This is a genomic window from Pseudomonas sp. VD-NE ins, assembly GCF_031882575.1.
GTDB classification, from domain to species: Bacteria; Pseudomonadota; Gammaproteobacteria; order Pseudomonadales; family Pseudomonadaceae; genus Aquipseudomonas; species Aquipseudomonas fluorescens_BZ.
The window spans coordinates 998,015-1,916,318 of sequence record NZ_CP134772.1; the positions used below are offsets into that span (position 1 = coordinate 998,015).

Below are 918,304 nucleotides of genomic sequence, written 5' to 3' on the forward strand. Positions count from 1 at the left end.
GGAAATATCCCACGTGGTTGCCAGACCCGGAACGACATTGGTCTCGCCTTTTTCGAACTCGACCAGTCGGTTGTAGATCGGTTCGGCGGCGTCGTTATCGGTCGCTGTCGTGTACTGCGCGGTATCAAACCCTGCCGGGCTGCCTTCAGAACAGAACACCAGACTTTTGCTGGCGGCGAACGTCGCGGACGAGGCGGCCAACAGGCCGGCGCTCAGCAATGCGGAAAAAATCAAGGTATGGCGCATGACGCTCCCTCTTTTTTAGTGTTGTTCAATGCGCCATCGTCTCATCCGGAGACGTTTGGGCAGCATCGAGCTCAATCCAGTACGTACGGCAAACGGGTGGCCCACGCAGACACTGGTCAGTACCCGACGGTAGGGGCCGCGGTCCTGGCAGTAAATGCGTAAATGCCTTAAAGCTCGTAGGAAAAGGCGACGCGTCCTATACCACCGCGGTCATCCGCAGTGGAATTGGCTGTAGGCAATTTCCTAACTTCCCGGCAGGTAAAACAACGGCGACGTCAAAAACGTCGCCGCTGCAGTGCCTTATTTGCTGACGCTGACGCCGTAGAAGGAGTTCAAGCCGAATGGGCTGATCTTGAAATCCTGCACGTTGGCGCGCATGGGTTGGTACACCGTCGAGTGAGCGATAGGTGTCATCGGGACTGCATCTTTGAGGACGTGTTGCGCCTGTTTGTACAGTTCGGTGCGCTTGCCCTGATCGGTCGTGCGCTTGGCTTCTTTGACGAGGCCGTCGAACTTCTTGTCGCACCACTTGGAGAAGTTGTTGCCGCTGAGCGAGTCGCAGCCGAACAGCACGTTCAGCCAGTTGTCCGGATCACCATTGTCACCGCTCCAGCCAATGATCATGGCCTGGTTCTCGCCACCTTTGGAGCGTTTGATGTACTCGCCCCACTCGTAGCTGGTGATCTTCACTTTCAAGCCGATCTTGGCCCAGTCGGACTGGAGCATTTCAGCCATCAGTTTGGCGTTCGGGTTGTACGGACGCTGCACCGGCATCGCCCACAGCACGATCTCGGTACCTTCCTTGACGCCTGCTTCCTTGAGCAGCTGTTTGGCTTTCTCAGGATCGTACTTGGCATCTTTGATGGTGGTGTCGTAAGACCATTGGGTCGGCGGCATGGCGTTGACCGCCAGTTGGCCTGCGCCCTGGTAAACCGAGTCGATGATCTGCGGCTTGTTCACGGCCATGTCCAGCGCCTGGCGTACGCGCAGGTCAGCCAGCGGGTTGGCCTCGTTGCTGCCTTTGACCTTGTCCATCACGTTGTAGGCGATGTAGCCGAGGTTGAAGCCAGCCTGGTCAGGCATCTTCAGGGTCTTGTCTTCTTTCAGCGCTTTCAGGTCGGCCGGACGCGGGAACAAGGTGACCTGGCACTCGTTCTTTTTCAGCTTCTGAATACGTACCGACGGGTCGGTGGTGATGGCGAAGATCAGGTTGTCGATCTTCACGTCATCCGGCTTCCAGTAGTCCTTGTTCCCGGTGTAGCGGATGTTGGAGTCTTTCTGGTAGCTCTTGAACACGAACGGACCAGTGCCGATCGGCTTCTGGTTGATGTCGGCAGCCTTTCCTTCTTTCAGCAGCTGCGCTGCGTACTCGGCGGACTGCACCGAGGCGAAGCTCATGGCCATGTTCTGGATGAACGCGGCATCTACTTCTTTCAACGTGAACTTGACGGTGTGGTCGTCGACTTTATCGATCTTGGTGATGTTGGTGTCCATCCCCATGTCGGTGAAGTACGGGAATTCGGTCGGGTACGCCTTACGGAACGGGTCATCCTTGTTAATCATGCGATTGAAGGTGAACAGCACGTCGTCGGCGTTGAACTCACGAGTCGGCTTGAAATACGGGGTGGTGTGGAACTTGACGCCTTCACGCAGGTGGAAGGTGTACGTCAGGCCGTCATCGGAAATGTCCCACTTGGTCGCCAGACCAGGAATCACGGCGGTGCCGCCGCGCTCGAACTGGGTCAGGCGGTTGAACATGGTTTCGGCTGAGGCGTCGAAGTCGGTTCCGGTGGTGTACTGGCCTGGGTCGAAACCGGCCGGGCTGCCTTCGGAGCAGAACACCAGGTTAGTCGCAGCGGATGCGAAAGGTGCGGAGGCTAACAAGCCTGCGCCGACTAAAAACGGAATGACCGCGTGTTTAAGCATGTTGGCCTCATGATTTGTTGTCATTTTTTAGTTGTGAGGTACGACCTCGTGAGTCGTGCCTGCGGATACTTATGCAGGGGCCATACCCATTGCAAGATCCAGAGTGACTGCCGGCCTCAAAGCGTGGCACGAACGTACCTTAATGTCGCATCTGTATAACTTCTGACGCATTTGACCGTTTGCGGGTGGTTTTTACGGTGCAAATGAAGCCCCAAAACGGTGCGCTGGTCACGTTGTGCGCGCCGCCTTGGGGCTCGGTGTTACTTATTTATACCCACGCCATAGAAGGGGGTCAGACCGAACGGGCTGATCCTGAAGTCAGTGACTTCCTTGCGCAGCGGCTGGAACACCGTGGAGTTGGCAATTGGTGTGATCGGCACCTGCTGTTTAAGGATCAGTTGCGCCTGCTGATACAGTTTTACCCGTTGTTCCTTGTCGGTGGATAACTTGGCCTGCTGGACCAGTTTGTCGTAGGCCGGATCGCACCATTTGGCGTAGTTGCTGCCTTTTACCGCCACGCAGCTGTAGAGCACGCCAAGCCAGTTGTCGGGGTCACCGTTGTCACCTGTCCAACCATAGATCATCGCGTCGTGCTCGCCATTTTTCGCGCGTTTGATGTACTCGCCCCATTCATAGCTGACGATGTTGGCCTTGATGCCGATCTTCTCCCAATCCTGCTGGATCATCTGCGCCGACATCCGCGCATTCGGGTTCGACGCACGTTGCACTGTCATCGCCCAAAGGTTGATGGTTGTACCCGGCGCAACCCCTGCTTCTTTCAGTAGCACCCGCGCTTTGACCGGGTCGTAGGGAGCGTCCTTGATATTCGGGTCATACGACCATTGCGCTGGCGGCAAGGCGTTTTGCGCCAACTGGCCGGCGCTTTGGTAAACGGCTTTGATGATCGCCGGTTTATCGATGGCCATGTCCAGCGCCTGCCGAACCTTGAGCTGGTCGAGTGGTGCGTGGGTGGTGTTGTAGGCGAGGAAGCCGAGGTTGAAGCCGGCCTGCTTGAGCACGCGCAGGTTCGGGTCTTTTTCCATCACATCGATGTCGGCCGGGCGCGGGTAGCCGCTGACCTGGCATTCGCCGGCCTTGAGTTTTTGCAGGCGTACGGCGGCGTCGGGGGTGATCGAGAAGATCAGGTTGTCGATCTTCACGTCTTCGGGTTTCCAATAGGCCGTGTTGGCGGCGTAGCGGATTTGCGAATCCTTTTGGTAGCGCTTGAACACGAATGGGCCGGTGCCGATCGGCTTCTGGTTGAGGTCGGCGGCTTTGCCTTCTTTCAACAGTTGGGCGGCGTATTCGGCTGATTGCACCGAGGCGAAGCTCATGGCGAGGTTTTGCACGAACGCGGCGTCGACGTTGTTGAGGTTGAAGCGCACGGTTTGCTCGTCGAGTTTTTCTACCGATTTGATTGTGGTGTTGAGGCCCATGTCAGTGAAGTACGGGGATTCGGCGGGGTAGGCCTTGCGGAAGGCGTTGTCCGGGTCGAGGAGGCGCTGGAAGGTGAAGAGCACGTCGTCGGCGTTGAAGTCGCGGGTGGGTTTGAAGTAGTCGGTGGTGTGGAATTTTACGTTTTGGCGCAGGTGGAAGGTGTATTGCAGGCCATCCGGGGAAATGTCCCATTTGGTTGCCAGGCCGGGTTCGATGTCGGTGCCGCCGCGCTGGAATTGGGTGAGGCGGTTGAAGACGGTTTCGGCGGAGGCGTCGAAGTCGGTGCCGCTGGTGTATTGGCTGGGGTCGAAGCCTGCGGGGCTGGCTTCGGAGCAGTAGACCAGGGTTGTGGCGGCGTTGGCGATTGGGGCTATGGTTGTTAGTGCGAGGGAGATCAAGAGCGGTTTTAGGGTGGATCTTGGCATGGGGTCCCCGGGGAATCGGCGGTGGTAATCGTGGAAGAGTAGCTGGGGCGGGGGTGTTGGCGGAAATATCGTTTTTCCTGTTGAAGTGTCTGTCTCGGTATATCTAGCACTTGTGTGTATATCCGTTGCTGCGGTGATGGCGGCTTAGGGTTCCGCCCTTACGGCGGGTCACTTTTTACAAACGCCTAAAAAGTAACCAAAAACGCTTGCTCCTACGTACGGCCCGCTCGCTGGGGCTCGGGGTTCCTTCGCTCCGGGATCGATCCGGGCGCAGCGTCTCCGGTTTGCTTCGCTGCACCTACTCCCGCTGTGTTTGGCTTCGCCAAACGGTCGCTGCGCTCCCACGCCCGGATCAATCCCTCCACTCAGCCTTCCGACGTCGCTCGTGGATCAAGATCAAAAGCTGCAGCCGAGCTAACGCTCATCCTGTTGAGTGGTGAAGAGCGCGGGTGTTCGGCTTTTGTTTTGTGGTGGATTTGCCCCTCACCCCAGCCCTCTCCCGAGGGAGAGGGAGCCGATTTTTGGGCATTTCAAAATCTGAGTTCGACTCGGTATTTCACGTCGGCGTAGCTCGCCCAAACACCTCGGTCAGTCCCCTCTCCCTCCGGGAGAGGGTTAGGGTGAGGGGCTTTTGATCTACTTCAGAATCTGAGTTCGACTCGGTATTTCACGTCGGCGTAGCTCGCCCAAACACCTCGGTCAGTCCCCTCTCCCTCCGGGAGAGGGTTAGGGTGAGGGGCTTTTGATCTGTTTCAGAATCTGAGTTCGACTCGGTATTTCACGTCGGCGTATCTCTCGCAATCACCTCGGTCAGTCCCCTCTCCCTTTGGGAGAGGGCTAGGGTGAGGGTTTGCTTTTGACTGTTTAAATCTGTGTCAGATAACCAGAACCTTCCCACAATGTTTTCAGGTTGTCCGTCGGACGTCGGCTCTCTAGGCTCTGGTTGTCGCTGAATGTTCAGTGATCGGGTGTGAGAACCCGCCGAGCTTGAAACTAGCACCAGTAAGACCATAATTGCGGCCGGTTTATTAGCCGTCGCAATGCCTTATGGCGGCTGTGTGCGGGCAGACTTCGGTCTGGCCGGTTTTCTGCTCACCGGTTTCTCACTCCGCACATAGCTGCCACCCTTTGCCACGTGAGAAATGGCCAAGGGCGGCTCGAATGACGAGCAGATTTTCATGAAAGATAAAATTGTCCCCGATCCACCTATCGATCCCACATCCCCACTCGAAGACGCCATCCGCGCCGACGACCAGATCAAAACCCGCGAAGCCATCAAGCGCGCCCTGGATTTCTACCTCAGCCCTGACCCGGTCAAGCCCCGGCAGCCCAGCACGATGTTCCTGATCCAGCCGAATATCGACACCGAAAGCCTGCTGGCCCATGCCTGTGAGTCACTGGCGTCGGCGAACACGTTAACCGGTAACTTTGCCGATCAGTTGGGCCGGCCTGAGCGCAATACGGCGTTGGCGATTCAGCAGATCATCATGCTGGCCGAGTTGGCGGTGAACCGGGCGCTGGATCGGGTTGATCCGCAGAGCTGAGACCGCGTTATCGTTCATCGCGAGCGGGCTCGCTCCCACATTGGAATGCGTCCAACCTGTGGGAGCGAGCCTGCTCGCGAAGGCGGCGGATCGTTCGCTACAAATCCCGGGCACAAAAAAACCGCCGACCCTTCACCGATCGGCGGCTTTTTATTCAGCCCAGATCAAATCACTGCATCAACACTTCAATCGAGCCATCCGCCGTCATGCTGACCTGGCTGGTGCCGGCTTCAACTTCCGGGGTCACCGGCGCTGAATCCATTGCCGCCGCTTTCATCATCATCGGTGCGCGCAGGTACGGTTGTGGATAACCGTTGCTGTTGAGGTTCAGGTTGACGATTTTGTAGCCCTTGCCGCCCAGTGCATCGGTGGCCAGTTGGGCGCGGGCCTTGAAGGCGGTCACGGCTTCTTTGAGCAACTGGTCTTCACTGGATTTGCGGGTCGGGTCGGCGATGGCGAAGTCCATGCCGCCCATTTTCAGATCGCCCAGCAGTTCGCCGGTGAGTTTGGACAGGGCGGCGAAGTCGGAGCTTTCCAGGCGCAATTCGGCGCGTTCACGCCAGCCGGTGATCTTCTGGCCTTTGGTGTCGTAGATCGGGTAGCTGTTGCGGCTACCCTGGCGCAGGGTGATGTCTTTGACTTGCTTGGCCTGGGCCAGGGCCTTGTTCATGGTGGTGCTGATGTCGGCGGCCAGTTTGGCCGGGTCGGTGTTTTGTTCTTCGGTGTAGAGGGTGACGATCATCAGGTCGCGGGCGACTTCCGTGCTGACTTCGGCGCGCAGGGAAATCTGGTTGTAGTGCAGCTCATCGGCGGCCAGGGCCGGAAGGCTGGCGATGCTGCCGACGGTCAGGGCGAGAAGGGCGGCGCTGCGGCGAAATGTGTGCATGAAAGCTCCTTGATGAGGGCGCAGGTGATGGTTCGGGGGCCTGCGTGAAACCATCAGACTCTATAAAGCAGCTTCAAGTTGCAAGCGTCGAGCTGCAAGCTAAAAGCTTTTACTTATAGCTTGCAGCTCGAAACTTGCAGCTTTGTGCAGTGTGGTCGTTTGCCGCACTTTCGCCTCTCAAGCCCGCGGCTTGGTTATACTCCGTGCGATCCGCCTGGAGCGCTCATCAGGAGAGCTCATGCTCGCCCCCGTACAACTGACATCCGCCACTCGCCAGAACCTCTGGCGGCTGACTTTCATCCGCACCTTGGTGCTTGGCGCGCAGGCCGGTTCCGTGGGCCTGGCCTACTGGCTGCAACTGCTGCCGTTGCCGTGGGTGCAACTGGCGATGACCCTCGGCTGCTCGACGCTGCTCTGCGTGTTCACCGCCGTGCGTTTGCGCACTTCGTGGCCGGTGACCGAACTCGAGTATGCGTTGCAACTGGCCTGTGATCTGGTGATTCACAGTGCGCTGCTGTACTTCTCCGGTGGTTCGACCAACCCGTTTGTTTCCTATTATCTGGTGCCGCTGACCATCGCCGCTGTGACGCTGCCGTGGCGCTATTCGGTGATCCTGTCCGGCATCGCGCTGGCGCTGTACACGGTGATGCTGACGCGTTTCTATCCGCTGGAAACCCTGCCGGTCGCTCGCGAGAACCTGCAGATCTACGGCATGTGGCTGAGCTTCGCCCTGGCCGCTGCGGTGATCACCTTCTTTGCGGCACGCATGGCCGAAGAGTTGCGCCGTCAGGAAGAATTGCGCGCGATCCGCCGCGAAGAAGGCCTGCGCGATCAGCAATTGCTGGCCGTCGCCACCCAGGCCGCTGGCGCTGCCCATGAACTGGGTACGCCGCTGGCAACCATGAGCGTATTGCTCAAGGAAATGCAGCAAGATCATCCCGATCCGATGCTGCAGGACGATCTGAAAGTGCTGCAGGATCAAGTCAAACTCTGCAAAGAGACCTTGCAGCAACTGGTCCGTGCCGCCGAGGCCAATCGTCGTCTGGCCGTGGAGATGCAGGACGTCACCGACTGGCTCGACGAAGCGTTGAACCGCTGGCACCTGATGCGTCCGGAGGCCAGTTATCGCTTCCACCGTCTCGGCCAAGGCACGGTGCCGCGAATGGCGCCGCCGCCGGACCTGACTCAGGCGCTGTTGAATCTGCTCAACAATGCCGCCGACGCCTGCCCGGAAAATCTCAAAGTGACCCTGGACTGGGACGTCGAGAACCTGACCATCAGTATTCGTGACCACGGCGCCGGTGTGCCGCTGGCCATCGCCGAGCAGATCGGCAAACCGTTTTTTACCACCAAGGGCAAAGGTTTCGGCCTGGGCCTGTTTTTGAGCAAGGCCAGCGTGACACGCGCCGGCGGTTCAGTGAAACTCTATAGTCATGAGGAAGGCGGCACGCTCACCGAGCTGCGCCTGCCCCACGGCGCCCGAGGAGACCAACATGAGTGACGAAATCCAAGTCGAAGGCGAAGAACTGCCGCATTTGCTGCTGGTCGACGACGACGCGACCTTCACCCGAGTCATGGCCCGTGCCATGGCTCGCCGTGGCTTTCGCGTCAGCACCGCCGGTTCCGCCGAAGAAGGCCTGACCATCGCCCAGGCCGATCTGCCTGATTACGCCGCGCTCGACCTGAAAATGGACGGCGACTCCGGTCTGGTGCTGCTGCCCAAACTGCTGGAGCTGGACCCGGAAATGCGCGTGGTGATCCTCACCGGTTATTCGAGCATTGCCACTGCGGTCGAAGCGATCAAGCGCGGCGCCTGCAACTACCTGTGCAAACCCGCCGACGCTGACGACGTACTGGCTGCGTTGCTGTCCGAACACGCCGACCTCGACAGTCTGGTGCCGGAAAACCCGATGTCGGTTGACCGCCTGCAATGGGAGCACATCCAGCGTGTGCTCACCGAGCACGAAGGCAACATCTCCGCCACTGCCCGCGCCTTGGGCATGCACCGCCGCACCCTGCAGCGCAAACTGCAGAAGCGCCCGGTTCGTCGCTGAACCTGCGCTGAACGACTATCGCCAGCCCTCGCGATAAAACGCACCGATCATCTATGATCGGTGCGTGTCTGTTCTTTTCTATATCGAGCCTTTTCCATGAATCAGAACGCTGAATACTCCGCGGTCAACGATGCCGTGCGCGGGCAATTTTTTCGCAAAGTGTGGGCGATGATCACGCCTTATTGGCGCAGTGAGGAGAAGGTCAAGGCCTGGACGCTGCTGATTGCAGTGATCGCACTCTCGCTGGTCAGCGTGGGCATCTCGGTGTGGTTCAACACTTGGTACAAGGATTTTTACAACGCGCTGCAAAAGAAGGATGAAGCGGCGTTCTGGAATCTGATTCTGTACTTTTGTGTAATCGCGGCCGTGGCGATTGTCGGTGCCGTGTACAGACAATATCTGACGCAGATGCTGACGATTCGCTGGCGGGCCTGGCTCACCGAAAAGCATTTCTCGCGTTGGCTTGCCGACAAGAATTACTACCAGCTGGAGCAGGGCGGTTACACCGATAACCCGGACCAGCGGATTTCCGAAGACCTCAACAACTTCACCTCCAACACCCTCGAACTGGGTATCGGGCTGCTGCGCAATATCGTCAGTCTGGTGTCATTCTCGATCATTCTCTGGGGCGTGTCGGGCAGCATCGAACTTTATGGCATCACCATTCCCGGCTACATGTTCTGGTGTGTGCTGGTGTATGCGGTGGTTGGCAGTTGGCTGACGCATTTGATTGGTCGTCGCTTGATCGGTCTGAACAACCAACAACAACGTTTCGAAGCCGACCTGCGTTTTTCCATGGTGCGGATTCGCGAGAATGCCGAAAGCATTGCGTTGTACAACGGAGAGCCGAACGAAAATCGTCGTCTGAGCGCCCGCTTCGGCAATGTCTGGCACAACTTCTGGGACATCATGAAAGTGTCCAAGCGCCTGACATTCTTCACCGCCGGTTACAGCCAGGCAGCGATCATTTTCCCGTTCATCGTGGCTTCGCCGCGTTACCTTGCCGGCAAGATCGAGCTGGGTGAGCTGATGCAGATCAGCTCGGCATTCGGCAACGTCCAGGAAAGTTTTAGCTGGTTCATCAGTGCGTACCAGAGCCTCGCTTCCTGGCGCGCCACCTGTGATCGTCTGCTGAGTTTCCGTCAGGCCATGACCGACAACGAAGAGCGCATCCCGGCGATCGATGTGCAGAATCAGGGCAGCGAATTGAAGGTGCACAACCTCGGTCTGGATCTGGCCGACGGTCGTCATCTGCTGACCAATGCCGACATGACTGTGGAACCGGGTGAGCGGGTGATGATCAGCGGCCGCTCCGGCAGCGGCAAGTCGACGCTGCTGCGGGCGATGGGACATTTGTGGCCGGCAGGGCACGGCAACATCCGATTGCCGGCGGCGCGTTATCTGTTCCTGCCGCAAAAGCCGTATCTGCCGATCGGCACTCTGCGCGAGGCATTGAGTTATCCACAACCGGCTGACACCTACGCGTCGGAGCGTTATGCACAAGTGCTGGAAATCTGCCGCTTGCCGCATCTGGTCGCGCGGCTGGACGAGGCCAATCACTGGCAACGCATGCTCTCGCCGGGCGAGCAGCAACGTTTGGCCTTCGCTCGCGCAATGCTTTACGCGCCGCAATGGCTGTACATGGACGAAGCGACTTCAGCGATGGACGAGGAAGACGAAGCGACGCTGTATCAGGCACTGATCGATCAGTTGCCGGGGTTGAGCATTGTCAGCGTCGGCCATCGCAGCAGTCTGAAACGCTTCCATCCACGGCACGTGCGGATCGACAGCGGCCATTTGGTTGAACAAACCGTGACTGCCTGATCAATACACATCTCATGTGGGAGCTGGCAAGCCAGCTCCCACAGGTTTTGTATGGAAATGGAAAGTGATCGTACAACCCGCTTGAGCTATGATGCCCACAAGCCGAATTTTCGAGACTAGATGCACACCATGGAAAACCTGATTGACACCCCGCGCCTCCCACGTAAGCGCCGCAGCCTGGCCCAGGAACTGGTGACGGTGCTGAGCGAGCAGATCCGCGATGGCCTGCTCAAGCGCGGTGACAAACTGCCTACCGAGTCGGCAATCATGGAAGCCCATGGCGTCAGCCGCACCGTGGTGCGCGAGGCGATTTCCCGTTTGCAGGCTGCCGGCCAGGTGGAAACACGCCATGGCATCGGCACTTTCGTACTCGACACGCCAAGCCCGAGCGGTTTCCGTATCGACCCGGCCACCGTCGTCACCCTGCGTGACGTACTGGCCATCCTTGAATTGCGCATCAGCCTCGAAGTCGAGTCTGCCGGCCTTGCTGCACAACGCCGCAGCGCCGAGCAACTGGCAACCATGCGCGCCGCCCTCGATGCGCTCAACGAAAGCGCCGCCCACGCCAGCGATGCTGTGGCTTCGGACTTCGCCTTCCACCTGGAAATCGCGCTGTCCACTGGCAACCGCTACTTCACCGACATCATGACCCACTTGGGCACCAGCATCATTCCGCGTACGCGGCTGAACTCGGCGCGACTGGCCCATGATGATCAGCAGCACTACATGAGCCGCCTGAGCCGTGAGCACGAAGAAATCTACGACGCGATTGCCCGTCAGGATTCCGATGCAGCGCGTGCCGCGATGCGGCTGCACCTGACCAACAGTCGTGAAAGACTGCGCCAGGCCCATGAAGAGGCGCAGGCGCAGCGGGGTTAAGTCATCAAGCCTCGATCCGCAACGTCAACGCGAGCGAAGACGGCTCCATGCTCGACTCATCGCAAAACTTGTAGCGCAGTTCAACGTCCGTATTCAGATACGGACGCAGCACCTCTTTAGGCAACTGCAATTCGATCCCCGTCAGTTTCTCCATCTCGTCTTCAGCGTCGTCCCAAGTACCCGTGTCGACTTCTTCGCCCGCCCAATCGGGTTGCTCAGGGTCGTTGCCGAGAATGGCGTAGACGCTCCAGTTCGCCGCAAAATCGCTGGAGTCCGGGACTTGTACGATCAATATATCGGGCAGCTGCGATAGCTGAAGAGTGAGGGTGTCGGAGGACGAAGCGGCAATGTGTGAAAGGGTCGGGGCAGTGTAACAGGTGGACATTTCGGTTTCCTTCGAGTGGTCCGCCACGATCCTTCGTGGCAGTCGTCGCACCTTACCCGGCGTTTGTCCAACGCTCAGTAAACGAATCTTGACCAGACATTTCCGCGCTAAAACCCTTTAAACACGGGCTTTTGCGACGCGTCCTGGCAAGCCTTAAACAGTTTTGTCCGACAAAAAAACACCCACAACGATGAAATGCAGTTGACGGTTATTATTTAAGTTGTACGATGACCTACAACTTCAGCGAAGGCTGAACGGACCAATCACAAAAACGTTGCTACCAGGGTGTTCGAATAATGAATCCACAAGAACTGAAGTCCATCCTCTCTGCCGGCCTGCTGTCTTTCCCGGTGACCGATTTCAACGCGCAGGGCGATTTCAACCGCGCGGGCTACATCAAACGCCTGGAATGGCTGGCTCCGTATGGCGCTTCAGCCTTGTTCGCCGCCGGCGGCACCGGTGAGTTCTTCTCCCTGGCCGCCAGCGAATACTCGGAAATCATCAAGACTGCCGTCGACACCTGCGAAACCAGCGTGCCGATTCTGGCCGGCGTCGGCGGTTCGACCCGTCAGGCCATCGAATACGCTCAGGAAGCCGAGCGTCTGGGCGCCAAAGGTCTGTTGCTGCTGCCGCACTACCTGACCGAAGCGAGCCAGGACGGTGTTGCCGCTCACGTTGAAGCCGTGTGTAAATCGGTCAACATTGGCGTGGTCGTTTACAACCGCAACGTTTGCCGCTTGACCGCGCCGCTGCTGGAACGTCTGGCCGAGCGCTGCCCGAACCTGATCGGTTACAAGGATGGTCTGGGCGATATCGAGTTGATGGTGTCGATCCGTCGCCGCCTCGGTGATCGCTTCAGCTACCTGGGTGGTCTGCCGACCGCCGAAGTCTATGCCGCTGCCTACAAGGCGCTGGGCGTGCCGGTCTACTCTTCGGCGGTGTTCAACTTCATCCCGAAAACCGCGATGGACTTCTACCACGCGATCGCCCGTGAAGATCACACCACCGTCGGCAAGATCATCGACGACTTCTTCCTGCCGTACCTCGACATCCGCAACCGCAAGGCCGGTTACGCCGTGAGCATCGTCAAGGCAGGCGCGAAAATCGCTGGCTATGACGCAGGCCCGGTGCGGGCGCCGCTGACCGACCTGACCGGTGAAGAGTACGAAATGCTCGCCGCGCTGATCGACAAGCAAGGTGCGCAGTAACACCCGACAAAAACGCGGCCGCTGAGTAATCAGCGGCTTTTTGCGTAAAGGCTTTTAGTTTTGAGGGCTGCCCCTGTGACAAATGCAAAACGCTACGACAACTACATCAACGGCGAATGGGTTGCCGGTGCCGACTATTCGGCCAACATCAACCCATCCGAACTGAGCGACACCATCGGTGACTACGCCAAGGCTGATCTGACCCAGGTTCACGCCGCCATCGACGCCGCCCGCGCAGCATTCCCGGCGTATTCGACTTCGGGTATTCAGGCCCGTCACGATTCGCTGGATAAAGTCGGTACGGAAATTCTCGCTCGTCGCGAAGAGCTCGGCACCCTGCTGGCCCGGGAAGAGGGCAAGACCCTGCCCGAAGCCATCGGCGAAGTGACCCGCGCCGGTAACATTTTCAAGTTCTTCGCCGGCGAATGCCTGCGCTTGTCCGGCGACTACGTGCCGTCGGTGCGCCCGGGCGTCAACGTTGAAGTGACTCGCGAAGCACTGGGTGTGGTCGGTCTGATCACCCCGTGGAACTTCCCGATCGCCATTCCTGCATGGAAAATCGCCCCGGCGCTGGCCTACGGCAACTGCGTGGTGTTGAAGCCGGCCGATCTGGTGCCGGGCTGCGCGTGGGCACTGGCGGAAATCATCTCCCGCGCAGGCTTCCCGGCCGGCGTGTTCAACCTGGTGATGGGCAGCGGTCGCGTGGTTGGCGATGCGCTGGTGCAGAGCCCGAAAGTCGACGGCATCAGCTTCACCGGTTCGGTCGGTGTGGGTCGGCAGATCGCGGTCAACTGCGTGTCGCGCCAGGCCAAGGTTCAGCTGGAAATGGGCGGCAAGAACCCGCAGATCATTCTCGACGACGCCGACCTCAAGCAAGCGGTCGAGCTGTCGGTGCAGAGCGCGTTCTACTCCACCGGTCAGCGTTGCACCGCGTCGAGCCGTTTGATCGTCACCGCCGGGATTCATGACAAGTTCGTTGAAGCCATGGCCGAGCGCATGAAGTCGATCAAGGTCGGCCACGCACTGAAATCCGGCACCGACATCGGTCCAGTGGTTTCCCAGGCGCAGCTTGAACAGGACATGAAGTACATCGATATCGGCCAGTCCGAAGGTGCGCGTCTGGTCAGCGGCGGAGGCTTGGTGACCTGCGACACCGAGGGTTACTTCCTCGCGCCAACCCTGTTTGCCGACAGTGAAGCGTCGATGCGCATCAGCCGCGAAGAGATCTTCGGCCCGGTGGCCAACATCGTTCGCGTGGCTGACTACGACGCAGCGCTGGCGATGGCCAACGACACCGAGTTCGGGCTGTCGGCGGGTATTGCAACCACCTCGTTGAAGTACGCCAACCACTTCAAGCGTCACTCGCAGGCCGGGATGGTGATGGTCAACCTGCCGACCGCTGGCGTGGATTACCACGTTCCGTTCGGTGGCCGTAAGGGTTCATCCTATGGATCACGTGAGCAAGGCCGCTATGCGCAAGAGTTTTACACGGTCGTGAAGACCAGCTACATCGGTTCCTGATAAGGCAATACCCCTGTAGGAGCAGCCTGCGGCAGCTCCTACAGGGAATACATGCAAGACCAAAGAAGATTCACCCGCGCATAAAAATAATCAGTGGGAGTACATCTACATGCAATCGTCCAAGCCGACTCACGTCCGCTATTTGATCCTGCTCATGCTGTTTCTGGTGACCACGATCAACTACGCCGACCGCGCCACGATCGCCATCGCCGGCTCCAGCCTGCAAAAAGATCTGGGCATCGACGCAGTCACCCTCGGCTACATCTTCTCCGCATTCGGTTGGGCCTACGTGGCCGGGCAAATTCCCGGTGGCTGGCTGCTCGATCGCTTCGGCTCGAAAAAAGTCTATGCGCTGAGCATTTTCACCTGGTCGCTGTTCACCGTGCTGCAAGGCTTTGTCGGTGAATTCGGTATGTCCACGGCGATCGTCGCGCTGTTCATGCTGCGCTTCCTGGTCGGTCTGGCTGAAGCGCCTTCCTTCCCCGGCAACGCGCGCATCGTCGCCGCTTGGTTCCCGACCGCTGAACGCGGCACCGCTTCGGCGATCTTCAACTCGGCGCAATACTTTGCCACCGTGTTGTTCGCACCGCTGATGGGCTGGATCGTGTACTCCTTCGGTTGGGAACACGTGTTCATTGTCATGGGCGTGTTCGGCATCGTCTTCTCGGGCATCTGGCTGAAGGTTATCCACAGCCCGCGCCAACACCCGCTGGCCAACGAAGCCGAAGTGCAGTTCATTGCCGACAACGGCGGCATGGTCGACATGGACGTCAAGCAAGGCAAAAAGGCTGATGGCCCGAAATGGGATTACATCCGCCAGTTGCTGACCAACCGCATGATGCTTGGCGTGTATCTGGGTCAATACTGCATCAACGGCATCACCTATTTCTTTCTGACCTGGTTCCCGGTGTACCTGGTGCAAGAGCGTGGCATGACCATTCTCAAGGCCGGTTTCATCGCCTCGTTGCCGGCAATCTGCGGCTTCATCGGCGGCGTGCTCGGCGGGGTGATTTCCGATTACCTGCTGCGCAAGGGCCACTCGCTGACCTTCGCTCGTAAAGCACCGATCATCGCTGGCCTGCTGGTTTCCAGCAGTATCGTGGCCTGCAACTATGTCGATGTGGAGTGGATGGTGGTTGGCTTCATGGCTCTGGCCTTCTTCGGCAAAGGCGTTGGCGCACTGGGCTGGGCGGTGGTTTCCGACACCTCGCCAAAACAGATCGCCGGTCTGAGCGGTGGCCTGTTCAACACCTTCGGCAACATCGCTTCGATTACCACGCCGATCGTGATTGGCTACATCATCAGCTCCACCGGTTCGTTCAAGTGGGCGCTGGTGTTTGTCGGTGCCAACGCACTGGTGGCGGTGTTCAGCTACCTGGTCATCGTCGGCCCGATCAAACGTGTGGTACTCAAAGAACCGCCAACCAACGGCGGTACTGAAGCCACCGGTAAATTGTCTCAAGCGCATTCCTGAGGAGCGGCGTCATGCAGTTGATTGAACATTCCGACTCGCCGCGCCACATCCGCCTGCACGAGCGGGACAATGTGGTGGTAGTGGTCAACGACCAGGGCGCACCGGCCGGCACTGAATTTGCCGATGGCCTGGTGACGCTGGAATTTGTGCCGCAGAGCCACAAGGTCACCCTTGAAGACATTCCCGAGGGCGGCCGGGTGATTCGCTACGGTCAGGTGATTGGCTACGCGTTGCAGCCGATTCGCCGTGGCAGTTGGGTCAAGGAAGATCAACTGCGCATGCCGACCGCGCCGCCGCTGGACAGCCTCCCGCTGTCCACCGAGGTGCCGGACGCACAGGCACCGCTGGAAGGTTTCACCTTCGAGGGTTATCGCAACGCCGACGGCACCGTCGGCACGCGCAATATTCTTGGCATCACCACCACGGTGCAGTGCGTCACCGGCGTGCTTGATCACGCGGTGAAACGCATCAAGGAAGAACTGCTGCCGAAGTACCCGCATGTCGATGACGTGGTGGCGCTGACTCACAGTTACGGCTGCGGCGTGGCGATTACCGCCACCGACGCCTACATCCCGATTCGCACCGTGCGCAATCTGGCGCGTAACCCGAACCTCGGTGGTGAAGCGTTGGTGATCAGTCTGGGCTGCGAGAAATTGCAGGCCGGGCAGGTGATGCATGAGGACGATGCGTCGGTGGATCTCAGCGATCCGTGGCTGTATCGCTTGCAGGATTCCAGTCACGGTTTTACCGAGATGATCGAGCAGATCATGGCGCTGGCCGAAGTCCGACTGAAGAAGCTCGACCAGCGCCGTCGCGAAACCGTGCCGGCATCCGAGCTGATCCTGGGTATGCAGTGCGGCGGCAGCGATGCGTTTTCCGGGATCACCGCCAACCCGGCGCTGGGCTACGCCTCGGACTTGCTGCTGCGCGCTGGGGCGACGGTGATGTTTTCCGAAGTCACCGAAGTGCGTGATGCGATTTATTTGCTGACTTCACGGGCCGAAAGCAAAACCGTTGCCGAGGAATTGGTGCGTGAGATGGACTGGTACGACCGTTACCTGGCCAAGGGTGAAGCGGATCGTAGCGCCAATACCACGCCGGGCAACAAGAAGGGCGGGTTGTCGAACATTGTCGAGAAGTCGCTGGGCTCTATCGTCAAATCGGGCAGCAGCGCGATCAATGGCGTGCTTGGCCCGGGTGAGCGTTTCAAGCAGAAGGGTTTGATTTTCTGTGCGACGCCGGCGAGTGACTTTGTCTGCGGGACATTGCAGTTGGCGGCGGGGATGAACCTGCATGTGTTCACTACCGGGCGTGGCACGCCATACGGTTTGGCGATGGCGCCGGTGGTGAAGGTTTCGACGCGTACGGAGCTGGCGCAGCGTTGGCCGGATCTGATCGACATCGACGCCGGGCGGATTGCTACCGGGCGCGCGACCATCGAGGAATTGGGTTGGGAGTTGTTTCACTACTATCTGGATGTTGCCAGCGGCAAACAGCAGACGTGGGCGGAGAAGCACAAGTTGCATAACGACATTACGTTGTTTAACCCGGCGCCGATTACCTGATGGTTTTGGGGGTAGGTCAAAAGCTACCCTCACCCCAGCCCTCTCCCGGAGGGAGAGGGGGCCGACCGAGGTGTCTGGCGCTGTACATCGACCTGAAATACCGAGTTGATTATGGATTCAACGAGGTCATTTCAGGTCGATGGATTTCTGCAATATTCCCCGGTCAGTCCCCTCTCCCTCGGGGAGAGGGCTAGGGTGAGGGGCCGACCGGGTTGTCTTACGCTGGACATCGACCTGACAAATCGGGTCGATTATGGATTCAGCGAGGTCATTTCAGGTCGATGGATTTCTGCAATATTCCCCGGTCAGTCCCCTCTCCCTCCGGGAGAGGGCTAGGGTGAGGGGCTTTTGCTTTATCATTGCCCCCTAACGACGCTCACCCAAGGCTCCCCGGCATGCTGGCAATTTTCCTCGAAACCCTGAACATCACTGCGCCGGTGTTTGCCATGCTGTTTCTCGGTGTGCTGCTCAAGCGCATCGACTGGATCAACGACAATTTCATCCACACCGCCTCCTCGCTGGTGTTCAACGTGACCATGCCGGCGCTGCTGTTCCTCGGCATTCTGCATGCCGACCTGCACGCCGCGTTGCAACCGTCCCTGCTGATCTACTTTTCCCTCGCCACGCTGGTGAGCTTTGCCCTGGCCTGGGGCTGGGCGATTTTCAAATGCCCGCGTGAAGATCGCGGCATCTACACCCAAGGCGCGTTTCGCGGCAATAACGGCGTGATCGGTCTGGCACTGGCGGCGAGCATGTACGGCGATTACGGGATTTCCCTCGGGGCGATTCTCGCGGCGCTGGTGATCCTGTTTTACAACACCCTGTCGACCATCGTGCTGGCGGTGTACAGCCCGGTGATCAAGTCCGATCCATGGAGCATCTGTAAAAGCGTGTTCAGCAATCCGTTGATCATCAGCGTGATTGCGGCGGCGCCGTTTGCCTATTTCAAAATCGGTTTGCCGGGATGGCTGGAGACCTCCGGGCAGTATCTGGCACAGACCACGTTGCCACTGGCGCTGATCTGCATCGGCGGCACGTTGTCGCTGGCGGCGCTGCGCAAGAGCGGTAGCATGGCGCTCAGTTCGAGTCTGGTGAAAATGATCGGTTTGCCGGTGCTGGCAACATTGGGCGCGTGGTTGTGGGGTTTTCGCGGGGCGGAACTGGGGATTCTGTTTTTGTACTTTGGCAGCCCGACGGCGGCGGCAAGTTTTGTCATGGCCCGGGCGGCGCAGGGTAATCATGAACTGGCGGCGGCGATTATCGTGATGACCACATTGATGGCGGCGATTACCACCAATATCGGAATTTTCATTTTGCAGTGGGGTGGGTGGATCTGATTTTGATGTTGTGCTGTTGCTCAGGGCCTCTTCGTCGGAACGCCGCCCGGAGCAGGCTCGCTCCCACATGTGAAATGCAATCCAATGTGGGAGCGAGCCTGCTCGCGAAGGCGTCAGTTCAATCACTCAGGTTTCTGGTAGGTATCGATCACTTCCTGCGCTGCCCGAAACGCATCAATCGCCGCCGGCACGCCGGCATACACCGCACAATGCAGCAGCGCCTCACGAATCTCGTCCACCGTGCAGCCATTGTTCAGCGCACCGCGCACATGGCCTTTCAACTCTTGCGGGCACTTCAACGCGGTCAGCGCGGCAAGGGTGATCAGGCTGCGGGTTTTCAGCGGCAGACCTTCGCGATTCCACACGCCGCCCCAGGCATGTTCATTGACGAAATCCTGCAGCGGCTGGGTGAACTCGGTGGCGTTGCCCAAGGCGCGATCAACAAATGCATCGCCCATTACCTGGCGGCGGACTTCAACCCCGGACTTCTTCGATTCGGTCATGGCACATCCCTCTTGTGGTGTTGGCGGCGCCAGGCGCGGATCGACGTGAACAGCAAAAACGTCAACAGCGTCGGCAAGACATAAAACAGCATCAGCCGCTCCAGCCTGCCGGCCAGCGGCATGCCGGTGGTGAACGACACCACGTGCAGTCCGTAGACCAGATACAAACCGAGCAACAGCAAACCTTCGGCGCGCGTCACGCGGTAGCCGGAATAGAACACCGGCAGGCACAGTGCGGCGACGCCGAGCATCACCGGCAGGTCGAAATCCAGTGCGTTCGGCGATACCGACAGCGGCGTCGGCGCGATCAATGCGGTCAGGCCGAGCACCCCGAGCAGATTGAACAGGTTGGCGCCGATCACGTTGCCGACGGCGATATCGCGTTGCCCGCGCAATGCGGCGATCAACGACGTCGCCAGTTCCGGCAGAGAGGTCCCGACAGCGACAACGGTCAGGCCGATGACCCGCTCGGAAAAGCCTAGATCGGTCGCCACTACAACGGCAGCGTTCAGCAGCAGATGGCCGGCGAACACCAGCATGGTCAGGCCGACCACGATCATCAGCGCACTGCCGAACCAAGAGGTTTGCGCGGTTTCGGCGTGTTCCGTGTGCGGTCGTGCCGAGTGCTGCGACTGGCGAAACAGCAAGCCGAGATACAAGGCCAGTGCAGCTAACAGCAGGATGCCGTCGAAGCGACCAAGCTCTTCGTTCCATGCCAATACGAACACCAGCAGACTGGCGCCGATCATCAGCGGAATATCGAGGCGCACCAATTGCCGCGAAACGCGCAGAGGAATGATCAGCGCCGACAGGCCAAGGGTGACGAGGATGTTGAAGATGCTGCTGCCGACCACGCTGCCAACCGCGATGTCGGGGTTGTGCGCCAATGCGGCCTGCAGGCTGACGGCCATTTGTGGCGCACTGCTGCCGAGGGCGACGATGGTCAAGCCGATGATCAGCGGTCGCACATGCAGGCGTGCTGCCAGGCGCACCGCTGCGCGCACCATCAGTTCGGCGCCGAAGATCAGCAGGCACAGGCCGGCGAGCAGTTCGATCACGCTGATCAGGGGTAAGTCGGCTAATCCGAAAATGGTCCGCGCTCCATCAGTCGTCGAGGGCCTGCACGCGAACCCGCGCGGTGCCGCTGCGCAGCATGCCGAGTTGTTCGGCGGCCTCGCGGGACACGTCGATCAGGCGCCCACGGGTGTGCGGGCCGCGGTCGTTGATGCGAACCACGACAGATTCGTCGTTTTTCAGGTTGGTGACCTTCACCCGCGTGCCGAAGGGGAGCTGGCGGTGGGCGGCGGTCAGGGAATTCTGGTTGAACGCTTCGCCACTGGCGGTGCGTTTACCGTGGTGTTTGGCACCGTAATAAGAGGCGACGCCGGTCTGGTCGTAACCGTGCGGGTCGATGATATCGGTGCTGGCGCAGCCGGCCAGCAAAGAGAGCAGGGCGCAGGCGCCGAGCAGACGTTTCATTCAGATACTCCAAAGTGATCGTTCCCACGCAGAGCGTGGGAACGATCCCCGAGCGCGGGGCCAGAATCAGCCTTCGAGCTTGCTTTTCAGCAGTTCGTTCACTTGCTGCGGGTTGGCTTTGCCTTTCGACGCTTTCATCGCCTGACCCACAAAGAAGCCGAACATCTTGCCGCGTTTGGCTTCATCCGCCGCACGATACTGTTCAACCTGCTCGGCGTTGGCCGCGAGCATTTCGTCCAGCACCGCCGAGATCGCGCCGCTGTCGGTCACTTGCTTCAGGCCGCGTTTTTCGATGATCTCGTCTGCGCTGCCTTCGCCGTTGGCCATCGCTTCGAACACCACTTTGGCAATCTTGCCGGAGATGGTGTTGTCCTTGATGCGCTGCAGCATACCGCCCAACAGCTCAGCGGAAACCGGCGACTCGTCGATGTCCAGGCCTTGCTTGTTGAGCAGGCTGCCCAACTCGACCATCACCCAGTTCGCCGCCAGTTTGGCGTCGCCGCCGATGGCTGCGACTTTCTCGAAGTAGTCGGCTTGCTCACGGCTGGTGGCCAGCACGTTGGCGTCGTACGCCGACAGACCGAACTGGCTCTGGAAGCGCTCGCGTTTTTGCGGTGGCAGTTCCGGCAGGGTGGCGCGCACCTCGCCGAGGAACGACTCTTCGATGACCACCGGCAGCAGGTCCGGATCGGGGAAGTAACGGTAGTCGTTGGCTTCCTCTTTCGAACGCATCGGACGGGTCTCGTCCTTGTTCGGATCGTACAGACGGGTCTGCTGGATGACTTTGCCGCCGTCTTCGATCAGCTCGATCTGACGCTGGATCTCGGAGTTGATCGCCTTCTCGATGAAACGGAACGAGTTGACGTTCTTGATCTCGCAGCGCGTGCCGAACTCAACCTGGCCTTTCGGACGGATCGACACGTTGCAGTCGCAACGCAGCGAGCCTTCGGCCATGTTGCCGTCGCAGATGCCCAGATAACGTACCAACGCGTGGATCGCCTTGACGTAAGCCACGGCTTCCTTGGCGCTGCGCATGTCCGGCTCGGAAACGATTTCCAGCAGCGGCGTGCCGGCACGGTTCAGATCGATGCCGGTGGCACCGTTGAATTCTTCGTGCAGGCTCTTGCCGGCGTCTTCTTCCAGATGCGCGCGGGTAATGCCGACACGTTTGACGGTGCCGTCTTCCAGCGCGATGTCCAGGTGGCCCTTGCCGACGATCGGCAATTCCATCTGGCTGATCTGGTAGCCCTTCGGCAGGTCCGGGTAGAAGTAGTTTTTACGGGCGAACACGTTGTGCTGACCGATCTCGGCGTCAATCGCCAGACCGAACATCACCGCCATACGCACGGCTTCCTGGTTCAGCACCGGCAATACGCCCGGCATGCCCAGGTCAATCAGGCTGGCCTGGGTGTTCGGCTCGGAACCGAATGTGGTGGAACTACCGGAAAAGATTTTCGACCGGGTAGTGAGCTGAGTGTGAATCTCCAGCCCGATCACGACTTCCCATTGCATGTGTGTCTCCTCAGAAGCCGGTTGGGGTGCGGGTGTGCCAGTCAGTGTTCAACTGATACTGGTGCGCAACGTTGAGCAAACGGCCTTCCTGGAAATATGGCGCGAGCAACTGCACGCCCACCGGCAAGCCGTCGACAAAACCGGCCGGCATCGACAGGCCCGGCAGGCCCGCGAGGTTGGCGGTAATGGTGTAGACGTCTTCCAGATAGGCAGCAACCGGGTCGCTGTTCTTGGCGCCGAGTTTCCAGGCCGGGTTCGGCGTGGTTGGGCCGAGGATGATGTCGACTTCATTAAAGGCCGCCATGAAATCGTTCTTCACCAGACGACGGATCTTCTGCGCTTTCAGGTAGTAGGCATCGTAGTAACCGGCGGACAGCGCGTAGGCACCGACCATGATCCGGCGCTGCACTTCCGGGCCGAAGCCTTCGCCACGGGAGCGCTTGTACAGGTCGATCAGGTCTTTCGGTTGCTCGCAGCGATGACCGAAACGCACACCGTCGAAACGCGACAGGTTCGACGAGGCCTCTGCCGGCGCGATCACGTAGTACGCAGGAATCGCGTGCTGCATGTTCGGCAGGCTGATTTCCTTGATCACGGCACCGAGCTTCTGCAGCTCTTTGATGCTGTTCTGGATCAGCTCGGCGATGCGCGGGTCGAGACCGGCGCTGAAGTATTCCTTCGGCACGCCGATGCGCAGGCCTTGCAGCGAGTCGCCGAGGCTGGCGGAGTAATCCGGAACCGGCTCATCGATGCTGGTGGAATCGTTCTGATCGAAGCCAGCCATACCTTGCAACAAAATTGCGCAGTCTTCGGCAGTGCGCGCCAACGGGCCGCCCTGATCAAGGCTGGAGGCGTAAGCGATCATGCCCCAGCGCGAAACGCGACCGTAGGTCGGTTTCAGGCCGGTGAGGTTGGTGAACGCTGCCGGCTGACGGATCGAACCACCGGTGTCGGTGGCGGTTGCCGCTGGCAACAGACGCGCGGCAACTGCCGCCGCCGAACCACCGGAGGAACCGCCAGGCACGTGTTCCAGGTTCCACGGGTTTTTCACCGCGCCGTACCAGCTCGACTCGTTGGCCGAACCCATGGCGAATTCGTCCATGTTGGTTTTGCCCAGAGTCACGGCGCCGGCAGCGGCCAGTTTCGCGACCACGGTAGCGTCGTACGGCGCTTTGAAGTTGTCGAGCATCTTCGAGCCGCAGCTGGTGCGAATGCCCTGGGTGCAGAACAGGTCTTTGTGAGCGATCGGCGCACCGAGCAGGGCGCCGCTCTCACCGTTGGCGCGGCGTGCATCGGCGGCTTTCGCCTGCTCGATGGCCAGCTCTTCGGTGAGGCTGATGAAACTGTTGAGCTGCGGATCGAGCTGGGTGATGCGCGCCAGCAGGACTTTGGTCAGCTCTTCGGAGGAAAACTTTTTATCGGCGAGACCGCGGGCGATCTCGGCCAGAGTCATTTGATGCATTGCAGGCTCTTTCCCTTTAGTCGATGACTTTCGGAACCAGATACAGGCCGTTTTCGACCGCTGGTGCGATGGACTGGTAGGCCTCGCGGTGATTGGTCTCGGTCACAACGTCGGCGCGCAGGCGCTGACTGGCTTCCAGCGGGTGGGCCAGAGGCTCGATTCCGTCGGTATTAACAGCCTGCATTTCGTCGACCAGACCGAGAATGCTGTTGAGGGCGGAAGTAATGTGTGGAAGATCGGCATCATTGAGGCCAAGGCAGGCCAGATGAGCGATTTTTTCCACGTCGGAGCGTTCTAGCGCCATCGGGATTCTCCTGTGGAAAACAGAACGGACGGCGTCCGTGTGTTAGATTGTCGGAACACTACCGCACTTCTACGGTCATAAGGCCGCGATTGTGGGGCTTGGTGCACAGAAAAGCGGCCAATTTAACATATTGGCGCCTTGCCCAAAATCCCTGTCGTTGTTAGAGTTTGCCGCACTTTTTTACCCACGCGTTGCCTAGGGTCCCTTTCCCATGTTCAAGAAACTGCGTGGCATGTTTTCCAGCGATCTTTCCATTGACCTGGGCACTGCCAACACCCTTATTTACGTGCGCGAGCGCGGTATCGTCCTGAATGAGCCATCGGTTGTGGCCATTCGGACACACGGTAACCAGAAAAGTGTCGTTGCTGTCGGCACCGAGGCCAAGCGCATGCTCGGCCGTACGCCTGGCAACATTGCTGCCATTCGTCCGATGAAGGACGGCGTAATCGCCGACTTCAGCGTCTGCGAAAAGATGCTGCAATACTTTATTAACAAGGTTCACGAAAACAGCTTTCTGCAGCCTAGCCCTCGTGTGCTGATCTGCGTTCCATGCAAATCCACCCAGGTTGAGCGTCGCGCCATCCGTGAATCGGCCCTCGGTGCCGGTGCCCGTGAAGTGTTCCTGATCGAAGAGCCAATGGCTGCTGCGATCGGTGCCGGCCTGCCGGTAGAAGAAGCTCGCGGCTCGATGGTCGTGGATATCGGTGGTGGTACCACTGAAATCGCGCTGATCTCCCTTAACGGTGTGGTCTACGCCGAATCCGTCCGCGTGGGCGGCGATCGCTTCGACGAAGCGATCATCACCTACGTGCGTCGTAACTACGGCAGCCTGATCGGTGAATCCACCGCTGAGCGCATCAAGCAGGAAATCGGTACGGCCTACCCGGGCGGCGAAGTTCGCGAAGTCGACGTTCGCGGTCGCAACCTGGCCGAAGGCGTTCCACGCGCATTCACCCTGAACTCCAACGAAGTACTGGAAGCTCTGCAAGAGTCTCTGGCTACTATCGTTCAGGCTGTGAAAAGCGCCCTGGAGCAATCGCCGCCGGAACTGGCTTCCGATATCGCCGAGCGTGGCCTGGTGCTGACCGGTGGTGGCGCGCTGCTGCGTGACCTCGACAAGTTGCTGGCCCAGGAAACCGGTCTGCCAGTGATCGTTGCCGAAGATCCGCTGACCTGTGTTGCTCGCGGCGGTGGCCGTGCATTGGAAATGATGGATAAGCACACCATGGATCTGCTTTCGAGCGAGTAAGTCGCCGATTGCAATACGTGGGTGAGCGCGCAGGCAGCACTTTGCAGTGCTGCCTGTTGGCGTTTATCTTCTGTCAGTCTTCATCCAGGCCGGTTTGATGCCGTATGAATAAACAGAACATTTGCCTGGGAGGAGCGGCTTATTAAACCGCTTTTCGCCAAGGGCCCTTCGTTGGGCGTGCGCCTGTTGGTGCTGGCCGTGCTGTCGGTCGCGCTGATGGTGGTCGATGCCCGCTTCGACCTGCTCAAGCCTGCGCGCAAACAAGCGTCGCTGGTGCTGATGGATGCCTATTGGATCACTGACCTGCCCGGACGGCTGTGGGAAGGGATTTCCAGTCAGTTCGGCAGTCGCACCGAGCTTGTCGCCGAAAACGAAAAACTCAAGACCGAAAACCTGCTGCTGCAGGGCCGCATGCAAAAGCTTGCCGCCCTCACCGAGCAGAACGTTCGGCTGCGCGAGTTGCTCAACTCCTCTGCACTGGTCAACGAAAAGGTCGAAGTGGCCGAGTTGATCGGCATGGACCCCAATCCGTTCACCCATCGCATCATCATCAATAAAGGTGAGCGTGACGGCGTGGTGCTCGGTCAACCGGTGCTCGATGCACGGGGCCTGATGGGGCAGGTGGTCGAATTGATGCCATACACCTCGCGCGTGTTGCTGCTCACTGACAGCACCCACAGCATTCCCGTGCAGGTCAATCGCAACGGGCTGCGGGCCATTGCCAGCGGCACCGGCAACCCTGAGCGCCTGGAGTTGCGCCACGTCGCCGACACGGCCGATATCAAGGAAGGCGATCTGCTGGTCAGCTCCGGCCTTGGTCAGCGTTTCCCGGCAGGCTATCCGGTCGCGACGGTGAAGGAAGTGATCCACGATTCCGGTCAGCCGTTCGCCATCGTTCGCGCCGTACCGACCGCCGCGCTGAACCGCAGCCGCTACATGTTGCTGGTGTTCAGCGACAACCGCACCGCCGAAGAGCGTGCCAACGATGCGGCGCAAGCGCAGGAAAATCTTGATGCTTTTGGCGGCGGCCCGATTATTCCGGCCACTGTGCCGAAAACCGTGACCCCGCCTGCCGCAGCCACTGCGACGCCCGCAACGCCTGCCGCACCGACCGCTGCCGCTAGCGCCACACCGGCCAAACCCGCTGCTGGCAAACCGCCCGCAGCTGCCAAGCCACCGGCAGCGACGCCGGCGGCGGCCAAACCTCCAGCTGCCCAGCCTGCTGCGCGACCTGCGGCCAAACCGCCAGTCAACGCACCAGCGACAACCGGGAGACAAGAATAATGGTCGGGGCTACCGCATCGCGTAACGGCTGGATTGTCTGGCTGACGTTTGTTGTCGGCATACTCCTGAGCGTGTCGCCATTACCGATTTTCATGGAAATCCTGCGCCCGCTATGGCTGGCCTTGCTCCTGACATTCTGGGCCCTGTATATGCCGCACACGGTGGGCATGGTCACGGCGTTTTGCCTGGGCCTGGCCGAAGACGTGCTGCAGGGCGATCTGCTCGGTCAGAACGCGCTGATCCTGACCCTGATCACCTTCCTCGTGCTGTCATTGCAACAACGCTTGCGAATGTTCCCGATGTGGCAGCAGTGCCTGGTGATTCTGGTGATTTTCGGTCTGGCGCAACTGGTGCAATTGTGGCTCAGTGCCTTGACCGGTAACCGTCAGCCTACCCTGGCGCTGGTACTGCCGGCACTGGTCAGCGCCTTGCTCTGGCCTTGGGTCAGCTTTGCCCTACGCGGATTGCGCCGACGCTACAAAATCAATTGAGCCGGTGAAGCAGGGCACTGAACAGGGAGATGTTTTGATGAAGCCGCTTTACCTCGCCTCCGGATCGCCGCGTCGACGTGAATTGCTCACGCAGATCGGCGTTCCGTTCTCCGCCATCAGTGCGGATATCGACGAAACCCCATTCCCCGAAGAATCGCCGTCGACCTATGTCGAGCGTCTGGCGCGCGGCAAGGCCGAAGCCGGGCGCCGCACCGTCGTGTCCGCTCAGCCATTCTGCGTGCTGGGTGCCGACACTGCCGTGGTGCTGGACGGCAAAATTCTTGGCAAACCGGTGGACGAAGCCGATGCATGCGCCATGCTGATGATGTTGTCCGGCAAGGAGCATGAAGTGCTCACCGCCATCGCCGTGCTCGAAAACGAGCGCTGCGAGTCGCGGGTGGTGCGCAGTCTGGTGCGGTTCCGCTTGATCAGCGGTGAAGAAGCTGCCGCTTATTGGGCCAGTGGCGAGCCACGTGATAAGGCTGGTGGTTACGGCATTCAGGGGCTCGGCGCAGTGTTTGTCTCGGGGCTCAACGGCAGTTACTCGGCAGTGGTCGGGTTGCCGGTTTGCGAAACCGCAGAACTGTTAGGCCATTTCGGCATACCCTGTTGGCAAAACCTGAACGCGCAATAAGCGTCGTACGAATCCAGATGCGGCCATTATCGTGAACACGCCTGAACGAGATCCTGCCATGAGTGAAGAGATTCTGATCAACATCACGCCGATGGAGTCGCGCGTGGCGGTGGTCGAAAACGGTGTGCTGCAAGAAGTCCACGTTGAGCGCACGCAAAAACGCGGAATTGTCGGCAACATCTATAAAGGCAAGATCGTGCGGGTGCTGCCGGGTATGCAGGCTGCGTTTGTCGACATCGGTCTGGACCGTGCGGCATTCATTCATGCCGCAGAAATCTCCCTGCGCGAAGGCCCTGCGGTGGAAAGCATCAGTGCGCTGGTGCACGAAGGCCAAAGCCTGGTGGTGCAAGTCACCAAGGATCCGATTGGCTCCAAAGGTGCGCGGTTGACCACGCAACTGTCGATCCCGTCGCGCTATCTGGTGTACATGCCGCGTACTGCCCACGTCGGCATTTCCCTGAAAATCGAAGACGAAGCCGAGCGCGAACGACTCAAGCAAGTGGTCAGCGATTGCGTGGCCAAAGAGGGGATCAAAGAGGCGGGTGGTTTCATTCTGCGCACTGCCGCCGAAGGCGCTGGCGCTGATGAAATTCTCATGGACATCCGTTATCTGCGTCGCCTGTGGGACCAGATCAACGAACAGATCAAAACCATTTCCGCGCCGAGCGTGATCTACGAAGACCTTGGTCTGGCGCTGCGTACCTTGCGTGATCTGGTCAACCCGAAGATCGAGAAGATCCGCATCGATTCCCGGGAAACCTTTCAGAAAACCACGCAGTTCGTCGCTGAACTGATGCCGGAAATCGCCGATCGTCTGGAACATTACCCGGGTGAGCGGCCAATTTTCGACCTCTATGGCGTCGAAGACGAAATCCAGAAAGCCCTCGAACGCAAGGTGCCGCTGAAATCCGGTGGCTATCTGGTGGTGGATCCGGCGGAAGCCATGACCACCATCGATGTGAACACCGGGGCTTTCGTCGGCCATCGCAACCTCGAAGAAACCATCTTCAAGACCAATCTCGAAGCGGCCACTGCGATTGCCCGGCAAATGCGCCTGCGCAACCTGGGCGGGATCATCATCATCGACTTCATCGACATGGAAGATGAAGAGCACCAACGCCAGGTTTTGCGCACCCTGGAAAAACAGCTGGAACGTGATCACGCCAAGACCAACATCATCGGCATCACCGAGTTGGGCCTGGTGCAGATGACGCGCAAGCGTACCCGGGAAAGCCTGGAGCAGGTGCTGTGCGAGCCGTGCAGCAGCTGTCAGGGGCGCGGCAAACTCAAGACTGCAGAAACCATCTGTTACGAGATTTTCCGCGAGATTCTCCGCGAGGCCCGGGCCTATCAGGCTGAGGGTTATCGTGTGCTGGCGAACCAGAAAGTGGTCGACCGCCTGCTCGACGAAGAATCCGGTAACGTTGCCGAGCTTGAAGGGTTTATCGGTCGCACCATACGCTTCCAGGTGGAAACCATGTATTCCCAGGAACAATACGACGTGGTGCTGCTCTGATCACCTGCTTCACATTTATTCCACCGCGGCTGGCCTCAGCTTTTCGCAGTATTTTTGCCATGGGAGCCAACTGACATGGAGCGTCTGACACGCATTCTGGCCATACTCACCCGCTGGGGGCTGGGCCTGTGCGCGTTGGTTCTGGTGTTGATGGCGTTGTACGTCAGTCTTGGCCGAGAGCTGACCCCGCTGGTGGCCGAATATCGCGCCGACATCGAAGACAAGGCCAGTGCCGCCCTCGGCATGCCGTTGCAGATCGGCGAGCTGGAAGGCAACTGGAGCGGTTTTGCGCCGATCCTGCTGGCTCACGATGTGATGGTCGGTTCAGGCGCCAATGCGCTGCGTCTGGATCGGGTGCGGGCGGTGCCGGATCTGTGGGCCAGCCTGTTGGCGCGCGAAGTGCGCATTGCCCACCTTGAACTCAATGGCCTGAAAATCAGCCTCAAGGAAGCCGAGGACGGCAGTTGGGCGCTGGAAGGTCTGCCGGTACAGAACGATCAGCCGCTCGATCCGCAACAGTTGTTCAATCGCTCGCAAATGATTCAGCAACTGTCGGTGCTCGACAGTCAGGTGACCTTGCAACCGCTGGATCACGCGCCGCTGACCCTCACCTATGTCGGCCTCAATCTGAAAACCGGTGCCAGCCGTCAACGGCTCGATGCGCGTTTGACCTTGCCGGATGGCCAGCCCGTTGCACTGAGCCTGCGCACGCGGATTCGCCCCGAGCAATGGCAGGACAGTGTGGTGGACGGTTACGCCAGCCTGCCGCAAAGCGACTGGTCGAAGTGGCTGCCGGAGCGTCTGACCCAACAATGGAATTTTTCCGAGATCAAGGCCGGCGGCGAACTCTGGGTCAATTGGGCCAAGGGCACGCTGCAGAGTGCCGCGTTACGCTTGAATGCTCCGCAACTGACCGGCGCCTATGCCGATCGCAAGCCGATCCAGATCAATAATCTGGCGCTTAACGCCTACTACGAGAACAGTGATGAGGGCGCGACCGTTACCCTCGATTCACTGGCGATGAATTTCGGCGAAAACCGTTGGGAGTCTCATGTACAGCTGAAGCAGACGCGCGCGACCGACAAGGTGGACGAGCTCTGGCACTTGCAGGCGGATCGTCTCGATCTGACTCCGATCACCCCGTTGCTCAATGCGTTGGGGCCGTTGCCGCAAGGATTCGCTACGGCCGTCGATCATCTGAAGGTCACCGGCGGTCTGCGCAACGTGCTGCTGGATTTTCGCCCCAACGCCACCGATGGCAACAAATTCAGTTTCGCGACCAACCTGGAAAACGTCGGTTTCGACGCCTATCACGGCGCTCCGGCAGCACGAAACGTCAGCGGCAGCCTCAGTGGCAACCTCGATGGTGGCGAGTTGCGCATGGACAGCAAGGATTTTGTCCTCCACCTCGACCCGATTTTTGCCAAGCCATGGCAGTACCTTCAGGCCAACGCACGCCTGACCTGGAAGCTCGATAAAGACGGTTTCACCCTGATCGCTCCGTACCTGAAGGTGCTGGGCGAGGAGGGCAAGATTGCCGGCGACTTCCTGATTCGCCTGCATTTCGACCATAGCCAGGAAGACTACATGGACCTGCGGGTCGGTCTGGTCGATGGCGACGGTCGCTACACGGCCAAGTATTTGCCCGAAGTCCTCAGCCCGGCGCTCGACGAGTGGCTGCGCACGGCAATCCTCAAAGGTGCGGTCGACCAAGGCTTCTTCCAGTATCAGGGCTCGCTGAGCAAAAATGCCGGTGAGGCCGATCGCAGCATCAGTCTGTTTTTCAAAGTGCACGACGCTGAGCTGGCCTTCCAGCCGGGCTGGCCGCACGTGAGCAAGGTCAGTGGCGATGTGTTCATCGAAGACAGTGGCGTGCGGATCTGGGCTGACAAGGGCCAGTTGCTCGACACTCAGGTCAGCGATGTCTTCGTCAATATTCCCCACGTACCGGCCGGGCAACACACGCACATGTATCTCGATGGCGGCTTTGCCGGCGGCCTCGGTGATGGCCTGAAAATTCTTCAGGACGCACCGATCGGCACGGGTGAAACCTTTGCCGGTTGGGAAGGCGCGGGAGATCTGCAAGGCAAGCTCAAGCTCGATATCCCGTTGGACAAGGGCGGCGACCAGCCGAAAATCCTCGTCGATTTCAAAACCGCCAATGCCCGGTTGAAACTGGCGGAGCCGAAGCTGGAGCTGACTCAGCTCAAAGGCGATTTCCGCTTTGATAGCGCCAAGGGGCTTAGCGGGCAGAATATTACGGCACGGGCGTTCGATAAACCGGTGACTGCGCAGATCTTCGCCGATGGCAGCCCCGGCAAGCTCAAGACCCGGGTCGCCGCATCCGGTCAGGTCGAAGTGAAGAAACTCACCGACTGGCTGGGCGTGACGCAACCATTGCCGGTTTCCGGAACCATTCCTTATCAATTGCAATTGAATCTGGACGGTGCCGACAGCCAGTTGATGGTCAGCTCCAGCATGAAAGGTGTGGCGGTAGATTTGCCGGCACCGTTCGGCATGGCGGCTGATGCAGGGCGCGATACCGTGTTCCGCATGACCTTGCAGGGGCAGGAGCGGCGGTATTGGGTCAATTACGACCAGTTGGCCAATTTCACCTTCGCGGCACCGGCGAGCAATTTTGCCGAGGGTCGCGGCGAATTGTTCCTCGGTGCCGGTGAAGCGGTGCTGCCGGGCGCCAAAGGCTTGCGGGTTCGCGGGGTTCTTTCGGAGCTGGACGTCGCGCCGTGGCAGGACCTGGTCAACAAATACGCCGGGCAGGATCCGGGCGGCAGCGCCAAGCAATTGCTCAACAGCGCTGATTTCAAGGTCGGCAAGCTCACCGCATTCGGAACTACGCTGGATCAGGCGTCGGTTCAGGTCGACCGCAAGCCGGGCGCATGGAATCTGGCCCTCGACAGCCAGCAGGCCAAAGGCTCGGCAAGTCTGCCAGACGCCAAGGGCGTGCCGATTGCGGTCAATCTGCAATACGTGAAACTGCCGGCGCCGGACCCGACGGTTCAGGCTGACGAGAATTCGCCAGACCCGTTGGTGTCGGTTGATCCGACGAAGATTCCGGCGCTGGATATCACGATCAATCAATTGTTTCTGGGGCCGGATCTGGTCGGTGGCTGGTCTTTGAAAGTGCGACCAACCGCCAAGGGCATCGCTCTGAACAATCTCGACATGGGCCTCAAAGGCATTCTGTTGCAGGGCAATGGCGGCTGGGAAGGTGCGCCGGGAGCGACCAACAGCTGGTTCAAAGGCCGGATTGGCGGCAAGAATCTCGCCGATGTCCTCAAGGGCTGGGGCTTTGCCCCGAGCGTGACCAGCGAAGAGTTCCACATGGACGTCGATGGCCGTTGGCCGGGTTCGCCGGCCTGGCTGGCAACCAAGCGTTTCTCCGGCACGCTCGATGCGTCGCTGAACAAAGGCCAGTTCGTTGAAGTGGAGGGCGGCGCGCAGGCGTTGCGGGTGTTTGGTCTGCTCAACTTCAACTCCATCGGCCGGCGTTTGCGTCTGGACTTCTCCGATCTGTTCGGCAAAGGCTTGAGCTACGATCGGGTCAAAGGCCTGCTGGTGGCAAATAACGGTGTGTACGTCACCCGTGAGCCGATTCGCCTGACCGGTCCTTCGAGCAACCTTGAGCTGGACGGTACGCTGGATCTGGTCGGTGATCAGGTGGACGCCAAGTTGCTGGTGACCTTGCCGGTGACCAACAACCTGCCGATTGCGGCGCTGATCGTCGGCGCACCGGCGGTCGGCGGCGCGTTGTTCCTGATCGACAAGTTGATCGGTGACCGTGTGGCGCGCTTTGCCAGTGTGAAATACACCGTCAAAGGCCCATGGAAAGAGCCGAAAATCACCTTCGACAAGCCTTTTTAACTAGCAGACACTACCCCTGGTAGGAGCTGCCGAAGGCTGCGATCTTTTGATTTTGTTTTTAAGCGCCAGATCAAAAGATCGCAGCCTGCGGCAGCTCCTACACAGTTATGCGCAGATTCCGAGGAGTAGCCATGTCTTTAGCGGTGATTCAAATGGTCAGCCAGAGCGACGTGCTGGCCAATCTGGCTCAGGCCCGGCGTCTGCTCGAACAGGCTGCAGCCGGCGGTGCGAAGCTCGCGGTGCTGCCGGAAAACTTCGCCGCCATGGGCCGTCGCGACGTCGCTGACATCGGCCGTGCCGAAGCATTGGGCGAAGGACCGATCCTGCCATGGTTGAAACAGACAGCCCGCGACCTCAAGTTATGGATAGTGGCTGGCACCTTGCCGTTGCCGCCGGTTGATCAACCGACGGCCAAGGCCAATGCCTGCTCGCTGTTGGTCGATGAACACGGCGAAACTGTTGCCCGCTATGACAAGTTGCATCTGTTCGATGTCGATGTCGCGGACAATCGCGGCCGTTATCGCGAATCCGATGACTATGCTTATGGCAGTGGCGTGGTGGTTGCCGACACGCCGGTGGGCAAGCTCGGTCTGACTGTGTGTTATGACCTGCGCTTTCCCGAGCTGTACAGCGAATTGCGTGCCGCCGGTGCCGAGTTGATTACCGCACCGTCGGCCTTTACTGCGGTGACAGGCGCAGCGCATTGGGATGTCCTGATCCGTGCGCGGGCCATCGAGACACAGTGTTATGTACTGGCCGCAGCGCAAGGCGGAACCCATCCGGGACCGCGGGAAACCTTCGGCCATGCGGCGATTATCGACCCGTGGGGCCGTGTGCTGGCGAGCCAGGATCAAGGCGAAGCGGTGTTGTTGGCCGAACGCGACAGTATTGAACAAGCGTCCATCAGGGCGCGAATGCCGGTGGTGAGCCATCGGCGGTTTTTCTCGCAGGGCGCACAGCGGCCTGCTTCAGAACACGAATTTAAGGCGTAAACCTATGAGCGAGTTGTTGTCCTCAGTCAGTGACCACCTGTTGGCGCCTGGCGGCGTGACGATCGAGAGTCTGCAAGGCGTGCTCGGCGATCTGGCCGGCCCCGGCATCGACGCCGCCGATCTGTATTTCCAGGGCCAGATTTCCGAGTCCTGGGCGCTGGAAGACGGCATCGTCAAGGAAGGCAGCTTCAACCTCGACCAAGGTGTCGGCGTACGCGCGCAGTCCGGTGAGAAAACCGGTTTTGCCTACAGCAACGCCATCACCCTCGAAGCCCTTGGCGCGGCGGCCCGTGCGGCGCGTTCGATCTCCCGCGCCGGGCAGAACGGCACTGTGCAGGCGTTCACCACCCAGGATGTCGCGCAATTGTATGCGCCGGACAACCCACTGGAAGTCTTGAGTCGGGCCGAGAAAGTCGAACTGCTCAAGCGCATCGACGTCGCCACCCGCGCACTCGACCCGCGTATCCAGCAGGTCAGCGTCAGCATGGCGGGTGTGTGGGAGCGCATTCTGGTGGCGTCGACCGACGGCGGCCTGGCGGCGGATGTGCGGCCACTGGTGCGCTTCAACGTCAGTGTGATCGTTGAGCAGAATGGTCGTCGCGAGCGTGGCGGGCATGGCGGCGGCGGGCGTACTGACTACCGTTATTTCCTCGCCGAAGACCGCGCCATGGGCTATGCCCGTGAAGCGCTGCGTCAGGCGCTGGTGAATCTGGAAGCGATTCCGGCGCCGGCCGGTACGTTGCCGGTGGTACTGGGCTCGGGCTGGTCTGGCGTGCTGCTGCACGAAGCCGTCGGTCACGGTCTGGAAGGCGATTTCAACCGCAAGGGTAGTTCGGCCTATAGCGGACGCATGGGCGAAATGGTTGCCTCCAAGCTGTGCACCATCGTCGATGACGGCACTTTGAGCGGCCGTCGCGGTTCGCTGAGCGTCGACGACGAAGGCACACCGACCGAGTGCACCACGCTGATCGAAAACGGCGTACTCAAGGGCTACATGCAGGACAAGCTCAACGCGCGTCTGATGGGCGTCGCCCGCACCGGTAACGGTCGTCGTGAGTCCTACGCACACCTGCCGATGCCACGCATGACCAACACCTACATGCTTGGCGGCGAAAGCGATCCGGCGGAAATCATTGCTTCGGTGAAGAAGGGCATCTACTGCGCCAACCTCGGCGGCGGTCAGGTCGACATCACCAGCGGCAAGTTCGTGTTCTCAACCAGCGAGGCGTACCTGATCGAAGACGGCAAGATCACTGCGCCGGTCAAAGGCGCGACGTTGATCGGCAACGGCCCCGAGGCGATGAGCCGGGTGTCGATGGTCGGTAACGATCTGGCGCTGGACAGCGGTGTGGGTACGTGCGGCAAGGATGGGCAGTCGGTGCCGGTAGGTGTCGGTCAGCCGACGCTGAAAATCGATGCGATCACCGTGGGTGGTACGGGCGCATAAGGAGAGGTGGAGCTTCGGGTGGCGCGCAGTGCGGCCACCCGGTGGCGAATATCAACGCAGACCGCGTTGAGTCTCGTCCAGCTCACGGATGTACTTGAAGATCTTGCGGCTGGAAGCAGGAGGTTTGTTTTGCGCAACCTCATGCTGAGCCTGACGGATCAGGGAACGCAGTTGCTGGCGATCGGCGTCCGGGTACTCGACGACGAATTTCTCCAGCACGGCATCGTCGCCTGCGATCAGGCGATCACGCCAGCGTTCCAGATTATGGAAACGCTCGTTGTACTGACGAGTCGAGGCATCGAGTTGATCGAGCAGCGTGAGAATCGCGTCAGTGTCCTGATCGCGCATCAGTTTGCCGATGAACTGCAGGTGCCGTTTACGCGCGATGTTCGCGGTGTGCTTGGGCGCATCGGCCAAAGCCCGGCGCATAGCGTCGGTCAGCGGCAGTTTTGCGATCAAGTCAGGCTTGAGTGTTGTCAGGCGCTCGCCGAGGTCAACCAGAGCATGCAGCTCGCGTTTGACCTGAGATTTGCTTTTTTCTCCCGTATCGAGGGAGTCGTCGTAAGAATCAACCATGGTGGCAGTCCGCAAAGAAACGCCGCCATGATAACCAGTCGGGGGCCGCTTGTCCGGCCCGGTCGCTCGATGACCCCAGCCGAAAGCAGAATTTGAGTGGAGATGAGCATGAGTGCAGTTCAAAGCGTCGGCCCGCAGGCATTGCCGGCACTGCAGGAACAAGTCGAGCAGATCATCGCCGAAGCCAAGCGTCAGGGCGCCAGCGCCTGCGAAGTAGCCGTGTCACTGGAGCAGGGTCTGTCGACCTCGGTGCGCCAGCGCGAAGTCGAAACGGTCGAATTCAACCGCGATCAGGGTTTTGGTATCACGCTTTACGTTGGCCAGCGCAAAGGCTCGGCCAGCACGTCTGCAACTGGTCCCGATGCGATTCGTGAGACCGTTGCTGCGGCCCTGGCCATCGCTAAACACACTTCCGAAGACGAAGCCTCGGGTTTGGCCGATGCGGCGTTGATGGCCAAGGAACAGCATGATTTCGACCTGTTCCACGAATGGGACATCACGCCGGAGCAGGCCATCGAGAAGGCCTTGCTTTGTGAAGCCGCAGCATTCGACGCCGATGCGCGGATCAAGAACGCCGATGGCACGACGCTGAGCACTCATCAGGGCTGCCGTGTGTACGGCAACAGCCACGGTTTCATCGGTGGCTATGCCTCGACACGGCACAGCCTGAGTTGCGTGATGATCGCTGAGGCTGATGGCCAGATGCAGCGTGATTACTGGTATGACGTGAGCCGACAGGGCGAATTGCTGGCCGATCCGGTGAGTATCGGTCAGCGTGCTGCGCAGCGGGCGGCGAGTCGTCTGGGCGCGCGCCCGGTGCCGACCTGCGAGGTGCCGGTGCTGTTCTCCGCAGAGCTGGCGGGCGGTCTGTTTGGCAGTTTCCTTTCGGCGGTGTCCGGCGGCAGTCTGTATCGCAAGTCATCCTTCCTTGAAGGCACTCTGGGGCAGAAGCTGTTCCCGGAATGGCTGACCATCGATGAGCGTCCGCACCTGATGCGCGCAATGGGCAGTGCTTCGTACGACGGTGATGGTCTGGCGACGTATGCCAAACCGTTCGTCGAAAAGGGCGAATTGGTCTCGTACATTCTCGGCACGTACTCCGGACGCAAACTGGGCATGCCGAGCACTGCCAACGCTGGCGGCGTACACAACCTGTTCGTCACCCACGGCGACGAAGACCAGGCAGCGCTGTTGAAGCGCATGGGTCGTGGCTTGTTGGTCACCGAATTGATGGGCCATGGCTTGAACATGGTCACCGGCGACTATTCGCGCGGGGCGGCGGGTTTCTGGGTCGAGAATGGAGAAATCCAGTTCGCGGTGCAGGAAGTCACCATCGCCGGCAACATGCGTGACATGTTCAAGCAGATCGTTGCGGTGGGTAATGATCTGGAACTGCGCAGCAACATTCGCACCGGCTCGGTGTTGATCGAACGGATGACCGTCGCAGGCAGCTAAGCTCACCCGCCACACAAAAAAGGCGCGCCACCCCATCGGGTGGCGCGCTTTTTTAATTGGCTCCATACAAAACCCTGTGGGAGCGAGCCTGCTCGCGAAAGCGATTTAACAGCCGACCGCAGTGGTGACTGATACGACGCCTTCGCGAGCAGGCTCGCTCCCACCCTGAAATCTGCATAGTTCGGCGCTCTTGTTTTGGTTCTCATTATCATCTAATAATAAATCTCATTATCGGATGAGCCCCGGACCATGAGTTCTGCCTTGCACGAGCAGCCGTATCTCGAAAGCTGGCGCTGGATGAGTCGCCAGATCCGTTGCGCGATGGATCCCGACGAACCGCGCCTGATCGAACACTATCTGGCCGAAGGCCGGTATCTGGCTTGTTGTACGGCAACTTCTCCCTGGACCATCGCTGAAACCTCCTTCCGTTTGCTGCTCGACACCGCCACCGACATCGCGCTGCCGTGGCATTGGCGCAGCGTCTGTCTCGATCAAGCCTGGCGCCCGCTGCGTGAAATGGAGCGCCTGTCCCTGTGCAAATGCCGGCTCAACCGCTGGCAACGCTACACCTGGCAGCTCGCCACTTGCGAACTGCTTCCCTCGATTCCTCTTATTGAACTGGTGCAAGGATTTTCAGATGACCAAGACACGTATTGAGCGCGACAGCATGGGCGAACTGCAGGTGCCGGTGGACGCTCTCTACGGCGCGCAGACCCAGCGCGCAGTGGACAACTTCCCGATCAGCGGCAAACCGATGCCGACGCAATTCATTCGCGCATTGATCCTCGCCAAAGCCGCCGCAGCCCGCGCCAACGTCGAACTCAACCAAATCACTGCCGCTCAGGGCAAAGCCATCAACGACGCCGCGCAAGGTTTGCTCGAAGGCGATTTCATGCAGCATTTCCCGGTGGATATCTTCCAGACCGGTTCCGGCACCAGTTCCAACATGAACGCCAACGAAGTGATTGCCACCCTCGCCAGCCGTTTGCTCGGCGAGCCGGTCAACGCCAACGATCACGTCAACTGCGGCCAGAGCAGCAACGACATCATCCCGACCACCATCCACGTCAGCGCTGCGCTGGCCCTGCACGAACAACTGCTGCCGGCGCTGCTGCACCTGGTGCAAGTCATCGAGCAAAAAGCCGGGCAGGTGCATCACCACGTCAAAACCGGCCGCACGCATTTGATGGATGCGATGCCGGTGCGCATGAGCCAGGTACTCAATGGCTGGGCGCAGCAGCTCAAAGCCAACATCGCGCATTTGCAGGATTTGCTGCCGAGCCTGCAATCGCTGGCGCAGGGCGGCACGGCGGTCGGCACCGGGATCAACGCGCATCCTGAGTTCGCCGCACGTTTCAGTCGTCAGTTGAGCCAGTTGAGCGACGTGCAATTCACCCCGGGCAAGGATCTGTTTGCGCTGATCGGCTCGCAAGACACCGCCGTCGCCGTCTCCGGCCAGCTCAAGGCCACCGCTGTGTCGCTGATGAAAATCGCCAACGACCTGCGCTGGATGAACTCCGGCCCGCTCGCCGGTCTCGGTGAAATCGAACTGGAGGCGCTGCAACCAGGCTCGTCGATCATGCCGGGCAAGGTCAATCCAGTGATTCCGGAAGCCACCGCCATGGTCGCTGCGCAAGTGATCGGCAACGATTCGGTGATCACAATCGCTGGCCAGTCGGGCAATTTCGAACTCAATGTGATGCTGCCGATCATCGCCCAGAACCTGCTGAGCAGCATCGAGCTGCTGGCCAATTCCAGTCGGCTGCTCGGCGACAAAGCCATCGCCAGTTTCAAGGTCAACGAATCGCGCTTGAAAGAAGCGTTGTCGCGCAACCCGATTCTGGTCACCGCGCTCAACCCGATCATCGGATACCAGAAAGCCGCCGAAATCGCCAAGCAGGCCTACAAGGAAGGGCGTGCGGTGATCGACGTTGCCCTGGAACACACCGACCTGTCACGCAGCCAACTGGAAGAGTTGCTCAATCCCGAGAAGCTCACCGCCGGCGGCGTGTAAATCCCGCAACCGCTTTGGAGGCTCACCATGGAGCACTGGAAACGCACGATCGAACGGGCCAATCGCTGCTTCATGCTCGGCGAATTGATCGACGCCCGTGAGGCTTACCTGCAAGCCCTGGCCCTGGCGCAAGTGTTATTCGAACGCTGGGCGGATGCCGACGAAGCGGTGGCGGCCTGCGTCATTTCTCACCACAACCTGGCGGATCTGCACTTGCGCCTGAACCAGCCGGAGGAGAGCGCCGAATACCTCTGCGCGATCCATCAACGACTGTTGCAGACCATGCAGGACGAACGTCAGCGCCTGGCATTGCGTGAAGCGGCGCTGCGCCAGAGCAGCAAGACCTACGTTGAATTGCTGAATTTCATCAGTGAACACGGCGAATACCCGCGCACCCAGCGCCTGCTGCACCCGGATACCGGCAATGCGCGCCGCGCGCCTGCCCCTCATCACCATGGAGTCCATTGAAATGGCTTTTACCTTGCCTGCCTTGCCTTACGCCTACGACGCCCTCGAGCCGCATATCGATGCGCAGACCATGGAAATTCACTACACCAAGCATCACCAGACGTACATCAACAACCTCAACGCGGCGGTAGAAGGCACTGAATACGCCGAATGGCCGGTGGAAAAACTCGTCGCCAGCGTTAAGGACCTGCCGGAAAAACTCCGTGCGGCAGTGATCAATCAGGGCGGCGGTCATGCCAACCACTCGCTGTTCTGGGAAGTGATGGTACCGAGCGGCGGCGGCAAACCGGACGGCGCGTTGGCCAAGGCCATCGATGAGCAACTGGGCGGCCTCGACAGCTTCAAGGAAGCCTTCACCAAAGCCGCGCTTACCCGCTTCGGCAGCGGATGGGCCTGGCTCAGCGTGACCCCGGAAAAGAAACTGGTGGTGGAAAGCAGCGGCAACCAGGACAGCCCGTTGATGAACGGCAATACGCCGATTCTCGGTCTCGACGTCTGGGAGCATGCCTACTACTTGCGTTATCAGAACCGTCGCCCGGAATACATCAACGCGTTTTACAACGTAATCAATTGGCCTGAAGTGGCTGCGCGCTATCAGGCCGCACTGGTTTAAGTCTTCTATAAAAACAATCCAAGGCTGACTATGGGCACTGAGACACTGGCGATCGGAAGTGGGCGTATGTTTCGTTACGCAGTGGGATCGCTATTGCTGTTGGCGGGCATGACCTTGCTGGTCGCCCACGGACTGGAATGGCTGAATCTGGAACCGAGGCTGTTGCGGGCGTTGCAGGGTGGCGCGATCTGCGCGCTTGGCACTGCGCTTGGCGCTGTGCCGGTGCTGGTGATTCGACGCATGCCGCAGGCGCTCAGCGATACCTTGCTGGGTTTTGGCGCCGGGGTGATGCTGGCAGCGACGGCGTTTTCGCTGATCGTGCCGGGCATTGCCGCCGCGCAAGGCCTCGGTCTGACTGCGTGGGGCTCCAGTGGCCTGATCTGCTTCGGCATCATGCTCGGCGCTTTCGGGCTGTATCTGGTCGATCGCAAAGTTTCCGGCGCGTCCCCGGAAATGCTCGTCGGCACAGTCGAGCATCCGGTGATTCCGCCACGGATCTGGCTGTTCGTGTTCGCCATCATTGCCCATAACATCCCGGAAGGCATGGCCGTCGGCGTTTCCGCCGGTGGCGGCATGCCGGATGCGGACAGTCTGGCCATGGGCATCGCTTTGCAGGATGTACCGGAAGGTCTGGTGATTGCGCTGGTATTGGCCGGGGCAGGGATGTCACGGGTCAAGGCATTCCTGATCGGTGCGGTGTCAGGCCTGGTCGAGCCGGTGTTTGCGTTGCTGTGTGCGTGGCTGGTCGGTCTGGCGCAGGTATTGTTGCCATTAGGTCTGGCACTGGCGGCGGGGGCGATGTTGCTGGTGGTGACTCACGAGGTCATCCCGGAATCACGGCGCCATGGTCATGACAAACTGGCCAGTCTTGGCCTGTTGATCGGGTTTTGTCTGATGATGGTGATGGATACCGCATTAGGTTGAAGATCAAAAGATCGCAGCCTTCGGCAGCTCCTACATTGGAATGCGTTCACTGTAGGAGCTGCCGCAGGCTGCGATCTTTTGATGTTGGCTGTCAGCCACCTTCGTCGAAATAGTTGTTGATCAACGCCACCAGCGCATCCAGCGCTTCCTGTTCCTGATGCCCTTCAGTACTCAGATAGATTTTGGTGCCCTTGCCAGCCGCCAGCATCATCATTGCCATGATGCTTTTGCCATCAACCGTGGTCTCCGGTGTGCGGCCCACTCTGATCGAGCAATCCGGATACTGCCCGGCCACCCCGACAAACTTGGCCGATGCGCGGGCATGCAGGCCCAGCTTGTTGATGATTTCGATTTCCAGAGCAGGCATCGCGGTGTGAATCCTTTAAGTGAGGTCGCGGTGGCGAACCTGGACGTTCTTCAGGGTTTTCTGCAGGGCCTGACCCAGACGTTCGGTCAGGTAGACGGAGCGGTGATGCCCGCCGGTGCAGCCAATGGCAATGGTGACGTAGGCGCGGTTGCTCGCAGCGAAGCGCGGCAGCCACTTGTGCAGGTAGGCGAAAATGTCCTGGAACATTTCTTCGACCTCCGGCTGCGCCGCCAGGTATTCAGCCACCGGCGCATCGAGACCCGATTGCGCGCGCAGTTCCGGCTTCCAGTACGGATTGGGCAGGCAGCGCACATCGAACACCAGATCCGCATCCACCGGCATCCCGCGCTTGAAGCCGAAGGACTCGACCAGAAATGCGGTCCCCGGCTCCGGCTGGTTCAGCAGGCGCAGCTTGATCGAGTCGCGCAGCTGATACAGGTTCAGATTGGTGGTGTTGATCTTCAGGTCCGCGAGATCGGCAATCGGGCCGAGCAGGGCGGTTTCATCCTGGATCGCCTCGGCCAGCGAGCGGTTGGCATTGCTCAGCGGATGGCGACGGCGGGTTTCGGAAAAACGCTTGAGCAGGGTTTCTTCGTCGGCATCCAGATACAGTACGTCGCACTGGATGTGCTTGCTGCGGACATCTTCAAGCAGTTCGGGAAAGCGCGTCAGGTGGCTCGGCAGGTTGCGCGCATCGATCGATACGGCCACCAGCGGCTGCGCCAGTTCAGTGTGAATCAGCGCACGTTCGGCCAGTTCCGGCAGCAAGCCTGCCGGCAGGTTGTCGATGCAGTAGTAACCGTTGTCCTCAAGGACATCCAGTGCGGTACTTTTACCCGAGCCGGAACGGCCACTGACAATGATCAAGCGCATGATTAGTGCCCGTTCTGCTCGTCCAGGACAACCTGATACAAGGCTTCGTTGCTCGCAGCGCTGCGCAGTTTATCGCGCACGTCCTTGCGATCGAGCATGCTGGCGATCTGACGCAGCAACTCCAGGTGCGCATCGGTGGCGGCTTCCGGGACCAGCAAAACGAACAGCAGGTCAACCGGAGCGCCATCAATGGCGTCGAAATCGATTGGCGTATCAAGGTGCATCAAGGCACTGATAGGCGACTGGCACCCCTTGAGACGGCAGTGAGGAATGGCGATGCCGTTGCCAAAACCGGTGGAACCGAGTTTTTCACGGGCAATCAACGCCTCGAAGACATCTTGCATCTCCAGAGCCGGCACTTCGCGGGCGATCAGGTTGGCAATTTGTTCGAGGGCTTTCTTTTTACTGCCGCCCGGCACGTTCACGAGGGAACGGCCGGGGGTCAGGATACTTTCAAGTCGGATCATGGGGTGGGGGGTTATCGACCGGTAGCGCCCTGGAGCAGGCTCTGGGTCTTTTCCTTATGCTTTTTGAGTTGTTTATCCAGCTTGTCGGTCAAGGCGTCGATCGCCGCGTACATATCGGTATGTTCCGCGTTGGCGACCACTTCGCTGCCGGGTATATGCAAGGTGGCTTCGATTTTCTGCTTCAGCTTTTCGACGCACATCGTGACTTGCACGTTGGTGATCTTGTCGAAATGGCGCTCTAATCGTTGAAGTTTCTCATTGATGTAGTCGCGCAGAGGTTCGGTCACTTCCAGTTGGTGTCCACTGATGTTGACTTGCATACAGCTTCTCCTTCGTTGCCAGTGCATAAAGCGGCAGGCTGGATAGCCTGCCACTGGAACGCTGTAACGTGGCTTACATCAACCGCTTGCGTTCGCTCGAAGGCGCGATCCCTAAGGATTCGCGGTACTTGGCGACGGTGCGGCGAGCCACCTGAATGCCTTGTGCCTCCAGTAAACCAGCGATCTTGCTGTCACTCAACGGCTTTTTCTGATTTTCCGCGGCAACCAGTTTTTTGATGATCGCGCGGATCGCCGTAGACGAGCATTCGCCGCCTTCGGAGGTGCTGACGTGGCTGGAGAAAAAGTATTTCAGTTCATAAATACCGCGTGGGGTATGCATGAACTTTTGCGTGGTCACCCGGGAAATTGTTGATTCGTGCATGCCGACCGCCTCAGCGATGTCGTGCAGGACCAACGGCTTCATGGCTTCGTCGCCGTACTCCAGAAAACCGCGCTGATGCTCGACGATCTGGGTGGCTACTTTCATCAATGTTTCGTTGCGGCTCTGCAGGCTCTTGATGAACCAGCGGGCTTCCTGCAACTGATTGCGCATGAAGGTGTTGTCGGCGCTGGTGTCGGCGCGACGGACGAAACCGGCGTACTGCGCGTTGACCCGTAGGCGTGGCACCGACTCCTGATTGAGTTCGACCAGCCAGCGCTCGTTGTCCTTGCGCACGATAACGTCGGGGACAACGTACTCGGCTTCGGTGGATTCGATTTGCGAACCCGGACGTGGATTAAGGCTCTGCACCAACTCGATGACCTGGCGCAACTCGTCTTCCTTGAGCTTCATGCGTCGCATCAGCTGGCTGTAGTCGCGGCCGCCCAGCAGGTCGATGTAATCGCTGACCAGACGCTTGGCTTCAGCCAGCCAAGGCGTCTTGGCTGGTAGCTGGCGTAATTGCAGCAGCAGGCATTCGCCGAGATTGCGCGCGCCGATGCCGGCCGGTTCGAACTGCTGAATGCGGTGCAGGACGGCTTCGATTTCGTCCAGCTCAATGTCCAGCTCAGGATCGAACGCCTCGAGGATCTCTTCGAGGGTTTCGTCCAGGTAGCCCTGATTGTTGATGCAGTCGATCAGGGTCACGGCGATCAGGCGATCGGTGTCGGACATCGGTGCGAGGTTCAATTGCCACAGCAGATGGCTTTGCAGGCTTTCGCCAGCGGAGGTGCGGGTGGTGAAGTCCCACTCATCGTCATCGCTGCTCGGCAGGCTGCTGGCGCTGGTCTGGTAGACGTCTTCCCAGGCCGTGTCGACCGGAAGCTCATTGGGGATGCGCTCGTTCCATTCGCCGTCCTCGAGGTTGTCCACCGTCGGGGCGGTCTCCTGGTAGGAAGGTTCCTGGATCTCGGTGTTGGGCTTCTGTTCGGCGTTGTCGGCCAGGGGATCGGAATTGTCGAAGTCGTCGCCTTCTTCCTGGCGTTCGAGCATCGGATTGGATTCCAGAGCCTCCTGGATTTCCTGTTGCAGATCCAGGGTCGACAATTGGAGCAGGCGGATGGCCTGTTGCAGCTGCGGTGTCATCGTCAGCTGCTGGCCCATTCTCAAGACTAGCGATGGTTTCATGGCAGGGGCTTAACACCTTATTCGCCGGCGCTATGCGCCATCCACTACAGGGCGCCGAAGCGCCAAACTTAAGCAAATTATATGCCTGAAACTGAAGTGTTTGCCTAGAGCGCTGTAACAATTAAAGCGTATTAAATCCTGCTTGAATCGATACAGCGCCCCGGCGGCGCACCGGGTACTGTTGCGCTTACAGGCGGAACTCGTGGCCCAGATACACTTCCTTGACCAGATCGTTGGCCAGGATGGTTTCTGCATCGCCTTCGGCAATCAACTGACCGTCGTTGACGATGTAAGCGGTTTCGCAGATATCCAGCGTCTCACGGACGTTGTGGTCGGTGATCAATACACCGATGCCCTTGGCCTTGAGGTGGTGGATGATCTGCTTGATGTCGCCAACCGAAATCGGGTCGACACCGGCGAACGGTTCGTCGAGCAGGATGAATTTCGGTGCAGTCGCCAGAGCGCGGGCGATTTCCACCCGGCGGCGTTCGCCACCGGACAGGCTCATGCCGAGGTTGTCGCGAATGTGGCTGATGTGGAATTCCTGCAGCAGGCTTTCCAGCTCCTTGCGACGGCCGGCCTTGTCGAGCTCCTGGCGGGTCTCGAGGATGGCCATGATGTTATCGGCCACCGACAGTTTGCGGAAGATCGACGCTTCTTGCGGCAGATAGCCGATACCGGCCTTGGCGCGACCGTGCATCGGCTGGTGGCTGACGTCCAGATCGTCGATCAGCACACGGCCCTGATCGGCCTGTACCAGGCCGACGATCATGTAGAAGCACGTGGTCTTGCCGGCGCCGTTTGGCCCGAGCAGGCCGACGATCTGGCCGCTGTCGATCGATAGGCTGACGTCACGCACGACCTGGCGGCTTTTATAGGCCTTGGCCAGGTGCTGAGCTTTCAGAGTTGCCATTACTGGGTTTTCTCGTCGGTTTTCTTCTTCGGCTGGATCACCATATCGATGCGCGGACGCGCTTCGGTGACCTTGCTGCCGGTAGCGCGACCGGCGCTGGCCAGTTTCTTCACGGTGTCATAGACGATTTTCTCGCCTTGAGTCGTGTTGTTGTCCTTGTCGACAACCTTGGCCTTGTCGATCAGCACAACGCGGTTCTGCGCGGCGTGGTACTGGATCGTCACGCCCCAGCCCTGTACAGGCTTGGTGTCGCCAGCGGTCTGCAGTTGTTCGAAGTAGGCAAGGTTGCCCACCGAAGTCACCACGTCAATATCGCCGGCCGGGGTGCGGGTGATGGTCACGGTATTGCCGGTCACCTTCATCGAGCCCTGAGTGATGATCACGTCACCCTTATAGGTGGCGATGCCGTTCTTGTCATCCAGCTGGGCGTCGTCGGCCTGAATGCGGATAGGTTGCTGCTGATCGTTCGGCAGAGCCCAGGCGCTCACGCTTCCCAGTGCTGCGCCCAGACTGAGCAAAATAGGGAGGGTTTTAACGAGCCTCATACTGTCCTCTTACGTTCGATAGCAGGTGTATCCTGCTTTCCTTCAGGTACGCTTTCATTCCAACGCCAGTCGATACACCGCCAGCGCCGTCGATTCTAACGGGTTGCTCGGTCTGCGCATATTGCTCCTGCGGGAACACGGTCATGCGCGTGGAGGTCACCAACAGATCGCGGTTCTGCTCATCGGTGCGCTTGATGCGTACCGAATCGATCAATTCGACTTGTGTGCCACCCGAATTCACTTCGCCACGCTCACTGGTCACGTGCCATGGAAACTCCGTTCCGCGGTACATGTTCAGGTCGGGCTTGGTGACCAGAGTGATATCGGTTGCCTTGACGTGCTCGGCCTTGTCGGAAGTCATTTCGTACTGCACTTTGCCGTCCGGCAAATATTGCAGGGTATGCGTGTTGGTTGCATACCAGTCGATAGGCGTTTCGACCGAGCTCACCGGTGGCTTGTCGAGGAAGCGTTCCGGGCTGATGTTCCAGTAGCCCACCGCGGCGAATATCGCCGCGATGCAGCCGAACAGCAGGAAGTTGCGAAATTTTTTGCTGAACATGGTTTGGCTCACAGGTACGCGGCGTTGGCCGCATCGAGGCGGCCCTGGGCGCGCAGGATCAATTCGCAGAATTCGCGGGCGGCACCTTCGCCACCACGGGCTCGGGTTACACCATGGGCGTGTTCGCGGACGAAATCGGCTGCGTTGGCAACCGCCATTCCCAGGCCTACACGGCGGATCACCGGCAGGTCGGGCAGGTCGTCACCGAGATAGGCGACCTCTTCGTAGCTTAGGCCCAGTTGCTCAAGAAGACCGTCGAGAACAACCAATTTGTCTTCACGACCCTGAAACAGGTGGGGAATCCCCAGGTTTTTCGCTCGGCGCTCGACCACTGGGGTCTTGCGGCCGCTGATGATAGCGGTCTGCACGCCGGCGTTCATCAGCATTTTGATGCCTTGGCCGTCGAGGGTATTGAAAGTCTTGAATTCGCTGCCGTCTTCAAGGAAATACAGGCGCCCGTCGGTGAGGACGCCATCGACGTCGAAAACCGCCAGTTTGATCGCTTTGCCGCGTTGCAGCAGATCGTTACTCATTACATGACTCCTGCGCGCAGCAGATCGGAGAGGTTGAAGGCGCCGACCGGGCGATCTTCTTCGTCCACAACAACCAGTGCGTTGATTCGGTGATCTTCCATGATTTTCAGGGCTTCGGCGGCCAGCATCTCTGGCCGTGCAGTCTTGCCGTGGGCCGTCATTACCTGGTCGATGGTGGCGCTGCGAATGTCAATGCTGCGATCCAGCGTGCGGCGCAAGTCGCCGTCAGTGAAGATCCCGGCCAGTTTACCGTCAGTTTCAAGAATGACGGTCATGCCCAGACCTTTGCGGGTCATTTCCATCAGTGCGTCCTTGAGCAGCGTGCCGCGTTGTACTTGCGGCAATTCCTGCCCGGCGTGCATGACGTTTTCCACTTTCAGCAACAGGCGACGACCGAGCGCGCCGCCCGGGTGGGAGAAGGCGAAGTCTTCGGCGGTGAAACCGCGTGCTTCCAGCAGCGCGACGGCCAACGCATCGCCCATGACCAATGCCGCTGTCGTCGACGAGGTCGGCGCCAGATTCAGCGGACAGGCTTCATGCTCGACGTGAACGTTGAGATTGACCTCGGCGGCCTTGGCCAGCGGCGATTGCGGGTTGCCGGTGACGCTGATCAGCTGGATGCCCAGACGTTTGATCAGCGGCAGCAGGGTGACGATTTCGTTGGTCGAGCCGGAGTTCGACAGGGCCAGGATCACGTCATCGCGGGTGATCATGCCCATGTCGCCATGGCTGGCCTCGGCCGGGTGCACGAAAAATGCCGGGGTGCCGGTGCTGGCCAGGGTCGCGGCAATCTTGTTGCCGATGTGCCCGGATTTTCCCATGCCGACCACGACTACACGTCCTTTACTGGCCAGAATCATCTCGCAAGCGCGTACGAAATCGGCGTCGATATGGGGCAACAAGCCTTGTACGGCCTCCACTTCGAGTTGGATGGTGCGTTGTGCCGATTGAATCAGGTCGCTGGATTGGCTCATGTCAGAAATCGTATAGCCCGATGAAAAGGCGGCGATTATAGCGGTTATGTTGCAAAGCCTCACGCAAGTTCGTCGTGCTTTGTCATTACTCGTTACCAAAACCCGGTAAAAGAGCCCGCGCACCTGTCATATCGCCGAACTCAGGCTGGTACAAGCCTTGGGCGCGTAGCCTTTGCAGTGATATAGTTCGCCGCCAGTTCGGCCTGCCCGGGATGTACGTACTTTTTAAGTAAAGACAGGCGTCCGAGTGAGAGGCTGCATCGCAAGGAGTTTAGATGAGTGCCGATAACGCCTACGCGGTCGAGCTGAAGGGAGTCTCCTTCAAGCGCGGTGCGCGCAGCATTTTCAATAACGTCGATATTCGCATCCCGCGCGGCAAGGTCACCGGCATCATGGGGCCTTCCGGGTGTGGCAAGACCACGCTGCTGCGATTGATGGGCGCACAATTGCGTCCTGCCAGCGGCGAAGTCTGGGTCAACGGCCAGAACCTGCCTGCGCTTTCGCGCAGCGATCTGTTCGATGCGCGAAAGCACATGGGTGTGCTGTTTCAAAGCGGCGCGCTGTTCACCGATCTCGATGTGTTCGAGAACGTGGCTTTCCCCCTGCGTGTTCATACCGATTTGCCGGAAGAAATGATCCGCGACATCGTCCTGCTCAAATTGCAGGCGGTCGGTCTGCGCGGTGCCATCGAGTTGATGCCGGATGAGCTGTCCGGTGGCATGAAGCGCCGCGTCGCACTGGCGCGGGCGATTGCGCTCGATCCGCAGATTCTCATGTACGACGAACCGTTCGTCGGCCAGGACCCGATCGCCATGGGCGTGCTGGTGCGACTGATCCGCCTGCTCAACGATGCGCTGGGGATCACCAGTATCGTGGTGTCCCACGATCTGGCCGAAACCGCGAGCATCGCCGACTACATCTATGTCGTCGGTGATGGTCAGGTGCTGGGGCAGGGTACGCCGGACGAGTTGATGAACTCGGACGAGCCGCGTATCCGTCAGTTCATGACCGGCGATCCCGATGGCCCGGTGCCGTACCATTTTCCAGCGACGGATTACCGCGCAGATCTTCTGGGGAAGCGCTGATGCGCAGAATTTCATTAATAGAACGCGTGCGCCGGTTCGGCGAAGCGGCGATCGATGCCGTTGCGGTGTTCGGTCGTGCGACGCTGTTCCTGTTTCATGCGCTGCTGGGGCGTGGCGGGATCAGCGGTGGCTTCAGCCTGCTGGTCAAGCAACTGCATTCGGTCGGCGTGATGTCGCTGGTGATCATCGTCGTCTCCGGGATCTTCATCGGCATGGTGCTGGCGCTGCAGGGCTTCAGCATTCTATCGAGCTACGGTTCGGAACAGGCGGTGGGGCAGATGGTTGCGTTGACCCTGTTGCGTGAGCTCGGCCCGGTAGTGACGGCGCTGTTGTTCGCCGGTCGGGCCGGTTCGGCACTGACCGCAGAGATCGGCAACATGAAGTCCACCGAACAGCTTTCCAGTCTGGAAATGATCGGTGTCGATCCGCTCAAGTACATCATTGCCCCGCGCCTCTGGGCCGGCTTCATTTCCCTGCCGGTGCTGGCGATGATTTTCAGCGTGGTGGGCATCTGGGGCGGTTCGTGGGTGGCTGTCGACTGGCTGGGTGTGTATGAAGGCTCTTATTGGGCGAACATGCAGAACAGCGTTAATTTCACCAGTGATGTGCTCAATGGCGTGATCAAAAGTATTGTTTTCGCCTTTGTAGTGACCTGGATTGCCGTATTCCAAGGCTATGACTGTGAGCCCACTTCCGAGGGCATCAGTCGCGCCACCACCAAGACCGTGGTGTTTGCCTCGCTGGCAGTGCTCGGCCTGGACTTTATTCTGACCGCTTTGATGTTTGGAGATTTCTGATGCAAAACCGCACCCTGGAAATCGGTGTCGGCCTGTTCCTGCTGGCAGGGATCCTGGCTTTGTTGCTGCTTGCTTTGCGGGTCAGTGGTCTGTCTCCGACGTCGACCACCGACACCTATAAACTGTATGCCTACTTTGACAATATCGCCGGTTTGACGGTCAGAGCCAAAGTGACCATGGCCGGTGTGACCATCGGCAAGGTCACGGCGATCGATCTGGATCGCGACAGCTTCACCGGTCGGGTCACCCTGCAAGTGGATAAAAAGGTCGACAACCTGCCGACCGACTCCACAGCGTCTATCCTGACCGCTGGTCTGCTGGGCGAGAAGTACATCGGTATCAGCGTAGGCGGGGAAGACAAACCGCTGAAGGATGGTGGAACCATTCACGACACCCAGTCGTCACTGGTACTGGAAGACCTTATCGGTAAATTCCTGCTCAATACCGTTAGCAAAGACGCCAAATGAGGAGCTTTTGAATGATCTCTATCTTGCGACGTAGCCTGTTGGTGTTACTGGCGGCCCTGCCGTTGATGGGTAACGCCGTGGCTGCTGCGACTTCGGCACATGATCTGGTGCAGGACACAACCACCCGGTTGCTGGCCGATCTGGCTGCCAACAAAGAGAAATACAAGCAGGATCCGACGGATTTCTACGCGGCGCTCAACAGCATCGTCGGGCCAGTGGTAGACGCCGAAGGCATTTCCAAGAGCATCATGACGGTCAAGTACTCGCGCAAGGCCACGCCAGCGCAGATGCAGACCTTCCAGGAAAACTTCAAGAAAGGCCTGTTCCAGTTCTACGGCAACGCCTTGCTCGAGTACAACAACCAGGGCATTACCGTTGATCCTGCGAAGGATGAGTCGGGCGATCGCACCAGCGTCAACATGACCGTCAAGGGCAGCAGCGGCGCGATCTATCCTGTGCAGTACACGCTCGAGAAGATCAACGGCGAGTGGAAACTGCGCAACGTGATCATCAACGGTATCAACATCGGCAAGCTGTTCCGTGATCAGTTCGCCGACGCGATGCAGCGCAATGGCAACGATCTGGACAAGACCATCAATGGTTGGGCCGGTGAAGTGGCCAAGGCCAAGGAAGCCACCGAAAAGAACCCCGCGCAATGAATGAGGCCGCAGTTCGTATGAGTGATGTCGACGAGCTTCTGCTCAGCGGAGTGCTGGACTATCGCACCGGCGCTGACCTGCGCAAGCAAGGCCAGACGCTGATCAAGTCCAGCAAGGCTGCTTCGCTGGTGATCGACTGCTCGGCGGTGAAGAAGTCCAGCAGCGTCGGTTTGTCGTTGCTGCTGTGTTTCATGCGCGATGCGAATGCGGCCGGCAAGGCTGTCAGCATCCGCGCGATGCCCGAAGACATGCGCGAAATCGCTCAGGTCAGTGAACTGACCGAACTGTTGGCGCACCCCTGAACCCACATCTATAAAGAAGCCCCCCGTCAGAGTCCTGCCATGCGGGGTTCGCAGGCGCGGGGCTTTTTTGTATGATGTCCGACCCGTGCGCACAGGGCGCCGATTGAGGTTGAGCATGCAGGCCGTAGAAGTGAAGAGCTTCCTTGAAGGAAAGCTGCCCGGAACGTTGGTAGAAGTTGAGGGCGAAGGCTGCAATTTCCAGCTGAACGTGATTAGCGATGAACTGGCGGCGTTGAGCCCGGTGAAGCGTCAGCAGCAGATCTATGCCCATTTGAACCCATGGATCACCGATGGCAGCATCCATGCGGTCACTATGAAATTTTTCAGCAGCGCGGCCTGGGCCGAGCGCACCTGAGCCTAAGGGCGTCGAGATTCTTATGGATAAATTGATTATTACCGGTGGCGCTCGTCTTGATGGCGAGATCCGCATTTCCGGCGCAAAAAACTCCGCCCTGCCGATCCTGGCTGCCACCCTGCTGTGCGATGGCCCGGTGACCGTTGGCAACCTGCCGCACCTGCACGACATCACCACCATGATCGAGCTGTTCGGTCGCATGGGCATCGAGCCGGTGATCGACGAGAAACTCAGCGTCGAAATCGACCCGCGCACCATCAAGACCCTGATCGCGCCGTACGAACTGGTGAAAACCATGCGTGCGTCGATCCTGGTACTGGGCCCGATGGTTGCCCGTTTCGGTGAAGCCGAAGTGGCACTGCCTGGCGGTTGCGCCATCGGTTCGCGTCCGGTTGACCTGCACATCCGTGGCCTCGAAGCCATGGGCGCAGTGATCGACGTCGAAGGCGGCTACATCAAGGCCAAGGCGCCTGAAGGTGGCCTGCGCGGTGCACACTTCTTCTTCGATACCGTCAGCGTGACCGGTACCGAGAACATCATGATGGCCGCTGCTCTGGCCAAGGGCCGCAGCGTGTTGCAGAACGCCGCTCGCGAACCTGAAGTGGTTGACCTGGCGAACTTCCTCAATGCGATGGGCGCCAAGGTTTCCGGCGCTGGTACCGACACCATCACCATCGATGGCGTCGAGCGTCTGGGTTCGGCTTTCTATAAGGTCATGCCTGACCGTATCGAAACCGGCACCTACCTGGTTGCCGCTGCCGTGACCGGTGGTCGCGTCAAGGTCAAGGACACCGATCCGACCATCCTCGAAGCCGTTCTGGAAAAACTCCGTGAAGCCGGCGCAGAAATCACCTGCGGTGAAGACTGGATCGAGCTGAACATGCACGGCAAGCGTCCGAAAGCAGTCAACGTGCGCACCGCGCCGTACCCGGCGTTCCCGACTGACATGCAAGCGCAGTTCATCTCGCTCAACGCCATTGCCGAAGGCACCGGTGCCGTGATCGAGACGATCTTCGAGAACCGTTTCATGCACGTTTACGAGTTGCACCGCATGGGCGCCAAGATCCAGGTCGAAGGCAACACCGCCATCGTCACCGGTACTGAAGTCCTCAAGGGCGCGCCAGTCATGGCCACCGACCTGCGTGCTTCGGCCAGCCTGGTGATCTCGGCACTGGTTGCCGAAGGCGATACTTTGATCGACCGCATCTACCACATAGACCGTGGTTACGAGTGCATCGAAGAAAAACTGCAGATGCTGGGCGCCAAGATCCGTCGCGTTCCGGGCTGATAGCTGTATTGGGACACAGGGACGTGTCCAACGAATTTGTTTCGAATCGAGGGTGGTCTTTTCATCAGAAAAGACGCCTCGATGTGTGTCCGGCGCCGATTGCGACCGGACATGAGTACCTTGATAAGGACTGACGTTTCCCATGTTGACCATCGCACTGTCCAAGGGCCGCATCCTTGACGACACCCTGCCGCTTCTCGCCGAAGCGGGCATTGTGCCGACCGAGAATCCGGACAAGAGCCGCAAGCTGATCATCCCCACGACCCAGGACGACGTTCGTCTGCTGATCGTGCGCGCCACCGATGTGCCGACCTATGTCGAGCATGGCGCGGCCGACCTTGGCGTTGCCGGTAAAGACGTGTTGATGGAATACACCGGCCAGGGTCTGTACGAGCCACTGGATCTGCAGATCGCCCAGTGCAAGCTGATGACCGCCGGCAAGATCGGCGCGCCTGAGCCCAAGGGCCGTCTGCGCGTGGCGACCAAATTCGTCAACGTTGCCAAGCGTTATTACGCCGAGCAGGGCCGTCAGGTTGACATCATCAAGCTGTACGGCTCGATGGAGCTGGCACCGCTGATTGGTCTGGCCGACAAGATCATCGACGTGGTCGACACCGGTAACACTCTGCGCGCCAATGGCCTGGAACCTCAGGAACTGATCGCCACGATCAGCTCGCGCCTGGTGGTCAACAAGGCTTCGATGAAAATGCAGCACGCCCGAATCCAGGCGTTGATCGATACCCTGCGCAACGCAGTGGAATCGCGACACCGCGGCTGATTTACCTGCGCGACCCCAGGTCGCGCCGTCTATCCGCCTCATAGCCAGAATTCTCAGGTGCCTAAGCGGATCGAATGATAGTTTCGGGCGCCTGAGTTTTTTGCCATTCCTATGAGGCTCTCGCTATGACCGCACCGACTGCAATTCGCCGACTCAACGCTGCTGACCCGGATTTCGCGCATCATCTGGATCATCTGCTGAGCTGGGAAAGTGTGTCTGACGACTCGGTCAATCAGCGAGTGCTGGACATCATCAAGGCTGTGCGCGAGCGCGGCGACGCGGCGCTGGTCGAGTTCACCCAGAAGTTCGACGGCCTCGAAGTCGCTTCGATGGCCGACCTGATTCTGCCGCGCGAACGCCTGGAACTGGCCCTGACCCGCATCACGGTGCCACAGCGCGAAGCACTGGAAAAAGCCGCCGCCCGCGTGCGCAGCTACCACGAAAAACAGAAGCAGGATTCCTGGAGCTACACCGAGGCTGACGGCACGGTGCTCGGCCAGAAGGTCACGCCGCTGGATCGCGCCGGTCTGTACGTGCCGGGTGGCAAGGCGTCTTACCCATCCTCTGTATTGATGAACGCGATTCCGGCCAAGGTCGCCGGCGTGACCGAAGTGGTCATGGTCGTGCCAACGCCGCGCGGTGAAATCAACGAATTGGTGCTGGCGGCCGCGTGCATCGCTGGCGTTGACCGCGTGTTCACCATCGGCGGCGCGCAAGCCGTTGCGGCACTGGCCTATGGCACCGAAAGCGTTCCGCAAGTCGACAAAGTCGTTGGCCCGGGCAACATCTATGTCGCCACCGCCAAGCGCCACGTGTTCGGTCAGGTCGGCATCGACATGATCGCCGGCCCTTCGGAAATCCTTGTGGTGTGCGACGGCCAGACCGATCCGGACTGGATCGCCATGGACCTGTTCTCGCAAGCCGAGCACGACGAAGACGCGCAGGCGATTCTGGTCAGCCCGGACGCCGAGTTCCTCGACAAGGTCGCCGCGAGCATCGACAAACTGCTGCCGACCATGGATCGCGCGACCATCATCGAAACTTCGATCAATGGTCGCGGTGCGCTGATTCACGTGAAGGACATGGCCCAGGCCATCGAAGTCGCTAACCGCATCGCGCCGGAACACTTGGAACTGTCGGTCGCTGACCCACAGGCCTGGCTGCCGCAGATCCGCCACGCCGGTGCGATCTTCATGGGCCGTCACACTTCCGAAGCGCTGGGCGATTACTGCGCAGGTCCGAACCACGTGCTGCCGACCTCCGGCACCGCGCGCTTCTCCTCGCCGCTGGGCGTGTACGACTTCCAGAAACGTTCGTCGATCATCTTCTGCTCCGAGGCTGGTGCTTCCGAGCTGGGCAAAACGGCATCGGTGCTGGCCCGTGGCGAATCGCTGAGCGCCCACGCCCGCAGCGCCGAATACCGCATCAAAGACGAAGACTTTCTACAAGGGCAGGGGAACTGAGCGATGAGTAAATTCTGGAGCCCGTTCGTCAAGGATCTGGTGCCGTATGTACCGGGTGAACAGCCGAAGCTGACCAGACTGGTCAAGCTCAACACCAACGAAAACCCGTACGGCCCATCGCCGAAAGCCTTGGCGGCGATGCAGGTCGAGCTCAATGACAACCTGCGTCTGTACCCGGACCCGAACAGTGACCTGCTGAAAACTGCAGTCGCCGAGTATTACGGCGTGCAGGGCAATCAGGTGTTCCTCGGCAATGGTTCGGACGAAGTGCTCGCGCATATCTTCCACGGTCTGCTGCAACACGATCAGCCGCTGCTGTTCCCGGACATCAGCTACAGCTTCTATCCGGTTTATTGCGGTCTGTATGGCATCGAGTTCGATGCAGTACCGCTGGATGCGCAGTTCCAGATCGATCCGGCCGACTACGCCAAGCCGAACGGCGGGATCATTTTCCCGAATCCGAACGCGCCAACCGGTTGCCTGCTGGCACTGGATGCAGTCGAGCAAATCCTCAAGGCCAGCCCGGATTCGGTGGTGGTTGTAGACGAGGCGTACATCGACTTCGGCGGCGAGACGGCGATCGGTCTGGTGGACCGTTATCCGAACCTGCTGGTGACGCAGACGCTGTCCAAGTCGCGTTCGCTGGCGGGCCTGCGTGTGGGCTTTGCGGTGGGGCATCCGGACCTGATCGAGGCGCTGGAGCGGATCAAGAACAGCTTCAACTCTTATCCGCTCGATCGCCTGGCGATTGTCGGTGCAGCGGCGGCGTTCGGGGATCGCGAGTATTTCGACAAGACTTGCCGCTTGGTGATCGAAAGCCGTGAGTGGGTGATCGCGCAGTTGCAGGCCAAGGGTTTTGAAGTATTGCCGTCGGCGGCGAACTTCATCTTCGCCCGGCATCCGCAGCATGATGCGGCGGGGCTGGCGGCCAAGCTGCGTGAGCAGGGCGTGATTGTCAGGCACTTCAAGCAGGAGCGGATTGCGCAGTTCCTGCGGATTTCGATTGGCACGCCGGAGCAGAATCAGGCACTGATCGATGGGCTTGGCGACCTCTAAAAGCAAAAGCCCCTCACCCTAACCCTCTCCCAGAGGGAGAGGGGACTGATTGGGGGATATTGCAGAGCTTCGTCGACGTGAAAGTGTTGTACCGAATCCATAATCGACTCGGTCTTTCAAGTCGACGTACTTCGCAAGACAACTCGGTCGGCCCCCTCTCCCTCCGGGAGAGGGCTGGGGTGAGGGTCTGCTTTTATTCGTGATGTGGCTCGCCAAGGAACGTCAGCGAACTGAACAACCCACGACTATCCACATCCGCACTGTCCTTCACCGGCACCTCAACCTGCGCCGCAATCACATTCAACCCTTCATTCCTCACCAACACCTGCGCCCGACCATCCTTGTCAGTCTCGGTGCTCAACGTGTTCGGCGCACTGCGATAGTCGCCAATCAACTTCACGCCCGCCACCGGTTTGCCATCGAGCAACACCCGCACCGGCAATGACTTGCCCGGCCCTACGGTCAGCGGATCAACCTCCGGCAGAATCAACAATTTGATTTGATCGAGCTTCGGCAACTTCGCCCCCGGCTGATAAATCGCCAGACTGTATTTGAACGTCTCCGTCGCCTCGACAGCGCCAGGCACTTTGCTGCGACCTTCGTTGATCCACTTCTTGTCGGCCGTTTGCGACCACATGCCATTGTTCAACGCCACCGCCATCACCGCAGGCGTCTTCAGCGGCTTCAAACGTGCATGATCCGCCAGGCGTTCGACGCTCACCGGAATCATCTTGCCGCCCGCGTCATAGGCCCAGGCGCCACTGATCTTCTGCGCCTTGAACGCGTTGTCTTCTGCGCCGTGGCCGTAGATCACTTCGATGTTGCCGCGACGTTGTTCGGTCCACAGGCCATGGGCCGAGACTTGGCCTGCGAACAGCGCGGCGATCAGCGCGAGGGTTTTACCGTATTGCATGGGGGACTTCCTTTTACAGGTTGAGAGTCAGGCTGACAGTGAAATTGCGCGGCTCGCCGGGGTTGACCCAGTAGTTGCTGTAGGAGCGCTCGTAATACTTTTCGTCGAAGAGGTTGTTCAGGTTCAGGCCGACGGTGACGTTGTCGCTGGCCTTGTAATGGGCGAGCAGGTCGACGGTCTGGTAGGCCGGCAATTCGAAGTCGCTGCCGGATTCACCTGAGCGGTCACCGACATAGGTGAACGCCGCGCCGACGTCCGAGCCGCGCAAATGGCCATCCTGAAACTCATAAACCCCAAGCAGACTGCCGCTGCGTTTGGCCACGCCGAGGATGCGACTGCCGGTGGGAATCACCGCATCGCCCTGGGTTACTTCGGCGTCGATGTAAGCGAAGGCGCCGATGACACGTACAGCGTCGGTGACCTGTCCGGTGACTTGCAGATCGAAACCACGACTGCGTGCCTTGCCCATCGCGCGACTGGTGTCGGTGGCCGGGTCGAGGGCGAGGACGTTTTCCTTGTCGATGTGGAAGAAGGCGAGGGTGCTGCTCAGGCGTTCGTCGAACAGTTCGTTCTTGATCCCGACTTCGTAGCCGACGCCTTCTTCCGGGTCGAAGGATTTGCTGGACGCGTCGAGTCCATTGTTCGGTTTGAACGAGGTCGATGCGTTGGCGAATAACCCGGTTTCCGGCGTCAGTTGATAGAGCAGGCCGACGCGTTGGGTCAGGGCATCGTGACGTTGGTTGCTGGTGGCATTGCGACTGTGGTCGTCGATGTGCTGGTCGAAATGCTCGAAACGCGCACCGATCATCCCCCGCAGTTTGTCGGTGAAGACGATTTGATCCTGCAGGTTCAACGCGTGGCTTTCGACGTGTTCGAAGAAGTCAGTACCCGAGCGCGTGCCGTTGGGTTTCGGCTGGCCGTAAACCGGGTTGTAGATGTCTATGGCGTAGGGGCCGCCGGCAAACGTGGTGACGCGCTCGTTCTTGCGGAAGTTTTCGTACTCGGTGCCGATCAGCAGTTCGTGCTGCCATGGGCCGAGATCGAACAGACCACGCAGTTCCAGTTGGGTAATGCTGTCGTGCCAGTTTGTGTCACGTTCGCGATAGCGGCGGTTGACGGTGTGGCCATCGGCGTTCAACGGGCGGGATTCGGAGGCGTCGCCCCAGAGTTTGCCTTCCTTGTAGTGGCTGGCCAGACGCAGTTTCCAGCTGTCGTTGAGGTGATGTTCCAGCGTGGCCTGGAGCAGATTGTTGTGGTTATCGATGTTGCCGTCGTTGGGCTCGCCGAGGAACGTTGAGCGGGAAACGCCGCTCCATCTATTGTTCGGTGCGACGATGCCGCGATCGAAAGTCGAGCTGTGACGGACGATTTCGCTTTCCACCAGCAGCGACGTGTCCGGGTTCAGTTGCCAACTGATCGAGGGCGCGACGAATACGCGATTGCTGTCGACGTGATCGCGAAAGCTGTTGTTGTCTTCGACCGCGAGGTTGATCCGCGAAAGCACATCACCTTGTTCATCAAGTGGCGTGTTGACGTCCAGCGCGGTGCGATAACGATCCCAGCTACCGGCGCTGGTTTGCAGAGTGCTGAAGGCTTCGGGCTGCGGTTTCTTGGTGACGATATTTACCGTGCCACCGGGATCGCCTCGGCCATAGAGGCTGGCGGCCGGGCCTTTGAGCACTTCGATGCGCTCGATATTCGCGGCGTCGGGTGTACTTGGATAACCCCGGTTGGCGCTGAAGCCGTCCTTGTAGAACTCCGAAGTGGTGAAGCCGCGCACGCTGTATTCGTAGAGGGTCAGGCCGCCGAAGTTGTTCTGCTTCGACACGCCACCGGCAAAATCCAGCGCGCGCTCGACACTGGTGCTGCCCAGGTCCTTGAGCACGCTGGCGGGCACGACGCTGATCGCTTGCGGGATATCGCGGATCGCGGTGTCGGTCTTGGTTGCGCTGGATGAACGCGTAGCGCGGTAACCCTTGACCGGTCCGGTCGGCGATTCGTAGTCGGAGATGACGCTGATGGCGTCCAGTTCAAGCGGTTTGAGTTCTTCAGCGAAGGCTGGATCGACCAGCAATCCAAGGCTCAGGCCGAGCAGGGAGGCCTTTGTTCGAGACGACATGTTATGTTGTTCCAATTCTTAAAATTGAAACAATATAACATGCCTGTTGAGAATGTATTTTATTCGCGCAGTTGGCGCGAAAAAAGTTTTATTCTTCTTTTTCTTTCACCGGCGCTGGTGGCGGACGCAGGCCGATTTCAGCAGTGAGCTTTATCTCTTTGCCGTTGCGCATCACCTGAATCGTCACTTTGTCGGTCGGCTTGATCCGTGCGACCTGGTTCATCGAGCGACGACCATCACCCGCCGGCTCGCCATCGATGCTCAGAATCACGTCACCCAGTTGCAGTCCGGCCTTCTGCGCCGGGCCATCGCGGAAGATCCCCGCGACGACAATCCCCGGGCGTCCGGACAAACCGAACGACTCGGCCAGTTCCTGGGTCAGCGGTTGCACTTCAATGCCCAGCCAGCCGCGAATCACCTGACCGTGCTCGATGATCGATTTCATCACCTCCATCGCCAGTTTCACCGGAATGGCAAAACCGATGCCCTGCGAGCCGCCGGACTTGGAGAAGATCGCCGTGTTGATGCCGGTGAGGTTGCCGTTGGCATCGACCAGCGCGCCGCCGGAGTTGCCCGGGTTGATCGCTGCGTCGGTCTGGATGAAATCTTCGTAATTGTTCAGGCCCAACTGGTTACGCCCGGTGGCGCTGATAATGCCCATGGTCACGGTCTGGCCGACGCCGAACGGGTTGCCGATGGCCAGCGCGACGTCGCCGATACGAATGTTGTCCGAGCGGCCGACGGTGATGGCCGGCAGGGTTTTCAGATCGATCTTCAATACCGCGAGGTCGGTTTCCGGATCGCTGCCGATCACCCGGGCGAGGGTTTCGCGGCCATCCTTCAGGGCGACCACAATCTGATCCGCGCCGCTGGTTACGTGGTTGTTGGTCAGGATGTAGCCTTCCGGGCTCATGATCACGCCGGAACCGAGGCTCGATTCCATGCGTTTCTGCTTCGGCGAATTATCACCGAAGAAACGCCGGAACTGCGGATCTTCAAACAGCGGATGCGCCGGCTTGTTGATGACTTTGGTGGTGTACAGATTGACCACCGACGGTGCGGCAATGGTCACCGCATCCGCATAGGACACCGGCCCCTGCTGCACGCTGGTGGTCTGCGGCGCCTGTTGCAGGTTGACGTCGAGGCTCGGCAGCCCGACCCACTGCGGGTAACGCTGAATAATCAACAGAGCGATAAGCACGCCGGCCAACAGCGGCCAGCCCATAAAACGCAGCGCCTTGAGCATTAAGCACGTCCTGGAAAAGTTGCAGGCGGGGTCAGACCGCCCATAATGTCGCGCATTATACGAGGCCGCGCGTGCCTCTGAACGGGATATTTAGGAGTCTTTCATGGCCGTTGCCCTCAGCACCCTCGTCGAAGAAGCCGACCGTTACCTTGGCAGTGCGAAAATTGCCGATTATTGCCCGAATGGATTGCAGGTCGAGGGCCGCCCGCAGGTGATGCGTATTGTCAGCGGCGTCACTGCCAGTCAGGCCTTGCTGGATGCCGCCGTCGAGGCTGAGGCCGATCTGGTGCTGGTGCATCACGGTTACTTCTGGAAGGGCGAGAATCCGTGCGTCACCGGAATGAAGCAGCGTCGACTGAAGACCTTGCTCAAGCACGATATCAGTCTGCTCGCTTACCACTTGCCGCTGGATTTGCACCCGGACGTGGGCAATAACGTGCAGCTTGCCCGCCAACTCGACATCACTGTCGAAGGCCCGCTGGATCCGGACAATCTGAAAATCGTCGGCTTGGTCGGTTCATTGAACGAGCCTATGACCGCGCGCGATTTCGCCCGCAAGGTAAAAGATGTCATGGGCCGCGAACCGTTGCTGATTGAAGGTAATCCGATGATTCGTCGGGTTGGCTGGTGCACCGGCGGCGGTCAGGGCTATATCGATCAGGCCGTCGCTGCGGGCGTCGATCTGTATCTGAGCGGTGAAGCCTCCGAGCAGACCTTCCACAGCGCCCGCGAAAACGACATCAGCTTCATCGCGGCCGGTCATCACGCCACCGAGCGCTACGGCGTGCAGGCGCTGGGCGACTACCTGGCGAAACGTTTCGCCCTCGAACACATTTTCATCGACTGCCCGAACCCGATCTGACCATCACCACTCCCCTGTGTAGGAGCTGCCGAAGGCTGCGATCTTTTGATCTTGTTTTTTAAAAGACCAGATCAAAAGATCGCAGCCTTCGGCAGCTCCTACAGGGGCATCGCCCAAACGAGTGGGCATATTCATATGCCCTTTCGTTCTAGCTCGCGTCCTGATTAGAAGAAGGTCGCTGTGCTAGGATTCCCCGCTCGAACACGGCCCGCTGGCCGTTCATAAGAAAGTTTTCGTGAGTAGCCATGGTCGACAAACTGACGCATCTGAAACAGCTGGAGGCGGAAAGCATCCACATCATCCGCGAGGTGGCCGCCGAGTTCGATAACCCGGTGATGCTGTACTCCATCGGTAAAGACTCCGCCGTGATGCTGCACCTGGCACGCAAGGCGTTCTTCCCGGGCAAACTGCCGTTTCCGGTGATGCACGTCGACACCCGCTGGAAATTCCAGGAGATGTACAAGTTCCGCGACAAGATGGTCGAAGAACTGGGCCTGGACCTGATCACCCACATCAACCCCGATGGCGTGGCGCAGAACATCAACCCGTTCACCCACGGCAGCGCCAAGCACACCGACATCATGAAAACCGAGGGCCTGAAGCAGGCACTCGACAAGCATGGTTTCGACGCAGCGTTCGGCGGCGCCCGTCGCGATGAAGAGAAATCCCGTGCCAAAGAGCGCGTGTACTCGTTCCGCGACAGCAAGCACCGCTGGGACCCGAAAAACCAGCGTCCAGAGCTGTGGAACGTCTACAACGGCAAGGTCAACAAGGGCGAATCCATTCGTGTATTCCCTCTGTCGAACTGGACCGAGCTGGACATCTGGCAATACATCTATCTCGAAGGCATCCCGATTGTGCCGCTGTACTTCGCCGCTGAGCGCGAAGTAATCGAGAAGAACGGCACGCTGATCATGATCGACGACGAGCGCATCCTCGAGCACCTGTCTGACGAAGACAAAGCGCGCATCGTCAAAAAGAAAGTGCGTTTCCGTACCCTTGGCTGCTACCCGTTGACGGGCGCCGTGGAGTCCGAGGCCGAAAGCCTCACGGACATCATTCAAGAAATGCTCCTGACGCGAACTTCCGAGCGCCAGGGCCGTGTCATCGACCACGATGGCGCCGGCTCGATGGAAGACAAAAAACGTCAGGGTTATTTCTAAGGGGTTGTCATGTCGCACGTATCTGATTTGATCAGCGAGGACATCCTCGCCTACCTGGGCCAGCACGAACGTAAAGAACTGCTGCGCTTTTTGACCTGCGGTAACGTCGATGACGGCAAGAGCACCCTGATCGGGCGCCTGCTGCACGACTCGAAAATGATCTACGAAGATCACCTCGAAGCGATCACCCGCGATTCGAAGAAAGTCGGCACCACCGGTGACGACATCGACCTGGCGTTGCTGGTCGATGGCCTGCAGGCCGAGCGTGAGCAGGGCATCACCATCGATGTTGCTTACCGCTATTTCTCCACCGCCAAACGCAAATTCATCATCGCCGACACTCCCGGCCATGAGCAGTACACCCGCAACATGGCCACTGGTGCGTCCACCTGTGATCTGGCGATCATTCTGGTCGACGCCCGTTACGGCGTGCAGACCCAGACCCGTCGCCACAGCTTCATCGCCTCCCTGCTGGGCATCAAGCACATCGTCGTCGCCATCAACAAGATGGATTTGAAGGACTTCGATGAAGGCGTGTTCGAGTCGATCAAGGCCGACTACCTGAAGTTCGCCGAAGGCTTGAAGATGAAGCCGACCAGCATGCACTTCGTGCCGATGTCTGCCCTCAAGGGCGACAACGTGGTGAACAAGTCCGAGCGCTCGCCTTGGTACAAAGGCCAGTCGCTGATGGAAATCCTCGAGACCGTGGAAGTGGCGGGCGACCGCAACTTCACCGATCTGCGTTTCCCGGTGCAGTACGTCAACCGTCCGAACCTGAACTTCCGTGGTTTCGCCGGCACGCTGGCCAGCGGCATCGTGCACAAAGGCGACGAAGTGGTTGTGCTGCCGTCGGGCAAAAGCAGCCGAGTGAAATCCATCGTCACTTTCGAAGGTGAGCTGGAACATGCAGGTCCAGGTCAAGCGGTGACGCTGACCATGGAAGATGAAATCGACATCTCTCGTGGCGACCTGTTGGTGCATGCCGACAACGTGCCGCCGGTCACCGACAGCTTCGAAGCGATGCTGGTGTGGATGGCTGAAGAGCCGATGCTGCCGGGCAAGAAATACGACATCAAACGCGCCACCAGTTACGTGCCGGGTTCAATTGCCAGCATCGTTAACAAGGTCGACGTGAACACGTTGGAAGAAGGCTCGGCGAGCGCGTTGCAGCTCAACGAAATCGGCAAGGTAAAGATCGCGCTCGACGCGCCGATCGCCCTCGACGGTTACGAGAGCAACCGCACCACCGGCGCGTTCATCATCATCGACCGTTTGACCAACGGCACTGTTGGCGCCGGCATGATCGTCGCCCAGCCAGTGACCCACGGTACCGCCACCCATCACGGCAAACTGGCACATGTTGCCACTGAAGAACGCGCTCAGCGCTTCGGTCAGCAACCGGCCACTGTGCTGTTCAGCGGCCTGTCGGGCGCGGGCAAGAGCACGCTGGCTTACGCGGTCGAGCGCAAGCTGTTCGATATGGGCCGTGCGGTGTTTGTGCTGGATGGGCAGAACCTGCGTCAGGACCTGAACAAAGGCCTGCCACAGGATCGCGCCGGTCGCACCGAGAATTGGCGTCGTGCCGCGCACGTCGCGCGCCAGTTCAACGAAGCAGGTCTGCTGACCTTGGCTTCGTTCGTCGCGCCAAGCGCTGAAGGGCGTGAGCAGGCCAAGGACCTGATCGGCAAGGATCGTCTGCTGACGGTTTACGTGCAGGCCTCGCCGGCCGTGTGCGCCGAGCGTGATCCGCAAGGTCTGTATGCCGCCGCTGGCGACAACATCCCGGGCGAATCCTTCCCGTACGACGTGCCGCTGAATGCCGATCTGGTGATCGACACGCAGACACTGAGTGTGGAAGAAAGCGTCAAGCAAGTGCTGGATCTGCTACGTCAGCGTGGCGCGATCTAAGCACTGAAGCAGCGACAAGCTTCGAGTTTCAAGCTGCAAGATTAAAGCCCGCCGATGAGCAATCATCGGCGGGCTTTTTTGTGACCTGTAAAAGTCAAAAGATCGCAGCCTTCGGCAGCTCCTACAGGATGTACGCCGATCCAATGTAGGAGCTGCCGAAGGCTGCGATCTTTTCGTGATCGTTCCCACGCTCTGCGTGGGAATGCAGCCCGGGACGCTCCGCGTCCCATCTAAAGCGGACACAGAGCGTCCAGTGAGGCATTCCCACGCGGAGCATGGGCACGATCATACGGAAGGATATTCGCGGTGCATCTGTTCGAGCAACGCATCCTTGTCCAGCCACAGCTGATTGATCCAGCCCTGAAACTGCAGGCGATACTCGCCGTCCTGATCGTAGTTCTTGCCAATGAATTGCTGAGGAATCTTCAGCTCTTCAAAGTGCACCACCACATCGCGCACATTGCCGCAGAGCAAATCCCAGAACCCCGGACGCCCGGCCGGGTAGTGAATCGTCACGTTGACGATCGACTCCAGTTGCTCGCCCATAGCATCCAGCACAAACGCAATCCCGCCCGCCTTCGGCTTGAGCAGATATTTGAACGGTGATTGCTGCTGCGCATGCTTGCCTTCAGTAAAGCGCGTGCCCTCGACGAAGTTGAAAATCCCCACCGGATTATTGCGAAACTTCGCGCAGGTCTTGCGCGTGGTTTCGAGGTCTTTGCCTTTCTTCTCCGGATGCTTGGCCAGGTAGGCCTTGGAGTAGCGCTTCATGAACGGAAAGCCCAACGCCCACCAGGCCAGACCGATCACCGGCACCCAGATCAGCTCCTGCTTGAGGAAGAACTTCAGCGGTTGAATGCGGCGGTTGAGCACGTATTGCAGGACCAGAATATCGACCCAGCTCTGATGGTTACTGGTGATCAGGTACGAGTGCTGATAGTCGAGGCCTTGCAGGCCGCTGATGTGCCAGCGGGTGCGGCGCACCAGGTTCATCCAGCCCTTGTTATTGCTGATCCACGCTTCATGCGTGTGGCTCATCAGCCACAGCGAGGCGCGTCGGGCGAGGTCGAACGGCAGCACTTTGATCAGGGCCACGCAGAACAGAAACGAGCACAGCAGAATCGTGTTGAGTGCCAACAGCAGCGAGGCAATCACGCCGCGCAACGGTGCAGGTAGAAAATCCAGCATTTACACATCCATAGGTCGGTTGGCGGCTTGAATCGCGGTAAGGGCGATGGTGTAGACGATGTCATCGACTTGCGCGCCGCGCGGCAAATCATTCACCGGTTTGCGCAGGCCTTGCAGCATCGGCCCGAGGCTGACGCAGTCGGCGCTGCGTTGCACCGCTTTGTGCGTGGTGTTGCCGGTGTTCAGATCGGGGAACACAAACACCGTGGCGCGACCGGCCACCTGGCTGTTCGGCGCCAGTTGCCGGGCGACTTCGGCGTTGGCAGCGGCGTCGTATTGCAGCGGGCCGTCGATCAGCAGCGAGTGCTGTTGTTCGTGAGCGAGGAGGGTGGCCTCGCGGACTTTCTCGACTTCTTCGCCAGTGGCCGATTCGCCGCTGGAGTAACTGATCATCGCCACGCGCGGAGTGATGCCGAATGCAGCTGCCGAGTCGGCGCTTTGCAGGGCGATTTCGGCCAGTTCTGTGGCGCTCGGGTGTGGGTTCATCACGCAGTCGCCGTAGATCAGCACTTCTTCCGGGAAGAGCATGAAGAACACCGACGACACCAGCGTGCAGCCCGGTGCGGTTTTGATCAACTGAAGGGCCGGGCGGATGGTGTTGGCGGTGGTGTTGATCACACCCGAGACCAGGCCGTCGACTTCATCCAGCGCCAGCATCATGGTGCCGATCACCACGGTGTCTTCCAGTTGCTGCTCGGCCATCGGCGCATTCAGGCTTTTGGTTTTGCGCAGGGCGACCATCGGCTCGACGTAACGCTCGCGAATCAGGTCCGGATCGAGAATCTCCAGCCCCGGCGGCAGCACGATGCCTTGGGCGCGAGCGACGGCTTCGACGTCTTCCGGTTTGGCCAGCAACACGCAACGGGCGATCCCGCGTTCCTGGCAGATCGCCGCCGCTTGCACAGTGAACGGCTCGCTGCCTTCGGGCAGGACGATGCGCTTGTTCGCCGCTTGCGCACGCTGGATCAACTGATAGCGGAACACCGCCGGCGACAGGCGCATTTCCCGAGGCGTGCCGCAGCGCTGGTGCAGCCATTTGGCGTCGAGGTGGCTGGCGACGAAGTCAGTGATGATCTCCGCACGTTCGCGGTCGTCGATCGGGATTTCCTTGTTCAGACCGTTGAGCAGGTTGGCGGTGTCGTAGGAGCCAGTGCTCACGGACAACACTGGCAAACCGGCCTGCAACGCGCCTCGGCAAAGATCCATGATGCGCGGATCGGGCAGGGTGTCGCTGGTCAGCAGCAGGCCGGCCAGCGGCACGCCGTTGATCGCCGCCAGGCTGACGGCGAGGATGATGTCGTCGCGATCCCCCGGCGTCACCACCAACACCCCGGGCTTGAGCAGCTCCACGGTGTTGCGCATGGTCCGTGCGCAAATGATGATTTTGGTCATCCGTCGGGTTTCGTAATCACCGGCGTTGAGCACTTGTGCGCCCATCAGGTCGGCGACGTCGCGGGTGCGTGGCGCGTTGAGTTCCGGCTGATAGGGAATGCAACCGAGCAGGCGGAAATCACCGCTGCGCAGCAACGGCGAATGCTCCTTCAGACGCGCTGCGAAGGCGTCCATGCTTTCTTCGGTCTTGACCTTGTTGAGAATCACCCCGAGGACTTTCGGGTCTTTCGGCCCGCCAAACAATTGCGCCTGCAATTCGACGCGGCCGGAGAGCTCGGCGAGCACTTCGTTTTCCGGCGCCGAGACCAGAATCACCTCGGCATCGAGGCTCTTGGCCAAGTGCAGATTGACCCGCGCGGCGTAACTGGCGCTGCGGGTCGGCACCATGCCTTCGACGACCAGCACGTCTTTGCCGATGGCCGCTTGCTGGTACAGGGTGATGATTTCTTCGAGCAACTCATCGAGCTGACCGTCGCCGAGCATCCGCTCAACGTGAGCAAGGCCCAATGGCTGCGGCGGTTTCAGGCCGTGGGTGCGCGCCATCAGTTCGGTCGAACGCTCAGGGCCGGTGTCGCCCGGATGCGGCTGGGCGATCGGTTTGAAGAAGCCGACTTTCAGGCCCGCTCGCTCAAGCGTGCGCACCAGCCCGAGGCTGATGGAGGTCAGACCCACGCCAAAATCGGTGGGGGCGATAAAAAAAGTTTGCATGCGAATTCTCTAAAGTTGCATGGCAATGGCGGTCGTTTATAGCTGACGACCTACCGAAATTCAGTCGCCAAGGTTATCGCTAACCGAGCCTTGTGCGCACCAACCGCAGGCAAAGGGTTGGCCTATTTTTTCAATACGTTGCGCCGGGTCGAGCACCCAGGCACGTGATTGCCACGGCGGCTGATGGCGCAGGTGTTGGGTATGGCCACAGGAAAGCTCGACCACCCAATGACCGTCCTCATCCTGATGGAAGCCTGCGATCGTCGAAACCCGTTTGTCCGGGTTGTGTTCGCTTTCGCGCGATTGCTTCGCTAAACTTGGCCTTTCTATATTCTTATGCAAAAGGTCTCGCCCCATGCTGATCGCCGCCAATAAGGCTGTCTCCATCGACTATACCCTGACCAACGACGCTGGTGAGGTCATCGACAGCTCCGCCGGCGGCGCTCCGCTGGTCTACCTGCAAGGCGCAGGCAACATCATCCCGGGCCTGGAAAAAGCTCTGGAAGGCAAAGCTGTTGGTGACGAGCTGGAAGTTTCCGTTGAGCCGGAAGACGCTTACGGCGAATACGCCGCTGAGCTGGTCAGCACCCTGAGCCGCAGCATGTTCGAAGGCGTTGACGAGCTGGAAGTCGGCATGCAGTTCCACGCTTCGGCGCCGGACGGCCAGATGCAAATCGTCACCATCCGTGACCTCGACGGCGACGACGTGACTGTTGACGGCAACCACCCACTGGCCGGCCAGCGCCTGAACTTCAAAGTGAAGATCGTTGACATCCGTGATGCCAGCCAGGAAGAAATCGCTCATGGCCACGTCCATGGCGAAGGTGGCCATCACCACTGATTTTCTGCGCTAAGCTTCGAGTACTGGAGAGGCGCCTGTGGGCGCCTTTTTAGTCCGCGGCTGTCCTTGGTGGTCTCGCCAAGTGGCTGTTTCGAGTGGAACATCGGAATCCTGGAGTTCGTCATGAGTGCTTTTCACGACCTTAAGTTGACAGCCCTGGATGGTCAGGAGCTACCGCTGGCGCCTTTCAAGGGCCAAGTCGTGCTGGTGGTCAACGTCGCCTCCAAGTGCGGCTTGACGCCTCAGTACGCGGCGCTGGAAAACCTCTATCAGCAATTCAAAGGCAAAGGGTTCAGCGTGCTGGGTCTGCCGTGCAACCAGTTTGCCGGCCAGGAACCCGGTACTGAAAAGGAAATTCAGAACTTCTGCAGTCTCAACTATGGCGTGACGTTTCCGTTGTCGAGCAAGCTCGAAGTCAACGGTCACGAACGGCATCAGTTATACCGTTTGCTGGCGGGCGAGGGTGCGGAATTTCCCGGTGACATCACCTGGAATTTCGAGAAGTTCCTGCTCGGCAAGGACGGCCGTGTGCTGGCGCGGTTTTCGCCGAGAACGGCGCCGGACGATCCGACCATTGTTCATGCAATTGAAAAAGCGCTGAGCTGAAACAGCAAGATCAAAAGATCGCAGCCTTCGGCAGCTCCTACACGGGATTGTCGGGGCTGCGATTTTTTTTGTTCCAATCGCATCCGATCATGTAGGAGCTGCCGAAGGCTGCGATCTTTTGCTTTGCGTCTTTTAATCCTTAATCACCGAAATCAATAATGCTGTTCAACGTCTTCGGCTCTCCATATTATCGCCGTCATAAAGTCATTCCCTGCGGAGCCTTCCAATGCCGGTTCAAGCCTTGTTCAAACCGTTCCACCTCGGTGCCCTCGAACTGCCGACCCGCGTGGTCATGGCGCCGATGACCCGCTCTTTCTCCCCGGGCGGTGTGCCTAATTCGAAAGTCATCGAGTACTACCGCCGTCGCGCAGCCGCCGGTGTCGGCCTGATCATTACCGAAGGCACCACCGTCGGCCACGTGGCCTCCAACGGTTACCCTAACGTGCCGCAATTCTATGGTGACGCGCCATTGGCCGGCTGGAAAAAAGTCGTCGATGCGGTACATGCCGAGGGCGGCAAGATCGTCCCTCAACTGTGGCATGTGGGTAGCGTGCGCCGTATCGGCACCGAGCCGGACGCCAGCGTGCCGGGTTACGGTCCGTCGGAGAAACTCAAGGACGGTCAGGTCGTGGTACACGGCATGACTAAACAAGACATTCAGGAGGTGATCGCAGCCTTCGCTCAAGCGGCCAAGGATGCGCAAAGCATCGGCATGGACGGCGTGGAAATCCACGGCGCCCACGGTTACCTGATCGATCAGTTCTTCTGGGAAGGCAGCAACCAGCGCACCGACGAATACGGCGGCAGCCTGGCCAACCGTTCGCGCTTTGCCATCGAACTGATTCAAGCCATACGTGCAGCGGTCGGTGAAGGCTTCCCGATCATCTTCCGTTTCTCGCAGTGGAAACAGCAGGATTACACCGCACGTCTGGTGCAAACGCCGGAGGCCTTGGGTGAGTTCCTCAAGCCGCTGTCCGACGCTGGCGTAGACATTTTCCACTGCTCGACACGGCGTTTCTGGGAGCCGGAGTTCGACGATTCCGAACTGAACCTGGCGGGCTGGACCCGCAAACTCACGGGTAAACCGACCATCACCGTCGGCAGTGTCGGCCTCGATGGCGAGTTCCTGCAGTTCATGGTGAATACCGACAAGGTCGCGCAACCGGCCAGTCTGGAGAACCTGCTGGAGCGTTTGAACAAAGAGGAATTTGATCTGGTGGCAGTGGGGCGTGCGCTGCTGGTCGATCCGGATTGGGCGCAGAAAGTTCGCGAAGGGCGTGAGCAGGATATTCTGCCGTTCAGCCGTGAGGCGTTGATGACGCTGGTTTAAGCGGCGCCCTTACTGACGCTATCGCCGGCAAGCCAGCTCCCACAGGTTTCACGGGTGTTCACACGAACTGTGATCACTGGAAATCCCTGTGGGAGCTGGCTTGCCAGCGATGGCGGCTTCAAACGCAACAATAATTCAGGGAAGTGTCTGCGCATTCGGGACAACCAACTCCCCCAAACAAGCCCCACGCAAATGGCCCTCAAACTGCTCGATAACCGCCGCCCATCCCTGGCGACTCGCATGCTGCCGCGCATTCAGGCGCACACAGCGCAGCCGCTCATCCTCTTCCAGTAACCAAGCAGCAGCATCGCAAAAAGCCTGCTCATCTCCGGGCATCGCCAGCACGCCGTTGTAGCCATGGCGAATGTGCTGCGCTGCCGCCGCCTGATCGTAAGCCACCACGCCCAACCCTGAAGCCAACGCCTCCAACACCACGTTGCCGAAGGTTTCGGTCAGGCTCGGAAACAGAAATACATCGCCGGACGCGTAGTGCGCTGCCAAAGCCTCACCGCGCTGTGCACCGCAGAAGATCGCCTCTGGCAAATCCTTTTCCAGCGCCAGCCGTTGCGGGCCGTCACCGACGACGATCAGTTTCAGATTGCGCTGTGGATAAGTGTCGCGCAGCTTTTCGAAGCAGCGTTTGAGCAGGCCAAGGTTCTTCTCCGGCGCGAGCCGCCCTACGTGAATCACCGCAATGTCCTGCTCGGACAGACCCCATTGCTCACGCAACGCATTCAGACGTTTGCTCGGATGAAACAACTGGCTGTCCACGCCTCGAGACAACAGCGCCAACCGCTCGAAATGCCGCCGCTCCAGTTCCAGGCGCTGGCTGACGCTCGGCACCAAGGTCATCGCCGAACGATTGTGAAACCAGCGCAGATAATGCGTGAGCATCCGCGTCAGCAGACCGAGTCCGTATTGGCTGGTGTACTGCTGAAAGTTGGTGTGAAACCCGCTGACCACCGAAATCCCCAGACGCCGCGCCGCCCGCAGCGCCGATAACCCGAGCGGGCCTTCCGTGGCGATGTACAGCACATCGGGACGCTGACGCTTCCAGCGCCGCAGCAGTTTGTGCATCGACGACTGACCCCATTGCAGCCCCGGGTACCCCGGCAGCGGCCAGCCCCGACACAACAGCAACGCGTCATCTTCACTGCGCTGCGGATCGCCGGCCTGACGCGGGCGCACCAGTTCAACCTGATGGCCACGCGCGCGCAATCCATCACACAAGCGGCCAAGGGTATTGGCCACGCCGTTGATTTCCGGTGGGAAGGTTTCGCTGATCAGAGTGATATGTAGAGCTGTCGTCATGACCTCAGTGTCGGCTGAGGCCATGTCGACGTTGTGACGTTTGGATGATGGATTTGTGACGCGCTGTTGGTCAGCGGCTCAGCGCTGAGTCACGAGGTTTTCGGCACCGCGTTCCCTTACCCAGAACAACGTTGCCCCGGCCACGGCCGCCGGCATCATCAGGATATTGACCACCGGAATCAGCAGCACCAGATAAACAATCCCGCCAAAGCTCATGCTCTGCCAGCGTTTCTGCCGCAGCCAGGCGAGCATCTCGTTCCAGCCCAGTTTGTGGTTGTCCGCCGGGTAGTCGATGTACTGGATCGCCATCATCCATACGCCGAACAGCAACCACAGCGGCGCGGCGATGATGTTTACCACCGGAATGAACGAGAGGATGAACAGACCGATCGCGCGGGGCAGGAAGTAACCGAGCTTGCGCATTTCCCGGGCGAGGGTGCGCGGGACCATGGCGATCAGTTCGCCCCAGCTGAACGCCGGGAAATCATCAGTGCCGCGCACCACCACTTCGACTTTCTCCGCGAGAAAACCGTTGAACGGTGCGGCGATCACGTTGGCCAGCATGGTGAAGGTGAAAAACACCATCAACGCCACCAGCACCACAAACAGTGGCCAGAGGATGTAGCTGAGGAAACTCAGCCATTCGGGCAGCGACGGCATCAACGTGTCGACCCACAGGCTGAACTGGTGGCCGGCCAGATAGATCAATCCGACGAACAGCACCAGGTTGATTGCCAACGGCAACAACACGAACAGGCGCAGGCCGGGGCTGAGGACCAGTTTCAGGCCTTCGCGCAAGTATTGCGGGCCGGACAGAACGGGGGCGGGCATAAGGTGCTCCGAGCAAGGGAAAACGCGCCGACCTTACCGACTTTGCAACGGCGGCGAAAGCGCGGCAGAGCGATCGACATTCACTGTAACAAAGACGTCCATCTCGTCAGTGTGACGGCATAGAGACCACCTATGAGCTGGATTGTTAAACCGTATTTCCTTAATCTTGCCCCCCTCGATACGCTGCACCCAACTTTTTACAGGACTGTCGAGCTCAAGCCTTCCCCAAGGTTTTCCACAGTCCTTTTTTATTCCCGCCGGCAGTCCGGCGATCCGGGCCTGTTTTTCGGCCCGGTCAACAGGAGCAGGTCATGTCTGAAGTCCGTCATTCGCGAGTGATTATTCTCGGTTCCGGCCCTGCCGGTTACAGCGCTGCGGTATACGCGGCCCGTGCCAACCTCAAGCCACTGCTGATCACCGGCATGCAGGCCGGCGGTCAACTGACCACCACTACCGAAGTCGACAACTGGCCGGGCGACGTCCACGGTCTGACTGGCCCTGTGCTGATGGAGCGCATGCGCGAGCACGCCGAGCGCTTTGAAACCGAGATCGTGTTCGATCACATCAACGCCGTCGACTTCGCCGCCAAGCCTTACACCCTGACCGGCGACAGCGCGACTTACACCTGCGACGCCCTGATCATCGCCACCGGTGCCAGCGCGCGTTACCTGGGCTTGCCGTCGGAAGAAGCGTTTATGGGCAAAGGCGTTTCGGCCTGCGCGACCTGCGACGGTTTCTTCTATCGCAACAAGCCAGTCGCTGTGGTTGGTGGCGGCAACACTGCTGTTGAAGAGGCGCTGTACCTGGCCAACATCGCCAGCACCGTGACCCTGATCCATCGTCGCGAAACCTTCCGCGCCGAGAAGATCCTGATCGACAAGCTCAACGCTCGCGTCGCTGAAGGCAAGATCATCCTCAAGTTGAACGCCACTCTCGATGAAGTGCTGGGTGACAACATGGGCGTGACCGGTGCGCGTCTGAAGAACAACGACGGCAGCTTCGACGAAATCACCGTCGACGGCGTGTTCATCGCCATCGGCCACACCCCGAACACGTCGCTGTTCGAAGGCCAGTTGACCCTGAAAGACGGTTATCTGGTGGTGCACGGCGGCCGTGAAGGCAATGCGACTGCGACCAGCGTCGAAGGGATCTTCGCTGCCGGTGACGTGGCTGACCACGTTTACCGTCAGGCGATCACTTCGGCCGGCGCCGGCTGCATGGCGGCACTGGACACCGAGCGTTACCTGGACGGTCTGCAGAACGCTTCGTTCTAAGATTGCAGGCATAAAAAAACCGGCCAGAGATTGGCCGGTTTTTTTGTGCCCGTTATTCACAGCCACCACAGATCAATGTGGGAGCGAGCCTGCTCGCGAAAGCGGTGTTTCAGTCGACATCAATGTTGAATGTCACTCCGTATTCGCGAGCAGGCTCGCTCCCACAGGGATTTTGTGTGGATAGAGGAATCAGCGGCGAGTCAGGGGCTGGGCGGTGAACTTCACGCCGGCCATGCCGTGCTTGATCAACGCACGGATATTGCCGTGATCGCTACCTTCAGGCGTCGCTACCACCGAACGGTAATGCTCGCCGAACGCGAGCAGCGCTTCTTCATCGCTCAGGCCTTCCAGCAGCGCCAGACCCAAGGTCTTGCACGAGCCTTCGTTCTGCCCGGCGGCGTTTTCCACGCCACCGTTGTTGAAGGCTTGCGGCTGGTAGTCATAACCGGCGGCAATGAACGCCAGGGTGTCGGCGAAAGCGTGTTCGCCGCTCTTCAGGCTGCTGCGCAGGCTGTTCAGATCACTCATGGGTTTTTCCTTTGGCGAACGCTGCTTGCTGTTCAGCGTTGGCTTCTTGCTGAAATTGGGCTTTCCACTCGGCGTACGGCATGCCGTAAACCACTTCGCGGGCGTCATCGAGGCTGACCTCGATCTGGCGCTCATCGGCTTCGGCCTTGTACCATTTCGACAGGCAGTTGCGGCAGAAGCCAGCGAGGTTCATCAGGTCGATGTTCTGCACGTCCTTGCGGCTGTCCAGGTGGGCGACCAGCCGGCGGAAGGCGGCGGCTTCGAGTTCGAGGCGTTGTTGCTCGTTCATGGAGGTCTCTTCGAGACAGCTTCAAGCGGCGAGCTTCAAGCTGCAAGTTTGGATTGTGGGTGGCTGTAGCTTAACGCTTGCAGCTCGCCGCTTGAAGCTCAGCGGCTAGCCGCGAGCGTGATCGATACCGACTCGGCAAACCGCAGCGCATGCGGCTTGTCGACTTCGACCTCGGCATACAGCACTGAACCGTTGCTCATCACCAGATCGAGCAGTTCCTGCGTCAGGCGTTCAAGCAGCGCGAAGCGGTTGCCCTCGACGTGGGCGATGATCGCTTTAGTGATCGTGCGGTAGTTCAGCGCGTGGTCGATGTCGTTGTCACGCACTGCTTCCTGTGCGGCATACAGAATGGTCAGGTTGATCAGCACATCCTGCTTGTTGAGGATTTCGTCCTCGTTGATCCCGATAAAGGTGCGCAAGCGCAGATCCTTGACCCGGATGCGCGCCATTCCCGGTTGAAGTTGTGACATTTATTTGCTCCGTCCAATCAATTGCAGGAACTCCTGACGGGTGTTGCTCGACTCGCGGAACGCGCCGAGCATGACCGAGGTGTTCATGGTCGAATTCTGTTTCTCGACACCGCGCATCATCATGCACATGTGCCTGGCCTCGATAACTACGGCGACGCCGGCGGCTTCGGTGACCTGTTGCACCGCATCGGCGATTTGCCGGGTGAGGTTTTCCTGAATCTGCAGGCGCCGGGCGAACATGTCCACCAAACGCGCGATTTTCGACAGGCCCAGCACCTTGCCTGTCGGAATATAAGCCACATGGGCCTTGCCGATGAAGGGCAGCAGGTGATGTTCGCACAACGAGTACAACTCGATGTCGGCGACGATGATCATCTCGTCGCTGTCCGAGGCAAACAGTGCGCCGTTAACAATGTCATCGACGCTCTGCTCGTAACCGTGACACAGGTATTGCATGGCCTTGGCCGCGCGCACCGGGGTGTCGAGCAGCCCTTCGCGGTCGGGATCTTCACCGAGACCAATGAGGATTTCGCGGTAATTCTCGGGCAGTGAGCGGGTCATGGAAATCCTCGCGAGTCGGCTTATATGACGTGCCGTCCGCCGTTGACGGTCAGGGTCGTACCGGTGACATAAGGGTTGTCGAGCAGATAGCGCAGGCTCTGGTAGATCACTTCGCTGCCGGGTTCGATGCCCAGCGCGGATTTGGCCAGGGCCTTGGCGCGGTACGCCGCGTCGTCGTCGGGATTGAACAATAGCAGGGCCGGGGCGATGCCGTTGACCTTGATGGCCGGCGCATAGCGGGCGGCGAAGGACAGCGTCAGGTTGTCGAGCCCGGCCTTGCTGGCGCAATAACCGATGTGCTTGCTGCTGCCTTTGCGGGTGACATCGTCGCTGATGTGGACGATGTCCGCAGGTGTCGAGCGTTGCAGCAATTCACCGCAATGCAGGTTGATCAGGTACGGCGCTAGCATGTGCAGATTGAACATGCGTGTGAAGGCTTCGGCTTCGTTGTCCGGGGTTTCGGCCAGCCATTCCGAGGCGTTGTGCACGATGGCGCGCAGGCGGTCGGTGTGGGTTTTCAGTTCGTTGATGAAGGAGAGAATTCCGGCTTCGCTGGAAAAGTCGGCGAAAAGGCCGATGGCGCCCAGATCTCGTAGCGTCTGTACGCCGGGGCGTTCGCTGCGGTAAGTGAAGATGACGCGATAGCCTTCTTCGAGTAACCGCTGCGCGCAATGCAGACCGACGCGCTGGCCGGCACCGGTGATGAGGATCGGGGCTGAGGAATCAGGCATGAACGGCTCGCATCGCGGTGGGAGCAAAAACTATAACAGCGACGAGCCTGAAAAGATCGCAGCCTGCGGCAGCTCCTACCCTGGTCTGTGTTCAGTCCTGTAGGAGCTGTCGAGTGCAACGAGGCTGCGATCTTTAATGTTTCTGAGGTGTCGCCGAAACAGGCATGCGTACCGGCGTGCTGTTCAGCCAGTTCGCCAGCAAGCGCGTCGACAGCGGAATAAAGAAGTAAACCATCAGCGGTGTAAGGCATGCCGTGCTGATCAACACGCGCGGCAACAGGCTCATGTCAGCGAGCAATGGGCCTAGAACGAAGTTGAACAGCAGTGACACCGGAAAGAACGCCAGCCAGATCGCGACAGCCTGCTTCCAGCGCGGTGGACGCTGACCGGCCGCGCCGAACCAGCCTTCGATTCCACTGACCCGATGCTCTTTCGGGTGGGCAAACAGGTCGCTGCCACGATCCAGCCACGCCGTGCGCGAAGCCGAATGCTCCCACGCATGCAGCGTCTGTTCATCGACGAAACGGAAAATGATTTGGAACTCGTTATCACCGGGCGGCGGAGCGAGCACGCCAGAGCCGAGGTAACCGGGGAAGTCAGTGGCCAGTTGTTCGCCTTCGCGCAGCCAGGCGATCAAATCCTGATAACGGCCGTCGGCGACGCGACGGGCAACCATCAGCGTAACGGGGGAAGTAGACATTTTGTATCTCCGTATTTCGAGTGCGTCACTCCGGGTAGGAATTTCGCCTGACGCATAGCCGGGGTAGAGGCCTGCGTTTTTCAACAAGCAAGGATTATTCCGGTTTTTCATGATTAAACCAGCGACTTTCGTCGCATTTCATCACTTGAAACCGATCGGGGCATAAGCGTTAGAATGGGATCCAATTGAACCGACATGGAAGTTGAACGCCATATGCCTGTCATCACGGACGCCAACCCTGTTTCGCAGGCATCTGTTGCGCTCGATCGCGCCGATTTGTTTCCGATCCGTGAGGTCGCACGCCTGACAGGCGTCAACCCGGTCACTTTGCGCGCTTGGGAGCGGCGCTATGGTTTGATCCAGCCGACACGCACCGAAAGTGGGCATCGGCTCTATTCGATGACCGATATCGAGCGCGTGCGCAGCATCGTCGACTGGATTGATCGCGGTGTCGCCGTGAGCAAGGTCGGCAAGATCCTGGCCAAGACCGAACCGATGAAAGTGCTCGCGCACATCATCCCGGATGATCTGGTGCAGGCTGATTACCGGCAATGGCAGGAGCAGATTCAACAGGCGGTCAGTGCATTTGACGACCAGCAACTCGATCGCGTCTATGGGCAGATTTTCTCTTCCTATGCACTGCCCGTGGTGTTTCAGGACATCCTCATGCCGTTGTGGCTGCAATTGTTGCAGCGTCAGGAGGCTTTCGGGCAAACCAGCGAGTGGCTGTTCTTCGATGGATTCCTGCGGGCGCGGGTGTTGCAACGGATCGTCATGTTGCGCGGTACGCAACCGCGCCGGGTGATCGTCAGCGCGCTGGCCGGGCAATGTCGAGAGCTGGAATTGTTGGTGGCGGCGCTGTTTCTCAGCGACAGCAACTCTGGTGTTCGGGTGCTGACGACAGGTCAGCCATTCGATGAGCTGACGTTGGTGTGCGAAAAGATCAAACCTGATGCACTCGTCCTGTTTTCCAATCACGCGCCCAGTGCCGAATTGCCTCGGCGTCTGAACCGGTTGGCGTTGAGTCTCGATTGTCAGTTGATGCTGGCGGGCGACGCTTCAGATCTGGCGCAGGACAGCCTGGCCGGATCTTCTGTTGCGTGTCTGGGCAATGAAGGGGCGAACATGCGTCAGCGCATGCTGCAATTTCTGGCCGGGAAGCTGGATACCTGAAACTCAGGTATGAAGGGCAGGATGGGTGAGGCGATGTTGCTGCAGGATGAACTGGCGCAGGCGTTCGGTTTCGTCGGTGTCGGTCTGGCTCAGTTCGTAGGCGTAGAAACCACTTTCGGTTTCCCGTTCGAAATTGCCCCGCAATGAAATCCGCTCGTAACCCGAAGGGCTGAACCACAACGCGAAATGCTTGGGCGGTTTGGTCTTGTTGCGCACTTCCAGCAGCACACCTTTGTGTGAAACCTCGTGGACCCACAACGTACCCGGCTGACCTTTAGCGTTCTCCAGCGCTACTGGCTCTTCGAGAGTCAATCGCCATGGCCGCACCATCGGGCCGTCCTCATAAATGCTCGGCACGCCGAGGCGCAGATGCAACGCGTGAAACTCGTCTTCCACCAGATGCAGCGGGAAGGTCATCTGTTGATTTTCGAAGTTGGCCTGAATGGTCACTTGCTCGTGAGCGGCCAGGCGCGTGAGCAAATCTCGGATCTGCGAACCGCCGTTAACCAGCAGACTCGACGTCGCATCCCGCACGTTCAATTGCGGGTTGTGCTGCATGGTCTGGATGAAATCCAGCTCATCCTGAGTGAGTAGGGCGTCGCGCTGCATGGCTAACTCGAAAGATATAGTTACAAAGTCATTGGTGATTGTAGTTAATGACACTTAGTTCGCGATTTTGTTTTGACCGTTTGTCGCTTTCAGTGCAGCCAGTTCTGCTTCAAGGGCTGCAACTTGGGCTTCAAGCTGCGCCACGCGCTGCTGAGCCTTGACCTGAACGGTGACGTCTTTTTGTACGCCAACGAAATAAGTCTGCCCGTCATCGGCGTTTTTCACCGTTGAAAGCGACAGTTCATTCCAGAATGGTGTGCCGTCCTTGCGATAGTTGCGCAGGATTTCCCGGCACGATCCACCGTTATCCAGCGTTTCGCGAATCAGCTTCAGGCTTTCCTGATCGCGGTCTCCGGACTGCAAAAAGCGGCAGTCCTGATAGAGGATCTCTTCGCTGGTGTAGCCGGTCAGTCGTTCAAAAGCCGGGTTCACATAGATCAGGATATCGTTCTGTTCACCTTCCTTTTCGGCGACCACAATCCCGTCGTTCGACGCGTTGATTACCATTTGCAGCAGGCTGGCGTTGATCATCTTTGAATCCTTTCAGAGTTGTCAGTGGCTCGCATTCTAGAAGAACCGTAGGCGCTGTCTACTGGCCATTACCGCCAATTGAGATCCAGTCGCAGCTTTGCGCTGGAGGCTGTTACTATCGCGGCTCTTTTTTTCCAGTTTCAGGATCAGATTGATGAAAGTCGCCATCCTCTCCGGTTCGGTCTACGGCACCGCCGAAGAAGTCGCCCGTCACGCCCAGAACCTGTTGAAAGCCGCTGGCTTTGAAACCTTCTACAACGCGCGCGCCAGCCTCGCCGACATCCAGGCGTTTGGCCCCGAAGCATTGCTCGCGGTGACCTCGACCACCGGCATGGGCGAATTGCCCGACAACCTGCAGCCGCTGTATTCGGCGATTCGCGACCAGTTGCCAGCCGCATTGCTCGGTTTGCCGGGCGCGGTGATTGCCTTGGGCGACGCCAGTTACGGCGACACCTTCTGTGGCGGTGGCGAGCAAATGCGTGAACTGTTCGGCGAGCTGGGCGTGCGTGAAGTGCAAAAGATGCTGCGTATCGACGCCAGCGAAAGCGTCACCCCGGAAACCGACGCCGAGCCTTGGCTGGCGCAGTTGATCGACGCGCTCAAGGGCTGACCGCGCGCTCGCGCAACAAGCTCAGCCACGCCTGTGCAGCCTTCGACAGATACGCGCCCCGGCGCCAGATGAAGGCGATATCCCAGCGCAGATAATCCGGCGCACGCAAAGTCAGGCGTATCACGCCTGGCCGCACCAGCCCGCGTGCGACCACGCTGGGCAACAGCACCACGCCTTGCCCGGCGGCCACCAGCGCCGCAAGAAAATCTGCCTGACCGCTGCGTCCGCCTTCCTTCGGCGTGAAGCCCAATTGCTGGCACGCTTGCAGCAAACGGTCATTGAGCACGAAGCTGCGCTGATATAGAAGGAATGGCGTCTCGGCCAATTCTTCCAGACCGATCTCACCCCGATCGGCCAGCGGATGATCCACCGGCAGCAGGGCGTCGAGTGGCTCATCGCAAAACGGCTGACAGTCGAATTGCGGATCTTTGGGCAACAGACTGCCGCCCAACTCCAGTTCACCGCTCAGCACCGCTTGCTCGACATTGCGGCTGCCGCCCTCGAGCAATTGAATGCTGATATTCGGGTAGCGTCGCCGGTATTCGGCAAACAATCCGGCGAACAGCGCGTCACTGCCCAGCAGCGGCAAACCGAGGCGTAGCTCTCCACGTGCCAACTGAGTGAGGTCGTCGAGTTCCGCGAGCAATTCGTTGCGCAAGCGCAGCATGCCCTCGGCCCGTTGCAGCACCACACTGCCAGCGGCGGTCAGGCGCAAATGCGAACCGAGACGTTCGAGCAGAGGTGTACCAAGGCTCTGCTCCAGTTGCGCGATTTGTTTACTCACCGCTGACTGGCTTATGTGCAGGGTTTTGGCGGCCTGGGTGAAACCGCCCTGATGCATGACTTCGACAAAACTGCGCAGCTGTTTGAATTCCATCGCCTGATTCCATTTTGGAATGATGTTGAGTCTAACAATTCGCTTCGGGGATGGCAGGCCGCTTCGTAAAATAGACCCCTGTCAGGAGCACAATCATGAACGCCGCCCGTCTCAAACACTTTTTCCGTCTCTTCGTCGAACTCGCCGTGTTACTCGGTCTCTACCTGCTTGGCTGCCAACTCGCCGCATGGCTAGCCTGGCCGATTCCCGGCGGCGTGATCGGCATGGCGCTGTTACTGTTGGCCTTCGCTTTCGGATGGGTCAAACCGGCGGCGCTGCAATTGGGCGCGGGTTTGCTGATGGCCGAGATGCTGCTGTTTTTCATTCCGGCACTGATGAGCTTGCTCGACTACGGCGCGTTGCTGCGCAATGACGGTTGGCGCATCCTGCTGGTCATCGCTGCCAGCACCCTGATGGTGATGCTGGTGACGGCTTTCACCGTAGAACTGGCCGTGCGCATGAGGCGTTCCCATGAAGCTTGAATGGATGCCGATGTTCTGGCTCGCCTCCACCTTGTTGGCGTATTTGTTCAGTCGCTGGATTTATCGGCGCACCGGACGCTATGTCTTGTCACCGTTGATTCTGGTGCCGGCGTTGCTGCTGGCGCTCGCCGTGCCCCTGCACACCGCGTATGCCGAATATTCCAGCAACACCCATTGGCTGATGCTGGTACTCGGCCCGGTCACCGTGGCTTTCGCTGTGCCGATCTGGCAGCAGCGCCGTTTATTGATGCGGCACTGGTCGGCGCTGCTGTTGGGCATGATTGCCGGCAGTGCGGCATCGATTGGCACTTCATTCGGATTGGCCAGGGCGCTTGCGCTCGACAGTTCGGTGACGATGTCACTGGTGCCGCGCTCGATCACCACACCGTTCGCCATGCCGCTGGCGCAGAACCTCGGCGGCGTGCCGGAGTTGACTGCCGTTTTTGTGATGTTCACCGGAGTGTTCGGCGCAATGCTCGGCGGCGTGCTGTTGAAGTGGTTGCCGTTGCGCAGTGCCTTGGCGCGCGGTGCGCTGTTCGGGGTGGGCGCGCACGGTGCCGGTGTCAGCCGGGCTCATGAAGTGGGCGGCGAAGAAGGTTCTGTCGCCGGGCTGGTGATGGTACTGACCGGATTGCTCAATCTGTTTGCCGCGCCTTTGTTGGCGTCGTGGCTTTGACATGGATCCAAGGTGTTTGCATTGCTGACTCGGTCAGTCATCAAGCTGGCTGCCAATGCAACTACGCGATCCTCTGCGCCTGACTAGACTGCTCACACGTGCAGAACAATAAGAACGCAGAGGTGCATACAGTGAGCGTAGCCCCCGTCCAATCGTCCCTTAATGTCAAAGACCAGGTCAGCGCCGCAGAGTGGCAGACCCGAGTCGATCTCGCCGCTTGTTATCGTCTGGTCGCGCTGCATGGCTGGGACGATCTGATCTTCACCCACATTTCCGCCAAGGTGCCGGGCACCGAAGACTTCCTGATCAACCCGTTCGGTCTGATGTTTCACGAGATCACCGCGTCGAGCCTGGTGAAAGTCGATCAGGCCGGCAACAAACTCATGGACAGTCCTTACGAGATCAACCCCGCCGGCTACACCATCCACAGCGCCGTGCACGAAGTGCGGCACGATGTGGTTTGCGTGCTGCATACGCACACCGCCTCAGGTGTCGCGGTGTCGGCGCAAAAGCAGGGCGTGTTGCCGATCAGTCAGCAGTCGCTGTTCGTTCTCTCGAGTCTGGCTTATCACGCCTATGAAGGCGTGGCGCTGAATCACGAAGAGAAGGCGCGGTTGCAGGCCGACCTCGGCGAAAACAATTTCCTGATGCTGCACAACCACGGTCTGCTGACCTGTGGCGGCACCATCGCCGACACTTTCCTGATGATGTTCACCTTCCAGCGCGCCTGCGACATTCAGGTCATGGCGCAAACCGGCGGGGCTGAACTCATCGCCATCGAACCGCAAATTCTGGCAGGCGCCAAAGCGATGATCGCCGGCGTCACCAAAAGTGCTCAAGGCATGGGTGGTGCGCTGGCCTGGCCGGCGTTGCTGCGCAAACTCGATAAACAAGACCCCGGATATAAACTCTAATGCCTCTTGCCGAGATTCCTCTGTGTGTCTGGCGCAAACGCAGCCAGACGTTTGTCTTTCGTGGCCAGCCGATCCGTTACTGGACGGCGGGGCAGGGTGAGCCGCTGTTGCTGATCCACGGTTTCCCGACCGCCAGTTGGGATTGGCATTATCTGTGGCAGCCGCTGGCCCAGCGATATCGGGTGATTGCCTGCGACATGCTCGGGTTTGGCGATTCGGCCAAACCGATCAATCACACCTACAGTTTGCTGGAACAGGCTGACCTGCAACAGGCATTGCTCGCGCACTTGCAGGTTGAACAACCGGTGCATGTGCTGGCGCATGATTACGGTGACAGCGTTGCCCAGGAACTGCTCGCCCGACACTACGAAGACAAGATCGAAGTGGCCAGTTGTGTGTTTCTCAATGGCGGATTGTTTCCGGAAACCCATCGTCCGGTGCTAATGCAAAAACTGCTGCTTAGCCCGTTGGGCTGGATGATTGGTCGGGCGTTTACTCGTGATGCTCTGGTGAAAAGCTTCCGGCAGATCTTCGGTCCGCAGACGCGGCCGAGCGAAAGCGAACTGGACGACTTCTGGAGCCTGGTCGACAGCAATCGCGGGCCTCGGATCATGCACAAGTTGATCAGCTACATTCCCGAACGCCGGGTGCAGCGGGATCGCTGGGTGAAGGCGATGCAGCGCGGCGAGATTCCGTTGCGAGTGATCGATGGTGAAGTCGATCCGATTTCCGGGGCGCACATGGTCGAGCGCTATCGCGAGTTGATCCCCGACGCGGACACGGTGCTGTTGCCGGGCATCGGTCACTATCCACAGAGCGAGGCGCCGGTGCAGGTGCTCAAGCACTATCTGGAGTTTCGTGAGCGTTTTGTGCTGCCGCCGCGCAAAGTCGCCTGCTCCTGACAGATCAAAAGATCGTCCGAACGCGGCCCGAGCCTGCGGCAGCTCCTACATTGGATTTGTGTAGGAGCTGCCGGAGGCTCGGGCCGCGTTCGGACGATCTTTTGCTCTTTTGTTTCTTTGACGCCCTCATCATCCCGCAACCTTATTGCACACCATTCAGCCTCAGCCGTGTTCGTTGTGACCCAAAGCCCAGTGCCTGACACTCAGGGTCAATACTGGCCTGCTGGAGTTGCTGCGATGAATGAGTCTGTGCGTTTCGAAGAAAAAGTCGTCATCGTCACCGGAGCCGGTGGTGGCCTCGGACGCGCCCACGCATTGCTGTTTGCCAGACAGGGCGCCAAAGTGCTGGTCAACGACCTCGGCGGCTCGACCCAGGGCGAAGGCGCCAATGCCTCTGCCGCCGATCGCGTGGTGGCGGAAATCCGCGAAGCTGGCGGCATTGCCGAAGCCAACCACGACTCGGTCACCGACGGCGACAAACTGGTGCAGAACGCCCTTGATGCCTTTGGCCGCGTCGACGTCGTCGTCAACAACGCCGGCATCTTGCGCGACAAGACCTTCCACAAAATGGACGACGCCGATTGGGACCTGGTCTACCGCGTCCACGTCGAAGGCGCCTACAAAGTTACCCGCGCCGCGTGGCCACATATGCGCGAGCAAAACTATGGCCGGGTAATCTTTACTGCCTCGACCTCGGGCATCTACGGCAACTTCGGCCAGTCCAACTACGGCATGGCCAAACTGGGCCTTTACGGTTTAACCCGCACACTGGCCATCGAGGGCCGCAAGAACAACATTCTCGTCAATGCCATCGCGCCAACCGGCGGCACGCGCATGACCGAAGGCCTGATCCCGCCGCAAGTGTTCGAGCAATTGAAGCCGGAGCTGGTCAGCCCGTTGGTGGTGTATCTGGCCAGTGAGCAATGCCAGGAGACTTCCGGGCTGTTCGAAGTCGGTGGCGGCTGGATGGGCAAGGTGCGTTGGGAACGCAGCCTCGGTGCTGGCTTCGACCCTCGCGTAGGCTTCTCGCCGGAAGATGTCGCGGCGCACTGGCAGCAGATTTGTGATTTCGAAGGGGCGGCGCATCCGAAGGACAACATTGAGGCGCTGAAGGAGATGATGGCGAATTTGCAGAAGTATTCGCTTTAAAAGACGTTTGAGCCTCGCTGCGTTCTCGATGCGGCGAGGCTCGTTCCATTATTCCTTGTACCGTTTATCAATCATGAACTCCGGGATTCTCCAGTTTGGACCCGGAATGGCGACAGCCGCATTGCCCTCAGCCAATACACCCTCATGAAATAATTCCTCATACGTTCTCCACAATTCACCGCGCGCGATGACTTCAAATCGATAACGCCCGAACAGTGTGTCGATGGAGGGAAATGCCAAACCGAGAGCCAAAACTGATAACAAGTCTCTGAGACTTTCTTGCCTGACAGCTTGTTCGAGTTTTGCAATCGAACTCTTGGATCCACTGACGCATTCAAATGCTTCCAGCTCCTGTTTTTTCGCCGCGTCGATGGCCTCGTCGGTATAGCGTAATGACTCATCGTCGCTCAGTTTGAAGTCTTCAAGTGTGGCCGTATGGAGATTATTCCAGAGGGACGGATTACTTTTGGGAATGTAGTCGTCAGCGAGTCCCATCGCTCTGAATCTCTCCATCATTCGAAGTGAATAGGCATAGAACCGCCGATCGGTATCGGTCATCTCGAGCTTGCGCTCCAGTATGGCGTCAAGACGCTTGATCATGATGAGGTTGGCTGCAGACCCTTTTCCTTCAATTTTTGTCTCGGCGGCCTCAACAAAACTTTGCTCCAACATTCGTTTTACTCACTGCGAATTTTCGGTTTTGCGGAGCAATAAACCTACATCAGCTTTCGAACGGAAAAATCTGCATCGATCGTCAGTAATGACCTGCTTGGTTGTATGAATAATGTGGAAGGCGGTTTGAGAGCTTGTTATTAAAAGATCAGCAGGAGATTTCCTACGGCAATGGGGGATCTTCCCGCTGATGCAGGTGAAGTGGTTAAAGCGGCGCCCATAAAAAAGGCCGCTGCAAACGCAGCGGCCAAGGTAAGACGTTGGATCAAGGAGCTACAAATCAACGTCAGTGAACACCGGGGCGATAAACCGAACCTTCGATTTATCTGAAATCTGTTGCCAATCGCTTCAGTCACTCAGCGTAGCTGGCTTCGTGCTTGACGGCGTGTCCCGTGAAAGCGCGTTCAGAATAAGGTCTTGAGTGCGTAGGAAAAATACCGATTCCGGACATGCACTGTTGCGGAGCATGCAACAGTCCGATGATCCGATATGCACCATGCGCGGCACTGATGATCCTCCATCCAGCCAATCCATGAGCGGCGCAAAGTCCCGCCGCGCAAGGCCATTCATCCTTTCGAGCGACAACGCGAATACCTCCTTGGTGCGCTTATCGACGCGGTTGCCCGGCAGTAGGGTGGGGCCTTCTGTCACTCACCGGGGAAGACGCATGACAACAAAAACAATGCGCGCCATCTTCACACCGCAGGCGCTGGCAGCCGCGGTGGCTCTGGGTTGCTGCGCTCAGGCGCAAGCGGTTGCGTTCAACATTGGCGAAATCGAGGGCACGTTCGATTCGTCGCTGTCGATTGGTGCGAGTTGGGGTATGCGCGATGCCGACAAGTCGCTGGTCGGCACGGTCAATGGTGGTACCGGGCAATCCTCGACCGGTGATGACGGGCGTTTGAATTTCAAGAAGGGCGAGACCTTCTCGAAGATCTTCAAAGGCATTCACGACCTCGAGCTCAAGTACGGCGACACCGGTGTGTTCGTGCGCGGCAAGTACTGGTATGACTTCGAGCTGAAGGACGAAGACCGCGAGTTCAAGCAAATCAGCGACAGTGGTCGCAAGGAAGGCGCGAAGTCTTCCGGCGCACAAATTCTCGATGCGTTCGTCTACCACAACTATTCCATCGCCGACCTGCCAGGTACCGTGCGCGCCGGCAAACAAGTGGTGAGCTGGGGCGAAAGTACCTTCATCGGCAACTCGATCAACAGCATCAACCCGATCGACGTGTCGGCGTTTCGCCGCCCCGGTGCGGAGATCAAGGAAGGCCTGATTCCGGTCAACATGCTGTTCGGCTCGCAAGGCCTGACCGATCAACTGACCGTTGAAGGTTTCTATCAACTGGAATGGGACCAGACCGTTCTCGACAACTGCGGCACCTTCTTCGGGGTCGATGTGGCGGCGGACGGCTGCAACAACGGCTACACCGTTGGCAACCCGGCGATCGCGCCGCTGGTGCCGTTGACCACCGCGTTCGGGCAAGGCATTCAGGTGACTCGCGAAGGTGTGGTGATCCCCCGTGGCGGCGACCGTGACGCGCGGGATTCCGGGCAGTGGGGTACGGCGTTGCGCTGGCTCGGTGACGACACCGAATACGGTCTCTACTTCATGAATTACCACAGTCGTACGCCGGCGGTTGGCACTACCACGGCCGGTCTTTCGACATTGGCGGCGTTACCGGGCATGGTCGGCATCGCCAATGGCCTGGCCCCCGGTAGCGGCTCCGGTCTGGCGCAGAGCGTCATGCTCGGACGTGGTGGGTATTACCTTGAATACCCGGAAGACATTCGTCTCTACGGCGCAAGTTTTTCCACCACGTTGCCCACCGGTACGGCGTGGACCGGTGAGATCAGCTACCGGCCAAATGCTCCGGTGCAGGTCAACACCAACGACCTGACTCTGGCGTTGCTCAACCCGATTGCCGGTGGCACTGCGTCGCCACTTTCGACCTCACCGGGAGCCGACAACAAAGGCTATCGGCGCAAAGAAGTCACGCAGATCCAGAGCACGCTCACGCACTTCTTCGATCAGGTCTGGGGCGCTCAACGTTTGACCCTGGTCGGTGAAGCGGCGGTGGTTCGGGTCGGCGGCCTGGAGTCGCGCAACAAGCTGCGTTATGGCCGCGATTCGGTTTATGGGCAGTACGGTTTCGGCGGCGATACCGACGGCTTCGTCACCTCGACCTCGTGGGGCTACCGCGCCCGGGCGATTCTCGATTACGCCAACGTGATCGGCGGAATCAACCTCAAACCCAACCTGTCGTGGTCGCATGACGTCGCCGGTTACGGGCCCAACGGCCTGTTCAACGAAGGCGCGAAAGCGATAAGCGTCGGCGTCGATGCCGACTACCGCAACACCTACACCGCGAGCCTCAGTTACACCGACTTTTTCGGTGGCGACTACAACGTCCTCGAAGACCGTGACTTCGTCGCACTGAGCTTCGGCGTGAACTTCTGATCTGCCCGAGAAGGATGACTGCAATGCGCAATATGATTCTGCAATGTGGGGTGCTGGCCCTGAGTCTGCTGGCGGCCAATGTGATGGCGGCGGTGTCGCCGGAAGAGGCGAACAAACTCGGCACCAGCCTGACGCCGCTGGGTGCCGAGAAGGCTGGCAACGCTGACGGTTCGATTCCGGCATGGAGCGGCGGCATCCCGAAAAACGCCGGGGCAGTGGATAGCAAGGGTTTCCTCGCTGACCCGTTCGCCAATGAAAAACCACTGTTCACCATCACCGCAGCCAACGTCGACAAGTACAAAGACAAACTCTCAGACGGCCAGGTGGCGATGTTCAAACGCTATCCGGAAACCTACAAGATCCCGGTCTACCCGACTCACCGCACCGTCGCCGCACCGACGGAAATCTACGAGTCGGCCAAACGCAGTGCGCTCAACGTTACCACCATCAACGACGGTAACGGCCTGGCCAATTTCACCGGCAATCGTTACTACGCGTTCCCGATTCCGAAGAACGGCGTCGAGGTGTTGTGGAACCACATCACCCGTTATCACGGCGGCAACGTCAAACGCATCATTACCCAAGTGACCCCGCAGACCAACGGCAGCTACACGCCGATCCGCTTCGAAGAAGAGATCGCCGTGCCGCAACTGATCAAGGATCTCGACCCGGAAAAAGCCGCCAACGTGCTGACCTTCTTCAAGCAGTCGGTGACCGCGCCGGCGCGGCTGGCCGGTAACGTGCTGCTGGTGCACGAAACCCTCGATCAGGTGAAGGAGCCGCGTCTGGCGTGGATCTATAACGCCGGTCAGCGCCGCGTACGGCGGGCGCCGCAAGTAGCCTATGACGGCCCGGGCACTGCCGCCGATGGTTTGCGCACCTCGGACAACTTCGACATGTTCTCCGGCGCACCGGATCGCTACGACTGGAAACTGGTCGGCAAGAAGGAAATGTACATCCCATACAACAGCTACAAACTCGATTCGCCGAAGCTCAAGTACGATGACATCGTCAAGGCCGGGCACATCAATCAGGACCTGACCCGCTATGAATTGCACCGCGTCTGGGAAGTGATCGGCACGGTCAAACCGAGCGAGCGGCACATCTATGCCAAGCGTCACATGTACATCGACGAGGACAGCTGGCAGGTGGCGCTGGCGGACCATTACGACGGTCGCGGGCAACTGTGGCGTGTCGCCGAAGGCCACGCTCAGTATTACTACGATCATCAGGCGCAGGCCTACACCCTCGAAGCGCTCTACGACATCATTGCCGGTCGCTACATTGCCCTGGGAATGAAGAACGAAGAGAAGCACAGTTTCGAATTCGGCTTTGAAGCCAAGGCTGCCGACTACACGCCAGCGGCCTTGCGTGCCGAGGGTGTGCGGTAACGGTTTTGATACAAGGGCAAGGCAAAAGGCGACCGCTCGGTCGCCTTTTTTATGGGCGCCAATCAGCGCGCTGAATACTCGTCAACAAGCGCGCGGGAGAGGGCTAGGGTGAGGGCACAACGATAAGAAGGCTCACTCGATGACCGCCATGACCCCGTGCCTGGATCGACCCGGATTTTTGCCCAGACTTTCTTCACATCATCAGCCTCGCAGTCGCTTGAGTGCGCCTCTTCTGGCTTCGAACGCGCGGGTCAGGCTGTTGTGCGCACCCGCTGGCAGTGGCAAAACCGCACTGCTCAGCGAATGTTTTCTGCAGGTGCGTGCAGACTGCGAGACGATTTGGCTGCCGCTGGCGGGAGCAGCGCTCAATCGCGAGGAATTTTGCCTGCGTCTGACCCGAGCGCTCGGGCTGGTCGAAGACCTTGACGTTACGCAACTGATGGCGGAGCTGGCACGTTGGTCCAGGACGACTTCGCTGTTTATCGACGATTACAGTCGTCTGCCGGATCCGGCTCTGGATGCTTTACTGGATCGTTTGTTGGCGGTCAGCAGCCCGGCGCTCACCTGGTGGATCAGCACTCGCCGCCGGCCGCAGTGCAACTGGCCGCGCCTGTTGCTCGATGACGAACTCTACGAATCCGAGCGCGCCAGCCTGGCACTGACCCACGATGAGGTTGTACCGGTATTGCGCCATTTACCGCCAGACCAGGCGGACCGTGTCGCCGCCCGTATCATCCAGCGTACCGGCGGCTGGTGCGCGGGTGCGCGCATGGCGCTCCTGCAAAAATGCGACTGGTCGCAAAACCTGCAGCCACAACAGCGTGTCGACACCCTGCTCGATTATCTGCAGCACGAACTCTTCAGCAACCTGACGCCAGAGCAGGATGAGGCATGGCGTGTTCTGGCTCACCTGCCACGGTTCAACGCGCCATTATGCGAGCATTTGTTCGGCCCCGGCGAAGGCGCACAGCTGTTGCATGATCTGCAAGTGCTGGGCTGCTTTATCGAGCCTTGGCAGGAGTCCGCCGATTGGCTGCAGGTCTTTCGCCCGCTGTCGCGAATCATGCAGGAGTCGCATTGGCCGTGTGCGCGCTCGTGGCACCGGCGCGCCTGTCAGTGGTTCACTGCGGTGCAGGATTGGCGAGCAGCGTTCGAGCAAGCGTTGTTGGCCGAAGAGTACGAAACGGCCGTAAGCCTGTTGCAGCATTTAAGCTTCGAGGATTTGCTGGAAGACCAGACGGTCGTCCTGCTGTTGCGCTTGCATGAGCAGCAAAGTCGCGAGCTGACCTTGATGACACCGCAATTGATCGGGCTGGTCACGGGGGCATTACTGTTCGCCGGCCGATTCGAACAGGCCGCGCAATGCATGGCCCATCTCGTCCGCTTCATGCCGCAGCCGACGAGGCATCTGGAGCAGCAACTGCTGGCACGTTGGCAGGCGCAACAAGGTTGGCTCTGCCACTTGCAGGGGCAAATGGAGCCGGCGCGCGCCTGTTTTCAGGAGGCATTGTCAGCCCTGACCGACGATGCCTGGCAGGCCCGTCTGATGTGTCTGTCGGGACTGACGCAGCAGGCGTTACTGTGCGGTGAACTCGATCAGGCCCATGCCCTCAACCGCGAGGCGCTATGCCTGGCGCGTGCGCATGGCTCCCTGTTGTTCGAAGGGTTGCTCGAGCTTGACCATGCGCAATGGCTCGAGCAGCGAGGAGCGCCCGTGCGTGCCGAAAGTCTGCTGGTGGACATTGAGCATTTGCTGCGCCAGCGCACCCTGGTGCCCACGCCGCTGCTGGGCCGAATTGCCCTGCGACGAGGACGGCTGGCGCTGTGCATGGGTCTTGAAGAGCAGGCTGCAGATCTGTTCAGCCGAGGCCTTGAAGATTGCTTGCGCAGTGCAGACAAGCGGGTCTTGTATGGCTACCTCGGGCAGGCTCAACTGGCCGGCAATCGAGGCGATTATGCCTGCGCTTTCGAGCGCCTGCGCGAGGCCGAAAGGGTCATGCAGCAGCGGCAGATTCCCGATACGGTCTATCGCGGTGTGGTGCTTCAGGTCAGCAGCCAGTTCTGGTTGCAGCAGGGGCGACCGCAATTGGTGCAAGAGGCGTTGGGCCGGCTGTTACGGCATTACCGTGGACCCTCTGCACTCCAGGCGCCGCCCGCGACATTTGAGCTGATTATCCGCATTGAATACCTGCTGGCCTGCGCGCATACGCAGTTGAATCCGGATGAAAACTGTCTGCCAACCATTGAACGATTGCTGAATCAGGCCCAGGCCAGAGGCATGTTGACGGCGGAAACGGAGTTGTTGCTGGCCTTCGCCCAGTTGGCCGAATCGAACGGTGACACGGAAGCGGCGCAGCAAGCTTTCCAGCGTGCCGGAATGCTGGTGGAACGCTGCCAATTGCAGCACGCCATGCGGGAGTGGGAATTACGCCGAGGCAGTCTCGCAACAGTGTCTGCCAAGCAGTTTCCTGCCAGGCAATGCGATAACCCTGATCTGGCGTCGGGCCTCAGTCGGCGTGAGCGCGAAGTGCTGATGTTGATTGCTCAGGGTGCTTCGAATCAGCAAGTTGCAGAACAACTTTTTATTTCGTTGCATACAGTAAAAACACATGCGAGACGGATTAACGGAAAGTTGGGTGTGGAGCGCAGAACGCAGGCTGTGGCGAAAGCAAAGTTGATGGGGATATTGGCTTAGTATTGTGATTTTCTGCGGGTGCAAATGGTTCTGGTTATTTGTTGGCATGTTTTGTAAATTGTTCGGACTTCATGTTGATTGAAAAAGAAACTACCTTGCGATCCTCGGCATGGCTGCACTCGCAGCCCTGGATAGTCAAGTAAGGAAGTGTTGTGGCCAAGTTATTTAAAAGTTTGATGCGTGGTTCGTTGAGTGAACAAGTTACATGGGCTGAAGAGTGGGAAAAGGCAAGCCGGGCAAAAGCAGGTCTATTCAAGATCATCGATGCCATGCCAAGCGTGCTGGATATTCTTCGCAACATGCTTGAAAGTGAATTAAAGCGTTTGGGCAAAACGGTCGATATCGACAAAGTCTATGTCAATACGGATCCTGCGTTCCCCGCCAATGAAAATCGGCCTTCGGGCACTCTTTGGGATGTCACTGTTCATTGTCTTAATAATAATGTCAGTCCCGCTTACATAGTGGGCGGCGATGGTGTATTTTTTCTGCCGGACACGTTTAGTGAGCAATTCAAAGTCAATGTTCTGAATACGCTTATTGTCGAAGATCTGATTGCTGCTGTAGCTGCCGGACTGGAAAAAATATTGCGAACCGAGATCGCAAAGTTCTGGGCGGCGCCAGCGAAAACCATTCGCCCGGACACTGCATCGCTGTCGAACAAGCAGGCTTTCATCGAAGCGTACGCCGTGGTCACGAGTGCAGAGTTGTCCCTGTCGATCATGGCCAACAATTTCGATGCCCCTTTGGGTGAGCGATTCGCCCAACTGCTCGACGCAGACGCCGGTCGCGCAGTGTTCGAAGTGAAGTTGCAACCGGCGCAGGATTACCTTCTGTCGCTCCAGCCCTGTTTCGTTCTGGACAACGCCGAGCGTCCGGACGCAGAAATGCGGCTAGTCAACGAGTCGACCTCTTTCCTCATGCACACGCCGGAAAACGGCTTCGAGTTCTTTGAAAAAAATACCGAGCTGCACAGCAAACTACAACAGCGGCTGTCTTTGGGTAGCGACCAGATCCGATACCTGAAAGCCACACAAAGTCCTCACGCCTTCTGCGTAGAGACGCACCTCAAGGGCCAGCTGGAAAGCGTGTCATCCTTGCTCGGTGGCCGGGAACAACTGGAAAGTCCGCTCACCTCCGTGCTGCAGGAGAATCAAGGCTTGCACGTGCTGCGCTACGGTATCAACACTCGCTTCTATCTGCTTTGGGCTGCGTTAAAACGCACCGACTGGCCGTTTTGGCTCCATGGTGCTGGCAGCGATATTCAACAGCGATATAACGAGCTTGAAGAGTCCAAGGATCAATACCAGACTGCGTATTCAACTGTCTTCGATGCGTACTTTTCGTTTAAGGATTATGTGGTGCGTACGTTCTCCGAATGGGCGGACAGGACGCTCGGGGAACACCTTGATCCAGAAACAATAAGTGTCCATAGCTCGTACACCCTGCAAATTGCCGGACGTACTGTCGAACAGGAAGACGCCCGGACACTGACGGAATTTATCGTTTTCGGTCTGCATGACAATGGTTATAAAGCCGCGCTGACTATCATCGGCGTTCCCGACGGAAGTCGGCTGACGACGGTGGCGCTCGAGCAGTGGCTGGAGAATCGCAACCTGCGACTGGAATTTACCGGCAGCCTTGCCTCCTCGCCCTCGGTTGATTACCAGGAGGCCTACCGCAATTACCTCTTCAGCCAGATGGAGTTTGCAGTTTTTGTTGCTCGCCACTCCGGAAAACTGAACTCCACCGATGCGAATATCATTGCGCGAGCCATGGCCAATGACCCAGCGGTGACTATTCAGGGATTGAGAATCAGATTACAAGTACCCGCGTTGAAAGATGTCCTGATCATTTCGGCCAGAGAATATGCACCGTCGCTGATGTTGGTCAAAACGCCTGGCGGTGAATTTGAACTGCAAAAATTTTCCGATGTTTATGCGGCGAACCGCTGGCTGGAGTCGGCATTGTCCGCAGATCGTGAATACGCTGCATTGCTGATCCATCCAGACTACCTGCACGAAGCAGGCACGTTGCTCGGCAGCGATTCCAAGCAGATAAACTACCGCTACACGCTCGATGGCCGGTCTGTCGATCTTGGCCTGAATCTCAAGGCACCGTTGGCAGACTATGTAAATATCGCTTACCGAGCCGAAGTTGCCCTGCACAAGGCCATTGCTCCGGTAAGTTATCGGGCGCTGGGCATCGAAGGCCGCAAGCGCTATTCGCGTCTGACAACCGAGCTAAAGGCGCTGTCTACGGTTGATGCACGAGATAATGGTTTTCCGACATTCGAGCAGTTCACTTATGACTCGGTGAAAGCTCAGATAGAAGACATTTTGCGCACTCGCGGGAGCAACATTTCGGTCAATCCCGACCAGATCATTGTTCAAACCGAAGAGTTTCGTAAGAGCGTTACCGACGTTTTGCTCGAGGGACTCGCCTTTGAAGCGGTGCATCCGGCTTACGAAACTAAATTCAGCCCAAAATACTATTTGGTGAATGGCCATCCCAGCGTTGAAAAACTGGATATCCGAGACCTGTCCTCGCTGTCGAAGACTTTCCGTCCCGGCGACAGATATACCGCGATGTTGAAAGCGCAATATCAGAACAAGGCTCATCCTGATTACGCATTCAAGCGCGCAGTACACGCGCGAAGAATCCGCTGTGAAATGTACCGCAATGCCTTTGCCGACTTTACCAATGGCAGATTATCAAATGAGTCTTTCTCTGCTATCCAACGGATTATCGATAATCTTAAAGAAAGCGGTGGCTATCAGCGAATTGTGGATAGCGTCGCCGAAGGTGACATCGGGCTGTATAAATTCAATATCGGCGCGCTGGGTTTGACGGCTGCCGGGGACCGCACGGTTGGCGGCGTTTATATTTTCCGGCTGAAGTTGTCTTCAGGGTTCCTTAATTTGCTCTATACGCCTGACGCGCCGGATCTGGTCAGCTTCCGGCCGATCGCTGAGTTCATTCCTTCGATTCGTTTTCGATACGGCCCGTTCCGGGATTACTACAGCCAGCGGTTACTGCTGGTCGACCAAAAGGTTATCAATGACTATTTCGACAGTCTGGTCGCAACCGTCGATAGCAAACCGGTCATTCGCACGCAGCAGCGTTCGTTACTGCCTGATCTGTTCACCTTCCATGACGAGCGAGTGCGCCGTGTACTGAGTGATATCGACGAACGCACCACCAGTCTCAATGAAATAATCGCCGGTCTTGTTTACGACAACCTGTTGAAGGTCGCGAACATCGTGAGCCTTCTGGTGCCTCCCGTGGGCACTGTCGTGGTGGCTGTACAGATGATGAAAAGCATCTACGACGCTTCGCAGTCGCACCGACGGGGTGATTATTCCGCCGCGCTGGGGCATGTAAAGGACGCATTGTTCGGACTGCTGACATTGGGCAAGGCTGCGGCCGCGGGCGCACCTGCTAAAGAAGTTACCCGTGCGCAACGCTCGTTTCTCGGTTTGTTTGGAGACGCCCGAACGGTCGCGGAACTCGTTACGTATTACACCGGCCACCAGGACCCTCAGGATGAGCTGCTCGGTTTCTTCAAGTCACTGATGGAAGATGCTGGTTCCGCATTGAGCAAGACCACGGTTCGTTGAGCCGTTTCGAGCGCTCATAGTCAGGACTTATCGTTCATAACCCATCCGCCAACTCACGGCCCGCGTCGCCGCCAGCAACCGCTGCGCCGCCGGGCCATTTTCGTCGGCGTGGAACAGCGAGGTCGGGCCGACAATGGTCAGCACGGCGGCGACCTGGCCAACGGCGTTGAACACCGGGGCGGACAACGCATCCACACCCGGCATCAGCAAACCATGCACATGATGCAGACCGCGTTCGCGGATCTGTTCGCACAGCGCTGCGTAAGTTTTTTCATCCGCCAACGGATGATCGACGACTGCGATTTCCTGTTCGCGCAATTCATCGGTTTCCCGATGCGGCAGGTAGGCGCTGAACACCAGGCCGGTCGAGGAACTGAGCAGTGGCAGCACTGACCCCAGTTGCGTCACCACCGTCACCGCGCGCACCGCCGGTTCGATATGCACCACGGTCGCGCCCTGATTGCCCCACACCGCCAAAAAGCAGGTTTCGTTGAGTTCGTCGCGCAGTTCGGCCAACGGCAGGGCGGCAACTTTCAGCACGTCCATACTGTTGAGTGCGGCCAGGCCCACGCGTAGCGCTTCACGGCCGAGACCGTAATGGTTGGTCGCGGCATTCTGTTCGGCAAATCCCGAGGCGATCAACGCCTGCAAATAGCGATGGACCTTGCTCGCCGGCATCTGCACATGTTCGGCCAGTCGCGACAGCGAAGTGGACGGCGACAACTCAGCCAGAGCCTTGAGGATGTCGGTGCCGACTTCGGCGGAGCGGACTTTCTGTTTGCCGTTGCTGTCGCTGGTTTTTTCCATGGTGCGGCCGGGTTCCGAAAACGAATGGGCGTCTTTATAGCTTGACGCTGGATAGCGAGCAAATTACGTTATGCGTAATCGAATTACGATAATAACAACCCCGGCGTGCCGAAACCTCTGAGCCAGAGCGATGGGCCACTGCCGACTCCCTGTTCAGGAGGCTCCATGAACCTCGATTCAACCGCTCAGGCGCTGGCGTATCAGTCCGGTTTCGGCAACGAATTCAGCTCTGAAGCGCTGCCCGGCGCACTGCCCGTCGGCCAGAACTCCCCGCAAAAAGCCCCGTACGGTCTCTACACCGAATTGTTTTCCGGTACCGCGTTCACCATGACCCGCAGTGAAGCGCGGCGCACCTGGATGTACCGGATTCAGCCGTCGGCCAATCACCCGGCCTTCGTCAAACTGGAACGGCAACTGGCCGGTGGCCCGTTGGGTGAAGTGACCCCCAATCGCCTGCGCTGGAACCCGCTGGAGATTCCGGCCGAAGCGACCGATTTCATCGACGGTCTGGTGAGCATGGCCGCTAACGCTGGTGCAGAGAAACCGGCCGGCATCAGCATCTACAACTACGTCGCCAACCGTTCGATGGAACGCGTGTTCTTCAACGCCGACGGCGAACTGCTGTTGGTGCCGCAACTCGGCCGTCTGCGCATCGCCACTGAACTGGGTGTGCTGGACGTGGCGCCGCTGGAAATCGCCGTGCTGCCGCGAGGTCTGAAATTCCGCGTTGAGTTGCTTGACCCGCGAGCACGCGGCTACGTCGCCGAGAACCATGGCGCGCCGTTGCGCCTGCCGGATCTGGGGCCGATCGGCAGCAACGGTCTGGCCAATCCGCGCGATTTCCTGAGCCCGGTCGCCGCTTACGAAAACCTGCAACAACCGACCACGCTGGTGCAAAAATTCCTTGGTCAGTTGTGGGCCACCGAACTCAATCACTCGCCGCTCAACGTGGTCGCCTGGCACGGCAATAACGTGCCGTACAAATACGATCTGCGCCGTTTCAACACCATCGGCACCGTCAGCTTCGATCATCCGGATCCGTCGATCTTCACCGTGCTGACTTCGCCGACCAGCGTGCACGGTCTGGCCAACCTCGATTTCGTGATCTTCCCGCCGCGCTGGATGGTCGCCGAGAACACCTTCCGTCCACCGTGGTTCCACCGCAATCTGATGAACGAATTCATGGGCCTGATCCAGGGCGAATACGACGCCAAGGCTGAAGGTTTTGTGCCCGGCGGTGCGTCGCTGCACAGTTGCATGAGCGCCCACGGTCCGGATGGCGAGACCTGCACCAAAGCGATCAATGCCGAGCTCAAGCCGGCCAAGATCGACAACACCATGGCCTTCATGTTCGAGACCAGCCAGGTGCTGCGCCCAAGCCGCTTCGCCCTCGACTGCCCGCAATTGCAATCCACTTACGACGCTTGCTGGGCCACGCTGCCCGCCACGTTCGACCCGACCCGGAGATAACCCATGACGCAGAATTCCATCACCCGCAGTTGGGTCGCCTCGGCCAACGGCCACGCTGATTTCCCGCTGCAGAACCTGCCGCTCGGCGTATTCAGCATCGCCGATTCGGCACCGCGCGCTGGCGTGGCCATTGGCGAACACATCTTCGATCTGCAAGTTGCTCTGGAAGCAGGGCTGTTCGACGGTGCTGCACGTAGTGCCGTCGAGGCCATGCACGGCGGCCAGTTGAACGCATTCTTCGAACTCGGTCGCGACGCTCGTGTGGCCTTGCGAGAGCGTCTGCTGGAACTGTTCAGCGAAGGCAGCACCTTGCGCGGCAACATTGAAGCCCAAGGCGCGAAACTGTTGCCACTGGCCGCCGATTGCCAGCTGCATCTGCCGGCACGCATCAGCGACTACACCGACTTCTACGTCGGCATCGAGCACGCGCAGAACGTCGGCAAACTGTTCCGTCCGGATAACCCGCTGCTGCCGAACTACAAGCATGTGCCGATCGGTTATCACGGTCGCGCCTCCACCGTGCGTGCATCCGGCACTGACGTGCGTCGTCCGAAAGGCCAGACCTTGCCGACCGGTCAGACCGAGCCGACGTTCGGCCCGTGCGCACGTCTGGACTATGAACTGGAACTGGGCATCTGGATCGGTCAGGGCAACGAGATGGGCGATTCGATCGCCATCGGTGATGCGGCCGAACACATCGCTGGTTTCTGCCTGCTCAACGACTGGTCGGCGCGCGATATTCAGGCTTGGGAATACCAGCCGCTAGGGCCGTTCCTGTCGAAGAGCTTCATCACCAGCGTCTCGCCTTGGGTGGTCACGGCGGAAGCACTGGAGCCATTCCGGACCGCGCAACCGAAGCGTCCTGAAGGTGATCCGCAGCCGCTGCCTTACCTGTTCGACAAGCGCGATCAGGACGGCGGCGCCTTCGACATTGAACTGGAAGTGCTGCTGCTGACTGAAGCCATGCGCGAGCAGAACCTGCCGGCCCATCGCCTGACTCTGAGCAACACCCGCTACATGTACTGGACCGTCGCGCAAATGGTCGCGCACCACAGCGTCAACGGTTGCCAGTTGCAGGCCGGTGACCTGTTCGGTTCAGGCACCTTGTCCGGCCCGGAAAACGGTCAGTTCGGCAGCCTGCTGGAAATCACCGAGGGCGGTAAAAAGCCAATCGAGCTGGCCTCTGGCGAGGTGCGTAAATTCCTCGAGGACGGTGATGAAATCATCCTGCGTGCGCGTTGTGCCCGTGATGGTTTTGCTTCGATCGGCTTCGGCGAGTGCCGCGGAAAAGTGCTGGCGGCGCGCTGACAGGAGCGGGTTATGGATCTTTATACCTACTACCGTTCGACCTCGTCGTACCGGGTGCGAATCGCGCTGGCGCTGAAGGGGCTCGACTATCAGGCGTTGCCGGTCAATCTGATTGCGCCGTCGGGTGGCGAGCATCGGCAAGCGGCGTATCTGGCGATCAATCCACAGGGGCGGGTGCCGGCCTTGCGCACTGACGAAGGCGGTTTACTGATTCAGTCGCCGGCAATCATCGAGTACCTGGAAGAGCGTTATCCACAGGTGCCGTTGCTGCCTGAAGATCTGCTCGCCCGTGCACAAGTGCGCGGCGTGGCGGCGGTGATCGGTTGCGATGTGCATCCGCTGCACAACGTCAGTGTGCTTAATCGCCTGCGCCAATTGGGGCAGGACGAGCCGCAGGTGGTCGAGTGGATCAGTCACTGGATCAGCCAAGGGCTGGCGACAGTGGAGCAGTTGATTGGCGACGAGGGTTTCTGTTTTGGTGAGTGGCCGTGCGTGGCGGATGTGTATCTGATACCGCAGTTGTATGCGGCAGAGCGGTTCAATGTCTCGTTGGATGCCTACCCGAAAGTCCGTCGCGTTGCCGCGCTGGCAACTGAGCATCCGGCGTTCATCAAGGCGCATCCAGCCAATCAATCAGATACACCGTAACTGATCGTTCCCACGCTCTGCGTGGGAACGCATCCCGTGACGCTCTGCGTCACAGTGGACGCAGAGCGTCCCCGGCGGCATTCCCACGCGGAGCGTAGGAACAATCCGGTTGCCACACCAAAAATCATAAAAACAAAACAGGTACCTTGCGATGCACAACCAGATTGCCAGCTTCCGGGCGGCACTCGACGCCCGTCCTGTGTCCCGATATCAGTGGTTGCTCTTGATCCTGCTCGCCTTGCTGCTCGTTACCGATGGCTATGACGCTCAGGTTCTCGGTTATGTGGTGCCCGCGCTGGCGCAGGACTGGGGTCTGGAAAAGTCTGCATTCGGACCTGTTTTCAGCGCCAATCTGCTCGGTCTTACCCTCGGTTCCCTGGCCGTCACGCCGCTGGCCGACCGCTTTGGCGTGCGGCGCATTCTGCTCGCCTGCGTATTGATCTACGCCACGCTGACGGTGCTGATGGTCTTCGCCGATTCGCTGAACACGCTGATGATCGCGCGTTTCATCTGCGGCATCGGCATGGGCGGGGCGATGCCCAGTGCCATGGCATTGATGTCGGAATACTCGCCACCGCGTTTACGCACGTTGATGGTGACGCTGGCGGCCTGTGGCTTTTCGTTCGGTGGTGCAGCGGGTGGTTTTGTCGCCGCCGGGTTTATCGACCAGTTCGGCTGGCAGGCGGTGTTTCTCGCCGGTGGTGTCACGCCGTTGCTGCTGTTTCCGTTTCTCTGGTGGATGCTGCCCGAATCCCTGCCACGTCTGCTGCGTGATGCACCGCCGTATGCGCGGCTGCGCAAAGTCACCGCGCGCATGCTGCCGGACTGGCAACCGCCGGTGGCGAGTGTCGAGCAGAACGAGCGCGAGCAGGGCAGCAAACTGACCGTGCTCGAGTTGTTCCGCAACGGCTACGCGCAGCCGACTTTGCTGATCTGGGCGACGTTTTTCGTCAGCCTGATTCTGTTGTATTTCATGATCAGTTGGCTGCCGACGCTGTTGCTGGAAAGCGGCCTGAAACTCAACGAAGCCAATCTGGTGACGTCGATGTTTCTGTTCGCCGGCACCTTGGGCGCGATCTGTATGGCCTGGTTTGCTGACCGCTTGAAGCGCAAGGTTCGTTTGTTGTCAGCGGTGTTGGCCGGTGCGGCGCTGTGCACGATCCTGCTTGGGCTCAACCACGACAATCCGCGTTATCTGGTGGCCTGCGTCTTCGCTGCAGGTTTCTGCATCATCGGCGGGCAACTGACGCTGAATGCATTTGCCAGTAATTTCTACCCGGCGCATGTGCGTGCGACCGGCACCGGTTGGGCGTTGGGCGTGGGACGCTTCGGTTCGATTCTCGGGCCGCTGTTCGGCAGCCTGTTGCTGGCGATGCACATTCCGGTGACGCAGATTTTTTTCTTCTGCGCGATCCCGGCGGTCATCGCCGCGTTGCTGATCATCCAGGTGCGTTCACCCAATGACACACGCCTATCCAATGTGGGAGCGAGCCTGCTCGCGAAGAACGATAACGCGGTTTAACTGAAAGATCGCGCCGTCCGCTTCGCGAGCAAGCTCGCTCCCACAGTGATGTGTGCCGAGCCGATAATTCAGGTCCACACCAAACCTGTGGGAGCGAGCTTGCTCGCGAAGGCGGTGTTTCTGTCAGTACATTCGTTGCCTGACACACCGCTATCGCGAGCGTTTTCAGTGGACGACGGAATTGGGCGGCAGATGGCTGAGGCGTTCAGTCAGGCGCAGACGCTGAATGGGGTCGTCACTCAGCAGCAACGCGCGCTCCAGATCGAAGCGTTCAGCGTTCGGGCAGTCGAGCCGTTGGTACAGGCTGGCGCGGGCCAGGTAATCGGCGGCAGCGGCGTCGCCCAATTCGAGCACGCGTTCGGCGTCGATCAGCGCGGCAATGAAATCATCATGCGTCAGGTGCAACTGCCGCAGGTTGCGCGACAGGCGCTGAAGCATTTGCACCGGCGAGGCGGTCAACAGATGCTCGGCGTTGAGCTTCATGTTCGGCCCGTACTGACGCTGCAATAACTCGCGACAATCATTGGGGTACAAACGCCGTCCGCCGCATGGATCAAGCAAGTGATCGGCGCCGGGCACCCGCAACAGGAAGTGTCCGGGGAAGTTGACCCCGACCAGAGGAATCTCCAGGCCCCGCGCCAGCTCCAGGGCAATCAGCGCCAATGCCAGCGGCTGGCCGCGACGGGTCTGCAACACTTTGTGCAACAGCGCAGCCTGCGGGCGCAGTGGCAAAAAGTCGTCCTGGGCAAAGCCCAGATCAGTCATGCGGCGTAACAGAGGCTGCGCCAGCTCACTGACTGGCAGCATCGGCAAGCCGTAACTGATGCGTTGTTGCAGGTCTTTGAATTCTTGCAACAGAGCTTCGGGGTCGACCGTTTTTTCGTGCTCAGCCGCCATCCACAGCGCGGCTTCGAACAGCGCGGGCGGTGAACGGTGCAGACATTCGAAAAAACGTTGACGCGCACTCATTGAAATCTCCGGCGAATGCCTCGTTTTAGCCCCGTCCGCGAGATTCGTCCAGTGTCCCGCTGCACCGGTGTCGGGTTATGCCGCAAAGCGGTTGTCGGCGCAGACGCTTATTCCGGTGCGCTCCAGCAATTTTCAGGCGCAGGCCTATACTGGCGTTCTACAAGAAGTGATTCGGGAGCCCAACGATGTTTGCGCTCATGCAAAGCACTCGCCTGGAATCGCTGCACCTTAGCGTTGACCCGGTCTCCGGGTTGAAGGCGGTCATTGCCATCCATAACAGTCGCCTCGGGCCAGCCTTGGGTGGATGTCGTTATCTTGCCTATCCCAATGACGAATCGGCCGTCGAGGATGCCATTCGCCTCGCTCAGGGCATGAGCTACAAGGCCGCGCTGGCGGGGCTGCCGCAGGGCGGTGGCGTGGCGGTGATCGTGCGCCCGGCTCATGTGGAAAACCGTGGCTCGTTGTTCGAAGCCTTTGGCCGTTGCATCGAACAACTCGACGGCCGCTACATCACCGCCATCGACAGTGGCACCTCGGTCGCGGACATGGACTGCATCGCCCAGCAGACCCAGCATGTCACCAGCACCACCTCGGCCGGCGACCCGGCACCGCATGCGGCGATGGGCGTATTTGCCGGCATTCGGGCAACCGCCATGGCACGGCTGGGCAGCGACAACCTCGAAGGTTTGCGCATCGCGATTCAGGGTTTGGGCAATGTCGGTTACGCATTGGCCGAGCAACTGCACGCCGCCGGGGCAGAACTGCTGGTCAGCGATATCGATCACGGCAAGGTGCAACTGGCGATGGAACAGCTCAACGCGCATCCGATTGCCAACGATGCATTGCTCAGCACGCCATGTGACATCCTCGCGCCGTGCGGTCTGGGCGGGGTTTTGAACAGCCATACCGTCACACAATTACGCTGTTCGGCAGTGGCAGGCTCTGCCAACAACCAGCTGACACATCTGGATGTGGCCGATCAACTGGAGCGGCGCGGGATTCTGTATGCGCCAGACTACGTGATCAATGCCGGTGGTTTGATCTACGTCTCGCTGAAACACCGTGGCGAGGAATTGCCGACGATTACCGCGCATCTGTCGAAGATCAGTTCACGGCTGACCGAAGTTTTCGCCCATGCTCAAGCGGAAAAACGTTCACCGGCGCGGGTGGCGGATGAGTTGGCGGAAAGGGTTTTGTATCGTTGAAACGCAAAAGATCGTCCGATCGCGGCCCGAGCCTTCGGCAGCTCCTACAGGGAATACACATTCCAAATGTAGGAGCTGCCGAAGGCTCGGGCCGCGATCGGACGATCTTTCAAGGGGCGCAGATTACTTCGCGGCTTTTGTCGCTTTTGCTGGCTTGGCCGGTGCTTCAGCAGGTTCCGCCACTTCAGCATTTTCGACTGACTCGGCCGGTGCGTTGATCAGCTCAGACAATGCATCCGGCTGGCTCTTGAACGCCCGGGCGAACACATCGCGATTCTTCGCCATGTAGATCCCGGCTTCTTCCACTTGCTGTTCAGTCAGGGACGGAACGGCTTTTTGCAGCACATCGGCCAGATATTCGGCCAGTTCGAGCATTTTGTCATGACGGTCAGCTTCGGCTTTATCCATGAACAAGCGCTCCAGATCTCGGCTGCTGCGGTATACCACTTCGACGGCCATTCACCACCTCACATGCCTTCACATTAAGTTGTCTTGACGACTACTGTATCCATATACAGCGAAAAGGATAAGCGAATCCCTGCGCCATGGGTAGTGGCTTTTCAATGTAGACCGGATTTCGGGTTTGTCAGGGAGACCGTGTCGCTGCATTCGCGAGCAGGCTCGCTCCCACAAAAGCACAGCGGTGCGACCAAACGCCACGGCGCGGGTTTGGCGGCGGCTCGCCATGATGGCGTGGCCTCTGTTCTGCATGAAAACCCGTTACGTGCAGAAAACCGTCACGTCCAACACGCATCATCCGCTCGCATTCGAGCTAAGGAACATCATCGTGAAAATAAACTGGGCCGAGAAACTGCGGCAAAACGTGCATCAACTGGCCGAGTCCCTGGGCAACCTGTTCGTCGAGACCTTCCACTATCTGGCGCTGTTCGCCATCGGTGCGGTGACGGCGTGGGCGGCGGTGATGGAGTTTCTCGGGATGCTCGAGGAAGGCCACATCAAGATCGATGACATTCTGCTGCTGTTCATCTATCTCGAATTGGGGGCGATGGTCGGGATCTACTTCAAGACCAACCACATGCCGGTGCGCTTCCTGATCTACGTGGCGATCACCGCGCTGACCCGTCTGCTGATCTCCAACGTCTCGCACCACAACCCGCCGGACATGGGCATCATTTACCTGTGCGGCGGGATTCTGCTGCTGGCGTTCTCGATTCTGGTGGTGCGTTACGCCTCGTCACAATTTCCTTCGGTTAAGATCGAGAAACCGCAGCGCAAACTCGGCGCCGGTTCCAGCGAGCATCCGGAAGTCGAGAAGGGCGAGCTTTAAAGCCCGGCCACTTGTCCGGGCTGGCCGTTGACGCGTGGCGGTGGCGGGGTCAGCCCGGCGCCGCTGGTCATGGCTTCGAGGATTGCCATGGCGCTGTGGCCTTGCTCGATGGCTATGCCGAATTGAATGCTTTGCACCAGCCGTTTGAGCCGCGCGGGATCGTTGCGCTGCTCGGCGCTGATCATGCGTTTGGCGACGATTCGGCCGCTGTTGGACAGGGTCAGCATGATGCTGCCGTCCAGACCCTGAATGCTCAAGTTGATCTGATAGTCCGGCGCGAAGGCATCGGTAATGATCTGAAAAGGATTGTCCATGATGCGTCACCGCCTGATTGAACGTGCAGTTGTTGACCGGCCGTGATCGGGTTGGTTCGCCAAACCGGATCACCGGCCATTCCGTGGTCTGTATTTGTTGCTTCATGTAGGAGCTGTCGAGTGAAACGAGGCTGCGATCTTTTGCTCTTCAGTGTTTTGATTTCGGTCATGAAGAGCAAAAGATCGCAGCCTGCGGCAGCTCCTACAGGGGCTTAGCAAGGGCTGTGCCGGGAAAATTGTCGAACAATGAACACGGGCATAAAAAAGGCGAGCCGCTTGGCTCGCCTTTTTTAACAGCCCGTTTTCAGGGCAGAACCGAGTAGATGATCGCTGACAGTGCAATCAGGCCGATCAGCACCACAAACACGTTGGACACCTGCCCTGAATACTGGCGCAAGGCCGGCACGCGGCGGATGGCGTACATCGGCATCAGGAACAACAGGCAGGCAATCACCGGCCCGCCGAGGGTTTCGATCATGCCGAGGATGCTCGGGTTGAAGGTCGCCACGGCCCAGCAGCTGAGGATCATGAACATGGCGGTCGCGCGGTTCAGCCAGCTCGCTGACATGACCCGGCCACGGCTGCGCAGGCTTTTCACGATCATGCCCTGGAAGCCTTCGCTGGCACCGATGTAATGGCCGAGGAAGGATTTGGTGATCGCCACCAGCGCAATCAACGGCGCGGCGTAAGCGATGACCGGGGTCTGGAAGTGGTTGGCCAGGTACGACAGGATCGAAATGTTCTGCGCCTTGGCCGCTGCCAGATCCGCCGGCGACAACGCCAGCACGCAACTGAAGCAGAAGAACATTACCGTCACCACCATCATGCCGTGGGCCATGGCGAGGATGCCGCTGCTCTTGCGTTCGGCCTGCTCGCCGTAGCGTTGTTTCTGCTCAACCGCGAACGCGGAAATGATCGGCGAATGGTTGAACGAAAACACCATCACCGGAATCGCCAGCCACATTGTCTTGAAGAAAGCGGACATTGGCATGGCTTCTTGGGCGCTGGCGAAAAACGCACCATTCCAGTTTGGAATCAGGCTGAGTGCAAGCAACAGCAACGCGGCAACAAACGGATAAACAAGCACGCTCATGGCTTTGACGATGACGCTTTGGCCGCAGCGCACAATCGCCATCAAACCGAGGATCAGCGCCAGCGAAAGGATCGCCCGAGGCGGCGGGGCGATGTGCAATTGGTGTTCGAGAAAGCTGCTCAGGGTGTTGGTCAGCGCCACGCTGTAGACCAGCAGGATCGGGAAGATCGCGAAAAAATACAGCAGCGTGATCAGTTTGCCGGCGCCGATGCCGAAGTGTTCTTCGACCACTTCGGTGATGTCCCCGGAGCGCCCGGACAACACAAAACGGGTCAGGCCCCGGTGGGCAAAAAACGTCATCGGGAAGGCAAGTACAGCCAGAATCAGCAACGGCCAAAAACCGCCGACACCGGCGTTGATTGGCAGAAACAATGTACCGGCACCGATCGCGGTGCCATACAGGCCAAGCATCCAGGTAGTGTCGAATTTGCTCCAGCCCTTGTGGGCCGTTTCTGTGTTGAGTGTGCGGTCCACCGCGGGATTTTCGGCAGCAGGTGTACGTACATCGGTCATCGGTATCGCCTCGTTATTATTTTTGCTCGGGCTCACGGTTGGCAGACCGTGGGGTGCGGTCTGCCGGGGCGGTCAGGGAATGCGCCTCAGCATTCCACCCAGCTCACGGCCAGGCCACCCCGTGAAGTCTCTTTGTATTTGTCGTGCATATCGGCGCCGGTATCGCGCATGGTGCGGATTACCCGGTCGAGGGAAATGAAGTGTTTGCCGTCGCCGCGCAGGGCCATTTGCGTGGCGTTGATCGCTTTCACGGCGGCGATGGCGTTGCGCTCGATGCACGGCACTTGCACGAGGCCACCGACCGGGTCGCAGGTCAGGCCAAGGTTGTGTTCCAGGCCGATTTCGGCGGCGTTTTCCAGTTGTTCCGGAGTGGCGCCGAGCACATCAGCGAGGCCGGCAGCGGCCATCGCGCAGGCCGAACCGACTTCACCCTGACAGCCGACTTCGGCGCCGGAGATCGAGGCATTCTTCTTACAGAGAATGCCGACGGCGGCCGCGCCGAGGAAGAAAGCGACGACATCATCGTCAGACGCGTCCGGATTGAATTTCATGTAGTAGTGCAGAACGGCCGGGATGATCCCGGCTGCACCGTTGGTCGGCGCGGTGACCATGCGCCCGCCGGCCGCGTTTTCTTCGTTGACGGCGAGGGCGAACAGGTTGACCCATTCCATTGCCGACAGCGTCGAACTGATCACGTTCGGCTTGCCGATCTCCAACAGGCTGCGATGCAATTTCGCGGCGCGGCGCGGCACGTTCAGACCACCGGGCAGAATCCCCTCGTGGCGCAGGCCTTGTTCGACGCATTCGCGCATCACCGACCAGATGTGCAGCAGACCCTGACGGATCTCCGCGTCGGTACGCCACGCGCGCTCGTTGGCCATCATCAGTTCGGACACGCGCAGGTTGTGCTGTTTACACAGCGACAGCAGTTCGGCGGCGCTGGAGAAATCGTACGGCAACACCACATCGCCGGCCGGTGCGACACCGGACTCCGCTTCTGCCGCTTCGATGATGAAACCGCCGCCAATCGAGTAGTACGTCTGCTCGAACAACTCGGTGGTTTCGCCAAGGGCTGTCAGGGACATGGCGTTGGGGTGGTAGGGCAGGCTCTCGTCCAGCAGCAGGAGATCACGTTGCCAGTCGAAGGCAATTTCTCTCTGACCGGCGAGGGACAGTTGGCCTGACTCGCGTAGTTGCTGGATACGTGGATCGATGGTCGCCGGATCGATGCTGTCCGGCCATTCGCCCATCAGGCCCATGACCGTGGCTCGGTCGGTGGCGTGCCCGACGCCGGTGGCCGACAGTGAGCCGTATAAACGGATTTCCACACGGCGCACATCGTTCAATAAACGTTGATCAATCAGCGCCTGAGCGAAGGTCGCTGCCGCGCGCATCGGACCGACGGTGTGGGAACTGGACGGACCGATACCGACTTTGAATAGATCGAAAACACTGATAGCCATGCTAAACCCTTACAAGCAATGGAGTACGAATCGCTGCCATTTTTTGTAGGACAAGCGCAATGTCGGCGATACTGCCTACCTCGGTCCTACGTGACTAACGAAACTTCCTAAGTAAGCCTTTAGCAGGACTAAACGATGAGTCGTCAATTGCATGCCCAGACCTATGTCTGGCTGCAGGTGTTTTCCTGTGCCGCACGGCACCTGTCGTTCACCCGTTGTGCCGAAGAACTGCACATCACCCCGGGGGCGGTCAGCCAGCAGATTCGCCAACTGGAAGAACGCCTCGGCTTTCGCCTATTTCATCGGCGCGCGCGCGGTGTCGAGCTAAGCGCGGAGGGGCAGCGGCTGGCCATTACCGTCAACGAGGCGTACGGCAGCATCGATGCCGAATTGCGTCGACTTGATGCCGGAATGATCAGCGGGATTTTGCGCGTGCGCTCGATTCCGTCGTTCCTCAGCAAGTGGCTGACGCCGCGTTTGCCACGCTTGCAACAACGCTATCCGGATATTCAGCTACGGCTGGTCGCCGAGGACAGCAGCGTGCCATTGCACGAGGGTGACTTTGATTTGGCGATCGATTTGAACGACGGCAGTTATCCGGGATTGTTATCCACAGCCTTGCTCGACGAGCAGATTTTCCCGGTGTGTGCGCCGAGTTTGCTGCGCGGGCGACCGCCACTGCATGGGCCGGCGGATCTGGTGCATTTTCCGCTGTTGCACGACATCACCGCCTGGCGTGGCAGTTATGAATACGCAGAGTGGGAATTCTACTTAAACGCGATCGGCTTCGAGGGTGCCGACGTACGGCGCGGACACACGTTCAATCGCAATCACCTGACCATCGAAGCGGCGATCGCCGGCATGGGCGTGGCGATTGCCCGCCGCACGTTGCTTAACGATGAGCTGGAGCGGGGGACGTTGATTGTGCCGTTCGGCCTGTCGGTGCCCAATCACAAACGCTATGTGTTGCTGTATGCGCCGGGGGCGTTGAGCCATCCGGGCGTGCGGGCTGTGCATGATTGGCTGGTCGAGGAGGCGGGGATATTTCGTAGCTTGCACCCGTTGAATGACGGGCAATTGTGAGCAAATTTTGCCGGGTTGCGGGGCGACCCAACTCCCGACCTTACCAGTGCTTTGCTCGGATGTCCGGCTTTTTTTGCGAATGAATATTTATCTTTTTTCAGGGGTTGAAATGTTCGCCGGTCGGGCCGATTGTTGTAACCAGGAGGTCAGGAAATTCAACTCAAGGCCTCTCACGAGCTAGCTGAAATAAGGGATGAACTATGCAAATCCAAGTCAACAGCGATAACCATATTCAAAGTAGTCAACGACTGGAGGAGTGGGTACGTACAACCATTGAGAGCACGCTCGAACGTTATGAAGAAGACCTGACCCGTGTCGAAGTCCACCTGAGCGACGAGAACGGTGACAAACCAGGTCCCCATGACTTGCGCTGCCAACTGGAAGCGCGGCCAAAAGGCCATCAACCGATTTCCGTGACCCACAAGGCCGATTCGCTGGAACTGGCGATCGACGGCGCTGCCGAAAAACTCGAGCACGCACTGGAGCACCTGTTTGGCAAACTGCGAGGTAAACCACGCGCCGCTGTGGTGCCATTTAGCAAGGCGAATGATGCTCTGCTGGAGGAAGAATTCCTTGAGAATGAACAGGCAGCGATCAACAGTTGATGCGCTGATTTTATAAGCCACTCAATGAGAACGGGCCTGCGGAAGCAGGCCCGTTTTTGTTTGTGGCGGTTTTTGCACAGGGCACAAGAGCGCGGCCCCTCACCCCAGCCCTCTCCCTCCGGGAGAGGGGGCCGACCGAGGTGTCTTATGAGTTACATCGACCTGAAAGACGGCGTCGATTATGGATTCAACAAAGCAATTTCAGGTCTACGGAAATCGTGAGCATCTCCCGGTCAGCCCCCTCTTCCTCTGGAAGAGGGGGCCGACCGAGGTGTCTGGCGGGCTACATTGACCTGGAAAACCGAGTCGATTATGGATTCGGCAAAGCAGAATCAGGTCGGCGTAGCTCGCAAGCATCTCCCAATCAGTCCCCCTCCCTCCGGGATAGGGGCCGACCGAGTCGTATTGCGGGATACATCGACCCGGAAGACTAGGTCGATTATGGATTCGGCAAAGCAGAATCAGGTCGGCGTAGCTCGCAAGCATCCCCCAATCAGTCCCCTCTCCCAGAGGGAGAGGGTTAGGGTGAGGGCATTTTTCGATTCGCCGCAATTCTTATGATCTGCTCCAGTACGTCATCCATCTGCTGAGCCACCTCAAGATTACTGAAACGCACGACTTCAATTCCCTTTTGATTCAGATAGTGCGTCCGTCGCTGATCATGAATCACTTTCCGCGTTTCATAGTGCTGACCGCCGTCCAACTCTATCGCCAACTTCAGCTCGGCGCAGTAAAAATCCAGCACGTAAGGCGGACAGGGAAACTGTCGACGAAATTTCAGATTGGCGATTTGGCGGGAGCGGAGCTTTTGCCAGAGCAGGTGTTCGCAGTCGGTTTGATTAACACGTAGATGGCGGGCGAACTGAGCGAGGGTGGGGCGAGTTTGCATGCTTCACGATCCTTGTGAAGTTGGTTTGAAGTTTTACTGTAGACCATGACTTGCTGACTTGCTGACTTGCTGACTTGCTGACTTGCTGACCCGCTGACCCTCACCCCAGCCCTCTCCCGGAGGGAGAGGGGGCCGACCGAGGTGTCTTGCGGGGTACATCGACCTGTAAGACCGAGTCGATTATGGATTCGGCAAAGCGGTTTCAGGTCGAGTCGATTATGGATTCGGCAAAGCGGTTTCAGGTCGAGTCGATTATGGATTCGGCAAAGCGGTTTCAGGTCGAGTCGATTATGGATTCGGCACAGCACGTTCAGGTCGGCGTACCTCGCAAGCATCCCACGATCAGTCCCCTCTCCCTCTGGGAGAGGGCTAGGCGGGCGGCGTTCCGATGAGGGGCTTTTCAATCCTCAGAACGCCACAGAAGTCTGCACATAAACCGTCCGCGGCTCACCCACATACTTACCCTTGTTGTTGTCATCAAACGAACGCGTGAAGTACTGCGTATTGAAGATGTTCTTCACCCCCACCGCCACGTTCAGATCCGACAACTGCGGGCCGAAGTCATACCCCGCACGGCTGCTGAACAGCATGTAGCCCGGGATCTTGCCGGTGCTGCCATCGGCACTTTCTTTCGAGGTGTTGGCGTTGTCGGCGAACTGGTCGCTCTGGAAGCTGCTATCCAGATTCAACTTCCACGGACCTTCGGTGTAACCGACGCCAATCGTGCCTTTGTGTTTCGACGAGAACGGTACGCGGTTGCCCTTGTTTGGCCCGTCTTCGCGGATGGTTGCGTCGACATAAGCGTAAGTGGCGTAGACATCGAAACCGGCGAGCGCCGGGCTCAAGTCATCCAGCGCGTAATTGACGCTGGTCTCGATCCCTTGATGGCGGGTTTCGCCACGGGCGATCACCGAATCGTTGGTCTGGTTGCTTTCGTACTGGTTATCGAAGTTGATCAGGAACGCGCCGATTTCCGCACGCAACGCACCGTTGTCATAGCGCGTGCCGAGTTCCCAGGTGCGCGCCTTTTCCGGTTTCACTTCGCCGCTGGTTACGCGGTTGGGCATCTGGCTGTATTGCACGCTGCCGAACGAGCCTTCGGTGTTGGCGTACAGGTTCCAGCTGTCGGTCAGGTGATAAAGCACGTTCAACGCCGGCAGCGCGGTGTTGTAGTCGCCCTTGTATTTGACGTTGGTCAGATTGTTGGTTTGCTGCGACTCGATCATCTCGTAGCGCACGCCCGGGGTGATCGTCCATTTGCCGATGTCGATGCGATCGTCGACGAAGAACGCATTGGCCTCGGTGCCGCCACGGGTGTCGCGGTCGTTGCGGCTGGCGGTGGTCGGGTATTCGTTGCTGCTGATCGGCGTGCGATAGCGCAGTTCGTGGCCAGCCTCGTTGATATAGCGGTAGCCAACGCCGACTTCGTGGCTGGTCGGGCCGAGGTCGAAGCCTTGGGCGAAACGGGTTTCCAGGCCGCGCACCCAATACTCGCGCGGCGACAACGAAAGGAACGTGCCCTGATCCAGATAACCACTGCGCAGGGTCTTGGTGAAGAATGTATTGGCGGTGAATTCGCGGCGATCTTCCTGATAGCGATAGCCGAAATTGAACATCGTGCGGCGGCCCCAGAACTGGTCTTTCGGCCGTGTCGACTGGTACGGATCAGCGTCGTAATCGGCCACGTTCAGACCGCCTGGCATGTCCGCCTTGCCTTCGTAATACTGGGCCATGGCGTTGAAGCTATTGGCTTCGTCGAGCTGGTATTTGCCCTTGAGGATCAGGTCGTCGATTTCAGTGTCGCTGTGTTCGCGCCAGTCGCCGCCACGGGTTCCGGAATACAGCAATGCGCCGCCGAGGCCATTGGCGTTAGTGCCGCCGGCCAGTAGATTGGCGCTGGTCTTGAAGCCGTCGTGGCTCGACGATGGGCTGGTTTCCGTCTGGAAGCCACCCTTGACCGTTGGCTCGTCAGGAATCGCCCGGGTCACGAAGTTGACCACGCCGCCGACGTTCTGCGGACCATAACGCACGGCGCCACCGCCGCGCACCACGTCCACGGCATCCATGTTGCCCATGCTGATCGGCGCGAACGACAGTTGTGGCTGGCCGTAAGGCGCGAACGGCACCGGAATGCCGTCCATCAACACTGTCGAGCGCGCGGCCAGGCGCGGATTCAACCCACGAATGCCGAAGTTCAGCGCCATGTCATGGCTGCCGGTGCCGTTGTTTTCCGGGGCGTTGACGCCAGGGATACGGTTGAGCACATCACGGGCCTGCGTTGCGCCCTGACGTTCGAACTCTTCGCGACGGATCACATCACGGGCACCGGGATGTTCGAAGACGTTGATTTGCGCAGCATCGCCGAGCCAGTCGCCGACGACTTTCGACGTGTCCAGTTGCAGCGCGGCATCCGCCACCGGTTGCAGGCTGAACGCATTGTTGCCCTCGGCGCGCGCTTGCAGACCGGTGCCTTCGAGCAGCGCATTCAAACCTTGTTCGGGCGTGTAGCTGCCCTCCAGACCTCGACTTTGCACACCGCTGGTGACTTGCGAACCGAATGAAATCAACACGCCTGCTTCACGACCAAACTGGTTGAGAGCGTTCTCCAGCGACGATGGCGCGATGTGATAAGCCTTGGCATCAGCGGCCAGCGCGGCGGGCAGGGCGGCGAAGCTCAGACTGGCGCCGAGGACGAGATTGCGCAGGCTACGGGCCAGTGGCGTGAGGCGAGTGGGGTGCATGTGGATGATCCTGAGAAGGTTGAATCAAGGGGGCTTTCCTTCTCTGTCACGCCAGATCTGAAAAACGGCTCATTTATTTTTCAAAATCAAAAGATCGTCCGATCGCGGCCCGAGCCTTCGGACGATCTTTTGATTCTGCTGCTTTAAACCCGTGCTTCGACGCTCACCCAGTAACGGGTAAAGCGCTTCACCTTCACCGGCAAACTGATTTCCAGCAGATCGAGAATCCGCTCGCTGTCGTCCAGCGGATAAGTCCCTGAGATCAGCAGATCGGCAACGTCTCTGTCGCAATTGAGCTGGCCGCGACGGTAGCGAGCCAGTTCATCGAGGAAGTCGCCCAGACGCATATGCGCCGCCACCAGCATGCCGTCGGCCCAGGCGCCGCTGTTGGCGTCCAAAGGCTTGGCTTCGGTGACTGAAGCAGAGGTAAAACTCAACTGACGCGCGAGCGGCAGCAACATCGGCGCGCGTCCGTTGCTGCTCAGCTCGACCCGGCCTTCAAACAGCGCTACCTGCGTGTGATCGGCAAATTGACGCACATTGAGGCGTGCGCCGTGAGTTTTCAGAGTGCCTTGAGCCGTGCGCACTTCGAACGATTGCGCGGCAGTCAGGAGGATTTCGCCTTCGAGCAAGCGGATCAGTCGCGCCGAGGTATCCACATCGGCGGCACTGGCGGTGTTGAGTTGCAACTGATCGCCGGCGCCGAGCGCCACTTTGCGCCGTTGCCCGATCGGGCTGCGGTAATCGGCGAACAGCGACGGCAGTGGGGTGTGTTCGCGCATGCCCCAGGTCACCGCCGAACCGGCACCGAGAATCAGCAGCAGTTTCAGCGCCTGACGACGGCTGCCGGACTTCGGCCCGTTCAACGCCGCGTGTGCCAGCGGCGAAGACACACCGCGCAGACGCTGATTGACTCGTTGAATATGCTCCCACGCTCGCCGATGTTCACTGTGCGCCTCCAGCCATTGTTGCCAGGCCTGTTGCTGGCGCGGGGAGAGCGTGCCTTGCTGCATTTCCATCAACCAATACACGGCCTGTTCAGCCACTTGGGAGGAGAAATCCGGCGCGCGGTTCATAGGGCGAAGTAGCAGCGCATCGCCGCTTTGTTCAAATGACGTTTGACCGTGGCCACAGAGATGTCGAGTTCAGCGGCGATCTGTGGATACGTCAGGCCATCGACCTGCGCCAGCAAAAAGGCGCGTTTGACCTGACGCGGCAAACCGTCGAGCAATTCATCCAGCTCCATCAGGGTTTGCAGGATGATCGCCTTGTCTTCTTCCGACGGCGCGACCATGTCCGGCATCTGCGCCAAGGTGTCGAGGTAAGCGCGTTCGACATCCTGACGGCGGTAATGATTGAACAGAACGCGCTTGGCCAACGTCGTCAGAAAGGCCCGCGGCTCTATGATCACCGGTGGTTCGCGGGCGGTCAGCACCTTGATAAACGTGTCCTGTGCCAGGTCCGCCGCGCTGTCCGGGCAGCCGAGTTTGCGCCGCAGCCAGCCAGTCAGCCAACTGTGATGAGCCTGATAGAGCGATTCGACGGGATGGGCGGACGACAACGGTATTACTCCGGGCGCTTGCTGGCGCGGTAGAGAGTATGCGTTAGAGAACAAGAACTGTTCGCATTGTAAGGGGCGAAACGCTTAACCGGCAATCAGATGCTTTTGCGTATGAGAATATTTATCATTAATATTGCTCGCCTGTAGGTTCGGCTGATCGGCCGGACGTTTTTCGTTTCAGGGTCGAAACATGAAAGGCAAACTCGCCACACTTCCCATGTCCTATCGTCTGGCCGTCACCTCACGGGTGTTGGCGGCGGTGTTTGGCGGCTATCTCGTTGCGGCGCTGGCCAGTGTCACCCTGACGCTGTGGCTGCCGTTGAGCCGCGCCGAAGCGGTGGTGACCGGCATGACCATTTCCTTTCTGGTCTATCTGGTGGCGGTGCTCTGGTGTTTTGCCTGCCGCACTGCGTGGTCGGCTTGGGTCGGCTTGCTGGTGCCGAGCGTGATTCTGGCGACCATCTCCGGCGCGGCGCGTGGATTGGGGCTGGCATGAAAGAGGGCTTCCGTCAGGCGATGGCCTGGCTGCACACCTGGACCGGACTGCTGTTCGGCTGGTTGCTGTTCGCGATTTTTCTGACCGGGACGCTGGCCTATTTCAAAGATGAAATCAGCCACTGGATGCAGCCGGAAATCCCCGCGCGATCGGTGAGTGTCGAGACGAGCCTGACGCTGGCCCAGGATTATCTGCTGCAACACGCGGCGGGCGCGTCACGCTGGCTGATCGATTTGCCTGATGCGCGAGATCCCGGCCTGACCGTGCGCTGGCAACAAGCGCCGGCCAATCCCGGCGAGCGCGGGCGCTTTGAATCGAAAACCCTCGACGCGCAAACCGGCGCCGAAGTACAAGGCCGCGCAAGCATGGGCGGCGAATTCTTCTACCGTTTCCATTTCCAGTTGCAAATGCCTTATCCGTGGGGCCGTTGGCTATCGACCATCGCGGCCATGGTGATGTTTGTCGCGCTGATCACCGGGATCATCACCCACAAGAAAATCTTCAAAGACTTTTTCACCTTCCGCCCGCGCAAGGGCCAGCGTTCCTGGCTCGACGGGCATAACGCGGTGGGTGTGCTGGTGCTGCCGTTTCACTTGATGATCACCTACAGCAGCCTGGTGATTTTCATGTCGATGGTCATGCCGGCGAGCATCGTCGCGTCTTACGGCAGTGACGTGCGCACGTTTTATGACGAAGTTTTCCCCGCTTCGAAGACCCCGGAGCGCGCCGATATCGCTGCGCCGTTGACGTCCATGGCGCCGCTGTTGAGCAAAGCCAGCGAGCAATGGTCGGGCGGCCACACGGCGCGCCTGTCGGTGAGCAATCCGGGGGACGCCAATGCCACCGTGGTGCTGTCCCGTGCCGGCGATCGCGTGGTACATGATTTTGGCCGCGCCGTGACCTTCAACGGTGTGACCGGGCAGATGCTCGGCAGCACTCCGGAACAACCGATGGCGATGGCGGTGGGTGGTGCGTTCTATGGTTTGCACATGGGCCACTTTGCCGGGCCGCTCTTGCGTTGGCTGTATTTCATTTGTGGTCTGGCCGGCACGGCGATGATCGGCACCGGGCTGGTGATCTGGCTCGGCAAACGTCAACTCAAACACGCCAAGAGCGGTGTGATGCCATTTGAATTGCGCTTGGTTGAAGTGCTGAACATCGCCAGCATGGCCGGGCTGGTGTCGGCGGTGGCGGTGTTCTTTCTGGCTAATCGTCTATTGCCGGTGAGCCTCGCCGGGCGCGCGGATTGGGAAGTGAACGCGTTCTTCATGGCCTGGGGCCTGAGCGTGCTGCACGCGCTGTTACGGCCGGGGCGCAAGGCCTGGATTGAACAGCTTGTGCTCGGTGCCGCGCTGTTTGTCGCGGTGCCGCTGATCAATGCGCTGACCACCCCTTGGAATCTCGGCGTCACCTTGATGCAGAGGGATTGGGCATTGGCCGGTTTTGATCTGACCTGCCTCGCAAGCGGTTTCTTCCTGGCTTGGGCCGCGTGGAAAATGCAGCGCGCCGGCAACACCGTCAGCGTTAAAAAGCCCCGCCGCGAACAGGCTCGGCCGATCACCCTTGAGCAAGGGGCGAACTGATGCTGTTGCCGTTGTTGCTCAGCTACGCCGGATTCACCGCGTTGTGCCTGGCGATGCCGCGTCACCATGATGAATTGCTCGGCCACAAACCGACCAGGCGTCGGCGGCAGGGCCTGACGTTGGCCGGATGGTTGATGCTGAGTCTGTCGCTGTGGGCCGCCGTTTCTGCCAACGGCTGGAGCTTTGGCCTGGTCGACTGGTTCGCCGTGCTGATGCTCAGCGCCTTGGCGTTGGTGTTGTTGCTGCCATATCGCCCGCGTTTCGCATTGGCGCTGGCCGGGGTCGGTTTGCTCGCCAGCCCGGTTGCTGCATGGGCGCAGTGCTGAAGTGCTGATCGGTCTGCCGCCGGAATCCCGCGACGACGAGCCGCGCGGGGCGCGTGCGCATTTTCTTCAGGTGTTTTTGTCCCAGCGTTCGCAAATGGAAGCGCTGGTGAACCGGCGCGTCGGTTGTCGGGCGACGGCAGCGGACCTGGTGCAGGATCTGTTTCTGCGTTTCTGGCGGCGCCCGCTGGTGCAGGTCGAAGAACTCAGCACTTATCTTTTGCGCTGCGCCGGCAACATCGCGATCGATCATCTGCGCAGCGAAGGCACGCGCACGCGGGTCAACGAAGGCTGGCAACCGGACGCGCCGCACAGCCACGGCAGCGAACCACAAGCAGCGCTGGAAGCGGGCAATGATCTGAAGCATGTCGAAGCGGCGTTGCGCGCCTTGCCCGAGCGCACCCGACAGATCTTTTTGCTCAATCGCATCCACGGCCGCAAATACGCGGACATCGCCAAAGCCATGGGCTTGTCCCAAAGTGCCGTGGAAAAACATATGATGCGCGCCCTCGAGGCCTGCAAGGCCAGCCTGCGCGAACCCGCGCCATGCCTGCCAGGGAAAGCACCGTGAAGCCATCTGACTCCATTGTTCCGACGCCCGCGCAAGAGCAGGCCGCGTTTGCCTGGCTGAGCTTGCTGCATGACCGGCCGAGCGCGGGCGATCAACTGACCTTCAGCCAATGGCTGCGTGCCGACCCGGCGCATGCAGAGGCTTACGCGCAGGCGCAGGTGCTCTGGGAACTGAGCGAAAGTCCGGCGCGCACATTGGCCGATGAAGAGGCCTTGGCATTGCAGGGCTATCTCGATGCGATGGATCGCCCGCGCCGTCCGCAGCTTTTGCGTTGGTCGGGCGCACTGGCGATGGCGGCGTGTCTGTTGCTGATGGTCAGCCTCGGCACGGGTTGGCAACCGCAGCGCTGGATCGATGAGCTGGGCGCCGATTATGTCTCGGCGCCCGGTGCAATCCGCACGGTGACGCTTGCCGATCACTCGCAAGTGACGCTGGATGGCGACAGTGCGATTGCCGTGGATTTCAGTCGTGGCGAGCGGCATGTGCAGTTGCGCCGCGGTGCCGGTTTCTTCAGCGTTACGCATACGGGGGATCCGTTTGTGGTCGCGGCGGAGAAGGGCGAGGCACGGGTGCTTGGCACACAGTTCGAAGTGCGACTGCAACCGCATGGTGCGCAGGTCACGGTGTTGTCGGGGCGCGTTGGCGTGACGGCGGATCGTGGTGGTGAACAACAGATTCTCACTGCCGGCCAGCAGGTCGCTTACGGCGAAGGTTCGGCGCAAAAGCTTCACGCGGTGGACAGCGAAGCGCAACTGGCCTGGCGTCAGGGCTGGCTGACTTACTACAAGTCGACGCTGGCCGATGTGGTCGAGGATCTGCGCCGTTATTACCCCGGGCGGATTGTGCTGCTCAACGATGAGCTGGCGGCGCGCAAGGTCAGTGGCAGTTTTCCGAGCAAGGATCCGCAGGCGGTGCTCAGTTCCCTGCAAGGGGTGATGGGGTTCGAGCAGCATCAGGTGTTGGGGCATCTGATTATTTTGCGTTGAGGCCAAGTCAAAAGATCGCAGCCTTCGGCAGCTCCTACATTGGAATGCGATCCCTGTAGGAGCTGCCGAAGGCTGCGATCTTTTGATCTAAAAAAATATTTTCAGATTTGTGGTGAGGTAAACCCGAGCCCCATCCGTGTAGTGACTGAAACTGCGAGTCATTCGCATCCGTTGCGGTTCTACACAGGTCATTGAGCAATGAAGTCCAGGGCAAAATCGGGTTCGGTCAAACAATGGTTAGGCGTTTCGGCATTGAGCTTTTCGGCATTGGCGCTGTTGCCGATGAACGTCGCGCTCGCCGCTGAAACCGCCAGCAGTCAGGCGCAAAAGCAGTTCAACTTTTCCCTGGCCGCCAAACCGCTGCCGCAAGCCTTGAGCGACTTCAGCCGCGTCACCGGGCAGAGCGTGGTCTACACCGACGAAGCGCCGTACGGCCTCACCGCTCCGGCCGTCAATGGCCAGATGAGTGCCGAACAGGCACTGCAACGCTTGCTCAGCGGCTCCGGCCTCAACCTCCGCCGCACCGACAGCCACACGTTGGCGCTGGAGCCCAAGCCTACCGAAGGCGCGTTGAATCTCGGTGCCACGACCATCACCTCGACCCGCGACGAATCGATGAGTTATCAGCCGCCGGAAACCAGTTCGGTGATGCGCTCCTCGGCCTCGCTGCAGGAAATCCCGCAGACCGTCAACGTCATCCCGGGCCAGGTCATCCGCGATCAGGCGCCGCGCAATCTTGATGATGCCCTGGCCAATGTCAGTGGCATCACCCAAGGCAACACCTTGGGCAGCACGCAGGATTCGGTGATGACCCGCGGTTTCGGTGACAACCGTAATGGCTCGATCATGCGCGACGGCATGCCGATCGTGCAGGGTCGTGGCATGAACGCCACCGTCGATCGTGTTGAAGTACTCAAAGGCCCGGCCTCGTTGCTGTACGGCATTCAAGACCCGGGTGGCGTGGTCAACCTGGTCAGCAAGAAGCCGGAATTGACGCAGTACAACGCGCTGACCTTGCGCGGCTCGACCTACGGCGACAGCAAGAACGGCAGCGGCGGCACCCTCGACAGCACCGGTCCATTGGGCGATTCCGGGCTGGCCTATCGCATGGTGCTCGACCACGAAGACGAAGACTACTGGCGCAACTTCGGCACCCACCGCGAAACCCTGATCGCCCCATCGCTGGCCTGGTTTGGCGAGAGCACCAAGCTGTTGTTCGCCTACGAGCACCGTGAATTTCTCACGCCGTTCGACCGTGGCACGCTGATCGATCCGCGCACCAATCACCCGCTGGACATCTCGCGCAAAGAACGTCTGGACGAGCCGTTCAACAACATGGAAGGCCGTTCGGATCTGTATCACTTTGAAGCCGATCACGAGCTCAACGACGACTGGAAAGCGCACTTCGGTTACAGCTGGAACCGCGAAACCTACGACGCCAGCCAGGTCCGCGTGACCGCCATCGACACCAAAAAAGGCACGTTGACCCGCAGCATGGACGGCACCCAGAACGCGATCAGCACCGACCGCTTCACCACCGCCAGCCTCGAAGGTAAGGTCAACGTGCTGGGCATGCAGCATGATCTGGTGTTCGGCGTCGATGACGAGTACCGCAAGATCTACCGCGCCGACCTGATTCGGCAGAAAAGCCTGACCACCTTCAGCTACCTCAATCCGGTGTATGGCCGTGAAGTTGCCGGCACGACCGTCAGCGCCCCCGACAGCGCGCAGACCGATGAACTGCGCAGCGATTCGGTGTTTATGCAGGACTCCATTCACCTCAACGACCAGTGGATTCTGGTTGCTGGCGGGCGTTTCCAGGAATACGACCAGTACGCCGGCAAAGGTGTGCCGTTCAAGGCCAACACCGACAGCAACGGCCAGAAGTTCGTCCCGCGCGCTGGTCTGGTGTATCGCTACACCGACGCCTTGTCGTTCTACGGCAGCTACACCGAATCGTTCAAACCCAACTCGACCATCGCCCCACTGAGCGGCAGCAGCACCGTGCTCGACGGCAGCATCGCGCCGGAAGAAGCCAAGTCGTGGGAGCTCGGCGCGCGGCTGGACATGCCGGGGCGTGTCACCGGCAACATCGCGTTGTTCGACATCAAGAAGCGCAACGTGCTGGTGGCCAACTCCGAAGGCCCGACGACGATCTACAGCGCGGCCGGTGAGGTGCGTTCGCGCGGTCTGGAAATGGACCTGACCGGTCAGTTGAGCGACCACTGGAGCATGATCGGCAGCTACGCCTACACCGATGCCGAAGTCACCGAAGACCCGGACTACAAAGGCAAGCGCCTGCAAAACGTGGCGAAGAATTCCGGCTCGTTGTCGGCGGTGTATGACTTCGGCAGCGTGATCGGTGGTGACCAGTTGCGAGTGGGGGCTGGAGCGCGTTATGTCGGTGAACGTGCAGGTAATGCGGTGAATGATTTTGATCTGCCGAGCTATACCGTCGCCGATGCGTTTGCTACTTACGACACCAAAGTCGAGGGGCAGAAGGTCAAGTTTCAGCTCAATGTGAAGAACCTTTTTGATCGCACTTACTACACTTCGGCGGCGAGCCGGTTCTTTGTGTCGATGGGGGACTCGCGGCAGGTGTCGCTGTCCAGCACTTTGGAGTTTTAGGGCAAGATCAAAAGCCCCTCACCCTAACCCTCTCCCCGAGGGAGAGGGGACTGATAGGGGGATATTGGAGAACTGCGCCGACGTGATCGATCTTTACCGAATCCATAATCGACTCGGTCATTCAGGTCGATGTACAACGCCAGACACCTCGGTCGGACCCCTCTCCCTCCGGGAGAGGGCTGGGGTGAGGGGAGAAGGGCTCAACGCAAAAACGCCTGCCGATACTCCCCCGGCGTCCCCCCCAAAACCTGCTTGAACCGATTGGTGAAATGACTCGCGCTGGCAAACCCGCACGCCAGCGCAATCTCACCCAATGGCAGCGCCGTCCCGCGTAACAATTCCCGTGCCCGACTCAAGCGCCGCGCCAATACATATTGATGCGGCGGCAGGCCGAAACTTGTGCGGAACATCCGCGCAAAGTGGTATTCCGACAGCGCACACAACCCGGCCAGTTGCCCCAGGCTGATCGGCTCGCCCAACTGACTGTCGATGAACTCCACCAATTGCCGACGCTGGTGTGGCGCCAATCCGCCCTTCAAACGCAAACCCTGACGCGCGCCGACCTGGCTGAGCAAGGTGTGGCTGATCAGTTCATGGGCGAGGCTACTGGTCAGCAAGCGTTCAGCAGGCTCGTCCCAATTCAGCGTCAGCAACTGCCGGAAGCGTTGCGCCTGTTGCGGGTCTTCGAGAAAGGTCTGCTCGCGCAACTGCATCTCGCGGGGTTCGCGATCAAGCAGCGTGACGCAACCGAGGGCGAATTGTTCGGCGCTGAAGTACAGGTGCGCGAGGCGGATATCGCCGTTGATTACCCAGCCTGATTCATGATCGGCCGGCAGAATGCAGAGCTTGTCCGGCCCACCTTTCTGGCCGGGTTGATCACGACGAAACGTGCCGGTGCCGCCGGCGATGTAGCAGGACAACGTGTGGTGGGTGGGCGCTTCATAATCCTGCGCATCGTGGTGGTTGGTCCACAAAGCGGCAGACAAGCCGTCACCAAGCTCGGCACTGTGCACAAGGCGTGCATTGGGCGAGCTGTTCAACGCTTGAAAGACTTGCAGGGTATCGATGGCGGCCATGGTCGGTTCTCTTCAACGCCTTGCATCCTACTCCGTAGACACCGCGCTGCCAGCCTGCCGCCAGACAAATGCGCAAGATTATGCAAGCGCGCAAGCCTGGCCCGGGCAGACACTCAAGGCCTATCGAGGAGTGTATGCCATGAACCTGTCGTTGTATTTGTTGACCGTGCTGATCTGGGGCACCACCTGGATTGCGCTGAAATGGCAACTCGGCGTGGTAGCGATTCCGGTGTCGATCGTCTATCGCTTCGGCCTCGCCGCGCTGGTGCTGTTTGTGTTGTTGCTGCTCAGCCGCCGGCTGCAACCGATGAACCGCCGTGGACATCTGATCTGCGTGGCGCAGGGGTTATGTCTGTTTTGCGTCAACTTCATGTGTTTCCTCACCGCCAGTCAGTGGATTCCCAGTGGTCTGGTCGCGGTGGTGTTTTCCACCGCGACGCTGTGGAACGCGCTGAATGCGCGGGTGTTCTTTGGCCAGCGCATCGCGCGCAATGTGCTGATGGGCGGTGCGCTGGGGCTGTTCGGCCTGGGCATGTTGTTCTGGCCGGAACTGGCCGGGCATCACGCCAGCCCGCAAACCTTGCTGGGGCTTGGTCTGGCGCTGTGCGGCACGTTGTGTTTCTCGGCGGGCAACATGCTGTCGAGCCTGCAACAGAAGGCCGGACTCAGACCACTGACCACCAACGCCTGGGGCATGGCCTATGGGGCGGCGATATTGTCGGTGTGGTGCCTGGTCAAAGGCATTCCATTCGACATGGATTGGTCGCCGCGTTATGTCGGTGCGCTGCTGTATCTGGTGATCCCGGGTTCGGTCATTGGCTTTACCGCGTATCTGACGCTGGTCGGGCGCATGGGGCCGGAGCGCGCGGCGTATTGCACGGTGCTGTTTCCGGTGGTGGCGCTGAACGTTTCGGCGTTCGCGGAAGGTTACCAATGGACAGCGCCGGCGCTGGTCGGGCTGGTATTGGTGATGCTGGGCAATGTGCTGGTGTTTCGTAAACAGAAAGCAGTGGTGGCCCCAGTACAGGGAAAGTTGGCTTGAAATAAACGAGCGCTGAACTTCAGCGCTCGACTTTCAATGTGATGTAAATCATCACCGGGAAGATGAAGTCAACAATGTGCCGTGCCCAGTCCTTCGCATTCCATGATTGCGAAGTGTCCATGTCAAACCATTCCACACCCACAGTTTGCAGGCATACGTAATAAATGAAGATGGCCGCGAGTATACCCATGATCGAAAACTTTTTCGCCTCATGGAATACTTCTGCGGAGGCGTTGATGTTGCGATACAGCTGATAGGTGCCGATCAGGCACAACACGGTATACGTGACTTCCAGTGTGATGACGAACCAGTAGATCCGGTGATGAATCATCGGTGATTCAATGGCTCGGTACTTGATGGTTTCACTGGCGGTGGTGGTGTCCATACTCAGGATATGAGCCACGTAGGTGTAGTTTGAATTGTAGTCGGTGAAGTTGTGGAACATCACCAGCACGCCAAAGAAGCTGATGTAAGCCATCAATATGACTTTGCTGTAACGAATAAGTTTGTCGGTTGTCAGGGTGTTCAAGATATTGGCTCTCCATAGCGTTTGTCGATTATTCGACAGGCAGGCAGAGCTTATAATGCTGTTGTTTAATTGGCTTTGTTGTTCAATTTCAAGTTGTGTAAGGCATAACTAACGGGCAAGTGCAGTGTTGCACTTGCCCGTGGCTTTTTATCCGCGCCAGACTTGCGGGTTGACCAAGTCCTGCGGGCGCTCGCCGAGCAGGGCGCTGCGCAGATTGGCCAGCGCACGATTGGCCATGGCTTCGCGGGTTTCATTTGTCGCCGAGCCGATGTGCGGCAGGGTCACGGCATTGCTGAGGTGGAACAGCGGCGACTCGGCCAGCGGTTCTTTTTCGTACACATCAAGGCCGGCGCCACGAATGCGCTTGTTTTGCAGTGCTTCGATCAGGGCCGGTTCATCGACGACCGGGCCGCGAGAGATGTTGACGAGGATGGCGCTCGGTTTCATCAGCGCCAGTTCGCGATGGCTGATGTGGTGGCGGGTCTTGTCGCTGAGCGGCACTACCAGGCAGACGAAGTCGGCTTCGGCGAGCAGTTGGTCGAGGCTGCGAAAGTGTGCGCCGAGTTCCTGTTCCAGTTCGGTCTTGCGGCTGTTGCCGCTGTAGATGATCGGCATGTTGAAACCGAAGCGGCCACGGCGGGCGACGGCGGCGCCGATGTTACCCATGCCGACAATGCCGAGGGTTTTGCCGTGGACGTCACAACCGAACAGCGGGGCGCCGACGCTGGCTTGCCATTGGCCGGCCTTGGTCCAGGCGTCGAGTTCGGCGACGCGGCGGGCGCTGCTCATGATCAGGGCAAAGGCGAGGTCGGCGGTGCTTTCGGTGAGCACGTCGGGGGTGTTGGTGAGCATGATCCCGCGTTGGTTGAAGTAGTCGAGGTCGTAGTTGTCGTAGCCGACGGAGACGCTTGAGACGACTTCGAGTTTTGTTGCGGTTTCGAGTTGGGCCTGGCCGAGTTTGCGGCCGACGCCGATGAGGCCGTGGGCGTGGGGCAGGGCTTCGTTGAACTGGGCGTTGATGTCGCCGGCTTTTGGATTGGGGACGATGACGTCGAATTCTTGTTGCAGGCGTTCGATCATGGGCGGGGTGATGCGGCTGAAGGCCAGGACAGTTTTTTTCATCGTTTTTGGCTCTTGTTCGGGCTTGATACCAAGCACGCTAACATTTCTGGCTTGGGGTTGTCTTGGCGGCCTCTGGGCCGACCATGTTGTGGTTGTTCGGTGTGTATATCCGTTTCTTCGGTAACGGCGGCTTAGGGTTTCGCCCTGACGGCGACTCACTTTTTTACAAGCGCCTAAAAAAGTAAGCAAAAAACGCTTGCTCCTGCGTGCGGCCCGCTCGCTGGGGCTCGGGGTTCCTTCGCTGCGGGATCGATCCGGGCGCAGCGTCTCCGGTTTGCTTCGCTGCACCTCCTCTTGCTGTGTTTGGCTGCGCCAAACGGTCGCTGCGCTCCCACGCCCGGATCAATCCCTCCACTCAGCCTTCCGACGTCGCTCGTGGATCAAGATCAAGAGCAGGCGAGCTGACACTCGGCCTATTGAGTGGTGAAGAGCGGGTGTTCGGCTTTGGATTTGTGGTGGATTTGCCCCTCACCCCAGTCCTCTCCCGAGGGAGAGGGAGCCGATTTTTGAGCTTTTCGAAGTGTGTATGTTCGACTCGGTATTTCACGTCGGCGTAGCTCTCCCAACCAACTCGGTCAGTCCCCTCTCCCTACGGGCGGTCCGACGTTTCGGGAGGGTTAGGGTGAGGGGCTTTTGATCTGATTCAGAATCTGAGTTCGACTCGGTATTTCACGTCGGTGTAACTCTCACAAACGCCACCGTCAGTCCCCTCTCCCTACGGGCGGTCCGACGTTTCGGGAGGGTTAGGGTGAGGGGCTTTTGATCTGATTCAGAATCTGAGTTCAACTCGGTATTTCACGTCGGCGTAACTCTCCCAAACACCGCGATCAGTCCCCTCTCCCTCTGGGAGAGGGCTAGGGTGAGGGCTTTTAGCTGTTTGCCGGAGATTGGGAGATTTCGTGGTTATCCAGCACCCGATTCACCGCCAGTTCAGCGAGCATGATGATCTGCTGAATCGCCAGAATCGTGCGCCGTTGCGGCAAGTCGATGTAGGCGGCGATGTCGCTGGTCATACGGCTGCCTGCGCGAGTAATTCGCAGGCGTGGACCAGCAGGCTTTTGTGGCCCTTTTCGGGGGAGATCTGGAACACGGTGGCTTTGGGGAAGCGGTATCAACATTGGCTGATACCTGCTTGTGCCTGCACTTGGGTCAGACTTTGCGACCTACCTTTACCCCTCGATAGTTTCAAGGCCTTTGACATCAATCTGACCATCATGAACTTGATGCAGCTCATTTGTGTCGAAATCTACAAAACTGAAGTTGAAGGCTGCCTTGAAAATTCCTTTGGCGATGTTGAACTCTTCTACAACTATAAACCCTGCATTTTTAGCGCTTGTATAGCCTTTTGTATGTGAGCCTGATGTATATGAAAATCTGAATGGAGAGGGAAAGTGCTTTGTGCTGAATTCATGCCTTCCAGGCTTAATGTTTGCGTCAAAAGTGAGGTTGATAGTGAATGAGTCGGTAGAGGATTTCTGATAAGTGGCTTTTAGCGCGACTACATTATTATCGGTAACAAAATGGTCAGGTTTTCCTTCGAACTTGTCGGTGATGTAGTCTTTGTTTAGTTTGGCAATTACAGTGCCTTCACCTGATTTCTTAAGTTTGTCGAGTTTCAGATCTTTAATGGACATGTCTTGCTCCTTCAAGGTTAGGTCGGTGTGACGACATCCATTGTTCGGCTGAAGCGATAAAAGCGCTACTGTCAGATCTGACAGGTTTCCTATATCGATTGGCTATTAAATTTAATCGGAAAATGATTTTTGGAACTTGATTGCCCACTCCAGGTTTGCGTCCATTGGACGATGCTTAAATTGTGTCAGGCCGTCATCCGGCATCATTCAAGGGAGAGGGAGCCGATTTCTGAGCCTTTCAAAACCTGAGTTCGACTCGATATCGCACGTCGGCGTAACTCGTCCAAACACCTCGATCAGTCCCCTCTCCCTTTGGGCGGTCCGACGTTTCGGGAGGGTTAGGGTGAGGGGCTTTTAGCTGTGTGAAGGGGATTGCGGTATTTCGTGGTTATCCAGCACCCGATTCACCGCCAGTTCGGCGAGCATGATGATCTGCTGAATCGCCAGAATCGTGCGCCGTTGCGGCAGGTCGATGTAGGCGGCGATGTCGCTGGTCATGAGGCTGGCCTGTGCCAGTGATTCGCAGGCGTGAACCAGCAGGCTTTCGCTGTCCTGTTCCGGTGCGACCTGGAACATGGTGCTGGGTTTGTGGAAGCGCAGGGTGAGGGCGTTGGGTTTGAGGTAGTGGTCGAGGGCGCGTTCGGCGGCTTCGTGGAATTTCTTTGAGCCGGGGAATTCGTAGGGGGTGGTGTCGTCGATTTCAGGTGGATTTTGAGGGGGATTGAGCACGGTGGAACTCCTTGAAGTGCTCCATTCATAAGCCGAGCGACCAAGCCCGGTTGCTGATTCGTCAGCGACACCCAAATCCTAGCCACCGCACTTCCGACGGACAACCGTCAAACCTGTCGGAAACATCCGCAAATTCCTGGTTTTCGTAGGAGTTGTCGTCAGTGTGGATTGCTTGATTTTTAAACGGGAAGTCCGGCGACCGCAGGCTGTGGCTGATCTGCGAGAAGATGATTTTCTGTTTAAGGTTTGCCCATGGCAACAGCCGAAGTGGAGGGGAAGACACGCGCTTGGCTTTTGTTTCGCGGTGAATTTTCCCCTCACCCCAGCCCTCTCCCGAGGGAGAGGGAGCCGACTTGTGAGCCTTTCAAAATCTGAGTTCGACTCGGTATCGCCCGTCGGTGTACTTCTACCAAACAACTCGGTCAGTCCCCCCTCCCTTTGGGCGGTCCGACGTTTCGGGAGGGTTAGGGTGAGGGGCTTTTAGCTGTGTGAAGGGGATTGCGGTATTTCGTGGTTATCCAGCACCCGATTCACCGCCAGTTCGGCAAGCATGATGATCTGCTGAATCGCCAGAATCGTCCGTCGTTGCGGCAGGTCGATGTAGGCGGCGATGTCGCTGGTCATGAGGCTGGCCTGTGCCAGTGATTCGCAGGCGTGAACCAGCAGGCTTTCGCTGTCCTGTTCCGGTGCGACCTGGAACATGGTGCTGGGTTTGTGGAAGCGCAGGGTGAGTGCGTTGGGTTTGAGGTAGTGATCGAGGGCGCGTTCGGCGGCTTCGTGGAATTTCTTTGAGCCGGGGAATTCGTAGGGGGTGGTGTCGTCGGTTTCGGGTGGATTAGGCGTTGGTTTGAACATAGGAAACATACTCGTGGCAAGTTGAGTTGAAGCTGCCACTTTTCGTTTTCCAGGCGAAAGGGTGGCAGCTGTGCGCGGACTGGAAAAACCGGTCAACCTCACCAAAAACCGGCAGGCCCTAGGGCCTCCCGCGCACAGCCGCCATAACATTGCGAGCTAAAAAGCGCCGCAGTATGCCATGAGCTTTGGTAGTTGAAATCGGGTTTTCCAGACCCGGTCGCTGATGCGTCAGCGACACCCAAATCCTAGCCACCGCACTTCCGACGGACAACCGTCAAAACCTGTCGGAAACATCCGTGAAATACCCGTTTCTGTAGGCTCCGCCGTAGGCTGCGATTAAACATCAAGATCAAAAGATCGCAGCCTGCGGCAGCTCCTACACGTTTCGTGGTGTGTTGAAAATCAGTTGGCGACGCGCGCGCCGGCGAGGCTTCCACTTAACTCGTAGGCGGCCAATTCGGCTTGATGCGCCGCAAGAATCTCCGGCAACGACCCACGCAAATACTCAACCCACGTCTTGATCTTCGCATCCAGATATTGCCGCGACGGGTAGATCGCATAGAGGTTCAGCTCTTGCGAGCGGTAGTTCGGCATCACTCGCACCAGCGTGCCGTTACGCAAACCTTCGATCGCCGCATACACCGGCAACACGCCCACGCCCATGCCGCTGGTGATCGCGGTTTTCATCGCGTCGGCGGAGTTCACCAGAAACGGCGAGCTGTTGATGGTGACCATTTCCTGGCCTTCCGGGCCGTCGAAGGCCCATTTTTCCAGGGGGATTACCGGGCTGACCAGGCGCAGGCAGGCGTGGTTGAGCAGGTCGCTGGGCTTTTGCGCGGCGCCGTTGGCTTTCACGTAGGCCGGCGAGGCGCAGACGATGCTGTAGGTGATGCCAAGGCGTTGCGAGACGAAGCCGGAATCCGGCAGTTCGCTGGCGAGCACGATGGACACGTCGTAGCCCTCGTCGAGCAGGTCCGGTACGCGGTTGGCCAGGGTCAGGTCGAAGGTGACGTCGGGGTGAGTCTTGCGGTAGCGGGCGATGGCGTCGATGACGAAGTGCTGGCCGATGCCGGTCATGGTGTGCACTTTCAATTGTCCGGCCGGGCGCGCGTGGGCGTCGCTGGCTTCGGCTTCGGCCTCTTCGACGTAGGCGAGGATCTGTTCGCAGCGCAGCAGGTAGCGTTTGCCCGCTTCGGTGAGGGCAATGCGCCGCGTGGTGCGGTTGAGCAAGCGGGTTTGCAGGTGGGCTTCCAGGTTGGAGACCGCGCGCGAAACGTTGGCGGTGGTGGTGTCGAGTTGCACGGCGGCGGCGGTGAAGCTGCCGGCTTCGGCGACACAACTGAAGGCGCGCATGTTTTGCAAAGTGTCCATGGGGTGCTCTCAAGGGAGATGGCAAATTGTGACACGAAGTGTCAGGGGCGAGACCCCCGACTTAGGGATTATCTCGTTAACCGTAACAAAGATTCACAGAAATCCCAGCTTATCGCCGTACAGGGCGTTCCCTAGAATTGCGCCGATCCCTGTAGGCGCTGCCGCAGGCTGCGATTTTTTGATTTTGGTTTAAGGGAATCAAGGTCAACAGATCGCAGCCTGCGGCAGCATCTACCGAGAACAAGCCCCGCCTTATCCTCTTCTCAGGAATTCGCAGCTGTGCCGCGTCGCATCAACAGAGCGCTTTTGCCGCTCAGTGTTCTGGCTTTTACTCTGGGTCTCAGCGGCTGCATCTCAACCGAAGGAATTGCCCCGCAAGGCAAGGCGTTGGAGGCCAATTCACTGGCCACCGACGACGCCATCGCCCACGCCGCCCGTGACGCCAACTGGCCCACCGCGCAATGGTGGCAAGCCTACGGCGACCCGCAACTCAATCGCTGGATCGACCTCGCTGTGCACGGCAGCCCGACTATGGCCATGGCCGCTGCGCGGGTGCGTCAGGCCAAAGCCATGGCCGGTGTCGCCGAGTCCGCCGAGTCGTTGCAGATCAATGGCGAGTCGACCCTCAAACGCCACAACTGGCCGACCGATCAGTTCTACGGCCCGGGCGATCTGGCCAACACCACCACTTGGGACAACAACGCCGCGTTGGGTTTCAGCTACGCCCTCGACCTCTGGGGTCGCGAAAGCAATAGCAGCGAGCGAGCGGTGGATCTGGCGCACATGAGCGCCGCCGAGGCGCGATTGGCGCAGCTGGAATTGCAGAACAACATCGTCCGCGCCTACATCGAACTGTCGCTGCATTACGCCCAGCGCGACATCGTTGCCGCAACGCTCAAACAGCAACAGCAGATTCTCGATCTGGCGCAGAAGCGTCTGAACGGCGGGATCGGCACGCATTTCGAAGTCAGTCAGGCCGAAACACCGCTGCCGGAAACCCATCGACAAATCGATGCACTGGACGAAGAAATTGCCCTGAGCCGCAATCAACTTGCAGCGCTGGCGGGTAAAGGGCCGGGGGAGGGGGCGCAGTTGCAGCGTCCGACCCTGTCGCTCGGTGCTGCGCTGAAACTGCCGTCTGCCTTGCCCGCCGAGTTGCTCGGTCAGCGGCCGGACGTGGTCGCCAGTCGCTGGCAAGTCGCCGCACAGGCGCGCGGCATCGATGTCGCGCACGCCGGGTTTTACCCCAACGTCGATCTGGTCGGCAGCCTCGGCTACATGGCGACCGGTGGTGGCGCGCTGGAGTTTTTGACCGGCAAGAAACTCAACTACAACGTCGGCCCGGCGATCTCTTTGCCGATCTTCGACGGTGGCCGACTGCGTGCCGAACTCGGTGAAGCCTCCGCCGGTTACGACATCGCCGTCGCGCATTACAACCAGACGCTGGTCAATGCGCTGAAGAATATTTCCGACCAGTTGATCCGCCGTGAGTCGATGGACAAGCAGCAAGGTTTTGCCGCCGAGTCGGTGGCCACGGCGCAGAAGACCTACGACATCGCGATGATCGCTTATCAACGCGGCCTCACCGATTACCTCAACGTGCTCAATGCGCAGACGTTGCTGTTCAAGCAGCAGCAGGTGCAGCAGCAGGTGCAGGCGGCGCGGTTGAGTGCGCATGCCGAGTTGGTGACTGCGCTGGGTGGTGGCCTCGGCGCCGGCAATGACGTACCGACGGCCGAGAAAACCCAAGCGCCGAAAATCCCGACGCTCCTGCATTGAACACACGATCCAATGTGGGAGCGAGCCTGCTCGCGAAAGCGGTTTATCAGTCGACATCAACGTTGAATATGAAAACGCATTCGCGAGCAGGCTCGCTCCCACAGGTTCTGCGACCAGACCGAATCTCATTGAGCACATTTGAATGACTCCCTTGCCCGCACCCCTGCGCTGGCTCTACTCCCTGGAATGGCGCCGTGGTTTCTTTGACTGGGCGCGCAGCGATGGCGTGACTTGGGTCTATATCTTCAAGGTGTTGATCGCCGCATTCCTCACGCTGTGGCTGGCCATGCGCCTGGAATTACCGCAACCGCGCACGGCGATGATCACCGTGTTCATCGTCATGCAGCCGCAGAGCGGCCAGGTGTTCGCCAAGAGTTTCTATCGCTTCCTCGGCACGCTGGCCGGGTCGGCGATGATGGTCACGCTGATTGCGTTATTCGCGCAGAACACCGAACTCTTTCTCGGCTCGCTGGCGATCTGGGTCGGCATCTGCTCGGCCGGTGCCGCACGTTGTCGCAACTTCCGCGCCTACGGTTTTGTCCTCGCCGGCTACACCGCGGCGATGGTCGGCTTGCCCGCGCTGGCGCATCCGGACGGCGCGTTCATGGCGGCAGTGTGGCGAGTACTGGAGATCTCGCTGGGGATTCTTTGCTCGACCCTGATCAGCGCCGCGATCCTGCCGCAAACTGCCAGCGCGGCCATGCGCAACGCCTTGTATCAGCGCTTCGGTGTGTTCGCATTGTTCGTGACCGATGGTCTGCGCGGGCGCAGCAAAGCCGAGTCTTTCGAGGCGAGCAACGTGCGTTTCATTGCCGAAGCGGTGGGCCTTGAAGGCTTGCGCAGCGTGACCGTGTTTGAAGACCCGCACATGCGTCGGCGCAACGGTCGCTTGAGCCGCTTGAACAGCGAGTTCATGGGCATCACTACGCGGTTCAACGCTTTGCATCAGTTGCTTGAACGCTTGCGCGGCAACGGCGAAGAACACGTTGTCGCAGCGATCAGGCCGGGCCTGCAGGATCTCGCCGAAGTGCTCGACGGCTTCAGTGGTCGCGCCCTGACCAGCCCCGATGCCGGCCGTTTGGCGACTGCGCTGGCGAGCTACAAGGAAGGCCTGCCGGCACGCGTGCGCAGCCTGCGCGCTATCTTCCAGGAGAGCGAGCCGAGCGACGCTGAGCAACTGGATTTCCACACCGCCTACGAATTGCTCTATCGCTTTGTGGATGATCTGCACAGTTATGCACAGACCCACGCATCCTTGGCTGATCACCGCCACGAACGCGAGCGCTGGGACGAGCCGTTCACCCCGCAAACCAACTGGTGGGCAGCGGCTGCGTCGGGCATTCGCGCCTCGTTCATTCTGGTTGTGCTGGGCAGTTACTGGGTCGCGACAGCGTGGCCAAGCGGCGCGACGATGACGCTGATTGCCGCCGCTACCGTGGGCCTCTCCGCCGCCACGCCAAACCCGAAACGCATGGCATTCCAGATGGCCTGCGGCACTTTTCTCGGGGCTCTGATCGGCTTCGTCGAAATGTTTTTCATATTCCCGTGGATCGATGGTTTTCCGTTGCTGTGCGTGATGCTCGCACCAGTGATCGTGTTTGGTTCGTTTCTCACTTCGCGGCCGCAATACGCCGGTGTCGGCCTCGGGTTGCTGATCTTCTTCAGCACCGGTTCGGTGCCGGACAACCTGACCATCTACAACCCTTACACCTTTATCAACGACTACATCGCCATGGTCATGGGCATGCTGGTCTGCGCTGCTGCGGGGGCAATTATTCTGCCGCCGAACAGCCGCTGGTTGTGGAAACGTCTGGAGCAGGACCTGCGCGGCCAGGTGGTCTACGCGATCAGCGGCAAACTGAAAGGCTTGGCGTCGAGTTTCGAGAGCCGTACCCGCGATCTGCTGCATCAGGCCTACGGGCTCGCGGCCGGGCAGCCGAAGGTGCAGAAGAACCTGCTGCGCTGGATGTTCGTGGTCCTCGAAGTCGGCCACGCGATCATCGAGTTGCGCAAGGAACAGGCGATCTTGCCGGTGCACCCGGCCTATGCCGAATCGCAGCCGTGGCGTCAGGCAATTCGCGTGATGGGCCGTGCACTGGTGCGCCTGTTTTTGCAGCCGAACTCCAGCAATCTCGAACGCGCATTGGTCGCCGTCGACCACGCAATCAGCCGTGTCGCGGCGACCGATGAGCCATTCGCGCCGCACTTCGATACCTCGGCGTTGCGTCGGGTGAAGAGCTATCTGCACTTCATCCGCACCTCGCTGCTCGACCCGCAATCACCGCTTGCTGCCTACGCCATCGCCAAGCCCGAAGGACTTGCCCATGCCTCGTGAAATCGCCTTCCACGGCGTGTACATGCCGACCATGACCCTGATGTTTTTCATCGCTGCGGCACTGGCCTGGGCGGTGGACCGGTTCTTGTCCGGGTTCGATCTGTACCGCTTTTTCTGGCACCCGGCGCTGCTGCGTCTGAGTCTGTTTACCTGTCTGTTCGGCGCCATGGCGCTGACTGTCTACCGTTGAGAACGTCACGATGAAAAAGTTTTTCAGCCTGCTCGCGACCCTGCTGGTGCTGGCCCTGGCGCTGTGGATCGGCCGCACGTTGTGGGAGCATTACATGAACACACCATGGACCCGCGACGGCCGCGTTCGCGCCGACATCATCAACGTCGCCGCCGACGTCACCGGCGAAGTGATCGACGTGCCGGTGCGCGACAACCAATTGGTGAAGAAGGGCGATTTGCTCATGCAGATCGACCCCGAGCACTACCGCATCGCGGTCAAGCAGGCGCAGTCGCTGGTCGCCTCGCGCAAGTCGACGTGGGAGATGCGCAAGGTCAACGCCCATCGCCGCGCGGACCTCGACAACCTGGTGATCTCCAAGGAGAACCGCGACGACGCCAGCAACATCGCCGACGCCGCGCTGGCCGATTACCAACACGCCCAAGCGCAACTGGAAGCGGCCGAACTCAACCTCAAACGCACCGAAGTGCGCGCGGCGGTCGACGGTTATGTGACCAACCTCAATGTGCATCGCGGTGACTACGCGCGCATCGGCGAGGCGAAAATGGCCGTGGTCGACATGAACTCGTTCTGGGTTTACGGCTTCTTCGAAGAGACCAAACTGCCCCACGTGAAAGTCGGCGACAAGGCCGACATGCAGTTGATGAGCGGCGAAGTGCTCAAGGGGCATGTGGAAAGCATTTCTCGCGGCATCTACGACCGCGACAACCCAGAGAGTCGCGAGTTGATCGCCGATGTGAACCCGACGTTCAACTGGGTGCGGTTGGCGCAGCGAGTGCCGGTGCGGATTCACATTGATGAAGTGCCGGAGGGTGTTTTGTTGGCGGCGGGGATTACTTGTACGGTCGTCGTAAAGCAGGACGACATCGAATAACGAGTATCAATAAGGCTATTGTGGCGAGGGCGCTTGCTCCCGCTTGAGTGCGCAGCGCTCACTTTTTGCGGGCCGCCACGCCGCCCGGCGGGAACAAGCTCCCTCGCCACAGCAGGGTATGTATCAGTAGAACTTGCTGACCACCCGTAATCCGGACTCGATGGTTTCGTCGACCGACAGCTCTTGATCTTCCATTAGCGAGACGATTCGCTTGTCATTCGCGATGTTCGCGTCAGGTAATTTCAGTTGAGCGGCGCGATTGATCACGATGTAGCTCATTACGTCGCCACGGCTTTTGGTGAACGGCTGTTTGATAGCCGTCAACATGGTTTGCTTCACATAGTCGTAACGCTCGACTGACGACATTCCTTTGAAGGTATCCGGATAGTTCTGATAGATATCGGCGGAGTATCGGCCGACGTCTTCTTCGCGCGCTTCTTCGGTCAATGCTTTCTTGCTGGTGACCTGGGTGAGGAGCTTGCTGTAGAGCTTGTCGCCTTCTGCGATCTGAGCGGCGTTCATCTTGGCCTTCAGGTCATCGCCGGCCGTGGTGTCTTCGGCATTGGCCATGATTCTGGTCCAAGCGTAGGCGGCGCTCAGATTACCCTGCTCCTCATATTGCTCGATCAATATCTGCTGGGATTCGGCATAGCCGTGCAGCGAGGAGCGCTCGAGCCAACGAGTGGCGAGCGCAACATCTTTCTTGGCCCCGACTTTGCCGAATTTGTAGCTCTCGTACATACCGTACTCAGCACACCAGTCGTTCTGCATCGCCGCATAAGCCATGTAGTTGAAGGCTTCAGTGTTACGTTGTTCGGCGCTCAGGGTGCTGTCGTAACGGGTAGTCATCGACAGGTAGCAGAACGCGCGAGTGTGCTTTGGGGCGGCCATGACCATGCAGGTTTTGGCATCCTTGTACTCGCCGTTTTCGTATAACTGGTAGCCCACGCCATACAGAATATCGCTGTCCATCTGCGCATTGCAGTGCTCGTTGGCGGTAACGACCGGTAGCACGTTTTGCAGGGTCAGTTTGGGCAGTGTGTCATTGAGGGACGGTTCTTTGGTTGCGCAGCCAGCCAGCAAGGTGAGCAGTGCCAGTGGCAATACGTGGAGGAGTTTCAAAAGCTGTTTCCTGATCTGAGTTGAAGCGTGTATGCAGGGCTCGCGTCAGGCAGGTCAACAAAGCAGCGACTGTTCCGGGCGGGAACAGTCGCGAGAGGAGAGATAAAGGATCAGCAATTCCCTTGCTTCGATGCTTGCCCGAGCGACTCCTTGCGCTATCGGGGTTACTTCAAGCATTGGAGGCTTCAAGTGACGCGCATTCTACGTGTAATGAACCGCTTGGCAATTTGATCGGTTGTAATCAAAGATTTCTACGCAAACCGAAGCGCTTCATCAACGTCGACTCCAGCAAACCCTTGGGCAGTAACGCCGCCAACAACGGCAACGCGCGGCTGCCATTGCCGATTCGGATCAAGCGTGGCGGTTTGCTCTGCTGCACAGCCTTGAGTAACTCAGCGGCAAACTCCCTGGCCGGCGTCGGCTTGTCCTGCGACGCCTTGGCCCGCGCGCGAATGCCCTCACGCAGCGCAAACCACGGCGATTGTTCATTGATCAGTTGCTCGGCTTCATGCCCGGCGTTTTTGGCAAAACTCGATTGAATCGCCCCCGGCTGCACTTCCATCACACGTATGCCGAACGGCGCCAGTTCCATGCGCAGTGCATCGCTCAAGGCATGCACCGCTGCTTTCGAGGCGCAGTAAGCTCCGGCAAACGGTGTGACCAATACCCCGGAAACACTGCCGATATTCACCACCAATCCTTTGGCCCGGCGCAGGACCGGAAACAGTGCGCGCGTAACGCCGACGATCGAAAACACATTGGTTTCGAACTGGCGCTGCATGGCCGCCACACCGCCGTCGAGCAGCGGCCCCATGGCGCCGTAACCCGCATTGTTGATCAGCACATCGAGGCCGCCGTGTTGCTGGTTGATCCGCTCGCCAAGTTGCTCCAGCGCCGCGTTGTCGTTGACGTCGAGTTGCACGGCGATGAACCCGGCTGATGCCAGCAACGCCACATCTTCAGCCTTGCGCGCACTGGCCCAGACTTCGAAACCGGCGGCTTTGAACGCGTCGGCGAGGGCGCGGCCGATGCCGCTGGAACAACCGGTAATCAACGCAACGGGCATGGCGCTTTCCTTGTGCAAAAAATCGGGGGAGGGGATCAGTCGGAAAAACTACCTTGCAATCGCTCGGCGCGAAACTCCAGGGTTTGCGGGCGATAAGCGGGGCGTAGCGGCGGCATCGGCAGGCAGTCTTCCCAGTCGCCGCCGGCCTGCAGTTCGCCGGGACCGCGATAGCGCGGGGCGGTGTATTGGTTGTCGGCCAGATTGACCGTGTCACCCGGCGCATAGGCTGCGATGCGCCAGCGCAGTTCGGTCAGGGGCACGTCATTGCCGTTTTTCATTTTCAATTGCAGCGGACGATCGGCCGGGCATTGCTGCGGGGCATAGCTGATACGCATCTCAAGGCGCGCCAGTTGCTTGATCTCGCGGTTGTCCAGCCATACCACCCACATGGCCACGAAGCCCAGGCCAATCGCCGCCGCCACCGAAACCGGCAAGGCTTTGGCCGGGTAGCGCAACAGCAGGATCAACCAGGTGATGACCAGCAGAATGCCGATGAACATGTTGGAACGCTCCGTGAGTTCGTGGCCATCATCCTACCGAAGGGCGGCGGGAATGGACATTCGCTGAGCTAACCTTCATACCGTTGGTCGGTACTGTAATTTCTGTCAGTAGGCGTTGACTCGCGTACCTGTTTAGCTGTCCTGAAGACAGCCCTTAGGTGGGGAGGCCACTCATGGGAATGCATAGCAAAACACCAACGCTTGCGGTGTTCGATCCTCGAGGGTTGTCGGCGCGAACCGTCGACTATTGGCGTAACGATGAACTTTGCCCTGTTCAACCCCGCAACCAACGGACTGCGTATGACGCCGCGGGGCGTGCGGTTGAGCAGTGGGACCCGCGTTTGTGGGCGCTGCAAATGACGGATCCACTCTCTTGCGCCAATGTGCTGTCTGTCTATTCACTGAGCGGACAGGAGTTGCGCTCGGACAGCGTCGATTCCGGGTGGCGTGTCAGTTTGTTGGGCGCAGGCGAACAGAGGCTGGAACAGTGGGATGGGCGAGGCAACCGGCGGCAGATTCGGTACGACGATCAGTTGCGGCCAGTGGAGATCATCGAGAACGGGGCGTCTATCGAGCAGCTTGCCTATGGCGACGAGACAACCCGCGACTGCAATCAACACGGGCGACTGGTTCGTCATGATGATGCGGCGGGCGTACTGCTGTTCAATGACTATGGATTGACCGGCGCAGTGCTGGTGCATGAACGATGTATCAGCGGTGAGTCGGTTCCGGGTTACATCACCCGAACACAAGTGACGCCGCTTGGTGACATGCAATCGCGGACGGACGCTTTGGCGAATGTGCAGCGCTGCAGTCAAACCCTCGATGGACGTTTGCGCGCCGTGGATCTCTGTCTGAGTGGTACTGCACAATGGCTGCCGATGGTCAGCGCCATTACCTACAACGCGGCAGGGCAGGTCGAAGAAGAGGTGGCGGGTAATGGCGTAGTGACTTCGCTGAAGCACGATGCTGAAGACGGACTTCTCAGACGTTTATGTTCTCGAGTCGGGCAACAGACGCCGTTGCAGGACCTGCGATACGCCTACGACCCGCTCGGCAATGTGCTGAGCATCGAAGATGCGGCGCTGCCGATTCGCTATTTCGCCAACCAGCGTATCGAGCCGATCTGCCGCTTTGCCTATGACAGTCTGTCGCAACTCATCGAAGCGACGGGATGGGAAGCGGGCCCTGTCAGACATGGCCCACTGTCTGAATCAGACGGCTTGACCAATTACTGCCAGGCCTACCGATATGATGAAGGCAACAACCTTCTTGAGTTGACCCATGTCGGTTCGCAACACCCCGGTCATCGGCTGGTGGCTGAAGCCCATAGCAATCGCTGTCTGCCCGTGCGCGATGGCGTGGAACCGGGCAAAGAAGCATTTCGCAACGGCTTCGATGCCAACGGCAATTTATTGATGCGGCAACCGGGCCAGTCCTTCTCTTGGAATCGGCAAAATCAATTATGCGAAGTTCGCCCCGTCGAACGCGACGCAGAGCCCGACGATACCGAGCGTTACTTCTACGGCGCCGACGGCATGCGTGTGCGCAAAATTCGCTCATTGCAAACCAATGCCAAAACCAATGTCATCGAAACCCTTTACTTGCCGGGCCTGGAAATCCGCACACACAGTGGTACCGGGGAAGAACTGCACGTTATCGATGTAGAGGACGGACGAGGCAGTGTGCGGTTGTTGCATTGGGCTACGCGAAAACCACGAGAGATCGCGAACAATCAACGGCGCCACGGCCTGACCGACCATCTGGGCTCAAGTACGCTGGAGCTGGATCAGGATGCCAACATTATTTCCCAGGAAAGCTATTACCCGTTCGGCGGTACAGCGTGGTCGAACGGCGAAGCCTTACAGCTCAGTTACAAAACGGTCAGGTATTCCGGCAAGGAACGGGACGCGAGTGGGCTCTATTACTACGGATTACGTTATTACCTGCCCGAATGGCAACGTTGGTTGAATCCGGATCCGGCAGGTGACGCTGACGGTTTGAATGTCTATCGGATGGTAAGAAACCAGCCGATGCGATTTCGCGATCAACAAGGACTGGCGCCGGTTCCGGTTGAAGCTATTGAGTCAGGCAAGGCCAAAGCTACCGAGGACGAAGTCCCTGCGGTGAAGGTCCCTATTATGTACAAGGTCGATTATCTGCAAGAGCGATTGTCTTTGGCGGATGCCGCATCGAATGGGGCAGCCAAGCGGGTTGAGGAGAGCTTTACGCACAAGGTGAATCCCTATATCAGGTCCGTTTACACCACACCAAAAGCGTCGCAGCTTGAAAGACCCAGCAAGTTCTTCAATATCTATTCAAGGTCGGAGTGGGAGTTCAAGGACAACTATAAATACTCCGATTCTGGAAAAGTATTCTTGAATGATATCAGTCGGCATCAAATTCGCCTGGCTGCTGATCTGAGTGTTCTTCCCGCTACAATCAGAAGATCAAAAGTCAGGAACGAAGTAACGCTTAATATGACCGAGGGGCTGGAAAGTGGCAGCGCCGAACTGCTTGAGGTTTTTTCGCGGACACCGAATGGCAAGCCTACTCAGCGACTCGCGGAAGAAGTGGGTTTGAAAATGACCTCGGTTACCAAAGAGGTGACAGGTAGCAACGTAGATTTCGTTGTGACCGTCGTACCTACCGGGTCGTACGAAGCTGTTTTTTCTGAGGAGGTAGCTACGCCTGTACGCAGGTTTTCCAGGATGCGTCCCACAAAAGTCATGGAAAAAACGACGTAGTGCCTGGACGACGATAAAGAAGCCCCCGCCCAACCCACTGCGGATAGGGGACGCAGCGGGCTGGACGGGGGCTTCTTGTTTTATCGATCAGTTATTGCGCGATGGTCTTCACCGACACGCCGCGTTCGATCGGGGTGGAGCGACCGTAGATATCTTCGAAACGTTCGATATCGTCTTCACCCAGGTACGAACCCGATTGCACTTCGATGATTTCCAGCGGGATCTTGCCAGGGTTGCGCAAGCGGTGCACCGAGGCGATCGGGATGTAGGTCGACTGGTTCTCGCAGAGCAGGAACACGTTTTCATCGCAGGTCACTTCGGCAGTGCCGCTGACCACGATCCAGTGTTCGGCGCGGTGGTGGTGCATCTGCAGCGACAGGCACGCGCCCGGTTTTACCGAGATGTGCTTGACCTGGAAACGCCCGCCCATGTCCACCGAGTCGTAGGAACCCCACGGACGATAAACCTCGCAGTGGTTCTGGGTTTCGCTGCGGCCCTGCTCGTTGAGCGTGTTGACCATCTGCTTGACGCCCTGAACCTTGTCTTTGTGGGCGATCATCATGGCGTCTTTGGTTTCGACCACAACGATGTTTTCCAGACCGATCACCGACACCAGTTTGCCGTTGCCGTGGATCATGCAGTTCTTGCTGTCCTGAATCACTACATCGCCTTTGGTGACGTTGCCGTTGGCGTCTTTCTCGTTGACTTCCCACAGCGACGACCAGCAACCGACATCGCTCCAGCCAGCGGTCAACGGCACGACGCAGGCACGCTGGGTTTTTTCCATGACGGAGTAGTCGATGGAATTGTCCGGGCAGCAGGCGAAGGTGGCTTCGTCGAAGGTGATGGTGTCGGCGTCCTGCTGGCTGCGTTCGAGGGTCAGCAGGCAGGTGTCGTAGATGTCCGGATCGTGCTTTTTCAGTTCTTCGAGGAAGCGGCTGGCACGGAACAGGAACATGCCGCTGTTCCAGTAGTAACCGCCGGACTCAACGTACTCGGTGGCACGTTTGACGTCAGGTTTTTCGACGAAGTGCGAAACGCGGCTGACGCCTTCGGGCAGCAGCGAATCGCCAGTGGATTTGATGTAGCCGTAACCGGTTTCCGGTTTGGTCGCCGGCACGCCGAACAGGACCATTTCGCCGTTTTCGGCGGCAACGGTGGCCAGGGCCAGGGCACGTTGCAGGGCTTTCTGGTCTTCCAGTACGTGGTCGGCCGGCAGTACCAGCATCAGTTCGTCACGGCCTTCATTGACCAGCATCATCGCGGTCAGCGCTACGGCTGGCGCAGTGTTGCGGCCGAACGGCTCCATGAGAATGCGTTGGCATTCCAGTTTGCGATTGGCCAACTGCTCGTTGACGATGAAGCGGTGATCCTTGTTGCAGACCACGATCGGGGTGTCCATGCCTTCGAACACCAGGCGCTCGAGGGTCTGCTGGAACAGGGTGTGTTCGCCGGTCAGGGCGAGGAATTGCTTAGGGAACTGCTTGCGCGAAAGCGGCCAGAGACGCGAACCGCTACCACCTGACAAGATCACCGGAATCATATTGTTTACTCCATAAAATGCAGTTGAGAGCTGCAAGCTGCAAGTGGCGAGTTAGAAGCACTTCACTTGCAGCTTGAGGCTTGTAGCTGATAGTTCGAGCGATTAGCGAGTCGATACCGGGCGTTTTACCCAGACTGGCGACAGGCTGCTGCCGCTGCCGGTGACGTACAGCACTGCGGCTTCACCACGTTCCAGGGCGACCGGTTTCACGTCGCCGACTTTCTTGTCACCTTCGTACAGCGCCAGGCTGACTTTCACCGGGTTGATTTCACGTTCGCCACGGCCCTTGGCGGCGACGTTCGGCACCACGTCGGTTTTGCCGTCAGCAGTTTTCAGGGTCAGCGGCTTGTCACTGAGGTTCTGCACGCGCACGAGGGATTTCTGCTTGTTCTTGAACGGCGGCTCTTCGATCAGTTGCGGCGCGCCGGAAGCGTTGTTGACCAGGGTGTAGTAGTGGTCACCGGCGAGTTTCACCGGCAGGGTCTGGCTGCCGACCTTGGCGCTGTAATCGCCGCCCGGCATGAAGCTGAAATCGCTGCTGGCCAGTGGCGCAACGTCACTCAGGTTGGTGCTGCCGACGGTGGCGCTGACTTCAGCGTTGCTGGCGTTGTAGACACGCACAAAGGTCGAGCCTTTCGGTGCGGTCGGGCCGTAGAGCGCAGCGTCGCCACCGGCGAAAGCTTGGACTGACAGCACGCTCAGACCAGCAACCAGTGCAATGCGTTTTGCGAGACGACGAGGAGTAGTAGTGAAAGTCATGGTGTACCTCTCTTTCAGTTTTGCGCCCGATCGGGCGTCTCGGATTTAGTGTTGATTGCTACGTTTTGTTGGCGCGCGCCGGCTTGTTTAAGCTCTGCGACCCACTGCGGGTCGGCGTCGCCGATTTCGTTGTTCACAGGCAGATAACGTTCAGGAAACTCCCAGATCAGCACCTGTGGCGGGCTGTTCTTGAAGTCATCGCTTTTCAGGTAGCTGAGCATCGGCAGAATCGGGCCGTGGCCGTCTTCGGCGTAGCTCACCACGTCGCTGTGCAGCGCTTGTTTCAGTGCACCGACGAAGTTCCAGTTAGGGTTAGCGCTGTAGCTGGTGCCGACCAGTGCCACCGGCACTTCATTGCTGGCGAACAGCGCGTCGTCACCGGCAGGCTGATCGCCGGCCGCGACGGTGTTGCGCTTTTGCAGCGGCTCTTGCGCCGGCATCAGGTTTTCGAACAGCGGATCGAGCGGGAGGAACAAGCGCAGGTCGCCCTTGTGCGTGACCTTCTCCGCCGGGGTGGTGACGAAACGCTGCGGCTCGCCGCTGAGCGGGAACTTGTCGGCGATGGTTTTTGCCAGGGTGTTCGCGGCGATTTCGGCGCCTTCCGGCGTCCAGTGCGTGTCGGTGCGCAGGAACACTTGCTGACCGTTCTGCTTGGCCTGTTGGAAAGGCTTGAGCAGGTCCGGGGCGAGGATCTTGTCGGCGGCTACACGAGCATGGAAATCCTGATAGAGATTTTCGTGGATGCTCGCCGGTTTCACTTCACCCAGATGCTCCGGGTACAGACGAACCTTGGCCGGCACGATCGCCATCACCAGTTTCACGCCTTTCGCTTTCAGGGTCTGGCGTACGCCTTCGACCAGCGCGTAGTTGCCTTGCAGGTTCAGCTCTTCGTTGACGATCGGGTTGAATTCCTCATCGCTGTACAACCACTGATCGCGGCCGAGCACTACGCCCGGACGACCTTCGTTGAACAGTTTGAAATCCAGCGCGGCCCAGAGGTTGGTGCCCAGACGCTTGATCGGGAATTCATCGTCGTAGTGAGTTTCCACCGCCTTGGTCCAGCGGCCATTGAGCACCGTGGCATCGGCATTGGTGCTGAAGCCGAAGAAGCTGCGAACCGACCACAAACCAAGGACCAACAGGGTCACCAGGAACAGGGCGATGTAGAAGATGCGTAATGAGCGGGTCATGTCAGATCCCTCAGAACTGGAAGTAAAGGAACGGCGAGAAGCTTTGCGCCGAAAGTTTGAGAATCGAGGCGATGAACAGCAGCAGGATCAAGCCGCGCATCACATAGCGCGACCAGTCCGCGCTCCAGTAGGCCGGTTGCACCTGGGCTTCGACGCCGACGGTGTAGCCAGGCTCGTGGATGCTCGCCGGGTTTTCGCCGGGTGCTGCCTTGATCATCCCCGGAGTCGCGGTGGCAGGGCCGTTGGCCTCGACGTTGACTTCAGGTTTGGTTTTGGCCGGCGGCTGGTTGGTGTACAGATCACGCAAACCGAAGAACGCCAATGTCACGTATGCCACCACGAGAGTCGCCACTTGCAGACCGGTGAGACTGGCCTGATTGAGTTCCGACAGCGACCAGTCGCCGAAGCTGAACATTGCGCCGTACATGCGCCCGGCAACGTGCAGGTTCTCGGCACGGAAGATCACCCAGCCCATGACCACGAGCAGGAAGGTCAGCGCCCAGCGGATCGGATTGAGGCTGCGTGGCGAGGTGTTTAGGCCCAGCGCTTTTTCAATCGCCAGCCACATGCCGTGCCAGGCGCCCCAGACGATGTAGGTGATGTTCGCGCCGTGCCACAGACCACCCAAAAGCATGGTCAGGAACAGGTTGCGATAGGTCATCAGCGTGCCTTTACGGTTACCGCCGAGGGTGATGTACAGATAGTCACGCAACCAGGTCGACAGGCTGATGTGCCAGCGACGCCAGAACTCGGTGATCGACTGGCTGATGTACGGCTGTTTGAAGTTTTCCATGAAACGGAAACCCATCATCAGGCCCAGACCAATCGCCATGTCGCTGTAGCCGGAGAAGTCGAAATACAGCTGCGCGGTGTAGGCCAGCGCGCCAAGCCAGGCATCGCCGGTGGTCGGGTTTTGCAGGGCGAAGCAATGGTCAGCGACCACCGCGAGGGTGTCGGCGATAAAGACCTTTTTGATGAAACCCTGCATGAACCGGGTGCAGCCCTCGGAGAACTTGTCGAGGGTGTGCGTGCGGTTGTTGAACTGGTCGGCGAGGTCGCGGAAACGCAGAACCGGGCCGGCAATCAGGTGCGGGAAGATCGCCACGAATGCCGCAAAGTCGATCAGGTTGCGGGTGGCCGGGGTGTCGCCGCGATATACGTCGATGATGTAGCTGATCGACTCGAAGATGTAGAACGAGATACCGATCGGCAGCAGCACGTGGGTGAGGATGAACGGCGACAGACCGACCGACGTCATCATCGCGTTGATGCTGTCGACGCCGAAGTTGGCGTACTTGAAGTAGCCGAGAATGCACAGGTCCACCGCGACGCCGAGCAATAGCCAGCGCTGCGCCGGTTTGGTCCGCACACCGGCGGCACCGACTTTGAGGCCGATCCAGTAGTTCCACAGCGTGACGGCGGCGAACAGCGCGAGGAAGTCCACACGCCACCAGGCATAGAACACGTAGCTGGCGATCAGCAGCAGCAGGTTGCGATAGCGTTGCCCGCTCAAGTAGTACAAGCCGAGAAAGATCGGCAAGAACAGAAACAGGAACACGTTGGATGAAAATACCATCCCGATCTCTCCATGTTTGAACCAACAGTCAAGGGCAAAGCCCCCCCAAACCCCCCGTGGTAGTGGAGGGGTGAAACGGTGTTTCTGTCAGGGTTGTGCCGGGCCTTGAAATCTTGCCCTCACCCCCCGCCCTCTCCCGGAGGGAGAGGGAGCCTGATCTCCATGGTTTTCAAAAATGGAGATCAACTCGGTATTTCTGTGCCGCCTGATCTCGGTTGTTTTTCAACGCCTGAGATCAACTCGGTATTTCATTTCGGCGTAACTCGTACAACCACCTCGGTCAGTCCCCTCTCCCTTTGGGAGAGGGTTAGGGTGAGGGGCTTTTGCTTTATGAGCCTTTGTTGCCCTTCTCATGCGACGGGTCGTAGACCTTGGTCAGGTCGCCGCCGAGGCGGAAGGTCTTGAACGGCTGCATGCCGTGCTTCTTCTCGATCACATCAGGCGCACAGGTGTAGAGCGTGCAGAACGGTTCGAGCCAGGCGAATTTCATGTCCTCTTTCAAGTCGGTCATGTCCTGCTCTTTGCCGTTCTTCTTCTCGAATTCATCCGGGTCTTTCACCCCGGACAACACCCGATCACCGAGACGCTTCAGCGCACCGTTGTTCTCCTGGCGCAAATCAACCCCGTTGACCTGGGCGAAACTGGCGATCATCGCCAGCGGCGGCAGGGCGTAGTTGTGATAGGCGAGGGCGCGTTGCTGGCGCTTGAGTTCGTTCGGCAAGAAGCCGTCGGCATCGACTTGATTGACGCCAACCTTGTATTCCTTCACCGCCCAGTCAAACAAGTCGCGGCGGTTGGTCGCGACCGAGGTCGCCATCACCGACCACGCTGCCCAGTACGAGTGGTTGTTGGTTTTTTCCAGCGGCAGGTTGTCCCAGTCGCTGACCACCTGATCGGCCATTTTGCTGAACCACGCCTCGATCAACTGCGCTTCCTGCTGGTGCTGCGCCAGCGGATGCGAGTCGGAGAATTTCAGACGAATGTACGAAGATGCCATGCTGCCCAACGCCCATTTGCGCATCGACTTGCCGGTGTGGTTGAAGTCTTTCGACATCAACGCGTCGGCCTTGGCCCACGCGGTCAGCCAGTTCAGCGTGCAATCGAGCTGTTCCGGACGACCGTCGCGCATGAACTGCATCACCCGTTTGGCGGTGCCGCGTTCCAGCGTGGTGATGTCTTTGGTGGTGTCGCGGAAGGCCTTTTCCGACTGCACGTTCAGCGTCGCGCGGGCCTTGTCCGAACCTTCGTATTTGCTGCGAAATTGCAGCGGCCCGGTGTACGGCGTCGGCATTGCATCGCAGCCTTCGCTTTTGTCACCGGTCTTGAATTTATCCACAGGCGCGAAATAGCCCTGAGGTGGACGCAGTGGTGCGGCGGCCTGCGCGGTGCCGGCGAAGATCGCCAGCCCGAGCAGCGTCGGCGCTAAAAGAGTTTTCAGTTTCGAGTTTCGCATAGCAGACCTCATTGCCCGACCTGAGCGGTTTGTTGCCCAGCGCCCGGGAATACGTTGCGTTTGCAGATTTTCGCTTCGACTTTCTGCGGCGCGGTGCCCGCTTCCGGGCCCTGGACTTCGACTGCCAGCAGGTTTTGCGAGGCCCAGTCTTCGTCCGTGCGCAACTCAAAGGCGAAACGACCGTCGGTGTCGGAGGTTTCCGGTTTCTCGATCTTGATGTCCTCGTGGCGACCGTTCATGTACCAGAGGGTGGCTTGCAGGGTTTTCACCGAAGGGTCGGCGAAGCGGATGTCGACCTGATGGCTGCTGTTCTGCAGGTTCAGGTTCTTGCTGTTGACCAGCAGTTCTTGTTTGCCGCCCGGCTTGAGCGTGGTGCTCGCGGACATTTGCGCGTCTTTGCCTTCGCAGCCGTTGTCGAGAAGAGACATCATCTGGCGATAGATGGTTTCCTGGTCGAGGCGGTACAGCGGCGAGAATTCCCAGATGAGAATTTTCGGCGGAGTCTTCTGGAATTCGTCGCTGCCGAGGTACTGCAGCATCGAGCCTTCCAGACCACCGCCAGGGAAGGCGACGTTGAGAATGTCGGCGCCGATGGCTTCTTCGAGGAAGCCGGCGAAGTTGTAGTTCTTGCCGCTGTGCGAAGTACCGACCAGAGTGATTTGCGGATTGCCGGAATCGCCGAACAGGTCGCCGTCACCGGCCTCGCCTTTTGGCTCGGTGGTGAACTGGTCCATGTACTGGATCGCGTAACTGGTGCCGCACAGTTGCCCGGCCATGTTGTGCAGGGTGCCGGTCTTGCCCATGCGCCCGGAGCGCTTGGTCTCGAATTCACGCTTGGGCACGTCGGCGAAGGCCGGGATCTGCTTGACCTTCTCGGCGACGATTTTCGCTGTGCGCTGCGCGCCGTATGGCGTCCAGTGCTGGTCGCCGCGGAAGTAGAAATCGTGGGCGGGCAGGGTGTCCGGCAGCGACTCGTTGGTCAGCGGCGACAGGTCCGGCACCACGTAACCCATCTTGGCGAAGCGGCCGAGCATGGTCTTGTAGTTGCCCAGCGCTTTCTCGTAATCGAACGCGGCTTTTTCCTGCGGGTTGAGCTTGTTGCGGTTCACCAGACCACGGGTCGGCTGATAAACGATCACCAGCTCGACACCTTTGGCCTTGAACGCATCGTGCAACTGTTGCAGGCGCTTGTAGCCGGCCGGAGTGGTGTTGAATTCGGTGCGCAGATCTTCCTGAGTCCGGAACAGCCAGTCGCCTTGCGCTTGCACCAGGGTGGTGAAGTTCTGTTGATAACGCGTGGTGTAGTTCTTCGCGTCATGGGCCGCCGGGCACAGGTTGCAGCACGGTTCGGCGCTGAACTTCGGCGGTGTGGCAGCGGCGCCTTCATCGGCACGGGCGCCGTTGCTGGCCGCGAGAATGCCCACGGTCAGGGCCGACAGGCTGAGTAATCTGATCAAGTGTGGGTGCATAAAATTATCCTCAGTCCCGCATTTCGGTCTGGCGTTCGACAGGGTCGATCAGCACGGCTTTCTGCTGGCGCACCAGCAGGTCGAGAATTTCATCCTGGCGCTCGCCGAGGATGCCGTTGAAGCTGATGCCGCTGGATTTGGTCGGCGCCAGCATCGACACGCGATACAGCTCGACACTCAATGGCGAATCGATCGACAGCGGGCCGCTGCCATTGGCCGCCAGTTCACCGCCAACGACGATCAGCGACACCTGCGCATCGAACGGGTCGAGCTTGATGTCACGGTCGGTGTCGGTGAGGTCTTTGATGTGGCCGTAGACGCCGGTCAAACCGTTGGCCATGGCGACGTTTTCGTAGAGGCGGATATTCACGCTGTTACGAATGCGGATGCCGTGGCGCTTGTTGCTGATGACCTTGTTGCCCCACAGCAGGTTGTCGGCGGACTCGTAGAGGGTGATGCCGTCGGTGTGGTTCTTGTAGATCTCGTTGTAGGCAATGATGTTGTTGACGCTGTTCCGGTCGATCACCAGGCCCGAGAGGTGGTTGTCGAAGCTCTTGTTGTTGAAGATGAAGCTGTCGTTGACCTCACGGGAAATAATGATCCCGTGCTTCTTCTTCGTGCCGTGCACGGTGTTCTCGGCAATGATCAGGCCGTGGGAACGGTCGTGCGGGTCGATGCCGTAGACGATGTTGTCTTTGTAGGTGTTGCCCTTGACCACGAAGTCGCGCGTCTCGTAGCAGTAGAAGCCGTACCACATGTCGGAGAACTCGGAGCCGACGATCCAGCCAGTCGGTTCTGGCCGCTTGAGGACCTTGGCCATGTTTGGCGTGTACTGGGAAATACTCACCCCGTACGACTTACTGTTGGCGTAGCCGAAGCTGGCCATTTTGCTATTGACGATGTAAGTCTCGGTGCCACCCCAGGCGAGCAGGAACGGACGGAATTCCTTCGGCGAACGGAAGGTCGCCGGGCCGTTGTCCTTCTCGCGCCAGCCAGTGATTTTGGTGTCACGCACGAACAACTGGCCGTCGTTGACCAGGAACGCACCGGCCTCTTGCGACAGGCGCAGTTCCTGGGTCTGGCCGTCGATTTCGAGGATGCCTTTACGGCCCACCACGATCGGCAGCTTCGACAGGTACACGCCCGGCGAGGTCTCGCTGAAGTACTGCTTGGGCAGTTTCTGCGCCAGATCCTTGAGGTTCATGTAACCGTCGTCGACGAAGATCGCCTGCGGGATGCCGTGCTGACGCACCACCCATTCGGCCATCTTGTTGTCGCCGCCGATGAAGTCCTTCAGCGCGTCTTCCTGCATCATCCGGCGCACGCTGATCTTGCCCGCTTTGCTGCGGTTGATCTTCGCCGCAGCGGCTTCGGCGGTGTAGCCGGACAGGTCAGGCAGTTTCGGCGCGGCCAGGTTCAGCGCCTCTGTCGGCGCGCTGCTGACGGTGTAGGTTTTTGCTTGCTGCAATTCCTTGGCAGTCGTCACCGGCTTGGCCGGTTCGACAGTGGCGAAGGCGCCAGCCGAGGCCAGCAACATCGCGCCGGCCAACAGGCTGAGCGAGCCTTTCCTTGCATGGTGCATGTCGGGCACTCCCTTGGCGGTTTGCATCAGAAGCGCCAGATCACGTCGATGAACGCGCGGTGCATGTACGAATCAACCTGCTTGCCGTAGGCATCGCCCGGTTTGAACACACCGCCACGGAAGCGCACGAGGGCCGAAGGCTCGTCGATCGACTGGCTCAGCGCCGCCGGCAACAGGCCTTGCTTGAAGTACTTGGTGACGACCAGGTCCATCTCCTGACCGAGGTCCTTGTTGCCGTCTTCAAGCGGCAGCGAAGTGCTGGAGAGGATCGCGCCGGTGGCGTCGTCGGTATTGTTTTCCACGGCGTTGATGCCGTTGCTGCCCACCGGTTTGTTGCCGTCGACACGCCAGAACTTGTGATAGATCAGGCTGGCGTCGTACTCGTCGTTGACCATCCACGAACCGAACAACGTCGCGGTCTGCATGTTGTTCATTTCGCCACGGAACGCTTCGCCGAAACGGTGAACCCGCGAGCGCGTACCGGTGTAGTTGGAGCGGTTGCTTTCAAGACCGGTCTGCTCGTAATCGGCGCTGGCGCGGGCATAGGCACCGCCGACTTGCCATTGCGGATCGAGGCGCAGACGCACACCGATGTCGGTGGCCCAGCCGTTGACGTCATCGCTGCGCTTGGCTTGCGCCGGACGCGAACCATCGGCATTCAGCGCGTTGACCGTGTCGCGGTCGCCGCTCATGCCGGTGATGCTGCCCCAGTAGTTGACGGTGTTGGTGTTGCGCCAGTTGTAGGCGTCGCTGTCAGCGGTCAGGCCGAGCCAGCTGATGTCACCGTTCTCGGTTTTATCCAGCGAATCACGCGGGACGCCCGGTTCGGCGTAATCGAGTTTGCCGTCATCATGGGTGTGGTGACCGCGAATGCCGACCCAGTTGCCCGGCGTCCACTGGTAAGCGGCATCTGCGTAGGCGTGCAGGCGATCCTTGTCTTTCGGCGCCAGCTCTTTGAGGTCGGTGCGGTATTCGCTGAAGCGTTCGGCGACACCGGCGTTGGCGCGCAACAGGGTGGTGTCGAAGGTCCAGTTCAGCGCTTCGATGTTGGTGTCGCGCCACTGGCCATCGTCATTGCGCAGACGCTGACGACCGAACTTGAGCATCTCGCCCGGGTACGGGGTGAGGCCGCTGTAGCCGACCCAGAACTCGCGCATCGCCAAGTAGTTTTTCTTGGTTTTGCGATCACCGTTGTCGGTGGCTTGTTCACCGTCGGATTGTTGCAGAGTGTCGGTTTCGATGATGTCGGTCGAGGTCACCGCCTGGCCCATGGCGTAGGCGCTCCACGCGCCGCTTTCGCCATAGATCCACGGACGCAGGTCGAGGCCGACACCGTTGACGTCGCCGCCCTTGGCGGTGCCGAGGTCACGGTCGTCTTCGGACTGGCCGGTGACTTTCACTTCGAGGCCGAAGTTCTTGGTTTCAGTCATCGCGGCCAGTGTCGGGCAAGACCAGATCAGCGCGAACGAGAGGCCAATGCCGGCCTTCACGAATGGATTCAACTTCATAATTTTTCCTCGCCGTCTTCTTCTTCTTGCAGGGCGTGCAGTTGCAGCGTGTTCGGGTTCAGAGCGCCACGGCTGGCTTGCTCTTGTTGCAGCAGACGTTGCGCTTCGGCGAGACGCTCGGGTGGCAGTTGCGCGGCGAGGGTGGTCGCCAGCTCATCGGCTTGCGGGGTGTTTTGCGCCTTGGCCAATTGGCTGAACACGTAGGCGTTGAGCGGGTCGGGCTTGGTACCCTTGCCTTGGGAGAACAGTTGGGCGATGGCGAAGTCGGCGCTGTTCTGGCCGTTGCGCGCGGCGGTCAGCAGGTGGTCGAGAGCCTTCTGCGGATAGACCTTGCCCAGGTAGCCACGGCGATAGATCTGGCCGAGGTAGTAATCGGCGGCGACTTCACGGCCGACGGCTTTCTGGAAATGTTCTTCGGCGACTTTCGCGTCAGCCGGAACCATTTTCCCTTCGTAGTAGAGCTTGCCCAGCAACAGCTCGGCGCGTGGCTGGTCGGCGGCGCGGCCGTTGTCGAGGTACTTCATCATCTGATCGACGTCGCCCAGTTCGGGATAGTCGTAAAGCAATTGCGCGAGGGTGACCCACGACGCCGGGTAACCCGGAGCGATCGGCTCAAGCAGCGACTGCGCGGTTTTTTCGTCGGTCTTGCCGAGGGTCGAATCGGCCAGCACACGGGCCACGGAGTCGACGCGTTGTGCGGTGACGGTGCCACGGCTGTAACCGGCCTGCAGCTGCTTGATCAACTCGGCCTGTTGCTCAGGCTGGGCACGTTTCTGATAGACCGTGGCCAGTTCGACGTAGCAGATATCGGTGGTGTTGAGCGCGGCTTTGCAGATCTTTTCCACGTCATCCAGGTGCTGGTCGTAGGTGCCTTGAGTGCGATACAGCAGCACCTGCGCCAGACCCGCTTCCGGGTAGCCGGATTTGCGCCATTGATCGATCTGCTGCTGCGCGTTGATGTTCGGGAAGCTGTGCGGGTATTGCAGGTACAGCATCGCCAGCGGGATCAACGTATTGCCTTCGCCATTGGCGGCAGCTTTTTTCAGCAGGCTTTCGGCTTCGTGGTGCTCGGCTTCGGTGGAACCCGGTTTGGCCACCAGCAAACGACCGAGACGCGCCTGTGCACGCGGCGAAACACTGGCGGCGGCGCGGTAAGTCGCCTCGGCCTGTTTCATTTGTGCAGGGTCGCGGCTGTCGACCTGGATATCGGCGAGGCCGACTTGCGCTTCGCTGTAGCCCAGATCGGCCAATTGCTGATAGTTCTGCGCAGCGGTGGCGGTGTCGCCACGCTTGAGCGCTTCGTTGGCCAGACGCTGATCGGGCAGACCGGCGCAACCGGCGAGACTGACCGCCAATGCCAAGGCACACACCGATCCCATGTGGGAGCTGGCTTGCCAGCGATTCAGGCGACTCGGTATTTCAGCAAGACCGCATTGATCCGATCGCTGGCAAGCCAGCTCCCACAGGGATCGTGGCGTTCTGAAAAGACTGGTGATAGTCACAGGCATGTCCTCGACTTAAAGACCGGCAGCCATGGCTTTGTCGATCAGCCAGTTCAGGTTCGGGCCACGGTCGCTGTTCACTTCCACCGGGCGGCCGGCGAGGCTGCTGTCGAGCGGCTCGTCAGGCTGGATCTGTACGCGGATGTCGGAGGACAGGTCGGCGCTTTTCAGGCTGGTGCTGCTGACGATCTTGCCGGTGCGGGTCTTGTCTTCGCCGGCGATCTGGAAGCTCACCGGGGTGCCCGGACGCACGTCGCCGAACTGGCGATAGGAGAAGCGCGCATCGACGCTGGCCTGGGTGTTGCGCGGCACCAACTGGAAGATCACATCGCCCTTGCTCGCGTATTGACCATCAGCCACCAGTTGCTGAGCCACGGTGCAATCGCACGGCGAAGTCAGGGTGCCGGTCATTTGCTTGCCGAACAGTTCTTCAACCTTGGCCGGCGACAGTTGATCTTCTTCCAGATGACCCTTGAGCACGTCGAGCATGCTGGTGCTGAAGGTCGCCAGTGGCGCGCCTTTGGCGGCAACGCCGTCGGACTTGACCAGACTCTGCACGGTGCCGTCACGCGGCATGGTGATGTTCATCCCCGGCACGCTGACCAGACCGGCCTGTGCATGGCTGACGAAGTACATGCCGTAAACCGATTTGAAAATGAAACCCGCCGCGACCAGGCCAACGGCGAAGATGCCGGCGCTGAACGTCACTGCTTTCAGGCGCCCGAACGGGGTCATGCCGGAGCCGCCGTCCTTGACCTTGCGTGCTTTGGTGAAGTTATCGCGCTGCAGGGTCGCCAGCACTTCGCCGATGCTGACGATGTCGCCAGCAAGGTGCGAAGTGATCAGGTGGCGCAGGGTGGAAATGTCCTGCGGCTCAAGGTTCTGGAACTGGCAGCCGGCACGGCCGGTCTGGCGGTCGAAGGAACGCACCTGCAGTTCAACGTCCATGGCGATGCCGAGGTTGTCGATGACGAACTGCAGACGCGCCTTGTACACCTGGCCAATGGTCAGTGGCATTTGCCCGGCGTTGAACGCCAGACCACCGGCCGACAGGTCCAGGACCCGCGCTTCGACCGGCGTCCGGTCAGGACCGAAGAAGCGCAGTTTGGCCGGGATTTTCACGCGGGCGTGTTGGCGCTGGGCTTCGGATTCATGCACTACGTTGGCGTTGACGGCGGTATTCATAGGGGCGATTTCCTTGTTAATTCAATAGGGGCGGGTCAGACCATCATCAGCAGCACGGCGACAAAAATGCTGCCGGCGGAGAAGGTCATGGTCCGAGACGACCAGGTGTTGAACCAACGTTGAAAGCTGGCGAGATCACGGGTCAGGGATGTGGGTTGGCGCGTCCAGGATTGTTGGTCGAGGCGGAAGAACACGTAGATCTTCACCAGCGCACCGACGATCTGGTTGTAATAAAGAATCGCTGGGTAAGCCGGGCCGATGCGGTGACCGGAGCACGACAGCAGCAACGTCAGGATCAGGCGGGTGATGCCGATCCACAGCAGGTAAACGAGGATGAACGCGGTGCCGTATTTGAAGCTGGCGATCATCGCCACGGTCAGGCCGAGCAGCGAGGTCCACATCGATACGCGCTGGTCAAACAGCACCACCGAAGTGAACGCACCGAGGCGTTTCACACCCAGGCCCAGTGCTCGCGAATTCTGGCGCAGGTTGTTGCCGTACCAGCGGAACATCAGTTTGCGGCTAGCCTTGATGAAGCTCTTTTCCGGCGGGTGTTCAACGGTGTTGATCGCTGCGTCAGGCACGTAGAAGGTGTCGTAGCCAAGGCGCATCAGGCTGAACCAGCTCGACTTGTCGTCGCCGGTCAAAAACTTGAAGCGGCCCAGACGCCAGTGTTGCAGCGAGTCGCTTTCCACATCGGCGATGAATTCCGGGTTGGTTACCACGGTGGCGCGGAACACCGACATACGACCGGTCATGGTCAGCACGCGTTTGGACAGGGCCATCGAGCACATGTTGATGTGGCGCTGGGCGAAACGCAGCTTGTGCCATTCGCTCATGATGTAGCCGCCGCGCACTTCGCAGAACTCGTTGGTGGTCAGGCCGCCGACATTGCCGAACAGCTGGAACCACGGCACGGTCTTGCGCACGGTGCCTTCGCCGAGCACGGTGTCGCCATCGATCACGGCAACCACGGCGCGGTCGTCCGGCAGGTGACGGGAGATCGCGCGGAAACCGTAGGCCAGGCCATCACGTTTGCCGGTGCCGGGAATGCGCACGAAGTCGAGCTTCACGCGGTCGGGCGGATTCATCCGCGCCCACAGCGCCTTGACCAGCAGCTCATCGGACATTTCGACGATCGAGCAGACCACGGTGGTCGGCAGTTCGCAGTCGATGGCTTCGCGGATCACCGAGCTGTAGACCTGCGCGGTGGTGAGCGCGTCGATACGGAAACTGGTGACCATCAGGAACACATGCGACGGGTCCGCCGCTTTACCCAGCTTGCGCACTTTGCGGCGCAGGTGCGGGTAAACGATGTAGAGGAAAATCATGCCGCGCACAAAGTGCGTTGCACCCATCGAGTAGCGCCAGATACCCACGGCGCCAATCAGGAAAATGAAGTCCTTCGACTCGGAGTCGAATGTGGACGTGGGCAGCATCAAGGCCAGGCCCATCAGCAGACTGAGATAAAAAAGCCAGCCGGCTGATTGCAGAAAAAAATGTTTGAGCTTGGTCATCAACGTCATCCGAAGGTGAGAAGGCTTCAAGCCGCAAGCTTCGAGCTGCCAGCGGAACGCTTTGGCTTGCAGCTCGAGGCTTGTCGCTTAGGGCTGCTTTACCAGCAGATACCTTCGGTACGAGTACCGGCGTCGGTGGCTTTGGCCATGAAGCCGACCAGGTCGATGACCTGTTTGCCGTGCGGCGCTTGTTGGGCCAGCGCGCGGAATTTCTCGTCGCGGTTGCCGAGGATGATTACGTCGGAGTTGTCGATCACCGAATCGAAGTCCGCGTTGAGCAGGGACGACACGTGGGGGATCTTCGACTCGATGTAGTCTTTGTTCGCGCCGTGAACACGGGCGTACTCGACGTTGCTGTCGTAGATGCTCAGGTCGTAACCCTTGCCGATCAGCATCTCGGCCAGCTCTACCAGCGGGCTTTCGCGCAGGTCGTCGGTACCGGCCTTGAAGCTCAGGCCGAGCAGGGCGACTTTGCGTTTGTCGTGGCTTTCAACGATGTCGAAGGCGTTCTGCACTTGCGATTCGTTGCTGCGCATCAGCGAGTTGAGCAGCGGTGCTTCGACGTCCAGCGAACCGGCGCGGTAGGTCAGGGCGCGCACGTCTTTCGGCAGGCACGAACCACCGAAGGCGAAGCCTGGGCGCATGTAGTACTGGGACAGGTTGAGAGTCTTGTCCTGGCAAACCACTTCCATCACTTCACGGCCATCGACGCCGACCGCTTTGGCGATGTTGCCGATCTCGTTGGCGAAGGTCACTTTGGTCGCGTGCCAGACGTTGCAGGTGTACTTGATCATCTCGGCGACGGCGATGTCCTTGCGGATGATCGGTGCGTCGAGTTCTTCGTACAGCGATTGCAGAACGTCGCCCGAGGCCTTGTCGAACTCGCCGATGACGGTCATCGGTGGCAGGTCGTAGTCAGCAATGGCGGTGGATTCACGCAGGAACTCAGGGTTGACCGCAACGCCGAAGTCGACGCCGGCCTTCTTGCCCGAGCAGTCTTCGAGAATCGGGATCACCACGTTGGCAACAGTGCCCGGCAGTACGGTGCTGCGTACGACGATGGTATGGCGGGTAGTCTTTTCACGCAGAACAAAACCGATCTCGCGGCATACCGCTTCGATGTAGTTCAGTTCGAGGTCGCCGTTCTTCTTGCTCGGCGTGCCAACGCAGATCATCGACAGGTCAGTGTCACGAATCGCCTCGGCGAAGTTGGTCGTGCCACGCAGACGACCGGTCTGGATACCTTGTTGCAGAAGTTCGCCCAGGCCCGGTTCAACAATCGGCGACTTGCCGGCGTTGATCATGTCGATCTTGTCTTTGGCAACATCGACGCCAACCACGTCATGGCCCCGTGCAGACAGGCAACCGGCACATACTGCGCCAACGTAACCCAAACCAAATATGCTGATGCGCATCGCAATTACCTCTGTATATATCAGGCCTTAGAGGGCCGGAGTTAATGGTGTTCAGCGTTCATTAGTGCACTCGAAAGTGCGGCATACAGGCGCCACAATGCCGTGTGCAGGCATACTAAGTTTCGAGTGTCTAAATAAGTGCACTCAAGATGTGCGCAACCAGGCCTTGTTGTTATGACTTGCCCTGTTATGCAGCCGATCTTCTTTGGAGAAGACTCTTGTGCAATCGTCTTGCGCGCTCGATGTCAGGATGAAAGTCCCGTAAATCAAGCGGTTGGGTGCTCAGGCGAGCACGTTTATAAGGGCGCGGCCATGGCCTTTGTAGGGGATATAAATGCTGCGTATCTCCTGTCCATCGTCTGTTTTGAGACTGGTTAGTCATCTAGGCAAGTTGCTGTGACAACTTGGTTACATGGCCATCTGCTCTGCGTAAGTTATCTCGTACAAACTCGGCGAGAATCGTTACCGGTGGTATGAGCTATGCATTCGGACGAAGTTCCTGTCCGCTCATCGCGAAATCTGAAATTTCTTGAAATATTGTCGGAGATGGCACTAATCTCAATTTGATAGCACTTTCGTTTTCGACCTTTAATAACAGGCGAATAATCACGTTAGATAGTTTTGTGCCACTACCGTGAAAAAAATCAGGTGCCACTACTGAAAAAAATGATCAGTGTCGAGTGAAACTAATCTTAGAAAAGACAGGGGAGTTTTTTTGGCGCCAGTAAAATGGCGAAATGGGGCGGGGGATTTTTGACAGCGTGCAGGCTGCACGACTCTTTATAGAAAGAGTCGTGCAATAGGCATGCTTTATTCGGGGGCGTGGTCGCGCAGAAATACCAGATTGTCGGGTTTCGATTGCTCGGCGCTGTAGTGATAACCCTGTACATCGAATTGTTTGAGCTGGGCCGGATCGTTGATTTTTTCCTGAATCACGAAACGGCTCATCAGGCCACGAGCCTTCTTCGCGTAGAAACTGATGATCTTGTACTGACCGTTCTTCTGATCCTTGAACTCGGTGTTGATGATCCGTGCGTTCAATGCCGTGCGTTTGACCGCCGAGAAGTACTCGTTGGACGCCAGGTTGAGCAGAACGTCGTCGCCTTGATCGGCCAGTGCTTCGTTGAGCCATTCGCTGATGCGCGTGCCCCAGAAAGCGTACAAGTCCTTGCCCCGGGCGTTGGCCAGTTTGGTGCCCATTTCCAGGCGATACGGTTGCATCAGGTCGAGCGGGCGCAGCAAGCCATACAGGCCGGAGAGCATGCGCAGGTGTTTTTGCGCGTAATCGAAATCGGCTTCGCTGAAGGACTGCGCGTCGAGACCGGTATAAACGTCACCCTTGAACGCGAGCAGCGCTTGCTTGGCGTTTTCCGGGGTGAATGCGGGTGTCCAGCTGCCGAAGCGCGCGGCGTTGAGCCCGCCGATCTTGTCGGACACGTGCATCAGCTCGCTGATCTGCGCCGGCGTCAGGTCGCGCAATTGCTGGATCAGTTCCTGAGAGTGGTCGAGATATTGCGGCTGGGTGAAGCGCTGGGTCGCCGGCGGTGTTTCGTAATCGAGGGTCTTGGCGGGGGAAATCACCATCAGCATGAAGTCGTCTCCTTTAATCGTGGGGGCGATTCTAGGGGGTTGGGGCGGTTGACTCCAGCTATGGGGGTTATAGGTCGGGGTTAGCAGGGGCATTTGCGACGGTTGGTGGATTTTTCCCTCACCCTAACCCTCTCCCAGAGGAAGAGGGGACCGACCGTGTTGTTCTCGAGTAATACATCGACCTGAGATATCCAGTCGAACTCAGGTTTGAAAACATGAAGAGCGGCTCCCTCTCCCTCCGGGAGAGGGCTGGGGTGAGGGCAGCGTCCGTGAATCTTGCACATCAGCTATAGTGCCGCGCGGGTTTTGTTATGGAGACATCCCTTTTGCGCATTGTTCTTTTATTCACCGCGTGGCTGTTGAGCGTCGGTGCCGTGGCGGCGCCGGGCGATGTGGCGACGCTGGATCGTGGCACCTGGCCAGAGCAGCTCAGCAATCCGACGCTGTTTGATGTGGCTTCACGGGCGGAAATCCTGATGTTCGCCCGTGGCCTGCTCGGCACTGAATCGATGGACGAGGCCGCGTTGGCTCAGCGCCTGGGCCTGCGCACAGTCAATATCGATGCGGTCAACAGCCTGCGCCAGCGCCTCTGGCAGCGCTTGTTGGCCAACTACAACTATGCCCAGCAAAGCTGCGATCAGGACGCTTCGTTCTGCTTCCTTGTAGAAGACTTGCCGACGTTGCGCGAGCAGGCGGCCAAGTTTGTGGTCAGCGACGACAGTTATTACACCAAGTGGGCCGAGCCGAGCCGGATCTTCCATTTGCAGTATCTCGACGAACTGATGCGCAAGGCTGCCTTATCGCCGCAGACCAGCAACGAATTCGATCGTTTCGGCGACTACGAGCGTAATGGCGACGAGATGCACGACCGTTTGTTTCTGCTGACCTTCGACAGCGCCGCCAACGTGCAACCGGACAACACCGGTTGGCTCACCGAATACCTGCGCAAGGCAAACCTGAGCGGCACATTCTTTGTGTTGGGCAAGGATATTCAGGCGCGACTGGCTGATCGTTCCGTGAGCAGCCTGCAAGCCGCGTTCTCGAAACAGTGCGTCGGCGTGCAGGGCTGGGAGTTCCGCTCCCACAGCCACTGGCAGGACTGGCAGGATTCGGTGCGGCACAGTGCTGATCTGGTGAAGAACAAATTGCCGGAAAACTATGTGCCGCTGTTCCGTCCGCCAGAAGGGCAACGCCGCAGTGATGCACAAGGTTTCTTCAACACTCAGGGCCTGCAAGTGGCGCTGTGGGACATCGATGCCCAGGACGGCGCCGGCAAACTCAAGGGCGCAGCGAGTGCGCAGCGCGTGCTGACCCTGATGCTGCTGTGGCGACACGGGGTGATCAATTTCAACATGAAACAGGACGCGGTGAAGACCTCGTTACCGTGGCTGATCACGCAAACCGCGCAGAGTGGTATCGGTTGGGAGGACTGTCAGGACGCTTTTCGCTGAGAAACGAAAAAAGCCCGGAAACATTGGGCTTGGGGCGATTTTTTTGCAGGATTCGATGCAGGCGGACTTCCGACTTTAGCGGGGTCTGGGCAGTCCGCCAAGGGCTTTTCGTCACTCTGCAAAATAAACTTAAAAAAACCGTCAAAGTACTTTTTTATGTCATCGGTTTTGGAGTATTACGAAGACAGACCGCCGAAACCTGCAACACAGGTGGCGTCTTCCAAGACCCGTTTGTTTGCAGTCACTTGAATCTCCGCAGGTGAGATTTCGGCAGTCACTTCGAGGCGCAGCACCGCTCAGGTATTGCGTCTACTGGCTCTGACAAAGGTGACCGAGTATGGATGATCACGGACGTAGCCCTTCCTCCAACCAGCCAATCCTTTATGTACTCGATACCAACGTATTGATTCACGATCCAAACGCCCTGCTGAATTTCGAAGAACACCACGTCGCGATCCCGATGACCGTGCTTGAAGAGCTGGACAAGCTCAAGAGCGGGCATCACAGCGTGGCCGCTGAATGCCGTCAGGCCATCCGGCTGATCGACAAGACCCTGGGCGATGCGTCCCCGGAAGATGTCGAGCTGGGTGTGCCGATCCAGCGCGGCAAAGGCGGGCCGAAGGGCTTGCTGTCAATTCTGATGAGCAAGCAGGCGGAATCGAACCTGATTCTGCCCGAGCATCTGAACGACAACAAAATCATCAACCAACTGATCGACCTGCACACCCGCGATCCGAAGAAACCGGTGGTGCTGGTCACCAAAGACATCAACATGCGCCTCAAGGCGCGCGCCTGCGGCATCGATGCCGAGGATTACAGCACCGACCAACTGGTCGATGACGTGTCCCTGTTGCCCAACGGCTACCACAACATGACCGGCTCTTTCTGGGACCGCGTGAGCAAGGTCGACACCCGTCAGGATCACGGCCGCACCTGGCACCAAGTGCAACTGATCGACAATCTGCCGGCAGTGCACATCAACGAGTTCATCATTGATGAACAGGGCTTTGTCGGCTGGATCAAGGAGATCGACGAAGACAAGCTGCTGATCCTCGACCTGCATCAGGAACCGCTGCTGCATCAAGAGGCCTGGGGGCTCAAGCCACGCGACATCTATCAGAGTCTGGCGCTGTACGCGCTACTCGATCCGGACATTCATCTGGTCAATCTGTCGGGTGCCGCCGGTTCCGGTAAAACCATTCTGGCACTGGCTGCGGCGATCGAGCAGACCATGGTCAGCAAGCGTTATCGCCGCATCATCGCGACCCGCAGCGTGCAGGGCCTGGATCAGGAAATCGGCTTCCTGCCCGGCACCGAAGCGGAAAAGATGGAGCCTTGGCTGGGCGCCATCACCGACAACCTCGAAGCCTTGCACATGGATGACGAAAACACCCATGGCAGCGTCGATTACATCCTCAGCAAAGTGCCGTTGCAGTTCAAATCGCTCAACTACATTCGCGGGCGCAGCTTCCAGCAGAGCCTGATCCTGATCGACGAATGCCAGAACCTCACGCCGCACCAGATGAAAACCATCATCACCCGGGCCGGTGCGGGTTCGAAAGTGGTGTGCCTGGGCAACCTCGCACAGATCGACACCCCTTACCTGTCCGCGACCAGCTCCGGGCTGACCTACCTGACCGAACGCTTCAAGGATTTCCCCAACGGTGTGCACATCACCCTGCAAGGGGTGCCTCGCTCGATTCTGGCTGAATACGCAGAAACCCACCTGTAAAACAGCTGCAAGATTCAAGCTGCAAGCGGCAAGATACAAGCGTAGAGAGTGTTTCTCTCATGCCCTTGTAGCTTGCCGCTTAATGCTTGCAACTGCTTAAATGCTGCCATTCCATACCTGCAGACTACTGCGCTTTTCACTTGCCGCTTGTAGCTTGCCGCTCGCAGCTGCCTCAAGGAGGCCCCCGTGCTGACTCATCTCGATTCCCAAGGTCGCGCCAACATGGTCGACGTCACCGAAAAAGCCGTGACGTTCCGTGAAGCGACGGCCCAAGCGCTGGTGCGCATGCTCCCCGAAACGCTGCAGATGATCGTCAGCGGCGGCCATCCCAAGGGTGACGTGTTCGCCGTGGCGCGCATTGCCGGCATTCAAGCGGCGAAGAAAACCAGTGATCTGATTCCCCTGTGCCATCCGCTGATGCTTACCGGCGTCAAAGTCGAACTCAGTGCTGATGGCGAAGACACCGTGCGCATCGTCGCTCGCTGCAAACTCTCCGGGCAGACCGGTGTGGAAATGGAAGCACTGACCGCTGCCAGCGTCGCCGCCCTGACAATCTACGATATGTGCAAAGCCGTCGATCGCGGCATGACCATCGAAAGCGTGCGCCTGCTGGAGAAAGTCGGCGGCAAGAGCGGGCACTTTCAAGCGGAGCAGCCATGAACCTGACCGTGAAGTTTTTTGCCCGTTACCGTGAAGCGCTGGGCGTGGGTTCGGTAAAGGTTGAGGGCGATTTCGCCACCGTCGACGACGTGCGGGCATTGTTGGCACAACGCGATGGCGCTGAGGTGCTGAGCGAGCAGAACCTGATGTGTGCACGCAACGAAGACCTCTGCCAGCTCGACGAGCCAGTGGTTGATGGCGACGAAGTGGCGTTTTTCCCCACCGTGACCGGGGGCTGAGCCATGGCGATTCGCGTGCAGGTCACGCCGTTTGATCCGGGTGCGGAAGTCAACGCGATGCACGCGGCCAATGTCGGCGTCGGCGCGGTGGTGAGTTTTGTCGGCTATGTGCGCGACTTTAACGACGGCCTCGATGTGGCGGGGATGTTCCTCGAACACTATCCGGGCATGACCGAAAAAGCCCTCGGCAAGATCGCCATCGAAGCCGAACAGCGCTGGCCGCTGTTGAAACTGGAAGTGCTGCATCGCATCGGTGCACTGGAACCGGGCCAACCGATCGTCTTCGTCGGCGCCGCCAGCGCCCATCGCCAGGCCGCATTCGATGCCTGTGCCTTCGTCATGGACTACCTGAAAACCCGCGCGCCGTTCTGGAAGAAAGAAAACACCAGCGATGGCCCGCGTTGGGTTGAAGGGCGGGACAGTGATCATGCAGCTGCGGATCGCTGGAAGAAATAAGTTCTCTAGCGCCTTCCCATCCGCCATCGCTGGCAAGCCAGCTCCCACAGGGTTTTGCGTCGTGCACATATTTTTGTGCACCACTGAAACTGTGGGAGCTGGCTTGCCAGCGATGAGGCCATCTGCAACACCCAAAACCTCGCAGACACTCTCTTCTCCCTGATTGACGACTTGTACCTATAAGTCCAATATGGATTTACAAGTACAAAAAAAGCTTCAGTCTTGCCGCTCGTAGCTCCCCGCTCGTAGCTGCTCTTCTTCATCTTGCCAAACCAACAACAACCCGCGAGAGAACGAACATGAAGAAACTCCCCCTCATCACCGGTCTTGCCCTCAGCCTGTTGGCCTCCGCCAGCGTGTTCGCCGCTGAGCAAACCCTGCGCATCGGTATCGAAGCCGCTTACCCGCCATTCGCCTCGAAAACCGACAAAGGCGAAATCGTCGGTTTCGACTACGACATCGGCAATGCCCTGTGTGCGCAGATGAAGGTCAAGTGCGTGTGGGTCGAAGGTGAGTTCGATGGCCTGATTCCTTCGCTGAAAGTGAAGAAGATCGACATGGCCCTGTCGTCGATGACCATCAACGAAGACCGCAAGAAGTCGGTGGATTTCAGCCACAAGTACTACTTCACCTCATCGCGGCTGGTGATGAAAGAAGGCGCCAGCGTTGACGATCAATACGCCAGCCTGAAGGGCAAGAACGTCGGCGTGCAGCGCGCAACGACTACTGATCGTTACGCCACTGAGGTGTTCGAGCCGAAGGGCATCAACGTCAAGCGCTACAGCAACAACGAAGAGATCTACATGGATTTGGCGGCGGGGCGGCTTGATGCGATTTTTGCCGACACCATTCCGCTGAATGACTTTCTGTCGATGCCGCGGGGCAAGGGTTATGCGCTTGTCGGGCCTGAGTTGAAGGATCCGAAGTACGTGGGCGAGGGCGCGGGGATTGCAGTGCGCAAAGGCAATGCCGAATTGGTCAGCCAGTTGAATGGCGCCATCGATGGCATTCGCGCGAGTGGCGAGTACCAGAAGATTTCCGAGAAGTATTTCAAGTCCGACATCTACGGTGACTGATAGTCCGTCATCGCTGGCTTGCCAGCGATTGGGCTGGATCAATCATCGCAAATCTCTAGCCCTTCAATTCCTTCAAATGCTTGTACACCGTCGCCCGCCCCATGTTCAGCACATTGGCCACGTAGTTCGAGGCGCTCTTGCCCTTGAAAGCGCCTTCGGCGTGCAGCGCCAGCACCAGTTCACGTTTGTGATCGCGGGTCAGCACATTCAGGCTCAGTTGCCGCTCGCGCAGCCAGGCGTGGAGGAAGGTGTTGATGCGCTCCTGCCAGTCATCGCGAAACAGTGAGTCCGGCTGCGGGATCAATTTGCTCGGCGACAGGAACAGGTCCAGCGCCGCTTTGGCATTCTCGAACAGCGAAATATTCAGATTGATGCACAGCACCGCCAGCGGCAGGCCTTCGCTGTCGCGCAGGACGCTGCTCAGGCTGCGAATTTTCTGGCCGTCCCAATTGAGCTTTTCGTACGGACCGATATTCCTGTCGCTGACATCCTCGCTGAGCATGTCTTCCAGCGACGAGTCATCGCCGATCTCACGCTTGGACAGGTTGTTGGCGATGTAATCGACCTTCTGTGTGCGCAGGTCGTGTAGCACCACTTCGGCGTGCGGAAAGAACAGTGTGGCGATGGCATCGGCGATGGCGCGGAAGTTATCCAGCGCCGGGTCGAACTCAGGGGCGGTCATGACAGTGGAGCTCCAGGCAGCGTCAGCGCCCCCGTGATCAGGAGGCGCTGCGAGTGTGCCGCAATCGGTTGGGCGCGTCATCCGGATGGACGATCAAGCGAGGCGGGCAGGGGAGAGCATGGCGCTGCTCAGGCCGAAGTTGCGCAAGTGCTCGGGCAGTGGCTCGCCGCGCACCAATGCCGCACTGGCCTGGCCCATCGCTGGCGAAGTCTGGATGCCGTAACCACCCTGCGCCGCGACCCAGAACAGTCCCGGCACCTGCGGATCGAAACCACTGAGCAGATCACCGTCGGCAACGAAACTGCGCAGGCCGGCCCAGGTACGGGTCGGGCGGCGGATGGTCAGCGTGGTCGCTTCTTCGATCTGGTAAATGCCCATGGCGATGTCCAGTTCTTCCGGCTGCACGTCGTGGGGTTCGACCGGGTCGGCGTTGGCCGGCGAGCCGAGAAACATGCCAGCGTCAGGCTTCATATAGAAGGATTCGTCGAGGCTGACCAGCATCGGCCAGTGATGAATATCGACGCCTTCGGGGCCGGCGAAGATGAACGCGGCGCGGCGTTTCGGTTGCAGGCCCAGCGGCCTGGCGCCCGCCAGTGCGCCGATCTTGTCGGCCCAGGCGCCTGCAGCGTTGATTACCACCGGGGCGCTGAAGGTCTGGCCATTGGTTTGTACGTGCCAGAGGCCGTCGGCGTCGCGGTTCAGGCCGAGTACTTCGCAGTCGGTGTGCACTTCGCCGTGGTTGCGACGGATGCCGCGCAGGTAGCCCTGATGCAAGGCGTCGGTGTCGATGTCGCTGGCGCTCGGGTCGTAGATCGCGCCGTGGACCTTTTCCCGACGCAGGATCGGCAGGCGTGCGCAGGCTTCGTCGGCGCTGAGCAATTGCATCTGCGGCACGGTGGCTTTGGCGCTGAGGTATTGGTTGTTCAGTTCGGCGGCGTCACCGGTGAAATCGACGGTCATTTCGCCGCGCGGGGTCAGCAGCGGGTGTTCGCAGAAACCGGCCGGCGGATGATCGAAAAACTCGCGGCTGGCCTGGGTCAGTGCACGTACCTGCGGTGTGCCATAGGCTGCGGTGAATAGCGCGGCGGAGCGCCCGGTGGAGTGATAGGCCGGATGGGATTCACGTTCGAGCACGACCACTTTGCCGTGCGGCGACAGCCAGAACCCGGTGGAAGCGCCGGCAATCCCGCCGCCGATGATGATGAAATCTGCCTGGCTCATGAAAAACTCCAAAGCTGTCGAGGTTCTCTGGGGATCTGCCATTGGCAACTCCCCAATCGGAATGCGATCCCTGTAGGAGCTGCCGAAGGCTGCGATCTTTTGATCTGGTTTTTTAAGATCAAGATCAAAAGATCGCAGCCTTCGGCAGCTCCTACAGTGGTCAGGTGTTCAGGTGGTAGAGGGCATTGGCGAGGGCGATGTCTTCCAGCCCCAAGCCAATCGAGCGGAAAAACACGTGACGATCGCAATCCGGGCGCTGCACTTTCTCGCTGAGCAGATCCGCCAGATCGCCAACAATCGAATCCTTGCTCCAGCCATGCTGTTCACTGGCAATCAACATCTCACCCGCCGACCCCGGCGTGGTCAGACGATAGTCGCAGAACACCTGCATGTCGTTGAGGCTCTGCGGCGGCACTTCGTGGGCGCGCGGGGCGTTGGTGCTGATCGAGGTGATCAGCGCCGGCTTGCTCAGCGCGGCGGGATCGATGACCGGCCCGGCGGACGAGGTACACAGCATGATCACGTCGGCCTCGGCGATGGCCGCATCACGGCTGTCAGCGATCTTCAGATTGGGCGTGATGGCTTTCACCAGAGCCTGGGTTTGCGCGTCGGCGGACAGACTTGGCGAATACAGGCTGATGCTCTGCCAGTCACGCAGCGATCTCACGTAGTGCAAATGCGCCTGGGCAACCTTGCCGCTGCCGATGATCGCCAGTCGCGTAGCATTCAACGGCGCGAGGGCGTCGACTGCCACGGCGGTGGTCGCGGCGGTGCGTGCGGTGGTCAGTTCACCGGCATCACAGAGCAGCAGCGGCTGACCGGTTTTCATCGACATCAACAAGGTCCATGCCGTGACCAGCGCGCCCTGTTCGCGAACGATGTACGGCGAAGTCTTCACGCCGTACACACCGTCTTCAGCCAGTACGCCCAGATAATTGATGAAGTCGCCGGCGCCCTGCGGGAACTCCACCAGTTGCTGCGCTGGTTGCACGGCGTGTCCGGCAGCGAGATCGCGGAACAGCTTGCGCAGGATCTGCGGCACATCGATGCGCGCCAACAACTCGCGGGCCTGATGCTGGTTGATCACGTAGGGCGTACTGGACATGTCAGGCTCCGGATACTTGGTCTAAACTAATTTGTCCATTATGGACTTTTAGTATTCTCTCGCAAGCACCTGATGAAACGCCGGACGAAAAAAAGCGCAGTCCGTTGCCGGCTGCGCTTTTCTTTTAAACGTCGCTTACTGCGGACGCTTGCGCTCAACCGCACGCAACAGATGCGTCGGCGGCGTTTCGCAGCTGATCTTGCGACCGAGCTTCTCTTCGATGGACGGCAACTGATAGGAGTCGTCCTCACCGGCGAAGCTGATCGACACGCCATCGGCGCCAGCACGACCGGTACGGCCGATGCGGTGCACGTAGTCGTCCGGGACTTCCGGCAGGGTGAAGTTGATCACGTGGCTGATGCCGTCGATGTGGATGCCGCGACCGGCCACATCAGTGGCGACCAGCACGCGAATCTTGCCTTCGCGGAAACCTTCCAGCGTCTTGATGCGTTTGTGCTGCGGCACATCGCCGGACAACTGCGCAGCATTCACACCGTCGCGCACCAGGCGCTCTTCGATACGGCGGACTTCGTCCTTGCGGTTGGCGAAGACCATCACCCGCTCCCAGCCATTATCGTTGACCAGGTTGTAGAGCAATTTGTACTTGTCGGCACCGGCCACGGCGTAGATGTGTTGCTCAACGTTTTCGCTGGCGACGTTGGTGACTTCGATTTCGACGATGGACGGATCGGTGGTCCATTGCTTGGCGAGGTTCATCACGTCTTCGGTGAAGGTCGCGGAGAACAGCAAGGTCTGGCGCTCGGACTTCGGCGGAGTCTGGCGAATGATCTGGCGTACTTGCGGGATGAAACCCATGTCGAGCATGCGGTCGGCTTCGTCCAGCACCATCACTTCGACCATGTCCAGGTGCACGTCGCCGCGCTGGTTGAAGTCGAGCAGTCGGCCCGGGGTTGCCACAAGAATGTCGCAATGACGCGCTTCGAGGTGCTTGAGCTGCTTGTCGAAGTCCATGCCGCCAACAAACGTCATGACGTTGAGGCCGGTGTACTTGGTCAGGTCGGCAGCGTCTTTGGCGATCTGCACCACCAGCTCACGGGTCGGCGCGATGATCAGCGCACGGGGTTCGCCCATGTAGCGTTCTTTCGGCGGCGGCGTTTGCAACAGCTGGGTGATGATCGAGATCAGGAACGCGGCGGTTTTGCCTGTGCCGGTCTGCGCGCGGCCAATGGCGTCTTTGCCGGCGAGGGTGAAGCCCAGCACCTGCGCCTGGATCGGCGTGCAATACGGGAAACCCAGATCCTGGATGGCGTGCATCAGTTCTGGAGACAGCTTGAAATCGTGGAAGCGGGTTTTGCCTTCCTGTGGCTCGACGACGAAATCTTCGAGTTTCCACGGAATCACCGGTGCCTTGGGCTTCGGTTCGCGGCGCGGTCTGGCCGGTTTCGGCGCTTCGCTGCGGGCAGTTTCGGCGGCGATGGGCACGGCCGGTGCAGGTTGCGGTTCTGCCTTCGGTGCCGCTACGTGAGCGGGGCGGTCGGCCTGTGGGGCATCGGTGCGATGACCGGGGGCGTGCGACGGCGCACTGGGAACTGGCGCGAGCTGCTCAGCCTCGCTTTTACCGAACATCTTCTTGAGTGCTTTGAGCACGGTCATCTCATCAATTGGTTAAGGAATGTACGCCGGCCAGTGTAATGCAAGAAACGGGCGCGGCGTAGTGGGAGGGATCAAAGGGTGGTTTTAATCTCGACGCTTAGCGCAAACGTTCGCCCAACCAGACACCGATGTCGCGAATTTCCTCGGGTAACACTTCGTGCTCCATTGGGTATTCCTGCCATGTCACGGTGACACCATGCTTCACCAAATGCTCATAAGCACTGCGCCCCATCGAGTTCTGCACCACGCCATCGAACTGGCCGTGCAGGCATATCGCGGGAATCCGCTGCTGACTGGCTGAAAGCTGCATCTCATCATTGAAGGTCGGTGCATACGTCGACAACGCCAGCACACCGCCCAACGGCCCCTGCCATTTCACAAAAGCGGTGTGCAATACCACGGCGCCCCCCTGGGAAAAACCAGCGAGGAAAATCCGCGAGGCGTCTATTCCGCTGGCGCGCTCGTTTTCGATCAATTGAATGATGCGATCCGCTGACGCTTCCAACTGCTCACGGTCAATCGCCCGCGCCGGGCTCATGGCTTTGATGTCGTACCAGCTGGGCATGGCATAACCGCCATTTATCGTCACTGGAAGAGTCGGCGCCTGCGGCAGGACGAAGCGCGTGCTCAGCAGGCTTTCCTGCAGCGCCTCGGCGACTGGCAGGAAATCGTAGCGATCGGCGCCGAGGCCGTGCAGCCAGATCACGCAAGCGTCTGCGGGCTTAACAGGCTGAAGAATCAAGGGCTCGGTCATGTCTGCTCCAAATATGTGCGGGCGCTCTCATTAAGTGCGTGATTCGAGTGCGCGTCCGGTTGATCCGTTAAGAAGATGTCGCAAGGTTACAAGTTTTGCTATTGACCTGTCGTTGAATCGATTCCGCGACAGGTGTGGTACGGGCTTTGCTATGGAAGGTTCTGTACGAATAATCCTACGTGTGGCGGTAACACTATCAGTGTACGACCCGCGACGGGATTGCAAAGAATCCGGTGATGGATGTTCGCCAATGGCCGCTACGGGCTTAGCGAACGTGAAAGGGCTACAGCCCGTTCGGCCGATTGGTGAGAAGTGAGTTGTCCATGATGTGGATTTTCTCCTACTAGACTCATAGCGAAGGTCTTACGTCGGTTGACCCCAAAAAAAGCCAACACGGGTCAACAACGCCTCAAAAGGGTGCGACTGGACTCAAGCTCCGACACAACAAGAGCAAAACTGGAGGTTTGAATGAAGATGTTGAAATCCACCCTGGCCATCGTGACTGCAGCAACAGTACTCGGTGTCAGCGGGTTCGCTCAGGCGGGTGCAACCCTGGATGCAGTGCAGAAGAAAGGTTTTGTGCAGTGTGGCGTGAGCGACGGTCTGCCGGGCTTCTCGGTACCAGACGCAACCGGCAAGATCCTCGGGATCGATGCTGACGTCTGCCGCGCTGTGGCCGCTGCCGTATTCGGCGACGCGACCAAGGTCAAGTTCAGTCAGTTGAACGCCAAGGAGCGCTTCACCGCGCTGCAATCGGGCGAGATCGACATCCTGTCGCGCAACACCACCATGACCAGTTCGCGTGACGCGGGCATGGGCCTGAAATTCCCGGGCTTCATTACCTACTACGACGGCATCGGCTTCCTGGTGAACAACAAGCTGGGCGTGAAAAGTGCCAAAGAGCTGGACGGTGCAACCATCTGCATCCAGGCCGGTACCACCACCGAGCTGAACGTTTCCGACTACTTCCGTGGCAACGGTCTGAAATACACCCCGATCACTTTCGACACCTCCGATGAAAGCGCCAAGTCGCTGGAGTCCGGTCGTTGCGACGTGCTGACCTCCGACAAGTCCCAACTGTTCGCCCAGCGTTCCAAGCTGGCCTCGCCGAAGGACTACGTGGTTCTGCCGGAAACCATTTCCAAAGAACCTCTGGGCCCGGTCGTACGTAACGGCGACGACGAGTGGCTGGCCATCGTCCGTTGGGTTGGCTACGCGCTGCTCAACACCGAAGAAGCCGGCATCACTTCGAAGAACGTCGAAGCTGAAGCCAAGTCGACCAAGAACCCGGACGTCGCCCGTATGCTCGGCGCTGACGGCGAGTACGGTAAAGACCTGAAACTGCCGAAAGACTGGGTTGTGCAGATCGTCAAACAAGTCGGCAACTACGGCGAAATCTTCGAGAAAAACCTCGGCAAGAGCACTCCGCTGGAAATCGACCGCGGCTTGAACGCCCTGTGGAACAACGGCGGCATTCAGTACGCACCACCAGTGCGCTAATGGTTCTATCGCCCGGCGGGCCAACCGCCGGGTGATGTTCTTGTTCCATTTCTTCCGGGGCACTTCATGCAAAATTCAATCGGCGCACCAAAGCAGAGGTTCAGCCTCAGCGATCCACGAGTGCGTGCGTGGCTATTCCAGATCATCACCGTTGTGGCGGTGGTCTCGCTGGGCTGGTACTTGTTCGACAACACGCAAACCAACCTTCAGCACCGGGGTATTACCTCGGGTTTCGGTTTTCTGGAGCGCAGTGCCGGATTCGGCATCGCTCAACACCTGATCGACTATACGGAAGCGGACAGCTATGCCCGCGTCTTCGTCATCGGACTTCTCAACACCCTGTTGGTGACTGTGATCGGCGTGGTTCTGGCGACGATCCTCGGTTTCATCATCGGTGTAGCACGGCTGTCGCAGAACTGGATCATCAGCAAACTGGCGACGGTGTATGTGGAAGTGTTCCGCAACATTCCGCCGCTGCTGCAGATTCTGTTCTGGTACTTCGCGGTGTTCCTGACCATGCCGGGGCCGCGCAACAGCCATAACTTCGGCGACACCTTCTTCGTCAGCAGCCGTGGCCTGAACATGCCGGCCGCACTGGCTGCCGACGGTTTCTGGGCGTTCGTGATCAGCATCGTGGTGGCCATTGTCGGCATCGTGCTGATGTGCCGTTGGGCGAACAAGCGCTTCGAAGCAACCGGCGTGCCGTTCCACAAGTTCTGGGTGGGGCTGGCGATTCTGCTGGTGATCCCGACGTTGTGCGCACTTGTCTTCGGCGCTCCGCTGCATTGGGAAATGCCGAAGCTTTCAGGCTTCAACTTTGTCGGCGGCTGGGTGCTGATCCCGGAACTGCTCGCCTTGACCCTGGCCCTGACCGTGTACACCGCGGCGTTCATCGCCGAGATCGTGCGTTCCGGGATCAAGTCGGTCAGCCATGGTCAGACTGAGGCGGCACGTTCCCTCGGCCTGCGCAACGGTCCGACCCTGCGCAAGGTGATCATTCCGCAAGCCCTGCGCGTGATCATTCCGCCGCTGACCAGCCAATACCTCAACCTGGCGAAAAACTCTTCGCTGGCCGCCGGTATCGGTTACCCGGAAATGGTTTCTTTGTTCGCCGGCACCGTGCTCAACCAGACCGGTCAGGCAATCGAAGTGATTGCCATCACCATGAGCGTGTACCTGGCGATCAGTATCAGCATTTCCCTGCTGATGAACTGGTACAACAAGCGCATTGCGCTGATCGAGCGGTAAGGAAAAGCGCATGAGTACTCATACTTTCAAACCCGACATGCCCCCACCGAACAGCAGCATCGGCGTGGTGGCGTGGATGCGCGCGAACATGTTCTCCAGCTGGCTCAACACCCTGCTGACGCTGTTTGCGTTCTACCTGATCTACCTGGTGGTGCCACCGATTCTCAGTTGGGCAATCATTGATGCCAACTGGGTCGGCACCACCCGCGCCGACTGCACCAAGGACGGCGCCTGCTGGGTGTTCATTCAGCAGCGTTTCGGCCAGTTCATGTACGGCTACTACCCGACGGAACTGCGCTGGCGTGTGGACCTGACCGTGTGGCTGGCGGTGATCGGCGTGGCGCCCCTGTTCATCTCGCGCTTTCCGCGTAAAGCGGTGTACGGACTGAGCTTCCTGGTGCTGTACCCGATCATTGCCTACATCCTGTTGCACGGCGGTTTCGGTCTGAGCAATGTGGCGACCAGCCAGTGGGGCGGCTTGATGCTGACCTTGGTGATCGCCACTGTCGGTATCGCCGGTGCCTTGCCGCTGGGGATTGTGCTGGCGCTGGGCCGTCGTTCGAACATGCCGGCGATTCGTGTGGTCTGCGTGACCTTTATCGAATTCTGGCGCGGCGTGCCGTTGATCACCGTGCTGTTCATGTCTTCGGTGATGCTGCCGCTGTTCCTGCCTGAAGGCATGAACTTCGACAAGCTGCTGCGGGCACTGATCGGCGTGATCCTGTTCCAGTCGGCCTATGTGGCCGAGGTGGTGCGCGGCGGTCTGCAAGCAATTCCCAAAGGTCAGTACGAAGCGGCCGCGGCGATGGGCCTCGGTTACTGGCGTTCGATGGGCCTGGTGATTCTGCCGCAAGCCCTGAAGCTGGTGATCCCCGGCATCGTCAACACCTTCATTGCGCTGTTCAAGGACACCAGTCTGGTGATCATCATCGGCCTGTTTGACCTGCTCAACAGCGTCAAACAAGCCGCTGCCGATCCGAAATGGCTGGGCATGGCCACCGAAGGCTACGTGTTCGCCGCCCTGGTGTTCTGGATTTTCTGTTTTGGTATGTCGCGCTATTCCATGCATCTGGAACGCAAGCTCGACACTGGCCACAAGCGTTAGGAGTTGTGTAAATGAGTGAAGCAATCAAAAAGCCTGTAGGTCCTGAAGGCATTATTCAGATGCAGGGCGTCAACAAGTGGTACGGCCAGTTCCACGTGCTCAAAGACATCAACCTCAACGTCAAACAGGGCGAGCGTATTGTTCTGTGCGGGCCGTCGGGTTCCGGCAAGTCGACGACGATTCGTTGCCTCAATCGTCTGGAAGAACATCAGCAGGGCCGCATCGTCGTCGACGGCGTGGAACTGACCAACGACCTCAAGCAGATCGAAGCGATCCGCCGCGAAGTCGGCATGGTGTTCCAGCACTTCAACCTGTTCCCGCACCTGACCATTTTGCAGAACTGCACCCTGGCACCGATGTGGGTACGCAAGATGCCCAAGCGCAAGGCCGAGGAAATCGCCATGCATTACCTGGAGCGCGTACGCATTCCGGAGCAGGCGCACAAATTCCCGGGGCAACTGTCCGGTGGTCAGCAGCAGCGTGTGGCGATTGCTCGCGCCCTGTGCATGAAACCGAAAATCATGCTGTTCGATGAACCGACTTCAGCGCTCGATCCGGAGATGGTGAAGGAAGTACTCGACACCATGATCGGTCTGGCTGAAGACGGCATGACCATGCTCTGCGTGACCCACGAAATGGGCTTTGCCCGCACCGTGGCCAACCGCGTGATCTTCATGGACAAGGGTGAAATCGTTGAGCAGGCTGCGCCGAATGACTTCTTCGATAATCCGCAGAATGAGCGGACGAAGTTGTTCTTGAGTCAGATTTTGCATTGATGGTTTGTGTGTAAATCAAACCCGGCCTTGTGCCGGGTTTGTTTTTTGTGGTTCAGGAAACGGTGAGGGTTTCGTGTTCCTTGTGTACGGTGTGCGTGAAACCTCGCAGGTCTGCGCCTTCAGCCAAGGTCCGGATATCGACGAGCATGTAGGGATGACGATCCAATAGACGCATCAGCAGCACCAATGCCTTGGGTGGAAGTAACTCGCCGCGTTCGTAGCGAGAGAATGCGTTATGCCCGCCACCAGAGAGCAGTTGCACCGTCTCTTTCTGCGTCAGGTGCAATTTGCGTCGAATACGTTTCATCTCGGCGCCGATCATTTGTCTGCCAGCGAGAACCAGCTCGTCACCGGCATCACAATAACGCTCAGCACTATCGGTGTCGAAATCCCATTCCACTTCACCGCACTTCTGGCACTCCCAACCAGACAGATCGTCTACACGGCGCTCCATGCCTTTGACACTAAGGGTTTCTCCGCGACCCTGGAAATGCCTCATTCCCTCACGTGCACCGCAGCTGACACATTGCTGGGTTTTCATGGGTTTTTCTCCTTGAAGGAGATTACCGGTGGGCTGCCGCCGGGGCGGTAGGTCACCTTGATGCAAATCTCCTGATCTCGTGAAGTGATGTGATTCAAGTCTTGCCAGATTCGATGATCGTCATAAGTAGTCATCGATTTGTACAACATCCTGGTTTGTAGCTCGAAAACGATCTCTAGCATTTCGCTGAGGTTGAAACCGAGCTTCTCCGCTGATTTGACCGAAGCTTTGGTGAAAGCTTTTTGACCTAACCGCCGCACCTCAGCCTTGATCACCGCCAGCTCATAATGGGGTGTGTTCTTTTCCATAAGAAACCAAAACCCTGTCCCTGAAATTACCCTTAAAGGGTAATTTTCACCAATCGAAAATACCGCTTCATGTGTCTCCGATTGACCCTAGGTGGTTGCCGTCCTACACGGGTCTGACTAACATGTCAGAAAATTCATCCTATGATTGGATGAAAGGGCGAATCCTATGTCAGACATTTCTCCACTCATTAAGCGATCTTTGGTCGATCAGGCCTTGGATCAGCTGCGTCAGCGCATCAACAGCGGTGCCTGGCAGGTTGGCGAGCGTTTGCCGACCGAACCCGAGCTGTGCGCCGAGCTGGGCATCAGCCGCAACACCGTGCGTGAAGCCATGCGCGTGCTGGCTTTTTCCGGGCTGATTGAGATTCGTCAGGGCGACGGCAGTTACCTGCGCGCAGTGGTCGATCCGATGGATACCCTGAAAGCGCTGTCGCAATGCTCGCTGGATCAGGCGCGGGAAACCCGCCACATCCTCGAAGTCGAGGCCATCGGCCTGGCGGCGTTACGTCGTACCGAAGAAGACCTCGTCGCATTGCGTGAAGCGCTCGGCACCAGCGGCAGCCACTACCACGGCGATCTCGACACCTACATCGCCTGCGATCTGGTGTTCCACCGTCGTCTGGTCGACGCCGCGCACAACCCGACCCTCAGCGAGCTTTATCGCTATTTCTCCAGCATCGTCGGCGCGCAATTGCGCCAGACCCTGAATATCGTCCCGCGCCGTCAGGAAGTCTTCGACTTGCATATCGAGTTACTCGATGCGGTCGAACAACGCGACCCGGAACGGGCCAAAGCCTTGTCGAGGCAGTTGATCAATGAACCTTGAAACCGAGAAAACCATGTCCCGCAGTGAGATATCCACAACCCCCAAACGCACGGCGGAGCTTGAAGAGCTGCTGATTGACGCCGAGGCCGATGACGAGCAGGTGCAACAAAGCCATCCGCTGGTGAAGCGCCCGTGGCTGTTGTTGCTGGGGCTGATTCTGGTGGCGCTGAATTTGCGTCCAGCGCTGTCGAGCATGGCGCCGCTGCTCAGCGACGTGTCGAAAAGTCTCGGTTTGTCGGCGGCTCAGGCCGGTCTGCTGACCACACTGCCAGTGCTGTGCCTGGGATTGTTCGCCCCACTGGCGCCGATTCTGGCGCGGCGCTTTGGCGCTGAACGGGTGGTGCTGGGGATTCTGTTGGCGTTGGCCGGCGGTATCATTTTGCGCAGCAACTTCGGTGAGATCGGCCTGTTCGCTGGCAGCGTTTTGGGCGGCGCGAGTATCGGCATCATCGGTGTTTTGCTGCCGGGTATCGTCAAGCGCGACTTTGCCAAACACGCCGGCACCATGACCGGCGTCTACACCATGGCGTTGTGTCTGGGCGCAGCGATGGCCGCCGGTTCAAGCGTGCCGTTGAGTGAACACTTCGGTCACAGTTGGACGATGGGCCTGGGTTTCTGGGTCATTCCAGCGCTGGTTGCGGCGGTGTTCTGGTTGCCGCAAGTCGGGCAGAAACATGGCGCGCACAACGTCGCCTATCGCGTGCGCGGTCTGCTGCGTGATCCGCTGGCCTGGCAGGTGACCTTGTACATGGGCCTGCAATCGTCGCTGGCCTACATCGTTTTCGGCTGGTTGCCGTCGATCCTGATTGGTCGCGGCCTGACGCCGACCCAGGCCGGTCTGGTGTTGTCCGGTTCGGTAATCATCCAGCTCGCCAGCTCGTTGGCTGCGCCGTGGCTGGCCACTCGTGGCAAGGATCAGCGCCTGGCAATCGTCGTGGTCATGGCGCTGACCCTTGGCGGTCTGTTCGGTTGCCTGTATGCGCCGATCGAAGGCCTTTGGGGCTGGGCGATTCTGCTGGGGCTGGGGCAGGGCGGTACGTTCAGTCTGGCGTTGACGCTGATCGTGCTGCGCTCGCGTGATTCGCATGTTGCGGCGAACCTGTCGAGCATGTCTCAGGGTTTCGGTTATACGTTGGCGTCGATGGGGCCGTTCGCGGTCGGCGTGGTGCATGACTGGACCGGCGGCTGGAATGCCGTGGGCTGGATCTTTGGCATCATCGGTACTGGTGCGATCATCGCCGGGCTTGGCGCCGGGCGTGCGCTGTACGTGCAAGTGCAAAGCGAAAAAATCTGAATGCACTGATTTTAAATGTGGGAGCGAGCCTGCTCGCGAAGGCGATTTTACATTCAATATCTTTGTCGACTGACACGGCGCTTTCGCGAGCAGGCTCGCTCCCACATGGGTTTTGCGTGCTGCAGGTATTCGGTTTACGAATGCCGATAGTGTTTCTGCGCATTGCAGATTATCGTGCTGGCAATCTGTACCTATTTTGGAGATTGCCCATGAGCGAAGCCCACGCCGCGTTGATCACCCGTTTCTACCAGGCCTTCCAGCGCCTGGACGCCGAAGCCATGGCCGCCTGCTACACCGACGACGTGGTGTTCAGCGATCCGGCCTTCGGTGAACTGCGCGGGCGCGATGCCGGCGACATGTGGCGCATGCTCACCACCCGCGCCAAAGACTTTTCGCTGACCTTCGACAACGTCCGCGCCGATGAGCGCAGCGGCGGCGCGCATTGGGTCGCGACCTACCTGTTCAGCCAGACCGGCAACATCGTCATCAACGATATCCAGGCCCGTTTCGTCTTTCGTGACGGCAAGATCTGCGAGCACCACGACCACTTCGATCTGTGGCGCTGGTCGCGTCAGGCCCTCGGTTTCAAAGGCCTGCTACTGGGCTGGACGCCGCTGGTGCGCAACGCCGTACGCGCTCAGGCATTGAAGGGACTGAAGGCATTTCAGGCCGGTCGCTGATAAGATCGCCGCCTGTTTTCCTACACGTTCAGATCCCGAAGTGACCAGCCTTAGCGAAAAATCTGTCGATGTCGCCGAACCGGTGAGCAAATCCTGGTTCGTCTACCTCGTTCGCGCGGCCAATGGCTCGTTGTACTGCGGAATCAGCGACGACCCCGTGCGTCGCTTCGCCAAGCATCAAAGCGGCAAAGGCGCGCGGTTCTTCCTCTCCAGCCCGGCCATGGCGCTGGTCTATACCGAGTTGTGTCGCGATAAAAGCGATGCGCTGCGCCAGGAACGCTTGATCAAAAAACTCAGGAAGAGCGCGAAGGAGTGTCTGGTCGCGTCTTATCAATCTGACTGATTGGTTCCCATCAGGCAGATCTGTAGGCTGCTAAGCAAATGCACGCTAAGCTGCCAGCTCACTATCTGAGCGGCGGAGCCGAGCATGTCCGAGTTGATTCTGCATCATTACCCGACCTCTCCATTTGCCGAGAAGGCCCGCCTGCTGCTGGGCTTCAAAGGCTTGTCGTGGCGCTCGGTGCATATTTCGCCAGTGATGCCGAAACCGGATCTGACCGCCATGACCGGTGGCTATCGCAAGACCCCGGTGTTGCAGATTGGCGCTGATATCTACTGCGACACTTCGCTGATCGCCCGTCGTCTGGAGCAGGAAAAAGCCTTGCCGGCGTTCTTCCCCGAGGGTCAGGAATTCACCGCCGCCAGTTTTGCCACATGGGCTGACTCGGTGGTGTTTCAACATGCGGTGAGCCTGGTGTTTCAGCCGGAATCGGTGGCAGTGCGCTTCGCCAAGCTGCCGCCGGAAGCGATCAAAGCTTTTATCGCTGACCGCGCCGGTCTGTTCAGTGGAGGCAGCGCCACGCGTTTGTCTGCCGAACAAGCCAAGCATCAGTGGCCGACGATCATGGCTCGCCTAGAGCAGCAGTTACAGCGCGAGCAGGGCGACTTCCTGTTCGGCGAACCGTCGATTGCCGACTTCGCATTGGCGCATCCCATGTGGTTCCTCAAGGCTACGCATGTCACGGCTCCATTGGTTGATGAGTATCCGGCTGTTGCGGCCTGGTTGGGCCGAGTGCTGGGCTTTGGCCATGGCGCAGCCAGTGCGATGACGTCGGAAGAGGCGCTGGAGGTTGCACGCAATGCGACACCAGCGGCGTTGCCGGATGAGCAGTTCGTTGATCCGAACGGTTTCAAGGCTGGTCAGCAGGTGGCGATTGCCGCGACGGATTACGGGGTTGATCCGGTGGTGGGCGAGTTGCTGTTTGCCGGTAGCGAACAGCTGATCATTCGTCGCGAAGACGAGCGTGGCGGCGTGGTGCATGTGCACTTCCCGCGTTTCGGTTTCCGCATCGAAGCCAGATAAAAGCAAAAGATCGCAGCCTGCGGCAGCTCCTACACAAATCTCATGTAGGAGCTGCCGCAGGCTGCGATCTTTTGATCTTGCTGTTACTTCAGCGCGGCGAGGATTTCGTCCGGGTCAAACCCGCGAATCAACGTGCCGTTCACATCAATCAACGGAATCCCGCGCCCACCCAATGCCTCGTACGCCTTGCGCGCCTCGGCATCCTTCTCGATATCGAACTCCTTGAACGCAATCCCCTTACTATCGAGAAAGCGCTTGGTTTGTTTGCAGTAGCCGCACCAGTCGGTGGCGTAGAGCACGACGCTGGCCTGCGCGCGCGTCTGCTCTGCAACCATTTGCGACGGATTGAACACCCGCTCGATCTTGCCCCAGTTTTGATAGACCACGACCACCAGCAGAACCAGCGCGACCTTCTTCAGCACATTGCCAAGCATCAGTTGCGCCGCTTCAGCTGATCGGTGAGCGACGTCGGCAGGCCTTTGATCACCAGGGTGCCAGCCTCTTCGTCGTACTCGATCTTCGAGCCCAGCAAGTGCGCTTCAAAGCTGATCGACAGGCCTTCGGCGCGGCCGGTGAAGCGGCGGAACTGGTTCAAGGTGCGTTTGTCTGCCGGAATCTCCGGCGACAGGCCGTAGTCCTTGTTGCGGATGTGATCGTAGAAGGCTTTCGGGCGTTCTTCGTCGATCAGCTCGGAGAGTTCTTCCAGGCCCATCGGTTCGCCGAGTTTGGCCTGGCTGCTGGCGTAGTCCACCAACGTCTTGGTCTTCTCGCGGGCGGATTCTTCCGGCAGGTCTTCGCTCTCGACGAAGTCACTGAACGCCTTGAGCAACGTACGGGTCTCGCCCGGGCCGTCAACGCCTTCCTGGCAGCCGATGAAGTCGCGGAAGTATTCCGAAACCTTCTTGCCGTTCTTGCCCTTGATGAACGAGATGTACTGCTTGGACTGCTTGTTGTTCTGCCACTCGGAGACGTTGATCCGCGCTGCGAGGTGCAGTTGGCCGAGGTCGAGGTGGCGCGACGGGGTCACGTCCAGCTCGTCGGTCACTGCCACGCCTTCGCTGTGGTGCAGCAGGGCGATGGCCAGGTAGTCGGTCATGCCTTGCTGATAGTGAGCGAACAGCACGTGGCCACCGACGGACAGGTTCGACTCTTCCATCAGTTTTTGCAGATGTTCGACTGCGACTTTGCTGAGCGCGGTGAAGTCCTTGCCGCCTTCCATGTATTCCTTCAGCCAGCCGCTGAACGGGAACGCACCGGATTCCGGGTGGAACAGGCCCCAGGCTTTGCCCTGTTTGGCGTTATAGCTCTCGTTGAGGTCGGCGAGCATGTTCTCGATGGCTGCGGACTCGGCGAGTTCCGTGTCACGGGCGTGCAGAACTGCGGGTGTGCCGTCGGGTTTTTTGTCGATCAGGTGGACGATGCAATGACGGATCGGCATGGGCTTCTCGGCTGTTGGAAGGGAGGAGGGCAGGCTCCCCCGAAAAAGCGCCCAGTGTACCGCAACCACTGGTTTTGGCGCGGGTTGTAGGGCAAAACCGGGGCGCACACTGACGCATATGCAGTTTTTTACCGATTTAGCGCAATAAAGCTGACCAAATGGGTAGCTAGAGGCGGATATTTCCCCGTCTCTGTGCTAGTTTTGCCCGGTCTTACGCGAAGTCACTGCGTTAAGCGTGCAATCAGCATTTGTCAGGTCGAACCAAACCCTGATTTCGGTATCTATAACCCGACTCGTCGTGGTTATCGCCGAGGGTGCCAGATCCAGAAGATCGGGCTCGATGGCTGACACTGCACTCTGCAATCCATATGAATTTGATAGGGAAGGAACACTACATGGCTCTTACTAAAGACCAACTGATCGCCGACATCGCTGAAGCTATCGACGCGCCGAAAACCACCGCGCGTAACGCTCTGGACCAACTGGGCCAAATCGTTGCCGATCAGCTGGAAAACGGCGGCGAAATCACCTTGCCAGGTATCGGCAAGCTGAAAGTGACCGAGCGTCCTGCCCGCACTGGCCGTAACCCTTCGACTGGCGCTGCCATCGAAATCCCTGCTAAGAAAGTGATCAAGCTGGTTGTGGCCAAAGGCCTGACCGACGCTGTGAACAAGTAAGACGCAGTAATAAAAAACCGTGCACCGGAGTGATCCGGGCACGGTTTTTTTGTGTCTGCGATTTGATGGCTGAATCGCAGGGCCAGTGTGGGAGCGAGCCTGCTCCGGGCGGCGTTCCGACGAATGCGGTGGATCAGTCGATATTGAAGCTAACTGACACGCCGCCTTCGTCGGAACGCCGCCCGGAGCAGGCTCGCTCCCACAGGGGATCTTCGGTTTCTTAGCGAACCCAGCGCTCGCGGCGCCAGATCTGCTGCTCGGACTTGGTCTGGAAAGTCCAGGCCACAAAGCGGCTCTGCTTCTGGCCCTGAGACATCTCGACGACCTGGCTTTCCAGCACGCCGGCCTTTTTCAGTGCGGTTTCGATGGCTGGCAGGTTCGACGCTTTCGACACCAGGGTGCTGAACCACAGCACCTTGTGCTGGAAGTTCGCGCTCTCGGCGATCAGTTGCGTCACGAAACGTGCTTCGCCACCTTCACACCACAGTTCCGCCGACTGACCGCCGAAGTTCAGCACCGGCAGTTTGCGTTTCGGGTCGGCCTTGCCCAGCGCACGCCATTTGCGCTCGCTGCCCTTGGTCGCTTCGTCCATCGAAGCGTGGAACGGCGGGTTGCACATGGTCAGGTCAAAGCGTTCACCCGGCTCCAGCAAGCCAATCAGGATGTGCTTGCGGTTTTCCTGCTGGCGCAGCTGGATGACCTTGCTCAGATCGTTGGACTGGACGATGGCTTTGGCAGCGGCCACGGCGGTCGGATCGATCTCCGAGCCGAGGAAGTGCCAGCGGTATTCGCTGTTACCGATCAGCGGATACACGCAGTTGGCGCCCATGCCGATGTCCAGCACGTTGACGATCGCGCCGCGCGGGACCTTGCCGTCGTTCATGCTGGCCAGCAGGTCAGCGAGGAAGTGCACATAATCGGCACGGCCCGGAACCGGTGGGCAGAGATAATCCGCCGGGATGTCCCAATGCTGGATCCCATAAAACGATTTGAGCAGCGCCCGGTTGAACACGCGCACCGCATCGGGGCTGGCGAAGTCGATGCTTTCCTTGCCGTACGGGTTGGTGATCACAAACTTCGCCAGTTCCGGCGTGGTCTTGATCAGCGCCGGGAAGTCGTAACGACCCTGATGGCGATTGCGCGGGTGCAGGCTGGCCTTTTCACGCGGCTCGACAGTCTTGGCCGGGGTCGCGGAGTCAGGCTTCTTGCGCGCAGGTTTGGGTGTGCGGGGGGCGTTCATGGGCGTGGTCGATTCGGGTATGGCTGAAAGTGGCGGGTATTGTCCCACATCTAAAGGCAACACCGTTCAAACTGTGGGAGCGAGCCTGCTCGCGAAGACGGTTTCACACCCAACAGATTTGTCGACTGACACACTGCTTTCGCGAGCAGGCTCGCTCCCACAGGGGATTTGTGGTGTTCTGGAATGAAAAAGGGAGGCCCACCAGGGCCTCCCTTTTTCAACGCGATTTACCGTTACAGGCTGGCAATCCGCGCGTGTTGCTCGGCCAGTTTGGCCAGGGCTTGTTCAGCCTCGGCCAGTTTGGCGCGTTCCTTCTCGATGACTTCGGCCGGGGCCTTGTCAACGAATCCGGCGTTGGACAATTTGCCGCCAACACGCTGGACTTCACCCTGCAAACGCAAGATTTCCTTGTCCAGACGCGCCAGCTCGGCGCCCTTGTCGATCAGGCCAGCCATCGGCACCAGCACTTCCATCTCGCCAACCAGCGCGGTGGCAGACAGCGGTGCTTCTTCGCCAGCCGCCAGAACGGTGATCGATTCCAGACGCGCCAGTTTCTTCAGCAGCGCTTCGTTCTCGGTCAGACGGCGCTGGTCTTCGGCGCTGACGTTCTTCAGGTAGATCGGCAGTGGCTTGCCCGGGCCGATGTTCATTTCGCCACGGATGTTGCGCGTGCCGAGCATCAGTTCCTTGAGCCATTCGATATCGTCTTCGGCGGCCGGATCAATGCGCTCTTCGTTGGCCACTGGCCACGCTTGCAGCATGATCGTCTTGCCCTGAATGCCGGCCAGCGGCGCAATGCGCTGCCAGATTTCTTCAGTGATGAACGGCATGAACGGATGCGCCAGACGCAACGCCACTTCCAGTACGCGAACCAGCGTACGGCGAGTGCCGCGCTGACGTTCAACCGGCGCGTTCTCGTCCCACAGCACAGGCTTGGACAGTTCCAGGTACCAGTCGCAGTACTGGTTCCAGATGAACTCGTACAGCGCTTGTGCGGCGAGGTCGAAACGGAACTGATCGAGTTGACGGGTCACTTCGGCTTCAGTGCGTTGCAACTGCGAGATGATCCAGCGATCCGCCAGCGACAGCTCGTAGGCTTCGCTGTTCTGGCCGCAGTCTTCGCCCTTGTCCAGAACGTAACGCGCGGCGTTCCAGATCTTGTTGCAGAAGTTGCGATAGCCTTCAACGCGGCCCATGTCGAACTTGATGTCGCGACCGGTGGAGGCCAGCGAGCAGAAGGTGAAGCGCAGGGCGTCAGTGCCATAGCTGGCGATGCCGTCGGCGAACTCGTCGCGGGTCTGCTTCTCGATCTTCTTCGCCAGTTTCGGCTGCATCATGCCGGAGGTGCGCTTCTGCACCAGGTCTTCCAGCTCGATACCGTCGATGATGTCCAGCGGGTCCAGGACGTTGCCCTTGGACTTGGACATCTTCTGGCCCTGGCCATCACGCACCAGACCGTGCACATACACGGTCTTGAACGGAACTTGCGGCGTGCCGTCTTCGTTCTTGATCAGGTGCATGGTCAGCATGATCATCCGGGCAACCCAGAAGAAAATGATGTCGAAGCCCGTCACCAGCACGTCGGTGGAGTGGAATTTCTTCAGGAATTCGGTCTGCTCAGGCCAGCCCAGGGTGGAGAAGGTCCACAGGCCGGAACTGAACCAGGTGTCGAGTACGTCGTTGTCCTGTTGCAGCGCCACGTCCGGGCCGAGGTTGTGCTTGGCGCGCACTTCGGCTTCGTCGCGACCGACGTAGACCTTGCCCGACTCGTCGTACCAGGCCGGAATCCGGTGGCCCCACCACAACTGACGGCTGATGCACCAGTCCTGGATGTCGCGCATCCACGAGAAGTACATGTTTTCGTATTGCTTCGGCACGAACTGGATGCGGCCGTCTTCAACGGCGGCAATCGCAGGCTCGGCCAAAGGTTTGGTCGACACGTACCACTGGTCGGTCAGCCACGGCTCGATGATGGTGCCGGAGCGATCGCCTTTCGGCACTTTCAAGCCGTGGTCGTTGACGCTGACCAGCAGGCCGGCGGCGTCGAAGGCGGCAACGATCTGCTTGCGCGCTTCAAAACGCTCGAGACCGGCGTATTCAGCTGGAATCGCGCCGTCGATGCTGTCGTTCAGCGTGCCGTCGAGGTTGAACACCTGGGCTGCAGGCAGCACGTTGGCGTTCTTGTCGAAGATGTTCAGCAGCGGCAGGTTGTGGCGCTTGCCGACTTCGTAGTCGTTGAAGTCGTGGGCCGGGGTGATTTTCACGCAGCCGGTGCCGAATTCAGGGTCGCAGTAATCGTCGGCGATGATCGGGATGCGGCGGCCAACCAGTGGCAGCTCGACAAACTTGCCGATCAGGGCTTGGTAGCGCTCGTCGTTCGGGTTCACCGCAACGGCGGAGTCGCCGAGCATGGTTTCCGGACGGGTGGTCGCGACGATCAGGAAATCGTTGCCATCAGCGGTTTTCGCGCCGTCGGCCAGCGGGTACTTCAGGTTCCACAGGAAGCCTTTCTCGTCGTGGTTTTCCACTTCGAGGTCGGAAATCGCCGTGTGCAGTTTGGTGTCCCAGTTGACCAGGCGCTTGCCGCGATAGATCAGGCCGTCTTCGTGCAGGCGTACGAAGGCTTCTTTAACCGCTTCCGAGAGGCCGTCGTCCATTGTGAAGCGCTCACGGCTCCAGTCGACGGACGAACCGAGGCGACGGATCTGACGGCTGATGTTGCCGCCGGACTGATCCTTCCATTCCCAGACTTTCTCGAGGAATTTTTCGCGGCCCAGATCGTGGCGATTCTGGCCCTGGGCTTCCAGTTGACGCTCCACCAGCATCTGCGTGGCGATACCGGCGTGGTCGGTGCCCGGTTGCCACAGGGTGTTGCGACCCTGCATGCGGCGGAAACGGATCAGGGCGTCCATGATCGCGTTGTTGAAACCGTGACCCATGTGCAAGCTGCCGGTGACGTTCGGCGGCGGGATCATGATGGTGTAGGAGTCGCCCGCGCCTTGCGGGGCGAAGTAGTTCTCGGACTCCCAGGTGTTGTACCAGGAAGTTTCAATGGCGTGCGGCTGGTAGGTCTTATCCATGCGCGGCGGGACCCTATTGGCATTAATTCAGGAAAAGCCGACGAGTATAGCGGGGCATGGGGCCGAGGGCGAGCGGGGCAGGCCGGATGGAGAGCTAAATGTAGGAGCTGCCGAAGGCTGCGATCTTTTGATCTTGTCTTTAAAAAACAAAGGTCAAAAGATCGCAGCCTTCGGCAGCTCCTACAGGAGCGTTTACTCGTATTGGCTTAGGAGGCGTTCCATGCGTGCATCGAGGCGGCGTTTGATTTCGGTTTCGATGTGCGGTGCGAAGTCATCGATCACGTCCTGCATGATCAGTTGCGCGGCGGCGCGCAGTTCGCTGTCGAGGTGGAGCAGGGCGTCCGGGCCTTTATTCGCAGGGGGCGCAGGTTGCGCGGCCGGCGCCGGAGTTGGAGCGGGTTGCGGTTCGACTGCGATTGCGGCCGGCTCGGCGCCGACAGAGTCAAACAGCATCGGAATCTGTTCCTGTTCGCCATCATCGACCGTATCGGTCAACAGCGGCGGTTGCAGGTTGTCGTCGCCGAGCAACTGGCGGATCGATTCGAGATCGTCCAACAGGTGTGCGGACTTTTGCTGCGGTTTCGGAGTGTCCATTGGAATGCTCAGAGTCGCTGTAAACGGTGATCTTGCAGAGGATAGCCCTGTTCGCGGTAGAAACGGAAACTCTCCCGCGCAGCCGCTCGAATCGTCGGATCTTCCACCACCACTTCCGCCACGCGGGCGAATTTGCTGGCAAAGGCCGGGACTTTCAGGTCGAGATTGACCAGTAAATCCTGATGTTGACCGCAGTCATCGCCCAATCCCAACACAATCAAACCGTCCGGCTCACTGTCGGCAGGGCCATGCGGCACGAACGTTTCGCCCTTGAACGCCCACAGGCGCGCATCGAGATCGTCACGCTGGGCGGCATCGCTGCAATGCAGGTAGATGCGGTGGCCCATGCGCCAGGCTTTCTCGGTGAGCTTGCAGGCGAAGTCCAGGCGAGCCGAAGGGTCGGCGCTGGGCAGAATATAAAAGTCGACTTTGGTCATTGCGGTTCCAGAGCAGCAAGCGGCGCCACTCGAAAGTGACGCCGCCCATCAGCGGGTTCAGGCTTTGGCGCGATCCAGCAGGTACTGGGTCAGCAGAGGCACTGGACGGCCAGTGGCGCCTTTGTCCTTGCCGCCGCTGGTCCACGCGGTGCCCGCGATGTCCAGGTGCGCCCAATTGAGGTTCTTGGTGAAGCGTGAGAGGAAGCACGCGGCGGTGATGGTGCCGGCTTTCGGCCCGCCAATGTTGGCAATGTCGGCGAACGGGCTGTCCAGTTGCTCTTGGTACTCGTCAAACAGCGGCAGTTGCCAGGCACGGTCGTCTGCAGCTTTGCCGGCGCTGAGCAGTTGATCGATCAGCTCGTCGTTGTTGCCCAGCAGGCCCGAAGTGTGGGCGCCCAAGGCAACGACGCAAGCGCCGGTCAGGGTGGCGATGTCGATCACCGCTTGCGGCTTGAAGCGCTCGGAGTAGGTCAGCGCGTCGCACAGCACCAGACGGCCTTCGGCGTCGGTGTTGAGGATTTCCACGGTCTGGCCGCTCATGGTGGTGACGATATCGCCCGGACGAGTCGCGTTGCCGCTCGGCATGTTTTCCGCGCAAGCGAGGATGCACACCAGGTTGATTGGCAGTTTCAGCTCAAGCACGGCGCGCAGGGTACCGAACACGGAGGCAGCGCCGCCCATGTCGTATTTCATTTCGTCCATGCCGGCGCCCGGTTTCAGGCTGATGCCGCCGGTGTCGAAGGTGATGCCTTTACCGACCAGTGCATACGGCTTCTCGGATTTCTTGCCGCCGTTGTATTGCATGACGATCAGGCGCGGCGGTTGCTCGCTGCCTTGGCCGACGGCGTAGAACGAGCCCATGCCCAGGGCTTTGATCTTCTTCTCGTCGAGGACTTCGACTTTCAGATCCTTGAACTCTTTGCCCAGATTCTTGGCTTGTTCGCCGAGGAAGGTCGGGTGGCAGATGTTCGGCGGCAGGTTGCCCAGATCGCGGGTGAAGGCCATGCCGTTGGCGATCGCAGTAGCGTGGTTCACGGCGCGCTGCACTTCAGCTTGGGCAGCCTTGATGGTCAGCAGGGTGATTTTTTTCAGGGCGCGCGGTTCGGCTTTCTGGCTCTTGAACTGGTCGAAGGTGTATTCGCCATCCACCAGGGTTTCCGCCAACAGACGGGTTTTGCCGTAGCTGTCGCGGTTTTTAACAATAACTTCATCCAGCGCCAGCACGGCGTCGCTGCCGCCCAGACCCTTCAGGGTGTTAAGGATGCCGGCAATGATTTTACGGAACGGACGGTCGCCCAGTTCTTCATCCTTGCCCACGCCGACCAGCAGCACGCGCTCGGCTTTCAGGTTCGGCAGGCTGTGCAGCAGCAGGCTTTGACCGACTTTACCAGCCAGATCACCACGCTTGAGTACGGCGCTGATCGCGCCACCGCTCAGTTCGTCGACCTGTTTGGCGGCGACACCGAGTTTGCGGCCTTCGCCGACAGCAACCACCAGGGTGGCGGTTTTCAACGTTTCTGGGCTAACGCTTTTTACAACCAGTTCCATGTCCGGATCCCTGAATGAATGGTCAACACGCAGGCGTTCGACGGAGGCCGCAGTCGCCTGCTTATAGAGAGAAGAGGCACAGGCCAAAGCCTGCGACAAGGGCCGCAGTTTGAACCTCGCTCCCCGCGCCTGACAACCCTAGGGGGCGTTCTCAATTAGTTTTCACACCGCGTTGTCGCCTTAAAGCCAGCCAGGCAAGGCGCAGGCCGCTGGGAATGGTTGTTCCCTTTCCAAGGCCTGCAACGCAGACTGGCCGGCTTTAAGGCACAACCCGAAGGGCCGGGCCTGCTGTTGTGCAGGGCTGCGTTGCTCGAAGCTTATTTGGAATGACCAAACCACGCTTCTCGCGCCTTGCCCTGCACAACAGCAGACCCGGCGCGGTGTGAAAACTAATTGAGAACGCCCCCTAGGTTGTACGATCTGCAAAGGATTACAGACATGGATGAGTGTGCGCAGTGACAGGCGCCCTCAATCACAGGATAATGCCGCATCTTTTTTCGACGGCTCTGCGTTGCGGGCCGGTCGATGTGTTTGCTTGTTTGGCCGCCTTAGCCTGACAACCCTGGAGTGTCTGGTTTGATCGTCTTCCGTTATCTGTCCCGCGAAGTCCTGTTGACCCTCAGTGCCGTGAGTGCCGTGCTGCTGGTCATCATCATGAGCGGTCGCTTCATCAAATATCTGGCTCAGGCCGCTGCCGGCCAGCTCGATCCGGGCTCGCTGTTCCTGATCATGGGGTATCGTCTGCCGGGTTTCCTGCAACTGATTCTGCCGCTGGGCTTGTTCCTCGGGATCCTGCTGGCGTACGGTCGCCTGTACCTGGAAAGCGAGATGACTGTGCTGTCGGCCACCGGCATGAGCCAGCAGAAGCTGTTTCGCATGACCTTGTTTCCGGCGACCCTGGTTGCGCTGGTCGTAGCGTGGCTGAGCCTGGGTCTGGCCCCGCAAGGCGCCAACCAGTTCCAGTTGCTGCTGAACAAGCAGGACGCGCTGACCGAGTTCGATACCCTCGAACCAGGGCGCTTCCAGGCTCTGCGTGACGGTACTCGGGTGACCTACACCGAAACCCTGAGCGACGATCGCGTCAATCTGGGCAGCGTATTCATTTCGCAGAAAAACCTCGGTGCCGATCAAAAGGATCGCGGGATTTCCGTGCTGGTGGCCGAAAGCGGGCGCCAGGAAGTGCGCCCCGATGGTAACCGCTACCTGATCCTCGACAACGGCTATCGCTACGACGGCAGTCCGGGGCAGGCCGATTACCGCGCCATTCATTACGACACTTATGGCGTGTTGCTGCCCAAGCCGGACGTCAGCGAAGAAGTCACCGACCGTGACGCCATGCCGACTTCATCTCTTGTGGGCAGCGATGACATCCGCTCCAAAACCGAGCTGCAATGGCGTTTGTCCCTGCCGCTGCTGGTGTTTATCGTGACCCTGATGGCGGTGCCGCTGTCGCGAGTCAATCCGCGCCAAGGGCGTTTCCTCAAGCTGCTGCCGGCGATTCTTCTATATATGGCTTACCTGACGATCCTGATTGCCGCCCGCGGCGCCCTTGAAAAAGGCAAGATCCCGCCGGCCCTCGGCCTGTGGTGGGTGCATGCGATCTTCCTGTTCATCGGTCTCGGCCTGCTGTATTGGGAGCCGCTGCGTCTGAAGATGGCCAGCCGTCGCGCTGCAGCGCTGGAGGTGGCCCGTGGTTAAACTCGACCGCTACATCGGCAGCAGCGTGTTCATGGCGATCATCGCCGTGCTGGCAATCATTCTCGGCCTGGCAACGCTGTTCGCGTTCATCGATGAGATGGGTGACGTTAGCGACACCTACACCCTCGTTGATGTGCTGAGCTTCGTGTTGCTGACCGCGCCACGCCGTCTCTACGAAATGTTGCCGATGGCCGCATTGATCGGCTGCCTGATCGGTCTCGGCAGTCTGGCCAGCAGCAGTGAGCTAACCGTCATGCGCGCCGCTGGTGTATCCATCGGCCGTATCGTCTGGGCGGTCATGAAGCCAATGCTGGTGCTGATGCTGGCGGGCGTGCTGATCGGCGAATACGTCGCTCCGGCAACCGAAAGCATGGCGCAGGCCAATCGCTCGCTGGCGCAAGGCAGCGGCGACGCGCAAAGCGCCAAGCACGGTATGTGGCACCGTCAGGGTGAAGAATTCATCCACATCAACGCCGTGCAACCCAACGGCCTGCTGTATGGCGTGACCCGCTATCACTTCGACAAGGAGCGCCATCTGCTGAGTTCGAGCTTCGCCAAGAAGGCCGAGTTCGACGGCAATAAGTGGCAACTCACCGACGTTGCCACCACGCTGTTCCATGAACGCAGCACGGAAGTCGTCAATACCCCGAGCGAGCAATGGGACGTGGCGTTGAGCCCGCAATTGCTCAGCACCGTGGTCATGGCGCCGGAATCGCTGTCGATCAGTGGTCTGTGGGGTTACATCCACTACCTGTCCGAGCAAGGCCTGAGCAACGGCCGTTACTGGCTGGCATTTTGGGTCAAGGTGTTGCAGCCGCTGGTCACTGCCGCTCTGGTGTTGATGGCGATCTCCTTTATCTTCGGTCCGTTGCGTTCGGTGACTCTCGGTCAGCGCGTGTTCACCGGTGTGCTGGTGGGTTTCACTTTCCGTATCGTCCAGGATTTGCTCGGCCCCTCCAGCCTGGTGTTCGGTTTCTCGCCGCTGTTCGCGGTGCTGGTACCGGCCGGCGTCTGTGCACTGGCGGGTGTCTGGCTGCTGCGAAGAGCCGGTTGATGACAGGCGATTGACCTGTGCTTTAAACCTCGAAAACGCCTCGGTCGACAGATCGGGGCGTTTTTGCATGCAATCCGGGTGACAGGCGAACGTGACGCTTGCGCCGTGTATCAGGTACAATTCCCGGCTATTTTTCGGCGGGCTATGCCTGCAGCCTTTTTGAGTGTTGATCCGTGAGTGATTTGAGTCATATCCGCAATTTCTCCATCATCGCCCACATTGACCATGGCAAGTCGACGCTGGCCGATCGCTTCATCCAGATGTGCGGCGGCCTGGCCGAGCGTGAAATGGAAGCCCAGGTACTGGATTCCATGGACCTGGAGCGTGAACGCGGGATCACCATCAAGGCCCACAGCGTCACCCTTTATTACACGGCCAAAGATGGCATCAAGTACCAACTGAACTTCATTGACACCCCGGGACACGTCGACTTCACCTATGAAGTCAGCCGTTCCCTGGCTGCCTGTGAAGGCGCTTTGCTGGTGGTCGACGCCGGTCAAGGCGTAGAAGCCCAGTCCGTGGCCAACTGCTACACCGCCATCGAGCAGGGCCTTGAGGTCATGCCGGTGCTGAACAAGATCGACCTGCCACAGGCCGATCCTGATCGCGTCAAAGACGAAATCGAGAAGATCATTGGCATCGACGCCACCGACGCCGTCACTTGCAGCGCCAAGACCGGCCTGGGTGTCGACGAAGTGCTCGAACGTCTGGTGCACACCATTCCTGCGCCGACCGGCAACATCGAAGATCCGCTGCAAGCGCTGATCATCGACTCCTGGTTCGACAACTACCTGGGCGTTGTCTCCCTGGTGCGCGTGCGTCATGGCCGCGTGAAGAAGGGCGACAAGATCCTCGTCAAGTCCACCGGCAAGATCCATCTGGTCGACAGCGTGGGTGTGTTCAACCCGAAACACACCGCCACCACCGATCTGAAAGCCGGCGAAGTGGGCTTCATCATTGCCAGCATCAAGGACATTCACGGTGCACCGGTCGGTGACACCCTGACCCTGAGCTCGACCCCGGACGTTGAAGTGCTGCCAGGCTTCAAACGCATCCAGCCGCAGGTTTACGCCGGTCTGTTCCCGGTCAGCTCCGACGACTTCGAGGATTTCCGCGAAGCGCTGCAGAAGCTGACCCTCAACGACTCGTCGCTGCAGTACACCCCGGAAAGCTCCGACGCATTGGGCTTCGGCTTCCGTTGCGGTTTCCTCGGCATGCTGCACATGGAGATCATCCAGGAGCGCCTCGAGCGCGAGTACGACCTGGACCTGATCACCACCGCGCCAACGGTAATTTTCGAGCTGGTGCTGAAAACCGGTGAAACGATTTACGTCGACAACCCATCCAAGCTGCCGGATGTGTCGTCGATCGAAGACATGCGCGAGCCGATCGTGCGGGCCAATATTCTGGTGCCGCAGGAACACTTGGGCAACGTCATCACCCTGTGCATCGAGAAGCGCGGCGTTCAAGTCGACATGCTGTTCCTCGGCAATCAGGTGCAGGTCACTTACGACCTGCCGATGAACGAAGTGGTCCTGGACTTCTTCGACCGTCTCAAATCCACCAGCCGCGGCTATGCTTCGCTGGATTACCATTTCGATCGTTACCAATCGGCTAATCTGGTGAAACTGGACGTGCTGATCAACGGCGACAAGGTCGATGCCCTGGCATTGATCGTGCACCGTGACAACTCGCACTACAAAGGTCGCCAGTTGACCGAGAAGATGAAAGAACTGATTCCTCGTCAGATGTTCGACGTAGCGATTCAGGCCGCCATCGGTGGTCAGATCGTTGCCCGGACAACCGTCAAGGCGCTCAGAAAGAACGTATTGGCCAAATGCTACGGCGGTGACGTCAGCCGTAAGAAGAAACTGCTCGAGAAGCAAAAGGCCGGTAAGAAACGCATGAAGCAGGTCGGCAACGTGGAAATTCCACAAGAAGCCTTCCTTGCAGTGCTCAGGTTGGATAGTTAGGTCCTATGTCACTAAATTTCCCGCTGTTGCTGGTCATCGCCGTGTTCGTCTGCGGCCTGTTGGCGTTGCTTGATCTGTTGATCCTGGCGCCGCGTCGCCGGGCGGCCATTGCCTCTTATCAAGGCAGTGTCAGCCAGCCCGACGTCGTGGTGGTCGAAAAACTGAACAAGGAACCGCTGCTGGTTGAATACGGCAAGTCGTTCTTCCCGGTGTTGTTCATTGTGCTGGTGCTGCGTTCGTTCCTCGTGGAACCGTTCCAGATCCCGTCGGGCTCGATGAAGCCAACCCTGGATGTTGGCGACTTCATTCTGGTGAGCAAGTTTTCTTACGGGATCCGCCTGCCGGTGATCGACAAGAAAATCATCGAAGTCGGTGACCCGCAGCGTGGCGATGTGATGGTGTTCCGCTATCCGAGCGATCCGAACGTCAACTACATCAAGCGTGTAGTCGGTCTGCCAGGCGACACGGTGCGTTACACCGCCGACAAACGTCTGTTTGTGAATGGCGAGTCGGTTGCCGAGCAGATGATCGGTGCCGAGCCGGGCACTCTGGGCAGCGCCGAGCTGTACAAAGAGAAACTGGGCGCCGCCGAGCATCTGATCCGCAAGGAAATGAGCCGCTACCGCGCCACGCCGGACCGCTCGTGGACAGTACCCGCCGGGCACTACTTCATGATGGGCGACAACCGCGACAACTCGAACGACAGTCGCTACTGGGATGATCCGAACATTCCCAAGGATCTGCTGGGCATGGTTCCCGACCAGAATATCGTCGGCAAGGCCTTCGCGGTCTGGATGAGCTGGCCGGAGCCGAAACTCAGTCACCTGCCGAATTTTTCGCGGGTTGGCCTGATCAAGTAATCACACACGGCGCTGTTGACCACAGCGCCGAATGCATTTCTGGAGCCGGCACAATCGGCTTCGCAATCGCCAGGATTTAATTTTTGAACACAGCGTTAATTGTCCCAGGCCTGCGCCGCATCCCGGCGATGGCAGTGGAATCCAGCCACGAACTCAGCGTGGGTAAACCGTGAGCGTTTCTCTAAGCCGTCTCGAGCGCCAGCTCGGTTACACCTTCAAGGATCAGGAGCTGATGCTGCTGGCCCTGACACACCGCAGTTTTGCCGGGCGCAACAACGAACGCCTGGAATTCCTCGGTGATGCCATCCTCAACTTCGTCGCTGGCGAGGCGCTGTTCGATCGCTTCCCGCTGGCCCGCGAAGGCCAGTTGTCGCGTTTGCGCGCACGCCTGGTAAAAGGTGAGACGCTGGCCGTACTGGCCCGCGGTTTCGACCTTGGCGATTACCTGCGACTGGGCTCCGGTGAGTTGAAAAGCGGCGGTTTTCGTCGCGAATCGATTCTGGCCGATGCCCTCGAAGCCTTGATCGGTGCGATCTATCTTGATGCCGGCATGGACATGGCGCGTGAGCGCGTGCTGGCCTGGCTGGCTGGCGAGTTCGAAGGCCTGACACTGGTCGACACCAACAAGGATCCGAAAACCCGCTTGCAGGAACACCTGCAATCGCGCGGTTGCGATCTGCCACGCTATGAAGTGGTGGATATCCAGGGCGAGCCGCACTGCCGAACCTTCTTCGTCGAGTGCGAAGTTGTCTTACTGAATGAAAAAAGCCGAGGTCAGGGTGTGAGCCGTCGTATTGCCGAACAGGTAGCGGCCGCCGCAGCACTGATTGCCCTGGGCGTGGAGAATGGCAATGACTGATACAAACGCAACTCGCTGTGGCTATGTTGCCATCGTCGGCCGTCCCAATGTCGGTAAGTCGACGTTGCTGAACCACATCCTTGGCCAGAAGCTCGCGATCACCTCGCGCAAGCCGCAGACCACTCGCCACAACATGCTCGGGATCAAGACCGAGGGTGACGTGCAAGCGATCTACGTCGACACCCCCGGCATGCACAAGGGTGGCGAAAAGGCCCTGAACCGCTACATGAACAAAACCGCTTCGGCGGCGTTGAAAGACGTCGACGTGGTGATTTTCGTCGTTGACCGCACCAAGTGGACCGACGAAGACCAGATGGTTCTGGAGCGCGTGCAGTACGTGACCGGCCCGCTGATCGTCGCGCTGAACAAGACCGACCGCATCGAAGACAAAGCCGAGCTGATGCCGCACCTGAGCTGGTTGCAGGAACAGCTGCCGAACGCGCAGATCATTCCGATTTCCGCGCAGCACGGGCACAACCTCGAAGCACTGGAAAAAGTGATTGCCGATCATCTGCCGGAGAACGATCACTTCTTCCCGGAAGACCAGATCACCGACCGCAGCAGCCGTTTCCTCGCTGCCGAACTGGTGCGCGAGAAGATCATGCGCCAGATGGGCGCCGAGCTGCCGTACCAGATCACCGTCGAAATCGAAGAGTTCAAGCAGCAGGGCAAGACCCTGCACATCCATGCGTTGATCCTCGTTGAACGCGACGGCCAGAAGAAGATCATCATTGGCGACAAGGGCGAGCGCATCAAACGCATCGGCACCGAAGCGCGCAAGGACATGGAGTTGCTGTTCGACTCCAAGATCATGCTCAACCTGTGGGTCAAGGTGAAGGGCGGCTGGTCCGACGACGAGCGCGCGCTGCGTTCGCTGGGTTACGGCGACCTGTAATCACCGGTCCAGAGAACACCGATACCCACTGTGGGAGCGAGCCTGCTCGCGAAGGGATGTAACATTCAGCATTGATGTTGACTGTCACTCCGCTTTCGCGAGCAGGCTCGCTCCCACAGTGGTTTTGGGTTGTGTGTAAAACTGCGTTTCTTCATCGAGAACTCAATGTCGCAAAACCCGCCTCCCGCCCAACCCGCCTACGTCCTGCACAGTCGCGCCTACCGCGAAACCAGTGCGTTGGTGGATTTCCTCACGCCGCAAGGTCGGCTGCGGGCGGTGTTGCGCAGTGCGCGGGGCAAGGCTGGGACATTGGCGCGGCCGTTCGTGTCGCTGGAAGTCGAATTCCGTGGCAAGGGGGAGTTGAAGAATGTCGGGCGCATGGAAAGCTCTGGCACCTCGGCGTGGCTCAATGGTGAAGCGCTGTTCAGCGGTCTCTATCTCAATGAGTTGCTGATCCGTTTACTGCCTGCCGAAGACCCGCATCCAGGTGTATTCGATCATTACGCCGCAACCTTGTTGGCATTAGCTGAAGGTAGACCGCTGGAGCCATTGCTGCGCTCTTTCGAATGGCGACTGCTGGACGACCTCGGCTACGGTTTTTCGTTGAACATGGATGTCCACGGCGAACCCGTCGCGCCGGACGGTCTCTATCGTTTGCAGGTGGATGCCGGGCTCGAACGAGTTTTCCTGCTGCAGCCCGGCCTATTCAACGGCGTTGAACTACTGGCCATGGCCGAGGCCGACTGGACCGCCCCCGGCGCTCTCTCTGCCGCCAAGCGCCTGATGCGGCAGGCACTGGCCGTTCACCTGGGCGGTCGTCCCCTCGTCAGTCGCGAACTGTTTCGCAAGCCCTAGCCCCGTGTATGCTGTGCGCCGAATCTTTCCCTTCAGGAGCGCATCCGTGACCACCAGCAATCGCATTCTTCTTGGCGTGAACATCGACCACGTCGCCACCCTGCGTCAGGCCCGTGGCACGCGCTATCCGGATCCGGTCAAGGCTGCACTGGACGCGGAAGAGGCGGGTGCCGATGGCATCACCGTGCATCTGCGTGAAGACCGCCGACACATTCAGGAGCGCGATGTCCTGTTGCTCAAGGATGTGCTGCAAACCCGCATGAACTTCGAAATGGGCGTCACCGAAGAAATGATGGCGTTCGCCGAACGCATCCGTCCTGCGCACATCTGTCTGGTCCCGGAAACCCGTCAGGAGCTGACCACTGAAGGCGGTCTGGATGTAGCGGGGCAGGAGGAGCGCATCAAGGCAGCGGTCGAGCGTCTGTCGAAGATCGGCAGCGAAGTGTCGCTGTTCATTGATGCCGACGAGCGTCAGATTGCTGCGTCGAAGCGTGTTGGCGCCCCAGCCATCGAGCTGCACACCGGTCGTTACGCCGATGCCGAAACCCCGACTGAAGTGGCTGAAGAATTGAAGCGTGTGGCGGACGGTGTGGCGTTTGGTCTGGCCCAAGGCCTGATCGTCAACGCGGGGCACGGCTTGCATTACCACAACGTTGAAGCCGTCGCGGCGATCAAAGGTATCAACGAACTGAACATCGGCCACGCGCTGGTGGCGCATGCGTTGTTCGTCGGCTTCAAGTCTGCCGTATCGGAAATGAAGGCGCTGATCCTGGCTGCCGCGTTGAAAGGCTGAAGATCAACGCATAACAACGGTGGGAGCGAGCCTGCTCGCGAAAGCGTTGTATCAGTCAAAGATGATGTCGACTGACACGACGCCTTCGCGAGCAGGCTCGCTCCCACATTTGTTTTTGGGGTGTTGGTTAGAGCGGGGCAGGTTCTTGAGTGGGCTTTGACTTGTCGATGCCGGGCACATGCAGATTGCCCTCAGCGACCTGATCGCCTTCAAGCTGCGGCTGCGTCACCCAGGTAAGAATGTCGTAGTAACGACGAATGTTCGCCACAAAATGCACCGGTTCGCCGCCTCGGGCGTAGCCATAGCGAGTTTTGCTGTACCACTGCTTCTGCGACAGGCGCGGCAGGATCTTCTTCACATCCAGCCATTTATCCGGGTTCAAGCCTTCCTTGGCCGTCAGTTTGCGCGCGTCATCCAGATGACCGCTGCCGACGTTGTACGCCGCCAGGGCAAACCAGGTGCGATCCGGCTCCTTGATCGAGTCGTCGAGCTGATCCTTCATGTAAGCCAGGTACTTGGCACCGCCCATGATGCTCTGCTTCGGATCGAGGCGATTGGATACGCCCATCGCCTGCGCGGTGTTCTGGGTCAACATCATCAGGCCGCGCACGCCGGTTTTCGAGGTGACAGTCGGTTGCCACAGCGATTCCTGATAACCGATCGCGGCCAGCAGGCGCCAGTCGACTTTCTCTTTCTTCGCGTAATTCTTGAAGTGCTGTTCGTACTTCGGCAGGCGTTGCTGCAAGTGCTGGGCGAAGGTGGTGGCGCCCATGTAGCCGAGGACATCGACGTGGCCGTAATAGCGATCTTTCAAGCGCTGCAGCGTGCCGTTCTTCTGCACCTTGTCCAGATACGCGTTGATCTCGTTGAGCAGACTGTTGTCTTCGCCCGGGCCAACCGCCCAGCTCTGGCTGCGCGCATCGCCGAGGTCGAAGGCCACACGAATATTGGTGAAGTACACCTGATTCATCGCCACTTCGTTGGAGTCGACCAGGGTCAGGTCAATCTGGCCTTCATCGACCATGCGCAACAGGTCGACCACTTCAACCGCGTCGGACTCTTCGTATTCGATGCCGGGAAATTTCTTTTTCAGTTCCGCCAGTTGTTCGGCGTGGGTGCTGCCTTTGAGCACCATGATTTTCTTGCCGACCAGATCGCCCGGGTCGGTCGGCCGTGACTGGCCGTTGCGGTAAATGATCTGCGGGGTGACTTCGAGATAAGAGTGCGAGAACCGCACCTGCTGCTTGCGCTGTTCGCTGCTGACCAGACCGGCGGCGGCCAGCACCGGGCCGTTCGGTTTACCGATCTGATCGAACAGGTCATCGAGGTTGTCGGCGGTCTCGATCTTCAGTTCTACGCCCAAATCGTCGGCGAAACGCTTCACCAGCTCGTATTCGAAGCCGGTTTCACCGCTGCGATCCTGAAAGTAGGTGGCGGGGCTGTTACGGGTAATCACCCGCAGCACACCATCCTCCTTTACGCGCTCGAGTGTGTTGGGTTTATCAACACAGCCACCGAGCATCAGGAAGAGTCCGGTTGCGATCAGCCATTTGGCGTACCGCGGACGCAAAGCCGTTGGAAAAAACATCTGCGCAGTATACGCAAACGGCCACGAGCGCCATATCTCGACAGTGCAGGGCGAGTCTGCTAGCGATCACAAAACCGCACGAAACCCAGCAGAAACGGGCCTTTACGGCTTTTTGTTACAGTAAAAATAAGCGGCCTCTGAATAACTGATTTACCTGACTCTGAAGTCGGAAACACAGATTGATATCCGAGTGCAACCGTGCGTAGCGTTTCGGGTGATGTTGAGGGCGGTTTAGGCTAGAATGCACGGCCTCAAAGCACACCCCTTCCCGAGGCTGTCCCGAAGATGTTGATCCTGCGCGGCGCTCCTGCCCTTTCTGCCTTTCGCCACAGCAAACTCCTTGAGCAACTGAGCCAGAAGGTTTCAGCTGTCAGTGGCCTGTATGCTGAATTCGCTCACTTCGCCGAAGTCACCGGCGTCCTGACCGGCGACGAACAGCAGGTGCTAGCGCGCCTTCTGAAGTACGGCCCAAGCGTTCCGGTACAAGAGCCGACCGGTCGTCTGTTTCTGGTGTTGCCGCGTTTCGGCACCATCTCGCCATGGTCGAGCAAGGCCAGCGACATCGCCCGCAACTGCGGCCTGAGCAAGATCCAGCGTCTGGAGCGCGGTATCGCCTTCTACGTGGCCGGTCAGTTCAGCGAAGCCGAAGCCCAGCAGATTGCCGACGTGCTGCATGACCGCATGACCCAGATCGTCCTGAGCAATCTGGAACAGGCTGCCGGTCTGTTCAGCCACGCCGAGCCGAAGCCGCTGACTGCGATCGACATCCTCGGTGGCGGTCGCGCCGCGCTGGAAAAAGCCAACACCGAACTGGGTCTGGCCCTCGCCGAAGACGAAATCGACTATCTGGTCGACGCCTTCAACGGCTTGAAGCGCAACCCGCACGACATCGAACTGATGATGTTCGCCCAGGCCAACTCCGAGCACTGCCGTCACAAGATCTTCAACGCCAGTTGGGATATTGATGGCGAGAACCAGGAAAAAAGCCTGTTCGGCATGATCAAGAACACCTACGTGATGCACAGCGAAGGCGTTCTGTCGGCTTATAAGGACAACGCCTCGGTGATCGTCGGCAACGTTGCCGGCCGTTTCTTCCCGAACCCTGAAACCCGCCAGTACGGCGCGGTGCAGGAGCCGGTGCACATCCTGATGAAGGTTGAAACCCACAACCACCCGACCGCGATCGCTCCTTTCCCGGGCGCGTCGACCGGTTCCGGTGGCGAGATCCGTGACGAAGGTGCAACCGGCCGTGGCGCCAAGCCAAAGGCTGGCCTGACCGGTTTCACCGTGTCCAACCTGCAGATCCCCGGCTTCGAACAGCCGTGGGAAGTGCCGTACGGCAAGCCTGAGCGCATCGTTACCGCGCTGGATATCATGATCGAAGGCCCGCTCGGCGGCGCCGCGTTCAACAACGAATTCGGCCGTCCGGCCCTGACCGGCTACTTCCGTACCTTCGAACAATCGATCAGCACCCCGCACGGTGACGAAGTTCGCGGTTACCACAAGCCGATCATGCTCGCTGGCGGCATGGGCAACATCCGCGAAGAACACGTCAAGAAAGGCGAGATCGTCGTTGGCTCCAAGCTGATCGTCCTCGGCGGCCCGGCGATGTTGATCGGTCTGGGTGGCGGCGCCGCTTCCTCGATGGCGACCGGCACCAGCTCGGCGGATCTCGACTTCGCTTCCGTGCAGCGTGAAAACCCTGAAATGGAGCGTCGCTGCCAGGAAGTCATCGACCGTTGCTGGCAACTGGGTGACAAAAACCCGATCAGCTTCATCCACGACGTCGGCGCGGGCGGTCTGTCCAACGCCTTCCCGGAACTGGTCAACGACGGCGACCGCGGTGGCCGTTTCGAACTGCGCAACATTCCCAACGACGAGCCGGGCATGGCCCCGCACGAAATCTGGTCCAACGAATCCCAGGAACGTTATGTTCTGGCCGTCGGCCCGGAAGACTTCGAGCGCTTCCAGGCGATCTGCGAACGCGAGCGCTGCCCGTTTGCCGTTGTTGGTGAAGCCACTGCCGAGCCACAACTGACCGTGACCGACAGCCACTTCGGCAACAACCCGGTGGACATGCCGCTGGAAGTGTTGCTGGGCAAAGCCCCGCGCATGCACCGTTCGGTGGTACGCGAAGCCGAGCTGGGCGATGACTTCGATCCGTCGAACCTCGACATCAGCGAATCCATCGAACGCGTTCTGCATCACCCGGCCGTGGCGAGCAAAAGCTTCCTGATCACCATCGGCGACCGCACCATCACCGGCCTCGTGGCCCGTGATCAGATGGTTGGCCCATGGCAGGTTCCAGTAGCTGACGTTGCCGTTACCGCGACCAGTTTCGACGTCTACACCGGTGAAGCGATGGCGATGGGCGAGCGTACTCCGCTGGCTCTGCTGGACGCTCCGGCGTCGGGCCGCATGGCTATCGGCGAAACCCTGACCAACATCGCCGCTTCGCGCATCAACAAGCTCTCCGACATCAAATTGTCGGCGAACTGGATGTCGGCTGCCGGCCACCCGGGCGAAGACGCGCGTCTGTACGACACCGTGAAAGCGGTCGGTATGGAATTGTGCCCTGAGCTGGGCATCACCATTCCGGTGGGCAAGGACTCGATGTCCATGGCTACTCGCTGGAACGACAACGGCGAAGAAAAAACCGTAACTTCGCCGATGTCACTGATCGTGACCGGTTTCGCGCCAGTGGCTGACATCCGTCAGACCCTGACCCCGGAACTGCGCATGGACAAGGGTACCACCGACCTGATCCTGATCGACCTCGGTCGTGGTCAGAACCGTATGGGTGCTTCGATCCTTGCTCAGACACACGGCAAACTCGGCAAACACGCGCCGGACGTCGATGACGCCGAAGACCTGAAAGCCTTCTTCGCAGTGATCCAGGGCTTGAACGCCGACGGTCACTTGCTGGCTTACCACGACCGTTCCGACGGTGGTCTGCTGACCTCCGTGGTGGAAATGGCCTTCGCCGGCCACTGCGGTCTGAGCCTGAACCTCGATAGCGTTGCCGAGTCCTCGGCGGAAATCGCTGCGATCCTGTTCAACGAAGAACTGGGTGCAGTGATCCAGGTTCGTCAGGACGCCACGCCGGACATCCTCGCGCAATTCAGCGCGGCCGGTCTGGGCGACTGCGTGTCGGTGATCGGTCAGCCGATCAACAATGGCCAGATCAACATCACCTTCAACGGTGACACCGTGTTCGAAGGCCAGCGTCGTCTGCTGCAACGTCAGTGGGCCGAGACCAGCTACCAGATCCAGCGTCTGCGTGACAACGCCGACTGCGCCGAGCAAGAGTTCGACGTGCTGCTGGAAGAAGACAATCCGGGCCTGAGCGTCAAGCTGAGCTATGACGTCAACCAGGACATCGCCGCGCCTTACATCAAGAAAGGCATCCGCCCACAGGTTGCCGTGCTGCGTGAGCAGGGCGTCAACGGTCAGGTGGAAATGGCCGCTGCGTTCGACCGCGCCGGTTTCAACGCAATCGACGTGCACATGAGCGACATTCTCGCTGGCCGTGTCGACCTGAACGAGTTCAAAGGTCTGGTGGCCTGCGGTGGTTTCTCCTACGGCGACGTCCTCGGCGCCGGTGAAGGCTGGGCCAAGTCGGCGCTGTTCAACAGCCGCGCCCGCGACGCGTTCCAGGGTTTCTTCGAGCGTAACGACAGCTTCACCCTCGGCGTGTGCAACGGTTGCCAGATGATGTCCAACCTGCACGAGCTGATTCCGGGCAGCGAGTTCTGGCCGCACTTCGTGCGCAACCGCTCCGAGCAGTTCGAAGCGCGCGTGGCGATGGTGCAGATCCAGGAATCGAACTCGATCTTCCTGCAAGGCATGGCCGGTTCGCGTATGCCGATCGCCATTGCTCACGGTGAAGGTCACGCCGAGTTCTCCAGCGAAGAAGCACTGCTGGAAGCCGATCTGTCGGGTTGCGTGGCGATGCGTTTCGTCGACAACCACGGCAAGGTCACCGAGCGTTACCCGGCCAACCCGAACGGTTCGCCGCGCGGGATTACCGGACTCACCAGCCGTGATGGCCGTGTGACGATCATGATGCCGCACCCGGAGCGTGTGTTCCGTGCCGTGCAGAACTCGTGGCGTTCGGAAGACTGGAACGAAGATGCACCGTGGATGCGCATGTTCCGTAATGCGCGCGTCTGGGTGAACTAAGGCCTGTGTACAAGCTCGCCTTTTTTGTTCCCGACAGTCATGTCGAGGTGGTCAAAGGCGCTGTGTTCGCTGCCGGTGGTGGGCGGATCGGTGACTATGACCACTGTGCCTGGCAGGTGCTCGGTCTGGGCCAGTTTCGTCCGTTGGACGGCAGTCAGCCGTTTCTGGGTGAGACGGGGCAGGTTGAGCGGGTCGAGGAATGGAAGGTTGAGCTTGTGGTGGCGGATGAGCTGATCGTTGCTGTTGTGGCGGCGTTGAAGCTTGGTCATCCCTATGAGACGCCCGCTTATGAAGTGTGGCGACTGGAAGATTTCTGATCTTCTGTGCTGTTGAAACAGGAAACCCGCTGAAAGTGATTTCAGCGGGTTTTTTGTTGCCGATGACTTTTACAAGACGGGCCTCATCTTCTTGTCGTCAATGAGCATTTCAATCAGCTTGTGCAGATAGTTGAAACGCTGGTTTTGTTTCCCCCATCGATCAACGTAAAGCAAGCCTTTGTCATCCACCTGGATCGGTGTGGTGACGATGTCGCCGGTGCCTGATTTGTGCACCAGAATGGCTTCGGTCGAACTGGGGCGTTCGATCAGGAAGTCTCCGGCTTTGATCAGCTTGCTGCGGTCGACAGAGACAACCGCTGCCGGCTTGTTCTTCCCGGCAACGGCGACGTCCATTGTGAAGTCGGCGCGTAACGCCCGGTTAGCACCGCTGGTGCCAGAATCAGTAACTTCCCACACTCCGCGATGGATACCTCTGGCCAGTTCAGGGGCCGCATCGCGTATGTGAAGGCCGACGGCGCCGAGTGTATCGGCCAAGCCTGGTACGCCAAGGTTGTAATTGGTGTGCTTGCTGCTGACAAAGGCGACCCATGGGTGCGGGCCGTTTGCCAGTTGGTCGGCTTCGATCACCTGGGTCGCGAAATAGCTGAACATCTGCTTTCGTGACAGGTCCGGGTCAGAAAAATCGCTGACATGGTAGCTGGAGGTGCAGTCAAGCGCCCTGATACGCAGATTGTTTTTGGCAGCGGCCTGAACCACCTCTGTATACGTATGGTTACCGGGGTCGAACGGTAGTAGGTCGTTGTCCAGATCTTTCAGAAAGGTTTTGAGTCGCTCGGGCATGTGTTGGGTGCGATAAAACTGATCCAGATCGGCCTGGTGCAGATCGGTCATCAGATGCTCCATATACAGGGTGTCGTACCCGGCGTCCTTGAGCGCCTTCAAGTGCGCATTGAGCTGAGCCTTGCCCGATTGCTGAGCAGGCACCTCACCGACCACCAGATTCAGGCGACTGTCGGCCAATGGTCGGAGAAGTCCGTTGAAATCGGTGTTATCGACAATTTTTGGCAGCGTGACGGCCGGGGGCGGCGTGAAGTCCGTGAAGGCGTCACTCGCTGCCTTCTTCAGGCGTTTGCGGCTGACGACGAAGGCATCGAATGCTTCCTTCTGCGTTTTTATTTGCGGAGGGAAGCTGGTGTGCAATGCCATGGGCCTCACGCGCTGTCGAGCTATTTCGTCACGCATCGACAACGGGATATCGAACTCGCTGAAATGCTGAGCGCCGGGATCAGCCGCCTCTGCGGGCTGCAGGCGTGGAAGACGGGTCTTGTAAGCCGTGGGTAATCTCACCTGATAATCGCCTTTGGCCGTGACATTGTCGACGACGGCATCGGGTGAATCCACACTGATGCGTGCCGGCTGGCCCAATGGAATATCCTCGATGCGCACCGCGACGGCGTCGTGTAGATCGGCCAGGCCGGGCGTGTTGCCAAACGTGGTCATGCGCGATTGGTCGGTCAGGACTATCCAGCGTTCTCCAGGTGCATCGGCCATATCGTCGGCAATGGTTTTGTACGAGTAGAAATTCCTGACACTGTTGCTCCGCGGGGTGAATGGCGGAAACTCGACCATCAGCAAGGCACCGTCCAGGTTATAACCGGTCGAGGCGTCCAGTGCTTTGACCTTCAAACCCTTTTCCCGGGCCGTGCGCACCAGCGACAGGTAGGAGAAGGGGGAGTCGGGTGCATGCTCCAGTTTTTTATCGACTGCCTTCAGATGCCTTTTGATGTGCTTCCAGGATTTGCCTTTATTGAACTTATCCAGTTTGACGTTGAAGACGTCGCCCGGAAGATATTCCACATAGATGCGTTTGAACCCGCTGTCGATCAGCGCGTCCATACCGTTGATTATCGCCTGCTTGCTGGCGATAGAGCCAGGTTCGGCGCCGATGACCAGATTTTTGCCGGTGAACGCGTCGCTGGCGATCAATTGAGCAAATGACGTGTCGGCCGCGACTGCGGGGGCTTCGGCCCGAGCAGGCAGAGGCGTGAGGTCTTCAAAGTGACGCGCGGCGTCGTTGGTCAGCTTCTCGACTTGTTTCCGGTAGGCCAAGCGCGTTTTGTCGAGATTCTGGGCTGCGCCGAAGAGTGAGAGTTCGGGAGAGGAACCCAGGTAGTACTCGCTCGCTTTGATGATGTCTTCGCGGGATTGCGGGTTCATCACCATTTCAATGTGTTCCCGGTATTTGGGCGGTATGCCATAGTCTAACTGCGGGCTAGAGGTCTGCGGCACAGGTTCGTACTTCGGCGCACCGCCGGGCACGCGACTGCGCACCATCACGCCGTTGGAGTCGGTCATGGCCAGGATCGTGGTGGACAAGAATCTGCCGGTGTCAGGGTCGAGGCTATGCAACAAGTAACGACCGGCGATATCGGTCGTATTCGATGCCCACAGGACCCGGCCTTCGTAAACCACCGGTCGCATGTCCGAGGACGGCACAGTTGGCTCAACCTGGTCGACCAGCGCCGATACACGTGCCTGTTCAGTGGCGGCGCTGCCCGCAGTCAGGCGCAGCGGGCGGTTGAGAGGTTTGAGTGAGCGCAGGGCTGGACGCAGGTCGGTCAACACCGCGCCTGCACTGTTGAACAGATAACCGAGAAAGTGCTGAAACGCTTCGCTGTTTTTGCCCTGACGATAGGCGTGCAGGGCGAGCATGGCGTCCTTGAATGCCAGTAGCAGGCCGGTGCTCAGACTCAGTAGCGGAAAGGGCGCAGTGGCAATCGCGGTGGCCCATTCGACACATGTCCAGACCAGGCCGGCAATCATTTCGGCGCGACTGGTAGTGGTCGCGTGAATGTCGTCGATCTTGCGCTGCAGTTTCATGTCGTACAAACCTTGACGCAGGTCGCTGACGGGGACCAGCGCGCGGGTCGAGTCGTAACGTGCAGGGCTCGGCGTGGTCTTGTCGAGGTCCTTGGGCAGGCTTTTTCTGACGGCTTCGAGGAAGGTACGAAACCTGGTCTGGGACTCAACGCTCACCCGCCGGGTGAAATACTCGATCATGCCGTCCTGCTGTTTGAGCAGGTAATTGAACAGTCTGGCTTCGCGGAAGCTGACGCCATCGGGGGCGCCGGGGGTGTAGAGCAGGACCGGATTTTTGTCATGGCTGAACAGCCAGTTGTCGAGCACCCATTCCCCGTCGATCATCAGTCGGTGGATCGGATAGTTTTTCTGCCTCTGCTTCGATGTGTCACCCATGCTGTCGATGCTCTGCTCGAGCCATACCAGGTCGCTGCTGACGATATGGCCCTGCAGACGGCATTCCAGTGCCGCGTATTTCATCTGGCGCTGGGTGATGGCCAGCGTCGTGTTGCGCCTGAGATGGTAAGCCTCGCTTGCAGGGTTTTGCAGGTCCTTTTTGACCTTGGCGGTGTACCGTTCACCGATCCAGACACCGGTGACCGAGCGTGCAACATTCTGCGGCGTCAGGTTGCTGATATCGATCCCGGGCGGCCCTTTGAAGCGCGCCGAGCGGGAAAACTTTTCATTGAGAAAACCTAAGCCGTCTTCGTAGCCATCGCGGTACAAACGGGTGTAGTTCACCGGCTCAGGTGTCGACGAACGCACGATAGAGAGAGGTGAGTAGGCCCACACAGTATCCGGGTCAACATCGTTGGCCGGGCGCTTGAGCAATTGGTTCAGGCTTTTTTTCGCTTGTTCATGCACGAACGCCTCAAACGTCGGGAAGCGGCTATCCGATGACTTGTGTTTGTCGTATGCCTGCGACGCGCCCTCGGCCTCTTCAGACAGTGTCGCCAGCTTTCTGCGATTGGCCGGTGTGGTCGTGCGATACCAGGCTGGAGTGCTGAAGTCATAGTCGTCGGTTCGAGTGGCCAACACGTGGTCGGCCATCGCCCGCAGGCAGACGAGATGATTGCCGGTGTTTTCGAAGGTGATCTTTTTGTGCTCCAGATCCCCAGGCTTGAGATTCAGACCGGAGAGCACTTTGTAAACGCTTTGGCGAAAACGCATCGGTGCGCGGCTGATCAGGTAGCTGGCCATGCTGTTGGTGTCATGGCTGTGTCCGGCCCAACGGAGGATGTGAGTCTTGCATTCGAGTTCGCTGGCGAACGCCTGGAAATGCCGGTCTCGCGGTGCTTCCGGGGTGCAGAGCAATACACGTGTGGTGGCTCCGGCACTGTCGCTTTGTCGAAGTATCCAAAGATCCTGTAATTGGGCGCCATGCAGGGACAGCGTTGAAGCACGCAGGTGTGGGGCGCTGCCACTGCGCAGATCGCGGATCAGTTGCAGATCGCTGTCGAGCAGATGGCCCTTCAGCACCGCCGCGCAGGCCAGCGCGAGGATCCGTTGATCAAGCATGTGTTCAAGCGCTGGCTTGATGGTGGATCGCGCCTGCATCTCTTTTTGCAAGTGATTGAAGTCGACGCGCGGCTGCAACTTCAAGGCTTGCTCGACAAGCCATGCCGGCGTCACGTCCGAGTACGATTCCGGCAACGGCGCATCGTTGTAGGTGAGGGTGGTATAGGTGAGAAACTCCGAGCCCGCCAACTCATCGCCGGTATGCGGCCCGCGCAAGGACAGCTCGAGCAGATTGCGCCGATGCTCAAAGAAACTGTAGCTCACAACCCGACGATAGGTGCAGATCTGCAGGTTTTCGGGTTCCAGATCATCAATTTCCAGGTCATCGCTCAGGCACTCAAGCCATTGATGGCGAGCCAGAGCCATCAGGTTGGCCGCCGGCCCCATCAGGTCGAGCAGTGTCTGCCGTGCCTTATGGTAATTGCCTGCCTGCTGCGCCAGCTCGGTCTGCTTCGTCGCGCTGGCGCTGCGATACCAATCCGGAGCGCTGTTGCGCAGGTGGCGCTCGAACAGGATTTGCGCTCGCAATTCCAGGCGCTGCGTGGGGTCCGGCAGTGCGCTGATGATGGCCCGGTCGAGGGCCGCGACCAGTTGCGCAGCGTCTTTTTGCGGATTGTCGTCAAGGCTCAGTGCGCGCTCGATGTCCTGCGTGCGTTTTTCGATCAACGCATCGTAGGTATGTTCAAACACTGGTTTGCTGTCGATCGGCGCCAGTTGCAGCGGCCAGATCCCTGCTGCGCCGATGTGGTGATATCGCGTCGGCAACAACTGCATGAAACCTTCGGATCCGGTGGCTTTCTTGAAGCCATCAAGCAGATGGGCATCGAGGTCGGCCAGAGCGTCGAAATACTCAAGGCCTCTTGCCGGTGTAAACAGCACGACATAGCCGACGCGCTGATCGGTCAGCAGGTCGCTGACCCGGTGGCTGTCCTTTTCAGTGATGACAAAGGCACCGGCCAGCTCGACGGTGACGCCTTGGTAACTGAACTGTAGCGCGTAAGTGGCTGGACGCAGCATCGGCCCCAGATCCGTTTTTTCCACAAGCAAACCGGCTTCCGGCGCTAGCAGGCGATCCTTGACGGCCTGGCGCGCCTCGTGACCGAGGGCGGTGAAGCCGGCGTCGTATTTCAAGAAGGTTTTAGCCGGTTTGCCATCGATCAGATCGCGAAGATCCATGTTGAGCAACTGCGAGTCGAGTTTGATCTTGAGCGCTGCGATCAGCTTCTTGCCCGCGTCGCTGTGCAGGTCGCTGGTTTGCAGTGCCTGATAAAGCGCGCGGCTACGCTGCAGGAAGTGTTCGCGGTATTTTTTCAGCTGCTCGACCAGGCGTTTGAGGTACAGCTGCTCGGTCGTCGAGGCTTGTTCGGCAACCAGAGGGGTTTCGAACTTGAAGAGGTGATGGCCGATCTGATTGAGATCGTTCCTGATCTCTTCGGACGTGGGTGCGGCGGAAGTGCTCATCGGCACAGCCTCCATGCTGGTGGGAAGAGTCTTCAGCATGGCGAGGGTGGCAGTGGTGATGGTGGTACATATGTATTGAAGAACGCCTGCGCACCTGGTGTTGTGTGTCGCTCAGGATTCATGGGTACATATCCGTTGCTGTGGTAACGGCTGCTTAGGGTTCCGCCCTTACGGCGGGTCACCTTTTCCAAACGCCGAAAAGGTAACCCAAAAGGCTTGCCCCAACGTTCGGCCCTCTCGCTAAAGCTCGGGGTTCCTTCGCTCCGGAATTCATCCGGGCGCATCGCCTACGGTTTGCTTCGCTGCACCTCCTCTCGATGCATTTGGCTGCGCCAAACGGTCGCTGCGCTCCCACCCCCGGATAAATCCCTCCACTCAGCCTGCCGACGGGGCCTGTGGATCAAGATCAAAAGCCGCAGCCGAGCTAACGCTCATCCTGTTGAGTGGTGAAGAGCACGGGTGTTCGGCGTTGATTTTTTGGTGGATTCGCCCCTCATCGGAACGCCGCCCGCCCAGCCCTCTCCCGAGGGAGAGGAAGCCGATTTGTGGGCTTTTCGAGATCTGAGTTCGACTCGGTATTTCACTTAGGCGTACATCCACCAAACACCTCGGTCAGTCCCCTCTCCCTCTGGGAGAGGGCTAGGGTGAGGGTTTGCTTTTGGCTGTTTAATGATGTGTCGAATAGCCAGAACCTTCCCACAAGGTTTTCAGGTTGTCCGTCGGACGTCGGGTCTCTAGTCTTTGGCTGTCACCGCAAATCGGTGATCGGGTGTGAGAACCCGGTAAGAGGTTTTAATCAAACGTCAGTAGCACCATAATCGCCGCCAGCTCATTTGCTGCCGGTGATGTTCTATGGCGGCTGTGTGCGGGCGGACTTCGGTTCGGCCGGGTTGATCTCTTACCGGTTTCTCACTCCGCACATAGCTGCCACCTCTTCGTCGCGTGAGAAACGACCAGTGATGGCTCAATCATTGATTAGAGATCATTGCAATGACTAAGCCCGTACCCGATCCACCCGAAACCAAAACCCCACTCGAAGAAACCCTCCGCGCCGAAGACCAGGCCCGAAACCGCGAAGCCATCAAACGCGCCCTCGACTTCTACCTGTGCCCCGAACCCGCAAAGCCCCGCCGACCGAGCACCATGTTCATGGTCTGCCCAGAGGTCGACACCGAAAGTCTGCTCGCTCATGCCTGCGAATCGTTAGCCTCGGCAAGCGCTGCTACCAGCAACTTTGCCAATGAGCTAACCGGCCTGCAGCGCAGCACCGCGCTAGGTATCCAGCAAATCATCATGCTCGCCGAACTCGCGGTAAACCGGGCGCTGGATCGAGTCGATCCACAAACCTGACGATCGCGTCATCGTTCATCGCCAGCAGGCTGGTTCCCGCAAGGTTGTGCACAGTTTTGAGAACAGTGAAGAACCTGTGGGAGCCTGGCTTGCCAGCGATGACGGCCTGAAAGCCGACCTGATTCTTCGGATAGATAGCTTCCCTGTAGGAGCTGTCGAGTGAAACGAGGCTGCGATCTTTTGCTCTTGCTTATGATTGTAAAAAAGCAAAATCAAAAGATCGCAGCCTGCGGCAGCTCCTACAGGGGTGATGTGTGGGGTCAGACTTTGGCGCTGACCTCGCTGCGGTTGACCAGCGCTTCCAACGCCCCACTCAAACTCGCCGCCTTGTCGCCTATCAGCAAATGCCAGACCCCGCCATCCAACTGGCTGACGCCCTGACACCCGAGCTCTTTCAACTGCGCCTCGGACAACGCCTTGCCATCCGCCAATTGCAGACGAATCCGCGTCATCGCGATGCAATCCAGTTGCAGCACATTGTCGCCACCGCCCAACGCGTTCAGCCATTGCTGCGCCTCGGAACCGGCAACGGCCATAACTTTCGGCTCATCAACAACAGTGGTTTCAACCAAAACAGCACGCCCCAATGCAGGCATCGCCAGACGAATCTCATCGGCAATGCTGTCTGCCATCGGCCCGACCACAACCTGCAAACTCCCACCTTTACCCGGTCGCACAACCGCCATCGCACCCAACGCTTTCAGATCCGCATCCGAAGCCTTGTTGCGATCAACCATCTCCAGTCGCAACCGCGTGGTGCAGGCACCGACGGTGAGCAAGTTCTCTGCTCCGCCCAACGCCTTGATGTAGGCACTGGCGCGCTCGTTCTCAGTCAACACGGCTTTTTCACTGACAGCGACGTCCTCACGCCCCGGCGTCTTCAAATTGAAACGACGAATACAGAAATCAAACACCGCGTAATAAACCACGGCGTAAGCCAGCCCGACCGGAATCACCAGCCAGCCATTGGTCGAGCGCCCCCAACCCAGCACCATGTCGATGAAGCCGCCGGAGAAGGTGAAACCGAGGTGAATGTTCAGCGCATTGGTAATCGCCATCGACAATCCAGTCAGTAGCGCATGCAGCAGATACAACAACGGTGCCAAAAACATGAAGGCGAATTCAATCGGCTCGGTCACCCCGGTCAGAAACGAAGTCAGCGCCATCGACAGAAAGATCCCGCCCATCACCTTGCGGCGTTCCGGCAGGGCATTGCGATACATCGCCAGACACGCCGCCGGCAGGCCGAAGATCATCATCGGGAACATGCCGGTCATGAACTGGCCACCCTTCGGATCGCCAGCGAAGTAGCGCGACAGATCGCCGGTCACCAGTGCGCCCGTGGTTGGGTCGGTGAAGTTGCCGAAGACGAACCACGCCATGTTGTTGAGGATGTGGTGCAGGCCGGTGACGATCAGCAGTCGGTTGAACACGCCGAACACGAACGCACCGAGGCTGCCGCTCTCCATCATCAGCGCACCGAACGCGTTGATGCCGTGCTGGATCGGCGGCCAGATGTAGCCGAACACCACGCCCAGACCGACTGCCGCAAACCCGGTGACAATCGGCACAAAGCGTCGCCCACCAAAGAACGCCAGATACTCCGGCAGCTTGATGTCCTTGAAGCGGTTGTACAGCGCGCCGGCCATCAGGCCGCTGACGATCCCGGCGAGCATGCCCATGTTGATGCTCGCATCGAGCACCTTCAGCGTGGAGATCATTACCAGATAACCGATCACCCCGGCGAGGCCGGCGGTGCCGTTGTTGTCCTTGGCGAAACCGACGGCGATGCCGATGGCGAAGATCATTGCCAGGTTGGCGAAGATAACCTGGCCGGCGTCGTGAATGATCGCGATGTTCAGCAGGTCGGTGTCGCCCAGGCGCAGCAGCAGGCCGGCAATCGGCAGGATCGCGATCGGCAGCATCAGCGCGCGGCCGAGGCGTTGCAGGCCTTCGATGAAGAGTTGGTACATGGCGTTTGTCCTTGTTGTTTTTGTTAGCGCAGAGGCCAATGTTGATGACAGGCGTGGCGCACGGCGGCGGCGCTGCTTAGCTTGAGCAGGTCGCGGCTGAGGCGCTGGCATTCGGCTTCGTGCACCTGGCGCACGCGATCCTTGATTTCACCGATCTGCACCGGGCTGACCGACAGTTCGGTAACGCCCAGGCCAATCAACACTGGCGTCGCCAGCGGATCGGAGGCGAGGGCACCGCAGACGCCGACCCAGCGCTTGTGCACCGCCGCGCCTTCGCAGGTCATGGCGATCAGGCGCAGCAGCGCCGGGTGCAAGGCGTCGACGCGGGCGGCCAGACCGGCGTGGTCGCGGTCCATGGCCAAGGTGTATTGCGACAGATCGTTGGTGCCGATCGAAAGGAAGTCGGCGTGTTCAGCGAGTTGTTCGGCTTGCAGCGCTGCGGCAGGGACTTCGATCATCACACCAATTTCCGGGCGTTGGCTGATACCGAGTTCCAGACACAGCGCATCGACGCGTTGGCGGATGTGCAGCAGCTCATCCACTTCGGTGACCATCGGCAACAGGATCCGGCAACGACGCAACGGGCTGACTTGCAGCAGCGCGCGCAATTGTTGATCGAGAATTTCCGGGCGGGCCTGAGCCAGACGAATGCCGCGCAGACCGAGCACCGGATTGGCTTCGACCGGCAGGGGCAGGTAATCGAGTTGCTTGTCGCCGCCGACATCGATGGTGCGGATGATTACCGACTTGTCACCCATCGCATCGATCACTGCCTGGTAAGCGCTGCGCTGTTCTTCGACGTCCGGAGCGGTCTGGCGATCGACGAACAAAAACTCGGTTCGCAGCAGGCCGACGCCATCGGCACCATTGGCAAAGGCATCTGCCGCTTCACCGCTGGAGGCGACATTGGCGACCACGTCGATGTGCACGCCATTTCGCGTCTCGGCCGGCAAGTGAGCGTTGGCCTGCTGCGCGTCGCGACGTTGCTGGCGCTCGATTTGCGCTTGTTGCACTTCGGCCATACGTTCAGCGTTGGGCGCTAGTTCGAGACGGCCGCCATCGGCGTCGAGTACCACCGATTGCCCTTGCGGTTGATCAAGCAGCGCCGAGCCCAGCGCCACCATGCACGGCAGACCTTTACCGCGAGCGAGGATCGCCACGTGCGACGTCGCGCCACCCTCGGCCATGCACAACCCGGCGACACCTTGGGCGCTGAGTTGCAGCAAATCCGAAGGCGTCAGTTCATGCGCCGCGACGATGGCGCCAGCGGGCACATCGTAATGCCAGGCCTCGCCGAGCAATGCGCGCAGCACCCGTTGCTTGAGGTCGCGCAGATCATTGGCGCGTTCGGCCAAGAGTGCGCTGCCGGTGTGTTGCAGCACTTCACACTGCACATCGATCGATTGGCTCCAGGCGTGAGTCGCCGCAGTGCCTTGTTCGATGGATTGCTGTGCCGCGTCGAGCAGCGCCGGGTCTTCAAGCAACGCCAGATGCGCGGCGAAGATTGCTTCTTCATCGGCATTTTTGTGCTTTTTCGCTTGGGCGAGGGTGCCGTCGATTTCACTACGCACCTGAATCAGCGCAGCTTCAAGCACCTGCTGTTGTTGCAGCGGATCGTGATTGCCCGTATCCACCGGCAAATTGATCGCGTTCAAGCGGAACAGCGGACCACCGACGAATCCTGGCGCGGCACACACCCCGTGCAGCACACCCGCTTCGGCCGGGCGTTTGAGAGGCGCAACACTTGCCGGTGCCGCCGCGTGATGATCTTCCGGCAACGCCGTAGCCAGCGCCGTGAGCAACGCTTGCAGCGCCGCCTCGGCATCCGGCCCCTGACAGCTGACCTGCACTTCATCCTGCTCGCCAACCGCCAGGCCCATCAAACCGATCAGGCTGTTGCACGGCGCCGATTTACCGGCGAAGTGCAGTTGCGACTGGCTCTTGAAACCTTGCGCGGTCTGCCGAATCAGTGCCGCCGGGCGCGCATGCAAACCACCGCGATGAGCCACCAACACCTGACCATGAACCTCTGGCCCGCCGACCTGCGCAACATTCGCCGCCACGCTGTTGCGCGCAACAATGTGCAACAACGGCTCGCCAACCTTCACCGCTTTCAGCGTGATCGGGCGTACCTGAAAATCCTGGCTATTGGTCAGGATCAACAGGCTGACGAGGCTCTTGCACTGTTGGCCGACCTTGTCCAGGTCGTAGCGCAACAACGGCTGACCCTTGGTCACGCGGCCACCTTCCTTGACCAGCATCGAGAAGCCTTCGCCGTTCAACTCAACGGTGTCGAGCCCAAGGTGCAGGAGGATTTCCGCGCCATTATCTGCGCGCACGGTCAGTGCGTGGGCGGTGCGCGCGACGTGAATGATCACCCCGGCGCACGGCGAGTACAGGGTGTCGTTGATCGGGTCGATGGCAATGCCGTCACCCATGGCGCCGCTGGCGAACACCGCGTCCGGGACTTTGGCGAGCGTGAGCACCGGGCCGCTGAGCGGGGCGCTGAGGGTCAGCTCTTTATTGTTGTTGTGCATGGCTCGGTCTCATCGGTTAAATCTCGGTTCGATGTCCCCTGTAGGAGCTGCCGAAGGCTGCGATCTTTTGATCTTGTTTTTTTGGATCAAAATCAAAAGATCGCAGCCTTCGGCAGCTCCTACAGGTTTGCTTCAATTAGTGCGTTCGGGTCACTTTGCTCAGGTGGCGCGGCTGATCCGGGTCCATGCCACGGGCCACGGCCAAACCGGCGGACATCACGTAGAAACTCTGGATCGCCAGAATCGGATCGAGCGCCGGATGTTCGGCGCGGGTCAGGGTCAGGTCGCGTTCGGCAATGTCATCCGGCGCGGCCAGCAAGACGCGGGCGCCGCGTTGACGCATTTCCGCCGCCAGGCTCAACAAACCTGCCTGCTCGGCACCGCGCGGGGCGAAGACCAGCAACGGATAGTGTTCGTCGATCAGCGCCATCGGGCCGTGACGGACTTCGGCGCTGCTGAATGCTTCGGCCTGAATGGCCGAGGTTTCCTTGAATTTCAGCGCCGCTTCTTGAGCGATGGCGAAACCGGCACCGCGACCGATGACCATCAAACGCTCGCAATCGCGCAGGGCTTCGATGGCCACGCTCCAGTCCTGTTTGGCTGCTTCGCGCAGGCCTTCAGGCAGCGCGTTGCCGGCTTCGAGCAATTCGCTGTCTTCTTTCCAGTGCGCGATCAAACGGGCGCTGGCGCTGAGGGTGGCGATAAAACTTTTGGTCGCGGCGACGCTGCTTTCCGTTCCGGCGAGTAGCGGCAGGCTGAATTCACACGCGGCTTCCAATGGCGAGTCGGCAGCGTTGACCATCGATACGCTCAACGCGCCACGCTTGCGCAACAGACGCAGGCTGTTCACTAGATCCGGACTCTGCCCCGACTGGGAAAAGGCGAAAGCGACCTGACCGCTGACCTTCAACGGCGCCTGCTGCATGGTCACCACCGACATCGGCAACGACGCCACGGGCACACCGAGTTGCTGCATGGTCAGGTAGGCGAAATAGCTCGCCGCGTGGTCGGAGCTGCCGCGCGCGACGGTCATCGCCACTTGCGGTGGCTGCCGGCGCAGGCGCCCGGCGATCTCGATCATTTGCGGGTCGAGCTGTTGCAGTTGGGCTTGCACGGCCTCGAACGAGGACAGCGCCTCTTCAAGCATTTTTGAAGTCAATGTCTTCTCCTTCGACCATGACGGCGGTCAGTGTGAGTGAGCGATCCAGCCGCACGCAGTCGGCCCAGGCACCTGGTTGCAGGCGCCCGCGTTCGGTGATGCCGAGGTAATCGGCGGGAAATTGCGACAGCCGCTGCGAGGCCTCGGCGATCGGCAAACCGATCTTCACCAGATTGCGCAGGGCCTGATCCATGGTCAGCGTGCTGCCGGCCAACGTGCCGTCAGGCAGGCGCACGCCGCCCAGGCACTTGGTCACGGTGTGGCTGCCAAGCTTGTATTCACCGTCGGGCATGCCGGCGGCAGCGGTCGAATCGGTCACGCAATACAGGCACGGGATCGAGCGCAGGGCCACGCGAATGGCGCCGGGATGCACATGCAGCAAGTCGGGAATCAGCTCGGCGAATTTGGCGTGGGCCAATGCGGCGCCAACGATGCCCGGCTCGCGGTGATGCAGCGGGCTCATGGCGTTGTAAAGGTGGGTGAAACTGGTCGCGCCGGCCTCCATTGCAGCAACGCCTTCCTCGTAGCTGCCGAGGGTGTGGCCGATCTGCATGCGGATGCCACGGCTGCTCAGCTCACGAATCAAACCGTCATGACCGGCGATTTCCGGGGCGATGGTGATCACCCGAATCGGTGCCAGTGCCAGATATTCTTCGACCTCGGCCATCAGCGCGGTGTGGGCGAAGTTCGGTTGCGCGCCGAGTTTTCCCGGGTTGATGTACGGACCTTCGAGGTGTACGCCGAGGACTCGCGCGGCACCTCTCGGACGCTGTTCGCAGAATTCTCCGACCTCTTTCAGGACGCTGGAAATCTCGGCGCTCGGCGCGGTCATGGTGGTGGCTAGCAGCGAGGTGGTGCCGAAACGCACGTGGGTTCTGGTGATGGTTTCGAAGGCGCTGGCGCCTTCCATGATGTCTTTGCCACCGCCGCCGTGAACGTGCAGATCGATGAAGCCCGGCAGCAGGTACGGCAGGTCATTGTCTGCCGGATCGCAAGGCACGCCTTCGATCGACACGACTTTGCCGTGTTCGTGGACCAGCCGGCCGCGAATCCAGCCGCTGGCGGTGAGGATGTTGTCTTTGGACATTTTGGTTCTCGCTTTGGGCCGTTTTAGCGGCGCAGCTCTGCAACAAAGTCGTAGTAGTCGTTGCGGCAATAGGTGTCGGTGACTTCGATTGGCGTGTTGTCTTCCAGATAGCCGACCCGGGTCATCAGCAGCATGGCGGTGCCGGGGGCGATGCCGACCAGTGCGGCAAACTCGTCCGAGGCGTTGATCGCCTGGATGTGCTGCAAGGCGCGGACGATCGGTTTGCCGATGCCGTCGAGGTATTCGTAGAGCGAATCGCCGACCAATTGCGGTTTGGGCATGATCGAGGCGGGCAAAGTGCTCATCTCGATGGCCATCACCGTGTCATCGGCTTTGCGCAGACGCTTCATGCGCGCGACCTTGTCGTTCGGCGACAGGCTCAGACGGATCAGTTCTTCATGAGTCGGCAAGGTGATTTCGCGTTCCAGCCATTGCGAGCTGGGTACAAAACCCTTGAGGCGGAGCATTTCGCTGAAGCCCGAGAGGCGCGACAGCGGCTGTTCAAGGCGTGGGGTGATGAAGGTGCCGGAGCCTTGCAGGCGGCGGATCAAGCCTTGGTCGAGGAGGACTTCCAGCGCCTTGCGCGCAGTCACCCGGGAAATGCCCAGTTGCTCGCAGAGGTTGCGTTCCGAGGGCATCGCCTGCTCGGACTTCCACTGCCCGGCATGAATCGCTGCTTCCAGATTGCGCGCCAGTTGCAGGTACAGCGGCGTCGGCTGGGAGTCGTCTGGGCGTAGGGCCTGAAAGTCGTTCATGTAGGTCATTTCCGACGCGAGTATAGGATTGTTGTGGCTCGCTTGTGGGGCGGAAATTAATACCACTTGAATACCATGTCAACGCAGGCAATGGGCGGTTAATCCAATGAAATGGCGGGTTTTAGAGGGGTTGGTTTGAAGTGGTATTAAAGGTGGGCTGTAAAAAGCAAAAGATCGCAGCCTGCGGCAGCTCCTACAGTTGAGAGTGGTATCACCCTTGTAGGCGCTGCCGCAGGCTGCGATCTTTTGATTTATTTTTTTGCGGGTGACCAGCGGTCGCTGGTTAAGGGCGGATTTCGACCATCGTGCCGTCCGGCACCAGGCTCCATACTTCGCGCATATCGACGTTGCGCATGGCGACGCAGCCGTCAGTCCAGTCGAGGGTGTGGAACAGGTCTTCCGGGGTTTCTTCCGAATCCGGCGTGCCGTGGATCATGATCATCCCGCCGGGTTCGACGCCTTCACGCCGGGCGCGGGCCGAATCGCTGATGTTCGGGTAGGAAATGTGCATCGACAGGTTGAATTTGTCGCTGGTCTTGCGCCAGTCGATCCAATAGAAACCTTCCGGCGTACGTTTGTCGCCTTCAATCAGTTTCGGACCTTTCTTCGCACCTTTGCCCAAGGAAATGCGATAGGTCTTCAGCGGCTTGCCGTCGGCGATCAACTGCAGTTGATGAGCCGATTTGAGTACCAGGACTTTCTCGATAAGCGGGGTATTCGCAGGCGTCACGGTGGTCACGAATGACGCTTGGGAGACGGTAACGAACGACAGGCAGAACAGGGCAAGCAACCAGCGCATTGAAACGATTCCCCAAGGAGTGAAGCAAACAGGTTTTGTGTAGGAGCTGCCGCAGGCTGCGATCTTTTGATCTTCTAACCGACAATCACCGGCTGCATCAACGGCGGAATCGATTCCGAACGAACCGGATACACCTCAACACGCCGATCAGCGAAGAAGCATTCTAAGGTACGCCCCACTGTGCGGAAAGCCAGCTCGTCCCAGGGAATGTCGGCTTCGTCGAATAGTTGCACTTCGAGGCTCTCGGGGCCGGCGGAAAAGTCCAGATCAACCAGTTCGGCGCGAAAGAACACATGCACCTGACTGATGTGCGGCACGTCGATCAATGTGTAGATGCTCAGGTTGCGCACCCGGGCGCAGGCTTCCTCGGCGGTTTCGCGCACGGCGGCCTGTTCGATGGTCTCGCCGTTCTCCATGAAGCCCGCAGGCAACGTCCAGTAACCGAGGCGCGGCTCGATGGCGCGACGGCAGAGCAACACTTTGGTGCCCCAGGTCGGCACGCAGCCGGCGACAATATTGGGGTTCTGATAGTGAATGGTCTGACAGCTGTCACAGACAAATCGCAGCCGCGAATCGCCTTCGGGAATGCGCTGGGTGACCGGGTTACCGCAGTGGCTGCAAAATTTCATGCTGGGCTTCCTGAATGCTGCGCCTATCTTGGCGTGCAGCGGTGCCGGTCGGCAAGTTGTCGTTTCGCGACACGACGGGTTTCGGGGGCTTGGGCGCTCGCAATGATTGGTGCATGATGCAGGGTAAGGCACTGATCGAGAACACTCATGCTGGATGAGCTACTGCATAGGGTTAGCAACCACACACCGCGCACGCTGGAGACCGACACACGTTTCCCCGAGGCCGCCGTTCTGGTGCCGATCACTCGCAGTGACGAGCCGGAACTGGTGCTGACCTTGCGCGCCAGCGGGCTCTCGACCCACGGCGGCGAAGTCGCCTTCCCCGGTGGTCGCCGCGATCCGGAAGACCCGGATCTGATCTTTACCGCGCTGCGAGAGGCCGAGGAAGAAATCGGTCTGCCGCCCGGACTGGTCGAAGTCATCGGCCCGCTCAGCCCGCTGATTTCCCTGCACGGCATCAAGGTCACGCCTTATGTCGGCGTCATCCCCGATTTTGTCGAATACCGCGCCAACGATGCCGAGATTGCGGCAGTCTTCAGCGTACCCCTGGAATTCTTCCGCAAAGACCCCCGCGAACACACCCATCGTATCGACTATCAAGGCCGCAGCTGGTATGTGCCGAGTTATCGATTTGGTGAATACAAGATCTGGGGACTGACGGCGATCATGATCGTAGAGTTGATCAACCTGCTCTATGACGCGAAAATCAGCCTGCATGAACCACCGAAAAGCTTTATTAACACCTGAGCCATCGTTCGAATGGCCATCACACCGTTAGCCCTGAGGAAAACAAGATGAAATACCGCTTGGGCGACGCCCGTGTCGAGACCCATCCACAGAGCTGGGTGGCCCCCAATGCCGTGCTGGTGGGCAAGGTCAAACTGGAAGAGGGCGCCAACGTCTGGTTCAACGCCGTGCTGCGCGGCGACAACGAACTGATCCTGATCGGCAAAAACAGCAACGTCCAGGATGGCACGGTGATGCACACCGACATGGGCTTTCCGCTGACCATCGGTACCGGCGTGACCATCGGCCATAACGCCATGCTGCATGGTTGCACCGTTGGCGATTACAGCCTGATCGGTATCAACGCGGTGATTCTCAACGGCGCAAAGATTGGCAAGAACTGCATCATCGGCGCCAACTCGCTGATCGGCGAAGGCAAGGAAATTCCCGATGGTTCACTGGTGATGGGCTCTCCGGGCAAGGTCGTGCGTGAGCTGACCGAGCCGCAGAAGAAGATGCTTGAGGCCAGCGCCGCCCACTATGTGCATAACTCGCAGCGTTATGCGCGCGATCTGGTTGAGCAAGAAGAATGACGACCGTCGAAAGACCTGTCGCCTCGCCGTGCGTGAATATTTGTGCACTGGATGAGGAGGATATTTGTACTGGCTGCCAGCGTACGGTCGAGGAGATTACCCGCTGGGGCCGCATGACCAATGACGAGCGGCGGGTGGTGCTGGGGTTGTGTCATGAGCGGGCGAAGGCGAGTGGGTTGGTGTGGATGATCCCTTCGAAATCGTGAGCGGCTTGGGATAGCCCTCACCCTAACCCTCCCGAAACGTCGGACCGCCCAGAGGGAGAGGGGACTGACCGAGGTGTCTTACGCTATACGCCGACCTGACATACCGAGTCGAACTCAGGTTTCGAAAAGCCCCCCGATCTGCTCCCTTTCCCCTCGCCTGAAGGACAGGGATTGTTCGAGCTTCACCTATCTGCGTTATCGAGTCGAGCTCGGATTGGAATCCAGCGAAGATGGGCTCCCTTTCCCCCTCGCCCCTCGGGGAGAGGGCTGGGGTGAGGGGGTGGCTCTTGATCTGCGGGTCCAGTAATCTGTGCGCCAATCTGCCAGGTCGCCTCCATGATTTTCCTCATCGCCTACATCAGCAGCGTCGTGCTGATCAACTTCGCCTTTTCCACCGCGCCACACCTGGACATCATCTGGTCGGCCTGGGGCGGCCTGGTTTTCGTGTTGCGCGATATGGTGCAAACCCGCTTCGGCCACGGTGCGATCGTCGCGATGCTGGCGGCGCTGGTGCTGTCTTACGTCACGTCCGATCCGTCTATCGCACTGGCCAGCGCCACGGCGTTCGCGGTCTCCGAGTGCATCGACTGGCTGGTGTTCAGCATCACCAAACGGCCATTGCGCGACCGCTTGTGGATCAGTTCGGCGCTGAGCATTCCCCTCGATACGTTCATCTTCTTCGGCATGATCGACCTGCTGACGCCGCCCGTGCTCATCACCGCCCTGGCCTCGAAGTTTGCCGGTGTCACCGCCGTCTGGCTGATCATGGCTTGGCGCGAGCGCAAACAGGCCGTCGCCGGCTGAAGCCAAAACCTCAGGTTCATGTAAAATGCCGCGCTTTCTCCCCATGGAAAGCGCGTCTGGCGTTGCTTTCCTCGATGATCCGCTTCTTTGAGGACCTGAGATGACCCGTATCGGAACTCCATCGTCGCCAACCGCGACCCGCGTATTACTGTGTGGCTGTGGTGAGTTGGGCAAGGAAGTGGTGATCGAGCTGCAACGCCTGGGCGTTGAAGTGATTGCCGTCGATCGCTACGCCAATGCGCCAGCCATGCAGGTTGCCCATCGCAGTCACGTGATCAATATGCTCGACGGCGCCGCCCTGCGTGCCGTGATCGAAGCCGAGAAGCCGCATTTCATCGTGCCGGAAATCGAAGCCATCGCCACCGCTACCCTGGTCGAACTGGAAGCCGAAGGCTTCACCGTGATCCCTACAGCGCGCGCGGCGCAACTGACCATGAACCGCGAAGGCATCCGTCGTCTGGCCGCTGAAGAGCTGGACCTGCCGACCTCGCCGTACCACTTTGCCGACACCTTCGAGGACTACAGCAAAGCCGTTGAAGACCTGGGTTTCCCATGCGTGGTCAAACCGGTGATGAGTTCCTCGGGCAAAGGCCAGAGCCTGCTGCGCAGCGTCGATGACGTGCAGAAAGCCTGGGACTACGCGCAAGAGGGCGGTCGTGCCGGCAAGGGTCGGGTGATCATCGAAGGCTTCATCGATTTCGATTACGAAATCACCTTGCTGACTGTGCGCCACATTGGCGGCACCACGTTCTGCGCGCCGGTCGGTCACCGTCAGGAGAAGGGCGACTATCAGGAATCCTGGCAGCCTCAGGCCATGAGCCCGATTGCCCTGGCTGAATCCGAGCGCGTTGCCAAAGCGGTGACTGAAGCGTTGGGTGGCCGTGGTCTGTTCGGCGTTGAGCTGTTCATCAAAGGTGATCAGGTGTGGTTCAGCGAAGTCTCGCCACGTCCGCATGACACCGGTCTGGTGACCTTGATTTCACAGGATCTGTCGCAGTTCGCCCTGCACGCTCGCGCGATTCTGGGCCTGCCGGTGCCGCTAATTCGTCAGTTCGGGCCTTCGGCTTCGGCGGTGATTCTGGTGGAAGGGCAGTCGACTCAGACCGCGTTCGCCAATCTGGGGGCTGCGTTGAGCGAGCCGGACACGGCGTTGCGTCTGTTTGGTAAGCCAGAGGTAAATGGTCAGCGCCGCATGGGTGTGGCGCTGGCGCGGGATGAGTCGATCGAGGCCGCTCGTGCCAAGGCGACCCGTGCTGCTCAGGCTGTTGTCGTAGAGCTGTAAACCGAGTCGCGGCTTTCGCGAGCAGGCTCGCTCCCACATGGGATTGGGTGAACACAGAATCTGTGACCAACCCCAAAACCCTGTGGGAGCGAGCTTGCTCGCGAAGCTTTTGATTTTCTGTCAGGCAACCTGATTCAGATCGTTTCCACGCGTTTCCTTCAGACACAGCACCGCAATCAAACTCAGCACCGCCGCCGCCGACACATACCCGCCGACATAACTCAAACCACCCATCGCTACCAGTTTTTGCGCAAAGAACGGCGCCGCCGAGGCTCCGACAATGCCGCCCAGGTTATACGCCGCCGAAGCGCCGGTATAACGCACATGGGTCGGAAACAGCTCAGGCAACAGCGCGCCCATCGGCGCAAACGTCACGCCCATCAAGAACAATTCGATGCACAAGAACAGCGCCACGCCCCAGGTCGAACCTTGAGTCAGCAGCGGTTCCATCAGAAAACCCGACAGAATCGCCAACACACCGCCGATGATCAGCACCGGTTTGCGCCCGTAACGGTCGCTGGCCCAAGCGGACAACGGTGTAGCGGCCGCCATGAACAGCACTGCAAAACACAGCAGCCCGAGGAACGTCTCACGGCTATAGCCGAGTGTGGAAACCCCGTAACTCAGGGAGAACACCGTCGAGATATAGAACAGCGCATAGCACACCACCATCGCCGCCGCGCCCAGCAACGTCGGTGCCCAATACTGGCTGAACAGCTCGACCAGCGGCACTTTTACTCGCTCCTGACGAGCGATGGCGTTGGCGAACACCGGGGTTTCATGCAGTTTCAGGCGCACATACAGGCCAACCATCACCAGCGCCGCGCTGAGCAGAAACGGAATGCGCCAGCCCCAGCTGCGGAACTGCTCGTCATCGAGGGTCATGGCCAGCGTCAGGAACAAACCGTTGGCCGCGAGAAAACCAATCGAAGGCCCGAGCTGCGGGAACATGCCAAACCACGCACGTTTGCCTTTCGGCGCATTTTCCGTGGCCAGCAGGGCGGCACCGCCCCATTCGCCACCCAATCCCAAGCCCTGACCGAAGCGCAGCACACATAACAGAATCGGCGCCCAGGCCCCGATGGTGGCGTAACCCGGCAGCACGCCAATCAGCGTCGTACACACGCCCATCAACAGCAGCGAGGCCACCAGCGTCGATTTGCGCCCGATGCGGTCACCGAAGTGGCCGAACAGCGCCGAGCCCAAGGGTCGTGCGAGGAAGGCAATGCCGAAGGTAAGAAACGCCGACAACATTTGCGCGGTGCCGGAGGTTTGCGGAAAGAACACCGGCCCGATCACCAGAGCGGCAGCGGTGGCGTAAACGTAGAAATCGTAGAACTCGATCGCGGTGCCGATAAAACTCGCCGTGGCCACGCGCGTGGCGGAGTTGGTCGGTTGGGCAGGCGCGGTTTCGCTGTAAGCGGTACTGGTCGTCATGCGGTGATCCCTGACAGTCATGAGCTCCGTTGGAGCGAATTATTATGGTCGAACACCCAGGGATGTGGGATGAGGCGCGGTCGCTGTTTCAGGTAGGAACAGTCGCCGGATTGCAGATGAAATGGCCGAAACCTGTCGGGTGCGGGGTAAGCACGAGGTTCGGCGGCGCTTGGGTAAGCGGATTCGATTATAGGAAGGGGGCTAACGATTGAACAAGAGCAAAAAGATCGCAGCCTGCGGCAGCTCCTACATGGGAACGCATTTCAAATGTAGGAGCTGCCGCAGGCTGCGATCTTTTGATCTTTCTATCGGGCAGGCACCAAAGCAGGCACAGAAGAGGTATGCCAAATCAGCACTTTGCTAACCCGGTTCTCTTCAGTTTCAAGAATCTCCAGGCGATAACGCCCGATCTTCAAGCAAACCGCGCTCTCGGGAATCGTCTCCAGCGCCTCAGTCACCAGACCATTCAGCGTTTTCGGACCATCGCTCGGCAAGTGCCAGCCCAAACACTTGTTCAGTTCACGGATCGACGCTGCTCCATCGATCACCATTCGCCCATCCGCCTGCGGATGAATATGCGGATTATCCAGGCTGTGCTCGCTCTCGAACTCGCCGACGATTTCTTCGAGAATGTCTTCCAGCGTCACGATGCCGAGCACTTCGCCGTACTCATCCACGACCATGCCCAAGCGCCGTTGCTGCTTGTGGAAGTTCAGCAACTGCAGTTGCAGTGGCGTGCTTTCCGGCACGAAGTACGGTTCGTAACTGGCGGCCAGCAGCGCTTCGCGAGTCAGATCACCGTTGTTCAGCAGATGCCGGATCTGCCGGGTGTTGAGCACCGCTTCAACCTGATTGATGTCGCTATGGAACACCGGCAGGCGTGTGCGCTTGTTATGCCGCAGTTGTTCGATGATTTCTTCGATCGAGTCGTCGAGGTTGATGCCATCGACGTCACTGCGCGGCACCAGAATGTCGTTGACCGTGATGTTGTCCAGCGCATGAATGCCTGAGACCGGGTGCGCGCGCACTGGATGCTCTGGATCGTCGTAGCGATCGGCGGGCGAGTCATCTTCGCTTTGCTGCACGACCTGAACTTTGCGAGCAAACGGGCTCATCAGCAAACCGCTGATACGGCTGAACAGCCAGGCAAACGGATAAACAATCTTCAGCGGCGCGGCCAGCAAGGTATTGCCGAACGCCAGCACCGCATCGGGGTAACGCTGGGCGACGGTACGCGGGAAGTAATCGGCAAACACCAGCAGGATCGCACCCGCACCGAGGCATGCCGCCCACGGGCCGTTTTCTTCGCAGAGAAAAATCGCCAGCAGCGTCGCAATCACCACGGCGAGCGCACGGCACAAGGTGTTGCAGAGGATCAGACTGTCGAGCGGGAAGCTCAGCTTCGCCAGCGGCTTATCGCTGGCGCGCGAGGCGGTGCGTTGCGCGAGCAGGTGCTGTTGCGCGATTTCGACGGCGGTAAACAGCCCTGACCATAAAATCAGCAGGACAAATACCGCGAGCATCGGCCCTAAGGGCAAACCGTCCATTTATGCCGCCCGTCAGATGTGCAGGATGTATTCACGAACCAGTTTGCTGCCGAAATACGCCAACATCAGCAGACAGAAACCGGCGAGGGTCCAGCGAATCGCCTTGTGACCGCGCCAGCCGAGACGGTTGCGGCCCCACAGCAATACGCTGAAGACGATCCAGGCCAGGCACGCCAGCAAGGTCTTGTGCACCAGATGCTGGGCGAACAGGTTCTCGACGAACAGCCAGCCGGAAATCAGCGACAGCGACAGCAGCGTCCAGCCGGCCCAGAGAAAACCGAACAGCAGGCTTTCCATGGTTTGCAGCGGCGGGAAATTCTTGATCAGCCCGGACGGGTGCTTGTGTTTGAGTTGGTGGTCTTGCACCAGCAGCAACAAGGCCTGGAACACCGCGATGGTGAACATGCCGTAGGCGAGGATCGACAATAGAATGTGGGCGAGGATGCCCGGCTCTTCATCGATGATCTGCACGGTGCCGGTCGGCGCGAACTGCGCCAGCAGCACGGTGATCGCGCCCAGCGGGAACAGCAGCACCAGCAGGTTTTCCACCGGAATGCGCGAGCAGGCGATCAAGGTCAGGGCGATCACCGCCGCCGCGATCAGGCTCGAGGCGCTGAAGAAGTCCAGGCCCAGACCGATCGGGGTCAGTAGATGCGTGAGCAGGCTGGCGGCGTGGGCCACCACCGCGAGCGCGCCGAGGCTGACCAGCAGGCGCTTGTTCGCCTTGGCGCCGGTGGCCAGGCGGGTGCTCTGATAAAGGGTCGCAGCGGCATACAGAAGGGCGGCGGCGAGGGTGGTCAATAAACTGGGTGACAAGGGGAGCATAAATCCTGTTAGGCAGGCCCGAAAGGGGCTGAGTTTGGCATAGAACCGCCATGGCACGAAAGACTCAGGAAGCTTACAGCGAGGTGTCCGCCAGCCGCAGTCTTCGCTATAATCCGCGACCTGCCCACGCCGCAGGCTCGCCGAGCACATGTTGATTCCGGTCTGGGCCGCCATTATCCCGGTCTACACAGGGCCTGAAAGGATCGCGCAATGTTTGAAAACTTAACCGACCGTCTCTCGCAGACGCTGCGCCATGTCACTGGCAAGGCGAAGCTGACCGAGGACAACATCAAAGACACCCTGCGTGAAGTGCGCATGGCGTTGCTCGAAGCCGACGTCGCCCTGCCGGTGGTCAAGGACTTCGTCAATTCGGTCAAGGAGCGCGCTGTCGGCACCGAGGTGTCGCGCAGTCTGACGCCGGGCCAGGCGTTCGTGAAGATCGTCCAGGCCGAACTCGAAAGCCTGATGGGCGCGGCCAACGAAGATTTGAACCTGAGCGCTGTGCCGCCCGCCGTGATTCTGATGGCCGGTCTGCAGGGCGCCGGTAAAACCACCACCGCTGGCAAACTGGCGCGCTTCCTTAAAGAGCGCAAGAAGAAGTCGGTCATGGTCGTGTCGGCGGACGTTTACCGCCCGGCCGCTATTAAACAGCTGGAAACCCTGGCCAACGACATCGGCGTGACGTTCTTCCCGTCCGACCTGAGCCAGAAGCCGGTCGACATCGCCACCGCAGCTATTAAAGAAGCCAAGCTGAAATTCATCGACGTGGTCATCGTCGATACCGCCGGTCGTCTGCACATCGACGAAGAGATGATGGGCGAGATCAAGGCGCTGCACGCCGCGATCAACCCGGTCGAAACCCTGTTCGTGGTCGACGCCATGACCGGTCAGGACGCGGCCAACACAGCCAAGGCCTTCGGTGATGCGCTGCCGCTGACCGGTGTGATCCTGACCAAGGTCGACGGCGACGCCCGTGGCGGTGCCGCCCTGTCGGTACGCGCCATCACCGGCAAGCCGATCAAGTTCATCGGTATGGGCGAGAAGAGCGAAGCGCTCGATCCGTTCCACCCTGAGCGTATCGCTTCGCGGATTCTCGGCATGGGCGACGTGCTCAGCCTGATCGAACAGGCTGAAGCGACCCTCGACAAGGACAAGGCCGACAAACTGGCCAAGAAGCTGAAGAAGGGCAAGGGCTTCGACCTCGAAGACTTCCGCGATCAGCTGCAACAAATGAAGAACATGGGCGGTCTCGGCGGCCTCATGGACAAACTGCCGAGCATCGGCGGCGTCAACCTGTCGCAAATGGGCAATGCCCAGAATGCCGCAGAGAAACAATTCAAACAGATGGAAGCCATCATCAATTCCATGACCCCGGCCGAGCGTCGCGACCCTGAGCTGATCAGCGGTTCGCGCAAACGTCGGATCGCCATGGGTTCCGGCACTCAGGTGCAGGACATCGGTCGCTTGATCAAGCAGCACAAGCAGATGCAGAAGATGATGAAGAAATTCACCGCCAAAGGCGGAATGGCGAAAATGATGCGCGGCATGGGCGGTATGTTGCCCGGCGGCGGCATGCCGAAAATGTAAGGTGTCCCGTCTCACCCATTCTGCTCACTTATGGCGGCGTCTGATGCCCTCATGCTGCGTTGCCGCTCCTCGCCATAGCGGGCTATGACTCGTCGCGGCGCCTTGCTTGAGGGCATCAGTCACTCGCCAAAAGTGAGCGAAATGGGTGAGACGGGACACTAGAATCTCGCCGGTCGTCGCACCGGCGCAGACCCTGCAAGGACGCAGGATCAACAGCAAACCCGCACTCGGCGGGAGCTGACTGGCCGTTTTCATCGACGGCTCTATATGCAAATCTGCACGGCATGCCATAGGCGCCGGAAAAAGTCATTTGCAAAAGTCCGGATATTCCTTAGAATATGCGGCCTTTCGGGCACCCATGCCCGCTGTGCATTTAGATTTGCAGCACCGACTACAGGAACGATGTTCACATGCTAACAATCCGTCTTGCCCTTGGCGGCTCCAAAAAGCGCCCGTTTTACCACCTGACCGTAACCGACTCGCGTAACCCGCGTGACGGCTCCCACAAAGAACAGGTTGGTTTCTTCAACCCTGTTGCCCGTGGTCAGGAAACCCGTCTGTCCGTGAACCAAGAGCGCGTAGCCTACTGGCTGAGCGTTGGTGCACAACCTTCTGAGCGCGTTGCTCAGTTGTTGAAGGAATCTGCCAAGGCTGCGGCCTGAGCAATATGAACGCGACGCCTGCTGTTGCCGATGATTTGATCGTTATTGGCAAAATTTATTCTGTTCATGGCGTTCGCGGCGAAGTGAAGGTTTATTCCTTTACGGATCCGACTGAAAACCTGTTGCAGTACAAAACCTGGACGCTCAAGCGCGAAGGCAATGTGAAACAGGTCGAGCTGGTCAGTGGACGCGGGAGCGACAAGTTCCTGGTCGCGAAGCTCAAGGGTCTTGATGATCGTGAAGAAGCTCGTCTTCTGGCCGGTTATGAGATCTGCGTGCCGCGCAATCTGTTCGCTGAATTGACCGACGGTGAGTACTACTGGTACCAGCTGGAAGGTCTGAAGGTCATCGACACACTCGGGCAACTGCTCGGGAAAATCGATCATCTTCTGGAAACCGGCGCGAATGATGTAATGGTCGTCAAGCCTTGCGCTGGCAGCCTGGATGATCGCGAACGCCTGTTGCCCTATACGGAGCAATGCGTGTTGGCCGTCGACCTGGCCGCGGGCGAGATGAAGGTGGATTGGGACGCGGACTTCTAAACGTGGCTAACTTGCGCGTAGAAGTGATCAGTTTGTTTCCCGAGATGTTTTCCGCCATCGGCGACTACGGCATCACCAGTCGTGCGGTCAAACAGGGGCTCTTGCAGCTGACCTGTTGGAATCCGCGAGATTACACGACGGATCGGCATCACACTGTGGACGATCGCCCGTTTGGCGGTGGTCCGGGCATGGTGATGAAGATCAAGCCCCTGGAAGATGCTCTGGTTCAGGCCAAGGCAGCAGCCGGGGAGGCGGCGAAGGTGATTTACCTGTCCCCCCAAGGCCGTCAACTGACTCAGTCGGCGGTACGCGAGCTGGCACAATCGGATGCATTGATCCTGATTGCCGGCCGCTATGAAGGCATTGACGAGCGCTTTATTGAGGCTCATGTCGATGAAGAGTGGTCGATTGGCGACTATGTACTGTCTGGCGGTGAGCTGCCGGCCATGGTCCTGATCGATGCGGTTACACGACTGCTGCCTGGAGCTTTAGGGCATGCGGATTCCGCTGAGGAAGATTCCTTTACGGATGGTCTGCTGGATTGCCCGCACTACACCCGACCTGAGGTGTATGCGGATCAGCGTGTTCCCGACGTGTTGCTGAGTGGCAATCACGCGCATATCCGGCGTTGGCGTTTACAGCAGTCCCTTGGTAGGACCTTTGAACGACGCGCCGATCTTCTGGAAAGCCGCTCGCTTTCTGGAGAAGAGAAGAAGCTGCTCGAGGAATACATCCGCGAGCGGGACGATAGTTAACAACGTATCGATGGTAGATCGAACGATTTACCTTAGGAGCACAGCATGACCAACAAAATCATCCTTGCACTCGAAGCAGAGCAGATGACCAAAGAAATCCCTACCTTCGCCCCAGGCGACACTATTGTCGTTCAGGTGAAAGTGAAGGAAGGCGATCGTTCCCGTCTGCAAGCGTTCGAAGGCGTTGTAATCGCCAAGCGTAACCGCGGCGTGAACAGTGCGTTCACCGTTCGTAAAATCTCCAACGGTGTTGGCGTAGAGCGTACTTTCCAGACCTACTCCCCGCAGATCGACAGCATGGCTGTTAAACGTCGCGGTGACGTACGTAAAGCCAAGCTGTACTACCTGCGCGACCTGTCGGGTAAAGCAGCTCGCATCAAGGAAAAACTGGCTTAAGTCCAGCTTCCGATGCAGAAAAAAGCAGCCTACGGGCTGCTTTTTTGTTGCCTGCAATTTATTCACCGTACTTTCGTTTCAGGCCAGAACCATGACCACCCGCGACCAGGAAATCGAACGCCGCACCGAACTCTCGGTGACCCGCGTAACCAAAGCCGTCTTTCCGCCGACCACCAACCACCACAACACCCTGTTCGGCGGCACCGCGCTGGCGTGGATGGACGAAGTGTCCTTCATCACCGCCACGCGTTTCTGCCGCCTGCCGCTGGTAACCGTGTCCACCGACCGCATCGACTTCAATCATGCGATCCCGGCCGGTTCCATCGTCGAGTTGGTCGGGAAGGTGATCAAGGTCGGCAACACCAGCCTCAAGGTCGAGGTGGAAGTGTTTGTTGAAAGCATGAGCTGTGATAACCGCGAGAAGGCGATTCACGGGCAGTTCAGCTTTGTCGCCATTGATGATGACAAGCGACCGGTGCCGGTGCTGCCAGGGTTTGCGGCCTGATCTGATATCGAGTTGCGCCATTCGCGAGCAGGCTCGCTCCCACAGTGATCGGGGTGAACACAATATTTGTGTCCGGCACAGAACCTGTGGGAGCGAGCCTGCTCGCGAAGGCGTCAGCTCAGGCGCCGCTGGCCTCAGGCTGAACCAGCGCCAACAACGTCCACCCGGATCCCGGTTTCAACGCAGTCTCCGGCGTCACCACATGCACCCAGCCACTGTCATCGCGCATAAACAACAACGTAGCGCGATTACCATGCAGCGCGCGGTAATCCTCCCAGCCAAAACCATCCGTCAGCGTCGTACTGTACAACTCGGCACCCTGGCCCATCTGGCTGGCCAGTTTCGCGTAGGTGAACGCCTCGCTACCGAGTTGATTGCCACGATGCTCAAGGCTGGCGCGGTGCTTGTCGCTACGACGGCTTTCATGGCCGCTGGCCAAACCGAACAAACGCTGATGCCCAAAGTCATGCCGAAAGCGCATCGCCGCCAAGGTATTGAGTTCACCCGACGGCGACAGCGCCAGCAAATGCCCCAGCCCGACCAGATCCAGATGCGCATCCGCATGCTGCGAGGCCGGATTGCCGAAGTACGTCGGCAAACCTTCCATCCGCGCCGCACGAATATTCTCCCAGCTCGAATCGGTCAGCAGCACACGGCTGCCCAGTTGCTGTAGCGACTTGCCCAACTCCCGCGCGGGGCCGTTGGCGCCGACAATCAGGAAACCGCTCGGCGCAGGCTCCGCGACCTTCAGCAATCGCGCTAACGGTCGCGCCGTCGCGCTTTGCAAGACAACGGTGCCGATAATCACCGCAAACGTCAGCGGCACCAGCAACAGCGCCCCCTCATGTCCGGCTTCATGCAGGCGAATCGCGAAAATCGCCGACACCGCCGCTGCAACGATCCCGCGTGGCGCGATCCAGCACAGCAACGCGCGCTCACGCCAGCTCAGGCTGGAGCCGGCCGTGCTGAGCAATACATTCAGCGGACGGGCAATCAACTGAATCACCAACAGCAGAATCAACACCAGCGGCCCCAGCCCGATCAGTGCATACAAATCCAGCCGCGCCGCCAACAAAATGAACAACCCGGAAATCAGCAGCACGCTGAGGTTTTCCTTGAAATGCAGGATGTGCCGCACATCCACGCCTTTCATGTTCGCCAGCCACATGCCCATCAGCGTCACCGCCAGCAGGCCGGACTCATGCATCACTTCGTTGGAGGCAATGAAAATCCCCAGCACCGCCGCCAGCGAAGCGAGGTTATGCAGATACTCCGGCAGCCATTGCCGACGGATCACCGTGCCGAGCAGCCAGCCACCGACAATGCCGAACACCGCGCCGCAGAGAATCACGCCACCAAAGGTGAACAGACTCTGCTTGAGGCCATGACCTTCAGCGCTGGCAATGATGAAGCTGTAGACCACCACGGCGAGGAGGGCGCCGATCGGATCGATGACGATGCCTTCCCAGCGCAGAATGTTGGCGATCGAGGCTTTCGGTCGTACCACGCGCAGCATCGGCACGATCACTGTCGGGCCGGTGACCAGCGTCAGGCTGCCGAACAGGATGGCCAGCATCCAGTCGAAACCGAGCAGGAAATGCGTGGCGACGGCGATGACGATCCAGGTCGAGATCGCACCAATGGTCACCAGGCGATGGACGACGCTGCCGATCTCCTTCCACTCCGACAGGTGCAGGGTCAGGCTGCCCTCGAACAGAATCAGCGCGACGGCCAGCGACACCAGCGGCATCAACAGCGGCCCGAACATTTCCTGCGGATCGAGCCAGCCCAGCACCGGACCTACAAGAATACCGGTCAACAACAGGAACAGAATCGCCGGCAGCTTCAGGCGCCAGGCCAGCCATTGGCACCCCAGCGCCGCCGCGCCAATCCCGCCAAATGCCAAGAGAATTTGCTGCTCGTTCATTGATGCTCCCTGTTCCTTGAAATAGCGGGCTATGAAAGACTAGCGCCCATTCCTACAGTTCACTCTACATTTGCGCACAGTCCTTGAGGCTGTGTGACTTGAGCGCCCATGCCTGCCATCGACCATCCATTGATTGACCAATTCCTCGACGCTTTATGGTTGGAGAAAGGCCTGTCCGACAACACGCGCGGCGCCTATCGCAGCGATCTGGCGCTGTTCAACGGCTGGCTGCAGGAAAAAAACCTGGAGCTGATCAACGCCGGTCGCGAGCTGATCCTTGATCATCTGGCCTGGCGTCTGGAGCAGAACTACAAACCGCGTTCCACAGCGAGATTTCTCTCCGGTGTGCGTGGGTTTTATCGCTATTTGCTGCGGGAAAAGATGATCAGCGTCGACCCGACATTGCGCGTCGACATGCCGCAACTCGGTAGGCCACTGCCCAAATCGCTCTCAGAAGCCGATGTGGAAGCATTGTTGAAGGCCCCGGATTTGAGTGAAGCGATCGGCCAGCGTGACCGCGCCATGCTGGAAGTGTTGTACGCCTGTGGGCTGCGTGTGACCGAACTGGTCAGTCTGACGCTGGAGCAAGTCAATTTGCGTCAGGGCGTGCTGCGGGTGATGGGCAAGGGCAGCAAGGAACGGCTGGTGCCGATGGGCGAGGAGGCGATTGTCTGGATCGAGCGCTACATGCGCGATGGCCGTGGCGAACTGCTCGGCGGTCGGCCCAGCGATGTGCTCTTCCCCAGTCAGCGCGGCGAGCAGATGACCCGCCAGACGTTCTGGCACCGGATCAAGCATCAGGCCAAGGTCGCGGGGATCGGCAAGTCGCTGTCACCGCACACCTTGCGTCATGCGTTTGCCACACACTTGCTCAACCACGGCGCGGACTTGCGCGTGGTGCAGATGTTGCTCGGCCACAGCGACCTCTCCACCACGCAAATCTACACCCACGTCGCCCGCGCCCGATTGCAGGATCTGCACGCCAAACACCACCCGCGCGGCTGACTCCATACCTCCCCCTGTAGGAGCTGCCGAAGGCTGCGATCTTTTGATCTTAAAAACAGAATCAAAAGATCGCAGCCTTCGGCAGCTCCTACATAAGGCGGGGGTGATGAGTGGCGACAGGCGCATTCGGCCACCGTGACCTTATGTGTTAGGCTTTGCCGGTTTGCACGATGGACGGTTATGACCCGGTGTTCCGGCACGGGCGTTCTGATCGTTCCATTTGTCCGCCTTCAGGAGTTCTCATGCGTCTGACCCAGATTTTCGCCGCCGCAGCCATTGCGTTGGTCAGCACCTTTGCCGTCGCCGATGACGCGGCCGACAAAGCCATTCGTCAAAGCCTGGAAAAACTCGAACTCGAGGTTCCGGTCGAAAGCATCAGCGCCAGCCCGTTGCCGGGCATGTACGAAGTCAAACTCAAAGGCAGCCGCGTGCTCTACGCCAGCGCCGATGGCCAGTACATCGTTCAGGGTTACCTGTTCCAGCTCAAGGACGGCAAACCGGTCAACCTGACCGAGAAGACCGAACGCCTGGGCATCTCCAAACTGATCAATGCCATTCCGGTGGCCGAAACCGTTGTCTACCCGGCCGTGGGCGAAACCAAATCGCACATCACCGTGTTCACCGACACCACCTGCCCTTACTGCCACAAGCTGCATGCCGAAGTGCCTGAGCTGAACAAGCGCGGCATCGAAGTGCGCTACGTCGCGTTCCCGCGCCAGGGTCTGAACTCGCCGGGTGACGAGCAGTTGCAAGCCGTGTGGTGCTCGAAAGACAAGAAAGCCGCCATGGACAAAATGGTCGATGGCAAGGAAATCAAGGCCGCCAAGTGCGATAACCCGGTTTCCAAGCAGTTCGCCCTAGGTCAGTCGATCGGCGTGAACGGTACACCGGCCATCGTTTTGGCTGACGGACAAGTGATTCCGGGCTACCAGCCTGCGCCACAAGTCGCCAAACTGGCACTGGGCGCGAAGTAAATTCGCATCGTCACGGTCAGCCGCTGACGATCATGGCCTGGCGGCCACATCGCCGGGCCATCAATAGAGAGCCGCGAGCACGCGGTTGTTTTCCGGCCGACCCCGCGTCGGCCGTTTTATGGGGAGTTCACAGTGAATCCGGTCAAAGTAGGCATCTGTGGGTTAGGGACCGTCGGTGGCGGTACCTTCAACGTACTTCAGCGCAACGCCGAGGAAATTGCTCGTCGTGCCGGGCGTGGAATCGAAGTGGCACAAATTGCCATGCGCACGCCAAAGCCTCAGTTCCAGACGACCGGTATTGCGATTACCAGCGATGTCTTCGAAGTGGCCACGAACCCTGAGATCGACATCGTCATAGAGCTGATGGGCGGCTACACCGTTGCCCGCGAGCTGGTACTCAAGGCCATCGAGAATGGCAAGCATGTGGTCACCGCGAACAAGGCACTGATTGCCGTTCACGGTAATGAAATTTTCGCCAAGGCTCGCGAGAAGGGCGTGATCGTGGCGTTCGAAGCGGCCGTGGCCGGTGGCATTCCGGTGATCAAGGCGATCCGTGAAGGCCTGTCCGCCAACCGCATCAACTGGGTCGCCGGCATCATCAACGGCACCGGCAACTTCATCCTCACCGAAATGCGCGAGAAGGGCCGTACCTTCGAAGACGTGCTGGCCGAAGCCCAGGCTCTGGGCTACGCCGAAACCGATCCGACCTTCGACGTCGAAGGCATCGACGCCGCGCACAAGCTGACGATTCTGGCCTCCATCGCGTTCGGCATTCCGCTGCAATTCGACAAGGCTTACACCGAAGGCATCACCAAGCTGACCACCGCTGACGTCAACTACGCCGAAGCGCTGGGCTACCGCATCAAGCACCTCGGTGTGGCGCGCAGCACCGCCGCCGGTATCGAGTTGCGCGTGCACCCGACGCTGATCCCGGCCGATCGCCTGATCGCCAACGTCAACGGCGTGATGAACGCGGTGATGGTCAACGGTGACGCCGCTGGTTCGACGCTGTTCTACGGCGCCGGCGCCGGCATGGAGCCAACCGCTTCGTCGGTGATCGCCGACCTGGTCGACGTGGTTCGCGCCATGACTTCCGATCCGGAAAACCGCGTACCGCACCTGGCTTTCCAGCCGGACTCGCTGTCGGCCCATCCGATCCTGCCGATCGAAGCCTGCGAAAGCGCTTACTACCTGCGCATTCAGGCCAAGGACCATCCGGGCGTTCTCGCTCAGGTGGCGAGCATCCTCTCGGAGCGCGGCATCAACATCGAGTCGATCATGCAGAAGGAAGTCGAGGAACACGACGGTCTGGTGCCGATGATCCTGCTGACCCACCGCGTGGTCGAGCAGCGCATCAACGATGCCATCGCCGCCCTCGAAGCGCTGGCCGGCGTCAACGGTCCGGTTGTACGGATCCGCGTCGAGCACCTGAACTAAACAGAAGCAGCTGCAAGCTTCGAGTTGCAAGCGGCAAGAGAAAAGCGGTCTGGCTTTTACTTGCGGCTTGTAGCTCGTAACTTGAAGCTCAAACCGAAGGTTTGAAATCATGCGTTATATCAGTACCCGCGGCCAGGCACCGGCCCTGAATTTCGAAGACGTCCTGCTGGCCGGTCTCGCGACCGACGGCGGTCTGTACGTTCCGGAAAACCTGCCACGTTTCACCCAGGAAGAAATCGCTTCCTGGGCCGGCCTGCCGTATCACGAGCTGGCCTTCCGGGTGATGCGTCCGTTCGTTACCGGCAGCATTCCGGACGCCGATTTCAAAAAGATTCTCGAAGAAACCTACGGCGTGTTCTCGCACAGCGCCGTTGCGCCGCTGCGTCAGCTGAACGGCAACGAATGGGTGCTGGAGCTGTTCCACGGCCCGACCCTGGCGTTCAAGGACTTCGCCCTGCAATTGCTCGGTCGTCTGCTCGATTACGTGCTGGAAAAGCGCGGCGAGCGCGTAGTGATCGTCGGTGCCACCTCCGGTGATACCGGTTCGGCCGCCATCGAAGGCTGCAAGCACTGCGAAAACGTCGACATCTTCATCCTGCACCCGCACAACCGTGTGTCCGAAGTGCAGCGTCGCCAGATGACCACGATTTTCGGTGAGAACATCCACAACATCGCCATTGAAGGCAACTTCGATGACTGCCAGGAAATGGTCAAGGCGAGCTTCGCCGATCAGAGCTTCCTCAAAGGCACGCGTCTGGTGGCGGTGAACTCGATCAACTGGGCGCGGATCATGGCCCAGATCGTCTACTACTTCCACGCAGCCCTGCAGTTGGGCGGCCCGGCGCGTTCGGTATCGTTCTCGGTGCCAACCGGCAACTTCGGCGACATCTTCGCTGGTTACCTGGCGCGCAACATGGGCCTGCCGATCAACCAGTTGATCGTCGCCACCAACCGCAACGACATCCTGCACCGCTTCATGAGCGGCAATCAGTACGTCAAGGACACCCTGCACGCCACGCTGTCGCCGTCGATGGACATCATGGTGTCGTCGAACTTCGAACGCCTGCTGTTCGACCTGCACGGTCGCAACGGTGCAGCGATCGCCGGTTTGATGGATTCGTTCAAGCAGGGCGGTGGTTTCAGCGTCGAACAAGAGCGCTGGACCGAAGCCCGCAAGCTGTTCGACTCGCTGGCCGTGGATGATGCGCAGACTTGTGAAACCATCGCCGAAGTCTACGAGCAGACCGGTGAAGTGCTGGACCCGCACACCGCCATCGGCGTCAAGGCTGCGCGCGAGTGCCGCCGCAGTCTGGATATCCCGATGGTGATCCTTGGCACTGCACATCCGGTTAAATTCCCCGATGCGGTGGAGAAAGCCGGTGTAGGAAAAGCGCTCGAGCTACCTACACATCTTTCTGATTTGTTTGAGCGAAACGAGCGTTGCACCGTTCTGCCAAACGAACTGAACGCCGTGCAGGCCTTTGTCAGCCAGCATGGCAATCGCGGCAAGCCGCTTTAAGCCTGTAAAAGCTGTCACATTTTGAAGCCCGTCTCCTGACGGGCTTTTTTGTTTCTGCTGCCACACTGCTCGGGTTTTCACCCACGAAGGACGGGTGAGTCGATCACGAAGGAAGTGGCAATGCTGTTTTATAGAGGTTTGAAACCGGCACTGGGTGTGTTGTTTTTGTTCGGATTATTGGGGTTGATGCGCTGCAGCGTGGCGGCGCAATTGGCGCTGAATGACGATGCCGTGGCGTCCAGAGTTCAGCCTATCGAACTGGCTGCACACGAGCTCCAATGGATTCGTGACAACCCGAAAGTGACGGTGGCGTCGGTGCAGTACCCGTTGTATCTGTTTCAGGATGAGCATGGGCAGTGGAGCGGCCTGAATAACGATGTGCTCAAGCGAGTGGCGGCGATGACCGGGCTGCAATTCGTGCATCAGGAGTCGTTTTCCACCGATCACATACTCGAGCGCCTCGAAAGCGGAGCGGCAGATATCAGCACGACTCTGGCCATGAGCGAGGAGCGCAAGTCGTTTCTGGATTACAGCCACGCATTCGGTGGTGCTGGTTGGGTGTTCGTCGGGCGTGCTGATGCGCCCCGGCTGGAGTCTTTCGAACAGTTGGGCAAACGGGTGCTGGTGCTGCCGGCCCGGCATGCGCTGGAGGACATGATCAGACGTGACTTTCCCTTGATCGAGATTCGCTCGGTCAAGACCTACGCCGAGGCGCGTGCGCTGGTCGAAAGCGGTGAAGCCTACGCCACCATTGAAAACGAAATCGGCGCGCAGCTTTACCCCTTGGGTTTGCTCAAGGTCGGCGGTCTGGTCGAAGGCAAATGGGAAGCCGATAATCTGGCCGTGCGCAAAGGTATGCCGGTGCTTCTGAGTATTCTCAACAAGGCCCTTGAGGCCTTTCCTGCGGCGGAATTGCGGGCGATCCGGCTGAAGTGGCTGGAAGGTATTGCACCGGCGTCCGTGCCGTCTGTCTGGCAACAGATGCTCGAATGGGCTTGTTGGGGCATGGGCGGGCTTGGCATGTTCGGCCTGCTGTCGCTGGTATGGAATCGGCGACTGACGGCAGTTATCAAACTGCGGCGCGCGGCAGAAAAGGATCTGGGCGATCAACTGGCGTTTCAGCATGCGCTGATCGACTCCATGCCGGATCCGGTGTTCGTCCGTGACTTGCAAGGGCGCCTGATCATGTGCAATCGCAGTTATGAGGAGGCCCTGTCGATTCGACTGGATCAGGTGCAGGGGCGATTGCTGATCGAGGTCGATGCATTGCCCGAAGCCACGGCGCTGATGCTGCATGATGAGTTCATGGTGCAGTTGCACACGCGCAAGTCGCGTTTTTGCTATCGACGATTGCAGTTCAAGAGCGGCCCGCGTGAGGTTTATCAGTGGACAGTGCCGTTCTACGGTGCCGACGGCAAACTGCGTGGACTTTTGGGCGGGTGGACAGACATCACCCAACGTCGGGCAGCGAGTGGGTGCCGATGTCCGCACTGAAGATGGGAAATGTCCTATACGACGCGGCTACTTTTCTGATGGGAGGCTTAGGACGGCTGCCCTAGAGTGACAACAACTGCGGTGAGAGTCCGCGATTGTCGCTTCAGAGGTCGCTTATGCGCTCGCTTAAAGTCCTGATACTTGAACCCAACCCGTTCCAGCTGATGGCATTGCATCAAATGCTCAATGCCATTGGTATCTATGACGTACTGACGGCGCCGTCGCTGGCATCAGCCTTGTCGTCATTGAGCCATCGCGGCGTGGTCGACATCGCCATTTGCGATCCGCAACTCAAGGGCGGCGATGGTCTGGCGCTGATCCATCATCTGGCGATTCAACATGAGGCGCGTGCGCTGATCCTGCTGGGTGCGGTCGCACCGAGTCTGCTGCACGATATCGAGCCTTTGCTGTGCGAACACCAACTGCGGCTGCTGGGGCGTCTGCAGACCCCGGTGTCGGCGGTGTTGATGCGCGGCTTGCTCGACAGCTATCTGATGGCCGCTTCGCCACCGGTCCAGGTCTGACGGGGCTGGTTGTTTTTCTGTCATCTTCGCCGTGCATGCTCTGACAGACCGGTGACACTCCAGAATCGGGGCGATCGGTATGCAGAACTTTCTTCTCGGGCCGGTGGTCATTTATTGTGAACACGCCCCAGGCACACAGTTTTCGGACTAATGAGTGGAGATCGAGATGGAAAGTATCAGTCTATTGCTCGGTGAGGCTCTGAGCCCGTATCAGGTTTCGTTGTCTCCAAGCGGTTCCCATGGCGAATGCCTGGTGACCTTGAAGAACAGTCTCGGCGCCATTGTGGTGGAGCGCGAATTCAATCAGGCGCAATTGACCGACAAACGCCAGTTGACCGATGTCGTTGACGGTTTGCACCGCGATGTTCTGATTGCTGAAGGAAGGCTCGAACCTTGTGTGATCGCGGCATTGCGCAACGCAGCACTGGACAAACGTGCAGTGCTGTAAAGATGAAATATTTTTTGTGGGAACCTTCCTGCATCCCTGTCAGTCAGACCCCATAACAGCAGGATCAAGCATTGTGCTCCGGTGCTTGTCGCTTGCTGCTACGGGTCCTTTGTAGACCACGTTTAACCCCGAGTCGTCTCCCCACTTCTCGGGGTTTCTTTTGTCCGGCGTTTGCCTATTGCGCGGCCTGGTGCTCGAAAAACGTGCGGGCCTCTTCGAGATAATCCGCACGTCGGTCGGGGTCCAGCCATGCGGCGTAGAGCTGATTCAGGTGTTCATGGGGCAGGGTGCGCAGCAGATGGTTGATCTCGGTGATCGCCTGACGTCCCTGCGTGGTGTCGGAACATGCCACATAGCCTGACAGATATTTCCCGTTGCCCTGAATCGGATAGAACTCCAATTCATCTTCATTGATCTGCGCCTGTTTCGCCTGATAGCGAATCTCCGGCCAATAGCCCAGCACCACCTGCAACCGACCGAGGCGCTGCATCGACAGCAGGTTGGTCAGCGCGTCGTTGCCGTAGTGCGGTGTCAGCGCTCCGCTGGGCGCCTGATGCAGAATAGTGTCGATAAACTCGCCATAACTGCGCTCGGCAACCACGCCGACTTTCCTCTCGGCTGCGGCCAGCAGCGCCGACAGATCGATTTCACCGTCGACCAGATACGGTTCGAGCACCGAGCGATCTTGCTGGCGCACCACCAGGCCATTGCTCACGGCGCGAATCGCCGGGATCGAATACTCCACCCACTGCGCGCGCTCCTTGTTCCACAAAAGGGCGGGGTCACAGGCAAAAGGGTTTTCATGGAGCATCTGCAAGCCACGGGCGCGATTGACCCGCATCAGCGTATGTTCGTATTGCGGCATGCCGGCGATCAGCAACGGCATCAGTTGGTCGATCACGCCCTGGCCCTTTTTCGGGCCTTCGAAAATAGTCAGTGGCGGCAGGTCGCGCAGTAACCAGATCAGCGTCGGTTTCGCCTGCGCGCCGGTCGACAGGATGAGCAAAAACAATAAGCCGAACAGCCGCCACGTCCACCAGTGGTGAGCGCGGTTGGCGTGCGATGTCTGCCGGCGTTTCAGCTCAAATGGCTCCGTCTTCGCGCAACTTGGCGATCTGTCTCTCGTCGTAGCCAAGGTCGTGAAGTACCTGCGCATTGTGTTCACCCAGTTGCGGTCCGACCCATTCTGAACTGCCCGGTGTATCAGAGAGTTTCGGCACAATGCCTGGCATCTTGAAGTCTTTGCCATCGGGCAGCTTGGCATGCAGGAACATTTCTCGCGCCAGGTACTGCGGATCGTTGAACATGTCTTCGGCGCTGAAGATCCGGCTGGCCGGGACATCGGCCTGATTGAGCAGGTCGAGCACCGTTTGCAGCGGCAACGAATTGACCCAGCGATCGATCACCCCGTACAACTCGTCGCGACGATTGTCGCGCCCGTCGTTGCTGGCCAGCGTAGGGTCATTGGCCAGGTCTTCACGGCCGATGATCAGCATGAAGCGTTTGAAGATCGCGTCACCGTTGGCGCCGATCTGCACATGTTTGCCGTCAGCGCTGGTATGAATCGAAGAGGGTGTAATGCCCGGCATGATGTTGCCGGTGCGCTCACGAATAAAACCGAACACGTCGAACTCCGGCACCATGCTTTCCATCATCGCGAAAATCGCTTCGTACAACGCCACATCGACAACTTGGCCGGAACCGCCGTTGACTTCGCGATGACGCAGCGCCATCAGCGCGCCGATCACGCCCCACAGCGCGGCAATCGAATCGCCGATGGAAATCCCGGTGCGTACCGGTGGCCGGTCTTCGAAACCGGTGATGTAACGCAAACCACCCATGGACTCGCCAACTGCGCCGAAGCCCGGTTGATCTTTCATCGGCCCGGTCTGACCGAAACCGGACAGGCGCACCATCACCAGTTTCGGGTTCAAGGCATGCAGGGTTTCCCAGCTCAGGCCAAGCTTTTCCAGTACACCGGGGCGGAAATTCTCGATGAGGATGTCCGCTTCACTGAGGAGTTTTTTCAGGATCGCCAAGCCGTCAGGATGCTTGAGATTCAGCGTCAGTGATTTTTTGTTGCGCGCCTGGACGAACCACCACAGCGACGTGCCTTCGTACAGTTTTCGCCATTTGCGCAAAGGATCACCGCCGTCCGGCGATTCGATCTTGATTACTTCGGCGCCGAACTCGCCGCAAATGCGCGAGGCAAACGGCCCGGCAATCAATGTACCCAATTCAATGACTTTCAGACCCGAGAGCGGTTTGCTGGTGAACGGCATGCGAAATCCTGTAGGACAAGGCTGAGCGGATACAGCGTTTTAACATAGCCGGCTGTCAGACGCCGCAGCTTGATCGCCATCAATTCGATGATTGCCTACCGCATCGGTTAGACTTGCCGACTTTCCTCGTATCAAGAAGCCCGTTCATGGCCCAGCCGTCCACTACCTACAAATTTGAACTGAACCTCACCGACCTCGACCGCAGTGTCTATGAGAGCGTCAAGCAGACCATCGCCCGTCACCCTTCGGAAACCGAAGAGCGCATGACCGTGCGGCTGCTGGCCTACGCGCTCTGGTACAACGAGCAGTTGTCGTTTGGTCGTGGTCTGTCAGACGTGGATGAACCTGCGCTGTGGGAAAAAAGCCTGGATGACCGTGTTCTGCACTGGATTGAAGTCGGCCAGCCTGACGCTGATCGCCTGACCTGGTGCTCGCGTCGCACCGAGCGCACCAGCCTGCTGGCCTACGGCAGCCTGCGCGTCTGGGAAACCAAAGTGATCCCGGCGATCAAGAACCTGAAGAACGTCAACATCGCAGCGGTCCCGCAAGAAGTCCTGGAAACCCTGGCCAAGGACATGCCCCGCGTTATCAAGTGGGACGTGATGATCAGCGAAGGCACGATCTTCGTCACCGACGACCGTGGTCAGCACGAAGTCCAGTTGCAATGGCTGCAAGGTGAGCGCGGTTGATCCCGCGCCTTCAACTGATTAATCCCACGTATTAAAGAGAAGTCTCCGTCAACCCATGCGTATCGAACCTCGTCAACTGCCTGCCACTCTGCCCTTTCTGGGTGATATCCCGCCGCTGCTGACCCGCCTGTACGCGGCGCGGGGCGTGCAGTCCGAGGCGGAACTGGACAAGAGCCTGGCGCGGTTGATCCCGTTCCAGCAACTCAAGGGCATCGACGCAGCGGTGGACTTGCTGGTGACGGCGCTGGAGCAACGCCAGCGCATCCTCATCGTTGGTGACTTCGATGCGGACGGCGCCACGGCCAGTACCGTCGGCATGCTTGGCTTGCGCTTGCTGGGCGCGGCGCACGTCGACTATCTGGTGCCGAACCGTTTCGAATATGGCTATGGCCTGACCCCGGAAATCGTCGAGGTCGCACTGACCCGCGAGCCGCAATTGCTGATCACCGTCGACAACGGCATCTCCAGCGTCGAAGGCGTGGCCGCGGCCAAAAAGGCGGGCCTCAAAGTACTGATCACTGACCACCACTTGCCGGGCGATGAACTGCCATTGGCCGACGCGCTGGTCAATCCGAACCAGCCGGGTTGCGAATTCCCGAGCAAGGCACTGGCCGGCGTCGGGGTGATTTTCTATGTGTTGATGGCGTTGCGCGCGCGCTTGCGCAGCCTCGGCTGGTATGAAAACAAGCCGCAGCCGAACATCGGCGAACTGCTTGATCTGGTGGCGCTGGGCAGCGTTGCCGACGTGGTGCCGCTGGACGCCAATAACCGGATTCTTGTGCATCAGGGCCTGGAACGAATTCGCGCCGGTCGCGCACGGCCGGGGATCAGAGCGATCCTTGAAGTGGCCAAGCGTGACGCTGCACGCATTACCTCCACGGATCTCGGTTTCATCGTCGGCCCGCGCCTCAACGCCGCCGGGCGTCTGGATGACATGAGCCTGGGCATCGAATGCCTGCTGACCGCCGATGCCAATCTGGCCCGGGAAATGGCCGCGCAACTGGACGGCATGAACCAGGATCGTAAATCCATCGAGCAGGGCATGCAGCGTGAAGCGCTGGCGCAGCTCAAGGACTTGCCGGTCGAGTCGATGCCATTTGGTCTGTGCTTGTTCGATCCGGAGTGGCACCAGGGCGTGATCGGTATTCTCGCGTCGCGGATGAAAGAGCGTTATTTCCGCCCGACCATTGCTTTTGCTGATGCGGGCGATGGTTTGCTCAAAGGCTCGGGCCGTTCGGTGCAGGGCTTCCACATTCGTGACGCGTTGAGCGTGGTGGCGGCGCAGCATCCGAACCTGATCGCCAAGTACGGCGGCCACGCAATGGCCGCTGGTCTGACCTTGCCGCAGGAGAATTTTCCGCTTTTCGCCGAGGCCTTTGACGCTGAAGTGCGTAGGCAACTTCGTGAAGACGACCTCACCGGACGCATGCTGACCGATGGCACGCTGGCGGTTGAAGAGTTCCACCTCGAACTGGCCCGCGCCCTGCGCCACGCCGGGCCTTGGGGGCAGCACTTCCCGGAGCCGCTGTTCCACGGTGTGTTTCAGTTGGTTGAGCAGCGTGTGGTTGGCGAGCGGCATCTGAAAGTGGTGCTGAAGAGTGAATGCGGCTCGGTGAAGCTGGATGGCATTGCGTTTGGTATTGACCGGGATATCTGGCCGAACCCGACGATTCAGTGGGTTGAGCTGGCTTACAAGCTCGACGTTAACGAGTTTCGGGGTAACGAGACCGTTCAGTTGATGATTGCCCACATCGAACCGCGCTGAAGATCAAAAGATCGCAGCCTGCGGCAGCTCCTACATGGGAATGCGTTCCAAATGTGGGAGCGACGGTGCGACGATTCGACCTGCTCGCGAAAGCGTCCTTTCACACACTGAATCACTCTGAACCCTCCCTCATCCCCGGTTGTCGACTAGGCTCTAAGCACTGCTTGATTGGCCTTGTGACGTCTTGTCGAATTTTTTGCCCGCGGGGGCGGGTGTTGCGCCTTTTTCCTGTCACTCGTCGACTATTCAAACAGAACCCTGGAGCCTGCCCACTGATTTGAGAGGTGCCCCATGAGTCTGCTGCTTGAACCCTTCACTCTTCGCCAACTGACCCTGCCCAACCGCATCGCCGTCTCGCCGATGTGCCAATACTCAAGCGTCGACGGCCTTGCCAACGACTGGCACTTGGTGCACCTCGGCAGCCGCGCGGTGGGCGGCGCCGGACTGGTATTTACCGAAGCCACCGCGGTCACCGCCGACGGGCGGATCACCGCCGAAGACCTCGGCCTGTGGAACGACGAACAGATCGAACCGCTGCAGCGCATCACCCGCTTCATTACGTCTCAAGGCGCGGTTGCCGGCATTCAATTGGCCCACGCCGGGCGCAAGGCCAGCACCCATCGGCCGTGGATCGGCAAGCATGGTAGCGTCAAACCCGATGATGGCGGCTGGACCCCGGTCGGGCCCTCGCCGATTGCTTTCGACCCTCAGCACACCCAACCGAAACAGCTGGATGAAGGGCAAATCGCTGACGTCATTCAGGCCTTTGTCGACGCCGCTAAACGCGCGCTGAAGGCGGGTTTCAGTGTGGTTGAGGTGCATGCGGCGCATGGTTATCTGCTGCATCAGTTTCTTTCACCGTTGAGTAATCAGCGTCGCGATCAGTACGGGGGATCGTTCGAGAACCGTATTCGTTTGGTACTGCAAGTCACCGAAGCGGTGAGGGCGGTCTGGCCAGAGGAGTTGCCGGTGTTTGTTCGCGTGTCGGCCACAGACTGGGTAGAGGATGGCTGGAACCCGGATGAAACCGTGGAGCTGGCGCGACGCCTGCACACCCTTGGCGCGGATCTTATCGATGTGTCGTCGGGCGGGACGGCGGCCAACGCGGAAATTCCGGTTGGGCCGGGTTATCAGACGCGTTTCGCCGAGCGTGTGCGCAAGGAGTCAGGCATCGCCACCGGCACCGTGGGAATGATTACCGAGCCGGCGCAAGCCGAGCATATTCTGCGCACCTGTCAGGCCGACATCATCTTCCTCGCCCGCGAGTTGCTGCGTGATCCGTACTGGCCGCTGCATGCCGACGATGATCTGGGCGGGCGCAAAGCGGTGTGGCCGGCGCAGTATCAGCGTGCAACCCATCGGGATCAGCCGATTCACGAGTCTGATTTGCGCGATTGAGTCAGTCGCAACAAAGCAAAAAGCCCCGGTCAGTGATGGCCGGGGCTTTGTTTTGTCTGATGGTCTTTTGTTGAAATACTGCCGTCATCGCTGGCAAGCCAGCTCCCACAGGTTTGGCGTCGTACACAAAAATTGTGATCAACACCAAACGCTGTGGGAGCTGGCTTGCCAGCGATGAGGCCCGAACAGGTACCTCAAATCATCAAGGGTATTTGCGCTTGTCCGGCGCCGGCGGGAAGTACTGGTACAACCAGGTCTCGCTCAACGTGCGGTCATTGGTGCGGATAAACAAGCGCAGCTCCACCGGCTCAACACTGTCATTGGTCGGGTACCAGTCAAACAGGATCCGGTAACCCTTGATGTCATCCAGCACCAGCACGCTGAAATCCTGTACCTTGCCATTCGAGCAGGTCACCACCGGCTCGATCCCGGTGCCCTGCGGCAGTCGATCCAGACCGCCACCAGTGAAGTCAACAGCGAAACGACGCGCCCACACTGGCGGGTAATGCTCGCCCGGTGCCCAACCTTCAACGAAACCGCCCATGCCGGAACGGGTCGCGTGCACCCGTGCCAACGGCGTACCCACTGGCGGCAATGCGCTCCAGTAAAGCTTGTAGCCGTAGTTCAGCGAATCCCCGGCGGCGACCGGTTTTTTCGGGGTCCAGAATGCCACGATGTTGTCGAGAGTCTCGCCGGTGGTAGGGATTTCCAACAGATCGATAGAGCCTTCGCCCCACGCGGTGGTCGGTTCTACCCACAGGCTCGGGCGTTTGCTGTACCAGTCGACGGTGTCCTGGTAGTTGGCGAATTCATGGTCGGTCTGCACCAGACCGAATCCTTTCGGATCGGTGTCGGCAAAGGCGTTGAACTGCAGGGTCGCCGGGTTGTTCAGCGGACGGCAGATCCACTCGCCGTTGCCGCGCCACATCGCCAGACGATCCGAGTCGTGGATTTGCGGGTGAATGGTGTCGCACATACGGCGTTCGTGAGTGCCGCAACTGAACATGCTGGTCATCGGCGAGATGCCCAATTGCTCGATCGCCGTGCGCGCATTGATGTGCGCATCGACTTCCATCACCACGCGCTCGGCCTGGCAATCGATGTCGAAGCGATAGGCGCCAGTGGCACTCGGCGAGTCGAGCAGGGCATACACCACAAATCGGGTGGCGTTCTTGTCCGGTGTCTCGAACCAGAACTTGGTGAAGTCGGGGAATTCTTCGCGTTTTTTCGCGTAAGTGTCGATCGCCAGACCGCGCGCCGAGAGGCCATATTGGCCAGTGGCGTCTACCGCACGGAAATAGCTGGCACCGAGGAACGACAACACATCGTGACGATCCAGTTCCGGCGCTTTGAACAGCTTGAAGCCGGCAAAACCGAGGTCACCCTTGAGCTGCTGGGTGTCGACTGAAGTGTTTTCATAGTTGAACAGTGCCGGGCGGAAATGCACTTCGCGGGCAGTGCGGGTCTTGGCGTCGACGCTGTACATGCGCACCGGCTGACGGAACCCCATGCCGACGTGGAAGAACTGCACGTCCAGTTGGCCCTTGTTTTCCTTCCACAGCGAATGCTCGCCGTCGTAGCGGATCGCGTTGAAGTTCTGCGGGGTCATGGTCGCCAGGGTTGGCGGCAGCACCTGTTTGGTGTCCTGATAGGCGCTGCCAGCCAGTTGCTTGGCCTGGCGCTTCAGTGCTTCGAAGTCAAAGGCCTGAGCCTCGCCATCGGCGGCGCCGCCATTGGCCGCCCACGCACGGCTGGCCAGCAGGCCAGTGGCCGAAAGACCGGTGTAAGCCGCAATGGCCATGGACGCTTTGAGCAAATTCCTGCGGTGCATAAATACAACCTGTCGTGTGCAATCCCGCGCCGTTCCTGGCACGTGCTGGATCAGAAATAACGGTTCGGACAAGCCTTCGGCCAAACGCAACGGACTATTAACAGATGCCGGCTAGCTTAAACGGTTCGCTCGCAATGCAAAATTTGTTGATTCACCGCGCCAGTGTGTCAATGAAACAAGACATGTCGGTTAAAAATCTGACAGGGCGTTCTGATTTACACGGCATATCTGCTTTTTTCGACTAATTACTCTAAAAACCGCTTTTCAGCGCCGATTTAATTTCTATTCTATGGGCATGACCGGTGCGACCCATCTGACCGGTAGGGCACACGGCGCTGCTGTAAGGGGCAGGGCGATGTGGTGTTTTAGCAATTCTTTGAAGTATTGAAGGACATCGTCCATGGCAAAAATACAAGGGATCACCGACATGTTGGGCATCTTTCCCTGCCTCGGCAGCGCCCGCAAAAGGCGTCGGCTCAGCTCTGACGAAGTGAAGCTGGTGGAGCGTTATCGGGAGCTTTCGGAGAATGACCGGATTGCGATGCGGTATCTGGTGGATGCGATGCGGAGTGTTTCGCGGTTTTGAGTGGAAATAAAAGGGGCGGACTGAAAGGTCCGCCCCTTTTTTATTTGGATCAGCTACACGTTCCCAGGACTGGATACGGCCGCTGGCCGTGCATCAACTCCGGCACATCCCGCCATTTGACCCACGCCTGCTGTTGCCAGTGCAGCAGCGGCACGGTAACGCCTGCCCAATGCATTGAGCTCAGACTTGGGTGGTTTTCCACTGGATTTGAATGGGGGGCGCGCAGCATCGGGATGACTTCATGGCTCAGCCATTGGCGAAGGTGTCGGTTTTCCGGGACGAAGTGATGGACGAGCAGGGCGAACAGGCCGGACTCGCTGACCATCGCGCAATCGATGATTTCGCCGTCCCGACGCAGAAGGACATGGCGACGCTGGTCGGGATCGAGTTTCAGGGTGAGGCGTTCGTTTAGCGGATAGCCCATCAAGCGACCGAGATCCTGAACACGGAACCAGGCTTCGTGATCTTGCATGAAGGCGTGGAGGAAACGGTTGTGGCGGGTGAAGACGATGGGGGTGAAGAACGCGGAGCTTTCAGAAGGAATTTGTACATGGTTAGGCATTTGTCGACTCCAATATCGAGAATAGAGCCGCCACTCAAATGAGTGCGGTTGCGCCATGTTGATTTTGTTCCGGCTTCGACACCGGGCTGCTGTTGTCACAGCCGGAAAGAAGACTATCTGCCGTGTGCTCCACGCACCAAGTCTGTTCTATCGACAATAACTGTAGGAAATGGGGCTTTTTCAGGAAGGCTGCATCTGTAGGAAATGCCTGTTTTTGCACTCACTGCAGTCCGTCTGCATCTGAAGCCTGTTTTTTCGTTTATTCATGAAAACCCAAGCAATGAACTGCAGGTTTTCTCCATGTTGATCGAATTCTCGGTATCCAATTACCGCTCATTTCGGGACAGGCAAACCCTGTCCATGGCGGCGAGCCCTCGTTTGAGCAAAACACGCAATACGTTCAAAGCCTCCACGAGCGCAGAAAAGCTTCCGGAGCTGTTGAAGGTTGCAGCTATTTACGGTCCGAACGCCTCCGGAAAGTCTTCACTAATCCGCGCAATGGGTATCGTCGGGCGCTTGCTAGCGACACCACATGGTTCAAATGACGAAGCGCTACCCGTTTCACCCTTCCGATTTGATTGCACTCTGAGCGATGCGCCCAGTGTCTTTGAGTACGACTTTATTCAGGGCGGACTGCGCTATCGGTTTGTCCTCGGGCTGACCGCGCAGAGGATTGTTCAGGAACAACTGACTGCTTACCCGAAAGGTAAGGAAACACTGCTTTATGACCGCCGGTTTGATGCAGAAGGTGAGCATTACCTGTTTGGTAAAACCCTTGAGGGCGGCAAGGAAGTGCATTGCGCCTGGCGCCGATTGACCAGTCCGACGATGCTGTTTATTGCACAAGCCGTCACTCATAGCAGCGAAGAGTTGAGTCAACTGCGCACTCCATTCAGTTGGTTTCAAACCGGTCTGCTAGTCATTGAACAAAACAACATGCTTGGCTTATCCACAGCCTCGATTCGCTTTCTGCAAATGGTCAAAAATCATACGAGCAACCTGCGCGATTTTCTCAGTGCGCTGGATATTCCTGTGTCTGCGATACAGCTCGACCCGGATGACGCCTCTGCAGACTTGAGCAACAGAAAACTGACCTTGAAGGAGTTCTTCGCGGCGGCTCAAAGGGACAAACTGACCCTCACGCATTCCAGCATTTCAGGCGATGCGCAGTTCGACTTCTCGGAGGAGTCTTGCGGAACCAAAAACCTGATTGGCTTCTGGTTGCCCTGGTTCATGATGAATCAGGCCGGTGGCAGTGGGATCCTCTGCGTCGACGAACTGAATAGCAGTCTTCATCCCGAAATCGTCGCTGACTTGATCGCAAAGCATCTGGACAGTGGGTTGGATACCCAACTGATTTTCACGACACACGATACCCATCTGATGAATGAAAAGATTCTGCGGCGTGACCAGTTCTGGATTACAGAACGTGATGCTCATGGCGCCACGAGCTTGTTTTCCGTACACGATTTTGAAGGCCGGGAAAGCGAGGATGTCGAGAAGCGTTACTTCGAAGGGCGTTATCGCGGGCTGCCGCTGATAAGGCAGGGGTGAGGGTAGTGAGTTCGTTCAAATCGTTTGATCGCAAGGCTTCCCGCTTCAAACCGCAGCCTAAGGTGCTGGTGTTGTGTGAAGACAGTAAGTCAGGGAAACGTTATCTGGAGGAAGCCGCGTTTTATTTTCGGGCCAGGGCCCAGGTTGAGATCGTCCACTGCGGTGTTACACATCCAAGCGGCATTGTTGAGCGAGCAGTCGTAAGGCAAAAAAGCTTCGATAAGGTGTTCTGTGTTTTGGATCGAGACACCCACATGTGCTTCGAGCGAGCGTTGAATGTGGCGAAGTCTTATCCAAAAATCCAAGTCATCGCATCTTATCCGTGCTTCGAGTTTTGGCTACTACTGCACTTTGGCTACAGTCGAAAACCGTTCAGCACAGCCGGGAAGAACTCTCCGGCTGATTTGGTGACCAAGAGCCTCAGAGCAAAACCCAGCATGGCTGACTATCAGAAAGGCAAAGACGTCAGCTACTTCGCTCAGCTACTCGGAAAGCCATTTCAGCAGGCAAGAGCGCTGGCCCCCAAAGTTCTTGAGGATGTCGCCCTCAGTGGCGAACACAACCCAAGCACTGAAATTCACCTATTGATGGATGAGTTCGAAGCCCTCTCAAAGCTCCAGCCGATTGACACATAAGCCCTCTCCGAGCCTCCCCCCATTGGCCTGGCTCAGTAGCTGAGAGGAGACGTTGCTGGCAGGCGCTGGCTGAACCAAGGCCATTCAGTCGCCATCGACTGTAGGAAACAAGATTTTTCCTTGAAGGTCACGCCTGTAGGAAATGCCTGTTTTTGCACTGGCATCAGTGAAACCACCTCTAACCAGTATTTTTTCCGTTATTTGTTTGAATCTCGCGCATCGCTACAAATGCTCGGCCCTTGGTTTCCGGGCTCAAAGGATTGTTACGAATAACGGAGAAATCACCACCGATGGATGCTGGAATGTTTTGGTTGTAGATGATTTGTTTGATCGATGGACGCGGCCTGCGCTGTTCTGCGTAAATACCCGAAGGTAGGGAAAATTTACGTCGCAGCGCTAACTTGGAAGTGAACTCAATGACGACTGTATTTATTGCCGGCTCTATCAACATCAAGAACCTTGATCCGAAGGTTAAAGAGCGCATCAATAATATCGTGGCATCTGAGTTTGAGGTGGTGGTTGGGGATGCAGGTGGCGCCGATACCTCCATTCAGGAGTACCTGCTGAGTCTTGAACGATCCAGAACCACGGTGTTCTGCAGCGGTTCGGCACCGAGGAACAACCTCGGGCATTGGCCCGCGAGGACAGTCTATTCCAAACATTCGAAAGGGTCGAGAGCTTTCTTCACCGAAAAAGACGTCGTTATGGCCGAAGCAGCTGACTACGGTTTGATGATCTGGGACGCAAAGAGTACCGGTACGCTCAGTAACGTCATTGAACTGTTGTCGAGAAAGAAGAAGTCGCTTGTTTTCGTCAACAAGGAAAAGGAATTCAAGGTGGTCGGAGACGTCAGTCAGCTCGAAGAATTGATTGCATTCATGTCCGATCACGCCAAGCAAAAAGCCAATGAAAAAATCAAACTGTTCGACCGTATTTCCCTGTTGAAGCACGATCAGGCGGAGCTTTCTTTTTGATGAGGTTTCACGGCTTACCTGAACTCCGGCACCTTGTCGGTGCCGGGATCAAACGCTCTTAGCGACTCACCTTCCACGCATCCCCAGCCGGCGCCTTGCCATGGTCATACGGCTTGCCAATCCACATATAAACCAGGCCCAAGCCAATAACGATCGCCGTGCTCAACACCATCGCATAGTTCACATACCACGCCGCGTCCGGTGTGCGTGGCCAGGCCATGTTGATGATTGCGCCGACGCCGTACACCAGCGCGCCGATGTTCACCGGCCAGCCCCATGCGCCGAGGGTGAATTTGCCGCTCGGTTTCCAGCCTTTGCTGCGGGCGTACAGCGCGGCCAGCACGATCATCTGGAATGCGAGGTAGATGCCGATGGCGGCGAAGCTGACGATGGTGGCGACGGCGTCTTGCAGGAAGAAGCCGAGGGCGATGATCAGCGCGGGCAGGACGCCGGACACGAACAGTGCGGCAACCGGTACTTGGGTGGTAGGAGAAATCTTTTTCAGCAGTCGGCTGCCGATGACCATTTCATCGCGAGCGTAGGAGTACAGCAGACGGCTCGCCGCGGCTTGTAGGCTGATGACGCAGGAGATGAAGGAAATCATTACTACGCCCATCACCACTTTCGAACCGACCGGGCCGAAGGCGTTGTTGAGGATGGTGGTGACCGGGTCTTTGTCGGTGCCGTTGATCACCGCTTGCATGTCTGGCACAGCGAGGATCAGCGCGAGGCAGGCGAACATCGCCGCGATGCCGCCGATGTAGATGGTCATGCGCATGGCCACCGGGATTTTCGCGCTCGGGTTCGGGGTTTCTTCGGCGACGTCGCCGCAGGCCTCGAAGCCGTAGTAGAGGAACATCCCCGCCAAAGACGCCGTCAGGAATGCCGGCAGGTACGAGCCGTCGACGCTGATGTCGAAGGTGTTGAACAGCACGCTGAGCGGTTGATGGCGTTCGAATACCAGCAGGTACACGCCGACGATCACCGCGCCGACCAGTTCGCAGAGAAAACCGAACATGGCGATGCGCGCCAGCACTTTGGTGCCGCTGAGGTTGACCAGTGTGGCGAACAGGGTCAGCACCAGGGCGATGACGATGTTGGTGTTGTTGCTCGGCTCAAAACCGAGCATCGCGGCCAGGTACGGGCCAGCGCCGACGGCAACTGCAGCAATGGTGACGCAGAGGGCGATGGAGTAGATCCAGCCGACCATCCATGCCCATTTTTTACCGACCAATCGGCGTGCCCAAGGGTAAACACCGCCGGAAATCGGGAACTGCGAGACCACTTCGCCGAAGATCAGGCACACCAGCAACTGGCCGCAACCGACCAGTAAGTAGGCCCAGAACATCGGTGGGCCGCCGGCGGCGAGGCACAGGCCGAAGAGGGTATAAACCCCTACGACCGGTGACAGATAAGTGAAGCCCAAGGCGAAGTTTTCCCACAGGCTCATGCTGCGGTTGAAGTTCGAGGTGTAGCCCAGTTTGCGCAGTTGTTCGGCATCGCTGTCGGCAACGGCTGCGGCGAGATCGGGTGAGGAACTCATGTGTGTTTGCTCCGTGAAGTCGGCAGATTTCGGATGGCCGAGGCCGTGGCGGGGCCATGCAGGCGCCGCCCGGTTCGGTGGTTATTGTTTTGGGATCCTGGTGGTGCGTAATGCCGGTTTCCTTCCTGAAACCGGGATGACGCCTTCGCGAGCAGGCTCGCGAAGCTTGTAAAGGCTTAGTGCTTGAACATCACATGCCGAACCGTGGTGTAGTCCTCCAGCCCATACATGGACATGTCCTTGCCGTAACCGGACAATTTCTGACCGCCATGGGGCATTTCGCTGACAAGCATGAAGTGCGTATTCACCCATGTGCAGCCGTACTGCAAACGCGCCGACATGCGATGCGCGCGTCCTACATCCGCTGTCCACACGGAGGACGCCAGGCCGTAGTCCGAATCGTTGGCCCATTCCAGTGCCTGTGCTTCATCAGTGAACTTTGTCACTGAAACCACCGGCCCAAACACTTCGCGACGCACGATCTCGTCGTCCTGCTGGGCATCGGCCAGTACGGTCGGTTCAAAGAAGAAGCCGTTACCGTCAACAGCCTTGCCACCAGTGATCAAACGAATGTGCGACTGCGCCACGGCGCGCTCGACAAACCCGGCAACACGGTCGCGATGTTGCGCAGTAATCAGCGGTCCCAGTTCAGTCGACGGATCATCCTGCAAACCGTATTTGATGCTGCTGACCGCCGCGCCGAGCTTCTCGACGAACTTGTCGTAGATGCCCTGCTGCGCGTAGATCCGGCACGCGGCGGTACAGTCCTGCCCGGCGTTGTAAAAACCAAAGGTACGAATGCCTTCCACCGCCGCATCGATATCGGCGTCATCGAAGATGATTACCGGCGCTTTACCGCCCAGCTCCATGTGCATGCGTTTAACGCTGTCGGCGGTGCTGGAAATGATGTTGGCACCCGTGGCGATGGAGCCGGTCAGCGAAACCATGCGCACTTTCGGGTGAGTAACCAATGGGCTGCCAACGGTAGGACCGCGGCCAAACACCAGATTGAGTACACCGGCCGGGAAGATTTCCGACGCCAGTTCGGCCAGACGCAACGCGGTCAGCGGAGTTTGCTCCGACGGCTTGAGTACCACGGTATTACCGGCGGCCAGCGCCGGGGCGATTTTCCAGGCGACCATCATCAGCGGGTAGTTCCACGGCGCGATGGAGGCGATCACGCCGACCGGGTCGCGGCGGATCATCGAGGTGTGGCCGGGCAGGTATTCGCCAGCGGCCGAACCGCTCATGCAACGGCTGGCGCCGGCGAAGAAACGGAACACGTCGGCAATCGCCGGAATCTCGTCGTTGAGCGCGGCGCTGTAGGGTTTGCCGCAGTTGTCGGATTCGAGCTTGGCCAGTTCTTCGCCGTGGGCTTCGATGGCGTCGGCGAGCTTGAGCAGCAGCAGCGAACGGTCTTTCGGCGCGGTTTGCGACCAGTCGGCGAAAGCGTTATCGGCAGCGCGCACGGCGGCATCGACCTGGGCCTCAGTGGCTTCGTTGATTTCTACCAGGACTTCGCCAAGCGAGGGATTGAGCACTGGTTGCGCCGGGCCTTCGCCGTTGACCAGTTGGCCGTTGATCAGGAGTTTGGTTTGCATGTCTGTTGTCCTCACTAACGCTTTTATTGTTCTGCCGAAACCGAACCCATGTAGGAGCTGCCGAAGGCTGCGATCTTTTGATGTTGCTTTGAAGATCAAGATCAAAAGATCGCAGCCTTCGGCAGCTCCTACACGGGATTCGGTTTCTTCAGTTATTCGGTTATTTGCCGCCGCTGCCGGCAACGCTTTCGCCACCGCGCGTCAGGTAATACGCGCCGAGAATCGGCAGCATGGTCACCATCATCACCAGCATCGCGACGACGTTGGTCACCGGTACATCCCGTGGCCGGCTCAGTTGATTGAGCAGCCACAACGGCAACGTGCGTTCATGCCCGGCGGTAAACGTGGTGACGATGATCTCGTCGAACGAAAGCGCAAACGCCAACATGCCCCCGGCCAGCAACGCCGAACCAAGGTTCGGCAGGATGATGTAGCGAAAGGTCTGCCAGCCATCGGCGCCGAGGTCCATCGAGGCCTCGATCAAACTGTGCGAAGTCCGGCGCAGGCGGGCGATGACATTGTTGTAAACGATCACCACACAGAAGGTCGCGTGGCCGACGATGATGGTGAACATCCCCGGCTCGATGCCCAGCGTCTTGAACGTCGCCAGCAAGGCGATCCCGGTGATGATCCCCGGCAGCGCAATCGGCAAAATCAGCATCAGCGAAATGCCTTGTTTGCCGAAGAAATCCCGGCGGTACAAAGCGGCCGATGCGAGTGTGCCAAGCACCATCGCAATCAACGTGGCGATAGCTGCGATCTGCAATGAAAGCTTGATTGACTCCAGTACATCCGGCCGCGAAAACGCCACGCTGAACCAGTGCAATGTGAAGCCCTTCGGCGGAAAGCTGAACGCGGCTTCTTCAGTGTTGAAGGCGTAAAGGAAGATGATCAGGATCGGGAAGTGCAGAAACACCAACCCGCCCCAGGCTGCGATTTTCAGGCCCAGTGAGGCTTTCTCCCCCTGCTTTTCTGAATTAGAGCGCATCGAAAGCCCCCAGTCGTTTGACGATGGACAGGTAAACCGCGATCAACACAATCGGCACCAGCGTGAATGCCGCCGCCATCGGCATGTTGCCGATCGCACCTTGCTGCGCATACACCATGCTGCCGACGAAGTAGCCCGGCGGCCCGACCAGTTGCGGCACGATGAAGTCGCCCAGGGTCAGCGAAAACGTGAAGATCGAACCGGCGGCGATGCCCGGAATCGACAGCGGCAAAATCACCTGCATAAAGGTCTGACGCGGCTTCGCACCAAGGTCAGCGGAGGCCTGCAGCAGCGACGGCGGCAGACGTTCCAGCGACGCCTGAATCGGCAGGATCATGAACGGCAGCCAGATATAGACAAACACCATGAACCGCCCCAGATGCGAGGTCGACAAGGTGCTGCCGCCGACGCCGGGAATCCCCAGAATGAACTGCAACACTGGCTCCAGCCCCAAGTGCTGCACGAACCATTGCGCCACGCCGCCCTTGGCCAACAGCAACGTCCACGCGTAAGCCTTGACGATGTAACTGGCCCACATTGGCATCATCACCGCGATGTAGAAAAACGCCTTGGTCTTGCCCGTGGTGTAGCGCGCCATGTAGTAGGCGATCGGGAACGCGACGATGGCGCTGGCAATCGACACAACGATGGCCATGCTCAGCGTGCGCAGGATGATGTCGAAGTTCGACGGCTGAAACAGCGCAGCAAAATTCGCCAGGGTCAGGTCAGGCGTGACCGCCATGGTGAAGTCGTCGAAGGTGTAGAAACCTTGCCACAACAGCACCAGCAGCGAGCCGAGATAAATCGCGCCGAACCACAGCAACGGCGGCACCAGCAGCATCGACAGATACAGGTTAGGCTTGCGGTAGAGCAGGTTGGAAAACCTGCGCAACGGCGGCGATGCAGTCATCGCGAGCGTGCTCATGTCACACCCCGCTCGCCACGGTGTCGTGCAACGCAATCATCGCTTCCCGCGCCCAACGTGCGCTCAGGCGCTGGCCGGTCTGATGCTGCGCGCTGCTGTCGATCCACTGATTGTTGGCGTGGCTGATGCTCAGGGTCTGGCCGTTTTCCAGCTTCAGTTCATAACGCGTGGCGCTGCCCTGATACTGGATGTCGTGGAGCAGACCGCTGACTTCGATTTCGTGACTGGCCAGCGGGCCTTCGGCAAACCGCACGTGTTCCGGGCGGATTGAAAACGGCTGCGGATGGCCGCTTATTTCCCGGGCCAGATCGCCGCGAATGACGTTCGAGGTGCCGACGAATTCAGCGACAAATGTGGTGGTCGGTTTCATGTACAGATTGCGCGGCGTGTCGACCTGTTCGATGCGGCCCTTGTTGAACACGGCGACGCGATCGGACATCGACAGCGCTTCGGTTTGATCGTGAGTGACGAAGATGAAGGTGATGCCGAGTTGGCGTTGCAGCTTCTTCAGTTCGCTTTGCATTTGCTCGCGAAGTTTCAGATCGAGCGCACCCAAAGGCTCATCGAGCAACAGCACGCGCGGACGATTGACCAAGGCGCGGGCGAGGGCGACACGCTGGCGCTGACCGCCGGACAACTGCACCGGTTTGCGCGCGCCGTAACCGCCGAGGGCGACCATGTCCAAGGCTTCTTCGGCGCGCTTGTGTCGTTCGGTTTTGCCGACGCCTTTGACCTTTAAACCGTAGGCGACGTTGTCGAGGACGTTCATGTGCGGGAACAGCGCGTAATCCTGAAACACCGTGTTGACGTCACGCTGATACGGCGGCAACCCGGCCGCTTCGACGCCGTGGATGCGGATCGAGCCGGCGCTCGGTTGTTCGAACCCGGCGATCAGGCGCAGGCAGGTGGTTTTGCCCGAGCCGGATGGGCCGAGCATGGAAAAGAACTCGCCGTCCTCGATATCGATGGAGACCCGGTCAACGGCTTTGACGTCGCCGAACTGCCGGGAAACGTTGGTGAACTGGACTGCAAGCGTCATGGTGCGGTGCTCCGGTAAAGCGGGCTTCAAAAAAGTCGTGTGTGCGTCGAAAAGATCGCAGCCTGCGGCAGCTCCTACAGTAGGTGTGCAGGGCGCTGAGATTGCTTTTAGCTCCCTCTCCCTCCGGGAGAGGGCGGGGGGTGAGGGTGGCGGTTTCGGACTTTGCTCTGAGATCAAGAGTAAAGGCAAAAGCTACCCCCTCACCCCAGCCCTCTCCCCCAGGGGGGCGAGGGGGAAAGGGAGCTCGACCGAGTCGCTCCCGGGCTTAGCGGCCGCCCATGATCGCGATGTAGTCCTGGGTCCAGCGGCTATACGGCACAAATTTGCCACCCTCAGCCTGCGGGGTTTTCCAGAAGGCGATCTTGTCGAACTGGTCGAAGCCGTTGGTCTTGCAACCTTCCGCGCCAAGCAACTCACTCTCCTTGCACGCCGCTGGCACCGCCGGCAACGAACCAAACCACGCCGCCACATCACCCTGGACTTTCGGTTTCAGCGACCAGTCCATCCACTTGTAAGCGCAATTCGGATGCTTGGCCTCGGCGTGCAACATCGTGGTATCAGCCCAACCCGTGGCGCCTTCTTTCGGAATGGTCGAAGCGATCGGCTGCTTCTCGTTCATCAAACCGTTGACCTGATACGGCCAGGCACTCGACGCCACCACGCCTTCGTTTTTGAAGTCGCTCATCTGTACCGTGGTGTCATGCCAGTAGCGGTGGATCAGCGGCTGCTGCGCGCGCAACAGATCGAGCACGGCTTTATATTGATCTTCGGTGAGCTGGTACGGATCCTTGATGCCCAATTCAGGCTTGGTCGATTTCAGATACAACGCCGCATCGGCGATGTAGATCGGCCCGTCATAGGCCTGCACGCGGCCTTTGTTCGACTTGCCATCGGGCAGATCCTGCGCGGAAAACACCACGTTCCAACTGGTCGGTGCGGTCTTGAATACGTTGGTGTTGTACATCAGCACGTTCGGACCCCACTGGTACGGGGTGCCGTAAGTCTGCTGGTTCACCACGTACCACGGCGCGTCTTTGAGGCGTGGGTCGAGGGTGTTCCAGTTCGGGATCAACGCGGTGTTGATCGGTTGCACACGCTTGCCGACGATCAACCGCAACGAGGCATCGCCCGACGCAGTGACCAGGTCATAACCGCCCTTGGCCATCAGGCTGACCATTTCGTCTGAGGTCGCCGCCGTCTTCACATTGACCTTGCAGCCGGTTTCTTTTTCGAAACCGGTCACCCAGTCGTAGGCCTTGTCGCTCTCGCCACGTTCGATGTAACCCGGCCACGCAACGATATCCAGCTGACCTTCGCCAGCACCGACAGCCTTCAACGGCTCGGCCGCTTGCAGGCTGGCACTGGCCAGCAGGGCCGTGGTGATTGCACTGAGCAGTGCGGTCTTGTGCACGAACATGAGACACACCTCTTCGTTTTTTAGATTTCTGTTAAGAGTAGTCGCAAGCTGCAAGCCCCAAGCTGCAAGACACAGCGGATTTGCTTTTAACTTGCGGCTTGTAGCTCGCCGCTTAAAGCTCCCGGCTATGCCGGGCCATGATGTGCCGCACCACGCTGTAGTCCTGCAGCGAATCACTGGATAAGTCTTTGCCGTAACCGGAGCGTTTCAGCCCGCCGTGGGGCATTTCGCTGACCAGCATGAAATGGCTGTTGATCCACGTGCAGCCGTACTGCAGGCGCGCGGCGACCTGCATCGCCTTGTCCAGATTCTGCGTCCATACCGACGAGGCGAGGCCGTATTCGGAGTCATTGGCCCAATCGACCGCTTGTGCGAGTTCGTCGAAACGGGTCACGGTGACCACCGGGCCGAACACTTCGCGCTGGACGATTTCGTCGCTCTGTTTGCAACCGGCGAGCAACGTCGGTTGATAGTAGAAACCGGCGCCGGAGTGCACCGCCGCGCCGGTCACGCGTTCGATGTGTGGCTGACCGAGGGCGCGCTCGACGAAACTGGCGACGCGGTCACGCTGACGGGTGCTGATCAGCGGGCCGATCTCGTTGTCGGCATCACGTTTGCCGGCGAAGCGCAGGCTGCCGACTGCGGCGCCGAGTTCAGCGACCAATTTGTCGTGAATCCCGGCCTGCGCGTAGATCCGGCAGGCAGCGGTGCAGTCCTGCCCGGCATTGTAATAACCGTAGGTGCGCACGCCTTCGACCACGGCCTGGATGTCGGCGTCGTTGCAGACGATCACCGGGGCTTTGCCGCCGAGTTCGAGGTGCGTGCGTTTCAGGGTTTTCGCGGCGGCCTGGAGGATTTTCTGTCCGGTGACGATATCGCCGGTCAACGAGACCATGCGCACTTTCGCATGGCCGACCAAATGGCTGCCAACGCCTTCGCCGCCACCGCAGATGATGTTGATCACCCCGCGCGGCAGGATCTCAGCGAGCGCTGGCGCCAGTGCGAGGATCGACAGCGGCGTGTGTTCGGACGGTTTGAACACCAGCGTGTTGCCGGCGGCGAGGGCCGGAGCGATTTTCCACGCGGCCATCATGATCGGGTAATTCCACGGCGCAATCGAGGCGACCACGCCAATCGGATCGCGCCGGACCATGCTGGTGTAGCCCGGCAGGTATTCGCCGCTGAGTTGACCGGTCTGGCAGCGTACGGCGCCGGCGAAGAAACGGAATACGTCGACGGTCGCGGTCAGATCGTCCTGACGCGCCAGGTGCAAAGGCTTGCCGCAGTTCAGCGATTCGAGGCGGGCGAGGTGGTCGGCGTGTTTTTCGACGGCGTTGGCAATGTCCAGCAGCAGGCTGGAACGTTGTTGCGGCGTAGTACGCGACCATTCGGCGAAGGCGCGGTGGGCGGCGAGGATCGCGGCTTCGACCTGCTCGGTGCTGGCCTCGGCAATGTGCGTGAGGATTTCACCGGTGGCGGGGTTGAGAATCGGCTCGACAAAACCTTCCCCGGCGACCAGTTCGCCATCGATCAACAACGCGGTACACATCGGGGTCTGCACGCCAGCCATTTTCCGCGATCTCTTTTCTTGTGTGGCCATTGTTGCTCCCTGATATCGGGAGCCGACCGTCTTATAGATGCAGCAAGACTAGTGCGCGGCTCCGAGGTCGACAAATTCTAAATACTGAAAGCAGCGTTCGATTAAATAGATGGCTTGCGTCCGCCGTGGGGTTGCTCGCGAGCCACGGTGAGAAATGGATCGACCAGCGCCGGGCGTGCAGTACCACGGCGCCAGGCCAGGCCGACGTCGAGGGTCTGGTTAAGGTCGGCGATTGGCCGCGCTTCGATGATGTCGCCTTCCAGTGACCACGGGCGATAAGTCATGTCCGGCTGGATCGACACGCCCAAACCGGCGGCGACCAGACTTCGAACGGCCTCAGTCGACGCGGTTCTCAACGTGATTTTTGGTTGCAGACCGGCGCCGCGCCACAGACGCTGGGCGTTGCGATCCATTTCATCGACGTTGAGTTGAATCAGTGGTTCGCGGGCGACGTCGGCGAGATTGATGCTGTCGTGCTCCAGCAGTGGATGCTGGGCCGGGAGCCACAAACGGTGCGGTGAATGGGTCAGTACTTCAGTTTGCAACGCGTGGCGGTCTTCGAGGTTGGAGAGGATCAATACGCCGACATCGATCTCGCCACTGACCAGCAAATGCTCGATGTAGGGCCGTTCGTCTTCCATCACTCTGATTTCGACATTGGGATACGCGCGCTGAAAACGGGTGAGCAGATCCGCCAGGTAATAACCGGCGACGAGGCTGGTCACGCCGACGATCAACTGCCCGGCGACCTGATCGGTGCTCTGTTGCAGGCTGCGCTTGGCGTTGTCCACGGTCGCCAGAATCAGGTGCGCCTGGCGTAGGAATTGATGACCTTGGTGTGTCAGCGTCATGCCCTTGGCGTGGCGGCTGAACAGGCTGACGCCGATTTCCTCTTCCAGTTGCTGGATCGCCAGCGTCAGGGTCGATTGGGAAATGAATGCAGTTTGCGCGGCGGCGGAGATCGAGCCGGTTTCGGCCACGGCGATGAAATGACGGATCTGACGCAGGGTCATCATGAGAAGGGCTACCCAGTGGGCGGTTTTTATAGATTGGCCTGAGTGTATATCTATTTTCGCGAACGGCTTGGGTGTACTGAGCAACATCTGGAAGCACACTCGCAAGCAGGGCTGGGGCACTTTCGAACTAGGCTGGAGGCCTTATAGATCCGGATAAACCCTGTTTTGGAGGCGGAACATGAACACCCGTGGATTGCTCGATCAACTGCTCAAATCCGGCCAGGATCTGTTGCAGAACAAGGCTGGTGGAACGCAGAACAAACCGGCTGCCGGTGGCTTGGGCGGTTTGCTCGGCGGCGCTTCAGGCTCCGGTGGCCTCGGCAGTCTGCTGTCCGGGGCCGGCGGGGGGGCGTTAGCGGCTGGCGCGATGGGCTTGCTGCTTGGCAATAAGAAAGTGCGCAAGGTTGGCGGCAAAGTCGCGATCTACGGCGGCCTCGCGGCGCTGGGTGTGCTGGCTTACAAGGCTTATGGCAACTACAACGCCCAGAAAGGCACCGCCCCACAACGCGAACCGCAAACCCTCGACCGCTTGCCACCTGCGCAAGCCGAGCAACACAGTCAGGCCATTCTCAAAGCACTGGTCGCTGCCGCCAAAGCCGACGGTCATATCGATGATCGCGAGCGCCAACTGATCGAAGGTGAATTCACCAAACTCGACAACGATCAGGAGCTACAGAACTGGCTCCACGCCGAACTCAACAAACCCCTCGACCCCACCGACGTCGCCCGCGCCGCGAGTACGCCGGAGATGGCCGCGGAGATGTACATCGCCAGCGTGATGTTGGTGGATGAGGAGAACTTCATGGAGAAGAGCTATCTGGATGAACTGGCGCGACAGTTGAAGCTCGAGCCGGGGTTGAAGTCGGAACTGGAGAAGCAGGTGCGCCAGACGGTGCAATAAGTGTTGGACCGGCAGGAGAAGAGGCCCGGGAAGGGCCTCTGCTTCTGTCATCAATTTATTCTTTGGTCAGTAGTTCTACCAGAGTCGTGAAGTTTGTCTCGGCGAGCTCTTGCTCTTCAGGTGATGTGAGCGAATTCAGAATTTGCTCTTCGATGGCACAGTCGTAAACATCGATGCCGATCCAGCCTTGCGACCAAAAGTCGATCGTTGCCACCTTATCCCGTCCCTCAAGTTCCACTCGTTCAAGGTCGCCAAAATCTCCTTTGGTAAACGCTGAATACTCAAACGAGTACGCAGTCAGCTTCGGTTTTATCACTTCGTTAAAAATCGTTATGTTCATGAGGCTCACTTTTTATCAACGGTGATAATGTTGTCTGCGCTGGGGAGGTGTTCGCCTCCTTGCTTCTTGAGCATGTATTGTTGTGATTTACCGGCGTCCGGGCCTATCAGTTTGAACCAGCCAGTCTTGCCGCCTTGCAATAGACTTGAAGTAGGCACATCAAACTCAGCATAAACCGAGTTGTTAAGCGCTGCGCCTTTGAAATCGGCGGGGCCGTTAGTGGAAATGAACGTTTGCCCGCCAGCGCCTTGCACAACTTTGTTACTACTACGCATTTGAGCGAGTTCGTCAGGCGACATCCAGCGGCCAACTCGCGTCTTGCTGACTCCATCGACAACACGGGTTTCGCCAAGCTTTAACGGAGAACCAGGGATTGGAGGCGTGTTTTCGTCGACTTTGGCTGTAGCAGCAGGATCTTCTGTTCCAGGCTTGCAATCGGGTCCGCCCGGACAGTTACCATTCAACCCCAGTGGATCCACCCATCCTGTGGGGTTGGGTACGTACTGGTAGTTGTTCAACCCCCCAGCAAGCTTGATCGGATCCGGCGTCAAAAACCGTCCAGCCCCCGGATTGTAGTAGCGGTGGCGGTTGTAATGTAACCCTGTCTCCGCATCGAAATACTGACCCTGGAAGCGCAATGGGTTATCGATCTCGCTGACGTCCAGCGCGGCGAGATTACCGTAGGCTCGGTACTTCGCCGACCACATGATTTCACCGCTGTAGTCGGTGAGCTCCTGCGGTGTGCCGAGGTGGTCGAGTTGGTAATAGAACGGTGTTGCTTTTCGTGGGCCTTCGCCATCGAGCATCGCCAATGGGCGGAAGCTGCCCGGTTCGTAGATGTAGCTGCGGTAACGGTTTTCGGCGCTTTCGGCAATCAGGCGTTCGCCTTGCCACAGGAATTCGGTGATGTGGCCGTCAACGGTTTTTTCTATACGTCGACCGAAGGCATCGTACTTGTAGGTTGCTGTACTGCCACCCGGCAGGCTTACGCCGATCAAGCGGTGCTGGCAGTCGTAACGATACTCGGTGACGAGTTTCTGTCCTGTGCCACGGCGTTCGCGACTCAGGTTGCCGTACGCGTCGTACTCGTAGTGACGATCACCCTGCATCAGCAGGCGGTTGCCTTTGACGTTGGCGAGGTTTGCTGTGCCTTCATTGCTTTGGCCTAGCAGGTTGCCCGCCGGGTCATGGGCGAAGCTTTCCGGAGTAGCACCGCGCACGCTGATCAGTCGGTCGAGCGGGTCGTAGTGATAGCTGCGGTTGCCTTTACGGCTGTCATCGATACCCGCGAGATTGCCATTGGCGTCGTAGTTATAACGACGCTGGAACAGGCTCTTGTCTCGCTGGCCAACAGTGTGGGCTTGCAGACGGCCTTGTTCGTCGTACTGGTATTGGCTGAGCAGCAAACCTTGCTGACGTTTTTGTTCGCGCCCAGCACTGAACTGGTGAGAGGTCAGGCGTGAGCCGTTGAGGTCGATGCTGCTGAGTTGCCCGCCGGGTTGGTGACGGTAATCGAGTTTGCTGCCGTCGGGGAGGCGGCAGTGTTTGAGCTGACCAACGCTATCGTACTCGTAGCGCAGGGTGCCCCAACCTTGGTGTTCTTCGATGAGGCGGTCTTGCAGGTCGTATTTATAGGCGAGCGGCCAATGACCGTCGTCGACGTTTACGAGGCGACCGAGGGCGTCGTAGCTGTAGTGGATTTCTTCGCCATCGGCCAGGGTTTTCACCAGCAGCCGGCCAGCCGCATCGCGCTGGTACTCGGTGACCAGTTCGCTGCCATCGTCGCCGAACTCGGTTTTCTTCAGCAGTTGGCCGTTGAGGTCATACTCGTAAGCCGTACGACGACCGTCGAAACCGGTTTCCTGCTGGATCAGGCCGTTGGTGTAGTAATCGAGGTGGTATTGCTCGCCGCGCTCGTTTTCGATTTCAGTCAGCAGCAGACGTGAGTTGTCATAGCGATAGCGAAGTTGGCTGCCGTCGGGGTTGATGCGGCGACTGACCAGATGCAGATTTTCGGCATATTCGTACCGGGTGATGCGGCCGAGTTCATCGCGTTCAGCGGTGACATTACCGTAGGCGTTATAGGTAAACGCACGGGTTGCGCCGCCCGGCAGCGTGACCTGAGCGAGGCGATTAGCTGCGTCCCACTGGTATTGGGTAATGGCGCCGGACTCTTCTTGGCGGGTGATCTGCCGACCCAGCGCGTCGTAGCGATACTTGCGCTGGCCGCCATCGGGCAGGCGTTCTTCCAGCAACTGGCCGAGGTTGTTCCAGCCGAGTTGATGGCGACTGCCGTCCGGGTGGCGAATCTCCAGCAGGCGCCCCTGAGGATCGTAGCTGTAGAGCGTGGCATTGCCGTCCGGGTCGATTTGCTGGGTGATATCGCCCTGACGGTTGCGTTGGTACTTCCAACTGGCTTTTCCGCGATGGACATCACTGACGAAACCGTTGATGTATTCGTAGGTGGTGGCTTCGTCTTCCGGCGGGATGACGGCAGTCATCAAGCCGTTGTCGTTGTAGCGGTACTCGGTGACGGCGCCCAACGGATCCTTTTCCGCGATCAATTGGCCTTTGTCGTTGTAGGCCTTGAGATGCTCGGCACCGTCCGGGTCGATCTTGCTGATCAGTCGCGCCTGATCATCGTGGGTGTACACCTCTTCGCTGCCGTCGGCGTTGGTGACAGTCACGCTGCCTTTGTCATCCCAGGCGTAGTGCGCTTCCATCTGCGAGAAGTTGGCCCAGTGATGTGTGCAACGAGACAGTTTGCCTTCGTTCTCCCACTCCCAGTAGAACGCAGCGCCGCCCGCCAGTTGCCGCTCGAGAATGACGTGCTGTTCGTTGTAGCGATAATGTTCGGCTTCACCGGCCGCGTTCTTCGCCTCGATCAAACGATGCTGGGTGTCATAGCTGTAGGTGACCAGCGTCTGCACCGTATTCCAGGCGTCTTCCAGATTGTCAGCAGGCAGAAACTGCTGATAGTCGACCGCGACGATGTGTTTTCGGTCGTAGCGCAGAAGCAAGGCGCGACCGGCGCCATTGTCGAGGCGTTTGATACGACCATGGATATCGCGTGTGACGTGCAGTCGATTGCCATAGCTGTCGCTGATGGCGATCAGGGTGGCGCCTTTGCTGTTAAAGCGGAAGTGGTAGAACGATGGACGCTTGCCGGCCTGGGCCAGAATCAGTTCCGATGGATCGTCACCGAGGAAAATTGCCGCGCGCGAGAGGCTGTTGGTGATGGCCGGGCGTTGTTCGGTTGGACGCGGGAAGGGTGTTGAGCGGTTTTCGTGGTCGGTCCAGATGACTTCATCGCCATTGATGTCAATGCGATGAGCCAGTGCATGGCTCCAGCCATAGCCCAGGCCACAATCGATTTCTGCGGCACTTGTCCGATAGAGGCGCGTCCACTCAAACGGCAGCAGTCCGTCGAGTTGGCCATCGGTCAACGTCAACAGTTCCTCACCGGTAACCATGGAAACTGGGCATTTGTCGGTGTGGGTGCGGCTGGCAGGTTCTGCACTTTTTCCAGCGGGCGTCACGGCTTGTCTGGAGGCATCATCGGCAACTTCGTCACTCACCAGTCTTGCATTCGAACGCCCATCGAAGCGAATCTCGGTGGTTCCATTTCTTACCTTCTTTGCTACCCCTCTAAGCCCAACGCGGACGTATTTGGCAACATACGTCATGAATCCTTTTATGACGTCGAAGATTGATTCGATAAAACCCACCAAAAGGTTGTAAAGCACTTTTCCGTACTTTCCCAACTTGCCGGCCAGATATAGCAGGCCTGTTCCCTCTGCGGCGAGGGTCAGGACGATCGACACAACAATATCGATAGCGACACTCAACAAGAAGCTGGTGGTCATTTTCGCTTGCTCACCCGCGGTACTCATCGGTGGCAAACTGGCGAGCCAGATAAACGCGCAATTCATCATCAAAAACAACGCTGCCTCATCGCTGGCCAGCACCATCGCTTGCTTCATGATGTGGGGCGTCTGCTTGGCTACGGCTTCGAGGCGGGCATAGCCTTCGCCAAGCTCCCTGCGAAACTTTCCCGGGTCTTGCAGCATGTCCAGCACCGCTTTGATACCATCCCACACGCCCTTGATGGCATCCCAACCACCTGCGAACATGCCTTTGCCCACCGCGATGACTGTGCCGGACAGTGAAAGGCTCGCCCATTGCTGACGATAACCCGTCGGGCCTTCCCATTTCTGACGAAGCTTTTCTTTCAGATCCGCCGCCAGTGATGCGTAGGCGTCGAACAATTCATTGATTTGCTCTGGGGACACTTGGTGATGCACTCGAACCCAGTATTCCTTGCCAGGAACTCCGCCCGACCAACTGGCTTTTCCTTCTGAGTCGAGTCTGATCTTCGTGATAGCGCCGCCTTCCTGGGCCACTATCTCAACGTCAAAATCGCCAATTGGAATATCGAAAACCGATTCGAATTTACTTTGTATAACCAGTGGACCCTGTAAAGGGCATTTGGCGACACTTGAAGCGAAATGCCCGTCCTCCATGCTCACGGAAGTGGAAGTATTTCCCACCCGTATGACGCGCTCCATGCCAAGCAGCGAAGGTAAATCGGCTATTTTGCTGCCGAATTCGAAAGGCTGATTCCAGGAGTTCTTCAAGAACTCTCTGTACTCGTTCAAGCTGAGCGTGAAGGCAGTCAGTTGGCTGTCTATGAATTCGATGCGTTCCTTGGCTATCGTGATCATCCTTGCTCCGAAAATATCTGTTCGGCAACGTCTCTTGATGACGGACTCGCGAACTCCCTGCGCTGCCGTTGTTGAAGATGGATCCAAAAAAATAGACCAGTTTCCCGATTATTGCGATACGGGGGGCTGAGCTGAGCCATGGGACAGGCCCGAGGGTTACAAAGCGTCTTATAAATGAAACACCGCCCTCGGCTATACTCCCCGCATTTCGATCAGGCACGAGGAATCACTGTGAAGAACTGGACGTTGCGCCAACGCATTTTGGCGAGCTTTGCGGTGATTATCGCCATCATGTTGTTGATGGTCGTCGTTTCGTACTCACGCCTGTTGAAGATCGAGGCCAGTGAAAACAGCGTGCGTGATGACGCGATTCCCGGCGTCTATTACAGCTCGATGATCCGTGGCGCCTGGGTCGACAGTTATCTGCAGACTCAAGAACTGCTCGGGCTCAAGGAAGGTCAGGGGATTTCCAGCGAGGACGCGGCCGACTACAAGGCTTTCGAGGCGCGTTTGCAGGAGCAGATGGAAAACTATCGCAAGACGATGGCGACCGACGAGGATCGTCTCGAGTTTGCCGCGTTCGAGAAGTACCACGACACCTACCTCCAGATTCAGGATGCCGTGCTGGACCTGCACAAGCGCAACCTGGAAGCGGACGCGGTCAGGATGTTCCACGAAAAGCTGACGCCAGCCTGGTACTCCGGGCGCATGAAGCTCAACGACATCATCGGCGAAAACAAGAGAGTCGCCGATCAGGCCATGAACAATATCGACGATGCCGTGGCGGCTGCCAAAGTCAGCATGTTCATTTCCCTGCTGGTCGCCGTGTTCGCCGCTGGCCTGTGCGGTCTGTTGTTGATGCGCGCGATCATGGCGCCGATGAACCGCATTGTGCAGATTCTCGAAACCATGCGTACCGGCGACCTCAGTTCGCGTCTCAACCTCGACCGCAAAGACGAATTCGGCGCCGTCGAAACCGGCTTCAACGACATGATGACCGAGCTGACCGCACTGGTGTCGCAAGCCCAGCGCTCCTCGGTGCAGGTGACCACCTCGGTGACTGAGATTGCTGCGACCTCCAAGCAACAGCAAGCCACCGCCACCGAAACCGCAGCGACCACCACCGAAATCGGAGCGACGTCCCGCGAGATTGCGGCAACTTCGCGCGATCTGGTGCGCACCATGACCGAAGTGTCCACCGCCGCCGATCAGGCTTCGGTGCTCGCCGGCTCCGGCCAGCAAGGCTTGGCGCGCATGGAAGACACCATGCATTCGGTGATGGGCGCGGCCGATCTGGTCAACGCCAAACTGGCGATCCTCAATGAGAAGGCCGGCAACATCAACCAGGTGGTGGTGACCATCGTCAAGGTCGCCGACCAGACCAACCTGTTGTCGCTCAACGCCGCCATTGAAGCTGAAAAGGCTGGTGAATACGGTCGCGGTTTTGCCGTGGTCGCCACCGAAGTGCGGCGTTTGGCGGATCAGACCGCTGTTGCCACTTACGACATCGAACAAATGGTTCGCGAGATCCAGTCGGCGGTGTCTGCCGGGGTTATGGGCATGGACAAGTTCTCCGAAGAAGTACGCCGTGGCATGTCCGAAGTGCAGCAGGTCGGCGAGCAGTTGTCGCAGATCATCCATCAGGTGCAGGCACTGGCGCCGCGGGTGTTGATGGTCAATGAAGGCATGCAGGCCCAGGCCACCGGCGCCGAGCAGATCAACCACGCGCTGGTGCAGTTGGGCGATGCCAGCAGCCAGACCGTCGAGTCGCTGCGTCAGGCCAGTTTCGCCATCGACGAACTGAGCCAGGTGGCCGTCGGGCTGCGCAGCGGCGTTTCGCGATTCAAAGTCTGATGAGCGAAATCATCGCTAAACGCAGCGCCGCGCAGGTGGCGAAGCCGGCGTTGTTCCTGCTGTTTCGCATCGGCAGCGCGCGTTACGCCTTGCGCGCCACCGAAGTGGCGGAGGTGCTGCCGCGTCTGCCGTTGAAGCCGATCGCGAGGGCGCCGCAGTGGGTTGCAGGCGTATTCGCCTATCGCGGTGCGGTGGTGCCGGTGATCGACCTCAGCGCATTGACCTTCGGCCATCCCGCCGAGGCGCGCACCAGCACCCGTCTGGTGCTGGTCAATTATCAGCCGGATGAAGCGCAGCCCGCGCAATGGCTCGGGCTGATTCTCGAACAGGCCACCGACACCCTGCGTTGCCATCCGCACGAGTTTCAGCCATATGGCCTCGACAATCGCGAGGCGCCTTACCTCGGCCCGGTGCGCGAAGATGCCCAGGGGTTGGTGCAATGGGTGCGGGTCAATGACTTGCTTGATGACGCCGTGCGCCATTTGCTGTTCCCCGATCCGCCGTTGAATCCGGCGCAGCTTGAGGCGCAGGCATGAGCAGCGATCAGCGTTTTTTCGACTTCCTCAAGGAACGCATCGGCCTCGATGTCACCTCGGTCGGCCCGGCGATCATCGAGCGTGCCGTGCGCCAGCGGACAACGCTGTCGCAAGCCGCGCATGCCGATGAATATTGGCACCTGCTGCAAGGCTCGCGAGACGAACAACAGGCGCTGATCGAAGCAGTGATCGTCCCGGAAACGTGGTTTTTCCGTTACCCGGAATCTTTCGCCACGCTGGGCAAACTGGCACGCAATCGCCTCGCCGAGCTGAACAACATGCGTGCGCTGCGCATTCTCAGCCTGCCGTGTTCCACCGGCGAAGAACCTTATTCGATCGCCATGGCCCTGCTTGATGCCGGGCTCAAGCCGCATCAGTTCAAAGTCGATGGCATGGACGTCAGCCCGCTCTCGGTGGACAAGGCGCGACGCGCGTTGTACGGCAAGAATTCGTTTCGCGGCCAGGATCTGGACTTTCGCGACCGGCATTTCACGGCTGAGCAGGACGGCCATCGAGTCAATGACGATGTGCGTGAGCAGGTGCGTTTGCAGGTCGGCAATGTGCTCGATCCGACGCTGCTGGCCAGCGAGCCGGCGTTCGATTTCGTGTTCTGCCGCAATCTGTTGATCTATTTTGATCAGCCGACGCAAAAACTGGTGTTCGAGGTGCTCAAGCGCCTGACGCATTTCGATGGCGTGCTGTTTATCGGCCCGGCCGAGGGCAGTCTGCTCGGACGTTTGGGCATGCGTTCGATCGGTATCCCGCAGTCCTTTGCGTTCAGCCGCCACAGCGATCCGCACCCCGAGCCGTTGCCAACGCCCAAGCCCATCGTGTTGCCGATCAGCCAACCGCTTCGCAGCACGCCGCCAGCACCGGTGCGCACTCGACCGTTTGCCGCAGTGACGCCGCTGCCGATTGCCAGCAAAAGCGCGAATCCCGACGCCGCGACCCTGCTGGCCAACATCGCCGCGCTTGCCAATGAAGGCAAAAGTGCCGAAGCCCGCGCCGCCTGCGAACAGTATTTGCGCAGCCACGAACCGGTGGCTCAGGTGTTTTACTGGCTCGGTCTGCTCAGCGACGTCGCTGGCCTGACCCTCGAAGCGCAGGGCTTCTACCGCAAAGCGTTGTACCTCGAACCGCAACACCCCGAAGCGTTGATGCACCTGGCCGCGCTGCTGCAGGCCCAGGGCGACACGGCGGGTGCCAGACGATTGCAGGAGCGCGCCGCCCGCAGCGGGCGCACCGCTGACAGTGAGCGTAAACGATGATCCCGTCCGACACCTTGAACGTCACCCACGAAGACGCCCGGGCCATCGATGATTGCTGGAACCGCATCGGCATTCATGGCGACAAGTCCTGCCCGCTGCTGGAAGACCATATTCATTGCCGTAATTGCTCGGTGTATTCCGCCGCCGCCACCCGCCTGCTTGATCGTTATGCGTTGCAGCAGGACGAACGCGACCCGGTGGCCACGGCCGTTGAAACGGACGTGAAAACCCGTTCGCTGTTGATGTTCCGTCTTGGTGAAGAATGGCTGGGGCTGGCGACACGCAGCCTCGTTGAGGTCGCACCGCTGCAGGCGATTCACTCGTTGCCGCATCAGCGTTCGCGGGCCTTGCTCGGCGTGGCCAATGTGCGTGGCGCGCTGGTGGCGTGTCTGTCGCTGGTCGAACTGCTGGATCTGGATGGCAACGCTGCGCCAGCCAATGGCGCGCGAATCATGCCGCGCATGCTGATCATCGCCGCCCATGGCGGGCCGGTGGTGGTGCCGGTGGATGAAGTTGACGGGATTCATGCCATCGACGAGCGCATTCTCGACGCCGCATCGCAGTCCGGCGCGCAGGCCAGCGCCAAATACACCCGTGGCGTTCTGCAATATCGGGGGCGCAGCCTGCGTTGGCTGGATGAAGAACAGCTGCTGTCCGCCGTGACCCGGAGCCTCGCATGACCCCCGAGCAAATGCGCGACGCCTCCTTGCTGGAGCTGTTCAGCCTCGAAGCCGAAGCGCAGACCCAAGTGCTCAGCGCCGGGCTGCTGGCGCTGGAGCGTAATCCGACCCAGGCCGATCAACTGGAATCGTGCATGCGCGCGGCGCACTCGCTCAAAGGCGCAGCGCGGATTGTCGGTATCGACAGCGGCGTCAGCGTTGCGCATGTCATGGAGGATTGCCTGGTCAGCGCGCAGGAAGGGCGGTTGTTGCTGCGGCCCGAGCACATTGATGCGTTGTTGCAGGGCACCGATTTACTGATGCGCATCGCCACCCCGGCCAATGCCCCACAGCCGAGTGATATCGACGCTTATGTGGCGTTGATGGCGGGTTTGCTCGATCCGTCGACGCCGCCGGCAACGCTGATTGCACCGCTGATGGCCGAGTTGCAACTTGAAGCGCCGCCGGTCTTTGAACCCGCGCCAGCTCCTATCATGGACGCGCCGGTCGAATCCTCCGAATCGGCGCCACGCAAAAACAAACGCACCACCGAAGGTGGCGAGCGGGTGCTGCGGGTCACCGCCGAACGCCTGAACAGTCTGCTCGATCTGTCGAGTAAATCGCTGGTGGAAACCCAGCGCCTCAAGCCGCACCTGGCGACCATGCAGCGTCTCAAACGCATGCAGAACAACGGCCTGCGTGCGCTGGAGAACCTCAACGTCCACCTCAAGGAACACGCGCTTAGTCTGGAAGCGCTGGAAGCCTTGGAGGACGCGCGCCGTTTGCTCGCCGAATCCCAGCAACTGCTGAGCGAGAAAAACGCCGAGCTGGACGAATTCGCCTGGCAGGCCAGCCAGCGCGCGCAAGTGCTCTACGACACCGCGCTGGCCTGCCGCATGCGGCCCTTCGCCGATGTGCTCACCGGTCAGGTGCGCATGGTCCGGGATCTGGGCCGCAGCCTCGGCAAACAGGTACGCCTGGAGATCGAAGGCGAGAAAACCCAGGTCGACCGCGACGTGCTGGAGAAGCTCGAAGCACCGCTGACGCATTTGCTGCGCAACGCTGTCGATCACGGCATCGAAACCCCGGAGCAACGCCTGCTCAAGGGCAAACCGGAAGAAGGCCTGATCCGCCTGCGCGCCTCGCATCAGGCCGGTCTGCTGGTGCTGGAATTGAGCGATGACGGCAATGGCGTCGACCTGGAAAAGGTCCGTCGCAGCATCGTCGAACGGCAGTTATCCCCAGCCGAAACCGCCGCGCAACTGAGTGAAGAAGAACTGTTGACCTTCCTCTTCCTGCCCGGTTTCAGCTTGCGCGACACGGTCACCGAAGTATCCGGGCGCGGCGTCGGCCTTGATGCCGTTCAACACATGGTTCGCCAGTTGCGCGGTGCGGTGGTGCTGGAGCAGACAGCGGGCGAGGGCAGTCGCTTTCATCTGGAGGTGCCGCTGACCTTGTCGGTGGTGCGCAGTCTGGTGGTGGAGGTCGGCGAAGAAGCCTACGCCTTCCCGTTGGCGCACATCGAGCGCATGTGCGATCTGGCCCCCGAAGACATCGTGCAGGTCGAGGGCCGTCAGCATTTCTGGCACGAAGGCCAGCACGTCGGGCTGGTTGCGGCCAGCCAGTTGCTCAACCGCCCGGCCAGCCAGAGCAGTGGCGAAACTCTGAAAGTCGTGGTGATCCGCGAGCGCGATGCGATTTATGGCGTAGCTGTGGAGCGCTTCATTGGCGAGCGCACCCTGGTGGTCTTGCCACTGGACGAGCGGCTGGGCAAAGTGCAGGACATCTCCGCCGGAGCTTTGCTCGACGACGGTTCGGTGGTGCTGATCGTCGACGTTGAAGACATGCTGCGTTCGGTGGACAAACTGCTCAATACCGGACGCTTGGAACGTATCGCCCGCCACGGCAATCAGGCCGCCGAGGCGGTGCGCAAGCGGGTGCTGGTGGTCGACGACTCGCTGACCGTGCGCGAGTTGCAACGCAAGCTGTTGCTCAATCGTGGCTACGACGTTGCGGTGGCGGTGGACGGTATGGACGGTTGGAACGCGCTGCGTTCGGAGGACTTCGATTTGCTGATCACCGACATCGACATGCCGCGCATGGACGGCATCGAGCTGGTCACGCTGTTGCGCCGCGACAACCGTCTGCAATCGCTGCCGGTGATGGTCGTGTCGTACAAGGATCGGGAAGAGGATCGCCGCCGTGGCCTCGACGCCGGTGCCGACTATTATTTAGCCAAAGCCAGTTTTCATGACGACGCCCTGCTCGACGCAGTGGTCGAGCTGATCGGAGGAGCGCGGGCATGAAGATCGCAATCGTCAACGACATGCCCATGGCGGTCGAGGCGCTACGCCGGGCGCTGGCCTTCGAGCCGGCGCATCAGGTGGTCTGGGTCGCCCGCAACGGCGCCGAAGCGGTGCAACTGTGCGCCCAAAACACCCCGGACCTGATCCTGATGGACCTGATCATGCCGGTGATGGACGGCGTCGAAGCCACGCGGCGGATCATGGCCGAAACCCCGTGTGCCATCGTCATTGTGACGGTAGATCGCCAGCAGAATGTGCACCGGGTCTTCGAAGCCATGGGCCACGGTGCATTGGACGTGGTCGATACCCCGGCCCTCGGTGCCGGCGACGCTCGGGAAGCCGCAGCGCCGTTGCTGCGCAAGATCCTCAATATTGGCTGGCTGATCGGCGACAAAGCGCCGCGCTCACGTCCCGCGCCGACGCCTCCGCGCAGTTCGGGTTCGCGCCAGCGGCTGGTAGCGATCGGATCGTCGGCGGGCGGCCCGGCAGCGCTGGAAGTCTTGCTCAAAGGCTTGCCCAAGGATTTCTCGGCAGCCATTGTGCTGGTGCAGCATGTCGATCAGGTTTTTGCTGCCGGCATGGCCGAATGGCTGGCCAGCGCCAGCGGCCTCGATGTGCGTCTGGCCCGCGAAGGCGAGCCGCCGCAAGCCGGCGCCGTGCTGCTGGCCGGCACCAACCACCATATTCGCTTGTTGAAAAACGGTACGCTGGCCTACACCGCCGAGCCGGTCAACGAGATCTACCGTCCTTCGATCGACGTGTTTTTCGAAAGTGTCGCCAGTTATTGGAATGGCGACGCCGTCGGGGTTTTATTGACCGGGATGGGACGCGACGGCGCGCAAGGGCTTAAGCTCATGCGACAGCAGGGTTACCTGACCATCGCGCAGGATCAGCAAAGCAGTGCGGTGTACGGCATGCCCAAGGCCGCTGCGGCCATTGATGCCGCCGTAGAAATACGTCCACTGGAAAGAATAGCGCCACGATTGCAGGAGATTTTCCCCAAATGATCAGGTCAATCCGCAATCCTGGCCCCCGCAGTACTCAGGTGACCGCCCATGAATGACTTACAGATCGACGACATTAAAACCGACGAAAACGCCGCCATGGTGTTGTTGGTGGATGATCAGGCGATGATCGGCGAAGCGGTGCGCCGTGGGCTGTCGAATCAAGAAAACATCGACTTCCACTTCTGCTCCGATCCGCAGCAGGCCATCGCGCAGGCGGTGCGGATCAAGCCGACGGTGATTCTGCAGGACTTGGTGATGCCCGGCCTCGATGGCCTGAGCCTGGTGCGCGAATACCGCAATCACCCGGCGACCAAGGACATCCCGATCATCGTCCTGTCGACCAAGGAGGACCCGCTGATCAAGAGCGCAGCGTTCTCCGCTGGGGCCAACGACTATCTGGTGAAACTGCCGGACACCATCGAACTGGTGGCGCGCATCCGCTATCACTCGCGCTCTTACATGACGTTGTTGCAACGCGATGCCGCGTACCGCGCGCTGCGGGTCAGCCAGCAGCAACTGCTCGACACCAATCTGGTGTTGCAACGCTTGATGAACTCCGATGGTCTGACCGGGCTGTCCAACCGCCGCCACTTCGACGAGTACCTGGAACTGGAGTGGCGCCGCTCGCTGCGTGACCAGAGCCAGTTGTCGCTGCTGATGATCGATGTCGATTACTTCAAGTCCTACAACGACAGCTTTGGCCACGTTGAAGGCGATGAAGCGTTACGCAAGGTCGCCACGGCGATTCGTGATGCCAGCGCGCGACCGTCGGATCTGCCGGCGCGTTATGGCGGTGAGGAGTTTGTGCTGGTGCTGCCGAACACCTCGCCGGGCGGCGCGCGGCTGGTGGCAGAGAAACTGCGTCAGACCGTAGCTTCGCTGAAGATTCCGCACAACACTCCGGCGGAAGGGGCGAGCCTGACTATTAGTATTGGTCTGGCGACAATGGTGCCGCAGTCGGGCAGTGATTGCCGGTTGCTGATTTCGGCGGCGGATCGTGGGTTGTATCTGGCCAAGAACAATGGCCGGAATCAGGTCGGGATCGAGTAAACGCTTACCCTCACCCCAGCCCTCTCCCGGAGGGAGAGGGGGCCGACCGAGGTGTCTTTGGTCCTACATCGACCTGAAAGACCTCGGCGATTATGGATCTGTAAGCGTGGCAATTATGGATTCAGCTAAGCCCTTTCACGTCGGCGTACCTCCCGAACATCCCCCGATCGGTCCCCTCTCCCTCCGGGAGAGGGCTAGGGTGAGGGCCGGCCCGTACGCCAATTTCCGCCTGAAAGCCTTGGCGATCATGGATTCGGCAAAGCCAATTCAAGTCGGCGTACCTCCCGAATATCCCCCAATCGGTCCCCTCTACCTCTGGGAGAGGGTTAGGGTGAGGGCAAAGGCTTTAATGATCCCCACACCCGCCAGACGGGCTGCCGTCACAGCCTGATTACGTTATACTCGCCGGCTTTCAAAAGTTCGCCAACGAGTGCTGCCCGTCATGGAAATCAACCCGATCCTGAACACCATCAAGGACCTGTCCGAGCGCTCCGAAACTATTCGGGGGTATCTTTGACTACGATCAAAAGCATGAGCGTCTGACTGAAGTCAATCGCGAGCTTGAAGATCCGAGCGTCTGGAACAAACCTGAATACGCCCAGGAACTGGGCCGCGAGCGCGCCGCGCTGGCACAGATCGTCGATACCCTCGACGAACTGAACGGCGGTCTGGCCGATTGCCGCGACCTGCTGGACATGGCCGTCGAAGAAAACGACGAAGGCGCAGTGGGCGATGTCGTCGCCGAGCTGGCCCGTCTCGAGGAAAATCTGGCCAAGCTGGAATTCCGTCGCATGTTCAGCCATGAAATGGACCCGAACAACGCCTACCTGGACATCCAGGCCGGTTCCGGCGGCACCGAAGCACAGGACTGGGCCAACATCCTGCTGCGCATGTACCTGCGCTGGGCGGATAAACGCGGTTTCGACGCGACCATCATGGAATTGTCGGCCGGTGAAGTCGCCGGTATCAAAGGCGCGACCGTGCACATCAAGGGCGAATACGCCTTTGGCTGGCTGCGTACCGAGATTGGCGTGCACCGTCTGGTGCGCAAGAGCCCGTTCGACTCCGGCAACCGTCGCCACACTTCGTTCTCCGCGGTTTTCGTCTCGCCAGAGATCGACGACAAGGTCGAAATCGAAATCAACCCGGCAGACCTGCGGATCGACACCTATCGTTCCTCCGGTGCCGGTGGTCAGCACGTAAACACCACCGACTCGGCCGTACGTATCACTCACGTACCGACCAACACCGTGGTCAGCTGCCAGAACGAACGTTCCCAGCACGCCAACAAGGACACCGCCATGAAAATGCTGCGGGCCAAGTTGTACGAGCAGGAAATGCAGAAGCGCAACGCCGCGTCGCAAGCGCTGGAAGACACCAAGTCCGATATCGGCTGGGGTCACCAGATCCGCTCGTACGTGCTCGATGCGTCGCGGATCAAGGATCTGCGCACCAACATCGAGCGCAGCGACTGCGACAAGGTACTCGACGGTGATATCGACGAATACCTGTATGCCAGCCTGAAATCGGGCCTGTAAAAGACGCAATACAGCATCGGCTGATTCAACCCGATCCCTGTAGGAGCCAGCCCTGCTGGCGATCCCCGGGCCGCAAGGTCCGGGGGCAACGAACCTGATGGAATATCTAAAGACATGAGCGACCAACAACTCGACCCGCAAGCCCTGCAACAGGAAGAAAACTCCCTGATCGCCCTGCGCAAGGAAAAGCTGGCTGCCGAGCGCGCCAAGGGCAACGCCTTCCCGAACGACTTCCGCCGCGAAAACTACTGCGATGCACTGCAGAAACAATACGCGGACAAGACCAAGGAAGAGCTGGCAGAGGCTGCAATCCCGGTCAAGGTTGCCGGTCGCATCATGCTCAACCGTGGCTCGTTCATGGTGATTCAGGACATGACCGGTCGCATCCAGGTCTACGTCAACCGCAAGACCCTGCCGGAAGAAACCCTGGCCTCTGTGAAAACCTGGGACATGGGCGACATCATTGCCGCCGAGGGCACCCTGGCGCGTTCCGGCAAAGGCGACCTGTACGTTGAAATGACCAGCGTGCGTCTGCTGACCAAATCGCTGCGTCCGCTGCCGGACAAGCACCACGGCCTGACCGACACCGAACAGCGCTACCGTCAGCGTTACGTTGACCTGATCGTCAACGAAGAAGTGCGTCAGACCTTCCGCGTACGTTCGCAAGTGATCGCGCACATCCGTAGCTTCCTGATGAAGCGCGACTTCCTCGAAGTCGAAACGCCGATGCTGCAGACCATTCCGGGTGGCGCTGCAGCCAAGCCGTTCGAAACCCACCACAACGCGCTGGACATGGAAATGTTCCTGCGTATCGCGCCTGAGCTGTACCTCAAGCGTCTGGTGGTCGGTGGCTTTGAAAAGGTTTTCGAGATCAACCGCAACTTCCGTAACGAAGGCGTTTCGACTCGTCACAACCCGGAATTCACCATGTTGGAGTTCTACCAGGCTTACGCCGACTACGAAGACAACATGGACCTGACCGAAGAACTGTTCCGTGAGCTGGCGCAGCTGGTACTGGGCAGCACCGACGTGCCGTACGGCGACAAGGTGTTCCACTTCGGCGAGCCGTTCGTGCGCCTGTCGGTGTTCGACTCGATCCTCAAGTACAACCCTGAGCTGACCGCCGATGATCTGAACGACATCGACAAGGCCCGCGCCATCGCCAAGAAGGCCGGCGCCAAGGTGCTGGGCTTCGAAGGTCTGGGCAAGCTGCAGGTGATGATTTTCGAAGAGCTGGTCGAGCACAAGCTGGAACAGCCGCACTTCATCACTCAGTACCCGTTCGAAGTGTCGCCGCTGGCACGTCGCAACGACGACAACCCGAACGTCACCGACCGCTTCGAGCTGTTCATCGGTGGCCGTGAAATCGCCAACGCCTACTCCGAGTTGAACGACGCGGAAGACCAGGCCGAACGCTTCATGGCGCAGGTGGCCGACAAGGACGCTGGCGACGATGAAGCCATGCACTACGACGCCGACTTCGTTCGCGCACTGGAGTACGGCATGCCGCCAACGGCCGGTGAAGGCATCGGCATCGATCGTCTGGTGATGTTGCTGACCAACTCGCCGTCGATCCGCGATGTGATCCTGTTCCCGCACATGCGACCGCAAGCGTAAACGTTTCAGTTGAAAAGCCGCCTAAAACAGGCGGCTTTTTATTGCCTGTCTGGTACAAATGTATCAATTGGTTAATTTTGCAATAGCAGAGGAAGTTCTGTCGTGATGGGTGCAATAGCTCAAGAGGGTGCAGCGGGTATCGCCACTGCGGTCGCTGAAAGTGTTCAGTACCAGGGCCGCAAGGCCAGCCGACAGGGCAGTGAGCAGCGTCGACAGGACATTCTCGACGCGGCGATGCGCATTGTCGTGCGCGACGGCGTACGTGCCGTGCGCCACCGCGCGGTGGCCGCCGAGGCCGGTGTGCCGCTGTCGGCGACCACGTATTACTTCAAGGACATCGATGACCTGCTCACCGATACCTTCGCTCAATACGTTGAACGCAGCGCGGCGTACATGGCCAAATTGTGGGTCAACAATGAAGGTTTGCTGCGCGAGATGGTCGTCAGTGGCGACGGCAGCCCGGAGTCGCGCTCGCAACTGGCTGATGACATCGCGCGGTTGATGGCTGACTACGTGCATCGGCAATTGGTTAACCGTCGCGAGCATTTGATGGCCGAGCAGGCGTTTCGTCAGGAAGCGTTGCTCAATCCGCGTCTGGCGATTCTGGTGCGCTCGCACCAGCAGATTCTGTTGCAGGGCACCTGCCAGTTGTTCCAGGTATTGGGCTCGCGCGAACCGCAACAGGATGCCAAGGTGTTGACGGCGATTATCGGACGGATGGAATATCAGGGCCTGCTCAACGACGCCGAGCCTTTGGCCGAAGAGGACATGCTCGGCATTCTGACGCGCTACATGCATCTGGTGCTCGCGTCGGTGTAATCGGTTGTTGCTTCACCCTGTGGGAGCGAGCCTGCTCGCGAATGCGGTCTGACATTCAACATCTCTGTTGCCTGACACACCGCTTTCGCGAGCAGGCTCGCTCCCACAGGGTAATGTGGCGATGTTCAGGGCCGTGTGTTCATAGGGAGTATTGAATGAAAGCCTGGCGTGGCGCGTTGATCGCCTTGTCGTTCCTGCTGCTCAGTGGCTGTCTGGTGACCTTCAAGGAGCCGCTGACCGCCAGTGACCCGGCGCCCAAGGGCTTGCTCGGCAAATGGTCGAGCACCAACGCCTGGGGCGAGCCGATGAACCTTGAGCTGACGCGCCTGGGCAACGACCGCTATCAGGCGGTCACGTACTTCAAGGCCAAACCCCACGAACGCGAAGCCTATCCGTTCACCGTGTCGCGCCACGGCAGCCGCTGGTATTTGTCGGCAAAAGTGCCGGCGCGCTTCGGCGGCCACTTCACCATCGCCGGATTCGAACTCACCGATAAACGCGAACTGGTGGTCTACAACCTCGATCTCGAGCAGATCAATCAAGCGATCAAACAGAAAGCCCTCGACGGTCAGGCCTTCCAGACCGACGATGGTGACGGTGTGCAGGTCGACAGCAACCTCGACAAGGTCTTTGCTTATCTCGACGATCCGGCCAATTCCGATGTCTTCGTTGAAGCCGTGCGCTACCAGCGCCAGGCCCGCGCCAAATAATTCATTACGTCAGGTTTTCTACAGGAGTTTCGGGTGGACGATTACCAGCAGACGATACGCATGTTGTCCGATCGCATTGTGCTGGCGCAGACGCCGATCCGTGTGCTCGACGCGGTCAAGTGGGACGAGAGCATCCGCAAGGGCTTTCTCAAGGCCAAAGGCAAGGAAATGCCGGCGGTGGATCGCGACTATTACCTCAATCGGCCGCTGAGTTTCGATTCGAGCAAGGTCAAACTGGAATTCCAGAACATTGAGCGCGACATCACCCGCCAGCTCGGCCAGTTCAACCCGGTAGGGCAGATCATGCGGCGCATGTGCAAGGAATATCGCATGGTGGTGCGCATGCTCGAGGCGCGCGGCACCGAGGATTTCGGCCTGATCTCGCAAGAACTGTATGGTGCTGCGTCCGATGCGTTCCACGCCGGTGACCCGACCCTGGCCGACCTCGGCCTGATGATGTCCGACTACCTGAACAACATCGATGGCCGTGGCGATTTGAAGGATGAGCCGAAAATCCTCACTGCCAAAGATGCGGTGCACTTGCTGCAGACCCGTTTGAACAAGGTGTTCGGCGAGGCCGAGGAAACCATCCGCGTGTTCGAGTCCGACGGCATCGTTGCCGACGCGGCGGCGGGCGCTGACTACATCAAGATCCGCACCGACGCGATGTTCAACGATCGCGACGTGCGTGCGCTGGAAGTCCACGAAGGCCTGGTACACGTCGGCACCACGCTGAACGGGCTGAACCAGCCGATCTGCACCTTCCTGTCCAAAGGTCCACCGTCGTCGACGGTGACTCAGGAAGGCCTGGCGATTCTGATGGAAATCATCACCTTCGCCTCCTACCCGAGTCGCCTGCGCAAACTGACCAACCGCACCCGCGCCATTCACATGGTCGAGGAGGGCGCGGACTTCCTGCATATCTTCGAATTCTTCCGCGAGCAGGGCTTTGAAATGGCGGAAAGTTACGGCAACGCCAGTCGCGTTTTCCGTGGATCGACGCCGACCGGTTTGCCATTCACCAAAGACTTGTCCTACCTCAAGGGCTTTATCATGGTTTACAACTACATTCAGTTGGCCGTGCGTAAAGGCAAGCTTGAGCAGATTCCGCTGTTGTTTTGCGGCAAGACCACGCTGGAAGACATGCGTACCTTGCGCCAGTTGGTGGATGAAGGATTGGTGGTGCCGCCGAAGTACCTGCCGGACCAGTTCCGCGATTTGAACGCATTGTCGGCGTGGATGTGCTTCTCCAACTTCTTGAATCACTTGAGCCTGGACCGGATCGAAGCGGATTACTCCAATATCCTTTAACCCAGACCGATCGTTCCCACGCTCTGCGTGGGAATGCCGCCATGGACGCTCCGCGTCCACTGTGACGCAGAGCGTCACGGGATGCATTTCCACGCGGAGCGTGGGAACGATCTCAACCCGAATCTTTTGCGAGGTTTCACCGGATGAGAATCCTCGGCATCTTCTGCCTGCTCCTGACCCTCGGCGGTTGCAGTTCGTTGTTGTTCTACCCCGAGCCGGGCCAGATCTTCACTCCAGAGAAAGCCAAACTCGAATACCACACCGTCACGCTGGTCACCGCCGATGGCTTGAAGCTCAATGCCTGGTGGCTACCGGCTAAACCCGGCGTTGAGGTCAAAGGCACGGTCCTGCACTTGCACGGCAATGGCGGCAATCTGCCGATGCATCTCGGTGGCAGTTGGTGGTTGCCGAAAAACGGCTATCAAGTGCTGCTGGTCGACTATCGCGGTTATGGCTTGTCCGAGGGCAAACCGAGTCTGCCGGCGATCTATCAGGACATCGACGCGGCGTTTGCGTGGCTCGACAAGGCACCCGAGGTCAAAGGCAAGCCGCTGATCCTGCTCGGTCAAAGCCTTGGCGGTTCGATGGCCGTGCATTGGTTGGTACAGCATCCCGAGCGGCAGAAGCAGCTCAAGGCCTTGGTGCTCGACGGCGTGCCCGCCAGTTACCGCAGCGTCGGCCAGTATGCGTTGAGCACCTCGTGGCTGACCTGGCCGTTCCAGGTGCCACTGTCGTGGCTGGTGCCGGACAGCGACAGCGCAATCAACTCGATGCCGCAGCTCAACGGCGTGCCGAAACTGATTTTCCACAGCATCGACGATCCGCTGGTCCCGCTGTCCAACGGCATCCGTCTGTATCAAGCCGCGCCGCCACCGCGCGTGCTGCAACTGACCCGAGGCGGCCATGTGCAGACGTTCGGCGATCCGGTCTGGCGCCAGGTCATGCTGCGCTACCTCGACGATCCCGAGCACTTCAACGGCCTGCGCCGCCTCGGTGAAATCCCCAATTACCCGCAACCCCCGAATTCTGAAGACGAGAGTCCGCAATGACTGAAGAACGTAACGCCATCCCGCTGATCATCACCGGTATCTGCAGCATCCTCGGCACCGTCGGGGCGCTGTGGTACTACGGTTACCTGCACTTTGCCAAACCCGAGGATGCGTTGTTGCTCAACGAATTCACCATGCTCAAGACGGTGCCGGGTGAGGACTACAAGGTCTCGCTGGACCCGGCCCCGCAAGTGGCGCAGTGCATCGATGGCGTGCTGGTGTTGTTTGATACCGAGCAGAAAGGCTTGACCGGTGTGCTGATCAACGCGCAGAAAAAAGCGGTGCGTTGCATGGGTGAAGAGACCCCGCAGAAGCTGCAAGAGTGATTCTGCAGGTTCAGCCCTCACCCTAACCCTCCCGAAACGTCGGACCGCCCAGTGGGAGAGGGGACTGACCGAGGTGTTCTTTCGCTATACGCCGACCTGATCCATCGTGTCGAACACAAGTTCTGAAAGCACCACAAATCGGCTCCCTCTCCCTCGGGAGAGGGCTGGGGTGAGGGGCTGCGGTTTCAGCCCGCACGAAAAAGCCCCGCCTGATCCATCGTGTCGAACACAAATTCTGAAAGCACCCCGAATCGGCTCCCTCTCCCTCGGGAGAGGGCTGGGGTGAGGGGCCGCGATGTCAGCCCGCACAAAAAAAACCCAGCCTGATCCATCGTGTCGAACACAAATTCTGAAAGCACCATAAATCGGCTCCCTCTCCCTCGGGAGAGGGCTGGGGTGAGGGGCCACCATTTCAGCCCGCACAAAAAAGCCCCGCCTGATCACTCAGGCGGGGCTTTTGCGTTACTGCGTGCTGCTTAGTTCGAGCTGACCGCCGAACGTGGCATCACTGGCTGGTTGTCGTTGGAAATGGTCACTTCCACACGACGGTTCATCGCACGACCCGAGACGCTACCGTTCTCGGCAACCGGGTATTCCTTGCCGTAGCCTTGGGTGACGATACGCGCTGGATCAACGCCCATTTTCACCAGTGCGGTGCGCACGGAGTTGGCGCGACGCTCGGACAGCGACTGGTTGTGGCTGGCAGTACCGGTGCTGTCGGTGTAGCCCTCGACGATCACTTTGCGATCCGGGTTTTCCTGGAGGAATTGCGCCAGTTTGTTGATGTTCACCAGACCGCTGGATTTCAGGTCGGCACGGTCAGTGGCGAACAGCACGTCACCGAAGGTCACCAGCGTACCGCGATCGGTTTGCTTGGCGTTCAGGCTGTCCTGCAACTGCTTGATTTGCTGATCACGCGCATCCAGACGTGCCTGGGCACGTTGGGCAGCAGCGTTCTTGAGATTGTTTTCAGCGGTGCGAAGGGCGATGGTTTGCTTGGCCACTTCCACGCGCTGGTTGGTCAGGTAGGCCAGTTGGTCAACCTTGGCGGCGTCTTGTTTGTCCAGATAAGCCTTGTCGGCCTTGTCCAGGTAATCGCTGGCGTCTTTGGTTTCCAGCGCCGCGACTTTGCTCGCCTGCGGGTTGGCTTGCAGGCCGGCGTAGTTGGTGCGCGCGTTTTCCAGATTCGGATTAGGTGGAGTGGAGCAGGCAGCCAGAGCAACGCTTGCGGCGAGGAGAGCGGGGATCATCAGTTGCTTACGCATAATTTTCGTCCTTTCTATCGATAAGAGATTCAGCTTTGCCGTCGGGATGCGCGCTTACTGCACGGTGCGCTGACTTTCCTGACGCAGTTCCTGAACACCTTTCTGGGAATCCTTCACAGCCTGTTCGGCTTTTGCGGCCTGAGCCTTGCGTTCGGCGACGCGAGCGTCCCACTCGGCTTGCTCAGACAGGGTGCGAGCTTCGTCATACTTCTTGTCGTGCATGGCGATTTCGGCTTGTTTCAGTTTGTCCTGCGCTTGCTTCATCTCAACGGCAGCGAACTCGGTACCGCCAGCGCTGACGGCGCTGTTCACCGCCGATTGGGTCACCGCGTATTGCTCGGTCGGTGGATTACCAGCGCAACCGGCCAGCACGAAACTGGTACCGATCGCCAGAGCAGCCAGTTTCAGACCGCGCAGGTGGGTAAACGAGGTTTGGTTTTTCATGGTCTTCAACTCCATTAGGCATCTCCTGAATACATCTGAATCCATCCTGGTCGAGGAGCCGCAAGCGACGTGTGAAAGCGCGTTTTTGAAACGCTCGTTCCAGGCGTGGTTACAGGTTCCGACCGGAGGCGTTTTTCAAAAGTTCAGAAAAGATGGCCTATCGCCAAAAAAAACTTTGACCGAATGGACAAGGCTCTAAAGCGGGAACTTTGGCGGGATGAAGCGGTACGCGCGGGGAACAAACGACGTAGTTCTGGAGGAAAAATACATTCCCTGTGGGAGCTGGCTTGCCAGCGATGGGGCCGTCAGATTCAACACATCGGTGACTGAACTGACGCCATCGCTGGCAAGCCAGCTCCCACAGGTTTAACGCAATGTCGGATCAGTGTTTTTGCTTGCCGGCAGCCGCCGAGAGGTCCTGCAAATGCCTCCGCGACAGCGCCAGAAACCGCGGCGTAGGCCCGACATCCTCATACAACGGATCACCTTCCTCATCCGTCGCCACTACCGTCGAACCTTTCACATACGGCAGGCTCGCTTCAAACTCTTCAAGCGCTGCGCCAATCAGTTCTCCGAGCAGTTCTTCGGCATGCCGTTTGGGGTACATCTCGGTAATCGCCGCCAACCGTGCAGCGGCTTCAACGTCCAGATGAATCGTGTAGCCGGTGTCGGTCAGGCGACCCTTGGCGTTTTCTTCCCAATGCTGGGCGAGTTCACGAATTTTCATGATGACCTCATTTCGCGCCTGCTCATGGCAGGCCTGGGTGAGTGTCCGGCAGCGCCGGCGGCAAGCCTTTGTGCGGCTTACTGTTGAGACTAGCTTTCGCCCGCAAGGTTTAACGTCCCTTCGTCGGCTGCTTGTAAGAAGCGTCGTAGAGCGGCACTCTCTAGGTCATGCACTCGTTTCTAAGCCGTCCGGATTACTGCTGGGGAATTGCTGATGACCGATATTGATGCACGCTTGCGCGAAGACGTTCACCTGCTCGGAGAGCTGCTGGGCAACACCATTCGAGACCAGTACGGCGAGGCCTTCCTCGACAAGATCGAGCAGATTCGCAAAGGCGCCAAGGCTGACCGGCGAGGCTCGATGGACGCCGAACTGAGCGCCAGCCTCAATCAATTGAGCGAAGACGAATTGCTCCCGGTGGCGCGGGCGTTCAACCAGTTTCTCAACCTGGCGAACATCGCCGAGCAGTATCAGTTGATCCATCGCCGCGAAGAATCGCAGCCGGCGCCGTTCGAATCCCGTGTGCTGCCGGAATTGCTCGCGCGTTTGCGCAATGAAGGCCACAGCGCCGAGTCGCTGGCCCGGCAATTGGCGAGGCTGGAAATCGAACTGGTGTTGACTGCGCACCCGACCGAAGTGGCGCGGCGCACGCTGATCCAGAAGTACGACGCGATCGCCGGGCAACTCGCGGCGCAAGATCATCGCGACCTGACCAGCGCCGAACGCGAACAGATTCAAAACACCCTGCAACGGTTGATCGCCGAAGCCTGGCACACCGAAGAAATCCGCCGCACGCGACCGACGCCGGTCGACGAAGCCAAATGGGGTTTCGCGGTGATCGAGCATTCGCTGTGGCAAGCGATCCCCAACCATATGCGCAAGGCCGACAAGGCCTTGCATGAAGCGACGGGCCTGCGTCTGCCCTTGGAAGCGGCGCCGATTCGCTTCGCTTCGTGGATGGGCGGCGACCGTGACGGCAACCCCAACGTCACTGCTGCCGTGACCCGCGAAGTATTGTTGCTGGCGCGCTGGATGGCGGCCGATTTGTACCTGCGCGATGTCGATCACCTCGCCGCAGAACTGTCGATGCAACAGGCCAGCGAGGCCCTCAAAGCCAAGGCTGGCGACAGTGCCGAACCGTACCGTGCGGTGCTCAAACAATTGCGCGAACGCCTGCGTGCCACTCGTAACTGGGCACACGCGGCGCTGACTGCACCAACGCCTGCGCCTGCCGATGTGTTGCACAACAACCGTGATCTGCTCGATCCGCTGGAGCTGTGTTTCAACTCGCTGCATGAATGCGGTATGGGCGTGATCGCCGATGGCCCACTGCTCGATTGCTTGCGTCGTGCGGTGACGTTCGGCCTGTTCCTCGTGCGTCTGGATGTGCGTCAGGACTCGTCGCGCCACAGCTCGGCGATGACTGAAATCACCGATTACCTTGGCCTCGGCCGCTATGAGGATTGGGACGAAGAGCAGCGCATCGCCTTCCTGACCCGCGAATTGAGCAACCGTCGGCCACTGCTGCCGGCGCATTTCAAGCCTTCGGCCGACACCGCCGAAGTGCTCAACACCTGCAAGGAAATCGCCGCCGCACCGGGCGCTTCGCTCGGCTCCTACGTGATCTCCATGGCTGGCGCCGCTTCCGATGTGCTCGCCGTGCAACTGCTGCTCAAAGAGTCCGGCGTGCTGCGGCCGATGCGCGTGGTGCCGCTGTTCGAAACCCTCGCCGACCTCGACAACGCCGGGCCGGTGATGGAGCGGCTGTTACTGTTGCCGGGCTACCGCGCACGGCTGCAAGGCCCGCAGGAAGTGATGATCGGCTACTCCGACTCGGCCAAGGACGCTGGCACAACGGCGGCGGCCTGGGCGCAATATCGCGCGCAGGAGCGCCTGGTGGAAATCTGCCGCGAGCAGCAAGTTGAATTGCTGTTGTTCCATGGCCGCGGCGGCACCGTGGGCCGTGGCGGTGGCCCGGCGCACGCGGCGATTCTGTCGCAGCCACCGGGTTCGGTGGCCGGGCGTTTCCGCACCACCGAGCAGGGCGAAATGATTCGATTCAAATTCGGCCTGCCAGACATTGCCGAGCAAAACCTCAATCTGTATCTGGCGGCGGTGCTTGAAGCAACGCTGTTGCCACCGCCGCCACCGACACCGGAATGGCGTCATCTGATGGACGAATTGGCGGCTGACGGTGTCAGTGCTTATCGCCAGGTCGTGCGGGAAAATCCGCAATTCGTCGAGTACTTCCGCCAGTCCACGCCGGAGCAGGAGTTGGGGCGTTTGCCACTGGGCAGTCGCCCGGCCAAACGTCGCGCCGGCGGTATCGAAAGTCTGCGGGCGATTCCGTGGATCTTTGGCTGGACGCAAACGCGGCTGATGCTGCCGGCATGGCTCGGCTGGGAATCGGCGCTGAGCAAAGCGCTGGAGCGTGGCGAAGGCGAGTTGCTCGGGCAGATGCGCGAACAGTGGCCGTTCTTCCGCACCCGTATCGACATGCTGGAAATGGTCCTGGCCAAGGCTGACGCGGATATCGCGCTGTCCTACGATCAGCGTCTGGTCGAGCCGGACTTGCTGCCGTTGGGCGCGCAGTTACGCGACCTATTGTCGCAGGCGTGCGCAGTGGTGCTCGGCCTGACTGGCCAGTCGCAGCTGCTGGCACATAGCCCGGACACCCTTGAATTCATCCGTCTGCGCAACACCTACCTCGACCCGCTACATCTATTGCAGGCCGAGTTGCTGGCCCGCTCGCGACAGCAGGATGTCGAGCAGGGCAGCCCGGTGGAACAGGCGTTGCTGGTGTCTGTGGCGGGGATTGCCGCCGGTTTGCGAAATACCGGCTAATGTTTTTGTCTGGGCACGCGGCCCCCGGAACACGCACCGGATGCCGCTTTGCCTGACGGCGGAAAGTGCCGTCAGGCGACAGTTAAGGATGGGGTTGCGACTTGGGTTACCGCGTCGCAAGGTCGCGGGGGGCGTCGGTTTCTCCGACTTTTGGCGTCTTGTGTGGGCGCAGCCTGCTGTGTATCTTGATCAGCCTTTGGCCGTTTGTGCGGCCACGACCCGTATTTTCAGGATTCGTCCCAAGCGGCGAATCCTTTGTTTTGTAAAAGCTTTTTATAAAAAAATTGAGGAGCACATCTAATGCGCGTCATTCTGCTGGGAGCTCCCGGGGCCGGTAAAGGTACTCAGGCTAAGTTCATCACCGAAAAATTCGGCATTCCACAAATTTCCACCGGCGACATGCTGCGCGCAGCGGTCAAGGCCGGTACTCCACTGGGCGTTCAAGCCAAGAGCATCATGGATGCCGGCGGCCTGGTGTCGGATGACCTGATCATCGCACTGGTTCAGGACCGTATCGCTCAGCCAGACTGCGCCAACGGTTTCCTGTTCGACGGCTTCCCGCGCACCATTCCACAGGCTGAAGCCCTGGTCACTGCCGGCGTTGAGCTGGACGCAGTGGTTGAAATCGCTGTTGAAGACGAAGAAATCGTTCAACGCATCGCCGGCCGTCGTGTTCACGAAGCCAGCGGCCGCGTTTACCACATCGTCTACAACCCGCCGAAAATCGCGGGCAAAGACGACATCACCGGCGAAGAGCTGGTACAGCGCAAGGACGACACCGAAGAAACCGTGCGTCATCGCCTGTCGGTCTACCACTCGCAGACCAAGCCTTTGGTGGAGTTCTATCAGAACCTGTCCGCGAAAAACGCTGGCAAGCCGAAGTACAGCCACATCCCGGGCGTTGGTTCGGTCGATGCGATCACCGCCAAGGTGCTGGCCGCGCTGAGCTGAAAAGTCTGAACCGCAGCATCATCCACGGCCCGCTTGCGGGCCGTAGTTGTTTATACTGACGCACTTTTTCCCACCCTTGTTTTGGAAACATCGATGAGCACCTTGCTGGCCCTGGACACCGCGACTGAAGCTTGCTCCGTTGCCTTGCTGCATGACGGCAAGGTCACGAGCCATTACGAGGTGATCCCGCGTCTGCACGCGCAGAAGCTGCTGCCGATGATCCAGCAACTGCTGGCCGACGCCGGCACCACGTTGCAGGCGGTCGATGCGATTGCTTTCGGTCGCGGGCCTGGCGCGTTCACTGGCGTGCGGATCGCCATTGGTGTGGTGCAAGGTTTGGCGTTTGCGCTGGATCGTCCGGTATTGCCAGTGTCCAACCTGGCCGTGCTGGCGCAACGTGCGCTGCGCGAACATGGCGTGAGCCAGGTCGCGGCGGCCATCGATGCGCGGATGGATGAAGTGTATTGGGGCTGCTACCGCGAGACGGCGGGGGAGATGCGTCTGGTCGGTGCCGAAGCGGTGTTGCCGCCGGAAGTCGCGGCGCTGCCGGCCGATGCCAGTGGCGAGTGGTTCGGTGCTGGCACCGGTTGGGGTTATGCCGAGCGGATCGCGGTCGAACTGACCGGCTCCGACGCTGGCATGCTGCCTCACGCCGAAGACCTGCTGACGCTGGCGCGTTTTGCCTGGGAGCGCGGCGAATCGATCCCGGCGGATGACGCGCAACCGGTATACCTGCGCGATAAAGTCGCCACCCCCAAGGCTCGTTGAGCCTTTAAAAAAGATCGCAGCCTGCGGCAGCTCCTACAAGGATCGCATTCCAAATGCAGGAGCTGCCGAAGGCTGCGATCTTTTGATCTTCTGAAGCCAATCGTCAGTTTCTAACCCCTCGCTTTAAACCTTTTGCGCTTTATGTGTTCTAGTTATCACTCGGCGGTTTGCTAAGTCGGTCAAGTGCCGCTAAATTGCCATCATCGATACCGAGCATGAAATTATGCGTATAGACGGCCTTTCCTCTCAGTCCTACCCCATCAAGCGCAAGCCTCGCAATGGCAATGTGGCGCTGGATGAATCCGTCGACGATATCGACGGCGAGCTGGAATTCCCGACTGAAGAGCAACTGGCCGCCCGCGCTGCCAAAGCCTCGGCCCAACGCCTGAGCAATCTGCCTGCCCGTCAGCAAGACATGATCTACCACCGTGCGATGAAAAAGAGCGTAGCCATGGCCTTGGCCAGCTACCTGAGCACCGCCGGTTTTGTCGATTGGGATGCGGACGTGCTGGGCCTCGATCTGTACATCTGATGGATCTGCCTTACTACCTCGGTTGCCCGTCCTGGAGCGAAAACGCCTGGCGCGAGTATCTATACCCGGTAGACGCCAAAACTTCCGATTTCCTCGGTCTCTATTCCCAGGTGTTCAACGCCGTCGAGGGCAATACCACCTTCTACGCAAGTCCATCGCCTGCCACGGTGCAGCGATGGGCTGAGGTGATGCCCGCACACTTTCGCTTCACCGCCAAATTCCCCGGCGACATCAGCCACAGCGGTGACCTGCGCGAGCAACTGACCGCCGCCGAAACCTTCCTGCAATTACTCAAACCTCTCGGTGAGCGCGTCTCGCCGATGTGGCTGCAACTGTCGAAAAGCTTCACACCGCATCGGCTGCCGGAACTGGCTGCGTTCATTGATGCGCTGGATTGCCCGTTGGCGGTCGAAGTACGACACGAACAGTTCTTCGCCAAGGGCGAGAGCGAACGCTTGCTCAATCGATTGCTGCTCGACCGGGGCGTCGAGCGCATTTGCCTTGATCCGCGCGCGCTGTTCAGTTGCCTGTCGACCGAATCCTCGGTGATCCACGCACAATCGAAAAAGCCACGAGTGCCGACGCGCCCGGCGGCGTTCACGCAATTCCCGCAGGTGCGTTTCATCGGCCACCCGGAGCTGGAAGCCAACGACCCGTTCCTGCTGCCGTGGGTGGCGAAAATCGCCGAGTGGATCGAAGAAGGCCGCACGCCGTACATCTTCCTGCACACCGCCGACAATCTCCTTGCGGCGAAACTGGCGCAACGTTTTCACGCACAACTGATGCAACGTTTGCCTGGCCTGCCAGCGCTGCCTGAGCTATACAGAGAACCCGCCGCGGAGCAACTTGGCCTGCTCTGAGGCGGATTTTCTTCCTGCCCTGGAGCCTGCCGATGGATGCCCAAGCCCTTAAAGCACACGCCTTCAAAGCCCTGCATGAACGTCCGGGGATTTTTGTCATTCCCAATCCGTGGGATGCTGGGTCGGCAAAAATGCTCGCCAGTCTCGGCTATCAGGCCTTGGCGACCACCAGTGCCGGTTATGCGTTTTCCCAGGGCAAGGCCGATGGTGCGTTAAGTCTCGACGAGACCCTGGCCAATGTCCGCGCGATTGTCGCCGCCACCGATTTGCCGGTAGCGGTGGATCTGGAAAACGGTTTTTCCGATGACCCGGTCGAGGCTGCGAAAAGCCTGCTTCGCGCAGCCGAGGCGGGCGCGGTGGGTGGCTCGATTGAAGACGCCACAGGCCGCGCGGATGCGCCGATCTATTGCTTTGAACACGCCGTGGCGCGTATCGAAGCAGCGGTCGCCGCGGTGCGCACGCTGCCATTCCCCTTCATCCTCACCGCGCGGGCGGAAAACTACTTGCACGGCAATCCCGATATCAACGACACCATCCGCCGCCTGCAGGCCTTCGCCGAAGCGGGCGCCGACGTGCTGTACGCACCGGGTTTGCGCAGTGCCGAAGAAGTGCTGGCGGTGGTGCGCGCGGTGGCACCGAAACCGGTCAATGTGTTGATGTCCGGCGGTTTGAAACTGACCGTGCAGGAACTGCAGGAAATGGGCGTGCGCCGCATCAGCACTGGTTCGGCATTGGCGTTGGCAGCGTTCGGCGAGTTCTTCCGCGCCGCTGAAGAGATCCAGCAATCGGGCACATTCGGCTTTACCTCGCAGTCGATGCCGTACGCCAAGGCCAATCAGTTTTTCAAAGGCTGAGCATGGGGCGATGGATTTTCTGGCTGGTGCTGCTGATGATTGGCGGCGCTGCGGTCAGTGTCTGGCGCGGTTGGCTTGAGGTCCCGTCGCAATGGAATCCTTGGGCGCCACTGGACGTCAAAGCCGCGCCCAACTGGCTGACCGGCTACAAGCTGATGCGTTTGCGCAGTGATCCTGAGCTCTGTGCCCAGGCGTTAAGCCGCTCCGATCTGCGCGTCACACGTCAATCCGACAGTCCTGACGCCAAGTGTCCGCTGATCGGCGCCCTGCGCGTACAGGGCGGCGAGGTGGCGCTGAGCAGCAGCTTCCTCGCCAGTTGTCCGCTGGCGGTGGCCTACGCGATGTTCGAGCACCATTCGCTGCAACCCGCCGCACAGTCGGTTTACGGTCAGAAAGTCGCGCGAGTCGATCACCTCGGCAGCTTCGCCTGCCGCAATGTCTACAACCGCGAAAGCGGCGCGCTCAGTCGCCACGCCAGTGCCGATGCGTTGGACATTGCCGGGTTTCGTCTGACTGATGGCCGCAACATCAGCGTACTCAAGGACTGGCCGAAGCAAAATCAGGACGCACAATTTCTGCGTCAGCTGCGCGATGGCGCCTGCGAGGCGTTCAGTGTGGTGTTGAGTCCGGATTACAACGCCGCCCACCGCAATCATTTTCATGTCGATGTCGGGCGCTGGAGCGTGTGTCGCTGAGGGTCAGGCGGCGAGGCGCAGGTTCTGCAGAACGATCGGGCGCGCCCAGCCGTTATCGAAGTCCAGCGCCTTCTGTTGCTCGACGATTTCTTCCGGCGGGAACGGCGGGTAAGGCTTTTGCAGCAGATCCAGATCGAATTCGGCAATCGGCAGGTACAGCGGCTTCTTCTGCGGTGCCGGGCCTGGCTCTGGTGTCGGCTGACCATTGTTGATCACCACCGGACGCACCCAACTGCTGTCGAAATCCTGTTGCTCTTGCTGAGCTTTGAGCTCTTCTGGCGGGAACGGTGGGAATGGCTTGTCCAGCAAGTCCATTTCGAACTCGGCGATCGGCAGGAACAGCGGCTCTGGCGGACGCACTTCGGTGTCCACCACATCGCACTCGCGCTGGCTGACGATGTGCGCGTGCAGCTCGCTGCCGACGGTCGGCTCTTCAGGGCTGCTCAGGTCAACCGGCGGAAATGTGCCACAGGCAGGCACCACTTCACTCGTCTGTTCGGCCATCGCTTGGGCAAAGAAATCCTGCCACAGGTGACTGACGCCGCTCAGTGCTTGAGTGTTGTGACGGCTAAAGTCGCCATGGGGCGAGATGTAGCCAATCGATGTGGGAAGAATGCCTGACATTTTTTTCGGTTGACGCTCAGCTCTGGCAAAATGCGCGTTGAATGAATTATCGGCGGTTTTTGCCGATCCTTGAATTTTTGAGCGTGTTTTCCATGATCGAGCAACCCGCGGCCTGCCGCATCCATGTCGAAGCCCTCGGGCCGACGTTTGAAGCGCAAGCCGAGCAGTGGGCTGAACGTCTCGGTTTGCCGCGTGAAGTGGCGGACGGCGAGTTTGCCTTGCAGGTCGGCGAGCAGGGTTTGCAGTTGCAACAGCTCGGCCCGGACGCACCGGGGCCGGTACGCGTTGACTTCGTTGAGGGTGGCGCGGCGCATCGGCGTTTATACGGTGGCGGCAGCGGGCAGATGATCGCCAAGGCGGTTGGCATCGCTCAGGGCGTGCGTCCACGGGTGCTGGATGCCACGGCGGGGCTGGGCAAGGATGCGTTCGTGCTGGCCAGTCTCGGTTGCGAAATGAGCCTGATCGAGCGCCAGCCGCTGATTGGCGCGTTGCTGGAAGATGGCCTGGCGCGGGCGGCGGAGGATTTCGACGTGGCGCCGATTGTGGCGCGGATGACCTTGCTCAAGGGCAATTCCATCGAGGTCATGCAGAACTGGGAAGGTGAGCCGCCGCAGGTGATTTATCTCGACCCGATGTTTCCGCATCGCGAGAAGACTGCGTTGGTGAAGAAGGAAATGCGCCTGTTCCGGCCGCTGGTGGGCGATGATCCGGATGCGCCGGCGCTGTTGCAGGCCGCTTTGGCCCTGGCCACGCACCGGGTGGTGGTCAAGCGACCGCGCAAGGCGCCGTGCATTGAGGGGCCGAAGCCGAGTCATGCGCTGGATGGAAAATCCAGCCGCTATGACATCTACCCGAAGAAAGCGCTCAAGGCTTAATACCGAGTCGCGCTCATCGCTGGCAAGCCAGCTCCCACAGGGTTTGGTGGTGTGTACACGATTTGTGATCACACTCAAATCCTGTGGGAGCTGGCTTGCCAGCGATGGCGTCAGTGCCGACACCGCAGAGATCAGGGTCGATAGGCGCGCATAAACAACCCCACCACTTCTTGCACATGGCTCTCTGAAGCCTCTTCGCTCAACGGCTCCCCACAGCCATACAACAGCCGAAAATTCCCCGCACCCTTGATCAGGCAAAAGAAATGCTCAGCGGCATTGCGCGGCAGATCGATGCTCAGCGCACCCGTCTCGTGAATGCGCGTCAACAGCCGCTCCATGCCCTGCACCATGCGCTGCGGGCCGGCCTCGAAGAAGATCAGCGACAGCTTCGGGTCCTGACTGCCCAGCGCCATGATCAATCGGTGCAAGTTCACCGACTCATCACTGTTGATCAGGTGATGAAAGCCTCGCGCAATGTTCAGCAACACATTTTCCACCGCGATGCCTTCGGGCAATTCGAAGAACAGTGGCGGCAATTGCTCCTCGCATTTGGCCACCACGGCGGCGGAGAACAGCGTCTCCTTGTCGTTGAAGTGGCTGTAGACCGTCAGCTTCGACACGCCCGCCTCGCTGGCGACCGCGTCCATGCTGGTGTTGGCGTAGCCATGACTCAGAAACAGAATTTTCGCCGCGTCGAGGATCGCTTGGCGCTTGGCCAGATCCTTGGGGCGGCCCGGGCCGTTTGGAGCTGAAAGATTGTTCGACATTCTTCGCTTTTAATACTGGACTGGTGAGTTTGCTATTAATAACATACCCGCCAGTATAATTATTCCAAGCACCATTAGCGAAAGGTCCGTCACCATGTTCCGCCATGCGTTGTCCCTCGCGTTGCCAGTGAGTCTGGCGTTCCTTTTGTCAGCATGCGGTCAGGAAGAGGCGACGCAAGTCACCGTGCGACCAGCCATGGTGGTGCAGCCAGAGCCTTCGGCACAGGCGATGGAAAGTTATCCGGGTGAGGTGCGCGCTCGTTACGAACCCGATCTGGCGTTCCGTATTGGCGGCAAAGTCAGCCGACGACTGGTCGATGAAGGTCAGCGCGTGAAGGCGGATCAACCACTCGCTGAACTCGATCCACAGGACGTTCGCCTGCAACTGGAAGCCACCCGCGCTCAGGTTGCCGCCGCCGAAGCCAATCTCAGTCTGGTCCGTGCCGAACGTGATCGCTACAAGACCCTGATGGATCGGCAGATGGTCAGCCGCTCGGCCTACGACAACGCCGAAAACGTTTACCGTTCCGGTGAAGCCCGCCTTAAACAAATCAAAGCTGAATTCAACGTTTCGACCAATCAGGCCAGTTACGCGGTGCTGCGTGCGCCGCAGGATGGCGTGGTGGCCAAACGTTCGGTCGAGGTGGGGCAGGTAGTCGCCGCCGGGCAAACCGTGTTTACCCTCGCCACCGATGGCGAGCGCGAAGTGCTGATCAGCCTGCCGGAGCAGAGCTTCGGCCGCTTCAAGGTCGGTCAGCCGGTGACTGTTGAATTGTGGACGCAGCAGAACCAGCGCTTCGCCGGGCAGATCCGCGAACTGTCGCCCGCCGCCGATCCACGCTCACGCACCTTTGCTGCGCGTATTTCCTTCACCGGCGGCAAAGTCCCGGCCGAACTGGGTCAGAGCGCCCGTGTGTTCGTACAGTCGGCCGACAGCGTTTCCCTGTCGGTGCCGCTCTCGGCACTCACCGCCGAAAACGGTGCGACCTACGTCTGGGTCGTCAACGGCAACAACACTTTGAAGAAAACCCCGGTGCGCATCGGCCCGTTCGGCGAGAAAAGCGTACCGGTGCTTGAGGGCTTGAACGCCAGCGACTGGGTGGTGGCTGCCGGTGTGCATGTGTTGCTTGAAGGGCAGCAGGTGCGTCCGGTGGATCGCTCCAACCGTGTGGTCAATCTGGCGGACAAGGAGTAAGTCCCGATGCGCTTCAACCTTTCCGAATGGGCGCTGCGTAATCGCCAGATCGTACTGTTCCTGATGCTTTTGCTGGCCATCGTCGGTGCGCTGTCCTACACCAAACTGGGCCAGAGTGAAGACCCGCCGTTCACTTTCAAAGCCATGGTGATTCAAACCCGTTGGCCGGGGGCGACCGCGCAGGAAGTCTCGCGCCAGGTCACCGAACGCATTGAAAAGAAACTCATGGAAACCGGCGAGTACGAACGCATCGTGTCGTTCTCGCGCCCCGGTGAATCGCAAGTGACGTTCATTGCCCGCGACTCGATGCACTCCAAGGAAATCCCCGACCTCTGGTATCAGGTGCGCAAGAAGGTCAGTGATATTCGCCAGACCTTGCCGCCGGATATTCAGGGGCCGTTTTTCAACGATGAGTTCGGCACCACGTTCGGCAATATTTATGCGCTGACCGGCGACGGTTTCGATTACGCAGTGCTCAAGGATTACGCCGACCGCATCCAGATTCAGCTGCAACGGGTCAAGGATGTCGGCAAGGTCGACTTGCTCGGTTTGCAGGACGAGAAGATCTGGGTCGAACTATCCAACGTCAAACTGGCGACCCTCGGCCTGCCGCTGTCGGCGGTACAACAAGCGCTGCAAGAACAGAACGCGGTGTCGACCGCCGGGTTCTTTGAAACCGGTAGCGAGCGTTTGCAGCTACGGGTATCGGGGAATTTTCAGACAGTCGATGAGATAAAGAACTTTCCGATCCGCGTCGGCGATCGTACGTTCCGAATCTCCGATGTCGCCGATGTGCGTCGCGGTTTCAACGATCCACCGGCGCCGCGCATGCGTTTCATGGGCGAAGATGCGATTGGTCTCGCGGTGGCGATGAAGGATGGCGGCGACATTCTGGTGCTCGGTAAAGCGCTGGAAGGCGAGTTCTCGCGCATCCAGAAAAACCTCCCGGCCGGCATGCAATTGCGCAAGGTTTCCGACCAGCCGGCGGCGGTGAAAACCGGAGTCGGCGAGTTCGTCCAGGTGTTGGTCGAAGCGTTGGCGATTGTCTTGCTGGTGAGTTTTTTCTCCCTCGGCGTGCGCACCGGCATGGTGGTGGCGCTGACCATTCCATTGGTGTTGGCGATGACTTTCGCCTGCATGTATTACCTGGGCATCGGCCTGCACAAGATCTCCCTTGGTGCATTGGTGTTGGCGCTGGGCTTGCTGGTGGACGACGCGATCATTGCCGTGGAAATGATGGCGATCAAAATGGAGCAGGGCTTCGACCGCATCCGCGCGGCGAGTTACGCCTGGACCAGCACCGCGTTCCCGATGCTCACCGGCACATTGATCACTGCTGCCGGGTTTCTGCCGATTGCCACCGCGCAGTCCGGCACCGGCGAATACACCCGCTCGATCTTCCAGGTGGTGACCATCGCGTTGCTTGCTTCGTGGGTGGCGGCGGTGATGTTCGTGCCGTATCTGGGGGAAAAACTCCTGCCGGATCTGGCGAAAATTCATGCGGCCAAACATGGCATTAGCGATGGTCAACCGGATCCGTATGGCACGCCGTTTTATCAGCGCGTTCGGCGCTTGGTGGAGTGGTGCGTGGCGCACCGCAAGACCGTGATCGTGCTGACGGTGGGGCTGTTTATCGCCTCGGTGATGTTGTTCCGCTTCGTCCCGCAGCAGTTTTTCCCGGCCTCCAATCGGCTCGAGTTGATGGTTGATCTGAAACTGGCTGAAGGCGCGTCGCTGGCTAACACCACCGGTGAGGTGAAACGCTTGGAGGCGATGCTCAAGGATCACGCCGGCATTGATAACTATGTGGCGTATGTCGGCACCGGATCACCGCGTTTCTATTTACCGCTGGATCAGCAATTGCCGGCGGCGAGCTTCGCCCAGTTTGTGGTGTTGGCGAAAACCATCGAAGAGCGTGAAGCACTGCGCAGTTGGTTGATCGAGACGCTTAACGAGCAGTTTCCGGCCATGCGTTCGCGGGTTACGCGGCTGGAGAACGGTCCGCCGGTTGGCTATCCGGTGCAGTTCCGCGTCACCGGTGAGCACATCGAAGAAGTCCGTGCGTTGGCGCGCAAAGTGGCGGCCAAGGTTCGCGAGAACCCGCATGTGGTCAATGTGCATCTGGATTGGGAAGAGCCGAGCAAGGTTGTTTACCTGAATATCGATCAGGATCGTGCCCGGGCGTTGGGTGTAAGCACGGCGAATCTGGCGAAATTCCTGCAGAGTTCGTTGACCGGGTCGAGTGTCAGTCAGTATCGCGAAGACAATGAGTTGATCGAGATTCTGCTGCGCGGCACTGTGCATGAGCGCACCGAGTTGTCGTTGCTGCCGAGTCTGGCAGTGCCGACGGATAACGGCCGCAGTGTGGCGTTGTCGCAGATTGCCACGCTGGAATATGGATTTGAGGAGGGGATTATCTGGCACCGCAATCGCCTGCCGAACGTGACCGTGCGTGCCGATATTTATGGCAAGGAGCAGCCGGCGACGCTGGTGAAGCAGATCATGCCGACGCTGGATTCGATTCGTGCCGAGTTGCCGGATGGCTATTTGCTGGATGTCGGCGGCACGGTGGAGGATTCCGAGCGTGGGCAGAAGTCGGTGAATGCCGGGGTGCCGATGTTCATTGTGGTGGTGCTGACGCTGTTGATGGTGCAGTTGCGCAGTTTTTCGCGCACGGCGATGGTGTTTCTGACGGCGCCACTGGGGTTGATCGGGGTGACGTTGTTCTTGATGGTGTTCCGCCAGCCGTTCGGGTTTGTGGCGATGTTGGGGACCATCGCGTTGTCCGGGATGATCATGCGTAATTCGGTGATTCTGGTGGATCAGATTGAGCAGGATATTGCTTCGGGGCTTAAGCCTTGGCAGGCGATTATCGAGGCTACGGTTCGACGCTTCAGGCCGATTGTGTTGACGGCTTTGGCGGCGGTGCTGGCGATGATTCCGTTGTCGCGGAGTGTGTTTTTTGGGCCGATGGCGGTGGCGATCATGGGGGGGTTGATTGTTGCGACCGCGTTGACGCTGTTGTTTTTGCCGGCGTTGTATGCGGCTTGGTTCCGGGTTCGTCGGGAGGGTTGATTCTTTTGTGACGTGGCGGCCTTCGGGCCGACCATGTTCTTGGGGTTTTGGGTGTATATCCGTTTCTGGGGGCGCTGCTGCTGGCGGTTTCGCTCTTACAGCGAGTCCCTTTGGCAAACGCCCCAAAGGAACCAAAGGTCTGTGCCCTGACGTTCGGCCCGCTCGCTGGGGCTCGGGGTTCCTTCGCTCCGGGATCGATACGGGGGCATCGCTTCCGGTTTGCTTCGCTGCACCTCCTTTCGATGTGTTCGACTTCGTCGAACGGCGCTGCGCGCCTACCCCCGGATCAATCCCTCCACTCAGCCTGCCGACGGGCCTTAAGATCAAAATCAAAAGCTGCAGCCGAGCTAACGCTCATCCTGTTGAGTGGTGAGGAGCGGGTGGTAGGCAGGGCTTTGCTTTGCTCTTGTGTGGGAGCGAGCTTGCTCGCGAAGGCGGCCTGACAGCCGACCTGTTTTCTGCAGGTGTACTCAGTTCAACTGTAGGAGTGAGCCTGCTCGCGATAGCGGCCTGATAGCCGACCAGTCTCTAGCTGACGACACATAGCCAGCTCTACCTGCGGCACTTCCTACATCTTTTTCAGAAGCCTCTGATCTTGAGCCATATTGCCTCGGATGTTGTACTCCAGCCTCTGCTTTTCAGCTTTCCTGAGTTTGTCTTGATGAAAAATCCGCCAGCATTGAAAGGCAGAACCGACCCGGTGTTCGACTTGTTGGTGCGCCCGCCTCACCGGCAACGTCTGGCTGATTACCTTGCGCTGCTCAAGCCTCTCGATGATCAAGGTCGTTATCTGCCATTTGAAGCGTTGCGTTATCGCTGGGCGTCGGGTCTGGATGCCAGGCTGTGCTGGGCGTTGGTCAAGAAGGCACGGGCTGCCCAGCACATTAACCTTCTGCCACTGGGCGAGCCTGTGCAGTGGGGCAAGTTTCTGCTGACGCCGCTGGCACAGAAAACCATTTCCATCGTCGATCGGCAGGCCAGTACCGCGGCGCTGGAATACATGACCAGCCAGATCGGCGAGCGGGCGCATTTCAGTTATCTGCTCAATGACTTGATCGAAGACGAGGCCATCGCCAGTAGCCAGTTGGAGGGCGCGGCGACTACCACGCGCGTGGCCAAGGACATGCTCAAGCAGCAGCGTTTGCCCCGTACTCCGGATGAACGCATGGTGTTGGGTAATTACCGGATGATGAATTTTGCCTGGGAGATGCGTTACCAACCCATGAGCGTGGATTTGATCGCAGCGATTCATCGGGTGGGGGTCGAGGGCATCGATGACGAGCAGTATTCCCCCGGGGTGTTCAGGATCAATGACGAAGTGGTCGTTCAGGACGGGGCGGGCAACACCGTGCACCGGCCACCACCTGCTGCAGGGTTGGTGTCGCGGCTGGAGCGACTGTCGCACTGGATCAACCTGCCCGAAGGCTCACCGCAAGAGACGAGCTATCTGCATCCGCTGATCAAGGCCATCACTCTGCACTTTGCCCTGGGGTACGAACACCCCTTTCGCGACGGCAATGGGCGAGTCGCCAGGGCGTTGTTTTACTGGTTCATGTTCAAGAACGAGTTTGCGGCGTTTCGCTACATAGCGATCAGTTTGTTACTGCGTAATGCGCCGGTGAAATACGGACGTTCATACCTGCATACCGAGGCGGATGAGCTGGATCTGACGTACTTCATCGAGTTCCAGTGCTCGGTGATCCAGCGAGCGGTGCTCGGGTTTACCGATGTTTACCGCAAGAGCGTGGGGTGCACCGAAGAGTTCGAGCGCAGGCTGAAGAATTGCGGCTTCTTTGATCAACTCACGGAAAAACAACGCGCGTTGTACGAGGTGGCCAAAAACGGAGTGGCGAAGGAGTTCACCGCGAGCAATGTGGCTGAGAATTTTGCTTGCTCGTATAGCGAGGCGGCGTCGGCACTGGATGGATTAGACGAGTTGCGGGTTTTTGAACGAAGGAAGATGGGGCGGGAGTGGGTGTTCTTTTTACGTAATCCTGTAGGTGGATGGAAGCACGGGAGCGAATTCCTTCGCCCCCATGTTGTGACATCTTAAAGCGTGCCGAACACCTTCTTCGCCAGACTGGTCGCCGCAGCGGCCGGGTTCTGGCGGATGGTTTCTTCCTGTTTGCCGATCATCTCGAACAAGCCATTCAGCGCTTGCTCGGTGACGTAGTTTTCAACGTTGGCGCTCTTCGCATCGACAACGCCAAACGCAGCAGCTTGGCCCGCGAACGAGTTGTACTTCTGCGCCACGCCAACCTTGTCAGTCGCCTGTTTGACGATCGGCAGGAACTTGGCGCGGATCTGTTCGCGGCTGGATTTGTCGAGGTATTGCGTGGCCGAATCCTTGCCGCCGCTGAGGATGCCTTTGGCGTCTGCCACGCTCATTTTCTTCACGGCGTCGACGAGGATTGGCTGGGCCTGGGTCACTGCGGATTCGGCAGCCTTGTTCATCGCGGTTTCCAGTTCTTCAACCTGAGCGCCCATGCCGAAGGCTTTCATCTTGCTTGCGGCTTTGCCGAGTTTGCCCGGGAGTTCGATCTTCACGTCGGGGTTGTTGCTGAAACCGCCGGGTGTGCCCAGTTGCTTGACGGCGATTTGTGCGCCCTGGGTCAGGGCATCCTTGAGGCCGCCGGTGGCGTCTTTTTGTGACAGGTCACTGAGCGACAGGGCCAGCGCGCTGGCGGAGATCATCAGGCCTGCACACAGGCCGGCGAAGCGAAGGGTAGGGCGGAGCATGGCGGCTTCCTTGTTGCGGAAAAGGGCTGCGGAAAATGAATTAACGAACGGCGTCGACGCGGATTTTCAGCGGCTGCGGGTCGTTGCCGTCGAGTTGCACTGCGTGGTTTTCGGTGGTGATGAACATCAACTCACCGTTGACTTCAATGCGCGCGCTGACCGAGTAACGGTGGCCCGGTTTGACTTGCGCCGGATCGTAGCTCAAGTGGAAGGGCAGTGGCACCTGGCCTTTGATCGGACCTTTTTGCTCGTCCAATACGACGGCTGGCGCGTCGGCCAGGGAAACGTCTTGCAGGCTGACGCTGAGGGTCGCGCTCGGTGGCAGGGCGATGCGCTGCAGGTAGAACACTTCACCGTCGAGGCCGACCTTGCCGGCGGGTGTGGTCGATTGGCAGGCACTGAGCAGTGTGGCGGCGGCGAGCAGGGTGAGTTTTTTCATCGGAAGTTCTCCTTTCAATGTGGGAGCGAGCCCGCTCGCTCCCACCAGGTTTGCATCAGGTCTCGGGTTGGGCGACGACCTGATCGGCAGCATCCTCACTGCGATGCAGCGCAACCTGACGGATCGACAGGCGAATCTCCGCCGGCAACACGCGCTTGGCCGCACCTTCGGCCAGTTCGCCGAGCAGTTCGTGATAACTCAGTTTGCCGGCTTCGTCGCGGCGCAGCACGTCGAGGTCGAGCATCGTCTGGATGAAGTGGCGGAACAGGCTCTTGTCGAAGAACTCCGGGGCGTTGAGGCCGTGGAGGATCGACAGGCGCTGGGCCATGACCGTGCACAGGTCTTCCAGTTCTTCGGCGCTGACGGTGTTTTGGCCGCTGTTGAGCAGTAACGATACGGTCATGTAGAAGCGCTGCAGGGTCTGGGCGATGCTCTTCGACAGCAGCGTCAGCAGCACAAAATGCCGCGAACTTGGCGCCGGACGCAGATAGACGTCCTTCTCGAAACGCAGCAAGCCTTGCTCGACGAACGCCTCCAGCCATTGATCAACCACACCGTCGAGTTCGTCCAGCGTCCAGCGAATGAACAGCTCCGACTGCAAGTACGGATACAGCGCGCGGGTGTAGCGCAGGATCTGTTCGCGGCTCATACGCGAGGCGCTTTGGAAGAAGCTCGCCAGCAACGCCGGCAGGGCGAAGATATGCAGCACGTTGTTGCGGTAGTAGGTCATCAGGACGGCATTTTGCTCATCCAGATAGAGAATCTTGCCCAGTGCATCGTTCTGCTCGGCGAGCAGGTCCATGTCCTTCACATGCTCGATCAGCGCACGGCCATCGCCTTCGGGCAATGTGGTGTGCGGCGAGTACGGAACTTTGCGCAGCAGCGCCAGATATAGATCCAGCACGCGAGCCATGGCGCGATCGTCCAGCGCCAGACGTGTGGTCGACAGCAGCGCCAGCGCCACCAGATTGACCGGGTTGATCGCTGCGGCTTCGTTCAGATGCTGCGCGACTTTTTCGCCGAGACGGTTGGTGGTTTCGTTGAGCCACGCCGGTTTGTACTGCGGGCCGAGTTCCTGCTGGCGCCAGTCCGGTTGCTCGGCGTCGAGGAATTCTGCGAGCTTGATTGGCTCACCGAAGTTCACCGCAACCTGACCGAAGCGCTGCTTGAGCGCGCCGATGACTTTGAAAATGTCGAAGATCGATTCTTTCTTCTTGCTCGCACCGCGCAGCTCCCCAAGGTAGGTACGACCCTCCAGCACGCGCTCGTAGCCGATGTACACCGGCACAAACACGATCGGCATGCGCGACGAACGCAGGAAACTGCGCAGGGTGATCGCGAGCATCCCGGTTTTCGGTTGCAGCATGCGTCCGGTGCGCGAGCGCCCTCCCTCGACGAAGTACTCGACCGGGAAGCCTTTGGTAAACAGGGTGTGCAGGTATTCGTTGAACACCGAGGTGTACAGCGGATTGCCCTTGAACGTGCGACGCATGAAGAACGCACCGCCGCGACGCAGCAGGCTGCCGATCACCGGCATGTTCAGGTTGATCCCGGCGGCAATGTGCGGCGGGGTCAGGCCGTTGCGGAACAGCAGATACGAGAGCAGCAGGTAGTCGATGTGGCTGCGGTGGCAAGGCACGTAGATCACTTCGTGGCCTTGCGCGACTTTCTGCACGCCTTCGATGTGGTTGACCTTGATGCCGTCGTAAATCTTGTTCCAGAACCAGCTCAGCACCACTTCGAGGAAGCGAATGGCGGTGTAGGTGTAGTCCGAGGCGATCTCGTTGCCGTAGCGCAGGGCCTGAGCCTTGGCTTTTTCCACGGAGATGTTTTCGCGCTCGGCTTCGTCGAGGATCGCTTGCTTGACCAGCGGCTGATTGAGCAGACCTTTGACCAGGTTGCGACGGTGGGAAATGTCCGGGCCGATCACCGCGGCTTTGAGGTTGCGGAAGTGTACGCGCAGGATGCGCTGGGCCATGCGCACGGTGCGTTCGTGGCCCTTGTTGTGCTCGATCAGCTCGCGCAGATGGATCGGCGCCGAGAACTGCACGCGGGTCTTGCGACCGAGAACAATGATGCTCAGAAGGCGACGCAGACGCCCGGTGACGGCCCAGCTGTCGGCGAACAACAGCTTCCACGGACTGTTTTCGCTGTCCGGCGACTGGCCCCAGAACACGCTGACCGGAATGATCTGCGCGTCTTCGGCAGCATTTTGCGTGAGCGCACTGACCAGGCGGGTCAGGGTCGGCGGTGCGCCGCGTTTGTCCTGACGACCGAGCCAGTCTGGATCCGGTGTCAGGTAGAAAAACGCCGCCGGTTCGATCAGCGAACCCACCGATACCGGCAGCACCGGACGCGGCAGGCCGGCCTTGGTGCACTCGGTGTCGAGCACGGCCAGATCGGTCAGCGAAGGGTTTTGCAGGACGTAGAACACCGGACGACTGCGGTCGAGGTTGAGGGTGAACGACGACTGGTTGATCGTCTCCGAGCGAACCCAGAGGTACAACAGTCGGCGCAGGGTGCCAAACACAAGACGGCGGAACGGGGAACGGGTCATACGGCTTCTGCGTGAGTGAATAAAACCGAGCGTTTGCTCGGGAGGGCGACAGTTTGCCGTATTCACCGAAAATCGGCAAAAAAGCGGCGAAGTAATCTCCAGTTGAGACTTTCCGCGCCTGTCATATACTCGGCGGTCTGTCGCCGGGGCCCTTTATGGACGTCGGACACAGGCTGACGTTCCTCTAAGGCTTTCCTGCGAAAAGCCTGTTCAATAATAAAAAAGGAGTATGAACAGATGGCAACACGTGAAACCGGCAACGTGAAGTGGTTCAACGACGCCAAGGGTTACGGCTTTATCCAGCGCGAAGACGGGGTGGACGTGTTCGTGCACTACCGCGCGATTCGCGGCGAAGGGCATCGGTCGCTGACTGAAGGCCAGCAGGTTGAATACGCGGTGATTACTGGCGAGAAGGGTTTGCAGGCTGAGGATGTTGTAGGCTTGTAAAAGCAGCTTCGAGCTGCAAGTCACAAGCTGCAAGCTACAAGCAGTTCAACTTGAGACTTGCAGCTTGCAGCTTGCAGCTGCTTTTATGCCGTTTTCCAGGTGATTTCTTCTTCACCGTCTTCGCTGATGCGCATCCAGCGATCTGCCGTCTCCTCACCTTCTTCTTCAACCCACGTCCCCGGCGCGCAACGCACTTCCACGTTCAGCGCAGCAAATGCGGCACGCGCGCAGGCGATGTCGTCGTCCCATGGGGTCTGGTCGCTTTCCAGGTACAGGCTGTTCCATTTGCCCACGGCTTTCGGCAGCCAGGTCACCGGCACGTTGCCGGCTTTGCATTTGTAAGTCTGGCCTTTCTGTACCCAGTCGCTGCACGGGCCCAGCGCGGCGCCCAGCCAGGCCGAAATGGCCTTGTGGTCGACGTCGGCGTCTTTCAGGTAAATCTCGATGTCCGGTTGGCGCATGGATGTCCTCACTGCGGGTCTGAAAAATCCATTCGCGGATTTAGCCGGCCCCGGGCCTGTGCCCGAGACCAAAAGTTATTGAAGAACGAAATAATCGTAGCGCATCGACACGGTGGTCTCGAACGGCTCGGCCTGTTCGATGACTGCCGCACGACGCTCGGCACTGGCGCGCCAGCCGTGGGGTGTCATCGCCAACAGGTTGGCGCGATCCTCGGGCTTGTCCAGCGTCAGCTTGAATTCCAGGGTTTCGCTGTGCGCCAGCGCCATGCCTTCCGGCACCAGGGCCAGATGCTTGTCGTCGGTGTACTCGCGCACTTCGTCGTACAGGCGCTCGCGCAGTTCCATCAGGTGGCCGCTGGTCGGGCCGACTTTCATCAGACCACCGCCGACACTGAGCAGGCGCTTGGCTTCTTCCCAATCCAGCGGACTGAAAACACTGGCGAGAAACTGGCAACTGCCCGACGCCAACGGCACGCGGGCCATGCTGGCGATCAACCAAGTGATCGCCGGATTACGCTTGCAGGCACGTTTGACCGCTTCGCGGGAAATGTCCAGTGCGTAGCCGTCAGCGTTCGGCAAGGCCTCGGCGATCTGCGCGGTGTAGTAACCCTCGCCACAACCGATATCGACCCAGCGATCCGGCGCATAACTCGCCGCCAGCTCGGCCAGACGCTTGGCCACCGGCGCGTAATGCCCGGTGTTCAAGAAGTCCCGGCGCGCTTCGACCATGGCCTGGTTGTCGCCAGGGTCGCGGCTGTTCTTGTGCTGCACCGGCAGCAGGTTCAGGTAACCCTGACGCGCGCGGTCGAAGCGGTGGCCGGCGGGGCAGACCACGCCGTTATCCACCGCATTCAGCGGTTCACTGCAGATGGGGCAAGCGAGCATCAGGCGAGCAACTTGATGAGGGTCTGGTAGTAGATCTCGGTCAGTACGTCGAGATCCGCCGCCAGCACGCGTTCGTTGACCTGGTGAATGGTCGCGTTGACCGGGCCCAGTTCAACCACTTGCGTGCCCATGGTCGCGATAAAGCGGCCATCGGAGGTGCCGCCGCTGGTCGACGCCTTGGTCTCGCGACCGGTGATGTCCTTGATGCTCGCCGACACCGCGTCGAGCAGTGCGCCTGGTTCGGTGAGGAACGGTAGGCCGGACAGCGCCCAGTCGATGTGCCAATCCAGATCGTGCTTGTCGAGGATATCAGCCACGCGTTTCTGCAGGCCTTCGACGGTCGATTCGGTGGAGAAACGGAAATTGAACACCGCCACCAGATCACCCGGAATCACGTTGGTCGCGCCGGTGCCGGAATTGACGTTGGAAATCTGGAAACTGGTCGGCGGGAAGAAATCGTTGCCGTGATCCCAATGCTCGGCGGCCAGTTCGGCCAGTGCCGGCGCGGCGAGGTGGATCGGGTTCTTCGCCAGATGCGGGTAGGCGACATGACCCTGAATGCCTTTTACGGTGAGCTTGGCGCCCAGCGAGCCGCGACGGCCGTTTTTCACAACGTCGCCAACCAGCGTGGTGCTCGACGGTTCGCCGACGATGCACCAGTCCAGACGCTCGTTGCGCGCCGCCAGACGCTCGACCACAGCCTTGGTGCCGTGGTGTGCCGGGCCTTCTTCGTCGCTGGTGATCAGGAACGCGACCTTGCCCTTGTGGTTCGGGTAATCGGCGACGAAACGCTCAGCGGCGACGGTCATCGACGCCAGGCTGCCTTTCATGTCCGCCGCGCCACGGCCGCAGAGCATGCCGTGTTCATCGATCAGCGCGTTGAACGGGTCGATCTGCCACGCGGTGACCGGACCGGTTGGCACCACGTCGGTGTGACCGGCGAAGCACAGCACCGGGCCGTCGTTGTTGCCGTGGGTCGCCCAGAAGTTATCCACATCTTCGATGCGCATCGGCTCGAGGTTGAAACCGGCATCGCCCAGGCGCTGCATCATCTGCTTCTGGCAATCGGCGTCGACCGGCGTCACGGACGGACGGCGGATCAGGTCGATGGCGAGTTGGAGGGTCGGCGAAAGGTCGGCGTGGGCCGTCATGTAATAACTCCGGGTGCGCACGGTAAACCTGTAGGAGCTGCCGGAGGCTGCGATCTTTTGATTTTGTTTCTTGAAATCAACAGCAAGATCAAAAGATCGCAGCCTTCGGCAGCTCCTACCGAGTTTGTTGGCATTGAAAAAGGCGGTCATTCTAAAGCAAAACGGCGGCCCGAAGGCCGCCGTTTGACGTTATCCGTTACCGATTATGCTGCTGCCGGCTCAGGCGCAGCCGCCGGTTTCGGCAGCGACGACAGGAACGCCATGATCAGCGCCGCCAGATACGGCAGCGACTGCACCAGCAACATCACCACCCAGAAACGCATGTCGTTGCTCGGGATGCCGTTGACCAGGTAGATCCCCAGCGCCGCGCCCCACAACAGCAGCATGATGAACAGCTCTTCCCGTGCTTCGGAAATCGCCACCCAGAAGCCATGGTTGTCGGCGTTTTTCGGCGTGCGGAAGAACGGGATGCTGGTGGTGAAGAAGCCGTACAGCACCGCTTTGGCGATGGTGTGCGACAACGCCAGCCCGGCCAGTGCCGCGCAGAAGGCATCTTTGAGGTTCACGCCAACTGCTCGGCGATACAGGAAGATGATCTTGCCGACTTTGAACACAAACAGCGCCAGTGGCGGGATTGCGAAGATCAGCAGCGGCGGATCGACCCGTTGCGGCACGATGATCATCGCCGCCGACCACAACAGTGCGCCGACGGTGAAGAAGATGTTCATGCCGTCCGCCACCCACGGCAACCAGCCCGCGAGGAAGTGATAACGCTGGCCACGGGTCAGCTCGGTGTCCTTGCCGCGCAACAGGCTGCCGGTGTGGCGTTTGATGATCTGAATCGCACCGTAGGCCCAGCGGAAACGCTGCTTCTTGAAGTCGATAAACGTATCCGGCATCAGGCCCTTGCCGTAGCTGTCGTGGTAATACGCCGCCGACAGGCCTTTCTCGAACACGCGCAGACCGAGTTCGGCGTCTTCACAGATGCACCAGTCGGCCCAACCCAACTCTTCCAGCACCGAACGACGGGTCATGGTCATGGTGCCGTGCTGGATGATCGCGTCACGGTCGTTACGGGTGACCATGCCGATGTGGAAGAAGCCTTTGTATTCGGCGTAGCAGAGCTTCTTGAAGGTGCTTTCGTTCTGGTCGCGATAATCCTGCGGCGATTGCACCACAGCGATTTTCGGGTCGGCGAAGTGCGGCACCATGTGCTTGAGCCAGTTCGGGTGCACACAGTAATCGGAGTCGATCACGGCGATCACCTCAGCGTCCTTGGCGGTGTGCGGAATCAGGTAGTTCAGCGCGCCGCCCTTGAAACCGGCCAGCGGCGAGACGTGGAAGAACTTGAAGCGCGGGCCGAGGGTTGCGCAGTAGTCACGCACCGGTTCCCACACCGCCGGATCCTTGGTGTTGTTGTCGATGATCAGGACTTCGTAGTCCGGGTAATCGAGCGCGGCGAGGGCGTCGAGGGTCTGTTTGACCATCTCCGGCGGCTCGTTGTAGCACGGCACGTGGATCGAGACTTTCGGGCGATAGCTGGAGTCGCCCTCGACCGGCAGGAATTCGCGCCGACGCTTGTGAATCCACACCGCTTCGGCCAGTTCATGCGCCTCGGTCAGCAACACGATAAACACCCCGAGCGCACCCAGCGCCAAGAGGAAGCCCACCGTCAAACTGAACCACGTGCTGTATTGCAGGCTGTAGTCGTAACCGATCCACACCAGCACCGAACCGCAAAGGAAGGCGATGAAGGTCAGGAAGATCCGTCCGCGTTGACGCAGGGCCGAGCCGTCGATCATCAGCAAGGTCAGCGACAACAGCGCCAGCACAACCGAACCGATCGCCAGCACGCGCCATTGCGGGATCGCCACGACCGGGCCTTCGAAGTTGAATTTCTGCTGACGCGCAGCGTTGAACACGCCCCAGTACGCGCCCACAGAACCTTCGTCGCTGGCTTTCCACGGCTGGTCAAACGCTTCGATCACGAAGTAGTTGAAGCCTTGGCGGTTGAGCTTGTTGACCAGGTTACGCAGATAAATCGCCTGATCTGCTGGCGACGCATCGGCACCGCCACGCATGCGACCGTTGCTCGGCCAGCCGACCTCGGAGAGCAGCAGCGGCTTTTTCGGGAACATTTTTTTCAGATCGCGAGCGCGGTCGAAAACGAACTGGCCAGCCTTGTCGACCGGAATGAACTCCCAGTACGGCAGAACGTGCGCGGCGATCAGGTCAACGTGCTTGGCCAGCTCCGGGTGTTCTTCCCAGACGTGCCATTGCTCGGAGGTGGTCACCGGTACTTTCACCGCTGCGCGCACGCGATCGAGCAGCACGCTCAGCTCTTGCGCGGTGATTTCCTTGCGGAAGATCGCTTCGTTACCGACCACCACGCGAACCACGCTGCGCGAGGTGTTGGCCAGTTCGATGGCACGGGTGATTTCCCGTTCGTTGCGCTCCTGATCGGGGCTGATCCAGATCCCCAGCGTCACGCGCAGGCCGAATTCTTCAGCCAGTTTCGGGATGTCTTGCAGCGAGCCGTCGACCGAGTAGATGCGGATGTTGTCCGTCAGCTTGCTCATGATCTCCAGGTCGCGGCGCATCTCGTCGTCAGTCGGGTACTGATCCTTTTGCGGATATTGTCCCTGCTGGAACGGCGAATAGGAGAAACCGGAGATCTGCTCCGGCCAGTTCGGCGCGGAAACCGGGCGATTGATCAGCGCCCAGAAACCGGTGAACAGGGCGGCGATTGCCAGAACCACCACCAGGTTGAGTCCAAATTTACGCGATGACATAGCTATTTCGGGTTCCAAAGGCTGTGGAACGAAGGATCGGTCGGCTAGACGCCCGAGGGGCGCGCATCCTACACCGGCAGTTCGCAAGTCGTACATCAGACAGGGAAATGCCCGACATTGGGCAGCCGACTTTGACTTAAGTTCTTACACTTGTAGCTGATGTTTAGAACTTGTCGCCGCGTAGCCCTATAATGCGCGCCGGTTTTTGGGGTAATGGTCATGAGTACAGAAGATCCGCGGTTTGCAGGCATCGCCCGTTTGTATGGCATTGAAGGCCTGGAACGCCTGCGCGCGGCCCATGTGGCGATTGTCGGCGTCGGTGGTGTCGGTTCCTGGGCGGCGGAAGCCATGGCCCGTTGTGGCGTCGGCGAGATTTCGCTGTTCGACCTCGATGATGTCTGCGTCAGCAACGCCAACCGCCAGTTGCACGCGCTGGACAGCACCGTCGGCAAACCCAAGGTCGAGGTGATGGCCGAGCGTCTGCGCGGGATCAACCCGGATTGCACGGTGCACGCGGTGGCGGATTTCGTCACCCGCGAGACCATGGCCGAATACATCACGCCGAACATCGACTGCGTGATCGACTGCATCGACGCGGTCAACGCCAAGGCTGCGCTGATCGCCTGGTGCAAGCGCCGCAAGATCCAGATCATTACCACTGGCGGTGCGGGCGGACAGATTGATCCGACGCTGATTCAGGTGTGCGATCTCAACCGTACGTTCAATGACCCGTTGGCCTCGAAAGTGCGTTCGACGTTGCGTCGTGATTATGGTTTTTCGCGCACCGTAACCCGCCATTACAGCGTGCCGTGTGTGTTTTCCACGGAGCAACTGCGTTATCCGAAACCGGATGGCAGCATTTGTTTGCAGAAGAGTTTTGTCGGCGATGGCGTGAAGCTGGACTGCGCTGGCGGGTTTGGCGCGGTGATGATGGTCACGGCGACGTTTGGGATGGTCGCGGCGACCAAGGCTGTGGACAAGATTGTCGCGGGTGTTCGGCGCCCTTCAGATCGGGTCAAACCTCAGATTTGATGCTGAGGCTTATGGCCTCATCGCTGGCAAGCCAGCTCCCACAGGTATTGGGTAAGTTCACTGCATCCATGAACACCATAGAACCTTGTGGGAGTTGGCTTGCCAGCGATGGCGATTAACCCGCCAACTCATTCATCCGCTGGAGCACGGCATTGAGGCCATTACTGCGCGATGGCGATAGCTGCCGCGAAAGGCCTAGCTGATTAAACCAGTCCGGCAAATCAACTTGCTGCAGTTCGGCCGCCGACAACCCGTTGACCCGCAACAGCAACAACGTCACCAACCCGCGGATCATCCGCGCATCGCTGCTCGCGCTGAATTGCCAGTGACCGTCGTGCAGTTCGCCAACCAGCCAGACCTGACTCTCACAGCCATGTACCCGGTTAGCGTCGCACTTGTCCGTGTCATCCAACGGCGGCAGACGATCACCAAACTGCATCAGTAACCGCGCTCGCTGCTCCCAGCCAGGCGCGTTCTGAAATGTCTGCAACGCCTCGGCTGCTTCGACCGGCAAGCTCATCGCAACAACTCCAACGCCTGATCCAATGCTTCAAAGAAGCGCTCCAGATCTTCCGAATCGTTGTACAGCGCCAGCGAAACCCGAATCGCTCCGGCCAGTTCAAAGCTTTTCAGCAATGGCATGGCGCAGTGGTGCCCGGCGCGCACGGCAATACCTTGCTCAGTCAGCAAGTGCGCCAAATCAGCATTATGCACACCTTCAACGACAAAACTCGCCAGCGCCAATTGCGGCTTGCCGAGCAAACGAATGCCATTGCGCGCCGCGAGGCCACGCAGCAGATATTCATGCAGCGCGGCTTCGTGGGCGGACACCGCTTCCTGATCCAGATCCGCCAGATAATCGAGCGTCGCGCCCAAGCCGATCACACTGGCAATCGGCGGCGTACCCGCCTCGAAACCCAACGGAGCAGGGCGGAAGCGCGCGTCATGATAGTTGGCTTCCAGGACCATTTCGCCGCCGAATTGCCATGGCTTCAATTGCTCAAGCGCAGCGTTGCGGCCGAACAGCACGCCGAGGCCGTCGGGGCCATACAGTTTGTGGCTGGAAAACACATAGAAGTCGCAACCCAGCGCTTGCACGTCATGCCGACCGTGCACCACGCCTTGCGCGCCATCGACCACGGTCAGTGCGTTTTGCGCCTTGGCCATGGCCAACAACGCCGGCAATGGCTGCCACGCACCGAGCACGTTGGACAGCTGACTGACCGCCAGCAAGCGCGTTCGCGGGCCGATCAGGTGCACAGCGGCAGCAAGGTCGATCAGACCGTCGGCATCCAGCGGCAGGATCACCAGCTTCAGATTGCGTCGTTGTGCCAGTTGCTGCCACGGCAGCAGGTTGGCGTGATGCTCCAGGGCGCTGATGACAATTTCGTCGCCCGGGTGGAAAAGATGTTCCAGGCCATAGGCCAGGAGATTCAGCGCACTGGTGGCGCCGTGGGTGAAGATGATCTGTCCGCTGTCACCGGCATTCAGCCATTGCGCAGCCTTGAGCCGACTGTCTTCGAACGCCTGCGTCGCGTGAGCGCCTGGCAGGTGTTGCGCACGGTGCACATTGGCCGCGCCATTGGCGTAGTAATGCGTCAGTGCGTCGAGCAGGGCTTGGGGTTTTTGCGTGGTGGCGGCGTTGTCCAGATAGGTCTGGTCTTGCCGTTGCAGCGCGGCGATGGCCGGGAAATCGGCGCGCCACGGGGAGGGAATCATCATGTGGTATACGCCTGACCCTGTGGGAGCGAGCCTGCTCGCGAAGGCGTCCTTGAGGACGCCAAGAGCTTCGCGAGCAGGCTCGCTCCCACAGGTGCTTAAAGCACTTAGTTGTGAGCGTGCAGCGCTTCGTTCAGTTCGATCGCCGATTTGTGGGTTTTGCATTCCACCGCACCGGTTTCCGAATTGCGACGGAACAGCAGGTCAGTCTGACCGGCCAGCTCGCGCGCCTTCACAACCTTGACCAGGTTGTTGTTTTCGTCGAGCAGCGCCACTTTGGTGCCGGCGGTCACGTACAGGCCCGACTCAACGGTGTTGCGGTCGCCCAACGGGAAACCGATACCGGCGTTGGCGCCGATCAGGCAGCCTTCGCCGACCTTGATCACGATGTTGCCGCCGCCCGACAGGGTGCCCATGGTCGAGCAACCGCCGCCCAGGTCCGAACCCTTGCCGACGAATACGCCAGCGGAAACGCGGCCCTCGATCATGCCCGGGCCTTCGGTGCCGGCGTTGAAGTTGATGAAGCCTTCGTGCATCACGGTGGTGCCTTCACCGACGTAAGCGCCCAGACGCAGACGCGCGGCGTCAGCAATACGCACGCCAGCCGGAACCACGTAGTCGGTCATTTTCGGGAACTTGTCCACCGAGAACACTTCCAGCAGCTCGCCGCGCAGACGGGCCTCCAGTTGCATTTCCGCCAGTTCGCTCAGATCCACAGCACCTTGGCTGGTCCAGGCAACGTTCGGCAGCAGCGGGAAGATCCCGGCCAGGCTCACGCCGTGCGGCTTGACCAGACGGTGCGACAGCAGGTGCAGCTTCAGATATGCCTCAGGTGTCGAAGTCAGCTGTGCGTCTTCAGCCAGCAGGGTGGCGACCAGCGGCTTGTGGCTCTCGGCCAGACGGGTCAGCAGCTTGCCTTGCACGGCATCGATGCCTTTCACGGCTTCAGCCAGTTGTGCGGCCTGTGCGGTGGTGAAAGTGATGGCCTGGTTGCCTTCGGTGTAACCGAGGATCGGCGCAACCGCCGCGACCAGTTCGGCCGACGGGTTGAGCAGTGGCTGTGCGTAGAACACTTCCAGCCACGCGCCTTGACGGTTCTGAGTGCCGACACCAAAAGCGATGCTGAACAGAGAATTGGACATGTAAATACACCTCTACAAAGAGTGACGGGCTGCTTACTTCAGAGCGGCCGCGTAGATGTCTGGCTTGAAGCCAATCAGGGTTCGGTCACCGAGATCGAGCACCGGGCGCTTGATCATCGAGGGTTGAGCGAGCATCAGTTCGATGGCTTTCGACTGGTCGAGATCGGCTTTGCGTTCGTCGTCGAGTTTGCGAAAGGTCGTGCCTGCGCGGTTCAACACCGTTTGCCAGCCATGTTCGTCACACCATTGGGTCAGGTGCTCACGGTCGATGCCGGCGGTTTTGTAATCGTGAAAATCGTAGCTGACAGCGTGTTCATCGAGCCAGGTGCGCGCCTTCTTCATGGTGTCGCAGGCTTTGATGCCGAAAAGGTGCAACGTTTTACTTGAAACGGTCAAGGAATCGCCCCCTTTACAGGTGCTGGAGAAAAATGGTGTCGGATTATGCCATGACCAAAGCGTTTCGTCGGCCACGGTTGTCGTAACGCTGCAAAACCTGTGGGAGCGAGCCTGCTCGCGAAAGGGCCATTTCAGTCAATATCGGTGTTGAATGATCCACCGCATTCGCGAGCAGGCTCGCTCCCACAAGGGACTGCAATCCGGCAGCTGCGACATAGGTGCAACGGTCAGACGCATCCTAAGCGGCTAATATGGCAGTTCAACGCTGTCGATTGTCTGAGATTTCCGCTTTATGCAAACCGCTTACACCGTCCTCATCCTGCTGATGCTGGTCAGCGTCTCGCGTCTGGTCGGACGGGTCATCCCGCTGCCGCTGCCTCTGGTGCAAATCGGCGCCGGTGCCTTGCTCGCCTGGCCGACCCTCGGTCTGCATGTGGCCCTTGATCCCGAACTGTTCCTGTTTCTGTTCCTGCCACCCTTGCTGTTCTCCGATGGCTGGCGCATGCCCAAGCGCGAGTTCTGGCATCTGCGCGGGCCGATCCTGACGCTGGCGGTGGGCCTCGTGCTGTTTACCGTGGTCGGCGCCGGGTACTTCATCCATTGGTTGTTGCCGTCAATTCCGCTGCCGGTGGCCTTCGCTCTGGCGGCGGTGTTATCGCCGACTGACGCCGTGGCCGTCTCGGCGATTTCGCAAAACCGCTTGCCGACCCCGCTGATGCATATATTGCAGGGCGAGGCGCTGATGAACGACGCCTCTGGCCTGGTGACTTTCAAGTTCGCCTTGGTCGCAGCCATCACCGGCGTGTTTTCGCTGACCAACGCCAGTCTGACCTTTGTCGTGGTGGCGCTCGGCGGTTTGGCAGTCGGCGTGGCCTTGAGCTGGCTCGTAGGGCGCCTGCGTTCGTGGATGATCGCTCGCGGTTGGGACGATCCGGCGACGCACGTGGTGTTCATGTTACTGCTGCCGTTCGCTGCTTATGTACTGGCCGAGCGTCTCGGCGTCTCGGGCATTCTCTCGGCCGTGGCGGCGGGGATGATGCAGAGCTGGCTCGATCTGTTGCCCCGGCAGACCAGCACCCGTTTGCTCAATCGCAGCGTCTGGTCGCTGTTGGAATTCGCTTTCAACGGCTTGATCTTCCTCCTGCTCGGCCTGCAATTGCCGGACATCATCAAAGCCGTGGTCAGCCACGAGCCGACGTTGTGGCCAACACTGTTTTATCGCTGCCTGGATGTCGTGGCGATTTTCCTCGCGTTGGTGTTGCTGCGGTTTATCTGGGTGCAAAGCATCTGGCGCTTGTCGGTGTTGCTGCGCCGTTTGCGCGGCAAGGGTGAGTTGACGCAAGTACCGACCGCGCGCTCCTGCTGGCTGCTGACCGTTGGCGGCGTGCGTGGTGCAGTGACGCTGGCGGGTGTGATGTCGGTGCCGATGTTGATGGGCGCGGAGGCGTTTCCCGAGCGTGATCTGCTGATTTTTATCGCCGCCGGGGTAATTCTGCTCTCCCTGATATCGGCGTGCATCGCGCTGCCACTGTTACTGCGCGGCATCGAGAAAAGCCCGGACGACAAGCGCCGCCAGGAAGTGCGCGATGCCTGGCGCAAAACCGCGCAAGCAGCGATTCATGCGCTGGAGGCCGAGGAAACCGCCCCGCAGGACGCTGCTCAGGCCGCTCTGTCGGCTGAGCTTAAGGCGCGGATCATGTCCGAGTATCGCCATCAGCTCGATGTCTTCAACGATTCCGCCGAAGCCCAGGCTTTGGCGTTCCAGATGGATCTGCTGGAGCGTCGCCTGCGCTTGAAGGCGCTCAGGGCGCAGCGTCTGGAGCTTTATAGCCTCAGTCGTCAACACCAGATAGGTGACGACGTCCTTAGAGAAGTGTTGGCCGATCTGGACTTGAGTGAAGCCAATCTGGGGCAGGTCAAGTCGTAGTGAAAGACTGTCCCTGATGGCGCTTCATGGTCGCTCGCAGGAGCCGTCGTCAGGGATTTCTATCGGGTAGAAATGCGCGGCTATGCGTTTGTCTTCCCAACTGATCTCGGTGTTCATCGGTACTTCGAATTTTCCATCGGTCAGTTCCTTTTCGACAGGGTAATGCATGATGGATGTTGGATCGTACCCGGTGACGGTGGTCTGCTCGGTTATCGGTGTGAAGATGTTCAGGTCCACTTTCTCCTTATCCATTCCCCATTTTTCTGCGTATTCCTTATAGACCTTTGGTTTGTTCCAGGGGATGTTTGCATCCGGGTGCAAGTGCTCGTGATGTAATCCGAGAACATGACCAAATTCGTGCAATACCACTGTACGGAAATCGGAATCTGCCGGTCGCGCGGATATGAACATGGTTGGCTCTCCCGCAGCGACTGTTAGTGCATCAGTTCCAATTTGAGATGCATTTTCAGTGGTGTTGGTTTTTATTCGGATTATGCCGTCTTTGCGGTCAATGAAACTAAAGGTCAGGCTGACATAATCAGCCCATTCCCATATATGTTTTTTTATCGCGTCTTTCAGCGCGGCGGGGGGGTTGTCCAGGAACGAAATGGTCAGGTGACGGTTCGGTTGCCAGCACTTTGCGTTGATTGACATTGTTCGTGATGACAGGCCTGAGCCGGAGGTATACGAAATATTTTTAGGATTTTCATTGATGGCTGCTCGAAAGCTGGCGATGGGGTCATCTATTTCAAGTTTCAGGCACGGCTTGGTTTTATACATAATCAATTCCTTTTGAGATTTAATGAGTTTTTATAGGGTGTTTATTTTTCTCGAGGTGTCTACAAGTTCAATAGCTCGTGAACTTGTCTTGTTTGATACGTTGTCGTTGTTGCGGAGGGTAAGTTATTTGTTTGCGTGTAGATGAGTAAAGCAATGCGTTGTAAGTTGGGGTTTCTGTAACATGGAAGTCCGCACCAGATTGCCTGGTGCGGATATTTGAAAGTTACTCTTGGCGAGTAATGAAGGCGCGAATCCGTTCGGCGGCTTCGACACATTCGGCCAGCGGTGCGACCAGCGCCATGCGCACACGGCCAGCGCCCGGATTGACGCCGTCGACGTCACGGGACAGGTAAGAACCCGGCACCACGGTCACGTGCTCTTGCTCAAACAGATCGCGGCAGAACGCTGCGTCATCGCCTTGCACGTTCGGCCACAGATAAAAGCTGCCATCCGGACGTTGTACGTCCATCACCGGGCTGAGAATCGCCAGCACCGCATCGAATTTCTCCCGATACAGCGCACGGTTGGCGCGCACATGCACTTCGTCATTCCACGCCGCCACGCTGGCCAGTTGCGTTTGTACCGGCATCGCGCAGCCGTGGTAGGTGCGATACAGCAGGAAGCCTTTGAGGATGTCGGCATCGCCGGCGACGAAACCGGAGCGCAGGCCTGGCAGGTTGGAGCGCTTGGACAGGCTATGGAACACCACGCAACGCTTGAAATCCTTGCGGCCCAGTTCGACACAAGCCGTCAGCAGGCCCGGTGGCGGGGTTTGCTCGTTGAAGTACAGTTCGCTGTAGCACTCGTCGGCGGCGATTACGAAATCGTATTCGTCGGCCAGGGCGATCAGCTTTTTCAGGGTGTCGACCGGGATCAGCGCGCCAGTCGGATTGCCCGGCGAGCAGAGGAACAGAATCTGGCAGCGTTTCCAGATATCTGGCGAAACCGCATCGAAATCCGGGTTGAAGCCGTTTTCGTCGAGGCACGGCAGGTAATGCGGCTTGGCCCCGGCGAGGAACGCAGCGCCTTCGTAGATCTGATAGAACGGGTTCGGGCTGACCACCAGGGCGTCGTCGCCACGGTTGACCACGGTCTGAGTGAACGCGAACAGCGCTTCACGGGTGCCATTGACCGGCAGCACGTTGCACGCCGGATCGATCCAGCCGCTCGGCACGCCGAAACGCCGCTCGCACCAGCCGGCAATGGCCTCACGCAGCGCCGGGATGCCCAGCGTTGTAGGGTACACCGCCATCTGATCCAGACTGTTGGCCAGTGCCTCGGCGACAAAGCTTGGCGAACGGTGTTTCGGCTCGCCGATCGACAGGGCGATCGGGCGTTTGTCCGGGTTCGGGGTCACGGTGCCGAGCAGGGCGCGGAGCTTTTCGAACGGGTACGGCTGGAGCTGGTTAAGAGCGTTGTTCATTGGGGCTGGGTCTCTCGCAAAGCCATTTGAATCCGGGGCGCCATCAAATACTGATGCGCGACAGTTTGATATCGGGTTCCTGATTGACGCTCAGTTGCTCAACGATCGCATCCTGCAAACGGCTGCACAGCAACGGGTCGGACAGCGGTTGGTTGTGCGCGTCGGTGATGAAGAACACGTCTTCCACCCGCTCGCCGAGTGTCGCGATCTTGGCGTTCTGCAGCGACAGGTCGAACTCGAGGAAAATCCCGCCGATCCGCGCCAGCAGTCCCGGGCGATCAGGAGCGGTCAATTCCAGCACCGTTACCGGACGCTGCGCGTCGTTGTGAATCGTCACCTGCGGCGCAAAGGCGAAATGCTTGAGCTGGCGCGGCACGCGGCGCTGGATGATCGTCGGGTAGTCGTCCGGGTTGCGCAGGGCTTCGGTCAGGCCTTCGCGGATCTGCTTGACCCGCGCCGGGTTGTCGCCGATGGACTCGCCTTCGTTGTCGAGCACGATGTAGGTGTCGAGGGTGAACTGGCTGCTTGAGGTGATAACCCGGGCGTCATGAATGTTCAGGTTGAGCTGGTCCATCGCCGCCACGGTCACCGCGAAGAAATCATGCTGGTCCGGTGCATAAATGAAGATCTGCGTGCCACCCTCGAACTCGCGCTGGGTGGTTTCCTTGATCAGCACCAACGGCCCGCCATCGACCGGTTGCTGCAGGATCGCATCGCTGTGCCAGGCCACGTCGCCGGCGGTGTGGCGCAGGAAATAGTCATCGCCCAATTGCGCCCATAGCTGCTCGACATCGTCCGGGTCGGTGCCACCGCGCACCAGAATATCCAGCGCGGCGCTTTGGGTCTGGCGGATCTGCTCTTCGCGATCCACGGGGTTTTCCAAGCCCCGGCGCAAGGCGCGTTTGGTCTCGGTGTAGAGCTGGCGCAACAGGCTGGCGCGCCATGAATTCCACAGCGTCGGGTTGGTCGCGTTGATATCGGCCACGGTCAGTACATAGAGGTAGTCGAGACGGGTTTCATCGCCGACAGCCAGGGCGAAATCGTGAATCACTTGCGGGTCGGACAAGTCCTTGCGCTGCGCGGTGGTCGACATCACCAGATGGTTCTGCACCAGCCAGACGATCAGGCGACTGTCCCACACCGGCAACTGATGGCGCTGGCAGAACGCCTCGGCATCGACCGCGCCGATCTCCGAGTGATCGCCATGCCGGCCTTTGCCGATGTCGTGGTACAGGCCGGCCATGTAGATCAGTTCAGGTTTGGGCAGCTTGGCCATGAGCTTGGCGGCCAGCGGGAATTTCTCCGAGACCTGGGTGTACTGCAATTTGCGCAGGTGCTTGATCAGGTTCAGCGTGTGCGCATCGACCGTATAAATGTGGAACAGGTCGTGCTGCATCTGTCCGACGATAAAACCGAACTCCGGCAAATAGCGCCCGAGAATGCCGTAACGGTTCATCCGGCGCAGGTTGCGGTGGATGCCGATCTTGCACTTGAACAGCTCGATGAACAGGCTGGTGTTACGAATATCGTTGCGGAAGTTGTCGTCGATCAGGTGACGGTGCTCGCGCAGCAGACGAATGGTGTCAGCGCGCACGCCTTTGATTTCCGGCTGCTGAGCCATCAGCACGAAGATTTCGAGCATGGCGAATGGCGTGCGGCGGAACACATTGTCGTTGCGTGCTTCGATATAGCCGTCGTGAAGCTGGAAGCGCGAGTTGATCGGCTGCGGCGGCGCTTCGTCTTCCGGCGCGAGGATGACTTCCTCGAAGTGCTGGATGATCAAGTCGCTGAGTTGGGCAATGCTCATCACCACGCGGAAATACTGCTGCATGAAGTTTTCGACGGCCTGTTTGGCGTCGTCACCTTCAAATCCGAGCAGCCCGGCGATTGTGCGCTGATGATCGAACAGCAAGCGGTCTTCGGAGCGACCGGCGAGCATGTGCAGGGCGTAGCGCACTTTCCAGAGGAATTCCTGGGATGAGGCGAGCAACGCGTTTTCACTCTCGACCAGGAAACCCTCGCCAGCGAGGGCGCGCAGGTTAAGAGTGCCGTACTGACGTCGGGCCACCCACAGAATTGTCTGGATATCGCGCAGGCCGCCGGGCGAGCCTTTGACGTTGGGTTCCAGGTTGTATTCGGTGTCGTTGTATTTGTGGTGGCGTGCCTTTTGTTCGGCGCGCTTGGCCAGGAAGAACTCCTTGGCCGGCCACATGTGTGCGGTGCTGGTCACGTCGAGCATGCGCTGGCGCAGGCGCTCGGGACCGCAAATGGTGCGGCTTTCCATCAGATTGGTGACGACCGTCAGGTCGGCGCGGGCTTCTTCGGCACATTCATCGACCGAGCGTACACTCTGACCGACTTCCAGGCCGATGTCCCACAGCAGCGTCAGAAAACGCTCGATGGAATCGCGGAAAACTTCGTGGTCGGCGCTGTCCAGCAGGATCAGCAAATCAATGTCGGAATACGGATGCAGCTCACCGCGACCGTAGCCGCCGACGGCGACCAGCGCGATGTCGGCGTCTTCGCTCCAGTTGAACTGCTCCCAGGCCTTTTGCAGGATGTTGTCGACGAACCAGGCACGGTCTTCGATCAGGCGGCGAATGTCGCGACCCTGGCGAAAACGCGTGTCGAGCACCTCGCGAGCCTGGCGGATCGCCTTCTTGAACGCCGCGATAGGACTCGCTTTCAGGGCCAGTTCAGCCTGGAACTGGCCGCGGTCGAAGAGTTCGGGATCCACCTGCGGCATCGTTTGGCTTTCCTTCTATAAGGCTGGGAGCGTTGTCTGGATCAGGCCGAGATGCGCGGGATGGTGTCGTCAGCGCGCAGGGTGAAGATCTCGTAGCCGGTGTCGGTCACCAGCAGGGTGTGTTCCCACTGCGCCGACAGCTTGCGGTCCTTGGTGATCGCGGTCCAGCCGTCACCCAGTACTTTGGTGTCGGCCTTGCCCTGGTTGATCATCGGTTCGATGGTGAAGGTCATGCCGGCCTTCAGTTCCATGCCGGTACCGGCGCGGCCGTAGTGGAGGATCTGCGGCTCTTCGTGGAAGACCTTGCCGATGCCGTGACCGCAGAACTCGCGAACCACCGAGAAACCGTTCTTTTCCGCGTGCTTCTGGATCACTTCGCCGATGTCGCCGAGGCGGCAGCCGGGTTTGACGATCTCGATCGCCTTGTACATGCATTCCTGGGTGATCTGCGACAGGCGCTCGGCCCAGACCGGCACTTCGCCGACATGGAACATGCGGCTGGTGTCGCCGTGGTAGCCGTCTTTGATCACGGTGACGTCGATGTTCAGGGTGTCGCCGTTTTTCAGCGGCTTGTCATTCGGAATGCCATGGCACACCACGTGGTTGATCGAGGTGCAGATCGACTTCGGGTAGCCCTTGTAGTTGAGCGGGGCAGGGATGGCTTGCTGCACATTGACGATGTAGTCGTGGCAGATCTGGTTCAGCTCATCGGTGGTGACGCCCGGTTTGACATGTTCGGCAATCATTTCCAGCACATCGGCGGCCAGTTTGCCGGCGACACGCATGCCAGCGATGTCCTCGGGAGTTTTGAGGTTGACGGTCATACAGGCTCTCTCTGCGCTCGGCGGCGCTTGCTGATACGAATAGGGTGGCGAGTGTCGATTGGCGACCCTGAAAAACGCGATTCTAACAGACGCACGGCGCAATTCAGCGCCCGCGTGCAACGCTTCTCTCTATACAATGGTGCGTTCGGGGCCGATTCCAAGGGGGCTGCGCCCATGTCCTTGGTGCGAATACAGATTCCGGGTTCCGTTTCTGCGCACCCTGTGGTATAAAATGCGCCGCTTTCCGGGGATACCCCGAAAAGCTCAAATCCACACACGTGTCGACACGATGACCTGGGTGCTTTTGGCTTTATGCCACTGGTTGGTCATTGGGATACGTGGAGGCCAAACCCGACTTATTAAGGAACTATCATGTCCCAAGTCAATATGCGCGATATGCTGAAGGCCGGTGTGCACTTCGGTCACCAAACCCGTTACTGGAATCCGAAAATGGGTAAGTACATTTTCGGCGCGCGTAACAAGATTCACATCATCAACCTTGAAAAAACCCTGCCAATGTTCAACGAAGCTCTGACTTTCGTAGAGCGTCTGGCCCAGGGCAAAAACAAGATTCTGTTCGTCGGCACCAAGCGTTCCGCTGGCAAGATCGTTGCTGAAGAAGCAGCACGTTGCGGTTCGCCGTACGTCGATCACCGCTGGTTGGGCGGCATGCTGACCAACTTCAAAACCATTCGTGCTTCCATCAAGCGTCTGCGTGACCTTGAAGTTCAAGCCGAAGACGGTACTTTCGCCAAGCTGACCAAGAAAGAAGCGCTGATGCGCTCCCGTGATCTTGAGAAGCTGGATCGTTCGCTGGGCGGCATCAAGGACATGGGCGGTCTGCCAGACGCACTGTTCGTGATCGACGTTGACCACGAGCGCATCGCGATCACCGAAGCCAACAAGCTGGGCATCCCGGTAATCGGCGTTGTCGACACAACAGCAGCCCGGAAGGCGTTGACTACATCATCCCAGGCAACGATGACGCAATCCGCGCTATCCAGCTGTACATGGGTTCGATGGCTGACGCAGTGATCCGTGGTCGCAACAATGTTGCTGGCGGCACTGTAGAATTCGCAGCTGAAGAAACTCAGGCTGCAGCTGAGTAATTAACGCCCTGGCGTTGACTCAGTAAGCAAAAAGGGGGCTTGGCCCCCTTTTTGCCACCTCGAAAACCATTTGTCGGCGCCCACGGCACTGTTTGTAATGTGCGGCAGCTAACAAGGGTGGTTCGGGAAGAATTGAACGCCCGTTCGATCGGGTGGAATGGTTGAAAACCTATCCAAGAGGAATTTGAAAATGGCAGCAATTACTGCAGCGTTGGTTAAAGAACTGCGCGAGCGTACCGGCGAAGGCATGATGGACTGCAAGAAAGCCCTGGAAAAGGCTGACGGCGACATCGAAAAAGCCATTGATGACATGCGTGCTTCGGGCGCGATCAAGGCTGCGAAGAAGGCTGGCAACGTTGCCGCTGAAGGCGCAATCGCAATCAAGGACGACGGTAAGGCTGCCGTTATCCTGGAAGTGAACTCGCAGACCGACTTCCTGGCTCTGCAAGACGACTTCAAAAACTTCGTTGCTGCCAGCGTTGAAAAAGCTTTCGCTGACAAGCTGACCGACGCTGCTCCACTGATCGCTTCGCAAGAAGCCGCTCGTGAAGCACTGGTTGCCAAAGTAGGCGAGAACGTCAACATCCGTCGTCTGACCCGTATCGAAGGTGACGTTGTAGGTTCGTACCTGCACGGCAACAAGATCGGTGTGGTTGTGGCTCTGAAAGGCGGTGACGTCGAGCTGGCCAAAGACATCGCAATGCACGTAGCGGCAAGCAATCCTGAATTCCTGCTGCCATCGGAAGTTTCGGCTGAAGCTATCGAGCGCGAAAAAGCTGTGTTCCTGCAGCTGAACGAAGAAAAAATCAAAGGCAAGCCAGAAAACATTGTTGAAAATATGGTCAAAGGCCGTATCAGCAAGTTCCTGGCTGAAGCGAGCCTGGTTGAGCAGGCGTTCGTCAAGAACCCTGAAATCAAGGTTGGCGAACTGGCCAAGAAAGCCGGTGCTGAAATCGTTTCCTTCACTTACTACAAAGTAGGCGAAGGCATCGAGAAGCCGGTCGACAACTTCGCTGAAGAAGTTGCTGCCCAGCTGGCTGCCGCCAAGCAATAAGACGGTTTTTTAACTGTCGCCGAAAGAGGCTGCCCGCTAACGCGCGCAGCCTCTTTTCAGATGGGGTTGCCAATTTTTAATTGGTTTCCACTTGGAACTGACTTACAAAGCCATGTTCCGATGGCGCTGAAGCAGCGCCAAGCTAGAGTGAACGCCAGCTGTAAACAGCTCGCAAAGAATTTTTAAATACGCCGCAGGAGAGATTCGCAATGGCTCAGCAGGGCAGTGGTTATCAGGCTCGCTATAAACGCATTCTACTCAAGCTTAGCGGCGAGGCCCTGATGGGCTCGGAAGAGTTCGGGATCGATCCAAAAGTGCTGGATCGGATGGCGCTGGAAGTCGGCCAACTGGTTGGCATCGGCGTACAGGTCGGTCTGGTGATCGGCGGTGGCAACCTGTTCCGTGGCGAAGCCCTGAGCAAAGCCGGTATGGATCGGGTCACAGGCGACCACATGGGCATGCTGGCCACTGTGATGAACGCCCTGGCCATGCGCGATGCGCTGGAACGTGCCAATATCTCGGCCATCGTGATGTCGGCCATTTCCATGGTTGGCGTGACCGATCACTATGATCGCCGCAAAGCCATGCGTCACCTGAACTCCAAAGACGTCGTGATCTTCGCAGCCGGTACCGGTAATCCGTTCTTCACCACGGATTCCGCCGCCTGCCTGCGCGCAATCGAAATCGATGCCGACGTCGTACTGAAAGCGACCAAGGTTGATGGCGTCTATACCGCAGACCCGTTCAAAGACCCGCATGCCGAGAAGTTCGATCATCTGACTTATGATGAAGTGCTGGATCGCAAGCTGGGCGTGATGGATCTGACCGCTATTTGCCTGTGCCGCGACCACAAGATGCCGCTGCGCGTATTCAACATGAACAAGCCCGGTGCCCTGCTGAACATCGTCCATGGCGGCGCTGAAGGCACCCTGATCGAGGAAGGTCAACAATGATCAACGAAATCAAAAAAGACGCTCAAGAGCGCATGCAGAAATCCCTGGACTCTCTGACCCATGCTTTCGGTCAGATTCGTACCGGCAAGGCTCACCCAAGCATTCTGGGTAGCGTGATGGTGCCGTACTACGGCGCAGACACCTCCATCACTCAGGTAGCCAACATCACCGTAAAGGACTCGCGCACCCTGCAAGTCGTTGCGTTCGAGCGCAACATGCTCGCCGCAGTCGACAAGGCAATCCAGAGCGCTGGCCTGAACCTCAATCCGACCAACCTGGGCGAATTGCTGTTGATCTCCATGCCTGCCCTGACTGAAGAAACCCGCAAGGGCTTCACCAAGCAGGCGCGCAGTGCCGCCGAAGACGCTCGTGTTGCCGTGCGCAACATTCGCCGTGACGCCTTGGGCGAGCTGAAGAAGCTGGTCAAGGACAAAGAAATCAGCGAAGACGAAGAGCGTCGCGCTGCTGCCGATATTCAAAAGATCACCGACAAGGCTGAAGCTGATATCGACGCGGCTACCAAGCAAAAAGAAGCGGATCTGATGGCCGTATAAGGGTCGAGTTTTTAATGGACAAGACCAAGCAGACTGCGCCGTCCGCGGTGCCGCGCCATGTCGCGATCATCATGGATGGTAACAATCGCTGGGCGAAAAAACGCTTTATGCCGGGTGTCGCCGGGCATAAAGCGGGCGTGGATGCTGTGCGGGCCGTGATCGAGGTGTGTGCTGAGGCGAAGGTTGAAGTACTGACCCTGTTCGCCTTTTCCAGTGAAAACTGGCAGCGCCCGGCCGATGAAGTCAGTGCCTTGATGGATCTGTTTTTCAAGGCGTTGCGTCGTGAGGCCAAGCGCCTCAACGACAACAACATCAGCCTGCGCATCATTGGCGATCGTTCGCGCTTTCATCCGGAGCTTCAGGCAGCAATGCGTGAAGCCGAAGCGATGACGGCGGGCTCCAACCGCTTCATTCTGCAGATCGCCGCCAATTACGGCGGTCAGTGGGATATTGCACAGGCTGCGCAGCGTCTGGCGCGTGAAGTCCAGGCCGGGCATCTGCGTCCGGAAGACATCACCCCGGATCTGCTGCAAACCTGTCTGGCGACCGGCGATCTGCCATTGCCCGACCTGTGCATCCGTACCGGTGGCGAGCACCGCATCAGCAACTTCCTGCTGTGGCAACTGGCTTACGCCGAGTTGTACTTCTCCGACCTGTTCTGGCCGGACTTCAAACACGATGCCATGCGCAATGCGCTGGCCGATTTCGCTTCGCGCCAGCGTCGCTTCGGTAAAACGAGCGAACAGGTCGAAGCTGGAGCCCGGGTTTAATGCTTAAACAACGAATCATCACTGCACTGATCCTGCTGCCGATTGCCTTGTGCGGGTTTTTCCTGCTGGAAGGCTCCGGTTTCGCCTTGTTTATCGGTCTGGTCGTGACTTTGGGGGCCTGGGAATGGGCGCGTCTGGCAGGCTTCACCGGGCAAGCGTTCCGCGTGGGTTTTGCCGCGGTGGTCGCGTTCATGCTGTTTATCATGTACATCCTGCCCGGGCTTGCCCCATGGGTGCTGGGTGCTTCGGTGTTGTGGTGGGCAGTGGCAACCTGGCTGGTGCTGACCTATCCGCACTCCAGCATGCATTGGTCCAGCGCCGCGACCAAACTGGTCATCGGCCTGTTGATTCTGCTGCCTGCCTGGCAAGGTCTGGTGCAGATCAAGCAGTATCCGTTGGGAAACTGGCTGATCATGGCCGTGATGGTGCTGGTCTGGGGTGCCGATATCGGCGCTTACTTTTCCGGTCGCAAGTTCGGCAAGCGCAAACTGGCCCCGCAAGTCAGCCCGGGTAAAAGCTGGGAAGGCGTGTACGGTGGTCTGGCGCTGAGTCTGCTGATCACCGCGATTGTCGGTCTGGTGCGTGACTGGACTGTCGCCGAGCTGCTTAAAGGTCTGATTGGCGCTGCGCTGATCGTGTTCATTTCCGTTGTTGGTGACCTGACCGAAAGCATGTTCAAGCGTCAGTCCGGTATCAAGGACAGCAGTAATCTGCTGCCTGGGCATGGTGGTGTACTCGATCGAATCGACAGTCTGACAGCGGCAATTCCGGTGTTCGCCGTGCTGCTGTGGATGGCAGCACCGTGAGTTGCCCACAACAGATTACCGTTCTGGGTGCGACGGGTTCGATCGGTCTGAGCACGCTGGATGTCATTGCTCGTCATCCTGAGCGTTATCAGGTTTATGCGCTGAGCGGTTTCACGCGTTTGGCTGAGCTTTTCGCCTTGTGCGTGCGCCACGTGCCGAAATTTGCGGTGGTGCCAGAAGCCGCCGCTGCGCGCGGCTTGCAGGACGACTTGCGTGCCGCCGGTTTGCCGACCCGCGTACTGGTGGGGGAGGAGGGGCTGTGTCAGGTCGCTGCTGCTCCGGAAGTCGATGCGGTGATGGCGGCGATCGTCGGTGCGGCAGGTCTGCGCCCGACCCTGGCGGCCGTCGAGGCCGGCAAGAAGATTCTCCTGGCCAATAAAGAAGCGCTGGTGATGTCCGGCGCCTTGTTCATGCAGGCCGTGCGCAAGAGCGGTTCGGTGTTACTGCCGATCGACAGCGAACACAACGCCATTTTCCAGTGCATGCCACAGGATTTCGCTCGTGGATTGAGCGCGGTGGGTGTCCGTCGGATTTTACTCACAGCCTCTGGCGGCCCGTTCCGACAGACGCCGATGAGTGAGTTGGTGCATGTTTCACCTGATCAGGCGTGTGCGCACCCGAACTGGTCCATGGGGCGCAAGATTTCCGTCGATTCGGCCAGCATGATGAACAAGGGTCTTGAGTTGATCGAGGCCTGTTGGTTGTTTGATGCAAAGCCGTCGCAAGTCGAGGTAGTGATTCACCCACAGAGCGTGATTCACTCGCTGGTCGATTATGTCGACGGCTCGGTACTGGCGCAGTTGGGCAATCCCGACATGCGTACGCCGATCGCCAATGCCCTGGCCTGGCCGGAACGCATTGATTCAGGTGTGGCACCGCTGGATCTGTTCGCCATCGCGCGTCTGGACTTCGAGGCGCCGGATGAACAACGCTTCCCTTGCCTGCGTCTGGCGCGGCAAGCGGCCGAGGCGGGCGACAGTGCTCCGGCGATGCTTAATGCGGCCAACGAAGTGGCGGTGGCAGCGTTTCTCGACGGACGGGTTCGTTACCTGGAAATCGCGAGTATCATCGAGGAGGTCTTGAGCCTCGAACCGGTCGTTGCGCTGGGAGATCTCGAAGCCGTGTTTACGGCAGACGCCAAGGCGCGAGTTCTGGCCGAACAGTGGTTGAAGCGTCACGATCGTTAGAATTTGCAACACAATGGCTACACGCGGCACTGAACAGGTTTGCGGAGAAAGTAGATGAGCGCGCTCTATATGATTGCCGGCACCCTGATCGCCTTGGGTGTGCTGGTCACCTTTCACGAATTCGGCCATTTCTGGGTCGCGCGTCGTTGTGGCGTCAAGGTCCTGCGTTTCTCCGTAGGCTTTGGCATGCCGCTGCTGCGTTGGCATGACAAGCAGGGCACCGAGTTTGTCGTCGCGGCGATACCGTTGGGCGGTTACGTCAAGATGCTCGACGAGCGCGAAGGCGAAGTGCCGGTCGATCAGCTTGATCAGTCGTTCAATCGCAAATCCGTGCGTCAGCGTATCGCCATTGTTGCCGCCGGCCCCATTGCCAACTTCCTGTTGGCGTTGGTGTTCTTCTGGGTGTTGGCCATGCTCGGCAGCGAGCAGATTCGCCCGGTCATCGGTGCGGTTGAATCCGGCAGCATCGCCGCCAGTGCTGGTTTGAGCGCTGGCCAGGAAATTGTTGCTGTCGATGGGGAGCCGACTACCGGTTGGGCTGCCGTCAATCTGCAATTGGTCCGGCGCCTTGGTGAAAGCGGTTCTCTGCAGTTGCAAGTGCGCGAACAGGGCACGACTGTCGATTCGCCGCGTGAGTTGAAGCTGGACAACTGGCTCAAAGGCGCTGATGAGCCGGATCCGATTCGCTCTCTGGGTATCCGTCCTTGGCGCCCGGCTCTGCCGCCGGTGCTGGCCGAACTTGATCCAAAAGGCCCGGCCCAGGCAGCCGGCCTGAAAACCGGTGATCGCCTGTTGGCACTCGACGGTCAGGCGCTGAATGACTGGCAGCAGGTGGTCGACACCGTTCGTACGCGTCCTGATACCAAAATCATGCTGCGCATCGAGCGCGACAGTGCTCAAATCGACGTCCCTGTGACTCTGGCAGCGCGCGGTGAGAGCAAATCGCCAAGCGGATATCTGGGGGCAGGAGTGAAAGCTGTCGACTGGCCGCCGGAGATGATTCGCGAGGTCAGTTACGGGCCGTTGGCTGCAATTGGCGAGGGTGCCCGTCGCACTTGGACCATGAGCATTCTGACGCTCGATTCACTGAAGAAAATGCTGTTCGGCGAGCTCTCGGTAAAAAACTTGAGTGGACCGATAACCATTGCTAAAGTGGCGGGCGCTTCTGCCCAGTCGGGCGTCGCTGATTTCCTGAATTTCCTTGCTTATCTGAGTATTAGCCTGGGGGTTCTGAATTTGCTGCCCATTCCTGTACTGGATGGGGGGCATTTGTTGTTTTATCTGATCGAGTGGGCGCGTGGTCGTCCCTTGTCGGATCGGGTGCAAGGTTGGGGGATACAGATCGGTATCAGTTTGGTGGTCGGGGTGATGTTGCTTGCTCTGGTCAACGATCTGGGTCGACTGTAACGCTTCGCTGAATTGCGAATCTGCCGCATTTTGCGGCAGTTTGTTTATTGCCAGTTGGAATAAGAAAGGACTTCATGAAACGTCTGCTGCTAACTGCGGTTCTCACCGTATTGATGATCGCCGAAGTTCACGCCGAGTCCTTCACTATCTCTGATATTCGCGTCAATGGCCTCCAGCGGGTCTCCGCGGGTAGCGTCTTTGGTGCCTTGCCGTTGAACGTCGGTGAGCAGGCGGATGATCGTCGCCTGGTGGAATCCACTCGTGCGTTGTTCAAAACCGGTTTCTTTCAAGATATCCAGCTGGGCCGCGAAGGCAACGTTCTGGTCATCACGGTCGTTGAACGCCCGTCGGTCGCCAGTATCGAGATCGAAGGCAACAAGGCGATCTCCACTGAAGACTTGATGAAAGGTCTCAAACAATCCGGTCTGGCCGAAGGCGAGATCTTCCAGCGCGCCACCCTTGAGGGTGTGCGTAACGAACTGCAACGCCAGTACGTCGCGCAAGGTCGCTACTCGGCTACGGTCGATACCGAAGTGGTCTCGCAACCGCGTAACCGCGTTGGTCTGAAAGTGAAGATCAACGAAGGCACCGTTGCCGCCATTCAGCACATCAACGTGGTGGGCAACACGGTTTTCCCTGAGGAAGACCTGACCGACCTGTTCGAACTGAAAACCACCAACTGGCTGTCGTTCTTCAAGAACGATGACAAGTACGCCCGTGAAAAGCTTTCCGGTGACCTCGAGCGCCTGCGTTCCTATTACCTGGACCGTGGCTATATCAACATGGATATCGCTTCGACCCAGGTGTCCATCACCCCGGACAAGAAGCACGTCTACATCACTGTCAACGTCACCGAAGGCGAGAAGTACACCGTTCGTGACGTCAAACTCAGCGGTGACCTGAAAGTCCCTGAAGATCAGGTCAAGTCCTTGCTGCTGGTGCAGAAAGGTCAGGTGTTCTCGCGCAAGCTGATGACCACTACGTCCGAGCTGATCACCCGTCGTCTGGGTAACGAGGGTTACACCTTCGCCAACGTCAACGGCGTACCGCAGCCGCACGATGATGACCACACCGTGGACATCCTGTTCGCTGTTGATCCGGGCAAGCGTGCCTACGTCAATCGCATCAACTTCCGTGGCAACACCAAGTCCGAAGACGAAGTGCTGCGTCGTGAAATGCGTCAGATGGAAGGCGGCTGGGCTTCGACCTACCTGATCGACCAATCGAAAACCCGTCTCGAGCGTCTCGGCTTCTTCAAGGAAGTCAACGTTGAAACCCCGGCTGTGCCAGGTGTCGACGACCAGGTGGACGTGAACTACAGCGTTGAAGAACAGGCTTCCGGTTCGATTACCGCCAGTGTCGGTTTCGCCCAGAGCGCCGGTCTGATTCTCGGTGGTTCGATCACCCAGAACAACTTCCTCGGTACCGGTAACCGCGTCAGCATCGGCCTGACTCGCAGCGAATACCAGAGCCGCTACAACTTCGGCTACGTTGACCCGTACTGGACCGCAGATGGCGTGAGCCTGGGTTACAACGCGTTCTATCGCACCACTGACTACAAAGACCTCGACGTCGACGTAGCGAGCTATGCGGTAGACAGCCTGGGTGCCGGCGTAAACGTTGGCTACCCGATCAGCGAAACTTCGCGTCTGACCTTTGGCCTGTCGGTTCAGCAGGACGAGATCAAGACCGGTACCTACACTGTTGACGAGATTTTCGACTTCGTAAACAAAGAAGGCGACAAATACCTGAACTTCAAGGCGTCGGCCGGCTGGTCCGAATCGACCCTGAACAAAGGCGTGCTGCCGACCCGTGGCCGTTCCCAGAGCCTGACCCTGGAAACCACCGTGCCGGGCAGCGATCTGTCGTTCTATAAACTTGATTACCGTGGTCAGCTGTTCCAGCCGATCAGCGAGAACTACACCCTGCGTCTGCACACCGAATTGGGTTATGGCGACGGTTACGGTTCTACAGACGGCTTGCCGTTCTATGAAAACTACTATGCTGGTGGTTTCAACTCGGTTCGTGGCTTCAAGGACAGCACCCTCGGCCCGCGCAGTACGCCGAGCCGTGGTACCAACCCGGGCACGCTGGCTGACCCGGACCAGGACCCACTGCCGTTCGGTGGTAACGTCCTGATCCAGGGTGGTGTCGAGGTTCTGTTCCCGCTGCCATTCGTGAAAGACCAGCGCTCCCTGCGTACTTCGGTATTCTGGGATGTGGGTAACGTATTTGACTCGCAGTGCAAGGACACTACCAATGCGAACGGCTCGTCGTCGAACACCAAGTGCAACGACATCAGCCTGAGCAACATGGCCAGTTCCGTGGGTGTCGGCGTGACCTGGGTCACCGCACTGGGTCCTCTGAGCTTCGCGTTGGCCATGCCGGTCAAGAAGCCGGATGACGCTGATACTCAAGTGTTCCAATTCTCCCTCGGCCAGACGTTCTAAGCGTCTGACCCAAGATAACGACAATGGATTTTGTAGGAGTGCATCGTGCGTAAGTTGACTCAATTGGTTCTCCTGGCCTCCTTGATGGTGGCAGGCCCGGCATTTGCCGACATGAAAATTGCCGTTCTGAACTATCAGATGGCCTTGCTGGAATCCGACGCTGCGAAGAAGTACGCCGTGGATGCCGAGAAGAAGTTCGGTCCACAACTGACCAAGCTGAAAACGCTGGAAAGCAGCGCCAAGGGCATTCAGGACCGTCTGATGGCCGGTGGCGACAAAATGCAGCAAGGTGAACGTGAGCGTCTGGAGCTGGAATTCAAGCAAAAGGCCCGTGACTTCCAGTTCCAGTCCAAGGAGCTGAACGAAGCCAAAGCTGTTGCCGACCGCGAAATGCTCAAGCAACTGAAGCCGAAACTGGATAGCGCAGTGGAAGAAGTCATCAAGAAAGGTGGTTTTGACCTGGTGTTCGAGCGTGGCGCAGTGATCGATGTCAAACCGCAGTACGACATCACGCGCCAGGTAATCGAGCGCATGAATCAGCTGAAGTAACCCATGACCGTGACTATCAAGCTCGGCCAGTTGGCCGAGTTCCTCGGCGCCACCCTGCGTGGCGACCCTGAGAAGCAAATTACTGGGCTAGCCACTTTGCAAGAGGCTGGCCCAGCTCAGTTGAGCTTTCTGGCAAACCCACAATATCGCAAATTCCTGGCGGGCTCGCAGGCAGCAGCACTGTTGCTCAAAGAAGCCGATGCCGAAGGTTTTGCCGGTAATTCATTGGTGGTGCCTGATCCTTACCTGGCTTATGCGCGTATTTCCCACCTGTTCGATCCCAAGCCAAAAGCCTCTGCGGGTATCCATCCGTCAGCGGTGATTGCGCCTGACGCCGTGGTTGATTCAAGCGCCAGCATCGGCCCTTTTGTGGTGATCGAAGCCGGTGCGCGAATTGGTGCGCAGGTGACACTGGGTGCACATTGCGTTGTTGGTGCCCGCAGCGAAATCGGTGAAGGCGGCTGGCTCGCTCCGCGCGTGACGCTGTATCACGACGTGCGCATCGGCAAGCGAGTGGTGATTCAGTCCGGTGCCGTGCTCGGTGGTGAAGGCTTTGGCTTTGCCAACGAAAAAGGCATCTGGCAGAAGATCGCCCAGATCGGTGGCGTGACCATCGGCGACGATGTCGAGATTGGCGTGAATACCGCCATCGACCGCGGCGCTCTGGCCGATACCGTAATCGGTAATGGCGTGAAACTCGACAACCAGATCCAGATCGCCCACAACGTTCAGGTCGGTGATCACACCGCCATGGCGGCGTGCGTCGGGATCTCCGGAAGCACCAAAATCGGCAAGCACTGCATGCTCGCCGGCGGTGTCGGGCTGGTCGGCCACATTGATATTTGCGACAACGTTTTCCTGACCGGGATGACTATGGTGACTCACTCGATTACCGAGCCGGGTGCCTATTCTTCCGGCACAGCCATGCAACCAGCGGCCGAATGGCGCAAAAGCGCGGCCCGCATCCGTCAGCTCGATGACATCGCGCGACGTTTGAAACAGCTGGAAAAGCGCGTAGGGGAAGTGACCCCTGACGGCAATGCTTCATCAGATGGCTGATACCATTTCCATATCAAGTGTGCACAGCCGCTAGACTGCCTCCTTGATTTGCTAGAGGAGTGCGCGTCAGTCGCGCTCCCAATCTTTACATAGGCTTCCCCCCGAAATGATGGACATCAACGAGATTCGCGAATACCTGCCTCACCGTTACCCGTTCCTGCTGGTGGACCGGGTGGTGGAACTGGACACTGAAGGCAAGCGCATTCGCGCCTACAAGAATGTCAGCATCAATGAACCGTTCTTCAATGGTCACTTCCCGGCGCATCCAATCATGCCGGGCGTGCTGATCATCGAGGCGATGGCTCAGGCTGCCGGGATCCTCGGTTTTAAAATGCTTGATGTGAAGCCAGCCGACGGCACGCTTTACTACTTCGTCGGTTCCGACAAGCTGCGCTTCCGCCAGCCAGTCAAGCCGGGCGACCAGCTGATCCTCGAAGCGACCTTCATCAGCTGCAAGCGCAAGATCTGGAAATTCGAATGCCAGGCTTCGGTGGATGGCAAACCGGTCTGCTCGGCAGAGATCATCTGTGCGGAACAAAAAGTATGAGTTTGATTGACCCTCGCGCAATCATCGATCCGTCGGCCGTTCTGGCTGATGGCGTCGAGGTCGGCCCGTGGTCGATCATCGGCGCAGGTGTGGAAATCGGCGAGGGTACCGTGATCGGGCCGCATGTAATCCTCAAAGGCCCGACCCGCATCGGCAAGCACAATCGCATCTACCAGTTTTCCTCGGTAGGCGAAGACACGCCCGATCTGAAATACAAAGGCGAAGAAACCCGTCTGGTGATCGGTGACCACAACGTCATTCGTGAAGGCGTGACTATTCACCGTGGCACTGTGCAGGACCGTTCGGAAACCACGCTGGGGGATCACAACCTGATCATGGCCTACGCGCACATTGGTCACGACAGTGTCATCGGCAACAACTGCATCCTGGTCAACAACACTGCGTTGGCTGGCCATGTGCATGTAGATGACTGGGCGATCCTCTCCGGCTTCACCCTTGTTCACCAGTATTGCCACATTGGCGCCCACAGCTTTTCCGGCATGGGCACCGCTATCGGCAAGGACGTTCCGGCGTTCGTCACCGTATTCGGCAACCCTGCCGAAGCGCGCAGCATGAACTTCGAAGGCATGCGCCGTCGTGGTTTCAGCGAAGACGCCATTCACACCCTGCGTCGCGCCTATAAAACCGTATATCGCCAAGGCCTGACGGTTGAGCAGGCACTGGCTGAGCTGGCCGAACCCGCTGCGCAGTTCCCGGAAGTCGCGATATTCCGTGACTCCATTCAATCGTCGACTCGCGGCATCACTCGCTGATCATGGCCAATCTGCGTATTGCGCTGGTGGCAGGTGAAGCTTCCGGTGACATTCTCGGCGCCGGTCTCATGCGCGCCCTCAAGGCACAGCATCCGGCGGTCGAATTCATCGGCGTCGGCGGCCCGTTGATGCAGGCCGAAGGCCTGACCTCCTACTTTCCGATGGAGCGTTTGTCGGTCATGGGCCTGGTGGAAGTGCTCGGGCGCCTGCGCGAGTTGCTCAAGCGCCGCAAGGACCTGATCGCCACGCTGATCGCCGAGAAACCGGACGTGTTCATCGGTATCGACGCCCCGGACTTCAACCTCAATATTGAACTCAAGTTGCGTCAGGCCGGGATCAAGACCGTGCATTACGTCAGCCCGTCGGTGTGGGCGTGGCGGCAGAAGCGTGTGCTGAAGATCCGCGAAGGCTGCGACCTGATGTTGACGCTGCTGCCGTTCGAAGCAAAGTTCTACGAAGAAAAAGGCGTACCGGTACGGTTCGTCGGTCACACGCTGGCCGATACCATTCCGCTGGAAGCTGATCGCGCTGCGGCGCGTGCCGAACTGGGCCTGCCCGACGGTCCGCTGGTGGCGTTGATGCCCGGCAGCCGTGGTGGCGAAGTGTCCCGCCTCGGCGCGCTGTTCCTCGATACTGCCGAACGTCTGCGTGCGATGCGCCCGGGTTTGCGCTTTGTCATCCCGTGCGCCAATGCCGAACGCCGCGCGCAGCTTGAAGAGCTGCTCGCTGGCCGCGATCTGCCGGTGACCTTGCTCGACGGCAAATCCCATCTGGCGCTGGCGGCGTGCAATGCGGTGTTGATCGCCTCCGGCACGGCCACATTGGAAGCGCTGCTGTACAAGCGGCCGATGGTGGTGGCGTACCGTTTGGCACCGCTGACGTTCTGGATTCTGAAACGCATGGTCAAGAGCCCGTACGTGTCCTTGCCGAACCTGCTGGCCCAGCGTCTGCTGGTCCCGGAATTGTTGCAGGATGATGCAACAGTCGAGGCGCTGGCACAGACCCTGTCGCCGTTGATCGAAGGCGGCGAAGAACAGACCCGCGGCTTCGACGAGATCCATCGCACATTGCGCCTGGATGCCTCCAATCAGGCGGCGGACGCCGTCCTCAACCTGATCGGTCAAACACGATGAGCAAGACAAGCATGCAGATGGGCCTGGATTTCACCCTGGTCGCCGAAGTCGAAGAATTGGTGGCCGGCGTCGATGAAGTCGGTCGAGGCCCGTTGTGTGGGGCGGTGGTGACGGCAGCGGTAATCCTCGATCCGAACCGACCGATTCTCGGCCTCAACGACTCGAAGAAGCTCACCGAAGCCAAGCGCGAAAAGCTCTACGACGAAATCATCGAGAAGTCCCTGAGCTGGTGCATCGCCCGCGCTGAAGTGGAAGAAATCGACGAGCTGAACATCCTCCACGCGACCATGTTGGCCATGCAGCGCGCGGTCGCCGGCCTGCACATTCAGCCGAAACTGGCGATGATCGACGGCAACCGCTGCCCGCAACTGCCGATGCGTGCCGAAGCCGTAGTGCAGGGCGACGGCAAGGTCCCAGCCATCGCTGCCGCATCGATTCTGGCCAAGGTCAGCCGCGACCGCGAAATGGCCGCCTTCGAATTGATCTACCCGGGTTATGGCATTGGTGGCCATAAAGGCTACCCGACGCCCGTTCATCTGGAAGCGTTGGTGCGTCTTGGCCCGACGCCGATTCACCGGCGCTCGTTTGCCCCGGTGCGTCAGGCTTATGAAGCGCTCGAAGGCCTGACACAGGTTTAGTCGCAAGGCTGATGTTTTGTTCGAGGCCCGGTACAATCCGGGCCTTGTTGTCTCTATGTAACTGGACAGGATCACTATGCCGGCTTCATTCGTTCATCTACGCCTGCACACTGAATACTCCCTGGTCGACGGGCTGGTGCGGATCAAGCCGCTGGTCAAGGCGCTGACGGCCATGAACATGCCGGCGGTCGCGGTCACCGACCAGAACAACATGTGTTCTCTGGTCAAATTCTATAAAAACACCATGGGCGCCGGCATCAAGCCGATTTGCGGCGCCGACCTGTGGCTGTCGAACAAAGACCCGGACGCTCCGCTGAGCCGGCTCAGCCTGTTGGTGATGAACGCCAAGGGCTATCGCAACCTCACCGAGCTGATCTCGCGCGGCTTCATCGAAGGCCAGCGCAACGGCATGATCATTGTCGAGCGCGAGTGGGTGGCGGAAGCCAACGAAGGCCTGATCATGCTGTCCGCCGCCAAAGAAGGCGAGATCGGCATGACCATGATCGGCGGCAACCCGGCCGAAGCCGAAGTGCTGGCGCGTGAATGGATGGCGGTGTTTCCGGATCGCTTCTATCTGGAAATCCAGCGCACCAACCGTCCCAACGATGAAGAGCAATTGCACGGTGCCGTCGCACTTGCCGACAAACTTGGCGCGCCGTTGGTGGCGACCAACGATGTGCGCTTCATCAAGCAGGAAGACTTCGCCGCCCACGAAACCCGCGTGTGCATCGGTGAGGGCCGTGCCCTCGACGATCCACGGCGCTCGAAGAATTACAGCGATCAGCAATACCTGAAAAGCGCCGAGGAAATGATCGAGCTGTTCAGCGATATTCCCGATGCGATTGAAAACACCGTCGAGATTGCCAAGCGCTGCAACATCGAAGTGAAGCTGGGCACGCACTTTTTGCCCAACTTCCCGATCCCCGATGGCATGACCATCGACGAGTATTTCCGCAAAGTCTCCTTCGACGGTCTCGAAGAGCGCCTGTCGGTGCTGCTGCCCAAGGACACCACCGAAGACTACGAAGCCAAGCGTCAGGTCTACGTCGACCGCTTGAATTTCGAGCTGGATATCATCATCCAGATGGGCTTCCCCGGTTACTTCCTGATCGTTATGGACTTTATCCAGTGGGCCAAGAACAACGGCGTACCGGTAGGTCCCGGCCGTGGGTCGGGTGCCGGTTCGTTGGTGGCCTACGTGCAGAAGATCACCGACCTCGACCCGCTGGAATACGACCTGCTGTTCGAACGTTTCCTTAACCCGGAACGGGTCTCGATGCCCGACTTCGACGTCGACTTCTGCATGGACGGTCGCGACCGGGTGATCGACTACGTGGCCGAGAAATACGGCCGCAACGCGGTAAGCCAGATCATCACGTTCGGTTCCATGGCCGCCAAGGCTGTGGTGCGCGACGTGGCGCGGGTACAGGGCAAGTCCTATGGCCTGGCGGATCGTCTGTCGAAGATGATTCCGTTCGAAGTCGGCATGACCCTGGAAAAAGCCTACGAGCAGGAAGAAATCCTCCGTGACTTTATCAAGGTCGATGAAGAGGCTGCGGAAATCTGGGAGATGGCGCGCAAGCTTGAAGGCGTCGTGCGTAACGTCGGTAAACACGCCGGTGGTGTGGTCATCGCGCCGACCAAGCTGACCGACTTCTCGCCGATCTATTGCGACGAGGCCGGCGACGGTCTGGTAACCCAGTTCGACAAGGACGACGTTGAAGCGGCTGGTCTGGTGAAGTTCGACTTCCTCGGTCTGCGGACCCTGACGATCATCGACTGGGCGCTGAAAACCATCAACCGTGATCGCGCCAAGGTCAACGAGCCGCCGCTGGATATCGCGTTTATCCCGCTGGACGACAAACCGACGTACTCGTTGTTGCAGAAAGCTGAAACCACAGCAGTGTTCCAGCTTGAATCCCGCGGTATGAAAGAGCTGATCAAAAAGCTCAAGCCCGACTGCCTGGAAGACTTGATCGCACTGGTGGCCCTGTTCCGTCCGGGCCCGCTGCAGTCCGGCATGGTGGACGACTTCATCAACCGTAAGCACGGTCGCGCCGAACTGGCGTACCCGCACTCGGATTACCAATACGAAGGCCTCAAGCCAGTATTGGCACCGACTTACGGCATCATCCTGTATCAGGAACAGGTGATGCAGATTGCTCAGGTCATGGCCGGTTACACCCTCGGCGGTGCGGACATGCTCCGTCGGGCGATGGGTAAGAAAAAACCCGAGGAAATGGCCAAGCAGCGCGGCGGTTTCATTGAAGGTTGCGCGACCAACAATATCGACGCCGACCTTGCCGGTAACATTTTCGACCTGGTAGAAAAGTTCGCCGGTTACGGCTTCAACAAATCTCACTCCGCCGCCTACGGCCTGGTGTCGTATCAGACGGCCTGGCTGAAAGCTCACTACCCGGCGCCATTCATGGCTGCGGTACTGTCGGCGGATATGCACAACACCGACAAGGTCGTGACCTTGATCGAGGAAGTGCGCACGATGAAGCTGCGCCTCGACGCGCCGGACGTGAACACTTCGGAGTTCAAGTTTACGGTGAACGACGACGGCCGCATCGTCTACGGCCTCGGCGCGATCAAAGGCGTTGGTGAGGGTCCGGTCGAGGCGATTACCGAAGCGCGTCAGGAAGGTCCGTTCAAGGATCTGTTCGACTTCTGCGCGCGGGTCGACCTCAAGCGCATCAACAAACGTACCCTCGACGGTTTGATCCGCAGCGGTGCACTGGATCGTCTGGGGCCGTACTTCCACGACGAACAAAAAGCCTATCAGGCCAACATCGACCGTAACCGTGCTGTGCTGTTGGCGGCGATGGAAGAGGCGATCAAAGCGGCCGAACAAACCGCGCGGACCCACGACAGCGGCCACGCCGACCTGTTTGGCGGGCTGTTTGTCGAGGAAGACGCCGACGTTTATGCGTCCCATCGCAAGGCCAAGGAGCTGACCCTCAAGGAACGCCTCAAGGGTGAAAAAGACACCCTGGGCCTGTACCTGACGGGTCACCCGATCGACGAGTACGAAGGCGAGATCCGCCGTTTCGCCCGTCAGCGCATCATTGATCTGAAACCGGCCCGGGATACGCAAACCGTGGCGGGGATGATCATTGCCCTGCGCGTGATGAAGAACAAAAAGGGCGACAAGATGGGTTTCATCACCCTCGACGACCGCTCCGGGCGGATCGAGGCGTCGCTGTTTGCCGACGCGTTTCACTCTGCGCAGTCGCTGCTGCAGACCGATGCGATGGTGGTGGTTGAAGGCGAAGTCAGCAACGACGACTTCTCCGGCGGCCTGCGCCTGCGCGTCAAACGGGTGATGAGCATGGAAGATGCGCGCACCAACCTCGCCGAGAGCCTGCGCCTGAAGCTGCAAACCCAGGACCTGAAAGGTGATCAGCTACGCTGGTTGGGTGATTTGCTCAAGCGGCATCGCGGCGCGTGCCCGATCACCATGGAGTACACCAGCCCGGATGCGAAGACCTTGCTGCAGTTTGGCGAGACATGGCGGATCGACCCGGCGGATGCCTTGATTCAGGCTCTGCGTGACCAGTTCGGGCGAGACAACGTCTTCCTCCAATACCGTTGACCGGCAAGTGCCATCATGGCGCTTGCCCGCAACCTGAATTTTTAATCTCGACCTCAGCGCGCCTCTCCCTTAAGGTAGGGCGCGAATAGACAACCGGCCGGCCCAAGCTCATTTGGGACACGACCCAAGACGGACGCCTATGAACCCGAATTTTCTAGATTTCGAACAGCCGATCGCCGACCTGCAAGCCAAGATCGAAGAGTTGCGCTTGGTCGGTAATGACAATTCGCTGAATATCGGCGATGAGATCTCCCGCCTGCAGGACAAGAGCAAAACGCTGACCGAAGACATCTTCGGCAAGCTGACCAGCTGGCAGATCGCACGCCTGGCGCGTCACCCGAAACGCCCGTACACCCTCGACTACATCGAGCACATCTTCACCGAGTTCGACGAACTGCACGGCGACCGTCACTTCTCTGACGACGCGGCGATCGTTGGCGGTATCGCCCGTCTGGAAGATCAGCCGGTGATGATCATCGGTCACCAGAAAGGCCGTGAAGTCCGCGAGAAGGTACGCCGCAACTTCGGCATGCCGCGTCCGGAAGGCTACCGCAAGGCTTGCCGTCTGATGGAAATGGCCGAGCGTTTCAAAATGCCGATCCTGACCTTCATCGACACCCCGGGTGCCTATCCTGGTATCGACGCTGAAGAGCGTAACCAGAGTGAAGCGATTGCCTGGAACCTGCGTGTGATGTCGCGTCTGAAGACCCCGATCATCGCCACCGTTATCGGTGAGGGTGGTTCCGGCGGTGCACTGGCCATCGGTGTCTGCGATCAGCTGAACATGCTGCAATACTCGACCTACGCGGTGATCTCGCCGGAAGGTTGCGCTTCGATTCTGTGGAAAACCGCGGAAAAAGCGCCGGATGCTGCTGAGGCGATGGGCATTACCGCCGAGCGTCTGAAAGGTCTGGGCATCGTCGACAAGGTGATTGGCGAGCCTCTGGGCGGCGCACACCGTGATCCGGCTGCCGCAGCGGCGTCGATCCGTGCCGAGCTGAGCTCGCAACTGGCGATGCTGAAGAAGTTCGATAACGAAGCGCTGTTGAAGCGCCGCTATGATCGACTGATGAGCTACGGTCTCTAAGTCGAGCGCAATACCCATGTGGGAGCGAGCCTGCTCGCGAAAGCGGTATAACAGTCGACAAACGTGTTGAATGTTAAACCGCTTTCGCGAGCAGGCTCGCTCCCACATTTGTTTGGGGCAGAGAGAAACATATGGGCCAGTCCATGATTGATTTGCCTTCCCGGTTATTACTGAGCCTTGAGCCTTGGCGCAACGCCACTCATTGGCGTATTGCATTCTCCGGTGGTCTCGACTCCACTGTTCTGCTGCATCTGCTCGCCTATCTCGCAAAATCCGAATCCCTCCCTCCACTCAGCGCTATTCATGTTCACCACGGCCTCCAGGTTGCGGCTGATGCGTGGCCACAACACTGCCAGTCTGTCTGTGATGCGCTGGGGGTGCCGTTGCTGATTGAGCGGGTGAAGGTGCAACCGGGTGCCAGTCTGGAGCGGGCGGCCCGGGATGCGCGGTACGCCGTGTTCAGTTCGCTGACGCAAGCCAATGATGTGTTGCTGACCGGTCAACATCGCGATGATCAAGCGGAAACGCTGTTGTTCCGGCTGCTGCGCGGTGCGGGTGTGCGCGGATTATCCGCGATGCCGGGACAGCGTCCGGTGGGGCAGGGGATGCTGATTCGTCCATTGCTCGATGTTTCCCGGGCCGAACTCGAAGCGTATGCGCAAGCTCATCAATTGAGCTGGATTGAAGATCCGTCGAATCAGGATCGGCAGTTCTCGCGCAATTACTTGCGGCATCAGGTCATGCCGTCGCTGAGTGAGCGCTGGCCGCAAGCGCAGGCAAGCATGGCTCGCAGTGCCGCGCATCTGCGTGAAGCCCAAGGGTTGCTGGATGAGCTGGCGCAGATCGATCTGACGCAAGCTGCTACCGCTCATGATTTCGAATGGCTGGGATTACCCTCTCTGGAGTTGGCGCCGCTGGCGGCGTTGTCTGCCGCCCGCCAGCGAAACGCCCTCAGCCACTGGCTGGAACCACTGACCCGACTACCCGACACCGACCATTGGTCGGGTTGGTCGGATCTGTGCGATGCCGCTCCTGATGCGTCACCGATCTGGCGTCTGGCCGATGGCGAGTTGCACCGCAGTGCCGGTCGTCTGTGGTGGCTCAGTGGTCACTGGCTACGCACGCCGATGATCGACGTCGAGTGGCAGACCCCGGCGGCAGCGCTACGCTTGGCCGATAACGGATGTGTCATGTTCAGCGGGAAGACTCCCGCCGGGCCTTTGCAGATTCGCTATCGGCAGGGCGGGGAAGTCATGCATCTGGCGGATCGCGGTCACCGTGATCTCAAGCGCCTGCTCAATGAGCGCGCAGTGCCGGGGTTCGTGCGTGGCAGATTGCCGCTGCTGTTTCGCGGCGATGAATTGCTCGCGGTGGCGAACCTGCCGGGACTTGATGGCTCTGTGCAGGACGGCTGGAAATTGCATTGGCTGCCAACAGACGAAGATCAAGGTTTGAGCTGAAAGGAGCATTCCGGTAGACTACGCTCCCTTCTTGATACAACTTCTGTGGATTCGCCTGAATTGCAGGAGTTGCCGATTACCAAGCAGTCTTTGCTGGGCGATTCCAAAAAATGTGTAGCGAGCAACGTACCGGTGTTTCACCTTCCGGTCTGTCCCAACGCGGCGGTTTTTTTGAAAGGTGCACTGTGATTAATGCAGGTGATCGGGGGCTTCGGCCTTCCTTCGCTTTCCCCGGCGGCTCGTACCGCTTTAACGCAGACTTCTAGGGTTTTTCATGACGCGCTACATATTCGTCACGGGCGGTGTTGTTTCTTCATTGGGGAAAGGCATTGCATCGGCTTCATTGGCGGCCATCCTGGAGGCGCGGGGACTTAAGGTCACCATGCTGAAGCTGGACCCGTACATCAACGTCGACCCGGGCACCATGAGCCCGTTCCAGCACGGTGAAGTGTTCGTCACCCACGACGGCGCCGAGACCGACCTGGACCTGGGCCACTACGAGCGGTTCATCCGCACGACGATGACCCAGAACAACAACTTCACCACTGGCCGTGTCTACGAGCACGTGCTGCGCAAAGAGCGCCGTGGTGACTACCTGGGTGCAACCATCCAGGTGATCCCGCACATCACCGACGAAATCAAGCGCCGCATCATCAAGGGTGCCGGTGACGCTGACGTGGCGATGGTTGAAATCGGTGGCACCGTCGGTGACATCGAGTCGCAACCGTTCCTCGAGGCCATCCGCCAACTGCGTTTCGAAATCGGCGCCAAGCGCGCGATGCTGATGCACTTGACACTGGTGCCGTACATCGCCACCGCTGGCGAGACCAAAACCAAGCCAACTCAGCATTCGGTAAAAGAGTTGCGTTCGATCGGCCTGCAGCCAGACGTACTGGTGTGCCGTTCCGATCACCCGATCGACATTTCGTCGCGTCGCAAGATCGCCCAGTTCACCAACGTTGAAGAGCGCGCGGTGATCGGTCTGGAAGACGCCGACACCATCTACAAGATCCCGGGCATCCTGCACTCGCAGGGTCTGGACGATTTTGTTGTCGAGCGTTTCGGCCTGCAATGCGGCAGCGCTGATCTGTCCGAGTGGGAAGCAGTGGTTGACGCCAAGCTGAACCCGGAACACGAAGTGACCATCGCCATGGTCGGCAAATACATGGAACTGCTGGACGCCTACAAGTCGCTGATCGAAGCGATGAGTCATGCCGGCATCAGCAACCGTACCAAGGTCAACCTGCGTTACATCGATTCCGAAGACATCGAGAACCAGGGCACTGCACTGCTCGAAGGTGTCGACGCGATCCTCGTGCCGGGCGGCTTCGGTCTGCGCGGCGTGGAAGGCAAGATCACTGCCGTTCAGTACGCTCGCGAAAACAAGGTTCCGTATCTGGGTATCTGCCTCGGTATGCAAGTGGCGGTCATCGAGTTCGCTCGTAACGTCATGGGCTGGAAAGACGCCAACTCCACCGAGTTCGACCGCGCCAGCGGCCATCCGGTTGTCGGTCTGATCACCGAGTGGGAAGACGCGACCGGCGCTGTTGAAGTGCGTACCGAGTCGTCCGACCTGGGCGGCACCATGCGTCTTGGTGCTCAGGAATGCCTGCTTGAAGCCGGCTCCAAGGTGCACGACTGCTACGGCAAGGACGTGATCGTTGAGCGTCACCGTCACCGTTACGAAGTGAACAACAACCTGCTGCCACAAATCATCGAAGCCGGCCTGAAGATTTCCGGTCGCTCCGCTGACGCGGCATTGGTTGAAGTGGTTGAAGCTCCGGATCATCCATGGTTCGTCGCTTGCCAGTTCCACCCTGAGTTCACCTCGACACCACGTGATGGCCATCCGCTGTTCAGCGGTTTTGTCAAAGCAGCGTTGGCTCAACACCAGAAGAAGGCGTAACCCCGATGGCACAGAAGATCATCCGCGTCGGCGACATCGAGATTGCCAACGACAAGCCCATGGTGCTGTTCGGCGGCATGAACGTGCTGGAAAGCCGTGACATGGCCATGCAGGTTTGCGAAGAGTACGTGAAGGTCACCGAGAAACTCGGTATCCCTTACGTATTCAAGGCCAGTTTCGACAAGGCCAACCGTTCTTCTGTGACCTCCTATCGTGGTCCTGGCCTGGAAGAGGGCATGCGCATCTTCCAGGACATCAAACAAGCCTTCGGCGTGCCGATCATCACCGATGTCCACGAGCCTGATCAGGCCGCGGTCGTCGCTGAGGTCTGCGACATCATTCAACTGCCGGCCTTCCTGTCGCGCCAGACCGATCTGGTCGTCGCGATGGCCAAGACCAATGCAGTGATCAACATCAAGAAAGCCCAGTTCCTCGCACCTCAGGAAATGAAACACATCCTGAACAAGTGCGTCGAAGCGGGTAACGATCAGCTGATCCTCTGCGAACGTGGTTCGAGCTTCGGCTACAACAACCTCGTGGTCGACATGCTCGGCTTCGGCATCATGAAGCAGTTCGAATATCCGGTATTCTTCGACGTGACCCACGCGCTGCAAATGCCGGGTGGTCGTGCCGACTCCGCCGGCGGTCGCCGCGCACAGGTTCTGGATCTGGCCAAGGCCGGCATGAGCCAGTCGCTGGCGGGTCTGTTCCTCGAAGCGCACCCGGATCCGGACAACGCCAAATGCGACGGCCCTTGCGCCTTGCGTCTGGACAAACTGGAGCCATTCCTGGCCCAGCTCAAAGCTTTGGACGAACTGGTGAAGAGTTTTCCGACGGTAGAAACCGCGTAACACTCAATTCTCCGGTAAAGTACCGCACGATTTGTCGCTCATGCCCTCGGGCATGAGCGTTATCGTCTGCAAGTCTGCCCGCTGCACATCCCTTGCCGACGGTTAAAAGATTTCCTCTAGCTGCGTCGTTTTCGTCAACTTTGGAGTGTTTACAACAATGGCAAAAATCGTCGACATCAAAGGTCGTGAAGTTCTCGACTCCCGTGGCAATCCCACCGTGGAAGCGGACGTGCTTCTCGACAACGGCATCATCGGCAGCGCTTGCGCGCCGTCCGGTGCATCCACTGGCTCGCGTGAAGCGCTCGAGCTGCGTGATGGCGACAAGAGCCGTTACCTGGGCAAGGGCGTGCTCAAAGCGGTAGCCAACATCAACGGTCCGATCCGCGATCTGCTGCTGGGCACCGACCCAAGCGACCAGAAAGCCCTGGATCACGCGATGATCAAGCTCGACGGTACCGAAAACAAGGCAACCCTGGGCGCCAACGCCATCCTCGCCGTGTCCCTGGCTGCGGCCAAGGCTGCTGCACAGGACCAGGACCTGCCGCTGTACGCACACATCGCCAACCTCAACGGCACGCCGGGTGTCTACTCGATGCCGGTACCGATGATGAACATCATCAACGGTGGCGAGCACGCCGATAACAACGTCGACATCCAGGAATTCATGGTGCAGCCGGTTGGCGCCAAGTCTTTCTCGGAAGGTCTGCGCATGGGCACCGAGATTTTCCATCACTTGAAAGCTGTGCTGAAGGCCCGTGGCCTGAGCACTGCCGTTGGCGACGAAGGCGGTTTCGCACCGAACCTGGCGTCCAACGAAGACGCGCTGAAAGTGATCTCCGAAGCTGTCGCCAACGCCGGTTACAAGCTGGGCACCGACGTGACCCTGGCTCTGGACTGCGCGGCCAGCGAATTCTACGAAGACGGCAAGTACAACCTGTCCGGCGAAGGCCAGGTGTTCACCGCTGAAGGTTTCGCTGACTACCTCAAAGGCCTGACTGAACGTTATCCGATCATCTCGATCGAAGACGGTCTGGACGAGTCTGACTGGGCTGGCTGGAAGATCCTCACCGACAAGATCGGCGAGAAGGTTCAATTGGTAGGCGACGACCTGTTCGTGACCAACACCAAGATCCTGAAAGAGGGCATCGATAAAAACATCGCCAACTCGATCCTGATCAAGTTCAACCAGATCGGCACCCTGACCGAAACCCTCGAAGCCATCCAGATGGCCAAGGCTGCCGGTTACACCGCAGTGATCTCGCACCGCTCGGGCGAAACCGAAGATTCGACCATTGCCGACCTGGCTGTGGGCACCTCGGCTGGCCAGATCAAGACCGGTTCGCTGTGCCGTTCCGACCGCGTTTCCAAGTACAACCAACTGCTGCGTATCGAAGAGCAGTTGAATGGCAAGGCCAAGTACAACGGTCGCAGCGAGTTCCGCGGCTAAGTACAAATCGATGGAAGGACACCGGATTGTGTCGAAAAAGTCGTGACAGCGATGGATTTGCCACTAATCTGATGCCTTAACAGCACAAGCCTGGGTCTTCCAGGCTTCGTGCTATCAGATGCTTCAAAGTTTTGGCGTGGCTGTCTTTTTTCACTGGATACCTGATATTCGATGCGCAGTCCTTACTGGTTGTTTCTCGTTTTGCTCTTGCTACTGGGCGGTCTGCAGTACCGCCTGTGGGTGGGCAATGGCAGTCTGGCGCAGGTCGCCGAGCTGAATCAGCAGATTGCTGATCAACACGCCGAGAACGAAGGTTTGCTGGAGCGCAACCGAGTGATGGACGCTGAAGTCAGCGAGTTGAAAAAGGGCATGGAGACCGTTGAAGAGCGAGCTCGTCACGAACTGGGGATGGTCAAGGACGGCGAAACCCTTTACCAGTTGGCCCAATGATCAATTCCCTGCCGGCCTTCTGGGCCGTGATTCCTGCCGCGGGCGTCGGTGCCCGAATGGCCGCGGATCGTCCCAAGCAATACTTGCAACTGGGCGGGCGCACAATTCTCGAACACAGCCTTGGCTGTTTCCTTGATCACCCAAGCCTGCAAGGTCTGGTGGTCAGTCTTGCTGTTGATGATCCTTATTGGCCAAACCTGGCGTGCGCCAGCGACTCGCGTATTCAGCGGGTTGACGGCGGGGCTGAGCGATCAGCGTCGGTGCTCAATGCCTTGCTGCATCTACATGCGCAGGGTGCCGATGATGAGGATTGGGTGCTGGTGCACGATGCGGCACGGCCTAATCTGAGTCGCGATGATCTCGACAGGTTACTCGATGAACTGGCGGATGATCCGGTCGGCGGTTTGCTCGCGGTGCCGGCGCGCGACACGTTGAAGCGGGTCGATAAACACGGTCGTGTGGTTGAAACCGTTGATCGCAGCGTGATCTGGCAGGCCTACACGCCGCAGATGTTCCGCCTCGGTGCGTTGCATCGGGCGTTGGCGGACAGTCTGGTCGCTGATGCTGTGATTACTGACGAAGCTTCGGCGATGGAGTGGGCGGGGCTTAAGCCTCGTCTGATTGAAGGGCGGGCGGATAACCTTAAGGTGACCCGGCCGGAAGATCTGGAGTGGTTGCGTCAGCGTTGGGCGAATCGCCGCTGAGTGATGCGGTGCATTTCAGATTGCCTTCGCGAGCAGGCTCGCTCCCACCTTTGATCTGCAGTGAACTCGGATCGGATGTCCACTGAAAATCCCCTGTGGGAGCGAGCCTGCTCGCGAAAGCGATAGTTCAGGCAACCCATCACTCAGCTTCGATACTCCGGCCGCTCAGCCAATCCTTCCTTGAGAAAGTCCACCAACTTGCGCACCTTCGGCGACAAGTGCCGCTGCTGCGGATACAGCGCCCACACCGCCGTATTCGGTGGCTGATGCGCCTCCAGCAACGAAATCAACGCACCGCTGTGCAGATGCTCCAGCACGTAATAATCCGGCAATTGACACAACCCCACTCCCTGTAACGCCGCATCCAGCACTGCTTGCCCACTGTTGCAACGCCAGTTGCCCTGCACCCGCTGGGAAAATTCCCGTCCGTTTTGCTCAAGCTGCCAGATGTCCGAGCTGCCGATCAGGCAATTGTGCCGACTCAATTCCGACAAGCTATGTGGGCGACCGTAGCGCTCGACGTAGGACGGTGAAGCGCAGAGAAACATTCGCCGTGGCGCCAGTCGTGTCGCGACCAACCGCGAGTCCTGCAAACGCCCCAGACGAATTGCCAGATCCAGCCCTTCATGCACCAGATCGAGCTGACGATTGCTCAGTTCGATATCGATGCGCAATTGCGGGTACAGCCCCATGAACCGCGTGACCAGCGGCACGATAAAGCGCTCGCCGTACGCGACGGCACAGGTCATGCGCAACATGCCTTTCGGTTCGCTGGTCAGGTCGCCGACCGCACGCAAGGCCTCTTCGCGTCCGTCCTGCAAGCGTTGGCAATGTTGCAGAAAGGTCTGCCCGGCTTCAGTCAGCGTCACCCGACGGGTGCTGCGATAAAGCAGGCGCGTCTGAAGTCTTTCTTCCAGCCGTACGATTTGTCGACTGATGTGCGAGGACGAAACCCCGAGACGTTCGGCGGCGGCAGTGAACTGGCTGCATTCAGCGACGGCGACGAACTCGTCGATGCCTTCCCAGCGGTTTTCGGACATGGGGATTATCCCTGTGTGGCAATAATGTTTTGCTTTTGTCCAGATTATTCATCGTAAAGCCATGTATTACACTCCTTGTCTGGTTTTTTTATTCAATGGATTTACTGGAGAGTCAGCATGATCAAGTCGCGCGCCGCCGTAGCCTTCGAGGCCAAGAAGCCGCTGGAAATCGTAGAAGTCGATGTCGCCATGCCCAAGGCCGGTGAAGTGTTGCTGCGCGTGGTGGCTTCCGGGGTTTGCCACACTGACGCCTACACCCTGTCCGGCGCTGATCCGGAAGGTATTTTCCCGTCGATCCTCGGCCACGAAGGCGGCGCCATCGTTGAAGCGATCGGCGAAGGCGTGACCTCGGTTGCCGTTGGCGATCACGTGATTCCGCTGTACACCCCGGAATGCGGCCAGTGCAAATTCTGCAAGTCGGGCAAGACCAACCTGTGTCAGGCGATTCGCGCCACTCAGGGTAAAGGTTTGATGCCGGACGGCACTTCGCGCTTTTCCTACAAGGGCGAAACGATTTTCCACTACATGGGTACTTCGACATTCTCGGAATACACCGTGTTGCCGGAAATCTCCGTGGCCAAGATCTCCAAGGATGCGCCACTCGAGAAGGTCTGCCTGCTGGGCTGCGGCGTCACCACCGGTATCGGTGCCGTGCTCAACACCGCCAAGGTCAAGCCGGGTGACACCGTGGCCATCTTCGGTCTGGGCGGCATCGGTCTGTCCGCGGTGATCGGCGCGGTAAAAGCCAAGGCTGCGCGCATCATCGCCATCGACATCAATCCGGCCAAGTTCGAGATCGCCAAACAACTCGGCGCCACCGACTGCGTGAACCCGAAGGACTTCGATCGTCCGATCCAGGAAGTGATCGTCGACATGACCGATGGCGGCGTCGACTTCTCTTTTGAATGCATCGGCAACGTGCAATTGATGCGCGCGGCGCTTGAGTGCTGCCACAAAGGTTGGGGCGAGTCGGTGATCATCGGTGTGGCCGGTGCCGGCCAGGAAATCGCTACCCGTCCGTTCCAGTTGGTCACCGGTCGCGTCTGGCGCGGTTCGGCATTCGGCGGCGTGCGCGGTCGTACCGAGTTGCCAAGCTACGTCGACATGGCTCAGAGCGGCGAGATTCCGCTGGATACTTTCATCACCCACACCATGGGCCTGGAAGACATCAACAAAGCGTTCGACCTGATGCACGAAGGCAAGAGCATCCGTACCGTCATTCATTTCTAAAAGCAGCCCCAAGTTACAAGCTTCAAGCTGCAAGCAAAGGCGCTTTTGCCTGTTCTTGAAGCTCGAAGCTTGCCACTTGCAGCTGGGAGAATCCCCATGAGTCTGGAAAACATCTCCTGTCAGAAGAGTTTCGGCGGTTGGCACAAGCGCTATCGCCATCGCTCCGACGTGCTCGGCTGCGACATGGTGTTTGCCGTGTACCTGCCGCCGCAGGCGGAGCAGGGCGGGAAGCTGCCGGTTTTGTATTGGTTGTCCGGCCTGACCTGCACCGACGAGAACTTCATGCAGAAGGCCGGCGCGATGCGCATGGCTGCCGAACTGGGTTTGATCATCGTTGCGCCGGACACCAGTCCGCGCGGTCCTGATGTGCCGGGCGATCCGGATGGTGCGTGGGATTTCGGCCTCGGCGCCGGGTTCTATCTGAATGCCACGCAAGAACCTTGGTCGCGGCACTATCGGATGCATGACTATGTCGTGCAGGAATTGCCTTCATTGGTTGAAGCGCATTTCCCCGCTTCGGATAAACGCAGCGTCAGCGGCCACTCCATGGGCGGTCACGGTGCGTTGGTTTGCGCGTTACGCAATCCGGGGCGTTACCAATCGGTGTCGGCGTTCTCGCCGATCAATAACCCGATGGATTGCCCGTGGGGGCAAAAGGCGTTTTCCCGTTTCCTGGGCGAAGACCGCTCGAAATGGAAAGAGTGGGATGCCTGCGCATTGATTGCCGAGGCAGATGAAAAACTGCCATTGCTGGTCGATCAGGGGGATCGCGATGATTTCCTCGCTACCCAGCTCAAACCCGAAGCCTTGCAACAAGCGGCAAAACAAGCGGGCCATCCGCTGACGTTGCGCCTGCAACCGGGCTACGACCACAGCTATTTCTTCATCTCAAGCTTTATAGACGACCACTTGCAGCATCACGCACGCGCCCTGCGCGGTTAATGCAGGTAGAATCACGCCCTGACAAAAATCGGGGCGTTTTTTTTATGCGTATTGGCCACGGCTATGATGTGCACCGTTTCGCTGAAGGCGATTTCATTACTCTTGGCGGCGTGCGCATTGCACACAGCTTCGGGCTGCTCGCTCATTCCGACGGTGACGTCCTGCTGCACGCCTTGAGCGATGCCTTGCTCGGCGCTGCGGCGCTGGGTGATATCGGCAAACACTTCCCGGATACCGACCCGCAATTCAAGGGCGCCGACAGCCGTGCGCTGCTGCGTCATGTGGTCGCGCTGATCCATGCCAAAGGCTGGAAAGTCGGCAACGTCGACAACACCATCGTTGCCCAGGCGCCGAAAATGGCCCCGCATATCGAATCGATGCGCGCGCTGATCGCGGCGGATCTTCAAGTTGAGTTGGATCAAGTGAACGTGAAAGCTACCACCACCGAAAAGCTCGGCTTTGTCGGTCGCGAAGAAGGCATCGCCGTGCACTCCGTTGCCTTGTTGCTGCGCGCATGAACGAACTGCAATTGCTCGGCCCGCGCGCCTATGGCGAACCCCTCGGCACCGCGGTATTGAAAGCCATCGCTGAAGATTTTCAGGTCGATGAAGTCCTCGATATCCCGTTCAGCGGCGATGGCGAACACCTGTGGATCTGGGTTGAAAAACGTGGCCTGAATACTGAAGAAGCCGCGCGCCGTATCGCCAAGGCTGCCGGCGTACCATTGCGTACCGTCAGCTATGCCGGTCTCAAGGATCGTCAGGCGCTGACCCGCCAGTGGTTCAGCGTGCAACTGCCGGGCAAGGCTGACCCTGATCTATCGGCGGCGGAAAACGATACGCTGAAGATCCTCAAGACCACCCGCCACAAGCGCAAGCTGCAGCGCGGTGCGCATTCGGCCAACGGTTTCACCCTGCGCCTGACTCAGTTCGCTGGCGACACAGCGGCGATTGAACAGCGCCTGCAACTGATCGCCCAACAAGGCATCCCCAATTATTTCGGCGCCCAGCGTTTCGGCCATGACGGTGGCAACGTCGTTGATGCGCGTGCGTGGGCGGCACGCAAGGCTTTGCCGGAGCAGCGCAACGTGCGTTCGCGCCTGCTCTCGACCGCGCGCAGTTTTCTGTTCAACAAGGTGCTTGCCGCACGGGTTGCCGATGGCACCTGGCAAAAAGCCCAGGTCGGTGATCTGCTGGCCTTTACCGACAGCCGCAGTTTTTTCCCGGCCGGTGAAGCCGAGTGCAGCGACCCGCGTCTGGCGATTCTTGACCTGCATCCGACCGGCCCGCAGTGGGGCGAAGGTGACTCGCCGACCGCAGGCGCTGTCCATGATCTGGAGCAGGGGATTGCCGCTGGTGAAGCGCAGTTGCGCGATTGGTTGATTCACGCCGGCATGAGCCACGAACGTCGCATCCTGCGACTGCCCATTGGCGGGTTGACGTGGCATTATCCCCAGCCTGACATTCTGCAACTGGAATTCGTCCTCCCGGCCGGATGCTTCGCCACCGTATTGGTGCGCGAACTCGTTGATCTGGTGCCGGTGGGGCAGACGGACAGCCCATGCGTATTCTGATTTCTAACGACGATGGGGTAACCGCACCCGGTCTCGCCGCGCTTTATGCTGCGCTGGCGGATTACACCGAATGCGTGGTTATCGCCCCGGAGCAGGACAAAAGCGGCGCCAGCAGTTCGCTGACGCTCGACCGTCCGCTGCACCCGCAATACCTGGCCAACGGCTTTATCAGCCTCAATGGCACACCGACCGACTGCGTGCATCTGGGCCTTAATGGCTTGCTGGAGCGCGAGGCGGACATGGTGGTTTCCGGTATCAACCTTGGCGCCAACCTTGGCGATGACGTGCTGTATTCCGGAACCGTGGCGGCCGCTCTTGAGGGGCGTTTTCTCGAGCGTCCTTCGTTCGCTTTTTCGCTGGTCTCGCGGCAGGTGGATAATCTGCCGACAGCGGCGTACTTTGCGCGCAAACTGGTTGAAGCCCATGCCGGGCTCGATCTGCCGCCGCGCACGGTGCTCAACGTGAACATTCCCAACCTGCCTATCGACCACATTCGTGGCATCCAGTTGACCCGACTCGGCCACCGTGCCCGGGCAGCTGCGCCGATGAAAGTGGTCGACCCACGGGGCAAGGCCGGTTACTGGATTGCCGCCGCCGGCGATGCCGAAGATGGCGGCCCGGGCACGGACTTTCATGCGGTGATGCAGGGTTATGTATCCATCACACCGTTGCAGCTCGATCGCACCTTCAACGATGCGTTCAGAAGTCTCGACGGCTGGCTGGAGGGACTGCGCTGATGGCCCGTGAACACGAAGACCGCCTGCGCAGCGGTATCGGCATGACTTCCCAGCGTACCCGCGAGCGGCTGATTCAGCGGTTGTATGAAGAGGGCGTGTCCAACGCCAAGGTGCTGGAAGTCATCCGCCGTACGCCGCGCCACCTGTTCGTCGACGAAGCGCTGGCCCATCGCGCCTACGAAGACACGGCGCTGCCGATCGGCAATAACCAGACGATTTCCCAGCCTTATATGGTGGCGCGCATGAGCGAGCTGCTGCTGGAGGCGGGGCCGCTGGATAAAGTGCTGGAGATCGGCACCGGTTCCGGTTACCAGACCGCCGTGTTATCGCAACTGGTCGAGCGGGTGTTCTCGGTCGAGCGCATCAAGGTGCTGCAGGATCGTGCCAAGGAACGTTTGGTTGAACTGAACCTGCGCAACGTGGTGTTCCGTTGGGGCGATGGCTGGGAAGGCTGGCCGGCGCTGGCGCCTTATAACGGCATTATCGTCACCGCTGTGGCCACGGACGTACCGCAAGCCTTGCTCGATCAATTGGCTCCGGGCGGGCGCATGGTGATTCCGGTGGGCTCCGGAGAAGTGCAGCAACTGTTGCTGATCGTGCGTGAGGAAAACGGTTTTTCCCGGCATGTTCTCGGGGCTGTTCGTTTCGTGCCGTTGCTCAATGGGCCGCTGGCCTGAGCATTTGTTTACGCGCGCTGAATTCCTTTCGTTCGCCTGTGTCTTACTCCGGCAGCGATGGTTTAAACGCAGCAGACTGTCCACTTGCAAACGTGTGCGCGACGCGATTTCGCTTCATTAAAGGTAAAGCCGATTCGGCCCGTTATACTTGCGACATCTCATGCCGACATCCGGCATTTCACATTTTTCAGCCACCACAAAGGGAGCGGCGGGTGAGTCTCACAGTCATTGCGCAGCGTATGGGTAACACGAGCTTTCAGCGCCTGGTGACTGGCCTTGTCTTGAGCACCTTGCTGGTCGGTTGCTCCAGCACCAAATCGAGCAATGTCCGGGTGGTCGATCGCAACAGCGCGGTGGCCCAGCGTCCTACCGTGACGACCGGGCAGTATGTAGTCCGTCCGGGCGATACGATGTTTTCGATCGCGTTTCGCTACGGCTGGGACTACAAAGCCCTCGCTGCCCGGAACAATATTCCTACGCCGTATACGATCCATCCGGGTCAGACAATTCGCTTCGATGGCCGTACCGGTTCAACGCCGACGGCGGTGGTGAGCAACAGCAGTTCTTCGCCTTCTTCGTCGAGCAAAACCACGGTAATCCGGCGCCAGGCAAATGGCACGACGACCACGACAACCACCGGTTCTACTGGCGTTGCACCGTCCGTCGCCAACAAGCCTGCACCCGCGCCGCTGCCTCCGGCAGGCCCGGCCCCGACCGGCTGGGGATGGCCATCTAATGGCATTCTGATTGGAAAATTCTCTTCAAACGGTAGTTTGAATAAAGGAATTGATATCGCCGGGGATTTGGGACAGCCTGTTTTAGCTGCGTCTGATGGGACGGTGGTATACGCCGGGAGTGGCTTAAGGGGCTACGGCGAATTAGTCATCATCAAACACAGCGAAACCTACGTCAGTGCCTACGGACATAACCGCAGGCTGTTGGTTCGGGAGGGACAGCAGGTCAAGGTCGGACAGACAATTGCCGAAATGGGGTCAACGGGTACAGACCGGGTGAAACTGCATTTTGAGATTCGCCGCCAAGGTAAACCTGTAGATCCGCTGCAGTTCCTGCCAAGACGTTGATTTGTAAGCCAGCCTGTTCCGTCACGTAGAGGGGACAGGCTCCAGCGCTGCCAAGGATAAAGGCGTCGCTTGAGCTTGGGGTCGAACTCACCAAAGGACTATAACAATGGCTCTCAGTAAAGAAGTGCCGGAGTTTGACATCGACGATGAGGTTCTCCTTATGGAGACCGGCATCGATTCGGATTCGATGTCGAATGATGAAGGGGCTGCTCCACCTTCCGTTCGTTCCAAATCCAAACACTCCGCTTCACTTAAACAACATAAGTACATCGATTACACGCGGGCACTTGATGCCACGCAGTTGTATCTCAACGAAATCGGCTTTTCCCCACTGCTCTCCCCGGAGGAAGAAGTTCATTTTGCGCGCTTGTCGCAAAGTGGCGATCCGGCCGGGCGCAAGCGCATGATTGAAAGTAACCTGCGGCTGGTGGTCAAAATCGCCCGGCGTTACGTCAATCGGGGGCTGTCGCTGCTGGATCTGATCGAAGAGGGCAACCTCGGACTGATCCGGGCGGTGGAAAAGTTCGATCCCGAGCGCGGCTTCCGCTTCTCGACCTACGCGACCTGGTGGATTCGTCAGACCATCGAGCGCGCGATCATGAACCAGACCCGGACCATCCGGTTGCCGATTCATGTGGTCAAGGAGCTCAACGTGTACCTGCGGGCTGCACGGGAGCTGACGCAAAAACTCGACCACGAACCTTCACCCGAAGAGATCGCCAACCTGCTGGAAAAACCGGTGGGCGAGGTCAAGCGCATGCTTGGTCTGAACGAGCGGGTTTCTTCGGTCGACGTCTCGCTGGGTCCGGATTCGGATAAAACCCTGCTGGACACCCTCACCGATGATCGTCCGACCGATCCTTGTGAACTGCTGCAGGATGACGACCTGTCGCAGAGCATCGATCAATGGCTGTCGGAGTTGACCGACAAGCAGCGCGAAGTGGTTGTACGCCGCTTCGGCCTGCGCGGTCACGAGAGCAGTACGCTGGAAGATGTAGGCCTGGAGATCGGCCTGACCCGGGAACGGGTGCGGCAGATCCAGGTGGAAGGCCTCAAGCGCCTTCGTGAGATCCTCGAGAAGAATGGCCTGTCGAGCGAGTCGCTGTTCCAGTAAGCGCCTCACACGTCCGCCCGTAAAAAGCCCCGACTGGTTCGGGGCTTTTTGTTGACCTGGATTTGTAGGCAATCCATCACCACCCTGCTCATTGCCGGACGTACGGTTGGCAATTCCATCGTTTGTAGTCTCGCGGTGTAAGCCTTGGCTTACTCTTTCGTAAGTGTTCACTATCTTTACACGGCAGCAGACGTCGATTGCTCTAAATGACTTGGTTTAAATTATTGATTTTTATATATATTTTTTAATGTGAAGTGCTTATTACAGCGCTCTTCCGCTCCGAGGGGCGATTGCTCTCGGCAGGGAACTCTTTAGTATCTGGGGTGTGTCGACGGACAGACACGCCCTTCAAGGAAGAGGGGAACGGACATCGCAGGACGCGATTCATCAGGACGATGAAAAGGAATACAGGGAATAGGGAAAAAATGTGGGCGGGTCATACCGCCCCTTTTTTTTGCCCGTAGAAAAGTACAAGACAGAAAAGCAAAAAGGCCCGCAAGGGGCCTTTTCATTCGAGCACGCGACAGATCAGCGTTCGAGATCTTTGATCTTGCCTTTGACGCCATCCCACTCTTCGGCATCCGGCAGCGATTCTTTCTTCTCGGTGATATTCGGCCAGATTTCCGCCAGCTCAACGTTCAGCTGGATGAACTCCTGCATCTCTTCCGGAACTTCGTCCTCGGAGAAGATGGCTACGGCCGGGCATTCCGGTTCGCACAGGGCGCAGTCGATGCACTCATCCGGGTGAATCACCAGGAAGTTCGGGCCTTCGTAAAAGCAGTCCACCGGACAGACTTCTACGCAGTCGGTGTACTTGCACTTGATGCAGTTGTCGGTGACGACGAAGGTCATTTCTAATTTTCTCCTCAGGCGGCGGCAGCGTAGCCCCTTCACGGTTGGGGTCGCCAGGTTCGGGAGCGATACCTGCTGGCCAGGCTATTAGCCAGCAGCATCCCAAACCGCGCGAGATTCTAACAGCTTGAAGCCGTTTGCGTTATATCCGCTTCTTCAGTGCTTATATCCGGTTCTTCAGTGCATAGAGCATTTCGAGAGCTCGGCGCGGGGTCAGGTCATCCAGATCCAGTTTAGCCAGCTCATCGAGAACCGGGTGCGGCAAGCTGGCGAACATGTCGCTTTGCTGCGGCGTTACCGGTTTGCCTTTGGAGGCAGGTTTCGGCGCTTCATGCGGCAAAGCGGTTTCTTCCAGTCGGCTCAAATGCTCGCGGGCACGCACGATGACTTCGCTTGGCACGCCGGCCAGTTGCGCCACCGCCAGGCCGTAGCTCTGGCTGGCAGGGCCGGGCAGCACGTGGTGCAGGAAAACGATGCGTTCGTTGTGCTCGGTCGCATTGAGGTGGACGTTGGCCACCAATGGCTCGGCTTCCGGCAACACGGTCAGTTCGAAGTAATGGGTGGCAAACAGCGTATACGCGCGCAGATGCGCCAGACGCTCGGCCGCCGCCCACGCCAACGAAAGACCGTCGAACGTGCTGGTGCCGCGACCGACTTCGTCCATCAACACCAGGCTGCGCTCGGTGGCGTTGTGCAAGATGTTGGCGGTTTCGCTCATTTCGACCATGAAGGTCGAACGACCACCGGCCAAGTCATCACTGGAGCCGATGCGGGTGAAGATCCGGTCAACCAGCGACAATTCGCAACTCGCCGCCGGCACGAAGCTGCCGATATGCGCCAGCAGCACGATCAATGCGGTTTGGCGCATGTAGGTGGATTTACCGCCCATGTTCGGGCCGGTGATCACCAGCATGCGCGTGTTGTCATCGAGGCTCAGGTCGTTGGCCACGAACGGCGTGGTCAGCACTTGCTCGACCACCGGGTGACGACCCTGGGAGATGCGCATGCACGGCTCGCTGACGAAGCGCGGGCAGTTCAGGTCGAGATTCAGCGCACGCTCGGCGAGGTTGCTCAAAACGTCCAGTTCGGCCAGCGCGCCGGCGGTGTCCTGCAGCGGTGGCAACTGGCTGATCAGATCTTCCAGCAGGGCTTCGTAAAGCATCTTCTCGCGCGCCAGGGCACGGCTCTTGGCAGAGAGGGCTTTGTCTTCGAACTCTTTCAGTTCCGGCGTGATGAAGCGCTCGGCGCCTTTCAGGGTTTGCCGACGGATATAGTCCGCCGGTGCCGACTCGGCCTGCTTGCTCGGCAGTTCGATGAAGTAGCCATGAATGCGGTTATAGCCGACTTTCAGATGGCTCAGGCCGGTTCGGGCCTTCTCGCGCGCCTCCAGGTCGATGAGGAACTGGCCGGCGTTTTCGCTCAGCGATTGCAGCTCGTCGAGTTCACTGTCGTAACCGGTTTTCAGCACGCCGCCGTCACGGATCACCGCCGGCGGGTTGTCGATAATGGCTTTTTCCAGCAACGCCGCCAGCTCCGGGTAGGTGCTGGTGATGGTCGCGAGGTTTTGCAGGTGCGGCGCTTCCAGATCGGTCATTGCCACTTGCAGTTCAGGCAGGGCACCGAGGGCGTCGCGCAAGCGCGCAAGGTCACGAGGACGCGCGTTGCGCAGGCCGATCCGCGCGAGAATTCGCTCGATGTCGCCGATTTCCTTGAGCTGTGGTTGCAGCTTTTCGAAACGATAGCGATCGAGCAGACACGTGATCGAGCTCTGGCGCGCCAGCAATACGGTCAAGTCGCGTAACGGACGGTTCAGCCAACGGGTCAGCAGACGGCTGCCCATGGCGGTCTGGCAGCGATCGACCACCGATTGCAGGGTGTTGTCGCGACCACCGGCCAGGTTGGTGTCGAGTTCGAGGTTGCGACGGCTTGCACCGTCCAGCACCACGGTGTCATCCAGGCGTTCGTGGCGCAGGCTGCGCAGGTGGGGCAGGGCGGTGCGCTGGGTTTCCTTGGCATAGGCCAACAGACAACCGGCGGCGCCGATGGCCAGGGTCAGGTTCTCGCAGCCAAAACCCTTCAGGTCTTGGGTGGAGAACTGCTGGCAAAGGCTTTTCAGCGCCGAATCACGCTCGAAATCCCACGGTGCACGACGACTGACGCCACGGCGTTTTTCCGCCGGCAGGTCTCTTGGCCAGTCATCCGGGATCAGCAGTTCCACCGGGTTGATCCGCTCCAGTTCCGCCAGCAGGTTTTCCCAACCTTTGATTTCCGAGACGCTGAAGTTGCCGCTGGTGATGTCCAGCACGGCAAGGCCGAACAGACGTTCGTCACCCAGCAGGGCTGCAATCAGGTTGTCGCGGCGCTCATCGAGCAGCGCCTCATCACTGACCGTACCCGGCGTGAGGATCCGTACGACCTGACGCTCGACCGGGCCTTTGCTGGTCGCTGGATCGCCGACCTGCTCGCAAATCACCACCGATTCGCCGAGCTTGACCAGTTTCGCCAGATAGCCTTCCGCCGCGTGGTAAGGAATCCCGCACATCGGAATCGCCTGTCCCGCCGACTGCCCGCGCGCGGTCAGGGTGATGTCCAGCAACTTGGCTGCCTTCTTCGCGTCTTCGTAGAAGATCTCGTAGAAGTCGCCCATGCGGTAGAACATCAGCTGATCCGGGTGCTGATTCTTCAGGCGCCAGTACTGCTGCATCATCGGAGTGTGGGAGGACAGGTCGGAGACGGCTTTATTCATCGGATTGTCAGGCAACTCGTTAAAAGATGTAGGGCAAAAGCGGGGGCATCAGCCGGGCTTTTCCGCGATGGGCGCAAGGTTACCATGTGCAGTCTGTCGGACGCAGGCATCGCAGCCGGGTGACGGCTTTCTTCATCGAAAAGTGTATTTATGCACGTTTTATGCAAATCAGCATTTGTCTTCGCGAATAACTTCAAGCACTATGCGCGTTATGCAAAAACGCAACGTAGCCTCCGTCTTAAGAGCACTGCTCGACCAGCACGGGATCTCCCCCACGGAGCTCCACCGTCGCACCGGCGTGCCCCAATCCACTCTCTCGCGGATTCTCAGCGGGAAGATCGTCGATCCCTCGGATAAACATATCTCGAAGATCGCCGAGTACTTCGCCGTGAGCACCGATCAATTGCGCGGGCGCGCGGATGTCGCGTCGTCGGCCGGTGCCGTGCGTGATGACGTGCACGCGGAACTCAAGGACATAATGCTGTGGGACGACGATACGCCTGTCGATGATGACGAAGTATCGGTGCCGTTCCTTCGCGAGGTTGAATTGGCTGCTGGATCAGGAAGATTCGTCATCGAAGAGAGCGAGCGCTCTAGCCTGCGCTTCGGCAAGCGCAGCCTGCGTCATAACGGTGTGCAGTTCGACCAGGCCAAATGCGTGACTGTGCGCGGCAACAGCATGTTGCCGGTGTTGCGTGATGGCGCAACTGTTGGTGTGAATGCGGGCAAGTGCGGCATTGGCGACATCATCGATGGCGACCTGTATGCGATCAATCACAACGGCCAGTTACGCGTAAAGCAGCTTTACCGCTTGCCTACCGGCATTCGTCTGCGCAGCTTCAATCGCGATGAACATCCGGACGAGGACTACAGCTTCCAGGAAATCCAGGAAGAGCAGATCGTCATCCTCGGTCACGTCTTCTGGTGGGGCATGTACGCCCGCTAACCTGACCCTCTTCAGACAAACCCGCCCATTGGCGGGTTTTTTTTCGCCTTGATTAAACCGTCAAACCCTTGAGCTGCGGGGCTTCCATGCATCTGCGCATTTCTCATGCACAAATAAATGCATTTACGCATTGACTGGATATGCATACATGCATATCCTTGTCACCAAGCCGCTCGACAAAGCGGCTGGCAAGAAAGCTCTTTAGTTCCACAAGAACAGGCAGCGATGAACCGGCCTCAACGGTTCAGAGGGTTGGCAACTGACCCGGGTGTGCAGCGTAAAGCACCAGAAGCAGTTATCCGGCGGGCAGGGACCGCGGTCGGAAAAACAATTTGAATGGACTCGTACCGCGCCAGTAGCGCCGAACAGTCAGCTTCCTTCTTGAACACAGGATTTGAAGGAAGGCGAAGGAGCGCATTACTGAAAAGCCCGGTGTGCGAATGCCGGGCTTTTTGGAATGCCTGCCGAATGTTTTCACGACACGCATCTGAAATGACCACCCATGGAGGAATATCCAATGAATCTCTACGCACTGGTTGAATACAACAAAGTTGTCCAATTGAAGGAAAGCGAAGTCCTTCCTGATGCACCTGCTTCGCCAACGTCCGTATGGGTCGATGTAACCGGTAGTACAGACATGCGCGTGGGTTGGGGGGCGACGTTCAATGGCATCTGGTTATTCACACCGCCAACAGATGAAGACTTGCGTAACGAAGCCGAGCAACAGAAATGGCAACTGCTGAATTTCGCCGCTAACTGGCTTCTGCTCAACTCGCTTCAGTTCAAAGTCGACGTCGGCATCGCCACGGCGCAAGACCAGGCTCGCCTGCTAGCCCACAAACAGTACTCCATTGCTGTCAGCGACATCGATAAGCAGCCGGGTTATCCGGCCAATATCGTCTGGCCGGTAGCGCCTTACTGACATGCATAAGCCCGGCAAGTTGCCTGGCTTTACGCACTGACTGGTGGACGTTCAACAAGCGTGCAGAACGACCGCTTCGAGCACTCGAAACAATCGGAGGCAAGGACAATGAATCGTTACGTGTTGGTCGGGACTGTTTACAAAACCGGTTATCAAGTAGCCCTGCAAATTCTGGAAACGGAAGACGCCATGCCCACCACACTCCCGGACGGAGTGTCGGATGCGTGGTGGTATGACATCACCGGGTATACAACTGCTCATGTCGGGTGGAAGGTTTTCGACCTGGATGCGGAAGGATTGCTTTTTGTCGAACCGACTGAGCAAGAGCATCGCAAAATGACCACCGCGCGCATGCAGGAACGGTTCGATACCGCCGCGCAATGGATAGTGTTCAACCCTTTGCAATTCAAGGTTGATCTGGGTGTTGCGACGCCAGCAGAAGTAATGACGTTAGCGCTTTACAAGCAGTACTGGATTGACGTCAGCGAAGTCCGTAATCAGTCAGGGTATCCATCCACGATCAACTGGCCAGTCGCTCCCTTCTAATTGAAGGCATGAGAGTGCATTACTGAAAAGCCCGGCCTGCGCGCCGAGCTTTTTGGAATGCCTACCTCAAGAGAAAACGATTGAATCCAACACACATCACTCATCCATCATCTACGGAGGCATGACATGACAAACGAGCAACAAGCATTGGCCGACATGCCGATCTGGCTGGTCATCCTCCTTGCCGTCGTCGGCGGAGTGTCCGGCGAAATGTGGCGCGCCGACAAGGAGGGCGCACGCGGCTGGCCGCTGCTGCGCCGTCTGGCCCTGCGCTCCGGCGCCTGCATGATCTGCGGCGTGTCGGCGATCATGCTGCTGTATGCCGCTGGCATGTCGATCTGGGCCGCTGGCGCCTTCGGCTGCCTCACCGCCATGGCCGGTGCCGACGTGGCGATCGGTCTGTACGAACGCTGGGCCGCCAAGCGCATCGGCGTCTGCGAACTTCCACCCCGCGACCAGCCTTAACCTTGAATGTTATTCGTGCCGCCCTTTGGGCGGCAGGGCTGCGCGTGGACGATTGAAAAGGAGGTCATGTATGCCCACACCGATCCAGCTGCCGTCGCAACTGTTCACCGCCATCGCGACGACGCTGCGCAACACTGCCGGGCTCAATATCAGCGTCGGCATGCACGACGATTTCACGGCACCAGGCGATCAGGCCTGGGTGTTGATCGACTTCGACCGAAATGCATCGGGAGTGCGCGCCGCTGATGGGCGCATAGCTCATGTCATGACGCTGTCGCTGCAAGTCATCCCGGCGCTTTCAGCGACCGCGTTTGCCGCGTGCGATCTGATCGCCGTACTGAAAAACCTGATCACCGACAACCGTTGGAGCCTGCCCGGCGACCAATGCGATCTGCCGATCAACATTGATGGCTTGCCGTCGCTGCTGGTTCGTGCCGACCAGGCATACAAGACCTGGACACTGACGTTCGACCAGACCCTTTACCTCGGCCCGACCTTGCTCGACGATCCGTTGGGCATCCCGAAATTCGCCCGCACCTGGGAAGTCAGCAACATCGACGACCCCGACCAATACACCGCGCTGGAGGCCTGACCGATGTTCGACGCATTACTGCGTATGCAACTGGGGCCGATCATCGAACGCCTGGCCGAAATGGAAGCGGAAATCGACGACCTGCACCGCCGCGCCGAAAGCTTCTGCCGCATTGGCATTTGCCAGACAGTCGACGCCGCGAGCAACACCTGTCAGGTCAGTCACGGTGGTTTGCTGACGCCGGCCATCAAGTTTTTCAACCCCAGCGCCGGTGCACAAAGCGAGTCGCGGATTCCAACGGTGGGTGAGCAATGTCTGCTGTTCAACTACGGCAGCGGCGAAAGCGGCGCGCAATCCGTGGCGCTGTTCGGTCTGAACAGTGATCGTTTTCCACCAGCCTCTACGATCCCGACGCTGACCCGTCGCGTGTATCAGGACGGCAGCGAAAGCGGTTACGACGATGCCAGCCACACCCTGCACTGGCAAAACGGCCCGGCAGCCTTCAGTGGTTCTCGCGAATCGCTGGAGCTGAACATCGGCCCGGCCCGATTAGCGATGACACCACAAATCATCACCCTGCAACTCGGTGCCGTCGGCCTGACTATCGACGCCTCGGGCGTGCACTTCAGCGGCCCGTTGGTCGATCACCAGGGCCGCGTCATCAGCCCCTGATTCAAGAGCCTCCCATGATCGGAATCGATAGAGACAGCGGGGCCACGGTCGACGACTGGCTGCAGTTTGTGCAGCGCGCGACCCGGGCCCTGACCACGCCGCTGGGCACCCGGCAAAAACGGCCTTTGTACGGATCGCTGATCCCCACGCTGCTGGGGCAGAACCTCGGTGACGACGTTCTGCTTCTCGCCCAGAGCCACGCCGCGCAGGCGTTCTACAACAAGCAAAACGGCATTGACGATTTTCAGCCGCAAGTGATCGTCGCCAGCCGTCAGGGCGCCGGTCTGCTGCTGCGCTTCGCCGGCACCTGGAAAAACCGTCAACAAACCTTCGAGGTCGTGACATGAGCATGTTGATCCCCGGCCAGAACCAATTGGCCGAACCCGCGCTGATCACCGTTGAAGCCTTCGAAGAGCTGCTCGCCGAATTCAAGACCTTTGTCATCGAATACGTCGGCGCGCGCTCGCCGGACAGTGCCGCAAAACTCAAGATCAGCCTGGACAACGAAAGCGAGCTGCTGACGCTGGCGCTTGAGGCTTTCTGCGTGCGGTTGCAAACCCACGAGCGCAAATACAACGCTCGCATCAAACAGATGCTGGCGTGGTGGGCGACGGGCAGCAACCTCGATGCGCGGCTGGCTGACATGGGCCTGGAGCGGCAGTTGCTCGATCCCGGCGATCCGGCGGCATTCCCGCCGGTTCCGGCGATTTATGAAAGCGACGACGACGCTCGCTTGCGTTATTACCTGGCGCCACACGCCCCGGCAGCGGGCTCGCGGATGCAGTATCGCCGCGAAGTTTTCACCCTCGGCGAGCGTCCCACGGTGCAAGTCGAATCCACCGAGGCAGGTGTGGTGAATGTCACCTACACCTTCAACCCGGACGGTCTCGCCGCGCAGGTCAAGGATGGCAATGCTCGGCGTACCGCGCCGGGCGAAGTGCAGGTCACTGTGCTGTCCCGCGACGGCGATGGCACGCCTTCCCAGGCATTGCTTGAAGGCGTTCGTCAGCACTTCGCACGGCCTGATGTACGACCGGAAACCGACCTGGTTACCGTCAAGGCTGCCGACATTCAGCGCTACAAGATTCGCGTTGTCGCGAAGATCAATTCCGGCCCCGATTCGGGCCTGACCAAAGTCGCCGCGCAACAACAATTGCAGGCCTACGCCGACAGTTGCCATCGCCTCGAAGGCCGGGTCGATCCGAGCTGGATCGACTACACGCTGCACAGCGCCGGTGCCGTGCAACTGCAGATTCTTGAACCGCTGGCGCCGATCGTGACCACGGCGTTTCAAGCGCCGTACTGCACGGCAGTCGAAGTCGAGGTGCTGACGCTATGAGTGAACCAACTCAGCGCCGAACGCTGCTGCCGGCCAACAGTTCGGCACTGGAACGAGGTCTGGATCTGGGCTTTGGCACCTTGCTTGATCGCATCGCACCGCCGTTTCCGGAACTGATGAACCCCGCAGAAACCCCGGTCGCCTTTCTGCCTTATCTGGCAGCGGATCGTGGTGTCGCCGAATGGAGCACCACCGCACCGGAGGCGGAAAAACGCCTGACCGTCGAATTGGCCTGGCCCACCGCGCGCCAGGCCGGCACTCGCAAGGCGTTGGAAAACGCCGCCAAGGGTTTGCAGTTAAGACCCGAGGTCCGCGCCTGGTACGAGCAGACGCCGCCCGGTGCGCCTTACAGCTTTTCCGTACGAGCCTTCAGCGACCAACCCTACAGCGAAGAAATCGACGCCCGTCTCGACCGACGTCTGGCTGATGCCAAGAGCGAGCGCGATGTGCTGACGGTCTCGGTCGGCTTGAGCGCTTTCGGCAATCACGTCATCGGCGCCGCGACGTTCTGCGGCGAACTGACCACGATTTATCCAGTGTTCATCGAAGGGCTCGAAACCTCGGGAGAGGCATTCATGGCTGCCGGCATGTACACCGTCGAAACATCCACTATTTATCCTCAGGGGGCCTGAATGGCTGACTATTACACCCTGCTCACCAACGCAGGGATTGCCTACGAAACGGCGTGCAAGGCCGCGGGCACACCGATCAAGTTGACGCAGATTTCTGTCGGTGATGGCGGCGGCTCGGTCTACAACCCGGCCGCGACCGCCACCGCGCTGAAACGCGAAGTCTGGCGCGGGCCGCTCAATGCGCTATTCCAGGACGAGAAGAATCCGAGCTGGCTGCTCGCCGAAGTGACCATTCCGCCTGATGTTGGCGGTTGGTATGTGCGTGAAGCCGGGCTGTGGACTGATACCGGGATTCTTTACGCCATCGTCAAATATCCGGAGTCGTTCAAACCGGTGCTGGCGACGTCGGGCTCGGGTAAAGAGTTCTACATTCGCTCGATTTTCGAGACGAGTAATGCGTCGCTGGTGACGTTGTTGATTGATGACACGGTGGTTAAAGCTACGCGTGCCTGGGTCATGAGTTACCTCGCCGAAGAACTCGGCAAACTGGATGGCAAGCAGTCGGTGCGTGTCGCGGCATCCGCCAACATCGTGCTGAACGGTGCGCAGCAAATTGACGGTGTTGCAGTGATTGCTGGCGACCGCGTGCTTGTTGCGAATCAGGCGCTGGCCAAGGACAACGGTTTGTGGATCGTCGCCAATGGCGATTGGGTGCGGGCGACCGATGCCAACAGCAGCGCCAAGGTCACGCCGGGCCTGACGGTCATGGTGGAGGAGGGCACGGCGAACGGTGATTCGCTGTGGCACCTGACCACCAATGCGCCGATCACTCTCGGCACGACCGCGCTGACGTTCAAGATGCTCGCCGGTCGCACCGGGATTGCGGCTGGGACTTACAAGAGTCTGACGGTGGATGAATATGGCCGCGCGACTGCCGGTGCGAACCCTGAAACGTTGGCTGGGTTTGGTATCAAGGATTCGTACACCAAGGCTGAAGTTGAAGCGTTGATTGCCAAGGCGTCGGCGCTGCCGGTGGGATCGATCGTCGCGTTTCCGGTTGATGCACCACCGCCGGGGTTTCTGGAGCTGGATAACAGCGTCAAGAGCAGCGCGACTTACCCGGACCTGAGCGCTTATCTGGGCGGCAAGTTCAACAAGGGTGATGAAGGTACCGGGAATTTCCGTTTGCCTGAAACGCGTGGGGAGTTTTTGCGCGGTTGGGATCATGGACGAGGGGTGGATGCTGGCCGTGGTCTCGGTAGCTGGCAGGCCGACGACAACAAGTCGCATGCTCATACCGTCACCCGCATGCAGGCGTTCGCCAATGCGACTGGCAGTAATCCGAGTGCCGTAGTGGTAGACAACGGCAATACGGCCGTAATAACCAATTTCGCGGCTGGCTTCAACAGTTCTGGTGGAGCGGAGGCACGTCCCCGCAACATCGCCGTCATGTGGTGCATCAAAGCCTGGAACGCCCCGGTCAATCAGGGAACCATCGATGTCGCCGCGCTGGCCAAGGAAGTCGAACGGCTCAAATCCGCCGTTCCGATTGGCGCTGTTCTGGCATTCCCGACGGGTATTGTCGCACCCGGTTATCTGGAGCTGGACGGCAGTGTGCAGAGCATTGCGACTTATCCGGATCTGGCCGCCTATCTCGGTACCACGTACAACAAAGGCAATGAGGGCGCAGGTAACTTCCGATTGCCGGACTCCCGTGGCGAGTTTCTTCGTGGCTGGGATCATGGGCGAGGCGTGGATGCTGGAAGGGGAGTTGGTACAACTCAAGCCGAAGCATTTGCTGCACACAACCATCGTTATTTTGATGGCACTGCTGCGACCTTCGATCCTGCAGGTAATTGGCAGGACGGGAAGATCAATGGTGCGGCAGCGAGTATCTCAACGGGTGCATTTCTTTCCCCGATAGAAAACGGTAGCACCATGCAGATGGTGAATGCCGCGAACACCGTCAACGCTGGTGGTGCTGAAACCCGCCCTCGTAACCTCGCTGTCATGTGGTGCATCAAAGCCTGGAACGCACCGGTCAATCAGGGGGGCATCGACATCGCTGTGCTCTCTGAACAACTGCAACAGCTTTCGTTGAATGGGCCCATTGCTGGGGACATTCGAAACGCTCGGGTCTCGATTCCGGTCGCTGCTTCGACCGCGACGTTTACAGCTTCCGAGATGGTGCTGGGAGATGTGAACGGGAAAAGGGTCGTAATCTCCAACTTCAACCAGAGCATCAACCTGTCGGCTTCGGTCAAGGGCCTGGGGACGATGGATGTGGGCGCGGCACCGGTCAATGGGTTTGTCGCGATGTACGCGCTTTACAATCCTGCCTCCAGATCCACCGGCATTATCGCCGTCAACACCACTGCAGCAATCGCTCCGAAGCTGTTGGCGGGCGTCGCTCCTGATGGATATACGTTTTCCGCGCTCCTCAGCATTTTGCCGACGAATGCCAGTGCTCAATTTGCTGTCGCTGAACAAGTTGAACGTCAGGTGTTCTATGGCACGCAAGTGTTGTCGACAACTGTCCCGGTTCTGACGCTTACAGGGTTATCGATCTCTGCAGCTGTGCCATTGAATGCCAAGTCGGTTTCCGGAAACTTTCAAGGCACGGTGTCGGCCAATGGATACAGCATGGCGCTTGCCGGGTCAGCTGCCGCCATAGGTCTTCAGACCTTTATCGTGAATTTTTCAGGGGCAGGCGGTGGTTCGTTTCTGGATGTTCCCTTGTTGTCGCCGCAAACGCTGTTTTATCGCCTGAGCAGCGCTGGAACCTTTAGTGCTTTTTCGATCACGACTAATAGTTACAGATTTTGAAGGGTGAACCGAGTGGAAGATAAATCACGCATAAACGTCATGTTCTCGGATGAGGCGCAAACGAAGATCGTTGCGGTGTTCTCCTGCCCTCAAGAGGAAGGAAATTACGCCAATCTGGGTGTGGTCGAACCGCAGGATCAACGCTATCTGACTTACACGTCGGAGTCTTCGGCTGATCCGCAACTGAGTCCTTCGCAGATCATTGCAGCCGAGAGATATCGTCGAGAAGGTATCGGTATCGTTGTGGGATCAATGGCTATCGAAACATCTCGCGACAGCCAGGCGCTGATCGCCAGCACAGGTCTGTCTGCCATTCTCGACCCCGAGTATCGCTGCAACTTCAAAACCCTCAATGGTTTTGTCGAGATCGGCGCCGAGCAGATTCTCGCCATTGCCAAGGCTGTGCGCAGCCATGTCCAGGCCTGCTTTGATCGCGAACTGGATTTGCTCCGGGCCCTCGAGGCGCGAACTTATAAAGATGAAATGCTCGCTGAAGGTTGGCCGCTCTCGCCACCGATCACAGCGCATCAGTAAACGCCCCATTCTCTGGGGCGTTTTCATATCTGGCCACTCACGAGGGTGGTTTTAAAGTCGTCGTTAATCAAACAAGGAAGAACCTATGTTTTACGCACCCTCCACGGGCGGTTTTTACGATCCCGCCTTTCATACCGAAATTCCAAGCGATGCAGTTGAAATTTCTCAGGAGTACTGGCTCGAGTTATTGAACGGGCTGTCTACCGGCAAGATGATTGTCATGAATGAAAATAACTATCCGGTGCTCGTTGATCGGCCGGGGCCAACGCCTGCGGAACTTGAGAGCATTGAACGCTACTGGCGCAAACAGCAGATCGCGCTCACTGATCCCGTGGTCAACCGTCACCGTGACGAGGTGGACCGTTGGCCAACCCAGCTGACCCCGGCGCAATACATCGAGTTGCAAACGTACCGCCATGTGCTTCGTCTGTGGCCGGAGGGCGGTGAGTTGCCCTTGAGCGAACACCGCCCGGCAGCGCCGGAATGGCTCGCTAGCCTGCCTGAATAAAAACGCCCCGCACTGACGGGGCGTTTTCTTATCCGCTGATCAGCAACTGATAGCCCCTTGTTGAAACCAAGGGGCTTTTTCGTCTTTGGAGAAACCCGAATGGCAACCCGCCAAACCTACACCGTACTCGTTCCATTCCCCACCGGCGGTGGGCACTGGTCGAGCATCGGTCAAGACCTTGATCTGCTCGACGTCGAGGCCAGTGCCTTGCACTTCGCCGGTCGACTGGAACTGAAAACCCCCTCCACCCAGGCCAAAAAGGCCGCTGCCAAGAAGGCTGACTGAATATGGCTGAGGTTCTGAACTTCGAGCACAACGGCATTACCGTCAATGCCACCGAATCCCCCGAGGCCATGGGTGGCCTGGGTGACAACGTCATCGGTCTGGTCGGCACTGCGCCGAAAGCCGATCCGCTGATTCCGCGAAACGCGCCGTTCCGCATCAACAGCTTCACCACCCACGCGCTGCTCGATCCGACCGGTTCGGAAGAGGGCACCCTGTATCACGCGGTTTACCAGATCCTCAAAGTGGTCAAGGTGCCGGTCTACGTGGTCATCGTCGAAGCGGGCGCGACCCCGGCCGACACCGTCAACAACGTGATCGGCGGTGTTGATCCGCTGACCGGCCGCAAGCTCGGTCTGGCTGCACTGGGCAGTGTCCCGGAAGACCTGACCATCATCGGTGCGCCGGGCTTCACCGGCACCAAAGCGGTGGCCAGCGAGTTCGCTTCGTTCGGCAAGCGCATCAAGGCCCGTGTGGTGCTGGACGGCAAGGACGCCTCGGTCGCCGATCAAGTGCTGTACAGCCAGGAATTGGGCGGCGCCGACCTCGGTTTCGACCGTTGCCTGGTGGTGCACAACATGCCGGCCGTGTACTCGAAAGCGGCGAAGAAAAATGTGTTCCTGTCGCCTTCCAGCCTGGCGATTGCCGCACTGGCCAAGGTCAAGCAGTGGGAGAGCCCGGGCAACCAGGTGACCTACGCCGAAGACGTTTCGCGAGTGGTCGAATACAACATCCTCGACACCTCCACCGAAGGCGATCTGCTCAACCGCTACGGCGTCAGCTACTACGCCCGCACCGTACTCGGCGGTTTCTCGCTGCTGGGTAACCGCTCGATCACTGGCAAGTTCATCAGCTACGTCGGCCTCGAAGATGCGATCAGCCGCAAGCTGGTCAAGGCCGGCCAGAAAGCCATGGCCAAGAACCTCACCAAATCCTTCATGGACCAAGAGGTCAAGCGCATCAACGATTGGCTGCAAACCCTGGTCGCTGACGAAACCATTCCTGGCGGCAGCGTGTATCTGCACCCAGAACTGAACAGCGTCGAGAAGTACAAGAACGGCACCTGGTACGTGGTTATCGACTACGGCCGCTACGCGCCGAACGAACACATGGTTTATCAACTCAACGCCCGCGATGAAATCATCGAGCAGTTCCTGGAGGACGTTCTCTAATGTTTACCAACCGCGTAAGACAGGCCATCGCGGCCACCCTGCAAGGCCTGCCGCTGTCGGCGACCGTTGAAGAATTCACCCCGCCGAAGATCGAATTCGACGTGGAAGAAATGCGTGGCGGGCGCTTCATCGTCGAGGAAATGGCCAAGGGCGGCAAAGCGCTCAACGCCAAGCTGACCCTGCAAGGCCTCGGCGCCGAAGTCATGCTGGCACTGGGTGTGAAGCTGGGCGACGACATCCTGCTGAACGTGCGTGAAGCCGGTCAGGACCAGGACGGCAACACCTGGTTCACCTATCACACCGTCGGCGGCAAGCTGAAGTCCCTCGAAGAAACCGCCGTGAAAATGGGTGAAAAACCCAAGACCAATCTGGAGCTGTCCTGCCGCACCTACAACCGCCTGGAAAACGGCGTACCGGTGATCGACATCGACGTGCGCACCCAGAAATTCGTGCTCAACGGCGTCGACATCCTCGGTGATGCCCGGCGTGCAGTGCTGATGCCGTAACTCACGGCTTACAGGCAAGCACAAAACCCTGTGGGAGCGAGCTTGCTCGCGAAAGCGGTCTGATGTTCAACATCGATGTTGACTGACCCGACGCCTTCGCGAGCAAGCTCGCTCCCACATTGGATCTAAACGAATCACCAAGGAATTCATACATGTCGTGGATGCCACCCCAGCATGACCTGCTGTCGCCAATTACCGGCGATGACGGTTCGCAGATCGAAACGATCCAGCTCAAACCGCTGTTCTACGCCGCGCAAAAAGACGCGCTGGAACGCGCTGGCGATGACGAAGACGATCAGTTCTTCGAACTGGCGCTGCTCGCCACTGGCCTCTCGGTCAAGGAACTCGACCAGCTCAAGCGTCCGGACTACGTGAGCATCGCCCAGTATGTGCACGAGATGTCGACACGCCCGGCTTCGTACTTTCTCGACCAGGTCGAGGACGCGCAAAAGTCCGACGATCCCGATCAGGTGCAACTGCTGCAACCGCTCGCCGTAACCGGCCGCACCGTGACCTCGCTGTCGCTGGAAATGCCTGTGCTGCGCGCCACCAAAGTGATGAAGAAACTGAAAACGGCCAAGGAACGCGCCGAGTTCATCACCGCCCATTGCACCGGCCTGATGATCCCCGATCTGGCCCTGATGACCGTCCCGGACTGGACGCAATTGCAGGTGCGCATCGACGATTTTTTAAACCAGCCGGCGGCCTACTTTCGGAACGCGACATCGAAGTAATCCTCGATATCGTCCCGCTCATTTACCCGGTAAGTGAGGCGGAAATTCTGGAATGGGACGCCGAAAAGGCGTTGCGCCGCTACGACATAGCGATCACTCGCCTTGGCGTGAAACAGGAGTAGAGCGGCAATGGCAGAAACAAGGTATTCGCCAATGCTGGCCAGCGCGAACAGCAGCGTCGGGTTCAGCAACACTGGCTTGGCAGGTGAGAAGTTCGCATTCGACGTTATCGCCAATCCACTGGCGGAGTTGAAGCTTGCGGTCTTGACCGCCAGTCAGGACATCCGGTTATTGATCAAGGAGCAGATCAAGCTTCGGGAAGTCATGGTCGCGTTGCAGTCGCTGTCGAAGGCCGGTTCGCCAACGTCGGCGCCAGTAAGTGCGCCGAAGTCAAAACTCACGGCCGAGATCGAACAGCGTCAGCCTCCCGCGTTTCTGCAGTCGACCATGGCGCTTCAAACGGCCATGGCCACGCTAAAACAAGTGCCGGGCATGGACGGCGATCTCAAGAGCATGGAGATCGCCAACCTGGCAATGGCCGGTGAAAAAGCGGTGGCGGGCAGTGGTGCGACTGCGGTTAGCCTGGCCGAGGTCGAATATGCAGCGGGCAAATCCGGGGTAGGTGCCAATCTCACTGGCGACGCCAAGGAACAGGAACTGCTGGATTTCGGCCGTGATGCCGCCACGAACGCGACAGCGTTTGGCATTGAGCTGAAAGCCGCTGGAGAAATGCTGACGGTCTGGAGAACCTCGCTCAAGCTCGATCGCGCGCAGGCTCAAAGCTTGGCCGACGCCAGTATTCATCTCGGGAAGAATTCGCTGAAAGCGACCGCAGCCGACATTGGCTCGGTGGTACAGAGTTCTGGCGAAACAGGAGTCGCGGCGGGTATTGCACCTGAGCAACTGGCTGCTCTTGCGGCCGCTTTGCTCAACGCAGATGTGGACACGTCTGGCGCCGCTGCATCGGTGAAAAGCATCAGCGCTGCGCTGGCCAAAGGTGCCAAAGGCTCGGTCGCCGAGCGTGCCGCCTGGGCAACACTTGGACTCCAGCCGGACAAGCTCACCGAGGATGTACCGCAAACCGTTTTCAAAGCGCTCGAGGCTCTCAAACAAAAGCCGGTGAGCCAACAATCGGCACTGATCAAGACATTGTTCAACGGTGACGAAGGCGTCAGCAAACTGCTGGAGAAACCGCAGGATGTCGACAAGACATTTGCGTTGCTGACCGCGAGAAAACCGCTAGATCCACAGACCGAGTTGCTGAAGACGCTGTCGACCGGCAACGACGGTTTGCATCAGTTGATGGCCAAACCTGCTGAAACGACGTTCTCGCCGGTTCCCCTTCAAGGACCGACCCACAGCACCGAGCCGCAATACAAAGGTGCGGTGCAGAGGTCAGCCGATCCGGCTGGCGGCAGTCCTCAGCAAAGCTGGAACGCTTACGACGCCAGTAGAAACCGTTTGGCGACAGCGGTCGCTCCGGATGCGCAAACGCTGGACTCGCTCACCAATACATTGAACTGGGCGGCGGAAAAAGCCGAGGCGAACCCGAAAGTCGCCACGTCTCTGACTATTGCGGCGGCGGGGCTTACGGCGTTCGTGGGGGCGTTGCTGGCAAAGGCCGCTGATAATTTCGTTGGCAAGCTTGTGAAGGGCATCGCAACGAAACTGCCGAAGGGACTTGGCAAATGGATTGCGGATATCGATGTTGCCGGCGATAGCGGTAAACCCGTTGAAAACTCGACTTTTGATGAACCCGATCCGAAAAAGCCCACCCAGAGAAAGGGTGGAGGCCTGAAACCACGCAGGGTGAGCCTCGGTTCTTTGACCCAGCGAAAGAGCCATCAACCACTGATTGGTTCCGGCAGCTCTGCAGCTCGCAATCCTCTCATTCGCCAGACCTCAGCGTGGCCCGCAAGCATGACGGCATTCGCCGGCTCATCGGGCGCCAGCCCAATGCCCGCTGCGCGGCTGTCCGGCTCCTACGCCAAGGCCGGCGCGCTGCTGGCCAAAAAAGCGCCGCCGCTGCGCCTGCTCAGCGCAGGTTATGAACTGGTCAATGGTGTGATGCACGGGGACACGCGTTCAGTGGTGTCATCCGGTGCTTCGTTGGCCGGGTCTTCAGCGGGCGCCGCTGTCGGTGCCGCGCTTGGCACGCTGATTCTGCCTGGTGTGGGTACTGCAATTGGCGGGTGGCTCGGAAGCATGGCGGGGGGAGCCATCGGTGAGTCGCTGGGCGACAAACTGGGGACCCAAGTCGATCGTCTCGGTGCGCCTGCTCAGGTCAGCAAGGACCTGATCGCGACCTCGGCGACCTCCGCGATCCCTGCCACCACAGCCGCCAGCCAGCCTGTCACGTTCAACTCAACGATTCAGATCAATGGCCAGGATCTGGCCAGCGCCCAGGCGCTCGCCAATCTGGTGGTACAAACAACCATGGGGCAGTTGGGTCAGATCATGCCAACCAATCCCCTCGCCACCCGCCGTGACGCAGCCCTTACCGATGGAGTCGCCTGATGAAACAACAAATGGCATTGGGCAGTTTCATCTTCGGCCTCTCGCGCCAATTTGCGTACCACTCGTTGTTGCGCAAGTCCGATGGCGGCTGGAGCGAAATACAGATCCTCACCAGCAAACCCAAATCCAGTCAGACCGGCCAGAAGCCGGAAACCCTGACCATCACCGGCAAGTCGATGTACGCCGTGGCCATGGATCGGCTCGATGAATTGCGCGCCTTGCAGGCACTGCGTATCCCACTGCCGCTGATTGATGGCATCGGTCGCAACTGGGGGCTGTGGCGGATCAACAACGTTCAGGAAACCCAGACCCAGATCATCGATGACGGCACGGCGATGGTCGTCGATTGGGTCATCGAATTGGCGGAGTTCAACAATGCGTAAGGTTCGAAGCGTGGCCGGTGATTCGGTGAATCTGCTGCTCTACCGCGAAACCGGGCGCAGCGACGATGCCGCCGAAGAAGCCCTGTGGAAACTCAACCCGACTCTGGCCGAACACGGCCCGGTTCTGCCCGCTGGCATCTGGATCGTGCTGCCTGAACTCGACAGCAAACCCGCCGCGATCAAAGCGCTCACGGCCTGGGATTAAGGAGGTTGTATGGCATTGGGTTTTACCCCGGTCGTGCAGATTTATGGCGCAAACGCGGATCTGCTCAACCAGCGGCTGATCAGTTGGGAACACATTGATGCCGCCGGTATCGAGTCGGATCAACTGACCCTGACCATTGATCTGGAAGGCCTCGAAGGGCTGCCAAATCTGGGCGGGAAAATCGGCCTGCTGGTGGGTTACCTGGAAATGGAAGAGATGGTCGACAAGGGCCAGTTCAAAGTCACTCGCCTGACGCCGACGCTGTTTCCGTTTCGCCTGACCCTGGTGGCCACTGCAGCGCCTTTCAGCAAGGATGACGAGACCGGCTTCAAGCAGCGGCGCACCGCCAGTCATGGACCGACGACGCTCGGTCAACTGTTTAGCAAACTGGTGTCGCAGCACGGCTTTTCATCGCGTGTCGCTGCGGACGTGTCGATGATCAAAATCGCCCACGTCGACCAGTCCAATGAAACTGACATGGGTTTTCTGACGCGGCTGGCAAAGAAGTACAACCTGGTCGCCAAACCTTATGGCGATGCGTATGTGCTGGCGCGGCCCGGGCAGATCAAATCAATCTCGGGGCAGAAACTGCAGGATGTGACGTTGTCGGTCACCCACAACAATCGTCCCGGCGATCACGCCTTCATCAGTGCCACGCTGGAAGAGGCCGCCCGCGAACAGGCCAAGGGCTGCAAGACCTGTTTTGTCGATGCTGTTACAGGCGTTTTGCACTGGGTCGAAACGGGACTTGCGCCGTTCAAGACCATCCGCCAGAAGCAACCCAATGAAGCGGATGCCATCGCCGTCGGCGAGGGCGAAGTGCGCAAAATGCTCCGGCAAAAGTACAAGGTGAAGATCACCTGCCCCGGCGATCCGCGACTGGCCGCTGAAGGCCTGGTACTGCTCGATGACACCTGGCCGGACTTCATGCGCGGGCGCTGGTCGATCGACAAGGTCACGGCCAGCGGCAATCGCGAGAACAGCTATCGCTGCCTGATCGATGCCAGCGGCCTCGATCCAAAGGCTGAATCCAAGGACTGACGACACATCTCCCTGTGGGAGCGAGCCTGCTCGCGAAGAGGCCGGAACATCGAGCATTGAAGGCGACTGAGACACCGCTTTCGCGAGCAGGCTCGCTCCCACATTGGGTCCTGCGCAACTCTCATCATTCTGGAACACCCCCATGAAGATCACCCCGATCCTCACGCAATTGCGTGCGCAATGCCCAGGCCTGGCCAATCAAATTTCGGTGGGTGTCGATCTGTTGTTGCTACAAGGCAATGCCAATCTGCCGACACCCTCGGCCCATGTGCTGCCACTCGCCGACTTGGCGAGTGAAAGCACCACCCAAAACCTCACCACCCAACCGATCCGCGACCGCTTCGAAATCGTCCTGGTGCTTGACGCCAGCGACGCTACAAAAGCGCTGGATCTGTTGCACGACCTGCGCGCCGAACTGTGGCGTGCGCTGGTGGGATTCAAGCCCGATTCCGACTACAGCGCCATCGTTTACGACGGCGGCGAAATGGTTTCGATCAACAGCAGCCGCGCCTTCTACCGGCTGCGCTTTTTTGCCGAGTTCCAGCTCGGCCGCAATCTGCCAAGTCAGCCTGCGGAGAGTTGGCACGAACGCGAACTGGACGGTTTGTCGTCCTTTACCGGGGCCACCGTACGGGTCGATGCAATCGACCCCGCCGACCCCAACCTGAAACGCCCGGGCCCCGATGGGCGCGTGGAAATGACTTTCTCTGGAGACGTAACCCCATGAGCAATCGCATCACCGTACTGCCGGCCGAAGGCCGCGTCGTACCTGACCCGGAAGCCGGCGATCTGCTGCCGCTGGAAGGCCGTGAAGTGCTGGACAGCGCCTGGTGGCGCCGACGTCTGGCCGACGGCGATATCACCCTCAAAACCGCACCAGCCAAACAAAAGGGAGCCAAATAATGGCGATCGGATTCAGCAACATCCCCGCGGACATTCGTGTACCGCTGTTCTATGCCGAAATGGACAACTCGGCTGCCAATAGCGCGAGTTCGACCCTGCGTCGTTTGATCGTCGCTCAGGTCAACGACAACATCGCGCCGACCGAAGTCGGCAAACTGGTTTTGGTCTCCAGCGTTGCGCTGGCCAAGAGCATCGGCGGCCAAGGCTCGATGCTCGCCTCGATGTACGAGACCTTCCGCAAGGCCGACCCGATCGGTGAGATCTGGTGCCTGCCGCTGCACAACGCCGAAGGCGCGATCGCCAAAGGCGTGCTGACCCTGACCGGCACCGCCACTCAGGCGGGCGTGTTGAATCTGTATGTCGGCGGCGTGCGTGTGCAAGCCACCGTGGTCAACGGTGCCACCGCTACGCAAGCGGCCACCGCACTGGCGCAGAAAATCAACGCCACTGCCGATCTGCCGGTGAGCGCTGCGGCTGCCGAAGGTGTGGTTACCCTGAACGCCAAATGGACCGGCGACAGCGGCAACGACATCAGCCTGCAATTCAATCGCCTGGGCAAGAGCAATGGCGAAGACACCCCGGCCGGCCTGACCACTGCGATCACCGCCATGACCGGCGGCGCCGGCGTGCCGGATCAAGTGGCGGCGATTGCCGCACTGGGCGACGAGCCGTTCGAGTTCATCGCACTGCCATGGTCCGATCTGTCGACGCTCAACACCTGGCAAGCAGTGATGGATGACAGCACCGGTCGCTGGTCGTGGGCCAAGCAACTGTTCGGTCACGTCTACAGCGCCAAACGCGGCACTGTCGGCACTCTGGTGGCTGCCGGCCAGGCACGCAACGATCAGCACATGACCATTCAGGCGCTGGAGCCGGGCGTTCCGCAACCGTTCTGGGTACAAGCCGCTGCACTGGCTGCACGCACCGCGGTGTTCATCTCTGCCGACGCCAGCCGTCCGACCCAGAGCGGCAGCCTGCCGGGTGTTGATCCGGCACCTGCCAGCGAACGCTTCACGCTGACCGAGCGTCAGTCGCTGCTCAACTACGGCATCGCCACCGCGTACTACGAAGGCGGCTACGTGCGCATCCAGCGTTCGATCACCACCTACCAGAAGAACGCTTACGGTCAGGCCGACAACTCCTACCTGGACAGCGAAACCATGCACCAGTCGGCGTTCATCGTGCGCCGTCTGCAAAGCGTGATCACCAGTAAGTACGGTCGCCACAAACTGGCTTCCGACGGCACCCGTTTCGGCGCCGGCCAACCAATCGTCACCCCGGCGACCATTCGCGGTGAGCTGATCGCGCAGTACGCCAAGCTCGAACTGGAAGGCCACGTCGAGAACGCCGAGCTGTTCGCCGAGCACCTGATCGTCGAGCGCGACGTGCAGGACCCGAGCCGCGTGAACGTGCTGTTCCCGCCGGATTACATCAACGGTCTGCGCGTGTTCGCACTGCTCAACCAATTCCGTCTGCAGTACGACGACGCGGCTTGATCCGCGCGTTTGACGGCAAGTTATCAGCCCACCGCGCGTGGGCTTTTTTATTCAAGGGAGTAACACCATGGGTCAACTGATTGCAGGCACCTGCTACGTCAAAGTCGACGGCGCACAACTGACCATCAATGGCGGCTGCGAAGCCCCGCTGATGGCGGTCAAACGCGAAACCGTCGTACCCGGCTTCTACAAGGAAACCGACATCGCGCCGTCGTTCAAAGTGACTGCGCTGCACACCGCCGACTTCCCGCTGAAGAAGCTGATCGAAGGCACTGACATCACCGTCACCTGCGAATTCAGCAACGGCAAAGTCTACGTACTGGCCGGCGCCTATCTGGTCGAAGAACCAGTCTCCAAAGGCGATGACGCCACCATCGAACTGAAATTCGAAGGCATCAAGGGGACCTGGCAATGAGCGGCGCCGTGAAGCTTCAGGTTGCGATCGAAGCTCACGGCGAGCCCCTGACCGAACTCGTCCTGCGCCGTCCGACGGTGCAGGAGGTGCGAGCGATCAAGGCGCTGCCGTACAAGATCGACAAGAGCGAAGAAGTCAGCCTCGACATGGACGTGGCGGCCAAATACATCGCCGTGTGCGCCGGCATTCCGCCGTCGTCGGTCAACCAGCTGGATCTGGCTGACCTCAATGCGCTGAGCTGGGCCGTTGCGAGTTTTTTCATGAGTGCGGCGTCGGCGCCATCACCGACCTGATCGCCGTCGCCTATGACCTGGCCTGGTTCTGGAAGGTTGACCCCGAACAGATGATGGCCAGGCCACTGGATGTGCTCCGCGAATCGCTGGAGCACGCGCAACGGATCAATGCGATGCAGCAGGTGCAGTGATGGCAGACGAAGAAACGAAAGTAAAAACTCCGGTGCTGATCACGGGCATCGATGAGCTATCGCCCAAGCTCGGCGCCCTTCAGGCCAAGGTCGGGAGTTTCAAGAAAAATCTCGAGCAGGTCGGCCTCGACAAACTGGACATCAGCGGACTGTTCAAGGGCGGCAGCGTGATCACGCCGTTCGTGGACGGGATCAAATCGGCGGCAGCATTTCAGGGCAAATTGACCGACGTCAGCGACACGGCAAAAACCGTCGACCTGCCCGCCACACCGAAAGTCGCTGCGCAAAACATGAATGTGTTCAGTGCGTCGATGGAAAAGGTTTCCGCAGCCGTGGACGCCGCACTGGTGCCGGCGGTGGGGGCGTTGGTGGTCGGGCTGGAACCGATGCTGACTCAGGTCGGCAGCCTGCTCGCCGACAACCCGAAACTGGTCGAAGGCCTGGCGGCGGGGGCGATTGCCTTCTCCGCCATGCAAACCGCTGTCACCGGTATGACCCAGGTGATGGACGTGATGAGCATGGTGCTCAAGACCAATCCGATCATGTTGATCGCAATGGGCATCGCGGTGGCGGCCGGTTTGATTTATGCCAACTGGGCGCCGATCAGCGCTTTCTTCAAGGACATGTGGGAGGGCGTGAAAAACATCGGTGTGAGTGCGATGGCGACGTTGCGCTCGATCCTCGGTTGGCGACCGCTGGATGCACTGGCGGCGTTGTGGTTACCGATCGCGGGATTTTTCTCCGGGATCTGGGACAAGGTCAAAGCGGTCACCGCGCCAGTAATCGACTTTTTCAAGTCGGTGTTCTCGTGGACGCCCGCCGGCATGATCCTGGAAAACTGGGCGCCGCTGACCGGTCTGTTTTCGGCAATCTGGGACTTGCTCAAGGCCTTGAGTGTGCCGGTGATGGCGTTCCTCAAAGGTCTGTTCGACTGGACGCCGTTGGGGATGATCATCAACAACTGGGGCGCGATCACCGGGTTCTTTGCCTCGATCTGGGCGGCATTGCAACCGGCGGCACAAGCCATCAAGGACTTCTTCGGCACGTTGTTCGACTATTCCCCACTGGGCATGATCGTCAACAACTGGGGCAGTATCGTGGCCTTCTTCGAACCGATCTGGGCCGCATTGCAAACCTCGGCGCAGCAGATCAAAAGCTTCTTCCAGAGCTTGTTCGAATGGTCGCCGCTGGAACAGATCGCCATGTACTGGCAACCGGTCAGCGAAGTGTTTTCGGCGTTGTGGGGCGTGGTGCAGGCGTTGGCCGCACCGGTACTCGAGTTTTTGCACAACATGTTCGAATGGACGCCGTTGGGGCAGATCATCAAGAACTGGGGGCCGATCACCGAGTGGTTTGGCGAGTTGTGGCAAAAGCTGCAAACCGTGATTGCACCGATCAAAGAGCTGTTCGACGGTGGCTTTGCCGGACTGATCGCCAAGGTCACCGGCAAGGTTGAAACGTTCACCGAAGCGCAACGCCAGACCAATGCCGAAGGCAAAGGGGAGTTGGCGCCGGCGTTCTTCGGAGCAACGCCGCAAGCAGCGGGTAACGGCGCACTGCAAAGTGGTTCGTTGCCACAGAGTTCCGGCGCACTGATTCAACAAAGCGCAATCAACAACCGCACACAACTCGAAGGCGGCCTGACCGTGCGCTTCGAAAATGCGCCGGCCGGATTGCGCACCGATCAACCGCAAAGCAATCAACCGGGCCTGGCGCTGTCTTCGCGCATTGGCTATCGCTCGCTGTCGGCAGGAGGTTCCAATGAACTGGCGTGACCGTTTGTTGCCGGCATCCTTTCGTGGTGTCGGGTTCTGGATCGATCAGGCGAAAACCCCGGTCGGCCGCAAAGGTCAGTTGCACGAATATCCGCAGCGCGACCTGCCGTATTTCGAGGATCTCGGCCAACAGGCCAGGATCCACGATGTTACGGCCTTCATCATCGGCGCCGATTGCCTGGAGCAGCGCGACAAGCTGCTCAAGGCGTTGGAGGCGGGCAGTGGTGAACTGGTGCATCCGTGGCTCGGGCGCCTGCAAGTCAAGGTCGGTGAATGCGACATGACCCACACCCGCCAGGACGGCGGGTTGGTGACCTTTACCCTGAAGTTTTATCCCGATCAGCCGTTGCCGTTTCCGACTGCCAGCGTCAGCACGCAGAAAGTGCTGCTGGCCAAGGCTGACACTTTGCTGGGGTCAGCAGTGTCGCGTTTCGAAGAGGTCATTGTCCGGATTCAAGCGGCACGGATTGGCATTAACAATCTGCGAAACAGCCTGACCGGGGTGTTCGATGTGATTAAGGAACAGCTGAAACCACTGATCGCGCAATACAAGGAAATCACTGAACTGGTCAGAGCCGTCAAGGAGTTGCCCAAGGAAGTGGCGGCGGAGTTCAAGGGGTTGCTCGGCGATATCAAGGAGCTCAAGGCGTTCGCGAAGGAGGGCTACCGTGGCGTGATTGCCGACGTGTCCCAACAACTCGAAGCGATCCGCAAGGCTGATGCGCCGAAGATCACCACGGGCAAGGACACCAATGCGGCGGCGCAAGCCATGGCCGATTTGGTGCAGGACACTTTGATTGTCAAAGTGGCGCAATGGGTCGCTTCAATGCCGGTGGCGGCGAAACCGGTGAAGTTGCTGTCGACCCCTTCCTTGGATCAGCAGTCGAAGCAGCCGATTTCTCGACAGGAAGTGCCGGCTACCGACGATTTACAGGCGCTTCAAAAGGACTTGGTCGAGGCGCTCCAAATGGCCAAAAACAAAGCCGGTCCAGCGCACTATCAGGCTATCAGCGACGTGCAGGATGCTTTGGTGGCGCACCTCAAAGCCGTAGCGTCATCGGGGGTGCGTCTGGTCACCAAGTCGTTTCAGGAAAGTTTGCCGGCACTGGTAGTGGCTTACAAACAATTCAGTGATGCGACACGGGTGACCGAAGTGGTCCAGCGTAACGGAGCGACCAACCCGTTGTACCTGCCACCCAACGACGTGAAAGTCTCTCGGGAGTAGTCATGGACGTAATGGACAACCATGTCACGTTGACCGTCAACAACATGGAATACGGCGGCTGGAAAAGCGTGGAAATCACCGCTGATCTGGAGCGCCAGTTCCGCACCTTCAAACTCGACATCACCTGGCAGTGGCCGGGGCAGACGGTGGACCAGCGGATCAAGCCGGGTGACCCCTGCGAAGTGAAAATCGGCCAGGATCTGGTGCTCACCGGCTACGTGTTCAAGGCCCCGATCAGCTATGACGGACGCCAGATCAGCCTGAGCATCGAGGGCAGTTCCAAGACTCAGGATCTGGTCGATTGCGCCGCCAGAAACCAGCCGAACCAGTGGCAGGAGCAACCGTTGCTGAGCATCGTGCAGGCGCTGGCGATGGAGTATGGGCTGATGGTGGTCAATGAAATTCCCGAGACTGCACGGCTGACCAAGCACACGATTGTGCCGGGTGAAACCGTGTTCCAGTCGATCGACCGTTTGCTCTCGTTGCTGCGGGTGTTTTCCACCGATGACGAGCAGGGCCGGCTGGTGCTGGCCAAACCCGGCAGCGGTGGTCGGGCCAGCGATGCGCTGGAATTGGGCAAGAATATCCTGTCGGCCAACGCCCCCATGGATCAGAGTCAGGTGTTCTCCGAATACCGGGTGATCGGCCAGCAGAAAGGTTCGGACAAGAAGAGCGGGGCGGCGGTCAGCGAGGTTGAATCCAGCGCGACCGATCTGACCTTCAAACGTCGACGCACCACCATCATCAACGAGGGTACCGCGCTGACGTTCGAACTGGCCCAGCAACGCGCCCAGTGGGAGTGCGCCACCCGTATGGGGCGGGCGCAGACCACCACGTATCGGGTGCAGGGCTGGCGCCAGGCCAACGGTGATCTTTGGCGGCACAACACGCTGGTCAAAGTCACGGATCCGGTGCTTGGGTTTGATGGCGACATGCTGATCTCCAAGGTCACTTATTCGTTGTCGGCACAAGGCTCGGTGACCACGCTGCAAGTGGCGCCGCCGCATACCTTCGATGCCAATCCCAGCCCCCCGAAAAAACCATCAGCCTGACGCCCGCCCCTGTGGGAGCGAGCTTGCTCGCGAAGGCGTCAGATCAGACACCGCTCTGGTGCTTGTCAGGACGCTTTCGCGAGCAAGCTCGCTCCCACAGGGATCAGCATCAACCTCACCACTTGAGGACAATTCATGAGCCTACTGACACGCCTGCTGGCGCGCGGCACTGTCGTGCTCGCCAACTCGGCATCCAAGCTGCAATCGCTGCAAATGCGCCTCACCGCCGGTGAAGTGAACGACGACATGGAGCACTTCGAACCTTACGGTTTCACCAGCCATCCGCTGGCCGGTGCCGAAGGTGTCGTCACGTTCATCGGCGGCGACCGATCCCACGCCATCGCTTTGGTCATCGCTGACCGCCGCTATCGCCTGCAATCGTTGGCGTCGGGCGAAGTGGCGATCTACACCGACGAAGGCGACAAGATTCACTTCAAGCGTGGGCGGATCATCGATATCGAAACCGCCACGCTGAACATCCGCGCCAGCAGCGCGGTGAACTTCGATACGCCGGTGATCAACCAGACCGGCAAGATCGTTTCCACCGGCGATCAACTTGCCGGTGGCATCAGCCAGATCAAACACGTGCACGTCGGTGTGCAGGCCGGCAGCGGCCAGACCGGCGCGCCGGCAGGAGGCAAGTGATGCTGATCAGCCAAAACCTCCATGCTGCACTGACGCGCTCCGTACTGATCAGCCTGTTCACCTGGCGCCGCGCCGCCGATGACGACGCCCTCGACGACGACGAACGTTTCGGCTGGTGGGGCGACACGTTTCCCTCCGTTGCCGACGACCGCATCGGCTCGCGGCTGTGGCTGCTGCGCCGGGTCAAGCTGACCCGACAAACGCAGATGGACGCCGAGTTCTATGCCCGTGAAGCCTTGCAGTGGCTGATCGACGACGGCCATTGCAGCGCCATCGACATCATCAGCGAACGCCTCGACGCCCAGCGCCTGAACCTGCGCACGGTCCTGACCCTGGCCGACGGCGAACGTCTGGACATCAACCCCGATAACAGTTGGCAGGTGATCTATGCCGTTTGAAACCCCTTCGCTGCCGGTGCTGATCAAACGCACCCAAAGCGACCTGGCCGGCGACTCGCTGCGCCAGTCCGATGCGCAAGTGCTGGCCCGTACCCTCGGTGGCGCGGCTTATGGTCTGTACGGTTATCTCGACTGGATTGCCGAACAGATCCTGCCCGACAGGGCCGACGAGTCGACCCTGGAACGCATCGCCGCACTGCGCCTGAACCAGCCACGTAAACCCGCGCAAGTCGCCACCGGTAGCGTCAATTTTACCGCTACTGCCGGCGCGGTGCTCGACGCCGATACGCTGCTGCAAACCAATGACGGCCGCACCTACAAAGTCACCGCCGCGCGCACCACGGCCAATGGCAGCAACACCACCACAATTGCCGCGCTGGATGCCGGCAGCCTCGGCAATGCCGACGCCGGGCTGGCGCTGACACCGGTGCAGCCGATTGCCGGTGTGGTCGGCAACAGTTTTGTCGTGCTGGCGCCGGGACTCAGCGGCGGCGTGGCGCGGGAAAGTCTGGAGTCGCTGCGCTCGCGGGTGATTCGTTCCTACCGCGTTATTCCCCATGGCGGTTCGGCCAGTGACTACGAGACCTGGGCACTGGAAGTGCCGGGCGTGACCCGCGCCTGGTGCCGTGGTGGCTTGCTCGGGCCGGGCACCGTGACGGTATTCATCATGCGTGACGAAGACCCGCAACCGGTGCCGAACGATGAGCAATTGGCGGAAGTTCAGGACTACATCGAACCGCTGCGTCCGGTGACCGCGGAAGTGCACGTGCAGAGGCCGATTCAGGTGCCGGTGGTGTATCGCTTCAAGAGCGTCAACCCGGACACCAGCGCCGTGCGCGCTGCGGTTGAGGCGCAACTGCGCGACCTGCACAACCGCGAGGCCGATCTGGGCGTGCCGTTGCTGATCAGCCATATCCGCGAAGCCATCAGCAGCGCTGGCGGTGAGTACGATCACACGCTGACCGCGCCGGCTGCTGACGTGCCTGCCGGGCAAAGCGAACTGCTGACCTTCGGAGGTTGCGTATGGGGGGCATAAGAACCGCCGCGCAATATCAGGCGCAACTGCGCGCCTTGCTGCCCACTGGCCCGGCGTGGGATCCGGAGCGCGTGCCGGAGCTGGAAGAAGTGCTGCAAGGTGTCGCCGTCGAACTGGCGCGCCTCGATGCCCGCGCCGCCGACCTGCTCAACGAGATGGACCCGGCCGGCGTCAGCGAACTGGTGCCGGACTGGGAACAGGTGATGAACCTGCCCGACCCGTGCCTGGGCGCCACACCGCTGTTCGACGACCGCCGCCTCGCCGTACGCCGGCGCTTGCTCGCGGTCGGCAGCCAGGCTGTCGGTTACTACATCGACATCGCCAAAAGCCAGGGTTACCCCAACGCGACCATCACCGAACTCGAAGCCCCACGCATGGGCCGCTCGCGTTTCGGCTCGGCGCACTGGGGCACGTGGGAAGCGCAGTTCATGTGGACGCTCAACACCGGCGGGCGCTTGTTGCTGGGTCGGCGTTTCGGCGCGAGCTATTGGGGCGAGCGCTTCGGCGTTAATCCGGGCTCGGCACTGGAATGCCTGATTCATCGCAGTGCGCCGGCGCATACCAAGGTGCACATCAATTATGACTAGGGAGGAATGAGCCATGGATTATCCGAACAGTGTGCCCAGCGCCGGCTTGGTGAATGGGAAGTTTGTCGATGAGAACCCGATGACCGGAACCCCGGGGTCGCTGATCCCGGCGGATTGGGGTAACGGAGTTACCCAGGAAATTCTCAATGTGATCAATGCGGCGGGTCTGACGCCGGACGAGAAAAAATACGATCAGTTGCTGCAAGCGATTCAGTCGGTGACGGCCAAGGGCTGGAATCAGGATCTGGCGTTGCCGCTGGTGGCATTGCCGCTGCCGACGGTGGCCACCGCCGATGGTCGGTTGACGGTCAGCCCGGCTGCGGCATCCACCAGTGGTGGCAGGGTTTCGATTGCGGCAGGCACCTATATCAGCCTCGGTCAGGAAGTCGTGAATGGCCAGTTAGGTCGTTCGCGCACGTTTGTGACGTCGGCCTGGAGCAGTGCGGATCTGTTGCCCAGCAGCCATTACTTTCTACGCGCGCAAGTCTCTGGCGGTACGCTGTCGTTCTACGTGCAGCGTGGCAACATCCATGACGTGACGCCCGAGTCGTTGAAAGGAACGGTAAACGGTGCCGCCGGTGGCGGCTTCCAGTCAACGGCACTGGACATGTGCCTGGCCTGGATCGTGACCGGCGCACCGGGCTCGGTGCCCACGGTTCGAACCATCTACAACCGTGCGCGCTTGACCTGGACTCAGACGGTCAACGGCACGGGCGCAATTTTCCTGCCACTGGATCCTCATGCTCGTTCTGCACGATTGGTTGCCGGCAATCCAACGCCGTCCTCGACGGCAGTGACATCGGTTGCCTTTCCGTCAACGGGATGGGCGGGCGGTAACTATTGCTTCCTGTCGCCCATTATTGCGGGGAGTTCCAACAACCCCGGGGGCTGGAACCCCGCAACGGTTTCCCCTTGTGTGTTGTTTACCAACAACATCGTCAACGACGTTACGGTTTCAACGCTGGCCGCCAGTTTCGACCATGCCAATTTGCGCTCGCTGTGGCAGTGCTATCAGGCAGAGCACAACCTTGGTCAGTTGAACGCCGAGAGTGATGAGTTGTTGCTGAGTATGGGTATCAAGAGTCATCCGGTCACTGATTACAGCGTCGGGATTGCGATCAACTTTGCCGATGCCGTCAACGTCCAACTGTCGTGGGAGCTTATTCGATGATCGTGATTCAGGAACTTCATCAGTTCGACGGCGAAATGCGCCTTCCTCAACCTTCTGCCGCCCATGACTGGGACGGTGTGGCATGGGTTCTGAACGCAGACAAACAGACTGAATTGAATGCGCAGGAAGTTGAACAGATTTGCGTCAAAGTTGACGCCGCTGCCGACAGCACTCGCATCGCATTGGCTGGCGACCCGCTCAAAGCCATGGAATACGCCCAGGCCGCCGCCGACGCACAGGCCTATCAGGACGCCGGTTACCCAAAAAAGGAAGTGCCACTGTCGGTCGCTGCGTGGGTCGCCAAAGGGCGCAGCGCCAAACAGGCCGCCGAGCAGATTCTGAGCAAGGCCGATCAACTGACCGACCATCTGCTGGCGCTGCGTACGCTGCGCCTGAAGGCCAAAGCGCAAATTCGCGCACAGGCAGCCAAGGGCAACATGGATCTGGCGCGCAGCGCTGGTGACGAAGCTTTGGTCGCCATTCGCGAGTTGGCCAGCGGCCTTTCCGGCTAAGCCGAAAACCTTCATTCAGCGTCACCCAGGCCCACTTCGTTGTGGGCTTTTTATTTTCAGAAAACGGACCGTGGACAGGCACGCAGAAGACGCTGTGCCGACGCCGGTCATTTGTCATTTCAAAGGAACGAACAACCTATGGATTATCCAAAAAGCGTCCCCAGCGTCGGCCTGGTCGATGGCCGCTTCGTCGATGAAAACCCGGTGGCGGGTACGCCGGGGTCGTTGATTCCGGCGGTGTGGGGCAACAGTGTGACTCAGGAGATTCTGAGTGTGATTACTGGTGGTGGGTTGGTGGCTTCCGAGGCGGATACCGGGCAGTTGTTCAAGGCGATTCATTCGATTGTTGGCAGCGCTAGTCCGATGCGTTCGGTGATTACTCGGGTTGGCACGTCCAGGTCATTGGCCATTGAAGAGCTGGGCCTGGTTCTGATCGATGCCGGGGCCGGTGCACTGAACGTCAGTCTGCCGCCGGCCAATACCAGCCTTGGGGTGCGCGACATCATTGTGCGGCGTGTCGATAACAGCGGTAACCGCTTGGTTGTGAGAAGTTCAACCGGCGATGTGATCAGGTTTCACACCCATTTGAATGCTGCGGGCTATCCGTTTCTCGTGTTGATGGGCGCCGGTGACTGGTGGCATTTACGCAGCGATGCAGCGGGCAATTGGTGGCCGGTCGGTCGTCTGGATGGATCCTCACTCGGCTACATAGCCTTTGAAACCACACTGGCTGTACTGCCCGGTGGCTATGCCGCGCTGAATGGTTCTTTACTGAATCGCTCGGAATGGCCTTGGCTCTGGGATCACGCGCAGCAGTCAGGCATGTTGCGTTCCGAGGCGGATCGAGGCGGTGCGTGGACGCCTGGAGACGGCGCCACCACTTTTCGCCTGCCAGAAGCCCGTGGTGAATTTTTGCGCGTTCTGGCCGAAGGCGGTTTGGTCGATTCCGGTCGTGCGGCGGGATCCTGGCAAAAAGGCTCTTTAGTTCAGGGCGACAATGGTATTGGCGACAATATTCTGTTTGCGACCCACATCAGTACCCAGAAAGCCCAGCTGGGTTTCGATATGGGCAACTACGTCGATTACGCGGGCGCCACCGTCAAATACATCACGCCTTCAGTGCCGGTTACGCCAATCACGGATGCTGATTTGCTGAACCACGGCGGTATCACGCGTCCTCGAAATATTGCCTATCCGGGTCGAATCAAACTTATCTGAGGTGCCCATGTTTAATTATCTGACTGATCATCTGGGATGTTTGACCGGCCCTGTCGAGTTTGATGTCACCCCCGGTCTTGGTGTTCAACTGCCGAGTAATGCCGTTCAACTTTCATTCGAGCTGCCGTCGCCCGAAAGCGGGCGAGTGTGGACGCTGGTTAACAATGTTCCTCGAGAGCTGACAGACCAGCGTGGTGTGGTTTACCGCAAACATGATGGAGTCAGGCAAGTATGGACCGAACTGGGAGAGTTGCCTGACACCCTTACAACAGAGCCGTGGCCAGGGGAGTTCCATGTCTGGCGCGACAACGCCTGGCTATTGGATGAGCAGGCTCGCTTGGCGAGCGTAAGACAGCAATGCCTCGTTCAACGCGACGCGTTGCTTCGCGACGCCGTGCTGCGCATCGCCCCCCTGCAGTACGCCGAAGATATCGGCGATGCCAGCCATGACGAACAACTGCTGCTGATCGAGTGGAAGCTCTACAGCGTCGAGCTGAACCGTATCGAAAAACAGGACGGTTTCCCCGATGAAATTACCTGGCCGGTCGCACCCGGCACGGCCATAGCCAACTGACTTCAGCACAGGGAACAGTGCAATGGACTATCCAAAAAGTATTCCCGGCGTGGGGCTGGTCAACGGCGGCTTCGTCGATGAAAACCCGGTGGCTGGCACACCGGGGTCGTTGATTCCGGCGGTGTGGGGCAACAGTGTCACACAGGAGATTCTCAACGCAATCAAGGCCGCCGGATTGACCCCGGATGAAGCCAGAACCGATCAACTGGCCACCGCAATCGGTGCACTGGTCGACTTCAACAAACTGAAAAATACCCCGACCACGTTGGCCGGTTATGGCATCACCGATGCGGTGGGACGGTTGCTGGCAGTCAGGCAGATCGAATCCGTCGGTATCACGCTCTACAAACCACATCCCCGAGCGAAACGCATACGTGTGCGCTTGGTCGGTGCGGGTGGTTCCGGTGGAGGCTGTGAGCCCGTCCCCGCCAATAATCACCGAATCGGTGGTGGCGGTGGTTCCGGCGCCTATGCGGAGAGTCTCTACGACGTGACCGCGCAAATGCTGGCTGGCGTGCCTGTGTCTTTGGGAGCTGGCGGCGCTGCAGTCAATACGACCGGGATGACCGGGGGCGGCGCTTCCTTCGGCACCTATATGAGCGCCGCTGGCGGTGCCGGCGGGCAAATCCTTTCATTCCCGGTGACAGCAACGACGGTCGGTTTCGTCATGGGCGGTGCTGGCGGACAAATCGTCACGGGTGGTGGTTTGGCCAACGCTCGTGGCACCCCAGGTGAGTTCGCGATGTACAACTTCAATTGGGGTGTGGTTTCCGGGGCCGGGGCGGCCAGCCCGTTTGACGGTGGTGGCACACGTGTAGGTGTCAATGGAAATGGCATCTCCGGCGGGCGAGGCTCCGGTGGCAGCGGCTCCTGCTCGACAAATGCTTCCGCTTCCGTCGTCAGCGGCGCCGGCGGCAATGCCTTTTGCGAAATCTGGGAGTACGAATAATGGCCGTTTATGCACGGATCGAAAACGGCGTGGTTGTCGAACGGATCGACACCGGTGACTACGCAATCAGCCAACTGTTTGCTCCATCTTTTGTTGAGTCGATGGTGCGAGTACCGGAGGGGCAGGAAGTAGAAATCGGCGGGCCGATCAGCAAGTTGACAGTGGCTGTCGAACCACTTCCCGCGCAGCAAAGTCCGGTGATCCTCCAGGAGCCGGTTGCTGTAGACCAAGCGCCTGCCGCAGCGGAACGCAGCTGGCGTCAGGCATCCCTTTCAGCGACCGAATGGCTGGTCACTCGCCATCGCGATGAGCAGGAACTGGGGCGCGGAACCTTGCTCAAGGCCGCTCAGTATCTGGAATTGCTCGAGTACCGCCAAATGCTGCGCGACTGGCCTGATTCGGCGTTTTTTCCCGCAGCGGATTCCCGACCGTCAGCACCGCTTTGGCTGGCCAGCGTGATTGGCTGAGGCCTGCGCACCCACTGTATTTCAATCAAGGAGATGAACATTGGATTATCCCAAGAGTGTGCCCAGTGTCGGCCTGGTCAATGGCCAGTTTGTCGACGAAGACCCGATCGCCGGTAAACCCGGCTCGCTGATCCCGGCGACGTGGGGCAACAGCGTCACGCAAGAGATTCTTAACGTTGTTCAGGCGGCCGGTCTGACGCCGAACGAGTCGTCGAACAATCAGTTGTTGGCGGCATTGCGCAGCCCGACATTGTTCACGACGGCGCCGCAGTTTGATGGTGGACGCTCGGCAGCAACGTCCGAGTTTGTGCAACGGGCGCTGGGCAGTTATGCCAGTACTCGCAGTATATCCACCGCCACCCAATTGACTCAGGCTGATGTCGGCTGCTCGATCGGTCTGGGCGGTAACGCGGCGTACACCGTTACGCTGCCGGATGCCGCTGCGGTGCCGAACGGCGTCACGATCAGCCTGCATTGCCGTAACAGTGCGCCCGTCACGGTGGCCAGTAAAACCGGCACGCAGATCAGTCCGCAAGGGGCTTATCTGGCGTCGATCGTCATCAACAATGGTGAGAGTGCGAACTTCGTCAGAGAGTCTGGGGTGTGGGTGGTTTATGGCACTGCTGCGTTGAAGTACTCGGCGTTTGCGGCCCAACTCAATCCAAGCACTCAATTCGGCTATCAAAAATTTCCCAGTGGTTTGATCGTGCAGTGGTTGATCGGCGCATCTGACGTCAATGCAACCATGAGTCTGTCACTGCCCATCAGATTTCCTAATGCAGTCCTTGGTGGCGTGGCCAATGAGGCTTATCCCGGCGCCTGGGTTTCCAGCACCGGGACAATCTGGGGGTTCGATACGTCCGCATCATCCACTTCTGTAGCCGTTGCACGCGTCAGGGTGGCTGACGGAACAACTGTAAGACCAGGACCAGGCGTTTCCGGTCGAATTCTGGTTTGGGGGTATTAACGATGTCTATTTACTTTTACGCACAAACCCTGGGCTTTGATCGGGTCGACAGCGCACTTCCCGAAGTGCCTGAAGGGGCGGTGGAAATCACCGAAGCGCAATACGCCGAACTGTTTGCGGGACAAGCTGCCGGAAAAGTCATCAGCGCCAGTCACTCTGGCCAGCCTGTGTTGACCGATCCTCTCAATTCCCCGATTGCGCTGGCCAACCGTGAACGCGCATGGCGCAACCAGGTGCTTCAAAACACCCAATGGTTGGTGTTCCGCGATGCTGAAGAGCTTGAAGTGGGTGAGGGCACAACCCTGCGCGCCGAAGAGATCAAACAACTGCTCGCCTATCGGCAGGCTCTGCGCGACTGGCCCAATCATCCGGACTTCCCCGATGCCCGCTCGCGCCCTGTCGAACCTGACTGGCTTGATGGTTTGCTACAGGCCAATGGCTGAGGAATCGACATGGACTATCCAAAAAGCGTTCCCAGCGTAGGGCTGGTGAACGGCAAGTTCGTTAACGAAGACGTCGTCGCAGGATTGCCCGGATCCCTGATCCCGGCGACCTGGGGCAACAGCGTTACCGACGAGCTGTTGAGCGTCGTCAAATCCGCCGGCCTTGAGCCGAGCGAAGCCGATGCAACCCAGTTGTTGCAAGCGGTGAAAAAACTCAGTCAGGCAGGTGAAGACAAACATGCCACTGACATCGGCGCGGCCAATCTCTACATGGCCAATTATGTGCCTGCCGTCACCGCATTGAAGGACGGCTTGGCGCTGCGCTTTACTGCCGGTAATGCCAATAGCGGGGCGAGTACGTTTGCACCGAACGGCTTGATGCCCAAGCCACTGGTCAGTCTTGCAGCGAGTGCGTTGCGCCCTGCCGAGATTGTCGGCGGTAGTGTGTGTTCGGTGGTGTACAGCGCAGCACTGGATAGTTGGGTGCTGGTGTATGCGAGTGGTGGCAATGCTGCAAGTGGCCGGCTCTTGGGGATCAGGACATTTACCGCGTCCGGCATCTATGTGCCAGCAGTGGGAATGAAGAACGTATGGGTCACCATCGTCGGCGGAGGTGGTGGCAGCTCGGGAATCGGTGCGACCAACTCTACCCAGGTTTCCCTTACAGGCGGTGGCGCTTCCGGTAGCTACGCACAAGCCTGGTTATCATCTGCCGCGATCGGGCAGAGCCAAATCATTACCGTGGGGGCTGGGGGCGCGGCGGGGGTTGTCGGCACAGGCGGAGGAAGTGGCGGTACCAGTTCGCTGGGTTCATTGGTTACGGCCACCGGTGGTGGCGGGTCTCCCTGGAATTCTCCGCTCACGCTTCCTGGATTCGGCTTGTATGTAGGTGGTTTTCCCAGCCAAACCTCAAGTGGCGGCAACATTGTCAATTCGGCAGGTGCGGCCGGCAATCCAGGGATGTGCCTCACCGGATCAACACTTGCCGGGCATGGCGCAAACTCACCGCTTGGCAGTGGTGGTTATGCGAGTAGCGTCGCATTGAGTGTGGCTGCCCCCGGTTCCGGTTATGGTTCAGGCGCGGGCGGGATCGCTAACACAACCAATCAGCCGGGTAGACCGGGCGCAGCAGGCGCTCCCGGTGCCGTGATCATCTACGAGTACGCCTGATGAAAACCTACGCACGCATCACCCAGAACACTGTGGTCGAACTCTTCTCCACCGACGGAAATATGGCCGAGATGTTTCATCCGGATCTGCTCTGGGTCGACATCACTGAAATCACTCCGGTACCGCAAATCGACTGGACCGCCCACTTCGGTACCCTCGGTTGGGTGTTCGACGTGCCCGAAGAACTTGCACCGGACAGCACCCTGAAAACTCTGGCAAAAAAATGGCTGACGGGCATTGGCCGTCAACCGTGATTCAATCGAGGCAATATCCAGGGAGGATCAAACATTATGCAATTAACTGAAAACAACCTTATCGACATCATGCCCAACGCCCGCAGCCAAGCGGGCGTTTTTGTTTCTGCACTCAACAGTGCCATGGCGCGCCGTCATATCGATTCGCCGAAACGTATCGCGGCGTTCCTTGCGCAAGTTGGCCACGAGTCGGGCCAATTGCGCTACGTGCGCGAACTGGGCAACAACCAATACCTGAGCAAGTACGACACGGGTACGTTGGCCTTGCGTCTGGGCAACACGCCGGAGGCTGACGGCGACGGGCAAAAATACCGAGGGCGCGGGTTGATCCAGATTACTGGCCGTTCGAACTATCGCCAGTGCAGCCTCGGTCTGTTCGGCGATGAGCGTTTGCTGTCCCTGCCCGAACTGCTCGAACAGCCGCAATGGGCTGCCGAATCCGCGGCATGGTTCTGGGAGCAGAAAGGCTTGAACGCACTGGCCGACCGCGACGAGTTCAACACCATCACCCGGCGCATCAACGGCGGGTTGAACGGGTTGCAGGATCGCCTGGAAATCTGGGCGCGGGCGAGGGCGGTGCTATGCCAATCCCCTGGCGAATGATCGGCATCCTGTTGCTGGGCGCTGGCGCGTTTGCCGGGGCTTGGCAGTTTCAGGACTGGCGCTACGGCCGGCAACTGGCCGAGCAGGCCCGGTTAAACGCCGAAACGCTTAATCAACTGACGCAGACCGTCGCCACCGCGCAACAGGCCGAGCAGGATAAACGCCTGGCGCTGGAGCAACGGCTGGCGACCAGTGAACAAACCCACTACCGAGCGCTGAGCGATGCCCAACGTGATCAGGATCGCCTGCGCGATCGTCTTGCCACTGCTGATGTGCGCCTGTCAGTCCTTCTCGACGCCAGCGACGCTACCCCAGGCTGCAACATGCCAGCCACCGCCAGCCCCGGCGGCGTGGATCATGCAACCGTACGCGCCCGACTTGACCCGGCGCATGCTCAAAGAATTATCGCCATCACCGATACGGGCGACCGTGGACTGATCGCCTTGCAGGCGTGTCAGGCGTATGTCAGAGCGCTCGCACCCGAACATTTTGAATGAGTCTGTGTATTGAAAGCGCAACCGGCTCGTGTACGGTGGAGGCATTCCACACGATCCGGAGCACGCCGTGAAAGAGATCACTCAACTGGCCGCCGACCTTGGCCGACGTCTGCAACTGCTCAATGCCCACGTCACCACTGCTGAATCCTGTACCGGTGGCGGAATTGCCGAAGCCATTACGCGGATCCCGGGCAGTTCGGCGTGGTTCGAGGCGGGCTACGTCACGTACTCCAATCGGCAGAAAACCCAGCAATTGAATGTGCCGACCGAGTTGTTCGAGTCGGTGGGCGCAGTCAGTCGCGAGGTCGTCGAGGCGATGGTGCGTGGCGCTCAGGAGAAAAGCCTGGCGCGATTTGCCGTGGCGGTCAGCGGTGTGGCCGGGCCGGACGGCGGTTCGCCGAACAAACCGGTCGGCACGGTGTGGCTGGCCTGGGGTGTTGGCGAGACCGTGACCACTGAAGTGCAGCACTTCCCCGGCAACCGCGATGACGTCCGCCGACAAACGGTGAAGGCCGCGCTAGAGGGGCTCCTGCGACTAGCGGCACGAGAAATCGAAAATCAGGGGTAGGCGATCCGCGAACGCTGTGGAATAATACTGGCTACTTATACAGGTGTTGGCCGTCAGGCCTTATTGATTACGTGAGGACTTTAATGGACGACAACAAGAAGAAAGCCTTGGCTGCGGCCCTGGGTCAGATCGAACGTCAATTCGGCAAGGGTGCCGTGATGCGTATGGGCGATCAAGACCGTCAGGCGATCCCGGCTATCTCCACTGGCTCTCTGGGTCTGGACATCGCACTCGGCATTGGCGGCCTGCCAAAAGGCCGTATCGTTGAAATCTACGGTCCTGAATCTTCCGGTAAAACCACACTGACACTGTCCGTGATCGCCCAGGCTCAAAAAGCCGGCGCGACCTGCGCATTCGTCGACGCCGAACACGCCCTCGATCCTGAGTACGCCGGCAAGCTCGGCGTCAACGTCGACGACCTGCTGGTGTCCCAGCCGGACACCGGCGAACAGGCACTGGAAATCACCGACATGCTGGTTCGCTCCAACGCCGTTGACGTGATCATCGTCGACTCCGTGGCAGCACTGGTACCGAAGGCTGAAATCGAAGGCGAAATGGGTGACATGCACGTGGGCCTGCAAGCCCGTCTGATGTCCCAGGCGCTGCGTAAAATCACCGGTAACATCAAGAACGCCAACTGCCTGGTGATCTTCATCAACCAGATCCGCATGAAGATCGGCGTGATGTTCGGTAGCCCGGAAACCACCACCGGTGGTAACGCACTGAAGTTCTACGCTTCGGTTCGTCTCGACATCCGCCGTACCGGCGCGGTGAAGGAAGGCGACGAAGTGGTCGGCAGCGAAACCCGCGTCAAGGTCGTGAAGAACAAGGTGGCTTCGCCGTTCCGTCAGGCCGAGTTCCAGATTCTTTACGGCAAAGGCATCTACCTCAACGGTGAGATGATCGATCTGGGTGTGCTGCACGGTTTCGTCGAGAAATCCGGCGCCTGGTATGCCTACGAAGGCACCAAGATCGGTCAGGGCAAGGCCAACTCGGCCAAGTTCCTCGCGGACAATCCGGAAATCGCTGCCAAGCTTGAGAAACAACTGCGTGACAAGCTGCTGGCACCAGCGGCAGACGTAAAGGCTTCGCTGGCCAAGGACAAAGTCGATGATATGGCTGAGGCCGATGTCGACGTTTGAAGTCGTTGAATGACACTTGTACTCGATACCCTCGTCGCGGTGCGGCGAACCGCCATGGACCTGCTCGCACGCCGCGAGCACGGTCGAGTCGAGCTGACGCGTAAACTGCGTCAGCGCGGCGCCGAGGCGGAAATGATCGAAACAGCCCTCGACCGTTTGACGGAAGAGGGGCTGCTTTCTGAAGCCCGTTACCTTGAAAGCTTTGTTTCCTACCGTGCCCGTTCCGGCTACGGCCCTTTGCGGATTCGTGAAGAGCTGAGCCAGCGCGGCTTGCAACGCGCCGATATCGAACTCGCCCTGCGCGAAAGCGGTATCAGTTGGCAGGAGCAACTGCAGGAAACGTGGCAGCGCAAGTTCTCCGGGCATTTACCGATTGATGCGAAGGAACGGGCCAAGCAAGGCCGGTTCCTCGCGTATCGAGGGTTCTCGATGGAGATGATTAACCGCTTGTTCAGCGGTCGAGGGATGGACGATTAAACTGCTTCAAAAAAAACGGCCCGCTATGAAAATAGCGGGCCGTTTTTTTTTGCCCTCAAATTACTTTTGAGGGTTCGCGCGAACGTTGCGCTGTTTGCGGTTTTGAATGAGCCCAGTTTTCCGGCAGGTTGATGTAGTCGATCAACTCCCTCAGGCGCCCGTGAGTGCGGGCATTGAAGGCGAAGGCCAGCCGCGCCAGATGGCTGAACTGTGCTTCATCGTGTTCCTCACCGCTATAGTCGTGTTGATGAAACTGGTCACTCAGGCACAGATCGGCGAATGCTTCCTGCATGTGCTCCAGCGCCTGATCACTGAGTTTGTGATGCATGCGAATCACGAATTGGCGCTTGAGCCAGCGGCTGGAGTGGAAGTTGCTATAGAACTGGTTGATCTGTTCTACGGCTTCTTCAACGCTGTAGACCAATCGCATCAGCTTCATGTCAGTCGGCAGGATGTAGCGGTTGGCCTCCAGTTGCTGGCGAATGAAGTCCATCGCGCCCTGCCAGAATGTACCGCCCGGCACATCCAGCAGCACCACCGGCACCAATGGACTTTTGCCGGTCTGGATCAATGTCAGTACTTCCAGCGCTTCATCCAGCGTGCCGAACCCGCCGGGGCACAAAACCAGTGCATCGGCTTCTTTGACGAAGAACAGTTTTCGGGTGAAGAAGAAGTGGAACGGCAGCAGATTGCCGGTGCCGTCGACGGTCGGGTTGGCATGCTGTTCGAAGGGCAGGGTGATGTTGAAACCGAGGCTGTGATCGCGGCCGGCACCTTCGTGGGCAGCGGCCATGATGCCGCCCCCGGCGCCGGTGATGACCATCATTTCCGAGCGGGTCAAGGCTGCACCGAGTTCGCGGGCCATGGCATACAGCGGATGTTCGACCGGCGTGCGCGCCGAGCCGAACACCGTGACTTTGCGTCGGCCCTTGAATTGCTCCAGTACCCGAAAGGCCTGCTCCAGTTCGCGCAGGGCTTGCAAGGTGATCTTGGCGTTCCAGCGGTTGTGATCTTCCTGGGCCATGCGCAACACGGTCAGGATCATATCGCGGTAGATAGGAATATTCGGGCTGTTGGGGGAAACACGGTTGAGTTGTTCTTCGACCTTGCTGATGAGGTCGGGGCCGCTTTCCTGAAAATGACGACTCAAGAGGTCATTCGGTTGGTAAGGCATTCAACGTCTCCTTCTGCACAGAGCGGATGGCCCTGACGAGCGGCGTCAGTGCCGCGCTGCAAAAAACACATGATCGGCAGTTCCTTTCCTGCCGTTGAAAAAAGATCGGGAATACACTGAATCTAGACCCTTGTGCGCATTTGCGCTGACTTGATCATTGTGCTGCAAAGTTCTGGCTGGCAACCGGTTGTTGATTTTTCGCGCGTTGCTTCACCGCTCGTCCGAACGTGCGCGGAGCGGCAATCCCTCTGATTAACTAACGTACAGGCGCCGTACGACAGCTTTGCGTCACGGTGTACGCGATTCAAGGATTTGCAGGTGGCAAGGAGGCGGCACACATGGCCAGAGTGATTCTGGAGATCGATACGCAGCTGTATCGAATGTTGAAAGCTTCAGCCGAGACCAATCATCTCAGTCTCGAAGAGGAGTGCTGCCGGCGCTTGGCTGGCGGCGAGCGCCGCTCACACTATCTACAGGCCTTGCTGGCCGAATTGCGCGCCGAGGATGAACAGCGGCGCGCCAATTCTCGATGATTACTTCTTCTTCGCCGGGCCGGCTTTCGGGCAATCCGATTCTTGGTAGCTGGCGGAGCCGATCGCTTTGTTGGTTTTCACTTCGGTGAAGTCGTAACGCATGATCGCGCCTTTGGCCATCAACTTGCGAAACGACGGGTTGTTGCACACCGAGGCGCCCAACTGGAAATACACGGCTTTGGGGTCAGCGCGCATTTTGTCGGCGTGGCTCTTTTGTACGCTCAGGTGATTGATCAACTGCGTGCCTTCAACGGTGTAGCCCTGATCAAGAATGTCTTCATTGATTGCCCGAGGCGTGCCGACGCTGCTCTGGGCGGCGACGTTGCGCAGCTCGCGGTTCAGATTCTGCTCACTCAGGGAAGCAGCCTGAGCGGTGAAGGACGACGCCAGCAGAATGGCAGCGGTGGGAACGATAAGGCGCAGCATGAAACTCTCCTGGTTCAGTGACTGGTGGTTCGACCAGCCACGTGACTGTGCGTTCAGTGGCGGCGAATTATAGGGGAGCCGGTCGGGAGGGTACAGGCTTGTGCCCGTCGCTCTGGTAAACTGCCGGCCTTTATTGCCCTGCCGAGTGTTGTTCGTGTCGAGTTTCCCTGTCTGCTGGCGCTGCCTGCGATGAACCATGCCCCCAACGCTGTAGCCCGTCTGCGCGACCAGCGTGAAGACGAAGGCATCAAGCCGATTCAGGCACGTGGCTTTCGCTCCGAGCGCTGCCGCGATTGTCGGGTGATCATCAGCCATTGCCTGTGCGCCTGGCGCCCGAGTGTCGACACCCGTTCGGGCGTGTGCCTGATCATGACCGGCAAGGAAGTGTTCAAGCCGAGCAACACGGGATGGCTGATTGCCGATGTGGTGCGCGATAACCACGCATTCATCTGGTCGCGCACCGAGCCTGATCCGCAGATGCTGGCGCTGCTCAACGATCCCCAGTGGCAGCCGTATCTGGTGTTTCCCGGTGAATACGTGGAGCCGTCGCGAGTGACCAACACCGTCGCGATCGATAGCAGCAAGCGCCCGCTGTTCATTCTGCTCGACGCCACCTGGACCGAAGCACGAAAGATTTTCCGCAAGAGCCCGTATTTCGATCGTTTGCCGATCTTGAGCCTGTTGCCCGACAAACTCTCGCGCTACCGCTTGCGCCGCTCGACCCGCAGCGAGCACCTGTGCACCGCCGAAGTCGCGGCGCTGTGCCTGGAACTCGCCGGTGACAGCGACGCCGCCTCGGCGCTGGACGCCTATTTCGACGTGTTCAGCCAGCATTATCTCGGCGCCAAACAGCAACTGGACATGAATGAGTCGACGCCGGCCCACGCCGAGTTGCTGCCCTATATACGAAAGCCGCAGCCGGAGTTGGCCCAATAGTGGCCCATACTGTACAAGCCAGCGGCCGTGCTGCTTGACCACCCCGTCTTCGCTGGGCATGCTTGGCGCCGTTTAGGGTGCGGCCAAGTTTTGAAACGCCGTGTTTGCTGTTGATTGGCGTTGAACGTGCCCCTGTGGATATCGCTTGAAAGCGGCATCTTGAGTTGCTTTGGCCAGACCGGAATGCTCCGGGTCTGCCATCAAAAACAGGATCATTTGAAAAATGGCCACATACGACATCCTGATTGCCGATGATCACCCCCTGTTTCGTAGCGCCCTGCATCAAGCGGTGACGCTGGGCCTTGGCCCGGAAGTACGTCTGGTAGAAGTGGCGAGCATCGCCGAACTGGAAACCCGCCTGACCGAAAAAGCCGACTGGGATCTGGTCCTGCTGGATCTGAACATGCCCGGCGCTTTCGGGTTTTCCGGGTTGGTCATGCTGCGCGGCCAGTACCCGCAGATTCCAGTGGTGATGGTTTCGGCGCAGGAAGAAGCGTCGGTGATGGTTAAATCCCGTGAGTTTGGCGCCAGTGGCTTCATTCCCAAGTCCAGCGACCTCAGTGTGATTCAGGAAGCGGTGCGCAAAGTGCTCGATGGCGACGTGTTCTGGCCGCCACAGGCGTTCGAAGCCGTTGCCGTTTCCGACGAAGCCAAGGCCGCCAGCGATGGCCTTGCCAGCCTGACCCCGCAGCAGTTCCGCGTGCTGACCATGGTCTGCGAAGGCCTGCTGAACAAGCAGATTGCCTATGAGCTGAGCGTGTCGGAAGCGACCATCAAAGCCCACGTCACGGCGATCTTTCGCAAGCTGAATGTGCGCACTCGCACGCAAGCGGCTTTACTGCTGCAACAACTTGAGTCAATTCCGAGCCAATAATGGCTGGCGTCTTCACGCTTTTTTGACTTTTGTTGATCTAGCTTTCCCACTCCTTTTTGGTTGGTTTCTACTTTATGTCACCTTTCAAGGGCCAGACCGGCCTGAAACGTATTCTCAATGCCTCCGGTTACTCGCTGGATGGCCTGCGCGCAGCTTTCACTGGTGAAGCGGCGTTCCGCCAACTGGTACTGCTGAACGTGGTGCTGGTTCCGCTGACGTTCTTCCTTAATGTCAGCCGTGTCGAACAGGCCTTGCTGATTGCCGTGTGCCTGTTGGCGCTGATCGTCGAGTTGCTGAATTCGGCGGTGGAAGCGGCCATCGACCGCATCTCGCTGGAACTGCACCCGCTGTCGAAGAACGCCAAGGACATGGGCAGCGCCGCGCAATTCGTGGCACTGAGCATGATCGCGCTGGTGTGGGCAGTGATTCTGCTTTAAGCGATTGTCGGCAAGACGATCTCGTCGCTGCGCTGCACCCCGGCGGTGAAAGCGCGGCACAGATCGAGAAATTCGCGCATGGCAGAAGTCTGATATTTCTGTTTGTGCCAGATGAAGTAGAACTGTCGCGCCAGATCCAGATCCGGCGTTTCCACCGGCACCAGACTGCCGCGACGGAACGCATCACGCAGCGCCAGCCGCGAGATGCAGCCAATCCCTAGTCCTGATTCCACCGCGCGTTTGATCGCTTCGGTGTGTTCCAGCTCCAGACGGATATTCAGCGCACTGCGATGGTGACGCATGGCCTGATCGAAGGTCAGCCGCGTGCCGGAACCCTGTTCGCGGAGAATCCACGCTTCGTGAGTCAGCTCTTCCATGGTCGCGCTGCCGCGTTGGGCCAGCGGATGCTGCGGCGCGCAGAACACCACCAGCTCATCTTCGACCCAGCTCTGCACTTCGATGTCCGGGTGGCTGCAATCGCCTTCGATCAGACCCAGATCAATTTCGTAGTGGGCGACTTGTTGCACGATATTGGCAGTGTTCTGCACGTGCAGCTTCACTTGGCTTTCCGGGTGGCGCTGCATGAAACTGCCGATCAGCAGGGTCGCCAGGTAGTTGCCGATGGTCAGCGTCGCGCCCACCGACAGCGAGCCGAAACCGGATTTGCCGTTGAGCAGGTCTTCGATTTCCTTGGCCTGATCGAGCAGCGCCACCGCTTGTGGCAACAGTTGTTTGCCGAGGGCGTTGAGGCTTAGCCGCTTACCGGCGCGATCGAACAGCTGGCAGCTGGATTGGCGCTCGAGTTCGGTGATCGAGGTGCTGGCAGCCGACTGCGAGAGGTTGAGCAGACCCGCAGCACGGGATACGCTTTCCTGCTGGGCGACGGCGACGAAGACTTGCAGTTGACGGAGAGTAAATCGCATATCGATATAACCGATAACCCTTATCTTAATAATCCAGTTAACAGATATTGTCGTCGCTATTAGAATGCGATGCAATTGCGCACCGTCGCCTTCAAAAGCCAGCGCAGACCCAATATCCAGGAGTCAAACGTACATGAGCAACATGAACCACGAGCGTGTCCTCAGTGTTCATCACTGGAACGACACTCTGTTCAGCTTCAAGTGCACCCGCGATCCGGGCCTGCGCTTCGAGAACGGTCAGTTCGTGATGATCGGCCTGCAACAGCCCAATGGCCGCCCGCTTATGCGCGCTTACTCGATCGCCAGCCCGAACTGGGAAGAGCATCTGGAGTTCTTCAGCATCAAGGTGCAGGACGGCCCGCTGACCTCGCAGCTGCAGCACTTGAAGGAAGGCGACGAGATCATCATCTCGAAGAAGCCTACCGGCACCCTGGTTCTCGACGACCTGAACCCGGGCAAGCACTTGTACCTGCTGAGCACCGGCACTGGTCTGGCGCCGTTCATGAGCGTGATTCAGGACCCGGAAACCTACGAGCGCTTTGAAAAAGTGATCCTGGTCCACGGTGTGCGTTACGTCAACGAAGTCGCCTACCGCGAATTCATCACCGAGCACCTGCCGCAGAACGAGTTCTTCGGCGAAGCGCTGCGTGACAAGCTGATCTACTACCCGACCGTGACCCGCGAGCCTTTCGAGAATCAGGGCCGTCTGACCGACCTGATGCGCAGCGGCAAGCTGTTCAGCGACATCGGTCTGCCACCGATCAACCCGCAGGACGACCGCGCGATGATCTGCGGCAGCCCGAGCATGCTCGACGAGACCAGCGAAGTGCTCGACAGCTTCGGCCTGAAGATCTCGGCGCGGATGCGCGAGCCGGGTGATTACCTGATCGAGCGTGCGTTCGTCGAGAAGTAAACCCCACTGAAAAAGCCCCCATTGCCTTTGCAGGCAATGGGGGCTTTTTTATGCCCGAAACATTTCCTTCATGCCTGCCACAATCCATGTAGGAGCTGCCGAAGGCTGCGATCTTTTGATCTTGCTTTTAAGATCAAAATCAAAAGATCGCAGCCTTCGGCAGCTCCTACATTGACCGAGGTCTCAGGCTGTGGCGGGGATGACTTCGAGCACGCGGATCTGCTCAGGCGTCGGGTAATGCCAGCGCACATCCAGATCCCAGAATTGCGCGCCATATTCGCGTTCAGGCGCCGGGGTTTGATAGGCCGGACGCGGATCCTGAGCCAGGCACTGTTCAATCAACTCAACCAACGGCTCGTCGAGGCGCTGAGCGTGTGTGTGCGCTTGTTTCAGTGCTGAGTCCGTCCACTGCACGTCAATCAGCTGCGGCGCCGCACTGGCGATGCTGTTGGCGGCCTCGGGAATGATGTCGGCGTAAGGCACGTAGGGTTTGATGTCGAGAACCGGCGTGCCGTCGAGCAAGTCGATCCCGGAAATGAACAGGCGATTGGCTTCGACCTTGTCCAGTTTCACTACCGACTGGCCAATGCCGTTGGGGCGGTGAGTCGCGCGGGTGGCGAACACGCCCATGGACTTGTTGCCGCCCAGGCGTGGTGGGCGGACTTTCAGGCGCGGTTTGTCTTCAAGTGCCTGGTGGAACAGAAATAGCAGCCAGACATGGCTGACCTGCTCCAGCCCTTGCACCGCGTCACCCTGATCAAACGGCGCCACCAGCTCCAGCACGCCACGTGCGGCGGGGGCCAGTTGCGGTTGACGGGGGATGGCGAATTTCTCCTTGAAGCAGGAGCGCACGAAGCCGATGGGGGAGACGCTGTAAGTCATGGTTTGCATTCGAAGCGGGGGCAGGGTGGGCATGATAACCCGGCAGCCCTAAAGTCTGGTGGGGGTCGGGCGGACGCCATCGCTGGCAAGCCAGCTCCCACAAGGTTCTCGGGCGTTCGCATCATTTGTGCACACCACAAAACCTATGGGAGCTGGCTAGCCAGCGATAGCCGCACCGCCGATCTCAGAGACTGAACCCACCATCCAGCGGAATGATATTCCCGGTCATATAAGCCCCGGCCGTACTCGCCAGACTGATCGCCAACGCCGCCATTTCCTCTTCACGCCCCCAACGCTTCATCGGAATCAGCGCCGTATCCTCAGCCAACGCCTGCTGATCATTGCCAATATGCTGCGTCATCTTGCTCGGAAACCGCCCCGGCGCGATCACGTTGACGTTGATGTGCTGGCTCACCAGCTCCCGTGCCAGAATTCGCGACAACTGATGCAGGGCCGCTTTACTCGGCCCATAGGCATACGCCTGTTCGCCAAACGAAGAAATTCCTGCCACCGAACCAATATTGATAATCCGCGCCGGATTCGACGCCGACCCGGCCTTGCGCAACAACGGCAGAAACTGCTGGATGCAGCTGAACACCGAGGTCACGTTGAGCTGCATGACCTTCTCCCAGCCTTTGACCGGGTAACTCTCCAGCGGCGCGCCCCACGTGGTGCCGGCGTTGTTCACCAGAATATCCAGATGCGTGATCTGCTCGCCCAGTCGTGCAGCCAGTTCCTGCACGCCTTCTTCCGTCGCCAGATTCGCCGCCACGCCGTGGCATTTGCCCAAGGCGCTGAGTTCTTCAGCCGTTTGATGGCACGCTTCGGCATCGCGCGAGCAGACGTAGACACGCGCGCCAGCCTCGACAAAGGCTTTGGCGATCATTTTGCCGATACCACGGGTGCCGCCGGTCACCAGAGCGGTGCGGCCTTGCAGGGAGAAATACGGATGCATGGCGAGTCCTGAGGATTAGGGATCAATACACCCTAGTCGTCAGCCGCGAAAAGCGGAGCCACTATTTTCGGAGGGAATGAGCGGTCATGCGTTGCGGCGGCGACCATCAGTCGCCACCGCAGAAGGGGTCAGGCCGGGCGAACGCGCAGGGTCAGGCCCTTGAGGAAGTTGCGCAGCAACTGGTCGCCGCACGGGCGATAGTTGGTGTGGCCGACCTTGCGGAACAGCGCGCTCAGTTCAGGCTTGGACACCGGGAACTCGGCGGCCTTGAGGATCGCGTGCATGTCGTCTTCTTTCAGTTCGAAGGCCACGCGCAGCTTTTTCAGGATGATGTTGTTGGTCACCGGCACTTCGATCGGCTGCGGCGGACGGCTTTCGTCCTTGCCACGCTTGAAGATCACCAGACCGTCGAGGAAGTGCGCGATGACTTCGTCCGGGCAGCGCACGAAGCCTTCTTCGTCTTCTTCTTTCTTGTCGAGCCAGGTCACCACGTCGGCGAGTGCGACTTCCATGCCGCCGAGCTTGATGATCTCGACAACCTTCTTGTCGCTGATGTCGAGCATGTAGCGCACGCTGCGCAATACGTCGTTATGAATCATGTGAGTAATCCTGATAAGCGTTGTGGGCAGCACGCAGGCGCGCTGCCGGAATGTGTGGCGGCAGTGGAAGTATTAGAACTTCTCTTTGCCGGACAGGTAGCGCCATTGGCCGACCGGGACTTTGCCGATCGAGACGCCGCCGATGCGGATGCGGCGGATGCCGATGACCTTCAGGCCGACCGCTTCGCAGAACTGGGCGATGATCCCCGGCTGCGGGTTCTTCATGGCGAAGCGCAGGCGGTTTTCGTTCTGCCAGCTGGCCTTGACCGGTGGCAGTTCCTTGCCCTTGTGGGTCAGGCCGTGCTGCAAACGGTTGAGGCCGTGGGCGACCATGTCACCTTCGACCTCGACCACATATTCCTGCTCGATCTTCGCGGCGTCGGCGGTGAGTTTGCGCAGGATTTTCCAGTCCTGAGTGAACACCAGCAGACCGCTGGCCTTGGCTTGCAGATCGGCACTGGCGGTCAGGCGCAGGAAGTGCCCGCGTAGAGGGCGCTTGCTGAAGCGGTGTTCTTCGCTGAGGGTTTCGGCGCTGAGCGACTGCATGGCGGTCTCGACGTCCATGCCGGCAGGGGCGTTGAGCAGGATGGTCACCGGCTCCGGCGCGGTGGCCTTGGCGTCTTTATCGAGCTCGACCTTCTGGTCGCCGACCTTGAATTGCGGCTCGTCAATCACTTCGCCGTCCACGGTGACCCAGCCGCCCTCAATGAACAGCTCGGCCTCCCGGCGGGAGCAACCGACCAGTTCGATGAGGCGTTTGGAGAGGCGAATCGGGTCAGTCATGACAGGGCCGTAACAAAAAAGGGGTGGGCATTGTACCTGTGTGGCGCCGGTTAAGCCCGGTTCCATTTTCACGGTGTCCGTATTCCCTGTGGGAGCTGGCTTGCCAGCGATGGCATCACCTCGGTATTTCTTGCAGACCGCGGCGCCTGCATCGCTGGCAAGCCAGCTCCCACAGGGTTTTATGGTGTGTCAGCCGTTACTGGAGCGCTGCTGGTTCTGACGCAACCGCATATGCAACAACGGATACGGCTGGCCCATGCCATCCACCTCCGAGCGGCCGATCACCTCGAAACCTTGCTTGAAGTAGAACCCCAGCGCCTGCGGGTTCTGCTCGTTGACGTCGAGTTCATCGGCATTCAGATGCTGCATCGCGTAGTTGAGCAGCCTCTTGCCCAAACCCTTACCGCGGTGGTCGGGATCGATGAACAGCATTTCAATCTTGCCTGCCGCGACACCGGCAAACCCGGTGATGCGCTGATTGGCGTCCTTGGTGCAAATCAACATCACTGCATCCAGATAACGGGTGAGCACCAGATTACGCAGCAGCTCGATATAGCTGTCCGGCAGAAAATCATGGGTCGCACGGACCGAGGCCTCCCAGACCCGGGTCAGTTCCTGATAATCGCTGAGTTTCGGCGTGTGGATGACCGAATGGTGACGCATGCCCGTCTGCCTCTTGTCCGTTTCAAGGGAGTCCGTCCCCCGCTAAACGATAGCCGTAAAAAAGCCCCGCATCTTGTAAAAAGAGTGGGGCTTTTTGTATTTGTTGCGGGGGTCTGGCTGGATACTTCTGTCGCCAGCAAGATCTCTCCCCCTCACCCCAACCCTCTCCCCCAAGGGGGCGAGGGGGAAGGGAGCAGATCTTCGTGCTGTTCAAAACCTGAGCACGACGCGAACTTTCAGGTCGGTGCAGCACGCAAGAACAAGTCGATCAGTCCCCGCTCCCTCTGGGAAGGGGCGAGGGGGAAGGGAGCAGATCTTCATGCTTTTCAAAACCTGAGTTCGACTCGAACGTTCAGGTCGGCGCAGCTCGCAAGAACAACTCAATCAGTCCCCTCTCCCTCAGGGAGAGGGTTAGGGTGAGGGGCTTTTGATCTTCAGATCAGATCTGCTCAGCCCACAAATCGTATTCGTCAGCATCAGTCACCTTGCACCAGACCTTGTCACCCGGCTTCAAATTGCTGCCGTTATCGATAAACACATTGCCATCGATTTCCGGCGCATCGAAGAAGCAGCGGCCAACCGCGCCTTGCTCATCAACTTCGTCGACCAGCACTTCGATCTCACGGCCAATACGCATTTGCAGACGCGCCGAGCTGATCGCTTGCTGGTGCGCCATGAAGCGATCCCAACGATCCTGCTTGACGTCGTCCGGTACGATCTCCAGATCCAGATCATTGGCCGGCGCGCCGTCTACCGGCGAGTACTGGAAGCAGCCAACGCGGTCGAGCTGCGCTTCGGTCAGCCAGTTCAGCAGGTACTGGAAGTCTTCTTCGGTTTCGCCCGGGAAGCCGACGATGAAGGTCGAACGGATGATCAGGTCCGGGCAGATTTCGCGCCAGTTCTTGATCCGCGCCAGGGTCTTGTCTTCGAACGCCGGGCGTTTCATCGACTTCAACACTTTCGGGCTGGCGTGCTGGAACGGGATGTCCAGGTACGGCAGGATCTTGCCGGCGGCCATCAGCGGGATCAGCTCGTCGACGTGCGGGTACGGGTAAACGTAGTGCAGACGCACCCAGACGCCGAGGGTGCTCAGGGCTTCGCAGAGCTCGGTCATGCGGGTTTTCACCGGCGCGCCGTTCCAGAAGCCGGTGCGGTATTTCACGTCAACGCCATAAGCGCTGGTGTCTTGCGAAATGACCAGCAGCTCTTTAACGCCGGATTTGACCAGACGCTGAGCTTCGTCCAATACGTCTCCGACCGGACGGCTGACCAGTTTGCCGCGCATCGACGGGATGATGCAGAACGAGCAGCTGTGGTTGCAGCCTTCGGAAATCTTCAGATAAGCGTAGTGGCGCGGGGTCAGCTTGATGCCTTGCGGCGGCACCAGGTCGATCAGCGGGTTGTGATCTTTACGCGGCGGCACCACTTCGTGCACGGCGTTGACCACTTGCTCGTACTGCTGCGGACCGGTCACGGCCAGCACGCTCGGGTGTACGTTGCGGATGTTGCCTTCTTCCACGCCCATGCAACCGGTAACGATGACCTTACCGTTTTCCTTGATCGCTTCGCCGATCACTTCCAAAGACTCAGCCTTGGCCGAATCGATGAAACCGCAGGTGTTGACCACGACTACGTCGGCGTCCTGATAGGTGGACACCACGTCATAGCCTTCCATGCGCAGCTGGGTCAGGATGCGCTCGGAGTCGACCAGTGCTTTCGGGCAACCCAGAGATACAAAGCCAACCTTTGGATTGGTCGGCGCAGGAGTGGTGGACATGTCTAACCTCGGTATTTTGTGACATCGCTTTCTTGGTGCGAAAGCCGACGGACGGGCGCTTAGGGCGCGCCTCTGATCAAAAAGTGCGCAATTCTAGCGGCGGGCAACGCACTTGACCAGCTTTATGCAGGGAAATACGACGAGTGCTGCGCTATGCTTCGCGCCGTTGAGCTTTACCAATTTTTTACAGTCAACAAAACGTCTGTAACAACAGGTAAAACAGCGCATGCTGCACCACAAAGCATAGTGCTTCATTCAAAGAAGCCGGTTCTGAGAAGTAGGAGTGTTGGATGGGTCAGGCAAGTAGTCATGCGGCAGGCGCCGAGGGTTCGGCCAGCAAGCCGCTGAGTATGCTGGTCGCGGCGGTCGGGGTGGTTTACGGCGACATCGGCACGAGCCCGTTGTACACCCTCAAAGAAGTGTTTTCCGGCGCTTACGGCGTACCGGTCAACCACGACGGCGTGCTGGGTATTCTGTCGTTGATCTTCTGGTCGCTGATCTGGGTCGTGTCGATCAAATACATGATGTTCGTGCTGCGCGCCGACAACCAGGGCGAGGGCGGCATCATGGCGCTCACCGCACTGGCGCGGCGCGCGGCGGGGCATCGCAAGAAGTTGCGGTCGTTGCTGGTGGTTTGCGGGCTGATCGGCGCGGCGCTGTTTTATGGCGACAGCATGATCACCCCGGCGATTTCCGTTTTGTCGGCGATTGAAGGTCTGGGGTTGGCGTTTGATGGCATCGACCATTGGGTCGTGCCGCTGTCGCTGGTGGTGCTGGTTGGATTGTTCCTGATCCAGAGCCATGGCACCGCACGAATCGGCATCCTGTTCGGGCCGATCATGGTCACCTGGTTCCTCGTCCTCGGCGCCCTCGGTGTGTATGGCATCAGCCACACGCCGGAAGTGCTGCATGCGATGAATCCTGCGTGGGCGGTGCGTTTCTTCACCGTGCACCCAGGCATGGGCGTGGCAATCCTCGGCGCGGTGGTGCTGGCGCTGACCGGCGCCGAAGCGCTGTACGCCGACATGGGCCACTTTGGCCGCAAGCCGATTGCCCGCGCGTGGTTCATTCTGGTGTTGCCGGCGCTGGTGCTCAATTACTTCGGTCAGGGCGCTTTGTTGCTGGAAAACCCGGAGGCGGCGCGTAACCCGTTCTATCTGCTGGCGCCGAGCTGGGCGCTGATTCCGTTGGTCGGCCTGTCGACGCTGGCCACGGTGATTGCCTCGCAAGCGGTGATTTCCGGTGCATTCTCCCTGACCCGTCAGGCGATTCAGCTCGGTTACATCCCGCGCATGTACATCCAGCACACATCCAGCGATGAGCAGGGCCAGATCTACATCGGTGCGGTGAACTGGGCGCTGATGGTCGGCGTCGTCTTGCTGGTGCTCGGTTTCGAATCCTCCGGCGCCCTGGCTTCGGCCTACGGCGTTGCAGTGACCGGCACCATGCTGATGACCACCATTCTGGTGTCGGCAGTGATGCTGCTGCTGTGGAAATGGCCACCGATCCTCGCCGTGCCGGTGCTGATCGGCTTCCTGCTGGTGGACGGTCTGTACTTCGCCGCCAACGTGCCGAAGATCGTGCAGGGCGGTGCCTTCCCGGTGATCGCCGGCATTGCCCTGTTCGTGCTGATGACCACGTGGAAGCGCGGCAAGCAATTGCTGGTCGAACGCCTCGACGAAGGCGCACTGCCGCTGCCGATCTTCATCAGCAGCATCCGTGTGCAGCCACCGCATCGGGTGCAGGGCACCGCGGTGTTCCTCACCGCACGCTCCGACGCCGTGCCGCATGCGTTGTTGCACAACCTGCTGCATAACCAGGTGCTGCATGAGCAAGTGGTGTTGCTGACGGTGGTCTACGAAGACATCCCGCGCGTACCGCCATCGCGACGTTTCGAGGTCGAAGCGCACGGAGAGGGCTTCTTCCGGGTGATCCTGCACTTCGGCTTCACCGACGAACCGGACGTGCCGCAGGCGCTGAAGCTGTGTCATCTGGATGATCTGGATTTCAGTCCGATGCGCACGACCTACTTCCTCAGCCGGGAAACGGTGATTGCCTCGAAGCTTGAGGGCATGGCGCGTTGGCGTGAGGCGTTGTTTGCGTTCATGTTGAAGAATGCCAATGGGAATTTGCGGTTCTTTAATTTGCCGCTGAACCGGGTGATTGAGTTGGGGACGCAGGTGGAGATGTAAGCCTGACCTCAAATGAAAAGCCCCCGTCGGCCTAGTGGCTGGCGGGGGCTTTTTTGTGTCCGCTGATAAACCTCAAATCCACCACAAATCCCCTGTGGGAGCGAGCTTGCTCGCGAAGGCTGAGTGTCAGTCGAGACATGTGGTGGCTGATCCACCGCATTCGCGAGCAAGGGTTCTGTGGTGTTAGTGGCTTTCAGGCAATTCTTCTTCGGATTCGGTCTTTGTGCGAGCAGGTCGTGGGATCAGCGCTTGGATCACATCATCAATCAAGGCTTTGCCCATCATGGTCAGGTAATGCGCAGCCCAGGCATGGCGGTCGGTGTCTCTGATGAAGGCAGCATCCTCGGCGAAGGATTTGGCGAGGGATAGCAGGTCGGAGGATTGGGACAAGGCATCGATGATCGGGATGCTGGCGCGGACATTGAAGAACGCTTGATCCGCGTTGTAGAGGAAAGGGGTGAAGCCGATGGTTGTAAGGTCTGAAGGCGTTGACGGAATTTCTTTGCTCATTGTTTTACTCCCTAAAACGAGGAACTGCCTCATTCGTTACCACACGAATGGGTGGCAGCTGTACGCAGGGTGGTAAACCGGGAGAGCAAAGAAACCGGCAGACCCGAAGGTCTCCCACGTACAGCTGCCATGACAGTGAATTACAGGCGTAAAAGAACGCCTGATGTCGTGATGGAGGCACTGTTGCACTTTGCCTGACCGGGTTACCACACCCGATCGCTGAATGGGTCAGCGACGTCCGGAGAGTATCCCGTCAAAAAACAGCGCAACAGAGCGGCAAAGCGTCCAAACACGAGTTTCGGAGTTTGCCTACAAGGTCTGTGGGCGTCATCTGATATTGCGAGACTGGAAGTAAACGATACTAAACGTCTGACACGAACTGGCGTGTGCAAATGAGCGAGGCAGGTATGACGGCATCATCGGAACAAGAAAAGCATGATGATCTCGAGAACCTTCGAATTGAAGCCGAAGCGATGGAACGATTGATCAACCTCGATCCGGCTCAAGCGATCAGTCATGACGATATGCGAGCAAGATACGCTTGCCGGGACTAACGATTATTTGAGTCCAGCGCAATTCCCATGTAGGAGTGAGCCTGCTCGCGATAGCGGTGTGTCAGTTGGCAAATAGGTGGCTGATACTCCGCTATCGCGAGCAGGCTCACTCCTACAGGGGAGTGGGTTCATCGTCCGAGATGTAAAAAGCCCCCGCAACTGCGAAGTTGCGGGGGCTTTTTATGGGCGTGGCTCAGATCACTCTTCGGCGACCGAGTCCTTGCTCTGACGCTTCTCGATCAAGTCCACCAGACGCTTGGCCAGCGCCGGGTAGTTCTCGTCGAAGTGGTGGCCGCCAGGCAGTTTCACCGCCTCGCCGACTGCCGTCTTGTCGGTGCAGCCACTTTCATCGGTCTCTTCTTCACCATAGATGCACACAACCTTCGCCGCTGGCAGTTTGGCCATTTCCGGGCCGGTGGCGGCTTCTTTGCCGGCGTTGCCCAGCCAGCCTTCGACTTCGATTTCGAAGCTGCCGGTGCGGGCGAAGGCCAGCAGGATGATTGCGTCGACGCGTTGCTGCTCGGTGTCTGGCAGGCGGTTATAGATCGCTGGCAATACGTCAGCACCGAACGAATAACCGGTGAGGATGAAGCGCTTGGTGCCCCATTTCTGCCGGTAGTGTTGCATCAGCTCAGTCAGGTCCAGTGCGCTTTGCTCCGGGCTCTTGTGCTGCCAGTAGTAGCGCAGGGTGTCGATGCCGACGACCGGGTAGCCGATCTTGGCCATCTCGCCCGCCACGTCGCGGTCGAGATCGCGCCAGCCGCCGTCTCCGGAGAGGAACAGGGTCACGGTGTCTTTGGCCTGACCGGCCGGCACTTCAACCACCGGAATCGCCAGACCGCCGTTGGCCTTGTCGCCGCCGACGAGGATCTTGCGCAGTTCGTTGTTCAGCACTTGCGGCAGGTTGATGTCGTAGTCGCTGATGCTGGTTTCGGCGTTCGGTTGGTCGCGCACGAAACCTGCGCTGGCGTCGTCCGGGTTGTCGTTCCAGGCTGCCAGCCAGTGGCCGTGGGCGGCGGATTTCGGCAGCAGGTGGGTGCAGCCACCTTTTTCCAGGGCCAGATCCACGGAAATGGCTTGGGCCTTGTCGTCTTTCTGTTCAGCCAACCAGCGCCAGGCCAGCACAGCGCCCGGGCCGATGCCGCTGACCAGAGTGGCCGGGCCATTCAGTTCACGCAGGCCCGATTGCAGGGCGCGGCTTTGCAGCAGGCAGTCTTTCGGCAGAATCACCTGAACGATCTGCGCCGAGGCGCTGCGGCTCAGGGTGGTCAGTTGTTTTTCAGAGAGTTTCTGGTCGTCGTTGACGGCTACCAGCACCTGCGCCTTGGGCTTGGTGCCGGGAATGACGCGGGTCATGGCGGCGCCATCGGCCGGGTTGAGCTGTTCGACGGTCGGTTCCGGTGCCGGACGTTTGAGGTACCAGAAACCGCCGCCGGCAATCACGGCCAGCACGATCAGTGCGGCCAGGATGTACTTCAGGGAGCGTTGAATCATCAGCGTTTCACCAATCCAGTCAAGCCGCCCGCGATCAGGGCAGCAGTGTCGGCCAGCGCCACCAGCGGATCGAGTCCGGCGGGCACGGCCATATAACGGGGTTCCCAGTCAGGCTGGAACTTGTCTTTGAAGCGGCGCAAGCCTTGGAAGTTGTACAGCTGCTCACCACGGCGGAAAACCATCGAGCCCAGACGCTGGGTCAGCGGTGCACCACGCCGGGGTTGCAACCCCGACAACGGCACCATGCCCAGGCTGAAGCGCGCGTATCCGTGACTCTTATAGTGTTGAATCAGGCCGACCATCATGAATTCCATGGTCAGCTTGGGGGCGTCCGGGTGCGCGCGCATCAGGTCGAGACTGGCCAGGTCGTGGCTGTAAGTCTCGAGCAGGTTGGCGAATGCCACCGGGCGACCTTCGAAGCGAATCACCGCGATGCGGAAATGCTTCAGGTATTCGTCGCTGAAACGGCCGAGGGAGAAGCCTTTCTCACGCACGTTCTTGCCGGTCAGCCACGCATCGGAAATCACTTTCAGCTCATCCATCGGCGCCTGACCCGGCTCGTGAATCTCCAGCGACAAGCCGTCGCGGGTGCCACGGTTCCAGGTGTAGCGCAGATCCTTCATCTCTTTGCCCTTGGCTTCCAGGTCAAAGCGGTGCAGGTCGACTCGGGCTTCTTCGCCCAATTTGATCGCGGTCAGGCCGATGTCCATGTAGTACGGCAGGTTCTCCGCGCGCACCTGATAGAACACCGGGCGGGCATGGTGAATGTCGCAGAGGTCGCGGAACTGCCAGATCATCTCGGCGCGTTGCTGGCCAGGGCCGATCGGGTCGTACAGCGCCACCAGGCTGCGGCCACGGCGTGCGTACATCAGGAAGGCTTCGTCGTTCTGGTGAAACAGCAACGCCTTGTCACCGGTTAGCGCGAGGCCACCGTCGGGTTGTGACGAGGCCATCAGAATCTTCGCCGCGCGATCGAGTTCGTCCGGCGTCGGCAAGTGAATGACCGGGCGCGCGGTGCGCAGCAGCCAGGTCAGCGCGATCACCAGCAACAGCACAGCGGCACCGAGCAGCGAACGCAGGCCACGTGGCGCGTCAGCATCAAGCGTGAACTGCCACCACAGTTGATGGCTGTAAGGTACGTCTTGATAGGCAAACAGCAACAGCCACGTCGAAGCGCCCAGCACACAGAGGCTGGCCACCAGATACAACGGCGAGAACGGCAGTTCGGTCAGGCGGCTCGGGCGATAAAACGAGCGACGGAACACACCGAGCAAGGCTGCGGTGAGGGTCATCAGCGTCGCTTCTTCCCAGTCGAAGCCTTTAAGCAGTGAGAGCAGGGCGCCGACCAGCAACAGAATGGTGGTGAGCATCCACGCCGCCGACAGGCGACGGCGCAGGCCTTGAGCGAGCATCAGGCAGAGCACGCCGATCAGGCTGGCGCCGAAGTGCGAGGCGTCGACCAGACGATGCGGAATCAGAAAGCCGATGTGTTCCAGGCGCGTATCGATTTCCGGAGTCGCCCCGGAAAACAGCAACACCACGCCGGACAAGAACACCAGCACTGCCAGAATCGGTGCCGCCAGACCGGAGGCTGCGCGCATGGTTTGAGTCTGGAACAGACGCTGACCTTCGTTGATCAGCAGGAATACGCAGGCGACCAACAGCGGCAGAACCACATAGATCAGACGATAGAGCAGGAGAGCGGCGGCCAGTGGTGCGGCACCGAGCTTGTCGGCGAACGCGGCCAGCAGAATCGCTTCGAATACACCGACGCCACCGGGTACATGGCTGAGTACGCCGGCAGCCAGTGCCAGCAGATACACCAGCAGGAATGCACCAAACGGCGGCGCTTCCGGCAGCAACAGATAAAGGACAGTGGCGGCAGCCGCAACGTCGAGGGCGGTAATGATCAGCTGCAAGAAAGTCAGGCGACGCCCCGGCAAGCGCAGCGTGCGGCGGCCAACCCTGACCAGCAGATTGTCGCGCAACGGTTGTTCCGGCAGGCGCCGACGGTAGATGCCGATAGCCAGTACTGCGCCAAGCGCCAGCACGACAGCGGCGACTGTGCCGAGCAGACCTTCGGACAAACCCAGGGCTTGAGAGGCAGCAGGCAGGTCGCTCAGCGTTGCCATTGCAGCCAGCGGCGGCAAGGCGCAACCCAGCGACAGACTGGCGAACAAGGTCATGTGCGCGACTTCCGACGCCCCCAGACCCAGGCGTGCATATAAACGGTAGCGCACCGAACCGCCGGACAGTAGCGACAGACCGATCGCATTGCCAATCGCAAACGCGGTGAAGCCGCCCAGCGCCAATGTGCGCGGCGGCAAGGTCACGCCGGCATAGCGGCTGGCCGACCATTCATAGCCGAGCAGAATGATGAAGCCGACCACGGTTGCACCGAAGGCACCGAGCAGGGCGGGTTTCGGCACGTCGAGAATCGAGTCGTGCAATGCATCGAGATCGAGTTCGGCAAGCAGATGACGACAGGCAATCAGCGCAATCGCGAACAACAGCAAAGTCACCGCCAGACCAATTGGTTGCCGGTATTTGCTCAACCGATCCAGCAAGCGCAAACGCTCGGGTTTGATCGGATGTTCCGCTGTGACGGTGTCTTGTGGATCAGACGAGTTGGCGCGCATCAATCACCTCTTGGATTGTGCGCGACAGGATGGAGGTATCCAGCCAAGTAACCAATCCCTGTAGAAAAAAATAATCACAAAATACTACGCCTCTCACCGGGTATCGGCGAGGGCAGTTCCTGGATTGCAGACGCCTTGCCTGCGACTCAAGCATAGTCGCAAGTGAGGACTTCTGAAGATCCCAAGCGGTTCACTGCACAGTGACAGATCATTGTTGCGAAAGGACTTTTTCAACAGATACAAAAAAGGCCACTCTTTCGAGTAGCCTTTTTTGATGTTTGGTTGCGGGAGCCGGATTTGAACCGACGACCTTCGGGTTATGAGCCCGACGAGCTACCAGACTGCTCCATCCCGCGTCTGTGTGGCGGCATTCTACAGACGAACGACGGAGTGTCAACCGCTAATCCCGCAAAGGGTCAAATAAGTGTGCAATCGCGTCAAACGGTCGCAGGTCGAGCGTTAAGTTTCGGAAATGCAACGAATTCCTGTTTGGCGATCACCTCTTTATAAGAAGAGGCAATCGACAAAACAGGCGCGCACAAAAAAGGCCACTCTTTCGAGTAGCCTTTTTTGATGTTTGGTTGCGGGAGCCGGATTTGAACCGACGACCTTCGGGTTATGAGCCCGACGAGCTACCAGACTGCTCCATCCCGCGTCTGTGTGTCGGCATTCTACAGAGGAACGCTGGGGTGTCAACCCGCAATCTGGATAAAATCTGTTGAGGTTCAATCGGTTAGCGTTTTTTATCGGGTGTTTTTCCCGCTGCAGGGCAGGTGGGGCAAGGCTTTCAGCTCTATTGAAGGCCGCTCGTCGATTGAGAAAATAAATTCAACGGACATTTCCTACCGCATGGAAAGAACATTCATACCACTGGTGCTATATACAGGTGTCAGTGAGATACTGCCGATCCGGTTCGCCACGTTTCCTTTTCTGACATGACTCAGCGAAAAATCATCCACATTGACTGCGACTGTTTCTACGCCGCCATCGAGATGCGCGATGACCCGCGTCTGGCCGGCAAGCCGCTGGCGGTGGGTGGTTCGGCTGATCGGCGCGGGGTGATCGCCACCTGCAACTATGAAGCGCGCGCTTATGGCGTGCGTTCGGCGATGGCTTCGGGGCACGCCTTGAAATTGTGTCCGGACCTGACCATCGTCAAGCCACGCATGGACGCCTATCGTGAAGCCTCGAAAGAAATACACACGATTTTCAGCGATTACACCGACCTGATCGAGCCGCTGTCGCTTGATGAGGCATATCTGGATGTCTCGGACAGCGCGCATTTCGGCGGCAGTGCCACGCGCATCGCTCAGGACATCCGTCGCCGGGTCTCTAATCAATTGCACATCACCGTGTCTGCGGGTGTGGCGCCGAACAAGTTTCTGGCCAAAATCGCCAGCGACTGGAAAAAGCCCAATGGACTGTTCGTTATTACGCCAGACCAGGTGGAGGACTTCGTCAGTGGCTTGCCGGTGAGCAAATTGCACGGTGTCGGCAAGGTCACCGCCGACAAATTGGGCAAGCTCGGCATTGTCGATTGCTCACAGTTGCGCGAATGGGACAAATTGGCCCTGGTGCGTGAATTCGGCAGCTTTGGCGAGCGACTGTGGAGCCTCGCCCGTGGGATCGATGACCGGCTGGTGCACAACGACAGCCGGCGTCAGTCAATCAGCGTGGAAAATACCTACGATGTTGATCTGCCGGACCTTCGCAGTTGCCTGGATAAATTGCCTGAGCTGCTGGAAACCTTGAAAACCCGTATGGCGCGGATCGACAGCAGTTATCGACCGGGCAAGCCGTTCGTCAAAGTGAAGTTTCATGATTTCACCCAGACGACGCTGGAGCAGGCCGGGGCAGGGCGGGATCTGGGTAGTTATCAGTTGATGCTGACGCAGGCGTTCAATCGCGGCGGCAAACCGGTGCGGTTGTTGGGGGTTGGGGTAAGGCTGGAGGATTTGCGCGGCGGGTTTGAGCAGATGGAGTTGTTTGAGCGGTAGTCCGTTAAAAGCAAAAGATCGCAGCCTGCGGCAGCTCCTACAGAGAAATGCGTTCCCATGTAGGAGCTGCCGCAGGCTGCGATCTTTTAATAGGCCTTAATTCGGCCCTGGATCCGCCACCAGACGCCCGGCATCCTTGGTCAGCGACTTGAGAAACTCAGTCTGTAATTCAGGATCGTTACGCGTCAGTTCGATCAGGCTTTGTTCCAGCTCACTGGCTTCTTCTTCCAGACCTAGTTCCGACAGACGTTTGACCCGGTGCACCCACTGGCTCACTTCGTCTTCTTCCAGATCGTCGTAGATCAGCCCGTGCGCTTCCAGCAACTTGCCACGCAGATGACTGCTGATCATCAGCGAAGAGTCCGAGTGCACGTCATCCTTGGCGTCTTCGACACTGATCTGCAATTTGCCGACATGATTGAGATCATTTTCGGCAAACGGGCTATCGAGCAGATTCAGACGCAGCACGCCGTTACGATCGGTGGTCATGTCAAAGGTCTGCTTGCCAGCCTTGACCTGCACCGGGCGCTCGCTCCACGGCAGGCTCGAATACTCCGTGCGCTTGTCGCGCTGGACTTCATCGATACCGGCGAGGTTCTGTTGCGCGCGACCGTTGGACTGCACGTTCATGAACGGGTTGAGCCCGGCAAAACCGTAGCTCAGCCAGTCCTTGGTGACGCTGTCCGGCAGGTTACCGAGGGCAAACACGTTGACCACGTTGGCGCCGACGCCACCGACTACGGCCACCGCGCCCAGCGGAATCTCGTAGATCTCCCGCCAAGGCTGGTACGGCGTGTAGCGATCGTAGCGACGCGTCACTTCGAACTCGGTGACTTCAAAAGTCTTCTGTTCGTTGATCTTCACGCGTCGCTGCGGCAGCTCAAGCGCCTTAGGCTCACCGACATCAATTTGCAGGCTATGGTCGAGCAACTTTCGCTCGACCCGCTCTTCGTGCTCGCTGCGTTGTGACATGTGATTGGCACAGCCGCTGACCAGCAGGGCACCGCACAGGGCGGTGCCACCGAGGCCTAAGGTGTTTCGCTTGAACATGACGTCTCTATCTGGTTTCAGCGGCGGATACGGGCCTGCAGGAAGGACAATACGTCGGCCACCGGCAATGCTTGCGCTTCGCCTTCGGTACGGCTCTTGTATTCCAGGTTGCCTTCGGCGAGGCCGCGGTCGCTGACCACGATCCGGTGTGGAATGCCGATCAGCTCCATGTCCGCGAATTTGATGCCCGGGCTGGTTTTCTTGTCGCGATCGTCCAGCAGCACTTCGAAGCCGGCCGCCGTCAGTTCGGCGTACAGCTTGTCGGTGGCTTCGCGTACCTGCTCGGTTTCATAACGCAGCGGTACCAGAGCGATCTGGAACGGCGCCAGGGTGTCGCTCCAGATGATGCCGTTTTCGTCGTTGTTCTGCTCGATGGCCGCAGCCACCACGCGGGAAACGCCGATACCGTAGCAACCCATTTCCAGGGTCACTGGCTTGCCGTTCTCGCCCAGCACTTCGCACTTCATCGCCTTGCTGTACTTGTTGCCCAGCTGGAAGATGTGCCCGACTTCGATGCCGCGCTTGATTTCCAGGGTGCCTTTGCCGTCCGGGCTTGGGTCACCGGCAACCACATTACGCAGGTCAGCCACGGTTGGAACTGGCAGGTCACGCTCCCAGTTCACGCCGAAGTAGTGCTTGTCGTCGATGTTTGCGCCGATACCGAAGTCGCTCATCAGCTCGACCGAGCGGTCGATGATGATTGGCAGCGGCAGGTTCAGCGGGCCGAGGGAACCTGCGCCGGCGCCAATGGCGTCACGCAGTTCGGCGTCGGTGGCCATGACCAGCGGGCTGGCCACGCCTGGTTGCTGGGCAGCCTTGATTTCGTTGAGTTCGTGGTCGCCACGAATCACCAGCGCGATCAGCTTGCCTTCTTCTTCGGCGCGCACGATCAGGGTCTTGATGGTCTTTTCAATCGGCAGATTGAATTTTTCCACCAGCGCGGCGATGGTTTTGGTGTCTGGGGTATCGACCAGGCGCAGCTCTTCGGTCGCAGCGGCACGCGAAGTTTCGCGTGGCACGGCTTCGGCTTTTTCGATGTTCGCTGCGTAGTCGGAACCGTTGCTGAAGACGATATCGTCTTCGCCGGACTCGGCCAGCACGTGGAATTCGTGCGAGCCAGCGCCGCCGATTGAACCGTTGTCGGCTTCCACTGGACGGAATTTCAGGCCCAGGCGCGTGAAGATATTGCAGTAGGCTTCATGCATGCGGTCATAGGTGATCTGCAACGACGCTTGATCCGCGTGGAAGGAGTAGGAGTCCTTCATGATGAATTCGCGGCCGCGCATCAAACCGAAGCGTGGGCGGATTTCGTCACGGAACTTGGTCTGGATCTGATACAGGTTGATCGGCAGCTGTTTGTAGCTGCTCAACTCGTTGCGCATCAGATCGGTGATCACTTCTTCGTGGGTCGGGCCCGCGCAGAAGTCGCGACCGTGACGGTCTTTGATGCGCAGCAGCTCAGGGCCGTATTCTTCCCAGCGCCCCGATTCCTGCCACAGCTCGGCCGGTTGGGTGCTCGGCATCAACACTTCCAGAGAGCCGGCGGCGTTCATCTCTTCGCGAACGATGGCTTCAACCTTGCGCATGACTCGCAGGCCCATGGGCAGCCAGGTGTACAGGCCGGAGGCGAGTTTGCGGATCATACCGGCGCGCAGCATCAGCTGATGGCTGATCACGACCGCGTCGGAAGGCGTTTCTTTCTGTGTGGCGAGCAAAAATTGACTGGTGCGCATGGTTGGCCGTTGTCGGTTGCTATGACTGGAAATGACTCCGCAGTGTACCGGCGAGTTTTGCCGACGTACAGGCGTGAGGTCAGTGGGGAGGCACGACGGCGGGATTCCTCCCGCCGTTGCCGAAACGTCTTACGATTCTTCTGCGACCGGTGTCGGCACAGGCTCGGGCGTTGGCGTCGGGCCTTCGCGGCGGCTTTCCTGGAACCAGTGCAGGGCGATCAGCACCAGCGTCGGCACACCGAGCAGGGCGGTGATCAGGAAGAAACTGTGGTAACCGAATTTCTCGACCAAGACCCCGGAATAGCCGCCCATCAGGCGCGGCAACAGCAGCATGATCGAGCTGAGCAGGGCGTATTGGGTGGCGGAGAACTTCAGGTTGGTCAGGCTCGACAGATAGGCAACGAAGGCCGACGTCGCCAGACCCGAACTGAAGTTGTCGAGGGAGATAGTGACCACCAGCATCTGCAGGTCCGGGCCCATGTCGGCGAGCATGACAAACAGCAGGTTGGTGGCCGCCGAAGCGACACCACCGATAAAGAGAATCGGCAGGATGCCGAAACGCACGATCAGCAGACCGCCCATGCCGGCGCCAACGAGCGTCATGATCAGGCCAAAGATCTTGCTGACACTGGCAATCTGATCCTTGGTAAAACCCTGATCGATATAGAACACGTTGGCCATGACGCCCATGACCGTGTCCGACATCCGATAGGTGGCGATCAGACCCAGCAACAGAAACGCCTGCCAGCGATAACGCAGAATGAAATCGTTGACCGGTGTCAGCACCGGCGCGAGGCCGCGACGACCCATGGTCGACAGGCACAAGCCGGTGAGCAGCGTGTAGAGAATGGCGCGCAGGAAGGCGCGGTCTTCGAGCAGCAGATCGAGTGGGCTCATGCCACCGAACAGCACGCTGGCGAAATCGGTGTTGTAGAGCTGGGTGAACATCGCCGGTACGGAGACCAGCAGAACGATCAGCACAAACACCGACATCAATTGATGCATGAAGGTGTAGCGCCCGGCCTGCAACTGCGTGCGTAGCGGCACCGGCGGCTCACGCATGAACAGCGTGGTCAGCAGCGCGGGAATCATCAGTGCACCGAACAGCGCATAAGTGCCGGCCCAGGCCGAATGCTGATAGTTGAAGCCCGTGGAGCCGAAGCCCTCAGCGAAAAACAAGGCGCCGGCAGTCGCCAGCAGTGCGGCCACGCGATACCCGGACATATAACTGGCGGCGAGTGCAGCCTGGCGGTTGTCTTCGGCAATTTCCAGGCGATAGGCATCCACCGCAATATCTTGAGTGGCGGAGGCGAAAGCGACGACAACGGCAATAGCGATCAGCCATGACAGGTGCTTTTGCGGGTCGCAGAAGCCCATGCCGATCAGGCCGAGAATCACCAGGGCTTGTGAGAGCACCAGCCACGAGCGGCGACGGCCAAGCTTGCCCAGCAATGGCAGGCGCCATTGGTCGAGTAAAGGTGACCAGACCCATTTGAACGCATAGGCCAGACCGATCAGGCTGGCGTAGCCGATGGTTTCACGGGCGACACCGGCTTCACGCAGCCAGACGGAAAGCGTTGAAAACACCAGCATGTACGGCAGGCCGGCGGCGAAACCGAGCAACAACAGCACGAGCGTCGAAGGACTGGCATAAGCGGCTAGCGCGGCGCGCCAGGTTTTACGGGGCATGGGCTGAAGTCTGCCTCAAGATTGCGGAAACAAAGCGCGCACTCTAACCGCTGTGCTCTACCGGACGCCAGCCATGGCGCTGAATATCCACACGATTGTTCAGGACGGTGATGCCTTCCATACGCAATCGGGCCCGTTGTTCATCGCCGGACGGGCTGCCCACCGGCAGGCTGATCCGACCGCCGGCGCCCAGCACGCGGTGCCAGGGCAGCCTGGTATCGCCGGGCAACTGGCTCAAGGTGCGGCCGACCCAGCGGGCGGCGCGTCCCAACCCGGCCAGTTCGGCTAACTGACCATAGCTGACCACTTTGCCTTCGGGCACCTGGGCGAGTGTCGAGTAGAGCGCCGTGCGTCGGATTTGCGCATTGTTTTCAACGCTGTCGAGCGGGTCTTTCACGTACGCGGTTCCTGAGCATGAACAGTTTGATGGCTTTCAGAGTAATCCGTGATCAGCCAGTTGAGAAATGAACTCATCAGAAATAGTCCGGTCAGTCCTTGTCAGGGTCTTATTCCTACGGATAATGCCGACCTTTTTCGCAAACTTGAGCCTTCGATTCGCTTATGTTGTCCAGATCCTTGTTGTGCCTTGCTGTTTTAAGTGCGTCCACGCCCCTGCTTGCCGACACCGTCTGGTTGAAGAACGGTGACAAGTTGAGCGGCACCATCACCGTGTTCGATGGCGGCAAGCTGTTGATCCAGACGAAATATGCCGGTGCGGTCACGATTGACTGGAAAGAGGTCAAAACCCTGGACAGCGATCAGCACTTGCTGGTCAAGCAGGACGCCTATACCGGTGAAGTCTCCAAGTCGCTGACGGCCGCCGAAGATGGCAAGGTCACCCTGGCCAACGGTGAGGCGCCGAAAACCGTCGAGCTGGCGAGCATTCAGCAGATTCTCAAACCGAAACCGGTGGTCGAGGATCTGGTCTGGAAGGGCAATGTCGACCTGGCGCTGGACTATCAGCGCGCCGAGAAGGACACCGATGACTACGATGTCGGCTTCAAGACCACGGCCCGTCATGGTCGCTGGCGTCATACCGCCGAAGGCGAGTACAACCGCGAAGTGCAGGACGACGAGACCACCACTGACAACTGGCGCGCTGAATACGCACTCGACCGCTTCCTGACGGATCAATGGTTCTGGCAGGGTCGTCTGAATTACAAGCGTGATCACATCGAAGAGCTGGCGCGCCAGCGCGTGGTCGGTACCGGTCCCGGCTACCAGTTCTGGGATGACGAGCTTGGCGCGTTCTCGCTCGGCTCGTTGTTCAACCGCACCGATTACGAGTATCGCGATGGCAGCAAAGACAACTTCTATTCCGTCGCGATGAAGTGGGATTACAACCGTTATCTGATCGGCAAGAAAGTCGAGTTCTTCACCAATGGTGAAATCGGCAAGCCGCTGTCGGATGTGGCCAACTACGCGCTGGATGCGGAAATGGGCCTGCGTTACAAGGTCACCGACTGGGCATCGCTTAACCTCAAGGCCGAGCGCGACATCATCAGCGGCACCAACGATGCCGATCTGAACAAGACCCGTTATACCGCCGGGTTCGGCGTGGCCTGGTAAGGCACAAGTAAAAGATCGCAGCCTTCGGCAGCTCCTACAGAGGATTGATATACATCCTGTAGGAGCTGCCGAAGGCTGCGATCTTTTTTTTGCGAGCTGAAAAACAGACGCCCACAAAAAAGCCCCGCTTTTAAGGGCGGGGCTCTTTTCTAAAGAAGCTACAAGTTAGATAACTTGTACTTCTTCAGCTTGCATGCCTTTCTGACCGCGGGTAGCGATGAAAGAAACCTGTTGGCCTTCTTTCAGGCTTTTGAAGCCGTCGGATTGGATAGCTTTGAAGTGAACGAACAGGTCGTCACCGGATTGTGGAGTGATGAAGCCGAAGCCTTTTTCATCGTTGAACCACTTAACGGTACCGGTTTGGCGATTAGACATGGTGTAACTCCTTGAACAAAGATAACTGCGACTCAGGAAGAACCCTGGCCGAGACTGAGTGCAAAGAGCAGGAAAAATTCTTGTAGATGGTTGGATCGAAATTCAACATATCGTGTAGAGATTCTCAGTGACACAAGCAACACAGTGACGCCACCTTAACCCAGTTTCCGAGAAGTGCCAATGCTTCTTGCGAAGGTTTCTCTGTTTTCGGGATCGGCGGTGTGACGGTTCGTCGCCAAAGCCCGTACTTCATGGGTGTTCGGCGAGAATTGCACCGCGCACTTTGAACCCGGCGGCGCGCCCGGTAAGATGCCGGACAGAATTTTTCCACCTCGCTATTCAGGACACCCCGCCATGAGCATCAAATCGGACAAGTGGATTCGCCGCATGGCGCAGGAACACGGCATGATCGAACCGTTCGTCGAGCGCCAGATGCGCGGCAGCGACGACAGCCGTGTGATCTCTTACGGTGTATCTAGCTATGGCTACGATGTACGTTGCACCAATCACTTCAAGGTGTTCACCAACATCAACTCGTCCATCGTCGATCCGAAAAACTTCGACCCGGGCAGCTTCGTCGACGTCCACAGCGACGTTTGCATCATTCCGCCGAACTCCTTCGCGCTGGCCAGCACCGTCGAATATTTCCGCATTCCGCGCAATGTGCTGACCATTTGCCTGGGTAAAAGCACCTACGCACGTTGCGGCATCATCGTTAACGTCACGCCGCTCGAGCCTGAGTGGGAAGGCCACGTGACGCTGGAATTCTCCAACACCACCAATCTGCCGGCGAAAATCTACGCCAACGAAGGCGTGGCACAGATGCTTTTCCTTGAATCCGACGAGGAATGCGAAGTGTCCTACAAGGATCGTGGCGGCAAGTACCAGGGCCAGCGCGGCGTGACCTTGCCGCGCACCTGATTGGTCCATCCGACAGATCGCGGGAATTCTTTGGCGGGCAGACACTCTATGGGGTGTACTGCCCGTTTTTGCTTTCGGCAAAACGGGCCTTCGCCGAGGAGTGCTCTATGAAGATCGATCCGCAAATCACCGCCGAACTGGCAAGGCTCGAGCCCAATCAGATTGGCGTATTGGCCTGGTCCTTGTTGGCGCATCCGGCGCTGAGCATGGCTGGCGGAATTCCCGGTCAACCCGATCCTGATACGCCCAACGAACAACCGACCGAACCGGGCGAACCGACCCTTCCGGACGAGCCACCACCGGCGCCGGTTGCCTGATCTGCATTGAAAACGAATGGCCAGTCAGCTGAGATCTGCAAAGACCTCAGCTGACTGGCCATATTTCGTTGTCACCGATGACGAAAATTCTGCAACTCTCTTCTCGCTCGACCGCGTACCCGCCGGTAAAGGCGCCGAATGCCGGCAGCAGACTGATGCGCTCGCCGAGCCGGAAACACGCCAGGCGCAAGCTCTGCCGACCCTTGCCATGTAACCGATAGACCGGGTGCACATGACCCGCCAGCACGTGTCTTTCAGGATGCGGGTCCGGTTCATGTTGCAAGGCGAATGGCCCGAGCAGCAGGGGTTCCGGCACCACCCGGATGTTCAGCGATTCAGGTGGATCTCCGGCGCGTTTGTCATGGTTACCGCGAATCAGCGTCATCGGCAGTTCCGAGTGGCGCGCACGCCATTGCGCTAGCGCGCTCAGCGTGCCCGGGGCATGAGAGCCGGGCCCGTGCAGGAAATCCCCGAGAAAGATCAATAAGCGGCAGGGCAGCTTTGTCAGCAGCCGATCAATCACGGCGATATTGCTCGCCGTGGTGCCATGTGGAACCGGTTGACCAAGACTGCGGTAAGCCGCCGCTTTGCCGAAATGCACATCGGCAATCAGCAGGACCTGTTGCGCGGGCCAGTACAGGGCTTTTTCCGGCAAGAGCCAAAGTTCTTCACCGGCCAGACGTACCGGGTAGCCTGAACTCATGGGGATTTATCCTTGTCAGCGCTATTCTCCAGATCACCGACCATTCGTCGGATGCGGTCAGCGAGTTTTTCCGAACTCATGCTTTCGCGCATGCGTTCCACCAGCAGCGGGAACCCCAGCGGTGTAGGACGTTTAAGCTGATGCACGTCCAGTTTCATCCCGTTGATCCGCTCCAATGTCTGTTCCAAGCGACGAATATCCAGTTCTTCTCGTAGGACTTCTTCCCCCGCCTGGGCCAGCAAAAGGTTGTCGGCGTCGTATTGTTTGAACACTTCGAAGAACAAACCGCTGGATGCCTGTACCTGTCGGGTGCTTTTCGGCGCGCCGGGGTAGCCGGTGAAGACCAGCCCGGCAATCCGCGCGATCTCGCGAAAACGCCGCAATGCCAGTTCACCGGCGTTCAGGCTGGCCAGAACGTCCGCTAATAAATCATCGGTATTGAACAGCTCGGCCTTCAAATACTCGGCCCAGTCGATCGGCGTGGCACTGAGCAATTCCAGGCCGTAATCGTTCACCGCGATGGAAAACGTCACGGGCTGCCGTTGACTGACGCGCCATGCCAGCAGGCTCGCCAGCCCCAGATGCACTTGGCGCCCGGCAAACGGGTAGAGGAAAAGATGCCAGCCCTCGCGGGACTTCAGCACTTCGGCCAACAGGTTGTCTGTCGTGGGCAAACCCGACCAGCGCATCTGGGTTTCCAGCAATGGTCGCAAGGCCTGCATTTCCGGGCCGACGAACTCACCCTGTGCCGCCGCACTGAAGCGCCTGACCACGGCTTCGGCCAATTCGTTGGAAAGTGGCATCCGCCCACCATTCCAGCGTGGTACGGCGGCTTTCTTCGCGGTGCTGCGTTTGACGTAAGCAGTCATGTTTTCCACTCGCACCAGTTCCAGCAAACGCCCGGCGAAGAGAAAACCATCACCGGGTTTGAGCCGCGCGATAAAGCCTTCCTCGACGCTGCCCAACTGCTTGCCACCGCCGCCCTTGCTCCAGAATTTCAGATGGATGCTGGCGTCGCTGACGATGGTGCCGATGCTCATGCGGTGGCGCCGCGCCAATCGCGCATCGGGGACGCGCCAGATGCCGTGCTCGTCGGGTTCGACCCGGCGATAGTCCGGATAAGCCGTCAGAGACATTCCGCCGTGGCGTACGAAAGCCAGCGCCCAGGCCCAATCGGCGGGTGTCAGGTCACGATAAGCCCAGGCGCCACGGACTTCTTCGTACAACTCATCGGGTAAAAACCCACCGCCCAAGGCCATGCTGACCAAATGCTGCACCAGCACGTCCAGCGGTTTGTGCGGTGACAGTCGCGGCTCGATACGCCGTTGCTCGACGGCATCACGGGCCGCAGCGGCTTCGATCAGCTCAAGGCTGTGCGTTGGCACCAACGTCACCCGCGAGGTTCGCCCAGGTGCGTGGCCTGAGCGACCGGCGCGTTGCATAAGGCGCGCGACACCTTTGGCCGAGCCGATTTGCAGCACGCGCTCGACCGGCAGGAAATCCACGCCCAGATCCAGGCTTGAGGTGCAGACCACGGCTTTCAGCTGGCCGTCCTTCAAGGCTTTCTCAACCCAGTCGCGAGTGTCGCGTGACAACGAACTGTGATGCAAAGCTATCAACCCGGCCCAATCGGGTCGAGCCTCCAGCAGCGCCTGATACCAGATTTCCGATTGCGCCCGGGTGTTGGTGAATACCAGGCTGCTGGCGCAGGCCTCGAGTTCGGCGACCACTTGCGGCAGCATCTTCAGGCCGATATGTCCGGCCCACGGAAAACGCTCAATCGCCGGTGGGAGGAGGGTATCGACCTTCAGCGATTTTTCCCTTTGTCCCTGAATGCTGACGCCGCCCTGTGGGATCAGCACTTGCTCGGCGTGGGATTGATTACCGAGGGTGGCCGACACGCCCCAGACGATCAGATCGGGTTGCCAATGCCGCAGGCGGGCCAAGGCCAATTGCAATTGCACGCCGCGTTTATTGCCGAGCAATTCATGCCATTCGTCGACGACGATCATGCTCAGTGTCGACAGCGCCACTTGGGCATCGGCACGGGCAAGCAGCAACGTCAGGCTTTCCGGGGTAGTGATCAGTGTGGTCGGCAGGCGTCGGCTCTGGCGGGCGCGCTCGCTGCTGCTGGTGTCGCCGGTGCGCAGGCCGATGCTCCATGGGATCTGCAGGTCATCGACCGGTGTTTGCAACGCGCGTGCGGTATCGGCGGCGAGGGCGCGCATGGGCGTGATCCACAGGACGGTCAGCGGTTCGGCGGGGGCTTTGCGTTTACGCGCTGTTTCGACGGCAGGCTGCGAGCGAGCGAAGCGATTGAGCGCCGCAAACCACACCGCATAGGTTTTACCGGCGCCCGTGCTGGCGTGTAGGAGCCCGGACTCGCGGTTTTTGACCGCCGCCCACACCTGTTTCTGAAAGGCGAACGGCTTCCAGCCGCGCGCGCTGAACCAGATTTTTGCCAGGTCGGGAGATTTCGCCTTGCGGGCTGCGCGCGCTCTGGAGGTGTTCTTCCAGTGACCACGAAGCGGGCGGACAAGTTTGATTTTTGTCGGCGATGAAAAACGAATGTGGGAGCGAGCCTGCTCGCGAATGCGGTGTGTCAGCCAACGATTTGTAAACTGACACACCGCATTCGCGAGCAGGCTCGCTCCCACAGGGTTTTGCACTAATGGTTATTTGAGGTTGCCGCTGAGAAATTGCTTGAGGCGTTCGCTTTTCGGGTTACCCAGCACTTCTTCGGGGGCACCTTCTTCTTCCACCAAACCCTGATGCAGAAACAGTACCTGGCTGGAGACTTTACGAGCAAAACTCATCTCATGGGTCACCATGATCATGGTCCGGCCTTCTTCGGCCAGCCCTTGAATCACCTTCAACACTTCCCCCACCAACTCCGGGTCGAGCGCCGAGGTCGGTTCATCAAACAACATCACCTCCGGTTCCATCGCCAGCGCCCGGGCAATCGCCACGCGCTGTTGCTGCCCCCCAGAGAGAAACGCCGGATATTGATCCGCCACCCGCGCCGGCAAACCGACCTTGTCCAGATAACGCCGGGCGCGATCGTCGGCTTCCTGTTTGCTGCAACCCAGCACCCGGCGCGGGGCCATGGTGATGTTTTCCAGCACGGTCATGTGGCTCCACAGGTTGAAATGCTGGAACACCATCGCCAGCCGCGTGCGCAGGCGTTGCAGTTCATCGGCGTCGGCAACGTGCATGCCGTGGCGATCGGTGACCATGCGGATCGCCTGGCCATCGAGGCTCATGGCGCCGTCGTTGGGTTGTTCGAGAAAGTTGATGCAGCGCAAAAAAGTACTTTTGCCCGAGCCACTGGCGCCGATCAGGCTGATCACGTCGCCGGTCTTGGCCTTGAGCGAAACGCCTTTGAGCACCTGATGGTCGCCATAGCTTTTGTGCAGGCCTTCAACGGTCAGTTTGTACATGGGACAGACATCCTCAAGGCGAAAGTAAGTAGCCGCTGCGATAGGCTTCAGCGCCCGCAACATGGGCGATAACCATGCCGGCAGTGGCCATGCGTCGCAGCGAGCGGGCGTACATCACGCCGGCGCTGGTGCAATGAATAGGGGTGATCCGGTCGTTGATCGGGTCGATGATTTCGGCGATCTGCTGTCCGGCCTCCAGCACTTGCCCGGCCGTGGCGGTGTACACCAGCAAGCCGCCGACCGGGGTGGTCACCGGTTCCACACCGGCCAGCGGCGTGGCGGGGAACGGCAATGGCGGCTGCGGTTTGGTCTCGCCGACGATCGCATCGGACTGGATCAGATAATCGATGAGCGCCTGGCAGTCGCGGCTGGCCAGTGGATGGGTAACGTCACCCTGGCCGCGCAACTCGACGGTCACCGAGAAACTGCCCAGCGGAATCTCGAAGTGTTCGCCGAAGCGTTCCTTCAATTGCCACCACAGCAGCGTGAAGCATTCGTCGAACGACTGGCCGCCGGAATCGGTGGCCAGCAGGCTCGCCTGCGCTTCGATGTAGCGCGCCAGCGGCTCGACCTGCGGCCACGCTTCGGGCGTGGTGTAGAGGTGCACCACCGATTCGAAGTCGCAGTGCAAGTCCAACACCATGTCGGCGTCGCAGGCCAGCCGTTGCAGGATCAGGCGCTGGGATTGCAGTTGCGTGCTGGCGGTCTGGCGGGCGAGGGCGTCGCGCAGATGTGTGCGGATCAGTTCGAGGTTGTGCTGCGGATCGTCATTCAGCTTGCCCTCGATGGCGTTGCCGATCTCTTCACTCAGGTCGACAAACCAGCGATTGAAGTTCTGCCCGCTCTCCAGTTCGTAGCGGCCCAGCGGCACGTCCATCAGCACTTGTTCGAGGCCGACCGGGTTGGCCACCGGCACCAGCACGATTTCGCTGCGCAGGCGCCCGGCCGCTTCCAGCTCGGCCAGACGTTGCTTGAGATGCCAGGCGACGAGCATGCCGGGCAATTCGTCGGCATGCAGCGAAGACTGGATGTAAACCTTGCCCTTGGCCTGTTCCGGGCCGAAGTGGAAGCTGTGGATCTGTCGTGCGGTACCCGGCAGCGGGGCCAGCAGGTCATGGATCAGGTGGCGCATTTTTTATCTCTTTATTCCTGCGCTGGGCCTAGTGTGTCGGGCCGAGGAAGGCCAGCCATCGGCGTTCGGCAAGGCGGAACAGGCCGACCAGCGCAAAGGTAATGGTCAGGTAGATCAGCGCGGCGATGCCGAACGACTGAAAGGTCAGGAAGGTCGCCGAGTTGGCGTCCCGCGCGACTTTCAGGATGTCGGGGATGGTCGCGGTGAAGGCCACCGTGGTCGAGTGCAGCATCAGGATCACTTCGTTGCTGTAATACGGCAACGAACGGCGCAGCGCCGAAGGCATGATCACGTAGGCATACAGCTTCCAGCCAGTCAGCCCGTAAGCCTTGGCCGCTTCGACTTCGCCGTGGTTCATGCTGCGGATCGCCCCGGCGAAAATCTCCGTGGTGTAGGCGCAGGTGTTCAGGGCAAAGGCGAGGATCGTGCAGTTCATCGCATCGCGAAAGAAACTGTCGAGCAATGGCTGCGCACGCACGGCGGCGAGGCTGTAAATGCCGGTGTAGCAAATCAGCAACTGGATATACAGCGGCGTGCCGCGGAACAGGTAGGTGTAGAACTGCACCGGCCAGCGAATGTAGAAGTGCGGCGAGACGCGGGCGATCGACAGCGGGATCGACACCAGAAAACCGATGAAGATCGAGGCGCTGAGCAGCCACATCGTCATTGCCAGCCCGGTGATGTTCTGGCCGTCGGTATAAAGGAAGGCGCGCCAGTATTCCTGCAGGAGTTCGATCATCGTACGGCCTCCCGGGAACCGGCGGCATAACGGCGTTCGAGCCAGCGCAGGATGAAGTTCGAGGCACTGGTGATCAGCAGATAAATCAATGCGGCGAGGACCAGGAAGTAGAACAGTTGATAGGTGCTTTTACCGGCGTCCTGCGCCGCTTTGACCAGGTCCGCGAGGCCGATGATCGACACCAGCGCGGTGGCCTTGAGCATCACCATCCAGTTGTTGCCGATACCCGGCAGGGCGAAGCGCATCATTTGCGGAAACACCACGAAGCGAAAGCGCTGGCCGCGTTTGAGGCCATACGCGGTGGCGGCTTCAACCTGACCGCGCGGCACCGCGAGAATCGCCCCACGAAAGGTTTCGGTGAAATACGCGCCATAAATAAAGCCCAGCGTCAGCACCCCGGCGCTGAACGGGTCGATTTCGATGTATTCCCATTCCAGGTAATCGGTCAGCGTCGTCAGCCAGGTTTGCAGGCTGTAGAAAATCAGCAGCATCAGCACCAGATCCGGCACCCCGCGAATCAGCGTGGTGTAGAGCTGGGCGGGCAGGCGCACCAGTTTGATTTTTGACAGTTTGGCACTGGCGCCGAGCAGGCCGAGCAACACGGCCACCAACAGCGACAACGCCGATAATTTGATGGTCATCCAGGTGCCTTCCAACAGCAAAGGGCCAAAACCCTTGAGGCTGAAGGCGGAGAGCCCCAGATTTTGTAAGAGGTTTTCGAACATAAATCAGCAACCTGAGCGGATGGAAAAGGCGCCCATCGAGGATGGGCGCCGGGGCATTATTTGCCGCTGTACAGATTCAGATCGCCAAAGTGTTTCTTTTGAATCTCGGCGTATTTGCCGTCATCGTGTAACGCTTTGATACCTTTATCTAAAAGCGCCTTCAGCTCAGTGTTACCTTTCTTAATACCGACAGCGGTTTTGGCTGGCAGCAATTCGTTGTCGACTGGCTTGCTGACGTCATAGTCGGCGCCCTGTGGCGACTTCAAAAAGCCCAGTTCAGCTTGCAGCATGTCCTGGATACCTGCGTCGAGACGGCCGGATGTCAGGTCGGAATACACCTGATCCTGGTTCTGATAGGCCTGGGTTTTCACGCCGGCCTTGTCCAGCACGGCTTTGGCGTAGGCTTCCTGAATGGTGCCTTGCTCGTAGCCGACGGTTTTACCCTTCAACGACGCAACGTCTGCGGTGATCCCCGAGCCTTTTTTCGACACATAAGCGGTCGGGCCGGAGAACAGTTCGCTGGAGAAGTCGATGACTTTTTCGCGAGCCGGGGTCACGGTCATCGACGAGATCACACCGTCGAATTTGTTGGCCTTGAGGCCCGGAATCATGCCGTCGAAGTCACTTTCGACCCACTTGCACTTGACCTTCAGTTCGGCGCAGATCGCGTTGCCCAGGTCGATGTCGAAGCCCACCAGGCTGCCGTCGGCCGCTTTCGACTCGAACGGTGCGTACGAAGGGTCAACGCCAAAGCGCAGCTCTTTGTATTCCTTGGCCAGCGCGGAGCCAGCGGCCATGCACAACGCCAGTGCAGAAAGGGTCAGCAATGCTTTTTTCATTATTCAATCCCTAAGAACCAATATGAGCGCTTGTGGCGCAGAATTATTGTTACTGGAACGCGTACGACCTATAGAAAGTAGCAATTTCCGAACCAGAGTCCCGAACAAGTGTTTTAAAAGGTTGAGCGGGGAGAGATGAGAGCGATTGAATGCCCGGAAATGGGCATCGCAGAAAGCCTGCACTGATTTGTGGCGGATCGTTCCCACGCTCTGCGTGGGAATGCAGCCCGGGACGCTCCGCGTCCCCTCCCAAGCCGAACGCGGAGCGTCCGTTGAGGCATTCCCACGCGGAGCGTAGGAACGATCAAAAAATCACTGTCCCGGAAAAAGGGGTCAGGCCAGCAGATCCTGCAAGGTGGCAAGGCTATCCGCCTCATCCACGGTTTTGTCCTGGCGCCAGCGCAGCATCCGTGGAAAACGCACGGCAATCCCGCTCTTGTGCCGCCGCGAAAGGGCGATGCCCTCGAAACCCAGCTCAAACACCAGACTCGGCTTCACACTGCTCACCGGGCCGAATTTCTCCACGGTGGTCTTGCGCACGATGCTGTCGACCTGGCGCATTTCCGCATCGGTCAGCCCCGAATAGGCTTTGGCAAACGGCACCAGCGCGCGTTGGCTGGACTCGGGCGGACCGTCCCACACGGCAAAGGTGTAATCGCTGTACAGACTGGCCCGCCGACCATGGCCGCGCTGCGCATAAATCAACACGGCATCGACACTGAACGGATCGACTTTCCATTTCCACCAGACGCCCATGTCCTTGGTGCGGCCAACCCCATAAAGCGAATCCCGCGCCTTGAGCATCATCCCTTCAACGCCCAGCCGCCGTGAGGCTTCGCGCTGGCGGGCGAGGTCGAACCAGTCGCTGCCGGTCAGCACCGGTGAGGGCAGCAGCACCGGGCTGTTACAACGGTCGATGACCTCCTCCAGTTGCGCGCGGCGTTTGGCCTGCGGCTGGTTGCGCCAGTCTTCGCCCTGCCATTCGAGCAAATCGTAGGCGAGCACCACCACCGGTACGTCTTCGAGGATTTTCTTGTCGAGAGTCTTGCGGCCGATACGTTGTTGCAGCAGGGCGAAGGGTTGCACCGCGGGAGGTTCGGTCGATTGCGGATCGAAGGCATCTTCAGTGCGCGGATGCGTGCTTTTCCACACGACGATTTCGCCGTCGATCACCGTGCCGTCGGGCAAGCCGTGTACCAGCACATCCAATTCGGGAAAACGCTCGGTCACCAGTTCCTCGCCACGCGACCAGATCCACAGGCGGCCTTCACGTTTGACCACTTGCGCGCGGATGCCATCCCATTTCCATTCAATCTGCCAATCGCTGGCCGGGCCGATCAGCGTTTCGAATTCTTCCACCGGTTGCGACAAGGCATGGGCGAGGAAGAACGGATACGGCTGACCGCCACGCTGGGCATGTTCATCGCTGGATTCAGGGGCGATCAGTTTCAGGTAGCTGGCGGCGCTCGGCCGGTTCGACAGATCGGTGTAACCGACCAGACGCTGCGCCACGCGCTTGCTGTCCAGCCCGGCCATCGAGGCCAAGGCCCGGGTGACCAGCAATTTCGAGACGCCGACGCGGAAACTGCCGGTGATCAATTTGATGCACAGCATCAGGCTTGATCGGTCCAGTTGCGCCCACAGGGCCGGCAGTTGTCGGCTCAGGAACTCCGGGGTTTCACCGCGTAGCGGCAGCAGTTTGTCTTCAATCCATTCGGCAAGGCCGGCCTCTGAGCTGTGCGGGTTTTCCGCGAGCACCAGCGAAATGGTTTCCGCCAGGTCGCCGACCGCTTGATAGCTTTCCTCGAACAGCCACGGTTCCAGGCCGGAGATCTCAACGGCGAGTTCGCGCAGGATTCGAACCGGCACCAGTTGCCTGGGGCGGCCACCGGAGAGGAAGTACACCGCCCACGCAGCGTCATGCGGTTCGGCCTGGGCGAAGTAAGTCTGCATCGCCGCCAGTTTGGCGTTGCTTGACGTGGTCGCGTCGAGTTCAGCGTACAACTCGGCGAATGCTTTCATGCTGGCATCTCGGCGATGGTCGGTTCGGCAGCGATATTTTCTTCTTCGTCATCGCCGTATTCGGTGTTGAAACCTTGGGCATCCAGACCTTGTTCGCGCAGATGCCGCACGAGCACGCCGATCGAACCGTGGGTGACCATCACGCGTTCCGCGCCGGTCTGCTCGATGGCCCACAGCAGGCCGGGCCAGTCGGCGTGATCGGAGAGCACGAAACCGCGGTCGACACCGCGCCGCCGCCGCGTGCCGCGCAATCGCATCCAGCCACTGGCGAACGCATCGCTGAACTCGCCGAAGCGGCGCATCCAGGTGCTGCCTCCGGCCGAGGGCGGCGCGATGACCAGTGCCTGACGCATGATCGGGTCGCTTTTCTTCACATCACCCGCGTAGATCGTCGGCGGCAGATACACGCCCGCCTCGCGGTAGACCCGGTTCAGCGGTTCGACCGCACCGTGGCTGAGAATCGGGCCGAGGCTTGCGTCGATGCCGTGGAGAATCCGCTGAGCCTTGCCGAACGAATAGCAGAACAACACGCTGGCCTTGCCGGCGGCGATGTTCGCAGCCCACCACTGATTGATCTCGCTGAACACCTGCGCCTGTGGCTGCCAGCGATAGATCGGCAGGCCGAAGGTCGATTCGGTGATGAAGGTGTGGCAGCGCACCGGTTCGAATGGGGCGCAGGTGCCGTCGGGTTCGATCTTGTAATCGCCCGATGCGACCCAGACTTCACCGCCGTATTCGAGGCGCACCTGTGCCGAGCCGAGCACATGCCCGGCGGGGTGAAAACTCAAGGTGACACCGTGATGCGTCAGGCGCTGGCCGTAGGTGAGGGTTTGCAGGTTGATGTCCTGTCCCAGTCGCGCGCGCAGAATCCCTTCGCTGGCGCTGCTGGCGAGGTAGTGCTGGTTGCCGGTACGGGCATGATCGCCGTGGGCATGGGTAATGACCGAGCGCTCGACGGGGCGCCACGGATCAATGTAGAAATCTCCCGCAGGGCAATAAAGGCCTTCGGGGCGGGCGATAACAAGGTCCATGTCGTTACCAGAAATGGGGGGCTTGTTAGCTATGAGGTTGGCGCGTGTCCGGAAGTTCTATCGACTTTGAAGAGTCACCCTCACCCCAGCCCTCCCGAAACGTCGGACCGCCCGAGGTGTCTGGCGAGTGACATCGACCTGAAAAACCGAGTTGATTCCGGATTCGGCACAGCACTGTCAGGTCGGCGTAAGTCTGCAGCATCCCCCAATCAGTCCCCTCTCCCTTTGGGAGAGGGTTAGGGTGAGGGGCTTTTGATTTACAGCTTATTTGCCGGGAGTAAGGGTCAAACGGGTTTTGCCGTAAACCCGATCAAAGTTCTGCGGCTGCATCGGCAAGCCGATGTACTGCCCCTTCAGCCACGCATCAATCCCGTTGAGGTAATTCGGACTCACCGGATTACCCGATTGCCCCGTACCGTTCTGCCCCATCAGCGGCTCAGCCTGACCGAAGTCGACGATGAAGCGCATCGACGGTGCACGCGTGGTGGTGAAATCCTGACCCCAGGCAAACGCCGAAGTGTTCAACGTGGTGTGATCGCCACCGGCCGCCAGTGGCCCGCGCACGGTCTGGCCATTGCCGTTCTTCCACGCATAGCTGTGCAACTTGCCCCACTGCCAGGCCCGGTGATCGCCGCCCAACTGACTGTCGCCAGCGCTGATCGCTGCGGCGAAGCTGCGCGCAAGAATCAGCGCTTTGTCTTCTTTCTGCGGCGTGCGGATGTCGTCCCAGAACGGGCTGTCTTCACGTCCCAACAAATGATCGGCCTGCGCCGCGTAGGACAAATCACCATTGGCGATAAACGCCTTCCACGCAGGACTCGATTCCGGACCGAGCTCATCGAGGAAGATCTGCTTCATGCTTTCTTGCAGGAACAGTTCGTAGATCGCCGCATCCGCCGACGTCGGGCTGAGCTTGCCGTCGAACGCCATCAACCGCGTGAACGCCTCGCGCGCCTTGCTGCGATCCGCCTCCGGCAGGGCATCGATCGCCTGTTTCAGCGGTTGCTTCATGCCCGGTGCTTCGAAGACTTTCTTCAACTTGGCAGCGAAGGTGGTGGTCTGGTCGTATTGCATGGCGATCACGCTGCGGCTGTCGTGCTTGCCGCTGCCGGCCAGTTCCGCCAGACGTTCGCCACGTTCCGGTGCGGCCCACGAGTTCGACAACTGCATGCCGTAACCGTGTGGAATCACGCGCTGGTTGGCGGTGCCGAGCCAGCCTTGGGCCGGGTCCTGATCGTACGGGTGCAGCATCGGGTCGGCGTAACCGTCCCAGTCGTAACGACCTTCCCAGCCCGGCGACGGCAACAGACCTTCGCCTTCGCGACGGTTAGGGAAACGCCCGGTGACCTGCCAGCCGATGTTGCTCGCGTCGGCGAACACAAGATTCAGGGCAATGGCGCGGATCTCACGGCTGGCGTCCGAGGCGCGCTCGACGGTTTGCGCGCGGGTCAGATCAAAAAACGCATCCAGCGATTTGTCGTCGGTGAAGCTCGGGGTCTGCAAGGCCAGACCGTAGCCGTTGCCTTGCGCCGCGGCCTGGGCACTGTTGAGCAGCGCGCCGTGGCGGGTTTCGTACACCGCTTCACGAATCGGTCGCTGACCTTTGACGAAGTAGGTTTCGTTGCGCACGCCCAGCGGTTGCCATTTGCCGTTGACCTCGTAGGTCAAACTGCTGCCCTGACGACGGATTTTTTCCAGAAACAGGTCCTGGTTGTCGCCGAGCACGCTGGTCGTGCTCCACGCTACTTTGCCGTTGAAACCACCGAGGACCAGCGGTAAACCGGCCACGGTCACGCCAGCGGCCTGGTATTTCGGTGCGCGGATCTGCACGAAGCTCCACAGCGACGGCGCGGCCAGCGGCCCATGGGCGTCGCTGGCCAGCAGGCTCTTGCCGCTACGGCTGCGTTGCGGAGCGATCGCCCAGTTGTTCGAAGACGTGGTGCCCAGCAGGTTCAGCGCTGACAGTTGCTGGCTGGCGTTGCTCAGTTCGGTCAGCCCCGGGATTTGCCCGTTGAGCTTGAGGCCTTGCAGCTTGTCGGCTTCGGCCAGTGGCAGGTTCTCATCGGGGGCGGACGGCGTCAGCCAGGCGAGTTTGTCGGTGGTCACGGTTTGTGCGAGCACCAGCGAGGAAACTTCTTCCGGCAGGTTGGCTGACTGGCTGAAATTCAGCAGGGCGAAAATCAGCGCCGAATCTTCCGGTTTCCAGTACTCAGGCTTGTAACCGCTGGAGGCGAGGTCGCCCGGCAGTTTGTCGGCGTAGCGGAACAGGTAGGCGTTGACGCCCCGCGCATAAACTTCGAAGAAGCGCTTGAGGCGTGGCGACGAGGCTTTATAGAGCTCGGCGGCGCTTTTTTTCAGATTGACCGCACGCATGTAGCGGTCGGCATCGAGCATCGACGCGCCGGACATTTCCGCCAGACGGCCCTGAGCCAAAAGGCGCAGGGTGACCATCTGGTTGATGCGATCGCTGGCGTGGACGTAGCCGAGGCTGAACAGCGCGTCGTGGAAAGTATTACTTTCGATCAACGGCATGCCCATGGCATTGCGTCGCACCGACACGTTCTGCGCCAGGCCCTTGAGCGGCTGCACGCCGGAGGTTGGCGGGAGGGTGTCCTGAGCATTCCAGGTCTGGCAACCGGACAGGCCCAAAACACCGGCCACTGCTGCGGCAACGCCGAACCGGGGAAGAAAATGTGTGAGGGCTGGCGAGGCCATGGCAAAGCTCCTGCGGGGGGTAGCGTCAGTAAAGGCGCTACGTTAGTGAGCAGGAGGTGGCCGCGCAAGCGGGGGCGGGGGTTATTTGCGTATTTCTGTCGAATGGAAAAGATCGCAGCCTGCGGCAGCTCCTGCATAAGCATGCATTCCTCTGTAGGAGCTGCCGAAGGCTGCGATCTTTTGCCGTTCAATCAAGCCTTCGGTGGATTGATTTTCTGCACCAACGCGTAGGCCTTCACTGTTGCCGGGCGATCCTTGATGTGGTTGAACCAGCGCTGCACATGCGGGAAGTCTTCGAGATTCTGACTCTGCCATTTGTGCGAGACGATCCACGGATAAATCGCCATGTCGGCAATGCTGTATTCGCTGCCAGCGACGAATTCGTTATCGGCCAGTTGCTTGTTCAACACGCCGTATAACCGTGCGGTCTCGTCGATGTAGCGCTTGATCGCGTAAGGGATTTTCTCTGGGGCGAACTGGCTGAAGTGGTGATTCTGCCCGGCCATCGGCCCCAGTCCGCCCATTTGCCAGAACAGCCATTGCAGCACTGTTTGCCGACCGCGCAGGTCTTTGGGCAAAAACTTCCCGGTCTTCTCTGCCAGATACAAAAGAATCGCCCCGGATTCGAACAGCGACAGCGGCTCGCCCGCATCGGCCGGTTCATGATCGACGATGGCAGGGATGCGGTTGTTCGGCGCGATTTTCAGAAAGTGTGGCTGAAACTGCTCACCCTGACTGATGTTGATCGGGTGCACGTTGTACGGCAGACCGGCTTCTTCGAGGAACAGGGAGATCTTGTGGCCGTTGGGGGTGGTCCAGTAATACAGGTCGATCATGGAGAACTCCAAAGCAGAAATGGACTTGCGTGCGGACAGCAAACGCCGGCGTCAGGTCGTCCCGTGTGCGTTCGATAGCTTGCTTAAGGGGAAGAGGTGATGCTGAACTGCGCAGAATTCAATGACCCCGCGTGAGAAAAATCGCCATGGAGCTTCGGGCCAACGCTGCACTGATCATCATCGACCAGCAAAAAGGCATCCTGCAGCCACGTTTGGGGCGAAGGAATAATCCTCAGGCGGAGGAGAAAATCCTTGATCTGTTGGGGCTTTGGCGGCGTAGCGGCCGGCCGGTGGCGCATGTGCAGCATTTGTCGCGCGAGCCGGATTCGGTGTTCTGGCCCGAGCAGGAAGGGGTGGAGTTTCAGCAGCGGTTTTTGCCGCAGGCCGGTGAATGGCTGATTCAGAAGCAGGTGCCGGATGCGTTTTGTGCTAGCGGATTAGAGGCGCGGTTGCGTCAGGCGGGGATCGGGCAGTTGATCATTGTTGGCGTGGCGACGAACAACTCCGTCGAATCCACGGCGCGCACGGCGGGGAATCTGGGGTTTGATACGTGGGTGGCAGAGGATGCGTGCTTCACCTTCGACAAGGCGGATTATTTCGGCACGTTGCGTACGGCTGAAGAGGTGCACGGGATGTCGCTGGGGAATTTGCACGGGGAGTATGCGACGGTGGTCAGTGCTGCACAGATCCTGGCAGCCGACTGATAAACCTGTGGGAGCTGGCTTGTCGGAACGCCGCATCGCAGCGATGGCGGAGTACCAGGCGACATCAATGTTGAATGTGCCGGCCTCATCGCTGGCAAGCCAGCTCCCACAAGGTCTGCGGATGTCCACAGAAAATGTGTTCAGCGCAGATCAAAGGTGGGAGCGAGCGTGCTCGCGAAGGCGGTGGGTCAGGCGAAGAGGGTCTTCGCCCAAGGCATCACGCGCCGTGGCACTTTTTGAATTTCTTGCCGTTGCCGCATGGGCACGGGTCGTTGCGGCCGACGTCTTTCAGGGCGTTGCGCACCGGTTCCTGGTGGGCGTGGCCGCAGTTCGGGCCGTGAACGTGGCCGTGGTCATGCTCGTGATGATGGTCGTGATCGTGGTTGCAGTCAGGGCCATGGACATGAGGTTGCTGGGTCATCGGTGTTGCTCCGGAATTAAATCGGCGGGGATTATCACGCCATTGCGCTCAAGGTGCACGTAGTGGGCGATGAATAAACCGGTTTCCATTTCGCCCTGCAAACGATAGGGAATCTGCTGGTTCGGATTTTTCAGCATTTTCACCACGTCTTTTACCTTCGGCCACAGGTTGGTGCGGATCGGCACTTTGAAGTAGGCGCTGCGCTTGGGTCCGACGGTGAACCAGTGTTCATGCTCACCCTCGGCCAGCAGCATATCGGCCAGATGAATGCGGTATTCCAGCCCCCGCACGGTCAGGTCGCTGTCGTTGGGGTTGTCGATGCGAAAGTGCAGGATGAATTTCTGTTCGAGCAGTTTGGCGCGCACCACTTCGACTTTCACCAGATGCACGGCGGGGTCGACGCTGTCATCGCTGAACCACGACGCGCAACCGCCGAGGTTCAGGATCAGCATCAAAAACAGAAAATGTAGTGTGCGCCAGCGACCGAGCATGGTTTTACTCCCTTTGCGGGCAGTCTAGCCGCTAAAAGATCGCAGCCCTCGGCAGCTCCTACAGAGGAAACGCAAATCCTGTGTAGGAGCTGCCGCAGGCTGCGATCTTTTGATCCTGAACCTCAAGCGCCGAAATACCCCGCGCAGCATTTCTTGAACTTCTGTCCACTGGCGCACGGGCAACTGTCATTGCGCCCCAGCTTCAATTGCACCGTCGGATCAATGAAGTACCAGCGTCCGGTGTTCTGCACGAACGAGGAGCGCTCGCGATGGCTGTGTTCGCCCTGGTCGTCGTGCCAGCGCGCGGTGAAGGTGACGAAGGCGTGTTCCGGCTGGCCACCGAAGACTTCCGAGCTTTCGACATCCAGGCCGAGCCAGGTGCTTTGCGCGCTCCAGTTGCTGATCGACTGGCGATCCAGGCCCGCTTGCTGAGCGGGCAGGGTGGTCGCCACCAGATAATCGATCAACCCCAGCACATAGGCGCTGTAGCGTGAACGCATCAGGGCTTCGGCGCATGGCGCCGGGTGGCCGTCGTGATAATGGCCGCAGCAGGCCTCCAGCAGATTGCCGCTGCCGCACGGGCAAATGGCTGTACTCATTGCATTACCACCAGTATTTCCCGAAGTTTTCCGGATTGGCCCAGAACCGTGAGTTGAGCCAGTCGGGGACTTGTTTGTAGTCAAGCAGATCATAGGTGAACAGGTTCAGCACTTGATCGTCGCGTTGAAAACGTTCACTGGCTTGCAGTGCCAGTGAATAGAAGTCGGTTTCCTGCCAGCCGCTCGCCGACAGGTCCGCCAGCACGGCGATGCGACTGGCGTTGAGATTGCGAATTCCGCCCAACAGGTTAAGGCCATCGCGCTTGGGCAAATGTTCCAGGCAATCGACCACCAGCGCCAGGTCGAAACGCTGTGCCGCCAGTTCGGCAGGCAGTGCGCCCGGCGCGGCATGGGCCACAACGGTGTCTGGATGTGCCTCTTTAAAGGCGCTCAGGGCCGGAAACTCACTAGCGCCAATCAGCAGCAGACGCGCCGGGGCGTAGCGATCCAGCAAAGCGGCCAACGCCTGTTGCGGCGTGCGGGAAGAAATGGCGACGTTCATCAAAGCTCCTCAATCAGACCGCCAAGACTAGCCTGCCTGACGTTGGCGGCAAAGAGCCCTGTTCCGCCCGTTTGCGGCAAATGTGCCGAAGTCCTGTGAACACGCTCGCAAACAGCGGTGGCCTATTGCTGGCGGAGATTAAAACTCCGGTCTTTACTCCCTGAATCGGTTCTAAGCCGATCCCTCAGGAGAAAACCAGATGAGCATAGTTCGGACAGCATTACCTTTGATTCTGCTAACCAGTGTGTTGACTGGTTGCGCAGGTTTGCAGAAAACCGACTGGCCGACCTGTGCGGCGGTCGGTGGTGTCGTCGGTGCCGGCCTCGGCGCAACCGAAAGTTCGGCATGGGCCGGTTACGGTGCGTTGCTGGTCGGTGGCACGGCAGCGGCCTATTGCTGGGTTCACGGTGATGGCGACGAAGACGGCGATGGTGTGCCGGACAGTCGCGACAAGTGCCCGGGCACGCCTAAAGGCGTACAGGTCGATGCTGACGGTTGCCCTCCACCAGCGCCTGCACCCGTGGTCGAAGAAGCTGTAGTGGTCAAGGAAGAAACCATTGTTATCCGTGATGTGCACTTCCAGTTCGACAAAGCCACGCTGACCGGCCCTGACAAGCAAGTGCTCGACAAGGTCGCCACCCGCCTGAAACAGGAATCCTCGACGGCGCAACTGACCGTGACCGGTCATACCGACAGCGTGGGCAGCGATGCCTACAACAAGAAACTGTCGGATCGTCGCGCGCACTCGGTGGTGGATTACCTGATCCAGCAAGGTGTGCCTCGCGCCAGCTTCGTTTCGGTGTCCGGTCTGGGTGAAAGCCAGCCTGTTGCCGACAACAAAACCGCTGACGGCCGCGCGCAAAACCGTCGTACCGAAATCAAAATCCAGCGTTGAGCCCCTCTCGCATCCGCGGCTTGTGCAGTCGCGGATGCGGGTCTTTACTCCTGTGTAACCGGTATGGGCCGGTGACACAGGAGCTTTCACAATGACTGTTTTCTCAAGGTCCGTCTTGCCGGTGCTGCTGCTAGGCAGTTTGCTCACCGGTTGCGCCACCCACAGCGATGGCACTGCACCCCTCAATCAACGTACGTGGCCGATCTGCAGCCTTATCGGCGGGCTGGTCGGTGGCGGTCTCGGCGCCATTGAAAGTGGCGGCTGGGCCGGTGGCGGCGCGGCGCTGGGGATCCTCACCGGCGGACTGATCTGTTATGCCCAGGACGGCGATGAAGACGGCGATGGTGTGTTCGACCGCCGTGACCGTTGCCCGGACACCCCGGAAAATACTCCGGTCGATCACCGTGGTTGCCCGTTGCCGCAGTACCCGGTCACGGAAAAAGTGCCGGAGCCTGCACCGCAAACTGAAGTCATCACCCTCAGCGATGCCGGCAACGTGCTGTTCGATTTCGACAAATCCGACCTGACCCCGGCGGCGAGAGCCCAGCTCGATACGCTGATGGACAAACTGCGTAATGCCGACGTGGTGAGCATCAAGGTCATCGGTCACACCGACAGCAAAGGTTCGGATGCCTATAACCAGGCATTGTCGGAACGGCGTGCGAGCAGTGTCGCGGCGTATCTGCTGAGCCAGGGCCTGGCGCCGAACAAACTCACCAGTGAAGGTCGCGGTGAAAGCGAACCGGTCGCTGATAACGCCAGCGATGAAGGTCGCGCGCAGAACCGTCGCGTGGAGTTGCACATCAATCGTTAGGACGTGTCCGTAGGGCGCAGGCTAGAGCTGCCGGGCGACGATCAGCGTCGTTCCGGCAGCCATTTGGCAGACGATGGAAGTTTTTTCATTTACCCCTCTGGCTTATCCCCCGCAGAAGCCGTTACTGTGCGCCCAAAGAATAATTCGCAACACGGGGGAGCGTATGAAAGTGTTCTGGGGGCTGGGGCGGTTTTTGACCCTGCTGTTCTGCTGTGTGGTGCTGGCCAACCAACTGGTGCCTTTCGTACATCCGCTGCATCTGCTGGTCAATCTGGCCGGCGGTCTGCTGTTGCTGATCCATGTGTTCGAAGTGCTGCTGTGCAATCGCAGCCTCAAAGGTCGCCCGCACCCTTGGCGTGATCGTGGCCGTATCCTGCTGTTCGGCGTCTTCCACCTGCAAACCATCCCGGCCCCGGCCGCTCCGGAGGCTTCTTCCCATGCGTAAACTCTGCTTGCTCGCTGCATTTATCAGTCCGTTGGCCTGTGCCCAGGTGGTCAGTGTCGAAACCAACTCGCTGATGCGTCTGCCCAATACCACCAGTACCTTGCAGCTCGAACGTCTGGACGTCGCCGATTACGGCACTTTGCTGGTTCCGGCCAACGTGACCGAGTTGACGGTGGGCGAATTGCGTCTTGGCCATGAAGCGCGCATCGCCATCGTACCGGCCGAACAGGCGCTGGAATTGAAAGTGGCCCGAGCCGAACTGAGCGAAGGCAGCCAGATCACCGCGCGCGGTGCACCGGGTACTTATGAAAAAGCCGCCCGTGCCGGGCGCAATCTGAATCTGCAATTCAAGGCGTTGAACGCGCCGCAGCTGTTGGTCGATGCCCGTGGCGGCACCGGCGCGCCGGGTTTTGTCGGCCTCGATGGCGGCAACGGTGAAGACCCGGGCTGCACCTACGGCGCGGCCGGGCATGGTTTTGATGGCAGTAACGGCAGTGACGGCCAACCGGGCGCTCCGGGTGCGCTGGTGCGTCTTGAAGTGCCGCGCGAGTTTCCCGCGGAGTTGATCAAGGTCAATGTGGCTGGCGGCAACGGTGGCCCGGCGGGTGTTGGCGGTAAAGCAGGGAAGGGCGGCAAGTCCAAGGGCTGCCTGGTGTATCGCGCCGATGGCGGCAAGAATGGCAAGGCCGGGGCGGATGGACAGCCTGGGCCAGTGGGGGCGGCGGGGGCTGTGACTGTGCAGCGCCTCTGAAAGTTTTACCCTCACCCCAGCCCTCTCCCTGTATGTACCGGACACATGGTGGACACATGTTCGGAGACATGGTGGACGGTTTTAGATCTTCTTACCTGCCGTGACGATCTGCAAGTTCAAGTCGATTCGGGCGATACGATGTCTACTCCAGTAGACATCGTGGATGCCGTCCTCCGTCGTTTCCCGGATAGCCACTGACCTCCCGTAAAACGCCTTCCCGACAGTGTATTCACGGTTGCCCCAGTAGATCTCGCCCTTCACCTGAACCTTCCTGACCACATCTCCATCGTCGTACTCAGGCGCCGCCGGTTGCTCCTGATATTCCCGCGGGCTGCTGCTGTAGCGAGTAGCAGGAACCTGCATGCCCAGTGCTTGATGAGGACGCTTCTGGTTGTAGATATCACGCCAGATATCAAACGCCCGTTGTGCATCGTCCAGATCGATGAAGAGTTGGCCTTGCAGGACTTCCCTTTTCAGGCTGCGGTGGAAGCGCTCCAGCTTTCCTTGGGTTTGCGGGTGATAAGGTCGGGAGTGGCCGACCTTGATGCCCTGGCTCATCAGCCAGACCTCCAGCGCGGTATAAACGCCGGTCTGGTCACCCCATGGCGAACCGTTGTCCATCGTCATGCGCAGAGGCAGACCGTAGAGCCGAAAGGCCCGCATTAGTTGCTCCTGAACGGTTCGGCGCTGCTCATTGGCGCACGCAGCGATGCACAGTGAGAACCGCGAGTGATCGTCCAGTATCGTCAGCGGATGGCAACGTCCGTGGTTCAGGCTGATATGACCCTTGAAGTCGATTTGCCAAAGATCGTTGGGCGCCTCGTGCTCGAACCGGATAAACGGTTTGACCTCGGCAGCCTTTGGGTCAACGCGCGAATGACGCTGTAAAACCGCATGCACGGTGCTGACAGAGGGCATCACTTTGCCGTCGTCTTCCAACACGCGCTTGAGCTTGCGAGCGCCCCAAGCGGCGTACTCCTGACTCACGGTCAAAATCTGCTGCTCAACCTCTTCAGCGCAGCGTTTGGGTGACGTCTTTGGTCGTCGAGACTGATCGATCAACCCTTGCGCACCGAGATTTTCAAACCTGTTGAGCCATTTGTAGGCAGTGCTTGGGCTGATACTGAATCGACGGCAAAGCTGCCGAACATTGGCCCCTTCTTGCCGAGCCAACAGCACGAATTCTGAACGAAGCTGCACAGTGGACACCTCTTCCCAGGACACAGGTCATCTCCTTGGTGATGAGCAATGTGTCTATTAAAATGTGTCCACCATGTCTCCGAACACCCGTCCACCATGTGTCCGGTACATACACTCCCAGAGGGAGAGGGAGCCGACCGAGGTGACTCAGGCTACCCATCGACCTGAAAAACCGAGTCGATTATGGATTCAAAGCAAATATCTCAAGTCGGCGTAACTCTTCAATATCCCCCATTCAGTCCCCTCTCCCCTTGGGAGAGGGCTAGGGTGAGGGGCTTTTGATCTTTGCCCCAATTTTCAGATCATTGGCCGAGCCGCCGCAATCGCCACCAGCACCAACCCGACAATCAGATTAAGCCCCACCACCCGGCGAATCCGCCCCAGCACCGCCGCACCCGCCGGCCAGTCCTTCGCGTCCACCGCCGTACGCAACTCCGGCAGCATCAACCCCTGAATACGGATAAACAGCGCGGTCATCACCACATACAAGCCCATCATCACCTGCACATACTTCGGCGCGGTCTCAAAGCCGACCTGCTGCAAATGCAACATGCCCACGCCGCTGATCGGCAACAGGATCACCGCAACCCAGACCCAACGGAAAAAACCTTGAAACACTTCCACCCACAAGGTCAGTCGGGCAGGACCGTCGAGGGCCTTCACAGCCGCGGGGCGCAGGACCATCCAGGCGAAAAACATGCCGCCGACCCAGACCAGGGCGGACAGCACATGCAGGGGATAGACGAGGCTAAAAAGTGTCATTGGGTTACTCCGTTCTGCGCGGGATTAATTAGCGGGGTATGATAGCCGCCATCCGAAACCACTGAAAATTTATCCAGCGTTTTTTGCGCCCGACAATCCATGATCAGTACTGAACTCAAAACCACGATCCAGGGCGCCTACTCGCGTTTTCTAGAGGCCAAGAGCCTCAAGCCGCGTTATGGCCAGCGCCTGATGATCGCTGAAATCGCCAAAGTCCTCGGGGATATCGACACCGACGACGAAGGCCGGCGCAGTGGCGACCCCGCGATTGTTGCGGTGGAAGCCGGCACCGGTACCGGCAAGACAGTGGCCTACAGCATGGCGGCGATCCCGACCGCGAAAGCTGCCGGCAAGCGTCTGGTCATCGCCACGGCGACCGTCGCGCTGCAAGAGCAGATCGTCTACAAGGATTTGCCCGACCTGATGCGCAACAGCGGGCTGAATTTCACTTTCGCCCTGGCCAAGGGCCGGGGCCGCTACATGTGCCTCTCCAAGCTCGACATGCTGCTGCAGGAAGGCCACGCGCAGACCGCCACCGCGCAGCTGTTCGAAGAAGAAGGCTTCAAGATCGAGGTCGATGAGGCCAGTCAGAAGCTGTTCACCAGCATGATCGAGAAGCTTGCCGGCAATAAATGGGACGGCGACCGCGACAGCTGGCCGAATGCGCTGGAAGACGCCGATTGGGCGCGCCTGACCACCGATCACAGCCAGTGCACCAACCGCCATTGCCCGAACTTCGGCCAGTGCGCCTTCTACAAGGCCCGCGAAGGCATGGGCAAGGTCGACGTGATCGTCACCAACCACGACATGGTTCTGGCTGACCTGGCATTGGGCGGCGGTGCAGTGCTGCCGGATCCACGCGACACCATTTATGTGTTCGACGAAGGTCACCACCTGCCGGACAAGGCGATCGGCCACTTCGCCCACTACACGCGCTTGCGCTCCACCGCCGACTGGCTGGAAACCACGGCGAAAAATCTGACCAAACTGCTGGCCCAGCATCCGCTGCCGGGCGACCTCGGTAAATTGATCGAACAAGTGCCGGAGCTGGCGCGAGAGATCAAGGCCCAGCAGCAGTTCATGTTCAGCGCCTGCGAGCAGGTCGCCGATTTCAAACCCGGCGAAGACGTTGAGGGCCGTGAACGCCCGCGTCATCGTTTCGTTGCCGGGGTGATTCCCGAACACATGCGCGAAATGGGCATCGAGCTGAAGAAAGGCTTTTCACGCCTCAACGATCTGTTCACGCGCCTGACCGACCTGCTCAAGGAAGGCATGGACGGCGAGGTCAACATCGGCATCGCCAGCAATCAGGCCGAAGAGTGGTATCCGCTGTTCGGCAGCCTGTTGTCCCGCGCTTCGGGCAACTGGGAGCTGTGGACGGCGTTCACCGCCGAAGACCCGGAAGACAGTCCGCCGATGGCGCGCTGGCTGACCCTGGCCGAAAGCGGCTCGCTGTTCGACATCGAGGTTAACGCCAGCCCGATTCTGGCGGCGGAAACCTTGCGCCGCAGCTTGTGGAACGTGGCTTACGGCTGCCTGGTGACCTCGGCAACCCTGACGGCGCTGGGCACCTTCGACCGCTTCCGCATGCGCGCCGGCCTGCCGAAAAAAGCCGTCACCGCGGTGGTGCCGAGCCCGTTCCATCACGCCGATGCCGGCGTGCTGCGGGTTCCGGATCTGAAAGCCGACCCGCGCGATGCCGCTGCTCATACGGCAGCGATCATCCGTGAGTTGCCGGATCTGGTCGAAGGCTCGCGTGGCACCCTGGTGCTGTTCTCTTCGCGCAAACAGATGCAGGACGTGTTCGACGGCCTCGACCGCGACTGGCGCAAGCAAGTGTTCATTCAGGGCAATCTGTCGAAGCAGGAAACCCTGAACAAGCACAAGGCGCGGGTCGATGGCGGTGATTCAAGTGTGCTGTTCGGTCTGGCCAGTTTCGCCGAAGGCGTCGACTTGCCGGGTGCCTACTGCGAGCACGTGGTGATTGCCAAGATTCCGTTCTCGGTCCCGGACGATCCGGTCGAAGCGGCGTTGTCGGAGTGGATCGAGGCCCGTGGCGGCAATCCGTTCATGGAAATCTCCGTGCCCGATGCCTCACTGAAGCTGGTGCAAGCCTGCGGGCGTCTGCTGCGCACCGAAGAAGACCGCGGCACCATCACCTTGCTCGATCGGCGCCTGGTCACCCAGCGCTACGGCAAGGCGATCCTCAATGCGTTGCCGCCATTCCGTCGTGAAATATCCTGAGACAACGGTGGGCAGTTTTGCCCGCCGTGTTGTCTATCTCTCTGCCATCGCTTTTCCATTGGCCATTGTTGGTCGTTAGGGAGAACTCCGTTCTTATGATCCGCCGTTCGTTGCCCGCCGTATTTGCCTTGATCTTCGCCACGCCGCTGTTCGCGGCGCCTGCGGGTCAGCAAACCCTGTTCAACTTTGTCCGTCCTGCCGACGTGGTGAAAATCGCCACCGAAAACGCTGATCTGCCGCAAGCCAACGCCGAGCAAACGCCTGAAGGCGAAGTGCTGCGCCGGGTGACGTTCAACCCGGTGGCGCGCCCGACCTTGCGCCTGACGCCGCAGACCGGCGCGTGGGACTGGTCGCAGTCCGGGATGATGACCCTGCGGTTGCAGAGCGCAATGGACTGGGCGGTGACGGTCTATGTGCAAATCCAGAGCAACGACGGCCGCACCCTGGTCAGCCGCGTCGACCTGCCGGCAGGCCCTGCGCAAACCCTGTTGGTGCCGCTGGTCGCATCGTCACCGTTGAGTCTTGGCATGAAAGCCGGGCCACCCATGCCAATGACGGTCGATGGTCAGCGGATCCTGCTGGCCAGCAGCAGCGGTGAGATCGATCGCAGCCAAGTGGTTTCGGTGAGCTTGTCTTTGGATCAGCCGAAAGTCGCCCAGAGTTTGCTGCTGGAGCGTTTCGGTGTGCAGGACGGCGAATCGGTCACCCAGGCCGTTTACGGCAATCTGGTCGATGTGTACGGGCAGTCGACCCGCAGCAAGTGGCCGGAAAAGATCAGCAACGACGAGCAACTGAAATCCGCCGCCGCCAAGGAACAGCAACAACTGAAAACCTGGTTGGCCGAGCGTGAAAAGTCCTCGCTGGACAAGTTCGGTGGCTGGAACAAAGGCCCGGCGTTCAAGGCCAGCGGGTTCTTCCGCACTGAAAAGCGTGATGGCCGTTGGTATCTGGTCACGCCTGAAGGTCACCCGTTTTACTCGTTGGGCGTGAACACCGTCAGCCCGCAGGTCAATCAGACCTACGTGGCCGGTCGTGAGTACATGTTCGAATCCTTGCCCAAAGCGGATGAACCCTTGGCCAGTCACTTTGGCGAAGGCGACAACCGTGGCGGCAATGGTGTTGATCAGGGCCGGGGTTATGGCAACGGGCGCTGGTACGACTTCTACGGCGCCAACCTGCAGCGCGTGTACGGTGAACCTTGCAAAGCCGACAGTGAGAGCAAGTCCGGGGTAGCGGAAGCGGCCAAGTCTGCAGCCGCTGAAACGGCCGCCGTCCAAGCCGCCGAGCCTGCCCCTGTACCTGCCGAGCCGAAGTCCGGCGTCGCTGAAGCGGCCAAGACTGAAACCGTACAAGCGACGACAGAAAAGGCTGCCGAACCGTGCAAGGCCACCATCGATGAGCAGCAGTGGGCCAGCCACACGCTTGATCGCCTGCAAGCCTGGGGCTTCAACACGGTCGGCAACTGGAGTGCCGATTCGCTGACCGATGCCGAGCGCGTGCCGTACACCTTGCCGCTGTCGATTGTCGGCGACTACACCAGCATCAGCACCGGCAGCGACTGGTGGGGCGGCATGCCCGATCCATTTGATCCGCGCTTCGCCATGGCCACCGAGCGCGCTGTGGCTATCGCCGCCCGTGATCACCGCGATGATCCATGGCTGATCGGCTACTACGCTGACAACGAACTGGCATGGGCCGGTCCCGGCGATGATCCGAAATCCCGCTACGCGCTGGCTTACGGCACGTTGAAAATGACCACCGACGTGCCGGCCAAACGTGCGTTCCTCAAGCAATTGCGCGACAAGTACCGTAATCAGGCGGGGCTGTCGAAGGCGTGGGGCATCGATCTGCCGGCGTGGGAGTTGATGGAAGACCCGGGTTTCGTGCCACCGCTGCCGAATCCCGAGCATCCGGAAATCGAGGCGGACTTCAAATATTTCCAGAAAGTCTTCGCCGACACTTACTTCAAAACCATCTCCGACTCGCTGAAATGGCACGCGCCGAACCAGTTGCTGCTCGGCGGCCGCTTCGCCATCAGCACCCCGGAAGCCGTGGCCTCTTGCGCGCAGTATTGCGATGTACTGAGCTTCAACATGTACACGCTGAAACCGCAGGACGGCTATGACTTTGCCGCGCTGGGCGCTTTGGACAAACCGGTACTGATCACCGAATTCAACTTCGGCTCAGCGGATCGTGGCCCGTTCTGGGGCGGCGTCACGCCAGTGGTCAGGGAAGAAGATCGCGGCCCTGCATACGCCAATTTCCTCAAGCAGGCCTTGAGCGAGCCGTCGATTGTCGGCGTGCATTGGTTCCAGTATCTCGATCAACCGGTGACCGGGCGTCTGCTCGATGGCGAGAATGGTCACTTTGGTCTGGTGGGCGTGACGGATCTGCCGTATCAGGGCTTTGTCGAAACCGTGCGCAAGAGCAATTTGCAGGCGATTGATCAGCTTGGCAAAGAGGCAGAGAAAGCGGCCGCCGCAGCGGGGCATGAGGCTGAGGGCGGCCGCAAAGGCGAGGCCGGCAAAGGGTCGGGGGCAGGGCATGCCGGTGGTCATTCCGGCAATGGTCACTGACCTTTGATGCTCTAAAAAGATCGCAGCCTGCGGCAGCTCCTGCATGGGAACGCGTTTCTCTGTAGGAGCTGCCGCAGGCTGCGATCTTTTGACTTGGCTTTTAACCGTCCGGCCCGCAGCTGTTCCCAAATCCCTCTAGGGCTGGAACAATGCGGGCCACTTTGTAGAGCGTTTTCGCGGGGGAGTTGCGGGTGCAGATTCAGGGACATTACGAGCTTCAATTCGAAGCGGTGCGCGAAGCTTTCGCCGCACTGTTCGACGATCCCCAGGAACGCGGCGCAGCCCTGTGCATCAAGGTCGGCGGAGAAACCGTCCTCGACCTCTGGTCCGGCACTGCTGATAAGGATGGTGCTGAAGCCTGGCACAGCGACACCATCGCCAACCTGTTCTCCTGCACCAAAACCTTCACCGCCGTCACCGCCCTGCAACTGGTCGCCGAAGGCAAGCTGCAACTGGATGTTCCGGTCGCCCGCTACTGGCCGGAGTTCGCCGCTGCCGGCAAAGAATCCGTGACCCTGCGCCAATTGCTCTGCCACCAGGCCGGTCTGCCGGCACTGCGCGAGCTGTTGGCACCGGAAGCCCTCTACGACTGGCAAACCATGGTCGACGCCCTCGCCGCCGAAGCTCCGTGGTGGACGCCGGGCACTGGCCACGGTTATGCCGCAATCACTTACGGCTGGCTGATCGGCGAGTTACTGCGCCGCGCCGACGCTCGTGGGCCGGGCGAATCCATCGTCGCGCGTGTGGCCAAGCCGTTGGGCCTGGATTTCCACGTCGGTCTGGCTGACGAAGAATTCCACCGCGTGGCGCACATTGCCCGCGGCAAGGGCAATGCTGGCGATGCTGCCGCGCAACGTCTGCTGCAGGTGACCATGCGCGAGCCGACCGCGATGACCACCCGTGCTTTCACCAATCCACCCTCGGTGCTCACCAGCACCAACAAACCGGAATGGCGGCGCATGCAGCAACCGGCGGCCAATGGCCACGGCAATGCGCGCAGCCTGGCCGGTTTTTATGCCGGTCTGCTCGATGGCAGTCTGCTCGAAAGCGACATGCTCGAAGAGCTGACCCGTGAACACAGCCTCGGCGAAGACAAGACTTTGTTGACCCAGACCCGTTTCGGTCTGGGCTGCATGCTCGATCAACCGGACGTGCCCAACGCCACTTACGGTCTCGGCCCTCGTGCATTCGGTCATCCGGGTGCGGGCGGTTCCATCGGTTTTGCTGACCCCGAGCATGATGTCGCGTTTGGTTTTGTGACAAATACCCTTGGGCCGTACGTCTTGATGGATCCGCGCGCGCAGAAGCTTGCGCGGGTGCTTGCCACTTGTCTGTAAAACGTCATTTGAAGTTCCAGGGTCGGAACCTCGGCGTGATTTTCGTTTCAAAACGGCTGTTTATCCGGGCGAAAGTGCTCTGATTTTTCATTACTTCATTTTGTGGATTTTCAATGTCATCTAAAAAGACCCTCGCCCTGGCCCTGTGTGTAGCGATCACCGGTTGTGCACAGACCCCGAAAAACGATGCGGACGGCGGCAGTTGGTGGCCGTTCGGTTCTTCCGACAAGGTTGCGGCCAAAGAACCCGCGCCGGTCCCTTTGAAACCGGCTGCTACCGCACCGGTTGCCAAATCTGAAAGCAGCAGCCCATGGTACTGGCCGTTCGGTTCCGATGATGAAGCGGCCAAGGCCGACATGAAGGCTGAAGTCGCCCCGGAAGCGAAAAAACCGGCGACCGTTGCCAAAGCCGAAGCCGATGCAGGTGGCAAATGGTGGTGGCCGTTCGGCGGCAAGGATCAACCCACCACCAAAGCCGTGCCGATGCCGGATCCGAAAGTGACCCAGGCTTGGCTCGACGACTACGAACCGCGTCTGCGTGAAGCGGTTAAAGACAGCAATCTGCAACTCGAACGCCGTGAAAACGTGCTGGTTGTCACCGCGCCGGTCGAAGGCTCGTTCAACCCGGATCGTCCAGCCATGCTGCTGCCGGTCACCCTCGGCCCGTTCACCCGCGTAGCGAAAATCCTCGAAGCCGACCCGAAAACCGCCGTGCTGGTCCTTGGTCACAGCGATACCACTGGCGCAGCGCCAGCCAACATCAAACTGAGCCAGGAGCGTGCCCAGGCCGTTGCCGCGATTTTCCGCCTCAGCGGCCTGCAGCGTGATCGCCTGATGCTGCGCGGCATGGGTTCGGAAGCGCCGCGCGCCGCCAATGACAGCGTTGAAGGGCGTGCCCTGAACCGTCGTGTCGAACTGCTGGTGACTCCGCAGAACACCATGGTTGCGCTGCTGAGCAAGTACAACATGCCCGCGCCGAAGCCGGTGACCATGGTCGCCGCGCAAGACGTCAAGCCAGCTGCCAAACCGGTAACTCCAGCGCCTGCTGCGAAAAAAGCTGCTGTTCCGGCAACCAAAAAGGCTCCAGCGAAGAAAACGGCTGCCAAGGCCCCGGCTAAAAAAGCTCCGGCCAAGGCTCCAGCGAAAAAGACTGCTCCGGCCAAAGCCGCCGCGACCGACAAGAAAGTCGCCGCGACCGATACCACCAAGAAGTGATCCGCTAACGAAAAGGAATGCGCCATGACCCAGGCTCTGGCAGATATGCGTCGTGATTACACCCGGGATGGTCTGACCGAGGCGCAAGCCCCGGCCGAGCCGTTTGCGTTGTTTCACCAATGGTTTGCCGACGCGGTGAAAACCGAACAGGCGCCGGTGGAAGCCAACGCCATGACCCTGGCCACGGTCGACAAGGATGGGCGGCCGCATTGCCGCATTCTGCTGCTCAAGGGCCTGGACGAGCAGGGCTTCACCTTCTTCACCAATTACGACAGCGCCAAAGGTCAGCATCTGGCGGCCAACCCGTTTGCCGCCATGACCTTCTTCTGGCCGACCCTCGAGCGCCAGGTGCGCATCGAAGGGCGGGTTGTGAAGGTCACTCCTGAAGAGTCCGATGCGTATTATCAGGTGCGTCCACTGGGCAGCCGTCTCGGTGCCTGGGCATCACCGCAGAGCCGGGTGATCAACGGGCGCGGTGAACTGGAAAACTTGCTCAAAGCCACCGAGCAGCGTTTCTCCGACATCCAACCCGACTGCCCGGAACACTGGGGTGGTTACCGTTTGCTGCCTGAGCGCATTGAGTTCTGGCAGGGCCGTCCGAGCCGTCTGCACGATCGCCTCAACTACCGCTCACAGGGCGCCGACTGGATTCTTGAACGTCTGGCACCTTAAGCAGTCTACCGAGCGGGATAGCCTGCCGCAGCGGCCTCCAGCCACTTCGGCAGATCCCGGCGCTTGATCCTCTGCGCCTGAGCGTTCGCCAACTGCTCAAGCATGAAGGCGCGTTTGCCTTCATCCTTGCCCGCCAGCGACAGCGCCAGGTCGCGATCCATCCAGCGTTTGATCCGCACGTACAACCACCCGTGGAAGTACAAACCGGCGACAGTGGTGACGACGATGATGAAGTAATCCATGAAAATCCTTGGTGTCCGTGGCGCAGAATCGGTAATTTGGCGCTACTGTAGGGCTACATCAGGGAGAGCGTGCAGGCGTCTGTACCGCGCCTGAATGAAAGCCAATTTATCCGGGCTGAGTCGTGACAGGCGTCAAGCCACGGAGTTTAATGACTATATGTTTCTTTGGAGTTGATGCTATGCGTAAGTCTGTTCTGCTGGTTGCTTCCTTTTCCACGATGGCGATGTTGCTTACCGGCTGCCAATCGAGCCTGACCGGTGACTCCTACTCCCGTGACGAAGCGCGTCGCGTGCAGACGATTCGCATGGGCACCATCGAATCCCTGCGCCCGGTGAAAATCGAAGGCACCAAAACCCCGATCGGCGGCATCGCCGGTGCAGCAGTCGGCGGCGTTGGCGGCAGCGCCATCGGCGGCGGCAAGGGCAGCATCGTTGCTGCGGTCATCGGTGCGGTGGCGGGCGGTCTGATCGGCTCGGCGACCGAAGAAGGTCTGACCCGTACCCAAGGTGTGGAAATCACCGTACGCGAAGATGACGGCAGCATGCGTGCCTATGTGCAGCAAGTGCAGGAGAATGAAGTGTTCCGCGTTGGCGAACGCGTGCGCATCTCCACCGTTGGCGGGACCAGCCGCGTTTCGCACTAAGCGGAATTCAGGGTAAAGAAAACCCCGATCAGGTGACTGGTCGGGGTTTTTTTATTGCTTACAGCTAGGTGAGTCAATAATCGGCGCATGTTCCCATGAAGTACTCTAGTCCCTTCGGGAAGCTAACGTTAAGAAGAACTTCCAGCGCAGTTATCTGATCCGAGCTCAACATTAACTCGCCGGGCTCCAGTTCGTTCAAGGGCTTGGACTCGATCAGTTGTGCGACCTTTTCATTCATTTCGCTGCCGGTCACGTCCAGCTCGAATTGCATTGAATTATCTTGGACGTCATCAGGATAGAAGCCGGTTATAGAAAGATAGAGCATATGTCAGTCCTTAATTTCTCGAGGTTTTTCTATCTGGCTCTGCTGGCCCGGTTTGTTCACCTGTCAGGTGATTGAACTCACCCAAATGAGTCGTTCCCAGTTTGTCGTATTTTTCTACAGCATTACTTTTGTAATCCCACTCATATATTCGACCTTTGCGGTCGACCCAGCGTGCTCGCTGCTTTCCGCCACCTTGAACCGATGACTTTGACTTCACTCTAATCGCATCGGGGAACGCAGGAAGTGTTTTTGGGTGGCCGTAGTAAGCGTGGTCTCTAGCCCGACTGACAACGATATAAATCGGCCGAACCAATGAGCCTGGTGGAAACACTAGAATAAAATCCCGATAATCCGGCGGATAAACCGGATTCACCAGAATCCCGTCCGCCGCTCTCGTCGGCGGATACACCCAGATATGCGGCGCTTGCGGTGCAGCCTCCAGCGCGGGGATGCCGAGGATGTCGGAGCCATCCACAGCCGGCGTCCAGATCAGTTCCACACCTTCGCCCAAGTCAGCAATGAACTGGCTTCCACGCAACTTGAACTGCACGACATCAACCATTTCCCAATCGCGATTCTTGCCGGTGTAGAAGCCGTAGCCCTTCAGGCTGCCGTCGGCCTGCTGTTCGACCCTCAACCGAACACGCGTTCGCGCCTGTTCAAGTCCACGCAGTTGTTCGTCGGTATAGAGCGCGCTGTCACCAAGGCTCGATGGCATGAAAAGCGCAACCAAACCAACTAAAGGCGCAACAGCCGCACTAGATACAGCAGCGGGCAGTGCTTCAAACACCGATCCCGCCAAAGCCAGACTGCCAAATCCGGCCGGAACAGCAGTTGCACCGATTTTCTTGAGAGGAACTCCGCCGCTTTCATCGGCCTCACGTGCGCCCAGCAGGATCAGGTCGCCGTAGTCCTTCAGACTGTCAGTCGGCACCATCCCCGCAGGACTGGAGTAATCGATAATCGCATCCGGCAATTTGCAGGACTTGGCGAAGACGCAGCCGGCACGAACGGGCTCTGTCTTTTTGACCGCCACCTCACGGCTGCGCTCGAAAGCCTCCTGCCGCGCCAGCATGGCGTCGTAAGCGTTTTGTCTGGCGTCGCGCTCGGCCAGTTCAGTGGCCGTCATGTAGCGGTAGGTGACGTGATGCCCGTCGCCTTGCGGTGGGTTTTGAACCCGAGGAATGTCCTTGTTGCCAGCCACTGATCGTCCTTTTGCTCATCCATCGACAGCCCTTCGCAAAGGGCTGCGCAACGCTAACGAAGCAGGAAAGTGGTGGCTGTAGGACTCGTCGCTAAAGACGTGGGGATTGTTCGACGGATGCTGATCTGTAGATAGGCTGTTGTTCGAGACTCAGAGGATTGAGCCCGCAGGAAAAATTTGTTCAGCGCACTACAGTAATTTGTCGAGCACGAACTCTTTGAACCAAGGTGGCTGAGTATCTGATTTGATCTCAATCAGCTCGCCATCGGTGATCTCCGCAATCTGCGTGAGGCCTTCGCTACCTTCATCCGAGTTGTCGAAAATGTAGGCTCTGTTGGAGGTCAGGATGGCATCAGACAGAAGCTCCAAAGATCTCCAGTACCGTGCCTCTATCTTTTCAGGAGGAACGCTGTGCCCACCTTGTTTAACACGATACGCAACCCTGGCAATGTTGATCTGAGGGTCGGCGGTAGCGACGTAGTAAACATAAACCCGGTAACCGGAAGCATGAGCTTCGGCGAGCAGTTTGACCTTGTCAGAGGACGACATGACAGTTTCAAACGTAAAGCTGATTCGCTCTTTGATCAAAGATCTTCGTATGAAGTCGGAAAGGGCTGATGCGACGTACGAGTCGATTACAGTATTTGCGAAGCTAAGCCTTTCACCGTCGATTTTCAGGGAATCCAGCTTTGCCAATGAGTGAGGGATTTCTTGAGTAGAGCGTGCTCACGAAAGAATTCAAAGATGTCTTCTTTGTGAGCTTCGATGCGATAGGAGGTGAAGTCAAAATACCCTGTATCTTTGATTGAGCGTTCTATGTCATCAGGATTTATGTAATTTCCCAGCAAATGCGCTGGAACCAGTCGATTGAAGGTGCTTTTTCCTGACCCGTTCGGGCCTGCGAATATCCGTATTCTCGGTGTGCTCAAGAAATAACCTGTTTCGAGGATTTATTGATGTGCAGGCGAGTGCCGCTTTTCAGATTTCCGTAGGTGCCTATTGTGCGCAAAGCAACAGAACTCTTCTCTGTCACTTCAAATAGCTGACCATCTTTAGCAACGAGCACTGCAGCACCATTGGCGAGCGCCATTCTGTAAGCGTTGCTGAATGCCTTCAGAGCGATGTCCGGAATCCGAGACTCCTGTATGGAAATCTGATCGTCCGTCATTGGGCGTTTTTCTGCTTTACGTGACATGGATGACTCCAGAATCGGTGCTGAGAAGGTGCGGCTGTCGACCAAAGATATAGCACACTTGCGAGGTTCAGAGCCAAGCCCCTCTGGATAGAAGGGCCTCGACTTTTGTAGAAAAATGCGTCTCAAGCGTTTTTCAGAGTATTCCGGCGACTCGCCGCCGCCGTCACCGCATAACCAATCAACGCCGCCAGAATCGACCCGGTCAAAATCCCCATCCGGTCCATCCCGGCGTAATCGCTCACGCCCGGTTCAAACGCCAGCGAACCGACGAACAGGCTCATGGTGAAGCCGATACCGCAAAGGATAGCTACGCCCATGACCTGGCCCCAGTTGGCACCTTGGGGCAGGGCGGCGATGCCGGTTTTGACCGCGAGCCAGGTCAGGCCGAACACGCCGACGGTCTTGCCCAGCAGCAGGCCTACCGCAATGCCCATTGGCACGTGGTGAGTGAAGCTTTCGACGGTGACGCCGCTCAGCGACAGGCCGGCGTTGGCGAAGGCGAACAGCGGCAGAATGCCGTAAGCCACCCACGGGTGCAGCGCATGTTCAAGGGTCAGCAACGGCGACGGCTCGGCGTTTTTAGTGCGCAGCGGGATGCAGAAGGCCAACGTCACACCCGCCAGCGTGGCGTGCACACCGCTCTTGAGTACGCAAACCCAGAGGATCAAACCGATGATCATGTACGGTCCAAGCTTGACCACCCCGAGCCGGTTCATCGCCACCAGCGCTGCGATGCACGCTGCCGCCAGACCCAGCGACAGGGTCGACAATTCACCGGAGTAGAAGATCGCGATGATCACGATGGCGCCAAGGTCATCGATGATCGCCAGGGTCATCAGGAACAGCTTCAGCGATACCGGTACGCGCTTGCCAAGCAGGGCCAGCACGCCGAGGGCGAAGGCGATGTCGGTCGCGGTCGGGATCGCCCAGCCGTCGAGGGCTGCCGGGTTGTCACGGTTGAGGAACCAGTAGATCAGCGCCGGCACCAGCATGCCGCCGATCGCGGCCGCACCGGGCAGGACGATCTGTGACGGCTTGGACAGTTGGCCATCAAGGACTTCGCGCTTCACTTCCAGGCCGATGAGCAGGAAGAACATCGCCATCAGACCGTCGTTGATCCACAGCAGCAGAGGTTTAGCGATTTTCAACGCACCGATCTGCGCCACCACCGGTGTGTCGAGCAGGCCGGTGTACAGCCACGACAGTGGCGAGTTGTTGATAATCAAAGCCAGGATGGCCGCGGCGATCAATAACAGACCGCTGGCAGCTTCCAACTGAAAGAAACGCGTGAAAGTGCTACGCAGAGGCAAGGTCGCTCTCCATCGATAAAGTCAAAAGGTGGGACACCCTAACCGGTACTGTTAGTTGTTAAAACAAAAGTTATATTCTTTTTTGTTATATGTCGTTACAAGGTGTCTGGCTCAAGCCACGCTGAGCCTAGCAGTTGCCTGACATATTGAGACTCAGCTGTATCTGTGCGCGCTATAGGATTTTTCCTAAGCTGATGAGTGAGCCTTTCTAATAGCTTCATCTCCTGCCGATTCAACGAGAACCATCACCATGAGCGACAACCGACAGTGGGCCCGCGAAGCGATCCGCATCATCGAGGCGGATTTTCAGCGCAGCGCCGACACCCACCTGATCCCTTTGCCGCTACCGGGTTTTGCGGGCATCGAGTTGTATTTCAAGGATGAGTCCAGCCATCCGACCGGCAGCCTCAAGCATCGTCTGGCTCGTTCGCTGTTTCTCTATGCGCTGTGTAACGGCTGGCTGAAACCCGGCGCGCCGGTGATCGAGGCGTCCAGCGGTTCGACGGCGATTTCCGAAGCGTACTTCGCGCGGATGCTCGGTCTGCCGTTTATTGCGGTGATGCCCGCGACCACGTCCAAAGAGAAGATCGCGCAGATCGCGTTCTACGGTGGCCAAAGTCATCTGGTGAAAGATCCCACGCAAATCTACGCCGAATCCGAACGCCTGGCCCGCGAACATGGCGGCCACTTCATCGACCAGTTCACCTACGCCGAACGCGCGACTGACTGGCGCGCGAACAACAACATCGCCGAATCGATCTTCCAGCAGATGCGCTACGAAAAACATCGGGAACCGAGCTGGCTGATCTCCAGCCCAGGTACCGGCGGCACCACCGCGACGCTCGGTCGTTACGTGCGCTATCGCCAGCATTGCACCCGCGTGCTGTGCGCGGATGCCGAGCGTTCGGTGTTCTTCGAGTACTACCAGACTGGCGATGCGAGTCTGCGTCTGGATTGCGGTTCGCGCATTGAAGGCATTGGCCGGCCGCGCGTTGAAGCGTCGTTTCTGCCCAAGGTGATCGATGCGATGGTCAAGGTGCCTGACGCCTTGTCGCTGGCCGCCATGCATTATCTGGCGCAGCGTCTGGGACGGCATGTTGGCGGGTCGAGCGGGACCAATCTGATCGGCGCCTTGATGGCGGCGCAGCAGATGAAAGCGGCGGGGGAGTCGGGGTCGATCGTGGCGATTTTGTGTGATGGCGGCGAGCGGTATGCCGACACGTATTACGATCAGGATTGGTTGAAGGCGCAGGGGTATGAGTTGAGTGGGTTGATCGAATCGGTGGCGGCGAGTGCCGAGCGGGGTGAGGCGCTGCCGACCTCAGTCCTGCGCGCCAACATCTGACACCCCAAAATCAACTGTGGGAGCTGGCTTGCCAGCGATAGCGGAGTGTCAGTCAACAATTGGTTGAGTCTGAGTCCGTCATCGCTGGCAAGCCAGCTCCCACAGGGTTTTGTGTTGTGTCAGCCAGTTCTGATCAACTTTCCAGGCCGAGAATATCGCGTGCCACGGCTTCAGCGATGCGAATACCATCAACACCCGCCGACAGAATCCCGCCCGCATAACCCGCGCCTTCACCGGCCGGGAACAAGCCCTTCACGTTCATGCTCTGCAGCGTTTCGTTACGAGTGATGCGCAGCGGTGACGAAGTACGCGTCTCGATCCCGGTCAACACCGCATCGTGCAACGAATAACCGCGAATCTGCTTCTCGAACGCCGGCAACGCTTCGCGGATCGCCTCAATGGCAAAATCCGGCAAGGCCAAGGCCAGATCACCCAGCGCCACACCCGGTTTGTACGATGGCTCGACTTCGCCCAGTTCGGTTGAAGGGATGTCGTTGATGAAGTCGCCAACCAGTTGCGCCGGCGCCTTGTAATCGCTGCCACCAAGAATAAAGGCGTGGGATTCCAGACGTTCCTGCAACTCGATCCCTGCCAGCGGGCCGCCCGGATAATCGACTTCCGGGGTGATGCCGACGACGATGCCGGAGTTGGCGTTGCGCTCGTTACGCGAGTACTGGCTCATGCCGTTGGTGACCACGCGGTTCGGCTCGGAAGTCGCCGCGACCACGGTGCCGCCCGGGCACATGCAGAAGCTGTAAACCGAACGGCCGTTCTTGGCGTGGTGCACCAGTTTGTAGTCGGCAGCACCGAGTTTCGGGTGGCCGGCGTATTTGCCCAATCGTGCACGGTCGATCAGCGATTGCGGGTGCTCGATGCGGAAGCCCACCGAGAACGGCTTGGCTTCCATGAACACGCCACGGCTGTGGAGCATGCGGAAGGTGTCGCGGGCGCTGTGACCGAGGGCCAGAACCACGTGTTTCGAATGCAGGGTTTCGCCGCTGGCCAATTGCACGCCAACCAGTTGGCCGTCTTCGATCAGCACGTCGCTGACGCGTTCCTGGAAGCGCACTTCGCCGCCCAGTTCGCGGATCTGCTCGCGCATGTTTTCAACCATGCCGGTCAGACGGAACGTACCGATGTGCGGTTTGCTGACGTAGAGGATTTCTTCCGGCGCGCCGGCCTTGACGAACTCGTGCAGGACTTTACGGCCAAGGAATTTCGGGTCCTTGATCTGGCTGTACAGCTTGCCGTCGGAGAATGTGCCCGCGCCGCCTTCGCCGAACTGCACGTTGGACTCTGGGTTGAGCACGCTTTTACGCCACAGGCCCCAGGTGTCTTTGGTGCGCTGGCGGACTTCGGTGCCGCGCTCGAGGACGATCGGCTTGAAGCCCATTTGCGCCAGCAGCAGGCCGGCGAAAATCCCGCACGGGCCGAAACCGACGACGATCGGGCGCTGGCTCAGGTCGCTCGGCGCCTGACCGACGAATTTGTAGCTGACATCCGGCGCCACGTTGACGTTACGGTCGTCGGCGAACTTGCCCAACACTTTGGCCTCGTCGCGCACTTCGAGGTCGATGGTGTAGATGAAGCACAGTTCGGAGGACTTTTTGCGCGCATCGTAGCTGCGCTTGAACAAGGTGAATTCGAGCAAGTCATCGCTGGCGATGCCCAGGCGTTGCACGATGGCAACGCGCAGGTCTTCTTCGGGATGGTCGATTGGCAGCTTGAGTTCAGTGATTCGTAACATGGCGAGGATCCGGGTTCGCGGGGCGCACAACTGCGCCAGGGCGTTTGAAGGCCGCGATTATAAGCCGCAAAGGCCGGATCCGGTGAGGCTAAAACGCTCAGTCGTTGCGCGATCCGCCGAAATACCCGCAACCGCGCTGCACCTGGCCGTCGATGCGCAACTCGGCGCTCATGTGCTGCACGCTACCGGTGCTGCTGTCGACGCAGCGCTGCGGCGCAACCCACAATTCGATGCGCTGGTTGTTGGCTTTGCTGCTCAGATTGAAGCGGCCATCGCCCAATTGTTCTTCAACATAGGGAACGGCGAGAGGCGGCTGGCCTTCGCGGTCGATGACCATGCCTTTGCCGCTGACTTTGACGTTCCATTCCGGGCCATGGCCGGCGGCGCGCAGGATCAGCAGTTTGAAATTCGGATCATCACAGGCAGTGCCCGAGCGCTCGACGCGGTACAGCTGAGTCAGATCGAGTCGATCGCCGGCGACTTTACCGCGAACATCGGCAAACAGTTTGCCTTGTTCATCAGCCAGCGTTGCTGCCTCTTGCAGAATGCTGGTGCCGCCGATGTCATTGACCACCAGTTGACGCTGCTCCTGACACGGCTGAAACACCAGTTTGCCGTCAGCGGCGGTCAGTTGCCCTTGCATCCGCGTCTGGCCGACGTGCGAGGCACTTTCTCGCTGGCCATCGAGCAACTGGCAGGCGGCAAACAACGGCAGCAGGGCAACAAGGACTAACGAACGGGCAACACGCATCTTCGGCTCTCCAGACAAGTGCCGCCACGTTACGCAGCCTGACCGTTCATCACAAGGGTTTAGCCCACGTGAAATGTCTGACCTGTCTGCAAGCCTTCGACACTTTTCGCGTAGGCCAATGCCACATCCGCTGCAGGAACCGGCTTGTAACCACGGAAATACGGGGCGTAGCTGCCCATGGCTTCGAGCAGCACAGTCGGGCTGATCGAGTTCACGCGCAAGCCGCGCGGCAACTCGATGGCGGCGGCGCGGACGAAGCTGTCGAGGGCGCCGTTGACCAGCGCTGCGGATGCGCCGCTGCGGATCGGATCGTGGCTGAGGACGCCGGTGGTGAAGGTAAACGAGGCGCCGTCATTGGCGAACTCGCGGCCGATCAGCAGCAGATTGACCTGGCCCATCAGTTTGTCTTTGAGACCGAGGGCGAAGCTGTCTTCCGTCATTTCACCCAGCGGTGCGAAGGTCACGTTGCCGGCGGCGCAGACCAGTGCATCGAACTTGCCGGTTTTTTCGAACAGCGTGCGGATTGACCCGCTGTCGCTGATATCCACCTGCAAATCACCGCTGGTGCGCCCGATACGAATGACTTCGTGGCGTTGCGAGAGTTCTTTGTCTACGGCCGAACCGATGGTGCCGCCAGCGCCTATCAACAGAATTTTCATCGAGCTGTACCTCAAGTGATTGAACGAGGTTTCAGTCTAGAGTGGTTTTTTCTGCGGATAAGCGCGCTAATAGGCAACCTTTGGTTTTCAAATGGAAACAATCCATGAGCGAGATGGATGATCTGGCGGCGTTCGCGGTGTTGATTGAAGCGGGCAGCTTTACCCTGGCGGCGCAGCAGTTGGGTTGCAGCAAGGGCCAGTTGTCCAAGCGCATCAGCCAGCTCGAAGCGCAGTTTTCCGTGGTGTTGCTGCAACGCACCACCCGGCGCTTGAGCCTGACCGCCGCCGGCGCCGCATTGCTGCCGCAGGCCCAGGCGCTGGTCGTCCAGGTGGAAAGGGCGCGTCAGGCCTTGGCGCGGTTGAAGGACGATATGGCCGGACCGGTGCGCATGACGGTGCCGGTTTCTCTGGGGGAAACCTTCTTCGATGGTCTGCTGTTGGAGTTCTCGCACAAATACCCCGAGGTGCAGATCGAGCTGGAGCTGAACAACAGTTACCGCGATTTGTCCCGGGACGGCTTTGATCTGGGGATCCGCAGTGAGGTGGCCAATGATGATCGACTGGTGGCCAAGCCGTTACTGGCATGGCAGGAAATGACCTGCGCGAGCCCGGCCTACCTCGAGCGCTTCGGTGAACCGCTGACGCCACAAGCACTGGCCGAACACCGCTGTTTGCTCAACAGCCACTACAGCGGGCGCGAGGAATGGCTGTATCACCAGCAGCATGAGTTGTTACGGGTGCGGGTGTCAGGACCGTTTGCCAGCAACCATTACAACCTTCTCAAGAAAGCCGCGCTCAGTGGCGCCGGTATCGCGCGATTGCCTTCCTACTTGCTGCAAGCGGAACTGGCTGATGGTCAATTGCGCTGGCTCCTGCGAGATTTTCAGACCCGGCGCATGCCGATGTACCTCGTGCATCCGTATCAGGGCGGATTGCCGAAGCGCACGCAAGTGCTGGCGGACTATTTGATTGGTTGGTTCAAGCGCAGTGGCGAAGCGCTGGATCGCCTCCAGCATTGACCCCACGTCCACTGTAGGAGCTGCCGAAGGCTGCGATCTTTTGATCTTGAAAAATAACATCAAAAGATCGCAGCCTCGGCAGCTCCTACAGGGATATCAGTGGTTGTAGCGGCGGGCAATCAGGTGATCGATCGATATTTTTCCTGGCCCGGTCGCCATCAGGTACAGCAACACCGCGGCCCAGGTGCCGTGGGTTGGATAAGCATCCGGGTAAACAAAAAGCTGAATGGTCATCGTCATGCCCAACAACGCCAATGCCGAAAACCGTGTGGCGAAGCCGATCAGTATCAGCAGCGGAAAAAAGTGTTCGGCGAACGCCGCCAGGTGCGCGGCGATCTCTGGTGGCAACAACGGCACGTGGTATTCACTCTTGAACAACGGAATTGTCGAGTCGGCCAGACGTGGCCAGCCGAGTTGAAAAGTGCCGTCGATCAGGTCGATGGCCAGGCCTTCAACCTTGGTCTGTCCTGACTTCCAGAACACCGCGGCAATCGAGAAACGCGCAATAAACGCGATCAGGCTGTGAGGGATTTTTTCCAGTAACGTGATGGCATGGTTGATGAGCGTTTTCATGGCAGTTCCTTGTTATTCAAGTGAGTGATGGCGTTGCGCGCGATCAGCAAGCCGAGGGTTTGCGCAAGGTCGAACTCAGGGCTGTTTTCAGCCGCTGCCAGCAGAGGCTGGCCATCGATCAGGTTGCCGATAAACCTGCTGGCGCCGGGGTCGAGGGTAAACACTTCGACGTCCAGGCCATTGCGCAACACCAGAGCGTGTTGCCTTTGGTTGATGTCGACTCCCCCCAGCGTCGAGTCCTGCTGATGTGCGCCCCAGATCGCGACCACGGCAAAGGCTGAGTCGAGCAGGTGCAGGGAGGGGTGAAACTCGAGGCGCAATTCACTCAGCGTTTGTGCATCAGCCAGCGCTGCGGTGATTGCTTCTAGCTGTACGGGCGGAGTGTCGGCCGCGTGATAGGCGAGGGTACGCAGGTGCTCAAGGCGCGCCACGTCTGCCAGATAAGGCACGTCGCCGGCCGGTTCAAACGCTGCGATGAAGTCCGCAAATGCTTCGCCATAACGGCTCATCAACGGACTTTGCGGCGGTTGCTGCCTCACGAAAGTGGCCGCCATCGCGCGGAAGAATTCATCGCCGACCAATTGTGCAACCACCGGATAACTGTCGCCCAACGCATTGATCAGCGAGCACTGCACGTTGTTGCGATACACCGCGAAACGGCTCGCTGGATCAGCACCGTTGGCACAGCACAGACCATCGGGGCAGGGCCGCCGCGTATCGATGAGCGCCGCAGCGAAAGCGCGTTGAGTGCTCATGTGCGCCCTCCGGCATCCCGCAAAAGCGCATCAGCCTGCTGCGCCTCGGCCATTAGCACCGCGAACGCCGGTACTTGATTGTCGCGCTCGATCAACGTCGCCACCGGGTCTGTGCGTTGCAGCACTTGTCGGTACAAACCCCAAACGGCTTGATCGATCGGCGCGCCGTGATCGTCGATCAGCAAGCGATCGCCAAGGCTGTCGCAGTCTTCGGCAAACCCGGCCAGATGAATTTCGCCCACCGTGTGTAATGGCAACGCATCGAGATACGCCTGTGGATCACGCTGATGGTTCACGCAAGAAACGTAGACATTGTTGACGTCGAGCAACAAGCCGCAGCCGCTGCGGCGGATGACCTCGGCGATGAAATCTGCCTCATCGATCGTCGAGCGCTCGAACGCCAGATAGGTCGCCGGATTCTCCAGCAGCATCGGCCGTTGAAGCGTGTTCTGGACCTGATCGATATGTTCGCAGACGCGGTTCAACGTCGGCGTGTCATAGGCCAGCGGCAACAGGTCATTGAGAAACACCGGGCCATGGCTCGACCAGGCCAGGTGTTCGGAAAAGGCTTGCGGTTGATAGCGTCGAATCAGTTCCGCGAGGCGCTTGAGGTGCTGTTCATCCAGCGGGCCTTCAGCCCCGATGGACAACCCGACACCGTGCAGCGACAGCGGATACTGTTCGCGGATCAACCCGAGAAAATGATGAAACGGACCGCCGGCCACCATGTAGTTTTCGGCGTGGACTTCGAAGAAGCCGATGTCCGGTTGTAAGCCGAGCACTTCACGAAAGTGCCCGGTCTTGAGGCCCAGCCCGGCACGGGGCGGGAGCCCGGTGCGGGCTGCCTGAGTGCGGGATTGGGCATGGTCATTGATAGTGAGCATGATCGTCACTCAGGCAGGCCAACGATCAGGACTTGGCTTTGAACGCTTCCATCTGACCGAAACCGGTCGGCGAGGTTTTGCTCTCAGTGTTAGCGCAAGTGCCCTTCGGAACGAGTTTCCAGGCGTTGGCCTGATAGTCCATTTTCGACGTGCCGGCGCAAGTGGTGCCTGCACCCGCGGCGCAATCGTTATGGCCCTTCATGGCCACGCCGAAGCATTTTTCCATGTCGTCGGCGGCGTGGGCGGTGGAGACGGCGGCGATGCTCAGGGCAGAACCGAGGGCCAGAACCAGGGCAGTGGCGGACAGGGTGCGAGTGGTAGCAGTCATGATGTTTCTCCAGTCTTGGTCAGGGTTTTTACAAGCGGTTTGCGCTTGCTTACCCCACTAGAGAAAGCTCACTGCGATGCGTTACAGCGCAAAGCAAAGTTTTTTCGAGAAAACCTTCGGACACTGCAGTCCAAGGTGGGATTCGGGTTGAACTCGGGGTTGTGGTGGGCACAAAAAACGGCCCGAAGGCCGTTTTTTGTTTAGCGAAAATGCATCAACCGCCGAGGTACGCCTCGCGTACTTTCGGGTCGGTCAGCAGCGCTTCACCGGTGCCTTGCATGACCACGCGGCCGTTCTCCAGAACGTACGCGCGGTCAGCGATTTTCAGCGCCTGGTTGGCGTTCTGCTCGACCAGGAACACCGTCACACCATCCTTGCGCAGCATTTCGATGATGTCGAAAATCTGCTGGATGATGATCGGTGCCAGGCCCAGCGACGGCTCGTCGAGCAGCAGCAGTTTTGGCTTGCTCATCAGCGCACGGCCAATGGCGAGCATTTGCTGTTCGCCGCCGGACATGGTGCCGCCGCGCTGGTTGAAGCGTTCTTTCAGGCGCGGGAACAGGCCGAGGACCTTGTCCATTTGCTCCTGATAGTCGCCCTTGTCGGTGAAGAAACCGCCCATGGACAGGTTTTCTTCAACGGTCAGACGGGCAAACACCCGACGACCTTCCGGCACCACCGCGATGCTCTTGCGCATGATCTGTGACGAGTCCTGGCCGACCAGTTCCTCACCCATGTAGCGGATGCTGCCGCTGTGCGCCTGCGGCGAACCGCAAAGTGTCATCAGCAGCGTGGACTTGCCGGCACCGTTGGCACCGATCAGGGTCACGATCTCGCCCTGACGGACTTCGACGTTGACGCTGTGCAGGGCCTGGATCTTGCCGTAGAAGGTGGAAACGTTTTCGAACTGCAGCATTTACGCTTCCCCCAGGTAGGCTTTGATCACTTCAGGATTGTCGCGGATCTGTTCCGGCGTGCCGTCGGCCAGAGGCGTGCCCTGGTTGATCACGACGATGTGGTCGGAAATGCTCATGACCAGTTTCATGTCGTGTTCGATCAACAGCACGGTGACGTTGTGCTCTTCACGCAGCACGCTGATCAGCGCCTTGAGGTCTTCGGTTTCCTTCGGGTTCAGACCGGCAGCCGGTTCGTCGAGCATGAGGATCCGCGGACGGGTCATCATGCAGCGGGCGATTTCCAGACGTCGTTGCTGACCGTAAGCCAGGGTGCCGGCGGTACGGTTGGCGAACTCCTTGAGGTTGACCTTTTCCAGCCAGTACTCGGCAAATTCCATGGCCTCGCGCTCGCTTTTGCGGAACGACGGGGTCTTGAACAGGCCGGCCAGGAAGTTGGTGTTCAGGTGACGGTGCTGGGCGATCAACAGGTTCTCGACCGCCGTCATGTCCTTGAACAGGCGTACGTTCTGGAAGGTGCGTACCACGCCTTTGAGGGCAATCTTGTGGCCCGGCAGGCCTTGAATCGGCTCGCCGTCCAGCAGGATGCTGCCGCCGGTTGGCTGATAGAAACCGGTCAGGCAGTTGAACACAGTGGTCTTGCCCGCGCCGTTCGGGCCGATCAGCGCAACCACTTGTTTCTCTTTGACGGTCAGGGCCACGCCGTTGACCGCCAGCAAGCCGCCGAAGCGCATGCTCAGGTTCTCAACTTTCAAGATCTCGCGGCTCATTTTCGCAACTCCATGTGTGGGCGTTGCATCGGCAGCAGACCTTGTGGACGCCAGATCATCATCAACACCATCAGCGCACCGAACATCAACATCCGGTACTCGCTGAACTCACGCATCATTTCCGGCAACAGGATCATTACCACAGCAGCCAGGATCACACCCAGCTGCGAGCCCATGCCACCCAGCACCACAATGGCGAGGATGATTGCCGACTCGATGAAGGTGAACGATTCCGGAGTCACCAGACCCTGACGGGCAGCGAAGAAGCTACCGGCGAAACCGGCGAAGCTCGCACCCAGGGTGAACGCCGACAGCTTGATGATCGTCGGATTCAGACCCAGTGCCCGGCAGGCGATTTCATCTTCACGCAGCGCTTCCCACGCACGGCCGATCGGCATGCGCAGCAGGCGGTTGATGATGAACAGCGCCGCCAGCGCCAGCAACAACGCCACCAGGTAGAGGAAAATCACCTTGTTGATCGAGTTGTATTCGAGGCCGAAGTATTCGTGGAAGGTCTGCATGCCTTCCGCCGCTTTACGCTCGAAGGTCAGGCCGAAGAACGTCGGTTTCTCGATGTTGCTGATGCCGTTCGGACCGCCAGTGATGTCGGTCAGGTTACGCAGGAACAGACGGATGATCTCGCCGAAACCGAGGGTCACGATCGCCAGATAGTCACCGCGCAAACGCAACACCGGGAAGCCCAGCAGGAAGCCGAACGTCGCCGCCATCAGGCCGGCAATCGGCAGGCAGATCCAGAAGCTCAGGCCGTAGTAGTGCGACAGCAGCGCATAGCTGTAGGCGCCGACGGCGTAGAAGCCGACATAACCAAGGTCGAGCAGACCGGCCAGACCGACGACGATGTTCAGGCCGAGGCCAAGCATCACGTAGATCAGGATCAGCGTGGCGATGTCCACCGCGCCACGCGAGCCGAAGAACGGCCACACCAGGGCACCGATGATCAGCGCAATGATGAAGTAGCGTTGCGTGGTCGGCAGGGTCAGGAAATTGCTGGCCTTGGCCGGGATCAGCGGCAGGCCCGGCGAAGAATTCCACGCCTTGCTGATCTGCTGGTTGAACAACACGCGCAGGAACATCAGCACCGAGCAGATGGCGATGGTCGCCAGAATCATCGGGCTGGTGTTGTGCACTTCGAGGTTGATGCCGACGATGGTCAGTTTCAGACCGAGTACCGGGTAGGCCACGGCCCACACCAGCAAGGCACTGAAGAGTGCCTGTTTAAGATTCCTAGTCATACTTTCTCAACCTCCGGACGGCCCAGAATGCCGGTCGGACGGAACAACAGCACCAGAACCAACAAGCCGAAAGCCACGACGTCCTTGTACTGGTCGCCGAAGATATCGGCGCCAAAGGCTTCCGCCACCCCGAGCACCAACCCGCCGAGCATGGCGCCGGGGATGCTGCCGATGCCGCCGAGAACGGCTGCGGTGAAGGCTTTGAGGCCGACGAGGAAACCGGCGTTCGGGTTGATCACGCCGTATTGCATGCTCAGCAGCACGGCCGCGATGGCCGCCAGCGCAGCACCAATGACGAAGGTCAGGGCGATGATGTTGTTGGTGTTGATGCCGAGCAGGTTGGCCATCTTGATGTCTTCGGCGCAGGCGCGGCAGGCGCGACCCAGGCGAGAGCGGGAGATGAACAGCGTCAGGCCGAGCATGGCGACCAGGGTCACCACGAATACCACGATTTGCATGTAGGAAATCAGCACTTCATGTGCGCCACCTGGCCCGAAGGAAATGTTCCCGGGGATCAGGTTGGGGATGGATTTGTCCTTGGAGTCTTGCGCCAGCAGAACCGTGTTCTGCAGGAAGATCGACATACCGATGGCGGAGATCAGCGGGATCAGACGGTTGCTGCCGCGCAGGGGGCGGTAGGCGATCCGTTCGATGCTGTAACCGTACGAACTGGTGACAACGATGCTCGCGATGAAGGCTGCGGTCATCAACAGCGGGACGTTGTCGATTCCCATCATGGCCAGCCCGGCGATGGCGATGAACGCCACGTAGGAACCGATCATGTACACCTCGCCGTGGGCGAAGTTGATCATTCCAATGATGCCGTAAACCATCGTATAGCCGATGGCAATCAGGGCATACGTGCTGCCAATGGTCAGACCATTAACCAGCTGCTGGAAGAAGTGATAGAGGTCAGGCATTACAACGCTCCTAAAAACCTGATACGCATTTCACTGGTGGAGTCATTTTCCCGCCCGGCCCCGTGGATCTTTATCCACTTCGAATCCGGGTTTTGCCAGCGAACCGCTGATGACGGTTTTGAGATTTTCAGGTGGGGAGACTGGCGGATCACGCCAGCGCGGCCCATACATTCGTAAAACAAAGCCCACGGCACGCCGTGGGCTTTATTGGCAGTCAGTCAGGCAGCGCCTTACTGAGGCGAAACTTCAGTTTTTGGTTTGCCGAAGTGCCACTCGTAAACCACAAATTTGAAGTCCTTCAGGTCGCCCTTGGCGTCGAAGCTCAGGTCGCCAGTCGGGGTTTTGAAGGTGCCGGCGTGAATGGCTTCGGCCACTTTGGCAGGGTCTTCGGATTTGGCCGCGGTGATACCGCCGGCAATCACTTCAACTGCCGAGTAGGAAGGGAACACGAACGGGCCGCTCGGGTCTTCTTTCTTCGCCTTGAATGCATCTGCCAGAGCGATGTTGGCCGGATCCTGGTCGAAGGATTTCGGCAGGGTCACCAGCAGACCTTCGGAAGCGTCTTTGGCGATCTGCGAAATGGAGTCGTTACCCACGCCTTCCGGACCCATGAACTTGGCTTTCAGGCCTTTTTCAGCCGACTGACGCAGGATCAGGCCCAGCTCCGGGTGGTAGCCGCCGTAGTAAACGAAGTCGACGTTGGCTTGCTTGAGTTTGGCGATGATCGAGGAGAAGTCCTTGTCGCCGGCGTTGACGCCTTCGAACACGGCAACTTTGGTGCCTTTCTTCTCGAGGGTGGCTTTAACGGCTGTGGCGATGCCTTCACCGTATTGTTGCTTGTCGTGCAGCACAGCAACGATTTTCGGTTTCACGTGATCGGCAATGTAGTTACCGGCGGCAGGGCCCTGGGCGCTGTCCAGACCGATGGTGCGGAAGACCATTTTGTAACCACGGGCGGTGATGTCCGGGCTGGTGGCAGCCGGGGTGATCATGATCACGCCTTCGTCTTCGTAAATGTCCGAAGCCGGTTGAGTGGAGCTGGAGCACAGGTGACCGACCACGAACTTGACGCCGTCGTTGACGACCTTGTTCGCGACCGCTACCGCTTGTTTCGGATCGCAGGCATCGTCGTATTCAACGGCTTCGAGTTTCTTGCCGTCTACGCCGCCCTTGGCGTTGATTTGCTCAATGGCCATTTTTGCGCCACTGAACTGCATGTCGCCGTACTGGGCTACTGGACCGGTTTTAGGACCGGCGATACCGATTTTGATGGTGTCAGCTGCGAACGAATGGCTGGCAACCCCGGCCAGAACCATAGCGGCAAACAGTTTGGAAATCTGCTTAGTAGCCTTAGTCATAGTGCTCCACTCTTACTGTTGTAATTTTTTTGAGTTCTGGCGCCGTAGCAGCAGAACCGGGTCAGATATCTTTGCGATACCCTCCGGAAATGCCCCCGGCAACTGTACCGGTACAGTGTAGAGCGCCGGTTGTCAGCCTGGGAAGCGGGCGCCGAGGGGCAAAACTTGGGGGTGTCGCATTTTTGAATGAAAAAGACAGAATTGCGGCGGGGCGTTCGTGGGCATATATCCCAATCAACAGCATTCCTTGGCGTTCCTGCTCTTTTCGTTCGGTGCAGCCTTTTGCAACCGGGTTTTGCTGGCGGACCACCAACGTTATTATTCGCGTCGATTTCTTTTCCGGACAGCACCCATGAATCAAGAACCTAGCACCCTCTATGCCAAGCTGCTTGGTGAAACCGCATCTATTACCTGGAAAGAGTTGGAGCCGTTCTTCGCCAAGGGTGCCCTATTGTGGGTCGACCCTGCGCTGGATTTGATCGCCGCCGCTGAGGCCGTGGCGTCGGATGATGGCGAGAAAGTGGCTGCCTGGCTGGCCGAAGACAAAGTCGCCAAGCTGTCTGAGACGCGGGCGCTGGATCTTTTCGAACGCGATCCCGAGATGTGGGCAGTGGTGGTTCGGCCGTGGATTCTGGTCCAGGAAAGGGCAGTTGCTGCCAACGTCGCACCTTGATGGTGCGGCCGGTCATCAGCGAAAAGTGTGTAGCGGAGTAGCGTGATGGCACGTTGCCGTAGAGAAACACCACAAGCGCGGGTGGGCTCACGGTGACGTAAACGTAACGGGAACAGTTTAGTAAGCAGCCTAACGGCTGCTTAATTGTTTCTGGATATTGGAAAGGCTGAAATCTTCAGTGAATTTCAGGGCCTCTTCGCGAGCAGGCTCGCTCCCACAGGGGAATGCATTCCAATGTGGGAGCGAGCCTGCTCGCGAAGGGGGCGACTCGGTACTGGATCAGACCGAGAACGACTTCCCGGTATGGTTATTCAGCGAAATAACCTTGGTCTTGCCAATCCGGTGACGATAAATCTCGCGCAGGTACTTGATCGACTTCTTCACACAATCGCGCGACAAACGAATGTCGTTGATCGAGACAAACTTCTCTTTGTCGTTGATCAGCTCGCGGTACTTCTTCTCGTACATCGGTTTGATCGCGTACCAGTTGGTGTCGAGGATCTTCGCCGGGTTTTCGAACTCGTTGAGCAGGTCGTCGATGCGGTCTTCGTCGAACTCCTCGTTGATGATGAAATCGAGGATCGAGTTGTCCAGGGTCTCGTCGAAACGGTACGGGTTCTTCGCGAAGCAGCGCTTGATGAACGCCACGATCAAAGTCAGGAAGTCGTCCGACAGGCACGGGCTCTTGGCGATCAGGGTGGTCAGCGACAGGTTGGCCGAGGCGCCGATCACCAGCGCGTAACGCTTGAGCGTGGTATTCGGGAACAGGCTGTTGAGGTGGGTCTTCAACCGGTTCAGGTCCATGTACGACAGCTTGTAGTCTTTCGGCAGCGAAACGATCGAGACCACCGACGAGCAGTTCTTGAAGAAGTGCAGGTCGTGCAGGGCGGCGGCGTCGTAGCCGGAATTCTTGTACTGCTCAAGCGACGCGCGATAACGCTTGGACTCGATCGGCAAGAGGCTGATGCCTTCAATCGCCTGGGTCACTTTGTTGAAGTGCGGCAGGTCGATCGAGCGGAAGAACAGGTCGTCGATGTTCAGGCGCTGCGGCTCTTTGTCGAACACCTTGAATTTGTCGCTGCTCGGCGGCGGGGTTTCCGGCACCACCGATTCTGCGTAGGCAATCGCCACCGGTCCGGCCAGACTCATGAACAGGTCGTTGGCGTCGAGGCGAATGGTTTCGCCGATGTCGATGCCAGCGCGGCGGAAGTAGTTCTGGTCGTAGTCAGTGGTGACTGCCTGCGCCGTCAGAATGTTGAAGATCTGCTGCGAGATGTACTGGTTGGCGTGTTTTTCCATCGCATTGACATCAATGTTCTGGATGTTGCCGTCATCGCTCTCTTCGGCGTAACGCATGATGTCGTTGGAGATCAGCATCATCGCGTTCCATGGGCGAATACGGCCCATGACGCTGGCTTCGCTGCTGTCTTCATTGGCGAAGTTGTAGGAGAAATCCCACTCCTCCGAAAGATATTTGCACAACAGGCGACCGGCGTTGATGTGCAGCGCCTCGGACATTTCGCTGCGGTGATCGGAAATGTTCGGCAGCACGCAGATACCGCTGGTGAAGATCGGCTCGAACACGAACGAATGACCGCTCTTGCCGTCATGCTCGTCCATCGGCTTGGTGTCGAACGTCTTGTTCATGTACGAGTGCTGCTGGGCCAGACCGAACTCCGAAGCCATGCCGGAACCGGTACCGCCGCCGGCACTGAAGATCGAGAAATACAGGCGCGACTGGTTAGCCTTGATGCCACAGCTGTCGATCAGGTACGAGTGGATCATTTTCCAGTCAGGGCTGGAGAAGCGCTGGGTGTCCTTGTTGAGGATGATCTTCGCCAGGTACTGGCCGAGGATCGGCGCGTTACCGGCGCCACCGGCGTGGACTTCGGACAAGTCCATGATCTTCATTTTGCTGTAGTCGCGCAGGAAGCCGCTTTTCTCGCCTTTGCGCGAGAAACGGATGCGCCCGGCGATGTCTTTGTCGAGGTCGCCGAGCATGACAAGCGGTTCAACCAGGAACACCGGTTTGCTGGCCTTGTTGTTGCCGATGCGCAGGTTGTTCTTGATCCACTGCGCCGGGCTGTAGCCCTTGTCGGCGGTGCGTCGATCACTGCTCGGACGATCTTCGTTGTTGAATTCGTTGAGGTAGAACTTTCGCGCGTTGTACACCAACTCCGCGACATCGAGGGCGATGTTCGAGCCGCAGCGACCGAGGCCGATCAGGCACACCGAGGGGAATTCCTGATCGTTGTGCTGTTCGTTGTCGCCTTCCAGGTGCGGCGGGCGCGGGAACACCAGATCACGCAGGCCGTCGAGGTTGTCGAGGATGCGGTCGGTGTTGGTTTCGGTGAAGTACAGGTATTGCTGAGTCGACAGCGGACGCGACGGGACCAATGGCTTCGACGATGACGGGCTGTTGGCGGCAGGGCTCAAAGTCAGATCGGCTACCGCAGTGGCGGGATTGTTTTTAGAAGTCATTGTGCGCCATATACCTGGACTGGTTGGCTCGCTGGCCAATGCCGGCGAACCTCACGGAATAAGATCTCGCGTCTTTTATTTGCGCGAATTGAGCCCGAGCATCAGGGTTTTCGCCTGACTGTCGCTGGGGGGAATCCTTTCCTGATCGTTGATGAATCGGCCATTATTCGGCGATCTTTAATCGAAAAGAGGCAAAATGATGTCAACGCTACCTTCGTTGGGGTTCGCCGGAATCGGTCTGATGGGCCTGCCCATGTGCCGGCGTCTGTTGGCGGCGGGTTACCCGCTGACCGTGTGGAATCGCAACCCGGCCAAGTGCGCGCCACTGGTCGAGGCCGGTGCCCGCCAGGTGGCGAGTCCGGCTGAACTGTGCGAACACGCCGACGTGGTGATGCTGTGTCTGGCCGATACGGCGGTGGTGCGCGAGGTGGTTTTTGGCGCGGGCGGTATCGCCGAAGGTGCGAAAAGCGGTCAGTTGCTGGTGGATTTTTCCAGCCTTGAACCAACGGCCACTCGCGAGATGGCGGCGACGCTTGCGGAGAAAACCGGCATGTCCTGGCTGGATTCACCGGTGTCCGGCGGCGTGGTCGGCGCCGAGGCGGGCAGCCTGGCGATCATGGTCGGTGGCGAAACGGCAGATCTTCAGCGCGTGCGCCCAGTGCTGCTCAACCTCGGTCAACGCGTCACGCACATGGGTGGCATCGGCGCGGGGCAAGTGACCAAGGCTTGCAACCAGATGATCGTCGCCTGCAATGCGCTGGTGATTGCCGAAGTGGTGGCGCTGGCCGAACAGGCCGGGGTCGACGCGAGCCTGATCGCCGAAGCGTTGGCCGGTGGTTTTGCCGATTCGAAACCTCTGCAGATCCTCGCGCCGCAAATGGCTGAAAGCCGTTTCGAACCGATCAAATGGCACGTGCGCACGCTGCTCAAGGACCTCGACACGGCGGTGAAATTCTCCCGCGAACAGGGTTCGGCGACGCCGATCAGCGGATTGGCCGCACAATTGATGCGCCTGCATGGGGCGCAAGGCTATTTGGCGCAGGATCCAGCGACACTGGTGCAAATGTACCGCGCGCCAGAATCAACGGATTGACCGCGTGTGAATGTTTGCGCTGATTGATTTCTTCCAGCACCGGACGCAATTCGTCCAGCGGCACCGGACGACTGAGCAGGTAACCCTGAATAAAGTCGCAGCCCGAACGTTCAAGAAATTCGTATTGCTCCAGGCTTTCCACGCCCTCGGTCACGACCTGCAAATGCAGGGTGTGCGCCATGACGATGATCGCCTGGACAATCTCCATGTCGGCGGTCGCCGTGGGAATGTCGAGGATGAACGAGCGGTCGATCTTCAAGGTGTTTAGCGGCAGGCGCTTGAGGTAAGCCAGCGACGAATAGCCGGTGCCGAAGTCGTCGATCGACAGCGACACACCGAGCGCGCGTATCTGCCGCAGCAGCACCAGGGTGTTGGCGATGTTGCCCATCAACGCGTTCTCGGTGACTTCCAGTTCCAGCCGTTCCGGCGCGACACCGGCAGTGCGCAAGGCACTTTCGATTTCAGTGGCCAGTTCTTCCCGGGCAAGATTGAGCGGCGAGCAGTTCCAGGCGATTTTCAGTTCTGCGCAGCCATGCCGTGACAGTTCACCCAGATCCTTGCAGGCGCGGCGCAGCACCCAGTTGTCCAGTTCGGCGATCAGGCCATTGTTTTCGGCGATGCTGATAAATCGATCCGGGGTTAGCAAACCATGCAGTGGATGCTGCCAGCGGATCAGCGCTTCGAGTTTGGTGACACGGCCGGTTTTCAGTTCGAAGATCGGTTGGTAATAGAGCGTCAGACCGTTTTCTTCGCGCAGGGCATGGCGCAGTTCTTCTTCCAGTTGCAGCTCGAAGCTGGCGCGGGTCTTGAGGTTGGAACTGAAAAAATGCAGGCCATTACGCCCCGCGCCTTTGGATTGATACAACGCCAGATCAGCGTGCTTGAGCAGTTCTTCGCAGGTGCTGCCATCTTCCGGAAACAGACTGATGCCGATGCTGGTGGTCATCACCATGCGGCGCCCGGCCAGTTCGATCGGCTCTTTCATCTTGAGCATGATGCGCTGGGCCATATTGCGGGCTTCTTCGCGCTCACGAAGACTGATGAGGATGCAGAACTCGTCACCGCCGAAACGCGCGACCACGTCTTCATGACTGCGCACCGAGCCTTTGATGTGATTGGCGATGACCTTTAGCAACTCGTCACCGGCATCATGGCCGAGGCTGTCGTTGATCCGCTTGAAGTGGTCGATGTCGAGAAACATCACCGCGAGCATGCCGCCTTCGCTGGTTTTCTGGCTGAGTTTCTCGGCGAAGATCTGGTTGAAACCGCGACGGTTGATCAGGTTGGTCAGGGCGTCGTAGTTGGCCACTTGTTGCAGCGACATGCGCGCCTGATCGAGTTGACTGAGCAAGGCGTTGAGCCGGCGCAGGTCGTGTTCCTTGTTTTGCAATTTCTTGTCGGCCAGCGCCGCACTGATCGCACTGCCAAGGATCAGCAGGATGATCAGCGCTACGGTCAGACCCAGTTGCAGATGCCCGTTATCGCCGCCGCTCGCTGTCAGGCCTCCCTCGGGAAGAACCAGATCCAGCGCAGCCATGCCGGTGAAATGCATGCTGATGATGCCGGCGCCGAGAATCAGCGCAGCGCTGTACTTGAGCAACTGATGTGCCACGCCGCTGCCTTCGCTCAGATAGCGGGCGACCCACAGCGCGGCGAAACTGGCGCCGATGGCGATCGCCACAGACAGCGCGAACAGTCCTGGCTGATAGTAGGCGGTGGCGCTCGACTTCATCGCCGCCATGCCAACGTAATGCATGCCGGCGATGCCCAGGCCGATGACAAACGCGGTTTTCAAGCAATGCAACGCACTCGGCTGCGTTTCGCTCAGGGTTTGCATGGCCAGCCAAGAGGCGAGTAGGGCGATCAGCAACGAGAAAAGGGTGATGCCAAGGTCGTACTGAATGTCGATCGGTGTCTGGAAAGCCAGCATGCCGATGAAATGCATGGCCCAGATGCCGCCGGCCAGGCAGGTCGCGCCGATCCAGCGCCAGACGCGCTGAGAGCCGGGATCTTCAGCGTGGCCAACCCGTTCGGCCATGTCGAGGGTGGCAAAACTCGCCGCGCAGGCGACCAGGTAGGCCACCAGCACCAGCAAGGGATTATGTGTGCAATCTAAAATGACCTGCCCGCTCTCCGGCAGCTCGGTAACAAACTGCAAACCAAGCCACTCCATAGCATGCCCCATCTTTGAAGTCGTCCTGACTGCGCAGTGAACGCAGGCGAATGACTGGAGTATAGAGGCGGTTTTTGCCGTGCAAGGAGTAGTGGCACATTGGCGCTAATGATTTCGGCATTAGCGTCATAGCGATTGGCGCTAACGGCTCAAGCGATCTGCTCGAAAGGGATTTGCGCCCAATCCGGTTGCAGCGGCGGCAAGCCGAAACGCGCGCGGGCCTTATCGCAATCGACATTCTGCTCGCCATTTTCCCATGACGACTCGAATTCGCGGCAGGGGCTGGAGCGCAATTCATAAATCGAGCACTTGACCTCGCTGCCGACTTCGCCGACCAACGCCGTGCAGCGCGGTGACTTGCAGTCGGTGCCGTTCATCGCCACCCGACTGGGACTGATCTGCGTGACCAGCTCATCAGGCACCGTGCCGCCGGAAGATGCGCACTCACCCCAAAAGAAAGACACGCGAAAATGGGAACAGCAGGCACCGCAATTCAGACACGGACTGACTTCAGACATGGGCGAGGGTATCAAAGGGATTGATCGGGAGATCCGGACGGATCCGGCGGCCATTCTAGGCTTTGCCGCAGACTTGGGAAGGGGGGCGCGAAACTATTTTTTTGTGGCAAGGTTTTGCCGCAAAAGCCCCGGTTTTCGGGGGATTTCAGGCTTATCAAGGGCTTACGTTTCGTTACAGTGCCATGGCCCGATATCAGGCAGACGAATGATCACAGACAGCCTCGGTCTGGCTGACTAGATTGCAGGTTCCGGGCTCGGATGCGTTGGCAGTGAAGCCCTATGACAATAAAGAGACGGACCCATGCAGAACTCGACCCAAGCGGCGAATGCCTGGCGCATTCTGTTCCTGCTGTTCCTCGCCAACCTGTTCAACTTCTTCGACCGCACCATTCCGGCGATCATCATCGAGCCGATCCGCATGGAATGGCACCTCAGTGACTTTCAACTGGGCATCGTCGGTACCGCATTCACCATCGTTTACGCCATCGCCGGATTGCCGCTGGGGCGCATGGCCGATACCGGTTCGCGCAGCAAACTGATGGGCTGGGGCCTGGCGACGTGGAGTGCGCTGACGGCGGTTAACGGTCTGGTCGGCAGTTTCTGGAGCTTTCTGATCGTGCGCATGGGCATCGGCATCGGCGAGGCCAGTTATGCGCCGGCGGCCAACTCGCTGATCGGTGATTTGTTTCCGGCCCATCGTCGGGCGCGGGCCATGGGCATTTTCATGCTCGGTCTACCCTTGGGGCTGTTGCTGGCGTTCTTCACCATTGGTGCGATGGTCAAAGCGTTTGATAGCTGGCGAGCGCCGTTCTTCATTGCGGCGGTGCCGGGGCTGATCCTCGCGATTTTCATGTTCTTCATTAAGGAACCGAAGCGCGGCGCGGCGGAAACCGTGCAGGTTTCGCAAGAGAAGGTCGACAAGCCGATCCGGCGGATTCTGGCGGTGCCGACTTTTCTCTGGCTGGTGCTGGCCGGGTTGTGCTTCAACTTTGCGACATATGCCTGCAACTCGTTTCTGGTGCCGATGCTGCAGCGCTATTTCCTCATGCCTTTGCAGGAAGCGGCGGTGGCGACCGGGATGATCGTCGGCGTCACCGGGCTGGTCGGGTTGACCCTGGGCGGCTGGATTGCCGACAAGATTCACCAGCGCGTGGCCAATGGGCGGCTGTTGTTCGCGGCGTTCAGCCTGATTATCTCGACCTTGTGCACGGCGTGGGCGCTGCATTCGGGGCGGATCGAGATTGGCGTGTTTGTCGCGGTGTTCAGTGTTGGTTGGCTGTTTGCCTACAACTTTTACACCTGCGTTTACACGGCGATTCAGGATGTGGTCGAACCGCGTTTGCGGGCGACGGCGATGGCGTTGTTCTTTGCCGGGCTGTATCTGTTGGGTGGTGGTTTAGGGCCAGTGGTGGTCGGTGGTTTGTCCGATCACTTTGCGCATACCGCGATGGCGGCGGCGGGGGCTGAGCAGATGACCGAGGCGTTCAAGGCAGTCGGGCTGCATGATGCGATGTACCTGATTCCAGTGGCGCTGTTTTTGACCATGGTGTTTCTGTTTCTGGCGGCGCGGTGTTTTGTGCGCGATGCGCAGCGGATGAAGGAGGGGCTGGTTGCGGTGGTTGAGCCAGAGGTTGCAGTAGCGACTGCCTAGCCGCTATCGCTGGCAAGTCGAATCGTCGCACCGCAGCTCCCACAGTGACCGAGTCGTACACATAATCTGTAAACGACCCGAAACCTGTGGGAGCTGGCTTGCCAGCGATGCGGCCGCCAGCATCAGCTGAAAAATCACAGGCAACAAAAAAGGCCCGCATCGCTGCGGGCCTTGTTTTCAGCGATAACGCGAGGGGCGATTAACCCGCCACCAACACCCGAATCGCTTCCAGACGCAACGCCGCTTTATCCAGCATCGCCAGACCCTGCTCACGCTGTTGGCGCAACGCATCCAGTTCGCTGTCACGCACGGTCGGGTTGACCGCTTGCAACGCGGTCAGGCGCGCCAGTTCTTCGTCGGTGTCGGCCGCCAGACGGCGACGGGCCTCGGCCACGCGCTCGGCGTGACGTGGGGCGATCTTGTCCTCAACGGCGTTGATCCGTGGCGTCAGCTGATCACGCTGGGCCTGGATGAACTTGTTGGCGCTGGCACGTGGCACGCTTTCCAGCTGATCGTTCAAGGTTTCGAACGAGACGCGAGCCGACAGGTCGTTGCCGTTGGCGTCGAGCAGGCAGCGCAGGGCAGCCGGCGGCAGGTAACGGCCCAGTTGCAGCGAGCGCGGCGCCACCACTTCGCTGACGTAGAGCAATTCCAGCAGTACGGTGCCTGGCTTCAGCGCCTTGTTCTTGATCAACGCGACAGCGGTGTTGCCCATCGAACCGGACAACACCAGGTCCATGCCGCCCTGCACCATCGGGTGTTCCCAGGTGATGAACTGCATGTCCTCGCGCGACAGCGCCTGGTTGCGGTCGTAGGTGATGGTCACGCCTTCGTCGTCGCCCAACGGGAAACTGGCGTCGAGCATTTTCTCGCTCGGCTTGAGGATCAACGCGTTTTCCGAATGGTCTTCGCTGTCGATGCCGAACGCGTCGAACAGGGTCTCCATGTAGATCGGCAGGGCGAACTGATCGTCTTGCTCAAGGATGTCCTCGACCAGCGCTTCACCTTCGCCGGCACCGCCGGAGTTCAGCTCCAGCAGACGGTCACGACCGGTGTGCAGCTCGGCTTCGAGACGCTCGCGCTCGGTGCGCGCTTCGTCGATCAGCGCTTGCCACTCGCCGTCGTCGGCTTCTTCGAGCAGCGGCAGCAGGCGCGGGCCGAACTGGTGCTGCAAGGCGTTGCCGGTCGGGCAGGTGTTGAGGAACGCGTTCAGCGCTTCGTGATACCACTGGAACAGGCGCTCTTGCGGGCTGGTTTCCAGATACGGCACGTGCAGTTCGATGATGTGCTTCTGGCCGATCCGGTCGAGACGACCGATACGCTGCTCGAGCAAATCCGGGTGCGACGGCAGATCGAACAGCACCAGGTGGTGAGCGAACTGGAAGTTGCGACCTTCACTGCCGATTTCCGAGCAGATCAGCACTTGCGCGCCGAATTCTTCGTCGGCGAAGTAAGCGGCGGCGCGGTCACGCTCAAGGATGTTCATGCCTTCATGGAACACTGTGGCCGGGATGCCGGAGCGCACGCGCAGGGCGTCTTCCAGGTCCATCGCGGTTTCGGCGTGGGCGCAGATCACCAGCACTTTGGTGCGCTTGAGCATTTTCAGCTGATCGATCAGCCACTCGACGCGCGGGTCGAATTTCCACCAGCGGTCTTCTTCGCTGGCGTCCGGCTGCGCCTGGAAGCTGACTTCCGGGTACAGCTCGGCGTGTTCGCCCAGCGGCAGTTCGAGGTATTCGTCCGGGCACGGCAGCGGGTACGGGTGCAGTTTGCGCTCCGGGAAACCCTGCACGGCGGCGCGGGTGTTACGGAACAGCACGCGGCCGGTGCCGTGGCGATCGAGCAGTTCACGCACGAGGCGCGCGCTGGCTTCGGTGTCACCATCGTTGACCGCAGTCAGCAGGGCTTCGCCTTCGTTGCCGAGGAACCCGTGAATGGTTTTGTGCGCTTCGGCCGAGAGACGGCCCTTGTCGAGCAGTTCCTGAACGGCTTCGGCCACCGGGCGATAGTTGTCGCTCTCGGCGCGGAACGCAGCCAGGTCGTGGAAACGGTTTGGATCGAGCAGGCGCAGACGGGCGAAGTGGCTGTCCTGACCGAGCTGTTCCGGTGTCGCGGTGAGCAGCAGCACGCCGGGGATGACTTCAGCGAGTTGCTCGACCAGCGAGTATTCCGGGCTGGCTTTTTCTTCGTGCCAGACCAGGTGGTGCGCTTCGTCGACCACCAGCAGATCCCAACCGGCAGCGAACAGTGCGTCTTGCGCTTTCTCGTCGTCGACCAGCCATTCCAGCGCGACCAGCGCCAGTTGGGTGTCTTCGAACGGGTTGGCGGCATCGCTTTCGATGAAGCGCTCTTCGTCGAACAGCGCGACCTGCAGGTTGAAGCGGCGGCGCATTTCCACCAGCCACTGGTGCTGGAGGTTTTCCGGAACGAGGATCAGCACGCGGTTGGCGCGGCCCGAGAGCAGTTGGCGATGGATCACCAGACCGGCTTCGATGGTTTTACCCAGACCCACTTCGTCCGCCAGCAGAACGCGCGGCGCGATACGGTCGGCAACTTCACGGGCGATGTGCAATTGGTGCGCGATCGGTTGCGCACGCACGCCACCCAGGCCCCAGAGCGAAGATTGCAGCTGGCGGCTGGTGTGTTCGAGGGTGTTGTAGCGCAGCGAGAACCACGCCAGCGGGTCGATTTGCCCGGCGAACAGACGGTCGCTGGCCAGACGGAACTGGATGAAGTTCGACAGCTGGGTTTCCGGCAGGGTGACGGCTTCGTTCTGCCCGTTAAGACCGTGATAGACCATCAGCCCGTCGACATCGTCGACTTGCTGCACGGTCATCTTCCAGCCTTCGAAGTGGGTGATGCTGTCACCCGGCGAGAACCGCACGCGGGTCAGGGGCGCATTCCGTAGCGCGTACTGGCGGGTTTCGCCAGTGGCCGGGTAAAGCACGGTCAACAAGCGGCCGTCCTGTGCCAGAACGGTGCCTAAACCAAGCTCTGCTTCGCTGTCACTGATCCAGCGTTGCCCCGGTTGATACTGCTGCGCCATGCTGCCTGACTCCCACCTTGAAAAAGCGGGCTATCTTAACGGAATGAGGGCCTCAGGGCCAAAGATTACTGGCGTAGGAGCTGCCGCAGGCTGCGATCTTTTGATCTTTGAGAACCCTTGAGGTTTGAGCTGTCTGATAAAGATCGCAGCCTTCGGCAGCTCCTACACGTGCCAAGTGCGTCACAGATTTGCGACGGATGGCTCAAGGCGCCTTTGCCGCAGCCGATAGCCTGCAGACAGGAGACCCTTTATATGTTGCCACCGATGCTCCCCCTGAGCGCTGTGCCGATCACTTCCCAGCAGGATCCGATCCGCCAGCGGCCGGATATTCCTCCGGTGGTGCCGGTGCAGGAAAGCTCCAACGAAAGCACGATCGATCTGCAAAAGCGCGATCCGGAAGAGGATCGATTGCTGGCGCGCGAAGAACAGCGCCGTCAGCAAGAGCGTGATCGCCGTCGCCGCGAGGCTGACGAAGACCCCGAAGAGCATCTGGCCGTGCCGGGCACCGAACTCAACGCCGACAACACCGTGCCGGTAGTGCCGCTGATGGAAGATCAGCCGCGTCAGGGCTTGTGGGTCGATATCGAGATCTGATCTTCGGCTGGTCAGCGCTGGTGTGACGTTGCATTATTGGCGCAGTCCTGCCGGTGATGTGGCAGTTGTGATCCTTTACTGCGATGTACTGAACGCCATGAGCCAAGACGACAAACTGATCGACCTCAGCACTGAGCGCGCCAAGCGGGTGCATGACATAAAAGAGAAACGCCTGAACGAAGTGCGCCAGGCTTTCGAGCAGGCGATGCCGCTGGGAAAAGCCAGGAAAAAGTCGAAAAACAAGCCGAAAAAGCGTTGATCTGCCCCTGCATCCTTTGATGCAGGTCATTTAATTCCCCTCCTTTATCTCCCTTCCTTGCTGGTATTGATCCCGGTCAATTTGTGCGCCTGTGTGTTTGGTAACTTAGTCCCATCGCAGCAGAGCAGGGGCCAGGAGGCCAGTCATGTTTTTCGATAACGTGGTGTTTGCCGGGGTCCTGACTGTAGGGCTGATGGTTCTGTTTTTTGCAGGGTTTGGATTTTTTATCTGGAAGGATGCGAATAAGCGCAAGAAGTGATTCTTCTGGATTGATGAGCACGCAAGGCATTTTGGGGCGACTTCGGTTGCCCCTTTTTTTTTGTGACTTGGCGGCCTTTGGGCCGACCATGTTGTGGGTGTCTGGTGTGTATATCCGTTTCTTCGGTAACGGCGGCTTAGGGTTTCGCCCTTACGGCGACTCACTTTTTTTCAAACGCCAAAAAAAGTAAGCAAAAAACGCTTGCTCCTGCGTGCGGCCCGCTCGCTGGGGCTCGGGGTTCCTTCGCTGCGGGATCGATCCGGGCGCAGCGTCTCCGGTTTGCTTCGCTGCACCTACTCCCGCTGTGTTTGGCTTCGCCAAACGGTCGCTGCGCTCCCACGCCCGGATCAATCCCTCCACTCAGCCTTCCGACGTCGCTCGTGGATCAAGATCAAGATCAAGAGCAGGCGAGCTGACACTCGGCCTATTGAGTGGTGAAGAGCGGGTGTTCGGCTTTGGATTTGTGTTGGATTTGCCCCTCATCGGAACGCCGCCCGCCCAGCCCTCTCCCGAGGAGAGGAAGCCGATTTTTGGGCTTTTCAGAATCTGAGTTCGACTCGGTATTCCAAGTCGGCGTATCTCTTCCAGTCCACGCAATCAGTCCCCTCTCCCTCCGGGAGAGGGCTAGGGTGAGGGGCTTTTGATTTGGCTTGTGATCTTGCTTTGGCTTTGGTTTTTGATCTTTTGCCCCTTCGGCAGGCCGAGCGAAGGTGTTCATCCGGGGGTAGGCGCGCAGCGCCGTGCGGCGCAGCCGCATACATCGAGAGGAGGTGCAGCGAAGCAAACCGTAGGCGATGCCCCCGGATGGACACCGTAGCGAGGGAACACTGAGCCTCAGCGAAGTGCCGTACGCCGGGGCAAGCCTTTTTGGTTACTTTTTTCTGGGCCGGCATTCCGGGCGTCTGGAAAAAGTGACCCGCCGTAAGGGCGGAACCCTAATCAGTAACACCCGCAGCAACGGATATGCCCCCAATCCAATCCAATCCAATCCAATCCAATCCAATCCAATCCAATCCAATCCCAAACCCCAAACACAAAAAAGGCGCGATCCTCTCGAATCGCGCCTTTCTCATGTCCCGCTATCTATCAGCTACCCAGCGCCTTCGACGCCAGCCAGAACAACCCGGCCGACAGCGCCACAGTCGCCGGCAAGGTCAACACCCAAGCCAACAGAATGGTGCGAACCGTGCCACCCTGCAGGCCGCTCTTGTTAGCGACCATGGTGCCCGCCACGCCCGAAGACAGAACGTGAGTGGTGGAAACCGGCAGGCTGAAGATGTTGGCCATACCGATCAAACTGGCAGTAGTGATCTGCGCCGACATGCCCTGGGAATAGGTCATGCCCTGCTTGCCGATCTTCTCACCGATGGTCAGAACAACGCGTTTCCAGCCAACCATGGTGCCCAGGCCCAGGGCCAGAGCAACCGCCAGAATCACCCAGAACGGGGCGTATTCGGTGGTGGTGGTCAGGTCTTTGCGCAGCTTGTCGAGGTCAGCCTTTTCACGCGGTTCCAGGCCAGGCAACTTGCCAACCTTTTTCGCGGTGTCGTCCAGGCAGAGCAGGTAACGACGCACTTCGATGCGGCTTTCCGACGACAGCGAGTGGTAGTCCGCTACACCTTTAAGGGTGTGCAGCAGGGCGCTGATGGTCGGTTCGGTCTGCTGCGGGTTGCAGCGGAATTTCTCCGGCAGGTCGCCTTCCACGCTTTTGCCCAGGGCCAGGAATTCACCCAGCGAATCGGCATTGCGCTGGTAGAACTGGCTCAGGTGCAGGGTCGCGTCGCGGGTGCGTTCGATCTGGTAAGTGGTGCTGTTCAGGTCGAGAACGAACTGCGCAGGGACGATACCGATCAGCACCAGCATGATCAGGCCGATGCCTTTCTGGCCATCGTTGGAGCCGTGCACGAAGCTCACGGCCATGGCCGAGATCACCAGGACCAGACGGTTCCAGAACGGCGGATGCTTCTTGTCGTCGATCTTGCGGCGCTGTTCCGGTGTCTTGTGCATCTTCGACAGCGGACGCCACCATTTCAGGCCGATCAGGATCAGCGCGGCGATCAGGAAGCCAGCCATTGGCGAGAACACCAGCGAGGCGCCGATGTCGATCGCCTTCTGCCAGTTCACGCCATCGGCCAGCGGAATATCGTTGATCAGGGCGTTGGCCAGGCCGACACCGAGGATCGAGCCGATCAGGGTGTGCGAGCTGGAAGCCGGGATACCGAAGTACCAGGTGCCCAGGTTCCAGGCGATTGCCGCGGCGAGCAACGAGAACACCATCGCCAGACCATGGCCGGTGTTCACATTGATCAGCAGTTCCACCGGCAGCAAGTGAACAATGGCATACGCCACGCCAACGCCGCCCAGCAGCACGCCGAGGAAATTGAACACACCGGAAAAGAACACCGCCAGGTGGGGCGGCATGGCTTTGGTGTAGATAACAGTGGCTACCGCGTTAGCGGTGTCATGAAATCCATTGATGAACTCGAAGGCGAGGACAAACGTCAGGGCGAGCAAGAGGCTCACAAGCACCCAAGCATCCAGTCCGCTGAATAAATCGATCATGAAGGTTTTCTGACCCGGTCGTAAGGGGGCGCGATTATGCCAGAAAAGACTGGAAATCGATCCCCTACCTGCTCATCGGTTACACACTTCTTCGATTTAATTTGTTGCAGAGCATGAAAACCCAGCGTTGCGCATGGTTTTTTAACCAATTGATTTACTTGATAAAAGTCTTGTTTTGCAGATGATTTCAGCGATGCGGAGGGGGCTCAAACGCTTGTCTGAAATATCTGTGAAACCTGTAGGACGGTCGTCCTCAGTCCGCAAGAGCGGGTGATGGCCGCTGCCCGCGGGTAGCGGGCGCGCGAGGCATCGTCGTTCCACCGCGCTTGTAACCGGTGTGGACGTAAACCTTCAAAAGATCGAGAACCGAGGCTCAAGGCTCTTCGGGTTTCAGTTCTTCTTCCATCTTTTTAAGTTCTTGCTGGAAAACCTGATCCTGAACGGTAGGGCGTTTACGCCACGCTTTACGTTCCGGTTCTGGCTGAGCGGCGTAGGTGGTGACTTCCCCGCCGTAAACTTCCTTGTAACGTTGTTCCTGGCGCTCAAGTTCCGCGCGCAGTTCGTCTTTCGTCACAGTGCTACCTGTATGAGTTGAGTTAAGTGTCTGGTGAAACGCACTGCAACGAATCGATTGAACGGCGTCACCGCGAGCTCAACGCCAGGACAGGCATTGGTGTAATCGGTGGGGCGATCAAGACTTCCGTGTTACAGGCGGCTACGGCACCAGATAAAAACTGACGCAGCATCAGTTTCCTGTTTCAGCGAGCGCAGGCGTTGCATGAGTGATGCGCGTCAGGCGCTGGCCGGGCTGTTGGCGATGGACATCGCCGCAGCGAGTGAAAACCTCGACGATTAAAAAACGAGGCGCCACTGAGGTGCATTATAGCGGTCGATTCGGGAATGACTATCTTTGCCAAGTTAAAAACGGTTCCGGATGTGTGATTGTTTTGTGACTCGCAACTTTTGTCTCTAGTTGCAGTGCTCGCTGGCCCTTATTTGTCGCGCGATCAGTTTTTGGCGTCATTTAGTCGAACAACTTAGGCTGTGATTCAAATAACGGCCGAAGTTGCGCCAACCCCGGAAAGGGTTTGAGGCGACCTGCACAGCTGATTGCGATTATCGGTCGGCGGTTCGATAATCGCCCAATCTTGCAGGCCCGACGCTTGTGCATTGGTCGGCAAGCCGTTTGTATAGCCCATTGATCCGTGCCGTATAGAAGGACAAGAAATGAACGATCAAATGCGCAACTCTTTCACCTCCGTGGCGCCGCCGATCGTCGCCTCGCCGGCCAAACGCATCCAGGCGCTGACCGGTGATCCGGACTTCATGACCTCGCTGGCTCGAGGCTTGGCGGTGGTGCAAGCGTTTCAGGAGCGCAAGCGCCATCTGACCATCGCCCAAATCAGTCACCGCACGGAAATTCCCCGCGCCGCCGTGCGCCGTTGCCTGCATACCTTGATCAAACTCGGCTACGCCACCACGGACGGTCGCACCTACTCATTGCTGCCGAAAGTGCTGACCCTCGGCCACGCTTATCTGTCGTCGACGCCGTTGGCGGTGTCCGCCCAGCCCTACCTGGACCGCATGAGCGAGCAACTGCACGAAGCCTGCAACATGGCCACGCTGGAAGGCGACGACATTCTCTACATCGCCCGTTCGGCGACCACCCAGCGGCTGATTTCGGTGGATCTGTCGGTGGGCGGTCGCTTGCCGGCGTATTGCACCTCGATGGGGCGGATTCTCCTGGCAGCACTGGACGACACATCACTGCGTGAGTACCTCGATCACGCCGAACTGGTCGCCAAGACCAGTCGCACGATCCATACCCCTGATGCATTGCTCGAATGTCTGCAGGAAGTGCGGCAGCAAGGCTGGTGCATCGTCGATCAGGAACTGGAGCAAGGCCTGCGTTCGATTGCCGTGCCGGTCTACGATGCTTCCGGCCAGGTGGTGGCGGCGCTCAACGTCAGCACTCACGCCGGTCGCGTCAGTCGTACCGAACTGGAACAGCGCTTTCTGCCGGGCCTGCTCAGCGCCAGCCGCGACCTCAGCGCGCAGTTGTTTGCCTGATGAAGTGTTCGATAAACGCACAGTGTCGCGTTTATCGAATTGACGCTAAAACCCTCGGATCATTAATGTCGCGGCAGCGTCATCCGGCGCTGATGTGAATGAGCCCGCCGGACTGCCGACTCCCATAATAATGACAAGAGGCAACTCACCATGCGCATGTTCCCCGACTGTCGCCGCCCCATCCGCTGTTGCCGGGTTCACCGCAACGCCTGATCCAGACCTTCTATTCTTGTGACCGTGCCGCTCTCTGGCCGGCCGCCGTTCGACTGCGTTTTTTGCGTGGAATAAAAATAATGAACCAGCCTCAGTCCGCTGTAGGTCAATGCCTCGACGTGCAGACCTTCATCAATGCCCAACCGATCTCGCGCTATCAATGGCGAGTGGTGATCCTGTGTTTCCTGATTGTCTTCCTCGATGGCCTCGACACTGCCGCGATGGGTTTCATTGCCCCGGCGTTGTCGCAGGATTGGGGCATCGACCGCGCCAGTCTCGGCCCGGTGATGAGTGCCGCGTTGATCGGCATGGTCTTCGGCGCATTGGGCTCCGGCCCATTGGCTGACCGCTTCGGACGTAAAGTCGTACTCGTTGGTGCCGTCGTCCTGTTTGGTGCCTTCAGCCTGGCGTCGGCGTACAGCACTAACGTTGAACAACTGCTGGTGCTGCGCTTCCTCACTGGCCTGGGTCTGGGCGCCGGAATGCCGAATGCCACCACGCTGCTCTCGGAATACACCCCGGAGCGCAAGAAATCGCTGCTGGTGACCAGCATGTTCTGCGGCTTCAACCTCGGCATGGCCGGTGGCGGGTTTATTTCCGCCAAGCTGATTCCGGCGTTTGGCTGGCACAGTTTGCTTATGATCGGCGGGATCTTGCCCCTGATTCTCGCCGTGGTGCTGCTGTTCTGGCTGCCAGAGTCGGCGCGCTACCTTGTTGTCCGTAACCGTGGCACCGACAAAGTGCGCAAAACCCTGGCGCCGATCGACCCGGTCACCGTCGCCCAGGCCTCCAGTTTCAGTGTGCCGGAGCAAAAGACCGTCAAGGCACGCAATGTGTTCGCGGTGATCTTCTCCGGCACTTACAGCACCGGCACCTTGCTGCTGTGGCTCACGTATTTCATGGGCCTGGTGATCGTTTACCTGCTGACCAGTTGGCTGCCGACGCTGATGCGTGACAGTGGCGCGAGCATGGAGCAAGCCGCGTTCATCGGTGCGTTGTTCCAGTTTGGCGGGGTATTGAGCGCGGTCGCTGTGGGATGGGCGATGGATCGCTTCAATCCGCACAAGGTCATCGGCATTTTCTACCTGTTGGCCGGGGTGTTTGCCTACGCGGTGGGGCAAAGCCTGGGCAACATCACCTTGCTGGCGACTTTGGTACTGGTGGCGGGGATGTGTGTGAACGGCGCGCAATCGGCGATGCCGTCGCTGGCGGCGCGGTTTTATCCGACGCAGGGGCGGGCGACCGGGGTCTCGTGGATGCTGGGGATTGGCCGCTTTGGCGCGATTCTCGGGGCGTGGATGGGCGCGACCTTGTTGGGCCTGGGCTGGAATTTCGAGCAGGTGCTGACGGCGTTGGTGATTCCGGCGGCATTGGCGACTACTGCGGTGCTGATCAAAGGCATGGTCAGTCATGCGGATGCCACCTGATATTTCGATGTAAAGCGAAAAGATCGCAGCCTTCGGCAGCTCCTACATGTGAACGCGTAACCCTGTAGGAGCTGCCGAAGGCTGCGATCTTTTGCAGGCAACACGAACCGATAGGTTGACAACAATCTGTTCGATAAACGAACACTCAGTCGATTATCGGATTGTTTGGCCATTTCCCCAGGCTTAATCTGCAGTGACTCCGGCGCTGAACCTCGCGCCTTTTTATCACTGGCGATTCATTACAAAAACAGGAGCCCGCTCCATGGCTGAGATCCTTTCGCTGCACGACGCGGTGAAGCAATTCGTCAACGACGGTGACACCGTCGCGCTCGAAGGCTTCACTCACCTGATCCCTACAGCAGCGGGTCATGAAATCATTCGTCAGGGCAAGAAAGATCTGACGCTGGTGCGGATGACGCCTGACCTGATCTACGACCAACTGATCGGTGCCGGTTGCGCACGCAAACTGATTTTCTCCTGGGGCGGCAACCCGGGTGTCGGTTCGCTGCACCGTCTGCGTGACGCGGTCGAGAAGCAATGGCCGCACGCTCTCGAAATCGAAGAGCACAGCCACGCCGACTTGGCGAATGCCTACGTCGCTGGCGCCTCCGGCCTGCCGTTCGCGGTGCTGCGTGCCTACGCCGGCTCTGACCTGCCGAAGGTCAATCCACTGATCAAAACCGTGACCTGTCCGTTCACCGGTGAAGTGCTGGCGGCCGTGCCGTCGGTGCGCCCGGACGTGACCGTGATCCACGCACAGAAAGCCGACCGCCAAGGCAACGTGCTGCTGTGGGGCATTCTTGGCGTACAGAAAGAAGCCGCTCTGGCCGCCAAGCGCTGCATCGTCACCGTCGAAGAAATTGTCGATGACCTCAAGGCGCCGATGAACGCCTGCGTACTGCCGACCTGGGCCTTGAGCGCGGTCTGCCACGTACCCGGTGGCGCGCATCCGTCCTACGCCCACGGTTACACCGAGCGCGACAATCGTTTCTATCAGGCGTGGGATCCGATCGCCCGCGACCGTGAGACGTTTACCGCGTGGATCAACGAATACATCCATGGCTGCGCTGACTTCAGCGCGTTCCAGGCCAAATTGGCCGCTGCTTCGGAGGCCAAGTAATGACTTACACCACCAATGAAATGATGACCGTCGCGGCGGCCCGTCGCCTGAAGAACGGCTCGGTGTGCTTCGTCGGCATCGGCCTGCCGTCGAAAGCCGCCAACCTGGCGCGCCTGACTTCTTCGCCGGACGTAGTGCTGATCTACGAATCGGGTCCGATTGGCGCCAAGCCAAGCGTGCTGCCGCTGTCCATCGGTGACGGCGAACTGGCGGAAACTGCCGACACCGTCGTACCGACTGGTGAGATTTTTCGCTATTGGTTGCAGGGTGGACGCATCGACGTCGGTTTTCTCGGCGCCGCGCAGGTCGACCGTTTCGGCAACATCAACACCACCGTGGTTGGCGATTACTTCTCGCCGAAAGTGCGTCTGCCGGGTGCCGGTGGCGCGCCGGAAATTGCCGGTTCGGCGAAAAGCGTATTGATCATCCTTAAACAGTCGGCGCGTTCGTTTGTCGACAAGCTCGATTTCATCACCTCGGTCGGTCACGGCGAGGGCGGCGATTCGCGCAAACGTCTGGGCCTGCCGGGCGCTGGGCCGGTCGGCATCATCACTGACCTGTGCATCATGGAGCCGGAAGAAGGCACCCACGAATTCGTGGTCACCGCGCTGCATCCGGGCGTGACCCGCGAGCAAGTGGTCGCGGCCACCGGTTGGGCGATTCGTTTTGCCGAGCATGTTGAAAACACCGCTGAACCGACTGAAGTCGAACTGACTGCGCTGCGCGATCTCGAAGCGCGTACTGCCGCCGCCCACGGCCAGGCACCGGGAGAAGCATGATGCGTGACGTTTATATCTGCGACGCGATTCGCACGCCCATCGGCCGGTTCGGCGGCGGTTTGTCCGCTGTGCGAGCCGATGACCTGGCCGCCGTGCCGATCAAGGCCCTGATGGAACGCAATCCATCGGTGGACTGGAGCGCCATCGACGAAGTGTTCCTCGGTTGCGCCAACCAGGCCGGCGAAGACAACCGCAACGTCGCGCGCATGGCGCTGCTGTTGGCGGGCCTGCCGGACAGCGTGCCGGGCGTGACGCTCAATCGTCTTTGCGCTTCGGGCATGGACGCGATCGGCACAGCATTCCGGGCGATTGCCAGCGGCGAGATGGAGCTGGCGATTGCCGGCGGTGTCGAGTCGATGTCCCGCGCGCCGTTCGTGATGGGCAAGGCGGACGCGGCGTTTTCGCGCAACATGAAGCTGGAAGACACCACCATCGGCTGGCGTTTCATCAACCCGTTGATGAAGGCGCAGTACGGCGTCGACGCGATGCCGCAGACCGCTGACAACGTCGCCGACGACTATAAAGTGTCGCGCGCCGATCAGGACGCGTTCGCTCTACGCAGTCAGCAACGCACTGCTGCCGCGCAGGCTGCGGGCTACTTCGCCGAAGAAATCGTCGAAGTGCGGATCACCCACAAGAAGGGCGAAACCGTAGTCAGCCAGGACGAACATCCTCGTGCCGATACCACGATCGAAGCACTGACCAAGCTGAAGCCAGTCAACGGCCCGGACAAAACCGTTACCGCCGGCAATGCTTCCGGCGTCAACGACGGTGCTGCTGCACTGATTCTCGCCTCCGCTGAAGCGGTGAAAAAACATGGCCTGACCGCCCGCGCCAAAGTGCTCGGCATGGCCAGCGCCGGTGTGGCGCCGCGAGTGATGGGCATCGGCCCGGTGCCGGCGGTACGCAAGCTGATCGAACGCCTCGGCGTGGCGGTCAACGATTTCGATGTGATCGAACTCAACGAAGCGTTTGCCAGCCAAGGCTTGGCGGTGCTGCGCGAACTGGGTCTGGCGGATGACGCTGCGCAGGTCAACCCGAATGGTGGTGCGATTGCCCTCGGTCACCCGTTGGGCATGAGCGGTGCGCGTCTGGTGCTGACCGCACTGCATCAGTTGGAAAAGACCGGTGGCAAGAAAGGTCTGGCGACCATGTGCGTCGGTGTCGGCCAAGGTTTGGCCCTGGCCATCGAACGCGTCTGACGCAAGCCGTGACGAAAAAGAACAGAGGAAAGCGACATGTCTGACAAGCCTGGTTACCGTCGTCCGCAGGAAGGCACTCAGCCTGAGTACCTGCACCCGACGTATCAATCCACCAACCTGCGCTCGCCGTCGAAGCCGTTGGTGTTTCTGCCGCACTCGCTGTCGGAAATCACCGGGCCGACCATCGGCGCCGAGCGTGTGGGCGACACCGATAACGACCTGACCGCCCAGCATGCAGGCGAGCCGCAAGGCGAACGCATCATCATTCACGGCCGCGTGCTTGATGAAAACGGTCTGCCGGTACCGGGAATTCTGGTGGAGATCTGGCAGGCCAACGCCGCCGGCCGCTACAACCACAAACGCGACCTGCACGACGCGCCGCTGGACCCGAACTTCACCGGCACCGGCCGCACCGTCACCGATGCCGACGGCTGGTATCAGTTTCAGACCATCAAGCCCGGCGCCTACCCGTGGGGCAACCACCACAACGCCTGGCGTCCGGCGCACATCCACTTTTCGCTGTTCGGGCCGAGCATCCTCACCCGCCTGGTCACGCAAATGTACTTCCCGGGCGATCCGCTGCTGGCCTACGACCCGATCTACAACTGCGTGCCGGATACCTCGGCCAAGGAACGCCTGATCGCCAGTTTCGATCTGGAAAAAACCATTCCGTCCTACGCCCTCGGTTATCGTTGGGACATCGTGCTGCGCGGGCGTGAAGCCACGCCGATGGAGAAATAAGATGACGCTGACTGCGACCACGTCCCACACCGTCGGGCCGTATTACCACATCGGCCTGACCTGGCTGAACCGCGAAAACCTCACCGTCGAGCAAACCCTTGGCGAGCGCGTCGCAATCACCGGGCAGGTGGTGGATGGCAATGGCGATGTCGTCAACGACGCCATGCTCGAAGTCTGGCAGGCCAATGCCGCCGGCAAATACGACCACCCGGAAGATGAGCAGGACAAGCCGCTCGATCCGCATTTCGAAGGCTTTGGCCGGGTGCCGGTGGACGCTGAAGGGCGCTTCCGTTTCACCACGATCAAACCGGGTACGGTTGAGGGGCTGAAAGGCTCGACTCAGGCGCCGCATCTGGTGGTTTTGGTGTTTGCCCGTGGCTTGGTCAAGCACTTGCTGACGCGGATCTACTTTGAGGGCGAGCCGGCGAACGTCGATGATCCGTTGCTCGAATGCGTACCGGCTGAACGTCGTAGCACGTTGCTGGCCAAGCAGGACGCCTCGGGTGTTTACCAGTGGAATGTAATTCTGCAAGGCACCGATGCCGAAACCGTCTTCTTCGATTATTAAAAGAACACCACCAATCCCCTGTGGGAGCGAGCCTGCTCGCGAAAGCGGTGGGTCAGCCAACATAAATGTCGTCTGACACTCCCTCTTCGCGAGCAGGCTCGCTCCCACAGGGGAGAACTGTGTTGCTGATGGAACTGTGGAACGGGACTGTTGCAAAGTATGTCTAGACTCTCACTGTCCCTATCGAGTGAAAAACAATGACAACCACCACCTCCCATTACACCGGTGAAGAGCGCAGCAAGCGCATCTTTGCCATTGTCGGCGCCTCGTCCGGCAACCTCGTCGAATGGTTCGACTTCTACGTCTACGCCTTCTGCGCGATCTATTTCGCCCCGGCGTTTTTTCCCTCCGACAACCCGACGGTGCAACTGGTCAACACTGCCGGCGTGTTCGCTGCCGGCTTCCTGATGCGCCCGATTGGCGGCTGGATTTTCGGCCGGGTCGCCGACAAGCACGGGCGCAAGAATTCGATGCTCATCTCGATTCTGATGATGTGCTTCGGCTCGTTGCTGATTGCCTGCTTGCCGACCTATAAGGACATCGGCGTCTGGGCGCCGGTCCTGCTGCTGTTCGCCCGCCTGCTGCAGGGCCTGTCGGTCGGCGGCGAGTACGGCACCACCGCCACCTACATGAGCGAAGTCGCCCTCAAGGGTCAGCGCGGATTTTTCGCCTCGTTCCAGTACGTGACGCTGATTGGCGGGCAACTGCTGGCCGTGTCGCTGGTGGTGGTTCTTCAGCAATTCCTCACCGAAGACGATCTGCGTGCCTACGGCTGGCGGATTCCGTTTGTGGTCGGTGCGGTGGCGGCGTTGATTTCGCTGTTCCTGCGTCGCAGCTTGAAAGAAACCACCAACAAGGAAACCCGCGCGCACAAAGACGCTGGCAGCATCAGCGCACTGTTTCGCGATCACAAAGCCGCGTTCATCACCGTGCTCGGTTACACCGCCGGTGGCTCGCTGATTTTCTACACCTTCACCACCTACATGCAGAAGTATCTGGTGAACACCGCCGGCATGCACGCCAAGACCGCCAGCTACATCATGACCGGCGCGCTGTTCCTGTATATGTGCATGCAGCCGCTGTTTGGCATGCTCGCCGACAAGATCGGCCGACGTAACTCGATGCTCTGGTTCGGCGCGCTCGGTACGCTGTTCACCGTGCCGATTCTGCTGAGCCTGAAAAGCGTCAGCAGCCCGTTCCTCGCGTTTGTGCTGATCACCGTGGCGCTGGCGATTGTCAGTTTCTACACCTCGATCAGCGGCCTGGTAAAAGCCGAAATGTTCCCGCCGGAAGTCCGCGCCCTCGGCGTCGGTCTGGCCTATGCGGTGGCGAATGCGATCTTCGGCGGCTCGGCGGAATTCGTCGCCCTGAGCCTGAAGAACATCGGTATGGAAAACTCCTTCTACTGGTACGTGACGGCGATGATGGCGATCGCGTTCCTGTTCAGTCTGCGCTTGCCGAAACAGGCGGCGTATTTGCACCACGATCTTTAACCCGAAGTGCGCGGGCCGTCATGGCCCGCGCCGGCAAGGACTGTTTATGACTCAGCGACCGGGCAATCAATTGTTCGATGCCTACTTCACTGCCCGCAATATGCGTGAAGTGTTCTGCGATCAGGGCCGTGTGCAGGCGATGCTCGACTTTGAAGCCGCATTGGCGCGGGCCGAAGCGCGGGTTGGTTTGATTCCTTCTTCGGCTGTCGCACCGATTGCTGCGGCGTGTAACGCGGGGTTATATGACTTTGCGGCACTGGGCGAGGCGATTGCCACGGCGGGCAATTCGGCGATTCCGCTGGTCAAGGCGCTCGGCAAGCAGATTGCTGCCCGCGACGCTGAAGCCGAACGTTATGTGCATTTGGGCGCGACCAGTCAGGACGTGATGGATTCCGGGCTGGTGCTGCAATTGCGTCAGGCGTTGGAACAGATCGAAAGCGATCTGGCGCAACTGGCCGATTCGCTCGCCGCTCAAGCGCAACGCCATGCGGCCACGCCATTGGCCGGGCGCACTTGGCTGCAACACGCGACGCCTGTGACCCTGGGCATGAAAATCGCCGGATGGCTGGGCGCCGTGACTCGCAGTCGTCAGCGCTTGCGCGAACTCAAGCCGCGTTTGCTGGTGCTGCAATTTGGCGGTGCTTCCGGGACCCTCGCCGCGTTGGGCGAACAGGCCTTGCCGATTGCCGAAGCGCTGGCTGAAGAACTGCAACTGACCTTGCCGGAACAACCGTGGCACACCCAGCGCGATCGCGTGGTCGAGTTTGGCGCGGTGCTCGGTTTGATCGCCGGCAGCCTCGGCAAATTCGGCCGCGACATCAGCCTGTTGATGCAGACCGAAGCAGCTGAAGTGTTCGAGCCATCGGCGCCAGGCAAGGGTGGTTCGTCGACCATGCCGCACAAACGCAATCCGGTCGGCGCAGCGGTGTTGATCGGCGCAGCGACGCGGGTGCCGGGTCTGGTCTCGACGCTGTTCAGCGCGATGCCCCAGGAACACGAACGCAGCCTGGGTCTGTGGCATGCCGAATGGGAAACCTTGCCGGAGATTTGCTGCCTGGTTTCGGGCTCGCTGCAACAGGCTCGCTTGTTGGCCGATGGCCTGGAAGTCGATGCCGAGCGCATGGGCCGAAACCTCGAATTGACGCAGGGGCTGGTGCTGGCGGAAGCCGTGAGCATCGTCCTCGCCCAGCGGGTCGGCCGCGACACCGCGCATCATCTGCTTGAGCAATGCTGCAAACGCGCGGTGGCCGAGCAGCGTCATTTGCGCGCCGTACTCGGTGATGAGCCGAAGGTCACCGCTGAGCTGAGCGACGCTGAACTCGATCATCTTTTGAACCCCGCCCATTACCTCGGCCAGGCGCAAGTCTGGGTCGAGCGCGCGGTGGCCGAACACAACGCATTGTCTGACTGAAAGGAGAGGGCTGTGGCTTTCGTTCAACTCGCCGATGGCGAACTGCACTATCAAATCGAGGGCCCGGTCGATGCGCCGGTGCTGGTGTTGTCCAACTCGCTGGGCACTGATCTGCACATGTGGGACGTACAGATGCCGGCGTTTACCGAGCATTTTCGCGTGCTGCGGTTCGACACCCGTGGCCACGGCAAATCGCTGGTGACGCCGGGTCCGTACAGTATCGAGCAACTGGGCCACGATGTACTTGGTCTGCTGGATGCACTGCACATCGAGCGCGCGCATTTCTGTGGACTGTCGATGGGTGGCCTGATCGGTCAGTGGCTGGGAATCAACGCCGGGCATCGTCTGAACAAGCTGATCGTCTGCAACACAGCGGCAAAGATCGGCGATCCGTCGGTGTGGAATCCACGCATCGAAACCGTGCTGCGCGACGGCGCGGCAGCGATGGTTGCCCTGCGTGACGCGTCGATTGCCCGCTGGTTTACCCCGGACTTTTCGGCTGCTCATCCAGCAGCGGCCAAGCAGATTACCGACATGCTTGCGGCGACGTCGCCGCAAGGTTATGCGGCCAACTGTGCAGCGGTGCGTGATGCCGATTTCCGCGAGCAACTGGCGTCGATCAACGTGCCGTTGCTGGTGATTGCCGGCACGGAAGATGCGGTGACGCCGCCGTCCGGTGGGCACTTTATTCAGGAACATGTACGCGGTGCCGAGTACGCCGAGTTCTATGCGGCGCACCTGTCCAATGTGCAGGCTGGCGCGGATTTCAGTGATCGTGTGTTGGTGTTTCTAAACGCCTGATAAGGGGATTTTCGTGGACGAGAAACAACGTTACGACGAAGGCATGCAAGTGCGCCGCGCGGTACTCGGTGATGCCCATGTCGATCGCAGCCTGACCACGCTGACCGAGTTCAACTCGGAGTTTCAGGAAATGATCACCCGCCATGCCTGGGGCGATATCTGGACACGTCCGGGCTTGCCTCGGCACACGCGCAGCCTGATCACCATCGCCATGCTGATTGGCATGAACCGCGAAGGCGAGCTGAAGCTGCACCTGCGTGCGGCGGCCCATAACGGCGTGAGCCGGAGTGAGATCAAGGAAGTGATCATGCAGAGCGCGATCTATTGCGGGATTCCGGCGGCGAATGCGACGTTTCATTTGGCCGAGTCGGTTTGGGATGAGCTAGGAGTCGAATCCCGGGAGTGATGTTGCCTGAGCTGACGCCATCGCTGGCAAGCCAGCTCCCACAGGTTTTTCAGGTGTGCACAAAATCTGTGTTCGCTGAAAATCCCTGTGGGAGCTGGCTTGCCAGCGATAGCAATAGTGGCCGCGACCAATCAAACCGTGGCAACAATAAATATCCGCTTGAACGCAAACAACGTGTGCCCATCCCCCTCCTGCGGATAATGCTCATGCACCCGCATCAGGTAGTGATAGATAAACCGCGTCTGTTCCTCTGGACTCAGCGCCTGCATCACCGGCCGCAGCGCCGAAACTTTCACCCAGTCATATACCGGTGATTTGCCGTCGACTACCTGCAGCTGCTCGGTCTCCCAGATATCCAGCGACGAGGTCAGCGGCGCGAGCAACCGGTAGTAATCCTCCAGTGCCAACAACGGCCGCGCCGACATGCGCTGGCGCAGTTCAGGTGTGCCTATCGGCGTGCCGCCGGGGCCGCCGTTTTCGAGGGTATCGAGCATCAGCCGATACCACAGCGCATCGCGCCAGTCCGGCATGTGCGCTGCCAGACAACCGCCGGGATTCAGATAACCGAGCAGGTGCGGCAGCAGTGTTTCATGGCCCCCCGATAAAGTGCAGCACGGCGGCAGCGAGCAGCAGGTCCGCCGGCTGCTCGGGTTGCCAATCGAGCAGATCGCAGTGTTTCCATGATGCCCGGATCGGCAGACAGCGTGCTTCATCGAGCATTTGCGCGGAGCTGTCGACGCCCTGCAACTGCGCACGCGGCCAGCGTTTGGCCAACAATTGCGTGGCAATGCCGGTGCCGCAGCCAAGGTCGTAGATGCGTTGCGGGTTGGGCAGGTCGACACGGTCGAGCAATTCATGGACCGGGCGTTGCCTGAGACGGGAAAACTGCTGGTACGCCTTGGCGTCCCAGTCGGGTGTTGCGAGACGAGAGATCATTGAGGTGGTCCTCCGGTGATCGTTGGTGTCTTCCGATGACAACCTGGCTCCCAGCTTGAGGACCGACTACGACGACGGAAGCGGAAAGGTGAAGCACCTGAGTCCTTCAGGTTTTGTCACTTTACCTGCCGGCCGGCGAAGTGCCACTTCTCCTGACCAATGGCGATAACTGCCTGTAGGAGATCAAATGTGGGAGCGAGCCTGCTCGCGAAGGCGGTGTATCAGTCAACATCTCTGTTGAATGTTAAGCCCTCTTCGCGAGCAGGCTCGCTCCCACAGGGGAATATCAGTGTTTAGAGGAGGCTGATCGGGTAACTGACGATCAAGCGGTTCTCATCGAACTCGTTGTTGCTGAAGTCGCGGCGCATGGTCGAGTTGCGCCATCTGACGTTCAGGTCCTTGAGCGCGCCGCTCTGCACGGTGTAGCCCAGTTCCGATTCGCGGCACCATTCCTTGCCGTCGGTGATCGTCCCGGTGTGCACGTTGTCGCCGCTGATATAGCGGTTCATCAGAGTCAGACCGGGGATGCCCAGCGCGACGAAGTTGTAGTCGTGACGCAGTTGCCAGGAACGTTCCTGCGCATTGTCATAGCTGGCGTTGTAGCTATCGTTGGCCAGCGTCCCGCCGCTGGTGCCGTTGACGCGCATCCACGCACTGTCGCCGGTGAGTTTCTGCAGGCCGACGTAGAAGGTGTTGCCGCCGTACTTCGCCGAGAACATCCCCGACCAGGTCTTGTTGTCCAGCTCGCCGGCGCGGGCGCTGCCATCGTCCTTGCCGTAGAAGAAACCGAGGTTGGCGCCCAGCGTCCAATCGCCCAGCGGCTGGCTGTGGATCAGGTTGACGTATTGCTGGCTGTAGATGTCTTTGAGTTCGGCATTCCACAGGCCGATCTGCGTGCGTTTTTCGTTGAAAACGTATTCACCACCCTGGAAGTTGAAGCGATCAGAGGTGAACGCCGCTTTGCCGGTCATCGACATGTCGCTCATGCTGCTGTCGTCGCGCGGGCTGTTGGCGCGGAACTGGCCGCCATAGAGGGTCAGGCCGTCGATTTCCTTCGAGGTGATCTGCCCGCCACGGAAGGTTTGCGGCAGTGAGCGACCGTCGTCCGAGCGCAGGATCGGCAGCACCGGCATCCACTCGCCGACCTTCACTTCGGTCTGGGAAAGCCTGGCTTTGAAGGCAACGTTGGTGCGGCCGAAGTTGTCCGCCGGACGGCCGTCGTGATCCAGCGGCAGCAATGCCGTGCCGCCGGTGCCTTTACCGCCATCGAGTTTCACCGAATACAGGCCCAGTACATCCATGCCGAAACCGACGGTGCCTTGGGTGAAGCCGGATTTGGCGTCGAGGATGAAGCTCTGCGTCCATTCTTCAGCCTTGCCCTGAGCCTTGGTCGGGTTGGTGAAGTTGCGGTTGATGTAGAAGTTGCGCAGGTTCAGGTTGACCTTGGCCCCTTCGATGAAACCGGCCTCTTCAGCCGCAGCGGGCATTGCCGCGCCGGCCAGGGCCAGGGCGATCAGACCGGGAAATGCGTAAGGCGCAGGGGAGGTTGTCATAGCTGGGGTCTCTCTTGTTTTTTTAAGGCGAACGGGGGCGCTGCCACCGGTTTTCGGGGTGCAGACCTGGAAAGTATTCAGAGGTGAAACGACGGCAATCAGCCGGACGGGGCAGGGCGCGGGAGCATGGTGTCGAACCTGTTGTTATTGGTTTTGTGGAGCGAATGGTGCGGGGGGCGGATGTTCGGATTCAATTGGCTAAAGCGGGTTTTGGGCGATTATCGAACGCAAGATTCAGTTGGATTTTATGGTGTCTGTGAGGGCCTCATCGCTGGCAAGCCAGCTCCCACAGGTTTTTGTGTCGTTCACAATGTTGGGTACACCACAGAACATTGTGGGAGCTGGCTTGCCAGCGATGGGGCCTGCCCAGACAACACACCTTTCTGCCAGGCAACAAAAAGCCCACCAATCGGTGGGCTCCTTGTTTTCACCTGATGATCAGAACAACTTCATCTTCGGCGCTTCTTCTTTCAGCGGTTCGTTCTGCGCGGTCTGCGCATTCCAGCCACCACCCAAGGCCTTGTACAGGTTGACCGCACTGGTCAGCTGCGCGAGGCGGTCGGTGATCAGCGCTTGTTGCGCGCTGAACAGCTGACGCTGGGCATCGAGGAAGGTCAGGTTGCTGTCGACGCCGATGCGGTAGCGACGCTCGGCCAGACGGTAGTAATCCTGGTTGGCCGCGACAAAGTCACGCTGCGCTTGCAACTGCTCGGTGTAGGTCTGGCGTGCGGCCAGGCCATCGGCGACTTCCTGGAAGGCCGTTTGAATGGACTTCTCGTAGTTCGCCACGCCGATGTCCTTCTGGATCTTGGCGTAGTCGAGGCTGGCGCGCAGGCTGCCGGCGTTGAAGATCGGCAGGTTGATCTGCGGCTGGAACAGCCACGTCCCCGAACCACCCTTGAACAGGCCGGACAGGTCTGGGCTCAGGCTGCCCGCATTGGCGGTCAGGCTGATGCTCGGGAAGAACGCTGCACGGGCCGCGCCGATGTTGGCGTTGGCCGCTTTCAGGTTGTATTCCGCTTGCAGGATATCCGGACGACGTTGCAGCAGGTCCGAAGGCAGACCGGCCGGTACGTCGCTGAGCAGGTCATCGGACAGCGGTTTGGCCGCTTGCAGGTTGGCCGGGATACCGGTACCGAGCAGCAGCGTCAGGCTGTTTTCGTCCTGCGCGACCTGGCGGGTGTAACGCGCCAGTTGGGCACGGGCGTTTTCCACCGAAGTACGCGACTGCGCCAGATCCAGTGCCGAAGCGACACCGACTTCGTTGCTGCGGCTGGTCAGCTTGTAGCTTTCTTCGAAGGCACCGAGGGTGTCTTGGGTCAGCTTGAGCAGTTCCTTGTCCGCTTGCCAGGTCAGATAAGCGTTGGCGACGCTGGCAACCAGACTGATCTGGGTGCTGCGGCGTGCTTCTTCAGTGGCGAAGTATTGTTGCAGCGCTTGCTCGCTCAGGCTGCGAACGCGACCGAACAGGTCGAGTTCGTAAGCGCTGATACCGACGGTGGCGGAGTAGGAGCTGGTGATGCTCGACTCGCCGGTCTGCGAAGCACGGGCCGGAACCCGCTGACGGCTGCCGCTGGCGTTGGCCGAAACCGCCGGGAACAGATCGGCGCGCTGGATGCGGTATTGAGCCGCATAGGCGTCGATGTTCAGCGCCGCGACACGCAGGTCGCGGTTGTTTTCCAGGGACACCTGGATCAGCTGTTGCAGGGCAGGGTCATGGAAAAACTGCTTCCAGCCTTGCTCGGCAGCGGCCTGCGCCGGAGCCTGGGCCGGCGAGTACGCCGGCCCCTGCGGGTACTGACCTGCGACCGGAGCCTCAGGCTGCTGATAGTCAGGTATCAGCGAGCAACCGCTCAGCACGAAGGCGGCGACTGCGATGGAGAGTAGCGACTTGCTCATTGGCCAGCCTCTTTAGGAGTTTCAGTCGTTTCATCCTCGTCAGCGATCTTACGCTGGCCGATGGACGAAACCGTAACGAAGAACAGTGGGACCCAGAAGATCGCCAGGATCGTGGCCGTGAGCATACCGCCAATCACGCCCGTACCGATCGCATGTTGACTGCCTGAACCGGCGCCGGTGGAGATCGCCAACGGTACAACACCGAGGACGAAGGCCAGCGAGGTCATGATGATCGGTCGCAGACGCATGCGGCAGGCTTCGATCGCCGCATCACGCAGGCTGCGTCCCTGTTCATGCAGTTCCTTGGCGAACTCGACGATCAGAATGGCGTTTTTAGCCGCCAGACCGATGGTCGTCAACAGCCCCACCTGGAAGTACACGTCGTTGGACAGCCCGCGCAGGCTGGTGGCCAGCAGCGCACCGATGATCCCCAGCGGTACCACGAGCATAACCGCGATCGGAATCGACCAGCTCTCGTACAGCGCCGCCAGACACAGGAACACCATCAGCAGCGACAGGGCGTACAGCGCCGGTGCTTGCGAACCCGACAGACGTTCCTCATAGGACAGACCGGTCCAGGAGATACCGACACCGGCCGGCAGCTTCTTGGCGATCGCTTCGACTTCGGCCATCGCTTCACCGGTGGAATAACCCGGCGCCGGAGAGCCGAGCACTTCCATCGCTTCTACGCCGTTGTAACGGGCCAGCTTCGGCGAACCGTAGATCCACTCGCCTTTGGCGAACGCGGAGAACGGCACCATGGTCCCGGCGTTGTTGCGCACGTACCATTTCTTCAGGTCTTCAGGGCTCATGCGAGCACCGGCCTGACCTTGCACGTAAACCTTCTTCACACGACCACGGTCGATGAAGTCGTTGACGTAGCTACTACCGAAGGAGATCGACAGCGTGCTGTTGATGTCGGTGAGGCTCAAGCCAAGGGCCTGGGCTTTCTCGTCGTCGATTTCCAGGTGGTATTGCGGTTCATCGTTCAGGCCGTTCGGACGCACCTGATAGAGCACCTTGCTCTGAGCGGCGAGGCCGAGGAACTGGTTACGCGCTTCCATCAGCTTGTCGTGACCGATACCGGCGCGGTCCTGCAGGAACACGTCAAAACCGGTGGCGTTACCCAGCTCCAGTACCGCAGGCGGGGCGAAAGCGAACACCATGGCATCGCGGAAACTGAAGAAGTGTTGCTGGGCTCGTTGGGCCAGGGCAAACACGCTGTTGTCCGAGTTACGCTCGTCCCACGGCTTGAGCATGATGAACGCCAGACCCGAGCTCTGACCGCGACCGGCGAAGTTGAAGCCGTTCACGGTGAACACCGAGGACACCGCGCCTGCTTCTTTATCCAGCAGGTAGCTGCGCATTTCGTCGATCACCACCTGAGTACGCTCGGCACTCGAACCGGCCGGGGTCTGGACTTGGGCGAACAGTACGCCCTGGTCTTCTTCCGGCAGGAACGCGGTTGGAATGCGGGTGAACAGCCAGATCATGCCGACCACGATCAGCAGATAGGCCAGCAGGTACGGCGCTTTGCGCGACAGCATGTTGCCGACACCGCGCTCGTAGCTCTGCACACCGCGATCGAAATTGCGGTTGAACCAGCCAAAGAAACCTTTCTTCGGCGTGCCGTGCTCACCTTTCGGAATCGCCTTGAGCATGGTCGCGCAAAGGGCCGGGGTGAAGATCAGCGCCACCATCACCGACAGGGCCATGGCCGAGACGATGGTGATCGAGAACTGCTTGTAGATCACACCGGTGGAGCCGCTGAAGAACGCCATCGGCAGCAGTACCGCCGACAGCACCAGCGCAATACCGACCAGTGCGCCCTGGATCTGGCCCATGGACTTTTTGGTCGCTTCCTTCGGTGACAAGCCTTCTTCGCTCATCACCCGCTCGACGTTTTCCACCACAACGATGGCGTCGTCCACCAGCAAACCGATGGCCAGCACCATACCGAACATGGTCAGGGTGTTGATGCTGAAACCGAAGGCCGCGAGGATGCCGAACGTACCGAGCAATACCACCGGCACCGTCATCGTGGTGATGACCGTGGCGCGGAAGTTCTGCAGGAACAGGAACATCACCAGGAACACCAGCACGATCGCTTCGACCAGGGTTTCAACCACACCTTTGATCGACTCGGTCACCACCGGAGTGGTGTCGTACGGGAATACCACTTCCATGCCTTGCGGGAAGAACGGCTTGAGGTCGTCAATCGTCTTGCGCAGCGCCTTGGCGGTGTCGAGGGCGTTGGCACCGTTGGCCAGTTTTACCGCCAGACCAGAAGCCGGGCTGCCGTTGAACTGCGCAGAAATGCTCGAGTTTTCACCGCCCAGACCAACGTCAGCGACGTCGCCGACCCGCACTTGCGAGCCGTCCTGGTTAACCTTCAGCAGAATCGCCTTGAACTGCTCGGCAGTCTGCAGACGGGTCTTGCCGATGATCGTGGCGTTCAGTTGCTGGCCTGGCAGCGCCGGCAAACCGCCGAGCTGACCGGACGACACCTGGACGTTCTGCGCCGAGATCGCGGTGCTGACATCGCCCGGGGTCAGGTTGTACTTGTTCAACTTGGCCGGATCGAGCCAGATGCGCATCGCGTACTGGGCACCGAAGACCTGGAAGTCACCGACACCGGCGGTCCGCGAGATCGGATCCTGCATGTTCGACACGATGTAGTTGGACAAGTCGTCCTTGGTCATGCTGCCGTCACGCGATACCACGCCGATAACCAAGAGGAAGTTTTTCACTGCCTTGGTCACGCGGATACCTTGTTGCTGCACTTCCTGCGGCAACAGCGGGGTGGCGAGGTTCAGCTTGTTCTGAACCTGCACCTGCGCGGTGTCGGAGTTGGTGCCTTGCTCGAAGGTCGCGGTGATGGTCATGCTGCCGTCGGAGTTACTCTCCGAAGACACATAACGCAGGTTGTCGATACCGTTGAGCTGCTGCTCGATCACCTGGACCACGGTGTCCTGCACGGTTTGCGCCGAAGCGCCCGGGTAGGTCACGGAGATCGCAATGGCCGGCGGCGCAATGCTCGGGTACTGGTTGATCGGCAGTTTCAGGATCGAAAGTGCCCCGACCAGCATGATCACCAGGGCAATTACCCAGGCGAAAATCGGACGGTCGATGAAGAATTTTGACATGAGTTACTCCCCTTTGCCGCCGTAGGCTTTATCAGCTGCCTGAGCGGGTGCCGGGTTCTTTTTGCCAACGTTGGTCGCTTCGGTCGGATTGACCTGAACACCTGGACGCACGTATTGCAGGCCTTCGGTGATCAGACGATCGCCAGCCTTCAGGCCATCTTCGATCAGCCACTGGCTGCCGACGGTGCGGCTGGCCTTGAGCTGACGCAGTTCGACCTTGTTGTCGGCGCCGACGACCAGTGCGGTCGGGGTGCCTTTGAGGTCACGGGTCACGCCTTGTTGCGGCGCCAGAATGGCCGCAGCGTTGACGCCGGCCTGCAGCTGGGCGCGAACGAACATGCCCGGCAGCAGGGTGTGATCCGGGTTCGGGAACACCGCGCGCAGGGTTACGGAACCGGTAGTCGGGTCGACCGTGACTTCGGAGAATTCCAGCTTACCGTCGAGCTTGTACTGGCTGCCGTCTTCCAGGGTCAGTTTGACCGCTGCCGAGTTTTCGCCGGATTTCTGCAGGCGACCGCTTTCCAGCTCGCGGCGCAACTCCAGCAGCTCAACCGAGGACTGGGTGACGTCGACGTAGATCGGGTCCAGTTGCTGAATCGTCGCCATTGCGTCGGTCTGGCCATTGCTGACCAGTGCACCTTCGGTCACCGAAGAACGGCCGATGCGGCCGGAGATCGGTGCGTAGACCTTGGTGTAACGCACGTTGATCTGCGCGCTCTGCAAGGATGCTTCCGACTCCATGCGGTTGGACACGGCGGTGTCGTATTCCTGACGGCTCACGGCCTGCTCGTCGACCAGTTGCTTGTAGCGGTCAGAGATCGACTTGGTCGAACGCAGGTTGGCTTCGGCGCTTTTCAGGGTCGCTTCATAGACCGACGGATCAATCTGATACAGCTGCTGGCCGGCTTTGACATCGCCGCCTTCCTTGAACAGACGCTTGAGAATGATGCCGTTGACCTGCGGTCGAACTTCCGCGATGCGGTACGCACTGGTGCGGCCCGGCAGTTCGGAGGTGAGGGTAAACGCTTGTGGTTGCAGGGTGACGACGCCGACCTGAGGCGGTGGAGCGGCCGGTGCCGCTTCTTCCTTTTTACATCCGCTGAGCAGCGATGCCAGGGCGACGGCAGTGACCAGAGCGGTAACAGCTGGCTTGAATTGCATGAAGATCCTCGGGTCAGGCGCGCGAAAAGCGCACAAGAAGTGTGGAAGGGTAAAAAATAGGTACCGGGTGGATAAGTAGCTTGCTAAGGAATATACTTACGTTCATGGTTGTTTGTAAATACCTTGGCGTCGTACCCACCCTGTTACAAAACTCGTCGCAAGGTTTGAAATTGTAGGCCGGGGAGCTGATCCGTGAGAGATCGCCCCCTCTTTATTCAGCGGATATTCAGCCATCCCTGAAACATCCTGTTTGAGGTTTTACTGTCATGGTCCGTCGTACCAAAGAGGAAGCTCAAGAAACCCGTAGCCAGATTCTGGAAGCGGCGGAGAAAGCCTTTTATGAAAGGGGCGTCGCTCGTACGACGCTGGCCGACATCGCGACAATGGCCGGCGTCACGCGCGGTGCTATCTACTGGCATTTCAGTAACAAGGCCGATCTGGTCCAGGCCATGCTCGATTCGCTGCGTGAGCCGCTGGATGAATTGGCCAGGGCCAGTGAAAGTGAAGATGAGCTCGATCCGCTGGGCTGCATGCGCCAACTGCTGATTCATTTGTTTCATCAAGTTGCGCTGGACCCGAAAACCCGGCGGATCAACGAAATTCTGTTTCATAAGTGCGAGTTCACCGATGAAATGTGCGATTTGCGCCAGCAGCGCCGGGACGTCAGTCTCGATTGCAATGAGCGCATCGCTCTGACGTTGCGTAATGCGGTCAATCGCGGCCAGTTGCCGGAAGATCTCGACACCGCCCGCGCGGCCATCAGCATTCACAGCTATATCGATGGCCTTCTGTATGGATGGCTGCTGGCGCCGGACAGCTTTGAGCTGCATGCCGAGGCCGAGCGTTGGGTCGATACAGGGTTGGATATGCTGCGCCTGAGCCCCAGCCTGCGCAAATGAAACAAAATGCGTAATTGGCACAGGTTATGTCAATTGGCCTGCCTTTATATAGCTTCGCAGCGGGGGGAGTTTAAACGTAGCGAGCTAGGCATTTTGTAGGGAATTTGTGTCGTCCATGTGAATGAGTGTGAGCCGCTTGCCCTCACCCTAGCCCTCTCCCAGAGGTAGAGGGGACTGACCGAGGTGTTCTTGCGAGATACGCCGACGTGGAATATCCAGTCGAACTCCGAATTTGAAAACGACACAAATCGGCGCCCTCTCCCTCGGGAGAGGGCTGGGCGGGCGGCGTTCCGATGAGGGGCTACGTACTCAGCCGCGCAATAACTCTTCCGGCGAACACAAAAAAGCCCCCGATTTTCTCAAGTCGGGGGGCTTTGTGTTTCTGCTTCTTACAGCGCTGGATAGTCGATATAACCGACCGGGCCTTTGCCGTAGAAAGTTTCCGGACGCGCATCATTCAACGGCGCATCCGCCTTCAAACGCGCCGGCAGATCCGGGTTGGCAATGAACGGCACACCAAACGCGACCGCGTCAGCCTTGCCGCTGGCCAGCCATTCATTGGCGCTGTCCTTGGTGAATTTTTCGTTGGCGATGTACGGGCCACCGAAAGCTTCTTTCAGTTGCGGACCGAGGCTGTCGGCACCTTCTTTTTCACGAGAGCAGATGAACGCGATGCCGCGTTTGCCCAGCTCACGAGCCACGTAAGTGAAGGTTTCCGCCAGGTTGTCGTCGCCCATGTCATGGGAGTCAGCGCGCGGTGCCAAGTGCACACCAACGCGACCAGCGCCCCAGACTTCGATCGCGGCGTCAGTCACTTCCAGCAGCAGGCGCGCACGGTTTTCCAGCGAGCCACCGTAATTGTCGGTGCGCTGGTTGGTGCTGCTTTGCAGGAACTGGTCGAGCAGGTAACCGTTGGCGCCGTGGATTTCCACGCCGTCGAAACCGGCAGCCTTGGCGTTCTCGGCACCAGTCCGGTAGGCGTCGACGATGTCGGCGATTTCAGCGGTTTCCAGGGCACGTGGGGTTGGGTAGTCGGCCAGTGGACGCACCAGGCTGACGTGACCTTTCGGCTGGATGGCGCTTGGTGCCACTGGTGCTTCACCGTTGAGGTACGACGGGTGGGAAACCCGGCCGACGTGCCACAGTTGCAGGAAGATCTTGCCGCCAGCGCCGTGAATCGCTTTGGTCACGTTGGCCCAGCCGCGCACTTGATCGTTGGACCAGATACCCGGGGTGTCCGGGTAGCCAACGCCCATCGGCGTTACCGAAGTGGCTTCGCTGAGGATCAGGCCAGCGGAGGCGCGTTGTACATAATATTCAGCCATCAGCGCGTTCGGCACACGGCCTTCGTCGGCGCGGCAGCGGGTCAGCGGGGCCATGATGATGCGGTTGGCCAGCTCGATGTCGCCCAGTTTGATCGGATCAAAAATAGTTGCCATGTCTACAACCCTCGTAAGTGGAAAGTAATCAGTTAGTTGCCGGGGCCAGATCGGCATTGCCGTTCTGACGGAAAGTGATCAAGGTCACCAGCAGGGCGAGCACTGCCAGCGCGGCGGCTGCCAGCGGCACGCTGGTCAGGCCATAGCCGTGGGCGATGACGCTGCCACCGACCCAGGCGCCAAGCGCGTTGCCGACGTTGAACGCGCCGATGTTCAGGGTTGAAACCAGGTTCGGTGCGGCTTTGCCGAAGGTCACCACGTTGACTTGCAGCGCCGGTACGGCGGCGAAACACGCGGTGGCCCAGAGGAACAGGGTGATTTCAGTCGGGATCAGCGCGACGCTGGTCCAGGTCAGCACGGTGGAGACCACGGCCATGGCGATGAACACGCCGATCAGCGTGGCGGCCATGCCCTTGTCGGCGAGTTTGCCGCCGATGATGTTGCCGACGGTCAGGCCCAGGCCGATCAGCATCAGCGTCCAGGTCACGCCACGGGGCGACACACCGGTGACTTCGCCGAGCAGCGGGGCGACGTAGGTGAACAGAGTGAAGACGGAGGCGGCGAACAGCGCGGTCATGCTCAGTGACAGCCAGATCCCGGCACCTTTGAGGGCGGCGAGTTCGGCACGCATGTCGAGTTTTTCCTCATCGCGCTTGGCCGGCAGGAAGCGGATCAGGCCGATCAGCGCAATCACACCGATGACGGTGACGGCCCAGAAGGTCGAGCGCCAGCCGTATTGCTGACCCAGCGCAGTGCCCAGCGGTACACCGAGGACGTTGGCCAGGGTCAGGCCTGTAAACATCAAGGCCACTGCCGAAGCGCGTTTATTCGCTGGTACCAGATTGGCCGCCACTACCGAACCGATTCCGAAGAACGCACCGTGACACAGCGCGGTGATCACGCGGGCAAACATCAGCACGTTGTAGTCACTGGCAATCGCACACAGCAGGTTGCCGACAATAAAGATGCCCATCAATGCGACCAGTGCTGCTTTACGCGGCAGTTTGGCGGTGGCCATGGCCATGAACGGCGCACCGATGGCCACGCCGAGGGCGTAACCGGTCACCAGCCAGCCGGCACCGGGGATCGACACACCGAGGTCGGCCGCCACATTGGGCAGCAGGCCCATGATGACGAATTCGGTGGTGCCGATGGCGAAGGCGCTCAAGGCGAGGATGAGGAGCGAGAGGGGCATGCAGGTTTCCTTGTCGGCTGGCTGACGTTAAGGGTCAGAGCTCTTTACTGAGGGTGCTGAGGAACGCCTGGATCACGTCCTCGTTACGTTTGAAAAAGTGCCATTGACCGGCCTTCTGGCTGCTGATCAGACCGGCGCGTTGCAACGTCGCGAGGTGTGCCGAAACGGTCGACTGTGACAGGCCGCAGCGTTGATCGATCTGCCCGGCGCAGATCCCGTATTCGTGGTTGTGCAACTGTTCCGGAAATTCGTTCTTCGGGTCTTTCAGCCAGTTGAGGATGTCTCGCCGTACTGGGTGCGCCAGGGCTTTTATTATTTCGTCGAGGTCGAGGTTCATGGCAGGGTGCTCATCATGTGTACAACGCTATATCGCGATGTAGCGAAATATAAATCGTTAGATCGCGATACACCAATATGATTTTGATCTGACGTCAGCATAAATTGGTATATCGCGTTATAACGATACGTAGGTGTATGGCTTATGGGCCGCAGTGCTAAGCTGCGCCCATGAACTATCTCGCACATTTACACCTCGGTGGCCAGCGCCCCGGGCAACTGCTCGGCAGTCTGTATGGCGATTTCGTCAAAGGCCGGCTGCAAGGGCAGTTTGCGCCGGAGGTGGAAGCGGCCATTCAACTGCATCGACGGATTGATGTATTCACCGATCGCCATCCGTTGGTGGACATCGCCCTGGGGCGATTTTCCGACACGCGCCGGCGTTATGCCGGGATCGTGCTCGATGTGTTTTTCGATCATTGCCTGGCGCGGGACTGGATGCTGTATGCCGATCAACCGCTGGAGGTTTTCACCGCTGATGTGTATCGGGTGCTGACCCACGAACGGCAACTGCCCGAGCGACTGGCGAGGATTGCCCCGCACATGGTTGCCAATGACTGGTTGGGTTCGTATCAGGAGTTTGAAGTGCTGGAGCAGGTGTTGCGCGGGATTTCACGGCGGTTGAGCCGGCCGGAAGAGCTGGCGGGTGCGATGCAGGAATTGCGGCGGTTGTATGAGCCGCTGAGTGACGACTTCCGCTTGTTCTACCCACAACTCCAGGACTTCGCACAATCCCCGCCAACACCCTGAATCCCTGTGGGAGCTGGCTTGCCAGCGATGGCGTCAGCACATTCAACATTCGTGTCGGCTGGTCTACCGCTATCGCTGGCAAGCCAGCTCCCACAGGGCCAAGGTGATTTCAGGATTTGTATTTCAGGCAGCGATTGCCGGACGCATTGGGGATTGCAGGGTTTCCGGAAATGCGCCAAACAACGCCTTCTGCACCGCCTGCTGCGCTTCAAACGCCAATGCCGCACGCTCACGCCCCTGACAGGCAATCGGCTTGAGCAGGTGCACTTCAACATTACCGCAATCATTGCTGAACAAACGCATCAGGTGTGACAGCAAATCATCGTCACCAATGAACGGTGCCAGTGCATCAATCTCGCCGTTACGCAGGTAACGGATCGCCACCGGTTGCAGCATCACCTCGGAATCAATCGCCGCCGCCAACAAACGGCCGTGAAAGGTACGCAGCGAACGGCCGTCGGTGGTGGTGCCTTCCGGGAACATCAGCAAGGGGTGATCGGTTTGCAGGTGACGGGTCATCTGCTTGCGGATCAACTGGCTGTCGCCCGAACCGCGACGGATGAACAGGCTGCCAGCCTTCGCCGCGAGCCAACCGGCCACCGGCCAGGTGCGCACTTCGGCCTTGGACAGAAACGACAACGGCGTGAGCATGCCGAGCAGTGGAATATCAGTCCACGACACATGATTGCTGACCCACAGCATCGGCTGTTTTGGCAATTCACCGTGAACGCTCACGCGAAAGGGCAGGGCGTTGCTCAGGCGCGCCATGAAGAAGCGCGACCAGCGCTGACGCCGCTCCATCGAATGCGCCAGGCCAATCCGTTCAAATACGCCGAAGACGCTGGCCATGGTCAACCCCAGCGACACCACCAGCAGCACCCGCGCGATCCGCGCGTACACGCGCAGCCGGCTCATCACACGGCCGCCTTGAAATGCTTGGCGTAGCGCGGGCAGAGTTCGTCGCGTTTGAGCAGGATGAACACGTCGGCGACCTGGAAGTCTTCGTCCCAGCACGGCTCGCCGCAGATCTTCGCGCCCAGACGCATGTAGGCCTTGAGCAGCGGCGGCATTTCGGCGATTACGTTCGATGGAATATCCAGCGTCGGTAGCGGATTTTTCGGCTCGGCGCGCAGGTGCTCGGTGCACAGATAACGTTCGCGCAAACGCTGCATGATCGCGTGGGCCTGGATGCCGCCGTCTTGCATCGGAATGCTCGCGCAACCCATCAAGTAGCTGTAACCGCCCTGATTCAACACTTCGGCCAATTCGCCCCACAACACCGCAATGGTGCCGCCGTTACGATAGGCCGGGTCGACGCAGGTGCGACCGATTTCGAGGATCGGGCCTTGCAGATGCGTCAGGCCGTGCAGGCTGAATTCTTCTTCGCTGTAAAACTTGCCGAGGCTGCTGGCAGCGGTGTGATCGAGCAGACGCGTGGTCGCGACCAAACGGCCGGTGTTCAAGTCACGCACGCCGATGTGGCTGCAGTGAACATCATAATCATCCATGTCCAGACCCAGTTCCGCGCCTTTCAGTTTGGCGTTGAACTCGCCGCTGAAGACGTTGAAGCGCAAGGCCTGGGCTTGCTGCAAGGCCTCGGCGCCGATCAGGCGTTCGGCTTGCAGGCGGCGTTCATTGCCGGTGTCGCTGATGCGGGCGATCTGAGTCATGTGAATCTCCGTACGGGCCTTTAACCCGTCGTGGGTTGCAGCCGATCGACTTTCTTTATGCAGCCGTGTTGTGCAAAGTCAGGCTATGTAGCCCCGGTGTCATCGCCATGAACGTTCGGTGATGCTTATATGACAGCCCACAAGGAGCCTCTTATGCCCTGGCCAGATCTGCTGCACCGCCGTGAACGATTGCCCGCCGTTGCTGACCTGGCCGAGGGTTTTGCGACGTTGTTGCAGCAACTGGGCAACGTCACCCCATTCGAATTGGCGGTCGCGGGCGGGCGGCGGATGGCGACGCCGGGGCTGGCGTTTCTGGTCGGTTATCAGGCGGCATTGCGCATGTTGTGGCCGAGTGCACCGCTGAGCCTCGGTGCGTTGTGTGCGACCGAACAGCGCAGTTTGCGTCCGGCGGACATGCAGACGCGGCTCACCGATTTACGCTTGAGTGGGCGCAAGGACTTTGTCACGGCGGGCGATGCGGCGGACTGGTTGCTGATCGCTGCGCGCAGTGAAGAGCCAGGCGAAAGTCCGCGTCTGAGTCTGGCCGTGGTCTATCCCGGCGAGCCCGGTGTGACCGTGGAGAAACTGCCGGCGCTGCCGTTGATGCCGGACATCAGTCATGGCCGGTTGGAGCTTGATGGCGCGTTGTGCGAATTGCTTGCGGGCGATGGCTGGGACGCTTACGTCAAACCGTTCCGTACGCTGGAGGACGTCTATGTGCTGAGCGCGATGACTGCGTGGCTGTATGGCGTCGGGCAGGACAGTGACTGGCCGCAGGCGTTGCAGTTGCGATTGCTGGCGTTGTTGGCCGGGTGCGCGGAGGCCAGCCGACAACCGCCGAACAATCCCGCCGGGCATGTGTTGTTGGGTGGGTTGTTTGCGCAGTTTGAGGCGTTGGAGGGGGAGGTGAGTCAGGCGTTGGCTGACGGGCCGGCAGAATGGGCGCAAATGTGGCAGCGCGATCAGGGGGTGATGCAGTTGGCGGCGGGGGCCCGGGCCAAACGCTTGGCCAGGGCTTTGGCGGTGGGTTGACCGGCCTCATCGCTGGCAAGCCAGCTCCCACATTTTCACAGGTGTTCACAAAACTTGTATCTACTCAAGAACCCTGTGGGAGCTGGCTTGCCAGCGATGGCGATTTCATGGAAAAGCAAAATCTCAAATTTGTCATGAGTCCCGACTAGTCTCAGCAGGTTCATTCCCAGAGCCCTCACCATGCGCAAAGGCCTGTCGCTGTTTCTGCTGCTGATCACCTTCACCGTTCACGCCGAACAATGGCCGGGTGAAGAATGGCCAATCGGCACGACGATCACCGATACAGGAGCGCTGGAGAATTACGCCTTCCCACCCCGCGACGACACAACCCGCCAAGGCATCCGCACCGACGCGCTGTTGATCATCCGCGACGGCCAGATCCTCTACGAACGCTACGCCGGCCCGACCACCAAGCAAACCCCACACCTGACCTGGTCGATCAGCAAAAGCCTGATGGCCACCGTACTCGGTGTGGCGTATGGCGAAGGCCTGTTCAAGCTCGACGATCCGGCCGCAAAGTTTTACCCGCCACTGACCAAACACCCAGCGATAAAAATCGCCGATCTGCTGCACTGGGCGTCCGGTATCGACTGGCAGGAAGACTACGAATACGCCCCGCTGAAATCCTCGGTGGTGGCGATGCTCTATACCCGTGGTCATCGCGACATGGCTGCGTTTACCGCTAACCACGATAGCTACGCCGAACCGGGGCAGGCCTTCCGCTATTCCAGTGGCGACAGCAATCTCTTGGCGGCAGCGTTGAAAACGATCGTCGGCCCGCAGCGTTATGCGGATTATCCGTGGACGGCGTTGTTCGAGCCGTTGGGCATCCATCACGCCGTGTGGGAAATCGATGCCAGCGGCACGTTTGTCGCGTCTTCTTATGTTTATCTCACTGCGCGGGATCTGGCGCGGGTCGGTTTGTTGATGGCCCGCGACGGGCGCTGGAATGATCGTCAATTGCTGCCCAAGGACTGGATCGCGTTCAATCTCAAACCCTTCGCTGGCTATAAGGCCCATCAGGACGAAGCCGTGCCCGGCGGTCACTGGTGGCTCAATCGTCCCGTCGATGGCGCCGAGTCACCGTGGCCCGACGCGCCGCCCGACACCTTCGCCGCGCTGGGCCATTGGGGCCAGGCGCTGTACGTGATCCCCAGCGAGAAACTGCTGATCGTGCGATATGGCGATGATCGCGACGGTAGCTATCGTCACAACGAGTTGCTTAAACGTGTGCTGAAGGCGGTGCGCCCATGAAGCGCTTTTTGCTGTTGCTGCTTGTTTTGCTGCTCGGCTGGGTCGTTTACGAGCGCGAAAACCTGTGGGTCTTCCCCGACATCATCAGCGCCTACACCGCCAAGGAATACTGCTCCTGCCGTTATGTGATGAACAACGATGCCGAGTATTGCCGTGGCTACGTAAAACAATGGCTGCCGACCAGCCAGTTCACCGATGACAGCGCCAGCAAAACCATCACGGTCAGCGGCATGGGCCGCAGCAACCGCGCCCAGTGGCAAAATGAAAGTTTGGGCTGCCGCCTGAACCCCTGAAAACCCGCAATCTTCCTGTGAATAGAGGCCCCTGTGGGAGCTGGCTTGCCAGCGATTGCGCCGGCACAGGCAATATTTGTGTGACTGATACACCGCCATCGCTGGCAAGCCAGCTCCCACAGGGATTTTCATCAATTGATAGATTTGCGGCGACCGAGTTTGCAATAACGGCGTGGGCGGTTAAGGTTCGTGCAGGTTTATCGGCCCCACGAGTGTTCAATGTTCAACCGCTCCCTCTGTGCAACCCTGTCCAGCCTGCTGCTCGCCGCCGTCGCGCTGCCCGCGCAGGCCAATTGGTACCTGGACGGCGAGTCGTCGCGGCTGTCGTTCGTCAGCACGAAAAACGCCAATGTCTCCGAAGTGCAGCGCTTTTTGGTGCTGCACGGTAAGGTCGATCCCAATGGTCGCGCCGAAGTCGAGGTCGAGCTTGACTCGATCAACAGCGGCATCCCGTTGCGCGATGAGCGCATGCGCAAGGAGTTGTTCCAGATCGAGCAATTTCCCGAAGCGACCATCACCACCCAGATCGACCTGCGTCCGATCAATGATCTGGCCCCCGGCGCGCAGCTGGAATTGCGTCTGCCGCTGACCGTCAACCTGCACGGCAAGCAACACGAATACCCCGCCGAACTGCTGGCGACGCGTCTCGATGACCGGCGTTTTCAAGTGGTCACCCTGGAACCGCTGGTGATCAGCGCCGAGGATTTCGATCTCGTGCCGGGGCTGGAAAGCCTGCGCAAACTCGCCGACTTGTCGGCCATCAGTCTGTCGGTGCCGGTGGGTGCGGTGCTGATTTTCACGGCGCGCTGACATGCGCGGCGCGGTGTTCCCCTGGCGGGACGGCAACCGGTTCGAGCTGCTGATCGACGGCCCGCAATTCTTCCCACGCATGCTCGAACAAATTGCTGGCGCTCAGGAGCAGATCGAACTGGAGTTGTATCTGGTCGAGGCTGGCGCCTGCGCCGAAACCATCGTGCAGGCACTGGTGCTGGCGGCCGAGCGTGGCGTGCGTGTGCGCTGCCTGTTCGACGATTACGGCAGCCTGGCGTTCACCCTCAATCTGCGCCAGCGCCTGACCCATGCCGGGGTTGAACTGCGTTTTTATAATCGGCTGAACTGGCGGCGCTGGGTCGGCAATTTCTATCGTGATCACCGCAAATTGTTGCTGGTCGATCAGCGTCTGGCGGTGGTCGGCGGTACTGGCGTCACTGACGAGTTCTGGACGCCCGGCCACGACACCAGCGAGTGGCACGAAGTGATGGTCGAGATCAGCGGCCCATTGGTGATTGACTGGCAATTGCTGTTTGACCGCCAGTGGATCGCCAACCGTTATCGCCGCGCCTGGCGTCCGGCCGCGCATTTCGGTCTGCCGCGTTTGCCTCGGGTGCCGGACAAGGGCGAGGGCATGGGCCGCGTGGCGTATGCCGACGCCCGCCAGCACCGCGACATTCTGCAATCGCTGTTCCGTGCGCTGAACAGTGGCCAGCAACGCATCTGGATGGCCACGCCGTACTTCCTGCCAACGTGGAAAATCCGCCGCTCACTGCGCAAGGCAGCGGCGCGCGGAGTCGACGTGCGTTTGCTGCTGACCGGGCCGCGCACCGATCACCCTTCGGTGCGTTACGCCGGGCATCGCTACTACCCGCGACTGCTCAAGGCCGGGGTGCAGATCTTCGAATACCAGCCGTGTTTTCTGCATCTGAAAATGGTGCTGGTGGACGATTGGGTGAGCATCGGTTCGTGCAACTTCGACCACTGGAACCTGCGCTTCAATCTGGAGGCGAATCTTGAGGCGCTGGACCCGTCGCTGACGGCAGCGGTAGAGGCGAGCTTCGTGAAGGACTTCGGGCTGAGTCAGCGGGTGAGTCTGGAGGAGTGGCGGAAGCGGCCGTTGTGGCGGCGGGTGAAGCAGAGGGTTTGGGGCTGGGTGGATCGGGTGGTGGTCAATATTCTCGACCGCCGCGGATAAACCCGATTCTGAATACACCCTAAATCCAATGTGGGAGCGAGCCTGCTCGCGAAGGCGGTGTGTCAGTCAGCAATTGTTTATCTGAATGACCGCTTTCGCGAGCAGGCTCGCTCCCACAGGGTTTTTGCAGTGTTGTTGCGGTTACAGCAACTCGAAGCTCTGTTGCGTCACGTCCTGGGAATCCAGACCGATCTGCACGTTGAACTTGCCGGGCTCCGCCGCGTACTTGAGCTGGGCGTTGTAGAACTTCAGGTCATCCTCAGTGATGGTGAAGTGCACGACTTTCTGTTCGCCGGCCTTGAGCATGATTTTCTGGAAGTTCTTCAGTTCCTTCACCGGGCGGATCATCGAGCCGGTGACGTCCTGAATGTACAACTGCACCACGGTTTCGCCGTCACGCTTGCCAGTGTTTTTCACCATGACGCTGGCGTCGAGCTTGCCGGTGGCGTTCAGGGTGGTCGACGACAGCGCCATGTCGCTCAGGGCGAATTGCGTGTAACTCAGGCCATACCCGAACGGGAACAGCGGGCCAGTCGTGTCATCGAAATACTGCGAGGTGTAGTTGCCCGGTTTGCCCGGCGTGAACGGCCGGCCAATGCTCAGGTGGTTGTAGTACGTCGGGATCTGGCCCACGGAGCGCGGGAAGGTCACCGGCAGTTTGCCCGAAGGGTTGTAGTCGCCGAACAGCACGTCGGCGATGGCGTTGCCGCCCTCGGTGCCGCTGAACCAGGTTTCCAGAATCGCGTCAGCCGACTGGTTCTCTTCGAGAATGGTCAGTGGGCGGCCGTTCATCAACACCAGTACCAGTGGTTTGCCGGTGGCTTTCAGCGCACGGATCAGCTCGCGCTGGTTTTCCGGGATGTTCAGGTCGGTACGGCTGGAGGATTCGTGGGACATGCCACGGGATTCGCCCACGGCGGCAACGATCACGTCAGCGTCCTTGGCGGCTTTCACCGCTTCGTCGATCAGCACGTTGGCCGGGCGCGGATCGTCGACCACTTCCGGGGCATCGAAGTTGAGGAAGTTCAGGTAGTCCAGCACTTTCTTGTCGCTGGTGATGTTGGCGCCACGGGCGTAGATCAGGTTCGCCTTGTCACCGATCACCGAGCTCATGCCATCGAACAGGGTCACCGATTGCGCAGGCTTACCCGCTGCGGCCCAGCTGCCCATCATGTCGATCGGCGCTTTGGCCAACGGGCCGACCAGCGCGACTTTTGCGTCTTTCTTCAGCGGCAGGGTTTCATTCTGGTTCTTCAACAGCACCAGGCTGCGACGCGCGACTTCACGTGCCTCGGCGCGGTGCAGACGGCTTTCGGCGTAGGTGTCGGCCGGATCGTCTTCAGCCTTGCCGATGCGCAGGTACGGGTCCTTGAACAGGCCCATGTCGTACTTGGCCGCGAGCACTTCACGCACGGCGTTGTCGATGTCTTTCTGCTCGATCTCACCGGACTTCAGTAGCCCCGGCAGCTCTTTGCCATAGAGGGTGTCGTTCATGCTCATGTCGATGCCGGCCTTGATTGCCAGCTTCGCTGCTTCACGACCGTCGCGGGCGACGCCGTGCTTGATCAGCTCAAAGATTGCACCGTGGTCGCTGACCGCCAAGCCTTTGAAGCCCCAGTCGCGGCGCAGCAGATCGTTCATCAGCCAGGTGTTGGCGGTGGCCGGAATGCCGTTGATCGAGTTCAGCGCGACCATCACACCACCGGCGCCGGCATCGATCGCGGCGCGGTACGGCGGCAGGTAATCCTGGTACATCTTCACCGGACTCATGTCGACGGTGTTGTAGTCGCGACCACCTTCAACCGCGCCATAGAGGGCAAAGTGCTTGACGCTGGCCATGATGCTGTCGGCCGCGCTCGGGGTGGCGCCCTGATAGGCGCGAACCATGACGCCGGCAATGCGCGAGGTCAGGTAGGTGTCTTCACCGAAACCTTCGGAACTGCGGCCCCAGCGTGGGTCGCGGGAGATGTCGACCATCGGCGCGAAGGTGATGTCGAGGCTGTCGGCGGCGGCTTCCTTCGCGGCAACGCGGCCGGACTGGCCGATGGCGTCCATGTCCCAGCTCGAGGCGAGGGCCAGTGGAATCGGGAAAATCGTACGATGACCGTGGATCACGTCGTACGCAAAAAACATCGGAATCTTCAGGCGACTGCGCATGGCAGCGTCCTGCATCGGACGATTTTCCGGGCGGGTGATCGAGTTGAACGTGCCGCCGATGTTGCCGGCGGCGATCTCTTTGCGGATCAGCTCGCGAGGCATTTCCGGGCCGATGCTGATCAGGCGCAGCTGGCCGATCTTTTCATCGAGGGTCATCTGGTTCATCAGGTTGCTGATGAACGCGTCCTTGTTTTCCAGGGGTACCGGGGTCGTGGCGGCCAATACTTGATGACTGGCCAGGCTGACGAACAGACCCAGCAAACACAGCTTCTTCATGAATATTTTTCTCAAGGGCCCAAACGGCGAGGTAACGCCGGCCAGCCAAAATTTAGGGAGCGACTATTGTTGTTCGGGTGCAGGCTCAAAAAAGCAGAGCCAAAAACGACAGCCGACACTGCGGCAGCGTGATCGCGCAGGGCACTTTTTAGCCCATTGGCGCGTCGTAATCCAGCGGCGCGGCCGATTATGCCCCAAGAGCCGGCGGAGAATGTTTCGCGCTCGGTTTTTATAATGAAATGTGCCAAGGAGCATCACTGCGATGAATGTAAGCCCAACCAATCGCTCGCGTTTGCAGGTCGCCACACTGCTGGTGCTGGCCACGCTGTTGACCGCGTGCGGCATCAACAATATCCCGACCCTCGACGAACAGGCCAAAGCCGCATGGGGGCAGGTGCAGAACCAGTACCAGCGCCGCGCCGATCTGATCCCCAATCTGGTGGAGACGGTGAAGGGTTATGCCAAGCATGAAGAGGAAACCCTGACCGCCGTGATTGAGGCCCGAGCGAAAGCGACCTCGATTCAGGTCGACGCCAGTACCCTCGACAATCCCGAGAAGCTCAAACAGTTTCAGCAGGCGCAGGATCAACTGACCGGCGCATTGAGCCGTTTGATGGTGGTGTCCGAGCGTTATCCGGATCTGAAGGCCAACCAGAACTTCCTCGCCCTGCAATCGCAACTCGAAGGCACGGAAAACCGCATCGCTGTGGCACGGCGCGATTTCATCCTGGCGGTGCAGAAATACAACACCGAGATTCGCACCTTCCCCGGTCGTCTCTGGCACAGCGTGATGTACAGCGACCTGCCGATCCGCGAAACCTTCGAAGCCACCACACCAGATGCCGATAAGGCACCCCAGGTCAAATTCTGAAAACACACCTGTGTAGGAGCTGCCGAAGGCTGCGATCTTTTGATGTTGGTCGGTAAAAAAACAAGATCAAAAGATCGCAGCCTTCGGCAGCTTCTACAGGGGATCGGTGGGGGGTATTCATGCGTGTGTTGAAAATGGGCCTGGTGCTGATGCTGTGGCTGTTCGCCGTCAGCGCCCAGGCCGAGTTGACGTTCCCGGCGCTGAGCGGCCGGGTGGTGGACGAAGCGCAGATGCTCGAGCCGTCGGTGCGCGCGCAACTGAGCCAGCAATTGCAGGCCCACGAGCAGGCGACCGGCGAGCAGTTGGTCGTGGTCACGCTGCCGGATCTGCAAGGTACGACCATTGAGGACTTCGGCGTCCAGCTCGGCCGCCATTGGGCGATTGGTCAAAAGGACAAGAACAACGGCGCGCTGCTGATCGTTGCCCGTGACGAGCGCAAACTGCGTATCGAAGTCGGTTATGGACTGGAGGATCGGCTGACCGACGCGCAGACTTCAGTGATCATCCATCAAGTCATTACGCCCGCCTTCAAGGCTGGCAATTTCAGCAAAGGCATCAGCGATGGCGTCGCGGCGATGCTGGTGGTGCTGGGCGGCAATCCGCTCGACGAGCCATCGACGGTGTATGAACCCAGCGGTGATCCATCCGATGATTTCATCTCGCGGCATCCGGGATTGTTCGTGTTTTTGGTGATGTTGTTCATCCTGACGGTGTTTGTCTGCCAGATGCTCGGTATCCTGCCTGCCGGCCGTGGCGGCTCCGGAGGAGGGGGCGGCTTTGGCGGTGGTGGCGGGTTTGGCGGCGGCGGTGGAGGCGGAGGCTTCAGCGGCGGCGGGGGCAGTTTCGGCGGCGGTGGTTCGTCCGGCGGCTGGTGATATCAGAAGAATAATGAGCAGGCACTTTTCAACATGGCACTACTGACCGAACACGAACAACGCAAAGTCGCCGAGGCGATTGCTCGGGTCGAGCGCGACACCGACGCCGAACTGGTGACGGTGCTGGCTGCCCGCGCCGATGACTATGCGTATATCCCGCTGTTGTGGGCGAGTCTCTTGGCGCTGGTGGTGCCGGGCGTCGTGCACTACCTGACCGGGTGGCTGACCCTGCGCAGTCTGCTGTTGGTGCAGTGGGGGGCGTTTATCGTGCTGTGCCTGCTGTTTCGTCTGCCGAAAATCACCACCCATCTGATTCCGCGCCGCGTGCGGCATTGGCGTGCGTCAAACCTGGCGCGCCGGCAGTTTCTCGAGCAGAACCTGCACCACACCGTGGGCAGCACCGGCATGCTGATTTTTGTCTGCGAGGCGGAGCGGTATGTGGAGATTCTGGTGGATGAGGGGATTTCCAAACGGCTCGATAATAAATCCTGGGATGCGATTGTCGCGGCGTTTACCGAGCAGGTGCGGCAGGGGCGCACGCTGGAAGGGTTCGTCACGTGCATCGAGGCGTGTGGGGAATTGCTGAAGGTGCATGTGCCGGTGACGCAGGTGAGGAATGAGTTGCCGAATCGGTTGATTGTGCTGGGGTAAGACCTGGATTATTCGTCGACGCAGAGATCCACCCCCTCACCCCAGCCCTCTCCCAATGGGAGAGGGGGAAAGGGAGCAGATCGGGGGCCTTTCAAACCTGAGTTCGGCTCGGTATTTCAGGTCGGTGTAACTCGTGAAAACACCTCGGTCAGTCCCCTCTACCTCTGGGAGAGGGCTAGGGTGAGGGTGCTTCTGACAACCGTTGGGTAAATAAGAGCGTGTCCCCAACCCCCAACCCCCCTAAAATACCCGCCATTCCCGATTTCGCCCGTCCGAGGCCGCTTTTTCATGTCCGTTACTGCTCCTGCCACCCAGCCTGCGTCCGATCACCACGCCCAGTTCATCGAGCTGCTGCAAAGCAGTCTCGAACAAAACGGCTTCATCAAACTGGTGCTGGCCAAATACGTCGGTGAAGAGGCGGATCTGCAGCGGGTCATCATCAAACCGGTGACCGTCAAAGCGCAGCCGAACCTGTCGTTCGTCTATCGCTACAAAACCCGCGACATCACCAAAAACCTGCCATTGGTTGAAGGCGTGGCGATGATTGCCGAGCTGTTGCCGGCCTCTTTCAAAAATGCGCATTTGCTCGCAGTTACTGATGAAGCCCAGCTCGAATACAGCAAAAAAGGCAAGAGTTCGCTGTTCAAGAGCAAACCTCAGCAATTGCGCGAAGCACCGTCCGCTGAGCACAACCGCGAGAAAAACCGCTTCCTCGAGTTGAGCCGGCCGTTCCTCAAGGATCTGGGCGTAACCAATGCGCAACATGAGCTGATCCCGGCGATGTCGCGCAAGTGGAAGCAGATCAACAAGTTCATCGAAGTGTTCAGCCATGCCCTGACCTCGTCGCCGCTGGCGCTGGACAAACCGGTGCGGGTGGCGGATTTCGGTTCGGGCAAGGGTTACCTGACGTTCGCCATTCACGATTATCTGCGTAACACCTTGAAGGCCGAGGGCGAAGTCACTGGCGTCGAACTGCGTGAAGAAATGGTCAACCTGTGCAACGCCGCGGCGGCAAAACTCGATCATCCGGGGCTGGTGTTCAAGTGCGGTGACGTACGCAGCGTGGCGCCGAGTGAACTGGACGTGATGATCGCCCTGCATGCCTGCGACGTCGCCACTGACTACGCGATCCACACCGGCATCCGCTCGGGCGCGTCGATCATCATGTGCTCGCCGTGCTGCCACAAACAGATCCGCTTGCAAATCCAGAGCCCGGCGCTGCTCAAACCGATGCTGCAATACGGTTTGCACCTGGGCCAGCAGGCCGAAATGGTCACCGACAGTCTGCGCGCATTGTTCCTTGAAGCCTGCGGTTATGAGACCAAGGTCTTCGAGTTCATCTCGCTGGATCACACCAACAAGAACAAGATGATTCTCGCGGTAAAACGCTCCGAGCCGGTGGACCCGGCGCATTTGTTGGTGAAGATTCAGGAGTTGAAAGACTTCTACAACATCAGCGAGCACTGCCTGGAAACCTTGCTGCGCGCGGATGGCTATCTCGCCTGACTCGGTCCCTGTAGGAGCTGCGGCACGCTGCGATCTTTTGATCTTTAAAAAACAAGATCAAAAGATCGCAGCGTGCCGCAGCTCCTACAAGGTTATGTGTTCAAGCTGTAGCAGGTTGCGCCGGGCGCACAGCGGTTTTACGGCCGAGCATGACAGTCGCAATCACCCCGCAGGCAAACACCCAGGTAATCGGCTCGACATGTTCACCAAAGAACAACGCCGAAAAGGCGATGGTGAAAAAGATCTGCAGCAACTGGATCTGACTGACCCGAGCGATCCCGCCCATGGCCAGCCCCGCGTACCACGCGAAAAATCCGAGAAACTGCGAAAACAACGCCACATAACCGAACGCCCACCAGGTCTTGGCCGACACCGCGCCCTGATGTTGCAGCGCCAGATACAACACCGGCCCGATCAACAGCGGCGTTGACAGCACCAGCGCCCAGCAGATCACCTGCCAGCCGCCCATCTCCTTGGCCAACCGGCCGCCCTCGGCGTAGCCCAGTCCTCCGACTGCAATTGCGCCGAGCATCAACAGATCGCCTGCCTGAATGCTGCCGGCCCCGGTGTAAAGCGCATATCCGAGCACCAGCGCACTGCCCAATGCCGCGCAGGCCCAGAAGGCTTTTGACGGACGTTCGTGGGACAACCACGCGGCATACAGCGCCACGCACAACGGTTGCAGCCCATTGACCAGCGCACCGTGGGACGCCGGCAAGGTTTGCATGGCCCATGCCGACAACACCGGAAAACCCAGAATCACCCCGGCAATCACCAGACTCAGGCCTTTGACTTGCTGCCACGTCGGCCATTTCTCGCGCCGCCACAAAAGCAGCAACGCCGCCGGAATCGCTGCGAACAAAGCGCGGCCCAAACCGTTGAGCAGCGGGTGCAGTTCCTGCACCACGATGCGGGTGAAGGGCAGGGTGAGGCTGAAAATCACCACGCCGAGCAGGCCGAGGGCCATGCCGGTGTTTTCTCGCGAGGACATGATGGGGGACCGGAATTGAAGGTGGCAGGGAATGACCTTCATAAAGCCATAAACCCTGCAGTTCGGGCTGTTACAGCTAGGCACAGACTTATCCGTACAGTTTGAGATCGCATCGCTGGCAAGCCAGCTCCCACAGTGTCCGAGTTGAACACAACATCGGTGGTCGCCTCAGAACCTGTGGGAGCTGGCTTGCCAGCGATGAGTCAACTCGGTAGTAGCCGGTTGTTACCCGACCTCGCGGATAAGGTCTACCTTGAATACTCTCAAGCATTCCCCCAGAGGAGACCTCCCCATGGCCGCGAAAAAGATCCTGATGCTGGTCGGCGATTACGTCGAAGATTACGAAGTGATGGTGCCGTTCCAGGCCCTGCAAATGGTTGGTCACACCGTCCACGCCGTGTGCCCGGACAAGGCTGCGGGTAAAACCGTGCGCACCGCGATCCATGATTTCGAAGGCGATCAGACCTACAGCGAAAAACCCGGTCACCTGTTCGCCCTCAACTTCGATTTCGCCAAGGTCAGCGAAGCCGATTACGACGCACTACTGATCCCCGGCGGTCGAGCCCCGGAATACCTGCGCCTGAACGAAAAAGTCCTCGATCTGGTGCGCGCCTTCGACAAGGCCGGCAAACCGATTGCCGCGGTCTGCCACGGCGCGCAGTTGCTGGCGGCGGCGGGTATTCTTGAAGGCCGCGAATGCAGTGCCTATCCGGCCTGCGCGCCGGAAGTGCGCCTGGCGGGCGGTATGTACATCGACATTCCGGTGACGGACGGCCACGTTCAAGGCAATCTGGCCACAGCCCCGGCATGGCCGGCGCATCCGAACTGGCTGGCCGGTTTCCTCGGTTTGCTCGGTACCAAAATCACTCTGTAACGAGGAATCGCCGATGTGCGAGCTCTACGTCAAGGCCGACCCGATTCTCTACGAGTCACGCTCGCGCTCGCTGCGCATCTGCGGGGTGGTGACGACGTTGCGCCTGGAGAATCAGTTCTGGGACATCCTCAGCGAAATCGCCGAGGTCGACGGCATGACCACCAACCAGTTGATCGCCAAGCTGTATGAAGAGGTGATGGACTATCGCGGTGAGGTGGTGAACTTTGCGTCGTTCCTGCGGGTGAGTTGTATGCGCTATCTGAGTCAGCGGCGGGTGAGTGCGCCGGAGTTGTCGGTGGTGCGGGCGGTGGTGAAATAGCCGACACCGGGCTGACCCTATCGCTGGCAAGCCTGCTCCCACAGGTTTAGCGGTGAGGCTCAGGTAGTGAGCACACAGGAGACCCCTGTGGGAGCTGGCTTGCCAGCGATAGGGCCGGTACAGGCGACAGATAATCAGGACTGGTCTTTACTCTGAAGCGCGAAATCTCTCAATCGCCAAGGAGAAACGAGCATGTCCGGATGGTACGAACTCAGTAAAAGCAGCAACGGCCAGTTCAGGTTCGTGCTGAAAGCGGCGAACGCCGAAACGATTCTGACCAGCGAGCTGTACACCACTCGCGCAGCGGCCGACGGCGGCATCGCTTCGGTGCAAACCAACAGCCCGCTCGATGAGCGCTACGAGAAGAAATCGACGAAGGACGGCCACCCGTACTTCAATCTGAAAGCGGCCAACCACCAGATCATTGGCAGCAGCGAATCCTATTCGTCGGAGGCGGCGTGCGATAAAGGCATTGCCAGTGTGAAGGCGAATGGACCGAGCAAGGTGATCAAGGACAAGACTTTGCCGGTGCTCTGACCTCACTTTCAAATCCACCACCATTCCTGTGGGAGCTGGCTTGCCAGCGATGAGGTCATTTCATTCAGCATTGATGTTGAATGATTCACCGCCATCGCTGGCAAGCCAGCTCCCACAGGTTTTTGCGTTGTCAGTGGATCAGCGCAGGGTTTTCAGGATTGCTTGCAACTGAGTCTGGCCCGCCTCACTCAACGGGAAGACCGGCAAACGTGGATCGCCCACCTCCAGCCCGGTCTGCCGCAATCCGGCCTTGATCGTCGCCGGCAAGCCCCCCTTCAGAATGAAATCCAGCAGCGGCAACTGGCGATAGAACAGATCCCGCGCCCGATCCAGATCGCCGCCCATGGCCGCGTCATAAAGATCCAGGTTCAACTGCGGGATCAGGTTCGGCGCCGCCGTGCACCAGCCTTTCGCCCCGGCGGCAAACGCTTCGAGCGCCAGCGGATTGCAGCCGTTGTAGAACGGCACCTGGCCTTCGCCGAGCAATTGCAGCTTGTGCATGCGCTGAATATCGCCGGTGCTCTCCTTGACCATGGTCACGTTTTCCACGCCGTTGACGATGCGCAGAATCAAATCGACCGACATGTCGGTGCCGCTGGTGGCCGGGTTGTTGTAGAGCATGATCGGCACGCCGATGCGCTCGCCGATGGCGCGGTAGTGGGCGAGGATTTCCGCTTCTGTGAGTTTCCAGTACGAAGCCGGCAGCACCATCACCACATCGGCGCCATGGGCTTCAGCGAAACGTGCGCGGCGTACGGCTTTGGCGGTGGTCAGGTCGGACACGCTGACAATGGTCGGCACGCGTTTGGCCACGTGCTTGATGCTGAACTCCGCCACCTGATCCCACTCGGCATCGCTCAGGTAAGCGCCCTCGCCGGTGCTGCCCAGTGGTGCGATGGCGTGGACGCCGCTGTCGATCAGGCGATCGATCGATTGACCGAGCGCTGGCAGGTCCAGCTCTTCGCCGTTGGCGCCAAACGGGGTGATGGTGTAGCCGATGATGCCGTGAATAGTGGACATGGGAATCTCTCCGTAACAGGTTTCAGTTCAGGCAATCGGCGTGTTGGCGCAGGTTCTGCCGGGCGTAGTAGTTGAAGGCGGCGGCGTGACGTTTCGGCTTGGCGATCCAGTCGTGCGCCTCGCGGCCCAGCTCAGGGATGATCGGCTTGATCGTGCCGGCCGCCATCGCCAGCAGTTGCAACTTGGCCGCGCGCTCGATCAGTTGGGCGATGACACAGGCCTCTTCAATCGTCGTCCCGGTCGACAGCTGACCGTGGTGCGAAAGCAGGATCGCGCGTTTGTCGCCCAGCGCGCCGGCGATCAATTCGCCTTCTTCGTTACCCACCGGCACACCCGGCCAGCCTTCGAGAAATGCGCAGTCGTCGTACAGTGGGCACAGGTCCATGTGGGAAATCTGCAGCGGCACCTCCAGCATCGACAACGCCGCCACGTGCGTCGGGTGGGTGTGGATGATGCAGTTCACATCCGGGCGAGCGCGGTACACCCAGCTGTGGAAGCGGTTGGCCGGGTTGGCCATGCCGTGACCTTCGAGGACTTCCAGATCCTCGTTGACCAGCAGCAGATTGCTCGCAGTGATTTCGTCGAAACCCAGGCCCAATTGCTGAGTGTAATAGGTGCCGGGCTGCGGGCCACGGGCGGTGATTTGTCCGGCCAGACCGGAGTCATGACCGTTCTCGAAGAGAATCCGGGAGGTCAGGGCCAGCTTTTGCCGGTCCGTCCACGTATTATCCGCCAGGCTTTTTTGCATCTGGGTCAGCGCTTGCTTGACCAGTTGGTCTTTGGGTAGTGCTAATGTCTTGGCCATGTCTGTGTCCTTTGGGTGATTGCAAATGACACGAAAGAGGCTATATGACACAATGTGTCATTGGCAAGCACAAATCGTCGCTTCCTCCATGGAATAACTGCTGCGCATGTCTATCCGTTTGAAATTATTGAGAAAAAAACTTGGCGTAACCCTTGAGGCGCTGGCCGAAAAATCCGGCATGACCAAGAGTTATCTGTCCAAGGTCGAACGCGGGCTGAACACCCCGTCGATTGCTGCCGCGTTGAAACTGGCAAAAGCGCTGAATGTGAAAGTCGAGGAATTGTTCTCCGAAGACAACGTCAGCCTCGACACCTACAGCCTGGTGCGCAGCCACGAGCGTCAGTCACTGGCCGCGAATGATCAGAGTCCCGGGTATGCCGTGTTGGCCCATCAGGTCAGCGAACGCAATCTGCTGCCGTTCATCATCTACCCGCCCAGCGAGTTCACTGACAAGACCTTCAAGGAGCATCTGGGCGAGGAGTTTCTGTTCGTCCACGAAGGGCGGGTCGAAGTGGATTTCATGAACGAGAAAGTGCTGCTGGAACGCGGTGATGCGCTGCACTTCAATGCGCAAAAGCCGCACCGGATCCGCTCGGTGGGTGAGGTGCAGGCGCAGTTGCTGGTGGTGGTGCACAGCGCTGAGGATTGAACCCTGAAATCAAAAGATCGTCCGAACGCGGCCCGAGCCTTCGGACGATCTTTTGATCTTGCTTCAAACCTCGACGGGCACCGACAACTTCGGATTGCCGAGCGCATGGCTCTTGGCATCAAAAAACCGCAACTCCACACCCGTGCCCTCAAACACCTGCGCGTAATGCCGCTTCTGATGCTGAACAAACGCCGCACTGCGCGGATAAATCGAGATCGCTACCGTCGCAGGTTTGGCCAAACGCAGTGCCCGGACGATGTGCGCATCCTGTTCGCCCAACGCATGACCGAAGATGCACAAACCGCCGCCATGCCCCAACAACTGCTGATAACAGAACGACAGATAATCCGAACTGCGAATGGTCTTGAGCTTGTCCGCGCTCGGCCCTTCGGTAACGAACAGCGGCACGTCATCCAGCGTCTTGATCGTATTGTTGATCGCGAAACTGCCGAGCAGCGTGCCTTCGGTCGAGGTCAGCTTGCGCGCTGTGCCGTCCTGATTGCGCACCAGATGCAGGCCACCGTGCAGGTACAGCAAGCGCGGTTTGGCGGTGTCAGTTTCGCTCAGATCAAAACTCGCGCTGGCGCCGTTGAACAAATCGTCGATGGCCTCGCTGTTGTGCTGCAGGGCCCAGTAGTTGAGCAAGTCGTAATTGGTGGTGAACACTGTGCGATAGCGCGCCAGTTCTTCATTCAGCGTCGCCAGGGTCGAGGCTTGCACCAGTCGCCAGGGAATGTGCACGGCGTGCACGGTGTTGATCAACGCTTCCTTGATCGCGTAGTAGCGATTACGCGGTGCCGCTGAGCTGACGGCCAACGCTTTGTTGACCCGGCTGGTGGTTTTCAGCGCGCCGAGTACCTGCTCGAAGCTGCGCGTTTGCATGGCGTCGAACACCGCCAGTTCCGACGGGCTCAGCGGTTTCTCTTCAACGGTACGGGCGTTTTCGAACAGCGAGTCATAGCCGAAGTCATCCCACACCGCACGACTGGCGCCATTGCCCACCAGCAGGCCGTTGAAGTCACTGGTGGCGCGCAAGGCGTTCCAGTCTTCGAGGGTGGCGTCGACATCCAGAAAATCGGTCATTGCGCAGGCGTCTCAAAACAAAGGGGCTGATGGGCGGCGACTTTATCACGAGCGGGCATTGAGCCAGATCAACATCGGTCGTGACCGATCGGTCGATCCTGTGTGCATCCGCCGGATCGGCGCAGTCGATTCGGCCTCAGTCAGGAGATGCACCATGAGCAGCACCTTTTTCATTCCGGCGGTCAACATCATGGGCAGCGGCTGCCTCGACGAAGCCATGGTCGCGATCCGCAACTACGGTTTTCGCAAGGCGCTGATCGTCACCGACACCGGGTTGGCCAAGGCCGGCGTGGCCGCGATGGTTGCCGAGAAACTGGCGATGCAGGACATCGATTCGGTGATCTTCGACGGCGCCAAACCGAACCCGAGCATTGCCAACGTCGAGTCGGGCCTGGGGCTGCTCAAGGAAAGTCGCTGCGATTTCGTCGTGTCGCTGGGCGGCGGTTCACCCCACGATTGCGCCAAAGGCATTGCCCTGTGCGCGACCAATGGTGGACAGATCCGTGATTACGAAGGCGTCGATCAATCGAGCAAACCGCAACTGCCGCTGATCGCCATCAACACCACCGCCGGTACCGCCAGCGAGATGACCCGGTTCTGCATCATCACCGACGAATCGCGCCACGTGAAAATGGCCATCGTCGACCGCAACGTCACGCCGCTGCTGTCGGTCAATGACCCGGAGTTGATGCTCGCCATGCCCAAAGGCCTGACCGCCGCCACCGGCATGGATGCGTTGACCCACGCCATCGAAGCTTATGTCTCGACCGCCGCCAACCCGATCACCGACGCTTGCGCGCTGAAAGCCATGACCCTGATCAGCAACAACCTGCGCCTGGCCGTACGCGACGGCAGCGACCTTGCCGCGCGGGAAAACATGGCGTACGCACAGTTCCTTGCCGGCATGGCCTTCAATAACGCCTCGCTCGGTTATGTGCATGCGATGGCGCATCAGTTGGGCGGTTTCTACGACTTGCCCCATGGCGTGTGCAACGCCGTGCTGCTGCCCCATGTGCAGACGTTCAATGCGCTGGTCTGTGCCGAGCGGCTGACCGATGTCGCTCACGCCATGGGCGCTGATATCCGTGGTTTCAGCCCGGAGGAGGGCGCCCAGGCGGCGATCAATGCGATCCGCTGCCTGGCCAAAGATGTCGAGATTCCCGGTGGCTTGCGTGAACTCGGCGCCAAGCTCAGTGACATTCCGCTGCTCGCCACCAATGCGCTGAAAGACGCCTGCGGTTTGACCAATCCTCGGGCGGCAGATCAGCGCCAGATCGAGGAGATCTTTCGCAACGCGTTCTGAGACGAGTACAGCGGCGGCGAACGGCGTTATGCTCAGCGCTCTTCTGCGCCGCCACTGCCGAGTCTCGCATGTTGCAAAAAAGCCTGATCCGCCGCCTCGACCTGATCACCCTGCAACTGTTTGTCGCCGTGCACGAAGAGGGCACGCTGACCCGCGCGGCCTCGCGCGAAGCCATCGCGGTGTCGGCAGCGAGCAAGCGGCTGATGGAGCTGGAAGAGGCACTCGGGATCAGCCTGTTCGTGCGCCAGGCCAAGGGCATGACGCTGACCCCGGCCGGGGAAACCTTGCTGCATCATGCCCGGCAGATGCTGTTCAACGTCGAGAAAATGGGCCTGGAACTCGGCGAACACAGCCACGGTGTGCGCGGTTATGTGCGCATGCTGGCGAACCTCTCGGCGATCATTCAGTTTCTTCCCGAAGACTTGCGCGATTTTTCCGCGCGGCATCCGCAGGTCAAGACCGACCTTGAAGAGCGGCCCAGCGCCGGGGTGATTCAAGGCGTGCTCGATGGCGTGGCAGATCTCGGTATCTGTTCCAACGACAGCGACACCAAAGGCTTGCACAGCGTGTTGTACCGTCAGGACAAACTGCTGGTGGTGATGCTGCCGGAGCATCCGTTGGCCACGCGCGAGTCGGTGGCGTTCGCTGAAACGCTCGACAGCGACTACGTCGGATTGCATGCCGCCAGTTCGATCAATATGCGCACCCACGCGGCGGCGCGACAGGCCGGCAAGGTTCTGCGCATTCGTATTCATGTGCCGGGGTTCGATGCGGTGTGCCGGATGGTTCAGGCCAACATGGGCATCGGCATTCTGCCGCAGCGTGCTTATGAACTGTTTGGTCAGGCGCTGGGGTTGCACGCGGTGCCGTTGACGGATGACTGGTCGGATCGCGCGTTGATTGTGGTGGTGCGGGATGAGGCGCGGTTGTCGCCGGTGAGTCGGTTGTTGTTCGAGCATTTGCGCGGGCAGGGCGCATAGATCTCCAGTGAATGTTCCGGCCTCTTCGCGGGCAAGCCCGCTCCCACAGTGGATGTGTGTTGAACACAAAATCTGCAGCCGCCACGAAACCCTGTGGGAGCGAGCCTGCTCGCGAAGACTGATTTGAATTCACCACATCCCCCCCAAGCGTTCGCATTTCGCGAACGCCCATTGCCGAGACACGGCTGGATTGCCCGATCATCGTTCCTCTAGCCTTGGCGCATATTCCAAGAACAAGAGGTACCCCGCGATGACTGCCCCCTTGAGTGCGATCAAAGTGATCGAGATCGGCACCCTGATCGCCGCGCCGTTTGCCGCGCGCATGCTCGCCGAGTTCGGCGCCGAAGTGATCAAGATCGAAGCCATGGGTCAGGGCGACCCGCTGCGCAAATGGCGCAAGCTGCACGAAGGCACGTCGCTGTGGTGGTACCTGCAATCACGCAACAAGAAATCGCTGGCACTCAATCTGAAATCCGCCGAAGGCATCGAACTGGTCAAGCAACTGGCCAGCGACGCTGACGTGATCATCGAAAACCTGCGCCCCGGTGCGCTGGAGAAACTAGGCCTCGGTTGGGACGTGCTTCACGCGCTCAACCCCAATCTCACCCTCGTGCGTATTTCCGGCTATGGCCAGACCGGCCCGTACCGTGATCGTCCCGGCTTCGGCGCGATCGGTGAAGCGATGGGCGGCATTCGTTACACCACCGGCACCCCCGGTTCGCCACCGGCGCGGGTCGGCGTCAGCCTCGGTGATTCGCTGGCCTCATTGCACGCGGTGATTGGCGCGCTGATGTCGCTGTTGCGGGTCAAGACCGGGCAGGGCGGCGGACAGATCGTCGACGTGTCGCTGGCCGAAAGCGTGTTCAACGTCATGGAAAGTCTGGTGCCGGAATACGACATGCAGGGCCATGTCCGCGAACGCAGCGGCGGCGCGTTGCCGGGTATCGCACCGTCCAATACTTACCTGACGGCTGACGGGGCCTATGTGGTGATTGCCGGCAACAGCGACCCGATCTACAAGCGTCTGATGCACACCATTGGCCGCGAAGACCTGGCTGACGCAGAGGAATTCGCCCACAACGACGGTCGCGCCGCCAAGAGCGGTTTGCTCGACGCCGCCATCACCCACTGGACCAGCAGCCTGCCGATCGACGACGTGCTCGCGGCGCTGGAAGCGGCTGAAGTGCCGGCCGGGCGCATTTATTCGGTGGCCGACATCGTTGCCGATCCGCACTATCAGGCACGCGACATGCTGCTCAGTGCCGAGTTGCCCGGCGGTGCAACAGTGAAGATGCCCGGCATCGTCCCTAAACTCTCGGAAACCCCCGGCGGCGTGAACTGGTCGGGGCCAAAACTCGGCCAGCACACCGACGGTATTCTTGCCGGCCTCGGCCTGACTGAACTCGACATCGAACGCCTGAAAAGCCAAGGGGTGGTGCAATGATCACGGACTATTCGCAAACCCTGATCGTCCAGGAAGTCTCGCCGCGCGACGGTTTGCAGATCGAGCCGACCTGGGTGGAAACCGCTGACAAGATCGCCCTGATCGATCAGCTGTCACTGGCCGGTTTCAGCCGTATCGAGGCCGGTTCGTTCGTGTCGCCGAAAGCCATTCCGGCGCTGCGTGATGGCGAGCAAGTCTTCAGCGGCATTCAACGCCAGCCTGGGGTGATTTACGTCGCGCTGATTCCCAACCTCAAAGGTGCGCAGCGTGCACTGGAGGCGGGCGCCGATGAACTGAATCTGGTGATGTCCGCCAGCCAGACGCACAACATGGCCAATATGCGCATGCGCTGTGAAGACTCGTTGGCGGCGTTAGGTGACATCGTTTCGTTCGCCAGCGGTTCCGGTGTGCGCCTCAACGGCAGCATCGCCACAACGTTCGGTTGTCCGTTCGAAGGTCAGATCGACGAGGATCGCGTGCTGCAGATCGTCGACGCGTATCAGGAACTCGGCATTGCCGGCATCACCCTCGCCGACACCACCGGCATGGCCAATCCGCGTCAGGTAGATCGCGTGGTGCGGCGGGTGTTGCAGCGGGTTTCGCCGGCCGATCTGACCCTGCATTTTCACAACACCCGGGGTCTGGGGCTGTGCAATGTGCTGGCGGCTTACGAGGCGGGCGCGCGGCGTTTCGATGCCGCACTCGGTGGCCTTGGTGGCTGCCCGTTTGCGCCGGGCGCGTCGGGCAATATCTGCACTGAAGACCTGGTGAACCTGTGCGATGAGATCGGTATTCACACCGGCATCGACTTGCCGCTGCTGCTGAAACTCTCGCGCGGCTTGCCGAATCTGTTGGGCCACGAAGTCCCCGGTCAACTGGCCAAGGCCGGGCGCAACTGCGACCTGCACCCGATTCCCACCTGACAACACCAATCCACTGTGGGAGCGAGCCTGCTCGCGAATGCGTCGCGTCAGTCGACATCAAAGGTGAATGACACATCGCCTTCGCGAGCAGGCTCGCTCCCACAGAAAAACGCTCCACAGTGAGTGTGAAAACCAGACAACAAAAACAATCGGACGCCCACCGGCAGTCCGTCTGGAGAAAAGCTATGAGCCTCAATGTAATGGAGGCGGGCGCGAGTCCGTCCGTCGATCACGACGCCGAAAAAGCCCTGGTCAGCAAAGTCGCCTGGCGCCTGATGCCGCTGATCATGGTCTGCTATCTGTTCGCTTTCTTCGACCGCATCAACATCAGCTTCGCCAAGTTCCAGTTGCAGACTGACCTGAGCCTGAGCGACACCGCTTACGGCCTCGGTGCCGGGCTGTTCGTGGTCGGTTACGTGCTGTTCGAAGTGCCGAGCAACATGATGCTGTACAAGGTTGGCGCACGGCGCTGGATTGCCCGAATCATGATGTCCTGGGGCGTGGCGACGGCAGCGATGGTGTTCGTCAACAGCGAATGGCAGTTCTACGCGCTGCGCTTTGTGATCGGCGCGATGGAAGCCGGGTTTGCCCCGGGCGTGCTGTATTACCTGACGTTGTGGTTCCCGCAGCACTTCCGTGGGCGCATCACCTCGATGCTGTTTCTGGCTTCGGCGTTTGCCGGTCTGGTTGGTGCGCCGTTCTCCGGGCTGGTGCTGGAACACCTCGACGGCGTGCTGCAAATGCGCGGCTGGCACTGGTTGTTCCTGCTCGGCGGCGTGCCGTGTATCGGCCTCGGTTTTCTGGTGCTGACGCTGCTCAAGGATCGCATCGAGGATGCGCACTGGCTAAGCGCTGACGAGAAGAAACTGCTGTCCAGCCGCATCGCCCAGCATGAACCGCACAAGAACGGCGGCTCGTTGCTCGCGGCGTTGAAGATTCCCGGATTTTTGACCTTGGGGCTGATCTATTTTCTGATCCAGGTCGCGTCCTACGGCTTGAACTTCTGGGCGCCACAGTTGATCCGCAGCGCCGGTACCGAGAGCCCGGTGATGATCGGTCTGCTGACGGCCATTCCGTACATTTGCGGGGCGATCAGTATGGTGGTGATCGGGCGTTTGTCGGATGCCACCGGTGAGCGGCGCAAGTTTGTCGCCGGGCTGGTCATCGTCGGCGCGATCGGATTTTTCAGTGCGGGAATTTTCGCCAGTCACACCACGTTTTTGATCGTTGCTCTTGGCTTGCTTGGCGCCGGGATCATCGCCTCGATTCCGAGCTTCTGGACGCTGCCACCGAAGTTGTTGGCCGGTGCTGGCGCTGGTGCAGCGGGCGGGATTGCGGTGATCAACACACTTGGGCAGTTTGGCGGGATCGTCAGCCCGGTGATGGTCGGGCGGATCAAGGATCTGACCGGCAGCACCACGCCGGCGCTGTATGTCATTGGCGTGGCGGCGCTGATCGCTGCGGCACTTTTGCTGTGGGCCTTGCCGCAGAAATTGCGCACGCTCGATAAGTTCTGAGATCTGCGGTGTCTGCAATGACGCCTTCGCGAGCAAGCTCGCTCCCACATGTGATCGCATTTCTCCAGTTGGAATTCGGCACCTGTGGGAGCGGGCCTGCTCGCGAAGACTGACTTCCAGACACTGAAAAATCACGGATTGGTTCCATCAGTTAACAGCCACCCCATTTTTCTCAAACACACGAATCAACACCACCCCTGGCAATCGCCAACATCGCCCCAACACCCGCAACGCCGTCAACGACTTCTCGCTACCAAGCGGGAAATGCACTTTGGTTTACTGATGATTCGGTTGAAAGGGCCGATACAGCAGGGGATAGTGCGCGGCTGAAAAATGCTCAAGGAGCGGGAAGTGACAGTGAAGTCTGGCTGGATCGGTTGTGCCGCATTGTGCGGGTGGTTGCTGGCGGGGCAGGCAGTTGCCGATTGCACACCGGCACCCACGGCGCATGAGGTGGATTTTTCCCTCTGCAAGGATTGGCCGGCATATCCCGGGCTGACGCTCACCGCTGCTGCCAATTTCTCGCCCGATCCGGTGTATGGCGAGTCAGGGACTGTAGGGCTTTACGATCTGCGTTTGGCCTTGGTGGCGAGTGCAGACTCCAAGCCGTTAGCGAGCTTTTATCGGCCCTCGGCATTCTCTGTGGATGCCATCGCGCTTGATGAACTGAAATTCGATACCGCCCGCTATAAACTCACGCCCCAGTTGCAGGCCTTTGGCGTTCGGGTTCGATTCAAAGGCTCTTCCCGTGTGAATCCTCTGGATGAAACCTGGTTGTCGCTCTATGTGAAAGACGGCAACGCATTGCGTCCTGTCATGGATCGGCTGGTGGTTTATGAATATGGCGGGGAGTGGGATGGCAATTGTGCGGGAGAGCGCTACGAGACTACGCGAACCGTGGCTCTGGCCAAGACCAGCAGCCATGGCTATGCCGATCTGATGATCAAAACGATCCGTAGCTCGACCGTTGGCGAGGGCGAGGGCGAGGGCGAGGCGTGTGTATCCAATACCGTCACGCAAAAACCAGTCTTGACGACACTTCGCTATGACGGCAAAAGTTACGTAATGCCCGAAGATTTCAAAGGCTACTAAGACAGATGTCTTTTACTCAAGGAAGAACAATGATTTCGCGTAACACACTGCTTGGCGTTTTCATCGCAACAGGTCTTTCGACCATCACCGCTGAAGTCCAGGCTGCCTGCGAAGTGAAAAAATTCGATGGCCATTCCCTTTCACGCTGCAAAGCGTGGCCGGCGTTCAACGATCAGTCGATTGCGGCGAAATCTTCATTTCTCTCGGATTCGGGCGACGATGAAATGGGGGTGTTCGATCTGGAATTGGCGCTCGTCAGTTCGACAAGCGGCAAGAGTCTCGCCACGTATGCCAAACCCGGGGCCTACAATTCCGATGCCATCAGTTTCGACGATCTGACAATCGATACGGCCCGTTACCGATTGGCTGCTGATGTCCGTGCGTTCGGTTTGCGTTCGAGATTCGCCAGCCACGGCTCCAGAGCCAATCCTTACGCAAAAACCGATCTGGCGTTGTATGTGCGCGAAGGCAACAAATTGCGCCCGGTGCTGGAAGGCTTGGTGATTCGCAAGGAATTCGGCGAAGGAACGGATGAGTGTGGAACCGAGGACACGCAAATCCGTAGAACTATCGATCTCGGCCCGACGAGCCACCATGGTTTCGCCGATCTGATCGTCAGCTCGAGTGGTTCAGTTTACAAATCCTTCCTGTCGGATAAGAAGTGCATCTCGAAAACGATCGAGATGAAGAAAACTCGCGTCACCCTGACCTACGACGGCCAGCAATACATCGTTCCCGAAGACCTCAGAGGTTACTGACCCGATGCTCACCGGCCTCAACCACCTGACCCTCGCGGTCAGCGATTTGCAGCGTAGCCTGGCGTTCTATCACGATGTCTTGCAGTTGCGCGTCGAAGCCACGTGGGATGCCGGTGCCTACTTGTCGCTGCCGGGACTATGGTTGTGCCTGTCGCTTGATCCGCTGCGTTCGAGTCAACCGTGCGCCGATTACACCCATTACGCTTTCAGCCTCAATGCAGCCGATTTCTCCACGTTCGTAGCAAAGCTAAAAGCGGCGAACGTGCGGGAATGGCGGGATAACCGCAGTGAAGGCGCGTCGTTCTACTTCCTCGATCCCGACGGCCACAAGCTCGAAGCTCACGTCGGAGATCGCGCTTCACGACTGGCAGCGTGTCGGCAAAAACCGTACGCCGGCATGCGTTTTTACGACGAGTCATGATCAGACACATTTGTCTGTTATAGACTGGCGGCCACGTGTTCTGGCGCTTGCAGGTTTTCCATGACTCCATCGTTGCTAATGGCCGTGCTGGCCTCGGGTTTCATTTATGGCATTACGCCCGGGCCGGGTGTACTGGCGGTGTTTGGCATCGGCGCAGCACATGGGCGGCGGGCCGGGGCGGGGTTTCTTTGCGGGCATCTGCTCGGCGATGTGGTCTGGTGCAGCACGGCGCTGATTGCGATTGTCGGCGCCCGGGAAATCGGCGGCACCGCGTTTGATGTACTCGGTGTGCTCAGCGGTTTGTACCTGTTCTGGCTCGGCTGGCGCGCGGTGCGCGCCCAGCGTCGCAATGGTGACGAACCGCAAGGCGCGGCGCGCAAGCCGTTCTGGCACGGCATTCTGTTCGGGCTGACCAATCCCAAGGCCTACCCGGTGGCGGTGGCGACCTTCACTGCGTTGTTGTCGAGCCGCGCCGAACTGCTCAGCTGGTCGATGTTGCCGGCGCTGATTGCCCTGAGTTTCCTCGGTGGCTTGCTGGCCTACGCTATTCTGATTGGCGTGGTCGGCGCGCAGCGGGTACGCACGCTGTATCAGCGTCATGAGTTGCTTATCACCCGCTTGTGCGGCGTGATGTTTATAGGTTTTGCCATCAACGCGCTGGTGCATGCACTGCCGGGGCTGATGCCGAACAAGGCTTGAAAGTGAGTGCAGGGAGGCGCAATCACGAGGTCAGGGATGGTTGATCAGTGCTGCATTGTCCGGACACCCACGCTGAACCATGGAAAGCCGAAATTCCGCGCCGTTGGCGAGTTTTATCGACCTGTTGCTGGACGCCGTTTGCGCGGTCGACAAGCAGGGGCGCTTCGTTTTTGTCAGTGCCGCCTGCGAGCGTGTTTTCGGCTATTCGCCTGAAGAACTGATCGGCCGGCAAATGATCGAGCTTGTGCACCCGGCGGATCGTCAGCGCACCCTCGCAGCCGCCAACGAAATCATGGGCGGCGAACCCAAGCTCAACTTCGAAAACCGTTACCTGCGCAAGGACGGCAGCATCGTGCATATCCTCTGGTCGGCGCGCTGGTCGGAAGTCGATCAACTGCGCATCGCCGTGGCGCGCGACATCACCGAGCGCAAACAGGCCGAATCGCGCCAGGCTGCGCTCTATGCAATATCCGAAGCGGCGCATGCGGCGGAAGATCTGCTGGCGCTGTTCAAGCGTATTCATCTGATCATCGGCGAATGGCTGCCGGCGATGAATTTCTCCGTGGCGCTGTACGATGATCACTGCGCACAACTGAATTTCCCGTATCACGTCGACGATCACGAATTGCAGCCCGAGCGGCCGGGCACCGTCACAGGGCGCCTGTGTGCGGAAGTTATCCGAAGTGGTCAGCCGATTCTTCTGACGCCGGACAGTGCAGATTCTCCGGCTGATTTCGCCGAGCTGGTGACGGGGCAAAACGCGCCGTGCTGGCTCGGCGTGCCGTTGAATTCGAAAAACGGCACCATCGGCGCCTTGATCGTCAAAAGTCTGCCCGGCGGCGAGCGCTACACAGAGCGGGACAAGGAACTGCTGCAATACGTCTGCGCGCAGGTCGCCACGGCCATTGAGCGTCAGCAGTTGCACGCCCGGCTGCGGCGCATGGCGCAATACGATCAACTGACGCAACTGCCCAATCGTGAATTGCTGCGTGATCGCTTGAAGGCTGCGTTGGCCGGCGCTCGCGAACAATCCGGGCACATGGCCTTGTTGTATGTCGACCTGGATCGCTTCAAACAGGTCAACGACACCTTCGGTCATGCCGTCGGCGACATGCTTCTGCAAACCGTGGCCAACCGCCTCAAGGGCTGTGTGCGCGAAACCGATACCGTGGCCAGAATTGGCGGGGATGAATTTGTCGTGTTGCTGCACAGCGTTCAGGCCTCGGAAGACGCTGACGGCGTAGCGGAAAAAATCCGACAGGTTCTGGTACAACCGATGCGCCTCGATGGCCACAACCTGCACATCGAACCAAGTATCGGCGTCGCCCGCTATCCAGAGCACGGCCGTGAGGAACAACAACTGTTCCGCCATGCCGATCAGGCAATGTACGCCGCCAAACGCTTGAACCATCACGCGTTGAACGGTTGATCCGGGGCCGCCGTTCGTCGCAGCGACTGCAACTTTTCTAAACCTTTGCCGGCCAGGAAATTCTCAATCTAGGCGGGCACCTGCTCGCCACGATCATTACCAAGAGGTAGAGAATCATGCCTAACTCAAGAAACTCGAACTCGGGAAACTTCGCCAACGATCGAACGAAGGCCTCTGAAGCAGGTCGCAAAGGTGGGAAAACCACCACAACGACTGTAGATAAAGAGCCTGCGAAAACAGAAACGGGCCGCAAGCCCGCTCAGAAATCGAAGTAGTCGGTGAAGGTAGTTTTGATTGAGAGGCGGGGGCGTAAGCTCCCGCTTGAATTTCGCAAGTAAGGAGGGCGCGACCATGAGCCGGATGGCCACCCGTATACGCACCATGAGTTTTGCATCGCTGTTGGGCCTGTGTGCCAGCAGTGCGTTTGCCCAGTCGCCCGCCGATTTCATCAACGATGCCTCAGCCAAAGGCATGGCCGACATTGAGGCCAGTCGTCTGGCCCACAGCAAGGCCGAATCGAAAGAGGTCAAGGACTACACCATCGTCGTCATCAACGACCGCACCACGGCCAACCAGCACTTGGCGAAAATCGCCAAGAAGCTTGACCTGCCGGTTGCTCCGCGTGAAGAACTGGCCGACAAGGCCAAGGAGTTGATGCCGCAAGTGACCGACGGCGCCTCCTTCGATCAGGCCTATGCCGCGAGTCAGGTCAAAGCCACTGAAGAGGCCATCGAGCAGATTCAGCAGGAAGCGCAGACCACCGACGTGCCGGAGATCAAGGCGTTTGCCGACGAGACCTTGCCGAAGCTGCAAAGTCATCTGGAAAAGGCTCGCCAATTACAGGCCAGCCGCTAACCACAGGACCAAAAGATCGCAGCCTTCGGCAACTCCTACACCGAACTTTGTAGGAGCTGCCGAAGGCTGCGATCTTTTGATTTCAATCCTCAACACTCATTCAAATCCTGCTTGGTCTTGCTCTTCTCGCCCAACCCCTCAAGATTAAAAACCTCACCCTCGCCCAACGAACGGTAGTGCCTGCGCAACGCCTCCAACTGCTTCAAATCCAGTGCCTCCAGCCCAAGCATCGCGTTCTGCGCCTCTTTGGTCACCAAGAGCAATTCATCGATTTTCAAATGAAGAATGTCGGTGTCGCGGTTCTGCGTGTTCTGGATCAGGAATACCATCAGGAACGTGATGATGGTGGTCGACGTGTTGATGATCAGTTGCCAGGTGTCGTTGTAATGGAAGATCGGCCCGCTCAAGCCCCACAGACCGATCAGGATCAATGCGCCCATGAAGGTCTTGGGACTACCGGCCACCATCGCGAGCTTCTGGGAGATTTTTGCGAATTTCATAGCGGTGTTCCTTATTGGGGGAGTGCTTGAAATTCAGACATTGGCGGGATTGGGAAAATTCTACTGGTGTGTGAAATGTCCCTGAAAAACCGGCCTCCCGACCGGTTTCAGTATCAGTACTCTAAACCTCGAGTTCGACGTCGACGTTCCAGTGGAAATAACCCACCACCTCACACTGCTGATTGACCAGCATGAAACTCAGTTCGCATTGCACGTCGCCGGGTTTCTTCGGCGTGCAGGTCCAGAAATGGTCATCAGCCTTTCGGCTGCCCGGTGTTGTCGGGTCGTCCGGGTTGGGCGCGGGCACCGTCAGGTCGGTATGAATTTGCAGGTTCGGTTCGGAAAGCACGCCGCTGTCAGCCACTGTCATGCGGTACACAACCACACTGTGTTCGGCGATCAGGCTGACGGAGCGTCCACGAACGTGCAGGTCGCGGCCAATTTCGATCGGAATTGTTATTGAGCTGTCATTTGTGACTATTTCTTTCGGATTATTACCAGTTGCGAAAAAGATAAAACCATCGGTAATGCTCGTCGGCGCGGCGGCGTCCAGACTTGGATTTGGATATTGCTTCAGTACTGATTCGGCATCGACGATCAGCAACACGTTGTGTGCGTTGCTAACGCCGGATGAGGGCGACGGGATCGGTTCGCTGGTCATCATGGATTCCTTTCACGATGTTGGCACAAGACGACAGCCGCTTCGGTCAAGGCAAGACATCCTGTTCCGGCCGCAGCGGCAGCGGATCGGTTGAGCCCCTTGTCACCAAAGGGCTCGACACATCATCAGTTATGGATGGAGATGAACGGATCCCACGAACAGCAGCCGATGATCTGGCAGTTGCGATCGACGATCAGGAAGTGGAAGTGATAGGTCACGCGACCACAGTCGAGGGTTTCGGATGACCAATAGTGGTTGTCGACTTTCTGGCAGCTTGGTACGGATGGATTGCTCGTGTTGGGCACAGCAACGCACGCTGTGGCCTTGCGCGGCGAGGGGGGCGAGATCAGGTTCTCTCCGGCGTTGGGGATGAATTTGTAGAAAATCACTGCCTGTTCGAAGCTCTGCGACAGGCTGGTTTCGCGCCAGCGGATCAGATCGCCGACCTGAGCCTTGAGGTCCAGTTCGCCACCGGCCTGGCCACTGACGACGTTGTCCTGATTGGTGACCATGTACACATGTTTCCAATCAATCAGCGTTGGGTTCTTCGGATCCTTGCTGATGTTTGGATACTTTTTCAGAATGGTTTCGGTGTCGATGGAAACCAGAATATCCGTCACTCGAGACATGGTGATGCTCCTTTTTCATAGTGAACGTCGGACTGCAATCCAGGCACGACGACGCTTGCTTGCCGTATGGCTTTTGCGAGCACACTACTGGGGGAACCCACTGATCACGAGAAATGAACAGGCCGTGCTCCTTGCACGAAATCGACTGATTCGGGTTCCTTCCGATTGCCGCTCCTTGACTATAGGTACGTTTTTTTAGCTGTCAAAATCGCTTTTGTCTGGCTCGACGGACGGTCACCTAATTTATTGAAACCAACCCATTGGCGATAAGCCGACGGGGTGGTCAGACACCCTTTGCAATTGAGTCGCTCTGGAACTGTTTGCTGTGCGGCCTGTATCGTGACTAACCGCTGGTACGCCCCCGACAGGAGAACGCAATGAGTTGGTCCGCCAAACAATACGTCGCTTTCGAAGATGAACGCACCCGCCCGGCCCGCGATCTGCTGGCGGCGATTCCCACGCCTGAAGCGCGAACAGTGGTCGATATCGGTTGTGGTCCCGGTAACTCGACGGAGCTGCTGGTACAGCGTTTTCCCGGGGCGAAGGTCAGTGGGCTGGATAGCTCGGCAGACATGATCGACGCGGCTCGCAAGCGCTTGCCGGATTTGCGCTTCGATGTCGCCGAGATTGATAAGTGGGCCGATGCAGGACCGTTTGATGTGATCTTCGCTAATGCCGTTTTGCAGTGGGTGCCGGATCACGCGGCGTTGTTGCCGGCGTTGGCCAGCAAGTTGTCGGCCGGTGGCAGCCTGGCGATCCAGATGCCGGATAACCTCAATGAACCCTCACACCGCTTGATGCGTGAAGTCGCCGCGAATGGTCCGTGGGCGAGCAAGCTTTCAGGCGCAGCGGGACAACGTACCGATATGGCCAGCGCCAGTGATTATTTCTCGATGCTGCGGCCACACTGTGCGCGGGTCGATGTGTGGCGCACCACCTATCACCATCAGCTGTCTGGCGGGGCGGCGGGGGTGGTGGAGTGGTTCAAGGGTAGCGGGTTGATTCCGTTTTTGAATCCGCTGACCGAGGCGGAAAAGGCGCAGTACCTGGAGCAGTATCTGGCGGAGGTTGAGAAGGCTTATCCGGCACTGGCGGATGGTTCGGTGCTGTTGCCATTTCCACGGTTATTTATCGTTGCGACGCGCTGAAATAAATTGAGTCTGTTGTTCGGCTTGAGATTTTAGGTGCGCTTTCGGACGGCCCCCTCATCGGAACGCCGCCCGCCCAGCCCTCTCCCGAGGGAGAGGGAGCCGAGTTGTGTTGTTTCCAAACCTGAGTTCGTCTCGATTTTGCACGTCGGCGTAGCTCTTACTGGCACCGCGGTCAGTCCCCTCTCCCTTTGGGAGAGGGTTAGGGTGAGGGCTTCTGCACCGCCACCAACATCATCATTGGCCGCTCCCGCTCTTCCGCCAGCGCCGGTTGCGCCGCGACTTCAGCATCGCTCGGCCCCCATTCATTGACATGTCGAATCGTGAATCCTGCTTCGATCAGCGAATTGAGCAACGTCCCGACCGTACGATGCTGCTTGATCACACCCTCAGCCAACCAGTTCGTAACCCGCTCACCCTCCAACTGATAGCTGTCCAGCGGCCAACGTTTTTTGCCTTCAGCGTCAATCAACCAACCCGGATTACTCGGCGCCATAAAGATCGGATGCTCAATGGAAAACACAAAGTGCGAACCCGGTTTCAGCGCCGCGTAGAGACGCGCAAACAGCCCCGGCATATCCTTGATGTAATGCAGCGCCAACGAGCTGTAAGCCAGATCGAAACTGCAAGCGGGCAGGTCGAGCTGTTCCAGATCGGCGCGCTCATAGCGAATATTCGCCGCCGTCGTGGTTTCCCGCGCGCGCTCCAGCATCTTCTCCGAGACATCCAGCCCCAAGACACTGGCCGCGCCATTTTCAATGGCCCAACGGCTGAACCAGCCATAACCGCAGCCCAGATCCACCATGTTCAGGCCGTGCATGGAAGGCAACAGCGCCTTGAGCGCTGGCCACTCCGGTGCCGCGTCGAGGCCGCCGATTGAACGGTTCATCTGGCTGTAGCCTTGAAAGAATTCGGGATCGTCGTAAATGTTTTGCGTCATGGTGAAGTGCTCTTTTGAGTTCGATCGTCAGCGGCAAAGTGGCCGCGATTGGAATCCCTCGAAAGTGATGGCGCGTATTCGTCGATGGCCGCGCAGGGGGAGGGTGGTGGGTGATGGGGAAATGCTAGTCGGTCGAGAGGAAGGTGAAAATCGATGGAGTGTTGTGGATCTGTAATGTCAGAAAATGCTGCAAGGTTTTTGGCTGCTTAAACGCATTCGGTGGCCAGTGTTTATAAGTGTTCGGTGTTACGTCCTGAAGCCTACAAATCCTTGCGCCGTTGCCTACCACTACGCCAGAATCCGCCGGCTTGTGCGCTTGGGAGGCGGTCGGTAACTTGGTTCGCGTCACTGATTTCCAGTGATCGGGTTTAGTAGCCCGGAATCCCCCCTAAATGGCTGCAAAAGTACCATTCAAACAGGCAATGTTTGTACTCGATGGTGGCTGTGCGCATGGCGCCCTCGGGTGCGCCGGATTTAGGGGTTGGGATCCGGTCTACTAACTTGCGCACAGCTGCCTCCCATCCGTTTAGTAGCGAGATTGGTTGCGGCCCCTATTGATAGGTACCAAGCCCATGTACAAAGTAACGCCAAATCCGCCGGAAACCGATCCGGCATCCCCCTACGAATCACCCAATTCAAAGAAATTCCACGAAGCCGCCGAACGCGCCCTCGACCACTATCTCAGTCCCACGGCCAGAATCATGGGTTCCACCCACGAACCCGAACCGATGTACCTCGCCAACCCGAAATACGACACCGAATCCCTGTTGGCCAACGCCAGCGAAACCCTCGGCTCGGCCACCACCATGCTCAACAACTTCGCCGCGTTGCTGGATACCTCACACCGCAAGACAGCGCTCGGCATTGCACAGGTGGTCATGTTGGGGGAATTGGCGGTGAATCAGGCCCTGGATCAGGTTGTGCCAGCGGGTTAACCCGATCGCTTTAAGAAGCCAAAGAAACCGGCCAATTAGTGCCGGTTTCTCGAGACTGCTAACTGGCAGCACGACTTCAGGCAAGTAGCCCGATGTTCTGGTCGATGCGTTGTTGAATGATGCGCAAGGTTTCTTGAGTGATCACACCCGGATACACACTTTCAGCCATGGCTGAGAATCGGCTAGCTACCTCGCAAAATCTGTCAATGATGTCGGCGGCCGTAGCGGCGTTTACTTCAGCCTCCACTGCAAGGTTGAGCAGGTTTTCTCTGCCAATTTCCAAGGCTTCACCCATCACGTCCATCTGGTGATAGCCTCCCGGCCCCTCGCAGAAAGTGACGTCATAGGCCGGCGCTAATTTCCAGTCTCCGCCAGGCGACATGATGTAAGCAAAGTTCTTCGGATGGTCGTCTCGGTTGTTGAATGCGACATTGAAGACGACCCGCTCAAACGCTGCGGCTTTCTCTCGTACGTCATTGCTGCACTTATGAGTCGCACGCAGGAAGTTGACGTAGTCCAGCGCCCCGGGGGATCTGAAATCCGCACCGGTAAAGGCTGCAAGACTCTGCATGGGCACCCGCAAGTCGTTTTGTCGGTCAAAGCGTTTGGTGGCAAAAGCGGCCATTCCCTCAGACAGGCTGAAATAACGAGTGTCGGGAGTCTGGATACCGCACAAGCGTAAACATTCGGCATAGACCATTTCGATGGCGCACACCTCGGGATGTTCTTGCTGAGCCGGAAATTTCACCAACCAGGCTTCGAAACCGGGAGTGGCAGCCGTAGTAAAGGCGTCAGTGTGCGGATCGCGATACACCAGCGCTTTGGGTCGGGCGCCCTGTGGAGAGCCTCCGACCAATAGCAGTTTCTGGAGAAGCTCTCCACCTTTACCTTTGAGTACCTCCTGCACTTCGGACGCGAGCAACTCGATGGGAACATGCATTTGCGGTTCCAGCGCCTCGGGTGCAACAGGTTCAAACGACATGGCCCCCATGGCATTGTTGCCAATGTAGGCTAGCCGCTCCAAAGGACCTATTCGCGCAGGGTTGAGGCCTCGACGTTTGAACAATCGGTCCATCAGCAACATGCCCCAGCCATCCGGCAGCGAGTCATAAACCGGCCCAGGCAGTCCCAACTGATGTGACGGGAAATCCCGGTTTAACCTGGCTCCCTGTAATGGAAGCCTCAAGGAGGAGAGTTCCAGCCCTCTGTTTTTTGCCTCATCGCTGTACTCAAACACGACCTGCGGGCGACCGGTCAGGGCTATTGTGGAAGCAAGTGTGCCCCACCGCCAACGTTCACCCCAGCCCTCGTAGTAGACGTCAACTTGTTCAAGCATTATCGGCTTTCCTTTTGATGCGATGACGCTTGGCCGTTTTTTCGTAGCGAATGATATCGTCCAGAGTTTCGAGCCTTGGCAGAAACAACCCTTCGAGTTCCTTTTCGCGCCCGAGAACCATCGCCACTCGCACCATGTTGTCGAAACTCACATTACGACCGGCTTCAAGGTTTGACACCGTATTCGTCGCAATGCCCGCGCGAGCGGCCACGTCTGCCTGTGTCATCTCCAAAGCCAATCGTTCTGTGCGCAGGCGTTGGCAAATCCGTTTGACGATCTCGCTTGCGGTGGTGAGGCTTAAATCCAGCATGTCGTGTGTACCGTCGACGTTCAGTTTTGATTCTCAGTACGCAATATACTGTGGATTAAACCTAAAAATATCATTTAACTCACAAGAAAATGTAATTAGGTTTAATGGGTAGGATAGGCCAGCACGCGTTGACGCGCCAAGGTTCAACCCTGCTGCAAAACTTTCAGAGCCGCCGACGCCAGAAAGCCCGAGCGGCTTTTTTCTTCCGGGTGATGCAACACATATTCATCAATGCGGTTGAGCAAGTGCCCCGGCAGGGTGATGTTGAGCTTTTGGGCTTTGCCCAAATACTTGAGCACATCGATATCCACCACGGCCCATGCACAACCGGCGTATTTCGGGTTGGCCACGTGCAGGCTCAGTTTGCTGGCCGCTGGAATGGGGGCGTCGTCGTCCGCCAGAATCTCGAAATGACCTTCGATGGCTTCGCGAGCCATGGCGACGGCATCGTCCAGATCCTCTCCGGCGGAAAAGCATCCAGGAATGTCCGGGACTTCTACACCCCAAGCGTGATGGTCATCGCCAATTGAAATCGCAATCGGGTAGAGCATATTCGTTGTCCTCCATGGCGCAACTGACTCAGAGAGTCAAAGCAGCGCCTGCTGCAAAATACTGATGGCCGTTTTCTTCAGCAGATCCTTTTTCGGATGTGGCACGGTGACCAGTCCTGGTTTGCTCGGATGCTTGAAGTGATGGTGACTTCCTTTGATCCGTACCAGATACCAACCGTCTGCGACGAGTTGGCCGATTAAAAAACGGCTATTCACAACACTGTGGTGTGCTTGGTGGGTACTATACTCATTGAATTAATATGATCAACACTATAACCACCGGTCGGTCGTCGTCCTCTGACGGGCGGGGTGGCTTACCGCAGTCTAGGTAAGGCAGAGGCGATGGTGAGGTGGGTGTGTTACCGGGTTTTGCTTATGTTCATGTGGAGATCTTCCGCTGCAAAATAATGGAACACATCTTTTTCTGACGTCACTGCTCGGGCTGCTAACGTTGAACTCTAATGGGCGAAGGTCATGGACACTCAACGAGCCTGTTGAGAGGAAATCACCTCTCGATAAAGCCAGCGTAGTAATGCATGGAATTTGGCCATGTGATCGTCAGAAGGGAGTGAAACGGATGTCGACTCTAAAATTCAGCTATAGAGATGCAAAGGGCGATTTAAGTCAGCGAGAGTTGATTCAATGGTCAGAGAATTCGATTTACATTCAAGGACGATCGGCCAGCGATACCTTTCCTAAAACCTATCGCAAGGATCGCATCATCGAAGTATTGCTCGGGGCTGAGTTGCTCTTAAACGAGGCCGCTCCTCCTTCTCCGAGGCTTCAGCACGATCGAAAGCCACCAGCGCTCGTTGCTTCAGAAGCCGCTTCGCGAATGCCTGATCCGAAAATGTCACCAGGTAGGATCAATCAAATTCTTTTCACTGGGTTCGCTGCTGCACAACGGGCTGAGCTTGAGCAAAAAGCAGTGGAATATGGGTTGAAGGTCATGAGTACGGCAGGCAAGACGCTGACGTTTCTTTGTTATGGCGAAAATGCGGGGCCAACCAAAGTTTCCAAGGCACTTGAGGCTGGAGCTTTCATCATCAACTCAGAGCAATTCTTGAATCTGATCACAACGGGAGAAATCCCCTGAAGTCATTACTTCGATCAGCTTACGCATTGAAACCTGCGCCAACCGCCGAATACTTGATGCGTGCAGCCAGCATCACCTCATTCTGCTTCTTGGTAGCTTCGGTCAGCACTTCACGGTAAACGCGCTTTTTTTTCGTGGGATTTCGCATTACGGATGAAGTCTGCGAATGGGCTTGCGTACTCCTCTTTGAATCCGATTGTCATGGAATTGCTCCGTCATTGATTCCAAGCATGGGCATCATTTCGTGCCTCGCATACTACTCAAGGATTGTCGTTAGAGAGAACAAAAGCGTACAGGTGGAGGGTGCATCTTCAACCTGCGGTGTGTTTCTGAATGGTTCCACGCTGACCAAATGACCAACCTCAAATCCCAGGCACAAAAAAACCGGCCATCAAGACCGGTTTTTTCTGTTCCTGCATCCCCCGTCAAAAAACACAACGTGAGACAAAAATTGAGTGGAGCGGGTAGAGGGAATCGAACCCTCGTCGGAAGCTTGGGAAGCTACTGTTCTACCATTAAACTATACCCGCTCAGAGCGGCTGACTTTGTACCAGACTCGGCCACGGATTTGAAGTTTTTCTTTTACTCATGAACGCTTTAAATCACTGAAAACGGTCAATCGCGGGCGAGCACTGCGGTGCGTAAAGCAAAATCCCAGCCCCACAGCCTCGCTCGCAACGACACCCTTTCAAATAGCCAATGCATGTTGATCCTGAACAAACGAGTAGCGCGTTCGGCTGGCTTGCTGCGCCGGTTTCAGAAAGCCGAGCAAGGCGTTCTGGCTATCGCGGCACGCCGCCTTGTGTTCCATGTCGAGAAAGTGCCCGGTGGCTTGCAGCGTGGTGAACGTGCTCTGCGCCACATGATTGCCGAACAGGCGTGCGTCCTCGGCAGCGGTGTATTCGTCCCATTCGCCGTTTAAAAACAGCACCGGCACGTTGATCTTTTTCGCGGCATTCAGATAGCACTGCCGATCGCTGTGCAGTACGTCGCTGATGTGGAAGTGCATCTGCCCGTATTCGTGCTCGGCGAGGCTGCTGACGTGGCGATAGTTGAAGCGTTTGAACAGTGACGGCAGGTGTTTGCCGATGGTGTTGTTGACCAGATGGCCGACACGGTCGCCGTCGCGCTGGCCGAGGTAGTCGACGCCGCGTTCGAGGTAGTCGAGCATGTGCGCATTGATCACCGGCGAGAACGAGCTGATCACCGCCCGTTCGATGCGCCGTGGCTGGTGGGCGAGAGCGACCAGGGTCGCAGCGCCGCCCCAGGAGAACGACAGCACGTGTTCGGCGGCGAAGTGGTCGATCAGCTCGAGCAGAATCAGCCCTTCGACGTCCTTCGTCAGATGTTTCTCGTGGCGGTTGTGGGCTTTTGACCGGCCCGCGTAGGGCTGGTCGTAGCAAACCACGTTGAATTGCGGGTGCAGGTTTTTCACAGTCTGTGCAAACGACGCAGTCGTGGCCATCGAGCCGTTGACCAGGATGATGGTCTTTTCTGCGGCGTCTGCGCGATAGAACTCCGTGTAAACCCGATACTGACCCTGTATATCCAGCACAGCGATTTCTGGCCTCATGTCATAAGACTCCTGGCAAGCAAGCGGGTATGCGCGCAAATAGAGATTGCACGAGCTTTGTGACAGGTAGGCATACGCCTGGAATTTGCTTGGCCCATGTCGATCCATGACTGCGGTCGACGGGTGTTGTTATTGGCGGGCAGTCTGCCGGCTGAGGCGGAGCCTTGAAGGCTCTCTACCGGCAAAAAGTTTCTTGGATGTATGTTGTGACTCATCGGTCACAATCTGGCCGACGTCCTGATTCAAGCAGGGGAGTCGGGATCGCGCAAGTGCCGTTGGTAAATTGTTCGACAACTTCTGCTGAGCGGTCGCCGGCTTAGAACAAATGGATCTCTTCGGTGCGCAAAGCGCGGTACTCGCCCGGTTTTAGCGCGTTATCGAGGTGTAGAAAACCCATCGATTCGCGGTGCAGGCGCAGGACTTTGTTGTTGAAGAAACCAAACATGCGCTTCACCTGATGGTAGCGACCCTCGACGATGCTCAGCCGCGCCGAGCGTGGGCCGAGCAGCTCCAGGTGCGCTGGCTGCGTGGTCAGGTCCTCGAAGGCGAAGTAGATGCCCTCGGCAAAAGTGCTCGCATATTGCGCGCCAATGTCCTGCTCGGTCTCGACGTAATAGACCTTCGGCAGTTTGGTCTGCGGCTGGGTCAGGCGGCGCGACCACGCGCCGTCGTTGGTGATCAGCATCAGGCCGGTGGTGTTGAAGTCCAGGCGTCCGGCGATGTGCAGGTCGTCCTTGTCCGGCTCATCGATCAGGTCGAGCACGGTCGGATGCTGCGGATCGCGGGTGGCGCTGACGCAGCCCGGCGGCTTGTGCAGCATGAAGTAGCGCGCCGGTTTGCCGCTTTGCAGGACTTCGTCATCGACTTCGACACGGCTGAATTCCAGCACTTCGCTGTGCGGATCGCTGACGACTTTTCCGTCAATCCGCACGCGCTTTTCCACCAGCAACAGGCGAACCTGTTGACGGTTATAGCGGGGCAGGTTGCTGAGGAAACGGTCGACGCGCATGTTCAGAGTTCAGTAAATGAAGGGGCGCGCATCTTACGGGATCGGCCGCTTGGCTGCTTGCAGTTGCGCCTCGACTTGCGCGCAACGCGGGCACAGGCAGGATTGGTTGCGCAGTTCTGGCGGCAGTGCTTCAAGCACGGCCGGGTCGATGCTCACGCCGTAGCACCAGCATTCGCGGTCGGCGGTGCGCGGGTCTGCCAAGCTGCAGTCGTTGCGCGCGCCGCAGGCCGGGCAATGGTCGGGTTTAACGTCGGAATCAGGCATAAGTCGAGTGAGGCATTTCCACGCAGGTGCGGTTGCGGCCGGTTTGTTTGGCTCGGTACATCGCATGATCGGCCCGCGACAGCAGGCTGTGCAAGGTGTCATCGCGTTGCAGGGTGGTGGCGCCGATGCTCACCGTCAGATTGAGGCGGTGGCCGTCGTAGGCATATTCGTGTTGTTCGACGTGTTGGCGGATCTTTTCGGCAATTTTCTGACCGGTGTCGCCATCGGTGTCCTTCAGCAATACGATAAATTCCTCACCGCCCCAGCGGCAAACAATGTCGGCGTGGCGCAGGCAGCTTTGCAGATCGCGGGCAAAACCGATCAGCACCTGATCGCCGGCCATGTGCCCGTAGGTGTCGTTCAACACCTTGAAATGATCGAGGTCGAGCAGCAGCGCGGTCAGTGGTTTGGTTTCGCGTTGTGCTTCGTGCAGGGCCTGTGCGGCGAGAATGTCGAAGCCACGCCGGTTGGGCAGTTCGGTGAGACTGTCGAGAATGGCCTGCGCCTGGATTTTGCTTTGGTAGCGTTTGATTACGCGGTTGAGCAACGCCAGCACAATCAGCGTCACCAGCAGGCAGATCAGCAGATTCAGGTACAGCGACTGACGGATTTCACTTAGGGCGCTGTCTTCGCGTTTATCGACAAACAGGTACCAGTTCAGCTCCGGGATAAACCGCACGTTGAGGAAATGCCCCTGACCGTGGGCGGAATATTCGTAGCTGCCGCTGTGCGGTTTCGGCAACTGGCTGACCAGACTTTTCATGCTCTCGAGTTCGCCGAGACTCTGGCCGATATGCGCGCTTTCAGGTCCGCCCTCGGCGCCGGTCAATACCAGTCGGCCGAAGGTGTCGACGAAGTACACGCTGCGTTGATAGCGCTGTTGATATTTGTCGATCAGCTTGATCACCGCGTCCACGGTCAGACCGACGCCCGCCGCGCCGATGAAGCGGTTGTGGTAGTCGTAAACCTTGTAGTTGATGAAGAAGGTCAGGTTGTCCTTGTTGGCCAGATCCGGGTCGACGTTGATCTCGTACGGATCCTTCATGTCGCGTACGCGGAAGTACCAGGCATCGCGCGGCTCATCGACCTTGACCTGCTTGAGCACGCCTTTGGCGTGGTAGTAGGTGTGGCTGGCGTTGGAGACGAAGAACGCGGTGTAAGCGCCGTAATGGGTCATGACCTCGTCGAGGTAACGGGTCATCTGCTCGGGATTCTGCTCGCCGTTGACCACCCAGTCGCGCATGAAGGTGTCGCGGGACATCATCGAGGAAATCAGGATCGGCCGGACGAGGTCTTTCTGGATTTCCGAGTAGACCGTGTCTGAGGTCAGCGGCAATTCGGTGTTGACGATGTTGTCGCGGATCGATGCGCGGGAGGCGTAGTAACTCAGCAACGACGTGGCGAGGAACCCGGCGCCGAGCAGGGCGATCAGCGTCAGGACCAGCGAGCGTTGCGAGTACAGGGGAGAACGAAGCGGCATGGCAGTTCCGTTGGCAGTGGCCCGATGGCATGCATTCTAGTGGGATGACCGGGAAAAGACTGCGGGATTTATGCCTGAAATGGCGGGGGATTTGACGTTGAGGGTGTGTCAGAAGCACCGCTCCCTCACCCCAGCGCTCTCCCGGAGGGAGAGGGGGCTAAATTGTGGTGATTTCAAAACCCGAGTTCGACTCGGTATCACCGAATGACAACCACCTGACAACCACTTCGGTCAGTCCCCTCTCCCACCGGGAGAGGGTTAGGGTGGGTAAAGACCGGGTACATGCTTTACGTTTGAGACCGGGGACATGGTTTCCAGATCAGCTCCGAGTTTCCAGATACGCCCGCCAGCCGCCCAAATGGCTGATGTCCAGCGCACCTTCCAGACCATACGGCTCACAAATAAACCCGCTTTCCCACCGCCCATCCGCCAACTGCACCTTGCCCAGACCAAGCGGCGCCGGAATCCCGGTGAGGAACGAGCCCAACTCACTGCTCGGCAACTCCCACACTTCCACCGCAATCGCCACACCGCCATCCTTCACTCGCACCATGCCCGGCCGCAGCGGCGGGCCGCCGGCCAACGCATACAGTTGATAATCCGGCGAGCTCAACGTTGTTTCCAGCAAACGCCCACCCCGCTGCGTCAGTTGCCAGTTCAACGCCAACCCTTGCAGATGCGCGCCACACACCACAATGCGTGCGCGATCACTGCGTGCAACGTTCGGGGGCGTTGGCAGCGCATTGTCTTGCTGACGCTGCAGCGCATCGGCCACGCTCAGCAGATATTGATCGGTGAAGACCCGACCAAACAACGTCACACCCCACGGCAAACCGTTGGCCATGAACCCGCTCGGCACGGCGACGGCGGCGTAGTCGAGCAGGTTCATGAAGTTGGTGTAGTAACCCAGTTCGGAGTTGCGCAGCACCGGTTCGGCGTGCAGTTCGGCCAGCGTCACCGGGCGGCCGATGGTGGGGGTGAGCACGCAGTCGAGGCCTTCGAGGGCCTGATCGCACAGCGCTTTCAAGGCTTGCAGCCGATACTGCGCGCGGAAGGTCTGCACGCCGGTCACCGCCGGCGCCTTGGCCAGTACGGCGCGGATCACCGGCAAAACAGCTTCGGGATTGTGCTCCAGCAATTCGCCGGCAACGCTGTAACGCTCGGCAACCCACGGCCCTTCGTAAAGCAAACGCGCAGCTTCGAGGAACGGCGACAGATCCAGTTCAACCGCTTCGCCACCCAAGGCCTTGAGCCGGTCGATGGCATCGCCGAACAACAGCGGCCCTTCGACGCAACCGAAAAACTCCAGATCCTGCGCGCGTGGCACGCCGAAACGAAACGCGCGTGGCGCACCAAACGCCGAGCCGTCATTCCATGATGGATTACGGCGGCTGTATTCATCGCGCGGATCGAGTTTCGCCGTCAGCGCCAGCAACTGACTCGCCTCACTCGCCGTCGCGGTAAACGTGGTCACGCAATCCAGCGTGCGACACGCCGGCAGCACACCGGCGGTGGAGATCAGCCCTTTGCTCGCTTTCAATCCAACCAGATTATTCAGTGCCGCCGGCACCCGACCGGAGCCAGCGGTATCGGTGCCCAAGGCAAAACTCGCCACGCCCAACGCCACCGCCAGCGACGAACCGGCGCTGGAACCGCCGGACGGATATTCCGGCAATACGCTGTTCGGACAAGCGCCGTAAGGCGAGCGGCTGCCGTTAAGCCCCGTGGCAAATTGATCAAGATTGGTCTTGCCCAGCGGTATCGCGCCCAAGGCGATCAACTGCTCGACGATGGTCGCCGAGCGTTCCGGCACATAAGCAAAGTCCGGGCACGCGGCGGTGGTCGGTATGCCGGCCAGATCGATGTTGTCCTTGATCGCAAACGGCACGCCGTACAGCGGCAAGCTGTCGAGGTCGCGACCGTCGAGGGCGGCAAGGTAGGGCTCCAGTTCGGCGACGCTGAGCAGGTGGATGAACAGGTGATAATCCGGGTTCAGCGCGGCGGCTTTCTCGCGCAGTTTCGGCAGCAGTTGACGCGGTGTGGTGTCGCCATTGCGATAGGCCTGGCGCAGAACATCGAGTTGCAGATTCATGAGTAGATCCTTATCCAGTTGGCTTCAGTCGAGTGTCAGCACCACGACCCGTTGTCCGGCGCGTACCGCCGAACCGGGTTGCACGCGAATCTCGCGCACCACGCCGGCCATCGGCGCGATTACCGGGATTTCCATCTTCATCGACTCGAGAATCACCAGCACATCGCCCGCCGCGACACGGCTGCCGGCCTCGACCTGCACCTGCCAGAGATTGCCGGCAATGTGGCTGTCGACGCTGTGTTCATCGTCGGCCAGTGGCGCATCCTCGGTCGATTCCGGCACGGCTTCTTCGCTGTCGAAATGCGCCTGACCGCTGGCGATCCAGCGTTCGCGCTCGGCATTGAAGGCACCCTGTTGTTGGGCGCGAAAGGCGCTGATGCCTTCGGCTTCACGATCAAGAAACGCCTGATAATTGCCGAGGTTGAGTTGGCTGTGTTCGATGTTCAGCTCGAAGCGCCCGAGTGGAAAATCGCGGCGGATACGCAGCAGTTCTTCGGCGCTGACCGGGTAGAAACGAATCTGATCGAAGAAGCGCAGCAGCCACGGTTTGCCATCGAACGCGGCGACTTCGCGATAGCGGTTCCACATCTGCAAGGTGCGCCCGACGAACTGATAACCGCCCGGGCCTTCCATGCCGTACACGCACATATAGGCGCCGCCGATGCCCACCGAGTTCTCGGCGGTCCAGGTGCGCGCCGGGTTGTATTTGGTCGTAACCAGACGATGACGCGGATCGAGCGGCGTGGCCACCGGCGCACCGAGATAAACGTCGCCAAGGCCCATCACCAGATAGCTCGCGTCGAACACGGTGCGCTGCACTTCGTCGAGATTGGGCAGGTCGTTGATGCGGCGGATAAACTCCAGGTTACTGGGGCACCACGGCGCGTCCTTGCGCACGGTGGTCATGTATTTTTCGATGGCCAACTGGCAGGCCGGGTCGTCCCACGACAGCGGCAAATGCACGATGCGCGAAGGCACTTGCAGGTCGTTGGCGGCGCACACCGCGTCCCATTCGCCGGCGATGATGCCGAGCAGATCGGTGAGCGGCAGTTGCTCCGGCTGGTAGTGAATCTGCAATGAGCGAATGCCGGGGGTGAGGTCGATCACGCCGTGCAGGGATTTGCTTTCCAGTGCCTGCATCAGGGCGTGGGCGCGGAAGCGCAGGACGAGATTGAGCTCAGGCTCGCCGATTTCCAGCAGTAAATGAGTGTCGCCAGAAACCCGCCCGACCAAGCGCATATCACCCTGACCCAACGCCAGCACCACAGGCGACACAAGATCCTGTGGGAGCTGGCTTGCCAGCGATGAAGTTAATGCGGTGTCTGGACGGGCCCCATCGCTGGCAAGCCAGCTCCCACAGTTATCCCATTGACAGGCGAGGTCGCGAGCGGTTTTTAGATTGACGGGAATGAACTGGATTTTATCGCCCGCCTTGAGCTGCCCCAATTGCCACAGATCCGCTTCAATCACCGTCACCGGGCAAACAAAACCGCCAAGGCTCGGGCCGTCCGGGCCGAGGATCACTGGCATGTCGCCGGTGAAATCCACCGCGCCGATCGCATACGGATTGTCATGAATATTCGACGGATGCAACCCGGCCTCGCCACCGTCGGCCCGCACCCACTCGGGCTTCGGCCCGATCAGCCGAACACCGGTGCGGCTGGAGTTGAAATGCACTTCCCACTGGGTTTGAAAAAAAGTGCCGATGTAGTTTTCCGTGAAGTATTCCGGCGCGCCGTGCGGGCCGTAAATCACCCGGATCTGCCGCACCGCCGGCAACGCGGTGATGTGCTGTTCGGCCAGTTGCTGACCGGCACTGCGGTCAGTCAGCGCAGGGATATGCAACACATCACCGGCACGCAACGCCCGACCACCGTGCCCACCAAACTGGCCAAGGGTGAAAGTGCTTTTGCTGCCCAGATAATCCGGCACCTGCAAACCGCCGCGCAGGCACAAATAGCTGCGTGCCCCGGCGCCGCTGATGCTGCCCAGATGAAGTGTCGCGCCCGCCGGTATCAGCAGAGCGGTGTTCATCGGCACGCTTGCACCTTCAAGCGTCAGGGCAATCGGCGCGCCGGTCACCGCGACCACCGCTGCACAATTGAAGCGCAACAAAGGTCCGCTCATGGTGATTTCCAGCGCCGCCGCACTTTCATCGTTGCCGAGCAAGCGATTGCCCAGACGCAGCGCGCGACTGTCCATCGGCCCCGATGGCGGCACACCGACAGCCCAGTAACCGAGGCGACCGGGATAGTCCTGCACGCTGGTTTGCGTGCCGGCACTGAGCACTTCGAAGGTGTTGGCGCGATAGATCAGACCTTCCAGGCAACGCGTCCACGGCTCACCGCTGGCGAACGGAGCATCGAGGAGAATCTGCCGCAGATAATCACGGTTGGTTTCCACGCCGTACAACAGACTGGCGCCCAGCGCTTGATGCAATTCGGCCCGCGCCTGATCGCGGGTGGGCGCCCAAGTAATAACCTTGGCGATCATCGGATCGAAATATGGCGGGATCTCGCAGCCGGCCTCGACCCAGGTATCGATGCGCAGTTGAATGCCGTTGGCCGGTGGAAACTCCACTGCCGTCAGCAAGCCCGGGCTCGGCTGAAAATCCCGCCCCGGATCTTCCGCATACAGCCGCGCCTGAATCGCATGGCCCTCGGGTTTCAGCTGATGATACAACTCGCTCAGCGGCGGCAAATCTCCCGCCGCCAGCTCAACCATCCAGCACACCAGATCGACGCCCCAGACCTGTTCGGTGACGCCGTGTTCCACCTGCAAACGCGTGTTCACTTCGAGAAAATAGAAGCGCTGAGCCTCGCTGTCGAAAACGAATTCAACGGTACCGGCGCTGCGATAGTTCACGGCTTTCGCCAGTTTGATCGCCGCCGCGCACAGCTCCTCGGCCATTCCGTCCGGCAGGTTCGGCGCCGGGGTTTCTTCGAGGACTTTCTGATTGCGCCGCTGCACCGAGCAGTCGCGCACGCCGAGGGCGATGACCTCACCGCGACCGTCGCCGAACACCTGAACTTCCAGATGCCGTGCGCGCTGAATGTACTTCTCGATGAATACGCCGGCATCGCTGAAATTGTTCTGGCCGAGGCGTTTGACTGCCTCAAAGGATTCGCTCAATTCGCTGGCGCTGCGGCACACGCGCATGCCGATGCCGCCACCACCGGCGGTGCTTTTCAGCATTACCGGGTAGCCGACCTGTTCGCCAGCGATCAGCGCGGCATCGAGGCTGTCGAGCAACTCGGTGCCTTCAAGCATCGGCACGCCGTGCTGTTTGGCCAGGGCGCGGGCGGTGTGCTTGAGGCCGAACACCCGCAGTTGTTCTGGCGTCGGGCCGATGAAGGCGATGTTGTGTGCTGCGCAGGCTTCGGCGAACGCGGCGTTTTCGGAGAGAAAGCCGTAGCCGGGATGGATCGCCGTGGCGCCGCTTTGCTTGGCGATGGCGAGGATTTTGTCGACTGCCAGATAGGTGCCGGCGGCGGCGCCTTCACCGAGGCTGTGGGCTTCATCGGCGTGCAGGATGTGCAGGCTGGCGACGTCGGCTTCGGAATACACGGCCACACCTTTGACCTGCAGTGAAGCAAGGGTGCGCAGGATGCGGCAGGCGATGGCGCCACGGTTGGCGATGAGGACTTTTTCGAACATGGCATAACCCCTGAAGGGGAAGCGGGCCGTCCCGCCGTTTTTCGACAGACATCCGGGCCGTCCCGGATGAAAAAACACATTGACTTCAAACCACCTGAAATTCCCTGTGGGAGCTGGCTTGCCAGCGATGACGTCAGCACTTCCAACATCAATGGTGACTGACACACCACCATCGCTGGCAAGCCAGCTCCCACAGGGTTTAGGGTTGTCTGGGGGATTTCAGGCACTGCCCGGAACGGGCCTGGCACAGGGCGAATAGCCAACGGCGTAAACGGCGGATAGTCAGTTCCATACCAGCAGCTCCGCAGGTGTCGGGTTGTAGGCGTTGCACGGGTTGTTCAACTGCGGGCAATTGGAGATCAGCACGATCACGTCCATCTCGGCACGTAAATCGACGTACTTGCCCGGCGCCGAAATCCCGTCCTCGAACGTCAGCCCGCCATCCGCCGTCACCGGTACATTCATGAAGAAATTGATGTTCGGTCCGATGTCGCCTTTGCCCAGTCGGCCGTCATGCACACAGGCGCGCAGGTAGTTGTCGCGGCAGCTGTGCATGTAGCGTTTTTCCTGGGCGTAGCGCACGGTGTTGCTCTCTTGTGCGCAGGCGCCGCCGAGGGTGTCGTGGCGTCCGCAAGTGTCGGCGACGATGGTCAGCATCGCGTGGCCAAGGTTGGAATAGAGCACGCTGCCGGAGGTCAGGTAGACGCTGTTCTGCCGACGCAAGGTGCGTTGTACGTCGTAGCGTTCCTTGGGATTGGCGAGGCTGTAGAACAAGGTATCGATTGCCTGATTGCCTTCAATGTCCAGAATGCGCAGGGTCTGGCCGGCCTTGACCTCCATCAACCACGGCTCACCGGCCGGGATCGTGGCGCGGTACACCGCTGCATCGGGTTGGTTTTGCGAAGTGGCGATAGCAACTGACATGGCAGCGATCCTCAGGCGAACAAACGGTCGGTGTTGATAAAGCCGCGCTCATTTTCCGGGCGCGAGGTGCGGCAGTGTTCGGCGACGCTGGCGTCGGCGTTCATCCAGCTCAGCTTCAGCGGTTTTGGCGTGTATTCCGGTGCCGGGTCCATGGGGTGTTGCAGCGCAGTGAGCACCACCAGCGTGTCCATCGGCGCGTACAACTCGATGTAATCGCCGGCCTTGGAATTGCCCTCGACGAAGTGGAAACGCCCGGCCTCATCGACATTCACCCGGCTGAACAGATTGAGGGTCATCAGCAAGTCGGACAGGCCCAGGCCCCACTTGCCGAGTTCCACCAACAGGTTGTCGGTGCCGTTGCGGAAGAAGCCGTTGCGCAGTTCCTGATAGCGGCCCTGACCGTACTTCTGCGCGACCTCTTCGGCGCAGAGCACGCCGCCGAGGCTGTCGCTCCAACCGCAGGTGTCGGCGGTGATTGCGGCCAGTACGCGGCCCATGTCCGAGTACAGGCAATGGCCGGCGGTGAGCTTGGCGGTGTGTTGGCATTTGAGGCTGTCGGGCAGGTTCAGCCGTTCGGTTTTTTCGTTGGCGTTGAGCAGGGTCAGGCTGACGTTGGCGCCGCCGCGCAGATCGGTCAGGCGCAACAATTGGCCGCGCTTCAACACGAAGGAACGGTGGCCGCCGCCGGGGAGCATTTCTTCGGCAAAGGGTGGGAACAGTTGGGTTGAATCGGTCATTGGTTTATTCATCGGAGCAATCCTCTCAAGCGGTGCGAAGGGCGCCTGCCAGTGGCAACGGCAGGGCGTCGACGGCGGCGCGTTGGGCGCGGCGGTCGCTGTTCAAAGGGATGTCGTAGGTGATGCGCGCGCCATAGGCGCCGGGGGCATGCGGGTCGAGGCGAACCTTGTCGAACACCAGCAGACGCGTGCCGAGGCTGAAGCCTTCGGACAAGTCATGGGTGACCATGAACACCGTCAGTTTGGTCTCGCGCCACAGTTCCAGCAGCAAGGCGTGCATGTCTTTGCGGATGCCCGGATCGAGCGCGCCAAACGGTTCGTCGAGCAGCAATACGCGCGGTTTCATGATCAGTGCCTGGGCAATCGCCAGTCGTTGCTGCATCCCGCCGGACAGCTGCGCCGGGTACTTGTCGAGCGCATGGCCGAGGCCGACTTTTTCCAGCAATGCTGCGGCCTGTTCGCGCGCCTCACGTTTGGCGTTACCGAACAAGCGACCCAGCAACGGCGCACGCGGCAGTTCAAGGCCGAGGGCGACGTTGTCGAGCACGCTCAAATGCGGGAACACCGAGTAGCGCTGGAACACCACGCCACGGCTGGCATCCGGCTCGCTGGCCAGCGCTTGACCGTCGAGCAGAATCTCGCCGCGACTCGCCGTTTCCTGACCGAGCAGCAGGCGCAGGAAGGTCGATTTACCGCAACCGGACGCGCCGACCAGGGTGCAGAATTCGCCCTCGTTGACGCTCAGGTTCAAGCCTTCCAGCACGACCTGATCGGCGTATTGCTGCCAGACGTTTTTTACCGTGATGAAACTCATTTGGCGGCCCCCTCATACCAAGGGAAGGCGCGACGGGTCAGGTATTTCAGGCCCCAATCCATCAGCCAGGCGAGGAGGGTGATCCACACCACGTACGGCAAAATCACGTCCATCGCCAGATAACGCCGGACCAGAAAGATCCGATAGCCGAGGCCGTCGGTGGAGGCAATTGCTTCGGCGGCAATCAGGAACAACCACGCCGAGCCGAGCATCAGCCGCAACGAGATCAGCAAGCGCGGCAGCAGTTGCGGCAGCACCACGCGCAGCATCAGCGTCCAGGTCGAGGCGCCGAGGGTCTGCGCCTTGATCAGCAGTTCGACCGGTATTTCCCGGGCGCGTTGTTCCAGATCGCGAGCGAGCGCCGGGGTAATGCCGATGACGATCAGCATGACCTTCGACAATTCGCCCAAACCGAAAACGATGAACAGAATCGGCAGAATCGCCAGCGGCGGCACCATCGACAACACCGTCAGCAAGGGCGACAACGGCGCGCCGAACAGCGGCAACGTACCGGCTGCGATGCCCAGGCACAGCCCGGCCAGCGCAGCGATGCCGAGGCCAATCGCCAGACGCCGCAGACTCGACGCGGTGTCCTGCCACAACAGGTAGTCACCGGTGCGGCTGTCGGCATTGAAGGCCAGGCGTTTTACCGCGTCGCTCATCTGCGCGGCGCTGGGCAGCAGTTTGTCGTTGGGGTTGTCCGCCAGGCGCTCGGCCGAGCCCATGAAGTAGGCGAACAACACCAGGACGAACGGCAGGATCACCAGCAACAGGCGACTCGGGCGATCCGGGTGGCGATTGATCAGGCGCATGGCCAAATCCTCCGTGGCTTACAGCTTGGCGTCGGCGGCCATCTGCACGTAGGTCGGATCGAAACGCAGCTTGAGATTGCCGGTATCGCCACTGGTCACGCCGTTGGCGAAGGCCATGCCGACCGCGCTGGTATCTTTCGCGCCTTCGCCGAGCAAGCCGTGCTGGAACGAGAACTCGGCGACCTTGCGCATGGTTTCCGGCAGTTGCTTGCTGGTGGCGAAGTTCAACGCTTCGCTTGGCGTGGCGAACAGTCTGGTGGTGTCGAGTTGCGCCTGGAATCCGGCCAGATCAGTGCCCGAGGCCTTGGCCATGTGCTCCAGCGCAGCCTTGCTTGCAGCGTTCTTGGCATTCATCAAATCGACCACTTCGAACCATGCACCGGTCAGCGCTTTGCCCAATGCCGGGTTGTCTTTGAGGGTGGCGCTGTTGACCACCATCATGTCCATGATTTCGCCGGGAATCTGACTGGAGTTGAACACTTCGGTCACGCCCGGTTTGGCCTTGATGTCCGAGAGCATCGGGTTCCACGTGGTTACGGCGTTGACTTGCGCGGTGTTGAAAGCGGCGGAGATATCGGCGTCGGAAGTGTTGACCACTTTCAGGTCTTTCTCGGTCAGATCCATAGAGTCCAGCGCCCGGGCCAGCAGGTAGTGCGAGACCGACAGTTCGACCAGATTGACGTCCATGCCCTTGAGATCGGCGACTTTCTTGCCCTCGCCCTTGAGGACGATGCCGTCGTTGCCGTTGGAGAAGTCGCTGACGATCAGTGCAGTACTGTCGACGCCGCCCGCCGCTGGAATGGTCAGTGCGTCCATGTTGGTCATGGTGCAGCCGTCGAACTGGCCGGCGGTGTACTGGTTGATCGATTCGACGTAATCGTTGAGCTGTACGACGTCGATCTTGATCCCGTACTTCTTCGCCCATTTGTCGACAATGCCCTGGCTGCCAGCGTATTCCCATGGCATCCAGCCAGCGTAAATCGTCCAGCACACGCTGAAGTGATCTTTCTGGGCGGCGGGGGCTTGGCTGCTGATGAGCGCGGCGAAGGCGGCGGCGAGCAGGGCGGGCAAACGTAGTCGGGTCATGGTGGATTCTCCAGTTGATCAAGGGCGGACAGGAAGGCAACGCGGCACCGCGAACGGTGGCTTGTCTCCCGGGCTTTTGTCCCGCCGTGTAACCTCAACTGGAGGTCGCCAACTCTCGGACCAGCCACTCGCGCTTGCGAGCCGGAACCCTAGTCAGCCATTGCAAATTGTGGTGCCGCGAACCTGTGATGACTCCTGCACGGGTTTGCTAAAGCGAGACGCGTGCCAAGTCGCGTCAGGCGCTCTGGCACGGGCGCGCGGGTTGCCTAGGGTTGGCGGCGAGGGCGCTGAGGCGCTTTGTGTTGGTGCGCGGCTGCACCGTGATGCAGCGCGTTTGCCGCTGATCCGATGGTTTTGGCGTGTTGGCACTCGGCATGGCTTCGTCAGTCAAAACAGATGTCAGCCGGTCTGTGCCGACTGCTGTCGCGGGTCTTTCAGGAGGCCGCCATGCTTATTCAAAAAACGTTGCGTCGGGTGCTGCTGGGAGCGGTGCTCGGTTTAGGCTTGTCTGGTTGTTATTACTACGCCGGTCCCTACGATGGGTATCCGTCTACTTACTACTCTCCCGGCTATTACTCGCCTTATTACTACGGTGGTTATTACGGTCCGCGCTACTACGGCGGCGCGCGTTATTACCACGGTGGCTACGGCTATCGAGGCGGTTACGGACGGGGTTATCACGGCGGCGGATATCACGGTGGCCACCATTGATCAGCGGCTGAATGACAGCGTTTTCCAAATGAACAGGATTTCATCAATCACTTGTTTCAACTTGTTGCAGGAACGCACCAGATGCCGAAAACGCTGTCTGATTTTTCGACAGTCACCGATTAAATGACTGTCGCCTGCCAGCGTCGCTGGTGTGGCCAACCCGCGGTCCAGGAGGCCGCCATGTATAGACGAATTCTTCTACTTGCTGCGTTGATGTTTTCCGTTGCCGGTTGCGTCCCGTACTCTTACGCGGACTCGTATTACAGCTCTGAGGTCTACACATCACCCGCACCGGCTTACTACAACACGGGCGGCACGTATTACAACGGTGGCAGCACGTATTACGCGCAGCCACGCTACTACCAGCCAGCCCCGCGGTATTACCAGCAACCGCGCTATTACCAATCGGCGCCGCGTTACTATCAACCGGCTCCGCGTTATTACGAAAGCCGTCGCTGGCACGACAACGATCGCGGGCGCTGGGATGGCCACCGTCGTGGCGGTTGGGATAACGATCATCGCGGTCGTGGCAATTACGACCGACACAGTGGACGCGGTGACCACAACGGACGCGGCAACCGCTGGTAATTACCCGCAAATGAAAAGCGGCGCTTGAAGCGCCGCTTTTTTGTGCCCGGGGATATCACCAGGATGAAGTCAATTGTACAACGCACCCGTAGCAGCTTTGGCGCCCAAACTATCAGCTATCAGCTATCAGCTATCAGCTATCAGCTATCAGCTATCAGCTATCAGCTATCAGGATCGGGCTTGATGGCGATATCCGGTATCGGCTGATAGGTCAGTCCATAGTCCACCAGCAGTTCTTCACCTTTTTTGATGTCGTTCAGTGCCACATAGAACGTCAGGTTTTTTCCAACTGCGATGGTAATGACGTTATTCGACTTCCATGCCGGCTGATCGCCCAGTTGCGAGGTATTGATCAGGCTCATTGTATTGCCCGTGTGCAGCGCACTCACCGAGCGTTCGCCCGAACGTGTACCGAACAAGTAGGTCAGCACCGCGCGTGAACCCTGTGTGCGCATCTCCTGAAACAACGATTGTTCTGATTCATGGAGTTTGCCTGCGTACGGTCCAAGCACTTCAAACTTGGGAATATCGCGTATCGCCCACACCGAGGTGCCGCGAGGGGGGCCGTCATCCACGGCCGTGGCCACTTCCAGATTCTTGTCAAACCGCGACTGATGATGTCCTTCGCTATGCAACCAGTCTTTGATCGATTCCTTGATCTGCTTTGCAACGCGCTTTCGTTCTGCGCCTTTGAGACCGTCAAGCAGGCCATTCCAGTTGGCGATAGCGATTTTATCAAACGACGTTTCGGCGGATAAGGTCCGGCTGATTCTCCAGTTTTTCGGATCCTGCAGAATCGGTAGCGTGTTGTCGATCTCATGAGGACGCAAGAGCGAGGTAATGCCGGGTTCAACCTTGATGGAGACAGGCAAAATGTCCGAAGAGGGGCCTGGAACTTCTTCGGCACGCTCAGGCGTTTCCGCGGGTCTTTTTGCTGGCGGTGATTCCAGCGAGTCCTGCGCCGGGCGCTTTTGTGACGTACCCGGTTCAGGTTGCCGGCCTTCAAGGCGTGGCCTGCTACTTTGCCCCGTGCCTTCGATACGCAGCAAGGCGGGTTCTTTCAATGTGCCGTCTATGTCGACGTAGCTTATCCATTGGCGTGGATCGAGTCCGTTCTGGCGCATGAAATCCTTCGCCGTAACGGTGTTGTCCGCAAGCTTGAAAATCGAGTCCCACTGGCGTAAGTGCTCGTCGGTAATCACGTTATAAGTAAGGTCTTCTACCTTCTGTATCAGGGGCTGTCCTTTAGGCCCAGGACGTCCATCGGCCCGTACATAACTGTAGAGGGTATTCGAATGAAGATGATAATGACCGGCAAATCCTTCAACGGTGATCTTGTCTCGTTCTGGCTGAGACATGTTCTGCCAATAACTGACATGTATTTCATCCGGCTTGTTGAAGGGGAGCACGGCAGGACGCTTGAACACTAGTACACCGGTCGCGCTCAGCTCGCCGTCAGGCTTCACGTAGTACTCAAATGTTTTCCAGGGCAGCTTGTTCTGTTGTGCAAAGCCCCGGCGTGTGAGCCTGTCTCGCTCCGCTTGCGGCAAGTTCTTCCAGTCCTGCAAATGTTTGGCAACGATCCTTTGCGTGCGCACTCTAGAAGTCTGGCCTGGCAGTTGCTGGGCTACATCGGGCAAAACAGTGCCTCGTGCTCCACTTCCGATACGCTGCCTGGCTTTGGTTCTGAGCGTTCCATCGACTTTGACGTACGTCTGCCAGCTAACAGGGTTGATTGCGTGTTGTTGAACGAAGTCCGCTACCTCCGTGCGGGAGTCTTTGCTCTGCCTGGAAAGCAGGTCCCACTGACGTAAATGTTCATCGGTCAATTTGTTATAGGTGCCACCGGCTGCTCGGTGCAGCAGGGATTGTCCTGTTGGCTTCAGGCTCCCATCGGCACCCACATAGCTGCCAAAGTTACTCAAGCGAATATTATGATGACCGCAAAACCCTTGAATTGTCATGGTGTCGCGTTTTATCTGGGGCATGTGGTGCCATTCACGGACATGCGTTTCGCTTATCCGATTGAATGGCTGGTCTGTCGGGCGGTCACGCACGCGTACGCCGGTTTCGCTCAATTGGCCGTCAAGCTTCACGTAGTATTCAAATGTTTTTTTCGGCAGGTTATGCTGGAACGCGAAGCTTTCACGGGTGAGCTCCGGTTGCTTTGCTTGAAGCAGTTTCTCCCATTGCCGCAGGTCCTCGGCAGTGATCTTCCGGGTTTTGCCCTCCAGAATCCGGCCGGGTACCTCGATTTCCCGAATCACCTGTGCATCAGGTTGCTGAGTGGGTACAGGTTGGTCGGTGTTTTTTCCTGCCTTGTTGAGACGTTCGACCGTTGCCTCTTTCAGGGATCCATCTCGCTTGACGTACCTCTGCCATAGAGAGGGGTTGAGCTGATGTTGATCCCTGAACTGCGTGGCTGTCATCACATTGCCCGGTCGCCTGAAGATCTCATTCCACTGCTGTAAATGGTCATTGGTAATTTTGTTATAGGTACCACCGGCCGCTTTGTGCAGCAGCACTTCGCCCTTCGGCGCCAAGCTACCGTCGGTTCTTACGAAAGCTCTGAAGGTTTGTGTGTTTAAGTGATGGTGACCGGCAAATCCCGCCATGGTCGTTTTGTTACGCTTGGCCTGCGTCATGCCCTGCCATTCAAGGATTTGCGCTTCGTTCGGCACATTAAAGGGAGTGTCGACGGGGCGCTCAAGCACCACCTTGCCGGCATCGCTCAATGTGCCGTCAAAATTGACGTAATATTCGAATGTTTTTCGAGGTAATAGATACTGTTGGGCAAATCCTTTGCGGGTAATCAGCTGCTGTTGCGCCGGCGTCAAATTTTTCCATATCCGCAAATGCAATGCAGAAATCTCCACATCACCTCCCCCTGGCGCACCCACTCGCTGCCACCGGTCACCCTCTATATTGCGAAGCAGCAAATGGGTCTTGCGGTTTTCGTGATAAACATGGGCGTCCATCGAGCCGTCCTGCATACGCTGGACTTGTCTGACCTCGTAAACAGCCGTTCTTCCGCTGCTATCGGTATGACGGATATGGGACACGTGCCCATCGGCAGCAATATACAAGCCTCTGCTGTTGGGTGAGAGCCCGGCGATTGTAGATTCGGGCACGCTGAAGTGACCGAACATCCTGTAGCTCAGATCGGCCAGATCATCGAAATCCGCGTGGTGCAACTTGCCGGCGACAGTCTGGGTGGCGACCACGAAGTCGTCGAGCGGGCTGCCGTAAGGGCGCATCGTGTCGACATCAAAGGAATACCATTGACCGCTCTTGAGCACGGCGGCACCTTCGACTGTGTCGTCGGCGACTTTGATCGCACCCGTTGCCGCAGCTTCATATTGTTTACTGATAGCCTTCAATACATCGTAACGGTCGGCGGCGCCCCTGAGCCGATTGATGGCTTTGCGACCTTTGGACAGAAGATAAAGGCCCCCGGAGCCCACGAGCCTGGCCAGATCACCCAAGCCACTGACGGGGTTGAGCGCGCCGATGGTGGCGACTCCGATGACATGAACGCTTTTCAACACTTTGGCGCCGGTGGAGAGAACCGTGCCGGCTATCTTGATCAGTTTTCCAGCGGTGGCGGCACCTGCGGTGAGAAAACCGAAAATATCCAGGGTGAGATCAAACACCGCCTCGCCGTAGTTGCCCTTCTGAATATTGGCGATGGCTGACCTGAAGGGGATCAGGTTCAACAAGAATTCGCCGAGTGCCTTGGGCTGGTAGTATTCGTCCAAGGGGGTCTGGCCGCGAGCCAGGTCTTTTATTGCCGGGTCGTCGAGATCAAGGTGTTGCACAAATGCGTTGGCAATCGCATGGGATCGAGCGCTGTTGAAGCTATTGAGGAGCGAGTTGCTCACGGCGTGTTCAAGAGCCAGATCGGATGACGCATCCCGGGGCAACAGTGCCTGGGTCTTGAAATACTTGTTCGCCTCCCTGGATTCCTTCAGCTTCGCCCGGTACAAACCCGTCCGTTCAATCGTGTCTTTGTTGATGTCGATTTCGTACGCCTGGATATTGCCGTTCAGTTCGGTCTTGATCAGCAGTTCCGGTTCATTTGGGCAGGGCGTATGGTTAAAAAAACCATCTGTCACGAATGAGCTTTGCTGGAAAAAAGTTATTTTTCCGAATTCGAAGTTCTTTCTATCCTCCAATGGCAACTGCGAGATCAGGTGTCTGACCGTTGTATTGACGGCGGCCTTTTTATCCTCGATGGCACGGGTGAACTGGCGGTCGAAGGCCTCCCGGACGCCAAACGTCGGGTTGTTGTTCAAGGCCTCCACCTGGATGCGCGAATCCCGCGACACAAGCGGCCTCGGATTCGGTAAATCCATCATGGCGTAGTCCAGCAGCGAATGGCTGCCACTGAACCCGTTTTGTTCGCTGTTCCCGCGATACACGTCAGTAGCGAGGGCTTTGACTTCGAAAAGCGCACCCAAATCTCCGAACCGTTCTATCAGCACCGCCAAGGCGATGTTTTTCCGCGTTGGTATTTCTTTGTCCAGTATTCCGGAGGCCGAAAGCCGATCATCGAGTTGTTGGTTGAATGCCGTCCTTACGCTGTCCAGTTGTTCAGCGGTGTAGGTGTCATCGTTTCTTTTCGTGATAATTCCGCTGGCGACCGCCCAATCGATCAAGGCGGCTATCTGGGCATATTGGGTGAACGTTGGCTCAGCCAGCCGGGCTTTTTCGGCCTCACTCATGACTTCGGCGAATGTCATGTCGGGAATGTTTCCCGGTGCCTGAGCTTCGATGGTCAAAGCCGCAATGGTCAGATTGGCCCAAGCCTGGCTAGCGATTCTCACACTCTGGGGAATGTCTTTGATCAGAAACTGCGGGGCCGACCTCGCCAGCAATAGGTGCGCCGCCACGGTTGCCAGCGCGGCACTGGTTCTGCCTTCACGGCTCAAGTGATCAGCCAGGCCATTCACGACCACCGATGCGCGTTGCCCCCAATGCAGGTCACTGGTCAGATCGAAGCCTGCTACTTTGCGGCGATCGGGGGTGGCAATCGATTCAGGGTCCAGCTGCAGTGCAATCCCGGCCAGGAGGTAATCCGTCACGCTGCGATCGCTGTCGATGCCTTGCATCCTTTGTTGCAGCGCTTTGCCCATCAGTTGCCCCTGCGGAGAATTGATCAGCGCTTCGAGTATCTGGACCGGATCATTGCCCACGTGCGTCGGGAGGGGCTGGCAATAACGCAGGAATTCCAGCACGCCGCCCCTGGTTTGCATCACCAGCGGCTGGTCACCCAAATGGTGCGCATGATTCATCGTGATAAGGCGCAGGCGCCGTTGTTTGTCCGCATCCAGGGGAATCGGCCAGGACAATGCCCCTCCAGGATTACCCAGCGGTTGCCGGATGGCACTGGTGCCTGCATTTGACGAGTCGGTGTCGTCAGTTCCAGGCGCGGCATGATCGTCAGGGGAGAGCAGGTGATTCTGCGAAGGTGTGAGTACGAGGGTATTGCCCGTCATTAGACTGTCCATAGTCAAAGAGTCATCCTTGGGAAGGCGCGGGTTGGCGCTTCCAGCGTTCACGAGTGTAAAAACACTCCGTGAGCAAACTCCATAAACCAAGTATGAGACTTTGCGTACAGGCCTGATAAACGCAGCGTTCTCTGGTAAATCCACGCAAATGAAAGCGGCGCTATTAGCGCCGCTTTTTTGTGCCCGTCGAAAAAGTCGTCCCGTTAGCCATCTCCTAGGGCATTCCCAGACGCTTCCTACAGTTTCATTCCATTGCATTTGTTAGCGTTTGTTCCTGCCGATCGAGGTGAGCAAAACTCAGTTCAATAGCGGCGAATAAAGGACGATGCCGCTATGAAGCTTCTTGTGATTCACCAAAACTTTCCGGGCCAGTTCCGTCATGTGGTGCTGGCGGCAATTGACAGGCGTCATGAGGTTTTGGCGATAGGTCGGGATACGGCGCCGGGTATCGCAGAGGTGAAAATATATCGATACCGCGCTGCCAGCAGAGCATCGGGCGATATTCACCCCTATCTGACCCGTTACGAACAAGCGGTGACTGATGGACAGAAAGTTTTTGAAATTCTGAGCAGGCTGAAACAGGCGGGTTATCGGCCAGATGTGATTCTCGCTCATCCCGGATGGGGGGAAACGCTCTTCGTCAAGGATGTCTATCCCGACACGCCGCTTATTCACTATTGCGAATTTTACTATCGAGCGCAGGGCGCGGATTCCGGGTTCGACCCTGAATTCCCGCGAGCCACAAGGGAGTCATCAAGGCTGCGAGTGCTCAATTCGCTGCATCTTTTGAATCTCGAGCAATGTGACATTGCCATTGCACCCACGCGGTGGCAGCGCAGTCTGTTTCCGGCAGCTTATCAGTCGGCCATTCGGGTTATTCACGAGGGCGTCATTCAAAGTGCTTACCTGGCGAAAGCTGGGGCAGTCAGGTTGCCCAATGGAGTCGAGCTGAGAGCTGGGCAGCCGATCGTTACTTATGTCGCGAGGAATCTTGAGCCCTATCGCGGGTTTCATAGTTTTATGCGAGCGATCCCGCATATTCAGGCTGAGTATCCCGATGCGCAGATAGTCATAGTGGGCGGTGATGCCGTCAGTTATGGGTGTAAGCCGGTTGGCTATGCAAATTGGCGCAGCAGGATGGAGGCAGAGGTAAGTTTCGATCATTCCAACGTTCATTTCACAGGGAAGCTTCCTTATCAGACTTACCGGGCAGTTCTGGCATGTTCAAAGGTGCATGTTTATTTGACGTATCCGTTTGTTTTGTCGTGGTCGTTACTGGAGGCGATGGCGGCTGGGTGTGTGGTAGTAGCGTCAGATACGGCTCCGGTAAGGGAGGTGATCGTTGATGGCCACAATGGAATGCTGGTGGATTTCTTCGATCATCACGGTATCGCCAAACGTATTGCCAGGGTTCTTGATTGCGTTGATGAGTACGACTGCCTGCGCAGCGCCGCGAAGTTGACGGCGAGCAGATTTGATGTGAAGTACGGCACGAAACAGTACTTTGAGGTATTTGAAAACGCGACGTCCGGGCATCTGAAGAAACAGCCTGATCCTCAGTTTGACAGGGAGATTTGAAATGCTCCGGATGTCGCGTAAGCAAACGGTTAAATGGTTTAAGAAGTTGTTGAAATACGGCGTGGTTATTTATGTCTGTTATTGCGTGGTGGATTTTTATATCCGTGAAGAAGAAGTCGCCGAGGCGATGGCAATCTATTACGCGGATCAGGAGGCCTGTCAAAAGAAGCTGGCGAGCATGAAGCAGGTGCCCATACTGGGCGGCAGCTATGTGGATAAGACTCTGGTGCCGGAGTTTTATGTTGGCATGCCTGAATTGTCGAATAAGAAAGCGTGCCTTGCCAATACGCTCAAGGGGCATTTCTGGTGGACCGGGACGGGCTTGCGCCGGTACCAGGATCAGAGCCTGAAGTCGATTCCTGAAAGTTGGCGTCTTTATAAATTGACCGCCGGGCTTTATACAAGGAAAGAAACTACCGAGCCCCATGAACGGGGTTATCGGCATGTCAACTGGCCGGACGAGTTGATTGTGAAGTTGAAAAATTATCCTGGGTTGGAGCTTTGGCTTAATGCGCCTCCGCCGCATTTCAAGAATGAGGCTTCCGTTAGAACGTTCGTCATCACTGGTTGGCCGCGGCGTGATGGCACGCCTCGGTTGATAGACTGCGACGGTTTGATTCGCCCGGCTTCCGAGGAACAACTGACTGACGAGAAAATGGCAAAGTTCAGCAGAGCCGAATTGGAGGCTTTGAATTTCGGAAAGTTAAATTTTTTCTGCACCGTGAATCTGGATAGCTTTGACTTTGCTGGGGGGCACGGTAGCGTGAGTCTCGGTCTATCGTCATTACGCGAAGCACCTGAGATGCTCAAGTTTCTCAGTGCTTATCTTTCACACTCTGTTATTACAAGGAAGTAACGATGAGTTATGTTTTTAGCGATATTGAAAAAACCGAAATATTTAATGCTGCGAATATTTGTAAAGGTATAAGTCTGCGCTCAGAAAAAATTCGGTACGATGCGCTGAAATTAGTTGGGGCTAGCTGCGCTCCCCTGTATCAAAAGCTATTCGATATTATTGGTGGAAGAATTTCTGAAGTTTTCGCCGTCAATGAGGAGTCTGGAAAAGTTCTTGAAAGCGCCAGGCTCTGGCTTGCCGTGGCCATTGATGCCAACGGTGGAAACGGTGCCTACTCCGCCCTGATTCGCGGTTATACCTCGCGGCAAGGTGAACTGAGACTGAATAAAATCTTCAGTGGAGACCTGATGCAGCTGTCATCGAATCAGGTCGCCGCCAATTTCATCAATACCTTGATCGACGGATCCCTCGCCGGTCGACTGGCACCCTGGACGGTTCCGTCCATCAGCCAGATTGCAGAGATTGATGCCAGTGCGATCGGCAAGGCACTGTTTAGTGAGGCTTGCGGAGAGAAGGATACAACCGTGAGCCATAACGCCGGCTGGTCCGGGACAGTCGGATTCAGCCTGTTGGGTGGAGCACCGCCCTATGAAACCTGGAGATTGATCACCGCTGGTGATTCGCAAGGGGAAGATGGCGGCCCGCCGACTCAAGCAAAAGCCAACAGGCTCGATGACTACAAAAATATTCTGTTCGCCATCGATTCATACAGTGTCGGCCTGCGAGCGGCGATCAGTAATTTCGGCGTCAACCCACTGCAAAGTCTGCTTTCCGTCGTGCCAGAGCAAATCAATATCGCGCTCGCCAGTGGCAGCCTCAATCCGCTGATTCAGCATGTCGTTCAAGGCACGCCGGTTTCCGTCGTGGTCGACCTGATATTGCGCTATGGCCAGAATGAATTCCTCGACATGTTCAAGCGCACCTACGACGGCGATTCAGCAGCGTCACCTACCACCGATGAAACCTTCGCCACCAACGCCTACGTATTCTTCTCGGCATTTTCACCCGAGCAGTCCCAAAGCATCGTCACCCGATCAATAGGTGAATACGGAAACGCGGATTCATGGGCAAAACTGGCTGGGGAGTCGACCCCCGTCGGCCTGTCGTTGCGCAATTCCCTGAAGCAGCTCAGTGAAATCGTCATTGAACGCGATGACGGTTATCCCGGACGCGGACTGGAGCTCTACGATCCGCTGACCGGCGAAGGTTTCATCACCGCGCAATGGCTCGCCGATCGTGCGCAAATGTTGGCCCGGTTGATTGCCCGAACCCAGGGCTCGTTTGGAGAACAATCGCTGCAGAAGTTTTCCTACTCCGATCTCGCCTCAGCCAAACAGGTGCCGATGACCACCGGTGTGTTGAACCCGCTGGTCATGTTCGGTGATGACGGCACGCGGTCTTTCGCGGGCGGTGCGAACACTGATCATCTGTATGGCGGCGCGGGCAATGACACGATCAACGGCCTGGCAGGTCACGATGTCATCGAGGGTGGACGCGGCAACGACTTGCTTGCCGGAGGCGACGGCAATGATGCGCTGTACGCAATGGCCGGTGATGATGTTTTGCTCGGAGGAAAGGGCAACGACACTTTGATCGGTGGCGCAGGCAGCGACCGCTATGAGTTTTCCAGCGGTGATGGCATCGATGAGATCTTCGACGCCAACGCCAATGGGCAGCTATGGATCAACGGCGCGCCGATTCCTTCACTCAAACGCCGCGCCCCTTTGAGCGATGTCTGGTCGACCGAGGATCAGGCCATTACCCTGACTCTCATCGAAGAACTCAGCGAACCCACGCTCAACATCAAATATGGCCTGAACGATCTCGTCGTTATCAAGAACTTCCGCCCCGGGATGCTGGGTATCCGACTTCCTGAACACCAAGACCCTACGGTCTCTGCTCCCGACCTGGTTCTCGAGGGCGACTGGAAAGCGAAAGATATCGACCCCAATGTTCCCGGGGATCAGTTCTCATACGATGAGCTGGGCAACGCCTTGCTATTGGCCAACGTAAAACAGAGAAACAAGGCCGATGTGCTGTACGGCTCTGCCAAGGACGACGTCATTCTCGGACTTGGCGGTTCTGATCGATTATTCGGCAAGGCCGGAAACGATCAGTTGTTTGGGGATAAACAGACGACGCTCGAAAAGGCCATGGCCGCTGGCGACGTTAAAGGGAAAACAGCTCGAGGTGATTGGCTTGATGGAGGGGCAGGCCACGATTTGCTCATCGGTACGGCATCCCAGGACGTGCTTCTGGGCGGTAACGATCGGGATACGCTGATTGGAGGTGCGGGAGATGACGTTTTATCAGGGGATGAAACGACCGGCGCGTTGGAGCAGAAATGGGGATTCACACGCGTCAAAGTTCTTATAGACGGTGGTGTCACCAGTCACCGAACTGTCTTTTCTAAGGCCTCCTTCAATAGTTCGACGCAGGGCGATAACGATGTTCTCTACGGTCAGGGCGGTCGCGATGTTCTCAATGGCGGATGGGGTGAGGATCTGCTTGATGGCGGAACTGAAGATGATCTTCTTTGGGGGGATGGCGGGAATGACACGCTGGCTGGAGGAAGCGGTAACGACACAATGATGGGAGACAACCTCGATTGGGGCGGTGGACTGCAAAGCAAACACCATGGCAACGATGTATTGGACGGTGGCAGTGGCGATGATTGGCTCGCTGGTAACGGTGGAGCCGATGCGATGTATGGTGGCTCTGGCAATGACACTCTCCACGGGGATGACGATGTACTGAACGGCGTTGCCGGTGACGCCGCCCACTTTTTTGGAAATGACCTGCTGGACGGTGGTGCGGGAGACGACACACTTTTGGGGGGCGGGGCGGATGATCTGCTGTTCGGAGGTGAAGGTAACGACGCGCTGGCCGGGGACAATGCTGAGCATCCGGTTCGTTATCACGGTAATGATTTACTTGATGGTGGAGCGGGCGATGACACACTTCAGGGAATGGGTGGCTCCGATACTCTGATCGGCGGGGCAGGAGCTGACGCGATGGATGGCGATGTGTCCAACCTGCAGTCAGGTGGAATCAACAATGATTACCTTCAAGGCGATGAAGGAAACGATACCCTTCTGGGAGGCTTGGGCGCCGACACGCTTTATGGCGGCGCTGATGATGACATTTTATCCGGCGATTACGAGCAGACAGCGGAGGCTGAACACGGCGCAGATTATCTGGACGGTGGATCAGGCAACGATACCTTGCTGGGCGGTGGTGGCAACGACACTTTGTTGGGCGGGGAGGGTGTAGACCACCTTCGTGGAGATTCAGGCAATAACGTTTTTGATGGCGGGGCCGGTAACGACGTGATGGAGGGCCATGACGGCGCTGATGTTTACTATTTCGGGGTGGGTGATGGTCTTGACGTTATCACCGATTCAGGTGGCAGCAATGTCATCAAGTTCGGTGCCGGGTTCTCTGCGGAAAGTCTGAAAGCCGACATCATTGATGTTTCCGTAGGCCGGGTATTGCGGCTGTTCAATGGTGAGGGGGACGCCATCCTTATCAGGAATTATGAAGAATGGAAGAATTCAACGTTCACGTTTAGCGATGGTGTCATTCTCGGCTATCAAGAGGTCATGAAAAAAACGCTGCCAGCCGTAGATATCATCGAACCGCCAGCAGGGGAAGGAGTGCTGGCCAAAGAAGAAGATAAACACATCATTGCAGACGAAGACCCGGTTGCTGTTCCGGGCCAATCAGGGATCGTTGTTCCTGGTGAGGAACGAAGTAATGCCATTGATCATAATGTTGGCTGGACAGACAGGTTCCTGGCGGAGCTCAAAGCAAAGCGCTCCGCAAGCAGGCATGCAACAGGCTTTACCTTGAGCAAACCAGGTGTCTGGGTTCGTAACCATATAACCACCAACGATACGGGTTATATCACCCACACTGATGTGATCGATGAAAGCATCGAAACGGGGGCATTGTCTGAAACGCCTCAATGGATGGGGTCTGCCACTGGCGATGCGGTATTTAGCGAAAGACAGTCAAGCTTTACATCCCAATCCAGTTTTCGAGAGGTAAAGAAAGAGGGCATTACGTCGCCGTTATTACTGGAGCCACGTTATTTTCGATCTGGCACTGCCAGCGGTTTTTCATTCAAAGTCGGCGACGTAATTATTGCAGATAGAACAGATTCAGGTGCTATCGAAGGATGGTACATCTATCCTGCTGAAAGTTTCACGGCGGGCGAAACTGTCCGCAAGGAATTTCGGCGGGATGTCACAACTGAAGCGATCAAACATAAAGTTGTCCACGGCGACGATGTCGGTGGGCGAGTTAATGTCGAAGTCGGCAATCTTTTCCAGGGTGGTGCAGGCGATGACCTGATCGTCGCCTATTCTGGTGTTCTACTTGATTACGACTATATTAATGACAGGATACCGGGTGCCTTTCTGTCCGCCGGGGCGGGCAATGATACCCTGCTCGGTTCTGAAGGCGCTGATTATTTATTGAGCGGCGCTGGGGATGACTACCTGTACGGTGAAAACGGTGCCGATACTTACATCGTGCAGGCACATGTTGGCGCAACGACCATTATCGCGGATGTGCTGAATCCGGTTTTTCTCCGACCTGAAGTAGGTGTTGCCGGATGGAAGGACGAGTATGGATTAGTCGATCAAGATACTGTCGTGCTTCCAGAGGACGCGACGCAGGAGAATTTGCAGCTCAGTTGGGGCGCAACACTCATTGAAACAGTGAATGTTGGGTTGGCAACTGATCCGCGTCGTGATGCCTATCGCCATCCGCCTCGGGCGAAAATGCTCTATTCGACACTCGATATTAAATGGGGTGGGTCGCAGAAAGTTCGCATTGTTCTACCCAATGCCGGAGATATTGAGGGTTCCGGTATCGAGGTTATAAAGTTTGCAGATGGATCAAGCGTTACTCTCAAAGAGCTGTTTGGCTCCAGTCAGCTGGGTCCTGCCCCGGATACTTATCACAATGGTCTGTTGGTCGATAATGCGGCCAGTGCCAAATCTATGAGAGATGGCCAAGCGCTCCCACTGGTGGGAAGTCACGGTAATGACACGCTAAGCGGCGCAGGTGAAATCAGAGGTATGCATGGACATGATGCGCTGATGGGGAGTGTCGACGATGATGTGCTGCTAGGCGGTCCCGGTAATGACACGTTGTCTGGTGGTGCTGGCAACGATCTCTACAAATACGATGGTCTTGGAAGAGACTTGATTAATAACACCGGGGGTGGGATCGATGGAATCGATTTTTCTGGTGTGGGTATACCTATTGAACAATTAAGGTTTCATCGCGATCAGGAAGATCTTGTCATAGTGGTCTGCTATGGCATGGGCCCCAAGGTTCGAGTGGCTAATCATTTTTCTGGAGGCGAAAGCGCGATTGGGTTCATAAGGGTTAGCGGCGAAGGAGAAACGGTTAAAGACTACACCGCAGCGCAAATTGCCGAACGACTGCATCCTCTTCCGGCACTGCGTGATGTGGAGGATATTCTTGTAAAAGAAAATGAAGAGTCGCAACTCGCGTTGGCCGAGATAATCAAGTTCTACGAACTGAATTAACTGTAATAACGTCAGTTTGAGAGGGCCCGCGATCGAAGACGAAGGTGACCATCGCGGGCAATCAGTACTTCAATACTGCGTCAAATCCGCCAACGGATGCCGCCCCTCCCAGACCTTGTGAAAGTGCGCCTCGACCACCGCATCCGGCACGTTATTGATATCCGGCCAATGCCAGTGCGGCTTCTGATCCTTGTCGATCAACCGTGCGCGAACCCCTTCGCTGAACTCCGGATGCCGGCAGCAATTAAGGCTCAGGGTGTATTCCATCTGAAAGACTTCGGCCAGCGACATATGCCGGGCGCGGATGATCTGTTCCCAGACCAGATGTGCGGTCAGCGGTGCGCCTTCACTCATGGTTTTGGCTGCCCGGGCGATCAACGGATCAGTGCTGTCGCGTTGCAGGCTAATGGCTTTCCACGCGCAGGTGACGTCGCTGACGTCGAGCAGTTCGTCGATCTGCTGCCGACGCGGTAGCCATTGCGCCTCGGGCATTTGCGCCACGGCCTCTTGCTGCAAAGCCTTGAGCAGGCTGTTGAGCTGCACGTCAGTCTGTTCCTGCCAATTGAGCTGCAACAGGCCTTCGATCAGTTGCGGCTGCTGTTCGTCGAGCAGGAAGCGGTCGGCCAGGTCCAGATCGATCGCATCACGACCGTTCATGTGCGCGCCGGTCAGTCCGAGGAACAAACCGAGCTTGCCCGGCAGCCGAGCGAGAAACCAACTGGCGCCGACGTCGGGATACAGACCGATGGTGATTTCCGGCATCGCCAAGCGGCTGCTCGGTGTGACAATCCGCGTACTGGCGCCTTGCAACAGGCCCATACCGCCACCGAGCACGTAACCATGGCCCCAGCAGATCAACGGTTTCGGATAGGTGTGCAGGCTGTAATCCAGACGATATTCCGCGCTGAAAAACTGCGCGGCCAGCGGTGGTACCTCGCCGGGATGGGCGCGACATGCCTCGACCAGGCTGCGCACCTCGCCGCCGGCGCAGAAGGCCTTGGCGCCGTTGCCGCGCAGCAACACACAGACGATTTGTGGATCCTTGGCCCAGGCGCCCAGCTTGTCGCTGAGGGCGTTGATCATCGGCAGGGACAGCGCATTCAGCGATTTTTCAGCATCCAGGCTGGCGATACCGATGCGGGCGCCGTCGGTGCCGGTGAGTTCTTCGAAGTGCAGATTCATCGTGACCTCGATCGGGAATTTGAACGATCAGTATGATCGTTGTGTGGGAAAGTGCCGGATCTGCATCAGATCAATTGACAAGCGTGGTCGGCTTTCCTAGGGTTCGCCCCATTGTTTTTGCCGGGTATGACCATGACTGCTGACGACCGTATCAAACTCGAACCGAGCTGGAAGGAGGCACTGCGTGCTGAATTCGACCAGCCTTACATGGCAGAGTTGCGCCAGTTTCTGCAGCAGGAGCGGGCGGCCGGCAAGGAAATCTATCCGCCGGGGCCAATGATTTTCAACGCGCTGAACTCGACGCCGCTGGATAAAGTAAAAGTGGTGATCCTCGGTCAGGACCCGTATCACGGCCCGGGCCAGGCCCATGGCTTGTGCTTCTCGGTACAACCGGGTGTGCCGGCGCCGCCGTCGCTGGTCAACATCTATAAAGAGTTGAAGCGCGACCTGAACATCGACATTCCCAATCACGGTTACCTGCAGAGCTGGGCCGATCAGGGCGTGTTGATGATCAACACCACCATGACCGTCGAGCGCGCCAACGCCAATGCGCACAAGGACAAGGGCTGGCAGTTTTTCACTGATCGGATCATCGAGGTGGTCAGCGAGCGCCAGCCGCATCTGGTGTTCATGCTCTGGGGCGCCCATGCGCAGAGCAAACAGAAGCTGATCGACGCGACCAAGCATCTGGTGCTGACGTCGGTGCATCCGTCGCCTCTATCGGCTTATCGCGGATTTTTGGGTTGTGGGCATTTCAGCCGGACCAACAAGTTTCTTGAGCAGAATGGCGAGACGCCGATCGAGTGGCGTTTGCCGCCCATCTGAAGGGGATCTGAAGGGCCCCATCGCTGGCAAGCCAGCTCCCACAGGATTTTGTGGGTGCCACAGATTATGTGAACACCCCAAAAACCTGTGGGAGCTAGCTTGCCAGCGATAGGGGCAACTCGGTCTCACTCGGGATTACGATTCCAGTACTTGAACAACGGCTCTGCCAGAAACAGCACAAACAACAACCGCATCACCTGCATCGCCGTCACCAGCGGCACCGACAATTGCAGGGTCTCCGCCGTCAGACTCATCTCGGCAATCCCGCCGGGCATCATGCCCAGGGTCAGCGAGCGCAGATCGAGATGGGTCAAAGCGCTCAACCCTAACGCCGCCAGTGTCGCGATCAACATGGTCAACGCCGTGCCGATCAACGTCCGCCCCATGAATGAAGGTGCGCGGCGGAAGAACTGCCGGTTGAAGTGGCAACCCAAACCACTGCCAATCAGCCACTGGCCAATCTGGCTGCCACCACTGGGTAAACCAATGTGCAGATCCCAGCCAATGCTCACCGCCGCACTCACCAGCAACGGCCCGAACAACCACGGATTGGGTTGGCGCAAACGCTGCCAGAGCCAGGCGAGCAAACCACCCGCCGGAAACAGAATGGCCAGCCAGCGGCAATCGACGCTGCCGGCATGAGCAATCGGGTTGCCATCGCCGAGCAGATACTTGAACGCCGCCGGCACACACAGCACCACCACCAGCACCCGCAAACTCTGCCCCGCCGCAACATGACTGAGCATCGCGCCATTGCGCGCGCCGAGGTTGACCATCTCCCCGGAACCGCCGGGCATGCTGGAGAAAAACGCCGTGGCGCGGTCCTCGCCGGTGCGGCGCATCAACCACACGCCGACTACCGCCGAGACACTGGTGACCAGTGCGCCGAAGAAGATCAAACCGAAATGACTGAGCACCTGCTCCATCACCACCGGGGTGAAGTGCAGGCCGATGCCGATGCCGACAATCCACTGGCCGCACTTGCGGCCGCCAGGGATTTCCGTGAGTTGCCACGGGGTCAGGCAGCGCACGAGGATGATCGCCAGCAACGAGCCGACCATCCACGGTAGTGGCCAGCCGATCTGGCTGGCGAGGTAACCGCCAAGCAGACCGACCAGCGGGGTTCCCCACCAGGATTTCAGTGAGGCGCGATCAAACATCGGCGATGGCGCGACGCGCGACCGAACGTTTGCGCCAGATGCGCAACAGTGGCATCAGCAGCATGATCGCGGTCAGTACCCAGACACCGAAGGTGATCGGGCTCGACCAGAGAATTTCCAGAGCACCGTTGGAAATCGACAGGGCACGGCGCAGGTTCTGCTCCATCAAGCCACCGAGGATGAAACCCAGCAGCACTGGCGACAACGGGAAGTCGAGCTTGCGCAGGATGTAGCCGAAGATGCCGATGCCGACCATCAGGAACAGGTCGAACGTGGTGGCGTGCACCGCGTAGACGCCGATCCCGGTGATGATCGCAATCACCGGCACCAGCGCCCAGTTCGGCACGGCAAGGATGCGGGTGAAGATGCGGATCATCGGGATGTTGAGGATCACCAGCATGATGTTGGCGATGAACAACGACGCGATCAGGCCCCAGACGATGTCCGGTTGTTGCTGGAACAGCAGCGGGCCCGGGGTGATGTTGTACAGCGACAGGGCGCCGATCATCACCGCAGTAGTGCCCGAGCCAGGAACGCCCAGTGTCAGCATCGGCACCAAAGCACCACAAGCCGAAGCACCGATTGCAGTTTCTGGCGCGGCGAGACCACGCGCGTCACCCTGACCGAATTTGCCACTGGCACCGGCGATGCGTTTTTCGGTCATGTAGGCCACGGCGCTGGCCAGCGTCGCGCCGGCACCCGGCAATACACCCATGATGAAACCGAGGAGGCCGCAACGGATGTTCACCACGAACACCGACGAGGCTTCCTTGAAGTTGAACATCATCCGCCCGGTGGCTTTCACCGCTTCCTGACCGCGATGGGTTTTCTCCAGCAGCAACAGAATCTCGCTGACCGAGAACAGACCCAGTACCAGCACGACGAATTGAATGCCGTCAGTCAGGTGGATGTTGTCGCCGGTAAAGCGGTATACGCCGCTGTTGGCGTCAATGCCGACGCTCGACAGGAACAGGCCGATCAATGCCGCGATAAAGGTCTTCAACGGGCGATCACCGGCCATGCCGCCGAGACAGACAATCGCAAACACCATCAACACGAAGTATTCCGCCGGGCCGAAGGCAATCGCCCATTTCGCCAGCAGCGGCGCGAACAGGACCATGCCGCAGGTGGCGATGAATGCACCGATAAACGAACTCCACGCCGACAACGACAGCGCCACACCGGCGAGGCCTTTGCGGGCCATCGGGTAACCGTCGAGGGTGGTCATCACGGTCGACGCTTCGCCTGGAATGTTCAGCAGGATCGAGCTGATCCGCCCGCCGTATTCGCAGCCCAGGTACACCGCTGCCAGCAGGATCAGCGCCGACTCCGGTGGCAGGCCGAGGGCAAATGCGATCGGGATCAGCAAGGCCACGCCATTGATCGGGCCAAGGCCCGGGAGCAAGCCGACGACGGTGCCGATCAGCGTGCCGGTCAGGGCCGTGACCAGGTTGTACGGGCTCAGCGCGACGCCGAAGCCTTGACCCAAATAACCGAGGGTATCCATATCAGTTCTCCAGCACGTCGAGCAGACCAAGGGGCAGCGGAACGTCCATCACACGGTCGAACAGCAGGTACAGACCGATGGCCATCAGCGTGGTCACCACGATGCTCGGCATCCAGCGACCGCCATACAGGCGCGCCATCGGAATGCCGATGAGGATGCTGCTGAGGATGAAACCCAGCGGTTCGAAGAGACCGGCGAACACCAGCAGCAGTGCGACGCAAATGGTGATCTTGGTCAGGGTTTCGCGATCCAGTGGCGGCTCGTCGTCGCTGTGTTTGATCGGCGCCGGGCGGAACACCATGTACAGCAGCGCCAAGCCCATCAGGCCGAGCATCAGCAGCGGGAAGGCGCGTGGGCCCACCGGTTCGTAGGAAAAAGCCGCTTGGTACGGCCACGCCATCAATGCCAGGCCGGCGCAAACCAGCAGCAGCACTGAGGCGAAAATGCGTTGAATAAGCATGGGAGCTCCTGGGCCGCGTCCCCGCAACCGGGAACGCAGCCGCTAGACAGAGGCGATCACTGGATCAGGCCGAACTCTTTGGCCAGCACTTTGTAGTCCGCGACTTGCTTCTTCACGTAGGTGTCGAGTTCCGGGCCGGTCATGGCGAACGGGAACAGTTCACGCTGATCGCGAAGCTTGGCGAACTCATCGGAGGCCAGCAGTTTGTCGAACGAGTCTTTCCACCAGGCGTAGTCTTCATCGCTGACTTTTGGCCCCAGGTAGAAGCCGCGCACCACTGGCCAGACGATGTCGTAGCCTTGCTCGCGAGCAGTCGGGATGTCTTTCATTTCCGGCTCGTCGAGGCGCTTGTCGGCGAACACCGCGAGCAGGCGCATGTCGCCGCTCTGGATGTGCGGCATGGAGTCGGAGATGTCGGTGCTGCCGACCTGGATGTGCCCGCCGAGCAGGGCCGTGGCGATTTCGCCGCCACCTTCGAGCGCCACGTAACGCAGGTCACGCGGGTTGATCCCGGCAGCCTTGGCGATCAGTGCAGTTTGCATCCAGTCCTGGCTGCCGACAGTACCGCCGGAACCGATGACCACCGAGCTTGGATCTTTCTTCAATGCCTGAACGAGATCGTCGAGGGTCTTGTAGGGCGAATCGCTTTTCACCGCGATGGCGCCGTAGCTGGTGCCGACCGCTGCCAGCCAACGCACGTTGGTCTCATCGAAACGACCGAACTTGCCCTGGGCCAGGTTCAACAGCGAACCGCTCGACCACGCCACCAGCGTGCCGGCATCGGCCGGACGTTGCGCGACCACAGCGTTGTACGCCACCGCGCCGACTCCACCGGGCATGTAGGTCACACGCATCGGTTTGCTCAGCAGTTTCTGGTTGACCAGTGCGCTCTGCACCAGTTTGCAGGTCAGGTCGAAACCACCGCCGGGGGAGGCCGGGGCGATACATTCCGGACGTTTCGGTTCGGCCATCAGTTGGCCGGCAAACAGGATGCAACTGGCGGCCAGTGCAACTTTACGCAGTGACAGGTTCATTCGATTCTCCACGGGCATTGTTGTTATTCGACGTGTTTTTCACTTACGGGCATTTACCAAAGTGCAACGCTGTAGCTCACCAGCAAACGCACTTCGTCTGCATCGCGAGCCGAGTAGTTGGAGCGGTAAGTGGCATTGCGCAAACGCACGGCGACGTCCTTCAAGGCGCCGCTTTGTACTACATATTTGATCTCGGTGTTGCGTTCCCACTCTTTGCCTTCTTCACCGTTCTTGAGCTTGATGTTGTCACCGCTCAGGTAACGGCTCATGAAGCTCAGGCCTGGAATGCCGAGCTTGGCGAAGTCAAAGTCGTAACGAGCCTGCCAGGAGCGTTCTTCAGCGCCGGCGAAATCGTTGATCTGGACGAAGTTGACCAGGTACGGGTCGCTGCCATCGACATACGGGAAGGCGCTGTCGCCGGACATGTGCTGATAACCGGCGCTGAACTTGTGGCCGCTCAGCGCGTAGCTGACCAGACCGTTGAGCGAGCGGTTGTCGATCTCGCCGCCACGGGCTGCGCCCTGGTCATCACTGACGGCAAAGCGCAGGTCAGTGGCGAACGTACCGTGGCCCATCGGCCGCGAAGCAACGAGGCCGAAGAAGTGCTGGTTGTAGACTTCGTCAAGTTGAGCGAAGTGGTAACTGCCGGTGATCTTGTCGGTGAACTTGTAATCCACGCCGCCAAAATCGAAGTGATTGCCGGCAGCGGTGCCAGCGAAACGGCTGTTCTTGTTGTTGAGGGCGATGTCTTCGAAGTCGGTGCTGTCGCGATCCTTGGCTTTCTCCAGTCGACCACCGGTGAAGGTCAGGTTCTTGATCTCTTTGGAAGTGAGCAAGCCACCTTCAAAGGTCTGCGGCAGGATGCGCCCGTCGTTCGGTTTGAGGATCGGCAGTTCGGGAATCAGGCTGCCGATTTTAAGTTCCGTGGCGGAAATTTTCACTTTGCCGGTCAGGCCGACTTTCGAGTATTCATCGGCGGCGCGCCCGTCATCGTGGGTCGGCAGCAGGCCGGTGCCGGTGCGGTCCGGACTTGAATCGAGTTTGACGCCGAGCATGCCCAACGCATCGACACCGAACCCCACGGTGCCATCGGTGTAACCCGATTGCAGATTGAGCATGAAGCCCTGGGCCCATTCGTCACGCTTGGATTGCTGGGCGCTGGTGCCATCGCGAAAGTCGCGGTTGAAATACATGTTGCGGGTTTCGAAGGTGGCGCTGCTGTCTTCAATGAAGTCGGCAAAACTCAACGGCGAAAAGCCGGCAAGGGCGGCGGCACTGACGAGGGCGGTGTGGCTGAAACGGGAAGGGCGAACAGGCGTGGACGCCTGAGGCTGCATGGACGGCATGCGGGTGTACTCCGTTTATTGTTCTTATTGGTCGAAAACGCTTCGAGGCGTTTTTCGTTGCGCTGTGTGGCATCAGCGACGGCAGTCGGAACTGTCCGTGGGCCGACTGTAACCAGCTAACCTTTCGCTAACCTTTCAGCAGACTTTCAAGGTTTTCGGGCTTCACAGCGGCGGTTGCGGCTGTAAACTCCGCGGCAAAGCGTGGCGTTGGCCATCCCTGAACGAGGTAAAAATCCATGCGTGTCCTGCTCGTCGAAGACCATCTGCAACTGGCCGAAAGTGTCGCTCAGGCGCTCAAGAGCACCGGTCTGACCGTGGATGTGTTGCACGATGGCGTGGCTGCCGATCTGGCGCTGGGCAGTGAGGAATACGCTGTGGCGATCCTCGATGTCGGCCTGCCGCGCATGGACGGTTTCGAGGTGCTCGCGCGTTTGCGCGCACGCGGCAAGAATCTGCCGGTGCTGATGCTCACCGCGCGCAGTGATGTGAAAGATCGCGTCCATGGTCTCAATCTCGGTGCCGACGATTACCTCGCCAAACCGTTCGAACTGACTGAACTGGAAGCGCGGGTCAAAGCCTTGTTACGCCGTAGTGTGCTCGGTGGCGAACGCCAACAGCGTTGTGGCGTGCTGGCCTATGACCTCGACACCCGGCGCTTCACCCTCGGTGAAGAATTGCTGACCCTGACATCCCGCGAGCAAGCGGTGCTGGAAGCGCTGATCGCCCGTCCGGGACGAGTGATGAGCAAGGAGCAACTGGCCGCGCAGGTATTCGGTCTCGATGAAGAGGCCAGCCCCGACGCGATCGAAATCTACGTGCATCGCTTGCGCAAGAAACTCGACGGCCAACCCGTCGCCATCGTGACTTTCCGTGGTCTCGGTTACCTGCTGGAAAGCCGCGATGCATAAGCCCAGCAGCCTGCGCTGGCGCTTGCTGTGGAACCTCGCATTGCTGCTGGTGGTGTTGATGCTCGCCAGTGGTTTAAGCGCTTACTGGAATGGTCGCGAAGCGGCAGACACCGCGTACGACCGCACGTTGCTGGCCTCGGCGCGGACCATCGCGGCGGGCCTGTCGCAACGTGACGGCACACTGAGCGCCGATGTGCCTTACGTCGCGCTTGATACCTTCGCTTACGACAGCGCCGGGCGGATTTACTATCAGGTCAACGATATCCATCAAAAGCTGATTTCCGGCTACGAAAACCTCCCCGGCCCGCCGCCGGGGACACCGCGCACCGACAGTTATCCAGCGTTGGCGCGTTTCTACAACGCCACCTACAAAGGGCAGAACGTGCGCGTGGTCAGTCTGCTGAAAGCAGTGACCGAACCGAACATGAACGGCATGGCGGAAATCCGCGTCGCCGAAACCGACGAAGCGCGGGTGAGCATGGCGCGCAGTCTGGCGGCTGATACTTTGCTGCGATTGGGCATGTTGGCGATCGGCGCGTTGTTGCTGGTGTGGTTCGCGGTCAGTGCCGCATTGCGCCCGTTGGAGCGCTTGCGTACAGCGGTGGAAGAGCGGCAGCCCGATGACTTGCGGCCGCTGCCATTGGTTGAAGTGCAGCATGAGCTGTGGCCGTTGGTGCGTGGACTCAACCATTTCACCGAGCGCCTGCGTGGTCAGTTTGAACGGCAGGCGCAGTTCATCGCCGACGCGGCCCACGAACTGCGCACACCCTTGGCGGCGCTGAAGGCTCGGCTTGAATTGGGCCTGCGTTCGAACGATCCCGAGACGTGGCGCACGACATTGGAGTCTTCGGCGCAAAGCACCGACCGCCTGACTCATCTGGCCAATCAGTTGCTGTCGCTGGCGCGCGTCGAAAACGGCGCCCGGGCGATTGCCGAGGGCGGCGCGCAGTTGCTCGATCTGAGTCAGTTGGCCCGGGAACTGGGCATGGCCATGGCGCCACTGGCACACAAGCGCGGGGTGGCGCTGGCGCTGGAGGCGGACGAACCGGTCTGGCTGCGCGGTGAGCCGACGTTGCTCAATGAGTTGCTGAGCAATCTGGTAGACAACGCCTTGGCGCATACGCCGCCGGGCGGCAATGTAATTTTGCGCGTCACGGCGCCGGCGGTGCTAGAAGTTGAAGATGACGGGCCGGGCATTCCGCTGGAGGAGCGCGATCGGGTGTTCGAGCGGTTCTACCGGCGTAATCAGCAGGTGGCGGGTTCTGGGTTGGGGTTGGCGATTGTCGGCGAGATCTGCCGGGCGCATCTGGCGCAGATCAGTCTGCATGATGGTGAGCAGGCGGGGTTGAAGGTGCGAGTCAGTTTTATTGCCGGCTGATTGTGGTGGTTTTTCTGGCCCTTTCGCGAGCAGGCTCGCTCCCACAGGGGAATGCATTTCAATGTGTGAATCAGCTGTGCTCCCACAGGGGAATGCATTTCAATGTGTGAATCAGCTGTGCTCTCACAGGGGAATGCATTTCATTGTGGGAGCGAGCCTGCTCGCGAATGGGGCGGCGCGGTTTCGGATCAGTAAAACATCGTCCGCGACTCTTCCAGATCTTCACACAGCGCTTTGTTCTCAGGATCAATCCCAAGCTTTCTGAACGCCGGCACGCTCAGTGGATCAATCCGCGCAAACGGATGATCCGTGTCCTTGTGGCAATACAGGCTCGCCACCTGCACCAGATCGACGTAATCAATGGCCGTCGAATCGCGTTTGAAGTCCTGATAGCGCCCCGGCAATTCCACCAGTCGCTCCGGGAACTCCCAGACGCGCAACAACTTGTCGCCAAGCAGCGGATGAATATGGTCGATTACATGATTGAGGCTGACCGGATCCGACAGCAGCTCATAGTGATCTTCGGCGTAGGTCAGAATCGGCAACACGCCGATCTGATGCACGAGCCCGCCGAGCGCTGCCTGATCGGGTTTGAGCTGCGTGTAGCGGCGGCACAACGCATAACTGACCCCGGCAATTTCCAGGCTCTTGCGCCAGACTTCGCGCATCTTCTGTTCGACCACTTCCGAGCGGGCGTGGAAGATCTGCTCCATCACCAGGCCGATCGCCAGGTTGCTGCTGTAGTTGATGCCCAACCGGGTGATGGCCGTGTGCAGGTCGGTAACTTCCTGCGCGGCGCGCAGCAGCGGGCTGTTGACCACTTTGATCAGGCGCGCCGACAGCGCGGTGTCACGGCCGATCACTTTGCTCAGGTCGCTGACGCTGATTTCCGGGTCTTCAGCGGCCTTGCGAATCTGCAGGGCCACTTCCGGCAACGTGGGCAGAACCAGGTCATCGTTATCGATGGCCTCAACCAAATCCTGTTGGACTTTTTCCGCCAGTTCGCTCATTTAAACTCTCTAGGGTGTTGCAACAAATGCTGCGATCAGCGCTGGATTTCGCGGTCGCGATCCAGTTCGTAAGGCAGGTCGAGCAGATGCAGCGCGGGACCTTCGAGGGTGCCCAGATGCAAATCACCGGCTTCGGCAGCTTCGGCCTGCAGCACCGCCAGGAGTTCAATGTTTTGCCCGGCCTTGGCAGCCAACACCACTTCACCGATGGAGCTGTTGTGGCTTGGCGCAAACAGTTGTGTGCCAGGCTCTGGCAAATCAGCAGTGTCCAGGCTCAGGCGATACAGACGACGCTTGAGTTTGCCCAGGTACTGCATGCGCGCGACGATTTCCTGGCCGGTGTAGCAACCTTTCTTGAAACTCACGCCGCCGACGGCTTGCAGGTTGAGCATCTGCGGGATGAACAGCTCGCGGGTGCTCGGCATGACCTGGCCAATACCGGCGCGGATCTGGCCCAGCAGCCATTGATTGAGCTCAGCCTCAGGCAGGATGGTGGACAATTTGGCTTTGATGGCATCCGCCTGATCGGCCGGTGCCCAGAGTTCGGCGCGATCGGGCGAGACGCGAATCGCGATCAGGCCTTCATTACGCACGACGCTGTCGGTTTCCGCTGGCAACTCCAGGCCGAGGCTGGTCAAGGCGTCGTCGCCATTCTCCACGCCGAAACGCACCCAAGCGGCACTTTCGTCGGTCAGTTTCGATTTGGAGAACACCGCGTACTTTTTCAGGTCCGCCAGTTGCGGCTCCAGCAGCTCGCTGGCCATCGCCAGGACCACGCCGTCGCCTTCGAGCAGAATACGAAAGCTCGACTGCATCCGGCCTTTCTGTGTGCAGCGCGCACCAAGGCTGGCGCGATTATCGCTCAGGTAATTGAGGTTGCAGGTCAACTGGCCTTGCAGGAATTTTCCGGCATCCGCGCCGCGAACCGCGAGAACGCCTTCATGAGACAGGGTGCAGAAAAAAGCAGAATCGGCCATGGGTCTTCGCAGGGTAAATAGACTGGGGCACATCATAAGGGGGCATGGTTGAAATGGGTAGTTGATAAAGGATCGGTGGTGCCCGACCAAAGCCGACTGTGCGACCCGTCTCGGGGCTGTATACTTGCCGGCAAATTTGAGGAGGGCTCCATGGTCGAACAAGTTGAACTGAATCGCCTCTTTTGGCACAGCCGTCGCGGCATGCTTGAGCTTGACGTGTTGCTGGTGCCGTTTGTGAAGGAGGTCTACGCAGACCTGAATCAGGTAGATCGCGATTTGTACGTGCGCCTGCTGGAGTGCGAGGATCAGGACATGTTCGGCTGGTTCATGGAGCGCAGCGAGTCTGAAGATCCGGAACTGCAGCGCATGGTTCGCATGATCCTGGATCGTGTCCAGCCCAAGTAACACGTTCGAATGCCGCTGGCATGCCTCGCGGCAGTTGCTGGCGGCGTATCTGTTGGCCCAGGCGTTCGCGCTGGGCGCCTTGTTTCTGCTGTCAATTCCACTCTGGGCCAGTCTGCTCGGGGCTTTTGGCTGTCTGCTGCATGGCTTTTGGGTGTTGCCAAGGCAGATTCTGTTGAATCACCCTGAGGCTTTTTGTGGTTTGCGCCGCGATGCTGATGGCTGGCAGTTGTGGAATCAGGCCAATGGTTGGCAAGCCGTGCAGTTGAGGCCGGACAGCCTGGCGCTGCCGTTGCTTGTGGTATTGCGCTTTCGCTTGCGTGGGGAATGGCGAATCAGGTCGATCTGCGTACCACGGGACTCGCAGGCGGCGGACTTGCACCGGCGCCTGCGAGTACGGCTCAAGTTCAGCCGACGTAGGTGGGCGGCACCAGAATAGTGTCGAGCGCCTCGGGAAGCAGGTCGGGATAGTCGAGGGTGTAATGGAGGCCTCGACTTTCCTTGCGCTCCATGGCTGAGCAAATCATCAGTTCGGCGACTTGTGCCAGGTTACGCAATTCGATCAGATCGCGGCTGACTTTATAGTTGCTGTAGAACTCGTCGATCTCGTCCAGCAGCAGTCGCACGCGGTGTTGCGCTCGTTGCAGGCGCTTGTTGGTGCGCACGATGCCGACGTAGTCCCACATGAACCGCCGCAGTTCATCCCAGTTGTGCGCGATGATCACGTCTTCGTCGGAATCAGTCACCTGGCTGGCATCCCACGCGGGCAGGGCGTTTGGCGCGGTGACATCGTCCAGTTGCGCGAGGATGTCGGCCGCTGCCGAGCGGGCATAGACGAAGCATTCCAGCAGTGAATTGCTGGCCATGCGGTTGGCGCCATGCAGGCCGGTGAAGCTGGTTTCACCAATCGCATACAGGCCGGGAACATCGGTGCGGCCATTCTGATCGACCATTACACCGCCGCAGGTGTAATGCGCGGCCGGTACGACCGGGATCGGCTGCTTGGTGATGTCGATGCCGAAACCGAGGCAGCGCTCATAAACAGTCGGGAAGTGACTTTTAATGAACGCTTCGGGCTTGTGGCTGATATCGAGATACACGCAGTCGACGCCCAAGCGCTTCATTTCATGGTCAATGGCCCGGGCGACGATGTCGCGTGGTGCCAGTTCGGCGCGCTTGTCAAAGCGATACATGAAGCGTTCGCCATTCGGCAGCTTCAAATGGGCGCCTTCGCCGCGCAGGGCTTCGGTGATCAAAAAACTCTTGGCTTGCGGGTGATAAAGGCAGGTCGGGTGGAATTGATTGAATTCCAGGTTCGCCACGCGACAGCCCGAACGCCAGGCCATGGCGATGCCATCACCGCAGGCGCCATCGGGGTTACTGGTATAGAGGTAGACCTTGGCCGCGCCGCCCGAGGCCAGAATCACAAAGCGTGCGCCGTAAGTGTCGACTTCGCCGGTTTTACGGTTGAGAACGTAGGCGCCGAGGCAGCGTTCGCCTTCCATGCCCAGGCGTCGCTCGGTGATCAGGTCAACGGCAACCCGCTGTTCCAGCAGTTCGATGTTCGAACGCTCTTTGGCCTGAGCCAGCAAGGTTTTGAAGATTGCCGCACCCGTTGCATCGGCCGCATGGATGATGCGTCGGTGGCTGTGACCGCCTTCACGGGTCAGATGGAACTCGAATCCGCCATCCTCTGTGCCGGACTGATCGTCGCGCGTGAAGGGGACGCCTTGATCGATCAGCCACTGGATGGCTTCGCGGCTGTGCTCGACGGTGAAGCGTACAGCGTCTTCATGGCACAGACCGCCGCCGGCATTCAGGGTGTCATCGACATGGGATTCGACAGTGTCGGTGTCGTCGAGCACGGCGGCAACGCCACCCTGGGCCCAAAAAGTCGATCCATTGGCGAGATCGCCCTTGCTCAATACGGCAATGCGCAAATGACCCGGCAGGGTCAGCGCGAGACTCAAACCGGCAGCACCGCTGCCTATGACCAGAACATCATGTTGGAATTGTTGGCTCATTACAGGATTCCGCTCAAAGCGACCCGGGTCGGGGGTGGAGCAAGACAGCTGGATCGGCGAGTCAAGACAGCCACACAGCCCACTAGTATATAGAGGGGTGGGGCGGCACAATAGCCGGGCCCATATGGCATTGTGAAACTACTGTGAACGAAAAAGCCGTGTGCTTCGTCGGAAGTTTTTTTTACCCGTTTGGGGAAAAGGCGACTGTATCGGTGCTGAAACAGACTTTTTCTGCACAGGGTTGCCCAATGTCGGGTGGCGACGGCTATAAATAATTGGAACTTTTGCCAAGGGCCCAAGATCAATAGTCGGTGCCAGAGATAAGGGACAGTGTCGGCTTCAGTGCGGAATCTGTGGTTGGATTCCTGCCGGCGAAACCGATGACAAGATTATTCGCGCAGCCGGTTTATCCCGAGCTGCGTTTTTCGTGCGTGCCAAATCAGAGCCCGCAGGAAACTTGCCTTGAGGGGGAGAACTTTTGCGAAAAGCCCGAGTCTATGTTTGCAAGTCTGGTCGTTTAGTTATGCAAGTCTCCTCCGGGCTTATCGAGGAGTGTTCATGCTAACCCAGGAAGAGGATCAGCAGCTGGTCGAGCGCGTTCAACGCGGCGACAAGCGAGCTTTCGATCTGTTGGTGCTGAAGTATCAGCACAAGATTCTCGGGTTGATCGTGCGTTTTGTGCACGACACCCATGAAGCCCAGGACGTGGCTCAGGAAGCCTTTATCAAGGCGTATCGAGCACTTGGAAACTTTCGCGGCGACAGTGCGTTTTATACGTGGCTGTACCGTATTGCCATTAACACGGCAAAGAATTACCTCGTTTCACGCGGCCGCCGGCCGCCGGATAGCGATGTAAGTTCCGAAGACGCAGAGTTCTACGATGGCGATCACGGCCTCAAGGATCTCGAGTCACCAGAACGTGCACTGCTGCGGGATGAGATCGAAGGCACCGTCCATCGAACCATCCAGCAACTGCCAGAGGATTTGCGTACGGCTTTAACTTTACGTGAATTCGATGGTCTGAGTTACGAGGACATTGCGAGCGTCATGCAATGTCCGGTGGGTACCGTGCGCTCCCGGATTTTCCGCGCCCGGGAGGCCATCGATAAAGCCCTGCAGCCGTTGTTGCAGGAAAACTGAGACAGCGGCGACAGCCAAGAGAGGAACGCCATGAGTCGTGAAGCCCTGCAGGAATCGCTGTCCGCAGTGATGGATAACGAAGCGGACGAACTGGAATTGCGTCGAGTGCTTAATGCACTGGATGATGTTGATACCCGTGAGACCTGGGCTCGTTACCAGATCGCTCGGGCAGCCATGCACAAGGATCTGCTGCTTCCACGTCTGGATATCGCTGCGGCAGTGTCTGCTGCACTGGAAGACGAAACGGCTCCGGCCAAAGTATCTCGCAGCCCATGGCGCAACCTCGGCCGTCTGGCTGTTGCTGCCTCGGTGACTGTTGCCGTTCTGGCCGGTGTTCGCCTGTACAACCAGGACGAAATCGCTGGCGTCGAACTGGCTCAGCAATCCAATCAGCCAACCCTGGCGACCCCGCAGGTCAAAGGTCCGGCTGTTCTGGCAGGCTATAGTGAGAGTTCGGAAGCTACTGGTCCTATGGCCAACGGCGTACTGCAAGGTCAGCCAGGCTGGCACGATCAGCGTCTGCCAGGTTACTTGCGTCAGCACGCTCAACAGGCTGCACTGAAAGGCACTGAAAGCGCGTTGCCATACGCACGTGCAGCAAGCCTGGAAAACCGTTAAGGAGGATCATGCGCGCCATACCTCTACTTTCGCTTCTGCTGAGTGGCTGGTTCATTGTTCCAGCCCATGCTGATGAGGCCCAGGACTGGTTGACCCGTCTGGGCCAGGCCGAGCAGCAGCAAAGCTTTCACGGCACATTCGTTTACGAGCGTAACGGTAGTTTTTCTACCCATAACATCTGGCATCGCGTCCAGAATGGCCAGGTCCGCGAGCGTTTACTCCAGCTCGACGGTTCGGCGCAGGAAGTCGTGCGCATTGATGGACACACTCAATGCGTCAGTGGCACCCTGATTGCCGGGCTGGGGGATTCTCCCAACTCAGCCGCTCGTCCCCTCGATCCGCAAAAGCTGAAAAACTGGTATGACCTTGCCGTCATCGGCAAATCGCGCGTGGCTGGGCGAGACGCAGTGATCGTATCGCTGACGCCTCGCGATCAGCATCGTTACGGGTTTGAGCTGCATCTGGACAAGAAAACGGGCTTGCCGTTGAAGTCGTTGCTGCTGAACGACAAGGGACAGTTGCTCGAACGCTTCCAGTTCACCAGTCTCAATACTGACGAAGTCCCTTCGGACAAAGATTTGCAGGCCGATGCCGACTGTAAAGCGATTACGCTCGACAGCGACAAGGCTTCGGCCGTCAAGACCGCACAGGTCTGGCACTCTGAATGGCTGCCGCCGGGTTTTGAATTGACCAGCAGCACCTCGCACAAAGATCCGGAAACCAAGACACAGGTCAACAGCCTGCTGTATGACGATGGTCTGGCGCGGTTCTCGGTGTTCCTTGAGCCTTTGAACGGAGCAACAGTGACCGATACGCGGACTCAACTTGGCCCGACCGTTGCCGTTTCTCGTCGCCTGACTACCCCCGACGGCGAAATGATGGTCACGGTGGTTGGCGAGATTCCGATTGGCACCGCCGAACGAATTGCTCTGTCGATGCGTAATACCGATGGCACTGCAACCAGCAAGCAGTGAGCTGATTTCAGTCATTACCAGTCCTTCGTCGAGACGTAGATGAAATGTTTGCTGAGCATTTTCATTTGCAAATACCCCGAAAATTTTTTATAGGTCAGAGCCTCACGGCTCTGGCCTTGTTTGTTGTTCCCGGAACAAAAATGCCGGTCGGTGGTTTCCGGTGTTCCTTGCTCCATATCGCTTAACCCTGCTCGTCGTAACGGGAGCTGTATGTCGATACCAAGTTTGAAATCTTATCTCTCCATTTTCGCCACCGTGCTGTTGCTCGGTCAGGCGGTGCCTGCTGCGCAAGCGGCTGATCTGCCTGACTTCACCCAATTGGTCGAACAGGCTTCGCCAGCCGTGGTGAACATCAGTACCACGCAGAAACTGCCGGATCGCAAAGTGAACCAGCAGATGCCCGATCTGGAAGGCCTGCCGCCGATGCTGCGCGAGTTCTTCGAACGTGGCATGCCGCCTCAGCAGCGTTCGCCGGGCGGTGGTGGTCGTCAGCGTGAAGCGCAGTCGCTGGGTTCGGGCTTCATCATTTCCCCGGATGGCTACATCCTGACCAACAACCATGTGATTGCCGATGCTGACGAAATTCTCGTGCGTCTGGCTGATCGCAGCGAAATGAAAGCCAAGCTGATCGGCACCGACCCGCGTTCCGACGTGGCCTTGCTGAAAATCGAAGGCAAAGATCTGCCGGTGCTTAAACTCGGCAAATCCCAAGACCTGAAAGCTGGTCAGTGGGTTGTCGCGATCGGCTCGCCGTTCGGCTTTGATCACACCGTGACCCAAGGCATCGTCAGTGCCGTGGGCCGCAGTCTGCCGAACGAAAACTACGTGCCGTTCATTCAGACTGACGTACCGATCAACCCGGGCAACTCCGGTGGTCCGCTGTTCAACCTGAACGGTGAAGTGGTGGGCATCAACTCGCAGATCTACACCCGTTCGGGCGGCTTCATGGGCGTGTCGTTCGCGATCCCGATCGACGTGGCGATGGATGTGTCCAATCAGCTGAAGAGCGGCGGCAAAGTCAGCCGTGGCTGGCTGGGCGTGGTCATCCAGGAAGTGAACAAGGATCTGGCAGAGTCGTTCGGTCTGGATAAACCGGCCGGCGCGCTGGTTGCACAGATTCAGGACGATGGTCCGGCCGCCAAGGGTGGTCTGCAAGTCGGCGACGTGATCCTGAGCATGAACGGCCAGCCGATCGTCATGTCTGCAGACCTGCCGCATCTGGTCGGCGCATTGAAGGCTGGTGCGAAAGCCAATCTGGAAGTGATTCGTGAAGGCAAGCGCAAGAACGTCGAACTGACGGTTGGCGCGATCCCGGACGAAGACAAGGAGCTGGATGCACTGCCGAAGTCCGGCACTGAAAGCACCAGCAACCGCCTCGGTGTTTCGGTAGGCGAGCTGACCGCCGAGCAGAAGAAAACCTACGACCTCAAAGGTGGTGTGGTAATCAAGGAAGTGCAGGATGGTCCTGCGGCCCTGATCGGTCTGCAGCCAGGTGACGTGATCACGCACTTGAACAATCAAGCCATCGGCTCCACCAAGGAGTTCGGCGAGATCGCCAAAGCGCTGCCGAAGAACCGTTCGGTGTCGATGCGCGTTCTGCGTCAAGGTCGCGCCAGCTTCATCACCTTCAAGCTGGCTGAATAATCCAGCGGCAGGGTAAAAAAGAAACCGCCTCGAAAGAGGCGGTTTTTTTATGCCTGAAGCTTTTGTCCCGGCGGGTAACGATCAGCCCATCATGTCCTTGACCATCCGCTCCTGCTCCATCAGCTCACGCTGGCGGGCATCAATGCGTGAGGACAGTGGGAAGTTGCTGCCAGCCTTGCGCTTGGCAAAGTCCAACTGCTGGATTGCCTGACGGTAATCGCCGACCAATGCGAAGTACTCCGCGCGCGCCTGATGCAGGCCGATGATATTGCCGGACAAGCCACGTGTTTCGGCGACCTGATACCAGACGTCCGGATCATCCGGACGTGACTTGAGTAGCGCTTCCAGGGCCTTCTCGGCATCCGGCGCGCGGTTCTGTTTGAGCAGCAGATCCACGCGAACCTGATTCAATGGATAGTTGCCCGGATATTGCGTGAGCATCCGGTCCACCCGGGACTGTGCATCCGGCAGGCGATTATTGGTGATGTCCAGATCGACCTGAGCAAGGTTGTAGATGATTTCGTTCGGCGAGGTCGCCAGCAGTTGCTTGAGATTCTCGCGCGCCTCATTCAACTGGCCACCCTTGATCTGGGCAATCGCCAGACCGTAGCGCGCCACGTCGTTTTTCGGGTTTTCATCCAGTTGCGCACGGAAACGCTTGGCGCCCAATCCCGGGGTTTCTTCGTAGATCAGTTGCACGCGTGCGCGGATCAACTGATAGCGCTTGGAGTCTTCAATGCCGCCCGGTTTGGCCTGTTCGGCGCGGTTGCGGGTGTCGGCGATACGCGATTCGGTCACCGGGTGAGTCAGGAGGAATTCCGGTGGCTTGGCGTCGAAACGATATTGACGCATCAAGCGTTCGAACATGGTCGGCATCGAGCGCGGGTCATACCCGGCCTTTTCCAGGTTGAGAATGCCGATGCGGTCGGCTTCCTGCTCGTTCTGGCGGGAAAAGGTGCGTTGCGACTGAATCGCCGCTGCCTGCGTACCGGCGATGGTCGCAATGCCGGCATCGCCGCCACCGGCCGCCGCAATGACGATCCCGGCCAGCAGCGCAGCCATCATCGGCACCTGCATCCGCTGCGAAGCTTCGACGCCACGAGCGAAGTGGCGTTGTGACAAGTGCGCCAATTCGTGCGCCAGTACCGAGGCATATTCACCCTCGGTCTGCGCATTGAGGAACAAGCCACCGTTGACCCCGACCACGCCACCTGGCGCCGCGAAGGCGTTGAGCTGCGGGCTGTTGATCAGAATGAATTCAAGGCGCCGGTCAGTGACCTGGCTGGTCTCTACCAGTTTATAAACGCTGGATTCGACGTAGTCCTTGAGCTGCGGATCGTTGAGCTGTGAAACCTGGCTACGCAACATCGCCAGCCAGGCGCGGCCGAGCTGATATTCCTGTTGCGGCGAGACAATGGCAGAACTGGCGTCGCCGAGTGACGGCAGATCGTCGGCAAAGCCTGGTGAGGCGAGCAGGCAAGCGAGCGTCAGCAGGGTAGGGCGCAGAAAAGTCATGCACAAAGCCTTAGAAGACAAAGACCTTACTGTAGCCGGACACCGGAGCTGCGACCAGATATTCTAGGCAGCTCGACGAACCGAACCGGAGTGACGCAATGACTGACGCTGTAGCCCATGACGTGGAACTGGACGCCAGTGGCCTGAGTTGTCCGTTGCCGTTGCTCAAGGCAAAAATGGAACTCAACAAGCTCCAGAGTGGCGCCGTCCTCAAGGTCATCGCGACTGACGCCGGCTCGCAGCGCGACTTTCGCACCTTTGCCAGATTGGCCGGTCATACGCTGCTGCGCGAAGAAGACGAAGCAGGCGTTTACCGTTACTGGTTGAAAAAGGCCTGAAACCGACAGCGAAAAGACCTAAGGATTATTGATGTTCAAAGTGTTACGCGACTGGATTCAGCGCTACTTCTCCGATGAAGAAGCTGTAGTGCTGGCGGTGCTGCTGTTTCTCGCCTTTACCGCAGTGCTCACGCTTGGCGGCATGCTCGCGCCGGTGTTGGCGGGGATGGTGCTGGCGTATCTGATGCAGGGCCTGGTGGTCACGCTGGAACGTCTGCGCGTCCCGGGTGGCGTGGCGGTAGGGTTGGTGTTCGCGCTGTTCATGGGCGTGCTGATGCTGTTTATCGTCGTGGTGCTGCCGTTGCTCTGGCATCAGTTGATCACGCTGTTCAACGAGCTGCCCGGGATGCTCGCCAAATGGCAGTCGCTGTTGTTGCTGTTGCCCGAGCGCTATCCGCATCTGGTCTCTGACGAGCAAGTGTTGCAGGCGATCGAAGCGGCGCGTGGCGAGATCGGCAAGTTCGGCCAGTGGGCGCTGACGTTCTCGCTGTCGAGTCTGCCGCTGCTGGTGAACATCATGATCTACCTGGTGCTGGTGCCGATCCTGGTGTTCTTCTTCCTCAAGGACCGGGCGATGATCGGCGAGTGGGTGCGTGGTTATCTGCCGCGTGAGCGCGCGCTGATCACTCGGGTTGCGCAGGAAATGAACCGGCAGATCGCCAACTACATTCGCGGCAAGGTCATCGAGATCGTGATTTGCGGTGGTGTGACCTACATCGCTTTCGTCGCGCTCGGACTCAATTATGCGGCGCTGCTGGCGTTGCTGGTCGGTGTGTCGGTGGTGGTGCCGTACGTCGGTGCGGTGGTGGTGACCGTGCCGGTGCTGCTGATTGCGCTATTCCAGTGGGGCTGGAGCGATCAGTTCATCTATCTGATGGCGGTCTACGGAATTATTCAGACGCTGGATGGCAACGTGCTGGTGCCGTTGCTGTTCTCGGAGGCGGTCAACCTGCACCCGGTGGCAATTATCTGCGCGGTGCTGTTGTTTGGCGGATTGTGGGGATTCTGGGGGGTGTTCTTTGCGATCCCGCTGGCGACGCTGTTCAAGGCTGTGCTGGATGCGTGGCCGCGCCAAGAGCCGGCGGTGGCGCCGCTGCTGTAGCGGTTGATCCAGATTGTTCGGTGCGGCTTAAGGCCTCATCGCTGGCAAGCCAGCTCCCACAGGGTTTTCGGTGCACACAAAACCTGTGGGAGCTGGCTTGCCAGCGATGGCGTCAGAGAAGACGCCAGAGAACCATCAGGCCTTGTTCAGATCCTGAGCAGCGGCCAATACTGCATCCACATGCCCCGGCACTTTCACACCACGCCATTCCTGACGCAGCACACCGTCCTTATCAATCAGGAACGTGCTGCGATCAACGCCCAGGTATTCCTTGCCATACAGCTTCTTCAACTTGATCACGTCGAACAATTGGCAGACGGCCTCATCCTTGTCGCTGATCAGCTCGAACGGAAACGCCTGCTTGCACTTGAAGTTCTCGTGGGACTTCAGGCTGTCGCGGGAGATACCGAATATCTCGGTATTGGCTGCCTGGAACGCGGCGTACTGATCACGAAAGCCCTGGCCTTCGGTAGTGCAGCCCGGGGTGCTGTCCTTCGGGTAGAAATAGATCACCACTTGTTTGCCCTTGAGGGCGGACAGGCTGACAGTCTGCCCGCTGGTGGCAGGTGCTTCGAAATCGGCAACCGGTTGGTCGATGACTACGGCCATGAAAGCTTCCTTACATTGGGTTCTGTGGGCGCCAAGGCTCGATCAGTGCATCGAGGTTCATCGCGTCGGAGAAGTCGAGGAACTGGTCGCGCAGCCAGCTGATCTGGGTGCCGGCCGGCAGGGTCACGGTGAACGTGGCGTTGAGCATGGTGCCGCCGGTCTGTGGCGCCTGATACGTATCGCAGGTCAGGTTCTCCAGTTCGACGTTGTGATCCATGAAGAACTGGCACAGCTCATTGATGATGTCCGGGCGATACGCCGAACTGACGTAAGCCACGTACGGCAACGCCTGTGGACGATTTTCCAGCGGCGCGCTGCGCACCACGTTGGCGGTGAAAGCGTGTTTCTTGGCCAGGCCCGGCAAGCTGCCTTCCAGGCGGGCGAGGGCGTCCCAGCTACCGGAGACTTCAAGGACCAGTGCACTGCACTCACCGTGGCGAGTCAGGCGTGAAGTAACCACGGCGCAGCGATTTTCATGGCTGGCGCGGCACAGGACGTTAGTCAGCTCCATGGGGTTGGCGCCGAGGGCACTGATGACAAGGAATTGTTCGCGAACTGTGGGGGTGGACATGCAGCATTCCTAAAGCGATGAGCGGTCGGTAGGTTATCGGGCGTTGGCTGCCGGGGAGTGCCTGTTCTGGCGGTCCGTACAAAGAGGCCCGGCAAGCTCGCGGCTCGCTCCACTATAGCGGGAGCGCGTCGATGCGACGCAGGAACGGGGTCTGGGAGGCCGAAAAGGGAGGCTGGAACCCGGCGTACAAGCTGATCAGTACCGATCAAAGTCTGAAGGGTAGCGAAAAGCGACGCCAAGGGGAATGGCGGCAGCGCAGTACTTCGCTTGTGCAAGCATCTTGGCGCCAGTACCATTACCGCTCTCTTTTTCCGGCAGGAGCGGTTTCATGATTGCGGGCAGTATGGTGGCACTGGTCACTCCCATGGATGCACAAGGGCGTCTTGACTGGGACAGCCTCAGCAAACTCGTGGACTTCCATCTCAAGAACGGTACCCATGCCATTGTCGCGGTCGGTACTACCGGCGAGTCGGCAACCCTTGATGTAGAAGAACACATCGCTGTCATCAAAGCCGTGGTCAAACAGGTTGCCGGACGCATTCCGGTCATCGCCGGCACTGGCGCAAACTCGACCCGCGAAGCCGTCGAGCTGACCCGCAACGCCAAGGAAGCCGGCGCCGATGCCTGCCTGCTGGTCGTTCCGTACTACAACAAGCCGACTCAGGAAGGCCTGTACCAGCACTTCAAGTACATTGCTGAAGCGGTCGACATTCCACAGATTCTCTACAACGTTCCTGGCCGCACCTCTTGCGACATGCAGGCCGAGACCGTGATTCGCCTGTCCACCGTGCCGAACATCATCGGCATCAAGGAAGCCACCGGCGACCTGAAACGCGCCAAAGCGATCATCGATGGTGTGAGCAAGGATTTCATCGTGCTGTCCGGCGATGATCCGACTGCCGTTGAACTGATCCTGCTGGGCGGTAAAGGCAACATCTCGGTGACTGCCAACGTCGCACCACGCGAAATGGCCGATCTGTGCGAGGCTGCGCTGAAAGGCGACGCCGACACCGCACGGGCGATCAACGAAAAACTGATGCCACTGCACAAAGACCTGTTCATCGAAGCCAACCCGATTCCGGTGAAGTGGGCTCTGGTTGAAATGGGCCTGATGCACGAAGGCATCCGCCTGCCACTGACCTGGCTGAGCACACCTTGTCACGAAACGCTGCGCTCGGCCCTGCGCCAGTGCAGCGTCCTGGTTTAATTGAGGAAGTACAACGCATGAAGCGAATGGCCGGACTTTCCGCACTTGCCTTGATTATCTCCAGCACCAGCGGCTGCGGATGGGTCTGGGGGCCGGAAGGTTATTTCCGCGACCGTGGTAGCGATTACCTGCAAGCGCAACAGACTGCACCGATGCAACTGCCGCCGGAAGTCAGCACTTCCAAGCGTCTGGATCCGCTTTTGCCGATCCCGCGTAACGTCGCTGATGACACCGCCAAGGGCGAATACATTGTGCCGCGTCCTCAGCCGCTGTCGGCCGTTGCCGATGCCAGCGATTACTCACTGCAGAAGAGCGGTGACTCGCGTTGGGTCGTGGCCCAGCACCCACCGGCCGAAGTCTGGCCAGTGGCGGTGCAGTTCTTCCAGGACAACGGTTTCCGTCTGGATGAACAGCGCCCGCAAACCGGCGAATTCACCACCACCTGGCAGCATTCCGACGAACTGTCCGCGGCCATGGCCAAGCGCCTGAGCGCAGCTGGCATCGCCAGCGACAGCGAAACCCGCGTGCGTGTGCGGATCGAGCCGGGCGTGCAGCGCAACACCAGTGAAATCTACGTGGTCAGCGCCGAGCGTCCTGCCGGCAGCACTGCCGACGTGGCCTTCACCAACCGTTCGGTCAACACTGGCCTGGACGCGGCGCTGGTCGACGACATGCTCGCGAGCATGAGCCGTATCTCCGAGAAGGGCGGTTCGGTGTCGATGCTGGCCTCGCGTGATTTCGATACGCCAAGCCGCGTCAGCCTCAGCGAAGACGGCAGCGGCAACCCGGTGTTGAACGTCGGTACCGATCTGGACCGTGCCTGGTCGAGCGTTGGCCGTGCACTGGAACAAGGCGAATGGCGCGTTGAAGACATCAACCGTAGCCTCGGCCTGTACTACATCAACCTGGCCGAAAAAGCCGAGAAGAAAGACGACAAGCCTGGTTTCTTCAGCAGCCTGTTCGGCAGTGCGCCGAGCAAGGAAGAAGTTGAAGCCCGTGCCGAGCGTTATCAGGTTCGCCTGAGCAAGGTTGGCGAGAACATTCAGGTGACCGTCGAGAAAAACATTAACACCGTTGCGCCGGCTGAAGTGGCACGCAAAGTGTTGAGCGTGATTCAGGACAACCTGGGCTGATCAACCATGCGTTTTGCCGTTCTCGGCAGCGGTAGCCAAGGGAACGGCACGCTGATCGCCAGTGCTGATACGTATGTGCTGGTGGATTGTGGTTTTTCCCTTCGGGAAACCGAAAAACGCCTGTTGCGCCTGGGTGTGAACCCGGCGCAACTGAGCGCGATACTCGTAACCCACGAACATGCCGACCACGTGCATGGCGTGGGTTTGCTGTCTCGGCGCTACAATCTACCGGTCTACCTCAGTCGCGGCACACTGCGCGGGATGCGCAAACCGATCGAACCCGCAGGTTTTCTGGCCGGCGGCGAGCAACTGCAGATCGGTGCACTGAACATCGGGGTCATTGCCGTGGCCCATGATGCGCAGGAACCGACCCAGTATGTCTTCAGTGATCACGAGCAGCGGCGCTTCGGCCTGCTGACCGACCTGGGTTCCTACTGCGAGCGGGTGCTGGACGGTTATCGGGATCTCGATGCGTTGATGATCGAGTCCAATCATTGCCGCGACATGCTGGCCCGTGGTCATTACCCGTACTTTCTCAAGCAACGGGTGGGCGGCGAGCTGGGACATTTGAACAACCATCAGGCGGCATTCCTGGTGTCCGAGTTGGGCTGGCAGGGCTTGCAACATTTGGTCCTGGCCCATCTGAGCAGCAAGAACAACCTGCCGCAGCTGGCCCGGCAATGTTTTGTCGACACCCTCGGGTGCGACCCGGACTGGCTGCAACTGGCCGATCAAGATTCAGGGCTCGACTGGCGCCACATCGCCTAGCCCACCTACTTAGCAAGCGGAGCCCATCATGGAAAAACGTGAAGAACTCTACCGCGGCAAAGCCAAATCGGTTTACAAGACCGACGACGCTGACCGCTTGATCCTGCTGTTTCGCAACGACACCTCAGCGTTCGACGGCAAGCGCATCGAGCAGCTCGACCGCAAAGGCATGGTCAACAACAAGTTCAACGCCTTCATCATGCAGAAACTCGAAGCGGCCGGCGTACCGACCCAATTCGACAAGCTGCTGGCCGACAACGAAGTGCTGGTCAAGAAGCTCGACATGATCCCGGTCGAGTGCGTCGTGCGTAACTACGCCGCCGGCAGCCTGGTCAAGCGTCTGGGCGTCGAAGAAGGCCTGAAGCTCAACCCTTACACCTTCGAACTGTTCCTCAAGGACGACGCCAAGGGCGACCCGTTCATCAACGAATCCCACGTCGTGGCGTTCGGTTGGGGCACCGCCGAGCAACTGGTTCGCATGAAAGAACTGTCGCTCAAGGTCAACGAAGTCCTGACCAAGCTGTTCGACGACGCCGGCCTGCTGCTGGTCGACTTCAAGCTTGAATTTGGCGTGTTCAGCGACGGCTCCATCGTCCTCGGCGACGAGTTCAGCCCGGACGGCTGCCGTCTGTGGGACAAGGACACCAAGAAGAAGATGGACAAAGACCGCTTCCGTCAGGGCCTCGGTGACGTCATCGAAGCCTATGAAGAAGTCGCCAATCGTCTGGGCGTACCGCTTTAATCGACGCAAGCATCTGATAGCACGAAGAAAATTTCGAAAGAGGGTTTGCTTTCGGTAAAAGTGTTGTTATGATGCGCGCCGTTGGAGAGATGCCAGAGTGGCCGAATGGGACGGATTCGAAATCCGTTGTACCTTCACCGGTACCTAGGGTTCGAATCCCTATCTCTCCGCCATTATTGAACAAGACTAAGCCCCCGTAATCATTGCTGATTACGGGGGTTTTTTCGTTTCCGGGCTTTCGTTCAGGGCGTTTCCAAGGCTAAAGGCACCTAAGGGCGCCCCGGGGCATTGCGCGGTTCCCTGCACTGCAATTTGGCCTTGTTCGGTGATGAGCGACTGTCGCGCACCCCTAAGCTGCTTGAGCGGCTGCAAGGGGCCTCTGAGTCGGTTGCGTGTTCTTGGTGGGGGGTGAACTGAACTCGCTGGCAGATCGGCAGATCGGCAGATCGGAGGAGGAAGGCAGGCTATCACTCGCAAGATCAAAGGCGGCCCTGACGGGTATGCAGATCGACTGGAGTTATGGGGTATCAAAGGCGTCGGCGAACGGGGGGGGCTGATTGCCCTCGCGTGTGCCTGGCTCTTATCAATGTAATCCGTTTGCGCTCGCATTGATCATGTCGTTGCTGGCCTGACCAAAGACGTCGTGCATTCAGCAATCTTTTCCGAATGCACAAGTTTCCTATTGTCGTCCTTGATTCCAGCCAGTCAGCTCTACCCAGAGATCAATTGGCTATGGTTAACGACTAAAGTTGTGAGGTGCGCTCATTTTTTTCGTGGAGCAGAGATTTTAGAATGTAGGGAGCAACGTATTGTGAGCCATACATGGATAGATGGTTTCTGTCGTTGTATAGAACTTTTCCGCCCTTCGCAGCGTAGCAACTGTCGGAATCGCAGAACAGCGACGATAAATCAATTATTTTTACGTTAACGAAGTCTTTTGCAACGCGTTGAACAATCTCTTTATAAGCGGAATTTACACTGTCCTGATCGTACACTTCCCTCGGGAATGAGCAGCCATCATTCTTTTCGGTAATTCTAAAAGGTCTCGTCACACATGCCGATGGGTCAAATGGCAGGGTTGGATTGTCCAAAACCACCACAACGTTTTTCTTTGCTTCAGACAGCATTTCGAAGGATCTTCTCATGCCTGATTCGAGGACTTTTCTGAAATCTTTCTCAGCAGGGTTTCGAATGTCTACAGCGTCCTCCCAAGAGCATTTTGGGTTATGCGCAAGTAGTACGTTTACTACGCTGCTGTCTTTTGATGCGTAATCATAAGCCTCATTGATTAGACGATAGGCATTCGCGCGAACCTTCGCGGCGGCTTTGTCCTTTTGTGCAGTAGACGTATCATAAAAGGGTGCAGCACAACTGGCCGGAAACACAGCTAAACCTTGGTCGGCCGTAGAGTAGGTGCTTAGACCAGCAAATAGGTGTGCTGCATGTGAGTCGCCTATAACCGTGCTGGTAATCGAGCCGTCCTGAATCAGGCAGGGGTTATCAGTCATGGTGTTCCAGTCGGGAAATCTGATTGCGCAATTCGTCAGGGAAATGGCAGTATTCTTCTCGATGGCTCGGGCTACTTCGTTTTTAGTCTCTAGCGGGGTAGCGGTTGGGTGTTTATAGGTTGCAAATCCACCAAGCGCGATAACTATCATCAGTCCGACAAACGCCGGGGTTTGACGTGGCTGCTTTACTATTCCCGCGCGAAGCGGCTTCTCGATTAATGAGTAAGTAATCCACGCCAGTAATAGTGATGCTGCGACCGCTGCCGATCTTATCTCAATGCTGGTTTCTTCACTTTGGACTATGCGGGCGAACGCAAGCAGAGGCCAGTGCCAGAGGTACAGTGGAAAGCTGATCAAACCTATAGCTACAGCCATCCGTGTTGAGAAAATTCTTCTGTTAATTATAGATGAAGGTCCTGCTGCTATTAGCAGCAATGAACCCAGCACAGGAAGTATTGCGCGCCAGCCTGGGAATTGATCGCTCGACTTGAAGCTAAATAGTGCGAAAAATATGAGTGCGAGCCCGGCAGCGCTTAGCGCGTCATTGAGTCTGGCATGCTGTCCTTCGAACTTCGACACCCACCACGGCTGTAAGCAAGCCCATGCCAGCAATGTGCCTGCCAGCAGTTCCCATGCGCGGGTCGGCAGAAGGTAGAATGTGGCGTTTGGATCTATACTTATGAAGTAGAGATTCAAAAGCAGTGAAACCAATCCAATGGCCAAAATTATCTTGATGGCGCTAAGTCTTACCTTCCATGCCGCCCAAAGTATAATAGGGAATAGCAGGTAGAATTGCTCTTCAATTGCTAGTGACCATAGATGCAGTAATGGTTTTAGTTCTGCTGCGGTGTCGAAATATCCGCTCTCGTACCAGAATGAAAAATTCGCTACAAATCCTGCGCCCGCTGCGATTTGCTTGGATAGTTCGGTCATCTCATTCGGTAACAAGACAAGCTTTCCAGCGACCCAGCAAGATACTAGCACCAGGGTTAAGGCTGGAAAGATTCGACGTATCCTTCGGGCGTAAAAATCTGAAAAGCTGAAAGTGCCTCGGTCAATGCTTTTAAGTAGTATGGTGCCGATCAAGAAACCGGATATGACAAAGAATATATCAACGCCTACGAATCCTCCTGGCACCAGAGTCGGGAACGCATGAAAGATCACGACAGAAATAACAGCCAGCGCACGAAGGCCGTCTATGTCTCTTCTGTATTTTAAATTGGGGTTTGTCATTGACGTTGGCTCATTTTATTGCTAGGTGCGAGGCGAGGGCGGAAGGTCGCGATAGTGCCATTATTTTATTGCTTAGGAAACTCCGATCTACTTGCCGCTACACGCAGCAAATTGAAAACAGCTTTGGCGTTCAGCGATATCTACTGCGAAGGGGAGATTTTGTTGGGGGTTAATAAGGGCGGCGAATCCCTCTCTCTTCGCCATTACACAGAAAAAGCCCCGTAGACAAATCTAGGGGGCTTTCTCGTTTCAGCAGAAGCAACATCACTTCCGCACCAGGCATTCACGACTGCGAATGCCCCTGCTTCCTTTTGATCAAGTCATTCACATCCTTATGCGTCGAGTTAGGCGAGGACTTGTCCTCGCAGGCTGAGCTGAGGAGGGTTTTCACTTCTTCCCTGGCATTGGGGATAAAGACTGCATCGACCCGCGCAGTTAAATCTCCTTAACCGGCGTCTCCCCTTGCACAGCCTTGATCAACCCGATCACATGCAAGCAATCCGCCTTGTTCACGTAAGACTCGCCACTGGCGATGGTCTCGTGGTTACCCGCCCTCAGTCTCCAGCGCCATTGCCCTTTGCCGGTGCTCGGGGTGCCTCTGGTTTGCCTGTAAATCTCGAAATACATTCAGTTCGCTCCATGCGATTTATTTGTGCGGCAACCTCTGTGACGCATCGACGCAAGCCTAGCGCGGACGTTTTTTTTCGCTATCTGACATTTGTTTCCAATCGTTCGCGGATGTTTCTGAAGGGCGCGGTCTAGAGCGCGGCAATTGGCCTGTGGATTGGCCAATATGACGCCGTCTGATCCTTGCAACGTCGTCGACGCTCCTGCTTAATACGGGACGGCTCATGGCGTCGAATATCGTTCGACGACCGACAAACACTATAAAAAGAGCACTCCTTTTGACTGAGCACGGAACGCAACAGGACGGGCAGGTGACGTTATCGCTGGTGATCCCCGTTTTTAACGAGGAGGACAGCCTTGATACGTTTCTACGGCGTATCAATGAGGTCTTTCAGGCGCAAGCGTTGATCGATCTTGAGCTGGTGTTCGTCAACGACGGCAGCACCGATGCCACCCTCGAACGCCTGCTCGAACATCAGCGGCACGATGCGCGGCTGCGTATCGTCGACCTGAGCCGCAACTTCGGCAAGGAAGCGGCGCTGTCCGCCGGTTTGCAGACCGCGACGGGGCAGATCGTGGTGCCAATTGACGCCGATCTGCAGGACCCGCCCGAGGTTATTCTGCAGATGATCGAGCGCTGGCGAGAAGGCTTTGAAGTGGTGCTCGGTCATCGCGTCAGCCGTCGCAGCGACACCTGGGCCAAGCAGACGTCGGCCCACTGGTTCTATCGCTTGCACAACAAAATTGCCGAACAACCTTTACCTGAAAACGTCGGCGATTTTCGTCTGATGGATCGCTGCGTCGTCGATGCGTTGCTGACGCTGCCCGAATCCCGGCGCTTCATGAAAGGCCTGTTCGCCTGGGTCGGATTTCGCACCACCCGCGTCGATTACGAACGCCCGGAGCGCGTGGCGGGGCAGAGCAAGTTCAACGGCTGGCGCCTGTGGAATTTCGCGTTGGAGGGCATCACCAGTTTCAGCACCGAGCCGCTGCGGATCTGGACGTATGTGGGCGCGCTGGTGTCGCTGGTGTCTTTTGCGTTCGCCATGTTCATTGTCCTGCGCACGCTGATTCACGGTGTCGACATGCCCGGTTATGCCTCGCTGATGGTGGCCGTGACATTTCTCGGTGGGCTGCAATTGATCGGCATCGGGGTGCTCGGTGAGTACCTGGGCCGCACGTATATCGAATCCAAACGCCGACCGGTTTTTCTGGTGCGTCGCGTCTACGACCCCAAGGACTGATACATGGATCTCAAGGAAACCGACATCCTCGGCGACAGCATCAACGAGCATTGGTATTACTGCTCGAAAGCCGCGGCCACCCGGCGTTTGCTGGGAGATGCAGCCATCGGCCGAATCCTCGATGTCGGCGCCGGTTCGGGGTTTTTCTCCCACCATCTGCTGACGCACACCGATGCGCGGGAGGCGTGGTGCGTCGACATCAGTTATCCGGCCGACTCCAGTGCGACAACCGCTGGCAAACCCGTGCACTACCGTCGCGCAATCGACACTCTCGATGCCGATCTGGTGCTGCTGATGGACGTGCTGGAACATGTTGATGACGACCTCGGGCTGCTCAAGATGTACGTCGACAAGGTACCGTCCGGCAGCCGCTTTCTGATGACGGTGCCGGCATTCCAGTTCCTGTGGAGTGGCCACGATGATTTTCTCGAACACAAGCGCCGCTACACCCTGGCGCAGTTCGAAACCCTGGCGCGTGATGCCGGTTTGACGGTGCAGCGCGGTGCCTATTATTTCGGCGCGGTGTTTCCGATTGCGGCGGCGTTGCGCTTGCTGCCGCAAGGCGCGCAAGCCCAACCGCCGCGCTCGCAACTCAAGCGTCATCATCCGCTGGTGAACGGCGTCCTCAAGACTTTATGCAGCCTTGAACTGCCGTTGATGGGGATCAACCGTCTGGCCGGTTTGAGTGTGTTCGTGTTGGCGCGCAAACCGTGACCTCGGCGCAAAAATCAGCATTGATTCAGCGTGGTTTGCGCTTTGCCATAACCGGGTTGTTTGTCACCGCGCTGCATGCGCTGGTGGCGGTGCTGTTCATCAACTTCATTGCCGCGCAACCGCCGCTGGCCAACGGCGTGGCGTTTGCCGTGGCGACGGTGGTGTCCTACGTGATCAACACCACCTGGAGTTTTTCTGCCCGTTTGCACGGGCGAACGTTGCGGCGTTTTCTGTTGGTTTCCACAGGTGGTTTTTTCCTGGCGATGTTTGTTGCCTGGGCGGCGCAGATTGCCGGCTTGCCCTACCTGCTGGGCATCGTTGCGGTAGCGTTGACGATTCCAGCGTTTACCTTTGTCTTGCACAATTTCTGGACGTATCGATGAAGGCTTCACGAAACCATCCGGCGCTGGGACTTTTACCGTTGCTGTTTGGCGTGTTGGCGTTTTTCTGTGTGATCGGGCCGCAAGCACTGGATCCGCAAAACATTGCCTGGCTGGAGCAGGGTGATCCGGCGACGCATTATCTGGGTTGGGAATATTTCCGGCATTCCCCTTGGACCTTTCCGCTTGGGCTTAACCCGTTCTATGGTGTGGAGTTGGGCAGCTCGATCATCTTTTCCGACTCCAATCCGCTGCTGGCGCTGCTGTTCAAACCGTTCAATGCGTGGCTACCGGCGACCTTCCAGTATTTCGGCCTGTGGTTGCTGGCGTGCTTCGTGCTGCAGGCCTGGTTCGGCTGGAAACTGCTCGGGCTGATGACGGGCAATCCGCTGATTCGCTTGTTGGGCACAGGTTTGCTGGTGGTTTCGCCGCCGATGTTCTTGCGCATGGGCGGGCACCTATCGCTGTCCGGACATTTTCTGATTCTGGCAGCGTTGTACCTGGCGTTGTTGCCGAAACTGTATCGACGTCGTCTGGCCTGGGGCGCGCTGCTGGCGGTGACGGCGATGGTGCACGCGTACCTGCTGGCGATGGTGGCGCTGATCTGGGGGGCGGATCTGCTCGGCAAGACCTTCAGTCAACAATTGGCTCGGCGTCAGGGGCTGCTCGAAGGCGTGTTGCTGTTCGCCGTGGTGAGTGCGTGTTGTTGGCAGGCCGGTTACTTCACGATTGCCGATGGCGCGCAATCCGGTGGTTTCGGTTTGTACCGGATGAACCTGCTGTCGCCATTCGATCCGGCGGGCTGGTCGTTCATTTTGCCGGACTTGCCGAAAGCCAGCGGCGATTACGAAGGCTTCAACTATGCGGGTCTGGGCGTGCTGTTGCTGGTGCCGTTAGCGCTGATGGGGTGGCTGAGAAATCCCCAGCCACTGAAGGATGAACTTCGCCTTCGCCGCTGGTTGTTGTTGGCGCTGATTGGTTTGTCGCTGTTCGCGCTATCGAACCAGATCGGTGTCGGCGCGCACACGTTCAGCTACCCGTTGCCGAAAATCGTCACCAACCTGGCCAATATTTTTCGCGCCTCGGGACGGATGTTCTGGCCCGTGTTGTACGCGCTCATCCTGATGGTGATGTTCCTGCTGGTGCGCGGTTATCGGCCACGCATTGTCGTCGCGCTGCTGGCGCTGGCGTTGACGATACAGATTGTCGACACGCGCAACGGCTGGTTGGGGCTGCGGCAAAGCAAGATGATGACGCCGTCCGCAGAATGGGCAACGCCGATGCGTGATCCGTTCTGGGCGAGTGCGGCGGCGCATTACCTCAATGTGCGCAGTCTGATGCCACAGAATCAGTCCGAAAACTGGCAAGTGATCGCCGATTTCGCCGCGACCCACGGCCTGAAAACCGACGCGGTCTATTTGGGGCGCATGAGTTCAAAAGCGCTGGAACAGGCCCGAAAAAAAGCGCAAAGCATGCTCGAGTCAGGGCAATACGACACCGACTCGTTGTACATCCTTGACGATACGGTGCTGACCGATGCCGCGAAAAGCGTCAACAGTGAAACCGATCTGCTGACCAGAGTGGATGGTCTGGTCGTGCTGGCGCCAGGCTGGAAGCGTTGTTCACAGTGCCTGAGCATGCCTGATGAAGGGCGGCAGATGTCATTGCTGGCATTGACCCGTCCTGGCCAGGCGCTGACGTTCAATTACACCACCCGGCAGTTGGCAAGCGGTTGGTCGACCCCGGAAAGCTGGGGTACATGGACGGCCGGGCAGCAGGCGCAGATCGACGTGCGGGTGACGCCTGAGGCGCGTTCTATCGTGCTGGATGTCATGGCATTCGTTTTGCCTCAGCACCCGGCACAGCGAGTGATCGTCAGTGTGAACGGCGAGCAGGTGCTGACCACGCAACTGGTGCAGTTGCAGGATAATCATCTGGACATACCGATCACTGCCGCGATCCGTCAGCACCTGGCGGACACTGATCGACTGACGATCGAACTGCAATTGCCCGACGCCATCAGCCCTCAACAGTTGGGCTTGAACGACGACTCTCGAGTCTTGGGCCTGGGGTTGAAACGCTTGACGGTGAACTGACGCGCCGTGGCGATGGACGCCGGGGCCTCGGCCTTTCTACACTGCCGGTATTCCGGGGAGCAGGGGGCAATGGATGAACCGCAACGAACTTCGCAAGGCCGACATCAACCTGATGGTGGTGTTCGAGACCTTGATGCTCGAACGCAATGTGACCCGGGCGGCCGAGAAGCTGTTTCTCGGCCAGCCGACCATCAGTTCGGCGCTCAATCGCTTGCGCACGATGCTCAACGATCCATTGTTCATCCGCGTCGGCCACCGTATGGAGCCGACGGCCCGTGCCGAAGATATTTTCCGTCACCTCAAGCCTGCGCTGGATTCGCTGTCGGTCGCGCTGAGCCTGACCCGTGATTTCGACCCGGCCGTCAGCACCATGACTTTCCGCATCGGTCTGTCCGATGACGTCGAGTTCGGCCTGCTGCCGCCGCTGTTGCGTGCGTTGCGCCAGGAAGCGCCGAACGTGGTGTTTGTGGTGCAACACGTCGATTACTGGCGCATCCCCGATCTGCTCGCGGCGGGTGACATCACGGTCGGTATCAGCCAGACCCGAGGCCTGCCGGCCAATGCCAAACGCAAACTGCTGCGGCATATCCAGCCGAGCATCCTGCGCGCCGACGCCAGCGACACACCGCTGACACTGGATGAATATTGCGCGCGTCCGCACGTACTGGTTTCGCACACGGCTAACGTCAGTGGATTTGCCGATGAATGGCTGGCAGAGCTCGGTCGCACTCGCCAGGTGGTGCTGTCGGTGCCGCAATACAGCGCGTTGCCGGCGCTGCTGGCCGGCACCGACCTGATTGCCAGCCTGCCGGATTACACCGCAGCGGCCATGGCCACTTCGGGATTACTGTTCAAGGAACCCTTTCCGTTCAAGACGCCGACGCTGGATCTGTCGATGGTCTGGCTCAGTCATGTGGACAGCGATCCGGCCGAGCGCTGGTTGCGTTCCAGGCTGGAGCAGTTCATGAGCGAACGGCCGCTGACCTCGTCCTGAGCCACAACACCGTGTAGGAGCTGCGGCACGCTGCGATCTTTTGATCTTCAAATCTCAAGATCAAAAGATCGCAGCCTCGTTTCACTCGACAGCTCCTACAGGGATTAGTGATGAGCTGCATGTGCTATATGTACGACCTTTCTGCCAACCACCGGGGACCTGTAATGCCACACCTGCACATGGAATACACCGCCAACCTGCCGCAGTTGAACGCCGACGTCGCGTTGATCAGGCTCAACAACACGCTGGTGGGCTCCGGTCAGTTCGCGGCGGAGTTCGATATCAAAAGTCGTGCGGTGAAAGTCGAGACTTTCAAAGTCGGTACCGCCATGGCCGAGCGCGCCTTCGTCTATGTGAAGCTGGCGCTGCTCAGCGGGCGTTCGCCGCAGATCAAGAAGCAGTTGTCAGAAAGCCTGTTGGCGGTTTTGCAGGACCTGTGCGAATGGCCGACTGACGTCGAAGTGCAGTTGTGTGTCGAACTGGTCGATATGGATCGCGAGTCCTACAGCAAAACCGCCATCGGCGCGTAGGACTCAGGCCGCTTCGAGTTCGCTGCAGACCTTGACCACCTGCTCGCGCAACCAGAGGTTGGCGCTGTCCTGATCTACGCTCTGGCTCCACTGCATGTCGAGGGTAAAGCCCGGCAAGCCGTTCGGCGCCTCACAGTGATTGAACACCGCCTCGTTGGTCAGCAAACGCTGGATGCGGCGGGGCAGGGTGAGGATGAAGTCGGTCCCGGTGATCATTTTCAATGCCGCGCTGTAGCTGTTCGAGCGCGCGACGATCTGGCGCTTTTGCGCCTGTCGCGCCAGCCAGCCGTCGACCATGTTGGTGGTCGAGGTCCACGGCGTCGGGAACACGTGTCGACGTTCGGTAAAAGCCTGCAGGCTCAGGCGGGGTTCCAGTGGTGTGGCGCGTTTGTCGAAGACGCAGACCAGATCATCCTCCAGCAACATCCGTGATTTCAGGTCGGTGTGATGGCGGTGGAAGTTGGGGCCGAAACTGATCACCAGATCGAGGCTGCCGTCGCGCAGCTCATCCGCCGGGACGTCGGTCTCGAACTTGTGCATGTTGACCATCACCGGCAAATTGTCGAAATCGAAACGCTTCAACAGACGCGGCAGAATCAGTTGCTCGAAGTATTCCGGGGCGCAGATGTTGAAGGTGACAGCTTGTTGGGTCGGGTCGAACGTGGGGGCGCCGGCGTGGCACAGGTTGATGCTTTCGAGGATTTTCTGCACATGCCCGTACATCGTGCTGGCCTTGTAGGTCGGACGCATGCCGGTGCGGGTGTTGATAAACAGTTCGTCTTCGAAACTGGTGCGCAGTTTTTTCAAACAGTAACTGACCGTGGACTGGCTGACGAACAGGGTTTCTGACACGTCGGTAACGCTGCTTTGCTCATAAACAGCGATAAACACCATGAGATCCTGCATGTCGAGCTTTCGTAGCAAGTTACTGTTCAGCATCCGTTCCGTCTCGCTGTGCTCCTTGCGCTGAATCCGCGCAAACGTGTGCGAATGATCCTAACGGAACGATGGTGCCAGGACAAAGGCCTGTAGGACGTTTCACAGTCAGTTGTGGGACAGAAAGTTTTACTAACACGACGTCCCGGGATAAACCGCTGAAAGATGGCCAGAAGCCTTTAGCTGGATGCGGGAAAGTGTCGGCCGTAATGCTGAGGATCGAAGCGCAGCACCATCAGCAGCATAACCGTCATTACAGCGGTCAACGACCACCATGCCCACTCGAAGCTGCCCAGTCGATCACGAATCATCCCGGCCATCAGCGGGGAGAGGCCAGCAATCAGATAGCCGATGCCTTGCACGAAGGCGGTCAGGCCGCCCGCGCGTTGCGGATTGTCGAGGTGATCGAGCGAGACAATCAGGCTCATCGGAAACAAACCACCAATACCCAAACCCAACAGGCACGGCCACAGCAGGCTGAACCGTTGCGGGCTGAGAATCAGGCCGCAAAAGCCACCGATGATCAGCATCAGCAGCACCATCAGCATCACGCGTCGATCCCGGCTGCGGTTGGCGATCGCCGGAACCACCAGACCGGAAATCACCTCCATGGCCGTCAGAAAACCCAACAACAGCCCGGCGTTTTGTTCACTCCAGCCTTTTTCCACGTAGTAAGGCGCGAGCCAGGCCAGCACACAGGTGTAGGACGCGGTTCCCAGACCAAAGAAGATGGCCAGCAACCAGGCACGGGAATGGCTGAAGAACGAATCCTTGCCGGTTATCGCCGTCACCTTGGAGGACAACTGACGGCGTTGTGACCACCAGAACACAAGCGCCAGCAACGCCAGGATCGCCCAGATGCTCAAACCGCTGCGCCAGCTCCCGGTTTGCACCATCACCAGCGGTGCGAACGAAGCGGCGATCGCTGCGCCACCCATGATCGACGTGACATACAAGCCCATGCACAGGGCGACATTGTCGGCGAAGCGCGATTTGATCAGCGCCGGCATCAACGCCTGAATCAGCGCAATACCGAGGCCGGCCAGCACGGCGCTGACGATCAACTGGGGTGCCGATTCGATAAACAGCCGTGACAACGTCGCCAGGGCGATGATCAGCAAGGACAGCAACACCGTCCGTTGCTCACCCAGCCGCTGACTGATGCCGATGCCGAAAAACATCGCCAGGCCCATCGCCATCACTGGCAGCATGGTCAGCAGTGACGCGACGCTGAAACTCAACGGGATGTCAGCGCGGATGGCCGACAGTAACGGGCCGACCGCCGCCATCGACGGACGTAGATTGAGGGCGACGAGCATGATCGCGAGCATCAGCCAGACAGCGGGGCGAGCGGTGGCGCGGACGTTTTCCATCATCAGACCTTTGAGCGGGGCAGACGATTAGGCGCGGAACCGCTTGTGCCGGGCAAACCAGAAAATCCTGAGCAGTATTTAAAAACTCGATACCCCGCCACCCTCGGTGGGAGCGAGCCTGCTCGCGAAAGCGGATTGTCTGCCAGCGAAAATATTGGATGTGCCAACCTCTTCGCGAGCAGGCTCGCTCCCACAAGGGACCGCCGTGTTGTTTTTACTGAATCAAACCTGAACCATTCTCAAATACTTCACAAGTTTCATCGCATTGCCAACAGCCAACTAATCGTTGGCGTCTTTTTCACAAAAAATTGATGGTTGCCTGCTTAAAGTTTCTCGTGCCTTAGTTAATGAAATTTTCACAATTGAAATTTCTTTCATGGACCGAGGCTCTTCTTTTCAGGAATCGCCCTTTCTATGTTGAAGTTAAAAGCCGTGCGCCCGGAATGGGTGACGTTGATTGCCAGTGCCTTTCTTTTAATCGGCTGCAATTTTGTCCTTTGGCAACACCTGTTCGAGATCACCGCCGCCGATGGCAAGGGCATCGCGATGCGCGTGGCGTTCGGGGTGATGATTCTCGCGGCATTCAACATCGTGCTGACGGTCCTCGCTTTCCGTCCAGTGCTCAAACCGCTGTTGACCGTGATATTTCTGATCAGCGCCGGTGTGGCTTATTTCATGAGTCAATATGGCGTCATGATCGATGCCGGCATGTTTCGCAACTTTGCCGAAACCAATGTGACGGAAGTACGTGATCTGCTTTCGTTGAAGTTGTTTGCTTATATTTTGTTGCTCGGTGTATTACCGTCCTGGTTGTTGTGGAAAGTTCCAGTCAACTATCGTCGCTGGCACCGTGAGTTAATCAGTAAAGTTATTGTCGGTGTTGCTTCGGTGGCGGTGATTGGCGGGGTGGCGCTGGCCAACTATCAGGGCTTGTCATCGCTGTTTCGCAATCACCACGAAATTCGTCTGATGCTGGTGCCCAGTAATTACATCGGTGCTTCGGCGGGTTATCTACGTGAGCAAGTGGTCTCGGCGCGGCAGCCATTCATCAAGATCGGCGAGGACGCCGAGCGCAATCCGGATGTGAAACTTCAACCGCGTAAATCCCTGACGGTGCTGGTGGTGGGGGAAAGTGCCCGGGCGGAGAACTTCGGCATCCTCGGTTACCACCGTGACACCACGCCGACACTCGACAAGGAAGCCGGGCTGATTGCCTTCACTGATGTGCATTCCTGCGGGACAGAAACGGCCGTATCGGTTCCGTGCATGTTCTCCAACATGGGCCGCAAGGATTACGACGCGAGCAAAGCCAAGAATGAAGAAGGCCTGCTCGATGTGCTCAAGCGTGCCGGGATCGACGTGATCTGGCGCGACAACCAGTCCGGCTGCAAAGGCACTTGTGATCGAGTCACCCTGCAAGATGTCAGCAACCTGAAGGACCCGGCGCTGTGCGCCAACAGCGAATGCCGCGACGAAATCCTCCTGCAAGGCCTGCAAGGTTTTATCGACCACTTGGACAAGGACACTGTTTTAGTCCTGCACCAGATGGGCAGCCACGGCCCCGAATACTTCAAGCGTTATCCAAAGGAATACGAGCACTTCACCCCGGTGTGTGAAAGTAACGCGCTGAACAATTGCAGCCGCGAAAGTATCGTCAACGGGTACGACAACACGCTGGTGTATACCGACCATGTGCTGTCGAGCCTGATCGATGTATTGCGCAGCAATCAGGACAAAGTCGATACCGCCATGTTGTACCTGTCGGACCACGGTGAGTCGCTGGGCGAATACAACTTGTTCCTGCACGGTACGCCTTACATGTTGGCGCCAGAGCAACAAAAGCATGTAGCGATGCTGGCGTGGTTCTCCGACAACTATCAGAAGGCTTATTCGGTCGACACCCATTGCCTGCAGATGAGCCGTGACAAACCGCTGAGCCAGGACAACCTGTTCCACTCGATGCTTGGCCTGCTCGAGGTCAAGACCAAGGTCTATCAGCCGGGTCTGGACATGTTTGCCGGTTGCCGTGGCGCGGTGATCGACGGCGTTTTGGCCAAAGACTGAATCCCTTCACCTGTAGGAACTGCCGAAGGCTGTGATCTTTTGATTTTGCTTTCAGGAGCAAAAGATCGCAGCCTTCGGCAACTCCTACGCATGGCAGGCCTTTCGGCTTGCTCTGTCGGACTATTCTTGCTCTCTGGCAGGACATTTCGTTACAGCTCTTGCCCTTCGCAGGCGCGTAAATCGCCGGTGGCGATATATACTGCGCGCCATTCTTCAAGGGAGAGCCGTGTGGCCATCGATATTCACTGGATTCGCGACAACGAAAGCCTCGCGCAGTTTTGCGCCGAGTGGCAGCAACTGCCGTTCGTTGCCCTCGACACCGAATTCATGCGGGTCGACACCTTCTATCCGATTGCCGGCCTGTTGCAGGTCGGCGACGGCAAACGCGCCTACCTGATCGATCCGCTGACCATCAACGCCTGGCAACCGCTGGCCGCCTTGCTGGAAAACCCAGCGGTGCTCAAAGTCCTGCACGCCTGCAGCGAAGACCTCGAAGTCCTGTTGCGCCTGACTGGCAGCCTGCCGGCACCGATGTTCGACACGCAACTGGCCGCCGCTTACCTGAACCTCGGGTTCTCGATGGGCTATTCGCGGCTGGTACAGGAAGTGCTCGGTATCGAACTGCCGAAGGGCGAGACCCGTTCCGACTGGTTACAGCGCCCGTTGTCCGACACGCAAATCAGCTACGCCGCCGAAGATGCCGTGCATCTTGCGGAGGTTTTCGTACAGCTGCGGCCGAAACTGTCTGACGACAAATTCGCCTGGGTGCTGGAGGACGGTGCCGAACTGGTCGCCAACCTGCGCCGCGAAACCGATCCGTACGAGGTCTACCGCGAGGCCAAGCTGGCGTGGAAGCTTTCGCGCGCACAACTGGCGGTACTGCGTGAACTGTGCGCCTGGCGTGAAAAAGAAGCCCGCGCCCGCGATCTGCCGCGCAACCGCATCGTTCGTGAGCATTCGCTGTGGCCGCTGGCCCGCACGCAACCGGACAACCTCGCCGCGCTGGGCAAAATCGAAGACATGCACCCGCGTACCGTGCGTCAGGACGGCCAATTTCTGCTTGATCTGATCAAACGCTCTGGCAGTGTGGGGCCTGATCAATGGCCGCCCGCCGTGCCGGAGCCCTTGCCGATCGAAGCCGCTACGTTGATCAAACAACTACGCGCATTGGGTCAGGCTGAAGCCGAGCGTCTGGGTATTGCCCCGGAACTGATGCTGCGCAAGAAAACCCTCGAAGCCCTGGTCAAAAGCGGCTATCCCGAGGGTCCTTACCAATTGCCTGAGTCGCTGCGTGGCTGGCGCCGCGAACTCATGGGTCAGAAGCTGCTCGACAGCCTGGCCACCGCCGGAGAACAGCCTTGAAACGTATTTGTTCCATCTACCAAAGCTCCAAGCGCAGCGGCATGTACCTTTACGTGCTCAAAAGTGACGCGCTTGAGCGTGTGCCGGAAGCGCTGATGCTGGCCTTCGGCAAGCCGAAGCATTCCTTCGATCTGGTGCTGTCACCGGAGCGCAAACTGGCCAGCGAGGACATCGTCGTGGTCCTGGAAAACCTCGACAAGCAGGGCTACCACCTGCAAATGCCGCCGGCCGAGGACGAGTACATCGAGCACTTGCCCGAAGAGTTGCTGCGACGCAACGACCCGGTCTGATCTGCGCGGCTCTGTTCTGAGTCTCGGTTTACCCTGGAACTGTTTTTAACGCGATGGCCGTCCGAATCCGGCGGCCGTCTGCACGGTTTGCGAAAGGTTTGAAGATGCGCGTTCTGATTGCCGAACACGACCACGCGATATACGCCCGGCTGCTGCGTCAGGCAGCGCCCGAGCTTGAAGTACTGACCAGCGGCGACTCCGCCGAACTGGCCCGTCAGGCCGCCGATTGCCCGGTGTGGCTGGGCCAGCCGGATCTGCTGGCGACCCTGTTGCGTCAGGGCCATCAACCGCAATGGCTGCAATCGACCTGGGCCGGTATCACCCCGTTGCTCGCTGACGGGTTGCGCCGTGATTATCGCTTGACCCGTGCGGTGGGCATTTTCGGTCAGGTGATGGCCGAATACGTGCTGACGTACATTCTTGGCCATGAGCGCGAAGTGCTGGCGCGACTGGTCAGCCAGGTCGAGCGCAAGTGGGACAACCGCAGCGGCCAGAGTCTGGTCGGGCGCAAGGTGCTGATTGTCGGCACCGGTGACATTGGCCAGAGCGTGGCGCAGTTCCTGCTGCCGTTCGGCATCGAGTTGTACGGCATCGCCAGCAGTGCCCGGGAGCAGGCGCCGTTTGTCGAAGTCGGCTCGATGGCCGATCTGCCGCGACTGGTGGGCGAAGTGGATTACGTGGTCAATCTGCTGCCGAACACCGAGCACACCCACGATATCTACGACGCGGCGCTATTCAAGCAATTCAAGCCGACCGGGTTGTTCATCAATGCCGGGCGCGGGGTTGCGGTGGTTGATGCCGATCTGGTGGAAGCGCTGAAGGAAGGCCATCTGGCGGGGGCGGTGATCGACGTTTGCCGTCAGGAGCCACTGCCACAGCGCCATCCGTTCTGGACCGCGTGGGGTTTGCTGCTGACCGGGCACAGCTCGGCACCGACGTCGCCGGCGCTGATGGTGCAGTTGTTTGTCGAGAACCTGAAGGCGTATCAGGCGAGCGAAGCGTTGCGCGGGGAAGTGGATTTCAATCGCGGGTATTGATCTCCTTGCTTCAGATCGTTCCCACGCGGAGCGTGGGAATGCAGCCGGGGACGCTCTGCGTCCCATTGGAACGCGGAGCGTCCCTTGAGTCATTCCCACGCGGAGCGTGGGAACGATCATTTGCGGTGTGGCTTAGAGGGTGAATTCGCCTTCCGCCGCCAGTTCGTTCAGCGGACGGCGCGGGCTCGGCTCTTCACGGGCCTGCAGGTATTCAGCCAGCGTTGCCTTGTCACCGAGTTTGCCGACCGCCACCGCCGCGTGCAGCGCGTAACCTTCAGGAATATTCAGCTCCTTGCGCGTCAGCTCCTGATCGAAACCGGCCATGCCGTGGGTGTGCCAGCCGCTGATGCTTGCTTGCAGCGCCAGATGCCCCCACGCCGAACCGGTGTCGAAGGTATGCCACAACGCCGGCGTTTCTTCCGTCGCGCCGGGTGCAGTGAAGGTGGTTTTCGAAATCACGATCACCAGCGCCGCAGAATGCTGTGCCCAGCTACGGTTGAATTCGTTGAGCAGGCCCAGGTAACGCTCCCAGTTTGGCGTATCGCGACGCGCATAGAGGAAACGCCAAGGCTGCGAGTTGTACGCCGAGGGCGCCCAGCGTGCCGCTTCGAAGAAGCTCAACAGGGTTTCTTCCGGGATCGCTTCGCCGGTGAAGGCGCGCGGCGACCAGCGGTCGGTGAATTGCGGGTGAATGGCGTAATCGGCAACGCGAGGGTTGGCACTCATCGAGAGATTCCTTGCTACGTTTGAGTCAGGGATTTGAATGAAAACCCGGCGGGATCAGTTGCGCTGAACGATGGGGTTTTCCGAGCCTGAGGGTTCACCACAATGCAACGCGGTCGAGCGTTAATGGCTTGCGGGCAAGGCTTCTTGCGACTGGCAAAGCTACGCGCCGCCACAAAAACTGACAAGTCCCGCGCAACCGGCAGTCGCCACCGCTTGGCCCGCCGGGTCTTGGGCACTAGACTGGCGGCCTTTTCACCACCTGATGTTGATGCTTGAGCCATGGCCGCCAAAGTCGAACCGTTCTGGATACGCAAAACCCTCGATCAACTGGATCACCAGGAATGGGAATCGCTGTGCGACGGCTGTGGCCTGTGCTGCCTGCAGAAACTCGAGGATGAAGAAGACAACAGCGTTTATTACACGCGCATCGCCTGCAAACTGCTGGACCTGAAAACCTGCCAGTGCAGCGACTACCCGAACCGCATCAAATTTGTCCCGGACTGCATCCAGCTCACCCCGGGCCAGGCCGAAGAGTTCAAATGGCTGCCGCCGACCTGCGGGTATCGACTGGTCAGCGAGGGCAAGGATTTGCCGTTGTGGCACCACCTGGTGTGTGGCGATCGCGATGCGGTGCACCATGAGCGTATTTCCCAGTCCGGGCGCATGCTTGCCGAAGGCAGCGTGCCGGAAGATGACTGGGAAGATCACCTGATTTTCCGTGCGGGTTGAACACCTGCTGATTCAAGCTTTACCAAGGAGTGTGTATGGCTGTCGGATTGCCGCGAGCGTTGATGGTTGCGCTGCTGGCGCTGAGCGCGCCGGTCTGGGCGGCGAAGAAAGTCGATCTGGATTATCACGTGCGTCTGTTGCCACAGAGCGATCAGGCCGAAGTACGCCTGACCCTGGCCAAGGGCGAAGCGGTACGCAGTCTCGATTTCGATCTTGGCGACGGCAGCCATTACAGCGACTTCAAGGCTGACGGCCAGTGGCTGCTGAGCCCGGGCAAACAAGCGCGCGGGGTCTGGCGCCCCGCCAGCGAAAAGTCCAGCCTGACCTACCGCGTACGCATCAGCCACGGCCGCAAGAACGGCAGCTTCGACACGCGCATGACCCCAAATTGGGCGTTGATGCGTGGCGACGAACTGGTGCCGCCGGCCAGACTCGATCAACAGGACGGCACCGAACTGGTCGCGCGTCTGCAATTCGAATTGCCTGATGGTTGGAAAAGCGTTGAAACCGCGTGGCCACGCATCGGCAAAAACAAATTCCGCATCGACAATCCTTCGCGCCTGTTCGACCGCCCGACCGGCTGGATGCTCGCCGGCCACCTCGGCAGCCGCCGCACACGCTTGGGCGAAACCGAAGTCACCGTGGCCTCGCCGCAGGGCCAGGGCATGCGCCGGATGGATGTGCTGACGTTGCTCACGTTTGTCTGGCCGCAGGTGCAGGCCGTGTACCCGCGACATCCGAGCAAGCTGTTGATCGTCGGCGCCAACGACCCGATGTGGCGTGGCGGCCTCGGAGCGCATGAATCCATCTACGTAAACACGCGACTACCGCTGGTCAGCGAAAGCGGTAGCAGCGCGCTGGTACGTGAGTTGGCGCAGGTGTTCGGGCGGATCAATGACGAGCAGCGCAGCGACTGGATCAGCGAAGGTTTTGCCGAGTATTACGCCATTGAACTGGTACGCCGCGCCGGCGGCATGAGTGATGAGCGTTATCAAGGTTTGCAGGCGAAACTGGCCAAGGACAGCCAGAAGGTCACGACGTTGCGCGGCGAGCAGATCAGCCCGGCGCAGGTGGCGAAAGCGGTGGTGCTGTTGCAGGAACTGGATCGCGAGATTCGCTTGAAGACGCGCAACAAGCGTTCGCTGGATGATGTGTTGCGTGGGGCGATGCATCTGGGGACGGTGAGTACCAAGGAGTTTGTGCAACTGGCCGAGAGTGTTCTCGGCGAGTCTTCCAAAGTCCTTGATACCGCGTTGCTACAGTGACACCGCTATCGCTGGCAAGCCAGCTCCCACAGTGTTTTGGGTTGGGCACAAAATCAGTGCACAACCCATAAGCCGATTTGGGGCTGGGCAAAAATTCTGTGGTCTCCACAGAACCTGTGGGAGCTGGCTTGCCAGCGATGAGGCCGTCAGCCCCACCGAAAATCTCGGATCAAACCCCGGTTTTCGGCGATTTCACCGAATCATTGCCGGTCACGGTGGCGGTATTGGTCGCCGCCTCGGCATTGGCCTTGAGCTTGCTCAGTTCTTCTCCAGCGCGCTCGATCTTCGCCCGCACGTTGTTCATGTCCTGACGACTCTTCTCGAACAGGCTCTTCACCGAACTGTGCCCGGTAATCCCGCGCGCCATGGCCACGCCGCCAATTGCCACCTGAATCAAACCGAACACACCGCCACGGCGCAGGCCCTTGCCGACCATGATCACGCCACCCGCGAGCGAGCCAATGCGCTCCCAGCCTTCGACGTTTTGCTCGGAACGGCTCTGGAACGGAGTGGATTCGATACGTTCGACACGTTTCAGTTCGGTCATGATCTTTCTCCAGGCAATGAGTAATCGATAAACAAGCTGACTGCCGAAGCGGTCAGCTTGTTCCATCGGATGTGCGCCGCTTCAGCGGAATTTCGGCCCGGAGCGCGTGTTCAGGCCCTTGGCCATGCGGTCGTAGAGCACGACGTTGACCGTGGCGGCGAGGTTCATGCAGCCGGTGGTCGGGATGTATACGACGTCTTCGCACCAGTCGCGGATATCTTTATCCAGCGAGCCATCTTCGGGGCCGAAGATGTACAGGGCGCGATCCGGATGAGTGTATTCCGGCAGCGGGCGGGCGCCCTCGACCAGTTCCACGGCGACGGGCACGCAGTTGAGCGGGAGGATCTTTTTCAGATCGTCGATGCCGATCAGCGGGATGTCGTAGTGCACGCGTTTGGTGTCGGTGACGAAGTCGGCGGCGCGTTCATAACGTTTGCCGGTGTAGAACACCGATGCCACGCCATAACAGCCTGCGGCGCGCATCACCGAACCGACGTTCTCCGGTGATTTGGGGTTATACAAACCAATGCAGCTGTACCGTTTGTCTGCCACGAGCGGGGTGCCTTCGGGAAAAAGAGCGCGATTATACGGGGATTGGGAGAGGGCGGGCAGATTCGAGATCTGTGGTGTCTGCTCTGGCCCTATCGCTGGCAAGCCAGCTCCCACAGGGATCTCGGGTGTTCACAAAATTTGTGAGCGATCAAAATCATTGTGGGAGCTGGCTTGCCAGCGATGAGGCCAGTTCAGGCAATGAAGATCAGTCTTCTTTCTTCATCAACCCGGCCAGCGCGGCAAACGGGTTATGCGTTGCCTTGGCGATCTTCGGCGTGCTCAGCGAGCCCTCGCTGAAATACTGCTGATCGGTATAGCGCGAGTGTTCGTTGTCGTGGCAATACAGGCACAACAGCTCCCAGTTCGAGCCGTCTTGCGGGTTGTTGTCGTGGTTGTGGTCGCGGTGGTGCACGGTCAGTTCGCTCAGGCGCTTGCCGGAAAATTCACGGGTGCAGCGGCCACAGACGTGCGGGTACATCTTCAGGGCCTTGTCGCGGTAGCCCATTTCCTTGTCGCGCTGGTTGTCGGCGAGGATGCGATCCAGCTTCGACGTGTTGGTTGGGGTGGACGAACTCATGGGTTCACCTTTGTAGAAGACTAATGACGGTTATGCGCAGAGTTTAGCTCAGCCCTTGAGCTTCTCGGCAATCCAGATCGTGTGGCGCGTGCCCTTGTTGCCGTGGGCGAAGACCTGGACTTCTTCGGCCTTGAAACCGGCCTTCTTCAATTTGTCGGAAAACAGCCGATCGGCGCTGGCCGACCACACCGCCAGCACACCTTTCGGTCGCAATGCTTTGGCACAGGCATTCAGACCAGCGGCGGAGTACAGCCAGCTGTTGGCCTTCTGCGTCAGGCCTTCGGGGCCGTTGTCGACGTCGAGCATGATCGCGTCGAAACCGTTCGGCTCGCTTTGCAGGACCTTGGCCACATCTTCCTGACGGATCACCGTGCGCGGATCGAGCAGCGGCCGACCGGACTTCTCGCCGAGCGGGCCACGGTTCCACTCCACCACGCCGGGCACCAGTTCCGCGACCACCACTTCAGCGGTCTTGCCCAGATGCTTGAGCGCCGAGGCGAGGGTGAAGCCCATGCCCAGACCACCGATCAGCACCCGCGAATCCGGCCGGCCAGCGACCTTGCGACACGGAATTTCGGCCAGCGCATCTTCGGAACCGTGCATGCGCGTGTTCATCAATTGCCCGCCGTCGCCGCCCTGGATCTTGATGACGAAGTCTTCGCCATACTCGAACAGGCACAGGGCACCGCCGCTTTCAGGGATCGGGGTGGTGTCGAGCAGAACGAAACGTTTCATGGAAATCTCTACAAGGGGGAAGGCAAGCAGGCCCGTTGGGAGTAGCCTGAGCGCAGACTAGAGGCCAAACGGAGCCCTTGATGAAGCGCACCATTCTAACGGTCATTGCCCTGGCCGTGCTCTCGATTACTGCAGTGCAGGCGCAACAGGCCATTCCGATCAGCCCGGCGCCGCAACCCGGCTCGCCCGGCACAGCGACACCGACGCCGTACCCGCAGATCACGCCGATCAACATTCCCAAGTCCGGCGCCGGCAGTGGCAGTCCGCCGCTGGTGCCGATCGAAATGCCCAGTCCGCCGAGCAAGGATCAGCCGGTGCCGGGCATTGAGCCGAACGGAACCAAGGCGAAATCCCCCGGCGGTTAAACCTGCTGCGCGGCCAATTGGCCGTCGGCCATGCGCAGGCGTTTCGACAGGGAAACGGCAAGGGCGCGGATGATCTTCGCGGCGATCTTCGGCGCGTCGTTGAGCATTTTTTCCAGCGAGTCTTTGCCGAGGTTCAGCAGTTGGCAGTTCGTCGCTGCCACGCAGGTGGCCGAGCGGCGTTCACCATCGAGCACGGCCATTTCGCCGAACGCCCGACCGCTGCGCAAGGTGGCCATGGTGATCACCTGACCGTCGGGCCCGGTTTTCTGCACGGCGACCTGGCCGGTGTGGAGGATGCACATGAAACTGCCGGCATCGCCCTCACGGAAAATCGCCTCGCCTTCGGCCACGGTGCTGATGCTGAAGTAGCCGGAAGCGGCCGCAAAGTCGGCCAGCTGCAATTGATCGAACAGGCCACAGTCCATCAGCCAGTCGCGGATTTCGTTGTTCAGTAAGGTCGGTTCTGACATGTCGTCACGGTCTTTTTGTTTTTACTGTTTCAGGCTTCACACGGTCTCCGTGTAGGAGCTGCCGAAGGCTGCGATCTTTTGATCTTGCCTTTGAAAAAATCAAAATCAAAAGATCACAGCCTTCGGCAGCTCCTACAGGGGATCTGTGGGGTATCGGCCTCTCGGGTCTGCAATTAAGACCCAAGTGACCGACGGAGTTCCTCAGGCCAGGCCCAAAACCTTGAAAACAAATGCGTATTCGAGCGCTACGTCACGTAATCCCTGATAGCGCCCGCTCATCCCGCCATGCCCGGCGCCCAATTCGGTCTTGAGCAGCAGCAAATTGTCATCGGTCTTGGTCGCGCGCAATTTCGCCACCCACTTGGCCGCTTCCCAGTACTGCACTCGGCTGTCGTTGTAGCCGGCAATCACCAGCGTCGCCGGATAATCCTGCGCGCTGACGTTTTCGTACGGCGCGTAAGCCTTGATTCGCTCGTAAACCTCCGGCTCCTCGGGATTGCCCCACTCGTCGTACTCGGTGACGGTCAGCGGCAGATCCGGGTCGAGCATGGTGTTGAGCACGTCGACGAAGGGCACTTCGGCAATCGCCACGGCGAACAGATCCGGACGCTGGTTAAGCACGGCACCGATCAGCAAACCACCGGCGCTGCCACCGCTGATCGCCAGTTTTTCGGCCGTGGTGATGCCGTTGAGGATCAAGAACTCGGCGCAGGCAATGAAGTCGCTGAAGGTGTTGTGCTTGTGTTCCTGCTTGCCGGCGCGATACCAGGCCTCGCCCAGTTCACCGCCGCCGCGCACATGGGCGATGGCGAAGGCCATGCCGCGATCCAAGAGGCTCAGACGGGCGTGGGAGAACCACGGATCAAGGCTCGAACCGTAAGCGCCGTAACCGTAGAGATACAGCGGCACCGCTTGGCCGACCATTTCGCGCTTCATCACCAGACTGATCGGCACCTGCGTACCGTCAGGCGCGGTCGCCCACAGGCGCTGGCTGACGTAAGCGTCGGCGTCGAACGGGCCGAGCACCGGGGTTTCTTTCAAAACCGTTTGTTCGCCGCTGGCGAGGATCAGTTGGCGAACCTGCGCCGGGCGGTTCAACGCCTCGTAACGCAGGCGAATGCGGTCGCTTTCAAACTCCAGGCTGTTTTGCACATACAGGCTGTAGGCCGCGTCCGGTAATTGCACGCGATACGGCGCCAGACCGTGTGGGTGAACTTCGATGATCGGCAGGCCACCTTCGCGCAGGCTCAGGGTCATCGCCTCGGTGTTGAGGCTGACGCCATCAAGCATGACTGTGTCGCTGTGGGGGATCAGGTTCTGCCAGTCGGCTTCGGTCGGCGCGGTGCCGGTGTCCGGCGCCTGATACAGGGCGTAGTTGATGCCGTCACGGTTGGTGCGGATAAACCATGTCCACACGCCATCGAGCAGACCGTGATCGACATCGTATTCATGATCTTCGACCCGTGGCGCCAGGCAAGTGAAGGGCTGGTGCGGCTGATTGGCATCGAGCGCCCAGACTTCGCTGGTGGTCTTGCTGCCCAGCGACAGCAGCAATTGCTGCTCGGAGCTGGAGCGGTAGCAATGCAGGAAGAAACGCCCGTCTGCCTCGTGGAAAACTTCTTCGGCGGCGGTGCCGTCGAGGCGATAGCGGAACAGTTTGTGCGGGCGGTGGGTGTCGTCGAGCACGCCGAAAAACAGGGTCAGGCTGTCATTGGCCCAGGTCATGCTGCCGTCGCAGTCTTCGAATTCCAGTTCGCTGACTTTGTCGTTGGCCAGTTCCTTGACGAACAACGTGTAGATCTCGTCGCCTGAGGCATCGACGCTGTAGGCCAGCCGCTGATGATCCGGGCTGATGCTGAAGGCACCGAGCGAGAAGAATCCGCCGTTGGCCAGTTCATTCGGGTCGAGCAGCAATTGTTCGCGGCTTTCGTCGAGGTTCAGGCTGTCATCGGCCGGACGCGGGCAGCGGTAATGCCTCGCGTATTCGTCGCCCGCCGTGGTGCGCGTGTAATACAGGTACGGCCCCCACGGCGAAGGCAGGGACAGGTCGGTTTCGAGAATCCGGCCCTTGATCTCTTCGAACAGGGTTTCACGCAATTCAGCCTGATCGGCGGTTTGCGCTTCCTGGTAGGCGTTTTCGGCCTTGAGGTAATCGAGCACCGCGTCGGTGTCGCGCTCCTGCAGCCAGGCATACGGGTCGGCGCCGGCAGCCTTGTGGGCAATCGGGGCACTGATGACGTTGGCGGATTGGGGCATGGATGGCTCTCGGACAAAGTTCGGAATAGGGTTTTTCGCGGATCTTGAAACCGCCGCAGCCCCCTGTGGGAGCGAGCTTGCTCGCGAATGCGGTGGGTCAGACAACAATGTTTCAACTGACAGTCCGTATTCGCGAGCAGGCTCGCTCCCACAGGTCGTGTGTCTATTGGGACAAGCCTGACGGACGAAAAGTCGTTACTATAAGCGCCTCTTTGCCTGCCTTGCCATGGACACCATGACCGAGAACGACTATCTGATCGCCTGGGGCCTCTACGCCTTTGCCGCTGTGGGCTGCCTGTTGGTATGGATGCGCCTGACTACCTGGATGTGGCGCTGGTTGCGCGAACCGCTGCGCGTGCTGATGGCGGTGTTGCTGTTCAGCCCGACCATCATTGATCCGGTGAAAGCCAAGGTTGCGCCGTCCATTGCCATCACTGCACTGGACCTGGCCTTCAAGGTCGGCAACAACGCCTGGCGGGCGATTTCCGATCTGTTCATGTACAGCATGATCGCTTTCGGCATCTACCTGATCTTTGTGCTGATCCGCTTCCCGATCGAGCGTGCTTCCCGTGCGCGTCGTGAACAGGCAGAAGCCGCCAAAGCCGCAGCCCGCGCCGATGACCGTGACGATGATCAACCGTTCGGCGGTGCCGGTGATGACCGCTACGGTCGTCCACCTCTGCCGAACAATCCGCAGCGCATGCGGGTCGAGCCGCGCCTGTAACCCGAGAGTCCGCACATGTGTGAATTACTGGGCATGAGTGCCAACGTGCCGACCGATATCGTGTTCAGCTTCACCGGCCTGATGCAGCGCGGCGGTCGCACCGGCCCGCACCGCGACGGCTGGGGCATTGCCTTCTATGAAGGCCGTGGCTTGCGCCTGTTTCAGGACCCGGCCGCGAGTTGCGAGTCGGAAGTCGCCAATCTGGTACAGCGCTATCCGATCAAAAGCGAAGTGGTCATCGGCCACATCCGCCAGGCCAACGTCGGTAAAGTCTGCCTGTCCAACACCCATCCGTTCGCCCGCGAACTCTGGGGGCGCAACTGGTGCTTCGCGCACAACGGCCAGCTCGCCGATTTCACCCCGATCAAAAGTTTCTACCGCCCGGTCGGCGATACCGACAGTGAAGCGGCGTTCTGCGATTTGCTCAACCGCGTGCGTGCAGCATTCCCGGAGCCGGTCGATATAGAAGAACTGCTGCCGGATCTGGTCGCCGCGTGCGCCGAATACCGCAGCAAAGGCGTGTTCAACTGCCTGCTCAGCGACGGCGACTGGCTGTTCTGCTATTGCTCGACCAAACTCGCACAGATCACCCGACGCGCACCGTTCGGCCCGGCACGCTTGAAGGATGTCGACGTGATCGTCGATTTCCAGGCGGAAACCACGCCCAACGACGTGGTCACGGTGATCGCCACCGAGCCTTTGACCGAAAACGAAACCTGGACCCGCTACGAACCGGGCCAATGGAGCCTGTGGCGACGCGGCGAATGCGTAAGCCAAGGCAAGACCGAATAAAGGATTGCACCCCATGTTGCTCAGTTATGTACGGCTGGTGTTGTTTGCGGCGGGCCTGTTGATCGGTGTCCAGGTGCCGGGGTTCATCAACGATTACGCCAAACGTGTCGAGGCGCACCTGATCGAGGCGCAGACCGGTTTGCGTGGCTTTCAAGGTACTGCCGAGCAGTTCTTCAAGGGCGATATGCAGGCGCTGGTCGCGCATTACCGCGCCAGTGAAGATCCGATCTTCCGCAGCGACGCCGACAGTCTGAACACCTTGCTCACGCGTCAGGTGGCGTTGGACAAGCAGTTCCAGGCGATGCAAGGGCCGTGGTACATCCGCTTCCTGCAAGTGGTGCTGGCCGCCGATCCGGATATCCGCAAGGAAACCTGGAACGGTTACAGCTATCAGATCCTGCTGACCCCCGAAGCGATGATCTGGGGCATGAGCGGCGCGTTGCTGCTGTCGTTTGGCATTGAATGTCTGTTCCGTTTGATCGACTGGGTTGTTCTCGGTGGTCGACGCCTGCGCCAGAGCCGACCGATCGAAGACCGCGACGTGCGCGGCCTCTGATGATCGCTCCCACGCTCTGCGTGGGAATGATCACGGTGTCAGGGCGATGTAGTCAGTGCCCACCTTGAGCGAATATCCCTCCAGCACCTGCTGACACAACGTCACAATCTCCTCGACCCACTCAACGCCCACCCGCCACGAGACCACCACCTGCAGATTCGGTGGTCGTTGATCGATGTTGAGCAAGGTCAATTCCCCCCGTGCCAATTCTTCAGTCACCAGTACCGGCGGCAGCACACCAATACCAAACCCATCGCGCAACAACCGCGTGATCGCCGACACTGAATTCACGCAATTCAAGCGCGGCGCCAGCACGCCGTTCGCCTGCATCAACGCCAGCAGGTCCTGATGCGGCCGGGAGTTTTTCGAATAGGTGATGATCCGCTCCTGCGCCAGTTCGCTGAGGTCGGCGTAGTCGCGGTTGTAGATCGAATTGCTTGCGACGATCCAGCCCAGCGGATGGCTGGCCAACTCCAGGCTGCGCACGCTTTCATGGCGGATCAGGTCAGTTTGCAGAACGATGTCGAGAAAGCCTTTTTGCAACTGATCGCAGAGGTTCAGCGAAGTATCCGCTACCAGTTCGATTTCCACTCGCGGATACAGATCGGTCATCTGCGCTACCAACGGGCTGAGCCAGGTGTGAATCACTGTGTCCATCACGCCGATACGTACACGGCCAACCTTGCTTGAGCGGGTTTCGATCGATTGCTTGAGTGCCGACATCGTGTCAAGCATCTGCTCGGCATACTCCAGCACTTTCAGGCCTTCCGGCGTCAGGCTGACACCGCGTGAATCGCGCAAAAACAGCTTCACCCCCAGCTCGCCTTCCAGCACCGCAATGCGGCTGGAAATCGATGCCTGGGTGGTGAACAGCTTGTCGGCGGTCAGGCGAAAACTCTTCAGTCGGGCGACCCAGACAAAGGTCTCGAGAAACTTCAGGTTCATGGGCAAGGCTCGGGTGACAAATTTTTCTTATGGCTAAGGCGGGTTTTTATTCGTTGGACGCAGCAGGGCCGCGCGACGAAAAATCGACGCATCCGGTCCCCACGATAGGCGTCGTCGGGGCTACGAACAAGACCAATAAAAAACCTGCGGAGATAAGCCATGCGTGCTCCCGACACCCTAGAAGTACCCAAGGCAACGGCGCGTCCGGGGCCGTTCGACTGGTATCGCAACATCAACCAGCAGGAGCGTCGTACGTTCTGGAGCTGCAAGATCGGCTACGGTCTGGACGGCATGGACACGCAAATGCTCAGCTTTGTCGTGCCGACACTGATTGCGATGTGGGGCATCACCACCGGTGAAGCGGGGCTGATACACACCAGCACGCTGATCGCCTCGGCCATTGGCGGCTGGGTTGCCGGGATTCTCTCTGACCGCATCGGTCGCGTGCGCACCCTGCAACTGACCGTGCTGTGGTTCGCCTTCTTCACGTTCCTCTGCGGTTTCGCGCAAAACTACGAACAACTGTTGATCGCCCGCACCTTGATGGGCTTCGGTTTCGGTGGCGAATGGACCGCCGGTGCGGTACTGATCGGCGAGGTGATTCGCGCCAAGGACCGTGGCAAAGCGGTGGGCATGGTGCAATCGGGGTGGGCGCTGGGCTGGGGGCTGACCGCGATTCTGTATGCGTTGCTGTTTTCCGTGCTGCCACCGGAAGATGCCTGGCGGGCACTGTTCATCCTCGGCATCGTGCCGGCAATTTTCGTGATTTTCGTCCGTCGATTGGTGAAAGATCCGGAGATCTACCGCGAGGCCAAGGCGCAGCAAACGCCGGAGACTCAGTCGAAGTTCTACGAGATCTTTGCCCCCGGCATGCTCTTCACCACGTTCCGCGCTTCGCTGCTGACCACTGGCGCGCTGGGCGGCTATTACGCGATTACTTCCTGGCTGCCGACCTTCTTGAAAAACGAGCGCGGTTTGAGCGTACTCGGCACAGGCGGTTATCTGGCGATGGTGATTGTCGGCTCCTACGTCGGTTACGTGATCAGCGCCTATCTGACTGACCTGCTGGGGCGGAAAAAGAATTTCATTCTGTTCGCGGTCGGCTCGTTCACCATCGTTCTGCTCTATACGCAGCTGCCGGTGAGCAACGGCGTGATGCTGTGGCTGGGCTTCCCGCTGGGCTTCTTCGCCTCGGGGATTTTCAGCGGCATGGGCACGTTTCTGACTGAACTGTTTCCTACGCGAATTCGTGGCTCGGGGCAGGGCTTTTGCTACAACATCGGTCGGGCGCTGGCGGCATTGTTTCCGCTGCTGATTGGTCTGCTTAGCCAGAAAGTACCGTTGAGCGTAGGCATTGGCGCCTTTGCGGCGGTGTCTTACGGCGTGGTGATTATCGCGGCGTTGAGCCTGCCGGAAACCCGTGGCAAGCAACTGGACGCGCAGTAACTGATAACCTGCGCAGCACAGTCCTACAGATAAAAAGACAAGCACCTACAGGAGTGTTCACCGTGAGCCGCCTGCTATTGAATTGCGACATCGGCGAGAGTTTCGGCAGCTGGACCATGGGTCTGGATGCCGAGGTCATGCCCTTCATCGATTGCGCCAACGTCGCCTGTGGTTTCCACGCCGGCGACCCGAGCATCATGCGCAAGACCGTCAGCCTGGCGTTGAGCCACGGGGTAACGATCGGCGCACACCCGGCCTATCAGGATCTGGTCGGATTCGGCCGCCGCTCCATGGCGTACTCCGCGCAAGAGCTGCAAGACATCCTGCATTATCAGATCGGCGCCCTCGACGGCATCTGCAAGGCGCAGGGCGGCCGGGTCAGTTACGTCAAACCTCACGGCGCGATGTACAACGACATGATGGCCAACCCGGCGCAGTTGCGCGCGGTGATTCAGGCGGTGGCTGCTTACGACCGCAGCCTGCCGTTGATGCTGATGGCCACCCGCGACAACGCCGTCGCGCAGCAGACCGGCGATGAGTACGGTGTGACTCTGTGGTTCGAAGCCTTCGCCGATCGCGCCTACGACAGCGCCGGCAAACTGGTTTCACGACAGCTGCCGGGCGCTGTGCATCACGAGCCTGAAAAAATCATCGAACAAGCGTTGATCATCGCCCGTGGCGACAACCTCACCGCCAGCGACGGCAGCGCCTTGCGCCTGCACGCCAACACCCTCTGCGTGCATGGCGACAACGCCAGTTCGGTGGCCGCCGTGCAGCGCATTCGCGAGGCCTTGAATCAGCAGAGTGCCTTATGAACCCAAGGATTGAAGTGGTGGCACTGGATTGCCTGATGGTGCGTCTGTTCGATGAAATCGCTGAAGCCAACATGCCGTGGATGCTCGCTGCCAGTGAGCGTTTGCGTACGGTGTTTGGTGCGCAACTGATCGATCTGGTGCCGTCGTATACGACATTGATGGTGCATTACGATCTGACGGTTTTGAGCCCGAATCAGGCGCGGGAATTGATCGGCGAAGCGTTGATCGACCTGTCACCGAATGCGCAAACCGCTGGCCAGTGCCATGTGCTGCCGGTCTGGTATGACTTGAGTGTTGGCCCTGAGCTGAGCTTGCTCGCCGAGCGCAGCGGTCTGGCGGTGGCGGAGGTCATCCGGCGGCACAGTGCGCGGGAGTATCAGGTGTTCGCGCTTGGCTTTGCGCCGGGGTTCGCCTTTATGGGGCTGGTGGAAGAGGTTCTGGCGGCGCCACGTCTTGACACGCCGCGCAAGAAAGTCGCTGCCGGCAGCGTCGGCATTGCCGAGCGGCAAACCGCTGCGTATCCCGTGGTCTCACCCGGTGGCTGGAACCTGATCGGCCGCACCCCGGCCAAATTGTTCGACCGCCATCGCGATGGCTACAGCCTGATGCAACCGGGCGACACGGTGCGATTCGAAGCGATCAGTCATGCCGAGTTCGTCAATCTGGGCGGCGACGACACGCCACTGGAGGTGCAGGCATGAGTCGACTGACGATTGAAGCAAGTACACCGCTGTGCCTGTTGCAGGATGCGGGACGTTTCGGCGTGCGGCATCTGGGCGTCACCCAGGGTGGTGCAGCGGATTGGTGTTCGATGAGCTGGGCCAACTGGTTGCTCGGTAATCAGCTGGACGCAACGGTGATCGAAATCACCCTCGGCGGGTTTGCCGTGGTGGCAGAGGAAGATTGTTGGCTGGCGTTGGCCGGCGCGGACCTTGGCGCACAGATCGACGGGCAGCCATTGGCGCCGTGGCGCAGTTTCAAGTTGAGCAAAGGTCAGAAATTGCAGCTCACTCAACCGTTGCTGGGGGCCCGGGCTTATCTGGCCGCGCCCGGTGGTTTTGATGCACCGAAGGTGTTGGACAGCAATGCCACCGTGGTGCGCGAAGAACTCGGCGGGCTGGACGGCATGGGCCTGCCGTTGGCCAAGGACGCGACGCTGAGTTATCACGGGGAATCGCAGTTGCTGCGGGAGGTACCGTTGGCGCTACGGCCGGACCTGAAATCGACTGCTCCTCTGGATCTGGTACTTGGCGCGCAGATCGGCCAGTTCAGCGGGCAGAGCCTGTTTGACCTGTTCAATACGACCTGGGCTCTGGACAGTCGCGCTGATCGCATGGGCATTCGATTGTTGGGCTGCGCCTTGCACTATCAGGGGCCACCGATGATTTCCGAGGGCATTCCGCTCGGTGCGGTGCAAGTGCCGCCGGACGGCCAGCCGATTGTGTTGCTCAATGATCGGCAGACCATAGGTGGTTATCCACGGTTGGGGGCGTTGACGCCGTTGGCACTGGCGAGGCTGGCGCAGTGCCTGCCTGGACATTCGCTGCACTTCACGCCGGTGATGCAAGAGCAGGCTTGGAGAAAGCATATCGATTATCTGAATTCCTACTGCTAACAGCCATTTTTCAGACTCGACACCAAGAATCGTCCTCTAGCGTGAGTACATGCCCCTACATAAATGTCCGGGCCCGTATGGAATGATGGTTGCTCATCTTTCACAAGGAAGTTACAGATGCGTTATATGAAAGTAGCAGTACAAGGACGAAAAAATGATGAAGACATGGGCAACACTTATGTTTTCGGACTCTACGATTCTCGTAACACAGAGGTCGTCCATGAGGCGGAAGCAGACGACCACGGGTATAAGCTGAAAAAGGGCAGTAACGGCGTCGATGAAAAGCAAGCCAGTCTATTCGAGGGTTTTATGGCGTCCCCTGCGGCGAAGGATCTGCTCGGTATGTTTGAGTTCCATCATCACGGTAACTTCCATGAATCCATAGAAGTTATCCACAAGAATGGCGCATTAGAGCTTGAATTGCGCTTCTTTCGGCAAGGTCAAAGGAGCGGGAAGGTAACTCTGCATTCTCTTAGAATGGGAGTCGCAACCGTTTGTTTTCCTGTTCCTGGACAGGAATCATGGGGTATTACGCACTCTTCCGGTGCTGTAATGGTGGAAGGCCACGATATGAGTCGTTTCTGCAACGCCTTCATTGATATGGGCTGGTAAAAATGATTCGCTCTTGAGTGAGTCTGAAGTTGACCAAGGGATGTGATTTCGACAGCAATCACATCCCTGCCTCCCGCCCGCGCACATTCCGGGCGGACGAGGCTATTTCCCCTCATGACGATATTCAACAGCAGGCGCAAAGCCTGTCTGGCGTTTCAAGAGTGGCAGGCTCGCGCAGGGTCGACGCTTCTGGCCTGTCTGGATTCCTACTTTTGATTACCCTGGTTCGTACTCGAAATCACGACGTTTCATGGCGCTTCAGTGATTTGACTTACATCGCTTTTGCAAAAGAGATGCGACGATTGACGCTCATCTTTACAAGGAAGTTTACAGATGCGTTATCTGAAAGTGATGTTTCAAGCCAGCTCTGAATGCGAACTCAGCAAGGGCCGCTTTATTGTCAAGTTTTACGATGCGAAAGAAACCGAAGCCGTTTACGAGGAGGAAATCCAGTTCTTTGACAGGGCAGATGGACGCTTTGGCGAAGGCATTGATCAAGAACAAGCCAAACGAATCGACAGTTTCATGCTGTCTCGCGCGACGAGTGATCTGATCACGGTGTTCAAACTCAATCTTCCCGGTATCCCGAATGGCACATCCATGGAACTGATGTCCGGTGGGCACGACGCGAATGGTTTCGCGACACACGTGAGATTTCGCTTTTTCGCGGAAGACGGCCGGATGATCAACGAAACGACGGTAACTCCGCCGCCGCAGGTACCACCAGTATGGAACTGTTTGCCGAGTGTGCGTGATATTCTCCGAGAGCGTGGGAGACGAGGTACGACCTATGCGGACCCTGTTGATCCTGTGAATCAACTCTGCGAAGACTATATTCATATGGGTTGGTAAAAAGGTCGCCCTTAGCGAATCTGGAAGGCGACAGTGTTCATGCTGTAGCCTTTCAGTTGGCCAAGGGATGTGATTTCGACAGCAATCACATCCCTTTCCCGCCCGCGCACATTTCGGGCGGACGAGGCTATTTTCCCTCATCCCTTTGAACTGCCGATATTGAACAGCAGGCGCAAAGCCTGTCTGGCACCTCAAGTACGGCATGCAAACTCGCGCAAGGCCGGAACTTCTTTACTGTCTGGATTCCTACTTTTAATTACCCTTGTTCGTACTTGGAATCACGACGTTTCGTGATGCTTTAGTGATTTGGCCTACATCGTTTTTGAGTAACGGATGCAACGATTGACACTCATCTTTTACAAGGAAGTTTACAGATGCGTTATCTGAAAGTAGTGGGGCAGGGAACTGAAAGCAACCTGGCCATTGGCAACAAATACAATGCTGGTTTTTTTGAGGCTGGCAAGTCTGAAGCAGTCTATGAGTCGCAACTGGGCTTCTACAGAATACAAAAACTGAAAGTCAGCGACAGTATTGACCCAGGCCTCATCGCTAAACTTGATCAGTTCATGTCTTCCAGAGCAACCCGTGATCTGGTCAGGATGTTTGACCGGAATTTTCGGGGTGATTCCACCGGGAAGGTGATGGAGTTAGTGGCCGAGGGGCATACCGAAGACGCTGGCGCAACTGCCGTAATGTTCCGGTTCTTTAACCCAGACGGCGAATTGAGCCAGGAGCTGCACTTCACGCCTGAAACGGAAGAAGAAAAGAAACGCTCTGAAGCGATCTTGATCGATATTTTCGGGCCGAGTATCGATGTTCGGGGGAAAAAGAAACGACGTAAAGAAAATCGACGCAGACAAACACCGGTACCGCAGACTGCTGCAGGTCCTGCCATGACAAACGATAATACTTATTTCGTGAGCGAACTGTGCAAGGCCTATCTGGCAACAGGCTGGTAAACAGATTGGCCACGGACTCAAGAGGCGAGCAGCGGCATGCTGCTCGCCTTTTTGCGATGAAAAACACGGCTGATGTAAATCTATTTCGACAAAAACCGCATCCCTTCCTCAAGTCCGCGCAACGTCAACGGATACATCTGATCCTCGATCAGATCCCGCACGATGTTGGTCGACGAGGTGTAGCCCCAGGTGTCTTTTGGATACGGGTTGATCCAGATGAGCTTCTTGTACTTCTCCATGAAGCGCTGCATCCACACGTAACCCGGCTCTTCGTTCCAGTGCTCGACGCTGCCGCCAGCCTGAGTGATTTCATATGGCGCCATGGCGGCGTCCCCGATGAAAATCACCTTATAGTCGGCGCCGTACTTGTGCAGCAGGTCCTGGGTGGACGTGCGCTCCGAGGTGCGGCGCATGTTGTTCTTCCACACCGATTCGTAAACGAAATTGTGGAAGTAGAAGTACTCCAGATGCTTGAACTCGGTCTTGCAGGCCGAGAACAGCTCCTCGCAGATCTTCACGTGGGCGTCCATCGAACCGCCGATGTCGAACAGCAGCAACAGCTTCACTGTGTTACGTCGTTCGGGACGCATCTGGATATTCAGCAGACCGGCGTCCTTGGCGGTGTGATCGATGGTGCCGTCAATATCCAGCTCTTCCGCTGCGCCTTGACGGGCGAATTTACGCAAGCGGCGCAGGGCGACTTTGATGTTGCGCGTGCCCAGTTCCACCGAGTCATCGAGGTTCTTGTACTCGCGCTGATCCCAAACCTTGACCGCTTTGCCTTGGCGTTTGCCGGCATCGCCGACCCGGATGCCTTCCGGGTTGAAGCCACCGGAGCCGAACGGGCTGGTGCCGCCGGTGCCAATCCACTTGTTGCCGCCGGCATGGCGTTCCTTCTGTTCTTCCAGACGCTTCTTGAATTCTTCGATCAGTTTGTCCAGGCCACCGAGGGACTGGATCTGCGCGCGCTCTTCGTCGCTCAATGAGCGCTCGAATTCCTTGCGCAGCCAGTCTTCGGGAATTAGCGCCTGCAGATGATCGTCGAGCTTTTCCAGGCCATTGAAGTAGGCGCCGAACGCGCGGTCGAACTTGTCGAAATGGCGTTCGTCCTTCACCAGAATCGCCCGCGACAAGTAATAGAACTCGTCCATGTCGGCGAAGGTCACGCGCTGTTTCAACGCGTTGATCAGGTCGAGCAGCTCGCGCACCGACACCGGCACCTTGGCAGCACGCATTTCATTGAACAGGTTGAGCAACATGGCAGCAGCCTCTTAGCGGGTGCCGCGACGGCTCATGAACGCCAGGCGTTCAAGCAATTGCACGTCCTGTTCGTTCTTGACCAAAGCACCGGCCAGCGGCGGAATCGCCTTGGTCGGGTCGCGTTCGCGCAGCACCGCTTCGCCGATGTTGTCGGCCATCAGCAGCTTCAGCCAGTCGACCAGCTCCGAGGTCGACGGCTTCTTCTTCAGGCCAGGCACCTTGCGCACGTCGAAGAACACGTCCAGCGCTTCGCTGACCAGATCCTTCTTGATGTCGGGGTAGTGCACGTCGACGATTTTTTGCAGGGTGGTACGGTCGGGGAAAGCGATGTAATGGAAGAAGCAGCGGCGCAGGAAGGCGTCCGGCAGCTCTTTCTCGTTGTTGGAGGTAATGATGATGATCGGGCGCTTCTTGGCCTTGATGGTCTCGTCGATCTCGTAAACGTAGAACTCCATCTTGTCGAGTTCTTGCAGCAAGTCGTTGGGGAACTCGATGTCGGCCTTGTCGATTTCGTCGATCAACAGAATGACCCGCTCTTCGGACTCGAACGCCTCCCAGAGCTTGCCTTTCTTCAGGTAGTTACGCACATCGTGGACTTTTTCATTACCCAGTTGCGAGTCGCGCAGGCGGCTGACGGCATCGTATTCGTACAGGCCCTGATGGGCCTTGGTAGTGGATTTGATGTGCCAGGTGATCAACTTGGCGCCGAACGATTCGGCCAGTTGCTCGGCGAGCATGGTCTTGCCGGTGCCCGGCTCGCCCTTGACCAGCAGCGGCCGCTCCAGAGTGATGGCGGCGTTGACCGCCAGCTTCAGGTCATCGGTGGCGACGTAGGCCTGGGTGCCTTCGAACTTCATCTGCTAATCCTCGAACGGTAACGCCGACCTGAACGGGCAGGGCGGGGGCGAAATAATCGGATGCCCGACTATAACGCGCAGGCCGGTCGACTGTGAACGCAGACGGCTTATTCAGTCTCTGAATGGGGCGTCACATGTTGACTCAGTCTCGGCCGATGGCCAGTATTCAGGTATCGCCGATTTGGCGATAGCCTCACGGGCATGACGACTAAATACCGATTTCGCGACAAATACCGCATTCAGTTGCGCGAGAAGGATCACCCGCCGCCCCATGTTCACCTTATCGGTGGCGGCGTGGAGGTGATGCTGAGCCTTGAAACCATTGAGGTGATGAGGGGCAAGGCGCCGCCACTGATTATCAAGGAAGCGCTGGCGTGGGTCTCGGCTCATCAAGCGCAACTATTGGAGGACTGGAAACGATGTTACCCATGAAAAGGCCTCGCCTGTCAGCAGTGCAGGCACTGTCAGACTTTCGATTGGCACTGACCTTTATTGATGGACAGGAACTGACACTTGATCTCTGCCGGGATATTAAAGCTTATCCAGGGCTGCAGCCATTGCTCGATCCCAAAGTGTTTTTGACCGCAACATTGGACGACTACGGCTGGACTGTCGAATGGCTTGAACCCGATATACAGATTGGTGCAGACACACTTTACATGGATGCGCTGGCTCAAAACGCAGCCGATGAAAACACGCGAATCTTTATCGACTGGCGCGCCCGAACGGGACTGTCTCTTAATCAGGCTGCCGAAGCGCTGGGTGTCAGCGCTCGTAGCATCAGTCGCTACAGTAGTGGGCGCGAGGCAGTCCCACGTTCACTGGCGCTGGCTTGCCTGGGCTGGGATTCACTGCAACAAAACTCAACAATGGCTGCAGAGGAGTCGGGTCGCTATATCGTCAACCGCAAAACCTAACCAGCATCCGGCTTAGGCCGCTCATACCGCGCGTTGAACGCCTGTACGAAACCATTACGCAAAATCTGCAAAAACGCTTCGAATGCGCTGATATTTTGCTGGTGGACGTTGCCGCTGAGTTCGACCTTGGTGGCGAACTGGTTTTTCGCCTGGTTCTTCAGCACGGTTTCCGTGCCGCCCACCAGTGCCTCCCAGACTGAGCGGAAGATGCTCTTGTTCTTGTTTTCCACATCTTGCTGCCAGTTGAACACTTCGACGTCACGCAGCAGCGGTTTGATATAGCCGTTGACTTGCGCCTTTTTGGCCTGGGCTTCGATCACCACGTCACCGTGGCCGGCGTTGAAGTCGAACTTGCCGTAAGCCGAGGCGAAGTCGTTCATGCTTTTGAGTTCGATGTCTTTGGCTCGCAGGCGGAACTGGAAGTCTTCGAAATTGCTCAGCGGGTCGAAGGTAGCAGTGGTTTCCAGTGGGGCATGCCCGAGCAAAAGCGCTTTGCCCTCGAAACGGGCGTCACGTTTGCCCTGCTTGTCGACCACGTTGGTCAGGTTGTAGATGCTGGCCTCGACGTTGGTGGCGTTCATGTTGACCGGTGGTTTGGAGTTGAAATTGCGGAAGGTGATTTTGCCCTCATGAATCTGGACCTCGTCGAGGGTGATCGGCAGCAATTTGCCCAGTTGCGCGCGCCAGTCGGTGCCTTGACCGGTTTGAGAGTTCTGCTTATTGGCACCGCCATCGACGAAGTTGACTTCAGGTTTGACGAATTTGACCTGCGCTACAACAGCATGGTCGTACCACAGCGAATGCCAACTGACCGCCAGATCGATCAGCGGTGCATTGACGAACGGTACCGGTACCTTGCCGTCGACCTTGACGATCTTCAGCCCATTGATCTTGTAGGCGCCGCGCCATAGGGCAAGATCGACATCAGTGATCTGGCCCCGATAGTCACCCATGTCCGCCAGTTTGCCGTTCAGGTAGTCGCGCACCATGTAGGGCAGGGCGATGTGCAGCGCGATCAGCAACACAACGATGACGACGAAAATCCCTAGTGGCCAACTGTAGCGACGCTTCATGACGGCAATTCCCTGACGATGTAAGCGATTGACTGTTACGCCGCGCAGACGTTCGACCCGACTGGACTGCGCCAGGCAACAGGCATACCTTGGAAGGCTGAATTCAATGCTGCATAAGGACCCAGCCATGAGCCGTATTTTTGCTGACAACGCCCATTCCATCGGTAATACGCCGCTGGTGCAGATCAACCGTATTGCGCCGCGCGGTGTGACCATCCTGGCCAAGATCGAGGGGCGCAACCCCGGGTACTCGGTCAAGTGCCGGATCGGCGCCAACATGATCTGGGACGCCGAAAGCAGCGGCAAACTCAAGCCGGGCATGACCATTGTCGAGCCGACGTCGGGTAACACGGGGATCGGCCTGGCCTTCGTCGCCGCGGCTCGAGGTTACAAGTTGATGCTGACCATGCCGGCCTCGATGAGTATCGAGCGTCGTAAAGTCCTCAAGGCTCTGGGCGCCGAACTGGTCTTGACCGAGCCGGCCAAGGGCATGAAAGGCGCAATCGAGAAGGCGGCCGAAATCGTTGCCAGCGATGCTGACAAGTTCTTCATGCCATCGCAGTTCGACAATCCGGCCAACCCGGCGATTCACGAAAAAACCACCGGTCCGGAAATCTGGAACGACACCGACGGCGCTGTTGATGTACTCGTGGCAGGCGTCGGCACCGGCGGAACCATCACCGGCGTTTCGCGATATATCAAGAATACCCAGGGCAAACCAATTCTGTCCGTGGCAGTGGAGCCCGTCTCCTCGCCGGTGATCAGCCAGGCGCTGGCGGGCGAAGAGATCAAGCCGAGCCCGCACAAGATTCAGGGGATTGGCGCCGGTTTCGTGCCGAAGAACCTGGACCTGTCGATGGTCGACCGGGTCGAGCAGGTCACCGACGAAGAGTCCAAGGCCATGGCGCTGCGCTTGATGCAGGAAGAGGGGATTTTGTGCGGCATCTCCTGTGGTGCCGCGATGGCAGTCGCGGTGCGGCTGGCAGAGACGCCGGAGATGCAGGGCAAGACCATCGTCGTGATTCTGCCGGACTCCGGCGAGCGTTATCTGTCGAGCATGCTGTTCAGCGATCTGTTTACCGAACAGGAGAATCAGCAGTAAGCGAATTGATTCAGATCAGCCGGGGTTCAGGATCGTTATGCTAATAAATGCTTTGTTGCGCAATTCTTAACACTGAATCTTGTGTAAGGCGGGTTTTGCCCGGCGCCGGTAGTGTTTATCATGGCCGGCTGCCATGCCGGGTAAAAGGGCATTGCGCAGCGTTGTCTTTATTCAAGGAGTCGTTGATGACCTTTTCGTTAGCCGCCAAGGTGTTGGTGTTGCTGCTGTTTGTGGGCAGCATCCTCTATGTGCATTTGCGCGGCAAGGCGCGTTTGCCGGTTCTGCGCCAGTTCGTCAACCACTCGGCGCTGTTCGCCCCGTACAACGCTTTGATGTACCTGTTCTCCGGCGTGCCGTCCAAGCCGTACCTGGATCGCAGCAAATTTCCGGAACTGGACGTGCTGCGCGACAATTGGGAAACCATTCGCGACGAAGCCATGCATTTGTTCGACGAGGGCTATATTCGTGCGGCGGAAAAGAACAACGACGCCGGTTTCGGCTCGTTCTTCAAGAAGGGCTGGAAGCGTTTCTACCTCAAGTGGTACGACAAGCCATTGCCTTCCGCCGAAACCCTGTGCCCGAAAACCGTGGCGCTGGTCAGTGCGATTCCCAACGTCAAAGGCGCGATGTTCGCGTTGTTGCCGGGTGGCAGCCACCTCAATCCGCACCGTGATCCGTTCGCCGGTTCCCTGCGTTATCACCTCGGCTTGTCGACGCCGAACTCCGACGATTGCCGGATCTTTGTCGACGGTCAGGTATACGCCTGGCGCGACGGTGAAGACGTGATGTTCGACGAGACTTACGTGCACTGGGTCAAGAATGAAACCGACCAAACCCGCGTCATCCTGTTCTGCGACGTCGAGCGTCCGCTGAGCAACCGCCTCATGACTCGCATCAACCGCGCGATCAGCGCCTGGCTTGGCCGTGCCACCGCACCGCAGAACCTTGATGACGAACGCGTCGGTGGGATCAACCAGGCCTACGCCTGGAGCAAGAACTTCAGCGACAAGTTCAGCGGCGTGGTTAAACAGTGGAAACGCCGTCATCCGAAGGCCTACCGCGTGATGCGGCCGGTGCTGGCGGTGTTGGTGTTGACGTTGTTGGGGTATTGGCTGTTTGGTTGAGGCTGGATGTTGTAAAAAAAAACCGCTCCTTGTGAGCGGTTTTTTATTGCCTGCGAATCAGCGCCGTCCAGCGAGAACGTTGGGTTCATCTACGTCAATGCCATCGACAAGAACTTGCAGAAATCGTTGCTGGTTGGTGGATAACACTAAATCCCCCAGCTTTTCATCGGCTTTGCGTGATCCCTTTTTCGAGGGGGGTCGTTTAACAACCTTACGCATTTTTTTGCCCTCGCTGATCATTAATTGAACAGTTTTCACAATACTTTACCCTCCACTGCGAGCACAAGCCGGCCATCCAAATCAAATGTGAAGCCGAGCTGTCTATATTTCGGAATGGCTCCTTGCATGGGCTCCTGAACTTCAATCAATCTGCTGCCAATAATTTGGGCAAATTCGTCAATGGCCAGCATCGCCAACGCCGCGATACGGTTTTTAAGTGGATGCGCTTCCCTTGGCCTTCCCTCTAGCCGCACGATTCGAATCCGCTGACGGCTATTGTTTGGAATGACAAAACACAGCCCGCAGAGCTCTTGTTCAAACCAGATCGCGACATCCAGAGACAAGGGTTCTCGGGCCTTCCAGGTGACGACATCTCCCCAGGAAAAATGCGGGTTATCCCAAAGCTCAAAAGCACTCATTGCCTGAGCATCGATGGCTTCGAAGCGTACTTTCGAAAAGTCTGCTCCCTCATGAAAAAGCATTTTCTTGGTGGTGATACTAGCCGCCTTTCTCGCCTCTGACCGATACAACTGATAGCGCAGATAACTCCGTTCCCTTGGCATATGATTTCGAGCATTCCATGTCTCCCCATCGATAGGTGTAGCCGTTGCTCAACAGCCTATTCAGCTCTCATGCATCCGTCGCTACTGGCCCTTTGTCCAAATCATTGCAATCCATGTCCCACGCTGGTTATAGTCGGCGCTCGTGAGCCGTAAGGCTCTCGCTCCAACCCCTTCAAAAAAGATCTGCCCAAATGCCTGCATCCCTCATCAACGCGGTAGTCGATTCAGCGGTCAACGCTGGCGTCGTGCCGTGCGGGAATCAGCAGCCCAAGCAGATCAGTCATTACCCTCCACCTGTCAGTAGCACGCCGGTGTGCGCAGTCGTATCACCGCCGGGCGTTGGCGTTTCGGGCTGATCAGCACTTTCTGCTGAGTCCTGTCGCCCGCCAGAAAAACCTACTGAATTTCAGCTTCGGCTGAGTTGGCTTCTTGCCTGACTACAGGTGGTATTCATGTTTGTCCTTTCGAAAAAGTCCGCGCTCGCGGCCGCGTCCACGAGCCTGTTCGTTCTGCTGTGGAGCAGCGGGGCGATCTTCTCCAAATGGGGCCTGGCCCATGCTTCACCGTTTGCCTTTCTGCTGATTCGCTTTGTGATTGCCCTGTGTGGGCTTCTGCTGTTGGCGCCGCTGCTCAAACTGAAGTTGCCCAAGGGTGGACGGCCGATGCTGTTTGCGATCGCCACCGGCGTGGTGTTATTGGGGGCTTATCAGATTTTCTATCTGCTGGCGCTCAACACCAAAGTCACCCCGGGGATGATGGCGACCATCATGGGCGTACAGCCGATTCTCACCGTGGTCTTGATGGAGCGGCAGCGCTCCGCGAGCCGGATGTTCGGTCTTGGCTTGGGGTTGGCGGGGCTGATCATGGTGGTTTACCAAGGCATCGGTCTGGCCGGGATGTCCTGGGCGGGGATGCTGTTTGGTCTGCTGGCGCTGGCGAGCATGACGCTGGGCTCGATCATGCAGAAGCGCATCACCGAAAATCCCCTCGGCACACTGCCAGTGCAGTATCTGGCCGGGCTGTTGTTGTGCGGGATTTTCGTGCCGTTTCAGCCGTTCCACTTTGAACACAGCACCGGTTTTATCGTGCCGGTGTTGTGGATGGGGCTGGTGGTCTCGGTGCTGGCGACGTTGTTGCTGTATCGGCTGATCGCGCAGGGCAATCTGGTGAATGTCACCAGTCTGTTCTACCTGGTGCCGGCGGTGACGGCAGTGATGGACTATCTGATTTTCGGCAATCGCCTGGCGGCGTTGAGCGTGCTGGGGATGCTGTTGATTGTGGTCGGCCTGGCATTTGTGTTTCGTGAAAGGAGGTAACAGATCGTCAGGTGGCGGCTTTTAGGCCGCCGATCGCGAGCAGGCTCACTCCTGCAGGGGAACGCATTCCAACTGTAGGAATGAGCCTGCTCGCGATAGCCTTTTTGGCAACAGCACAAATTTATCGGGCCGGCACCTCAGCCGGTTTCACCACCGCCGGCTTCAACACCAGCCACAACGCCAGCGCAATCAATACCCCGCCATAAATGTGCGCCATCGATAACGGCTCATCCAGCAACAACGCCCCCCACAACACCCCGAACGGCGGAATCATGAAGGTCACGGTCATCGACTTCACCGGACCGATCGAGCTGAGCAGGCGGAAGTAAATGATGTAGGCAAACGCCGTGCAGCCCAGACCCAGGCCCAACAGCGACAGCCAGACATTCCAGCCACCCCAACTGACCGGCGGCGCGGTGATCACGCTATAGCCGAACAGCGGCAACAGGAACAACGTCGCACCAAGCATGCTGCCCAGCGCCGACAGACGACTGTCCAGCCCGCCGGCCTGATCCAGCCAGCGCCGCGCGAGGAAACCGGCAAAACCATAACAGGTGGTCGCCAGCAGGCAGGCGAGGGCGCCCATCAATAATTGCAGATCGAACGCCACGGGGCCTGCGCGGGTCAGTACGCCAACGCCAAACAGGCCGAGGAACACCCCACCCAGTTTGGCAGCAGTGAGTTTTTCACTGAAAAACAACCCGCCAATCAGCACGCCCATCAGCGGCGTGGTGGCGTTGAAGATCGCCGAATAACCGGCCGGCAACACCTGGGCCGCGACCGAATACAGCGTCGCCGGAATCCCCGAGTTGATGACGCCCAGCAGCATCACGGTTTTCAGTTTGCCTTTGAAATCCCAGCGCACGCGCATCAGCCCGAGGATCACCAACAGGCCAACGGCTGCAATCGATACGCGAAAGAAACCGGTCGGGACCGTGCCGATCACCGGCGCAATAATGCGCATGAACAGAAAACTTGCGCCCCAGATGGCCGCCAGCGACAACATACGGAAAATATCGACAGGGCTCACGGCGGGTCTCCTTCCTTGATCGGGACGAGAGTGTTGCCGAGCGCCCTGACGAAGGCAACCGCTATTCGGGCATTCAACTCTCCGCTCAGATCACAAAGCGTGTCACCAGCCCGTTCAGGTCGACGGCCAGACGCGACAGTTCCTGGCTTGCAGCCGAGGTCTGAGTGGCGCCAGCGGCGGTCTGGGTCGAGAGATCACGGATGGTCACCAGATTCTGATCGACCTCGCGAGCGACCAAAGCCTGTTGCTCGGCCGCGCTGGCGATCACCAGGTTGCGTTGGTTGATCTGCGAGATCGACGCGGTGATTTTCTCCAGCGCCTGACCGGCGCTGTTGGCGCGGCGCAAGGTCTGGCCGGCCTGCTCGGCACTGCTCTGCAAAGCGCCAACGGTTGCACCGGTGCCTTGCTGGATGCTGCTGATCATCAGCTCGATTTCTTCCGTGGAATTCTGCGTGCGTTGTGCCAGCGAGCGCACTTCGTCGGCGACCACGGCAAAACCGCGCCCGGCCTCACCGGCGCGGGCCGCTTCGATCGCCGCATTGAGCGCCAGCAGATTGGTCTGCCCGGCGATCCCGCGAATCACCTCCAGCACTTTGCTGATGTCCTGCGCCTGCGTGGCCAGGCCCTCGGCTTGTGCGGAAGCACCGAGTACCGCATCGACCAGCTCCTGAATCGAACTGATGGTTTCGCTGACCTGCACATGGCCGTGCTTGCTGTCTTCGTTGGACGCGGCAGATGCTTCGGCGCTGGACACGGCGTTGGCTGCAACTTCATCCACTGCTGTGCTCATCTCGGTGACCGCCGTGGCGGCTTGTTCGATCTGATCATTCTGCTGTTGCAGGCCGCGAGTGCTTTGCTCCATCACCGAACTCATTTCCTCGGCAGCGGATGCCAATTGCTGCGCCGATTCGCTGATACCGCGAATGGTCGAGCGCAGATTGCCCTGCATCTCGGCCAAGGCGTCGAGCAACTGCGACGCCTCATCCTTACCGGTGCTGACGATCTGGCCGCTGAGATCACCGGCAGCAATGCGCCGTGCCACATTCAGCGCCTGATTGATCGGGGTGGTGATGCTGCGCGTCAGTTGCCAGGCCAACAGCAGGGTGGCAATCAGAGCGACCACGATGATCGTCGCCACGATCCACAATGCCCGTTGATACATGGCAGCGGCGGCATCGGCGGCGGCGTCGGCCCCTTGTTGATTGAGGGTGATCATCTGCTCCAGCGTCTTGTCGAGCACAGTGCCCTGCGGTGCCAGTTCATTGCTCAAGCGATTGGCAGCCTGTTCGTTCTGACCGGTTTCGATCTGGCTGATGATCTGATCGAGAATGCTGAGGTATTTGCCCGTGGCCACGTTCAGGCCGTCGAGCATCGCCTGTTCCTGATCACTGGCAATCAAGGCTTTGTGATCGTTGAGGCGCTTGAGCAACTCCTCACGCTGCGCCTTGAGGATGCCTTTGCTTCTGTCGCGCACCGCGGGTTGGCTGTTGGTGATCAGACGCAGGGATTCGAGACGGATGCTGGCGATGTTCGCCGCCGCGTCATGGATACTCTCGATGCTCGGCATCCACGATTCTTCGATTACCGCTGCACTTTCGCGCAGGGTTTTCATCTGGCCGAGCCCGAACAGGCCAACCACCACCAGCAGAACGGCCAAAATGGCAAAACTCAAACTGGCGCGCAAACCTATGCGCAGATTCCGGATAGACATCGGTGTGCTCCTTGATCTTTGAGGGGAGGTCGTCCTCGTGAGCGAGGATCTTGTTATGAGGCGGGTAATGGCGGGCTGTATATCAAAGTGCCACTATTTTGGTAAGACCAATCTGGAGTCGTCGCTGGCACTCTGTGCTGCCGCAGCAAAGCCACGGACTAGACGCGTTTGTCAGGTATTGGATCCGAAGCCCATAGAATTCGCGGGCTCGGGCAGGGCGGCAAGAAGGACCGTCAAGGTGATTAACTGACCGAACGGTCGATTAAAAAAACTTTGCTAAAAACTGTGTCGCCGTACAACCCTGACGCGGTTTTGGCAGAAATTGCACTTCACGCGCACACGCTTGCGTGGCTAAGCTCAGGCACAGATTTCCCCACGCACGCCGAGGTCTTATCTATGCCGCAGCAATGGCCAGCCACCGACATCGCCCGCATGATCCTCGATGGCTTTGACGATTACCGCGAGCATTTCCGACGGATCACCGACGGCGCCCGGGAGCGCTTCGAGCAGGCGCGCTGGCAGGAGACGCAAACGGCGTCGGCGGCGCGGATCAATCTCTACGAAGAAAAGGTCAGCGAAACCATCGCCCGTCTGCGCGAATACTTCGACGACGAAACGCTGATGAATGTCAGTTGCTGGCCGCTGGTGAAAAGCGCCTACATCAGCGTCATCGACCTGCGCTTCGACGATGAGCTGTCCGAGACATGGTACAACTCGATTTTCTGCGGACTGTTCAGCCACGACCTGATCAGCGACGGCTGCATGTTCATCCATACCACCCGCCCGAGCCTGCGCCGTGCCCGCGCCGCGCAAACCCGCACCTACAAACCGCAAGGCCAGTTGTCGGGGATGCTCGCGAGCATTTTTGCCGACTACCGTTTCAGCGAGGACTACGCCGATCTGCCGGGCGACCTGCGCCGCCTCGAAGCGCAACTGCGCGAGAACTTGCCGGACTGGGTGTGCAAGGATCCGGAGCTGAGCGTCGAGCTGTTTTCCTCGGTGCTGTACCGCAACAAGGGTGCCTACCTGGTTGGCCGCATCTATACCCGCGACGAGCAATGGCCGCTGGTGATTCCGCTGCTGCACCGGGAAGGGCGCGGGATCCAGATCGATGCGCTGATCACTGACGAAGCCGATGTGTCGATCATTTTTTCGTTCACCCGTTCGTACTTCATGGTCGACGTGCCGGTGCCAGCGGAGTTCATCGGTTTCCTGCGGCGGATCCTGCCGGGCAAGCACATCGCCGAGCTGTACACCTCGATCGGTTTCTACAAGCACGGCAAGTCCGAGTTCTACCGCGCGCTGATCAATCATCTGGCCAACACCGATGACCAGTTCATAATGGCGCCGGGCGTGCGCGGCATGGTCATGAGCGTGTTCACCCTGCCGGGTTTCAACACCGTTTTCAAAATCATCAAGGACCGTTTCTCGCCGTCGAAAAACGTCGATCGCGCCACGGTGATCGAGAAGTATCGACTGGTGAAAAGCGTCGACCGGGTCGGGCGCATGGCCGATACCCAGGAGTTCGCCGATTTTCGCTTTCCACTGAGTAAATTCGATCCGGCGTGTCTTGAAGAACTGCTGGACGTGGCGCCATCAACGGTGTCGGTAGAAGGCGACACGGTGCTGATCCGGCACTGCTGGACCGAACGGCGGATGACCCCGCTCAACCTTTATCTGGAAAACGCCAACGAGGCGCAGGTGCGTGAAGCGCTGGAGGATTACGGCCTGGCGATCAAGCAACTGGCGGCGGCGAACATCTTTCCCGGTGACATGCTGTTGAAGAACTTCGGCGTCACTCGGCATGGGCGGGTGGTGTTTTATGACTACGACGAAATCTGCTTTCTGACTGAGGCCAACTTCCGCCACATCCCTGCGCCGCGCACGCCCGAGGACGAAATGGCCTCCGAGCCGTGGTATTCGATTGGGCCGCTGGACGTGTTTCCCGAGGAATTTCCGCCGTTTTTGTTTGCCGATTCGGGGCAGCGCAAGTTGTTCGATCAGTTGCATGGCGAGTTGTATAACGCTGATTACTGGAAGAGTTTGCAGGAGGCGATTCGGGCCGGGAAAGTCATTGATGTTTTCCCGTATCGGCGTAAAGGTCTCGATAACGAGTAGCTCTTTTAAAAAAAACACCCTCACCCCAGCCCTCCCGAAACGTCGGACCGCCCATAGAGAGAGGGGGCCGACCGAGGTGTCTCAAGTCAAACGCCGACCTGAAAGATGTTGGCGATTATGGATTCGGTAAAGCAGTTTCAAGTCGCTGAACATCTTCAGCATCCCCCAATCGGTCCCCTCTCCCAGAGCGAGAGGGGGCCTGCCGAGGTGTCTCAAGTCGAACGCCTACCTGAAAGGGCTTGGCGATTATGGATTCAGTAATGCACGTTCAGGTCGGCGAAGCTGGCAAAGTTGATTCGGTCGGTCCCCTCTCCCTCTGGGAGAGGGCTAGGGTGAGGGCAGCAATCCCCCTGACACGCCACAAATCCCCCAAATCTGCGACAATCCGCCCCCTGCATAAATAGACGACCGAATTGCCTACCCGATGACCGACGAATCGCCCTCCATCGACAAACTGCTGAAGAACCTTGATCACGCCATGCTCGCCGACCGTCACCGGCTGCGGCGGCAGTTGCTTGAGCTGCGCAAGAAACCTGACGAGGCCAAACTGGCTCAGTGGGTGACGCGCATGCAGGCGTCCTGTGATCAGGTGCTGGCGCGCAAGGCCAGCCTGCCGGTGATTCGTTACGACGACAGTTTGCCGATCGCCGCCAAGCGCGACGAAATCAAAAAGGCGCTGGAAAAACACCAGGTGCTGATCATCGCCGGCGAAACCGGCTCGGGTAAAACCACCCAGTTACCGAAGATCTGTCTGGAAATCGGTCGCGGCCAGCACGGTCTGATCGGCCACACCCAGCCGCGCCGAATCGCCGCACGCAGCGTCGCCAGCCGGGTCGCCGAAGAGCTCGGCACGCCGCTCGGTTCGCTGGTCGGTTATCAGGTGCGTTTCGAGGATCAAAGCGATTCCAATACCCTGATCAAGCTGATGACCGACGGCATCCTGCTCGCGGAAACCCAGAATGATCGCTACCTCGAACGCTACGACACGATCATCGTCGACGAAGCCCACGAACGCAGCCTCAACATCGACTTCCTGCTTGGTTACCTGAAAACCCTGCTGCCGCGTCGCCCGGATCTGAAAGTCATCATCACCTCGGCGACCATCGATCTTGAGCGCTTTTCCAAGCATTTCGATGACGCACCGATTGTTGAGGTGTCGGGTCGCACCTTCCCGGTGGACACCTGGTATCGCCCGCTGACGCTGGAGCAGGACGAAGAGGGCAACCGCGTCGAGGATGACCTGACAGTGGATCAGGCGATCCTCGCCACCCTCGACGAAATCGCCGCCTATGAGCGCAGCGAACGCCGCAGTCCCGGTGACGTGCTGGTGTTCCTGCCCGGCGAGCGTGAGATTCGCGACGCCGCTGACATGCTGCGCAAGGCGCAAATCAAACACACTGAAATCCTGCCGTTGTACGCGCGTCTGTCGCCGGCCGAGCAGCAGCGGATTTTCCAGTCGCACCCGGGGCGTCGTGTGGTGCTGGCGACCAACGTTGCCGAGACTTCGCTGACCGTGCCGGGCATCCGTTACGTGATCGACAGCGGCACCGCGCGCATCAGCCGTTACAGCTATCGCGCCAAGGTCCAGCGTCTGCCGATCGAGGCGATTTCCCAGGCCAGCGCCAACCAGCGTAAAGGCCGTTGCGGTCGGGTCGAGCCGGGCATTTGCATTCGGTTGTACAGCGAAGAAGATTTTAACGGGCGCCCGGAATTTACCGATCCGGAGATTCTGCGCACCAACCTCGCCGCCGTAATCCTGCAAATGCTGCATCTGCGCCTCGGCGAGATCACTGCATTCCCGTTCATCGAGCCGCCGGATGGCAAGGCGATCAGTGACGGTTTCAACCTGCTGCAAGAACTCTCGGCGGTGGATCGCAACAGTCAGTTGACCCCGCTCGGTCGCCAACTTGCGCGCTTGCCGGTCGATCCGCGCATGGGCCGCATGTTGCTCGAAGCGGCCAAGCTCGGCAGCCTGCAGGAAGTATTGATCGTCGCCAGTGCCATGTCGATTCAGGACCCGCGCGAGCGTCCACCGGAGCGTCAGCAAGCGGCCGATCAGGCCCACGCGCAGTGGAAAGATGTCGATTCGGATTTCGCCGGTCTGGTCAATCTGTGGCGGGGTTTTGAAGAGCAGCGCCAGGCGCTGACCGCGAGCCCGTTGCGCAACTGGTGCCGGAAGAACTTCCTCAATTATCTGCGGCTGCGCGAGTGGCGCGACTCCCATCGGCAGTTGAGCCTGATCTGCCGCGACATGCAGTTGAGCCTGAATAAAGAGCCGGCGGATTACCCGAAACTGCACAAAGCGGTATTGGTCGGCCTGCTCAGCCAGATCGGTCAGAAAACCGAGGACGGCGATTATCTCGGCGCACGTCAGCGGCGTTTCTGGATTCATCCGTCGTCGGGCATTGGCAAGAAGCGTCCGCAATGGCTGATGACCGCCGAACTGGTGGAAACCACCAAGCTTTACGCGCGCATGGTCGCCAAGATCGACGCCGACTGGATCGAGCCGCTGGCCGGACATCTGATCAAGAAAAACCATTTCGAACCGCACTGGGAGAAGAAGCGCGGCCAGGTCGTGGCGTTCGAACAGATCACCTTGTTCGGGCTGATCGTGGTCGGCCGCCGACCGGTGCATTACGGCCCGGTGGACCCGGTGGTTTCTCGCGAATTGTTTATCCGCGAAGGCCTGGTGCGCGGCGAGATTCAGTCGAAAGCCAAATGCCTGACCGCCAACCAGCAACTGCTCGAACAGCTCGACGAACTGGAAGCCAAGGCCCGTCGTCGCGACATTCTCGCCGACGAAGAAACCTTGTACGCGTTCTACGATGCGCGGCTGCCGGCGGAGATTCACCAGACCGCGACCTTCGACAGCTGGTACCGCATCAACAGCCAGAAGAACCCGCAACTGCTGATCATGCGCGAAGAAGACGTGCTGGCCCGCGAGGCCAGTGAAGTCACTGCGCGCGATTACCCGGACACGCTGCACATCGGCGATCTGGAACTGGCACTGACCTACCACTTCGAACCCAATCACCCGCGTGACGGTGTGACCTTGCGCGTGCCGGCGCCGCTGTTGCCGATGCTGCCGCCGGAGCGCCTGGAATGGCTGGTACCGGGGCTGATCGAGGCCAAGTGCATCGCTCTTGTGCGCAACCTGCCGAAGGCCTTGCGCAAGAACTTCGTACCGGTGCCGGACTTCATCAAAGCCGCGTTGCAGCGCATGACTTTCGGCGACGGTTCGTTGCCGCAGGCGCTGGGTCGCGAATTGCTGCGCATGACCGGCGCGCGGGTCAGCGATGAGGCATGGGCAGAAGCTGAGCAAGGGGTTGAAGGGCATCTGCGGATGAACCTGGAAATCGTCGATGGCCAAGGCAAATTCCTCGGTGAAGGTCGAGATCTGGCCGAACTGACGGCGCGGTTTGCCGAAGCCAGTCAGGCTGCGCTGGCGGTGCCGCAGAGTGCGAAAAGTCAGCAACCGGTGGAGGCGAAAGTCTTCGCGCCAGTGGCAGAAAAGACTCAACAGAAGATCGCCGGGCTGTCGATGACGGTGTATCCGGCGCTGGTTGAAGAGGGCGGCACGGTCAAGGAAGGGCGCTTCTCGACACCGGCAGAGGCCGAGTTCCAGCATCGTCGCGCCTTGCAGCGGTTGTTGATGCAGCAACTGGCAGAGCCGGCCAAATTCCTGCGCGGCAAGTTGCCGGGGCAGACTGAATTGGGCTTGCTCTATCGCGAGCTGGGCCGGGTTGATGCGCTGGTCGAAGACATTTTGCTGGCCAGTCTCGATAGCTGCATTCTCGAAGGTGAAGACCCGTTGCCCCGTGATGGCGCCGGGTTGGCGGCATTGGCCGAGCGCAAACGTGGCAACTGGACCGAGCATGCCGAACGCGTGGCCCGGTTGACCCTGGAGATTCTCAAACTGTGGCACGGTCTGCAAAAACGCTTCAAGGGCAAGATTGATCTGGCCCAGGCTGTGGCGCTGAATGACATCAAGCAGCAAATCAACAATCTGGTGTATCCGGGTTTTGTCCGCGAGACGCCGATGCAGTGGCTCAAAGAGTTGCCGCGTTACCTGAAGGCGGTCGAGCAGCGTTTCGAAAAACTTGGTGCGCAGGTGCAGAAGGATCGCGTCTGGAGCGGTGAGCTCGCCGGCCTCTGGGCGCAATACCAGACTCGCGCGGCGAAACATGCCCAGGAAGGCAAACGCGACCCGCAACTTGAGCTGTACCGCTGGTGGCTGGAGGAATACCGGGTGTCGCTGTTCGCTCAGCAGTTGGGCACCAAAGTCCCGATCTCCGATAAACGCCTGAACAAGCAGTGGACCCAGGTCGAACTGTAACGTTGATCGTTCCCACGCTCCTGCGTGGGAACGATCATCCGTGTTGATCTTGAGAAAGGCGCCAAAAGTCCACGTTTATGGCAAACTTCGCGACCATAAACACCGGTTTCGCGACCCAGAGCCTTCGGCCGTGGTGCGAGACGGGATAAAGCGATGCCAGGTTTGCGTCCCCCGGATGGGAATAGACCCTTTGTGTGTTGGTACGACGGTTCCAGCACTTTCTGCCTGAACAGATTAGAGAAACGACCATGCATAACGTCGTCATCAGCGGCACCGGCCTGTACACCCCGGCCAACAGCATCTCCAACGAAGAGCTGGTGCAGTCTTTCAACGCCTACGTCGCCCAGTTCAACGCCGACAACGCCCAAGCCATTGCCAGCGGCGAAGTCCAGGCCCTGACCGAATCCAGCGCCGCGTTCATCGAAAAAGCCTCGGGCATCAAGAGCCGCTTTGTCATGGACAAGGACGGCATCCTCGATCCACAACGCATGGCACCACGCCTGCCGGAGCGTTCCAACGACGAATGGTCGGTGCTCTGCCAGATGGCCATCGGCGCTGCCGAACAAGCCCTGCAACGCGCCGGCAAAACCGCCGCTGATATCGACGGCGTGATCGTTGCCTGCTCCAACCTGCAACGTGCTTACCCGGCCATCGCCATCGAAGTCCAGGAAGCTCTGGGCATTCAGGGCTTCGGTTTCGACATGAACGTGGCCTGCTCCTCGGCGACTTTCGGCATTCAGGCCGCCGCCAACAGCGTGCAGCTGGGCCAGGCTCGGGCGATCCTGATGGTCAACCCGGAAGTCTGCACCGGGCACCTGAACTTCCGCGACCGCGACAGCCACTTCATCTTCGGCGACGCCGCGACTGCGGTGATCATCGAGCGTGCTGACACCGCGACGTCCAAGCACCAGTTCGACGTGGTCAGCACCAAGCTACTGACCAAGTTCTCCAACAACATCCGCAACAACTTCGGCTTCCTCAACCGCGCAGCGGAAGAGGGCGTTGGTGCTCGCGACAAGCTGTTCGTGCAGGAAGGCCGCAAGGTGTTCAAGGATGTCTGCCCGATGGTCGCCGAGCTGATTGGTGAACATCTGCAAGAGAACCAGCTCAACGTCGGCGACGTGAAGCGCTTCTGGCTGCACCAGGCCAACCTGAGCATGAACCACCTGATCGTGCGCAAACTGCTGGGTCGTGAAGCCACCGAGGAAGAAGCGCCGGTGATTCTCGACACCTACGCCAACACCAGCTCCGCAGGTTCGGTCATTGCTTTCCACAAATATCAGGACGATCTGGCTGCCGGTTCGCTGGCAGTGTTGAGCTCGTTCGGTGCGGGCTATTCGATCGGCAGCGTGATTCTGCGCAAGCGTTGAAAAGGGTTTAATTTCCCCTTAATCGCGCCGACCTTTCCTACATCCGAATCGGCTCAAACGCTGTAATTTTTCGGAAATGGCGGCAGGTGAAGACCTGCCGCATTCATTTTCGGAAACGGTACAAGGGGATTGAAGGATGGCGGCTGACGACACCCAACTGCTTTCGCGCCTGCTGGCCGGTGAGCAACAGGCTTTCAAGGAACTGGTGACGACGTATCAGAGCGCCATGCGCGCCGTGGCGTATGCGATTGTCGGCCAGCGCCACGTTGAAGAAGTGGTGCAGGACGCCTGGCTATCGGTGGTGCGCCACATCGCCAGCTTCGAAGGCCGTTCCAGTCTGAAAACCTGGCTGCTGACCATCACGGCCAACTCGGCCAAAAGTCGTTACAAACTAAATCGCCGTGAAGTGTTGATGGATGATCTGCCTTCGCCCCACGGCACCATCGATGACGACCGCTTTTCTCCCGGTGACGGCCATTGGCTGGTCGCTCCGTTCGCCTGGCACCAGGACACACCGGAAGCGCTGCTGACCGAGAGCGAATTGCGCGACTGTCTCGAACACACCTTGTTGAATCTATCGGAATTGCAAAGCAGCGTTTTGCTGCTGCGCGAGCGTCAGGGACTGGAGCTGGAGGAGATCTGTAATCTTCTGGAGATCTCGCTCTCCAATGTCCGTGTGCTGCTGCATCGTGCGCGGCTGAAAGTCTTCGCGACCGTGGAGCATTTTGAGGAGACCGGGGAATGCTGACCTGTAAGGAACAAGTGGCGCGCTCCAGCGACTATCTTGATGGCCAATTGAGCTTTCGCGAAAAGCTGATGGTGCGTCATCACCTGATGTTTTGCCCGAACTGCCGGCGTTTCATTCGCCAGATGCGTTTGATGCAAGCCACCTTGAAGGCGATGCCGGAGAAACCGGAGGACGGGGTGGATGCGCTGGCTGAGCGTCTGGCCGAGCAACGACGAAAAGATAATCCCCTGTAGGAGCTGCCGAAGGCTGCGATCTTTTGATCTTTGAAAACAAGATCAAAAGATCGCAGCCTTCGGCAGCTCCTACATAGGAAATAGCCCGGCGCGGGTGAAACGAACGGATGATGGGGATCGTCCCGCCCGCACCGGGCTAAAGGGTGAAGCGTTTTAGAACTTGGCTTCCGCATCCAGCTGCAGGGTGTTGGCGTCCGCATCACGCTGGGTTCGGCTGGCGAAGTCGGCCTTGGTCAGGAAGTACGTAGCGCCAATGGCGAAGTTCTTGTCGATGTCGTAACCGACCTTGAACTTGTGACCACGGGAACCGGTGGTGCCGTTGGCGAAGTCGGAGTCGGTGAAGGCGCCGACCACGGCGTTGCGCTGCACGTCACGATAGTTGTAATCGAGGTTCAGGCCGAAGACTTTCGACTTGGCGCCCAACAGCCATGCGGTGTCCTGATCGGTCACGGCATCGTTGTTCTTCACGTACTGACCGTAGAACGACAGTGGCATTGGCAGGCCGCCGATGTCGACCTGGCTGAACCCTTCATACAGACGGAATTCGTTGTTGGCCGAGTTGCCGTTGACTGCCAGCGCACATGGTGTGGAAGTGCCGGTGCAGCGGCTGTCTTCGTCGTTCTGGTAGGCGTACACACTGCCGCCCACGGTTACTTTCAGGTTGTCGGTGATGTTGAAGCGGCTACCCAACTGGCCAGCGGTCAGACGCAGGTCGTGACGGAATTGCACGCCGTCGCCGTCGACGTTGTCCTTGAGGTTGTAGTTACCCAGGCTGCCGAACAGTTCGGCGCTGCTGCCCAATGGGTATTTGTAGGTAACGGCCAGACCTTCCGGGTTGATGTCGCTATCCCAGATCACGTCGCCCATGCTGACCCACGGTTGCAGCATCTTGCCGCCGATGATGTGCAGGTTCTTGATCTGGTCAGGGTGGTAGTCGATGTAGCCCAGGTCGAGCCAGATCTGCTTCTTGTCGAAGTAGTTGTCCTGGTCCTGGTTAGTCGAACGGGCATCGTCGCCGCCGCCGGTGGCGATACGGATGCCGGTGTCGACCTGCGGGTTGATCTCGGTGTAGGCACCCAGGCGGGCACGGATGCGCTGACGATCCTTGTCGCGGCCGCCGTTGTTCGGTTCGCCGTCGATCTTGATGGTTTCCTGACGGATACGCACATCACCCTTGAACTGGGTTTTCGCAGCCCAGGCGAGTTTCTGGTCGAAGACGCTTTGTTCGTTGGTTTTCTTCGCAACAGCGGCGACTTGTTCGTTGGTCTCTTGCTGCGCCTGCTGGGCGATTTGCTGAGCCTTCTGATCCTTGGCCAGTTCAGTTTGCAGTTCGATGTACTGCGCCTGGGAAATGGAACCGTTAGCCTTGAGCATGTCGAGCAGTTTGGCGTCGACTGCAGCACTGGCCGGAACACTCATGGCCAGCAACAAGCCACCGCACAGGGCCGCCGCAGTTTTCGTGGAAGCAAGACGCATAGCAATCTCCGAAGATGAGAGGGGATGGCAAAACCATCCGGGGCACAACCGACGATTTGGTTTGTCGGAAAACAGTGTCCGGGTAGAACCCGGCGCTCTAAAAACAGGCGCCAGTATCGCGATGGTTTATGACAGAGCAGTGGCACAGTGATGGCAGGTTGATGACGATATCGATTCGCCCTGAACTATTGATCTAGAGCGCTGTCGGCCGATTACGGGTGTGCAATGCCGCGCAATCGGCGATACTCGCCGGGCGCTGAAGTCCTGTTGTGGAGAGCTTGTTGATGCCGTTGCAACGCCTGCAAAACCTGTCGCAAATCGCTCCCGCAAGTTGGGATGCGCTGGTACCTGAAACCCAGCCATTTCTGCGCCATGCCTTTCTCAGTGCGCTGGAAGACAGTGGTAGCGTTGGCCCCCACACTGGCTGGCAAGCTGAGCATTTGCTGCACATCGAAGATGGTCGGCTGATCGCCGCACTGCCCAGTTACCGCAAGTGGCATTCCTACGGCGAGTACGTGTTCGATCACGGCTGGGCCGACGCCTGCGCCCGCGCCGGCATCGATTACTACCCCAAGCTTTTGACGGCTGTGCCATTCAGTCCGGTGAGCGGCCCGCGCCTGCTGGCGGCCAATGTCGAAGACGGTTTCGAACTGCTCAAGAGCCTGCCCGGCTACCTGGAGATCGAAGGGCTTTCCAGCGCGCACATCAACTTCACCGACGCTTTCACCGATGCTGCGATGGCCGAACAACCGGGCTGGCTGCAGCGCATTGGCTGTCAATATCACTGGCAGAATCGCGGGTATCGCGACTTTCAGGATTTCCTCGACGTGCTCAGTTCGCGCAAGCGCAAGCAGATGCGCAAGGAACGCGAGCAGGTGGCGGGGCAGGGCTTTGAATTTGAGTGGCTGGAGGGGCGCGAGCTGGACGAGGCGCAGTGGGATTTTGTCTACGCCTGTTACGCCAATACCTATGCAGTACGTCGGCAAACGCCATATCTGACGCGAGAGTTTTTCAGTCTGCTGGCCGAGCGCATGCCCGAGGCGATTCGCGTGGTGCTGGCCAAACAGGGCTCACGGCCGGTGGCGATGGCGTTCAGTCTGGTGGGTGGCGACAGTTTCTACGGACGCTATTGGGGCTGTCTGGCGGAGTTTGATCGGCTGCACTTCGAGACGTGTTTTTATCAGGGTATGGATTACGCGATCGCGCAGGGGTATCAGCGTTTCGATGCCGGTGCTCAGGGCGAGCACAAGTTGATTCGCGGGTTCGAGCCGGTGATCACCCATTCGTGGCATTACTTGCGCCATCCGGGGTTGAAAGCGGCGGTGAAAGACTTCCTGCAACAGGAACGTGCCGGCATCCTCGCCTATGCCGAAGAAGCCAAAACAGCCTTGCCCTATCGCCAGACATAGACCCTGTGGGAGCGAGCTTGCTTGCGAAAGCGGTGTTTCAGTGACATGGATATCAGCTGACACACCGCCTTCGCGAGCAAGCTCGCTCCCACATTTGTTTTGTGTATGCCTTGGCTACTCTTCCTTGCCCAACCAGCGATAAACCCCGCCACCGACCACCGCGCCAATCAACGGCGCGACCCAGAACATCCACAACTGCGCGATCGCCCAGCCGCCGACCATCAACGCCGGGCCGGTACTGCGCGCCGGATTTACGGAAGTATTGGTGACGGGAATCGAGATCAGATGTATCAACGTCAGGCCCAGGCCGATGGCGATCGGTGCCAGTCCCGGCGGTGCGCGTCTATCGGTGGCGCCGAGGATGATGATCACAAACATTGCGGTCATCACGAGCTCAGTGACAAACCCCGCCGCCATCGAGCATTTGCCTGGCGAGTGTTCGCCATAACCGTTGGACGCCAGGCCGGTGGCGATATCGAAGCCCTCCTTGCCGCTGGCGATGTGCGCGATCAGCGCCGCCGCGAGAATCGCGCCGAGCACTTGGGCAATGATGTAAGCGGGCAACTCCTTGGCCGGAAACCGACCGCCGACGAACAGACCGACCGAGACGGCCGGGTTGAGATGACAGCCGCTGATGTGGCCGATGGCGAATGCCATGGTCAACACCGTCAGACCAAACGCCAAGGCCACCCCCAGCACCCCGATTCCCAGCGGTGAAGACGCGGCGATCACCGCGCTGCCGCAACCACCCAATACCAACCAGAACGTACCCAACAACTCAGTGACTGAACGTTTGAACAGAGACATGAGAGGCGTCCTTGATAGCCCTGCTATCGAGACTGCATCGAGTTGTGCATCCTTGCAGACTTACGACAGGTTCCGTTCCGGAACCTTGGCTGAGTACAGCAGGGATTTGGTGGATTTCCAGCGGTCACAAAAAACCGCCAGCGCCCGTGGTTAAAGGGCTGTGGCGGTTTTATCCAGTCGGGACTGCGCAAATCCCCTGTGGGAGCGAGCCTGCTCGCGAAAGCGGTGTATCCGTCAACATCAATGGGACTGACAGACTGCTTTCGCGAGCAGGCTCGCTCCCACAGGATTTGCGTCGGGCAGAACTGTCAGTCGATGCCGACAAACCCTCCGGTCTGATGCGCCCATAGCCGTGCATACAGACCGCGATGGGCCAACAGCTCGGCATGGGTGCCGCTCTCGGCAATCTTGCCGTTCTCCAGCACCACCAGCCGATCCATACGCGCGATCGTCGAGAGCCGGTGCGCAATCGCGATCACGGTTTTGCCCTGCATCAGGGTTTCCAGGCTTTCCTGAATCGCCGCTTCGACTTCCGAATCCAGTGCCGAGGTCGCTTCGTCCATGATCAGGATCGGCGCGTCCTTGAGCAACACCCGCGCAATCGCGATGCGCTGACGTTGGCCACCGGACAGTTTCACCCCGCGCTCACCGACGTGCGCGTCAAACCCGGTGCGCCCTTCGGCGTCCGACAGCAGCGGAATGAACTCATCGGCGCGCGCCTTGTGCACCGCATCCCACAACTCGGCGTCGGTCGCATCCGGTTTGCCGTACAGCAAGTTATCGCGGATCGAACGGTGCAGTAGCGAGGTGTCCTGGGTGATCATGCCGATCCGCGCACGCAGACTTTCCTGGCCGACTTCGGCGATGTTCTGGCCGTCGATCATAATCCGTCCGCCCTCGACGTCGTACAAGCGCAGCAACAGGTTGACCAGCGTCGATTTACCGGCGCCGGACGGCCCGATCAAACCGATTTTCTCACCCGGTTTGATGTTCAGATTAAGGTCGCCGATGATGCCGCGCTTCTTGCCGTAGTGAAAATCCACGTGCTCGAAACGCACTTCGCCACGGGCGACTTCCAGCGGTTTGGCCTGCTCGTGATCGGTGACGCTGACCGGTTGCGAAATGGTCTGTAAGCCGTCCTGGACCATGCCGATGTTTTCGAAAATGCCGGTGACCACCCACATGATCCAGCCGGACATGTTGACGATGCGAATCACCAGACCGGTTGCCAGGGCAATCGCCCCGACAGTGATCAGCGATTGCGTCCACAGCCACAAGGCCAGGCCCGTGGTGCCGACGATCAACAGGCCGTTCATGGTGGTAATGGCGATGTCCATGCTGGTCACAACGCGGCCCGCCAGTTGGGCTTTTTCGGTTTGTTCTTCGATTGCTTCGCGGGCGTATTGCTGCTCGTAATTGGTATGGGCGAACAGCTTCAGGGTGGCGATATTGGTGTAACCATCGACGATCCGCCCCATCAGTTTGGAGCGTGCATCGGAGGACACCACCGAGCGCTCCTTGACCCGCGGCACGAAGTAACAGAGCGCGCCAATGTAAGCGGCGATCCACGTCAGCAACGGAATCATCAGGCGCCAGTCCGCCTCGGCGAACAGCACCAGCGAGCTGATCGCGTAGATCAGCACATGCCACAACGCATCCACTGCTTGCACCGCAGAGTCACGTAGCGAGTTGCCCGTCTGCATGATGCGTTGGGCGATACGACCAGCGAAGTCATTCTGGAAAAAGTTAAGGCTCTGCTTGAGCACGTAGCTGTGGTTCTGCCAGCGAATCATGCTGGTCATGCTCGGGCTCAGGGTCTGGTGCACCAGCAGGTCGTGCAGGCCGACAAAGACCGGGCGCAAGATCAGCGCGACCACGGCCATCCAGGCCAATTCCAGGCCATGCTCCTGAAAGAAATTCGGATTCGGTGCACCTTGGGCGAGGTCAATGATGCGACTGAGGTAGCTGAACAACGCCACTTCGATCAAGGCGCCGAACAGTCCGACGGTGAGCAGGGCGGCAAAACTCGGCCAGACCTGCTTCAGGTAATAGGTGTAGAAGGGCAGCACGCGATCCGGCGGGGATGCCGTGGGGGCGTCGCGGAACACGTCGATCAGTTGTTCGAAACGGCGATAGAGCATCAGATAACCGCCCGGAGTACGGGCTCTCCTTTTATCGGTGTGAGCGGCGTGAGATTGAATTCATGCCGCTCGATACGCCCTGTACAGCTTAGTCGATGACTTTGGCCGACTTGATGATCACAGGGTCGACAGGCACGTTTTGCATGCCGCTTTTAGTGGTGGTTTGCGAGTTGACGATGACGTCGACCACGTCCATGCCCTTGACAACTTTGGCGAACACCGCGTAACCGGCGTCACGGCCCGGATCAAGGAACGCGTTGTCAGCCACGTTGATGAAGAACTGGCTGGTGGCCGAATCCGGGTTGGAGGTGCGCGCCATCGACAAGGTGCCGCGAACGTTGTGCAGGCCATTGCTGGCTTCGTTCTTGATCGGTGCCTTGGTGTCTTTCTGTTGCATCTGCTGGGTGAAGCCGCCGCCCTGAGCCATGAAGCCCGGGATCACGCGGTGGAAAATGGTGTTGGTGTAGAAACCGCTGTTGACGTAATCGAGAAAGTTCTTGGTACTGATCGGCGCCTTGACCGGGTCCAGTTCGATTTCGATCTGGCCGTTGGTGGTGTCCAGCAGCACGTGCGGTGCTTTGACCGGCGTGGCAGCCATCAGGTTGGCGGCAAACAGCACAGTACCAGCGGCGAGGGCGAGTTTTTTCAGCATGGGTCAGTGATCCTGAGATTGAATATCGGCTGCGGCGAGAAACTCCAGCAGCGTTTGGTTGAAGCGTTCGGGTTGATCGAGCGGGGTGGCGTGGCGTGAATCGGCGATCACCACCAGCCGCGCATTCGGCAGCAGTTTTACATAGGTTTCTTTCAGTGCGACCGGTGTGTAGTCACGGTCGGCGCTGATGACGAGCGTTGGACAGGACACTCGGGAAAGTCGTTCCTGAACCCCCCAGCCAACAATTGCATCGAAGCTGGCGAGATAAGCACGTTTGTCGTTTTTTGCCCAGCGTTCGGCCATTTTCTGCCGTAGATCGGCTTGTTCCGGTTTCGGAAAAAGTTTGCCGCCGAGGGCTTTGCCGATGCTGGCGAGGCTGAGCAGTCGCATCAGGCTCCAGCGTTTGAACCACTGCCAGTAGTCGTCGCGGCTGCGGATTTTGACTTCGGGTGCGCTGTTGACGATGGTCAGGCTCTTGAGCTGGTCAGGATGATCGACGCCAAACTGGAAGCCGATCATCCCGCCCATCGACAGCCCGACGTAATGCACCGGGCCAAGATTCAGATGCTCGATCAGCGCCAGCATATCGGCACTGAAACCGGCGATGCTGTAGCGCTCGCGCGGTTTGTCCGAGCGCCCGTGACCACGGATATCCGGGACGATCACCCGATAGTGCGCGGCCAGGGCCGGGATCTGCATTTCCCAGTCCAGGGTGCTCGAACCAAGCCCGTGAACCAGCAGCAACGGCGCGCCGTGGCCATATTCCTCGTAGTGCAAGTTGCAACCTTCATGTTCGAACCAGGCCATCGGTGAACTCCGTGTCAGGCTTGTTCAGGTGCGGCGAACGGTGCATCCAGCGGCAAGGTGTCGAAGGTACGCAGCAGTTCGATGAGGATTTGCGTGGCCGGGCCCAAGGGTTTGTCCTTGTTCGAATACAGATAGAAGCTGGAATTGCGGTTGCCGCCCCTGTCCAACGGTAGCAGCTTGAGCGAACCATCTTTCAGTTCTCGTTCGATCATGTGCCGGGGCAGCCAGGCAAAACCGAGGCCGCTGCTGACGAACGTGGCCGCCGTGGCGAGGCTGCCGACAGTCCAGCGCTGTTCGGCGCCGAGCCAGCCGACATCCCGTGGTTGCTGGCGGCCGGAGTCGCGGATCACCACCTGCATCTGTGTTTCCAGATCCTGAAAACTCAGTTCGCGATTGAGCCGATGCAGCGGGTGATCGGGGTGGGCGACGGCGACAAACTCGACATCGCTCAATTCCGCGCCGAGATAACCGGGAATGCTCAGGCCAGTGATGGCCAGATCGGCCACGCCTTCAAGCAGCACTTCTTCGACACCCGACAATACTTCCTCACGCAGACGCACGCGGCAGCCGCGACTCTGTGGCATGAACGCGGTCAACGCGCGGACGATGCGCGCACTTGGATAGGCGGCGTCGACCACCAGCCGCACTTCGGCTTCCCAGCCTTGCTCCATGTGATGGGCAAGATCTTCCAGTTGACTGGCCTGTTTCACCAATTGCCGCGAACGGCGCAGCAATACGCCACCGGCTTCGGTGAGCACGGCTTTACGCCCGTCGATGCGCAGCAACGGCACGCCGAGTTGGTCCTGCATGCGGGCGACGGTGTAACTCACCGACGATTGCGAACGGTGCAAGGCCTCGGCGGCCTGGGCGAATCCGCCGTGGTCGACCACGGCCTGCAATGTTCGCCATTGATCAAGGGTCACGCGGGGCGCTTTCATCAATAGCTCCTCTTGTCCTAAGCTGGCCGTCCCTCATGGAGACTGCCGAATGAAAAAATTCTGTTGTGTGCTGCTGGCGCTGCTTCCGCTGACCGCTTTTGCTTATCCGATTGATGTGCAGAAAGATCTCAACGGCATGAAGATCGATTACGAGCCTTACGACACCGACAATGACATCGGCTCCATTCGAGTGGCCAACTACGGTGACGTCGATGCAGTGTGCAAGGCCGTCTTCAACAATGGCCCGGAAGCACCGCGCACCCGCACAATCGATGTACCGGCCGGCAAACATAAAAACGCCACGGCCAAGTTCACCCGCGAGATCATCAAGCTGCGCATCACACTGACCTGTACTCCGAAATAACACCATATTTACCTGTGGGAGCGAGCCTGCTCGCGAAGGCGTAGTGTCAGTCGACACATTTTCTGACCGATATACCGCCTTCGCGAGCAGGCTCGCTCCCACAGGATACAAACTGCATCTAAACGAATTATTCGATGCTTTGCAGCAATTATTTGCGCTTTTTCATCGATTCGACTCTGTTTAACCTTCACTCCATCGACTTACAACATTCTCGGATGGAGGCTACACACCATGTCCCGCGTTCTGATCATCGAAAGCAGCGCCCGCCAGCAAGACTCGGTATCCCGTCAACTGACCCAGACCTTTATCAGTCAGTGGAAAGCGGCGCACCCGGCCGATCAGATCACCGTGCGTGACCTCGCCGTGAACCCGGTGCCGCACCTGGACAGCAACCTGCTGGGCGGCTGGATGAAACCCGCCGAGCAACGCAACAACAGCGAGCAAGCGTCGCTGGATCGTTCCAACGAATTGACCGATGAATTGCTTGCCGCCGACGTGCTGGTGATGGCGGCGCCGATGTACAACTTTGCGATCCCGAGCACCCTCAAGGCCTGGCTCGACCACGTACTGCGTGCCGGCGTGACCTTCAAGTACACCGAAACCGGCCCGCAAGGTCTGCTCAGCGGCAAACGTGCCTACGTGCTCACCGCTCGCGGCGGCATCTACGCCGGCGGCCCGGCAGATCATCAGGAACCGTACCTGCGTCAGGTCATGGGCTTCATCGGCATCAACGACGTGACGTTCATTCACGCCGAGGGCATGAACCTCGGTGGCGACTTTCAGGAGAAGGGCCTGAATCAGGCCAATGCCAAGCTGTCCCAGGTCGCTTGATAGGTTAATCCCCAGATAATCGCCGATTGTTTAAGTGACCTGGCGCAACCCCTTCAAGGCTCTACGCGCATCGAACCTCCCTTTGCACTAGTTGCTCCTGAGTGCTGTAGCCCGATTGAACGCTTTAGCGAGATCGGGCTTTTTTTTGCCCGTGATTCGTTGAATGTCATCAGATCCTTGTGGGAGCGAGCTTGCTCGCGAAAGCGATATTTCATTCAGCGACGATGTTTACTGACACGGCCTCTTCGCGAGCAAGCTCGCTCCCACAGGAATCGGTGTTGTTCGAGGGTTCGCGGTCTTGCGCAAAAACCGCTATCGTCGCCGCCATTCGATTTCGAGGCGAGCATGGGCTATCTACTTTTTGTCACGCTGATCCAGGCGTTTTCCTTCAGTCTGATCGGCGAATACCTGGCCGGTCACGTCGACAGTTATTTCGCGGTGCTGGTGCGCGTCGTGCTGGCGGGGCTGGTGTTCATTCCGTTGACCCGCTGGCGCTCTGTCGAACCTTCGTTCATGCGCGGCATGCTGGTGATCGGCGCGTTGCAGTTCGGTGTGACTTACGTTTGCCTCTATCTGAGCTTCCGTGTGCTGACGGTGCCCGAGGTGTTGCTGTTCACCATCCTCACACCGCTGCACGTGACACTGATCGAAGATGCGCTGAACCGACGCTTCAACCCGTGGGCGCTGATCGCTGCGCTGGTGGCGGTGAGCGGGGCGGCGGTGATTCGTTTCGACAGCGTCAGTCCGGACTTCTTCATGGGCTTCCTGCTGCTGCAACTGGCCAACTTCACCTACGCGGCGGGGCAGGTGATGTACAAGCATCTGGTGGCGAAACACCCGAGCGACCTGCCGCATTACCGCCGTTTCGGCTTCTTCTACCTCGGCGCGCTGGCGGTGGTGCTGCCGGCATTCCTGATGTTCGGCAAAGCCAACTTCCTCCCGGAAGCGCCGCTGCAATGGGGCGTGTTGCTGTTCCTCGGCCTGGTCTCGACCGCGCTGGGCATGTACTGGTGGAACAAAGGGGCGTGCATGGTCAACGGCGGCACGTTGGCGGTGATGAACAATTTGCATGTGCCGGTGGGATTGCTGCTGAACTTGCTGATCTGGAATCAGCATGAGGAACTGGGACGGTTGTTGCTTGGCGGGAGTGTGATACTGGCAGCCGTGTGGATCAGCCGGTTGGGGAACAGGCACGTTCCTCAATCAAGGTAGGCATCGTCGTTGGCGCAGGATTTGATTTTGATGGACCAAGGAACACCACAACCGGTGGTAACGAACCTTGCGGGCATTCATGGACAACCGGACTAAAGGATTGACTGCGTGAGATGTGCGTACTGCACAGTGATTTTGGCTGCTTCCCTAGTGGGCAGCCTGACGGAGTTTGGCTATATAGGAGTGACTCAGGGTTCTGTATTTGCTGATGAGGCGAGCACGAATAGATTTGCAGAGTCGGCAATCAGAGACCTTTCTGCCGTTCACCAACTTATAGTCACCTCTCATCCGGGTGCCATAGATAAAGAAAATACAAATTTTGCTGGCTGGGTTGAATACGGGTATTTGCAAGCAAAGAAACTCAGCCTGCTTGTCAGCTCAAGAAGGGATGCTCAAGCTGTTCTGGGTTTTTATATTTCAGGCTTCAAGGATGGCCATGTAGGTATTTATCATTCTGAAAAAGGCAGATCTTCGTGGGCCGGTTTTATCTTGGACAAGAGAGGGGAGGACTTCGTTGTCAGTCATGTTGCAAAGGGCTGGCCAGCCTCCTTGCCTCCAATCGGTTCCAGCGTCCTCTCATGTGACGGGAAAGAGCTCCATGAAATATTGGCTGATGAGATATCACCCTATGTCGATCGCAGACTGGATCTGAAATCTACCTGGAATCATTTGGCCAAGCATTTGACTGTTGATGATGCGGACTATCCTGTGCTGGGCAGAAAACCGGCGAGCAACTGTCAAGTTGTTCTGCCGAGCGGACTAAAGCAAAACTTTGATCTGCTGTGGCTGGAGGATAGCGGGCAATTGGCGGATTTTCTGCTTCAGCCTCAACCGCCTCAGACTGTCCAGAACCTCGGGGGTGGACGGTATTGGGTGCATGCGTCGAATTTCGCACCTTCGGCGGACGAGAATGCGTCCCTCGAAAAAATGCTTGAGGCTCTCGAAAGAATCGATAATGCCCAGTTGGTTGTACTTGATACGCGCGGTAATCGAGGTGGCAACAGCCTGGTCGGGATCAGGATTCTCTCGGCTTTGTTGGGTGACAAATATGTCAAAAGTCTGGATCGATCCTCCCGTTCGTATGCAATGTGGCGAGTTTCGCCTCTTGCACTTTCAACGCTCAACAATGCCCTGGCCAGTACGGAACGCGATTACGGAAAGAGCAGCGATGCCTACACGTTTGTTGCAGGCTTGCGTGAATCGATGAACGTTGCGCTGGTTGAGAACAGAGAGTGGTTGCAACAGCCCGATACGTCTTCGCTCGAGCATGACCGTTCGAAAGATTCAAACCACAAGAATTTCAGGGGCCGACTTGTGCTGGTGACGGATTCGTTCTGTGCGAGTGCTTGTCTGGATTTTGCAGATACCGTTCTAGCTGTTCCTGGAGCGATCCACTTTGGGTTACCGACGAGTGCTGACACGGTGTACATCGATATCGGTGCTGAGGTTCTACCGAGCGGGGCCCAGTTCTGGTTGCCGTTGAAAGTCTGGAGAGGTCGAGTGCGGGGAAATAATCAAAGCTATGATCCGCGATATGTTTTCGATGGCGACATAAATGACACGGCTGCTGTTCAAAAATGGGTTCTTGGTCATTTTTGAACAGACAGTTCCTTGCCCCCGGTAACTCGCAACAGTTCGGCAGACGTTACCGGAGGAGATTGTGGCATTACATGATGTGTTTCTCGGTCTCGGGAATATGGCTTGCACCAAGGACTGCCGGTAGCAACCCGGAACGCAAATCCCCACCACTCGGCTGCTGATACAGACTCAGCCCGAACTCCGGCAGCACCGCCAGCAGATAATCGAAAATATCCCCCTGAATCCGCTCGTAATCGGCCCACACCGTGGTGCGGGTGAAGCAGTAGATCTCCAGCGGAATGCCCTGCGCAGTGGTCTGCATCTGCCGGACCATGCAGGTCATGTTTGGCTGAATCTCCGGATGACTCTTCAGATACGCCAGTGCATAGGCGCGGAAGGTGCCGATATTGGTCATGCGTCGGCGGTTGGCTGACATTGCCGCGACATTGCCCTGCGCCTCGTTCCAAGCCTTGAGTTCGGCTTTCTTGCGGCTCATGTAGTCGGTGAGCAGGTGCACCTGGGAGAGCTTTTCCTCTTCGTCATCGCGGATGAAACGCACACCGCTGGCATCGATGAACAGGCTGCGCTTGATCCGCCGTCCGCCGGATTGCTGCATGCCGCGCCAGTTCTTGAACGACTCGGACATCAGGCGCCAGGTCGGGATCGAGACGATGGTCTTGTCAAAATTCTGCACCTTGACCGTGTGCAGAGTGATGTCGACCACGTCGCCATCGGCGCCGACCTGCGGCATTTCGATCCAGTCGCCGACGCGCAGCATGTCGTTGCTGGTCAGTTGCACACTGGCAACGAACGACAGCAGCGTGTCCTTGTAAACCAACAGAATCACCGCCGACATCGCACCCAGACCGGACAGCAACAACAGCGGTGAGCGGTCGATCAACGTGGCGACGATGATGATCGCGCCGAACACGTACAAGACCATTTTCGCCAGTTGCACGTAGCCTTTGATCGAACGCGTGCGCGCATGCTCGGTGCGCGCATAGATATCGAGCAGGGCATTGAGCAGGGCGCTGACCGACAGCAGCAGGAACAGAATGGTGAACGACAACGCCACGTTGCCGAGGAACGTCATCGCGGTTTTGCTCAGTTCCGGCACCAGATGCAGACCGAACTGGATCACCAGCGACGGCGTCATTTGCGCCAGACGTTGAAATACCTTGTTGTGCCGGAAGTCATTGATCCAGTGCAGCGACGGCTGGCGCCCGAGCATGCGGCTGGCGTGCAGGATCAGGTAACGCGCCACTCGTCCGAGCACCAGCGCGATGACCAATAGCAAAGTCAGCGCGAGGCCGGCCTGCAAGAGCGGATGCTGTTCGAGGGTGCCCCAGAGGTCCTGGGCGTTGAGCCAGAGCTGTTTGAAATCCATATGAGCAACGATTCTTCTGTAAGACGCGATGGGTGATTAGAGCATTTAAGACGCCGTGTATTACCGTTGAAGACAAATCGAGCAACAAAAAAGCCACTGATTATGTCCGTTTGTATAAAGAAACTCGGCCTGAGCGCTCGAAACCGGTAACCTATGCAGCTGTTTTTTTGCATATCTTCGAGGTAGCACCCGTGTTTTCCCAATTCGCCCTGCACGAACGCCTGCTTAAAGCTGTGGCCGAGCTGAAATTTGTCGAGCCAACGCCTGTGCAAGCCGCGGCCATTCCGCTGGCGCTCCAAGGGCGTGATCTGCGGGTGACGGCGCAAACCGGTAGCGGCAAAACCGCCGCTTTCGTTCTGCCAATCCTCAATCGCCTGATCGGCCCGGCCAAGGTCCGCGTCAGCATCAAGACGCTGATCCTGCTGCCGACCCGTGAGCTGGCCCAGCAGACGCTGAAGGAAGTCGAGCGCTTTTCGCAGTTCACTTTCATCAAGTCCGGCCTGATCACCGGCGGTGAAGACTTCAAGGTCCAGGCGGCGATGCTGCGCAAAGTGCCGGACATCCTCATCGGCACACCGGGCCGGATGATCGAGCAACTCAACGCCGGCAACCTCGACCTCAAAGAAGTCGAAGTGCTGGTGCTCGACGAAGCCGACCGCATGCTCGACATGGGTTTCGCCGAAGACGTGCAGCGTCTGGTTGACGAATGCCCGAACCGTCAGCAGACCATGCTGTTTTCCGCCACCACCGGCGGTTCCGGCCTGCGCGACATGATCGGCAAGGTGCTGAACAACCCTGAGCACTTGCAGCTCAACGCGGTCAGCCAGCTGAACTCGACGACCCGTCAGCAGATCATCACCGCCGATCACAATCAGCACAAAGAGCAGATTGTGAACTGGCTGCTGGCCAACGAGACCTATCAGAAGGCCATCGTCTTCACCAACACCCGCGCCATGGCCGACCGTATCTACGGCCGTCTCGTGGCTCAGGAATACAAAGCGTTCGTACTGCACGGCGAGAAAGACCAAAAGGATCGCAAACTGGCGATCGACCGTCTGAAGCAGGGCGGCGTGAAGATTCTGGTGGCGACTGACGTCGCGGCCCGTGGTCTGGACGTCGATGGTCTGGATCTGGTGATCAACTTCGACATGCCCCGCAGCGGCGACGAATACGTCCACCGCATCGGTCGTACCGGTCGTGCCGGCAACGACGGTCTGGCGATCTCGCTGATCTGCCACGGCGACTGGAACCTGATGTCGAGCATCGAGCGCTACCTGAAGCAGAGCTTCGAGCGCCGCACCATCAAGGAAGTCAAAGGCACCTACGGCGGACCGAAAAAGGTCAAGGCTTCGGGCAAAGCCGTTGGTGTGAAGAAGAAAAAGACCGACGCGAAGGGCGACAAGAAAAAAACTGCCGCCAAGACGCCGACCAAGCGCAAGAGCGCCAACCGTCCGAAGCCGGATTCGTTGGTGAGCAGCGACGGCATGGCACCGCTGAAGCGCCGCAAGCCAGCAGAACCTGCGGCTGAGTAAGTTTCAGGCGCGCATAAAAAACCCGGACAATGTCCGGGTTTTTTTTCAGCCATCAGTTACCGAGTTGGCCACTGGTGTCGGCATCGAAGCGCCGTTTGGCTTGATCCCCTGCCGGTTTCAGCGCGGCGAGCAAGGCGCCCTCGCTGTACAACCGAGTGGTCGCCAGTTCTTTCGGGCTCGGCTCGATCGGTATCAGCACGTCCTCACCGTCGGCATGCAGCCAGATCGCCACAACATGCAGCGCCGAGACAAACAGCACGCGCAGTTCAACGGTTTTGCCCTGAAGTTGCGGCGCTTGTTCAGCGAGTTTCAGCGCAGCCACCGTCGCGGCGGCGTGATCGCCGTGATTCAACGAGGCGAACTCGACATGCCCGCGCACCTCGGCCAGTTGCGCATCGGCAATCGTCACGCCGTCGGCAAACACCAGGTAATGCCAGTCGCCGATCCGCGCGTCTTGCAGACCTTTGCCTTGGCTCAGGTCCTCCAGATTCAGCGAGTAGCCGCGATAGGCCTCACTGAGGCTGATCTTCGCAGGTGCTGCGTTGGCGAATTGGCGATTAGCGCCAAAGCCCTGGGTTTGCAAAGCGGCTTGCAGCGCCGGACGCAGGGTCTGTACGCCGTTGGAAGGCGCCTTTGGATAAGTCAGTTGCATGATGTCGCCCTCCTAGTTTTTTACTGTGAAGTAGGTGTGAGTCCAGTTGCCGCCGCCGTTGTAGGCGCGGGGGAACGCGTTCAGTGCACGGGTCGAATAGCCGTAGATCGAATCCGCCACCAACAGGTAATCGCCGTTGGTGCCGTAAATCGTCAGGAAATGCGCACCGCCGCCGTACCAGGCGCAGCGCAAACCGACCGGGCGGCCCATGCTGATCTGGTTCTGGATGGCCGACATCTGCAGCGAACCCTGATTCATGCCGTTATAGCTGCGGGTGGTTTGCAGGGCCGAATCCAGATAGCCGTAAACGTTGCACGGCCCTGGCTGATTGCAACAATTGCGATCGAGCTGGGTGCTGGCGACACCGCACTGCGTCCAGTTGCCGGTGCCGTAATAGTTGCCGACCGAGGCGGACAGGGCGGCCCAGCACCAGTTGGTCTGGGTCTGTTTCTGCATGTTGAAGTTGAGGCTGCCGGCGGCGAGGGCGCTGAGCTGTTCAGCGGCTTCGACTTCAGCGAGTTGCGGGTCGAGCAGGTGACCGGACAGGCACCTTGGCAGTGATTCGCCGGTGAATTGTGTTGCTGCTGTGGTTAACATTTTTCAATCCTCCATGAGTGAAAACAAGCGTCCAGCTTGTGTGGGTGTTGCGGTGTTGCCGAGCGATCGGTGTTCACGGGTTGCCATGTCATATGGCGGGTTCCGATCTCGTTGCTCGATGTAACCGTAGATGCGGTTATGCGTTTGTGCAAATAAATAAATGCATTTATGCATTTTCAAGGGCAAAAAGATCGCAGCCTTCGGCAGCTCCTACAGGGATCGATGTAGGAGCTGCCGAAGGCTGCGATCTTTTGATCTGGCTTTTAGCTTTCCGCTTTTTTCTCAGCCGTGCCCAACTCTTTCAAGCGCTGATCAATCAACTGACATTTGTCGGGCAGATCCGCACTGGCCGTGCCCAGATCCATCTTCTGCAATTCGGCATTGATCTCCTTGGCTTTGGCCGGATTCTGCTCGGTCAGCCTCGAGACTTCCTTGGCCAGTTGTTCGCGCTTGGCGGTGGCTTCTTCCGGCGTGCAGGCCCAGACGGGCAGGGCGCAGGCCAGGGTGGCGGCGAGAGTGAGCTTGATCAGGGTTTTCATCGGGGCAGGCCTCAGTTCCGGTTAAGGCGGGTTAACCGGTTGAGGCCTTGAGCGGGGGAAAAGTTCAGTGCTTATCGCTCTTCGTGGCAGCAACTGGATTTTGTCGCTTGCGCATACCGATCATGATGCCGCACCCATTCCATGATCTCGTCTTCATTCCTGCCCTTGGGCGTGAGGTCGAGGTAGTTGTAGGCGCCGACCAGCATGTCGAGGCCACGCGCATACGTTGAATAGGTGTGGAAGATGTCGCCATTCGTGTCGCGATAAAACACGCTCAGCCCGGGCATTTCTTCCTCGGCGCTGTCAGTTTTTTCGTAGTTGTAGGTAGCCTTTCCCGCCGCGACATCGTCTGCCCGGGCGCACACGCCGAAGTCATAGTTGAAGTCGCAACCCTCTGACGACACCCAGTCAAACTTCCAGCCCATGCGCCGTTTAAAGTCCTGGAACTCGTTGAAGGGGGCGTGAGAAACAGCCACAACGGCGATGTCGTGATGGGCCAGATGCTGATTGGCACCGTCGATGTGGTCACTGAGGAACGAGCAACCCTGGCACCCTTCCTCCCAATTCTTGGCAAACATGAAGTGGTAAACCACCAATTGGCTGTGTTTGCCAAACAGATCGGTGAGTTTCAACTCTCCGTTCGGGCCTTGAAAGTGATAATCCTTGTCGACTTTTACCCATGGCAACGCGCGACGCTCGGTGCTGAGGCGATCGCGTTCTTTGGTGAAAGCTTTTTCGTCGGCGAGATGTTGCTTACGGGCAACCAGCCATTCTTCGCGCGATACCACCGGATGATTTTCAACGTTCATGATGATTTCTCCTGCGGGGTTGAAGCCTGTTTCAGACTAGTCGTTTAACCCTGCGCAGGATCGACAGACCGCCGGTCGGTCGGCTCGGGAAATACGGCTGAACGGTGGCGGGCTACTCCGGTCACAACCTATGAACGCGCCATAAATCACGCGCACCGGAGGTTGTATCAGGATGACGACTTATAACTGGGATTTGATTGAGCGCTTGCTGCATGAAGTGCAGAACAGCGCCGGCCATAGCTTTGCCCCTCGCGCCTACGCCGAAGACTATGCGGCGGCGAAGGCCGGCGCGGGCGAGCCGATCGAGAACCTTGATCACCTGAAAACGCTGGCCTGCGACTATGAACGGTTGCTGCTGTTGCGCGGCTACATCGCACCGCGTCCGGACGAAGAGGGCAGCACGGGAAACAATTTTGTCCTGACCCCGCGCGGCTCTAGCCTGCTGAGCCTGATCGACAGTAGCATTCCCGGCAATGACCATCCGCGTCAGGTGCTGGATGAGCAGGAGGATGCGCTGGCTGAGGCGACTTTTGATGAAGTGGCTTCCAAAGCCCAGATCGCCTGAGGTTCTGAAAGCAAAAGATCGCAGCCTTCGGCAGCTCCTACAGGGATTGGTGTAGGAGCTGCCGAAGGCTGCGATCTTTTGATCCTCTAGTTCTGTTTCGCGGCCTTGAGGCACTTGAGGTCGGTGAAGTCTTTACGCACCCCCTCGATCTTCTTCAACAACCGCTGACGCTGTTGCGGCGTACTTTCGGCCATCAGGTCCACCGCCAGCGATCGAGCCTGCGCCTCGGTGTTGGCGTAGGCCTTGCGGTAATCCGCTGTCCATAAACTCTCGCGATTGACCAGAAGCGTCTCGATTCTCTGTGGGAATTCGGGGCTTTTGCGTTGCGCGACAGCCGCACTGAACTGCTTCTGCCAATGGGCGCGGTTGGCAATCCATTGGGTGTACTGATCGCCCAACGCGGTCGACCACGCCATGACGCGCTGCTCTTGCGTGGCACTCAAGGGCCCCAGCCAGTCGTTCAGACGTTTGACCATTCGCGCCCCGCGCTCGGCAATTTGCTGATCAAGCGGCGGTTTAAGGTATTCCTGCTGACGCTTGCGCAAATCCTTGGCAAACGCGTCATTCATCTCGGCCACCTGTTTGTCATCCAGCCCTTGCAGCAACTCGATTGCCGACGGGGTGATCTCTCGAGCGGTTTCGGCAATGGCCTGCTTGGCTTCCGTAGTGCGCGCCTGCAACGCGGCATCGGTGATCTGATTGGTCTCGACCATTGTTTGTAAACGATCCAGCCAGTCCAGATAACCCGGTAACTGCGTGGTGCAGTGCCAGTTGAGGTGCTCCTTGAGCCGCTCGTTGAACCAGTCTTTCTGCTCGCCGTTCATGTCCAGGTAATCGCCGAGCGTCCATGGAATGATCACGTCGAGATTGCGATAGGCCAGGCCGACGCGACTGCAAGCGCCGAGGGCGAGGGTGAAAATCAGTAGTGTGGCGATGTGCGTGAACCAGCGAGACATGGGCGAATCCTTGCGTGAGCCTGGCTTCGAGGGACTGATTCCTATGTGAACGCAGAATGAACCCGGCAGTTCAGCCAATCAATAGAACGCGCGGGCAGCCTTGAGGGTGACGAGACCGTCGCACTCGCTGTTGTGCCCGGAATAGGCTGAGCAATCGCTGCCGCTGAGGCTGGAGTTGCTGTAGATCAGGTCGAGATCGACGCCCATGAACGGCCGGGACAATTTCACCGACCAATCGGTAAAACTGCCGACATAACCACCGTCCACGGCCACGGGCGTGTTCAGTTGGTGGGTGGTGTATTTCATGCTGACGCCGATGCCGAATGGCTGGTTGCCGCCAAGATCGGCAAACAAGGTGTTGTTCTGTTTGTCCGGGTCATTGCTGAAGGCCACGCCGAAACGGCTGCCGAGCAGGGTCAGGCCACCGAACAGCTCCTGGCTGTCGAGGGTGTCTACCTTGGGATAGCTGTAGTGGATCATCCCGACTTCATAGCCGAGGGTTTGATCGAAAGGTTGTTTAAAACCGACGTAGGAATCGATTTCGAGGTTCTTGCCCGGGCTGATGCCCATGCTCGGTGCGTACTGGCCGACATAGAGGCCGCTGTCGTGGCTCAGGTCGAGGCCGCCATGGAACGAACCAACGGCTGCCGGTTTGACCAGGCCCTGGGCCATGCTGCGCGTCGGTGTGGTGCCAAGTTTGAGATCGAAATCGCCGAGTTCACGCTGGAAAATCTGTGCGTGCGCGGTCGAGCCGGCCATCAGGCTTGCGAGCAATAAACAGGAAGATTTGCGCATGCGTCACTCCATGAACGGCGAGCGCAGGACGGCGGGCCTGCTGAAACGCTTGATCTAGACGCGTGCAAGGATACCGGCGAATGATCGGCGTTGATGGCCGTTCGTCGATTTACAAGGATTTTTGTTTAAAGCGAAGGGATGTTGCGCGGTGCCAGTCCAGACGCTTCGAAGCTCAAAGCGCCTCTGGACGGGTGTTAAACCGGGTGTTACTTCTTGCCCAGGCTGATCTGCTTGGACGGGCCGAATGTCTGGCCACTGACGCCTTTGGCAATTTGCTGGATCTCGCCACCAGACTTGAGGAACGCTGCGATCTGATCGTTGATCGATTCGCTGGTTTCAACGGCTGGAGCTGGCTTTGCTTTGCTGGTGGATGCTTTTACACGCATGGCGGCCATTAACCTGTAGAAAAGTAACTCGGCCAGGCATCGTACAGGAATAACTTGACAATTGCTTGGTAAATATCCCCGGGAATAACCAACCGCTGTGCTGCATTATTCTCGATTCAATATTCGAAATATCCGGCTAACCTGCTGTTTTAAATAAGAACATTTAGTCGCAGGCGCATTGAATTGTTCCACCGCCAGCGCAAGCGCCTGCCTGACGAGCGGCACCTCAATCCAGCCGCGCACAAGGAAAATCAAGGCGTTGCGCAGGTTTCCGACGCGTACGGATCTGCCGCCCGACGGCCACGCCAAAAACGGGTAGAATGCCGCCCACGCAATGAGGGTTTCGGAAAATGGCTTTAGTCGGGCGTTACAACAGTTTGCAAGTGGTTAAACACACTAACTTCGGTTTATATCTGGATGGCGGTGCCGATGGCGAGATTCTTTTGCCTAATCGGTATATCCCGAAAGATATTCCGACCGAAGATGAAGATTGGCTCAACGTTTTTGTTTATCTGGACAGCGAAGACAAACTTCTCGCTACTACGGAAAAACCAAAAGTTCAGGTCGGCGAATTTGCCAGTCTGAAAGTCGTTGAAGTCAACAGCATCGGTGTGTTCCTCGATTGGGGGCTGCCGAAGGATCTGTTGCTGCCGTATTCCGAAGAAAAGCGCCAGATGACCGCCGGCGAATACTGCGTGGTGCACGTCTACCTCGACAAGCACACCCGCCGCATCACCGCCACTGCGCGTCTGGATCGCTACCTCGACAAGACCCCGGCCAACTACAGCCAGGGCCAGGAAGTTGACCTGCTGGTTGCCGAAGCCACCGACATGGGCTTCAAGGCGATCATCAACAACAAGCACTGGGGATTGATCCACAAGAATGAAATCTTCAAGTTCATGCGCGCTGGCATGATCGAGAAAGGCTACATCAAGGAAGTCCGTGCCGACGGCAAGATCGCCCTGAGCCTGCAACCGGTTGGCCAGGAAGCGGCCAGCAGCCTGAACTCGAAGATCCTCGCCAGGTTGCGCGACAACAGCGGCACGCTGCCGGTCAGCGACAAGAGTGATCCGGCGTTGATCAGCAGCCTGTTCGGCGTCAGCAAGGGCAACTTCAAGAAGGCCATCGGTGCGCTGTACAAGGAAGGCAAGATCGTCATTCACGCCGATCGCATTGAACTAACCTGAGACACCGCTGGCCCCATGTAGGAGCTGCCGAAGGCTGCGATCTTTTGACTTTGAAGATCAACAGATCGCAGCCTTCGGCAGCTCCTACATGAGGGCGGGTGTGATGAAGAAGTCTCTGGTTGCCTATGCTGCGACGCTGATTGCGTTTCTGCTGCTCGACGGTATCTGGCTGGGCCTGCTGATGGCGCCGACCTACCGTGAGCTACTCGGTCCGCTGATGCTCGAAAAACCGCTGCTGGTTCCGGCAGCGGTTTTTTATTGCCTGTATGTTTTTGGCTGTGTGGTGTTTGTGGTGATGCCGGCAGTGAGCTGGCAGCGCGCCGCGAAGATGGGCGCTTTGCTGGGGCTGGTGGCGTACGGCACGTATGACCTGACCAATTGGGCGACGTTGCGCGGGTGGTCGGTGCAGGTGACGTTAATGGATTGGGCCTGGGGAACGTTCGCTACTGCTGTGGCTTGTAGCGTCGGGTTTTTGTTGGCTAAACGACTGCATTCAGATCCATGAGCAGGGTTGATTGAACTGACGTCATCGCTGGCAAGCCAGACTCCCACAGGGTTTTGTGTCGAGCAGAGGATCGGTGGTAACCCGGTCCCTGTGGGAGCTGGCTCGCCAGCGAAGGGCGGCGCAGCCGACAGCCATTCACCACTGCCGCCGCTGAAGCACAAAATGTCTTTTCCAGACGGCTTTTTCCGTCTGACTGATTGATAATCCTCGACACTGTTTTCTGATCATTGGATAGCCTGCCATGTCGTGTGTATTCAAGGTGTCGCGGTGAGTGTCGAGCGGCGCAATGTCGACCGTTTTGCCTTGCAGGTGATGGTCGGCCTCTGCCTGATCTGGGGCGTGCAGCAAGTGATGATCAAGTGGGCAGCGCCGGACATCGCGCCTGTCATGCAAGCGGCCGCGCGCTCGGGGATCTCTGCGTTGCTGGTGGGGTTGCTGATCTGCTGGAAGGGCGGCTGGGATCAGGTCGGGACGACTTGGCGCGGTGGTTTGCTGGCCGGTGCGCTGTTCGGTCTGGAATTCTTTTTCATCGCTGAAGGTCTGCAACTGACCACCGCCGCACACATGTCGGTGTTCCTCTACACCGCGCCGATTTTCACCGCGCTGGGCGTACATTTCCTGCTGGCCAGTGAACGCTTGCGGCCGTTGCAATGGCTGGGGATTCTGCTCGCGTTTATCGGTATTGCGATTGCCTTCGCTGGCGGCGTGTCGTGGGACAACCTCGACCGGCGTATGCTGCTCGGGGATGCCTTTGGCGTGTTGGCTGGCGCCTGTTGGGGCGCGACCACGGTGGTGGTGCGCGCCTCGCGGCTGTCGGAAGCTCCGGTGACGCTGACCTTGTTCTACCAGTTGATCGTCGGTTTCGTCGGCTTGCTATTGATTGCGCTGTTCAGCGGCCAGATCACCCACCTCAGCCTGACCCCCGTGGCGGTGGCCAGCGTGTTGTTTCAAGGCCTGGTGGTGTCGTTCTTCAGCTACCTGATCTGGTTTTGGCTGCTGCGCCGGTATCTGGCAGCCAACCTTGCGGTGTTTTCATTCATGACGCCGTTGTTCGGCGTGACCTTTGGCGTGTTGCTGCTCGGCGAACAGTTGACGGTTAACTTCGTCGTCGGCGCCGTGCTGGTGCTGCTCGGCATCACGTTTGTCAGCGCCGAGCAGTGGCTGCGTCGGCGTTTGCGCAAAGCGCTGGGCCAGCGCTAGTCGACTGGATCGCCAGTCCGCCGGCAATCAGTAAACCGCTGCCGGCGATCACCAGGGCCGGGTGCAGGCTCCCGCTGTAATGACTGCTCAGTGCTGCCAATAGAGGGCCGCTGAGTTGGCCGACGGCGAAGCAGGCGGTGAGCATCCCGGCATTGCGTTGCGTGGAGTGCGGTGCCAGTTCCCGCGAGCGCTGCATGACCAGTTGCATGCAAGCCAGAAATGGCGTGCCGCAGAGGATCACCCCCAGCGCGAGGCCAATGCCGCTGCCCAGCAGGCAAGCGAACACACCGGCCGCTTGTAGCCACAGCGTCGCCATTAACCAGTGACGGGTGGTTGCGGGATCGTGACGACGCAGGCTCACCAGCACCACACCGATCGCGGCACCCAAACCAAAGCACGGCCAGAACAAATCGGCCTGCCACTGCCCGTGGAACTGCGCATTGGCCATTTGCGACAGGAAGGTCGCCGGAATGATGTAACCAACACCATACAGCGCATAAATCACCGCTAACCGGCCGATGCCCCGATTCGATGGACTGACGGCCGCCACTGCAACCGTAGCCGTTGCAACGGGCGTTGGCAGCAGTCGCCAGACACCCAGCATCATCAGCAGCGCAGCCGCTGCATAAATCAGCCACAACGTCGTGGATGTCTGATTCAGCAGATGTGAGACCAGCGCCAACAACCCTGTCAGAAAGATCCCCAAACCCGGTCCGGCAAAAACCAATGCGCCCAAACGCGGACGACCCGCTGCGGCTGCCAAGGGTTGGCTTAAAGACGTGATCATCACCAGCACCCAGGCACTCGCCACCCCGGTGCCGAAGCGCAGCACCAGGTGCGACCAGAAACCATCCGCCCAGAACGACGCCAGCGTCAGCAGCACGCACAACCACAGGCCGCCATGCAGGCGCCGCTGAACCTGCTGCGGGCGATGGGCGAACATCGCGTCCACCGCGCCGAGCAGGTAGCCGAGGTAGTTGGCCGCCGCAATCAGACCGGCGGCCGTCAGGTCGATCTGCCCTTCGCTGAGCAGGTGTGGCATTTGCGGGGTGAGGGCGAAACGTCCGATGCCCATGGCCATCATCAGGGCAACGAAGCAAGCGGATAAGCGAATCAGTGGCGACATGGTCGGGATTCCTTGGAAGGATCAATGACCGTCAGGCTAGGACTGATTGACTTTCTTTAAAATTGAATAATAGTGAGTAACTTGTTCTGTTCTGGAGAAAGGTTGTGGAATTCAGCCAACTGCGGATCTTTCAGGCCGTGGCCGAGGAGGGTTCGATTACCCGCGCCGCCGAACGCCTGCATCGAGTGCCGTCGAACCTGTCGACGCGGCTCAAACAGCTTGAAGAACAACTGGGTGTAGAGCTTTTCGTCCGTGAGCGTCAGCGTTTGCAGCTGTCGCCTGCGGGAAAAGTCCTGCTGGACTACACCGGCAAACTCTTCGCCCTGCGCGATCAGGCCAGTGCGGCGGTGATGGGCGGCAAACCGGCCGGCGATTTTGCGTTGGGCACCATGTACAGCACGGCGGCGATTCACCTGCCGGCGCTGCTGGCGCGTTATCACAAACAGTATCCAGCGGTGAATCTGCAGGTGCAGTCAGCGCCCAGTGGGGAGTTACTGGAGGGCTTGCTCACCGGTCGTCTTGATGCCGCGTTGGTCGATGGCCCGTTGGAACTGGCCGGGCTCGACGGTGTGCCGTTGTGCGAGGAGCGGCTGGTGCTGATCACTGAAATCGATCATCCGCCCGTGCGCAGCGCCCGGGATGTGGAGGGGCGCTCGGTGTTCACCTTCCGCCGAGGTTGCTCTTACCGGATGCGTCTGGAGGCGTGGTATGCGCACTACCACGCGACCATGGGCCGGGCGATGGAGATCGAGTCGTATCAGGGCATGCTCGCCTGCGTGATTGCCGGCAGTGGCGTGGCGCTGATGTCGGAGTCGATGCTGGCCAGTCTGCCGGGGCGCGACAGCGTGGCGATGCATGCGTTGGCCGAGCCATTCGTGGGTGCGAAAACATGGCTCATGTGGCGCAAGGGCATGGTCGGCGCCAACCTCAATGCCTGGATCGAGGTGCAGCAGGCTGTCTATCCCGCGGCTCAGATCGAAACCCGGGAAACAGCCTGAACCAATGACGGCGAACTCTGTTCAATTCAGTAACAGATCATTGCGGATTTGGTCGAGCATTGCGTAGGACTTCGGACTATTATCAGTGCGAAGCGACCTCAGAATTCCGGCCGCTCAGCACCACCCTGAAGGGGGCATGACGATGAAAGAGAAAATTCAAAACTGGCTGCACGATTTGGGTGTTGCCCTCGGTTTGATCGAACCGCCTCTGCAACCTGTACCGATCCGCTCCGATGACGAGCAGCGCCGCCGTCAACAACGGCGCCGGTAACGCCCCCGATCCGAGATCAAAGGATTCAAGATCAAGAGATCGCAGCCTTCGGCAACTTCTACACGGATTAATGTAGGAGCTGCCGAAGGCTGCGATCTTTTGCTTTTAATGACGGCCAATCTCAAGCAAAAACCGGCTCAAGTCATTCGCGGTCTTCGCGGTCTTGAGCATGCGGTCTTCCTCGGCGGTGAACGCCGTCAGTCCGAATTCATCTTCCAGATGAAAAATCAGATCTTCGATATCGGCTTTCTCCAGCCCCAATTGCACCAGGCTGGTGTTGTCGTTGAATTCGCGGGTTTCCAGCAGACGCCGGATATACCGGTGCACGGCGGCACGTACGGCAGCTCTTCTCATGGCAGATATTTCTGATGGTTGTTGTGCTTGAGTGAAGCAGGCCTCAGGCGTGGCCGCGCAACCACTGGTCAATCATCGAGCGCAAATGCTCCCCGGAAAAACTGCCGAAATGCCCGCCATGCACCGTGCGTATTGGCAATTTCTGCAAACGCCGCAGACTGGTGGCGTAGTCCTGCAGATCGGAGTGGTAGGCGTCTTCGATCAGCGGGCCGTCGTAGATGATGTCGCCGCTGAACAGGGTTTGCGTCGCCGCCTCATACAGGCTGATCCCGCCCGGCGAATGCCCCGGTGTGTGCAGCACCTGCAGCGTGCGATTGCCCAGATCGAGCACATCACCGTCCTCGACAAACCCGGTGGCTGGCGCGGCTTTGACCCGGTATTCGGCGTAGCACAATGGGCAATCCGGATGCGCTTCAAACATGTCGTCGCCGACGAAGGCGCGGCTCAAATCATTCTCGCCATTCGGCGCGGCCAGAATGTCCGCCTCGGCGCGATGCACCAGTCGTTCAGCAAATTCATGATGGCCGGCGATATGGTCGAAATGGCAATGACTGGCCACTGCCACCAGCGGCCGCTCGGTAATCCACGGCAACTGCTCGCGCAGGCTGACCAATCCCGAACCGCTGTCGAGCAACAGGTCTTTATCGCGGCCCTGAACATGCCAGAGGTTGCAGCGGTAGAAAGGCCGAATATACGGCTCGTGAATAAGCCGGATGCCATCGCTCAGGTGCTGCACTTCAAACCACTGATCGCGGGAAACGATCTTCATATTCACTTTTCTCCAGACGAAAAAAACGGGTGTGGCAACCGACGCCACACCCGTCGAAGAAAGCATCAAGTCGTTACATCAGAGCTTAGATCGCACTTGCCACGGTTGCCGGGCGAGGGGAGACCAGGCTGACCACCACGAAACTCACCAGACCCACAGCCAGGCTGTAGTAGATCGGCGTGTTGGCATCCAGACCATCCTTGAACATGAACAGCAGTGCAGTGGCAAAACCCAGGCCCATGCTGGCGATGGCGCCGGCGGTGGTCGCGCGTTTCCAGAAGATCGCACCCATCAGCGGGATCAGCATGCCGCCCACCAACAGGTTGTAAGCAAGAGTCAGGGCGCTGATCACATCGTTGACCACCAGCGCGATACCCAGCACGACCACACCGGTCAGCAGGGTGAACAGGCGGTTGATGCCCAGGCTCGACGGTTTGCCGCCACGCAGTTTCGGCAGCAGGTCTTCAGTCAGAGTAGTGGCCGCGGCAAGGAGGCCGGCGCTGGCGGTGGACATCATCGCCGCGAGTGCAGCCGCGATCACCAGACCCCGGATGCCGTCCGGCAGCGACAGTTTGACGATGGCGGCGAAGGCGTTGTTGACGTTGTCCAGATCCGGGATCAGCACGTGCGCAGCCATGCCGATCAGCGCGCAGGCCAGACCGTAGACGATGCAGTAGATGCCCGCGATGCTGCCGGCGTATTGCGCGACTTTGGCGGTCTTGACGGTGAACACCCGTTGCCAGATGTCCTGACCGATCAGGATGCCGAAGAAGTAGATCATGAAGTAGGTGATGATCGTGTCCCAGCCGATGGTGGTGAAGCTGAAGGCAGTGGCCGGCAGTTTCAGCACCAGTTCGTCCCAACCGCCAACGCGGTACAGGCAGATCGGCAACAGGATGAACATCAGGCCCACGGTCTTGATGATGAACTGGACGATGTCGGTCAGGGTCAGCGACCACATGCCGCCGATCGCCGAGTAAACCACCACGACACCACCGCCGAGCAGTACCGAGATCCAGAAGGGCAGGCCGAACAGCACTTGCAGCACGGTGCCGATGGCGAGAATCGAGGTCACGCCGATCATCAGCGCGTAAGCCAGCATGATCGCCGCGCTCGCCGAGCGGGCCATCGGGTTGTAGCGTTTTTCCAGGACCTGGGTAACGGTGTAGATCTTCAGTTTCAGCAGCGGTTTGGCGAGGAACAGGTTCAGCGCGACGATGCCGCAACCGAGTGCCGCGCACAGCCAGAAACCGGAGATGCCGTGCACGTAGCCCAGACGCACGGTGCCGACGGTGGACGCGCCACCGAGCACGGTCGCGGCCATGGTGCCCATGTACAGGCTTGGGCCGAGGTTACGCCCGGCGACGAGAAAGTCCTCGTTGGTCTTGGCCTTGCGCATGCCGAAGTAGCCGAGCAAGAGCATGCCGGCGGCGTAAATGAGGACGACGAATAAATCCAAAGCCATGATGGCGTGTCTCCGATTGTCTTTTTTATGTGAGGCTGAATTCGAATCTCACTGTGGGAGCGAGCCTGCTCGCGAAGGCGGTCTGTCAGTCACATCAATGTTGAATGTGCTGAAGTCTTCGCGAGCAGGCTCGCTCCCACAGGGGATCTGCGTCAGGCGGCCTGACGCAGTTGAGGTTTTACTGCGGCTTCACTTCGGGCATCCTTCGGGCCGAACACTTCGCGCGGTTCCGGAAACAGGCTCAGCAGCGTCAGGTACACCACCGAGGCCAGGCCGAGAGTCACCGGCAAGCTGACGTCGATGCCGCCGGCCATTTCACCCAGCAGGCCGACGAATTGCCCCGGCAGGTTGACGAAGCACAGGCCAACCGCCGCGCTCGGAATCCACGCACCCAGACCACGCCAGTTCCAGCCGTGGCTGAACCAGTAGCGACCGCCCTGTTCGCCGCGCGTGAACACTTGCAGGTCATCCGGGCAGTAGAAGCCGCGACGCACCAAGAGGCCGATGATCATGATCACCATCCATGGCGTGGTGCAGGTGATGATCAGCACGGCGAAGGTCGACACGCTCTGCACCAGGTTCGCTGCAAAGCGACCGATGAAGATGAAGGCAATCGACAGCACGCCGATCAGCAGCGTCGCCTTCACCCGCGACAGCACCCGCGGAAACACGCTGGACATGTCCAGCCCGGTGCCATACAGCGAGGTGGTGCCGGTGGACATGCCGCCGATCACCGCAATCAGGCACACCGGCAGGAAGAACCAGCTCGGCGAAACCGCCAGCAAACCGCCGACATAGTTGTTCGCCGCGATGTAGTCCGGCGCCTTGATCGCGACGATGGTCGCGGTGGTCAGGCCGAACAGGAACGGGATGAACGTGGCGATCTGCGACAGCACCACCGCCGCCATGATGCGTTGCTTGGAGGTGTCACGCGGGATGTAGCGCGACCAGTCGCCGAGGAACGCGCCGAAGGAAATCGGGTTGCTCATCGCCACCAGCGCGGCGCCGATGAACGCGGCCCAAAAGCCTGGCTGACCGAGGCTCACCGTACCGGCGTAGTTCACATCGAAAGGACCGGCGAAGGCGAAGATGCCCAGCAGGAACAACAGGCTGGCGCTCCACACCGCGATCTTGTTCACCCACAGCAAAAAGCGGAAGCCGTAGATGCACACGGTCAGCACCAGAATCGCGAACAGACCGTAGGCCAGGCCCAAAGTCAGGTCGGTTTCCGGCAGACCGATCAGGCGTTTTGCACCGCCGATCAGCGCATCGCCCGAACTCCACACCGAGAGCGAGAAAAACGCGATAGCGGTCAACAGCGACAGGAACGAACCGACGATCCGCCCGTGTACGCCGAAGTGCGCACCGGACGACACGGCATTGTTGGTGCCGTTGAGCGGGCCGAACAGGCCCATCGGTGCGAGGATCAGCGAGCCAAGCAGCACGCCCGACACAGTCGCCCAGACGCCGGCCTGAAAAGACAGACCGAACAGCACCGGGAAACTGCCGAGCACGGCGGTGGCAAAGGTATTCGAACCACCGAAGATCATCCGGAACAAGTCCGTCGGGCCTGCGCTGCGTTCGTGGTCCGGGATCTGTTCGACCCCGTGGGTTTCAATTTGCGTAAGGCTTTGGTCGTTGTTGTTGTTATTCATGATCTGCTCCGATCATAAAGGCGCGCCTCATCGTGCGTGAGGCGTCACCTATTTGGCTAAGGGGATGGCAGCCCTTCCGGCATTGCGGACAAATGTTCGTGACAGGCCAGCCAAAGGCCTTGTTGTTCTAGGCTCGACGTTTGTTTCTTGAAAACAATCGTCTCGCGCTCCTGGCTGAAGTGTTGCTCCCCTTGCATGCGCAGCTCGGTGGCCACGTCATGGATGAAAATCGCCACCTCACCTTGCAGGCTGACGAAAGCGTTGCTCGAGGTGCACGCAAGCACCTCGAAGCCATCCTCGGCGCGCCAGCTGTCCCACAAGGCCTGATAGGCATCGCGCGACAGCAGCGGCTGTTCGAGGGTGTAGAAAACGAAACTTGCATCGGCGCTGAACGCGCCGAAGTAGGCTTCGCGATCGTTACGGGCGAAGGCGGACACCAGATCGGCGGCCGCTTGCAAAACCTGATCACGTTCGTTCATGACCCGACCCTCAGCGATGGACCACGCCAGGCAGTACGCAGAGCATTTCGTACAGCAGGTTGGCGGCCAGCAGCGAGGTGTTGCCGGTGGTGTCATAAGCGGGCGAGACTTCTACCAGATCGCAACCGATCAGGTCGAGGCCTTGGCAGCCGCGAACGATCTCAATTGCCTGAATGGTCGTCAGACCACCGATTTCCGGGGTGCCGGTGCCAGGTGCCCAGGCCGGGTCGATGCCGTCGATGTCGAAGCTCAGATACACCGGACCACCGCCGACTTTCTCGCGCACTTCAGCCATCAGTGGCGCCAGCGACTTGTGCCAGCACTCTTCGGCTTGTACGACGCGGAAGCCCTGATCGCGGCTCCAGTTGAAGTCATCAGCGGTGTAACCCTGTGCGCGCAAACCAATTTGCACCACGCGGTCGCAGTCCAGAAGGCCTTCTTCGACGGCGCGACGGAAGGTCGTACCGTGAGCGATCTTCTCGCCGAACATGTGATCGTTGACGTCAGCGTGGGCATCGATGTGCACCAGACCGACCTTGCCGTGCTTTTTATGAATCGCCCGCAGGATCGGCAGGGTGATGGTGTGGTCGCCACCCAGGGTCATCGGGATCACGTTGTGCTCGAGAATGTTGTCGTAGGCTTCTTCGATGATGCGCACGGCGTCGAGCAGGTTGAAGGTGTTGATTGCCACGTCACCGATGTCGGCCACCGACAGCGAGTCGAATGGCGCCGCGCCGGTGGCCATGTTGTACGGGCGGATCATCACTGATTCGGTGCGGATATCGCGCGGCCCGAAGCGGGTGCCGGGGCGCAACGAAGTACCGATGTCCAGTGGCACGCCAACGAAGGCAGCGTCCAGGCCGGCAGCGGTCGGTACATGGGGGAGTCGGAGCATGGTGGCGATGCCGCCGAAGCGCGGCATTTCGTTGCCGCCCAGTGGTTGGTGAAGAATCTTGTCCACGGGTAAGGCCTCATCGTCTTTGTTTTATTTATGTCGGCGCGCCGTTGAGCAAAGGTTCGGACGCCGCTGTGGGGCCGATGATGCGAAATGTAGTGAGGGGAAAGAATCGCTACGGGCAAAAACTTAGTTCAGATTTTTCTAAACTAATGGGCGAGGGGCGATTAGACTTTGTCGGGTTCGGGTCGTGTGATCGACAGGAGATCGTTGCCCTCACCCCAGCCCTCTCCCAGAGGTAGAGGGGGCCGACCGAGTTGTTGGCGGAATCTGCATCGACCTGAAAAATCGAGTCGAACTCAGGATTTGAAAGCCATGGAGATCAGCTCCCTCTCCCTCACTACCAGAGCGAGAGGGGGCCGACCGAGTTGTTGGCGGAATCTGCATCGACCTGAAAAATCGAGTCGAACTCAGGATTTGAAAGCCATGGAGATCAGCTCCCTCTCCCTCACTACCAGAGCGAGAGGGGGCCGACCGAGTTGTCAGCGGAATCTGCATCGACCTGAAAAATCAAGTCGAACTCAGGATTTGAAAGCCATGGAGATCAGCTCCCTCTCCCTCACTACCAGAGCGAGAGGGGGCCGACCGAGTTGTTGGCGGAATCTGCATCGACCTGAAAAATCGAGTCGAACTCAGGATTTGAAAGCCATGGAGATCAGCTCCCTCTCCCTCACTCCCAGAGCGAGAGGGGGCCGACCGAGTTGTTGGCGGAATCTGCATCGACCTGAAAAATCGAGTCGAACTCAGGATTTGAAAGCCATGGAGATCAGCTCCCTCTCCCTCACTCCCAGAGCGAGAGGGGGCCGACCGAGTTGTTGGCGGAATCTGCATCGACCTGAAAAATCGAGTCGAACTCAGGATTTGAAAGCCATGGAGATCAGCTCCCTCTCCCTCGGGAGAGGGCTGGGGTGAGGGGCATTTCCCACAGACACACACAGTTGCAAAGCCCGGAGTAGACATGGCCAACGCTTTACCCGACCTGAAACTGTTGCGCATCTTCGTCAGCGTCGTGCGTCATCAGGGTTTTGCCAACGCGCAGCAGGAACTCAACCTGTCGACCTCGGCGATCAGCACCTACATGAGCCAGCTCGAAGCCGCGCTCGGCCTTGTGCTGTGCCATCGCGGGCGCGGCGGGTTCAGCCTGACCAGCAAGGGTGAGCTATTCCATCAGGAAACCCTGCGCCTGCTCGCCGAACTCGAAGGCTTCGAGCAATACGCCGCCACGCTCAAGGGCGAACTGCGCGGTACGCTCAACCTCGGCGTGATCGACTCCACCGTCAGCGACAAGGCCTTGCCGTTCGCCGAAGCCATCGGCGCCTACAGCCAGGAACACCCGGCGGTGCATTTGCATCTGTCGGTGATGAGCCCGTACGAACTGCAACTCGGCGTGCAGGACAACCGCCTCGATCTGGCCATCGGTGCGTTTTCCACGCGCATGAGCGGCCTGATCTACATGCCGCTGTACCGCGAGCAACACTGGCTGTATTGCAGCAGTCGTCACCCGTTGTTCAACGAACGGCGGATTCCCGAGCAAGTCATCACCCAGCAACGCATGGTCGGACGTGGTTACTGGAGTCAGGCGGAACTCGCACGGCACGGTTTCAAACACAGCGCCGCCACCGTGGAAAGTATGGAAGCGCAGCTTATTCTGGTGCTGTCCGGCGCCTACATCGGTTACTTGCCGGAGCACTACGCTCAGGCCTGGGCCGATAAGGGTGATTTGCGCGTCTTGCTGCCGGCGACGTTCGGTTATCAAGCGCCGTTTTCGATGATCATGCGCCGGGGCCGCAGCCGCGAGCCGCTGATCCAGACCTTCCGCGATTTGCTCAAAGCCCAGCTCAATCAGGCTTAGCTTGTAGGAAAAAGAAGTATGTCCAGACCCCAATGCCCGCGCTGCCTGCGCCCCCAGACCCATTGTCTGTGCCCGCTGATCCCGAGCCTCGACAGCCGCACGCGGGTGTTGCTGTTGCAGCATCCGAGTGAGGTCAATCATGCGTTGAATACCGCGCGGTTGGCGGCTTTGGGACTGACCAATGCCGAGCTGATTGTTGGTGAAGTATTCGAGGATTTGCCGGCGCTGTTGAATCGGCCGGGGTATCAGGCGCGGTTGTTGTTCCCTGCCGATGATGCGCAGCCGATGCAGGCTTATGGTGCATCCGACGAGCCGTTGTTGCTGGTGGTCCCGGACGGCACATGGCGCAAGGCGCGGAAGATGTTGCACCTCAATCCGCTGCTGGCGGCGTTGCCACGCGTGACACTGGCCGAGGGTGGCGTGTCGCGCTATCGGCTGCGCAAGGCGCCGGGGCCGGGGGCGTTGTCGACCATCGAGGCGATTGTGCAGGCGTTGCAAACACTGGAGGCGCCGGCTTCATTCGAGCCGTTGCTCAAACCGTTCGAGGCGTTGATCGAGGGGCAGATTGCGGCGATGGGGGAAGAAACGTTTCAGCGTAATCATGCTGAAAAATAGTCGGTGTTCTTGCTGGCCTCATCGCTGGCAAGCCAGCTCCCACAGGTTCTGAGGTGTTCACAGGTTTTGTGGCCGACACGGACACTGTGGGAGCTGGCTTGCCAGCGATGGGGCCAGTCAATTCATCACAAAATCCGCATATCTCTAGCGTTCGCGCATCGCCTCGGTCCGGGCTTTCAGCACCGGTTTTAGCAGGTAATCCAGGACACTTTTCTCCCCGGTAATAATGTCCACCGTCGCCACCATCCCCGGAATGATCAGCAACGGTTTCACATCCCCGCCCAAGTGGTTTTTATCGGTACGCACCTGAATCAGATAGAAGCTGTTGCCCTTGTCATCGGTGATCGTGTCGGCACCGATCAGCTCAAGCTTGGCGCTCAGCCCACCGTAAATCGTGTAGTCGTAAGCACTGAACTTGACCATGGCTTTCTGGCCCGGATGCAGGAACGCAACATCCTGCGGCCGCACTTTAGCTTCGATCAGCAGGTTGTCTTCCAACGGCACGATTTCAACCATGTCGCTGCCCGGCTGAACCACGCCGCCGATGGTGTTGACCTTCAATTGCTTGATCACGCCGTGCACTGGTGAGGTGACGGTAGTGCGGGTGACGCGGTCGTCGATGGCGATGCTGGTCGCGGTGATTTTCGACAGGTCGGTGCGTTTCTCATTCAGCTCTTTCGCCGCCTCGGAGCGGAAGGTTTGCTCAGATTCATCGATCTTGCTGCGGATCTCGGCAATCGCCGATTCGGCGCGGGGAATCGCCAAAGTGGTGGCATTCAGCGAGCCACGAATTTCCACGGCGCTGCGCTTGAGGCGGAGGATTTCCACGGGGGACACCGCACCGGTTTTCACCAGCGGTTCGGACATGTTCATCTCTTGTTGCAGCAGCGCCAGGCTGGAACTGAACTGGCCTTGTTTGGAGCGAAATTCGGCGAGTTCCTGAGTCTTCTGCCGCAGTTGTTCGCTCAGCGTGCGCTGCTCGCTGGCCAAGCGGCGCTGGCGTTGTTCGTACAGTGAGCGTTCGTCCTCGGCGACTTGCGGTGCCTTGGCGATCACCTCATCGGAAAGCTTGAACGGCCGGCCCTCGGCCTCCGCCGATAGCCGTTCGACCTGCGCGGTCAACGCATAGCGATCGGCCTCGCTCTCGCCCTTGTTCGAGCGAAAGCGTGTGTCATCCAGACGCAGCAGCGTGTCGCCCTTGTTCACCATCTGGCCTTCACGCACGAAGATCTCGGTGACGATGCCGCCCTCAAGGTTCTGGATTACCTGAACCTTGCTCGACGGAATCGCCTTGCCTTCGCCCATGGTCACTTCTTCGAGCACGGCGAACTTGGCCCAGACCACCGCGCTGATCAGCAGCGCTGCGGCCAGCCACACGGTGATCCGCGACCAGCGCGGCGAATCCTGCAGGGACGCGCCGGCGGTTTCCGGCATGAATTCGGCTTCGGCGCTTTTGCCGAAACTTTCGAAGTAGCCGCGCTCTTTGCTATCGGTGGAAGCAGACATGGGGCAACTCCTAGACCGCCGCCGAGCCGACACGGCCCTTGCGCAGTGCATCGATGACCGCTTCTTTCGGACCGTCGGCGACGACCCGGCCGTTGTCCAGTACCAGCAAGCGGTCCACCAGACTCAACATCGAGGTACGGTGGGTGACCAGCAGCAATGTCTTGCCTTGCACCCAGCCGTGCAGCTTCTGCCGCAGTTGGTCCTCGCTGCTGTTGTCCATGGCACTGGTGGGTTCGTCGAGCAGCATGATCGGCGGGTCGAGCAGCAGCGATCGCGCCAGCAAAACGGCCTGACGTTGGCCGCCGGACAGCAATTGTCCGCGCTCACCCACCGGTCGATCGAAGCCTTGCGGATGCTGGCGAGCGAGTTCGGTAACGCCGGTCAGTTCAGCCACTTCGAGCATTCGCGAATCGCTGATGTAGCGCGCGCCGAGGGTGAGGTTGTCGCGCAAGCTGCCGGCCAATAGCGGTAGGTCGTGGGCGACATAGCCGATTTGCTGGCGCAGGTCGGCGACATCGAGTTGGCGCAGGTCGAGGCCGTCGAGCAGCAGTTGGCCCTCCTCGGGTTCATAGAAACCCATGAGCAAACGCGCCAGGGTGCTTTTGCCCGAGCCGCTGCGGCCGATGATGCCGACCCGTTCACCGGGTTTCAGGCTGAAGCTGACGTTGCTCAACGCCGGCGCATTCTGGCCGTTGTAATGAAAGGTCACGCCGCTGACGTCGAGCGCGCCTTGCAATTGCGTGCGCTCCAGCGGCCGCTGTTTGCCGTCGCGCTCCTGCGGCAGGGCCATCAGTGCGTCGGTGCTTTTCATGGTCAGTTGCGCTTGCTGATAGCGGGTGATCAGCCCGGCAATCTGCCCCAGCGGCGCGAGCACGCGGCTGCCGAGCATGTAGCTGGCGACCAGCGCACCGACGCTGAGGTTGCCGGCGATGATGCTGTAGACCCCGGCAACAATCGTCGCCATCCCCGAGAATTGTTGAATGAACAACGTGCCGTTGGTGGCCAGCGCCGACAGATTGCGCGCGTGGCTGTCGAGGCGGGTGAGGGCGCCGTGGGTGCTTTCCCATTTGTGCTGGCGCTCACTTTCGGCGCTGCAGGCCTTGAGGGTTTCCAGGCCGCCGAGGGTTTCAATCAACACCGCTTGGCGTTCAGCGCCGAGGCTCAGGCTCTTTTGCACGGTGTCGCGCAGGCGCACCTGAATGATCATCGCGAAGACGATGGTGATCGGAAACGCCAGCAGTGGAATCACCACCAGCCAGCCGCCGAGCAAGCCGATGACCACCAGCATCAACACCACGAAAGGCAGATCGATCAGGCTGGTCAACGTCACCGCCGTGAGAAATTCACGCAGGCCCTGAAAGTCATGAATGCTCTGGGCGAAACCGCCGATTGTCGCCGGCCGTGCCTTCATCGACATGCCGGTAATGCGCTCGAATAAAGTCGCGGAAAGGATCACATCGGTTTTCTTGCCGGCAGTGTCGAGCAGGTGCGCACGCACCACCCGCAACACCAGTTCAAACCCGGTGCCGATCAGCAGCCCGATCGACAGCACCCACAGGGTCGAGGTGGCCTGATTGGGCACCACGCGATCGTAAGTCTGCATGACGAACAGCGGCACCATCAGGCCTAAAAGGTTGATCAGGAAACTGGCGAGAATCGCATCGCTATACAACCATTTCGACAGCTTCAGGGTGTCGCGAAACCACGCATGCACCCGTGGCACCAGCGGCGAGCGCAGGTCTTCGAGTTCATGGCGTGGGCGGGCGAATAATGCCTGGCCGCTGTAGTGCTCGGTGAGTTCTTCACGGCTGACCCATTGCTCGCCGCCATCGGCTTCACTGGGCAGGATCAGCGCTTTGCCGTCGTCGCCGAAACGCCGCAATACGGCGGTGCGGCCGTCGTTGAGCAGCAACAGAATCGGCAGATTGAGTGGCGAGATGTCTTTCAGATCGCGGCGCAGAATACGCGCCTGCAACCCGGCCCGGGCGGCAGCGCGGGGCAGCAGATCCAGACTCAGGCGCTGCTTGTTCAGGGGCAGCCCGGCACTCAGGCTGGCGCGGCTGACTGTCGCGCCATGCAGTTTGCAGAGGATCAACAGACCGTCGAGTAACGGATCATCGAAGCTCAGCCGCGGATCGACCCCGGTATGGCCGGGTTCCATGCTGGTCATATTGATCGCCTCTGTTGAACGGGCACGGGAATCCACACATTGATCGTTCCCACGCTCCGCGTGGGAATGCAGCCCGGGACGCTCCGCGTCCCAAAGCGGACGCAGAGCGTCCATTGAGGCATTCCCACGCAGAGCGTGGGAACGATCAACAGTGGACTTATTTCAGCTCGGGCAGGCGCGCTTCGTTTTTGACCTCGGTCGCAGCGATCGCATCGGCCGGCAGCACCACCCGTTGTTTGCTCAGCAACTGGCCCATGTTCGCCAGCACGCGGTACATCGAGTATTCCTCGGTGTAGCGGATTTCGGTGTAGCGACGGTTGGCGTTGTAGAGCTCGTTTTCACTGTCGAGCAAGTCGAGCAGGGTGCGTTGGCCGAGGCCGAACTGATCCTGATACGCGGCGCGTACACGTTTGGTGGTTTCAGCGTATTCGCGGGCGGTCGGGGTCTGTTTCTTCGCGTTTTCCATGGCGTTCCACGCCAGGCGGATGTTCTCGTTGAGTTGGCGCAGGGCGTTGTTGCGGATGTCCATCGCCTGGTTGATCTGGTGCGCATCGGAGGCCAGGCGCGCCTTGTCACTGCCGCCACGGAACAGGTTGTAGTTCATCACCACACCCACGCGCCATTCGTTATCGTGGCCTTCATCGCCCTGCACGTTGTTGTTCGCGCCGACGGCCGCTTCCGCGTCGAAGCGTGGATAGAACGGCGACTTGGCGACTTCGTACTGGCTCTCGGCCGATTGCACGTCAGCCTGGGCGGACTTCAGATACGGGTTGTTGTCGACCATGCTCTGCTGGGCTTCACGCAATTGGGTCGGCAGTTCGCCACGGGTCGAGGCCGGGGTTTCCAGCTCATCAGGCATGCGCCCGACCACGCTGTAGAAGTTGGCTTCGGCGTCAGACAGATCGACTTCAGCGGTGTCGAGGTTGTTCTGCGCCAGCGCTTTACGCGCGACCGATTGATCCGAGTCGGCGGTGCTGCCAACGCCACGCTCGGTGCGCAGGCCGATCTGATCGTTGACGCGCAAGTGCGCCTGCAGGTTGTTGCGGGCCAGGGTTACCAGCTCGCGACGCTTGAGCACTTCGAGGTAGACCTCGATGGTGCGCAGGGCCAGATCCTGAGCGGTGCCTTGCGCGTAGTACGCACGCGAATTGGACACGCCCTTGGTGCGCTCGACTTCGTTGGCGGTGTTGAAACCGTCGAACAGCATCTGCCGCAGGCGCAGCTCGGACTGGGTGTAATTGAGGATTTCGGTGTGGTGATTACCGAAGGCTCGGGTATTGGTGTTGTCACTGTAGCCACGGCCATAGGCGGCGTTCAAATCGACGGACGGATAGAAGCCGCCCTTGGCGACTTTGACTTGTTCATCAGCCGACAGGCGGGCGTCTACGCGCGAGGCCAGTTCCGGGTGAGTGGCGATGGTGCTTTGAATGGCCTCGGTGAGGTTCATGGCCTGGGCTTGAGAAGTGCAAGCCATGGCCAGCAAAACCGCGCTGCAGAGGGGGGTTAGAACGCGCATGGGTGCATCTCCCTGAGTCCTGATGGTGTGTTACTGTCGCCAAATATTTGACGATATTTTTAGGTGTAAGCGTTTCACTCTTGTAACAACAGAGCTAAGAACATCCTGAAGCGTAGCTAAGAAAAAATTTTCATAAGGCTTATGCCGAAAAAAACTTATGCGCTTTGTAAAAACCGGCACATTGTTCAGCATGAAAGCCTTTGTTTTATGCGCTTTAGGGAGCGCAAAAAGGCTTGAGGAAAGTTCCACTCACTTTGCGACATACGGCGAAGTACTGCTGAAGGGGAGGGACGCGTAACGGTTGATGAGCGACAGATTTTTGTCACTCGGGTGATTCACAACCGTTACGTAGCGTTAGTAGGCGTATTGCTTTGATCAGGATGCGGAAGTGCTTGATAGCACTGATGTTTCCGAAAGAAGCCACCTGCGAAACGAACTGTTGAAGGTGCGAGCGTCGCCTCCAACAACCCGATTGAGCCATGGGCTGCTTCGCTTACCAGTGCCGACGGTGGTCGGCAGCGGAGGATTTCACATGGCAACGCTCATCGGTACAGTCACTAAAGTCATTGGCCAGGTTTTCGCTCAGTCAGCGGACGGTGCTAAACGCGCACTGGTTGAAGGCGATCGCCTGTATGCCGGCGATCAACTGATCACCGGCGCAGAAGGCGCCGTCGCCGTTCATCTGCAAAATGGCCAGGAACTGACCCTGGGTCGTGACAGCAGCCTGACCATGACCGGTCAATTGCTGGCCGATCAGGCAGCGCATGTGAATGCGCCAGAGGCGGTGACCCCGAGCGAAGCGCAGCTCACTGACGTCGAGCAAATCCAGAAAGCCATCGCTGCCGGTGACGATCCGAGCAAAACCGCTGAAGCCACTGCCGCCGGCCCGAATGCACCGGGTGGTGCGCCGGGTGAGTTGGGCGGTGGTCACAGTTTCGTCTTGCTGACGGAAGTCGGTGGCCGGGTCGATCCGATCATCGGTTTTCCGACTGCCGGGTTCGGCGGTATTCCTGAATTCCCCGAAGAACGCCACAACGCGGTGATCGACAACGGCGACAACACCCCGGCAGTCGTGGTGCCGCCACCGGTCAACAATCCCGTGACCCTCACAGGCCTGAACGTGGCTGGCGGCGAACTCAATCTCAATGAAGCCAATCTGCCTGACGGCTCGGCGGCCAATCCTGGCGCACTCACGCAAAGCGGCAGCTTTACCGTGTCGGCGCCGGACGGTCTGACCAGCCTGAGCATCGGCGGCATCAACGTCATCGTTGGTGGCGTGTCGATCGGCTTTCCGCAATCAATCACCTCGCAACTGGGCAACACCCTGACCATCACCGGTTACAACCCGGCGACTGGCGTTATCAGCTACAGCTACACCCTCAACGGCAACGAAAGCCACGCTGCGGGCGATGGCGCCAACAACCTGAGCGAGCAGTTCACCGTGATTGCCGGCGACAGCAATGGCGACACCGCGACCGGCACGCTCGACGTCAACATCACCGACGACGTGCCGAAAGCGTTCGATGACAGCAATGGCACGGCGTCAGAGACTCAGCTGACGCTGACCGGCAACGTTCTGACCAACGATGTGCAAGGGGCGGATCGCGTACCGAGCGGGCCGGTAACCCCAGGCACGTTCACCGGTACTTACGGCACCTTGGTGCTCAATGCCAACGGCACGTACACCTACACGCTGAACACCAACGACGCCGACTTCAAAAACCTGCACGGCGGTGGCAACGGCACGGAAACTTTCGCTTACACCATCACCGATTCGGACGGTGATACCAGCACGGCGAATCTCGTTCTGCAGATCCACAACAACGACGATCCGGTGATCATCAACGGCCTTGACGTGAATGGCGGCGAACTCACCGTCTACGAGAAAAACCTCAGCGACGGCAGCGCACCGGATTCCAGCGCACTGACCCAAAGCGGCACATTCACCATCACCGCACTCGATGGCGTCACGACGCTGACTGTCGGTGGCATCGCCGTCGTTACCAATGGCGTGGCAGCAGGTTTCCCGCAATCGGTCACCACGCCGCTGGGCAGCACGCTGACCATCACCGGTTTCAACGCCACCACCGGTGTCGTCAGCTACAGCTACACCTTGGTCGACAACGAAGCCCACCCAACCGCCAATGGCGCGAACAACCTGCCTGAGCAGTTCGCGGTCACCGTGGTCGATGACAACGGCACCACCGCCAATGCCACCCTCGACGTAAACATCGTCGACGACCTGCCCAAAGCCGTAGATGACAGCAACTCCGGCACCGCCTCGGAAACCTTGCTGACCCTGACTGGCAACGTTCTGACCAACGATGTGCAAGGGGCGGATCGCGTACCGAGCGGGCCGGTAACCCCAGGCACGTTCACCGGTACTTACGGCACCTTGGTGCTCAATGCCAACGGCACGTACACCTACACGCTGAACACCAACGACGCCGACTTCAAAAACCTGCACGGCGGTGGCAACGGCACGGAAACTTTCGCCTATACGATCACCGATTCCGACGGCGATACCAGCACCGCCAATCTCGTGCTGCAGATCCACAACAACGACGATCCGGTGATCATCAATGGCCTGAACGTCGAAGGCGGCGAGCTGACGGTTTACGAGAAAAACCTCAGCGACGGCAGCGCACCGGATTCCACCGCACTGACGCAAAGCGGCACGTTCACCATCACTGCGCTGGACGGCGTGACAACCCTGACTGTCGGTGGCATCGCCGTCGTTACCAATGGCGTAGCGGCAGGCTTCCCGCAATCCGTGACCACTCCACTCGGCAGCACGCTGACCATCACCGGTTTCAACGCCACCACCGGTGTCGTCAGCTACAGCTACACCTTGGTCGACAACGAAGCCCACCCAACCGCCAATGGCGCGAACAACCTGCCTGAGCAGTTCGCGGTCACCGTGGTCGATGACAACGGCACCACTGCCAATGCCACCCTCGACGTCAACATCGTCGACGACCTGCCCAAAGCCGTAGATGACAGCAACTCCGGCACTGCATCGGAAACCTTGCTGACCCTGACTGGCAATGTCCTGACCAACGACGTGCAAGGCGCCGACCGCGTACCGACTGGGCCGGTAACCCCAGGCACTTTCACCGGGACTTACGGCACCTTGGTACTCAACGCCAACGGCACATACACCTACACGCTGAACACCAATGACGCCGACTTCAAAAACCTCCACGGCGGTGGCAACGGCACGGAAACCTTCGCTTATACGATCACCGATTCCGACGGTGATACCAGCACGGCGAATCTCGTTCTGCAGATCCACAACAACGACGATCCAGTAGTCATCAGCGGCCTCGACGTGAATGGCGGCGAACTCACTGTTTACGAGAAAAACCTCAGCGACGGCAGCGCACCGGATTCCAGCGCACTGACCCAAAGCGGCACATTCACCATCACCGCACTCGATGGCGTCACGACGCTGACTGTCGGTGGCATCGCCGTCGTTACCAATGGCGTGGCAGCAGGTTTCCCACAATCGGTCACCACACCGCTGGGCAGCACACTGACCATCACTGGTTTCAACGCCACCACCGGTGTGGTCAGTTACAGCTACACCCTGGTCGACAACGAAACGCATCCAACCGCCAATGGCGCGAACAATTTGCCTGAGCAATTCGCCGTCACCGTGGTCGATGACAACGGCACCACTGCCAATGCCACCCTCGACGTAAACATCGTCGACGACCTGCCCAAAGCCGTGGATGACAGCAACACCGGCACCGCGTCGGAAACCTTGCTGACCCTGACTGGCAATGTCCTGACCAACGACGTGCAAGGCGCCGACCGCGTACCGACTGGGCCGGTAACCCCAGGCACTTTCACCGGGACTTACGGCACCTTGGTTCTCAACGCCAACGGCACGTATACCTACACGCTGAACACCAACGACGCCGACTTCAAAAACCTGCACGGCGGTGGCAACGGCACGGAAACTTTCGCTTACACCATTACCGATTCGGACGGTGATACCAGCACGGCGAACCTCGTTCTGCAGATCCACAACAACGACGATCAGGTCTACCTCAACGGCCTCGACGTCAACGGCGGCGAACTCACCGTCTATGAGAAAAACCTCAGCGACGGCACCAGCCCCGACACCCCGGCGCTGACCCAGAGCGGCACCTTCACCGTGACCGCGCTCGATGGTTTGCAAACCCTGACTGTGGGCGGCATCAACGTGGTCACCGGCGGTGTGGCCGCAGGCTTCCCGCAATCGATCGTCACCCCGTTGGGCAGCACGTTGACCATCACCGGCTATAACCCGGCCACCGGTGTGGTGAGCTACAGCTACACCCTGGTCGACAACGAAACCCATCCGAACGCCAACGGCGCCAACAGCATCACCGAGAACTTCAACGTCGTCGCCACCGACACCGATGGCAGCACGGCCAGCGGCCAGATCAACGTCAATATCGTCGATGATCTGCCGAGCGCTCATCCTGATGCCGCATCGGTGGCGGAGGGCGGCACGGTCAGCGGTAATGTGTTGGACAACGACATCGGCGGCGCCGACGGCCCAGCCGTGACCGGTGCAGTGGTCGGCGTGCGCGCTGGTGCCGACACCTCGACTTCGGCCATCGGCGGCCTCAACAGCAACATCAACGGCACCTACGGCTACCTGACCCTGGACGCCAATGGCAACGCCGTCTATCACAGCAATCCCAACGTTGTGAACGGCCCGGGCGCAGTGGATGTGTTCACCTACACCGTGCGCGATTCCGACGGTGATGAAAGCACCACCACCATCACCATCGATGTCGCCAACAGCAAGCTGTGCGCGACCAGCGACACCGACGTCACCGTGTACGAGAAAGCGCTGGACCTGACCAAGGACGGCGCGGATCTGGCGCCCGGTACGGTCACCGGCAGCGACCCGACCAGCACCGGCGAAACTGCGACCGGCACCTTGGTCGGCTCGGTCACCGGTGCGGTCGGCGCGATCAGCTATGCGCTGGTCGGCAGCGCGACCGGCAACTACGGGCAGATCGTCCTCAACCCCAACGGCACGTACACCTACACGCTGACTTCGCCGGCAAGCACCACACCGCATGCCGACGACGGCGCCAACAGCCTGACCGAAACCTTCACCTATCAGGCCACCGATTCGCTGGGCAACATCGTCACCAGCACCATCGTTGTGAGCATCGTCGATGACGTGCCAAAAGCTGTGAACGACAGCAACGCCAACACGGCTGCGGAAACCCAACTGACGCTCACTGGCAATGTGCTGACCAACGATGTGCAAGGCGCCGACGTGGTCGCAACCGGACCGAATGCCGGGCCGATCACCGCCGGCACCTTCACCGGTACTTACGGCACGCTGGTGCTCAACGCCAACGGCACGTACACCTACACGCTGAACCCCAACGATGCCGATTTCAAAAACCTGCACGGCGGCGGCAACGGCACCGAGACGTTCACCTACACCCTGACCGATGCCGACGGCGACACCAGTACCGCCAACCTGGTGCTGAACATCCACAACAATGACGATCCGGTGGTACTCAATGGCCTCGACGTCAACGGCGGCGAACTCACCGTTTACGAGAAAAACCTCAGCGACGGCAGCAGTCCCGACACCCCGGCGCTGACCCAGAGCGGCACCTTCACCGTCACTGCGCTCGATGGCCTGCAAACCCTCACCGTCGGCGGCATTGCCGTGGTCATCAACGGTGTTGCCGCTGGCTTTCCGCAATCGGTGGTTTCGCCGCTGGGCAGCACCTTCACCGTCACCGGTTACAACCCGGCCACCGGGGTGGTCAGTTACAGCTACACGCTGGTCGACAACGAAACCCACCCGAATGCTAACGGTGCCAACAGCCTCACCGAGAACTTCAACGTCGTGGCCACGGACACCGATGGCAGCACGGCCAACGGCCAGATCAACGTCAACATCATCGATGACCTGCCGACCGCCAAACCCGACACCGGTTCGGTGGCCGAGGGCGGTACGGTCAACGTCAGCGTGCTGGGCAATGACATCAGCGGTGCCGATGGCGCGGCGACAGTGGTCGGCGTGCGCGCCGGCAGCAATACCGGCACCTCGGCCATCGGTGGCCTCAACAGCAACATCAATGGCAACTTCGGTTACCTGACCCTTGATGCGTTGGGCAACGCCGTCTATCACAGCAACCCGAACTCGGTGAGCCCACCGGGCGCCACCGACACCTTCACCTACACCATCCGTGACAGCGACGGCGATGAAAGCACCACGACCATCACCATCAACGTCGCCGACAGCAAACTGGTAGCCTCGGTCGATCAGGACGTGACGGTGTATGAAAAAGCCCTCGACCTGACCAAGGACGGCGCGGATCTGGCTCCCGGTACGGTCACCGGCAGCGACCCGAGCAACACCGGCGAAACCGCGACCGGCACACTGGTCGGCGCAGTTACCGGCGGTACGGGCGCGATCACTTACACCCTGGTCGGCAGCGCCACCGGCAGCTACGGGCAGATTCAGCTCAACGCCGACGGCACCTACACCTACACGCTGACCTCGGCGCCGAAAACCTCGCCGGGCGCCAACGACGGGGCGAACACCCTCAGCGAAAGTTTCACCTACAAAGCCACCGATGCACTGGGCAACAGCACCACCAGCACCCTCGTGGTCAACATCGTCGACGATGTGCCAAAAGCCGTGGCGTCGGATCGTTCGGTGGCAGCGGTGGAAATCGATTCCAACCTGCTTATCGTCCTCGACATCTCCGGCAGTATGGCCGACGCCTCCGGTGTGCCGGGCCTGTCGCGGCTGGACCTGGCCAAGCAGGCAATCAGCGCCTTGCTCGATAAGTACGATGACCTCGGCGATGTCAAAGTCCAGCTCGTCACCTTCAGCAGCAACGCCACTGACAGAACGTCGGTATGGGTCGATGTGGCGACCGCGAAGACGATTCTCGCCGGTCTGTCGGCGGGTGGCGGCACCAACTACGACGCCGCGGTGGCGGTCATGCAAACCGCGTTCAACACCTCGGGCAAACTCACCGGGGCGCAGAACGTCGGTTACTTCTTCTCGGACGGTAAACCCAACGAGGGCGACATCAACGCCGCTGATGAAGCCGCGCTGAAAAACTTCCTTGATGCCAACAACATCAAGAACTACGCGATTGGCCTGGGCAGCGGCGTGAGCAACGCCAACCTCGACCCGCTGGCGTATGACGGCATCAGCCACACCAACACCAACGCGGTGGTGGTCACCGATCTCAATCAACTCAACTCGGTGCTGTCCGGCACCGTACAGGGCGCGCCGGTCACCGGTTCGTTGCTGGGCGAGGGCGGTACGTTCGGCGCCGATGGTGGCTTCATCAAATCCATCGTCGTTGACGGCACCACTTACACCTACGATCCGAAAGCTCTCAGCGGCCAAGGCTCGTTGACGCCAAGTGGTGGCGCCAATCACGGCACCTTCAACACCGTCAACAACACGTTGAGCATCGCCACCAATAACGGCGGCACACTGCTGATCAACCTCGACACCGGCGATTACACCTACACCTCGCAGAAAACCACGGCGGTGGTGATTACCGAGAACATTGGCTTCACCGTCAGCGACAACGACGGCGACCTCGCCAGTTCGACGCTGACCGTGAAAGTGATCCCGAACGCGCCACCCGTGGCAGTCGACGACCACGTCATCACCAACGTGCTGTCGAGCAATATCGTCGTGCCGGGCGAACTGTTGCTGGCCAACGACACCGATCCGAATGGCGACACGCTCAACGCCACGCCGACCACCTTCAACACCGGTTGGATAGCGAAGGGCGCGGACTTCACCGGCACCGGCGCGATCACATTCAACGGCAACAGCAACACTGCCGCCAACCAGACCCTGGCCGATGTGCGCAATGCCTTCGCCGCCAACACCGCAGCGATGACCGCGGTGCTGGTGATCAGCGGCTACCTCGGCGCGGTGACCAACGCCAATGCCAACGATGAAGACCTGATCACCGTCAAACTGAAACAGGGCGAAACGCTGAACCTGGATCACAACCTGGCGGCCGGGCACATCACCATGGAGTACTCGCTCAATGGCGGCGCGTTCGTGACCATTGCCGACGGCGGCACCATCACCGCCAGCGCCGATGGCACCTACCAGATCCACGTCACCAACATCAGCAATACCAGCGGCAGCAACCCGAATGCGGCGGAAAACTATCAACTGACCATGACGGTCAACTACGCCGGGGCCCACGACGTCACACCGGACTTCCACGGCACCTACACCGCCAACGACAACCATGGCGGCAGCGACACCGCCAATGTGACCATCAGCTATCAGGATGGCCATACCCTCACCGGCACCTCGGGGGATGACGTGCTGGTGGCCGGCACCGGCAACAACATCATCAACGCTGGCGACGGCAATGATGTGCTCACCGCAGGCTCGGGCAACAACGAGCTGCACGGCGGCGCCGGCAATGATTTGCTGTACAGCGGCCCGGGCAATGACTTACTCGACGGCGGTACTGGCATCGACACCGCCAGCTACGCCCACGCCACGGCCGGAGTGACGGTCAACCTCGGCCTGCTCGGTGCGCAAAACACGATCGGCGCGGGGACGGACACCCTGACTGGCATCGAAAACCTCGTCGGCTCGAACTTCAACGACACCCTCACCGGCGATAACAATAACAACGTGATCAACGGTGGTCTGGGTAACGACATCCTCAACGGTGGCGGCGGTGACGACCTGCTGATCGGCGGCATGGGCAACAACACCATGACCGGCGGCGCAGGGGCCGATACCTTCCAGTGGCTCAAGGGCAACAGCGGCCATGACCTGATCACCGACTTCACCCCCGGCACCGACAAACTCGACCTGTCGCAACTGCTGCAAGGTGAAAACGGCACCACCGCCTCACTGGATGACTACCTGCACTTCACTGTCAGCGGCAGCGGCGCCTCGGTCCTCACCAGCATCGACGTCAGCGCCATGGCCGGTGCAACGCCGAACCAGACGATTGATCTGGCCGGCGTCAATCTGGCCAGCCATTACGGCGTGACGCCAGGGGCGGGCGGCGTGGTTGCCGGTGGGCATGACACGGCGACGATCATCAGCGGGATGCTGAACGATCATTCGTTGAAGGTGGATACGGTGTAAGCGAAGGCTGAAACGAAAAAAAACCGCCGTCCCGTTCAACCGGGGCGGCGGGTTTCTTCTGCCACACGTGATCGCTACTGCGGCAACTCCAGATTATCCATCACCCGATTCACCGCCAGCTCCCCCAGCATGATCAATTGCGCAATCCCCAGAAGCGTCCTGCGCTGCGACGCGGGTATGAGGTGGGCGAAGTCATGGGCGATGGTTCTGGCTGAGGCGAGTGTTTCGCTGGCATCGGCCAGCAGTTCTTCGTTTTTGAAGTCGGCGGTGACGGCGTACATCCGGCGGGTCTTACGCGGTGGTGGCGTGGAGCCTGGTGGGCAGAGGTAGTGGTCGAGCGCGCGGTCGGCGGCTTCGTGGAGTTTTTCGAATCGAGGGATTCGTAGGGGGAGGTGGGGTCGGTTTCGGGCGGATTGGGTGTTGGTTTGATCATGGTGAAGCTCCTGGAGTCGGGGGAGCCGCCACATTTCGCTGCGATACGAAAAGAAGGTGGCAGCTATACGCGGGTCGCAGACCGGGACTCTAGAACCGGCAGACCCTAAGGTCTCCCACGTACAGCCGCCATAAAAAGCACGGGTGTTGTGCGTCCAGAGATCGACGGGCTGCGAGACCCGATCACTGATGTGTCAGCGACCGACCCACAATAGAACCCACCCCGAAGACGCACAAGTCGGCGGATTCTGGCTTAGCTGTAGGCAAAGGCGCAAGGATGTGTAGCCTTGATGAGTGTATGTAGTAAGTCGTTACACGGCGTTGTTTAAAATGCCGGAGACGCCTCCGGCAATAGTCGTTCGCCTTTTTTCGACCCCCGAGACGCGCAAATTTCAAGCGCTTCTGTCTATCCATAAACGGGATACATACACCATGGAGCCCATCGGGCGTTCAGGTCCGAATGGCAGTAAATCCCGCCATTGGCATGCGCATATATCGCGCGCAGGTTGCCGGGACAACCGCTTTCATCACACATCCGGTAAACGCCACCGGCAGCTATTGGCCAATACGGATCGGGTCCGTATACCGCTTGCATTGCGGAGACTGCACCGCCCATGGATACCGCGCCCGGAATACTGTATCGCCAGTTGAGTGCCTCGTGATGCGTCATGCCATGGCCTCCCATAACCAGCTGATAAACATTCCTGACATCAACGTTATAGGAAAAAGAACTGAATCGGTCTTGCACGGTGATGTATGTATTGCCGTTACGCAGGCCTGTGACTTTCCCGTTGCCGTCAACATAAGCCACGTTCGGATTGCTGCTTCTATAGGTAATTGGGGGAACCCCTGTGGACGGGACAGCCGCACGGATTTGAGTGTTGCCTGGAAAGTCCGCACTGTGGGCCCATGCATAAACTCTCGTGCCATGCAGGGCCATGGCGCCATTGTTGACTTGCAGCGCTCGGCGCAGTGTGAACGAGCGTAAAGGCGAGAGCAGGCGGTCGCCATAGAGCGCTCTAATCTGGATGACTGTCAGTACATCGACAATGAGCCCCTTCAATAGCGATGAGAATTTCCCGTCCTTGTCCGTGGTCTGTGTCTCCACTGGCTCGCCATTCACCAGAATTTCAATAGGCTGCTCTGCGCTCGCTGTCCCCTCGACAGTGACATTAGGGTCAATGGTCACGTCGTTGTGCGGGATGTCCCTGTTCTGTGAGTCCTTTATCAATGTAATGACCGGTTGTAGCTCAACCAGAGATTCGATTTGATATGTCTGATGGGGAAACTCTACCGGTTTACCGCGCAGCCCCAAGCGCATGGAAAATATCAATGTCGCCGTAGTGCCGTCCTTGAGATTTTTGAACACATCCAATGTCAGTCTCGGCAGCTCCCGTATCAGCCCGGCGCTGTTGACGGTCGCCTCCCCATCGATGATGACGTGACGAACAGGGTTATCGTTGGTGTCCATGCCGATAAGCACCAGCGTCATGCTCTGTCCCGGCCGTTGTCCATGCCAGAGGTTGACTGCCAATTTGTCTGCGCTGGTCAGTTTTTTTACGTCCAGTACTCCGTCAACACCAATGATTCTCGGCCTTGGAAACCTTGGATCCTGATCAGCGATCAACTTGAAAGCTATCTCTACCTCCGGAGACGAGCCGATTTTTTTTCCATTGAGGTTCAGATTCCATTTGAACCTCACGGTTTCGCCGTGGAGCGCCATTATCAGGTGTCTGTTCAGCAGAAATTTGGCTTGCTTGGCCGAATCCAGATCTACCAGCGGGAAGCGATCAAACCCTTGGGGCAGTGGTGTGCAAACCAGACGGACTTTTTCGGTCTTGGCATCGAGATACTCCACCAGCATGCTCGGCAGCGCTGCCAGTGGATCAACAGGGTTAGTGAAAGGCGATACGAGAGAGGGCGGCGTGAGAACAAGCTCCTTGGGATCGCCGATCCTCAATTGCGTGACATCAGAAAAAACTTCACTCTCGCCGGGATTGGTAATGCTGGCCTGCACGGCCAGATTCGCGCTGGCGTAGGGCTTGATGTATTCGCTCTCGGCCTCGAAAACAATGGGTTTTGCTGGATCGGTTACCGTTTGCCCCCAGGTGAACCGTACCAATTTGCCGTTGATGTCGGTCGTCTGCCAATGCAGCTTGACCTCTGCTCCTTTTTTCAAAGGCCAGAAACTGGCGACGTTTACAAAGGCTTTGGCAGTATCTATCGCCAGTTCACCTTCCACCAGTGGCGTGACCTGCGGCGCGCCAAGTGGCAGCGAAGTGCCCGCAACGTTAACGTCAGCGGGTTTGGACAATTGGGTCTTTCCTCCTTTGATCAAGGTATAGGTTGCTCGCAAACTTCCACCAATCACATTCTGAACGCGAAAGTTTTCGACTGGAAATTTCAGTGTCTTGCTGGCAACGGTTACCGTGAAAGGATAGGAATGAGTGACTCGCTCGCTGTTTTTGGTAAAACCGTCCAGCGTCAAGGTGATCACGTCGTTTACCGAAAAACTACCCGTGAGCAGAATGTTCGTCGGGCCGCCCGCAAGCCAGTCATGGTGCAATATGTTGTCACCATCGGACTGCTCGAAAATGGGGGCAGTCAGGAGGATAACTCCCGGTTTGAACGTCAGAGTGAGCGAATCCGACCAGCCACTGGTGTTCTCTACAACGTCAGATACGCACCAGCGCACCACCAGACTGTTGGTTTTTGGTAGTTTGGCGAGTAGCTCCGGCGTCAGCTCAAAAACGATGTCGGCCGAGTCGTCGGTCACGACTGACTTCAGCCGAAGCGAACCAAACGCAAGTATGACCGTATCGCCAATCTGCTGATTGAAGTAGTGCTCAACCGTGCAATACATGCCCTCATCGATGATGGTCTGGTCGACGATAGTTTCCGTTGCGATCGGCAGCTTGAGGCCCTGATTGAAAGGTTTGCCGCCGTCAATGTCCGCTTCGCCCGGAGCGGGATGTTTGAACCAGAGCTGTGCGTGTGGCGATGGATCCGAGGTGTTGCCGCTCACTCTCGTGATGTTGGTCCAGAAATCCAGCCTGACGTCTGCCAAAGGCGCAAATTTTTCCTCGAGAGTTTCAGCTGAAATATAAAATGTTACGGGTTTGGGCGTTTGTCCGTCAGCCTCGAAATCGTCTTCTGTCAGTTTGAAAAACACCACAGGCAGAGGCTCAGGCACGTCGGACCTATCGAGGAATACCTCGATGAGATCACCAATGGATTCATCAAGATACTGCGGGAGATGGCACCACAATCCCTCAAGGTCGCTATAGGCCATGGCGATGTTGATGCCCCAGCTCCCGTCAACCTGTTCCTTGTACCCGATTGGTTTCGGTGGATAGACGGCGAGCACGCCGATACCAGAATGAGGAGCTGGAGGAAATATTACGTACTGTGAGTCGCTCATGGATGTAGATCTTCCGCAAGGGGGGCATGACCTGGGTTGTCAGGGCCGATACGGAAAATTAAACATGCGGCGGTAAAGTGCGCACCTGTCAACTCTGACAGGTGCGGGCAGGTATCAGATAAACGGTAACAGGCAATGGTGGGGTGATCAGCTTTTTCCCAAGGTCTTCTGCCGCAAAATATAAACCGTCACCAACACCGCACTCGTCAACATGAACCCCCGCGCCCACGGCAGTGGCACCAGGTAGCAGGAGAACAGAATGCTCGCCCACATCAGCCCGATCGCGTAGACCTTGCCCTTGAGCGGTATGCCATTGCCATCGAGGTAATCGCGGATCCATGGCCCGAGTCTTGGATGCTCGACCAGCCATTGATAGAAACGCGGAGAACTGCGCGCGAAGCAGGCTGCGGCGAGCAGAAGGAAAGGGGTGGTGGGCAGGACGGGCAGGAAAATCCCGATCACCCCCAATGCCACGCTGAGCCAGCCGACGGCCAGCAGGAAGTAGCGCAACATCAGGGGGCGGTTGCCTATGGGGTTGTCCATAGGCCGGATCTTAGTGGTGACGTGGCTTGAGGATCGCCGGTTTTTCGTCTGGCGCCTGGCACAGCAGGTACAGCGCGGTCAGGGCTTCCGGAATCTGCACGATCATGTCGTCCATCAGGCCGGCATCCTTGGCGATGTCTTCGAATTCTGGCTGTTCGTCGAACAGGCCCGAACCGACCATGATCGGCAGGAGCATTTCGCTGACTTCTTCTTCGGCGGTTTCGAACCAGGCCGCTTCACGCAGGAACACGCCTTCCATGAAACCGATGCACCAGCCGCGCAGCTCGGAATCGTCCGGCTCGTCGCCCAGGTCCAGTTCGCATGGCAGTTCGAATTCTTCATCCGAAGCCAGTTGACGGGCGATGTGCGCTTTGAGGCCGATCAGGGTGGCTTCGATCTCTTCGCGCTGGGCGTCGCTGCTGTAATGCGGCTCTTCGGCGAACAGGGCGTCGATCCACTCACGCTCCGGTACGTCCTCGGCGCAGATCGACAGCGCGGTCAGGTAGCCGTGAGCGGCCACGTAATCCAGCGCCTCGTCATGCAGCTCGTCGGCGTCGAGGAAAACTTGCAGGCGGGTCAGTTGCTCAGCGAAGGACATTACGGGGCTACCTTGGGGAATAAACAATGCGTGAATTCTAGGCGTTCTTGCGCGCTCAAGCCAGCCGCATGGCAGATTTGCCCCGCCGTGCCTTGCATAACCCCTGTAGGAGCTGCCGAAGGTTGCGATCTTTTGCTGTTGATCCGTTAAAGCAAGATCAAAAGATCGCAGCCTTCGGCAGCTCCTACAGAGGTATCAGAGATTGTATCGACGGGTGTCGCCCTGTGCAGGTTAGGGCTCGGGTATACTGCCGCGTTTTGCGATCCCTGCCCGCATTGCGGTTGTCGTGCAATGCGCTCTTACGTTTTGTTTAAGCAGCCCTGGCTGTTCTGAACCAGCCTGCGCAGGGATGTATCGGTAGAATTTTGGAGTTTTTATGCTCGAACAGGCTCAACGCGTCCTCAAGGACATCTTCGGCTACGACAGTTTCCGTGGCCGTCAGGGTGCAATCATTGAGCGCGTGGCCAGCGGCGGTGATGCGCTGGTGCTGATGCCTACCGGTGGCGGCAAGTCCCTGTGCTTCCAGGTGCCGGCGCTGTTGCGCGAGGGCCTGGCGGTGGTAGTGTCGCCGCTGATCGCGCTGATGGACGATCAGGTTGCCACCCTCGAAGAGCTGGGTGTAGCCGCTGCCGCGTTGAACTCGACATTGAGCGCCGAACAGCAGCGCGATCTCGCGGCGCGGATCAAGCGCGGTGAAGTGAAGATGTTGTATCTGGCGCCCGAGCGTCTGGTACAGCCGCGCATGCTCTCATTCCTGCAGAGCCTGAACATCGCGTTGTTCGCCATCGACGAAGCGCACTGCGTGTCGCAGTGGGGCCACGACTTCCGTCCGGAATACCTGCAACTGGGCCAGTTGGCCGAGATGTTCCCCGACGTACCGCGCATCGCCCTGACGGCCACTGCCGACAAGCGTACCCGCGAAGAAATCGTCACCCGCCTGCACCTGCAAAATGCCGAGCGCTTCCTGTCGAGCTTCGACCGCCCGAACATCTTTTACCGCATTGTGCCCAAAGAGCAGCCGCGCAAGCAGTTGCTGGCGTTTCTGGCAGAGCGGCGCAGCGATGCCGGCATCGTCTATTGCCTGTCGCGCAAGAAGGTCGAGGAAGTCGCGGCGTTCCTGAGCGAGCAGGGCTTCCCGGCGTTGCCGTATCACGCCGGTCTGCCAAATGATCTACGTGCCTTCAACCAGAAGCGCTTCCTCAATGAGGAAGGTCTGATCATGGTCGCCACGGTGGCGTTCGGCATGGGCATCGACAAGCCCAACGTGCGCTTCGTCGCACACCTCGATCTGCCGAAATCCCTTGAGGCGTATTACCAGGAAACCGGTCGCGGCGGCCGTGACGGCCTGCCAGCGGATGCGTGGATGGCCTACGGTCTGCAAGACGTGGTGATGCTCAAGCAGATGCTGCAGAACTCCGAAGGCGACGAGCGGCACAAGCGCCTGGAGCAACACAAGCTCGACGCCATGCTGTCGCTCTGCGAAGAGACCCGTTGCCGTCGCCAGACCCTGCTGGCGTACTTCGATGAAGACATGCCTGAGCCATGCGGCCATTGCGATAACTGTGTCGATGGCGTGCAGACCTGGGACGCCACCGAGCCTGCACGTCAGGCGTTGTCGGCTATTTTCCGCACCGGCCAGCGTTATGGCGTTGGCCATCTGGTCGACGTGCTGCTGGGCAAGGACAACGAAAAAGTCCGCAGTTTTGGCCATCAGCATCTGTCGGTGTACGGCGTCGGCAAGGCACTGAGTGAGAGCGAATGGCGCTCGCTGTTCCGTCAATTGGTGGCGCGCGGTCTGGCGGATGTCGATCACGAAGGTTATGGCGGTCTGCGTCTGAATGACAGTTGCCGGCCATTGCTCAAGGGCGAGGTCACGCTGGAGTTGCGCCGCGATCTCAAACCACAGGTCACCGCCAAAACCGCCAGCAAGAGCCCGGCCAGCCAACTGGTGCGTGGCGAAGAGCGCGAACAGTGGGAAGCCCTGCGCGCGCTGCGACGCAAATTGGCCGAAGAACATGGCGTGCCGCCGTACGTCATCTTCCCCGATTCGACCTTGCTGGAAATGCTCCGCAGCCAGCCAACCTCGCTGGCAGAAATGGCCCGGGTCAGCGGCGTCGGCGCACGCAAGCTTGAGCGCTACGGCGATGCCTTCCTCGAAGTGCTTGGCGGCGAAGTCGAGGCACCGAAAGCGGTGGCCGACGTGCGCCACGAACTGATCACCCTGGCTCGCGCGGGGATGACGCCGTTGCAGATCGCCGGTCAGTTGCAGTGCTCGGAAAAGAACGTCTACACCATGCTCGCCGAGGCGATCGGCAAGCAGCAGTTGTCGCTGGAACAGGCGCTGGATTTGCCGGAAGAGTTGATGGGCGAAGTGCAGGACGCGTTCCTCGATGGTGAAGGTGAGCTGCCGTCGGTCGCCGAAGTGGCGGAGCTGTTTGCCGGGCGTGTGCCGGAAGGCGTGCTGTATTGCGTGCGGGCTGCATTGCAGTCGGAATTTGAGATGTAATTTGACCGCCAGCCCTCATCGGAACGCCGCCCGCCCAACCCTCCCGAAACGTCGGACCGCCCCGAGGGAGAGGGAGCCGACCGAGGTGTCTCGCGCTATCCATCGACCTGAAAACCCGAGTCGATTATGGATTCAGCGCTGAGCTGTCACGTCGGCGTAATTCCCGAGTATCCCCCATTCAGTCCCCTCTCCCCGCGGGAGAGGGCTAGGGTGAGGGCCGTCCAATTCTGGATTCAGCAAAGCACTTCCAAGTCGCTGAATATCTAAAGCATCCCCCATACAGTCCTCTCTCCCTTTGGGAGAGGGCTAGGGTGAGGGCCTTCCAATTCCGGATTCAGCAAAGCACTTCCAAGTCGCTGAATATCTAAAGCATCCCCCATTCAGTCCCCTCTCCCTTTGGGAGAGGGCTAGGGTGAGGGGGGCCTCAAGATGTAACGATTCAGTACAGGCCGCCACTTGCCTATAACTGCAGCTCATGCTTAGCTGGCTAATAATTAGATTTTCTTTATTTTCAGTCTAACCGTGAGTGTTTTATGCCGTTAACCGATCAACACCGCTTTGGCATGCAACTGGCACAGATGTCCCGTGGCTGGCGTGCCGAACTGGACCGCCGACTGGCCGGGCTGGGGCTGTCCCAGGCGCGCTGGCTGGTGCTGCTGCATCTGGCGCGTTTTGAAGAGGCGCCGACCCAACGGGAGCTGGCGCAGAGCGTCGGCGTCGAAGGGCCGACCCTCGCTCGATTGCTTGATAGTCTGGAAAGCCAGGGGCTGGTGCAACGTCAGTCCGTGATGGAAGACCGCAGGGCGAAAAAAATCGTTCTCTGCGCACCAGCGCTGCCGCTGATCGAACAAATCGAAACCATTGCCACACAACTGCGTCACGAGCTGTTCGAAGGCGTCGACGAGGCGGATTTGAAGGTGTGCATGCGGGTTCACGGGCACATTCTGGCCAACCTGGAAAAATCTTGAGGCACATCCACGTGCCGGATCTTTGAGAGATCGCGCTGAGCCGACTATAAGAACTACTGGGCAATATCGTGTTCGTACCGGATGTGCGAACGCATAGAAGTCGGTTTTGCTTATTTAAGGGATGCTCATGCTCGCAAGTCGGCACGTGGTACTGCGCGGTGGCGCCAAATGGCTGCTGGTCGCCGGTGTTTTCAGCTATTCGGCCTGGTCGATGGCCTTGGGGCTGGGTGATATCACCGTTCATTCAGGCCTCAATCAGCCGCTCAAGGCCGATATCGCGTTGGTCGATGTCGGCGGGCTGACGCAAAACGATCTGGCGGTACGCCTGGCCACGGTGGATGAGTTCGCCGAAGCCGGGGTCGAGCGGGTGTTCTTCCTCAACGACCTCAAGTTCATCCCGATTCTGCATGGCAATCGCCAGATGATCCGGGTGACCTCAAGCAAACCGGTCAACGAACCCTTTCTCAACTTCCTCGTGCAGCTCGATCAGCCCAATGGCCGTTTGCTGCGTGAGTACACGGTGTTGATCGATCCACCGGGTTCACCGGGTATCGTGCCGGCCACCGATGAGCCGGATCCGCGTGCGCAATCCTCCGCGTTTCCCACTGTCGAACCTGTCGTGGCAGCGCCGCAGGCACCTCAGGCCAAGCGCGATAGCGTGCCAGCGCCAACGCCTGCAACTCCACCCGCCAACGATGCGCTGACCGAGCAATTGGCAGCCAGTGTGTTACTCAATCAGCAACTGCAAAAAAGCCTCGACGAACTCAACGCGAAACTGCAGACCCAGGATGTGCAGATTGCCGACGGCAAGAAGCAGATCACTGACCTGCAAACGCGCTTGGTCGAACTTCAGAAAGCACCGCCACCGGCCGCAGTGACACCGACAGTTGCTCCGGCACCGGTTGTGGCAACCGTCGAGTCCGGCGATGACAGTCTGAACTGGCCGCTGCTCGGCGGCCTGTTGCTGTTGCTGGGGGCCTTGGCGGGGTTGTTTGTGCACCGTCGACGGCAACAACAGATGCCAGCTGACGAACCACTGCCGCTGGTGCCGATGGGCAATGAGCCGGATGTCACCGAAGCGCAACGCGCCGACCCCGTCAGCACGCACTCAGCGCAGCATCGCGAAGAACCGGCGGCGGGCGATGTACTGGAGGCCGTGGGAATCTATCTGGCATATGGGCGATTGGGCGAAGCTGCCGGGTTGCTGCGCGATGCCTTGCACAAGGAGCCGGAACGCATCGATATCGCTTTGCAGTTGCTTGAAGTACTGGGGCGCCAAGGTGACAGCGTCGCGTATGAGCAGCATGAGAATCATTTGCGTGAGTTGGGCGTGGATGCCCAGACGTTGCAGGACGTTCGCGCCCGCCATCCGAAACTGGCGAGTACCGCACCGTTAGCCGCGCTGTCGCCGGTCATTGCGGCAGCCCCCATCGTTGCTGCGCCGCCTGCGCCAGAAGGTGATTTCGAGCTGAATCTGGGTGAGTTGTCGATGGATTCCAGTTGGGATCTGGAAGACAGTCGCCCGGCCACCGCTGAGGCTCAGGCAGACATCTCGGCGCTGGGTTCCGGCCTGCAAGTATTGCCTCAGGACTTTGAATTGCCGGAGGCGGCCGGCGAAGACGCCGAGCTTGAGTGGATTCCTGAACCGGACGCCGGACCGCTGGATGAAGATTTTCTCAATGAATTTGCTGATGCCGAGCCATCACTGGCGTTGCAAACCCTGGATTTGCAAGTGCCGGAGCCGGTACACGGCGAACACTCCGGCAAGCTCGAACAGGCGCAGACGTGCATTGATGACGGCGACCTCGACAGTGCGATTGCGTTGCTCAACGAACTGCTCAAGGAAGGGGATGAGCCGTTAAAGCAAACAGCGCGGACGTTGCTGGCGGGGATTCGCTGAACCCCTGATCGATTTGCGGTGGATCCGATACCGATTTCGCGAGTAGGCTCGCTCCCACATTGAAATGCGTTCCCCTGTGGGAGCGAGCCTGCTCGCGAAGACTGACCTTCAGTCAATATCAATTCCGAATCTGGATCAGAAGGTCTGCCCCAGATTCAGATAAACCGCCTGCTCATTCGCATCATTCAACCCGTAACTGAAATTCAACGGCCCCAGTGGCGTGTCAAAACCTATAAACACGCTGGCCGCGTTGATGTAGCCGCTGTCGAACTCATTGTCGTTGTTCCATGCCCGTCCGCGTTCCAGCGAGGCACCGGCGTACAGCGGAAAATCCAGCGGCAGATACGAGCGCGGCGTCAGCCGGCGGTAGTACACCGCGCGCATCAGGCTGACGTTCTGCCCGGAAATCGCGTCTTCACGGAAACCCGACAACTGCCGCGCACCGCCGAGCAGGAAGCTCGAGGTGACCACGTTGGCATCGTCCAGCGTACGCCCGTAGCGCCCGCCGAGAATCAGCGTGTCCGGGCCACGGCTCATGGCTTTGTCGAGTTTGAATTCCCACTGTCGATAACGCGTGTCCGAACCCAGCCCCGGTTCGAACTGCATCAGCGTCAGGCTGACGTCCTTGCCTTCGTGAGGGAAGTAGACGTTATCCAGCGAGTCGTAGGAATACTTCAGCGTATAGAAGCCTTCGTTGAAGTTTTCACTCGGCAGATCCTGATCGCCAATGCGCACATCGGCCTTGCCCCAGGCCTCGCCAACACCGAACCGCACTTCGCCGTTGTTGCCGATCTGGCGACCGAAGTTAAGGCCGAAACCGTAGCGCTCGACGCGGTATTGCGCGATCGGATCATTGTCGAGCACCGCGTCGACGTTCTGCGCTTCGAACGAGGCGTACGGCGCAACGAAGTAGCGCGAACCGACGTCCAGCGGTTGATAGAACTCGGTATACAGCTCTTGTTTGTCACCAATCTGCGCGCGAGTCAGCCATTCCGCGCCGAGACGGTTGATGCCGTTGATGCGGTAACTGGCACCGAGGTTGAAGGCGCTATCGCCGCGCATGTCGTCGGACAGGTTGAGCCCGACCCGCAAGTAATCGGTGCCGCTGCGTTTGCCCCGGGCACTGATCACCAGTGTGTGATCCTGGCCTTTGTGCACCACGCGGTATTGCACCTGCTCGAAGTAATCGAGGCCATACAAGGTGCCCATGTCCGAGTGCAGGCGCGCCAGATCCAGCGGCTCGCCAATGTGCTGGCGGATGTAGTAACGAATGACATCGTCGTCGACTTTCGAGTCATTCTCGACGCGGATGCCCGTGATGATGGGTGTGCGTTGACCCGGTGAGCGCGCGGCATTGAGTTCGGCGTCCTGGGATTCCTTGGGTTTAAGCACGGCGAGGCGCGCGTCGAGGATTCGGGTGGCGCGGTAACCGGCGTCGATCATGTCCTGGGCTTTACCGAAATCGGTGACGCCGAACGCCGCCAGCGCTGGCTGAATCAGCACATCGGAGGATTTCAGCGCAGCCAACTGTTCTTCGGAGTTACTGCGGGTCATCAAGGTGATCGACTGGTTCAACACATCGACCACCGTGGTCAGTTGTTTGCGATTGCGCAGCGGTGTGCCGATATCGACGACGATGGCCACGTCAACGCCCATCTCCCGCGCGACGTCGAGGGGAATGTTGTCGGTCATGCCGCCGTCGACCAGTAGCCGGCCATCGAGTTCGACCGGGGCGAACACCGCCGGGATCGACATGCTGGCACGGATCACCTGGGGCAAGTGGCCTTTGCGGAACACCACTTTTTCGCCATTGGAAATGTCGGTGGCGACGGCGCGAAACGGGATGGGCAGTTTGTCGAAATCCCGGGTGTCACTGGTGTGGGCCAGCAGGCTTTCCAGCAGCAGCGAAAGGTTCTGGCCTTGAATCACGCCCAGCGGCAGGCCGAGACTGCCGTCGTCGCGAAAGCTGAGTTTCTGTTTGACCAGAAAGTCGCGGTCATCCTGTTTACGCCGAAACGGCACGTCTTCACGTGGCGGGGCGTCGGACAACGCGGCTTGCCAGTCGATGTTCAGCGCTAGTTTTTCCAGCTCATCGATCTTGTAACCCGACGCGTACAGGCCACCTACCACCGCGCCCATGCTGGTGCCGGCGATCGCATCGATCTTGATGCCTTGTTCTTCCAAGGCCTTGAGCACGCCAATATGCGCCAGTCCGCGCGCAGCACCGCCAGACAGCACAAGGCCGACCTTTGGTCGCGGCGCTTCACTGGCGTGGACAAGCAGTGGAAGAAAACCAAGCAGCAGGCAGAACAGCAGACGGCGCATTGTGAGTCTCGGGGCAAGCGATAAAGCCGGCTATTATAGCGGCGCCCTCTGTCTCAGGAGTTTCAGCGAACATGACTGTCGCAAAAGCAGAAGTTGTCATCACCTATTGCACCCAATGCCAGTGGCTGCTGCGCGCCGCGTGGCTGGCGCAGGAACTGCTCAGCACCTTCGGCGATGACCTCGGCAAAGTCTCATTGGTGCCGGGCACCGGCGGGGTGTTTCACATCAGCTGCGACGGCGTGCAGATCTGGGAACGCAAGGCTGACGGCGGTTTTCCCGAGGCCAAAGTCTTGAAACAGCGGGTTCGCGATCAGATTGATCCTGACCGCGATCTCGGTCACAACGACCGCACTCAGTGAGACGCGGCCTCGGCGGCAACGGTTTTCTTGTCGGCATGGCCTGACATCCGCGCCGACACAACGATGGCGATGATGATCAGTGCGCCGCCCATCAACATCCGTAGCGTCGGGTTTTCGTTGAAAAGTAGCCATGCGATGGTGATGCCGTAAACCGGCTCCATCGCGAACACCACGGCCGCCGTGCGCGCCTTGATCACCGCCAGACTGGCGACGAACAGGCTATGAGCGACGCCGGTGCAGAACACCCCGAGCAAGCCGATCCACAGCCAGTCCAGTGCCCGCACCTCGCTGAGTAGCGGTGCTGCAACCGGCAGCAGACACAGCGCCACCACGACGTTTTGACACAACGCCGCCTGCACCGCCGGGATGCGCCCGGAACTGGCGCGGTTGGTCAGTGACAGCAGCGAGAACAGCAGGCCCGACAGCACCGACCAAAGCAAACCAACGGTAGCGCCGCTGCCCAGGTCGAAGGCCGGGGTCACCAGAATCAGGCCGATGCTCACCAGTACCACCAGCAGAATCTCGTTGGCGCGAATGCGTTCGCGGAAGATCAGCCCTTCAAGAATCACCGTGAAGGCCGGGAAACTGGCAAAGCCCAATGTTGCGATGGCGACACCGGCGATCTTCACCGAGATGAAGAAGCTCACCCAGTGCCCGGCCAATAACACACCGCTGAGGGCCAGGCGCCGCCAGTCTACGGCCTGAAGTTTCTGCCAGCCGTGCTGACTGGCAAAACGGGCGAAGAACGCCAAGGCGACAACGGCGAAAGCCGCGCGACCGAAGACGATCACAGCGGGGGACGCGGCAGCGAGTTTGCCGAACACGCCGGTCAGGCCAAACATCAAAGCACCGATATGCAGAGCGCCGAGGGCGGTACGCGGAGTCATTGCAATCCTTCTATCGCAAACATAATCTCACTGTAGGAGCTGCCGAAGGCTGCGATCTTTTGATCTCGCTTTTAAAAAACAACATCAAAAGATCGCAGCCTGCGGCAGCTCCTACATTGAAGCGCGTCGCGGCGAATAAGTCTGTCGGCAGACTATCGTCTTTTATCGCGGGAATCGCGCCGAAGCTGTCCGGGTGACGAACCGAACTCCCGCAGGACGGCGGCCGAGAAGGCACTCTGCGAGCTGTAGCCGACGCGACTGGCAATCTCGCCAATCGGCAGTGCGGTGTCGCGCAGCATTTGCACCGCCAGATGCAGACGCCGACTGCGGATGTAATCCATCGGTGTCTGCCCGCATTCGGCCATGAACCGTGTATGCAGGCGCGCATTGGACAATCCGGCGACCCGTGCCAGATCGGCGACTTGCAGAGGGTAAGCGGCGTATTGCTCGATGTGCGCATCCAGCGCGGCATAGGGCAAGCGGCGGGCGGCGAGTTCGGCAGGATGCGCGTGATTGAGGCTGGCCAGCAGCAACACCGCACCTTGCTGGGCGATCAATGGATCGCTGACCGGACTGTTTGCCAGCCAACTGACTAATTGGCTTTGACCTGAGTCGAGTGACAGGCGCGCAGGCTGATCAAGCAAGCGGTGACTGGCCTCGGCATGCTCGCCGAGCGAATCCGTCAGCCATGGCCCTTCAGGGATATCGAGCACCAGACAGCGGCTGCCGTCGGGACTGCCGCAGGCATGATGCGCACCGGACGGAATCACCACAAAACTCTGCTGGCGCACCTGACTGCCACAGCCTTCGACCTCGAAATCCAGCGCACCGGACAACCCGAACACCAATTGCGCGTGCTCGTGGCTGTGGACGATCAAATCGTGGGTGTACTGGCGCAGGGTGAGGATCGGTCGCATGGCAGGTGGTCTCCGAAGTGATCGCCAGTCTACACCGACACACGCCGGATGCGTTGTCACAGGACTGACTCACGCTTGTCATGATCGATTAACCGGGTGCGCGCACAGTGGCGAAAACATCGCAGAGGGTTGCCCATGACCAGCGCCGAGCTCGCCCGACCCAGTCGCAAACAACGGGTGCGAACCCTGTGGATCTCCGACGTGCACCTGGGCACGCGAGATTGTCAGGCCGAGCACTTGTCGCAATTTCTCAAGGGCTATCACGCTGACAAGATTTACCTGGTCGGCGACATCATTGACGGCTGGAAACTGCGCGGCGGCATGTACTGGCCGCAGGCGCATACCAACGTGATCCGCCGCTTGCTGACCATGAGCAAGCGCGGCACAGAAGTGATCTACGTCACCGGCAACCACGACGAATTCCTGCGGCGGTATTCGAAGCTTATTCTGGGCAATATCCAGTTGGTCGACGAGGCGGTGCACGTCACAGCGGATGGCCGGCATCTGCTGGTGATTCACGGCGATCAGTTCGACGTCATCACCCGCTATCACCGCTGGCTGGCCTTCCTCGGCGACTCCGCCTACGAATTCACCCTGACCCTCAATCGCTGGCTCAACCATTGGCGTGCGCGCTATGGCTACGGCTATTGGTCGCTGTCGGCGTACCTGAAACACAAGGTGAAAACCGCGGTGAGTTTCATCAGCGACTTTGAAGAAGCCATTGCCCATGAATGCGTGAAGCGCGAGTTGCATGGCGTGGTGTGCGGGCACATTCACCATGCCGAGATCCGCAAGGTCGGGGAGGTGGATTACCTCAATTGCGGCGATTGGGTGGAGTCGTGCACGGCGTTGATCGAGCACTGGGATGGCACGATCGAGTTGTATCGGCTGGCGGATGCGCAGGCGCGGGAGGCAGAACTCAAGGCTGCCAAAGTCGCCGAACTCGCCTGACTCTCGGGTGTTTTAGAGGGCCTCATCGCTGGCAAGCCAGCTCCCACAGGTTTTGTGAAAGCCACAGAACCCTGTGGGAGCTGGCTTGCCAGCGATGAGGCCAGAGCAAACAACATCAAGCGGTGGTGTGTTCTTCCATTGCGGCTTTGTAAATCGAGTTCTTCGGCTGTGCAAACAACCGCTCCATCATCGGCTCGAAGAAACTCAATGGCAGTGTGTCGTACTCCGGATCAAACGCCGCCGCATCGTATTTGGCACAGAACTCGGCGGTCGCCTGATACTGCGGATGACCGGCGAACTGCTCGCGCAGATGCCGATCCATGCCCAGATGATGAAAGAAGTAGTAACCCTGAAACACCCCATGCTTCTCGACCATCCACAGATTCTCGGCACTGACGAACGGCTTTAAAATCGCCGCAGCAATGTCCGGATGGTTATACGAGCCCAGGGTGTCGCCAATGTCATGCAGCAACGCGCACACCACGTATTCCTCGTCGCGTCCGTCACGAAAGGCGCGGGTGGCGGTCTGCAGTGAGTGGGTCAGGCGATCCACCGGAAAACCGCCGAAATCGCCTTCCAGCAGTTTCAGGTGCGCCAGGATTCGCGACGGCAATTGCTTGGCGTAGGCGCTGAAGTCGGCGGCGATGATCGCCCAGTCTTCCTGCGTACCGTCCTTCATATGGGTGAAGCGGGCATTGGCATTCATTGGCTGACCCTCATTCAGAACGCCACGCGACCCAGAATCATGTCGCGGTACATGACGAAGTCGCCGAGCAGGCTGTACAGCGGATGCTGAAAGGTCGCCGGTCGGTTCTTTTCAAAGAAGAAGTGCCCGATCCAGGCGAAGCTGTAACCGGCCAGCGGCAAGGCCAATAACAGCAGCCAGGCGCCCTTGGCGATGGTCATCGCCATAATGAAAATGACCAGTGTGGTGCCGATGAAATGCAGGCGCCGGCAGGTGCTGTCGCTGTGTTCGCTGAGGTAATACGGATAGAACTCAGCGAAGCTGTTGAAATGCTTGATGTTTTCCACGACCGCGTTCTCTGTGGTTATTGTTCTGGCGACGAGTTGTTCTGCGGGTAGCTTATTTGAGTCTAGAGTGATCATTGGCGTGGGCCAGTGACAATCGGCGCCACTTTAGTATCCTTGGCAAATCAGGCCGTAGCATGCGGCCCCTCATGTAAAAGAAAAACGCCATGAGCGAACGAACGACTTCTGCAAGCTGGGCGATGGGGATTGTCAAAGCATTGGAGATGGACGGCCTGGATTGCCGGGTTCTGTTCAAGCAACTGGGGCTCGACTACGCGGCTCTGGATGATCCGGATGCGCGCTTCCCGCAAGATTCCATGACCCGACTCTGGCAACGGGCGGTCGAGCTGTCCGGTAACCCGGCGATCGGCCTGAATATGGGCAAAGTGGTGCGACCGGCGTCGTTTCATGTCGCTGGCTACGCGTTGATGTCGAGTAATACCTTGGCCGAGGGCTTTCAACGATTGGTGCGTTATCAGCGCATCATCGCCGAGAGCGCCGACCTGAGTTTCCGCTTACTCGACGAAGGTTATGCGCTGATTCTGACCGTGCACGGCGACCATCTGCCGCCGACCCGGCAGAGCGCCGAAGCCTCGCTGGCCTGTGCGCTGGGCCTGTGCGGCTGGTTGAGCGGGCGCACGCTGCATCCGGTCAAAGTCTTGGTGCAGGGCGCTGAGCCGGATGACCTGGAACCCTATAAACAAGCTTTCCACGCACCGCTGATGTTCAACGCACCTTACGATGCGCTGATCTTCGAGCGTGCCGACATGGAAGCGCCGCTGCCCACCGCCAACGAGGCGATGGCGCTGCTGCACGACCGCTTTGCCGGGGAGTATCTGGCGCGATTTTCGGAAAGCCGCGTGACCCACAAGGCGCGGCAGGTGTTGTGCCGGTTGCTGCCGCAAGGTGAGCCGAAGCGCGATACCGTGGCGCAGACCCTGCATTTGTCGCAGCGTACTTTGCAGCGTCGCTTGCAGGAGGAGGGCACGAGTTTTCAGCAACTGCTCGACGACACCCGCCGTGAACTGGCCGAGCAGTATCTGGCGCAACCGAGCATGACCTTGCTGGAAATCGCTTATCTGTTGGGTTTCGCCGATCCGAGCAACTTCTTTCGCGCGTTCCGCCGCTGGTTTGATACCACGCCCGGCGATTACCGGACGCGGTTGTTGCAGGCGCCGAACGCGGTCAGTGACGCCAAAAGGCCGGAATACACAGCACAAACACCGTAATGATCTCCAGTCGGCCGAGCAGCATGCCGAACGACAGGATCCACTTCGCCGCGTCCGGCAAGGTAGCGAAGTTGCCCGCCGGGCCGATGGTTTCGCCAAGGCCTGGGCCGACGCCGGAAACGGTGCTGGCAGCGCCGGTCAGCGCGGTCATCCAGTCGACACCGAGCAGCGACAGCAGCAGGGCGATCACGCAGATGGTGATGGCGAAGAAGAACGAAAAAGTCAGAATCGAGCGCACGATCTCTTCGTCGAGGCGGTGACCGTTGTACTTCTGCTTGATCACCGCGCGCGGGTGAATCAGTTGATTAAGGTTGGCCTTGAGCAGGATATAGGCGACCTGGAAACGGAAGATCTTGATCCCGCCCGCCGTCGACCCGGAGCAGCCACCGACAAAGCCCAGATAGAAAAACAGCATCAGCGAGAAGTTGCCCCACAGGCTGTAGTCGCCGAGGGCGAAACCGGTGGTGGTGACCACCGACGTCACGTTCAGCGCCACGTGGCGCAGCGCGTCGAGCCAATGCAGATTGGTTGTCCACCAGTACCAGGTGCCGAGCACCAGCCAGGTCACCAGCAACATGCCGAGCAAACCCTGCACCTGCTGATCCTTGATCAACGCCTTGCGGTTGCCGCGCAATGTCGCCACGTACAGGGTGAACGGCAGGCTGCCGAGAATCATGATAACCACCGCGACCCAGTGCACCGCCGGTTGCGTCCACTTGGCCAGGGATTGATCGGAGGTCGAGAACCCGCCAGTGGAAATCGCCGACATCGCGTGGTTGATCGCGTCGAACGGACTCATCCCGGCCCACCAGAACGCCAGGCTACCAAGAATGGTAATGCCGACGTAAGCCGCCACGATCAACCGCGCCACCATGTGCGAACGCGGCATGACCTTTTCCGAGCGGTCCGAGGATTCGGTCTGGAACAGGCGCATGCCACCGATGCGCAATAGCGGCAGAATCGCTACCGCCATGCCGATAAAACCGATGCCGCCGATCCAGTGCAGCAGTGAGCGCCACATCAGAATGCCGGGGGACATGTTGTCGAGGCCGTTGAGCACCGTCGAGCCGGTCGCGGTGATGCCCGACATGCTTTCGAAGAACGAGTCGGTGTAGCTGATGTGCTGGGTCAGCAGAAACGGCAGCGCGGCAAAAATGCACACCACCAGCCAACTGCTGACCGTCAGCAGGTACATGTCGCGCGGGCGCAGATGAATGTGTTCCGGGCGGCCGGGGATCACCAGCGCGAGGCCGGCGACGAAGGTGATCATGCTCGCCCAGAGGAACGACGGCAGGTCGTTGGTGCGCTCGAAAATCACCAGGGTGGCCATGGGCACGACCATGGCGACAGCCAGGGTGATCAGGAAGATGCCGATGATAAAACCAATGATCCGTAAGGTCGGCAACGCCATGAAGTCCGCTCGGGCTGATGTGAGAAGGGCGCCATTCTACCCGTGGGGCAGGGCATGTAAACCGGCATCCTGTGTACAGATAAAGCTAGAATAGCCGCACATATTTTTCAGGAGGTGGCCGATGCAGGCTCTCGACGCGTTGCTCAACCGTGTTTCCGTTCCACGACTGGTCGAACCGGCCCCCACTGCCGAGCAGCGCGAAGCCCTGTTTGGCGCCGCATTGCGCGCGCCGGATCACGGGCATTTGCAGCCGTATCGTTTTCTGACCGTCGAAGGCACAGCGCGCGAGCAAATGGGCGAGTTGCTGGCCGAGGCTGCGCAGCAGCAGGAAGGTGAAGTCACCGAAGCGATGATCGACAAGGCCCGTAACGGTCCGCTGCGGGCGCCGCTGGTGGTTGTGGTGATCGCCAAATTGCAGGAACACGTTAAATATCCGAAGGCCGAGCAGTTGTTGGCGGCCGGGTGTGCGGCGCACGGGATTTTGCTGGCGGCGTATGCGCAGGGGATTGGTGCGGTTTGGCGTACGGGGGATCTGGCTTATTCGCAGCATGTGGCGAAAGGCTTGGGGCTGGCGGACGGTGAAGAGGTGATTGCGTTCCTGTACCTCGGCACGCCGCAGAAAGAGCCGCGTGTGGCAGATAAAGTTGACCTGACCGAGTTCGTCAGCGCCTGGCCCGGTAAGGCGTAAAGCGAAGAGCCCCTCACCCTAACCCTCTCCCAGGGGGAGAGGGGACTGATTGGGGGATGCTGTAGAGGTACGCCGACCTGAAAGTGCTCGGCTGAATCCAGAGTCGATAACGGTTCCGATACATTTCGAGCTCGGAGTCGATAACGGTTCCGATGCATTTCGAACCCAGAGTCGATAACGGCTCCGATGCATTTCGAACCCGGAGTCGGCGACGATTCACGTGCCTTCCGGGCTCATAATCAACTCGGTTCTTCAGGTCGATGTATGACGCCAGACCCCGCGGTCGGCCCCCTCTCCCTCCGGGAGAGGGCTGGGGTGAGGGCGGCTTTTAGGGTTGGACGACGGCGCCGGGTACAAGCGGCAATTCCAGACTCGCAACAAACCCGCCCTGCGGATGATTGGCCAACGTCAAACTCCCGCCATGCCGCTCCGCCGCCCTTCGCGCAATCGCCAGCCCCAAACCATGCCCCGCCGCTGTCTGCCCCGGCGCCCGGTAAAATGGCTCGCCCAACTGGCTCAAATGTTCAGCCTGCACGCCCGGCCCGTGGTCGCGCACGCTCACGATGATTTTTTCACCCTGACGTGAAGCCTGCATCTCAATCACTTGACCTTCCGGGTTGAAGCGCTGGGCATTGCGCAACAGGTTATCGACGGCGCGCTCGATCATGGTCGGCCAGCCCTTGAGGTTCAGCTGCGGTTCGGCCTCGAAACGGACAATCTGCTCGGGCGATGCAAGTTTCGCGTCTTTCTGTAGCGTGCCGAGAAGTGCATTCAAATCCACGTCTTCAGCGCTGGCGTTGTCGGCATCGACGCGTGCCAGCACCAGAATTTCACTGATCAACGCTTCCAGCCGATCGCACTCGCGGGTCAGTCGTGGCCAGAGTTTCTCGCGTTCTTCAGGATTCGCCCGCTCTGCCAGCGCCAACGCAATGCGCAGTCGCGCCAACGGTGAGCGCAATTCGTGAGACACGTCGCGCAACAACTGCCGCTGGCTGCCAATCAGGCTCTGCAGGCGTGCGCCCATGCGGTTGAAATCGGTGGCGAGTACGCCGAATTCATCGCGACGGTTGGCCAGTTTCGCCAGGCTGTTCTGCTGATAAGTGGTCTGCCCGAGATCATGCACCGCGCCGCGCAAACGGCTGAGCGGGCGGGTGATGGAGAAGGTCACCAACAGACTGAACAAGGTCAGCACCACCAACGCGATGCCCAGCGCACTCAGCGGCCAGAGCAGGCTTTCGCGGTGCCAGGCGTCGAGTTCCGGGTGTGGGATGCGGTAGATGAACAGGTAGGTGTCGCCGGTTTTTTCACTGGTGAATTCGTCGGTCAGACGTCGCCATGGCAGACGTCGGTCATCGTTGTTCTGCCGCGCTTCGAAGGCGGCGGCGCGACGCGGGAAGGTCCCGCGTACCACCGGATCGCCGCTTTCGTTGAGCACCTGAACATCGATGTGATATTGGCGTTTGCGTTGTTCGAGGATGTCCTGAGCGGCTTCTTCGCCCTGGGCTTCGTAGGATTGCGTCCACTCGCTGGCGAGGGTGTTGAGGCCCGGATGGCGGCTGAGGATCCACGCGTCCTGATTGAGCATGTGCCCGAGCAGAATGGACAGCCCGGCCACCAGCGCGATGGCCAGCCAGAAGCTCGCGAGAATACGCCAGAACAATGAACGCACAGAAAATCCTCAAAACAACAACAAAAACCCCTGTAGGAGCTGCCGAAGGCTGCGATCTTTTGATTTTGTTTTTTAAGATCAAGATCAAAAGATCGCAGCCTTCGGCAGCTCCTACAGGGTTCCAGTGAAAACAGGCCCGACGGGGTGAGCCGTCGGGCCTGAAGTTAGAACATTATTGCGCCTTTTGCGCCTGCTGCGCTTTCCACGCCTTGAACTCGGCCCATTCGGCGCGACGCTCGGCCTGTTTCTTCTGGATCTCGTCGAATTTCTTCTGTTGATCCGGTTTCAACACGGCGCGAACATCCGTCTCGGCTTTCTTGTGGTTGGCCGCCATCTCGTCTTTCATGGCTTTCTGGTCAGCCGGCGAGAGTTTTTCCAGGTACTTGTCGACCACTTGCTTACGCTCGTGCATCTGCTCGCCCATGATCTTGCGGATCTGCTCACGCTGTTCGCGGGACAGGTCGAGTTGGCTGTACGGGCCTTTGCCGTGCATGCCGTGCATCTGACCGCCGTGGCGTGGGCCGTCGAGCGGACCACCCATCGGGCCGCCGTCTTGCGGCATGGCCATGGCGACGGTTGGCAGAGCGGCAGCGAACATCAGAGCGATAAGAGTCTTGCGCATGGTGTATCTCCTTGTCTCGTTCCCGGTACGTTCCGGATGAGTTCAGATTACGGAGATCAAGGTCAGCGGCGGTCAGCACTGCGTAAAGCTTGGGTAAAGACGTTTTGTTGTAAGCCTTACACATATCCGGTGTAGGAGCTGCGGCACGCTGCGATCTTGAGGCTGTGGGACGCAGAGCGTCCCCGGCTGCATTCCCACGCAGAGCGTAGGAATGATCGATCGCAGCGTGCCGCGCGCGGTTCAGAGGCTATAGAAGTAACCGCGGCTACGCAGGGCGACGATCCGTGGGCGGCCGTCCGGGTGCGGGCCGATCTTCTTGCGCAGGTTGCTGACGTGCATGTCGAGGCTGCGGTCGTACAGTGTCAGCTTGCGGCCGAGGGCGAGCTGCGCCAGTTCCTGTTTGTCCAGCGGCTCGCCGGGCTGCTTGAGCAGGGCTTCGAGCAGGCGGCTTTCGGAGACGGTCAGGGTCAGTTCTTTTTCGTCAATGCTGACCACGCCACGCACCGGGCTGAAACTCAGGTCGCCCAATTCAAGCTGCGTCGAGACTGCCGCCGGATGGCTGCGGCGCAATACGGCGCGCAGGCGGGCGGTCAATTCGCGCGGGTCGCACGGTTTGGCCAGGTAATCGTCGGCACCCAGTTCCAGGCCGAGGATGCGATCCAGCGGCTCGCCACGGGCCGAGAGCATCAGCACCGGCAGGTCGGCGTGGTCGTTGCGCAATTGCTTGAGCAGTTCCAGACCACTGCCATCGGGCAGCATCACGTCCAGCACCACCGCCGCCGGGGCCGTTTCGGCCAACGCCTTGCGGGCGCTCTGGCCATCGTGACAGGCGCGCACATGGAAGCCTTCCTGGCTCAGCCAGCTACTCAGGAGTTCGCATAACTCCTGGTCATCATCAATCAGTAACAGCTCGCTCATGACTCACTCAATTTAGCCATTGCCGACGTTTTCGGCTTGCTCCACTGGCAAAGATACCGCAGAGCAGCGCCAATAGCGCTACTCCGGCGCCCGTGACGAACCACTGCTGCTGATCGGTCAACAGACGCGGCAGCGGGCTGGCCTGGGCTTCCTTGAGTTGCAGCTTGAGACGCTGGTTCTCCTGGCGCAACCGGGCAAGCTGGGCGCTTTCGCGGGTGTTGTCGGCATTTTGCAGTTGTTTGTTCAGTTCTTCCCGCTGCTGCTCGCTGGCCTTGAGGCGCTGCTGCAACTCGGTGATCTGGCTGCCGGCGCTTAACGACAATGGCGTGGAGCTGCCGCCTTCGGTGGTTTCCTCACCATGGGCGGGGGCCATGATCGACAACGTGACCAACATCAGACACAACGGACCCTTGCGCATCGCGACACCTGTTTCCAAATGGATATTGGGCAGGTTGTCGGCAGGCAAACGAGAATAATGAGCGATTGAGAACGCGATGGACCGAGAAGGTTCATCGCGTGGGGATAGCGTTACGGCAGGACTTGCTTGAACGGCTTGACGACCACGTTGGCGTAGACGCCGGCGGCAATGTACGGATCGGCATCGGCCCACGCTTGCGCAGCACTCAGCGAATCGAATTCGGCAACGATCAGGCTGCCGGTGAAACCCGCTGCGCCCGGATCATTGCTGTCGACGGCCGGGTGCGGGCCGGCCAATACGATGCGGCCTTCGCCCTTGAGCGCTTGCAGGCGTTCCAGATGCGCAGGACGCGCGGCCAGGCGTGCTTCCAGCGAGTTGGCGACGTCGGTGGCAATGATTGCGTAGAGCATGTCAGTCCTCGGTTTTTGGTGTTGTTGTGGTATCGGCATCGTGCAGATGGCGCGACAGGTAAATGCCCTGTGCGACCAGGAACACCAGAGTCATGCCCAGGCTGCCGAACACCTTGAAGTCCACCCAGTAGCTCTGGAAGGTGAAGGCGACGAACAGGTTGGCAGCGCCGCAGAACAGGAAAAAGGCGATCCAGGCGATGTTCAGGCGGGTCCAGACCGGATCCGGCAGGGTCAGCGCGTGGCCCATGATGCGTTTGATCAGCAGGCGGTCACCGATGAAGTGGCTGCCGATGAAGGCCACGGCAAACAGCCAGTTGACCACTGGCGCTTTCCATTTCAGGAAGGTTTCGCTGTGGAAGGCCAGTGTCAGGCTGCCGAACACCAGGCAGGCGATCAGGGTCAGCCATTGGCTCTTTTCCAGCTTGCGCTGTTTGATGAACAACGCGCCGTAGACCACCAGGGAACTGATGATCAGCATCGCCGTGGCGCTGTAAATACCGCCTACAGTCACTTCATGGCCAGCGATGTCGACGACCCGTGGATCAAGTTTGTAAACGATGAAAAACAGCAGAAGCGGGATGAAATCGATGAATTGTTTCACAGTGAGAGCCAGAAGCTGGATGTGGCGGCATAATAACAAACATATGGGCGCGCGATAGCGCCAGCTGATTTGAGGTTACAACTCCCCGTGAATGTTGATTTGCACTGCCATAGCACGGCCTCCGATGGCGCCCTGGCGCCTGCGGTTCTGGTTGCGCGTGCGTTCGAGAACGGCGTGCGAGTCCTGGCGTTGACCGACCACGACACCCTCGAGGGCCTCGCCGAAGCGCGCACGGCCGCCAACGAGTTGGGCATGCAACTGGTCAACGGCGTCGAGTTGTCCTGCACCTGGGGCGGCGCGACCATTCATGTATTGGGCTACGGTTTCGACGTCAATGCGGCACCGTTGGTCGAGGCCATCGCCAAATTGCACGATGGCCGCTGGCTGCGGTCGGAAGAAATAAGCCGCAAGCTCGCCCTCAAGGGCATGCCCGGCGCCCTCGACGGCGCGCGGAAAATCCAGCAGGAACTGGGCGACAGCGGCAACGCCCCGGCCCGCCCGCATTTCGCCGACTGGATGGTGCGTGAAGGGTTTGTAAAGGATCGCGCTGAGGCATTCCGCAAATGGCTCGGCGCCGGCAAGCTGGGTGACGTCAAGTTGCACTGGCCGACACTGGAAGACACCGTCGGCACGCTGCGCGCGGCTAATGCCTGGGTCAGCCTGGCGCATCCGTGGCACTACGATTTCACTCGCAGCAAGCGCCGAAAGCTGATTGCCGACTATATTCAAGCAGGCGGGCATGCGATCGAGGTGGTCAATGGCCATCAGCCCGCGGAACAGGTGGGCAGCCTGGCAATCCTTGCCCGTGAGTTCGGTCTGCTGGTCAGCGCCGGCAGTGACTTCCATGGCCCTGGCGGCTGGTCCGAGATCGGCCAGTACCGGCCGGTTCCCGAGGACCTTCCACCCCTGTGGTGTCGGTTCAAACATGACACAGATATTGCCGCCGTCTGAACAGGTAGAGAATGTGAGTCAATTTTTCCAGATACATCCGGAAAACCCGCAAGCGCGCCTGATAAAACAGGCGGTCGAGATCATCCGCAAGGGCGGGGTGGTGATTTATCCCACGGACTCTTCCTACGCCATCGGTTGCCAAATCGGCGACAAGACTGCCATCGAGCGCGTGAGACGCCTGCGTCAGCTCGATGAAAAGCACAACTTCGCGCTGATCTGCAGCGACCTGTCGCAACTGGGCAATTACGCCAAGATCGACACCGGCACCTTCCGTATTCTCAAGGCGCATTTGCCGGGGCCGTACACCTTCATTCTCAACGCCACCCGCGAAGTGCCGCGTCTTTTGCTGCATCCGAAGAAGCGCACCATCGGCCTGCGTGTGCCGAGCCATCCGATCGCGCTGGCGCTGCTGGCCGAACTCGGCGAGCCACTGATGAGCGTGACGCTGATCATGCCCGGCGACGAAGACCCGCTCAGCGATCCGTACGAAATGCGCCAATTGCTCGAGCACCAAGTGGACTTGATCGTCGACGGCGGCTTCGGCGGTATCAAAGCTTCGACGGTGATCGACCTGACCGGTGACGATCCGGAAGTGGTCCGCGTCGGTTGTGGCGATCCGACGCCGTTCATGGTCGAGGCCTGAATGTCCGCAGTGGAAACCGTGGTCGATCCTCAGGCCGGCGCTCAGCAGGAGCTGCCGTTTGCCATGGTCTATGGCCAGGCGGTCATGGAAATGCCGCTGGACCTGTACATCCCGCCGGATGCGCTGGAAGTCTTTCTTGAAGCCTTTGAAGGCCCGCTCGACCTGCTGCTGTACCTGATCCGCAAACAGAACATCAACATCCTCGACATCCCGGTGGCGGAAATCACCCGTCAGTACATGGGCTATGTCGAGTTAATGCAGTCGGTGCGCCTGGAACTCGCGGCCGAGTATCTGGTGATGGCCGCGATGCTCGCCGAGATCAAGTCGCGCATGCTCCTGCCGCGCGCCGAAACCGTCGAAGACGAAGAAGACGACCCGCGCGCCGAGCTGATCCGCCGCTTGCAGGAATACGAGCGCTTCAAGGCTGCTGCCGAAGGCATTGACGGCTTGAGCCGGGTCGGTCGCGATGTCATCGTGCCCAAGCTCGACGCACCGGAAGCCCGGGCGCGCAAGCTGTTGCCGGATGTCGCGCTGGAAGAGATTTTGATGTGCATGGCCGAAGTGCTGCGCCGTGGCGATATGTTTGAAAGCCACCAGGTCAGCCGCGAGGCGCTGTCCACCCGTGAGCGCATGAGTGATGTGCTGGAACGGCTCAAGGGCGGCGGTTTTGTGCCGTTCGTCGAGCTGTTCACCGCCGAAGAGGGCAGGTTGGGTGTGGTGGTGACCTTTATGGCGATCCTTGAACTGGTCAAGGAATCCTTGGTCGAGCTGGTGCAGAATGAGCCGTTCGCTGCGATCCACGTGCGAGCCCGAGCCGAATAACGAGTCGAAACATGAACCTGACTGAACCCCGCGAGCTGGCCCCCCTGCTTGAAGCCTTTCTGTTGGCCTCGGGAAAGCCGCAATCCCTTGAGCGCCTGTTCGAACTGTTCGAAGAGGGCGAACGGCCCGAGCCTGCGGTTTTCAAGAAAGCCCTGACCCTGCTGGGCAAGTCCTGCGAGGGCCGCGCGTTCGAACTCAAGGAGGTCTCGTCGGGCTATCGCTTGCAGATCCGCGAGAAATTTTCGCCGTGGGTCGGCCGCCTCTGGGAAGAGCGCCCGCAGCGTTATTCCCGTGCGCTGTTGGAAACCATTGCGCTGATTGCCTATCGCCAGCCGATCACCCGTGGCGAGATCGAAGACGTGCGTGGCGTGGCGGTAAACAGCAACATCGTCAAAACCTTGCTGGAGCGTGAGTGGATCCGCGTCGTCGGCTACCGCGATGTGCCGGGCAAGCCAGCGATGTTTGCCACCACCAAGATGTTCCTTGATCACTTCAACCTGAAAAATCTCGAAGACCTGCCGCCGCTGGCTGAACTGCGCGAAATGGAGACCGACCCGGTGCTCGATTTCGACGACGTGCCGGTGCCGCAAGGTTTGCAGGAACTGGCCGATGCCAGCGCCGAGCCGGAGGAGGAGAAGGAAGAAACCAGTTTCCATACGTTGCTGCTGGAACTGGACAGCATGGAGGAGGGGATCAAGACCGACTTTGACGATTTGCTGCGGGATGCGGTGGATGGTGAGGCACCGACGGTTGATGCAGAAACCGAGACTGAGCCTGAGCCACAGATCGCCGAGCCCACCATCGAAGTTGAACTTGAAGCCGAGCCAGAAGCCGAACCGGAAGAGGACATTCTTGGCGTCGCCGAAGCCCGCGAAAAGCTGTTGGCTGCCGTCGCCGCCCTCGAACAACCGGCGCCAGAACTCGAACCGGAGCTGAGCGAAGAAGAAGCCGAGGCCCGCGCCCTGGCCGAAGCCATCGAAGCCGAACGCCGCGAGTTCGAAGACTGAGTGGCGCCGAAAAGATCGCAGCCTTCGGCAGCTCCTACATTGGAATGCGTCCCCGGTAGGAGCTGCCGAAGGCTGCGATCTTTTGATCTCCCAAAGGTACCCAAATGAGTTCGACAAAAGACCCGTGCATCAGCCTCTGCAAATTCAGCGACGACATCTGCCTCGGCTGCGGCCGCAGCAAGCGTGAAATCAAAGCCTGGAAGAAACTCGACAAGGACGACAAGCGCAGCGTACTGGCCGAAGCCGCACTGCGCCTGATCAAACTTGGCGGCGCCGGTCGGCGGAAAAAGAAATAACTGTCGATCGATCAGCTAGTCTCTGATGCGCGACGGCGCACATCCGCGTATGATTCGCGACCCTTCGCCGATCCCTTCGGCCGAGAACCCAGATTTCAATGCTTCAGGCGCCCAATTCAGAGTGCTTGAACAGACCACACCGGGAGGTGCCCAGATGAGTGACATCAATCAGAAAGACGACCAGGAAATCGGCCCAGCAGGCGAAAAGCTGCAGAAAGTCCTCGCCCGTATCGGCGTCGGCTCGCGCCGTGACGTGGAATCCTGGATCAGCCAGGGCCGGATCAAGGTCAATGGCAAAGACGCCACCCTCGGTCTGCGCGTCGACATGCACGACGCCATCACTATTGATGGCAAGGTGATCAAGCGCGAAGAGGCTGCCGAATCGGTGCGCCGCGTGATCATGTACAACAAACCCGATGGCGAGATCTGCACCCGTGACGACCCGGAAGGCCGTCCGACCGTGTTCGACAAGCTGCCGCGCCCGAAAGAAGGCCGCTGGATCAACATCGGTCGTCTCGACATCAACACCACCGGTCTGCTGATGTTCACCACCGACGGTGAGCTGGCCAACCGCTTGATGCACCCGTCCTACGAGATGGACCGTGAGTACGCCGTGCGTGTACGCGGTGAAGTCGACGACGAAATGATCGAGCGCCTGAAGGCCGGCGTTGTGCTGGAAGACGGCCCGGCCAAGTTCACCGACATCAAACAGGCACCGGGCGGCGAAGGCTTCAACCACTGGTATCACTGCGTGGTGATGGAAGGTCGTAACCGTGAGGTTCGTCGCCTGTGGGAATCCCAAGGTCTGGTGGTCAGCCGTCTGAAGCGCGTGCGTTTCGGCCCGGTGTTCCTCAACTCCGACCTGCCGATGGGCCGCTGGCGCGAAATGAGCCAGTACGAAGTCGACATCCTCAGCGCTGAAGTCGGCCTGACGCCAGTAGCGATGCCGCAACTGAACGCCAAGAGCAAAGACAAGCTTGAGCGCATGCAGCGCAAATCGTCGCGTCCGATGGGCAAGACCGAGCGCGTGCGCACCCTGCGTCCAGCCGCTGGCGCGCCGACCGGCCCACGCCCGAGCCGTGAACCGCAGATCGAAGGCGAGCGTCCGGGTCGCAAACCGGTTGCCCGTGACGGCGAGCGCGCACCGCGTCCGGCCAACGGTCGCACCGAGCGTGGCGAACGTGGCGCACCTGCTGGTCGCGGTACGCCAGTGGCTGATCGTCCAGCGGACACCACCAATAAGCGTCCGGCCAAGCCTGCGCCGAAGCGTCCGGGGATCAAGCTGGTTGACGGTGACAAGCCGTCGGGCAAGCGCCGTGGCGCGCCGGCCGGTTCCGGTCAGCGTCCGGGGTTTGGTCGCAAAAAGCCGGAATAAGGCAGTTGTGAGCTTCTAGCGGCAAGCTTCAAGCCAAAGCAGAAACGCCAACCTCAGGGTTGGCGTTTTTTTTCGTCTGGCGAAAGGTATGTGGTGCTTTTGAGGGCCTCATCGCTGGCAAGCCAGCTCCCACATGGATCTGCGGTGTTCACAGGATTTATGCAGCGCAACAAAAAACTGTGGGAGCTGGCTTGCCAGCGATGAGGCCAATGCAGCCACCTAATTTGCAGGATCAGAACACAAACCGGCCATCAAACACCGGCTTGTCATCCAGCGCCAAAACACCGCCAGAAAAGATCAAGTCCAGGTGATGGCTGCCCTTGGCCCCGCCACCCAACCCCAGATGCAACCCGCAATGCCGCTCCTCAAACCCGGCATTACGCGCATACAAATCCTTCACGCCTTCATTGGTGCCAATCCCCAACTCTTCAATCCGCCGGTTCGAAGGATTGGCGTCCAGGTATTTGTTGAAATCATGCTCCAGCCCCGGCACCTCGGTGGCGATGCGGAGGATGGTCGAGTTCTCGATCCATAGCTCCAGCGGCGATTCCAGCACGCCGTACTTGCGCGCAAACGGGATGGTGCTGAGGAACGTGCCCTTGAATTTCACATGGCCGTTGATGGCCTCGCTGTGCGTGGCGATTTCGCCGGGGGCCAGGTCGAAGTTGCCGACACCGTTGATATCGGTCCACTTCTTGATGCTGCTCAGCGGCGTTTCAAACCATGAGCCGTCGTCGTCCTTGAAACTCAGCGTGGTCGCCTGAGACATGCGCTGGATCAGGTGGCTGTTGAGCCCGGCAATCCGCTGCGGGGTGACGCTGAACGTGTCGTAGAAATAATCGCCGTAATCCTTGAACAGCAGCGACTTCTTCCAGTTTTCCGCCATCACGCCTTGCAACGCGCGGACGAATTCCGGGCCGTCGGGGCGCGGGTTGGGCAGGGTGGAAGAGTCGTAGAAGAAAATGTACAGATCGCTGTCGGTGATAGCCGAGGTCAGCGTTGCGGTGCTTTCCAGGTCCAGACGTCGGGCGCTGAACTGGAAACGAGGATGATCGTCAGCCTGCTCGGCGATGGCGCCGGTCAGCGCTTCGTAATCAGCCGTGTGGCCGAGCAATACCTTAGCCGAGTCGATGCCGGCAAGGGCAGGGTGGTGTTCGAGGTAGTAAAGGAAATGCGAGATCGCGCGGGGCTTATCCATGAGTCCTCCCTGACTGACCGTGAAGAAAGCGGCAGACACGACCGGCCGGATCGTGCCTGCCCGGGGATGTCTTACAGAGGCCACATCGCCGTGCCGAACGGAACTACCGCGTCGGCTTGCATCATTTCTACAGCCGCCTCGTGGGTCGGTGCTTCAAACCATTCGTCCAGTTGCAGTTCGGTATCCAAGTCTTTTTCCAGTGCTTGCATGGTCGATCTCCTAGATGACTTTCACGGTTGTGACTGGCCGGTCGAGGTGGCCGGCAAGACGTGAAGAACCTAGTTCAGGGACTTTTGTAATGCAAAAAATTATTCATTTAATTTTTAAATAGACTTTTTATTCTGTTTTTCAGCAGCGGTTTTCTTATTTGAAAACAAAAAACTAAGTCGCGTTTTTCATTAGCAAGCTAGCTACCGTCAATTTGCAGACGTCCGACAGAATTTTCTGAAATGGAAACCTTGCGTTACGCATCGTAAAGAAATGTTTACGAAAAACACGATAAAACCGAGTGAAACCAACCCGCCATGAGCGCTGTAAGGAAAAGCTGCCGAAGCCTGCATGACCGTGGGCTGCGAGGGGCTCTGGCGCGCTTGTTTCAGCCGCGTTTGCAGGGTGAGATGCGCCTCATGCCTGTCGTGCAGGTGCATAACAAGAAGGAGGCGCAATGAACGCCGTGACTGATCTCCACCTCTCTCCGTGGGACGGTTTTTTCCTCGTCCACGCCGATGGCCTGCAAAGGCCTGACTCAATTTTTGCAGCCGCTCGAGTGTCTCGAGGCGGACACACGCAATCCCGGCAAACGCCACGCTGATCCAGCGGGGTCTGGCAGCAGGGGGTTAGCGGTGTACAATGCGCCGCGTTTTAACTGTGACCCTCTGCGTAATCGCGCAAATCTCAAGGCTACCCGCCTTGTTCACTCCGTGGCGCCACAAGCGTTTCGGGTTCGATTTCGTCACAGATAAAAACAAACAGGTGACGCATGACCGTTGTAAACAAGCTGAACTCCTGGTGCCTGCGCTGGGGTTTGATCGGGGCTGCCTGAAATCGCAACCTTGCAGCAACGTCTACTGAACACCATCAAACCTTGCGTGAGACCTTTTTCATGAGTGGACAACCCTCGCAATCAGGCGAGCTGAAACGCGGCCTGAAAAATCGCCACATTCAACTGATCGCCCTTGGTGGCGCGATCGGTACCGGATTGTTCCTCGGCTCGGCCGGGGTACTGAAATCCGCCGGCCCGTCGATGATCCTCGGCTACGCCATCTGCGGCTTCATCGCCTTCATGATCATGCGCCAGCTCGGCGAGATGATTGTCGAAGAGCCGGTGGCCGGTTCCTTCAGCCATTTCGCGCACAAGTACTGGGGCGGCTTTGCCGGCTTCCTGTCGGGCTGGAACTGCTGGATTCTGTACATTCTGGTGGGCATGTCGGAGCTGACCGCGGTCGGCAAATACATCCACTACTGGGCGCCGGACATCCCGACCTGGGTGTCTGCGGCAGCCTTCTTCGTGCTGATCAACGCGATCAACCTGGCCAACGTCAAAGTCTTTGGTGAAGCCGAGTTCTGGTTCGCGATCATCAAGGTTGTGGCGATCGTCGGCATGATTGCGCTCGGCAGCTACCTGCTGGTCAGCGGCAACGGCGGCCCGCAAGCGTCGGTAACCAACCTGTGGTCGCACGGCGGGTTCTTCCCGAACGGGGTGAGCGGTCTGGTGATGGCCATGGCGATCATCATGTTCTCCTTCGGCGGTCTGGAAATGCTCGGTTTCACCGCTGCTGAAGCCGACAAGCCGAAAACCGTGATCCCCAAAGCGATCAACCAGGTGATCTACCGGATCCTGATTTTCTACATCGGTGCACTGGTGATCCTGCTGTCGCTGACCCCATGGGACAGTCTGCTGGAAACCCTCAACGCGTCCGGCGATTCGTACAGCGGCAGCCCGTTCGTGCAAGTGTTCTCGATGCTCGGCAGCAACACCGCCGCGCACATCCTCAACTTTGTGGTGTTGACCGCAGCGTTGTCGGTGTACAACAGCGGCACCTACTGCAACAGCCGCATGCTGCTGGGCATGGCCGAGCAGGGCGATGCGCCGAAAGGTCTGGCGAAGATCGACAAGCGCGGCGTGCCGGTGCGGTCGATCCTGGCTTCGGCGGCAGTGACACTGGTCGCTGTGTTGCTCAACTACTTGATCCCACAGCACGCGCTGGAACTGCTGATGTCGCTGGTGGTTGCAACGCTGGTGATCAACTGGGCGATGATCAGCTTCTCGCACTTCAAGTTCCGTGAGCACATGAACAAGACTCAGCAGACGCCGCTGTTCAAGGCGCTGTGGTACCCGTACGGCAACTATATCTGCCTGGCGTTCGTCGCGTTCATCCTCGGCGTGATGCTGCTGATCCCGGGCATTCAGATCTCGGTGTATGCGATTCCGGTGTGGGTCGTGTTCATGTGGGTCTGCTACGTGATCAAGAACAAGCGCGGCGCGCAGCAGGCCGTGCACGCGACAGGTGCTGCCAAGTAAGCGCTGACGCAGAAACACAAAACCCGGCCGGAGTGCCGGGTTTTTTTATGGATGCAAATGTTGGGGCGCTATTGATAGTCGATAAAAGGATAGTCCCTGCACAGGGTTTCGACCTCTGAGCGAAACTGCGCAAGGAGCAAGGGCTCCAGGGTGTAATCCTGTTCGCCGAGCGGCGCCACGGTATTCAGAATCCGCACGATCAAATCGACGATCTGGCGGCTGCCGTGGACATCGACCCGGCGTTGCGCCAGAGCGCCCGTGCCGATACGCAGTCCGCTGGTAACCAGTGCCGAACGGTGATCGTCGGGTACGCGATGTCTGTTGACGATGATCCCGCAGTGCCCCAACGCCGCCTCCGCGATGGCGCCGGTAATGCCTCCACGCAAACGAACCAGCACGGTATGGTTTTCACTGCAGCCGCCGACCACCTCATAATCCTTGGCCTGAAACGCTCTGGCCATTTCATCCGCTGTACTGCGGATCTGCGCCATGCAGGTATCGAATGCTGCTGACATTGCGTAACCCAGCGCGGCAGCCTTCGCGGCGATCATATTGGCGGCCGGCGCGCCTTGCATTCGCGGGTAAACGGCTTGATCAAGCAGGCGACTGAAGGTGGTCCGCAAACCGGGAATCTTGGTGTTCGCATCAGCACCGCTGAGAATCACGCCACCCCGAGGCCCGGCGAGTTGCTTGTGCGTGCAGGTGACGGTGACGTGTGCGGCGTCGATCGGACTTGGATGGCGCCCGGTGGCGACCAGCCCGGCGATATGCGAAATGTCGGCGAGCAGGATGGCTCCGGCCTCATCGGCAATTTCACGAAACCGCTGGAAGTCCACCACGCGGGAATAGGCGGTGGCGCCGCAGAGGATGACGCGTGGGCGATGGGCGAGTGCGAGCAGGCGTACCTTGTCGTAATCGATCAGGCCGTCCGATGTCGTGCCGTACTGAATCGCCTTGTGGTAGGCGCCGGAAAACGCGGCGAGGCTGCCATGTGTGAGATGGCCGCCGTGCTCCACTGCCATGCCTAGCAACGTATCGCCCGGCTCAAGCAGCGACGTGAGCACCTGGTAAATGGCGTTCGACGCTGAGTGTGGCTGCACGTTGGCGTATTGAGCCGTGAACAGTTGCCGCGCCCTGCGGATGGCCAGCGATTCGACCAACTCGACATTCTCGCACCCTGCGCTGTGGCGCTTGCCGGGCATACCTTCGGCGGTCACGTTGACCAGCACGGAAGCGCAGGCCGCCAAGGTTCGCGGCTGGACTGCGCAGGAGGACGAGACCAGTGAAAGCGTGTGCTGTTGACGCGTGACTTCAGCGTCGAGAATCGCCGCCAGTTCGGCGTCTTCTGCGCGAAGATCCGCGAGGCCACGTTGCAGTAAGTTCGACTGGTTCTCGAGCGGTTCAGTTATGACTGCCATTGCTTTATTCCTTCCCTGGTTTCGCGAGATTTGCGCATGTCCTTGCTTGCCAGATCTGTACAGGCGAATCCGTGTTCTGACGGCTGTGCGTGCAAAACTAAACCCTGTACAGGCCTCCCGTTTTTGTTCTTTCACTCACTAAAAATGAGAAGCCGGCTCCACGCATCATAAATTTTTCAGTGAGGAACGCCACAGAATTAATCAAAAAAATGAACATTCTTCAAAGAAAATGATTCTTTTTGTAGTCGCGTCGGGTGTAAAACAGGCATTGCCCGGGGCCGATTTTCAGGCCTGGGGTGGAAGTCGACAGGAACTGACGAGTCATTACCAAGGCTGAAATGGCCCGGCACGTTGGCGGAAGCGGCCTGTGAAAGCTGACTTTTTATACCGAACCCAGGGAGGGAGAATGCTATGATCCTGCGCGGCACTGACAGGGATATAACTGCAATTTCCTACCTCACTTGTGTATGTCCGGAATGATCATTCGGGACGTGACATTGATTGCAGTTAAAAATGGATGATAAGCATGTGATGCACAGAAGAGAAAGATCGGAGAATCTGAAGAACAACATCAAATACCTGATAAAGAGTCGCGGGGAAACGCAACTGTCCTTGTGCAACTCCAGTGGTTTGACCCGAACGACCATCTACAACATCCTTGAAGGCAAGGTGGTCAATGTCCAGCAGTCTACTGTGCGCAAGATTTCTGATTTCTTCGGGGTGTCTTACGAAGAAATAGAGACGATTGATTTTGAAGAGAAGGAAATCATCGAAAGCAGTATTTCGCCACAGGGGAACATGAATCCGGCGGCGGTGCCTGTCATCAAGGAAAGTATGCTGCTGCAAAGTCTGGATAAAAGAATTGGCGAGTTAGCCACTATCTATCCGCTGACTTACTATTTTGGCGCGTCCTTCAACCTGATTGGCGTGCTTCTGGAAAACGAAATCAGCGGCATGAATGAACCCGGCGATCTATTGATCGTGCAGAAAGGAGCATCGACCAGCGACAGGGAAAAGCTGGTGTATGACAAAATCACAGCGAAGTTATCTATAAGCCATGAAGGCAACTTTGATACGGATCGTGTATGCGTGATCGGAGATGTAATCGAGGAACGATTTAATGGATTGCAGTTTTGAAGTTGAAAACAGCAAGTACAAGTTGCTGGGATTCGAGAATGGAAAAAGCCTGGCCGTCATCATGGTCATCGCGACAGGCAAAATAATTAAAATAAAGCTAAGTGAAGTGTTGAATAGTGAGATTATGGATAATCTGAATAAAATCGAAGTGAAAAACCTCTACAAGAAGTTTTACTCCCAGGGCGGCGCACTCACCGCTTACGAAATCAATGACCGGCATGAGAGTTCCTGGATGATCTACATCATCCTGAACCTGATGCTGTTCACGCTTTACATCTTCACCAGCATTGCTGCGACAAAACCGATCTACCTCGAGTATTTCGATATTGTCGTCACGCCAGGCACCTTTCTCTATCCGCTGACATTCCTGATCGTCGACTTGCTCAACGAAACGTTTGGCCTGAGGCTCGCGCGAAAAGCGATCCTGTTCGCGTTCATCAGCAACGCCGCGATTATCATTCTGCTGGCCATCACGACCCATCTTCCGGGTCTGCCGGGCTGGAAGCTCGATGGCGCTTACAATGATGTTATCAGTCAGTTGTCAGCAGTTCTGGTAGCGTCTTCTATATCGTTTCTGGTTTCCGAGAATATAAACTCGTACCTGTTGTGCAAGATTAAAGAGCTGACAAATTCCAGATTTCTGTTCTTGCGAGTGTTTTTAAGCACATTGTTTGCTGTGATCATCGACAGCTTTCTGTTCTGCTATATCGCTTTCTACGGGACGATGGAAAATAGCGCGATACTGGGCATGATCTATGTTCAGATCGCAATCAAGGTAGGTTTTGCCTTCTTTAATATCTTGCCAGCCTACGGCGCAAGATCATTGTTCAAGAAATACCTGACGGGTGCGCAGACGCAATAAAGAAAGGAGAGCGCTCACTCGGCATGCTTGAGTGAGCGCTTCTTGTTGCAGTATTACTTTAAGCCAAGTTTCCCTTTCAGACTTTGAGTCACCTGCACTTTATTGTTCAGAAACTCGTTCAAGCCTTTGGCACGAAGATTACAGGCATCACAATCGGAGCATCCAGTGCCTTTGATGCCGTTGTAGCAAGTCAGTGTTTCTTCGCGAACCAGGTCCAGCTGATGGTGGTAATCAGCCAAGGCCCAGGTCTCGGCCTTGTTCAGCCACATCAATGGCGTATCCAGTTGCAGCTTGTAATCCATGCCTAATTCAAGGGCTTTATTCAACGCCTTGACGAATTCATCCCGGCAATCGGGATAGCCCGAGAAGTCGGTTTCACAGACACCGGTAATGACCGTTTTGGCCCGGACTTGATAGGCATAGATAGAAGCCAGGGTCAGAAACAGAATGTTCCGCCCCGGAACAAAGGTGCTTGGCAGGCTCTCGCCGGAACTGTTCACGGTCGGGACCGGAATGTTATCGCGGGTCAGGCTGCTGATGGCCAGTTCATTGAGCAAGGACACATCCAGCGTTTTATGCACGGTCACACCGAGCTTTTTCGACAGCTGCTGCGCCACTTCAATTTCTGCGTGATGACGCTGACCATAGTCGAACGTGATGCAGTGGACTTCATCGTAGTGGGTCAGGGCGTGGATCAAGCATGTGGTGGAGTCCTGCCCGCCGCTGAATACGATAACTGCTTTGTTGGTCATGGGTATGCTTCCTGCATTGAGGTCTTGAGGGCAAAGGTGGAGATGATACTCGAAATAGGGCTGGAACTCGGTGCAGAGTCCAGATGCGCACGTGAGTCCGTGAGCGGCGATCTCAAGGTGGAGTGAGGCTTCAATACCTGAATAATAGGCATGTTAAATAGGAACCCTTTTTAGACCGTTGCTAAAAGCAGAGGGATTTAATCAACTGGCACGGCGCCCGGTGTGGCCAGCGCCACTTGCTCACCGCACTTGCGCCCAAACACTAGCTTTTCCATCGCCTCGACAAAATTTCTGCCCTGCAGCCAGAACCCGTCATGAATGAAACTCAAGGCGTAGCAGTGACCTTTTTCGTCCATCAACAGTGCAGCGTCGCCATGATGAATTTCGGCGATGTTCACCAAGGTGCTGCCCAAGCGTTGCTGCCAGGCCAAGAAGTCTTCATCTCCATACAGGTGCTCAAAGGCGCGAAACGCTACATCGCTGGTAGCGCAGTCTTCGCCTGGGCCGCAGGTGCCGACGGTCAGGCCGGCCAGTTGTTCGAGCAGAGCAGCGGCCGGATGTTCGCGCGGGACGAAATCCGGCAATGGCTCGATATGGGTGACAGGCCAACCGGCAGCCAGGAACAGTGGGTGGAGAGTCTCGGGAAGTTCGATCAGCGGGTGCATTGGGAGCGTCCAGGCGTAGGCAGCGTTTCTGCATTAACGGTCGCCCCGATGAAGTTGGTTTCAAGAGTTATTTCTATATTGTCTATATTTTCAGTTGAAATAGGTCATTAAGCATTAACTTGAATTCGTCAGGCTTCATAATTCGAATGTAAAAAATATTTTTTATCTAGGTGTTTGATATTGCACATGCGTAACACCTTAATGCTCAGAGCTTAAAGAGTTTGACTCCTTAATTTTACTGCTCGATATTTTTGGGACGGCAAAAATCCTAACAATTTCATCTTTGGATGCGGAGTCATAAAACCTGCTTTCATGAAAGTCAAAAACAGTCTCAAAACCTAACATGTGAAAGTTCTTTTTTACTTCTTTCATTTCTCGTGACACTGCTTTTCTTTTTTTTACGCGTATCTTATCCACAAACCCGTTTGAAGCAGATCCTGGATAAACAAAAATATTTGGAATAATGACGTCACCCTCATCTAGTCCATCAAAATCGGTGAAAGTAATGGCGTAGAAATCTGGCTTGTCTGTCGTCCCCATTATCTTTATAGAATTCATTAAAAAGATAGCGGTACTCACTAGGAGTTCCGAAACTTTATCGTTGTTCATCTCCTCTTTTAAAAAATCCAAGCGGCTGTATCTGGATACGATCGGTATCTCTTCGAAGCTTTCGTAGCTTTCAAAGAACACGTTCATGTTGTTGTACGGTTCTTTACTTATGATTTTGTTATAAAGTTCAACCAGTTTCATTTAAGGGATACTCCATCCATGATCGTTTAGCCATTCTTTTGTTTTCTTGGAAAAAGTCACGTCCCCTTTTCCTTTATCATGTATTGACCCATCAAGATTGTATCCGGACCCGCACTTGCAGTGTGCATGCCATTGGCTGCTAGGTACACTCTGTTCAGGCTCGTCAATTCGAGTAATTTCCGCAGGTGCTTGGCCTCTTCTAACCTTTGATTGAGCCTGTTTGGGTGTGCCTCCAGATTGTGCACCTTTTTTAGCCAATCCTAATGGATCGACCCAGTTCGAAGGATTCGGAGCGTACTCGAAGAGGTTCAAACCTCCAGCGTAGCCAATCGGGTCTTGGCTGATAAAACGACCTACGCTTGGATCGTAATAACGATACCGGTTGTAATGCAGCCCTGTCTCATGATCGTAGTACTGCCCCTGGAACCGTATCGGGTTCATCACGCCATGCTGCCGCGCCCACTGCGAACGCTGCTCCGTCACCTGCCCCCACGCCTTGTATTGCGCGGTCCAGGCCATGTTGCCGTGCGAGTCCGTCAATTCCTGCGGCGTACCCAGGTGATCACACTGATACCAGGCCAACGCATCAAACGGTAATGCCGTCGCCTTGTGATTCCACACCGGGTCGTCATCGAGGCTGTATTCACCGAGACCTCAACGAGCGGGCGACAACAAGCCGCCTCTCGGAGGTACGCATCAAAGTCAAAAACGGGATTAGCTGACGACAGCGCCTTTCGGGCCACTGGCGATCAGCGCGGCGCCGCAGGCGGTTTTCATGCCGTCCAGTGCGATGGGGGTGCCATCGACGGTGTAGGTGCTGCTGCCCTCGGCAATCGGGAAAACCCCTTTGCACAATGGGCAACTGACCTTGTGACCGACCCCGGCAATCGGCTTGCCGTTGAGGTCGGTCTGAGAGAAGGCTTCGAGGACCTTGCCACCGTGCGTGGTGGAGTCGCCCAAGCGAATTGCGTCTTTCATTGCGTCATTCCTTTGACCGAGGGTGGCTGGCTCGGCGAGCTACCCTGTCTTTCCTGCCTGCGTTCAGCACGCGTTAGTGCCGATTTGATATCAAAATCCGTGCCAGCCACTATATGGCCACTACCCTGTAAGGGTTTGCGGCGGATGCCTGTGGGATAAATCGATTTTTACTGGGGAAACAGCCTCAAAGTGCGCAAGAAGTTGCGCAGTGCTGTGCAACTTCTTGCGCACTCGGCTACAGGGCCCGTGTGACACGGGCTGCAGGCGATTGGTGGGCGTTTTTTCGAAGGCAGGTGCGCAAGAAGTTGCGCACTTGGGCGGCTGATGATTTCTGACAAATCGATGGCGATTGCACTGACCTCAGCGTGAACAGGCGAAGGTCTGCAGTGGATCTTCAGCAGGTTCTGGGCCTGTTTCGCGGTATCCTGCGCGTTCTGATTACGGACGTTTTTCCATGCTGGTGATTTCCAACAACGTGCATCTGCCGGATGCCGAGATCGAACTGACGGCCATCCGCGCGCAAGGCGCCGGTGGGCAGAACGTCAACAAGGTCTCCAGCGCCATGCACCTGCGCTTCGACATTCCTGCCTCGTCGTTGCCCGAGTTCTACAAGGAGCGGCTGCTGGCGCTGCGTGACAGTCGCATCACCAGCGACGGCGTGCTGATCATCAAGGCCCAGCAATATCGCACGCAGGAAGCCAATCGCGCCGATGCGCTGGAGCGTCTGGTCGAGCTGATTCTCAGCGCGACCAAAGTCGAAAAGAAGCGCCGTCCGACCAAACCGACCCTCGGCTCAAAGAAGCGTCGGCTCGAATCGAAAACCAAACGCGGCAGTATCAAGGCCGGGCGCGGCAAAGTGGACTTCTAGTCTTCGCGGTACTTGGCGGTGTGCTTGTACAGATACACGCTCAGTGCCAATCCACTTAGCGAGGCGAGGGCGGCGAAGAGGAAGATAGAGGCAAAACCGAATCCCGCCGCAATCGCCCCGGCCAATGGCCCGGTGATCCCCAGCGACAAGTCGATGAACAGCGAGTAAGCCCCGACGGCTGCGCCGCGACTGGACGCCGGCACCAGATTCACCGCTTCCACACCCAGCGCTGGGAACACCAGCGAGAAACCAAACCCGCTCAACGCCGCACCGGCCAGCGCCCAATGTGCGTCCGGCGCCAGCCACAACAGCAGCAGACCAAGGGTTTCCACCGACAGACAGGCAATCGCCACGCGAAAGCCGCCGAGACGGTTGATCAGGTTGCCAAACAGCAATCGCGCACCGATGAAGCTGGCACCGAACAGGCTCAGGCACAGCACCGCGTTGTCCCAATGCTGGGTGGCGTAATAGAGGGTGATGAAGGTGGCGATGGTGCCGAAGCCGATCGAGCCCAGCGCCAGACCGCAGCCATGGGGAAACACTTTGCCGAGCACATGCATGAACGGCAGGCGTTCGCCGGCGACAATCGGTGCCGGCGTTTTCGGCCAGGCCAGCAACAGGCCCAGCGCGGCGAGCAGGATGATGCTGACGCCCATGCTCCACAGACCCAACTGGCCGACCAGCCACACACCGAACGGGGCGCCGACCGCCAGTGCGCCGTAACTGGCGATGCCGTTCCAGGAAATCACCTTGGCGGTGTTTGCTGCGCCGACCCGGCCAATGCCCCAGCCAATCGAGCCGGAGCCGACAAGGCTTTCCGCGCTGCCCAGCACCAGACGACCGATCAACAGACTGATCAAACTGAGCATCGGCATGCTCGGAGTCCACGCCGAAATCAGCATGAACACACCGCTCAAGCCGCACCCGGCCAGGCCAATCATCACCGCACGTTTACTGCCCTGATTATCGATGATCTTGCCGGCATACGGGCGGCTGAGCAGGGTCGCGAGGTATTGCACGCTGATCACCAGACCGGCGATCACCGCACCAAAGCCCAGGTCACTGTGGACGTAGCCCGGCAACACCGCGAGCGGAATGCCGATGTTCAGGTAACCGATAAAGGTGAAGAGGACGATGGAAACGACTTGCAGCGTGACCGCCAGGGGGCGCTGGGGTTCTGGCATAGAGGATGACATGGGTAACGATCCACGGGAGCGGCAGATTAGATAGGCTGCTTATGATACCGGCGCGGACGGATCTGGGGCGGGAAAAGTAAAACTATTTGCCGGGTGGGCGTTTCAGGATTTGGCCGGGGCAACCAGTTGTGTGGTGACCAGCGCCGCCAGGGCATTTTCTTCGCTGCCGAAACGGGCGAGCAGGGCGGCTTGTTTCTCGGGCGAGAGACGGTTCCAGATCTCGATCATTTTCTCGGTGGCGCCGATCAGTACGGCAGCTTGGCTTTCGGAGAATTCGTCGGTCATGGCGGGCTCGGGGTTCAGGCGGTGTGGAAAGCGCATGTTAGCGCTTTCCACACGGTCTGTACGACGGGTCTTACTCTTCGTTGTCGGCCGGGCGGCTCTCAACGGCTTCTTTCGGCTCGGGCTGCGCGCCGGCTTGTTGCGTGGTCGTCTGCTCAGGTACGTGCAGGCTTGGGAAGGGGAGATTAGGAATCTCGTGCATGGTTGCGCTCCTCGCTAAGTCTGTTGATAGATCTGGTAGATCCGCGCTTTTGGAAAGCCTGCGCAGGATACAGCAGGAAAAATGACAATCAGACTTTTAATTCAAATTAATGCGACAGATGGCCGCAGGGGGCAAAAATAAGGTCACCACAAAACAAATGTGGGAGCGAGCCTGCTCGCGAAGGCAGTGTGTCAGGCAACATTTTCGTTGAATGACACGCCGCTTTCGCGAGCAGGCTCGCTCCCACAGGGTTTTGTGTTGCAGTAACTATTTGCAGACGCTGGCGATGGCTTCGGCCAATAGGGCGAGCCGCGTGGCGTCGATACCGGCGACGTTGGCCCGGCCCGAGCTGACCATGTACACGCTGTGATGCTCGCGCAGTTGTTTCACTTGCTCCGGCGACAGGCCGGTGTAAGAGAACATCCCGCGTTGCACGCCAATGTGCGCAAAGCGTTCACGCAGGCCGTGCGGTTCCAGCGCTTCGACCAGGCCGCTGCGCAGTTGCGCAATACGCAGACGCATGGCTTCCACCTCATCGGCCCAACGGGCTTTCAGTTCTGGATCGGCGAGGATGGTCGCGACCACCGCCGCACCGTGATCCGGCGGTGTTGACCAGAGGTTGCGGGCGATGTTGGCCAGTTGACTGCGGATGTCGATGAGCTTGTCGGCAGTTTTCGCGCAGACGATCAGCGCACCGGTGCGGTCGCGGTACAGGCCGAAGTTCTTCGAGCAGGAACTGGTGATCAGCAGCTCGGGCATTTCTGCCGCGAACAAGCGGGTCGACCATGCATCCTGTTCCAGACCGTCGCCAAAGCCCTGGTAGGCAAAGTCGATCAGCGGCAGCAGATTGCGCGCGCGCACCACGTCGAGCACGCGCTGCCAGTCGTCATGATTCAAATCGAAACCGGTCGGGTTGTGGCAGCACGCGTGCAGCAGCACCACATCACCGTTCGGCACTTGATTGAGCACGGCGAGCATGGCGTCGACGTCGAGGCGGTTGTCACTGCCCACGTATGGGTAGTGACTGACCTTGACTCCGGCCGCGGCGAAAATGGTTTCGTGGATCGGCCAGGTCGGGTTGCTCAGCCACACGCCTGTGCCCGGCAGGCACTGGGCGATGAAGTCGGCAGCCAGACGCAGGGCACCGGTGCCGCCCGGGGTCTGGGTGGCGCCGGCACGTTGTTCGGCGATCAGCTTCGAGTCGGCACCAAGCACCAGCTCATTGATGACTTTGCCGAACAGCGGGTTGCCGTGGCCACCGATGTAGGTCTTGGTGTCCTGGCTTTCGACCAGCCGTGCTTCGGCGATTTTCACCGCTTCCGGGATCGGCGTCAGGCCCTGGGCGTCCTTGTAGACGCCAACGCCCAGGTCGAATTTGCGCGGGTTGCTGTCCTGCGCATACGCCTCCATCAAGCCGAGGATCGGGTCGCCGGGTACCCGGCCGATGGCGTCGAAGTGCATTACTTGCGTCCTTCTGCGGTCTTGGCCACTTCGTCAGTGCGCGCGGCCATGATGAAGTCGTTGCGGTGCAGACCTTTGATCGAGTGGCTCCACCAGGTCACGGTGACTTTGCCCCACTCGGTCAGCAGGCCCGGGTGATGACCTTCGGCCTCGGAGATCTCGCCGACAGCGTTGGTGAAGGCCAGTGCGTGTTTGAAGTTCTTGAACAGGAAGACCTTCTCCAGTTGCATGATGCTGTCGCGTACTTCGATGTTCCAGTCAGGGATCTGCTTGATCAGGATCGGCAGTTCTTCGTCGCTGACTTGTGGCGCATCGGCGCGGCAGGCTTCGCAGTGGGCTTGGTTCAAAGTGGACATGGTGTATTCCTGAAATCGAGTGTGTTTTTTTTATTAAAGCGTTTGAGCAGTCAGTACCGTCACGCTAAACCAAAGTGGCGGCGACTGACAGGCTCAATTGTCAGCAAAAGTCGCGGTTCACGCGGCTTTCGGTTTCGGCGGAAATTTCGGTGCGTGCAGACCCAACTGCATGCCTTGGCGAACCATGGCCATGATGTCTTCATGGGCCACATCGAACAGACGCTTGAGGTTCGGCAGGACAAAGTACAGCGGTTGCAGGATGTCGATGCGATACGGCGTGCGCATGGCTTCGAGCGGGTCGAAGGCCTGATGCTCCGGTTCGTCCGACAGTGAGTAAACGGTTTCTTTTGGCGAGGACAGGATGCCGCCACCGTAGATGCGTTTGCCTTGCGGGGTGTCGACCAGGCCGAATTCGATGGTCATCCAGTACAGGCGCGCCAGGTACACGCGTTCTTCCTTGGTCGCCTGCAAACCGAGCTTGCCGTAGGTGTGGGTGAACTCGGCGAAGTACGGGTTGGTCAGCAGCGGGCAGTGACCAAAGATCTCGTGGAAAATATCCGGCTCTTGCAGGTAATCCAGCTCTTCGCGGGTACGAATAAACGTAGCGACCGGAAATTGCTTGCTGGCCAGCAGTTCAAAAAACGTCTGAAAGGGGATCAGTGCCGGCACGCGGGCGACCTGCCAACCGGTGGTCTCGCCGAGCACTTTGTTGATTTCGCCGAGTTGCGGAATGCGGTCGTGGGGCAGACCGAGTTTTTCGATACCGTCCAGGTACTCCTGGCAGGCACGCCCTTCGATCACTTTCAACTGGCGAGTGATCAGCGTGTTCCAGACCGCGTGTTCTTCGGCGGGGTAGTCGATAAAACCTTGCGCATCGGGCTCGCGGGCCACGTATTGCGTCTGCTTCATACTGCTCTCCTGCTAGGGGAATTCGTTCTTGTTATGTCCAGCGATGGATTCAGAATTACCTGAGAGCGGGTTGATGTGCAGCAGGTTGAATGGCCTGTGCGTAGGAAATTTCTCTTTAATTCGTAAAATAATCGTTACGGTTTGACGGATATCTCGCGTTTGCGGTGATTCACGGGTTTGAAAAGGCTGTTGGCTGTCACATAATCTTGACAACTATCTGTGTGCCTCGACAGAAAAGTCGTGGTGCTGACCCTTGTGGGAGCGAGCCTGCTCGCGAATGCGATCTGCCTGACACATTAATGTTGAATGTGCCGCCGTCTTCGCGAGCAGGCTCGCTCCCACAGGTTCTGTATTTAACCTTATGACTGGTTTGGCGGGTTTTCTCTTATGCGCATCAAAGTCCACTGCCAGAACCGCATCGGCATCCTGCGCGACATCCTCAACCTGCTGGTGGCCTACGGGATCAACGTCGCGCGCGGTGAGGTCGGTGGCGAGCACGGCAATGCGATCTACCTGCACTGCCCGAACCTGATCAATATTCAGTTTCAAGCGCTACGCCCGAAATTCGAGGCGATCGCCGGGGTGTTTGGCGTCAAGCGGGTAGGGCTGATGCCCAGCGAACGACGGCACATGGAGTTGAACGCCTTGCTCGGCGCGCTCGAGTTTCCGGTGCTGTCGATCGACATGGGCGGCTCGATCGTCGCCGCTAACCGCGCGGCGGCGCAGTTGCTCGGTGTGCGGGTCGATGAAGTACCGGGGATTCCGCTGTCGCGTTACGCCGAGGATTTCGATTTGCCAGAGCTGGTGCGCGCCAACAAATCGCGAATCAACGGCATGCGGGTCAAGGTCAAGGGCGACATCTTTCTGGCTGACATCGCGCCGCTGCAATCGGAGCACGACGACAGTGAGGCCATGGCCGGTGCGGTGCTGACCTTGCACCGCGCCGACCGCGTTGGTGAGCGCATCTATAACGTGCGCAAGCAAGAGCTGCGTGGCTTCGATAGCATCTTCCAGAGCTCCAAAGTCATGGCCGCCGTCGTGCGTGAAGCGCGGCGTATGGCCCCGCTCGATGCACCGCTATTGATTGAAGGCGAAACCGGCACCGGCAAGGAATTGCTGGCGCGCGCCTGCCACCTCGCCAGTCCGCGCGGACAATCGCCGTTGATGGCGCTCAACTGCGCAGGTTTGCCGGAGTCGATGGCCGAGACCGAGTTGTTCGGTTATGGCCCGGGCGCTTTTGAAGGGGCACGGGCTGAAGGCAAACTCGGCCTGCTGGAGTTGACCGCGGGCGGCACATTGTTTCTCGACGGTGTCGGTGAAATGAGCCCGCGCTTGCAAGTGAAATTGCTGCGTTTTCTGCAGGACGGTTGCTTCCGTCGGGTCGGCAGTGATGAAGAGGTTTACCTGGATGTGCGGGTGATCTGCGCCACCCAGGTCGACTTGTCGGAGCTGTGCGCGCGCGGTGAGTTTCGCCAGGATTTGTATCACCGCTTGAACGTGCTGTCGCTGCACATCCCGCCGCTGCGCGAATGCCTCGACGGCTTGACCCCACTGGTCGAACACTTCCTCGATCAGGCCAGTCGGCAGATTGGCTGTTCGCTGCCGAAACTGGCCCCGGCAGCGATGGATCGCCTCAGTCATTACCACTGGCCGGGTAACGTGCGCCAACTGGAGAACGTGCTGTTCCAGGCGGTTTCGCTGTGTGATGGCGGCACGGTGAAGGCCGAGCATATTCGTCTGCCGGATTACGGCGTGCGTCAGCCGCTTGGCGATTTCTCGCTGGAAGGGGGGCTGGACGAGATTGTCGGGCGCTTCGAGAAAGCGGTGCTGGAACGGTTGTATTCCGAGCATCCGAGCAGTCGGCAGTTGGGTAAGCGGCTGGGGGTTTCACACACCACCATTGCCAACAAGCTGCGCGAATATGAAGTCGGTAAAGACCCCGGCAGCAGCGAATGATCGTTCCCACGCTCTGCGTGGGAATGCCTCAATGGACGCTCTGCGTCCGGTTTTGGACGCGGAGCGTCCCGGGCTGCATTCCCACGCAGAGCGTGGGAACGATCATTGGTCGGGATTGCCGCCAAGCGGCATAACACCGCCGGTTTTTCGACTTCGATACATTTCAAGTTTCCCCTCGCCATCCCCCAAGTCCTTTGTTTACCGGGTCTTTGCCCGCCAGAAAAAAGTTGGTCTGCAAATTGCTTATGGCTCAGCAGTACAGCGGTGGGCGGCAAACGTCCGGCATGCAGAGGAAAGAGTGTGGACAAGTACCTTTATGTGGCAATGACCGGCGCCAGCCAGAACGCACTGGCGCAGAAGGCTCATGCCAACAACCTGGCGAACATCTCCACCAACGGTTTTCAGCGCGACCTGGAGCAGGCGCGTTCGATGCCGGTGTTCGGTGACAGCTTTCCGGCGCGTGCGTTTGCCATGAGCGAACGGCCCGCCACCGACTTCACCCCGGGCTCTCTGGTGCAGACTGGTCGTGACCTCGACGTCGCGGTGACCGGCAACGGTTTCATTGCCGTGCAGAACCCTAACGGCGGCGAAAGCTACGTGCGTACCGGCAGCCTCAATGTTGACGCCCTCGGCGTGCTGCGCGCCGGCAACGGCATGCCGGTGATCGGCAATGGCGGTCCGATCGCCGTGCCGCCCGAGCAGCAGATCGAAGTCGGTGAAGACGGCACCATCAGTATTCGTGCGATGGGCGAAGGCCCGCGCGTCATGGCGGAAGTCGACCGGATCAAACTGGTCAACCCGGACATCAAGAACATGAACAAGGGCCTCGACGGCTCGATCTACACCAAGGACGGCCAACCGGCGCCGGCCGATGCCAACGTCAAACTGGTGTCGGGTTTCCTTGAGTCGAGCAACGTCAACGCCGTTGAAGAGATGACCTCGGTGCTGGCCCTGGCCAAGCAGTTCGAGTTGCACGTCAAGATGATGAACACCGCCAAAGACGACGACCAGGCCATGGCTCGGGTCTTGCAGATCAGCTAATTATCAGAACGTCGCGCCGAAAAACAGGCGCACGAGGAGAATCGAATGCTTCCGGCTCTATGGGTTGCCAAAACCGGTCTGTCCGCCCAGGACACCAACCTGACCACCATTTCCAACAACCTGGCGAACGTGTCGACCACGGGTTTCAAACGTGATCGCGCCGAGTTTCAGGACTTGCTCTACCAGATCAAGCGTCAGCCAGGCGCTCAGTCGACCCAGGACAGCGAACTGCCGTCGGGTCTGCAATTGGGTACCGGTGTGCGCATCGTCGGCACCCAGAAAAACTTCACCGCCGGTAGCCTGCAAACCACCGAGCAGCCGCTGGACATGGCCATCGACGGTCGCGGTTTCTTCCAGATTCTGCAGCCGGACGGCACCACGTCCTACACCCGTGACGGTACCTTCCACCTCGATTCCAATGGCCAGATCGTTAACGCCAGCGGTTTCGCTCTGGAGCCGGCCATCGTCATTCCGAACGATGCCCAGACCTTCACCGTCGGCCGTGACGGCACCGTGTCCATCACCGTCGCCGGCAACGCCGCGTCGCAGGTGATCGGCAACCTGCAAACCGCCGACTTCATCAACCCGGCCGGTCTGCAAGCCGTGGGCAACAACCTGTTCCTGGAAACCGCCGCTTCCGGCGCGCCGCAAGTCGGCACCCCGGGTCTGGCCGGTTTCGGTACCACCCTGCAGAACACCCTGGAAACCTCCAACGTCAGCACCGTGGAAGAGATGGTCAACATGATCACCACTCAGCGCGCTTACGAGATGAACTCCAAGGTGATCTCCACCGCTGACCAGATGCTCTCGTTCGTAACGCAGAATCTGTAATCAAGTCTATGAGGCGGCCATGAGGTCGCCTGCAACACCGTGAGGTAGGGTCATGAATCGCTTTGTATCTGTTCTGGCATTGAGTGGGGTCGTCTCGCTCGCGGGCTGCGTCGCCCCGACGCCCAAGCCCAATGACCCTTACTACGCCCCGGTGTTGCCGCGCACGCCGTTGCCGGCTGCGGCCAATAACGGCTCGATCTATCAGGCCGGTTTCGAGCAGAACCTGTACAGCGACCGCAAGGCTTTCCGGGTCGGTGACATCATCACCATCACCCTGAACGAGCGCACGCAGGCGAGCAAGAACGCCAACTCGCAGATGGACAAGAACAGCGACAACAAGGTCGGTCTGACCTCGTTGTTCGGCTCCAGCCTGACCACTAACAATCCGATCGGGGGCAACGACCTGAGTCTGAACGCCGGCTACAGTGCCGACCGCTCGACCAAGGGTGATGCCAAGTCCGGGCAAAGCAACAGCCTGACCGGTTCGATCACCGTGACCGTCGCTGACGTGCTGCCCAACGGCATCATCGCCGTGCGGGGCGAGAAGTGGCTGACGCTGAACACCGGTGACGAACTGGTGCGCATCGCCGGTCTGGTGCGCGCCGATGACATCGCCACGGACAACACCGTGTCGTCGACCCGGGTCGCCGATGCACGCATCACCTACTCGGGTACCGGCGCGTTTGCCGATACGAGTCAGCCAGGCTGGTTCGACCGTTTCTTCCTCAGCCCGCTGTTCCCTTTCTAGGTGGCTACGTTGAATTTCAAGAGCCTCATGCTGGCTGCGGCGCTGATGTCCGCAGCCTTTGGTGCCCACGCCGAGCGGCTGAAAGATATCGCCAGCATTTCCGGCGTGCGTTCCAACCAGTTGATCGGTTACGGCTTGGTGGTCGGGCTTAATGGCACCGGTGACCAGACGACGCAAACCCCGTTCACCCTGCAGACCTTCAACAACATGCTCTCGCAGTTCGGCATCAAGGTACCGCCGGGATCGGGCAACGTGCAGTTGAAAAACGTCGCGGCGGTATCGATCAGTGCCGACTTGCCGGCGTTCGCCAAGCCCGGTCAGCAGGTCGACATCACGGTGTCCTCGATCGGTAACTCCAAGAGCCTGCGCGGCGGCACCTTGCTGCTGACCCCGCTCAAGGGTATCGACGGCAACGTCTACGCAGTCGCTCAGGGCAACCTGGTGGTTGGCGGTTTCGATGCCGAAGGTCGTGACGGTTCGAAGATCACCGTCAACGTTCCGTCGGCCGGTCGCATCCCTGGCGGTGCTTCGGTGGAGCGTTCGGTGCCGAGCGGTTTCAATCAGGGCAATAGCCTGACGCTGAACCTCAATCGCTCCGACTTCACCACGGCCAAACGCATCGTCGACAAGATCAACGACATGCTCGGCCCTGGCGTCGCGCAAGCCATCGACGGCGGCTCGATCCGCGTTACCGCGCCGCTCGATCCGAGCCAGCGCGTCGACTACTTGTCGATCCTGGAAAACCTTGAAGTCGATCCGGGTCAGGCGGTGGCGAAAGTCATCATCAACTCGCGTACCGGCACCATCGTCATTGGCCAGAACGTCAAGGTTTCGCCAGCGGCCGTGACCCACGGCAGCCTGACCGTGACCATCACCGAAGATCCGATTGTCAGCCAGCCCGGCCCTCTGTCCAATGGCCAGACCGCTGTCGTGCCGCGCTCGCGGGTGAATGCCGAGCAGGAAGCCAAACCGATGTTCAAGTTCGGCCCTGGCACCACCCTCGACGAGATCGTGCGTGCGGTGAACCAGGTCGGCGCGGCACCGGGTGACTTGATGGCCATCCTCGAAGCTCTGAAGCAGGCCGGCGCGTTGCAAGCCGACCTGATCGTGATCTGAGGCCGACCCTTATGGATATGCGCAAAAGCGGTCTGGTCAGCAGCAGCGATTCGGGTTCCTACTCGGACCTCAATCGCCTGAACCAACTCAAGGTCGGCGACAAGAACAGCGATGCGAACCTGCGCAAAGTGGCGCAGGAATTCGAATCGCTGTTCCTCGGCGAGATGCTCAAGTCGATGCGCTCGGCCACTGAAGCGCTGGGCCAGGACAACCCGCTCAACACGCCGGCGGCCAAGCAGTATCAGGAAATGTACGACCAGCAACTGGCCGTTTCCATGTCCCGCGAGGGCGGTGGTATTGGCCTTGCCGACGTGCTGATGCGGCAGATGTCGAAGAACAAACCGATGGCGCCGGGCGAGGCCGCTGCCGCGTCCGCCGCCAAGCAGGAAGAAGCCAAGGCAAAAGCCGCGGCCGTGGTCACACCGGTTGCCGCTGGCACAGTTGCCACCAACGGCCCGTTGTCGCGGCTCAATGGCGAGCGTCCGCTGTGGGCGTCGCGTTCGGTGAGTGCACCGAATACACAGTTGGCCCATCGCAACGACATGGAACTGATCAATCAGCGTCGTCTGGCTCTGCCACCGAAACTGGCCGATCGTTTGCTCGCAGGGCTGGTACCGTCGGCGACGCCGGCAGCGGCCACGCAATTGCCGCAACGCGCCACGACCGCTGCCACGACCGGGGCCGGGCCGCTGTACAACGGCGACTGGCTGGCGCGCGCCGAAGGCGAAAAAGCCGCGGGCGGGCAGATGCAGGTCTACGGTCGCGCCATGGCGCAGATTCCGCTGGCGCCGGCGAAGAAAGCCTTCAGTTCCGCCGACGAGTTCGTCAACACCATGCTGCCGATGGCCAAGGAAGCGGCCGACCGTATCGGCGTCGATCCGCGTTATCTGGTGGCGCAGGCTGCGTTGGAAACCGGTTGGGGCAAGTCGGTCATGCGTGCCCAGGATGGCAGTAGCAGCCACAACCTGTTCGGCATCAAGGCGAGCAGCAACTGGAAGGGCGATTCGGCCCGGGCGATCACCAGCGAGTTCCGCAATGGCGCGATGGTCAAGGAGACGGCCGAGTTCCGTTCCTACGCCTCGTACAAGGACAGCTTCCACGATCTGGTGACTTTGCTGCAGACCAATAATCGCTATCAAGATGTCGTGAAGTCTGCCGATAACCCAGAACAGTTTGTACGCGAGTTGCAAAAGGCCGGTTACGCCACCGACCCGAACTACGCAAGCAAGATTTCGCAGATAGCCAAGCAGATGAACAGTTTCCAAAACTACGCTGCGGCGGGTGTATCCACCACGCCTTTATAAGGCACAAGGTATAAGGTCTGAACCATGAGTTTGCTCAATATCGGGATGTCGGGACTGTCGGCCAGCCAGTCCTCTTTGGCTACGACAGGCAACAACATTGCCAACGTCGACACCGCCGGTTATTCACGTCAGCAAACCGTGCAGGGCACCAAATCCTCGCAGCAGTACGGCACCGTGTTCATCGGCACGGGCACGACCCTGGCTGACGTGCGCCGGGTCTACAACTCCTACCTGGAATCCCAGCTGCACACGGCGACCTCGCTCAACAGCGAAGCGGCCTCGTACCTGGCTCAAGCCACGCCGCTGGACTCCATGCTGTCCGACACCAACACCGGCCTGACCGGTGTGCTGCAAAAATTCTTCACCTCGATGCAGAGCGTATCGACGTCCGCGACCGATGACACCTCCCGTCAATCGGTGCTGACCGGTGCGCAGGCGCTGACCAGCCGCTTCAACTCCATCGCCAAACAGCTCAACGACCAGAACACCACCATCAACGGCAGCCTCGGCGATATGACGGCCCAGGTGAACAAGCTGGCCACCTCGATTGCCAACCTGAACCAGAAAATCGGCGAGATCTCCACCAGCGGTGGGGCGCCGAACGATCTGCTCGACAGCCGTAACGAAGCCGTACGCCAGTTGTCCGAGCTGACCGGCGCGCAGGTCGTCGAGCGTGGCACCAGCTTCGACATCTACGTCGGTAGCGGCCAGCCACTGGTGATCGGCAACTCCGCCAACTCTCTGAGCACCGTGCCGCTCAAGGATGATCCATCGCGCGTGGGCATCCAGATGGATCGCGGTTCGAGCACCATCGACATCACCTCGGTGATCAGCGGTGGCGAAATCGGTGGTCTGCTGACTTATCGCAAAGAAGTTCTCGATCCTTCGCTCAACGAACTGGGCCGAGTGGCGCTGGTGATCGCCGATCAGATCAACAGCCAGCAAGCTCAGGGTATCGACAAGAACGGTGACTTCGGCGCCGCGATTTTCAACAACATCAACAGTGCCGCGCTGATCAGCCAGCGCAGCATCGCGAAAGACGGCAACAGCGCAGGCTCGGGCAACCTTGATGTCACCATCAAGGACAGCGGCAAGCTGACCACCAGCGATTATCAGGTGACGTTTACCAGCGCCACCGACTACTCGGTCAAGCGTTCAGACGGCACCGATCTGGGCACCTTCAGCACCACGACCAATCCACCGCCAGTGATCGACGGTTTCACCCTTGCGCTCAAAGGTGGGGCGTTGAGCGCCGGTGACAGCTTCAAAGTGACGCCGACCCGCAATGCCGCCGCGAGCATCCAGACGGTGCTCACCGATCCGAAGAAAATCGCTGCGGCCGGTCCGTTGACCGGTGTGGCCAGTGCTGCCGGCCTGGGGACTTACACTCAGCCGACGCTCAGCGACAAGATCGATATCTACAACCCGACTGCCCAGGCTGACATGCAGGCGGCACTGAAGAATTCGACGCCGGTCAAACTGGTGTTTGGTGATGTCACCGGTGGCAGCCAGTCTTACAAATTTGTGGACGCCAAGGGCGGCCTCATCAGCAGCGGCACCATCGTTCCCGGGCAATCGAACACGCTGGACCTGAAAGTCGGCATCGTTGATGCCAGCGGCAACCCGGTGCTGGACACCAGCGTGACGCCGAACGTACAGAAAACCTTCTCCGTGCAGACCACCGTCGGCGGCACGCCGAAGTCGGGCGAGTCCTTCACCATGAATCTGACCGGTGCGGCGTCTTCGGACAACCGCAACGCGCAATCGCTGGTCGCCCTGCAAACCAAGCAGACCATCGACACCGGTTCGGCCAGCAAGGGCATCAGCCTGACTGACGGCTACAACAAGCTGGTGACCAACGTCGGCACCAAGACCGCTCAAGGCAAGTCCGACAGCACCGCGACCACAGCGATTCTGGACAACGCCAAAGGCGCGCGCGATTCGCTGTCCGGGGTCAACCTGGATGAAGAAACCGGCAACCTGGTCAAATACCAGCAGTACTACACAGCGTCTTCGCAGATCATCAAAGCTGCGCAGGAAACTTTCGCCACGCTGATCAACAGCCTTTAAGGAGTCGTAATTCATGCGCATTTCTACCGCCCAGTATTACGGCACGCAAGCGTCGGACTATCAGCGTAACTTCAACAAGGCTGTTGCCTCCGCCAGCGAGGCGAGCAGCCTGACGCGCATCAACACTGCCGCGGATGATCCGGTTGGTGCCGGTCGCTTGCTGCAACTAGGTCAGCAGGCCGCGATGCTGGATCAGTACAAGACCAACGTCGACACCACCAAAAGTGCGTTGACGGTGCAGGAGTCCACGCTGGATTCCATCACCACCGCGTTGGCGCGTGCCAAGGAACTCGCCCTGGCCGCCAACAACGGCACGGCCACCGACAAGGATCGCCAGGCGTACGCTTCGGAGTTGGGTCAGATCCAGCAGCAAGTGCTGGGCCTGATGAACTCCAAGGATGCCAGCGGCAATTACCTGTTCTCCGGTTCGAAAACCGATACCGCACCGTACTCGCAGAATGCCGACGGCACCTACACCTACAACGGTGACCAGACCACGATCAATCTGGGCATCGGCGACGGTATGACGGTTGGCACCAACACCACCGGTTGGGCCGCTTTCCAGCAGACCATCAATACCGCGCGCACCAACGTCACCATGACGGCGCCGGCTGTGGACGACGGCCGCGTTGTGCTGTCCAACGGTACGGTCGGCACTGCCGCCACCTATGATTCCAAATTCACTGCCGGCCAGCCGTACACCGTCAGCTTCCTCAGCAGCACCCAACTGCAAATCACCGATGCCCTGGGCAACGACGTGACCGCTGAAGCGAGCCAGAATGGTCTGGTCAGCAACAGCAGCGGTGCCAACCAGACGGTGAGTTTCCGTGGCGTCGACATGAAGTTGAATATCAACTTGAAGACCGGCGACACCAACCCGGACGCGGTGATTGCCGGCCACAGCTTCCAGTTGTCCACCGCGCCAGACTCGTTCACCACGACGCGCAGCCCGGGCAACCCGTCGACGGCCGTGATCACTGGTTCGAGCATCACTGACCAGGCAGCTTACACCGCGGCATTCCCGCAGGGCGGCGCCGTTCTCAAGTTCACCAGCGCCACTGCTTTCGATCTGTACGCAGCGCCGGTCACTGCCGACAGCAAACCCGTGTCTTCGGGCACTATCGTCGGTAACAACGCTACCGCGGCGGGCGTCACGTTCGCACTGGGCGCTGCCCCGGCTGCCGGTGATCAGTTTTCGATCCAGCCGAACGACCACCAGACCCAGAACGTGCTCGACACCCTGGGCCAGATGATCACGGCGTTGAACACTCCGATCGATGGTGATCCGGTGGCCAAGCAGAAATTCCAGGGCGCGATGGAGGCGGGTATCGGCAACATCGATGCGGCCAACAATCAAATCGGCAGCGCAGTCACCGAGATCGGTGCCCGTGGTCAGGCTCTGGATATGCAAGCCATCACCAACGACAGCCTGAGCACTGCGAACACCACCACCCAAGGTTCGATCCGTGATTCGGATCCGGCCGAAGTGATGACTCGTCTGACCCTGCAGCAAACCATGTTGCAAGCCTCGCAACTGGCGTTCAGCAAGATCAGCCAGTTGGGTCTGTTCAACAAGATCTGACCGTCAGCGGGCGTGTAAGCGCCCGTTTGGCCTGCCCCTCAGTTATGTTTTTTAGCGGTTTCAAGGGCTCGCTTTTCCGAGCGGGCTGGTACCGCCTGTGAGCCCGCCGTGAATTCACTTCCTCTTGTCAGCCTCGTCATTCCCGCCTTCAATCCGCGCTTCTTCGAGCGGACGCTGAACAGCGCCGTCAGCCAGACTTACGCGCACCTTGAAATCATTGTCTGCGACGACAGCCGGGGCCAGCAGATCGAAGGGATTGTCGCGGCCGTGGTCGAACAGTCCGGTGTTGCCGTACGTTATGTACGCAATCCGCGTACCCTGGGCATGGTCGGCAACCTCAAGGTGTGCCTCGATCAGGCGCAGGGCGAACTCATTAAGTTCCTGTGTGACGACGACCACCTTTATGCGGCCTGCATCGAACAGCAGGCGCACGAGATGTTGCGCGAAGAGGTCAGCCTGGTGCTGGCTCAGCGACTGTTCTGGGACGCCAACGACATCATCCTGCCGGCGCGTCTGGAAAACACGTCGTTGTCGCCCCACAGCGGTCTGTTCAAGGGTGACGACCTGCTGGGCATTTTTGAAAAATTCCCGGTCAATGTGTTGGGCGGCTTCACCAACGCTTTGTTTCGAAGAGCGGACCTCGTCGAGCTGTTGCCAGCGCTGACTCAGGATGGCCACTGCTTTGTCGCGACCCTGGATTTCGCCCTGTATGTCTGCCTGATGCGGCGCGGCAATCTGGCGGTATCCAACAATGTGCTCAGTGCCGAGCGGCTCTACCCGGAGCGTCTGAGCGCACAGCAACCGATGAAAGATGCGGTTGAGGTCGAGCGCGAGTGGATTCTGCAAATGCTCAAGGCCCGCAGTGGTGAGTCCGCGCCGGCGCCGGGCTGGGTGCGCTATATCCCGCTGACCAAGGCTGACGAATCGCCGCGGGTCTGGGAGGAGCTGCCGCTCAGCCGTACGCTCGGCACCAAGCAGAGTCGCCAGGAGTGGTGTGTCGGTATCGACAGCTGGAGCTTCGCCGAACTCTATGCACACTGGCTGCAATGCCGCAGTCTCAGCGAGGGGCAACGCAAGTTGCTGCCAGAAACCCTGGCCGCCTGGCCGCAGCAGCCGCGAATCGTGCCGATCATCATTGATGCCCAAGGCAGTCGCGATGGCGTTGAACGCACGCTGCAAGCGCTCGCATCCCAGGACTATCCGCCGGAGTTGATTCTGCTGTTGTCTGCGGACTGTACCGATGCGACGCTGGACGGGCGGGTGTTCCGAATGCCGTTGCAGGATGACGGGTTGGCACAGATCAACACTCTGTTACCGCAACTCGAAGGTGCCGACTGGTTCTACTTGTTGCAGGCCGGTGATCGACTGGTGGCGCCGGCCTTGCTGGTCATGGCTGACCGCATAGCGCATTCGCCATCGCTGAGCTGCGTGTACAGCGATGAAGGCAGCCTGCGCGATGGCGAATCGGCAGAGCCCGCCTTCAAACCGGATTTCAATATCGACCTCATGCGCAGTTATCCGTACGTCGGGCGCGCCCTGGCGTTCAAGTGCGAACGCTTTCTGGCGCTCGGTGGATTCGACACGACGTTCGCCGAATTGGCGCCTCACGACATGCTGTGGCGCATGGTCGAGAGCGGCGGTACGCAGGTGGTCGGACACGTTGCCGAAGTCCTCCTGGAGTCGCCTTTCGATCTGTCCGGGTGGCTGGCCAAGCCAGCGGTGATCGAGCAGAACCCACGGGTGCTCGAAGCGCATCTGCAGCGTATGGGGATTGCTCACAGCATTCGTCGTGGCAGTTGCGAGTTGCTCAATCGTGTCGACTACCAGCATGGCTGGCGTCCGCTGGTGTCGATCATCATCGTCACCCGCGATCAGACCGCAGCCTTGCAGCGCTGTGTCGAGACCTTGCTGGAGAAAACCGCTTACTCCGAATACGAGCTGTTGCTGGTCGACAACGGCAGCGAAAGTGCCGAGGCGCTGGCATGGCTGGACGGCATGGCGCAGTTGGGTGGTGAGCGGATTCGAGTCCTGAGTTGCCCACAGCATGACAACATGGCGGCCCTGCTTAACTTCGCCGTGACGCAGGCCCGTGGCGAGTATGTGTTGCTGCTCAATACCTTCGCGGTGATCACCCACACCGACTGGCTGGACGAACTGCTCAATCAGGCGCAGCGCCCGGAAGTCGGCGTCGTCGGCGCCAAGTTGTTCAACCCGGACGGGTACGTGTTGCACGCCGGCATGATCCTCGGCCTGCAAGGGGCGGTCGGGTTGCCGTTTTATGGGCAGTCGCTGCAGTCCGACGGCTATATGTTCCGGCTGCAGGCGGCCCACGACCTGAGTGCCGTCGGCGGTGATTGCATGATGGTGCGCAAGGCTGTTTTCGAGTCTGTCGCAGGGCTCGACGAGCAGGACTTGAAGCAGGCGCTGAATGTCATCGACCTGTGCTTGCGCATCGGTCAGGAAGGTTATCTGGTGGTCTGGACGCCCTATGCCTTGCTGGCTCAGGGTGCGCGGCCAGCCGTCGAGGCGACCGCCGAGGAAGGCCAGCAGCACATGCACGAGCAGGAGACCTTCTACAAACGCTGGTTGCCGCGCATTGCCCGTGATCCGGCGTTCAACGTTAACTTGTCATTGCAGGGTGTCGGTGCAACGAGCTTCAGTCTGGAGCCGGGCCTGCGCACCGGCTGGACGGCGTTTTCCCGCCCGCAACTGCCCAACGTACTCGCCGTGCCAATCAACGCTTCTGCGATTGGCCACTACCGCATGAGTCAGCCGCTGATCGAGCTGGAAGCGGCCAACCGCGCCGAAGGGTGTATTCGTTACGGCTTGCCGTCGCTCATTGAAATCGAGCGTCAGTCGCCGGACGTCATCGTCTTGCAAGGGCGCTACTCGCAAGGCGCCATCGATGAAATTCCACCGCTGAAGAAGTTCTGCCATGCCCGGCGAATCTTCGAGCTGGATGACTATGTGATCGATGTTCCGCATCGTAATGCCCATATCCGCAACATGCCCAACAAGCAGGAGATGGAGCGCATGGTGCGCCAGGCGATCGGTTTGTGTGATCGCGTGGTGGTATCGACGCAGCCACTGGCCAATGCGCTGTCGGACATGCATCACGACATTCGCGTCGTGCCCAACATGCTTGCCCAGAACCTCTGGACCGGCCTGCGCAGCCAGCGCCGTACTTCGAAAAAACCGCGTGTCGGTTGGGGCGGCGGTACCAGTCACCACGGCGACCTGGCGGTGATTGCCGATGTCGTGCGTGAGCTGGCCAATGAAGTCGACTGGGTGTTTTTCGGCATGTGCCCGGATGATCTGCGGCCGTACATGCACGAATTTCACGGGGTAATTGCGCTAGACGTTTACCCGGCCAAACTGGCCAGCCTCAACCTTGACCTGGCGCTGGCACCGCTGGAGTTCCACATCTTCAACGACTGCAAGAGCAACCTGCGCTTGCTGGAGTACGGCGCCTGCGGTTACCCGGTGATTTGCACCGACACCGAAGCCTATCAAGGCTATCTGCCGTGCACGCGGGTCAAGACCAACAGCACGGATGAGTGGCTGCAAGCGATCCGCATGCACCTGGCCGACCCGGACGCCAGCTATCGCATGGGCGATGATTTGCGCGAAGTGGTGATGCGCGATTACGTGTTGCGCGGTGACAACTTGCGTTACTGGGAGAATGGCTGGCTCGCCGATTGACCGAGCCACGCATGATCTACGGAAAAACAGGCGACCTGGCAATCGCCTGTTTTTTTTTGCTCTGAAAATCGTACTAGCATCCTTCTCGATACATTTTTGTACCGAGGCTCAAGCTTCGCCTGCTGGTAGTCGATACCTTTTTATTCGTTCATCCATCAGGCAGGGATCGCAAGCTTGAACGGTATCTCACTGCCCGATCGGTCCGGATTAACAACAACGCAAGGAAGACGTAAATGTCAGTAGTGAATGGAACGGGTGAAGCGGATGTCCTGTTGGGCACCGAGGGCAATGACGAACTCTATGGACTGGAGTCGGATGATGTACTGATCGGCAGTGCAGGTTCTGATGTGCTGGATGGCGGGGAGGGGGTCGACACAGCGACCTATTATGCGATGTCGTCGGGTATCAGTGTCGAGTTCGGCAAAGATGCCACGACTGTCGCAGGGGCTGAAGGCAAGGTCGACACCCTCATCGGTGTAGAGAAAGTCTTCGGTACGTTTCACAACGATACGTTTACCAGTTCGGTCGGCGGTGTGACGTTCGAGGGTAGCGTCGGGGATGATCTGTACATCGTCGACAGTGAGGGTGTGACAGTTGTCGAGGAAGACAACGGGGGTTATGACGAACTGCGCACCAGCCTCAACACCCTCAAGATGGACCCGTTCATTGAAAAGCTGACCTTCACCGGCACCGGCGATTTCAAGGCTTACGGCAATGCCAGTGACAACGAAATCATTGGCGGTGCCGGTAGCGACTGGCTGTGGGGCGGTGATGGTGCCGATCATTTCGTTGGTGGTGATGGCTACGATACCGTCAGCTACAGCGACAGCCTTGAGGGCGTGAGAGTCGAAGACTTCGCCAACTTTGACGGGCTGACCATTGCCTACGGTGACACCTTCACCGGCATTGAAGCGCTGCAGGGTTCGAGCTTCGATGATGTGATTTATCGTCACAAAGACTTTATGAGCATCGATGGTAGTGACGGCCATGACACCGTGAGTTATCGCTACGCTTTCGATCCGGTCAACATTTTGATCGGCGGCGGTGTCAACGCGGCGGGCGACACACTGATTAATGTGGAAGAGGTTATTGGTTCCATCGATGCCGACCACTTCACCGTGAACACCAGTGGTGTGGTCGTCGCTGGCGGTGGCGGTGGCGATGTCTACACGATCAACAGCGCCGGCGTGACCGTCGAGGAAATCGACGGCTACATGGGGGGTACCGATCGCGTGTACACCAGCCTGTCCGAGTTTAGGCTGAGCGCGTTCGTTGAAAACCTGACCTATACCGGCAGCGCTGACTTCGTCGGCTACGGCAATGACGAGAACAACACCATCGTCGCCGGTGCCGGCAATGATGTGCTGTTGGGCGGTGCGGGTGCCGATAACTTTGAGGGTGGCGCTGGTATCGACATCGTCAGCTACGACGACAGTAGCGAAGGCTTGAGCGCTTCGCTGAAATGGGGCGTGCAGAGTGGTATTGCGTTCCACGATGTTTACATCGATATCGAAGGCTTGCGTGGTAGCCAGTTCAATGACGTTCTTGAGGGTGACTGGGGCGATAACATTCTTGAAGGCGGCGCGGGCGACGACCAGATTCAGGGTGGCGATGGCAACGATCACCTCTATGGTGGCCTGGCCTCCGGTCTCGATGTCGCCGGTCAGTCCGACAGCCTGTCGGGTGGCGCCGGTGATGACGTTATCGTTGGTGCGGCCAATGATCTGTTCACCTGGGCCAGTGGTGACGATGGCAATGACAGCATTACGCTGGGGCGAGGGTTTGCTTTCGGCGGCGAGGGTAATGACGTGCTCACCGGCACTGGCAGCGACTACATGCTGCAGGGCGATGGGGGGAATGATGTGTTCATTCTTAACCTTGCCGATCAGTCGAATTCCAGCGGCAGTGCGTTTGGCGGGCAGGGCGATGACAGCTACGTGGTGAATACCACAGGGCTGGTGACGATCCAGGATGAGGGCTGGGATCTGAACGACACCCTGATCCTCAACACGATCGCCAACGCCAGCCAGTTGAACGTTACCCGCATCGGTGATGACGCTTATTTGCACAGTGCCAATGACGGCAGCACTGGTGTGCCGGACAACGGCGTGAAACTGGCGGGCTGGTACGCCGGGTTCAACAACATCGAGCACATCCAGACCGCCGATGGTCAGGCGTTTGAGCTGCCGGTGAGTGGTGATGGGTTTGCCATGTTTGGGTAGTCGTTTGCATTGTTGATCTGGTTTGTGAAAAGGGATGGATCTTTGGGTTCATCCCTTTTTTTGTCTGGGGCTTGGCGGCCTTTGGGCCGACCATGCTCTTGGGGTTTTGGGGGGTGTATCCGTTGCTGCGGGTGTTGCTGATCAGGGTTCCGCCCTTACGGCGGGTCACTTTTTCCAGGCGCCCGGAGTGCCGGCCCAGAAAAAAGCAACCAAAAAGGCTTGCTCCTACGTGCGGCCCGCTCGCTGGGGCTCGGGGTTCCTTCGCTCCGGGATTGATCCGGGCGCAGCGCCTACGGTTTGCTTCGCTGCACCTCCTCTCGCTGTGTTTGGCTGCGCCAAACGGTCGCTGCGCTCCCACGCCCGGATCAATCCCTCCACTCAGCTTTCCGACGTCGCCTTACAGATCAAGAGCTGCAGCCGAGCTAACGCTCATCCTGTTGAGTGGTGAAGGGCGCAGCGTGGTCGGCTTTGGATTTGTGGTGGATTCTCCCCTCATCGGAACGCCGCCCGCCCAGCCCTCTCCCGAGGGAGAGGGGGCCGATTTGTGGGCTTCTCAAAGCTTGAATTCGACTCGGTATTTCACGTCGGCGTACTTCTCGCAAACTACTCGATCAGTCCCCTCTCCCTTTGGGAGAGGGCTAGGGTGAGGGGCTTTTGATCTGTTTCAGAATCTGAGTTCGACTCGGTATTTCACGTCGGCGTACTTCTCGCAAACTACTCGATCAGTCCCTCTCCCTTTGGGAGAGGGTTAGGGTGAGGGGCTTGTGGAGCTGGCGCGTTTCCTGCAAGTCCCCTGTAAATCGCCATAAAACGAGCGCTCGCGGTCACTCCAGCGGCGCACGGATCGGCAAAAGGTTTAGCCAGAAGGCCCGCAAAGCTCAAGAAAGCTCTGCGCAGCCCGGTGACGAACAAGAGGGGAGACGATGAAGGCAGTAATTTTGGCGGGTGGCCTCGGCACGCGCATCAGTGAAGAGTCGCACCTCAAGCCCAAGCCGATGATCGAGATCGGTGGCAAGCCAATTCTCTGGCACATCATGAAGCAGTATTCCGCTCACGGAATTCACGACTTCGTGATCTGCCTCGGCTACAAGGGCTATGCGATCAAGGACTTCTTCGCCAACTACTTCCTGCACACCTCTGACGTCACCTTCAACATGCGCGAAAACCGCATGGACGTGCACCAGAACTACAGCGAGCCGTGGAGCGTCACCCTCATCGACACCGGTGAAGAAACCATGACCGGTGGCCGTCTGTTGCGCGCCGGCCGTTATCTGCAGGATGAAGAAGCGTTCTGCTTCACCTACGGCGATGGCGTTTCCGACATCAACATCGCTCAGCTTGTGGATTACCACAAAGCCCACGGTCGTCTGGCGACCGTCACTGCTGTGCAGCCGCCAGGTCGTTACGGCGCGCTTGAGCGTCAAGGCGATCAAGTGCTGGGCTTCACCGAAAAACCTCGCGGTGACGGTGGCTGGATCAACGGTGGCTTTTTCGTGCTCTCGCCGAAAGTGCTGCCGTACATCGCCGATGACGCCACCACTTGGGAAGCCGAACCGCTGGCACGTCTGGCGGCCGACGAACAGTTGAAAGCCTTTGAGCACGAAGGGTTCTGGCACCCGATGGACACCCTGCGCGACAAGAACCATCTCGAAGCCCTGTGGCAGAGCGGGGAGGCCCCATGGAAGCAATGGGCCTGAGTGCGGATTTCTGGCGCGGCAAACGCGTTCTCGTCACCGGACATACCGGTTTCAAAGGCAGTTGGCTGACGCTGTGGCTGCAAAGCCTCGGCGCGCAAGTCAGCGGTTTTTCCCTTGAACCTTCGACCGAGCCGAGCCTGTTTGAATTGGCGCGCGTGCATGAAGGCATCAACGATCAGCGCGGTGACTTGCGTGATCTCGGCGCCTTGCTGGAAATAATCGCTGACACCGAGCCGGAGATCGTGCTGCACCTGGCTGCTCAGCCGCTGGTGCGCGAAGGCTATCGTGATCCGCTCGGTACCTATTCCAGCAACGTCATGGGCACGTTGAACCTGCTCGAAGCGATTCGTCAGGTCGGCTGCGTGCGCGCCTGTGTGCTGGTCACCACCGACAAGGTCTACGCCAACAAGGAATGGCTGTGGCCGTACCGCGAAGACGAAGCCCTTGGTGGCCACGATCCTTACAGCAGCAGCAAGGCTTGCTGTGAATTGCTCGCCCAGTCTTATGCCGCGTCGTTCTTCCCGGCCGACAAGTACGCTGAACACGGTCTGGCTCTGGCCACGGCGCGTGCCGGCAACGTCTTGGGCGGCGGCGATTTTGCCCCTGAGCGACTGATTCCCGACGTACTCAAAGCGTGGACGGCAGACGAGCCGGTGACCTTGCGCTACCCGCAAGCCGTGCGCCCGTGGCAACACGCGCTGGAACCGCTGGCCGGTTACCTGCAACTGGCCGCCGGCCTCTACGAACAAGGGCCGGAATACGCCGGGGCGTGGAACTTCGGCCCGGGCGAGGCGGACATGTGCAGCGTTGGCGAAGTCGTCGAATTGCTCGCCAGTCGCTGGCCGCAGGCGCGCGGTTTGCGCATCGAAAAAAGCGAACTGCACGAGGCGGGCCTGCTGCGTCTGGACAGCAGCCGCGCCCGCCAGGTACTCGGCTGGCAGCCGCGCTGGACCTTGCAGGAGTGCCTGACCCAGACCCTCGATTGGCACCTGGCCTGGCAGAACGGCGATGACATGCGCAACGTCACCCTCGGCCAACTGAACCTGTACCGAGGCGCGCTGTGAGCGAGTTTTCCCTGAAGGCGTTGCCGCTGGCCGGCCTGTTCAGCGTTCAGCACAAACGCTTCGAAGATCAACGCGGGCACTTCGCCCGGCTGTTCTGCGAAGGCAGCTTGAGTGCGTTCGGCAGTGAATTCCATATCCGTCAGATCAACCATTCCTGCACTCGCGAGAAGGGCAGTGTGCGCGGTCTGCATTATCAGAATGGCAACGCCCCGGAAGCCAAACTGATCACCTGCCTGCGCGGTGAAGTGTGGGACGTGGCGGTGGATCTGCGTCCCGACTCGGAAACGTTTCTGCACTGGCACGCCGAGCACTTGAAGGCCGGCGATGGTCGCAGTCTGCTGATTCCGGCCGGCTTCGCCCACGGTTTCCAGACCCTCAGCGAAGATGCCGAATTGCTCTACTTGCACAGTGCCGATTACGCGCCGGAGCACGAGGGCGGTCTGTCGGTGAACGATCCACGGCTGGCGATTGCCTGGCCGTTGCCTGTCAATAATTTGTCAGCGCGTGATTCCAGCCATCCCGCGCTCGATCAACACTTTGCTGGAGTGCGTCTATGAACTGCCGTGGGTGCGCCGCACCGCTGAGCCTGCCGCTGATCGACCTCGGCACCTCGCCACCGTCCAACGCCTATGTGCACGCCGATCGTCTTGAACAGGCTGAGCAGTGGGTGCCGCTGAAGGTCGCGGTGTGCCAGCAATGCTGGCTGGTGCAGACCGAGGATTACACCCGCGCCGACAGCCTGTTCGACGCCGAGTACGCCTACTTCAGTTCGTTCTCCAGCACCTGGCTGGCCCATGCCGAGCGCTATGTCGCCGAGATGGTTGAGCGCTTTGGTCTGACTGCCGACAGCCGTGTGGTTGAAGTCGCCGCCAACGACGGTTATCTGCTGCAATACGTGGCCGCTCGGGGCATTCCGTGTCTGGGCGTTGAACCGACGCGCAGCACCGCGCAAGCGGCTCGTGAAAAAGGCCTGGAAATTCGTGAATTGTTCTTCGGTCGTGAGACTGCCGCGCATTTGCAAGCCGAAGGCTGGGGCGCCGATCTGATGGCGGCCAACAACGTGCTCGCGCATGTGCCGGACATCAACGATTTCCTCGGCGGCTTTGCCACTTTGCTCAAGCCGACCGGCGTAGCTACCTTCGAATTCCCGCAACTGCTGACGCTGATGGCCGGCGCGCAGTTCGACACGCTGTATCACGAACACTATTCCTACCTGTCGCTGACTGCCGTTCAGGCGCTGTGCGAGCGCAATGGCCTGCAAGTGTTCGACGTCAGCCAACTGACCACCCATGGTGGATCGCTGCGCGTGTTCGTGCAACGCAAGGACGGCGAACGTCGTCCGGTTCAACCAGCGGTGCAGCAACAGTTGCAGGCCGAACTGGATGCGGGGGTGAAAACCGCCGAGTACTACGCGACGCTCGCGCCCGCCGCTGAACGCATCAAACACGAACTGCTGCGCTTTCTGCTGCAGGCCAAGGCTGACGGCAAACGGGTTGTCGGTTATGGCGCGGCGGCCAAGGGCAATACCTTGCTCAACTATGCCGGGGTCAAACCCGACCTGCTGGCCTGGGTCGCCGATGCCAACCCGCACAAGCAGGGCAAATTTCTGCCGGGCAGTCGCATTCCGATCGTGGCGCCGGCGCAGATCGACCTCGAAAAACCCGACTACGTGTTGGTGCTGCCGTGGAACCTGCTGCACGAAGTCAGCCAGCAACTGGCGCAAGTGCGTCAGTGGGACGGCGGCTTTGTGATCGCCGTGCCTGAGTTGAAAGTGCTGTGAAGGTTCTGGTCACGGGAGCTACCGGTTTTGTCGGCCGCCATCTGGTCGTGGCGTTGCTGGCGCGCGGCTGCGATGTTCGCGCCGTGGCGCGTAACGCAGAAACCGCGCAAGGCATGCCGTGGATCAACGACGTCGAGTTCATCAGCGCCGATATTCACGCGCCTGATCTGGATGTCGCAGCACTGGTAAAAGGCATCGATGCACTGGCGCATCTGGCCTGGCCGGGCTTGCCGAACTACCGGGCGCTGTTCCATTTCGAACACAATCTGATGGCCGATTACCGCTTTATCAAAAGCGCGGTCGAGGCGGGCGTGCAGCAGGTGCTGGTCACCGGCACCTGTTTCGAATACGGCCTGCAAAGCGGCCCAATCAGTGAAAACACCGAGCCGCAGCCGAGCAATCCTTACGGTCTGGCCAAGCACACGCTGCACCTGTTTTTGCAAAATCTGCAGCAGCAGCATCCGTTTACTTTGCAGTGGACGCGCCTGTTCTATCTGCATGGCGAAGGGCAAAACCCCAACAGTCTGTTGGCCGCACTGGACCGGGCGATCGATGCCGGTGAAGCGTCGTTCAACATGTCCGCCGGTGAGCAGCTGCGCGATTTTCTGCCGATTGAACGCGCTGCCGGTTACCTCTCCGCGATCCTGCAAAAAACCGGCTTCAACGGCGTGATCAATTGCGCCAGCGGCCAACCGGTGTCCGTGCGTGCGTTGGTCGAACAACGCCTGCGCGAACGCGACGTGTCGCTGCATCTGAACCTCGGCCACTACCCATACCCAACCCACGAACCGCTGGCGTTCTGGGCGGTGACCGAGCGTTTGCAACAGTTACTGGGAGAGCTGCAATGAAGCACGAGTTGTACCGGGTCACCGACCTGCCAGTGTTGCAGAACCGCACCTTTGCCGATGCCGCATCGGCACAGGCCTCGGCCAGTGCCGACATGCTGTTGGTGCAGGACGAGCGCAGCGGTTTGATCTACAACGCCGCGTTTGACGCCGACAAACTCAGCTACGACGCCGATTACCAGAACGAGCAGGCGCATTCCGGCCAGTTCCAGAAGCATTTGAGTGACGTCGAAGGCATCATCGCCAAGCACTTCAAGGGTCAGGAACTGATCGAAGTCGGCTGCGGCAAGGGCTACTTTCTGGAGTTGCTCAAGGGCCTCGGTTATGCGATCACCGGCATCGATCCGGCTTACGAAGGCGAAAGCGCCGACGTGATCAAGGCGCCGTTCACTCGCGGTCTTGGTCTGGCGGCCGATGCCATCGTGCTGCGCCATGTGCTGGAGCATATTCAGGATCCGGTGAGCTTCCTCGCCGAAATCGCCAATGCCAATCAGGGCGGGCAGATCTACATCGAAGTGCCGTGCTTCGACTGGATTATCGAGCACAAAGCCTGGTTCGACCTGTTCTACGAACACGTCAATTATTTCCGCCTCGATGACCTGCGCCGGATGTTCGGCACTGTGCACGAAGCCGGGCACCTGTTCGGTGGCCAATACCTGTACATCGTCGCTGACCTTGCGACGTTGCGCCTGACCCCGGAACAACCGGTGCCGCGCCTGACGCTGCCTGACGGGTTTACCGCCAGCCTCGATCGTGCGGTGCAGATCATTCAGTCGGCGCCTGAGCAGGGTTCCGCGATCTGGGGCGCCTCGTCCAAAGGCGTGATCTATTCGCTGTTCCTGCAACGCGCAGGTGTCGCGGTGGATCGCGTGGTGGATATCAACCCGGCCAAACAGGGGCGTTATCTGCCGCTGAGTGGTGCCCGCGTTTCTTCACCGCAAGAGGCGATGGACGCGCTGCCTGAAGGTGCCCACCTGTTTGTGATGAATTCCAATTACCTCGAAGAGATCAAGCGGATGACCGGTGGACGCTACGTCTATCACGCCGTCGACAGCGCTTCGTTTCAGTGACCCTTGAGATTATTAAAATGACCGACAACAGCATCAACCAAGCCTTCGAAGCCGAGTGCCGGGAACAGATTGCCCAGCAGGGTGACGACCAGAAACTCACCGGCCTGGCCCGCGATTTCTTCAATCAATCGGCCAAGCACAAATACAGCTACCACTTCTCGTGGATGGGCCGTCCGATCATCCAGTTGCCACAAGACATGATGGCCATGCAGGAAATCATCTGGCAGGTCAAACCGGATCTGGTGATCGAGTGCGGCATCGCCCACGGCGGCTCGATCATCTACTACGCCTCGTTGCTGGAACTGCAAGGCCACGGCGAAGTGCTGGGCATCGACCTCGACATTCGCCCGCACAACCGCGAAGCGATCGAAAGCCACCCGATGGCCAAGCGCATCAAGATGATCGAAGGTTCGAGCATCGACGCCGGCATTGCCGCCCAGGTGCAGGCTGCGGCCAAAGGCAAGAAAGTCATTCTGGTACTCGACTCCAACCACACCCACGATCACGTCCTAGAAGAACTGCGTCTGTACGCTCCACTGGTGTCGGTCGACAGCTACTGCGTGGTCATGGACACCGTGGTTGAAGACATGCCGGCCGATTTCTTCCCGGATCGTCCATGGGGCCCGGGCGACAACCCGAAAACCGCCGTGTGGAAATACCTGGAAGAGAACCAGGATTTCGAGATCGACCAGCAGTTGCAGAACAAGCTGTTGATCACCGTGGCGCCGGACGGCTATCTGCGTCGCGTCCGTTAATTCGCAACATCACCAAGCGTTGTTTCGGCGAGTCGCCGGTTGTGGAGAGAAGTTATGCAAGGCAAGTACAGTTCTGAACTGGCGCTACCGCTCAACGAGCTATTGACGGTGGTGCTGATTACTCACAATCGTCCGGCGTTTCTGCGCCGGGCGGTGAAGTATTACAGCAGCTTGCCCTGCAAAATCATGGTGCTGGACTCCACACCGGAACGTCCCGAAGGCGATTTTTCCAGCGTCGATTATCACCATGTGCCGCAATTCGCTTACTGGGGCATGCAGGCCAAACTGGCTTATGGCGTGGAGCAATTGACCACGCCTTACATGGTGCTGGCGGCCGACGACGATTTCATCCTGCACGATTCGCTGACCGAGTCCGTAGGCTTTCTGCATGCCAATCCGGATTACGGCATGTGCCACGGCTATTGCCTGATGTACCTGACGTTGGCCGGTGGTGTCAGCTACTACCGCCGCGACAAGAAGGTTCAGGAAGACTATTGCGCCGAGAAGGCTGAGGATCGGGTCGTCGATTACATGAGCCAGTACATCCCGCCGTTCTACGCGGTGACCCGTACTGATCTGATGAAGAGCTGGCACTCGGCGCTGCCGCCGGGCACCAGTTTCCAGTGGCAGGAAATCGGCCATGTCTACTACCTGCTGGCCAGTGCCAAAGCGCGGATTCTGCCGATGCCTTATGTGGTACGGGAGATCAACTATGGCGCGTCCGAACACAGCACTGAGGTGTATCACTCGCTGACCTACGTCGATACCAAGTCAGTGGCAGAGCGTGAAGCGTTTGCCGAATTCCTCGCCGCGCTGCCGACTGAAATCAAGGATCTTGATACCGAGCAGGGCAAGGCGTTCGCCCTGCAAAGTTTCGAAGCGATGGTTGACAGCCTGCAATCGGGTCGGGCGCTGACGGCGGAACTGATCATCCAGTCCACCTGGAATCAGGAACTCAAGTATCCGGATCGCCGGTTCGGGCCGTTGCAGTACGTCGAAATGCCGTTCTACAACGAGGCGTTCTTCGACCGCTTGGCGCAGTTCGAATTCATGCTGCACGCCATGCCGGCGGGGCGTATTCAACTGGAAGGACTTGAGGGTATCTGGACCCGTCAGGCGCATTTGCTTCAGGCGCGCAACAATGACACACCGGAAAGCGTGCTTGATCGTTTGTGGCAGGCCCATGACCTGAATGCGTTCAATCGCACGGTGGTCAAACGTCTCGCCGCTCAACTGGCGTCGATGGGCGAAGCTCAAGAAGCGCAAGACATGCAGGCATGGATCGAGCGTCTCGAAGCGTTGACCGTTGAAGATCATCATGCGGTCATGGACAAGATGCAGTCCGGTCGCTTGCTCAAGTGGCTGGCTGCGCGCCGGCCGGGCGGGCAGCAGGTCGAGGCGATCAGCCAACATCTGGCGCAGAATGGCGGTGGCCCGCAGTTCGGCATTTTCCTGCTGGATCTGGACGACGATATCGACAAGCTCCAGGTCTCTCTCGACAGTTTGCTGGAAGGGCAGTGCAAGGCCTTCCGGATTGTCGTGTTCACCACCGGCGAAGCGCCGGCCGCCACCACCGCGCAGAACACCTTGCACTTTGTTCGGGTGACACCGGGCAATCTGGTCGACAAGCTCAATCAGAGTGCGCGTGAATCGCCGTGCGACTGGCTGCTGTTGGCTGAGGCCGGCGATGAGTTCACCGCCAGCGGCCTGTTGCGCGCCAGTCTGGAGCTGATGAACGCCGGCGATTGCCGTGCGGTGTCCACAGACGAAATCCAGCGCCAGGAAAACGGAGCACTGCTGGACGTGTTCCGTCCGGGCTTCAATCTTGACTTGTTGCTCAGCCTGCCAGCCTTGATGGCGCGGCACTGGCTGGTGCGCCGCGATGCGCTGGTGGAAGTCGGTGGTTACCGCGCCGACTTCAGCAAGGCGCTGGAACTTGACGTGCTGTTACGTCTGATCGAAGAGCATGGCCTCAACAGCCTCGCTCACCTCGATGAGCCGTTGCTGATTACCGAGGCGCCGGAGCTGGTCGAGAACCCTGACGAGCGTCTCGCGTTGCTGCGTCATTTGGGCAATCGCGGCTACAAAGCCAAGGTCACTTCGGCAGTACCGGGGGTTTACCAGATTGATTATCACCACAGTGATCGCCCGCTGGTGTCGATCATTATTCCTGCGGGTAACGATCTGGCAGCGCTGCAACGCTGCGTCGAAGGTGTGCTGCTGCGCACCCGCTATCACCAATATGAAGTGCTGATCGCCGCCACGGCGGATCAGGTGGCTGAGGTCAATGACTGGCTGGGCACTTATCGGCATTCGAAAGTCCAGGTGCTGCGTACCGATCGGGCATTGAGCGAAACGGCCTTGTACAACGCGGCCAGCCGCCAGGTGCGAGGCGAATATCTGGTGCTGTTGGCCGCCGATGCCGAAGTGGTCAATCCAAACTGGCTCGACTCTCTGCTCAATCATGCCCTGCGCCCGGAGGTCGGCGTGGTCGGCCCGAAACTGATCGACCGTGATCGCAAGATCAGCCAGGCCGGCCTGATCCTGGGCATGAACGGTGGTGTCGGTTCGGCCTTCGTCGGCGAAAAACACGATGCCGACGGTTACCTGCATCGCCTGGCGGTAGGGCAGAATTATTCGGCGGTATCGAGCGTCTGCCTGATGGTGCGCAAAGATCTGTTCGACGCACTGGGCGGTCTCGACGACAGCACCTTCAACGACGGCTTCAGCGACGTCGATCTGTGCCTGAGCGCGGCTCAGGCCGGTTATCTGACAGTCTGGACGCCAGCGGTGCAGGTCATCCATCAGGGCGAGTTGCCGCAGGCACCGAAAGCGCTCGCGGCCCTGAAGGAAAAATGGGCAGCCGCTTTCGCCCAGGATCAGGCCTACAACGCCAACCTGAGCCTGGACGGCAAAGGTTTCGCGCTCAATGCCAGCGCTGCGCTGGACTGGCCACAGTTGCTTGCTTAAGCCTGCCGGACAGGGAAGAGGAATCAGTACATGTTCAACGGTAAATCAATCTTCATCTCCGGCGGCACCGGTTCGTTCGGGCGCAAATTCATCGCCCGACTGCTCGAGCAATACCAGCCCAAGCGCGTGGTGGTGTTCTCCCGTGACGAGTTGAAACAGTACGAAATGCAGCAGACGTTCAACGCGCCGTGCATGCGCTATTTCATTGGTGACGTGCGCGACGCCGATCGTCTGCGTCAGGCCATGCGCGGCATCGACTACGTGGTGCATGCCGCGGCGTTGAAGCAAGTGCCTGCGGCGGAATACAACCCCACCGAATGCATCCGCACCAACGTCAATGGCGCGGAGAACATCATCGCCGCTGCCATCGATAACGGCGTGAAAAAAGTCGTCGCGTTGTCCACCGACAAGGCGGCCAGCCCGATCAACCTGTACGGCGCGACCAAGTTGCTCTCGGACAAATTGTTCGTCGCCGCCAACAATATTGCCGGTGAGCAGGAAACCCGTTTTGCCGTGGTGCGCTACGGCAACGTGGCCGGCTCGCGTGGTTCGGTGGTGCCGTTCTTCAGCAAGCTGATTACCGACGGTGCTACGGAGTTGCCAATCACCGACGAGCGCATGACGCGATTCTGGATCACCCTCGACCACGGCGTGCAATTTGTCCTCGACAGCTTTGCGCGGATGCACGGTGGTGAAGTGTTCGTGCCGAAGATTCCGTCGATCCGCATCGTCGATCTGGCGCGCGGCATGGCTGAACATCTGCCGCACAAGAACGTCGGCATTCGACCCGGTGAAAAGCTCCATGAGTTGATGGTGCCGCTGGACGATGCGCGGATGACCCTTGAATTCGAGGATCACTACACCATCCAGCCGTCGATTCGCTTCACCAGCGTCGATGTCGATTTTGCCGTCGACAAAGTCGGTGAGCGGGGGCGGGCGGTCAGCGAGGATTTCGAATACCGCTCCGACACCAACCCGCATTTTCTCTCGGTCGGGCAGATCGCTGATCTGCACGCGAAGCTCTCGGTATGATTCCCTACGGTCGGCAAAGCCTCGATCAGGCAGACATCGATGCCGTCGTCGAAGTGCTGCAGTCGGACTGGCTGACTCAAGGGCCGGGCATCGAGCGTTTCGAGCAGGCAATGGCCGAGCGTTGCCAGGCCGACTTCGCCGTTGCGGTGTGCAACGCCACGGCGGCGCTGCACATTGCCTGTCTGGCCGCAGGTCTGGGGCCGGGTGATCGTTTGTGGACGACGCCCAATACCTTTCTCGCCTCGGCCAACTGTGGACGTTATTGCGGCGCCGACGTCGATTTCGTCGACATCGATCCGCTGACCTGGAACCTTGATGTCTTCGCCCTCGAAGCGAAACTCGATCAGGCCGAGCAGGACGGCAGTTTGCCGAAAGTGCTGGTGGCGGTGGCGTTCTCCGGGCAGAGCTGCGACATGCGCAAGATTGCCGAACTGGCCGAGCGCTACAACTTCACCGTGATCGAAGATGCGTCTCACGCGGTCGGTGCGTCTTATGCCGGACGCCCGGTCGGTTGCGGCGAATTTGCGGCGATGACGGTGTTCAGTTTTCACCCGGTAAAAATCATCACCAGCGCCGAGGGCGGCATGGTGTTGACCAACCGCCCGCAACTGGCCGAGCGCCTGCAACGTTTGCGCAGCCACGGCATGACCCGTGATCCGCAGCAAATGACCGAGGCCAGTCATGGCCCGTGGTACTACCAACAGATCGAGCTGGGCTTCAACTACCGGATCACCGATCTGCAGGCAGCACTGGGTTGGTCGCAACTGGGCAAGCTCGACGACTTCATCGCCCGGCGTCGTGAACTGGCGGCGCGATACGATCGCTTGCTGACGTTTCTGCCGGTGACGTTGCCCAGCCCTCAGCCCGAGGCGCAATCGGCGTGGCATCTGTATGTGATTCGCTTGCAGACCGATCGCATCAGCCTCAGTCACCGTCAGGTGTTCGAAGGCTTGCGAGCCGCCGGGATCGGCGTAAACCTGCACTATATTCCTGTGCATTTGCAGCCCTACTACCGTGATCTGGGTTTTGCAGAGGGCGATTTTCCCGAGGCCGAACGTTATTACGCTGAAGCAATCAGCTTGCCGCTGTACCCATTGCTGAGTGATCAGCAGCAGGATTATGTAGTCGAGCAATTGCGTCGGCTGACCGAATAAATGCCGCTGAGGCAATGGATGAGTATCTGCAATGCGTCATTTGAGTGAGCAGGAAAAGTTCTGGCAGGGCGACTTCGGCAACCAGTACGTCGCGCGCAATGTCGGTCAGCCGCTAGTGGCGGCGAACCTGGCGTTGTTTGCCAAAGCGCTGAGCCGGGCTGCAGGTATCGAGAGTCTGGTTGAGCTGGGCACCAATGCCGGCAACAATTTGCAGGCGTTGCATCAACTGCTGCCGCGTTGTGAACTGTTCGGCGTCGAGATCAATGAAAGCGCTTGTGCTCAAGCTCGAACGTTGGACATTGCCCAGATCTGGCAAGGCTCGCTGTTCGATTTCCCGCGCGAGCGCCGCTACGACCTGACCCTGAGTAAAGGCGTGCTGATTCACTTGGCCCCGGAGCTGTTGCCGACCGCTTATGCGCAGTTGTATGAGTTGAGCCAGCGCTACATCCTGATCGCCGAGTATTACAATCCGGCACCGGTGGAGGTGTCCTATCGTGGCAACAGCGGCAAGCTGTTCAAGCGCGACTTTGCCGGTGAAATGCTCGATCGCTATGCCGATTTGCACTTGCTGGATTATGGTTTCGTCTATCACCGCGATCCGCAGTTTCCTGTGGACGACATCACTTGGTTCCTGTTGGAAAAGCGCCCTTGAGCAACGTCGCAATCATCCCGGCCCGTGGCGGTAGCAAACGCATCCCGCGCAAGAACCTTTTGCCGTTCGACGGCGTGCCGATGATTGTCCGTTCGATCCGCACCGCGCTTGAGTCCGGCTTGTTCGACCTGGTGGTGGTCAGCACGGACGATGCCGAGATTGCCGAGGTGGCGCGAGCGCACGGTGCACAGGTGCCGTTCATGCGTCCGGCGGCGTTGGCCGATGATTTCACCGGCACTGCTGCGGTTATCGTGCATGCGCTGGAGCAACTGCCATCCTTCGATTTCGCTTGCTGCATTTACGCTACGGCACCGCTGTTGCAGGTGCGTTATCTACGTGAAGGCCTGGAGTTGCTGGAACGGCATGCAGACAAGTCGTTTGCGTTCTCCGTTTGCGATTTCGGCTTTCCGGTGCAACGGGCATTGACGCTGGACGAGCAGGGCGCCTTGCGCGCGTTGTATCCCGAGTTCCGCAACACCCGCTCGCAGGACCTGCCCAAAGCTTTTCAGGATGCCGGTCAGTTTTATTGGGGCCGTCGTGAGGCGTGGTTGCGCGGCGAGGTGCTCTATTCCCCAGCCAGCCTGCCGGTGATTCTGCCCCGGCATTTGGTCCAGGACATCGATACCCCCGAAGACTGGAAGCGCGCCGAATACCTTTACGCCGCGCTCAAGGCTGGTGGAGAGCTGCAATGAGAGTGCTGATTCGTGCCGACGCCTCGCCAACCATCGGCAGTGGCCACATTGCTCGCTGCCTGACGCTGGCGCGAGTGCTGCGCGCGCAGGGCAGTCATGTCGCCTTCGCCTGTCGACGGTTGCCGGGACATCGTCTGGAGGCATTGAGCGCCGAGGGATTCGAAACGTTCGCGCTGCCTGATCGCTACGCCAATGAAGATCCACAGCAAGCCATCGAATCGATGCTGCCGTGGCAGGCCGACATTGATGCACTGGGCTCGCAGCTTGAAGGTCAGGCCGAGTTTGACTGGATCATCGTCGACCACTACGGTCTCGATCATCATTGGCAAACCGCTGCACGGCGCTGGGCGCATCGAATTGCAGCGGTGGATGATCTTGCTACCCGGCGCTACAGCGTCGATTTGTTGCTCAATCAGAATCTTTCCGGCCTCAGTGAAAACTATGCGCCGTTGCTGCCCGAAGGTTGTCGCACGTTGCTCGGGCCGCGTTATGCGCTGTTGCGCGAAGAATTCAACTGCCCTGCCATCGAGATCAAGCCCAAGGCGCGCCGGGTACTGGTGAACTTCGGCGGATTCGATGCCGCAATGCAAACCCGCCACGCGATGCTGGCCCTGGCGGATTTCACCGAGTTGCAGGTGGACTTCGTCGCTGGCGCCGACAATCCGGCATGGGCGCAGATGCAGGCATTGGCCGAGACACGGCCGAACTGGCGTCTGCACAGTTTTGTCAGCGATTTCTACCAGCGCATGAGCGAAGCCGACCTGTTTGTCGGCGCCGGTGGCGGCACCAGTTGGGAGCGCGCAGCGTTGGGCTTGCCGACAATTTGCATTGCCGTGTCGAACAACCAGCAGGCCAACGGCGAAGTCATGGCCGTAACGGGGACACATGTTTTCATGGGCGCCCGTGAGCAGGTCAGTGTCGAGCAGTTGCGCGACGCCATCGGCTTCGTCGCCGACAATTATTATTTGCGACAGGGCCTGGCCGAACGCTCGCGGCAACTGGTCGATGGACGCGGAGCGCTGCGCGTTGCTGCCGCTCTGGCCGGCGCAGTGCTGGCCATCCGTCCCGCCACGTTAGAGGATGCACGGCTGTTGTTCGATGGTCGCAATGCCGAAACGGTACGGCGTTGGTCGCTGGCGAGCGCTGAAATCGACTGGTCGCAGCACGTCAACTGGCTGACCGCCAGTCTGCGTAATCCGCAGCGTTTACTGTTGATCGCCGAATCCGATGACGGCCCGGTCGGTGTGCTGCGTTACGACCTGCGCGGGTTTGCTGCCGAAGTATCGATCTATCTGCTTGAGGGACGTTTCGGCCTGGGTTGGGGTAAGGCGCTGCTGACGCGGGGCGAAGCGTTCGTCACCCGCCACTGGCCGCAAGTGACCGCCATTACCGCTCAGGTACTGCCGGGCAATCGTGCCTCGTTGAATGTGTTTCATGACGCCGGGTTCACTCAGAGTGCCTGTGCGTTCACCCGTGTTTTGAAGGATCACCCGCATGACTAGTTTCAAGATTGGTAACCGCTTGATCGGTGCCGATGCGCCGCCCTTCATCATCGCCGAGATGAGCGGCAACCATAACCAGTCGCTGGACGTGGCCCTGCAAATTGTCGAGGCAGCAGCGAAGGCGGGGGCGCATGCGCTGAAGCTGCAAACCTACACCGCCGAAACCATGACGCTGGATTTGTCTGAAGGCGAATTCTTCATCAAGGATCCGGGCAGTCTGTGGGCGGGTACTTCGCTCTACGATTTGTATGAACAAGCTCATACGCCGTGGGAATGGCATGCGCCGATTTTTGCTCGTGCCAAGGAACTGGGGATGCTCGCGTTCTCGACGCCGTTCGATGGCAGCGCTGTGGACTTTCTCGAGAGTCTCGACGTGCCGGCGTACAAGATCGCCAGTTTCGAAAACACCGATTTGCCGTTGATCCGCCGTGTGGCCGCTACCGGCAAGCCGCTGATCATTTCAACCGGCATGGCCAGCATCGCCGAGCTGGATGAGGCCGTTCGCGCCGCGCGCGAGGCCGGCTGTAAGGATCTGGTGTTGCTCAAATGCACCAGCACGTACCCGGCCACGCCGCTCAACAGCAATGTGAGAACCATCGCGCATTTGCGCGAATTGTTCGGCTGCGAAGTGGGGCTGTCGGATCATTCGATGGGTGTTGGCGTGTCGGTGGCGGCGGTGGCGCTCGGTGCGACGGTGGTGGAAAAACACTTCACCCTCGACCGTTCAGCAGGTGGCGTCGATGCGAGTTTCTCCCTGGAACCGGCGGAAATGGCCAGTCTGGTGGTGGAAACCGAGCGCGCCTGGCAAGCCATGGGCCAAGTGCATTACGGTGTCACAGAGGCCGAACGCAAGTCGCTGGTCTATCGCCGCTCGCTGTACGTCACCGCCGACATGGCTGCCGGTGAGCCCTTTTCCCCGGACAATCTGCGCGCCATTCGCCCGGGTCTCGGTCTGCCGCCCAAGCACACCGACGCCGTCCTCGGCCGCCGCGCACGCATGCCGATCAAGCGCGGCACGCCGCTGGACTGGTCGTTGGTTGAATAGCCGATCTGCACCGATTCGGCAAAATAGCGTGACCTGCGAGTCATAACGCGCATCTTCACTGTATTGTATTGATCGGGGAGATGGCGCCTGGCTCGTTTTCGATTCCAGTGATAGCCCTTTGCGCTCCCCGTGGCTGCCCGTTTTGGCGGCCGTTTTCTGTTTGTCGGCGCCCCTCGAAATCCTTGCGAGCGGTGGTCTTGGGCTGTTTTTTATTGGGAAGCCGTAATGATTGGCATAAAAAGCATTGCGAGCTACGTTCCTGTAGCCGGCGTGGACAATTACGCACAAGGTGCAAAATTCGAGAAGGATGAAGAATTCATCCTTGGCAAGATCGGCTCGGCGTTCCTGCCGCGCAAAGATGCTGAACAGGAAACCTCCGATCTGTGCGTGGAAGCGGCCAATGCGCTGTTTGCCAGCAACCCTGATCTGAAACGTGAGTCGATCGACGCCTTGATCGTCGTCACCCAGAACGGTGACGAAGAAGGCCTGCCACACACCGCCGCCATCGTGCAGGACAAACTCGGTCTGCCGACCAATGTTGCCGCGTTCGACATTTCCCTGGGCTGCTCCGGTTACGTCTACGGCATCTACGCGATCAAGGGCTTCATGGAAGCCGCCGGCCTGAAGAACGGCCTGCTGATCACCGCTGACCCGTATTCGAAAATCGTCGATCCGGAAGACCGCAACACCACCATGCTGTTCGGCGATGCCGCCACCGCAACGTGGATGGGCGAAGAGCCGACCTGGGCACTGGGCAAAGCCAAGTTCGGCACCGACGGTTCGGGTGCTCCGCACCTGAAAGTCACCGATGGCGTGTTCTTCATGAACGGTCGTCAGGTGTTCAACTTTGCGCTGCTCAAAGTCCCGGCACACTTGCACGAACTGCTCGACGATTCCGGTCTGAAGGCCGATGACATCGATGCCTTCTGCATTCACCAGGGCAGCGCGGCAATTGTCGATGCCGTGGCGCGACGTTTCGAAGGCGAGCCGGAAAAATTCATCAAGGACATGGTCGAGACCGGCAATACCGTGTCGTCGAGCATTCCGTTGCTGCTGGAAAAACACGTCATCGATTCCGACTGGCAGCGTATTGCCCTGAGCGGGTTTGGTGTCGGCCTGTCGTGGGGCTCGGCGATTATTTATCGTCCTTGAGTCTGAGCAAAAACGGCGGATACAAAAATAGCGTTCAAGGTTAACCTTGAACGCTATTTTTTTGCCTGAACGGGAGCGCGAGGCGCCATGAGCGAGTTTTTTCAAGCCAATGCCGAGGTGTTGCAACGGCGCTGGCCGGCGCTGTTCGAGCGACTGGTAGCGGAGGACAGTACGGCCGTCCCCGCTCAACTGGTTGAGGGGCTAGGCTCGACGCTGAGCATCAACGGCATTCAACTCACCAGTCGTCACGATCGTCTCCATGAAGCGCAGATTCAGGCGGCCAGTCTGCCCGACAAGGCGCAGTTGCATGTCTATGGCACCGGTCTCGGCGATTTGCCCACGGTGCTGCTTGAGCGGTCCGGACTGCAACGCTTGTACGTACACATCCTCAATGGCGCGCTGTTTGCGCTGGTGGTGCAACTGCTCGATCAGCGCCAGTGGCTGGAAGATCCGCGCGTCGAGTTGTTTTACGCCGGCGATCATCCAGACTTTTTTACGCCGTTTTTTGCCCTGCCTGCCGAGATGCTGTTGGCCGACGATTTCAACGCAAAAGTGCGTGATCGCCTGGTCAGCGAAGTCCACCTGAGCTTCAACAATCGGGATTTCGATCCGCAGTCAACGGAGATTCAACAGCGTCTGCAGGAATGCCTGCCGGTGCTGCTCGCCGATGCGGACGTGGCGCAGTTGTTCGGCACCTGTGTCGGCCGGGAAATCTACGTGATCGCCACCGGGCCGACGCTGGAGCAGCATTACCAGCGTCTGGCGGCAATCCGTCAGCGCGCCGAACGCCCGTTGTTCATCTGTGTCGACACTGCGTATCGACCGCTGCGCGAACACGGGATTGTGCCTGACCTGGTGGTGAGCATTGATCAGCGCATCAGCTTTCGCCATTTGCCATTCGAGGAGTCCGACGGCATCCCGCTGGTGTATCTGCCGATGAGCGATCCGTCGGTTTTGAAGGCGTGGAAGGGTAAGCGTTACGGTGGTTATTCCGCGAGTCCGATCTACGCGAATCTGCGTGAGCAGCACCCGCGAGCGCAGTTGCACGTGGGCGGCAGTGTGATTCACCCGGCGGTGGATCTGGCGGTAAAGATGGGCGCCACCGGCATCACGCTGTTTGGTGCTGACTTCGCCTTCCCGATGAACAAGACCCATGCAGGCTGGAACGACGGCGATCTGGGGCCGTCGGTGAATCAGGCGCGGCATTGGGTGCGTGATGGCCATGGTCAGCGGGTCAGCACACAGCTCAACTTTCGCGGTTATCTGTGCGTGCTGGAGCGCTATATCGCTGCACATCCACAGGTCGAATTTCTCAACAGCAGCCGCTCCGGGGCGCTGATCGCCGGAACCGGTTTCAACCCGGAGTTTGTGCAATGAGTACGCTGAGCCTCTGTAAGGATGAATGTCGCCAGTGTGCGGGGTTGTTTCGCCTCGGGCGCGATGTCGAGGCGGCGCTGACGATGGTCGATGTGTTTGAAAAGGCCCAGCAATGTTTAGCGTCTGCCCCGGCAGAGGGTCAGCAGGTGTGGGCGCAGCTGTTACTGCAAATGCTCGATTGTCAGGAGCGCCAGGACTGGTTGGGGCTGGCTGATTACATGGAGTACGAATTGATCGAGTTGCTGGAAAGTGTTCCGGCCTGAGCAGGCCGACAGCACTGGCCCGCAGGTTTGCGCCGAAGTCGGTTTTATGACGTCATTTTTTCGCGGGTGATGTGCTGCTAAGTCTTTGTTTTCGCGGGGGTGGCAGGGTGATGGCAAAATTTTTTCAAAAAGCCCTCAAGCAACCTGCAAACCCGACGATAACTATTACGAAGGTTCTCTAGGCCATACCCGGCGGTTGCCAGGGCCGGAAGCCGCAGTACCCAACCAACGAGGAATTCGTCATGGCTTTAACAGTAAACACCAACACCACGTCGTTGAACGTTCAGAAAAACCTGAACCGCGCTTCCGACGCTCTGTCGACTTCGATGCAGCGCCTGTCTTCCGGCCTGAAAATCAACAGCGCTAAAGACGACGCCGCTGGCCTGCAAATCTCCAACCGTATGTCCTCGCAGATCCGCGGTAACACCCAAGCTATCCAGAACGCCAACGACGGTATCTCCGTTGCTCAGACCGCTGAAGGCGCTCTGCAAGCTTCGACCGACATCCTGCAGCGTATGCGTGAACTGGCTGTTAAAGCACGTAACGGCACCAACGGCACTGCTGACCAGACCGCAACCAACGCTGAATTCGCTCAGATGTCTGACGAAATCACCCGTATCTCGGCTGCTACCAACCTGAACGGCAAAAACCTGCTGGACGGTTCGGCTGGTACTGTGACTCTGCAAGTTGGCGCAAACACCGGTTCGGCTAACCACATCGACCTGGTACTGAGCTCCAAGTTCGACGCCGTCAGCCTGTCGGTTGGTAGCGGTACTGTAGTTCTGACCGGTACTTCGGGTACTGGTGCTGGTTCTGCTTCGCAGAACATCGACAACGCGATCACTGCAATCGACGCCGCTATCGCTGCTATCGGTGCAACCCGTGCTAGCCTGGGTGCTTCGCAAAACCGTCTGACCAGCACCATCTCCAACCTGCAGAACATCACTGAAAACACCACTGCTGCACAAGGTCGCGTACAAGATACCGACTTCGCCGCAGAGACTGCTAACCTGACCAAGCAGCAAACCCTGCAACAGGCTTCGACCTCGGTTCTGGCTCAAGCCAACCAACTGCCTTCCGCTGTACTGAAGCTGCTTCAGTAATTTCGGAATGAGTTTGAGCGGGGGGGTGCGCTGGTCGCGCTCTCTCGCTTTTTTCGTTAAGAGGTGATGGGCATGGACATGAGCGTAAAGCTTAACGTGTCTTATCCGGCTCCCAAGCCAGTGCCACCGGTTGCTGACAAATCGTCAGAGATGCCTAAAGTTGCCAAGACTGAAGCGCCGGTCGCTGCCAAGAGTCAGGAAACGGACGACGCCAAGTTGAAACTGGCGGTGCAGGAGATCGAAAAGTTTGTACAGTCGATCAAGCGCAATCTGGAGTTTTCGATCGACGAACACTCCGGGAAGGTCATCGTCAAGGTGATCGCAAGCGAGACGGGTGAGGTCGTACGACAGATTCCCTCCGCAGAAGCCCTCAAGCTGGCAGACAGCCTCGCCAATGCGAGTCACGTGTTGTTCGACGCCAAAGTCTGATAGCTGGCATGAATAGTGTTTGTCCGTTCTCAGGGCGCGTGTAACGGTCAAAAGAATGGCAACAATCTGAAGGGAGATGCACATGGCAAGTCCAATTCTACCGGGTTCCGGACTGGGTTCCGGCCTGGACATCGGCGCGATCGTCACCGCGCTGGTCAACGCCGACAAGTCTGCCAAACAGACGCAGATCGATACTGCAACTAAAACCAACACCCTGAAGATTTCCGGTGTCGGTACGCTGAAAAGCGCGTTGGCGGCTTACCAGAAGGCAATGACCGATCTGAGCAGCAAGACCAACCCTGCGTTTGCCGGTTACACGGCGACCTCGGCTACCCCGGCAACGCTGACCGCTACTTCCGATAACACGGCTGTTTCGGGCACATACAGTGTCGTGGTGAATAACCTGGCCACCGGCTCGAAAGTAGCCAGTGCATCCTTCGCCGGCGGCGCGGCCAGTGCCATTCCGAGTGGTACCCTGAAAATCAGTCAGAATGGCACTGATTACAATGTCGATATTCCGGCCAATGCCACCTTGCAGACCACCCGTGACGCCATCAACAAGGCGCAGGGTGTCAACGGCATTTCCGCCAACATCGTGACCGACAGCTCGGGCGCTTCGCGTCTGGTGATCAGTTCGAACAAGACGGGCGCCGGCTCCGACCTGACGGTCAGTGGCATTGCCGGTCTGGAAATCGATGGCACCAAAGTCATGTCTGCCACCCCGACCGCCGGTGATTCAGGGTCTGTGGGCGACATTGCCAAGGATGCGAAGCTGACCATTGATGGTCTTACCGTGACCAGCAAAAGCAACACGGTGAGCGGCGCCATCAGTGGCTTGACCATGAACCTGGTAGAAGCCAGCCCTACGGCGGTGAAGGTCTCTGTCGATACCAATACCAAGGGCTTGCAGGCTTCGGTTCAGCAATTCGTCGATGCCTTCAATACGCTCAAGACCACCATCGATAGCCTGTCCAAGGCAACGCCGGACGAAGATGGCAAGTTGACGGTGCAGGCCGCGTTTACCGGTGATTCTCTGCCGCGTACGTTGATTGCAGACATTCGTGCTCAGTTGACCACTTCGTCGCCAGGCGAGCTGGGTGTGCTGTCGCAGATCGGTGTCATGACTGATCGCGACACCGGTAAGCTGACGCTGGACGCTACTGCCTTCAACAAGGCTATGTCTCAGCCAGGCATGACGGGTCAGGTTCAGCAGTTGTTCACCGGCACCGACGACAAGAACGGTCTGCTGGCGCGCATGACCAAGGCGGTCGATCCGTACCTCAAAGCTTCTGCTGACGGTAAAACCACCACCGGTTTGCTTGATCAGCGCATGACCATTCTGAACAACAACACCCGCAGCCTCACGTCGCAGCAATTGGCGCTGGACCTGCGTGTGGCCAACCTGACCAAGACGTTGACTGCCAAGTACAACGCCATGGACTTGCTGGTAGGGCAGATGAAGGCAACGGCGAGCAACATCACGTCGTTCTTCAGCTCGCTGAACGCGCAGCAATCCGCGAAGTAACAGGCAGGAACGACAAAAACCCGGCTACGCTTTATCGGCGTGCGCCGGGTTTTTGTCTTTTAATCTAAAGTTTTGTGATTCGTTGGCGATACACTGGTTATACGAGTCATTGTGGCAATGAGGTAGAACATGAATCCGATGTTAGCCCTTCGGCAGTATCAGAAAGTCGGCGCACACGCTCAGACATCCGAAGCGAGCCCGCACCGTCTGGTGCAAATGTTGATGGAAGGTGGACTGGCGCGTATCGCTCAGGCCAAAGGCGCCATCGAGCGCAAGGATATTCCAGGCAAATGCACTTCGATCAGCAAGGCGATCGGCATTGTCAGTGGTCTGCGCGAAGGTCTGGATCTGGAAAACAGTGCGGATACACTGGCGGACCTGGACGGGCTGTACATCTACATGATGAAGCGCCTCGCCGAGGCGAACATCAGCAGTGATCTGCGCATTCTCGACGAGGTTGCAGGCCTGCTGAGTACGGTAAAAGAAGGCTGGGATGCGATCGCGCCCACGCCAGCTCCGCAGTTCTGAAGGAGATCGTCATGAGTCTTGTATTGCAGCGAATCGCCGATACCCGTGAAGCGTTGGTCACAGCTTTGGCCGAGCGTAATTGGGAAGCCATTGGCGAGCTGGATCTGGCTTGCCGTTCCTGCATGGAAGACGTCATGGCTGAGGCTTCGCTGGACGAGGTCGCGTTGCGTGACAATCTTGAAGAGTTGCTCCATGTCTACAAGGAGCTTCTTGAGGTGGCCATGGGTGAGCGGCAAGCGATTGCCAACGAGATGTCGCAGATCACCCAAGCGCAGAACGCGGCAAAGGTTTACCATCTGTTTGGTTAATTAACACTCAGTTAATCCAGACATGTGCGCCATAAATTTGACTGTGCACGGTTTTTTGACTTAACTAGTGGCTGTTTTCAGATTTCAGGCGTCTACAGGCACATGGTGTCCTGCAAGCGTCTCGCTTGCCCCTAATTTCGGGCATTGAGTTGACTAGGGAAGTTGCTATTGCATGTGGCGTGAAACCAAAATTCTGCTGATCGATGACGATAGCGTCCGCCGCCGCGACCTGGCGGTGATTCTAAATTTTCTCGGCGAAGAAAATTTACCCTGCGGCAGCCATGACTGGCAGCAGGCAGTCGGCTCTTTGTCGTCTAGTCGTGAGGTCATTTGCGTACTGATCGGGACGGTTAATGCTCCTGGTGCGCTTTTGGGCTTGCTAAAGACACTCTCAACCTGGGATGAGTTCCTTCCGGTTTTGTTGATGGGCGATAATTCTTCCGTTGACCTGCCTGAAGACCAGCGTCGCCGCGTGCTTTCGACCCTCGAAATGCCACCCAGCTACAGCAAATTGCTCGATTCGCTGCACCGTGCCCAGGTCTATCGCGAGATGTATGACCAGGCCCGAGAGCGCGGTCGTCATCGCGAACCCAATCTGTTCCGCAGCCTTGTCGGCACCAGCCGTGCGATCCAGCACGTGCGCCAGATGATGCAGCAAGTCGCCGATACCGACGCCAGCGTGCTGATCCTCGGTGAGTCCGGCACCGGCAAGGAAGTGGTCGCGCGCAACCTGCATTACCATTCCAAACGTCGCGATGCGCCGTTCGTGCCGGTCAATTGCGGGGCGATCCCGGCAGAGCTGCTCGAAAGCGAATTGTTCGGCCACGAGAAGGGCGCCTTCACCGGCGCAATCACCAGCCGTGCCGGCCGTTTCGAACTGGCCAACGGCGGTACGCTGTTCCTCGACGAAATCGGTGACATGCCACTGCCGATGCAGGTCAAGCTGTTGCGCGTCCTGCAGGAACGCACCTTCGAGCGCGTGGGCAGCAACAAGACCCAGAGCGTTGACGTACGCATCATCGCGGCGACGCACAAGAATCTTGAAAGCATGATCGAGATCGGCACCTTCCGCGAAGACCTCTACTATCGCCTGAACGTGTTCCCGATCGAGATGGCGCCGCTGCGTGAGCGCGTCGAAGATATTCCGTTGCTGATGAACGAACTGATCTCGCGCATGGAGCACGAGAAGCGTGGTTCGATCCGCTTCAACTCGGCGGCGATCATGTCGCTGTGCCGTCACGGCTGGCCCGGCAACGTCCGCGAGCTGGCCAACCTGGTGGAGCGCATGGCGATCATGCATCCGTACGGGGTGATCGGCGTGGTCGAACTGCCGAAGAAATTCCGCTACGTCGATGACGAAGACGAGCAAATGGTCGACAGCCTGCGCAGTGATCTCGAAGAGCGCGTGGCGATCAACGGCCATACGCCGGACTTCACCGTCAACGCCATGCTGCCGCCGGAAGGCTTGGACCTGAAAGACTATCTCGGTGGTCTGGAGCAGGGCCTGATTCAGCAGGCGCTGGACGATGCCAATGGCATTGTGGCGCGTGCAGCTGAGCGCCTGCGTATCCGTCGTACCACTCTGGTCGAGAAGATGCGCAAGTACGGCATGAGCCGGCGCGATGGAGATGAACAGGCGGAGGATTGACGCCTGTTTTTCAACTGCTTCATTTATAAGCAGTTTTTTTTAGGCACGGGTATTGCTACAGCCCTCGCAACGTTCCGTTTAACTGACGGTCAGCCAAGCGAGAAGCACAATGCCCCACGCCCAGATGTCTTCTGCCTCCAGTCCCGAGGGGCAACCGTCCTCCGTAGAACAGGCAAGCCGACAGGGCCTTGAGCAGGCATTCGAACTGTTCAGCCAGATGTCCAGCCAACTGACGGATTCCTACAGCATGCTTGAAGCGCGGGTGACCGAGCTCAAGGGTGAACTGGCGGTGGTCAGTGCCCAGCGCATGCAGGAGCTGGCGGAAAAAGAACGCTTGGCCAACCGCCTGCAAAATCTCCTCGATCTGTTGCCCGGTGGCGTCATCGTCATTGACGGTCACGGCATGGTGCGCGAAGCCAATCCGGCCGCCATCGAACTGCTCGGTTTGCCGCTTGAGGGCGAGTTGTGGCGCCATGTGATTGCGCGCTGCTTTGCCCCGCGTGAAGACGACGGTCATGAAATTTCCTTGAAAAACGGCCGACGCCTGTCGATTGCCACGCGCTCGCTGGATGCCGAGCCGGGGCAATTGGTGCTGCTCAACGACCTGACAGAAACCCGTCATCTGCAGGATCAACTGGCACGCCACGAGCGCTTGTCTTCGCTGGGCCGCATGGTCGCCTCGCTGGCCCATCAGATCCGCACGCCGCTGTCCGCCGCTTTGCTTTACGCCAGTCATTTGACTGAGCAGGCATTGCCGGTCGCCACCCAGCAGCGTTTCGCCGGGCGCCTGAAAGAGCGTTTGCACGAACTCGAGCATCAGGTGCGTGACATGCTGGTGTTCGCTCGCGGCGAGTTGCCGCTGACCGATCGCCTCACACCCAGCGCCTTGATGCAGGCACTGCAAGCCGCAGCGCTGACTCATGTGCAGGATCTGCCGATCCGCTGGCAGTGCGACAGCCATGCCGGCGAGCTGCTGTGCAATCGCGACACGCTGGTCGGGGCGCTATTGAATTTGATTGAGAACGCAATTCAGGCCAGTGCCGGCGATGTCCGCCTGAAAGTGCATTGCTACGCCCGCGACAACAGCTTGCGCCTGTGCATCAGCGACAGTGGCAGCGGCATCGAACCGGCCGTTCTGGCGCGGCTCGGCGAACCGTTTTTTACCACCAAAGTCACCGGCACCGGCCTCGGCCTGACCGTGGTCAAGGCGGTGGCGCGGGCGCATCAGGGAGAATTGCTGCTGCGTTCGCGGGTCGGGCGCGGTACGTGCGCGCAGGTGATCCTGCCGCTGTTTTCCGCTGTACAGGGGGCTGAGTGAAAGACATGGGCATCAAGGTTTTGCTGGTCGAGGATGACCGCTCGTTGCGCGAGGCGCTGGCCGATACGTTACTGCTGGCCGGGCACGATTACCACGCGGTCGGTTGCGCTGAAGACGCGCTGACGGCAGTAGCGCGCGAGGCGTTCAGCCTGGTGGTCAGTGACGTCAACATGCCCGGCATGGACGGTCATCAATTGCTCGGCCTGCTGCGTGCCCGCCAACCGCAATTGCCGGTGTTGCTGATGACGGCGCACGGTGCGGTCGAGCGCGCGGTCGATGCGATGCGCCAGGGGGCGGCTGACTACCTGGTCAAACCTTTCGAGCCTAAAGCCTTGCTGGATCTGGTCGCACGACATGCGCTGGGCAATATTGGCGCGAGCGAGAGCGAAGGCCCGATTGCGGTCGAGCCGGCGAGTACCCAACTGCTTGAGTTGGCCGCGCGCGTCGCACGCAGCGACTCCACGGTGCTGATTTCTGGCGAGTCCGGCACCGGTAAAGAGGTGCTGGCGCGCTATATTCATCAGCAATCCCATCGCGCCAGCCAGCCGTTCATTGCGATCAACTGCGCGGCGATCCCGGACAACATGCTCGAAGCCACGTTGTTCGGCCACGAGAAGGGTTCCTTCACCGGCGCCATTGCCGCGCAGGCCGGCAAGTTCGAACAAGCCGACGGCGGCACGCTGTTGCTCGATGAAATCTCCGAAATGCCCCTTGGCCTGCAAGCCAAACTGCTGCGCGTATTGCAGGAGCGCGAGGTTGAGCGCGTCGGTGCGCGTAAACCGATCGCTCTGGATATTCGTGTGGTCGCCACCACCAACCGCGATCTGGCAGGCGAAGTAGCGGCGGGGCGGTTCCGTGAAGACCTTTTTTACCGTCTGTCGGTTTTCCCCCTGGCCTGGCGTCCACTTCGCGAGCGCACTGCCGATATCCTGCCGCTGGCCGAAAGGTTGTTGGCCAAACACGTCAATAAAATGAAGCATGCGGCGGCGAAACTCTCGCCCGACGCGCAAGTGTGCCTGACCGCTTACCCGTGGCCGGGCAATGTGCGTGAGCTGGATAACGCCATTCAGCGTGCGCTGATCCTGCAGCAGGGCGGTTTGATTCAGCCGCAGGATTTCTGTCTGGCCGGTCCCGTGACGTACAACGCGATGCCTGTCACCGCGCCGGTGTCAGCGGTGCTTCGCGAGGTGGAAATCGAAGCGGATTCGGCCGGCGCCCTGGGTGATGACCTGCGCCGCCGGGAGTTTCAGATGATCATCGACACCCTGCGTGCCGAACGTGGTCGCCGCAAGGAGGCCGCGGAAAAGCTCGGCATCAGCCCGCGCACCCTGCGCTACAAACTGGCGCAAATGCGCGATGCCGGGATGGACGTCGAAGGTTATCTGTTTGCCACCTGACGTCTGGCGCAACGATTTGAAAACGCTTTTCTGAAAGGGGTGCCCATGAGCTGGCACCCTTGTTGCTAATACCTGTGTACCCGCCGAGTGAGTGTCAAAAAATTGCGGGCCGCCCAAGAGAGTAGACCATGAGCCAAGGTATTGAATTTAATCGGTTGATGATGGACATGAAGGCCATGAAACTGGACGCCATGTCTGCACCGAAATCGACGACCGCTGTCCCTGAATTGGCGGGCAGCAGCTTTTCCGACATGCTCGGTCAGGCGATCAACAAGGTCAGCGATACCCAGACCGCGTCGACTCAGTTGGCCAACGCATTCGAAGTGGGCAAGAGCGGCGTCGATCTGACGGACGTGATGGTCGCTTCGCAAAAAGCCAGCGTGTCGTTCCAGGCTCTGACCCAGGTGCGCAACAAGCTGGTTCAGGCTTATCAAGACATCATGCAGATGCCGGTTTAAGGACGAGATTGAGTCATGGCAGAAGCAGTCGCCGATAACGTTCCGGCCAAGGCCACCCCGATAGACGGCAAACCGCCGTTGTTCGGCCTGTCCTTCCTGGAAAACCTCTCCGAGATGACCATGCTGCGTCAGGTGGGCCTGTTGGTCGGCCTGGCTGCGAGCGTGGCGATTGGCTTTGCCGTGGTGCTGTGGTCGCAGCAGCCGGATTACCGTCCGTTGTACGGCAGCCTTGCCGGCATGGACGCCAAACAGGTCATGGACACCCTGGCCGCCGCCGACATCCCTTACAACGTCGAACCGAACTCCGGCGCCTTGCTGGTCAAGGCCGATGACCTGTCCCGTGCGCGGATGAAACTCGCTGCTGCTGGTGTCACTCCCAGCGACGGCAATATCGGTTTCGAAATCCTCGACAAGGAACAGGGTCTGGGCACCAGCCAGTTCATGGAAGCGACCCGTTATCGTCGTGGCCTGGAAGGTGAACTGGCGCGGACCATTTCCAGCCTGAACAACGTCAAGGGTGCCCGCGTGCATCTGGCGATTCCGAAGAGTTCGGTGTTCGTCCGTGATGAGCGCAAGCCAAGTGCTTCGGTTCTGGTTGAACTGTACAGCGGTCGTTCGCTGGAGCCGGGTCAGGTGATTGCGATCATCAACCTGGTGGCGACTTCCGTTCCCGAGCTGAGCAAATCGCAGATCACCGTCGTCGACCAGAAGGGCACTTTGCTCTCTGATCAGGCGGAAAACTCCGAAATGACCATGGCCGGCAAGCAGTTCGATTACAGCCGCCGCATGGAAAGCATGCTCACCCAGCGCGTGCACAACATTCTGCAGCCGGTACTGGGCAACGATCGCTACAAGGCCGAAGTCTCGGCCGATATCGATTTCAACGCCGTCGAGTCGACTGCCGAGCAGTTCAACCCGGATCAACCGGCGTTGCGCAGCGAGCAGTCGGTCAACGAACAACGCACCGCCAGCAATGGCCCGCAAGGTGTGCCGGGTGCCCTGAGCAACCAGCCACCGTCGCCAGCCTCTGCGCCGCAAACCACTGGTGGTGCCGCAGCGCCGGCCGCCATGGTCCAGCCGGGTCAGCCATTGGTTGATGCCAACGGTCAGCAGATCATGGACCCGGCCACCGGCCAGCCAATGCTCGCGCCGTACCCGGCCGACAAGCGTCAACAATCGACCAAGAACTTCGAGCTCGACCGTTCCATCAGCCACACCAAACAGCAGCAGGGTCGCCTCAATCGCCTGTCGGTGTCGGTGGTGGTCGACGATCAGGTCAAGGTCAACGCGGCCAACGGCGAAACCAGCCGTGCGCCGTGGAGCGCCGACGAATTGGCGCGCTTCACCCGTCTGGTCCAGGACGCTGTCGGTTTCGACGCCAGCCGTGGCGACAGTGTCAGCGTGATCAACATGCCGTTCTCCGCCGAACGCGGCGAAGTGATTGCCGATATTCCGTTCTACTCCCAGCCATGGTTCTGGGACATCGTCAAACAAGTGCTGGGGGTGTTGTTCATCCTGGTGCTGGTGTTTGGTGTGCTGCGTCCGGTGCTTAACAACATCACCGGCGGCGGCAAAGGCAAGGAGCTGGCCGGTCTGGGCAGCGACGTGGAACTCGGCGGGATGGGCGGCCTGGACGGCGAACTTTCCAACGACCGCGTAAGCCTCGGTGGTCCGCAGAGCATTCTGTTGCCGAGCCCGAGTGAGGGTTATGACGCGCAACTGAATGCAATCAAGAGTCTGGTGGCCGAGGATCCGGGTCGCGTGGCTCAGGTCGTGAAAGAGTGGATTAACGCAGATGAGTGATAACCGAGCCGCAACCTTAAAACTGACCAAGGTCGACAAAGCCGCGATTCTGCTGCTGTCCCTGGGTTCGACCGATGCCGCGCAAGTGCTGCGCCACATGGGCCCGAAAGAGGTTCAGCGGGTTGGTGTGGCCATGGCCCAGATGGGCAACGTCCATCGCGAGCAGGTCGAGCAGGTGATGAGCGAATTCGTCGACATCGTCGGCGACCAGACCAGCCTCGGCGTCGGTTCCGACGACTACGTGCGCAAAATGCTCACCCAGGCCCTGGGTGAAGACAAGGCCAACGGCCTGATCGACCGCATCCTGCTCGGTGGCAACACCAGTGGCCTCGACAGCCTGAAATGGATGGAACCGCGCGCGGTTGCCGACGTGATCCGTTACGAACACCCGCAGATTCAGGCGATCGTGGTCGCGTACCTCGACCCGGATCAGGCCGGTGAAGTGCTCGGCAACTTCGACCACAAGGTGCGTCTGGACATCATCTTGCGCGTGTCGTCGTTGAACACCGTGCAGCCAGCGGCACTGAAAGAACTCAACCAGATTCTCGAGAAGCAGTTCTCCGGCAACTCGAATGCCTCGCGCACCACCCTGGGTGGCATCAAGCGTGCGGCAGACATCATGAACTTCCTCGACAGCTCGATCGAAGGCCAGCTCATGGACTCGATCCGCGAAGTCGACGAAGACCTGTCCGGTCAGATCGAAGACCTCATGTTCGTGTTCAACAACCTTGCCGATGTCGACGACCGTGGCATTCAGGCGTTGCTGCGCGAAGTGTCTTCCGACGTGCTGGTGCTGGCCCTCAAGGGTTCCGACGAAGGCGTCAAAGAAAAGATCTTCAAGAACATGTCCAAACGTGCCGCCGAACTGTTGCGCGACGACCTCGAGGCCAAAGGCCCGGTACGCGTCAGCGACGTCGAAACCGCACAGAAAGAAATCCTCACCATTGCCCGTCGTATGGCCGAAGCCGGCGAAATCGTACTCGGTGGCAAAGGTGGCGAGGAAATGATCTAAGCCCATGGACAAGCACGACGACGATGTGACGGATCTGATCCGTGCCCGCGATGTCCGGGGTTTCGAATCCTGGGCCATGCCCAGCTTCGACCCGCCGAAACCGGAACCCGAGCCTGAGCCGGAGCCCGAACCGCCGGAAATGGAAGAAGTGCCGCTGGAAGAAGTCCAGCCACTGACCCTGGAAGAACTCGAAAGCATCCGTCAAGAGGCTTACAACGAAGGCTTCGGCATCGGCGAAAAAGAAGGCTTTCACAGCGCCACGCTCAAGGTCCGTCAGGAAGCTGAAGTGGCACTGGCGGCAAAACTTGCCAGCCTTGAGCAACTGATGGCGAACCTGTTCGAGCCCATCGCCGAGCAAGATACACAGATCGAAAAGTCGCTGGTCGACCTCGTGCAACACGTCACCAAACAGGTGATCAAGCGCGAGCTGGCCATCGATTCGAGCCAGATCGAACACGTCATGCGCGATGCGCTCAAACTGTTGCCGCTGGGTGTGGAAAACGTCCGTTTGTACGTCAATCCGCAGGACTTCGAGCAAGCCAAGGCCTTGCGCGAGCGTCATGAGGAAACCTGGCGCATCGTCGAAGACGAATCGCTGTTGCCGGGCGGCTGCCGGGTTGAAACCGAGCACAGCCGCATCGATGCCAGCATTGAAACCCGCGTCGCTCAGGTCATGGCGAAATTGTTCGATCAGTTGCACGAACAGGCTTTGCACCCGGCTGAAGCGGATCTGACCCTGGATATTCCAGAAGACGTAAAACCGGCGGCCACACCTGAAGAGCCGCTCGCGGACGATCCCGATGCGCCTTGAACGCACCAGTTTCGCCAAGCGCCTGAGCAGTTATGCCGAGGCCGTTGAAATTGCCGGTGCGCCGATTCTTGAAGGTCGCCTGTTGCGCATGGTCGGCCTCACCCTTGAAGCCGAAGGCCTGCGCGCGGCCATGGGCACGCGCTGCCTGGTGATCAATGACGACAGCTATCACCCGTCGCAGGTGGAAGCGGAAGTCATGGGTTTTTCCGGCAGCAAAGTCTTTCTGATGCCGGTCGGCAGCGTCGCTGGTATCGCCCCGGGCGCCCGTGTGGTGCCATTGGCTGATACCGGACGCTTGCCGATGGGCATGAGCATGCTCGGTCGCGTCCTCGACGGCGCCGGTCGTGCGCTGGACGGCAAGGGCGGCATGAAGGCTGAAGACTGGGTGCCGATGGACGGCCCGACCATCAACCCGCTCAACCGTGACCCGATCAGCGTGCCGCTGGACGTGGGTATACGTTGCATCAACGGTTTGCTGACGGTCGGGCGTGGTCAGCGTCTGGGTCTGTTCGCCGGTACCGGTGTCGGTAAATCGGTACTGCTGGGCATGATGACGCGCTTCACCGAGGCCGACATTATCGTCGTTGGCCTGATCGGTGAGCGCGGTCGCGAAGTTAAGGAGTTCATCGAGCACAGCCTCGGTGAAGAAGGCCTCAAGCGTTCCGTCGTCGTCGCTTCGCCGGCGGACGATGCGCCGCTGATGCGTTTGCGTGCAGCCATGTACTGCACGCGCATCGCCGAGTATTTCCGCGACAAGGGCAAGAACGTCCTGTTGCTGATGGATTCGCTGACCCGTTTCGCTCAGGCCCAGCGGGAAATTGCTTTGGCCATCGGCGAGCCGCCAGCGACCAAGGGTTATCCGCCATCGGTGTTCGCCAAATTGCCGAAACTGGTGGAGCGCGCGGGTAATGCGGAGAAGGGCGGTGGTTCGATCACTGCGTTCTACACCGTACTGTCCGAAGGCGATGACCAGCAGGATCCGATTGCCGACTCGGCCCGAGGCGTACTCGACGGCCACATCGTGCTGTCCCGGCGCTTGGCCGAAGAGGGACACTATCCGGCCATCGACATCGAAGCATCGATCAGCCGGGTGATGCCGGCGGTGGTCTCGCCCGAACATATGCAGCGCGCGCAATACTTCAAGCAGTTGTGGTCGCGTTATCAGCAGAGTCGCGATCTGATCAGCGTCGGTGCCTACGTTGCCGGCGGCGACCGCGAGACCGATCTGGCGATTTCCCTGCAACCGCAGTTGGTCCGCTACCAGCGTCAGGGCCTCAACGACAAAATCAACATGGGTGAAAGCCAGGCTTACCTCGAAACCCTGTTTGCCCCAGCGGCGGGCGGGTAACCGGCCATGGCCACCGTCAGTCGAGCCGCGCGTCTGGCGCCGGTGGTGGACATGGCCGAACAGGCCGAGAAAACCGCCGTGCAACGGCTGGGCTATTTTCAGGGCCAGGTAAAGGTTGCAGAAAGCAAACTGGCCGACCTCAACGCCTTCCGTCTGGATTACTCGCAGCAATGGATCGTGCGCGGCAGCACCGGCGTGAGCGGGCAATGGCTGCTTGGTTTTCAGGGCTTTCTGGCGCAACTCGACACTGCGGTTGATCAGCAGCGCCAGAGCCTGGTCTGGCACCAGAACAAGCTCGACAAGGCCCGTGAGGAATGGCAACAAGCGTTCGCCAAGGTCGAAGGTTTGCGCAAACTGGTGCAGCGTTATCGCGAAGAGGCGCAACGCCTTGAAGACAAGCGCGAGCAGAAGTTGCTCGACGAGTTGTCGCAGCGCTTGCCACGGCAGAATCCGTTTTAAAACAAGATCAAAAGATCGCAGCCTTCGGCAGCTCCTACAGGGGGATCAGTGTAGGAGCTGCCGAAGGCTGCGATCTTTTGATCTGGCTTCTAACCTTGCCCCAACCCTGTCCAAGTGCTAAACCTTGTACAGGTTCGTCAATGACAAGGAAGCCAGTCAATGTCAGTCGTTACAGAAGTCTCTCCAGATGGTCAAAAACTGACGATTTCGGTCAGGGGGCGGTTCGATTTCGGGCGCCATCAGGAATTTCGCGAGTCTTATGAGCATCTTGCCAAGAAGCCTGACTCCATCGTGGTCGACCTGAAAGAGGCCACCTACCTCGACAGCTCCGCACTGGGCATGCTGCTCCTGCTGCGGGATCACGCCGGCGGCGATAACTCGGACGTGCGCGTGGTCAACAGCAACTCCGACGTGCGCAAGATCCTCGCCATCTCCAATTTCGACAAACTCTTCGACATCAGTTGACGGCCATGCTGGCGCAAGAGCCGCTGACCATCCTGATCGCCGAAGACAGCGCCGCCGATCGCTTATTGCTGTCGACCATCGTCCGCCGCCAGGGTCACGAAGTCCTGACGGCGGCCAACGGTGCCGAAGCGGTCGAGCTGTTTCGCCGGCAGTTACCTGATCTGGTGCTGATGGACGCGATGATGCCGGTGATGGACGGCTTCGAGGCTGCGCGGCAGATCAAGGCGCTGGCGGGCGAAACCCTGGTGCCGATCATCTTCCTCACCTCGCTGACTGAAAGCGAAGCGCTGGCCCGTTGTCTTGAGGCCGGTGGTGACGACTTTCTGGCGAAGCCTTACAACCAGGTGATCCTCGCCGCCAAAATCAAGGCGATGGATCGCTTGCGCCGCTTGCAGGCAACGGTTCTGCAACAGCGCGACCTGATCGCCAAACACCATGATTACCTGCTCAACGAACAACGCGTGGCCAAAGCAGTGTTCGACAAAGTCGCGCATTCCGGTTGCCTCAGCGCGCCGAACATTCGCTACCTGCAATCACCTTATGCGCTGTTCAACGGTGACCTGCTGCTGGCAGCCTACACGCCGGCCGGTGACATGCATGTGCTGCTCGGCGATTTCACCGGTCACGGGCTGCCGGCAGCAGTGGGCGCCATGCCGCTCGCCGAAGTCTTCTACGGCATGACTGCCAAGGGCTACGGCCTCGCCGAAACCCTGCGCGAAATGAACGCCAAGCTCAAACGCATCCTGCCGGTGGACATGTTCTGCTGTGCCACGTTGCTGTGCCTGAGTTTTCAGCGGCGTTCGGTCGAAGTGTGGAACGGCGGCATGCCTGACGGCTATCTGCATCGGATTGCCACGGGCGAGCGTGTGCCGCTGGCGGCGCGGCATTTGCCGTTGGGCGTGCTGAGCGCGCAGGCGTTCGACGACCGTACGGAAGTGCATCCGATGGCCGCCGGTGATCGGGTGTTCGTATTGTCCGACGGGGTGATCGACACCAGCGATGCCAGTGATCAACTGTTCGGTGTCGAACGTCTGCAGCAGGTATTCGCCACCAACCGCGAGCCGGATCGCTTGTTCGAGGACATCGAGCAGGCGCTGCGGGATTTTCGCGGCGAGGCGCGCGACGACGTGAGCATGGTCGAGGTCAGCCTGCTGGAGCCGGCGCAGGTCAAGCCGTCGGCGCCGGTGTATTCCGACAGCGGCCAGTCGTGCCCGCTCGACTGGTCGGTGAGCTTCGAATTCCGTGGCGCGACGCTAAAGCGTTTCAATCCGTTGCCGTACCTGTTGCAGTTGTTGCTTGAGGTGCATGGGCTGCGGGGGCAGAGTGGCGCTTTGTACAGCGTGCTGGCCGAGTTGTATTCCAATGCGCTGGAGCATGGCGTGCTCGGTCTGGATTCCAGTCTCAAGCGCGATGCGACGGGTTTCGCTCACTACTATCAGCAACGCAATGACCGCCTGGAGGCGCTGCAGGATGGCTTTGTTCGCGTGCATTTGCAGGTGCAGCCACAAGGCGAGGGCGGCCGGCTGGTGATTCGCGTCGAAGACAGTGGCAAGGGATTTGATGTGGCGCGAGTCATGGAGCGGCCGCTGGACGGCGTCCGTTTGTCGGGACGCGGCGTCAGTCTGGTCCGGCAATTGGGGCTTAACGCCAGTTGGTCGGACGAAGGTCGTAGTGCCCGCGTGGAGTTTTCCTGGGAGGTTGAGGCATAATCCGGGCAATTCTTGATCAAGGAGTGAACAAGTGACTGACACACATATTGATCGCGAGGCGCTGAGCGTACTACGCGAAGTCATGGAGGAGGGTTATCCGGAGCTTCTGGATACCTTTCTGACGGATTCCGAAAGTCGCTTGGGCGAGTTGCAAAAGACTTCTGATGCCAAGGTGTTGTCGGAAGTTGCCCATAGCTTCAAGGGTAGCGCCAGCAATATGGGTGCTGTCCGCTTGGCGGCGCTCTGCCAGGAACTCGAATCGGATGCCAAAGACAAGAGCCCGGCGGAAATAGTCAAACTGGTCGCTGAGATCAGCGGCGAATTTGCTGAAGTTCGCCCGGTTTACGAAAGCGAAAAACATCCCGCTCACACGCACTGATCCCGCCGTCCGGCGCTTTTCCCAAGCGTCGGACAAAACTGGCCCGGCACTTGCAGTTATCTGCGCAACTGTACCTACGATCCCAGTGCAGCGGAGACCGTTTCATGCCTGCGACCCCCAACATCCTTCTTCAGAATGCCGCTCAGGCCAAGGCCCAAGCCGCCTCGGCCAAAACGTCGGCTATGGCCGTAGACACTGGGGATAAAGCCTCAAGTTTCGCTAAGGTGTTCGCTGATCAGGGGTCGAGCAAACCTGTTGCCAGCACTGACAACTCGCCCAAGCCGTCGCGTGACAAGGTCGCTGACAACAGCGGCAAAAAAGATATCGGCAAGGATCAGTCTGCCGCTGCGCAACCGGCGGTTGCCGATAGCGGCAACGACTTGCCTGCCGACAAAACGGCGGCAGCCGATGACACCACCGCCAGTAGTGACGACAGCACGGACACTCCCCAGGCTCCTGTAGTGGATGCTGCGCCGGTCGACCCGACGCTCGATCCGGCATTGGTAGTCGCTGTGCAGCCAGTGGTCACGGCACCGGTGGTGCAGGCCCCGGTTGCGGTAGCTCCAGCTCAACCTGAAGCTGAAACGCCTGTGCTCGCTGCATTGCCGGGTATGGTCAAAGATCCGGCACCCACCACCGACAGCGATTTCGATCCTGCGGCCGACCCCCTCGACTCAATGCCGGCCGTGCGTATGGCGATGGAGCAGGGCGGGCACATTTCCGCTGCCAGCCAGGCACAACCGAAAGCGTCGCCAGCTCAGGCTCAGGCCGACGGCGAATTGACTGCTGCGCAGAATTTCGCCGCCGGCATGGCCAGCATGCTCGACGTACAAGCCGACAAGGACAGCACCAGCCAGGGCGGCGAAAAAGCCTTCAGTGGTTTGATCGACGATGGCCTCAAAGATCTCAAGACGGCGACCAGCGATACCCGCGTGGATGACTTCGCCAACCGTCTGGCGGCACTGACGCAAGCTGCCACGCCGAAGGCCGCGAATGCCGTGCCGGTGAACCAGCCGATCGCCATGCATCAGAGCGGTTGGACCGAAGAAATCGTCAATCGCGTCATGTATCTGTCGAGCGCCAATCTGAAGGCGGCAGATATTCAATTGCAGCCGGCCGAACTGGGGCGTCTGGACATTCGCGTCAACATGGTCCCGGATCAGCAGACCCAAGTGACCTTCATGAGTGCGCATCCAAGCGTACGTGAAGCGCTGGACGGGCAGATGCATCGTCTGCGCGACATGTTCAACCAGCAGGGCATGGGCCAGGTCGACGTCAATGTCTCCGACCAAAGTCGTGGCTGGCAGGGCCAGCAAGGTCAGGAGCAGGCGCAGCAGGGCCAGAGTGGCCGCACCAGCGCGGCCGGCGGTCGCCTCGATTCGGTGGATGAAGAATTGGCGCCTGCCGCCATTGCTGAGTCCGCTGCGCAAACTACTAGCGTGATCGGCAGCAGCGCGGTCGACTATTACGCCTGATCAAATCAAGAGCCCCTCATCGGAACACCGCCCGCCTAGCCCTCTCCCAGAGGGAGAGGGGACTGATTGGGGGATGCTTGCGAAGTGCGCCGACCTGATACTTCTGCTGTGAATCCATAATCGACTCGGTCTTGCAGGTCGGTGTTTCACGACAGGGCCCCTCACCCTAACCCTCTCCCAGAGGGAGAGGGGACTGATTGGGGGATGCTTGCGAAGTGCGCTGACTGGATACTTCTGCTGTGAATCCATAATCGATCCGGTCTTTCAGGTCGACGTTTCACGACAGGGTCCCTCACCCTAACCCTCTCCCGGAGGGAGAGGGGACTGGTCGGGGGATGCTTGCGAAGTACGCTGACCTGATACTCCTGTTGTGAATCCATAATCGATCCGGTCTTTCAGGTCGACGTTTCACGACAGGGCCCCTCACCCTAGCCCTCTCCCGGAGGGAGAGGGGACTGATTGGGGGATGCTTGCGAAGTGCGCTGACTGGATACTTCTGCTGTGAATCCATAATCGACTCGGTCTTGCAGGTCGACGTTTCACGACAAAACAACTCGGTCGGCTCCCTCTCCCTCGGGGAGAGGGTTGGGGTGAGGGTGCCTTTGACTTTAGCGTTGTCTCCACCACCACCGACACTTCTGGCATAACACTTGCTCTTGCCTTGCCGTGCGACTGTGAAAACCCGAATAGTGACGGATTATTGGCATGGCGAAGAGCGAAACAGCAGCAGTGAAAGACCCCGCAACCAAAGGCAAACTCAAGCTGATCATTGTGATCGTGCTGGCGTTGCTGTTGGCCATTGGTGCATCCGTGGGGGCGACCTGGTTCTTCATGCACAGTGCCCAGAGCAAACCTGCCGAGGCCGCCGATGCGGCGCCTGTCGGCAAGCAGCCAGCGATCTTCGAGCCGATGGCCCCAGCCTTCGTCGCCAACTACAACCAGAACGGCCGTCAGCGCTACATGCAGGTGAGCATCACCATGCTGGCGCGTAATCAGGCCGATCTGGAAGCGCTCAAAGTGCACATGCCGGTGATCCGCAACAACCTGGTGATGCTCTTCTCCGGTCAGGATTTCGCCACCTTGGCGACCCCGGTCGGCCAGGAGATGTTGCGCCAGAAGGCCACAGCCAGCGTCCAGGAAGTGGCGCAGAAAGAGCTGGGCAAAGTGGTGATCGAACAGTTGCTTTTCACTAATTTCGTACTGCAGTAGGAACACGACATGGCCGTGCAGGATCTGCTGTCCCAGGATGAAATCGATGCGCTGTTGCATGGCGTCGACGATGGTCTGGTACAGACCGATAACGCTGCCGAACCCGGCAGTGTCAAAAGCTACGACCTGACCAGTCAGGATCGCATCGTCCGTGGACGCATGCCGACTCTGGAAATGATCAACGAGCGATTTGCCCGCTACACCCGCATCAGCATGTTCAACATGCTGCGCCGCTCGGCGGACGTTGCCGTCGGTGGCGTTCAGGTGATGAAGTTCGGCGAATACGTGCACTCGCTGTACGTACCGACCAGCCTTAACCTGGTCAAGATCAAACCGCTGCGCGGCACCGCGCTGTTCATCCTCGACGCCAAACTGGTGTTCAAACTGGTGGACAACTTCTTCGGTGGCGATGGCCGTCACGCCAAGATCGAAGGGCGTGAATTCACCCCGACCGAATTGCGCGTGGTGCGCATGGTGCTGGAACAGGCTTTCGTCGATTTGAAAGAAGCCTGGCAGGCGATCATGGAAGTCAATTTCGAGTACATCAACTCGGAAGTGAACCCGGCCATGGCCAACATCGTCGGCCCGAGCGAAGCGATTGTGGTCTCCACTTTCCACATCGAACTCGATGGCGGTGGCGGCGATCTGCACGTGACCATGCCGTACTCGATGATCGAACCGGTGCGCGAAATGCTCGACGCCGGTTTCCAGTCGGACCTCGACGATCAGGACGAACGCTGGGTCAACGCGCTGCGTCAGGACGTGCTCGATGTCGACGTGCCGATTGGTGCCACCGTGGCGCGCCGCCAGTTGAAGTTGCGCGACATCCTGCACATGCAGCCGGGGGATGTGATCCCGGTCGAGATGCCGGACGAAATGATCATGCGCGCCAACGGCGTGCCGGCCTTCAAGGTCAAGATGGGCTCGCACAAAGGCAACCTCGCGTTGCAGGTGATCGAGCCGATCGAGCGTCGCTGAGGCAGCGCTCAAATCCCCAAGCCTTTAACTGAATTTTTGCCCGCCGAGGACAAATGATGAACGACGATATGAACGCCCAGGACGACCAGGCACTGGCTGACGAATGGGCTGCGGCCCTGGAAGAAACCGGTGATGGTCAAGCTGACATCGACGCCCTGCTGGCCGCCGACGCAGCCAGCGGCTCGCGTCTGCCGATGGAAGAGTTCGGCAGCGTGCCGAAAAACAACGATCCAGTGACGCTCGACGGCCCGAACCTGGACGTGATCCTCGACATCCCGGTGTCGATCTCGATGGAAGTGGGCAGCACCGACATCAACATCCGCAACCTGCTGCAACTCAACCAGGGTTCGGTAATCGAGCTCGATCGTCTGGCAGGTGAGCCGCTCGACGTGTTGGTCAACGGCACGCTGATCGCGCACGGCGAAGTGGTAGTGGTCAACGAGAAGTTCGGCATCCGCCTGACTGACGTGATCAGCCCAAGCGAACGCATCAAGAAGCTGCGCTGAGTGAAACGGTTTCTCTGGGCTTTGCTGGCATTGCCATTGAGCGTGCTGGCCGCCGAGCCGTCGACGGCGACCACAGTGCCTGCCGCCACCGCGCCGATGGTCAACAGCGGCGTGGCCGGGCAACTGACACAACTGGTGTTCGGCCTGTTGCTGGTGCTGGGGTTGATCTTCTTCCTCGCCTGGCTGTTGCGCCGAGTGCAGCAGGCAGGGCCGGCGGGCAAGGGCCAGGTGATCGAGCTGATCGGTTCGCGCGCGCTCGGGCCGCGTGACCGGTTGCTGCTGGTGCAAGTCGGCAACGAGCAAATTCTGCTCGGCCTGAGCCCTGGCACGATTACCGCGCTGCACGTGCTCAAAGAGCCGATCGAAGTGCCCAGCGCCAGTGAGAAAGCGACGCCGGAATTTGCCCAGCATCTGCTGAAGATTCTCGGCAAGGATCAGAAGGATAAGAAGTAATGGGTGCGTTACGCATCGTCTTGACGCTGGCCCTGATGCTGGCCGCACCGCTGGCGTTTGCCGCCGATCCGTTGTCGATCCCGGCGATTACGCTGGGCACCAACGCCGATGGCGCGCAGGAGTATTCGGTCAGCCTGCAGATCCTGCTGATCATGACCGCCCTGAGCTTCATTCCGGCGGCCGTGATTCTGATGACCAGTTTCACCCGGATCATCATCGTCTTCTCGATCCTGCGTCAGGCCCTCGGCCTGCAACAGACGCCGTCGAACCAGATCCTCACCGGCATGGCGCTGTTCCTGACCATGTTCATCATGGCCCCGGTGTTCGACCGGGTGAACAAGGACGCCCTGCAACCGTATCTGGCGGAAACCCTTACCGCCCAACAAGCGGTGGAAAAGGCCCAGGTGCCGATCAAGGACTTCATGCTCGCGCAGACCCGCACCAGTGATCTGGAGCTGTTCATGCGCCTGTCCAAGCGCACCGACATCGCCACCCCGGATCAGGCGCCACTGACCATTCTGGTGCCGGCGTTCGTCACCTCCGAGCTTAAAACCGCGTTCCAGATCGGCTTCATGATCTTCATTCCGTTCCTGATCATCGACCTCGTCGTGGCCAGTGTGCTGATGGCGATGGGTATGATGATGCTCTCGCCGCTGATCATCTCGCTGCCGTTCAAAATCATGCTGTTCGTGCTGGTCGATGGCTGGGCGCTGATCATCGGCACTCTGGCCAGCAGTTTTGGAGGTGTCTCGCCATGACGCCGGAAGTTGCGGTCGATATCTTTCGTGAAGCCCTTTGGCTGACCACATTGATGGTCGCGATTCTGGTGGTGCCGAGCCTGTTGGTCGGCTTGCTGGTGGCGATGTTCCAGGCTGCGACGCAGATCAACGAACAGACGTTGAGCTTCTTGCCGCGTCTGCTGGTGATGCTGGTGACCTTGATTGTTGCCGGGCCGTGGATCGTGCAGACGTTCATGGAATACATCATCCAGTTGTACAAAAACATCCCGATGGTCATCGGCTAAGCCATGCAATCGCTGCTTCAGCTGACCGACACCCAGATCAGTTCCTGGGTGGCGTCGTTCATGTTGCCGCTGTTTCGCGTCGCGTCGATGCTGATGGTAATGCCGGTGTTCGGCACGACGCTGGTATCGCGGCGGATCCGCCTGTATTTCGCCGTGGCCATCACCGTGTGCATTGCCCCGAGCCTGCCGCCAATGCCAGCGGTCAGCCCGCTGGATCTCAGCGGCTTGCTGTTGATTGCCGAGCAGATTCTGGTCGGTGCGGTGCTAGGGTTTTCCCTGCAGCTGTTTTTCCAGGCCTTTGCCGTGGCCGGGCAGATTGTCGCGATCCAGATGGGCATGGGCTTCGCCTCGATGGTCGACCCGGCCAACGGTGTATCGGTGGCGGTGATCGGGCAGTTCTTCACCATGCTGGTGACCTTGCTGTTCCTGTCGATGAACGGCCACCTGGTGGTGTTCGAAGTGCTCACCGAAAGCTTCACCACGCTACCGGTCGGCAGCGGTCTGATGACCGCGCACTACTGGGAGCTGGCCGGCAAACTCGGCTGGGTCCTGGGTGCGGCGTTGTTGCTGGTGCTGCCGGCGGTAACGGCGTTGCTGGTGGTCAACATCGCGTTCGGGGTGATGACCCGCGCGGCGCCACAACTGAACATTTTCTCCATCGGTTTTCCGCTGACCCTGGTGCTCGGCCTGTTCATCGTCTGGGTTGGGCTGGCGGACATTCTCAATCAGTATCAACCGCTGGCCACCGAGGCCTTGCAGTTGCTACGCGAACTGGCACGGGCGCGCTGAGTCATGGCAGAGAGCGAAAGCGGTCAGGACAAAACAGAAGACCCCACGGAGAAACGTAAAAAGGACTCCCGTGAAAAGGGTGAAATTGCCCGTTCCAAAGAACTCAATACCCTCGCCGTGATGATGGCCGGCGCCGGTGCGCTGCTGGTGTTCGGCGGCATGCTGGCCGAAGACCTGATGGAGCTGATGCGCCTGAATTTCACGCTGTCGCGTGAGGTGATCATGGATCAGGGTTCCATGGGCGCATTTTTGTTGAAGTCGGGTCAGATGGCGCTGGTGGCCATCCAGCCGTTCATGATCACGCTATTGCTGGCCGCATTGATCGGGCCGATTTCCCTGGGGGGCTGGTTGTTTGCGGCCGGCTCCATGGCACCCAAGTTCAGCCGGATGAACCCGGCGGCAGGCTTGAAGCGAATGTTTTCGTTTAAGGCTGTGGTCGAACTGCTCAAGGCGCTGGCCAAGTTTCTGGTCACCTTGGGGGTGGCGTTGGTGGTGCTGATGTCGGATGTCGATGACTTGATGCGGATCGCTCACGAGCCGCTTGAGATGGCGATCATTCACAGCGTGACGCTGGTAGGCTGGAGTACGTTGTGGCTGGCCTGCGGCCTGATCATCATCGCCGCCGTCGACGTGCCGGTGCAGCTCTGGGAAGCCCACAAGAAACTGCTGATGACCAAGCAGGAAGTGCGCGACGAGCACAAGGATCAGGAGGGTCGCCCGGAGGTCAAACAGCGCATCCGCCAGACCCAGCGCGAGATGTCCCAACGCCGCATGATGGCAGCGATTCCCGACGCCGACGTGGTCATTACCAACCCGACCCACTATGCCGTGGCACTCAAGTACGACTCGGAGAAGGGCGGGGCGCCGATGCTGATTGCCAAGGGCAGCGACTTCCTCGCGCTGAAAATCCGCGAAATCGCCGTGGCCAACAACGTCATGCTCCTCGAATCGCCGGGGCTGGCGCGTTCGATCTACTACTCCACCGAGCTAGACCAGGAAATCCCCGGCGGGCTGTATCTGGCGGTGGCGCAGGTCTTGGCCTACGTCTACCAGATCCGCCAGTTCCGCGCCGGCAAGGGCAAACGCCCGGATCCGCTCAAGGACGACTTGCCGATTCCGCCGGATCTGCGGCGCGATTCCTGACGTTGCTGTGCAGCCTTTTGTCTGAGATCTCCCTTTACTGTCAACTCTGACAGGTGCGCTTGCCGTGATTTTGCAGTTTGATGCAAGGTGGCGCCGCGAACCTGGCGCGGTCGTGCGGGCGAGTGCAAAGGAGCAAGGCAATGAAAGGTATTTTCAGCAGCTACGAAGAAAAAACCGGAAGCGGCACCATCACGCCGAAGCAATCCGGGCGATCCCTTTCCTTTGCCGAAGCCACGGGGTTTTTTCTGACCGCCAAAGAATACCGATTCAGCATTCCATTGGCTGATGCCTTGCAGACGAACATTAAAGTCGGCGGCGAGGTCGAGTTCGAATTGCCCAAGAGCAAGAATGGAAAAGTAAAAATCCTCCGGTATTGAGCACTCCATCACCCTCACTACTAACACGGCTGAAACGAAAAAACCGCCGCCCCGATTCAACGGAGCAGCGGTTTTTTATGCCTGAAGACATGCGTGGGCTGTGAGGCCACCTTCGTCGGATCGCCGCCCGGAGCAAGCCTGCTCCCACAGGTTCGTCTGTGGATCAGGGGGTTGTGAACGGCGCAGATCCCTGTGGGAGCGGGCTTGCCCGCGAAGACGTCAGCAGCCACAACACCTCACTCAAGGCTTGTCACAGATCGCTGCTACTGCGGCACCTCCAGATTATCCATCACCCGATTCACAGCCAGTTCGCCGAGCATGATCAGTTGTGCAATCCCCAACAAAGTACGACGCTGCGATGCGGGTATGAGATGAGCGAAGTCATGGGCGATGGTTCTGGCTGAGGCGAGTGTTTCGCTGGCATCGGCCAGCAGCTCTTCGTTTTTAAAGTCGGCGGTCACGGCGTACATCCGGCGGGTTTTGCGTGGCGGTGGGGTGGAGCCGGGTGGACAGAGGTAGTGATCGAGCGCGCGGTCGGCGGCGTCGTTGAGTTTTTTTGAATCGAGGGATTCGTAGGGGGAGGTGGGGTCGGTTTCGGGTGGGTTGGGTGTTGGTTTGATCATGGGTAAAGCTCCTTGAGATGTGGAGCCGTCATCCATCGCTGCTAAACAATAGGGTGGCGGCTGTACGCGGGTTAGCAGACCAGGCTCAAGGATCCCGGCGCACCGAAGTGCCCCACGCAAAGCCGCCATAACGTAATGGCGGAACTCGCGTGCCTTGAAATTTGCCGAGCTGCTAAACCCGATCGCTGATTCGTCAGCGACCGCACCACAATAGAACCCGACCCCAAGGCGCACAAGCCGGCGGATTCTGGCTTGGCTGTAGGCAATGGCGCAAGAATTTGTAGCCTGAAAGGCGTGTCTGAAGGTGTCTTTTAAACGCCTGAGTTTAAAAGGCGATTTGCGCTGACTTCACTGGCCCCTTCGCGAGCAAGCTCGCTCCCACATTTGGAATGCATTTCCCTGTGGGAGCGAGCATGCTCGCGAAAGGGTCATCCCGGTCAGCGGAAAAATCTCGATCAAGCCCCGCTCACTGGTTAAATAAATCCGTCCCCAAATTACTTGCCGCCCCAATTCAACGGGGCGGCGGTTTTTTATGATCGTTCCCACGCTCTGCGTGGGAATGCAGCCCGGGACGCTCTGCGTCCCTTCCAAAGCCGAACGCGGAGCGGCAGGAGCGTGGGAACGATCATCGCGTGTCGCTACTGCGGCACCTCCAGATTATCCATCACTCGATTCACCGCCAGCTTACCGAGCATGATCAATTGCGCGATATCCAATAGCGTCCTGCGCTGTGATGCGGGTACGAGATGAGCGAATCTAGAGTTCTCTCATCAACAGATCAGTCAAGAAGTAATCATTACCGCTACCGGAGGCTACATGGCTCTCGAACTCAAAAGTCATTGTTGTGGACTGGGCTGTGAAACGGGCTGAATAAGCTCCATAGTTATTTTTAGGAGGGGTGAAGCGGTTGACTAATAATCCATAGTTTGACTTAAACGACAATATAGGTTGTTTGTCCCAGTCCCAAATGCCCGCTAGAAAACTAAATTGATATTGTTGTCCAACGATAAGGTTTGAATAAGTTTTGCGCAGTATTATTCCGGCAGAGTTATTTGTAAATGTCTCATTAAATAACGCATATCGCCCGAGAAAATATATGTATCTAAAGTCGCGCTGATCAATAATTGCTGGTCCGTTTAGCCAGCCGTTTCTTTGTGAGTTAGAGAAATTCGTGAAATCAGAAAGGCGCACCCTGACAGTCAGTATTCGATCCTCTGAACTTCCACCTGAACCGTACAAGGCCACGGCTTTAAAAGTATGTGTCGCCACTCGCAGACCTGAAAAAGGTAAAGTCCAGATTCCGGTCGTTAGATCAGCGGTGGGCTGCCCGATAGGAATGGCGTCGTCGAAAACCTCGACCTTCTGGCCCTTGGATGCAATGCCGCTCAGAATCACGGCTGTTTCCAACGTGGAACCGTTATGGGGGATCTCGATGTCGCTTGGCGAACCTTTGACTGAACTTATCGTCGGTTTCACATCCTCCACAGTGACGGTATAAATACGCAAAGGAAAGGCTATCGCCCTCAGCCTGTCACTGGAGCCATCAAGAACGACAGCGCATTCCACTGTCACCTCGCTGCCATCCTTTAGCGTTCTCAACCACTCAATCGGTGCCGGTACCGACAATCCATCCGCCGAATCATTGGGCTCTCCCGACCTGACGTCGGTATTGATCGGGTTGCCATTGTTGTCAAAACCCTTGCATGCGACCCAGACGGGTTGCCCCGGCTCGAACAACGGCCACTTCAGCGCAAGAATCCGGGCGGTTGCGGCCAGTTCGTAAACCTGCAGTGCCGTCCCGGTGTTTCCGTCAATGTCCGGTGTCGGCAACCGCGAATCTCCATCCGCAATCTTCAATACACTAAACGTTGCCACCGGTGATTTCCCAGCCTGTCCCCCATTGCGATTCAAATTCCAGCGAAATTCGTTCACCTTGCCTTGTCGCGCCGCCAGAAACGCCGGGCTCAACACCGTGTTCACCCGTTTATTGCTGTTGAACTCCACCAAAGGAAACTGCGGCGAGCCCGCCGGCGGATTGACCTCGACCAGTCGCGCACGGTCTCCTTTTACGGCGCCAAGATACTCGATGCGCACCGTCACCCCGTTCGGATAGGCCAGTACATCGATCGGATCAACGGCCGGTGCCACCAGAAATGGGGGCAACAACACAATGGTGCTGCCGCCGATCACATCGGCCGTGGTGGTCTTGGAGGTCGCAATAGTGATGCCGCCGCGCACCAGTTCATATTTCGCCCGTACGACGCTGCCGGCGATCACTTTGGCATTGGGCACCGTCAGCTTGTAGGTGAACGGAATGCGCCCGACATCGGCCTCAACGGTGTGCGACACGACCGGGGCGTCTGGCTTGGTGGCGGTGTAGGTCACGCGGATTTTGTCGTTGGGCTGCCATGTCGGCGCGAAGGCGTGTACCAGGACGGTGAGATCCTTGCTGCCGAGTTTGCCCAGATCGATGGTGCTTGGGTCATCGCTCGGATCGTCCGGGTCTTCGGCCAGATCGGGGGCGACCAGTCGGGTTTCCTTCAGGTGCACATCGATCTCGACCGTGCCCGAGTACGGCGAGTCGGTGTCTGGCCCGTTGCCAAGCTGATCGGTGACGGTGTAGGAAAAGACGAACTTCGAATTGCCCCCGGCCTGCTGGAATACATCTTCCCCAACCATCACGCAAATTGTCGTCGGCTCGGCTGAAGGGCTGGCCGGGGCTTCAGCGGCAGTGACGGTTCGCACAACATCCTTGCCGTTGCAGTTCAAACGGATTACGTCGTAGGCGCGGCAGTAAGGGTAGGCAAAGCACACCTGCACGCCTTGTTTGGCGCGCTCGGCATCGATGCCGTCGTCGATCACGTCCTGCGGCAGGATCAGCTGCAGTTCGGAATGGGCGCCATCACCCGGCGTGCGATCCTGATTGCCGGGGCGAATGGCGTTGTACAGCAAGGTCAACTCAGGCGTCGACGTGCCTCTGTTCTCGCTGCCGCGGGTGATGGTGTAAACAAGCGTGTTGAGTTGATTTGGCCGCAACAAGCCTTTGGGCAGGTAGAGGGTTTGAACGGCGTCTTCCTGGCCAGGCTGGATGGTTTTTGTCGCTTCGGTGCTGGCGTTGTTCAGCACCAGGCGAATCACATCGCCGGCATCGACCGTACCGGTTAGCGGAGGATCGAGGTCAAGGGTCAAGCCCATGGGTTTGAGGTCATATGCGCGTTTGGGCACACCATAATGGGCACCCACTACCGGCGTAGTCGCTTCAGGAGCGCGAGGTGGGGAGAGCGCCAACACGGCGTTGTCGGGTGTCTGGGTTGTGGTCATGACTGACGCTCCTGAGCGGTGAAAGGGTCAGGTGTCATCAGAACGCTTAATTGCCGATTGCACACCTGTCAGATCTGACAGGTGACGGCGGTTTTGCGACGAGTGGTCGTTTGCTGTATGAAAAAACTGCCGTTCCGGTTGATTCGGAACGGCGGTTTTTTGTCTGGAAAGCTGCGTTGCCTGTAAGTCGGCCTTCGTGAGCAAGCTCACTCCCACAGGGATCATCGTAACGGCGCTTTACTGCGGCAACTCCAGATTATCCATCACCCGATTCACCGCCAGCTCGCCGAGCATGATCAATTGCGCGATCCCCAACAACGTCCGTCGCTGTGACGCGGGTATGAGGTGGGCGAAGTCATGGGCAATGGTTCTGGCTGAGGCGAGTGTTTCGCTGGCATCGGCCAGCAGTTCCTCGTTTTTGAAGTCGGCGGTAACGGCGTACATCCGGCGGGTTTTGCGTGGCGGTGGGGTGGAGCCGGGTGGGCAGAGGTAGTGATCGAGGGCGCGGTCGGCGGCTTCGTTGAGTTTTTTTGAATCGAGGGATTCGTAGGGGGAGGTGGGGTCGGTTTCGGGTGGGTTGGGTGTTGGTTTGATCATGGTGAGACTCCGTGGTTGATTTGGCCGCCACGGCTCATCGCTAAACAAGTAAAGGTGGCGGCTGTACGCAGGTTAGCGATCCGGGTCACAGAAACCCCGGGTAGACCCGAAGGTCTCCCACGCACAGCCACCATGACGCCAAGTGCAGATAGACAAAGCTGCAATTGAGACTGGGGATTGAGCGTCTGTAAGGTATCGGATCGCTAAACCCGATCGCTGATTCGTCAGCGACCGCACCACAATAGAACCCGACCCCAAGGCGCACAAGCCGGCGGATTCTGGCTTGGCTGTAGGCAATGGCGCAAGGATTTGTAGCCTCGAAGGCGTGTCTGAAGGTGTCTTTTAAACGTTCAGTTTAAAAGGCGCAAACTCGGCCGATTTGCCGATGTTCCATCGCAATTCCTGAAGTTAGCCGCCCGTCTGAAAGCTACCTGTAACTGTCAGGTTTTACAGGTGTGGAACTGGTGCCTTTGCGATTTGATTGTTGGGTGATGCCGCACGTTTGGTGCGCACACTTCTGCGACGCAAGGGAGAAAAAAATGAAAGGTATATTCAAGAGCTATGACGAAAACACAGGTAAGGGCACGATTGTCCCTGAGGATGATGGAAACTCCCCTTCCTTCGAATTTGTGGGGGGCAGGGGGCCCCAGAATATTCACGAGGTAAGTGTTGACGAAAAAGTAACGCAGCTTGCCCGTGAGGATGAGTATTACTACTTCAACGTTCCTCAAGAACATGCACACAAGATGAACATCAAACTGGGCGCTTCAGTCGAGTTCGATCTTGTGAAAGAGGGAGCGCGAGAGGTGACGCATCTTCGTTTTTAATTCGTTTTTAAGTAGCCGATCGCTCCCACGCAGGCGTGGGAGCGTTTGCTCAAATTCTGATCAGGTCTGGTTCGGCAACTCCAGATTATCCATCACCCGATTCACCGCCAGCTCTCCCAGCATGATCAATTGCGCGATACCCAACAGCGTCCTGCGCTGCGACGCGGGTATGAGATGGGCGAAGTCATGGGCGATGGTTCTGGCCGAGGCGAGGGTTTCGCTGGCATCGGCCAGCAGTTCCTCGTTTTTGAAGTCGGCGGTGACGGCGTACATCCGGCGGGTCTTACGCGGTGGTGGCGTGGAGCCTGGTGGGCAGAGGTAGTGGTCGAGGGCGCGGTCGGCGGCTTCGTGGAGTTTTTTTGAATCGAGGGATTCGTAGGGGGAGGTGGGGTCGGTTTCGGGTGGATTGGGTGTTGGTTTGATCATGGTGAAGCTCCTTTGAAGTGGAGCCGCTACACCTGTCGCTAAACAGGAGGGGTGGCGGCTGTACGCAGGTTAGCGAACCGGTCAAAGGCACCCGGCAGACCCGAGGGTCTCCCGCATACAGCCACCATGACGAAATCGCGAAAATACAGATCCGCAACGAAGCCTGGAACGCTGATGCACCTTTGACTTGAGTTCGAGTCGCTAAACCCGATCGCTGATTCGTCAGCGACCGACCCACAATAGAACCCGACCCCAAAGCGCACAAGCCGGCGGATTCTGGCTTGGCTGTAGGCAATGGCGCAAGGATTTGTAGCCTGAAAGGCGTGTCTGGAGGTGTCTTTTAAACACCTGAGTTTAATAGGTGATTTGCGCTGACTTCACTGGCCCCTTCGCGAGCAAGCTCGCTCCCACATTTGGAATGCATTTCCCTGTGGGAGCGAGCTTGCTCGCGAATGGGCCATCCCGGTCAGCAGAAAAATCTCGATCAGTTCCCGCTATTCAAATCATTGGTTAAATAAATCTGTCCCCTTTTCATGTTTTTCCAAGAGTAAGAATGGAAAAGTAAAAATCCTCCGGTATTGAACAATCGATCGCAAAGCCGCTGAAAACCGGGCGGCGGTTTTTTATGATCGTTCCCACGCTCTGCGTGGGAATGCAGCCCGGGACGCTCCGTGTCCCTTCGAAAGCCGAACGCGGAGCGTCCGTTGAGGCATTCCCACGCAGGAGCGTGGGAACGATCATCGCGTGTCGCTACTGCGGCACCTCCAGATTATCCATCACCCGATTCACCGCCAGTTCCCCCAGCATGATCAGCTGCGCGATCCCCAGCAGCGTCCTGCGCTGCGACGCGGGTATGAGGTGGGCGAAGTCATGGGCGATGGTTCGGGCTGAGGCGAGGGTTTCGCTGGCATCGGCCAGCAGCTCTTCGTTTTTGAAGTCGGCGGTGACGGCGTACATCCGGCGGATTTTGCGTGGCGGTGGCGTGGAGCCGGGTGGACAGAGGTAGTGATCGAGGGCGCGGTCGGCGGCTTCGTGGAGTTTTTTTGAATCGAGGGATTCGTAGGGGGAGGTGGGGTCGGTTTCGGGTGGGTTTGGCGTTGGTTTGATCATGGTGAAGCTCCTATAAGAGTGGAGCCGCCCAGAACTGTCGCTAAACAGGAAGGTGGCGGCTGTACGCAGGTTAGCGAACCGGTTATAGGCACCCGGCAGACCCGAGGGTCTCCCGCATACAGCCACCATAGCGAAGTTGCAGAAATTGAATCTGCCACAAAGCATGGAGCGCTGATGCACCTATTACAGATTTGGGTCGCTAAACCCGATCGCTGACTCTTCAGCGACCGACCCACAATAGAACCCGACCCCAAGGCGCACAAGCCGGCGGATTCTGGCTTGGCTGTAGGCAATGGCGCAAGGATTTGTAGCCTTGAAGGCGTGTCTGAAGGTGTCTTTTAAACATCTGGGTTTAATAGGTGATTTGCGCTGACTTCACTGGCCCCTTCGCGAGCAGGCTCGCTTCCCACATTTGGAACGCAATCCCCTGTAGGAGTAAGCCTGCTTGCGCAGCGGTCTGTCTTGGTTTGAACGAGATCCTCAGGTTTACCTTTCGTCCGAAAGCCCGTTCAACCTGTCAGGTTTTACAGGTGTGGGAAGCGTGCCTTTGCGTTTTGATTGCTGGGTGGTGTCGCACATTGGGTGCGCCTGCTTATGCGATGGCAAAGGAGAAAGGAAATGGAATTGCGAGATAAAGATGACGTGGGTGCATTCGTAAGCTACGACGAAAACACTGGTAGGGGCACTATCTTTCCGGGAACGTACGATGAATACGTCAGAATAAAAAAGATACTTACCGGGGAAATTCTCTCACCTCACCCGGAACCTCCGATTAACCCTGACGAAAGGTGTTTTTTCTTTCTGGTCCCTGAAAGCCTAAAGCACCAATTCAACTTCAAAGTCGGTAGGAGGGTCGTATGTGATCTGGTGAAAGAAGGTTCGATGGAAGTGACAAATCTCCGCTTTTAATTTAAAGCGCAGCGGGGTTGGCAATTTTTTGATGAGATTCTGCTGACTCCGCCTTACCTGAAAATACTGCTCCCCCACCCCGCTTAACCCTCTGTATCTCATTCCTTGGCAAAAGTTGGAAAGCTTCTTGCAGTACCCGCCGTGAGCCCGCTCTGGGCGTCAAAAGTTTGCTTTAAAGGAACGGGGAAAACCGGTGGATCGCTCTCAGTTATTCAACACTGCTCGCACGAATGTTGCCGACCTCAGTCGAGGCAATCTGGGCGTGCCGTTGTTGCTGCTGGTCATGCTGGCCATGATGATGTTGCCGGTGCCGCCGTTCCTGCTCGACGTGTTCTTTACCTTCAACATCGCGCTGTCGATCGTCGTCCTGCTGGTCTGCGTGTATGCGCTGCGGCCGCTGGATTTCGCTGTGTTCCCGACGATTCTGCTGGTCGCGACGTTGTTGCGGCTGGCGTTGAACGTGGCTTCGACGCGGGTGGTGATGCTCCACGGTCAGGACGGCCACGCCGCGGCCGGTAAGGTGATTCAGGCCTTCGGCGAGGTGGTGATCGGCGGTAACTACGTGGTCGGTATCGTGGTCTTCGCGATCCTGATGATCATCAACTTCGTCGTAGTGACCAAGGGTGCCGGGCGGATTTCCGAGGTGAGCGCGCGGTTCACCCTCGATGCGATGCCCGGCAAACAAATGGCGATCGACGCCGACCTCAACGCCGGTCTGATCGACCAGAACCAGGCCAAGGCGCGCCGTCAGGAAGTCGCCCAAGAGGCCGAGTTCTACGGTTCGATGGACGGTGCCAGCAAGTTCGTCCGTGGTGACGCCATCGCCGGCCTGCTGATTCTGTTCATCAACCTCATTGGCGGCATGGCCGTCGGTATCTTCCAGCACAACATGAGCTTCGGCGATGCCGGTCGGGTTTATGCCTTGCTGACCATCGGTGACGGTTTAGTGGCGCAATTGCCATCACTGTTGTTATCGACAGCAGCAGCGATCATGGTGACCCGTGCTTCCGGTTCGGAAGACATGGGCAAGCAGATCAATCGTCAGATGTTCGCCTCGCCGAAAGCGCTGGCGGTGGCGGCCGGTCTGATGGCGGTCATGGGCCTGGTGCCGGGCATGCCGCACTTCTCGTTCCTCAGCATGGCGGCGCTGGCTGCGGGTGGCGCGTACCTGTTCTGGAAGAAGCAGAACGTCGCCAAGGTCGTGGCGCTGGAAGAGGTCAAGCGTCAGCAGGAACTGCTGCCGTCGCCGGCCCGCGCCATGGAAACCAAAGAGCTGGGCTGGGACGACGTGACGCCAATCGACATGATTGGTCTGGAAGTCGGCTATCGCCTGATTCCGCTGGTGGACCGCAATCAGGGCGGGCAGTTGCTGGCGCGGATCAAGGGTGTGCGCAAGAAGCTCTCGCAGGATCTGGGCTTCCTGATGCCGACCGTGCACATCCGCGACAACCTCGATCTGGCGCCCAGCGCCTATCGCCTGACCCTGATGGGTGTGATCCTCGCCGAAGCCGAGATCTATCCGGATCGCGAACTGGCGATCAACCCGGGCCAGGTCTACGGCACGCTCAACGGCATCAACGCCAAAGATCCGGCTTTCGGCCTGGAAGCGGTGTGGATCGAAATCAGCCAGCGTGCCCAGGCTCAATCCCTCGGTTACACGGTGGTGGATGCCAGCACCGTGGTCGCGACCCACTTGAACCAGATTCTGTACAAGCACTCCAGTGAGCTGATCGGCCACGAGGAAGTGCAGCAACTCATGCAATTGCTGGCCAAAAGCTCGCCGAAACTGGCTGAAGAGCTGGTGCCGGGCGTGGTGTCGCTGTCGCAACTGCTCAAAGTGCTGCAAGCGTTGCTCGCCGAACACGTACCGGTGCGCGACATCCGCAGCATCGCCGAAGCCATCGCCAACAACGCCGCGAAGAGTCAAGATACCGCCGCGCTGGTGGCTGCTGTGCGCGTCGGCGTATCCCGCGCCATCGTCCAAAGCATTGTAGGCACTGAGTCGGAGCTGCCTGTGATCACCTTGGAACCAAGGTTGGAACAAATATTGCTCAATAGTCTGCAGAAGGCAGGACAAGGCTCGGAAGAGGGCGTTCTGCTGGAGCCAAGCATGGCCGAGAAGCTGCAGCGTTCGCTCATCGAAGCGGCGCAGCGTCAGGAAATGCAAGGTCAGCCGGTGATCCTTTTGGTCGCCGGCCCGATCCGCGCGATGCTCTCGCGCTTTGGCCGCCTCGCAGTCCCTGGATTGCATGTGCTGGCCTACCAGGAAATACCGGACAACAAGCAAGTGACCATCGTTGCGACAGTAGGGCCCAACGGCTGAGGTAGTGGTTTATGCAAGTTAAGCGTTTCTTTGCCGCCGATATGCGTCAGGCCATGAAGCTGGTTCGTGATGAGCTGGGCGCTGATGCCGCCATCATTGGCAATCGCCGCATTGCCGGCGGTGTCGAGCTGACGGCGGCACTGGATTACAAACTGTCGGCGCTGGCGCCACGGGTTCCGAACATGGAACTCGAAGACGAGCTGCGCAAGACCCAGTCGCGCATTGTCACCGCCCAGGCCGAGTTGAGCCTGCGTGGCGAAGCCGACGGCAATAGCAATCGCCAGATTTTCGCCGGGCTGCCGTTGACGGCCGGCCTGCCGCTGACCGCCGCTGAACCGCTGAGCGAGCCGACTTACGCCGCCCCGGCGCGTCCGGCCCCGGCGCCTGCGCAGTCTTCCGGTGGTGTTGATCCGCGTGCACTGGATTCGATGCGTTTTGAATTGAACAGCCTGCGCGAGCTGATGGAAGTCCAGCTCGGCACCCTGGCCTGGAATCAGCTGCAAGGCAGCCGTCCGGCGCAAGCCAACCTGTATCGCCGTCTGCAACGTATCGGCCTGTCCGGGCCGTTGTCGCGCGATCTGCTGGCGATGATCACTGATATCGAAGAACCGCGTCAGGCCTGGCGCATGCTCCTTGCGCATCTGGCGCGGATGATTGCCGTGCCGGAAGTCGAGCCGCTGGAAGAGGGCGGTGTGATCGCCATGGTCGGCCCTGCCGGCATGGGCAAGACCACTACACTCGCCAAGCTTGCCGCGCGTTATGTGCTGAAATACGGCGCGCAGAATGTCGCGCTGGTGAGCATGGACAGTTTCCGTATCGGTGCGCAGGAACAACTGAAGACGCTGGGCCGCATTCTCAATGTGCCAGTGACTCACGTCGATCCGGGTCAATCGCTGGTGCAAGCGCTGGATCCACTGCTGCGCAAACGCGTGGTTTTGATCGATACTGCCGGCCTGCAAGCCAGCGATCCGGCCCTGCGCATGCAGCTGGAAAGTCTGGCCGGGCGTGGCATTCGCTCAAAAAATTATCTGGTCTTGGCAACCACCAGCCAGAAACAGGTTCTAACCGCCGCTTATCACAGTTACAAGCGTTGCGGGCTAGCCGGCTGCATCCTGACTAAACTGGATGAAACGGCCAGCCTTGGCGAAGTGTTGAGCCTGGCGATCAGTCATGAATTGCCGGTCGCGTACCTGACCGATGGCCCACGGATTCCGGATGATTTGCATCTGCCGCGTCGTCATCAACTGGTCAGCCGCGCCGTCAGCGTGCAAATGCAGGAAGAACCCAGCGAAGAAGCCATGGCTGACATGTTCGCTGATATCTATCACAGCCCGACCAAGCAGGTAGGCTGAGGTATTCATGAACAGTTTTTGTACCTACATCGATGGTCTGCCATGCATTGTTCCGTTTGTGAACGCGCAGCCAGTAATGTGGCCTCCGTCTATGCAAGACAAGGTAAAGAAATAACATGGGCAGCATGCATCCCGTACAGGTGATCGCGGTGACCGGCGGCAAAGGTGGCGTCGGCAAGACTAACGTGTCAGTGAACTTGTCTCTGGCGCTGGCAGAGCTTGGCCGTCGGGTCATGCTGCTGGACGCCGATCTGGGACTGGCGAACGTCGACGTTTTGTTGGGTCTGACCCCTAAACGCACACTGGCCGACGTGATCGAAGGCCGCTGCGAATTGCGCGACGTGCTGTTGCAAGGCCCCGGTGGCATTCGCATCGTGCCGGCGGCGTCCGGCACACAGAGCATGGTCCACCTGAGCCCGGCGCAACATGCCGGTCTGATTCAGGCGTTCAGCGACATCGGCGACAATCTCGACGTACTGGTGATCGACACCGCTGCGGGTATTGGTGACTCGGTAGTCAGTTTCGTACGCGCCGCGCAAGAAGTGTTGCTGGTGGTCTGCGACGAGCCGACGTCCATTACCGACGCCTACGCGCTGATCAAATTGCTCAACCGCGATTACGGCATGAACCGCTTCCGCGTCCTCGCCAACATGGCGCAGAGCCCGCAGGAAGGGCGCAACCTGTTCGCCAAGTTGACCAAGGTCACGGATCGCTTCCTCGACGTCGCTCTACAATACGTCGGCGCCGTGCCTTACGACGAAAGCGTGCGTAAAGCGGTGCAGAAGCAGCGTGCGGTCTATGAAGCCTTCCCGCGTTCCAAGTGCGCGCTGGCGTTCAAGGCCATCGCGCAGAAGGTCGACACCTGGCCGCTGCCCGCCAACCCGCGCGGCCACCTTGAGTTTTTCGTCGAGCGCCTCGTGCAGCAAACGGCAGGGCCCGTGCTATGACCGCAAGCGGTATGAACTACTACAAGAAGTCGGCACGTGACGCGCAGTACGAACTGATCGAGCGTTACGCGCCACTGGTCAAACGCATTGCCTACCACTTGCTGGCACGCTTGCCGGCGAGTGTGCAGGTTGAAGATTTGATCCAGGCCGGGATGATCGGTCTGCTCGAAGTCTCGACCAAATATGACGCCAGCAAAGGCGCCAGTTTCGAAACGTACGCGGGCATTCGAATCCGCGGCGCGATGCTCGACGAAGTGCGCAAAGGGGACTGGGCGCCACGCTCGGTTCACCGCAATACCCGGATGGTCAGCGACGCGATTCGCTCAATTGAAGCTAAAACCGGCCGTGATGCTAAAGATCACGAGGTTGCGGCCGAACTCCAATTGAGTCTCGACGATTACTACGGGATTTTGAATGACACCTTGGGCAGCCGCCTGTTCAGTTTCGACGACCTGCTGCAGGACGGCGAACACGAAGGGCTGCACGAGGATGGCGCGAGTGCTCATCTTGAGCCGTCACGCGATCTGGAAGATGAACGTTTCCAGGCAGCGCTGGCGGACGCGATTGCCAATTTGCCGGAGCGTGAGCGACTGGTGTTGGCGCTGTACTACGACGAAGAGCTGAACCTCAAGGAGATCGGTGAAGTCCTTGGCGTCAGTGAATCGCGGGTCAGCCAGTTACACAGCCAGTGCGCGGCCCGTTTGCGGGGGCGTTTGGGGGAGTGGCGAGCGCGCTGAAGGCAGTGTGGGGACACTGCGAACGAGGCTGGTGCGGTGATGAACGGCACCGGTCTTGCTCTGTTGTGCTCCAGACAGTCTTCGAGTGCTGCGCCGATTGATTGAAGTGGCGCGTCCAGGTGCTGGGCGCGTTTAAGACTGCTTGGAGGTCGAATTGAACAAAGACATGAAAATCCTCATCGTTGATGACTTCTCAACGATGCGGCGGATCATCAAGAACCTGCTGCGTGATCTTGGGTTCACCAACACCGTCGAGGCTGACGATGGCGTGACTGCCATTCCAGTGCTCAACAGCGGAAGCATCGACTTTCTGGTAACAGACTGGAACATGCCGGGCATGACCGGTATCGACCTGCTGCGCCACGTGCGTGCCGATGAAAAACTCAAGCACCTGCCAGTGCTGATGGTGACTGCAGAAGCCAAGCGCGAGCAGATCATTGAAGCCGCTCAGGCCGGTGTAAACGGCTACGTAGTCAAACCTTTCACGGCTCAGGCGTTGAAAGACAAAATCGAGAAGATTTTCGAACGCATCGGCTGATGAACGCGCGGGGGAGCTATGGAGCATAACGAATCTTCACAGGGCGATTTCGAGTCGACCCTGAAAAAACACGCGGTCGAACTGGTCGAAAGCCTTGAAAAAGGCAGGTTCGGCGACGCTGTGCAACTGATCCATGAGCTCAATCAGACCCGTGACCGTGGCCTGTACCAGGAAGTGGGCAAGCTCACACGTGAATTGCACAGTGCGATCGTCAACTTCCAGATCGATCCGAACATGCCGCAGGCCGAGGAAGTGTCGCAAATCACCGACGCCACCGAACGCCTGGGCTATGTGGTCAAGCTGACAGAGGCCGCGGCCAACCGCACCATGGATCTGGTGGAAAGCGCCACGCCGGTGGTCAATGGTCTGGCTGACGAAGCCCAGACGTTGAGCGCCGATTGGGGCCGCTTCATGCGTCGCGAGGTCGGGGCTGAAGAGTTCCGTGAACTGGCGCGCCGGGTCGACGGTTTTCTGTCACGCAGCAGCACGGACAACCGTGCGGTGTCGAGCAATCTCAACGACATCCTGCTGGCCCAGGATTACCAGGACCTCACCGGTCAGGTGATCAAGCGTGTGACCCAACTGGTCACCGAAGTCGAAAGCAATTTGCTCAAACTCGTGCTCATGGCCAGTCAGGTCGACCGCTTTGCGGGCATCGAACATGACCGCGCCGCGATGCTTGCAGAAAAAGATCCACAAAAACATCTCTCGCAGGGTGAAGGTCCGCAGATTCATGCCGATAAACGAGAAGACGTTGTGTCCGGTCAGGACGATGTGGACGATTTGTTATCCAGCCTCGGGTTCTAGAGTTTTGGAATTTTAGGTTTTTTGGGTTTTTAGACCTGTAGGAGCACCCCATTAATGAGCTTCGGCGCCGATGAAGAGATCCTTCAGGATTTCCTGGTTGAGGCCGGCGAGATTCTTGAGCAACTGTCCGAACAACTGGTCGAGCTGGAAAGCCGTCCGGATGACGCAGATCTGCTCAACGCAATTTTTCGCGGTTTCCACACTGTAAAAGGGGGCGCCGGCTTCCTTCAGCTCAATGAGCTGGTGGAGTGCTGTCACATCGCCGAAAACGTGTTCGACATCCTGCGCAAGGGTGAACGTCGCGTTGATGCAGAACTGATGGACGTTGTCCTCGAAGCGCTGGACGCGGTGAACAGCATGTTCACTGAGGTTCGTGAGCGTGCGCCGATCACCGCGGCCACCCCGGAACTGCTGGCCGCCCTGGCGCGTCTGGCCGAACCGCAATCGGCGGACACAGCCCCGGCTTCGCCAGTGGCCGAGATGATCGAAGAACTGGTCGTCGAAGGCGACGCGTCGGGCGACATCACCGATAACGAATTTGAACAGCTGTTGGACTCGCTGAACGCCGTCAAGGCTGAAGCCGAAGCCCCGGCCGCTGCTGCCCCTGTGCAAACGGCCGCTGAAGCCGCGAGCGATGAAATCACCGATGCCGAGTTCGAGTCTTTGCTCGATCAACTGCACGGCAAGGGCCAGTTTGCGGTGGACGCGGTTGCGCCAGCGGCGGCAGCCCCTGCGGCTCCGGCCAAGGGCGACAGCTCTGATATCACCGACGACGAATTCGAAGCCCTGCTCGATCAGTTGCATGGCAAGGGCAACTTTGCCGTCGATGCGCTGGAGTCGGCGATTGCGTCGGCACCTGCGCCAGCCGCACCGGTTGCTGCGGCGGCCGGTAGCGATCTGATCAGCGATCACGAGTTCGAATCGCTGCTCGACGAATTGCACGGCAAAGGCAAGTTCTCCGAAGTCGGCACCGCCGCTGCTGGCAGAGCTTCGACCGTCACCACACCGGCTGCCAAGGCACCGGCCGCTGCTGCAGCGCCCAAGCCTGCTGCCAAGCCTGAGCCGAAAGCCGAAGCGCCAAAACCGGCCGCCGCTGCTGCACCGGCTCCGGCCCGTGCGCCGGCAACACCGCCACCGGAAAAACCGGCGAGCGAAGCCGAAACCACCGTGCGCGTCGACACGGCACGTCTCGACGAAATCATGAACATGGTTGGCGAGCTGGTGCTGGTGCGTAACCGTCTCGTGCGTCTGGGCCTGAACAGCGGCGATGAAGCCATGCAAAAGGCCGTGTCGAACCTCGACGTGGTCACGGCTGACTTGCAGACCGCCGTTATGAAGACGCGGATGCAGCCAATCAAGAAAGTCTTCGGGCGCTTCCCGCGTCTGGTTCGAGATCTGGCGCGTCAGCTCAAGAAAGAGATCAACCTGGAACTGGTGGGTGAAGAAACCGACCTCGACAAAAACCTTGTCGAGGCCCTGGCCGACCCGCTGGTCCACTTGGTGCGCAACGCCGTCGACCACGGCATCGAGTCGCCGGAAGAACGCGAAGCGTCGGGCAAGGCCCGTGGCGGTCGCGTGGTACTGGCAGCCGAGCAAGAGGGCGACCATATCCTGCTGTCGATTTCCGATGACGGCAAAGGCATGGACCCGAACGTCCTGCGCGCCATTGCGGTAAAACGCGGCGTGATGGACAAGGACGCGGCCGATCGCCTCAGCGATACCGAGTGCTACAACCTGATTTTCGCCCCGGGTTTCTCGACCAAGACCGAGATCTCCGACGTGTCCGGCCGCGGTGTCGGCATGGACGTGGTGAAGACCAAGATTTCCCAGCTCAACGGTTCGATCAACATTTACTCGACCAAGGGCCAGGGCTCGAAGATCGTCATCAAGGTGCCGCTGACCCTCGCGATCATGCCAACCCTGATGGTGATGCTCGGCAATCAGGCGTTTGCGTTCCCGTTGGTCAACGTCAACGAAATCTTCCACCTCGACCTGTCGACCACCAACGTCGTCGACGGTCAGGAAGTGGTGATCGTGCGGGACAAGGCGCTGCCATTGTTCTACCTCAAGCGCTGGCTGGTCAGCTCCGCCGCTCACGAAGAGCAGCGTGAAGGCCACGTGGTGATCCTTTCGGTGGGCACTCAGCGGATCGGCTTCGTCGTCGATCAACTGGTCGGTCAGGAAGAAGTGGTCATCAAGCCATTGGGCAAAATGCTGCAGGGCACTCCGGGCATGTCCGGCGCCACCATTACCGGTGACGGCCGCATCGCGCTGATTCTCGATGTTCCAAGCATGCTCAAGCGTTACGCCGCACGGCGTATTTGAATCCGGGGCGGCGGGGCGATAACGTCCCGCCGCACCTAATGGAGTGTTTATGGCAGTCAAAGTCCTGGTGGTGGACGATTCGGGTTTTTTCCGCCGCCGCGTCTCGGAAATTCTTTCTGCGGATCCGAGCATTCAGGTGGTCGGCACCGCAACCAACGGTAAAGAGGCGATTGATCAGGCGCTGGCGCTCAAGCCGGACGTGATCACCATGGACTACGAGATGCCGATGATGGACGGCATCACGGCAGTGCGGCACATCATGCAGCGCTGCCCGACCCCGGTGTTGATGTTCTCCTCGCTGACCCACGAAGGCGCCCGGGTCACCCTCGATGCGCTGGACGCCGGCGCGGTGGATTTCCTGCCGAAGAATTTCGAAGACATCTCGCGTAACCCAGAGAAGGTCAAGCAACTGTTGTGCGAAAAGGTCCATAGCATTTCGCGCAGTAACCGTCGTTTCAGTGCTTACAGCGCACCTGCGCCAGTAGCTGCTCCTGCGCCTGCACCGACCCCAGCTGCGTCCAGCTTCAGCAGCCACAGCAGTCACAGCACCAGTGCGCCAACGCGTCCGGCTCCAGCTCCAGCGCCAACTCGCGCCCCGGCCGCCAGCGCGTCGTCGCCGGCGCCGAAACGCAAGGCCTACAAACTGGTTGCCATCGGTACTTCAACTGGCGGCCCAGTGGCCCTGCAACGCGTGCTGACTCAGTTGCCAGCGAACTTCCCGGCACCGATCGTGTTGATCCAGCACATGCCGGCGGCGTTCACCAAGGCCTTCGCCGAGCGTCTCGACAAGCTCTGCCGCATCAGCGTCAAGGAAGCCGAGGATGGCGACATCCTGCGTCCGGGCCTGGCGTTGCTCGCGCCGGGTGGCAAGCAAATGATGATCGACGGCCGTGGCGCGGTGAAAATCCTCCCGGGCGACGAGCGTCTGAACTACAAGCCGTGCGTGGACATCACCTTCGGTTCGGCGGCGAAATCCTACGGCGACAAAGTTCTGGCGGTGGTGTTGACCGGCATGGGCGCCGACGGCCGTGAAGGCGCGCGTCTGCTCAAGCAGGGCGGCAGCGCCGTGTGGGCGCAAGACGAAGCTAGTTGCGTGATCTACGGCATGCCAATGGCCATCGTCAAAGCTGACCTCGCCGACGCGGTGTACAGCCTCGACGACATCGGCAAACACATTGTCGAGGCGTGTATCTGATGGATGTTTTAAGCCTTATCGGGATCATCATGGCGTTCGTCGCCATCATCGGTGGTAACTACCTTGAAGGTGGTCATCTCGGTGCGCTGGCCAACGGCCCGGCGGCATTGATCGTACTGGGCGGCACCATCGGTGCCGCACTGCTGCAATCGCCGATGAGCGCGTTCAAGCGCGCCATGCAGATCCTCGCCTGGATTCTGTTTCCGCCACGGGTCGATCTGGCCGGTGGCATTGATCGCGTCGTCAACTGGAGTCTCACCGCGCGCAAGGAAGGCCTGCTGGGCCTTGAAGGCGTGGCCGATGCCGAACCCGACAATTACTCGCGCAAAGGCTTGCAATTGCTGGTCGACGGTGCCGAGCCGGAAGCGATCCGTAGCATCCTCGAGGTGGATTTCTACACCCAGGAAGCCCGCGACATCGAAGCCGCAAAAGTCTTTGAAAGCATGGGCGGCTACGCGCCAACCATCGGCATCATCGGTGCGGTGATGGGCCTGATCCATGTGATGGGTAACCTCGCGGATCCAACACAACTGGGCAGCGGCATCGCCGTGGCGTTTGTCGCGACCATTTACGGCGTGGCCAGTGCCAACCTGGTGTTGCTGCCGATTGCCGCCAAGCTGAAGTCAATTGCGTTGCGGCAGTCGCGTTATCGCGAAATGTTGTTGGAAGGGATCCTGTCGATCGCCGAAGGTGAAAACCCTCGCTCCATTGAGTTGAAGCTGCAAGGCTTCATGGATTAAGGGAATAACCTCATGGCTCGTCGCAGGCATCAGGAAGAACACGTCAACCACGAGCGCTGGCTCGTGTCCTACGCGGATTTCATCACGTTGCTGTTCGCGTTCTTCGTGGTGATGTACTCGATTTCGTCGATCAACGAAGGCAAGTACAAGGAAATTTCCGAAGCGCTGGTCGGCGTATTCAAAGACTCCGACCGCGCGCTCAAACCGATCCCGATTGGCGACGAGCGGCCGAAAACCGTGACCCCGGCCAAGCCGCTGGTCAAGGACGCCGAGCAGATCGACGCCGGTATCGCCGGCGCCAGCGATCCGCTGAAAAGCATCGCCGATGACATCAGCGCTGCGTTCGGCGACTTGATCAGTTCCAACCAGATGACCGTGCGCGGCAACGAACTGTGGGTCGAGATCGAGCTCAACTCCAGCCTGTTGTTCGGCAGCGGCGACGCCATGCCGAGTGACATCGCCTTCAACATCATCGACAAGGTTGCGGCGATTCTGAAACCGTTCGACAACCCGATTCACGTCGAAGGCTTCACCGATGATCAACCGATCCGCACCGCGCAGTACCCGACCAACTGGGAGCTGTCCTCGGCGCGTTCGGCGAGCATCGTGCGCATGCTGGCGATGCAGGGTGTGAACCCTGGCCGATTGGCATCGGTGGGTTACGGCGAGTTTCAACCGGTGGCCAACAACGCTACCGCTGAAGGCCGAGGGAAAAACCGCCGGGTGGTTCTGGTGGTCTCGCGAAATCTCGATGTACGGCGCAGCCTCACGGGCACCGGAACCGCTAACGCGCAACCGGACGCTGCATTGAAGCGGGCTGGCACACAAACTGCACCGACCCCGGTCAAGACGCCGGGACGCGAGAGTGCCGTCAATTCTCCGTCACCCGCATTAACACGCTGAGCTATGTCTCGGTCGAGCATATCGGCCGGGAGGAACGAACTGAATGAGAGTCTGGGCAGTCGCCAATCAAAAGGGTGGTGTCGGTAAAACCACATCTTCCATCGCTTTAGCCGGGTTGCTGGCCGAGGCGGGCAAGCGCGTGGTTGTGGTCGATCTCGACCCGCACGGCTCGATGACCAGCTATTTCGGTTACGATCCCGACAGCCTGGAACACAGCAACTACGACCTGTTTCTGCACAAGGGCAGCGTGCCGCAAGGCCTGCCGGGGCAGTTGCTGTTGTCGACCAGTGACGAACGCATTTCCCTGCTGCCATCGAGCACCGCACTGGCGACCCTTGAGCGTCAGTCGCCGGGGCAGAGTGGCCTCGGTCTGGTGATCGCCAAGAGTCTGGCGCAACTGTGGCAGGACTTCGATTACGCTGTGATCGACAGCCCGCCGTTGCTCGGCGTGCTGATGGTCAACGCCCTCGCGGCGAGCCAGCAATTGGTGATTCCGGTGCAGACCGAACACTTGGCCGTCAAAGGTCTGGAACGCATGGTCAACACCTTGGCGATGATCAACCGCTCGCGCAAACAGGCGCTGCCGTTCAGCATCGTGCCGACCCTGTTCGATCGCCGTACCCAGGCCTCGATGCACACCTTGCGTGTGCTGCGTGACAAATTCCCGGAAGAGATCTGGCAGGGTTATATCCCGGTCGACACTCGTCTGCGCGATGCCAGCCGTGCCGGTGTCACGCCTTCGCAATTCGACGGCAAGAGCCGTGGCGTGCTGGCCTACCGCGCGCTGCTCAAGCATCTGTTGGCGCAACAACTTGTTCCGCAGGTGGCTTGAATGACGTTGAACCTTGTAGGAGCTGCCGCAGGCTGCGATCTTTTGATCTTGCTTAGTGGCGCTCCTGAAAAGATCAAAAGATCGCAGCCTGCGGCAGCTCCTACATGGGGTTGCGTATGAATCGGCCGGTCAAGTTGACGTCGAAGCCGCAATTGGCGCTGCAGTCTTATCTGGATAATTTGCTGCAGGAAATTCCTGACGAGCTGCCGCCGGTCATTGAGGCGCAGCCTGAAGTTGTCGAAAGCACCGAGGCACTGGACGAGTTCCAGGCTGCGGTGCTGGAAGAGCAGGCGCGTGATGCGCAGAAGGCTGCCAAACCTGTCGCACCGGTTGTTGCGCCTGCCGCCGCAGCGGTCGCCAAGGCACCGGTTGCATTGATCGAAGAAGCCGAGCCGGTTCGCGCGTCCGTTTCGACACTGGCACCGCTGCTGCAAACCCAGTTGCTGAAAACCGCGCCGGAACCGGCGGTGGTCGAACCGGCTCCAGCTCCAGTTGCACCCGCACCCGCGCCTGTCGAGCAGACGCTGGTGCCGCCGCTGGTGGAAGTGCATCTGCCGCCGAACAACACGCCACCACCGGTGGAAACCGATGGCCGTCCGGCCTGGGCCTCCGAAGCGTTCGAATGCCTGTTGTTCGACGTCGCCGGGCTGACCTTGGCCGTGCCGCTGGTGTGCCTTGGCTCGATCTATTCGCTGGCCGGCCACGAGCTGACGCCGCTGTTCGGTCAGCCGGAGTGGTTCCTCGGGATCCTGCCGAGCCAGGCCGGTAATTTGAAAGTTTTGGACACGGCACGCTGGGTCATGCCGGATCGCTACCGCGATGACTTCCGTCAGGGCCTGCAGTACGTGATTTCGGTACAAGGTTACGAGTGGGGCCTGGCGGTGCATCAGGTCAGTCGCTCGTTGCGTCTGGACCCGAATGAAATTAAATGGAGAAGTCACCGGGGTCAGCGGCCATGGCTCGCCGGCACGGTGATTGAACACATGTGCGCCTTGCTTGACGTTTCCGCACTGGCCGAGTTGATCGCCAGCGGTGGGGCAAAACACATGTCCGGCAGTAAGCCGAATCACAAACCTACATAACAGACACTTCCGGCAGACGCATGCCGGCGTACGAAACATACACCGCTAGGGCGGTACTTCGAGGGGCTAGGGTATGAACGACAAGGCGACGGCGGCAAAGGGTTCTGAAGATCCGATCCTGCAATGGGTTACCTTCAAACTGGACAACGAAACCTACGGCATCAACGTGATGCGCGTGCAGGAAGTGCTGCGCTACACCGAGATCGCTCCAGTGCCGGGTGCGCCGAGCTACGTGCTGGGCATCATCAACCTGCGCGGTAACGTGGTCACCGTGATCGACACCCGTCAGCGCTTCGGCCTGAACAGCGGCGAGATCAGCGACAACACCCGTATCGTCATCATCGAAGCCGACAAGCAAGTCGTCGGCATCATGGTCGACAGCGTCGCCGAAGTGGTTTACCTGCGTCAGTCGGAAATCGAGACGGCGCCGAACGTCGGCAACGAAGAGTCGGCCAAGTTCATCCAGGGCGTGTGCAACAAGAACAACGAGTTGCTGATCCTGGTCGAGCTGGACAAGATGATGAGCGAAGAAGAATGGTCGGATCTGGAGAACATCTGATTGATTCTCGAAGTCGCGGTCATTGTCCTGTTCCTCTTCTGGGCAGGCACGCTGGCAATGTTTGTGTCGTACATCAAGGCGCAGCGGGTGATCGCTGCGCAACAGGCTCAGGGCGATGCGCTGCGTGATCAACGCATCAAGGAACTGGCCAAGCGTGTCGACGATTACCAGAACGGCAACGTGCGCATGGGCGAAGCCCTGCACGAGCTGCGCGCGGTCGTCGGTCCGTTGCCGGACAAAATCGTTCAGCTGGAACAGCGCGACCCGTCGAGCCTGTCATTCGCCCAGGCGGCGAAACTGGTGGGCATGGGCGCAAGCGTCGATGAACTGACTCAGTCCTGCGGGTTGACCCAGGCTGAGGCGGAGTTGATGCGCAAACTACATAAAGGCAGCTAAGAGTTTCGAGCTTTTAGCGGCAAGCAAGATCAAAAGATCGCAGCCTTCGGCAGCTCCTACAGGGAAACGCATTCCAATGTAGGAGCTGCCGAAGGCTGCGATCTTTTGCTTTTAAGGCTCAGTAATCATCCCCGCGATCGGTGACGTCCTTCTCGACCATCGGCGCATTCGGGTCCTGCCCCTCAGGGAATTTGCCCTTCAGATTCCACGCAAACGCGATGATCTCGGCGATCGTGCGATACAGCTCTTCGGGAATGCTGTCGCCCAATTCCATCCGCGCCAGTAATCGCACCAGTTCAGCGTTCTCATAGATCGGCACTTCGCAATCGCGAGCAATGCGCAGGATTTCTTCGGCCAGTTCGTCATCACCTTTGGCGGTGAGGGTCGGGGCGTGGTTGCCGTCGTATTTGAGGGCGATGGCCTGGCGTGGGGCAGTGGAATCGTTCATGCGGTTTCGTCGACCCAGCGGTGTTCAAGACGGGTTTGATTGCCTTGCGGCGGCGTGCCGAGGTGGCAGTCGATGTCGCCGACGTTGAGCCCGCGATCAAGCAGACGCTGGCGCAGGGCGAACAGGTTGTTGCCGATCAGGTCGGCGGTGTACGGCCGCTCGGCCCACAGTTGGCTGGACAGGCTGCCGGCGATCAGTTGCGCCTGAATCTGCATCGGCCCGAGCGGTTCCATGTCGAACGCCAGATCGACGCGCCACAGTTGTTGCTTGGGCTCGCGCTCATCGCGACGTTCATTCGGTTGCGGCTCTCGCTCCGGCGCTTCTTCGCGCTGGAACTTGACCTGCAGCGGCACGATGTCCTGCAGGTTGCGCATGGGGATTTCCAGTTGCCAGGTGCTGAGCAGGCGGCCGTCGTCGGTAACGCCGGTCTGCTCGAGGCTCGACAGTTGATGGCTTTGCAGGCGCGAAACGGCGGCAGCGGCGAGACGCAGCAACTGTTCCAGATCGCCTTCGCCGTCCTGACTTTGCAGCAAACGCTCGGGCAGCGGGAAGCTGCTCGGTACCGGTTTGGCGCTGACCTGGCCGAGCATGCCGAGGGCGTTGCGGACGAAACTCGGCAGCGCTTGCGCCAGGGTGTTGGCGGCGATGATCGCGTTGAAACTGGTGCTGCTCGGCAGGCCTGGGGTCAGTTGTGCGATCAGCTTGAGCAGATCGGCTTTCATGTCCGGGGCCAGCGTCGGGGTTTGTCCGGTCAGCAGCTTGGCTTCGAGGAACACGCCGCTATTGGCCAGCGCCAGTGCCACGCCTTTGGCGGTGCTCAGTTGTTGTACATCGGGCAGGCTGGCGAGCAGTTTGTCGACCACCGCGCGCAAATCTGCAGAGGTCGAGTCATCGGCTGGCGGTAGATTCTGTAGTGCGTTCAACAGCCCACCGAGTGACGCCTGACGACTTTGCTGGCCGACCAATTGCTGACTCACCGCCAGTTGTTCCTGACGACTGCTCATCGGCAGGAATTTCAGGGTTTGTGCATCTTCGACCAACGCCGAAAGCAAAGTACCGATGCGCAGCGGCTGCGGGCTGTCGATGGTCAGTGTGCTGCCGCTCTGTGCGGTGTTGAGCAGAGTGACCAGCGAACGGAATACCGCCGCTTGCCCGGGCGTCTGCGGCAGCGCCTGCGAGGTCAGCACCTTGCCTTGCAACAGCGTGCCGACCGGCAATTGCGCGGTGTCGATGCGGGTGAGGGCGGCGACACTGCTGGCGATGGCCTGCTGCACGGTGATCGCCAGATTGCCCGCCGAGGGTTGGGTGATCGCCAGACTGGTGCCTTGGGGCAACGGCAGATTGCTGGTCGCTTGCACGGTGGTCTGGCGTCCGCCGTCGACGGTCACCTTGAGCAATAACTGAAAAGTCTGATCCGCCTGCTTGAGCGACAACACCTCGGCCTTGGCGCTTTGCCCGGCGCCGATCAGGCCTTCGACCGGGGTCAGCAGCTTGAGCAGCTCACCGACCTGCGGGCGAACGGTCGCCGGGGTGGTGGGCGGGAGCGGGAGGATGTTCATTTCGCCTGTCATACGCGGACACAACCTGAGGAAAATGCACTCTTGAGAGTAAGGCACGACATGTATAATGCCGCCCGTCTTGCGCTTCGAATAAAAAACATAGCAATTGTTTGACCCAGCTCTCTAGATCGAGCCGTCAATGCATCTATGCTGCATCTCTTTAACGGCCGCGCCAGAGCCGACTTGAACCGTATAAGGCCCGTGATCCCTTGACCAGTCCTGTTCTGCAAACCGTTGCCCTTGCGTGTGAACGTGATCTGCGGCTGCTCTTCGAAAATCTCGAATTGAGACTGGCCAGTGGCGATATGGTGCAGATCAGCGGACCCAATGGCAGCGGCAAGACCAGCCTTTTGCGCCTGCTTTCAGGGCTGATGCAGCCGACCGCCGGGCAAGTCCTGCTCAATGGCCAGCCGCTGACCGAACAACGCAGCGAACTCGCACGCAACTTGCTGTGGATCGGTCACGCCGCCGGGATCAAGGATCTGCTGACCCCGGAAGAGAACCTTTCGTGGCTCTGCGCGCTGCATCATCCCGCCGAGCGTGATGCCATCTGGCAAGCGCTGGCAGCAGTAGGATTGCGCGGTTTCGAAGATGTTCCCTGCCACAGCCTGTCCGCTGGTCAGCAACGTCGCGTGGCGCTGGCGCGCTTGTATCTGGACAGCCCGCCGCTGTGGATTCTCGATGAACCGTTCACTGCCCTCGATAAACAAGGCGTGGCGCAGCTCGAAGAGCATCTGGCCGGGCACTGCGAACGCGGTGGTCTGGTGGTGTTGACCACGCACCACACGCTGAGCCGGATGCCGGCCGGTTATCGCGACATCGATTTGGGGAACTGGGCAGTATGAGTGTGTTTGGCCTGCTGGTTGCCCGTGAGTCCCGACTGCTGTTTCGCCGCCCGGCGGAGCTGGCCAATCCGCTGATTTTCTTCGCCATCGTCATCGCGTTGTTCCCGCTGGCCGTCGGCCCGGAAACTCAAGTGTTGCAAAACCTGTCCCCCGGGTTAGTCTGGGTGGCGGCGCTGTTGTCGGTCCTGCTCTCGCTGGACGGGCTGTTCCGCAGTGATTTCGAAGACGGATCCCTGGAACAGTGGGTCCTTTCGTCGCACCCGCTACCACTTCTGGTATTGGCCAAGGTACTGGCACACTGGCTTTTCTCCGGTCTGGCACTGGTTTTGCTCTCACCGTTGCTGGCGTTGATGCTCGGTTTGCCTGTCGCCTGCCTGCCGGTTTTGCTGCTTTCGTTGTTGCTGGGTACACCGGTACTGAGCTTGCTTGGCGCGGTGGGCGCGGCACTGACGGTCGGTTTGAAACGTGGCGGCCTGTTGCTGGCGCTGCTGATTCTGCCGTTGTACATCCCGGTGTTGATCCTCGGCAGTGGCGCCTTGCAGGCCGCCCTCCAAGGCATGCCGGCGACCGGGTATCTGCTGTGGCTGGGTAGCCTGACCGCCCTGGCGATCACCCTGACACCCTTTGCAATAGCTGCTGGCCTGAAGATCAGCGTCGGCGAATAATGAGGTCTGGTTAAAATTTAACCAGCAAAGACCCTGAGACTGCTCACACCGATGAGCGGCACCCGTGATGGAAACAGTATGAACTGGACCTGGTTTCACAAGCTCGGCTCGCCCAAGTGGTTCTACGGCATCAGCAGCAAGTTTCTGCCGTGGTTGAGCATCGCAGCGTTGCTGCTGATTGGTGTCGGCGTCGTTTGGGGCCTGGCCTTCGCGCCGCCGGATTATCAGCAAGGCAACAGCTTTCGCATCATCTATATTCACGTGCCTGCCGCGATGCTCGCTCAGTCGATCTACGTGATGCTGGCGGTGTGCGGTGTGGTCGGGCTGGTGTGGAAGATGAAACTGGCCGACGTCGCCCTGCAATGCGCCGCACCGATTGGCGCGTGGATGACCGCCGTGGCGCTGGTCACCGGGGCGATCTGGGGCAAACCGACGTGGGGCTCGTGGTGGGTCTGGGATGCGCGCCTGACCTCGATGCTGATTCTGCTGTTTCTGTATTTCGGCGTGATCGCGCTGGGCAATGCCATCAGCAACCGCGACAGCGCCGCCAAGGCCTGCGCCGTACTGGCCATCGTCGGCGTGATCAACATCCCGATCATCAAATACTCGGTGGAGTGGTGGAACACCCTGCACCAGGGCGCGACCTTCACCCTGACTGAAAAACCGGCGATGCCGGCGGAAATGTGGCTGCCACTGCTGCTGACGGTGCTGGGTTTCTACTGCTTCTTTGGCGCCGTGCTGTTGCTGCGCATGCGCCTTGAAGTGCTCAAGCGCGAAGCCCGCGCCAGTTGGGTGAAAGAAGAAGTGCAGCACAGTCTGGAGGCCGCTCGATGAGTTTTGCTTCATTCGGCGACTTCCTCGCCATGGGCCATCATGGCCTGTATGTCTGGTCGGCCTACGGCATCTGTCTGGCGGTGCTGATCCTCAACGTGGTGGCGCCGATCGCGGCCCGCAAGCGTTATCTGCAACAAGAGGCGCGTCGTCTGCGCCGGGAGAACGGCAAGTGAATCCGCTGCGCAAGAAACGTCTGATCATCATTCTGGCCATTCTGGTCGGGGTCGGCGCTGCCGTCGGCCTGGCCCTCAGCGCCCTGCAGCAGAACATCAATCTGTTCTATACCCCGACCCAGATCGCCAATGGCGAAGCCCCGCAAGACACGCGCATCCGCGCTGGCGGCATGGTCGAGAAGGGCTCGCTGCAACGTTCGCCGGATTCCCTCGACGTCAAATTCGTCGTCACCGACTTCAATAAATCCGTGACCATCGCCTATCGCGGCATCCTCCCGGACCTGTTCCGCGAAGGGCAGGGCATCGTCGCCCTCGGCAAGCTCAACGCTGACGGCGTGGTCGTCGCCGATGAAGTGCTGGCCAAGCACGACGAGAAGTACATGCCGCCGGAAGTGACCAAAGCGTTGAAAGACAGCGGTCAATCCGCACCAACGCCTGCTAAGGAGGGTTGATCGATGACGTCGGCGATTTTTATTCCTGAGTTGGGTCATCTGGCGATGATCCTGGCGCTGTGTTTTGCCCTGGTGCAGGCCGTGGTGCCATTGGTCGGTGCCTGGCGTGGCGACCGTTTCTGGATGAGTCTGGCCCAGCCGGCCGCGTGGGGACAGTTTGCCTTTTTGCTGTTTGCGTTCGGCATTTTGACCTACGCGTTCATGACCGATGACTTCTCCGTCGCGTATGTGGCGAACAACTCCAACACCGCGTTGCCGTGGTATTACAAATTCAGCGCGGTGTGGGGCGCTCACGAAGGGTCGTTGCTGCTGTGGGCCCTGATTCTCGGTGGCTGGACCTTCGCGGTGTCGGTGTTTTCCCGGCAGTTGCCGCAAGTGATGCTTGCCCGCGTTCTGGCGGTGATGGGCATGATCAGCACCGGTTTCCTGCTGTTTCTGATCCTCACGTCCAACCCGTTCAAACGCATCCTGCCGCAAATGCCGAGCAATGGCGCCGACTTGAACCCGTTGTTGCAAGACATCGGCCTGATCGTTCACCCGCCGATGTTGTACATGGGTTACGTCGGTTTTTCGGTGGCGTTTGCCTTCGCCATCGCCGCGTTGATGGGCGGTCGTCTTGATGCCGCGTGGGCACGCTGGTCGCGCCCATGGACGATCGTCGCCTGGGCCTTCCTCGGCATCGGCATCACCCTCGGTTCGTGGTGGGCGTATTACGAACTCGGCTGGGGCGGCTGGTGGTTCTGGGACCCGGTGGAAAACGCTTCTTTCATGCCTTGGCTGGTCGGCACCGCGCTGATTCACTCGCTGGCGGTCACGGAAAAACGTGGCGTGTTCAAGAGCTGGACGGTGTTGCTGGCGATTGCCGCGTTCTCCCTGAGCCTGCTCGGGACGTTCCTGGTGCGTTCCGGCGTGCTGACTTCGGTGCACGCGTTTGCCTCGGACCCTGAGCGCGGCGTGTTCATCCTGATCTTCCTGCTGTTTGTGGTCGGCGGCTCGCTGACCCTGTTCGCCCTGCGCGCGCCGGTGGTCAAGAGTCAGGTCGGTTTCAACCTGTGGTCGCGGGAAACCCTGCTGCTGGGCAACAACCTGGTGCTGGTAGTGGCGGCGTCGATGATCCTGCTCGGTACGCTGTACCCGCTGATTCTCGATGCCCTCAGCGGCGCCAAGATGTCGGTGGGTCCGCCGTACTTCAACGCACTGTTCATTCCGTTGATGGCGTTGCTGATGATGGTCATGGCGGTCGGTGTGATCGTCCGCTGGAAGGACACTCCAGTGAAATGGCTGGCCGGCATGCTCACGCCAGTGCTGCTCGGCAGCGTTGCGCTGGCGGTGGTGGCCGGTGTCGCTTACGGCGATTTCAACTGGGCGGTGATCGCGACCTTCCTGCTGGCCGCGTGGGTATTGCTCGCCGGTGTCCGCGACATCGTCGACAAGACCCGTCACAAAGGCCTGATCAAAGGCCTGCCGACACTGACCCGCAGCTATTGGGGCATGCAGATCGCCCACCTCGGCATCGCTGTGTGCGCCTTGGGCGTGGTGTTGTCGAGCCAGAACAGTGCCGAACGCGATCTGCGTCTGGCGCCGGGCGAGTCGATGGACCTGGCCGGTTATCACTTCATTTTCGAAGGCGCCAAGCACTTCGAAGGGCCGAACTTCACCTCGGACAAAGGCACCATTCGCGTGATCCGCGACGGCAAGGAAATCAGCGTACTGCACCCGGAAAAACGTCTGTACACCGTGCAAAGTTCGATGATGACCGAAGCCGGCATCGACGCCGGTTTCACCCGTGACCTTTATGTCGCCCTCGGCGAACCGCTGGAAAATGGCGCGTGGGCCGTGCGGGTGCACGTCAAACCGTTCGTGCGCTGGATCTGGTTCGGCGGCTTGCTCACCGGGTTCGGTGGCTTGCTGGCGGCGCTGGATCGACGGTATCGGGTCAAGGTGAAAGCCAAGGTGCGTGAAGCCCTGGGCATGACGGGAGCGGCGGCATGAAACGTTGGTTGATGCTGGTGCCACTGGCGATTTTCCTGCTGGTGGCGGTGTTTCTTTATCGCGGTCTGTACCTCGATCCGGCGGAACTGCCGTCGGCGATGATCAACAAGCCATTCCCGGAGTTTTCCCTGCCCAACGTGCAGGGCGACAAGAGCCTGACCAAGGCTGACATCCTCGGCAAACCGGCGCTGGTCAACGTTTGGGGCACCTGGTGCATTTCCTGCCGGGTCGAGCATCCGGTGCTGAACAAACTCGCCGAGCGCGGCGTGGTGATCTACGGCATCAACTACAAAGACACCAACGCCGATGCCTTGAAGTGGCTGGCCGAATTCCACAACCCGTACGTGCTGGATATCCGTGACGACGAAGGCTCGCTGGGCCTGAACCTCGGTGTCTACGGCGCTCCGGAAACCTTCTTCATCGACGCCAAGGGCATCATTCGCGACAAGTACGTCGGCGTGATTGACGAACAAGTCTGGCGCGAAAAACTCGCGGCCAAGTACCAGGCACTGGTCGATGAGGCCAAGCTATGAAGCGTTTTATGGCTGCCGTGGTATTGGGCTTGAGTCTGGTCGGTGTCGCCCATGCCGCCATCGATACTTACGAGTTCGCCAAAGAAGGTGATCGCGAGCGTTTCCGTGAACTGACCAAGGAACTGCGCTGCCCCAAGTGCCAGAACCAGGACATCGCCGACTCCAACGCGCCAATTGCCGCTGACCTGCGCAAAGAGATTTTCCGCATGCTCGGCGAGGGCAAGGACAACCAGCAGATCATCGATTTCATGGTTGATCGCTACGGTGATTTCGTCCGCTACAAACCGGCGCTCAATGCCAAGACCGCACTGCTGTGGTTCGGCCCGGCCGGGCTGTTGCTCGGTGGTTTGGTGGTGATAGCGGTGATTGTCCGTCGTCGTCGCGGCCAGCGCGCCGAGACCCCGCAAGCGCTGTCCAGTGAAGAGCGTCAGCGCCTCGACCAACTGTTGGATAAAAACCAAGAATGATTGATTTCTGGCTTGCCGCAGGGCTGTTGCTTCTGGTCGCCCTGAGTTTTCTGCTGATCCCGGTGCTGCGTGAACGTCGCGCCCAGCGTGAAGAGGATCGTACTGCCCTGAACGTCGCGTTGTATCAGGAGCGTGTCGCCGAGTTGCAAGCGCAACAGGCTGAAGGCGTGCTCGACGCGGCGCAAATGGACAGCGGTCGTGCCGAAGCTGCACGTGAGTTACTGGCGGATACCGAAGGGGTTGCCGCACCGCGTATCTCGAAACTGGGCAAACCGTTGCCGCTGCTGGCGGCAGTGCTGGTGCCGGTGTTGGGCCTGGGCCTGTATATGCACTTCGGTGCTGCCGACAAGGTCGAACTGACCCGCGAATTCGCCCAGGCGCCGCAGTCGATGGAAGAAATGACCCAACGTCTGGAGCGCGCCGTCGCGGCGCAACCGGATTCTGCGGAAGGCCTGTATTTCCTCGGCCGGACCTACATGGCGCAAGAGCGTCCGGCGGACGCGGCGAAGATGTTCGAACGCGCCGCCAATCTGGCCGGTCGCCAGCCGGAACTGCTCGGTCAGTGGGCACAGGCGCAGTACTTTGCTGATGGCAAGAAATGGTCGGCAAAGATTCAGGCCCTGACCGACGAAGCGCTGAAGGCTGATCCGAAAGAAGTCACCAGCCTCGGCCTGCTCGGTATCGCCGCGTTTGAAGGCGAGCGTTATCAGCAAGCCATCGATTACTGGAATCGTCTGCTCGCACAATTGCCACCGGACGACAGTTCCCGCGCTGCGCTGCAAGGCGGGATCAAGCGCGCCGCCGAACGTCTCGAAGCCAGCGGCGGCAAAGTCGCTCAAGCACCGCAAGCCGCGAAAGCTGCGCTGTTGAAAGTCAGCGTCGATCTTTCCAGCGAACTCAGAAGCAAAGTGCAACCGGGCGACAGTGTGTTCATCTTTGCCCGCGCCACCTCTGGCCCGCCGGCACCGCTGGCGGCCAAACGCCTGACCGTGGCCGATCTACCGGTGACCGTCGAACTGGGCGATGCCGACGCGATGATGCCGCAGTTGAAACTGTCGAACTTCCCTGAAGTCCAACTGGTTGCGCGCATCTCCCGTGCCGGCCAACCGACTGCCGGCGAGTGGGTCGGTCGCAGCGGCCCTCTGGCCAGTAGCACCACTGCGCTACAAAAACTGACCATCGACAGCCCGGACCAATAGCCGGACACAACAGGAAAGCACCGCCATGCACACCATCGCCCGAATCACAGTCCTCACACTGGCCCTGGGCTTGAGTGCATGTGCGGTGCAACGACCGGAACCGACCACCAACCTGCCGCCGATCCCGCCGTCGCAGCCAAGCCCGACCCCGTCGACCTCACCGACCCCAGGCAAAAGCATCCCGGCAAAACCGGCCAAACCCGTCCCGCGCACCTCAGCCAGCTTCGCCCCACCACCGGGCGGCAACAGCCACTGGGATCAGAAACTCGGCGTCTACGTCCTCGACGACCAGACCAACACCTTCTACCGCCAGCGCACCTACTACCGCTGGAACAACGGCTGGAGCCGCTCCGTCAGCCCCAACGGCCCGTGGGAAGACACCAACATCCACGGCGTGCCACCGGGGCTGGGCAAGCAGTTCGGGCAGTGAATGAAAACGGCGATCTTTGGATCGCCGTTTTGCTGTGTGCCTGTTGGGTTCGCACAGAAATTGCTCAAGGAAGCGCTGCGCAAAGCTCAGGGCCTAGCGTTTCAATCACACTCTGTAAAACAACCGGACGTCGCTCTCTGGATTTCTGTGCTTGAGTAAAGATAACTCTAGGGTTATTTTTAAAAGACCAAGCCAAGGAGGCGATTGGTGCAAAGCAGGCAATTGATCAAGGAGCTGGAGGAGGCTGGCTGGGTGCTGGATCGGGTCGCCGGCAGTCATCACATCTTCAAGCACCGATACAACCCGTACACGATTCCCGTCCCACATCCGAAAAAGGATTTGCCGTTGGGGACGGTCAAGAGCATCAGGCGGCGTGCCGGGTTGTACAACCCGCCAGCCAGTTACGAAGGAGATCCGTAATGCAATATCCAATCTGTATCGAGTGGGGAGACGAGAACACTGCCATCGGTATTCAGATCCCCGATATTCCCGGCGCCGTTACGGCAGGGGATAGCTTTGAAGATGCCTACAAGGCGGCGGTTGAAGTCGCCCACATCATGCTGCAGGAGATTGCGGCGGACGGGGAGTCGATTCCTATGCCGACTTCGGCATCCGCTCATCGCAGTAATCCAGAGTTTGCCGAGATGGGTTGGGGCATGCTGGAGCTGGATATTTCGCCTTATCTCGGCAAGACCGAAAAGGTCAACGTGACGTTGCCTGGCTATGTAATTCAGCGCATCGATCGTTATGTGCGCGAACACAACGTCAAAAGCCGCTCCTCCTTTCTGGCGGATGCGGCGATGGAGAAACTGGTTCGTTATTAAGCTTCATCGCTCCCTCAGGCTAAATGAATAACCCGTGGGAGCGAGCCTGCTCGCGAAGCTTTTGACGCCTTACGCCGTTGCCAATGAACCACGCTGCGAAACACTCAAAAACCGCAACAACGCCAACAGCGGGAACGCACTTCCCACAATCACGATCCACAACCAGCCGCCATGTTCATACACCGCGCTGGCGACGGACGAGCCGAAGGCGCCGCCGATAAAGATGCTGGTCATGTAAAGCGCGTTCAAACGGCCACGGCTTTTGGCGTCCAGCGAGTAGACCGCGCGCTGGCCGAGGACCATGTTCATCTGCACACAAAAATCGAGCACCACGCCGGTCACGGCCAGGCCGATGACGCTGTAGGCCGGGTGGATGAAGGCGGGCAGGAAGCTCAGGCTGGCGAAGACCATGGCCAGCAGCGAGGCGATGCGGGTGTGGCCAGCGTCGGCCAGACGTCCGCTGATCGGCGCGGCGATGGCACCGATGGCGCCGACCAGGGCAAAGATCGCGATTTCGCTTTGCGACAGACCATGGTTGCGCGCCAGTTCCAGCGGCACCGCAGTCCAGAACAGGCTGAACGTGGCGAACATGCAGCCCTGATAAAACGCGCGTTGGCGCAATACCGGTTGTTGGCGTAGCAGGGTCCACAGCGAACCGATCAACTGGCCATACGTGGCGCTATGATCGGGCTGGCGCTTGGGCACGGTCAACGCCAGTACCACGCTGATCGCCGCCATCAATGCGGCGGCAATCATGAACATCGCCCGCCAACCCAAATGGTCGGCGACCACGCTCGACACCGGTCGCGCCAGCAGGATACCCAGCAACAAGCCGCCCATGATCCCGCCGACCACCCGGCCACGGGATTCTTCCGGTGCCAGATGCGCAGCCAATGGAATCAGGATCTGCACCGACACCGAGCTGAAACCGACCAACAACGAGATCAGCAAAAACACATTCGGCTGATCGGTAAACGCCGCCGCCAATAGGCTGGCAATCGCCACCAGGGTGGTGATGATCATCAACCGGCGGTTCTCCAGCAGGTCGCCCAGCGGCACCAGGAAGAACAGGCCCAGCGCATAACCGATCTGCGTCAGCGAGACGATGAAGCTGGCCATGGTGTCGGAGAGGCCTATGTCCGGTGCGATCAGGCCGATGATCGGCTGTGCGTAGTAGATGTTGGCAACGATGGCGCCGCAGCAGAAAGCGAACAGCAGCACCATGCCTCGGGTCATTGCGTGAGTGGTGGTGGTCATAAGGTTTCTCGATCCAGCGAAAGGGAATGCAGTGAGGCTATGGGACAAACCGGGCGGGCAGAAGACGCCGTCGGTTGATATCAGTTATTCCGTTGCGGAATGAACAGGAGCACTCGGCAAGTCATCCATCGGCGGACCTTGCGTCCGACCGTTGAGGGTCGATGATACATTCACTTACATCCTGTTCGATAGCGTGCTTATGTTCGCATTGGCTTGTTCAACATTCATGACCGGAGGATTGCAATGAAGCTTCGTCTTATCGCAACGATTGTCCTGACTAGCCTGCTCGGCGCGATGAGCGCACAGGCCGCCGATGCCCCGGGGATGCGCATCGGTGTGCGCGGAGAGATCACCGGGGTCAATACCGACAGCCTGAAAGTCCACGTCAACAGCGGCGAGAACGTGTTGATTCAGCTGACCGGCGACACCAAAGTTCGCGCGGTCACCCTGGCCAATATCGAAGACATCAAACCTGGCAGTTACATCGGCTCGGCGGCGATGCCGCAGGAAGATGGCACGCTCAAGGCGCTGGAAGTGCATGTGTTTCCGCCGGAGCTGGCGGGTAGCGGCGACGGGCATCGGCCGTTCGATCTGGCCAAGGGCAGCAGCATGACCAATGGCAGCGTCGGCGATCTTGTGGTGAGCAACGGGCGGGTGCTGACGGTGAACTACAAGGGCGGGCAGCAGAAGATTCTGGTGCCGGAGGATGTGCCGATCGTCAATCTGGTGCCGGGGGATCGGAGTTTGCTGAAGGTTGGGGTGAAGATCGTGACGTTCGTGACGCAGAGTGCGGATGGCACGCTGACGGCGCAGTCGATTTCTGCGGGTAAGGATGGGGTGACGCCACCGATGTGAAAGCAGACCCTCACCCTAGCCCTCTCCCGGAGGGAGAGGGGACTGACCGAGGTGTCTGGCGCTATACATCGACCTGAAAGACTTGCAGCGATTATGGATTCACAGCAGCACTTTCAGGTCGGCAAATCTTTTGAGCATCCCACGGTCGGCCCCCTCTCCCTCTGGGCGGTCCGACGTTTCGGGAGGGCTGGGGTGAGGGTAAAGCGGCCACAAAAAAAGGCGACCTCAGTGGATCGCCTTTTTCACGCCAGCCTTAAACCTTACTGCCCGCTATAAATCTGATCGAAAACCCCACCATCATTGAAGTGAGTCTTCTGCACCGTACGCCAGTCACCAAAGGTCTTCTCCACCGACAGGAAATCAACTTTCGGGAAACGATCGGTGTATTTGGCCAACACCGCCGGATCACGCGGACGCAGGTAGTTCGCCGCCGCAATTTCCTGACCTTCCGGCGACCACAGGTACTTCAGATACTCATCCGCTGCCGCACGCGAGCCTTTCTTGTCGACCACTTTATCGACCACGGAAACCGGCGGCTCAGCCTCTGCGGAAACGCTCGGGTAGATCACTTCAAACTGATCACGACCAAACTCGCGGGCAATCATTTCCGCTTCGTTTTCGAAGGTTACCAGCACGTCGCCGATCTGGTTGGTCATGAAGGTCGTGGTCGCCGCACGGCCACCGGTATCGAGCACCGGCGCTTGCTTGAACAGTTTGCCGACGAAGTCCTTGGCCTTGTTTTCGTCGCCGCCATTCTTCAGCACATAACCCCAGGCCGACAGGTAGGTGTAGCGACCGTTACCCGAGGTTTTCGGGTTTGGCACGATCACTTGCACGCCGTCCTTGAGCAGATCCGGCCAGTCTTTCAGGGCTTTCGGGTTGCCTTTGCGCACGATGAACACCGTGGCCGAGGTGAACGGCGCGCTGTTGTTCGGTAGACGGGTGACCCAGTTCTCCGGCACCAGTTTGCCGTTGTCGGCGAGGGCGTTGATGTCGGTGGCCATGTTCATGGTGATGACGTCAGCCGGCAGGCCATCGATCACCGAGCGCGCTTGCTTGCTCGAACCGCCGAAAGACATCTGCACGGTGATGTTTTCGTTGTGCTCGGCTTGCCAGTGTTTCTGGAACGCAGTGTTGTAGTCCTTGTAGAAATCGCGCATCACGTCGTAGGAAACGTTGAGCAGCGTCGGGGCTGCCTGGGCGATGTTGGCCAAGGCCAGGCCGGCGGCGAGAAGTGAGGCGCCAAAGAGTTTTTTCACTGCGCATTCCTTGTTTTATCGGTGTAGAAGCAGGGGGTGATATTCAATTGCCACTGACTATAACGGGGCGCGCATAGTCGTTTAAAGATTAAAAAGCTCTTTGCTTATTCCAGTTTCTTGAACAGTGCATTGCCGCATCGCGAGCAGAACGCCGCGCCATGTTCATGGCTGTTTTTCTTGCACACCGGGCAGTCGTGTTGCAGTTGTTCACCGCGCATGGCGTTAGCCAGTTCGGCGGTGAAAATCCCCGTGGGCACGGCGATGATCGAGTAACCGGTGATCATCACCAGCGACGAAATCACCTGACCCAGCGGCGTCTTCGGCACTATGTCGCCGAAGCCCACCGTGGTCAGCGTGACGATCGCCCAATAGATGCCTTTGGGAATGCTGGTGAAGCCGTGTTCCGGGCCTTCGATCACGTACATCAAGGTGCCGAACACCGTCACCAGGGTGCAGACGCTGACCAGAAATACGACGATCTTCTGCTTGCTGCCGCGCAGCGCCGACATCAGATAATTGGCTTGCTTGAGATACGGGCTGAGCTTGAGCACACGGAAGATCCGCAGCATGCGGATGATCCGGATAATCAGCAGGTACTGCGCATCGCTGTAATACAGCGCGAGGATGCCCGGCACGATCGCCAGTAAATCCACCAGCCCGTAGAAGCTGAAGGCGTAGCGCAACGGTTTCGGTGAACAGTACAGACGCAGGATGTACTCGCCGAGAAAGATGATCGTGAAGCCCCACTCGATGTAGGCCAGCACGTCGGCGTAGTTCTGGTGAATGCTGTCGATACTGTCGAGCATCACGATCACCAGACTGGCGAGGATGATCAACAGCAGGATGCCGTCGAAGCGACGCCCGGCGCGGGTGTCGCTCTGGAAAATCATGACGTAAAGCCGTTCGCGCCAACTGTTGCTGCTGTCCATGGATAACGCCTGAATCGAAGATCAGCGCAGCCTAGGTTGATTCTCCCCATGAGCGCAAGGCGCACGCTCGACCGTGGCTTTGCCGAGCATCTGAATCCCGGCGCGGATCAGCCAGCCCGCGAGGATGAACGGCGCGGTCAACGTGGCGAGACCCACCGCTGCAAACAACGGTGTAACCAGCAGCGCGAGGACGATGCCGACCAGCGGCAGCCACGGTTGTTGACGTTGCGAAGAGAAGGCGAGGGCGGCGAGCACGGCGTTGTAACTGCCGAAACCGAGCAAAGCGGCGCTGGTTTCGTGATGCAGCAGGCTCGAACCAAGGCCGATTGCCGAGGCGAGCATTGCCCAGCAAAACGCCCGGCGATCAGCGATCAGCAAACCAATGGCGATCAATGCGCCGGCCAGTGGATGACCGAGGAACATCACCTGGCCCAGACCGCGCAATTCGGCGGCAAGCACGTTCAGCGTGTTCATCTCGATGTGCGCCATCGGCGCCGACGGTTCGGTAAACAGCAGCAAGACCCAGCTCATGGCCACGAACGGCGAGGTGTAGGCCGGTATGAAACGGCTGCTGTACACGTGTTTGAGCCATTGCTGCGTGATCATCGCGCTCAGGCCGCCGGCGGCAAGAATCAGCGGCGGCAGCATCGGCGACCAGGGGAAATACAGGCTCAGCAGCAGTCCGAGCAAGATGCCGTTGTAGCTGAACAGTCCAGCCTGGCGATCGGCCTTGGCGTAGTTGCGCCGTTGTGCAGTAAGCAGGCCGGCAACGGCACCGAGCAGCGCACCGGCGAACAGCACGGGCGCCGTCAGCAAAATCGCCAACAGGCACAGCAGGCCGCACAGCGGATGACGCTGGAGGAATATTTGACTGAAACCGTTGAGCAAAGCCTCGGCCCAGTCGGGGCAGTGGGTATTGAAATGATTGGCAGGCATGGCAGTTCTGAAAGTCAGTGAAACCGAGGCGCCTGCTGGCGATGAGGCCAGTTGTAGCGCTCAAGCATTTTGATCGAAGGAATAACCGCTATTCCCCCAGGTTTGATCGTTCCCACGCAGAGCGTGGGAACGATCATGGAGGGGAGTCAGATCAACGTTTCGATCCGCAGCGAGTTGGTCGACCCCGGCTGCCCGAACGGCACACCGGCAGTGATCAGCAGCGTGTCGCCACGCTCGGCCATCCCCTGCGCCTGGGCGATTTCCAGCGCGGTCGAGCAAACCTCGTCGACCTGACGCAGACGATCATTGACCACCGAATGAATCCCCCACGCCACGCTCAATCGCCGTGCGGTCTGCAGGTTCGGCGTCAGGTTGAGAATCGGCGCTTTCGGCCGTTCCCGCGCCGCACGCAGACTCGATGCACCGGACTCGCTGTAGTTGACCAGCACCGCCACCGGCAGCACGTTGCTGATACGCCGGATCGCGCAACTGATTGCATCGGAAACGGTCGCTTCAGCCTTCGGCCGACTGACGTCGAGTTGCGTCTGATAATCCGGGCCGTTCTCAACTTGACGAATGATCTTGCTCATCATCTGCACAGCTTCCAGCGGGTATTCGCCAGAGGCAGTTTCTGCCGAGAGCATCACCGCATCGGCACCTTCGGCCACGGCGTTGGCAACGTCGGTCACCTCGGCGCGGGTCGGGGCAGGGGAGAAGCGCATCGACTCGAGCATCTGCGTCGCCACCACCACCGGTTTGCCGAGTTCACGGCACGTAGTGATGATGTTTTTCTGAATCTGCGGCACGCTTTCGGCGGGCACTTCGACGCCGAGGTCGCCACGGGCCACCATGATCGCGTCGCTCAATTCAGCGATTTCACGCAACTGTTCAACGGCGGAAGGCTTCTCGATTTTCGCCATCAAAAAGGCTTTGTCGCCGATCAGTGCGCGCGCTTCGACGATGTCTTGCGGGCGCTGCACAAACGACAACGCGACCCAGTCCACGCCGAGTTCCAGACCGAAGCTCAAATCGCGACGATCCTTGGCGGTCAGCGGGCTGAGGTCGAGCACCGCTTGCGGCACGTTGACGCCTTTGCGGTCCGACAGTTCGCCGCCATTGAGCACGGTGGTGTCGATCGCATCAGCGTATTTGCTGACCACGCGCAGACGCAGTTTGCCGTCGTCGAGCAGCAGATCCATGCCCGCTTCCAGCGCGGCAATGATCTCCGGATGCGGCAGATTGACCCGGCACTCATCGCCCGGCGTCGCGTCCAGATCAAGACGGAATGCCTGACCACGATGCAACTGCACCTTGCCGTCAGCGAACTTGCCGACGCGCAGTTTCGGCCCCTGCAAGTCCATCAGAATACCCAGCGGGTAGTTGAGCTGGCGCTCGACTTCGCGGATCCACTGATAGCGCTTGGCGTGATCGGCGTGATCGCCGTGGCTGAAGTTCAGGCGGAAGATATTCACCCCGGCCTCGACCAGCTCACGGATGTCTTCGATGCCATCGACAGCAGGGCCGAGGGTGGCGAGGATTTTGACCTTTTTATCAGGCGTCATGATTTGCAGCTCTCAAGGATCAGAATGGCGCGGAAGTCGTTGACGTTGGTGCGGGTCGGCTCGGTGACGATCAGCGCATCGAGCGCCGCGAAATAACCGTAGCCGTTGTTGTTATCCAGCTCGTCGCTGGCGCTCAGGCCAAGGGCGGCGGCGCGGGCGTAGCTGTCCGGGGTCATGATCGCACCGGCGTTGTCTTCCGAGCCGTCGATGCCGTCGGTGTCACCGGCCAGGGCGTAGACGCCGGGCTGGCCTTTGAGGCTGTCGGTGAGGCTGAGGAGGAATTCGGCGTTGCGCCCGCCACGGCCATTGCCACGCACGGTCACGGTGGTTTCGCCGCCGGAGAGAATCACGCACGGCGCTGCCAATGGCTGACCGTGATGGATGATCTGGCGGGCGATGCCGGCGTGGACTTTCGCCACTTCGCGCGACTCACCTTCGAGGTCGCCGAGGATCAGCGTGCTGAATCCGGCCTGACGGCATTTCACCGCCGCCGCATCCAGTGATTGCTGAGGACGGGCGATCAACTGGAAGTGGCTGCGCGCTAGGGACGGATCGCCGGGTTTGACGGTTTCCGACTCAGGGCTTTGCAACCAGTTGCGCACCGAGACCGGGATATCGATGCCGTAGCGTTTGATGATCGCCAGCGCTTCGGCGGAAGTGCTTGGGTCGGCCACGGTCGGGCCTGACGCGATGACCGTGGCGAGGTCGCCCGGTACATCGGAAATCGCGTAGGTGTAGACCGTGGCAGGCCAGCAGGCCTTGCCGAGACGTCCGCCCTTGATCGCCGAAAGGTGCTTGCGCACGCAGTTCATCTCGCCGATGGTCGCGCCGGATTTCAGCAGGGCTTTGTTGATCGATTGCTTGTCGGCGAGGGTGATGCCTTCGGCCGGCAGGGCCAGCAGGGCAGAGCCGCCACCGGAGAGCAGGAAGATTACGCGGTCGTCTTCCGTCAGATTGCTGACCAGTTCGAGCACGCGTTTGGCCACGGCCAGACCGGCAGCGTCCGGCACCGGATGCGCGGCTTCGACCACTTCGATTTTTTCGCACGGGGCGCCGTGACCGTAACGGGTCACCACCAGGCCAGACACTTCACCTTCCCAGCAGCGCTCGACCACTTGTGCCATCGCGGCGGCGGCTTTGCCGGCGCCGATGACGATCACCCGGCCGGTACGATCGGCAGGCAGATGGGCTTCGAGGACTTGGTTCGGATGAGCCGCGTCGATGGCTGTGGCAAACAGCTCGCGCAGCAGTTGTTGCGGATCGACCGACATGGCGGGCTCCCGGAATTCTTGTTATTCGAAAGGGCAACTCGGAACCCTTGTGGGAGCGAGCCTGCTCGCGAAGGCGATGTGTCAGCCAACATGGATGTTGAATGTGCAACCGCTTTCGCGAGCAGGCTCGCTCCCACAGGGTTTTGTGCAGGCTTTATTTGTTGTCGCGAATCGAGAAGTTGGCCATGTGTTCCAGACCCTTGATCAGCGCCGAGTGGTCCCAGTTGCTGCCACCGATGGCCGCGCAGGTGCTGAACACTTGCTGGGCGTTGGCGGTGTTTGGCAGGTTGATGTTCAGCTCCTTGGCGCCTTGCAGGGCGAGGTTCAGGTCTTTCTGGTGCAGGCTGATGCGGAAGCCTGGATCGAAAGTGCCTTTGATCATGCGCTCGCCGTGCACTTCAAGAATCTTCGAGGAGGCGAAACCGCCCATCAGTGCTTCACGCACCTTGGCCGGATCAGCACCGTTTTTCGAAGCGAACAGCAGGGCTTCAGCAACGGCCTGAATGTTCAGGGCAACGATGATCTGGTTGGCGACTTTGGCGGTCTGACCGTCGCCATTGCCACCGACCAGAGTGATGTTCTTGCCCATGGCCTGGAACAGCGGCAGTGCGCGTTCGAAGGCATCGGCGTCGCCACCGATCATGATGCTCAGGGTCGCGGCTTTGGCGCCGACTTCACCGCCGGATACCGGTGCATCGAGGTATTGCGCGCCTTTTTCGTTGATCTTCGCTGCGAAGGCCTTGGTGGCGGTCGGCGAGATCGAGCTCATGTCGATAACGATTTTGCCTTTGCTCAGGCCTGCGGCAACGCCGTCGGCGCGGAACAGTACGTCGTCGACCTGTGGGGTATCCGGGACCATGACGATGATGAATTCAGCTTCCTGCGCGACTTCGCGCGGGTTGGCCAGGGCAACGGCCCCAGCGGCAACCAGGTCAGCAGGGGCGGCGTCGTGGTGCGCCGACAGGAACAGGCTGTGACCGGCTTTCTGCAGGTTCGAAGCCATTGGGTGGCCCATGATGCCGGTGCCGATAAATCCGATTTTAGCCATGAGAAAATCCTCTTGTTTTTATTGCTGCTTCAAGCAAAAAGGGAGCTGCTTTTATGTGGGAGCGAGCCTGCTCGCGAATACGGTGGAACATTCAATATCCGTGTTGACTGAACCACCGCATTCGCGAGCAGGCTCGCTCCCACAGGGTTTTTGCAGTGTTCTTTAAATTGCGTTGTGGGTTTTCAGCCAGCCCAGGCCTGCTTCGGTGGTGGTCAGCGGCTTGTATTCACAGCCAACCCAACCCTGATAACCGATGCGGTCGAGGTGTTCGAACAGGAAGCGGTAGTTGATTTCACCGGTGCCTGGTTCGTTGCGCCCCGGGTTGTCCGCGAGCTGCACATGGTTGATCTCGCCCAGGTGCGATTGCAGGGTGCGGGCCAGATCGCCTTCCATGATTTGCATGTGATAGATGTCGTATTGCAGGAACAGATTGGCGCTGCCGACCTGCTCGCGAATCGACAGGGCTTGCGCCGTGTTGTTCAGGTAGAAGCCCGGGATGTCGCGGGTGTTGATCGCTTCCATCACCAGTTTGATGCCCGCTGCCTGCAGCTTGTCGGCGGCGTATTTCAGGTTGGCGACGAAGGTCTTTTCTACCGTGGCATCGTCAACGCCTTGTGGACGGATACCGGCCAGGCAGTTGATCTGGGTGTTGCCCAGCACTTGCGCGTAGGCAATCGCCAGATCGACACCGGCGCGGAACTCTTCAACCCGATCCGGCAGGCACGCGATACCGCGTTCGCCCTTGGCCCAGTCACCGGCCGGCAGGTTGAACAGCACTTGGGTCAGACCGTTGGCGTCGAGCCTGGCCTTGATTTCAGCGGAGCTGAAGTCGTACGGGAACAGGTACTCGACACCGCTGAAACCGGCCTTGGCGGCGGCGTCGAAACGGGCAAGGAAATCCTGTTCGGTGAACAGCATGGACAGGTTGGCTGCGAAACGCGGCATGGTGGTCTCCTAAAAACGGATGTGACACGGTTGGTCAGACTGAACGCGATCAGTCCCCTCTCCTGGGGGAGAGGTTTAGGGTGAGGGGGATCCTGAGTTTGATCCGAATTTTGCGATCACCGCAAAAACGTTTCCCTCACCCCAGCCCTCCCGAAACGTCGGACCGCCCGGAGGGAGAGGGAGCTAATTACGATCAATCAAGCAGCGAAATCGCCGTTGGCGCATCGTTGCCGACCAGCGCCAGGTCTTCGAATTCGTTGACGGCGTTGATCTCGGTACCCATGGAGATGTTGGTCACACGCTCCAGAATGATCTCGACGATCACCGGCACCTTGAACTCTTCGATCATCTGTTCGGCCTTGCGCAGGGCAGGGGCGATTTCCGATGGTTCGAACACACGCAGTGCCTTACAGCCGAGGCCTTCAGCCACTGCGACGTGGTCAACACCGTAACCGTTGAGTTCCGGCGCGTTCAGGTTATCGAAGGACAGCTGCACGCAGTAGTCCATTTCGAACCCGCGCTGTGCCTGACGGATCAGACCCAGGTACGAGTTGTTCACCACGACGTGGATGTACGGCAGTTTGAACTGAGCGCCGACCGCCAGTTCTTCGATCATGAACTGAAAGTCATAGTCCCCCGACAGGGCCACGACTTTGCGGCTCGGATCGGCCTTCACCACGCCCAGCGCTGCCGGAATGGTCCAGCCCAACGGGCCGGCCTGGCCGCAGTTGATCCAGTGACGCGGCTTGTAGACGTGCAGGAACTGCGCGCCGGCAATCTGCGACAGACCAATGGTGCTGACGTAGCAGGTGTCCTTGCCGAACACCTGGTTCATTTCTTCGTAAACGCGCTGTGGTTTCACCGGCACGTTGTCGAAGTGGGTCTTGCGATGCAGGCTGGCTTTGCGCTGCTGGCAGTCTTGCAGCCAAGCACTGCGGTTTTTCAGCTTGCCGGCGGCTTGCCATTCACGCGCTACTTCGATGAACACGGTCAGTGCAGCAGCGGCGTCGGAAACGATGCCCAGATCCGGCGTGAACACACGACCGATCTGCGTGCCTTCGATGTCGACGTGAATGAACTTGCGACCTTCGGTGTAAACGTCAACCGAACCGGTGTGACGGTTAGCCCAACGGTTACCGATCCCCAACACCACGTCGGATTTCAGCATCGTCGCGTTGCCGTAACGGTGCGAAGTCTGCAGGCCAACCATGCCGACCATCAGCGGGTGATCGTCCGGGATGGTGCCCCAGCCCATCAGGGTCGGGATAACCGGAATGCCGGTCAGTTCAGCGAACTCAACCAGCAGATCGCTGGCGTCGGCGTTGATGATGCCACCGCCGGCCACCAGCAATGGGCGCTCAGCCTGATCCAGCAGAGCCAAAGCCTTTTCAACCTGAACGCGGGTCGCGGTCGGCTTGGCCAGTGGCAGCGGCTGGTAAGCGTCGATGTCGAATTCGATCTCGGCCATCTGCACGTCGAACGGCAAGTCGATCAGTACTGGACCTGGACGGCCGGAGCGCATTTCAAAGAACGCTTTCTGGAACGCGTAAGGCACTTGGCCCGGTTCCAGAACAGTGGTCGCCCACTTGGTGACTGGCTTGACGATGCTGGTGATGTCGACCGCCTGGAAGTCTTCCTTGTGCATACGGGCGCGGGGTGCCTGGCCGGTGATGCAGAGGATTGGAATCGAGTCGGCCGAGGCGCTGTAGAGCCCGGTGACCATGTCGGTACCGGCAGGGCCGGAAGTACCGATGCACACGCCGATGTTGCCGGCCTTGGTGCGGGTGTAGCCCTCGGCCATGTGCGAGGCGCCTTCAACGTGGCGAGCAAGGACGTGATCGATGCCACCGACTTTCTGCAAGGCGGAGTACAGCGGGTTGATGGCAGCGCCCGGGATGCCAAAAGCGGTATCAACCCCTTCACGGCGCATCACCAGAACGGCGGCTTCGATTGCTCTCATTTTGCTCATGGTTTTGTGCCTCTTTACGTTTTGTAATTGTATACAAGTGGCTTTGCGCAGAGTGTATTCACGGCGGATGGCGCAGGTCAATCCATTTTCTCAAGCGCCTGTTTCATTCGTCGGAAGCCTGTCTGAGTGTGGCTTTTCGTCGCATGTGGCGCTTTTCGAGAATTATTGTATACAAAAAAATAACTCATTGTGTTCTATTTATTGCATCGGGCTGCGGCAGAAAAGCGCAGCTCCACGACTTTCCCTATAACAAAATGAGGACGGCACCATGAGCGCTTTAACCTTGAAAGTCGCAGTCAACCTGGTCAACGAAGCCATCAATGCAGGGCGCGGCATCAACGCCGCGCCGCTGACCATCGCGGTACTCGATACCGGCGGCCACCTGATCACCCTGCAACGCGAAGACGGCGCCAGCCTGCTGCGCCCGAACATCGCCATCGGCAAAGCCTGGGGCGCGATTGCTCTGGGTAAAGGCTCGCGCCTACTGGCACTGGATGCACAACAACGCCCGGCGTTTATTGCCGCGCTCAACAGCATGGGCCAGGGCAGCGTCGTGCCGGCACCGGGCGGTGTGTTGATTCGGGATCAGGCGGGGAACGTGCTGGGCGCGATCGGGATTAGCGGTGATCTGTCGGATATTGATGAGCAGGTGGCGATCAGGGCGGTGGAGGCGCTGGAGTTGCGGGCGGATGCGGGGGTGGCTGCTTGAATCTGCGTTGATTGAATAACCGCTATCGCGAGCAGGCTCACTCCTACAGGTTTGTGTTCTGGCACATAAAGTGTGAACACCTCAAATCCCTGTGGTAGCGAGCTTGCTCGCGAAGGCGATTCAACGGAAACATCTTGCTAACAGTCTTGACGCTTCCTCCTCGTGTGCAGATCTAACCTTTCAGGTCATCTCTTGAAAGGGGCAAAGGAATGCCGAAACTTTCCGCTTCACATCGCTTGCGCTTTGGTCGTTACGACGAGCTCAACCGAATTTATCTGTTGACTGCCAATACCCTATATCGCGAACCTGTTTTCCACGATTTTGCATTGGGCAGGTTGGTCGTTGAGCAATTTCGACGCGCCCAAGAACAGGGCTTTGCCGACTCTTTGGCGTGGGTAGTTATGCCTGACCACTTTCATTGGTTGATCGATTTGAAGCGAGGCTCCTTGAGTGACCTGATGCAACGAACAAAATCCTTGAGCGCGCGGGCTGTGAATATGGCAGCGGATAGAAAAGGCAGTCTGTGGCAGCAGGGATTTCACGATCGGGCACTGCGCAGAGAGGAGGATCTGGTGAAAATAGCGCGATATGTCGTGGCCAACCCATTGCGAGCAGGCTTAGTGCAAAAGTTTGGCGATTATCCGCTGTGGGATGCGATTTGGGTCTGACAGGCTAACCGAGTCGCTCCATTCGCGAGCAAGCTCGCTCCCACAGGGGATTTGTGAACGCCACAGATCCAATGTGTGAGCGAGCTTGCTCGCGATGGGGTCACCGCAGTCTTACTGGTCCGGCTCACACCCTTTCAACACCAACCGGATAATCGTCTGCGCCGCGGCCTCATAATCCGCCTCATCCAGCTTGTCTTTCCCGGTGACCGCAGAAATCTGCCAGTCGAAGTCGGCGTAGGTCTGGGTCGCGGCCCAGATGCTGAACATCAGGTGATTCGGGTCGATCGGGGCGATCTGGCCGCGGTCGATCCAGCTCTGGATGCAGTCGATGTTGTGCTTGGCCTGGCTGTTGAGCTGCTCGACCAGGTCGGCGCTCAGGTGCGGGGCGCCGTGCATGATTTCGCTGGCGAACACTTTCGAGGCGAAGGGCAGGTCGCGGGAGATGCGGATCTTCGAGCGGATGTAGCCGCTCAGCACTTCGCTCGGTACGCCGTCCGGATTGAACGGGGTCGAAGCCTGCAAAATCGGCACGATGATGCTTTCCAATACCTCGCGGTAGAGGTTTTCCTTGGACTTGAAGTAGTAGTAGACGTTGGGCTTGGGCAATCCCGCCTTGGCGGCGATGTCGCTGGTTTTGGTCGCAGCGAAGCCCTTGTCGGCAAACTCCTCACTGGCGGCACGCAGGATCAGTTCTTTGTTGCGCTCGCGGATTGTGCTCATAAACCCGGTGGTTCCTTGCCTGTTCTGGCGGTTGCGCATGGTAGCACCGGCCTCGCGCAGCGCTCAAGAATGCCCCGTGTGGTCTGTGGTCGCGTTATGCTTCGCACCATTCATACATAAAAGGAAACAGGATTCATGGCAGGAAGCAGTTTGCTGGTGCTGGTCGACGATATTGCCACCGTGCTGGATGACGTGGCGTTGATGAGCAAAATGGCCGCCAAGAAGACCGCCGGCGTGCTCGGCGACGACCTGGCGCTCAACGCCCAGCAGGTCTCCGGCGTGCGTGCCGAGCGGGAAATTCCGGTGGTCTGGGCCGTGGCCAAGGGCTCGTTCGTCAATAAATTGATCCTGGTGCCATCGGCGCTGGCGATCAGTGCGTTCGTACCATGGCTGGTGACGCCGCTGTTGATGGTCGGTGGTGCGTACCTGTGCTTCGAGGGTTTCGAGAAGCTTGCGCACAAATTTTTGCACAGCAAGGCTGAAGACGACGCCGAACATGTGCAACTGACTGAGGCGGTAGCTGATCCGGCGACCGATCTGGTGGCGTACGAGAAGGACAAGATCAAAGGCGCAATCCGCACTGACTTTATTCTGTCCGCAGAAATTATCGCCATCACCTTGGGCACCGTGGCGGATGCTTCGCTGACGCAACAGGTGATCGTGATGTCCGGTATCGCGATCGTCATGACGGTTGGCGTTTACGGCTTGGTGGCGGGCATCGTCAAGCTCGACGATCTCGGTTTGTGGCTGACCCAGAAGCCTGGGCAGGTCGCGCAGAAAGTCGGCAGCGGCATTTTGAGTGCGGCACCGTACATGATGAAAACCCTGTCGGTGGTCGGTACGGCAGCTATGTTCCTGGTCGGCGGCGGCATCCTCACCCACGGCGTGCCGGTGATTCATCACTGGATTGAAGGCGTTGGCGCGGCGGCCGGTGGTGCCGGGTTTGCGGTACCGATGTTGCTCAATGGTGTGGCGGGGATCATCGCTGGTGCGGTGGTGTTGGCGGTGGTTTCCGTCGTCGGCAAAATCTGGAAATCTGTTAAAGGCTAAAAGATCGCAGCCTTCGGCAGCTCCTACATGGGCATCGCGCACCCCCTGTAGGAGCTGCCGCAGGCTGCGATCCCTTGATCTTAAAAAAAAGGGCCATTCGACTCGCATCGAATGGCCCTTTTTTGTACCTGCCGAAAACTACTCGGCGATCTGCAACTTGCGCGCCTCGGTGTACACGTAGCGCACTTTCTCGTACTCGAACGGCGAGTTCATCTGGCCGTAACGGAAGCTGGTCTGATAACGCTTGTCGACTGCACGCAACGCCCAGATTTCCGGGTGGTTGGAGCTGACTTCGGAAACGTTGAGGAAGTTGATCGCTGACTCGGCGGTGTAATCCACGGCAAGACCGGCGGTGTCGCGGATGTTCGACGGGCCGAAGATCGGCAGTACGAAGTAGGCGCCGCCCGGTACACCGTAGAAGCCCAGGGTCTGGCCGAAGTCTTCGCTCTGACGCGGCAGGCCCATGGCGGTCGCCGGGTCCCACAGGCCGGCGATGCCGATGGTGGTGTTGAGCAGCAGGCGCGCGGTGGTTTCCATCGAGCGCTGACCTTTGAACTGCAACAGGCTGTTGACCAGGTTCGGCACGTCACCGAGGTTGTTGAAGAAGTTGCTCACCCCGGTACGCACGAAGCTTGGCGTGATGTAACGGTAGCCATCGACCACCGGCAGGAACACCCATTGGTCGAAGCGATAGTTGAAGTGGTAAACCCGGCGGTTCCACGATTCCAGCGGGTCGTAGACGTTCAGCGCGTTGAGCGTCGAACGCTCGAATTCGCGCTGATCCAGCCCCGGGTTGAACTTGAGTTTGGACAGCGGCTCCTTGAAGCCGTCGCTGTCGACGACCACCGGCGCGTTGGCTTTACTGTTGTCGGCCTGGGCCACGCCTGCGCAGAGGAGCGCTGCCATCAGCAGGAGATATTTAGCCACGGAAGAACTCCAGCATGGCGTCGCTGTTGACGCGGTAGTTAAGGTTGCCGCAATGGCCGCCCAGTGGATAAACGGTCAGACGATCACCGAACGTTTTACGCAGGAAACCGAGGTCGCCCGGGCCGAGGATCACGTCGTCGGCGTTGTGCATCACGGCGATTTTCGGGCTGTCGTGCAGATAATCCTTGAGCGCATACAGGCTGACCTGATCGATCAGTTGCAGCAGGCTGCCGCCGTCGGTGCGTGCACGCCACATCGGGATCACCTGATCGGTCAGGTAACAGTCGAAGTCGCACTGCAACGCACGTTTGAGAAACGGCGTGAGGCTGGTGCCTTCGGTGATCGGGAATTTCGGCGGGGTGATCAGACCGCGACGGTTGATCAGATCTGAGGTGAAGGCAATGTCGGCCGCCGAGAAGCGGAACGAGGTGCCGATCAGCATCGCCATCTGTTCGTTGGTCAGGTGCTGCTTGGACTGCTGGAAGTCGTAGAGCAGCGCATCGTTGAGGTCGATGTAGCCTTTCTGCTGGAAGTAGCGGGTCAACTTCGACAGTACCAGCTCATAGAATGTGGTGCTGGTATTGATGCCTTTAACTTCGGTTTGCACCAGTTTGTCGAGGTTGGTCACCGAGGTGTAGAGGTTGACCGGCGGATTGAGCAGCAGCACTTTCTTGAAGTTGAAGCTGCGGCGCGTCTCGTCCAGATGCGCTACGAAGGCGGCATCAAGGGCGCCGAGGCTGTAACCGGTCAGGTAATACTCGGTGACTGGCAGCTTGGGATTTTGCGCGCGCACGGCCTGCATCACCCGGTACATGTCTTCGGCGTCTTCCTTGGTTACGCCCGGGGTGGCGAAGCGCGAGGCAGCGCTGATGAAGTCGAAACTGGTTGGCGAAGACAGCTGCACGACATGGTAGCCGGCCTTGTAGTAGAGCTTTTTCAGGTATTCGTTGAGCGTGCTGTCATAGCGCGCGCCGGTGCCGGCGATCAGGAAGATCAGCGGTGCTGGCTTGTCCTGGGTGGCGATGCGATAGGTGAGCTTTTTTACCGCCCAGAAGTTGTCCGGCAGGATGAACTCTCGCTCCGGGCGCAACGTCAGGCTGCGGTCCGACTGATTGATGTCGTCGTCCAGCGGCAATTCCGGGCGCAAGTCCGGCGGGGTCGTGGCGATGGTCGCCTCGAACGGGTTGGTCAGGGGATAGCCATAACTGGCGGCGTCGATATCCACCGCCAGTGCGGACGCACTCAGAATAAGGCCGCTGAACAGCGCGGCGAAGCGCAAGGAACGGAGCATGACTAGATCCCTTAGAGGAAGGTGCCGAATGAAGTTCGCAGGCTATGACCACCGGGTGTGCGCCAAAGTGCCATGCTGCGGCACCAAACAGGCAGAATTCGGAGTAATAGTAGCTGGACGATACACTTTGCACGCCCCGAATGAACAGTTAACAGTTGTTAGTTCTTGCACACGGCTGGTGGCAGATTAAGCTGGCCGCCGATTTCCGAAGATTGGAGTGTTTAAATGTCCCGCCGTTTGCCCGTGATTCTGCTGCTCGTTCTGTTGCCGTTGTGGCTGGCCGCCAGCTATGGCGCGCGTTATGGCTTTATGGAGGACGGAAAGTGGGTGGGCATCTGCGTGGATGAGGCCAGTCGCTGGGAATGTCAGGTGCGGTCGAACCTGGGCTTGATGATTCACTTCAAGGTGTTGGGCTGGACGGCACTGGGCGCCGCGTTGATCAGTTTCGTCTTGCCGGGGCGGGCAGGGTGGTGGCTGGCGGTGCTGGCGCTGGTATTCGGGGCGCCAGCACTGGCGTTGTACAACACCACGTTGGCGGTGTTTGCGCTGGTGATTGCCGGGTTGCGTCTGGTCCGCGAGTCCCGCAGCGTCTGACAGTCAGTCATCGCTGGCAAGCCAGCTCCCACAGGTTTTTGTGTCGTACACACATGTTGTGTTCAATCAATATCCTGTGGGAGCTGGCTTGCCAGCGATGAGGGCTTGGAAGGCGCTAAAGATCAGGCCTTGCGAACGCGGAGGCAGCGCCACAAAGCAGCCACCATCAACACACTCACCAACGCCCAACCCCACGCCTGCTGATTCTGCAACCCTTCCTGATACAACTGCGGCGCAATTCCCGCGCCGACAATAAACGTCAGCAGCGCAATTTCGCGACGCGGCACGCTCACCGGGCGGCACAGATACACCAGCGCCGGCAGCACGAACGCCATGCTGGCAAAGCTGCGATAACGCGGATCGAAGACCATCTCGAGCATCATCACCGCTGCGGCAAAACCTGCCGCCGCGACCAGCCAGCCGGCGCGACGCTCCAGCAGATTGAACGCACGTTGACGCCAGTCAGTTCGCGCACTCAGCGTCAGCGCCGCATGTGCCAACACCAACAGATTCAACGCGGTCAGTAAACCGACCCATAGCCACTCACTGGCGAATCGCGTAGTCACCCGCGCCAGATCACCCCAGGCGCCAATCGAGCAAGCGGCGAGGGCGCCCAGCAGCGGCAACACCAGCGCCGAGCGCGTGGTGCGAACGCGACCGCCGAGCATCAGCGTGCCAAGAAAAATCAAACCACCGATCGCCAGCCATTCCTTCCAGTAAGGCACGTTGGTCACTGGTCCGGCCAGCACACCCTTGTCCTGACGATCCGCGTCGAACAGCCCCCAGTAACCGCCGACCGCGCCTTCGCTGCCGCGCTTCCACGGCTGGTCAAAGGCTTCGATCAGGTTGTAGTGCCAGCCTTCTTTCTCGGCCATCGCGACAAAACCACGAATGAATTTGGCCTCGTTGACCCGGCTTGGCAGGGCGGTCTCGCGCTGACGGCCTTCGCTCGGCCAGCCGGTTTCACCGATCATCACGTCTTTCGGTGCGAACTTATTGCCGAATACTTGGCGCACATCCGCGACGTGTTGCAGGGCGACGTCGATGTTCGATGGATCATCTTCCCAGTACGGCAGCAAATGGATGGTCAGGAAATCCACCGCTGGCGCGACTTCCGGATGCTTGAGCCAGAACTCCCAGACATCGGCGTACGTGACCGGTTGCTTGACCTGGCTTTTGACCTTATTGATCAGCTTCGCCAGTTGCGCACCGGTAACTTCCTTGCGCAGCAAGGCTTCGTTACCGACGATCACTGCACTGACTACGTCCGGGTTGGCATTGGCCGACTTGATCAGCAGGTCGACTTCTTTCTCGGTGTCCACCGGGTTGCTGTTGACCCAAGCGCCGATCATCAATTTCAGGCCATGTCTGCGCGCCAGGTCCGGCAGCGCCTCAAGGCCCGTCATCGAATAGGTGCGAATGCACTCGAAGCGTGTCGCCAGCAGCGCGAGGTCAGCGTCCATGCGCTCCGGGCGTAGCTTGAACGGCACGTCGAACGGCGATTGGTCTTTATCGAATGGTGTGTAAGAGGCGCATTGCAGCTTGTGCGTCGGCGTTGCGGCGTCCGGCAGAATCACCGGTTGGCCGAGGCCGTACCAGAACCCGCCGAGTGCAAAAAGCCCAAGCAGGCAGGCGAAGAGATAAGGCAGAAAGGGAAAGCGTGAAGTCGCGGGCATGGTCAGGCCGAGTGGCTGCAAAGCGACGCATGTTACCTGCATTTATAGAGGGGTTGGTGGCCCGCATGATTTTGACATGCAAAGTTCGGGCGGATTATTTGGCGTCATTTATATAGTCGCGATTAATGGCCTTCTGATGTCGTTTCTCGTTGCCTTGAGGTCGCTGACAGAGCAGGTCGCTGCGGGCGTCAGGTTGATGATCGAAACCATCAGTGCTCCGCTGATGTTCGAGCGAGTTTGCGGTCAGGCGTGATGGGGGCGCCGTGCACCATAACAATACGTTGACGCCGCCCGTCATCCGTCGGGCGCAGCATTTCGGGGAAGTAACGATGAAGATGCGACGACTTTTAGGCGCAAGTGCTGCTCTGGTGCTTGCGATGAGCTCTACTTTCGCCAGCGCAGAAAAACAGACCCTGAACATCGGTTACGTTGACGGCTGGTCCGACAGCGTCGCGACCACCCACGTGGCCGCCGAAGTGATCAAGCAGAAACTCGGCTACGACGTGAAACTGCAAGCCGTCGCCACCGGGATCATGTGGCAGGGCGTAGCCACCGGCAAACTCGACGCCATGCTCTCGGCCTGGCTGCCAGTGACCCACGGCGAATACTGGACGAAAAACAAGGATCTGGTCGTCGATTACGGCCCGAACTTCAAGGATGCAAAAATCGGCCTGATCGTGCCGGAGTATGTGAAAGCCAAGTCGATCGAAGACCTGAAAACCGATGACACCTTCAAAAACCGCATCGTCGGCATCGACGCCGGTTCAGGCGTGATGCTCAAGACCGATCAGGCGATCAAGGATTATGGCCTCGACAAATACAGCCTCAAAGCCAGTTCCGGCGCCGGCATGATTGCCGAGCTGACCCGTGCCGAGAAGAAAAACGAATCCATCGCCGTCACCGGCTGGGTGCCGCACTGGATGTTCGCCAAGTGGAAACTGCGCTTCCTCGACGACCCGAAAGGCGTGTACGGCGCGGCTGAAACCGTGAACAGCATCGGCAGCAAAGAACTCGCGACCAAAGCACCGGAAGTGGCCAAGTTCCTGAAGAACTTCCAGTGGGCGTCGAAAGACGAGATCGGCGAAGTGATGCTGGCAATTCAGGACGGTGCCAAACCTGAAGCAGCGGCCAAGGATTGGGTCGCCAAGCACCCGGATCGCGTGGCTGACTGGACCAAATAACCGCAAATAGCTTCGGATCAACGCAAACCCTGTGGGAGCGGGCTTGCCCGCGATAGCGGTCGGTCAGTTGACTAATCAGTTGACTGACACGACGCCATCGCTGGCAAGCCAGCTCCCACAGGTTTTTGTGTGTGCTGAAAAATGGCGAATTTGTCATGGCGTTCTACTACTAAGGTCGTCTGTTACCGCGCTCGCAGCCGCATACATTAGCTATGTTCCAACAATAATCTGTGCTGCGAGGATAAAAACAATGAACGACAGCATTTACCTCTCGATTCAAAACAGTCCCCGATTCAAGGAGCTGGTTCAGAAAAGGGAACGATTCGCCTGGATTCTCTCGGCAATCATGCTCGGGCTTTACTCCGCATTCATCCTGCTGATCGCTTACGGGCCACAAGTGCTCGGGGCGAAACTCAGTCCTGAATCTTCGATTACCTGGGGCATTCCGATCGGTGTCGGCCTGATTATTTCGGCTTTCGTCCTGACGGGTATCTACGTGCGCCGCGCCAATGGCGAGTTTGACGACCTGAACAATGCGATTCTCAAGGAGGCTCAGCAATGATCCGGCGTCTACTGGCTCTTCTGAGCATCTCGGCGTTCGCGCCTGCCGTCTGGGCCGCTGACGCCCTGACCGGCGAAGTCCACAAGCAACCGCTCAACGTCGCCGCGATCGCCATGTTCGTGGTGTTCGTCGGTGCAACTCTGTGCATCACTTACTGGGCATCCAAGCGTAACAAGTCGGCTGCCGACTACTATGCGGCGGGCGGCAAGATCACCGGTTTCCAGAACGGTCTGGCGATTGCCGGTGACTACATGTCGGCGGCGTCCTTCCTGGGGATTTCCGCCCTGGTGTTCACCTCCGGCTACGATGGCCTGATCTACTCGATCGGCTTCCTGGTGGGCTGGCCGATCATCCTGTTCCTGATCGCCGAGCGCCTGCGTAATCTGGGTAAATACACCTTTGCCGACGTGGCGTCCTACCGTCTCGGGCAAACCCAGATCCGCACCCTGTCCGCCTGCGGCTCGCTGGTGGTGGTGGCGTTCTACCTGATCGCGCAAATGGTCGGTGCCGGCAAGCTGATCCAGCTGTTGTTCGGCCTCGATTACTACGTGGCAGTGATTCTGGTCGGTATCCTGATGTGCATGTACGTGCTGTTCGGCGGCATGCTGGCGACCACTTGGGTACAGATCATCAAGGCTGTGCTGTTGCTGTCCGGTGCCTCGTTCATGGCGCTGATGGTGATGAAACACGTCAACTTCGACTTCAACATGCTGTTCTCGGAAGCGATCAAGGTTCACCCGAAAGGTGAGGCGATCATGAGCCCGGGCGGTCTGGTGAAAGATCCGATTTCGGCGTTCTCCCTCGGTCTGGCGCTGATGTTCGGTACTGCGGGCCTGCCGCACATCCTGATGCGCTTCTTCACCGTGAGTGACGCCAAAGAAGCGCGTAAGAGCGTGCTTTACGCAACTGGCTTCATTGGTTACTTCTACATCCTGACGTTTATCATCGGCTTCGGCGCGATCCTGCTGGTCAGCACCAACCCGGCCTTCAAAGATGCAGCGGGCGCTCTGCTTGGCGGCAACAACATGGCGGCGGTGCACCTGGCTGACGCGGTGGGCGGCAGTATCTTCCTTGGCTTTATCTCGGCTGTAGCGTTTGCGACCATTCTGGCGGTTGTGGCGGGTCTGACCTTGGCCGGCGCTTCGGCGGTGTCTCACGATCTGTATGCCAGTGTGATCAAGAAGGGCAAGGCTAACGACAAGGATGAGATTCGCGTTTCGAAGATCACCACGGTTGCGCTGGGTATTCTGGCGATTGGCTTGGGTATCCTGTTTGAAAGCCAGAACATTGCGTTCATGGTGGGTCTGGCGTTCTCGATCGCGGCTAGCTGTAACTTCCCGGTGCTGTTGCTTTCGATGTACTGGAAGAAGCTGACCACGCGTGGTGCGATGATCGGCGGCTGGTTGGGGCTGGTCAGTGCGGTTGGTTTGATGGTGCTTGGGCCGACCATCTGGGTGCAGATCCTGCATCATGAGAAGGCGATCTTCCCTTACGAGTATCCGGCGCTGTTTTCGATGATCATTGCCTTTGTCGGGATCTGGTTCTTCTCGATTACTGATAAGTCGGCGGCTGCGGATAACGAGCGGGCGCTGTTCTTTCCGCAGTTTGTGCGTTCGCAGACGGGGTTGGGGGCGAGTGGGGCGGTTTCGCATTGATCGTTTGATGGTTTTTTAATGTTGTGCTGGATGCCCCGGTTGAGAGATCGGGGCATTTTTATTGGGCGGTTATCGGCTAGAGCTGTGTACATATCCGTTGCTGCGGTAACGGCTGCTTAGGGTTTCGCCCTTACGGCGACTCACTTTTTTTACAAGCGCCAAAAAAAAGTAAGCAAAAAAACGCTTGCTCCTACGTGCGGCCCGCTCGCTGGGGCTCGGGGTTCCTTCGCTCCGGGATCGATCCGGGCGCAGCGTCTCCGGTTTGCTTCGCTGCACCTCCTCTCGCTGTGTTTGGCTTCGCCAAACGGTCGCTGCGCTCCCGCCCCCGGATCAATCCCTCCACTCAGCCTTCCGACGTCGCCTTACAGATCAAGAGCTGCAGCCGAGCTAACGCTCATCCTGTTGAGTGGTGAGGAGCAACAGCGTGGTCGCCTTTGGATTTGTGGTGGTGCTTCCCCTCATCGGAACGCCGCCCGCCCAGCCCTCTCCCGAGGGAAAGGGGGCCGATTTTCGAGCTTTTCAAAACCTGAGTTCCACTCGGTATTTCACGTCGGCGTACCTCCCCCAAACACCTCGGTCAGTTCCCTCTCCCCCCGGGAGAGGGCTAGGGTGAGGGGCTCTTGATCTGGCTTGTGATCTTGCTTTGGCTTTGGCTTTGGCTTTTGATCTTTTGCCCCATCGGCAGGCCGAGCGTAGGTGTTCATCCGGGGGTTAGGCGCGCAGCGCCGTGCGGCGCAGCCGCATTCATCGAGAGGAGGTGCAGCGAAGCAAACCGTAGGAGATGCCCCCGGATGGACACCGTAGCGAGGGAACACTGAGCCTCAGCGAAGTGCCGTACGCCGGGGCAAGCCTTTTTGGTTGCTTTTTCGGCGTCTGGAAAAAGTGACCCGCCGTAAGGGCGGAACCCTGATCAGCAACACCCGCAGCAACGGATATGCCCCCAAACCCCGAAAACCAGTCGGCCCACAGGCCGCTGAAACCGAACAAACAAAAACGGCCCCTATATAAATAGAGGCCGTTCCCGGTACAACTTAAGACGTTATCGCAAGACAGGTCTTATTTACGGTCTTCCAGCTTGGTGATGTCACGCGACTCGTAGCCGGTGTACAGCTGGCGCGGACGGCCAATCTTGTACGGGCTGGAGAGCATTTCTTTCCAGTGGGAGATCCAGCCAACAGTACGTGCCAGCGCGAAAATCACGGTGAACATGCTGGTTGGAATGCCGATCGCCTTGAGGATGATCCCCGAGTAGAAGTCGACGTTCGGGTACAGCGAGCGTTCGATGAAGTACGGGTCGGTCAGCGCGATCTCTTCCAGGCGCATGGCCAGTTCGAGTTGCGGATCGTTGTTGATGCCCAGTTCCTTCAGTACTTCGTCGCAGGTCTGCTTCATGACAGTCGCGCGAGGGTCGCGGTTCTTGTAAACGCGGTGACCGAAGCCCATCAGTTTGAACGGATCGTTCTTGTCCTTGGCTTTGGCGATGAACTTGTCGATGTTCGAAACATCGCCAATCTCGTCAAGCATGGTCAGCACGGCTTCGTTCGCACCGCCGTGGGCAGGGCCCCACAGTGCAGCGATGCCGGCGGCGATACAGGCGAACGGGTTGGCACCCGAAGAACCTGCCAGACGCACGGTGGAGGTCGAAGCGTTCTGCTCGTGGTCGGCGTGGAGGATGAAGATCCGGTCCATGGCCTTGGCGAGCACCGGGCTGATCGGTTTGATCTCGCACGGGGTGTTGAACATCATGTGCAGGAAGTTTTCCGCGTACGTCAGGTCGTTGCGCGGGTACATCATGGGTTGGCCCATGGAGTACTTGTAAACCATCGCTGCCAGGGTCGGCATCTTGGCAACCAGACGGATCGCGGAGATTTCGCGATGCTGCGGGTTATTGATGTCGAGGGAGTCGTGGTAGAAGGCCGAGAGGGCGCCGACTACACCGCACATGACGGCCATTGGGTGGGCGTCGCGACGGAAACCGTTGAAGAAGGTTTTCAGCTGCTCGTGAACCATGGTGTGGTTTTTCACGGTGCTGACGAACTGGGCCTTCTGCTCTGCGGTCGGCAGTTCGCCGTTGAGCAACAGATAGCAGGTTTCCAGGTAGTCCGATTTTTCAGCCAGTTGTTCGATCGGGTAGCCGCGGTGCAACAGAATGCCGTTGTCGCCGTCGATATAGGTGATCTTCGATTCGCACGAGGCGGTCGACATGAAACCCGGGTCGAAAGTGAAGCGGCCCGTGGCCGTCAGGCCCCGAACATCAATTACATCGGGACCAACGGTGCCGGTTAAAATGGGCAGCTCGACGGGGGCTGCGCCCTCGATGATCAACTGCGCTTTTTTGTCAGCCATGTGGCCTCCTATTTATGCTTGAACCATCAGACAGACCCCCCACGCAGGGCCCGCACCACTATAGTGAGATAAATTCGAATGTCAATTTGCCTAAAGTCTTGCTCCAGAAGGCTTTAAGCGCACTTTTTCCTCGAAATTGCCTGCCATTTACGCCTTTTATACGACTTGTGCAATCAGCTATTGGGGGTAGGTGATTGCGTTGTCATTAGTAACCTAACTGTCTATACTCGGCCACCGACCGCCAAGGGCTTTTGGGCCAGCTTTGTTGGGGGTCGCATCCCTGGGTGGTGGTTACCTGACCAGTGCACTCCCCAACAACTTTGCCCTGATTGTTAGGGGCTCTTCAGTGTGAAAAAAAAGCCGTGAAAAGCCAACGACCTGTAAACCTAGACCTAAGGACCATCAAACTCCCCATTACCGGCGTTACGTCGTTTCTTCACCGTGTTTCCGGCATCATCCTCTTCCTGGGTATCGGCTTCATGCTTTATGCATTGGGCAAATCTCTGGGTTCCGAGGAAGGTTTTGCCGAGGTGAAGGCATGCTTGACCAGTCCGCTGGCCAAGTTCGTAGCATGGGGCCTCCTGTCCGCTCTGCTGTATCACCTGGTAGCCGGTGTGCGCCACTTGATCATGGACATGGGCATCGGTGAGACGCTGGAAGGCGGCCGCCTGGGCTCGAAAATTATCATCGCCGTTTCCGTGGTGCTGATCGTTCTGGCAGGAGTTTGGATATGGTAACCAGCGTTACGAACCTTTCGCGTTCGGGCCTCTATGACTGGATGGCGCAACGTGTGTCTGCGGTTGTTCTCGCGGCTTATTTCATCTTCCTGATCGGATACCTTGCAGCGAATCCGGGCATTGGCTACGACCAGTGGCACGGCCTGTTCGCTCACAACGGGATGCGTATCTTCAGTCTGCTGGCCCTCGTTGCCCTTGGCGCTCACGCCTGGGTCGGCATGTGGACCATCGCGACCGACTACCTGACGCCAATGGCGCTGGGCAAGTCCGCGACTGCAGTACGTTTCCTTTTCCAGGCAGTATGCGGCGTTGCAATGTTCGCTTACTTCGTCTGGGGTGTGCAGATTCTCTGGGGTATCTGAGTCATGGCTAACATTCCAACGATTTCTTTCGACGCCATCATTATTGGTGGTGGCGGTGCCGGCATGCGCGCTGCGCTGCAACTGGCACAGGGCGGTCACAAGACTGCCGTAATCACCAAGGTTTTCCCGACCCGTTCGCACACTGTATCCGCTCAGGGCGGCATCACGTGCGCAATCGCGTCCGCTGACCCGAATGATGACTGGCGCTGGCACATGTACGATACCGTCAAGGGTTCCGACTACATCGGTGACCAGGACGCTATCGAATACATGTGTCAGGAAGGCCCGGCTGCTGTTTATGAGCTGGACCACATGGGCATGCCGTTCTCGCGTACCGAACAGGGCCGTATCTACCAGCGTCCGTTCGGTGGTCAGTCCAAGGACTACGGCAAAGGCGGGCAGGCTGCCCGTACGTGCGCCGCTTCCGACCGTACCGGTCACGCGCTGCTGCACACCCTTTATCAGGGCAACCTGAAAGCCGGTACCACGTTCCTGAACGAGTACTACGCTGTCGATCTGGTGAAAAACCAGGAAGGCGACTTCGTCGGTGTGATCGCGATCTGCATCGAAACCGGCGAAACCACCTACATCCGCGCCAAGGCCACCGTATTGGCTACCGGCGGTGCAGGTCGTATCTACGCTTCCACCACCAACGCCCTGATCAACACCGGTGACGGCGTCGGCATGGCTCTGCGTGCTGGCGTGCCGGTACAAGACATCGAAATGTGGCAGTTCCACCCGACCGGCATCGCCGGCGCCGGTGTACTGGTTACCGAAGGTTGCCGTGGTGAAGGTGGTTACCTGATCAACAAGCACGGCGAGCGTTTCATGGAGCGTTATGCTCCGAACGCCAAAGACCTTGCCGGTCGTGACGTGGTTGCTCGCTCGATGGTTAAAGAAATCATCGCTGGTAACGGTTGCGGTCCGAATGGCGACCACGTACTGCTCAAACTCGACCACCTGGGCGAGGAAGTGCTGCACAGCCGTCTGCCAGGCATCTGCGAACTGTCGAAGACTTTCGCTCACGTTGACCCGGTTGTTGCTCCGGTTCCGGTTGTTCCGACTTGCCACTATATGATGGGCGGCGTTGCCACCAACATTCATGGTCAGGCGATCACCCAGGACGCTGAAGGCGTCGACAAGATCATCCCTGGTCTGTTCGCTGTGGGCGAAGTGGCTTGCGTATCGGTTCACGGTGCCAACCGTCTGGGCGGCAACTCGCTGCTCGACCTGGTGGTATTCGGCCGCGCTGCCGGCCTGCATCTGGAAAAAGCCCTGACCGACGGCATCGAATACGACGACGCTACCGAAGCCGACATCGAAGCTGCCCTGTCGCGTCTGAACGCGCTGAACAGCCGTACCGACGGTGAAGACGTGGCAACCCTGCGTCGCGAGCTGCAGAACTGCATGCAGAACTACTTCGGTGTATTCCGTACTGGCGAATACATGCAGAAAGGTATCGCTCAGCTTGCTGATCTGCGTACCCGCATCGCCAACGTGAAGATCAATGATAAGTCGCAGGCGTTCAACACTGCCCGTATCGAAGCGCTGGAACTGCAAAACCTGCTGGAAGTGGCTGAAGCTACCGCCATCGCCGCTGAAGTCCGCAAAGAGTCGCGCGGTGCTCACGCCCGTGAAGACTTCGAAGACCGTGACGACGAAAACTGGCTGTGCCACACCCTGTACTTCCCGGGTGACAAGCGCGTCACCAAGCGTGCCGTGAACTTCTCGCCGAAGACTGTTCCGACTTTTGAACCTAAGATTCGGACTTATTAAGGGTGGCCGCCATGTTGCAAGTCAGCGTTTATCGTTACAACCCTGATCAGGACGCCGCGCCGTTCATGCAGGAATTCCAGATCGATACCGGTGGTAAAGATCTGATGGTGCTGGACGTACTGGCCCTGATCAAAGAGCAGGACGAAGGTTTCTCCTATCGTCGCTCTTGCCGTGAAGGCGTTTGTGGTTCCGACGGCATGAACATCAACGGCAAGAACGGTCTGGCGTGCATCACGCCGCTGTCTGCGGTTGTAAAAGGTAACAAGTTGGTTGTTCGTCCACTGCCAGGTTTGCCGGTTATCCGTGACCTGGTCGTCGATATGAGCATCTTCTACAAGCAATACGAAAAGGTGAAGCCTTACCTGCAGAACGACACGCCGGCTCCGGCCATCGAGCGTCTGCAGTCGCCAGAAGAGCGCGAAAAGCTCGACGGTCTGTACGAGTGCATCCTGTGCGCTTGCTGCTCGACCTCTTGCCCTTCCTTCTGGTGGAACCCGGACAAGTTCCTGGGTCCAGCTGCACTGCTGCAAGCTTATCGCTTCCTGGCAGACAGCCGTGACACCAAGACCAACGAGCGTCTGGCTTCGCTCGATGACCCGTTCAGCGTCTTCCGCTGCCGGGGCATCATGAACTGCGTCAACGTATGTCCGAAAGGCCTGAACCCGACTAAGGCCATCGGTCACATCCGTAACATGCTGCTTTCGAGCGGCGTGTGATTCAGCTGCTGTAACCGCTGCACCGTAGAGGCTGTGGCGCGGGCTTCAACCCGCGTCATGGCTATAACCAGAGCAGTAGCCATAAGCTGCGGCTCTTATTTTGAAGAAATGAGACAAGCAGGGGCATCCGGGCTGGTACCCGGACTATCAGTGTGATCCTAAGTGGCTTGTTTTAGTCGCTGCATTCGGACTTCTGCAAGTTTGCTCGGTGTCGACATCGATGGTGTTCCCCTAACCGAGGGTGACCAAGCATGCAAGAAAGCGTGATGCAGCGCATGTGGAACAGCGCCTACCTTTCAGGTGGAAACGCTGCCTATGTGGAAGAGCTTTATGAGCTCTACCTGCACGACCCTAACGCTGTGCCAGAAGAGTGGCGCACCTACTTTCAGAAGTTGCCTGCCGACGGCAACTCTGCCACTGATGTTTCGCACTCCACAATTCGCGATCATTTCGTGCTGCTGGCAAAGAACCAGCGCCGCGCCCAACCGGTTTCCGCCGGCAGCGTGAGCAGTGAGCACGAGAAGAAGCAAGTTGAAGTGCTGCGATTGATCCAGGCCTACCGTATGCGTGGCCACCAGGCAGCCCAGCTTGACCCGCTGGGGCTGTGGCAGCGTCCTGCACCTGCAGACCTGTCGATCAATCATTACGGCTTGACCAATGCCGATCTTGATACGACCTTCCGTGCCGGCGACCTGTTCATCGGCAAAGAGGAAGCGAGCCTACGCGAAATTCACGAAGCGTTGCAGCAGACATATTGCCGCACCATCGGCGCTGAATTTACGCACATCACCGATTCCGAGCAGCGCCAGTGGTTCCAGCAGCGTCTGGAAAGCGTGCGTGGCCGTCCGACGTACTCCGCCGACATCAAGAGCCACTTGCTTGAGCGCGTGACTGCCGGTGAAGGCCTGGAGAAATACCTGGGCACCAAATACCCGGGTACCAAGCGTTTCGGTCTGGAAGGCGGCGAAAGCCTGATTCCGATGCTCGACGAACTGATCCAGCGTTCCGGTTCCTACGGCACCAAGGAAGTCGTCATCGGCATGGCCCACCGTGGCCGTCTGAACGTGCTGGTCAATACCTTCGGCAAGAACCCGCGCGAGCTGTTCGACGAGTTTGAAGGCAAGAAGAAGGTCGAGCTGGGTTCCGGTGACGTTAAATACCACCAGGGCTTCTCGTCCAACGTGATGACCGCCGGCGGTGAAGTTCACCTGGCCATGGCGTTCAACCCGTCCCACCTGGAAATCGTTTCCCCGGTGGTCGAAGGTTCGGTTCGTGCCCGTCAGGATCGTCGTAACGACCCGACCGGTGAAAAGGTTCTACCGATCTCCATCCACGGTGACGCTGCATTCGCAGGTCAGGGCGTGGTCATGGAAACCTTCCAGATGTCGCAGACCCGCGGTTTCAAGACCGGCGGTACCGTGCACATCGTGATCAACAACCAGGTTGGTTTCACCATCAGCAACCCGCTGGACTCGCGTTCTACCGAGTACGCCACCGACGTTGCCAAGATGATCCAGGCGCCGATCCTCCATGTGAATGGTGATGATCCGGAAGCCGTGTTGTTCGTGACCCAGTTGGCCATCGACTACCGCATGCAGTTCAAGCGTGACGTGGTGATCGACCTGGTCTGCTACCGTCGTCGCGGCCACAACGAGGCCGACGAGCCAAGCGGTACTCAGCCTCTGATGTATCAGCAGATCACCAAACAGCGCACCACCCGTGAGCTGTACGCTGATCGTCTGACCCAGGGCGGTGTGCTCGACGCAGAGCGTGTTCAGGCGAAAGTCGACGAATACCGCAACGCGCTGGACAACGGTCTGCACGTCGTGAAATCGCTGGTCAAAGAGCCGAACAAAGAGCTGTTCGTGGACTGGCGTCCGTATCTGGGCCACGCCTGGACTGCGCGTCACGACACCCGCTTTGATCTGAAGACCCTGCAAGAACTGTCCGCCAAGCTGCTGGAAATTCCGGAAGGCTTCGTGGTTCAGCGTCAGGTCGCGAAGATCTACGAAGACCGTCAGAAGATGCAAGCCGGCGGCCTGCCGATCAACTGGGGTTACGCCGAAACCATGGCATACGCGACCCTGGCGTTCGAAGGTCACCCGATCCGCATGACCGGTCAGGACATCGGCCGCGGTACGTTCTCGCACCGTCACGCTGTTCTGCACAACCAGAAAGATGCGGGTACCTACATTCCGCTGCAGCACCTGTACGACGGTCAGCCACGCTTTGACCTGTACGACTCGTTCCTGTCGGAAGAAGCGGTACTGGCCTTCGAATACGGTTACTCGACCACCACGCCGGATGCGCTGGTGATCTGGGAAGCCCAGTTCGGCGACTTCGCCAACGGTGCACAGGTTGTAATTGACCAGTTCATCACCAGCGGCGAGCACAAGTGGGGCCGTCTCTGCGGTCTGACCATGTTGCTGCCACACGGTTACGAAGGTCAGGGCCCTGAGCACAGTTCGGCACGTCTTGAGCGTTACCTGCAACTGTGCGCCGAGCACAACATTCAGGTCGCCGTACCGACCACGCCAGCACAGATCTACCACTTGCTGCGTCGTCAGGTGATTCGTCCGCTGCGCAAGCCGTTGATCGTGCTGACTCCAAAGTCGCTGCTGCGCCACAAGCTGGCCATCTCGACCCTGGAAGATCTGGCCGAAGGTTCGTTCCAGACCGTGATCCCGGAAATCGATGCTCTGGACCCGAAAAAGGTCGAGCGCGTTGTTCTGTGTAGCGGCAAGGTCTACTACGACCTGCTGGAAAAACGCCGTGCCGAAGGCCGTGAAGATATCGCCATCGTGCGTATCGAGCAGCTGTATCCATTCCCTGAGGACGACTTGAAAGAAGTCCTGGCTCCATACACCAACGTCAAAAATGCCGTTTGGTGTCAGGAAGAGCCGATGAACCAGGGCGCCTGGTACTGCAGCCAGCACCACTTGCGTCGCAGCATCGGCAACCTCGACAAGTCTCTCGTACTTGAGTACGCGGGCCGTGAGGCTTCTGCTGCCCCAGCTTGTGGTTACGCATCGATGCACGCCGAGCAGCAGGAAAAACTCCTGCAAGACGCGTTTACCATTTAACGCCTTCGCGCACCTGAAACCGAATTTAAGGAACCACAGATAATGGCTATCGAGATCAAAGCCCCCACTTTCCCGGAATCGGTTGCCGATGGCACCGTTGCCACCTGGCACAAGCAACCGGGCGACGCCGTCAAGCGTGACGACCTGATCGTCGACATCGAAACTGACAAAGTCGTACTGGAAGTTCTGGCTACCGCTGATGGCGTGCTGGGCGCAATCGTCAAGAACGAAGGCGACACCGTTCTGTCCGACGAAGTGCTGGGCTCCATCGAAGCGGGCGGCGCTGCTGCCGCTGCTCCAGCCGCCGCTGCTGCTCCGGCCGCTGCTGCCGCTGCACCGGCTGCTGCCGAAGGCGAAGACGATCCTGTTGCTGCTCCTGCTGCGCGCAAACTGGCTGAAGAGAACGGCATCAACATCGCTTCCGTTGCCGGCACCGGCAAAGGCGGTCGTGTGACCAAGGAAGACGTGGTTGCTGCTGTTGCTGCCAAGAAAGCCGCTCCGGCTGCCGCGCCTGCCAAGGCTGCTGCTCCTTCGGCCGCCGCTCCTGTGTTCGCCGCTGGCGACCGCATCGAGAAGCGCGTACCGATGACCCGCGTTCGTGCCACCGTGGCCAAGCGTCTGGTTGAAGCACAGTCGAACATGGCGATGCTGACCACTTTCAACGAAGTCGACATGACTGAAGTCATGGCCCTGCGTTCGAAGTACAAGGATCTGTTCGAGAAGTCCCACAACGGCGTACGCCTGGGCTTCATGTCGTTCTTCGTGAAAGCGGCTACCGAAGCGCTGAAACGCTTCCCGGCGGTCAACGCGTCGATCGACGGCGGCGACATCGTTTACCACGGCTACGCGGACATCGGCGTTGCCGTTTCCAGCGACCGTGGCCTGGTTGTTCCGGTTCTGCGTAACGCCGAGCTGATGAGCCTGGCTGAAATCGAAGGCGGCATCGCAACATTCGGCAAAAAAGCCCGTGACGGCAAACTGTCGATGGACGAGATGACCGGTGGTACCTTCACCATCACCAACGGTGGTACCTTCGGTTCGATGATGTCGACCCCGATCGTCAACCCGCCGCAGGCAGCGATTCTGGGCATGCACAACATCATCCAGCGTCCTATGGCCATCAACGGTCAGGTCGTTATCCGTCCGATGATGTACCTGGCACTGTCCTACGATCACCGTCTGATCGATGGCAAAGAAGCTGTGACCTTCCTGGTGACCATCAAGAACCTGCTGGAAGATCCGGCTCGTCTGTTGCTGGATATCTAAAAAACAGCGGCAAGCTTCAAGTTTCAAGCCACAAGCTCAAAGCGAGCGGGGTGGGCTTGAAGCTTGTTGCTTGCGGCTTGTAGCTTTATTGCTAAAGAGGATTTTTTGAATGTCGCAGAAATTTGACGTAGTAGTGATCGGTGCTGGCCCTGGTGGCTACGTGGCTGCCATCAAGGCGGCGCAGCTGGGTCTGACCACTGCCTGCATCGAGAAGTACACCGACGCTGAAGGCAAGCAAGCCCTGGGCGGCACCTGCCTGAACGTGGGCTGCATTCCTTCCAAGGCACTGCTCGACAGCTCCTGGAAATACAAGGAAGCGAAAGAAAGCTTCAACGTTCACGGTATCTCGACTGGCGAAGTCAAAATGGACGTCGCTGCGATGGTTGGCCGCAAGGCTGGCATCGTCAAGAACCTGACCGGCGGCGTTGCCACCCTGTTCAAGGCCAACGGCGTTACTTCGATCCAGGGCCACGGCAAACTGCTGGCTGGCAAGAAAGTCGAAGTCACCAAGCCAGACGGCTCGGTTGAAGTCATCGAAGCTGAAAACGTCATCCTGGCTCCAGGTTCGCGTCCGATCGACATTCCACCGGCTCCGGTTGATCAGAAAGTCATCGTTGATTCGACTGGCGCACTGGAATTCCAGACCGTACCTAAGCGTCTGGGCGTGATCGGCGCTGGCGTGATCGGTCTGGAACTGGGTTCGGTGTGGTCGCGTCTGGGTTCTGAAGTGGTTGTCCTGGAAGCACTGGACACTTTCCTGATGGCAGCGGACACCGCTGTTTCCAAGGAAGCACTGAAAACCCTGACCAAACAAGGTCTGGACATCAAACTGGGCGCTCGCGTAACCGGCTCGAAAGTGAATGGCGACGAAGTCGTTGTGAACTACACCGATGCCAACGGCGAACAGACCATCACTTTCGACAAGCTGATCGTAGCCGTTGGTCGCCGTCCGGTGACCACTGATCTGCTGGCTTCCGACAGCGGCGTGACCCTCGACGAGCGCGGTTTCGTGCACGTTGACGATCACTGCGCGACCACCGTACCGGGCGTCTTCGCCATCGGTGACGTGGTTCGCGGCATGATGCTGGCGCACAAGGCTTCGGAAGAAGGCATCATGGTTGTCGAGCGCATCAAGGGCCACAAAGCCCAGATGAACTATGATCTGATCCCTTCGGTTATTTATACTCACCCGGAAATCGCGTGGGTTGGCAAAACCGAGCAGGCCTTGAAAGCTGAAGGCGTTGAAGTTAACGTCGGCACCTTCCCGTTCGCCGCTTCCGGCCGTGCCATGGCCGCCAACGATACCGGTGGTTTCGTCAAGGTCATCGCTGATGCCAAGACTGACCGCGTATTGGGCGTGCACGTGATTGGCCCGAGCGCTGCAGAACTGGTTCAGCAGGGCGCGATCGGTATGGAATTCGGCACCAGCGCTGAAGACCTGGGCATGATGGTTTTCTCCCATCCGACCCTGTCTGAAGCCTTGCACGAAGCTGCTCTGGCTGTGAATGGCGGCGCCATCCACATTGCCAACCGCAAGAAGCGTTAACAGACAATAAGAAACCACGGCGGTAACGGCCCGTCGTGAGCCTTGCGAGCAAGTCTCACCGCGGAATGTCCGCTGGACGCAGTCTTGCGTAGCCCAGCTACGCAAGCAGCAGTCACAGGTGGCGCGGCACTCAAATGAGCGCAGCGCCGAATGCGCAGTACCTAACGAAGACGGTAAAAAGCATGAATCTTCACGAGTATCAGGGTAAGCAGCTGTTCGCTGAATACGGCCTGCCAGTTTCCACTGGTTACGCAGTAGACACCCCGGAAGCAGCAGCAGAAGCTTGCGACAAAATCGGCGGCAGCGAGTGGGTTGTCAAAGCCCAGGTCCACGCCGGTGGTCGCGGTAAAGCGGGCGGCGTCAAGCTGGTTCGCAGCAAAGAAGACGCCAAAGCCTTCGCACAGCAGTGGCTGGGCAAGCGTCTGGTGACTTACCAGACTGACGCCAATGGCCAGCCAGTCACCAAGATCCTGGTTGAATCGTGCACTGATATCGCTAAAGAGCTGTACCTGGGCGCTGTCGTTGACCGTTCGAGCCGTCGCATCGTGTTCATGGCTTCCACCGAAGGTGGCGTGGACATCGAGAAAATCGCTCACGACACTCCAGAAAAAATTCTCAAGGCCACTATCGATCCACTGGTTGGCGCTCAGCCATTCCAGGGTCGCGAGCTGGCATTCCAGCTGGGTCTGGAAGGCAAGCAGGTTGCTCAGTTCGCCAAGATCTTCGTAGGTCTGGCCAAGCTGTTCAAGGATCACGACCTGGCTCTGCTGGAAGTGAACCCGCTGGTGATCAAGGCTGACGGCGATCTGCACTGCCTGGACGCCAAGATCAACATCGACGCTAACGCCATGTACCGTCAGCCTAAGCTGAAGACTTTCCACGATCCGTCGCAAGACGATCCGCGCGAAGCGCACGCTGCCAAGTTCGAACTGAACTACGTGGCACTGGAAGGCAACATCGGCTGCATGGTCAACGGTGCTGGCCTGGCCATGGGTACCATGGACATCGTCAACCTGCATGGCGGCAAGCCAGCCAACTTCCTCGACGTAGGTGGTGGCGCTACCAAAGAACGCGTAACTGAAGCGTTCAAGATCATCCTGTCCGACACCAACGTCGCTGCAGTACTGGTCAACATCTTCGGCGGCATCGTTCGCTGCGACATGATTGCCGAAGGCATCATCGGCGCTGTGAAAGAAGTCGGCGTGAAAATCCCGGTTGTTGTTCGCCTTGAAGGCAACAACGCTGAGCTGGGCGCTAAAGTACTGGCAGAAAGCGGTTTGAACATCATCGCTGCTACCAGCCTGACCGACGCTGCTCAACAAGTTGTCAAAGCTGCGGAGGGCAAATAATGAGCGTCCTGATCAATAAAGACACCAAAGTTATCTGCCAGGGTATTACCGGTTCGCAAGGTAGTTTCCACACCCAGCAAGCCATCGAATACGGCACCAAAATGGTTGGTGGCGTTACTCCTGGCAAAGGCGGCACCGAGCACCTGGGTCTGCCAGTGTTCAACACCGTCAAAGACGCAGTAGAAGCCACTGGCGCTACCGCTTCCGTGATCTACGTTCCGGCTCCTTTCTGCAAAGATTCGATCCTGGAAGCAGCATTCGGCGGCATCAAGCTGATCGTTTGCATCACCGAAGGCATTCCTACCCTGGACATGCTGGACGCTAAAGTTAAGTGCGACGAGCTGGGTGTAGTCCTGATCGGCCCTAACTGCCCAGGCGTTATCACTCCGGGCGAGTGCAAGATCGGCATCATGCCAGGTCACATTCACTTGCCAGGCAAGGTCGGTATCGTTTCGCGTTCCGGCACCCTGACCTACGAAGCTGTCAAGCAAACTACTGACGCCGGTTTCGGTCAGTCGACTTGCGTCGGCATCGGTGGTGACCCGATCCCGGGTTCGAACTTCATCGACATCCTGAAGCTGTTCCAGGAAGACCCGAAGACCGAAGCGATCGTAATGATCGGCGAGATCGGCGGTTCGGCTGAAGAAGAAGCGGCTGCCTACATCAAGGCACACGTGACCAAGCCGGTTGTTTCCTACATCGCTGGTGTGACTGCTCCTCCGGGCAAGCGCATGGGCCATGCTGGCGCAATCATCTCTGGCGGCAAAGGCACTGCAGACGAGAAATTCGCTGCGCTGCAAGACGCAGGCGTTAAAACCGTGCGTTCGCTGGCAGACATCGGCAAGGCCCTGGCCGAGCTGACTGGTTGGGCTGTCAAGTAAGCCTCCCGCTTAGCTGACGCTTTACCAAACAAAGGCCACCTTCGGGTGGCCTTTGTCGTTTCTGGCACCTGCGTCATCAGTGATATCGCCTTCGCGAGCAAGCTCGCTCCCACATTTGTACGCATTCCCATGTGGGAGCGAGCTTGCTCGCGAAGGCGATTTATAGACATCTACCCAATTACATGCAAAAACGCGACACGGAAACGTCGCGTATCGGATAGTTCGCCCTCTAACAGTGCGTTTACACGCCAAATTCGTTAGGCTAGCAGCCATTTTTGCGTCTGCCGCCCACAAGGCATGCAACGCGCTTTAAGGGTCAGTCCCATACGGATCGACAGCATTTCCCTAATTACACAGGGCAATCCCCCTCTAAATTCCGATTCAGTAGTGTGGTATTACCTTAATGAAAGTTTTGAAAGGTCAGGACATCCTGGCACTTGGCTTTATGACGTTTGCCCTGTTCGTTGGGGCTGGCAACATCATTTTCCCGCCTATCGTGGGCTTGCAGGCCGGACCTCACGTCTGGATGGCCGCGCTGGGCTTCCTGATCACTGCGGTGGGGTTGCCGGTGATCACTGTCGTTGCACTGGCCAAGGTCGGTGGGGCGATGGATGCGCTAAGCAGCCCGATCGGCAAGATTGCTGGCGGCATTCTGGCGGCAGCGTGCTACCTGGCGGTCGGCCCGTTGTTCGCCACCCCGCGTACCGCGACCGTATCCTTTGAAGTAGGCTTGGCGCCGCTGACCGGCGAAAGCCCGCTGGCACTGTTCCTCTACAGCTCGGTGTACTTCCTGCTGGTGTTCTTCATCTCGCTCTACCCTGGGCGTTTGCTGGACACTGTCGGCCGTTTCCTCGCGCCGCTGAAAATCATCGCACTGGCAGTTCTCGGCATCGCTGCATTCGCCTTGCCGGCAGGTGACATCGGCCAAGGCACGCCGGAATACGTGGCGGCACCGTTCTCCCAAGGCTTTATCAATGGTTACCTGACCATGGATACCCTGGGTGCACTGGTGTTCGGCATCGTTATCGTTAATGCGATCCGCTCCCGTGGCGTCGAGTCGCCGGCGCTGATCACCCGTTACGCGATCATCGCCGGGCTGATTGCCGGTGTCGGTCTGGCGCTGGTGTATGTCAGCCTGTTCCGCCTCGGTTCCGGCAGCCACGAAGTGGCCGTGGGCGCGACCAACGGCGCGGCGGTACTGCACGCGTATGTGCAACACACCTTCGGTTCGCTGGGCAGCGGTTTCCTCGCGGTACTGATCTCGCTGGCGTGTCTGGTGACGGCGGTCGGTCTGACTTGCGCCTGTGCCGAATACTTCAGCCGTGTGCTGCCACTGTCCTACAAGACTCTGGTGATCATTCTGGCGGCGTTCTCGCTTCTGGTGTCCAACCTGGGCCTGACCAAGCTGATTGCTTTCTCGATTCCGGTGCTGACTGCGATTTATCCGCCGTGCATCGTGCTGGTGGCACTGAGCTTCTGCAAAGACTTCTGGCATGAGCACGGCCGCATTCTCGGTCCGGTGATGCTGGTGTCGTTCGTGTTCGGCACCATCGACGCGCTGAAAGGCGCCGGTCTGGCCGGCTGGATGCCATCGCAGTTGTCGCACCTGCCACTGAGCGAGCAGGGCCTGGCATGGCTGGTGCCATGCGTGATGACCCTGGTGGTTGCAGTGGTTTGCGATCGCCTGCTGGGCAAGCGCAGCGAAGCCGTTGCCTGACGTTGTCTGACCCGCCAAAAGCGGGTCTTCAACGGTTAAACAGAAATGCCCCGTATCAATCGATACGGGGCATTTTTTATGCGCGTCAGGCAGTGTCTTTTTCCCTAGGCTAACGTCGAAGGGTTGCCGAAATCTTAATGTGGGAGCGAGCCTGCTCCGGGCGGCGTTCCGATTTACCGCTCCTCATCACAAGGAATTGCATGTCGTTCATCCAAGCCAACCTGATCCACCTGCTCGCCGCTGTCTGGTTTGTCATCTGCTGGGGCGGTTACACCCGTTATGCCTCCTGGAAGGGCCGCGATACAGCGTGTCTGGCCAGCGTGCTGCACCTGTACCGCGAAGACTGGATGCGCCGTATGCTCCTGCGTGACAACCGCATCGCCGACGCCAGCGTGATCGGTAATCTTGAGCGCAACGCTTCGTTCTTCGCCTCCAGCACGTTGATCATCCTCGCCGGTATTCTCACTGTGCTTGGCGCATCTGAGCGGGCAGTGTCGCTGCTGGCCGATATTCCGATGGTGCAACAGGCGTCGCAGGGCATGTCGGAAATCAAGTTGTTGTGTCTGGCGATGGTGTTCGTCTATGCCTTCTTCACCTTTAGCTGGTGCATGCGTCAGTACAATTTTGCGGCGGTTTTGGTCGGCTCGGCGCCAATGATCGGTGAGCGACATGTTTCCGAACAGGAGCGCAAGGCGTTCGCTGCGCGGGCGGCGCGAGTGATTTCGATGGCGGCCAACCAGTTCAACTTCGGGCTGCGCTCATACTACTTCGGCATGACCATGCTCGCGTGGTTCGTCAGCCCATGGTTGTTCATGCTGATGAGCGCCGGTGTGGTATTGGTCTTGTACCGCCGCGAGTTTCATTCCGACGTTCTCGATGTCATGGTCTATACCCCTACAGAAGCCCCCATTCCCGAGACAAACAAAGAGGTCGCTTGATGAGTATTCCGTTCTGGTGTGTGTTTATCACTGCGCTGTTGATTTACATCGCGCGTATGCCGGTGGGCAAGGCGATGAAAGAGCAGGGCGGTTACAACAACCACTTGCCGCGCCAGCAACAAGCGCAATTGACTGGCTACGGCGCGCGGGCACTGGCTGCGCATCAGAATACGATTGAAGCGTTCATGTTGTTCGCGGTCGGTGTATTGATGGCGCACACCACTCAGACGGCAGGATGGCTGATCGATACGTTGGCAATCGTTTTTGTTATCGCGCGGATCCTCTACTTGTGGCTCTATCTGGCCGACCAGCCCAAGCTGCGCAGCCTGGTTTGGGTAGTTGGCTTACTGTGCTCGCTGTTACTGATGATTAGTCCGACTTTTAGAACGGTCTTGCTCTAAGGCGACCTTGTCACTAAATGACAGGCAAAAGAAAACCCGCACTTGGCGGGTTTTCTTTTTTCTGCAGCAAAAAGCGAATTATTGCTTCTTGGCAGCTTCTTCTTGTGCAGCAGCGTTCGATTCAGCCTGAGCTTTGGCAGCTTCGGCGTTTTCTTTCGCAGCGTCGTTCACTTTATCCTGAGCTTTGTTCATGTCTTGCTGAGCTTGTTCAGCATGTTGGTTGGCATCTTGAGCTTTGTCCTCGGATTTTTTATCGCAGGCAGCGAGACCGAGGGAAGCGGTCAACATCAAGGCAATAGCTAAAGTCTTACGCATGGGGTGTTTCTCCTTATGGAAAATAACTACTGGCCTTAAGAGCTTGGTGCTGAGGGTTAAGTTCCTCATTTCTTTCAGATATATAAGTTTGTTTTTACACGGAACTTTTGCTGTATTGCTTACTACTGGCAAAAGGCTCTAACGAGAGTAGTTATCATATGGCCGAAAACCCCGTTTTTGAGCGCGCGACGCGGTTTCTCTCCGCGCTGCGACACTGTCAGGTGCTCGGATTGCGCGTGTACAGCGCGTCCAGCGAAGGGCTTACGGTGATCCTTCCGTACAGCACGAAAATTGTAGGTAATCCACAGACCGGGGTTATTCACGGCGGCGCAATCACCTCGTTGATGGACACCGCCTGCGGAATGTCCACACTGTGCGTTTTGCCGGAATTCGAGGTCTGCCCGACGCTCGACCTGCGCATCGACTACATGCATGCCGCCGAACCCGATAAAGATGTGTATGGCTTTGCTCAGTGCTACCGGGTGACCACCGACGTGATCTTCGCTCGCGGTTTCGCCTATCAGGACGATCCCGAGCGGCCGATCGCCCATGTGGTCGGTACGTTCATGCGCATGGGCAAGGGCCTCAAAGGCACCAAAGGCTTTGGCGGTGCGATCAAGGGAGAAGGGCAATGAGCGACGACCTGAAACATCAGTTGCAGCAGGCTCACGCTCAGGGCGACTACGCGCCGCTGTTGCAGTTGATTCCCTACGCCGGGCTGATCGGCATCGAATGCTCACGCGTCGGCGATGAATTACTGTTCAAACTCCCTGCGAACAAGGACAACATTGGTAACCCTTTGTTGCCGGCGATTCACGGCGGGGTGATTGCCGGGTTCATGGAGCTGGCTGCCGCCCTGCATCTGTTGATCTTCACCGGCGCACCGGGCGTGCCGAAGATTATCGATTTTTCCCTCGATTACCTGCGTGCCGGGCAGTTTCGCGACACCTGGGCCAAGTGTCAGGTCTGCCGCCAGGGCCGACGCGTCGCCAACGTCGCGATCACTGCCTGGCAAAGTACCGAAAGCGAACCGATTGCCACTGCGCGTGCTCACTTCAAAATCGATGAGCCCTTGAAATCCTGAACAGCGCCCCAAACTCACAAGACAACCCGCCGCCGACCATTTCGGGTCGCGGCCACTGCCATCTGATTGGAGTTTGATGACCATGAGTGTGGAAACTCAAAAGGAAACCCTGGGCTTCCAGACCGAGGTAAAGCAACTGCTGCACCTCATGATCCATTCGCTGTATTCCAACAAGGAAATCTTCCTTCGCGAATTGATCTCGAACGCCTCTGACGCTGTAGATAAATTGCGCTTCGAAGCCCTGGCCAAGCCAGAGTTGCTTGAAGGCGGCGCTGACCTGAAAATCCGTGTGAGCTTCGACAAGGACGCCAAGACCGTCACCCTCGAAGACAACGGTATCGGTATGAACCGTGACGATGTGATCACCCACCTGGGGACCATCGCCAAATCCGGCACCGCCGATTTCATGAAAAATCTTTCGGGCGATCAGAAGAAAGATTCGCACCTGATCGGCCAGTTCGGTGTGGGCTTCTATTCCGCCTTCATCGTTGCCGACCAGGTTGACGTGTACTCCCGTCGCGCCGGCACTCCAGCCAGCGAAGGCGTGCACTGGTCGTCGAAAGGCGAGGGCGAGTTCGAAGTCGCCACCATCGACAAACCAGAGCGCGGCACCCGCATCGTTCTGCACCTGAAAGCTGCAGAAGACGAATTCGCCGATGGCTGGCGTCTGCGCAACATCATCAAGAAGTATTCCGACCACATTGCTTTGCCGATCGAGCTGCCGAAAGAAGCTGCAGCTGCCGAAGGTGAAGAGGCTCCGGCCGTTGAATGGGAAACCGTCAACCGCGCCAGTGCACTGTGGACCCGTCCGCGCACTGAAGTGAAGGACGAGGAATACCAGGAGTTCTACAAGCACATCGCTCACGACTTTGAAAATCCGCTGGCCTGGAGCCACAACAAAGTCGAAGGCAAGCTCGAATACAGCTCGCTGCTGTACGTACCGGCCCGCGCACCGTTCGACCTGTACCAGCGTGAAGCGCCGAAAGGCCTGAAGCTGTACGTGCAACGCGTGTTCGTCATGGATCAGGCCGAGTCGTTCCTGCCGCTGTACCTGCGCTTCATCAAAGGCGTGGTCGATTCCAATGACCTGTCGCTGAACGTGTCGCGTGAAATCCTGCAGAAAGACCCGATCATCGATTCGATGAAGACCGCGCTGACCAAGCGCGTGCTCGACATGCTGGAAAAACTGGCGAAAAACGAACCTGAGCAATACAAAGGCTTCTGGAAAAACTTCGGTCAGGTCATGAAAGAAGGCCCGGCAGAAGATTTCGCCAACAAGGAAAAAATTGCCGGTCTGCTGCGTTTCGCATCGACCAACGGCGACGACGGCGAGCAGATCGTTGGTCTGGCCGACTACCTGGCGCGCGCCAAGGAAGGTCAGGACAAGATCTACTACCTCACCGGCGAAACCTACGCACAGGTCAAGAACAGCCCGCACCTGGAAGTCTTCCGCAAGAAAGGCATCGAAGTGTTGCTGCTGACCGACCGCATCGATGAGTGGCTGATGAGCTACCTCAGCGAGTTCGACGGCAAGACTTTTGTCGACGTGGCACGCGGTGATCTCGATCTGGGCAACCTGGACTCGGAAGAGGACAAGAAAGCCGCAGAAGAAGTCGCCAAGTCCAAAGAAGGTCTGGTCGAGCGTCTGAAAACCGCGCTGGGCGATTCCGTGGCTGAAGTGCGGGTTTCCCATCGACTGACCGATTCGCCGGCCATCCTGGCCATCGGCGAACAGGATCTGGGTCTGCAAATGCGTCAGATCCTCGAAGCCAGCGGGCAGAAGGTTCCGGATTCGAAGCCGATCTTCGAATTCAACCCAAGCCACCCGCTGATCGAGAAACTCGACGGCGAGCAGAGCGAAGAGCGTTTTGGCGACCTGTCGCACATCCTCTTCGATCAGGCTGCGCTGGCGGCTGGTGACAGCTTGAAAGATCCGGCCGCTTATGTGCGCCGTCTGAACAAGCTGCTGGTTGAACTGTCGGTTTAACCAAGTTGCAGAAAAACCCGCTTCGGCGGGTTTTTTCATTCTGGTGTTTAACAAATCAGGAGTCAGAAATGAGCCAAGTCACTGTACGTTCCGTGGTCTATCAGATTGACGGCCAGCCTTATGAAGGTCGCATGGCGTTCGATGCCGAGCACAAGGGCGCGCGTCCGGGTTTGTTGATGGCGCCGAACTGGATGGGCGTTAGCGCCGGTGCCGAAGAGATCGCCAAGTCGGTCGCGGCCAAGGGCTACGTGGTGTTGATTGCTGACGTTTATGGTCAGGCGGTGCGTCCGCAGAATGCTGATCAGGCGGGCGCGGCGATGATGCCGTTGAAGAATGATCGTGCGCTGCTGCGCACGCGTATGCAGGCGGCGTTCGAGCAGTTGCAGAAGCAGGGCGAAGCCGCAGTCGATACGTCGAAACTGGCGGTGTTTGGTTTCTGCTTCGGCGGGTGCTGTGCGCTGGATCTGGCCCGCACGGGGGCGCCGGTGAAGGCGGCGGTGTCGTTCCATGGCACGCTGGACTCGCCGAACCCGGCGGATGCGCAGAACATCAAGGGCTCGGTGCTGGTGCTGCACGGTGCTGCAGATCCGTTGGTGCCGAAAGAGCAGTTGCCGGCGTTTGAAGACGAGATGAATGCCGCGAAAGTCGATTGGCAGTTGCTCAGCTATGGCGGCGCGGTGCATTCGTTTACCGATCCGCATGCCAATGTGCCTGGCAAGATGATGTACGACGCGAAGACCGCCAAGCGTGCGTTCAAGTCGATGCATGATTTGCTGGATGAAGTGTTTAAGGGCTGAAAGCGAAAAGCCCCTCACCCTAACCCTCTCCCGGAGGGAGAGGGGACTGATTGGGGGATGCTGAAGGACTACGCCGACCTGAAAGGGCAGTGCTGAATCCATAATCGCCAAGACTTTTCAGGTTAGCGTATAACCTGAGACATCTCGGTCGGCTCCCTCTCCCTCTGGGAGAGGGCTGAGGTGAGGGTACTGATGGTGGGTGCTCAACCAACGCGTCGAACTGAAGGTGTCTTGGTGAATCCATAATCGCCAAGATTTTTCAGGTCGATGTATGACGCAAGACATCTCGGTCGGCTCCCTCTCCCTCTGGGAGAGGGCTGGGGTGAGGGTACTGATGGTGGGTGCTCAACCAACGCGTCGACCTGAAAGTGTCTTGGTGAATCTATAATCGGCAAGACTTTTCAGGTCGATGTATGACGCCAGACACCTCGGTCGGCTCCCTCTCCCTCCGGGAGTGGGCTGGGGTGAGGGTCAAGGCTTAACGCGGCAACTCGATCCGCTCAATTTCCCCCGGCACCGTCGGCCAATCCCCGGCCGGCCATTTACGCCGTGCCTCATCAATCGCCGCCGGGTCGCTCGCAACAAAATTCCAGTTGATCCGCCGCGGCCCGTCCAGCGGCGCGCCGCCGAACACCACCGCGTGTACATCGCTTTCGGCGAACAAGCTCATCTCTTGCCCAGCCGGCAGCACCACCAGCGTATGCGGTTCGATCACTTCGCCATTCAACAGCGCATCTCCGCTCAAAACATACACCGCCCGCTCTTCATGCTCGGTCGGAATCAGCAGGGTGGTCGCCGTTTGCATCTTAACTTCCGCATACAACGTAGGAGAAAGCACCGGCACTGGCGATTCCAGGCAAAAGCCTGACCCGGCAATCATGCGAATCTGTACGCCGAGGTTATCGCTGACCGGCAAGGTCGCCGCCGGGTGATGGCTGTAATGCCCGGGACCTTGTTCATGATTCTTGGGCGATGCCAGCCAGATCTGCAAGCCGTGCATGGTGAAGCTCTGGTCCCACAACGGCTCAGGCGTGCGTTCAACATGCGCAATCGCGCTGCCGGCGGTCATCCAGCTGACATCGCCAGCGGCAACAACCTGATCCGAGCCGAGGCTGTCCTTGTGCTGAATCTGCCCTTCAAACAAATACGTGAGCGTCGACAGACCGATGTGCGGGTGCTGTCGGATGTTCATGCCTTTGCCCGTCGGATAAACCGTCTCGAGCATGTGATCAAAAAACACGAAAGGCCCCACGCTGCGGCATTTGGCTGACGGCAACGGGCGCAGAATCGGCTGGCCTTCGACGTCTTCGGCGCGCGGGCGGATGATCAGAGGTTGCGTGTCCATGGTGCATTCCAGGCTGAGCGGGTGATGCCAGAAGCATAACCCGCCGCTGGCATCAGGAGGATTACTGGCTATCAAAACCTTGCGGGGCGTGGGTTTCGATTGTCACTTCGCTGGTGGTCATCAGCTTGTGGATCGGGCAGCGGTCGGCGACGCGCAGCAGTTCCTCGCGCTGGGCGTCGGTCAGGACGCCTTTGAGAGTAAGGGTGACGTGCAAGACGTATTTGCCTTTCTGCTCTTCGCTGTTGTCGCGTTTGACGTCGACCCCGACGCCAGTCAGCGGGATATCTTTCTTCTTCGCGTACATCTTCAGGGTCAGCGCTTTGCAGGCGCCGAGGGCGGCATCGAAGTAATCGTGCGGCTCAGGCGCCGAGCCTTCGCCGCCGGCCGATTTCGGCACGTCGGCAAACAGTTCGTGGTCATCAATCTGTACGGTGTGACGAAAACCTTCAGCGGAGACGGTATTGACGGTAACGGTCATGGGAACCTCACTGGCAGTAGGAAAAGTCGCTTCGATCAAAAAAGACCTTGCAGTTATAGAGCATTCCCACCGGTACGCGTTCCACTTTCCTGCGGGATGAACCCTTGTCGTCAGGGCGGGGTCTAGGCTATGCCTACTTCCTGGAGATTACTTGTGTCCCTGTATCGTTTGAGTCTTGCCTGCCTTCTGTTGCTTGCCGGCAACGTCAGCGCCCGCGAATACACCTACAGCGACGCGCACTTGCATTACGTGGATTTTTTCCAGGAAAGCGCCGGCATGGCGAAATTGCTGACGGCGATGAAGGACGGTTCCGTCGAGCACGTGATGATTTCCGGTATTCCGGTGGCGAAGAAGTGGCATGAAGACGAACCCAAGCGACCGCGCTATTACGCAGGTGATGACGCTGACGCCTATTGGTACAGCGCAACCGATGTGATCGTTGCCGATGCCGTGCAAAAGCTGAGCGCCGAGCAGCGCCAGTACTTTCATCCGTTTTTGTCCGGCTTCAATCCAAACGACAAGAACTCCGCCGCGCACATCCAGCGCATGCTCGATCTGTACCCGGGGCTGTGGCAGGGCATCGGCGAGGTGTTCACCCGGCATGACGATCTCACCGCGCTGACGTCCGGCGACACGCCGCGGGCCAACAATGAAGCGATGACCAAGATCTATCATCTGGCTGCCGAGAACGATCTGCCGGTGATGCTGCATTCCAACATCACTTCCAAGCGTGAGAAAAATCCGCTGTACCTGAAGGAAATCGAAGAGCCGCTGCGTAATCACCCACACACGCGATTCATTTGGGCTCACGCCGGCACCAGCGCTGAAATCCATCGGCATCAGACGCAACTGAGTTTCTTGCTGCCAACCCTGACGCGCATGCTTGAGGCGTATCCCAATCTTTTTATCGATCTGTCATGGAGCATGCTCACACCGTATCTGCTGGATGAGCAGGGTAAACCTCGACCGGAATGGTTGGCGTTGGTCGAGAAATACCCCGAACGCTTCATGCTTGGCTCCGATGTGGTGGGACGTTTCAACAAGCTCGGTGAGGAAATGCGCAGCTTCAAGCCGTTCCTTGATGCGTTGCCCGAGGACGTTGCGAAAAAAGTCGCTCGGGATAACTTCCTGGCGATCTTGCCGCGAACGGTGCTCAAGTCCGAGAAAACTACGCTGAATCGTTAATGCCAACGGTTCGAAGGATCAAGGCCTTTTGATATCGCCTTTTCGTCTTACGCATTTTTCCGCCGGGCCGATACCTTCTAAAGCAACCAGCTGCAGGGTTGATGCAGCGCTTTTGGAAGGAACCAGAGCAATGAGTATCCGTAGTCTCAATATTGCCCCGCGCGCCGGCCTCGGTTTTGGCTTGTTGGCGTTGATGGTATTTGCCCTTGGGGCGTTCGCTTTGCTGCAAATGTCGAACATGCGCGCTCAGTCCGACGAGGTCGACAACAACTGGTTGCCGAGCGTGATGGCGGTGGGTGAGATGAGCCAGGACATGTTGCGCCTGCGCGCACTGACCATGCGCCTGTTGCTCAATCGCGATCCGCAGGCGCTTGAACAGAATGTCACCAAGCTCAATGAACTGCGTGGCGTACTCAGTGAAGCCCAGCAGCGATATGACGTGCTGATCGTATTGCCCGAGGAGCGCAAACTGTTTGATCGTTTCAAAGTCGCCGAGCACCAATATCTGGAGTTTCAGGCGCAGGTGATGCAGTTGTCTGCGCAGAATCGGGTGGAGGAGGCTGCAACCATTCTCAACGGCCAGATGAGCCCGTTGGCCGATGAGATTGCGGTGATTCTGCGTGAACTGGTCGAACTGAATAAACACAACGCCAATCTCGCCACCGAAGCGGCGCGGCTGGTGTTCATCAATTCGCGGGTGTGGGTCGGGGTGATGATCGGCATCACCGCGTTGATCACCATCGGCTTGGCGCTGCTGTTGACGCGCAGCATCGTGCTGCCGCTGGCGCAGTCGTTGGGCGTGGCCGAGGTAGTGGCCGGTGGTGACCTGACCGGCGATATCCGCATCAGCGGCAAGGACGAGCCGGCGCGACTGCTGCACGCGCTCAAGAGCATGCAGCACAACCTGCGCGACACGATTCGGCAAATCTCCGAGTCTTCAAGTCAATTGGCCTCGGCCTCGGAAGAGCTGAGTTGCGTCACGGAAGACGCTACGCGCGGGTTGCACCAGCAGAGCCTGGAAATCGAACAGGCGGCCACGGCGGTCAATCAGATGACAGCTGCAGTGGAGGAAGTTGCCAGCAATGCGGTGGCAACGTCAGAAGCGTCGCGGGAATCCGATCGTATTGCCCAGCATGGTCGCGAACAGGTGCATCAAACGGTGTTGTCCATCGAATCGCTGGCCGATGATGTGACGGCCAATGCGACCCAGGTGGAGGATCTGGCGCAGAAGGTCTACAGCATCAGCAAAGTGCTGGACGTGATTCGTTCGATTGCCGAGCAGACCAATCTGCTCGCATTGAATGCTGCGATTGAAGCCGCGCGGGCCGGAGATGCCGGGCGCGGCTTTGCTGTGGTCGCGGATGAGGTGCGGGCGTTGGCCCATCGCACGCAGCAATCGACGCAAGAGATCGAGCAGATGATTGGCGGCATTCAGCAGGGCACCGATTCGGCGGTCAGTTCGATGCAGCAGAGTAATGTGCGGGCGCGCTCAACATTGGAGCTGGCCAAGGCTGCTGGTGTGGCGCTGGAGGAAATCGCCTCCGCGTTTACCTTGATCAACGAGCGCAACCTGGTGATTGCCAGTGCCTCGGAGGAGCAGGCAGCGGTGGCGCGGGAGGTGGATCGCAATCTGATGAACATCCGCGATCTGGCGATGCAGACGTCGGCGGGGGCCAATCAGACCAGCGCGGCGAGTCAGGAGTTGTCGCGGTTGGCGGTGGATTTGAACAGCATGGTGGCGAAGTTTTCGGTTTGAGTTTCGCCTTCAAAAGCCCCTCACCCTAACCCTCCCGAAACGTCGGACCGCCCAAAGGGAGAGGGGACTGATCGTGGGAGATTGGCGAGTTACGCCGACCTGATCTTGCTTTGGAGAATCCATAATCGACTCGATTTTTCAGGTCGATGCATAGCGCCAGACATCTCGGTCGGCTCCCTCTCCTTCGGGCGGTCCGACGTTTCGGGAGGGCTGGGGTGAGGGGTGAAGGTGACACAAAAAGTCGGGCTAAAGCGCAGACAATAAAAAGCCCCGCATCTCGCGGGGCTCTTTGTTCTTGCGGTGGATCAGCTGCCTTTAACGGTTTTGCCGTTGACCGTGCCGTCCTGGAGCATGATGTTGTACTCCTTTCCGTCGGTTTCAACCTGTTGCAGGCGAACCAGCAGGTAATCCCAATCCTTGGCGAACCACAGGACAGTGGTGCGCTTGCTTTGTGTCGGGTCGCGTACGCGCTCGACCTTGATTGCATCGATCTTGCCAGCCTTGGTTTCGACTTTTTCCGAACCCAGCACGCGGAAGTCATAGGTATCGACTTCGCCATCATCGACCACTTGATAACTCATGGTCTTCTTGCCGGCCGCGACGTCATGCTGCAGCGCCAGTTGATAGGTGGACTTGTCGACCATGCCACGGTTCAGCGGGATCTTCACCGCGTCGCCACGGTCGGTGCCGGTGACCATTTTGCTGTTCCAGTCGAAATCCAGATCAGCCTTTTTCGCTTTGCCCAGACCACCCCGTTCAAAGTGGTAGGACTGCGGCAGCAGGGTGTCCTTGTCCAGGGTCAGGGTGCTTTCTTCCGTCAGGCTGGCGATCATCATCGAGGCCTTGAAGCTGAGCTTCCAGACGCCGTTGGCTTCCTTGACCAGACTGCGCTCGGCGGTGCCACTCATGGGCAGCTGCTTCCAGTCGGCGGTGTAGCTGGCGGAGAACGGTTGAAGTTCCGCTGCCTGCGCGAAGGGCAGGGCGAGCAGAGCGCAAGCGAAGAGCAGGGCGCGACGCATAATATCTCCTAGTGTCGAATCAAGTGGCCGCTGGCCGCGAGTAACTGGCCATCCAGTAAAGCACCGTGTTCACCGAGTGCCAGTCTGCCTTCGGCAAACCAGCGAACTGCCATCGGGTAGATCAGGTGTTCCTGAACGTGGACTCGCTGCGCAAGACTCTGCGGCGTGTCGTGCAACTCTACCGGTAATACTGCCTGTACGACCAGTGGTCCGCCATCGAGTTCCTCGGTGACGAAGTGCACGGAGCAGCCGTGCTCAGTATCACCGGCCTCCAGCGCGCGCTGATGAGTGTGTAACCCTTTGTATTTGGGCAGCAGCGACGGGTGGATGTTGAGCAGGCGACCCTGGTAGTGGCGAACGAAGTCAGCGCTGAGAATGCGCATGAAGCCGGCCAGCACCACGAGTTTCGGATTGAATTCGTCGATCAGTTCGATCAGAGCAGCATCGAAGGCCTCGCGACCTTCGAATGCCTTGTGATCCAGCGAGCGGGTAGCGATACCCGCGTCACTGGCGCGTTGCAGGCCGTAGGCGTCGGCGCGATTGGAAATCACTGCAGCGATGCGGACCGGGCTGTCGCCGGTCCGCGTGCTGTCGATCAGAGCCTGCAAGTTACTGCCGGTGCCGGACAACAGCACCACGACATCACAGGTTGCGGACATTAATGAGCCTTAAGGTTCTGCAGATCAACCTGAGCAGCGCCTTCGGCAGCGGCAGCGATCTGACCGATGACCCAAGGCTGTTCGCCGGCGTCACGCAGGGTGTTCAGGGCAACTTCAACGTGCTCCTGAGCCACGCAGATGACCATGCCAACGCCGCAGTTCAGCACGCGGTGCATCTCGGTTTCGTCAACGTTGCCTTTTTCTTGCAGCCAGTCGAACACGGCTGGGCGAGTCCAGCTAGCCACGTCAACCACAGCCTGAGCGCCTTTTGGCAGAACGCGCGGGATGTTGTCGAGCAGGCCGCCACCGGTGATGTGGGCCATGGCTTTGACGGCGCCGGTATCTTTGATCAGCTTGAGCAGCGGCTTCACGTAGATGCGGGTCGGGGCCATCAGCAGGTCGGTCAGCGGTTTGCCGTCGAGCTGGATGTTTTCGATGTCGGCACCGGAGACTTCGATGATCTTGCGGATCAGCGAGTAGCCGTTGGAGTGCGGGCCGGACGATGGCAGCGCGATCAGCGCGTCACCGGTGGCGACTTTCGAGCCGTCGATGATTTCAGCTTTTTCCACGACGCCGACGCAGAAGCCGGCCAGGTCGTAGTCTTCGCCTTCGTACATGCCTGGCATTTCAGCGGTTTCGCCGCCAACCAGTGAGCAACCCGACAGTTCGCAGCCAGCGCCGATGCCGGTCACTACCTGGGCAGCGGTGTCGACATTCAGTTTGCCGGTGGCGTAGTAGTCGAGGAAGAACAGTGGCTCGGCGCCGCAAACGACGAGGTCGTTCACACACATGGCAACCAGGTCGATACCGATGCTGTCGTGCTTGTTCAGGTTCAGCGCCAGACGCAGCTTGGTGCCGACGCCGTCGGTGCCGGACACCAGCACGGGTTGCTTGTAGCCGGCCGGGATTTCGCAGAGGGCGCCGAAACCGCCCAGGCCGCCCATGACTTCCGGGCGCGCAGTGCGCTTGGCGACGCTCTTGATGCGTTCGACCAATGCTTCACCGGCGTCGATGTCTACACCGGCGTCCTTGTAGCTCAGGGAGGGTTGCTTGCTCATGATCCAGGCCTTTAGGGGAGGGGATTCAGGGGTAACGACCGAGTTCAGCGGGAACTTCGAAATCGACGGGGCGATGGCCTCACGCGAGTTTCGAGGTGCCCGGCTGTTGCCGGTCTGCGAAGGCGCGCGATTTTATCAGGCTTGAGGGGCAGCGGCCATCCTCGCACCGACGGGCAGGGCCATATCTCGGGAAATTTTTTGCAATTAAGGCTTGCGGGTGCCTGTATAAGGTGTGGCAATTAACCGTCTATCGTTATCACTGTGCAAAAACTTACCGCTGTCGTGTGAATGTTTTGTGCTGGCAGATTGTCACAGCCTTGCTTAACCGGTTCACGCGGCCTGTTCCAGCCGCTCCTGTCGACGGGAATTTTCCATGCGTTTTTGTAAATTGTTGTTTGTGGGTTGTTTGTCTCTGATCAGTCTGGCGAGTCACGCCGAAAACCTCAAAGGCCTCTATCAAGTACGTGAGCCGGTCAATGGCCAGGCGCCGGAAGAGCGTGATCGCGCCACGCAGGCGGCGCTCGACACGCTGGTATTGCGTTTGACTGGCGATCCGAAAGCTGCGCAAAACCCGGGGCTGGCGGCGATTCGCAAGGATCCGCAGCAAATTATCAGTCAATTCGGTTTCGATGCCGGGCCGCCGGAGGTGCTCAAGGTCGATTTCGATCCGGCGACCACCGAGCAGGCGCTGCGGCGTGCCGGACTGTCGTTGTGGGGCGCCAGTCGGCCGTCGATCCTGAGTTGGTGGCTGAACGATTCGGCTGAAGGGTCGAGTCTGGTCGGTGATGGTCAGGCCGCTGCTGCGCCGTTGCGTACGGCCGCGCAACATCGCGGCTTGCCATTGCGCTTGCCGCTGGCGGACTTGAGCGAGCAATTGGTTGCCACTGCGCCAGCGCTCGAAGGCACCGATCCGGCACCTTTGCGCGGTGCCTCCGAGCGCTACAACGCTGACGCCCTGCTGGCGGTGCATGCGCGCGAAGAAGGCGGGCAGTGGCAGGCCAAATGGCACCTGTGGCTGGGCGATCAGAAAGAGGCGGGCAGTGTGCAGGGCGCCGATCAGGCCGCTGTGGCTGATGCGGTGATGCTCGCGGTGGCCGAACGTCTGGCGCCACGGTTTGTTGCCAAGCCCGGCGCTTCAGGGCAGCAGACCCTGGAAGTGCAGGGCATGAATCTTGAACACTACGCGGCGCTGTTGCGGTTACTCGAGCCATTTGGCGTGCGTCTGCAAAGTGTGGATGGCGATCGCATCGTTTATCGGGTCAATGGCAGTGCCGATCAGATGCGTGCGCAGTTGTCGCTGGCGAAGTTGCAGGAGTTGCCGGCTGAAACGCCGGCGCAGGTTTCAGCGCCACAGCCAGTGGCTAGCGGCGCAACACCTGTCGCGGCGCCAGCCCCGATCCCGGCAGCACCGTCGTTGCGGTTTCGCTGGTAAGTCTTTCCTTATATAGAAGCAACAGGAGTGGTACATGGCCGATACGCGGCGTTGGTTCTGGCTCGGTGGGGTAGTCCTGCTTTGCGCGTTTGTATGGTTGCTGCACCCGATCCTCACGCCGTTTCTGGTGGCGCTGCTGCTGGCTTATCTGTTCGACCCATTGGTGGATCGCCTGGAACGGCTCGGTTTGTCGCGAACCTGGGGCGTGATCGCGGTGTTTGCCTTGTTCACTCTTATCGTCACCGCGCTGTTGCTGGTGCTGGTGCCGATGCTCGCCAAGCAGTTACTGCGTCTTTACGAACTGGCGCCGCAAATGCTCGACTGGCTGCAACACACGGCACTGCCGTGGGCGCAGGCGAAGCTGGGTCTGTCGGATGGTTTCTGGAAATTCGACAAGGTCAAAGCGGCGATCAGCGAACACATGGGTCAGACCACCGACATCGTCAGTGTGGTGCTGAGTCAGGCCACGGCATCGAGCCTGGCGCTGATCGGTTGGCTTGCGAATCTGGTATTGATCCCGGTGGTGAGCTTTTACTTGCTGCGCGACTGGGACGTGATGATGGCCAAGATCCGCAGCCTGCTGCCGCGTGATCGGGAAGAGACCATCGTATCGCTTGCCGGTGAATGTCATGAGGTACTGGGCGCGTTCGTTCGCGGTCAGTTGCTGGTGATGGTGGCGCTGGGCGTGATCTACGCAGCAGGCCTGATGATTGTCGGGCTGGAGCTGGGGCTGTTGATCGGACTGATTGCCGGTCTGGCGGCGATCGTGCCGTACATGGGCTTCGTGATTGGCATTGGTGCGGCACTGATTGCCGGGTTGTTCCAGTTCGGCGGCGACCTGTATCCGATGGTCGGGATCGTTGCCGTGTTCATGGTCGGTCAGGCGCTGGAAGGCATGGTGCTGACGCCTTTGCTGGTGGGCGATCGTATCGGTCTGCATCCGGTGGCGGTGATCTTTGCGATTCTGGCCGGTGGCGAACTGTTCGGTTTCACCGGTGTGCTGCTGGCATTGCCGGTGGCGGCAGTGATCATGGTGTTGGTGCGCCATGTGCACGATTTGTACAAGGATTCTGACATCTATAGTGGTATGGACGAGCCGGAGTTGTAATCGGGCAGGGCGGCCCGGCGAATAGCCGGGTTGGCCCGCGTCCTGCAGGCGCTGGCGCCAAAGAATCTGTCATAAAACCAGCGAGTTAACGCAAACCTTTGATTTTGCTTGGACTCTGCTGCATTGTGCGCTCAGCTTCACGGGTATAAACTTCGCAAACTTTACACAGAGGCCACTAACGGTTCCTTGAGAACTGTTCAGTCAGCATGAAACCGATTCAGCTGCCCCTAGGTGTGCGTCTGCGTGACGACGCCACCTTCATCAACTACTACCCAGGCGCCAATGCCGCTGCACTCGGCTATGTCGAGCGTCTATGCGAAGCCGACGCCGGCTGGACAGAAAGCCTGATCTACCTGTGGGGCAAGCACGGCGTAGGGCGTACGCATCTGTTGCAGGCGGCGTGTCTGCGATTCGAGCAGATGGGTGAGCCGGCGGTGTACTTGCCGCTGGCGGAGTTGATGGATCGCGGCGTCGAAATCCTCGATAACCTCGAACAGTACGAACTGGTTTGCCTGGACGACTTGCAGGTGATTGCCGGCAAGGCCGACTGGGAAGAGGCGATGTTTCATCTGTTCAACCGTCTGCGTGACAGTGGTCGGCGCCTGCTGATCGCTGCGGCCACTTCTCCGCGTGAACTGCCGGTCAAACTGGCTGACTTGAAATCGCGCCTGACCCTGGCGCTGATTTTTCAGATGCGTCCGCTCTCCGATGAAGACAAGTTGCGCGCTCTGCAATTGCGCGCATCGCGTCGCGGTCTGCACCTGACCGACGAGGTCGGGCATTTTATTTTGACTCGCGGCACTCGCAGCATGAGTGCCCTGTTTGACTTGCTTGAACAGCTCGATCAGGCCTCTTTGCAGGCTCAGCGCAAGCTGACCATCCCCTTCCTGAAAGAAACGCTGGGCTGGTAACGGCGCGGCTTTCAGCGTGTTTCGGCATATTTCAGGCGCCAGAAAATCCGCTTTCCTGCACGGTGTGCAGGCGGCGTATCGGTTCAAATGGGCTTAAGCGCTTAGATGTAAACGAGAAACCGGGAAGTCACAAAAAGATCGATTGAATTTGCAAATGAGGCTGATAGCGGGCATAGTCTCGGCTTCTTTACAACTATCAGCCACGGTCGTGCCCATGCTAAAGCGCTTCGCACCCCTCGTGCCTCTCGCACTCGTCACCCTGTTATACGGTTGCGCTGCTCATTCTCCAGTTCAAGAGCAGCCTCAACAGGTTAAAAATTCTGCCACGGCTCAGTCTTCCGTTATTTACCAGGAAGAGCTGGACACCGAAAAAGAACTCAACGAATTCAATGGCAAGAAGCCTTATCAGCTTCCTGTTCTGGCCGACAGCATCCTCGAACGCGGCATGTCCCTGATCGGTACCCGTTACCGTTTCGGCGGTACCTCTGAAGCCGGTTTTGATTGCAGTGGTTTCATCGGTTATCTGTTCCGCGAAGAAGCCGGCATGAACCTGCCACGCTCGACTCGCGAAATGATCAACGTCGATGCGCCGCTGGTCTCGCGCAGCAACCTTGAGCCGGGCGATCTGCTGTTCTTCGCCACCAACGGTCGTCGCGGTCGTGTCAGTCACGCCGGGATCTACCTCGGTGACAACCAGTTCATTCACTCCAGCAGTCGTCGCAGCGGCGGTGTTCGCATCGACAGCCTGGGTGACAGCTACTGGAGCAAGACCTTCATCGAAGCGAAACGCGCTTTGGCCAACGCTCCGACAGTCGTCACTGCTCGCAAGTAATTCCCCTGTTGTCGCTGCGTTCGCGGCGACAATCAGGCTCCCGGCAACAGAGTAGACGTATACTTTACAAGGTGAAGTTAAAGTCTTACTTGAAGTTTGCCGCGTAGCCGCTAGAATCCTGAATCTATATTGATGGCAAACCGCCTGCGTGCTCACGCAGGCGGTTTTGTTTTCTGTCCATCGGCAGAAAAAGCCGCAGCCAGATCAGGATGTTCTGCTTATGACGATGTCGGCCCGCCTCACTTTGATCTTCTTCGCAGCGCTGCTCAGCGCCTGCGCCAGTCGCACACCACCGCCTGCGCCAGTGGTTCGCGCTCCTGTCGTATTCGGTCCCTCCCAAGCTTTTTCGCCTGCTGCTGAAGACGTGCTGTTTCGCGCGCTAGGCCTGGTCGGTACGCCTTATCGTTGGGGCGGCAATACGCCGGATTCGGGATTTGATTGCAGCGGGTTGATCGGTTTTGTCTACCGTGATGCGGCGGGGATTTCGCTGCCACGTTCCACGCGCGAGATGATCGTCATGCAGGCGCCGAACGTCGGCAAGGAAGGCTTGCAGACTGGCGACCTGATCTTCTTCGCCACCAATGGCGGCTCGCAGGTCAGTCATGCGGGGATTTACGTTGGCGAAGGGCGCTTCGTGCATGCGCCAGCCACGGGCGGCACGGTGAAGCTGGACAGCCTGTCGAAGGCGTATTGGCAGAAAGCTTATCTGAGTGCCAAGCGGGTGTTGCAGCCGGAACATCTGGCGCATAACCCTTAGTAAAATCGCAGCAATCCTAATGTGGGAGCGAGCCTGCTCGCGAAAGCGGTGTATCAGTCAACTCAATGGAGACTGACACTACGCATTCGCGAGCAGGCTCGCTCCCACAGTTGTTTCAGGTCACATTCAACATCACTTCGTGGCCGAGACTCGCCACACCTTGTTGCCGACATCATCCGCCACCAGCAAGCCACCTTGCTGATCGATCACCACGCCCACCGGCCGACCTAGCGCATTCTCGTCCTTGTCGAGGAAACCGGTCAGCACATCCACCGGTTTGCCGCTCGGCTTGCCACCGGTAAACGGCACGAAAATCACTTTGTAGCCACTGTGCGGTTTGCGATTCCATGAGCCGTGCTGGCCAATAAACGCGCCTTCCTTGAACTGCGCCGGCAAGGCGTTGCCCTCGGCAAAACTCAGGCCCAGCGAGGCGGTGTGCGGCCCGACCGCGTAATCCGGGGCGATGGCTTTGGCCACCAGGTCCGGGTTCTGCGGCGTAACACGCACATCGACATGCTGACCGTAGTAACTGAACGGCCAGCCATAGAAACCACCGTCCTTCACAGAGGTGATGTAGTCCGGCACCAGATCACTGCCGATCTCGTCGCGTTCGTTGACCGCTGTCCACAGCGCGCCACTTTTCGGCTCCCAGGCCAGGCCATTGGGGTTGCGGATGCCTGAGGCGAAGATGCGGTGATTGCCGGTCGCCCGATCGACTTCCCAGATTGCCGCGCGGCCTTCCTCCTTATCCAGACCATTTTCGCCGACGTTGCTGTTCGAGCCGACCGTGACGTACAGCTTGCTGCCGTCCTTGCTGGCAATAACGTTTTTCGTCCAGTGGTGATTCAGCGTGCCGCCGGGCAGATCGACAACCTTGATTGGTTGCGACTTGATCTCGGTCGCGCCGGGTTCGTAGTTAAAGCGCAGCAAGCGATCGGTATCTGCGACGTACAGGTCATTGCCGACCAGCGTCATGCCGAACGGCGAGTTGAGGTTCTGCAGAAACACCGTGCGCGTCTCAGCCACGCCATCGTGATCGGCGTCACGCAGCAAGGTGATGCGGTTTGGGCTCGGTACGCCAGCGCCAGCCTTGCCCATGACCTTCTTCATCACCCAGCCACGAATGCCGCTGCTGTCATCCGGTTTTGGCGGGGCATTGGTTTCCGCCACTAGCACATCGCCATTGGGCAAGACATAGAGCCAGCGTGGATGATCGAGGCCTTCGGCGAACGCTGCCACCTGAGTGCCCGCCGCCGCGGTCGGTTTACCGCCCGCGGGCCAGCCGATCGCCGGGGCGATGTTCACCGTCGGGATCAGGGTCTTGTTCGGTTCGGGCAGTTTTGGTGACGGGCCGGTGCCGTCGGAGACTTGCAGGCTGGAGGTTTCACCGCAGGCGGCGAGTCCTCCGGCGAAGGCGATGACAAAAACGAACTGGGGCTTGCGCATTGCTGATCTTCCCTATGAATGCATTCCTAATCATAGAGGAGGGCGCAAGCCCGATGGTTCAACTGCTCAGCCGCGGGCTTCCTTGAACAGCACGGCGATGCCCGGGTGATAGTTGCCGGCTTCGCTGCGCAATTTGCGATAGGCATAGGGGAAATACCAGGCGACGGCGCAGGTGTGTTCCTTTTGCAGGTCGTCGACCATGTCCTGCAACTCTTCGGGGCTGGCGCTGTGCTGGGCTTTTTGCGGCGCGACAAACAGGCAGCCGAGCTTGAGGTCGCTGGCATAGCTGATGCGTTTGGCGTCGTTGGTGATGTCCAGCAGGGCTTGAGTCAGATTCAGGTTGGTAACCTTTGGCCAGCGCTGGGTGGCCTGGATAAAGGCGCGGTCTTCGGCGCCGGCCAGAAACAGATCGGCGCGAGCGTTGCGCTCGCCTTCTTCGTTCTGTTTGCGCGTGGCAGTGTCGTTCAAAGTAACCAGCTCGGCCATCCACGCCGCTGCCGAGAGCAATCCGAGATTGGCCTTCTCGTCATGCCAGTAAGGCGTGTCGCTGTCGCCGCGAACGGCGTTGTAGCGGTCGATACAGTCAAACCAGCGTTCAAGCACCGGGCGCAGAAATTCCAGGCGCGGGTTGCTGATGATCATGCCTTGCATCGTCATCATCCTTTATTGTTGTGGTGGGCTTTTCGGGAAAAGCATGGCTCTTTGATATCATTTGTATCAGTGTGGCACAAGATTGGCGGCAGATAATTGATCGGCGGCAGTTATTCGCCCGATGGCCGCCTCTTTAATTGACGCTCCACCCCCAACCCTCTAACCTTCGCGGCTTGTTTCAGGTGCTCTGTGACCGCTGTCGACAGAGTGAAACAGGGAAGCCGGTGAGGGTTGTCTTCAAGCGAAGAACTACCACGATCCCGGCGCTGCCCCCGCAACGGTAAATGAGTGAAAACTGCGCCTTGAGCCACTGCCTCGAAAGAAGCGGGAAGGCGCGCAGTCAGGCGAAACGCCGCTCATGAGCCCGGAGACCGGCCTGATCCATCCAGCGGCATCACGGTGGGCGATGCCAGGCTTTTTGCCGTCTATTCTTGTGCCTGCCCGCCGTTATCCAGCCTCAACGGAGAGCTCCCCCATGACTGATTCCCCCGAGCGCGACGAACGCCATCTGGCGCGTATGCAGCGCAAAAAAGCCGTGATCGATGAACGCATCGCCAACTCGCCCGACGAGTGCGGTCTGGTGTTGGTGCTGACTGGCAATGGCAAAGGTAAAAGCAGCTCGGCCTTCGGCATGCTCGCCCGCGCCATGGGCCACGGCATGCAGTGCGGTGTGGTGCAGTTCATCAAGGGCCGCAACAGCACCGGCGAAGAGCTGTTTTTCCGCCGCTTTCCCGAGCAAGTCCGCTTCCACGTGATGGGCGAAGGCTTCACCTGGGAAACCCAGGATCGTCAGCGCGACATCGCCGCTGCCGAAGCCGCGTGGGCGGTTTCCCGTGAGCTGCTGCGCGATCCGTCGATCGGTCTGGTGGTGCTCGACGAACTCAACATCGCCCTCAAGCACGGCTACCTCGATCTCGATCAGGTGCTCAGCGATCTGCAGGCGCGTCCGCCGATGCAGCACGTGATCGTCACCGGTCGCGCGGCCAAGCCGGAAATGATCGAGATGGGCGACACGGTCACCGAAATGGGCATGCTCAAACACGCCTTCCAGGCCGGCATCAAAGCGCAGAAAGGCGTCGAACTTTGAATCAACCACGTCACTGCCCGGCGGTCCTGATCGCCGCGCCGGCCTCCGGTCAGGGCAAGACCACCGTCACCGCCGCGCTCGCCCGTTTGCATCGCAATCAGGGGCGCAAGGTACGCGTGTTCAAATGCGGCCCGGACTTCCTTGATCCGATGATTCTCGAGCGCGCCAGCGGTGCGCCGGTGTATCAATTGGACATGTGGATGGTCGGCGAGCAGGAAAGTCGTCGTCTGTTATGGGAAGCCGCCGCCGAGGCGGATCTGATTCTGATCGAAGGCGTGATGGGCCTGTTCGACGGCACGCCGTCCAGTGCCGATCTGGCGCGACACTTCGGTGTACCGGTGCTTGGCGTGATTGATGGGACGGCGATGGCGCAGACCTTTGGTGCGTTGGCGCTAGGTTTGGCGAAGTATCAGCCGGATCTGCCGTTTGCCGGTGTATTGGCCAATCGAGTCGGCACCTTGCGCCATGCGCAATTGCTCGAAGGCAGCCTCACTGAGGGGCTGCGCTGGTACGGCGCGTTGTCCAGAGAAACCGGCATCGAATTGCCGAGCCGCCATCTCGGTCTGGTCCAGGCCAGTGAATTGAATGACCTCGATGTACGCCTCGACGCTGCCGCCGATGCATTGGCCAGCAGTTGCGAGGTAGCGCTGCCACCGGCCGTGGAGTTCGCCGCGCCGGACGTCATCGCTGTCGAGCCGCTGCTGAAGAATGTACGAATCGCCGTCGCCCGAGATGAAGCGTTTGCCTTCACCTACGGCGCGAGTCTGGATCTGCTGCGCGCGATGGGCGCCGAGTTGAGTTTCTTCTCGCCGATCCGCGACACGCAATTGCCTGAGGCGGACAGCCTGTATTTGCCCGGTGGGTATCCGGAACTGCACCACGTTGCGTTGTCGCAGAACACCGCGATGCTGGAGGCGATTCGTGCGCATCATGCGGCGGGGAAACCGTTGCTCGCTGAGTGTGGCGGGATGCTGTATCTGCTCGACTCGCTGACCGATGTTGAAGGTACGCGTGCTGAACTGGTCGGGTTGCTCAAGGGCGACGCGGTGATGCAAAAGCGTCTGGCGGCGCTGGCGCTGCAGGCGGTGGATCTGCCGGAAGGGTCGTTGCGCGGGCACACTTATCACCACTCCTTGACGACGACTGAGTTGCCGCCGATTGCGCGTGGCTTGAGCCCGAATGGCGGGCGTGGGGCCGAGGCGGTTTATCGGGAAGGGCGGATGACGGCTTCTTATGTGCACTTCTATTTTCCGTCGAATCCTGTGGCTGTCGCTGCACTGTTTGTGACTGACCTTGAGGCCGCCATCGCTGGCAAGCCAGCTCCCACAGGGGATTGCGTTTCGTCAGGTATTGCACCACCCACTGTGGGAGCTGGCTTGCCAGCGATGGGGCCATGACCGACAACACATTCTCCGAAGCCGAACGCGAAGCGGTTTATCGAGCCATCGCCGAACGCCGCGACATGCGCCACTTCACTGGCGGCACGGTCGAGCCGGATCTGCTGCGCCGACTCTTGGAAGCCGCCCACCAGGCCCCAAGCGTCGGCCTGATGCAGCCCTGGCGCTTCATTCGCATCAGCGACCGAACTTTACGTGGCCAGATCCAGAAGCTCGTGGAAGAAGAACGCATCCGCACGGCTGAAGCCCTCGGCGAGCGCAGCGACGAGTTCATGAAGCTCAAGGTCGAAGGTATCCATGACTGCGCCGAAGTGCTGGTTGCCGCATTGAAGGACGATCGCGAAAAGCACATTTTCGGTCGTCGCACGCTGCCGGAAATGGACATGGCCTCGCTGTCCTGCGCGATCCAGAATCTGTGGCTGGCTTCGCGTGCCGAAGGACTCGGCATGGGCTGGGTATCATTGTTCGAGCCACAGGCACTGGCTGATCTGTTGAAGTTGCCCGAAGGCGCAAAACCTCTGGCCGTTTTATGCCTGGGCCCGGTCAAGGAATTCTATCCGGCGCCGATGCTGGTACTCGAAGGGTGGGCGCAGGCGCGTCCGCTCAATGAGTTGCTGTACGACAATTATTGGGGAGTGAGTCAATGAGTGTGGCGTTGTTGAGTGTCGCTGCGGTCGCGCTGGATGCGCTGCTCGGTGAACCGAAACGCTGGCATCCGCTGGTGGCTTTCGGCAATTTTGCCGGGCGCATCGAGCAACGTTTCAACGCCGGTGGCCGGGGTTGGCGCAGCCATGGCGTCACCGCGTGGGTGATTGCCGTGCTGCCGCTGACCTTGCTCGCCACGGCGTTTTCCTGGGCGCCGTACGTGGGCTGGGTCGTCGAGATTCTCGCGCTGTATTGCGCCCTCGGCATGCGCAGCCTCGGTGAACATGTCGCGCCCGTCGCTGCTGCCCTGCGCGCGGATGATCTGGACGAGGCGCGCAAGCGTGTCGGCTATCTGGTCAGCCGCCAGACCGATGAACTCGACAGCACCGCCGTCGCTCGCGCTGCCACTGAGTCAGTGTTGGAAAACGGCAGTGACGCGGTGTTTGCCGCGCTGTTCTGGTTTGTCGTCGCCGGTGCGCCGGGCGTAGTGCTCTACCGCTTGAGCAACACGCTCGATGCGATGTGGGGCTATCGCAACGAACGCTTCGAACGTTTCGGTTGGGCCGCAGCAAAAATCGACGACGTGTTGAACTACATTCCTGCGCGTCTGGTGGCATTGACCTACGCGCTGCTGGGCAAAACCCGACTCGCGTTGAAGTGTTGGCGCACCCAGGCGCCGAAGTGGGACAGCCCCAACGCAGGTCCCGTGATGGCGGCCGGCGCCGGTGCGCTGGGCGTGGAATTGGGTGGGCCGGCGATTTACCACGGTGAACTTCACGACCGTCCGCAGCTTGGCGAGGGCGCAGCGGCTGACGCAGATTCCATCGACCGTGGCTGGCAATTGGTCCAGCGCGGGGTATGGTTATGGCTGCTGATTCTCTGCGTGGGGGCTGAATTCTATGCTTGAGCACGGTGGCCGGCTGCGCAAGGCGGCACTCGATTACGGCATTGCCGAAGCGGATTGGCTCG

The 918,304-nt window shown here is 59.1% G+C and carries 848 protein-coding genes, 4 tRNA genes, 7 pseudogenes and 2 riboswitches (2 of these 861 cut by a window edge); of the genes and pseudogenes, 508 read left to right on the forward strand and 351 right to left on the reverse strand.

Annotated elements, in window-relative coordinates; genetic code table 11:
* The 3 genes from RMV17_RS04180 to RMV17_RS04190 all read right to left on the reverse strand — a co-directional run.
* Window positions 1–246, reverse strand: the beginning of a protein-coding gene (locus RMV17_RS04180; protein WP_311885852.1) for an ABC transporter substrate-binding protein. Its footprint begins 1,353 nt before the window's first position; the window shows 246 of its 1,599 coding nt (coding positions 1–246); the start codon lies at window positions 244–246; its stop codon lies off the left edge, out of view.
* Window positions 247–546: 300 nt separating this feature from the next.
* Entirely contained in the window at window positions 547–2,172 is a 1,626-nt protein-coding gene (locus RMV17_RS04185) for an ABC transporter substrate-binding protein (protein ID WP_016985410.1), read from the reverse strand.
* 260 nt (window positions 2,173–2,432) lie between these two features.
* Window positions 2,433–4,034 (reverse strand): ABC transporter substrate-binding protein, encoded by a 1,602-nt coding sequence (locus tag RMV17_RS04190; RefSeq protein WP_311885853.1) that lies wholly within the window; start codon window positions 4,032–4,034, stop codon window positions 2,433–2,435.
* A 1,178-nt stretch (window positions 4,035–5,212) separates the two neighbouring features.
* Between RMV17_RS04190 and RMV17_RS04195 the strand changes: the two genes are divergently transcribed.
* Window positions 5,213–5,578 (forward strand): DUF6124 family protein, encoded by a 366-nt coding sequence (locus RMV17_RS04195; RefSeq protein WP_311885854.1) that lies wholly within the window; start codon window positions 5,213–5,215, stop codon window positions 5,576–5,578.
* 169 nt (window positions 5,579–5,747) lie between these two features.
* On the opposite strand, the gene RMV17_RS04200 is transcribed toward RMV17_RS04195, so the two are convergent.
* Window positions 5,748–6,464, reverse strand: a complete 717-nt coding sequence (locus RMV17_RS04200) for an SIMPL domain-containing protein (RefSeq protein WP_108226155.1) — start codon at window positions 6,462–6,464, stop codon at window positions 5,748–5,750.
* A gap of 238 nt (window positions 6,465–6,702) precedes the next feature.
* Between RMV17_RS04200 and RMV17_RS04205 the strand changes: the two genes are divergently transcribed.
* The 4 genes from RMV17_RS04205 to RMV17_RS04220 all read left to right on the forward strand — a co-directional run bounded on the left by RMV17_RS04205 (window position 6,703) and on the right by RMV17_RS04220 (window position 11,221).
* Window positions 6,703–7,965 carry an ATP-binding protein gene (locus RMV17_RS04205; RefSeq protein ID WP_034154453.1) on the forward strand — a complete coding sequence of 421 codons (1,263 nt, stop codon included), beginning with the start codon at window positions 6,703–6,705 and terminating at the stop codon, window positions 7,963–7,965.
* A complete protein-coding gene (locus tag RMV17_RS04210; RefSeq protein ID WP_003221630.1) occupies window positions 7,958–8,518 on the forward strand; it encodes a response regulator transcription factor in 561 nt (186 codons plus the stop codon). The genes RMV17_RS04205 and RMV17_RS04210 overlap by 8 nt, the downstream gene beginning before the upstream one ends.
* Window positions 8,519–8,614: 96 nt before the next feature.
* Window positions 8,615–10,342, forward strand: a complete 1,728-nt coding sequence (locus RMV17_RS04215; RefSeq protein ID WP_034154454.1) for an ABC transporter ATP-binding protein/permease — start codon at window positions 8,615–8,617, stop codon at window positions 10,340–10,342.
* A gap of 129 nt (window positions 10,343–10,471) precedes the next feature.
* Entirely contained in the window at window positions 10,472–11,221 is a 750-nt protein-coding gene (locus RMV17_RS04220) for a FadR/GntR family transcriptional regulator (protein WP_175559635.1), read from the forward strand.
* Between the two features lie 4 nt (window positions 11,222–11,225).
* Here the strand turns inward: RMV17_RS04220 and RMV17_RS04225 are convergent, their stop codons facing one another.
* On the reverse strand, window positions 11,226–11,606 hold the full coding sequence (locus RMV17_RS04225; RefSeq protein WP_034154456.1) for a hypothetical protein: 381 nt from the start codon (window positions 11,604–11,606) through the stop codon (window positions 11,226–11,228).
* Between the two features lie 296 nt (window positions 11,607–11,902).
* Between RMV17_RS04225 and kdgD the strand changes: the two genes are divergently transcribed.
* The 5 genes from kdgD to RMV17_RS04250 all read left to right on the forward strand — a co-directional run bounded on the left by kdgD (window position 11,903) and on the right by RMV17_RS04250 (window position 18,711).
* Window positions 11,903–12,814, forward strand: coding sequence for a 5-dehydro-4-deoxyglucarate dehydratase (gene kdgD, locus RMV17_RS04230; RefSeq protein ID WP_034154457.1), 912 nt, complete (start codon window positions 11,903–11,905; stop codon window positions 12,812–12,814).
* A 75-nt stretch (window positions 12,815–12,889) separates the two neighbouring features.
* The gene (locus RMV17_RS04235; protein ID WP_034154458.1) at window positions 12,890–14,335 is read left to right on the forward strand and encodes an aldehyde dehydrogenase family protein; all 1,446 of its coding nucleotides are present in this window, start codon (window positions 12,890–12,892) and stop codon (window positions 14,333–14,335) included.
* Between the two features lie 109 nt (window positions 14,336–14,444).
* Entirely contained in the window at window positions 14,445–15,809 is a 1,365-nt protein-coding gene (locus RMV17_RS04240; RefSeq protein ID WP_034154459.1) for an MFS transporter, read from the forward strand.
* An 11-nt stretch (window positions 15,810–15,820) separates the two neighbouring features.
* On the forward strand, window positions 15,821–17,374 hold the full coding sequence (garD, locus tag RMV17_RS04245) for a galactarate dehydratase (protein ID WP_311885855.1): 1,554 nt from the start codon (window positions 15,821–15,823) through the stop codon (window positions 17,372–17,374).
* 395 nt (window positions 17,375–17,769) lie between these two features.
* On the forward strand, window positions 17,770–18,711 hold the full coding sequence (locus RMV17_RS04250; RefSeq protein ID WP_311885856.1) for an AEC family transporter: 942 nt from the start codon (window positions 17,770–17,772) through the stop codon (window positions 18,709–18,711).
* 122 nt (window positions 18,712–18,833) lie between these two features.
* Here RMV17_RS04250 and RMV17_RS04255 read toward each other — a convergent pair whose 3' ends face one another.
* The 6 genes from RMV17_RS04255 to gatC form a co-directional block, all read right to left on the reverse strand.
* Window positions 18,834–19,214, reverse strand: coding sequence for a carboxymuconolactone decarboxylase family protein (locus tag RMV17_RS04255; protein ID WP_016984177.1), 381 nt, complete (start codon window positions 19,212–19,214; stop codon window positions 18,834–18,836).
* Window positions 19,211–20,272 carry a calcium/sodium antiporter gene (locus RMV17_RS04260; RefSeq protein WP_311885857.1) on the reverse strand — a complete coding sequence of 354 codons (1,062 nt, stop codon included), beginning with the start codon at window positions 20,270–20,272 and terminating at the stop codon, window positions 19,211–19,213. The genes RMV17_RS04255 and RMV17_RS04260 overlap by 4 nt, the downstream gene beginning before the upstream one ends.
* Window positions 20,273–20,318: 46 nt before the next feature.
* On the reverse strand, window positions 20,319–20,693 hold the full coding sequence (locus RMV17_RS04265) for a septal ring lytic transglycosylase RlpA family protein (protein WP_034154464.1): 375 nt from the start codon (window positions 20,691–20,693) through the stop codon (window positions 20,319–20,321).
* A 66-nt stretch (window positions 20,694–20,759) separates the two neighbouring features.
* Complete coding sequence (gene gatB / locus RMV17_RS04270; RefSeq protein WP_007915352.1) at window positions 20,760–22,205, reverse strand: Asp-tRNA(Asn)/Glu-tRNA(Gln) amidotransferase subunit GatB; 1,446 nt, start codon at window positions 22,203–22,205, stop codon at window positions 20,760–20,762.
* 10 nt (window positions 22,206–22,215) lie between these two features.
* A complete protein-coding gene (gatA, locus tag RMV17_RS04275; protein WP_095119488.1) occupies window positions 22,216–23,667 on the reverse strand; it encodes an Asp-tRNA(Asn)/Glu-tRNA(Gln) amidotransferase subunit GatA in 1,452 nt (483 codons plus the stop codon).
* A gap of 16 nt (window positions 23,668–23,683) precedes the next feature.
* Window positions 23,684–23,971 (reverse strand): Asp-tRNA(Asn)/Glu-tRNA(Gln) amidotransferase subunit GatC, encoded by a 288-nt coding sequence (gene gatC, locus RMV17_RS04280; protein WP_007901429.1) that lies wholly within the window; start codon window positions 23,969–23,971, stop codon window positions 23,684–23,686.
* Between the two features lie 211 nt (window positions 23,972–24,182).
* On the opposite strand from gatC, the gene mreB reads away from it, so the two are divergent.
* The 8 genes from mreB (at window position 24,183) to tldD (ending at window position 35,466) form a co-directional block, all read left to right on the forward strand.
* The gene (gene mreB / locus RMV17_RS04285; protein WP_002555108.1) at window positions 24,183–25,220 is read left to right on the forward strand and encodes a rod shape-determining protein MreB; all 1,038 of its coding nucleotides are present in this window, start codon (window positions 24,183–24,185) and stop codon (window positions 25,218–25,220) included.
* A gap of 177 nt (window positions 25,221–25,397) precedes the next feature.
* Window positions 25,398–26,504, forward strand: coding sequence for a rod shape-determining protein MreC (mreC, locus tag RMV17_RS04290; RefSeq protein ID WP_311887016.1), 1,107 nt, complete (start codon window positions 25,398–25,400; stop codon window positions 26,502–26,504).
* Window positions 26,504–26,995, forward strand: a complete 492-nt coding sequence (gene mreD, locus RMV17_RS04295; RefSeq protein ID WP_034154468.1) for a rod shape-determining protein MreD — start codon at window positions 26,504–26,506, stop codon at window positions 26,993–26,995. Before mreC ends, mreD begins: the two co-directional genes overlap by 1 nt.
* Before the next feature lie 37 nt (window positions 26,996–27,032).
* A complete protein-coding gene (locus tag RMV17_RS04300; protein WP_034154469.1) occupies window positions 27,033–27,629 on the forward strand; it encodes a Maf family protein in 597 nt (198 codons plus the stop codon).
* Between the two features lie 58 nt (window positions 27,630–27,687).
* On the forward strand, window positions 27,688–29,145 hold the full coding sequence (rng, locus tag RMV17_RS04305; RefSeq protein WP_034154470.1) for a ribonuclease G: 1,458 nt from the start codon (window positions 27,688–27,690) through the stop codon (window positions 29,143–29,145).
* Window positions 29,146–29,220: 75 nt separating this feature from the next.
* Window positions 29,221–33,027, forward strand: a complete 3,807-nt coding sequence (locus RMV17_RS04310; RefSeq protein ID WP_311885858.1) for a YhdP family protein — start codon at window positions 29,221–29,223, stop codon at window positions 33,025–33,027.
* 131 nt (window positions 33,028–33,158) lie between these two features.
* Window positions 33,159–34,019, forward strand: coding sequence for a carbon-nitrogen hydrolase family protein (locus RMV17_RS04315; RefSeq protein WP_311885859.1), 861 nt, complete (start codon window positions 33,159–33,161; stop codon window positions 34,017–34,019).
* Between the two features lie 4 nt (window positions 34,020–34,023).
* The gene (gene tldD, locus RMV17_RS04320) at window positions 34,024–35,466 is read left to right on the forward strand and encodes a metalloprotease TldD (protein ID WP_034154473.1); all 1,443 of its coding nucleotides are present in this window, start codon (window positions 34,024–34,026) and stop codon (window positions 35,464–35,466) included.
* A 51-nt stretch (window positions 35,467–35,517) separates the two neighbouring features.
* Here tldD and yjgA read toward each other — a convergent pair whose 3' ends face one another.
* The gene (gene yjgA / locus RMV17_RS04325; protein WP_007915377.1) at window positions 35,518–36,042 is read right to left on the reverse strand and encodes a ribosome biogenesis factor YjgA; all 525 of its coding nucleotides are present in this window, start codon (window positions 36,040–36,042) and stop codon (window positions 35,518–35,520) included.
* A gap of 108 nt (window positions 36,043–36,150) precedes the next feature.
* Here yjgA and pmbA point away from each other — a divergent pair, with 108 nt between their 5' ends.
* The 6 genes from pmbA to RMV17_RS04355 all read left to right on the forward strand — a co-directional run bounded on the left by pmbA (window position 36,151) and on the right by RMV17_RS04355 (window position 41,516).
* Window positions 36,151–37,497 (forward strand): metalloprotease PmbA, encoded by a 1,347-nt coding sequence (pmbA, locus tag RMV17_RS04330; RefSeq protein WP_034154475.1) that lies wholly within the window; start codon window positions 36,151–36,153, stop codon window positions 37,495–37,497.
* A gap of 249 nt (window positions 37,498–37,746) precedes the next feature.
* A complete protein-coding gene (locus RMV17_RS04335; RefSeq protein ID WP_311885860.1) occupies window positions 37,747–38,154 on the forward strand; it encodes a FagA protein in 408 nt (135 codons plus the stop codon).
* Window positions 38,135–39,511: a class II fumarate hydratase gene (locus tag RMV17_RS04340; protein ID WP_311885861.1), complete on the forward strand. Its 1,377-nt coding sequence runs from the start codon at window positions 38,135–38,137 to the stop codon at window positions 39,509–39,511. Before RMV17_RS04335 ends, RMV17_RS04340 begins: the two co-directional genes overlap by 20 nt.
* A gap of 27 nt (window positions 39,512–39,538) precedes the next feature.
* Window positions 39,539–39,979, forward strand: coding sequence for a hypothetical protein (locus RMV17_RS04345; RefSeq protein WP_016984162.1), 441 nt, complete (start codon window positions 39,539–39,541; stop codon window positions 39,977–39,979).
* A gap of 1 nt (window position 39,980) precedes the next feature.
* A complete protein-coding gene (locus RMV17_RS04350; RefSeq protein WP_311885862.1) occupies window positions 39,981–40,592 on the forward strand; it encodes a superoxide dismutase in 612 nt (203 codons plus the stop codon).
* 30 nt (window positions 40,593–40,622) lie between these two features.
* Window positions 40,623–41,516 carry a ZIP family metal transporter gene (locus RMV17_RS04355; RefSeq protein ID WP_311885863.1) on the forward strand — a complete coding sequence of 298 codons (894 nt, stop codon included), beginning with the start codon at window positions 40,623–40,625 and terminating at the stop codon, window positions 41,514–41,516.
* Window positions 41,517–41,607: 91 nt separating this feature from the next.
* Here the strand turns inward: RMV17_RS04355 and RMV17_RS04360 are convergent, their stop codons facing one another.
* The 10 genes from RMV17_RS04360 to RMV17_RS04405 all read right to left on the reverse strand — a co-directional run bounded on the left by RMV17_RS04360 (window position 41,608) and on the right by RMV17_RS04405 (window position 48,634).
* Window positions 41,608–41,883, reverse strand: a complete 276-nt coding sequence (locus tag RMV17_RS04360; RefSeq protein WP_108226167.1) for an HPr family phosphocarrier protein — start codon at window positions 41,881–41,883, stop codon at window positions 41,608–41,610.
* 15 nt (window positions 41,884–41,898) lie between these two features.
* On the reverse strand, window positions 41,899–42,756 hold the full coding sequence (gene rapZ, locus RMV17_RS04365) for an RNase adapter RapZ (RefSeq protein WP_108226168.1): 858 nt from the start codon (window positions 42,754–42,756) through the stop codon (window positions 41,899–41,901).
* A 2-nt stretch (window positions 42,757–42,758) separates the two neighbouring features.
* Complete coding sequence (ptsN, locus tag RMV17_RS04370; protein ID WP_311885864.1) at window positions 42,759–43,223, reverse strand: PTS IIA-like nitrogen regulatory protein PtsN; 465 nt, start codon at window positions 43,221–43,223, stop codon at window positions 42,759–42,761.
* A gap of 11 nt (window positions 43,224–43,234) precedes the next feature.
* A complete protein-coding gene (gene hpf, locus RMV17_RS04375) occupies window positions 43,235–43,543 on the reverse strand; it encodes a ribosome hibernation-promoting factor, HPF/YfiA family (protein ID WP_047299778.1) in 309 nt (102 codons plus the stop codon).
* 73 nt (window positions 43,544–43,616) lie between these two features.
* Entirely contained in the window at window positions 43,617–45,110 is a 1,494-nt protein-coding gene (locus RMV17_RS04380; protein WP_034154484.1) for an RNA polymerase factor sigma-54, read from the reverse strand.
* A gap of 187 nt (window positions 45,111–45,297) precedes the next feature.
* Window positions 45,298–46,023 carry an LPS export ABC transporter ATP-binding protein gene (lptB, locus tag RMV17_RS04385; RefSeq protein WP_008085069.1) on the reverse strand — a complete coding sequence of 242 codons (726 nt, stop codon included), beginning with the start codon at window positions 46,021–46,023 and terminating at the stop codon, window positions 45,298–45,300.
* Window positions 46,023–46,568: a lipopolysaccharide transport periplasmic protein LptA gene (lptA, locus tag RMV17_RS04390; protein ID WP_034154485.1), complete on the reverse strand. Its 546-nt coding sequence runs from the start codon at window positions 46,566–46,568 to the stop codon at window positions 46,023–46,025. Before lptA ends, lptB begins: the two co-directional genes overlap by 1 nt.
* Window positions 46,555–47,127, reverse strand: coding sequence for an LPS export ABC transporter periplasmic protein LptC (lptC, locus tag RMV17_RS04395; RefSeq protein WP_034154486.1), 573 nt, complete (start codon window positions 47,125–47,127; stop codon window positions 46,555–46,557). The genes lptA and lptC overlap by 14 nt, the downstream gene beginning before the upstream one ends.
* Before the next feature lie 8 nt (window positions 47,128–47,135).
* Complete coding sequence (locus RMV17_RS04400; protein ID WP_007912407.1) at window positions 47,136–47,660, reverse strand: KdsC family phosphatase; 525 nt, start codon at window positions 47,658–47,660, stop codon at window positions 47,136–47,138.
* Window positions 47,660–48,634 (reverse strand): KpsF/GutQ family sugar-phosphate isomerase, encoded by a 975-nt coding sequence (locus RMV17_RS04405; protein WP_007912405.1) that lies wholly within the window; start codon window positions 48,632–48,634, stop codon window positions 47,660–47,662. Before RMV17_RS04405 ends, RMV17_RS04400 begins: the two co-directional genes overlap by 1 nt.
* Before the next feature lie 275 nt (window positions 48,635–48,909).
* On the opposite strand from RMV17_RS04405, the gene RMV17_RS04410 reads away from it, so the two are divergent.
* From RMV17_RS04410 to hisC, 10 genes are all read left to right on the forward strand, one after another.
* The gene (locus RMV17_RS04410) at window positions 48,910–49,719 is read left to right on the forward strand and encodes an ATP-binding cassette domain-containing protein (RefSeq protein WP_007912403.1); all 810 of its coding nucleotides are present in this window, start codon (window positions 48,910–48,912) and stop codon (window positions 49,717–49,719) included.
* Window positions 49,719–50,516: a lipid asymmetry maintenance ABC transporter permease subunit MlaE gene (gene mlaE, locus RMV17_RS04415; RefSeq protein ID WP_007912402.1), complete on the forward strand. Its 798-nt coding sequence runs from the start codon at window positions 49,719–49,721 to the stop codon at window positions 50,514–50,516. The genes RMV17_RS04410 and mlaE overlap by 1 nt, the downstream gene beginning before the upstream one ends.
* Window positions 50,516–50,983 (forward strand): outer membrane lipid asymmetry maintenance protein MlaD, encoded by a 468-nt coding sequence (gene mlaD / locus RMV17_RS04420; RefSeq protein WP_007912400.1) that lies wholly within the window; start codon window positions 50,516–50,518, stop codon window positions 50,981–50,983. Before mlaE ends, mlaD begins: the two co-directional genes overlap by 1 nt.
* Window positions 50,984–50,994: 11 nt before the next feature.
* Window positions 50,995–51,642, forward strand: a complete 648-nt coding sequence (locus RMV17_RS04425; RefSeq protein WP_034154487.1) for a phospholipid-binding protein MlaC — start codon at window positions 50,995–50,997, stop codon at window positions 51,640–51,642.
* Complete coding sequence (locus RMV17_RS04430) at window positions 51,639–51,944, forward strand: lipid asymmetry maintenance protein MlaB (RefSeq protein WP_127925840.1); 306 nt, start codon at window positions 51,639–51,641, stop codon at window positions 51,942–51,944. Before RMV17_RS04425 ends, RMV17_RS04430 begins: the two co-directional genes overlap by 4 nt.
* A 115-nt stretch (window positions 51,945–52,059) precedes the next feature.
* On the forward strand, window positions 52,060–52,299 hold the full coding sequence (locus RMV17_RS04435) for a BolA family protein (RefSeq protein WP_007912386.1): 240 nt from the start codon (window positions 52,060–52,062) through the stop codon (window positions 52,297–52,299).
* Between the two features lie 22 nt (window positions 52,300–52,321).
* Complete coding sequence (gene murA, locus RMV17_RS04440) at window positions 52,322–53,587, forward strand: UDP-N-acetylglucosamine 1-carboxyvinyltransferase (RefSeq protein WP_007912385.1); 1,266 nt, start codon at window positions 52,322–52,324, stop codon at window positions 53,585–53,587.
* Window positions 53,588–53,729: 142 nt separating this feature from the next.
* Entirely contained in the window at window positions 53,730–54,365 is a 636-nt protein-coding gene (gene hisG, locus RMV17_RS04445; protein WP_007912384.1) for an ATP phosphoribosyltransferase, read from the forward strand.
* A gap of 125 nt (window positions 54,366–54,490) precedes the next feature.
* The gene (gene hisD / locus RMV17_RS04450) at window positions 54,491–55,828 is read left to right on the forward strand and encodes a histidinol dehydrogenase (RefSeq protein ID WP_311885866.1); all 1,338 of its coding nucleotides are present in this window, start codon (window positions 54,491–54,493) and stop codon (window positions 55,826–55,828) included.
* 3 nt (window positions 55,829–55,831) lie between these two features.
* Window positions 55,832–56,884 (forward strand): histidinol-phosphate transaminase, encoded by a 1,053-nt coding sequence (hisC, locus tag RMV17_RS04455; protein WP_311885867.1) that lies wholly within the window; start codon window positions 55,832–55,834, stop codon window positions 56,882–56,884.
* A 193-nt stretch (window positions 56,885–57,077) separates the two neighbouring features.
* On the opposite strand, the gene RMV17_RS04460 is transcribed toward hisC, so the two are convergent.
* From RMV17_RS04460 to algW, 3 genes are all read right to left on the reverse strand, one after another.
* Window positions 57,078–57,797, reverse strand: coding sequence for a DUF4198 domain-containing protein (locus tag RMV17_RS04460; protein ID WP_311885868.1), 720 nt, complete (start codon window positions 57,795–57,797; stop codon window positions 57,078–57,080).
* A 13-nt stretch (window positions 57,798–57,810) separates the two neighbouring features.
* The gene (locus RMV17_RS04465) at window positions 57,811–59,916 is read right to left on the reverse strand and encodes a TonB-dependent siderophore receptor (RefSeq protein ID WP_311885869.1); all 2,106 of its coding nucleotides are present in this window, start codon (window positions 59,914–59,916) and stop codon (window positions 57,811–57,813) included.
* Window positions 59,917–60,004: 88 nt separating this feature from the next.
* Window positions 60,005–61,162, reverse strand: a complete 1,158-nt coding sequence (gene algW / locus RMV17_RS04470; RefSeq protein ID WP_007912377.1) for a Do family serine endopeptidase AlgW — start codon at window positions 61,160–61,162, stop codon at window positions 60,005–60,007.
* Window positions 61,163–61,265: 103 nt separating this feature from the next.
* Here algW and RMV17_RS04475 point away from each other — a divergent pair, with 103 nt between their 5' ends.
* Window positions 61,266–62,024, forward strand: a complete 759-nt coding sequence (locus tag RMV17_RS04475) for a Nif3-like dinuclear metal center hexameric protein (RefSeq protein WP_311885870.1) — start codon at window positions 61,266–61,268, stop codon at window positions 62,022–62,024.
* Window positions 62,025–62,027: 3 nt separating this feature from the next.
* Here the strand turns inward: RMV17_RS04475 and RMV17_RS04480 are convergent, their stop codons facing one another.
* Window positions 62,028–62,159: a hypothetical protein gene (locus RMV17_RS04480; RefSeq protein WP_311885871.1), complete on the reverse strand. Its 132-nt coding sequence runs from the start codon at window positions 62,157–62,159 to the stop codon at window positions 62,028–62,030.
* Window positions 62,160–62,269: 110 nt separating this feature from the next.
* Here RMV17_RS04480 and cysD point away from each other — a divergent pair, with 110 nt between their 5' ends.
* Together cysD and cysN are read left to right on the forward strand one after the other, a co-directional pair.
* On the forward strand, window positions 62,270–63,187 hold the full coding sequence (gene cysD / locus RMV17_RS04485; RefSeq protein ID WP_007912374.1) for a sulfate adenylyltransferase subunit CysD: 918 nt from the start codon (window positions 62,270–62,272) through the stop codon (window positions 63,185–63,187).
* A gap of 9 nt (window positions 63,188–63,196) precedes the next feature.
* Window positions 63,197–65,095 carry a sulfate adenylyltransferase subunit CysN gene (cysN, locus tag RMV17_RS04490; RefSeq protein ID WP_311885872.1) on the forward strand — a complete coding sequence of 633 codons (1,899 nt, stop codon included), beginning with the start codon at window positions 63,197–63,199 and terminating at the stop codon, window positions 65,093–65,095.
* A gap of 285 nt (window positions 65,096–65,380) precedes the next feature.
* Here cysN and RMV17_RS04495 read toward each other — a convergent pair whose 3' ends face one another.
* From RMV17_RS04495 to RMV17_RS04505, 3 genes are read right to left on the reverse strand one after another with little or no spacing between them, the layout of a single operon-like run.
* Window positions 65,381–66,283, reverse strand: a complete 903-nt coding sequence (locus tag RMV17_RS04495; RefSeq protein WP_034154496.1) for an acyltransferase — start codon at window positions 66,281–66,283, stop codon at window positions 65,381–65,383.
* The gene (gene pta, locus RMV17_RS04500) at window positions 66,284–68,383 is read right to left on the reverse strand and encodes a phosphate acetyltransferase (RefSeq protein WP_034154497.1); all 2,100 of its coding nucleotides are present in this window, start codon (window positions 68,381–68,383) and stop codon (window positions 66,284–66,286) included. It lies immediately after the preceding gene.
* A 60-nt stretch (window positions 68,384–68,443) separates the two neighbouring features.
* On the reverse strand, window positions 68,444–68,770 hold the full coding sequence (locus tag RMV17_RS04505) for a DUF3565 domain-containing protein (RefSeq protein WP_093436299.1): 327 nt from the start codon (window positions 68,768–68,770) through the stop codon (window positions 68,444–68,446).
* On the opposite strand from RMV17_RS04505, the gene RMV17_RS04510 reads away from it, so the two are divergent.
* From RMV17_RS04510 to RMV17_RS04520, 3 genes are all read left to right on the forward strand, one after another.
* Entirely contained in the window at window positions 68,739–69,224 is a 486-nt protein-coding gene (locus RMV17_RS04510; RefSeq protein WP_007912368.1) for a peptidylprolyl isomerase, read from the forward strand. The genes RMV17_RS04505 and RMV17_RS04510 overlap by 32 nt on opposite strands.
* Before the next feature lie 123 nt (window positions 69,225–69,347).
* Complete coding sequence (locus tag RMV17_RS04515; RefSeq protein WP_034154498.1) at window positions 69,348–69,830, forward strand: glutathione peroxidase; 483 nt, start codon at window positions 69,348–69,350, stop codon at window positions 69,828–69,830.
* Between the two features lie 226 nt (window positions 69,831–70,056).
* Window positions 70,057–71,160: an NADH:flavin oxidoreductase gene (locus RMV17_RS04520; protein ID WP_311885873.1), complete on the forward strand. Its 1,104-nt coding sequence runs from the start codon at window positions 70,057–70,059 to the stop codon at window positions 71,158–71,160.
* A 135-nt stretch (window positions 71,161–71,295) separates the two neighbouring features.
* Here RMV17_RS04520 and RMV17_RS04525 read toward each other — a convergent pair whose 3' ends face one another.
* Together RMV17_RS04525 and cysZ are read right to left on the reverse strand one after the other, a co-directional pair.
* Window positions 71,296–72,495, reverse strand: coding sequence for a glycosyltransferase family 1 protein (locus tag RMV17_RS04525; RefSeq protein ID WP_311885874.1), 1,200 nt, complete (start codon window positions 72,493–72,495; stop codon window positions 71,296–71,298).
* Between the two features lie 54 nt (window positions 72,496–72,549).
* Window positions 72,550–73,302 carry a sulfate transporter CysZ gene (gene cysZ, locus RMV17_RS04530; protein ID WP_007912358.1) on the reverse strand — a complete coding sequence of 251 codons (753 nt, stop codon included), beginning with the start codon at window positions 73,300–73,302 and terminating at the stop codon, window positions 72,550–72,552.
* Between the two features lie 311 nt (window positions 73,303–73,613).
* Here cysZ and trxB point away from each other — a divergent pair, with 311 nt between their 5' ends.
* Window positions 73,614–74,576: a thioredoxin-disulfide reductase gene (gene trxB / locus RMV17_RS04535; protein ID WP_034154501.1), complete on the forward strand. Its 963-nt coding sequence runs from the start codon at window positions 73,614–73,616 to the stop codon at window positions 74,574–74,576.
* 189 nt (window positions 74,577–74,765) lie between these two features.
* On the opposite strand, the gene RMV17_RS04540 is transcribed toward trxB, so the two are convergent.
* From RMV17_RS04540 to RMV17_RS04565, 6 genes are all read right to left on the reverse strand, one after another.
* Entirely contained in the window at window positions 74,766–75,104 is a 339-nt protein-coding gene (locus RMV17_RS04540; protein ID WP_311885875.1) for a HopJ type III effector protein, read from the reverse strand.
* The gene (locus tag RMV17_RS04545) at window positions 75,097–75,393 is read right to left on the reverse strand and encodes a DUF1244 domain-containing protein (protein ID WP_034154503.1); all 297 of its coding nucleotides are present in this window, start codon (window positions 75,391–75,393) and stop codon (window positions 75,097–75,099) included. The genes RMV17_RS04540 and RMV17_RS04545 overlap by 8 nt, the downstream gene beginning before the upstream one ends.
* Window positions 75,394–75,491: 98 nt before the next feature.
* Window positions 75,492–75,863, reverse strand: coding sequence for a dihydroneopterin triphosphate 2'-epimerase (folX, locus tag RMV17_RS04550; RefSeq protein WP_103305134.1), 372 nt, complete (start codon window positions 75,861–75,863; stop codon window positions 75,492–75,494).
* Entirely contained in the window at window positions 75,864–76,424 is a 561-nt protein-coding gene (gene folE / locus RMV17_RS04555) for a GTP cyclohydrolase I FolE (RefSeq protein WP_034154504.1), read from the reverse strand. It abuts the gene before it with no gap.
* 20 nt (window positions 76,425–76,444) lie between these two features.
* The gene (gene folM, locus RMV17_RS04560) at window positions 76,445–77,155 is read right to left on the reverse strand and encodes a dihydromonapterin reductase (protein ID WP_034154505.1); all 711 of its coding nucleotides are present in this window, start codon (window positions 77,153–77,155) and stop codon (window positions 76,445–76,447) included.
* A gap of 133 nt (window positions 77,156–77,288) precedes the next feature.
* On the reverse strand, window positions 77,289–77,855 hold the full coding sequence (locus tag RMV17_RS04565; RefSeq protein ID WP_034154506.1) for an antibiotic biosynthesis monooxygenase: 567 nt from the start codon (window positions 77,853–77,855) through the stop codon (window positions 77,289–77,291).
* 213 nt (window positions 77,856–78,068) lie between these two features.
* Here RMV17_RS04565 and RMV17_RS04570 point away from each other — a divergent pair, with 213 nt between their 5' ends.
* Window positions 78,069–79,028, forward strand: coding sequence for a MerR family transcriptional regulator (locus RMV17_RS04570; protein ID WP_311885878.1), 960 nt, complete (start codon window positions 78,069–78,071; stop codon window positions 79,026–79,028).
* Window positions 79,029–79,031: 3 nt separating this feature from the next.
* Here the strand turns inward: RMV17_RS04570 and RMV17_RS04575 are convergent, their stop codons facing one another.
* Window positions 79,032–79,637 (reverse strand): hypothetical protein, encoded by a 606-nt coding sequence (locus RMV17_RS04575; protein ID WP_016987019.1) that lies wholly within the window; start codon window positions 79,635–79,637, stop codon window positions 79,032–79,034.
* A 54-nt stretch (window positions 79,638–79,691) separates the two neighbouring features.
* Window positions 79,692–80,168, reverse strand: coding sequence for a PAS domain-containing protein (locus tag RMV17_RS04580; protein WP_077571163.1), 477 nt, complete (start codon window positions 80,166–80,168; stop codon window positions 79,692–79,694).
* A gap of 154 nt (window positions 80,169–80,322) precedes the next feature.
* On the opposite strand from RMV17_RS04580, the gene RMV17_RS04585 reads away from it, so the two are divergent.
* Entirely contained in the window at window positions 80,323–80,778 is a 456-nt protein-coding gene (locus RMV17_RS04585; RefSeq protein ID WP_311885879.1) for a flavodoxin, read from the forward strand.
* Here the strand turns inward: RMV17_RS04585 and RMV17_RS04590 are convergent.
* Window positions 80,768–81,655, reverse strand: coding sequence for a LysR family transcriptional regulator (locus RMV17_RS04590; protein WP_311885880.1), 888 nt, complete (start codon window positions 81,653–81,655; stop codon window positions 80,768–80,770). The genes RMV17_RS04585 and RMV17_RS04590 overlap by 11 nt on opposite strands.
* 95 nt (window positions 81,656–81,750) lie before the next feature.
* On the opposite strand from RMV17_RS04590, the gene RMV17_RS04595 reads away from it, so the two are divergent.
* The 5 genes from RMV17_RS04595 to RMV17_RS04615 all read left to right on the forward strand — a co-directional run bounded on the left by RMV17_RS04595 (window position 81,751) and on the right by RMV17_RS04615 (window position 85,778).
* The gene (locus RMV17_RS04595) at window positions 81,751–82,137 is read left to right on the forward strand and encodes a CidA/LrgA family protein (protein WP_034154511.1); all 387 of its coding nucleotides are present in this window, start codon (window positions 81,751–81,753) and stop codon (window positions 82,135–82,137) included.
* Window positions 82,127–82,813 carry an LrgB family protein gene (locus RMV17_RS04600; protein ID WP_311885881.1) on the forward strand — a complete coding sequence of 229 codons (687 nt, stop codon included), beginning with the start codon at window positions 82,127–82,129 and terminating at the stop codon, window positions 82,811–82,813. The genes RMV17_RS04595 and RMV17_RS04600 overlap by 11 nt, the downstream gene beginning before the upstream one ends.
* A 131-nt stretch (window positions 82,814–82,944) precedes the next feature.
* Window positions 82,945–83,727 carry a class II aldolase/adducin family protein gene (locus RMV17_RS04605; RefSeq protein WP_077571168.1) on the forward strand — a complete coding sequence of 261 codons (783 nt, stop codon included), beginning with the start codon at window positions 82,945–82,947 and terminating at the stop codon, window positions 83,725–83,727.
* Entirely contained in the window at window positions 83,727–84,629 is a 903-nt protein-coding gene (locus tag RMV17_RS04610; RefSeq protein WP_034154514.1) for an alpha/beta fold hydrolase, read from the forward strand. The genes RMV17_RS04605 and RMV17_RS04610 overlap by 1 nt, the downstream gene beginning before the upstream one ends.
* A gap of 237 nt (window positions 84,630–84,866) precedes the next feature.
* Window positions 84,867–85,778, forward strand: a complete 912-nt coding sequence (locus RMV17_RS04615) for an SDR family oxidoreductase (RefSeq protein WP_311885882.1) — start codon at window positions 84,867–84,869, stop codon at window positions 85,776–85,778.
* 48 nt (window positions 85,779–85,826) lie between these two features.
* On the opposite strand, the gene RMV17_RS04620 is transcribed toward RMV17_RS04615, so the two are convergent.
* Window positions 85,827–86,450, reverse strand: coding sequence for a hypothetical protein (locus tag RMV17_RS04620; protein ID WP_311885883.1), 624 nt, complete (start codon window positions 86,448–86,450; stop codon window positions 85,827–85,829).
* Between the two features lie 667 nt (window positions 86,451–87,117).
* Between RMV17_RS04620 and RMV17_RS04625 the strand changes: the two genes are divergently transcribed.
* From RMV17_RS04625 to RMV17_RS04640, 4 genes are all read left to right on the forward strand, one after another.
* Window positions 87,118–88,911, forward strand: coding sequence for a DUF1302 domain-containing protein (locus RMV17_RS04625; protein WP_311885884.1), 1,794 nt, complete (start codon window positions 87,118–87,120; stop codon window positions 88,909–88,911).
* 23 nt (window positions 88,912–88,934) lie between these two features.
* Window positions 88,935–90,302, forward strand: a complete 1,368-nt coding sequence (locus RMV17_RS04630; protein ID WP_311885885.1) for a DUF1329 domain-containing protein — start codon at window positions 88,935–88,937, stop codon at window positions 90,300–90,302.
* A gap of 139 nt (window positions 90,303–90,441) precedes the next feature.
* Complete coding sequence (locus RMV17_RS04635) at window positions 90,442–92,997, forward strand: LuxR C-terminal-related transcriptional regulator (protein ID WP_108226186.1); 2,556 nt, start codon at window positions 90,442–90,444, stop codon at window positions 92,995–92,997.
* 152 nt (window positions 92,998–93,149) lie between these two features.
* On the forward strand, window positions 93,150–96,614 hold the full coding sequence (locus RMV17_RS04640; RefSeq protein WP_311885886.1) for a dermonecrotic toxin domain-containing protein: 3,465 nt from the start codon (window positions 93,150–93,152) through the stop codon (window positions 96,612–96,614).
* Between the two features lie 27 nt (window positions 96,615–96,641).
* Here the strand turns inward: RMV17_RS04640 and RMV17_RS04645 are convergent, their stop codons facing one another.
* Window positions 96,642–97,421: an IclR family transcriptional regulator gene (locus RMV17_RS04645; RefSeq protein WP_108226188.1), complete on the reverse strand. Its 780-nt coding sequence runs from the start codon at window positions 97,419–97,421 to the stop codon at window positions 96,642–96,644.
* 165 nt (window positions 97,422–97,586) lie between these two features.
* On the opposite strand from RMV17_RS04645, the gene hmgA reads away from it, so the two are divergent.
* From hmgA to RMV17_RS04665, 4 genes are all read left to right on the forward strand, one after another.
* Entirely contained in the window at window positions 97,587–98,891 is a 1,305-nt protein-coding gene (gene hmgA / locus RMV17_RS04650) for a homogentisate 1,2-dioxygenase (protein WP_108226189.1), read from the forward strand.
* Window positions 98,892–98,894: 3 nt separating this feature from the next.
* Window positions 98,895–100,199, forward strand: a complete 1,305-nt coding sequence (fahA, locus tag RMV17_RS04655) for a fumarylacetoacetase (protein ID WP_311885887.1) — start codon at window positions 98,895–98,897, stop codon at window positions 100,197–100,199.
* Between the two features lie 12 nt (window positions 100,200–100,211).
* Window positions 100,212–100,847, forward strand: a complete 636-nt coding sequence (maiA, locus tag RMV17_RS04660) for a maleylacetoacetate isomerase (RefSeq protein WP_034154527.1) — start codon at window positions 100,212–100,214, stop codon at window positions 100,845–100,847.
* A 151-nt stretch (window positions 100,848–100,998) separates the two neighbouring features.
* Window positions 100,999–102,369 (forward strand): aromatic acid/H+ symport family MFS transporter, encoded by a 1,371-nt coding sequence (locus RMV17_RS04665; RefSeq protein ID WP_311885888.1) that lies wholly within the window; start codon window positions 100,999–101,001, stop codon window positions 102,367–102,369.
* 165 nt (window positions 102,370–102,534) lie between these two features.
* Here the strand turns inward: RMV17_RS04665 and RMV17_RS04670 are convergent, their stop codons facing one another.
* A complete protein-coding gene (locus tag RMV17_RS04670; protein ID WP_311885889.1) occupies window positions 102,535–103,338 on the reverse strand; it encodes a transglutaminase family protein in 804 nt (267 codons plus the stop codon).
* 185 nt (window positions 103,339–103,523) lie between these two features.
* On the opposite strand from RMV17_RS04670, the gene RMV17_RS04675 reads away from it, so the two are divergent.
* On the forward strand, window positions 103,524–104,543 hold the full coding sequence (locus tag RMV17_RS04675; RefSeq protein ID WP_311885890.1) for a Glu/Leu/Phe/Val dehydrogenase dimerization domain-containing protein: 1,020 nt from the start codon (window positions 103,524–103,526) through the stop codon (window positions 104,541–104,543).
* A gap of 204 nt (window positions 104,544–104,747) precedes the next feature.
* Here RMV17_RS04675 and RMV17_RS04680 read toward each other — a convergent pair.
* Window positions 104,748–105,002, reverse strand: a pseudogene (locus RMV17_RS04680) (YebG family protein); the annotation flags it as partial.
* A gap of 328 nt (window positions 105,003–105,330) precedes the next feature.
* On the opposite strand from RMV17_RS04680, the gene RMV17_RS04685 reads away from it, so the two are divergent.
* A complete protein-coding gene (locus RMV17_RS04685; RefSeq protein WP_026000737.1) occupies window positions 105,331–105,831 on the forward strand; it encodes a phosphate-starvation-inducible protein PsiE in 501 nt (166 codons plus the stop codon).
* Here RMV17_RS04685 and RMV17_RS04690 read toward each other — a convergent pair.
* The 3 genes from RMV17_RS04690 to RMV17_RS04700 form a co-directional block, all read right to left on the reverse strand.
* A complete protein-coding gene (locus RMV17_RS04690; protein WP_311885891.1) occupies window positions 105,828–106,145 on the reverse strand; it encodes a DUF3509 domain-containing protein in 318 nt (105 codons plus the stop codon). The two genes, RMV17_RS04685 and RMV17_RS04690, sit on opposite strands and share 4 nt — an antisense overlap.
* 304 nt (window positions 106,146–106,449) lie before the next feature.
* Entirely contained in the window at window positions 106,450–107,751 is a 1,302-nt protein-coding gene (locus RMV17_RS04695) for a serine/threonine transporter (protein ID WP_311885892.1), read from the reverse strand.
* A gap of 86 nt (window positions 107,752–107,837) precedes the next feature.
* Window positions 107,838–109,214: an L-serine ammonia-lyase gene (locus tag RMV17_RS04700; protein ID WP_311885893.1), complete on the reverse strand. Its 1,377-nt coding sequence runs from the start codon at window positions 109,212–109,214 to the stop codon at window positions 107,838–107,840.
* A 135-nt stretch (window positions 109,215–109,349) separates the two neighbouring features.
* Between RMV17_RS04700 and RMV17_RS04705 the strand changes: the two genes are divergently transcribed.
* Window positions 109,350–110,297: a LysR substrate-binding domain-containing protein gene (locus RMV17_RS04705; RefSeq protein WP_007914183.1), complete on the forward strand. Its 948-nt coding sequence runs from the start codon at window positions 109,350–109,352 to the stop codon at window positions 110,295–110,297.
* Between the two features lie 200 nt (window positions 110,298–110,497).
* The gene (locus RMV17_RS04710) at window positions 110,498–110,902 is read left to right on the forward strand and encodes an HPF/RaiA family ribosome-associated protein (RefSeq protein WP_095125420.1); all 405 of its coding nucleotides are present in this window, start codon (window positions 110,498–110,500) and stop codon (window positions 110,900–110,902) included.
* 520 nt (window positions 110,903–111,422) lie between these two features.
* On the opposite strand, the gene RMV17_RS04715 is transcribed toward RMV17_RS04710, so the two are convergent.
* From RMV17_RS04715 to RMV17_RS04730, 4 genes are all read right to left on the reverse strand, one after another.
* Window positions 111,423–111,791 carry an endonuclease domain-containing protein gene (locus tag RMV17_RS04715; RefSeq protein ID WP_034154536.1) on the reverse strand — a complete coding sequence of 123 codons (369 nt, stop codon included), beginning with the start codon at window positions 111,789–111,791 and terminating at the stop codon, window positions 111,423–111,425.
* A gap of 407 nt (window positions 111,792–112,198) precedes the next feature.
* Window positions 112,199–114,532 (reverse strand): TonB-dependent Fe(3+) dicitrate receptor FecA, encoded by a 2,334-nt coding sequence (fecA, locus tag RMV17_RS04720; protein ID WP_311885894.1) that lies wholly within the window; start codon window positions 114,530–114,532, stop codon window positions 112,199–112,201.
* A 143-nt stretch (window positions 114,533–114,675) separates the two neighbouring features.
* Complete coding sequence (locus tag RMV17_RS04725; RefSeq protein ID WP_311885895.1) at window positions 114,676–115,608, reverse strand: DUF4880 domain-containing protein; 933 nt, start codon at window positions 115,606–115,608, stop codon at window positions 114,676–114,678.
* Entirely contained in the window at window positions 115,605–116,093 is a 489-nt protein-coding gene (locus tag RMV17_RS04730) for a sigma-70 family RNA polymerase sigma factor (protein WP_150792387.1), read from the reverse strand. Before RMV17_RS04730 ends, RMV17_RS04725 begins: the two co-directional genes overlap by 4 nt.
* Before the next feature lie 190 nt (window positions 116,094–116,283).
* Here RMV17_RS04730 and RMV17_RS04735 point away from each other — a divergent pair, with 190 nt between their 5' ends.
* The 6 genes from RMV17_RS04735 to RMV17_RS04760 all read left to right on the forward strand — a co-directional run bounded on the left by RMV17_RS04735 (window position 116,284) and on the right by RMV17_RS04760 (window position 122,680).
* Window positions 116,284–116,589, forward strand: coding sequence for a DUF3649 domain-containing protein (locus RMV17_RS04735; RefSeq protein ID WP_016986986.1), 306 nt, complete (start codon window positions 116,284–116,286; stop codon window positions 116,587–116,589).
* Window positions 116,586–118,172 (forward strand): PepSY-associated TM helix domain-containing protein, encoded by a 1,587-nt coding sequence (locus tag RMV17_RS04740; protein WP_311885896.1) that lies wholly within the window; start codon window positions 116,586–116,588, stop codon window positions 118,170–118,172. Before RMV17_RS04735 ends, RMV17_RS04740 begins: the two co-directional genes overlap by 4 nt.
* Complete coding sequence (locus RMV17_RS04745; RefSeq protein ID WP_311885897.1) at window positions 118,172–118,498, forward strand: DUF3325 domain-containing protein; 327 nt, start codon at window positions 118,172–118,174, stop codon at window positions 118,496–118,498. The genes RMV17_RS04740 and RMV17_RS04745 overlap by 1 nt, the downstream gene beginning before the upstream one ends.
* 1 nt (window position 118,499) lies before the next feature.
* Window positions 118,500–119,066, forward strand: coding sequence for an RNA polymerase sigma factor (locus RMV17_RS04750; RefSeq protein ID WP_311885898.1), 567 nt, complete (start codon window positions 118,500–118,502; stop codon window positions 119,064–119,066).
* On the forward strand, window positions 119,042–120,052 hold the full coding sequence (locus RMV17_RS04755) for a FecR family protein (RefSeq protein ID WP_409373113.1): 1,011 nt from the start codon (window positions 119,042–119,044) through the stop codon (window positions 120,050–120,052). Before RMV17_RS04750 ends, RMV17_RS04755 begins: the two co-directional genes overlap by 25 nt.
* 198 nt (window positions 120,053–120,250) lie before the next feature.
* Window positions 120,251–122,680 carry a TonB-dependent receptor gene (locus RMV17_RS04760; RefSeq protein WP_311885900.1) on the forward strand — a complete coding sequence of 810 codons (2,430 nt, stop codon included), beginning with the start codon at window positions 120,251–120,253 and terminating at the stop codon, window positions 122,678–122,680.
* A 200-nt stretch (window positions 122,681–122,880) separates the two neighbouring features.
* Here the strand turns inward: RMV17_RS04760 and RMV17_RS04765 are convergent, their stop codons facing one another.
* Window positions 122,881–123,756: a helix-turn-helix domain-containing protein gene (locus tag RMV17_RS04765; protein WP_108226207.1), complete on the reverse strand. Its 876-nt coding sequence runs from the start codon at window positions 123,754–123,756 to the stop codon at window positions 122,881–122,883.
* Window positions 123,757–123,895: 139 nt separating this feature from the next.
* On the opposite strand from RMV17_RS04765, the gene RMV17_RS04770 reads away from it, so the two are divergent.
* Window positions 123,896–124,798: a DMT family transporter gene (locus RMV17_RS04770; protein ID WP_311885901.1), complete on the forward strand. Its 903-nt coding sequence runs from the start codon at window positions 123,896–123,898 to the stop codon at window positions 124,796–124,798.
* 19 nt (window positions 124,799–124,817) lie between these two features.
* Here RMV17_RS04770 and RMV17_RS04775 read toward each other — a convergent pair whose 3' ends face one another.
* From RMV17_RS04775 to RMV17_RS04805, 7 genes and pseudogenes are all read right to left on the reverse strand, one after another.
* The gene (locus RMV17_RS04775) at window positions 124,818–125,327 is read right to left on the reverse strand and encodes a DUF2165 domain-containing protein (protein WP_311885902.1); all 510 of its coding nucleotides are present in this window, start codon (window positions 125,325–125,327) and stop codon (window positions 124,818–124,820) included.
* 147 nt (window positions 125,328–125,474) lie between these two features.
* Window positions 125,475–126,449 (reverse strand): D-glycerate dehydrogenase, encoded by a 975-nt coding sequence (locus RMV17_RS04780; RefSeq protein ID WP_311885903.1) that lies wholly within the window; start codon window positions 126,447–126,449, stop codon window positions 125,475–125,477.
* A gap of 869 nt (window positions 126,450–127,318) precedes the next feature.
* Window positions 127,319–127,539 (reverse strand): annotated as a pseudogene (locus tag RMV17_RS04785) (DUF6124 family protein); the annotation flags it as partial.
* Window positions 127,540–127,618: 79 nt separating this feature from the next.
* Window positions 127,619–128,083, reverse strand: coding sequence for a hypothetical protein (locus RMV17_RS04790; protein WP_311885904.1), 465 nt, complete (start codon window positions 128,081–128,083; stop codon window positions 127,619–127,621).
* Window positions 128,084–128,437: 354 nt separating this feature from the next.
* On the reverse strand, window positions 128,438–128,812 hold the full coding sequence (locus tag RMV17_RS04795; protein WP_311885905.1) for a DUF6124 family protein: 375 nt from the start codon (window positions 128,810–128,812) through the stop codon (window positions 128,438–128,440).
* A gap of 480 nt (window positions 128,813–129,292) precedes the next feature.
* Window positions 129,293–129,667, reverse strand: a complete 375-nt coding sequence (locus RMV17_RS04800; protein ID WP_095125428.1) for a DUF6124 family protein — start codon at window positions 129,665–129,667, stop codon at window positions 129,293–129,295.
* Window positions 129,668–130,069: 402 nt separating this feature from the next.
* The gene (locus tag RMV17_RS04805; protein ID WP_007914118.1) at window positions 130,070–131,038 is read right to left on the reverse strand and encodes a LysR family transcriptional regulator; all 969 of its coding nucleotides are present in this window, start codon (window positions 131,036–131,038) and stop codon (window positions 130,070–130,072) included.
* A 279-nt stretch (window positions 131,039–131,317) separates the two neighbouring features.
* On the opposite strand from RMV17_RS04805, the gene RMV17_RS04810 reads away from it, so the two are divergent.
* The 4 genes from RMV17_RS04810 (at window position 131,318) to RMV17_RS04825 (ending at window position 136,216) form a co-directional block, all read left to right on the forward strand.
* Complete coding sequence (locus RMV17_RS04810; RefSeq protein WP_311885906.1) at window positions 131,318–132,817, forward strand: efflux transporter outer membrane subunit; 1,500 nt, start codon at window positions 131,318–131,320, stop codon at window positions 132,815–132,817.
* A 142-nt stretch (window positions 132,818–132,959) separates the two neighbouring features.
* Window positions 132,960–135,152, forward strand: a complete 2,193-nt coding sequence (locus RMV17_RS04815; RefSeq protein WP_311885907.1) for an FUSC family protein — start codon at window positions 132,960–132,962, stop codon at window positions 135,150–135,152.
* Entirely contained in the window at window positions 135,142–135,342 is a 201-nt protein-coding gene (locus RMV17_RS04820; protein WP_007914106.1) for a DUF1656 domain-containing protein, read from the forward strand. The genes RMV17_RS04815 and RMV17_RS04820 overlap by 11 nt, the downstream gene beginning before the upstream one ends.
* Window positions 135,343–135,352: 10 nt before the next feature.
* Window positions 135,353–136,216 carry an HlyD family secretion protein gene (locus RMV17_RS04825; RefSeq protein WP_108226214.1) on the forward strand — a complete coding sequence of 288 codons (864 nt, stop codon included), beginning with the start codon at window positions 135,353–135,355 and terminating at the stop codon, window positions 136,214–136,216.
* Window positions 136,217–136,339: 123 nt separating this feature from the next.
* Here RMV17_RS04825 and RMV17_RS04830 read toward each other — a convergent pair whose 3' ends face one another.
* The 3 genes from RMV17_RS04830 to RMV17_RS04840 all read right to left on the reverse strand — a co-directional run bounded on the left by RMV17_RS04830 (window position 136,340) and on the right by RMV17_RS04840 (window position 138,904).
* Window positions 136,340–137,338 (reverse strand): sel1 repeat family protein, encoded by a 999-nt coding sequence (locus RMV17_RS04830; RefSeq protein WP_311885908.1) that lies wholly within the window; start codon window positions 137,336–137,338, stop codon window positions 136,340–136,342.
* Window positions 137,339–137,579: 241 nt separating this feature from the next.
* Window positions 137,580–138,404 (reverse strand): SDR family oxidoreductase, encoded by an 825-nt coding sequence (locus RMV17_RS04835; RefSeq protein WP_311885909.1) that lies wholly within the window; start codon window positions 138,402–138,404, stop codon window positions 137,580–137,582.
* Between the two features lie 35 nt (window positions 138,405–138,439).
* Window positions 138,440–138,904: a multidrug transporter gene (locus RMV17_RS04840; RefSeq protein ID WP_311885910.1), complete on the reverse strand. Its 465-nt coding sequence runs from the start codon at window positions 138,902–138,904 to the stop codon at window positions 138,440–138,442.
* 173 nt (window positions 138,905–139,077) lie between these two features.
* Here RMV17_RS04840 and RMV17_RS04845 point away from each other — a divergent pair, with 173 nt between their 5' ends.
* Window positions 139,078–141,651 carry an RHS repeat-associated core domain-containing protein gene (locus RMV17_RS04845; RefSeq protein ID WP_311885911.1) on the forward strand — a complete coding sequence of 858 codons (2,574 nt, stop codon included), beginning with the start codon at window positions 139,078–139,080 and terminating at the stop codon, window positions 141,649–141,651.
* 91 nt (window positions 141,652–141,742) lie between these two features.
* On the opposite strand, the gene RMV17_RS04850 is transcribed toward RMV17_RS04845, so the two are convergent.
* From RMV17_RS04850 to yaaA, 13 genes are all read right to left on the reverse strand, one after another.
* Entirely contained in the window at window positions 141,743–143,194 is a 1,452-nt protein-coding gene (locus RMV17_RS04850; RefSeq protein ID WP_007914094.1) for a mannose-1-phosphate guanylyltransferase/mannose-6-phosphate isomerase, read from the reverse strand.
* A 102-nt stretch (window positions 143,195–143,296) separates the two neighbouring features.
* The gene (locus RMV17_RS04855) at window positions 143,297–143,953 is read right to left on the reverse strand and encodes an alginate O-acetyltransferase AlgF (RefSeq protein WP_003221835.1); all 657 of its coding nucleotides are present in this window, start codon (window positions 143,951–143,953) and stop codon (window positions 143,297–143,299) included.
* A gap of 14 nt (window positions 143,954–143,967) precedes the next feature.
* Complete coding sequence (locus tag RMV17_RS04860; protein ID WP_311885912.1) at window positions 143,968–145,143, reverse strand: alginate O-acetyltransferase; 1,176 nt, start codon at window positions 145,141–145,143, stop codon at window positions 143,968–143,970.
* Window positions 145,144–145,153: 10 nt separating this feature from the next.
* Complete coding sequence (locus tag RMV17_RS04865) at window positions 145,154–146,719, reverse strand: MBOAT family protein (protein WP_160056008.1); 1,566 nt, start codon at window positions 146,717–146,719, stop codon at window positions 145,154–145,156.
* Between the two features lie 328 nt (window positions 146,720–147,047).
* Window positions 147,048–148,172: a mannuronate-specific alginate lyase gene (locus RMV17_RS04870; RefSeq protein WP_093436266.1), complete on the reverse strand. Its 1,125-nt coding sequence runs from the start codon at window positions 148,170–148,172 to the stop codon at window positions 147,048–147,050.
* Between the two features lie 8 nt (window positions 148,173–148,180).
* Window positions 148,181–149,641, reverse strand: a complete 1,461-nt coding sequence (locus tag RMV17_RS04875; protein ID WP_034154561.1) for an alginate O-acetyltransferase — start codon at window positions 149,639–149,641, stop codon at window positions 148,181–148,183.
* A 10-nt stretch (window positions 149,642–149,651) separates the two neighbouring features.
* On the reverse strand, window positions 149,652–151,223 hold the full coding sequence (gene algG, locus RMV17_RS04880) for a mannuronan 5-epimerase AlgG (protein ID WP_311885913.1): 1,572 nt from the start codon (window positions 151,221–151,223) through the stop codon (window positions 149,652–149,654).
* Window positions 151,224–151,249: 26 nt separating this feature from the next.
* Window positions 151,250–152,731, reverse strand: a complete 1,482-nt coding sequence (locus tag RMV17_RS04885) for an alginate export family protein (protein ID WP_311885914.1) — start codon at window positions 152,729–152,731, stop codon at window positions 151,250–151,252.
* Window positions 152,728–154,239, reverse strand: a complete 1,512-nt coding sequence (algK, locus tag RMV17_RS04890; protein ID WP_311885915.1) for an alginate biosynthesis TPR repeat lipoprotein AlgK — start codon at window positions 154,237–154,239, stop codon at window positions 152,728–152,730. Before algK ends, RMV17_RS04885 begins: the two co-directional genes overlap by 4 nt.
* A 9-nt stretch (window positions 154,240–154,248) precedes the next feature.
* Window positions 154,249–155,418, reverse strand: coding sequence for an alginate biosynthesis protein Alg44 (locus tag RMV17_RS04895; RefSeq protein ID WP_311885916.1), 1,170 nt, complete (start codon window positions 155,416–155,418; stop codon window positions 154,249–154,251).
* A gap of 35 nt (window positions 155,419–155,453) precedes the next feature.
* Window positions 155,454–156,935, reverse strand: a complete 1,482-nt coding sequence (alg8, locus tag RMV17_RS04900) for a mannuronan synthase (protein ID WP_175555292.1) — start codon at window positions 156,933–156,935, stop codon at window positions 155,454–155,456.
* Between the two features lie 98 nt (window positions 156,936–157,033).
* Window positions 157,034–158,350: a nucleotide sugar dehydrogenase gene (locus RMV17_RS04905; protein ID WP_008087506.1), complete on the reverse strand. Its 1,317-nt coding sequence runs from the start codon at window positions 158,348–158,350 to the stop codon at window positions 157,034–157,036.
* An 810-nt stretch (window positions 158,351–159,160) separates the two neighbouring features.
* Complete coding sequence (gene yaaA / locus RMV17_RS04910; protein WP_311885917.1) at window positions 159,161–159,940, reverse strand: peroxide stress protein YaaA; 780 nt, start codon at window positions 159,938–159,940, stop codon at window positions 159,161–159,163.
* Window positions 159,941–160,266: 326 nt separating this feature from the next.
* Between yaaA and RMV17_RS04915 the strand changes: the two genes are divergently transcribed.
* The 6 genes from RMV17_RS04915 (at window position 160,267) to RMV17_RS04940 (ending at window position 165,554) form a co-directional block, all read left to right on the forward strand.
* Complete coding sequence (locus RMV17_RS04915; RefSeq protein WP_311885918.1) at window positions 160,267–161,391, forward strand: polysaccharide deacetylase family protein; 1,125 nt, start codon at window positions 160,267–160,269, stop codon at window positions 161,389–161,391.
* A 337-nt stretch (window positions 161,392–161,728) separates the two neighbouring features.
* Window positions 161,729–163,123: a PhoH family protein gene (locus tag RMV17_RS04920; protein WP_034154568.1), complete on the forward strand. Its 1,395-nt coding sequence runs from the start codon at window positions 161,729–161,731 to the stop codon at window positions 163,121–163,123.
* Window positions 163,124–163,309: 186 nt separating this feature from the next.
* The gene (gene moaC, locus RMV17_RS04925) at window positions 163,310–163,783 is read left to right on the forward strand and encodes a cyclic pyranopterin monophosphate synthase MoaC (protein WP_016985015.1); all 474 of its coding nucleotides are present in this window, start codon (window positions 163,310–163,312) and stop codon (window positions 163,781–163,783) included.
* Window positions 163,780–164,022, forward strand: a complete 243-nt coding sequence (locus tag RMV17_RS04930) for a MoaD/ThiS family protein (protein WP_311885919.1) — start codon at window positions 163,780–163,782, stop codon at window positions 164,020–164,022. Before moaC ends, RMV17_RS04930 begins: the two co-directional genes overlap by 4 nt.
* Window positions 164,023–164,025: 3 nt before the next feature.
* Window positions 164,026–164,478, forward strand: coding sequence for a molybdopterin synthase catalytic subunit MoaE (gene moaE, locus RMV17_RS04935; protein ID WP_311885920.1), 453 nt, complete (start codon window positions 164,026–164,028; stop codon window positions 164,476–164,478).
* 299 nt (window positions 164,479–164,777) lie between these two features.
* Entirely contained in the window at window positions 164,778–165,554 is a 777-nt protein-coding gene (locus RMV17_RS04940) for an ABC transporter substrate-binding protein (protein WP_311885921.1), read from the forward strand.
* A 55-nt stretch (window positions 165,555–165,609) separates the two neighbouring features.
* Here RMV17_RS04940 and RMV17_RS04945 read toward each other — a convergent pair whose 3' ends face one another.
* The 5 genes from RMV17_RS04945 to RMV17_RS04965 all read right to left on the reverse strand — a co-directional run bounded on the left by RMV17_RS04945 (window position 165,610) and on the right by RMV17_RS04965 (window position 170,930).
* Complete coding sequence (locus RMV17_RS04945) at window positions 165,610–166,236, reverse strand: transcriptional regulator (RefSeq protein ID WP_007914317.1); 627 nt, start codon at window positions 166,234–166,236, stop codon at window positions 165,610–165,612.
* Window positions 166,237–166,329: 93 nt separating this feature from the next.
* Entirely contained in the window at window positions 166,330–167,457 is a 1,128-nt protein-coding gene (locus RMV17_RS04950; protein ID WP_311885922.1) for an FAD-binding oxidoreductase, read from the reverse strand.
* A gap of 160 nt (window positions 167,458–167,617) precedes the next feature.
* A complete protein-coding gene (locus RMV17_RS04955) occupies window positions 167,618–168,562 on the reverse strand; it encodes an ornithine cyclodeaminase family protein (RefSeq protein WP_311885923.1) in 945 nt (314 codons plus the stop codon).
* A 135-nt stretch (window positions 168,563–168,697) separates the two neighbouring features.
* On the reverse strand, window positions 168,698–170,176 hold the full coding sequence (gene rhlB, locus RMV17_RS04960) for an ATP-dependent RNA helicase RhlB (protein WP_311885924.1): 1,479 nt from the start codon (window positions 170,174–170,176) through the stop codon (window positions 168,698–168,700).
* A 97-nt stretch (window positions 170,177–170,273) separates the two neighbouring features.
* A complete protein-coding gene (locus RMV17_RS04965) occupies window positions 170,274–170,930 on the reverse strand; it encodes an alpha/beta hydrolase (protein ID WP_034154574.1) in 657 nt (218 codons plus the stop codon).
* Between the two features lie 468 nt (window positions 170,931–171,398).
* Here RMV17_RS04965 and RMV17_RS04970 point away from each other — a divergent pair, with 468 nt between their 5' ends.
* The 4 genes from RMV17_RS04970 to RMV17_RS04985 all read left to right on the forward strand — a co-directional run bounded on the left by RMV17_RS04970 (window position 171,399) and on the right by RMV17_RS04985 (window position 175,559).
* Window positions 171,399–172,430: an amino acid ABC transporter substrate-binding protein gene (locus tag RMV17_RS04970; protein WP_007914328.1), complete on the forward strand. Its 1,032-nt coding sequence runs from the start codon at window positions 171,399–171,401 to the stop codon at window positions 172,428–172,430.
* Window positions 172,431–172,496: 66 nt separating this feature from the next.
* Window positions 172,497–173,678: an amino acid ABC transporter permease gene (locus RMV17_RS04975; RefSeq protein ID WP_034154575.1), complete on the forward strand. Its 1,182-nt coding sequence runs from the start codon at window positions 172,497–172,499 to the stop codon at window positions 173,676–173,678.
* 10 nt (window positions 173,679–173,688) lie between these two features.
* A complete protein-coding gene (locus tag RMV17_RS04980; RefSeq protein WP_034154576.1) occupies window positions 173,689–174,783 on the forward strand; it encodes an amino acid ABC transporter permease in 1,095 nt (364 codons plus the stop codon).
* Window positions 174,784–174,794: 11 nt separating this feature from the next.
* Entirely contained in the window at window positions 174,795–175,559 is a 765-nt protein-coding gene (locus RMV17_RS04985) for an amino acid ABC transporter ATP-binding protein (protein ID WP_008080191.1), read from the forward strand.
* Window positions 175,560–175,611: 52 nt separating this feature from the next.
* Here the strand turns inward: RMV17_RS04985 and RMV17_RS04990 are convergent, their stop codons facing one another.
* Together RMV17_RS04990 and RMV17_RS04995 are read right to left on the reverse strand one after the other, a co-directional pair.
* A complete protein-coding gene (locus RMV17_RS04990; protein WP_311885925.1) occupies window positions 175,612–176,100 on the reverse strand; it encodes a type II toxin-antitoxin system MqsA family antitoxin in 489 nt (162 codons plus the stop codon).
* Entirely contained in the window at window positions 176,097–176,408 is a 312-nt protein-coding gene (locus RMV17_RS04995) for a type II toxin-antitoxin system MqsR family toxin (protein ID WP_311885926.1), read from the reverse strand. The genes RMV17_RS04990 and RMV17_RS04995 overlap by 4 nt, the downstream gene beginning before the upstream one ends.
* A 166-nt stretch (window positions 176,409–176,574) precedes the next feature.
* Between RMV17_RS04995 and RMV17_RS05000 the strand changes: the two genes are divergently transcribed.
* The 5 genes from RMV17_RS05000 to RMV17_RS05020 all read left to right on the forward strand — a co-directional run bounded on the left by RMV17_RS05000 (window position 176,575) and on the right by RMV17_RS05020 (window position 180,571).
* Window positions 176,575–177,234, forward strand: coding sequence for a FadR/GntR family transcriptional regulator (locus RMV17_RS05000; RefSeq protein WP_034154579.1), 660 nt, complete (start codon window positions 176,575–176,577; stop codon window positions 177,232–177,234).
* Entirely contained in the window at window positions 177,224–178,528 is a 1,305-nt protein-coding gene (locus tag RMV17_RS05005) for a CynX/NimT family MFS transporter (protein WP_311885928.1), read from the forward strand. The genes RMV17_RS05000 and RMV17_RS05005 overlap by 11 nt, the downstream gene beginning before the upstream one ends.
* 209 nt (window positions 178,529–178,737) lie before the next feature.
* A complete protein-coding gene (locus RMV17_RS05010) occupies window positions 178,738–179,208 on the forward strand; it encodes a nuclear transport factor 2 family protein (protein ID WP_077571232.1) in 471 nt (156 codons plus the stop codon).
* Window positions 179,209–179,248: 40 nt separating this feature from the next.
* Window positions 179,249–179,551, forward strand: a complete 303-nt coding sequence (locus RMV17_RS05015) for a GIY-YIG nuclease family protein (RefSeq protein WP_008083651.1) — start codon at window positions 179,249–179,251, stop codon at window positions 179,549–179,551.
* Window positions 179,552–179,635: 84 nt separating this feature from the next.
* A complete protein-coding gene (locus RMV17_RS05020) occupies window positions 179,636–180,571 on the forward strand; it encodes a glutathione S-transferase family protein (RefSeq protein ID WP_311885929.1) in 936 nt (311 codons plus the stop codon).
* A gap of 83 nt (window positions 180,572–180,654) precedes the next feature.
* On the opposite strand, the gene RMV17_RS05025 is transcribed toward RMV17_RS05020, so the two are convergent.
* Together RMV17_RS05025 and yejK are read right to left on the reverse strand one after the other, a co-directional pair.
* Window positions 180,655–181,005: a glutaredoxin family protein gene (locus RMV17_RS05025; RefSeq protein WP_311885931.1), complete on the reverse strand. Its 351-nt coding sequence runs from the start codon at window positions 181,003–181,005 to the stop codon at window positions 180,655–180,657.
* On the reverse strand, window positions 181,005–182,009 hold the full coding sequence (gene yejK / locus RMV17_RS05030; RefSeq protein WP_311885932.1) for a nucleoid-associated protein YejK: 1,005 nt from the start codon (window positions 182,007–182,009) through the stop codon (window positions 181,005–181,007). The genes RMV17_RS05025 and yejK overlap by 1 nt, the downstream gene beginning before the upstream one ends.
* Before the next feature lie 395 nt (window positions 182,010–182,404).
* On the opposite strand from yejK, the gene RMV17_RS05035 reads away from it, so the two are divergent.
* Window positions 182,405–182,686: an HU family DNA-binding protein gene (locus RMV17_RS05035; protein ID WP_003221909.1), complete on the forward strand. Its 282-nt coding sequence runs from the start codon at window positions 182,405–182,407 to the stop codon at window positions 182,684–182,686.
* A gap of 220 nt (window positions 182,687–182,906) precedes the next feature.
* Here the strand turns inward: RMV17_RS05035 and rlmF are convergent, their stop codons facing one another.
* The 5 genes from rlmF to RMV17_RS05060 all read right to left on the reverse strand — a co-directional run bounded on the left by rlmF (window position 182,907) and on the right by RMV17_RS05060 (window position 189,585).
* Window positions 182,907–183,926, reverse strand: coding sequence for a 23S rRNA (adenine(1618)-N(6))-methyltransferase RlmF (gene rlmF / locus RMV17_RS05040; RefSeq protein WP_007909052.1), 1,020 nt, complete (start codon window positions 183,924–183,926; stop codon window positions 182,907–182,909).
* Window positions 183,927–184,159: 233 nt separating this feature from the next.
* A complete protein-coding gene (locus tag RMV17_RS05045; RefSeq protein ID WP_311885933.1) occupies window positions 184,160–187,006 on the reverse strand; it encodes a valine--tRNA ligase in 2,847 nt (948 codons plus the stop codon).
* A 192-nt stretch (window positions 187,007–187,198) separates the two neighbouring features.
* On the reverse strand, window positions 187,199–187,600 hold the full coding sequence (locus RMV17_RS05050; RefSeq protein WP_311885934.1) for a DNA polymerase III subunit chi: 402 nt from the start codon (window positions 187,598–187,600) through the stop codon (window positions 187,199–187,201).
* Window positions 187,601–187,608: 8 nt separating this feature from the next.
* Entirely contained in the window at window positions 187,609–188,037 is a 429-nt protein-coding gene (locus tag RMV17_RS05055) for a DNA polymerase III subunit chi (protein WP_007909049.1), read from the reverse strand.
* A 57-nt stretch (window positions 188,038–188,094) separates the two neighbouring features.
* Window positions 188,095–189,585, reverse strand: a complete 1,491-nt coding sequence (locus RMV17_RS05060; protein WP_034154797.1) for a leucyl aminopeptidase — start codon at window positions 189,583–189,585, stop codon at window positions 188,095–188,097.
* A 576-nt stretch (window positions 189,586–190,161) separates the two neighbouring features.
* Between RMV17_RS05060 and lptF the strand changes: the two genes are divergently transcribed.
* The 8 genes from lptF (at window position 190,162) to pdxJ (ending at window position 198,572) form a co-directional block, all read left to right on the forward strand.
* Window positions 190,162–191,283, forward strand: a complete 1,122-nt coding sequence (lptF, locus tag RMV17_RS05065; protein ID WP_034154798.1) for an LPS export ABC transporter permease LptF — start codon at window positions 190,162–190,164, stop codon at window positions 191,281–191,283.
* Window positions 191,276–192,337, forward strand: coding sequence for an LPS export ABC transporter permease LptG (gene lptG, locus RMV17_RS05070; protein ID WP_093436914.1), 1,062 nt, complete (start codon window positions 191,276–191,278; stop codon window positions 192,335–192,337). Before lptF ends, lptG begins: the two co-directional genes overlap by 8 nt.
* A gap of 173 nt (window positions 192,338–192,510) precedes the next feature.
* Window positions 192,511–194,310, forward strand: a complete 1,800-nt coding sequence (gene lepA / locus RMV17_RS05075; protein WP_034154800.1) for a translation elongation factor 4 — start codon at window positions 192,511–192,513, stop codon at window positions 194,308–194,310.
* Between the two features lie 5 nt (window positions 194,311–194,315).
* A complete protein-coding gene (lepB, locus tag RMV17_RS05080) occupies window positions 194,316–195,170 on the forward strand; it encodes a signal peptidase I (protein ID WP_034154801.1) in 855 nt (284 codons plus the stop codon).
* Between the two features lie 169 nt (window positions 195,171–195,339).
* A complete protein-coding gene (gene rnc, locus RMV17_RS05085) occupies window positions 195,340–196,029 on the forward strand; it encodes a ribonuclease III (protein ID WP_016986099.1) in 690 nt (229 codons plus the stop codon).
* Window positions 196,022–196,924: a GTPase Era gene (gene era / locus RMV17_RS05090; RefSeq protein ID WP_016771562.1), complete on the forward strand. Its 903-nt coding sequence runs from the start codon at window positions 196,022–196,024 to the stop codon at window positions 196,922–196,924. Before rnc ends, era begins: the two co-directional genes overlap by 8 nt.
* 165 nt (window positions 196,925–197,089) lie before the next feature.
* Window positions 197,090–197,779, forward strand: a complete 690-nt coding sequence (gene recO / locus RMV17_RS05095) for a DNA repair protein RecO (RefSeq protein ID WP_311885935.1) — start codon at window positions 197,090–197,092, stop codon at window positions 197,777–197,779.
* Between the two features lie 46 nt (window positions 197,780–197,825).
* On the forward strand, window positions 197,826–198,572 hold the full coding sequence (gene pdxJ, locus RMV17_RS05100) for a pyridoxine 5'-phosphate synthase (protein ID WP_047292711.1): 747 nt from the start codon (window positions 197,826–197,828) through the stop codon (window positions 198,570–198,572).
* Between the two features lie 127 nt (window positions 198,573–198,699).
* Here pdxJ and mltF read toward each other — a convergent pair whose 3' ends face one another.
* Complete coding sequence (mltF, locus tag RMV17_RS05105) at window positions 198,700–200,160, reverse strand: membrane-bound lytic murein transglycosylase MltF (protein ID WP_077571241.1); 1,461 nt, start codon at window positions 200,158–200,160, stop codon at window positions 198,700–198,702.
* Between the two features lie 285 nt (window positions 200,161–200,445).
* Here mltF and purL point away from each other — a divergent pair, with 285 nt between their 5' ends.
* Together purL and RMV17_RS05115 are read left to right on the forward strand one after the other, a co-directional pair.
* Complete coding sequence (gene purL, locus RMV17_RS05110; RefSeq protein ID WP_311885936.1) at window positions 200,446–204,342, forward strand: phosphoribosylformylglycinamidine synthase; 3,897 nt, start codon at window positions 200,446–200,448, stop codon at window positions 204,340–204,342.
* A 5-nt stretch (window positions 204,343–204,347) separates the two neighbouring features.
* Complete coding sequence (locus RMV17_RS05115; RefSeq protein ID WP_034154805.1) at window positions 204,348–204,659, forward strand: YqfO family protein; 312 nt, start codon at window positions 204,348–204,350, stop codon at window positions 204,657–204,659.
* A gap of 69 nt (window positions 204,660–204,728) precedes the next feature.
* Here the strand turns inward: RMV17_RS05115 and RMV17_RS05120 are convergent, their stop codons facing one another.
* Window positions 204,729–210,458, reverse strand: coding sequence for a membrane-targeted effector domain-containing toxin (locus RMV17_RS05120; RefSeq protein WP_311885937.1), 5,730 nt, complete (start codon window positions 210,456–210,458; stop codon window positions 204,729–204,731).
* A gap of 990 nt (window positions 210,459–211,448) precedes the next feature.
* On the opposite strand from RMV17_RS05120, the gene RMV17_RS05125 reads away from it, so the two are divergent.
* Window positions 211,449–211,808 carry a DUF6124 family protein gene (locus RMV17_RS05125; RefSeq protein ID WP_038357705.1) on the forward strand — a complete coding sequence of 120 codons (360 nt, stop codon included), beginning with the start codon at window positions 211,449–211,451 and terminating at the stop codon, window positions 211,806–211,808.
* Window positions 211,809–212,068: 260 nt separating this feature from the next.
* Here RMV17_RS05125 and nagE read toward each other — a convergent pair whose 3' ends face one another.
* From nagE to RMV17_RS05160, 7 genes are all read right to left on the reverse strand, one after another.
* The gene (nagE, locus tag RMV17_RS05130; RefSeq protein ID WP_311885938.1) at window positions 212,069–213,781 is read right to left on the reverse strand and encodes an N-acetylglucosamine-specific PTS transporter subunit IIBC; all 1,713 of its coding nucleotides are present in this window, start codon (window positions 213,779–213,781) and stop codon (window positions 212,069–212,071) included.
* A 23-nt stretch (window positions 213,782–213,804) separates the two neighbouring features.
* Window positions 213,805–216,318 carry a phosphoenolpyruvate--protein phosphotransferase gene (gene ptsP / locus RMV17_RS05135; protein ID WP_311885939.1) on the reverse strand — a complete coding sequence of 838 codons (2,514 nt, stop codon included), beginning with the start codon at window positions 216,316–216,318 and terminating at the stop codon, window positions 213,805–213,807.
* 136 nt (window positions 216,319–216,454) lie between these two features.
* A complete protein-coding gene (locus RMV17_RS05140; RefSeq protein ID WP_311885940.1) occupies window positions 216,455–217,477 on the reverse strand; it encodes an SIS domain-containing protein in 1,023 nt (340 codons plus the stop codon).
* Window positions 217,458–218,564, reverse strand: a complete 1,107-nt coding sequence (nagA, locus tag RMV17_RS05145; protein ID WP_311885941.1) for an N-acetylglucosamine-6-phosphate deacetylase — start codon at window positions 218,562–218,564, stop codon at window positions 217,458–217,460. The genes RMV17_RS05140 and nagA overlap by 20 nt, the downstream gene beginning before the upstream one ends.
* A gap of 23 nt (window positions 218,565–218,587) precedes the next feature.
* Complete coding sequence (locus RMV17_RS05150) at window positions 218,588–219,319, reverse strand: GntR family transcriptional regulator (RefSeq protein ID WP_034154812.1); 732 nt, start codon at window positions 219,317–219,319, stop codon at window positions 218,588–218,590.
* Between the two features lie 283 nt (window positions 219,320–219,602).
* Window positions 219,603–220,118: a murein L,D-transpeptidase family protein gene (locus tag RMV17_RS05155; protein WP_160056083.1), complete on the reverse strand. Its 516-nt coding sequence runs from the start codon at window positions 220,116–220,118 to the stop codon at window positions 219,603–219,605.
* A 74-nt stretch (window positions 220,119–220,192) separates the two neighbouring features.
* Window positions 220,193–220,747, reverse strand: coding sequence for an NUDIX hydrolase (locus tag RMV17_RS05160; protein ID WP_311885942.1), 555 nt, complete (start codon window positions 220,745–220,747; stop codon window positions 220,193–220,195).
* Window positions 220,748–220,894: 147 nt separating this feature from the next.
* On the opposite strand from RMV17_RS05160, the gene RMV17_RS05165 reads away from it, so the two are divergent.
* From RMV17_RS05165 to purT, 5 genes are all read left to right on the forward strand, one after another.
* Window positions 220,895–221,494, forward strand: a complete 600-nt coding sequence (locus RMV17_RS05165) for a CoA pyrophosphatase (protein ID WP_034154815.1) — start codon at window positions 220,895–220,897, stop codon at window positions 221,492–221,494.
* 47 nt (window positions 221,495–221,541) lie between these two features.
* Window positions 221,542–222,066, forward strand: coding sequence for a gamma carbonic anhydrase family protein (locus RMV17_RS05170; RefSeq protein ID WP_034154816.1), 525 nt, complete (start codon window positions 221,542–221,544; stop codon window positions 222,064–222,066).
* The gene (locus RMV17_RS05175; protein WP_034154817.1) at window positions 222,063–222,272 is read left to right on the forward strand and encodes a DUF1289 domain-containing protein; all 210 of its coding nucleotides are present in this window, start codon (window positions 222,063–222,065) and stop codon (window positions 222,270–222,272) included. The genes RMV17_RS05170 and RMV17_RS05175 overlap by 4 nt, the downstream gene beginning before the upstream one ends.
* Before the next feature lie 336 nt (window positions 222,273–222,608).
* Entirely contained in the window at window positions 222,609–223,076 is a 468-nt protein-coding gene (locus RMV17_RS05180; protein ID WP_034154819.1) for a VUT family protein, read from the forward strand.
* 100 nt (window positions 223,077–223,176) lie between these two features.
* Window positions 223,177–224,358: a formate-dependent phosphoribosylglycinamide formyltransferase gene (gene purT / locus RMV17_RS05185; protein ID WP_311885943.1), complete on the forward strand. Its 1,182-nt coding sequence runs from the start codon at window positions 223,177–223,179 to the stop codon at window positions 224,356–224,358.
* A gap of 120 nt (window positions 224,359–224,478) precedes the next feature.
* On the opposite strand, the gene RMV17_RS05190 is transcribed toward purT, so the two are convergent.
* From RMV17_RS05190 to RMV17_RS05200, 3 genes are all read right to left on the reverse strand, one after another.
* The gene (locus RMV17_RS05190; RefSeq protein ID WP_034154821.1) at window positions 224,479–225,795 is read right to left on the reverse strand and encodes an MFS transporter; all 1,317 of its coding nucleotides are present in this window, start codon (window positions 225,793–225,795) and stop codon (window positions 224,479–224,481) included.
* A 305-nt stretch (window positions 225,796–226,100) separates the two neighbouring features.
* The gene (locus tag RMV17_RS05195; protein ID WP_311885944.1) at window positions 226,101–227,342 is read right to left on the reverse strand and encodes a transporter associated domain-containing protein; all 1,242 of its coding nucleotides are present in this window, start codon (window positions 227,340–227,342) and stop codon (window positions 226,101–226,103) included.
* Between the two features lie 12 nt (window positions 227,343–227,354).
* Window positions 227,355–228,167 (reverse strand): inner membrane protein YpjD, encoded by an 813-nt coding sequence (locus RMV17_RS05200; protein WP_034154823.1) that lies wholly within the window; start codon window positions 228,165–228,167, stop codon window positions 227,355–227,357.
* 210 nt (window positions 228,168–228,377) lie between these two features.
* Between RMV17_RS05200 and ffh the strand changes: the two genes are divergently transcribed.
* The 6 genes from ffh to RMV17_RS05230 all read left to right on the forward strand — a co-directional run bounded on the left by ffh (window position 228,378) and on the right by RMV17_RS05230 (window position 232,614).
* The gene (ffh, locus tag RMV17_RS05205) at window positions 228,378–229,754 is read left to right on the forward strand and encodes a signal recognition particle protein (protein ID WP_008081630.1); all 1,377 of its coding nucleotides are present in this window, start codon (window positions 228,378–228,380) and stop codon (window positions 229,752–229,754) included.
* Window positions 229,755–230,164: 410 nt separating this feature from the next.
* Entirely contained in the window at window positions 230,165–230,416 is a 252-nt protein-coding gene (gene rpsP, locus RMV17_RS05210) for a 30S ribosomal protein S16 (protein WP_016986371.1), read from the forward strand.
* A gap of 5 nt (window positions 230,417–230,421) precedes the next feature.
* Window positions 230,422–230,958: a ribosome maturation factor RimM gene (gene rimM / locus RMV17_RS05215; protein ID WP_034154824.1), complete on the forward strand. Its 537-nt coding sequence runs from the start codon at window positions 230,422–230,424 to the stop codon at window positions 230,956–230,958.
* A gap of 44 nt (window positions 230,959–231,002) precedes the next feature.
* Window positions 231,003–231,713: a tRNA (guanosine(37)-N1)-methyltransferase TrmD gene (gene trmD / locus RMV17_RS05220; RefSeq protein ID WP_230669539.1), complete on the forward strand. Its 711-nt coding sequence runs from the start codon at window positions 231,003–231,005 to the stop codon at window positions 231,711–231,713.
* 45 nt (window positions 231,714–231,758) lie between these two features.
* Complete coding sequence (gene rplS, locus RMV17_RS05225) at window positions 231,759–232,109, forward strand: 50S ribosomal protein L19 (protein ID WP_003175895.1); 351 nt, start codon at window positions 231,759–231,761, stop codon at window positions 232,107–232,109.
* Between the two features lie 91 nt (window positions 232,110–232,200).
* Window positions 232,201–232,614: an acyl-CoA thioesterase gene (locus RMV17_RS05230; RefSeq protein ID WP_311885945.1), complete on the forward strand. Its 414-nt coding sequence runs from the start codon at window positions 232,201–232,203 to the stop codon at window positions 232,612–232,614.
* 118 nt (window positions 232,615–232,732) lie between these two features.
* On the opposite strand, the gene RMV17_RS05235 is transcribed toward RMV17_RS05230, so the two are convergent.
* Window positions 232,733–234,541, reverse strand: coding sequence for a sodium:proton antiporter (locus RMV17_RS05235; protein ID WP_311885946.1), 1,809 nt, complete (start codon window positions 234,539–234,541; stop codon window positions 232,733–232,735).
* Window positions 234,542–234,649: 108 nt separating this feature from the next.
* Between RMV17_RS05235 and xerD the strand changes: the two genes are divergently transcribed.
* From xerD to RMV17_RS05270, 7 genes are all read left to right on the forward strand, one after another.
* On the forward strand, window positions 234,650–235,546 hold the full coding sequence (gene xerD / locus RMV17_RS05240) for a site-specific tyrosine recombinase XerD (RefSeq protein ID WP_064120586.1): 897 nt from the start codon (window positions 234,650–234,652) through the stop codon (window positions 235,544–235,546).
* A gap of 242 nt (window positions 235,547–235,788) precedes the next feature.
* Entirely contained in the window at window positions 235,789–236,520 is a 732-nt protein-coding gene (gene dsbC, locus RMV17_RS05245) for a bifunctional protein-disulfide isomerase/oxidoreductase DsbC (RefSeq protein WP_007908974.1), read from the forward strand.
* Window positions 236,521–236,652: 132 nt separating this feature from the next.
* Window positions 236,653–237,957 (forward strand): homoserine dehydrogenase, encoded by a 1,305-nt coding sequence (locus RMV17_RS05250; protein ID WP_175555257.1) that lies wholly within the window; start codon window positions 236,653–236,655, stop codon window positions 237,955–237,957.
* Window positions 237,958–238,066: 109 nt separating this feature from the next.
* Window positions 238,067–239,476 carry a threonine synthase gene (thrC, locus tag RMV17_RS05255; protein ID WP_034154828.1) on the forward strand — a complete coding sequence of 470 codons (1,410 nt, stop codon included), beginning with the start codon at window positions 238,067–238,069 and terminating at the stop codon, window positions 239,474–239,476.
* 120 nt (window positions 239,477–239,596) lie between these two features.
* Window positions 239,597–240,970 carry a transporter substrate-binding domain-containing protein gene (locus RMV17_RS05260; RefSeq protein WP_311885947.1) on the forward strand — a complete coding sequence of 458 codons (1,374 nt, stop codon included), beginning with the start codon at window positions 239,597–239,599 and terminating at the stop codon, window positions 240,968–240,970.
* Window positions 240,971–241,086: 116 nt separating this feature from the next.
* Window positions 241,087–241,494, forward strand: coding sequence for a response regulator (locus RMV17_RS05265; protein WP_108227047.1), 408 nt, complete (start codon window positions 241,087–241,089; stop codon window positions 241,492–241,494).
* A gap of 166 nt (window positions 241,495–241,660) precedes the next feature.
* Window positions 241,661–241,942, forward strand: coding sequence for a DUF3509 domain-containing protein (locus RMV17_RS05270; RefSeq protein WP_108227048.1), 282 nt, complete (start codon window positions 241,661–241,663; stop codon window positions 241,940–241,942).
* Window positions 241,943–242,117: 175 nt separating this feature from the next.
* Here RMV17_RS05270 and RMV17_RS05275 read toward each other — a convergent pair whose 3' ends face one another.
* Together RMV17_RS05275 and RMV17_RS05280 are read right to left on the reverse strand one after the other, a co-directional pair.
* Window positions 242,118–243,098 (reverse strand): TIGR02285 family protein, encoded by a 981-nt coding sequence (locus RMV17_RS05275; protein ID WP_311885948.1) that lies wholly within the window; start codon window positions 243,096–243,098, stop codon window positions 242,118–242,120.
* Entirely contained in the window at window positions 243,025–244,224 is a 1,200-nt protein-coding gene (locus RMV17_RS05280; protein ID WP_311885949.1) for a CaiB/BaiF CoA-transferase family protein, read from the reverse strand. Before RMV17_RS05280 ends, RMV17_RS05275 begins: the two co-directional genes overlap by 74 nt.
* A gap of 146 nt (window positions 244,225–244,370) precedes the next feature.
* Here RMV17_RS05280 and RMV17_RS05285 point away from each other — a divergent pair, with 146 nt between their 5' ends.
* The 3 genes from RMV17_RS05285 to RMV17_RS05295 all read left to right on the forward strand — a co-directional run bounded on the left by RMV17_RS05285 (window position 244,371) and on the right by RMV17_RS05295 (window position 248,076).
* The gene (locus RMV17_RS05285) at window positions 244,371–244,913 is read left to right on the forward strand and encodes a YaeQ family protein (protein ID WP_007908961.1); all 543 of its coding nucleotides are present in this window, start codon (window positions 244,371–244,373) and stop codon (window positions 244,911–244,913) included.
* A 55-nt stretch (window positions 244,914–244,968) separates the two neighbouring features.
* Window positions 244,969–246,678 (forward strand): single-stranded-DNA-specific exonuclease RecJ, encoded by a 1,710-nt coding sequence (gene recJ, locus RMV17_RS05290; RefSeq protein ID WP_108227049.1) that lies wholly within the window; start codon window positions 244,969–244,971, stop codon window positions 246,676–246,678.
* Window positions 246,679–246,969: 291 nt separating this feature from the next.
* A complete protein-coding gene (locus tag RMV17_RS05295) occupies window positions 246,970–248,076 on the forward strand; it encodes an NADH:flavin oxidoreductase/NADH oxidase (RefSeq protein ID WP_095119340.1) in 1,107 nt (368 codons plus the stop codon).
* A gap of 202 nt (window positions 248,077–248,278) precedes the next feature.
* Here the strand turns inward: RMV17_RS05295 and RMV17_RS05300 are convergent, their stop codons facing one another.
* On the reverse strand, window positions 248,279–249,907 hold the full coding sequence (locus RMV17_RS05300) for a glucan biosynthesis protein D (RefSeq protein ID WP_034154835.1): 1,629 nt from the start codon (window positions 249,905–249,907) through the stop codon (window positions 248,279–248,281).
* A gap of 400 nt (window positions 249,908–250,307) precedes the next feature.
* Here RMV17_RS05300 and RMV17_RS05305 point away from each other — a divergent pair, with 400 nt between their 5' ends.
* Window positions 250,308–250,493, forward strand: a complete 186-nt coding sequence (locus RMV17_RS05305; protein ID WP_311885950.1) for a hypothetical protein — start codon at window positions 250,308–250,310, stop codon at window positions 250,491–250,493.
* Window positions 250,494–250,542: 49 nt separating this feature from the next.
* On the opposite strand, the gene RMV17_RS05310 is transcribed toward RMV17_RS05305, so the two are convergent.
* A complete protein-coding gene (locus tag RMV17_RS05310; protein WP_311885951.1) occupies window positions 250,543–251,055 on the reverse strand; it encodes a Bro-N domain-containing protein in 513 nt (170 codons plus the stop codon).
* A 300-nt stretch (window positions 251,056–251,355) separates the two neighbouring features.
* On the opposite strand from RMV17_RS05310, the gene RMV17_RS05315 reads away from it, so the two are divergent.
* The 3 genes from RMV17_RS05315 (at window position 251,356) to RMV17_RS05325 (ending at window position 254,218) form a co-directional block, all read left to right on the forward strand.
* Complete coding sequence (locus RMV17_RS05315) at window positions 251,356–252,609, forward strand: ATP-binding protein (RefSeq protein ID WP_311887017.1); 1,254 nt, start codon at window positions 251,356–251,358, stop codon at window positions 252,607–252,609.
* On the forward strand, window positions 252,606–253,244 hold the full coding sequence (locus RMV17_RS05320) for an RloB family protein (protein ID WP_311885952.1): 639 nt from the start codon (window positions 252,606–252,608) through the stop codon (window positions 253,242–253,244). The genes RMV17_RS05315 and RMV17_RS05320 overlap by 4 nt, the downstream gene beginning before the upstream one ends.
* A 416-nt stretch (window positions 253,245–253,660) precedes the next feature.
* Window positions 253,661–254,218 carry a hypothetical protein gene (locus RMV17_RS05325; RefSeq protein WP_311885953.1) on the forward strand — a complete coding sequence of 186 codons (558 nt, stop codon included), beginning with the start codon at window positions 253,661–253,663 and terminating at the stop codon, window positions 254,216–254,218.
* A 58-nt stretch (window positions 254,219–254,276) separates the two neighbouring features.
* On the opposite strand, the gene RMV17_RS05330 is transcribed toward RMV17_RS05325, so the two are convergent.
* From RMV17_RS05330 to RMV17_RS05365, 8 genes are all read right to left on the reverse strand, one after another.
* A complete protein-coding gene (locus tag RMV17_RS05330) occupies window positions 254,277–255,761 on the reverse strand; it encodes an APC family permease (protein ID WP_077571272.1) in 1,485 nt (494 codons plus the stop codon).
* Window positions 255,762–255,937: 176 nt separating this feature from the next.
* Window positions 255,938–257,362, reverse strand: coding sequence for a gamma-aminobutyraldehyde dehydrogenase (locus tag RMV17_RS05335; protein WP_311885954.1), 1,425 nt, complete (start codon window positions 257,360–257,362; stop codon window positions 255,938–255,940).
* 160 nt (window positions 257,363–257,522) lie between these two features.
* On the reverse strand, window positions 257,523–258,350 hold the full coding sequence (locus RMV17_RS05340; protein ID WP_034154841.1) for an ABC transporter permease: 828 nt from the start codon (window positions 258,348–258,350) through the stop codon (window positions 257,523–257,525).
* A complete protein-coding gene (locus tag RMV17_RS05345; RefSeq protein ID WP_007908947.1) occupies window positions 258,340–259,260 on the reverse strand; it encodes an ABC transporter permease in 921 nt (306 codons plus the stop codon). Before RMV17_RS05345 ends, RMV17_RS05340 begins: the two co-directional genes overlap by 11 nt.
* Before the next feature lie 16 nt (window positions 259,261–259,276).
* The gene (locus tag RMV17_RS05350; RefSeq protein WP_311885955.1) at window positions 259,277–260,314 is read right to left on the reverse strand and encodes an ABC transporter ATP-binding protein; all 1,038 of its coding nucleotides are present in this window, start codon (window positions 260,312–260,314) and stop codon (window positions 259,277–259,279) included.
* A 265-nt stretch (window positions 260,315–260,579) separates the two neighbouring features.
* The gene (gene ydcS, locus RMV17_RS05355) at window positions 260,580–261,731 is read right to left on the reverse strand and encodes a putative ABC transporter substrate-binding protein YdcS (protein ID WP_311885956.1); all 1,152 of its coding nucleotides are present in this window, start codon (window positions 261,729–261,731) and stop codon (window positions 260,580–260,582) included.
* 112 nt (window positions 261,732–261,843) lie between these two features.
* Window positions 261,844–263,331: a gamma-aminobutyraldehyde dehydrogenase gene (locus tag RMV17_RS05360; RefSeq protein ID WP_311885957.1), complete on the reverse strand. Its 1,488-nt coding sequence runs from the start codon at window positions 263,329–263,331 to the stop codon at window positions 261,844–261,846.
* Between the two features lie 101 nt (window positions 263,332–263,432).
* Window positions 263,433–264,347, reverse strand: coding sequence for a LysR family transcriptional regulator (locus tag RMV17_RS05365; RefSeq protein ID WP_007967749.1), 915 nt, complete (start codon window positions 264,345–264,347; stop codon window positions 263,433–263,435).
* Between the two features lie 178 nt (window positions 264,348–264,525).
* On the opposite strand from RMV17_RS05365, the gene RMV17_RS05370 reads away from it, so the two are divergent.
* On the forward strand, window positions 264,526–265,248 hold the full coding sequence (locus tag RMV17_RS05370; protein ID WP_034154845.1) for a tellurite resistance TerB family protein: 723 nt from the start codon (window positions 264,526–264,528) through the stop codon (window positions 265,246–265,248).
* A 55-nt stretch (window positions 265,249–265,303) separates the two neighbouring features.
* On the opposite strand, the gene RMV17_RS05375 is transcribed toward RMV17_RS05370, so the two are convergent.
* Window positions 265,304–265,588 (reverse strand): hypothetical protein, encoded by a 285-nt coding sequence (locus tag RMV17_RS05375; protein WP_052229429.1) that lies wholly within the window; start codon window positions 265,586–265,588, stop codon window positions 265,304–265,306.
* A gap of 5 nt (window positions 265,589–265,593) precedes the next feature.
* Complete coding sequence (locus tag RMV17_RS05380) at window positions 265,594–270,312, reverse strand: RHS repeat-associated core domain-containing protein (RefSeq protein ID WP_311885958.1); 4,719 nt, start codon at window positions 270,310–270,312, stop codon at window positions 265,594–265,596.
* Window positions 270,313–270,543: 231 nt separating this feature from the next.
* On the opposite strand from RMV17_RS05380, the gene RMV17_RS05385 reads away from it, so the two are divergent.
* The 14 genes from RMV17_RS05385 (at window position 270,544) to RMV17_RS05450 (ending at window position 286,362) form a co-directional block, all read left to right on the forward strand.
* Window positions 270,544–272,166 carry a methyl-accepting chemotaxis protein gene (locus tag RMV17_RS05385; protein ID WP_034154846.1) on the forward strand — a complete coding sequence of 541 codons (1,623 nt, stop codon included), beginning with the start codon at window positions 270,544–270,546 and terminating at the stop codon, window positions 272,164–272,166.
* Window positions 272,166–272,702, forward strand: coding sequence for a chemotaxis protein CheW (locus RMV17_RS05390; protein ID WP_311885959.1), 537 nt, complete (start codon window positions 272,166–272,168; stop codon window positions 272,700–272,702). The genes RMV17_RS05385 and RMV17_RS05390 overlap by 1 nt, the downstream gene beginning before the upstream one ends.
* Entirely contained in the window at window positions 272,699–273,970 is a 1,272-nt protein-coding gene (locus RMV17_RS05395) for a CheR family methyltransferase (RefSeq protein WP_311885960.1), read from the forward strand. Before RMV17_RS05390 ends, RMV17_RS05395 begins: the two co-directional genes overlap by 4 nt.
* Complete coding sequence (locus RMV17_RS05400) at window positions 273,967–274,650, forward strand: chemotaxis protein CheW (protein WP_123594910.1); 684 nt, start codon at window positions 273,967–273,969, stop codon at window positions 274,648–274,650. Before RMV17_RS05395 ends, RMV17_RS05400 begins: the two co-directional genes overlap by 4 nt.
* Window positions 274,647–276,935, forward strand: coding sequence for a hybrid sensor histidine kinase/response regulator (locus tag RMV17_RS05405; protein WP_311885961.1), 2,289 nt, complete (start codon window positions 274,647–274,649; stop codon window positions 276,933–276,935). The genes RMV17_RS05400 and RMV17_RS05405 overlap by 4 nt, the downstream gene beginning before the upstream one ends.
* Entirely contained in the window at window positions 276,932–277,942 is a 1,011-nt protein-coding gene (locus RMV17_RS05410; RefSeq protein WP_311885962.1) for a chemotaxis response regulator protein-glutamate methylesterase, read from the forward strand. Before RMV17_RS05405 ends, RMV17_RS05410 begins: the two co-directional genes overlap by 4 nt.
* Window positions 277,943–277,990: 48 nt before the next feature.
* Complete coding sequence (locus RMV17_RS05415; protein ID WP_311885963.1) at window positions 277,991–278,992, forward strand: PleD family two-component system response regulator; 1,002 nt, start codon at window positions 277,991–277,993, stop codon at window positions 278,990–278,992.
* A 442-nt stretch (window positions 278,993–279,434) separates the two neighbouring features.
* Window positions 279,435–280,530 (forward strand): peptide chain release factor 2 gene (prfB, locus tag RMV17_RS05420; protein WP_102900567.1). Its coding sequence is split into 2 segments (ribosomal slippage): window positions 279,435–279,506 and window positions 279,508–280,530, totalling 1,095 coding nucleotides; the frame shifts between segments, so codons are not numbered across the junction.
* Between the two features lie 114 nt (window positions 280,531–280,644).
* Entirely contained in the window at window positions 280,645–282,147 is a 1,503-nt protein-coding gene (lysS, locus tag RMV17_RS05425; RefSeq protein WP_034154854.1) for a lysine--tRNA ligase, read from the forward strand.
* A gap of 105 nt (window positions 282,148–282,252) precedes the next feature.
* Window positions 282,253–282,966, forward strand: a complete 714-nt coding sequence (locus tag RMV17_RS05430; RefSeq protein WP_034154855.1) for a TetR/AcrR family transcriptional regulator — start codon at window positions 282,253–282,255, stop codon at window positions 282,964–282,966.
* A 155-nt stretch (window positions 282,967–283,121) separates the two neighbouring features.
* Entirely contained in the window at window positions 283,122–283,676 is a 555-nt protein-coding gene (locus RMV17_RS05435) for a hypothetical protein (RefSeq protein WP_311885964.1), read from the forward strand.
* 60 nt (window positions 283,677–283,736) lie between these two features.
* Complete coding sequence (locus RMV17_RS05440) at window positions 283,737–284,987, forward strand: flavohemoglobin expression-modulating QEGLA motif protein (RefSeq protein WP_311887018.1); 1,251 nt, start codon at window positions 283,737–283,739, stop codon at window positions 284,985–284,987.
* Window positions 284,988–285,130: 143 nt separating this feature from the next.
* Window positions 285,131–286,036 carry an alpha/beta hydrolase gene (locus tag RMV17_RS05445; protein WP_034154858.1) on the forward strand — a complete coding sequence of 302 codons (906 nt, stop codon included), beginning with the start codon at window positions 285,131–285,133 and terminating at the stop codon, window positions 286,034–286,036.
* A complete protein-coding gene (locus RMV17_RS05450) occupies window positions 286,033–286,362 on the forward strand; it encodes a hypothetical protein (protein WP_194933264.1) in 330 nt (109 codons plus the stop codon). The genes RMV17_RS05445 and RMV17_RS05450 overlap by 4 nt, the downstream gene beginning before the upstream one ends.
* Before the next feature lie 476 nt (window positions 286,363–286,838).
* On the opposite strand, the gene RMV17_RS05455 is transcribed toward RMV17_RS05450, so the two are convergent.
* The 3 genes from RMV17_RS05455 to RMV17_RS05465 form a co-directional block, all read right to left on the reverse strand.
* Window positions 286,839–287,627, reverse strand: coding sequence for an OmpA family protein (locus RMV17_RS05455; RefSeq protein ID WP_034154860.1), 789 nt, complete (start codon window positions 287,625–287,627; stop codon window positions 286,839–286,841).
* A 54-nt stretch (window positions 287,628–287,681) separates the two neighbouring features.
* Window positions 287,682–288,086 (reverse strand): DUF4398 domain-containing protein, encoded by a 405-nt coding sequence (locus tag RMV17_RS05460; protein WP_034154861.1) that lies wholly within the window; start codon window positions 288,084–288,086, stop codon window positions 287,682–287,684.
* Window positions 288,087–288,453: 367 nt separating this feature from the next.
* Complete coding sequence (locus RMV17_RS05465; protein ID WP_311885965.1) at window positions 288,454–288,798, reverse strand: pilin assembly protein; 345 nt, start codon at window positions 288,796–288,798, stop codon at window positions 288,454–288,456.
* Window positions 288,799–289,011: 213 nt separating this feature from the next.
* On the opposite strand from RMV17_RS05465, the gene ppc reads away from it, so the two are divergent.
* The 7 genes from ppc to RMV17_RS05500 all read left to right on the forward strand — a co-directional run bounded on the left by ppc (window position 289,012) and on the right by RMV17_RS05500 (window position 296,302).
* Window positions 289,012–291,642, forward strand: a complete 2,631-nt coding sequence (gene ppc, locus RMV17_RS05470; protein ID WP_311885966.1) for a phosphoenolpyruvate carboxylase — start codon at window positions 289,012–289,014, stop codon at window positions 291,640–291,642.
* Window positions 291,643–291,942: 300 nt separating this feature from the next.
* Window positions 291,943–292,593, forward strand: a complete 651-nt coding sequence (gene adk / locus RMV17_RS05475; protein ID WP_034154864.1) for an adenylate kinase — start codon at window positions 291,943–291,945, stop codon at window positions 292,591–292,593.
* Between the two features lie 93 nt (window positions 292,594–292,686).
* A complete protein-coding gene (gene tsaB, locus RMV17_RS05480; protein WP_311885967.1) occupies window positions 292,687–293,361 on the forward strand; it encodes a tRNA (adenosine(37)-N6)-threonylcarbamoyltransferase complex dimerization subunit type 1 TsaB in 675 nt (224 codons plus the stop codon).
* A 223-nt stretch (window positions 293,362–293,584) separates the two neighbouring features.
* Window positions 293,585–293,893: a hypothetical protein gene (locus tag RMV17_RS05485; protein ID WP_311885968.1), complete on the forward strand. Its 309-nt coding sequence runs from the start codon at window positions 293,585–293,587 to the stop codon at window positions 293,891–293,893.
* A complete protein-coding gene (locus tag RMV17_RS05490; protein ID WP_034154866.1) occupies window positions 293,893–294,753 on the forward strand; it encodes a DUF72 domain-containing protein in 861 nt (286 codons plus the stop codon). The genes RMV17_RS05485 and RMV17_RS05490 overlap by 1 nt, the downstream gene beginning before the upstream one ends.
* Before the next feature lie 32 nt (window positions 294,754–294,785).
* Window positions 294,786–295,607: an isocitrate lyase/phosphoenolpyruvate mutase family protein gene (locus RMV17_RS05495; protein ID WP_311885969.1), complete on the forward strand. Its 822-nt coding sequence runs from the start codon at window positions 294,786–294,788 to the stop codon at window positions 295,605–295,607.
* A gap of 2 nt (window positions 295,608–295,609) precedes the next feature.
* On the forward strand, window positions 295,610–296,302 hold the full coding sequence (locus RMV17_RS05500) for an extensin family protein (RefSeq protein ID WP_311885970.1): 693 nt from the start codon (window positions 295,610–295,612) through the stop codon (window positions 296,300–296,302).
* 3 nt (window positions 296,303–296,305) lie between these two features.
* Here RMV17_RS05500 and RMV17_RS05505 read toward each other — a convergent pair whose 3' ends face one another.
* On the reverse strand, window positions 296,306–296,926 hold the full coding sequence (locus RMV17_RS05505; RefSeq protein WP_034154869.1) for a hypothetical protein: 621 nt from the start codon (window positions 296,924–296,926) through the stop codon (window positions 296,306–296,308).
* Window positions 296,927–297,018: 92 nt separating this feature from the next.
* On the opposite strand from RMV17_RS05505, the gene RMV17_RS05510 reads away from it, so the two are divergent.
* Window positions 297,019–297,801, forward strand: a complete 783-nt coding sequence (locus tag RMV17_RS05510; protein ID WP_409373114.1) for a class I SAM-dependent methyltransferase — start codon at window positions 297,019–297,021, stop codon at window positions 297,799–297,801.
* Between the two features lie 131 nt (window positions 297,802–297,932).
* Here RMV17_RS05510 and RMV17_RS05515 read toward each other — a convergent pair whose 3' ends face one another.
* Window positions 297,933–298,568, reverse strand: a complete 636-nt coding sequence (locus tag RMV17_RS05515; protein WP_034154870.1) for a TetR/AcrR family transcriptional regulator — start codon at window positions 298,566–298,568, stop codon at window positions 297,933–297,935.
* 94 nt (window positions 298,569–298,662) lie between these two features.
* Between RMV17_RS05515 and RMV17_RS05520 the strand changes: the two genes are divergently transcribed.
* The 3 genes from RMV17_RS05520 to RMV17_RS05530 all read left to right on the forward strand — a co-directional run bounded on the left by RMV17_RS05520 (window position 298,663) and on the right by RMV17_RS05530 (window position 304,891).
* Window positions 298,663–299,763 (forward strand): efflux RND transporter periplasmic adaptor subunit, encoded by a 1,101-nt coding sequence (locus RMV17_RS05520; protein WP_311885971.1) that lies wholly within the window; start codon window positions 298,663–298,665, stop codon window positions 299,761–299,763.
* A gap of 6 nt (window positions 299,764–299,769) precedes the next feature.
* Window positions 299,770–302,838 (forward strand): efflux RND transporter permease subunit, encoded by a 3,069-nt coding sequence (locus RMV17_RS05525; protein WP_311885972.1) that lies wholly within the window; start codon window positions 299,770–299,772, stop codon window positions 302,836–302,838.
* A gap of 661 nt (window positions 302,839–303,499) precedes the next feature.
* Window positions 303,500–304,891, forward strand: coding sequence for a Fic family protein (locus RMV17_RS05530; RefSeq protein ID WP_311885973.1), 1,392 nt, complete (start codon window positions 303,500–303,502; stop codon window positions 304,889–304,891).
* Here RMV17_RS05530 and RMV17_RS05535 read toward each other — a convergent pair.
* Genes RMV17_RS05535 through plsB form a run of 3 tightly spaced genes read right to left on the reverse strand, consistent with a single transcriptional unit; the run spans window position 304,888 to window position 308,573 of the window.
* Window positions 304,888–305,577 carry a DUF4197 domain-containing protein gene (locus RMV17_RS05535; RefSeq protein ID WP_007908873.1) on the reverse strand — a complete coding sequence of 230 codons (690 nt, stop codon included), beginning with the start codon at window positions 305,575–305,577 and terminating at the stop codon, window positions 304,888–304,890. The two genes, RMV17_RS05530 and RMV17_RS05535, sit on opposite strands and share 4 nt — an antisense overlap.
* 40 nt (window positions 305,578–305,617) lie before the next feature.
* The gene (locus RMV17_RS05540) at window positions 305,618–306,016 is read right to left on the reverse strand and encodes a YbaY family lipoprotein (protein WP_034156346.1); all 399 of its coding nucleotides are present in this window, start codon (window positions 306,014–306,016) and stop codon (window positions 305,618–305,620) included.
* 55 nt (window positions 306,017–306,071) lie between these two features.
* Window positions 306,072–308,573, reverse strand: a complete 2,502-nt coding sequence (plsB, locus tag RMV17_RS05545) for a glycerol-3-phosphate 1-O-acyltransferase PlsB (protein WP_311885974.1) — start codon at window positions 308,571–308,573, stop codon at window positions 306,072–306,074.
* A gap of 237 nt (window positions 308,574–308,810) precedes the next feature.
* On the opposite strand from plsB, the gene RMV17_RS05550 reads away from it, so the two are divergent.
* Entirely contained in the window at window positions 308,811–309,020 is a 210-nt protein-coding gene (locus tag RMV17_RS05550) for a cold-shock protein (protein ID WP_007908870.1), read from the forward strand.
* Between the two features lie 83 nt (window positions 309,021–309,103).
* Here the strand turns inward: RMV17_RS05550 and RMV17_RS05555 are convergent, their stop codons facing one another.
* The 4 genes from RMV17_RS05555 to RMV17_RS05570 all read right to left on the reverse strand — a co-directional run bounded on the left by RMV17_RS05555 (window position 309,104) and on the right by RMV17_RS05570 (window position 314,309).
* Entirely contained in the window at window positions 309,104–309,481 is a 378-nt protein-coding gene (locus RMV17_RS05555; protein WP_016985110.1) for a hypothetical protein, read from the reverse strand.
* Between the two features lie 75 nt (window positions 309,482–309,556).
* Window positions 309,557–310,366 carry a putative RNA methyltransferase gene (locus tag RMV17_RS05560; RefSeq protein WP_311885975.1) on the reverse strand — a complete coding sequence of 270 codons (810 nt, stop codon included), beginning with the start codon at window positions 310,364–310,366 and terminating at the stop codon, window positions 309,557–309,559.
* The gene (gene dapE / locus RMV17_RS05565; protein ID WP_093436622.1) at window positions 310,366–311,517 is read right to left on the reverse strand and encodes a succinyl-diaminopimelate desuccinylase; all 1,152 of its coding nucleotides are present in this window, start codon (window positions 311,515–311,517) and stop codon (window positions 310,366–310,368) included. The genes RMV17_RS05560 and dapE overlap by 1 nt, the downstream gene beginning before the upstream one ends.
* Before the next feature lie 203 nt (window positions 311,518–311,720).
* A complete protein-coding gene (locus RMV17_RS05570; RefSeq protein WP_311885976.1) occupies window positions 311,721–314,309 on the reverse strand; it encodes a glycosyltransferase in 2,589 nt (862 codons plus the stop codon).
* Window positions 314,310–314,522: 213 nt separating this feature from the next.
* Here RMV17_RS05570 and tcdA point away from each other — a divergent pair, with 213 nt between their 5' ends.
* Window positions 314,523–315,341: a tRNA cyclic N6-threonylcarbamoyladenosine(37) synthase TcdA gene (gene tcdA / locus RMV17_RS05575; protein WP_409373115.1), complete on the forward strand. Its 819-nt coding sequence runs from the start codon at window positions 314,523–314,525 to the stop codon at window positions 315,339–315,341.
* Window positions 315,342–315,456: 115 nt separating this feature from the next.
* Here tcdA and RMV17_RS05580 read toward each other — a convergent pair whose 3' ends face one another.
* From RMV17_RS05580 to RMV17_RS05595, 4 genes are all read right to left on the reverse strand, one after another.
* A complete protein-coding gene (locus tag RMV17_RS05580) occupies window positions 315,457–315,861 on the reverse strand; it encodes a SufE family protein (RefSeq protein WP_311885978.1) in 405 nt (134 codons plus the stop codon).
* Complete coding sequence (locus tag RMV17_RS05585) at window positions 315,858–317,063, reverse strand: cysteine desulfurase (RefSeq protein WP_311885979.1); 1,206 nt, start codon at window positions 317,061–317,063, stop codon at window positions 315,858–315,860. Before RMV17_RS05585 ends, RMV17_RS05580 begins: the two co-directional genes overlap by 4 nt.
* A 104-nt stretch (window positions 317,064–317,167) precedes the next feature.
* Window positions 317,168–318,202 carry a 2,3,4,5-tetrahydropyridine-2,6-dicarboxylate N-succinyltransferase gene (gene dapD / locus RMV17_RS05590; protein ID WP_034156338.1) on the reverse strand — a complete coding sequence of 345 codons (1,035 nt, stop codon included), beginning with the start codon at window positions 318,200–318,202 and terminating at the stop codon, window positions 317,168–317,170.
* A gap of 33 nt (window positions 318,203–318,235) precedes the next feature.
* Window positions 318,236–318,544, reverse strand: coding sequence for an arsenate reductase (locus tag RMV17_RS05595; RefSeq protein WP_042607053.1), 309 nt, complete (start codon window positions 318,542–318,544; stop codon window positions 318,236–318,238).
* A gap of 346 nt (window positions 318,545–318,890) precedes the next feature.
* Between RMV17_RS05595 and RMV17_RS05600 the strand changes: the two genes are divergently transcribed.
* Window positions 318,891–320,525, forward strand: coding sequence for a Na+/H+ antiporter (locus RMV17_RS05600; protein WP_108225208.1), 1,635 nt, complete (start codon window positions 318,891–318,893; stop codon window positions 320,523–320,525).
* Window positions 320,526–320,549: 24 nt separating this feature from the next.
* Here the strand turns inward: RMV17_RS05600 and RMV17_RS05605 are convergent, their stop codons facing one another.
* The 4 genes from RMV17_RS05605 to map all read right to left on the reverse strand — a co-directional run bounded on the left by RMV17_RS05605 (window position 320,550) and on the right by map (window position 326,298).
* Window positions 320,550–321,305, reverse strand: a complete 756-nt coding sequence (locus RMV17_RS05605; protein ID WP_311885980.1) for a M12 family metallopeptidase — start codon at window positions 321,303–321,305, stop codon at window positions 320,550–320,552.
* A gap of 223 nt (window positions 321,306–321,528) precedes the next feature.
* On the reverse strand, window positions 321,529–322,728 hold the full coding sequence (gene dapC, locus RMV17_RS05610) for a succinyldiaminopimelate transaminase (protein WP_311885981.1): 1,200 nt from the start codon (window positions 322,726–322,728) through the stop codon (window positions 321,529–321,531).
* Window positions 322,729–322,771: 43 nt separating this feature from the next.
* Window positions 322,772–325,474, reverse strand: coding sequence for a [protein-PII] uridylyltransferase (locus tag RMV17_RS05615; protein ID WP_123594889.1), 2,703 nt, complete (start codon window positions 325,472–325,474; stop codon window positions 322,772–322,774).
* Window positions 325,475–325,515: 41 nt separating this feature from the next.
* Complete coding sequence (gene map / locus RMV17_RS05620; RefSeq protein ID WP_016985097.1) at window positions 325,516–326,298, reverse strand: type I methionyl aminopeptidase; 783 nt, start codon at window positions 326,296–326,298, stop codon at window positions 325,516–325,518.
* Window positions 326,299–326,670: 372 nt separating this feature from the next.
* Here map and rpsB point away from each other — a divergent pair.
* The 23 genes and pseudogenes from rpsB (at window position 326,671) to ispD (ending at window position 352,790) form a co-directional block, all read left to right on the forward strand.
* Window positions 326,671–327,407: pseudogene (gene rpsB, locus RMV17_RS05625) on the forward strand (30S ribosomal protein S2).
* Between the two features lie 190 nt (window positions 327,408–327,597).
* Window positions 327,598–328,461, forward strand: a complete 864-nt coding sequence (gene tsf, locus RMV17_RS05630) for a translation elongation factor Ts (protein WP_034156334.1) — start codon at window positions 327,598–327,600, stop codon at window positions 328,459–328,461.
* 209 nt (window positions 328,462–328,670) lie between these two features.
* Complete coding sequence (gene pyrH / locus RMV17_RS05635) at window positions 328,671–329,414, forward strand: UMP kinase (RefSeq protein WP_003222124.1); 744 nt, start codon at window positions 328,671–328,673, stop codon at window positions 329,412–329,414.
* Window positions 329,411–329,968 carry a ribosome recycling factor gene (gene frr, locus RMV17_RS05640; protein WP_034156333.1) on the forward strand — a complete coding sequence of 186 codons (558 nt, stop codon included), beginning with the start codon at window positions 329,411–329,413 and terminating at the stop codon, window positions 329,966–329,968. The genes pyrH and frr overlap by 4 nt, the downstream gene beginning before the upstream one ends.
* Window positions 329,969–329,982: 14 nt before the next feature.
* Complete coding sequence (gene uppS, locus RMV17_RS05645) at window positions 329,983–330,738, forward strand: polyprenyl diphosphate synthase (RefSeq protein ID WP_034156332.1); 756 nt, start codon at window positions 329,983–329,985, stop codon at window positions 330,736–330,738.
* Window positions 330,738–331,544 (forward strand): phosphatidate cytidylyltransferase, encoded by an 807-nt coding sequence (locus tag RMV17_RS05650; RefSeq protein ID WP_034156331.1) that lies wholly within the window; start codon window positions 330,738–330,740, stop codon window positions 331,542–331,544. The genes uppS and RMV17_RS05650 overlap by 1 nt, the downstream gene beginning before the upstream one ends.
* Entirely contained in the window at window positions 331,541–332,731 is a 1,191-nt protein-coding gene (ispC, locus tag RMV17_RS05655; protein ID WP_034156330.1) for a 1-deoxy-D-xylulose-5-phosphate reductoisomerase, read from the forward strand. Before RMV17_RS05650 ends, ispC begins: the two co-directional genes overlap by 4 nt.
* A gap of 54 nt (window positions 332,732–332,785) precedes the next feature.
* Entirely contained in the window at window positions 332,786–334,138 is a 1,353-nt protein-coding gene (gene rseP, locus RMV17_RS05660) for a sigma E protease regulator RseP (protein ID WP_034156329.1), read from the forward strand.
* Window positions 334,139–334,212: 74 nt separating this feature from the next.
* On the forward strand, window positions 334,213–336,588 hold the full coding sequence (bamA, locus tag RMV17_RS05665) for an outer membrane protein assembly factor BamA (RefSeq protein ID WP_034156328.1): 2,376 nt from the start codon (window positions 334,213–334,215) through the stop codon (window positions 336,586–336,588).
* 45 nt (window positions 336,589–336,633) lie between these two features.
* Entirely contained in the window at window positions 336,634–337,137 is a 504-nt protein-coding gene (locus tag RMV17_RS05670; protein ID WP_007908849.1) for an OmpH family outer membrane protein, read from the forward strand.
* 3 nt (window positions 337,138–337,140) lie between these two features.
* Entirely contained in the window at window positions 337,141–338,196 is a 1,056-nt protein-coding gene (gene lpxD / locus RMV17_RS05675; protein ID WP_311885982.1) for a UDP-3-O-(3-hydroxymyristoyl)glucosamine N-acyltransferase, read from the forward strand.
* Between the two features lie 106 nt (window positions 338,197–338,302).
* Window positions 338,303–338,743 (forward strand): 3-hydroxyacyl-ACP dehydratase FabZ, encoded by a 441-nt coding sequence (fabZ, locus tag RMV17_RS05680; protein ID WP_016771469.1) that lies wholly within the window; start codon window positions 338,303–338,305, stop codon window positions 338,741–338,743.
* Entirely contained in the window at window positions 338,740–339,516 is a 777-nt protein-coding gene (gene lpxA, locus RMV17_RS05685; RefSeq protein ID WP_034156326.1) for an acyl-ACP--UDP-N-acetylglucosamine O-acyltransferase, read from the forward strand. The genes fabZ and lpxA overlap by 4 nt, the downstream gene beginning before the upstream one ends.
* A 2-nt stretch (window positions 339,517–339,518) precedes the next feature.
* A complete protein-coding gene (gene lpxB / locus RMV17_RS05690; RefSeq protein ID WP_311885983.1) occupies window positions 339,519–340,649 on the forward strand; it encodes a lipid-A-disaccharide synthase in 1,131 nt (376 codons plus the stop codon).
* A gap of 11 nt (window positions 340,650–340,660) precedes the next feature.
* Window positions 340,661–341,287 (forward strand): ribonuclease HII, encoded by a 627-nt coding sequence (gene rnhB / locus RMV17_RS05695; RefSeq protein ID WP_007908845.1) that lies wholly within the window; start codon window positions 340,661–340,663, stop codon window positions 341,285–341,287.
* 76 nt (window positions 341,288–341,363) lie between these two features.
* Window positions 341,364–344,885 (forward strand): DNA polymerase III subunit alpha, encoded by a 3,522-nt coding sequence (gene dnaE / locus RMV17_RS05700; protein WP_311885984.1) that lies wholly within the window; start codon window positions 341,364–341,366, stop codon window positions 344,883–344,885.
* Window positions 344,886–345,024: 139 nt separating this feature from the next.
* Window positions 345,025–345,972, forward strand: a complete 948-nt coding sequence (locus RMV17_RS05705) for an acetyl-CoA carboxylase carboxyltransferase subunit alpha (protein WP_038357918.1) — start codon at window positions 345,025–345,027, stop codon at window positions 345,970–345,972.
* A 131-nt stretch (window positions 345,973–346,103) separates the two neighbouring features.
* Entirely contained in the window at window positions 346,104–347,432 is a 1,329-nt protein-coding gene (gene tilS / locus RMV17_RS05710) for a tRNA lysidine(34) synthetase TilS (RefSeq protein WP_311885985.1), read from the forward strand.
* 274 nt (window positions 347,433–347,706) lie between these two features.
* Window positions 347,707–349,338 carry a CTP synthase gene (locus RMV17_RS05715; RefSeq protein WP_034156321.1) on the forward strand — a complete coding sequence of 544 codons (1,632 nt, stop codon included), beginning with the start codon at window positions 347,707–347,709 and terminating at the stop codon, window positions 349,336–349,338.
* 5 nt (window positions 349,339–349,343) lie between these two features.
* Window positions 349,344–350,189, forward strand: coding sequence for a 3-deoxy-8-phosphooctulonate synthase (kdsA, locus tag RMV17_RS05720; RefSeq protein WP_016985082.1), 846 nt, complete (start codon window positions 349,344–349,346; stop codon window positions 350,187–350,189).
* 157 nt (window positions 350,190–350,346) lie between these two features.
* Window positions 350,347–351,636, forward strand: coding sequence for a phosphopyruvate hydratase (eno, locus tag RMV17_RS05725; protein ID WP_007908839.1), 1,290 nt, complete (start codon window positions 350,347–350,349; stop codon window positions 351,634–351,636).
* 171 nt (window positions 351,637–351,807) lie between these two features.
* Window positions 351,808–352,086 carry a cell division protein FtsB gene (gene ftsB, locus RMV17_RS05730; protein ID WP_034156320.1) on the forward strand — a complete coding sequence of 93 codons (279 nt, stop codon included), beginning with the start codon at window positions 351,808–351,810 and terminating at the stop codon, window positions 352,084–352,086.
* Window positions 352,083–352,790 carry a 2-C-methyl-D-erythritol 4-phosphate cytidylyltransferase gene (gene ispD / locus RMV17_RS05735; protein ID WP_034156319.1) on the forward strand — a complete coding sequence of 236 codons (708 nt, stop codon included), beginning with the start codon at window positions 352,083–352,085 and terminating at the stop codon, window positions 352,788–352,790. Before ftsB ends, ispD begins: the two co-directional genes overlap by 4 nt.
* Before the next feature lie 143 nt (window positions 352,791–352,933).
* Here the strand turns inward: ispD and RMV17_RS05740 are convergent, their stop codons facing one another.
* Window positions 352,934–353,830, reverse strand: a complete 897-nt coding sequence (locus RMV17_RS05740; RefSeq protein WP_034156318.1) for a LysR substrate-binding domain-containing protein — start codon at window positions 353,828–353,830, stop codon at window positions 352,934–352,936.
* Window positions 353,831–353,947: 117 nt separating this feature from the next.
* Here RMV17_RS05740 and RMV17_RS05745 point away from each other — a divergent pair, with 117 nt between their 5' ends.
* From RMV17_RS05745 to rpoS, 8 genes are all read left to right on the forward strand, one after another.
* Window positions 353,948–355,060, forward strand: coding sequence for an S-(hydroxymethyl)glutathione dehydrogenase/class III alcohol dehydrogenase (locus tag RMV17_RS05745; protein WP_007908835.1), 1,113 nt, complete (start codon window positions 353,948–353,950; stop codon window positions 355,058–355,060).
* A gap of 90 nt (window positions 355,061–355,150) precedes the next feature.
* Window positions 355,151–356,002, forward strand: coding sequence for an S-formylglutathione hydrolase (gene fghA / locus RMV17_RS05750; RefSeq protein ID WP_311887020.1), 852 nt, complete (start codon window positions 355,151–355,153; stop codon window positions 356,000–356,002).
* Between the two features lie 44 nt (window positions 356,003–356,046).
* Entirely contained in the window at window positions 356,047–356,520 is a 474-nt protein-coding gene (gene ispF, locus RMV17_RS05755) for a 2-C-methyl-D-erythritol 2,4-cyclodiphosphate synthase (RefSeq protein WP_034149878.1), read from the forward strand.
* Window positions 356,517–357,575 (forward strand): tRNA pseudouridine(13) synthase TruD, encoded by a 1,059-nt coding sequence (gene truD / locus RMV17_RS05760; RefSeq protein ID WP_034156315.1) that lies wholly within the window; start codon window positions 356,517–356,519, stop codon window positions 357,573–357,575. Before ispF ends, truD begins: the two co-directional genes overlap by 4 nt.
* Window positions 357,563–358,312 carry a 5'/3'-nucleotidase SurE gene (gene surE / locus RMV17_RS05765; RefSeq protein WP_007908831.1) on the forward strand — a complete coding sequence of 250 codons (750 nt, stop codon included), beginning with the start codon at window positions 357,563–357,565 and terminating at the stop codon, window positions 358,310–358,312. The genes truD and surE overlap by 13 nt, the downstream gene beginning before the upstream one ends.
* A 41-nt stretch (window positions 358,313–358,353) precedes the next feature.
* Window positions 358,354–358,989: a protein-L-isoaspartate(D-aspartate) O-methyltransferase gene (locus RMV17_RS05770; RefSeq protein ID WP_171057346.1), complete on the forward strand. Its 636-nt coding sequence runs from the start codon at window positions 358,354–358,356 to the stop codon at window positions 358,987–358,989.
* Window positions 358,990–359,201: 212 nt separating this feature from the next.
* Complete coding sequence (locus RMV17_RS05775) at window positions 359,202–360,071, forward strand: peptidoglycan DD-metalloendopeptidase family protein (RefSeq protein WP_034156314.1); 870 nt, start codon at window positions 359,202–359,204, stop codon at window positions 360,069–360,071.
* A 106-nt stretch (window positions 360,072–360,177) separates the two neighbouring features.
* Window positions 360,178–361,185 carry an RNA polymerase sigma factor RpoS gene (rpoS, locus tag RMV17_RS05780; RefSeq protein ID WP_007908828.1) on the forward strand — a complete coding sequence of 336 codons (1,008 nt, stop codon included), beginning with the start codon at window positions 360,178–360,180 and terminating at the stop codon, window positions 361,183–361,185.
* A gap of 528 nt (window positions 361,186–361,713) precedes the next feature.
* Here rpoS and fdxA read toward each other — a convergent pair.
* Together fdxA and mutS are read right to left on the reverse strand one after the other, a co-directional pair.
* A complete protein-coding gene (gene fdxA / locus RMV17_RS05785) occupies window positions 361,714–362,037 on the reverse strand; it encodes a ferredoxin FdxA (RefSeq protein WP_007908827.1) in 324 nt (107 codons plus the stop codon).
* Between the two features lie 163 nt (window positions 362,038–362,200).
* Window positions 362,201–364,783 carry a DNA mismatch repair protein MutS gene (mutS, locus tag RMV17_RS05790; RefSeq protein ID WP_311885986.1) on the reverse strand — a complete coding sequence of 861 codons (2,583 nt, stop codon included), beginning with the start codon at window positions 364,781–364,783 and terminating at the stop codon, window positions 362,201–362,203.
* 211 nt (window positions 364,784–364,994) lie between these two features.
* On the opposite strand from mutS, the gene RMV17_RS05795 reads away from it, so the two are divergent.
* From RMV17_RS05795 to recX, 47 genes are all read left to right on the forward strand, one after another.
* Entirely contained in the window at window positions 364,995–365,729 is a 735-nt protein-coding gene (locus tag RMV17_RS05795) for an XRE family transcriptional regulator (protein ID WP_095119276.1), read from the forward strand.
* Between the two features lie 517 nt (window positions 365,730–366,246).
* On the forward strand, window positions 366,247–366,651 hold the full coding sequence (locus RMV17_RS05800) for a tail fiber assembly protein (protein ID WP_034154895.1): 405 nt from the start codon (window positions 366,247–366,249) through the stop codon (window positions 366,649–366,651).
* A gap of 108 nt (window positions 366,652–366,759) precedes the next feature.
* A complete protein-coding gene (locus RMV17_RS05805) occupies window positions 366,760–367,197 on the forward strand; it encodes a tail fiber assembly protein (protein WP_034154896.1) in 438 nt (145 codons plus the stop codon).
* Window positions 367,198–367,323: 126 nt separating this feature from the next.
* Window positions 367,324–367,662 (forward strand): phage holin family protein, encoded by a 339-nt coding sequence (locus tag RMV17_RS05810; protein WP_034154897.1) that lies wholly within the window; start codon window positions 367,324–367,326, stop codon window positions 367,660–367,662.
* A gap of 70 nt (window positions 367,663–367,732) precedes the next feature.
* Window positions 367,733–368,254: a hypothetical protein gene (locus RMV17_RS05815; RefSeq protein ID WP_311885987.1), complete on the forward strand. Its 522-nt coding sequence runs from the start codon at window positions 367,733–367,735 to the stop codon at window positions 368,252–368,254.
* 3 nt (window positions 368,255–368,257) lie between these two features.
* Window positions 368,258–368,866, forward strand: a complete 609-nt coding sequence (locus RMV17_RS05820) for a phage baseplate assembly protein V (protein ID WP_034154899.1) — start codon at window positions 368,258–368,260, stop codon at window positions 368,864–368,866.
* Window positions 368,867–368,880: 14 nt separating this feature from the next.
* The gene (locus tag RMV17_RS05825; RefSeq protein ID WP_016985063.1) at window positions 368,881–369,213 is read left to right on the forward strand and encodes a phage baseplate protein; all 333 of its coding nucleotides are present in this window, start codon (window positions 368,881–368,883) and stop codon (window positions 369,211–369,213) included.
* Window positions 369,210–370,205: a baseplate J/gp47 family protein gene (locus RMV17_RS05830; RefSeq protein ID WP_311885988.1), complete on the forward strand. Its 996-nt coding sequence runs from the start codon at window positions 369,210–369,212 to the stop codon at window positions 370,203–370,205. The genes RMV17_RS05825 and RMV17_RS05830 overlap by 4 nt, the downstream gene beginning before the upstream one ends.
* The gene (locus tag RMV17_RS05835) at window positions 370,202–370,837 is read left to right on the forward strand and encodes a phage tail protein I (RefSeq protein WP_311885989.1); all 636 of its coding nucleotides are present in this window, start codon (window positions 370,202–370,204) and stop codon (window positions 370,835–370,837) included. Before RMV17_RS05830 ends, RMV17_RS05835 begins: the two co-directional genes overlap by 4 nt.
* Window positions 370,838–373,603 (forward strand): phage tail protein, encoded by a 2,766-nt coding sequence (locus tag RMV17_RS05840; RefSeq protein ID WP_311885990.1) that lies wholly within the window; start codon window positions 370,838–370,840, stop codon window positions 373,601–373,603.
* A 12-nt stretch (window positions 373,604–373,615) separates the two neighbouring features.
* The gene (locus tag RMV17_RS05845; RefSeq protein WP_230669541.1) at window positions 373,616–374,137 is read left to right on the forward strand and encodes a DUF4376 domain-containing protein; all 522 of its coding nucleotides are present in this window, start codon (window positions 373,616–373,618) and stop codon (window positions 374,135–374,137) included.
* A gap of 85 nt (window positions 374,138–374,222) precedes the next feature.
* Window positions 374,223–374,645, forward strand: a complete 423-nt coding sequence (locus RMV17_RS05850; protein WP_034154902.1) for a hypothetical protein — start codon at window positions 374,223–374,225, stop codon at window positions 374,643–374,645.
* A 99-nt stretch (window positions 374,646–374,744) separates the two neighbouring features.
* Window positions 374,745–374,930, forward strand: a complete 186-nt coding sequence (locus tag RMV17_RS05855) for a hypothetical protein (protein ID WP_016985057.1) — start codon at window positions 374,745–374,747, stop codon at window positions 374,928–374,930.
* A 2-nt stretch (window positions 374,931–374,932) separates the two neighbouring features.
* Window positions 374,933–376,099, forward strand: a complete 1,167-nt coding sequence (locus RMV17_RS05860; protein WP_034154903.1) for a tail protein — start codon at window positions 374,933–374,935, stop codon at window positions 376,097–376,099.
* Window positions 376,099–376,605, forward strand: a complete 507-nt coding sequence (locus RMV17_RS05865; protein ID WP_016985055.1) for a phage major tail tube protein — start codon at window positions 376,099–376,101, stop codon at window positions 376,603–376,605. Before RMV17_RS05860 ends, RMV17_RS05865 begins: the two co-directional genes overlap by 1 nt.
* Window positions 376,606–376,757: 152 nt before the next feature.
* Window positions 376,758–377,339: a phage tail assembly protein gene (locus RMV17_RS05870; protein ID WP_108225226.1), complete on the forward strand. Its 582-nt coding sequence runs from the start codon at window positions 376,758–376,760 to the stop codon at window positions 377,337–377,339.
* Between the two features lie 153 nt (window positions 377,340–377,492).
* The gene (locus RMV17_RS05875; protein WP_311885991.1) at window positions 377,493–379,856 is read left to right on the forward strand and encodes a phage tail tape measure protein; all 2,364 of its coding nucleotides are present in this window, start codon (window positions 377,493–377,495) and stop codon (window positions 379,854–379,856) included.
* Window positions 379,856–380,239, forward strand: coding sequence for a phage tail protein (locus RMV17_RS05880; protein ID WP_016985052.1), 384 nt, complete (start codon window positions 379,856–379,858; stop codon window positions 380,237–380,239). The genes RMV17_RS05875 and RMV17_RS05880 overlap by 1 nt, the downstream gene beginning before the upstream one ends.
* A complete protein-coding gene (locus tag RMV17_RS05885) occupies window positions 380,232–380,444 on the forward strand; it encodes a tail protein X (RefSeq protein ID WP_077571347.1) in 213 nt (70 codons plus the stop codon). Before RMV17_RS05880 ends, RMV17_RS05885 begins: the two co-directional genes overlap by 8 nt.
* A gap of 9 nt (window positions 380,445–380,453) precedes the next feature.
* Complete coding sequence (locus RMV17_RS05890; protein ID WP_311885992.1) at window positions 380,454–381,485, forward strand: phage late control D family protein; 1,032 nt, start codon at window positions 380,454–380,456, stop codon at window positions 381,483–381,485.
* Window positions 381,486–381,627: 142 nt separating this feature from the next.
* Entirely contained in the window at window positions 381,628–382,212 is a 585-nt protein-coding gene (locus RMV17_RS05895; RefSeq protein ID WP_311885993.1) for a hypothetical protein, read from the forward strand.
* The gene (locus RMV17_RS05900) at window positions 382,209–382,388 is read left to right on the forward strand and encodes a DUF2635 domain-containing protein (protein ID WP_007908782.1); all 180 of its coding nucleotides are present in this window, start codon (window positions 382,209–382,211) and stop codon (window positions 382,386–382,388) included. The genes RMV17_RS05895 and RMV17_RS05900 overlap by 4 nt, the downstream gene beginning before the upstream one ends.
* A complete protein-coding gene (locus RMV17_RS05905) occupies window positions 382,388–383,884 on the forward strand; it encodes a phage tail sheath subtilisin-like domain-containing protein (protein WP_242204850.1) in 1,497 nt (498 codons plus the stop codon). Before RMV17_RS05900 ends, RMV17_RS05905 begins: the two co-directional genes overlap by 1 nt.
* A 67-nt stretch (window positions 383,885–383,951) precedes the next feature.
* Complete coding sequence (locus tag RMV17_RS05910) at window positions 383,952–384,299, forward strand: phage tail tube protein (RefSeq protein WP_007908779.1); 348 nt, start codon at window positions 383,952–383,954, stop codon at window positions 384,297–384,299.
* On the forward strand, window positions 384,296–384,592 hold the full coding sequence (locus tag RMV17_RS05915; RefSeq protein ID WP_007908778.1) for a phage tail assembly protein: 297 nt from the start codon (window positions 384,296–384,298) through the stop codon (window positions 384,590–384,592). Before RMV17_RS05910 ends, RMV17_RS05915 begins: the two co-directional genes overlap by 4 nt.
* A gap of 130 nt (window positions 384,593–384,722) precedes the next feature.
* Window positions 384,723–386,498 carry a phage tail protein gene (locus tag RMV17_RS05920; RefSeq protein WP_311885994.1) on the forward strand — a complete coding sequence of 592 codons (1,776 nt, stop codon included), beginning with the start codon at window positions 384,723–384,725 and terminating at the stop codon, window positions 386,496–386,498.
* Window positions 386,485–387,723, forward strand: a complete 1,239-nt coding sequence (locus RMV17_RS05925) for a DNA circularization protein (RefSeq protein WP_034154912.1) — start codon at window positions 386,485–386,487, stop codon at window positions 387,721–387,723. The genes RMV17_RS05920 and RMV17_RS05925 overlap by 14 nt, the downstream gene beginning before the upstream one ends.
* A 2-nt stretch (window positions 387,724–387,725) precedes the next feature.
* Complete coding sequence (locus RMV17_RS05930) at window positions 387,726–388,775, forward strand: phage baseplate assembly protein (RefSeq protein ID WP_311885995.1); 1,050 nt, start codon at window positions 387,726–387,728, stop codon at window positions 388,773–388,775.
* Window positions 388,776–388,910: 135 nt separating this feature from the next.
* Window positions 388,911–389,420 (forward strand): phage baseplate assembly protein V, encoded by a 510-nt coding sequence (locus RMV17_RS05935; protein WP_016985044.1) that lies wholly within the window; start codon window positions 388,911–388,913, stop codon window positions 389,418–389,420.
* A complete protein-coding gene (locus RMV17_RS05940) occupies window positions 389,420–389,818 on the forward strand; it encodes a phage GP46 family protein (protein WP_034154915.1) in 399 nt (132 codons plus the stop codon). Before RMV17_RS05935 ends, RMV17_RS05940 begins: the two co-directional genes overlap by 1 nt.
* Window positions 389,808–390,854: a baseplate J/gp47 family protein gene (locus RMV17_RS05945; RefSeq protein ID WP_311885996.1), complete on the forward strand. Its 1,047-nt coding sequence runs from the start codon at window positions 389,808–389,810 to the stop codon at window positions 390,852–390,854. Before RMV17_RS05940 ends, RMV17_RS05945 begins: the two co-directional genes overlap by 11 nt.
* Window positions 390,842–391,441 (forward strand): YmfQ family protein, encoded by a 600-nt coding sequence (locus RMV17_RS05950; protein WP_034154917.1) that lies wholly within the window; start codon window positions 390,842–390,844, stop codon window positions 391,439–391,441. The genes RMV17_RS05945 and RMV17_RS05950 overlap by 13 nt, the downstream gene beginning before the upstream one ends.
* A gap of 13 nt (window positions 391,442–391,454) precedes the next feature.
* Window positions 391,455–392,612: a phage tail protein gene (locus RMV17_RS05955; protein ID WP_311885997.1), complete on the forward strand. Its 1,158-nt coding sequence runs from the start codon at window positions 391,455–391,457 to the stop codon at window positions 392,610–392,612.
* On the forward strand, window positions 392,609–393,124 hold the full coding sequence (locus tag RMV17_RS05960; RefSeq protein ID WP_311885998.1) for a phage tail protein: 516 nt from the start codon (window positions 392,609–392,611) through the stop codon (window positions 393,122–393,124). Before RMV17_RS05955 ends, RMV17_RS05960 begins: the two co-directional genes overlap by 4 nt.
* Before the next feature lie 138 nt (window positions 393,125–393,262).
* Window positions 393,263–394,342, forward strand: a complete 1,080-nt coding sequence (locus RMV17_RS05965) for a phage tail protein (protein ID WP_311885999.1) — start codon at window positions 393,263–393,265, stop codon at window positions 394,340–394,342.
* Window positions 394,343–394,349: 7 nt separating this feature from the next.
* Window positions 394,350–394,916, forward strand: coding sequence for a tail fiber assembly protein (locus tag RMV17_RS05970; protein WP_311886000.1), 567 nt, complete (start codon window positions 394,350–394,352; stop codon window positions 394,914–394,916).
* A gap of 22 nt (window positions 394,917–394,938) precedes the next feature.
* Window positions 394,939–395,865, forward strand: coding sequence for a hypothetical protein (locus RMV17_RS05975; protein WP_311886001.1), 927 nt, complete (start codon window positions 394,939–394,941; stop codon window positions 395,863–395,865).
* Window positions 395,865–396,332: a phage tail assembly chaperone gene (locus RMV17_RS05980; protein WP_077571362.1), complete on the forward strand. Its 468-nt coding sequence runs from the start codon at window positions 395,865–395,867 to the stop codon at window positions 396,330–396,332. The genes RMV17_RS05975 and RMV17_RS05980 overlap by 1 nt, the downstream gene beginning before the upstream one ends.
* A gap of 40 nt (window positions 396,333–396,372) precedes the next feature.
* Window positions 396,373–397,299 (forward strand): phage tail protein, encoded by a 927-nt coding sequence (locus RMV17_RS05985; RefSeq protein WP_311886002.1) that lies wholly within the window; start codon window positions 396,373–396,375, stop codon window positions 397,297–397,299.
* Between the two features lie 2 nt (window positions 397,300–397,301).
* Window positions 397,302–397,742 carry a phage tail assembly chaperone gene (locus RMV17_RS05990; protein WP_311886003.1) on the forward strand — a complete coding sequence of 147 codons (441 nt, stop codon included), beginning with the start codon at window positions 397,302–397,304 and terminating at the stop codon, window positions 397,740–397,742.
* A 9-nt stretch (window positions 397,743–397,751) separates the two neighbouring features.
* Complete coding sequence (locus RMV17_RS05995; RefSeq protein ID WP_311886004.1) at window positions 397,752–398,912, forward strand: hypothetical protein; 1,161 nt, start codon at window positions 397,752–397,754, stop codon at window positions 398,910–398,912.
* Window positions 398,912–399,166, forward strand: a complete 255-nt coding sequence (locus RMV17_RS06000; RefSeq protein ID WP_108225240.1) for a hypothetical protein — start codon at window positions 398,912–398,914, stop codon at window positions 399,164–399,166. The genes RMV17_RS05995 and RMV17_RS06000 overlap by 1 nt, the downstream gene beginning before the upstream one ends.
* Before the next feature lie 36 nt (window positions 399,167–399,202).
* Complete coding sequence (locus tag RMV17_RS06005; RefSeq protein WP_108225241.1) at window positions 399,203–399,769, forward strand: glycoside hydrolase family 19 protein; 567 nt, start codon at window positions 399,203–399,205, stop codon at window positions 399,767–399,769.
* Window positions 399,748–400,266 (forward strand): lysis system i-spanin subunit Rz, encoded by a 519-nt coding sequence (locus RMV17_RS06010; protein ID WP_311886005.1) that lies wholly within the window; start codon window positions 399,748–399,750, stop codon window positions 400,264–400,266. Before RMV17_RS06005 ends, RMV17_RS06010 begins: the two co-directional genes overlap by 22 nt.
* A gap of 67 nt (window positions 400,267–400,333) precedes the next feature.
* Window positions 400,334–400,834 (forward strand): CinA family protein, encoded by a 501-nt coding sequence (locus RMV17_RS06015; RefSeq protein WP_108225243.1) that lies wholly within the window; start codon window positions 400,334–400,336, stop codon window positions 400,832–400,834.
* A gap of 83 nt (window positions 400,835–400,917) precedes the next feature.
* Window positions 400,918–401,976, forward strand: coding sequence for a recombinase RecA (recA, locus tag RMV17_RS06020; protein WP_034154931.1), 1,059 nt, complete (start codon window positions 400,918–400,920; stop codon window positions 401,974–401,976).
* A 9-nt stretch (window positions 401,977–401,985) separates the two neighbouring features.
* Entirely contained in the window at window positions 401,986–402,453 is a 468-nt protein-coding gene (gene recX, locus RMV17_RS06025; RefSeq protein WP_103302971.1) for a recombination regulator RecX, read from the forward strand.
* Window positions 402,454–402,508: 55 nt separating this feature from the next.
* On the opposite strand, the gene RMV17_RS06030 is transcribed toward recX, so the two are convergent.
* On the reverse strand, window positions 402,509–403,627 hold the full coding sequence (locus RMV17_RS06030; protein ID WP_034154933.1) for a TIGR00730 family Rossman fold protein: 1,119 nt from the start codon (window positions 403,625–403,627) through the stop codon (window positions 402,509–402,511).
* 338 nt (window positions 403,628–403,965) lie between these two features.
* Here RMV17_RS06030 and RMV17_RS06035 point away from each other — a divergent pair, with 338 nt between their 5' ends.
* The gene (locus RMV17_RS06035) at window positions 403,966–404,160 is read left to right on the forward strand and encodes a hypothetical protein (RefSeq protein WP_034154934.1); all 195 of its coding nucleotides are present in this window, start codon (window positions 403,966–403,968) and stop codon (window positions 404,158–404,160) included.
* Here the strand turns inward: RMV17_RS06035 and RMV17_RS06040 are convergent, their stop codons facing one another.
* Entirely contained in the window at window positions 404,161–404,586 is a 426-nt protein-coding gene (locus RMV17_RS06040; RefSeq protein WP_034154935.1) for a PA3611 family quorum-sensing-regulated virulence factor, read from the reverse strand.
* Window positions 404,587–404,775: 189 nt separating this feature from the next.
* Between RMV17_RS06040 and RMV17_RS06045 the strand changes: the two genes are divergently transcribed.
* Window positions 404,776–405,522 (forward strand): tRNA-uridine aminocarboxypropyltransferase, encoded by a 747-nt coding sequence (locus RMV17_RS06045; RefSeq protein WP_175555185.1) that lies wholly within the window; start codon window positions 404,776–404,778, stop codon window positions 405,520–405,522.
* A 72-nt stretch (window positions 405,523–405,594) separates the two neighbouring features.
* Here the strand turns inward: RMV17_RS06045 and RMV17_RS06050 are convergent, their stop codons facing one another.
* Entirely contained in the window at window positions 405,595–405,753 is a 159-nt protein-coding gene (locus tag RMV17_RS06050) for a hypothetical protein (RefSeq protein ID WP_155294709.1), read from the reverse strand.
* On the opposite strand from RMV17_RS06050, the gene erdR reads away from it, so the two are divergent.
* Together erdR and RMV17_RS06060 are read left to right on the forward strand one after the other, a co-directional pair.
* Window positions 405,746–406,396 carry a response regulator transcription factor ErdR gene (gene erdR / locus RMV17_RS06055; RefSeq protein WP_311886006.1) on the forward strand — a complete coding sequence of 217 codons (651 nt, stop codon included), beginning with the start codon at window positions 405,746–405,748 and terminating at the stop codon, window positions 406,394–406,396. The genes RMV17_RS06050 and erdR overlap by 8 nt on opposite strands.
* 74 nt (window positions 406,397–406,470) lie before the next feature.
* Window positions 406,471–406,833, forward strand: coding sequence for a diacylglycerol kinase (locus tag RMV17_RS06060; protein WP_042557932.1), 363 nt, complete (start codon window positions 406,471–406,473; stop codon window positions 406,831–406,833).
* On the opposite strand, the gene RMV17_RS06065 is transcribed toward RMV17_RS06060, so the two are convergent.
* Window positions 406,830–407,756, reverse strand: coding sequence for a LysR family transcriptional regulator (locus RMV17_RS06065; protein ID WP_038358063.1), 927 nt, complete (start codon window positions 407,754–407,756; stop codon window positions 406,830–406,832). The two genes, RMV17_RS06060 and RMV17_RS06065, sit on opposite strands and share 4 nt — an antisense overlap.
* Before the next feature lie 133 nt (window positions 407,757–407,889).
* Between RMV17_RS06065 and fpr the strand changes: the two genes are divergently transcribed.
* Window positions 407,890–408,669 (forward strand): ferredoxin-NADP reductase, encoded by a 780-nt coding sequence (gene fpr / locus RMV17_RS06070; RefSeq protein WP_007908723.1) that lies wholly within the window; start codon window positions 407,890–407,892, stop codon window positions 408,667–408,669.
* Between the two features lie 183 nt (window positions 408,670–408,852).
* On the opposite strand, the gene tsaA is transcribed toward fpr, so the two are convergent.
* From tsaA to rimO, 6 genes are all read right to left on the reverse strand, one after another.
* On the reverse strand, window positions 408,853–409,551 hold the full coding sequence (tsaA, locus tag RMV17_RS06075) for a tRNA (N6-threonylcarbamoyladenosine(37)-N6)-methyltransferase TrmO (RefSeq protein ID WP_311886007.1): 699 nt from the start codon (window positions 409,549–409,551) through the stop codon (window positions 408,853–408,855).
* Window positions 409,552–409,735: 184 nt separating this feature from the next.
* A complete protein-coding gene (locus tag RMV17_RS06080; protein ID WP_311886008.1) occupies window positions 409,736–410,506 on the reverse strand; it encodes an SDR family oxidoreductase in 771 nt (256 codons plus the stop codon).
* A 128-nt stretch (window positions 410,507–410,634) separates the two neighbouring features.
* A complete protein-coding gene (locus tag RMV17_RS06085; RefSeq protein WP_007908719.1) occupies window positions 410,635–411,105 on the reverse strand; it encodes a DUF1456 family protein in 471 nt (156 codons plus the stop codon).
* Window positions 411,106–411,177: 72 nt separating this feature from the next.
* Window positions 411,178–411,888 (reverse strand): rRNA pseudouridine synthase, encoded by a 711-nt coding sequence (locus RMV17_RS06090; protein ID WP_042704893.1) that lies wholly within the window; start codon window positions 411,886–411,888, stop codon window positions 411,178–411,180.
* 189 nt (window positions 411,889–412,077) lie between these two features.
* On the reverse strand, window positions 412,078–412,551 hold the full coding sequence (locus RMV17_RS06095) for a GNAT family N-acetyltransferase (protein ID WP_108225245.1): 474 nt from the start codon (window positions 412,549–412,551) through the stop codon (window positions 412,078–412,080).
* Window positions 412,552–412,990: 439 nt separating this feature from the next.
* Window positions 412,991–414,328, reverse strand: a complete 1,338-nt coding sequence (gene rimO / locus RMV17_RS06100; RefSeq protein ID WP_311886009.1) for a 30S ribosomal protein S12 methylthiotransferase RimO — start codon at window positions 414,326–414,328, stop codon at window positions 412,991–412,993.
* 350 nt (window positions 414,329–414,678) lie between these two features.
* Between rimO and RMV17_RS06105 the strand changes: the two genes are divergently transcribed.
* On the forward strand, window positions 414,679–416,520 hold the full coding sequence (locus RMV17_RS06105; protein WP_409373130.1) for a potassium transporter Kup: 1,842 nt from the start codon (window positions 414,679–414,681) through the stop codon (window positions 416,518–416,520).
* Window positions 416,521–416,703: 183 nt separating this feature from the next.
* On the opposite strand, the gene RMV17_RS06110 is transcribed toward RMV17_RS06105, so the two are convergent.
* Complete coding sequence (locus tag RMV17_RS06110; RefSeq protein ID WP_311886011.1) at window positions 416,704–417,030, reverse strand: DUF3077 domain-containing protein; 327 nt, start codon at window positions 417,028–417,030, stop codon at window positions 416,704–416,706.
* Window positions 417,031–417,422: 392 nt separating this feature from the next.
* On the opposite strand from RMV17_RS06110, the gene RMV17_RS06115 reads away from it, so the two are divergent.
* Entirely contained in the window at window positions 417,423–417,584 is a 162-nt protein-coding gene (locus tag RMV17_RS06115) for a hypothetical protein (RefSeq protein ID WP_311886012.1), read from the forward strand.
* Window positions 417,585–417,782: 198 nt separating this feature from the next.
* Here RMV17_RS06115 and RMV17_RS06120 read toward each other — a convergent pair whose 3' ends face one another.
* The 4 genes from RMV17_RS06120 to RMV17_RS06135 all read right to left on the reverse strand — a co-directional run bounded on the left by RMV17_RS06120 (window position 417,783) and on the right by RMV17_RS06135 (window position 422,372).
* Window positions 417,783–419,078 (reverse strand): virulence factor family protein, encoded by a 1,296-nt coding sequence (locus RMV17_RS06120; protein ID WP_236431268.1) that lies wholly within the window; start codon window positions 419,076–419,078, stop codon window positions 417,783–417,785.
* Window positions 419,078–421,717 carry a bifunctional lysylphosphatidylglycerol flippase/synthetase MprF gene (mprF, locus tag RMV17_RS06125; RefSeq protein WP_311886013.1) on the reverse strand — a complete coding sequence of 880 codons (2,640 nt, stop codon included), beginning with the start codon at window positions 421,715–421,717 and terminating at the stop codon, window positions 419,078–419,080. Before mprF ends, RMV17_RS06120 begins: the two co-directional genes overlap by 1 nt.
* Window positions 421,718–421,996: 279 nt before the next feature.
* Window positions 421,997–422,073, reverse strand: a tRNA-Met gene (locus RMV17_RS06130).
* A 222-nt stretch (window positions 422,074–422,295) separates the two neighbouring features.
* Window positions 422,296–422,372 (reverse strand) — tRNA-Met (locus RMV17_RS06135).
* A gap of 280 nt (window positions 422,373–422,652) precedes the next feature.
* Here RMV17_RS06135 and dinB point away from each other — a divergent pair.
* Window positions 422,653–423,714, forward strand: coding sequence for a DNA polymerase IV (gene dinB, locus RMV17_RS06140; protein ID WP_077571383.1), 1,062 nt, complete (start codon window positions 422,653–422,655; stop codon window positions 423,712–423,714).
* 96 nt (window positions 423,715–423,810) lie between these two features.
* Here dinB and RMV17_RS06145 read toward each other — a convergent pair whose 3' ends face one another.
* The 4 genes from RMV17_RS06145 to RMV17_RS06160 form a co-directional block, all read right to left on the reverse strand.
* On the reverse strand, window positions 423,811–424,764 hold the full coding sequence (locus RMV17_RS06145) for a hypothetical protein (protein ID WP_311886014.1): 954 nt from the start codon (window positions 424,762–424,764) through the stop codon (window positions 423,811–423,813).
* A gap of 17 nt (window positions 424,765–424,781) precedes the next feature.
* Complete coding sequence (locus RMV17_RS06150) at window positions 424,782–426,497, reverse strand: proline--tRNA ligase (RefSeq protein WP_034154951.1); 1,716 nt, start codon at window positions 426,495–426,497, stop codon at window positions 424,782–424,784.
* Window positions 426,498–426,626: 129 nt separating this feature from the next.
* Window positions 426,627–428,186, reverse strand: coding sequence for an AmpG family muropeptide MFS transporter (locus RMV17_RS06155; protein WP_311886015.1), 1,560 nt, complete (start codon window positions 428,184–428,186; stop codon window positions 426,627–426,629).
* 43 nt (window positions 428,187–428,229) lie between these two features.
* Window positions 428,230–428,583, reverse strand: a complete 354-nt coding sequence (locus tag RMV17_RS06160; protein WP_311886016.1) for an MGMT family protein — start codon at window positions 428,581–428,583, stop codon at window positions 428,230–428,232.
* A 164-nt stretch (window positions 428,584–428,747) separates the two neighbouring features.
* Between RMV17_RS06160 and RMV17_RS06165 the strand changes: the two genes are divergently transcribed.
* Window positions 428,748–429,755 carry a DUF481 domain-containing protein gene (locus tag RMV17_RS06165; RefSeq protein ID WP_034154954.1) on the forward strand — a complete coding sequence of 336 codons (1,008 nt, stop codon included), beginning with the start codon at window positions 428,748–428,750 and terminating at the stop codon, window positions 429,753–429,755.
* A 165-nt stretch (window positions 429,756–429,920) separates the two neighbouring features.
* Here the strand turns inward: RMV17_RS06165 and RMV17_RS06170 are convergent, their stop codons facing one another.
* Window positions 429,921–430,130, reverse strand: a complete 210-nt coding sequence (locus tag RMV17_RS06170; protein ID WP_002554837.1) for a cold-shock protein — start codon at window positions 430,128–430,130, stop codon at window positions 429,921–429,923.
* 354 nt (window positions 430,131–430,484) lie between these two features.
* Between RMV17_RS06170 and dcd the strand changes: the two genes are divergently transcribed.
* Window positions 430,485–431,051, forward strand: a complete 567-nt coding sequence (gene dcd, locus RMV17_RS06175) for a dCTP deaminase (RefSeq protein ID WP_007918616.1) — start codon at window positions 430,485–430,487, stop codon at window positions 431,049–431,051.
* Between the two features lie 107 nt (window positions 431,052–431,158).
* On the forward strand, window positions 431,159–431,368 hold the full coding sequence (locus RMV17_RS06180; protein WP_095119221.1) for a hypothetical protein: 210 nt from the start codon (window positions 431,159–431,161) through the stop codon (window positions 431,366–431,368).
* Between the two features lie 46 nt (window positions 431,369–431,414).
* On the opposite strand, the gene pdeM is transcribed toward RMV17_RS06180, so the two are convergent.
* The 11 genes from pdeM to RMV17_RS06235 all read right to left on the reverse strand — a co-directional run bounded on the left by pdeM (window position 431,415) and on the right by RMV17_RS06235 (window position 445,550).
* A complete protein-coding gene (gene pdeM, locus RMV17_RS06185) occupies window positions 431,415–432,071 on the reverse strand; it encodes a ligase-associated DNA damage response endonuclease PdeM (RefSeq protein WP_311886017.1) in 657 nt (218 codons plus the stop codon).
* The gene (locus RMV17_RS06190; protein ID WP_311887021.1) at window positions 432,068–434,536 is read right to left on the reverse strand and encodes a ligase-associated DNA damage response DEXH box helicase; all 2,469 of its coding nucleotides are present in this window, start codon (window positions 434,534–434,536) and stop codon (window positions 432,068–432,070) included. The genes pdeM and RMV17_RS06190 overlap by 4 nt, the downstream gene beginning before the upstream one ends.
* Window positions 434,537–434,746: 210 nt before the next feature.
* Window positions 434,747–435,511 carry an ABC transporter ATP-binding protein gene (locus RMV17_RS06195; protein ID WP_007918612.1) on the reverse strand — a complete coding sequence of 255 codons (765 nt, stop codon included), beginning with the start codon at window positions 435,509–435,511 and terminating at the stop codon, window positions 434,747–434,749.
* Window positions 435,512–435,524: 13 nt separating this feature from the next.
* Window positions 435,525–436,643, reverse strand: coding sequence for a succinylglutamate desuccinylase/aspartoacylase family protein (locus tag RMV17_RS06200; RefSeq protein WP_034154959.1), 1,119 nt, complete (start codon window positions 436,641–436,643; stop codon window positions 435,525–435,527).
* A 28-nt stretch (window positions 436,644–436,671) separates the two neighbouring features.
* Window positions 436,672–437,382: an ABC transporter permease gene (locus tag RMV17_RS06205; protein WP_034154960.1), complete on the reverse strand. Its 711-nt coding sequence runs from the start codon at window positions 437,380–437,382 to the stop codon at window positions 436,672–436,674.
* Window positions 437,379–438,107, reverse strand: a complete 729-nt coding sequence (locus tag RMV17_RS06210; protein WP_311886018.1) for an ABC transporter permease — start codon at window positions 438,105–438,107, stop codon at window positions 437,379–437,381. Before RMV17_RS06210 ends, RMV17_RS06205 begins: the two co-directional genes overlap by 4 nt.
* Before the next feature lie 56 nt (window positions 438,108–438,163).
* Entirely contained in the window at window positions 438,164–438,946 is a 783-nt protein-coding gene (locus RMV17_RS06215) for a transporter substrate-binding domain-containing protein (protein WP_008083900.1), read from the reverse strand.
* Between the two features lie 333 nt (window positions 438,947–439,279).
* A complete protein-coding gene (locus RMV17_RS06220; protein WP_311886019.1) occupies window positions 439,280–440,968 on the reverse strand; it encodes an ATP-dependent DNA ligase in 1,689 nt (562 codons plus the stop codon).
* Window positions 440,965–441,999: a ligase-associated DNA damage response exonuclease gene (locus RMV17_RS06225; RefSeq protein WP_034154963.1), complete on the reverse strand. Its 1,035-nt coding sequence runs from the start codon at window positions 441,997–441,999 to the stop codon at window positions 440,965–440,967. Before RMV17_RS06225 ends, RMV17_RS06220 begins: the two co-directional genes overlap by 4 nt.
* A gap of 264 nt (window positions 442,000–442,263) precedes the next feature.
* Entirely contained in the window at window positions 442,264–444,714 is a 2,451-nt protein-coding gene (locus RMV17_RS06230; protein ID WP_311886021.1) for a penicillin acylase family protein, read from the reverse strand.
* Window positions 444,715–444,905: 191 nt separating this feature from the next.
* Window positions 444,906–445,550 carry a glutathione binding-like protein gene (locus RMV17_RS06235; protein WP_311886022.1) on the reverse strand — a complete coding sequence of 215 codons (645 nt, stop codon included), beginning with the start codon at window positions 445,548–445,550 and terminating at the stop codon, window positions 444,906–444,908.
* A 146-nt stretch (window positions 445,551–445,696) separates the two neighbouring features.
* Between RMV17_RS06235 and RMV17_RS06240 the strand changes: the two genes are divergently transcribed.
* On the forward strand, window positions 445,697–446,254 hold the full coding sequence (locus tag RMV17_RS06240) for a cysteine hydrolase family protein (RefSeq protein ID WP_311886023.1): 558 nt from the start codon (window positions 445,697–445,699) through the stop codon (window positions 446,252–446,254).
* A 217-nt stretch (window positions 446,255–446,471) separates the two neighbouring features.
* On the opposite strand, the gene RMV17_RS06245 is transcribed toward RMV17_RS06240, so the two are convergent.
* The 4 genes from RMV17_RS06245 to RMV17_RS06260 form a co-directional block, all read right to left on the reverse strand.
* A complete protein-coding gene (locus RMV17_RS06245) occupies window positions 446,472–446,675 on the reverse strand; it encodes an SEC-C metal-binding domain-containing protein (protein ID WP_034154967.1) in 204 nt (67 codons plus the stop codon).
* A complete protein-coding gene (locus tag RMV17_RS06250) occupies window positions 446,672–447,166 on the reverse strand; it encodes an LEA type 2 family protein (protein WP_034154968.1) in 495 nt (164 codons plus the stop codon). The genes RMV17_RS06245 and RMV17_RS06250 overlap by 4 nt, the downstream gene beginning before the upstream one ends.
* A 122-nt stretch (window positions 447,167–447,288) precedes the next feature.
* Window positions 447,289–447,765 carry a YchJ family protein gene (locus RMV17_RS06255; RefSeq protein ID WP_311886024.1) on the reverse strand — a complete coding sequence of 159 codons (477 nt, stop codon included), beginning with the start codon at window positions 447,763–447,765 and terminating at the stop codon, window positions 447,289–447,291.
* 4 nt (window positions 447,766–447,769) lie between these two features.
* Window positions 447,770–448,267: a DUF6231 family protein gene (locus RMV17_RS06260; RefSeq protein ID WP_311886025.1), complete on the reverse strand. Its 498-nt coding sequence runs from the start codon at window positions 448,265–448,267 to the stop codon at window positions 447,770–447,772.
* Window positions 448,268–448,466: 199 nt separating this feature from the next.
* On the opposite strand from RMV17_RS06260, the gene RMV17_RS06265 reads away from it, so the two are divergent.
* The 4 genes from RMV17_RS06265 (at window position 448,467) to RMV17_RS06280 (ending at window position 451,172) form a co-directional block, all read left to right on the forward strand.
* Window positions 448,467–449,162, forward strand: a complete 696-nt coding sequence (locus RMV17_RS06265; RefSeq protein WP_007918596.1) for an OmpA family protein — start codon at window positions 448,467–448,469, stop codon at window positions 449,160–449,162.
* Between the two features lie 91 nt (window positions 449,163–449,253).
* On the forward strand, window positions 449,254–449,976 hold the full coding sequence (locus RMV17_RS06270) for an OmpA family protein (protein ID WP_311886026.1): 723 nt from the start codon (window positions 449,254–449,256) through the stop codon (window positions 449,974–449,976).
* 163 nt (window positions 449,977–450,139) lie between these two features.
* A complete protein-coding gene (locus tag RMV17_RS06275) occupies window positions 450,140–450,421 on the forward strand; it encodes a DUF1145 domain-containing protein (RefSeq protein ID WP_311886027.1) in 282 nt (93 codons plus the stop codon).
* Window positions 450,414–451,172, forward strand: coding sequence for a collagen-like protein (locus RMV17_RS06280; protein ID WP_311886028.1), 759 nt, complete (start codon window positions 450,414–450,416; stop codon window positions 451,170–451,172). The genes RMV17_RS06275 and RMV17_RS06280 overlap by 8 nt, the downstream gene beginning before the upstream one ends.
* A gap of 81 nt (window positions 451,173–451,253) precedes the next feature.
* On the opposite strand, the gene RMV17_RS06285 is transcribed toward RMV17_RS06280, so the two are convergent.
* Together RMV17_RS06285 and RMV17_RS06290 are read right to left on the reverse strand one after the other, a co-directional pair.
* Complete coding sequence (locus RMV17_RS06285) at window positions 451,254–452,396, reverse strand: IS481 family transposase (protein ID WP_409373099.1); 1,143 nt, start codon at window positions 452,394–452,396, stop codon at window positions 451,254–451,256.
* Window positions 452,397–452,669: 273 nt separating this feature from the next.
* Window positions 452,670–453,134, reverse strand: coding sequence for a CopD family protein (locus RMV17_RS06290; protein WP_007918589.1), 465 nt, complete (start codon window positions 453,132–453,134; stop codon window positions 452,670–452,672).
* Between the two features lie 99 nt (window positions 453,135–453,233).
* Here RMV17_RS06290 and dinG point away from each other — a divergent pair, with 99 nt between their 5' ends.
* The 5 genes from dinG (at window position 453,234) to pdxH (ending at window position 461,177) form a co-directional block, all read left to right on the forward strand.
* Window positions 453,234–455,378: an ATP-dependent DNA helicase DinG gene (dinG, locus tag RMV17_RS06295; protein ID WP_034154974.1), complete on the forward strand. Its 2,145-nt coding sequence runs from the start codon at window positions 453,234–453,236 to the stop codon at window positions 455,376–455,378.
* A 95-nt stretch (window positions 455,379–455,473) separates the two neighbouring features.
* Complete coding sequence (locus tag RMV17_RS06300) at window positions 455,474–457,954, forward strand: beta-galactosidase (RefSeq protein ID WP_311886029.1); 2,481 nt, start codon at window positions 455,474–455,476, stop codon at window positions 457,952–457,954.
* 191 nt (window positions 457,955–458,145) lie between these two features.
* Complete coding sequence (locus RMV17_RS06305; protein WP_311886030.1) at window positions 458,146–459,291, forward strand: serine hydrolase domain-containing protein; 1,146 nt, start codon at window positions 458,146–458,148, stop codon at window positions 459,289–459,291.
* Window positions 459,292–459,404: 113 nt separating this feature from the next.
* The gene (locus RMV17_RS06310; RefSeq protein ID WP_311886031.1) at window positions 459,405–460,505 is read left to right on the forward strand and encodes an OmpA family protein; all 1,101 of its coding nucleotides are present in this window, start codon (window positions 459,405–459,407) and stop codon (window positions 460,503–460,505) included.
* Window positions 460,506–460,529: 24 nt separating this feature from the next.
* Window positions 460,530–461,177: a pyridoxamine 5'-phosphate oxidase gene (gene pdxH, locus RMV17_RS06315; protein ID WP_311886032.1), complete on the forward strand. Its 648-nt coding sequence runs from the start codon at window positions 460,530–460,532 to the stop codon at window positions 461,175–461,177.
* A gap of 5 nt (window positions 461,178–461,182) precedes the next feature.
* Here the strand turns inward: pdxH and RMV17_RS06320 are convergent, their stop codons facing one another.
* The gene (locus RMV17_RS06320) at window positions 461,183–461,419 is read right to left on the reverse strand and encodes a hypothetical protein (RefSeq protein ID WP_108225270.1); all 237 of its coding nucleotides are present in this window, start codon (window positions 461,417–461,419) and stop codon (window positions 461,183–461,185) included.
* 179 nt (window positions 461,420–461,598) lie between these two features.
* On the opposite strand from RMV17_RS06320, the gene RMV17_RS06325 reads away from it, so the two are divergent.
* Window positions 461,599–462,063: a glycine zipper 2TM domain-containing protein gene (locus RMV17_RS06325; protein ID WP_008086349.1), complete on the forward strand. Its 465-nt coding sequence runs from the start codon at window positions 461,599–461,601 to the stop codon at window positions 462,061–462,063.
* 73 nt (window positions 462,064–462,136) lie between these two features.
* Here RMV17_RS06325 and RMV17_RS06330 read toward each other — a convergent pair whose 3' ends face one another.
* The 5 genes from RMV17_RS06330 to nhaA form a co-directional block, all read right to left on the reverse strand.
* Window positions 462,137–462,388, reverse strand: a complete 252-nt coding sequence (locus RMV17_RS06330; RefSeq protein WP_064119793.1) for a pyocin S6 family toxin immunity protein — start codon at window positions 462,386–462,388, stop codon at window positions 462,137–462,139.
* Window positions 462,389–462,398: 10 nt separating this feature from the next.
* Window positions 462,399–463,592, reverse strand: a complete 1,194-nt coding sequence (locus RMV17_RS06335; protein ID WP_311886033.1) for an S-type pyocin domain-containing protein — start codon at window positions 463,590–463,592, stop codon at window positions 462,399–462,401.
* 189 nt (window positions 463,593–463,781) lie between these two features.
* A complete protein-coding gene (locus RMV17_RS06340; protein WP_409373116.1) occupies window positions 463,782–464,288 on the reverse strand; it encodes a zeta toxin family protein in 507 nt (168 codons plus the stop codon).
* Between the two features lie 229 nt (window positions 464,289–464,517).
* Window positions 464,518–464,787, reverse strand: coding sequence for a hypothetical protein (locus RMV17_RS06345; protein WP_034154984.1), 270 nt, complete (start codon window positions 464,785–464,787; stop codon window positions 464,518–464,520).
* 122 nt (window positions 464,788–464,909) lie between these two features.
* A complete protein-coding gene (gene nhaA, locus RMV17_RS06350) occupies window positions 464,910–466,097 on the reverse strand; it encodes a Na+/H+ antiporter NhaA (RefSeq protein ID WP_034154985.1) in 1,188 nt (395 codons plus the stop codon).
* A gap of 250 nt (window positions 466,098–466,347) precedes the next feature.
* Here nhaA and RMV17_RS06355 point away from each other — a divergent pair, with 250 nt between their 5' ends.
* Entirely contained in the window at window positions 466,348–467,442 is a 1,095-nt protein-coding gene (locus tag RMV17_RS06355; RefSeq protein WP_311886034.1) for a PLP-dependent cysteine synthase family protein, read from the forward strand.
* A gap of 133 nt (window positions 467,443–467,575) precedes the next feature.
* On the opposite strand, the gene RMV17_RS06360 is transcribed toward RMV17_RS06355, so the two are convergent.
* The 3 genes from RMV17_RS06360 to RMV17_RS06370 form a co-directional block, all read right to left on the reverse strand.
* Complete coding sequence (locus tag RMV17_RS06360) at window positions 467,576–469,189, reverse strand: NAD(P)/FAD-dependent oxidoreductase (protein ID WP_311886035.1); 1,614 nt, start codon at window positions 469,187–469,189, stop codon at window positions 467,576–467,578.
* A gap of 97 nt (window positions 469,190–469,286) precedes the next feature.
* Entirely contained in the window at window positions 469,287–469,940 is a 654-nt protein-coding gene (locus tag RMV17_RS06365) for a hypothetical protein (RefSeq protein ID WP_311886036.1), read from the reverse strand.
* A gap of 59 nt (window positions 469,941–469,999) precedes the next feature.
* Complete coding sequence (locus tag RMV17_RS06370) at window positions 470,000–470,599, reverse strand: short chain dehydrogenase (RefSeq protein ID WP_311886037.1); 600 nt, start codon at window positions 470,597–470,599, stop codon at window positions 470,000–470,002.
* A gap of 104 nt (window positions 470,600–470,703) precedes the next feature.
* Here RMV17_RS06370 and RMV17_RS06375 point away from each other — a divergent pair, with 104 nt between their 5' ends.
* Window positions 470,704–471,618, forward strand: coding sequence for a LysR family transcriptional regulator (locus RMV17_RS06375; RefSeq protein ID WP_034154990.1), 915 nt, complete (start codon window positions 470,704–470,706; stop codon window positions 471,616–471,618).
* Window positions 471,619–471,714: 96 nt separating this feature from the next.
* Here RMV17_RS06375 and RMV17_RS06380 read toward each other — a convergent pair whose 3' ends face one another.
* The 9 genes from RMV17_RS06380 to RMV17_RS06420 all read right to left on the reverse strand — a co-directional run bounded on the left by RMV17_RS06380 (window position 471,715) and on the right by RMV17_RS06420 (window position 479,373).
* Entirely contained in the window at window positions 471,715–472,191 is a 477-nt protein-coding gene (locus tag RMV17_RS06380) for a DoxX family protein (RefSeq protein ID WP_311886038.1), read from the reverse strand.
* Complete coding sequence (locus RMV17_RS06385) at window positions 472,188–472,946, reverse strand: DNA-binding domain-containing protein (protein ID WP_311886039.1); 759 nt, start codon at window positions 472,944–472,946, stop codon at window positions 472,188–472,190. The genes RMV17_RS06380 and RMV17_RS06385 overlap by 4 nt, the downstream gene beginning before the upstream one ends.
* Window positions 472,943–473,830 (reverse strand): DUF692 domain-containing protein, encoded by an 888-nt coding sequence (locus tag RMV17_RS06390; RefSeq protein WP_311886040.1) that lies wholly within the window; start codon window positions 473,828–473,830, stop codon window positions 472,943–472,945. Before RMV17_RS06390 ends, RMV17_RS06385 begins: the two co-directional genes overlap by 4 nt.
* 25 nt (window positions 473,831–473,855) lie before the next feature.
* Window positions 473,856–474,158, reverse strand: a complete 303-nt coding sequence (locus RMV17_RS06395; RefSeq protein WP_311886041.1) for a DUF2282 domain-containing protein — start codon at window positions 474,156–474,158, stop codon at window positions 473,856–473,858.
* 214 nt (window positions 474,159–474,372) lie between these two features.
* Window positions 474,373–475,074 carry an ABC transporter ATP-binding protein gene (locus RMV17_RS06400; RefSeq protein WP_008082262.1) on the reverse strand — a complete coding sequence of 234 codons (702 nt, stop codon included), beginning with the start codon at window positions 475,072–475,074 and terminating at the stop codon, window positions 474,373–474,375.
* On the reverse strand, window positions 475,075–475,842 hold the full coding sequence (gene livG, locus RMV17_RS06405; RefSeq protein ID WP_034154995.1) for a high-affinity branched-chain amino acid ABC transporter ATP-binding protein LivG: 768 nt from the start codon (window positions 475,840–475,842) through the stop codon (window positions 475,075–475,077). It lies immediately after the preceding gene.
* Window positions 475,839–477,095, reverse strand: coding sequence for a high-affinity branched-chain amino acid ABC transporter permease LivM (locus RMV17_RS06410; protein ID WP_108225280.1), 1,257 nt, complete (start codon window positions 477,093–477,095; stop codon window positions 475,839–475,841). The genes livG and RMV17_RS06410 overlap by 4 nt, the downstream gene beginning before the upstream one ends.
* Complete coding sequence (gene livH, locus RMV17_RS06415; protein ID WP_034154997.1) at window positions 477,092–478,015, reverse strand: high-affinity branched-chain amino acid ABC transporter permease LivH; 924 nt, start codon at window positions 478,013–478,015, stop codon at window positions 477,092–477,094. The genes RMV17_RS06410 and livH overlap by 4 nt, the downstream gene beginning before the upstream one ends.
* A gap of 230 nt (window positions 478,016–478,245) precedes the next feature.
* The gene (locus RMV17_RS06420; RefSeq protein ID WP_034154998.1) at window positions 478,246–479,373 is read right to left on the reverse strand and encodes a branched-chain amino acid ABC transporter substrate-binding protein; all 1,128 of its coding nucleotides are present in this window, start codon (window positions 479,371–479,373) and stop codon (window positions 478,246–478,248) included.
* A 352-nt stretch (window positions 479,374–479,725) separates the two neighbouring features.
* On the opposite strand from RMV17_RS06420, the gene RMV17_RS06425 reads away from it, so the two are divergent.
* Complete coding sequence (locus RMV17_RS06425) at window positions 479,726–480,046, forward strand: DUF2288 domain-containing protein (protein WP_311886042.1); 321 nt, start codon at window positions 479,726–479,728, stop codon at window positions 480,044–480,046.
* A 279-nt stretch (window positions 480,047–480,325) separates the two neighbouring features.
* On the opposite strand, the gene RMV17_RS06430 is transcribed toward RMV17_RS06425, so the two are convergent.
* Window positions 480,326–482,527 (reverse strand): hypothetical protein, encoded by a 2,202-nt coding sequence (locus tag RMV17_RS06430; protein ID WP_311886043.1) that lies wholly within the window; start codon window positions 482,525–482,527, stop codon window positions 480,326–480,328.
* Between the two features lie 196 nt (window positions 482,528–482,723).
* Here RMV17_RS06430 and RMV17_RS06435 point away from each other — a divergent pair, with 196 nt between their 5' ends.
* Complete coding sequence (locus RMV17_RS06435) at window positions 482,724–483,620, forward strand: NAD(P)-dependent oxidoreductase (protein ID WP_311886044.1); 897 nt, start codon at window positions 482,724–482,726, stop codon at window positions 483,618–483,620.
* On the opposite strand, the gene RMV17_RS06440 is transcribed toward RMV17_RS06435, so the two are convergent.
* Both RMV17_RS06440 and RMV17_RS06445 read right to left on the reverse strand, forming a co-directional pair.
* A complete protein-coding gene (locus RMV17_RS06440) occupies window positions 483,511–485,793 on the reverse strand; it encodes a bifunctional diguanylate cyclase/phosphodiesterase (RefSeq protein WP_311886045.1) in 2,283 nt (760 codons plus the stop codon). The genes RMV17_RS06435 and RMV17_RS06440 overlap by 110 nt on opposite strands.
* Window positions 485,794–485,942: 149 nt before the next feature.
* Window positions 485,943–486,311 (reverse strand): YkgJ family cysteine cluster protein, encoded by a 369-nt coding sequence (locus tag RMV17_RS06445; protein WP_034155003.1) that lies wholly within the window; start codon window positions 486,309–486,311, stop codon window positions 485,943–485,945.
* A gap of 301 nt (window positions 486,312–486,612) precedes the next feature.
* Here RMV17_RS06445 and RMV17_RS06450 point away from each other — a divergent pair, with 301 nt between their 5' ends.
* A complete protein-coding gene (locus RMV17_RS06450) occupies window positions 486,613–487,962 on the forward strand; it encodes an MFS transporter (protein ID WP_311886046.1) in 1,350 nt (449 codons plus the stop codon).
* 199 nt (window positions 487,963–488,161) lie between these two features.
* On the opposite strand, the gene rapA is transcribed toward RMV17_RS06450, so the two are convergent.
* A complete protein-coding gene (gene rapA / locus RMV17_RS06455; protein WP_311886047.1) occupies window positions 488,162–491,008 on the reverse strand; it encodes an RNA polymerase-associated protein RapA in 2,847 nt (948 codons plus the stop codon).
* 252 nt (window positions 491,009–491,260) lie between these two features.
* Here rapA and RMV17_RS06460 point away from each other — a divergent pair, with 252 nt between their 5' ends.
* The 3 genes from RMV17_RS06460 to ccoM all read left to right on the forward strand — a co-directional run bounded on the left by RMV17_RS06460 (window position 491,261) and on the right by ccoM (window position 492,120).
* Window positions 491,261–491,602 carry a hypothetical protein gene (locus tag RMV17_RS06460; RefSeq protein WP_003222394.1) on the forward strand — a complete coding sequence of 114 codons (342 nt, stop codon included), beginning with the start codon at window positions 491,261–491,263 and terminating at the stop codon, window positions 491,600–491,602.
* Window positions 491,603–491,699: 97 nt separating this feature from the next.
* Complete coding sequence (locus RMV17_RS06465) at window positions 491,700–491,861, forward strand: hypothetical protein (protein WP_095119184.1); 162 nt, start codon at window positions 491,700–491,702, stop codon at window positions 491,859–491,861.
* Window positions 491,862–492,006: 145 nt separating this feature from the next.
* Window positions 492,007–492,120 carry a cytochrome c oxidase subunit CcoM gene (gene ccoM / locus RMV17_RS06470; protein ID WP_003222396.1) on the forward strand — a complete coding sequence of 38 codons (114 nt, stop codon included), beginning with the start codon at window positions 492,007–492,009 and terminating at the stop codon, window positions 492,118–492,120.
* A gap of 1,086 nt (window positions 492,121–493,206) precedes the next feature.
* On the opposite strand, the gene RMV17_RS06475 is transcribed toward ccoM, so the two are convergent.
* Together RMV17_RS06475 and RMV17_RS06480 are read right to left on the reverse strand one after the other, a co-directional pair.
* Window positions 493,207–494,682 carry an inorganic phosphate transporter gene (locus tag RMV17_RS06475; RefSeq protein WP_034153067.1) on the reverse strand — a complete coding sequence of 492 codons (1,476 nt, stop codon included), beginning with the start codon at window positions 494,680–494,682 and terminating at the stop codon, window positions 493,207–493,209.
* Window positions 494,683–495,055: 373 nt separating this feature from the next.
* A complete protein-coding gene (locus RMV17_RS06480) occupies window positions 495,056–495,256 on the reverse strand; it encodes a hypothetical protein (protein ID WP_034153068.1) in 201 nt (66 codons plus the stop codon).
* Window positions 495,257–495,909: 653 nt separating this feature from the next.
* Between RMV17_RS06480 and pcaR the strand changes: the two genes are divergently transcribed.
* The 11 genes from pcaR to pcaC all read left to right on the forward strand — a co-directional run bounded on the left by pcaR (window position 495,910) and on the right by pcaC (window position 506,913).
* Entirely contained in the window at window positions 495,910–496,752 is an 843-nt protein-coding gene (pcaR, locus tag RMV17_RS06485) for a pca regulon transcriptional regulator PcaR (protein WP_007917109.1), read from the forward strand.
* 293 nt (window positions 496,753–497,045) lie between these two features.
* On the forward strand, window positions 497,046–498,392 hold the full coding sequence (locus RMV17_RS06490; protein WP_034153069.1) for an MFS transporter: 1,347 nt from the start codon (window positions 497,046–497,048) through the stop codon (window positions 498,390–498,392).
* Window positions 498,393–498,654: 262 nt separating this feature from the next.
* On the forward strand, window positions 498,655–499,512 hold the full coding sequence (locus RMV17_RS06495; RefSeq protein ID WP_064393052.1) for a CoA transferase subunit A: 858 nt from the start codon (window positions 498,655–498,657) through the stop codon (window positions 499,510–499,512).
* The gene (locus RMV17_RS06500; protein ID WP_064393051.1) at window positions 499,512–500,291 is read left to right on the forward strand and encodes a CoA-transferase subunit beta; all 780 of its coding nucleotides are present in this window, start codon (window positions 499,512–499,514) and stop codon (window positions 500,289–500,291) included. The genes RMV17_RS06495 and RMV17_RS06500 overlap by 1 nt, the downstream gene beginning before the upstream one ends.
* On the forward strand, window positions 500,288–501,493 hold the full coding sequence (pcaF, locus tag RMV17_RS06505; protein ID WP_311886048.1) for a 3-oxoadipyl-CoA thiolase: 1,206 nt from the start codon (window positions 500,288–500,290) through the stop codon (window positions 501,491–501,493). The genes RMV17_RS06500 and pcaF overlap by 4 nt, the downstream gene beginning before the upstream one ends.
* Before the next feature lie 36 nt (window positions 501,494–501,529).
* Window positions 501,530–502,234, forward strand: coding sequence for a protocatechuate 3,4-dioxygenase subunit beta (gene pcaH / locus RMV17_RS06510; protein ID WP_093438659.1), 705 nt, complete (start codon window positions 501,530–501,532; stop codon window positions 502,232–502,234).
* A 1-nt stretch (window position 502,235) separates the two neighbouring features.
* Window positions 502,236–502,802 (forward strand): protocatechuate 3,4-dioxygenase subunit alpha, encoded by a 567-nt coding sequence (gene pcaG, locus RMV17_RS06515; protein WP_102902710.1) that lies wholly within the window; start codon window positions 502,236–502,238, stop codon window positions 502,800–502,802.
* Window positions 502,803–502,999: 197 nt separating this feature from the next.
* Window positions 503,000–504,295 carry an MFS family transporter gene (locus RMV17_RS06520; protein ID WP_034153075.1) on the forward strand — a complete coding sequence of 432 codons (1,296 nt, stop codon included), beginning with the start codon at window positions 503,000–503,002 and terminating at the stop codon, window positions 504,293–504,295.
* 46 nt (window positions 504,296–504,341) lie between these two features.
* A complete protein-coding gene (locus RMV17_RS06525; RefSeq protein ID WP_311886049.1) occupies window positions 504,342–505,706 on the forward strand; it encodes a 3-carboxy-cis,cis-muconate cycloisomerase in 1,365 nt (454 codons plus the stop codon).
* 12 nt (window positions 505,707–505,718) lie between these two features.
* Complete coding sequence (gene pcaD / locus RMV17_RS06530; protein ID WP_311886050.1) at window positions 505,719–506,507, forward strand: 3-oxoadipate enol-lactonase; 789 nt, start codon at window positions 505,719–505,721, stop codon at window positions 506,505–506,507.
* Between the two features lie 13 nt (window positions 506,508–506,520).
* Entirely contained in the window at window positions 506,521–506,913 is a 393-nt protein-coding gene (gene pcaC, locus RMV17_RS06535; protein ID WP_311886051.1) for a 4-carboxymuconolactone decarboxylase, read from the forward strand.
* 131 nt (window positions 506,914–507,044) lie between these two features.
* Here the strand turns inward: pcaC and RMV17_RS06540 are convergent.
* The 5 genes and pseudogenes from RMV17_RS06540 to RMV17_RS06560 all read right to left on the reverse strand — a co-directional run bounded on the left by RMV17_RS06540 (window position 507,045) and on the right by RMV17_RS06560 (window position 515,608).
* Window positions 507,045–507,849 (reverse strand): annotated as a pseudogene (locus tag RMV17_RS06540) (methyltransferase domain-containing protein).
* Window positions 507,850–508,142: 293 nt separating this feature from the next.
* Window positions 508,143–509,402, reverse strand: coding sequence for an OprD family porin (locus RMV17_RS06545; RefSeq protein ID WP_311886052.1), 1,260 nt, complete (start codon window positions 509,400–509,402; stop codon window positions 508,143–508,145).
* Window positions 509,403–509,840: 438 nt separating this feature from the next.
* Window positions 509,841–511,301: an efflux RND transporter outer membrane subunit EmhC gene (gene emhC / locus RMV17_RS06550; protein WP_115986216.1), complete on the reverse strand. Its 1,461-nt coding sequence runs from the start codon at window positions 511,299–511,301 to the stop codon at window positions 509,841–509,843.
* The gene (emhB, locus tag RMV17_RS06555; protein WP_311886053.1) at window positions 511,298–514,447 is read right to left on the reverse strand and encodes an efflux RND transporter permease subunit EmhB; all 3,150 of its coding nucleotides are present in this window, start codon (window positions 514,445–514,447) and stop codon (window positions 511,298–511,300) included. The genes emhC and emhB overlap by 4 nt, the downstream gene beginning before the upstream one ends.
* Window positions 514,448–514,450: 3 nt before the next feature.
* Window positions 514,451–515,608, reverse strand: a complete 1,158-nt coding sequence (locus tag RMV17_RS06560; RefSeq protein WP_034153082.1) for an efflux RND transporter periplasmic adaptor subunit — start codon at window positions 515,606–515,608, stop codon at window positions 514,451–514,453.
* Window positions 515,609–515,874: 266 nt separating this feature from the next.
* Between RMV17_RS06560 and emhR the strand changes: the two genes are divergently transcribed.
* On the forward strand, window positions 515,875–516,507 hold the full coding sequence (gene emhR, locus RMV17_RS06565) for an efflux system transcriptional repressor EmhR (RefSeq protein ID WP_016982806.1): 633 nt from the start codon (window positions 515,875–515,877) through the stop codon (window positions 516,505–516,507).
* Window positions 516,508–516,896: 389 nt separating this feature from the next.
* On the opposite strand, the gene RMV17_RS06570 is transcribed toward emhR, so the two are convergent.
* From RMV17_RS06570 to RMV17_RS06580, 3 genes are read right to left on the reverse strand one after another with little or no spacing between them, the layout of a single operon-like run.
* A complete protein-coding gene (locus tag RMV17_RS06570; RefSeq protein WP_122600733.1) occupies window positions 516,897–517,946 on the reverse strand; it encodes an alkene reductase in 1,050 nt (349 codons plus the stop codon).
* 28 nt (window positions 517,947–517,974) lie between these two features.
* Window positions 517,975–519,141 carry an MFS transporter gene (locus tag RMV17_RS06575; RefSeq protein ID WP_007917078.1) on the reverse strand — a complete coding sequence of 389 codons (1,167 nt, stop codon included), beginning with the start codon at window positions 519,139–519,141 and terminating at the stop codon, window positions 517,975–517,977.
* Window positions 519,142–519,175: 34 nt separating this feature from the next.
* Window positions 519,176–519,478, reverse strand: coding sequence for an ArsR/SmtB family transcription factor (locus tag RMV17_RS06580; protein WP_007917068.1), 303 nt, complete (start codon window positions 519,476–519,478; stop codon window positions 519,176–519,178).
* Between the two features lie 170 nt (window positions 519,479–519,648).
* Here RMV17_RS06580 and RMV17_RS06585 point away from each other — a divergent pair, with 170 nt between their 5' ends.
* Window positions 519,649–520,227: an ACP phosphodiesterase gene (locus RMV17_RS06585; protein ID WP_034153085.1), complete on the forward strand. Its 579-nt coding sequence runs from the start codon at window positions 519,649–519,651 to the stop codon at window positions 520,225–520,227.
* A 123-nt stretch (window positions 520,228–520,350) separates the two neighbouring features.
* Here RMV17_RS06585 and RMV17_RS06590 read toward each other — a convergent pair whose 3' ends face one another.
* Both RMV17_RS06590 and olsB read right to left on the reverse strand, forming a co-directional pair.
* Window positions 520,351–521,142 carry a lysophospholipid acyltransferase family protein gene (locus RMV17_RS06590; protein ID WP_311886054.1) on the reverse strand — a complete coding sequence of 264 codons (792 nt, stop codon included), beginning with the start codon at window positions 521,140–521,142 and terminating at the stop codon, window positions 520,351–520,353.
* Window positions 521,142–521,897 carry an L-ornithine N(alpha)-acyltransferase gene (gene olsB / locus RMV17_RS06595; protein ID WP_093438600.1) on the reverse strand — a complete coding sequence of 252 codons (756 nt, stop codon included), beginning with the start codon at window positions 521,895–521,897 and terminating at the stop codon, window positions 521,142–521,144. The genes RMV17_RS06590 and olsB overlap by 1 nt, the downstream gene beginning before the upstream one ends.
* Before the next feature lie 153 nt (window positions 521,898–522,050).
* Between olsB and RMV17_RS06600 the strand changes: the two genes are divergently transcribed.
* From RMV17_RS06600 to RMV17_RS06620, 5 genes are all read left to right on the forward strand, one after another.
* On the forward strand, window positions 522,051–522,929 hold the full coding sequence (locus RMV17_RS06600; RefSeq protein ID WP_311886055.1) for an acyl-CoA dehydrogenase family protein: 879 nt from the start codon (window positions 522,051–522,053) through the stop codon (window positions 522,927–522,929).
* Window positions 522,930–523,109: 180 nt separating this feature from the next.
* Window positions 523,110–524,183, forward strand: coding sequence for a serine hydrolase (locus RMV17_RS06605; RefSeq protein ID WP_311886056.1), 1,074 nt, complete (start codon window positions 523,110–523,112; stop codon window positions 524,181–524,183).
* Window positions 524,180–524,476: an amidase gene (locus RMV17_RS06610; protein WP_311886057.1), complete on the forward strand. Its 297-nt coding sequence runs from the start codon at window positions 524,180–524,182 to the stop codon at window positions 524,474–524,476. The genes RMV17_RS06605 and RMV17_RS06610 overlap by 4 nt, the downstream gene beginning before the upstream one ends.
* A 219-nt stretch (window positions 524,477–524,695) precedes the next feature.
* Window positions 524,696–525,286, forward strand: coding sequence for a YceI family protein (locus RMV17_RS06615; protein ID WP_034153090.1), 591 nt, complete (start codon window positions 524,696–524,698; stop codon window positions 525,284–525,286).
* Window position 525,287: 1 nt separating this feature from the next.
* Window positions 525,288–526,445, forward strand: a complete 1,158-nt coding sequence (locus RMV17_RS06620) for a phosphatidylserine/phosphatidylglycerophosphate/cardiolipin synthase family protein (protein WP_311886058.1) — start codon at window positions 525,288–525,290, stop codon at window positions 526,443–526,445.
* A gap of 141 nt (window positions 526,446–526,586) precedes the next feature.
* Here the strand turns inward: RMV17_RS06620 and bglX are convergent, their stop codons facing one another.
* Window positions 526,587–528,878, reverse strand: coding sequence for a beta-glucosidase BglX (gene bglX / locus RMV17_RS06625; protein WP_311886059.1), 2,292 nt, complete (start codon window positions 528,876–528,878; stop codon window positions 526,587–526,589).
* Window positions 528,879–529,140: 262 nt separating this feature from the next.
* Between bglX and RMV17_RS06630 the strand changes: the two genes are divergently transcribed.
* The 4 genes from RMV17_RS06630 to RMV17_RS06645 all read left to right on the forward strand — a co-directional run bounded on the left by RMV17_RS06630 (window position 529,141) and on the right by RMV17_RS06645 (window position 532,781).
* Entirely contained in the window at window positions 529,141–529,749 is a 609-nt protein-coding gene (locus RMV17_RS06630) for a LemA family protein (protein ID WP_034153093.1), read from the forward strand.
* 119 nt (window positions 529,750–529,868) lie between these two features.
* Window positions 529,869–530,624 (forward strand): TPM domain-containing protein, encoded by a 756-nt coding sequence (locus RMV17_RS06635; protein WP_311886060.1) that lies wholly within the window; start codon window positions 529,869–529,871, stop codon window positions 530,622–530,624.
* Between the two features lie 33 nt (window positions 530,625–530,657).
* On the forward strand, window positions 530,658–531,275 hold the full coding sequence (locus RMV17_RS06640) for a TPM domain-containing protein (protein WP_038358258.1): 618 nt from the start codon (window positions 530,658–530,660) through the stop codon (window positions 531,273–531,275).
* Window positions 531,276–531,563: 288 nt separating this feature from the next.
* The gene (locus RMV17_RS06645; RefSeq protein WP_311886061.1) at window positions 531,564–532,781 is read left to right on the forward strand and encodes an SAM-dependent methyltransferase; all 1,218 of its coding nucleotides are present in this window, start codon (window positions 531,564–531,566) and stop codon (window positions 532,779–532,781) included.
* A 100-nt stretch (window positions 532,782–532,881) separates the two neighbouring features.
* Here the strand turns inward: RMV17_RS06645 and RMV17_RS06650 are convergent, their stop codons facing one another.
* Complete coding sequence (locus tag RMV17_RS06650) at window positions 532,882–533,772, reverse strand: DMT family transporter (protein WP_108225299.1); 891 nt, start codon at window positions 533,770–533,772, stop codon at window positions 532,882–532,884.
* Window positions 533,773–534,064: 292 nt separating this feature from the next.
* Here RMV17_RS06650 and RMV17_RS06655 point away from each other — a divergent pair, with 292 nt between their 5' ends.
* The 3 genes from RMV17_RS06655 (at window position 534,065) to RMV17_RS06665 (ending at window position 535,502) form a co-directional block, all read left to right on the forward strand.
* Window positions 534,065–534,646 carry a DJ-1/PfpI family protein gene (locus tag RMV17_RS06655; protein WP_311886062.1) on the forward strand — a complete coding sequence of 194 codons (582 nt, stop codon included), beginning with the start codon at window positions 534,065–534,067 and terminating at the stop codon, window positions 534,644–534,646.
* A gap of 13 nt (window positions 534,647–534,659) precedes the next feature.
* A complete protein-coding gene (locus tag RMV17_RS06660) occupies window positions 534,660–534,965 on the forward strand; it encodes a ribbon-helix-helix domain-containing protein (protein WP_007916314.1) in 306 nt (101 codons plus the stop codon).
* 192 nt (window positions 534,966–535,157) lie between these two features.
* Window positions 535,158–535,502: a YegP family protein gene (locus RMV17_RS06665; RefSeq protein ID WP_034153098.1), complete on the forward strand. Its 345-nt coding sequence runs from the start codon at window positions 535,158–535,160 to the stop codon at window positions 535,500–535,502.
* A 138-nt stretch (window positions 535,503–535,640) separates the two neighbouring features.
* Here RMV17_RS06665 and RMV17_RS06670 read toward each other — a convergent pair whose 3' ends face one another.
* Both RMV17_RS06670 and RMV17_RS06675 read right to left on the reverse strand, forming a co-directional pair.
* Window positions 535,641–536,522, reverse strand: a complete 882-nt coding sequence (locus RMV17_RS06670; protein ID WP_311886063.1) for a dihydrodipicolinate synthase family protein — start codon at window positions 536,520–536,522, stop codon at window positions 535,641–535,643.
* A 22-nt stretch (window positions 536,523–536,544) separates the two neighbouring features.
* Window positions 536,545–537,327, reverse strand: a complete 783-nt coding sequence (locus RMV17_RS06675) for an aldolase (RefSeq protein ID WP_311886064.1) — start codon at window positions 537,325–537,327, stop codon at window positions 536,545–536,547.
* 106 nt (window positions 537,328–537,433) lie between these two features.
* On the opposite strand from RMV17_RS06675, the gene RMV17_RS06680 reads away from it, so the two are divergent.
* On the forward strand, window positions 537,434–537,976 hold the full coding sequence (locus RMV17_RS06680; protein WP_311886065.1) for an XRE family transcriptional regulator: 543 nt from the start codon (window positions 537,434–537,436) through the stop codon (window positions 537,974–537,976).
* A 63-nt stretch (window positions 537,977–538,039) separates the two neighbouring features.
* Here the strand turns inward: RMV17_RS06680 and RMV17_RS06685 are convergent, their stop codons facing one another.
* Window positions 538,040–539,059 carry a DUF4917 family protein gene (locus RMV17_RS06685; RefSeq protein ID WP_311886066.1) on the reverse strand — a complete coding sequence of 340 codons (1,020 nt, stop codon included), beginning with the start codon at window positions 539,057–539,059 and terminating at the stop codon, window positions 538,040–538,042.
* A gap of 154 nt (window positions 539,060–539,213) precedes the next feature.
* Here RMV17_RS06685 and yiaY point away from each other — a divergent pair, with 154 nt between their 5' ends.
* The 12 genes from yiaY (at window position 539,214) to RMV17_RS06745 (ending at window position 550,480) form a co-directional block, all read left to right on the forward strand.
* The gene (gene yiaY / locus RMV17_RS06690) at window positions 539,214–540,362 is read left to right on the forward strand and encodes an L-threonine dehydrogenase (protein WP_311886067.1); all 1,149 of its coding nucleotides are present in this window, start codon (window positions 539,214–539,216) and stop codon (window positions 540,360–540,362) included.
* A 68-nt stretch (window positions 540,363–540,430) separates the two neighbouring features.
* Window positions 540,431–541,342 (forward strand): LysR family transcriptional regulator, encoded by a 912-nt coding sequence (locus tag RMV17_RS06695; protein WP_311886068.1) that lies wholly within the window; start codon window positions 540,431–540,433, stop codon window positions 541,340–541,342.
* A 250-nt stretch (window positions 541,343–541,592) separates the two neighbouring features.
* Complete coding sequence (locus RMV17_RS06700) at window positions 541,593–542,786, forward strand: CaiB/BaiF CoA transferase family protein (RefSeq protein WP_186623769.1); 1,194 nt, start codon at window positions 541,593–541,595, stop codon at window positions 542,784–542,786.
* Window positions 542,783–543,709, forward strand: a complete 927-nt coding sequence (locus RMV17_RS06705; RefSeq protein ID WP_311886069.1) for a hydroxymethylglutaryl-CoA lyase — start codon at window positions 542,783–542,785, stop codon at window positions 543,707–543,709. Before RMV17_RS06700 ends, RMV17_RS06705 begins: the two co-directional genes overlap by 4 nt.
* A 185-nt stretch (window positions 543,710–543,894) precedes the next feature.
* Complete coding sequence (locus RMV17_RS06710; protein WP_034153107.1) at window positions 543,895–545,226, forward strand: MFS transporter; 1,332 nt, start codon at window positions 543,895–543,897, stop codon at window positions 545,224–545,226.
* A gap of 351 nt (window positions 545,227–545,577) precedes the next feature.
* Window positions 545,578–546,318: a hypothetical protein gene (locus RMV17_RS06715; RefSeq protein ID WP_311886070.1), complete on the forward strand. Its 741-nt coding sequence runs from the start codon at window positions 545,578–545,580 to the stop codon at window positions 546,316–546,318.
* Window positions 546,319–546,347: 29 nt separating this feature from the next.
* A complete protein-coding gene (locus RMV17_RS06720) occupies window positions 546,348–547,076 on the forward strand; it encodes a hypothetical protein (protein ID WP_108225306.1) in 729 nt (242 codons plus the stop codon).
* Window positions 547,077–547,080: 4 nt separating this feature from the next.
* Window positions 547,081–547,497 (forward strand): fosfomycin resistance glutathione transferase, encoded by a 417-nt coding sequence (fos, locus tag RMV17_RS06725; protein WP_311886071.1) that lies wholly within the window; start codon window positions 547,081–547,083, stop codon window positions 547,495–547,497.
* 60 nt (window positions 547,498–547,557) lie between these two features.
* Window positions 547,558–548,196: a LysE family translocator gene (locus tag RMV17_RS06730; RefSeq protein ID WP_311886072.1), complete on the forward strand. Its 639-nt coding sequence runs from the start codon at window positions 547,558–547,560 to the stop codon at window positions 548,194–548,196.
* 79 nt (window positions 548,197–548,275) lie between these two features.
* Window positions 548,276–549,625, forward strand: coding sequence for a diguanylate cyclase domain-containing protein (locus tag RMV17_RS06735; protein ID WP_311886073.1), 1,350 nt, complete (start codon window positions 548,276–548,278; stop codon window positions 549,623–549,625).
* A gap of 116 nt (window positions 549,626–549,741) precedes the next feature.
* Window positions 549,742–549,900, forward strand: a complete 159-nt coding sequence (locus tag RMV17_RS06740) for a KGG domain-containing protein (protein WP_080762009.1) — start codon at window positions 549,742–549,744, stop codon at window positions 549,898–549,900.
* Window positions 549,901–549,976: 76 nt separating this feature from the next.
* On the forward strand, window positions 549,977–550,480 hold the full coding sequence (locus RMV17_RS06745) for a DUF4142 domain-containing protein (RefSeq protein WP_034153112.1): 504 nt from the start codon (window positions 549,977–549,979) through the stop codon (window positions 550,478–550,480).
* A gap of 89 nt (window positions 550,481–550,569) precedes the next feature.
* Here RMV17_RS06745 and RMV17_RS06750 read toward each other — a convergent pair whose 3' ends face one another.
* From RMV17_RS06750 to RMV17_RS06760, 3 genes are all read right to left on the reverse strand, one after another.
* Complete coding sequence (locus RMV17_RS06750; RefSeq protein ID WP_034153113.1) at window positions 550,570–550,980, reverse strand: low affinity iron permease family protein; 411 nt, start codon at window positions 550,978–550,980, stop codon at window positions 550,570–550,572.
* 121 nt (window positions 550,981–551,101) lie between these two features.
* A complete protein-coding gene (locus tag RMV17_RS06755; protein ID WP_311886074.1) occupies window positions 551,102–551,641 on the reverse strand; it encodes an AidA/PixA family protein in 540 nt (179 codons plus the stop codon).
* 125 nt (window positions 551,642–551,766) lie between these two features.
* A complete protein-coding gene (locus tag RMV17_RS06760) occupies window positions 551,767–552,270 on the reverse strand; it encodes an inclusion body family protein (protein WP_016982769.1) in 504 nt (167 codons plus the stop codon).
* Window positions 552,271–552,647: 377 nt separating this feature from the next.
* On the opposite strand from RMV17_RS06760, the gene tam reads away from it, so the two are divergent.
* Window positions 552,648–553,418 carry a trans-aconitate 2-methyltransferase gene (gene tam / locus RMV17_RS06765; RefSeq protein ID WP_311886075.1) on the forward strand — a complete coding sequence of 257 codons (771 nt, stop codon included), beginning with the start codon at window positions 552,648–552,650 and terminating at the stop codon, window positions 553,416–553,418.
* A 202-nt stretch (window positions 553,419–553,620) separates the two neighbouring features.
* Here tam and RMV17_RS06770 read toward each other — a convergent pair whose 3' ends face one another.
* Window positions 553,621–554,358, reverse strand: coding sequence for a class I SAM-dependent methyltransferase (locus RMV17_RS06770; protein WP_311886076.1), 738 nt, complete (start codon window positions 554,356–554,358; stop codon window positions 553,621–553,623).
* Between the two features lie 572 nt (window positions 554,359–554,930).
* On the opposite strand from RMV17_RS06770, the gene RMV17_RS06775 reads away from it, so the two are divergent.
* Entirely contained in the window at window positions 554,931–555,293 is a 363-nt protein-coding gene (locus tag RMV17_RS06775) for a DUF6124 family protein (RefSeq protein WP_311886077.1), read from the forward strand.
* A gap of 76 nt (window positions 555,294–555,369) precedes the next feature.
* On the opposite strand, the gene RMV17_RS06780 is transcribed toward RMV17_RS06775, so the two are convergent.
* The 4 genes from RMV17_RS06780 to RMV17_RS06795 all read right to left on the reverse strand — a co-directional run bounded on the left by RMV17_RS06780 (window position 555,370) and on the right by RMV17_RS06795 (window position 557,706).
* A complete protein-coding gene (locus RMV17_RS06780) occupies window positions 555,370–556,629 on the reverse strand; it encodes a type II toxin-antitoxin system HipA family toxin (protein WP_311886078.1) in 1,260 nt (419 codons plus the stop codon).
* On the reverse strand, window positions 556,622–556,939 hold the full coding sequence (locus RMV17_RS06785) for a helix-turn-helix domain-containing protein (protein ID WP_095119135.1): 318 nt from the start codon (window positions 556,937–556,939) through the stop codon (window positions 556,622–556,624). Before RMV17_RS06785 ends, RMV17_RS06780 begins: the two co-directional genes overlap by 8 nt.
* A gap of 143 nt (window positions 556,940–557,082) precedes the next feature.
* Window positions 557,083–557,490 (reverse strand): type II toxin-antitoxin system HicB family antitoxin, encoded by a 408-nt coding sequence (locus RMV17_RS06790; RefSeq protein WP_007911473.1) that lies wholly within the window; start codon window positions 557,488–557,490, stop codon window positions 557,083–557,085.
* Window positions 557,491–557,526: 36 nt separating this feature from the next.
* Window positions 557,527–557,706 (reverse strand): type II toxin-antitoxin system HicA family toxin, encoded by a 180-nt coding sequence (locus RMV17_RS06795; protein ID WP_007911472.1) that lies wholly within the window; start codon window positions 557,704–557,706, stop codon window positions 557,527–557,529.
* A 361-nt stretch (window positions 557,707–558,067) separates the two neighbouring features.
* On the opposite strand from RMV17_RS06795, the gene RMV17_RS06800 reads away from it, so the two are divergent.
* Window positions 558,068–558,586, forward strand: a complete 519-nt coding sequence (locus RMV17_RS06800; protein WP_311886079.1) for a BRCT domain-containing protein — start codon at window positions 558,068–558,070, stop codon at window positions 558,584–558,586.
* 456 nt (window positions 558,587–559,042) lie between these two features.
* Here the strand turns inward: RMV17_RS06800 and RMV17_RS06805 are convergent.
* From RMV17_RS06805 to RMV17_RS06860, 12 genes are all read right to left on the reverse strand, one after another.
* Window positions 559,043–559,116 (reverse strand) — tRNA-Gly (locus RMV17_RS06805).
* Window positions 559,117–559,274: 158 nt separating this feature from the next.
* Window positions 559,275–560,159 carry an alpha/beta hydrolase gene (locus RMV17_RS06810; RefSeq protein ID WP_311886081.1) on the reverse strand — a complete coding sequence of 295 codons (885 nt, stop codon included), beginning with the start codon at window positions 560,157–560,159 and terminating at the stop codon, window positions 559,275–559,277.
* 316 nt (window positions 560,160–560,475) lie between these two features.
* A complete protein-coding gene (locus RMV17_RS06815) occupies window positions 560,476–561,168 on the reverse strand; it encodes a pseudouridine synthase (RefSeq protein WP_311886082.1) in 693 nt (230 codons plus the stop codon).
* A gap of 33 nt (window positions 561,169–561,201) precedes the next feature.
* Entirely contained in the window at window positions 561,202–561,432 is a 231-nt protein-coding gene (locus tag RMV17_RS06820) for a cysteine-rich CWC family protein (RefSeq protein ID WP_064119704.1), read from the reverse strand.
* Entirely contained in the window at window positions 561,425–562,912 is a 1,488-nt protein-coding gene (locus tag RMV17_RS06825; protein WP_311886083.1) for a sensor domain-containing diguanylate cyclase, read from the reverse strand. Before RMV17_RS06825 ends, RMV17_RS06820 begins: the two co-directional genes overlap by 8 nt.
* A gap of 319 nt (window positions 562,913–563,231) precedes the next feature.
* A complete protein-coding gene (gene atzF, locus RMV17_RS06830) occupies window positions 563,232–565,004 on the reverse strand; it encodes an allophanate hydrolase (protein ID WP_311886084.1) in 1,773 nt (590 codons plus the stop codon).
* Window positions 565,005–565,028: 24 nt separating this feature from the next.
* A complete protein-coding gene (gene uca / locus RMV17_RS06835; RefSeq protein WP_311886085.1) occupies window positions 565,029–568,661 on the reverse strand; it encodes an urea carboxylase in 3,633 nt (1,210 codons plus the stop codon).
* 282 nt (window positions 568,662–568,943) lie between these two features.
* The gene (locus RMV17_RS06840) at window positions 568,944–569,585 is read right to left on the reverse strand and encodes an urea amidolyase associated protein UAAP2 (protein ID WP_311886086.1); all 642 of its coding nucleotides are present in this window, start codon (window positions 569,583–569,585) and stop codon (window positions 568,944–568,946) included.
* Between the two features lie 11 nt (window positions 569,586–569,596).
* Complete coding sequence (locus tag RMV17_RS06845) at window positions 569,597–570,322, reverse strand: urea amidolyase associated protein UAAP1 (protein WP_311886087.1); 726 nt, start codon at window positions 570,320–570,322, stop codon at window positions 569,597–569,599.
* 25 nt (window positions 570,323–570,347) lie between these two features.
* On the reverse strand, window positions 570,348–571,136 hold the full coding sequence (locus tag RMV17_RS06850; RefSeq protein ID WP_034153130.1) for an ABC transporter ATP-binding protein: 789 nt from the start codon (window positions 571,134–571,136) through the stop codon (window positions 570,348–570,350).
* Window positions 571,133–571,948 carry an ABC transporter permease gene (locus tag RMV17_RS06855; RefSeq protein ID WP_311886088.1) on the reverse strand — a complete coding sequence of 272 codons (816 nt, stop codon included), beginning with the start codon at window positions 571,946–571,948 and terminating at the stop codon, window positions 571,133–571,135. Before RMV17_RS06855 ends, RMV17_RS06850 begins: the two co-directional genes overlap by 4 nt.
* 18 nt (window positions 571,949–571,966) lie before the next feature.
* Window positions 571,967–573,034 (reverse strand): putative urea ABC transporter substrate-binding protein, encoded by a 1,068-nt coding sequence (locus RMV17_RS06860; protein WP_311886089.1) that lies wholly within the window; start codon window positions 573,032–573,034, stop codon window positions 571,967–571,969.
* A 63-nt stretch (window positions 573,035–573,097) separates the two neighbouring features.
* Window positions 573,098–573,198: riboswitch (guanidine-I (ykkC/yxkD leader) on the reverse strand.
* A gap of 283 nt (window positions 573,199–573,481) precedes the next feature.
* Here RMV17_RS06860 and RMV17_RS06865 point away from each other — a divergent pair.
* Both RMV17_RS06865 and RMV17_RS06870 read left to right on the forward strand, forming a co-directional pair.
* The gene (locus RMV17_RS06865) at window positions 573,482–573,745 is read left to right on the forward strand and encodes a hypothetical protein (RefSeq protein ID WP_034153133.1); all 264 of its coding nucleotides are present in this window, start codon (window positions 573,482–573,484) and stop codon (window positions 573,743–573,745) included.
* A gap of 180 nt (window positions 573,746–573,925) precedes the next feature.
* Entirely contained in the window at window positions 573,926–574,333 is a 408-nt protein-coding gene (locus tag RMV17_RS06870; protein ID WP_034153134.1) for a hypothetical protein, read from the forward strand.
* Window positions 574,334–574,494: 161 nt separating this feature from the next.
* On the opposite strand, the gene RMV17_RS06875 is transcribed toward RMV17_RS06870, so the two are convergent.
* Window positions 574,495–579,831, reverse strand: a complete 5,337-nt coding sequence (locus RMV17_RS06875; protein WP_311886090.1) for an SET domain-containing protein-lysine N-methyltransferase — start codon at window positions 579,829–579,831, stop codon at window positions 574,495–574,497.
* 345 nt (window positions 579,832–580,176) lie between these two features.
* Here RMV17_RS06875 and RMV17_RS06880 point away from each other — a divergent pair, with 345 nt between their 5' ends.
* The 3 genes from RMV17_RS06880 to RMV17_RS06890 are packed head-to-tail and all read left to right on the forward strand — an operon-like array spanning window position 580,177 to window position 587,841.
* Complete coding sequence (locus RMV17_RS06880) at window positions 580,177–581,421, forward strand: glycosyltransferase family 4 protein (protein ID WP_311886091.1); 1,245 nt, start codon at window positions 580,177–580,179, stop codon at window positions 581,419–581,421.
* Window position 581,422: 1 nt separating this feature from the next.
* On the forward strand, window positions 581,423–582,277 hold the full coding sequence (locus RMV17_RS06885) for a hypothetical protein (protein WP_311886092.1): 855 nt from the start codon (window positions 581,423–581,425) through the stop codon (window positions 582,275–582,277).
* A 2-nt stretch (window positions 582,278–582,279) separates the two neighbouring features.
* Window positions 582,280–587,841 carry a calcium-binding protein gene (locus RMV17_RS06890; RefSeq protein WP_311886093.1) on the forward strand — a complete coding sequence of 1,854 codons (5,562 nt, stop codon included), beginning with the start codon at window positions 582,280–582,282 and terminating at the stop codon, window positions 587,839–587,841.
* A 69-nt stretch (window positions 587,842–587,910) separates the two neighbouring features.
* Here the strand turns inward: RMV17_RS06890 and RMV17_RS06895 are convergent, their stop codons facing one another.
* On the reverse strand, window positions 587,911–589,023 hold the full coding sequence (locus RMV17_RS06895; protein WP_311886094.1) for an enoyl-CoA hydratase/isomerase family protein: 1,113 nt from the start codon (window positions 589,021–589,023) through the stop codon (window positions 587,911–587,913).
* A 132-nt stretch (window positions 589,024–589,155) separates the two neighbouring features.
* On the opposite strand from RMV17_RS06895, the gene ung reads away from it, so the two are divergent.
* Window positions 589,156–589,848, forward strand: a complete 693-nt coding sequence (gene ung, locus RMV17_RS06900; RefSeq protein ID WP_108225992.1) for a uracil-DNA glycosylase — start codon at window positions 589,156–589,158, stop codon at window positions 589,846–589,848.
* A 125-nt stretch (window positions 589,849–589,973) separates the two neighbouring features.
* Here ung and RMV17_RS06905 read toward each other — a convergent pair whose 3' ends face one another.
* Genes RMV17_RS06905 through RMV17_RS06925 form a run of 5 tightly spaced genes read right to left on the reverse strand, consistent with a single transcriptional unit; the run spans window position 589,974 to window position 595,355 of the window.
* Window positions 589,974–591,008, reverse strand: a complete 1,035-nt coding sequence (locus tag RMV17_RS06905) for an AbrB family transcriptional regulator (RefSeq protein WP_311886095.1) — start codon at window positions 591,006–591,008, stop codon at window positions 589,974–589,976.
* Entirely contained in the window at window positions 591,001–592,515 is a 1,515-nt protein-coding gene (locus tag RMV17_RS06910; protein ID WP_007911435.1) for a tripartite tricarboxylate transporter permease, read from the reverse strand. The genes RMV17_RS06905 and RMV17_RS06910 overlap by 8 nt, the downstream gene beginning before the upstream one ends.
* Before the next feature lies 1 nt (window position 592,516).
* A complete protein-coding gene (locus RMV17_RS06915; protein ID WP_311886096.1) occupies window positions 592,517–592,975 on the reverse strand; it encodes a tripartite tricarboxylate transporter TctB family protein in 459 nt (152 codons plus the stop codon).
* A 56-nt stretch (window positions 592,976–593,031) separates the two neighbouring features.
* Complete coding sequence (locus tag RMV17_RS06920) at window positions 593,032–594,009, reverse strand: tripartite tricarboxylate transporter substrate binding protein (RefSeq protein ID WP_034153137.1); 978 nt, start codon at window positions 594,007–594,009, stop codon at window positions 593,032–593,034.
* Between the two features lie 53 nt (window positions 594,010–594,062).
* Complete coding sequence (locus tag RMV17_RS06925; protein ID WP_311886097.1) at window positions 594,063–595,355, reverse strand: OprD family porin; 1,293 nt, start codon at window positions 595,353–595,355, stop codon at window positions 594,063–594,065.
* 236 nt (window positions 595,356–595,591) lie between these two features.
* Here RMV17_RS06925 and RMV17_RS06930 point away from each other — a divergent pair, with 236 nt between their 5' ends.
* The gene (locus RMV17_RS06930; protein ID WP_034153139.1) at window positions 595,592–596,263 is read left to right on the forward strand and encodes a response regulator; all 672 of its coding nucleotides are present in this window, start codon (window positions 595,592–595,594) and stop codon (window positions 596,261–596,263) included.
* Entirely contained in the window at window positions 596,256–597,641 is a 1,386-nt protein-coding gene (locus RMV17_RS06935) for a sensor histidine kinase (RefSeq protein WP_034153140.1), read from the forward strand. Before RMV17_RS06930 ends, RMV17_RS06935 begins: the two co-directional genes overlap by 8 nt.
* A gap of 188 nt (window positions 597,642–597,829) precedes the next feature.
* Here the strand turns inward: RMV17_RS06935 and RMV17_RS06940 are convergent, their stop codons facing one another.
* Window positions 597,830–598,651, reverse strand: a complete 822-nt coding sequence (locus RMV17_RS06940) for an HDOD domain-containing protein (RefSeq protein WP_034153141.1) — start codon at window positions 598,649–598,651, stop codon at window positions 597,830–597,832.
* 35 nt (window positions 598,652–598,686) lie between these two features.
* The gene (locus RMV17_RS06945) at window positions 598,687–599,628 is read right to left on the reverse strand and encodes a folate-binding protein YgfZ (protein ID WP_311886098.1); all 942 of its coding nucleotides are present in this window, start codon (window positions 599,626–599,628) and stop codon (window positions 598,687–598,689) included.
* Window positions 599,629–599,778: 150 nt separating this feature from the next.
* Between RMV17_RS06945 and RMV17_RS06950 the strand changes: the two genes are divergently transcribed.
* A complete protein-coding gene (locus RMV17_RS06950; protein WP_034153143.1) occupies window positions 599,779–600,033 on the forward strand; it encodes a succinate dehydrogenase assembly factor 2 in 255 nt (84 codons plus the stop codon).
* Entirely contained in the window at window positions 600,017–600,469 is a 453-nt protein-coding gene (locus RMV17_RS06955) for a protein YgfX (RefSeq protein WP_311886099.1), read from the forward strand. The genes RMV17_RS06950 and RMV17_RS06955 overlap by 17 nt, the downstream gene beginning before the upstream one ends.
* Here RMV17_RS06955 and nadB read toward each other — a convergent pair.
* The gene (gene nadB / locus RMV17_RS06960) at window positions 600,438–602,054 is read right to left on the reverse strand and encodes an L-aspartate oxidase (RefSeq protein ID WP_034153145.1); all 1,617 of its coding nucleotides are present in this window, start codon (window positions 602,052–602,054) and stop codon (window positions 600,438–600,440) included. The two genes, RMV17_RS06955 and nadB, sit on opposite strands and share 32 nt — an antisense overlap.
* Window positions 602,055–602,612: 558 nt before the next feature.
* Here nadB and rpoE point away from each other — a divergent pair.
* The 4 genes from rpoE (at window position 602,613) to RMV17_RS06980 (ending at window position 606,430) form a co-directional block, all read left to right on the forward strand.
* Window positions 602,613–603,194: an RNA polymerase sigma factor RpoE gene (rpoE, locus tag RMV17_RS06965; RefSeq protein WP_003172477.1), complete on the forward strand. Its 582-nt coding sequence runs from the start codon at window positions 602,613–602,615 to the stop codon at window positions 603,192–603,194.
* Between the two features lie 30 nt (window positions 603,195–603,224).
* Window positions 603,225–603,812 carry a sigma-E factor negative regulatory protein gene (locus tag RMV17_RS06970; RefSeq protein WP_034153146.1) on the forward strand — a complete coding sequence of 196 codons (588 nt, stop codon included), beginning with the start codon at window positions 603,225–603,227 and terminating at the stop codon, window positions 603,810–603,812.
* An 8-nt stretch (window positions 603,813–603,820) separates the two neighbouring features.
* A complete protein-coding gene (locus RMV17_RS06975) occupies window positions 603,821–604,786 on the forward strand; it encodes a MucB/RseB C-terminal domain-containing protein (RefSeq protein ID WP_108225980.1) in 966 nt (321 codons plus the stop codon).
* 210 nt (window positions 604,787–604,996) lie between these two features.
* A complete protein-coding gene (locus RMV17_RS06980; RefSeq protein WP_034153148.1) occupies window positions 604,997–606,430 on the forward strand; it encodes a DegQ family serine endoprotease in 1,434 nt (477 codons plus the stop codon).
* Between the two features lie 81 nt (window positions 606,431–606,511).
* Here the strand turns inward: RMV17_RS06980 and RMV17_RS06985 are convergent, their stop codons facing one another.
* Window positions 606,512–607,945, reverse strand: coding sequence for a M48 family metalloprotease (locus RMV17_RS06985; RefSeq protein WP_034153149.1), 1,434 nt, complete (start codon window positions 607,943–607,945; stop codon window positions 606,512–606,514).
* 98 nt (window positions 607,946–608,043) lie between these two features.
* Here RMV17_RS06985 and RMV17_RS06990 point away from each other — a divergent pair, with 98 nt between their 5' ends.
* On the forward strand, window positions 608,044–608,283 hold the full coding sequence (locus tag RMV17_RS06990) for a sulfurtransferase TusA family protein (protein WP_311886100.1): 240 nt from the start codon (window positions 608,044–608,046) through the stop codon (window positions 608,281–608,283).
* Between the two features lie 31 nt (window positions 608,284–608,314).
* The gene (locus RMV17_RS06995) at window positions 608,315–609,385 is read left to right on the forward strand and encodes an AI-2E family transporter (protein ID WP_034153151.1); all 1,071 of its coding nucleotides are present in this window, start codon (window positions 608,315–608,317) and stop codon (window positions 609,383–609,385) included.
* A 135-nt stretch (window positions 609,386–609,520) separates the two neighbouring features.
* On the opposite strand, the gene RMV17_RS07000 is transcribed toward RMV17_RS06995, so the two are convergent.
* Window positions 609,521–609,994, reverse strand: a complete 474-nt coding sequence (locus RMV17_RS07000) for a peroxiredoxin (protein ID WP_311886101.1) — start codon at window positions 609,992–609,994, stop codon at window positions 609,521–609,523.
* A gap of 10 nt (window positions 609,995–610,004) precedes the next feature.
* Entirely contained in the window at window positions 610,005–610,565 is a 561-nt protein-coding gene (locus RMV17_RS07005) for a glycine cleavage system protein R (protein ID WP_034153153.1), read from the reverse strand.
* A gap of 328 nt (window positions 610,566–610,893) precedes the next feature.
* Here RMV17_RS07005 and dapA point away from each other — a divergent pair, with 328 nt between their 5' ends.
* The 5 genes from dapA (at window position 610,894) to RMV17_RS07030 (ending at window position 614,588) form a co-directional block, all read left to right on the forward strand.
* Window positions 610,894–611,772: a 4-hydroxy-tetrahydrodipicolinate synthase gene (dapA, locus tag RMV17_RS07010; RefSeq protein WP_034153154.1), complete on the forward strand. Its 879-nt coding sequence runs from the start codon at window positions 610,894–610,896 to the stop codon at window positions 611,770–611,772.
* Window positions 611,773–611,789: 17 nt separating this feature from the next.
* A complete protein-coding gene (gene bamC / locus RMV17_RS07015; protein ID WP_311886102.1) occupies window positions 611,790–612,905 on the forward strand; it encodes an outer membrane protein assembly factor BamC in 1,116 nt (371 codons plus the stop codon).
* Between the two features lie 6 nt (window positions 612,906–612,911).
* Window positions 612,912–613,673, forward strand: coding sequence for an MBL fold metallo-hydrolase (locus RMV17_RS07020; protein WP_007911390.1), 762 nt, complete (start codon window positions 612,912–612,914; stop codon window positions 613,671–613,673).
* 28 nt (window positions 613,674–613,701) lie between these two features.
* Window positions 613,702–614,415, forward strand: a complete 714-nt coding sequence (purC, locus tag RMV17_RS07025; protein ID WP_007911389.1) for a phosphoribosylaminoimidazolesuccinocarboxamide synthase — start codon at window positions 613,702–613,704, stop codon at window positions 614,413–614,415.
* 83 nt (window positions 614,416–614,498) lie between these two features.
* Window positions 614,499–614,588, forward strand: a tRNA-Ser gene (locus RMV17_RS07030).
* 570 nt (window positions 614,589–615,158) lie between these two features.
* Here RMV17_RS07030 and RMV17_RS07035 read toward each other — a convergent pair.
* Complete coding sequence (locus RMV17_RS07035) at window positions 615,159–617,156, reverse strand: acyltransferase family protein (protein ID WP_311886103.1); 1,998 nt, start codon at window positions 617,154–617,156, stop codon at window positions 615,159–615,161.
* A 435-nt stretch (window positions 617,157–617,591) separates the two neighbouring features.
* Window positions 617,592–617,783 carry a YegP family protein gene (locus RMV17_RS07040; RefSeq protein ID WP_034153157.1) on the reverse strand — a complete coding sequence of 64 codons (192 nt, stop codon included), beginning with the start codon at window positions 617,781–617,783 and terminating at the stop codon, window positions 617,592–617,594.
* Between the two features lie 278 nt (window positions 617,784–618,061).
* Between RMV17_RS07040 and RMV17_RS07045 the strand changes: the two genes are divergently transcribed.
* The 6 genes from RMV17_RS07045 to RMV17_RS07070 all read left to right on the forward strand — a co-directional run bounded on the left by RMV17_RS07045 (window position 618,062) and on the right by RMV17_RS07070 (window position 623,741).
* A complete protein-coding gene (locus RMV17_RS07045) occupies window positions 618,062–619,027 on the forward strand; it encodes a glycosyltransferase family 2 protein (RefSeq protein WP_034153158.1) in 966 nt (321 codons plus the stop codon).
* A gap of 3 nt (window positions 619,028–619,030) precedes the next feature.
* A complete protein-coding gene (locus RMV17_RS07050) occupies window positions 619,031–619,741 on the forward strand; it encodes a methyltransferase domain-containing protein (protein WP_311886104.1) in 711 nt (236 codons plus the stop codon).
* On the forward strand, window positions 619,738–620,124 hold the full coding sequence (locus tag RMV17_RS07055) for a GtrA family protein (protein WP_311886105.1): 387 nt from the start codon (window positions 619,738–619,740) through the stop codon (window positions 620,122–620,124). The genes RMV17_RS07050 and RMV17_RS07055 overlap by 4 nt, the downstream gene beginning before the upstream one ends.
* Complete coding sequence (locus RMV17_RS07060; protein ID WP_311886106.1) at window positions 620,121–622,217, forward strand: DUF6311 domain-containing protein; 2,097 nt, start codon at window positions 620,121–620,123, stop codon at window positions 622,215–622,217. Before RMV17_RS07055 ends, RMV17_RS07060 begins: the two co-directional genes overlap by 4 nt.
* 73 nt (window positions 622,218–622,290) lie before the next feature.
* On the forward strand, window positions 622,291–623,211 hold the full coding sequence (locus RMV17_RS07065; RefSeq protein WP_034153162.1) for a LysR substrate-binding domain-containing protein: 921 nt from the start codon (window positions 622,291–622,293) through the stop codon (window positions 623,209–623,211).
* A gap of 164 nt (window positions 623,212–623,375) precedes the next feature.
* Window positions 623,376–623,741 carry a 5-carboxymethyl-2-hydroxymuconate Delta-isomerase gene (locus tag RMV17_RS07070; RefSeq protein ID WP_034153163.1) on the forward strand — a complete coding sequence of 122 codons (366 nt, stop codon included), beginning with the start codon at window positions 623,376–623,378 and terminating at the stop codon, window positions 623,739–623,741.
* Between the two features lie 3 nt (window positions 623,742–623,744).
* Here RMV17_RS07070 and RMV17_RS07075 read toward each other — a convergent pair whose 3' ends face one another.
* Window positions 623,745–624,680, reverse strand: coding sequence for a LysR family transcriptional regulator (locus tag RMV17_RS07075; protein WP_311886107.1), 936 nt, complete (start codon window positions 624,678–624,680; stop codon window positions 623,745–623,747).
* Window positions 624,681–624,856: 176 nt separating this feature from the next.
* Window positions 624,857–626,050 (reverse strand): cyanate transporter, encoded by a 1,194-nt coding sequence (locus RMV17_RS07080; RefSeq protein WP_311886108.1) that lies wholly within the window; start codon window positions 626,048–626,050, stop codon window positions 624,857–624,859.
* Window positions 626,051–626,464: 414 nt separating this feature from the next.
* On the opposite strand from RMV17_RS07080, the gene RMV17_RS07085 reads away from it, so the two are divergent.
* The 4 genes from RMV17_RS07085 to RMV17_RS07100 all read left to right on the forward strand — a co-directional run bounded on the left by RMV17_RS07085 (window position 626,465) and on the right by RMV17_RS07100 (window position 630,803).
* Window positions 626,465–628,114 (forward strand): phosphoethanolamine--lipid A transferase, encoded by a 1,650-nt coding sequence (locus tag RMV17_RS07085; protein ID WP_311886109.1) that lies wholly within the window; start codon window positions 626,465–626,467, stop codon window positions 628,112–628,114.
* Window positions 628,115–628,342: 228 nt separating this feature from the next.
* On the forward strand, window positions 628,343–629,476 hold the full coding sequence (rnd, locus tag RMV17_RS07090; RefSeq protein WP_311886110.1) for a ribonuclease D: 1,134 nt from the start codon (window positions 628,343–628,345) through the stop codon (window positions 629,474–629,476).
* Window positions 629,473–629,766: a YcgL domain-containing protein gene (locus tag RMV17_RS07095; RefSeq protein WP_007911350.1), complete on the forward strand. Its 294-nt coding sequence runs from the start codon at window positions 629,473–629,475 to the stop codon at window positions 629,764–629,766. The genes rnd and RMV17_RS07095 overlap by 4 nt, the downstream gene beginning before the upstream one ends.
* A gap of 104 nt (window positions 629,767–629,870) precedes the next feature.
* Window positions 629,871–630,803 (forward strand): D-2-hydroxyacid dehydrogenase, encoded by a 933-nt coding sequence (locus RMV17_RS07100; protein ID WP_127926209.1) that lies wholly within the window; start codon window positions 629,871–629,873, stop codon window positions 630,801–630,803.
* Between the two features lie 132 nt (window positions 630,804–630,935).
* Here the strand turns inward: RMV17_RS07100 and RMV17_RS07105 are convergent, their stop codons facing one another.
* The gene (locus RMV17_RS07105) at window positions 630,936–631,529 is read right to left on the reverse strand and encodes a nitroreductase family protein (RefSeq protein ID WP_311886111.1); all 594 of its coding nucleotides are present in this window, start codon (window positions 631,527–631,529) and stop codon (window positions 630,936–630,938) included.
* Window positions 631,530–631,808: 279 nt separating this feature from the next.
* On the opposite strand from RMV17_RS07105, the gene RMV17_RS07110 reads away from it, so the two are divergent.
* Window positions 631,809–632,258 (forward strand): YcgN family cysteine cluster protein, encoded by a 450-nt coding sequence (locus RMV17_RS07110; RefSeq protein WP_034153170.1) that lies wholly within the window; start codon window positions 631,809–631,811, stop codon window positions 632,256–632,258.
* Between the two features lie 35 nt (window positions 632,259–632,293).
* Window positions 632,294–633,523, forward strand: coding sequence for a hypothetical protein (locus RMV17_RS07115; protein ID WP_311886112.1), 1,230 nt, complete (start codon window positions 632,294–632,296; stop codon window positions 633,521–633,523).
* Window positions 633,524–633,692: 169 nt separating this feature from the next.
* Here the strand turns inward: RMV17_RS07115 and RMV17_RS07120 are convergent, their stop codons facing one another.
* From RMV17_RS07120 to RMV17_RS07135, 4 genes are all read right to left on the reverse strand, one after another.
* Window positions 633,693–634,070: a DUF2892 domain-containing protein gene (locus RMV17_RS07120; RefSeq protein WP_311886113.1), complete on the reverse strand. Its 378-nt coding sequence runs from the start codon at window positions 634,068–634,070 to the stop codon at window positions 633,693–633,695.
* An 81-nt stretch (window positions 634,071–634,151) separates the two neighbouring features.
* Window positions 634,152–634,622 carry an RNA methyltransferase gene (locus RMV17_RS07125; protein WP_150730362.1) on the reverse strand — a complete coding sequence of 157 codons (471 nt, stop codon included), beginning with the start codon at window positions 634,620–634,622 and terminating at the stop codon, window positions 634,152–634,154.
* Window positions 634,623–634,827: 205 nt separating this feature from the next.
* The gene (locus RMV17_RS07130) at window positions 634,828–635,199 is read right to left on the reverse strand and encodes a YajD family HNH nuclease (RefSeq protein ID WP_007911336.1); all 372 of its coding nucleotides are present in this window, start codon (window positions 635,197–635,199) and stop codon (window positions 634,828–634,830) included.
* Window positions 635,200–635,247: 48 nt separating this feature from the next.
* Window positions 635,248–635,934, reverse strand: coding sequence for a spermidine synthase (locus RMV17_RS07135; RefSeq protein WP_007911335.1), 687 nt, complete (start codon window positions 635,932–635,934; stop codon window positions 635,248–635,250).
* An 80-nt stretch (window positions 635,935–636,014) separates the two neighbouring features.
* Here RMV17_RS07135 and RMV17_RS07140 point away from each other — a divergent pair, with 80 nt between their 5' ends.
* Window positions 636,015–636,299, forward strand: a complete 285-nt coding sequence (locus tag RMV17_RS07140; protein ID WP_311886114.1) for a hypothetical protein — start codon at window positions 636,015–636,017, stop codon at window positions 636,297–636,299.
* Here the strand turns inward: RMV17_RS07140 and RMV17_RS07145 are convergent.
* Together RMV17_RS07145 and RMV17_RS07150 are read right to left on the reverse strand one after the other, a co-directional pair.
* A complete protein-coding gene (locus RMV17_RS07145; protein ID WP_077571551.1) occupies window positions 636,296–636,769 on the reverse strand; it encodes a cyclic nucleotide-binding domain-containing protein in 474 nt (157 codons plus the stop codon). The two genes, RMV17_RS07140 and RMV17_RS07145, sit on opposite strands and share 4 nt — an antisense overlap.
* Before the next feature lie 201 nt (window positions 636,770–636,970).
* Window positions 636,971–639,025, reverse strand: a complete 2,055-nt coding sequence (locus RMV17_RS07150) for a S9 family peptidase (RefSeq protein WP_311886115.1) — start codon at window positions 639,023–639,025, stop codon at window positions 636,971–636,973.
* A gap of 226 nt (window positions 639,026–639,251) precedes the next feature.
* Between RMV17_RS07150 and RMV17_RS07155 the strand changes: the two genes are divergently transcribed.
* From RMV17_RS07155 to RMV17_RS07165, 3 genes are read left to right on the forward strand one after another with little or no spacing between them, the layout of a single operon-like run.
* Window positions 639,252–639,749, forward strand: coding sequence for a hypothetical protein (locus RMV17_RS07155; protein ID WP_034153176.1), 498 nt, complete (start codon window positions 639,252–639,254; stop codon window positions 639,747–639,749).
* Between the two features lie 15 nt (window positions 639,750–639,764).
* Entirely contained in the window at window positions 639,765–640,541 is a 777-nt protein-coding gene (locus RMV17_RS07160) for a class II glutamine amidotransferase (protein WP_108225964.1), read from the forward strand.
* A 13-nt stretch (window positions 640,542–640,554) separates the two neighbouring features.
* A complete protein-coding gene (locus tag RMV17_RS07165) occupies window positions 640,555–641,097 on the forward strand; it encodes a DUF2937 family protein (RefSeq protein ID WP_034153178.1) in 543 nt (180 codons plus the stop codon).
* 30 nt (window positions 641,098–641,127) lie between these two features.
* Here RMV17_RS07165 and RMV17_RS07170 read toward each other — a convergent pair whose 3' ends face one another.
* A complete protein-coding gene (locus RMV17_RS07170) occupies window positions 641,128–642,042 on the reverse strand; it encodes a LysR family transcriptional regulator (protein WP_311886116.1) in 915 nt (304 codons plus the stop codon).
* 159 nt (window positions 642,043–642,201) lie between these two features.
* Here RMV17_RS07170 and RMV17_RS07175 point away from each other — a divergent pair, with 159 nt between their 5' ends.
* The 8 genes from RMV17_RS07175 (at window position 642,202) to RMV17_RS07210 (ending at window position 648,341) form a co-directional block, all read left to right on the forward strand.
* Window positions 642,202–643,488 carry an MFS transporter gene (locus RMV17_RS07175; RefSeq protein ID WP_311886117.1) on the forward strand — a complete coding sequence of 429 codons (1,287 nt, stop codon included), beginning with the start codon at window positions 642,202–642,204 and terminating at the stop codon, window positions 643,486–643,488.
* A 62-nt stretch (window positions 643,489–643,550) separates the two neighbouring features.
* Window positions 643,551–644,303, forward strand: coding sequence for a 5-oxoprolinase subunit PxpA (locus RMV17_RS07180; RefSeq protein ID WP_311886118.1), 753 nt, complete (start codon window positions 643,551–643,553; stop codon window positions 644,301–644,303).
* Window positions 644,300–645,004, forward strand: a complete 705-nt coding sequence (locus RMV17_RS07185) for an allophanate hydrolase subunit 1 (RefSeq protein ID WP_311886119.1) — start codon at window positions 644,300–644,302, stop codon at window positions 645,002–645,004. The genes RMV17_RS07180 and RMV17_RS07185 overlap by 4 nt, the downstream gene beginning before the upstream one ends.
* Window positions 645,001–645,918: a biotin-dependent carboxyltransferase family protein gene (locus RMV17_RS07190; RefSeq protein ID WP_311886120.1), complete on the forward strand. Its 918-nt coding sequence runs from the start codon at window positions 645,001–645,003 to the stop codon at window positions 645,916–645,918. The genes RMV17_RS07185 and RMV17_RS07190 overlap by 4 nt, the downstream gene beginning before the upstream one ends.
* A 117-nt stretch (window positions 645,919–646,035) precedes the next feature.
* A complete protein-coding gene (locus RMV17_RS07195) occupies window positions 646,036–646,530 on the forward strand; it encodes a hypothetical protein (RefSeq protein ID WP_311886121.1) in 495 nt (164 codons plus the stop codon).
* A 17-nt stretch (window positions 646,531–646,547) separates the two neighbouring features.
* The gene (locus RMV17_RS07200; protein WP_311886122.1) at window positions 646,548–646,901 is read left to right on the forward strand and encodes a hypothetical protein; all 354 of its coding nucleotides are present in this window, start codon (window positions 646,548–646,550) and stop codon (window positions 646,899–646,901) included.
* Complete coding sequence (locus RMV17_RS07205; protein WP_311886123.1) at window positions 646,864–647,382, forward strand: hypothetical protein; 519 nt, start codon at window positions 646,864–646,866, stop codon at window positions 647,380–647,382. The genes RMV17_RS07200 and RMV17_RS07205 overlap by 38 nt, the downstream gene beginning before the upstream one ends.
* Window positions 647,383–647,756: 374 nt before the next feature.
* Entirely contained in the window at window positions 647,757–648,341 is a 585-nt protein-coding gene (locus RMV17_RS07210) for a hypothetical protein (RefSeq protein ID WP_311886124.1), read from the forward strand.
* An 80-nt stretch (window positions 648,342–648,421) separates the two neighbouring features.
* Here the strand turns inward: RMV17_RS07210 and RMV17_RS07215 are convergent, their stop codons facing one another.
* Together RMV17_RS07215 and RMV17_RS07220 are read right to left on the reverse strand one after the other, a co-directional pair.
* Window positions 648,422–649,600: a vWA domain-containing protein gene (locus RMV17_RS07215; protein ID WP_007911295.1), complete on the reverse strand. Its 1,179-nt coding sequence runs from the start codon at window positions 649,598–649,600 to the stop codon at window positions 648,422–648,424.
* A 12-nt stretch (window positions 649,601–649,612) separates the two neighbouring features.
* Window positions 649,613–650,458 (reverse strand): AAA family ATPase, encoded by an 846-nt coding sequence (locus RMV17_RS07220; protein ID WP_007911294.1) that lies wholly within the window; start codon window positions 650,456–650,458, stop codon window positions 649,613–649,615.
* A 201-nt stretch (window positions 650,459–650,659) separates the two neighbouring features.
* On the opposite strand from RMV17_RS07220, the gene RMV17_RS07225 reads away from it, so the two are divergent.
* Window positions 650,660–650,890 carry a DUF4160 domain-containing protein gene (locus RMV17_RS07225; protein WP_108225958.1) on the forward strand — a complete coding sequence of 77 codons (231 nt, stop codon included), beginning with the start codon at window positions 650,660–650,662 and terminating at the stop codon, window positions 650,888–650,890.
* On the forward strand, window positions 650,878–651,375 hold the full coding sequence (locus RMV17_RS07230; RefSeq protein WP_108225957.1) for a helix-turn-helix domain-containing protein: 498 nt from the start codon (window positions 650,878–650,880) through the stop codon (window positions 651,373–651,375). Before RMV17_RS07225 ends, RMV17_RS07230 begins: the two co-directional genes overlap by 13 nt.
* On the opposite strand, the gene RMV17_RS07235 is transcribed toward RMV17_RS07230, so the two are convergent.
* Entirely contained in the window at window positions 651,372–652,448 is a 1,077-nt protein-coding gene (locus RMV17_RS07235; protein ID WP_034153188.1) for a DUF748 domain-containing protein, read from the reverse strand. The two genes, RMV17_RS07230 and RMV17_RS07235, sit on opposite strands and share 4 nt — an antisense overlap.
* Before the next feature lie 127 nt (window positions 652,449–652,575).
* Here RMV17_RS07235 and cysK point away from each other — a divergent pair, with 127 nt between their 5' ends.
* Together cysK and RMV17_RS07245 are read left to right on the forward strand one after the other, a co-directional pair.
* Window positions 652,576–653,550 (forward strand): cysteine synthase A, encoded by a 975-nt coding sequence (cysK, locus tag RMV17_RS07240; RefSeq protein ID WP_034153189.1) that lies wholly within the window; start codon window positions 652,576–652,578, stop codon window positions 653,548–653,550.
* Window positions 653,551–653,735: 185 nt separating this feature from the next.
* Window positions 653,736–654,674, forward strand: a complete 939-nt coding sequence (locus RMV17_RS07245) for an aspartyl/asparaginyl beta-hydroxylase domain-containing protein (protein WP_311886125.1) — start codon at window positions 653,736–653,738, stop codon at window positions 654,672–654,674.
* A gap of 57 nt (window positions 654,675–654,731) precedes the next feature.
* Here RMV17_RS07245 and RMV17_RS07250 read toward each other — a convergent pair whose 3' ends face one another.
* A complete protein-coding gene (locus tag RMV17_RS07250) occupies window positions 654,732–654,932 on the reverse strand; it encodes a hypothetical protein (RefSeq protein ID WP_311886126.1) in 201 nt (66 codons plus the stop codon).
* Entirely contained in the window at window positions 654,929–655,456 is a 528-nt protein-coding gene (locus RMV17_RS07255; RefSeq protein ID WP_311886127.1) for a hypothetical protein, read from the reverse strand. Before RMV17_RS07255 ends, RMV17_RS07250 begins: the two co-directional genes overlap by 4 nt.
* Window positions 655,457–655,647: 191 nt before the next feature.
* On the opposite strand from RMV17_RS07255, the gene RMV17_RS07260 reads away from it, so the two are divergent.
* Both RMV17_RS07260 and RMV17_RS07265 read left to right on the forward strand, forming a co-directional pair.
* Window positions 655,648–655,812 carry a hypothetical protein gene (locus RMV17_RS07260; RefSeq protein WP_162835961.1) on the forward strand — a complete coding sequence of 55 codons (165 nt, stop codon included), beginning with the start codon at window positions 655,648–655,650 and terminating at the stop codon, window positions 655,810–655,812.
* 96 nt (window positions 655,813–655,908) lie between these two features.
* Window positions 655,909–656,772 (forward strand): DMT family transporter, encoded by an 864-nt coding sequence (locus RMV17_RS07265; protein ID WP_034153192.1) that lies wholly within the window; start codon window positions 655,909–655,911, stop codon window positions 656,770–656,772.
* Window positions 656,773–656,893: 121 nt separating this feature from the next.
* Here the strand turns inward: RMV17_RS07265 and RMV17_RS07270 are convergent, their stop codons facing one another.
* Both RMV17_RS07270 and RMV17_RS07275 read right to left on the reverse strand, forming a co-directional pair.
* Complete coding sequence (locus tag RMV17_RS07270) at window positions 656,894–657,802, reverse strand: DMT family transporter (RefSeq protein ID WP_311886128.1); 909 nt, start codon at window positions 657,800–657,802, stop codon at window positions 656,894–656,896.
* 85 nt (window positions 657,803–657,887) lie between these two features.
* Window positions 657,888–659,513: a methyl-accepting chemotaxis protein gene (locus RMV17_RS07275; protein WP_311886129.1), complete on the reverse strand. Its 1,626-nt coding sequence runs from the start codon at window positions 659,511–659,513 to the stop codon at window positions 657,888–657,890.
* A 396-nt stretch (window positions 659,514–659,909) separates the two neighbouring features.
* On the opposite strand from RMV17_RS07275, the gene aceK reads away from it, so the two are divergent.
* The 5 genes from aceK to RMV17_RS07300 all read left to right on the forward strand — a co-directional run bounded on the left by aceK (window position 659,910) and on the right by RMV17_RS07300 (window position 668,318).
* Window positions 659,910–661,631: a bifunctional isocitrate dehydrogenase kinase/phosphatase gene (gene aceK, locus RMV17_RS07280; protein WP_311886130.1), complete on the forward strand. Its 1,722-nt coding sequence runs from the start codon at window positions 659,910–659,912 to the stop codon at window positions 661,629–661,631.
* Window positions 661,632–662,055: 424 nt separating this feature from the next.
* On the forward strand, window positions 662,056–665,967 hold the full coding sequence (gene hrpA / locus RMV17_RS07285; RefSeq protein WP_311886131.1) for an ATP-dependent RNA helicase HrpA: 3,912 nt from the start codon (window positions 662,056–662,058) through the stop codon (window positions 665,965–665,967).
* Between the two features lie 248 nt (window positions 665,968–666,215).
* On the forward strand, window positions 666,216–667,337 hold the full coding sequence (locus tag RMV17_RS07290) for a beta-ketoacyl-ACP synthase III (protein ID WP_034153197.1): 1,122 nt from the start codon (window positions 666,216–666,218) through the stop codon (window positions 667,335–667,337).
* 136 nt (window positions 667,338–667,473) lie between these two features.
* Window positions 667,474–668,085, forward strand: coding sequence for an RNA polymerase sigma factor (locus RMV17_RS07295; RefSeq protein WP_034153198.1), 612 nt, complete (start codon window positions 667,474–667,476; stop codon window positions 668,083–668,085).
* Window positions 668,079–668,318, forward strand: coding sequence for an anti-sigma factor (locus RMV17_RS07300; protein ID WP_175555068.1), 240 nt, complete (start codon window positions 668,079–668,081; stop codon window positions 668,316–668,318). Before RMV17_RS07295 ends, RMV17_RS07300 begins: the two co-directional genes overlap by 7 nt.
* A 153-nt stretch (window positions 668,319–668,471) precedes the next feature.
* Here RMV17_RS07300 and RMV17_RS07305 read toward each other — a convergent pair whose 3' ends face one another.
* Window positions 668,472–669,794, reverse strand: a complete 1,323-nt coding sequence (locus RMV17_RS07305; RefSeq protein WP_311886132.1) for a putative porin — start codon at window positions 669,792–669,794, stop codon at window positions 668,472–668,474.
* A gap of 284 nt (window positions 669,795–670,078) precedes the next feature.
* Between RMV17_RS07305 and RMV17_RS07310 the strand changes: the two genes are divergently transcribed.
* Complete coding sequence (locus RMV17_RS07310; protein WP_311886133.1) at window positions 670,079–671,203, forward strand: GNAT family N-acetyltransferase; 1,125 nt, start codon at window positions 670,079–670,081, stop codon at window positions 671,201–671,203.
* A gap of 114 nt (window positions 671,204–671,317) precedes the next feature.
* On the opposite strand, the gene aqpZ is transcribed toward RMV17_RS07310, so the two are convergent.
* The 5 genes from aqpZ to RMV17_RS07335 all read right to left on the reverse strand — a co-directional run bounded on the left by aqpZ (window position 671,318) and on the right by RMV17_RS07335 (window position 676,548).
* Window positions 671,318–672,010, reverse strand: a complete 693-nt coding sequence (aqpZ, locus tag RMV17_RS07315; RefSeq protein WP_311886134.1) for an aquaporin Z — start codon at window positions 672,008–672,010, stop codon at window positions 671,318–671,320.
* A gap of 308 nt (window positions 672,011–672,318) precedes the next feature.
* Window positions 672,319–674,151 carry an ABC transporter ATP-binding protein gene (locus RMV17_RS07320; protein WP_311886135.1) on the reverse strand — a complete coding sequence of 611 codons (1,833 nt, stop codon included), beginning with the start codon at window positions 674,149–674,151 and terminating at the stop codon, window positions 672,319–672,321.
* Between the two features lie 88 nt (window positions 674,152–674,239).
* A complete protein-coding gene (locus tag RMV17_RS07325) occupies window positions 674,240–674,803 on the reverse strand; it encodes a peptidylprolyl isomerase (RefSeq protein ID WP_311886136.1) in 564 nt (187 codons plus the stop codon).
* A gap of 3 nt (window positions 674,804–674,806) precedes the next feature.
* Entirely contained in the window at window positions 674,807–675,610 is an 804-nt protein-coding gene (locus RMV17_RS07330) for an alpha/beta fold hydrolase (protein ID WP_034153205.1), read from the reverse strand.
* 14 nt (window positions 675,611–675,624) lie between these two features.
* Window positions 675,625–676,548, reverse strand: a complete 924-nt coding sequence (locus RMV17_RS07335; protein ID WP_007914443.1) for a LysR family transcriptional regulator — start codon at window positions 676,546–676,548, stop codon at window positions 675,625–675,627.
* Between the two features lie 49 nt (window positions 676,549–676,597).
* On the opposite strand from RMV17_RS07335, the gene RMV17_RS07340 reads away from it, so the two are divergent.
* The 4 genes from RMV17_RS07340 to RMV17_RS07355 all read left to right on the forward strand — a co-directional run bounded on the left by RMV17_RS07340 (window position 676,598) and on the right by RMV17_RS07355 (window position 680,554).
* Entirely contained in the window at window positions 676,598–676,912 is a 315-nt protein-coding gene (locus tag RMV17_RS07340; protein ID WP_311886137.1) for a 3-phosphoglycerate kinase, read from the forward strand.
* Between the two features lie 231 nt (window positions 676,913–677,143).
* Window positions 677,144–677,743, forward strand: a complete 600-nt coding sequence (locus tag RMV17_RS07345) for an FMN-dependent NADH-azoreductase (RefSeq protein ID WP_034153207.1) — start codon at window positions 677,144–677,146, stop codon at window positions 677,741–677,743.
* Window positions 677,744–678,088: 345 nt separating this feature from the next.
* Window positions 678,089–678,955 carry a carboxylate/amino acid/amine transporter gene (locus RMV17_RS07350; RefSeq protein WP_311886138.1) on the forward strand — a complete coding sequence of 289 codons (867 nt, stop codon included), beginning with the start codon at window positions 678,089–678,091 and terminating at the stop codon, window positions 678,953–678,955.
* Window positions 678,956–679,105: 150 nt separating this feature from the next.
* Entirely contained in the window at window positions 679,106–680,554 is a 1,449-nt protein-coding gene (locus RMV17_RS07355; RefSeq protein WP_311886139.1) for a S41 family peptidase, read from the forward strand.
* 67 nt (window positions 680,555–680,621) lie between these two features.
* Here the strand turns inward: RMV17_RS07355 and RMV17_RS07360 are convergent, their stop codons facing one another.
* Complete coding sequence (locus tag RMV17_RS07360; RefSeq protein WP_034153210.1) at window positions 680,622–681,920, reverse strand: mechanosensitive ion channel family protein; 1,299 nt, start codon at window positions 681,918–681,920, stop codon at window positions 680,622–680,624.
* A gap of 191 nt (window positions 681,921–682,111) precedes the next feature.
* Between RMV17_RS07360 and RMV17_RS07365 the strand changes: the two genes are divergently transcribed.
* Window positions 682,112–683,452: a DEAD/DEAH box helicase gene (locus tag RMV17_RS07365; RefSeq protein WP_007914470.1), complete on the forward strand. Its 1,341-nt coding sequence runs from the start codon at window positions 682,112–682,114 to the stop codon at window positions 683,450–683,452.
* 52 nt (window positions 683,453–683,504) lie between these two features.
* On the opposite strand, the gene RMV17_RS07370 is transcribed toward RMV17_RS07365, so the two are convergent.
* The 4 genes from RMV17_RS07370 to RMV17_RS07385 all read right to left on the reverse strand — a co-directional run bounded on the left by RMV17_RS07370 (window position 683,505) and on the right by RMV17_RS07385 (window position 686,049).
* Window positions 683,505–684,104: a hypothetical protein gene (locus tag RMV17_RS07370; RefSeq protein ID WP_311886140.1), complete on the reverse strand. Its 600-nt coding sequence runs from the start codon at window positions 684,102–684,104 to the stop codon at window positions 683,505–683,507.
* Window positions 684,105–684,116: 12 nt separating this feature from the next.
* A complete protein-coding gene (locus RMV17_RS07375) occupies window positions 684,117–684,701 on the reverse strand; it encodes a papain-like cysteine protease family protein (protein ID WP_034153212.1) in 585 nt (194 codons plus the stop codon).
* 263 nt (window positions 684,702–684,964) lie between these two features.
* Window positions 684,965–685,240 carry a hypothetical protein gene (locus RMV17_RS07380; protein WP_311886141.1) on the reverse strand — a complete coding sequence of 92 codons (276 nt, stop codon included), beginning with the start codon at window positions 685,238–685,240 and terminating at the stop codon, window positions 684,965–684,967.
* A gap of 71 nt (window positions 685,241–685,311) precedes the next feature.
* Window positions 685,312–686,049, reverse strand: a complete 738-nt coding sequence (locus tag RMV17_RS07385) for a thioredoxin family protein (protein ID WP_311886142.1) — start codon at window positions 686,047–686,049, stop codon at window positions 685,312–685,314.
* A 172-nt stretch (window positions 686,050–686,221) separates the two neighbouring features.
* Between RMV17_RS07385 and RMV17_RS07390 the strand changes: the two genes are divergently transcribed.
* A complete protein-coding gene (locus RMV17_RS07390) occupies window positions 686,222–686,614 on the forward strand; it encodes a transcriptional regulator (RefSeq protein ID WP_311886143.1) in 393 nt (130 codons plus the stop codon).
* 86 nt (window positions 686,615–686,700) lie between these two features.
* Here the strand turns inward: RMV17_RS07390 and RMV17_RS07395 are convergent, their stop codons facing one another.
* The 3 genes from RMV17_RS07395 to RMV17_RS07405 all read right to left on the reverse strand — a co-directional run bounded on the left by RMV17_RS07395 (window position 686,701) and on the right by RMV17_RS07405 (window position 688,760).
* Entirely contained in the window at window positions 686,701–687,570 is an 870-nt protein-coding gene (locus tag RMV17_RS07395; protein ID WP_311886144.1) for a DUF6279 family lipoprotein, read from the reverse strand.
* A 78-nt stretch (window positions 687,571–687,648) separates the two neighbouring features.
* Window positions 687,649–688,365, reverse strand: coding sequence for a TorF family putative porin (locus RMV17_RS07400; RefSeq protein WP_034153217.1), 717 nt, complete (start codon window positions 688,363–688,365; stop codon window positions 687,649–687,651).
* 206 nt (window positions 688,366–688,571) lie between these two features.
* Window positions 688,572–688,760 carry a hypothetical protein gene (locus RMV17_RS07405; RefSeq protein ID WP_016985943.1) on the reverse strand — a complete coding sequence of 63 codons (189 nt, stop codon included), beginning with the start codon at window positions 688,758–688,760 and terminating at the stop codon, window positions 688,572–688,574.
* Between the two features lie 341 nt (window positions 688,761–689,101).
* Between RMV17_RS07405 and RMV17_RS07410 the strand changes: the two genes are divergently transcribed.
* From RMV17_RS07410 to RMV17_RS07420, 3 genes are all read left to right on the forward strand, one after another.
* The gene (locus RMV17_RS07410; protein ID WP_311886145.1) at window positions 689,102–689,938 is read left to right on the forward strand and encodes a S1-like domain-containing RNA-binding protein; all 837 of its coding nucleotides are present in this window, start codon (window positions 689,102–689,104) and stop codon (window positions 689,936–689,938) included.
* A 103-nt stretch (window positions 689,939–690,041) separates the two neighbouring features.
* Window positions 690,042–690,443, forward strand: a complete 402-nt coding sequence (locus RMV17_RS07415) for a DUF2177 family protein (protein WP_108225944.1) — start codon at window positions 690,042–690,044, stop codon at window positions 690,441–690,443.
* A 267-nt stretch (window positions 690,444–690,710) separates the two neighbouring features.
* Entirely contained in the window at window positions 690,711–691,643 is a 933-nt protein-coding gene (locus RMV17_RS07420) for a DMT family transporter (RefSeq protein WP_108225943.1), read from the forward strand.
* On the opposite strand, the gene RMV17_RS07425 is transcribed toward RMV17_RS07420, so the two are convergent.
* Window positions 691,588–692,769: an MFS transporter gene (locus RMV17_RS07425; protein ID WP_311886146.1), complete on the reverse strand. Its 1,182-nt coding sequence runs from the start codon at window positions 692,767–692,769 to the stop codon at window positions 691,588–691,590. The two genes, RMV17_RS07420 and RMV17_RS07425, sit on opposite strands and share 56 nt — an antisense overlap.
* A gap of 104 nt (window positions 692,770–692,873) precedes the next feature.
* On the opposite strand from RMV17_RS07425, the gene ptrR reads away from it, so the two are divergent.
* Entirely contained in the window at window positions 692,874–693,767 is an 894-nt protein-coding gene (ptrR, locus tag RMV17_RS07430) for a putrescine utilization regulator PtrR (protein ID WP_311886147.1), read from the forward strand.
* A gap of 142 nt (window positions 693,768–693,909) precedes the next feature.
* Window positions 693,910–694,038, forward strand: coding sequence for a PA1414 family protein (locus tag RMV17_RS07435; protein WP_311887022.1), 129 nt, complete (start codon window positions 693,910–693,912; stop codon window positions 694,036–694,038).
* 105 nt (window positions 694,039–694,143) lie between these two features.
* Here the strand turns inward: RMV17_RS07435 and RMV17_RS07440 are convergent, their stop codons facing one another.
* The 6 genes from RMV17_RS07440 to speB form a co-directional block, all read right to left on the reverse strand.
* Window positions 694,144–694,392 carry a phosphopantetheine-containing protein gene (locus RMV17_RS07440; RefSeq protein WP_034153223.1) on the reverse strand — a complete coding sequence of 83 codons (249 nt, stop codon included), beginning with the start codon at window positions 694,390–694,392 and terminating at the stop codon, window positions 694,144–694,146.
* 43 nt (window positions 694,393–694,435) lie between these two features.
* Window positions 694,436–695,161 (reverse strand): MBL fold metallo-hydrolase, encoded by a 726-nt coding sequence (locus tag RMV17_RS07445; protein ID WP_311886148.1) that lies wholly within the window; start codon window positions 695,159–695,161, stop codon window positions 694,436–694,438.
* An 85-nt stretch (window positions 695,162–695,246) separates the two neighbouring features.
* Window positions 695,247–696,626: a sodium:solute symporter gene (locus tag RMV17_RS07450; protein WP_034153225.1), complete on the reverse strand. Its 1,380-nt coding sequence runs from the start codon at window positions 696,624–696,626 to the stop codon at window positions 695,247–695,249.
* A gap of 152 nt (window positions 696,627–696,778) precedes the next feature.
* Complete coding sequence (locus RMV17_RS07455; RefSeq protein WP_311886149.1) at window positions 696,779–698,281, reverse strand: cytosine permease; 1,503 nt, start codon at window positions 698,279–698,281, stop codon at window positions 696,779–696,781.
* Between the two features lie 56 nt (window positions 698,282–698,337).
* Entirely contained in the window at window positions 698,338–698,760 is a 423-nt protein-coding gene (locus RMV17_RS07460; protein ID WP_311886150.1) for a nuclear transport factor 2 family protein, read from the reverse strand.
* Window positions 698,761–698,770: 10 nt separating this feature from the next.
* Window positions 698,771–699,721, reverse strand: coding sequence for an agmatinase (gene speB, locus RMV17_RS07465; RefSeq protein WP_003222717.1), 951 nt, complete (start codon window positions 699,719–699,721; stop codon window positions 698,771–698,773).
* Between the two features lie 952 nt (window positions 699,722–700,673).
* Here speB and RMV17_RS07470 point away from each other — a divergent pair.
* Together RMV17_RS07470 and RMV17_RS07475 are read left to right on the forward strand one after the other, a co-directional pair.
* On the forward strand, window positions 700,674–701,567 hold the full coding sequence (locus RMV17_RS07470) for a LysR family transcriptional regulator (protein WP_311886151.1): 894 nt from the start codon (window positions 700,674–700,676) through the stop codon (window positions 701,565–701,567).
* A gap of 18 nt (window positions 701,568–701,585) precedes the next feature.
* Window positions 701,586–702,182 (forward strand): DTW domain-containing protein, encoded by a 597-nt coding sequence (locus RMV17_RS07475; RefSeq protein ID WP_311886152.1) that lies wholly within the window; start codon window positions 701,586–701,588, stop codon window positions 702,180–702,182.
* Between the two features lie 144 nt (window positions 702,183–702,326).
* Here the strand turns inward: RMV17_RS07475 and RMV17_RS07480 are convergent, their stop codons facing one another.
* From RMV17_RS07480 to RMV17_RS07490, 3 genes are all read right to left on the reverse strand, one after another.
* Window positions 702,327–703,688 (reverse strand): HlyD family type I secretion periplasmic adaptor subunit, encoded by a 1,362-nt coding sequence (locus tag RMV17_RS07480; protein WP_311886153.1) that lies wholly within the window; start codon window positions 703,686–703,688, stop codon window positions 702,327–702,329.
* Between the two features lie 10 nt (window positions 703,689–703,698).
* Window positions 703,699–705,858 carry a type I secretion system permease/ATPase gene (locus RMV17_RS07485; RefSeq protein WP_311886154.1) on the reverse strand — a complete coding sequence of 720 codons (2,160 nt, stop codon included), beginning with the start codon at window positions 705,856–705,858 and terminating at the stop codon, window positions 703,699–703,701.
* Window positions 705,859–706,015: 157 nt separating this feature from the next.
* Window positions 706,016–707,374 (reverse strand): TolC family outer membrane protein, encoded by a 1,359-nt coding sequence (locus tag RMV17_RS07490; RefSeq protein WP_034153231.1) that lies wholly within the window; start codon window positions 707,372–707,374, stop codon window positions 706,016–706,018.
* Between the two features lie 532 nt (window positions 707,375–707,906).
* Between RMV17_RS07490 and RMV17_RS07495 the strand changes: the two genes are divergently transcribed.
* Window positions 707,907–716,507 carry a retention module-containing protein gene (locus tag RMV17_RS07495; RefSeq protein WP_311886155.1) on the forward strand — a complete coding sequence of 2,867 codons (8,601 nt, stop codon included), beginning with the start codon at window positions 707,907–707,909 and terminating at the stop codon, window positions 716,505–716,507.
* A gap of 74 nt (window positions 716,508–716,581) precedes the next feature.
* On the opposite strand, the pseudogene RMV17_RS07500 reads toward RMV17_RS07495, so the two are convergent.
* The 4 genes and pseudogenes from RMV17_RS07500 to RMV17_RS07515 all read right to left on the reverse strand — a co-directional run bounded on the left by RMV17_RS07500 (window position 716,582) and on the right by RMV17_RS07515 (window position 721,501).
* A pseudogene (locus RMV17_RS07500) lies at window positions 716,582–716,940 on the reverse strand (DUF6124 family protein).
* A 405-nt stretch (window positions 716,941–717,345) separates the two neighbouring features.
* On the reverse strand, window positions 717,346–720,360 hold the full coding sequence (locus tag RMV17_RS07505; RefSeq protein WP_311886156.1) for an Ig-like domain-containing protein: 3,015 nt from the start codon (window positions 720,358–720,360) through the stop codon (window positions 717,346–717,348).
* A 147-nt stretch (window positions 720,361–720,507) separates the two neighbouring features.
* Entirely contained in the window at window positions 720,508–720,903 is a 396-nt protein-coding gene (locus RMV17_RS07510; RefSeq protein WP_108225933.1) for a YbaN family protein, read from the reverse strand.
* A 10-nt stretch (window positions 720,904–720,913) separates the two neighbouring features.
* Complete coding sequence (locus RMV17_RS07515; protein WP_034153234.1) at window positions 720,914–721,501, reverse strand: YecA family protein; 588 nt, start codon at window positions 721,499–721,501, stop codon at window positions 720,914–720,916.
* 376 nt (window positions 721,502–721,877) lie between these two features.
* Here RMV17_RS07515 and recQ point away from each other — a divergent pair, with 376 nt between their 5' ends.
* From recQ to RMV17_RS07530, 3 genes are all read left to right on the forward strand, one after another.
* Window positions 721,878–724,007 carry a DNA helicase RecQ gene (recQ, locus tag RMV17_RS07520; protein WP_034153235.1) on the forward strand — a complete coding sequence of 710 codons (2,130 nt, stop codon included), beginning with the start codon at window positions 721,878–721,880 and terminating at the stop codon, window positions 724,005–724,007.
* A gap of 533 nt (window positions 724,008–724,540) precedes the next feature.
* Window positions 724,541–724,975: a MarR family transcriptional regulator gene (locus RMV17_RS07525; protein ID WP_007919713.1), complete on the forward strand. Its 435-nt coding sequence runs from the start codon at window positions 724,541–724,543 to the stop codon at window positions 724,973–724,975.
* Between the two features lie 127 nt (window positions 724,976–725,102).
* Window positions 725,103–726,875, forward strand: coding sequence for a FimV/HubP family polar landmark protein (locus RMV17_RS07530; RefSeq protein WP_311886157.1), 1,773 nt, complete (start codon window positions 725,103–725,105; stop codon window positions 726,873–726,875).
* A 135-nt stretch (window positions 726,876–727,010) separates the two neighbouring features.
* Here the strand turns inward: RMV17_RS07530 and RMV17_RS07535 are convergent, their stop codons facing one another.
* A complete protein-coding gene (locus RMV17_RS07535; protein WP_311886158.1) occupies window positions 727,011–729,200 on the reverse strand; it encodes a patatin-like phospholipase family protein in 2,190 nt (729 codons plus the stop codon).
* 71 nt (window positions 729,201–729,271) lie between these two features.
* On the opposite strand from RMV17_RS07535, the gene RMV17_RS07540 reads away from it, so the two are divergent.
* Window positions 729,272–729,559 carry a SelT/SelW/SelH family protein gene (locus RMV17_RS07540; RefSeq protein ID WP_108225929.1) on the forward strand — a complete coding sequence of 96 codons (288 nt, stop codon included), beginning with the start codon at window positions 729,272–729,274 and terminating at the stop codon, window positions 729,557–729,559.
* On the opposite strand, the gene RMV17_RS07545 is transcribed toward RMV17_RS07540, so the two are convergent.
* Window positions 729,553–730,446 (reverse strand): DMT family transporter, encoded by an 894-nt coding sequence (locus tag RMV17_RS07545; RefSeq protein ID WP_311886159.1) that lies wholly within the window; start codon window positions 730,444–730,446, stop codon window positions 729,553–729,555. The genes RMV17_RS07540 and RMV17_RS07545 overlap by 7 nt on opposite strands.
* A 152-nt stretch (window positions 730,447–730,598) precedes the next feature.
* Entirely contained in the window at window positions 730,599–731,363 is a 765-nt protein-coding gene (locus tag RMV17_RS07550) for an AraC family transcriptional regulator (protein WP_311886160.1), read from the reverse strand.
* Between the two features lie 135 nt (window positions 731,364–731,498).
* Between RMV17_RS07550 and RMV17_RS07555 the strand changes: the two genes are divergently transcribed.
* Window positions 731,499–732,314, forward strand: coding sequence for a UDP-2,3-diacylglucosamine diphosphatase (locus tag RMV17_RS07555; protein WP_007919701.1), 816 nt, complete (start codon window positions 731,499–731,501; stop codon window positions 732,312–732,314).
* 115 nt (window positions 732,315–732,429) lie between these two features.
* Here the strand turns inward: RMV17_RS07555 and RMV17_RS07560 are convergent, their stop codons facing one another.
* On the reverse strand, window positions 732,430–733,020 hold the full coding sequence (locus RMV17_RS07560; RefSeq protein ID WP_311886161.1) for an HD domain-containing protein: 591 nt from the start codon (window positions 733,018–733,020) through the stop codon (window positions 732,430–732,432).
* Between the two features lie 14 nt (window positions 733,021–733,034).
* On the reverse strand, window positions 733,035–733,346 hold the full coding sequence (locus tag RMV17_RS07565; RefSeq protein WP_311886162.1) for a DUF962 domain-containing protein: 312 nt from the start codon (window positions 733,344–733,346) through the stop codon (window positions 733,035–733,037).
* A gap of 164 nt (window positions 733,347–733,510) precedes the next feature.
* Between RMV17_RS07565 and RMV17_RS07570 the strand changes: the two genes are divergently transcribed.
* Entirely contained in the window at window positions 733,511–734,572 is a 1,062-nt protein-coding gene (locus RMV17_RS07570; protein WP_218278933.1) for an AraC family transcriptional regulator, read from the forward strand.
* Here RMV17_RS07570 and RMV17_RS07575 read toward each other — a convergent pair.
* Window positions 734,529–735,983 carry a TrkH family potassium uptake protein gene (locus RMV17_RS07575; protein ID WP_034153243.1) on the reverse strand — a complete coding sequence of 485 codons (1,455 nt, stop codon included), beginning with the start codon at window positions 735,981–735,983 and terminating at the stop codon, window positions 734,529–734,531. The genes RMV17_RS07570 and RMV17_RS07575 overlap by 44 nt on opposite strands.
* A gap of 121 nt (window positions 735,984–736,104) precedes the next feature.
* On the opposite strand from RMV17_RS07575, the gene RMV17_RS07580 reads away from it, so the two are divergent.
* Window positions 736,105–736,671: a nitroreductase family protein gene (locus tag RMV17_RS07580; RefSeq protein WP_108225926.1), complete on the forward strand. Its 567-nt coding sequence runs from the start codon at window positions 736,105–736,107 to the stop codon at window positions 736,669–736,671.
* A gap of 328 nt (window positions 736,672–736,999) precedes the next feature.
* Here RMV17_RS07580 and RMV17_RS07585 read toward each other — a convergent pair whose 3' ends face one another.
* The 6 genes from RMV17_RS07585 to RMV17_RS07610 form a co-directional block, all read right to left on the reverse strand.
* Window positions 737,000–738,340: a HAMP domain-containing sensor histidine kinase gene (locus RMV17_RS07585; protein WP_311886163.1), complete on the reverse strand. Its 1,341-nt coding sequence runs from the start codon at window positions 738,338–738,340 to the stop codon at window positions 737,000–737,002.
* Window positions 738,341–738,512: 172 nt separating this feature from the next.
* On the reverse strand, window positions 738,513–738,962 hold the full coding sequence (locus tag RMV17_RS07590) for a Spy/CpxP family protein refolding chaperone (RefSeq protein ID WP_016987938.1): 450 nt from the start codon (window positions 738,960–738,962) through the stop codon (window positions 738,513–738,515).
* A 240-nt stretch (window positions 738,963–739,202) separates the two neighbouring features.
* A complete protein-coding gene (locus RMV17_RS07595) occupies window positions 739,203–739,880 on the reverse strand; it encodes a response regulator transcription factor (RefSeq protein WP_016987937.1) in 678 nt (225 codons plus the stop codon).
* 7 nt (window positions 739,881–739,887) lie between these two features.
* On the reverse strand, window positions 739,888–740,298 hold the full coding sequence (locus tag RMV17_RS07600) for a translation initiation factor 2 (RefSeq protein ID WP_034153246.1): 411 nt from the start codon (window positions 740,296–740,298) through the stop codon (window positions 739,888–739,890).
* 110 nt (window positions 740,299–740,408) lie between these two features.
* Complete coding sequence (locus RMV17_RS07605; RefSeq protein WP_007919677.1) at window positions 740,409–740,708, reverse strand: YciI family protein; 300 nt, start codon at window positions 740,706–740,708, stop codon at window positions 740,409–740,411.
* A gap of 1 nt (window position 740,709) precedes the next feature.
* Entirely contained in the window at window positions 740,710–741,309 is a 600-nt protein-coding gene (locus tag RMV17_RS07610) for a septation protein A (RefSeq protein WP_007919675.1), read from the reverse strand.
* 87 nt (window positions 741,310–741,396) lie between these two features.
* Here RMV17_RS07610 and RMV17_RS07615 point away from each other — a divergent pair, with 87 nt between their 5' ends.
* The 6 genes from RMV17_RS07615 to rluB all read left to right on the forward strand — a co-directional run bounded on the left by RMV17_RS07615 (window position 741,397) and on the right by rluB (window position 746,403).
* Window positions 741,397–742,260 (forward strand): PHP domain-containing protein, encoded by an 864-nt coding sequence (locus RMV17_RS07615; protein ID WP_034153247.1) that lies wholly within the window; start codon window positions 741,397–741,399, stop codon window positions 742,258–742,260.
* 13 nt (window positions 742,261–742,273) lie between these two features.
* On the forward strand, window positions 742,274–742,903 hold the full coding sequence (locus RMV17_RS07620) for an L-threonylcarbamoyladenylate synthase (RefSeq protein ID WP_034153313.1): 630 nt from the start codon (window positions 742,274–742,276) through the stop codon (window positions 742,901–742,903).
* Window positions 742,904–743,026: 123 nt separating this feature from the next.
* Window positions 743,027–743,725 carry a ScpA family protein gene (locus RMV17_RS07625; protein WP_172828192.1) on the forward strand — a complete coding sequence of 233 codons (699 nt, stop codon included), beginning with the start codon at window positions 743,027–743,029 and terminating at the stop codon, window positions 743,723–743,725.
* A gap of 11 nt (window positions 743,726–743,736) precedes the next feature.
* Window positions 743,737–744,732: an SMC-Scp complex subunit ScpB gene (gene scpB / locus RMV17_RS07630; RefSeq protein ID WP_311886164.1), complete on the forward strand. Its 996-nt coding sequence runs from the start codon at window positions 743,737–743,739 to the stop codon at window positions 744,730–744,732.
* A gap of 104 nt (window positions 744,733–744,836) precedes the next feature.
* The gene (locus tag RMV17_RS07635) at window positions 744,837–745,028 is read left to right on the forward strand and encodes a DUF1289 domain-containing protein (protein ID WP_311886165.1); all 192 of its coding nucleotides are present in this window, start codon (window positions 744,837–744,839) and stop codon (window positions 745,026–745,028) included.
* Between the two features lie 154 nt (window positions 745,029–745,182).
* Window positions 745,183–746,403, forward strand: a complete 1,221-nt coding sequence (gene rluB, locus RMV17_RS07640) for a 23S rRNA pseudouridine(2605) synthase RluB (protein WP_201227482.1) — start codon at window positions 745,183–745,185, stop codon at window positions 746,401–746,403.
* A gap of 232 nt (window positions 746,404–746,635) precedes the next feature.
* Here the strand turns inward: rluB and RMV17_RS07645 are convergent, their stop codons facing one another.
* Window positions 746,636–747,601 (reverse strand): leucyl aminopeptidase, encoded by a 966-nt coding sequence (locus RMV17_RS07645; protein ID WP_311886166.1) that lies wholly within the window; start codon window positions 747,599–747,601, stop codon window positions 746,636–746,638.
* A gap of 71 nt (window positions 747,602–747,672) precedes the next feature.
* The gene (locus tag RMV17_RS07650; protein WP_003222780.1) at window positions 747,673–747,810 is read right to left on the reverse strand and encodes a hypothetical protein; all 138 of its coding nucleotides are present in this window, start codon (window positions 747,808–747,810) and stop codon (window positions 747,673–747,675) included.
* Window positions 747,811–748,703: 893 nt separating this feature from the next.
* Here RMV17_RS07650 and RMV17_RS07655 point away from each other — a divergent pair.
* A complete protein-coding gene (locus RMV17_RS07655) occupies window positions 748,704–750,122 on the forward strand; it encodes an amino acid permease (RefSeq protein WP_311886167.1) in 1,419 nt (472 codons plus the stop codon).
* A gap of 68 nt (window positions 750,123–750,190) precedes the next feature.
* Here the strand turns inward: RMV17_RS07655 and glyA are convergent, their stop codons facing one another.
* Window positions 750,191–751,540 (reverse strand): serine hydroxymethyltransferase, encoded by a 1,350-nt coding sequence (gene glyA / locus RMV17_RS07660; protein WP_311886168.1) that lies wholly within the window; start codon window positions 751,538–751,540, stop codon window positions 750,191–750,193.
* A gap of 531 nt (window positions 751,541–752,071) precedes the next feature.
* Between glyA and RMV17_RS07665 the strand changes: the two genes are divergently transcribed.
* Window positions 752,072–752,677, forward strand: a complete 606-nt coding sequence (locus tag RMV17_RS07665; RefSeq protein WP_311887023.1) for a helix-turn-helix transcriptional regulator — start codon at window positions 752,072–752,074, stop codon at window positions 752,675–752,677.
* Window positions 752,661–753,539: a queuosine precursor transporter gene (locus RMV17_RS07670; protein WP_311886169.1), complete on the forward strand. Its 879-nt coding sequence runs from the start codon at window positions 752,661–752,663 to the stop codon at window positions 753,537–753,539. The genes RMV17_RS07665 and RMV17_RS07670 overlap by 17 nt, the downstream gene beginning before the upstream one ends.
* A gap of 53 nt (window positions 753,540–753,592) precedes the next feature.
* On the opposite strand, the gene queC is transcribed toward RMV17_RS07670, so the two are convergent.
* From queC to RMV17_RS07695, 5 genes and pseudogenes are all read right to left on the reverse strand, one after another.
* Complete coding sequence (queC, locus tag RMV17_RS07675) at window positions 753,593–754,291, reverse strand: 7-cyano-7-deazaguanine synthase QueC (protein ID WP_311886170.1); 699 nt, start codon at window positions 754,289–754,291, stop codon at window positions 753,593–753,595.
* A gap of 197 nt (window positions 754,292–754,488) precedes the next feature.
* The gene (locus tag RMV17_RS07680) at window positions 754,489–754,956 is read right to left on the reverse strand and encodes an SUKH-3 domain-containing protein (RefSeq protein ID WP_311886171.1); all 468 of its coding nucleotides are present in this window, start codon (window positions 754,954–754,956) and stop codon (window positions 754,489–754,491) included.
* Window positions 754,957–755,154: 198 nt separating this feature from the next.
* A complete protein-coding gene (locus RMV17_RS07685) occupies window positions 755,155–755,706 on the reverse strand; it encodes an Imm15 family immunity protein (RefSeq protein WP_311886172.1) in 552 nt (183 codons plus the stop codon).
* A gap of 245 nt (window positions 755,707–755,951) precedes the next feature.
* Window positions 755,952–756,351, reverse strand: a pseudogene (locus RMV17_RS30090) (RHS repeat-associated core domain-containing protein); the annotation flags it as partial.
* 69 nt (window positions 756,352–756,420) lie between these two features.
* Window positions 756,421–756,684 (reverse strand): PAAR domain-containing protein, encoded by a 264-nt coding sequence (locus RMV17_RS07695; protein ID WP_108225915.1) that lies wholly within the window; start codon window positions 756,682–756,684, stop codon window positions 756,421–756,423.
* Between the two features lie 454 nt (window positions 756,685–757,138).
* Between RMV17_RS07695 and arfB the strand changes: the two genes are divergently transcribed.
* Complete coding sequence (gene arfB, locus RMV17_RS07700; protein WP_007920134.1) at window positions 757,139–757,552, forward strand: alternative ribosome rescue aminoacyl-tRNA hydrolase ArfB; 414 nt, start codon at window positions 757,139–757,141, stop codon at window positions 757,550–757,552.
* Here the strand turns inward: arfB and RMV17_RS07705 are convergent.
* From RMV17_RS07705 to phhA, 6 genes are all read right to left on the reverse strand, one after another.
* Entirely contained in the window at window positions 757,549–758,736 is a 1,188-nt protein-coding gene (locus RMV17_RS07705; RefSeq protein ID WP_176091702.1) for an MFS transporter, read from the reverse strand. The two genes, arfB and RMV17_RS07705, sit on opposite strands and share 4 nt — an antisense overlap.
* 114 nt (window positions 758,737–758,850) lie before the next feature.
* A complete protein-coding gene (locus RMV17_RS07710) occupies window positions 758,851–759,033 on the reverse strand; it encodes a hypothetical protein (protein WP_025113527.1) in 183 nt (60 codons plus the stop codon).
* 70 nt (window positions 759,034–759,103) lie between these two features.
* The gene (locus tag RMV17_RS07715; protein ID WP_268989368.1) at window positions 759,104–759,232 is read right to left on the reverse strand and encodes a hypothetical protein; all 129 of its coding nucleotides are present in this window, start codon (window positions 759,230–759,232) and stop codon (window positions 759,104–759,106) included.
* 267 nt (window positions 759,233–759,499) lie between these two features.
* On the reverse strand, window positions 759,500–760,693 hold the full coding sequence (locus RMV17_RS07720; protein WP_311886174.1) for an amino acid aminotransferase: 1,194 nt from the start codon (window positions 760,691–760,693) through the stop codon (window positions 759,500–759,502).
* The gene (locus RMV17_RS07725) at window positions 760,693–761,049 is read right to left on the reverse strand and encodes a 4a-hydroxytetrahydrobiopterin dehydratase (protein ID WP_003222798.1); all 357 of its coding nucleotides are present in this window, start codon (window positions 761,047–761,049) and stop codon (window positions 760,693–760,695) included. Before RMV17_RS07725 ends, RMV17_RS07720 begins: the two co-directional genes overlap by 1 nt.
* Window positions 761,050–761,166: 117 nt before the next feature.
* Window positions 761,167–761,958: a phenylalanine 4-monooxygenase gene (gene phhA, locus RMV17_RS07730; RefSeq protein WP_007920123.1), complete on the reverse strand. Its 792-nt coding sequence runs from the start codon at window positions 761,956–761,958 to the stop codon at window positions 761,167–761,169.
* 387 nt (window positions 761,959–762,345) lie between these two features.
* Here phhA and RMV17_RS07735 point away from each other — a divergent pair, with 387 nt between their 5' ends.
* The 54 genes from RMV17_RS07735 to RMV17_RS08000 all read left to right on the forward strand — a co-directional run bounded on the left by RMV17_RS07735 (window position 762,346) and on the right by RMV17_RS08000 (window position 822,234).
* Complete coding sequence (locus RMV17_RS07735; protein WP_108225913.1) at window positions 762,346–763,914, forward strand: sigma-54-dependent transcriptional regulator; 1,569 nt, start codon at window positions 762,346–762,348, stop codon at window positions 763,912–763,914.
* A gap of 300 nt (window positions 763,915–764,214) precedes the next feature.
* Entirely contained in the window at window positions 764,215–764,955 is a 741-nt protein-coding gene (locus RMV17_RS07740; RefSeq protein WP_007920119.1) for a flagellar basal body rod protein FlgF, read from the forward strand.
* 45 nt (window positions 764,956–765,000) lie between these two features.
* Complete coding sequence (flgG, locus tag RMV17_RS07745; protein WP_007920118.1) at window positions 765,001–765,786, forward strand: flagellar basal-body rod protein FlgG; 786 nt, start codon at window positions 765,001–765,003, stop codon at window positions 765,784–765,786.
* Between the two features lie 52 nt (window positions 765,787–765,838).
* Complete coding sequence (flgH, locus tag RMV17_RS07750; RefSeq protein WP_038363773.1) at window positions 765,839–766,534, forward strand: flagellar basal body L-ring protein FlgH; 696 nt, start codon at window positions 765,839–765,841, stop codon at window positions 766,532–766,534.
* Window positions 766,535–766,561: 27 nt separating this feature from the next.
* A complete protein-coding gene (locus tag RMV17_RS07755; RefSeq protein WP_176091703.1) occupies window positions 766,562–767,650 on the forward strand; it encodes a flagellar basal body P-ring protein FlgI in 1,089 nt (362 codons plus the stop codon).
* A gap of 11 nt (window positions 767,651–767,661) precedes the next feature.
* Complete coding sequence (gene flgJ / locus RMV17_RS07760; RefSeq protein ID WP_311886175.1) at window positions 767,662–768,954, forward strand: flagellar assembly peptidoglycan hydrolase FlgJ; 1,293 nt, start codon at window positions 767,662–767,664, stop codon at window positions 768,952–768,954.
* A gap of 24 nt (window positions 768,955–768,978) precedes the next feature.
* A complete protein-coding gene (gene flgK / locus RMV17_RS07765; RefSeq protein WP_034153265.1) occupies window positions 768,979–771,024 on the forward strand; it encodes a flagellar hook-associated protein FlgK in 2,046 nt (681 codons plus the stop codon).
* Between the two features lie 13 nt (window positions 771,025–771,037).
* Entirely contained in the window at window positions 771,038–772,606 is a 1,569-nt protein-coding gene (locus RMV17_RS07770) for a flagellar hook-associated protein 3 (protein ID WP_108225909.1), read from the forward strand.
* 108 nt (window positions 772,607–772,714) lie between these two features.
* Complete coding sequence (locus RMV17_RS07775; RefSeq protein ID WP_311886176.1) at window positions 772,715–776,308, forward strand: glycosyltransferase; 3,594 nt, start codon at window positions 772,715–772,717, stop codon at window positions 776,306–776,308.
* 233 nt (window positions 776,309–776,541) lie between these two features.
* Window positions 776,542–778,530, forward strand: a complete 1,989-nt coding sequence (locus RMV17_RS07780; RefSeq protein WP_311886177.1) for a calcium-binding protein — start codon at window positions 776,542–776,544, stop codon at window positions 778,528–778,530.
* A 923-nt stretch (window positions 778,531–779,453) separates the two neighbouring features.
* Complete coding sequence (gene rfbF, locus RMV17_RS07785; protein ID WP_090282332.1) at window positions 779,454–780,227, forward strand: glucose-1-phosphate cytidylyltransferase; 774 nt, start codon at window positions 779,454–779,456, stop codon at window positions 780,225–780,227.
* Window positions 780,209–781,291 carry a CDP-glucose 4,6-dehydratase gene (gene rfbG, locus RMV17_RS07790; protein ID WP_108226863.1) on the forward strand — a complete coding sequence of 361 codons (1,083 nt, stop codon included), beginning with the start codon at window positions 780,209–780,211 and terminating at the stop codon, window positions 781,289–781,291. Before rfbF ends, rfbG begins: the two co-directional genes overlap by 19 nt.
* Window positions 781,288–781,848, forward strand: a complete 561-nt coding sequence (gene rfbC / locus RMV17_RS07795; protein ID WP_102900440.1) for a dTDP-4-dehydrorhamnose 3,5-epimerase — start codon at window positions 781,288–781,290, stop codon at window positions 781,846–781,848. Before rfbG ends, rfbC begins: the two co-directional genes overlap by 4 nt.
* On the forward strand, window positions 781,845–783,071 hold the full coding sequence (locus tag RMV17_RS07800) for a class I SAM-dependent methyltransferase (protein WP_311886179.1): 1,227 nt from the start codon (window positions 781,845–781,847) through the stop codon (window positions 783,069–783,071). Before rfbC ends, RMV17_RS07800 begins: the two co-directional genes overlap by 4 nt.
* A complete protein-coding gene (locus RMV17_RS07805) occupies window positions 783,068–783,919 on the forward strand; it encodes an NAD(P)-dependent oxidoreductase (RefSeq protein WP_311886180.1) in 852 nt (283 codons plus the stop codon). Before RMV17_RS07800 ends, RMV17_RS07805 begins: the two co-directional genes overlap by 4 nt.
* Window positions 783,916–784,986, forward strand: a complete 1,071-nt coding sequence (locus RMV17_RS07810; RefSeq protein WP_311886181.1) for a class I SAM-dependent methyltransferase — start codon at window positions 783,916–783,918, stop codon at window positions 784,984–784,986. The genes RMV17_RS07805 and RMV17_RS07810 overlap by 4 nt, the downstream gene beginning before the upstream one ends.
* 17 nt (window positions 784,987–785,003) lie before the next feature.
* The gene (locus tag RMV17_RS07815) at window positions 785,004–785,741 is read left to right on the forward strand and encodes a cephalosporin hydroxylase family protein (RefSeq protein WP_311886182.1); all 738 of its coding nucleotides are present in this window, start codon (window positions 785,004–785,006) and stop codon (window positions 785,739–785,741) included.
* A 54-nt stretch (window positions 785,742–785,795) separates the two neighbouring features.
* On the forward strand, window positions 785,796–788,711 hold the full coding sequence (locus RMV17_RS07820) for a TIGR00180 family glycosyltransferase (RefSeq protein WP_311886183.1): 2,916 nt from the start codon (window positions 785,796–785,798) through the stop codon (window positions 788,709–788,711).
* Window positions 788,712–788,741: 30 nt separating this feature from the next.
* The gene (gene pseB, locus RMV17_RS07825; protein ID WP_034153276.1) at window positions 788,742–789,743 is read left to right on the forward strand and encodes a UDP-N-acetylglucosamine 4,6-dehydratase (inverting); all 1,002 of its coding nucleotides are present in this window, start codon (window positions 788,742–788,744) and stop codon (window positions 789,741–789,743) included.
* Entirely contained in the window at window positions 789,740–790,897 is a 1,158-nt protein-coding gene (gene pseC, locus RMV17_RS07830; RefSeq protein WP_311886184.1) for a UDP-4-amino-4,6-dideoxy-N-acetyl-beta-L-altrosamine transaminase, read from the forward strand. The genes pseB and pseC overlap by 4 nt, the downstream gene beginning before the upstream one ends.
* A gap of 31 nt (window positions 790,898–790,928) precedes the next feature.
* Window positions 790,929–791,549 carry a pseudaminic acid biosynthesis-associated methylase gene (locus RMV17_RS07835; RefSeq protein ID WP_311886185.1) on the forward strand — a complete coding sequence of 207 codons (621 nt, stop codon included), beginning with the start codon at window positions 790,929–790,931 and terminating at the stop codon, window positions 791,547–791,549.
* Window positions 791,546–792,241, forward strand: a complete 696-nt coding sequence (gene pseF, locus RMV17_RS07840) for a pseudaminic acid cytidylyltransferase (protein WP_034153279.1) — start codon at window positions 791,546–791,548, stop codon at window positions 792,239–792,241. The genes RMV17_RS07835 and pseF overlap by 4 nt, the downstream gene beginning before the upstream one ends.
* The gene (gene pseG / locus RMV17_RS07845; RefSeq protein WP_311886186.1) at window positions 792,238–793,743 is read left to right on the forward strand and encodes a UDP-2,4-diacetamido-2,4,6-trideoxy-beta-L-altropyranose hydrolase; all 1,506 of its coding nucleotides are present in this window, start codon (window positions 792,238–792,240) and stop codon (window positions 793,741–793,743) included. Before pseF ends, pseG begins: the two co-directional genes overlap by 4 nt.
* On the forward strand, window positions 793,736–794,788 hold the full coding sequence (pseI, locus tag RMV17_RS07850; protein WP_311886187.1) for a pseudaminic acid synthase: 1,053 nt from the start codon (window positions 793,736–793,738) through the stop codon (window positions 794,786–794,788). Before pseG ends, pseI begins: the two co-directional genes overlap by 8 nt.
* Window positions 794,789–795,013: 225 nt before the next feature.
* On the forward strand, window positions 795,014–795,940 hold the full coding sequence (locus tag RMV17_RS07855) for a ketoacyl-ACP synthase III (RefSeq protein WP_034153282.1): 927 nt from the start codon (window positions 795,014–795,016) through the stop codon (window positions 795,938–795,940).
* An 87-nt stretch (window positions 795,941–796,027) separates the two neighbouring features.
* Window positions 796,028–797,317: a 6-hydroxymethylpterin diphosphokinase MptE-like protein gene (locus tag RMV17_RS07860; RefSeq protein WP_311886188.1), complete on the forward strand. Its 1,290-nt coding sequence runs from the start codon at window positions 796,028–796,030 to the stop codon at window positions 797,315–797,317.
* The gene (locus tag RMV17_RS07865; RefSeq protein ID WP_311886189.1) at window positions 797,314–797,580 is read left to right on the forward strand and encodes a hypothetical protein; all 267 of its coding nucleotides are present in this window, start codon (window positions 797,314–797,316) and stop codon (window positions 797,578–797,580) included. Before RMV17_RS07860 ends, RMV17_RS07865 begins: the two co-directional genes overlap by 4 nt.
* Window positions 797,581–797,822: 242 nt before the next feature.
* The gene (locus tag RMV17_RS07870; protein ID WP_016771090.1) at window positions 797,823–798,683 is read left to right on the forward strand and encodes a flagellin domain-containing protein; all 861 of its coding nucleotides are present in this window, start codon (window positions 797,823–797,825) and stop codon (window positions 798,681–798,683) included.
* Between the two features lie 72 nt (window positions 798,684–798,755).
* On the forward strand, window positions 798,756–799,112 hold the full coding sequence (locus RMV17_RS07875; protein ID WP_108226850.1) for a flagellar protein FlaG: 357 nt from the start codon (window positions 798,756–798,758) through the stop codon (window positions 799,110–799,112).
* An 82-nt stretch (window positions 799,113–799,194) separates the two neighbouring features.
* On the forward strand, window positions 799,195–800,637 hold the full coding sequence (gene fliD / locus RMV17_RS07880) for a flagellar filament capping protein FliD (RefSeq protein WP_311886190.1): 1,443 nt from the start codon (window positions 799,195–799,197) through the stop codon (window positions 800,635–800,637).
* 129 nt (window positions 800,638–800,766) lie between these two features.
* Entirely contained in the window at window positions 800,767–801,165 is a 399-nt protein-coding gene (gene fliS, locus RMV17_RS07885; RefSeq protein ID WP_095122701.1) for a flagellar export chaperone FliS, read from the forward strand.
* A gap of 11 nt (window positions 801,166–801,176) precedes the next feature.
* Window positions 801,177–801,473: a flagellar protein FliT gene (locus RMV17_RS07890; RefSeq protein ID WP_095122700.1), complete on the forward strand. Its 297-nt coding sequence runs from the start codon at window positions 801,177–801,179 to the stop codon at window positions 801,471–801,473.
* A gap of 172 nt (window positions 801,474–801,645) precedes the next feature.
* Complete coding sequence (locus tag RMV17_RS07895) at window positions 801,646–803,121, forward strand: sigma-54 dependent transcriptional regulator (protein WP_034153288.1); 1,476 nt, start codon at window positions 801,646–801,648, stop codon at window positions 803,119–803,121.
* Window positions 803,122–803,245: 124 nt separating this feature from the next.
* Window positions 803,246–804,439, forward strand: coding sequence for a PAS domain-containing sensor histidine kinase (locus RMV17_RS07900; protein ID WP_178087431.1), 1,194 nt, complete (start codon window positions 803,246–803,248; stop codon window positions 804,437–804,439).
* A gap of 5 nt (window positions 804,440–804,444) precedes the next feature.
* Window positions 804,445–805,836 carry a sigma-54 dependent transcriptional regulator gene (locus RMV17_RS07905; protein ID WP_311886191.1) on the forward strand — a complete coding sequence of 464 codons (1,392 nt, stop codon included), beginning with the start codon at window positions 804,445–804,447 and terminating at the stop codon, window positions 805,834–805,836.
* A 128-nt stretch (window positions 805,837–805,964) separates the two neighbouring features.
* Window positions 805,965–806,294, forward strand: coding sequence for a flagellar hook-basal body complex protein FliE (fliE, locus tag RMV17_RS07910; protein ID WP_016984303.1), 330 nt, complete (start codon window positions 805,965–805,967; stop codon window positions 806,292–806,294).
* A gap of 15 nt (window positions 806,295–806,309) precedes the next feature.
* Window positions 806,310–808,097 carry a flagellar basal-body MS-ring/collar protein FliF gene (gene fliF / locus RMV17_RS07915; RefSeq protein WP_034153291.1) on the forward strand — a complete coding sequence of 596 codons (1,788 nt, stop codon included), beginning with the start codon at window positions 806,310–806,312 and terminating at the stop codon, window positions 808,095–808,097.
* Entirely contained in the window at window positions 808,090–809,109 is a 1,020-nt protein-coding gene (gene fliG, locus RMV17_RS07920; protein ID WP_016984305.1) for a flagellar motor switch protein FliG, read from the forward strand. The genes fliF and fliG overlap by 8 nt, the downstream gene beginning before the upstream one ends.
* Window positions 809,110–809,113: 4 nt before the next feature.
* Window positions 809,114–809,920 carry a flagellar assembly protein FliH gene (fliH, locus tag RMV17_RS07925; protein ID WP_311886195.1) on the forward strand — a complete coding sequence of 269 codons (807 nt, stop codon included), beginning with the start codon at window positions 809,114–809,116 and terminating at the stop codon, window positions 809,918–809,920.
* Window positions 809,910–811,268: a flagellar protein export ATPase FliI gene (gene fliI, locus RMV17_RS07930; protein WP_034153293.1), complete on the forward strand. Its 1,359-nt coding sequence runs from the start codon at window positions 809,910–809,912 to the stop codon at window positions 811,266–811,268. The genes fliH and fliI overlap by 11 nt, the downstream gene beginning before the upstream one ends.
* 6 nt (window positions 811,269–811,274) lie before the next feature.
* Window positions 811,275–811,727 (forward strand): flagellar export protein FliJ, encoded by a 453-nt coding sequence (gene fliJ / locus RMV17_RS07935; RefSeq protein WP_034153294.1) that lies wholly within the window; start codon window positions 811,275–811,277, stop codon window positions 811,725–811,727.
* Window positions 811,728–811,886: 159 nt separating this feature from the next.
* The gene (locus tag RMV17_RS07940) at window positions 811,887–812,192 is read left to right on the forward strand and encodes an STAS domain-containing protein (protein ID WP_311886196.1); all 306 of its coding nucleotides are present in this window, start codon (window positions 811,887–811,889) and stop codon (window positions 812,190–812,192) included.
* Window positions 812,193–812,197: 5 nt separating this feature from the next.
* Window positions 812,198–813,901, forward strand: coding sequence for a fused response regulator/phosphatase (locus RMV17_RS07945; protein ID WP_311886198.1), 1,704 nt, complete (start codon window positions 812,198–812,200; stop codon window positions 813,899–813,901).
* 31 nt (window positions 813,902–813,932) lie between these two features.
* Window positions 813,933–814,280, forward strand: coding sequence for an Hpt domain-containing protein (locus RMV17_RS07950; RefSeq protein ID WP_311886199.1), 348 nt, complete (start codon window positions 813,933–813,935; stop codon window positions 814,278–814,280).
* Between the two features lie 104 nt (window positions 814,281–814,384).
* Window positions 814,385–815,755, forward strand: coding sequence for a flagellar hook-length control protein FliK (locus tag RMV17_RS07955; RefSeq protein ID WP_311886201.1), 1,371 nt, complete (start codon window positions 814,385–814,387; stop codon window positions 815,753–815,755).
* A 705-nt stretch (window positions 815,756–816,460) separates the two neighbouring features.
* Entirely contained in the window at window positions 816,461–816,964 is a 504-nt protein-coding gene (fliL, locus tag RMV17_RS07960) for a flagellar basal body-associated protein FliL (RefSeq protein WP_007920033.1), read from the forward strand.
* A 9-nt stretch (window positions 816,965–816,973) separates the two neighbouring features.
* Complete coding sequence (gene fliM, locus RMV17_RS07965) at window positions 816,974–817,942, forward strand: flagellar motor switch protein FliM (protein ID WP_007920032.1); 969 nt, start codon at window positions 816,974–816,976, stop codon at window positions 817,940–817,942.
* Between the two features lie 56 nt (window positions 817,943–817,998).
* Window positions 817,999–818,448, forward strand: coding sequence for a flagellar motor switch protein FliN (fliN, locus tag RMV17_RS07970; protein WP_007920031.1), 450 nt, complete (start codon window positions 817,999–818,001; stop codon window positions 818,446–818,448).
* Window positions 818,449–818,901 carry a flagellar biosynthetic protein FliO gene (fliO, locus tag RMV17_RS07975; protein ID WP_034153300.1) on the forward strand — a complete coding sequence of 151 codons (453 nt, stop codon included), beginning with the start codon at window positions 818,449–818,451 and terminating at the stop codon, window positions 818,899–818,901. It abuts the gene before it with no gap.
* Window positions 818,901–819,659, forward strand: a complete 759-nt coding sequence (gene fliP / locus RMV17_RS07980; RefSeq protein ID WP_016984314.1) for a flagellar type III secretion system pore protein FliP — start codon at window positions 818,901–818,903, stop codon at window positions 819,657–819,659. The genes fliO and fliP overlap by 1 nt, the downstream gene beginning before the upstream one ends.
* Window positions 819,656–819,925 (forward strand): flagellar biosynthesis protein FliQ, encoded by a 270-nt coding sequence (gene fliQ / locus RMV17_RS07985; RefSeq protein ID WP_007920026.1) that lies wholly within the window; start codon window positions 819,656–819,658, stop codon window positions 819,923–819,925. The genes fliP and fliQ overlap by 4 nt, the downstream gene beginning before the upstream one ends.
* A gap of 3 nt (window positions 819,926–819,928) precedes the next feature.
* A complete protein-coding gene (gene fliR / locus RMV17_RS07990; RefSeq protein ID WP_034153301.1) occupies window positions 819,929–820,714 on the forward strand; it encodes a flagellar biosynthetic protein FliR in 786 nt (261 codons plus the stop codon).
* 3 nt (window positions 820,715–820,717) lie between these two features.
* Window positions 820,718–821,857, forward strand: a complete 1,140-nt coding sequence (gene flhB, locus RMV17_RS07995; protein WP_311886206.1) for a flagellar biosynthesis protein FlhB — start codon at window positions 820,718–820,720, stop codon at window positions 821,855–821,857.
* 140 nt (window positions 821,858–821,997) lie between these two features.
* Window positions 821,998–822,234: a hypothetical protein gene (locus RMV17_RS08000; protein WP_311886207.1), complete on the forward strand. Its 237-nt coding sequence runs from the start codon at window positions 821,998–822,000 to the stop codon at window positions 822,232–822,234.
* 263 nt (window positions 822,235–822,497) lie between these two features.
* On the opposite strand, the gene RMV17_RS08005 is transcribed toward RMV17_RS08000, so the two are convergent.
* From RMV17_RS08005 to RMV17_RS08015, 4 genes and pseudogenes are all read right to left on the reverse strand, one after another.
* Entirely contained in the window at window positions 822,498–822,857 is a 360-nt protein-coding gene (locus RMV17_RS08005) for a DUF6124 family protein (protein ID WP_034153304.1), read from the reverse strand.
* 638 nt (window positions 822,858–823,495) lie between these two features.
* A pseudogene (locus RMV17_RS30095) lies at window positions 823,496–823,612 on the reverse strand (DUF6124 family protein); the annotation flags it as partial.
* A gap of 1 nt (window position 823,613) precedes the next feature.
* Window positions 823,614–826,178: a hypothetical protein gene (locus RMV17_RS08010; RefSeq protein WP_311886208.1), complete on the reverse strand. Its 2,565-nt coding sequence runs from the start codon at window positions 826,176–826,178 to the stop codon at window positions 823,614–823,616.
* A gap of 237 nt (window positions 826,179–826,415) precedes the next feature.
* The gene (locus RMV17_RS08015) at window positions 826,416–826,775 is read right to left on the reverse strand and encodes a DUF6124 family protein (RefSeq protein ID WP_311886209.1); all 360 of its coding nucleotides are present in this window, start codon (window positions 826,773–826,775) and stop codon (window positions 826,416–826,418) included.
* A 539-nt stretch (window positions 826,776–827,314) separates the two neighbouring features.
* Between RMV17_RS08015 and RMV17_RS08020 the strand changes: the two genes are divergently transcribed.
* Window positions 827,315–827,602 (forward strand): hypothetical protein, encoded by a 288-nt coding sequence (locus tag RMV17_RS08020; protein ID WP_311886210.1) that lies wholly within the window; start codon window positions 827,315–827,317, stop codon window positions 827,600–827,602.
* 60 nt (window positions 827,603–827,662) lie between these two features.
* Here the strand turns inward: RMV17_RS08020 and RMV17_RS08025 are convergent, their stop codons facing one another.
* Together RMV17_RS08025 and RMV17_RS08030 are read right to left on the reverse strand one after the other, a co-directional pair.
* Window positions 827,663–828,028 (reverse strand): DUF6124 family protein, encoded by a 366-nt coding sequence (locus tag RMV17_RS08025; RefSeq protein WP_311886212.1) that lies wholly within the window; start codon window positions 828,026–828,028, stop codon window positions 827,663–827,665.
* Window positions 828,029–828,778: 750 nt separating this feature from the next.
* On the reverse strand, window positions 828,779–829,138 hold the full coding sequence (locus tag RMV17_RS08030) for a DUF6124 family protein (protein ID WP_311886213.1): 360 nt from the start codon (window positions 829,136–829,138) through the stop codon (window positions 828,779–828,781).
* A gap of 1,102 nt (window positions 829,139–830,240) precedes the next feature.
* Here RMV17_RS08030 and flhA point away from each other — a divergent pair.
* The 14 genes from flhA (at window position 830,241) to RMV17_RS08100 (ending at window position 844,783) form a co-directional block, all read left to right on the forward strand.
* Window positions 830,241–832,370 (forward strand): flagellar biosynthesis protein FlhA, encoded by a 2,130-nt coding sequence (gene flhA, locus RMV17_RS08035; RefSeq protein ID WP_034151515.1) that lies wholly within the window; start codon window positions 830,241–830,243, stop codon window positions 832,368–832,370.
* An 11-nt stretch (window positions 832,371–832,381) separates the two neighbouring features.
* Window positions 832,382–833,722: a flagellar biosynthesis protein FlhF gene (gene flhF, locus RMV17_RS08040; RefSeq protein WP_008077677.1), complete on the forward strand. Its 1,341-nt coding sequence runs from the start codon at window positions 832,382–832,384 to the stop codon at window positions 833,720–833,722.
* A 116-nt stretch (window positions 833,723–833,838) separates the two neighbouring features.
* On the forward strand, window positions 833,839–834,669 hold the full coding sequence (gene fleN, locus RMV17_RS08045; protein WP_003222917.1) for a flagellar synthesis regulator FleN: 831 nt from the start codon (window positions 833,839–833,841) through the stop codon (window positions 834,667–834,669).
* Window positions 834,666–835,406: an RNA polymerase sigma factor FliA gene (fliA, locus tag RMV17_RS08050; protein WP_007920004.1), complete on the forward strand. Its 741-nt coding sequence runs from the start codon at window positions 834,666–834,668 to the stop codon at window positions 835,404–835,406. The genes fleN and fliA overlap by 4 nt, the downstream gene beginning before the upstream one ends.
* A 166-nt stretch (window positions 835,407–835,572) precedes the next feature.
* Window positions 835,573–835,944, forward strand: a complete 372-nt coding sequence (locus RMV17_RS08055) for a chemotaxis response regulator CheY (RefSeq protein ID WP_161986607.1) — start codon at window positions 835,573–835,575, stop codon at window positions 835,942–835,944.
* Window positions 835,945–835,962: 18 nt separating this feature from the next.
* Window positions 835,963–836,751 (forward strand): protein phosphatase CheZ, encoded by a 789-nt coding sequence (locus tag RMV17_RS08060; RefSeq protein WP_034151516.1) that lies wholly within the window; start codon window positions 835,963–835,965, stop codon window positions 836,749–836,751.
* A gap of 54 nt (window positions 836,752–836,805) precedes the next feature.
* A complete protein-coding gene (locus RMV17_RS08065) occupies window positions 836,806–839,076 on the forward strand; it encodes a chemotaxis protein CheA (protein WP_311886215.1) in 2,271 nt (756 codons plus the stop codon).
* A 49-nt stretch (window positions 839,077–839,125) separates the two neighbouring features.
* Window positions 839,126–840,271, forward strand: coding sequence for a chemotaxis response regulator protein-glutamate methylesterase (locus RMV17_RS08070; protein ID WP_108226835.1), 1,146 nt, complete (start codon window positions 839,126–839,128; stop codon window positions 840,269–840,271).
* Window positions 840,271–841,011 (forward strand): flagellar motor protein, encoded by a 741-nt coding sequence (locus RMV17_RS08075; protein ID WP_016987476.1) that lies wholly within the window; start codon window positions 840,271–840,273, stop codon window positions 841,009–841,011. The genes RMV17_RS08070 and RMV17_RS08075 overlap by 1 nt, the downstream gene beginning before the upstream one ends.
* Before the next feature lie 12 nt (window positions 841,012–841,023).
* On the forward strand, window positions 841,024–841,914 hold the full coding sequence (gene motD / locus RMV17_RS08080; RefSeq protein WP_034151519.1) for a flagellar motor protein MotD: 891 nt from the start codon (window positions 841,024–841,026) through the stop codon (window positions 841,912–841,914).
* 43 nt (window positions 841,915–841,957) lie between these two features.
* Complete coding sequence (locus tag RMV17_RS08085; RefSeq protein WP_007919990.1) at window positions 841,958–842,746, forward strand: ParA family protein; 789 nt, start codon at window positions 841,958–841,960, stop codon at window positions 842,744–842,746.
* A 116-nt stretch (window positions 842,747–842,862) separates the two neighbouring features.
* A complete protein-coding gene (locus tag RMV17_RS08090; protein ID WP_108226833.1) occupies window positions 842,863–843,828 on the forward strand; it encodes a CheW domain-containing protein in 966 nt (321 codons plus the stop codon).
* A gap of 73 nt (window positions 843,829–843,901) precedes the next feature.
* Window positions 843,902–844,387: a chemotaxis protein CheW gene (locus RMV17_RS08095; RefSeq protein WP_108226832.1), complete on the forward strand. Its 486-nt coding sequence runs from the start codon at window positions 843,902–843,904 to the stop codon at window positions 844,385–844,387.
* The gene (locus tag RMV17_RS08100; protein WP_311886219.1) at window positions 844,388–844,783 is read left to right on the forward strand and encodes a DUF2802 domain-containing protein; all 396 of its coding nucleotides are present in this window, start codon (window positions 844,388–844,390) and stop codon (window positions 844,781–844,783) included.
* 118 nt (window positions 844,784–844,901) lie between these two features.
* Here the strand turns inward: RMV17_RS08100 and RMV17_RS08105 are convergent, their stop codons facing one another.
* Window positions 844,902–845,231 (reverse strand): EscU/YscU/HrcU family type III secretion system export apparatus switch protein, encoded by a 330-nt coding sequence (locus RMV17_RS08105; RefSeq protein ID WP_016987484.1) that lies wholly within the window; start codon window positions 845,229–845,231, stop codon window positions 844,902–844,904.
* On the reverse strand, window positions 845,228–846,802 hold the full coding sequence (locus RMV17_RS08110) for a flagellar hook-length control protein FliK (RefSeq protein ID WP_311886220.1): 1,575 nt from the start codon (window positions 846,800–846,802) through the stop codon (window positions 845,228–845,230). Before RMV17_RS08110 ends, RMV17_RS08105 begins: the two co-directional genes overlap by 4 nt.
* 197 nt (window positions 846,803–846,999) lie before the next feature.
* Between RMV17_RS08110 and ccmA the strand changes: the two genes are divergently transcribed.
* The 12 genes from ccmA (at window position 847,000) to RMV17_RS08170 (ending at window position 855,204) form a co-directional block, all read left to right on the forward strand.
* Window positions 847,000–847,635: a cytochrome c biogenesis heme-transporting ATPase CcmA gene (gene ccmA, locus RMV17_RS08115; RefSeq protein ID WP_034151524.1), complete on the forward strand. Its 636-nt coding sequence runs from the start codon at window positions 847,000–847,002 to the stop codon at window positions 847,633–847,635.
* Window positions 847,632–848,300 carry a heme exporter protein CcmB gene (gene ccmB, locus RMV17_RS08120; protein WP_034151525.1) on the forward strand — a complete coding sequence of 223 codons (669 nt, stop codon included), beginning with the start codon at window positions 847,632–847,634 and terminating at the stop codon, window positions 848,298–848,300. Before ccmA ends, ccmB begins: the two co-directional genes overlap by 4 nt.
* A gap of 78 nt (window positions 848,301–848,378) precedes the next feature.
* A complete protein-coding gene (locus tag RMV17_RS08125; protein WP_016987487.1) occupies window positions 848,379–849,134 on the forward strand; it encodes a heme ABC transporter permease in 756 nt (251 codons plus the stop codon).
* Window positions 849,131–849,307 (forward strand): heme exporter protein CcmD, encoded by a 177-nt coding sequence (gene ccmD, locus RMV17_RS08130; protein WP_003222944.1) that lies wholly within the window; start codon window positions 849,131–849,133, stop codon window positions 849,305–849,307. Before RMV17_RS08125 ends, ccmD begins: the two co-directional genes overlap by 4 nt.
* Window positions 849,304–849,759: a cytochrome c maturation protein CcmE gene (gene ccmE, locus RMV17_RS08135; protein ID WP_034151526.1), complete on the forward strand. Its 456-nt coding sequence runs from the start codon at window positions 849,304–849,306 to the stop codon at window positions 849,757–849,759. Before ccmD ends, ccmE begins: the two co-directional genes overlap by 4 nt.
* 3 nt (window positions 849,760–849,762) lie before the next feature.
* The gene (locus RMV17_RS08140; RefSeq protein WP_311886222.1) at window positions 849,763–851,751 is read left to right on the forward strand and encodes a heme lyase CcmF/NrfE family subunit; all 1,989 of its coding nucleotides are present in this window, start codon (window positions 849,763–849,765) and stop codon (window positions 851,749–851,751) included.
* Window positions 851,748–852,284 (forward strand): DsbE family thiol:disulfide interchange protein, encoded by a 537-nt coding sequence (locus RMV17_RS08145; protein WP_311886224.1) that lies wholly within the window; start codon window positions 851,748–851,750, stop codon window positions 852,282–852,284. The genes RMV17_RS08140 and RMV17_RS08145 overlap by 4 nt, the downstream gene beginning before the upstream one ends.
* Window positions 852,281–852,751, forward strand: a complete 471-nt coding sequence (locus tag RMV17_RS08150; protein ID WP_311886226.1) for a cytochrome c-type biogenesis protein — start codon at window positions 852,281–852,283, stop codon at window positions 852,749–852,751. Before RMV17_RS08145 ends, RMV17_RS08150 begins: the two co-directional genes overlap by 4 nt.
* Window positions 852,748–853,950: a c-type cytochrome biogenesis protein CcmI gene (gene ccmI, locus RMV17_RS08155; protein WP_311886227.1), complete on the forward strand. Its 1,203-nt coding sequence runs from the start codon at window positions 852,748–852,750 to the stop codon at window positions 853,948–853,950. Before RMV17_RS08150 ends, ccmI begins: the two co-directional genes overlap by 4 nt.
* A gap of 25 nt (window positions 853,951–853,975) precedes the next feature.
* Window positions 853,976–854,380 (forward strand): hypothetical protein, encoded by a 405-nt coding sequence (locus tag RMV17_RS08160; protein ID WP_016987493.1) that lies wholly within the window; start codon window positions 853,976–853,978, stop codon window positions 854,378–854,380.
* Between the two features lie 207 nt (window positions 854,381–854,587).
* Window positions 854,588–854,800: a type II toxin-antitoxin system HicA family toxin gene (locus RMV17_RS08165; protein WP_311886230.1), complete on the forward strand. Its 213-nt coding sequence runs from the start codon at window positions 854,588–854,590 to the stop codon at window positions 854,798–854,800.
* Window positions 854,800–855,204, forward strand: coding sequence for a type II toxin-antitoxin system HicB family antitoxin (locus RMV17_RS08170; protein WP_038363904.1), 405 nt, complete (start codon window positions 854,800–854,802; stop codon window positions 855,202–855,204). Before RMV17_RS08165 ends, RMV17_RS08170 begins: the two co-directional genes overlap by 1 nt.
* A gap of 69 nt (window positions 855,205–855,273) precedes the next feature.
* Here RMV17_RS08170 and RMV17_RS08175 read toward each other — a convergent pair whose 3' ends face one another.
* On the reverse strand, window positions 855,274–856,461 hold the full coding sequence (locus RMV17_RS08175; protein WP_311886231.1) for an MFS transporter: 1,188 nt from the start codon (window positions 856,459–856,461) through the stop codon (window positions 855,274–855,276).
* 243 nt (window positions 856,462–856,704) lie between these two features.
* Between RMV17_RS08175 and RMV17_RS08180 the strand changes: the two genes are divergently transcribed.
* Window positions 856,705–857,316: a DUF5666 domain-containing protein gene (locus RMV17_RS08180; RefSeq protein ID WP_311886232.1), complete on the forward strand. Its 612-nt coding sequence runs from the start codon at window positions 856,705–856,707 to the stop codon at window positions 857,314–857,316.
* A gap of 260 nt (window positions 857,317–857,576) precedes the next feature.
* On the opposite strand, the gene RMV17_RS08185 is transcribed toward RMV17_RS08180, so the two are convergent.
* The 8 genes from RMV17_RS08185 to gcl all read right to left on the reverse strand — a co-directional run bounded on the left by RMV17_RS08185 (window position 857,577) and on the right by gcl (window position 867,235).
* Window positions 857,577–858,575, reverse strand: coding sequence for a sulfate ABC transporter substrate-binding protein (locus RMV17_RS08185; RefSeq protein ID WP_034151535.1), 999 nt, complete (start codon window positions 858,573–858,575; stop codon window positions 857,577–857,579).
* A gap of 104 nt (window positions 858,576–858,679) precedes the next feature.
* Window positions 858,680–859,504, reverse strand: coding sequence for an ion transporter (locus RMV17_RS08190; RefSeq protein WP_007919942.1), 825 nt, complete (start codon window positions 859,502–859,504; stop codon window positions 858,680–858,682).
* A gap of 21 nt (window positions 859,505–859,525) precedes the next feature.
* Window positions 859,526–860,440: an urea transporter gene (locus tag RMV17_RS08195; RefSeq protein ID WP_034151536.1), complete on the reverse strand. Its 915-nt coding sequence runs from the start codon at window positions 860,438–860,440 to the stop codon at window positions 859,526–859,528.
* 146 nt (window positions 860,441–860,586) lie between these two features.
* The gene (gene pyk / locus RMV17_RS08200; RefSeq protein WP_311886233.1) at window positions 860,587–862,002 is read right to left on the reverse strand and encodes a pyruvate kinase; all 1,416 of its coding nucleotides are present in this window, start codon (window positions 862,000–862,002) and stop codon (window positions 860,587–860,589) included.
* On the reverse strand, window positions 861,999–863,273 hold the full coding sequence (locus RMV17_RS08205) for a glycerate kinase (protein ID WP_311886234.1): 1,275 nt from the start codon (window positions 863,271–863,273) through the stop codon (window positions 861,999–862,001). Before RMV17_RS08205 ends, pyk begins: the two co-directional genes overlap by 4 nt.
* A 154-nt stretch (window positions 863,274–863,427) precedes the next feature.
* On the reverse strand, window positions 863,428–864,321 hold the full coding sequence (locus RMV17_RS08210) for a 2-hydroxy-3-oxopropionate reductase (RefSeq protein ID WP_007919937.1): 894 nt from the start codon (window positions 864,319–864,321) through the stop codon (window positions 863,428–863,430).
* Window positions 864,322–864,483: 162 nt separating this feature from the next.
* A complete protein-coding gene (gene hyi / locus RMV17_RS08215; protein ID WP_016987505.1) occupies window positions 864,484–865,266 on the reverse strand; it encodes a hydroxypyruvate isomerase in 783 nt (260 codons plus the stop codon).
* 193 nt (window positions 865,267–865,459) lie between these two features.
* A complete protein-coding gene (gene gcl, locus RMV17_RS08220; RefSeq protein WP_007919935.1) occupies window positions 865,460–867,235 on the reverse strand; it encodes a glyoxylate carboligase in 1,776 nt (591 codons plus the stop codon).
* 268 nt (window positions 867,236–867,503) lie between these two features.
* Here gcl and RMV17_RS08225 point away from each other — a divergent pair, with 268 nt between their 5' ends.
* Both RMV17_RS08225 and RMV17_RS08230 read left to right on the forward strand, forming a co-directional pair.
* The gene (locus RMV17_RS08225) at window positions 867,504–867,944 is read left to right on the forward strand and encodes a heme-binding protein (RefSeq protein ID WP_016987506.1); all 441 of its coding nucleotides are present in this window, start codon (window positions 867,504–867,506) and stop codon (window positions 867,942–867,944) included.
* Window positions 867,945–868,153: 209 nt separating this feature from the next.
* Window positions 868,154–868,612 carry an REP-associated tyrosine transposase gene (locus tag RMV17_RS08230; protein ID WP_311886235.1) on the forward strand — a complete coding sequence of 153 codons (459 nt, stop codon included), beginning with the start codon at window positions 868,154–868,156 and terminating at the stop codon, window positions 868,610–868,612.
* 111 nt (window positions 868,613–868,723) lie between these two features.
* Here RMV17_RS08230 and RMV17_RS08235 read toward each other — a convergent pair whose 3' ends face one another.
* A complete protein-coding gene (locus RMV17_RS08235) occupies window positions 868,724–869,332 on the reverse strand; it encodes a TetR/AcrR family transcriptional regulator (RefSeq protein ID WP_034151540.1) in 609 nt (202 codons plus the stop codon).
* 135 nt (window positions 869,333–869,467) lie between these two features.
* On the opposite strand from RMV17_RS08235, the gene RMV17_RS08240 reads away from it, so the two are divergent.
* Window positions 869,468–870,382: a DUF808 domain-containing protein gene (locus RMV17_RS08240; protein WP_311886236.1), complete on the forward strand. Its 915-nt coding sequence runs from the start codon at window positions 869,468–869,470 to the stop codon at window positions 870,380–870,382.
* A gap of 138 nt (window positions 870,383–870,520) precedes the next feature.
* Here the strand turns inward: RMV17_RS08240 and RMV17_RS08245 are convergent, their stop codons facing one another.
* Both RMV17_RS08245 and RMV17_RS08250 read right to left on the reverse strand, forming a co-directional pair.
* Entirely contained in the window at window positions 870,521–871,309 is a 789-nt protein-coding gene (locus RMV17_RS08245; protein ID WP_108226817.1) for a VacJ family lipoprotein, read from the reverse strand.
* A complete protein-coding gene (locus RMV17_RS08250) occupies window positions 871,302–872,600 on the reverse strand; it encodes a serine/threonine protein kinase (protein ID WP_034151543.1) in 1,299 nt (432 codons plus the stop codon). The genes RMV17_RS08245 and RMV17_RS08250 overlap by 8 nt, the downstream gene beginning before the upstream one ends.
* Before the next feature lie 225 nt (window positions 872,601–872,825).
* Here RMV17_RS08250 and RMV17_RS08255 point away from each other — a divergent pair, with 225 nt between their 5' ends.
* Window positions 872,826–873,194: a hypothetical protein gene (locus tag RMV17_RS08255; RefSeq protein WP_034151544.1), complete on the forward strand. Its 369-nt coding sequence runs from the start codon at window positions 872,826–872,828 to the stop codon at window positions 873,192–873,194.
* Window positions 873,195–873,316: 122 nt separating this feature from the next.
* Here RMV17_RS08255 and RMV17_RS08260 read toward each other — a convergent pair whose 3' ends face one another.
* Window positions 873,317–874,912 (reverse strand): beta (1-6) glucans synthase, encoded by a 1,596-nt coding sequence (locus tag RMV17_RS08260; RefSeq protein WP_311886237.1) that lies wholly within the window; start codon window positions 874,910–874,912, stop codon window positions 873,317–873,319.
* Between the two features lie 34 nt (window positions 874,913–874,946).
* On the opposite strand from RMV17_RS08260, the gene RMV17_RS08265 reads away from it, so the two are divergent.
* The 4 genes from RMV17_RS08265 (at window position 874,947) to RMV17_RS08280 (ending at window position 878,268) form a co-directional block, all read left to right on the forward strand.
* Window positions 874,947–875,123 (forward strand): hypothetical protein, encoded by a 177-nt coding sequence (locus RMV17_RS08265; RefSeq protein ID WP_230669391.1) that lies wholly within the window; start codon window positions 874,947–874,949, stop codon window positions 875,121–875,123.
* Between the two features lie 76 nt (window positions 875,124–875,199).
* Window positions 875,200–876,051: a glycine betaine ABC transporter substrate-binding protein gene (locus RMV17_RS08270; protein WP_034151546.1), complete on the forward strand. Its 852-nt coding sequence runs from the start codon at window positions 875,200–875,202 to the stop codon at window positions 876,049–876,051.
* Between the two features lie 250 nt (window positions 876,052–876,301).
* On the forward strand, window positions 876,302–876,613 hold the full coding sequence (locus tag RMV17_RS08275) for a DUF485 domain-containing protein (RefSeq protein WP_034151547.1): 312 nt from the start codon (window positions 876,302–876,304) through the stop codon (window positions 876,611–876,613).
* On the forward strand, window positions 876,610–878,268 hold the full coding sequence (locus RMV17_RS08280; RefSeq protein ID WP_034151548.1) for a cation acetate symporter: 1,659 nt from the start codon (window positions 876,610–876,612) through the stop codon (window positions 878,266–878,268). Before RMV17_RS08275 ends, RMV17_RS08280 begins: the two co-directional genes overlap by 4 nt.
* 1,056 nt (window positions 878,269–879,324) lie before the next feature.
* Here the strand turns inward: RMV17_RS08280 and gltA are convergent.
* Complete coding sequence (gltA, locus tag RMV17_RS08285; protein ID WP_003222994.1) at window positions 879,325–880,614, reverse strand: citrate synthase; 1,290 nt, start codon at window positions 880,612–880,614, stop codon at window positions 879,325–879,327.
* 362 nt (window positions 880,615–880,976) lie between these two features.
* On the opposite strand from gltA, the gene sdhC reads away from it, so the two are divergent.
* From sdhC to RMV17_RS08345, 12 genes are all read left to right on the forward strand, one after another.
* Window positions 880,977–881,351: a succinate dehydrogenase, cytochrome b556 subunit gene (gene sdhC / locus RMV17_RS08290; RefSeq protein WP_034156251.1), complete on the forward strand. Its 375-nt coding sequence runs from the start codon at window positions 880,977–880,979 to the stop codon at window positions 881,349–881,351.
* Window positions 881,345–881,713 (forward strand): succinate dehydrogenase, hydrophobic membrane anchor protein, encoded by a 369-nt coding sequence (gene sdhD / locus RMV17_RS08295; protein WP_007977503.1) that lies wholly within the window; start codon window positions 881,345–881,347, stop codon window positions 881,711–881,713. The genes sdhC and sdhD overlap by 7 nt, the downstream gene beginning before the upstream one ends.
* A gap of 3 nt (window positions 881,714–881,716) precedes the next feature.
* Window positions 881,717–883,489, forward strand: coding sequence for a succinate dehydrogenase flavoprotein subunit (gene sdhA, locus RMV17_RS08300; RefSeq protein ID WP_008077944.1), 1,773 nt, complete (start codon window positions 881,717–881,719; stop codon window positions 883,487–883,489).
* A gap of 11 nt (window positions 883,490–883,500) precedes the next feature.
* Window positions 883,501–884,205, forward strand: a complete 705-nt coding sequence (locus tag RMV17_RS08305; protein ID WP_008077942.1) for a succinate dehydrogenase iron-sulfur subunit — start codon at window positions 883,501–883,503, stop codon at window positions 884,203–884,205.
* A gap of 251 nt (window positions 884,206–884,456) precedes the next feature.
* Complete coding sequence (locus tag RMV17_RS08310; RefSeq protein WP_016987865.1) at window positions 884,457–887,288, forward strand: 2-oxoglutarate dehydrogenase E1 component; 2,832 nt, start codon at window positions 884,457–884,459, stop codon at window positions 887,286–887,288.
* A 42-nt stretch (window positions 887,289–887,330) separates the two neighbouring features.
* A complete protein-coding gene (odhB, locus tag RMV17_RS08315; RefSeq protein WP_077571706.1) occupies window positions 887,331–888,554 on the forward strand; it encodes a 2-oxoglutarate dehydrogenase complex dihydrolipoyllysine-residue succinyltransferase in 1,224 nt (407 codons plus the stop codon).
* 109 nt (window positions 888,555–888,663) lie between these two features.
* The gene (gene lpdA, locus RMV17_RS08320; protein ID WP_034156249.1) at window positions 888,664–890,100 is read left to right on the forward strand and encodes a dihydrolipoyl dehydrogenase; all 1,437 of its coding nucleotides are present in this window, start codon (window positions 888,664–888,666) and stop codon (window positions 890,098–890,100) included.
* A 182-nt stretch (window positions 890,101–890,282) separates the two neighbouring features.
* Window positions 890,283–891,449, forward strand: coding sequence for an ADP-forming succinate--CoA ligase subunit beta (sucC, locus tag RMV17_RS08325; RefSeq protein ID WP_007919879.1), 1,167 nt, complete (start codon window positions 890,283–890,285; stop codon window positions 891,447–891,449).
* On the forward strand, window positions 891,449–892,330 hold the full coding sequence (gene sucD, locus RMV17_RS08330; protein WP_008082972.1) for a succinate--CoA ligase subunit alpha: 882 nt from the start codon (window positions 891,449–891,451) through the stop codon (window positions 892,328–892,330). The genes sucC and sucD overlap by 1 nt, the downstream gene beginning before the upstream one ends.
* Window positions 892,331–892,733: 403 nt before the next feature.
* Window positions 892,734–894,047 carry a branched-chain amino acid transport system II carrier protein gene (gene brnQ, locus RMV17_RS08335; protein WP_034156248.1) on the forward strand — a complete coding sequence of 438 codons (1,314 nt, stop codon included), beginning with the start codon at window positions 892,734–892,736 and terminating at the stop codon, window positions 894,045–894,047.
* A gap of 200 nt (window positions 894,048–894,247) precedes the next feature.
* Window positions 894,248–894,985 (forward strand): DUF599 domain-containing protein, encoded by a 738-nt coding sequence (locus RMV17_RS08340; RefSeq protein WP_034156247.1) that lies wholly within the window; start codon window positions 894,248–894,250, stop codon window positions 894,983–894,985.
* Window positions 894,985–895,386 carry an MAPEG family protein gene (locus RMV17_RS08345; protein ID WP_034156246.1) on the forward strand — a complete coding sequence of 134 codons (402 nt, stop codon included), beginning with the start codon at window positions 894,985–894,987 and terminating at the stop codon, window positions 895,384–895,386. Before RMV17_RS08340 ends, RMV17_RS08345 begins: the two co-directional genes overlap by 1 nt.
* A gap of 78 nt (window positions 895,387–895,464) precedes the next feature.
* Here the strand turns inward: RMV17_RS08345 and RMV17_RS08350 are convergent, their stop codons facing one another.
* Window positions 895,465–895,701 carry a hypothetical protein gene (locus RMV17_RS08350; protein WP_007959016.1) on the reverse strand — a complete coding sequence of 79 codons (237 nt, stop codon included), beginning with the start codon at window positions 895,699–895,701 and terminating at the stop codon, window positions 895,465–895,467.
* Between the two features lie 158 nt (window positions 895,702–895,859).
* On the opposite strand from RMV17_RS08350, the gene RMV17_RS08355 reads away from it, so the two are divergent.
* The 4 genes from RMV17_RS08355 to RMV17_RS08370 all read left to right on the forward strand — a co-directional run bounded on the left by RMV17_RS08355 (window position 895,860) and on the right by RMV17_RS08370 (window position 899,569).
* On the forward strand, window positions 895,860–896,336 hold the full coding sequence (locus RMV17_RS08355; RefSeq protein ID WP_311886238.1) for a PaaI family thioesterase: 477 nt from the start codon (window positions 895,860–895,862) through the stop codon (window positions 896,334–896,336).
* Window positions 896,333–896,785, forward strand: a complete 453-nt coding sequence (locus RMV17_RS08360; RefSeq protein ID WP_034156244.1) for a PaaI family thioesterase — start codon at window positions 896,333–896,335, stop codon at window positions 896,783–896,785. The genes RMV17_RS08355 and RMV17_RS08360 overlap by 4 nt, the downstream gene beginning before the upstream one ends.
* An 82-nt stretch (window positions 896,786–896,867) precedes the next feature.
* Window positions 896,868–898,772, forward strand: a complete 1,905-nt coding sequence (gene htpG / locus RMV17_RS08365) for a molecular chaperone HtpG (RefSeq protein WP_034156253.1) — start codon at window positions 896,868–896,870, stop codon at window positions 898,770–898,772.
* Window positions 898,773–898,840: 68 nt separating this feature from the next.
* Complete coding sequence (locus RMV17_RS08370) at window positions 898,841–899,569, forward strand: dienelactone hydrolase family protein (RefSeq protein ID WP_311886239.1); 729 nt, start codon at window positions 898,841–898,843, stop codon at window positions 899,567–899,569.
* A 478-nt stretch (window positions 899,570–900,047) separates the two neighbouring features.
* Here RMV17_RS08370 and RMV17_RS08375 read toward each other — a convergent pair whose 3' ends face one another.
* Both RMV17_RS08375 and RMV17_RS08380 read right to left on the reverse strand, forming a co-directional pair.
* Window positions 900,048–900,914, reverse strand: coding sequence for a pirin family protein (locus tag RMV17_RS08375; protein WP_311886240.1), 867 nt, complete (start codon window positions 900,912–900,914; stop codon window positions 900,048–900,050).
* Between the two features lie 61 nt (window positions 900,915–900,975).
* Complete coding sequence (locus tag RMV17_RS08380; protein ID WP_008082948.1) at window positions 900,976–901,392, reverse strand: OsmC family protein; 417 nt, start codon at window positions 901,390–901,392, stop codon at window positions 900,976–900,978.
* 129 nt (window positions 901,393–901,521) lie between these two features.
* Here RMV17_RS08380 and RMV17_RS08385 point away from each other — a divergent pair, with 129 nt between their 5' ends.
* Both RMV17_RS08385 and RMV17_RS08390 read left to right on the forward strand, forming a co-directional pair.
* A complete protein-coding gene (locus RMV17_RS08385) occupies window positions 901,522–902,577 on the forward strand; it encodes an amidohydrolase family protein (RefSeq protein WP_034156241.1) in 1,056 nt (351 codons plus the stop codon).
* 130 nt (window positions 902,578–902,707) lie between these two features.
* Window positions 902,708–904,333, forward strand: a complete 1,626-nt coding sequence (locus RMV17_RS08390) for a methyl-accepting chemotaxis protein (RefSeq protein WP_311886241.1) — start codon at window positions 902,708–902,710, stop codon at window positions 904,331–904,333.
* 305 nt (window positions 904,334–904,638) lie between these two features.
* Here the strand turns inward: RMV17_RS08390 and RMV17_RS08395 are convergent, their stop codons facing one another.
* Genes RMV17_RS08395 through purM form a run of 3 tightly spaced genes read right to left on the reverse strand, consistent with a single transcriptional unit; the run spans window position 904,639 to window position 907,069 of the window.
* The gene (locus RMV17_RS08395) at window positions 904,639–905,352 is read right to left on the reverse strand and encodes a DUF3108 domain-containing protein (RefSeq protein ID WP_034156239.1); all 714 of its coding nucleotides are present in this window, start codon (window positions 905,350–905,352) and stop codon (window positions 904,639–904,641) included.
* A gap of 8 nt (window positions 905,353–905,360) precedes the next feature.
* The gene (purN, locus tag RMV17_RS08400; protein ID WP_034156238.1) at window positions 905,361–906,011 is read right to left on the reverse strand and encodes a phosphoribosylglycinamide formyltransferase; all 651 of its coding nucleotides are present in this window, start codon (window positions 906,009–906,011) and stop codon (window positions 905,361–905,363) included.
* Window positions 906,011–907,069 carry a phosphoribosylformylglycinamidine cyclo-ligase gene (purM, locus tag RMV17_RS08405; protein WP_077571719.1) on the reverse strand — a complete coding sequence of 353 codons (1,059 nt, stop codon included), beginning with the start codon at window positions 907,067–907,069 and terminating at the stop codon, window positions 906,011–906,013. Before purM ends, purN begins: the two co-directional genes overlap by 1 nt.
* 373 nt (window positions 907,070–907,442) lie before the next feature.
* Between purM and RMV17_RS08410 the strand changes: the two genes are divergently transcribed.
* From RMV17_RS08410 to RMV17_RS08430, 5 genes are all read left to right on the forward strand, one after another.
* On the forward strand, window positions 907,443–908,501 hold the full coding sequence (locus RMV17_RS08410; protein ID WP_311886243.1) for a DUF2066 domain-containing protein: 1,059 nt from the start codon (window positions 907,443–907,445) through the stop codon (window positions 908,499–908,501).
* A gap of 34 nt (window positions 908,502–908,535) precedes the next feature.
* Window positions 908,536–909,609: an AI-2E family transporter gene (locus RMV17_RS08415; protein ID WP_034156235.1), complete on the forward strand. Its 1,074-nt coding sequence runs from the start codon at window positions 908,536–908,538 to the stop codon at window positions 909,607–909,609.
* Between the two features lie 206 nt (window positions 909,610–909,815).
* Complete coding sequence (hda, locus tag RMV17_RS08420; protein WP_034156234.1) at window positions 909,816–910,520, forward strand: DnaA regulatory inactivator Hda; 705 nt, start codon at window positions 909,816–909,818, stop codon at window positions 910,518–910,520.
* A gap of 214 nt (window positions 910,521–910,734) precedes the next feature.
* On the forward strand, window positions 910,735–911,352 hold the full coding sequence (locus RMV17_RS08425) for a C40 family peptidase (protein WP_007919826.1): 618 nt from the start codon (window positions 910,735–910,737) through the stop codon (window positions 911,350–911,352).
* 220 nt (window positions 911,353–911,572) lie between these two features.
* On the forward strand, window positions 911,573–912,109 hold the full coding sequence (locus RMV17_RS08430; protein WP_034156233.1) for a C40 family peptidase: 537 nt from the start codon (window positions 911,573–911,575) through the stop codon (window positions 912,107–912,109).
* A 132-nt stretch (window positions 912,110–912,241) separates the two neighbouring features.
* Here the strand turns inward: RMV17_RS08430 and RMV17_RS08435 are convergent, their stop codons facing one another.
* Together RMV17_RS08435 and RMV17_RS08440 are read right to left on the reverse strand one after the other, a co-directional pair.
* The gene (locus RMV17_RS08435) at window positions 912,242–913,555 is read right to left on the reverse strand and encodes a sorbosone dehydrogenase family protein (protein WP_311886244.1); all 1,314 of its coding nucleotides are present in this window, start codon (window positions 913,553–913,555) and stop codon (window positions 912,242–912,244) included.
* A gap of 66 nt (window positions 913,556–913,621) precedes the next feature.
* Window positions 913,622–914,206, reverse strand: coding sequence for a hypothetical protein (locus RMV17_RS08440; RefSeq protein WP_077571724.1), 585 nt, complete (start codon window positions 914,204–914,206; stop codon window positions 913,622–913,624).
* A gap of 163 nt (window positions 914,207–914,369) precedes the next feature.
* Window positions 914,370–914,601: riboswitch (cobalamin riboswitch) on the forward strand.
* Window positions 914,602–914,681: 80 nt separating this feature from the next.
* Here RMV17_RS08440 and cobO point away from each other — a divergent pair.
* The 5 genes in view from cobO to cobD are tightly spaced (each overlapping or abutting the next) and all read left to right on the forward strand, a layout consistent with a single transcriptional unit that may run on beyond the window.
* Complete coding sequence (gene cobO, locus RMV17_RS08445; protein WP_003223053.1) at window positions 914,682–915,293, forward strand: cob(I)yrinic acid a,c-diamide adenosyltransferase; 612 nt, start codon at window positions 914,682–914,684, stop codon at window positions 915,291–915,293.
* Complete coding sequence (locus tag RMV17_RS08450; protein WP_311886245.1) at window positions 915,290–916,690, forward strand: cobyrinate a,c-diamide synthase; 1,401 nt, start codon at window positions 915,290–915,292, stop codon at window positions 916,688–916,690. Before cobO ends, RMV17_RS08450 begins: the two co-directional genes overlap by 4 nt.
* A complete protein-coding gene (bluB, locus tag RMV17_RS08455) occupies window positions 916,687–917,337 on the forward strand; it encodes a 5,6-dimethylbenzimidazole synthase (protein ID WP_311886246.1) in 651 nt (216 codons plus the stop codon). The genes RMV17_RS08450 and bluB overlap by 4 nt, the downstream gene beginning before the upstream one ends.
* Complete coding sequence (gene cbiB / locus RMV17_RS08460; RefSeq protein WP_064117343.1) at window positions 917,334–918,242, forward strand: adenosylcobinamide-phosphate synthase CbiB; 909 nt, start codon at window positions 917,334–917,336, stop codon at window positions 918,240–918,242. Before bluB ends, cbiB begins: the two co-directional genes overlap by 4 nt.
* Window positions 918,235–918,304, forward strand: partial view of a threonine-phosphate decarboxylase CobD gene (gene cobD, locus RMV17_RS08465; RefSeq protein WP_311886247.1) — the start only. The gene runs 923 nt beyond the window's last position; the window shows 70 of its 993 coding nt (coding positions 1–70); the start codon lies at window positions 918,235–918,237; its stop codon lies off the right edge, out of view. Before cbiB ends, cobD begins: the two co-directional genes overlap by 8 nt.

Bases quoted from the DNA above. Each gene is read 5' to 3' on its own strand.
- RMV17_RS04590 (WP_311885880.1), bottom strand. From the start codon at position 81,655: ATGGAATTCAAACAGCTGCGCAGTTTTGTCGAAGTCATGCATCAGGGC.
- RMV17_RS08385 (WP_034156241.1), top strand. From the start codon at position 901,522: ATGCCTACTTCCTGGAGATTACTTGTGTCCCTGTATCGTTTGAGTCTT.
- RMV17_RS04870 (WP_093436266.1), bottom strand. From the start codon at position 148,172: ATGCGAAACTCGAAACTGAAAACTCTTTTAGCGCCGACGCTGCTCGGG.
- RMV17_RS07380 (WP_311886141.1), bottom strand. From the start codon at position 685,240: ATGAAAACCCTGATCAAGCTCACTCTCGCCGCCACCCTGGCCTGCGCC.
- RMV17_RS07860 (WP_311886188.1), top strand. From the start codon at position 796,028: ATGAGCGAGTTTTTTCAAGCCAATGCCGAGGTGTTGCAACGGCGCTGG.
- flgH (WP_038363773.1), top strand. From the start codon at position 765,839: ATGAATCGCTTTGTATCTGTTCTGGCATTGAGTGGGGTCGTCTCGCTC.
- RMV17_RS04315 (WP_311885859.1), top strand. From the start codon at position 33,159: ATGTCTTTAGCGGTGATTCAAATGGTCAGCCAGAGCGACGTGCTGGCC.
- RMV17_RS06520 (WP_034153075.1), top strand. From the start codon at position 503,000: ATGACAACCACCACCTCCCATTACACCGGTGAAGAGCGCAGCAAGCGC.
- RMV17_RS07800 (WP_311886179.1), top strand. From the start codon at position 781,845: ATGAACTGCCGTGGGTGCGCCGCACCGCTGAGCCTGCCGCTGATCGAC.
- glyA (WP_311886168.1), bottom strand. From the start codon at position 751,540: ATGGCAGTCATAACTGAACCGCTCGAGAACCAGTCGAACTTACTGCAA.
- RMV17_RS06650 (WP_108225299.1), bottom strand. From the start codon at position 533,772: ATGTCCTCGCGAGAAAACACCGGCATGGCCCTCGGCCTGCTCGGCGTG.
- RMV17_RS05835 (WP_311885989.1), top strand. From the start codon at position 370,202: ATGAGTGAACCAACTCAGCGCCGAACGCTGCTGCCGGCCAACAGTTCG.
- uppS (WP_034156332.1), top strand. From the start codon at position 329,983: ATGGACAAGACCAAGCAGACTGCGCCGTCCGCGGTGCCGCGCCATGTC.
- RMV17_RS04755 (WP_409373113.1), top strand. From the start codon at position 119,042: ATGCCTGCCAGGGAAAGCACCGTGAAGCCATCTGACTCCATTGTTCCG.
- RMV17_RS08005 (WP_034153304.1), bottom strand. From the start codon at position 822,857: ATGATCAAACCAACACCCAACCCACCCGAAACCGACCCCACCTCCCCC.
- RMV17_RS05965 (WP_311885999.1), top strand. From the start codon at position 393,263: ATGGATTATCCAAAAAGCGTCCCCAGCGTCGGCCTGGTCGATGGCCGC.
- RMV17_RS07510 (WP_108225933.1), bottom strand. From the start codon at position 720,903: ATGGACAACCCCATAGGCAACCGCCCCCTGATGTTGCGCTACTTCCTG.
- RMV17_RS07105 (WP_311886111.1), bottom strand. From the start codon at position 631,529: ATGAGTGCCAACCCTCGCGTTGCCGATTACGCCATTCACCCGCAATTC.
- RMV17_RS06820 (WP_064119704.1), bottom strand. From the start codon at position 561,432: ATGCCTGATTCCGACGTTAAACCCGACCATTGCCCGGCCTGCGGCGCG.
- RMV17_RS06975 (WP_108225980.1), top strand. From the start codon at position 603,821: ATGCGCGCCATACCTCTACTTTCGCTTCTGCTGAGTGGCTGGTTCATT.
- RMV17_RS04835 (WP_311885909.1), bottom strand. From the start codon at position 138,404: ATGCCCGTTGCGTTGATTACCGGTTGTTCCAGCGGCATCGGCCGCGCC.
- RMV17_RS07150 (WP_311886115.1), bottom strand. From the start codon at position 639,025: ATGCCCCAATCCGCCAACGTCATCAGTGCCCCGATTGCCCACAAGGCT.
- RMV17_RS05035 (WP_003221909.1), top strand. From the start codon at position 182,405: ATGGCTCTTACTAAAGACCAACTGATCGCCGACATCGCTGAAGCTATC.
- nagE (WP_311885938.1), bottom strand. From the start codon at position 213,781: ATGTACCAACTCTTCATCGAAGGCCTGCAACGCCTCGGCCGCGCGCTG.
- cobO (WP_003223053.1), top strand. From the start codon at position 914,682: ATGACTGATTCCCCCGAGCGCGACGAACGCCATCTGGCGCGTATGCAG.
- RMV17_RS08355 (WP_311886238.1), top strand. From the start codon at position 895,860: ATGGCCGAAAACCCCGTTTTTGAGCGCGCGACGCGGTTTCTCTCCGCG.
- recA (WP_034154931.1), top strand. From the start codon at position 400,918: ATGGACGACAACAAGAAGAAAGCCTTGGCTGCGGCCCTGGGTCAGATC.
- RMV17_RS06490 (WP_034153069.1), top strand. From the start codon at position 497,046: ATGAACCAGCCTCAGTCCGCTGTAGGTCAATGCCTCGACGTGCAGACC.
- RMV17_RS05365 (WP_007967749.1), bottom strand. From the start codon at position 264,347: ATGATGACCCTGCGTCAGATCCGTCATTTCATCGCCGTGGCCGAAACC.
- ptsN (WP_311885864.1), bottom strand. From the start codon at position 43,223: ATGATCCGACTTGAAAGTATCCTGACCCCCGGCCGTTCCCTCGTGAAC.
- RMV17_RS08230 (WP_311886235.1), top strand. From the start codon at position 868,154: ATGCCGAAACTTTCCGCTTCACATCGCTTGCGCTTTGGTCGTTACGAC.
- RMV17_RS05740 (WP_034156318.1), bottom strand. From the start codon at position 353,830: ATGTCCGAAAACCGCTGGGAAGGCATCGACGAGTTCGTCGCCGTCGCT.
- pdeM (WP_311886017.1), bottom strand. From the start codon at position 432,071: ATGAGTTCAGGCTACCCGGTACGTCTGGCCGGTGAAGAACTTTGGCTC.
- RMV17_RS06200 (WP_034154959.1), bottom strand. From the start codon at position 436,643: ATGCGCCACCTGATCCATGACCTGCTGGCCCCGCTGCCGGGTACCGCA.
- RMV17_RS04575 (WP_016987019.1), bottom strand. From the start codon at position 79,637: ATGCAGCGCGACGCCCTACTCACTCAGGATGAGCTGGATTTCATCCAG.
- RMV17_RS04740 (WP_311885896.1), top strand. From the start codon at position 116,586: ATGAAAGAGGGCTTCCGTCAGGCGATGGCCTGGCTGCACACCTGGACC.
- RMV17_RS06700 (WP_186623769.1), top strand. From the start codon at position 541,593: ATGACTGCCCCCTTGAGTGCGATCAAAGTGATCGAGATCGGCACCCTG.
- RMV17_RS04970 (WP_007914328.1), top strand. From the start codon at position 171,399: ATGAAGATGTTGAAATCCACCCTGGCCATCGTGACTGCAGCAACAGTA.
- RMV17_RS06610 (WP_311886057.1), top strand. From the start codon at position 524,180: ATGAAGCGCTTTTTGCTGTTGCTGCTTGTTTTGCTGCTCGGCTGGGTC.
- tam (WP_311886075.1), top strand. From the start codon at position 552,648: ATGAGTTGGTCCGCCAAACAATACGTCGCTTTCGAAGATGAACGCACC.
- RMV17_RS05410 (WP_311885962.1), top strand. From the start codon at position 276,932: ATGAAGATCGCAATCGTCAACGACATGCCCATGGCGGTCGAGGCGCTA.
- ptsP (WP_311885939.1), bottom strand. From the start codon at position 216,318: ATGCACAACAACAATAAAGAGCTGACCCTCAGCGCCCCGCTCAGCGGC.
- RMV17_RS04515 (WP_034154498.1), top strand. From the start codon at position 69,348: ATGAGTGCTTTTCACGACCTTAAGTTGACAGCCCTGGATGGTCAGGAG.
- RMV17_RS04600 (WP_311885881.1), top strand. From the start codon at position 82,127: ATGAAGCTTGAATGGATGCCGATGTTCTGGCTCGCCTCCACCTTGTTG.
- RMV17_RS05915 (WP_007908778.1), top strand. From the start codon at position 384,296: ATGAGCGGCGCCGTGAAGCTTCAGGTTGCGATCGAAGCTCACGGCGAG.
- RMV17_RS05805 (WP_034154896.1), top strand. From the start codon at position 366,760: ATGAATCGTTACGTGTTGGTCGGGACTGTTTACAAAACCGGTTATCAA.
- erdR (WP_311886006.1), top strand. From the start codon at position 405,746: ATGGCCACATACGACATCCTGATTGCCGATGATCACCCCCTGTTTCGT.
- RMV17_RS05770 (WP_171057346.1), top strand. From the start codon at position 358,354: ATGACTTCCCAGCGTACCCGCGAGCGGCTGATTCAGCGGTTGTATGAA.
- RMV17_RS04465 (WP_311885869.1), bottom strand. From the start codon at position 59,916: ATGTCGTCTCGAACAAAGGCCTCCCTGCTCGGCCTGAGCCTTGGATTG.
- fabZ (WP_016771469.1), top strand. From the start codon at position 338,303: ATGATGGACATCAACGAGATTCGCGAATACCTGCCTCACCGTTACCCG.
- gltA (WP_003222994.1), bottom strand. From the start codon at position 880,614: ATGGCTGACAAAAAAGCGCAGTTGATCATCGAGGGCGCAGCCCCCGTC.
- RMV17_RS07295 (WP_034153198.1), top strand. From the start codon at position 667,474: ATGGCGGCTGACGACACCCAACTGCTTTCGCGCCTGCTGGCCGGTGAG.
- RMV17_RS04425 (WP_034154487.1), top strand. From the start codon at position 50,995: ATGATCTCTATCTTGCGACGTAGCCTGTTGGTGTTACTGGCGGCCCTG.
- yejK (WP_311885932.1), bottom strand. From the start codon at position 182,009: ATGCCGATCCGTCATTGCATCGTCCACCTGATCGACAAAAAACCCGAC.
- RMV17_RS04840 (WP_311885910.1), bottom strand. From the start codon at position 138,904: ATGTTCATCGGCATTCTGCTGGTCATCACCTGGTTGATCCTGCTGTTG.
- RMV17_RS06970 (WP_034153146.1), top strand. From the start codon at position 603,225: ATGAGTCGTGAAGCCCTGCAGGAATCGCTGTCCGCAGTGATGGATAAC.
- RMV17_RS05650 (WP_034156331.1), top strand. From the start codon at position 330,738: ATGCTTAAACAACGAATCATCACTGCACTGATCCTGCTGCCGATTGCC.
- RMV17_RS05375 (WP_052229429.1), bottom strand. From the start codon at position 265,588: ATGAACATAACGATTTTTAACGAAGTGATAAAACCGAAGCTGACTGCG.
- sdhA (WP_008077944.1), top strand. From the start codon at position 881,717: ATGGCTAACATTCCAACGATTTCTTTCGACGCCATCATTATTGGTGGT.
- RMV17_RS06005 (WP_108225241.1), top strand. From the start codon at position 399,203: ATGCAATTAACTGAAAACAACCTTATCGACATCATGCCCAACGCCCGC.
- mreB (WP_002555108.1), top strand. From the start codon at position 24,183: ATGTTCAAGAAACTGCGTGGCATGTTTTCCAGCGATCTTTCCATTGAC.
- RMV17_RS05300 (WP_034154835.1), bottom strand. From the start codon at position 249,907: ATGCACCGCAGGAATTTGCTCAAAGCGTCCATGGCCATTGCGGCTTAC.
- RMV17_RS05495 (WP_311885969.1), top strand. From the start codon at position 294,786: ATGGATGCCCAAGCCCTTAAAGCACACGCCTTCAAAGCCCTGCATGAA.
- RMV17_RS07590 (WP_016987938.1), bottom strand. From the start codon at position 738,962: ATGCGCAAGACTCTTATCGCTCTGATGTTCGCTGCCGCTCTGCCAACC.
- fliE (WP_016984303.1), top strand. From the start codon at position 805,965: ATGAGCCAAGGTATTGAATTTAATCGGTTGATGATGGACATGAAGGCC.
- RMV17_RS05950 (WP_034154917.1), top strand. From the start codon at position 390,842: ATGGGGGGCATAAGAACCGCCGCGCAATATCAGGCGCAACTGCGCGCC.
- RMV17_RS05840 (WP_311885990.1), top strand. From the start codon at position 370,838: ATGGCTGACTATTACACCCTGCTCACCAACGCAGGGATTGCCTACGAA.
- RMV17_RS07195 (WP_311886121.1), top strand. From the start codon at position 646,036: ATGCGTTATATGAAAGTAGCAGTACAAGGACGAAAAAATGATGAAGAC.
- garD (WP_311885855.1), top strand. From the start codon at position 15,821: ATGCAGTTGATTGAACATTCCGACTCGCCGCGCCACATCCGCCTGCAC.
- RMV17_RS07515 (WP_034153234.1), bottom strand. From the start codon at position 721,501: ATGTCCTTCGCTGAGCAACTGACCCGCCTGCAAGTTTTCCTCGACGCC.
- hpf (WP_047299778.1), bottom strand. From the start codon at position 43,543: ATGCAAGTCAACATCAGTGGACACCAACTGGAAGTGACCGAACCTCTG.
- dapE (WP_093436622.1), bottom strand. From the start codon at position 311,517: ATGACGGCCCACGCCGACCTTTCGCCGACCCTCCAACTCGCCATCGAC.
- motD (WP_034151519.1), top strand. From the start codon at position 841,024: ATGGCTCGTCGCAGGCATCAGGAAGAACACGTCAACCACGAGCGCTGG.
- RMV17_RS06195 (WP_007918612.1), bottom strand. From the start codon at position 435,511: ATGTACAAACTGACCGTTGAAGGCCTGCACAAAAGCTATGGCGACCAT.
- RMV17_RS07545 (WP_311886159.1), bottom strand. From the start codon at position 730,446: ATGACTCCGCGTACCGCCCTCGGCGCTCTGCATATCGGTGCTTTGATG.
- RMV17_RS06465 (WP_095119184.1), top strand. From the start codon at position 491,700: ATGAGCCAAGACGACAAACTGATCGACCTCAGCACTGAGCGCGCCAAG.
- ydcS (WP_311885956.1), bottom strand. From the start codon at position 261,731: ATGTTCGTGCACAAGACCGCACTGCTCAGTGCAATCACCACGGCCCTG.
- tsf (WP_034156334.1), top strand. From the start codon at position 327,598: ATGGCAGCAATTACTGCAGCGTTGGTTAAAGAACTGCGCGAGCGTACC.
- RMV17_RS08255 (WP_034151544.1), top strand. From the start codon at position 872,826: ATGTCCCGCCGTTTGCCCGTGATTCTGCTGCTCGTTCTGTTGCCGTTG.
- RMV17_RS07290 (WP_034153197.1), top strand. From the start codon at position 666,216: ATGCATAACGTCGTCATCAGCGGCACCGGCCTGTACACCCCGGCCAAC.
- RMV17_RS06685 (WP_311886066.1), bottom strand. From the start codon at position 539,059: ATGACCGATTTTCTGGATGTCGACGCCACCCTCGAAGACTGGAACGCC.
- RMV17_RS07470 (WP_311886151.1), top strand. From the start codon at position 700,674: ATGGCCAACGCTTTACCCGACCTGAAACTGTTGCGCATCTTCGTCAGC.
- RMV17_RS07160 (WP_108225964.1), top strand. From the start codon at position 639,765: ATGTGTGAATTACTGGGCATGAGTGCCAACGTGCCGACCGATATCGTG.
- alg8 (WP_175555292.1), bottom strand. From the start codon at position 156,935: ATGACCAAGCTCAAACATTTTTTTCTGCAATCAGCCGGCTGGCTTTTT.
- RMV17_RS04225 (WP_034154456.1), bottom strand. From the start codon at position 11,606: ATGTCCACCTGTTACACTGCCCCGACCCTTTCACACATTGCCGCTTCG.
- RMV17_RS08010 (WP_311886208.1), bottom strand. From the start codon at position 826,178: ATGACCACAACCCAGACACCCGACAACGCCGTGTTGGCGCTCTCCCCA.
- RMV17_RS05265 (WP_108227047.1), top strand. From the start codon at position 241,087: ATGCGCTCGCTTAAAGTCCTGATACTTGAACCCAACCCGTTCCAGCTG.
- RMV17_RS07210 (WP_311886124.1), top strand. From the start codon at position 647,757: ATGCGTTATCTGAAAGTAGTGGGGCAGGGAACTGAAAGCAACCTGGCC.
- RMV17_RS05170 (WP_034154816.1), top strand. From the start codon at position 221,542: ATGAAATACCGCTTGGGCGACGCCCGTGTCGAGACCCATCCACAGAGC.
- RMV17_RS07600 (WP_034153246.1), bottom strand. From the start codon at position 740,298: ATGCGCAAGGGTCCGTTGTGTCTGATGTTGGTCACGTTGTCGATCATG.
- RMV17_RS05455 (WP_034154860.1), bottom strand. From the start codon at position 287,627: ATGCGTAAGCAACTGATGATCCCCGCTCTCCTCGCCGCAAGCGTTGCT.
- RMV17_RS08395 (WP_034156239.1), bottom strand. From the start codon at position 905,352: ATGCGTCGCGCCCTGCTCTTCGCTTGCGCTCTGCTCGCCCTGCCCTTC.
- RMV17_RS04430 (WP_127925840.1), top strand. From the start codon at position 51,639: ATGAATGAGGCCGCAGTTCGTATGAGTGATGTCGACGAGCTTCTGCTC.
- RMV17_RS07385 (WP_311886142.1), bottom strand. From the start codon at position 686,049: ATGAACGTTGAAAATCATCCGGTGGTATCGCGCGAAGAATGGCTGGTT.
- RMV17_RS07115 (WP_311886112.1), top strand. From the start codon at position 632,294: ATGGCTGTCGGATTGCCGCGAGCGTTGATGGTTGCGCTGCTGGCGCTG.
- RMV17_RS04715 (WP_034154536.1), bottom strand. From the start codon at position 111,791: ATGCAAACTCGCCCCACCCTCGCTCAGTTCGCCCGCCATCTACGTGTT.
- RMV17_RS05230 (WP_311885945.1), top strand. From the start codon at position 232,201: ATGACCACCCGCGACCAGGAAATCGAACGCCGCACCGAACTCTCGGTG.
- RMV17_RS06660 (WP_007916314.1), top strand. From the start codon at position 534,660: ATGTGCGAGCTCTACGTCAAGGCCGACCCGATTCTCTACGAGTCACGC.
- lptC (WP_034154486.1), bottom strand. From the start codon at position 47,127: ATGTTCAGCAAAAAATTTCGCAACTTCCTGCTGTTCGGCTGCATCGCG.
- RMV17_RS05020 (WP_311885929.1), top strand. From the start codon at position 179,636: ATGTCCGAGTTGATTCTGCATCATTACCCGACCTCTCCATTTGCCGAG.
- RMV17_RS08275 (WP_034151547.1), top strand. From the start codon at position 876,302: ATGAACGACAGCATTTACCTCTCGATTCAAAACAGTCCCCGATTCAAG.
- RMV17_RS04700 (WP_311885893.1), bottom strand. From the start codon at position 109,214: ATGGCTATCAGTGTTTTCGATCTATTCAAAGTCGGTATCGGTCCGTCC.
- lpxD (WP_311885982.1), top strand. From the start codon at position 337,141: ATGACCGTGACTATCAAGCTCGGCCAGTTGGCCGAGTTCCTCGGCGCC.
- RMV17_RS05305 (WP_311885950.1), top strand. From the start codon at position 250,308: ATGGCAAAAATACAAGGGATCACCGACATGTTGGGCATCTTTCCCTGC.
- RMV17_RS08280 (WP_034151548.1), top strand. From the start codon at position 876,610: ATGATCCGGCGTCTACTGGCTCTTCTGAGCATCTCGGCGTTCGCGCCT.
- RMV17_RS08240 (WP_311886236.1), top strand. From the start codon at position 869,468: ATGGCAGGAAGCAGTTTGCTGGTGCTGGTCGACGATATTGCCACCGTG.
- RMV17_RS07020 (WP_007911390.1), top strand. From the start codon at position 612,912: ATGCGTTTTGCCGTTCTCGGCAGCGGTAGCCAAGGGAACGGCACGCTG.
- RMV17_RS05880 (WP_016985052.1), top strand. From the start codon at position 379,856: ATGAAACAACAAATGGCATTGGGCAGTTTCATCTTCGGCCTCTCGCGC.
- RMV17_RS06255 (WP_311886024.1), bottom strand. From the start codon at position 447,765: ATGAGTACAGCCATTTGCCCGTGCGGCAGCGGCAATCTGCTGGAGGCC.
- RMV17_RS08375 (WP_311886240.1), bottom strand. From the start codon at position 900,914: ATGGACACGCAACCTCTGATCATCCGCCCGCGCGCCGAAGACGTCGAA.
- RMV17_RS04820 (WP_007914106.1), top strand. From the start codon at position 135,142: ATGCCTCGTGAAATCGCCTTCCACGGCGTGTACATGCCGACCATGACC.
- RMV17_RS08140 (WP_311886222.1), top strand. From the start codon at position 849,763: ATGACGTCGGCGATTTTTATTCCTGAGTTGGGTCATCTGGCGATGATC.
- RMV17_RS06045 (WP_175555185.1), top strand. From the start codon at position 404,776: ATGAACCATGCCCCCAACGCTGTAGCCCGTCTGCGCGACCAGCGTGAA.
- RMV17_RS07370 (WP_311886140.1), bottom strand. From the start codon at position 684,104: ATGCAACTGACTTATCCAAAGGCGCCTTCCAACGGCGTACAGACCCTG.
- RMV17_RS04620 (WP_311885883.1), bottom strand. From the start codon at position 86,450: ATGTTGGAGCAAAGTTTTGTTGAGGCCGCCGAGACAAAAATTGAAGGA.
- RMV17_RS08150 (WP_311886226.1), top strand. From the start codon at position 852,281: ATGAAGCGTTTTATGGCTGCCGTGGTATTGGGCTTGAGTCTGGTCGGT.
- eno (WP_007908839.1), top strand. From the start codon at position 350,347: ATGGCAAAAATCGTCGACATCAAAGGTCGTGAAGTTCTCGACTCCCGT.
- RMV17_RS04665 (WP_311885888.1), top strand. From the start codon at position 100,999: ATGCACAACCAGATTGCCAGCTTCCGGGCGGCACTCGACGCCCGTCCT.
- RMV17_RS06040 (WP_034154935.1), bottom strand. From the start codon at position 404,586: ATGCTGCGCCTTATCGTTCCCACCGCTGCCATTCTGCTGGCGTCGTCC.
- RMV17_RS06230 (WP_311886021.1), bottom strand. From the start codon at position 444,714: ATGGCCTCGCCAGCCCTCACACATTTTCTTCCCCGGTTCGGCGTTGCC.
- RMV17_RS07075 (WP_311886107.1), bottom strand. From the start codon at position 624,680: ATGCTGAACAGTAACTTGCTACGAAAGCTCGACATGCAGGATCTCATG.
- RMV17_RS08175 (WP_311886231.1), bottom strand. From the start codon at position 856,461: ATGACCACCACCACTCACGCAATGACCCGAGGCATGGTGCTGCTGTTC.
- mltF (WP_077571241.1), bottom strand. From the start codon at position 200,160: ATGTTTTTTCCAACGGCTTTGCGTCCGCGGTACGCCAAATGGCTGATC.
- RMV17_RS04345 (WP_016984162.1), top strand. From the start codon at position 39,539: ATGGAGCACTGGAAACGCACGATCGAACGGGCCAATCGCTGCTTCATG.
- RMV17_RS04980 (WP_034154576.1), top strand. From the start codon at position 173,689: ATGAGTACTCATACTTTCAAACCCGACATGCCCCCACCGAACAGCAGC.
- RMV17_RS04340 (WP_311885861.1), top strand. From the start codon at position 38,135: ATGACCAAGACACGTATTGAGCGCGACAGCATGGGCGAACTGCAGGTG.
- RMV17_RS08360 (WP_034156244.1), top strand. From the start codon at position 896,333: ATGAGCGACGACCTGAAACATCAGTTGCAGCAGGCTCACGCTCAGGGC.
- RMV17_RS06645 (WP_311886061.1), top strand. From the start codon at position 531,564: ATGTCCGTTACTGCTCCTGCCACCCAGCCTGCGTCCGATCACCACGCC.
- RMV17_RS08190 (WP_007919942.1), bottom strand. From the start codon at position 859,504: ATGGACAGCAGCAACAGTTGGCGCGAACGGCTTTACGTCATGATTTTC.
- RMV17_RS05550 (WP_007908870.1), top strand. From the start codon at position 308,811: ATGGCAACACGTGAAACCGGCAACGTGAAGTGGTTCAACGACGCCAAG.
- RMV17_RS06180 (WP_095119221.1), top strand. From the start codon at position 431,159: ATGAAGATCGATCCGCAAATCACCGCCGAACTGGCAAGGCTCGAGCCC.
- RMV17_RS04520 (WP_311885873.1), top strand. From the start codon at position 70,057: ATGCCGGTTCAAGCCTTGTTCAAACCGTTCCACCTCGGTGCCCTCGAA.
- RMV17_RS08340 (WP_034156247.1), top strand. From the start codon at position 894,248: ATGTCGTTCATCCAAGCCAACCTGATCCACCTGCTCGCCGCTGTCTGG.
- dapD (WP_034156338.1), bottom strand. From the start codon at position 318,202: ATGTCCAATTCTCTGTTCAGCATCGCTTTTGGTGTCGGCACTCAGAAC.
- RMV17_RS08170 (WP_038363904.1), top strand. From the start codon at position 854,800: ATGCAATATCCAATCTGTATCGAGTGGGGAGACGAGAACACTGCCATC.
- RMV17_RS04990 (WP_311885925.1), bottom strand. From the start codon at position 176,100: ATGAAAACCCAGCAATGTGTCAGCTGCGGTGCACGTGAGGGAATGAGG.
- rpoS (WP_007908828.1), top strand. From the start codon at position 360,178: ATGGCTCTCAGTAAAGAAGTGCCGGAGTTTGACATCGACGATGAGGTT.
- era (WP_016771562.1), top strand. From the start codon at position 196,022: ATGACTGATACAAACGCAACTCGCTGTGGCTATGTTGCCATCGTCGGC.
- bglX (WP_311886059.1), bottom strand. From the start codon at position 528,878: ATGAAGAAGCTGTGTTTGCTGGGTCTGTTCGTCAGCCTGGCCAGTCAT.
- RMV17_RS04460 (WP_311885868.1), bottom strand. From the start codon at position 57,797: ATGCAATACGGTAAAACCCTCGCGCTGATCGCCGCGCTGTTCGCAGGC.
- RMV17_RS06260 (WP_311886025.1), bottom strand. From the start codon at position 448,267: ATGAACGTCGCCATTTCTTCCCGCACGCCGCAACAGGCGTTGGCCGCT.
- RMV17_RS04240 (WP_034154459.1), top strand. From the start codon at position 14,445: ATGCAATCGTCCAAGCCGACTCACGTCCGCTATTTGATCCTGCTCATG.
- RMV17_RS07345 (WP_034153207.1), top strand. From the start codon at position 677,144: ATGTCCCGCGTTCTGATCATCGAAAGCAGCGCCCGCCAGCAAGACTCG.
- RMV17_RS04760 (WP_311885900.1), top strand. From the start codon at position 120,251: ATGAAGTCCAGGGCAAAATCGGGTTCGGTCAAACAATGGTTAGGCGTT.
- RMV17_RS08425 (WP_007919826.1), top strand. From the start codon at position 910,735: ATGCTAAAGCGCTTCGCACCCCTCGTGCCTCTCGCACTCGTCACCCTG.
- RMV17_RS06035 (WP_034154934.1), top strand. From the start codon at position 403,966: ATGGCCAGAGTGATTCTGGAGATCGATACGCAGCTGTATCGAATGTTG.
- RMV17_RS06735 (WP_311886073.1), top strand. From the start codon at position 548,276: ATGGAAAGCCGAAATTCCGCGCCGTTGGCGAGTTTTATCGACCTGTTG.
- rimM (WP_034154824.1), top strand. From the start codon at position 230,422: ATGAACGCGACGCCTGCTGTTGCCGATGATTTGATCGTTATTGGCAAA.
- RMV17_RS08180 (WP_311886232.1), top strand. From the start codon at position 856,705: ATGAAGCTTCGTCTTATCGCAACGATTGTCCTGACTAGCCTGCTCGGC.
- RMV17_RS04850 (WP_007914094.1), bottom strand. From the start codon at position 143,194: ATGATTCCGGTGATCTTGTCAGGTGGTAGCGGTTCGCGTCTCTGGCCG.
- RMV17_RS06370 (WP_311886037.1), bottom strand. From the start codon at position 470,599: ATGAAAATTCTGTTGATAGGCGCTGGCGGCACCATCGGTTCGGCCGTA.
- RMV17_RS07140 (WP_311886114.1), top strand. From the start codon at position 636,015: ATGAAGCGCACCATTCTAACGGTCATTGCCCTGGCCGTGCTCTCGATT.
- RMV17_RS05055 (WP_007909049.1), bottom strand. From the start codon at position 188,037: ATGACCAAAGTCGACTTTTATATTCTGCCCAGCGCCGACCCTTCGGCT.
- RMV17_RS05940 (WP_034154915.1), top strand. From the start codon at position 389,420: ATGCTGATCAGCCAAAACCTCCATGCTGCACTGACGCGCTCCGTACTG.
- RMV17_RS08370 (WP_311886239.1), top strand. From the start codon at position 898,841: ATGAGCCAAGTCACTGTACGTTCCGTGGTCTATCAGATTGACGGCCAG.
- yiaY (WP_311886067.1), top strand. From the start codon at position 539,214: ATGAGCAGCACCTTTTTCATTCCGGCGGTCAACATCATGGGCAGCGGC.
- RMV17_RS06695 (WP_311886068.1), top strand. From the start codon at position 540,431: ATGTTGCAAAAAAGCCTGATCCGCCGCCTCGACCTGATCACCCTGCAA.
- RMV17_RS07455 (WP_311886149.1), bottom strand. From the start codon at position 698,281: ATGAATAACAACAACAACGACCAAAGCCTTACGCAAATTGAAACCCAC.
- RMV17_RS06750 (WP_034153113.1), bottom strand. From the start codon at position 550,980: ATGAAATTCGCAAAAATCTCCCAGAAGCTCGCGATGGTGGCCGGTAGT.
- RMV17_RS06640 (WP_038358258.1), top strand. From the start codon at position 530,658: ATGGCACTACTGACCGAACACGAACAACGCAAAGTCGCCGAGGCGATT.
- aqpZ (WP_311886134.1), bottom strand. From the start codon at position 672,010: ATGTCTCTGTTCAAACGTTCAGTCACTGAGTTGTTGGGTACGTTCTGG.
- RMV17_RS07230 (WP_108225957.1), top strand. From the start codon at position 650,878: ATGTTACCCATGAAAAGGCCTCGCCTGTCAGCAGTGCAGGCACTGTCA.
- RMV17_RS07190 (WP_311886120.1), top strand. From the start codon at position 645,001: ATGAGTCGACTGACGATTGAAGCAAGTACACCGCTGTGCCTGTTGCAG.
- RMV17_RS04310 (WP_311885858.1), top strand. From the start codon at position 29,221: ATGGAGCGTCTGACACGCATTCTGGCCATACTCACCCGCTGGGGGCTG.
- fliF (WP_034153291.1), top strand. From the start codon at position 806,310: ATGGCAGAAGCAGTCGCCGATAACGTTCCGGCCAAGGCCACCCCGATA.
- RMV17_RS04250 (WP_311885856.1), top strand. From the start codon at position 17,770: ATGCTGGCAATTTTCCTCGAAACCCTGAACATCACTGCGCCGGTGTTT.
- RMV17_RS06240 (WP_311886023.1), top strand. From the start codon at position 445,697: ATGGAGCTTCGGGCCAACGCTGCACTGATCATCATCGACCAGCAAAAA.
- RMV17_RS07175 (WP_311886117.1), top strand. From the start codon at position 642,202: ATGCGTGCTCCCGACACCCTAGAAGTACCCAAGGCAACGGCGCGTCCG.
- RMV17_RS05850 (WP_034154902.1), top strand. From the start codon at position 374,223: ATGTTTTACGCACCCTCCACGGGCGGTTTTTACGATCCCGCCTTTCAT.
- fliL (WP_007920033.1), top strand. From the start codon at position 816,461: ATGGCGAAGAGCGAAACAGCAGCAGTGAAAGACCCCGCAACCAAAGGC.
- RMV17_RS06845 (WP_311886087.1), bottom strand. From the start codon at position 570,322: ATGACCGATTCAACCCAACTGTTCCCACCCTTTGCCGAAGAAATGCTC.
- RMV17_RS07320 (WP_311886135.1), bottom strand. From the start codon at position 674,151: ATGCTCTATCGCCGTTTCGAACAACTGATCGACGTGTTCCGCGACGCC.
- RMV17_RS06580 (WP_007917068.1), bottom strand. From the start codon at position 519,478: ATGAACCTCGACCTCGACGAAATAATAAAAGCCCTGGCGCACCCAGTA.
- RMV17_RS05890 (WP_311885992.1), top strand. From the start codon at position 380,454: ATGGCATTGGGTTTTACCCCGGTCGTGCAGATTTATGGCGCAAACGCG.
- RMV17_RS04570 (WP_311885878.1), top strand. From the start codon at position 78,069: ATGCCTGTCATCACGGACGCCAACCCTGTTTCGCAGGCATCTGTTGCG.
- RMV17_RS06620 (WP_311886058.1), top strand. From the start codon at position 525,288: ATGCGCGGCGCGGTGTTCCCCTGGCGGGACGGCAACCGGTTCGAGCTG.
- pseC (WP_311886184.1), top strand. From the start codon at position 789,740: ATGATTCCCTACGGTCGGCAAAGCCTCGATCAGGCAGACATCGATGCC.
- RMV17_RS07170 (WP_311886116.1), bottom strand. From the start codon at position 642,042: ATGAACCTGAAGTTTCTCGAGACCTTTGTCTGGGTCGCCCGACTGAAG.
- RMV17_RS05125 (WP_038357705.1), top strand. From the start codon at position 211,449: ATGACTAAGCCCGTACCCGATCCACCCGAAACCAAAACCCCACTCGAA.
- RMV17_RS07890 (WP_095122700.1), top strand. From the start codon at position 801,177: ATGAGTCTTGTATTGCAGCGAATCGCCGATACCCGTGAAGCGTTGGTC.
- RMV17_RS05705 (WP_038357918.1), top strand. From the start codon at position 345,025: ATGAACCCGAATTTTCTAGATTTCGAACAGCCGATCGCCGACCTGCAA.
- RMV17_RS05595 (WP_042607053.1), bottom strand. From the start codon at position 318,544: ATGAAGAAGGCGCGCACCTGGCTCGATGAACACGCTGTCAGCTACGAT.
- ispD (WP_034156319.1), top strand. From the start codon at position 352,083: ATGATCAATTCCCTGCCGGCCTTCTGGGCCGTGATTCCTGCCGCGGGC.
- RMV17_RS05380 (WP_311885958.1), bottom strand. From the start codon at position 270,312: ATGATCACGATAGCCAAGGAACGCATCGAATTCATAGACAGCCAACTG.
- RMV17_RS06090 (WP_042704893.1), bottom strand. From the start codon at position 411,888: ATGACTGACCCGATTCGCCTCTCCAAACGCCTCATCGAACTGGTCGGT.
- fecA (WP_311885894.1), bottom strand. From the start codon at position 114,532: ATGCACCCCACTCGCCTCACGCCACTGGCCCGTAGCCTGCGCAATCTC.
- RMV17_RS06870 (WP_034153134.1), top strand. From the start codon at position 573,926: ATGTATAGACGAATTCTTCTACTTGCTGCGTTGATGTTTTCCGTTGCC.
- RMV17_RS04635 (WP_108226186.1), top strand. From the start codon at position 90,442: ATGACCGCCATGACCCCGTGCCTGGATCGACCCGGATTTTTGCCCAGA.
- RMV17_RS06630 (WP_034153093.1), top strand. From the start codon at position 529,141: ATGAATGTAAGCCCAACCAATCGCTCGCGTTTGCAGGTCGCCACACTG.
- lpxA (WP_034156326.1), top strand. From the start codon at position 338,740: ATGAGTTTGATTGACCCTCGCGCAATCATCGATCCGTCGGCCGTTCTG.
- trxB (WP_034154501.1), top strand. From the start codon at position 73,614: ATGTCTGAAGTCCGTCATTCGCGAGTGATTATTCTCGGTTCCGGCCCT.
- RMV17_RS06010 (WP_311886005.1), top strand. From the start codon at position 399,748: ATGCCAATCCCCTGGCGAATGATCGGCATCCTGTTGCTGGGCGCTGGC.
- cysK (WP_034153189.1), top strand. From the start codon at position 652,576: ATGAGCCGTATTTTTGCTGACAACGCCCATTCCATCGGTAATACGCCG.
- RMV17_RS07855 (WP_034153282.1), top strand. From the start codon at position 795,014: ATGATTGGCATAAAAAGCATTGCGAGCTACGTTCCTGTAGCCGGCGTG.
- RMV17_RS07815 (WP_311886182.1), top strand. From the start codon at position 785,004: ATGACCGACAACAGCATCAACCAAGCCTTCGAAGCCGAGTGCCGGGAA.
- pta (WP_034154497.1), bottom strand. From the start codon at position 68,383: ATGCAAACTTTTTTTATCGCCCCCACCGATTTTGGCGTGGGTCTGACC.
- RMV17_RS07340 (WP_311886137.1), top strand. From the start codon at position 676,598: ATGAAAAAATTCTGTTGTGTGCTGCTGGCGCTGCTTCCGCTGACCGCT.
- RMV17_RS07325 (WP_311886136.1), bottom strand. From the start codon at position 674,803: ATGCTGAAAAAACTCGCCCTCGCCGCTGGTACTGTGCTGTTTGCCGCC.
- RMV17_RS07820 (WP_311886183.1), top strand. From the start codon at position 785,796: ATGCAAGGCAAGTACAGTTCTGAACTGGCGCTACCGCTCAACGAGCTA.
- RMV17_RS04190 (WP_311885853.1), bottom strand. From the start codon at position 4,034: ATGCCAAGATCCACCCTAAAACCGCTCTTGATCTCCCTCGCACTAACA.
- RMV17_RS07685 (WP_311886172.1), bottom strand. From the start codon at position 755,706: ATGAAACTGGTTGAACTTTATAACAAAATCATAAGTAAAGAACCGTAC.
- purT (WP_311885943.1), top strand. From the start codon at position 223,177: ATGACCCGTATCGGAACTCCATCGTCGCCAACCGCGACCCGCGTATTA.
- RMV17_RS04255 (WP_016984177.1), bottom strand. From the start codon at position 19,214: ATGACCGAATCGAAGAAGTCCGGGGTTGAAGTCCGCCGCCAGGTAATG.
- RMV17_RS07445 (WP_311886148.1), bottom strand. From the start codon at position 695,161: ATGAAGATCGTTTCCCGCGATCAGTGGTTTGAAGTGCAGCACCTGAGC.
- ffh (WP_008081630.1), top strand. From the start codon at position 228,378: ATGTTTGAAAACTTAACCGACCGTCTCTCGCAGACGCTGCGCCATGTC.
- RMV17_RS08260 (WP_311886237.1), bottom strand. From the start codon at position 874,912: ATGCAGGTAACATGCGTCGCTTTGCAGCCACTCGGCCTGACCATGCCC.
- RMV17_RS06245 (WP_034154967.1), bottom strand. From the start codon at position 446,675: ATGACCCAGCAACCTCATGTCCATGGCCCTGACTGCAACCACGATCAC.
- hisD (WP_311885866.1), top strand. From the start codon at position 54,491: ATGACCGCACCGACTGCAATTCGCCGACTCAACGCTGCTGACCCGGAT.
- RMV17_RS04670 (WP_311885889.1), bottom strand. From the start codon at position 103,338: ATGAGTGCGCGTCAACGTTTTTTCGAATGTCTGCACCGTTCACCGCCC.
- ppc (WP_311885966.1), top strand. From the start codon at position 289,012: ATGACCGATATTGATGCACGCTTGCGCGAAGACGTTCACCTGCTCGGA.
- RMV17_RS05350 (WP_311885955.1), bottom strand. From the start codon at position 260,314: ATGACGCTTGCAGTCCAGTTCACCAACGTTTCCCGGCAGTTCGGCGAC.
- emhC (WP_115986216.1), bottom strand. From the start codon at position 511,301: ATGAGCAAGTCGCTACTCTCCATCGCAGTCGCCGCCTTCGTGCTGAGC.
- RMV17_RS04200 (WP_108226155.1), bottom strand. From the start codon at position 6,464: ATGCACACATTTCGCCGCAGCGCCGCCCTTCTCGCCCTGACCGTCGGC.
- flhB (WP_311886206.1), top strand. From the start codon at position 820,718: ATGGCAGAGAGCGAAAGCGGTCAGGACAAAACAGAAGACCCCACGGAG.
- RMV17_RS07425 (WP_311886146.1), bottom strand. From the start codon at position 692,769: ATGTCGCCACTGATTCGCTTATCCGCTTGCTTCGTTGCCCTGATGATG.
- RMV17_RS08380 (WP_008082948.1), bottom strand. From the start codon at position 901,392: ATGACCGTTACCGTCAATACCGTCTCCGCTGAAGGTTTTCGTCACACC.
- lpxB (WP_311885983.1), top strand. From the start codon at position 339,519: ATGGCCAATCTGCGTATTGCGCTGGTGGCAGGTGAAGCTTCCGGTGAC.
- RMV17_RS05870 (WP_108225226.1), top strand. From the start codon at position 376,758: ATGTCGTGGATGCCACCCCAGCATGACCTGCTGTCGCCAATTACCGGC.
- RMV17_RS07040 (WP_034153157.1), bottom strand. From the start codon at position 617,783: ATGTATTTCGAGATTTACAGGCAAACCAGAGGCACCCCGAGCACCGGC.
- rhlB (WP_311885924.1), bottom strand. From the start codon at position 170,176: ATGACCGTGCTCAAAGCACTCAAGAAGATGTTCGGTAAAAGCGAGGCT.
- fliI (WP_034153293.1), top strand. From the start codon at position 809,910: ATGCGCCTTGAACGCACCAGTTTCGCCAAGCGCCTGAGCAGTTATGCC.
- RMV17_RS07715 (WP_268989368.1), bottom strand. From the start codon at position 759,232: ATGCACGAGATTCCTAATCTCCCCTTCCCAAGCCTGCACGTACCTGAG.
- RMV17_RS05295 (WP_095119340.1), top strand. From the start codon at position 246,970: ATGAGTCTGCTGCTTGAACCCTTCACTCTTCGCCAACTGACCCTGCCC.
- RMV17_RS06740 (WP_080762009.1), top strand. From the start codon at position 549,742: ATGCCTAACTCAAGAAACTCGAACTCGGGAAACTTCGCCAACGATCGA.
- RMV17_RS07635 (WP_311886165.1), top strand. From the start codon at position 744,837: ATGAGTTCGACAAAAGACCCGTGCATCAGCCTCTGCAAATTCAGCGAC.
- RMV17_RS07945 (WP_311886198.1), top strand. From the start codon at position 812,198: ATGCTGGCGCAAGAGCCGCTGACCATCCTGATCGCCGAAGACAGCGCC.
- RMV17_RS07350 (WP_311886138.1), top strand. From the start codon at position 678,089: ATGGGCTATCTACTTTTTGTCACGCTGATCCAGGCGTTTTCCTTCAGT.
- RMV17_RS05885 (WP_077571347.1), top strand. From the start codon at position 380,232: ATGCGTAAGGTTCGAAGCGTGGCCGGTGATTCGGTGAATCTGCTGCTC.
- emhR (WP_016982806.1), top strand. From the start codon at position 515,875: ATGGTCCGTCGTACCAAAGAGGAAGCTCAAGAAACCCGTAGCCAGATT.
- RMV17_RS05525 (WP_311885972.1), top strand. From the start codon at position 299,770: ATGCGCTTCAACCTTTCCGAATGGGCGCTGCGTAATCGCCAGATCGTA.
- recJ (WP_108227049.1), top strand. From the start codon at position 244,969: ATGCGTATCGAACCTCGTCAACTGCCTGCCACTCTGCCCTTTCTGGGT.
- RMV17_RS05990 (WP_311886003.1), top strand. From the start codon at position 397,302: ATGTCTATTTACTTTTACGCACAAACCCTGGGCTTTGATCGGGTCGAC.
- RMV17_RS05905 (WP_242204850.1), top strand. From the start codon at position 382,388: ATGGCGATCGGATTCAGCAACATCCCCGCGGACATTCGTGTACCGCTG.
- algG (WP_311885913.1), bottom strand. From the start codon at position 151,223: ATGCACCATGCAAGGAAAGGCTCGCTCAGCCTGTTGGCCGGCGCGATG.
- scpB (WP_311886164.1), top strand. From the start codon at position 743,737: ATGAACCTGACTGAACCCCGCGAGCTGGCCCCCCTGCTTGAAGCCTTT.
- RMV17_RS08430 (WP_034156233.1), top strand. From the start codon at position 911,573: ATGACGATGTCGGCCCGCCTCACTTTGATCTTCTTCGCAGCGCTGCTC.
- RMV17_RS05945 (WP_311885996.1), top strand. From the start codon at position 389,808: ATGCCGTTTGAAACCCCTTCGCTGCCGGTGCTGATCAAACGCACCCAA.
- rimO (WP_311886009.1), bottom strand. From the start codon at position 414,328: ATGTCCACCACTCCTGCGCCGACCAATCCAAAGGTTGGCTTTGTATCT.
- folE (WP_034154504.1), bottom strand. From the start codon at position 76,424: ATGACCCGCTCACTGCCCGAGAATTACCGCGAAATCCTCATTGGTCTC.
- rseP (WP_034156329.1), top strand. From the start codon at position 332,786: ATGAGCGCGCTCTATATGATTGCCGGCACCCTGATCGCCTTGGGTGTG.
- rnhB (WP_007908845.1), top strand. From the start codon at position 340,661: ATGCAGATGGGCCTGGATTTCACCCTGGTCGCCGAAGTCGAAGAATTG.
- RMV17_RS07235 (WP_034153188.1), bottom strand. From the start codon at position 652,448: ATGAAGCGTCGCTACAGTTGGCCACTAGGGATTTTCGTCGTCATCGTT.
- RMV17_RS07330 (WP_034153205.1), bottom strand. From the start codon at position 675,610: ATGGCCTGGTTCGAACATGAAGGTTGCAACTTGCACTACGAGGAATAT.
- RMV17_RS06865 (WP_034153133.1), top strand. From the start codon at position 573,482: ATGCTTATTCAAAAAACGTTGCGTCGGGTGCTGCTGGGAGCGGTGCTC.
- nadB (WP_034153145.1), bottom strand. From the start codon at position 602,054: ATGAGCCAACAATTCCAACATGATGTTCTGGTCATAGGCAGCGGTGCT.
- htpG (WP_034156253.1), top strand. From the start codon at position 896,868: ATGAGTGTGGAAACTCAAAAGGAAACCCTGGGCTTCCAGACCGAGGTA.
- RMV17_RS07360 (WP_034153210.1), bottom strand. From the start codon at position 681,920: ATGGATTTCAAACAGCTCTGGCTCAACGCCCAGGACCTCTGGGGCACC.
- RMV17_RS07245 (WP_311886125.1), top strand. From the start codon at position 653,736: ATGACCTTTTCGTTAGCCGCCAAGGTGTTGGTGTTGCTGCTGTTTGTG.
- RMV17_RS04265 (WP_034154464.1), bottom strand. From the start codon at position 20,693: ATGAAACGTCTGCTCGGCGCCTGCGCCCTGCTCTCTTTGCTGGCCGGC.
- RMV17_RS05925 (WP_034154912.1), top strand. From the start codon at position 386,485: ATGAACTGGCGTGACCGTTTGTTGCCGGCATCCTTTCGTGGTGTCGGG.
- RMV17_RS07835 (WP_311886185.1), top strand. From the start codon at position 790,929: ATGCGTCATTTGAGTGAGCAGGAAAAGTTCTGGCAGGGCGACTTCGGC.
- RMV17_RS06080 (WP_311886008.1), bottom strand. From the start codon at position 410,506: ATGCATCCGTATTTCTCCCTGCAAGGCCGCACCGCTCTGGTGACCGGC.
- RMV17_RS06155 (WP_311886015.1), bottom strand. From the start codon at position 428,186: ATGCCCCGTAAAACCTGGCGCGCCGCGCTAGCCGCTTATGCCAGTCCT.
- RMV17_RS06655 (WP_311886062.1), top strand. From the start codon at position 534,065: ATGGCCGCGAAAAAGATCCTGATGCTGGTCGGCGATTACGTCGAAGAT.
- tcdA (WP_409373115.1), top strand. From the start codon at position 314,523: ATGGTCATGAGTACAGAAGATCCGCGGTTTGCAGGCATCGCCCGTTTG.
- RMV17_RS04510 (WP_007912368.1), top strand. From the start codon at position 68,739: ATGCTGATCGCCGCCAATAAGGCTGTCTCCATCGACTATACCCTGACC.
- ccmI (WP_311886227.1), top strand. From the start codon at position 852,748: ATGATTGATTTCTGGCTTGCCGCAGGGCTGTTGCTTCTGGTCGCCCTG.
- rlmF (WP_007909052.1), bottom strand. From the start codon at position 183,926: ATGAACGCCCCCCGCACACCCAAACCTGCGCGCAAGAAGCCTGACTCC.
- RMV17_RS07490 (WP_034153231.1), bottom strand. From the start codon at position 707,374: ATGCGCGTTCTAACCCCCCTCTGCAGCGCGGTTTTGCTGGCCATGGCT.
- RMV17_RS08070 (WP_108226835.1), top strand. From the start codon at position 839,126: ATGGCAGTCAAAGTCCTGGTGGTGGACGATTCGGGTTTTTTCCGCCGC.
- RMV17_RS04690 (WP_311885891.1), bottom strand. From the start codon at position 106,145: ATGGACAATCCTTTTCAGATCATTACCGATGCCTTCGCGCCGGACTAT.
- RMV17_RS08435 (WP_311886244.1), bottom strand. From the start codon at position 913,555: ATGCGCAAGCCCCAGTTCGTTTTTGTCATCGCCTTCGCCGGAGGACTC.
- RMV17_RS05150 (WP_034154812.1), bottom strand. From the start codon at position 219,319: ATGAACGACTTTCAGGCCCTACGCCCAGACGACTCCCAGCCGACGCCG.
- RMV17_RS06440 (WP_311886045.1), bottom strand. From the start codon at position 485,793: ATGGAGTGGCTTGGTTTGCAGTTTGTTACCGAGCTGCCGGAGAGCGGG.
- RMV17_RS07560 (WP_311886161.1), bottom strand. From the start codon at position 733,020: ATGAATGCCAATGCCCGCTTCACCCATATGAAGGACGGTACGCAGGAA.
- RMV17_RS05025 (WP_311885931.1), bottom strand. From the start codon at position 181,005: ATGCTTGGCAATGTGCTGAAGAAGGTCGCGCTGGTTCTGCTGGTGGTC.
- RMV17_RS05555 (WP_016985110.1), bottom strand. From the start codon at position 309,481: ATGCGCCAACCGGACATCGAGATTTACCTGAAAGACGCCGACGTCGAC.
- RMV17_RS04410 (WP_007912403.1), top strand. From the start codon at position 48,910: ATGAGTGCCGATAACGCCTACGCGGTCGAGCTGAAGGGAGTCTCCTTC.
- RMV17_RS08195 (WP_034151536.1), bottom strand. From the start codon at position 860,440: ATGCCTGCCAATCATTTCAATACCCACTGCCCCGACTGGGCCGAGGCT.
- RMV17_RS05460 (WP_034154861.1), bottom strand. From the start codon at position 288,086: ATGGAGTTGAAGACCATGAAAAACCAAACCTCGTTTACCCACCTGCGC.
- RMV17_RS06880 (WP_311886091.1), top strand. From the start codon at position 580,177: ATGAAGCTTCTTGTGATTCACCAAAACTTTCCGGGCCAGTTCCGTCAT.
- RMV17_RS04780 (WP_311885903.1), bottom strand. From the start codon at position 126,449: ATGAAAAAAACTGTCCTGGCCTTCAGCCGCATCACCCCGCCCATGATC.
- RMV17_RS07705 (WP_176091702.1), bottom strand. From the start codon at position 758,736: ATGCCAGAACCCCAGCGCCCCCTGGCGGTCACGCTGCAAGTCGTTTCC.
- RMV17_RS07255 (WP_311886127.1), bottom strand. From the start codon at position 655,456: ATGCCAAGGGAACGGAGTTATCTGCGCTATCAGTTGTATCGGTCAGAG.
- RMV17_RS06250 (WP_034154968.1), bottom strand. From the start codon at position 447,166: ATGCTCGGTCGCTGGCGCACACTACATTTTCTGTTTTTGATGCTGATC.
- RMV17_RS07580 (WP_108225926.1), top strand. From the start codon at position 736,105: ATGCAGGCTCTCGACGCGTTGCTCAACCGTGTTTCCGTTCCACGACTG.
- lysS (WP_034154854.1), top strand. From the start codon at position 280,645: ATGAGCGACCAACAACTCGACCCGCAAGCCCTGCAACAGGAAGAAAAC.
- RMV17_RS06330 (WP_064119793.1), bottom strand. From the start codon at position 462,388: ATGCTCTATCTTTCTATAACCGGCTTCTATCCTGATGACGTCCAAGAT.
- algK (WP_311885915.1), bottom strand. From the start codon at position 154,239: ATGCCTGTGACTATCACCAGTCTTTTCAGAACGCCACGATCCCTGTGG.
- RMV17_RS07735 (WP_108225913.1), top strand. From the start codon at position 762,346: ATGCGCATCAAAGTCCACTGCCAGAACCGCATCGGCATCCTGCGCGAC.
- cbiB (WP_064117343.1), top strand. From the start codon at position 917,334: ATGAGTGTGGCGTTGTTGAGTGTCGCTGCGGTCGCGCTGGATGCGCTG.
- queC (WP_311886170.1), bottom strand. From the start codon at position 754,291: ATGACCAACAAAGCAGTTATCGTATTCAGCGGCGGGCAGGACTCCACC.
- RMV17_RS06670 (WP_311886063.1), bottom strand. From the start codon at position 536,522: ATGTCCACTATTCACGGCATCATCGGCTACACCATCACCCCGTTTGGC.
- RMV17_RS07570 (WP_218278933.1), top strand. From the start codon at position 733,511: ATGAGCGAACGAACGACTTCTGCAAGCTGGGCGATGGGGATTGTCAAA.
- mprF (WP_311886013.1), bottom strand. From the start codon at position 421,717: ATGCGCGCCAACTCGTCTGATCCACAAGACACCGTCACAGCGGAACAT.
- RMV17_RS07810 (WP_311886181.1), top strand. From the start codon at position 783,916: ATGAAGCACGAGTTGTACCGGGTCACCGACCTGCCAGTGTTGCAGAAC.
- RMV17_RS05820 (WP_034154899.1), top strand. From the start codon at position 368,258: ATGTTCGACGCATTACTGCGTATGCAACTGGGGCCGATCATCGAACGC.
- RMV17_RS06355 (WP_311886034.1), top strand. From the start codon at position 466,348: ATGAGCGACAACCGACAGTGGGCCCGCGAAGCGATCCGCATCATCGAG.
- RMV17_RS06635 (WP_311886060.1), top strand. From the start codon at position 529,869: ATGCGTGTGTTGAAAATGGGCCTGGTGCTGATGCTGTGGCTGTTCGCC.
- RMV17_RS05060 (WP_034154797.1), bottom strand. From the start codon at position 189,585: ATGGAACTGGTTGTAAAAAGCGTTAGCCCAGAAACGTTGAAAACCGCC.
- rplS (WP_003175895.1), top strand. From the start codon at position 231,759: ATGACCAACAAAATCATCCTTGCACTCGAAGCAGAGCAGATGACCAAA.
- pseB (WP_034153276.1), top strand. From the start codon at position 788,742: ATGTTCAACGGTAAATCAATCTTCATCTCCGGCGGCACCGGTTCGTTC.
- RMV17_RS07530 (WP_311886157.1), top strand. From the start codon at position 725,103: ATGCTCGCAAGTCGGCACGTGGTACTGCGCGGTGGCGCCAAATGGCTG.
- RMV17_RS08210 (WP_007919937.1), bottom strand. From the start codon at position 864,321: ATGGCTAAAATCGGATTTATCGGCACCGGCATCATGGGCCACCCAATG.
- rfbF (WP_090282332.1), top strand. From the start codon at position 779,454: ATGAAGGCAGTAATTTTGGCGGGTGGCCTCGGCACGCGCATCAGTGAA.
- RMV17_RS07005 (WP_034153153.1), bottom strand. From the start codon at position 610,565: ATGTCCACCCCCACAGTTCGCGAACAATTCCTTGTCATCAGTGCCCTC.
- RMV17_RS04930 (WP_311885919.1), top strand. From the start codon at position 163,780: ATGAACCTGACCGTGAAGTTTTTTGCCCGTTACCGTGAAGCGCTGGGC.
- RMV17_RS06145 (WP_311886014.1), bottom strand. From the start codon at position 424,764: ATGTTCAAGCGAAACACCTTAGGCCTCGGTGGCACCGCCCTGTGCGGT.
- rng (WP_034154470.1), top strand. From the start codon at position 27,688: ATGAGTGAAGAGATTCTGATCAACATCACGCCGATGGAGTCGCGCGTG.
- RMV17_RS06950 (WP_034153143.1), top strand. From the start codon at position 599,779: ATGGTCGAACAAGTTGAACTGAATCGCCTCTTTTGGCACAGCCGTCGC.
- RMV17_RS04580 (WP_077571163.1), bottom strand. From the start codon at position 80,168: ATGATCAACGCCAGCCTGCTGCAAATGGTAATCAACGCGTCGAACGAC.
- hmgA (WP_108226189.1), top strand. From the start codon at position 97,587: ATGAACCTCGATTCAACCGCTCAGGCGCTGGCGTATCAGTCCGGTTTC.
- purC (WP_007911389.1), top strand. From the start codon at position 613,702: ATGGAAAAACGTGAAGAACTCTACCGCGGCAAAGCCAAATCGGTTTAC.
- fpr (WP_007908723.1), top strand. From the start codon at position 407,890: ATGAGCAACATGAACCACGAGCGTGTCCTCAGTGTTCATCACTGGAAC.
- lepB (WP_034154801.1), top strand. From the start codon at position 194,316: ATGTCACTAAATTTCCCGCTGTTGCTGGTCATCGCCGTGTTCGTCTGC.
- RMV17_RS07085 (WP_311886109.1), top strand. From the start codon at position 626,465: ATGTTGAAGTTAAAAGCCGTGCGCCCGGAATGGGTGACGTTGATTGCC.
- RMV17_RS06365 (WP_311886036.1), bottom strand. From the start codon at position 469,940: ATGCGTGTTGCCCGTTCGTTAGTCCTTGTTGCCCTGCTGCCGTTGTTT.
- RMV17_RS04800 (WP_095125428.1), bottom strand. From the start codon at position 129,667: ATGTTCAAACCAACGCCTAATCCACCCGAAACCGACGACACCACCCCC.
- RMV17_RS05390 (WP_311885959.1), top strand. From the start codon at position 272,166: ATGAGCGAAATCATCGCTAAACGCAGCGCCGCGCAGGTGGCGAAGCCG.
- RMV17_RS07265 (WP_034153192.1), top strand. From the start codon at position 655,909: ATGTTTGTCCTTTCGAAAAAGTCCGCGCTCGCGGCCGCGTCCACGAGC.
- RMV17_RS05285 (WP_007908961.1), top strand. From the start codon at position 244,371: ATGGCCCAGCCGTCCACTACCTACAAATTTGAACTGAACCTCACCGAC.
- dcd (WP_007918616.1), top strand. From the start codon at position 430,485: ATGAGCATCAAATCGGACAAGTGGATTCGCCGCATGGCGCAGGAACAC.
- hda (WP_034156234.1), top strand. From the start codon at position 909,816: ATGAAACCGATTCAGCTGCCCCTAGGTGTGCGTCTGCGTGACGACGCC.
- RMV17_RS06940 (WP_034153141.1), bottom strand. From the start codon at position 598,651: ATGAGCGAACTGGCGGAAAAAGTCCAACAGGATTTGGTTGAGGCCATC.
- fliM (WP_007920032.1), top strand. From the start codon at position 816,974: ATGGCCGTGCAGGATCTGCTGTCCCAGGATGAAATCGATGCGCTGTTG.
- RMV17_RS06575 (WP_007917078.1), bottom strand. From the start codon at position 519,141: ATGCCCCTCTCGCTCCTCATCCTCGCCTTGAGCGCCTTCGCCATCGGC.
- fliS (WP_095122701.1), top strand. From the start codon at position 800,767: ATGAATCCGATGTTAGCCCTTCGGCAGTATCAGAAAGTCGGCGCACAC.
- RMV17_RS08145 (WP_311886224.1), top strand. From the start codon at position 851,748: ATGAAACGTTGGTTGATGCTGGTGCCACTGGCGATTTTCCTGCTGGTG.
- RMV17_RS05045 (WP_311885933.1), bottom strand. From the start codon at position 187,006: ATGGATAAGACCTACCAGCCGCACGCCATTGAAACTTCCTGGTACAAC.
- RMV17_RS07550 (WP_311886160.1), bottom strand. From the start codon at position 731,363: ATGCGACCGATCCTCACCCTGCGCCAGTACACCCACGATTTGATCGTC.
- sucD (WP_008082972.1), top strand. From the start codon at position 891,449: ATGAGCGTCCTGATCAATAAAGACACCAAAGTTATCTGCCAGGGTATT.
- RMV17_RS07875 (WP_108226850.1), top strand. From the start codon at position 798,756: ATGGACATGAGCGTAAAGCTTAACGTGTCTTATCCGGCTCCCAAGCCA.
- frr (WP_034156333.1), top strand. From the start codon at position 329,411: ATGATCAACGAAATCAAAAAAGACGCTCAAGAGCGCATGCAGAAATCC.
- gatC (WP_007901429.1), bottom strand. From the start codon at position 23,971: ATGGCGCTAGAACGCTCCGACGTGGAAAAAATCGCTCATCTGGCCTGC.
- RMV17_RS07205 (WP_311886123.1), top strand. From the start codon at position 646,864: ATGCGTTATCTGAAAGTGATGTTTCAAGCCAGCTCTGAATGCGAACTC.
- RMV17_RS07435 (WP_311887022.1), top strand. From the start codon at position 693,910: ATGAAAGAGAAAATTCAAAACTGGCTGCACGATTTGGGTGTTGCCCTC.
- cysN (WP_311885872.1), top strand. From the start codon at position 63,197: ATGTCGCACGTATCTGATTTGATCAGCGAGGACATCCTCGCCTACCTG.
- RMV17_RS04585 (WP_311885879.1), top strand. From the start codon at position 80,323: ATGAAAGTCGCCATCCTCTCCGGTTCGGTCTACGGCACCGCCGAAGAA.
- RMV17_RS07375 (WP_034153212.1), bottom strand. From the start codon at position 684,701: ATGTTAACCACAGCAGCAACACAATTCACCGGCGAATCACTGCCAAGG.
- mreD (WP_034154468.1), top strand. From the start codon at position 26,504: ATGGTCGGGGCTACCGCATCGCGTAACGGCTGGATTGTCTGGCTGACG.
- bamA (WP_034156328.1), top strand. From the start codon at position 334,213: ATGAAACGTCTGCTGCTAACTGCGGTTCTCACCGTATTGATGATCGCC.
- RMV17_RS06120 (WP_236431268.1), bottom strand. From the start codon at position 419,078: ATGATTCAACGCTCCCTGAAGTACATCCTGGCCGCACTGATCGTGCTG.
- dinG (WP_034154974.1), top strand. From the start codon at position 453,234: ATGATCAGTACTGAACTCAAAACCACGATCCAGGGCGCCTACTCGCGT.
- RMV17_RS06170 (WP_002554837.1), bottom strand. From the start codon at position 430,130: ATGTCTAATCGCCAAACCGGTACCGTTAAGTGGTTCAACGATGAAAAA.
- maiA (WP_034154527.1), top strand. From the start codon at position 100,212: ATGGATCTTTATACCTACTACCGTTCGACCTCGTCGTACCGGGTGCGA.
- murA (WP_007912385.1), top strand. From the start codon at position 52,322: ATGGATAAATTGATTATTACCGGTGGCGCTCGTCTTGATGGCGAGATC.
- tsaB (WP_311885967.1), top strand. From the start codon at position 292,687: ATGAGCACCTTGCTGGCCCTGGACACCGCGACTGAAGCTTGCTCCGTT.
- ccoM (WP_003222396.1), top strand. From the start codon at position 492,007: ATGTTTTTCGATAACGTGGTGTTTGCCGGGGTCCTGACTGTAGGGCTG.
- RMV17_RS05930 (WP_311885995.1), top strand. From the start codon at position 387,726: ATGGACGTAATGGACAACCATGTCACGTTGACCGTCAACAACATGGAA.
- sucC (WP_007919879.1), top strand. From the start codon at position 890,283: ATGAATCTTCACGAGTATCAGGGTAAGCAGCTGTTCGCTGAATACGGC.
- RMV17_RS07400 (WP_034153217.1), bottom strand. From the start codon at position 688,365: ATGCGCAAATCTTCCTGTTTATTGCTCGCAAGCCTGATGGCCGGCTCG.
- fdxA (WP_007908827.1), bottom strand. From the start codon at position 362,037: ATGACCTTCGTCGTCACCGACAACTGCATCAAGTGCAAGTACACCGAC.
- RMV17_RS05800 (WP_034154895.1), top strand. From the start codon at position 366,247: ATGAATCTCTACGCACTGGTTGAATACAACAAAGTTGTCCAATTGAAG.
- RMV17_RS05345 (WP_007908947.1), bottom strand. From the start codon at position 259,260: ATGACTGCATCGCCGCCGTTGCGCAGGTTTTCCAACCTGCTCTACCGC.
- RMV17_RS05155 (WP_160056083.1), bottom strand. From the start codon at position 220,118: ATGCGCTGGTTGCTTGCCCTGTTCTGCCTGTCGTTCGTTACCGTCTCC.
- RMV17_RS08065 (WP_311886215.1), top strand. From the start codon at position 836,806: ATGAGCTTCGGCGCCGATGAAGAGATCCTTCAGGATTTCCTGGTTGAG.
- RMV17_RS04505 (WP_093436299.1), bottom strand. From the start codon at position 68,770: ATGGAGACAGCCTTATTGGCGGCGATCAGCATGGGGCGAGACCTTTTG.
- bluB (WP_311886246.1), top strand. From the start codon at position 916,687: ATGACCGACAACACATTCTCCGAAGCCGAACGCGAAGCGGTTTATCGA.
- RMV17_RS05120 (WP_311885937.1), bottom strand. From the start codon at position 210,458: ATGAGCACTTCCGCCGCACCCACGTCCGAAGAGATCAGGAACGATCTC.
- kdsA (WP_016985082.1), top strand. From the start codon at position 349,344: ATGGCACAGAAGATCATCCGCGTCGGCGACATCGAGATTGCCAACGAC.
- RMV17_RS05520 (WP_311885971.1), top strand. From the start codon at position 298,663: ATGTTCCGCCATGCGTTGTCCCTCGCGTTGCCAGTGAGTCTGGCGTTC.
- RMV17_RS05860 (WP_034154903.1), top strand. From the start codon at position 374,933: ATGGCTGAGGTTCTGAACTTCGAGCACAACGGCATTACCGTCAATGCC.
- livG (WP_034154995.1), bottom strand. From the start codon at position 475,842: ATGAGCCGCGAGATCTTGAAAGTTGAGAACCTGAGCATGCGCTTCGGC.
- RMV17_RS07120 (WP_311886113.1), bottom strand. From the start codon at position 634,070: ATGACCGAACTGAAACGTGTCGAACGTATCGAATCCACTCCGTTCCAG.
- purL (WP_311885936.1), top strand. From the start codon at position 200,446: ATGTTGATCCTGCGCGGCGCTCCTGCCCTTTCTGCCTTTCGCCACAGC.
- RMV17_RS04765 (WP_108226207.1), bottom strand. From the start codon at position 123,756: ATGGCCGCCATCGATACCCTGCAAGTCTTTCAAGCGTTGAACAGCTCG.
- RMV17_RS06220 (WP_311886019.1), bottom strand. From the start codon at position 440,968: ATGAAAGCATTCGCCGAGTTGTACGCTGAACTCGACGCGACCACGTCA.
- RMV17_RS06150 (WP_034154951.1), bottom strand. From the start codon at position 426,497: ATGCGCACCAGTCAATTTTTGCTCGCCACACAGAAAGAAACGCCTTCC.
- RMV17_RS04885 (WP_311885914.1), bottom strand. From the start codon at position 152,731: ATGAAGTTGAATCCATTCGTGAAGGCCGGCATTGGCCTCTCGTTCGCG.
- RMV17_RS04350 (WP_311885862.1), top strand. From the start codon at position 39,981: ATGGCTTTTACCTTGCCTGCCTTGCCTTACGCCTACGACGCCCTCGAG.
- RMV17_RS05970 (WP_311886000.1), top strand. From the start codon at position 394,350: ATGTTTAATTATCTGACTGATCATCTGGGATGTTTGACCGGCCCTGTC.
- gcl (WP_007919935.1), bottom strand. From the start codon at position 867,235: ATGAGCAAAATGAGAGCAATCGAAGCCGCCGTTCTGGTGATGCGCCGT.
- RMV17_RS08265 (WP_230669391.1), top strand. From the start codon at position 874,947: ATGCAAAGTTCGGGCGGATTATTTGGCGTCATTTATATAGTCGCGATT.
- purM (WP_077571719.1), bottom strand. From the start codon at position 907,069: ATGAGCAAGCAACCCTCCCTGAGCTACAAGGACGCCGGTGTAGACATC.
- RMV17_RS05325 (WP_311885953.1), top strand. From the start codon at position 253,661: ATGACGACTGTATTTATTGCCGGCTCTATCAACATCAAGAACCTTGAT.
- cysZ (WP_007912358.1), bottom strand. From the start codon at position 73,302: ATGCCCGCCCCCGTTCTGTCCGGCCCGCAATACTTGCGCGAAGGCCTG.
- RMV17_RS07100 (WP_127926209.1), top strand. From the start codon at position 629,871: ATGCGCGTTCTGATTGCCGAACACGACCACGCGATATACGCCCGGCTG.
- gatA (WP_095119488.1), bottom strand. From the start codon at position 23,667: ATGCATCAAATGACTCTGGCCGAGATCGCCCGCGGTCTCGCCGATAAA.
- RMV17_RS06925 (WP_311886097.1), bottom strand. From the start codon at position 595,355: ATGCCGTCCATGCAGCCTCAGGCGTCCACGCCTGTTCGCCCTTCCCGT.
- RMV17_RS06915 (WP_311886096.1), bottom strand. From the start codon at position 592,975: ATGCTTATTCAACGCATTTTCGCCTCAGTGCTGCTGCTGGTTTGCGCC.
- RMV17_RS06800 (WP_311886079.1), top strand. From the start codon at position 558,068: ATGTCGACTCTAAAATTCAGCTATAGAGATGCAAAGGGCGATTTAAGT.
- RMV17_RS06665 (WP_034153098.1), top strand. From the start codon at position 535,158: ATGTCCGGATGGTACGAACTCAGTAAAAGCAGCAACGGCCAGTTCAGG.
- RMV17_RS08225 (WP_016987506.1), top strand. From the start codon at position 867,504: ATGAGCGCTTTAACCTTGAAAGTCGCAGTCAACCTGGTCAACGAAGCC.
- RMV17_RS04595 (WP_034154511.1), top strand. From the start codon at position 81,751: ATGAACGCCGCCCGTCTCAAACACTTTTTCCGTCTCTTCGTCGAACTC.
- RMV17_RS06815 (WP_311886082.1), bottom strand. From the start codon at position 561,168: ATGCGCGTCGACCGTTTCCTCAGCAACCTGCCCCGCTATAACCGTCAA.
- RMV17_RS07725 (WP_003222798.1), bottom strand. From the start codon at position 761,049: ATGTCCACTTTGAACCAAGCCCACTGCGAAGCCTGCCGCGCCGATGCG.
- RMV17_RS06445 (WP_034155003.1), bottom strand. From the start codon at position 486,311: ATGTCTGAAGTCAGTCCGTGTCTGAATTGCGGTGCCTGCTGTTCCCAT.
- recO (WP_311885935.1), top strand. From the start codon at position 197,090: ATGTCGCAAAACCCGCCTCCCGCCCAACCCGCCTACGTCCTGCACAGT.
- fliR (WP_034153301.1), top strand. From the start codon at position 819,929: ATGCAATCGCTGCTTCAGCTGACCGACACCCAGATCAGTTCCTGGGTG.
- ccmD (WP_003222944.1), top strand. From the start codon at position 849,131: ATGAGTTTTGCTTCATTCGGCGACTTCCTCGCCATGGGCCATCATGGC.
- RMV17_RS07670 (WP_311886169.1), top strand. From the start codon at position 752,661: ATGGATTGCAGTTTTGAAGTTGAAAACAGCAAGTACAAGTTGCTGGGA.
- RMV17_RS04940 (WP_311885921.1), top strand. From the start codon at position 164,778: ATGAAGAAACTCCCCCTCATCACCGGTCTTGCCCTCAGCCTGTTGGCC.
- RMV17_RS04185 (WP_016985410.1), bottom strand. From the start codon at position 2,172: ATGCTTAAACACGCGGTCATTCCGTTTTTAGTCGGCGCAGGCTTGTTA.
- RMV17_RS08250 (WP_034151543.1), bottom strand. From the start codon at position 872,600: ATGCTCCGTTCCTTGCGCTTCGCCGCGCTGTTCAGCGGCCTTATTCTG.
- RMV17_RS07955 (WP_311886201.1), top strand. From the start codon at position 814,385: ATGCCTGCGACCCCCAACATCCTTCTTCAGAATGCCGCTCAGGCCAAG.
- RMV17_RS04905 (WP_008087506.1), bottom strand. From the start codon at position 158,350: ATGCGCATCAGCATATTTGGTTTGGGTTACGTTGGCGCAGTATGTGCC.
- RMV17_RS04525 (WP_311885874.1), bottom strand. From the start codon at position 72,495: ATGGCCTCAGCCGACACTGAGGTCATGACGACAGCTCTACATATCACT.
- RMV17_RS07895 (WP_034153288.1), top strand. From the start codon at position 801,646: ATGTGGCGTGAAACCAAAATTCTGCTGATCGATGACGATAGCGTCCGC.
- RMV17_RS05895 (WP_311885993.1), top strand. From the start codon at position 381,628: ATGAAGATCACCCCGATCCTCACGCAATTGCGTGCGCAATGCCCAGGC.
- RMV17_RS05275 (WP_311885948.1), bottom strand. From the start codon at position 243,098: ATGCGCAGGTACTTCACGACCTTGGCTACGACGAGAGACAGATCGCCA.
- kdgD (WP_034154457.1), top strand. From the start codon at position 11,903: ATGAATCCACAAGAACTGAAGTCCATCCTCTCTGCCGGCCTGCTGTCT.
- RMV17_RS06495 (WP_064393052.1), top strand. From the start codon at position 498,655: ATGGCTGAGATCCTTTCGCTGCACGACGCGGTGAAGCAATTCGTCAAC.
- tsaA (WP_311886007.1), bottom strand. From the start codon at position 409,551: ATGACTTACAGCGTCTCCCCCATCGGCTTCGTGCGCTCCTGCTTCAAG.
- RMV17_RS08085 (WP_007919990.1), top strand. From the start codon at position 841,958: ATGAGAGTCTGGGCAGTCGCCAATCAAAAGGGTGGTGTCGGTAAAACC.
- RMV17_RS06600 (WP_311886055.1), top strand. From the start codon at position 522,051: ATGCCCTGGCCAGATCTGCTGCACCGCCGTGAACGATTGCCCGCCGTT.
- RMV17_RS04300 (WP_034154469.1), top strand. From the start codon at position 27,033: ATGAAGCCGCTTTACCTCGCCTCCGGATCGCCGCGTCGACGTGAATTG.
- RMV17_RS05005 (WP_311885928.1), top strand. From the start codon at position 177,224: ATGAACCTTGAAACCGAGAAAACCATGTCCCGCAGTGAGATATCCACA.
- RMV17_RS06085 (WP_007908719.1), bottom strand. From the start codon at position 411,105: ATGATTCATAACGACGTATTGCGCAGCGTGCGCTACATGCTCGACATC.
- RMV17_RS05920 (WP_311885994.1), top strand. From the start codon at position 384,723: ATGGCAGACGAAGAAACGAAAGTAAAAACTCCGGTGCTGATCACGGGC.
- RMV17_RS06000 (WP_108225240.1), top strand. From the start codon at position 398,912: ATGAAAACCTACGCACGCATCACCCAGAACACTGTGGTCGAACTCTTC.
- pdxH (WP_311886032.1), top strand. From the start codon at position 460,530: ATGACCCAGGCTCTGGCAGATATGCGTCGTGATTACACCCGGGATGGT.
- pcaG (WP_102902710.1), top strand. From the start codon at position 502,236: ATGACGCTGACTGCGACCACGTCCCACACCGTCGGGCCGTATTACCAC.
- RMV17_RS06215 (WP_008083900.1), bottom strand. From the start codon at position 438,946: ATGAAAAAAGCATTGCTGACCCTTTCTGCACTGGCGTTGTGCATGGCC.
- RMV17_RS04860 (WP_311885912.1), bottom strand. From the start codon at position 145,143: ATGACCCGCTCATTACGCATCTTCTACATCGCCCTGTTCCTGGTGACC.
- RMV17_RS05270 (WP_108227048.1), top strand. From the start codon at position 241,661: ATGGAAAGTATCAGTCTATTGCTCGGTGAGGCTCTGAGCCCGTATCAG.
- RMV17_RS06680 (WP_311886065.1), top strand. From the start codon at position 537,434: ATGTCTATCCGTTTGAAATTATTGAGAAAAAAACTTGGCGTAACCCTT.
- RMV17_RS08440 (WP_077571724.1), bottom strand. From the start codon at position 914,206: ATGCAAGGCATGATCATCAGCAACCCGCGCCTGGAATTTCTGCGCCCG.
- RMV17_RS07780 (WP_311886177.1), top strand. From the start codon at position 776,542: ATGTCAGTAGTGAATGGAACGGGTGAAGCGGATGTCCTGTTGGGCACC.
- RMV17_RS04205 (WP_034154453.1), top strand. From the start codon at position 6,703: ATGCTCGCCCCCGTACAACTGACATCCGCCACTCGCCAGAACCTCTGG.
- RMV17_RS07525 (WP_007919713.1), top strand. From the start codon at position 724,541: ATGCCGTTAACCGATCAACACCGCTTTGGCATGCAACTGGCACAGATG.
- RMV17_RS04920 (WP_034154568.1), top strand. From the start codon at position 161,729: ATGGATGATCACGGACGTAGCCCTTCCTCCAACCAGCCAATCCTTTAT.
- RMV17_RS05440 (WP_311887018.1), top strand. From the start codon at position 283,737: ATGTTGTCCGATCGCATTGTGCTGGCGCAGACGCCGATCCGTGTGCTC.
- RMV17_RS06920 (WP_034153137.1), bottom strand. From the start codon at position 594,009: ATGAACCTGTCACTGCGTAAAGTTGCACTGGCCGCCAGTTGCATCCTG.
- fliH (WP_311886195.1), top strand. From the start codon at position 809,114: ATGGACAAGCACGACGACGATGTGACGGATCTGATCCGTGCCCGCGAT.
- RMV17_RS06265 (WP_007918596.1), top strand. From the start codon at position 448,467: ATGAGCATAGTTCGGACAGCATTACCTTTGATTCTGCTAACCAGTGTG.
- algW (WP_007912377.1), bottom strand. From the start codon at position 61,162: ATGCTCAAGGCGCTGCGTTTTATGGGCTGGCCGCTGTTGGCCGGCGTG.
- RMV17_RS06030 (WP_034154933.1), bottom strand. From the start codon at position 403,627: ATGCCTTACCAACCGAATGACCTCTTGAGTCGTCATTTTCAGGAAAGC.
- RMV17_RS06605 (WP_311886056.1), top strand. From the start codon at position 523,110: ATGCGCAAAGGCCTGTCGCTGTTTCTGCTGCTGATCACCTTCACCGTT.
- RMV17_RS05980 (WP_077571362.1), top strand. From the start codon at position 395,865: ATGGCCGTTTATGCACGGATCGAAAACGGCGTGGTTGTCGAACGGATC.
- RMV17_RS06500 (WP_064393051.1), top strand. From the start codon at position 499,512: ATGACTTACACCACCAATGAAATGATGACCGTCGCGGCGGCCCGTCGC.
- surE (WP_007908831.1), top strand. From the start codon at position 357,563: ATGCGTATTCTGATTTCTAACGACGATGGGGTAACCGCACCCGGTCTC.
- RMV17_RS07215 (WP_007911295.1), bottom strand. From the start codon at position 649,600: ATGTTGCTCAACCTGTTCAATGAAATGCGTGCTGCCAAGGTGCCGGTG.
- RMV17_RS08105 (WP_016987484.1), bottom strand. From the start codon at position 845,231: ATGAACGATTCCACTGCCCCACGCCAGGCCATCGCCCTCAAATACGAC.
- RMV17_RS07575 (WP_034153243.1), bottom strand. From the start codon at position 735,983: ATGGCGTTGCCGACCTTACGGATCATTGGTTTTATCATCGGCATCTTC.
- RMV17_RS08025 (WP_311886212.1), bottom strand. From the start codon at position 828,028: ATGATCAAACCAACACCCAATCCACCCGAAACCGACCCCACCTCCCCC.
- RMV17_RS04705 (WP_007914183.1), top strand. From the start codon at position 109,350: ATGAGTCGTCAATTGCATGCCCAGACCTATGTCTGGCTGCAGGTGTTT.
- RMV17_RS04435 (WP_007912386.1), top strand. From the start codon at position 52,060: ATGCAGGCCGTAGAAGTGAAGAGCTTCCTTGAAGGAAAGCTGCCCGGA.
- fliG (WP_016984305.1), top strand. From the start codon at position 808,090: ATGAGTGATAACCGAGCCGCAACCTTAAAACTGACCAAGGTCGACAAA.
- RMV17_RS04965 (WP_034154574.1), bottom strand. From the start codon at position 170,930: ATGACCGAGCCCTTGATTCTTCAGCCTGTTAAGCCCGCAGACGCTTGC.
- hrpA (WP_311886131.1), top strand. From the start codon at position 662,056: ATGACCGACGAATCGCCCTCCATCGACAAACTGCTGAAGAACCTTGAT.
- RMV17_RS04770 (WP_311885901.1), top strand. From the start codon at position 123,896: ATGAACCTGTCGTTGTATTTGTTGACCGTGCTGATCTGGGGCACCACC.
- fliQ (WP_007920026.1), top strand. From the start codon at position 819,656: ATGACGCCGGAAGTTGCGGTCGATATCTTTCGTGAAGCCCTTTGGCTG.
- RMV17_RS07535 (WP_311886158.1), bottom strand. From the start codon at position 729,200: ATGCGCCGTCTGCTGTTCTGCCTGCTGCTTGGTTTTCTTCCACTGCTT.
- RMV17_RS06400 (WP_008082262.1), bottom strand. From the start codon at position 475,074: ATGCTGCAGTTCGAAAACGTTTCCACCTTCTACGGCAAGATCCAGGCC.
- RMV17_RS06905 (WP_311886095.1), bottom strand. From the start codon at position 591,008: ATGTTTGATCGCGCCTCACTGAAATCCTGGTGGGGAACCCCGCTGGTC.
- RMV17_RS05995 (WP_311886004.1), top strand. From the start codon at position 397,752: ATGGACTATCCAAAAAGCGTTCCCAGCGTAGGGCTGGTGAACGGCAAG.
- RMV17_RS05580 (WP_311885978.1), bottom strand. From the start codon at position 315,861: ATGAGCTTGCCGGTCGAAGCAGCCGAGGCGTTGCAGACATTTCAGAAC.
- mutS (WP_311885986.1), bottom strand. From the start codon at position 364,783: ATGAATAAAGCCGTCTCCGACCTGTCCTCCCACACTCCGATGATGCAG.
- recX (WP_103302971.1), top strand. From the start codon at position 401,986: ATGACACTTGTACTCGATACCCTCGTCGCGGTGCGGCGAACCGCCATG.
- folX (WP_103305134.1), bottom strand. From the start codon at position 75,863: ATGTCACAACTTCAACCGGGAATGGCGCGCATCCGGGTCAAGGATCTG.
- RMV17_RS08205 (WP_311886234.1), bottom strand. From the start codon at position 863,273: ATGTCGGTCGATCCGCAACAACTGCTGCGCGAGCTGTTTGCCACAGCC.
- RMV17_RS06995 (WP_034153151.1), top strand. From the start codon at position 608,315: ATGTTCAAAGTGTTACGCGACTGGATTCAGCGCTACTTCTCCGATGAA.
- RMV17_RS07555 (WP_007919701.1), top strand. From the start codon at position 731,499: ATGACCAGCGCCGAGCTCGCCCGACCCAGTCGCAAACAACGGGTGCGA.
- trmD (WP_230669539.1), top strand. From the start codon at position 231,003: ATGTTTTCCGCCATCGGCGACTACGGCATCACCAGTCGTGCGGTCAAA.
- RMV17_RS06850 (WP_034153130.1), bottom strand. From the start codon at position 571,136: ATGAGTTTCATCACGGTAAAAAACGTCTGGCAGCAATACGCCGATCAG.
- RMV17_RS04405 (WP_007912405.1), bottom strand. From the start codon at position 48,634: ATGAGCCAATCCAGCGACCTGATTCAATCGGCACAACGCACCATCCAA.
- RMV17_RS05585 (WP_311885979.1), bottom strand. From the start codon at position 317,063: ATGATGATTCCCTCCCCGTGGCGCGCCGATTTCCCGGCCATCGCCGCG.
- RMV17_RS07260 (WP_162835961.1), top strand. From the start codon at position 655,648: ATGCCTGCATCCCTCATCAACGCGGTAGTCGATTCAGCGGTCAACGCT.
- RMV17_RS07220 (WP_007911294.1), bottom strand. From the start codon at position 650,458: ATGAAGTTCGAAGGCACCCAGGCCTACGTCGCCACCGATGACCTGAAG.
- livH (WP_034154997.1), bottom strand. From the start codon at position 478,015: ATGCCTGACCTCTATCACTTCTTCCAGCAGCTGGTTAATGGTCTGACC.
- RMV17_RS06855 (WP_311886088.1), bottom strand. From the start codon at position 571,948: ATGCGCCTGATCAATCGCCACCCGGATCGCCCGAGTCGCCTGTTGCTG.
- flgG (WP_007920118.1), top strand. From the start codon at position 765,001: ATGCTTCCGGCTCTATGGGTTGCCAAAACCGGTCTGTCCGCCCAGGAC.
- RMV17_RS05000 (WP_034154579.1), top strand. From the start codon at position 176,575: ATGTCAGACATTTCTCCACTCATTAAGCGATCTTTGGTCGATCAGGCC.
- RMV17_RS07655 (WP_311886167.1), top strand. From the start codon at position 748,704: ATGAGTGGACAACCCTCGCAATCAGGCGAGCTGAAACGCGGCCTGAAA.
- rluB (WP_201227482.1), top strand. From the start codon at position 745,183: ATGAGTGACATCAATCAGAAAGACGACCAGGAAATCGGCCCAGCAGGC.
- RMV17_RS08345 (WP_034156246.1), top strand. From the start codon at position 894,985: ATGAGTATTCCGTTCTGGTGTGTGTTTATCACTGCGCTGTTGATTTAC.
- RMV17_RS08305 (WP_008077942.1), top strand. From the start codon at position 883,501: ATGTTGCAAGTCAGCGTTTATCGTTACAACCCTGATCAGGACGCCGCG.
- RMV17_RS07335 (WP_007914443.1), bottom strand. From the start codon at position 676,548: ATGAAAGCGCCCCGCGTGACCCTTGATCAATGGCGAACATTGCAGGCC.
- RMV17_RS04745 (WP_311885897.1), top strand. From the start codon at position 118,172: ATGCTGTTGCCGTTGTTGCTCAGCTACGCCGGATTCACCGCGTTGTGC.
- RMV17_RS05370 (WP_034154845.1), top strand. From the start codon at position 264,526: ATGAACACCCGTGGATTGCTCGATCAACTGCTCAAATCCGGCCAGGAT.
- RMV17_RS06860 (WP_311886089.1), bottom strand. From the start codon at position 573,034: ATGACCCGACTACGTTTGCCCGCCCTGCTCGCCGCCGCCTTCGCCGCG.
- RMV17_RS07900 (WP_178087431.1), top strand. From the start codon at position 803,246: ATGTCTTCTGCCTCCAGTCCCGAGGGGCAACCGTCCTCCGTAGAACAG.
- RMV17_RS06875 (WP_311886090.1), bottom strand. From the start codon at position 579,831: ATGACGGGCAATACCCTCGTACTCACACCTTCGCAGAATCACCTGCTC.
- RMV17_RS06310 (WP_311886031.1), top strand. From the start codon at position 459,405: ATGTCATCTAAAAAGACCCTCGCCCTGGCCCTGTGTGTAGCGATCACC.
- RMV17_RS05195 (WP_311885944.1), bottom strand. From the start codon at position 227,342: ATGGACGGTTTGCCCTTAGGGCCGATGCTCGCGGTATTTGTCCTGCTG.
- RMV17_RS06615 (WP_034153090.1), top strand. From the start codon at position 524,696: ATGTTCAACCGCTCCCTCTGTGCAACCCTGTCCAGCCTGCTGCTCGCC.
- RMV17_RS04645 (WP_108226188.1), bottom strand. From the start codon at position 97,421: ATGGAAAAAACCAGCGACAGCAACGGCAAACAGAAAGTCCGCTCCGCC.
- RMV17_RS07310 (WP_311886133.1), top strand. From the start codon at position 670,079: ATGCCGTTGCAACGCCTGCAAAACCTGTCGCAAATCGCTCCCGCAAGT.
- RMV17_RS04615 (WP_311885882.1), top strand. From the start codon at position 84,867: ATGAATGAGTCTGTGCGTTTCGAAGAAAAAGTCGTCATCGTCACCGGA.
- RMV17_RS05830 (WP_311885988.1), top strand. From the start codon at position 369,210: ATGAGCATGTTGATCCCCGGCCAGAACCAATTGGCCGAACCCGCGCTG.
- flgK (WP_034153265.1), top strand. From the start codon at position 768,979: ATGAGTTTGCTCAATATCGGGATGTCGGGACTGTCGGCCAGCCAGTCC.
- RMV17_RS04875 (WP_034154561.1), bottom strand. From the start codon at position 149,641: ATGCACCCACACTTGATCAGATTACTCAGCCTGTCGGCCCTGACCGTG.
- sdhD (WP_007977503.1), top strand. From the start codon at position 881,345: ATGGTAACCAGCGTTACGAACCTTTCGCGTTCGGGCCTCTATGACTGG.
- emhB (WP_311886053.1), bottom strand. From the start codon at position 514,447: ATGTCAAAATTCTTCATCGACCGTCCGATTTTCGCCTGGGTAATTGCC.
- hyi (WP_016987505.1), bottom strand. From the start codon at position 865,266: ATGCCGCGTTTCGCAGCCAACCTGTCCATGCTGTTCACCGAACAGGAT.
- RMV17_RS07940 (WP_311886196.1), top strand. From the start codon at position 811,887: ATGTCAGTCGTTACAGAAGTCTCTCCAGATGGTCAAAAACTGACGATT.
- RMV17_RS04480 (WP_311885871.1), bottom strand. From the start codon at position 62,159: ATGAATATGCCCACTCGTTTGGGCGATGCCCCTGTAGGAGCTGCCGAA.
- RMV17_RS05175 (WP_034154817.1), top strand. From the start codon at position 222,063: ATGACGACCGTCGAAAGACCTGTCGCCTCGCCGTGCGTGAATATTTGT.
- RMV17_RS04975 (WP_034154575.1), top strand. From the start codon at position 172,497: ATGCAAAATTCAATCGGCGCACCAAAGCAGAGGTTCAGCCTCAGCGAT.
- RMV17_RS06930 (WP_034153139.1), top strand. From the start codon at position 595,592: ATGCGTGTCCTGCTCGTCGAAGACCATCTGCAACTGGCCGAAAGTGTC.
- RMV17_RS04985 (WP_008080191.1), top strand. From the start codon at position 174,795: ATGAGTGAAGCAATCAAAAAGCCTGTAGGTCCTGAAGGCATTATTCAG.
- RMV17_RS06945 (WP_311886098.1), bottom strand. From the start codon at position 599,628: ATGGCCGATTCTGCTTTTTTCTGCACCCTGTCTCATGAAGGCGTTCTC.
- RMV17_RS05535 (WP_007908873.1), bottom strand. From the start codon at position 305,577: ATGCTCCGCCCTACCCTTCGCTTCGCCGGCCTGTGTGCAGGCCTGATG.
- RMV17_RS07505 (WP_311886156.1), bottom strand. From the start codon at position 720,360: ATGAGCGACTCACAGTACGTAATATTTCCTCCAGCTCCTCATTCTGGT.
- RMV17_RS06560 (WP_034153082.1), bottom strand. From the start codon at position 515,608: ATGCAATTCAAGCCAGCTGTTACCGCTCTGGTCACTGCCGTCGCCCTG.
- rapA (WP_311886047.1), bottom strand. From the start codon at position 491,008: ATGGCGCAGCAGTATCAACCGGGGCAACGCTGGATCAGTGACAGCGAA.
- RMV17_RS06825 (WP_311886083.1), bottom strand. From the start codon at position 562,912: ATGCCGCTTCGTTCTCCCCTGTACTCGCAACGCTCGCTGGTCCTGACG.
- RMV17_RS06300 (WP_311886029.1), top strand. From the start codon at position 455,474: ATGATCCGCCGTTCGTTGCCCGCCGTATTTGCCTTGATCTTCGCCACG.
- mlaE (WP_007912402.1), top strand. From the start codon at position 49,719: ATGCGCAGAATTTCATTAATAGAACGCGTGCGCCGGTTCGGCGAAGCG.
- RMV17_RS08020 (WP_311886210.1), top strand. From the start codon at position 827,315: ATGAAAGGTATATTCAAGAGCTATGACGAAAACACAGGTAAGGGCACG.
- thrC (WP_034154828.1), top strand. From the start codon at position 238,067: ATGCGTTATATCAGTACCCGCGGCCAGGCACCGGCCCTGAATTTCGAA.
- lptA (WP_034154485.1), bottom strand. From the start codon at position 46,568: ATGAGGCTCGTTAAAACCCTCCCTATTTTGCTCAGTCTGGGCGCAGCA.
- ung (WP_108225992.1), top strand. From the start codon at position 589,156: ATGACTGCTGACGACCGTATCAAACTCGAACCGAGCTGGAAGGAGGCA.
- RMV17_RS05810 (WP_034154897.1), top strand. From the start codon at position 367,324: ATGACAAACGAGCAACAAGCATTGGCCGACATGCCGATCTGGCTGGTC.
- RMV17_RS07035 (WP_311886103.1), bottom strand. From the start codon at position 617,156: ATGACAAACCCCAATTTAAAATACAGAAGAGACATAGACGGCCTTCGT.
- ispF (WP_034149878.1), top strand. From the start codon at position 356,047: ATGCGTATTGGCCACGGCTATGATGTGCACCGTTTCGCTGAAGGCGAT.
- RMV17_RS05435 (WP_311885964.1), top strand. From the start codon at position 283,122: ATGAAAGCCTGGCGTGGCGCGTTGATCGCCTTGTCGTTCCTGCTGCTC.
- RMV17_RS06425 (WP_311886042.1), top strand. From the start codon at position 479,726: ATGAATCAAGAACCTAGCACCCTCTATGCCAAGCTGCTTGGTGAAACC.
- RMV17_RS04725 (WP_311885895.1), bottom strand. From the start codon at position 115,608: ATGAACCGCGCGCCGGATTTCTCCTCCCAAGTGGCTGAACAGGCCGTG.
- RMV17_RS07695 (WP_108225915.1), bottom strand. From the start codon at position 756,684: ATGAAAGACGCAATTCGCTTGGGCGACTCCACCACGCACGGTGGCAAG.
- truD (WP_034156315.1), top strand. From the start codon at position 356,517: ATGAACGAACTGCAATTGCTCGGCCCGCGCGCCTATGGCGAACCCCTC.
- pmbA (WP_034154475.1), top strand. From the start codon at position 36,151: ATGAGTGCAGTTCAAAGCGTCGGCCCGCAGGCATTGCCGGCACTGCAG.
- RMV17_RS06525 (WP_311886049.1), top strand. From the start codon at position 504,342: ATGACTCAGCGACCGGGCAATCAATTGTTCGATGCCTACTTCACTGCC.
- RMV17_RS05510 (WP_409373114.1), top strand. From the start codon at position 297,019: ATGATCGAGCAACCCGCGGCCTGCCGCATCCATGTCGAAGCCCTCGGG.
- RMV17_RS06320 (WP_108225270.1), bottom strand. From the start codon at position 461,419: ATGGATTACTTCATCATCGTCGTCACCACTGTCGCCGGTTTGTACTTC.
- RMV17_RS08410 (WP_311886243.1), top strand. From the start codon at position 907,443: ATGCGTTTTTGTAAATTGTTGTTTGTGGGTTGTTTGTCTCTGATCAGT.
- rpoE (WP_003172477.1), top strand. From the start codon at position 602,613: ATGCTAACCCAGGAAGAGGATCAGCAGCTGGTCGAGCGCGTTCAACGC.
- RMV17_RS05405 (WP_311885961.1), top strand. From the start codon at position 274,647: ATGACCCCCGAGCAAATGCGCGACGCCTCCTTGCTGGAGCTGTTCAGC.
- RMV17_RS06110 (WP_311886011.1), bottom strand. From the start codon at position 417,030: ATGAGCAAAGAAATTCCGTCAACGCCTTCAGACCTTACAACCATCGGC.
- RMV17_RS06270 (WP_311886026.1), top strand. From the start codon at position 449,254: ATGACTGTTTTCTCAAGGTCCGTCTTGCCGGTGCTGCTGCTAGGCAGT.
- xerD (WP_064120586.1), top strand. From the start codon at position 234,650: ATGCCTGCCATCGACCATCCATTGATTGACCAATTCCTCGACGCTTTA.
- RMV17_RS05310 (WP_311885951.1), bottom strand. From the start codon at position 251,055: ATGCCTAACCATGTACAAATTCCTTCTGAAAGCTCCGCGTTCTTCACC.
- RMV17_RS06840 (WP_311886086.1), bottom strand. From the start codon at position 569,585: ATGTCAGTTGCTATCGCCACTTCGCAAAACCAACCCGATGCAGCGGTG.
- RMV17_RS07405 (WP_016985943.1), bottom strand. From the start codon at position 688,760: ATGGCCGCCATGCGTGTAAAAGCATCCACCAGCAAAGCAAAGCCAGCT.
- RMV17_RS06435 (WP_311886044.1), top strand. From the start codon at position 482,724: ATGATGTCAACGCTACCTTCGTTGGGGTTCGCCGGAATCGGTCTGATG.
- RMV17_RS07410 (WP_311886145.1), top strand. From the start codon at position 689,102: ATGGCTTTAGTCGGGCGTTACAACAGTTTGCAAGTGGTTAAACACACT.
- RMV17_RS08110 (WP_311886220.1), bottom strand. From the start codon at position 846,802: ATGACAGGCGAAATGAACATCCTCCCGCTCCCGCCCACCACCCCGGCG.
- RMV17_RS06460 (WP_003222394.1), top strand. From the start codon at position 491,261: ATGTTGCCACCGATGCTCCCCCTGAGCGCTGTGCCGATCACTTCCCAG.
- arfB (WP_007920134.1), top strand. From the start codon at position 757,139: ATGCTGGTGATTTCCAACAACGTGCATCTGCCGGATGCCGAGATCGAA.
- RMV17_RS07450 (WP_034153225.1), bottom strand. From the start codon at position 696,626: ATGGCTTTGGATTTATTCGTCGTCCTCATTTACGCCGCCGGCATGCTC.
- RMV17_RS04695 (WP_311885892.1), bottom strand. From the start codon at position 107,751: ATGACCGATGTACGTACACCTGCTGCCGAAAATCCCGCGGTGGACCGC.
- rpsP (WP_016986371.1), top strand. From the start codon at position 230,165: ATGCTAACAATCCGTCTTGCCCTTGGCGGCTCCAAAAAGCGCCCGTTT.
- fliJ (WP_034153294.1), top strand. From the start codon at position 811,275: ATGGCCACCGTCAGTCGAGCCGCGCGTCTGGCGCCGGTGGTGGACATG.
- RMV17_RS05430 (WP_034154855.1), top strand. From the start codon at position 282,253: ATGGGTGCAATAGCTCAAGAGGGTGCAGCGGGTATCGCCACTGCGGTC.
- RMV17_RS05200 (WP_034154823.1), bottom strand. From the start codon at position 228,167: ATGCTCCCCTTGTCACCCAGTTTATTGACCACCCTCGCCGCCGCCCTT.
- RMV17_RS05795 (WP_095119276.1), top strand. From the start codon at position 364,995: ATGCAAAAACGCAACGTAGCCTCCGTCTTAAGAGCACTGCTCGACCAG.
- flgJ (WP_311886175.1), top strand. From the start codon at position 767,662: ATGGATATGCGCAAAAGCGGTCTGGTCAGCAGCAGCGATTCGGGTTCC.
- fliD (WP_311886190.1), top strand. From the start codon at position 799,195: ATGGCAAGTCCAATTCTACCGGGTTCCGGACTGGGTTCCGGCCTGGAC.
- RMV17_RS07540 (WP_108225929.1), top strand. From the start codon at position 729,272: ATGACTGTCGCAAAAGCAGAAGTTGTCATCACCTATTGCACCCAATGC.
- RMV17_RS04865 (WP_160056008.1), bottom strand. From the start codon at position 146,719: ATGGTATTTTCATCCAACGTGTTCCTGTTTCTGTTCTTGCCGATCTTT.
- adk (WP_034154864.1), top strand. From the start codon at position 291,943: ATGCGCGTCATTCTGCTGGGAGCTCCCGGGGCCGGTAAAGGTACTCAG.
- RMV17_RS05570 (WP_311885976.1), bottom strand. From the start codon at position 314,309: ATGTCATCGCGTAAATTTGGACTCAACCTGGTGGTGGTTCTGGCAATC.
- RMV17_RS07710 (WP_025113527.1), bottom strand. From the start codon at position 759,033: ATGACCGACGAATTCTCCGAAAGCCAAGCTGCCGTACTGATCGGCGCC.
- RMV17_RS06745 (WP_034153112.1), top strand. From the start codon at position 549,977: ATGAGCCGGATGGCCACCCGTATACGCACCATGAGTTTTGCATCGCTG.
- RMV17_RS06790 (WP_007911473.1), bottom strand. From the start codon at position 557,490: ATGCTCTACCCGATTGCGATTTCAATTGGCGATGACCATCACGCTTGG.
- RMV17_RS05615 (WP_123594889.1), bottom strand. From the start codon at position 325,474: ATGCCGCAGGTGGATCCCGAACTCTTCGACCGCGGCCAGTTCCAGGCT.
- fliN (WP_007920031.1), top strand. From the start codon at position 817,999: ATGAACGACGATATGAACGCCCAGGACGACCAGGCACTGGCTGACGAA.
- RMV17_RS07480 (WP_311886153.1), bottom strand. From the start codon at position 703,688: ATGTCTGCTTCCACCGATAGCAAAGAGCGCGGCTACTTCGAAAGTTTC.
- RMV17_RS07460 (WP_311886150.1), bottom strand. From the start codon at position 698,760: ATGAACGAACGTGATCAGGTTTTGCAAGCGGCCGCCGATCTGGTGTCC.
- RMV17_RS06280 (WP_311886028.1), top strand. From the start codon at position 450,414: ATGCGTAAACTCTGCTTGCTCGCTGCATTTATCAGTCCGTTGGCCTGT.
- odhB (WP_077571706.1), top strand. From the start codon at position 887,331: ATGGCTATCGAGATCAAAGCCCCCACTTTCCCGGAATCGGTTGCCGAT.
- RMV17_RS04790 (WP_311885904.1), bottom strand. From the start codon at position 128,083: ATGTCCATTAAAGATCTGAAACTCGACAAACTTAAGAAATCAGGTGAA.
- RMV17_RS05960 (WP_311885998.1), top strand. From the start codon at position 392,609: ATGATCGTGATTCAGGAACTTCATCAGTTCGACGGCGAAATGCGCCTT.
- RMV17_RS08095 (WP_108226832.1), top strand. From the start codon at position 843,902: ATGAACGACAAGGCGACGGCGGCAAAGGGTTCTGAAGATCCGATCCTG.
- RMV17_RS06990 (WP_311886100.1), top strand. From the start codon at position 608,044: ATGACTGACGCTGTAGCCCATGACGTGGAACTGGACGCCAGTGGCCTG.
- RMV17_RS06380 (WP_311886038.1), bottom strand. From the start codon at position 472,191: ATGAAAACGCTCATCAACCATGCCATCACGTTACTGGAAAAAATCCCT.
- RMV17_RS06225 (WP_034154963.1), bottom strand. From the start codon at position 441,999: ATGGACCTTGTTATCGCCCGCCCCGAAGGCCTTTATTGCCCTGCGGGA.
- RMV17_RS08000 (WP_311886207.1), top strand. From the start codon at position 821,998: ATGAAAGGTATTTTCAGCAGCTACGAAGAAAAAACCGGAAGCGGCACC.
- RMV17_RS06375 (WP_034154990.1), top strand. From the start codon at position 470,704: ATGAGCGAGATGGATGATCTGGCGGCGTTCGCGGTGTTGATTGAAGCG.
- RMV17_RS06730 (WP_311886072.1), top strand. From the start codon at position 547,558: ATGACTCCATCGTTGCTAATGGCCGTGCTGGCCTCGGGTTTCATTTAT.
- RMV17_RS06410 (WP_108225280.1), bottom strand. From the start codon at position 477,095: ATGACTAGGAATCTTAAACAGGCACTCTTCAGTGCCTTGCTGGTGTGG.
- RMV17_RS06105 (WP_409373130.1), top strand. From the start codon at position 414,679: ATGCTGGTCGCGGCGGTCGGGGTGGTTTACGGCGACATCGGCACGAGC.
- hisG (WP_007912384.1), top strand. From the start codon at position 53,730: ATGTTGACCATCGCACTGTCCAAGGGCCGCATCCTTGACGACACCCTG.
- RMV17_RS06395 (WP_311886041.1), bottom strand. From the start codon at position 474,158: ATGACTGCTACCACTCGCACCCTGTCCGCCACTGCCCTGGTTCTGGCC.
- RMV17_RS04895 (WP_311885916.1), bottom strand. From the start codon at position 155,418: ATGAATACCGCCGTCAACGCCAACGTAGTGCATGAATCCGAAGCCCAG.
- RMV17_RS08055 (WP_161986607.1), top strand. From the start codon at position 835,573: ATGAAAATCCTCATCGTTGATGACTTCTCAACGATGCGGCGGATCATC.
- RMV17_RS05160 (WP_311885942.1), bottom strand. From the start codon at position 220,747: ATGAAATTTTGCAGCCACTGCGGTAACCCGGTCACCCAGCGCATTCCC.
- RMV17_RS04475 (WP_311885870.1), top strand. From the start codon at position 61,266: ATGGCCGTTGCCCTCAGCACCCTCGTCGAAGAAGCCGACCGTTACCTT.
- RMV17_RS08090 (WP_108226833.1), top strand. From the start codon at position 842,863: ATGAATCGGCCGGTCAAGTTGACGTCGAAGCCGCAATTGGCGCTGCAG.
- RMV17_RS06205 (WP_034154960.1), bottom strand. From the start codon at position 437,382: ATGATCGAACTCCTGCAGGAATACTGGCGCGCCTTCCTTTATACCGAC.
- RMV17_RS08350 (WP_007959016.1), bottom strand. From the start codon at position 895,701: ATGCGTAAGACTTTAGCTATTGCCTTGATGTTGACCGCTTCCCTCGGT.
- tilS (WP_311885985.1), top strand. From the start codon at position 346,104: ATGGGCCAGTCCATGATTGATTTGCCTTCCCGGTTATTACTGAGCCTT.
- RMV17_RS07130 (WP_007911336.1), bottom strand. From the start codon at position 635,199: ATGAGTTCGTCCACCCCAACCAACACGTCGAAGCTGGATCGCATCCTC.
- RMV17_RS05500 (WP_311885970.1), top strand. From the start codon at position 295,610: ATGGGGCGATGGATTTTCTGGCTGGTGCTGCTGATGATTGGCGGCGCT.
- RMV17_RS06770 (WP_311886076.1), bottom strand. From the start codon at position 554,358: ATGACGCAAAACATTTACGACGATCCCGAATTCTTTCAAGGCTACAGC.
- RMV17_RS05600 (WP_108225208.1), top strand. From the start codon at position 318,891: ATGCAAACCGCTTACACCGTCCTCATCCTGCTGATGCTGGTCAGCGTC.
- RMV17_RS05010 (WP_077571232.1), top strand. From the start codon at position 178,738: ATGAGCGAAGCCCACGCCGCGTTGATCACCCGTTTCTACCAGGCCTTC.
- RMV17_RS06590 (WP_311886054.1), bottom strand. From the start codon at position 521,142: ATGAGCCGGCTGCGCGTGTACGCGCGGATCGCGCGGGTGCTGCTGGTG.
- pyrH (WP_003222124.1), top strand. From the start codon at position 328,671: ATGGCTCAGCAGGGCAGTGGTTATCAGGCTCGCTATAAACGCATTCTA.
- RMV17_RS04195 (WP_311885854.1), top strand. From the start codon at position 5,213: ATGAAAGATAAAATTGTCCCCGATCCACCTATCGATCCCACATCCCCA.
- RMV17_RS07595 (WP_016987937.1), bottom strand. From the start codon at position 739,880: ATGAGCGAGCTGTTACTGATTGATGATGACCAGGAGTTATGCGAACTC.
- RMV17_RS07305 (WP_311886132.1), bottom strand. From the start codon at position 669,794: ATGCGTCTTGCTTCCACGAAAACTGCGGCGGCCCTGTGCGGTGGCTTG.
- RMV17_RS08310 (WP_016987865.1), top strand. From the start codon at position 884,457: ATGCAAGAAAGCGTGATGCAGCGCATGTGGAACAGCGCCTACCTTTCA.
- RMV17_RS04210 (WP_003221630.1), top strand. From the start codon at position 7,958: ATGAGTGACGAAATCCAAGTCGAAGGCGAAGAACTGCCGCATTTGCTG.
- RMV17_RS04625 (WP_311885884.1), top strand. From the start codon at position 87,118: ATGACAACAAAAACAATGCGCGCCATCTTCACACCGCAGGCGCTGGCA.
- RMV17_RS07110 (WP_034153170.1), top strand. From the start codon at position 631,809: ATGGCCGCCAAAGTCGAACCGTTCTGGATACGCAAAACCCTCGATCAA.
- RMV17_RS04220 (WP_175559635.1), top strand. From the start codon at position 10,472: ATGGAAAACCTGATTGACACCCCGCGCCTCCCACGTAAGCGCCGCAGC.
- RMV17_RS05485 (WP_311885968.1), top strand. From the start codon at position 293,585: ATGCGTATAGACGGCCTTTCCTCTCAGTCCTACCCCATCAAGCGCAAG.
- RMV17_RS05530 (WP_311885973.1), top strand. From the start codon at position 303,500: ATGAAAAATCCGCCAGCATTGAAAGGCAGAACCGACCCGGTGTTCGAC.
- RMV17_RS05875 (WP_311885991.1), top strand. From the start codon at position 377,493: ATGCTGGCCAGCGCGAACAGCAGCGTCGGGTTCAGCAACACTGGCTTG.
- RMV17_RS04630 (WP_311885885.1), top strand. From the start codon at position 88,935: ATGCGCAATATGATTCTGCAATGTGGGGTGCTGGCCCTGAGTCTGCTG.
- pcaF (WP_311886048.1), top strand. From the start codon at position 500,288: ATGATGCGTGACGTTTATATCTGCGACGCGATTCGCACGCCCATCGGC.
- RMV17_RS04815 (WP_311885907.1), top strand. From the start codon at position 132,960: ATGACTCCCTTGCCCGCACCCCTGCGCTGGCTCTACTCCCTGGAATGG.
- RMV17_RS06385 (WP_311886039.1), bottom strand. From the start codon at position 472,946: ATGAGCACTCAACGCGCTTTCGCTGCGGCGCTCATCGATACGCGGCGG.
- RMV17_RS05855 (WP_016985057.1), top strand. From the start codon at position 374,745: ATGGCAACCCGCCAAACCTACACCGTACTCGTTCCATTCCCCACCGGC.
- RMV17_RS07275 (WP_311886129.1), bottom strand. From the start codon at position 659,513: ATGTCTATCCGGAATCTGCGCATAGGTTTGCGCGCCAGTTTGAGTTTT.
- RMV17_RS06065 (WP_038358063.1), bottom strand. From the start codon at position 407,756: ATGCGATTTACTCTCCGTCAACTGCAAGTCTTCGTCGCCGTCGCCCAG.
- RMV17_RS07165 (WP_034153178.1), top strand. From the start codon at position 640,555: ATGTTGCTCAGTTATGTACGGCTGGTGTTGTTTGCGGCGGGCCTGTTG.
- RMV17_RS05540 (WP_034156346.1), bottom strand. From the start codon at position 306,016: ATGAAAAAACTCACCCTGCTCGCCGCCGCCACACTGCTCAGTGCCTGC.
- RMV17_RS06710 (WP_034153107.1), top strand. From the start codon at position 543,895: ATGAGCCTCAATGTAATGGAGGCGGGCGCGAGTCCGTCCGTCGATCAC.
- fos (WP_311886071.1), top strand. From the start codon at position 547,081: ATGCTCACCGGCCTCAACCACCTGACCCTCGCGGTCAGCGATTTGCAG.
- dnaE (WP_311885984.1), top strand. From the start codon at position 341,364: ATGCCGGCTTCATTCGTTCATCTACGCCTGCACACTGAATACTCCCTG.
- pcaR (WP_007917109.1), top strand. From the start codon at position 495,910: ATGAACGATCAAATGCGCAACTCTTTCACCTCCGTGGCGCCGCCGATC.
- RMV17_RS05335 (WP_311885954.1), bottom strand. From the start codon at position 257,362: ATGCAAACCAAACTCCTGATCAACGGCCAACTGGTCAACGGCGAAGGC.
- RMV17_RS05165 (WP_034154815.1), top strand. From the start codon at position 220,895: ATGCTGGATGAGCTACTGCATAGGGTTAGCAACCACACACCGCGCACG.
- RMV17_RS05825 (WP_016985063.1), top strand. From the start codon at position 368,881: ATGATCGGAATCGATAGAGACAGCGGGGCCACGGTCGACGACTGGCTG.
- flhF (WP_008077677.1), top strand. From the start codon at position 832,382: ATGCAAGTTAAGCGTTTCTTTGCCGCCGATATGCGTCAGGCCATGAAG.
- RMV17_RS06325 (WP_008086349.1), top strand. From the start codon at position 461,599: ATGCGTAAGTCTGTTCTGCTGGTTGCTTCCTTTTCCACGATGGCGATG.
- RMV17_RS06885 (WP_311886092.1), top strand. From the start codon at position 581,423: ATGCTCCGGATGTCGCGTAAGCAAACGGTTAAATGGTTTAAGAAGTTG.
- RMV17_RS07395 (WP_311886144.1), bottom strand. From the start codon at position 687,570: ATGTCTCGCTGGTTCACGCACATCGCCACACTACTGATTTTCACCCTC.
- RMV17_RS08125 (WP_016987487.1), top strand. From the start codon at position 848,379: ATGAACTGGACCTGGTTTCACAAGCTCGGCTCGCCCAAGTGGTTCTAC.
- dinB (WP_077571383.1), top strand. From the start codon at position 422,653: ATGACTCAGCGAAAAATCATCCACATTGACTGCGACTGTTTCTACGCC.
- pcaH (WP_093438659.1), top strand. From the start codon at position 501,530: ATGTCTGACAAGCCTGGTTACCGTCGTCCGCAGGAAGGCACTCAGCCT.
- RMV17_RS05910 (WP_007908779.1), top strand. From the start codon at position 383,952: ATGGGTCAACTGATTGCAGGCACCTGCTACGTCAAAGTCGACGGCGCA.
- mlaD (WP_007912400.1), top strand. From the start codon at position 50,516: ATGCAAAACCGCACCCTGGAAATCGGTGTCGGCCTGTTCCTGCTGGCA.
- RMV17_RS06705 (WP_311886069.1), top strand. From the start codon at position 542,783: ATGATCACGGACTATTCGCAAACCCTGATCGTCCAGGAAGTCTCGCCG.
- RMV17_RS06095 (WP_108225245.1), bottom strand. From the start codon at position 412,551: ATGCGTCACCATTCGGTCATCCACACGCCGAAACTCAGCGATTATCAG.
- uca (WP_311886085.1), bottom strand. From the start codon at position 568,661: ATGTTCGAAAAAGTCCTCATCGCCAACCGTGGCGCCATCGCCTGCCGC.
- bamC (WP_311886102.1), top strand. From the start codon at position 611,790: ATGAAGCGAATGGCCGGACTTTCCGCACTTGCCTTGATTATCTCCAGC.
- RMV17_RS07060 (WP_311886106.1), top strand. From the start codon at position 620,121: ATGAAGGCTTCACGAAACCATCCGGCGCTGGGACTTTTACCGTTGCTG.
- lptB (WP_008085069.1), bottom strand. From the start codon at position 46,023: ATGGCAACTCTGAAAGCTCAGCACCTGGCCAAGGCCTATAAAAGCCGC.
- nagA (WP_311885941.1), bottom strand. From the start codon at position 218,564: ATGTCCAAAGACAACATCCTCACCGCCAGCGGCTGGATTCGCGGCCGG.
- RMV17_RS08075 (WP_016987476.1), top strand. From the start codon at position 840,271: ATGGATGTTTTAAGCCTTATCGGGATCATCATGGCGTTCGTCGCCATC.
- fahA (WP_311885887.1), top strand. From the start codon at position 98,895: ATGACGCAGAATTCCATCACCCGCAGTTGGGTCGCCTCGGCCAACGGC.
- RMV17_RS05715 (WP_034156321.1), top strand. From the start codon at position 347,707: ATGACGCGCTACATATTCGTCACGGGCGGTGTTGTTTCTTCATTGGGG.
- RMV17_RS08015 (WP_311886209.1), bottom strand. From the start codon at position 826,775: ATGATCAAACCAACACCCAACCCACCCGAAACCGACCCCACCTCCCCC.
- RMV17_RS08415 (WP_034156235.1), top strand. From the start codon at position 908,536: ATGGCCGATACGCGGCGTTGGTTCTGGCTCGGTGGGGTAGTCCTGCTT.
- RMV17_RS05315 (WP_311887017.1), top strand. From the start codon at position 251,356: ATGTTGATCGAATTCTCGGTATCCAATTACCGCTCATTTCGGGACAGG.
- RMV17_RS06060 (WP_042557932.1), top strand. From the start codon at position 406,471: ATGTCACCTTTCAAGGGCCAGACCGGCCTGAAACGTATTCTCAATGCC.
- RMV17_RS06235 (WP_311886022.1), bottom strand. From the start codon at position 445,550: ATGATCGACCTGTATTACTGGACCACCCCCAACGGCCACAAGATCTCC.
- RMV17_RS07680 (WP_311886171.1), bottom strand. From the start codon at position 754,956: ATGCACCCGCTGATCGAACTTCCCGAGACTCTCCACCCACTGTTCCTG.
- RMV17_RS04610 (WP_034154514.1), top strand. From the start codon at position 83,727: ATGCCTCTTGCCGAGATTCCTCTGTGTGTCTGGCGCAAACGCAGCCAG.
- RMV17_RS07145 (WP_077571551.1), bottom strand. From the start codon at position 636,769: ATGTCAGAACCGACCTTACTGAACAACGAAATCCGCGACTGGCTGATG.
- RMV17_RS04540 (WP_311885875.1), bottom strand. From the start codon at position 75,104: ATGAGTGATCTGAACAGCCTGCGCAGCAGCCTGAAGAGCGGCGAACAC.
- RMV17_RS07440 (WP_034153223.1), bottom strand. From the start codon at position 694,392: ATGAGAAGAGCTGCCGTACGTGCCGCCGTGCACCGGTATATCCGGCGT.
- purN (WP_034156238.1), bottom strand. From the start codon at position 906,011: ATGTCCGCAACCTGTGATGTCGTGGTGCTGTTGTCCGGCACCGGCAGT.
- RMV17_RS05235 (WP_311885946.1), bottom strand. From the start codon at position 234,541: ATGAACGAGCAGCAAATTCTCTTGGCATTTGGCGGGATTGGCGCGGCG.
- RMV17_RS07645 (WP_311886166.1), bottom strand. From the start codon at position 747,601: ATGGATAAGCCCCGCGCGATCTCGCATTTCCTTTACTACCTCGAACAC.
- RMV17_RS06675 (WP_311886064.1), bottom strand. From the start codon at position 537,327: ATGGCCAAGACATTAGCACTACCCAAAGACCAACTGGTCAAGCAAGCG.
- plsB (WP_311885974.1), bottom strand. From the start codon at position 308,573: ATGACCCGTTCCCCGTTCCGCCGTCTTGTGTTTGGCACCCTGCGCCGA.
- map (WP_016985097.1), bottom strand. From the start codon at position 326,298: ATGACCGTCAACCTCAAAACTCCCGAGGACATCGCTGGCATGCGTGTC.
- RMV17_RS07870 (WP_016771090.1), top strand. From the start codon at position 797,823: ATGGCTTTAACAGTAAACACCAACACCACGTCGTTGAACGTTCAGAAA.
- ftsB (WP_034156320.1), top strand. From the start codon at position 351,808: ATGCGCAGTCCTTACTGGTTGTTTCTCGTTTTGCTCTTGCTACTGGGC.
- RMV17_RS06785 (WP_095119135.1), bottom strand. From the start codon at position 556,939: ATGCTGGATTTAAGCCTCACCACCGCAAGCGAGATCGTCAAACGGATT.
- RMV17_RS06290 (WP_007918589.1), bottom strand. From the start codon at position 453,134: ATGACACTTTTTAGCCTCGTCTATCCCCTGCATGTGCTGTCCGCCCTG.
- moaE (WP_311885920.1), top strand. From the start codon at position 164,026: ATGGCGATTCGCGTGCAGGTCACGCCGTTTGATCCGGGTGCGGAAGTC.
- RMV17_RS07300 (WP_175555068.1), top strand. From the start codon at position 668,079: ATGCTGACCTGTAAGGAACAAGTGGCGCGCTCCAGCGACTATCTTGAT.
- RMV17_RS05450 (WP_194933264.1), top strand. From the start codon at position 286,033: ATGACTGAAGAACGTAACGCCATCCCGCTGATCATCACCGGTATCTGC.
- rapZ (WP_108226168.1), bottom strand. From the start codon at position 42,756: ATGCGCTTGATCATTGTCAGTGGCCGTTCCGGCTCGGGTAAAAGTACC.
- RMV17_RS07770 (WP_108225909.1), top strand. From the start codon at position 771,038: ATGCGCATTTCTACCGCCCAGTATTACGGCACGCAAGCGTCGGACTAT.
- RMV17_RS07755 (WP_176091703.1), top strand. From the start codon at position 766,562: ATGCTGGCTGCGGCGCTGATGTCCGCAGCCTTTGGTGCCCACGCCGAG.
- RMV17_RS05865 (WP_016985055.1), top strand. From the start codon at position 376,099: ATGTTTACCAACCGCGTAAGACAGGCCATCGCGGCCACCCTGCAAGGC.
- RMV17_RS05505 (WP_034154869.1), bottom strand. From the start codon at position 296,926: ATGTCAGGCATTCTTCCCACATCGATTGGCTACATCTCGCCCCATGGC.
- RMV17_RS05260 (WP_311885947.1), top strand. From the start codon at position 239,597: ATGCTGTTTTATAGAGGTTTGAAACCGGCACTGGGTGTGTTGTTTTTG.
- recQ (WP_034153235.1), top strand. From the start codon at position 721,878: ATGCTCGAACAGGCTCAACGCGTCCTCAAGGACATCTTCGGCTACGAC.
- RMV17_RS07865 (WP_311886189.1), top strand. From the start codon at position 797,314: ATGAGTACGCTGAGCCTCTGTAAGGATGAATGTCGCCAGTGTGCGGGG.
- RMV17_RS06210 (WP_311886018.1), bottom strand. From the start codon at position 438,107: ATGTTCGAAAACCTCTTACAAAATCTGGGGCTCTCCGCCTTCAGCCTC.
- RMV17_RS07390 (WP_311886143.1), top strand. From the start codon at position 686,222: ATGACGACTTATAACTGGGATTTGATTGAGCGCTTGCTGCATGAAGTG.
- aceK (WP_311886130.1), top strand. From the start codon at position 659,910: ATGCCGCAGCAATGGCCAGCCACCGACATCGCCCGCATGATCCTCGAT.
- RMV17_RS05400 (WP_123594910.1), top strand. From the start codon at position 273,967: ATGATCCCGTCCGACACCTTGAACGTCACCCACGAAGACGCCCGGGCC.
- RMV17_RS04675 (WP_311885890.1), top strand. From the start codon at position 103,524: ATGTTTGCGCTCATGCAAAGCACTCGCCTGGAATCGCTGCACCTTAGC.
- RMV17_RS04565 (WP_034154506.1), bottom strand. From the start codon at position 77,855: ATGTCTACTTCCCCCGTTACGCTGATGGTTGCCCGTCGCGTCGCCGAC.
- RMV17_RS07475 (WP_311886152.1), top strand. From the start codon at position 701,586: ATGTCCAGACCCCAATGCCCGCGCTGCCTGCGCCCCCAGACCCATTGT.
- RMV17_RS08030 (WP_311886213.1), bottom strand. From the start codon at position 829,138: ATGATCAAACCAACGCCAAACCCACCCGAAACCGACCCCACCTCCCCC.
- RMV17_RS06810 (WP_311886081.1), bottom strand. From the start codon at position 560,159: ATGAGGCCAGAAATCGCTGTGCTGGATATACAGGGTCAGTATCGGGTT.
- dapC (WP_311885981.1), bottom strand. From the start codon at position 322,728: ATGAACAACGCTCTTAACCAGCTCCAGCCGTACCCGTTCGAAAAGCTC.
- brnQ (WP_034156248.1), top strand. From the start codon at position 892,734: ATGAAAGTTTTGAAAGGTCAGGACATCCTGGCACTTGGCTTTATGACG.
- RMV17_RS06390 (WP_311886040.1), bottom strand. From the start codon at position 473,830: ATGCTCACTATCAATGACCATGCCCAATCCCGCACTCAGGCAGCCCGC.
- RMV17_RS05955 (WP_311885997.1), top strand. From the start codon at position 391,455: ATGGATTATCCGAACAGTGTGCCCAGCGCCGGCTTGGTGAATGGGAAG.
- RMV17_RS04995 (WP_311885926.1), bottom strand. From the start codon at position 176,408: ATGGAAAAGAACACACCCCATTATGAGCTGGCGGTGATCAAGGCTGAG.
- RMV17_RS06720 (WP_108225306.1), top strand. From the start codon at position 546,348: ATGATTTCGCGTAACACACTGCTTGGCGTTTTCATCGCAACAGGTCTT.
- RMV17_RS06755 (WP_311886074.1), bottom strand. From the start codon at position 551,641: ATGACCAGCGAACCGATCCCGTCGCCCTCATCCGGCGTTAGCAACGCA.
- RMV17_RS05050 (WP_311885934.1), bottom strand. From the start codon at position 187,600: ATGGACACTCCGAAACCGCAGCAAAAGTCCGCACACCTGTTGGACGAT.
- RMV17_RS07495 (WP_311886155.1), top strand. From the start codon at position 707,907: ATGGCAACGCTCATCGGTACAGTCACTAAAGTCATTGGCCAGGTTTTC.
- RMV17_RS05815 (WP_311885987.1), top strand. From the start codon at position 367,733: ATGCCCACACCGATCCAGCTGCCGTCGCAACTGTTCACCGCCATCGCG.
- RMV17_RS05560 (WP_311885975.1), bottom strand. From the start codon at position 310,366: ATGCTCGCTTGCCCCATCTGCAGTGAACCGCTGAATGCGGTGGATAAC.
- RMV17_RS07185 (WP_311886119.1), top strand. From the start codon at position 644,300: ATGAACCCAAGGATTGAAGTGGTGGCACTGGATTGCCTGATGGTGCGT.
- RMV17_RS07720 (WP_311886174.1), bottom strand. From the start codon at position 760,693: ATGCACTTCGACGCCATCGGCCGGGTACCCGGCGACCCGATCCTCGGC.
- RMV17_RS05280 (WP_311885949.1), bottom strand. From the start codon at position 244,224: ATGCCGTTCACCAGCAAACCGCTCTCGGGTCTGAAAGTCATTGAATTG.
- RMV17_RS06985 (WP_034153149.1), bottom strand. From the start codon at position 607,945: ATGACTTTTCTGCGCCCTACCCTGCTGACGCTCGCTTGCCTGCTCGCC.
- RMV17_RS05180 (WP_034154819.1), top strand. From the start codon at position 222,609: ATGATTTTCCTCATCGCCTACATCAGCAGCGTCGTGCTGATCAACTTC.
- RMV17_RS04380 (WP_034154484.1), bottom strand. From the start codon at position 45,110: ATGAAACCATCGCTAGTCTTGAGAATGGGCCAGCAGCTGACGATGACA.
- RMV17_RS06360 (WP_311886035.1), bottom strand. From the start codon at position 469,189: ATGTTACGAATCACTGAACTCAAGCTGCCAATCGACCATCCCGAAGAA.
- RMV17_RS05330 (WP_077571272.1), bottom strand. From the start codon at position 255,761: ATGAGTTCCTCACCCGATCTCGCCGCAGCCGTTGCCGACAGCGATGCC.
- RMV17_RS06420 (WP_034154998.1), bottom strand. From the start codon at position 479,373: ATGACTAAGGCTACTAAGCAGATTTCCAAACTGTTTGCCGCTATGGTT.
- RMV17_RS07485 (WP_311886154.1), bottom strand. From the start codon at position 705,858: ATGACCAGCATGGAACCCGGCCATACCGGGGTCGATCCGCGGCTGAGC.
- dsbC (WP_007908974.1), top strand. From the start codon at position 235,789: ATGCGTCTGACCCAGATTTTCGCCGCCGCAGCCATTGCGTTGGTCAGC.
- RMV17_RS08060 (WP_034151516.1), top strand. From the start codon at position 835,963: ATGGAGCATAACGAATCTTCACAGGGCGATTTCGAGTCGACCCTGAAA.
- RMV17_RS04400 (WP_007912407.1), bottom strand. From the start codon at position 47,660: ATGAGTAACGATCTGCTGCAACGCGGCAAAGCGATCAAACTGGCGGTT.
- RMV17_RS04495 (WP_034154496.1), bottom strand. From the start codon at position 66,283: ATGCTGGATTTTCTACCTGCACCGTTGCGCGGCGTGATTGCCTCGCTG.
- RMV17_RS06115 (WP_311886012.1), top strand. From the start codon at position 417,423: ATGAGCGAGGCAGGTATGACGGCATCATCGGAACAAGAAAAGCATGAT.
- RMV17_RS06980 (WP_034153148.1), top strand. From the start codon at position 604,997: ATGTCGATACCAAGTTTGAAATCTTATCTCTCCATTTTCGCCACCGTG.
- RMV17_RS05395 (WP_311885960.1), top strand. From the start codon at position 272,699: ATGAGCAGCGATCAGCGTTTTTTCGACTTCCTCAAGGAACGCATCGGC.
- RMV17_RS07665 (WP_311887023.1), top strand. From the start codon at position 752,072: ATGCACAGAAGAGAAAGATCGGAGAATCTGAAGAACAACATCAAATAC.
- RMV17_RS06895 (WP_311886094.1), bottom strand. From the start codon at position 589,023: ATGAATCTGCACTTCGAAGAACTCACCGGCACCGACGGCGCCCGCATC.
- pseI (WP_311886187.1), top strand. From the start codon at position 793,736: ATGACTAGTTTCAAGATTGGTAACCGCTTGATCGGTGCCGATGCGCCG.
- RMV17_RS04360 (WP_108226167.1), bottom strand. From the start codon at position 41,883: ATGCCTGCTCTGGAAATCGAAATCATCAACAAGCTGGGCCTGCATGCC.
- lpdA (WP_034156249.1), top strand. From the start codon at position 888,664: ATGTCGCAGAAATTTGACGTAGTAGTGATCGGTGCTGGCCCTGGTGGC.
- RMV17_RS04710 (WP_095125420.1), top strand. From the start codon at position 110,498: ATGCAAATCCAAGTCAACAGCGATAACCATATTCAAAGTAGTCAACGA.
- RMV17_RS04950 (WP_311885922.1), bottom strand. From the start codon at position 167,457: ATGAGCCAGGCAGATTTCATCATCATCGGCGGCGGGATTGCCGGCGCT.
- hisC (WP_311885867.1), top strand. From the start codon at position 55,832: ATGAGTAAATTCTGGAGCCCGTTCGTCAAGGATCTGGTGCCGTATGTA.
- RMV17_RS05465 (WP_311885965.1), bottom strand. From the start codon at position 288,798: ATGAAAATTCGTGAACTCGCCCAGCATTGGGAAGAAAACGCCAAGGGT.
- RMV17_RS06570 (WP_122600733.1), bottom strand. From the start codon at position 517,946: ATGGCAACTATTTTTGATCCGATCAAACTGGGCGACATCGAGCTGGCC.
- RMV17_RS05445 (WP_034154858.1), top strand. From the start codon at position 285,131: ATGAGAATCCTCGGCATCTTCTGCCTGCTCCTGACCCTCGGCGGTTGC.
- gatB (WP_007915352.1), bottom strand. From the start codon at position 22,205: ATGCAATGGGAAGTCGTGATCGGGCTGGAGATTCACACTCAGCTCACT.
- RMV17_RS04355 (WP_311885863.1), top strand. From the start codon at position 40,623: ATGGGCACTGAGACACTGGCGATCGGAAGTGGGCGTATGTTTCGTTAC.
- RMV17_RS08390 (WP_311886241.1), top strand. From the start codon at position 902,708: ATGAGTATCCGTAGTCTCAATATTGCCCCGCGCGCCGGCCTCGGTTTT.
- olsB (WP_093438600.1), bottom strand. From the start codon at position 521,897: ATGACTCAGATCGCCCGCATCAGCGACACCGGCAATGAACGCCGCCTG.
- atzF (WP_311886084.1), bottom strand. From the start codon at position 565,004: ATGAATCTGCAACTCGATGTTCTGCGCCAGGCCTATCGCAATGGCGAC.
- RMV17_RS07415 (WP_108225944.1), top strand. From the start codon at position 690,042: ATGAAGAAGTCTCTGGTTGCCTATGCTGCGACGCTGATTGCGTTTCTG.
- RMV17_RS04545 (WP_034154503.1), bottom strand. From the start codon at position 75,393: ATGAACGAGCAACAACGCCTCGAACTCGAAGCCGCCGCCTTCCGCCGG.
- RMV17_RS06275 (WP_311886027.1), top strand. From the start codon at position 450,140: ATGAAAGTGTTCTGGGGGCTGGGGCGGTTTTTGACCCTGCTGTTCTGC.
- RMV17_RS06890 (WP_311886093.1), top strand. From the start codon at position 582,280: ATGAGTTATGTTTTTAGCGATATTGAAAAAACCGAAATATTTAATGCT.
- RMV17_RS04855 (WP_003221835.1), bottom strand. From the start codon at position 143,953: ATGACTTTCACTACTACTCCTCGTCGTCTCGCAAAACGCATTGCACTG.
- RMV17_RS04845 (WP_311885911.1), top strand. From the start codon at position 139,078: ATGGGAATGCATAGCAAAACACCAACGCTTGCGGTGTTCGATCCTCGA.
- RMV17_RS04825 (WP_108226214.1), top strand. From the start codon at position 135,353: ATGAAAAAGTTTTTCAGCCTGCTCGCGACCCTGCTGGTGCTGGCCCTG.
- RMV17_RS04215 (WP_034154454.1), top strand. From the start codon at position 8,615: ATGAATCAGAACGCTGAATACTCCGCGGTCAACGATGCCGTGCGCGGG.
- RMV17_RS06935 (WP_034153140.1), top strand. From the start codon at position 596,256: ATGCATAAGCCCAGCAGCCTGCGCTGGCGCTTGCTGTGGAACCTCGCA.
- fliP (WP_016984314.1), top strand. From the start codon at position 818,901: ATGGGTGCGTTACGCATCGTCTTGACGCTGGCCCTGATGCTGGCCGCA.
- RMV17_RS07650 (WP_003222780.1), bottom strand. From the start codon at position 747,810: ATGCAAGCACTGGAAAAAGACTTGGATACCGAACTGCAACTGGACGAA.
- RMV17_RS06165 (WP_034154954.1), top strand. From the start codon at position 428,748: ATGTTGTCCAGATCCTTGTTGTGCCTTGCTGTTTTAAGTGCGTCCACG.
- RMV17_RS07050 (WP_311886104.1), top strand. From the start codon at position 619,031: ATGGATCTCAAGGAAACCGACATCCTCGGCGACAGCATCAACGAGCAT.
- RMV17_RS07155 (WP_034153176.1), top strand. From the start codon at position 639,252: ATGGACACCATGACCGAGAACGACTATCTGATCGCCTGGGGCCTCTAC.
- RMV17_RS08235 (WP_034151540.1), bottom strand. From the start codon at position 869,332: ATGAGCACAATCCGCGAGCGCAACAAAGAACTGATCCTGCGTGCCGCC.
- RMV17_RS06450 (WP_311886046.1), top strand. From the start codon at position 486,613: ATGCAGAACTCGACCCAAGCGGCGAATGCCTGGCGCATTCTGTTCCTG.
- phhA (WP_007920123.1), bottom strand. From the start codon at position 761,958: ATGAAGCAGACGCAATACGTGGCCCGCGAGCCCGATGCGCAAGGTTTT.
- RMV17_RS04735 (WP_016986986.1), top strand. From the start codon at position 116,284: ATGAAAGGCAAACTCGCCACACTTCCCATGTCCTATCGTCTGGCCGTC.
- RMV17_RS06475 (WP_034153067.1), bottom strand. From the start codon at position 494,682: ATGATCGATTTATTCAGCGGACTGGATGCTTGGGTGCTTGTGAGCCTC.
- RMV17_RS07070 (WP_034153163.1), top strand. From the start codon at position 623,376: ATGCCACACCTGCACATGGAATACACCGCCAACCTGCCGCAGTTGAAC.
- pyk (WP_311886233.1), bottom strand. From the start codon at position 862,002: ATGACGCCTGATAAAAAGGTCAAAATCCTCGCCACCCTCGGCCCTGCT.
- RMV17_RS07225 (WP_108225958.1), top strand. From the start codon at position 650,660: ATGACGACTAAATACCGATTTCGCGACAAATACCGCATTCAGTTGCGC.
- cysD (WP_007912374.1), top strand. From the start codon at position 62,270: ATGGTCGACAAACTGACGCATCTGAAACAGCTGGAGGCGGAAAGCATC.
- RMV17_RS05340 (WP_034154841.1), bottom strand. From the start codon at position 258,350: ATGCGCTCTAATTCAGAAAAGCAGGGGGAGAAAGCCTCACTGGGCCTG.
- RMV17_RS05415 (WP_311885963.1), top strand. From the start codon at position 277,991: ATGAATGACTTACAGATCGACGACATTAAAACCGACGAAAACGCCGCC.
- RMV17_RS05515 (WP_034154870.1), bottom strand. From the start codon at position 298,568: ATGTCGAACAATCTTTCAGCTCCAAACGGCCCGGGCCGCCCCAAGGAT.
- RMV17_RS04335 (WP_311885860.1), top strand. From the start codon at position 37,747: ATGAGTTCTGCCTTGCACGAGCAGCCGTATCTCGAAAGCTGGCGCTGG.
- RMV17_RS04955 (WP_311885923.1), bottom strand. From the start codon at position 168,562: ATGTCCAGTACGCCCTACGTGATCAACCAGCATCAGGCCCGCGAGTTG.
- RMV17_RS04945 (WP_007914317.1), bottom strand. From the start codon at position 166,236: ATGACCGCCCCTGAGTTCGACCCGGCGCTGGATAACTTCCGCGCCATC.
- RMV17_RS07605 (WP_007919677.1), bottom strand. From the start codon at position 740,708: ATGCTCTACGCAATCATTGCCACCGACGTCGCCAACTCGCTGGAAGCA.
- RMV17_RS05490 (WP_034154866.1), top strand. From the start codon at position 293,893: ATGGATCTGCCTTACTACCTCGGTTGCCCGTCCTGGAGCGAAAACGCC.
- RMV17_RS05190 (WP_034154821.1), bottom strand. From the start codon at position 225,795: ATGACGACCAGTACCGCTTACAGCGAAACCGCGCCTGCCCAACCGACC.
- RMV17_RS06910 (WP_007911435.1), bottom strand. From the start codon at position 592,515: ATGGATACCCTCGGTTATTTGGGTCAAGGCTTCGGCGTCGCGCTGAGC.
- RMV17_RS07135 (WP_007911335.1), bottom strand. From the start codon at position 635,934: ATGAAACGTTTCGTTCTGCTCGACACCACCCCGATCCCTGAAAGCGGC.
- RMV17_RS05605 (WP_311885980.1), bottom strand. From the start codon at position 321,305: ATGTATAAAACCAAGCCGTGCCTGAAACTTGAAATAGATGACCCCATC.
- folM (WP_034154505.1), bottom strand. From the start codon at position 77,155: ATGCCTGATTCCTCAGCCCCGATCCTCATCACCGGTGCCGGCCAGCGC.
- RMV17_RS06345 (WP_034154984.1), bottom strand. From the start codon at position 464,787: ATGTCACGTAAAGCAGAAAAACGCCCAATGACGGACGATCAGATTTCC.
- RMV17_RS04805 (WP_007914118.1), bottom strand. From the start codon at position 131,038: ATGGACACTTTGCAAAACATGCGCGCCTTCAGTTGTGTCGCCGAAGCC.
- dapA (WP_034153154.1), top strand. From the start codon at position 610,894: ATGATTGCGGGCAGTATGGTGGCACTGGTCACTCCCATGGATGCACAA.
- RMV17_RS07000 (WP_311886101.1), bottom strand. From the start codon at position 609,994: ATGGCCGTAGTCATCGACCAACCGGTTGCCGATTTCGAAGCACCTGCC.
- RMV17_RS07905 (WP_311886191.1), top strand. From the start codon at position 804,445: ATGGGCATCAAGGTTTTGCTGGTCGAGGATGACCGCTCGTTGCGCGAG.
- RMV17_RS05975 (WP_311886001.1), top strand. From the start codon at position 394,939: ATGGACTATCCAAAAAGTATTCCCGGCGTGGGGCTGGTCAACGGCGGC.
- yjgA (WP_007915377.1), bottom strand. From the start codon at position 36,042: ATGGTTGATTCTTACGACGACTCCCTCGATACGGGAGAAAAAAGCAAA.
- RMV17_RS06545 (WP_311886052.1), bottom strand. From the start codon at position 509,402: ATGACAACCTCCCCTGCGCCTTACGCATTTCCCGGTCTGATCGCCCTG.
- tldD (WP_034154473.1), top strand. From the start codon at position 34,024: ATGAGCGAGTTGTTGTCCTCAGTCAGTGACCACCTGTTGGCGCCTGGC.
- RMV17_RS05935 (WP_016985044.1), top strand. From the start codon at position 388,911: ATGAGCCTACTGACACGCCTGCTGGCGCGCGGCACTGTCGTGCTCGCC.
- RMV17_RS05745 (WP_007908835.1), top strand. From the start codon at position 353,948: ATGATCAAGTCGCGCGCCGCCGTAGCCTTCGAGGCCAAGAAGCCGCTG.
- RMV17_RS06775 (WP_311886077.1), top strand. From the start codon at position 554,931: ATGTACAAAGTAACGCCAAATCCGCCGGAAACCGATCCGGCATCCCCC.
- RMV17_RS08160 (WP_016987493.1), top strand. From the start codon at position 853,976: ATGCACACCATCGCCCGAATCACAGTCCTCACACTGGCCCTGGGCTTG.
- RMV17_RS07080 (WP_311886108.1), bottom strand. From the start codon at position 626,050: ATGGAAAACGTCCGCGCCACCGCTCGCCCCGCTGTCTGGCTGATGCTC.
- rfbG (WP_108226863.1), top strand. From the start codon at position 780,209: ATGGAAGCAATGGGCCTGAGTGCGGATTTCTGGCGCGGCAAACGCGTT.
- RMV17_RS06585 (WP_034153085.1), top strand. From the start codon at position 519,649: ATGAACTATCTCGCACATTTACACCTCGGTGGCCAGCGCCCCGGGCAA.
- RMV17_RS06430 (WP_311886043.1), bottom strand. From the start codon at position 482,527: ATGACTTCTAAAAACAATCCCGCCACTGCGGTAGCCGATCTGACTTTG.
- pseG (WP_311886186.1), top strand. From the start codon at position 792,238: ATGAGAGTGCTGATTCGTGCCGACGCCTCGCCAACCATCGGCAGTGGC.
- yaaA (WP_311885917.1), bottom strand. From the start codon at position 159,940: ATGCTGATGGTGATTTCCCCCGCCAAGACCCTCGATTACGAAACACCG.
- RMV17_RS05900 (WP_007908782.1), top strand. From the start codon at position 382,209: ATGAGCAATCGCATCACCGTACTGCCGGCCGAAGGCCGCGTCGTACCT.
- RMV17_RS08270 (WP_034151546.1), top strand. From the start codon at position 875,200: ATGAAGATGCGACGACTTTTAGGCGCAAGTGCTGCTCTGGTGCTTGCG.
- RMV17_RS05360 (WP_311885957.1), bottom strand. From the start codon at position 263,331: ATGGCCACACAAGAAAAGAGATCGCGGAAAATGGCTGGCGTGCAGACC.
- RMV17_RS07065 (WP_034153162.1), top strand. From the start codon at position 622,291: ATGAACCGCAACGAACTTCGCAAGGCCGACATCAACCTGATGGTGGTG.
- ccmB (WP_034151525.1), top strand. From the start codon at position 847,632: ATGAGTGTGTTTGGCCTGCTGGTTGCCCGTGAGTCCCGACTGCTGTTT.
- fliA (WP_007920004.1), top strand. From the start codon at position 834,666: ATGACCGCAAGCGGTATGAACTACTACAAGAAGTCGGCACGTGACGCG.
- RMV17_RS06760 (WP_016982769.1), bottom strand. From the start codon at position 552,270: ATGTCTCGAGTGACGGATATTCTGGTTTCCATCGACACCGAAACCATT.
- fleN (WP_003222917.1), top strand. From the start codon at position 833,839: ATGGGCAGCATGCATCCCGTACAGGTGATCGCGGTGACCGGCGGCAAA.
- RMV17_RS06780 (WP_311886078.1), bottom strand. From the start codon at position 556,629: ATGCTTGAACAAGTTGACGTCTACTACGAGGGCTGGGGTGAACGTTGG.